Annotated in this window: 838 protein-coding genes, 13 tRNA genes, 5 pseudogenes, 2 riboswitches and 1 other annotated feature (1 of these 859 running past the window's edge); of the genes and pseudogenes, 444 read left to right on the top strand and 412 right to left on the bottom strand. The window is 66.7% G+C overall.

Annotation, left to right across the window (positions count from 1 at the left end; genetic code table 11):
- Window positions 1–134 precede the first annotated feature (134 nt).
- From ACZ1H8_RS07710 to ACZ1H8_RS07670, 9 genes are read left to right on the top strand one after another with little or no spacing between them, the layout of a single operon-like run.
- Entirely contained in the window at window positions 135–1328 is a 1194-nt protein-coding gene (locus tag ACZ1H8_RS07710; protein WP_465180745.1) for an MFS transporter, read from the top strand.
- Window positions 1325–2395 carry a sugar phosphate isomerase/epimerase family protein gene (locus ACZ1H8_RS07705; protein WP_465180744.1) on the top strand — a complete coding sequence of 357 codons (1071 nt, stop codon included), beginning with the start codon at window positions 1325–1327 and terminating at the stop codon, window positions 2393–2395. Before ACZ1H8_RS07710 ends, ACZ1H8_RS07705 begins: the two co-directional genes overlap by 4 nt.
- Window positions 2392–3537 (top strand): Gfo/Idh/MocA family protein, encoded by a 1146-nt coding sequence (locus ACZ1H8_RS07700; RefSeq protein WP_465180743.1) that lies wholly within the window; start codon window positions 2392–2394, stop codon window positions 3535–3537. The genes ACZ1H8_RS07705 and ACZ1H8_RS07700 overlap by 4 nt, the downstream gene beginning before the upstream one ends.
- On the top strand, window positions 3534–3914 hold the full coding sequence (locus tag ACZ1H8_RS07695) for a c-type cytochrome (protein WP_110152059.1): 381 nt from the start codon (window positions 3534–3536) through the stop codon (window positions 3912–3914). The genes ACZ1H8_RS07700 and ACZ1H8_RS07695 overlap by 4 nt, the downstream gene beginning before the upstream one ends.
- A 13-nt stretch (window positions 3915–3927) precedes the next feature.
- The gene (locus ACZ1H8_RS07690; protein ID WP_465180742.1) at window positions 3928–4848 is read left to right on the top strand and encodes a hydroxypyruvate isomerase family protein; all 921 of its coding nucleotides are present in this window, start codon (window positions 3928–3930) and stop codon (window positions 4846–4848) included.
- Complete coding sequence (locus ACZ1H8_RS07685) at window positions 4845–5672, top strand: 3-keto-disaccharide hydrolase (RefSeq protein WP_465180741.1); 828 nt, start codon at window positions 4845–4847, stop codon at window positions 5670–5672. Before ACZ1H8_RS07690 ends, ACZ1H8_RS07685 begins: the two co-directional genes overlap by 4 nt.
- Window positions 5669–6238, top strand: coding sequence for a gluconate 2-dehydrogenase subunit 3 family protein (locus tag ACZ1H8_RS07680; protein ID WP_465180740.1), 570 nt, complete (start codon window positions 5669–5671; stop codon window positions 6236–6238). Before ACZ1H8_RS07685 ends, ACZ1H8_RS07680 begins: the two co-directional genes overlap by 4 nt.
- Window positions 6235–7068 carry a sugar phosphate isomerase/epimerase family protein gene (locus tag ACZ1H8_RS07675; RefSeq protein WP_465180739.1) on the top strand — a complete coding sequence of 278 codons (834 nt, stop codon included), beginning with the start codon at window positions 6235–6237 and terminating at the stop codon, window positions 7066–7068. The genes ACZ1H8_RS07680 and ACZ1H8_RS07675 overlap by 4 nt, the downstream gene beginning before the upstream one ends.
- 25 nt (window positions 7069–7093) lie before the next feature.
- Complete coding sequence (locus ACZ1H8_RS07670; RefSeq protein ID WP_465180738.1) at window positions 7094–8770, top strand: GMC family oxidoreductase; 1677 nt, start codon at window positions 7094–7096, stop codon at window positions 8768–8770.
- A gap of 3 nt (window positions 8771–8773) precedes the next feature.
- Here the strand turns inward: ACZ1H8_RS07670 and ACZ1H8_RS07665 are convergent, their stop codons facing one another.
- From ACZ1H8_RS07665 to ACZ1H8_RS07645, 5 genes are all read right to left on the bottom strand, one after another.
- The gene (locus tag ACZ1H8_RS07665) at window positions 8774–9136 is read right to left on the bottom strand and encodes a transcriptional repressor (protein ID WP_465180737.1); all 363 of its coding nucleotides are present in this window, start codon (window positions 9134–9136) and stop codon (window positions 8774–8776) included.
- A gap of 146 nt (window positions 9137–9282) precedes the next feature.
- On the bottom strand, window positions 9283–11478 hold the full coding sequence (locus ACZ1H8_RS07660) for a TonB-dependent receptor (protein ID WP_465180736.1): 2196 nt from the start codon (window positions 11476–11478) through the stop codon (window positions 9283–9285).
- 94 nt (window positions 11479–11572) lie between these two features.
- Window positions 11573–12010 carry a hypothetical protein gene (locus ACZ1H8_RS07655; protein ID WP_465180735.1) on the bottom strand — a complete coding sequence of 146 codons (438 nt, stop codon included), beginning with the start codon at window positions 12008–12010 and terminating at the stop codon, window positions 11573–11575.
- A gap of 184 nt (window positions 12011–12194) precedes the next feature.
- Window positions 12195–15206 carry a TonB-dependent receptor plug domain-containing protein gene (locus ACZ1H8_RS07650; protein WP_465180734.1) on the bottom strand — a complete coding sequence of 1004 codons (3012 nt, stop codon included), beginning with the start codon at window positions 15204–15206 and terminating at the stop codon, window positions 12195–12197.
- Between the two features lie 128 nt (window positions 15207–15334).
- On the bottom strand, window positions 15335–18412 hold the full coding sequence (locus ACZ1H8_RS07645; RefSeq protein WP_465180733.1) for a glycosyl hydrolase family 28-related protein: 3078 nt from the start codon (window positions 18410–18412) through the stop codon (window positions 15335–15337).
- A gap of 138 nt (window positions 18413–18550) precedes the next feature.
- Between ACZ1H8_RS07645 and ACZ1H8_RS07640 the strand changes: the two genes are divergently transcribed.
- Window positions 18551–19096: a gluconokinase gene (locus tag ACZ1H8_RS07640; protein ID WP_465180732.1), complete on the top strand. Its 546-nt coding sequence runs from the start codon at window positions 18551–18553 to the stop codon at window positions 19094–19096.
- Window positions 19097–19103: 7 nt separating this feature from the next.
- Here ACZ1H8_RS07640 and ACZ1H8_RS07635 read toward each other — a convergent pair whose 3' ends face one another.
- Both ACZ1H8_RS07635 and ACZ1H8_RS07630 read right to left on the bottom strand, forming a co-directional pair.
- Window positions 19104–19781 carry a FadR/GntR family transcriptional regulator gene (locus ACZ1H8_RS07635; RefSeq protein ID WP_465180731.1) on the bottom strand — a complete coding sequence of 226 codons (678 nt, stop codon included), beginning with the start codon at window positions 19779–19781 and terminating at the stop codon, window positions 19104–19106.
- 40 nt (window positions 19782–19821) lie between these two features.
- Window positions 19822–21162 carry a GntP family permease gene (locus ACZ1H8_RS07630; protein WP_465180730.1) on the bottom strand — a complete coding sequence of 447 codons (1341 nt, stop codon included), beginning with the start codon at window positions 21160–21162 and terminating at the stop codon, window positions 19822–19824.
- Window positions 21163–21480: 318 nt separating this feature from the next.
- Between ACZ1H8_RS07630 and ACZ1H8_RS07625 the strand changes: the two genes are divergently transcribed.
- The 3 genes from ACZ1H8_RS07625 to ACZ1H8_RS07615 all read left to right on the top strand — a co-directional run bounded on the left by ACZ1H8_RS07625 (window position 21481) and on the right by ACZ1H8_RS07615 (window position 25893).
- Entirely contained in the window at window positions 21481–21711 is a 231-nt protein-coding gene (locus ACZ1H8_RS07625; protein WP_110152103.1) for a helix-turn-helix domain-containing protein, read from the top strand.
- A 61-nt stretch (window positions 21712–21772) separates the two neighbouring features.
- Complete coding sequence (locus ACZ1H8_RS07620) at window positions 21773–24784, top strand: glycosyl hydrolase family 28-related protein (RefSeq protein WP_110152072.1); 3012 nt, start codon at window positions 21773–21775, stop codon at window positions 24782–24784.
- Between the two features lie 203 nt (window positions 24785–24987).
- Entirely contained in the window at window positions 24988–25893 is a 906-nt protein-coding gene (locus ACZ1H8_RS07615; RefSeq protein WP_465181364.1) for an alpha/beta hydrolase, read from the top strand.
- A 220-nt stretch (window positions 25894–26113) separates the two neighbouring features.
- Here the strand turns inward: ACZ1H8_RS07615 and ACZ1H8_RS07610 are convergent, their stop codons facing one another.
- Window positions 26114–27910, bottom strand: a complete 1797-nt coding sequence (locus ACZ1H8_RS07610; RefSeq protein ID WP_465180729.1) for an IlvD/Edd family dehydratase — start codon at window positions 27908–27910, stop codon at window positions 26114–26116.
- A 21-nt stretch (window positions 27911–27931) separates the two neighbouring features.
- Window positions 27932–29074, bottom strand: coding sequence for an aldose epimerase family protein (locus ACZ1H8_RS07605; RefSeq protein WP_465180728.1), 1143 nt, complete (start codon window positions 29072–29074; stop codon window positions 27932–27934).
- A gap of 132 nt (window positions 29075–29206) precedes the next feature.
- Between ACZ1H8_RS07605 and ACZ1H8_RS07600 the strand changes: the two genes are divergently transcribed.
- Together ACZ1H8_RS07600 and ACZ1H8_RS07595 are read left to right on the top strand one after the other, a co-directional pair.
- Window positions 29207–30526: a sugar MFS transporter gene (locus ACZ1H8_RS07600; RefSeq protein ID WP_465180727.1), complete on the top strand. Its 1320-nt coding sequence runs from the start codon at window positions 29207–29209 to the stop codon at window positions 30524–30526.
- A complete protein-coding gene (locus ACZ1H8_RS07595; protein ID WP_465180726.1) occupies window positions 30523–32868 on the top strand; it encodes a glycoside hydrolase family 95 protein in 2346 nt (781 codons plus the stop codon). The genes ACZ1H8_RS07600 and ACZ1H8_RS07595 overlap by 4 nt, the downstream gene beginning before the upstream one ends.
- On the opposite strand, the gene ACZ1H8_RS07590 is transcribed toward ACZ1H8_RS07595, so the two are convergent.
- A complete protein-coding gene (locus ACZ1H8_RS07590; RefSeq protein WP_465180725.1) occupies window positions 32857–35535 on the bottom strand; it encodes a glycoside hydrolase family 3 C-terminal domain-containing protein in 2679 nt (892 codons plus the stop codon). The two genes, ACZ1H8_RS07595 and ACZ1H8_RS07590, sit on opposite strands and share 12 nt — an antisense overlap.
- A gap of 195 nt (window positions 35536–35730) precedes the next feature.
- On the opposite strand from ACZ1H8_RS07590, the gene ACZ1H8_RS07585 reads away from it, so the two are divergent.
- Window positions 35731–37644 (top strand): NPCBM/NEW2 domain-containing protein, encoded by a 1914-nt coding sequence (locus tag ACZ1H8_RS07585; protein ID WP_465180724.1) that lies wholly within the window; start codon window positions 35731–35733, stop codon window positions 37642–37644.
- 9 nt (window positions 37645–37653) lie between these two features.
- Here the strand turns inward: ACZ1H8_RS07585 and ACZ1H8_RS07580 are convergent, their stop codons facing one another.
- Complete coding sequence (locus ACZ1H8_RS07580; RefSeq protein ID WP_465180723.1) at window positions 37654–38415, bottom strand: FadR/GntR family transcriptional regulator; 762 nt, start codon at window positions 38413–38415, stop codon at window positions 37654–37656.
- 131 nt (window positions 38416–38546) lie between these two features.
- Here ACZ1H8_RS07580 and araD1 point away from each other — a divergent pair, with 131 nt between their 5' ends.
- Both araD1 and ACZ1H8_RS07570 read left to right on the top strand, forming a co-directional pair.
- On the top strand, window positions 38547–39542 hold the full coding sequence (araD1, locus tag ACZ1H8_RS07575; protein ID WP_465180722.1) for an AraD1 family protein: 996 nt from the start codon (window positions 38547–38549) through the stop codon (window positions 39540–39542).
- A 2-nt stretch (window positions 39543–39544) separates the two neighbouring features.
- Window positions 39545–40468, top strand: coding sequence for a Gfo/Idh/MocA family protein (locus tag ACZ1H8_RS07570; RefSeq protein WP_465180721.1), 924 nt, complete (start codon window positions 39545–39547; stop codon window positions 40466–40468).
- Between the two features lie 42 nt (window positions 40469–40510).
- Here ACZ1H8_RS07570 and ACZ1H8_RS07565 read toward each other — a convergent pair whose 3' ends face one another.
- The 7 genes from ACZ1H8_RS07565 to ACZ1H8_RS07535 form a co-directional block, all read right to left on the bottom strand.
- Window positions 40511–42100 carry an alpha-N-arabinofuranosidase gene (locus tag ACZ1H8_RS07565; RefSeq protein WP_465180720.1) on the bottom strand — a complete coding sequence of 530 codons (1590 nt, stop codon included), beginning with the start codon at window positions 42098–42100 and terminating at the stop codon, window positions 40511–40513.
- 268 nt (window positions 42101–42368) lie between these two features.
- A complete protein-coding gene (locus tag ACZ1H8_RS07560; RefSeq protein WP_465180719.1) occupies window positions 42369–42626 on the bottom strand; it encodes a GlsB/YeaQ/YmgE family stress response membrane protein in 258 nt (85 codons plus the stop codon).
- Window positions 42627–42761: 135 nt separating this feature from the next.
- Window positions 42762–44447, bottom strand: a complete 1686-nt coding sequence (nagE, locus tag ACZ1H8_RS07555) for an N-acetylglucosamine-specific PTS transporter subunit IIBC (protein WP_465180718.1) — start codon at window positions 44445–44447, stop codon at window positions 42762–42764.
- Window positions 44447–46954 carry a phosphoenolpyruvate--protein phosphotransferase gene (gene ptsP / locus ACZ1H8_RS07550; protein WP_465180717.1) on the bottom strand — a complete coding sequence of 836 codons (2508 nt, stop codon included), beginning with the start codon at window positions 46952–46954 and terminating at the stop codon, window positions 44447–44449. Before ptsP ends, nagE begins: the two co-directional genes overlap by 1 nt.
- Before the next feature lie 28 nt (window positions 46955–46982).
- Entirely contained in the window at window positions 46983–48143 is a 1161-nt protein-coding gene (nagA, locus tag ACZ1H8_RS07545) for an N-acetylglucosamine-6-phosphate deacetylase (protein ID WP_465180716.1), read from the bottom strand.
- Entirely contained in the window at window positions 48140–49216 is a 1077-nt protein-coding gene (locus tag ACZ1H8_RS07540) for an SIS domain-containing protein (RefSeq protein WP_465180715.1), read from the bottom strand. Before ACZ1H8_RS07540 ends, nagA begins: the two co-directional genes overlap by 4 nt.
- A gap of 84 nt (window positions 49217–49300) precedes the next feature.
- The gene (locus ACZ1H8_RS07535; RefSeq protein WP_465180714.1) at window positions 49301–50410 is read right to left on the bottom strand and encodes an acyltransferase family protein; all 1110 of its coding nucleotides are present in this window, start codon (window positions 50408–50410) and stop codon (window positions 49301–49303) included.
- A gap of 151 nt (window positions 50411–50561) precedes the next feature.
- Here ACZ1H8_RS07535 and ACZ1H8_RS07530 point away from each other — a divergent pair, with 151 nt between their 5' ends.
- Genes ACZ1H8_RS07530 through ACZ1H8_RS07515 form a run of 4 tightly spaced genes read left to right on the top strand, consistent with a single transcriptional unit; the run spans window position 50562 to window position 58277 of the window.
- Window positions 50562–53783, top strand: a complete 3222-nt coding sequence (locus ACZ1H8_RS07530; protein ID WP_465180713.1) for a TonB-dependent receptor — start codon at window positions 50562–50564, stop codon at window positions 53781–53783.
- Between the two features lie 59 nt (window positions 53784–53842).
- Window positions 53843–55348, top strand: a complete 1506-nt coding sequence (locus tag ACZ1H8_RS07525) for a tryptophan halogenase family protein (RefSeq protein ID WP_465180712.1) — start codon at window positions 53843–53845, stop codon at window positions 55346–55348.
- The gene (locus ACZ1H8_RS07520; protein WP_465180711.1) at window positions 55345–56793 is read left to right on the top strand and encodes a tryptophan 7-halogenase; all 1449 of its coding nucleotides are present in this window, start codon (window positions 55345–55347) and stop codon (window positions 56791–56793) included. The genes ACZ1H8_RS07525 and ACZ1H8_RS07520 overlap by 4 nt, the downstream gene beginning before the upstream one ends.
- Entirely contained in the window at window positions 56790–58277 is a 1488-nt protein-coding gene (locus ACZ1H8_RS07515; protein WP_465180710.1) for a tryptophan halogenase family protein, read from the top strand. Before ACZ1H8_RS07520 ends, ACZ1H8_RS07515 begins: the two co-directional genes overlap by 4 nt.
- Here ACZ1H8_RS07515 and ACZ1H8_RS07510 read toward each other — a convergent pair whose 3' ends face one another.
- Both ACZ1H8_RS07510 and ACZ1H8_RS07505 read right to left on the bottom strand, forming a co-directional pair.
- Window positions 58278–59018: a GntR family transcriptional regulator gene (locus ACZ1H8_RS07510; RefSeq protein ID WP_465180709.1), complete on the bottom strand. Its 741-nt coding sequence runs from the start codon at window positions 59016–59018 to the stop codon at window positions 58278–58280. It abuts the gene before it with no gap.
- A gap of 50 nt (window positions 59019–59068) precedes the next feature.
- Window positions 59069–60079 (bottom strand): glycosyl hydrolase family 18 protein, encoded by a 1011-nt coding sequence (locus ACZ1H8_RS07505; protein ID WP_465180708.1) that lies wholly within the window; start codon window positions 60077–60079, stop codon window positions 59069–59071.
- A 154-nt stretch (window positions 60080–60233) separates the two neighbouring features.
- On the opposite strand from ACZ1H8_RS07505, the gene ACZ1H8_RS07500 reads away from it, so the two are divergent.
- From ACZ1H8_RS07500 to ACZ1H8_RS07490, 3 genes are all read left to right on the top strand, one after another.
- Window positions 60234–62816, top strand: a complete 2583-nt coding sequence (locus tag ACZ1H8_RS07500; RefSeq protein WP_465180707.1) for a family 20 glycosylhydrolase — start codon at window positions 60234–60236, stop codon at window positions 62814–62816.
- Entirely contained in the window at window positions 62816–63628 is an 813-nt protein-coding gene (locus ACZ1H8_RS07495; RefSeq protein WP_465180706.1) for a glycoside hydrolase family 16 protein, read from the top strand. Before ACZ1H8_RS07500 ends, ACZ1H8_RS07495 begins: the two co-directional genes overlap by 1 nt.
- Window positions 63629–63743: 115 nt before the next feature.
- Window positions 63744–65114 (top strand): L-serine ammonia-lyase, encoded by a 1371-nt coding sequence (locus ACZ1H8_RS07490; protein ID WP_465180705.1) that lies wholly within the window; start codon window positions 63744–63746, stop codon window positions 65112–65114.
- A 210-nt stretch (window positions 65115–65324) separates the two neighbouring features.
- Here ACZ1H8_RS07490 and ACZ1H8_RS07485 read toward each other — a convergent pair whose 3' ends face one another.
- The 10 genes from ACZ1H8_RS07485 to ACZ1H8_RS07440 all read right to left on the bottom strand — a co-directional run bounded on the left by ACZ1H8_RS07485 (window position 65325) and on the right by ACZ1H8_RS07440 (window position 75538).
- Entirely contained in the window at window positions 65325–65948 is a 624-nt protein-coding gene (locus tag ACZ1H8_RS07485; RefSeq protein ID WP_465180704.1) for a hypothetical protein, read from the bottom strand.
- A 146-nt stretch (window positions 65949–66094) separates the two neighbouring features.
- Window positions 66095–66604, bottom strand: a complete 510-nt coding sequence (locus tag ACZ1H8_RS07480) for a D-glycero-alpha-D-manno-heptose-1,7-bisphosphate 7-phosphatase (protein WP_465180703.1) — start codon at window positions 66602–66604, stop codon at window positions 66095–66097.
- Between the two features lie 7 nt (window positions 66605–66611).
- Window positions 66612–67106 carry an adenylyltransferase/cytidyltransferase family protein gene (locus ACZ1H8_RS07475; RefSeq protein ID WP_465180702.1) on the bottom strand — a complete coding sequence of 165 codons (495 nt, stop codon included), beginning with the start codon at window positions 67104–67106 and terminating at the stop codon, window positions 66612–66614.
- Window positions 67090–68091, bottom strand: coding sequence for a D-glycero-beta-D-manno-heptose-7-phosphate kinase (rfaE1, locus tag ACZ1H8_RS07470; RefSeq protein WP_465180701.1), 1002 nt, complete (start codon window positions 68089–68091; stop codon window positions 67090–67092). The genes ACZ1H8_RS07475 and rfaE1 overlap by 17 nt, the downstream gene beginning before the upstream one ends.
- Window positions 68066–68671: a D-sedoheptulose 7-phosphate isomerase gene (gene gmhA, locus ACZ1H8_RS07465; protein ID WP_465180700.1), complete on the bottom strand. Its 606-nt coding sequence runs from the start codon at window positions 68669–68671 to the stop codon at window positions 68066–68068. Before gmhA ends, rfaE1 begins: the two co-directional genes overlap by 26 nt.
- Before the next feature lie 63 nt (window positions 68672–68734).
- The gene (locus tag ACZ1H8_RS07460) at window positions 68735–69895 is read right to left on the bottom strand and encodes a polysaccharide biosynthesis/export family protein (protein ID WP_465180699.1); all 1161 of its coding nucleotides are present in this window, start codon (window positions 69893–69895) and stop codon (window positions 68735–68737) included.
- A gap of 153 nt (window positions 69896–70048) precedes the next feature.
- Window positions 70049–71509: a glycosyltransferase gene (locus tag ACZ1H8_RS07455; RefSeq protein ID WP_465180698.1), complete on the bottom strand. Its 1461-nt coding sequence runs from the start codon at window positions 71507–71509 to the stop codon at window positions 70049–70051.
- A 78-nt stretch (window positions 71510–71587) separates the two neighbouring features.
- Complete coding sequence (locus tag ACZ1H8_RS07450) at window positions 71588–74359, bottom strand: glycosyltransferase (RefSeq protein ID WP_465181363.1); 2772 nt, start codon at window positions 74357–74359, stop codon at window positions 71588–71590.
- Between the two features lie 600 nt (window positions 74360–74959).
- Window positions 74960–75352, bottom strand: a complete 393-nt coding sequence (locus ACZ1H8_RS07445; protein ID WP_465180697.1) for a transposase — start codon at window positions 75350–75352, stop codon at window positions 74960–74962.
- A 54-nt stretch (window positions 75353–75406) separates the two neighbouring features.
- Window positions 75407–75538 (bottom strand): transposase, encoded by a 132-nt coding sequence (locus ACZ1H8_RS07440; RefSeq protein ID WP_465181362.1) that lies wholly within the window; start codon window positions 75536–75538, stop codon window positions 75407–75409.
- On the opposite strand from ACZ1H8_RS07440, the gene ACZ1H8_RS07435 reads away from it, so the two are divergent.
- A complete protein-coding gene (locus ACZ1H8_RS07435) occupies window positions 75480–75674 on the top strand; it encodes a hypothetical protein (protein ID WP_465181454.1) in 195 nt (64 codons plus the stop codon). The two genes, ACZ1H8_RS07440 and ACZ1H8_RS07435, sit on opposite strands and share 59 nt — an antisense overlap.
- Before the next feature lie 22 nt (window positions 75675–75696).
- Here the strand turns inward: ACZ1H8_RS07435 and ACZ1H8_RS07430 are convergent, their stop codons facing one another.
- The 5 genes from ACZ1H8_RS07430 to ACZ1H8_RS07410 form a co-directional block, all read right to left on the bottom strand.
- The gene (locus ACZ1H8_RS07430) at window positions 75697–76752 is read right to left on the bottom strand and encodes a glycosyltransferase (protein WP_465181361.1); all 1056 of its coding nucleotides are present in this window, start codon (window positions 76750–76752) and stop codon (window positions 75697–75699) included.
- Window positions 76753–76986: 234 nt separating this feature from the next.
- Window positions 76987–77655 (bottom strand): ABC transporter ATP-binding protein, encoded by a 669-nt coding sequence (locus ACZ1H8_RS07425; protein ID WP_465180696.1) that lies wholly within the window; start codon window positions 77653–77655, stop codon window positions 76987–76989.
- A complete protein-coding gene (locus ACZ1H8_RS07420; protein ID WP_465180695.1) occupies window positions 77652–78446 on the bottom strand; it encodes an ABC transporter permease in 795 nt (264 codons plus the stop codon). The genes ACZ1H8_RS07425 and ACZ1H8_RS07420 overlap by 4 nt, the downstream gene beginning before the upstream one ends.
- Before the next feature lie 11 nt (window positions 78447–78457).
- The gene (locus ACZ1H8_RS07415) at window positions 78458–79567 is read right to left on the bottom strand and encodes a KpsE/RkpR family capsule polysaccharide export protein (RefSeq protein WP_465180694.1); all 1110 of its coding nucleotides are present in this window, start codon (window positions 79565–79567) and stop codon (window positions 78458–78460) included.
- A gap of 219 nt (window positions 79568–79786) precedes the next feature.
- Window positions 79787–80968: a capsule biosynthesis protein gene (locus tag ACZ1H8_RS07410; RefSeq protein WP_465180693.1), complete on the bottom strand. Its 1182-nt coding sequence runs from the start codon at window positions 80966–80968 to the stop codon at window positions 79787–79789.
- A gap of 518 nt (window positions 80969–81486) precedes the next feature.
- Here ACZ1H8_RS07410 and ACZ1H8_RS07405 point away from each other — a divergent pair.
- Window positions 81487–82827 (top strand): LTA synthase family protein, encoded by a 1341-nt coding sequence (locus ACZ1H8_RS07405; RefSeq protein WP_465180692.1) that lies wholly within the window; start codon window positions 81487–81489, stop codon window positions 82825–82827.
- A 29-nt stretch (window positions 82828–82856) separates the two neighbouring features.
- Here the strand turns inward: ACZ1H8_RS07405 and ACZ1H8_RS07400 are convergent, their stop codons facing one another.
- On the bottom strand, window positions 82857–83633 hold the full coding sequence (locus ACZ1H8_RS07400; protein WP_465180691.1) for an SDR family NAD(P)-dependent oxidoreductase: 777 nt from the start codon (window positions 83631–83633) through the stop codon (window positions 82857–82859).
- 152 nt (window positions 83634–83785) lie between these two features.
- Between ACZ1H8_RS07400 and ACZ1H8_RS07395 the strand changes: the two genes are divergently transcribed.
- Window positions 83786–84343, top strand: a complete 558-nt coding sequence (locus ACZ1H8_RS07395) for a sterol desaturase family protein (protein ID WP_465180690.1) — start codon at window positions 83786–83788, stop codon at window positions 84341–84343.
- Between the two features lie 51 nt (window positions 84344–84394).
- Here the strand turns inward: ACZ1H8_RS07395 and ACZ1H8_RS07390 are convergent, their stop codons facing one another.
- From ACZ1H8_RS07390 to ACZ1H8_RS07370, 5 genes are all read right to left on the bottom strand, one after another.
- A complete protein-coding gene (locus tag ACZ1H8_RS07390; RefSeq protein WP_465180689.1) occupies window positions 84395–85600 on the bottom strand; it encodes a glycosyltransferase family 4 protein in 1206 nt (401 codons plus the stop codon).
- On the bottom strand, window positions 85597–86910 hold the full coding sequence (locus ACZ1H8_RS07385) for a capsular polysaccharide export protein, LipB/KpsS family (RefSeq protein ID WP_465180688.1): 1314 nt from the start codon (window positions 86908–86910) through the stop codon (window positions 85597–85599). The genes ACZ1H8_RS07390 and ACZ1H8_RS07385 overlap by 4 nt, the downstream gene beginning before the upstream one ends.
- A 230-nt stretch (window positions 86911–87140) precedes the next feature.
- Complete coding sequence (locus ACZ1H8_RS07380; RefSeq protein WP_465180687.1) at window positions 87141–87728, bottom strand: histidine phosphatase family protein; 588 nt, start codon at window positions 87726–87728, stop codon at window positions 87141–87143.
- A gap of 12 nt (window positions 87729–87740) precedes the next feature.
- Entirely contained in the window at window positions 87741–88559 is an 819-nt protein-coding gene (locus ACZ1H8_RS07375) for a 3-deoxy-manno-octulosonate cytidylyltransferase (RefSeq protein WP_465180686.1), read from the bottom strand.
- An 81-nt stretch (window positions 88560–88640) separates the two neighbouring features.
- Window positions 88641–89627 (bottom strand): KpsF/GutQ family sugar-phosphate isomerase, encoded by a 987-nt coding sequence (locus ACZ1H8_RS07370; RefSeq protein WP_465180685.1) that lies wholly within the window; start codon window positions 89625–89627, stop codon window positions 88641–88643.
- Window positions 89628–89868: 241 nt separating this feature from the next.
- On the opposite strand from ACZ1H8_RS07370, the gene kdsA reads away from it, so the two are divergent.
- Both kdsA and ACZ1H8_RS07360 read left to right on the top strand, forming a co-directional pair.
- Window positions 89869–90696 carry a 3-deoxy-8-phosphooctulonate synthase gene (kdsA, locus tag ACZ1H8_RS07365; protein ID WP_465181360.1) on the top strand — a complete coding sequence of 276 codons (828 nt, stop codon included), beginning with the start codon at window positions 89869–89871 and terminating at the stop codon, window positions 90694–90696.
- A 169-nt stretch (window positions 90697–90865) separates the two neighbouring features.
- Window positions 90866–91087: a hypothetical protein gene (locus ACZ1H8_RS07360; protein WP_465180684.1), complete on the top strand. Its 222-nt coding sequence runs from the start codon at window positions 90866–90868 to the stop codon at window positions 91085–91087.
- A 106-nt stretch (window positions 91088–91193) separates the two neighbouring features.
- On the opposite strand, the gene ACZ1H8_RS07355 is transcribed toward ACZ1H8_RS07360, so the two are convergent.
- Window positions 91194–91958 carry a hypothetical protein gene (locus ACZ1H8_RS07355; RefSeq protein WP_465180683.1) on the bottom strand — a complete coding sequence of 255 codons (765 nt, stop codon included), beginning with the start codon at window positions 91956–91958 and terminating at the stop codon, window positions 91194–91196.
- Between the two features lie 262 nt (window positions 91959–92220).
- Here ACZ1H8_RS07355 and ACZ1H8_RS07350 point away from each other — a divergent pair, with 262 nt between their 5' ends.
- Complete coding sequence (locus tag ACZ1H8_RS07350) at window positions 92221–92658, top strand: hypothetical protein (protein WP_465180682.1); 438 nt, start codon at window positions 92221–92223, stop codon at window positions 92656–92658.
- A gap of 168 nt (window positions 92659–92826) precedes the next feature.
- Window positions 92827–93915: a serine hydrolase domain-containing protein gene (locus tag ACZ1H8_RS07345; protein WP_465180681.1), complete on the top strand. Its 1089-nt coding sequence runs from the start codon at window positions 92827–92829 to the stop codon at window positions 93913–93915.
- Window positions 93916–94028: 113 nt separating this feature from the next.
- Here ACZ1H8_RS07345 and ACZ1H8_RS07340 read toward each other — a convergent pair.
- Window positions 94029–94119 (bottom strand) — tRNA-Ser (locus ACZ1H8_RS07340).
- Between the two features lie 86 nt (window positions 94120–94205).
- On the opposite strand from ACZ1H8_RS07340, the gene ACZ1H8_RS07335 reads away from it, so the two are divergent.
- The gene (locus ACZ1H8_RS07335) at window positions 94206–95096 is read left to right on the top strand and encodes a peptidylprolyl isomerase (RefSeq protein WP_465180680.1); all 891 of its coding nucleotides are present in this window, start codon (window positions 94206–94208) and stop codon (window positions 95094–95096) included.
- A 33-nt stretch (window positions 95097–95129) separates the two neighbouring features.
- Here the strand turns inward: ACZ1H8_RS07335 and ACZ1H8_RS07330 are convergent, their stop codons facing one another.
- Genes ACZ1H8_RS07330 through ACZ1H8_RS07315 form a run of 4 tightly spaced genes read right to left on the bottom strand, consistent with a single transcriptional unit; the run spans window position 95130 to window position 98661 of the window.
- A complete protein-coding gene (locus ACZ1H8_RS07330; RefSeq protein WP_465180679.1) occupies window positions 95130–95735 on the bottom strand; it encodes an ABC-type transport auxiliary lipoprotein family protein in 606 nt (201 codons plus the stop codon).
- Between the two features lie 10 nt (window positions 95736–95745).
- Window positions 95746–96714, bottom strand: coding sequence for an MlaD family protein (locus tag ACZ1H8_RS07325; RefSeq protein WP_465180678.1), 969 nt, complete (start codon window positions 96712–96714; stop codon window positions 95746–95748).
- A gap of 7 nt (window positions 96715–96721) precedes the next feature.
- Window positions 96722–97564: an ABC transporter ATP-binding protein gene (locus ACZ1H8_RS07320; protein ID WP_465180677.1), complete on the bottom strand. Its 843-nt coding sequence runs from the start codon at window positions 97562–97564 to the stop codon at window positions 96722–96724.
- Window positions 97561–98661: an MlaE family lipid ABC transporter permease subunit gene (locus tag ACZ1H8_RS07315; RefSeq protein ID WP_465180676.1), complete on the bottom strand. Its 1101-nt coding sequence runs from the start codon at window positions 98659–98661 to the stop codon at window positions 97561–97563. The genes ACZ1H8_RS07320 and ACZ1H8_RS07315 overlap by 4 nt, the downstream gene beginning before the upstream one ends.
- Window positions 98662–98722: 61 nt before the next feature.
- Between ACZ1H8_RS07315 and ACZ1H8_RS07310 the strand changes: the two genes are divergently transcribed.
- Together ACZ1H8_RS07310 and ACZ1H8_RS07305 are read left to right on the top strand one after the other, a co-directional pair.
- Entirely contained in the window at window positions 98723–99409 is a 687-nt protein-coding gene (locus ACZ1H8_RS07310; protein WP_465180675.1) for an HAD family hydrolase, read from the top strand.
- Between the two features lie 39 nt (window positions 99410–99448).
- A complete protein-coding gene (locus ACZ1H8_RS07305) occupies window positions 99449–99895 on the top strand; it encodes a pyridoxamine 5'-phosphate oxidase family protein (RefSeq protein ID WP_465180674.1) in 447 nt (148 codons plus the stop codon).
- 6 nt (window positions 99896–99901) lie between these two features.
- On the opposite strand, the gene ACZ1H8_RS07300 is transcribed toward ACZ1H8_RS07305, so the two are convergent.
- From ACZ1H8_RS07300 to ACZ1H8_RS07290, 3 genes are all read right to left on the bottom strand, one after another.
- Entirely contained in the window at window positions 99902–101113 is a 1212-nt protein-coding gene (locus ACZ1H8_RS07300) for a DUF445 domain-containing protein (RefSeq protein WP_465181359.1), read from the bottom strand.
- Window positions 101114–101201: 88 nt separating this feature from the next.
- Entirely contained in the window at window positions 101202–104351 is a 3150-nt protein-coding gene (locus ACZ1H8_RS07295; RefSeq protein ID WP_465180673.1) for an efflux RND transporter permease subunit, read from the bottom strand.
- Window positions 104352–104378: 27 nt separating this feature from the next.
- Window positions 104379–105578, bottom strand: a complete 1200-nt coding sequence (locus ACZ1H8_RS07290; RefSeq protein WP_465180672.1) for an efflux RND transporter periplasmic adaptor subunit — start codon at window positions 105576–105578, stop codon at window positions 104379–104381.
- 338 nt (window positions 105579–105916) lie between these two features.
- On the opposite strand from ACZ1H8_RS07290, the gene ACZ1H8_RS07285 reads away from it, so the two are divergent.
- Window positions 105917–106639, top strand: coding sequence for an SIMPL domain-containing protein (locus ACZ1H8_RS07285; RefSeq protein ID WP_465180671.1), 723 nt, complete (start codon window positions 105917–105919; stop codon window positions 106637–106639).
- Window positions 106640–106733: 94 nt separating this feature from the next.
- On the opposite strand, the gene ACZ1H8_RS07280 is transcribed toward ACZ1H8_RS07285, so the two are convergent.
- The 3 genes from ACZ1H8_RS07280 to ACZ1H8_RS07270 form a co-directional block, all read right to left on the bottom strand.
- A complete protein-coding gene (locus ACZ1H8_RS07280; RefSeq protein ID WP_110152498.1) occupies window positions 106734–106988 on the bottom strand; it encodes a GlsB/YeaQ/YmgE family stress response membrane protein in 255 nt (84 codons plus the stop codon).
- Between the two features lie 176 nt (window positions 106989–107164).
- Window positions 107165–107464 (bottom strand): CtrA inhibitor SciP, encoded by a 300-nt coding sequence (gene sciP / locus ACZ1H8_RS07275; RefSeq protein WP_110152499.1) that lies wholly within the window; start codon window positions 107462–107464, stop codon window positions 107165–107167.
- The gene (locus tag ACZ1H8_RS07270; protein ID WP_110152500.1) at window positions 107457–107795 is read right to left on the bottom strand and encodes a hypothetical protein; all 339 of its coding nucleotides are present in this window, start codon (window positions 107793–107795) and stop codon (window positions 107457–107459) included. Before ACZ1H8_RS07270 ends, sciP begins: the two co-directional genes overlap by 8 nt.
- Before the next feature lie 134 nt (window positions 107796–107929).
- On the opposite strand from ACZ1H8_RS07270, the gene mnmA reads away from it, so the two are divergent.
- Complete coding sequence (gene mnmA / locus ACZ1H8_RS07265; protein ID WP_465180670.1) at window positions 107930–109039, top strand: tRNA 2-thiouridine(34) synthase MnmA; 1110 nt, start codon at window positions 107930–107932, stop codon at window positions 109037–109039.
- Window positions 109040–109045: 6 nt separating this feature from the next.
- On the opposite strand, the gene ACZ1H8_RS07260 is transcribed toward mnmA, so the two are convergent.
- The 3 genes from ACZ1H8_RS07260 to pdxH are packed head-to-tail and all read right to left on the bottom strand — an operon-like array spanning window position 109046 to window position 111344.
- On the bottom strand, window positions 109046–109846 hold the full coding sequence (locus tag ACZ1H8_RS07260) for a PhzF family phenazine biosynthesis protein (RefSeq protein WP_465180669.1): 801 nt from the start codon (window positions 109844–109846) through the stop codon (window positions 109046–109048).
- Window positions 109843–110769, bottom strand: coding sequence for a cation diffusion facilitator family transporter (locus ACZ1H8_RS07255; protein WP_465180668.1), 927 nt, complete (start codon window positions 110767–110769; stop codon window positions 109843–109845). Before ACZ1H8_RS07255 ends, ACZ1H8_RS07260 begins: the two co-directional genes overlap by 4 nt.
- Window positions 110766–111344 carry a pyridoxamine 5'-phosphate oxidase gene (gene pdxH, locus ACZ1H8_RS07250; protein ID WP_465180667.1) on the bottom strand — a complete coding sequence of 193 codons (579 nt, stop codon included), beginning with the start codon at window positions 111342–111344 and terminating at the stop codon, window positions 110766–110768. The genes ACZ1H8_RS07255 and pdxH overlap by 4 nt, the downstream gene beginning before the upstream one ends.
- A gap of 91 nt (window positions 111345–111435) precedes the next feature.
- Between pdxH and ku the strand changes: the two genes are divergently transcribed.
- Together ku and ligD are read left to right on the top strand one after the other, a co-directional pair.
- The gene (gene ku, locus ACZ1H8_RS07245; RefSeq protein ID WP_465180666.1) at window positions 111436–112305 is read left to right on the top strand and encodes a non-homologous end joining protein Ku; all 870 of its coding nucleotides are present in this window, start codon (window positions 111436–111438) and stop codon (window positions 112303–112305) included.
- On the top strand, window positions 112305–114779 hold the full coding sequence (ligD, locus tag ACZ1H8_RS07240) for a DNA ligase D (protein ID WP_465180665.1): 2475 nt from the start codon (window positions 112305–112307) through the stop codon (window positions 114777–114779). Before ku ends, ligD begins: the two co-directional genes overlap by 1 nt.
- A gap of 21 nt (window positions 114780–114800) precedes the next feature.
- Here ligD and ACZ1H8_RS07235 read toward each other — a convergent pair whose 3' ends face one another.
- The 3 genes from ACZ1H8_RS07235 to ACZ1H8_RS07225 all read right to left on the bottom strand — a co-directional run bounded on the left by ACZ1H8_RS07235 (window position 114801) and on the right by ACZ1H8_RS07225 (window position 117971).
- Window positions 114801–115652: an SDR family oxidoreductase gene (locus ACZ1H8_RS07235; protein ID WP_465180664.1), complete on the bottom strand. Its 852-nt coding sequence runs from the start codon at window positions 115650–115652 to the stop codon at window positions 114801–114803.
- 640 nt (window positions 115653–116292) lie between these two features.
- Window positions 116293–116838, bottom strand: coding sequence for a peroxiredoxin (locus tag ACZ1H8_RS07230; RefSeq protein WP_110152508.1), 546 nt, complete (start codon window positions 116836–116838; stop codon window positions 116293–116295).
- 65 nt (window positions 116839–116903) lie between these two features.
- On the bottom strand, window positions 116904–117971 hold the full coding sequence (locus tag ACZ1H8_RS07225; protein ID WP_465180663.1) for a phospholipase A: 1068 nt from the start codon (window positions 117969–117971) through the stop codon (window positions 116904–116906).
- An 87-nt stretch (window positions 117972–118058) separates the two neighbouring features.
- Here ACZ1H8_RS07225 and hisN point away from each other — a divergent pair, with 87 nt between their 5' ends.
- Window positions 118059–118841 carry a histidinol-phosphatase gene (gene hisN, locus ACZ1H8_RS07220; protein ID WP_465180662.1) on the top strand — a complete coding sequence of 261 codons (783 nt, stop codon included), beginning with the start codon at window positions 118059–118061 and terminating at the stop codon, window positions 118839–118841.
- A 46-nt stretch (window positions 118842–118887) separates the two neighbouring features.
- Here hisN and ACZ1H8_RS07215 read toward each other — a convergent pair whose 3' ends face one another.
- Window positions 118888–121038, bottom strand: a complete 2151-nt coding sequence (locus tag ACZ1H8_RS07215) for an AsmA family protein (RefSeq protein WP_465180661.1) — start codon at window positions 121036–121038, stop codon at window positions 118888–118890.
- Window positions 121039–121193: 155 nt separating this feature from the next.
- On the opposite strand from ACZ1H8_RS07215, the gene rpmI reads away from it, so the two are divergent.
- From rpmI to ACZ1H8_RS07180, 7 genes are all read left to right on the top strand, one after another.
- Complete coding sequence (gene rpmI / locus ACZ1H8_RS07210; RefSeq protein ID WP_110152511.1) at window positions 121194–121397, top strand: 50S ribosomal protein L35; 204 nt, start codon at window positions 121194–121196, stop codon at window positions 121395–121397.
- A 14-nt stretch (window positions 121398–121411) separates the two neighbouring features.
- The gene (rplT, locus tag ACZ1H8_RS07205; RefSeq protein WP_110152512.1) at window positions 121412–121777 is read left to right on the top strand and encodes a 50S ribosomal protein L20; all 366 of its coding nucleotides are present in this window, start codon (window positions 121412–121414) and stop codon (window positions 121775–121777) included.
- A gap of 157 nt (window positions 121778–121934) precedes the next feature.
- A complete protein-coding gene (gene pheS / locus ACZ1H8_RS07200; protein WP_465180660.1) occupies window positions 121935–123017 on the top strand; it encodes a phenylalanine--tRNA ligase subunit alpha in 1083 nt (360 codons plus the stop codon).
- Window positions 123014–125380: a phenylalanine--tRNA ligase subunit beta gene (gene pheT / locus ACZ1H8_RS07195; protein WP_465180659.1), complete on the top strand. Its 2367-nt coding sequence runs from the start codon at window positions 123014–123016 to the stop codon at window positions 125378–125380. Before pheS ends, pheT begins: the two co-directional genes overlap by 4 nt.
- A gap of 209 nt (window positions 125381–125589) precedes the next feature.
- A complete protein-coding gene (locus ACZ1H8_RS07190; protein ID WP_465180658.1) occupies window positions 125590–126333 on the top strand; it encodes an SDR family NAD(P)-dependent oxidoreductase in 744 nt (247 codons plus the stop codon).
- A 2-nt stretch (window positions 126334–126335) separates the two neighbouring features.
- Window positions 126336–127202 carry an aldose 1-epimerase family protein gene (locus ACZ1H8_RS07185; RefSeq protein WP_465180657.1) on the top strand — a complete coding sequence of 289 codons (867 nt, stop codon included), beginning with the start codon at window positions 126336–126338 and terminating at the stop codon, window positions 127200–127202.
- Window positions 127203–127219: 17 nt separating this feature from the next.
- Entirely contained in the window at window positions 127220–128791 is a 1572-nt protein-coding gene (locus ACZ1H8_RS07180) for a peptide chain release factor 3 (protein WP_465180656.1), read from the top strand.
- A gap of 207 nt (window positions 128792–128998) precedes the next feature.
- Here the strand turns inward: ACZ1H8_RS07180 and ACZ1H8_RS07175 are convergent, their stop codons facing one another.
- Together ACZ1H8_RS07175 and ACZ1H8_RS07170 are read right to left on the bottom strand one after the other, a co-directional pair.
- The gene (locus ACZ1H8_RS07175; RefSeq protein ID WP_465180655.1) at window positions 128999–130258 is read right to left on the bottom strand and encodes a spinster family MFS transporter; all 1260 of its coding nucleotides are present in this window, start codon (window positions 130256–130258) and stop codon (window positions 128999–129001) included.
- A 79-nt stretch (window positions 130259–130337) separates the two neighbouring features.
- The gene (locus ACZ1H8_RS07170) at window positions 130338–132671 is read right to left on the bottom strand and encodes a TonB-dependent receptor (protein ID WP_465180654.1); all 2334 of its coding nucleotides are present in this window, start codon (window positions 132669–132671) and stop codon (window positions 130338–130340) included.
- A gap of 114 nt (window positions 132672–132785) precedes the next feature.
- Between ACZ1H8_RS07170 and ACZ1H8_RS07165 the strand changes: the two genes are divergently transcribed.
- Window positions 132786–133433 carry a TetR/AcrR family transcriptional regulator gene (locus ACZ1H8_RS07165; protein WP_465180653.1) on the top strand — a complete coding sequence of 216 codons (648 nt, stop codon included), beginning with the start codon at window positions 132786–132788 and terminating at the stop codon, window positions 133431–133433.
- Between the two features lie 25 nt (window positions 133434–133458).
- On the opposite strand, the gene ACZ1H8_RS07160 is transcribed toward ACZ1H8_RS07165, so the two are convergent.
- Window positions 133459–134004 carry a YceD family protein gene (locus tag ACZ1H8_RS07160; RefSeq protein ID WP_465180652.1) on the bottom strand — a complete coding sequence of 182 codons (546 nt, stop codon included), beginning with the start codon at window positions 134002–134004 and terminating at the stop codon, window positions 133459–133461.
- Window positions 134001–134510, bottom strand: coding sequence for a ubiquinol-cytochrome C chaperone family protein (locus ACZ1H8_RS07155; protein WP_465180651.1), 510 nt, complete (start codon window positions 134508–134510; stop codon window positions 134001–134003). The genes ACZ1H8_RS07160 and ACZ1H8_RS07155 overlap by 4 nt, the downstream gene beginning before the upstream one ends.
- A 153-nt stretch (window positions 134511–134663) precedes the next feature.
- Here ACZ1H8_RS07155 and ACZ1H8_RS07150 point away from each other — a divergent pair, with 153 nt between their 5' ends.
- Both ACZ1H8_RS07150 and ACZ1H8_RS07145 read left to right on the top strand, forming a co-directional pair.
- Entirely contained in the window at window positions 134664–135140 is a 477-nt protein-coding gene (locus ACZ1H8_RS07150; RefSeq protein WP_465180650.1) for an outer membrane protein assembly factor BamE, read from the top strand.
- Between the two features lie 153 nt (window positions 135141–135293).
- Window positions 135294–135809, top strand: coding sequence for an RcnB family protein (locus tag ACZ1H8_RS07145; protein WP_465180649.1), 516 nt, complete (start codon window positions 135294–135296; stop codon window positions 135807–135809).
- A 132-nt stretch (window positions 135810–135941) separates the two neighbouring features.
- Here ACZ1H8_RS07145 and pbpC read toward each other — a convergent pair whose 3' ends face one another.
- Entirely contained in the window at window positions 135942–138056 is a 2115-nt protein-coding gene (gene pbpC, locus ACZ1H8_RS07140; protein WP_465181358.1) for a penicillin-binding protein 1C, read from the bottom strand.
- A 119-nt stretch (window positions 138057–138175) separates the two neighbouring features.
- On the bottom strand, window positions 138176–143938 hold the full coding sequence (locus ACZ1H8_RS07135) for an alpha-2-macroglobulin family protein (RefSeq protein ID WP_465180648.1): 5763 nt from the start codon (window positions 143936–143938) through the stop codon (window positions 138176–138178).
- A gap of 259 nt (window positions 143939–144197) precedes the next feature.
- Here ACZ1H8_RS07135 and ACZ1H8_RS07130 point away from each other — a divergent pair, with 259 nt between their 5' ends.
- The 3 genes from ACZ1H8_RS07130 to ACZ1H8_RS07120 all read left to right on the top strand — a co-directional run bounded on the left by ACZ1H8_RS07130 (window position 144198) and on the right by ACZ1H8_RS07120 (window position 147613).
- Window positions 144198–145112, top strand: coding sequence for a sulfite exporter TauE/SafE family protein (locus ACZ1H8_RS07130; protein WP_465180647.1), 915 nt, complete (start codon window positions 144198–144200; stop codon window positions 145110–145112).
- Window positions 145109–145879: a TIGR02186 family protein gene (locus ACZ1H8_RS07125; protein ID WP_465180646.1), complete on the top strand. Its 771-nt coding sequence runs from the start codon at window positions 145109–145111 to the stop codon at window positions 145877–145879. Before ACZ1H8_RS07130 ends, ACZ1H8_RS07125 begins: the two co-directional genes overlap by 4 nt.
- Before the next feature lie 66 nt (window positions 145880–145945).
- Window positions 145946–147613 carry an ATP-binding protein gene (locus tag ACZ1H8_RS07120; RefSeq protein WP_465180645.1) on the top strand — a complete coding sequence of 556 codons (1668 nt, stop codon included), beginning with the start codon at window positions 145946–145948 and terminating at the stop codon, window positions 147611–147613.
- A 7-nt stretch (window positions 147614–147620) separates the two neighbouring features.
- Here the strand turns inward: ACZ1H8_RS07120 and ACZ1H8_RS07115 are convergent, their stop codons facing one another.
- On the bottom strand, window positions 147621–148382 hold the full coding sequence (locus ACZ1H8_RS07115; protein ID WP_465180644.1) for a CPBP family intramembrane glutamic endopeptidase: 762 nt from the start codon (window positions 148380–148382) through the stop codon (window positions 147621–147623).
- Between the two features lie 72 nt (window positions 148383–148454).
- Here ACZ1H8_RS07115 and ACZ1H8_RS07110 point away from each other — a divergent pair, with 72 nt between their 5' ends.
- On the top strand, window positions 148455–148940 hold the full coding sequence (locus ACZ1H8_RS07110; protein WP_465180643.1) for a hypothetical protein: 486 nt from the start codon (window positions 148455–148457) through the stop codon (window positions 148938–148940).
- Entirely contained in the window at window positions 148930–149226 is a 297-nt protein-coding gene (locus ACZ1H8_RS07105; protein ID WP_465180642.1) for a transcriptional regulator, read from the top strand. Before ACZ1H8_RS07110 ends, ACZ1H8_RS07105 begins: the two co-directional genes overlap by 11 nt.
- 191 nt (window positions 149227–149417) lie before the next feature.
- Here the strand turns inward: ACZ1H8_RS07105 and rnc are convergent, their stop codons facing one another.
- Entirely contained in the window at window positions 149418–150110 is a 693-nt protein-coding gene (rnc, locus tag ACZ1H8_RS07100) for a ribonuclease III (RefSeq protein ID WP_465180641.1), read from the bottom strand.
- Window positions 150083–150940: a signal peptidase I gene (lepB, locus tag ACZ1H8_RS07095; RefSeq protein WP_465180640.1), complete on the bottom strand. Its 858-nt coding sequence runs from the start codon at window positions 150938–150940 to the stop codon at window positions 150083–150085. Before lepB (ACZ1H8_RS07095) ends, rnc begins: the two co-directional genes overlap by 28 nt.
- A 104-nt stretch (window positions 150941–151044) precedes the next feature.
- Here lepB (ACZ1H8_RS07095) and pgi point away from each other — a divergent pair, with 104 nt between their 5' ends.
- The 3 genes from pgi (at window position 151045) to gor (ending at window position 154263) form a co-directional block, all read left to right on the top strand.
- Entirely contained in the window at window positions 151045–152538 is a 1494-nt protein-coding gene (pgi, locus tag ACZ1H8_RS07090) for a glucose-6-phosphate isomerase (RefSeq protein WP_465180639.1), read from the top strand.
- Window positions 152538–152846 carry an alkylphosphonate utilization protein gene (locus tag ACZ1H8_RS07085; protein WP_346244884.1) on the top strand — a complete coding sequence of 103 codons (309 nt, stop codon included), beginning with the start codon at window positions 152538–152540 and terminating at the stop codon, window positions 152844–152846. The genes pgi and ACZ1H8_RS07085 overlap by 1 nt, the downstream gene beginning before the upstream one ends.
- Window positions 152847–152919: 73 nt before the next feature.
- A complete protein-coding gene (gene gor, locus ACZ1H8_RS07080) occupies window positions 152920–154263 on the top strand; it encodes a glutathione-disulfide reductase (protein ID WP_465180638.1) in 1344 nt (447 codons plus the stop codon).
- Between the two features lie 30 nt (window positions 154264–154293).
- Here gor and ACZ1H8_RS07075 read toward each other — a convergent pair whose 3' ends face one another.
- Entirely contained in the window at window positions 154294–155571 is a 1278-nt protein-coding gene (locus ACZ1H8_RS07075; RefSeq protein WP_465180637.1) for a dicarboxylate/amino acid:cation symporter, read from the bottom strand.
- A 69-nt stretch (window positions 155572–155640) separates the two neighbouring features.
- Here ACZ1H8_RS07075 and glmM point away from each other — a divergent pair, with 69 nt between their 5' ends.
- Genes glmM through ACZ1H8_RS07050 form a run of 5 tightly spaced genes read left to right on the top strand, consistent with a single transcriptional unit; the run spans window position 155641 to window position 160123 of the window.
- Window positions 155641–156981: a phosphoglucosamine mutase gene (glmM, locus tag ACZ1H8_RS07070; protein WP_465180636.1), complete on the top strand. Its 1341-nt coding sequence runs from the start codon at window positions 155641–155643 to the stop codon at window positions 156979–156981.
- The gene (locus ACZ1H8_RS07065; RefSeq protein WP_465180635.1) at window positions 156981–157205 is read left to right on the top strand and encodes a DUF1272 domain-containing protein; all 225 of its coding nucleotides are present in this window, start codon (window positions 156981–156983) and stop codon (window positions 157203–157205) included. Before glmM ends, ACZ1H8_RS07065 begins: the two co-directional genes overlap by 1 nt.
- Window positions 157205–158398: a bifunctional hydroxymethylpyrimidine kinase/phosphomethylpyrimidine kinase gene (gene thiD, locus ACZ1H8_RS07060; protein WP_465180634.1), complete on the top strand. Its 1194-nt coding sequence runs from the start codon at window positions 157205–157207 to the stop codon at window positions 158396–158398. The genes ACZ1H8_RS07065 and thiD overlap by 1 nt, the downstream gene beginning before the upstream one ends.
- Window positions 158391–159014, top strand: a complete 624-nt coding sequence (locus tag ACZ1H8_RS07055; protein WP_465180633.1) for a ribonuclease HII — start codon at window positions 158391–158393, stop codon at window positions 159012–159014. Before thiD ends, ACZ1H8_RS07055 begins: the two co-directional genes overlap by 8 nt.
- Window positions 159011–160123: an alpha/beta fold hydrolase gene (locus ACZ1H8_RS07050; protein ID WP_465180632.1), complete on the top strand. Its 1113-nt coding sequence runs from the start codon at window positions 159011–159013 to the stop codon at window positions 160121–160123. The genes ACZ1H8_RS07055 and ACZ1H8_RS07050 overlap by 4 nt, the downstream gene beginning before the upstream one ends.
- 7 nt (window positions 160124–160130) lie before the next feature.
- On the opposite strand, the gene ACZ1H8_RS07045 is transcribed toward ACZ1H8_RS07050, so the two are convergent.
- Window positions 160131–160922 carry a hypothetical protein gene (locus tag ACZ1H8_RS07045; RefSeq protein ID WP_465180631.1) on the bottom strand — a complete coding sequence of 264 codons (792 nt, stop codon included), beginning with the start codon at window positions 160920–160922 and terminating at the stop codon, window positions 160131–160133.
- Between the two features lie 239 nt (window positions 160923–161161).
- Between ACZ1H8_RS07045 and ACZ1H8_RS07040 the strand changes: the two genes are divergently transcribed.
- On the top strand, window positions 161162–162301 hold the full coding sequence (locus ACZ1H8_RS07040) for a DNA methyltransferase (RefSeq protein ID WP_465180630.1): 1140 nt from the start codon (window positions 161162–161164) through the stop codon (window positions 162299–162301).
- Window positions 162302–162325: 24 nt separating this feature from the next.
- Here ACZ1H8_RS07040 and ACZ1H8_RS07035 read toward each other — a convergent pair whose 3' ends face one another.
- The 6 genes from ACZ1H8_RS07035 to ACZ1H8_RS07010 form a co-directional block, all read right to left on the bottom strand.
- Window positions 162326–163027 carry a GIN domain-containing protein gene (locus ACZ1H8_RS07035; protein ID WP_465180629.1) on the bottom strand — a complete coding sequence of 234 codons (702 nt, stop codon included), beginning with the start codon at window positions 163025–163027 and terminating at the stop codon, window positions 162326–162328.
- Between the two features lie 42 nt (window positions 163028–163069).
- Entirely contained in the window at window positions 163070–163819 is a 750-nt protein-coding gene (locus ACZ1H8_RS07030; RefSeq protein WP_465180628.1) for a head GIN domain-containing protein, read from the bottom strand.
- Between the two features lie 103 nt (window positions 163820–163922).
- Window positions 163923–164456, bottom strand: a complete 534-nt coding sequence (locus ACZ1H8_RS07025) for a CarD family transcriptional regulator (protein ID WP_346244873.1) — start codon at window positions 164454–164456, stop codon at window positions 163923–163925.
- 262 nt (window positions 164457–164718) lie between these two features.
- Complete coding sequence (fdxA, locus tag ACZ1H8_RS07020; RefSeq protein WP_465180627.1) at window positions 164719–165057, bottom strand: ferredoxin FdxA; 339 nt, start codon at window positions 165055–165057, stop codon at window positions 164719–164721.
- Window positions 165058–165125: 68 nt separating this feature from the next.
- The gene (locus ACZ1H8_RS07015; protein ID WP_465180626.1) at window positions 165126–165455 is read right to left on the bottom strand and encodes a S4 domain-containing protein; all 330 of its coding nucleotides are present in this window, start codon (window positions 165453–165455) and stop codon (window positions 165126–165128) included.
- Complete coding sequence (locus ACZ1H8_RS07010) at window positions 165452–167932, bottom strand: helicase-related protein (protein WP_465180625.1); 2481 nt, start codon at window positions 167930–167932, stop codon at window positions 165452–165454. The genes ACZ1H8_RS07015 and ACZ1H8_RS07010 overlap by 4 nt, the downstream gene beginning before the upstream one ends.
- A gap of 247 nt (window positions 167933–168179) precedes the next feature.
- On the opposite strand from ACZ1H8_RS07010, the gene ACZ1H8_RS07005 reads away from it, so the two are divergent.
- Window positions 168180–169676 carry a peptidoglycan DD-metalloendopeptidase family protein gene (locus tag ACZ1H8_RS07005; protein WP_465180624.1) on the top strand — a complete coding sequence of 499 codons (1497 nt, stop codon included), beginning with the start codon at window positions 168180–168182 and terminating at the stop codon, window positions 169674–169676.
- Window positions 169677–169852: 176 nt separating this feature from the next.
- Complete coding sequence (era, locus tag ACZ1H8_RS07000; RefSeq protein WP_465180623.1) at window positions 169853–170773, top strand: GTPase Era; 921 nt, start codon at window positions 169853–169855, stop codon at window positions 170771–170773.
- A gap of 25 nt (window positions 170774–170798) precedes the next feature.
- Here the strand turns inward: era and ACZ1H8_RS06995 are convergent, their stop codons facing one another.
- On the bottom strand, window positions 170799–171497 hold the full coding sequence (locus ACZ1H8_RS06995) for an NAD-dependent deacylase (protein WP_465180622.1): 699 nt from the start codon (window positions 171495–171497) through the stop codon (window positions 170799–170801).
- Between the two features lie 101 nt (window positions 171498–171598).
- Here ACZ1H8_RS06995 and dapB point away from each other — a divergent pair, with 101 nt between their 5' ends.
- The 3 genes from dapB to ACZ1H8_RS06980 all read left to right on the top strand — a co-directional run bounded on the left by dapB (window position 171599) and on the right by ACZ1H8_RS06980 (window position 173161).
- Window positions 171599–172330, top strand: coding sequence for a 4-hydroxy-tetrahydrodipicolinate reductase (dapB, locus tag ACZ1H8_RS06990; protein ID WP_465180621.1), 732 nt, complete (start codon window positions 171599–171601; stop codon window positions 172328–172330).
- Window positions 172331–172340: 10 nt separating this feature from the next.
- The gene (gene nth / locus ACZ1H8_RS06985) at window positions 172341–173024 is read left to right on the top strand and encodes an endonuclease III (protein ID WP_465180620.1); all 684 of its coding nucleotides are present in this window, start codon (window positions 172341–172343) and stop codon (window positions 173022–173024) included.
- A 60-nt stretch (window positions 173025–173084) separates the two neighbouring features.
- A tRNA-Arg gene (locus ACZ1H8_RS06980) sits at window positions 173085–173161 on the top strand.
- A gap of 45 nt (window positions 173162–173206) precedes the next feature.
- Here the strand turns inward: ACZ1H8_RS06980 and ACZ1H8_RS06975 are convergent.
- The 5 genes from ACZ1H8_RS06975 to ACZ1H8_RS06955 all read right to left on the bottom strand — a co-directional run bounded on the left by ACZ1H8_RS06975 (window position 173207) and on the right by ACZ1H8_RS06955 (window position 178746).
- Complete coding sequence (locus ACZ1H8_RS06975) at window positions 173207–174595, bottom strand: TolC family protein (protein WP_465180619.1); 1389 nt, start codon at window positions 174593–174595, stop codon at window positions 173207–173209.
- The gene (locus tag ACZ1H8_RS06970; protein ID WP_465180618.1) at window positions 174592–175650 is read right to left on the bottom strand and encodes an HlyD family secretion protein; all 1059 of its coding nucleotides are present in this window, start codon (window positions 175648–175650) and stop codon (window positions 174592–174594) included. The genes ACZ1H8_RS06975 and ACZ1H8_RS06970 overlap by 4 nt, the downstream gene beginning before the upstream one ends.
- Window positions 175634–177316, bottom strand: a complete 1683-nt coding sequence (locus ACZ1H8_RS06965; RefSeq protein ID WP_465180617.1) for an ABC transporter transmembrane domain-containing protein — start codon at window positions 177314–177316, stop codon at window positions 175634–175636. The genes ACZ1H8_RS06970 and ACZ1H8_RS06965 overlap by 17 nt, the downstream gene beginning before the upstream one ends.
- A gap of 85 nt (window positions 177317–177401) precedes the next feature.
- A complete protein-coding gene (locus tag ACZ1H8_RS06960) occupies window positions 177402–178295 on the bottom strand; it encodes a LysR substrate-binding domain-containing protein (RefSeq protein WP_465180616.1) in 894 nt (297 codons plus the stop codon).
- Window positions 178296–178308: 13 nt separating this feature from the next.
- The gene (locus ACZ1H8_RS06955) at window positions 178309–178746 is read right to left on the bottom strand and encodes a Slp family lipoprotein (RefSeq protein WP_465180615.1); all 438 of its coding nucleotides are present in this window, start codon (window positions 178744–178746) and stop codon (window positions 178309–178311) included.
- 557 nt (window positions 178747–179303) lie between these two features.
- Here ACZ1H8_RS06955 and ACZ1H8_RS06950 point away from each other — a divergent pair.
- The 3 genes from ACZ1H8_RS06950 to ACZ1H8_RS06940 all read left to right on the top strand — a co-directional run bounded on the left by ACZ1H8_RS06950 (window position 179304) and on the right by ACZ1H8_RS06940 (window position 184333).
- Entirely contained in the window at window positions 179304–180359 is a 1056-nt protein-coding gene (locus ACZ1H8_RS06950) for an alpha/beta hydrolase fold domain-containing protein (protein ID WP_465180614.1), read from the top strand.
- A 137-nt stretch (window positions 180360–180496) separates the two neighbouring features.
- A complete protein-coding gene (locus ACZ1H8_RS06945; protein ID WP_465180613.1) occupies window positions 180497–181690 on the top strand; it encodes an alpha/beta hydrolase in 1194 nt (397 codons plus the stop codon).
- Between the two features lie 255 nt (window positions 181691–181945).
- The gene (locus ACZ1H8_RS06940) at window positions 181946–184333 is read left to right on the top strand and encodes a TonB-dependent receptor (protein WP_465181357.1); all 2388 of its coding nucleotides are present in this window, start codon (window positions 181946–181948) and stop codon (window positions 184331–184333) included.
- Between the two features lie 49 nt (window positions 184334–184382).
- Here ACZ1H8_RS06940 and ACZ1H8_RS06935 read toward each other — a convergent pair whose 3' ends face one another.
- Together ACZ1H8_RS06935 and ACZ1H8_RS06930 are read right to left on the bottom strand one after the other, a co-directional pair.
- Window positions 184383–186101, bottom strand: a complete 1719-nt coding sequence (locus tag ACZ1H8_RS06935; protein ID WP_465180612.1) for an FAD-dependent oxidoreductase — start codon at window positions 186099–186101, stop codon at window positions 184383–184385.
- 17 nt (window positions 186102–186118) lie between these two features.
- Complete coding sequence (locus ACZ1H8_RS06930; protein ID WP_465180611.1) at window positions 186119–188146, bottom strand: carbon starvation CstA family protein; 2028 nt, start codon at window positions 188144–188146, stop codon at window positions 186119–186121.
- Between the two features lie 156 nt (window positions 188147–188302).
- Between ACZ1H8_RS06930 and ACZ1H8_RS06925 the strand changes: the two genes are divergently transcribed.
- Together ACZ1H8_RS06925 and ACZ1H8_RS06920 are read left to right on the top strand one after the other, a co-directional pair.
- Window positions 188303–191734 (top strand): hybrid sensor histidine kinase/response regulator, encoded by a 3432-nt coding sequence (locus tag ACZ1H8_RS06925; protein ID WP_465180610.1) that lies wholly within the window; start codon window positions 188303–188305, stop codon window positions 191732–191734.
- Window positions 191731–192372, top strand: coding sequence for a LuxR C-terminal-related transcriptional regulator (locus ACZ1H8_RS06920; RefSeq protein WP_465180609.1), 642 nt, complete (start codon window positions 191731–191733; stop codon window positions 192370–192372). Before ACZ1H8_RS06925 ends, ACZ1H8_RS06920 begins: the two co-directional genes overlap by 4 nt.
- Before the next feature lie 6 nt (window positions 192373–192378).
- On the opposite strand, the gene ACZ1H8_RS06915 is transcribed toward ACZ1H8_RS06920, so the two are convergent.
- On the bottom strand, window positions 192379–192591 hold the full coding sequence (locus ACZ1H8_RS06915) for a YbdD/YjiX family protein (RefSeq protein ID WP_465180608.1): 213 nt from the start codon (window positions 192589–192591) through the stop codon (window positions 192379–192381).
- A gap of 40 nt (window positions 192592–192631) precedes the next feature.
- Window positions 192632–195100 carry a beta-galactosidase GalA gene (gene galA / locus ACZ1H8_RS06910; protein WP_465180607.1) on the bottom strand — a complete coding sequence of 823 codons (2469 nt, stop codon included), beginning with the start codon at window positions 195098–195100 and terminating at the stop codon, window positions 192632–192634.
- A gap of 320 nt (window positions 195101–195420) precedes the next feature.
- Between galA and ACZ1H8_RS06905 the strand changes: the two genes are divergently transcribed.
- Both ACZ1H8_RS06905 and ACZ1H8_RS06900 read left to right on the top strand, forming a co-directional pair.
- Window positions 195421–198096 (top strand): TonB-dependent receptor, encoded by a 2676-nt coding sequence (locus ACZ1H8_RS06905; RefSeq protein ID WP_465180606.1) that lies wholly within the window; start codon window positions 195421–195423, stop codon window positions 198094–198096.
- Window positions 198097–198215: 119 nt separating this feature from the next.
- On the top strand, window positions 198216–199088 hold the full coding sequence (locus ACZ1H8_RS06900) for a PEP-CTERM sorting domain-containing protein (RefSeq protein WP_465180605.1): 873 nt from the start codon (window positions 198216–198218) through the stop codon (window positions 199086–199088).
- Window positions 199089–199095: 7 nt separating this feature from the next.
- On the opposite strand, the gene ACZ1H8_RS06895 is transcribed toward ACZ1H8_RS06900, so the two are convergent.
- The 5 genes from ACZ1H8_RS06895 to ACZ1H8_RS06875 all read right to left on the bottom strand — a co-directional run bounded on the left by ACZ1H8_RS06895 (window position 199096) and on the right by ACZ1H8_RS06875 (window position 206232).
- A complete protein-coding gene (locus ACZ1H8_RS06895; RefSeq protein ID WP_465180604.1) occupies window positions 199096–200580 on the bottom strand; it encodes a tryptophan halogenase family protein in 1485 nt (494 codons plus the stop codon).
- A gap of 11 nt (window positions 200581–200591) precedes the next feature.
- Window positions 200592–201623: a cupin-like domain-containing protein gene (locus ACZ1H8_RS06890; protein WP_465181356.1), complete on the bottom strand. Its 1032-nt coding sequence runs from the start codon at window positions 201621–201623 to the stop codon at window positions 200592–200594.
- A 4-nt stretch (window positions 201624–201627) separates the two neighbouring features.
- Complete coding sequence (locus ACZ1H8_RS06885; RefSeq protein WP_465180603.1) at window positions 201628–202341, bottom strand: SapC family protein; 714 nt, start codon at window positions 202339–202341, stop codon at window positions 201628–201630.
- A gap of 136 nt (window positions 202342–202477) precedes the next feature.
- Complete coding sequence (locus tag ACZ1H8_RS06880; RefSeq protein ID WP_465180602.1) at window positions 202478–205612, bottom strand: TonB-dependent receptor; 3135 nt, start codon at window positions 205610–205612, stop codon at window positions 202478–202480.
- A 365-nt stretch (window positions 205613–205977) separates the two neighbouring features.
- A complete protein-coding gene (locus ACZ1H8_RS06875) occupies window positions 205978–206232 on the bottom strand; it encodes a hypothetical protein (protein ID WP_465180601.1) in 255 nt (84 codons plus the stop codon).
- Window positions 206233–206312: 80 nt separating this feature from the next.
- Between ACZ1H8_RS06875 and msrB the strand changes: the two genes are divergently transcribed.
- On the top strand, window positions 206313–206759 hold the full coding sequence (gene msrB / locus ACZ1H8_RS06870; RefSeq protein WP_465180600.1) for a peptide-methionine (R)-S-oxide reductase MsrB: 447 nt from the start codon (window positions 206313–206315) through the stop codon (window positions 206757–206759).
- 45 nt (window positions 206760–206804) lie between these two features.
- On the opposite strand, the gene ACZ1H8_RS06865 is transcribed toward msrB, so the two are convergent.
- Window positions 206805–207728, bottom strand: a complete 924-nt coding sequence (locus ACZ1H8_RS06865; protein WP_465180599.1) for a Gfo/Idh/MocA family protein — start codon at window positions 207726–207728, stop codon at window positions 206805–206807.
- 195 nt (window positions 207729–207923) lie between these two features.
- On the opposite strand from ACZ1H8_RS06865, the gene ACZ1H8_RS06860 reads away from it, so the two are divergent.
- Together ACZ1H8_RS06860 and ACZ1H8_RS06855 are read left to right on the top strand one after the other, a co-directional pair.
- Window positions 207924–209651, top strand: a complete 1728-nt coding sequence (locus ACZ1H8_RS06860) for an IlvD/Edd family dehydratase (RefSeq protein ID WP_465180598.1) — start codon at window positions 207924–207926, stop codon at window positions 209649–209651.
- Window positions 209651–210505, top strand: a complete 855-nt coding sequence (locus tag ACZ1H8_RS06855; protein ID WP_465180597.1) for an SMP-30/gluconolactonase/LRE family protein — start codon at window positions 209651–209653, stop codon at window positions 210503–210505. Before ACZ1H8_RS06860 ends, ACZ1H8_RS06855 begins: the two co-directional genes overlap by 1 nt.
- A 4-nt stretch (window positions 210506–210509) precedes the next feature.
- Here ACZ1H8_RS06855 and ACZ1H8_RS06850 read toward each other — a convergent pair whose 3' ends face one another.
- Window positions 210510–211550: an SGNH/GDSL hydrolase family protein gene (locus tag ACZ1H8_RS06850; protein ID WP_465180596.1), complete on the bottom strand. Its 1041-nt coding sequence runs from the start codon at window positions 211548–211550 to the stop codon at window positions 210510–210512.
- Window positions 211551–211583: 33 nt separating this feature from the next.
- Window positions 211584–212867, bottom strand: a complete 1284-nt coding sequence (gene murA, locus ACZ1H8_RS06845) for a UDP-N-acetylglucosamine 1-carboxyvinyltransferase (RefSeq protein ID WP_465180595.1) — start codon at window positions 212865–212867, stop codon at window positions 211584–211586.
- Between the two features lie 124 nt (window positions 212868–212991).
- On the opposite strand from murA, the gene ACZ1H8_RS06840 reads away from it, so the two are divergent.
- On the top strand, window positions 212992–213726 hold the full coding sequence (locus tag ACZ1H8_RS06840) for a Crp/Fnr family transcriptional regulator (protein WP_465180594.1): 735 nt from the start codon (window positions 212992–212994) through the stop codon (window positions 213724–213726).
- A gap of 636 nt (window positions 213727–214362) precedes the next feature.
- Here the strand turns inward: ACZ1H8_RS06840 and ACZ1H8_RS06835 are convergent.
- Window positions 214363–215199 (bottom strand): lysozyme inhibitor LprI family protein, encoded by an 837-nt coding sequence (locus ACZ1H8_RS06835; protein WP_465180593.1) that lies wholly within the window; start codon window positions 215197–215199, stop codon window positions 214363–214365.
- Window positions 215200–215404: 205 nt separating this feature from the next.
- Between ACZ1H8_RS06835 and ACZ1H8_RS06830 the strand changes: the two genes are divergently transcribed.
- Window positions 215405–217312 (top strand): beta-propeller domain-containing protein, encoded by a 1908-nt coding sequence (locus ACZ1H8_RS06830; RefSeq protein ID WP_465180592.1) that lies wholly within the window; start codon window positions 215405–215407, stop codon window positions 217310–217312.
- Window positions 217313–217350: 38 nt separating this feature from the next.
- On the opposite strand, the gene ACZ1H8_RS06825 is transcribed toward ACZ1H8_RS06830, so the two are convergent.
- Together ACZ1H8_RS06825 and ACZ1H8_RS06820 are read right to left on the bottom strand one after the other, a co-directional pair.
- Window positions 217351–218643, bottom strand: coding sequence for an MFS transporter (locus ACZ1H8_RS06825; protein ID WP_465180591.1), 1293 nt, complete (start codon window positions 218641–218643; stop codon window positions 217351–217353).
- On the bottom strand, window positions 218640–219554 hold the full coding sequence (locus ACZ1H8_RS06820; RefSeq protein WP_465180590.1) for an SDR family oxidoreductase: 915 nt from the start codon (window positions 219552–219554) through the stop codon (window positions 218640–218642). Before ACZ1H8_RS06820 ends, ACZ1H8_RS06825 begins: the two co-directional genes overlap by 4 nt.
- Window positions 219555–219655: 101 nt before the next feature.
- Between ACZ1H8_RS06820 and ACZ1H8_RS06815 the strand changes: the two genes are divergently transcribed.
- Window positions 219656–220255, top strand: a complete 600-nt coding sequence (locus ACZ1H8_RS06815) for a TetR/AcrR family transcriptional regulator (RefSeq protein ID WP_465180589.1) — start codon at window positions 219656–219658, stop codon at window positions 220253–220255.
- Between the two features lie 242 nt (window positions 220256–220497).
- On the opposite strand, the gene ACZ1H8_RS06810 is transcribed toward ACZ1H8_RS06815, so the two are convergent.
- Together ACZ1H8_RS06810 and ACZ1H8_RS06805 are read right to left on the bottom strand one after the other, a co-directional pair.
- Window positions 220498–221376, bottom strand: coding sequence for a lysozyme inhibitor LprI family protein (locus ACZ1H8_RS06810; RefSeq protein ID WP_465180588.1), 879 nt, complete (start codon window positions 221374–221376; stop codon window positions 220498–220500).
- Complete coding sequence (locus ACZ1H8_RS06805; RefSeq protein WP_465180587.1) at window positions 221373–222044, bottom strand: glycoside hydrolase family 19 protein; 672 nt, start codon at window positions 222042–222044, stop codon at window positions 221373–221375. The genes ACZ1H8_RS06810 and ACZ1H8_RS06805 overlap by 4 nt, the downstream gene beginning before the upstream one ends.
- Before the next feature lie 612 nt (window positions 222045–222656).
- Between ACZ1H8_RS06805 and ACZ1H8_RS06800 the strand changes: the two are divergent.
- From ACZ1H8_RS06800 to ACZ1H8_RS06785, 4 genes and pseudogenes are all read left to right on the top strand, one after another.
- Window positions 222657–223682 (top strand): annotated as a pseudogene (locus ACZ1H8_RS06800) (glycoside hydrolase family 43 protein); the annotation flags it as partial.
- Between the two features lie 282 nt (window positions 223683–223964).
- Complete coding sequence (locus tag ACZ1H8_RS06795) at window positions 223965–226826, top strand: TonB-dependent receptor (protein ID WP_465180586.1); 2862 nt, start codon at window positions 223965–223967, stop codon at window positions 226824–226826.
- Window positions 226827–226880: 54 nt separating this feature from the next.
- Window positions 226881–227987 carry an arabinan endo-1,5-alpha-L-arabinosidase gene (locus ACZ1H8_RS06790; protein ID WP_465180585.1) on the top strand — a complete coding sequence of 369 codons (1107 nt, stop codon included), beginning with the start codon at window positions 226881–226883 and terminating at the stop codon, window positions 227985–227987.
- A 115-nt stretch (window positions 227988–228102) separates the two neighbouring features.
- Complete coding sequence (locus ACZ1H8_RS06785) at window positions 228103–228759, top strand: glutathione S-transferase (RefSeq protein ID WP_465180584.1); 657 nt, start codon at window positions 228103–228105, stop codon at window positions 228757–228759.
- Between the two features lie 10 nt (window positions 228760–228769).
- On the opposite strand, the gene ACZ1H8_RS06780 is transcribed toward ACZ1H8_RS06785, so the two are convergent.
- On the bottom strand, window positions 228770–229021 hold the full coding sequence (locus tag ACZ1H8_RS06780; protein ID WP_465180583.1) for a hypothetical protein: 252 nt from the start codon (window positions 229019–229021) through the stop codon (window positions 228770–228772).
- Between ACZ1H8_RS06780 and ACZ1H8_RS06775 the strand changes: the two genes are divergently transcribed.
- Window positions 229014–230051, top strand: a complete 1038-nt coding sequence (locus ACZ1H8_RS06775; protein WP_465180582.1) for a serine hydrolase domain-containing protein — start codon at window positions 229014–229016, stop codon at window positions 230049–230051. The genes ACZ1H8_RS06780 and ACZ1H8_RS06775 overlap by 8 nt on opposite strands.
- A gap of 229 nt (window positions 230052–230280) precedes the next feature.
- Here ACZ1H8_RS06775 and ACZ1H8_RS06770 read toward each other — a convergent pair whose 3' ends face one another.
- Window positions 230281–232932, bottom strand: a complete 2652-nt coding sequence (locus ACZ1H8_RS06770; protein ID WP_465180581.1) for a glycoside hydrolase family 3 C-terminal domain-containing protein — start codon at window positions 232930–232932, stop codon at window positions 230281–230283.
- A gap of 258 nt (window positions 232933–233190) precedes the next feature.
- Between ACZ1H8_RS06770 and ACZ1H8_RS06765 the strand changes: the two genes are divergently transcribed.
- Entirely contained in the window at window positions 233191–233445 is a 255-nt protein-coding gene (locus tag ACZ1H8_RS06765) for a hypothetical protein (protein ID WP_465180580.1), read from the top strand.
- 42 nt (window positions 233446–233487) lie between these two features.
- Here the strand turns inward: ACZ1H8_RS06765 and ACZ1H8_RS06760 are convergent, their stop codons facing one another.
- Together ACZ1H8_RS06760 and ACZ1H8_RS06755 are read right to left on the bottom strand one after the other, a co-directional pair.
- A complete protein-coding gene (locus ACZ1H8_RS06760) occupies window positions 233488–233784 on the bottom strand; it encodes a toxin-antitoxin system YwqK family antitoxin (protein WP_465180579.1) in 297 nt (98 codons plus the stop codon).
- Between the two features lie 172 nt (window positions 233785–233956).
- Complete coding sequence (locus ACZ1H8_RS06755; protein ID WP_465180578.1) at window positions 233957–235552, bottom strand: pentapeptide repeat-containing protein; 1596 nt, start codon at window positions 235550–235552, stop codon at window positions 233957–233959.
- 348 nt (window positions 235553–235900) lie between these two features.
- On the opposite strand from ACZ1H8_RS06755, the gene ACZ1H8_RS06750 reads away from it, so the two are divergent.
- Genes ACZ1H8_RS06750 through ACZ1H8_RS06740 form a run of 3 tightly spaced genes read left to right on the top strand, consistent with a single transcriptional unit; the run spans window position 235901 to window position 237685 of the window.
- Window positions 235901–236410, top strand: coding sequence for a hypothetical protein (locus ACZ1H8_RS06750; protein ID WP_465180577.1), 510 nt, complete (start codon window positions 235901–235903; stop codon window positions 236408–236410).
- A 16-nt stretch (window positions 236411–236426) separates the two neighbouring features.
- A complete protein-coding gene (locus tag ACZ1H8_RS06745; RefSeq protein WP_465180576.1) occupies window positions 236427–237275 on the top strand; it encodes a hypothetical protein in 849 nt (282 codons plus the stop codon).
- A 5-nt stretch (window positions 237276–237280) separates the two neighbouring features.
- Window positions 237281–237685 (top strand): hypothetical protein, encoded by a 405-nt coding sequence (locus tag ACZ1H8_RS06740; protein ID WP_465180575.1) that lies wholly within the window; start codon window positions 237281–237283, stop codon window positions 237683–237685.
- Between the two features lie 87 nt (window positions 237686–237772).
- Here the strand turns inward: ACZ1H8_RS06740 and ACZ1H8_RS06735 are convergent, their stop codons facing one another.
- Both ACZ1H8_RS06735 and ACZ1H8_RS06730 read right to left on the bottom strand, forming a co-directional pair.
- Window positions 237773–238567: a DUF5984 family protein gene (locus tag ACZ1H8_RS06735; protein ID WP_465180574.1), complete on the bottom strand. Its 795-nt coding sequence runs from the start codon at window positions 238565–238567 to the stop codon at window positions 237773–237775.
- A 140-nt stretch (window positions 238568–238707) separates the two neighbouring features.
- Entirely contained in the window at window positions 238708–238989 is a 282-nt protein-coding gene (locus tag ACZ1H8_RS06730; protein ID WP_465180573.1) for a hypothetical protein, read from the bottom strand.
- A 393-nt stretch (window positions 238990–239382) separates the two neighbouring features.
- Here ACZ1H8_RS06730 and ACZ1H8_RS06725 point away from each other — a divergent pair.
- Window positions 239383–240164 (top strand): annotated as a pseudogene (locus tag ACZ1H8_RS06725) (IS5 family transposase).
- On the opposite strand, the gene ACZ1H8_RS06720 reads toward ACZ1H8_RS06725, so the two are convergent.
- The 6 genes from ACZ1H8_RS06720 to ACZ1H8_RS06695 all read right to left on the bottom strand — a co-directional run bounded on the left by ACZ1H8_RS06720 (window position 240151) and on the right by ACZ1H8_RS06695 (window position 245042).
- A complete protein-coding gene (locus ACZ1H8_RS06720) occupies window positions 240151–240606 on the bottom strand; it encodes a hypothetical protein (RefSeq protein WP_465180572.1) in 456 nt (151 codons plus the stop codon). The pseudogene ACZ1H8_RS06725 and the gene ACZ1H8_RS06720 overlap by 14 nt on opposite strands.
- 58 nt (window positions 240607–240664) lie before the next feature.
- A complete protein-coding gene (locus tag ACZ1H8_RS06715; protein ID WP_465180571.1) occupies window positions 240665–241144 on the bottom strand; it encodes a hypothetical protein in 480 nt (159 codons plus the stop codon).
- Window positions 241145–241191: 47 nt separating this feature from the next.
- Window positions 241192–241668 (bottom strand): hypothetical protein, encoded by a 477-nt coding sequence (locus tag ACZ1H8_RS06710; protein WP_465180570.1) that lies wholly within the window; start codon window positions 241666–241668, stop codon window positions 241192–241194.
- Between the two features lie 25 nt (window positions 241669–241693).
- Window positions 241694–242035: an ATP-dependent Clp protease adapter ClpS gene (clpS, locus tag ACZ1H8_RS06705; RefSeq protein WP_110150882.1), complete on the bottom strand. Its 342-nt coding sequence runs from the start codon at window positions 242033–242035 to the stop codon at window positions 241694–241696.
- Between the two features lie 288 nt (window positions 242036–242323).
- Window positions 242324–243109: a phasin family protein gene (locus ACZ1H8_RS06700; protein WP_465180569.1), complete on the bottom strand. Its 786-nt coding sequence runs from the start codon at window positions 243107–243109 to the stop codon at window positions 242324–242326.
- Window positions 243110–243224: 115 nt separating this feature from the next.
- On the bottom strand, window positions 243225–245042 hold the full coding sequence (locus ACZ1H8_RS06695; protein WP_465180568.1) for a PHA/PHB synthase family protein: 1818 nt from the start codon (window positions 245040–245042) through the stop codon (window positions 243225–243227).
- A gap of 130 nt (window positions 245043–245172) precedes the next feature.
- Between ACZ1H8_RS06695 and ACZ1H8_RS06690 the strand changes: the two genes are divergently transcribed.
- The 7 genes from ACZ1H8_RS06690 (at window position 245173) to ACZ1H8_RS06660 (ending at window position 252612) form a co-directional block, all read left to right on the top strand.
- Complete coding sequence (locus ACZ1H8_RS06690; RefSeq protein ID WP_465180567.1) at window positions 245173–246381, top strand: LL-diaminopimelate aminotransferase; 1209 nt, start codon at window positions 245173–245175, stop codon at window positions 246379–246381.
- Between the two features lie 86 nt (window positions 246382–246467).
- Window positions 246468–246884, top strand: coding sequence for an acyl-CoA thioesterase (locus tag ACZ1H8_RS06685; RefSeq protein ID WP_465180566.1), 417 nt, complete (start codon window positions 246468–246470; stop codon window positions 246882–246884).
- A gap of 137 nt (window positions 246885–247021) precedes the next feature.
- The gene (gene clpB / locus ACZ1H8_RS06680; RefSeq protein WP_465180565.1) at window positions 247022–249601 is read left to right on the top strand and encodes an ATP-dependent chaperone ClpB; all 2580 of its coding nucleotides are present in this window, start codon (window positions 247022–247024) and stop codon (window positions 249599–249601) included.
- A 33-nt stretch (window positions 249602–249634) separates the two neighbouring features.
- Window positions 249635–250360, top strand: a complete 726-nt coding sequence (locus ACZ1H8_RS06675; protein WP_465180564.1) for a 2OG-Fe(II) oxygenase — start codon at window positions 249635–249637, stop codon at window positions 250358–250360.
- Between the two features lie 70 nt (window positions 250361–250430).
- Window positions 250431–251375 carry an aspartyl/asparaginyl beta-hydroxylase domain-containing protein gene (locus ACZ1H8_RS06670; protein WP_465180563.1) on the top strand — a complete coding sequence of 315 codons (945 nt, stop codon included), beginning with the start codon at window positions 250431–250433 and terminating at the stop codon, window positions 251373–251375.
- An 11-nt stretch (window positions 251376–251386) separates the two neighbouring features.
- Entirely contained in the window at window positions 251387–252010 is a 624-nt protein-coding gene (locus tag ACZ1H8_RS06665) for a sulfotransferase family 2 domain-containing protein (RefSeq protein ID WP_465180562.1), read from the top strand.
- Window positions 252011–252024: 14 nt separating this feature from the next.
- Complete coding sequence (locus tag ACZ1H8_RS06660; RefSeq protein ID WP_465180561.1) at window positions 252025–252612, top strand: aspartyl/asparaginyl beta-hydroxylase domain-containing protein; 588 nt, start codon at window positions 252025–252027, stop codon at window positions 252610–252612.
- A 9-nt stretch (window positions 252613–252621) separates the two neighbouring features.
- Here ACZ1H8_RS06660 and ACZ1H8_RS06655 read toward each other — a convergent pair whose 3' ends face one another.
- From ACZ1H8_RS06655 to xseA, 6 genes are all read right to left on the bottom strand, one after another.
- On the bottom strand, window positions 252622–252855 hold the full coding sequence (locus ACZ1H8_RS06655) for a hypothetical protein (protein ID WP_465180560.1): 234 nt from the start codon (window positions 252853–252855) through the stop codon (window positions 252622–252624).
- A gap of 50 nt (window positions 252856–252905) precedes the next feature.
- Window positions 252906–254924, bottom strand: a complete 2019-nt coding sequence (locus ACZ1H8_RS06650) for a tetratricopeptide repeat-containing sulfotransferase family protein (RefSeq protein WP_465180559.1) — start codon at window positions 254922–254924, stop codon at window positions 252906–252908.
- 68 nt (window positions 254925–254992) lie between these two features.
- On the bottom strand, window positions 254993–258064 hold the full coding sequence (locus ACZ1H8_RS06645; RefSeq protein ID WP_465180558.1) for a TonB-dependent receptor domain-containing protein: 3072 nt from the start codon (window positions 258062–258064) through the stop codon (window positions 254993–254995).
- 286 nt (window positions 258065–258350) lie between these two features.
- On the bottom strand, window positions 258351–259244 hold the full coding sequence (locus ACZ1H8_RS06640) for a M23 family metallopeptidase (RefSeq protein WP_465180557.1): 894 nt from the start codon (window positions 259242–259244) through the stop codon (window positions 258351–258353).
- A complete protein-coding gene (locus tag ACZ1H8_RS06635) occupies window positions 259244–259441 on the bottom strand; it encodes a DUF2093 domain-containing protein (protein WP_465180556.1) in 198 nt (65 codons plus the stop codon). The genes ACZ1H8_RS06640 and ACZ1H8_RS06635 overlap by 1 nt, the downstream gene beginning before the upstream one ends.
- 28 nt (window positions 259442–259469) lie before the next feature.
- Window positions 259470–260849, bottom strand: coding sequence for an exodeoxyribonuclease VII large subunit (gene xseA, locus ACZ1H8_RS06630; protein WP_465180555.1), 1380 nt, complete (start codon window positions 260847–260849; stop codon window positions 259470–259472).
- Here xseA and purD point away from each other — a divergent pair.
- Both purD and ACZ1H8_RS06620 read left to right on the top strand, forming a co-directional pair.
- Entirely contained in the window at window positions 260848–262113 is a 1266-nt protein-coding gene (gene purD, locus ACZ1H8_RS06625; protein WP_465180554.1) for a phosphoribosylamine--glycine ligase, read from the top strand. The genes xseA and purD overlap by 2 nt on opposite strands.
- Window positions 262114–262200: 87 nt before the next feature.
- Window positions 262201–262860 carry a hypothetical protein gene (locus tag ACZ1H8_RS06620; RefSeq protein ID WP_465180553.1) on the top strand — a complete coding sequence of 220 codons (660 nt, stop codon included), beginning with the start codon at window positions 262201–262203 and terminating at the stop codon, window positions 262858–262860.
- A 9-nt stretch (window positions 262861–262869) separates the two neighbouring features.
- Here ACZ1H8_RS06620 and pdeM read toward each other — a convergent pair whose 3' ends face one another.
- The 8 genes from pdeM to ACZ1H8_RS06580 all read right to left on the bottom strand — a co-directional run bounded on the left by pdeM (window position 262870) and on the right by ACZ1H8_RS06580 (window position 270300).
- Window positions 262870–263532 (bottom strand): ligase-associated DNA damage response endonuclease PdeM, encoded by a 663-nt coding sequence (gene pdeM / locus ACZ1H8_RS06615; RefSeq protein WP_465180552.1) that lies wholly within the window; start codon window positions 263530–263532, stop codon window positions 262870–262872.
- A gap of 65 nt (window positions 263533–263597) precedes the next feature.
- Window positions 263598–265013 carry a M20/M25/M40 family metallo-hydrolase gene (locus ACZ1H8_RS06610; protein WP_465180551.1) on the bottom strand — a complete coding sequence of 472 codons (1416 nt, stop codon included), beginning with the start codon at window positions 265011–265013 and terminating at the stop codon, window positions 263598–263600.
- A gap of 99 nt (window positions 265014–265112) precedes the next feature.
- Window positions 265113–265436 carry a hypothetical protein gene (locus ACZ1H8_RS06605; protein WP_465180550.1) on the bottom strand — a complete coding sequence of 108 codons (324 nt, stop codon included), beginning with the start codon at window positions 265434–265436 and terminating at the stop codon, window positions 265113–265115.
- 95 nt (window positions 265437–265531) lie between these two features.
- Window positions 265532–265897 carry a hypothetical protein gene (locus ACZ1H8_RS06600; protein WP_465180549.1) on the bottom strand — a complete coding sequence of 122 codons (366 nt, stop codon included), beginning with the start codon at window positions 265895–265897 and terminating at the stop codon, window positions 265532–265534.
- Between the two features lie 45 nt (window positions 265898–265942).
- Entirely contained in the window at window positions 265943–267073 is a 1131-nt protein-coding gene (locus ACZ1H8_RS06595) for an acyl-CoA dehydrogenase family protein (RefSeq protein ID WP_465180548.1), read from the bottom strand.
- Window positions 267074–267191: 118 nt separating this feature from the next.
- The gene (locus tag ACZ1H8_RS06590) at window positions 267192–267821 is read right to left on the bottom strand and encodes a 2-dehydro-3-deoxy-6-phosphogalactonate aldolase (protein WP_465180547.1); all 630 of its coding nucleotides are present in this window, start codon (window positions 267819–267821) and stop codon (window positions 267192–267194) included.
- A complete protein-coding gene (locus tag ACZ1H8_RS06585; protein ID WP_465180546.1) occupies window positions 267818–268681 on the bottom strand; it encodes a 2-dehydro-3-deoxygalactonokinase in 864 nt (287 codons plus the stop codon). The genes ACZ1H8_RS06590 and ACZ1H8_RS06585 overlap by 4 nt, the downstream gene beginning before the upstream one ends.
- A complete protein-coding gene (locus ACZ1H8_RS06580) occupies window positions 268675–270300 on the bottom strand; it encodes a sodium/sugar symporter (protein WP_465180545.1) in 1626 nt (541 codons plus the stop codon). Before ACZ1H8_RS06580 ends, ACZ1H8_RS06585 begins: the two co-directional genes overlap by 7 nt.
- A gap of 143 nt (window positions 270301–270443) precedes the next feature.
- Here ACZ1H8_RS06580 and ACZ1H8_RS06575 point away from each other — a divergent pair, with 143 nt between their 5' ends.
- On the top strand, window positions 270444–271172 hold the full coding sequence (locus tag ACZ1H8_RS06575; RefSeq protein WP_465180544.1) for a FadR/GntR family transcriptional regulator: 729 nt from the start codon (window positions 270444–270446) through the stop codon (window positions 271170–271172).
- A gap of 37 nt (window positions 271173–271209) precedes the next feature.
- Here ACZ1H8_RS06575 and ACZ1H8_RS06570 read toward each other — a convergent pair whose 3' ends face one another.
- Genes ACZ1H8_RS06570 through lgt form a run of 5 tightly spaced genes read right to left on the bottom strand, consistent with a single transcriptional unit; the run spans window position 271210 to window position 275834 of the window.
- Window positions 271210–272520 carry a cystathionine gamma-synthase family protein gene (locus ACZ1H8_RS06570; protein ID WP_465180543.1) on the bottom strand — a complete coding sequence of 437 codons (1311 nt, stop codon included), beginning with the start codon at window positions 272518–272520 and terminating at the stop codon, window positions 271210–271212.
- Window positions 272521–272574: 54 nt separating this feature from the next.
- Window positions 272575–273342, bottom strand: a complete 768-nt coding sequence (gene pgeF / locus ACZ1H8_RS06565; RefSeq protein WP_465180542.1) for a peptidoglycan editing factor PgeF — start codon at window positions 273340–273342, stop codon at window positions 272575–272577.
- Entirely contained in the window at window positions 273339–273848 is a 510-nt protein-coding gene (locus tag ACZ1H8_RS06560; protein ID WP_465180541.1) for an N-acetyltransferase family protein, read from the bottom strand. Before ACZ1H8_RS06560 ends, pgeF begins: the two co-directional genes overlap by 4 nt.
- The gene (locus ACZ1H8_RS06555; RefSeq protein ID WP_465180540.1) at window positions 273845–274897 is read right to left on the bottom strand and encodes a class I SAM-dependent methyltransferase; all 1053 of its coding nucleotides are present in this window, start codon (window positions 274895–274897) and stop codon (window positions 273845–273847) included. Before ACZ1H8_RS06555 ends, ACZ1H8_RS06560 begins: the two co-directional genes overlap by 4 nt.
- 52 nt (window positions 274898–274949) lie before the next feature.
- Complete coding sequence (lgt, locus tag ACZ1H8_RS06550) at window positions 274950–275834, bottom strand: prolipoprotein diacylglyceryl transferase (protein WP_465180539.1); 885 nt, start codon at window positions 275832–275834, stop codon at window positions 274950–274952.
- Window positions 275835–275967: 133 nt separating this feature from the next.
- On the opposite strand from lgt, the gene ACZ1H8_RS06545 reads away from it, so the two are divergent.
- The 4 genes from ACZ1H8_RS06545 (at window position 275968) to ACZ1H8_RS06530 (ending at window position 281187) form a co-directional block, all read left to right on the top strand.
- A complete protein-coding gene (locus ACZ1H8_RS06545) occupies window positions 275968–278220 on the top strand; it encodes a xanthine dehydrogenase family protein molybdopterin-binding subunit (RefSeq protein ID WP_465180538.1) in 2253 nt (750 codons plus the stop codon).
- Window positions 278217–279224, top strand: coding sequence for a ferrochelatase (gene hemH, locus ACZ1H8_RS06540; protein ID WP_465180537.1), 1008 nt, complete (start codon window positions 278217–278219; stop codon window positions 279222–279224). The genes ACZ1H8_RS06545 and hemH overlap by 4 nt, the downstream gene beginning before the upstream one ends.
- Window positions 279225–279262: 38 nt before the next feature.
- Window positions 279263–279985 carry an acetoacetyl-CoA reductase gene (gene phbB / locus ACZ1H8_RS06535; protein WP_465180536.1) on the top strand — a complete coding sequence of 241 codons (723 nt, stop codon included), beginning with the start codon at window positions 279263–279265 and terminating at the stop codon, window positions 279983–279985.
- Between the two features lie 224 nt (window positions 279986–280209).
- A complete protein-coding gene (locus ACZ1H8_RS06530; RefSeq protein WP_465180535.1) occupies window positions 280210–281187 on the top strand; it encodes an esterase-like activity of phytase family protein in 978 nt (325 codons plus the stop codon).
- Window positions 281188–281255: 68 nt separating this feature from the next.
- Here ACZ1H8_RS06530 and rpmB read toward each other — a convergent pair whose 3' ends face one another.
- Window positions 281256–281555 carry a 50S ribosomal protein L28 gene (gene rpmB / locus ACZ1H8_RS06525; RefSeq protein ID WP_465180534.1) on the bottom strand — a complete coding sequence of 100 codons (300 nt, stop codon included), beginning with the start codon at window positions 281553–281555 and terminating at the stop codon, window positions 281256–281258.
- Between the two features lie 170 nt (window positions 281556–281725).
- Between rpmB and ACZ1H8_RS06520 the strand changes: the two genes are divergently transcribed.
- From ACZ1H8_RS06520 to ACZ1H8_RS06510, 3 genes are read left to right on the top strand one after another with little or no spacing between them, the layout of a single operon-like run.
- Window positions 281726–281968, top strand: coding sequence for a hypothetical protein (locus ACZ1H8_RS06520; protein WP_465180533.1), 243 nt, complete (start codon window positions 281726–281728; stop codon window positions 281966–281968).
- The gene (locus tag ACZ1H8_RS06515; protein ID WP_465180532.1) at window positions 281965–282153 is read left to right on the top strand and encodes a YqaE/Pmp3 family membrane protein; all 189 of its coding nucleotides are present in this window, start codon (window positions 281965–281967) and stop codon (window positions 282151–282153) included. Before ACZ1H8_RS06520 ends, ACZ1H8_RS06515 begins: the two co-directional genes overlap by 4 nt.
- A 38-nt stretch (window positions 282154–282191) precedes the next feature.
- Window positions 282192–282644, top strand: coding sequence for a nucleoside deaminase (locus ACZ1H8_RS06510; protein ID WP_465180531.1), 453 nt, complete (start codon window positions 282192–282194; stop codon window positions 282642–282644).
- Window positions 282645–282652: 8 nt separating this feature from the next.
- Here ACZ1H8_RS06510 and ACZ1H8_RS06505 read toward each other — a convergent pair whose 3' ends face one another.
- A complete protein-coding gene (locus tag ACZ1H8_RS06505; RefSeq protein ID WP_465180530.1) occupies window positions 282653–283318 on the bottom strand; it encodes a YiaD family glycine zipper/OmpA-like lipoprotein in 666 nt (221 codons plus the stop codon).
- Between the two features lie 144 nt (window positions 283319–283462).
- On the opposite strand from ACZ1H8_RS06505, the gene ACZ1H8_RS06500 reads away from it, so the two are divergent.
- The 9 genes from ACZ1H8_RS06500 (at window position 283463) to ACZ1H8_RS06460 (ending at window position 291355) form a co-directional block, all read left to right on the top strand.
- Complete coding sequence (locus ACZ1H8_RS06500; RefSeq protein WP_465180529.1) at window positions 283463–284776, top strand: hemolysin family protein; 1314 nt, start codon at window positions 283463–283465, stop codon at window positions 284774–284776.
- An 85-nt stretch (window positions 284777–284861) separates the two neighbouring features.
- On the top strand, window positions 284862–285959 hold the full coding sequence (folP, locus tag ACZ1H8_RS06495) for a dihydropteroate synthase (RefSeq protein ID WP_465180528.1): 1098 nt from the start codon (window positions 284862–284864) through the stop codon (window positions 285957–285959).
- Between the two features lie 101 nt (window positions 285960–286060).
- Complete coding sequence (locus ACZ1H8_RS06490; protein WP_465180527.1) at window positions 286061–286198, top strand: aa3-type cytochrome c oxidase subunit IV; 138 nt, start codon at window positions 286061–286063, stop codon at window positions 286196–286198.
- A 1-nt stretch (window position 286199) separates the two neighbouring features.
- A complete protein-coding gene (locus ACZ1H8_RS06485; protein ID WP_465180526.1) occupies window positions 286200–287321 on the top strand; it encodes an NAD(P) transhydrogenase subunit alpha in 1122 nt (373 codons plus the stop codon).
- A 161-nt stretch (window positions 287322–287482) separates the two neighbouring features.
- Window positions 287483–287761 carry a proton-translocating transhydrogenase family protein gene (locus ACZ1H8_RS06480; protein WP_346244731.1) on the top strand — a complete coding sequence of 93 codons (279 nt, stop codon included), beginning with the start codon at window positions 287483–287485 and terminating at the stop codon, window positions 287759–287761.
- Window positions 287762–287765: 4 nt separating this feature from the next.
- On the top strand, window positions 287766–289166 hold the full coding sequence (locus ACZ1H8_RS06475; protein WP_465180525.1) for an NAD(P)(+) transhydrogenase (Re/Si-specific) subunit beta: 1401 nt from the start codon (window positions 287766–287768) through the stop codon (window positions 289164–289166).
- A 53-nt stretch (window positions 289167–289219) separates the two neighbouring features.
- Window positions 289220–290137: a hypothetical protein gene (locus tag ACZ1H8_RS06470; RefSeq protein WP_465180524.1), complete on the top strand. Its 918-nt coding sequence runs from the start codon at window positions 289220–289222 to the stop codon at window positions 290135–290137.
- 126 nt (window positions 290138–290263) lie between these two features.
- Window positions 290264–291199, top strand: a complete 936-nt coding sequence (locus tag ACZ1H8_RS06465) for a hypothetical protein (RefSeq protein ID WP_465180523.1) — start codon at window positions 290264–290266, stop codon at window positions 291197–291199.
- 80 nt (window positions 291200–291279) lie between these two features.
- Window positions 291280–291355: transfer RNA gene (locus tag ACZ1H8_RS06460), tRNA-Val, on the top strand.
- Between the two features lie 71 nt (window positions 291356–291426).
- On the opposite strand, the gene ACZ1H8_RS06455 is transcribed toward ACZ1H8_RS06460, so the two are convergent.
- From ACZ1H8_RS06455 to ACZ1H8_RS06445, 3 genes are all read right to left on the bottom strand, one after another.
- A complete protein-coding gene (locus tag ACZ1H8_RS06455; RefSeq protein WP_465180522.1) occupies window positions 291427–291795 on the bottom strand; it encodes a hypothetical protein in 369 nt (122 codons plus the stop codon).
- Between the two features lie 67 nt (window positions 291796–291862).
- Window positions 291863–292450 (bottom strand): helix-turn-helix domain-containing protein, encoded by a 588-nt coding sequence (locus ACZ1H8_RS06450; protein ID WP_465180521.1) that lies wholly within the window; start codon window positions 292448–292450, stop codon window positions 291863–291865.
- Between the two features lie 39 nt (window positions 292451–292489).
- Window positions 292490–294814 carry a DUF2339 domain-containing protein gene (locus tag ACZ1H8_RS06445; protein WP_465180520.1) on the bottom strand — a complete coding sequence of 775 codons (2325 nt, stop codon included), beginning with the start codon at window positions 294812–294814 and terminating at the stop codon, window positions 292490–292492.
- A 321-nt stretch (window positions 294815–295135) separates the two neighbouring features.
- On the opposite strand from ACZ1H8_RS06445, the gene ACZ1H8_RS06440 reads away from it, so the two are divergent.
- The 6 genes from ACZ1H8_RS06440 to ACZ1H8_RS06415 all read left to right on the top strand — a co-directional run bounded on the left by ACZ1H8_RS06440 (window position 295136) and on the right by ACZ1H8_RS06415 (window position 303473).
- Window positions 295136–295807, top strand: coding sequence for a glutathione S-transferase family protein (locus tag ACZ1H8_RS06440; RefSeq protein WP_465180519.1), 672 nt, complete (start codon window positions 295136–295138; stop codon window positions 295805–295807).
- A gap of 40 nt (window positions 295808–295847) precedes the next feature.
- The gene (gene dapF / locus ACZ1H8_RS06435; RefSeq protein WP_465180518.1) at window positions 295848–296759 is read left to right on the top strand and encodes a diaminopimelate epimerase; all 912 of its coding nucleotides are present in this window, start codon (window positions 295848–295850) and stop codon (window positions 296757–296759) included.
- A 178-nt stretch (window positions 296760–296937) separates the two neighbouring features.
- On the top strand, window positions 296938–297309 hold the full coding sequence (locus ACZ1H8_RS06430) for a hypothetical protein (protein WP_465180517.1): 372 nt from the start codon (window positions 296938–296940) through the stop codon (window positions 297307–297309).
- A gap of 56 nt (window positions 297310–297365) precedes the next feature.
- Window positions 297366–298535: an efflux RND transporter periplasmic adaptor subunit gene (locus ACZ1H8_RS06425; protein ID WP_465180516.1), complete on the top strand. Its 1170-nt coding sequence runs from the start codon at window positions 297366–297368 to the stop codon at window positions 298533–298535.
- Window positions 298536–298538: 3 nt separating this feature from the next.
- Complete coding sequence (locus ACZ1H8_RS06420) at window positions 298539–301724, top strand: efflux RND transporter permease subunit (protein ID WP_465180515.1); 3186 nt, start codon at window positions 298539–298541, stop codon at window positions 301722–301724.
- 171 nt (window positions 301725–301895) lie between these two features.
- Complete coding sequence (locus tag ACZ1H8_RS06415) at window positions 301896–303473, top strand: ATP-binding protein (RefSeq protein WP_465181355.1); 1578 nt, start codon at window positions 301896–301898, stop codon at window positions 303471–303473.
- On the opposite strand, the gene ACZ1H8_RS06410 is transcribed toward ACZ1H8_RS06415, so the two are convergent.
- A complete protein-coding gene (locus ACZ1H8_RS06410) occupies window positions 303457–305718 on the bottom strand; it encodes a penicillin acylase family protein (RefSeq protein WP_465180514.1) in 2262 nt (753 codons plus the stop codon). The two genes, ACZ1H8_RS06415 and ACZ1H8_RS06410, sit on opposite strands and share 17 nt — an antisense overlap.
- Window positions 305719–305773: 55 nt before the next feature.
- On the bottom strand, window positions 305774–306874 hold the full coding sequence (locus ACZ1H8_RS06405; RefSeq protein ID WP_465180513.1) for a DSD1 family PLP-dependent enzyme: 1101 nt from the start codon (window positions 306872–306874) through the stop codon (window positions 305774–305776).
- A 78-nt stretch (window positions 306875–306952) separates the two neighbouring features.
- Between ACZ1H8_RS06405 and ACZ1H8_RS06400 the strand changes: the two genes are divergently transcribed.
- The 10 genes from ACZ1H8_RS06400 to ACZ1H8_RS06355 all read left to right on the top strand — a co-directional run bounded on the left by ACZ1H8_RS06400 (window position 306953) and on the right by ACZ1H8_RS06355 (window position 315058).
- The gene (locus ACZ1H8_RS06400; protein WP_465180512.1) at window positions 306953–307426 is read left to right on the top strand and encodes an NUDIX domain-containing protein; all 474 of its coding nucleotides are present in this window, start codon (window positions 306953–306955) and stop codon (window positions 307424–307426) included.
- Between the two features lie 485 nt (window positions 307427–307911).
- Entirely contained in the window at window positions 307912–309045 is a 1134-nt protein-coding gene (locus ACZ1H8_RS06395; protein WP_465181354.1) for an OmpA family protein, read from the top strand.
- A gap of 197 nt (window positions 309046–309242) precedes the next feature.
- Window positions 309243–310139: a heme o synthase gene (locus ACZ1H8_RS06390; RefSeq protein ID WP_465180511.1), complete on the top strand. Its 897-nt coding sequence runs from the start codon at window positions 309243–309245 to the stop codon at window positions 310137–310139.
- A complete protein-coding gene (locus ACZ1H8_RS06385) occupies window positions 310136–310294 on the top strand; it encodes a hypothetical protein (RefSeq protein ID WP_465180510.1) in 159 nt (52 codons plus the stop codon). The genes ACZ1H8_RS06390 and ACZ1H8_RS06385 overlap by 4 nt, the downstream gene beginning before the upstream one ends.
- A 53-nt stretch (window positions 310295–310347) precedes the next feature.
- Window positions 310348–310830 carry a cytochrome c oxidase assembly protein gene (locus ACZ1H8_RS06380; protein ID WP_465181353.1) on the top strand — a complete coding sequence of 161 codons (483 nt, stop codon included), beginning with the start codon at window positions 310348–310350 and terminating at the stop codon, window positions 310828–310830.
- Between the two features lie 32 nt (window positions 310831–310862).
- The gene (locus ACZ1H8_RS06375) at window positions 310863–311708 is read left to right on the top strand and encodes a cytochrome c oxidase subunit 3 (protein ID WP_465180509.1); all 846 of its coding nucleotides are present in this window, start codon (window positions 310863–310865) and stop codon (window positions 311706–311708) included.
- 2 nt (window positions 311709–311710) lie between these two features.
- Complete coding sequence (locus ACZ1H8_RS06370) at window positions 311711–312085, top strand: DUF983 domain-containing protein (RefSeq protein WP_465180508.1); 375 nt, start codon at window positions 311711–311713, stop codon at window positions 312083–312085.
- Window positions 312085–312735, top strand: coding sequence for an SURF1 family protein (locus tag ACZ1H8_RS06365; RefSeq protein ID WP_465180507.1), 651 nt, complete (start codon window positions 312085–312087; stop codon window positions 312733–312735). Before ACZ1H8_RS06370 ends, ACZ1H8_RS06365 begins: the two co-directional genes overlap by 1 nt.
- 49 nt (window positions 312736–312784) lie before the next feature.
- Entirely contained in the window at window positions 312785–314176 is a 1392-nt protein-coding gene (thrC, locus tag ACZ1H8_RS06360) for a threonine synthase (protein WP_465180506.1), read from the top strand.
- 9 nt (window positions 314177–314185) lie between these two features.
- Window positions 314186–315058, top strand: coding sequence for an RsmD family RNA methyltransferase (locus ACZ1H8_RS06355; protein ID WP_465180505.1), 873 nt, complete (start codon window positions 314186–314188; stop codon window positions 315056–315058).
- Between the two features lie 3 nt (window positions 315059–315061).
- Here ACZ1H8_RS06355 and ACZ1H8_RS06350 read toward each other — a convergent pair whose 3' ends face one another.
- The 3 genes from ACZ1H8_RS06350 to ACZ1H8_RS06340 form a co-directional block, all read right to left on the bottom strand.
- Window positions 315062–315706, bottom strand: a complete 645-nt coding sequence (locus ACZ1H8_RS06350; RefSeq protein WP_465180504.1) for a heme exporter protein CcmB — start codon at window positions 315704–315706, stop codon at window positions 315062–315064.
- A gap of 226 nt (window positions 315707–315932) precedes the next feature.
- Window positions 315933–316499 carry a heme ABC exporter ATP-binding protein CcmA gene (gene ccmA, locus ACZ1H8_RS06345; RefSeq protein WP_465180503.1) on the bottom strand — a complete coding sequence of 189 codons (567 nt, stop codon included), beginning with the start codon at window positions 316497–316499 and terminating at the stop codon, window positions 315933–315935.
- Window positions 316496–316888: a metallopeptidase family protein gene (locus ACZ1H8_RS06340; RefSeq protein ID WP_465180502.1), complete on the bottom strand. Its 393-nt coding sequence runs from the start codon at window positions 316886–316888 to the stop codon at window positions 316496–316498. Before ACZ1H8_RS06340 ends, ccmA begins: the two co-directional genes overlap by 4 nt.
- Before the next feature lie 44 nt (window positions 316889–316932).
- Here ACZ1H8_RS06340 and ACZ1H8_RS06335 point away from each other — a divergent pair, with 44 nt between their 5' ends.
- Window positions 316933–317226 carry a 4a-hydroxytetrahydrobiopterin dehydratase gene (locus tag ACZ1H8_RS06335; RefSeq protein WP_428835685.1) on the top strand — a complete coding sequence of 98 codons (294 nt, stop codon included), beginning with the start codon at window positions 316933–316935 and terminating at the stop codon, window positions 317224–317226.
- A 15-nt stretch (window positions 317227–317241) separates the two neighbouring features.
- Here the strand turns inward: ACZ1H8_RS06335 and ACZ1H8_RS06330 are convergent, their stop codons facing one another.
- Window positions 317242–318030 (bottom strand): SDR family oxidoreductase, encoded by a 789-nt coding sequence (locus ACZ1H8_RS06330; RefSeq protein ID WP_465180501.1) that lies wholly within the window; start codon window positions 318028–318030, stop codon window positions 317242–317244.
- A gap of 61 nt (window positions 318031–318091) precedes the next feature.
- Here ACZ1H8_RS06330 and ACZ1H8_RS06325 point away from each other — a divergent pair, with 61 nt between their 5' ends.
- The 4 genes from ACZ1H8_RS06325 to ACZ1H8_RS06310 all read left to right on the top strand — a co-directional run bounded on the left by ACZ1H8_RS06325 (window position 318092) and on the right by ACZ1H8_RS06310 (window position 324002).
- Entirely contained in the window at window positions 318092–318856 is a 765-nt protein-coding gene (locus ACZ1H8_RS06325) for an ATP-binding cassette domain-containing protein (protein ID WP_465180500.1), read from the top strand.
- A gap of 94 nt (window positions 318857–318950) precedes the next feature.
- Entirely contained in the window at window positions 318951–320474 is a 1524-nt protein-coding gene (locus tag ACZ1H8_RS06320) for an ABC transporter permease/substrate-binding protein (protein ID WP_465180499.1), read from the top strand.
- 56 nt (window positions 320475–320530) lie between these two features.
- Window positions 320531–322981, top strand: coding sequence for a glycoside hydrolase family 3 protein (locus ACZ1H8_RS06315; protein WP_465180498.1), 2451 nt, complete (start codon window positions 320531–320533; stop codon window positions 322979–322981).
- A gap of 7 nt (window positions 322982–322988) precedes the next feature.
- On the top strand, window positions 322989–324002 hold the full coding sequence (locus ACZ1H8_RS06310) for an aldose epimerase family protein (protein ID WP_465180497.1): 1014 nt from the start codon (window positions 322989–322991) through the stop codon (window positions 324000–324002).
- A gap of 55 nt (window positions 324003–324057) precedes the next feature.
- Here ACZ1H8_RS06310 and ACZ1H8_RS06305 read toward each other — a convergent pair whose 3' ends face one another.
- From ACZ1H8_RS06305 to ACZ1H8_RS06295, 3 genes are all read right to left on the bottom strand, one after another.
- The gene (locus tag ACZ1H8_RS06305) at window positions 324058–325629 is read right to left on the bottom strand and encodes an aldehyde dehydrogenase (NADP(+)) (protein WP_465180496.1); all 1572 of its coding nucleotides are present in this window, start codon (window positions 325627–325629) and stop codon (window positions 324058–324060) included.
- A 124-nt stretch (window positions 325630–325753) separates the two neighbouring features.
- Window positions 325754–326497 carry a FadR/GntR family transcriptional regulator gene (locus tag ACZ1H8_RS06300; protein ID WP_465180495.1) on the bottom strand — a complete coding sequence of 248 codons (744 nt, stop codon included), beginning with the start codon at window positions 326495–326497 and terminating at the stop codon, window positions 325754–325756.
- Window positions 326498–326529: 32 nt separating this feature from the next.
- Window positions 326530–326619: transfer RNA gene (locus tag ACZ1H8_RS06295), tRNA-Ser, on the bottom strand.
- Window positions 326620–326771: 152 nt separating this feature from the next.
- Here ACZ1H8_RS06295 and ACZ1H8_RS06290 point away from each other — a divergent pair.
- Window positions 326772–327620, top strand: a complete 849-nt coding sequence (locus ACZ1H8_RS06290; protein ID WP_465180494.1) for a DUF1134 domain-containing protein — start codon at window positions 326772–326774, stop codon at window positions 327618–327620.
- Window positions 327554–327877 (top strand): DUF1294 domain-containing protein, encoded by a 324-nt coding sequence (locus tag ACZ1H8_RS06285; RefSeq protein ID WP_465181352.1) that lies wholly within the window; start codon window positions 327554–327556, stop codon window positions 327875–327877. Before ACZ1H8_RS06290 ends, ACZ1H8_RS06285 begins: the two co-directional genes overlap by 67 nt.
- A gap of 16 nt (window positions 327878–327893) precedes the next feature.
- On the opposite strand, the gene ACZ1H8_RS06280 is transcribed toward ACZ1H8_RS06285, so the two are convergent.
- The gene (locus tag ACZ1H8_RS06280) at window positions 327894–329219 is read right to left on the bottom strand and encodes a dihydroorotase (RefSeq protein WP_465180493.1); all 1326 of its coding nucleotides are present in this window, start codon (window positions 329217–329219) and stop codon (window positions 327894–327896) included.
- A gap of 44 nt (window positions 329220–329263) precedes the next feature.
- Between ACZ1H8_RS06280 and ygfZ the strand changes: the two genes are divergently transcribed.
- Window positions 329264–329989: a CAF17-like 4Fe-4S cluster assembly/insertion protein YgfZ gene (ygfZ, locus tag ACZ1H8_RS06275; RefSeq protein ID WP_465180492.1), complete on the top strand. Its 726-nt coding sequence runs from the start codon at window positions 329264–329266 to the stop codon at window positions 329987–329989.
- A 90-nt stretch (window positions 329990–330079) separates the two neighbouring features.
- Here ygfZ and ctaD read toward each other — a convergent pair whose 3' ends face one another.
- Complete coding sequence (gene ctaD / locus ACZ1H8_RS06270; protein WP_465180491.1) at window positions 330080–331732, bottom strand: cytochrome c oxidase subunit I; 1653 nt, start codon at window positions 331730–331732, stop codon at window positions 330080–330082.
- A 4-nt stretch (window positions 331733–331736) separates the two neighbouring features.
- Window positions 331737–332876 (bottom strand): cytochrome c oxidase subunit II, encoded by a 1140-nt coding sequence (coxB, locus tag ACZ1H8_RS06265; protein WP_465180490.1) that lies wholly within the window; start codon window positions 332874–332876, stop codon window positions 331737–331739.
- Window positions 332877–333049: 173 nt separating this feature from the next.
- On the opposite strand from coxB, the gene pyrE reads away from it, so the two are divergent.
- Genes pyrE through ACZ1H8_RS06225 form a run of 8 tightly spaced genes read left to right on the top strand, consistent with a single transcriptional unit; the run spans window position 333050 to window position 339971 of the window.
- Window positions 333050–333631 (top strand): orotate phosphoribosyltransferase, encoded by a 582-nt coding sequence (gene pyrE, locus ACZ1H8_RS06260; protein ID WP_465180489.1) that lies wholly within the window; start codon window positions 333050–333052, stop codon window positions 333629–333631.
- Complete coding sequence (locus ACZ1H8_RS06255) at window positions 333628–334356, top strand: pyridoxine 5'-phosphate synthase (RefSeq protein ID WP_465180488.1); 729 nt, start codon at window positions 333628–333630, stop codon at window positions 334354–334356. Before pyrE ends, ACZ1H8_RS06255 begins: the two co-directional genes overlap by 4 nt.
- The gene (locus ACZ1H8_RS06250; protein WP_465180487.1) at window positions 334353–334841 is read left to right on the top strand and encodes an NADAR family protein; all 489 of its coding nucleotides are present in this window, start codon (window positions 334353–334355) and stop codon (window positions 334839–334841) included. The genes ACZ1H8_RS06255 and ACZ1H8_RS06250 overlap by 4 nt, the downstream gene beginning before the upstream one ends.
- Window positions 334838–335242, top strand: a complete 405-nt coding sequence (acpS, locus tag ACZ1H8_RS06245) for a holo-ACP synthase (RefSeq protein ID WP_465180486.1) — start codon at window positions 334838–334840, stop codon at window positions 335240–335242. The genes ACZ1H8_RS06250 and acpS overlap by 4 nt, the downstream gene beginning before the upstream one ends.
- Entirely contained in the window at window positions 335239–336129 is an 891-nt protein-coding gene (gene lepB / locus ACZ1H8_RS06240) for a signal peptidase I (RefSeq protein WP_465180485.1), read from the top strand. The genes acpS and lepB (ACZ1H8_RS06240) overlap by 4 nt, the downstream gene beginning before the upstream one ends.
- Window positions 336126–337280 carry an AI-2E family transporter gene (locus ACZ1H8_RS06235; protein ID WP_465180484.1) on the top strand — a complete coding sequence of 385 codons (1155 nt, stop codon included), beginning with the start codon at window positions 336126–336128 and terminating at the stop codon, window positions 337278–337280. Before lepB (ACZ1H8_RS06240) ends, ACZ1H8_RS06235 begins: the two co-directional genes overlap by 4 nt.
- 10 nt (window positions 337281–337290) lie before the next feature.
- Entirely contained in the window at window positions 337291–337911 is a 621-nt protein-coding gene (maiA, locus tag ACZ1H8_RS06230; protein WP_465180483.1) for a maleylacetoacetate isomerase, read from the top strand.
- 35 nt (window positions 337912–337946) lie between these two features.
- Window positions 337947–339971 carry a TonB-dependent receptor gene (locus tag ACZ1H8_RS06225; protein WP_465181351.1) on the top strand — a complete coding sequence of 675 codons (2025 nt, stop codon included), beginning with the start codon at window positions 337947–337949 and terminating at the stop codon, window positions 339969–339971.
- Here the strand turns inward: ACZ1H8_RS06225 and ACZ1H8_RS06220 are convergent.
- Entirely contained in the window at window positions 339953–340966 is a 1014-nt protein-coding gene (locus ACZ1H8_RS06220) for a glycosyltransferase (RefSeq protein ID WP_465181350.1), read from the bottom strand. The genes ACZ1H8_RS06225 and ACZ1H8_RS06220 overlap by 19 nt on opposite strands.
- 262 nt (window positions 340967–341228) lie before the next feature.
- Between ACZ1H8_RS06220 and ACZ1H8_RS06215 the strand changes: the two genes are divergently transcribed.
- Genes ACZ1H8_RS06215 through ACZ1H8_RS06205 form a run of 3 tightly spaced genes read left to right on the top strand, consistent with a single transcriptional unit; the run spans window position 341229 to window position 343889 of the window.
- Window positions 341229–342158, top strand: coding sequence for a hypothetical protein (locus ACZ1H8_RS06215; protein WP_465180482.1), 930 nt, complete (start codon window positions 341229–341231; stop codon window positions 342156–342158).
- Complete coding sequence (locus ACZ1H8_RS06210; protein WP_465180481.1) at window positions 342158–342673, top strand: DUF2141 domain-containing protein; 516 nt, start codon at window positions 342158–342160, stop codon at window positions 342671–342673. The genes ACZ1H8_RS06215 and ACZ1H8_RS06210 overlap by 1 nt, the downstream gene beginning before the upstream one ends.
- Before the next feature lie 10 nt (window positions 342674–342683).
- Window positions 342684–343889: a glycosyltransferase gene (locus tag ACZ1H8_RS06205; protein ID WP_465180480.1), complete on the top strand. Its 1206-nt coding sequence runs from the start codon at window positions 342684–342686 to the stop codon at window positions 343887–343889.
- On the opposite strand, the gene ACZ1H8_RS06200 is transcribed toward ACZ1H8_RS06205, so the two are convergent.
- Entirely contained in the window at window positions 343859–345343 is a 1485-nt protein-coding gene (locus ACZ1H8_RS06200) for a hypothetical protein (protein ID WP_465180479.1), read from the bottom strand. The genes ACZ1H8_RS06205 and ACZ1H8_RS06200 overlap by 31 nt on opposite strands.
- 127 nt (window positions 345344–345470) lie before the next feature.
- Here ACZ1H8_RS06200 and ACZ1H8_RS06195 point away from each other — a divergent pair, with 127 nt between their 5' ends.
- Window positions 345471–347099: an alkaline phosphatase D family protein gene (locus ACZ1H8_RS06195; RefSeq protein ID WP_465180478.1), complete on the top strand. Its 1629-nt coding sequence runs from the start codon at window positions 345471–345473 to the stop codon at window positions 347097–347099.
- A 3-nt stretch (window positions 347100–347102) separates the two neighbouring features.
- Here ACZ1H8_RS06195 and ACZ1H8_RS06190 read toward each other — a convergent pair whose 3' ends face one another.
- The gene (locus ACZ1H8_RS06190; RefSeq protein ID WP_465180477.1) at window positions 347103–348605 is read right to left on the bottom strand and encodes an ABC1 kinase family protein; all 1503 of its coding nucleotides are present in this window, start codon (window positions 348603–348605) and stop codon (window positions 347103–347105) included.
- Window positions 348606–348680: 75 nt separating this feature from the next.
- Window positions 348681–351269 (bottom strand): aminopeptidase N, encoded by a 2589-nt coding sequence (gene pepN, locus ACZ1H8_RS06185; RefSeq protein ID WP_465180476.1) that lies wholly within the window; start codon window positions 351267–351269, stop codon window positions 348681–348683.
- Window positions 351270–351409: 140 nt separating this feature from the next.
- On the opposite strand from pepN, the gene ACZ1H8_RS06180 reads away from it, so the two are divergent.
- From ACZ1H8_RS06180 to ACZ1H8_RS06170, 3 genes are all read left to right on the top strand, one after another.
- Window positions 351410–353116, top strand: a complete 1707-nt coding sequence (locus ACZ1H8_RS06180) for a M28 family metallopeptidase (RefSeq protein WP_465180475.1) — start codon at window positions 351410–351412, stop codon at window positions 353114–353116.
- Between the two features lie 82 nt (window positions 353117–353198).
- Window positions 353199–354809, top strand: a complete 1611-nt coding sequence (locus tag ACZ1H8_RS06175; protein WP_465180474.1) for a M28 family metallopeptidase — start codon at window positions 353199–353201, stop codon at window positions 354807–354809.
- A 365-nt stretch (window positions 354810–355174) separates the two neighbouring features.
- Complete coding sequence (locus tag ACZ1H8_RS06170; protein ID WP_465180473.1) at window positions 355175–355987, top strand: Rossmann-fold NAD(P)-binding domain-containing protein; 813 nt, start codon at window positions 355175–355177, stop codon at window positions 355985–355987.
- Here ACZ1H8_RS06170 and ACZ1H8_RS06165 read toward each other — a convergent pair.
- The 5 genes from ACZ1H8_RS06165 to ACZ1H8_RS06145 form a co-directional block, all read right to left on the bottom strand.
- Window positions 355897–356811: a DMT family transporter gene (locus ACZ1H8_RS06165; RefSeq protein ID WP_465180472.1), complete on the bottom strand. Its 915-nt coding sequence runs from the start codon at window positions 356809–356811 to the stop codon at window positions 355897–355899. The two genes, ACZ1H8_RS06170 and ACZ1H8_RS06165, sit on opposite strands and share 91 nt — an antisense overlap.
- Window positions 356808–357812, bottom strand: coding sequence for a threonine aldolase family protein (locus tag ACZ1H8_RS06160; protein ID WP_465180471.1), 1005 nt, complete (start codon window positions 357810–357812; stop codon window positions 356808–356810). The genes ACZ1H8_RS06165 and ACZ1H8_RS06160 overlap by 4 nt, the downstream gene beginning before the upstream one ends.
- 55 nt (window positions 357813–357867) lie before the next feature.
- Entirely contained in the window at window positions 357868–359982 is a 2115-nt protein-coding gene (locus ACZ1H8_RS06155) for a transglycosylase domain-containing protein (protein ID WP_465181349.1), read from the bottom strand.
- Window positions 359983–360265: 283 nt separating this feature from the next.
- On the bottom strand, window positions 360266–361858 hold the full coding sequence (locus ACZ1H8_RS06150; protein ID WP_465180470.1) for a serine hydrolase: 1593 nt from the start codon (window positions 361856–361858) through the stop codon (window positions 360266–360268).
- A 273-nt stretch (window positions 361859–362131) separates the two neighbouring features.
- On the bottom strand, window positions 362132–362698 hold the full coding sequence (locus ACZ1H8_RS06145) for an HNH endonuclease (RefSeq protein WP_465180469.1): 567 nt from the start codon (window positions 362696–362698) through the stop codon (window positions 362132–362134).
- A gap of 101 nt (window positions 362699–362799) precedes the next feature.
- On the opposite strand from ACZ1H8_RS06145, the gene gluQRS reads away from it, so the two are divergent.
- From gluQRS to egtD, 5 genes are all read left to right on the top strand, one after another.
- Window positions 362800–363663 (top strand): tRNA glutamyl-Q(34) synthetase GluQRS, encoded by an 864-nt coding sequence (gene gluQRS / locus ACZ1H8_RS06140; RefSeq protein ID WP_465180468.1) that lies wholly within the window; start codon window positions 362800–362802, stop codon window positions 363661–363663.
- Between the two features lie 8 nt (window positions 363664–363671).
- Window positions 363672–363908, top strand: a complete 237-nt coding sequence (locus ACZ1H8_RS06135) for a twin transmembrane helix small protein (protein WP_110149293.1) — start codon at window positions 363672–363674, stop codon at window positions 363906–363908.
- Window positions 363909–363921: 13 nt separating this feature from the next.
- The gene (locus ACZ1H8_RS06130; protein ID WP_465180467.1) at window positions 363922–364494 is read left to right on the top strand and encodes a cob(I)yrinic acid a,c-diamide adenosyltransferase; all 573 of its coding nucleotides are present in this window, start codon (window positions 363922–363924) and stop codon (window positions 364492–364494) included.
- 75 nt (window positions 364495–364569) lie between these two features.
- The gene (egtB, locus tag ACZ1H8_RS06125; RefSeq protein WP_465180466.1) at window positions 364570–365835 is read left to right on the top strand and encodes an ergothioneine biosynthesis protein EgtB; all 1266 of its coding nucleotides are present in this window, start codon (window positions 364570–364572) and stop codon (window positions 365833–365835) included.
- Entirely contained in the window at window positions 365836–366807 is a 972-nt protein-coding gene (egtD, locus tag ACZ1H8_RS06120; protein WP_465180464.1) for an L-histidine N(alpha)-methyltransferase, read from the top strand.
- Window positions 366808–366825: 18 nt separating this feature from the next.
- On the opposite strand, the gene ACZ1H8_RS06115 is transcribed toward egtD, so the two are convergent.
- A complete protein-coding gene (locus tag ACZ1H8_RS06115) occupies window positions 366826–367860 on the bottom strand; it encodes a DUF1176 domain-containing protein (RefSeq protein WP_465180463.1) in 1035 nt (344 codons plus the stop codon).
- 66 nt (window positions 367861–367926) lie between these two features.
- On the opposite strand from ACZ1H8_RS06115, the gene ACZ1H8_RS06110 reads away from it, so the two are divergent.
- Complete coding sequence (locus ACZ1H8_RS06110; RefSeq protein ID WP_465180462.1) at window positions 367927–368796, top strand: 3-hydroxybutyryl-CoA dehydrogenase; 870 nt, start codon at window positions 367927–367929, stop codon at window positions 368794–368796.
- 50 nt (window positions 368797–368846) lie between these two features.
- On the opposite strand, the gene ACZ1H8_RS06105 is transcribed toward ACZ1H8_RS06110, so the two are convergent.
- On the bottom strand, window positions 368847–370115 hold the full coding sequence (locus ACZ1H8_RS06105) for a NupC/NupG family nucleoside CNT transporter (RefSeq protein WP_465181348.1): 1269 nt from the start codon (window positions 370113–370115) through the stop codon (window positions 368847–368849).
- Window positions 370116–370276: 161 nt separating this feature from the next.
- Here ACZ1H8_RS06105 and ACZ1H8_RS06100 point away from each other — a divergent pair, with 161 nt between their 5' ends.
- The 7 genes from ACZ1H8_RS06100 (at window position 370277) to ACZ1H8_RS06070 (ending at window position 374951) form a co-directional block, all read left to right on the top strand.
- Window positions 370277–370954 carry a queuosine precursor transporter gene (locus ACZ1H8_RS06100; protein ID WP_465180461.1) on the top strand — a complete coding sequence of 226 codons (678 nt, stop codon included), beginning with the start codon at window positions 370277–370279 and terminating at the stop codon, window positions 370952–370954.
- Window positions 370955–371219: 265 nt separating this feature from the next.
- Window positions 371220–372119, top strand: a complete 900-nt coding sequence (gene argB / locus ACZ1H8_RS06095; protein ID WP_465180460.1) for an acetylglutamate kinase — start codon at window positions 371220–371222, stop codon at window positions 372117–372119.
- A gap of 105 nt (window positions 372120–372224) precedes the next feature.
- The gene (locus ACZ1H8_RS06090; RefSeq protein ID WP_465180459.1) at window positions 372225–372515 is read left to right on the top strand and encodes a YggT family protein; all 291 of its coding nucleotides are present in this window, start codon (window positions 372225–372227) and stop codon (window positions 372513–372515) included.
- A 7-nt stretch (window positions 372516–372522) separates the two neighbouring features.
- On the top strand, window positions 372523–372834 hold the full coding sequence (locus ACZ1H8_RS06085) for a DUF167 domain-containing protein (RefSeq protein WP_465180458.1): 312 nt from the start codon (window positions 372523–372525) through the stop codon (window positions 372832–372834).
- On the top strand, window positions 372831–373706 hold the full coding sequence (gene folD / locus ACZ1H8_RS06080) for a bifunctional methylenetetrahydrofolate dehydrogenase/methenyltetrahydrofolate cyclohydrolase FolD (RefSeq protein ID WP_465180457.1): 876 nt from the start codon (window positions 372831–372833) through the stop codon (window positions 373704–373706). The genes ACZ1H8_RS06085 and folD overlap by 4 nt, the downstream gene beginning before the upstream one ends.
- A gap of 1 nt (window position 373707) precedes the next feature.
- A complete protein-coding gene (locus tag ACZ1H8_RS06075; RefSeq protein WP_465180456.1) occupies window positions 373708–374313 on the top strand; it encodes a Cif family virulence factor in 606 nt (201 codons plus the stop codon).
- Complete coding sequence (locus tag ACZ1H8_RS06070) at window positions 374310–374951, top strand: MarC family protein (RefSeq protein ID WP_465180455.1); 642 nt, start codon at window positions 374310–374312, stop codon at window positions 374949–374951. The genes ACZ1H8_RS06075 and ACZ1H8_RS06070 overlap by 4 nt, the downstream gene beginning before the upstream one ends.
- Window positions 374952–375035: 84 nt before the next feature.
- Here ACZ1H8_RS06070 and ACZ1H8_RS06065 read toward each other — a convergent pair whose 3' ends face one another.
- The gene (locus ACZ1H8_RS06065; RefSeq protein ID WP_465180454.1) at window positions 375036–376904 is read right to left on the bottom strand and encodes an AcrB/AcrD/AcrF family protein; all 1869 of its coding nucleotides are present in this window, start codon (window positions 376902–376904) and stop codon (window positions 375036–375038) included.
- 64 nt (window positions 376905–376968) lie between these two features.
- On the opposite strand from ACZ1H8_RS06065, the gene ACZ1H8_RS06060 reads away from it, so the two are divergent.
- Both ACZ1H8_RS06060 and ACZ1H8_RS06055 read left to right on the top strand, forming a co-directional pair.
- Window positions 376969–377385 carry a GtrA family protein gene (locus tag ACZ1H8_RS06060; RefSeq protein WP_465180453.1) on the top strand — a complete coding sequence of 139 codons (417 nt, stop codon included), beginning with the start codon at window positions 376969–376971 and terminating at the stop codon, window positions 377383–377385.
- A 1-nt stretch (window position 377386) separates the two neighbouring features.
- Complete coding sequence (locus tag ACZ1H8_RS06055; RefSeq protein ID WP_465180452.1) at window positions 377387–378118, top strand: class I SAM-dependent methyltransferase; 732 nt, start codon at window positions 377387–377389, stop codon at window positions 378116–378118.
- A gap of 14 nt (window positions 378119–378132) precedes the next feature.
- Here ACZ1H8_RS06055 and ACZ1H8_RS06050 read toward each other — a convergent pair whose 3' ends face one another.
- Window positions 378133–379209, bottom strand: coding sequence for a glycosyltransferase family 2 protein (locus ACZ1H8_RS06050; RefSeq protein WP_465180451.1), 1077 nt, complete (start codon window positions 379207–379209; stop codon window positions 378133–378135).
- A gap of 29 nt (window positions 379210–379238) precedes the next feature.
- Window positions 379239–381035: a DUF885 domain-containing protein gene (locus ACZ1H8_RS06045; protein WP_465180450.1), complete on the bottom strand. Its 1797-nt coding sequence runs from the start codon at window positions 381033–381035 to the stop codon at window positions 379239–379241.
- Between the two features lie 178 nt (window positions 381036–381213).
- On the opposite strand from ACZ1H8_RS06045, the gene ACZ1H8_RS06040 reads away from it, so the two are divergent.
- Entirely contained in the window at window positions 381214–383391 is a 2178-nt protein-coding gene (locus ACZ1H8_RS06040; protein ID WP_465180449.1) for a TonB-dependent hemoglobin/transferrin/lactoferrin family receptor, read from the top strand.
- A gap of 14 nt (window positions 383392–383405) precedes the next feature.
- On the top strand, window positions 383406–384383 hold the full coding sequence (locus tag ACZ1H8_RS06035) for a DUF6607 family protein (RefSeq protein WP_465180448.1): 978 nt from the start codon (window positions 383406–383408) through the stop codon (window positions 384381–384383).
- 65 nt (window positions 384384–384448) lie between these two features.
- Here ACZ1H8_RS06035 and ACZ1H8_RS06030 read toward each other — a convergent pair whose 3' ends face one another.
- Entirely contained in the window at window positions 384449–385459 is a 1011-nt protein-coding gene (locus ACZ1H8_RS06030) for a polyprenyl synthetase family protein (RefSeq protein WP_465180447.1), read from the bottom strand.
- Window positions 385460–385551: 92 nt separating this feature from the next.
- Between ACZ1H8_RS06030 and ACZ1H8_RS06025 the strand changes: the two genes are divergently transcribed.
- Together ACZ1H8_RS06025 and ACZ1H8_RS06020 are read left to right on the top strand one after the other, a co-directional pair.
- Window positions 385552–385833, top strand: coding sequence for a chorismate mutase (locus tag ACZ1H8_RS06025; protein ID WP_465180446.1), 282 nt, complete (start codon window positions 385552–385554; stop codon window positions 385831–385833).
- A 10-nt stretch (window positions 385834–385843) separates the two neighbouring features.
- The gene (locus ACZ1H8_RS06020) at window positions 385844–386602 is read left to right on the top strand and encodes a hypothetical protein (protein WP_465180445.1); all 759 of its coding nucleotides are present in this window, start codon (window positions 385844–385846) and stop codon (window positions 386600–386602) included.
- Between the two features lie 3 nt (window positions 386603–386605).
- On the opposite strand, the gene smc is transcribed toward ACZ1H8_RS06020, so the two are convergent.
- Genes smc through ACZ1H8_RS06000 form a run of 4 tightly spaced genes read right to left on the bottom strand, consistent with a single transcriptional unit; the run spans window position 386606 to window position 392041 of the window.
- Window positions 386606–390013, bottom strand: coding sequence for a chromosome segregation protein SMC (smc, locus tag ACZ1H8_RS06015; RefSeq protein WP_465180444.1), 3408 nt, complete (start codon window positions 390011–390013; stop codon window positions 386606–386608).
- Window positions 390014–390034: 21 nt separating this feature from the next.
- Entirely contained in the window at window positions 390035–390766 is a 732-nt protein-coding gene (locus tag ACZ1H8_RS06010) for a thioredoxin domain-containing protein (protein ID WP_465180443.1), read from the bottom strand.
- Window positions 390767–390809: 43 nt separating this feature from the next.
- Window positions 390810–391514, bottom strand: a complete 705-nt coding sequence (locus ACZ1H8_RS06005; RefSeq protein ID WP_465180442.1) for a thioredoxin domain-containing protein — start codon at window positions 391512–391514, stop codon at window positions 390810–390812.
- Complete coding sequence (locus ACZ1H8_RS06000; RefSeq protein ID WP_465180441.1) at window positions 391514–392041, bottom strand: DUF721 domain-containing protein; 528 nt, start codon at window positions 392039–392041, stop codon at window positions 391514–391516. Before ACZ1H8_RS06000 ends, ACZ1H8_RS06005 begins: the two co-directional genes overlap by 1 nt.
- A 52-nt stretch (window positions 392042–392093) precedes the next feature.
- On the opposite strand from ACZ1H8_RS06000, the gene ACZ1H8_RS05995 reads away from it, so the two are divergent.
- Genes ACZ1H8_RS05995 through nudC form a run of 3 tightly spaced genes read left to right on the top strand, consistent with a single transcriptional unit; the run spans window position 392094 to window position 395277 of the window.
- Window positions 392094–393098, top strand: a complete 1005-nt coding sequence (locus ACZ1H8_RS05995) for an A/G-specific adenine glycosylase (RefSeq protein WP_465181347.1) — start codon at window positions 392094–392096, stop codon at window positions 393096–393098.
- Window positions 393095–394405 carry a serine hydrolase domain-containing protein gene (locus ACZ1H8_RS05990; RefSeq protein WP_465180440.1) on the top strand — a complete coding sequence of 437 codons (1311 nt, stop codon included), beginning with the start codon at window positions 393095–393097 and terminating at the stop codon, window positions 394403–394405. Before ACZ1H8_RS05995 ends, ACZ1H8_RS05990 begins: the two co-directional genes overlap by 4 nt.
- Complete coding sequence (gene nudC, locus ACZ1H8_RS05985) at window positions 394402–395277, top strand: NAD(+) diphosphatase (protein ID WP_465180439.1); 876 nt, start codon at window positions 394402–394404, stop codon at window positions 395275–395277. The genes ACZ1H8_RS05990 and nudC overlap by 4 nt, the downstream gene beginning before the upstream one ends.
- 15 nt (window positions 395278–395292) lie before the next feature.
- Here nudC and ACZ1H8_RS05980 read toward each other — a convergent pair whose 3' ends face one another.
- Window positions 395293–396183: a prephenate dehydratase gene (locus ACZ1H8_RS05980; RefSeq protein ID WP_465180438.1), complete on the bottom strand. Its 891-nt coding sequence runs from the start codon at window positions 396181–396183 to the stop codon at window positions 395293–395295.
- A 139-nt stretch (window positions 396184–396322) separates the two neighbouring features.
- Here ACZ1H8_RS05980 and ACZ1H8_RS05975 point away from each other — a divergent pair, with 139 nt between their 5' ends.
- Entirely contained in the window at window positions 396323–396991 is a 669-nt protein-coding gene (locus ACZ1H8_RS05975) for a c-type cytochrome (RefSeq protein ID WP_465180437.1), read from the top strand.
- A 95-nt stretch (window positions 396992–397086) separates the two neighbouring features.
- Here the strand turns inward: ACZ1H8_RS05975 and ACZ1H8_RS05970 are convergent, their stop codons facing one another.
- Both ACZ1H8_RS05970 and ACZ1H8_RS05965 read right to left on the bottom strand, forming a co-directional pair.
- The gene (locus ACZ1H8_RS05970) at window positions 397087–397995 is read right to left on the bottom strand and encodes an LOG family protein (protein ID WP_465180436.1); all 909 of its coding nucleotides are present in this window, start codon (window positions 397993–397995) and stop codon (window positions 397087–397089) included.
- Window positions 397996–398018: 23 nt separating this feature from the next.
- Window positions 398019–398720 carry an extensin-like domain-containing protein gene (locus tag ACZ1H8_RS05965; protein ID WP_465180435.1) on the bottom strand — a complete coding sequence of 234 codons (702 nt, stop codon included), beginning with the start codon at window positions 398718–398720 and terminating at the stop codon, window positions 398019–398021.
- Between the two features lie 181 nt (window positions 398721–398901).
- On the opposite strand from ACZ1H8_RS05965, the gene ACZ1H8_RS05960 reads away from it, so the two are divergent.
- The 3 genes from ACZ1H8_RS05960 to ACZ1H8_RS05950 all read left to right on the top strand — a co-directional run bounded on the left by ACZ1H8_RS05960 (window position 398902) and on the right by ACZ1H8_RS05950 (window position 402913).
- The gene (locus ACZ1H8_RS05960; RefSeq protein WP_465180434.1) at window positions 398902–400059 is read left to right on the top strand and encodes a phosphoserine transaminase; all 1158 of its coding nucleotides are present in this window, start codon (window positions 398902–398904) and stop codon (window positions 400057–400059) included.
- Between the two features lie 96 nt (window positions 400060–400155).
- Window positions 400156–401733: a phosphoglycerate dehydrogenase gene (gene serA, locus ACZ1H8_RS05955; RefSeq protein WP_110150657.1), complete on the top strand. Its 1578-nt coding sequence runs from the start codon at window positions 400156–400158 to the stop codon at window positions 401731–401733.
- 91 nt (window positions 401734–401824) lie between these two features.
- The gene (locus ACZ1H8_RS05950; protein WP_465180433.1) at window positions 401825–402913 is read left to right on the top strand and encodes an ATP phosphoribosyltransferase regulatory subunit; all 1089 of its coding nucleotides are present in this window, start codon (window positions 401825–401827) and stop codon (window positions 402911–402913) included.
- Window positions 402914–402953: 40 nt separating this feature from the next.
- On the opposite strand, the gene ACZ1H8_RS05945 is transcribed toward ACZ1H8_RS05950, so the two are convergent.
- From ACZ1H8_RS05945 to ACZ1H8_RS05935, 3 genes are read right to left on the bottom strand one after another with little or no spacing between them, the layout of a single operon-like run.
- Window positions 402954–404372: a mannitol dehydrogenase family protein gene (locus tag ACZ1H8_RS05945; RefSeq protein WP_465180432.1), complete on the bottom strand. Its 1419-nt coding sequence runs from the start codon at window positions 404370–404372 to the stop codon at window positions 402954–402956.
- A 33-nt stretch (window positions 404373–404405) separates the two neighbouring features.
- Window positions 404406–405392 (bottom strand): retroviral-like aspartic protease family protein, encoded by a 987-nt coding sequence (locus ACZ1H8_RS05940; protein ID WP_465180431.1) that lies wholly within the window; start codon window positions 405390–405392, stop codon window positions 404406–404408.
- A 58-nt stretch (window positions 405393–405450) separates the two neighbouring features.
- Complete coding sequence (locus ACZ1H8_RS05935; protein ID WP_465180430.1) at window positions 405451–407868, bottom strand: ligase-associated DNA damage response DEXH box helicase; 2418 nt, start codon at window positions 407866–407868, stop codon at window positions 405451–405453.
- An 18-nt stretch (window positions 407869–407886) separates the two neighbouring features.
- On the opposite strand from ACZ1H8_RS05935, the gene ACZ1H8_RS05930 reads away from it, so the two are divergent.
- Window positions 407887–408885 carry a ligase-associated DNA damage response exonuclease gene (locus ACZ1H8_RS05930; RefSeq protein WP_465181346.1) on the top strand — a complete coding sequence of 333 codons (999 nt, stop codon included), beginning with the start codon at window positions 407887–407889 and terminating at the stop codon, window positions 408883–408885.
- A 15-nt stretch (window positions 408886–408900) separates the two neighbouring features.
- Here ACZ1H8_RS05930 and rpoN read toward each other — a convergent pair whose 3' ends face one another.
- The 6 genes from rpoN to ACZ1H8_RS05900 form a co-directional block, all read right to left on the bottom strand.
- Complete coding sequence (gene rpoN / locus ACZ1H8_RS05925; protein ID WP_465180429.1) at window positions 408901–410451, bottom strand: RNA polymerase factor sigma-54; 1551 nt, start codon at window positions 410449–410451, stop codon at window positions 408901–408903.
- Window positions 410452–410457: 6 nt separating this feature from the next.
- Window positions 410458–411234 carry an LPS export ABC transporter ATP-binding protein gene (lptB, locus tag ACZ1H8_RS05920; protein WP_110150648.1) on the bottom strand — a complete coding sequence of 259 codons (777 nt, stop codon included), beginning with the start codon at window positions 411232–411234 and terminating at the stop codon, window positions 410458–410460.
- Between the two features lie 126 nt (window positions 411235–411360).
- Window positions 411361–411927: an LptA/OstA family protein gene (locus ACZ1H8_RS05915; RefSeq protein ID WP_465180428.1), complete on the bottom strand. Its 567-nt coding sequence runs from the start codon at window positions 411925–411927 to the stop codon at window positions 411361–411363.
- Window positions 411927–412571: an LPS export ABC transporter periplasmic protein LptC gene (gene lptC, locus ACZ1H8_RS05910; protein WP_465180427.1), complete on the bottom strand. Its 645-nt coding sequence runs from the start codon at window positions 412569–412571 to the stop codon at window positions 411927–411929. Before lptC ends, ACZ1H8_RS05915 begins: the two co-directional genes overlap by 1 nt.
- A 29-nt stretch (window positions 412572–412600) precedes the next feature.
- Complete coding sequence (locus ACZ1H8_RS05905; RefSeq protein ID WP_465180426.1) at window positions 412601–413221, bottom strand: ribonuclease D; 621 nt, start codon at window positions 413219–413221, stop codon at window positions 412601–412603.
- 81 nt (window positions 413222–413302) lie between these two features.
- Window positions 413303–414112, bottom strand: a complete 810-nt coding sequence (locus ACZ1H8_RS05900; RefSeq protein WP_465180425.1) for a TerC family protein — start codon at window positions 414110–414112, stop codon at window positions 413303–413305.
- 207 nt (window positions 414113–414319) lie between these two features.
- Between ACZ1H8_RS05900 and ACZ1H8_RS05895 the strand changes: the two genes are divergently transcribed.
- A complete protein-coding gene (locus ACZ1H8_RS05895) occupies window positions 414320–415105 on the top strand; it encodes a cold-shock protein (RefSeq protein WP_465180424.1) in 786 nt (261 codons plus the stop codon).
- A 70-nt stretch (window positions 415106–415175) separates the two neighbouring features.
- Here the strand turns inward: ACZ1H8_RS05895 and ACZ1H8_RS05890 are convergent, their stop codons facing one another.
- Window positions 415176–415982, bottom strand: coding sequence for an EamA family transporter (locus tag ACZ1H8_RS05890; RefSeq protein ID WP_465180423.1), 807 nt, complete (start codon window positions 415980–415982; stop codon window positions 415176–415178).
- 187 nt (window positions 415983–416169) lie between these two features.
- On the bottom strand, window positions 416170–417765 hold the full coding sequence (locus ACZ1H8_RS05885; protein WP_465180422.1) for a cisplatin damage response ATP-dependent DNA ligase: 1596 nt from the start codon (window positions 417763–417765) through the stop codon (window positions 416170–416172).
- 46 nt (window positions 417766–417811) lie between these two features.
- On the opposite strand from ACZ1H8_RS05885, the gene ACZ1H8_RS05880 reads away from it, so the two are divergent.
- Both ACZ1H8_RS05880 and ACZ1H8_RS05875 read left to right on the top strand, forming a co-directional pair.
- Window positions 417812–418639: a metallophosphoesterase gene (locus tag ACZ1H8_RS05880; protein ID WP_465180421.1), complete on the top strand. Its 828-nt coding sequence runs from the start codon at window positions 417812–417814 to the stop codon at window positions 418637–418639.
- Window positions 418640–418718: 79 nt separating this feature from the next.
- Complete coding sequence (locus ACZ1H8_RS05875; RefSeq protein ID WP_465180420.1) at window positions 418719–419033, top strand: hypothetical protein; 315 nt, start codon at window positions 418719–418721, stop codon at window positions 419031–419033.
- Between the two features lie 64 nt (window positions 419034–419097).
- On the opposite strand, the gene ACZ1H8_RS05870 is transcribed toward ACZ1H8_RS05875, so the two are convergent.
- A complete protein-coding gene (locus ACZ1H8_RS05870; protein WP_465180419.1) occupies window positions 419098–419592 on the bottom strand; it encodes a Dps family protein in 495 nt (164 codons plus the stop codon).
- A gap of 316 nt (window positions 419593–419908) precedes the next feature.
- Between ACZ1H8_RS05870 and rpmG the strand changes: the two genes are divergently transcribed.
- A complete protein-coding gene (gene rpmG / locus ACZ1H8_RS05865; RefSeq protein ID WP_055757016.1) occupies window positions 419909–420076 on the top strand; it encodes a 50S ribosomal protein L33 in 168 nt (55 codons plus the stop codon).
- A 115-nt stretch (window positions 420077–420191) separates the two neighbouring features.
- On the opposite strand, the gene ACZ1H8_RS05860 is transcribed toward rpmG, so the two are convergent.
- Window positions 420192–420560 carry a response regulator gene (locus tag ACZ1H8_RS05860; RefSeq protein WP_110149160.1) on the bottom strand — a complete coding sequence of 123 codons (369 nt, stop codon included), beginning with the start codon at window positions 420558–420560 and terminating at the stop codon, window positions 420192–420194.
- A gap of 37 nt (window positions 420561–420597) precedes the next feature.
- On the opposite strand from ACZ1H8_RS05860, the gene ACZ1H8_RS05855 reads away from it, so the two are divergent.
- From ACZ1H8_RS05855 to ACZ1H8_RS05840, 4 genes are all read left to right on the top strand, one after another.
- Window positions 420598–420903, top strand: a complete 306-nt coding sequence (locus tag ACZ1H8_RS05855) for a DUF3572 family protein (protein ID WP_465180418.1) — start codon at window positions 420598–420600, stop codon at window positions 420901–420903.
- Entirely contained in the window at window positions 420903–421538 is a 636-nt protein-coding gene (locus ACZ1H8_RS05850) for an HAD family hydrolase (RefSeq protein ID WP_465180417.1), read from the top strand. The genes ACZ1H8_RS05855 and ACZ1H8_RS05850 overlap by 1 nt, the downstream gene beginning before the upstream one ends.
- Window positions 421539–421547: 9 nt before the next feature.
- Window positions 421548–422018 carry a RidA family protein gene (locus ACZ1H8_RS05845; RefSeq protein WP_465180416.1) on the top strand — a complete coding sequence of 157 codons (471 nt, stop codon included), beginning with the start codon at window positions 421548–421550 and terminating at the stop codon, window positions 422016–422018.
- Window positions 422019–422236: 218 nt separating this feature from the next.
- The gene (locus ACZ1H8_RS05840) at window positions 422237–423019 is read left to right on the top strand and encodes a TorF family putative porin (RefSeq protein WP_465180415.1); all 783 of its coding nucleotides are present in this window, start codon (window positions 422237–422239) and stop codon (window positions 423017–423019) included.
- Window positions 423020–423142: 123 nt separating this feature from the next.
- Here the strand turns inward: ACZ1H8_RS05840 and ACZ1H8_RS05835 are convergent, their stop codons facing one another.
- The 3 genes from ACZ1H8_RS05835 to ileS are packed head-to-tail and all read right to left on the bottom strand — an operon-like array spanning window position 423143 to window position 426871.
- Window positions 423143–423556 (bottom strand): DUF3035 domain-containing protein, encoded by a 414-nt coding sequence (locus tag ACZ1H8_RS05835; RefSeq protein WP_346244606.1) that lies wholly within the window; start codon window positions 423554–423556, stop codon window positions 423143–423145.
- A complete protein-coding gene (lspA, locus tag ACZ1H8_RS05830; RefSeq protein ID WP_465180414.1) occupies window positions 423549–424070 on the bottom strand; it encodes a signal peptidase II in 522 nt (173 codons plus the stop codon). Before lspA ends, ACZ1H8_RS05835 begins: the two co-directional genes overlap by 8 nt.
- A complete protein-coding gene (ileS, locus tag ACZ1H8_RS05825) occupies window positions 424067–426871 on the bottom strand; it encodes an isoleucine--tRNA ligase (protein ID WP_465180413.1) in 2805 nt (934 codons plus the stop codon). Before ileS ends, lspA begins: the two co-directional genes overlap by 4 nt.
- Window positions 426872–426980: 109 nt before the next feature.
- Here ileS and ACZ1H8_RS05820 point away from each other — a divergent pair, with 109 nt between their 5' ends.
- Window positions 426981–427454 (top strand): tryptophan-rich sensory protein, encoded by a 474-nt coding sequence (locus ACZ1H8_RS05820; RefSeq protein WP_465180412.1) that lies wholly within the window; start codon window positions 426981–426983, stop codon window positions 427452–427454.
- Here ACZ1H8_RS05820 and ACZ1H8_RS05815 read toward each other — a convergent pair whose 3' ends face one another.
- From ACZ1H8_RS05815 to ACZ1H8_RS05780, 8 genes are all read right to left on the bottom strand, one after another.
- Entirely contained in the window at window positions 427455–428378 is a 924-nt protein-coding gene (locus ACZ1H8_RS05815; RefSeq protein ID WP_465180411.1) for a bifunctional riboflavin kinase/FAD synthetase, read from the bottom strand.
- A gap of 49 nt (window positions 428379–428427) precedes the next feature.
- The gene (locus tag ACZ1H8_RS05810) at window positions 428428–429597 is read right to left on the bottom strand and encodes a dipeptidase (protein ID WP_465180410.1); all 1170 of its coding nucleotides are present in this window, start codon (window positions 429595–429597) and stop codon (window positions 428428–428430) included.
- A 2-nt stretch (window positions 429598–429599) separates the two neighbouring features.
- On the bottom strand, window positions 429600–430085 hold the full coding sequence (locus ACZ1H8_RS05805) for a dihydrofolate reductase (RefSeq protein WP_465180409.1): 486 nt from the start codon (window positions 430083–430085) through the stop codon (window positions 429600–429602).
- A gap of 62 nt (window positions 430086–430147) precedes the next feature.
- Entirely contained in the window at window positions 430148–430942 is a 795-nt protein-coding gene (locus ACZ1H8_RS05800) for a thymidylate synthase (RefSeq protein WP_465180408.1), read from the bottom strand.
- 71 nt (window positions 430943–431013) lie between these two features.
- Window positions 431014–431754 (bottom strand): class I SAM-dependent methyltransferase, encoded by a 741-nt coding sequence (locus ACZ1H8_RS05795; protein ID WP_465180407.1) that lies wholly within the window; start codon window positions 431752–431754, stop codon window positions 431014–431016.
- Window positions 431751–432878 (bottom strand): peptide chain release factor 2, encoded by a 1128-nt coding sequence (prfB, locus tag ACZ1H8_RS05790; RefSeq protein WP_465180406.1) that lies wholly within the window; start codon window positions 432876–432878, stop codon window positions 431751–431753. Before prfB ends, ACZ1H8_RS05795 begins: the two co-directional genes overlap by 4 nt.
- Before the next feature lie 84 nt (window positions 432879–432962).
- Window positions 432963–435482 carry a penicillin-binding protein 1A gene (locus ACZ1H8_RS05785; protein ID WP_465180405.1) on the bottom strand — a complete coding sequence of 840 codons (2520 nt, stop codon included), beginning with the start codon at window positions 435480–435482 and terminating at the stop codon, window positions 432963–432965.
- A 71-nt stretch (window positions 435483–435553) separates the two neighbouring features.
- A complete protein-coding gene (locus tag ACZ1H8_RS05780) occupies window positions 435554–436849 on the bottom strand; it encodes an N-acetylmuramoyl-L-alanine amidase family protein (RefSeq protein WP_465180404.1) in 1296 nt (431 codons plus the stop codon).
- A gap of 372 nt (window positions 436850–437221) precedes the next feature.
- On the opposite strand from ACZ1H8_RS05780, the gene ACZ1H8_RS05775 reads away from it, so the two are divergent.
- From ACZ1H8_RS05775 to ACZ1H8_RS05755, 5 genes are all read left to right on the top strand, one after another.
- On the top strand, window positions 437222–439987 hold the full coding sequence (locus ACZ1H8_RS05775) for an Rne/Rng family ribonuclease (RefSeq protein WP_465180403.1): 2766 nt from the start codon (window positions 437222–437224) through the stop codon (window positions 439985–439987).
- 132 nt (window positions 439988–440119) lie between these two features.
- Complete coding sequence (locus tag ACZ1H8_RS05770) at window positions 440120–441520, top strand: M48 family metalloprotease (protein WP_465180402.1); 1401 nt, start codon at window positions 440120–440122, stop codon at window positions 441518–441520.
- Window positions 441517–442257, top strand: coding sequence for a DsbA family protein (locus tag ACZ1H8_RS05765; RefSeq protein WP_465180401.1), 741 nt, complete (start codon window positions 441517–441519; stop codon window positions 442255–442257). The genes ACZ1H8_RS05770 and ACZ1H8_RS05765 overlap by 4 nt, the downstream gene beginning before the upstream one ends.
- Before the next feature lie 104 nt (window positions 442258–442361).
- The gene (locus ACZ1H8_RS05760) at window positions 442362–443303 is read left to right on the top strand and encodes an ABC transporter ATP-binding protein (RefSeq protein WP_465180400.1); all 942 of its coding nucleotides are present in this window, start codon (window positions 442362–442364) and stop codon (window positions 443301–443303) included.
- Window positions 443300–444070, top strand: coding sequence for an ABC transporter permease (locus ACZ1H8_RS05755; protein ID WP_465180399.1), 771 nt, complete (start codon window positions 443300–443302; stop codon window positions 444068–444070). Before ACZ1H8_RS05760 ends, ACZ1H8_RS05755 begins: the two co-directional genes overlap by 4 nt.
- A gap of 9 nt (window positions 444071–444079) precedes the next feature.
- Here ACZ1H8_RS05755 and ACZ1H8_RS05750 read toward each other — a convergent pair whose 3' ends face one another.
- Complete coding sequence (locus ACZ1H8_RS05750; RefSeq protein WP_465180398.1) at window positions 444080–445918, bottom strand: CocE/NonD family hydrolase; 1839 nt, start codon at window positions 445916–445918, stop codon at window positions 444080–444082.
- A gap of 145 nt (window positions 445919–446063) precedes the next feature.
- Window positions 446064–447029, bottom strand: coding sequence for a class II fructose-bisphosphatase (glpX, locus tag ACZ1H8_RS05745; protein ID WP_465180397.1), 966 nt, complete (start codon window positions 447027–447029; stop codon window positions 446064–446066).
- On the opposite strand from glpX, the gene ACZ1H8_RS05740 reads away from it, so the two are divergent.
- Complete coding sequence (locus tag ACZ1H8_RS05740) at window positions 447028–447510, top strand: hypothetical protein (RefSeq protein WP_465180396.1); 483 nt, start codon at window positions 447028–447030, stop codon at window positions 447508–447510. The genes glpX and ACZ1H8_RS05740 overlap by 2 nt on opposite strands.
- Window positions 447511–447588: 78 nt before the next feature.
- Window positions 447589–447960: a hypothetical protein gene (locus tag ACZ1H8_RS05735; protein WP_465180395.1), complete on the top strand. Its 372-nt coding sequence runs from the start codon at window positions 447589–447591 to the stop codon at window positions 447958–447960.
- A 57-nt stretch (window positions 447961–448017) separates the two neighbouring features.
- On the opposite strand, the gene ACZ1H8_RS05730 is transcribed toward ACZ1H8_RS05735, so the two are convergent.
- Both ACZ1H8_RS05730 and ACZ1H8_RS05725 read right to left on the bottom strand, forming a co-directional pair.
- Window positions 448018–449307: a homoserine dehydrogenase gene (locus ACZ1H8_RS05730; RefSeq protein WP_465180394.1), complete on the bottom strand. Its 1290-nt coding sequence runs from the start codon at window positions 449305–449307 to the stop codon at window positions 448018–448020.
- Window positions 449308–449406: 99 nt separating this feature from the next.
- Window positions 449407–450363 (bottom strand): isopenicillin N synthase family dioxygenase, encoded by a 957-nt coding sequence (locus ACZ1H8_RS05725; RefSeq protein ID WP_465180393.1) that lies wholly within the window; start codon window positions 450361–450363, stop codon window positions 449407–449409.
- A 114-nt stretch (window positions 450364–450477) separates the two neighbouring features.
- Here ACZ1H8_RS05725 and ACZ1H8_RS05720 point away from each other — a divergent pair, with 114 nt between their 5' ends.
- From ACZ1H8_RS05720 to ACZ1H8_RS05695, 6 genes are all read left to right on the top strand, one after another.
- Entirely contained in the window at window positions 450478–451773 is a 1296-nt protein-coding gene (locus tag ACZ1H8_RS05720; protein WP_465180392.1) for a multidrug effflux MFS transporter, read from the top strand.
- An 87-nt stretch (window positions 451774–451860) separates the two neighbouring features.
- Complete coding sequence (locus ACZ1H8_RS05715) at window positions 451861–452196, top strand: DNA primase (RefSeq protein WP_465180391.1); 336 nt, start codon at window positions 451861–451863, stop codon at window positions 452194–452196.
- Window positions 452197–452249: 53 nt separating this feature from the next.
- Window positions 452250–452834 (top strand): YdeI/OmpD-associated family protein, encoded by a 585-nt coding sequence (locus ACZ1H8_RS05710; RefSeq protein WP_465180390.1) that lies wholly within the window; start codon window positions 452250–452252, stop codon window positions 452832–452834.
- Window positions 452835–452920: 86 nt separating this feature from the next.
- Complete coding sequence (locus ACZ1H8_RS05705; RefSeq protein ID WP_465180389.1) at window positions 452921–453331, top strand: ExbD/TolR family protein; 411 nt, start codon at window positions 452921–452923, stop codon at window positions 453329–453331.
- Between the two features lie 65 nt (window positions 453332–453396).
- Window positions 453397–454278, top strand: a complete 882-nt coding sequence (locus ACZ1H8_RS05700) for an MliC family protein (RefSeq protein ID WP_465180388.1) — start codon at window positions 453397–453399, stop codon at window positions 454276–454278.
- Window positions 454279–454296: 18 nt separating this feature from the next.
- Window positions 454297–454692: an acyl-CoA thioesterase gene (locus ACZ1H8_RS05695; protein WP_110149131.1), complete on the top strand. Its 396-nt coding sequence runs from the start codon at window positions 454297–454299 to the stop codon at window positions 454690–454692.
- A gap of 19 nt (window positions 454693–454711) precedes the next feature.
- Here ACZ1H8_RS05695 and ppc read toward each other — a convergent pair whose 3' ends face one another.
- On the bottom strand, window positions 454712–457384 hold the full coding sequence (gene ppc / locus ACZ1H8_RS05690; RefSeq protein ID WP_465180387.1) for a phosphoenolpyruvate carboxylase: 2673 nt from the start codon (window positions 457382–457384) through the stop codon (window positions 454712–454714).
- 203 nt (window positions 457385–457587) lie between these two features.
- Here ppc and ACZ1H8_RS05685 point away from each other — a divergent pair, with 203 nt between their 5' ends.
- Window positions 457588–458877 (top strand): right-handed parallel beta-helix repeat-containing protein, encoded by a 1290-nt coding sequence (locus ACZ1H8_RS05685; RefSeq protein ID WP_465180386.1) that lies wholly within the window; start codon window positions 457588–457590, stop codon window positions 458875–458877.
- Between the two features lie 21 nt (window positions 458878–458898).
- Here ACZ1H8_RS05685 and ACZ1H8_RS05680 read toward each other — a convergent pair whose 3' ends face one another.
- Window positions 458899–459474, bottom strand: coding sequence for a hypothetical protein (locus tag ACZ1H8_RS05680; protein WP_465180385.1), 576 nt, complete (start codon window positions 459472–459474; stop codon window positions 458899–458901).
- Window positions 459475–459685: 211 nt separating this feature from the next.
- On the opposite strand from ACZ1H8_RS05680, the gene ACZ1H8_RS05675 reads away from it, so the two are divergent.
- The 3 genes from ACZ1H8_RS05675 to ACZ1H8_RS05665 all read left to right on the top strand — a co-directional run bounded on the left by ACZ1H8_RS05675 (window position 459686) and on the right by ACZ1H8_RS05665 (window position 463934).
- Window positions 459686–460882, top strand: coding sequence for a hypothetical protein (locus ACZ1H8_RS05675; protein WP_465180384.1), 1197 nt, complete (start codon window positions 459686–459688; stop codon window positions 460880–460882).
- A 203-nt stretch (window positions 460883–461085) separates the two neighbouring features.
- Window positions 461086–463563 (top strand): PAS domain S-box protein, encoded by a 2478-nt coding sequence (locus tag ACZ1H8_RS05670; protein WP_465180383.1) that lies wholly within the window; start codon window positions 461086–461088, stop codon window positions 463561–463563.
- A gap of 35 nt (window positions 463564–463598) precedes the next feature.
- Window positions 463599–463934: a hypothetical protein gene (locus ACZ1H8_RS05665; protein ID WP_465180382.1), complete on the top strand. Its 336-nt coding sequence runs from the start codon at window positions 463599–463601 to the stop codon at window positions 463932–463934.
- 24 nt (window positions 463935–463958) lie between these two features.
- Here ACZ1H8_RS05665 and ACZ1H8_RS05660 read toward each other — a convergent pair whose 3' ends face one another.
- Complete coding sequence (locus tag ACZ1H8_RS05660; RefSeq protein ID WP_465180381.1) at window positions 463959–464639, bottom strand: hypothetical protein; 681 nt, start codon at window positions 464637–464639, stop codon at window positions 463959–463961.
- Between the two features lie 202 nt (window positions 464640–464841).
- Here ACZ1H8_RS05660 and ACZ1H8_RS05655 point away from each other — a divergent pair, with 202 nt between their 5' ends.
- From ACZ1H8_RS05655 to ACZ1H8_RS05635, 5 genes are all read left to right on the top strand, one after another.
- Window positions 464842–465585 (top strand): SDR family oxidoreductase, encoded by a 744-nt coding sequence (locus tag ACZ1H8_RS05655; RefSeq protein ID WP_465180380.1) that lies wholly within the window; start codon window positions 464842–464844, stop codon window positions 465583–465585.
- Between the two features lie 120 nt (window positions 465586–465705).
- Window positions 465706–466608 carry an SDR family oxidoreductase gene (locus ACZ1H8_RS05650; protein WP_465180379.1) on the top strand — a complete coding sequence of 301 codons (903 nt, stop codon included), beginning with the start codon at window positions 465706–465708 and terminating at the stop codon, window positions 466606–466608.
- Between the two features lie 244 nt (window positions 466609–466852).
- Window positions 466853–468199: a magnesium transporter gene (gene mgtE, locus ACZ1H8_RS05645; protein ID WP_465180378.1), complete on the top strand. Its 1347-nt coding sequence runs from the start codon at window positions 466853–466855 to the stop codon at window positions 468197–468199.
- Window positions 468196–468885 (top strand): hypothetical protein, encoded by a 690-nt coding sequence (locus ACZ1H8_RS05640; RefSeq protein WP_465180377.1) that lies wholly within the window; start codon window positions 468196–468198, stop codon window positions 468883–468885. Before mgtE ends, ACZ1H8_RS05640 begins: the two co-directional genes overlap by 4 nt.
- A 128-nt stretch (window positions 468886–469013) precedes the next feature.
- Window positions 469014–469835, top strand: a complete 822-nt coding sequence (locus ACZ1H8_RS05635; protein ID WP_465180376.1) for a transporter — start codon at window positions 469014–469016, stop codon at window positions 469833–469835.
- A 136-nt stretch (window positions 469836–469971) separates the two neighbouring features.
- Here the strand turns inward: ACZ1H8_RS05635 and ACZ1H8_RS05630 are convergent, their stop codons facing one another.
- Window positions 469972–470154: a hypothetical protein gene (locus ACZ1H8_RS05630; RefSeq protein WP_465180375.1), complete on the bottom strand. Its 183-nt coding sequence runs from the start codon at window positions 470152–470154 to the stop codon at window positions 469972–469974.
- On the opposite strand from ACZ1H8_RS05630, the gene ACZ1H8_RS05625 reads away from it, so the two are divergent.
- Together ACZ1H8_RS05625 and ACZ1H8_RS05620 are read left to right on the top strand one after the other, a co-directional pair.
- Window positions 470153–472981 carry a TonB-dependent receptor gene (locus ACZ1H8_RS05625; protein WP_465180374.1) on the top strand — a complete coding sequence of 943 codons (2829 nt, stop codon included), beginning with the start codon at window positions 470153–470155 and terminating at the stop codon, window positions 472979–472981. The two genes, ACZ1H8_RS05630 and ACZ1H8_RS05625, sit on opposite strands and share 2 nt — an antisense overlap.
- A gap of 25 nt (window positions 472982–473006) precedes the next feature.
- Complete coding sequence (locus ACZ1H8_RS05620; RefSeq protein ID WP_465180373.1) at window positions 473007–474431, top strand: purple acid phosphatase family protein; 1425 nt, start codon at window positions 473007–473009, stop codon at window positions 474429–474431.
- Window positions 474432–474444: 13 nt separating this feature from the next.
- On the opposite strand, the gene ACZ1H8_RS05615 is transcribed toward ACZ1H8_RS05620, so the two are convergent.
- Window positions 474445–475941, bottom strand: a complete 1497-nt coding sequence (locus ACZ1H8_RS05615) for a SulP family inorganic anion transporter (protein ID WP_465180372.1) — start codon at window positions 475939–475941, stop codon at window positions 474445–474447.
- 56 nt (window positions 475942–475997) lie between these two features.
- Window positions 475998–476053 (bottom strand) — a sequence feature (sul1 is cis-regulatory element that is thought to sense ions involved in sulfur or methionine metabolism; They are found in Alphaproteobacteria).
- Window positions 476054–476165: 112 nt separating this feature from the next.
- Here ACZ1H8_RS05615 and ACZ1H8_RS05610 point away from each other — a divergent pair.
- The 3 genes from ACZ1H8_RS05610 to ACZ1H8_RS05600 all read left to right on the top strand — a co-directional run bounded on the left by ACZ1H8_RS05610 (window position 476166) and on the right by ACZ1H8_RS05600 (window position 481041).
- Window positions 476166–476720 (top strand): pseudouridine synthase, encoded by a 555-nt coding sequence (locus ACZ1H8_RS05610; protein WP_465180371.1) that lies wholly within the window; start codon window positions 476166–476168, stop codon window positions 476718–476720.
- 119 nt (window positions 476721–476839) lie between these two features.
- The gene (locus tag ACZ1H8_RS05605) at window positions 476840–477670 is read left to right on the top strand and encodes a 23S rRNA (adenine(2030)-N(6))-methyltransferase RlmJ (protein WP_465180370.1); all 831 of its coding nucleotides are present in this window, start codon (window positions 476840–476842) and stop codon (window positions 477668–477670) included.
- A 344-nt stretch (window positions 477671–478014) separates the two neighbouring features.
- On the top strand, window positions 478015–481041 hold the full coding sequence (locus ACZ1H8_RS05600) for a TonB-dependent receptor plug domain-containing protein (protein WP_465180369.1): 3027 nt from the start codon (window positions 478015–478017) through the stop codon (window positions 481039–481041).
- 140 nt (window positions 481042–481181) lie between these two features.
- Here the strand turns inward: ACZ1H8_RS05600 and ACZ1H8_RS05595 are convergent.
- Window positions 481182–481385 (bottom strand): annotated as a pseudogene (locus tag ACZ1H8_RS05595) (GTP-binding protein); the annotation flags it as partial.
- Between the two features lie 802 nt (window positions 481386–482187).
- Between ACZ1H8_RS05595 and ACZ1H8_RS05590 the strand changes: the two are divergent.
- A complete protein-coding gene (locus ACZ1H8_RS05590; RefSeq protein WP_465180368.1) occupies window positions 482188–483522 on the top strand; it encodes an AAA family ATPase in 1335 nt (444 codons plus the stop codon).
- Window positions 483519–484175 carry a hypothetical protein gene (locus ACZ1H8_RS05585; RefSeq protein WP_465180367.1) on the top strand — a complete coding sequence of 219 codons (657 nt, stop codon included), beginning with the start codon at window positions 483519–483521 and terminating at the stop codon, window positions 484173–484175. Before ACZ1H8_RS05590 ends, ACZ1H8_RS05585 begins: the two co-directional genes overlap by 4 nt.
- Before the next feature lie 306 nt (window positions 484176–484481).
- Here ACZ1H8_RS05585 and ACZ1H8_RS05580 read toward each other — a convergent pair whose 3' ends face one another.
- The gene (locus ACZ1H8_RS05580) at window positions 484482–485384 is read right to left on the bottom strand and encodes an OmpA family protein (protein WP_465180366.1); all 903 of its coding nucleotides are present in this window, start codon (window positions 485382–485384) and stop codon (window positions 484482–484484) included.
- Window positions 485385–485761: 377 nt separating this feature from the next.
- On the opposite strand from ACZ1H8_RS05580, the gene ACZ1H8_RS05575 reads away from it, so the two are divergent.
- Entirely contained in the window at window positions 485762–487372 is a 1611-nt protein-coding gene (locus ACZ1H8_RS05575) for a glycoside hydrolase family 43 protein (RefSeq protein WP_465180365.1), read from the top strand.
- A gap of 27 nt (window positions 487373–487399) precedes the next feature.
- Here the strand turns inward: ACZ1H8_RS05575 and ACZ1H8_RS05570 are convergent, their stop codons facing one another.
- Entirely contained in the window at window positions 487400–490003 is a 2604-nt protein-coding gene (locus ACZ1H8_RS05570) for a YadA family autotransporter adhesin (protein ID WP_465180364.1), read from the bottom strand.
- Between the two features lie 321 nt (window positions 490004–490324).
- On the opposite strand from ACZ1H8_RS05570, the gene ACZ1H8_RS05565 reads away from it, so the two are divergent.
- Window positions 490325–492175 (top strand): ABC transporter ATP-binding protein, encoded by a 1851-nt coding sequence (locus ACZ1H8_RS05565; protein ID WP_465180363.1) that lies wholly within the window; start codon window positions 490325–490327, stop codon window positions 492173–492175.
- Window positions 492176–492202: 27 nt separating this feature from the next.
- Here the strand turns inward: ACZ1H8_RS05565 and ACZ1H8_RS05560 are convergent, their stop codons facing one another.
- Both ACZ1H8_RS05560 and ACZ1H8_RS05555 read right to left on the bottom strand, forming a co-directional pair.
- Window positions 492203–493006: a DUF1206 domain-containing protein gene (locus ACZ1H8_RS05560; protein ID WP_465180362.1), complete on the bottom strand. Its 804-nt coding sequence runs from the start codon at window positions 493004–493006 to the stop codon at window positions 492203–492205.
- A 745-nt stretch (window positions 493007–493751) separates the two neighbouring features.
- A complete protein-coding gene (locus tag ACZ1H8_RS05555) occupies window positions 493752–494192 on the bottom strand; it encodes a hypothetical protein (RefSeq protein ID WP_465180361.1) in 441 nt (146 codons plus the stop codon).
- 126 nt (window positions 494193–494318) lie between these two features.
- Here ACZ1H8_RS05555 and ACZ1H8_RS05550 point away from each other — a divergent pair, with 126 nt between their 5' ends.
- Window positions 494319–495059 (top strand): hypothetical protein, encoded by a 741-nt coding sequence (locus ACZ1H8_RS05550; protein ID WP_465180360.1) that lies wholly within the window; start codon window positions 494319–494321, stop codon window positions 495057–495059.
- A 316-nt stretch (window positions 495060–495375) separates the two neighbouring features.
- On the opposite strand, the gene ACZ1H8_RS05545 is transcribed toward ACZ1H8_RS05550, so the two are convergent.
- Entirely contained in the window at window positions 495376–497493 is a 2118-nt protein-coding gene (locus ACZ1H8_RS05545) for a hypothetical protein (RefSeq protein WP_465180359.1), read from the bottom strand.
- A 447-nt stretch (window positions 497494–497940) separates the two neighbouring features.
- Here ACZ1H8_RS05545 and ACZ1H8_RS05540 point away from each other — a divergent pair, with 447 nt between their 5' ends.
- Genes ACZ1H8_RS05540 through ACZ1H8_RS05530 form a run of 3 tightly spaced genes read left to right on the top strand, consistent with a single transcriptional unit; the run spans window position 497941 to window position 499746 of the window.
- Window positions 497941–498681: a TIGR04255 family protein gene (locus ACZ1H8_RS05540; RefSeq protein WP_465180358.1), complete on the top strand. Its 741-nt coding sequence runs from the start codon at window positions 497941–497943 to the stop codon at window positions 498679–498681.
- Between the two features lie 38 nt (window positions 498682–498719).
- Window positions 498720–499292 carry a hypothetical protein gene (locus ACZ1H8_RS05535; RefSeq protein ID WP_465180357.1) on the top strand — a complete coding sequence of 191 codons (573 nt, stop codon included), beginning with the start codon at window positions 498720–498722 and terminating at the stop codon, window positions 499290–499292.
- Window positions 499293–499320: 28 nt separating this feature from the next.
- Entirely contained in the window at window positions 499321–499746 is a 426-nt protein-coding gene (locus ACZ1H8_RS05530; protein WP_465180356.1) for a hypothetical protein, read from the top strand.
- Between the two features lie 134 nt (window positions 499747–499880).
- Here ACZ1H8_RS05530 and ACZ1H8_RS05525 read toward each other — a convergent pair.
- The 4 genes from ACZ1H8_RS05525 to ACZ1H8_RS05510 all read right to left on the bottom strand — a co-directional run bounded on the left by ACZ1H8_RS05525 (window position 499881) and on the right by ACZ1H8_RS05510 (window position 503321).
- A protein-coding gene (locus ACZ1H8_RS05525) for an IS3 family transposase (RefSeq protein ID WP_465180355.1) occupies window positions 499881–501031 on the bottom strand; the annotation gives its coding sequence in 2 pieces (ribosomal slippage) (window positions 499881–500779 and window positions 500779–501031; 1152 coding nt in all).
- A 289-nt stretch (window positions 501032–501320) separates the two neighbouring features.
- Window positions 501321–502013 carry an NnrU family protein gene (locus ACZ1H8_RS05520; RefSeq protein WP_465180354.1) on the bottom strand — a complete coding sequence of 231 codons (693 nt, stop codon included), beginning with the start codon at window positions 502011–502013 and terminating at the stop codon, window positions 501321–501323.
- Complete coding sequence (locus ACZ1H8_RS05515; RefSeq protein WP_465180353.1) at window positions 502010–502648, bottom strand: TetR/AcrR family transcriptional regulator; 639 nt, start codon at window positions 502646–502648, stop codon at window positions 502010–502012. The genes ACZ1H8_RS05520 and ACZ1H8_RS05515 overlap by 4 nt, the downstream gene beginning before the upstream one ends.
- A 61-nt stretch (window positions 502649–502709) precedes the next feature.
- Window positions 502710–503321 (bottom strand): hypothetical protein, encoded by a 612-nt coding sequence (locus tag ACZ1H8_RS05510; protein WP_465180352.1) that lies wholly within the window; start codon window positions 503319–503321, stop codon window positions 502710–502712.
- Window positions 503322–503707: 386 nt separating this feature from the next.
- Between ACZ1H8_RS05510 and ACZ1H8_RS05505 the strand changes: the two genes are divergently transcribed.
- Entirely contained in the window at window positions 503708–504271 is a 564-nt protein-coding gene (locus ACZ1H8_RS05505; RefSeq protein WP_110151738.1) for a TMEM165/GDT1 family protein, read from the top strand.
- A gap of 67 nt (window positions 504272–504338) precedes the next feature.
- Here ACZ1H8_RS05505 and ACZ1H8_RS05500 read toward each other — a convergent pair whose 3' ends face one another.
- Together ACZ1H8_RS05500 and ACZ1H8_RS05495 are read right to left on the bottom strand one after the other, a co-directional pair.
- Window positions 504339–504761: a hypothetical protein gene (locus ACZ1H8_RS05500; RefSeq protein ID WP_465180351.1), complete on the bottom strand. Its 423-nt coding sequence runs from the start codon at window positions 504759–504761 to the stop codon at window positions 504339–504341.
- 174 nt (window positions 504762–504935) lie between these two features.
- Window positions 504936–505358 carry a hypothetical protein gene (locus tag ACZ1H8_RS05495; RefSeq protein WP_465180350.1) on the bottom strand — a complete coding sequence of 141 codons (423 nt, stop codon included), beginning with the start codon at window positions 505356–505358 and terminating at the stop codon, window positions 504936–504938.
- Window positions 505359–505753: 395 nt separating this feature from the next.
- Here ACZ1H8_RS05495 and ACZ1H8_RS05490 point away from each other — a divergent pair, with 395 nt between their 5' ends.
- Together ACZ1H8_RS05490 and recF are read left to right on the top strand one after the other, a co-directional pair.
- Window positions 505754–506560: a Coq4 family protein gene (locus tag ACZ1H8_RS05490; protein ID WP_465180349.1), complete on the top strand. Its 807-nt coding sequence runs from the start codon at window positions 505754–505756 to the stop codon at window positions 506558–506560.
- Window positions 506561–506999: 439 nt separating this feature from the next.
- Window positions 507000–508079 carry a DNA replication/repair protein RecF gene (recF, locus tag ACZ1H8_RS05485; protein WP_465180348.1) on the top strand — a complete coding sequence of 360 codons (1080 nt, stop codon included), beginning with the start codon at window positions 507000–507002 and terminating at the stop codon, window positions 508077–508079.
- Window positions 508080–508189: 110 nt separating this feature from the next.
- On the opposite strand, the gene ACZ1H8_RS05480 is transcribed toward recF, so the two are convergent.
- Window positions 508190–508588: an EVE domain-containing protein gene (locus ACZ1H8_RS05480; protein WP_465180347.1), complete on the bottom strand. Its 399-nt coding sequence runs from the start codon at window positions 508586–508588 to the stop codon at window positions 508190–508192.
- A 145-nt stretch (window positions 508589–508733) separates the two neighbouring features.
- Between ACZ1H8_RS05480 and ACZ1H8_RS05475 the strand changes: the two genes are divergently transcribed.
- The 11 genes from ACZ1H8_RS05475 to ACZ1H8_RS05425 all read left to right on the top strand — a co-directional run bounded on the left by ACZ1H8_RS05475 (window position 508734) and on the right by ACZ1H8_RS05425 (window position 519719).
- Complete coding sequence (locus ACZ1H8_RS05475; protein WP_465180346.1) at window positions 508734–509108, top strand: hypothetical protein; 375 nt, start codon at window positions 508734–508736, stop codon at window positions 509106–509108.
- A gap of 105 nt (window positions 509109–509213) precedes the next feature.
- Window positions 509214–510890 carry an FAD-dependent oxidoreductase gene (locus ACZ1H8_RS05470; protein ID WP_465180345.1) on the top strand — a complete coding sequence of 559 codons (1677 nt, stop codon included), beginning with the start codon at window positions 509214–509216 and terminating at the stop codon, window positions 510888–510890.
- A 25-nt stretch (window positions 510891–510915) separates the two neighbouring features.
- A complete protein-coding gene (locus ACZ1H8_RS05465) occupies window positions 510916–511230 on the top strand; it encodes a DUF3297 family protein (RefSeq protein ID WP_465180344.1) in 315 nt (104 codons plus the stop codon).
- A 202-nt stretch (window positions 511231–511432) separates the two neighbouring features.
- Complete coding sequence (locus tag ACZ1H8_RS05460) at window positions 511433–511852, top strand: DcrB-related protein (RefSeq protein WP_465180343.1); 420 nt, start codon at window positions 511433–511435, stop codon at window positions 511850–511852.
- Window positions 511849–516306: an RHS repeat-associated core domain-containing protein gene (locus tag ACZ1H8_RS05455; RefSeq protein WP_465180342.1), complete on the top strand. Its 4458-nt coding sequence runs from the start codon at window positions 511849–511851 to the stop codon at window positions 516304–516306. The genes ACZ1H8_RS05460 and ACZ1H8_RS05455 overlap by 4 nt, the downstream gene beginning before the upstream one ends.
- On the top strand, window positions 516303–516752 hold the full coding sequence (locus tag ACZ1H8_RS05450) for a hypothetical protein (RefSeq protein WP_465180341.1): 450 nt from the start codon (window positions 516303–516305) through the stop codon (window positions 516750–516752). The genes ACZ1H8_RS05455 and ACZ1H8_RS05450 overlap by 4 nt, the downstream gene beginning before the upstream one ends.
- 203 nt (window positions 516753–516955) lie before the next feature.
- On the top strand, window positions 516956–517405 hold the full coding sequence (locus ACZ1H8_RS05445) for a hypothetical protein (RefSeq protein ID WP_465180340.1): 450 nt from the start codon (window positions 516956–516958) through the stop codon (window positions 517403–517405).
- Between the two features lie 22 nt (window positions 517406–517427).
- On the top strand, window positions 517428–517979 hold the full coding sequence (locus ACZ1H8_RS05440) for a DUF4303 domain-containing protein (RefSeq protein ID WP_465180339.1): 552 nt from the start codon (window positions 517428–517430) through the stop codon (window positions 517977–517979).
- Between the two features lie 81 nt (window positions 517980–518060).
- Complete coding sequence (locus tag ACZ1H8_RS05435) at window positions 518061–518645, top strand: hypothetical protein (RefSeq protein ID WP_465180338.1); 585 nt, start codon at window positions 518061–518063, stop codon at window positions 518643–518645.
- Window positions 518646–518652: 7 nt separating this feature from the next.
- The gene (locus ACZ1H8_RS05430) at window positions 518653–519246 is read left to right on the top strand and encodes a hypothetical protein (RefSeq protein ID WP_465180337.1); all 594 of its coding nucleotides are present in this window, start codon (window positions 518653–518655) and stop codon (window positions 519244–519246) included.
- Window positions 519247–519272: 26 nt separating this feature from the next.
- Window positions 519273–519719, top strand: a complete 447-nt coding sequence (locus tag ACZ1H8_RS05425; RefSeq protein ID WP_465180336.1) for a hypothetical protein — start codon at window positions 519273–519275, stop codon at window positions 519717–519719.
- A gap of 196 nt (window positions 519720–519915) precedes the next feature.
- Here the strand turns inward: ACZ1H8_RS05425 and ACZ1H8_RS05420 are convergent, their stop codons facing one another.
- The 3 genes from ACZ1H8_RS05420 to ACZ1H8_RS05410 all read right to left on the bottom strand — a co-directional run bounded on the left by ACZ1H8_RS05420 (window position 519916) and on the right by ACZ1H8_RS05410 (window position 522661).
- Entirely contained in the window at window positions 519916–520677 is a 762-nt protein-coding gene (locus ACZ1H8_RS05420; RefSeq protein WP_465180335.1) for an isocitrate lyase/PEP mutase family protein, read from the bottom strand.
- A gap of 146 nt (window positions 520678–520823) precedes the next feature.
- The gene (locus ACZ1H8_RS05415) at window positions 520824–521627 is read right to left on the bottom strand and encodes a LytR/AlgR family response regulator transcription factor (RefSeq protein WP_465180334.1); all 804 of its coding nucleotides are present in this window, start codon (window positions 521625–521627) and stop codon (window positions 520824–520826) included.
- Entirely contained in the window at window positions 521624–522661 is a 1038-nt protein-coding gene (locus tag ACZ1H8_RS05410) for a sensor histidine kinase (protein ID WP_110150777.1), read from the bottom strand. Before ACZ1H8_RS05410 ends, ACZ1H8_RS05415 begins: the two co-directional genes overlap by 4 nt.
- Before the next feature lie 175 nt (window positions 522662–522836).
- On the opposite strand from ACZ1H8_RS05410, the gene ACZ1H8_RS05405 reads away from it, so the two are divergent.
- The gene (locus ACZ1H8_RS05405) at window positions 522837–523427 is read left to right on the top strand and encodes an HD domain-containing protein (RefSeq protein ID WP_465180333.1); all 591 of its coding nucleotides are present in this window, start codon (window positions 522837–522839) and stop codon (window positions 523425–523427) included.
- Window positions 523428–523500: 73 nt separating this feature from the next.
- Here the strand turns inward: ACZ1H8_RS05405 and ACZ1H8_RS05400 are convergent, their stop codons facing one another.
- Together ACZ1H8_RS05400 and ligA are read right to left on the bottom strand one after the other, a co-directional pair.
- Complete coding sequence (locus ACZ1H8_RS05400) at window positions 523501–526182, bottom strand: TonB-dependent receptor (RefSeq protein ID WP_465180332.1); 2682 nt, start codon at window positions 526180–526182, stop codon at window positions 523501–523503.
- A 177-nt stretch (window positions 526183–526359) separates the two neighbouring features.
- Entirely contained in the window at window positions 526360–528426 is a 2067-nt protein-coding gene (gene ligA, locus ACZ1H8_RS05395) for an NAD-dependent DNA ligase LigA (RefSeq protein WP_465180331.1), read from the bottom strand.
- 76 nt (window positions 528427–528502) lie between these two features.
- Here ligA and ACZ1H8_RS05390 point away from each other — a divergent pair, with 76 nt between their 5' ends.
- Together ACZ1H8_RS05390 and ACZ1H8_RS05385 are read left to right on the top strand one after the other, a co-directional pair.
- Entirely contained in the window at window positions 528503–529687 is a 1185-nt protein-coding gene (locus ACZ1H8_RS05390) for an MBL fold metallo-hydrolase (RefSeq protein ID WP_465180330.1), read from the top strand.
- Window positions 529688–529747: 60 nt separating this feature from the next.
- Window positions 529748–530170: a hypothetical protein gene (locus ACZ1H8_RS05385; protein WP_465180329.1), complete on the top strand. Its 423-nt coding sequence runs from the start codon at window positions 529748–529750 to the stop codon at window positions 530168–530170.
- A gap of 11 nt (window positions 530171–530181) precedes the next feature.
- Here the strand turns inward: ACZ1H8_RS05385 and ACZ1H8_RS05380 are convergent, their stop codons facing one another.
- Window positions 530182–530700 carry a hypothetical protein gene (locus ACZ1H8_RS05380; protein ID WP_465180328.1) on the bottom strand — a complete coding sequence of 173 codons (519 nt, stop codon included), beginning with the start codon at window positions 530698–530700 and terminating at the stop codon, window positions 530182–530184.
- Between the two features lie 130 nt (window positions 530701–530830).
- Here ACZ1H8_RS05380 and ACZ1H8_RS05375 point away from each other — a divergent pair, with 130 nt between their 5' ends.
- Window positions 530831–531292, top strand: coding sequence for a hypothetical protein (locus ACZ1H8_RS05375; protein ID WP_465180327.1), 462 nt, complete (start codon window positions 530831–530833; stop codon window positions 531290–531292).
- A gap of 12 nt (window positions 531293–531304) precedes the next feature.
- Here ACZ1H8_RS05375 and ACZ1H8_RS05370 read toward each other — a convergent pair whose 3' ends face one another.
- The gene (locus tag ACZ1H8_RS05370) at window positions 531305–531955 is read right to left on the bottom strand and encodes a TetR/AcrR family transcriptional regulator (RefSeq protein WP_465180326.1); all 651 of its coding nucleotides are present in this window, start codon (window positions 531953–531955) and stop codon (window positions 531305–531307) included.
- Window positions 531956–532089: 134 nt separating this feature from the next.
- Between ACZ1H8_RS05370 and ACZ1H8_RS05365 the strand changes: the two genes are divergently transcribed.
- Entirely contained in the window at window positions 532090–532830 is a 741-nt protein-coding gene (locus ACZ1H8_RS05365; RefSeq protein ID WP_465180325.1) for an SDR family NAD(P)-dependent oxidoreductase, read from the top strand.
- Window positions 532831–532866: 36 nt separating this feature from the next.
- Here the strand turns inward: ACZ1H8_RS05365 and ACZ1H8_RS05360 are convergent, their stop codons facing one another.
- The 5 genes from ACZ1H8_RS05360 to ACZ1H8_RS05340 all read right to left on the bottom strand — a co-directional run bounded on the left by ACZ1H8_RS05360 (window position 532867) and on the right by ACZ1H8_RS05340 (window position 538215).
- Window positions 532867–535092 carry a xanthine dehydrogenase family protein molybdopterin-binding subunit gene (locus ACZ1H8_RS05360; RefSeq protein ID WP_465180324.1) on the bottom strand — a complete coding sequence of 742 codons (2226 nt, stop codon included), beginning with the start codon at window positions 535090–535092 and terminating at the stop codon, window positions 532867–532869.
- Window positions 535089–536078, bottom strand: a complete 990-nt coding sequence (locus ACZ1H8_RS05355; RefSeq protein ID WP_465180323.1) for an FAD binding domain-containing protein — start codon at window positions 536076–536078, stop codon at window positions 535089–535091. Before ACZ1H8_RS05355 ends, ACZ1H8_RS05360 begins: the two co-directional genes overlap by 4 nt.
- Window positions 536075–536620: a 2Fe-2S iron-sulfur cluster-binding protein gene (locus ACZ1H8_RS05350; protein WP_465180322.1), complete on the bottom strand. Its 546-nt coding sequence runs from the start codon at window positions 536618–536620 to the stop codon at window positions 536075–536077. The genes ACZ1H8_RS05355 and ACZ1H8_RS05350 overlap by 4 nt, the downstream gene beginning before the upstream one ends.
- A gap of 31 nt (window positions 536621–536651) precedes the next feature.
- Window positions 536652–537164 (bottom strand): nuclear transport factor 2 family protein, encoded by a 513-nt coding sequence (locus tag ACZ1H8_RS05345; protein ID WP_465180321.1) that lies wholly within the window; start codon window positions 537162–537164, stop codon window positions 536652–536654.
- Window positions 537165–537276: 112 nt separating this feature from the next.
- Window positions 537277–538215, bottom strand: a complete 939-nt coding sequence (locus ACZ1H8_RS05340) for a LysR family transcriptional regulator (RefSeq protein WP_465180320.1) — start codon at window positions 538213–538215, stop codon at window positions 537277–537279.
- A gap of 237 nt (window positions 538216–538452) precedes the next feature.
- Here ACZ1H8_RS05340 and ACZ1H8_RS05335 point away from each other — a divergent pair, with 237 nt between their 5' ends.
- The 3 genes from ACZ1H8_RS05335 (at window position 538453) to ACZ1H8_RS05325 (ending at window position 539457) form a co-directional block, all read left to right on the top strand.
- On the top strand, window positions 538453–538668 hold the full coding sequence (locus tag ACZ1H8_RS05335; RefSeq protein WP_465180319.1) for a hypothetical protein: 216 nt from the start codon (window positions 538453–538455) through the stop codon (window positions 538666–538668).
- A 133-nt stretch (window positions 538669–538801) separates the two neighbouring features.
- Window positions 538802–539134, top strand: coding sequence for a type II toxin-antitoxin system RelE/ParE family toxin (locus tag ACZ1H8_RS05330; protein WP_465180318.1), 333 nt, complete (start codon window positions 538802–538804; stop codon window positions 539132–539134).
- Window positions 539135–539169: 35 nt separating this feature from the next.
- Entirely contained in the window at window positions 539170–539457 is a 288-nt protein-coding gene (locus ACZ1H8_RS05325; protein ID WP_465180317.1) for a helix-turn-helix domain-containing protein, read from the top strand.
- A gap of 59 nt (window positions 539458–539516) precedes the next feature.
- Here the strand turns inward: ACZ1H8_RS05325 and ACZ1H8_RS05320 are convergent, their stop codons facing one another.
- From ACZ1H8_RS05320 to folK, 3 genes are all read right to left on the bottom strand, one after another.
- Complete coding sequence (locus ACZ1H8_RS05320; RefSeq protein WP_465181345.1) at window positions 539517–539873, bottom strand: Arm DNA-binding domain-containing protein; 357 nt, start codon at window positions 539871–539873, stop codon at window positions 539517–539519.
- Window positions 539874–539977: 104 nt separating this feature from the next.
- Window positions 539978–540053, bottom strand: a tRNA-Lys gene (locus tag ACZ1H8_RS05315).
- Between the two features lie 39 nt (window positions 540054–540092).
- Window positions 540093–540557 carry a 2-amino-4-hydroxy-6-hydroxymethyldihydropteridine diphosphokinase gene (gene folK, locus ACZ1H8_RS05310; protein ID WP_465180316.1) on the bottom strand — a complete coding sequence of 155 codons (465 nt, stop codon included), beginning with the start codon at window positions 540555–540557 and terminating at the stop codon, window positions 540093–540095.
- A gap of 23 nt (window positions 540558–540580) precedes the next feature.
- On the opposite strand from folK, the gene ACZ1H8_RS05305 reads away from it, so the two are divergent.
- Entirely contained in the window at window positions 540581–541204 is a 624-nt protein-coding gene (locus ACZ1H8_RS05305) for a uracil-DNA glycosylase (RefSeq protein ID WP_465180315.1), read from the top strand.
- Window positions 541201–541653, top strand: a complete 453-nt coding sequence (locus tag ACZ1H8_RS05300) for a DUF805 domain-containing protein (RefSeq protein WP_465180314.1) — start codon at window positions 541201–541203, stop codon at window positions 541651–541653. Before ACZ1H8_RS05305 ends, ACZ1H8_RS05300 begins: the two co-directional genes overlap by 4 nt.
- On the opposite strand, the gene ACZ1H8_RS05295 is transcribed toward ACZ1H8_RS05300, so the two are convergent.
- Window positions 541650–542618 carry a methyltransferase gene (locus ACZ1H8_RS05295; protein ID WP_465180313.1) on the bottom strand — a complete coding sequence of 323 codons (969 nt, stop codon included), beginning with the start codon at window positions 542616–542618 and terminating at the stop codon, window positions 541650–541652. The two genes, ACZ1H8_RS05300 and ACZ1H8_RS05295, sit on opposite strands and share 4 nt — an antisense overlap.
- A gap of 173 nt (window positions 542619–542791) precedes the next feature.
- Here ACZ1H8_RS05295 and ACZ1H8_RS05290 point away from each other — a divergent pair, with 173 nt between their 5' ends.
- Window positions 542792–543235, top strand: a complete 444-nt coding sequence (locus tag ACZ1H8_RS05290; protein ID WP_465180312.1) for a hypothetical protein — start codon at window positions 542792–542794, stop codon at window positions 543233–543235.
- A 26-nt stretch (window positions 543236–543261) separates the two neighbouring features.
- Window positions 543262–543627 (top strand): hypothetical protein, encoded by a 366-nt coding sequence (locus ACZ1H8_RS05285; RefSeq protein WP_465180311.1) that lies wholly within the window; start codon window positions 543262–543264, stop codon window positions 543625–543627.
- Between the two features lie 18 nt (window positions 543628–543645).
- Here ACZ1H8_RS05285 and ACZ1H8_RS05280 read toward each other — a convergent pair whose 3' ends face one another.
- A complete protein-coding gene (locus ACZ1H8_RS05280; protein ID WP_465180310.1) occupies window positions 543646–545565 on the bottom strand; it encodes a CocE/NonD family hydrolase in 1920 nt (639 codons plus the stop codon).
- Between the two features lie 161 nt (window positions 545566–545726).
- Between ACZ1H8_RS05280 and ACZ1H8_RS05275 the strand changes: the two genes are divergently transcribed.
- Window positions 545727–547307: a carboxylesterase/lipase family protein gene (locus ACZ1H8_RS05275; protein WP_465180309.1), complete on the top strand. Its 1581-nt coding sequence runs from the start codon at window positions 545727–545729 to the stop codon at window positions 547305–547307.
- Window positions 547308–547484: 177 nt separating this feature from the next.
- Here the strand turns inward: ACZ1H8_RS05275 and aguB are convergent, their stop codons facing one another.
- The 3 genes from aguB to ACZ1H8_RS05260 form a co-directional block, all read right to left on the bottom strand.
- Entirely contained in the window at window positions 547485–548333 is an 849-nt protein-coding gene (gene aguB, locus ACZ1H8_RS05270) for an N-carbamoylputrescine amidase (RefSeq protein ID WP_465180308.1), read from the bottom strand.
- Between the two features lie 49 nt (window positions 548334–548382).
- The gene (locus ACZ1H8_RS05265) at window positions 548383–549384 is read right to left on the bottom strand and encodes an agmatine deiminase family protein (protein ID WP_465180307.1); all 1002 of its coding nucleotides are present in this window, start codon (window positions 549382–549384) and stop codon (window positions 548383–548385) included.
- Window positions 549385–549608: 224 nt separating this feature from the next.
- On the bottom strand, window positions 549609–551261 hold the full coding sequence (locus ACZ1H8_RS05260; protein WP_465180306.1) for a M28 family metallopeptidase: 1653 nt from the start codon (window positions 551259–551261) through the stop codon (window positions 549609–549611).
- 135 nt (window positions 551262–551396) lie between these two features.
- On the opposite strand from ACZ1H8_RS05260, the gene ACZ1H8_RS05255 reads away from it, so the two are divergent.
- Window positions 551397–553391, top strand: a complete 1995-nt coding sequence (locus ACZ1H8_RS05255) for an alpha/beta hydrolase family protein (protein ID WP_465180305.1) — start codon at window positions 551397–551399, stop codon at window positions 553389–553391.
- 141 nt (window positions 553392–553532) lie between these two features.
- On the opposite strand, the gene rpsD is transcribed toward ACZ1H8_RS05255, so the two are convergent.
- Window positions 553533–554147, bottom strand: coding sequence for a 30S ribosomal protein S4 (gene rpsD, locus ACZ1H8_RS05250; protein WP_346247042.1), 615 nt, complete (start codon window positions 554145–554147; stop codon window positions 553533–553535).
- 198 nt (window positions 554148–554345) lie between these two features.
- Between rpsD and ACZ1H8_RS05245 the strand changes: the two genes are divergently transcribed.
- On the top strand, window positions 554346–554651 hold the full coding sequence (locus tag ACZ1H8_RS05245) for a chorismate mutase (RefSeq protein ID WP_465180304.1): 306 nt from the start codon (window positions 554346–554348) through the stop codon (window positions 554649–554651).
- Window positions 554652–554656: 5 nt separating this feature from the next.
- Here ACZ1H8_RS05245 and ACZ1H8_RS05240 read toward each other — a convergent pair whose 3' ends face one another.
- Genes ACZ1H8_RS05240 through rpiB form a run of 5 tightly spaced genes read right to left on the bottom strand, consistent with a single transcriptional unit; the run spans window position 554657 to window position 557911 of the window.
- Entirely contained in the window at window positions 554657–554905 is a 249-nt protein-coding gene (locus ACZ1H8_RS05240) for a hypothetical protein (RefSeq protein WP_465180303.1), read from the bottom strand.
- 60 nt (window positions 554906–554965) lie between these two features.
- The gene (locus ACZ1H8_RS05235; protein WP_465180302.1) at window positions 554966–555694 is read right to left on the bottom strand and encodes an RNA methyltransferase; all 729 of its coding nucleotides are present in this window, start codon (window positions 555692–555694) and stop codon (window positions 554966–554968) included.
- Window positions 555691–556152 (bottom strand): transcriptional regulator NrdR, encoded by a 462-nt coding sequence (gene nrdR, locus ACZ1H8_RS05230; RefSeq protein WP_465180301.1) that lies wholly within the window; start codon window positions 556150–556152, stop codon window positions 555691–555693. Before nrdR ends, ACZ1H8_RS05235 begins: the two co-directional genes overlap by 4 nt.
- A complete protein-coding gene (gene glyA / locus ACZ1H8_RS05225; RefSeq protein WP_465180300.1) occupies window positions 556152–557462 on the bottom strand; it encodes a serine hydroxymethyltransferase in 1311 nt (436 codons plus the stop codon). The genes nrdR and glyA overlap by 1 nt, the downstream gene beginning before the upstream one ends.
- Entirely contained in the window at window positions 557459–557911 is a 453-nt protein-coding gene (gene rpiB, locus ACZ1H8_RS05220) for a ribose 5-phosphate isomerase B (RefSeq protein WP_465180299.1), read from the bottom strand. The genes glyA and rpiB overlap by 4 nt, the downstream gene beginning before the upstream one ends.
- A 146-nt stretch (window positions 557912–558057) precedes the next feature.
- On the opposite strand from rpiB, the gene ACZ1H8_RS05215 reads away from it, so the two are divergent.
- The 5 genes from ACZ1H8_RS05215 (at window position 558058) to ACZ1H8_RS05195 (ending at window position 561430) form a co-directional block, all read left to right on the top strand.
- On the top strand, window positions 558058–558264 hold the full coding sequence (locus ACZ1H8_RS05215) for a ParD-like family protein (RefSeq protein ID WP_346247049.1): 207 nt from the start codon (window positions 558058–558060) through the stop codon (window positions 558262–558264).
- Between the two features lies 1 nt (window position 558265).
- Window positions 558266–559024 (top strand): type I methionyl aminopeptidase, encoded by a 759-nt coding sequence (map, locus tag ACZ1H8_RS05210; RefSeq protein WP_465180298.1) that lies wholly within the window; start codon window positions 558266–558268, stop codon window positions 559022–559024.
- Between the two features lie 77 nt (window positions 559025–559101).
- Window positions 559102–559356: a hypothetical protein gene (locus ACZ1H8_RS05205; protein WP_465180297.1), complete on the top strand. Its 255-nt coding sequence runs from the start codon at window positions 559102–559104 to the stop codon at window positions 559354–559356.
- 167 nt (window positions 559357–559523) lie between these two features.
- Entirely contained in the window at window positions 559524–560768 is a 1245-nt protein-coding gene (locus tag ACZ1H8_RS05200; RefSeq protein WP_465180296.1) for a BtaA family protein, read from the top strand.
- The gene (locus ACZ1H8_RS05195; protein ID WP_465180295.1) at window positions 560765–561430 is read left to right on the top strand and encodes a class I SAM-dependent methyltransferase; all 666 of its coding nucleotides are present in this window, start codon (window positions 560765–560767) and stop codon (window positions 561428–561430) included. Before ACZ1H8_RS05200 ends, ACZ1H8_RS05195 begins: the two co-directional genes overlap by 4 nt.
- Window positions 561431–561434: 4 nt before the next feature.
- Here the strand turns inward: ACZ1H8_RS05195 and ACZ1H8_RS05190 are convergent, their stop codons facing one another.
- Together ACZ1H8_RS05190 and hemA are read right to left on the bottom strand one after the other, a co-directional pair.
- Window positions 561435–561878, bottom strand: coding sequence for a DUF695 domain-containing protein (locus tag ACZ1H8_RS05190; protein ID WP_465180294.1), 444 nt, complete (start codon window positions 561876–561878; stop codon window positions 561435–561437).
- The gene (gene hemA, locus ACZ1H8_RS05185) at window positions 561875–563119 is read right to left on the bottom strand and encodes a 5-aminolevulinate synthase (RefSeq protein ID WP_465180293.1); all 1245 of its coding nucleotides are present in this window, start codon (window positions 563117–563119) and stop codon (window positions 561875–561877) included. The genes ACZ1H8_RS05190 and hemA overlap by 4 nt, the downstream gene beginning before the upstream one ends.
- Before the next feature lie 399 nt (window positions 563120–563518).
- Here hemA and ACZ1H8_RS05180 point away from each other — a divergent pair, with 399 nt between their 5' ends.
- Window positions 563519–563686 (top strand): hypothetical protein, encoded by a 168-nt coding sequence (locus ACZ1H8_RS05180; RefSeq protein ID WP_465180292.1) that lies wholly within the window; start codon window positions 563519–563521, stop codon window positions 563684–563686.
- A 12-nt stretch (window positions 563687–563698) separates the two neighbouring features.
- On the opposite strand, the gene murI is transcribed toward ACZ1H8_RS05180, so the two are convergent.
- On the bottom strand, window positions 563699–564496 hold the full coding sequence (gene murI / locus ACZ1H8_RS05175; protein ID WP_465180291.1) for a glutamate racemase: 798 nt from the start codon (window positions 564494–564496) through the stop codon (window positions 563699–563701).
- A gap of 71 nt (window positions 564497–564567) precedes the next feature.
- Between murI and plsY the strand changes: the two genes are divergently transcribed.
- From plsY to ACZ1H8_RS05150, 5 genes are all read left to right on the top strand, one after another.
- Complete coding sequence (gene plsY / locus ACZ1H8_RS05170; RefSeq protein ID WP_465180290.1) at window positions 564568–565176, top strand: glycerol-3-phosphate 1-O-acyltransferase PlsY; 609 nt, start codon at window positions 564568–564570, stop codon at window positions 565174–565176.
- Window positions 565169–566254 carry a DNA-processing protein DprA gene (gene dprA / locus ACZ1H8_RS05165; protein ID WP_465180289.1) on the top strand — a complete coding sequence of 362 codons (1086 nt, stop codon included), beginning with the start codon at window positions 565169–565171 and terminating at the stop codon, window positions 566252–566254. The genes plsY and dprA overlap by 8 nt, the downstream gene beginning before the upstream one ends.
- Before the next feature lie 128 nt (window positions 566255–566382).
- On the top strand, window positions 566383–568947 hold the full coding sequence (topA, locus tag ACZ1H8_RS05160) for a type I DNA topoisomerase (protein WP_465180288.1): 2565 nt from the start codon (window positions 566383–566385) through the stop codon (window positions 568945–568947).
- A gap of 89 nt (window positions 568948–569036) precedes the next feature.
- Entirely contained in the window at window positions 569037–569489 is a 453-nt protein-coding gene (locus tag ACZ1H8_RS05155; protein WP_465180287.1) for a hypothetical protein, read from the top strand.
- Between the two features lie 3 nt (window positions 569490–569492).
- Window positions 569493–569810 carry a hypothetical protein gene (locus ACZ1H8_RS05150; RefSeq protein WP_465180286.1) on the top strand — a complete coding sequence of 106 codons (318 nt, stop codon included), beginning with the start codon at window positions 569493–569495 and terminating at the stop codon, window positions 569808–569810.
- Window positions 569811–569813: 3 nt separating this feature from the next.
- On the opposite strand, the gene panC is transcribed toward ACZ1H8_RS05150, so the two are convergent.
- A complete protein-coding gene (panC, locus tag ACZ1H8_RS05145) occupies window positions 569814–570671 on the bottom strand; it encodes a pantoate--beta-alanine ligase (RefSeq protein WP_465180285.1) in 858 nt (285 codons plus the stop codon).
- 77 nt (window positions 570672–570748) lie between these two features.
- Between panC and ACZ1H8_RS05140 the strand changes: the two genes are divergently transcribed.
- From ACZ1H8_RS05140 to ACZ1H8_RS05125, 4 genes are read left to right on the top strand one after another with little or no spacing between them, the layout of a single operon-like run.
- On the top strand, window positions 570749–571543 hold the full coding sequence (locus ACZ1H8_RS05140; RefSeq protein WP_465180284.1) for a division plane positioning ATPase MipZ: 795 nt from the start codon (window positions 570749–570751) through the stop codon (window positions 571541–571543).
- Between the two features lie 10 nt (window positions 571544–571553).
- The gene (locus ACZ1H8_RS05135; protein ID WP_465180283.1) at window positions 571554–571835 is read left to right on the top strand and encodes a DnaJ domain-containing protein; all 282 of its coding nucleotides are present in this window, start codon (window positions 571554–571556) and stop codon (window positions 571833–571835) included.
- A 52-nt stretch (window positions 571836–571887) separates the two neighbouring features.
- A complete protein-coding gene (gene pgmG, locus ACZ1H8_RS05130; protein ID WP_465180282.1) occupies window positions 571888–573276 on the top strand; it encodes a phosphoglucomutase/phosphomannomutase PgmG in 1389 nt (462 codons plus the stop codon).
- A 57-nt stretch (window positions 573277–573333) separates the two neighbouring features.
- The gene (locus tag ACZ1H8_RS05125) at window positions 573334–574101 is read left to right on the top strand and encodes an exonuclease domain-containing protein (protein WP_465180281.1); all 768 of its coding nucleotides are present in this window, start codon (window positions 573334–573336) and stop codon (window positions 574099–574101) included.
- A gap of 67 nt (window positions 574102–574168) precedes the next feature.
- Here the strand turns inward: ACZ1H8_RS05125 and ACZ1H8_RS05120 are convergent, their stop codons facing one another.
- From ACZ1H8_RS05120 to ACZ1H8_RS05070, 11 genes are all read right to left on the bottom strand, one after another.
- Window positions 574169–575083 carry a TraB/GumN family protein gene (locus tag ACZ1H8_RS05120; RefSeq protein WP_465180280.1) on the bottom strand — a complete coding sequence of 305 codons (915 nt, stop codon included), beginning with the start codon at window positions 575081–575083 and terminating at the stop codon, window positions 574169–574171.
- 26 nt (window positions 575084–575109) lie between these two features.
- On the bottom strand, window positions 575110–575553 hold the full coding sequence (locus ACZ1H8_RS05115; RefSeq protein WP_465180279.1) for a hypothetical protein: 444 nt from the start codon (window positions 575551–575553) through the stop codon (window positions 575110–575112).
- A complete protein-coding gene (locus ACZ1H8_RS05110; RefSeq protein ID WP_465181344.1) occupies window positions 575540–575734 on the bottom strand; it encodes a helix-turn-helix transcriptional regulator in 195 nt (64 codons plus the stop codon). Before ACZ1H8_RS05110 ends, ACZ1H8_RS05115 begins: the two co-directional genes overlap by 14 nt.
- 164 nt (window positions 575735–575898) lie before the next feature.
- The gene (locus tag ACZ1H8_RS05105) at window positions 575899–577011 is read right to left on the bottom strand and encodes an S-(hydroxymethyl)glutathione dehydrogenase/class III alcohol dehydrogenase (RefSeq protein WP_465180278.1); all 1113 of its coding nucleotides are present in this window, start codon (window positions 577009–577011) and stop codon (window positions 575899–575901) included.
- Between the two features lie 95 nt (window positions 577012–577106).
- Window positions 577107–577580, bottom strand: a complete 474-nt coding sequence (locus ACZ1H8_RS05100; RefSeq protein WP_465180277.1) for a GNAT family N-acetyltransferase — start codon at window positions 577578–577580, stop codon at window positions 577107–577109.
- Between the two features lie 85 nt (window positions 577581–577665).
- Window positions 577666–578043, bottom strand: a complete 378-nt coding sequence (locus ACZ1H8_RS05095) for a response regulator (RefSeq protein WP_465180276.1) — start codon at window positions 578041–578043, stop codon at window positions 577666–577668.
- Between the two features lie 207 nt (window positions 578044–578250).
- Window positions 578251–579435: a hybrid sensor histidine kinase/response regulator gene (locus tag ACZ1H8_RS05090; RefSeq protein ID WP_465180275.1), complete on the bottom strand. Its 1185-nt coding sequence runs from the start codon at window positions 579433–579435 to the stop codon at window positions 578251–578253.
- On the bottom strand, window positions 579432–580001 hold the full coding sequence (locus tag ACZ1H8_RS05085; RefSeq protein ID WP_465180274.1) for a chemotaxis protein CheB: 570 nt from the start codon (window positions 579999–580001) through the stop codon (window positions 579432–579434). The genes ACZ1H8_RS05090 and ACZ1H8_RS05085 overlap by 4 nt, the downstream gene beginning before the upstream one ends.
- Window positions 579998–580822, bottom strand: coding sequence for a CheR family methyltransferase (locus tag ACZ1H8_RS05080; protein WP_465180273.1), 825 nt, complete (start codon window positions 580820–580822; stop codon window positions 579998–580000). Before ACZ1H8_RS05080 ends, ACZ1H8_RS05085 begins: the two co-directional genes overlap by 4 nt.
- 7 nt (window positions 580823–580829) lie before the next feature.
- Window positions 580830–584249: a response regulator gene (locus ACZ1H8_RS05075; RefSeq protein WP_465180272.1), complete on the bottom strand. Its 3420-nt coding sequence runs from the start codon at window positions 584247–584249 to the stop codon at window positions 580830–580832.
- A 211-nt stretch (window positions 584250–584460) separates the two neighbouring features.
- A tRNA-Thr gene (locus ACZ1H8_RS05070) sits at window positions 584461–584535 on the bottom strand.
- Window positions 584536–584624: 89 nt separating this feature from the next.
- Here ACZ1H8_RS05070 and ACZ1H8_RS05065 point away from each other — a divergent pair.
- Complete coding sequence (locus tag ACZ1H8_RS05065; protein WP_465180271.1) at window positions 584625–584774, top strand: hypothetical protein; 150 nt, start codon at window positions 584625–584627, stop codon at window positions 584772–584774.
- Here ACZ1H8_RS05065 and ACZ1H8_RS05060 read toward each other — a convergent pair.
- Window positions 584771–586564: an aminopeptidase P family protein gene (locus ACZ1H8_RS05060; RefSeq protein WP_465180270.1), complete on the bottom strand. Its 1794-nt coding sequence runs from the start codon at window positions 586562–586564 to the stop codon at window positions 584771–584773. The genes ACZ1H8_RS05065 and ACZ1H8_RS05060 overlap by 4 nt on opposite strands.
- Before the next feature lie 161 nt (window positions 586565–586725).
- On the opposite strand from ACZ1H8_RS05060, the gene ACZ1H8_RS05055 reads away from it, so the two are divergent.
- From ACZ1H8_RS05055 to ACZ1H8_RS05045, 3 genes are all read left to right on the top strand, one after another.
- Complete coding sequence (locus ACZ1H8_RS05055) at window positions 586726–587187, top strand: hypothetical protein (protein ID WP_465180269.1); 462 nt, start codon at window positions 586726–586728, stop codon at window positions 587185–587187.
- Between the two features lie 84 nt (window positions 587188–587271).
- Window positions 587272–587763 carry a methylated-DNA--[protein]-cysteine S-methyltransferase gene (locus tag ACZ1H8_RS05050; RefSeq protein WP_465180268.1) on the top strand — a complete coding sequence of 164 codons (492 nt, stop codon included), beginning with the start codon at window positions 587272–587274 and terminating at the stop codon, window positions 587761–587763.
- A gap of 40 nt (window positions 587764–587803) precedes the next feature.
- Window positions 587804–589867 (top strand): S9 family peptidase, encoded by a 2064-nt coding sequence (locus tag ACZ1H8_RS05045; protein ID WP_465180267.1) that lies wholly within the window; start codon window positions 587804–587806, stop codon window positions 589865–589867.
- Between the two features lie 189 nt (window positions 589868–590056).
- Here ACZ1H8_RS05045 and ACZ1H8_RS05040 read toward each other — a convergent pair whose 3' ends face one another.
- Window positions 590057–590185, bottom strand: a complete 129-nt coding sequence (locus tag ACZ1H8_RS05040) for a hypothetical protein (protein ID WP_465180266.1) — start codon at window positions 590183–590185, stop codon at window positions 590057–590059.
- A gap of 197 nt (window positions 590186–590382) precedes the next feature.
- On the opposite strand from ACZ1H8_RS05040, the gene ACZ1H8_RS05035 reads away from it, so the two are divergent.
- From ACZ1H8_RS05035 to ACZ1H8_RS05025, 3 genes are read left to right on the top strand one after another with little or no spacing between them, the layout of a single operon-like run.
- On the top strand, window positions 590383–590919 hold the full coding sequence (locus ACZ1H8_RS05035) for a thermonuclease family protein (protein WP_465180265.1): 537 nt from the start codon (window positions 590383–590385) through the stop codon (window positions 590917–590919).
- 58 nt (window positions 590920–590977) lie between these two features.
- Window positions 590978–591910: a lipase family protein gene (locus ACZ1H8_RS05030; RefSeq protein WP_465180264.1), complete on the top strand. Its 933-nt coding sequence runs from the start codon at window positions 590978–590980 to the stop codon at window positions 591908–591910.
- Window positions 591907–592062: a hypothetical protein gene (locus tag ACZ1H8_RS05025; RefSeq protein WP_465180263.1), complete on the top strand. Its 156-nt coding sequence runs from the start codon at window positions 591907–591909 to the stop codon at window positions 592060–592062. Before ACZ1H8_RS05030 ends, ACZ1H8_RS05025 begins: the two co-directional genes overlap by 4 nt.
- A 39-nt stretch (window positions 592063–592101) precedes the next feature.
- Here the strand turns inward: ACZ1H8_RS05025 and ACZ1H8_RS05020 are convergent, their stop codons facing one another.
- From ACZ1H8_RS05020 to ACZ1H8_RS05010, 3 genes are all read right to left on the bottom strand, one after another.
- Entirely contained in the window at window positions 592102–593157 is a 1056-nt protein-coding gene (locus ACZ1H8_RS05020; RefSeq protein WP_465180262.1) for a ribonucleotide-diphosphate reductase subunit beta, read from the bottom strand.
- 99 nt (window positions 593158–593256) lie between these two features.
- Entirely contained in the window at window positions 593257–593478 is a 222-nt protein-coding gene (locus tag ACZ1H8_RS05015; protein WP_465180261.1) for a hypothetical protein, read from the bottom strand.
- Window positions 593475–593798 (bottom strand): hypothetical protein, encoded by a 324-nt coding sequence (locus ACZ1H8_RS05010; RefSeq protein WP_465180260.1) that lies wholly within the window; start codon window positions 593796–593798, stop codon window positions 593475–593477. The genes ACZ1H8_RS05015 and ACZ1H8_RS05010 overlap by 4 nt, the downstream gene beginning before the upstream one ends.
- 77 nt (window positions 593799–593875) lie before the next feature.
- Here ACZ1H8_RS05010 and ACZ1H8_RS05005 point away from each other — a divergent pair, with 77 nt between their 5' ends.
- Window positions 593876–594121, top strand: coding sequence for a DUF2171 domain-containing protein (locus tag ACZ1H8_RS05005; protein ID WP_346247141.1), 246 nt, complete (start codon window positions 593876–593878; stop codon window positions 594119–594121).
- Between the two features lies 1 nt (window position 594122).
- Here the strand turns inward: ACZ1H8_RS05005 and ACZ1H8_RS05000 are convergent, their stop codons facing one another.
- The 3 genes from ACZ1H8_RS05000 to ACZ1H8_RS04990 form a co-directional block, all read right to left on the bottom strand.
- Window positions 594123–594614 carry an endonuclease domain-containing protein gene (locus ACZ1H8_RS05000; protein WP_465180259.1) on the bottom strand — a complete coding sequence of 164 codons (492 nt, stop codon included), beginning with the start codon at window positions 594612–594614 and terminating at the stop codon, window positions 594123–594125.
- A 40-nt stretch (window positions 594615–594654) separates the two neighbouring features.
- Window positions 594655–596469: a ribonucleoside-diphosphate reductase subunit alpha gene (locus tag ACZ1H8_RS04995; RefSeq protein WP_465181343.1), complete on the bottom strand. Its 1815-nt coding sequence runs from the start codon at window positions 596467–596469 to the stop codon at window positions 594655–594657.
- A 613-nt stretch (window positions 596470–597082) separates the two neighbouring features.
- Window positions 597083–597922, bottom strand: a complete 840-nt coding sequence (locus tag ACZ1H8_RS04990; protein WP_465180258.1) for a LytTR family DNA-binding domain-containing protein — start codon at window positions 597920–597922, stop codon at window positions 597083–597085.
- 90 nt (window positions 597923–598012) lie between these two features.
- On the opposite strand from ACZ1H8_RS04990, the gene ACZ1H8_RS04985 reads away from it, so the two are divergent.
- On the top strand, window positions 598013–598474 hold the full coding sequence (locus ACZ1H8_RS04985) for a DUF2141 domain-containing protein (RefSeq protein ID WP_465180257.1): 462 nt from the start codon (window positions 598013–598015) through the stop codon (window positions 598472–598474).
- A 10-nt stretch (window positions 598475–598484) separates the two neighbouring features.
- Window positions 598485–599945, top strand: coding sequence for a carotenoid oxygenase family protein (locus ACZ1H8_RS04980; RefSeq protein WP_465180256.1), 1461 nt, complete (start codon window positions 598485–598487; stop codon window positions 599943–599945).
- Here ACZ1H8_RS04980 and ACZ1H8_RS04975 read toward each other — a convergent pair.
- From ACZ1H8_RS04975 to ACZ1H8_RS04965, 3 genes are all read right to left on the bottom strand, one after another.
- Entirely contained in the window at window positions 599932–600363 is a 432-nt protein-coding gene (locus ACZ1H8_RS04975) for a DUF4345 domain-containing protein (RefSeq protein WP_465180255.1), read from the bottom strand. The two genes, ACZ1H8_RS04980 and ACZ1H8_RS04975, sit on opposite strands and share 14 nt — an antisense overlap.
- Window positions 600360–600830, bottom strand: coding sequence for a DUF2721 domain-containing protein (locus ACZ1H8_RS04970; protein WP_465180254.1), 471 nt, complete (start codon window positions 600828–600830; stop codon window positions 600360–600362). Before ACZ1H8_RS04970 ends, ACZ1H8_RS04975 begins: the two co-directional genes overlap by 4 nt.
- 70 nt (window positions 600831–600900) lie before the next feature.
- Complete coding sequence (locus ACZ1H8_RS04965; RefSeq protein WP_465180253.1) at window positions 600901–601023, bottom strand: hypothetical protein; 123 nt, start codon at window positions 601021–601023, stop codon at window positions 600901–600903.
- Window positions 601024–601091: 68 nt separating this feature from the next.
- Between ACZ1H8_RS04965 and ACZ1H8_RS04960 the strand changes: the two genes are divergently transcribed.
- Together ACZ1H8_RS04960 and xth are read left to right on the top strand one after the other, a co-directional pair.
- Window positions 601092–601841, top strand: a complete 750-nt coding sequence (locus tag ACZ1H8_RS04960; protein WP_465180252.1) for a Crp/Fnr family transcriptional regulator — start codon at window positions 601092–601094, stop codon at window positions 601839–601841.
- A gap of 25 nt (window positions 601842–601866) precedes the next feature.
- Window positions 601867–602637: an exodeoxyribonuclease III gene (gene xth, locus ACZ1H8_RS04955; RefSeq protein WP_465180251.1), complete on the top strand. Its 771-nt coding sequence runs from the start codon at window positions 601867–601869 to the stop codon at window positions 602635–602637.
- A 73-nt stretch (window positions 602638–602710) separates the two neighbouring features.
- On the opposite strand, the gene ACZ1H8_RS04950 is transcribed toward xth, so the two are convergent.
- The 3 genes from ACZ1H8_RS04950 to ACZ1H8_RS04940 form a co-directional block, all read right to left on the bottom strand.
- On the bottom strand, window positions 602711–603337 hold the full coding sequence (locus ACZ1H8_RS04950) for a DUF3617 domain-containing protein (protein WP_465180250.1): 627 nt from the start codon (window positions 603335–603337) through the stop codon (window positions 602711–602713).
- A 242-nt stretch (window positions 603338–603579) separates the two neighbouring features.
- Complete coding sequence (locus tag ACZ1H8_RS04945; protein ID WP_465180249.1) at window positions 603580–604200, bottom strand: DUF3617 domain-containing protein; 621 nt, start codon at window positions 604198–604200, stop codon at window positions 603580–603582.
- A gap of 118 nt (window positions 604201–604318) precedes the next feature.
- Window positions 604319–604915, bottom strand: a complete 597-nt coding sequence (locus tag ACZ1H8_RS04940) for a DUF3617 domain-containing protein (RefSeq protein WP_465181342.1) — start codon at window positions 604913–604915, stop codon at window positions 604319–604321.
- 174 nt (window positions 604916–605089) lie between these two features.
- On the opposite strand from ACZ1H8_RS04940, the gene uvrB reads away from it, so the two are divergent.
- Window positions 605090–607273, top strand: coding sequence for an excinuclease ABC subunit UvrB (uvrB, locus tag ACZ1H8_RS04935; RefSeq protein WP_465180248.1), 2184 nt, complete (start codon window positions 605090–605092; stop codon window positions 607271–607273).
- Window positions 607274–607452: 179 nt separating this feature from the next.
- Here the strand turns inward: uvrB and ACZ1H8_RS04930 are convergent, their stop codons facing one another.
- Entirely contained in the window at window positions 607453–607977 is a 525-nt protein-coding gene (locus tag ACZ1H8_RS04930; RefSeq protein ID WP_465180247.1) for a hypothetical protein, read from the bottom strand.
- A gap of 781 nt (window positions 607978–608758) precedes the next feature.
- Here ACZ1H8_RS04930 and ACZ1H8_RS04925 point away from each other — a divergent pair.
- The 3 genes from ACZ1H8_RS04925 to ACZ1H8_RS04915 all read left to right on the top strand — a co-directional run bounded on the left by ACZ1H8_RS04925 (window position 608759) and on the right by ACZ1H8_RS04915 (window position 610604).
- Window positions 608759–609124 (top strand): hemerythrin domain-containing protein, encoded by a 366-nt coding sequence (locus ACZ1H8_RS04925; RefSeq protein WP_465180246.1) that lies wholly within the window; start codon window positions 608759–608761, stop codon window positions 609122–609124.
- Window positions 609125–609202: 78 nt separating this feature from the next.
- Entirely contained in the window at window positions 609203–609748 is a 546-nt protein-coding gene (locus tag ACZ1H8_RS04920) for a hypothetical protein (protein ID WP_465180245.1), read from the top strand.
- A 478-nt stretch (window positions 609749–610226) separates the two neighbouring features.
- Window positions 610227–610604 carry a hypothetical protein gene (locus ACZ1H8_RS04915; protein ID WP_465180244.1) on the top strand — a complete coding sequence of 126 codons (378 nt, stop codon included), beginning with the start codon at window positions 610227–610229 and terminating at the stop codon, window positions 610602–610604.
- On the opposite strand, the gene ACZ1H8_RS04910 is transcribed toward ACZ1H8_RS04915, so the two are convergent.
- Window positions 610601–611479 carry a Stf0 family sulfotransferase gene (locus ACZ1H8_RS04910; protein ID WP_465180243.1) on the bottom strand — a complete coding sequence of 293 codons (879 nt, stop codon included), beginning with the start codon at window positions 611477–611479 and terminating at the stop codon, window positions 610601–610603. The genes ACZ1H8_RS04915 and ACZ1H8_RS04910 overlap by 4 nt on opposite strands.
- An 18-nt stretch (window positions 611480–611497) precedes the next feature.
- A complete protein-coding gene (gene mutS / locus ACZ1H8_RS04905; RefSeq protein WP_465181341.1) occupies window positions 611498–614077 on the bottom strand; it encodes a DNA mismatch repair protein MutS in 2580 nt (859 codons plus the stop codon).
- Between the two features lie 245 nt (window positions 614078–614322).
- Here mutS and ACZ1H8_RS04900 point away from each other — a divergent pair, with 245 nt between their 5' ends.
- Entirely contained in the window at window positions 614323–616581 is a 2259-nt protein-coding gene (locus tag ACZ1H8_RS04900; protein ID WP_465180242.1) for an NADP-dependent malic enzyme, read from the top strand.
- Window positions 616582–616637: 56 nt separating this feature from the next.
- Here ACZ1H8_RS04900 and ACZ1H8_RS04895 read toward each other — a convergent pair whose 3' ends face one another.
- Window positions 616638–617426 (bottom strand): SDR family oxidoreductase, encoded by a 789-nt coding sequence (locus ACZ1H8_RS04895; RefSeq protein WP_465180241.1) that lies wholly within the window; start codon window positions 617424–617426, stop codon window positions 616638–616640.
- Window positions 617427–617553: 127 nt separating this feature from the next.
- Window positions 617554–618699, bottom strand: coding sequence for an acyl-CoA dehydrogenase family protein (locus ACZ1H8_RS04890; protein ID WP_465180240.1), 1146 nt, complete (start codon window positions 618697–618699; stop codon window positions 617554–617556).
- A gap of 143 nt (window positions 618700–618842) precedes the next feature.
- On the opposite strand from ACZ1H8_RS04890, the gene ACZ1H8_RS04885 reads away from it, so the two are divergent.
- Window positions 618843–620297, top strand: coding sequence for an MFS transporter (locus tag ACZ1H8_RS04885; RefSeq protein ID WP_465180239.1), 1455 nt, complete (start codon window positions 618843–618845; stop codon window positions 620295–620297).
- Window positions 620298–620338: 41 nt separating this feature from the next.
- Here ACZ1H8_RS04885 and ACZ1H8_RS04880 read toward each other — a convergent pair whose 3' ends face one another.
- Together ACZ1H8_RS04880 and aceA are read right to left on the bottom strand one after the other, a co-directional pair.
- A complete protein-coding gene (locus ACZ1H8_RS04880) occupies window positions 620339–620497 on the bottom strand; it encodes a hypothetical protein (RefSeq protein ID WP_181402196.1) in 159 nt (52 codons plus the stop codon).
- A 14-nt stretch (window positions 620498–620511) separates the two neighbouring features.
- Window positions 620512–621795, bottom strand: a complete 1284-nt coding sequence (gene aceA / locus ACZ1H8_RS04875) for an isocitrate lyase (RefSeq protein ID WP_465180238.1) — start codon at window positions 621793–621795, stop codon at window positions 620512–620514.
- Window positions 621796–621963: 168 nt separating this feature from the next.
- Between aceA and ACZ1H8_RS04870 the strand changes: the two genes are divergently transcribed.
- Both ACZ1H8_RS04870 and ACZ1H8_RS04865 read left to right on the top strand, forming a co-directional pair.
- Window positions 621964–623343: a helix-turn-helix domain-containing protein gene (locus tag ACZ1H8_RS04870; RefSeq protein ID WP_465180237.1), complete on the top strand. Its 1380-nt coding sequence runs from the start codon at window positions 621964–621966 to the stop codon at window positions 623341–623343.
- A gap of 168 nt (window positions 623344–623511) precedes the next feature.
- Entirely contained in the window at window positions 623512–624102 is a 591-nt protein-coding gene (locus ACZ1H8_RS04865; protein ID WP_465180236.1) for an alpha/beta hydrolase, read from the top strand.
- Between the two features lie 15 nt (window positions 624103–624117).
- Here the strand turns inward: ACZ1H8_RS04865 and ACZ1H8_RS04860 are convergent, their stop codons facing one another.
- The 3 genes from ACZ1H8_RS04860 to ACZ1H8_RS04850 form a co-directional block, all read right to left on the bottom strand.
- Window positions 624118–625683 carry a S1C family serine protease gene (locus ACZ1H8_RS04860; protein ID WP_465180235.1) on the bottom strand — a complete coding sequence of 522 codons (1566 nt, stop codon included), beginning with the start codon at window positions 625681–625683 and terminating at the stop codon, window positions 624118–624120.
- A 117-nt stretch (window positions 625684–625800) separates the two neighbouring features.
- Complete coding sequence (locus ACZ1H8_RS04855; protein WP_465180234.1) at window positions 625801–627315, bottom strand: tetratricopeptide repeat protein; 1515 nt, start codon at window positions 627313–627315, stop codon at window positions 625801–625803.
- 43 nt (window positions 627316–627358) lie between these two features.
- Window positions 627359–629530 carry a primosomal protein N' gene (locus ACZ1H8_RS04850; protein ID WP_465180233.1) on the bottom strand — a complete coding sequence of 724 codons (2172 nt, stop codon included), beginning with the start codon at window positions 629528–629530 and terminating at the stop codon, window positions 627359–627361.
- A 75-nt stretch (window positions 629531–629605) separates the two neighbouring features.
- On the opposite strand from ACZ1H8_RS04850, the gene ACZ1H8_RS04845 reads away from it, so the two are divergent.
- Complete coding sequence (locus ACZ1H8_RS04845) at window positions 629606–630046, top strand: hypothetical protein (protein WP_465180232.1); 441 nt, start codon at window positions 629606–629608, stop codon at window positions 630044–630046.
- 16 nt (window positions 630047–630062) lie between these two features.
- Here ACZ1H8_RS04845 and ACZ1H8_RS04840 read toward each other — a convergent pair whose 3' ends face one another.
- Window positions 630063–630710 carry a DUF2490 domain-containing protein gene (locus ACZ1H8_RS04840; protein ID WP_465180231.1) on the bottom strand — a complete coding sequence of 216 codons (648 nt, stop codon included), beginning with the start codon at window positions 630708–630710 and terminating at the stop codon, window positions 630063–630065.
- 122 nt (window positions 630711–630832) lie between these two features.
- On the opposite strand from ACZ1H8_RS04840, the gene fsa reads away from it, so the two are divergent.
- From fsa to ACZ1H8_RS04825, 3 genes are read left to right on the top strand one after another with little or no spacing between them, the layout of a single operon-like run.
- On the top strand, window positions 630833–631486 hold the full coding sequence (fsa, locus tag ACZ1H8_RS04835) for a fructose-6-phosphate aldolase (RefSeq protein WP_465180230.1): 654 nt from the start codon (window positions 630833–630835) through the stop codon (window positions 631484–631486).
- 4 nt (window positions 631487–631490) lie between these two features.
- Complete coding sequence (locus ACZ1H8_RS04830; RefSeq protein WP_465180229.1) at window positions 631491–631805, top strand: hypothetical protein; 315 nt, start codon at window positions 631491–631493, stop codon at window positions 631803–631805.
- Window positions 631802–632692, top strand: a complete 891-nt coding sequence (locus tag ACZ1H8_RS04825) for a tyrosine recombinase XerC (RefSeq protein WP_465180228.1) — start codon at window positions 631802–631804, stop codon at window positions 632690–632692. Before ACZ1H8_RS04830 ends, ACZ1H8_RS04825 begins: the two co-directional genes overlap by 4 nt.
- Window positions 632693–632701: 9 nt before the next feature.
- Here ACZ1H8_RS04825 and ACZ1H8_RS04820 read toward each other — a convergent pair whose 3' ends face one another.
- From ACZ1H8_RS04820 to rsmI, 4 genes are read right to left on the bottom strand one after another with little or no spacing between them, the layout of a single operon-like run.
- On the bottom strand, window positions 632702–633292 hold the full coding sequence (locus tag ACZ1H8_RS04820) for a DedA family protein (protein WP_465180227.1): 591 nt from the start codon (window positions 633290–633292) through the stop codon (window positions 632702–632704).
- Window positions 633293–633300: 8 nt separating this feature from the next.
- Window positions 633301–634260 (bottom strand): glutathione synthase, encoded by a 960-nt coding sequence (gshB, locus tag ACZ1H8_RS04815; protein WP_465180226.1) that lies wholly within the window; start codon window positions 634258–634260, stop codon window positions 633301–633303.
- 43 nt (window positions 634261–634303) lie between these two features.
- The gene (locus ACZ1H8_RS04810) at window positions 634304–634672 is read right to left on the bottom strand and encodes a YraN family protein (RefSeq protein ID WP_465180225.1); all 369 of its coding nucleotides are present in this window, start codon (window positions 634670–634672) and stop codon (window positions 634304–634306) included.
- Window positions 634669–635502 carry a 16S rRNA (cytidine(1402)-2'-O)-methyltransferase gene (gene rsmI, locus ACZ1H8_RS04805; RefSeq protein WP_465180224.1) on the bottom strand — a complete coding sequence of 278 codons (834 nt, stop codon included), beginning with the start codon at window positions 635500–635502 and terminating at the stop codon, window positions 634669–634671. The genes ACZ1H8_RS04810 and rsmI overlap by 4 nt, the downstream gene beginning before the upstream one ends.
- Window positions 635503–635513: 11 nt before the next feature.
- Here rsmI and ACZ1H8_RS04800 point away from each other — a divergent pair, with 11 nt between their 5' ends.
- Window positions 635514–636707: a penicillin-binding protein activator gene (locus ACZ1H8_RS04800; RefSeq protein WP_465180223.1), complete on the top strand. Its 1194-nt coding sequence runs from the start codon at window positions 635514–635516 to the stop codon at window positions 636705–636707.
- A 39-nt stretch (window positions 636708–636746) separates the two neighbouring features.
- On the opposite strand, the gene hemW is transcribed toward ACZ1H8_RS04800, so the two are convergent.
- The 6 genes from hemW to ACZ1H8_RS04770 all read right to left on the bottom strand — a co-directional run bounded on the left by hemW (window position 636747) and on the right by ACZ1H8_RS04770 (window position 640824).
- On the bottom strand, window positions 636747–637931 hold the full coding sequence (gene hemW / locus ACZ1H8_RS04795) for a radical SAM family heme chaperone HemW (RefSeq protein ID WP_465180222.1): 1185 nt from the start codon (window positions 637929–637931) through the stop codon (window positions 636747–636749).
- Between the two features lie 62 nt (window positions 637932–637993).
- The gene (locus ACZ1H8_RS04790; protein ID WP_465180221.1) at window positions 637994–638389 is read right to left on the bottom strand and encodes a type II toxin-antitoxin system HicB family antitoxin; all 396 of its coding nucleotides are present in this window, start codon (window positions 638387–638389) and stop codon (window positions 637994–637996) included.
- Between the two features lie 29 nt (window positions 638390–638418).
- Complete coding sequence (locus ACZ1H8_RS04785; protein ID WP_346247188.1) at window positions 638419–638607, bottom strand: type II toxin-antitoxin system HicA family toxin; 189 nt, start codon at window positions 638605–638607, stop codon at window positions 638419–638421.
- A 167-nt stretch (window positions 638608–638774) separates the two neighbouring features.
- Window positions 638775–638848 (bottom strand) — tRNA-Gly (locus ACZ1H8_RS04780).
- Between the two features lie 127 nt (window positions 638849–638975).
- Window positions 638976–640619, bottom strand: coding sequence for a hypothetical protein (locus ACZ1H8_RS04775; RefSeq protein WP_465180220.1), 1644 nt, complete (start codon window positions 640617–640619; stop codon window positions 638976–638978).
- Window positions 640600–640824 carry a hypothetical protein gene (locus ACZ1H8_RS04770; protein ID WP_465180219.1) on the bottom strand — a complete coding sequence of 75 codons (225 nt, stop codon included), beginning with the start codon at window positions 640822–640824 and terminating at the stop codon, window positions 640600–640602. The genes ACZ1H8_RS04775 and ACZ1H8_RS04770 overlap by 20 nt, the downstream gene beginning before the upstream one ends.
- Window positions 640825–640858: 34 nt before the next feature.
- On the opposite strand from ACZ1H8_RS04770, the gene ACZ1H8_RS04765 reads away from it, so the two are divergent.
- From ACZ1H8_RS04765 to cobO, 3 genes are all read left to right on the top strand, one after another.
- Window positions 640859–643066 (top strand): S9 family peptidase, encoded by a 2208-nt coding sequence (locus ACZ1H8_RS04765; RefSeq protein WP_465180218.1) that lies wholly within the window; start codon window positions 640859–640861, stop codon window positions 643064–643066.
- 110 nt (window positions 643067–643176) lie between these two features.
- A riboswitch (cobalamin riboswitch) is annotated at window positions 643177–643397 on the top strand.
- A 181-nt stretch (window positions 643398–643578) separates the two neighbouring features.
- Entirely contained in the window at window positions 643579–645525 is a 1947-nt protein-coding gene (locus ACZ1H8_RS04760; protein WP_465180217.1) for a TonB-dependent receptor plug domain-containing protein, read from the top strand.
- Window positions 645526–645595: 70 nt separating this feature from the next.
- On the top strand, window positions 645596–646204 hold the full coding sequence (cobO, locus tag ACZ1H8_RS04755) for a cob(I)yrinic acid a,c-diamide adenosyltransferase (protein ID WP_465180216.1): 609 nt from the start codon (window positions 645596–645598) through the stop codon (window positions 646202–646204).
- Here cobO and ACZ1H8_RS04750 read toward each other — a convergent pair.
- On the bottom strand, window positions 646201–647049 hold the full coding sequence (locus ACZ1H8_RS04750; protein ID WP_465180215.1) for an ABC transporter substrate-binding protein: 849 nt from the start codon (window positions 647047–647049) through the stop codon (window positions 646201–646203). The genes cobO and ACZ1H8_RS04750 overlap by 4 nt on opposite strands.
- Window positions 647050–647102: 53 nt before the next feature.
- Between ACZ1H8_RS04750 and ACZ1H8_RS04745 the strand changes: the two genes are divergently transcribed.
- From ACZ1H8_RS04745 to cobU, 13 genes are all read left to right on the top strand, one after another.
- Window positions 647103–648101 carry a FecCD family ABC transporter permease gene (locus ACZ1H8_RS04745; protein WP_465180214.1) on the top strand — a complete coding sequence of 333 codons (999 nt, stop codon included), beginning with the start codon at window positions 647103–647105 and terminating at the stop codon, window positions 648099–648101.
- Complete coding sequence (locus ACZ1H8_RS04740; protein ID WP_465180213.1) at window positions 648095–648868, top strand: ABC transporter ATP-binding protein; 774 nt, start codon at window positions 648095–648097, stop codon at window positions 648866–648868. Before ACZ1H8_RS04745 ends, ACZ1H8_RS04740 begins: the two co-directional genes overlap by 7 nt.
- Entirely contained in the window at window positions 648865–649560 is a 696-nt protein-coding gene (locus ACZ1H8_RS04735; RefSeq protein WP_465180212.1) for a phytanoyl-CoA dioxygenase family protein, read from the top strand. The genes ACZ1H8_RS04740 and ACZ1H8_RS04735 overlap by 4 nt, the downstream gene beginning before the upstream one ends.
- 30 nt (window positions 649561–649590) lie before the next feature.
- Window positions 649591–649776: riboswitch (cobalamin riboswitch) on the top strand.
- Between the two features lie 156 nt (window positions 649777–649932).
- A complete protein-coding gene (locus tag ACZ1H8_RS04730; RefSeq protein WP_465181340.1) occupies window positions 649933–651891 on the top strand; it encodes a TonB-dependent receptor plug domain-containing protein in 1959 nt (652 codons plus the stop codon).
- A gap of 82 nt (window positions 651892–651973) precedes the next feature.
- Entirely contained in the window at window positions 651974–652525 is a 552-nt protein-coding gene (locus ACZ1H8_RS04725) for a hypothetical protein (protein WP_465180211.1), read from the top strand.
- 10 nt (window positions 652526–652535) lie between these two features.
- Complete coding sequence (locus ACZ1H8_RS04720) at window positions 652536–652943, top strand: DUF1636 domain-containing protein (protein ID WP_465180210.1); 408 nt, start codon at window positions 652536–652538, stop codon at window positions 652941–652943.
- The gene (cobT, locus tag ACZ1H8_RS04715) at window positions 652940–653956 is read left to right on the top strand and encodes a nicotinate-nucleotide--dimethylbenzimidazole phosphoribosyltransferase (protein ID WP_465180209.1); all 1017 of its coding nucleotides are present in this window, start codon (window positions 652940–652942) and stop codon (window positions 653954–653956) included. Before ACZ1H8_RS04720 ends, cobT begins: the two co-directional genes overlap by 4 nt.
- On the top strand, window positions 653953–654522 hold the full coding sequence (locus ACZ1H8_RS04710) for a histidine phosphatase family protein (RefSeq protein ID WP_465180208.1): 570 nt from the start codon (window positions 653953–653955) through the stop codon (window positions 654520–654522). Before cobT ends, ACZ1H8_RS04710 begins: the two co-directional genes overlap by 4 nt.
- Window positions 654519–655238: an adenosylcobinamide-GDP ribazoletransferase gene (locus tag ACZ1H8_RS04705; RefSeq protein WP_465180207.1), complete on the top strand. Its 720-nt coding sequence runs from the start codon at window positions 654519–654521 to the stop codon at window positions 655236–655238. The genes ACZ1H8_RS04710 and ACZ1H8_RS04705 overlap by 4 nt, the downstream gene beginning before the upstream one ends.
- The gene (locus ACZ1H8_RS04700; RefSeq protein WP_465180206.1) at window positions 655235–656215 is read left to right on the top strand and encodes an aminotransferase class I/II-fold pyridoxal phosphate-dependent enzyme; all 981 of its coding nucleotides are present in this window, start codon (window positions 655235–655237) and stop codon (window positions 656213–656215) included. Before ACZ1H8_RS04705 ends, ACZ1H8_RS04700 begins: the two co-directional genes overlap by 4 nt.
- Entirely contained in the window at window positions 656208–657143 is a 936-nt protein-coding gene (cbiB, locus tag ACZ1H8_RS04695; RefSeq protein ID WP_465181339.1) for an adenosylcobinamide-phosphate synthase CbiB, read from the top strand. Before ACZ1H8_RS04700 ends, cbiB begins: the two co-directional genes overlap by 8 nt.
- On the top strand, window positions 657131–658600 hold the full coding sequence (locus ACZ1H8_RS04690) for a cobyric acid synthase (RefSeq protein ID WP_465180205.1): 1470 nt from the start codon (window positions 657131–657133) through the stop codon (window positions 658598–658600). Before cbiB ends, ACZ1H8_RS04690 begins: the two co-directional genes overlap by 13 nt.
- Complete coding sequence (gene cobU / locus ACZ1H8_RS04685; protein ID WP_465180204.1) at window positions 658597–659112, top strand: bifunctional adenosylcobinamide kinase/adenosylcobinamide-phosphate guanylyltransferase; 516 nt, start codon at window positions 658597–658599, stop codon at window positions 659110–659112. The genes ACZ1H8_RS04690 and cobU overlap by 4 nt, the downstream gene beginning before the upstream one ends.
- 9 nt (window positions 659113–659121) lie before the next feature.
- On the opposite strand, the gene ACZ1H8_RS04680 is transcribed toward cobU, so the two are convergent.
- Complete coding sequence (locus ACZ1H8_RS04680; protein ID WP_465180203.1) at window positions 659122–660012, bottom strand: LysR family transcriptional regulator; 891 nt, start codon at window positions 660010–660012, stop codon at window positions 659122–659124.
- Window positions 660013–660109: 97 nt separating this feature from the next.
- On the opposite strand from ACZ1H8_RS04680, the gene ACZ1H8_RS04675 reads away from it, so the two are divergent.
- Entirely contained in the window at window positions 660110–661207 is a 1098-nt protein-coding gene (locus tag ACZ1H8_RS04675; protein WP_465180202.1) for an aldo/keto reductase, read from the top strand.
- 1 nt (window position 661208) lies between these two features.
- Here the strand turns inward: ACZ1H8_RS04675 and ACZ1H8_RS04670 are convergent, their stop codons facing one another.
- Window positions 661209–663833: a glycosyl hydrolase 115 family protein gene (locus tag ACZ1H8_RS04670; protein ID WP_465180201.1), complete on the bottom strand. Its 2625-nt coding sequence runs from the start codon at window positions 663831–663833 to the stop codon at window positions 661209–661211.
- Window positions 663834–663975: 142 nt separating this feature from the next.
- Window positions 663976–665514, bottom strand: coding sequence for a GAF domain-containing sensor histidine kinase (locus ACZ1H8_RS04665; protein WP_465180200.1), 1539 nt, complete (start codon window positions 665512–665514; stop codon window positions 663976–663978).
- A 455-nt stretch (window positions 665515–665969) separates the two neighbouring features.
- On the opposite strand from ACZ1H8_RS04665, the gene ACZ1H8_RS04660 reads away from it, so the two are divergent.
- From ACZ1H8_RS04660 to ACZ1H8_RS04615, 10 genes are all read left to right on the top strand, one after another.
- Window positions 665970–666812, top strand: a complete 843-nt coding sequence (locus ACZ1H8_RS04660; RefSeq protein WP_465181338.1) for a TorF family putative porin — start codon at window positions 665970–665972, stop codon at window positions 666810–666812.
- A 110-nt stretch (window positions 666813–666922) separates the two neighbouring features.
- Window positions 666923–667012 (top strand): K(+)-transporting ATPase subunit F, encoded by a 90-nt coding sequence (kdpF, locus tag ACZ1H8_RS04655; RefSeq protein ID WP_110153381.1) that lies wholly within the window; start codon window positions 666923–666925, stop codon window positions 667010–667012.
- A gap of 14 nt (window positions 667013–667026) precedes the next feature.
- A complete protein-coding gene (gene kdpA, locus ACZ1H8_RS04650; protein WP_465180199.1) occupies window positions 667027–668730 on the top strand; it encodes a potassium-transporting ATPase subunit KdpA in 1704 nt (567 codons plus the stop codon).
- An 11-nt stretch (window positions 668731–668741) separates the two neighbouring features.
- Window positions 668742–670775, top strand: coding sequence for a potassium-transporting ATPase subunit KdpB (gene kdpB / locus ACZ1H8_RS04645; RefSeq protein ID WP_465180198.1), 2034 nt, complete (start codon window positions 668742–668744; stop codon window positions 670773–670775).
- A 12-nt stretch (window positions 670776–670787) separates the two neighbouring features.
- On the top strand, window positions 670788–671363 hold the full coding sequence (gene kdpC / locus ACZ1H8_RS04640; protein ID WP_465180197.1) for a potassium-transporting ATPase subunit KdpC: 576 nt from the start codon (window positions 670788–670790) through the stop codon (window positions 671361–671363).
- Window positions 671360–674029 carry a DUF4118 domain-containing protein gene (locus tag ACZ1H8_RS04635; RefSeq protein WP_465180196.1) on the top strand — a complete coding sequence of 890 codons (2670 nt, stop codon included), beginning with the start codon at window positions 671360–671362 and terminating at the stop codon, window positions 674027–674029. Before kdpC ends, ACZ1H8_RS04635 begins: the two co-directional genes overlap by 4 nt.
- 3 nt (window positions 674030–674032) lie before the next feature.
- On the top strand, window positions 674033–674719 hold the full coding sequence (locus ACZ1H8_RS04630) for a response regulator transcription factor (protein WP_465180195.1): 687 nt from the start codon (window positions 674033–674035) through the stop codon (window positions 674717–674719).
- A 127-nt stretch (window positions 674720–674846) separates the two neighbouring features.
- On the top strand, window positions 674847–675329 hold the full coding sequence (locus tag ACZ1H8_RS04625; RefSeq protein ID WP_465180194.1) for a methyltransferase domain-containing protein: 483 nt from the start codon (window positions 674847–674849) through the stop codon (window positions 675327–675329).
- The gene (locus ACZ1H8_RS04620; protein ID WP_465180193.1) at window positions 675326–675577 is read left to right on the top strand and encodes a hypothetical protein; all 252 of its coding nucleotides are present in this window, start codon (window positions 675326–675328) and stop codon (window positions 675575–675577) included. Before ACZ1H8_RS04625 ends, ACZ1H8_RS04620 begins: the two co-directional genes overlap by 4 nt.
- Window positions 675574–675825 (top strand): hypothetical protein, encoded by a 252-nt coding sequence (locus ACZ1H8_RS04615; protein ID WP_465180192.1) that lies wholly within the window; start codon window positions 675574–675576, stop codon window positions 675823–675825. The genes ACZ1H8_RS04620 and ACZ1H8_RS04615 overlap by 4 nt, the downstream gene beginning before the upstream one ends.
- 185 nt (window positions 675826–676010) lie before the next feature.
- Here the strand turns inward: ACZ1H8_RS04615 and ACZ1H8_RS04610 are convergent, their stop codons facing one another.
- Window positions 676011–676961 (bottom strand): aldo/keto reductase, encoded by a 951-nt coding sequence (locus ACZ1H8_RS04610; protein ID WP_465180191.1) that lies wholly within the window; start codon window positions 676959–676961, stop codon window positions 676011–676013.
- 100 nt (window positions 676962–677061) lie between these two features.
- Window positions 677062–677316, bottom strand: coding sequence for a hypothetical protein (locus ACZ1H8_RS04605; protein WP_465180190.1), 255 nt, complete (start codon window positions 677314–677316; stop codon window positions 677062–677064).
- Between the two features lie 111 nt (window positions 677317–677427).
- Between ACZ1H8_RS04605 and ACZ1H8_RS04600 the strand changes: the two genes are divergently transcribed.
- The 4 genes from ACZ1H8_RS04600 (at window position 677428) to metH (ending at window position 683112) form a co-directional block, all read left to right on the top strand.
- Complete coding sequence (locus ACZ1H8_RS04600) at window positions 677428–678390, top strand: ArsR/SmtB family transcription factor (RefSeq protein WP_465180189.1); 963 nt, start codon at window positions 677428–677430, stop codon at window positions 678388–678390.
- Window positions 678387–679295, top strand: a complete 909-nt coding sequence (metF, locus tag ACZ1H8_RS04595; protein ID WP_465180188.1) for a methylenetetrahydrofolate reductase — start codon at window positions 678387–678389, stop codon at window positions 679293–679295. Before ACZ1H8_RS04600 ends, metF begins: the two co-directional genes overlap by 4 nt.
- Before the next feature lie 44 nt (window positions 679296–679339).
- Window positions 679340–680386, top strand: a complete 1047-nt coding sequence (locus ACZ1H8_RS04590) for a homocysteine S-methyltransferase family protein (RefSeq protein ID WP_465180187.1) — start codon at window positions 679340–679342, stop codon at window positions 680384–680386.
- Between the two features lie 125 nt (window positions 680387–680511).
- Window positions 680512–683112 carry a methionine synthase gene (gene metH, locus ACZ1H8_RS04585; protein WP_465180186.1) on the top strand — a complete coding sequence of 867 codons (2601 nt, stop codon included), beginning with the start codon at window positions 680512–680514 and terminating at the stop codon, window positions 683110–683112.
- A 41-nt stretch (window positions 683113–683153) separates the two neighbouring features.
- Here metH and ACZ1H8_RS04580 read toward each other — a convergent pair whose 3' ends face one another.
- Window positions 683154–684107 carry a hypothetical protein gene (locus tag ACZ1H8_RS04580; RefSeq protein WP_465180185.1) on the bottom strand — a complete coding sequence of 318 codons (954 nt, stop codon included), beginning with the start codon at window positions 684105–684107 and terminating at the stop codon, window positions 683154–683156.
- Between the two features lie 96 nt (window positions 684108–684203).
- Here ACZ1H8_RS04580 and ACZ1H8_RS04575 point away from each other — a divergent pair, with 96 nt between their 5' ends.
- Window positions 684204–685790: an MFS transporter gene (locus ACZ1H8_RS04575; protein WP_465181337.1), complete on the top strand. Its 1587-nt coding sequence runs from the start codon at window positions 684204–684206 to the stop codon at window positions 685788–685790.
- A gap of 40 nt (window positions 685791–685830) precedes the next feature.
- Window positions 685831–686871 (top strand): alanine racemase, encoded by a 1041-nt coding sequence (gene alr, locus ACZ1H8_RS04570; RefSeq protein ID WP_465180184.1) that lies wholly within the window; start codon window positions 685831–685833, stop codon window positions 686869–686871.
- An 85-nt stretch (window positions 686872–686956) separates the two neighbouring features.
- On the opposite strand, the gene ACZ1H8_RS04565 is transcribed toward alr, so the two are convergent.
- The 3 genes from ACZ1H8_RS04565 to ACZ1H8_RS04555 all read right to left on the bottom strand — a co-directional run bounded on the left by ACZ1H8_RS04565 (window position 686957) and on the right by ACZ1H8_RS04555 (window position 692696).
- Complete coding sequence (locus ACZ1H8_RS04565) at window positions 686957–690259, bottom strand: TonB-dependent receptor domain-containing protein (protein ID WP_465180183.1); 3303 nt, start codon at window positions 690257–690259, stop codon at window positions 686957–686959.
- A 182-nt stretch (window positions 690260–690441) separates the two neighbouring features.
- Window positions 690442–691620, bottom strand: coding sequence for an acetyl-CoA C-acetyltransferase (locus ACZ1H8_RS04560; protein ID WP_465180182.1), 1179 nt, complete (start codon window positions 691618–691620; stop codon window positions 690442–690444).
- Window positions 691621–691694: 74 nt separating this feature from the next.
- Window positions 691695–692696: an alpha/beta fold hydrolase gene (locus tag ACZ1H8_RS04555; protein WP_465181336.1), complete on the bottom strand. Its 1002-nt coding sequence runs from the start codon at window positions 692694–692696 to the stop codon at window positions 691695–691697.
- Between the two features lie 77 nt (window positions 692697–692773).
- Here ACZ1H8_RS04555 and phaR point away from each other — a divergent pair, with 77 nt between their 5' ends.
- Entirely contained in the window at window positions 692774–693355 is a 582-nt protein-coding gene (gene phaR, locus ACZ1H8_RS04550; RefSeq protein ID WP_465180181.1) for a polyhydroxyalkanoate synthesis repressor PhaR, read from the top strand.
- 86 nt (window positions 693356–693441) lie between these two features.
- On the opposite strand, the gene ACZ1H8_RS04545 is transcribed toward phaR, so the two are convergent.
- Window positions 693442–693588: a lmo0937 family membrane protein gene (locus ACZ1H8_RS04545; RefSeq protein WP_110153363.1), complete on the bottom strand. Its 147-nt coding sequence runs from the start codon at window positions 693586–693588 to the stop codon at window positions 693442–693444.
- A gap of 96 nt (window positions 693589–693684) precedes the next feature.
- Between ACZ1H8_RS04545 and ACZ1H8_RS04540 the strand changes: the two genes are divergently transcribed.
- On the top strand, window positions 693685–693948 hold the full coding sequence (locus ACZ1H8_RS04540; RefSeq protein WP_465180180.1) for a hypothetical protein: 264 nt from the start codon (window positions 693685–693687) through the stop codon (window positions 693946–693948).
- A gap of 43 nt (window positions 693949–693991) precedes the next feature.
- Here the strand turns inward: ACZ1H8_RS04540 and ACZ1H8_RS04535 are convergent, their stop codons facing one another.
- Window positions 693992–694804, bottom strand: coding sequence for a class I SAM-dependent methyltransferase (locus tag ACZ1H8_RS04535; protein ID WP_465180179.1), 813 nt, complete (start codon window positions 694802–694804; stop codon window positions 693992–693994).
- 95 nt (window positions 694805–694899) lie between these two features.
- Between ACZ1H8_RS04535 and ACZ1H8_RS04530 the strand changes: the two genes are divergently transcribed.
- Complete coding sequence (locus ACZ1H8_RS04530; RefSeq protein WP_465180178.1) at window positions 694900–695046, top strand: hypothetical protein; 147 nt, start codon at window positions 694900–694902, stop codon at window positions 695044–695046.
- 70 nt (window positions 695047–695116) lie between these two features.
- Here the strand turns inward: ACZ1H8_RS04530 and ACZ1H8_RS04525 are convergent, their stop codons facing one another.
- A complete protein-coding gene (locus ACZ1H8_RS04525) occupies window positions 695117–696661 on the bottom strand; it encodes a CpaF family protein (RefSeq protein ID WP_465180177.1) in 1545 nt (514 codons plus the stop codon).
- A gap of 53 nt (window positions 696662–696714) precedes the next feature.
- Window positions 696715–698256 (bottom strand): hypothetical protein, encoded by a 1542-nt coding sequence (locus tag ACZ1H8_RS04520; RefSeq protein WP_465180176.1) that lies wholly within the window; start codon window positions 698254–698256, stop codon window positions 696715–696717.
- Window positions 698257–698351: 95 nt separating this feature from the next.
- Between ACZ1H8_RS04520 and ACZ1H8_RS04515 the strand changes: the two genes are divergently transcribed.
- Window positions 698352–698864, top strand: coding sequence for a DUF6265 family protein (locus ACZ1H8_RS04515; protein WP_465180175.1), 513 nt, complete (start codon window positions 698352–698354; stop codon window positions 698862–698864).
- 94 nt (window positions 698865–698958) lie between these two features.
- Here the strand turns inward: ACZ1H8_RS04515 and ACZ1H8_RS04510 are convergent, their stop codons facing one another.
- The 5 genes from ACZ1H8_RS04510 to ACZ1H8_RS04490 form a co-directional block, all read right to left on the bottom strand.
- Window positions 698959–699210, bottom strand: a complete 252-nt coding sequence (locus ACZ1H8_RS04510; protein ID WP_110153356.1) for an ATP synthase F1 subunit epsilon — start codon at window positions 699208–699210, stop codon at window positions 698959–698961.
- A gap of 126 nt (window positions 699211–699336) precedes the next feature.
- Window positions 699337–700863: a F0F1 ATP synthase subunit beta gene (gene atpD / locus ACZ1H8_RS04505; protein ID WP_465180174.1), complete on the bottom strand. Its 1527-nt coding sequence runs from the start codon at window positions 700861–700863 to the stop codon at window positions 699337–699339.
- Window positions 700864–700888: 25 nt separating this feature from the next.
- Window positions 700889–701773 carry a F0F1 ATP synthase subunit gamma gene (locus ACZ1H8_RS04500; RefSeq protein ID WP_110153355.1) on the bottom strand — a complete coding sequence of 295 codons (885 nt, stop codon included), beginning with the start codon at window positions 701771–701773 and terminating at the stop codon, window positions 700889–700891.
- A gap of 87 nt (window positions 701774–701860) precedes the next feature.
- Window positions 701861–703390: a F0F1 ATP synthase subunit alpha gene (gene atpA, locus ACZ1H8_RS04495; protein WP_465180173.1), complete on the bottom strand. Its 1530-nt coding sequence runs from the start codon at window positions 703388–703390 to the stop codon at window positions 701861–701863.
- Window positions 703391–703392: 2 nt separating this feature from the next.
- Window positions 703393–703947 (bottom strand): F0F1 ATP synthase subunit delta, encoded by a 555-nt coding sequence (locus ACZ1H8_RS04490; RefSeq protein ID WP_465180172.1) that lies wholly within the window; start codon window positions 703945–703947, stop codon window positions 703393–703395.
- A gap of 302 nt (window positions 703948–704249) precedes the next feature.
- Between ACZ1H8_RS04490 and ACZ1H8_RS04485 the strand changes: the two genes are divergently transcribed.
- On the top strand, window positions 704250–704930 hold the full coding sequence (locus tag ACZ1H8_RS04485; protein WP_465180171.1) for a dienelactone hydrolase family protein: 681 nt from the start codon (window positions 704250–704252) through the stop codon (window positions 704928–704930).
- Window positions 704931–704957: 27 nt separating this feature from the next.
- On the opposite strand, the gene ACZ1H8_RS04480 is transcribed toward ACZ1H8_RS04485, so the two are convergent.
- Entirely contained in the window at window positions 704958–705242 is a 285-nt protein-coding gene (locus ACZ1H8_RS04480; RefSeq protein WP_465180170.1) for a hypothetical protein, read from the bottom strand.
- Window positions 705243–705434: 192 nt separating this feature from the next.
- On the opposite strand from ACZ1H8_RS04480, the gene ACZ1H8_RS04475 reads away from it, so the two are divergent.
- From ACZ1H8_RS04475 to ACZ1H8_RS04455, 5 genes are all read left to right on the top strand, one after another.
- Complete coding sequence (locus ACZ1H8_RS04475; RefSeq protein WP_110153350.1) at window positions 705435–705827, top strand: hypothetical protein; 393 nt, start codon at window positions 705435–705437, stop codon at window positions 705825–705827.
- A 44-nt stretch (window positions 705828–705871) separates the two neighbouring features.
- Window positions 705872–706345 (top strand): DUF5991 domain-containing protein, encoded by a 474-nt coding sequence (locus tag ACZ1H8_RS04470; RefSeq protein WP_465180169.1) that lies wholly within the window; start codon window positions 705872–705874, stop codon window positions 706343–706345.
- Window positions 706346–706449: 104 nt separating this feature from the next.
- On the top strand, window positions 706450–706983 hold the full coding sequence (locus tag ACZ1H8_RS04465) for a TetR/AcrR family transcriptional regulator (protein WP_465180168.1): 534 nt from the start codon (window positions 706450–706452) through the stop codon (window positions 706981–706983).
- Between the two features lie 43 nt (window positions 706984–707026).
- Window positions 707027–707671, top strand: a complete 645-nt coding sequence (locus ACZ1H8_RS04460; protein ID WP_465180167.1) for a hypothetical protein — start codon at window positions 707027–707029, stop codon at window positions 707669–707671.
- 25 nt (window positions 707672–707696) lie between these two features.
- Window positions 707697–708389 (top strand): OB-fold protein, encoded by a 693-nt coding sequence (locus tag ACZ1H8_RS04455; protein ID WP_465180166.1) that lies wholly within the window; start codon window positions 707697–707699, stop codon window positions 708387–708389.
- Window positions 708390–708394: 5 nt separating this feature from the next.
- Here the strand turns inward: ACZ1H8_RS04455 and ACZ1H8_RS04450 are convergent, their stop codons facing one another.
- The 5 genes from ACZ1H8_RS04450 to ACZ1H8_RS04430 form a co-directional block, all read right to left on the bottom strand.
- Window positions 708395–708682, bottom strand: coding sequence for an Hpt domain-containing protein (locus ACZ1H8_RS04450; protein WP_465180165.1), 288 nt, complete (start codon window positions 708680–708682; stop codon window positions 708395–708397).
- Entirely contained in the window at window positions 708679–709047 is a 369-nt protein-coding gene (locus ACZ1H8_RS04445; protein WP_110153344.1) for a response regulator, read from the bottom strand. Before ACZ1H8_RS04445 ends, ACZ1H8_RS04450 begins: the two co-directional genes overlap by 4 nt.
- A complete protein-coding gene (locus tag ACZ1H8_RS04440; protein ID WP_465180164.1) occupies window positions 709044–711140 on the bottom strand; it encodes a sensor histidine kinase in 2097 nt (698 codons plus the stop codon). The genes ACZ1H8_RS04445 and ACZ1H8_RS04440 overlap by 4 nt, the downstream gene beginning before the upstream one ends.
- Before the next feature lie 124 nt (window positions 711141–711264).
- Entirely contained in the window at window positions 711265–713748 is a 2484-nt protein-coding gene (locus tag ACZ1H8_RS04435) for a fimbria/pilus outer membrane usher protein (RefSeq protein ID WP_465180163.1), read from the bottom strand.
- Window positions 713749–713769: 21 nt separating this feature from the next.
- Window positions 713770–714528 carry a fimbria/pilus periplasmic chaperone gene (locus ACZ1H8_RS04430; protein ID WP_219997945.1) on the bottom strand — a complete coding sequence of 253 codons (759 nt, stop codon included), beginning with the start codon at window positions 714526–714528 and terminating at the stop codon, window positions 713770–713772.
- Window positions 714529–714693: 165 nt separating this feature from the next.
- On the opposite strand from ACZ1H8_RS04430, the gene ACZ1H8_RS04425 reads away from it, so the two are divergent.
- Window positions 714694–714828 carry a hypothetical protein gene (locus tag ACZ1H8_RS04425; protein WP_465180162.1) on the top strand — a complete coding sequence of 45 codons (135 nt, stop codon included), beginning with the start codon at window positions 714694–714696 and terminating at the stop codon, window positions 714826–714828.
- A gap of 70 nt (window positions 714829–714898) precedes the next feature.
- On the opposite strand, the gene ACZ1H8_RS04420 is transcribed toward ACZ1H8_RS04425, so the two are convergent.
- The 4 genes from ACZ1H8_RS04420 to ACZ1H8_RS04405 form a co-directional block, all read right to left on the bottom strand.
- A complete protein-coding gene (locus ACZ1H8_RS04420; RefSeq protein ID WP_465180161.1) occupies window positions 714899–715456 on the bottom strand; it encodes a hypothetical protein in 558 nt (185 codons plus the stop codon).
- Between the two features lie 344 nt (window positions 715457–715800).
- Entirely contained in the window at window positions 715801–715959 is a 159-nt protein-coding gene (locus tag ACZ1H8_RS04415; RefSeq protein WP_181402014.1) for a hypothetical protein, read from the bottom strand.
- Between the two features lie 69 nt (window positions 715960–716028).
- The gene (locus ACZ1H8_RS04410) at window positions 716029–716586 is read right to left on the bottom strand and encodes a hypothetical protein (RefSeq protein WP_465180160.1); all 558 of its coding nucleotides are present in this window, start codon (window positions 716584–716586) and stop codon (window positions 716029–716031) included.
- 282 nt (window positions 716587–716868) lie between these two features.
- Window positions 716869–717426 (bottom strand): hypothetical protein, encoded by a 558-nt coding sequence (locus ACZ1H8_RS04405; RefSeq protein ID WP_465180159.1) that lies wholly within the window; start codon window positions 717424–717426, stop codon window positions 716869–716871.
- Window positions 717427–717758: 332 nt separating this feature from the next.
- Between ACZ1H8_RS04405 and ACZ1H8_RS04400 the strand changes: the two genes are divergently transcribed.
- A complete protein-coding gene (locus tag ACZ1H8_RS04400; protein ID WP_465180158.1) occupies window positions 717759–718283 on the top strand; it encodes a cupin domain-containing protein in 525 nt (174 codons plus the stop codon).
- A 102-nt stretch (window positions 718284–718385) separates the two neighbouring features.
- Here ACZ1H8_RS04400 and ACZ1H8_RS04395 read toward each other — a convergent pair whose 3' ends face one another.
- The 7 genes from ACZ1H8_RS04395 to ACZ1H8_RS04365 form a co-directional block, all read right to left on the bottom strand.
- A complete protein-coding gene (locus ACZ1H8_RS04395) occupies window positions 718386–718943 on the bottom strand; it encodes a hypothetical protein (RefSeq protein ID WP_110153338.1) in 558 nt (185 codons plus the stop codon).
- Between the two features lie 144 nt (window positions 718944–719087).
- On the bottom strand, window positions 719088–720125 hold the full coding sequence (locus ACZ1H8_RS04390; RefSeq protein ID WP_465180157.1) for a hypothetical protein: 1038 nt from the start codon (window positions 720123–720125) through the stop codon (window positions 719088–719090).
- 406 nt (window positions 720126–720531) lie between these two features.
- Window positions 720532–721101: a hypothetical protein gene (locus tag ACZ1H8_RS04385; RefSeq protein ID WP_465180156.1), complete on the bottom strand. Its 570-nt coding sequence runs from the start codon at window positions 721099–721101 to the stop codon at window positions 720532–720534.
- Window positions 721102–721299: 198 nt separating this feature from the next.
- Complete coding sequence (locus ACZ1H8_RS04380; RefSeq protein WP_465180155.1) at window positions 721300–721926, bottom strand: response regulator transcription factor; 627 nt, start codon at window positions 721924–721926, stop codon at window positions 721300–721302.
- A gap of 234 nt (window positions 721927–722160) precedes the next feature.
- The gene (locus tag ACZ1H8_RS04375) at window positions 722161–723747 is read right to left on the bottom strand and encodes a DEAD/DEAH box helicase (protein ID WP_465180154.1); all 1587 of its coding nucleotides are present in this window, start codon (window positions 723745–723747) and stop codon (window positions 722161–722163) included.
- Between the two features lie 579 nt (window positions 723748–724326).
- Complete coding sequence (locus ACZ1H8_RS04370; RefSeq protein WP_465180153.1) at window positions 724327–724833, bottom strand: HEPN domain-containing protein; 507 nt, start codon at window positions 724831–724833, stop codon at window positions 724327–724329.
- A complete protein-coding gene (locus ACZ1H8_RS04365; RefSeq protein WP_465180152.1) occupies window positions 724833–725918 on the bottom strand; it encodes a DUF262 domain-containing protein in 1086 nt (361 codons plus the stop codon). Before ACZ1H8_RS04365 ends, ACZ1H8_RS04370 begins: the two co-directional genes overlap by 1 nt.
- A 485-nt stretch (window positions 725919–726403) precedes the next feature.
- Between ACZ1H8_RS04365 and ACZ1H8_RS04360 the strand changes: the two genes are divergently transcribed.
- The gene (locus tag ACZ1H8_RS04360) at window positions 726404–726778 is read left to right on the top strand and encodes a hypothetical protein (protein ID WP_465180151.1); all 375 of its coding nucleotides are present in this window, start codon (window positions 726404–726406) and stop codon (window positions 726776–726778) included.
- A gap of 130 nt (window positions 726779–726908) precedes the next feature.
- Here the strand turns inward: ACZ1H8_RS04360 and ACZ1H8_RS04355 are convergent, their stop codons facing one another.
- Both ACZ1H8_RS04355 and ACZ1H8_RS04350 read right to left on the bottom strand, forming a co-directional pair.
- The gene (locus ACZ1H8_RS04355) at window positions 726909–728543 is read right to left on the bottom strand and encodes a glycoside hydrolase family 43 protein (protein ID WP_465180150.1); all 1635 of its coding nucleotides are present in this window, start codon (window positions 728541–728543) and stop codon (window positions 726909–726911) included.
- Entirely contained in the window at window positions 728540–729829 is a 1290-nt protein-coding gene (locus ACZ1H8_RS04350; protein WP_465180149.1) for an MFS transporter, read from the bottom strand. Before ACZ1H8_RS04350 ends, ACZ1H8_RS04355 begins: the two co-directional genes overlap by 4 nt.
- A gap of 178 nt (window positions 729830–730007) precedes the next feature.
- Here ACZ1H8_RS04350 and ACZ1H8_RS04345 point away from each other — a divergent pair, with 178 nt between their 5' ends.
- Together ACZ1H8_RS04345 and ada are read left to right on the top strand one after the other, a co-directional pair.
- Complete coding sequence (locus ACZ1H8_RS04345; protein ID WP_465180148.1) at window positions 730008–730436, top strand: VOC family protein; 429 nt, start codon at window positions 730008–730010, stop codon at window positions 730434–730436.
- A 49-nt stretch (window positions 730437–730485) separates the two neighbouring features.
- Window positions 730486–731523, top strand: a complete 1038-nt coding sequence (ada, locus tag ACZ1H8_RS04340; protein ID WP_465180147.1) for a bifunctional DNA-binding transcriptional regulator/O6-methylguanine-DNA methyltransferase Ada — start codon at window positions 730486–730488, stop codon at window positions 731521–731523.
- 179 nt (window positions 731524–731702) lie between these two features.
- Here ada and ACZ1H8_RS04335 read toward each other — a convergent pair whose 3' ends face one another.
- The 5 genes from ACZ1H8_RS04335 to ACZ1H8_RS04315 all read right to left on the bottom strand — a co-directional run bounded on the left by ACZ1H8_RS04335 (window position 731703) and on the right by ACZ1H8_RS04315 (window position 735086).
- Complete coding sequence (locus ACZ1H8_RS04335; protein WP_465180146.1) at window positions 731703–732101, bottom strand: response regulator; 399 nt, start codon at window positions 732099–732101, stop codon at window positions 731703–731705.
- A gap of 182 nt (window positions 732102–732283) precedes the next feature.
- Window positions 732284–732664, bottom strand: a complete 381-nt coding sequence (locus ACZ1H8_RS04330; protein ID WP_465180145.1) for a reverse transcriptase-like protein — start codon at window positions 732662–732664, stop codon at window positions 732284–732286.
- Complete coding sequence (locus ACZ1H8_RS04325; protein WP_465180144.1) at window positions 732665–732964, bottom strand: DUF3253 domain-containing protein; 300 nt, start codon at window positions 732962–732964, stop codon at window positions 732665–732667.
- Window positions 732961–733584 carry a response regulator FixJ gene (fixJ, locus tag ACZ1H8_RS04320; protein ID WP_465180143.1) on the bottom strand — a complete coding sequence of 208 codons (624 nt, stop codon included), beginning with the start codon at window positions 733582–733584 and terminating at the stop codon, window positions 732961–732963. The genes ACZ1H8_RS04325 and fixJ overlap by 4 nt, the downstream gene beginning before the upstream one ends.
- Entirely contained in the window at window positions 733581–735086 is a 1506-nt protein-coding gene (locus ACZ1H8_RS04315; protein WP_465180142.1) for a PAS domain-containing sensor histidine kinase, read from the bottom strand. Before ACZ1H8_RS04315 ends, fixJ begins: the two co-directional genes overlap by 4 nt.
- A gap of 129 nt (window positions 735087–735215) precedes the next feature.
- Between ACZ1H8_RS04315 and ACZ1H8_RS04310 the strand changes: the two genes are divergently transcribed.
- Complete coding sequence (locus ACZ1H8_RS04310) at window positions 735216–736094, top strand: ROK family protein (protein WP_465180141.1); 879 nt, start codon at window positions 735216–735218, stop codon at window positions 736092–736094.
- Here the strand turns inward: ACZ1H8_RS04310 and ACZ1H8_RS04305 are convergent.
- Both ACZ1H8_RS04305 and ACZ1H8_RS04300 read right to left on the bottom strand, forming a co-directional pair.
- Window positions 735986–736768, bottom strand: a complete 783-nt coding sequence (locus tag ACZ1H8_RS04305; RefSeq protein WP_465180140.1) for a TVP38/TMEM64 family protein — start codon at window positions 736766–736768, stop codon at window positions 735986–735988. The genes ACZ1H8_RS04310 and ACZ1H8_RS04305 overlap by 109 nt on opposite strands.
- Window positions 736769–736832: 64 nt before the next feature.
- Window positions 736833–737456 carry a DNA-3-methyladenine glycosylase family protein gene (locus tag ACZ1H8_RS04300; RefSeq protein WP_465180139.1) on the bottom strand — a complete coding sequence of 208 codons (624 nt, stop codon included), beginning with the start codon at window positions 737454–737456 and terminating at the stop codon, window positions 736833–736835.
- Between the two features lie 63 nt (window positions 737457–737519).
- On the opposite strand from ACZ1H8_RS04300, the gene ACZ1H8_RS04295 reads away from it, so the two are divergent.
- Window positions 737520–737837, top strand: coding sequence for a 2Fe-2S iron-sulfur cluster-binding protein (locus ACZ1H8_RS04295; protein WP_110152024.1), 318 nt, complete (start codon window positions 737520–737522; stop codon window positions 737835–737837).
- 320 nt (window positions 737838–738157) lie between these two features.
- Here the strand turns inward: ACZ1H8_RS04295 and ACZ1H8_RS04290 are convergent, their stop codons facing one another.
- Genes ACZ1H8_RS04290 through ACZ1H8_RS04280 form a run of 3 tightly spaced genes read right to left on the bottom strand, consistent with a single transcriptional unit; the run spans window position 738158 to window position 741322 of the window.
- A complete protein-coding gene (locus ACZ1H8_RS04290; protein ID WP_465180138.1) occupies window positions 738158–738910 on the bottom strand; it encodes a hypothetical protein in 753 nt (250 codons plus the stop codon).
- A gap of 25 nt (window positions 738911–738935) precedes the next feature.
- The gene (gene rlmB, locus ACZ1H8_RS04285) at window positions 738936–739682 is read right to left on the bottom strand and encodes a 23S rRNA (guanosine(2251)-2'-O)-methyltransferase RlmB (RefSeq protein ID WP_465180137.1); all 747 of its coding nucleotides are present in this window, start codon (window positions 739680–739682) and stop codon (window positions 738936–738938) included.
- The gene (locus tag ACZ1H8_RS04280; protein WP_465180136.1) at window positions 739682–741322 is read right to left on the bottom strand and encodes a M20/M25/M40 family metallo-hydrolase; all 1641 of its coding nucleotides are present in this window, start codon (window positions 741320–741322) and stop codon (window positions 739682–739684) included. Before ACZ1H8_RS04280 ends, rlmB begins: the two co-directional genes overlap by 1 nt.
- 122 nt (window positions 741323–741444) lie before the next feature.
- Between ACZ1H8_RS04280 and ACZ1H8_RS04275 the strand changes: the two genes are divergently transcribed.
- Together ACZ1H8_RS04275 and ACZ1H8_RS04270 are read left to right on the top strand one after the other, a co-directional pair.
- Window positions 741445–741531, top strand: a tRNA-Tyr gene (locus tag ACZ1H8_RS04275).
- Between the two features lie 132 nt (window positions 741532–741663).
- A complete protein-coding gene (locus ACZ1H8_RS04270; RefSeq protein WP_465180135.1) occupies window positions 741664–742263 on the top strand; it encodes a DUF3558 family protein in 600 nt (199 codons plus the stop codon).
- 136 nt (window positions 742264–742399) lie between these two features.
- Here the strand turns inward: ACZ1H8_RS04270 and ACZ1H8_RS04265 are convergent, their stop codons facing one another.
- The 3 genes from ACZ1H8_RS04265 to ACZ1H8_RS04255 form a co-directional block, all read right to left on the bottom strand.
- Window positions 742400–743842: a S41 family peptidase gene (locus ACZ1H8_RS04265; protein ID WP_465180134.1), complete on the bottom strand. Its 1443-nt coding sequence runs from the start codon at window positions 743840–743842 to the stop codon at window positions 742400–742402.
- A gap of 42 nt (window positions 743843–743884) precedes the next feature.
- On the bottom strand, window positions 743885–745006 hold the full coding sequence (locus ACZ1H8_RS04260) for a helix-turn-helix domain-containing protein (protein ID WP_465180133.1): 1122 nt from the start codon (window positions 745004–745006) through the stop codon (window positions 743885–743887).
- A 75-nt stretch (window positions 745007–745081) separates the two neighbouring features.
- On the bottom strand, window positions 745082–745783 hold the full coding sequence (locus tag ACZ1H8_RS04255; RefSeq protein WP_465180132.1) for a hypothetical protein: 702 nt from the start codon (window positions 745781–745783) through the stop codon (window positions 745082–745084).
- A gap of 105 nt (window positions 745784–745888) precedes the next feature.
- Here ACZ1H8_RS04255 and ACZ1H8_RS04250 point away from each other — a divergent pair, with 105 nt between their 5' ends.
- The 3 genes from ACZ1H8_RS04250 (at window position 745889) to ACZ1H8_RS04240 (ending at window position 748340) form a co-directional block, all read left to right on the top strand.
- Window positions 745889–746557 (top strand): response regulator, encoded by a 669-nt coding sequence (locus tag ACZ1H8_RS04250; protein WP_110153445.1) that lies wholly within the window; start codon window positions 745889–745891, stop codon window positions 746555–746557.
- Window positions 746558–746562: 5 nt separating this feature from the next.
- The gene (locus ACZ1H8_RS04245) at window positions 746563–747888 is read left to right on the top strand and encodes a sensor histidine kinase (protein WP_465181335.1); all 1326 of its coding nucleotides are present in this window, start codon (window positions 746563–746565) and stop codon (window positions 747886–747888) included.
- 101 nt (window positions 747889–747989) lie between these two features.
- Window positions 747990–748340: a DUF3060 domain-containing protein gene (locus tag ACZ1H8_RS04240; protein ID WP_110153446.1), complete on the top strand. Its 351-nt coding sequence runs from the start codon at window positions 747990–747992 to the stop codon at window positions 748338–748340.
- 48 nt (window positions 748341–748388) lie between these two features.
- Here the strand turns inward: ACZ1H8_RS04240 and ACZ1H8_RS04235 are convergent, their stop codons facing one another.
- Window positions 748389–748799: a PRC-barrel domain-containing protein gene (locus ACZ1H8_RS04235; protein WP_465180131.1), complete on the bottom strand. Its 411-nt coding sequence runs from the start codon at window positions 748797–748799 to the stop codon at window positions 748389–748391.
- A gap of 535 nt (window positions 748800–749334) precedes the next feature.
- On the opposite strand from ACZ1H8_RS04235, the gene ACZ1H8_RS04230 reads away from it, so the two are divergent.
- Window positions 749335–750096: a class I SAM-dependent methyltransferase gene (locus tag ACZ1H8_RS04230; protein WP_465180130.1), complete on the top strand. Its 762-nt coding sequence runs from the start codon at window positions 749335–749337 to the stop codon at window positions 750094–750096.
- Between the two features lie 382 nt (window positions 750097–750478).
- Here ACZ1H8_RS04230 and ACZ1H8_RS04225 read toward each other — a convergent pair whose 3' ends face one another.
- The gene (locus ACZ1H8_RS04225; RefSeq protein WP_465180129.1) at window positions 750479–750817 is read right to left on the bottom strand and encodes a GNAT family N-acetyltransferase; all 339 of its coding nucleotides are present in this window, start codon (window positions 750815–750817) and stop codon (window positions 750479–750481) included.
- A 53-nt stretch (window positions 750818–750870) separates the two neighbouring features.
- On the opposite strand from ACZ1H8_RS04225, the gene ACZ1H8_RS04220 reads away from it, so the two are divergent.
- On the top strand, window positions 750871–751215 hold the full coding sequence (locus ACZ1H8_RS04220) for a hypothetical protein (RefSeq protein WP_465180128.1): 345 nt from the start codon (window positions 750871–750873) through the stop codon (window positions 751213–751215).
- Between the two features lie 119 nt (window positions 751216–751334).
- Here the strand turns inward: ACZ1H8_RS04220 and ACZ1H8_RS04215 are convergent, their stop codons facing one another.
- Entirely contained in the window at window positions 751335–752264 is a 930-nt protein-coding gene (locus tag ACZ1H8_RS04215; RefSeq protein ID WP_465180127.1) for a LysR family transcriptional regulator, read from the bottom strand.
- A 114-nt stretch (window positions 752265–752378) separates the two neighbouring features.
- Here ACZ1H8_RS04215 and ACZ1H8_RS04210 point away from each other — a divergent pair, with 114 nt between their 5' ends.
- The gene (locus ACZ1H8_RS04210; protein WP_465180126.1) at window positions 752379–753077 is read left to right on the top strand and encodes a pirin family protein; all 699 of its coding nucleotides are present in this window, start codon (window positions 752379–752381) and stop codon (window positions 753075–753077) included.
- A 65-nt stretch (window positions 753078–753142) separates the two neighbouring features.
- Window positions 753143–753841 (top strand): pirin family protein, encoded by a 699-nt coding sequence (locus tag ACZ1H8_RS04205; protein ID WP_465180125.1) that lies wholly within the window; start codon window positions 753143–753145, stop codon window positions 753839–753841.
- Between the two features lie 4 nt (window positions 753842–753845).
- Here the strand turns inward: ACZ1H8_RS04205 and ACZ1H8_RS04200 are convergent, their stop codons facing one another.
- The 8 genes from ACZ1H8_RS04200 to rph form a co-directional block, all read right to left on the bottom strand.
- On the bottom strand, window positions 753846–754421 hold the full coding sequence (locus ACZ1H8_RS04200) for a phage tail protein (protein ID WP_465180124.1): 576 nt from the start codon (window positions 754419–754421) through the stop codon (window positions 753846–753848).
- Window positions 754422–754439: 18 nt separating this feature from the next.
- Window positions 754440–754973 (bottom strand): phage tail protein, encoded by a 534-nt coding sequence (locus tag ACZ1H8_RS04195; protein WP_465180123.1) that lies wholly within the window; start codon window positions 754971–754973, stop codon window positions 754440–754442.
- A gap of 33 nt (window positions 754974–755006) precedes the next feature.
- On the bottom strand, window positions 755007–755534 hold the full coding sequence (locus tag ACZ1H8_RS04190) for a phage tail protein (RefSeq protein ID WP_465180122.1): 528 nt from the start codon (window positions 755532–755534) through the stop codon (window positions 755007–755009).
- A 203-nt stretch (window positions 755535–755737) separates the two neighbouring features.
- Window positions 755738–756289, bottom strand: a complete 552-nt coding sequence (locus ACZ1H8_RS04185) for a phage tail protein (protein ID WP_465180121.1) — start codon at window positions 756287–756289, stop codon at window positions 755738–755740.
- 20 nt (window positions 756290–756309) lie between these two features.
- The gene (locus ACZ1H8_RS04180; protein WP_465180120.1) at window positions 756310–756843 is read right to left on the bottom strand and encodes a phage tail protein; all 534 of its coding nucleotides are present in this window, start codon (window positions 756841–756843) and stop codon (window positions 756310–756312) included.
- Window positions 756844–756879: 36 nt separating this feature from the next.
- Window positions 756880–757407 (bottom strand): phage tail protein, encoded by a 528-nt coding sequence (locus tag ACZ1H8_RS04175; RefSeq protein WP_465180119.1) that lies wholly within the window; start codon window positions 757405–757407, stop codon window positions 756880–756882.
- A 156-nt stretch (window positions 757408–757563) separates the two neighbouring features.
- The gene (gene rdgB / locus ACZ1H8_RS04170; protein WP_465181334.1) at window positions 757564–758256 is read right to left on the bottom strand and encodes an RdgB/HAM1 family non-canonical purine NTP pyrophosphatase; all 693 of its coding nucleotides are present in this window, start codon (window positions 758254–758256) and stop codon (window positions 757564–757566) included.
- Window positions 758256–758969 carry a ribonuclease PH gene (gene rph, locus ACZ1H8_RS04165; RefSeq protein ID WP_110153464.1) on the bottom strand — a complete coding sequence of 238 codons (714 nt, stop codon included), beginning with the start codon at window positions 758967–758969 and terminating at the stop codon, window positions 758256–758258. Before rph ends, rdgB begins: the two co-directional genes overlap by 1 nt.
- Before the next feature lie 126 nt (window positions 758970–759095).
- On the opposite strand from rph, the gene ACZ1H8_RS04160 reads away from it, so the two are divergent.
- The 4 genes from ACZ1H8_RS04160 to grpE all read left to right on the top strand — a co-directional run bounded on the left by ACZ1H8_RS04160 (window position 759096) and on the right by grpE (window position 761969).
- On the top strand, window positions 759096–759602 hold the full coding sequence (locus tag ACZ1H8_RS04160; protein ID WP_465180118.1) for a DUF6438 domain-containing protein: 507 nt from the start codon (window positions 759096–759098) through the stop codon (window positions 759600–759602).
- A 23-nt stretch (window positions 759603–759625) separates the two neighbouring features.
- On the top strand, window positions 759626–760264 hold the full coding sequence (locus ACZ1H8_RS04155; RefSeq protein WP_465180117.1) for a DUF6438 domain-containing protein: 639 nt from the start codon (window positions 759626–759628) through the stop codon (window positions 760262–760264).
- 77 nt (window positions 760265–760341) lie between these two features.
- Entirely contained in the window at window positions 760342–761385 is a 1044-nt protein-coding gene (gene hrcA, locus ACZ1H8_RS04150; RefSeq protein WP_465180116.1) for a heat-inducible transcriptional repressor HrcA, read from the top strand.
- 14 nt (window positions 761386–761399) lie between these two features.
- Window positions 761400–761969 (top strand): nucleotide exchange factor GrpE, encoded by a 570-nt coding sequence (gene grpE, locus ACZ1H8_RS04145; RefSeq protein WP_465180115.1) that lies wholly within the window; start codon window positions 761400–761402, stop codon window positions 761967–761969.
- A gap of 224 nt (window positions 761970–762193) precedes the next feature.
- Here grpE and ACZ1H8_RS04140 read toward each other — a convergent pair whose 3' ends face one another.
- The 7 genes from ACZ1H8_RS04140 to ACZ1H8_RS04110 form a co-directional block, all read right to left on the bottom strand.
- Window positions 762194–762661 (bottom strand): GNAT family N-acetyltransferase, encoded by a 468-nt coding sequence (locus ACZ1H8_RS04140; protein ID WP_465180114.1) that lies wholly within the window; start codon window positions 762659–762661, stop codon window positions 762194–762196.
- A gap of 31 nt (window positions 762662–762692) precedes the next feature.
- Window positions 762693–764519, bottom strand: a complete 1827-nt coding sequence (locus ACZ1H8_RS04135; protein ID WP_465180113.1) for a DUF885 domain-containing protein — start codon at window positions 764517–764519, stop codon at window positions 762693–762695.
- Window positions 764520–764791: 272 nt separating this feature from the next.
- Window positions 764792–765166, bottom strand: coding sequence for a hypothetical protein (locus tag ACZ1H8_RS04130; protein ID WP_465180112.1), 375 nt, complete (start codon window positions 765164–765166; stop codon window positions 764792–764794).
- Window positions 765167–765176: 10 nt separating this feature from the next.
- Complete coding sequence (locus tag ACZ1H8_RS04125; RefSeq protein WP_465180111.1) at window positions 765177–767942, bottom strand: hybrid sensor histidine kinase/response regulator; 2766 nt, start codon at window positions 767940–767942, stop codon at window positions 765177–765179.
- A 91-nt stretch (window positions 767943–768033) separates the two neighbouring features.
- Window positions 768034–769209 carry an MFS transporter gene (locus tag ACZ1H8_RS04120; RefSeq protein WP_465180110.1) on the bottom strand — a complete coding sequence of 392 codons (1176 nt, stop codon included), beginning with the start codon at window positions 769207–769209 and terminating at the stop codon, window positions 768034–768036.
- Between the two features lie 162 nt (window positions 769210–769371).
- The gene (locus tag ACZ1H8_RS04115) at window positions 769372–769755 is read right to left on the bottom strand and encodes a hypothetical protein (RefSeq protein ID WP_465180109.1); all 384 of its coding nucleotides are present in this window, start codon (window positions 769753–769755) and stop codon (window positions 769372–769374) included.
- Window positions 769756–769779: 24 nt separating this feature from the next.
- On the bottom strand, window positions 769780–770178 hold the full coding sequence (locus ACZ1H8_RS04110; protein ID WP_465180108.1) for a glyoxalase superfamily protein: 399 nt from the start codon (window positions 770176–770178) through the stop codon (window positions 769780–769782).
- A 359-nt stretch (window positions 770179–770537) separates the two neighbouring features.
- Between ACZ1H8_RS04110 and ACZ1H8_RS04105 the strand changes: the two genes are divergently transcribed.
- From ACZ1H8_RS04105 to ACZ1H8_RS04075, 7 genes are all read left to right on the top strand, one after another.
- Window positions 770538–770855: a GIY-YIG nuclease family protein gene (locus tag ACZ1H8_RS04105; RefSeq protein ID WP_465180107.1), complete on the top strand. Its 318-nt coding sequence runs from the start codon at window positions 770538–770540 to the stop codon at window positions 770853–770855.
- Between the two features lie 436 nt (window positions 770856–771291).
- Entirely contained in the window at window positions 771292–772743 is a 1452-nt protein-coding gene (locus ACZ1H8_RS04100) for an MATE family efflux transporter (RefSeq protein WP_465180106.1), read from the top strand.
- A gap of 37 nt (window positions 772744–772780) precedes the next feature.
- Complete coding sequence (gene hemB / locus ACZ1H8_RS04095; RefSeq protein WP_465180105.1) at window positions 772781–773767, top strand: porphobilinogen synthase; 987 nt, start codon at window positions 772781–772783, stop codon at window positions 773765–773767.
- The gene (locus ACZ1H8_RS04090; RefSeq protein ID WP_465180104.1) at window positions 773764–774309 is read left to right on the top strand and encodes a GNAT family N-acetyltransferase; all 546 of its coding nucleotides are present in this window, start codon (window positions 773764–773766) and stop codon (window positions 774307–774309) included. The genes hemB and ACZ1H8_RS04090 overlap by 4 nt, the downstream gene beginning before the upstream one ends.
- The gene (locus ACZ1H8_RS04085) at window positions 774306–774842 is read left to right on the top strand and encodes a GNAT family N-acetyltransferase (RefSeq protein ID WP_465180103.1); all 537 of its coding nucleotides are present in this window, start codon (window positions 774306–774308) and stop codon (window positions 774840–774842) included. The genes ACZ1H8_RS04090 and ACZ1H8_RS04085 overlap by 4 nt, the downstream gene beginning before the upstream one ends.
- A complete protein-coding gene (locus ACZ1H8_RS04080; RefSeq protein WP_465180102.1) occupies window positions 774839–775399 on the top strand; it encodes a GNAT family N-acetyltransferase in 561 nt (186 codons plus the stop codon). The genes ACZ1H8_RS04085 and ACZ1H8_RS04080 overlap by 4 nt, the downstream gene beginning before the upstream one ends.
- A gap of 25 nt (window positions 775400–775424) precedes the next feature.
- Window positions 775425–777737 carry a fused MFS/spermidine synthase gene (locus ACZ1H8_RS04075; protein WP_465180101.1) on the top strand — a complete coding sequence of 771 codons (2313 nt, stop codon included), beginning with the start codon at window positions 775425–775427 and terminating at the stop codon, window positions 777735–777737.
- Window positions 777738–777782: 45 nt separating this feature from the next.
- Here ACZ1H8_RS04075 and ACZ1H8_RS04070 read toward each other — a convergent pair whose 3' ends face one another.
- The gene (locus tag ACZ1H8_RS04070) at window positions 777783–778277 is read right to left on the bottom strand and encodes a hypothetical protein (RefSeq protein ID WP_465180100.1); all 495 of its coding nucleotides are present in this window, start codon (window positions 778275–778277) and stop codon (window positions 777783–777785) included.
- A gap of 116 nt (window positions 778278–778393) precedes the next feature.
- Between ACZ1H8_RS04070 and ACZ1H8_RS04065 the strand changes: the two genes are divergently transcribed.
- Window positions 778394–778470 (top strand) — tRNA-Arg (locus ACZ1H8_RS04065).
- A 132-nt stretch (window positions 778471–778602) separates the two neighbouring features.
- Here ACZ1H8_RS04065 and ACZ1H8_RS04060 read toward each other — a convergent pair.
- Together ACZ1H8_RS04060 and ACZ1H8_RS04055 are read right to left on the bottom strand one after the other, a co-directional pair.
- A complete protein-coding gene (locus tag ACZ1H8_RS04060) occupies window positions 778603–779016 on the bottom strand; it encodes a hypothetical protein (protein WP_465180099.1) in 414 nt (137 codons plus the stop codon).
- A 160-nt stretch (window positions 779017–779176) separates the two neighbouring features.
- Window positions 779177–779590: a hypothetical protein gene (locus ACZ1H8_RS04055; RefSeq protein WP_465180098.1), complete on the bottom strand. Its 414-nt coding sequence runs from the start codon at window positions 779588–779590 to the stop codon at window positions 779177–779179.
- Window positions 779591–779847: 257 nt separating this feature from the next.
- Between ACZ1H8_RS04055 and ACZ1H8_RS04050 the strand changes: the two genes are divergently transcribed.
- Genes ACZ1H8_RS04050 through ACZ1H8_RS04020 form a run of 7 tightly spaced genes read left to right on the top strand, consistent with a single transcriptional unit; the run spans window position 779848 to window position 787786 of the window.
- Window positions 779848–780177, top strand: a complete 330-nt coding sequence (locus tag ACZ1H8_RS04050; protein WP_110153482.1) for a DMT family transporter — start codon at window positions 779848–779850, stop codon at window positions 780175–780177.
- Window positions 780178–780208: 31 nt separating this feature from the next.
- Window positions 780209–780553, top strand: a complete 345-nt coding sequence (locus tag ACZ1H8_RS04045; RefSeq protein ID WP_465180097.1) for a hypothetical protein — start codon at window positions 780209–780211, stop codon at window positions 780551–780553.
- A gap of 55 nt (window positions 780554–780608) precedes the next feature.
- Window positions 780609–781571: a DMT family transporter gene (locus tag ACZ1H8_RS04040; RefSeq protein ID WP_465180096.1), complete on the top strand. Its 963-nt coding sequence runs from the start codon at window positions 780609–780611 to the stop codon at window positions 781569–781571.
- A 59-nt stretch (window positions 781572–781630) separates the two neighbouring features.
- Window positions 781631–785164: a hydantoinase B/oxoprolinase family protein gene (locus ACZ1H8_RS04035; protein ID WP_465180095.1), complete on the top strand. Its 3534-nt coding sequence runs from the start codon at window positions 781631–781633 to the stop codon at window positions 785162–785164.
- Window positions 785161–785835: a DUF969 domain-containing protein gene (locus tag ACZ1H8_RS04030; RefSeq protein WP_110150444.1), complete on the top strand. Its 675-nt coding sequence runs from the start codon at window positions 785161–785163 to the stop codon at window positions 785833–785835. Before ACZ1H8_RS04035 ends, ACZ1H8_RS04030 begins: the two co-directional genes overlap by 4 nt.
- An 8-nt stretch (window positions 785836–785843) precedes the next feature.
- Window positions 785844–786797: a DUF979 domain-containing protein gene (locus ACZ1H8_RS04025; protein ID WP_465181333.1), complete on the top strand. Its 954-nt coding sequence runs from the start codon at window positions 785844–785846 to the stop codon at window positions 786795–786797.
- Complete coding sequence (locus tag ACZ1H8_RS04020; RefSeq protein ID WP_465180094.1) at window positions 786794–787786, top strand: DUF2891 domain-containing protein; 993 nt, start codon at window positions 786794–786796, stop codon at window positions 787784–787786. Before ACZ1H8_RS04025 ends, ACZ1H8_RS04020 begins: the two co-directional genes overlap by 4 nt.
- Here ACZ1H8_RS04020 and ACZ1H8_RS04015 read toward each other — a convergent pair.
- Window positions 787783–788217, bottom strand: a complete 435-nt coding sequence (locus tag ACZ1H8_RS04015) for a VOC family protein (RefSeq protein WP_465180093.1) — start codon at window positions 788215–788217, stop codon at window positions 787783–787785. The genes ACZ1H8_RS04020 and ACZ1H8_RS04015 overlap by 4 nt on opposite strands.
- Before the next feature lie 371 nt (window positions 788218–788588).
- On the bottom strand, window positions 788589–789410 hold the full coding sequence (locus ACZ1H8_RS04010; protein WP_465180092.1) for an LD-carboxypeptidase: 822 nt from the start codon (window positions 789408–789410) through the stop codon (window positions 788589–788591).
- A gap of 123 nt (window positions 789411–789533) precedes the next feature.
- Between ACZ1H8_RS04010 and ACZ1H8_RS04005 the strand changes: the two genes are divergently transcribed.
- The gene (locus tag ACZ1H8_RS04005) at window positions 789534–790910 is read left to right on the top strand and encodes a glutamate ligase domain-containing protein (protein WP_465180091.1); all 1377 of its coding nucleotides are present in this window, start codon (window positions 789534–789536) and stop codon (window positions 790908–790910) included.
- Window positions 790911–790914: 4 nt separating this feature from the next.
- Here the strand turns inward: ACZ1H8_RS04005 and ACZ1H8_RS04000 are convergent, their stop codons facing one another.
- The gene (locus ACZ1H8_RS04000; RefSeq protein ID WP_465180090.1) at window positions 790915–791094 is read right to left on the bottom strand and encodes a hypothetical protein; all 180 of its coding nucleotides are present in this window, start codon (window positions 791092–791094) and stop codon (window positions 790915–790917) included.
- A gap of 310 nt (window positions 791095–791404) precedes the next feature.
- Here ACZ1H8_RS04000 and ACZ1H8_RS03995 point away from each other — a divergent pair, with 310 nt between their 5' ends.
- From ACZ1H8_RS03995 to ACZ1H8_RS03985, 3 genes are read left to right on the top strand one after another with little or no spacing between them, the layout of a single operon-like run.
- Window positions 791405–791815: a hypothetical protein gene (locus ACZ1H8_RS03995; RefSeq protein WP_465180089.1), complete on the top strand. Its 411-nt coding sequence runs from the start codon at window positions 791405–791407 to the stop codon at window positions 791813–791815.
- A complete protein-coding gene (locus ACZ1H8_RS03990) occupies window positions 791812–792021 on the top strand; it encodes a helix-turn-helix transcriptional regulator (protein ID WP_110150438.1) in 210 nt (69 codons plus the stop codon). Before ACZ1H8_RS03995 ends, ACZ1H8_RS03990 begins: the two co-directional genes overlap by 4 nt.
- Window positions 792018–792926, top strand: coding sequence for an alpha/beta fold hydrolase (locus tag ACZ1H8_RS03985; RefSeq protein WP_465180088.1), 909 nt, complete (start codon window positions 792018–792020; stop codon window positions 792924–792926). The genes ACZ1H8_RS03990 and ACZ1H8_RS03985 overlap by 4 nt, the downstream gene beginning before the upstream one ends.
- Window positions 792927–793017: 91 nt before the next feature.
- Here the strand turns inward: ACZ1H8_RS03985 and ACZ1H8_RS03980 are convergent, their stop codons facing one another.
- Window positions 793018–794034, bottom strand: a complete 1017-nt coding sequence (locus ACZ1H8_RS03980) for a DUF2171 domain-containing protein (RefSeq protein WP_465180087.1) — start codon at window positions 794032–794034, stop codon at window positions 793018–793020.
- A gap of 211 nt (window positions 794035–794245) precedes the next feature.
- Between ACZ1H8_RS03980 and ACZ1H8_RS03975 the strand changes: the two genes are divergently transcribed.
- From ACZ1H8_RS03975 to darG, 4 genes and pseudogenes are all read left to right on the top strand, one after another.
- Window positions 794246–794321: transfer RNA gene (locus tag ACZ1H8_RS03975), tRNA-Ala, on the top strand.
- 202 nt (window positions 794322–794523) lie between these two features.
- Window positions 794524–794828: pseudogene (locus ACZ1H8_RS03970) on the top strand (DUF4433 domain-containing protein); the annotation flags it as partial.
- Window positions 794829–794832: 4 nt separating this feature from the next.
- Window positions 794833–795207 carry a DUF4433 domain-containing protein gene (locus ACZ1H8_RS03965; RefSeq protein WP_465181332.1) on the top strand — a complete coding sequence of 125 codons (375 nt, stop codon included), beginning with the start codon at window positions 794833–794835 and terminating at the stop codon, window positions 795205–795207.
- A gap of 12 nt (window positions 795208–795219) precedes the next feature.
- Entirely contained in the window at window positions 795220–796260 is a 1041-nt protein-coding gene (darG, locus tag ACZ1H8_RS03960; protein ID WP_465180086.1) for a type II toxin-antitoxin system antitoxin DNA ADP-ribosyl glycohydrolase DarG, read from the top strand.
- A 211-nt stretch (window positions 796261–796471) separates the two neighbouring features.
- Here darG and ACZ1H8_RS03955 read toward each other — a convergent pair whose 3' ends face one another.
- A complete protein-coding gene (locus tag ACZ1H8_RS03955; RefSeq protein WP_465180085.1) occupies window positions 796472–797077 on the bottom strand; it encodes a plasmid pRiA4b ORF-3 family protein in 606 nt (201 codons plus the stop codon).
- Window positions 797074–797507 (bottom strand): annotated as a pseudogene (locus ACZ1H8_RS03950) (transposase domain-containing protein); the annotation flags it as partial. The pseudogene ACZ1H8_RS03950 and the gene ACZ1H8_RS03955, both read right to left, overlap by 4 nt.
- Before the next feature lie 46 nt (window positions 797508–797553).
- On the opposite strand from ACZ1H8_RS03950, the gene ACZ1H8_RS03945 reads away from it, so the two are divergent.
- From ACZ1H8_RS03945 to ACZ1H8_RS03935, 3 genes are all read left to right on the top strand, one after another.
- Window positions 797554–797700 (top strand): hypothetical protein, encoded by a 147-nt coding sequence (locus ACZ1H8_RS03945; protein ID WP_465180084.1) that lies wholly within the window; start codon window positions 797554–797556, stop codon window positions 797698–797700.
- A gap of 153 nt (window positions 797701–797853) precedes the next feature.
- A complete protein-coding gene (locus ACZ1H8_RS03940; RefSeq protein WP_465181331.1) occupies window positions 797854–798864 on the top strand; it encodes a dipeptide epimerase in 1011 nt (336 codons plus the stop codon).
- On the top strand, window positions 798861–800153 hold the full coding sequence (locus tag ACZ1H8_RS03935) for a peptide MFS transporter (RefSeq protein ID WP_465180083.1): 1293 nt from the start codon (window positions 798861–798863) through the stop codon (window positions 800151–800153). Before ACZ1H8_RS03940 ends, ACZ1H8_RS03935 begins: the two co-directional genes overlap by 4 nt.
- Before the next feature lie 33 nt (window positions 800154–800186).
- On the opposite strand, the gene ACZ1H8_RS03930 is transcribed toward ACZ1H8_RS03935, so the two are convergent.
- Window positions 800187–800942: an SDR family oxidoreductase gene (locus ACZ1H8_RS03930; RefSeq protein ID WP_465180082.1), complete on the bottom strand. Its 756-nt coding sequence runs from the start codon at window positions 800940–800942 to the stop codon at window positions 800187–800189.
- A 166-nt stretch (window positions 800943–801108) separates the two neighbouring features.
- On the opposite strand from ACZ1H8_RS03930, the gene ACZ1H8_RS03925 reads away from it, so the two are divergent.
- On the top strand, window positions 801109–802026 hold the full coding sequence (locus ACZ1H8_RS03925) for a dimethylarginine dimethylaminohydrolase family protein (RefSeq protein ID WP_465180081.1): 918 nt from the start codon (window positions 801109–801111) through the stop codon (window positions 802024–802026).
- A 134-nt stretch (window positions 802027–802160) separates the two neighbouring features.
- Here the strand turns inward: ACZ1H8_RS03925 and ACZ1H8_RS03920 are convergent, their stop codons facing one another.
- The 3 genes from ACZ1H8_RS03920 to ACZ1H8_RS03910 all read right to left on the bottom strand — a co-directional run bounded on the left by ACZ1H8_RS03920 (window position 802161) and on the right by ACZ1H8_RS03910 (window position 805207).
- On the bottom strand, window positions 802161–803942 hold the full coding sequence (locus tag ACZ1H8_RS03920) for an FAD-dependent monooxygenase (protein WP_465180080.1): 1782 nt from the start codon (window positions 803940–803942) through the stop codon (window positions 802161–802163).
- A complete protein-coding gene (locus ACZ1H8_RS03915) occupies window positions 803939–804433 on the bottom strand; it encodes a MarR family winged helix-turn-helix transcriptional regulator (RefSeq protein WP_465180079.1) in 495 nt (164 codons plus the stop codon). The genes ACZ1H8_RS03920 and ACZ1H8_RS03915 overlap by 4 nt, the downstream gene beginning before the upstream one ends.
- 105 nt (window positions 804434–804538) lie before the next feature.
- Window positions 804539–805207: a TetR/AcrR family transcriptional regulator gene (locus ACZ1H8_RS03910; protein WP_465180078.1), complete on the bottom strand. Its 669-nt coding sequence runs from the start codon at window positions 805205–805207 to the stop codon at window positions 804539–804541.
- A gap of 120 nt (window positions 805208–805327) precedes the next feature.
- Between ACZ1H8_RS03910 and ACZ1H8_RS03905 the strand changes: the two genes are divergently transcribed.
- Window positions 805328–806488, top strand: a complete 1161-nt coding sequence (locus tag ACZ1H8_RS03905; RefSeq protein WP_465180077.1) for an epoxide hydrolase family protein — start codon at window positions 805328–805330, stop codon at window positions 806486–806488.
- Between the two features lie 22 nt (window positions 806489–806510).
- Here ACZ1H8_RS03905 and ACZ1H8_RS03900 read toward each other — a convergent pair whose 3' ends face one another.
- Genes ACZ1H8_RS03900 through ACZ1H8_RS03880 form a run of 5 tightly spaced genes read right to left on the bottom strand, consistent with a single transcriptional unit; the run spans window position 806511 to window position 813318 of the window.
- The gene (locus ACZ1H8_RS03900; RefSeq protein WP_465180076.1) at window positions 806511–807521 is read right to left on the bottom strand and encodes a glycosyl hydrolase; all 1011 of its coding nucleotides are present in this window, start codon (window positions 807519–807521) and stop codon (window positions 806511–806513) included.
- Window positions 807518–808864: a glycoside hydrolase 5 family protein gene (locus tag ACZ1H8_RS03895; protein ID WP_465180075.1), complete on the bottom strand. Its 1347-nt coding sequence runs from the start codon at window positions 808862–808864 to the stop codon at window positions 807518–807520. Before ACZ1H8_RS03895 ends, ACZ1H8_RS03900 begins: the two co-directional genes overlap by 4 nt.
- 46 nt (window positions 808865–808910) lie before the next feature.
- Window positions 808911–810383, bottom strand: a complete 1473-nt coding sequence (locus ACZ1H8_RS03890; protein WP_465180074.1) for a tryptophan halogenase family protein — start codon at window positions 810381–810383, stop codon at window positions 808911–808913.
- Window positions 810380–811825 (bottom strand): tryptophan 7-halogenase, encoded by a 1446-nt coding sequence (locus ACZ1H8_RS03885; RefSeq protein WP_465180073.1) that lies wholly within the window; start codon window positions 811823–811825, stop codon window positions 810380–810382. The genes ACZ1H8_RS03890 and ACZ1H8_RS03885 overlap by 4 nt, the downstream gene beginning before the upstream one ends.
- Complete coding sequence (locus ACZ1H8_RS03880; protein ID WP_465180072.1) at window positions 811822–813318, bottom strand: tryptophan halogenase family protein; 1497 nt, start codon at window positions 813316–813318, stop codon at window positions 811822–811824. The genes ACZ1H8_RS03885 and ACZ1H8_RS03880 overlap by 4 nt, the downstream gene beginning before the upstream one ends.
- 226 nt (window positions 813319–813544) lie before the next feature.
- Here ACZ1H8_RS03880 and ACZ1H8_RS03875 point away from each other — a divergent pair, with 226 nt between their 5' ends.
- On the top strand, window positions 813545–816721 hold the full coding sequence (locus ACZ1H8_RS03875; RefSeq protein WP_465180071.1) for a TonB-dependent receptor: 3177 nt from the start codon (window positions 813545–813547) through the stop codon (window positions 816719–816721).
- 123 nt (window positions 816722–816844) lie between these two features.
- On the opposite strand, the gene ACZ1H8_RS03870 is transcribed toward ACZ1H8_RS03875, so the two are convergent.
- The gene (locus ACZ1H8_RS03870; RefSeq protein WP_465180070.1) at window positions 816845–818083 is read right to left on the bottom strand and encodes an ROK family transcriptional regulator; all 1239 of its coding nucleotides are present in this window, start codon (window positions 818081–818083) and stop codon (window positions 816845–816847) included.
- Between the two features lie 247 nt (window positions 818084–818330).
- Here ACZ1H8_RS03870 and ACZ1H8_RS03865 point away from each other — a divergent pair, with 247 nt between their 5' ends.
- The 7 genes from ACZ1H8_RS03865 to ACZ1H8_RS03835 all read left to right on the top strand — a co-directional run bounded on the left by ACZ1H8_RS03865 (window position 818331) and on the right by ACZ1H8_RS03835 (window position 821318).
- Complete coding sequence (locus ACZ1H8_RS03865; RefSeq protein ID WP_465180069.1) at window positions 818331–819227, top strand: ROK family protein; 897 nt, start codon at window positions 818331–818333, stop codon at window positions 819225–819227.
- A 142-nt stretch (window positions 819228–819369) separates the two neighbouring features.
- A complete protein-coding gene (locus tag ACZ1H8_RS03860; RefSeq protein WP_465180068.1) occupies window positions 819370–819513 on the top strand; it encodes a hypothetical protein in 144 nt (47 codons plus the stop codon).
- Window positions 819506–819934, top strand: coding sequence for a hypothetical protein (locus ACZ1H8_RS03855; RefSeq protein WP_465180067.1), 429 nt, complete (start codon window positions 819506–819508; stop codon window positions 819932–819934). Before ACZ1H8_RS03860 ends, ACZ1H8_RS03855 begins: the two co-directional genes overlap by 8 nt.
- Before the next feature lie 5 nt (window positions 819935–819939).
- Entirely contained in the window at window positions 819940–820482 is a 543-nt protein-coding gene (locus tag ACZ1H8_RS03850; protein WP_465180066.1) for a glycoside hydrolase family 108 protein, read from the top strand.
- Window positions 820479–820781 (top strand): hypothetical protein, encoded by a 303-nt coding sequence (locus tag ACZ1H8_RS03845; protein ID WP_465180065.1) that lies wholly within the window; start codon window positions 820479–820481, stop codon window positions 820779–820781. Before ACZ1H8_RS03850 ends, ACZ1H8_RS03845 begins: the two co-directional genes overlap by 4 nt.
- Window positions 820778–821137, top strand: a complete 360-nt coding sequence (locus ACZ1H8_RS03840) for a hypothetical protein (RefSeq protein ID WP_465180064.1) — start codon at window positions 820778–820780, stop codon at window positions 821135–821137. The genes ACZ1H8_RS03845 and ACZ1H8_RS03840 overlap by 4 nt, the downstream gene beginning before the upstream one ends.
- The gene (locus ACZ1H8_RS03835; RefSeq protein ID WP_465180063.1) at window positions 821097–821318 is read left to right on the top strand and encodes a hypothetical protein; all 222 of its coding nucleotides are present in this window, start codon (window positions 821097–821099) and stop codon (window positions 821316–821318) included. The genes ACZ1H8_RS03840 and ACZ1H8_RS03835 overlap by 41 nt, the downstream gene beginning before the upstream one ends.
- Before the next feature lie 277 nt (window positions 821319–821595).
- Here ACZ1H8_RS03835 and ACZ1H8_RS03830 read toward each other — a convergent pair whose 3' ends face one another.
- The gene (locus tag ACZ1H8_RS03830) at window positions 821596–822399 is read right to left on the bottom strand and encodes an AraC family transcriptional regulator (RefSeq protein WP_465180062.1); all 804 of its coding nucleotides are present in this window, start codon (window positions 822397–822399) and stop codon (window positions 821596–821598) included.
- Window positions 822400–822586: 187 nt separating this feature from the next.
- On the opposite strand from ACZ1H8_RS03830, the gene ACZ1H8_RS03825 reads away from it, so the two are divergent.
- Complete coding sequence (locus ACZ1H8_RS03825; RefSeq protein WP_465180061.1) at window positions 822587–823336, top strand: siderophore-interacting protein; 750 nt, start codon at window positions 822587–822589, stop codon at window positions 823334–823336.
- A gap of 19 nt (window positions 823337–823355) precedes the next feature.
- Here ACZ1H8_RS03825 and ACZ1H8_RS03820 read toward each other — a convergent pair whose 3' ends face one another.
- Entirely contained in the window at window positions 823356–824066 is a 711-nt protein-coding gene (locus ACZ1H8_RS03820; RefSeq protein WP_465180060.1) for an arylesterase, read from the bottom strand.
- Between the two features lie 17 nt (window positions 824067–824083).
- On the opposite strand from ACZ1H8_RS03820, the gene ACZ1H8_RS03815 reads away from it, so the two are divergent.
- The 7 genes from ACZ1H8_RS03815 to ACZ1H8_RS03785 all read left to right on the top strand — a co-directional run bounded on the left by ACZ1H8_RS03815 (window position 824084) and on the right by ACZ1H8_RS03785 (window position 837090).
- Entirely contained in the window at window positions 824084–824782 is a 699-nt protein-coding gene (locus ACZ1H8_RS03815) for an ABC transporter ATP-binding protein (RefSeq protein WP_465180059.1), read from the top strand.
- Window positions 824779–827304: an ABC transporter permease gene (locus ACZ1H8_RS03810; RefSeq protein WP_465180058.1), complete on the top strand. Its 2526-nt coding sequence runs from the start codon at window positions 824779–824781 to the stop codon at window positions 827302–827304. The genes ACZ1H8_RS03815 and ACZ1H8_RS03810 overlap by 4 nt, the downstream gene beginning before the upstream one ends.
- Window positions 827305–827632: 328 nt before the next feature.
- Complete coding sequence (locus ACZ1H8_RS03805) at window positions 827633–830722, top strand: TonB-dependent receptor plug domain-containing protein (RefSeq protein ID WP_465180057.1); 3090 nt, start codon at window positions 827633–827635, stop codon at window positions 830720–830722.
- A gap of 92 nt (window positions 830723–830814) precedes the next feature.
- Window positions 830815–832017: an alpha/beta hydrolase gene (locus ACZ1H8_RS03800; RefSeq protein ID WP_465180056.1), complete on the top strand. Its 1203-nt coding sequence runs from the start codon at window positions 830815–830817 to the stop codon at window positions 832015–832017.
- Between the two features lie 99 nt (window positions 832018–832116).
- Window positions 832117–834648, top strand: a complete 2532-nt coding sequence (locus tag ACZ1H8_RS03795; protein WP_465180055.1) for a glycoside hydrolase family 3 protein — start codon at window positions 832117–832119, stop codon at window positions 834646–834648.
- Between the two features lie 106 nt (window positions 834649–834754).
- Complete coding sequence (locus ACZ1H8_RS03790; protein ID WP_465180054.1) at window positions 834755–835807, top strand: LacI family DNA-binding transcriptional regulator; 1053 nt, start codon at window positions 834755–834757, stop codon at window positions 835805–835807.
- A 158-nt stretch (window positions 835808–835965) separates the two neighbouring features.
- A complete protein-coding gene (locus tag ACZ1H8_RS03785) occupies window positions 835966–837090 on the top strand; it encodes an IS481 family transposase (RefSeq protein WP_465180053.1) in 1125 nt (374 codons plus the stop codon).
- 287 nt (window positions 837091–837377) lie between these two features.
- On the opposite strand, the gene ACZ1H8_RS03780 is transcribed toward ACZ1H8_RS03785, so the two are convergent.
- The 5 genes from ACZ1H8_RS03780 to ACZ1H8_RS03760 are packed head-to-tail and all read right to left on the bottom strand — an operon-like array spanning window position 837378 to window position 841312.
- Entirely contained in the window at window positions 837378–838526 is a 1149-nt protein-coding gene (locus ACZ1H8_RS03780) for an NAD(P)/FAD-dependent oxidoreductase (RefSeq protein WP_465180052.1), read from the bottom strand.
- Window positions 838523–838843 carry a hypothetical protein gene (locus tag ACZ1H8_RS03775; RefSeq protein WP_465180051.1) on the bottom strand — a complete coding sequence of 107 codons (321 nt, stop codon included), beginning with the start codon at window positions 838841–838843 and terminating at the stop codon, window positions 838523–838525. The genes ACZ1H8_RS03780 and ACZ1H8_RS03775 overlap by 4 nt, the downstream gene beginning before the upstream one ends.
- Window positions 838810–839514 (bottom strand): hypothetical protein, encoded by a 705-nt coding sequence (locus ACZ1H8_RS03770; RefSeq protein ID WP_465180050.1) that lies wholly within the window; start codon window positions 839512–839514, stop codon window positions 838810–838812. The genes ACZ1H8_RS03775 and ACZ1H8_RS03770 overlap by 34 nt, the downstream gene beginning before the upstream one ends.
- A complete protein-coding gene (locus ACZ1H8_RS03765; protein ID WP_465180049.1) occupies window positions 839511–840338 on the bottom strand; it encodes a sugar phosphate isomerase/epimerase family protein in 828 nt (275 codons plus the stop codon). Before ACZ1H8_RS03765 ends, ACZ1H8_RS03770 begins: the two co-directional genes overlap by 4 nt.
- On the bottom strand, window positions 840335–841312 hold the full coding sequence (locus ACZ1H8_RS03760; RefSeq protein WP_465180048.1) for an NAD-dependent epimerase/dehydratase family protein: 978 nt from the start codon (window positions 841310–841312) through the stop codon (window positions 840335–840337). Before ACZ1H8_RS03760 ends, ACZ1H8_RS03765 begins: the two co-directional genes overlap by 4 nt.
- A gap of 171 nt (window positions 841313–841483) precedes the next feature.
- Here ACZ1H8_RS03760 and ACZ1H8_RS03755 point away from each other — a divergent pair, with 171 nt between their 5' ends.
- Window positions 841484–843061 (top strand): hypothetical protein, encoded by a 1578-nt coding sequence (locus ACZ1H8_RS03755; RefSeq protein ID WP_465180047.1) that lies wholly within the window; start codon window positions 841484–841486, stop codon window positions 843059–843061.
- Here the strand turns inward: ACZ1H8_RS03755 and ACZ1H8_RS03750 are convergent, their stop codons facing one another.
- The 3 genes from ACZ1H8_RS03750 to ACZ1H8_RS03740 form a co-directional block, all read right to left on the bottom strand.
- Window positions 843062–843679, bottom strand: coding sequence for a glutathione S-transferase family protein (locus ACZ1H8_RS03750; protein WP_465180046.1), 618 nt, complete (start codon window positions 843677–843679; stop codon window positions 843062–843064).
- Window positions 843680–843781: 102 nt separating this feature from the next.
- On the bottom strand, window positions 843782–844354 hold the full coding sequence (locus ACZ1H8_RS03745; RefSeq protein ID WP_465180045.1) for a hypothetical protein: 573 nt from the start codon (window positions 844352–844354) through the stop codon (window positions 843782–843784).
- Window positions 844329–845360: an NAD(P)H-quinone oxidoreductase gene (locus tag ACZ1H8_RS03740; RefSeq protein WP_465180044.1), complete on the bottom strand. Its 1032-nt coding sequence runs from the start codon at window positions 845358–845360 to the stop codon at window positions 844329–844331. Before ACZ1H8_RS03740 ends, ACZ1H8_RS03745 begins: the two co-directional genes overlap by 26 nt.
- Window positions 845361–845452: 92 nt before the next feature.
- Between ACZ1H8_RS03740 and ACZ1H8_RS03735 the strand changes: the two genes are divergently transcribed.
- The 3 genes from ACZ1H8_RS03735 (at window position 845453) to ACZ1H8_RS03725 (ending at window position 848861) form a co-directional block, all read left to right on the top strand.
- Window positions 845453–845650 (top strand): DUF1192 domain-containing protein, encoded by a 198-nt coding sequence (locus tag ACZ1H8_RS03735; protein ID WP_465181330.1) that lies wholly within the window; start codon window positions 845453–845455, stop codon window positions 845648–845650.
- Between the two features lie 136 nt (window positions 845651–845786).
- Window positions 845787–848105, top strand: a complete 2319-nt coding sequence (clpA, locus tag ACZ1H8_RS03730) for an ATP-dependent Clp protease ATP-binding subunit ClpA (RefSeq protein ID WP_110152367.1) — start codon at window positions 845787–845789, stop codon at window positions 848103–848105.
- A gap of 174 nt (window positions 848106–848279) precedes the next feature.
- Window positions 848280–848861 carry a TetR/AcrR family transcriptional regulator gene (locus ACZ1H8_RS03725; protein ID WP_465180043.1) on the top strand — a complete coding sequence of 194 codons (582 nt, stop codon included), beginning with the start codon at window positions 848280–848282 and terminating at the stop codon, window positions 848859–848861.
- A gap of 13 nt (window positions 848862–848874) precedes the next feature.
- Here the strand turns inward: ACZ1H8_RS03725 and ACZ1H8_RS03720 are convergent, their stop codons facing one another.
- Both ACZ1H8_RS03720 and ACZ1H8_RS03715 read right to left on the bottom strand, forming a co-directional pair.
- Window positions 848875–849666, bottom strand: a complete 792-nt coding sequence (locus ACZ1H8_RS03720; RefSeq protein WP_465180042.1) for an SDR family NAD(P)-dependent oxidoreductase — start codon at window positions 849664–849666, stop codon at window positions 848875–848877.
- Window positions 849663–850232 (bottom strand): DUF4334 domain-containing protein, encoded by a 570-nt coding sequence (locus ACZ1H8_RS03715; protein WP_465180041.1) that lies wholly within the window; start codon window positions 850230–850232, stop codon window positions 849663–849665. The genes ACZ1H8_RS03720 and ACZ1H8_RS03715 overlap by 4 nt, the downstream gene beginning before the upstream one ends.
- Before the next feature lie 223 nt (window positions 850233–850455).
- Between ACZ1H8_RS03715 and ACZ1H8_RS03710 the strand changes: the two genes are divergently transcribed.
- Window positions 850456–851337: a dienelactone hydrolase family protein gene (locus ACZ1H8_RS03710; RefSeq protein ID WP_465180040.1), complete on the top strand. Its 882-nt coding sequence runs from the start codon at window positions 850456–850458 to the stop codon at window positions 851335–851337.
- A 134-nt stretch (window positions 851338–851471) separates the two neighbouring features.
- A complete protein-coding gene (locus ACZ1H8_RS03705) occupies window positions 851472–851867 on the top strand; it encodes a YqhA family protein (protein ID WP_465180039.1) in 396 nt (131 codons plus the stop codon).
- Window positions 851868–851876: 9 nt separating this feature from the next.
- Here the strand turns inward: ACZ1H8_RS03705 and ACZ1H8_RS03700 are convergent, their stop codons facing one another.
- From ACZ1H8_RS03700 to ACZ1H8_RS03690, 3 genes are all read right to left on the bottom strand, one after another.
- Window positions 851877–852074, bottom strand: coding sequence for a DUF1289 domain-containing protein (locus ACZ1H8_RS03700; protein WP_465180038.1), 198 nt, complete (start codon window positions 852072–852074; stop codon window positions 851877–851879).
- A 15-nt stretch (window positions 852075–852089) separates the two neighbouring features.
- A complete protein-coding gene (locus tag ACZ1H8_RS03695) occupies window positions 852090–853529 on the bottom strand; it encodes a DEAD/DEAH box helicase (protein WP_465180037.1) in 1440 nt (479 codons plus the stop codon).
- 88 nt (window positions 853530–853617) lie between these two features.
- Complete coding sequence (locus ACZ1H8_RS03690) at window positions 853618–854106, bottom strand: hypothetical protein (RefSeq protein ID WP_110152359.1); 489 nt, start codon at window positions 854104–854106, stop codon at window positions 853618–853620.
- Window positions 854107–854206: 100 nt separating this feature from the next.
- Here ACZ1H8_RS03690 and ACZ1H8_RS03685 point away from each other — a divergent pair, with 100 nt between their 5' ends.
- Window positions 854207–855646, top strand: a complete 1440-nt coding sequence (locus ACZ1H8_RS03685) for an FAD-binding oxidoreductase (protein WP_465180036.1) — start codon at window positions 854207–854209, stop codon at window positions 855644–855646.
- A 50-nt stretch (window positions 855647–855696) separates the two neighbouring features.
- Window positions 855697–856512, top strand: coding sequence for a SapC family protein (locus ACZ1H8_RS03680; RefSeq protein ID WP_465180035.1), 816 nt, complete (start codon window positions 855697–855699; stop codon window positions 856510–856512).
- Between the two features lie 323 nt (window positions 856513–856835).
- Here ACZ1H8_RS03680 and ACZ1H8_RS03675 read toward each other — a convergent pair whose 3' ends face one another.
- Window positions 856836–857681: an N-formylglutamate amidohydrolase gene (locus ACZ1H8_RS03675; RefSeq protein WP_465180034.1), complete on the bottom strand. Its 846-nt coding sequence runs from the start codon at window positions 857679–857681 to the stop codon at window positions 856836–856838.
- A gap of 115 nt (window positions 857682–857796) precedes the next feature.
- On the opposite strand from ACZ1H8_RS03675, the gene cpdR reads away from it, so the two are divergent.
- The 5 genes from cpdR (at window position 857797) to ACZ1H8_RS03650 (ending at window position 861057) form a co-directional block, all read left to right on the top strand.
- A complete protein-coding gene (gene cpdR / locus ACZ1H8_RS03670) occupies window positions 857797–858174 on the top strand; it encodes a cell cycle two-component system response regulator CpdR (protein ID WP_465180033.1) in 378 nt (125 codons plus the stop codon).
- A gap of 80 nt (window positions 858175–858254) precedes the next feature.
- Window positions 858255–858329: transfer RNA gene (locus tag ACZ1H8_RS03665), tRNA-Val, on the top strand.
- 150 nt (window positions 858330–858479) lie between these two features.
- Window positions 858480–859313 (top strand): ABC transporter substrate-binding protein, encoded by an 834-nt coding sequence (locus tag ACZ1H8_RS03660; RefSeq protein ID WP_465180032.1) that lies wholly within the window; start codon window positions 858480–858482, stop codon window positions 859311–859313.
- Complete coding sequence (locus ACZ1H8_RS03655) at window positions 859310–860281, top strand: FecCD family ABC transporter permease (protein ID WP_465180031.1); 972 nt, start codon at window positions 859310–859312, stop codon at window positions 860279–860281. The genes ACZ1H8_RS03660 and ACZ1H8_RS03655 overlap by 4 nt, the downstream gene beginning before the upstream one ends.
- Window positions 860272–861057 carry an ABC transporter ATP-binding protein gene (locus tag ACZ1H8_RS03650; protein ID WP_465180030.1) on the top strand — a complete coding sequence of 262 codons (786 nt, stop codon included), beginning with the start codon at window positions 860272–860274 and terminating at the stop codon, window positions 861055–861057. The genes ACZ1H8_RS03655 and ACZ1H8_RS03650 overlap by 10 nt, the downstream gene beginning before the upstream one ends.
- Window positions 861058–861065: 8 nt before the next feature.
- On the opposite strand, the gene ACZ1H8_RS03645 is transcribed toward ACZ1H8_RS03650, so the two are convergent.
- The gene (locus ACZ1H8_RS03645) at window positions 861066–861269 is read right to left on the bottom strand and encodes a hypothetical protein (protein ID WP_465180029.1); all 204 of its coding nucleotides are present in this window, start codon (window positions 861267–861269) and stop codon (window positions 861066–861068) included.
- A gap of 64 nt (window positions 861270–861333) precedes the next feature.
- Window positions 861334–861513, bottom strand: coding sequence for a hypothetical protein (locus ACZ1H8_RS03640; protein WP_465180028.1), 180 nt, complete (start codon window positions 861511–861513; stop codon window positions 861334–861336).
- 144 nt (window positions 861514–861657) lie between these two features.
- Between ACZ1H8_RS03640 and ACZ1H8_RS03635 the strand changes: the two genes are divergently transcribed.
- The 4 genes from ACZ1H8_RS03635 (at window position 861658) to ACZ1H8_RS03620 (ending at window position 865202) form a co-directional block, all read left to right on the top strand.
- A tRNA-Leu gene (locus ACZ1H8_RS03635) sits at window positions 861658–861742 on the top strand.
- Window positions 861743–861804: 62 nt separating this feature from the next.
- A complete protein-coding gene (tig, locus tag ACZ1H8_RS03630; protein ID WP_465180027.1) occupies window positions 861805–863496 on the top strand; it encodes a trigger factor in 1692 nt (563 codons plus the stop codon).
- Between the two features lie 73 nt (window positions 863497–863569).
- Window positions 863570–864049 (top strand): protein-tyrosine phosphatase family protein, encoded by a 480-nt coding sequence (locus ACZ1H8_RS03625; RefSeq protein ID WP_465180026.1) that lies wholly within the window; start codon window positions 863570–863572, stop codon window positions 864047–864049.
- Between the two features lie 226 nt (window positions 864050–864275).
- On the top strand, window positions 864276–865202 hold the full coding sequence (locus ACZ1H8_RS03620; RefSeq protein ID WP_465180025.1) for a glycosyltransferase family 2 protein: 927 nt from the start codon (window positions 864276–864278) through the stop codon (window positions 865200–865202).
- Window position 865203: 1 nt separating this feature from the next.
- Here ACZ1H8_RS03620 and ACZ1H8_RS03615 read toward each other — a convergent pair whose 3' ends face one another.
- Both ACZ1H8_RS03615 and ACZ1H8_RS03610 read right to left on the bottom strand, forming a co-directional pair.
- Window positions 865204–866223 (bottom strand): SDR family oxidoreductase, encoded by a 1020-nt coding sequence (locus tag ACZ1H8_RS03615; protein ID WP_465180024.1) that lies wholly within the window; start codon window positions 866221–866223, stop codon window positions 865204–865206.
- A gap of 47 nt (window positions 866224–866270) precedes the next feature.
- A complete protein-coding gene (locus ACZ1H8_RS03610; RefSeq protein WP_465180023.1) occupies window positions 866271–867989 on the bottom strand; it encodes a hypothetical protein in 1719 nt (572 codons plus the stop codon).
- 104 nt (window positions 867990–868093) lie between these two features.
- Here ACZ1H8_RS03610 and clpP point away from each other — a divergent pair, with 104 nt between their 5' ends.
- Both clpP and clpX read left to right on the top strand, forming a co-directional pair.
- Window positions 868094–868726: an ATP-dependent Clp endopeptidase proteolytic subunit ClpP gene (gene clpP / locus ACZ1H8_RS03605; RefSeq protein ID WP_465180022.1), complete on the top strand. Its 633-nt coding sequence runs from the start codon at window positions 868094–868096 to the stop codon at window positions 868724–868726.
- Between the two features lie 226 nt (window positions 868727–868952).
- Window positions 868953–870209: an ATP-dependent Clp protease ATP-binding subunit ClpX gene (gene clpX / locus ACZ1H8_RS03600; RefSeq protein WP_110149339.1), complete on the top strand. Its 1257-nt coding sequence runs from the start codon at window positions 868953–868955 to the stop codon at window positions 870207–870209.
- Window positions 870210–870276: 67 nt separating this feature from the next.
- On the opposite strand, the gene ACZ1H8_RS03595 is transcribed toward clpX, so the two are convergent.
- The 5 genes from ACZ1H8_RS03595 to ACZ1H8_RS03575 form a co-directional block, all read right to left on the bottom strand.
- Entirely contained in the window at window positions 870277–870819 is a 543-nt protein-coding gene (locus tag ACZ1H8_RS03595; protein WP_465180021.1) for a hypothetical protein, read from the bottom strand.
- A gap of 62 nt (window positions 870820–870881) precedes the next feature.
- Window positions 870882–871838 (bottom strand): cytosine permease, encoded by a 957-nt coding sequence (locus tag ACZ1H8_RS03590; RefSeq protein ID WP_465180020.1) that lies wholly within the window; start codon window positions 871836–871838, stop codon window positions 870882–870884.
- On the bottom strand, window positions 871823–871897 hold the full coding sequence (locus ACZ1H8_RS03585) for a hypothetical protein (protein WP_465181329.1): 75 nt from the start codon (window positions 871895–871897) through the stop codon (window positions 871823–871825). The genes ACZ1H8_RS03590 and ACZ1H8_RS03585 overlap by 16 nt, the downstream gene beginning before the upstream one ends.
- Window positions 871898–872062: 165 nt before the next feature.
- On the bottom strand, window positions 872063–873127 hold the full coding sequence (locus ACZ1H8_RS03580; protein ID WP_465180019.1) for a serine hydrolase domain-containing protein: 1065 nt from the start codon (window positions 873125–873127) through the stop codon (window positions 872063–872065).
- Window positions 873124–874890, bottom strand: a complete 1767-nt coding sequence (locus ACZ1H8_RS03575; RefSeq protein WP_465180018.1) for a M1 family metallopeptidase — start codon at window positions 874888–874890, stop codon at window positions 873124–873126. Before ACZ1H8_RS03575 ends, ACZ1H8_RS03580 begins: the two co-directional genes overlap by 4 nt.
- 85 nt (window positions 874891–874975) lie before the next feature.
- Between ACZ1H8_RS03575 and lon the strand changes: the two genes are divergently transcribed.
- The 6 genes from lon (at window position 874976) to ACZ1H8_RS03545 (ending at window position 879651) form a co-directional block, all read left to right on the top strand.
- Entirely contained in the window at window positions 874976–877384 is a 2409-nt protein-coding gene (lon, locus tag ACZ1H8_RS03570; protein WP_465180017.1) for an endopeptidase La, read from the top strand.
- Between the two features lie 193 nt (window positions 877385–877577).
- Window positions 877578–877850, top strand: a complete 273-nt coding sequence (locus ACZ1H8_RS03565; RefSeq protein ID WP_110149345.1) for an HU family DNA-binding protein — start codon at window positions 877578–877580, stop codon at window positions 877848–877850.
- 102 nt (window positions 877851–877952) lie between these two features.
- A tRNA-Val gene (locus ACZ1H8_RS03560) sits at window positions 877953–878027 on the top strand.
- Window positions 878028–878252: 225 nt separating this feature from the next.
- Complete coding sequence (locus tag ACZ1H8_RS03555; RefSeq protein ID WP_465180016.1) at window positions 878253–878468, top strand: hypothetical protein; 216 nt, start codon at window positions 878253–878255, stop codon at window positions 878466–878468.
- 146 nt (window positions 878469–878614) lie between these two features.
- A complete protein-coding gene (locus ACZ1H8_RS03550) occupies window positions 878615–879025 on the top strand; it encodes a hypothetical protein (protein WP_465180015.1) in 411 nt (136 codons plus the stop codon).
- A gap of 227 nt (window positions 879026–879252) precedes the next feature.
- Window positions 879253–879651: a hypothetical protein gene (locus ACZ1H8_RS03545; RefSeq protein ID WP_465180014.1), complete on the top strand. Its 399-nt coding sequence runs from the start codon at window positions 879253–879255 to the stop codon at window positions 879649–879651.
- A 53-nt stretch (window positions 879652–879704) separates the two neighbouring features.
- Here the strand turns inward: ACZ1H8_RS03545 and ACZ1H8_RS03540 are convergent, their stop codons facing one another.
- On the bottom strand, window positions 879705–880856 hold the full coding sequence (locus tag ACZ1H8_RS03540; RefSeq protein WP_465180013.1) for a putative 2OG-Fe(II) oxygenase: 1152 nt from the start codon (window positions 880854–880856) through the stop codon (window positions 879705–879707).
- Window positions 880857–881035: 179 nt separating this feature from the next.
- Between ACZ1H8_RS03540 and ACZ1H8_RS03535 the strand changes: the two genes are divergently transcribed.
- Window positions 881036–882046: a LacI family DNA-binding transcriptional regulator gene (locus ACZ1H8_RS03535; protein WP_465180012.1), complete on the top strand. Its 1011-nt coding sequence runs from the start codon at window positions 881036–881038 to the stop codon at window positions 882044–882046.
- 37 nt (window positions 882047–882083) lie between these two features.
- Entirely contained in the window at window positions 882084–882296 is a 213-nt protein-coding gene (locus ACZ1H8_RS03530; RefSeq protein ID WP_465180011.1) for a hypothetical protein, read from the top strand.
- Between the two features lie 12 nt (window positions 882297–882308).
- On the opposite strand, the gene ACZ1H8_RS03525 is transcribed toward ACZ1H8_RS03530, so the two are convergent.
- Window positions 882309–883673 (bottom strand): MFS transporter, encoded by a 1365-nt coding sequence (locus tag ACZ1H8_RS03525; RefSeq protein WP_465180010.1) that lies wholly within the window; start codon window positions 883671–883673, stop codon window positions 882309–882311.
- Window positions 883674–883849: 176 nt separating this feature from the next.
- Between ACZ1H8_RS03525 and pgsA the strand changes: the two genes are divergently transcribed.
- Genes pgsA through ACZ1H8_RS03510 form a run of 3 tightly spaced genes read left to right on the top strand, consistent with a single transcriptional unit; the run spans window position 883850 to window position 885092 of the window.
- Window positions 883850–884404, top strand: coding sequence for a CDP-diacylglycerol--glycerol-3-phosphate 3-phosphatidyltransferase (pgsA, locus tag ACZ1H8_RS03520; protein ID WP_465180009.1), 555 nt, complete (start codon window positions 883850–883852; stop codon window positions 884402–884404).
- Window positions 884404–884655 (top strand): molybdopterin converting factor subunit 1, encoded by a 252-nt coding sequence (gene moaD, locus ACZ1H8_RS03515; protein ID WP_110149351.1) that lies wholly within the window; start codon window positions 884404–884406, stop codon window positions 884653–884655. The genes pgsA and moaD overlap by 1 nt, the downstream gene beginning before the upstream one ends.
- Complete coding sequence (locus tag ACZ1H8_RS03510; protein WP_465180008.1) at window positions 884652–885092, top strand: molybdenum cofactor biosynthesis protein MoaE; 441 nt, start codon at window positions 884652–884654, stop codon at window positions 885090–885092. Before moaD ends, ACZ1H8_RS03510 begins: the two co-directional genes overlap by 4 nt.
- Here the strand turns inward: ACZ1H8_RS03510 and ACZ1H8_RS03505 are convergent.
- The 5 genes from ACZ1H8_RS03505 to ACZ1H8_RS03485 all read right to left on the bottom strand — a co-directional run bounded on the left by ACZ1H8_RS03505 (window position 885089) and on the right by ACZ1H8_RS03485 (window position 890279).
- Window positions 885089–886099, bottom strand: a complete 1011-nt coding sequence (locus tag ACZ1H8_RS03505) for a cupin-like domain-containing protein (RefSeq protein WP_465180007.1) — start codon at window positions 886097–886099, stop codon at window positions 885089–885091. The genes ACZ1H8_RS03510 and ACZ1H8_RS03505 overlap by 4 nt on opposite strands.
- A gap of 2 nt (window positions 886100–886101) precedes the next feature.
- Window positions 886102–887004: a hydrogen peroxide-inducible genes activator gene (locus ACZ1H8_RS03500; RefSeq protein WP_110149354.1), complete on the bottom strand. Its 903-nt coding sequence runs from the start codon at window positions 887002–887004 to the stop codon at window positions 886102–886104.
- 135 nt (window positions 887005–887139) lie between these two features.
- Entirely contained in the window at window positions 887140–888723 is a 1584-nt protein-coding gene (gene ahpF, locus ACZ1H8_RS03495; protein ID WP_465180006.1) for an alkyl hydroperoxide reductase subunit F, read from the bottom strand.
- Window positions 888724–888814: 91 nt separating this feature from the next.
- Window positions 888815–889378 (bottom strand): alkyl hydroperoxide reductase subunit C, encoded by a 564-nt coding sequence (gene ahpC / locus ACZ1H8_RS03490; protein WP_110149356.1) that lies wholly within the window; start codon window positions 889376–889378, stop codon window positions 888815–888817.
- Window positions 889379–889583: 205 nt separating this feature from the next.
- Window positions 889584–890279 carry a sulfite exporter TauE/SafE family protein gene (locus ACZ1H8_RS03485; RefSeq protein WP_465181328.1) on the bottom strand — a complete coding sequence of 232 codons (696 nt, stop codon included), beginning with the start codon at window positions 890277–890279 and terminating at the stop codon, window positions 889584–889586.
- A 218-nt stretch (window positions 890280–890497) separates the two neighbouring features.
- Between ACZ1H8_RS03485 and epsC the strand changes: the two genes are divergently transcribed.
- From epsC to ACZ1H8_RS03435, 10 genes are all read left to right on the top strand, one after another.
- Entirely contained in the window at window positions 890498–891196 is a 699-nt protein-coding gene (gene epsC, locus ACZ1H8_RS03480) for a serine O-acetyltransferase EpsC (protein ID WP_465180005.1), read from the top strand.
- Between the two features lie 13 nt (window positions 891197–891209).
- Complete coding sequence (locus ACZ1H8_RS03475; protein ID WP_110149358.1) at window positions 891210–891545, top strand: DUF2794 domain-containing protein; 336 nt, start codon at window positions 891210–891212, stop codon at window positions 891543–891545.
- 40 nt (window positions 891546–891585) lie between these two features.
- Window positions 891586–892071 carry a GAF domain-containing protein gene (locus ACZ1H8_RS03470; protein ID WP_465181327.1) on the top strand — a complete coding sequence of 162 codons (486 nt, stop codon included), beginning with the start codon at window positions 891586–891588 and terminating at the stop codon, window positions 892069–892071.
- Window positions 892072–892119: 48 nt separating this feature from the next.
- Window positions 892120–893370: a histidine--tRNA ligase gene (gene hisS / locus ACZ1H8_RS03465; protein ID WP_465180004.1), complete on the top strand. Its 1251-nt coding sequence runs from the start codon at window positions 892120–892122 to the stop codon at window positions 893368–893370.
- Window positions 893367–894440 (top strand): peptide chain release factor 1, encoded by a 1074-nt coding sequence (gene prfA / locus ACZ1H8_RS03460; protein ID WP_110149360.1) that lies wholly within the window; start codon window positions 893367–893369, stop codon window positions 894438–894440. The genes hisS and prfA overlap by 4 nt, the downstream gene beginning before the upstream one ends.
- 446 nt (window positions 894441–894886) lie before the next feature.
- Window positions 894887–895708 (top strand): peptide chain release factor N(5)-glutamine methyltransferase, encoded by an 822-nt coding sequence (gene prmC / locus ACZ1H8_RS03455; protein ID WP_465180003.1) that lies wholly within the window; start codon window positions 894887–894889, stop codon window positions 895706–895708.
- Window positions 895709–895964: 256 nt separating this feature from the next.
- Window positions 895965–896777 carry a DUF4167 domain-containing protein gene (locus ACZ1H8_RS03450; protein WP_465181326.1) on the top strand — a complete coding sequence of 271 codons (813 nt, stop codon included), beginning with the start codon at window positions 895965–895967 and terminating at the stop codon, window positions 896775–896777.
- Window positions 896778–896930: 153 nt separating this feature from the next.
- Entirely contained in the window at window positions 896931–898334 is a 1404-nt protein-coding gene (locus ACZ1H8_RS03445) for a DUF4139 domain-containing protein (RefSeq protein ID WP_465180002.1), read from the top strand.
- 11 nt (window positions 898335–898345) lie between these two features.
- The gene (locus ACZ1H8_RS03440) at window positions 898346–899860 is read left to right on the top strand and encodes a DUF4139 domain-containing protein (RefSeq protein ID WP_465180001.1); all 1515 of its coding nucleotides are present in this window, start codon (window positions 898346–898348) and stop codon (window positions 899858–899860) included.
- A gap of 74 nt (window positions 899861–899934) precedes the next feature.
- Window positions 899935–900268: the 5' portion of a CBS domain-containing protein gene (locus ACZ1H8_RS03435; RefSeq protein WP_465180000.1), read on the top strand. It continues 95 nt past the right edge of the window; the window shows 334 of its 429 coding nt (coding positions 1–334); the start codon lies at window positions 899935–899937; its stop codon lies off the right edge, out of view.

The raw sequence follows: 900268 nt of genomic DNA, 5'->3' as shown, positions 1-900268 counted from the left end.
GAATGTAATCCTTTACATCGTGCTGCGGTCTGCATAGGCTTGGGACTGCAGGGCGGGAATCCGCAGTCGGGGAGGATCAGCGCATGGTCGCTATGGAAGGGGCAATCGCGGGATCCGCGCGCCCGGCAACGGGAATGCTCACGGGACGCCTCAGCGCGTTGATGTTCATGCAATTCTTCGTCTGGGGGGCGTGGAACGTCACCCTGGGCCTGGTCATGCAGACGGTCGGCATCGGCAGCCTGATCGGCAACGCCTTTTCGGTCGGGCCGATCGCCTCGATCGTCGGGTCCTTCCTGCTCGGCATGGCGGCGGCGCGCTATCTCAGCCCCAAGATGCTGATGGTGATCCTCCACCTGGTCGGCGGCGCGATCCTGTTCGCCCTGCCGGCGATGGTCACGCCCGAGCGGGGGTCGACCTTCGTATGGGTCCTGCTCGGCTACATGATCCTCTACATGCCGACCGTGGGCCTCGCGAACACCATTGCGCTCAAGAGCTTCGGCGAACGGGTCGATCGCTTCCCGTTCGTGCGCGCCTTCGGCACGCTCGGCTGGATCGCGGCGGGCCTGATCATCGGCTGGGCAGGCCTGTCCGCCAGCCCGAAGATCTTCACCATCGCCGCGGTCGTCTCGGTCGCGCTGGGCCTGTACAGCTTCACCCTGCCCAATGTCGAACCCGACGCGCCGCGCGATGAAAGCGTGCTGCGCCAGGTGCTGTGCGTCGAGGCGTTCGGCCTGATGCGCAACCGCTCGTTCCTGATCTTCATCACCTGTGCGACGCTGATCTCGATCCCGCTGGCGATGTATTATGCCTATGCCTCCGCCTATATCGGCACGGCGGGGATCGAGAATGTCGGCGGCACCATGTCGATCGGCCAGATGTCCGAGCTCGCCTTCATGTTCTCCATGCCCTGGCTGTATCGCCGCTTCGGCGTGAAGCCGCTGCTGCTGGTCGGCATGGTCGCCTGGGCGGTGCGCTACGCGCTGTTCGCGATCGGCGATGGCGGCGATTCGATCTGGGCGATCTATGTCGGCGTCGCGCTGCACGGCATCTGCTACGACTTCTTCTTCGTCGCCGGCGCGATCTACACCGGGACGATCGCATCGCCCAAAGGCGTGAACGCCCAGGCACAGGGCATGCTCACCCTCTTCACCTATGGCGTCGGCATGCTGCTCGGCTCGCAGATCGGCGCCTATCTCTACGCGCAGCTGCCGGCCAACCCCGGCATCGCCGACTGGCAGCAGATGTGGTGGTACCCCGCGATCGCGGCGGCGGTGATCGCCATCCTCTTCCAGCTCAGCTTCCGCGACAACAGCAAGGCAGACGCATGACCGCGATGAAGGGCCCCGCCATCTTCCTGGCCCAGTTCCTTGGCGACACCGCACCATTCGACACGCTCGATCATCTCGCCGAATGGGCGGCGGGTCTCGGCTATGTCGGGGTGCAGATCCCGTGCGACCCGCGGCTGATCGATGTGAAGCAGGCGGCCGAGAGCAAGGATTATTGCGACGATCTGCGCGGCCGGCTCGACAAGTTCGGGATCGTGCCCACCGAATTGTCGACGCATCTCCAGGGTCAGCTGGTCGCGGTTCACCCGGCCTATGACACGCTGTTCGACGGCTTCGCGCCGCCCGAGCTGCACGGCAAGCCGGCCGAGCGCCAGGCCTGGGCGGTCGAGCAGGTCAAGCTGGCCGCCCGCGCCAGCGCCAATCTCGGCCTGAATGCGCATGCCACCTTCTCCGGCGCGCTTGCCTGGCCCTATGTCTATCCCTGGCCGCAGCGGCCCGCCGGCCTGGTCGAGGAAGCCTTTGCCGAACTGGCGCGGCGCTGGACGCCGATCCTCGACGTGTTCGAGGATTCGGGGGTCGATTGCGCATTCGAGATCCATCCGGGCGAGGACATTCATGACGGCGCATCATGGGAGCGGTTCCTGGCGGCGGTCGACAATCATCCGCGCGCGCGAATCCTGTTCGACCCGTCGCATTATGTGCTGCAGCAGCTCAACTATCTCGACTTCATCGATCGCTATCATGACCGCATCTCGTGCTTCCATGTGAAGGATGCCGAGTTCAACCCGACCGGCCGGTCGGGCGTCTATGGCGGCTATGAAAGCTGGGTGAACCGCGCGGGACGCTTCCGCTCGACCGGTGACGGCCAGGTCGATTTCGTCGGAATCTTCAGCAAGCTGGCCCAATATGGCTATTCGGGCTGGGCCGTGATCGAGTGGGAATGCGCGCTCAAGCGCGCCGAGGACGGCGCGCGTGAAGGCGCCCCCTTCATCCGCGACCACATCATCCGCGTGACCGAGCGTGCGTTCGACGATTTCGCCGCCAGCGGCGTCGACAAGGCGGCGATCCGCAAGCTGATGGGCCTGTCGCCCGAGGGTCCGGCGGAATGACCCCGGCGCTTCGGCTCGGCATGGCAGGCGGCGGGGAGGGCGCGTTCATCGGCGCCGTCCACCGCATGGCGGCCGCGCTCGACGGCGACTGGCGGCTGGTCGCCGGTGCGTTCAGCACCGATGCCGGCAAGAATTCGCGCACCGGCGACCGTCTCGGCCTCGATGCCGGGCGAGTCTATGCCAGCTTCGACGCGATGCTTGCCGAAGAGGCTGCGCGGCCGGCCGGCGATCGGATCGATGCGGTCGCGATCGTCACGCCCAACCATCTCCACGCGCCGATGGCGATCGCCGCGCTGCGTGCCGGCTTCCACGTCTTCTGCGAAAAGCCGATGGCGATCAGCAGCGCCGAGGCGCGCGCTATCGCCGAGGCTGCCGAGGCAAGCGGCAAGCATTTCGGCCTCGCCTTCACCTATAGCGGCTATCCGCTGGTGGAGGAGGCGCGGGCCCGCGTCGCGCGCGGTGATTTCGGCGCAATCCGCCTCGTCCAGGTCGAATATCTCCAGGGCTGGCTCAGCCGGTCGATCGATACCGAGGGCAACAAGCAGGCCGAATGGCGCACCGATCCGGCGCGCGCCGGACTCGGCGGCTGTCTTGGCGATATCGGCACGCACGCATTCCATCTCGCCGAGCATGTCTCGGGCCTGCGGGCCGAGGCGCTGTCGGCCGACCTGACCATCCATGTCCCCGGTCGCCGGCTCGACGACGATGTCAGCGCGCTGCTCCGCTTCGAGGGCGGCGCGCGCGGCACGCTGAAGGCCAGCCAGGTCGCGGCGGGTGAGGAGAACGGCCTGAAGCTTCGCGTGCACGGCGAACTCGGTGGCCTTGAATGGTCGCAGATGGAGCCCAACACGCTGACGTTGCGCTGGCTCGATCGCCCGGCCGAGATCGTTCGCGCCGGCGGCCCCGGGCTGCAGCAGGGCACGACCCGCCTGCTGCGCACTCCGGCGGGCCATCCCGAGGGCTATGTCGAGGCATTCGCCAACCTGTATCGCGGCTTTGCAGCTGCGATCCGCGAAGAGGATGGCGCGTGGTTCCCCGGCGTTGCCGACGGGCTGCGCACGATGGACTTCGTCGAGGCGATGGTCGCGAATTCGGCGGCCGATCGCAAATGGACCCCAGTTGTAACCGGAGTAGAGTCATGAAGCTTATCGCATGTCTGGTGGTCGGAACGGTCGGGACGACGGTGCTCGCCTTGTCCGCCGCGCCGACCGTCGCCCAGACCGCCCCGCCGCCCGCCTTTGCCGCGTGCAAGGCGTGCCACACCGTCCAGAAGGGCGGCCGCAACGGCGTGGGGCCGAACCTGAACGGCGTGGTTGGCCGGCAGGCGGCATCGGTGCCCGGCTTCAACTATTCGCCCGCGCTCAAGAATTCGAAGCTGCGCTGGGACGAGGCGACGCTGAACCAGTTCCTGGCGGCCCCGACCAAGAAGGTGCCCGGCACCAAGATGCCGATCGGCATGGCAGATCCGGCGAAGCGCGCCGCGATCATCGCCTATCTCAAGGCGGAAGCCGGCAAATGACGGCGCACGCGGCATGACGCTCTCGCGTCGCACCGTTCTGGCCGCCGGGGCGGTCGCGCCGCTGGCGGCCGGCATGGCTGCGGCGCAGGGCGCCGGGGCGAATCAGGCGCGTTTCTCGCTCGGCTTCGCGCCGCACGAGGGCAGCTTCGCCAGCCGCGGCGGCCTGATCGAGCAGATCGCCTATGCCGCCGACCAGGGTTTCACCGCCTGGGAGGATAACGAGGCTCGCAATCGCCCGGTGGCGGATCAGACGCGCATGGCGAAGGCGCTGTCCGACCGCGGCATGACGATGGGCGTGTTCGTCGCCAGCATGCCGAAATGGGCCCAGTCGCGTCCGCTGCTCGGCGCGAATGACGATGCTGACCGCGAGGCGTTCCTGGCCGACGTCCGCACTTCGGTCGAGGTTGCCAAGCGGCTCAACGCCGCGCGCATGACCGTGGTCACCGGCTTTCTCGACCGCAAGGTGCCGGTGGACATCCAGACCGCGCGGGTGATCGACGTGATGCGCCGCGCCGGCGAGATCATCGCCCCGCACGGCATCGCGATGGTGATGGAGCCGCTCAACACCCGTACCGATCATCCCGGCGTCTATATGCAGAGCATCGCCCAGGGCTATGCCGTCGCGCGCGGCGCCAACAGCCCGGCGGTCAAGATCCTCGCCGATCTCTATCACGAGCAGATCCAGTCGGGGAATCTGATCCCCGTGCTCGATATGTGCTGGAGCGAGATCGGCTATCTTCAGTTCGGCGACAATCCCGGCCGCAACGAGCCCGGATCGGGCGAAATCAACTATGCCACGATAGTGAAATGGCTGCGCGCCCGGCGCTATACCGGCGTGATCGGCATGGAACATGGCAATTCGGTCAAGGGGCGTGCGGGGGAGGAACGGCTGGTCGCCGCCTATCGCGCCATCGACAAGGGAGCGGAAGCATGACGGACATCCGCATTCTGGCGGGCGCGGCGGGCGCGCTGCTGCTGGGCATGGCGGCACCCGCCGCCGCGCAGGACAAGCCCGGGTTCAAGGACACGCCGATGCTGCCGGGCGGCACCTGGCGCGTCCATGACGCCGATCGGCCCGCACCGCCGGTCGTGACCCCCTCGGCCCAGCCGGGCGGCGCGCCGTCCGACGCGATCGTCCTGTTCGACGGGACGTCGCTCGACGCGTGGACGGCCGATGGCGGACTGTGGCCGGTGAAGGACGGCGCCTTCACCGTGCCGCCGCGGGTCGGCGGCAAGGACAATAACCTGGTGACGAAGCAGAGCTTCGGCGACCTCCAGCTCCACCTCGAATTTCGCTCGCCCAACCCGCCGACCAAGAGCTCGCAGGATCGCGGCAACAGCGGCATCTGGTTCATGCAGCGCTACGAGATCCAGATCCTCGACGGCTATCAGAACCCGACTTATGCCGATGGCACCGTCGGCGCGGTTTATGGCTGGAAGCCGCCGCTGGCCAATGCCGCGCGCCGTCCGGGCGAATGGCAAAGCTATGACGTGATCTTCGAACGGCCCCGCTTCGCCGCCGACGGATCGCTGGTCCGCCCGGCCTATATCACCGCCTTCCTCAACGGCGTGCTGGTCCAGAACCACCAGGCGATGCTCGGCACCACCATCTGGCGCCAGGTCGCCAGCTACAAGGCGCATGGCGATGCAGCACCCATTCAGCTGCAGGATCATGATTCGCCCGTATCGTTTCGCAACATCTGGGTGCGTCCGCTGCCCGAAACCGCAATCGCCCAAGATCTTGGAGGGGCCAAGTGATCGACCGTAGAACTGCACTTGCCGGCGTCGTCGCCATGTTCGGCGCGGGGATCTTCGCCCCGATCGCCCGCGCTGCCGGCGTCGCCCAGTCGGCGGGCGTGCCCGTCATCAGCGACGGCCCGCCCAGCGCCGCCGTGTTCACCGATGCGCAGCGCGCGCTGGTGACCGCGCTGAGCGAGCGGGTTATCCCGACCACCGATACACCCGGCGCGATCGCTGCGGGCGTCCCCGCCTATATCGAGAAGCTGCTGGCCGACTGGTCGGCACCCGCCGATCGCGTCCCGATCCTCGCCGGCCTCGACGCGATCGAGGCGCGCAGCCAGCAGGATTACAAGGTCGCCGCAGTCAAGGCGAAGCCCGAGCAGCAGGACGCGCTGCTCACGCTGGCGATGAACGGCGAACTGCCCTCGGGCAAGGTCTTCTTCGAGGCGTTCCGCCAGATGGTGATCACCGGCTATTACACGTCGGAGATCGGCATCACCCAGGAACGCGAATATCTGCCGGTGCCGGGCGAATATAACGGCGCCTTCCCCTATTCCCAGGTCAACAAGGTCTACAGCGCATGATCAACCGCCGTATGTTGCTCGCCGGCGCCGGTGGCGTCGCCGCCCTCGCCCTGCTCGATCGCCCCGCCTTCGCCGCGAAGCTCAAGGCGATCGGTCTCCAGCTCTACACGGTCCGCGACCTGTTCTCGAAGGATCCGATCAAGACGCTCGAGCAGGTCGCCGCGATCGGCTATCGCGAGGTCGAATATGGCGGTGGCGGCTATGACGCCATGGACCATGCCCTGCTGCGCAAGACGATGGACCGCCTCGGCCTGCGCGCACCGTCGGTGCATATCGGCTATGACGCGCTGCTCGGCCAGTTCGACAAGTCGGTCCAGATGGCCAAGACGCTGGGCGCCGACACGGTCGTGCTGCCCTATATGACCGACCCGCATCGCACCGAACAGGGTTGGGAGGCCGCGCTGCCGAACTTCAACCGGTTCGCAACCGACCTGAAAAAGGCCGGGCTGGGCTTTGCCTATCACAATCACGACTTCGAGTTCACGTTGAAGCCCGGCGGCGTCAGCCTGTACGAGCGCTTCCTGAAGGTGACCGATCCGGCGCTGGTGAAGATCGAACTCGACCTCTACTGGGCCGAGCGCGCGGGCGAAAATGTCGCCGCGCTGATCGACCGTCTCGGCAGCCGCCTCTACGCCTATCACGTCAAGGATATGCGCGCCGATGGCAGCATGGCCGCGGTGGGTGCGGGCAAGACCGACTTCGCCGCGCTGTTCAAGCTCAAGGGAAGCGCCGGCGTCCGCCACTTCTATGTCGAGAACGACCAGGCGCCCGCGCCCTATCTGCCCGACATCACCACCAGCTTCCAGACGCTGCGCGCGCTGAACTACTGAACGCCCGCCGGGAGAGGACAAGAACATGGCAGCGACCAACAGGTTCGACGCGATCGTCATCGGATCGGGCGTCAGCGGCGGCTTCGCCGCGAAGGAACTGACCGAGAAGGGCCTTCGCGTCCTGATGCTCGACCGCGGCGTGATGGTCGAGCATGGCGAGGACTATCCCTATGACGGCAAGCCCGCCTATGAGGTGCCGGCGCGCAACGTCATGCCCAAGCCGCTGATGGAGAGCGATTATTTCATCGCCAAGTTCGGCTATGTCCAGCCGAGCAACCGCGGCTTCTACAATGACGACCGGCTGAATCCCTATGCCTATGACGAGGGCAGCAAATTCTACTGGATCCGTCCCGGCGCGGTCGGCGGCAAGTCGCTGATCTGGGGCCGGTGGAGCTTCCGCTGGGCGCCCGAGGATTTCGACGCGAACAAGCGCGAGGGCATCGATGGCGTCTGGCCGATCGGCTATGACGATCTCGCGCCCTGGTACAGCTATGTCGAGAAATATATCGGCGTCTCGGGCTCGCGCGAGAATCTGCCCTATCTGCCCGACAGCGAATTCCAGCCGCCGATGCCGATGAACATCGCGGAGAAGTGGCTGAAGCAGCGTCTGGAAACCGAGTTTCCGGGCCGCAAGCTGATCAACACCCGCCTGTCCAACATGACCGAGGACAAGCCCGACCAGAACCGGACCAAGTGCCAGTACCGCAACCAGTGCGGCAATGGCTGTTCGTTCGGTGCCTATTTCTCGACCCAGGCGGTCACGCTGCCGGCGGCACGCGCGACCGGTCGCCTGACGCTTCAGTCGGACGCGGTGGTCACCAACCTCGAATATGACGCGGCCAAGAAGCGCGTCACCGGCGTGCGCTACGTCAATGCCAAGACGGGCCAGGCGCAGGTGGTCAATGCCGACCTCGTCTTCCTGTGCGCCTCGGCAATGGCGTCGACCCAGATCCTGATGAACTCGCGCGCACCGGGCAGCGAGCGCAGCCATTTCGACTCCAGCGGCACGCTGGGCCGCTTCGTCATGGATCACATCTTCCGCGTCGGCGTGGAGGGCGAGATCCCGGGCATGAGCGAATATATCGAATATGGCCGGCGCCCCGGCGGCGTCTATGTCCCGCGCTTCCGCAACATCGGCGGCGAGGAAGGCGTCGGGTTCAAGCGCGGCTATGGCTATCAGGGCAGCGCCCGTCGCGAACCCGCGGCGCCGGTCGGCTTCGGCGCATCGATGAAGCACGGGATGCGGAATTATGGCCCGTGGAAGTTCAGCATGGGCGCGTTCGGCGAATGCCTGCCCTACAAGGACAACAGCGTCTCGCTGCATGCCAGCAAGGTCGACCGGTTCGGCGTTCCGCTGATGCGGTTCGACGTCCGCTTCCGCGACAACGAGCTGAAGATGATGGCCGACGCGAAGGTTCAGGGCGAGGAGATGCTGCGCAAGGCCGGGCTGACCAATGTCCGCAGCTGGGAAGGCGCGCATGTTCCGGGTGACGCGATCCACGAGATGGGCGGCGCGCGCATGGGCGCCGATCCGCGCTCGTCAGTGCTGAACGGCTGGAGCCAGGCGCATGACGCCTCCAACCTCTACGTCACCGACGGTGCGCAGATGGCGTCGGTATCGTGCGTCAATCCGTCGCTGACCTTCATGGCGCTGACCACCCGCGCGGCGGACCACGCGGTGAAGCAGCTCAAGCGCGCCTAACGCTCACGCGGGGTCGCCCGCCGTCGCCGCACATGCGGCACAGCGGCCGGGCACCTCGATGACGAACCGCCGGCCGGCAAGCCCGTGCTGGCCGGCGAGTTCTTCGAGCGCTGCGAATGCCGCATCGCACGCGATCAGCGAGACATCGCCGCACATCTCGCAGACCGTCGCGATCCGCGGCGCCCCGGTGCCAGCGACATAGCCGCGCGCCAGTTCGACCTTCTGGATCGCACCGCGCTCGGACAACTGGCCCAGCGCGCGGAACACCAGGCTGGGGGTGATCTCCTCGCCTTGCGCCCCCAGTATCGAGCGGATCTCGATCACCCGGATCGGCCGGCCCGACTGGCGAATGATATCCAGGATCATCTCGTTCAATCTTCCCGCCGGGCGGCGCGCACGCCGCCCGCCCGGGCACGATGGGCCCTCGGCCCGATGCCGTTCCTCGATCATGCGCGCTCTCGACGTTTCGGGGAGCGGCGGCCGGGGATCGGCCGCCGCTCCCGTCCGCAGGACTAGAAGCCCAGCCTGATCGTCGCCCGCAGGTCGCGTCCGGCCAGCGGCGCGAAGTCCTTCAGGAAGCTCGAATGACGCCGCGCATCGACATCGAAGATGTTGTTTGCGCTCAGCAGCAGCGAGATCTTCTGGTTGCCCGGGATCGGCCGGAACCCGATCGACGCGTTGACCAGCGTATAATCGTCGGTCGGCGTCTCGAACGCGGCGATACGGTCCTGCTCGAACACATGCTCGACCTCCGCCCGGGCGGTGAACCGGTCCGACTGCGCCTCGATCCCGCCCAGCACGCGTGCCGGCGGAATGCGCGGCGCGGGGCTCAGGTCGACGATATTGGCATGGACATAATCGCCAAGCGCGTCGACGTTGATCGTGGTGCTGCCGATCCGCGCGACGCGCAGCGAGGCGTCGGCCTCGAACCCGTAATAGCGCGCCGCCGCCTGCTGGAACTGGAAGCAGGGCAGATCGACGTCGCGGCCGCTGGGCGCCGCTGCCGCCTGGCAGATCGACGGATCGACCTGGTTCTCGGAGATGTAGTTGGAGAACCAGTTATAATAGGCCGACGCGTCGATACTGAAGGCATCCTTGTGGACGTGCAGCGTGCCCTCCAGGCCCCAGGATTTCTCAAGCCCGAAATTCGGGTTGCCCAGTTCCCAGCTCTGCGTGCCGGCATGGCCGCCGCGCGCGAACAGTTCCTCGGCCGACGGGGCACGTTCGGTCCGCGAGAGGTTCACGCCCACCCGCACGCCGTCCGCCAGCGCATAGGACAGGCCCGCCGATCCCGACAGCGCATTGAAATTGCGCTTGCCCGAGAAGAAACGCAGGTCGCCATTGACCGGATTGGCTTCCTGATCGGTGATCTCGTAGCGCAGCCCGCCCTCGGCGCGCAGCGCGCCCAGATCGAGCTGCTGCAGGGTGAAGAAGCCGACCTGCTGGGTGGTGTTCTTCGGCAGGAAGGCCTCATCACCGACGACGTTGAAGTCGCGGTTGAAGAACTGCACGCCCGACGCGCCGGTCCAGCCGCCGCGATTGGCCTGGACCAGTTCCAGCCGGCCTTCAATCCCCTTGTTGTAGAAGGCCGTGCCGACCGACCCGTCCTCTTCCAGCTCGAAATGCCGGTAATTGGCATAGCCGGCACGGACGCGGATCTGATCGAGGAAGCCGCCGCCGGTATCCACTTCGCCGCGAAGGTCGAACCGGTTCTGGAGCAGGCTCAGGCGCGGTGCCTCCTGCTCCTCGCCCGAGGCGAGCGCATAGCGGATCGGCACGCCGTAGAAGCTGTCATAATGGCTGTACGAAATGCCGAGGCTGCCCGTGTCGGTGATGATCGACGCGCCGACGCCCGCCGTCCACGTCTTGGCGAAGCTGTTGGGCAGCGTGCCGCGCAGCGCGGCGGCGGCGGCAAAGTCGGGATCGTCCGGGGTGGTCGGACCCGCGGCCGCCGCCAGCGCCTGGGCGCGCGCCTGGGGCGTCAGCACATAGCCGCCAATGTCGAGGTCGTCGCTCTTCAGATACGACCCGTCGGCGTGCAGCACGATCTTGTCGGTTACCGCCACGTCGCCCGCGGCTCCGATAGAGCGCTCATTGGCTGCCGATCCATAGGTGCCGATTGCGTTCAGGCGATAGCCATTCTCGGGCACGCTGCGCGGAATGCGCGTGTCGATGACGTTGACGACGCCGCCGATCGCCGAGGATCCATAGAGCAAGGACGCCGGACCGCGCAGCACCTCGACTCGCTCGGCCAGCAGCGGGTTGATCACCACCGCATGGTCGACCGAGGTGTTCGACACGTCGATCGACCCGATGCCGTCGGTCAGCACGCGGATCCGCTCGCCCTGGAACCCGCGCAGCACGGGGCGCGAGGCGCTGGGGCCGAACGAGGTCGCCGAGACGCCGGGCTGGTGCGCCAGCGTCTCGCCGATGCTCGGCCGCAGGTCGCGGGTCAGTTCCTCGCCCGACAGGACCGAGGTGCCCGACAGCACATCCTTCTCGCTCTGGTTGAGCAGGCCGGTGACGATGATCTCGTTGCCGCGCCCGACCGGGGCATCCTGTCCGTCGGCGGGCGCATCGGCGGGATCGGTCGACGCAGGCGCGGTTGCGGTGCGGTCGGCGGGTGGGGAGTCGGGGCCGGCGGCATAGGCGACGGCGGGGAGGGCGAGCGCGACGGTGGCGGCGCTCAGCAGAAACAGATGACGCATGAACAGATGCTCCAGGAACCTTGAAATCGCAGAGGGAACAAGGACTCGCTCGCGCAGGCGCATGAGCACGCCCGTTCTGCGAGTTGACGAGTCCTCAGGCCTGGGAGCGGAGCGGGGGTGCGCGGCTCTGCCAGCCGCGTTCGGGCGCCGGCAGGGCAAGCGCGGTCAGGCGCGACGGTGCGAAATGAAAGGGTTCGATCGTCGGTGCGGCCAGTAAGGCCGCGGTCGGGACCAGATAGGCGCCGCCGGACGCCAGCTCGGCACAGATCGCGCAGCCGGCGGGCTGGTCTACAGGTGCCTGTTTGTCGGACGTATCGGCGGTCTTGCCATTGGCTGCCAGCGTCCAGCTGGTGCCCGTCGGCAGGTGCCGGTGGGTGCCGAGCACCACGGTCTGCCACGACAGCGACAGCAGCAGGACGAGCAGCAGCGCATGCCAGCGGGCAGCCAGCTGCGGCCGTGCCGATCCGGCACGCTCGTGCCGGTCATCGCCGATCCGCTGGCGCCGATCACTGCAAGGCCGTCTGCTCGTCATTCGCGCTGCTGATATGTTACACTGTTACTTCAATCAAGCTGCTCTTTTGTCGGACAGCTACCGACCCCGAGATACACGCAAAAAAATGGGCTGGCGAGATGGGGTTCCTCGATCGCTCGGCTCCGCGGGAGCCGGGTCGGGGAACGGCCATGCCGCCAACCCAAGGGGGAGTTGAAGTCGGGGATCAGAACTTCATGCGGACGCCCACGCGATAGGTGCGGCCCAGCGTGTCGTAGAGCGCCGGGTTGACGTCCAGACCGGTGTTGGTCTGCGGTGCCGCTGCCGGGTCATGGTCGAACACATTGTCGACCTTGAAGAACGACGTCACGTTGCGGGTCAGGTTCACGCTGCCGCCCACGTCGAAATAGAAGGCGCCCTTCATCGTGTTATAGTCGATGGTCGGATGGTTGCCGGTCGATGCCGGGCATCCGGTCTGGCAGACGACATATTGATTGCCGAACGTCCCGTCGCTGAACCAGCGCTGCTGCAGCGTCAGCGTGAAGGTATCGTTGGAATAGGTCTGCATCGCCAGCCACTTCCAGTCGGGCGTCGCGCCGTTATTGGCGCCCGCCTGGTCGACCGTGTCGACCCCGGCGATGCCGGCATTGACCAGGAATTCGCGGACATGGGTGCCCAGCGCGCGAACGGTGAAGCTGCCGGGCAGGCCGAGCGGCCGGACCCATTGATAGCTCGCCTCGATGTCGAACCCGCTGGTCTTCCACGATGCCAGGTTGAACGGCTGGACGTTGATGAAATTGCCGCCCTGCTGCGGGCTGTTCAGCTCGAACCCGCCGCAGAAAGCCTGGTTACCATCGAAGCAGAACTGGACGATCTGCTGCGCCGACAGGGTCGAGACCACGCCGTCCAGCTGGATATTGTAATAGTCGAACGACAGGCTCAGGCCCGGCAGCCACGACGGACGCGACAGCACGATGCCGAGTTCGGTGTTACGCGCCGATTCGGGCTTCAGGTTCGGGTTGCCGACCGTGTTCTGGAATGCCTGGACCGCGACGTTGCGGAACGGGTCGTTGAAGTTGGGCAAAGTCGTCACCGTCGGCGCGGCATAGAGTTCCGACAGGTTCGGCGCGCGGACGTCGCGCGAGGTCACTGCGCGCAGCCGGATGCCGTCCAGCGGCGTGTCCCAGGTGCCGCCGACCTTCCACGTCCAGACCGTGCCCGAAGTGCTGTAATGGGTAACGCGGGCTGCGCCGTTCAGGTTCGCGCGGCCGATCCCGTCCCCCTTGAACAGCGGGACGTCGAGCTCGAGATAGCCTTCGTACACGTCATAGGCGCCGCTGCCGTTCTTGTAGTTGCCGGCCGCCCAGTTGCTGCCCTGTGCCGAGTTCAGCAGCGGGTCGGCGGGATAGTCGGGGCCGTTCGGGCTGATCGCGCTGACGCCGGCGCCATAGGGGTCGGCGTTCACCCGGTAATATTCATGGCGATACTCGCCACCGAACGCCACCGACAGCGGACCGGCCCACAGGTTGACCGGCTCGCCCGAGAAATTGACGCTGGCCACGTCCTGGGTCAGCTTGGTGTGCTGGAACGGGCCATTCTCCGGCGTGACATAGGCGAGCGCTGCGGCCGAGGGCGGGGTCCCGCCGAAGATGTTGATCGGCTGGCACCCTGCCGCCCGCGCTGCGGCATCGGCGCACACGATCGCGCCATTCAGCGTGATCGCATTGGTCGCCGCCACATAGCGGTTCTGCAGCACGATATCCTCGACATTGATGTCGGAGATGGTGATGCCGTGCTGGTAATAGGCGTCGTAGCGCCAGGCCGACCCGCCGACGTCGAACTTGCCCTTCAACCCGCCGACGAAGCGATACTGGCGACGGTCGGTATAGACATGCGGGTCGGGGAAGTTGGCGTTGCTCGATCCGAAGCCGAACGAGGTGATGTTGGCGGTGACGCAGCGGTCGCGCACCAGCTGCGGCAGATAGGGGTTGCTGCACTGGACCGTCAGGCTGGCGCGGTTATAGCCTGGGCTCGGCTGGTTGTTGGTCGTCACCTGCGCGACGTTGACGGTGAAATAGACCTCATTGTCCTGCGCGAAGTCGAAGCCGATCCGGCCGAAACCGTTGATCCGTTCCAGCGCCGACTTGAGCGATGCGCCGCTGCCCGGTGCGCCCGACAGGTCGCCGCCGACGCAGAAGCTGTTGCCCGGGAAGCAGCCGGTCACTCCGCCTGCGCCGTTCGGTACGCCACCCGACCCATAGTTGAAGTTGAACGGCTGGCCGTTCTGGTCGAACGCGATTCCCTGCAGCGGTCCGTTGTTGATCAGGCCGTAGCGGGCATACTGATAGGGCTGCGCATAGTCGCGATACTGGAATTGCGGCCGGCCATTGTTGGTCTGGCCGGTGTTGACCAGGGTCGTCGCCCGGTACCAGTCGCGGCTGCCGGCCAGGTCGGTGCCGAAATCGCCGGCGCCCACGCCGCCCTGATGGTCGAACTCGCCGCTCAGGATCACATGCAGGCGGTCGTCGAGCAGCGCCGTGCCCCAGGCTGCCTGGAACTGCGCCTGCTTGTCGTCACCATAGGTGGTGATGCCCAGCTGGCCGTTCGCCTTGAACCCGACAAAGCGCGTGTCGGTGATGAAGTTCACCACGCCGCCGACCGCGTCCGAGCCATAGGAGGCTGATGCGCCGCCATTCACCACGTCGACGCGGGTGACCAGCAGCTGCGGGAACATGCTGATGTCGGGAACGCCGGTGACGTTCGCACCGACGACGCGCTGGCCGTCCAGCAACGTCAGCGTGCGCAGCGCGCCCAGGCCGCGCAGCGAGAAGGAACTGAGGCCCTGCTGGCCGCTCGAGGTGCTGAACGTGCCGGTCGCGGCGCCCGTCGAGCCCTGGAGCGAGGGAAGGATCGTGATCGCATTGAAGATGTTCGGCGCGGCGACCTGCTGCAGGTCCTCGCTGCTGACCGTGGTGGTCGGGGTCGGGGCGTTGAACCCGCTCGACACGATGCGCGATCCGGTGACTACGATGTCGCTCGACACCTGCTGGTCGGGTGCTGCGGTCTCGCTCTGGTCGACGGTGACCGGTGCATCCTGGACCGGCGCGGGCGGTGGAGCCGACGGTGCGGTCTGGGCGGCAGCCGGCGAGAATGCGAGCACCGCGGCGAGCGCGGCAATACTGGTAGCGCTAACATGCAGCGACGCCCGCAGGCGGCGATCAGCGGAAAAAACGGTCATTTTCCATCCCCTCTCATCATTTCGAATGCCGCCGTCGATCGGCGGTCTGTCATGGCCGAGATCATTTAGCCGATCCGTCGGTCCTCAACATCTACGACCATCGTCGCAGATGCCGGGGCCGGATCGTGTCAGGGGCGCGCCGAATAGAGTGCGTGATGAGTAAGGATGAACAATGTGCGCCCATCGGCACCGCCGAAGACGAGCTGCAGCGGACGGTCGGGCACGTCGAGTCGCCCGACCTCGCTGCCGTCGGGCGCGTAAACGAAGATCTGGCCGTTCGCGACATAGACGCGGCCGTCGGGACCCACCGCGACGCTCTCGCCCCCGCGCGGCGCGAAGGGCTTGAGATCGGTCACCGCGCCGCCAGCCCCCAGCAGGCCGCTATAGGTCCGGTTCTCCGAGCCGTTGGCGATGTAGATCCGCTCGCCGACCTTGCCCGTCATCCAGCCATAGGTGTCGAGCGTATCGGAGAAGCGCCAGCCCAGGTGATTGGCCGGGCCCTGCTGCCATACGCGGAAGGCGGGCAGGACCAGGCTGCCGTCGGGCGAGACATAGCTGCGCGTCTTGGGCACTGCCATGTCGCGCGCGAACATCTCCGCCAGCGTGGTGAAACGGCCGGTGGCGGGATCATATTGATCGCGGAATTCGCCATTGTTCCAGAAGCTGGCCGGAATGGCGACGCGCGCGCCGCGGCGTTCGGCCACACGCGCCGGCGCGATCAGCGTGACGTCGGCGGGCTTGTCCGGCCGGATCGAATAGACCGTGGCCTCGGGCCCGTCGGACGACAGCACCAGCAGGTTGCCCGATCCGTCCACCGCCAGGTTCACCGGGTCCAGCGGCGCGTCGGCGACGATCGACAGGCCGCCGCGCTCGCTCCAGCCATGGATGCGGTGGAACTGGCGGTCGATGAAATAGAGGTTTCCTGACGCGTCAGTGGCGCCGCCGCCGATCGAGTAGAAGCCCTGGGCAAGCAATTGCACCGGCGCCAGCGGCGCGGCCACGGGCGGGGCGGGCGCATCGGTCACGTCGAGCACCGCGAATTCGCGCTCGCGCACGTCCAGCCCGCGCGTCACGTCGCGAATCGCATTGGCGTACGGAAATTTGCTAGCGCGCAGATAGGTGCCGCAGCCATTGGCATCGCAGGTCGCGAAGCCGCTCTCGGCATTCACATGGACGTTGCGGAAACGGATGTCGCGCGAGCCGTAGAGCGTGACCGCGGCGGGCGCGGGCTGGAGCGAGCGGGTGACGCGGTAGCCGTGGAAATTGGCGAACAGGATGTTGCTCGAGTTGCGCACCTCCAGCGCCACCGCATTGCGGCTCTCGCCGGCTTCCTCCTCGGTCTGCGGCGCCAGGAACTCCCAGTTGCGGACCCGGTCGAGCACGATCTCGGCGCGCAGATGATGCTCGGCCGACATCTGGTAGACGAAGCCCGGCGTGCTGGTGTCGGAGACATAGAGGCCCGCCTGGGCGAAGGTGTTCGGCGTCCACAGGCCGTTGAAGGTGCCGCCGCCGCCATCGGTCACCCACAAGCTGGCATATTGCCCGTCCCAGCGCTTGCGCGGGTCGCTGTCGGCGGTGTGGTTCGCATTATATGGATCGACCCGACTGCCATCTGCGGCATTGGTACCGTGGCCGCCCTGGAACTTGACGTCGTCCACCAGCGATCGCTCACCGGCGCGCCACAGCAGGGCGGTCGCCCGCGGATTGATGCCGCCGCTGTACAGCCCCAGCCCGGTGACGATCGCGTCGCCGCCCCGCGCGCTCTCGATCAGCGCCTTGGCCGGGCCGACGCCGCGAAAGGCTGGCGTGTCGTCCGCCAGCAGGATCTGGGTACGGCTGGGATGCAGGCCGATCAGCACCGTGTCGGGCTTCAGCTTCAGCGTGTCGCTGACCCGGTAGAAGCCGGCCGGGAAGTAAAGCACGCGGTGCGTGTCGATCGCCCGCTGGATCGCGGCGGTATCGTCGGTCGTGTCGTCGCCCTTGGCACCGAGATCGCGGACATTGGTCCAGGTCGCCACCGCGGGGAAGGACCGGATCGCCGCGGCGCGCCGCTTCGGGAGTGCCGAGAGCGGCGCTGCATCCATGCGGGTGGCGAAGCTGCCGGTCTGGCCCAGCCCGGCCAGCGTCAGGCCATAGGTGAACTCGCGCACCCGGTAGCGCGGGGCAGGGCCGGAGACGGTGCGGCCGCTCTCGCGAAAGCGCGCGAACACCGGCGTGCCGGTCGCCACCGCATTGTCGAAGCCGACCTGGGTGTAGCTGTTGCCCTCGTTGCTGATGATGACGCCGGCCTGGGATACATTCTCGAACCGTACATCCTTGCCCCACAGCCAGTCGCCATAGCCGCGGTCGATCTCGATCCCGACCGGCACGTTGCGAAAGACGGTGTTGACCAAAGTCAGGCCCGCCTCATGCTCGCGGATCGCCGCATCGCGCTGGCCGATAAATTCCGAATCGAGCAGCGTATAGGGCCAGGCCGGCGACGGCTTCTCGGTCAGGATGCCATAGCGGCCGCCGAAAAAGCGCAGGTCCATGCCGAGATTGCCGACCTGATAGATGCCCGCCAGCGCCGAGCCGAGCCGGAAGTCGATATGGCTGAGATAGGCGTGCTGCGCGGTGTGGAATCTGACCGCGGTCGCGGCAGGATTGCCCTCGCCGATCTCGAAATCGACATTGGCCATTGCCGAATAGAAGGTGCCCGAATTGGCGTCGGCAATGTCCGCGCGAAACGGCACACTGGTCGGCGGCGGCACCGGGACGGGGCCGCGCATCGCCGTGCCGCCCGGGCCGGGGGCCGCAGCGCCGGGCTGGTTGCCGGTAAAGAAGATCATGCTGCCCACGCCGCGCTGGAAACCGGGAGTCGAGGGAGCGAGGTGGAACACGGGCCGCGAACGGCCGGTGCCGAACAGCCGCACGCCCGGCCACATGAACAGGGTTCGCGTGATCCGGTATCGGCCCGAGGGCAGGAAGACGATCCCGCCGCCGGGCTTCGCCGCGGCCGAATCGATGGCGCGCTGGAGCGCGTCGCTGTCGTCGGCGACCCCGTCCCCGACAGCCTTGGCGGTGACGGCCGCAGGATCGTCGGGCGCACGCTCGAAGGCGGAGACCGATCGGCGCTCGGCGGGGCTAGTCTGCGCCTCGGCTTGCGCAGCCGGCAAGGTGATTGCCAGAATCCATGCGGCGATGAGCAATCCCGTCCTGCCGATCATGCTGTCCCTCCGGATCCTGCCTCTGCGGAGTCTCGCCGATACGCGGACCGGCGGGGCACGGCGACCGAGACAAAGGTCGCAATGGCCAAAGCCGTCCGCTGCGAACATTCAGCACATCTGACGAGGCCAGGGGAAGACGTGCAAGCACAGCTCAACAAGCTCGGGTTGCCCGCATGCGGGATCGTCGCGATGGGTGTCAGCGGCTGCGGCAAGTCGACGCTGGCCGATCATCTCGCCGGGCGGCTTGGCGTGCCCGCGCTGGAGGGCGATTCGTTTCACGCGAGCGAGAGCATTGCCAAGATGCGCGCGGGCCAGGCGCTGGACGACGAGGATCGCTGGCCATGGCTCGACCGGCTGGGCGCGGCGATCGGCGCTGCGGTGCGCGAGCGCGGGATCGGTGTCGCCGCCTGCTCGGCGCTAAAGCGCAGCTATCGCCGCCGGCTCGAACGCGCTGCCGGCGCGCCGCTGCTGTTCGTGTTGCTCGATGGCGACCGCGGCGACGTCGCCGCGCGGCTGGAGGCGCGATCGGGCCACTTCATGGCGCCAGGACTGCTCGACAGCCAGTTCGCGACGCTGGAGCGGCCCGGTCCGGACGAACGTGCGCTCGTGCTCGAATGCTATCGGCCGGTCGAGGCGCTGGGCAACGAAGTGCTGTCCTGGGCGCAGGCGCAGCTGGTCGGCTGATCGCCGCTCAGGGCATCAGCCGCTTGCGCCCCTGCGACAGGTGCCAGCGCATCGCCAGCGCCGCGCCGTCGCCGTCCTGAGCCCGGATCGCGTCGACGATCGCATCATGCTCGTCCATCATCGACCCGATCACTTCGGGCGGCCGGGACCGCGAGATGTCGACCCCCGCGCGCAGGATGCCCATCACGTCATGCTGCAGATGGTCGAAGGTCGAGATGAACGCGCTGTTGCCCGTCGCCTCGGCGATCGCACGATGCAGCAGCCAGTCCTCATCATGCGCCGGCGCGCTGGACAGGAGCGCCGACCGCAGGCCCTCCAGCGCGGCATCGATCGCGTCCATCTGCTCGTGCGATCGGCGCTGCGCCGCCAGCCGCGCGGCCTCGGCCTCGAGCACGAATCGCACCTCATAGGTGCCTAGCGTCGCCGCCAGCCCGTCCATCGGCACATGCGATCCCAGCCGTGCCGAGGGGCGGCGCTTCACATAGGACCCTGCGCCGCGCCGCGCCTCGGTGATCCCGTCGGCGGCCAGCCGGACCAGCGCCTCGCGGATGATCGCGCGCGACATGCCGAACAACTCGCCCAGCCGCGCTTCGGACGGCAGGCGGTCGCCCGGTTCCAGATCGTCCTCGTTGATGATCCCGACGATCGCCGTATAGGCGCGATCGGCGAGCCTGCCCTCCTGCATCGCGCCCCTCTTTCCCCCGCTGCGCGTCCGGAGCCGCGTCTCAGACAATGTAGCTGAGCCCCACGACCAAGGCGAGTCCGGCGACCGAGATCACCGTCTCCAGCACCGACCAGGTGCGGAACGTGTCCGCGGTGCTGGTGCCCATATAGCCCTTCACCAGCCAGAAGCCGGGGTCGTTCACATGGCTGAAGAACACCGATCCGGCGCCGATCGCGAGCACCACCAGCTCGGGCGATGCGCCCGATGCGGCGACGACGCCGGGCATGATGCCGACCGCGGTGATCGTCGCGACCGTCGCCGATCCCGCCGCCAGGCGGATGCCGACCGCAACCAGCCAGCCAAGCAGCAGCGGCGAGATCGAGTACATCATCACCAGCCGCGCCAGCAGGTCGGACAGGCCGGCGCTGACCAGCACCTGCTTCAGCGCGCCGCCTGCCCCGATCGCGAGCAGGATCGCGCCGGCCGCTCCCATCGTCTCGAACCAGATCGCATCCTGGATCGTCGCCTCGCTCAGCCGCCGGCCGAACAGCAGAGGCAGCGCGAGCAGGTTCGTGATCAGCAGAGCGAGCACAGGATTACTTGCAGCTGCAAGTAATCCTACCCCGTTCAGGCCCGGAATTAGCTTCGCCATCTCGCCCGACGCGATCAGCACGATCGGCAGCAGGACGATGAACAGCGAGACGGCGCGCGGCGGCGGCGCCAGATCGACGACGGTCTCGCTCATCACCGGCTCGGTCAGCTTGATCCCCGGCGTGACGAACTTCGCGAGCACGGGGCCGGCCAGGATCGCGATCGGAATGGCGATCAGGATGCCATAGAGCATCGTCAGCCCCAGGCTGGCGTTCAGCGCCTCGACCGCCAGCAGCGGGCCGGGATGCGGCGGCACCAGCGCATGGACGACGCCCAGGCCCGCAAGCGCGGGCATGATCAGGCGCAGCTTGGTCGCGTCGCGGTCGCCGTCATCTGGCATCGCCTTGGCCGCGGCGACGACGATCGGCAGCAGCAGCACCAGCCCGGTTTCGAAGAACAGCGGCAGGCCGATGACGATCGCGATTCCCAGCGTCGCCCAGGGCGCCGCCTTCGGCCCGGTCAGCCGCAGCGCGCCGGTGGCGAGCGAGGCGGCCGCGCCCGACAGATGCAGCATCGCACCGAGCGACAGGCCCAGCGCCACGACCAGCCCGGTGCCGCCGACGATATCGCCCACGCCCTTCTGAACTGCCTTGGCCGTCTCGGCGAGCGGCAGTCCGGCGAGCAGACCGACCGCGAAGGCGCCGCACAGCAGCCCGATGAACGGGTGGAGCCTGCCGCGGACGATCATGACGATGGCAAGGATGATGCCGGCCAGGGCGGCAAGGATCAGTCTGATGTCGCCGCCGGTCATATCGTCCTCCGGGCAGCGCCGCGACGCGTCAATGCTGACATCGTTGTCCTCGCCTGAAAACCTAGACTTTTATTGGAAAGCACTGAAATCGGTGAGATCTGTAGGACAGGTTTTTACATTGCGGCAACAAAAAATGCTTGTCAGGGCGGGCGGATGCTGAACATATAAAAACCTGTCCGACCGATTCCGAAGGCGGAGCACGGACACCGGATGGCGCCGCAGCGTCGATCCGACGACATGCAGCCATGCGCCTCGGGGAGAGGATCGATGAAGGTGACTGTCCAGCAAGCAAGCCGCAAGGCGGCCGTCTCGACCGAGATGCCGCAGGCGATCGAGATCGGCGGCCGGCCGGTGCGACTGACGCCCACCCAGATGAAGGTGATGCGCGGCGTCCATTCGGGTCAGCTCAACAAGCAGATCGCCTATGAACTCGGCATCGCCGAGGCGACGGTGAAGGCGCACATGACCGCGCTGATGCGCAAGCTCAACGTGCGTAACCGCACCCAGGTCGCGATCGCGGCCGAGGCGATGGCACACCCGCTGTCCTGAATTCCCGGCGCGGTCCGCCGCGTCACCCGTCATTGCCGGATCCTCCCGGGGGAGAGAGAAGATGAAGCCGTTCTGGGTGTTCGTCCTGACGCTGCTGCTGTGCCCGTTGCCCGCGGCCGCAGCCTCGACCTCGGTCTATCTCACCCGGCCGGAGGATCCGCGCGCGATCGTCGTGAAGGGCGCGGGCGACGGCCGGACCGACGACAGCGCCGCGCTGCAGCAGGCGATCGACGCGGCCGCGACGACGAGCGGCGGGAAGGGCGGCGTCGTCTTCCTCCCCGCGGGACGCTACCGGATCAGCCGCACGATCTTCGTCCGCTCGGCAGTGCGCATCTTCGGCTTCGGCGCGACGCGGCCGGTGATCGTGCTGGGCGATGCGACGCCCGGCTATGACAAGGGCATCGCCGCGATGCTGTCCTTCACTGGGGAGGACCAGTATCGCGTCGGCAAGGTGGCGGTGCCGCCGCCCACCAGCGTGCCGGCAAATCCCGACATTTTCGACGCGACGTCGAGCACCTTCTATTCGGCGCTGTCGAACGTCGATTTCGAGATCGGCAACGGCAATGAAGGCGCCGTCGCGGTGCGGTTCCGCGTCGCGCAGCACGGCTTCCTGCGCCATGTCGACTTCCATCTCGGCTCGGGCCTGGCCGGCATCTACCAGGCGGGCAACGAGTGCGAGAATCTGCGCTTCTATGGCGGGCGCTACGGCATCCTGACCGAGAAGACCTCGCCTGCGTGGCAGTTCACCCTGATCGATTCCGAATTCATCGGACAGCGCGACGCGGCGATCCGCGAGCATGAGGCGCGCCTCACGCTGATCAATATCGCGATCCGCGACGTGCCGGTCGGGATCGAGATCGATCGCGGCTATTCGGATTCGCTGTGGGGCAAGGATGTCCGGTTCGAGAATGTCTCGAAGGCGGGCGTGGTGATCTCGAACGAGGGCAGCGTCTTCACCCAGATCGGCTTCGCCAATGCGCTGGCCAGCAACACCCCGATTTTCGCGCGCTTCCGCGACAGTGGCCGCACCGTCCCTGGGCAGGGCCGCCACTACCGCGTCATCGATTTCTCCTATGGCCTGAAGCTGCCGGGGCTGGGCACTCCGGGGACCTTCGCGACCGATGTGGCGATGGCGCCGCTGACCCGCATGCCGCCGCGGCGCAAGCCGGCCATCGCCGCGCTGCCGCCGGTGCGCGACTGGGTCAATGTCCGCGACCTGGGCGTGAAGGGCGACGACGAGACCGACGATACGAAGGCACTGCAGCGCGCGATCGACACCCACCGCGTCCTCTATCTGCCGATGGGCCGCTACCGCGTGACCGACACGCTGACGCTGCGCCCCGACACGGTGCTGATCGCGCTGCACCCGAGCCTCACCCATGTCTATCTGCCCGACAATGCCCCCGCCTATGCCGGCGTCGGCAGCGCCAAGGCGATGATCCGCAGCTCGAAGGGCGGAAACGCGATCGTCTCGGGCCTCGGCCTGTGGACCGGCGGGGTCAATCCGCGAGCGACCGCCCTGCTGTGGCGCGCGGGCGAGGCGTCGATGGTCAATGATGTGAAGATCCAGGGCGGCGGCGGCACCGTGCTGACCAAGGGCAGCCCGATCGGCTATGGCGACCCGCGCGCGCGCTTCGACGGCCAGCATCCCAGCATCTGGGTCACCGATGGCGGCGGCGGCACCTTCGCCGCGATCTGGTCGCCCAACACGCTCGCCTCGGCCGGCTTCTACGTGTCGAACACCAAGACGCCCGGCCAGGTCTATGAACTGTCGGCCGAGCATCATTACCGGGTCGAGATCGTCCTGGAGAATGTCGAGAACTGGGAGTTCCACGCGCCCCAGACCGAGCAGGAGGTGCGCGACGGCGTCAACGCGGTCTCGACCGAAATCCGCAACTCGCGCAACATCCTGTTCGCCAATTATCATGGCTACCGCGTCACCCGGACGATCAAGCCGATGGACGCGGCGGTGAAGCTCTACAATTCGAGCGATATCCGCTTTCGCAACGTCCATGTGAATGGCGAGAGCGGCTTTGCCAGCTGCGACGACAAGGGCTGCGGCACCTATCTGCGCGCCAGCAAATATCCGTTCGAGAATGCGATCAAGGACATGACCGGCGGGCAGGAAGTGCGCGAGCGCGAGTTCGCCCGGCTCGAGATCGGAGCAGTGCCCGCCACTCGCACCGCTGTCCCGACGACGGCAGGGGTCGAGAAACTGGCCGACGGCTTCTATTCGATCGCCGGCGCGGCGGTGGATGCGCGCGGCAAGCTCTATTTCGTCGACCGCTTCTTCCACCGCATCCATGGCTGGTCGGAAAAGGAAGGCCTGTCGATCCTGGCCGACGCGCCACTCGATCCCGTCAGCCTGGCGGTAGACAAGTCGGGCCGGCTGATGGTGCTGTCCTCGGCCGGTCATGACGCGACCGTCTACAGCATCGATCCGTCGGCGCCCGCCGAGGTCACCGTGATCGAGCCGACGCCTACCCGGCGCCGCTCCGGCGCGCTCACCGCGCTGCCTGGCAATATGTGGGCCAATGGCGAGTTCGCCGACCGGATCGATCCCGCAACCTATGAATATCCGCCGATCGCCGACTTCTTCACTCGCGCCATGGGCACGGCCAAGCCGCGTGAATATGTCTCGCCCGACGGATCGCTGGTGCTGCCTGCCTTCCGCGTCTGGAACCAGGGGCCGGACGATCACCAGGGCTGGCGCTGGTCGGATACGCTCGACGCCTATGGCCTGGTCACCGCCCGCCCCGGCGAGCGCGTCGTGCTGACCAACGGGTCGGAGAACCGGACCTATAGCGGCATGGTCGGCGCTGGCGGCGCGGTCACCGACCTGAAGGTCGTCGCGGACCGTGGTGGCGAGAGCGTCGCGCGGCATCCCGACGGCAGTCTCTACGTCGCGAACGGCCAGATCTTCGTCTACGACCCCTCAGGCGCGCTGGTCCGCCGCATCGATGTGCCCGAGCGGCCGCTCCAGCTGATCTTCGGCGGCAGCGACGGCAGGACGCTGTTCATCCTGACCCATCACAGCCTCTATCGCTATCCGACCGGACCCGCGGTGAATTAATCCTACTCAATCCTGCCACGAGACGACTCCCTCTGCGCCATTTCCGACGCAATCCTCTCCCGAGTGCGGTTGCAGCGCGATTAATACTCCGTCTAAATAGTCGTGCCGGACAACGATTCGGCTGGACGAGGGAGAGAGATGTGAAGCGCTTGTCGCAAGGCAGGCCGCGTGCGCGCGGCGGACGGATCGGCCGCTGGCTGGGGATGATCGGCATGGCGGGCGCAGTCGCGCTGGCTGCGCCGGCGCTGGCGCAGAACGACCGGATGACCCCGATCGCCACGCCCGCCCAGCCAGGGGCGATCGAACTCGGCACCGGCCCGCTGCCCGGCGCGACCGCGCCCGAGGCGTGGCACAGCCAATATGGCAGCGTCTTCACCCGCAACGTCACCGTCGCGACGCTGACCCCGTTCCTGCCCGATCCGGCGAAGGCGACGGGCGCAGCGGTGATCGTCACCCCCGGCGGCGGCTTCCGCACGCTGTCGATGGAGAATGAGGGCTGGGACGTGGCGCGTGCGCTGGCGGCCAAGGGCGTCGCCGCCTTCGTCCTGAAATACCGTCTCAACCAGACCCCGCGCGAGATGCCTGCCTTCGAACAGTCGATGCGCGAGATGTTCTCCGGCACCGCTCGTACCGCGCCGCGGATGAATCCCGAGCAGGCCATCGCCGGCCTCGCCCCGCAGATCGCCGACGCCCGCGCCGCCTTCACGCTGATCCGCAAGCGGGCAGGCGAATGGCATGTCGATCCCGACCGCATCGGCATGGTCGGCTTTTCCGCGGGCGCGATGCTGACGCTGGCGACGACCCTGGCCGGGCAGGATGCGAAGCCCGCCTTTATCGGCCTGATCTATGGCCCGCTCGGCTCTGTCACCGTGCCGGCCGATGCGCCGCCCGCCTTCGTCGCGCTGGCCGCGGACGACCCGTTCTTCGCCAATAGCGGCTTCGGCCTGATCGAAAGTTGGAAGACCGCCAAGCGTCCGGTCGAATTCCACCTGTACGAACAGGGCGGGCATGGCTTCGGCATGTATCCCAAGACCACGACCAGCACCGGCTGGTTCGAAGCCTATGCCAGCTGGCTGCGGATGCATGGGTATCTCGATCGGAAGAAGTGAAGATTTCTCTCCTCCCGGCGGCAGGAGGGGATTGATGCGCATGGCTCGCCGATGCGCTTCTTCCTTGGCCGACCCAACCCCAGCCCCTCCCTTCCAGGGAGGGGAGTAGGCTAGCGCGAGTGGGTATCGCGGGTTCCCCTCCCTGGAAGGAAGGGGGCAGGGGTGGGTTGGGTCCGGCTCTCGCGAGACGGTTAGTCTAATCGGCGCTTGCCCGCGCGCCTCAGTGATTATCCCGCGGCAGGCCCCGGGTCTGGGCGATCCGCTGGAACGCCTCCGATCCTTCCAAGATCGCGCCGGTATCGAGCTGGCCGACCAGCGCACGCTGGATCTGCTGCCAGGGGGTCTGGGCCGGCGGATAGGGATAGCCGCCTTCGGCCTTCAGGGCGTCGCGCCGGGCCGCCAGTTCCCCGGCATCGATCAGCAGGTCGACGGTGCCGCGGGTCAGGTCGACGCGGACCCGGTCGCCGCTGCGAAGCAGGGCGAGGCCGCCCATCGCCGCGGCTTCGGGGGCGGCGTTCAGGATCGACGGTGATGCCGAGGTGCCCGACTGGCGTCCGTCGCCCAGGCAGGGCAGCGAATGCACGCCCTGGCGGATCAGATAGGCGGGCGGGCGCATGTTCACGACCTCGGCCGCGCCCGGATAGCCGATCGGCCCCGCGCCGCGCATCACCAGCAGCGTGCGGTCGGTGATCCCGACGGCGGGATCGTCGATCCGGGCATGATAATCCTCGGGTCCGTCGAACACGACCACCGGCCCCTCGAATGCGTTCGGATCGGCGGGGTCGGACAGATAGCGTTCGCGGAACTCCGCGCCGATCACGCTGGTCTTCATGATCGCCGCGTCGAACAGATTGCCGCTCAGCACCAGGAAACCCGACGCCTCGGACAGCGGGCGGTCGATTGGGCGGATCACCGCCTCGTCTTCGATCTGCGCGCGGCCGCAATTCTCACCGATGGTGCGGCCGTTCACGGTCAGTGCGTCGCCGGCGATCAGCCCGCGCTGCATCAACTGCGCGACGACCGCAGGCACGCCGCCGGCGCGGTAATAATCCTCGCCCAGATACTCGCCCGCCGGCTGGAGATTGACCAGCAACGGGATGTCGTGGCCATGTTCCGCCCAGTCGGTGACGTCGAGCGGCACGCCGATATGCCGGGCGATCGCGTTGAGATGGATCGGCGCATTGGTCGATCCGCCGATCGCCGAATTCACGACGATCGCGTTCAGGAACGCCTCGCGCGTCAGGATGTCGGACGGCTTCAGGTCCTCCGCCACCATCTCCACGATCCGCTTGCCGGTGCGATAGGCGACTTCCTGGCGGTCGCGATAGGGGGCCGGGATCGCGGCCGAGCCGGGCAGCATCATGCCCAGCGCCTCGGCCAGGCTGTTCATTGTCGTCGCCGTGCCCATCGTGTTGCAATAGCCGGTCGATGGCGCCGACGAACTGACGAGCTTGATGAAGCCTTCGTCATCGATCTCGCCTGCCGCCAGCATCTCGCGCGCCTTCCACACGATCGTGCCCGATCCGGTGCGCTCGCCGCGGTGCCAGCCGTTCAGCATCGGACCGACCGACAGGGCGATCGCCGGCAGGTTCACCGTCGCCGCCGCCATCAGGCAGGCGGGGGTGGTCTTGTCGCACCCGGTCGTCAGCACGACGCCGTCCAGCGGATAGCCGTAGAGCAGCTCGACCAGCCCGAGATAGGCCAGGTTGCGGTCGAGCCCGGCCGTCGGCCGCTTGCCGGTTTCCTGGATCGGATGCACCGGGAATTGCAGCGCGATGCCGCCCGCCTCGCGAATGCCCTCGCGCACGCGTTCGGCCAGCACCAGGTGATGGCGGTTGCACGGGCTGAGGTCCGATCCGGTCTGGGCGATGCCGATCACCGGCTTGCCCGAGCGCAGCTCATCCAGGCTCAGCCCGAAGTTCAGATAACGCTCGAGATAGAGCGCGGTCATGTCGATATTGTCGGGATTGTCGAACCAGGCGCGGCTGCGCAGTTTCGGCGGTACGGAATCGGTCATTGTCGGGCCTTGGAAACGCGCTCAATTCCGCGGGGCGGTGGTCGAGAAGCGATAGATGATGATGTTGCGATAGGTCTGGCCGCGGTCGAGCCGTGCCGAGCCGAAGACGGGCTGGTTGGGCGTATCCGGAAACACCTGCGGCTCGAGTGCCAGCCCGTCGCCCTGGCGATAGGCATGGCCCGAGCGGCCGACTGCGCTGCCGTCGAGGAAGTTGCCGGTGTAGAGCTGGACCCCGGGCTGGTTCGACAGGATGTCGAGCACGCGGCCGGTGGTCGCATCCTCGACACGGGCATGAAGTCGCGGCGCCTTCGACACGTCGCGGGCGATCACGAAATTCTCGTCATAACCCTGGCCGAAGACGATCTGGGGATCGCGCCCGTCGCGGATCCGCTCGCCGATGCGGGTCGGGCGGCGGAAATCGAACGGCGTCCCCTCGACCGGGCGGATCTCGCCGGTCGGGATCAGCGAGGCGTCGACCGGGGTCGTCGCATCGGCGGGGATGGTCAGATAATGATCATAGATGCTGCGCTGCGACGCTTCGCCGCCCAGGTTGAAGAAGCTGTGATTGGTGATGTTGACGATCGTCGGCCGGTCCGTCGTCGCGCTGTACTCGACGGTCAGCGCATTGTCCTCGTCCAGCGAATAGGTCGCGGTGACGGTCAGCTTGCCGGGATAGCCCTCCTCGCCATCGGCGCTGACATAGCGCATCACCACGCTGGCGGTGGGGCCGTCGGTCACCTTCTCGACCGTCCACAGCCTCTTGTCATAGCCCAGCGGTCCGCCGTGCAGCGCATTGCCGTTGTTGTTCAGCGCCAGCTTGTACTGCCGCCCGTCGATCGAGAAGCTACCCGCCTTGATGCGATTGGCATAGCGGCCGACGGTCGCGCCGAAATAATTGGGCTTCTCTAGATAGCCCTGCATGTCATTATAGCCGAGCGTCACCTCCTCCGACCGGCCTGCCCGATCAGGGACCATTACCGACTGGAGGATCGCGCCATAGTTGAGGACGGTGGCCCGCATGCCCTTGGCGTTAGACAGAGTTATTGCCTCGACCGCACGGCCGTCGCGCAGCGTGCCGAACGGCTTGCGCTCCGCCGTCGCCGCCTGGGCCGGCGTCAGTCCGATCAGGGGCAATGCCAGCATAAAGGCGATGATCCGTTTCATAAACCCCTCCCGTTCGGCGTCGCTGCCGGTGCCGGGCAGATCGGTTGTTGACGCCCGTTACGGCGATCAATACTCCGACTAGAAACCAAAGAGCAACCCGCCGCGAACGGCATCAGGAGAGGACGTCCCCACATGGCATTGCCGCCCGGATCGAGCGCGCCGAGCGCCTACAGCAACGCCGGTGCCGCGACGCGCTACGGCCCGGCGCTGACGCTGCTCGCCTCCTTGTTCTTCATGTGGGGGTTCATCACTGTCATCAACAACACGCTGCTGCCGCATCTGCGCAGCGTGTTCGACCTGAACTATACCCAGACGACGCTGATCGAGAGCGTGTGGTTCATCGCCTATTTCGTCGCATCGATCCCCTCGGCGAAGCTGATCGAGCGGGTCGGCTATCAGCGCTCGCTGGTGATCGGCCTGCTTATCATGGCGGTCGGATCCTTGGGCATGATGCTGGCGGCCAGCATCCCCTCCTACGGCGTCACGCTGGCGATGCTGTTCGTCATCGCCAGCGGGATCACCCTGCTCCAGGTCGCGGCCAATCCCTATGTCGCGATCGTCGGCAAGCCCGAGACCGCGTCGTCGCGGCTGAACCTGGTCCAGGCGATGAACTCGGCCGGCACGATGCTGGCGCCCGCCTTCGGCGCCTATCTGATCCTGGGCCGGACCAAGGGAGGCACGGTCGATTCGACCACGGTGCTGACCCCGGCCGAACGGCTGGCCGATGCCCATTCGGTGATCCTGCCCTATGGCCTGGTCGCGGTGGTGTTGGTCGTTCTGGCGGTCGTGATCGCGCGCTTCCCGCTGCCGGCGATGGGCAATTCGGTATCGCGCGTCTCGCGTGAGGAGCGCCGCCAGCATTCGCTGTGGAAGCATCGCAACCTGGTGTTCGGCGTGCCCGCGATCTTCATCTACCTGATCGCCGAGATCGGCGTGGCCAATCTGTTCGTCAATTTCGTCAGCCAGCCCGACATTGCCAACCTGACCGCGCAGCAGGCGGGTAACTATCTGACCTTCCTGTGGGGCGGGATGATGGTCGGCCGCTTTCTTGGGTCTGCAATCATGCAGCGCGTGCCTGCGGAGACGGTGCTGGCCGCCTTCTCGGTCGGCGCGTTCCTGGTCATGCTCATCACCGTGTTCGCCCATGGTCCGGTCGCGATGTGGTCGCTGATCCTGGTCGGCTTCTTCCACTCGATCATGTTCCCGACGATCTTCACCCTGGGCATTCGTGGCCTTGGGCCGCTGACCGAGGAAGGGTCGGGCCTGCTGATCATGGCGATCGCCGGCGGCGCGCTGGTGTTCGTCCAGGGGATGCTGGCCGACGAATATGGCCTGCAATGGTCGTTCCTGCTGACCGCGGTCTGCGAACTCTACATCCTCTTCTATGCATTGTGGGGCGCAAAGCCGACCGGGGCGGTGCTCGCCGAGGAGGCGGCGGAACCCTTCAAGTGAGCATCGATCGGCGACGGTTGCTCAAGGGGTCCGCGGGCGCCGCCGCCGGTCTGGCCCTGCCGGCGAGTGCGTCGACGGCTCCGGAGCGTCCGGTCGGCGAGCACCGGCTCTGGTATCGCCAGCCAGCGCGCGAATGGGTCGAGGCGCTGCCGGTCGGCAATGGGCGGATCGGTGCGATGGTCTTTGGCGGCGTGTCGCAGGAGCGGCTGCAGCTGAACGAGGACAGTCTGTGGGCCGGCGGGCCCTATGATCCGGTCAATCCCGAAGCGCGCCTGGCGCTGGCCGAGGTCCGGTCGCTGATCTTCGCGAACAAGTACAAAGAAGCCGAGGCGCTCGCCAATGCGAAGCTGATGGCGCGGCCGCTGCAGCAGATGCCGTACCAGACGCTGGGCGATCTGCAGATCGCCATGCCCGGTGCCACAGACGGCGATGCTACCGAGTATGAGCGCGCGCTCGACCTCGACTCCGCGATGGCGACGACGCGATTTACCCTCGGCGGCACCCGGTTTCGCCGCGAGGTAATTGCCTGTCCGGTGCATCAGGTCATTGCGGTTCGACTGACCGCCGATCGCCGTGGCGCGATCGACTGCGACCTTTCGCTGACCTCGCCGCACAAGAGTGCCGCCACGAAGGTTGACGCGGGCGAGTTGATCCTGACCGGCCGCAATAGCGATGCGAACGGCGTTGCCGGCGCACTGAAGTTCGAGGCGCGACTGCGGGTCGTCGCACGGGGCGGCGCGGTGACGCGGTCGGGCGACGGGCTCGCCATTCGCGGCGCAGATGAGGTAACGTTGCTGCTCGCCATGGCGACCAGCTTTCGGCGGTTCGACGATGTCGGCGGCGATCCGGCGGCCGCGAACCGCGAGCGCCTGGCCGCGGCAGTGCGTCTTGGCTTCGCGCGGATCGCGCAGGATGCGGCGGTCGAGCATCGCCGCCTGTATCGCGGCGTCGACCTCGACCTGGGCACGACAGCAGCGGCCCGACTCCCGACCGACGAGCGGGTGCGCCGCGGCGAGCAACAGGACGATCCGGGGCTGGCGACGCTCTATTTCAACTATGGCCGCTACCTGCTGATCGCGTCGTCGCGCCCGGGCAGCCAGCCGGCCAATCTCCAGGGGATCTGGAACGAGAGCCTCAACCCGCCCTGGGGATCGAAATATACCATCAATATCAATACCGAGATGAATTACTGGCCGGCGGAGATCACCGGGCTGGCCGAATGCACCGCGCCGCTGATCGCGATGATCCGCGAGCTGGCGGAGACCGGCGCGCGGACCGCGAGGGACATGTACGGTGCGCGCGGCTGGGTGGTGCATCACAATAGCGATTTGTGGCGCGCCACCGCGCCGATCGATGGCGCGCAATGGGGGCTGTGGCCGCTGGGCGGCGCCTGGCTGTGCACCCATTTATGGGCGCGCTACGATTATGGCCGCGACGCGAAATGGCTGGCGACGGTCTATCCACTGATGCGCGGTGCGGCGATCTTCTTCCTCGACACGCTCCAGCGCGATCCGCGCACCGATCAGCTGGTCACCAACCCGTCGCTGTCGCCCGAGAACCGGCACCCGTTCGGCGCGTCGATCTGCGCCGGGCCGGCGATGGACATGCAGATCCTGCGCGACCTGTGCGAGCAGACCGCGGCGGCGGCGGATATTCTGGGGATCGACCGGGATCTGGCCAAGGAATTGCGCACCATGCGCGCCGCGCTTCCGCCTGACAGGATCGGACGCCAGGGTCAGTTGCAGGAATGGCAGGAGGATTGGGACGCGGCGGCGCCCGAGCCCGAGCATCGCCATGTCTCGCATCTCTATGCGCTCTACCCCAGCCACCAGATCGATCCCGACCGCACTCCCGAACTGGCGACGGCGGCGCGGCGCTCGCTGGAGCTGCGCGGGGACGAGTCCACCGGCTGGGCAACGGCGTGGCGGATCAACCTGTGGGCACGGCTGCGCGACGGCGAGCATGCCCACCGCATCCTGCGCTTCCTGCTGGGGCCGGGGCGCACCTATCCCAATCTGTTCGACGCGCACCCGCCGTTCCAGATCGACGGCAATTTCGGGGGCGCAGCGGCGATTGCCGAGATGCTGATGCAGAGCCGCGAGGCCGAGATCCTGCTGCTGCCGGCGCTGCCGCGCGCCTGGCCGACGGGATCGGTTCGCGGGCTGCGCGCGCGTGGCGCCTGCACCGTCGACTTGGCCTGGCGGGACGGCACCTTGGCGGACGTGACGTTGGTCAGTCCAATCGGCGGCGAGCGGGTGCTGCGCCATGGCACCCGCTCGCACCGCGTCACGCTTCAGCCCGGAAAGCCGTTGCGCCTGACCGGTGCCGATCTAGCGGGGTAGCGGCGCGCTGCCCGGCGTGGCGAAATTCGCGCTCTGCCCCGCAACTCCGGTGCCCGGCTGGCCCGATCCGACTGTCACGCGGTAGGTCCCGGCAAGCACGCGGCGGACACCATCGGTGGTGACGGCGCTCAGGTCGCGCGGCGAGAGGTCGAAGCGCAGTGTCTTCGACTCGCCCGGCTTGAGCGACACGCGCTGAAACCCGCGCAGCGCGATGCGCGGCGCGCCGGGATCGGCGGGGAAGTTGAGATAGAGCTGGGCAACCTCGTCGCCGGCGCGCTGGCCGGTGTTGCGCACGGTGGTGGTGACGCGGATGCCGCGGGCGGGGTTGCCGCCGATCGGCGCGACGCTGAGCGGCGCATAATCGAAGCTGGTATAGCTGAGCCCGAAGCCGAAGGGATAGACCGGGGTGCCGTCGAAATAGCGATAGGTGCGCCCCGCCATCGAATAGTCGCCGAACGGCGGCAGTTCGTCGATGCTGCGGTAGAAGGTCAGCGGCAGGCGGCCTGAGGGGTTGGTCCGGCCCGCCAGGATATTGCCGACCGCGAGGCCACCCGACTGGCCGGGATACCAGGCCTCGAGGATCGCGGCGGCATTGTCCTTCGCCCAGGCCAGGTTGATCGGGCTGCCGTTCATCGCGACCAGCACGATCGGCTTGCCGGTCGCGCGTGCCTGTTCAAGCAGCTTGAGCTGGTCGGGCGGCAGGTCCAGCGTGGTCTTGTCGCCGCCCTTGAACCCGGGGATCTGGACCGGGGATTCCTCCGCTTCGAGGTCAGAGGTCAGGCCGACCACGGCGACCAGCACGTCGGCCGATGCCGCGGCTGCCTTCAGGTCGCGTTCCGGGGTGGCGGTGACGCGCTTCCACACCAGGCCGACGCCAGTGGTGCCGGTATGGGCGTCGCCGGTGATCTCGACAGCATAGCGTTTGCCCTTTTCGAGGCGCACGGTCTTCATCGTCGGCAGGCTGCCCCAGGGGGCGTACTTGAGGTCGACGAACGGCTTGCCGTCGAACTTCAGCGTCCCGCTCATGAAGCCGGACAGGCCCAGCCGGTAGCTTCCGCTGTGCGGCGGGACGATGAAGCCGGTCCACACCACGCGGTGATGGTCGGAGACCTGAGCGAGGTCCAGGCTGCGGCCGTTGACGCCGTCCTCGACGCGGGTGGCGACGGGCGTGTCGGCGAAGCGGACGGTGCGAAGATAGTCGGCGAGCGTACCGGGCGCGAACTGCCTGGGCGGCGTGCCGAGCGCGTTGTAGTAGCGCGCGAGCAGGCCCGGCTTGCCGTCCGGCGCGCGCAGCGCCGTGGTCGGGATCGGGTCGCCGTCGGTAAAGGTCTCGGCGAAGGGGACATAGTCGATCCGCGCGCCGGGCATCGCCTGGCGCAGGCCGTCGACGACCGAGATGGGTGGCGCCGACAGGGGCGAGGAATAATTGCCGCGCAGCACGCGGGTGGCGTCACCCAGCGGGCCGATGACCGCGATCCGCGCGCCGCTGCGCAACGGCAGGATGCCGTCATTCTTGAGCAGCACCAGGCTCTTTTCGGCCGAAGCGAGCGCCAGCGCGCCATGCGCCGGTGCCCCGACCGCGCGCGGATCGCCTGCGCTGCGGCGGATGCCGGGCAGGTCGCCATTGCGGTAGCGTGCGGCGAACAGCCGGACGAGCGCGCGGTCGATATCGCTCTCGGTGATCAGACCGCGCTTCAGCGCGTCGCGGTACCGGTCGCCCAGCCCGGCAGTGTCCGACAGGGTGGCGGTATGGCATTCATTGTCGACGCCCGCGCGCAGCGCCGCCGCGACTGCAGCGGCCGGGTCCGGCGCGTAATGATGGTTGTCGGCAATGTCCTTCACCGCGTCGCAATCGGACACGACATAGCCGCGAAATCCCCAGGCCTCTCGCAAATGGGTGACGAGCAAATCGTCGCTGGCGCAGGCGGGCTGGCCGTCGATCCGGTTATAGGCGCACATCACCGATCCGGCCCGGCCATCGACGATCGCCGCGCGGAAGGCGGGGAGGTAGGTATCCTCCAGATCATGCCGCGACACGAAGACATTGGCGCTGTGGCGCGTCGATTCGGGGCCGCTATGGACGGCGAAATGCTTGGGCGTGGCGATCACTAGCGGGTGATCGGGATCGGGCCCCTGCACGCCGCGGACATAGGCCACGCCCATCGCGGCGGCGAGGTGCGGATCCTCGCCATAGGTTTCCTGGCCGCGGCCCCAGCGCGGATCGCGGAAGATGTTGATGTTGGGCGACCAGGTGTTGAGCCCGGTGCCGATCCGCCCCATCCGCCCGGTCTGGCGCGCGAGCGCGTGAAGCCCGGCGACCTCGCTGCCGATCGATCCGGCGACCTGCTCGACCAGCGGCGCGTCGAAGGTCGCGGCCAGGCCGATCGGTTCGGGAAAGTTGGTGGTCGGCAGCGATCCGAGCGCGCCGTGGAGCGATTCGGTCCACCAATTATAGGCGGGCACCTCCAGCCGCGGGATCGCGGGCGCGGTGTTGAGCAGCTGGTCGATCTTCTCGTCCAGCGTCATCCGCCCGACCAGATCGGCGGCGAGACTGTCCGCCTTCTTCTCGGTTGCCGAGGGTGTGTCGCGCTGGGCATGAGCGGGGAGGGTGGTGATCGCGGTACTGGCAAGCAGCAGGGCGCCCCAGGACGCGGCGAGTCTCGGCATCTTCTGTCCTCCCCTGGTCGATCATCCGTGCCGGAATCATCGATAATTAGTCAGGCTATTTATGCCGGATATCTTCACCCCGCCAAGTCCCCTCATGATCTCACCTGTCATGATTCCAGCAAATTTGATCCGATCGCTGCGGTTGACGTGCATTATTTAAGCCGACAAATTCACGGCAAAGCGGGAGAGGCAAGAATGAAGCGCAAGCCGGCACGTCGATCGATGCTGTCCCTGATCGCAGTGGCAGGCGCGCTGTTCGCCGCCAGCCCGCTGGCCGCCCAGTCGGACCGGCTGGAAGCGCAGGGTCGGTGGAGCGCCTATAGCCGCGGTGCCGCCAAGCTGCCGCCGATGGGCTGGAACAGCTGGAACGCATTCGCGCTCGACATCAGCGAAGAGAAGCTGATCGGGTCGGCGCAGACGATCGTCCGCTCGGGGCTGGCGGCGCGCGGCTATCGCTATATCGACATCGACGAGGGCTGGTGGGCGCGGCGCGGCGCCGATGGGCGGATGGTCATCCGCGCCGACAAATTCCCCTCGGCACGGATGGCGGACGGACGGACCAGCTTCCGCCCGCTGACCGACCGCCTTCACGCCATGGGGCTGAAGGCGGGGATCTATTCGGACATCGGGCGCAACAGCTGCGGCCAGATCCATAGCGACGATGTGCCCAACAAGCCCAGCGGCACCGTCGCAGAGCGCGAGGTCGGGCTGTACGGCCATGTCGATCGCGATATCGCGCTGTATTTCGGGGAATGGGGGTTCGACCTGATCAAGGTCGATGCCTGCGGGATTCGCGGGCTGGCCGAAGACGCGCCCAAGGTGCTGAGCGGCGAGTTTCGCGCACTGACGCCTCTGGTCGACAGCGGGTCGCTGGGCCGTACCGACATCGCCGCGACCAAACTGCTCTACACCCAGGTCCGCCAGGCGCTCGAGCGGGTCAATCCGGACGACGACTTCGTCTTCTCGCTGTGCCTGTGGGGCGCGGCCGATGTCCGTTCCTGGGGGCGCGAGATGGCGAACATCTCGCGCACCAGCGAGGACATTTTCCCGGTCTGGGGGCGGATGCTCCACAATATGGACAGCGTGATCCGCCGTCCGCTCTATGCCCATCCGGGATCGTGGAATGACCCCGACATGCTGTATATCGGCACCGGCGATTTCGACGCGAAGCACCTGACCGAGGCGCGGTCGCATTTCAGCCTGTGGGCGATGCTCAACGCGCCGCTGATGATCGGTTATGACCTGCGCGCCGCGGCGCCCGCATTGATGGCGATTCTGGGCAAGGCGGAGGTCATCGCTCTGAACCAGGATCCGGCGGGCAACCAGGCGGTGCTCGCTTATGACTCAGACGATGTCAGCATCCTGGTGAAGACGCTGGCCGATGGCGACAAGGCGGTGGCGATCCTCAACCGCGGCGACGCGCCGGTGTCGGCCAGCCTGATGGCGGCGCATCTGAAGCTCGCCAGCGATGCCGATGTCGCGCTGACCGATTTGTGGGACGGCAGCGCCGCACGCTTCCGCGACCGGTACGACCTGAAGCTCGCCCCGCGCGAGACGCGGCTGTTCCGCGCGAAGGGCAAGCGACTGCTGGCCGATGGCATGTACCTCTCCGAAATGCCGGGCAGCGTGAACCCGGCTGCCGACGGCGTCGTCGCACCGCAGGCCGATCCGATGATCCACCGCGCGATCCTGCCCTGGGCCGGCACCCGCGGCTCGCGCGAGGGGCCGCGCTATGGCGGTTGGGGAGGCGCCCAGGCCGACAGCACGCCCTATTCGGAACAGCTCGCCATCGCGGGCACGCGGTTCGACACGGGCATCGGCATCCTCGCCAATTCGCGGGTCGAGGTGCGCAATTCGGGCTATCGCCGCTTCGCCGCCCGGGTCGGCGTCGATGACAGCGCGCGCGACCGGGGCCAGGCAGTTACCTTCGAGATTTATGGTGACGGGCGGCTACTCGCGCGGTCCAAGGCAATGCGGTTCGGCGAGGCGGCGGTGCCGATCGCCGCGGACGTGAGCGGGGTAAAGTTGGTCGAACTCGTCGCACGCACGCCGGGTGCGCCGCGCTTCGCCGATCCCGTCACCTGGGCGGAGGCTGCGCTGCTGCGCTGAGCGCGGCGGTCACATCGACGAGCGCGTGTCCTCCAGCGCAAGCTCGACCAGCACGCGCATCGCGTCGCTGGCGGCATCGCCGTCGCCCGCGGCGATCGCGTCATAGACCCGGACATGGTCGGGCAGCGGATCGCGCGGCAGGGCGCGCGCACGCTGCTTGAACTGGGTGGTCCAGTTGACCGCCGCGCCGATGCTGGCGCTCAGCGCGACGAGCGCGCTGTTGTGCGTCGCCTGGAGCAGCGCGTCGTGAAAGTCGCGATCGGCGGCGCGTCCGGCTTCGGTCGCCAGGGTGAAGCGCCGCATCTGCGCCAGCGCTTCCTTCATCGCCTTGAGGTCGGCCTTGTCGCGGCGCGCCGCGGCCAGGCGCGCGGCATTGGGCTCGACCACCGCGCGAAGCTCGAACAGGTCGCGGACGAAATCGAGATCGGGTTCGCCCGAAAAGGCCCAGGCGAGCACCGCGGGGTCGAGCATGTTCCACCGGCTGCGCGGCAGGACGCGGGTGCCGGCCTTGGGACGGCTCTCGACCAGCCCCTTGGCGGTCAGCACCTGCACCGCCTCGCGATAGGCGCTGCGCGACACATCGAGCGCTTCGGAGTTGGCGACCTCGCCGGTCAGCCGCTCGCCCGGCGCGATCCGGCCGGAAACGATCGCGGTCCCGAGATAATGCGCCACCGCACCGCGCAACCGCCGTCCGGTGCCCTTCGAGGAAGAGGTCAGCCGTTCCGCCGCGCCTGTCGCGGTCAGGGGTGCCGCCTTATCCTGCGATGCCATCCGGCCCAAGCTCCTCTCGTTGATCGGGCCTTATCCGCCCGGGATGCAGAGCTTGCAAGTTGCCTTTGATCCCGGCTGCCAATATGTCGGACTAAATGACGCCCGTCGTGGCGGTTTCGGGAGAGTGATCGGTGACATTGCGGCTGGCTCAGTATCGCGGGGCGGACGGCGAACGGCGGGTGATCGCCGCGACGGAAGAGGGCGCGGGGTTCGTTATCGGCATGTCCGACACGCGCTCACTGGCGCTGCGGGCGATCGAGCAGGAGCAGACGCTGGCGCAGGCAGTCGCGGCGCTCGGCACGTCGGGCGAGGTCGATCTGCGCGCCGAGCTGGAGGCCGGACGGCTGATCGCGCCGATCGATCATCCGGATCCCGCGCATCTGGTGTTGTCGGGTACCGGCCTGACCCATCTCGGTTCGGCGGAGGGTCGCGACAAGATGCACCGTGACGCGGCGCAGGCAGCGCATCAGACCGACAGCATGCGCATGTTCCTGGAAGGCGTCGAGGGCGGCAAGCCCGATGACGGTGCGGTCGGGCAACAGCCCGAATGGTTCTACAAGGGCAACGGCACCCATCTGGTCGGCCCCGACGCACCGCTCGAGATGCCCGGCTTCGCCCAGGATGGCGGCGAAGAGCCCGAACTGGCCGGCATCTATCTGATCGGCCCGGACGGCACGCCGTGGCGGCTCGGCCTGTGCCTGGCCAACGAGTTCAGCGACCATGTGACCGAGCGGCACAATTATCTGTGGCTGGCCCATTCCAAGCTTCGCCAGGCGGCGCTGGGCCCCGAGCTGCTGACCGGCCCCGCGCCCGACGATGTGCGCGGCGCCAGCCGGATCGTGCGCGACGGTGCGGTGCTGTGGGAGAAGCCGTTCCTGTCGGGTGAGGCGAACATGTCGCACGCGCTCGCCAATCTCGAGCATCATCATTTCAAATATCCGCTGTTCCGCACCCCCGGCGACGTCCATGTCCATTTCTTCGGCACCGCGACGCTGTCGTTCAGCGACGGCATCCGCACCGCGCCGGGCGACCGGTTCGAGATCGAGGCGGCACCCTTCACCCTGCCGCTGCGCAACCCGCTGTCGCGTGGCGATCAGGCCGCGAACACCCGCGTCCGCAGCCTCTGACCATGGCGATCCGCATCGCCCTGGTGGGCATGGGCAAGATCGCGCGCGACCAGCATCTGCCCGCCATCGCCGCCGACCCCGCGTTCGAGCTGGTCGCGACAGTCAGTCCGCATCATGCCGGGGTCGATGGCATTCCGCATCTGCCCGACCTGGAGACGCTGCTCGCTGAGGGCCCGGCGGTCGATGCGATCGCCTTGTGCACCCCGCCCCAGGTCCGTCACGCGCTGGCGATGACGGCGATCGCGCACGGCGTGCACCTGTTCCTCGAAAAGCCGCCCGGCGCGACGCTTGGCGAGGTCGTTGCGCTGGAGCAGCAGGCCGAGGCTGCCGGCATCACGCTGTTCGCCAGCTGGCATTCGCGCTTCGCCGCCGGCGTGGCGCCCGCAAAAGCATGGCTGAAGGACCGTGAGATCCGCGCGGTGCGCATCACCTGGCGCGAGGATGTTCGCGTCTGGCATCCGGGCCAGGCGTGGATCTGGGAGGCCGGCGGTTTCGGCGTGTTCGATCCGGGCATCAACGCGCTGTCGATCGCGACGCATATCCTGCCGCGGTCGGTCTTCCTGACCGAGGCGCTGCTCGAATTCCCGGCCAATCGCGAGGCGCCGATCGCCGCGACGCTGGGGATGCGCGATACCGGCGGTGCACCGGTCGAGATGGATCTCGACTGGCGCCAGACCGGGCCGCAAAGCTGGGACATCGTGGTGGAGACCGATGCCGGCGCGCTTACGCTGAGCGAAGGTGGTGCGGTGCTGACGCTGTCGGACGGAACCGCGCGCCGCCCTGATCGCGAATATCCGGCGATGTATGCGCATTTCGCGACTTTGGTCCGCGACCGCGTTAGCGATGTCGATGTCGATCCGCTGCGGCTGGTCGCCGACGCCTTCCTGCTCGGTCGGCGCAAGACGGTCGACGCGTTCGAAGAGTGAGCGTGCGGGGATGGCGGCACGGTGCCGCCATCCCCGTTCGGATCAGGACTCGATCTGGACGACCACCACCGACTTGCTCGGCAGCTCCAGCGTCACGCCGCCGCGCTCGGCCTTGCCCGTGAACGGCTTGGGCACCACCACTTCCGGCGCGTCGAAGCTGTTCACCGAATTGACCCGCGGTGCAGTCAGCACTTCGCCGCGTGCGGCCTTCACCGTCACGCCCGGCAGGCGCCCGGTGACGCGAACCGGCCGGGCGGGATCCAGGTTCGTCACCGCCAGCCACAGCTTGCCCGCGGTATCGCGCACCGCCACCGCATCGACGCGCGGGAGCTCGACATCGCCCTGCTTGAACGTCCCCGCATCGAACCGCACCGGCACGAAGGTCGCATCCTGGAACGGCAGGTACATCTTGAAGATGTGATAGGTCGGGGTGAGGACCATCTTCTCATTGTCGGTCAGGATCATCGCCTGAAGGACGTTCACCATCTGGGCGATGTTGGTCATCCGCACCCGGTCGGCATGGCGCGCGAAGATGTTGAGGTTCAGCGCGGCGGCGATCGCATCACGCATCGAATTCTGCTGCTGCAGGAAGCCGGGATTGGTCCCCGGGGTCGGCGCCAGCCACAGGCCCCATTCGTCGATCACCAGCGGGATCTTCTTTTCGGGGTCATAGCGATCCATGATCGCGCCGTGCTTGGCGATGAGGCCGTCCATCGCCAGCGTTTCCTTGACCAGCCGCGCATAGGCGCCCTCGTCGAAATTGACGCTGGGGTAGGACGGCGGCCAGCCACCGGTGGTGTAGTGATGGAGCGACAGGCCCTCGATATTCCAGGCCCAGTCATGCCCCTTCCAAGCTTTCATCACCTCCTCGGTATAGCCGATGTCGCCGTCGTTCGGACCGACCGCGATGCGCTGCATCGCCTGATCGCCCGTCTGGGCAGGGTTATAGTTGCGCACGAAGCGGGAAAAGGGCTTCATCAGGTCGACATAATAGCCGGGCGTCATCGACCCGCCACAGCCCCAGCTTTCGTTGCCGAGGCCGAGATACTTGATCTTGTACGGCGCGGTGCGCCCGTTGGCCGCGCGTTCCTTGCCCGCGGTCGTCGCGGGATCGGCGGTCATATACTCGATCCACTCGGCAGCCTCCGCCACCGTGCCCGACCCGACATTGACCGAGATATAGGCTTCGCTGCCGATCTGATCGACAAAGTCCATGAACTCGTGGGTGCCGAATGTGTTCGGCTCGGTCGATCCGCCCCAGTTGGAGTTGATCGTGACGCGGCGGTCCTTTGCCGGGCCGATGCCGTGGCGCCAGTGATATTCGTCGGCGAAACAGCCACCGGGCCAGCGCACATTGGGCACCCGGATCGCGCGCAGCGCGGCGACCACGTCCTTGCGGATGCCGCGGACATTGGGAATCTTCGAGTCCTTGCCGACCCAAACGCCGCCATAGATCCCGGTGCCGAGATGCTCGGCAAACTGGCCGAAGATGTTGCGGTCGATCTTGCTGCCGGGCTTGGCGGTATCCACCAGGACCTCGACCGGGCCGGACGCGCGGTCCTGGGCGATTGCCGGAAATGCCGACGCCAGCATCAACGCGGCGGCGAGCGGACGGACGAGATCGAGCATCATTCCTCCCTGTCAGACTGTTCTGGGCGCGGGAGGCAAGGCAATGGCGCAGCCCCCGTCACGCACTCAGCGGTATAGTCCGACAAAAGAAAGCGTCAAGAATGTCGTCGTCGAGGGTATTCTTCCATAACGACGCAGCGCGCAGGCCTGGGTCGGCCCGCGCGCTGCGACATGCTGTCGGCAATAGTAGGACAAGGTTCCCGCTCCGGGACCCTGTCGATCCTGCGCCAGCCGCCGACAGGGCGGCGGCTGGCGACAAGAGGGTCAACGGTTAGCGAACGCTGCCGCGACGAACCAGGTTGACGATCGCGAGCAGGATGACCGCGCCCAGCAGCGAAACCAGGAACGAGGTCACGGTCAGCGGTGCGCTGTTGATCGAGCCACCGCTCATGATCAGGCCGCCGATGAATGCGCCGACGATGCCGACGATGATGTTGAGAAAAATGCCCTGCTGGGCGTCGGTGCGCATGATGATGCTGGCGAGCCAGCCAATGACGCCGCCGACGACAAGCCAAAGAATCAAGCCCATGATCAGTCTCCTCCTTGAATGTCGAGGAGACGCCTCGCGCGCCGATAAGTTCCAGCGGTGTAACAACTTGGCCGACCGGCGGGCTCGTCTGTATCCGGTCTGAGGCTGGTGCCGGGGTGATCTTTTCCGCGTCGCTCAGGCCGGTTCGAGCAGATGCACGACGCCGTCGTCCAGCACAACTGCCGCACGATATCCCTGGCCGGCCGCGTCGAGGTCGCTTCGGCCGGGTTCGGCCAGTTCGACGCGCAGTCGTCCATGCAACCGCGTCACGCTGCGGATGTTCCCGCTGCCGCCCAAAGCTTCGATCAATTGGGGGGGCAGCTCGACCGAGTTGGACTCGGGCAGGGAAGCCGGCACCGGTGCGGCCCCCTGTGCCCCGCTGCCCGCCGCGGCGCGGATTTCCATCGCGACCGCATCGGCCACCGGGCCCAGCACGACCTGCACCGCCTTGGCCGAGGGCTTGATCACGCCGCGCGCGCCAAGCGCGGCCAGCGCGGCCTCGTCGATCCGTGACTGGTCCGCGACGATCAGCCGCAACCGGGTGGTGCAGGCATCGACGCTGACCAGATTGGCGCCGCCGCCCAGCGCGGCGACGAACGCCGCGCCGCGGGGCAGCGCGACCGCAGGCTCAGCAGCGGCGGGCGCGGCGGTCACGTCCTCGCGGCCCGGCGTCTTCAGGTTCAGCTTGCGGATCACGATGCGGAACAGCGTGTAATAGACCAGCGCATAGGCGGCGCCGACCGGCAGCAGCAGCAGCGGGTTGGTCGCCTTGCCGAAGTTCAGCACATAGTCGAACAGCCCGGCGGAGAAGCCGAAGCCGAGATGGATGTCCAGCGCGCTCATCAGCGCCATCGAGATGCCGGTCAGCACCGCATGGATCGCGTAGAGTACCGGCGCCAGGAACATGAAGCTGAACTCGATCGGCTCGGTCACGCCGGTCAGGAAGCTGGTCAGCGCGAGGCTGAACAACATGCCGCCGACCGCCTTTTTCCGGTCGCTGCGCGCTTCGTGATACATGGCCAGGCAGGCGGCGGGCAGGCCGAACATCATCACCGGGAAGAATCCGGACATGAACGCGCCTGCGCTGGGGTCGCCGGCGAAGAAGCGGCGCAGGTCGCCGGTCGTGCCCTGGAAATCTCCGACGACGAACCAGGCGATGTTGTTGATGATGTGATGCAGCCCGGTCACCAGCAGCAGCCGGTTGAGCACGCCATAAGCGAACAGCCCGATCCCGCCCGCATCGACGATTCCGCGGCTGGCACTGTCGATACCCGCGCTGATGTGGCCGTAGCTGACGCCCAGCACCGCCGCGATCGCCAGCCCGGTGACGCCGGCCGCGATCGGTACGAAGCGCCGGCCGCCGAAAAAGGCCAGATATTCGGGAAAGGCGATGGTCGAGAAGCGATTGTAGAAATGGCCGCCGATCAGCCCCGACAGGATTCCGATCGGCACTTCCAGCTTGGCGACCGCAGCCTCGCGAAACGCATCCGATGCCATCTTCACCGCGTCGCCCGTCACGTCCTTCAGTGCGTCGGGCGGCACGTCGATGAACAGGCGAAGCGCCTGGCCCACCACCAGGAAACACACCACGCCGGCCAGTGCCGCGGCGCCATTACCGTCGCGGGCGAAGCCGGTGGCGACGCCGACCGCGAACAACAGGCCGAGATGCGCGAAGATCGCATCGCCCGCGGCACTGATGAAGGCGATATCGAGCAGATCGGGCTGGCCGAGCCGCAACAGCAGCGCCGCGACAGGCAGCACCGCGATCGGCAGCATGAGCGCGCGGCCCAGCGGCTGAAGGGCTTCGATCGCGTTGCGCATCAGCCAAGCTCCTCGATGAAAGCGCGGACGTGCGCGCGGATTTCGGTTGCCGATCCCAGTTGCAGCACCGCCTGGGCCAGGTCGCGGCAGCGACCGAGGTCGAGGCGGCGGACCAGCGCCTTGGCCTCGGGCACGAAGCCGGGCGTGGTCGACAATTCGGTCACCCCCAGCCCCAGCAGCACCGGAATCCCCAGCGGGTCCGATGCCAGCCCGCCGCACACGCCGACGACGCGGCCATGACGTGCGCCGCCGGAGCAGCTCTGTCCGATCAGCCGCAGCACGGCCGGGTGCATCGCATCGACGCTTGCCGCCACCGCGGCGTTCTCCCGGTCCATCGCCAGCGTATATTGGGTCAGGTCATTGGTGCCGATCGACAGGAAATCGGCCTCGGCCGCGATCAGGTCGGCGGTCGCCGCGGCCGCCGGCGTCTCGATCATCACACCGACCTGCACATCGTCCGACAGGTTGTCCGCCGCGACGATGCGGTCGACTGCGGCGCGAACCGCGCGCAGTTCGCTCAGGCTGGCGACCATCGGGACCATGATCCGGCACTGGCCGGCGGGACGGACGCCCAGGATCGCGCGCAGCTGCGTGTCGAGCAGCTGCGGATGCGCCAGCGTCGCGCGAATGCCGCGCTGGCCCAGCATCGGGTTCGGCTCGGGGGCCAGCGGCAGATAGGGCGCCGGCTTGTCGCCGCCGATGTCGAGCAGGCGGATGATGATCGGCCGGCCGGGCAGCGCATCGGCGATCGCCTGGTAGCTGGCGCGCTGCTCGGCCTCATCGGGCGCGGTGTCGCGGTCCATGAACAGGAATTCGGTGCGCACCAGCCCCGAGCCTTCGGCCCCGCGCGCAGCTGCCGTCACTGCATCCTCGGGCGAGCCGAGATTGGCGAACAGCTCGATCCGCGTTCCATCGGCCGAGCGGCATTCGTCCTGCGCCGCGACCAGCGCCGCCACCTTGCGTGCCTGAAGCGCGTCGCTGCGCGCACGATGGCCCGCCAGCGCATCGTCGTCGGGCTCGACATGGAGCAGCCCGGCATCGGCATCGAGGACCAGCCGGCTCCCCTCGGCAATGTCGGACAGCGTGGCGCCGACCGCCACCAGCATCGGCAGGCCGAGCGAGGCGGCGATGATGGCGACATGCGAGGTCGCCCCGCCCCGCGCCAGCGCGACGCCGGCGACGCTGCCGGGCTCGAGCCCGATCACTTGCGACGGCAGCAGTTCCTCGGCCAGCAGGATCGTGCCGGGTGCGAAGCTGCGGGCGGCGGGGTCGCGGCCGGCCAGCGCCAGCAGCACCTGGTGCGCCAGATCCTCCAGGTCGTCGGCGCGTTCCGCGAACCGCGCGTCGCCCGATCCGCGCAAAGCCGCGGTCTGCGCATCGATCGCCTCGCGCCAGGCAAAGCCCGCACTGCGCCCGGCGACGATATGCTTCTGCGCCGCGCCCGACAATGTGGGATCGTCGAGAAAGGCGAGATGTGCCGCCAGGATCTGCTGCTGGGCGGCGCTGCCTTGCGTCGCGGAAGCGGTCAGATGATCGCGCACGCGCGCCAGCGCCGCGTCCAGCGCCGCATTTTCGGCCAAACCATCGGCGGCATCGCGGGCCACCTCGGGCAGGTCGGCGCGCAGCCATGCGGCGGTGCCGATGGCGATGCCGGGCGCGGCGCAGAGTCCGGCGAGCGCACCGTCGGGCACTGGCCCGGCCTCGGCGACCGGCGTCACCGTCGGCGCGGGTGCGGCCCGTGCCGCGCTCTCGCCCATGCCGCTGGCGATCAGTCCGGCCACGGCCTCGGCTGCCTCGCGGGCGTCGCGTCCGCGTGCCTCGACGGTGATCGCGTCGCCATGCGACAGGCCCAGCCCCATCAGCGCCACGGCGCTGCGGACATTGGCGCGGCGCTCACCGGCGACGATCTCGACCTCGGCCTGATAGGCGCGCGCGCATTCGCCGATCCGCGCCGCCGGGCGGGCGTGGATGCCGTGGACCAAAGGCACGGTCAGCGTGCGGCGACAGACCTCGCCGTCGTCATCCGCCAAGTCGCGCGGCCCGGCGTCGATCGGCACCAGCGTCATCAGCGATTCGCCGATGCCGACCATCTGTCCGGTCGTGCGCCGATCGATACGGAAGGCGTCGCTGTTGGTGATGATCACCGGCGTGATCAGGCTGGTCGCCGCGCGGCCGACCGCGTCGAGATCGAACCGGATCAGCGGATCGCCGCGCGACACGACGGCACCGGCCGCGACCAGCGGCTCGAACCCCTTGCCGCCCAGTGCGACCGTATCCAGCCCGGTATGGATCAGGATTTCCGCGCCGGCCGCGTTGCGGATCGTGACCGCATGTCCGGCTTTGTGGATCGACACGATCACCCCGTCGCACGGGGCGTGGATCGTCGATCCGGTCGGGTGGATCGCGACCCCGTCGCCCATCATCCGTCCGGCAAAGACCGGGTCGGGTACTTCCTCCAGCGGTGCCGCCCAGCCTTTGACCGGTGCGGTGATGATCAGATCGGCCAAGCCGCACTCCCCCTTTTCGTGTCGGCGCCTAGCCGCGCCGGTGATCCGCTCCGATGCCGTCGGCGATCCGCTGGCCGCCGATCCAGGTGCTTCGCGCATTCAGGTCGCGATCGAGCACCACCCAGTCGGCCCGGCGCCCCGTCGCCAGCGTGCCGTGGCTGGCCGACAGGCCGAGAAACGCCGCCGGCGCCTCGCTCGACATGCGGACCACCTCGACCGGATCGAGACCGGTAATCTCGACGGTGTTGCGAAAGGCGGTGGCCATGTCGAGATCGGACCCGGCGAGCGTGCCGTCCTCATAGGTGCACACGCCGTGATGCACCTCGATGCGCTTGCCCTGCAGCATGAAGCTGGTCGCGTCGGTGCCGACGCTGGGCATGGCGTCGGTCACCAGCATGATGCGGTCGGGCCCCTTGGCGCGGATCGCGATGCGCACCGTCGCCGGGTGGAGATGGGCGTTGTCGACGATCAGTCCGCACCAGCAACCCGGCGCGTCCAGCGCGGCGCCGGCCGCGCCGGGTGCGCGGTGGGTCAGCGGCGACATGGCGTTGAACAAATGGGTAAAGCCGCTCAGCCCTTCGCCGACCGCCGCCTGCACCTCGTCATAGGTCGCATTGGTGTGGCCGGCGCAGACGATGACGCCGTGCGAGACGAGCGCGCGGACATGCGCGAGGCTGGCCCGTTCGGGGGCGATGGTCAGCACGACGCGCCCCGCGCGCGGGCGACTGAGCAGCTCGACCATCGCCGGATCGAGCTGACGGATGCGATCGGCCTCATGGATGCCGCGCTTGGCGGGATTGATGAACGGCCCCTCGATATGCACGCCGACCACGCCGGGTACGCCCGCCGTGATCGCCGCATCGGCAGCGTCCAGCGCGGCTGCGACATGTTCGGGCGTGTCGCTGATCAGCGTCGGCAGGAAGGCGGTGGTGCCGAACTTCGCATGGGCGGCGCCGATCGCGGCGATTCCGTCGACGCTGATATCGTCGTTGAACAACACCCCGCCGCCGCCATTGACCTGGGTATCGATGAAGCCGGGCACCAGCCAGCCGCCGTCGAGGTCGATATCGGGCGATCCCGAAATGGCGGGATCGAGTCCGGCGATCCGCCCGTCGACGACCTCGATCGTCGCCGCGGCGAACACCGCGCGACCGACGATGATCGCGCCATTGGCGATGCGCAGTTTCATACCGTGCGGGTGACCTTGTTCAGATAGGGCGGAGAATCGGGATCATGGCCCCGCGCGACCGCCAGCCTGGCCGCGAGTGCATAGAAGCTTTCGACCATCAGCATCGGCTCGATCATCGGATGTTCGGCCAGGGCGGGCAGGGTGCCGGCGGCACCGCTGGCGTCCGCAAGGCAGACCTGCGCACCGCGCGCCTCGAACAGTGCGGCGGTTTCGCGGACATCGTCGCCGGCGGCGTCGCTTCCCGCCAGCGCGAGGATCGGAAAACCTTCGCCGACGATCGCCATCGGTCCGTGCTTGACCTCGGCGGCGCTGAAACATTCGGCATGGAGGCCGGAGGTCTCCTTCAGCTTCAGCGCAACTTCCAGCGCGGCGCCGTAGCTATAGCCGCGACCGATCACGAACAGGCTGGTGGCATCGGTCAGCATCGGTAGCGCGGCGCTCCAGTCGAGCGCGAAGGCGCGCCGCAGCAGGTCGGGGAGCCGCTCGATCGCCGCTTCGAGTGCCGGATCCTGCGTCCAGGCGGCGACGATCGCCGCCATTCCGACCAGCGAGACGAGATAGGATTTTGTGGCGGCGACCGAGAGTTCGGGGCCCGCGTTGAGCGCCAGCAGCTCGTCGGCGATGCCCGCCAGCGGCGAGTCCGCCACATTGACCAGGGCGACGACATAGGCGCCCTCGGCCTTTTGCGCCTCGACCGCCGCCAGCAGATCGGGGCTGCGGCCCGATTGCGAGATGGCGATGCACAGCCGGGGTGCCGGTGCGGCGGCGGGTCGGGCCGGCACGGGATAGATGGAGGCGATCGACAGCGCGGCGGGGGCGGTGACCACCCCGGTCATCGTCTCGATCGCGAACTTGCCATAGGCGGCGGCATGCGCCGACGACCCGCGGGCGCAGGTGACGACCAAGGCCGGCGGCATCTGGCGCAGCCGCTCTCCGATCCGTTGCAGCGTATCGTAGTTCGCCGCCAGGAAGCGGGCGACGGCAGCGCCCGCTTCCTCGGCTTCGCGATACATCAGCGTCCGAGCGGGATCGATGCCCCCGCTTTCGGGCCGGACTTCGGTGTCTGCCATCATGTGCCGATCATAGGAAAGCCGGTCGGATTCCACAATAGGTATCTTAAAGGTACTATTGGTCTTATCCTCTGGCTCTAGCCTCGCTCAGATCTTGATGACCCAGCGCTTGCGTTGGAGATAGTCGACGCACAGCCAGATGAAGGCGATGTACAGCAGCACCGGGACGAAGGACGCGGCCGCGTCGCCGATCGACCCGCGCAGCGCCTCGAACGGGACCAGCATCAGCTTCCAGGTCGGCATGGGCGCGGTCAGCTGGTGGATGACGTAAGCCGCGATCGCGTTGATTCCGAAGGCCACGCCGAACAGGGTGAAGGCGCGCGTCGCCGGCCCAGCCTCGCCCGGCCGGTCGAGCCAGGCGTGCAGCCCGGCGAGTGCCAGCGTGGTGATGCCGCAGGTGACGAGCACGAAGCTGCTCGACCAGATGTCCTTGATCACCGGGAACGCGAAGCCCCAGGCAACGCCAATGATCAGCATCGCTGCGCCGGCGAGCGCGAGCGTGCGGGCCGCATGGGGCGGGCGCTTCAGCAGATATTCGCCGATCGCCACGCCGATCAGCCCATGGGCGATCGCCGGCAGCGTGCCCAGCAGTCCTTCGGGATCATAGCCCTCGGGGCCTTTCACGTAATTATGGTCCCCGGCGCCCAGCAGGACCCGGTCGACCGAAGCGACGAAATTGTGCCCGCGCTGCCAGATGTCGGTGGGGAGGCCGTCGAGCGCGGGGAGAAGGCTCAGCGGCCAGTAGAGGACCAGGATCGCGGCGATGATCGCCAGGCGGACCCGCGGACCGCAGGCGAGGAACAACAAGGTGCAGGCGCCATAGGCGAGGCCAATTCGCTGCAGCACGCCGAACAGCCGCCAGGCGCCGTCGAAGGTCGCGAACCAGTGGAGGTTCGACAGGATGAACCCCAGCACGAACAGCCTGACGGTGCGTCCGAGAATTGGCCGCGTCTGACTGCCTTCGCTTACCTTGGCAAAGGCCAGGGGGATGGCCACCCCGACCATCATCAGAAAGCCCGGAAACACCAGGTCGGCGAGCATCAGCCCGTCCCAATGGGCGTGGAGCAGGGGTGGCCACACCGTCGCCTGCGCGCCATATTTCATCCCGGCCATCGAGTTGACCAGGATCATCCCCACCACGGTCAGCCCGCGCAGCACGTCGAGCGATACCAGCCTCGGTCGTTCGATCTGCGTCATGTCATGCCCTCCCATTTGCCTCTCGGTACGCCCTGTAGCGCATTGCGTATGGACTCTGTAATTTATTTGTAGTCTATTGGTTATGCACCAACGACAGAATTGGTACTATCGGCGTAGCGGGAACTAAAGTCGATCCAGGGGGAAAGGGTATATGAGAATCAAGGCCAAGAATCCGTCGATTTTCGGAAAGCGGCTCTTGCTCGGCGCGGGCTTCGCGGCACTCGCCGCCGGTCTGGCGAAGCCGGCACTGGCGCAGGACAGCCAGGACGATGTCGCGGACGAAGATACGATCATCGTCACCGGCCAGCGGGCCAATCTCGATTCCGCCCAGAACCGCAAGCGTAATGCCGATACGGTCGTAGACTCGATCAGCGCCGAGGATATCGGCTCCTTCCCCGACAAATCGGTCGCCGAGGCGCTGCAGCGCGTGCCGGGCGTCACCGTGGTCCGTTTCGCCGGCACCGACGACACCTCGCACTTCTCGGCCGAACCCTCGGGCGTAATCGTCCGCGGCCTTCCGCAGGTCCGCTCAGAATTCAACGGCCGCGACACCTTCTCCGCCAACAGCTCGCGCGGGCTGAGCTGGCAGGACATCTCGCCCGAACTCCTCTCCGGCGTCGACACCTACAAGAACCAGACCGCCGACATGATCGAGGGCGGCATCGCCGGCACGGTCAATCTGCGCACGCGTCTGCCGTTCGATTCGAACAAGGACGTGCTGTCGATCGGCGTGATGGGCAATTACGGCGACATCGCCACCGAGGTGACGCCCGAAGTGTCCGGCGTGCTGACCAAGCTGTTCGACACCGGCGCCGGCACCTTCGGCATCATGCTCAACGGCGCCTACAGCCATGTGAAGACGGGCAGCCAGGGCGTGCAGCTCGATCGCATGGCGATCTTTGCGCCGGGCAGCTTCGGTGAGGATGCGGGCAAGGGTAAGGTCTATATCCCGAGTGGGATCTGGATGCGCGACAATGTCTATGACCGCAAGCGCATTGGCATCGCCGGAGCGCTCCAATGGCGATCGGCCGATCGCACGATGGAGGCGACCGCCCAATATACCCGCTCGCAATATGACAATAGCTGGCGCGAACGTTCGATCTACTCGAGCGCGTTCGGCATCTACGGGCTTCCGACCGACTATATCGGCGGTGATGCCGGGGTGGTCCAGCCGCTGGTCGGGACGCCGGACTTCACGTTCGACACCGCCGGAAACTTCACCTCGGGATGGTGGTCGGCACCGACCGCATGGGTCGGCGCGGATGCTGCAGAGGCGGGCGGTCTGGGTCTCAACGCAAGCGGCCAGAACTTTTTCAACCTATGCTATGCCTGGGATCCGACCTGCACCAACACGCGTCGTGCGCCGCAGCTGGACACCGCGTCCAACGCCCTGCGTAACAAGCAGTACACCCAGGACTTTACCTTCAACTTCAAATGGTCGCCGACAGATCGCGTCCATCTGAATTTCGACGCGCAATATGTCGATTCCGAAGTTCACAACTATAATGCCTCGGTCACGGCTCGGACCTATGTGAACACGTTCGTCGACATGACGGGACGCTATCCGACCTTGTCCTTCGCGCCCAATGTCGCGGACAACATCAACCTGTCGAGTGGCGGGGTGACCAATGCCAACAACTATCACTATTATGCGATCACCGATCACACCGAGGACAGCGACGGCGGCGAGCTCGCCTTCCGTGCCGATGTCGAATATGAGTTCGACACGCCTTGGCTGAGCTCTCTGAAGCTCGGCGCCCGCTATGCCGATCGCGATCAGACGGTGCGGTGGGGCGCGTATAACTGGGCGAACATCTCGAACACCTGGACTTATACTCAGGCGCCCTATTTCAACGTCGACAGCCAGGTCTATCCGGGGGGCACCTATGAGAGCGCCCGCTTCGGCTCGAACTTCTTCGCCGGACATCAGCTCGATCAGCGCGAGTTCGTGTTCTTCAACATGGACAAGCTAGAAAGTCGCGAGCAACTCGCGGCATCGCTCGGGCGGCCCAGCATCGGCGTAGGGGACTATTATCCGGTTTGTTCGAACGCTGGCTATCGCGCAGGCGAGATGGTCAGCGGAGACTATGGGTGCTACCTGCCCAGTGAGATCCTGAAACTGAGCGAGACGACCACCGCTGGCTATGCGATGCTCAAGTTCGGCGGACCGGATGCGCGGGTCGGCGGCATCGGGGTGTCGGGCAATATCGGCGGCCGCCTGATCTTCACTGTCAATGAAACCCAGGGTGCGGTCACCTTTCCGATCGGGTTCACGCCGAATCAGCTGGAGTGCAGGCGCGACGAGCAGGGCGGCCGACCGACGGTCTCGGCGGGTTGCGTCACGACGCCGGACGAGATTGCTTTCGGCAATGGCGCTTTTGTCCCGAACACCGCGCGCGAGGATCATGTCCACTTCCTGCCCAGCTTCAACCTGAAGCTGAACTGGACTGACAAGCTGATGACGCGCTTCGCCTATTCGAAGGCGATCTCGCGTCCCGATGTCGGCCTGTTGCGGAACTACACCACGATAACGCGGCTGTCGCCGAACCTGACCGACCTGTCGAACCCCGATATCATCTTCGGCCCCGGCGGTACGATCGTCGGCTATAACTGGCGCTATCGCGGGCAGGCAGGCAATCCGCGGCTCAAGCCGATCGAGGCGGACCAGTTCGACGTGACGCTGGAATATTATTTCGGCCGCGCCAGCTCATTCACGACCACCGCCTTCTACAAGAAGTTCAACAATTACATCCAGTCGGGCACCTATAACCTGACCGTCACCAACAATGGGGTGACACGCGACGTGCTGGTGACCGGGCCGATGAACGGCGACGGCGCGTCGATAAAGGGTGTCGAGGTCGCGTTCCAGACCTTCTTCGACTTCCTGCCCGGCTGGCTGAGCGGGTTCGGTGTCCAGGCGAATTACACCTTCGTCGACAATAACGGCATCGAGACGATCAACCTGACCAGCGAGACCGGCGGCGGCACCTCGGGTGGCGGCGTCTCCTATGACACCACCGCGGTGCGGGCGAACGCGCTCGAGGGCATCTCGAAGCACAGCTACAACCTGGTCGGCATGTACGAGAAGGGACCGGTGTCGATCCGCGTCGCCTATAACTGGCGGTCGGACTATCTGGTGACCGCGATCGACTGCTGCGTCGGCCTGCCGATCTGGCAGGACGGCAATGGCTATCTCGATGCGTCGCTGCGGCTGAAGCTCTTCCGCCAGTTCGAGTTCATCGTCCAGGGCAGCAATCTACTCGGGACCGATACCGTGCTGCGCCAGCAGATCGACAATACGGGCCGGACCAAGCCCAATGCCTGGTTCAAGAACGACCGGCGCATCCAGGGCGGGATCCGCTTCACGCTGTAACGGGGGGCGGGGGCCGGCCGATGCTGGCCCCCGCGCGACTTCTTGCTAAGGATAGGGCGATGACGGCCCCTTTCCGGATCGCGATCGTTGGCGGCGGAACCGCCGGCTGGATGTGCGCCGCCGCCTGCGCGGCGAAGCTCGACCCGGCGCGCTATCAGGTCCGGCTGATCGAATCCGAGGAGATCGGCACGGTCGGCGTCGGCGAGGCGACGCTGCCGCAGATGAAGGAATTCAACGACTTTCTCGGCATCGACGAGGCCGAGTTCATGTCGGCCACCCAGGCGACCTTCAAGCTGGGCATCGAATTCGTCGACTGGGGCCATGTCGGTGCGCGCTACATCCATCCGTTCGGCGCGTTCGGCCGGCCGATCGGGGTCGCCGATTTCTTCAACTATTGGCTGCGCATGCGCGAGACTGCGGGCCCGCTGTCCGACTATTGCCTGGCGATCGTCGCCGCGCGGCAGAACCGGTTCGACTTTCCGGCGAAGGACCCGTCCGACCCTGCCTCGTCTTTCTCCTATGCCTATCATCTCGATGCCGGGCTCTATGCCCGCTATCTGCGCCGCTGGGCCGAGGCACGCGGGCTGGAGCGGATCGAGGGACGGATCGTCTCGGTCGATCGCAATCCCGAGAGCGGCGATATTGACGCTGTCAACATTGCGTCGGGCGAAACGATCGAGGCCGATCTGTTCATCGACTGCTCGGGTTTTCGCGGGCTGCTGATCGAACAGGCGCTCGAGACGGGGATCGAGGACTGGTCGCACTGGCTGCCTTGCGACCGGGCGATGGCGGTGCCGTGCGACCGCGGCGGGGAGTTCACCCCCTATACCCGCTCGACCGCGCGCGAGGCCGGATGGCAGTGGCGCATCCCGCTCCAGCACCGCACCGGCAACGGCTATGTCTATGCCAGCGCCTTCCTGTCGGACGACGAGGCGGCGTCGCTGCTCCTGTCGCGGCTTGACGGCGCGCCCCAGGCCGACCCCCGCGAGCTGCGGTTCCAGGCATGCAAGCGGCGCAAGGCGTGGAACCGCAATGTCATCGCCATGGGCCTGGCCGGCGGCTTCCTCGAACCGCTCGAATCGACCAGCATCTATCTGGTTCAGATGGCGGTCGCGTTCATGCTGAGCCTGCTGCCGGAACAGGGGCGGACGCTTCCCGCGCTCGCGCGTGAATATAACCGGGTGATGGACATCGAGTATGACCGTATCCGCGACTTCCTGATCCTCCATTACCGGGCGAGCACGCGCGAGGATTCGGAACTGTGGCGCTACTGCCGGGCGATGGCGATCCCCGACAGCCTGCAGGACCGGATCGACCGGTTTCGCCACCGCGGCCATATCCGCGAATATCGCGACGGCCTGTTTGGCCCGCCCAGTTGGCAGGCGGTGTTCATCGGCCAGGGGGTGGAGCCGCAAGCGCATGATGTGCTGGCGGATATCATGCCCGAGTCGGTCCTCGCACAGCGGATGGCGGAGCTGCGCGCGCTAATTGCCCGCACCGCTGACGCCATGCCCGATCATGCCGCAACGGTGGCGCGCCACTGTGCGGCCGGAGCGCCGCAGTGAAGGTTGGTCGCGTCGTCGTGGTCGGGCAGGGCCATGCCCCGGCAATGGCGGCGATCGCGCTGCGCCGCGCCTTCGGCCCGGTCGGGGTCGAGGTCAGCTGGATCGAGGCGCCTGGCGAGGCGCCGGTGGACGCGGTGCTGGTCGGGCTGCCCAATTTGCTGGCGTTTCATCAGCTGCTCGGCCTCGACCCGGCCGCGATACTGCGCGATAGCCAGGGGTGCTTCACCATGGGCCGCCACTATGTCGGCTTTGCCGGCGAGGGGCGCGAGCATCTCCACGGGTTCGGACCCGTAGGCCGGCCGATCGCCGGTCTGCCGTTCCTGCCCTTCTGGCTGAAGGCGCGCGCCGCAGGGCTGCCCGCGGGCATTGGCGACTTTGCGCGCGAGGCGGTGGCCGCGCGCAACGGCCGCATCCGCGTCGCCGGCCAGGGTGCCACCAGCCACGGCCTGCACCTCGACGCGCGTGGCTATGCGGGGCTGCTGCGGCGCCATGCGGTGGCGGCCGGCGTGACGATCCGGCCCGACCCCGCGCCGCGCGCGCTGGTCGCCGAGGGTGCGGTGCGGCGGATCGGACTGTCCGACGGCAGCTGGATCGATGCCGATCTGGTGGTCGATGCAAGCGAGGACGCGGCGATCCTCTCGGCGCTGGGTAGCGGCGATCCGGTCGATGCGGCGCTGTCGGGCATCGGCCGCTTGCTGATCGGGGCCGCCCGGCCGATGCGACCGCTGCCGCTGTACAGCCATGTCACCGCACACACCGCCGGCTGGACTGCGCTGCATCCCTTGCGCGACCGGACCGCGGTCGCCGCCGCCTATGACCCGGCACTGATGTCGGACGAGGCGGCGGTGGCGCTGCTGCCCGTGCCGCTGATGCGCGACCCCGTCTTCATCCCGCTGACCCCGCGCGAGCGACGCGCGCCCTGGATCGGCAATGTCGTCGCGATCGGCGCAGCGGCGGCGATGCCCGATCCGCTTGCCGCGCTCGAGCTGCACCGCGTCCAGGTTGCGCTGACCCATCTGATCTCGCTGTTCCCGGTTCGCGCCGACGTGATGCCCGAGGCCGGGATCTATAATGAGGAGCTTGCCGGCTGGTCGGCACGGATGCGCGACTTTGCCGCCCTGCCGCATGCACTGAACGGACGGAAGGGCGAGCCCTTCTGGGATGCAGCGCGCACGCGTCCGGTCTCGACCGATCTGGAGGCCAGGATTGCCCTGTTCGCCGCGCGGGGCATGGTCGCTGCCTATCATCAGGACAGTTTTGCCGAGGACGAGTGGGAAACCTGCCTGCTCGGGCTGGGCATCCTGCCCGAAAGCTGGGACCCGCAGGTCGACCGGGTCGACGAGCAGCAGGTGATGGCGGACTTCCGCGATCAGCTCGCCGCGATCCGCGCCGATGTCCTTGCGATGGACATCCACGAGGCGGCGCTTCAGCGGGCAATGGCGTGACCGCGCGTCCGATCCGGCACACGGTCATCGTCGGCGGCGGTACGGCGGGGTGGATGTGCGCGGCGGCGCTCAGCCATTCGCTCGGGCCGGCGGGGCATCGCATCACGCTGATCGAATCGGATGCGATCGGCATCGTCGGGGTCGGCGAGGCGACGGTACCCTCGATCCGCGAGTTCAACCGGATGCTGGGGATCGACGAGGATGCGTTTCTTCGTGCGACCCGCGGGACGATCAAGCTGGGCATCGAGTTCGCCGACTGGGGCGGCGCGGGCCAGCGATATTTCCACCCTTTCGGCTATTTCGGCACCGACATGGCGGGGGTCGGGTTTCACCATCACTGGCTGCGGCACGTCGCGGCCGGCGGTGATACCGATCCCTGGGCCTATAGCGTCGAGGCGCAGGCGGCAGCCGCCGGGCGGTTCGATCGCCGGTCGCGGCACGGCCCGATCCACCATGCTTTCCACTTCGATGCCGGGTTGTACGCGCGCTTTTTGCGCACGCGCGCGGAAGCCGCCGGCGTCATGCGGGTCGAGGGTGAGATCGTCGATGTCGCGCAGGACGGCGAATCCGGCCATGTCACCCGCGTCTCGCTGCGCTCTGGGAAGCGGATCGAAGGCGACTTCTTTATCGACTGTTCGGGCTTTCGCGGGCTTCTGATCGAGGGGGCGCTCCAGTCCGGCTATGTCGACTGGTCGCACTGGCTGCCCTGCGACCGCGCGGTGGCGATGCCCGGTGCCCGGGGCGAGGGGCCGATCGCGCCTTATACCCGATCGACCGCGCGCGAAGCCGGGTGGCAGTGGCGCATCCCGCTCCAGCACCGCACCGGCAATGGCTATGTCTATTCCAGCCGCCATCTCGACGACGATCGCGCCGTCGAATTGCTAGCGTCGCGCCTCGACGGCGGGCCGCTGGCCGAGCCCAATAGGCTGCGCTTTACCGCGGGGCATCGTCGCCGATGCTGGAACGGCAATGTCGTCGCGCTGGGCCTTGCCAGCGGCTTTCTCGAGCCGCTGGAATCGACCTCGATCCATCTGATCCAGACCGGGATCATCCGCCTGCTCGGCCTCTTCCCGCGCCAGTCGATCGATCCCGCGGTAGTCGAGCGGTTCAACGCCGATACCGTCCATGAATATGAACGGCTGCGGGACTTCGTGCTCGCCCATTATGCCGTGTCGTCGGGGATCGACACGCCCTTCTGGCGCGACGTGCGCAGCACCGCGCTGCCCGACAGCCTGGTCGCCCGGATCGAGGCGTTCCGCATCAGCGGCAACATCCTCAACGAGCCGACCGAACTGTTCGGCCCGACCAACTGGTTCGCGATCCTGTGGGGGCAGGGCGTGCGGCCGGCCGACCATCATCCGATCGCCGACGCGCTGCCGATCGAGGAACTGCGCCGCCGGCTGGGGTTGCTGCGTCAGCGGAGTGCCGAGATGCTGGCCGACCTGCCGCCGCACGAGGCTTTCCTCGCCCGGCTTGGCGTGTGATCAGCGCGTGTTGAGCTCCGCGACCAGGTCGTAGGCGTCGCCGCGATAATAGCTCTGGGTGAACTCGGCGGTGCGCCCGTCGACCAGGAAGCCGCGGCGTTCGATGAACAGCCCGGCATCGCCTGGTGCGACGCCCAGTGGTTCGGCATGGTCGGCGGTGAAGTTGACCGCGCGCAGCCGCTGAAGCGCGCGGACCGGCAGGTGACCGGCACGCTCCAGCGCCTCGTAGAGCGAGGCGCCGACAGCATCGACCGAGGGCAGGCAATAGCTGGGCACGGTCGCGAACTCGAGCGCCATGGGCAGGTCGTCGGCGAAGCGGATGCGGTGGAAGCGATAGACCGAGGTGCCCGGCGACAGGCCCAGCGACATCGCTTCCTCGGGCGTCACCGCGCCCTCGCTCTTGCTGACCCAGGCGCTGTGCGGCCGGCGACCGCGCGACACCATGTCCTCCGAAAAGGAGGTCAGGCGCGAGAAATTTTTTTCGACGCGCGGGGCGACCACGAAGGTGCCGGCGCCGCGGCGGCGCGACAGCAGACCCTCGCTGACCAGGCCGTCGACCGCCTTGCGCACGGTGATGCGCGAAATGTCGAACTCCTCCGCCAGCTCCCGCTCGGTCGGAATAGCGGCATCAGCCTGGACGACGCGATTCTCGATCGCGTTGCGCAGGCCCTTCTGGAGCTGGAGATAGAGCGGGGTGGGATCGTCCTTGTGCAGGCGCCCGACGCTCTCGATGAATGACACTGGCTTTCGTCCCCGTTCGCGACCGATGATGTTCCAGCCGCGGGGGCTAGTCAATTCGGCGTGGAAGTCTCGTACAATTGACCCGCGATCGTGCGGGCCAGCAGCTGAGTATCGCTATCCTGGGTTATTTCCCAGACCATCACGCCACCGGCGCGCGCGCGGGCCAGCGCCGCCTTGCGCCGGATCGTCGCGACCGAGTTGAAGGTGAGATAGTCGCAGCCGGCACAGGCCTTGCCGATGACATCGTCGGTCAGCGCCTTGTCAGGATAGCGGGTCAGCAGGTCGCGAAAGTCGAGATGGGCCGGATAGCTGCCAAAGCCATAGCCATAGAAGGGCACGCCGAGCACCAGCCGGTCCGGGGCCACCCCGCGATCCAGCCACAGCGTGACGTCATGCTCGGCCTGGGCCGGCGTCGCATGCTCGCTGCCCGGCGTCCCCCAGCTCGGGCCGATCGCGTCGTACGACATCGCCATCACCAGATCGAAATAGGGGATCGAGCTGATCGGGATCATCCCGCCCTCATAGGAGGCGGTCGCGACCGTCAGCAGCTTCGATCGCGCCTTCAGCGCCTTCGACAGCGCGGCGATGAAGGGAGTGTAATTGCCCTGCCGATCGATCTTCGTCAGCAACTCGCCCTCGATATCGATATCGATCCCGTCGAGCCCGGCCGCCTCGACCGTCGCCAGCAACTCCTTCACCAGCCGATCGCGCGCACCCGCGGCGGTCAGCGCTGACCAGTCGCCGGCGCAGTTGGGAATGATCCCGCCCGCGACCGACAGCAGCACCTTGGCACCTTTCGCACGCAGGCGGGTTGCCGCGTCGCGGAGCTGGGGGACGGTCACATGATCCTGCGCGCCGTCCTCCATGCAGGTCATCTGGTCGCCTCGCATCAGCCGCCCCGATGGATCGGGATTGGCAAAGGCGATATTGATATGGGTGTAGCCGTCGATGGGCGTGGTCGCGGCGCGCGAGACCAGACCCTTGAACGACGGAAGATAGCCGACCAGCACGGGCTTGGCCGCAGCGGGCAATGCGCCAAGCGCCGCCGCCGACAGGACCATTGCAATACCAATAAATCGAAAAATCGAGACGCTCATGGCAATAACTCGCTGATATAAGAGGCACTCCGATGGCATCTCTCGTGCTTGACCCGGCATAGTTGTCATGACAACATTAGTATCAACTACAGTCCAAATGACGCAAGGGGAGACGCGCATGGCATTCTGGGGATGGCGAAGCCTGACAGTGTTCCTCGCTGCGCCCGTGATGCTGGCGACGCTGCCGGCGGCCACCATGGCTGCCGAGTCTGCCCCCGGCGTACAGGCGGATTATGACCGTCTTGCGCGCGAGATGGGCGTCCGGCTGGAGGTGGTCGACAATCACCCCGCCAGCTGTCCCGCCGGGGCCGAGGGCTGTTTCCTCACCAATCTGAGCTTCACCATGCCCGCGCGCCTGCCCGCGGGGCTCGCGGCGGACGAGTTCGCCATCTATTTCAGCTTCGTCAATCGGCTGCCCGTTACCGAAAGCGACGTGTTCCAGCATCGGCTGATCAACGGCGACCTGTATCGCCTGACGCTGAAGCCCGGCGCGCGGCTGGAACCGGGCAAGCGTTACGACATCAAGCTATGGGGTCAGGGCGCCTGGCATTCGCAGGCCTTTGCGATGCCGAACCTCTATCTGGCCGCCAAGGGGGTCGAGGCGCGGGTGATCGACGCGACCCGGCCGGCGATCGACCGCGACACCGGCCGCGAATATCTCCCCTATGTCGCGCCGATGACCGACGAGGCGAAGCTGGCTTCGCGCGGCGGCGACGACAAGACCGTGTGGCAGACGCCCGAGCGCGCCTTTGCCGCCTTTGCCGAGCGTGGCGCGGTGACGCCCGCTGATATCGTCATCCTGCCCACCCCGGTCAGCGCGAAGCGACTGGGCGGCGCGGCGATCGACCTGCGCGGGGGAGTGGCGCCGGTGCTGAACGGAGTGGCCCGGACCGAGATCGCCGCGGCGCTCGACGCGCTGGCCGCTTCCGGGGTGCCGATGGCGGGGCGGGTGCCGATGGAGATTCGCGTCGACGCGGCAGCGGGGCTGGGCGCCGGGGCCTATCGGCTGACCGCGTCGAACGGGCGCATCGCCATCGTCGCGGGCGATGCCGCAGGCGCGAGCAACGCGATCCGCTCGCTGATCCAGCAGGCGCTGTTCGACCGGCGGATGCTGAAGCCGATCACGGTCGAGGATGCGCCGCGCTATGGTTTTCGCGGGCTGCATATCGACCTGGCGCGCAACTTCCACAGCAAGGAAGAGGTGCTGAAGCTCATCGAGGCGATGGCCGCGTACAAGTTCAACAAGCTCCACCTGCACTTGGCCGATGACGAGGGCTGGCGGCTGGAGATCAAGGCGCTGCCCGAACTGACCGAGGTGGGGTCGAAGCGCTGCCACGATCCGCAGGAACAGAAATGCCTGTTGCCGCAGCTTGGCGCCGGGCCGGAGGGGACCGGCGTGGTCAACGGCCATCTGACCCAGGCGGACTATATCGAGATCGTCCGCGCTGCGACCGCGCGACAGATCGAGGTGATCCCGTCGCTCGACATGCCGGGCCATTCGCGCGCGGCGATCCGGTCGATGGAGGTTCGCTACAACCAGCTGCTCGCCGCGGGGCGCAGGGCGGATGCCGAGGCCTACCGCCTGGTCGAGCCGGGCGACACCACCCGGTATCGCAGCATCCAGAATTACGACGACAACACGCTGAACGTCTGTCTCGACCAGACCTATCGCTTCCTCGACACGGCGGTGGGCGAGATCGCCGCGATGCACGTGGCGGCGGGCGCGCCGCTCAAGACCTTCCATATCGGTGCGGACGAAACCGCCGGCGCCTGGTCGCAGAGCCCGGCATGCAAGCCGCTGATGGCGAAGACCGGGCGCGACGCGAAGGCGCTGGGCGCCTATTTCATCGAGCGGGTGGCCGGCGATCTCGACCGGCGCGGGCTGAAGGTCGCGGGGTGGAGCGATGGCCTCGGCCATACCGACCCGAAGAACATGCCGAAATCGGTCCAGACCAACATCTGGGCGACCTTGTTCACCGGTGGCATCACCGAGGCTCATGTCCAGGCCAATCATGGCTGGGACGTGGTGCTGTCGGTGCCCGATATCGGCTATCTCGACATGCCCTATGTCCCGCACCCGCAGGAGGGCGGCTATGACTGGGCATCGCGCAGCGTCGACACGTTGCAGATCTTCGGCTTCATGACCGACAATCTGCCGGCCAATGGCGCGCTGATCCGCGATACCTATTCGCGGCCGCAGACGATCGAGGACAAGACGCCGCGCGATGCCGGGCGGCGCGTCACCGGGCTGCAGGCGCAGCTCTGGAGCGAGACCACGCGCACCGATGCCGGCGTCGATTACCAGCTGTTCCCGCGCCTGATCGCCTTTGCCGAGCGCGCCTGGCGCAAGCCGGGCTGGGAGCCGGCCTATGTCGCCGGCGCCAGCTATGGCCCGGGCGATGCCCGCGTCGATCGCGGCGCGATCCTGACCGACTGGCGTGGCTTTGCCGGGCGGATGCCGGTGCAGTTCGCGCTGCTCGACCGGCTGAAAATTGCCTATCGCATCACCCCGCCGGGCGCGCGCATCGCCAATGGCCGGCTGGAGGCGAACAGCGAATATCCGGGGATGGCGATCGAATATCGCACCGCCGGCGGCGCGTGGCGCGCCTATCGCGGGCCGGTGGCGGTGACGGGACCCGTGGAGTTGCGCAGCCGATCCGCGGACGGCAGCCGCGCCAGCCGCATCGTGACGGTGCGCTGATGCGGGTAGTGATCGGTGCGGCGCTGCTGGCGCTGGCAAGCCTCCCCGCCGCTGCGCAAGAGGCAGGGGACAAACCGGGTTATACGCTCGTCTGGGCCGACGAGTTCGACCGGGACGGCGCACCCGACCCGGCGCATTGGGTCCATGATACCCATGCCAACAAGACCGGCTGGTATAATGACGAGCTGCAATATTATTCGGCCGACCGACCGGAGAATGCGCGCGTCGAGGGCGGCCGGCTGATCATCGAGGCGCGCAAGGAGACTCTGTCCGATCGCCCCGATCATGGCGGCCAGCGCTACAGTTCGGCCCGGCTGATCACCAAGGGCAAGGCCGAATGGACCTATGGCCTGTACGAGATCCGCGCGAAGCTGCCCTGCGGCAAGGGATCCTGGCCGGCGATCTGGATGCTGGGCGCGACCGCCGGCTGGCCCGACGGCGGGGAGATCGACATCATGGAGCATGTCGGCAAGACGCCGGGCGACGTGTTCGGCACGATCCACAATCGATCGACCGCCGGCACTTTCGGCAAGAGCGGACAGCTGCGCGTGGCGGACGCGTGCGAGGCGTTCCACGATTACCAGATGCTGTGGACGCCCGACGCGATCAGCTTTGCGGTCGATGGCAAGCCCTATCACCGCTACGCCAACGACCGCAGCGGCGCGGCGCAGTGGCCGTTCGACAAGCCGCAATATCTGCTGCTGAACCTGGCGGTCGGCGGCGCGATGGGCGGCGAGGTCGACGACACGGTCTTCCCGATCCGGTTCGAGATCGAGCATGTGCGGGTGTATCAGCGCCTGGCGAAACCCTGATCCGTTACGGCGATCTGCCGCCGCGGCCGATCACTGGTGTCATTTGATACGAAAATGACTATCTGCCAGCCGACGGCGCGGCATGTGGCGCGTCCGGTGGTTCGGAGAGGCGTTGATGGTTGCGAGCACATTCGATCTGTTCAAGATCGGCGTGGGACCGTCGAGCTCGCATACCATGGGGCCGATGACCGCAGCCGCGGATTTCGCCGCGCGCACCGTTTCGCTGGACGTTGCCCGGGTCGAGGTGTCGCTGTTCGGATCGCTCGCGCTGACCGGCAAGGGGCACGCGACCGACCGGGCATTGCTGCTGGGCCTGGCGGGCCATGTGCCGGCGACGCTCGACCCCGATCTGGCCGAGGACGAGGTCGCGGTCATTCGCGAGTCCGGTCGGCTGATGCTGGGCGGGCGGACACAGATCGGGTTCGAAGAGGATCGCGACCTGAAGTTCCTCCAGCGCGAACGGCTGGATTTTCACTCCAACGCGATGCGTTTCGTCGCCTTCGATGCCGAGGGCGGCGAGCGCCTGCGCCGGGTCTATTATTCGGTCGGCGGCGGCGCGGTGCTCGACGAGGACCAGATCACCCGCAACGCCGCGCCCGAGGGCGGATGGGACGTGCCGCACGTCTTCCGCTCGGCCGCCGAACTGCTCGCCCATGCCGAGACCAGCGGCAAGAGCTTCGCCGAACTGATGCGCGAGAACGAGGAGGCGTCGCTGGCGCCCGAGGCGGTGTCCGAACGGCTGGGCCAGATCCGCGACGCGATGATGGCCTGTGTCGACCGCGGCCTGCGCGCCGAGACGATCGAGTTGCCCGGCGGCTTGCGCGTCCTGCGCCGCGCGCCGGGCATCCACCGCAAGCTGATCGAGCGGCAGGAGCGGGCGCTGAGCGATCCGCTGACGGTGATCGACTGGGTGAATCTATGGGCGCTGGCGGTGAACGAGGAGAATGCGGCGGGCGGACGCGTGGTCACGGCGCCGACCAATGGCGCCTCGGGAATCGTGCCGGCGGTGCTGCGCTATTATGAGCGGTTCGTGCCCTCGGCCAGCCGGCGCGGGTCGGAGGATTTCCTGCTGACCGCCGCGGCGATTGGGTCGCTGTTCAAGGAGAATGCGTCGATCTCCGGCGCCGAGGTCGGCTGTCAGGGCGAAGTGGGCGTCGCCTGCTCGATGGCGGCCGCAGGCTTGGCCGCGGCGCTGGGCGGCACCCCCGGCCAGGTCGAGAATGCCGCCGAGATCGGGATGGAGCATAATCTGGGCCTGACCTGCGATCCGGTCGGCGGGCTGGTCCAGGTGCCGTGCATCGAGCGCAATGCGGTGGGATCGATCAAGGCGATCGAGGCGGCTCGGCTGGCGATGCTGGGCGACGGCACCCACCGGGTGAGCCTCGACCAAGTGGTCGAGACGATGCACCGCACCGGACTCGATATGTCGGAACGCTACAAGGAAACGTCGCTGGGGGGGCTGGCGGTGAATGTGGTGGAGTGTTGAGGGAGGCGATTGGGCCAGTGAACCTACGCAATCACATGATATAGCGGCTGGGTGCTTGTCACGTCGATCGCGAGCGATCCACAAACGCCGCCATAACCGGTCGGGGCTTCCCACACCGCTCTACCGTGCTCCGCAGGATTCCCTCATATTACAAACTGAGAGTGAGTTTGCCGCGGTCAGAGGGCAACCTGCGCGCTTCAGAGTATAGGTTCAAGAAAAGGTGAAGTTCCCAAGGTAATAATCAGCTATCTCGCTATTGCACGGCATGTCAAGCGCTGTGGGAAACGTTAAATTAGACTCCTTGAACTCTCCCATATCTTTGCGTAATAATGTAACTTCGATCACATTCGGCACAGTGTAACCACCTATAATTGCAATTCCGCCATAGTTATTTCCGTGGACATGAACTAGATTGTGCGAAGCTGTAAGATTGTAAAGTGCATCTCGTACCATTAGATCTTCACGATTGCCAATGCGACATATGTCATGAAGCTCGATAACGATTTGCGAGAATTTTGACAAAGTAGCATTGGGAATCGATGCCAGAACTTCCCATTCAGCTGTTTCAATATCGCACTTAAGTACCATATTGTCGAAATTTTCGTGTTCATTTGCCACAATAAGATCAGTAATGCTTCGCATATGATCATGGCTCGTCGCGGCAATTCCTAGCTTCTCCCAATGAAATCTCGGGTTTTCAATTGGAAGGCCTTCGATAGTATGGTCATACTGAAAAATGTCTATGCCACGCTGGGACATGTTGTAATCCCAGGAAACATCGTCGTTGATGCCAAGCGAATATGCTGCCTGAACATCTTCGAACTTATCGATCATGATATAGCCGCCATCAAAGGGGCGCCCAACCCGGATCTTTTTCATTCCGATTGTGTCATAAGGCCGTAGCAGCGAAAGTAACGATCGGGCGGCGTAGCTTGACTGAATGGACTCAACAATAATCATACTAGCCTCGTATTTGTCGATTAGTCGATATGTTTCGATATCAGATCAGATAGGATTTTCTTTATTGTATCGGGACTGGAAACGTCGGCAGTAACAAGCCCAAAGTTGGCAATTCCAGCGCTTTGTGCTGCCTCTATATCGGACCGCTTGTCGCCAACCATCGCAGATCGCGCAAGGTCGATGCCATGCTCTCTCGCCGCTCGCAGGAACATGCCAGGTCGAGGCTTTCGGCAATCGCATCCAGCATCCGGCGCGTGGGGGCAATGATAGGTCGCGGTAAGGGGGCACCCTTCACTCGCAAACCGCGCAGCGATATGGGTTTCTAATGCATCATAATCAGCTTGGCTGAAATAGCCCCGCGCAATGCCTGACTGATTCGTCACGACAATCAGAGCGATGTCATTATTGACGGCTGGTCTGAGTGACTCAAAAATTCCCTTAATGGGCTCAAAATCGGCGGCAAGCCCGACATAGCCGTGGTCAATGTTGAGTACCCCATCGCGATCTAAAAATAGCGCGGGGCGGTTCACTGGTCGGTCATCCCGCACTGGTGCGAATGCGCTGCAACAGCGCGGTCGTGGAATAGCCTTTTCGGAAACTAATAGATTTTGCCTGCCCTCCATAGGTAGCAAGAAATTTGGACTCCTGAAGACTTTCGATATCGTAGTCGCCGCCCTTCACATATAGGTCGGGTCGTACCTCATGGAGTAATTCCATCGGGGTGGGCTCATCGAAGAACGTGACAAGGCTGACAGATGCAAGCGCAGCAATCATTGTCGCGCGATCGAGTTCAGAGTTAATCGGTCGATCTGATCCTTTACCAAGCATTCTGACGGAAAGGTCGCTATTAAGCGCTACCAATAGCGAGCCACCTAGTGCCCGCGCTGATTCAAGATATTCCACATGCCCGCGATGCAGAATATCGAAGACGCCATTGGTAAATACCAGTGGGCGACGAAGTTGTGTCAGTGCAGCCAGTAGGTCTGCGCGGGTGATGATCCTGTCTGCGATGGCCTCACCCTTGGCTGTCATGAACCGCCCCTTCTCGATCTGCATTGTCCAAGAATCGCTCGATTTCCTCGAAGTGGACAACAGACGTTCCAAGTTTACCCACCGCGACGCCGCCGGCGGCATTCGCGAAGGTTACAGCGTTTTCCCAGTCCACGTCGCAGCCGCGCATTATTGCTAGCGCAGCGATGACAGTGTCGCCTGCACCCGATACGTCGAACACCTCTTGAGCGCGAGTGTGCTGATGGAAGGTGCCTGTGGGTGAATAGAGCTTCATGCCCTGTTCGCTCATCGTTAGAACGAGCGCATCCAGGCACAGTTCGGCGCGAAGCCGCTCGGCCTTCGCATCGAGATCATCGGCTGACGACCAAGTGCCGACGGCTTCGGCCAGTTCGGCACGATTGGGCGTTATCAACGTTGCACCTGCGTAGCGAGAATAGTCGCGGCCTTTCGGATCGACCAAAACTGCCTTGCCGAGCTTGCGCGCGGCCGCGATCAGATCTGTGACCCGGACCAGAGAACCCTTGCCGTAATCCGAAAGCACGACAATGTCCGATTCGCGGAGCAGGCGTTCGTACTCGGCCTGCTTGGCCCGGAGAGTTTCTGCGGACGGAAATTCCTCAAAATCCACACGTAGCATCTGTTGATTCTGACCAATAACGCGCAGCTTCAGCGTCGTGCGAATGGCGGGGTCGACGTTCAGATGGTGGCCAACGCCTGCCTCGTCGAGTGTGGCGCGAAGGCGTTCGGCGGTTCTATCCGCCCCTACTACAGCAAGCAGGGTCGCCTTTGCACCCATCGCGACGATATTGCGGGCAACGTTTGCAGCGCCGCCCGGGCGTTCCTCGCTGCGGGAGACATGAACCACAGGTACCGGCGCCTCGGGCGAGATGCGCCGCACGTCACCAAACCAGTACTCGTCCAACATGACGTCGCCGACTACCAGAACCGACAAATTTGCAATTTGTCGGCGCAATTCGGGATCAACCATTGGGGCCGACAACATCATGCGCCGGGACCGGGCGGAAAGCCTCGTCGAGATATGCGCACAGCGCATGATAGACCAATAGATGCGCAGTCTGGATACGATCGGTTTCCGGCAGCGGAACGGTAATCGCGAAGTCGCTCAGCGGGGCTAGTTTGCCGCCGTCGCGTCCAAGAAGTCCGAGCGTGGTGGCGCCGATCTTCCGCGCGGCCTCGAAGGCGCGCACGACGTTGGCGGAGTTTCCCGAGGTCGATATTCCCCAGACAACGTCACCGGGGCGGGCCAAGGCTTCGACCTGGCGACTGAACACGGTCTCGTAGGAATAGTCGTTGCTCCAGGCAGTCAGGATCGAACTGTCGGTGGACAATGCGATAGCGGCGAGGCCAGGGCGCTCAACCTTGTACCGGCCGACAAGTTCAGCGGCTATATGCTGAGCATCTGCTGCCGATCCCCCATTGCCCATGATAAGCACCTTGCCACCGTTGCGGAGTGCGTTGGCGAGGTGATTGGCCACCGGGTTGATCCCGTCGAGGAAGTCTTGGGTCATGACTGCTTGCAGCGCAGTGAGTGTGCCGCCGATTTCGGCGCCGATCGAGAAGGTCACGTCTTTCTCCAAATGTCCGACCCCAGCTGGATCGCCGAAGCGACCGGCCGGAGTCCGGATCTTTCACCGGGTTACGGTTAGGGTGGTAGCCACCGGCAACAGGGTCGAATAGATCACGTTGATGAACTTCTGAAAATCCGCCAGCGGTGCATTCGAAACATAGAGGACGTCGCGATCCTGGATCGGAAACCCTTGCGCGACGAAGAACGTTGCTGGATCCTTCATGTTGAACCGATAAATGACCGGAACCTTGCCGTCCGGGGTGAGCCGGGCGGTTGCCTGTTGCTCGGGCAGGAGGGAAGCCGGATCCTCAAGGCGGAATAGAAACACACCTTTCACGTCGGCGCGCGCATCCTGCAGCCCTGACACCCGTCCCAATGCCTGGGCGAGTGACAGGCCGTTGGCTTCGAACGGAACTTCCTCGTTGCGATTGGTCGCGCCCAAGGCAACGAAGCTGAACGGCTGAAACAGGACCGTCATCACGTCGTCAGGTTGAAGGATCACGTTCTGACGCGGATCTCGGATGACTGACTCGAGCGGCATCGCCGATGTCTGCGCGCCGCGGGTGATGCGAACCATGGTTTTGTTGATCGCCTGCCGCGCACCGCCCGCGCTTGCTAGCACGTCCAGAACGCGTTCTCCTCTCGGTGTCAAAGGCACCCGAGTGCTGCCGCCGACGTCTCCGACAACGGTAACTGCGGCAGCAGCGTTGCGAACCAGGCGAATGATCGTTTGGGGCTGATGTGCTTTACCCCTCAGGCGCGCCGTTATTTCGCGCGCGATGTCCTGCGGGGTGCGGTCGGCAGCTTGCACGCTGCCGACAAATGGGATCACGATGCGTCCGTCGCTGTCGACCATTTGCTCCGGCAAGGAAGTGCCACGCGCGGTCGCTCCTGAAGACGTTAGGCGAGGGTCCCCACCGATCGCACCGAACAGCGCAGCAGGGGGCGCCTCCCAAATCGTGATATCGAGCACATCGCCCCGACCGATACTGGCGCCGATCGCCCGTCCCTCGCCGAGGCTCTGAGAGAACAGATCCTTGTGGGTCCGGGCAATCAGATTGCGAGCCACCGCGTCCGTTACATCAACGACTTTGATGTCGAAGCCGTTGCGGTCGAGCCCTGAGGCGTTCGCGATGCTACGCGCGGAAGGGCCGCTGGAAGGCGCAATCGCGCAAGCGGAAACCGCGAATACAAGGCATGCGCTCGCCATTGCCTTAATCACGGATCTGGACATTATTTTCATAACTGGTTCACGCAATTACTTAATCTGCTGCAGATATGTTTTTTCGGCACTTGCCAATGAGGTGCTATGGCGCAACGCTTGGCGGCAAGCAAGGAATCCAATCTCGCCCTAGCGGTCATCCGTCGGGTTAGTCTAACGCTTAGTCGGAGGGGCGAAAAGGCGCCGAGCAACGCGCTTCGGAAGGCTGAACATGGCGGTGACACCGAGCGAGTGCAGGGCGGACCAAAGCCGACCGGTAAAGACAACCCCGGCAACCGTCGGAAATGCGTCAGCGATCCATGCCCGGGGCATGAGATATCGGTCAGACCACCGTCCGTCCGCCAGCGCCTCCCCCTCACCGATCATCGGGTGCCGCATGTTGCCGAGTGCGACGTAGATCTGCGGCGTCGCTTTAGGCGCGGCGGGCACGGCCACGCTCTGTTCATAGAATTCGACCAGCCGCTCGGCGAGTCGGTCGTGGCTTTGATCCTCCACGCGGCGGCGGCCGACCAGCCCGGCCTCTCGTCGCCATTCCGGGTTGGCAGCGCACCGCGCCAGCATATCGGCAAGGCCTTGCGCATCGCCCGCATTGAACATCAATCCATTGCGGCCATGCTCAATCAACTCGGGGATTCCGCCCCTACGTGACGCGACGATCGGCAGGCCTGCCGCCATCGCTTCCATCAAGCATACTGGCTGATTCTCATCCCAGAGCGAAGGCAGTACCACCACGTCGCTCTCGGCGTAAACTGCTGGCATGGCCGAGGGGGGCTTCTTCCCGGGCAGGCTAACCTGCGAGCGAAGCCCGCTCGCCGCTATTTGAGCGCGATAGGCGCGCTCCTCCGGGCCTTCCCCAACCAGCGTCAAATGGGGCGCTGGTGCTTTGGGAGGAAGTAGCGAGGGCAGCACGGCTAGCGCTTGCAAGAGAGTTGCCACACCTTTGTGGACACCGAAATGACCTGCGAAGGTGATCCGCAGCGGGTCTGTCAATTTGCGGGCGTGCCGTGCCGGCTGAAATAGACTAGTGTCTATTCCATTAGGCAATACGCTTATTCGCTCCGCTGCGAAATCGTTGCGCTTGTAAGCTTCGGCGAGAAATTCGCTCGGCGCGAGGAACCGGTCGATATGGTCCATGGCGACGCGCAAGAAATCCTTCCGAAATCGTATCGGGATATGGCGGCGTTGACCATCATGTATGCGAGGCAAGCAAAAGCGACACTGCGTAGAGTCGTCGCATACTTTACCATCCGAACGAACTGCCGTGTTTCTAAGGCAGAAGCCCCAAAAGTCGTGCAGCGTGCAGACAGTTTTAGCTTTATGCTGCTTCGCCAATATTGGTAGTTTTGCCGAAAGGCCAGTAAGATTATGAAAATGAACGATGTCTGGCCTGATTTCGTGCAGCGTTCTGACGAAATGATCCTCGATCATCGAATCCATAAAATTCAGATGTTCAGGGCTAAAATTGGATGGAGTTGTCGTTACGCCAACAACCCTTATTCCTTCAAATTCCTGATCAAATTGTCTGCGCGGCTCTAAATCGTGACTGAATTTACCAGCGAACGCGGTTACTTGATGGCCAAGTTTTGCAAGTGCTTTGCCTTGCTCATGTGCCATTAGTTCCGCCCCCCCCATAAAATGGGGGGGGTAGACGTTACTACAAATTAAAATTCGCATAATAGCATCAAGAAAACATTAGTCCGAGAAAGTGCTTGCAATTCTTTTCGCAAAACCTGAACCGTCAAAAGCAATGCAATACTTATACCCAGCGACGCAGTGATCGAAATGCTGCCGCTCCTGATAATTACACGGCGCACAACTGGGATGGTTCGCAACAACCTTCGGGTTGGCGCCGGGGTGTACAATGCTTTCCCGCATATCTCTGCTGAGAACCAACGTAAAGTCGTCTCGCATAAGTTGGGCGAGGTGAGAACTAAAGCTATCAGTGGTCAGAAGATTCTTTGAATACTTTATGATGCGAAATGTATCTATGATATCGCCAATATTATAAGTAACGACGCCGTTTTGTTCAAAATCTCCTTTCCACGCGCTGTCATCTTGCACATAGGGTACAAAGAAATCTTTTCCAAGGGTCGTGTTGATTTGCTTATATACAGCCGGAGGAATGGTCTGAAAGGATTTACCTGCAGGAAAGGCGGCATTGCCACAGTATATTTCACGATCGCAATCAGGGGTAACCTCGTCAATATAGGTCGAGACGACGCGCCGCAGGCTGTCCAGCGATTGTTTCATCTGGGCCAGGAAGATGGTGGGATAAATACCATGATGCGCCGCTACAGGCTGCCATACGCGAAAACCGATGTAGGACGGGGTGGCATCCATCCAGCTGCGCCGGCGATAGAGGAGCCGTTCCGAGATCGACAGTCTTAGACGTGCGCTCCATGAGCGATCGGCGCCGTGTCGCGGAAACGACTTTTGAAGGTCAACAGCTTCCACCCAGTTCATCCGCCAATCACGGCCAATATAGGTACGCCACCATTCACCAAATCCATTGGGAGGCAGCGGAGAATAAACTGGGCTAATTTGGCGCGAGGGATGCCCGCGCTGCGCAATCAAACCGAATTTTGAGAAAATTCTAGAGCACAAACCGGTCAGGACGGGCGGAACATGGATCACACAGCCTGGAGCGCAAAGTGGTACGCCGTTCTCTAGCAACGTATAGAGGCCCGACCAGATCATCAGATTGTCGCCCAGACCTACATGCGATAGATCGATCATCCGAAGCGCTGATGCTGAGGTCTTCGGTTTCTCAATAGCTTTTCGAACTACTCCATAAGGCGCGGCAACAACGCGTGCCGCCTTTACAAGCTTGCGGGTCGTCCGCGTGCGTGGCGGTTCGACCGGGGCTTGGCTAGGAAGGTAGGGCAATGGGGTCTCGACGTTATTCGGCCCGTAGAGGCTCAGCATTTTCTCGCCCAGCATTCGGACCAAGATGCGATATGTTTGCTCTCCGTCCCCGGTTGGAAACGCGGCCTGCGCTTGTTCGACAGGCGGGGCTCCAGCGCCGATGCGATCGAAAATGTCCTTCCAGCTGGCATCTAGGTCAATCGCTATTTCTTCGACCACGGATCGAGCTTCGGCTCCGAGGGTAAGCCGAAGCTTGGTATCGCGCAGCATCTCGATCACAGAATCTGCCAGCTTCTGAATATTCTTCTGCTCGACGACTCGATGTCCGCGGCCGCTGCGTAGAAACTCTAGATGGGGTAAGTCATAGAGAACCGACGGAACCCCGTGCGACCAGACCTCGCTCAAGACCATGGGGTAACCTTCGAACTCCGAGGTCATTACGTGCACGGCTGCACGTGAGATATAGCGATCGACTTCCGTAGTGTAGCCGACAAACTCGATTCTCTCTCCAATGCCGAGCGCGTTTGCATATTCCCGAGCCCATTCGAGGTCGGGGCCGCCACCCACGATCAGCAACTTTGCGTCGGGGATTTCAGCTAGGACAAACGGGAACATCAGGATGACGTGGTCAATACGCTTTTGATGACGCTCCGCGCGCGCTAGCCATAGAATCGTGCTTCCTTCAAGCGAGGCTGTCCGATCGGGCAGTGCATCGAAAGTTAGCGGATTATGTACCATCCTGGCCGGAGCATTCCAGCTCTCGAACCAACGTTGATCGACCCGGCTTAGAACGGCAATCAGTTCTGCATGACGGTAGCCAAGGTATCGTAGATATGCGTTTCCAAGGTCATCGGGATTATGGATGCCGGCGTCGAACGAATTGTGCCAGCCCACAATGGTAGGAATGCCGAGACTGCGAGCAATCAGCACGTCCCACACCGAGGACACTTCATACCACTGATTCGTAACGAATAGATCGACCTGTTCGCTACTCAATATTCCGGCAAGGATGCGGCCACGCAAAATGTATGATCGACCGTGATCGTCATGCATCATCCGTTCGGGAATTACGAAGCGCTTGACCTTTCCATAGTGGTAGTCTTCGAGCGGGCGAGGTTCTTCATCCGTGATGAGAATAACCTCGTAACCCATCTTGCTCCACATAAGCGCCTGGCGGGCTGTAACGCGCTCAGTACCGCCATTATTCATGCGCCAATAGTATAGAGCAATCTTCTTTACAGGCCGATAGTGGATAGGCGCGAGATCCGCGCGTTGGCTGAGCTGTTTGAGAAAAGCCGGATCGCGAAAATGCCGCGTGCTGGATTCCAAAATATAAGAGCATGGGTCCAAGTCCTTAGCCTGACTGTAGCTGGACGCCCCAGATTCGTCGCCTATAGTCGCACGTTGACGAACGCGTGGCTTGGCGTTGCGCTTTTGGTACTCTTCGGAACCTATAAACGCCTTCACGATGTCGCTGGGATTTCCGTGCCGCCGCAACGCTGCTGAGTGAGCAACAAGCCCTTCATCGTCTGGTTCACGTCCAAGCAATGTCCGGTACATCAGCGTAACGTATTCTTCAGGTGAAAAGGTCGAAGGCATCACGCCGTTAGTTCTCCGCCGATACAGTTAAGGGGCGCCCTGGGGCGCCGGCCGCCTCATAGGCCCTTCGTGGATTGCCTGCTACGCTTTGTCCAGCATGCGATTTAGCCGGTGCGCCGTACGGTCTCCAATTCGCGTCGCATGCTGCAGGTTGACCCTGTCGGTGACACGACTCGAGTGCGAATGAGAAGAATCTGGCAAAAAATCGAACCTGAAGCGCGCCGGAGACATCGTGGTCCACGGGTGAGCAGGTCGCATTTGCACGGGGGGCAGGCCGAGGTAAGGGCGCCGGTGGCTGGGGTGTGCCGGACGAGAGGCGTTTCGGAAGCGACGCGCTATCGATGGACGCAGTTGCATGAAGGCGTAGGGCTGTCGGAACGTCGCAATATGCGGCGGCTTGAGGAGGGCACCGGAAGTTCAACCGGCTGGGCTTCGGTCCGACCGCAGGAGGCATCGCTACAAGTCGATTCGCGCTGACCAGGCGCTACGGGGCGAGAGGGTCACAGATTTCCGAGACGCCGTTCGATTCGGTTATCGCGGTACCCAAGTGCTTCTGCAGCGCGAGTGCTGACCGGTGAAGGTGAAGCGCGTCCAGCGGCTCTATCGACTGGAGGGATTGAATTTGCGGGCGAAACGCTCGGTCCGGCACGTTAAGGGGACTCGCCAGATGGAGCGATCGTTGGCCTCGCGACCAAACAAGATGTGGGAGATGGATTCGTGTTCGAAGCGCTGTTCGACGGGAATTTGCTTCATCGGCCGCGTAACCCCGGCCGGTGCGGCCTTCACGTCGCTGACATTGCCTGGGGTCAGCATCAGCGCATAGGGTCGGCCCAGCACATCGGTCAGGGCATGGACCTTTGGTTGTCCAGCCGCCGCGAGAACGGCCGATCGCCTGCGTCTGGCGCCCCCTTTTCCGCCAAATGCCGAGCGCTGGGCCTTGATGTAGGTGCTGTCGATCGCCGTGCTTTTCGTCACCGCCCCTGCGTCGGTCAAGGCATCGAGCAGCTTCGTCCAGAAGCCCCGCCACGACCAGCGATTGAAGCGGTTTTAGATTGTCGTGGATGGACCGTAATCCCTTGGGCAATCGCACCATCGGCAGCCCAACTTCAACACATGGAGGATGCCCGAGATTAGCCGGCGGTTATCGACGCGCCGGGCTCCAGGCTGGTTCTTCGGCAAGTGCGGCTCGATCGCCAGCCAGGCTTCATCCGATAGCCAGAACAACGAATGCGACATCGACAACAGCCTCCATCAAGCCTGGAAACCCGTTGAATCAACCAATACGCATATTTTCAAGAGGCTGATTGGGTTTTGAGCCTAAGCCTAATAGCCGATAATTATGATGAACTGATTGCATTCAGTAGATGTCGAGCAGAGACATCCCAGTCATCATCGGGGGGTATGATCGTAATCGTTCCACACCTCACCCCGTCAAGCCAGCAAGTGATGGCGGAAGCAATTTCCAAACTGTTTGCTCGATCCGAGAAAAACCGCACGCCTCTGGACTCATGCGAGCGGAACACCGCGATATCACGAGCAAGGACCGGTTTTTTATAACCGAGCGCCTCTATGATCGGTAATCCGAAACCTTCGGCAAGCGACGCAACAATTACTCCAGTACAAGCCCGATAAATGGCTCCTAATTCCGCGTCACCGACGTCATTTAGCCAGAGCAGGCGTTTGCCGAACTCGGGATGGGATAGGATTACGTCCCGTAATGCATCGACCTTCCAACCCAAGCGACCAACCAGTACCAGCCTCTCGCGCAGCCCTCGCCGCCACAACTCTTCGAACGCAGCCAGAATGTCGGCATGCCCCTTGCGCGGCTCAAGAGTCCCAACCATTACGACGAAAGGGGCATCGCGTGATGAATGATCAATGCGGTAAGGTGCGGCAGGGGGATGGTCGACATCGGTTGTAGCATCGATCACGTGACCCATGGGAAGTATCTGCGTGCGATAGCCGTTGCGCAGCCCATAAACCTCTGCCAATGTTCCGCGCAATTCCGCCTCGGTCTGTCGGGAATTGCACAGAAATCCATCTGCCACGCGCGCCAGGACGCCGAGCCACGCTTTGTAACGAAGCACGGTGTTGCCGGAAAACCAGTCGGGTTTCTGGAGTGGCAACAAATCATGGACTAGGAACCATAGTGCGCCTCCGTTTCTCCGGAAATCGGAGAGCTGCTGACGATGGCGACGCACTGCATCAAGCGAATAGTCCAAGCCAATAAAGACGTCGCCGGGGCGTGCCTCCATCTCCGCGCCAACCGGGCTGGCGGGGTCTGGCATGGGCCATGAGATCTCAAAGTACCGCCTTTTCCTGCGCGCAGAAACGAACCGGATATCCCACTGCTCAGATGCTTCCTTCAGCAGTGCGGTCGCCAAAGAGCGCACCACGCGCTGTATACCCGTTCCTCCGTCATGGTGACTGATAACTGCCATATCGATGAATAGCCTACGTGACCGGTCGCGGGGTGGCGGGACTTTGCTTTTCGATAAGGTTGAGTGCCGGCAGAATCGAACATGAGCGCGTCGAAATGTTTTGCAAGAAAGGCCTTGCTGGATACGAAGCGCAAGAAGTTCAAAAAAACTTCGCATAATTACCCGGATAATATTCAGAGGAAATTTCTATCTCTCCCCCTCAATGTCGAGATTTTGGAGGTGCGCATGATGAGCTTGATCGAAGTCGGAATAAAATATCAGGTTTCCACTCTCGAGAACGGCAAACCGCTGACAATGCTTTTGGATATAACCTAAGTCGTGAGAAATGATCAGCATCGATCGATCCGCTCGTTTTGTAAAAAGCTCGATCTCGCACTTTTCGTAGAACTTTGCGTCACCTACTGCGGTGATTTCGTCTATCAAATAGCAGTCAAATTCGATAATCATTGAGATCGCAAAAGCAAGGCGAGCGCGCATTCCCGATGAATAGTTACGAACGGGTTCGCGTAAATATGATCCTAGCTCAGTGAATTCATACACGAAATTGATATTATTTTCGGCCCTTTGGTTGTAGATGCGGCTGATAAAGCGAACGTTATCTAAACCTGTGAGCGAATTCTGAAACGCGCCGCCGAAGGCAAGCGGCCATGATACCGACATGTTGCGCGTTATCTCACCTGCTGTTGGCCGCTCCGCGCCGCTGACGAGGCGCACCAGTGTGGATTTGCCAGCGCCATTGCGACCGAGGACCCCTAGTTTTTCACCTCTACTGAGTGTGAAGGAAATTTCATTCAGTACTGTTCGATCACCGGTCCGCGTCGGATAAACTTTGCGAACATTCTCCAGCTTGATCATTCTGGCGTAATCTCGCGATTTGCAACAGCCACCTGTGATAGCGCCAAAAGAGTCAGCGCCACACAGCAGCCGATCATATAAGGCAAATCATAATGTGCGTGAACTAGGCTGCCAAAATAGCCCTCCCGCACAAGTTCGACACCATTCACCATCGGCACGTACAGAATGTACTTTCTTGCGTCTGGCGGGAGTGCATCGACCATAAACGCCGCCCCCGATAACGGGAACGCGAGATATGACATTGGGTGCCAAATCTTATCTACAAGTTCCGATCGCTCAGATAATGCTCCCAAGAAAACAGCGAGGGCCGAGCCAAACCAAGCAATCAGCGACCACCCCGCCACAACAGTCAAGACATCCTGCGGTGGGTCAAGCCAGCCAATATAAATATAGAGCAGGGCTAGCACGACAAAAGAGATAGTAGCGCCACCCGCCTCCAATATCAATCGCGCAGCGAAAATGTCAATCACCCGTACATTGCGATGATACATTAGCGACAGATTAGGTTCAATTGCACCGATGCAGCGTGAGGGCATATTGCGCCATAGAAGGACCGCCGAGTAGCCGGTTAGCGCGAACGCGACGATCGGTAGCGATGAGCCATGTATTGACTTTGTTACAGTCCAAAGGATGGTAACGCCCGTCGTGAAAATCATCGGCTCGACGAAAAGCCATAGAAAGCCGATGTTGTGACGTCCATAACGTGTCAGAATTTCGCGCATGAGTAACGCATGAATGACGCGCCACTGAATGCTCGCGCTACGAGCGACCTCGGAAAGCTCGACGGCCACGGTAGTGCCTCTTAGTCCTTGTGCTCAAGCAGGCCTGCCAGCAGCATGCTCAGGATTGCCCAAGCGGCGAGGCCTAAAATTAGGGTCGAGAAAATGCCTCGCAGTCGGCGTGGCTCAAGCGCCTTGTCCGGCGTATTCGGCTCTACGATGCGTTCCACATAAGCCTGCTTACGGCGCGCCTCATTGCGCGCTTCTTCTAGTGACGCCATCGCGCTGGCAAGTTGTCTCTCAGCGAACTGATTGTCGAGTGTCAGCCGCTGATACTCAGCGCCGATCGATGAAAGCGAGCCGTTGCCGCCAGCAACTTGCCGGGTTTGCTCCGCAATCTCTGCTGAAATGCCAGCTACGCGAGTCTTCAGTGCCTCGATTTGCGGATTCTGCGGTGCCAGCGCGCGGAGCTCGCGCAGTTGGGTCCGGGTCGAGATCAACTCGTCCTGCAGCTTGGATATCATCTGTAACTGGATGGTCGCTTGCCGTTCCGGATCGACAACGCCCTGTCGATTGCGGTACGCGGCCAGCGCAATAGCGGCCTCCTCCGCTTTCTTCTTGGCTTCGTCGACCTCAGTCTGGGCGAAGCGTATCAAATCCTGACGACCGCGCGTATTGAGCTTGTTCACGGTCGCCTCAGCCATTTCAAGCAGCTGCTCGTTGAAGCGGTGCGCGTCTTGTGAGGTGTAACCGCGTACCGTCAGTGTGACGATCGATGAGGTTGTATCATGCTCAACCCTGACCTTCTTCTGGTAGTATTTGTACAGGCTCTCAAAATCACCGTCTAGGCCGCTGGCATTATATCGATCAAACAGTGAAATTGATGTGTTGCCATAGGCACGAGCGAAGGAATCACTTCTATTCAAAGCCTGAAGGGCGTCGCGAGATAGTACGTAATTTTGCGCTGCGTAGATCTCGTCGCCTGCGTTGGCAAATCCACTGCTCTTAAGCAGCACTCCGAGGCCCGACGTTGACGGCTTATCGGGACTGCGGACGACAAACTGAGACTCCGAAACATAGACGTCGGACGCAAGTACTCCAAAATACAAAACTGACAGCGCGGTAGGGATCAGGACAGTCAGCCACAAAAGCGGACCCGAAGACCTGATCTTGGCAATTACGTTATTCATCATTCGCGGCTGAGCCCGTGAGTTAAACTTGCCCGTCTTTGCATATGTTCGGAGCGTCGCTTCATTACGTGGCGCAATTGCCCCGGATGCAAGCGAGCGCGCTCCTGCTGATCAACCCAGGCGGACCCCTGCGATTGTCGCGCGGCTTCTAGCGGGCAACTCCTCACGCGTCCAGTCTGCCAGGCCCCCCAAAAAAATTGCCGTCGGGGGATGGGGCGGTCCTTATTCTGGTGCGATCGGCTGGCCTTCGAGCCGTGCAACAGCGTGACGTACGACCTTCTCCAGCGCTTCCTCGGAGAAAAAACCACCGGGGATGAGGCATCGTTCGATCAGCACCCGCCGGAATGCCGCGAATGTGTCGGGTGAGGGTGGTATGGGACGGGCCCAGAAGGTATCAAGCCCCGCTTGGTGCGTGATATCAGGAATGTCGTAGACGGCGTGGCCCAGAGCCACAACTGGCAAGCCTTCGGCTAGAGCAAAGGTGCCGCTGGTGCTATTGATCGTGACGACGCCCTGCGCGCGGCGCGTGACTGGCACGATGTCGCCCCAAGGAAGATAATCGACACGATCCGCGACACCGAACAATTCTGCCATGTCCGCGGTGATCTGTCGCCAATCACGCACCCCGTTGTCGAGTGGATGTTCCTTAACGACCAGGCGAATGTTCGCGGGCGCGTGCGCGGCAAATGAGCCAATTACCAGCCTCAATGCGTCTGCAATTCCCGCAAAGGGAGAATGAAGCCGGATCTGGGCGTCGGAATCGAGCTGCAACGGAAACAGGAAATACGGATCGTCTGAGGCAGAAAGTCGCGCCATCAGCGCGGCCGAGCTTGCCTCGCGCTCTTTGCGACGGCGCAGCTTGCGCCACCAGCCTAGGCCCTCGACGACGGGATGCCATGGGCGATGATTGCTCCAGCCTGGATAGTACCAGCGCGTTAGGACATCAGCGACGTTGTAGGCGAGCCCCTCCAGTGCACGTCGGCGGAACGAGGAAGGTACCTGAGAATGCGGTGGAACCTGGGGAAGGCCGGCCGCCGTATCCCGGTACCATGCGGGATCGCGCGGCAGCGAGGAGTGACCATTAACGCCACCCAGTTCCAGCGTCACCCAATCCGGCCGGATATAGCCTTCCTCGAAGACGTGGACCGGTACGCCGGCATCGCGGCAGATGCGGATTGCTGGCATATGATGATCGCGGCAGTCGCCGAACAATACCACGTCGGTGACGCGCAACTTTTCCAGCAGAGCCGCGAACGTCTCAGGCCAGTCGGCTAGCGTGCCACGGTAATCGACTCCGTTCGGCAGGCGCCAGAATAGGCGATCGCCGCCGTTGAAGTTAACCTTATGAACTTCGTGACCGGCTGCAATCAGTCCTGCGCCGAGCCGCGGGAACAGCGGGCCCATAAGGCCTTGAAGGAGCAAGACCGTACGAGGTCCGGATTTTACCTCGAGTTTGGACCTATATGTGGTTGGGTCAGGAAAACTTTGGTTCGTTGACGCTGATTGGCTGCCTGCTGCGGGTCGATAGTGAGGCATTCGGAAAAGTACGCTCCGTCGTGACATACATAAGCTCTGAGACGGCAGGTACTTTCGCCGCCTTGCGCGCAGGGCTTGTCTTGATAAGCGTTAATGCGCCCAGCGATGTGCGGCAAGCCCACCGCGCGACGTGCCCAAGCGAGGAGGCCGACTGATGACAGCGTTCGCCTTGCCGGCTAGGGGCGGGTCCCAACGCTCCTTTTGTCGCTCGTCCGACGGCACCGGACGCAAGTGATGGTGCCACGCAGACAGTGACTTTCGACGGACTAACTTTCGGCACGGCGCTTGTCGGGGCAGGGCTATTGGACGCATTGGCTCGCCCCAGAAGGCGGCTAGGGGCTAGCGGGGCATCGCCCGCTCTTCGCAGCAGCGCCAGCCTTTGGCTGTTGGCCTGCATTACGACGGCACTTTATGGTGGCATGCTGGCACTTTGCGGGAACGCGGTGGTGGCGATGGCCCTTACGCTTGCGGTGCAGGCGCTGTTGGTCGTCGCTTCCAATGCAAAGCACGCCATGCTGGGAGAGCCCCTGCTGTTTTCGGACCTGGCGTTGATCGGGGCAGTTTTCAGGCACCCCCAATTTTATCTTTCCGCTGTCAGAATTTGGCAGCGCGTTGCTGCGGGAATCGTGGCGGCACTCCTCGTAACGTTGATCGCATGGTTTTCAGCCGGCGACCTTGCCTCGCATCTCGTAGGCCTGACCCTCCTTGGGGCTAGCGTGATGGTCCTCTCGCTCTCGTTACGACTGCTACCGTGGCGGGCACTTGCGCGGGTGCCTGATGCGGTTGCCGACACGAAGCGTCATGGCCTGCTGCCGATGCTGCTGCTCTATTGGTTGCGCTGGCGGGCCGAACCTGACCCCGGGCCGTGTCCGCCCGTTACGGTTGAAGACCGGACGAATTTGCCCGAGCTTGTTGTGGTTATTCAGTGCGAGAGTTTTGCCGATCCGGTCGCCTTGTTCGATGACCCGTCATTGGCGTTGCCCGGCCTCTCGGCCGCGCAAGCCTCAGCCTTTCAGTGGGGACATCTGGAGGTCAGCGGCTTTGGCGCATATACTATGCGCACGGAATATGGTGTCCTGTTCGGCCGCGAGGAAGCGGCGCTTGGCTTTCGCCGCTACGACCCGTTCCTTACAGCGCTTCGGGAGTCATCTTACGCACTACCGGCGCGACTGACCGCTGCGGGTGAGACCTGGCGCAGCCTGTTCCTCCACCCGCACGATATGCGATTTTATGGGCGAGATCGGATCATGTCCGCCGGCGGCTTTGCCGCGTTGGTAGGCGAGGACCAGTTTGAAGTACCGGGACCGGGAGAAGGTCGCTATGTCACCGATGCTGCGGTAGCGGACAAAGTCATGGCGCTGGCCGAAGCTGCCGCACATCCCACGCTGATTTACGCTGTCACGATCGAGAATCACGGCCCCTGGGAGGCTGAGGCCGGCGTCGAACTTGTGGACGGTTATATGCGTCTCGTGCGGAAGGGCGACGCGATGCTGACGTCGCTGACCGAACGCATGGCCGCGCTGGGCCGACCCGCGCTGCTGATATTCTTCGGCGATCATCGGCCGAGCATTCCCGGCGCGACCCGGCCGGGCGGAGACAGGCATACTCCCTACGTCATGCTGCGTCTGGACCGAGCAGGCAGGCCAGTGCGCGACGCTGATCGCCGTGTGGATCTGTCGCCCGCGGGTCTGCATGACGCGATCCTGAGACAGATGCTCGGGCGCTGACGGCAACTCCCCACGACCGGCGAGCAGGTTCATCCAGGCGGCTTGAAGCGGGCCAGCATTCTGTAGTGCAGCCCGCGGGGGAGCAGGCGATCTAGCCAGTGCAGCACGACAAAGGGCCAGGGCAGAATGAGATGCGCCTTGCGCTGTCTCGCAGCCCCGGCAATGCGCACCGCGACCGACTCGGGCGTCATCAGCATTGGCTTGGGCCCAGGCACTTCGTGGGCCGCCGCGGTATCGATGAATCCCGGAGAAACCAAAGTGACGCTCACGCCGTAAGGGGCGACGCCGATCCTCAACGCTTCGGCGAAACGCGCCAAGCCGGCCTTGGTGCTCGAATAGGCTGCGGCGAATGGCAGCGGGTGAAAAGCTGCTGCAGAGCCGACTAATATAATTTGGCCGGAACCGCGCTCCGCCATACGCTGCGCCAACGCCGCCGAGAGTGCGGTCGGAGCGATGAAGTTGACCGCGCCAAGTTGAGCGACCATCGCCGAGTCCTCGACCAGATCTCCAGCCGCGCGGACGTCACCTCGTCCAGAGGCGATCAGGCAAAGATCGAACCGTTCCCTGCTGTCGTCCTCCACCAGAGCCGCCAGCGCGGCCTCGATGTCGCTGAGGTCGATAGAGCGGATATTCGCCTCTGCTCCAAGGGCGTGGCAATCCTCGGCGATCGCTGTCAGTCGTGCCGTATCGCGACCCCATAGGCACAGCCTGACGCCGCGGCGAGCATAATGGCGAGCCAGCGCGCTGCCGAGCCCGCCTGACGCACCCGTCACCAGAATGCGCGCTGGTGCGAACGAGTCCCTCATCTCAAGATCGCGCCTTGCTACGCTCGTCACATGTTAACCCCAACTGGAGGCATTTCGGCTTGACAGGCGAGCCCCCCTCCTGTCCAGCATCGACACCGATGCCTCCCTCGGTTTCCAGTTCGCAACGCGTCCGGTTGTTCAAAAGTGAGCGGTTGGAAAAACTTACCCTGATCTCGTTGCGGACGTTCGTGGCGAGTTGGATGGTGTTGCTTCCTCTGATTGCCTGGACCGCCTGGGGTTCGGCCAGCGCGCTTCATGCGATTTTGCTTGTTTCTAGCGGGGTGCTGGTCTGGACACTGTTCGAGTATGCGATGCATCGGTACCTCTTCCATCTTGAGAGCAAGGTTCCCGTGATCCGCTGGCTGATATTCCTGATTCACGGCAACCATCACGCAGATCCCGGCGACCCCCTTCGCGGTCTCATGCCGCTGCCCGTCAGCGTCGGCGTCGGCTTGATGATCTGGGCGGGGTGCGTGGCGGTACTTGGCATGGCCGGGACATGGGCGTTTCTCGGCTTCATGATCGGCTACGTCATCTATGACGCAGTCCATTATGCCTGTCACCAGTTGCCGATGCGCGGAAAAATGGCGTCGAGGCTCAAGCGTCATCATATGCGTCATCATTATGTTGACGACGAACGCAATTTTGCGATTTCAGCGATCTTCTGGGATCGCGTTTTCCACTCGCGCATCACTTCGCTGAAGCGCTGAACACGCCACGCTGGCTCATCGGCGTCAGGACTGCGCGAGAGCAGATGCGCTTCAGATGACGCATGGTCGAACCCGAATCTCCTCGATCGCATCAGTAACGATTGCCATGTGCTCGGCCCAAGTGGGATTCTTCCATGCCGGGAGTCGTGCCATCTGCGCGGTGTACCTGCTTCCGCTGGCTGCATAATCGAGCACCGCAGCCTTCCAGCCGAGGCCGTCGAGAGGGTCCAGGTAGTCGGGAACAGTTCCGCCCACTTCGCGCAGCGCCGCAAGATCGCTGGCGATGACCGGCGTGCCGACCGAGAGTGCCTCTGCCACTGGCATCCCATAGCCTTCCGCAAAGGACGGCATCAGGAGTGCCCGAGCGCCGCGCAACAAGGCGGACAGGCGCTTATCCGGGCAGCCTCCAAGCTCATCGACATGTCCAACCAGTGCGGGGCAGCGCTCCAGCATGTCGACGATCTGCTCATTCTCCCAGCCGCGACGACCGACCACGAGGAGCCGTGGTACGCTCTGGGCGGGCAGGGTTTCGGCCAGATGTCGCCACAGATGAAGCAGGAGCAGGTGATTCTTGCGCGGCTCGATCGTGCCGAGACATACGAAGTAGGGGCGGCCGTCCGCGCTCACCTCCGGTATCGCGCGAGGCAGCGACTCCGTGCCCAATAATGCCACATGGATCGGCGTGCCGCGTGTGAGCCAAGGCTCAAGTGATCGGCCCGTCGCAGCGGAATTTACCAAGGCCGCACCACCCGACCTTGTTATAGCCGATGCGATGGTTTCGATTCGCCTGCGGTGAAGCGTGGCCCCGGACGGACGGGCATATTCAGGGAATTCGATTGGGATCAGGTCGTGAACGAGGCAGAGAAATCTGGCCCGCTCGCGCGCAAGGATGCGGTGAACCTTCTCGATATCGGTCAGGTGATGAGGCGACGCCTGAACATAGACATTCCCGGTTCCGATGTCTTTCCTCTTCGGCATCAGGGCGGTAAGCTGTGGCGCGATGGAGGCGATCGAACGCTGGCGCGGCGTCTCATCCTCGGTAGACCAGCGGCGTTCCAACTCATCGAGATAGGTGAGCGCCGCACTGCGCTTCACACGGCCGTAAATACCCAGGGGATGAACCGCTGCGAAGGCGAGGTCGCCGCCATACCGCGCGAGAAGTCCGCGGGCATAGGCCATCTCCACTCGGTCCACCCCGGAAGGGGTGGAATAGCGAATTCGCGATATGAGGCGCGAAATATCCAGAATAACGGTCATTTGCGCATCAACTTCGTCAGCCTGCCCTGCCAGCGACGGACCGGTGCCACCCATTTGAGACGATTGACGGCATTTTGCGAGGCCATGCGACCGATCAATATTTCGGGCGGGCATGGCAGTGCGGTCACCGGATCCAGATAGCGTGGATAAAGAATCAGCACGCCCGCCACCAGTGCATCGAGTGTGAGCGTGCGCGTCCGGCGTTCAGGGACTGGGCCTAGGTCGTGCGTAAGGCCCCAGCCGGCGTAGAATGGAGCCCCGTGGCAAGTCACATCGCGCCCGCGCATCAGCGCTTCGAAGCCGGCAAGCGAGGTAAGGACATGTACCGCATCCACGGTGTCGAGCAGCGTTGCCATGCCCCCGCCCCGCACGATCTTGTCGGCCAGTGTCAACGCATCTGAATCGGCGATCGCGCCTCTGCGGTGACCAGCGTCGACGTCCGGGTGAGGACGAAACCAGATCTCGGCATCCGGCTCGAGGGCGCGCGCCTGGCGCAGCAGCGCAAGGTTGGAGCCGGGACCGCCACCTGCGGCGAGCACGGACATGTCGTCCTCTACTTGCCCGGCCACGAGGACTAGGCGCTTGTCCCCAGTGCGCTTCGGTAGGGCGGAGTCATGGCCTGCGGCATATTTGCTGATGCCGGCTTCGATGATCGTCTCGCGCAGCACGCGGGCGCGGCGGAGGACCTGTGGCGGCATCTCCGTGTCATTCAATATGGTTTCAAGATCACTCGGCTGCGACGGGTCGAAATGAATTCCGCTCGCATCGACGACAACCGAAGAGGGGGGGACCAAGTCCACGCCGAGTCCCACCGAGCGCACGAAGCCGTCCTCTACCCGCACCAACGGGACGCCGGCGGCACGGGCCTCATCGATCAGGGCAGGAGACACTCGCGATGGCCAGATCGCGACCGAGCCGCCCCCGCGCTGGGCGATCTTCAAGGCACGGCCAGCAGATGAAACCATCGCAAGGCGGCGTGCCGGATGCCAGAGAAAGCGCCGAATTTCCGTCCGCTTCCACCACGCCATCCCGCACGCTGCCAGGATCGGGCGGTTCGCCTCCAAAATGGTGCGCCAGAGCCCGAGCAGCGCCACCACTGCCTCGATGGTCGACGGGCCGCCCGTAAACGGATCGCGCCAGTCGGCAGAGACAAGTGCCTCGGCCGCACGCCGGTCAAGCTCGACCGGGGGGGCACCTGGAGTACCGTAGCGACCGGGCGAGAGAATTTCCACGGCGATTCCGATGACCCGGGCAAGCACGATCCATTCGTCATCGCCATGAGCCTCGAGGCGGCGCGCATAGGGCAGCATCGACCATGGATCCAGCTCGGGCCCGGCTATTCCACTCCGTGTCCTGCGAACGATAGCAACCCTCTGCTCGGCTGTTGCTGGTGTCGCCCAGAACTTGCCCCCCACTCGAGCGCTGCGAACCAGGCCGAACAGCGTGGCGTATTCAGCCGGCGCCTCCCGTTTTTGGGCAGGTAGAGAAACCTCGGCCGTGCCGCCAGGAAATGGCGGGGCGCGAAGGATCGGTAGAACACTCATGGTTTTCTGCCCCATTCGGCGACGGTAAGCACTTGCTCGTCATTTCGCCGAATAATGCCGTAGGATCCTGTCGGCAGCTTCATCCCACCCGGCACCTCGATGCCTGCCGCGATAAGCGCGAAACGTGCCGCTCCGTTGCTGGTGACCAACAGGATTGGCCCGCTGTCGCTACTAAAAAGGGCCCGCCATGCCGCGATCCGCGACTGGGCATCGACGGTCCACCCCGGCGGGGGCAGCCCGCATTCATCCCATCTTGCCAGCACATCGGCACCGACCCGGGCTAGGACTTCGAGCTCCGTTCGGTTTTCGTCAGGTCCATGGTCGATCTCGGCCAGCCAGTCTGCCATCTCAGGTAGCGGCGCTTGCGGCAGGTGCGCGAGGATCGCGCTTGCCGTTTGTCGGGTTCGAGTGAGCGGGGAGGTCAGAACGCGACTGAAACCAGCCTTCATTGCAGCGAAATGGTTTCCGATAGCGTCGGCTTGCGCGACGCCGGTGGCGGTCAGTGGTAGGTCGGTTCGAACACCGATTCGACGCGGCGGCTCCCCTGCCTCAAAAGTATTGCCGTGCCTGACGATGAAGAACATCAACGTCCGGTATCAGGATGGAAAGGGATCGCCTAGCCGAGCGATGGCATCCTCTGCCAGCGCCAGGTCCGCTGGCGTATCGATCCCCGACATTGCATGGATCGGCGGATCGACTTCCAGCGTGGCGATGGAGCGACCGTTTTCGAGGAAGCGCAGCTGCTCCAGCCCCTCCAGCAATTCATGAGCACTCTGTGGTGCCGCGTCGAACCACTCCAGTGCGGCCATACGATATCCATAAACGCCCATATGTTGCCATATCGGGGACCGCGGCCCCGCAGCGCGGAGCTTCACTTCATCCCGCAGGGCGGGGACAATCATCTTGGAAAACCACAATGCTCGCTGGTCCGGACCGCGAATGCAGGTGGTACCGCTAAACGGGGCTGTCCGCTTATGCGCGCGCAGCCGGTCGAGTTGATCCCAATCGAGTGGATATACAGGCGTCGCGACGTCTTCACCGCCATCTCTTAGCGTCGCGATCAGTCCGGCCACCACCACAGGTGGCACGAACGGCGCATCCCCCTGCAGATTGATCACGATCTCGGGAGCGTGCGCCCGCGAGCGCGCGGCAGAACAGGCGCGCGACGAACCGGAGTTCAACTCGGCCGCGGTCATGACAACCTCAGCTCCAATCTGACGAGCATGGTCCGCGATACGCGCGTCGTCGGTAGCAACCACCACCTCACATCTGCCTGCGAGGTTCGCCGCAACGCGGGCGATGCCGGTCACGCGCTCCAGCAGGGTGCGGCCAGCAATAGGGAGCAGAGGCTTTCCTGGAAGTCGCGTCGATCCATAGCGCGCAGGAACGACGATCAGGGCCTGCTCGAGTTTCATCCGTGGCGCCATATCAGCCCTCTCGCGCCAGGCAACGATCTTCCGCTAAAGCAGGATCCCCCGAACGGGTGTCGCGGCGCTTCAGGCCACGCCGGTGCGAACGATATCGTGTATGTGCACGATGCCAATCAACTTCGTGTCCTCGACCACGAACAATACTGAGATTGCATTTTCGTTCAGCAGGCGTAGCGCCTCAGAAGCCAGGGTGCCGGCCGTAACCGTTAGCGGATTAACCGACATGTGCAGGCCAATATTGTCGTTGAGATCATGAACCGCGATGCATCGGCGCAGGTCGCCGTCGGTAAAGGCGCCAATGAGCCTATCCTCACCGTCCACGACCGCAGTGCAGCCATAACGCTTGCGGCTCATCTCGATCGTCGCGCTGGTGAGGGAGGCATCTCCGCCAACACGTGGGATCGCATCGCCGGTGCCCATGATTTCACCGACCGTGGATAGCTGCATGCCAAGCTTACCGCCAGGATGAAACATGTGGAAATCGGAGGATGTGAAGCCGCGAGCCTCGATCAACGCCACCGCAAGCGCATCGCCCAGCACGAGTTGGATCGTCGTCGAAGAAGTTGGGGCCAACTCGTTAGGGCAGGCTTCGCGAACGGGAGGCATGACGAGACAGATGTCGGCGGCGCGTGCCGCGGTGCTGTCCGCATGCGACGTGGCGACGATCAGGGTCACGCCGTAATGATTGCAATAGTGAAGGATGTCACCCAGCTCGGCCGTTTCGCCCGACCAGGTGATCGCCAGCACGACGTCTTGCGTGGTGATGACACCAAGGTCGCCATGACTTGCCTCACCGGGATGCAGGTAAAGGGCCGACGTTCCGGTGGACCGCATGGTCGCGGCGATCTTGCGAGCGATGTGACCGCTCTTGCCCATGCCGGTAACGATGACCCGACCGCGCGTTGCTGCCAGCGCCTCGATCGCTCGATCGACCGAACGGCTGAGTTCGGGAGCTTCGAGCGCCCCTTTCAGCATCTCAATCGCTTGGAGCTCGATATCCAAAGTCTTCAGAGCTGACACCGAATGGCGGGTCTGAACAAATGCATTTTTCATGAATTTCTTCTGATCTTAACAAGATAAATATTTGCGCAGAGACGATTTTCGGACGGATATTGTAAGATGGCTAGGATTGCCAGCAGATTCATTCCGGGCCAGATAGAGGTTCTGCCAGGATGGAATGGCGCACCAACCCCAGCGGGGAGGCGTGATTTTACGGCCTTGGCATGTCTGAGGATCCTCCGATCCGCTATGTAATTGCCCGACTCTGCCTCTCTACGATGACAAGGCCTGCTTGATGATTCTCTGCGGACGCACCGTTGCCCTAGACACACCCATATTCGCGATTGCCGGCCCCTGCGTAATCGAAAGCGAGGAGATGACGCTTTCCATAGCCGAAGCGCTTGCGGACGTCGCTCGCCGGCTCGGCCTCTTCCTCGTATTCAAGAGCTCGTTCGACAAGGCGAACCGCACCTCGGACAAGTCCTTTCGTGGCCTGGGCATGGAGGAGGGGCTGCGCATCCTCGAAAAGGTCCGCGCCGAAACTGGCCTCCCGGTCATTACCGACGTGCACGAGCCCTCACAGGTCACCGCGGTGGCTGAAGTCGTCGATATTCTCCAGACACCGGCGTTCCTTGCGCGGCAGACCGATTTCATTGGCGCGGTCGCTTCATCCGGCAAGCCGGTCAATATCAAGAAAGCGCAGTTCATGGCGCCTGCTGACATGAGTCAGGTGGTTGCAAAGGCCCGTAACGCAGCCAAGCTTGCCGGACATGACCCCGACGCCTTCCTGTTGTGCGAGCGAGGGACCTCCTTTGGCTACAACACGCTGGTGTCCGACATGCGCGGACTGTCGATCATGGCCGAAACCGGATGCCCGGTGGTATTTGACGCAACCCACTCGGTGCAGCAACCCGGCGGCCTTGGCGAAAGGTCGGGCGGGCAGCGCGAATATGTTCCGCTGCTGGCGCGCGCCGCGGTGGCCGCGGGCGTCTCAGGCATATTCATGGAGACCCATCCTGACCCCGATAAGGCGCTTTCGGACGGGCCAAACGCACTGCCTCTCGACCAATTCGAGACCCTATGGCGTCGACTTATGGCAATCGACGCAATCGTGAAGGGATGAGGGCAGCATTTTCCTGCTAATTCGGGGTCTGCGCAGGATTCGGTTCCGATTTTGCGAGCCAGTTCGGGGCGGAGATCGCCCGGTCGCCGGCGGGATCGAGCAGCCCGACCCTGTCGAGCCAGTTGTTCGCCATCGCCAGCGACAGCGTGCGGCATGTCCCGTCCTTCCTGTGATCGCGGCGAGAAATTCGCTGCGCATTCCCACCGCCTATTCGATCATCTTCGAGCGGATCGGCGACCTGTCCGGCGATGTCGCCGCCAACGATGCACATGTCACCCGATTGATGGAACGGCCGGAATTTCTCGACGACGATTCGGTGCTGCCAGAGGTGGTGAGCAGCCACCTGCTGCGCGATTTCGGACCCGTGCTGCCAGCAAGGGCGGCGACATGATGCTCAGTGCGAAGCTGACGCCCCGGCTTTCCCAGATCCTCTCTCTGATGACGCGTCCGAAATAGGGGCCGAGCGCCACCGGACGGCGACCCTGGCCAGCGCCGTATCAGGCCAGACCGCCGTCCCTGTCGTATTTGAGTTCCAGATATCGCCCCATCACCTCGATCTCGTCGAAGTGGCCGCGGCCGAGCTGCTCGGTCGCGCGCGCCAGTTCGGCATCGATCAGCTGCAGGCCGTTGCACAGATGGTCGTCGGGCGCGCGGCCGTCGGTCCGGGGCGTGCGCCGCGCCGAAACGGGGACGGCCCGCCACCCCTCGATCAAGCCCGGCAGTTCCTCGGCGATCAGCTTTCGGACGTCCGCCGCGAACGGGCTGCGCGGGTCGACGCGCGCGAGTTGGGGTGCAGCCGCGTCGAGCGTTGCCGTGATCGACTGGGTCAGGCGAAACGCCGGGGCGGGCAATCCGCGTTGCTGCGCATCCAGCCAGACGATCGCTTCCTCGGCCAGGGCGGGGAGCGGCGCGTCGTTCAGCGCCTGGCGTCCGGGGACCCTGGGCTCGGCGCGATTGGCGATCAGGATGATCAGCAACAGCATCACCGCGGCTGCGGCGGCAAAGGCCACGCTGGGGCTGATAACCGCGGCGACCAGCGCGAAGGTGAGCAGCGAGGCGATCGCCGCCATCAGCAGCCGACCCATCATCCGGTTGCGGCGCCGGGCGCGTGCCTCGCGCTCGCGTCGCGCCTGCTCGCGCCCTTCGGGCGACAGGCGGCGCAGCAGTTCCTCGGCATGCGTCAGGCCGACATCGGCAAAGCCCGCGGCGAGGCTGCGCGCGCGGTGGATCGCTGGTTCTCCCGGACCGGCATCGTGTCTCATGAGTGGAAGATGGCGTTCATTGCCGCCAAATTCCAGTGGCGTTCGATGGTATCTCGAAGGTGCCGCGCGGGCTCACGCCGGGATCGAAGCGCCCATGATGTGCCTGATCCGGGCGGCGGTTTCCGGGGTTGCGGGCAGGTCCAATGTTTCAACAACCGCTTCGACACCCGCACCCGCGGCATCGACGTGGTCGGCACCTGGCGCACGACGCTGAGCGAGGCCGAGCTCAGCTTCTCGCTCGCCTGTAATTACAACAAGACCAGTGTGCGGGGGGTTCGACCCGCAGGTCATCAGCGCCGCCCAGATCATCGACGCGGAGCATCTTGCGCCGAATCACCGCGCGGTGTTCAGCGTCAACTGGAGCCTGGACGGGCTGAGCTTGAACGTGCGCGAAAGCTATTATGGCGAATGGACGAGCGCGCAGCATTATGGCCAGACCAACGGCGTCGCCAATCAGGTGTTTGGCGACAAGTTCGTCACCGACCTGGAGCTGAGCTACAGCTTCGCCGATCACTATACGCTGTCGATCGGCGCGCAGAACTTCACCGACGAGAAGCCCGACCGGCTGAAGCAGACCTCGACCCTATTCATCTATCCGCTCACGAACGGCGCCGTCGATGGACAGGTCTCTCCGCGCAGCGGCGGCCCGTTCGGCGTGAATGGCGGCTTCTACTACGCCAAGCTGCGGATCAAATATTGAGCATCCCTCCCCCGGGGGCGCGGCGCGTCCCGGGGGCAGATGTGCGGCCATGTAGTGGTCGACCGTCCGCGCGCTCAGGCTATTTTTAGAGCTTCGCACTGACCGGAGATGCTCTTATCGACTTGGCGGTTGGACGGAGCGAACACCGATATGGGGGAGGATAGTCGAATGACGGTAGATCGGCGGACGCTGCTTCAGGGCGGCTTGGCCACGGGGATGACGGCCCTGGTGCCTATGCCGCTATGGGCTGCGGACCGCCAGGACGATGCGAAGATCGATGCGTTTGTAAAGGCTCATGGCTTCGCCGGCACGATCGTGCGTGCCCGGGACGGGAGACTGGTCTACGCCCGCAATTTCGGGCTGGCCGACATCGCGGCGAACATCCCGATAACCACCGACACGGTCTACGGGATCGCTTCGATCTCCAAGTTCCTGACTACGGTGACGGTGCTCAAGCTGGTCGCAGCCGGCAAGCTCGCGCTCGACGCACCGATCGCCACGCTCTTGCCGGGCTATCGGGCCGATACGGGGGCGAAGGTCACGCTTGTCCATCTGCTGTCGAACACCAGCGGCATCCCCAACGGCTTCACGGCCGCGGCAAAGGCTGAGCCCGATCTCGTCACGCGCGACATGGGCACTACAGAATCGGTTCGCCGGTTCGCTTCGGGCGATCTGACCTTCGAGCCGGGCACCAGATTCGACTATGCCTTGACCAACTGGATCCTCGTCGTTGCGATCATCGAAGCTGTGACCGGCAAGCCGTTCCAGCAAGCGATGCGCGCAATCACGCTCGATCCGCTCGGCCTTGCCCACACGACCGCCGCAATCGGCATCGAGAATGCGGCGGGATCGGCTCGTTCCTATCGCACGGTCGCGCCGGCAGTCGAGTGGCCCAATATGCGCACGCCGGCAATGGCTGCCTCGGGCGGCTATTACAGCAACGCAGCCGACCTGCTGCGCCTGGCGCATGCAGTGTTCGACCGGGGCTTCGTGTCGCCGACATCGCTCGAGATGCTGCGCACGGTGCGCGTACGAGAGGAGGACTATTCGCTTGGCGGCCGGGTGCGGACGATGACCATCGCGGGCAAGCCGGTTCAGGCGGCATGGGAAACGGGGCGAGCCGCAGGCTATCGCTCGCTGCTCGCGCATCGCTACGACACGCGGGAAAGCATCGTGCTACTCAACAACACCGGCATTTCGCAGAAAGACATCGATCTGTTCGCCGACGAGCTGTTCGGAGCGGCGCCGCGGGGTTGAACGATGTCCCGCCCGAGCGGTCTTCGGCATGACCCTTCTCGGTGAACGAGGCACTGCGGGCTGCTCGATTCACGGTATCTGAGCGGTGGCGACCCTGTGCGGAGGGGCGCTGCTGGCGGAGCGGGAGGGATTCGAACCCTCGATACGGTTTTGCCGTATACTCACTTTCCAGGCGAGCGCCTTCGACCACTCGGCCACCGCTCCGCATGCACTGGAAGGCGCGTCACCTAAGCCATGCGTGCGGGCGAGGCAAGCTTGCACTGACGGATCGTGGCGTGCACGTTCGCGGCATGTCCAGATCGACCCTCGCGCTTCTCGCCCTGGCCCTTGCGGCGCCGTTCAGCCTCGCCGCTCCGGCGACGGCGCAGACCAGCGAGGCGGCGGCGTTGCCCGAGGACTGGAAGACCATTCCCGACAATGAAATCCTCGTCGTCACGCTGAAGAACGGGCATCAGGTCTTCATCCGCCTGGCCGCGCGCTATGCGCCGGCGCATGTCGCCAATATCCGCAAGCTGGCCGAGGCGCGCTGGTGGGACGGGACCAGCGTCTACCGCGTGCAGGACAATTATGTCGCGCAGTGGGGCGACCCGACCGAGAAGAAGCCGCTGCCGCCGCTGGTGATCGCCAATCCGCCGGCCGAATATGAATGGAGCGGGTGGGACGGCGTCACCAGCTTCGCGCGGCCCGATTCCTATGCCGAGCGCACCGGGCACAGCGCCGATGGCTGGTCGCTGGCGGGGAACACCACGCATAGCTGGCTGCCGCATTGCTATGGTGCGGTCGGTGTCGCGCGCGACCTGGCGCCGTCGACCGGCAGCGGGGCGGAGCTCTATGCCGTGATCGGACATGCGCCGCGCCATCTGGATCGCAATATCGCGGTCGCCGGTCGTGTGATCGAGGGGATTGGCTGGCTGTCGAGCCTGCCGCGCGGCACCGGCGGCGGGCTGGGTCTGTACGAGGATCCGGCGCAGCGCGTGCCGATCCTGTCGGTGCGCCTTGCCAGCCAACTGCCCGAGGACGAACGGCCGCACTTCCAATATCGCACGACCGACAATCCGCGCTTCGCCGCCTGGATCAAGGCGCGCGAGAACCGGCAGAATGACTTCTTCACCGTGCCCGCGGGCGGGGTCGAGATCTGCAACGCAGAGGCGCCGGTTCGCCGGATGCCTGCCGGCGGCTGAACCAAGCGGCTCAGCCGTGCCGGATCGACCGCGTCAGCGGCCGACCCAATCGGCGACCTTGGCCGCGACCTGGTTGGCGGCGCTGTTGAGCGCCGGCCCGACAGTGGTCGCATCGACCGTCCCTACGGGCACGCGCGCCTCGAAGCGCTGCTTCTCGAACACGCCGCCGTCCTGGCGCGACAGCACCGCGTCATAGACGACGACCGCGTCGCCGGTCGGCTCGTCGATGCCGAACAGCCGCAGATCCCCGGTCAGCTGCGCGCCCGGGTCGGCCTGCGACTGGCGGTTGGACAGCACCACGCGGCCGGTGCGTGCGGTAATGGTGTCGGCCAGCAACCGGCCGAACAGCCGCGACGGTCCCTCGACCCAGGCGGCATCCTTGACATAGGCGATCGCCGTTCCGCCCGAAGTCACCGGCACGCGGTTGGTCGCCAGCGCCTGCGGCACCGAGGGTACGCCGATGGTGATGGTCGAACTCTTGCTCGAATCCTGCACCTGTCCGACCGCCAGCGATTCGGATGCGTTCAGCGTCATCAGCGTGGCCGGCGGCTTGCCGCCACCGATCGAGATGCAGCCGCCGAGCGGAAGCGCGAGTGAGAGCATCAGCGGCAGGGCGAACTGGCGTGCGGACATGGTCATGGCCGGTCCCTTATTTCTTCTTCGGTTCATAGTCGGGCAGCTTGGGCGCACCGATCAGGCCGGTCGCGCCGCCCTGGTCGAGCTTTTCGGCGACCGAGGTCAGTGCGGCTGCCATCTGGCGCAGGTCCTGGATCAGCTGGCCGGCCTCGGGCACGGTCTTCTTCGAGAAGGCCTGCAGCCCCGGACGGGCATCGCCGATCGTCGCGTCGAGCGTCTCCATCGAGCGCTGCGCCGACGAGATCGCCTTGTTCAGATTGCCCACTGCCGGGCGGACATCCTCGGCGAGCAGCGAGTTGGTCGTCCCCGCCAGCTGGCCGATCTGCTCGGCCGCAGCACCCGCCTTCTGGATGGTGATCCGCGTCTCGGCGAGCGTCGCCGCAATCTCCGGCCCGCGATCGGCCAGCGCACGCGACAGGCGATCGGTATTGGCGAGAATGCCGGCGATCGATGCCTGGTTGCGGTCGCCGAGCAGTTCGGTCAGCCGCTCGGTCAGGGTCGACAGCCGCTCGAGCAAGCGCGGTGCGGAGTTGAGCAGCGCGCCGAGGCCGCCCGCCTTTGCCGGAATGACCGGCACGCCCAGCGGGCAGGCGGCACGCGCATTCTGTTCGGGGCATTTGATCGGCGGAGCGCCCTTGACCGCGCCGTCCAGCTGGATGGTGCTGCCGCCGGTGAAGCTGCCGAGGATCGCCGCGGTCGTGCCTTCGAGCACCGGTACCTCGCCCTTCACGATGATGCGCACGCGGACGAACTGGGGATCTTCCTTCCAGAAGGCGATCTCCTTCACCTGGCCCGACGGGACGCCGGAAAAGGTGACGGTCGATCCCGGGCTGACGCCGTCGACCGACTGTTTGAAGAAGATGTCATACTCGCGGTCCTCGGACGTGCCCAGGCGGGCCAGCCACACCGTGAACAGCGCCAGCACCGCCAGCAGGATCAGCACCACCGCGCCGACGAGCACATGATTAGAACGCGTTTCCATTAGCCCCTCACGTCCTCTGATCGGCGAGCGGGGCGGTGGCCTCGCCTCGCTTGCCGGTTCCGGCAACGGCGGCGCGTCCGCGCGGCCCGTTGAAATATTCCTGAATCCACGGATGGTCCAACGCGAGCAGCTCGTCGATGGTCCCCACCGCGATCACGCGCTTGTCGGCCAGCACGGCGACCCGGTCGCAGATCGCATAGAGCGTGTCGAGATCATGGGTGATCAGGAACACGGTCAGCCCCAAAGTCTTCTGCAGCGACGCGGTCAGTTCGTCGAACGCCGCTGCGCCGATCGGATCCAGCCCGGCGGTCGGCTCGTCGAGGAACAGCAGCTCGGGATCGAGCGCCAGCGCGCGGGCAAGCCCGGCGCGCTTCTTCATCCCGCCCGACAGTTCGGCCGGATATTTGGGCGCGGCCTCGGCGGGCAGGCCGGTCATCACCACCTTGTAGGCGGCAATTTCCTGCAGCAGCACCCGGTCGATCCGCGGGTAGAATTCCTTCAGCGGAACCTGGACATTCTCGGACACGGTCAGCGTCGAGAACAAGGCGCCGCCCTGGAACAGCACGCCCCAGCGCTTGCGGATCTCGGCGCTCTCGGTCTCCTCGCGCCCGATCGTGTTCTCGCCGAACACCTCGATGCTGCCCTCGGCGGGCGTCTGCAGCCCGATGATCGAGCGCATCAGCACCGACTTGCCGGTGCCCGACCCGCCGACCACGCCCAGAATCTCGCCGCGACACACGTCGAGATCGAGCCCGTCATGGATCACCTGCTCGCCGAAGCAGTTCTTGAGCCCGCGAACCCGGATGATCGGGTTCTCCTGCGTCTGGGCCGACTGGCGTATCGCGTTCATATCCAGCCGATCCGTTCGAAGAACACCGCGAAGAAGGCGTCGATCACGATCACGAGGAAGATCGCCTGCACCACTGCGGTCGTGGTGCGGCTGCCGACCTGCTCGGCGTCGCCCTCGACCTGCATCCCCTGGAAGCAGCCGGCGATGGCGATGATCGCGCCGAACACCGGCGCCTTGATCAGGCAGACCCACAGGTCGGTCATCGGCACGACCTCGCGCAGCTTCTGGATGAAGGTGACAGGAGGAATGTCGAGCGCGACCCAGCACAGCAGGCCGCCGCCGATGATCCCGACCAGCGAGGAGTAGAAGGCAAGCAGCGGCATCATGCATACCACTGCGATCGTGCGGGGAAGCACCAGCGCTTCCATCGGCGAGACGCCGATCGTGCGCATCGCATCGACTTCCTCGGTCAGCTTCATCGTGCCGAGCTGCGCGGCGAAGGCCGAGCCCGATCGACCGGCGACCATGATCGCGGTCATCAGCACGCCCAGTTCGCGCAGGGTGATCCGCCCGACCAGGTTGATCGTGAAGATTTCCGCGCCGAATTCGCGCAGCTGCACCGAGCCCTGCTGGGCGATGACGATGCCGATCAGGAAACTCATCAGGCCGATGATCCCCAGCGCGGAAACGCCGACCACCTCGAACCTCTGCACCGTCGCATTGAAGCGGAACCGGTGCGGACTGCGCACCACGTTCCAGAAGGCGATCACGGTCGCGCCCATGAAGCCGAGCAGGCCGTACAGGGTGCGGCCCGCGGTCACCACTGCATCGCCGATCTCGCCCAGCACTCGGTTGAACGGCGCTTGGGGCTTGTCGGGCAGGGCGAGGGGACGCTCGGCGGCGGCGACCTGCTCGAGCAGATGCTGCGCGTCGGGGTCCAGGCCCTCGACGCTGGCGCCGCGCGCCTTGGCAAAACGGTGGATGACCCAGGCGCCGACGGTATCGATCCGCTCGACCTGGCTCAGATCGATGCGGCTGACTTCGCCGTCATAGCTCTGAAGCCGGTCCGGCAGGTCGCCGATCCGTGCCAGCGACAAATCCCCGCTAAAGGCCAGCGTGCCCCCATTGGCTTCGGTGAAGTCGGCGGTGCTGCTCATCTCCACCGTCTTTCCGCGATTTGTGCTGGAACGGCAAGGCGTGACGACTCTAGATGGCGCAATGAACCGCCTCGCCATTTACGACATGGACAAGACGATCACCCGCGCGCCGACCTGGACCGCCTTTCTGGTTCATGCGGCGAAGGCGCGGGCGCCGTGGCGGCTGGCGCTGCTGCCGGTCGCGGGGCTGGCCGGCATCCTGTATCTGACGAAGCTGGTCGACCGTGCCGGTCTGAAACAGATCACCCACCGGATGATGGTCGGCAAGACGCTGGGCGAGGACGAGATGCGGGTCGTCGCCGATGCCTATGCCGACGCCGTGATGGACGCCAACGTCCTCCAGCCTGCGCTCGACCGGATCGCCGCCGACCGGGCCGAAGGCTATCGGCTGGTCCTCGCCACTGCGTCGCATGGCTATTACGCAGCCGCCATCGGTGCCCGGCTGGGCTTCGACGACGTCATTGCGACAAGGGCGCGTCGGGATTCGCAGGGGCGGGTCCTTTCGGAAATCGATGGGTTAAACTGTTACGGACCCGAAAAGCTCCGCATGGTCGAGCATTGGCTGGAGAGTGCAGGGATTGCCCGGCGCGACGCGATCGTTCGCGCCTATTCGGACCATGTGTCGGACGCGCCGCTGCTCGAATGGGCGGACCAGGCCTTTGCCGTCAACGCGCACGCGCCGCTGGTCGCGCTTGCCCGGGCGCGGGGCTGGACGGTGTTCGACTGGCGGCAGGAGCCAAAGCGCTGAGGTTTCGTTCTCCTCGCTACAACCGCCAGGAGAGAGACATTGACCAGGACGCGCGCGGATCTCGCCGAGATCATGAAGGACATCGATTTCGCCATGCTGTCGACCCATAGCGATGGCGGCACCATTGCCGGCCGGCCGATGAGCAACAATCGCGAGGTCGACTATGACGGCGACAGCTATTTCTTCGCGATGGACGATACCCGCCTGTTCGACGACATCGCCGCCGATCCGAAGGTCGGGCTGGGCTATCACGGCAAGGCCGGGCTGCTCGGCATGAAGCCGGTGTTCGTCCATGTCGAAGGCCATGCCGAACTGATCAAGGACAAGACGCAGTTCGAGGCGCACTGGACCAAGGATCTGGATCGCTGGTTCGAACAGGGCGTCGATACGCCGGGCCTGACGATGATCAAGGTTCATGGCATGCGCGCCCATTATTGGGACGGCGAGGATCAGGGCGAGATCATCCTGGACGCCGCGACCGCCTGATCCGCGTTACAGGAGCAGCAGGTCGACGGCGTGGATGGTGACCCCCACCAGGCCGCCGACCAGCGTTCCGTTGATCCGGATATATTGCAGGTCCTGCCCGACGGCATTTTCCAGCCGGCCGGTGATCGTCCGGGCATCCCATCCCTGGATCGTGTCCGACACCAGCCGAACGATGCCGTCGCCATAATCGGCGGCGGCACCGACTGCGGCGCGGCGGGCGAAGCGGTTGATCGTGCGCGCCAGGGCGGGATCGCGCTGGATCGTCTCGCCAAACTGGCGCAGCGTCTCGCCCATCCGCCCGGCCAGCGCCTTTTCGGGATCGCGCGCCAGCCGCAGCAGGGCGCTGCGGCCCTGTTCCCAGATACCGTCGATCCACCGCTGCAATGCGGGATTCTCGGTCAGCTCCATCTTGAACGCCTCGACCTTCTCGCGAAGCTCGGGCTTGTACTGGAGGTCGTGGGCGAGGCGGGCCAGCCCTTCCTCGGCCTTGGCGCGCATCGGATGATCGGGATCCTCGGCCATTTCGAGGATCAGCTTTTCGAGGCCGTCGATGATCTTGTTCGCCAGCGTCTCGTCCAGACCGGTCCAGCGCATGATCCCGCCCGACTTGGCATGGACCATCTGGCGGATCAGATGCTCGTTGCCGTCCAGCGTCCGCGCCGCCCAGCGGATCATCCCGTCGAGCAGCGGCACATGGCGGTCGCTGGCGATCGCCGCGGTCAGCGCCTGGCCGAACAGCGGCGAAATCTCGGTGGCGCGCAGCCGACCGGCCACGGCGCCCTTCACCATGCCGCCCAGCCGTTCCTGGTCGAGCGATTCGAGGATGTCCGCGGCCAGGCGCGAGGCGCCCGATCCGATCCGTCCGCGGCCGCCCTGGGGCGGGTTCGCCAGCCAGCGTCCGGCCGCGCCAGCGACGTCGACGCGTCGCATCCGCCGAGCGACGACCGAGGGGGTCAGGAAATTGTCGCGCAGGAACTGAGCCAGCGTCGCGCCGATCCGGTCCTTGTTGCGCGGAATGATCGCGGTGTGCGGGACCGGCAGTCCGAGCGGATGGCGGAACAGCGCCGTCACCGCGAACCAGTCGGCCAGCCCGCCGACCATCGCCGCTTCGGCAAAGGCGCGGATAAAGCCGATGGCGGGATGGACCGGTCCGATCGCGCGCGCGGCGATGAAGATCGCCGCCATCGCCACCAGCATGAAGGTGGCGAGCAGGCGCATCCGGCGTAGGCCGGGCGGGGCCGGATCCCGGCGTGGGATGCGTGCGAACAGGTTCACCCGCATCCCAATACCCGAACGCCCGGGAAGTTCACTCCGCCGCGTGCGGCGGCGTCTCGGGCTTGTAGTCGATCTTGCCGCCGCCGTGATGCTCGATCACCGGGCCATGTTCGTCGCCGGGCGAATAGGTGAGCAGCGTGCGGCGCAGCTTCGGCCCCAGCCATTGCTCCAGACCGACCGCCAGGCTGAAGCAGCCGGGAACGATCAGCAGGGTGAGCAGGGTCGACAGGATCAGGCCGCCGATCACGACGATGCCCATCGGCGCGCGCCACGAGCTGTCGCCCGACAGCGACAGCGCGGTGGGCACCATGCCCGCAACCATCGCGACCGTGGTCATCACGATCGGCTGGGCGCGCTTATGGCCTGCGTCCATCAGCGCCGTGAACTTGTCGACGCCCTTGTCCATCTCCTCCAGCGCGAAGTCGATCAGCAGGATCGAATTCTTCGCGACGATGCCGAACAGCATCAGGATGCCGATGAACACCGGAAGCGACAGCGGATTGCCCGTCGCCCACAGCGCCAGAAGCCCGCCCAGCGGCGCCAGCAGCAGCGAGCCCATGTTCACCAGCGGCGACATGAAGCGGCGGTACAGCAGCACCAGCACGGCGAAGACCAGGAAGATGCCCGCGCCCAGCGCGATGAAGAAGTTGTTGAGCATCTCCGCCTGCCACTTGTCGGAGCCGACGGTCAGCTTGTTCACGCCCTGCGGCAGGTTCTTCATGATCGGCAGATTGTCGATCTGCTTCATGACGTCACCCGACACGAACGGCTTGCCCGTGGCAGGATCGACGGCGACGTCGGCACCCACGACGATGCGGCGCTGGAGATTCAGCCGGTCGATTCGGGTCGGACCCGCGCCGAAGCTGATGTCGGCGACGACGCGCAGCGGCACCGATCCGCCGGTCGCGGTCTGCACCGGCAGGTTCTGGATGGTCGACAGCCGCTCGCGTGCGCTCTCGTCCAGCGCCACCCGGATCGGGATCTGACGGTCGCTCAGCGAGAAACGGGCGCTGTTCTGGTCGATATCGCCCAGTGTCGCGATGCGGATCGCGTTCGACAGCGCGGCGGTGGTGACGCCCAGGTTCGCGGCCAGGTCGAGCCGCGGCCGGATCACGATTTCGGGACGCTTGAGGTCGCCCGAGATGCGCGGCGCGATCACCGACTTCAGCCCGGACATCTGCTCCATCAGCGTCAGCGCGGTCTGGTTAAGCAGTTCGGGATCCTCACCGCCCAGCGTGACGTTCAGCGCACGACCGCTGCCGCCCCAGCCGAATTGCGACCGGAAGCCGACTCGCGCATCAGGAATCGCAAGCAGCTCGGGCGAGATCCGCCGCTCGAACTGGTCGCTCGTTTCCTTCTTCTTTTCCTTGAAGATGGCGACCACCCGGCCATTGCCGACGAAGCTGCGCGAATAGACATTGGCGACGTCGGGCTCGCGCTGAAGCCGCGCGGCGACCTGTGCGACGACGCGCTGCGTCTGTTCCAGCGTCGTGCCCGGGACCATGTCGATCGTCGCGGTGACGCTTTCCTGGTCCTGCGTCGGCTGGAAGGTCATCGGCAGCGACATGAACAGGAAGATGGTCAGGCCGAACGACACGAACCCGGCCAGCACCGCCGACCAGCGATGGCGCAGCGTCCAGCGCAGCACCTTCATATAGACGTTCATCACCCGTCCCTCGCCGTGCGAGGCATGGCCATGCGCCTTGAGGAAATAGGCGGCGATCATCGGCGTGATCAGGCGGGCGACGGCCAGCGACATCAGCACCGAGGCGACCACGGTCAGGCCGAAATTCTTGAAGAACTGGCCCGAGATGCCCGGCATGAGGCCGACCGGCAGGAACACCGCGACGATGGACATGGTCGTGGCCAGCACCGCGACGCCGATCTCGTCCGCCGCGTCGATCGATGCCTGATAGGCGGATTTGCCCATTCGCATGTGCCTGACGATATTCTCGATCTCCACGATCGCGTCGTCGACCAGCACGCCCGCCACCAGGCTGAGCGCCAGCAGCGTCATCTGGTTCAGCGTGAAGCCGAGCAGGTCCATGAAGAAGAAGGCGGGAATCGCCGACAGCGGAATCGCCAGCGCCGAGATGAAGGTCGCGCGCCAGTCGCGCAGGAAAAGGAACACGACGATGACGGCCAGGACGGCGCCCTCGATCATCGCCTCCATCGCCGAATGATATTGCTGCTCGGCATATTTCGAGTTGTTGAACAGCAGCTCGAACCGGACCTTGGGGTTGCGCTCCTGCAGCTCGTTCAGCTTGGCCTGTGCGGCGTGGAACACGCTGACGTCCGACGCGCCCTTGGCGCGCTGGATATCGAACGCGATCACCTGCTGGCCATTATATTTCGCCAGGCTGCGCTGTTCGGCGTACAGGTCCTTGACCTGCGCGATGTCGGCCAGCCGCACGGTGCGGTCGCCGCCCAGCGAGATCTGCGTCTGGCCCAGCGTATAGGCGTTGGTCGCGTTGCCCAGCACGCGCACCGACTGTTCATAGCCGGAAATCTCGGCACGGCCGCCCGGCGCGTCGAGATTCACCTGGCGCAGCTGGTTGTTCACCGCGGTGGCGGTCAGGCCATAGGCCTGCAGCTTGGCGGGATCGAGGATGACGCGGATCTCGCGGCTGACGCCGCCATTGCGGTTCACCGCCGACATGCCGGAAACCGACAGCAGTTCCTTCGACACGGTATTGTCGATGTACCAGCTCAGCTGCTCCACCGTCATGTCGGTTGCGACCGCGGTGAAGCTGGCAATGTCGTTGTCGCTGGCGGTATCGACACGACCGATCTGCGGTTCGAGGATGCCGTCAGGCAGATTGCCGCGAATCTGCTGGATCGCGCTGCGCACATCCTCGACCGCGCGGTCGATCGGCTGGCCGATCGCCAGCTGCACGACGGTCGAGCTGTTGCCCTCCTGGACGTTCGACGTGATCTCGTCGATGCCCTGAAGGCTGCGGACCGCCGCCTCGACTTTCTGCGTGATCTGGGTCTCCAGCTCGCTGGGCGCGGCGCCCGGCTGCGAGATCGACACCCAGACGATCGGGAAGTCGATGTCCGGATCGTTGTTCACGTCCATCCGCATGAAGCTGATAACGCCGGCGATGGTCAGCGCCAGGAACAGGACGATGGGCGGCACCGGATTGCGGATCGACCAGGCCGAGATGTTGCGGAAGCTCATGATCGCAATCCTTGCTGCGGAGTCGCCTTACTTCGTCTTCTGCTGCGCGACGGGCTTGACCTTCTGGTCGGGGTTCAGGAACCCGCCCGCGGTCAGCACGACCCGTTCGGTCCCGTTCAGGCCGCCGGTGATCACCACGCCCTGGTCGGTCACGTCGCCGGTGGTGACATATTTCACCTTGGCGCGGTTCTCCTTGTCGAGGATGTAGACGAAATTGCCCTTGGGGTCGCTCTGAATCGCGGACTGGGGCAGCATCGGCGCAACCTGACCGCCGGCGATGATCCTGGCCGAGGCGAAGCCGCCCGGACGCAGCGCCTCGTTATAGGTCAGCGCGACGCGCACGATTCCCTGGCGGTTCTGCGGATCGATGATCGGCGACACCTGCCACACCTCGCCCTTGAACACGTCGGTCGTGCCGACCGGCGTCACCTCGGCGACCGATCCGACACGAACCCGCTGGACATCGCCTTCGGCCAGCTGGACGCGCATCTCCATCTGGCCGTCTTGGGCCATGCGGAACAGCACGCCCGAACCCCCGCTGACGATCTGGCCGGGCTCGACCGTGCGCGTCAGCACCAGCCCGGCGGCAGGCGCGCGAATGTCGAGCCGTGCGTTGCGCGCGCGGGTCTCGTTCAGCGATGCCTCGGCGACGCGGACGCGCGCATTGGCGGCGTCGCGCGTCGCGGTGCGGCGATCGACGTCCGCCTTCGAGATGAAGCCGCGGCCGACCAGCTGCTGGGCGCGCTCGAGTTCGGCCTGGGCCAGCGCGGCGTCGGCGCGGGCAACGCGGATCTGCGCCGCCAGCGATTCGGCGGTATTGACCTGGACCGAGCGATCGACGGTGGCCAGCACCTGGCCCGCCCGCACCCACTGGCCGGGCTCGACCAGCACGCGCGTGACCAGGCCGCCCTCGCCCGCGACGCCGATCGGCATGTCGCGGCGCGCGGCCAGGCTGCCGGTGCCGGTGATGACCGTCTGGATGGTCGAGCGTCCGGGAACCGTATAGGTCACGGTCGGCAGCGTCGCGTCGCCGCCCTGCGCCGCGCCAGCCTTGCGCGCAGTCGCCTTGCCGTCCTGCGATCCGCCGCGCATTGCATAGGCCGCGATCGCGATGATGACGACGATCGCGATCGCCCCGACGATCCAGATCCACCGCCGGCGCGCAGGCGCCTCGCCCGCATATTCCAGCCGGTCGCTCTTGCCCAACATCCCTGCCTCGTAATTCATGAGCACCACCCTGCTTCCGGCGATCGCCGGCGTCCCCGGGATAAGCTGTATTATATGAATAAGGCACCGGCCACAAGTGGCCGTTTCCCCGCCCGTGTGCCGAATGCCTTTTTCCCTTAGGTTCCGCAAGGTGAGGCAGGGCGTAATCGCACCGAAACGGCCGCGTCGTCGCAAGAGATCGCAAAGCGTTCGCGAAGCATCGACACCGCTCGCGAAAATCGGGGCTGAGTGCTGGCGCTCGCTGAGCGAAGCTGAACGGCCGCCCACAGCGTCGTTCAGTCCCGGTTAGTCGTCCCTGCGCCACAGGCACGATCAGGAATTCAACAGGAGACCAGTGAATGCGCGCGATTACCCTCAGCATGGCGGCACTTGCCGCGGCCACCGTCGCACTGCCTGCCATGGCGCAGGACGTGGTGCGGCCCTCGGCGGTGCTGCAGGAAGGCACCTTGCTCGAGGTGAGCGCCGAGGGGCGGTCGACCCGCGTGCCCGATCTGGCGACGATCGAGGCGGGCGTCACGACCCAGGCCGCGACCGCGGCGGAGGCGCTGGCGCAGAACAATGCGAAGATGACGCAGGTTATCGCCGCGCTGAAGCGTGCCGGCATTGCCGAGCGCGACATCCAGACCTCGACCATCTCGCTCCAGCCGCAATATCGCGACCAGACGAACGGACAGCCGCAGCAGATTTTCGCTTACATGGCGTCCAACTCGGTCAGCGTCCGCTTCCGCGACATCGCGAAATCGGGCGCGATCCTCGATCTGCTGGTTCAGCAGGGCGCCAACACCATCTCCGGCCCCAATCTGAGCATCAGCGAGCCGGGCCAGGCGCTGGACGAGGCGCGGATCGATGCGGTGACGAAGGCGCGGGCGCGCGCCGAACTCTATGCCAAGGCGGCGGGCCTGCGCGTCGATCGCATCCTGTCGATCTCGGATGGCGTTGCCCCGAGCCCGGTCTTCCCGATGCGCGCCGATCGCATGATGGTCCAGTCGGCCGGGCTGGCGATCAATCCGGGTGAGCAGGAGCTCCAGGTTTCGGTGACGATCCGTTTCCTGTTGAAATGATCGGGACGGACCGAACCGACGGGCTTCGGATGTGAAAAAGGGGTCGCCGGTCACCCGGCGGCCCCTTTTTGCATTGGTCCTGGTCGGCCGGCGCTTAGCGCACGGCGCCGCGACGGACCAGGTTGACGATGGCGAGCAGGACGATCGCGCCGACCAGCGAGACCAGGAAGGTCGTCACGGTGATCGTGCCGCTGTTGATCGAACCACCGAACAGCAGGCCGCCGATGAACGCGCCGACGATGCCGACGACGATGTTCAGGAAGATGCCCTGCTGGGCGTCGGTGCGCATCACCAGGCTCGCGAGCCAGCCGACGATGCCGCCCACGATGAGCCAAAGAATCAGTCCCATCTTGTTTCTCCGATTAGGCCCGGCGTTCGGGCCGTTCGGTATAAAAAAGCCTTGAACGAGGCACTTGTTCCAAAAGCGTTATTTCGCTCGCGCCGGTCAACGAGGGAACCAAATGAAGACGACCCGCCGTCCGGGGTGCGGGCGGCGGGTCGTCGATCGCGATGGGAGCGGGACGCTCAGTACTTCTGCTGGCGTTCGTACAGCGACCGGTAGTGCTGGATCCGGGTGACCCGCAGGCCGGGCATGCCGGACCGGTCGATCGCGCGCTGCCATCCGGCGAATTCCTCGACGGTCAGGCCATAGCGCGCGCACACTTCGTCAACGCTCAGAAGGCCGCCATTGACCGCCGCGACGACCTCCGCCTTGCGCCGCACGACCCAGCGCGTGGTCTCTGGCGGCGGCAGCGTCTCGAGGGTCAGCGGCTCGCCGAGCGGGCCGATGACCTTGGCGGGACGAATCTTCTGGTTCTCAATCATCTACACCCTCGATCGGGGCCGGTTCCCCGCTCTGCTCGACATCTGACTCCCGTTTAGGGTCAGCGGCTTGAACAGCCGATAAATCGGCAGGGTAAACATCCCCTTCACGCGTCCGGCCATCCGCGAACGCGAGCGCGGCGCCCTGATGGAACGAGGCGTGGAGCGGGGCGAGCAGCGCCTCGCCCGGTGTTACAAGGTCCAGGCGAGCCTGGGCGCGTGCGGTGGGCGAGGCCGCCTGGCGCGCGGCGATCCCGACCATCAGCACGGCCAGTTCGGTCGGCAGCACGACCGCCGTGCAGTCCCGGTCCAGTCTGGCGAAGCTGAGATCCACGCGTTTCCATCCGTCGATTGCCTGTCGAACGACCTGTCGTAAGGTCGATGGGTGAAGGCGGGGTAAAGGCGCGCGACAGCCTCCGGCACCGCCCGCACTGGCGCCGAGGCCATCGCGCGCCTATGTGGCGCGCAATGACCATCGGGGACTTTCAGCTGTCCGAGCCGCTTGCGGCGCGTCGCATCGTCGTGGCGATGTCGGGCGGTGTCGATTCGTCGGTCGTCGCCGCGCTGGCCGCGCGGACGGGTGCCGAGACGATCGGTATCACGCTCCAGCTCTATGATCATGGCGAGGCGGTCGGCCGCGCGGGGTCGTGCTGCGCCGGGCGCGATATCCGCGATGCGCGCGCGGTCTGCGATCGGCTGGGCATCGCCCATTATGTGTTCGATCACGAAAGCAGCTTTCGCAGCCAGGTGATCGACGATTTCGCCGATGAATATCTCGCCGGTCGCACGCCGATCCCGTGCGTGAAGTGCAATATGGGGCCCAAGTTCACCGACCTGTTCGCACTGGCGCGCGACCTGGGTGCGGACTGCCTGGCGACCGGCCATTATGTCCGCCGGGTGATGGGTGACCAGGGCGCCGAACTACACCGCGCGGTCGATCCGGCGCGCGACCAGAGCTATTTCCTGTTCGCCACTACCAGCGCGCAGCTCGATTTCCTGCGCTTCCCGCTGGGCGGCCTGCCCAAGCCAGAGGTGCGTGCGCTCGCCGCCGAACTGGGGCTGGGCGTGGCCGGCAAGCCCGACAGCCAGGACATCTGCTTCGTGCCCGACGGCAATTATGCCGGCCTGGTCAAGAAGCTGCGGCCCGAGGCCGAGACCGGCGGCGCGATCGTCGACGAGAGCGGGCGCAAGCTCGGCGAGCACAAGGGGCTGATCCACTTCACCGTCGGCCAGCGCCGCGGGCTGGAGATCGGCGGGTCGCCCGAGCCGCTCTATGTGCTGCGGCTCGACCCGGCGACGCGCGACGTGGTGGTGGGTCCCAAGCGTGCGCTGGCGGTCCGCGCCGCCAGGATCGAGAACGTCAACTGGATCGGCGACGACCATCGCGGCGAGATGACGGTCAAGGTCCGATCGCTGGCCAAGCCGGTGCCCGCGCGCTTCGACGGCGAGCGGGTGACCTTCCTGTCGCCCGAATATGGCGTGGCGCCCGGCCAGGCGGCGGTGCTCTATGCCGGCGACCGGGTGCTCGGTGGCGGCTGGATCGCCGAGACCGAGCGCGCCGAACGCGCCATCGCCTGACCCGAATCAGCAATCGAAGGCGAAGATCCCCTCGATCACCGTCACGCAAGTGCCGCGCAGGATGGTGCGCTCGCCGCTCAGCTCGCAATCGACCAGGCCGCCGCGCCGCGACGCCTGATAGGCGGTGAAACGGTCGCGTCCCAGCCGCTCGGCCCAATAGGGCGCCAGCACCGTGTGTGCCGACCCGGTTACCGGATCCTCGTAGATGCCCGCGCCTGGGGCGAAGACACGGCTGACGACATCGGTCGTCGTGCCCGGTGCAGTCACGATGGTCAGCACGTCGCCCAATGCACCCAGCGCGCGGAAATCGGGCGCCAGCGCGGCCACCGTCTCGGCATCCTCGACCACGATCAGCGCATAGTCCTTGTCATGCCACAGCGTCGCCACGGCGCTCTCCAGCCCCAGCGCCGCCAGGATCTCGGGCAGCGGCTTCGGCTCGGCGCGGTGGGTCGGCAGCGCCATCGCATAGCCCGCCCCCTCGCGGCTCACTTCGAGGATGCCCGACTTCTCGGTGCGGAAGGTCACCCGCTCCAGGTTCGGCTCATGGCTCAGGATCATGTGCGCGGTGGCCAGCGTCGCATGCCCGCACAGCGCGACCTCGGTCGTCGGGGTGAACCAGCGCAGATGATAATCGGCCGCCCGGCTGGCATCGCCGATCAGGAATGCGGTCTCGGCCAGGTTATTCTCCTCGGCGATCGCCTGCAGGATCTCGTCGGCATACCAGACATCGAGCATGATCACCGCGGCCGGATTGCCGGTGAAGGGACGATCGGCAAAGGCGTCGACCTGAGCGAAGGGCAGCTTCATGCATCGAGCTCCTTGTTGAGCAATTCGGTTTCGTCGGTTTCCGCCAGCGGATTGCCGGGCGCGTCGACCTGGCCTTCGGGATCGACATGGATCAGGAATTCGCTGCCCGGAAACTCGGCGGCCAGCCGCTGCTCCAGCGTCTCGACGATGTCATGCGCCTCGGCAACCGTCATCGTTGGCGCCAGCCAGACATGGAATTGCGCAAAGTCGTGCGATCCGCTGGTCCGCGTGCGCAGGTCGTGCAGCCCCTTCAACCGGGGATGCGCCGCGGCGATCTCGACCACGCGGCGCCGTTTCTCGTCGGGCCATTCGCGGTCCATCAGCTGGTCGATTGCCGATTCGGAGGCGCGCCATGCGCCGAACAACAGCCAGAAGGCGATGCCGATCCCGAACACCGCATCGGCGCCGGTCACGCCCAGCGTGTCGATCAGCAGCGCCGCGATCACTGCGGCGTTCAGCAGCAGGTCCGAGCTGTAATGAATCCGGTCGGTGCCGATCGCGATCGATCCGGTCCGCTGCACCACCGATTTCTGATAGGTGATCAGCGCCAGCGTCACCCCCATCGCGACCAGCGAGACGCCGATGCCCGTCTCCGGCGCCAGCGTCGGGGTCGGGTTCAGCAGCCGAGGGACGGCGCGCACCAGGATGGCAAAGGCAGACACCGCGATCACCACGACCTGGAACAGCGCCGCCAGCGCCTCGGCCTTGCCGTGACCGAAGCGGTGCTCGGCATCCGCCGGTTGCGATGCCCAGTGGACGCCGCCCAGCGTCACCAGCGATGCGACCAAGTCGAGCGCGCTGTCGGCCAGGCTGGCCAGCATCGCGACCGATCCGGTCCGCCACGCCGCCCAGGCCTTGAGCAGGCCGAGCAGCAGCGCGACGGTCACGCTCGCGATCGCGGCCCGCCGCGCCAGGTTGGTCACGGGTAGAGCAGCCCCTCGGCCCAGTCGTCGCCCTGCGGCACGAACAGCCGGCGCTCATGCAGCCGGTGGGCGCGATCCTGCCAGAACTCGATCCGCGCCGGCGTCACGCGATACCCGCCCCAATGCGGCGGACGCGGCACGTCCTGCCCCTCGAACCGGGCGCGGACCTCCTCGAAGCGCGCTTCGAACGTGTCGCGCATGTCCAGCGGGCGCGACTGGTCCGATGCCCAGGCGCCCAGCTGCGAATCGCGGCTGCGGCTGGCGAAATAGGCGTCGCTCTCGGCGTCACTCACCCGCGTCACCGCGCCCTCGATCCGGATCTGGCGCCGCAGCGACTTCCAGTGGAACAGCAGGGCCGCCTTGCTGCCCTCGCCCAGTTCGCTCGCCTTGCGGCTCTCGCGGTTGGTGTAGAACACGAAGCCGTCGCGGCCATGGCCCTTCAGCAGCACCATCCGCACCGAAGGCTGGCCGTCCGTGCCGACCGTCGCCAGCGCCATCGCATTCGAGTCGTTGAGCTCGCTCGCGCGCGCTTCGCCATACCAGGTGTCGAACAGATCGAAGGGGTCGGTGGCCATGGCCAGCCCTGTACGATGCCGCCCTTTGGCTGTCGAGGAACGACTCCCCGGCTTGTGCTTTGAATCGGCCTCGCAACGAAGGAGGGTCATCATGGCAGCACGCGCCTACTGGCAGGGTCAGATCCGGCTGGCCCTCGTCTCGATCCCGGTCGAGATCTACACCGCGACCAAGTCGGGCGCGCAGATCTCGTTCCACCAGATCCACGAGCCGAGCGGCCAGCGGATCAAATATGAGAAGGTCGCTCCCGGCGTCGGCCCGGTCGATGCCGACGAGATCATGAAGGGGTTCGAGATCGAGAAGGGCGAATATGTCCTGCTCGAACAGGACGAGATCGATGCGGTGAAGCTCGAATCGAAGAAGACGCTCGAGCTCACCCAGTTCGTCGATGCCGACGAGATCGACGTGCTCTATTATGAGAAGCCCTATTTCGTCGTGCCCGCCGACGACCTCGCCGAGGAAGCGTTCATCGTCCTGCGCGAGGCGCTGAAGCGCACCCGCAAGGTCGGGCTCGGCCAACTGGCGATGCGCGGCCGCGAATATGTCGTCAGCCTCAAGGCGTGCGGCCGCGGCATGGTGCTCGAGACGCTGCGTTATGCCGACGAGGTCAACAAGGCGCAGGGCTATTTCCGCGACATTCCCGACCAGGAACCCGATCCCGAGCTGCTCGGCCTGGCCGAATCGCTCATCGAGAAGAAGGCGGCGAAATTCGATCCGCAGGAATTCCACGATCGCTATGTCGATGCGCTGAAGGGGCTGATCGACCGCAAGCGCAAGGCGAAGGGTCGCAAGATCATCGAGGATAAGGATGATGACAAGACGAGCCGCGGCTCGAACGTCGTCGACCTGATGGCGGCGCTCAAGAAGTCGCTCGAGAAACCCGGCGCCAAGTCGAGCGCTGCAGCGAAGAAGGCACCCGCGAAGAAGGCACCGGCCAAGGCTCCGGCGCGCAAGCGCGCCTGATGCCCCGCAAGTCCGATCCGCTCGCGATCTACAACGCCAAGCGCGACTTCGCGAAGACCGCGGAGCCGGCCGGAACGGTGGCGAAGGGGAAAACGCACCGCTTCATCGTCCAGAAGCATGATGCCAGCCGGCTTCACTGGGACTTCCGCCTTGAAATGGACGGCGTGCTCAAAAGCTGGGCGGTGACGCGCGGCCCCAGCATCGATCCGGGCGAAAAGCGGCTGGCGGTGCGGACCGAGGATCATCCTTTGTCCTATGCCGATTTCGAGGGCACGATTCCCAAGGGCGAATATGGCGGCGGCACGGTAATGCTGTGGGATCAGGGCAGCTGGGCGCCGATCGCCGGCAAGTCCGAAAAGGATCTGGAGCAAGGCCATCTCCATTTCACGCTCCAGGGTGAGCGGATGAAGGGCGAGTGGCTGCTGATCCGGCTGAAGCCGCGCGGCAAGGAACGCGGCGAGAACTGGCTGCTGCGCAAGATCGACGATGCCGAGGCGGGGGCGACCGATTTCCTGGTCGAGACCGGCCTGACCAGCGTCACCACCGGCCGGACGATGCAGGAGATTGCCGAGGGCGCGAAGCCGTCGCGCAAATCGTCGAAGGCCTCAAAGGCTTCGCCCGCCGCGGCCAGGCCCACCAAGCCGGCCAGACGCGCGGCCCAGGGCGGCGGCAAGCGCCCCGACTTCCGCGAGCCGCAGCTGGCCACGCTGGTCGACAGCGTCCCGACCGGCAATCAATGGCTCCACGAGGTCAAATATGACGGCTATCGCGCGCTGGTCGCGACCGGCAGCGGCGGGGCGAAGGTCCATACCCGCTCGGGCCTCGACTGGACCGACAAGTTTCCCGGCATCGCCGAGGCGGCCTCGACGCTGCCCGGGCCGGCGCTGCTGGACGGCGAGATCGTCGCCTATAAGGATGGCAAGCCCGACTTCTCGACGCTGCAGGATGCGATCTCGCGCGGAGGGCAGGGTCTGACCTATTTCGCGTTCGACCTGCTGTCCGAGGGCGGCGAGGACCTGGCCGCGCTGCCGCAGATCCAGCGCAAGGAGCGGCTGCGCGCCCTGGTCGCGGGTGCCGACGAGCGCATCCAGTTTTCCGAGCATGTCCTCGGCGCCGGCGAGCAATTGTTCGAGACGATGTGCCGCGAAGGCTATGAGGGCGTCGTCTCCAAGCGCGCCGACGCGCCCTATCGCGGCACCCGGACCAAGAGCTGGCTGAAGGTCAAATGCACCCATCGCCAGGAATTCGTGATCGTCGGCTGGACCCCCAGCAGCGCCAAGGGTCGCGGCTTCCGCTCGCTGCTGCTGGCGGTGAACGGGGCCGACGGGCTGGTCTATGCCGGCAAGGTCGGCACCGGCTTCTCGATGGAGACGCTGCACGAACTGCGCGCGAAATTCGACCGGCTGGCGCGCAAGACCGCGCCGGTCGAGGTGCCGCGCGCCGAGGCGCGCGGCGCGCAGTGGATCAAGCCCGAGCTGGTCGCCGAGATCGCGTTCAGCGAATTCACCTCGGACAATGTCGTGCGCCACGCCAGCTTCCTCGGGCTACGTGGCGACAAGCCGGCGGAGCAGGTATCGATCGAACAGCCGCTGGCCACGCCCAAGGCCGCAGAGCACGACATCAAGATCACCAGCCGTGACCGGATCATCTATCCGGGCGAGGACATCACCAAGGGGCAGCTCGCGGATTATTATGCCGCGGCGTCGTCGATCATCCTGCCGTGGCTCGCCAACCGTCCGGTCAGCCTGGTCCGCTGTCCCCAGGGACGCGCCAAGCAGTGCTTCTTCCAGAAGCATGATGCCGGATCGTTCGGCGACCATGTCCATCATGTCGACATTCGCGAGAAGGACGGATCGACCGAACCCTATCTCTATATCGACGATACCAACGGGCTGCTGAGCTGCGTCCAGATGGGAACGATCGAATTCCATGGCTGGGGCAGCCTGGTCGCCGATGTCGAGAAGGCCGACCGGCTGGTGTTCGATCTCGACCCCGATGAAGGGCTGGACTTCGAGGTGGTCAAGAAGGCGGCCGAGGATCTGAAACAGCATCTGGCCGAGATTGGCCTGACCAGCTGGCCACTGCTGTCGGGCGGCAAGGGCGTGCATGTCGTCGTGCCGTTGGTTCCCCAGGCTGAATGGCCCGCGGTCCGCTCCTTTGCGGAGCGGTTCGCCCGCGCGCTGAGCGAGGCCGAGCCCGATCGCTTTACCGCCAACCTCAAAAAGGTGCAGCGCAAGGGCAAGATCTTCATCGACTATCTGCGCAACCAGCGCGGCGCGACCGCGGTGATGCCCTATACCGCCCGCGCCCGCGAAGGCGCGCCGGTCGCCGCACCGGTCACCTGGAGCGAGTTGCGCGACATCGACACCGCCAAGGCCTTTTCGATCCGCGACATCGACACGCTGATCGAGCGCGCCAATTCGCGCGCCCTGTCTGGCTGGGGCCTCGCCGACCAGACGCTGCCGGACGTGTGACCGGCAGCGTCGGCGGGGCGATCAGCCGTTTACCACCGTCCCGCCATTGGGGTGCAGCACCTGGCCGGACATGTAGCTGGAATCCTCGCATGCAAGGAACAGGAAGCTGGGCGCGACCTCGTTGGGCTGGCCCGGCCGGCCCATCGGCGTGTCTTCGCCAAAACGCTCCAGCTTTTCCGGGCTCGCGCCGCCGCACGGGTTCAGCGGCGTCCAGATCGGGCCCGGCGCGACTGCGTTCACCCGGATCCCCTTGTCCATCACATTCTGCGACAGGGCACGGGTGAAGGCGGTGATCGCGCCCTTGGTCGAGCTATAGTCGATCAGTTCCTTCTCGCCCTGATAGGCGGTGATCGAGGTGCAGTTGACGATCGCCGCGCCCTTTTTCAGGTGCGGCATCGCTGCCTGGGTGATGAAGAACATGCCGAAGATGTTGGTCTGGAAGGTCCGGCGCAGCTGATCCTCGCTGATGTCGGTGATGTCCTTGTCGGGATGCTGTTCGCCGGCATTGTTGACCAGGATGTCGATCCGTCCGAATTCGGACATCAGTTGCTCGACGGCGCGGTCGCACATCTTCTTCGATCCGACATCAGCCTTGATCGTGATGGCGCGGCGGCCTTCGGCCTCGACGATGCGCTTCGTTTCCTCGGCGTCGGCATCCTCGAGCAGATAGAGTATGCCGATATCGGCGCCCTCGCGCGCGAACAGCGCGGCGACGGCGCGGCCGATGCCGCTGTCGGCGCCGGTGATCAGTGCGACCTTGCCGGCGAGTCGGCCTGAGCCGGGATAGCGGGGTTCCCATTCGGGTTTTGGATCCAGGGTGCGCTCCTCTCCCGGCAGCGCGTCCTCATGGATCATTTCGACGGTATCGCTCATGGCCAAGCTCCTGAATTGCTTGGCCGGTCAACCGCCGCGGAACCTGCCGGTTCCGCAATCAGGATGCCGGGGCGGCGGTCACCGCCCCAGCGGCACGGCTCATGCGACGAGCGTGAGACCGTGGGCGCTGGTGACGACGAACAGGGTGGCAGTGATCGCGAAGGAAGCGACACCGAAGGCGAGCTGGCGAAACATCTTCAAGTCCTTTGAAAAACGAGTGGAGCGTGGGTCGGTGCGGATCAGGCGATCGGCAGGACGGGGGTCGGGATCGAGGCGATCAGCAGCAGGCCGGTGATCATCAGCGAGCCGAGAAGGGCGGAAGTGCGCTGCAGCGAGTCGAGCTTGGTCATGATGGTGTTCCCTGGTGTTGCCGGCGAACCATTCGCCAGCGATGCCAGCTACTTTGCAGAAGCCGTGCCAAACTCCCTAAGTGATTGAAAATCCAACAATTGGAATTTTGCACAAGGAACCTTTGAAAATTTTCCCACCAGCGGTTGGGAAATTTTCCCAATCTGAGGCGCGTCGGGCGCGTTGGCCCAGTGACCGCGCGCGACCAGGTATGAAAAAGCCCGCCGCCGGCGGGTGCCGGGGGCGGGCCTTGTCCGATTTCGACCAGTAGCGGGCAATGCCCGGCGGCGGATCAGCCGCGGCGCTTGGCCTTGTACTTGCGCACCGCGTCCAGCGTCAGGCGGATATGGTCCGCCGGGCTCATATCGGTGTGCGAAAAGATGATCTTGCCGTCGGGCGCGATGACATAGCTGGTGCGGCTGGTGATGTTGGCCGGGCTGCCGTCCGCCTTTTTCAGCATCACGTCATAGCCCGAGATCACCTGCGCGTTCGCCGCGGCGACCGGGAACTGGCCGGCGCAATGCTGGGCGGAGAAATCGACCAGCCGCTCGACGTTACCCGCGGTCATGCCGATCACGCTGGCGCCCGCCGCCTTGAACTCGGGCACCGCCTTGGCAAAGGCGGCCGCCTCGACATTGCAGCCGCCGGTGAACGCCGCCGGGAAGAAATAGAGCACGACCGGGCCCTTCTTCAGCGCCTGGCTCAGCTTCACCGTATAGGGCTTGCCCGCCATCGCGCCCTGCGCAGTGAAGTCGGGCGCCTTCACCCCCGGGGCCAGCGCGGCTGCGGCCGGAAGCGACAGGGTCAGGGCAATCGCGGCAAAGGCATAAGGGCGCATCGTGTCTCTCCCAGGAGGTTTGGCGGTGTTCTAAACTTGCGCAGCCGCGAAGTCTAACGCGATGCTCAGCGCGTCAGCGCGATGCCGAGGCGGGCATGGGTGTCGCGCCGGTCGATATCGTCGAGCGTTTCGCCAAAGCCGGTAAAGGCCTGGCCGAAGAGATAGATGCCGAAGCCGGCACCCAGCGGACGCAGCGGATAGGAGGCGAACAGCTCGCCCGAGCCACGCCCGCTCTCGAAACTGCCGCGCGCGGTCGCGGCGACCTTCAGCCCGTCCTGCTGGCGGATCGCCAGCGTCAGCGAGGTGTTGCCCCAGGTCCGGCGCAAATTGGTCGCCGCCCCTTCGTTGCCGACATAGAGCCAGCCCATCGGCGCGACATCGAGCTTCCAGTCGCTGTCCAGGTCGAAGCTGTGCTGCGCGCGCAGGAAGAAGCGGTTGACGTCGACCGAGCCGGGCAGTCCGCGCCCGTTGCTGTCATGGCGATAGCCGACCGACATGACCGTGTTCTCGCCCGCGGGCACATCGGCATAGACTTCGGGGCTGTAGATGGTCGATCGGAACGGCCCAGAGGGTTCGTTCAGCGCCCAGAACATCGTCTGGGTATAGGCGAAGCGCAGATTGCCCAGCTTGAGCGGCGCATCGACGTCGAACGGGCGAAAGGCGAAGCTGACCTGCAGCTTGGCGCCCGAATCGTTCAGCCCGAACGCGCCATAGATCGGCTCGTGCGGTTCGAACCGGTCGAGGAAGGCCGAGGACGATCCGGTCGAGCTCGACACCGTCGTCTCGCCCGGCGTCGGGATGTCGGCGGGCTTGTGCGCCAGCGCCGGCGGCACTGCCTGGCCCGCGATGCCGACGGGGACGTAGCGCACCTTGATGAATGCGCCGGGGGCGACGGTCGCGCGCGCCATCGGCATGCGCTGCAGGATCAGCCTGGTGCCGTCGGTCGCGGTCACCTCGATCTCGCGCGGACCTTCGGCGTCCAGCGGCACGCCGCCTTCGTTGACCAGGAACACCTCGACCCCGCGAAGCGCGCTCCGCTCGTCCGCCACCGGTGCCGGCACCGCGCGCAACTGCGCGGCCGCGGGCGTCGCGCCGGCCAGACCGAAGGTGAGCAGGATCAGCTTGAGGCGCATCGGCTTGCGGATTGGCAGCGCTTTGTGACGTTGGCGAGTCAAAATTGGGCGCTGGCGAAGCTGCCGGTCGCGGGGTAGGGCCGGGCCATGGCCGTTTCCGACACAGACATCACGCTCGCCGAGCGCCTTGCCGATGCCGCCGGGGCGGCGATCCGTCCCCGCTTCCGCGCCGATTACGGCCTGGAGACCAAGGACGATGCCTCGCCCGTGACCCTCGCCGACCGCGAGGCGGAGGAGGCGATGCGCCGGCTGATCATCGCCGAGCGGCCGATGGACGGAATCCATGGCGAGGAATTCGGCGTGCGCGAGGGTAGCAGCGGCCGGCAATGGGTGCTCGACCCGATCGACGGCACCCGCGCCTTCATCGCCGGCCGCCCGATCTTCGGGACCCTCATCGCGCTCGTCGAGGATGGCTGGCCGGTGCTGGGCATCATCGACCAGCCGATCCTGAAGGAGCGCTGGGTCGGCGTCGTCGGCCGCGGCACGACGTTCAACGGCAAGCGCGCCAGCACCCGCCGCTGCCGCGAGCTGACCGACGCGCTGCTCGCCACGACCTCGCCGGCGCTGTTCACCGACGACCAGCTCCACGCCTTCGAGCATCTCGACGCCGGCGTGCGCAGCACCGTGCTGGGCGGCGACTGCTATAATTACGGCGCGGTCGCCTCGGGCTGGCTCGACATCGTCGTCGAGGCCGGACTGAAGCTGCACGACTTCGCCGCGCTGGTGCCGGTGGTCGAGGGGGCGGGCGGCCATATGTGCGACTGGGCGGGCGACCCGCTCCACGCCGGCAGCATCGGCGAGGTCATCGCCGCGGGCGACCCGGCGCGGGTCGAGGAAATTCTCGAGGCGATGGCCTGCCGCGGCCACTGAGCTTCGCGAGCAATTATACGGTCGTAAAACAAGCCGGTCTGCGCACTCAGAAGATGCCGAGGAATTTCTTGCGCTGTTCCTTTTTCTCGCGGCCCGACTGTTTTCCGCTTTCCGACTTGGCCGTGGTGCCCTGGCCGACATCCTCGCGCGGGCGGCCCTTCTCGTCGCGCTGACGACGGGCCGATGCGCCCGACAGCACCGGGCCGCAATCGGCGGCACGGGCATCGCCGACATCGACAAAGGCGATGATCGCGGCCAGCGGGCTGACCACTGCGCCCAGGCCCAGCCCGGCGCCGGCGCGCGCCACCAGCTCGCCGCTGATCGGATTGATCTTCGGCGCGGCGAACCAGCCTCCGATCCCGACCGGCGACTGGCCGGAGAACAGGCTGAACTTCTTCGCATCCGCCTCGATCGCCAGATCGAGCGATTCGTTGCGGAAGCTGAACCCGCCGCGCCCGGTCACGACATTGCCTGCGGTATCGATCAGGATCGGGTCCGCCGCGCCGATTCCGTTGCGCACGGTGAAGGCGATCAGCCCGCAATTGATCTGCACCGGCTCCTTCAGCTTCTTCTCGAACATCTTCTGCACGAACACGCCGATATCGAGTTCGGACAGCTGGACGTTGCGCGTCCACATCGACCCCTTGGGGATGATGATCGCGATCCGGCCGCTGGATGCGGCGAGCGAATCATGCACCGTGTCGCCGACGCCCTTCAGCTGGACCCGCGCCTTCAGCGTGCCGCTGGTCCCCGATTCGGTCACCCCGAACCCGGCGAGCAAGGTCCCCATCGGTGTCGGCGACAGGCGGATGTCGTAATCGGTGACGACGCGCGGATCGCGCGCGTTGATGACGATGTCGGAGCTGACGCGACCGCGCGCCATCGCGAAGTTGAGCGGCGACAGCTTGAGCAGCCGGTCGTCGAGGCTGAGGCCCAGTGTGACGTTGGAGATCGGCAGGTTCGGCGCGCGGATCGTGCGGACGCGCCAGTCGACCTTCGCGTCGAAATTCTTCAGCGCTTCGACCCGCAAGGCGGCGTCGGGCAGCACGCGCGGCGCTCCGCCGACCCGGGTAACCGCGCCGGCCGCGCCCTGCGCCTCCAGCCGGTTCGGGTTGTAGCCGATGAACGGCCCGGCATCGACGATGTCGAGTACGCGTGTATCGAGATCGGCAGTGATCATCAGCCGCGGCTCGCGATTCTCGATCGTGAAGCGCCCGGCCAGGTCGCTATCGCCGAATCGGCCGCGCATGCCGGTGAAGCGCCACTCGGGACCCGCCTTGGTCAGTGCCGAGCGCATCCGGTAGCGCCGCGTGTCGGGCACCGCGACGCCCAGCACCTCGAACAGGTCGGCCAGATTGCTGCCGCGCACGTCGAGGTTCAGCTTCGCGCCTTCGATCTCGGTCGCGCCGGGCAGCGTGCCGGTCACGTCGGCGGTGGTGTTTGCGCCGCGGATGTGGAGCTCCAGCTTGTTCTCGCCGCCGCCGACGGTCTCGTTCGGCGTCAGCAGCGCGCCCGAGACGGTGAAGCGGGTACCGCGCGCCAGGCCCCGGCCCTCGAAGCGGATCGCGGTGGACAGCTGGGTATCGCGCGCCTCGATCGGCTCCAGGCCGATCGCCGCCATCAACGCGATCGCCGGATCGCTGTAGCGAATCTCGGTGCCCGCCGCGCGCGCGGCGCGGATCAGCGGCATGTCGAGCGGCTCGCCCTTCTTGTCCGGACTGCCGAAGGTCCAGGTGTTGCGGCGATGCGCCTCGTCCCAGGCGAGGTTGAGCTTGGCCTCGTTCAGCGACAGCCAGTTGATTCGCCAGTTCCCGGTGATCAGCGACCAGGTCGAGATGCGCGCATGGACCCGCCGCGCCTCGAACAGCCGCCCCTTGGCCCAGTCGGGGTTTGAGACGGTCAGGTCCTCGGCGACCAGCTTGACGTTGAGCGGCGCGAAATAGAGCTGGAAATCGCCCCCGACGCGGACGTCGCGCTCGGTCTGCGCGCTGACGATCCGCTCGAACGGTCCTTTCAGGAACCGGCCCTTGGTGACGAACAGCACGGCCCATGCCAGGACGATCAGGCCGATGAGCGAAGCGATCACAGAGAGTGTGGCTGCGGCAGGGGTGCCGATCGTCCGCAGCGATGCCCACCGTCCGCCCGTGGCCGGAGACGAACCGGTCGCGTTCGGCACGGGATGGGTGGTATCGGCCATCGAGACACAAAGCCCGCACGGCGTCGGGGTTCCGACTCGGTTGCATTGCCGCCCCGGGTTCGCTAAGGGCCCCGCTTTCCTCGATCCAATGGGATTGCCCGGCCATCAAGGGCTGCCGCGGCGGTCTGTCCGATCGAGATAGCAAGGAGACCAAAATGCCCAAGCTCAAGACGAAGAGCGGCGTGAAGAAGCGCTTCAAGTTCACCGCCACTGGCAAGGTGAAGCATGGAGTCGCCGGCAAGCGCCACCGCCTGATTTCGCACAACGCGAAGTATATCCGTACCAACCGCGGCACCAGCGTGCTGGCCGACGCCGACGTTGCACACGTCAAGGCGTGGGCGCCGTACGGCCTGAAGTAAGGAGGGCCTGACACATGGCACGAGTGAAGCGTGGCACGACCACCAAGGCGAAGCACAAGAGGATTTTGGATCAGGCGAAGGGCTATTATGGCCGTCGCAAGAACACGATCCGCATCGCGCGTCAGGCCGTCGAAAAGGCAGGCCAGTACGCCTATCGCGACCGCAAGGTTAAGAAGCGCACGTTCCGCGGTCTGTGGATCCAGCGCATCAACGCCGGCGTCCGGGCCGAGGGCCTGACCTACAGCCAGTTCATGCACGGGCTGAAGCTCGCGGGCGTCGAACTGGACCGGAAGGTCCTGGCCGACATCGCCATGCACGAAGCGGAGGCGTTTAGCGCCATCGTCGCGCAGGCGAAGGCGGCTCTGCCCCAGGCCGCCTGAGGCGACCTGCAGCGACCTGCTCGAAATGGGGCGCCGGTGGAGACACCGGCGCCCTTTTTCTTTGCCCACAAGGTGGCTAGAGCCCAGCCGGACCTGCACCGCCCGCCCCGGCGAGCGACGCGAATGATTCCCGGCCTTGCGGGAATGACGGAGGATTATGACGACCGATCTGGACCAGCTGCGCACCGACCTGCTCGGCGCGATCGACGCGGCCGCCGGCCTCGACGGGATCGAGGCGCTGCGCGTGCATGCGCTGGGCAAGCAGGGCGCGATCACCGGCCTGCTCAAAACGCTGGGCGGGATGAGCCCCGAGGAGCGCCAGGTCCAGGGTCCGCGGATCCACGGCCTGCGCGAGGCGGTGACCGAGGCGCTGGGTGCCCGCAAGGCTGCGCTTGAAAAGGCGGCGCTTGACGCACGGCTGGCGGGCGAGCGGATCGACATGACGCTGCCGGTCGACGGCATCGCGCCGGGCAGCGTCCATCCGGTCAGCCAGGTGATGGACGAACTGGCGGAGATCTTCGCCGATCTGGGCTTCGCGGTCGCCACCGGCCCGGAGATCGAGGACGACTGGCATAATTTCACCGCGCTCAACATTCCCGAGAGCCATCCGGCGCGGGCGATGCACGACACCTTCTATTTCCCCGACGGCGAAGCGGGCGAGCGCAAGATGCTGCTGCGCACCCACACCTCGCCGGTGCAGATCCGCACGATGATCGGCCAGAAGCCGCCGATCCGGATCATCGCGCCCGGCCGCACCTATCGCTCGGACTCGGACGCGACGCACACGCCGATGTTCCACCAGGTCGAGGGTCTGGTGATCGACAAGGGGATCACGCTCGGCCATCTCAAATGGACGCTCGAGACATTCCTCAAGGCATTCTTCGAGCGCGACGACGTCGTGCTGCGCCTGCGCCCCAGCTATTTCCCGTTCACCGAGCCCTCGGCCGAGGTCGATGTCGGCTATACGATGGTCAACGGCAAGCGCGTGATCGGCGGGTCCGAAGGCTGGATGGAGGTGCTCGGCTCGGGCATGGTCCATCCCAAGGTCATCGCCGCCTGCGGCCTCGATCCCGATGAATGGCAGGGCTTCGCATTCGGCTGCGGCATCGACCGCCTGGCGATGCTCAAATATGGGATGGACGACCTGCGCGCCTTTTTCGACGGCGATATCCGCTGGCTGCGTCACTACGGATTCGCGGCGCTCGATGTGCCCACGCTGAGCGGAGGAGTCGGCGCATGAAGTTCACCCTGGACTGGCTGAAGGCGCATCTCGACACCGATGCGACGCTGGAGCAGATCCTCGAGGCGCTGACCCGCGTCGGGCTCGAGGTCGAGGGCGTCGAGAATCCGGGCGAGAAGCTGGCCGCGTTCCGCGTTGCCAAGGTGCTGACCGCAGCACCCCACCCCCAGGCCGACAAGCTGCAGGTGCTGAGCGTCGATGCCGGCGACGGCGCGCCGCTTCAGGTCGTGTGCGGTGCCCCCAATGCCCGTGCGGGGCTGGTCGGCGTGCTGGGGCTCCCCGGCGCGACGGTCCCGGCCAACGGCATGGTGCTCAAGGTCTCCGCCATCCGCGGCGTCGAATCGAACGGCATGATGTGCTCGACCCGCGAGCTGGAGCTGGGCGAGGATCATGACGGCATCATCGAATTGCCGCAGGACGCACCGATCGGCACGCCCTTCCCCGATTATGCCGGGCTGAACGACGCGGTGATCGATGTATCGATCACTCCCAATCGCCAGGACTGCATGGGCGTGCGCGGCATCGCCCGCGATCTCGCCGCGGCCGGCCTCGGCACGCTCAAGCCGCTCGCGGTCGACCCGGTCCCGACGCAGGGTGCCGGTCCCGAGGTGCGGATCGAGGCGCCCGAGGGCTGCCCCGCCTATTATGGCCAGACGGTCAGCGGCGTGACCAACGGCGCCTCGCCCGACTGGATGCAGCGCCGGCTGAAGGCGATCGGCCAGCGCCCGATCTCGGCGCTGGTCGACATCACCAACTATGTGATGATCGATCTCGGCCGCCCGCTCCATGTCTATGACCGCGCGAAGCTGACCGGCGCGCTGATCGTGCGCAAGGCGACCGCCGGCGAGCAGGTGCTGGCGCTCAACGAGAAGACCTACACGCTCGACGAGACGATGACCGTCATCGCCGACGAGGCGCATGTCCACGACATTGGCGGCATCATGGGCGGCGAGGATTCGGGCGTGTCCGACGGCACCACCGACGTCGTCATCGAATGCGCCTTCTTCGATCCCGCCCATATCGCCCGCACCGGCCAGAAGCTGGGGCTGACCAGCGATGCCCGCTCGCGGTTCGAGCGCGGCGTCGATCCGGCGTTCCTCGAGGACGGCATCGCCATCGCCGCACGGCTGGTGGTCGACCTGTGCGGCGGCACCGCGAGCGAGGTGACCCGCGCCGGCCAGCCTCCGCTGGCGGCGAAGACGATCGCCTATGATCCCGCCAAGGCCGAGACGCTCGGCGGGCTGGCGATCGATCCGGCGCGGCAGAAGGACATTCTCGAACGGCTCGGCTTCACCGTCGCCAGCGACTGGACCGTCACCGTGCCCAGCTGGCGCCGCGACGTCGACGGCGCCGCCGACATGGTCGAGGAAGTCATCCGCATAGAGGGCATCGACAAGGTGCCGACGGTGCCGCTCGACCGCCTGCCGGGCGTCGCCCGCCCGACCGCGACCGCGGAGCAGAAGCTGGAGCGCCGCGTGCGCCGCAACGCCGCCGCGCGCGGGCTCAGCGAAGCGGTCACCTGGAGCTTCATCTCGCAGGCCGAAGCCGCGCCGTTCGGCGGCGGCGCCTGGACGCTGGCCAATCCGATCAGCGAGGACATGAAGGTCATGCGCCCCTCGCTGCTGCCCGGCCTTCTGGCTGCGGCCGAGCGCAACCTGAAGCGCGGCGCGACCAGCGTGCGGTTGTTCGAGATCGGCCGCCGCTATCTGGCCGATGCCGAGCGTCCGACGCTGGGCGTGGTCCTCGCCGGATCACGCGCCCCGCGCGGCTGGCAGGGCGGCAAGGCACAGCCTTTCGGCGCGTTCGATGCCAAGGCCGAGGCGCTGGCGCTGCTCGAGGCTGCCGGTGCGCCGGTCGCGAACCTGCAGGTCATGGGCGAGGCGGGCGACGTCTATCATCCCGGCCAGTCGGCAACGCTGCGGCTGGGGCCGAAGACGGTGCTGGCGGCGTTCGGCATGATCCATCCGTCGGTGCTGAAGGCGTTCGATCTCGACGGCGAGGTCGCCGCGGTCGAGCTCTATCTCGATGCGCTGCCGGCCAAGCGCGGCTCGGGATTCATGCGCCCGGCCTACACGCCGCCCGCGCTCCAGTCGGTGACGCGCGACTTCGCCTTCCTGGTGCCGACCGATCTGCCCGCGGGCGATCTGGTCCGCACGGTCAAGGGCGCGGACAAGGCGAACATCGTCGATGCCCGGCTGTTCGACGTCTTCACCGGCGCGGGCGTGCCCGAGGGGCAGAAGAGCCTGGCGATCGAAGTGACGCTCCAGCCCGGCGACAAGAGCTTCACCGACGAGGACCTCAAGGCGATCGCCGCCAAGGTGGTCGCCGCGGCGGGCAAGCAGGGCGCGACGTTGCGCGGGTGAATATTCGCGCAGAGGCGCGGAGCCGCTGAGGGGGCGCGTTCGGTGGAAGCCGGACGCGCCCCATTCGTTTAACCTGCCCCGGCTGACCCCCTCTCTGCGCCTCCGCGCCTCTGCGCGAACATCTTCTACGCCGCCCCACAGCCAAACCGCTTGGCCCGTGCCCGCGACCCGCTAAGGACGGACCAGACCGGCATCAGGAGGATTCGCGCATGAAGACCGCACTCATCACCGGCGCCACCGCCGGTTTCGGCGAGGCGGCTGCGCGCGCCTTCGTGAAGGCCGGGTGGCGGGTCATCGGCACCGGCCGCCGCGCCGAACGGCTCGATGCGCTGAAGGCCGAACTCGGCGATGCCTTCCACGCCGCGGTGTTCGACATTCGCGACGAGGCCGCACGCGACTCCGCGCTCGATTCGCTGCCTGAAAGCTTTCGCGGCATCGACCTGCTGGTGAACAATGCCGGCCTAGCGCTCGGCCTCGAGCCCGCGCAAAAGGCGTCGCTCGACAATTGGAAGACGATGATCGACACCAACGTCACCGCGCTGGCGTCGATCACCCACCGGCTGCTGCCGCTGCTGGTCGAGCGCAAGGGCGCGATCATCAACCTGTCCTCGGTCGCCGCGACCTATCCCTATCCCGGCGGCAACGTCTATGCCGCGACCAAGGCGTTCGTCCGCCAGCTCAGCCTCGCCTTGCGCGCCGACCTGCACGGCACCGGCGTGCGCGTCACCTCGGTCGAGCCGGGCATGGCCGAGACCGAATTCACCCTGGTCCGCACCGGCAGCCAGCAAAGCTCTGACACGCTCTATTCGGGCGTCCAGCCGATGACCGGCGAGGATATCGCGGACGCCATCCTGTGGATCGCCACCCTGCCGTCGCACCTCAACATCAACCGGATCGAGCTGATGCCGGTCAACCAGAGCTGGCAGGCATTCGCCATTCACCGCGAGGGTTGATCATGATCGAGATTTCGAACGGCCGGCTGACTGCCCGCATCAACCCGCTTGGTGCGGAACTCAGCAGTCTGACCGATGCCGATGGGCGTCAGCTGATGACCGATGCCGATCCCGCCTATTGGACCGGCCGTGCGCCCCTGCTGTTCCCGATCATCGGCCGGCTGATGGGCGATCGCTACCGGGTGAACGGTCAGACCTACGAGCAGCCCCAGCACGGCTTCGCCCGGCGCCAGATGTTCGAGCTGGTCGAGCAGTCGGAACACAGCGTGCGGTTCCGCCTGAGCGACAATGACGCGATGCGCGCCGTCTATCCCTTCGCCTTCACGCTGGACGCGGTCTTCACCCTCGACGACGCGACGCTGTCGATCGACATCATCGTCACCAATAGCGGCGACGTGCCGATGCCGGCCAGTTTCGGCTTCCACCCCGCCTTCGCCTGGCCACTCCCCTGGGGCGGCGCCAAGGAGGATCACCGCATCACCTTCGCCGCCGACGAGCCCGGCGCGCTGTCGGCCATCGTCGAGGGCGGCTGGATCGCGCCCGAGGGCCGGCCCAGCCCGCTCGATGGCCGCGTGCTGCACCTGAAGGATTCGCTGTTCGACCGCGACGCGCTGATCTGGAACCCGGTCGCCAGCCAGTCGGTGCGCTATGATGCGGGGCAGGGGCCGGCGCTGGAGGTCGGCTTCCCCGATACGCCCGCACTCGGCATCTGGACCAAGCCCGGCGCCCACTTCGTCTGCATCGAACCGTGGCACGGCATCGCCGATCCAGTCGGCTTCGACGGCGAGATCTGGGACAAGCCCGGAATCCTGCGCTTCGAACCCGGCCAGTCGCGCAGCTTCACGATGCGGGTGACGCTGCGCGCATGAGGCGCTAGAGGGCCGCGATGCCTTCCGTTTCCGACCGTCGCACCTTCGCCATCATCTCGCATCCCGACGCGGGCAAGACCACGCTGACCGAAAAGCTGCTGCTGTTCGGCGGTGCGATCCATCTTGCCGGCGAGGTGAAGGCGCGCGGCGCCGCCCGCCGTGCGCGTTCGGACTGGATGAAGATTGAGCAGCAGCGCGGAATCTCGGTCACGTCCAGCGTGATGACGTTCGAGCGTCAGGGGATCACCTTCAACCTGCTCGACACGCCGGGCCACGAGGATTTCAGCGAGGACACCTATCGCACGCTGACCGCGGTCGATTCGGCGGTGATGGTGATCGACGTCGCCAAGGGCATCGAAAGCCAGACGCGAAAGCTGTTCGAGGTCTGCCGCCTGCGCAACGTGCCGATCATCACCTTCGTCAACAAGGTCGACCGCGAAGGTCGCGAAGTGTTCGAGACGCTGGACGAGATCGCCGACCTGCTCGCGCTCGACGTCACGCCGATGACCTGGCCGGTCGGGATGGGCGGCACGTTCGAGGGGATCTTCGATCTCGCCACCAACCGCCTGCTGCTGCCCGAGGGCGACAGCCGCGAGTTCCAGGGCAAGGTCATCCAGACCAGCGGCCTCGACGATCCGCAGCTCGACGAGATCGTCTCGCCGCAGAATCTCGCCAAGCTGCGTGAGGATGTCGAGCTTGCCCGGATCGGCTATCCCGAATTCGACGGCGAGGCCTATCGCCATGGCGACCTGACCCCGGTCTATTTCGGTTCGGCGCTGAAGGAATTCGGCGTCGATTCGCTGATCGAGGCATTGGCCGAGGTCGCGCCGCCGCCGCGCGCCCAGCCGGCCGAGCCCGAGCCGGTCGAACCGGCACGCGACGAGGTCACCGGCTTCGTGTTCAAGGTCCAGGCGAACATGGACCCCAATCACCGCGACCGCATCGCGTTCATGCGGCTGGTCTCCGGCACGTTCAAGCGCGGCATGAAGCTGACGCCGACCGGCCATGGCAAGCCGATCGCGATCCACTCGCCGATCCTGTTCTTCGCCCGCGAACGCGAACTGGCGGACGAGGCCTTCCCCGGCGACATCATCGGCATCCCCAATCACGGCGTGCTGCGTGTCGGCGATACGCTGAGCGAAAAGGGGGCGGTGCGCTTCACCGGCCTGCCCAATTTCGCCCCCGAAATCCTGCGCCGCGTGGTGCTGAAGGACCCGACCAAGACCAAACAGCTGCGCAAGGCGCTGGACGACATGGCCGAGGAAGGCGTGACCCAGGTCTTCTATCCCGACATCGGATCGAACTGGGTGATCGGCGTGGTCGGCCAGCTCCAGCTCGACGTGCTGCTCAGCCGGCTGGATGCCGAATACAAGGTCGCGGCCGGGCTGGAGATGGCCCCGTTCGAGACCGCCCGCTGGATCTCGTCCGACGATCCCGCGGCGATGAAGGAATTCACCGAGCTCAACCGCGGCGCCATGGCCAAGGACCGCGACGGCAACCCCGTCTTCATGGCCAAGTCGGCCTGGGAAGTCGGCTATATCGCCGACCGCTATTCCAAAGTGAAATTCGCCGCCACCCGCGAGCGATAGGGGCGGCGAAGAATTCCCGTCCCTGGAAGGGATGTTAGGTACGACCACAGTCCTTTCCTCCCCAGGATGCTGCGCATCCGGGGGAGGGGGACCATGCGAAGCATGGTGGAGGGGGTTCACAACAGACGTGGCAGCCCCCTCCACCACGACGCTACGCGTCGCGGTCCCCCTCCCCAGGAGCCTGCGGCTCCGGGGGAGGAAAGGGCGTCAATCCACCCAATCCGCCTTCAGCTTCCGGCTCGCCAGCAGCATCAGCACCCCGGCCACCAGATAGGAACACAGCCCGATCGCGATCGCATAGCGCAGCGCGTCGGCGCCGTAGTCGGGCTTCAGCGCATCGGCGATCATGCCGATCACGGTCGACCCCAGGCCCAGCCCGATCAGATTGTTGATCAGCAGGAAGCTGGCCGAGGCGGTGGCGCGCATATGCGCCGGCACCAGATGCTGGACTGCGGTCAGCACCGGGCCCAGCCAGACATAGACCAAAGCCTGGGGGATCACGAACAGCGCGAAGGCGACTGCCCAGCCGCTCGACAGCACGCCCGCGATGAAAAGGGGCGTTCCGACGATGTACGACAGCGCCGGAACCAGCGCATAATATTTGCGGTCGCGCGCGCCCAGCCGGTCGCCCAGCGCACCGCCCAGCAGCACGCCCGCCACCCCGCCGGTCAGCAACAGCGCGCCGAAGAACTGGCCGGTCTGGATCAGGTCGAGCCCGAAGCTGCGCATCATCAGGCTGGGAAGCCAGAAGGCGATGCCATAGCCGCACATCGATCCCGCCGCCGCGCCGAAGGCGAGCAGCCAGAAGCTGGGCTTGGCCGCCAGGATGCCGAAAACCTGCGACACCGGGACCTGGGCCTGCGCCGCCGCTGGGCGCGCCCGGTCCTTCACCACCAGCCGGAAGATCGGGGCGATCACGATGCCCGCGATGCCGATGACGATGAAGGCGGTGCGCCACTCGACCGTCTGCGCGATATAGCCGCCCAGCAGCGCACCGGCGGCCGCGCCCAGCGGGATGCCCAGCGAATAGATCGACAGCGCTCGCGCGCGCTTCTCCGCCGGATAATAGTCGCCGATCAGCGCATAGGAGGGCGCGACACCTCCCGCCTCGCCGACGCCCACGCCCAGCCGGAACAGGAACATCTGGGTGAAGTTCTGCGCCGTGCCGCACAGGGCGGTGAACGCGCTCCACACGCCGAGCGACACGGTGATGACCCAGCTGCGGCTGGTCCGGTCGGCGAGCAGCGCCAGCGGGATCGCCAGCGTCGAATAGAGCGCCGCGAACGCGAGCCCGCCCAGCAGCCCCAGCTGCGTATCGCTGAGCTGCAGCGACGCCTTCACCGGCTGCGCCAGGATGCTCAGGATCTGCCGATCGAGAAAGTTGAAGGTGTAGACCAGCAACAGCATCGCCAGCACGATCCCGCGCTGACGGGCGGTGGGGGCGGCAGTCGTGTCGGGCGGGGTCATCGGCGTCCTTGCGAAAAACAAGGGGCCGGGAGTCGGTGGAGACGCCCGGCCCGTGGATGGTCTGGGGTGACGCCCCGGCTTAGAATTTAAAGCCGGCGGTCACGCTGAAGGTCCGCGGGTCGCCATAATAGGCCGTCTGGATATTGCCCACGCTCGAGAATTCCTGGCCGTCGGTCTTGTAGAGCGACTTGGTCAGGTTCTTGACGCCGCCGCGCAGATAATAGCGGCCGCCCTGGGCGTTATACTGGACATAGGCATTCACCAGCCAATAGCCGTCCTCCATCAGCCCCGGACGATTGTCGACCGACAGGAAATGCTTGTCGACGAAGCGGCCGTCGCCGCCCAGCGTCAGGCTGTTCTCGCCGCCAAAGTCGATCGTGTAGTCGCTGCCCAGGGTGAAGGTGATCGGCGGCGCAAAGGCGGGCTCGCAGGTGATCTGCGCACCGGTCGGGTTGCACGAGAAGGCGGGCGCGCGGCGCGCGTCGTTGAACTCGTCATATTGGGCGTCGAGATAGCCGAAGCTGGTGCGGATGTTCCAGTTTCGCACCGGACGCACCGCCAGTTCCGCCTCGACGCCCCAGATGCGCAGCTTGCCGGCGTTGACGACCGGGAAGGACCCGCCCGCAACCCCGGTGGTGCCGCCACCGACGCGCGCCTGGAAGTTGGTATAGTCGGAATAGAAGACGTCGGCGGCGATCGTCACCGCACCGTTCAGGAAGCTGCCCTTGGCGCCGGTCTCATAGGTCCACACCGTCTCGGGCTGGAAGAAGGGGACGATCGTCGTCACCCCGCCGATTACCTGGGTCACGTCGCCCAGGCCGTTGACGCGGCCGTTGAACCCGCCCGACTTGAAGCCGCGCGCGGCTGAGGCATAGACCATCGTCTGCGGCGTCGGCTTGAACGACAGCGTCGCCGACGGCGTCCAGGCGTCGAAATCGACATGGTCGAGATCGTTATACGGCGCCGGCAGGCTGTTCGGGAAGATGAACGGCGCGGTCGCGGCACCGCCCAGCACGGTGTAGGTGCTGCGATAATATTCCTTGCGCTCCTTGGTGTAGCGCAGGCCCGCGGTCAGCGAGAGCCGGTCGGTGAAGTCATAGGTCAGCTGGCCGAACGCGGCATAGCTCTGGACCTTCTGGTCGTCGTCGATGTAGCGGACGAAGGTCAGCGGCGTGCCGAACAGGCGCAGATAATTGTCGTCATAGGATTCCTGGTGCGACTGCGTGTGCTCGTTCAGGTAATAGAGACCGAACACGCCGTTCAGCGCGCCGCCGTCATATTTCAGCTGCAGCTCCTGGCTGAACTGGCGCTGGGTCACGCCGACGAACGCGTCCGCCACTTCCAGTTCGGTCGCGTCGAAGTCGATATAATAATCGGGACGCAGGCGGCGATAGGCGCTGATCGAGCTGAGCTGCAGCGTGTCGGTCAGGTCGATGTTCGCGGTGAACGACACGCCCCAATGGTCGAGCCGCTGGCCCTGGTCGGGCGACAGGCTGGTCGAGGCGCGATAATTGTACGGGCCATAGGGATATGCCGGCTTGACGATCGTCGAGGCGCCGGTGCCCAGGTCGACATTGATCAGCGGGGCGGTGGCATAGCCCAGGCTCGCCGAACTGCGCTGGCGAGTATAGTCGCCCGACAGGATCAGCTCGACGCCGGTGCCCGGGGTCGCGCGCAGGATGCCGCGCAGCGTGCCGGTGTCGCGGTCGTTATATTTGCGCCCGGTCAGCGGGTCGGTGACCAGCCCGTCGCGCTTGTCATAGACGCCGGCCAGGCTGAGCGCGAGCGTGTCCTGGACCAGCGGGACCGAGACATAGCCATTGGCGATGATCTGGTTGTAGCTGCCATAGGTGAAGGCGCCGGCGGCACGCGTCTCCTGCGTGCTGGGCTTGCGGCTGACCACGTTCACCGCGCCGCCGATCGTGTTCTTGCCGTACAGCGTGCCCTGCGGACCGCGCAGCACCTCGACCCGCTCGACGTCGAACAGGTTGAACAGCGCGCCCTGGATGCGGCTGATATAGACGCCGTCGGCATAGATGCCGACCGCCGGATCGAAGGTCTGGAGCGCGTCGGGCTGGCCGATGCCGCGGATGAAGATGTTGGCGTTGGATGCGGAGCCGCGGCCCTGGACCAGGTTGAGGTTGGGCACCGCGCCCTGGATGCCCGACAGGTCGGTCGCCTGCAGCTTGTCGAGCGACTCGCTCGACAGCGCGGTGATCGCGACCGGCACGTCGAGCAGCCTTTCCTCGCGGCGGCGGGCGGTGACGATGATCTCGCCCGGCTGGTCTTCGGCGATTTCGGTATCGCTCGAGGCTGCCGGCGCGTCCTGCGCGAAGGCGGGCATGGCGGTCAGCGCGGCAAGTGCGGCGCCGGCCTGGAGGACGGTACGTGCGGACGGAATCAGGCGTGACATCAGGTCTTCCTCCCCAGATGGTGACCCGTTTGAATCCACGGGTTGTGTGCGATTGGCGGATGACATACTGAAACCTGAACCAGGTTTCAACTTGGGATCGAGGGGAGGTCGAAGATGGTCGGACGGCGTGACGCGAAGGCCACAGCGGCGGCTGCGCCCGAGGCGTCGTCACCACCGGCAAGCAAGGAACCGCGCACCGAGCGGGGACGCCGGACGCTGCGCGCGATCCTGGATGCCGCGGCCGAAGAATTCGGCGAAAAGGGATTTCACGACGGATCGATCGCCGGCATCACCCGGCGCGCCGGCGTCGCGCTGGGCAGTTTCTACACCTATTTCGATTCGAAGGACGAGGTGTTCCGCGCGCTGGTCCGCGACATGTCGCAGCAGGTGAAGGAGCATGTCGGCCCGGCGATCCGCGCCGCGACCAGCCAGATCGATGCCGAGCGCGCCGGCCTGCTCCACTTCATCCGCTTCGCGCGCGAGCACAAGGAAATCTACCGGATCATCGACGAGGCCGAGTTCGTCGATCCCGAAAGCTTCCGCATGCACTATGCGACGACGGCCGAGCGGATCGCAGCGCGGCTTCGCGATGCGGCCGACCGCGGCGAACTGCGCGACGATATTTCCGAAGTCCATGCCTGGGCGATCATGGGCATGAACGTGTTCCTGGGCCTGCGCTACTCGGTCTGGGCCGAGGACGCCGATCCCGAAGCGATCGCCGACACGATCGGCACGATGCTGGCACGCGGCATCGCCCGCTAGGGGCCAGTTCGCGCCGGGCCCGCGCCTATTTCTTGTTCAGCGCATCCTTCAGCGCGCCCAGGCCGGCAAAGGGGCTCGCCGGCTCTTCCTCGACCGCCTCGACCTCATCCTCGCCGACCACGCCGGCGCGCTTCAGCACTTCGTCGGCGCGCGGGCTGCGCGGGAAGGGGTCGAGCGCCAGCGCCAGCGTGTCGGCTGCCGCCTCGCCCAGGTCGATCGCGCTGCCGGTGAAGAACACGGTGTCGCATTCCTCCTCGGACAGCTCGATTTCTTCCACGCTCTCGCTTTCGGGCAGGAAGCGGATGTCGAACGCCTCTTCGATCCGCGCCGGCACCGGATCGCCGGTCGCGACACAGGACTGGACGACCTCGGCGCGCAACTGGCCGGTCGCCCGCACGCCGCCGGCGCTCCGCTTCAGCCGATAATCCGCCTCCAGCCGCCCGATCGACTGAAGGCCGAAGCGCGCGGCCAGTGCCTCGCGCTCGGCGGGGTCCGCCTCGACCGAGACCTGGCTCTCGCCGGCGCCGATCTGGTCGAGCCGCTGCGGGCGGGCGAATTCGGGGGCGTTCACGGCAATTCTCCGTCGATGATCGTGGTGACCGGCGTCGCGGCCAGCGTCGCACGCAGCGCCATCAGTTCGGCCTCGACATGGGCCAGAGCCGCGGCATCGGGCGCGCTGCCGCGATAGAGGTTGCGCACCAGCGCGGGCTTGAGATCCTCGGCTGCCAGCGCGTCGCGATAGGCGCCGAGCCGGCCGCCGATCATCCCCATCATCTTGCCGATATGCTTCCCGACGACGATGTCGCCGACGCCCAGCTCGCGCAGTTGGCCGTCCATGTCGTGCACGAACACTTCGGCCAGATGCGTGCTCGGCAGCGTCGCCGCCGGCTCGCCCTCCATGCGCAGCAGGACCAGCGCCATTACCGCGGCGATCATGTCGAACCGTCCGTCGACCGTGTCGGGCACCGCGCCCTCGACATACCAATGCGGCTGGCGCGCGCGCTCGACGATCGCGGCGTAGAGTTCCGGCGCCTTGCCCCGGTCGGGCTGGCCGAACAGCCGCTGCAACAAACTCATCTCGCTTCCCATCATCCGATCAGCGGCACGCGGCCCCGATGGCACCGTCCCGACCGACAAGCGACCTTGTTTGGCCGCAATTCCCCGCATATTGAGGCGATCGGTGCGCGATGCAATCGCGCGCGTGTGGCGTGTTGCCCGCTGGAGAAGTTGATGCCGAAGTTTCCTGTCCGCGCCCTTGTCCCGGTTCTGGCGCTCGCTGCTCTCGGGACGTCGGCCTGCACGCCGCTTCGGTCGCATACCGGCTATGTCGTCGACAAGGAGCTGGTCGACTCGATCCAGCCGGGCGTCGACAATCGCGACTCGGTGCTGCGCACGCTCGGTCGCCCGACGCTGACCAGCCAGTTCTCCGAGGGCGAATGGTATTATGTGTCGCGCGACAATCGCAACATGGCCTATAGCCAGCCCAAGCCGACCGACCAGCTGACGCTGCGCATCCGCTTCGACCGGGCGGGCAACGTCACCGCGATCGACCGCAGCGGGCTGGAAAAGGTCGCCAAGGTCGATCCCTATGGCAAGACCACGCCGACGCTGGGTCGCCATCGCAGCTTCTTCAGCGACCTGTTCGGCAATATCGGCACCGTCGGCGCACCCGGCACCGGTGGCCCGGGCGGCGCTCCCGGCCAGTAAGCGACACGGCACGGGGCGGCATCCCGCCCCGTCAAATCCTGTCTGATCGATGAAGGGCGCGTTCCCGCCCGGTTCAGTCTGACTCGCCTAGATCCGTACTCAACCGGCGAACCCCCAAGGGCGAAGCCGGCAGACAGATCAGGAGATCGGACAATGAAGAAGTTCATCACCGCAGCCCTGCTCGCCGCGGTCGCCATGCCGGTGGCGATCCCCGCGGCCCAGGCCCAGTCGAACCGCGAGCTGCGCCGCGACCGCCAGGAGATTCGCGAGGAACAGCGCGACCTGCGCCGCGCGGAACGCTATGGCACCCCGCGCCAGATCCGCGAGCAGCGCCGCGACGTGCGCGAGGCGCGCCGCGAATATCGCGAGGACCTGCGCGATCGCGAGCGCCGCTGGGGAAACGACGATTGGCGCGGCTGGCGCAATTCGAACCGCGCGCTCTACAGCCGGGGCAGCTGGCGGGCACCGTTCCGCTATTATAATTTCAACACCGGCGCGCGGATCGGTGTGAACTATTACAGCCCGCGCTACCGGATCGCCGATCCGTGGCGCTATCGCCTGCCCCGCCCGGGATTCAACCAGGCCTGGGTGCGCCATTATGACGATCTGCTGCTGGTCGACACGCGCCGCGGCCGCGTCATCCGGGTGATCCGCAACTTCTACTGGTAACCGGATCCCCGAAATAATGGGCCCCGGGACCTGATACAGGGTCCCGGGGCCTGTGCGTTCGCGCAGGCGCGTTCGCGTGGTCCCGAAAGGGGGAGGGGACCGAATCGCGCAACGCTCGAATCGGCATTTGGTTCATCGAATTGTGAAGATGATCTGATCGACCGTTCGTCCCGACACATCGACCAGCTTCAATATGTGCCGGCCGCGCGTCCCCTCGATCATCGGACCGGCGCTCGCGCTGCCGATATCGGTCTTGTCCAGCACCAGCCGATGTCCCGCAATGTCGCCGGAAAAGGTCACGGCAAGCCGCTGATTGTCGGCCGGAATATCGGGGTCGAGCGCATAGACGCTGCCCTTGGCGGGGCTGACGATCCGTGGGCGGCGCGACTCCGGTGGCGCCAGGGCCACCGTGGACACCGCAGTTCCTTTCAGGAAATATTCGCGGCGCGGCTGCTCCAGCCCGGCGGCGAAGCGGATGGTGCGGCTCTCGACCCCTTCGGGGGGCGGCGGCTCGCGGCTCGGGGTGCCGCCGTGCAGTGCCATCATCACGTCGCGCCACACCGGGGCTGCGCCGCTGGTGCCGGATACGGCGCGCATCGGATCGCCCTCCATATTGCCGACCCACACCGCAACGGTGAACCGGTCGGAGAAGCCGATGCACCAATTGTCGCGCATCGCCTTCGACGTGCCGGTCTTCACCGCCGCCCAGAAGGGCAGGCGCAGCGCCGAATCGATCCCGAACGTCGCCGCCCTGGCATTGGGGTCGGACAGCATGTCGGCGACGATCCAGGCCGCCTGCGGCGTCGTGGTGCGATGCTCGGTCTTGATCGCCTCGCCCTTGATGAGGCGCAGCGGGGTCCAGCGCCCGCCCAGCGCCAGGCTGCGATAGGCAGCCGCCTGTTCCATCAGCGTGACTTCGGCCGATCCCAGCGCGAGGCTGAACCCGTAATAGTCACCGTCCTCGACCAGCCCGGCATAGCCGGTGTCGAACAGCCGGTCCTTGAACGTATCGACCCCGACCAGGATGAGCGTGCGGACCGCCGGCACGTTGAGCGATCCCGCCAGCGCCACTCGCGCGGACACCGGCCCCTTGAACCCCTTGTCGTAATTTTGCGGCACATAGAGGCCGGAGGCGGTATCGAGCTGCACCGGCGAATCGTCGAGGATCGATGCGGCGGTCAGATAGCCCCGCTCGAGAGCCTGGGCGTAGAGGAAGGGCTTCAGCGTCGAGCCGGCCTGGCGATAGGCGGTCGCGCCATTGACTGCCGGTGCGGTCGACGCGCCGCCGATCCCGCCGACAATCGCCAGCACGTCGCCGCTGCGGTTGTCGACCACCACCACCGCGCCGTCGCGCGCGCGGCTGCCGCCCAGTCCCTGGAGCTGGCGGCGCAGCGCCAGGATCGCGGCGCGCTGGGCCCGGATGTCGAGCGTGGTCGTGATCCGCGCGCCCGGTGTGGTCAGCAGCATGTCCGACAGGTGCGGCGCCAGTCCGGGGTCGAGTGCCAGGCTGCGCGCCGGACCCAGCATCGCGATCGCGGCGGGCAGGAACCGGCTGCAATCGGCATCGCGCGACAGGGCGCAGGCGCGCTGCGCCAGCTTCTGAGCCGATGCGCGCGGTTCGGGCAGCAAAGCTGCCAGCAGCAGCGCGTCGTCGCGGGTCAGCGTGGCGGGCGTCTTGCCGAACAGGCCCAGCGCCGCCGCGGCGATCCCCTGTGCCTCGCCGCGAAACCCGGCCAGGTTCAGATAGGCCTCGAGGATCTGGTCCTTGGTCCAGCGCGACTCCAGCGCATTGGCAGCGCGCATCTGGCGCAGCTTGTCCCAGGTCCCGCGCCGGCCCGGTGCCGCCAGCCCGGGCGACAGATAGGCCGCGACCTGCATCGACAGCGTCGATGCGCCGCGGGCGCGCTTGCCCTCGATCCGGTCGCGGATCGATCCGCCCAGCGACAGCCAGTCGATCCCGCCATGTTCGCGAAAGCGCCGGTCCTCGGCCGCCAGGATCACCTCGCGCGCGGCAGGCGAGATCTGGTCGAGCGGGGTCCAGCCGAGCCGGCGGACCTGGAAATTGACCCGCGAACTGTCGAGCAGCACCCCGTTGCGGTCGTACAGCCAGGCCTCGGACGGGCGATAGGCGGCGCGTTGCTCGTCATAATCGGGCAGTGTCGGCGGCAAGGTGGCGAAGTCGAGCGCGGCGAGCCCGCCGACCAGCACCAGCGCGAGGCTCCATCCGATCCGCGACCGGGTGAACACCCCGCGCCAGCCGCGTTCGTCCCAGTCGGTCAGCAGCCGGTCGAACCAGCCGCGGACGACGCCCGCGCCGGCCCGGATCGCGCGCGCGGGCCGGCTTTCCCTAACCCTCTGCCACCGGGTCACCGCTGCGCCACGGTCATCACCTGATTGGGCACCTGCGAGCGGATCTCGGGCGAGTACATCGCCTCGACCCGGCTGGCGGGCAGGTTGAACACGCCCGAAGAGTTCAGCCGCATCACATAGGATACGGTGACGCTGCCGCGCGGCATCCAGCCGAAATAGGCGCGCCAGGCGTCGCGGCCGCGCTCGATATAGCTGGGCGACAGGCCCGACCCTTCGGCCGCCTCGCCCAGCATCTGCGACTGTCCGCCCAGATTGCCGATCACCGTCGCGCCTGTCGGCACCGGATCGCTGATCACGACCCAGTTGCGCTCCGCAGTCGCGTCAACCGTGATCGTCACCTTGACCACGTCGCCGCGGCTGAGCTGACCCGGCTTGAACGCCTGGATGACCTCGACCTTCTTGCTCATCTTGTAGCCGGCATGGAGCGGCTGGGTCAGTGGCACCGCAGCCTTCACCGTGACGAACGCCCAGGGTCCGGCACCGCCCGACTGGGTGAGCGTCAGCGGCGCCTGCGTCGTCGGCAGGGCGAAGCTGAAGCTGCGCTCGGGCATCGCCAGCGGCCAGTTGCGGCTGACCGTCTGGTTCAGCAGCGTGCCGGTGGTGACGCCCGCGATCGCTTCGGCCGGATACATCGCCATGAACTTGCGCGCGGCAACGGTGCCCCAGGCATTGGCGGTGGTCGTGTCCCAATGGCCGCGCGTCTGGCGCAGCCCGACGCCGACCATCATCTTGGCCGCCTCATTCTCCCAGCCGGGGCGGCCGAGCGTGGCGACGACCGCCTTGATCGCCGCCTCGTCGTCGGACGCCATCAGCCACCACGGGCTGCTGCCCTTGTCGCTCAGGTCGATCCGCGTGCCTTCATAGACCAGCCGGGTGCGCAGCACGCGCTCGGCCTCGGCGCGCAGCGCATTGGCGTTGGCGATGCCCTGCACCTTCTGCAGCGCCTGGGCATAGTCGGCCAGCGTCGAGGTCGGCATCTCTGCGGGCGCGATGCCGATCTGGCCGAGCATCGCCGGGGTGGCTGCACCGTTGCGGGCCAGCGCGGCGAAGGCCGCGACCCGCTGCAGCCGGACATCGCCATAATCCTCGCGGCGCAGGCGCCCGTCGAGCACCGCCTTCATCGCCTCGATCATCTTCTCGCGCGGGCCCGACGGCACCGGCAGCCCCGCCTCGGCGGTGATCGACAGCAGATAGGCGGTCAGCGCCTCCGATCCGGAGAGCGAATTGTTGGTGAAGTAGCGCGCCAGCCCGTCATTATCGAGATAGGCGGGCAGTTCGCTGGCGATCAGCGTCCAGGCACCCGTATCCCCCGTCGCGATCGCGCGCGAGGTGCGCTGTTCGAGGCAGTTGTACGGATAGGCCGACATATAGTCGCGCACGCCCTGGAGCGGTGGCGCGAGCGTATCGGCCAGCAGGATGCTGACGCTGCCGCGGCCGGGCAGGGCGCCTGCGGGCGGGGCGACGGTGAACGGCGTGCCGCCGACCCTGCCGAAGCTCGAGGCCCAGACCTCGACCGGCACCGCGGGGACGACGTCCTGGACGACGGTGATGCGGTCCGCCGACTTGCCGTCCGCCGACTTCGCCTCGACCGTCCAGCTCAGCTTGCCCTCGTTCGCCGGCGCGGTCAGGTTCCAGGCGACCGGCACCGCGCCGCCCGCCGGGATCTCGACGGTCAGCGGATTGCCATTGGCAACCGCGGGGTCGAGCTTGACCGTCGCGGTCACCTTCATCGGCTTGGACGATCCGTTGCGCAGCGTGAACACCGCGCCGAACCGGTCGCCGGTGCGCACCAGCGGCGGCAGGCCGGAGAAGATCGACAGGTCCTGCGACGATCGGATCACCGCGTCGCCGGTGCCGAATTGCGACGTTCCGTTACTTGCAATCGCAACCAGTTTGAAGCTGGTCAGCGCGTCGGACAGCGGCACCTGCACCCGGGCATGGCCATTGGCATCGAGCGCGACCTTGCCCTTCCACAGCAGCACCGGCTGGAAATTCTCGCGGTTCAGACCCGACAGGTCGCCACCACCGCCGCCGCCGGCCTCGACTGCCTTCTTGCCGTAATGGCGCTTGCCGACGACCTGCATCTGGCCCGTCGAGGTCAGCACCGACAACGGGCGGCTGCCCATCATCGCGGTCAGCAGGTCCCAGCTCTCATTGGGCGCGAGCTGGAGCAGCGCCTCGTCGACCGCGACGAAGGCGACGTCGGCGCTCGCTGCCGGCTTGCCGTCGGCGGTCTTCACCGTGACATCGACGTTCGCGGTTTCGCGCGCGGCGTATTTTTCCTTGTCCGCCTTGATCGCGACGCCCAGCCGGTGGCTGTCCCAGCCGACCTTCACCTTGGCGATGCCAAGGCGATAGGCGGGCTTGGCGAGGTCAACCGTCGCGGTCGGCTTGCCGCCATCCTTGGAGAAGACATTGAGACCCCAGTCGCGCGCAAGATCGGCCCGCCAGGTCTGCCAGCCGCCGACGCGGCCGCGCACTGCCATCACCGACACATAGACGTCGGGCGCATAGTCGCCCGGCATCGGCACCTCGATCACCGGATCGGTCCCGGTCAGGCCCACGACGAAGCTTGACAGCACGCCCTCGCGCTCGACCGTCACCAGCGCGGTCGCCTCGCGGAAGGGCATGCGGACCTGGAATTTTGCGGTCTCGCCCGCCTTGTATTCCTGCTTCTCGGGAATGACGTCCATGCGGTCGCCATTGTCGCCGCCGAACCACCAGTCATCCTCGCCCGCCAGCCACACCGACGTGACCGCGCGCGCGACATTGCCATTGGCGTCCTTGGCAGTGGCGACGGCATAGACCTCGCCCGACACGCCCGGGTCGAGCTGGCACTGTGCCAGGCCCAGCGAATCGGTGCTGGTCGAGCAGGTGCCCGACAGCTTCGTCACCTTCACCTGGTTGTCATAGGCATAGAAGCCGCCGATCAGCCGGCGCCGCGCGGTCAAAACTTCACGACTGTACAATTCGACCGAGATCGCCTGGTTGTCGATCGGGTTGCCCGCGGTGTCGAGCGCGACGAAGCGCAGGCGCAGATCGTCCTGCTTCATCAGCCAGCCATCGGTCTTCACGCCCAGCTGCACCGCCGAGGCATAGATCGGGATGCGGCGCGAGGCGGTCAGGATCTCGCCATTGGCGTCCTGATAATCCATCTCGACCAGCATGTCGGTGTTGCCCGACAGCGTCTGCGGCACCTCCACCGTGGTCCGCGCAGCACCTTCGCCGTTCAGCGTCGCAGGCAGCGTCTGGGTCGGCGGCAGGGTCGATGCCGAGCGATAATCATCCTCGTCGCCGTTCAGCGGGCGCAGCCCCTCGGTCATCGCCTGGCCGCCGAAGCTGTAGCCCTCATAGCCCGAAGGCGTGCGATTGCCGTCGAAATAGCCGACGCGCAGCTCGACCGGCAGGTTCGAGGCGCCGCCGCCCGACAGATAGCCGACGAACAGGTCGAGCGGGACATTGGCCGGGCGCACCAGCGCGTCCTTCGGCCCGTCGACGCTCGCCTTCATCGTCGGCAGGCGGTACTCGTCGATCTTGAACGACTGTTCGGTCCAGATCGTGCGTTCCTGGCCGCCCTCGTCCTTGACCAGCACCTGCAGGTCATATTCGCCCATCGGCGCACCCTGGGGCGCGGTCCATTCGGTCTCGCCCGATCCGCTGGCGTCGATGGTCAGCGGCAGGTCGAACTGGGTGTCCGATCCGCGATGCGACAGGCGCAGCGTGCCGGTGAAGGCGGCGCCGCGGACAAAGCCCTTCAGCACCGGCTTGCGCACGATATGCTTCATGTGGATCGTCTCGCCCTGGCGGACGAGCGCGCGGTCGAACACGGTGTGGAACTGCTCGGTTGGCGCGCTGTAGCCATAGGGGAGCTCGAAGTCGCTCGGCCGGATGCCCTCGCCCCAGCTGGTCAGGCTGAAGCTGAAATCGTCATCCTTGCGCGCCGAGACCATCAGCGGATGCGAGTTGTTGCCTTCGCAGCCGCCCCAGCTTTCCGGCTCGGGAATGCCCGCGGGCACGCCCAGCCGGCCCGACGCGTCGGTCGTGCCGCGTGCCAGCAACTGGCCGGTGCAGCTGTCGGTGATCTGGACATTGGCGCTGCCCACGCCTGCGCCGCGGTCGAGCGAGGTGACCCATACCAGCGAGCCTTCGCGGCCCCATTTGAAATGGACCGCCATGTTGGTGACCAGTGCGCCCGCCGCGACATAGCGCGGCGCCTTGCGCCCCAGCAGCGCCTCGCCCAGCCGCGGGCTGGCGACCTCGACCACATAGAATCCGGGCTTGGTCAGCGGAATGCCGATGACCTCGAACTCCTTGCCGCCGCTCGGCAGCCCGAACTTGTAGGTCGAGGCACCCGACACGCCGGCCAGAATCGGCTTGGCGCCGGTCTGGTTGATCCGGATCGTCTCTTCGCCGCGCTTCAGGGTATCGCTCTTGTAGCGGCCAGCATCCTCGATGGTGCGCAGCCACTGCGCGACCTCGCCGTCGCTGTCGACGCGCAGCGACTGGCCCGACAGGCTGAGGCGGCTGGTATCGAGCTGGCCCTCGACATTGCGGACGGTCAGCGGAAGCGTGCCGCCTTCCTTCGCCTCGAGAATGCCGAAGGTCGAGGCGAACTTCACCAGCGGCGGCGGCTCGTCGAAGCGCAGGTCGAGCGGGAAGCGCTGGGCATTGGCGAGCGTGCGCCCGCTTTCGTCGGTGACGTCGGCGGGCAGGATCAGCTTGCCGGTGGTCGCAGCGGGAAGCGGCGCCTTGAACTTCACCTGGGCGACGAACGCGTCATTCTTGTCATCGTCATTCAGGATCGGCGTCAGCTGCTTGCCGTCGGGCAGCTGGATGCGGATCGCCTTCGCCTTGTCGGCGGCGATCGGCGCGGAAAATTTGATCCAGGCGTCCTGGACCGGGCTGCATCCCGCCTGCGGATTGACGCGCGAGCACTCGAAGCGCGCCTCGAACGCGCTGCGCACGGTGAAGTCGAAGCGCTGGTCGGCGCCGGCCACCCGGCCCGACGGGCTGCGGATATCCTTGCCCCACATCAGCGCCATGTCGCGCCCGGCGGGCAGCGGCCGCGCACACTTCACCGCGACCAGACTCTGCGTCGCCCTGGCGCGCTCCTCGGCCTTGGCAGGAAGCGTCTGCGGCAGGCCGGCATCGCCCAGGAAGCTGCGCACCTCCCAGCGATCGGTGCCGAGATCGGCGATCAGCTTGCCCGCGACATCGTCGCCCAGCACCTGAACCGGGATCTTCTCGCCCACGCCCTCGACCGAACAATAGGCGTTGCTGGCCACCGACGCGCGGTCGACGCCCATGTTCGCGGCAACGACGAAGACCTGGTCCTCCTCGATCTCGCTCGAATAGCGGCTGGGCAGTACGGCGCGGGCGATCGGCCCACCCGAATCGACGGTGAACTCGCGCTGGCCGCCCACCTCGAAGCCGGACAGGGTGCGCAGCTTGTCGACGAAGGCGAACTTGCAGGTCGTCCCGCCGGGGAGCGGGCTGGCGAAATCATAGACGAAGGTCTGCTGGTCGACCCAGCGGCCCTCGCCGCCGATCGCGCATTCGACCTTGAACGGGGAGGCGGCGCGGGGATCGCCCAGCGGCACCATCGGCTGGTTGAAGCGGACCGTGAACCGCTCGATCGCGCCGTCGCCGATGCCGGGTGTCGCCATCTCGACCTGGGGCGTGTTGGCGCCGAATGCGGCATAGGCACCGATCGGTGCCAGCGCGAGGGCCACGATCGCGATCCGCGTACCGAGCTTCATCCTGTCCATCCCCTTTGGCGGACGCGGCTCGATTATACCGCCCCCGAACTAATCAACGCGCAAACAGCCTCGAGGGTTCGCCCAAGATGACAATGGCAGCACCTCCGGACGATCGGTCACGCCGGTAGAAGCCTAAGGGATATCCCGTAGGCCGTTGGCCTGCAACATATCATGGATTGGTGTGCGACGGACGGAGCGATGCGCGGATTTCTGGTCCCGCCGCCTTTTTCTGTCCGGCAAGGCAGGGTATCGCCGCGCGGTGGATCTCTATCTCCCCATTGCCAACCTGTCGGTCAATGCGCTGGTGATCGTCGCGCTCGGGCTGGGCGTGGGCCTGTTGTCGGGCATGTTCGGCGTGGGCGGCGGGTTCCTGACCACCCCTCTGCTGATCTTCTACGGCATTCCTCCCACGGTCGCCGCCGCCTCGGCCGCCAGCCAGGTGACTGGCGCCAGCGTGTCGGGCGTGTTCGCGCATCTGCGCCGCGGCGGCGTCGACGTGCATATGGGCGTGGTGATGGTGGTGGGCGGGATGCTGGGCAGCTTTGCCGGCGCCTGGCTGTTTGCCTGGTTGCAGGCGCGCGGCGCGATCGATGCGGTGATCGCCGTGCTCTATGTGCTGATGCTCGGGTCGATCGGCGGGCTGATGCTGGTCGAGACCATCCAGGCGCTGCGCGCGCGTGCCGCTGGCGTGACGATCCGCGCGCGCAAGCGGCGGCACCATCCGCTGGTCGCGATGCTGCCGCTGCGCTGGCGCTTCTATCGCTCGGGCCTCTACATCTCGCCGCTCGCCCCGCTGATCCTCGGCTTCGCCACCGGCATATTGACGATGCTGTTGGGCGTCGGCGGCGGGTTCATCCTGGTGCCGGCGATGCTCTATCTGCTGGGCATGGGGACGCAGGTCGTGGTCGGCACCTCGCTGTTCCAGATCCTGTTCGTCACCGCCTGGGCGACGATGGTCCATGCGACGACGACCAAGGCAGTCGACATCGTGCTGGCCGCGCTGCTGCTGGTCGGGTCGGTGGTCGGTGCGCAGCTCGGCGCGCGCTTCGCCATGAAGACCCGGCCCGAATATCTCCGGCTCGCGCTGGCGATCATCGTGCTGCTGGTCGCGGTGCGGATGCTGCTCGGCCTCGCCTGGCGCCCCGACGAAATCTATTCTGTGGAACTGATGTGAGGCGCGCCTGGCTGCTCGCGCTGCTGGCGCCGGTGCTGCTGGGCCAGGCCGCGCCCAAGCCGGTGCTGGTGCCCGACGTGTCGCAGCGCGACATCCAGATCGCCTATTCCTTCACCGGCGCCGACCTGCTGCTGTTCGGCGCGATCGTCTATCCCGATGGTCGCCGCCCGGCCGAGGGCGACAGGCCGCCCGAGATCGTCGTGGTGGTCAAGGGGCCGACCCAGTCGGTGCTGGTGCGCGAGAAGGAGAAGGTCGCCGGCATCTGGGTCAATGCCGACCGGATGCGCTATCGCTCGGCGCCCAGCTTCTATGCGATCGCCTCGTCGCGGCCGATCAACCGGCTGGTCGATCAGCGGACGCGCGACATTTACGAGCTCGGAATCGACAATCTCCAATTGTCGCCAGCCTCGGGGGCTGCGCCGGAGGTCCAGCGGCGCTTCGACACCGGGCTGGTCGATCTGAGGAAGCGCAGCGGCCTCTATTACGAGGCGCCCGGCGCGGTCGAGATCAGCGACGGCGTGCTCTACCGCGCGCGGTTGAACATCCCGGCGCGCGTGCCCGTCGGCCGCTACACCGCCGAGACCTTCCTGATCCGCGACGGCCGGGTGCTGGCGGCGGCGGTGCGGCCGATCGAGATCCGCAAGTCGGGGTTCGAGCGCTTCGTCGCGCGGTCCGCCGAACGCTATTCGATCGTCTATGGCCTGGTCGTGGTGGCGCTGTCGGTGCTGCTCGGCTGGGGCGCGGGAGCGATCTGGCGCCGCTTCTAGGCCGAAGCGTCACGCATTGTTTACCGCTGGGACCGCAAAAGGGCGCCGCGTTTTGCGGGAGCGGGTATGGACGGTCAGTTCGGTGGACAGGGTGTGCAGGAGGCGGTCGCGGCCGCGCATGACGCGCCCTTGGGGCTCGCGGCGCTGCGGCCGATCGGTGCCGTGGTCGAGATCGCCGGATCGTCCAGCCAGGTCCTCTTCGACGCGGCCGCGCTCGACGCCTATGCCGGATCGCCCGACGCGGCGCTGGCCAATGCCGGCCAGGTCGGCAGCCAGATCAAGGTGCGCGTCGGCTCGACCTGGCTGATCGCCAATGTCCGATCGATGAAGCTGACCGGCGAGGACCGGATCGCGGCACAGGTCGATTTCCTGGGCGAAGGCGACGAGGAGCGGCTGACCGGCAAGCTCTATCGCTTCCGTCGGGGCGTCACCCGCTATCCCACGCCGGGTTGCGAGGTGTTTCCCGTCTCCACCCCCGATCTCAAGCAGATCTATGCCGCCGAGGACCGGGCGCATATCCAGATCGGCAATGTCTATCCGACGCGCGACATCCGCGCGGCGCTGTATGTCGATGCGATGCTGGGCAAGCATTTCGCGCTGCTCGGATCGACCGGTACCGGCAAGTCGACCGCGGCGGCGCTGATCCTCCACCGGATCTGCGAGCTGGCGCCGCAGGGCCATATCGTGATGATCGACCCGCACGGCGAATATTCGGCGGCGTTCAAGACCAATGGCGCGCTGTTCGACGTGTCCAACCTGCAAATGCCCTATTGGCTGATGAACTTCGAGGAACATTGCGAGGTGTTCCTGACCACCGAAGGATCGGCGCGCCAGGTCGATGCCGATATCCTCGGCAAGTGCCTGTTGCTGGCCAAGGGCAAGAACCGGCTGGCGCAGGAGATCGGCAAGCTGACCGTCGATGCGCCGGTCCCCTATCTGCTGTCGGACCTGACCGCGATCCTGCAGCTCGAAATGGGCAAGATGGACAAGGCGACCGACACCGCCCCCTATCTGCGCCTGCGATCGAAGATCGACGAGCTGAAGGGCGATCCGCGCTTCACCTTCATGTTCTCGGGCATGCTGGTCGCGGACACGATGGCGAGCTTCATGGCGCGCATCTTCCGCCTGCCGGGGGACGGCAAGCCGATCTCGATCATCGACGTGTCGGGCGTGCCGAGCGAAATCACCTCGGTCGTGGTCGCGATGCTGAGCCGGATGGTGTTCGACTTCGCCATCTGGTCGCGCAACGAGCCCAAGCGGCCGGTGCTGCTCGTGTGCGAGGAAGCGCATCGCTATGTCCCCAACGAGCGCAACGCCGATGGATCGTCGGTCGGCCGGATCCTCAGCCGGATTGCCAAGGAGGGCCGTAAATATGGCGTCTCGCTGGGGCTGATCACCCAGCGTCCGTCCGACCTGGCCGAAGGCGTGCTGTCGCAATGCGGCACGATCCTGTCGATGCGCCTGAACAACGAGCGCGACCAGGCCTTCGTCAAGGCGGCGATGCCCGAGGGCGCGCGCGGCTTTCTCGACTCGATCCCCGCGCTGCGCAACCGCGAGTGCATCGCGGTGGGCGAGGGCGTCGCGACCCCGACCCGTCTGGTGTTCGACCCGCTCGACGAGATCAAACGCCCCGCATCCGATGATCCCCTGTTTTCCGAACTGTGGCGCGAGACGGGCGGCGAGGACGGGATCCTCGAACGCACGATTCGCCGCTGGCGGTCGCAGGGCCGTTAGGGGGCGATCAGCGCCGCGCCCCCTGCCGCCGGGCAAGCCAGCGCAGGATCGCGGGCCGCACGATCAGGGCGATGATGTCGACCAGCGCGTGCAGGATCATGACCCTGAGCAGCGACCCCTGTGCCAGATAGATCAGGGTCAGCACGCCGCCGGCCGCCATCGTCGCGAGCACGCCCTTCCATCCCTGATAGCCATGGGCGAGGCCGAACAGGATCGCGGCCAGGCCGAACGCGATCTCCAGCGAACCGGTGAGGCCGAACAGGAGCAGCGGCAAAGCGAGCCGGAACAACAGCTCCTCGCTGAAGCCGGCGTTGATGCTGAGCGCCAGGGCAAGCAGGGTCTCTCGGCGGTTGCGGGGGATCAGCGCATCGGCCGGGCCGGGAACCGGCTTCAGCATCTTCTTCAGCCGTCGCCGCTGCAAGAAGATCGCGATCGACACGCCGATCGCCATTCCGATCGCCATCCCGATCCCTATTCTGACCGCGCGCTCGCCGGTCGCCGGTGCGTCAGGGCTGCGCAGCGCAAGGTGAACGGGATCGAAGGCGGCCGGGAAGGTTTCGAACGGAGTCAGCCCACCCGCCAGCCACAGCGTCACGATCGCAGAGCCGGTCAGCAGCACGAAGCTCTGCAGAATCCAGCCGAGATAGACTCGCTGGCGCGCTTCGCTCTCCTCCAGTGCGGCAAAGCTCCGGTAGCTTGCCATGTCGCGGCGGACCCACCACGCGCCGCCGGCGATCAACGCCGCCAGCCAGACCAGTTTCATCGTCATCCGAACCCCATTTATCACTTTCCGATGTGGAAAGTGATTGTAACTTTCCAATCCGTCAAGTTATAAGTTTCCATGTTGGAAAGTGAATACAAGAAGGGTTTCGGGGTGGACGAGCGTGAGGCCAGTCGCGCACTGGCGGCGATCCGGTCGACCCGCAGTCAGATGGCGGGTCGGGCACATTGGTCGCTCGGGCGCCACGCCGCGTTCGGGCTGGTCATGGGCGGGCTGGTCGCGAGCTATGCCTTGCCCGCGCCATGGCCGATCCTGGGCGTCGTGCTGTGCATGGTCGCGACCGGGTTGATCGTCGCGCGCGACCGATCCCGCGACGGGTTCTTCGTCAGCGGCTACCGGCGCGGAAAGACGTTATGGCTGTCGATCCTGATCGGCCTCGTCACGTTGGCCGCGCTCGCGGGGGCCATCGCGCTGCGCACGGCCTATGGGCTGGTCTGGGCGCCGGTCGTGATCGGCACCGCGGTTGCGCTGGGCTGCATGATCGGCAGCATGATGTGGGAGCGGGTCTATCGCCGCGAACTGGGCGAGGTGCGGGATGGCGATTGAGGGGCTGGACAGCCTGATCCACCCGCCCGCCCGGCTTCAGCTCCTGGCGTTGCTGGGTGACGTCACCGATCTGGAATTCGCGACGATGCGCGAAATGCTGGAAGTGAGCGATTCGGTCTTGTCCAAACATCTGGGTCAACTGAGCGACGCGGGTTACGTCACTCTGCGCAAGGCAAGCGTCAACGGACGGCAGCGCACTTGGATCTCGATCACTCGCGCGGGGCGGGCCGCGTTCGATCGCCATGTCGCGGCACTGCATGCGCTGGCCGCGGGGCAGCGCATATGATGCGTTTAGAGCGCGAACGGGTGGTCGCGCAGCCACTTTCGACGGCTTCAGCGAGTGGAACTGGAATGAGTCATGGCTTCATTCCTCGAATCTTCTCTGGTCTTGTCTACGCTTGGTGCAGCGACGTCGATATGCCGTCGGACCTTCACTTCCGCTTGCCGGCGCTCGTCGTCTGTAGCGCCTCTCGGCGCTCAGTTCTCCAGCTTCTCCAGCAACGCCGCAGCGGCCGCGGTTTCCGCTTCCTGCTTGCTCGTTCCTTCGGCGGTGGCGTCGGCCAGCTTGCCGATGACGACCTTCACGGTGAAGCGCGGGGCATGGTTCGGGCCGGAGCGGTCGACCACCTCATATTCAGGTGGGCGGCGGTTATGCGCCGCGGCCCATTCCTGCAGCGCCGATTTGGGGTGCTTGGGCGCCTGGGCATGCGCTTCGATCTTCTCCGCCCAGGCCTTGCGGATGAAGCCGCGCACCGAATCGAGCCCGGCGTCGAGATAATAGGCGCCGATCAGCGCCTCCATCACATCGCCCAGCACATTGTCGCTGTCATGCGCGCCGTCGTCGCGCGCCTGTTTACCGAGTCGCAGGAACGGCACCACACCGAGATCGCGGGCGACCTGTGCGCAGACGGCGCCGGTCACCAGCGCATTCAGCCGCCGCGACAGCGCGCCCTCGGGTTCCGCCGGAAACCGTTCGAACAGCCATTCGGCGATGATCAGGCCCAGCACCCGGTCGCCGAGAAATTCGAGTCGCTCGTAATTGGCCGCCGCCTGGCTGCCATGGGTCAGCGCACGTTCGAACGGGGCCTGGTCCTTGGGAGAGCGGTCGAACGTCGTTCGCAGCCATCCCGCCAGATCAGGCTTCAAAATCCCTCCCCGAGCCGCTCCCATCGCGCGGCGGTGAACCAGGTCCAAGGCAGGAACCAGTTGGCGCTGCCGTCGGTCGACCAGAAGCTGACCACCGCCTTGCCCTGGATATTCTCCAGCGGGACATAGCCGATGCCGTTGCCATAGGGCGGCGACAGGAAGCGGCTGTCGGTCGAATTGTCGCGATTGTCGCCCATCAGGAAGACATGGCCGGCCGGCACGGTGAAGACGTCGGTATCGTCCTGCGGCAGCTGGTCCTGATCGAGCACGTCATAGCTCTTGCCGTTCGGCAACGTCTCGCGAAAGCGCGGCATCTGACAGGTCTGCGTCCCGTCGGCGGCGGTGCGGACGAAGCGGAACTTGCAATTGGCGTCGATATCCTGCGGCGAGGTCGCGGCGCGATAATTGGGCGAGATCGGCAGGACGAAGTCCGCGACCTTCTGCTTGGGGATCGACCGGCCGTTCAGGATCAGCTGGCCGCCGCGCATCTGCACCGTGTCGCCGGGCAGGCCGATCACCCGCTTGATCCAGTCCTCGCCATTATGACCCGGCGCCTTGAACACCACCACGTCGCCGCGCTCCGGCGTGCCGGCAAATACCCGGCCCGGGATCAGCGGCAGGCTGAACGGAAGCGAGTGCTTGGAATAGCCGTAATTCCACTTGGTGATGAACAGATAGTCGCCGATCAGCAGCCGCGGCAGCATCGATTCGGACGGGATGCTGAACGGCGAGAAGATGAAGCTGCGGATGATGAAGACGACGATCGCGAGCTTCAGCAGGAAGCTGGCGAGATCGCGCCATTCGGACTCCGGCTTGGCAGGCGCGAGCGGGTCGACGGTATAGCCCTGGGTCATGCGACATGCTCTGCTTGGGGCGAGGGATGGCGTCAAGCGGATCAATCCTTGTGGCGCGCGCTTTCCGGGCCGATAGAGCCCGCAAACCCAAGGAGTCTCTCATCATGGCGCTGCCCGACTGGTCCCAAGTCCGATCGCTCGAATCCAAGACGCTGACCACGCTGTTCGCTGAGGATGGCGATCGCCTGACCGGCCTGACCGCCGATGTCGCCGGTATTCATTTCGACTGGTCAAAGACCCATCTGACTGCCGAGGGCATCGCCGCCTTCGCCCGCATCGCCGAGACGATGGAGCTGGGCCGCAAGCGCGACGCACTTTATGCGGGCGAGACGGTCAACGTGACCGAGGGTCGCGCCGCCGAACATGGTGCCGAGCGCGGCGAGGGCGCGCCGGAGAGCGTGGCGCAGGCGCGCATGTTCCAGGCGCGGATGCGCGCGCTGATCGACGCGATCGAGGCCGAGGCGCTGGGTCCAGTGCGGCACATCCTGCACATCGGCATCGGCGGATCGGCGCTCGGTCCCGACCTGCTGGTCGATGCGCTGGGCCGCGACATGAACCGCTATGACGTCGCAATCGTATCGAATGTCGACGGCGTCGCGCTGGAGGATGCGTTCGACCGCTTCGACCCGCAGGCGACGATCGTCGCGATCGCCTCCAAGACCTTCACCACGACCGAGACCTTGCTCAACGCGCGCAGTGCGCTCGACTGGCTGGCCGAGGGCGGGGTCGAGGATCCCTATGGCCAGATGGTCGCGCTGACCGCCGCGCCCGACAAGGCAGTGGAGTGGGGCATCGACGAGACCCGCGTCCTTCCCTTCGCCGAGAGCGTCGGCGGCCGCTATTCGCTCTGGTCGTCGATCGGCTTCCCCGCCGCGCTGGCGCTTGGCTGGGACGCGTTCGAGGAATTGCTGGAGGGCGCGGCCGAGATGGACCGCCATTTCCGCTTCACTCCGCTGGCCGCCAATGCCCCGGTACTCGCCGCCTTCGCCGACCTTTATTACACCCAGGTCCGCGGATGCGAGACGCGCGCGGTGTTCGCCTATGATCAGCGGCTCGCGCTTCTGCCCTCCTATCTCCAGCAGCTCGAGATGGAATCGAACGGCAAGCGCGTGACGGCCGATGGCCAGCCGGTCGAATGGCCGACCTCGCCGATCACCTGGGGCGGCGTCGGCACCGATGCGCAGCATGCGGTGTTCCAGCTGCTCCACCAGGGCACGCATCTGGTGCCGGTCGAGTTCATTGCCTCGATCGAGGCCGGCGATGCGCTCGACCCCGACCATCACCGCCAGCTGCTGCTCAACGCCTTTGCCCAGGGCGCCGCGCTGATGGCAGGCCGCGCCAATGACGATGCGGCGCGCGCCTATCCGGGCGATCGTCCGTCGACCACCTTGCTGCTCGACCGGGTCGATCCGCGCACGCTGGGCGCGCTGATCGCCTTTTACGAGGCGCGCACCTTCGTGAATGCAGTGCTGACCGGCATCAATCCGTTCGACCAGTTCGGCGTCGAGCTTGGCAAGGAAATGGCCAAGGCGGCCGACCGCGGCGGCCAGGATTTCGACGCCTCGACCACCGACCTGATCACCCGGGCGTTCGGCTGATGTCGGGCGGCGACGACAGCTATGTCTATGACGAAGCGACCGGCGAGTGGATCAGCGCCGCCGAGGCCGCCGACAAGGCGGCAGCGGCCGACCAGGTCGAGGTTCGCGATTCGGTCGGCAACCTGCTGCAGGACGGCGATCAGGTCACGCTGATCAAGGACCTGACCGTCAAGGGCGCGGGCCAGACGCTGAAGCGCGGCACGCTGATCAAGTCGATCCGCCTGACCGGCGACGCGCAGGAGATCGACTGCAAGTTCGACGGCATCAAGGGTCTGGTGCTGCGCGCCGAGTTCGTGCGCAAGCGCTGACCCCCTCGCATTCGCCCGCGTGCGCCACCACATGGCGGCGCGGGCAATGCCCTGTTTTCTGGAGCGGATTTCGATGGCTGACTATGATTATGACCTGTTCGTCATCGGCGCCGGTTCGGGCGGCGTGCGCGCATCGCGCGTCTCGGCCGCCTATGGCGCGCGCGTCGGCATCGCCGAGGAATTTCGCGTCGGCGGCACCTGCGTCATCCGGGGCTGCGTGCCCAAGAAGCTGCTGATCTATGGCGCGCATTTCGCCGAGGATCTGAAGGATGCCCGCCGCTTCGGCTGGGATGTGCCCGAATGCGGGTTCGACTGGGCGATGCTGCGCGACAATGTGCTGGGCGAGGTCGACCGGCTGAACGGGCTGTATCAACAGACGCTCGAGAACAACAAGGTCGAGATCTTCAACGAGCGCGCGACCGTCGCCGGCCCGCACGAGGTGAAGCTGGCCAGCGGCCGCACGGTCACCGCGAAATATATCCTGATCGCCACCGGCGCGCGGCCGCAGATCCCCGACTGCCCCGGCAACGATCTGGGCATCACCTCGAACGAGGTCTTCCATCTCGAGACCCTGCCCAAGCGGGTGCTGATCGCCGGCGCGGGCTATATCGCCAACGAATTCGCCGGCATCTTCAACGAGCTGGGGAGCAAGGTCACGCTGATCAACCGCAGCGACCAGATCCTGCGCGGCTATGACGAAACGATCCGCGACCGGCTGCTCCAGATCTCGATCGCCAAGGGGATCGAGTTCCGCTTCAACGCCTCGTTCGAGGGGATCGAGCAGACCGAAACCGGCCTGAAGGTCAGCATGAGCAATCACGAGCCGATCGAGGTCGATCGCGTGATCTTCGCCACCGGCCGCGCGCCCAATACCGAGGGGCTGGGCCTGCAGGAGATCGGCGTCGAGCTCGACGTGGTCGGCGCGGTGAAGGTCGATGCCGACAACCGGTCGAATGTGGAGAGCATCTTCGCGGTGGGCGACGTGACCAACCGTGTGCAGCTGACCCCCGTCGCGATCCGCGAGGGCCAGGCCTTTGCCGACACGATCTTCGGCGAGAAGCCGCATCGGGTCGACTACGAGACCATTCCTGCAGCCGTGTTCAGCCATCCGCCGATGGCGGGCGTCGGCCTGACCGAGGGGCAGGCGAAGAACAAGTTCGGGGCGGTGAAGGTCTATACGTCCGACTTCCGCCCGATGAAGAACGTGCTGGCGAACCGCAACGAGCGGGCGCTGTACAAGATGGTATGCGAACCCAATACCGGGCGGGTGCTGGGGCTGCACATGATCGGGCCGGACGCGCCCGAGATCCTGCAGGCCGCGGCGATCGCGGTGAAGGCGGGGCTGACCAAGGCCGATTTCGACCAGACCATCGCGCTGCACCCGACCATGGCCGAAGAACTGGTGCTGATGAAGTAGGCGGGGTCGCCGCCGGCAGGGCGCCGGCGGCTATTCCTGGCGAAGCAATTCGTCCGCTTCGGTATCGGCATCCTCGTCGCTGCCACCGGCGGCACGGCTGATCGCGCGGGTGGTGCCGACATCCATCGCCACGTTACCGACGGTGCGGAAGATGTCGGGGATCGTTTCGACCGCCACCAGCAGCCCGAGCGGCGCGATCGGTACGCCCATCGCGATCGCGATCGGCGCGATCGAGCTGACGAAGCTGATCGTGCCGGGCAGGCCGACCGCGCCCATGGTGGTGATCGCCGCAGCCGCCCAGCCGGCGGCAAGCTGGCTCGGCCCCAGCGGGATGCCGAACCAGTGGGCGACATAGATCGCCACCGCGAAATTCATCGCCGGCCCGGTCCAGCGGAAGATCGCCACCGCGATCGGCAGCATCACGCCCGCCTGCGCCACCGGCACGCCCAGCCGCTCGGTCGCCTTGAGCATCGCCGGCAGGCTGGCGAGCGACGACTGGGTCGAGAAGGCGACTGCCTGGGACGGGGCGACCGCGCGAATATAGCGCAGCGGCGAGACGCGGCCTGCGATCACCGCGAACGGTACCGCCAGGAGCCACAGGACGATGCCGACCGATGAGATGATCGCGACATAATGGAGTAGCGCGCCGAAGGCCGAGGTGCCGGCCCGCGCGCCGACGACATAGGCAAGCGCGCCGACGCCGAGCGGCCCGAGCCACAGCACCCAGTTGATCACGATCAGCATCGCGTTCGCCACCGCCTGGAAGAAGCGCGTCAGCACCCCGCGCTCCTCGGCGGGAAGCCGGGTGATCGCGAAGGCGAACACGGTGGTGAAGACGACCAGAGGCAGGAAGGCATCGTTCGCGGCCGCGGTCAGCGGATTGGACGGCACCATCCCGATGATGAAGTCGACAAACTGCGGCACCGTCCCGATTTCGGGCGCGGTGTGCGCGAGCGCCCCGCGCAACGCGGCGGCCGAATCGGGCGCCAGCGGAAAGGCGTCGAGATAGGTGAGCGTCAGGATGCCCCCCAGCGCCGACGAGCACCACAGCAGCACGATGAAGGTGATGAACGCACGCGTCGCCAGCTTGCTCGCCCGCGCCTTTTCGGCGGTGGCGGCGATGCCGGTCACCAGCAGCGACACGACCAGCGGGACGATCGTCATCTGGAGCGCATGGAGCCAGATCGTGCCGATCGGCTGGACCCAGTCGGCAGCCTGAAGCGCACCTTGCGGCGTCTGGCTCGCGGCGATCACGCCGATCAGCAGGCCCGCAATCAGGGCAAGAAGAATTCGGGTAGGTTGCGACATGCTCGCCCTTCTTGTTTTGCCGCGCTATCACGTCCGCACGAACAAACAACAAGGCCGCGAGAGGCTGATATGGCAAGAAAATACTTCGGCACCGACGGGATCCGCGGCGCCACCAACAGCGCACCGATGACTGCCGCGATGGCGATGAAGGTCGGCATGGCCGCCGGCGCGCATTTCGTGCGCGGCGATCACAAGCACCGGGTGGTGATCGGCAAGGACACGCGCCTGTCGGGCTATATGCTCGAAAACGCGATGGTCGCCGGTTTCACCAGCGTCGGCATGGACGTGGTCTTGCTCGGGCCGATGCCCACCCCGGCGGTCGCGATGCTGACCAAGTCCATGCGCGCCGATCTGGGCGTGATGATCTCGGCTAGCCACAATCCCTATGCCGATAATGGCATCAAGCTGTTCGGTCCCGATGGCTACAAGCTGTCGGACGAGGACGAGATGGCGATCGAGGCGCTGATCGACGGCGAGGTGCCGCTGGCTGCGTCGGAGCATATCGGCCGGGCGCGCCGAGTCGACGATGCCCAGGGTCGTTATATCCACTTCGCCAAGTCGACCTTCCCGGACGACCTGCGGCTCGACGGGCTGAAGATCGTGATCGATTGCGCCAATGGCGCCGCCTATCAGGTCGCGCCTGCCGCATTGTGGGAACTGGGTGCTGAGGTCGTGGCGATCGGCGTCAGCCCCAATGGCAAGAACATCAATGCCGGGGTCGGATCGACCGCGCCCGACACGCTGCGCGAGACGGTGGTCGGCACCGGCGCCGCGATCGGCATCGCGCTGGACGGCGATGCCGACCGGCTGATCGTGGTCGACGAGAATGGCAAGGTGATCGACGGCGACCAGCTGATGGCGCTGATCGCGGGGGGCTGGGCACGGCAAGGCAAGCTGCAGGGCGGCGGTCTCGTCGCGACGGTCATGTCGAATCTCGGGCTGGAGCGGCATCTGACGTCGCAGGGCCTCGGCATGGTGCGCACCAAGGTCGGCGACCGCCATGTGCTCGAGGAGATGCGCAGCTCGGGCTATAATGTCGGCGGCGAACAGTCGGGACACATCATCCTGTCCGACTATGCTACGACCGGCGACGGGCTGGTCGCGGCGTTGCAGGTGCTGGCCGAAATCAAGCGCGCGGGTGCACCTGCCAGCGAGGTGCTCCACCGCTTCGATCCACTGCCGCAGCTGCTGAAGAACGTCCGGTTCAAGGGCGGCAAGCCGCTCGACGACGCGCGCGTCCAGGACGTGATCGCCGCGGCGGAGCGCGAGCTCGACGGGCGCGGTCGGCTGGTCATCCGTCCCTCGGGAACCGAGCCGGTCATTCGGGTGATGGCCGAGGGCGATGACCGTGCGCAGGTCGAACTGGTCGTCGACCGGATCTGCGACGCGGTACGCGAGGCGGCCGCCTGATGCTCGAGATGCGGCCCGATTGCGAACGCTGCGGCACCGACCTGCCCGCCAATGCCGGCGGTGCGTTCATCTGCTCGTTCGAATGCACCTTCTGCGCCGACTGCGCCGATGCGCTGGACGAGCGCTGCCCCAATTGCGGCGGCGAACTGCTTGACCGGCCGACCCGGGTCGGCAAGGCGCTGGCCGCCAATCCCGCCAGCACGGAGCGCAAGCACAAACACTGATGACTCCTCGCGTCCTGATCATCGCAGGGTCGGATTCGGGCGGCGGCGCCGGGATCCAGGCCGACATCAAGACCGTCACCATGCTGGGCGGGCACGCCATGACCGCGATCACCGCGATCACGGCGCAGAACACGCTGGGCGTGGACGGCGTCCATCCGATCCCGACCGAGATGGTGATTGCCCAGATCGATTCGGTCGTCCGCGACATCGGCGTCGATGCAGTGAAGATCGGCATGATCGGATCGGCGCGCACCGCGCTGGCCGTCGCCGAAAAGCTGGAGGAACTGCCCGGCATCCCGATCGTGTTCGATCCTGTGATGATCGCGTCGAGCGGCGCCGCACTGGCCGACGATGCCACGATCGCCGCGTTCGAGCGGTTGATGCGGATTTGCACCGTCTGCACGCCAAACCTGCCCGAGCTGAAGGCGCTGTCGGGCATGTCGGTGATGGACGCCGCGCGGGTGCGCGAGGCGGGGCGCTCGCTGGTCAGCCGACGCGGCTGCGCGGTGCTGGCCAAGGGCGGGCATGGCAAGGGGCGGCAGGTGACCGACCGGCTGTTCGCGCCGGCCGGCCCGCTTCCGCCCGAGACCGACTGGACCGATCCGCGGATCGACAGCGACAACAGCCACGGCACCGGCTGTACCCTGTCGAGCGCGATCGCGACCGAACTCGCCAAGGACTGGTCGCTGGTCGAGGCAGTGACGCGCGCGCGCCAGTTCGTGCGGATCGCGATGCGCGAGGCGCCGGACCTTGGCGCGGGTCATGGTCCGATGGGCCAGCAGGCGGTACGGCTCGACCTCAACCTGTCGCGCTGGTCGCCGATGCTCAACCAGGTCACCGTTCCGGCGGACGACCTGGCCGCCAGCGAGCAATTCTATCGCACCTTGGGGCTGCGCCAGATCGTCCGGTCGAAGCCGCGCTATGCCCGGTTCGAGACCGAGGGCGGGGCAAGCTTCTCGATCGAGGCGGCGGACGAGATCGACGGCCGGCCGATCGTCTATTTCGAATGCGGCGACCTGTCGACGACGGTCACCTATCTCAAGCAGCAGGGGCTGGTGTTCGACCAGGATCCGGTCGATCGCGACTGGGGCTGGCGCGAGGCACGCCTGCGCGATCCGGCCGGGAATGCGGTCTGTCTCTACCAGGCTGGCGAGATGCGCCGCTTTCCGCCATGGCGGATTCGCGATGCCTGATTTTGCTTATGAGAGCCGCCATGCCGGCCCGGTCGCGGGCGTGGACGAGGCGGGCCGCGGCCCGCTGGCCGGCCCGGTGGTCGCGGCCGCAGTGGTGCTCGACCCGGCCTGCATTCCCGAGGGGCTGAATGATTCGAAGCAGCTGACCGCGGCGAAGCGCGCCGAACTGTGCGAACGGCTGCTCGCCTGCGCCAAGGTGGGCGTCGGCATCGCCACGGTCGAGGAGATCGACGAGCTCAACATCCTGTGGGCGACGATGCTGGCGATGACCCGCGCGGTCGATGCGCTGGGCTTTCGTCCGGAGATGGTGCTGGTCGACGGCAATCGCTGCCCGCGCTGGGATCACAGCTCGCAATGGGTGATCGGCGGCGACGCGCTGTGCCTGTCGATCGCGGCTGCCTCGATCGTCGCCAAGCATCGCCGCGACATGATGATGGTCGATTATGACCGGCAATATCCCGGCTATGGCTGGGCCAGCAACAAGGGCTATGCCGCCAAGGTCCATCAGGAGGCGCTGCGCACCCTGGGCCCGACCCCGCTCCATCGCCGCAGCTTCGCACCCGTGGCCCAGGCCCAATTGGCGCTGGAGCCGATGACGGTCCAGGTCGCGCGATGATCCGGGCGGCGCTGCTCGGCGCGGCACTGGCCGCGGCGATGCCGGCGACTGCCCAGACCGTGCCGGCCGCGAGCGACGATCCCTATGCGCCGGGCCGCGCGATCGTCGCTGCGATCGAGCGGATAGTCACGCCCAAGGGTGTCCAGGAAAGCTTCGAGGCCCGCATCGGCGGCACCCGCCAGATCGTCGGCGTGCGCGGACGCGATCGCGACAATCCGATCCTGCTCTATCTCCACGGTGGGCCCGCTGCGCCGGAAATGCCGATCGCCTGGGCGTGGCAGCGCCCCTGGGAGGAATATTTCACGATGGTCCACTGGGACCAGCGCGGATCGGGCAAATCCTTCCCGCTCAACGACCCCAAGGCGCTTCAGCCGACCATGACCTTCGACCGCTTCTGCGCGGATGCGATCGAGGTGATCGAGCTGCTGCGCAGCCGCTATGCGAAGCGCAAGATCTTCGTCCTGGGCCATAGCTGGGGCTCGACGCTGGGCCTGTGCGTGCTCCAGCGGCGGCCGGACCTGCTCCACGCCTATATCGGCACCGGCCAGGTGATCGATTTCCGCGAGAATGAGCGGGTCGGTTACGACTGGACGCTGGCGCGCGCCCGCGCCGCCGGCAATGCCGAGGCGGTGGCGGAGCTGGAAGCGCTGGAGCCCTATGCCCGCTCGGGTCCGTTCGACATCGACAAGATGACGACTGAGCGCAAATGGTCGATCCGCTACGGCGCGCTGGCCGCCTATCGCGACAATGCCGACTTCTTCTTCGGAGCGCGGCGCATGTCGCCCGACTATCTGCCGGCAGACCGCGCGGCGCTGAACGACGGCAGCGCCTACAGCATCCGCGCGCTGTTCCCGATCCTCTCGGAGGTCAGTTTCGCATCGCTGAAGAAGGTCGAGGCGCCGGTCTTCTTTTTCCTCGGCCGGCACGATTATACGACGCCGTCTCCGCTCGCCGCGCAGTGGCTCGCACGGGTGCAGGCGCCGCGCAAGGACCTGGTCTGGTTCAAGGATTCGGCGCACCTTGCCGAGATCGAGGAGCCCGGCAAGTTCCTGACCGAACTGCTCCGCCGCGTCCGCCCGCTCGCGAAGGAGGGGCGGCCGGGCGCGTGAGTGAAGGTTACTCGCCCGGAACCACGAATGCGATTCGCACCTCGACCTCGCGGCCGATGACGGGATCGCCCTTCTTGGTCAGCGGGGACAGGCGGATCGCGCCGATCACCTGGTAGGTCGACATCGCGAATTGGTGGAGCAGCGCCGGGCTGAGCTCGGCCTCGCCTTCGGCCGGGCGCGCATCGCGGCACAGCAGCATCCGGTCGGGCTGGACGCGGCAATCGGCGCGCATCCGGATCTCGACATTCTCGCGCAGCGCCTGCGCCGGATAATAGGCGGTGAGCAGCGCGGCGCTGGGCCGGTCGTCCATCTCCATGTCGCTCGACGCGATCGTCCCGATCGGTGCGGGCAGCTTGGGCGCATCGGCAGCGGAGACGGTCGCGCTCAGGATCATCGGCACCAGGTTCGGCTTGGTCGCATCGGCGGGCGCCTCGCCGCTCGAGCGCAGGCGGGTGAACATCACGTGCGAATAGGCCGCCTGCAGCGGGGCGGCGGCACCCTGTCCGTCATTCCACGCCGCGGCGCGCCTGGCGAACTCGCTGCGGGTCGCGGCGGGCTTGGCCGCGGCGTCCAGCGGGATGCACGAGACCGGCTCGCCCTTCCAGCTGTCGACCAGGCACTGGAAGCGGTGGGTGGTCGGCGTCGCCGGCAATCCGGGATGCTCGGTCGCGGCCTCGGCCTTTAGCGACCGCGACGGCCCGAAGAAGATTGTCGATTCGGTTGCCGGAACAGATTCGGGCAGCCGGTCCGAATCCTGTGCGGCGGCCAGCAAGAGCATCGGCAGGATCAATATCGTCATCAAAGCGCCCCTTCTCGTGCGCACCGACTAGCATAATCGCAGCGAGAGGCGAGTGAGTCTTTCGTGCCACACCCCCACCCCTTGCGCCTGTGGATAACTTTCAGACTCAACATGTGGCACGGTCCCTGAATGTTCTTCCTAGCTAGGGATTTAGGCAGGTTTCCGCTTAACCAAAACCCGCTTGACGAAAGCCGCTCCGCCGCACGAAACCGCGGTTTCCGGGCAAGGGGAAAGTTAATATGGGCGTATTGGAAAAGGTTGGAACGCGCGGTCGCAAGGCGGCAAGCGCGGCCCGGGAAAGCGTCGCGGAGCTTCCGCTGGACAGCATCCTGATGAGCGATTGCATCGAGGCGATGCGCTCGCTTCCGGCCAAGTCGATCGACATGATCTTCGCCGATCCGCCCTATAATCTTCAGCTCGGCGGCGACCTGAGCCGTCCCGACGGCAGCCATGTCGATGCGGTCACCGACGATTGGGACAAGTTCGATTCCTTCGCCGCCTATGACGCCTTCACCAAGGCGTGGCTGGCCGAGGCGCGCCGCATCCTGAAGGACAATGGCACGATCTGGGTGATCGGCAGCTACCACAATATCTTCCGCGTCGGCGCGACGGTGCAGGATCTCGGCTTCTGGATCCTGAACGACATCGTGTGGCGCAAGGCGAACCCGATGCCCAATTTCAAGGGCACCCGCTTCACCAACGCGCATGAGACGATGATCTGGGCGTCGATGGGCGAGAAGTCGCGCTATACCTTCAACTATCGCACGATGAAGACGCTCAACGACGAGCTCCAGATGCGCTCGGACTGGGAATTCCCGATCTGCGGCGGCCAGGAGCGGCTGAAGCGCGACGGCGTGAAGGTCCACCCGACGCAGAAGCCCGAGGCACTGCTGTACCGCGTGCTGCTCGCCAGCACCAAGCCGGGCGACGTCGTCCTCGATCCCTTCTTCGGCACCGGCACAACCGGCGCTGTCGCCAAGCGTCTGGGTCGTCACTGGATCGGCATCGAGCGCGAGCCGGGCTATTGCGCCGCCGCGATCGAGCGGATCGAGGCTGCGCTGCCGCTCGACGAATCGGCACTGCGCACGATGCAGGCGCCCAAGGGCGCGCCGCGCGTCGCGTTCGGCACGCTGGTCGAGAATGGCTATCTCGCCCCCGGCACCCGGCTGTTCGACGGCAAGCGCCGCTTCCAGGCCGAGGTCGGCGCCGATGGCTCGCTGCGCTGCGGCGATGCGACGGGGTCGATCCACAAGGTCGGCGCAACCGTGCAGGGCGCGCCGTCGTGCAACGGCTGGACCTTCTGGCATTATGAGGCCGAGGATGGGCTCAAGCCGATCGACGTGGTGCGCCAGACCTATCTGCTCGCGACCCAGCCCTGATCAGACCGGAGCGGCGGCCCGGCCTCAGCGCCGGGTCACCCGTCCGTCGCATCTGACCGGGCCGCCGCCGCTGATGCGGCATTCGGGCTTGCCGTCGATCTCGACCGAGCCAAGCCCCATCGCGAACACCTGCGCGGTGTAACGCACGCCGATCCGCATGCTGCCCGAGCTTTCAGACAGCAGCACCGCGTCGCCGGTCTGGAGCGCGGCGGCATCGACAGACCCTGCGCCGTTCGAGCGCACCCGGACGCGGCGCGCGCTGCCCGCCAGCGTCATCGTGCCGGTCCCGGTCAGCGTGACGCCAAGATCCGCGGCATCGAGACCCGACACGCCCAGCGATCCGTCGCCGTTCAGCCCCAGGTCGATCCGCGCGCCCTTCATCCCCGCCACGCGGACCTGTCCACCACTATTGACCAGCACGGTTCGCGGCGTGGGCGTCGAGAGCATGATTTTGGGCGGTGCCACTGCCTGTCCGGTCGTGCGACCCCAGCCATCGGTCCCGGCGCTGACGACCAGCGTACCGCCATCGACGCGGACCTGGAGTCGCTGCAGCGCCTGCGCATCGCCGCTCGCGGCGGCGCGGGTCGGACCGGTCGCGACCTCGACCTGGAACGGCCCGTCGACGCGCAGCCGGTCGAACCCGGCGACGAGGATGGTCTTGTCCTGCGCCGGGGGCACTGCGGACGCGGTCAGGCCGAACAGCAACAGGGGGGCGAGCCGATACATGATCGCCAGCGTCGCACCGCCCCCATGCTTAGGCAAGCGCGATCAGCTGCAACGCGCCTCGCCCGGGCCGGTCGCATTGACCCGGCACTTCGCACCGCCGGTCAGGATCACGTCGCCGGGACCCATGATCGAAACCTCGGCGTCGCCCTTCACGACCGCATGCACCGTGCCGGTGCCCATGACCCCGATCTTGGCGCCGCTGGCGGTCAGGCCGCGGCCGTCGAAATCTCCCGCACCGGTGATGTCGACGTCCAGCCGGCTGGCACTGCCTGACACCTTGATATCACCCGCACCCGTCATGTCGAATCCGGCCGATCCGGCGGCCAGCGTGCCGATCGTCAGATCGCCCGCGCCGGTCAGGTCGGCTTTGAAATCGCCTTCCCCCTTGTCGGCGGTCAGGTTGCCGGAACCGGTCAGGCTGACGCTGGTGAGCCTGGGTAGCGTCACATGCACCGTCACCTTGCCGGTCGAGCTGTTCCACCCCATCCCCTCGCGCTTGCGTCCCACATTCAGCGTGCCGCCGCGCACGGTGATTTCCAGCTTATCGAGCGCCTTCGCATCACCCTCGGCTCGGACCGAGAAGGCTGCGCCGTGGGTTACGACCACATCGTCGGGACCGAGCAGATCGACGCCGGCGAAATCCTTCGCGGCAAAGGTCCGGCTGGTCCCGCTGCCCGTGCCCGGAATCGCATCGGCGGACGCGCCATTGCCGGTGAGTCCGTTGGCATTGCAGGCCGACAGCGGGAGCGCGGCAAGCGACAGGAGCAGGATGCGCATCGGGAAGATCTCCATCGTGTGTTGTGAGGATAATACACTCGTTGCACCTCAAAGAAAAGGGGCGGCAGGTTTCCCCGCCGCCCCCTTGTCGATCCGATCCGTGGGACCGGGTCCGGCGTCAGGCCGGGACCTTGTCCTTGTTGTGGATCGCCGCGGCCTTGCGCAGGATGTCGAGCAGCTTCTCGAGCGCGGCCGGTTCGTCGGTCTCTTCCATCGCGGCCAGTTCGCGGGCGAGGCGGCTTGCGGCAGCCTCGAAGATCTGGCGCTCGGAATAGCTCTGTTCCGGCTGGTCGTCGGCGCGGAACAGGTCGCGGACCACTTCGGCGATCGACACCAGGTCGCCCGAATTGATCTTCGCCTCATATTCCTGCGCACGGCGCGACCACATGGTGCGCTTGACCTTGGGCTTCCCCTTCAGCGTTTCCAGCGCCTCGCGCAGCGTCTTGTCGCTGGACAGCTTGCGCATGCCCACGCTCTCGGCCTTGTTGGTCGGAACGCGGAGCGTCATCTTTTCTTTTTCGAAGCGCAGGACATACAGCTCGAGCTGCATCCCCGCGATTTCCTGCTTCTGGAGCTCGATCACACGGCCCACGCCGTGCTTGGGGTAAACGACATAATCGCCGACATCGAAGGACAGCGCCTTGGCAGCCATATTGCGTACAGCCTTTCCGTGAATTAACAGCCCCGATAGAGCCAGGAAGAACCCAGGCGCGTGGCGCGCGGACGGGATGCGAATCGGGGCATGATCTGTGCGTACTCCGGGCGGAGGCTTCAACGGCCTCCGTCAGGGTTGGATTTAACACGTTTGCAATAAAATTACCAGCGTTACGGCGCTAACACGCGCAGAAATCTGCGCATGTGCGTAACGAACCGGGTCATTTCGGGGCGGGCAACGCAACCGATTGCCCGCAATCTCAGCCGCCGGTGCCGGGCTCCGCCGAGAAGAACTTCTCGAACTTGCCCTCGACGCCCTTCATCTCGTCGGCGTCGGCAGGCACGTCGGTCTTCTGGGTGATGTTGGGCCAGGTCTCCGAATAGACCCGGTTGAGCTCGAGCCACTTCTCCAGGCCGTTCTCGGTATCGGGCAGGATCGCCTCGGCCGGGCATTCCGGCTCGCACACGCCGCAGTCGATGCACTCGCTGGGGTTGATGACGAGCATATTCTCGCCCTCGTAGAAACAGTCGACCGGACACACCTCGACGCAGTCCATATACTTGCAGCGGATGCAGGCATCGGTGACGACGTAGGTCATGGAAATCGGCCCCTATTCAACCAGGCAGGTGTTCGAACGGCCCCTGCTATGCCTGCGTCCGGGGCGCGTCAATCAATTGGACCTTCATGCGAGCCGTTCTCAGCTTTAGCGTCGCTCCCGGGATCGCCGCCGCCGACCACTAGCGGCTGGTAGCAGGCACGCCCCTCTGCCGGCGGACCGCGCCGCGTCGGCAGCGCCTCGATCCGCACGACCTGCACCCGGCCCTGATGCGTCAGGAAGGCGAGCACATCGCCGACCCGCACCGGCACATGCGCGCGTTCGATGCGCCGGCCGTTGACCCGGAAATGCCCGCCCTCGGCCAGCGCCTGGGCATAGGTGCGCGAGGCGGAGAGGCGCGACCACCACAGGAACCGGTCCAGTCGCATCGCCTCGCTCATTTGCCGAACTCCAGATCCGCGAGCGCCGCAAAGGCGTTATCGCGCGGCGGTGCCTTGGGTTTCGCCTGGGGGACCAGTCCCTGCCACATCCATCGCGGCGGCTGCCCCTCGGCGCCCCGCGCGCTGCGGAAGCCGAGCTGCGCCATCAGCCGCGACAGCGTCTCTGCCTGGACCCCCATCGACGTCGCCAGCGCCGGATCGGGCGCGAACGGCTCGCGCCCCTTGCGCGCCTCATGCGCAGCCCGGGCGATGCGTTCGACCAGGTCGACGCGCACCGCCTGCGCGCCCAGCGGGCGATAGCCATGTTCCAGCGTCGCGCCGGTCGCGGCGCGCGGCAGCACGGTGGCGCCCGGCTTCGGCCCGTCGCCCAAACCCATCAGCCGGCGGCGCCACGCCGCCGCGGCCGGCTTGAGCAGCGCCGGCGCGAACAGGTCGAGCGTGCCGATGACGATCCCCATCCGGCGCAGCGCGTGGCGCGCCGCCGGGTCGAGCGCATCGACCATTGCTCCGGCGGCGCGGCGCGGCAGCAGCCCGCCCGCCTCGATCAGCACGCCGGCGATCGCGCGCAGCGGTGCGCCCGCCGCCGGATCGCGCGTCGCCGCATCCAGCTTCGCCAGCACCGGCAGATGCTGCGCCAGCCGGTCGGCGAACCAGCGATCGAGCCGCACCTGCACCGCCTGGCGGGCGGGCGCATCCAGCACGTCGAGCGCCCGGTCGAGCGCGATCCTGGGCCGGGCGAGCGTCGCCCCGGGTCCGACCCGCGCCACCAGCGTGCCGCCCCACAGGACCGACATGTCGTCGTCCAGCGACAGCGCCCCGTCTTCGGCGGCGATCAGTGCAGCGCCGCGCTTGCGATACTCGCCCGCCAGCCGCTTCTCCGCCGCCGCCAGCAGCATTCGCTTGTCCGCCGCGCGCGCGGACGGATCGACGCTGAAGCGGAAACCCTCGAGCGTGCCCAGGCTATGCTCCTCGACGGTCACCTCGCCCTCGGGGCCGATCGTCACCGGCAGGTTCGACGCGTCGGCGCCGATCTGGCGCAGCAGCACCGTCGTCCGCTTGTCGACGAACCGCTGCGTCAGGCTGGCGTGCAGCGCATCGGATAGTTTCTCCTCGATCGCGCCGGTCCGCTCGGCCCAATGCGCCGGGTTCTCGAGCCAGTCGGCGCGGTGCGCGATATAGGCCCAGCTCCGCGCCGCTGCGATCCGCCCGGCGATCGTCTCGACATCGCCCGCCATATTGTCGAGCCGTGCAATCTCGTCGGCGAACCATTGGTGCGGCAAATGGCCATTACCCTCGCTCAGATGGCCGAACACCCGACCGACGAAGCGGGCATGGGGATCGGGACCCAGCTTGCGGAAATCGGGCAGGCCGCACGCCGCCCAGAGCCGCGCGACCATCCGCGGCGAGCGCACGCGGTCGCGCACCCAGCGCTCGCCGGCCAGCCGCTTGAGCACCGCGAGGTCGACCGCCTCGGGTGCCGCGCGCAGGACCGGCGAGTCCGGCTTGCGCTCCAGGCTGCCGATCAGCGCCTCCAGCGTCGACAGGTCGGGCTCGCCGTCGCGCCAGTACAGTTTTTCCAGCGGCGGCACCCGGTGCCCCTCAATCGCCAGGATCTCTTCCGGCGTGAACGCCTCCGGCCCCTGTTCGTGCAGCGCGCCGAACGTCCCGTCGCGCTGGTGCCGTCCGGCGCGGCCCGCGATCTGCGCCATTTCCGCCACCGTCAGCCGGCGCTGGCGCCGCCCGTCGAACTTGTGGAGCGAGGCGAAGGCGACATGGGCGACGTCCATGTTCAGCCCCATGCCGATCGCATCGGTCGCGACCAGATAGTCGACCTCGCCCGCCTGGAACATCGCCACCTGGGCGTTGCGCGTGCGCGGCGACAGCGCGCCCATCACCACCGCCGCCCCGCCGCGCAGCCGGCGCAGCGCCTCCGCCACCGCATAGACTTCCTCGGCCGAGAAGGCGACGATCGCCGACCGGCGCGGCAGGCGCGACAATTTCTTCGCCCCGCCATAGCTCAAGGTGGAGAAGCGCGGCCTACCGACGATCTCGGCATCAGAAACCAGCGCCTTGATCATCGGACGCAGCGAATCCGATCCCAGGATCATCGTCTCCTCGCGGCCGCGCGCGCGCAGCAGCCGGTCGGTGAAGACATGGCCGCGCTCGGGATCGGCGCCGATCTGCGCCTCGTCCAGCGCGACGAACGCGACCTCGCGATCGACCGGCATGCTTTCCGCGGTGCACAGGAACCAGCGCGCCTTGGGCGGCAGGATCTTTTCCTCGCCGGTCAGCAACGCGACCTCGGCCGGGCCCTTCATCCGCACGACCCGGTCATAGACCTCGCGGGCGAGCAGCCGCAGCGGAAAGCCGATCATGCCGCTGGCATGGCCGGCCATCCGCTCGACTGCCAGATGAGTCTTACCGGTATTGGTCGGGCCCAGCACCGCCGTGATCGAAGAACGCGCGAACCGATTCATGTCTCAGGCGAATGTCGTTCCAAGCTGGACCTTGTGCAACACCCTGGAGCAGGAAAGGTGCCGAACGCGCCCAACCGGTTGAAGATACTGGCGAATGCAACCCTTCACCGGCGACCCGGCACGGCTCGCCGCAGCAATGGGGCCGGAACGGCCGATCAATTTGACTTTAACCATTCGCCTTCACACTGATCGCACCGATGCCGGGGTGGCGGCAGGACCGACGACAGGATTTTGGGGGCGGCGCACCTTGTATCTGCGCAATGATCATGGATGGGCCGATTCCGGCGGCCCTGCCGGCGCAGCGCAGGCGGCGTCCGGGGCGGTATCGACTGCGCTCGTGCGCCGGTCGCGGCTGGCCGAGCGGATCGCGGATCTCGACCTGACCCCCGATCTGGGCGCCGATATCGGCACCGCCACCTGGTTCCGCGGCGCCGCGACCTGTATCGGCCTGTGCGCGCTCGCCTATCTCGTGTCGCCGGGCTTCGAGAATCCGATCTACGGCCATGTTCCCGCAGCCCTTCAGGGCGAGGAATGGCAGGCCGCCCGCGCGCAGGGGATCAAGCCGCTGTCGCAGGGCGCCGGTACCGGCCACCACATGGCGGCGACCGCCATGGTCGCGCCGCTTAGCGACACGCCCGAACGCCCGCTGATCAACGTCACTGCCAAGCTCGCTTCGGGCGGCACGCTGATGGGCGCGCTGAAGCGGGCCGGGGTAGGCGGCGGTGATGCCGACCGCGTCATCGACCTGCTGGGCAATGCCATCACGCTGGGCGACATTCCCGCCGGCACCCCGCTCGACATCACGCTGGGCCGCCGTGCGACCCGCGCCGAGCCGCGCCCGCTCCAGCAAGTCGAGTTCCGCGCCCGCTTCGACCTCAGCGTCAAGGTCGTGCGAAACCAGGGACAGCTCTCGCTGGTCGAGGTTCCGATCCGCATCGACAACACCCCGCTGCGCGTCCAGGGCAGTTTCGGCCCCAGTCTCTATCGCTCCGCCCGCGCCGCCGGCGCCCCGGCCAAGGCGGTCGAGGCCTATATCCGCTCGATCAATTCGCGCGTGCCGGTCGGCCGGGTCGGATCGGGCTGCAAGTTCGACATCATCGTCGAACAGGCGCGCGCCGAAACCGGTGAGGTGCGGATGGGCAACATCCTCTATGCGGGTATCGGCAACTGCGCGAACAAGCTGCAGCTGGTGCGCATGACCGTCGACGGGCGCGACAGCTGGTTCGACGGATCGGGCCGGGGCGAGCGCACCGGCATGATGGCGATGCCGGCCGCAGGCCGCATCTCCTCGGGCTTCGGCATGCGCCGCCATCCGATCCTCGGCTATAGCCGGATGCACAAGGGCCTCGACGTCGCCGCGCCCTGGGGCGCCCCGGTCTATGCCGCGACCGACGGCGTGGTCCAGTTCGCCGGACGCAGCAGCGGCTATGGCAATTTCGTCAAGCTCGCCCATTCGGGCGGCTATGGCACCGGCTATGGCCATATGAGCCGCATCCTGGTCCGCTCCGGCCAGCGCGTGCGTAAGGGGCAGCAGATCGGCGCGGTCGGATCGACCGGTATGTCGACCGGCCCGCATCTCCATTACGAACTTTACCGGAACGGCGTCGCGGTGAACCCGCGCTCGGTCAGCTTCACCTCGCAGCAGCAGCTGGTCGGCCGCGACCTGTCCGACCTGCGCTCCCGTCTCGGTCGCCTGATGGCGGTGCCGCTGGCGAAGGCGGACAGCGACGACCCAGATAATTGAGCGGGTGCCTGGGTGACCCTTCAGAGCGGGTCAGCTGGCTAGCGCTTCGCATTCCTCGCGATAGGCCGCTCTGGATCACGCCGTTCGACAATCTCCCGTCAACCGGAGTAGGGAGCGGGTTTCCGCGGGCGATTCCCCGCGCTTCCGCCCGCCGGGCGCAACCAAGAGATATTGACGTGACCGATCCTGCCGCTTCCCCCGACATCCCCCAGCGTTGCGGTCTCGTCGCCGTCCTCGGCGCGCCGAATGCGGGCAAGTCCACCCTGGTCAATGCGCTGGTCGGCCAGAAGGTCGCGATCGTCAGCCCCAAGGCGCAGACGACGCGCGCGCGCCTGATGGGGATTGCGATCGAGGGCGAGACGCAGCTGCTGCTGGTCGACACGCCCGGCATCTTCGATCCCGAGCGCAGGCTGGACCGGGCGATGGTCGCCGCCGCGTGGGAAGGGACCGACGGCGCCGATGCGATTGCGCTGGTGGTCGATGCCAAGGGCGGGATCGGCTCCAAGGTGCGGCAGGTGATCGAGAGCCTGAAGGGCAGGCCCGAGCCGCTGATCCTGATCCTCAACAAGGTCGACATCGCCGACAAGCCCAAGCTGTTGGGCCATGCCGCGAAGCTCAATGAAACGCTGTCGTTCACCGAGACCTTCTTCGTCAGCGCGACCACCGGCGACGGGGTGGCGGAGCTGAAGGCCGCGCTGTCGGCGCGGATGCCCGAGGGGCCCTGGCATTTCCCCGAGGACCAGGTGAGCGACGCGACCGATCGAATGATCGCCGCCGAGGTGACCCGCGAGCAGCTCTATCTCCAGCTCCATGCCGAGCTGCCCTATGCCTCGGCGGTCGAGACCGAGAAATATTCGGAGCGCGAGGACGGGTCGGTCGAGATCCACCAGCAGATCTTGGTCGCCCGCGCGACGCAGCGCGCGATCGTGCTGGGCAAGGGCGGCGCCCGGATCAAGGAAATCGGTGCGCGGGCGCGCAAGGAATTGTCGCAGATCATGGGGGTGCCGGTGCACCTCTATCTGCACGTCAAGGTGCGGCCCGGCTGGGAAGACGACCGCTCGCTGTATCGCGAGATCGGGCTGGAATGGGTCGAGTGATCCGCCGGCGCTGACCCCCGGAGGGTCAGCGCAGCAGCGACTCCACCCATTGCGGAACGAGCTCGCCCGCCGGGCCCCGCCGACTATCGTCGAACATCGAGCTGCCCTCGGACGGATCCAGATTCATCTCCAGCGTGTCGATCCCCATCCGGCGCGCGGAATGGACGAACCCTGCTGCCGGATAGACGGCGCCCGAGGTTCCGATCGATGCGAACAGGTCGGCCGCGCCGAGGGCGCGTTCGATGACGTGCATCGCATAGGGCATCTCGCCGAAGAACACGATGTCGGGCCGCAGTCGCGGCGCACCGCATGTGGCGCAGACGCTGCCCGGCGGAAGCGGTCCTTCCCAGCGCTGCCGCTTGCCGCAGGCGACGCACAGCGCAGAGTTCAGCTCGCCGTGCATATGCAGCAGCCGCTTCGACCCCGCGCGCTCGTGCAGGTCGTCGACATTCTGCGTCACCAGCAGCAGTTCGCCGTCCCATTCGGAATCGAGCCGCGCGAGCGCGCGGTGCGCGGCATTGGGCTCGACCTCGGCCAGCCTAGCGCGGCGCTCGTCATAGAAACGGTGCACCAGCACCGGATCGCGCGCCAGCGCCTGCGGCGTGCAGACGTCCTCGACGCGCTGGCCCTCCCAAAGACCACCCGGGCCGCGGAAGGTGGCGACGCCGGACTCGGCGGAGATGCCGGCACCGGTGAGGACGACGATGTTGCGCGGGGTGGACATGCCGCGATCCTTATCCTGTCCCATACTGCGCAGCGAGGCTTTCCGCATCCAGCGGAGAAAACCGCTATTCTAGATGCCCGCTTCGTGCGAACAGCGCAGGCATGACGATCAGTATCGGTATCTATGGCAGCCTGGGCCGGATGGGCCAGGCGATCGCTTCGGTGGCTCCGTCGCTCGGCGCTCGGATCGCGGGCGGGGCGGACATGATGGACGATCCGGGCGATATCGCGCGCAAGGCCGATGTGCTGGTCGACTTCTCCGCCGCCGCGGCGATCGAGCCGCATCTGGCCGCTGCGCGTGCTGCGCGCACGCCGATCGTGATCGGGACGACCGGCCTGTCGCAGCGCCAGCATGCGCTGATCGACGATGCTGCGCGCGACATCGCCGTGCTGCAGACCGGCAATACCTCGCTGGGCGTCGGGCTGCTCGCGCGGCTGGTGCGCGAGGCAGCGGCGCGGCTGGGCGAGAGCTGGGATATCGAGATCGTCGAGGCGCATCACCGCAACAAGGTCGACGCCCCGTCGGGCACCGCACAGATGCTGGGCGCGGCTGCGGCCGAAGGGTTGGGGACGACGCTGGCCGAGGCGGGCGTGGTCGACCGTGCCGGCACGGTCGGCGCCCGGGCCGGCGGGACGATCGGTCTGGCCAGCGTGCGCGGCGGGGCCATCATCGGCGACCACACCGTGATCTTCGCGGGCGACGGCGAACGGATCGAGCTGACCCACCGCGCCGATGATCGCGCGATCTTCGCGCGCGGCGCGGTTCAGGCTGCCTTGTGGCTCGCGGGCCAGCCGGCCGGGCGCTATTCGATGGACCAGGTGCTGAGCGTCTGAGCCGCCGCGCATGAACAAGGCGCAGGTCTTCGACTTCTTCCAGCGGCTGGCCGAGGCGAATCCGCATCCCGAGACCGAGCTCGAATCGGGCAATGCCTACCAGCTGCTGGTGGCGGTCGTGCTGTCCGCGCAGGCAACCGACGCCGGCGTCAACAAGGCGACGCGCAGGCTGTTCCAGCAGGTGCGCACGCCCGAGGAGATGGTCGCCCTGGGCGAGGACGGGCTGAAGCAGCACATCAAGACGATCGGCCTGTTCAACACCAAGGCGAAGAACGTGATCGCGCTGTCCGAGGCGCTGATCGCCGAGCATGACAGCCAGGTGCCCGACGACCGCGAGGCGCTGGAGAAGCTGCCGGGGGTTGGGCGCAAGACAGCGAATGTGGTGCTGAACGTCTCGTTCGGGCGTGAGACCTTCGCGGTCGACACGCATATCTTCCGCGTCGGCAACCGCACCGGACTGGCGCGCGGCAAGACGCCGCTGGCGGTCGAGCTGAAGCTGGAAAAGGCGGTGCCCCAGCCGTTCCGCCTGCACGCGCACCACTGGCTGATCCTGCACGGTCGTTATGTCTGCAAGGCACGCACGCCCGAATGCTGGCGCTGCATCGTCGCCGATCTGTGCGCGTTCAAGCCGAAGACGCCGCCGCCCAAGGGAAAGGCGGCGCCCGCAATTCCGGCGCAGCCCGAGGGCGATTGAAATAGCGATGAACTCGGGGCTGGCGCAGTCGGCTTCGCTTTGCTAGGCGCTCTCCTCCACGCACCCATAGCTCAGCTGGATAGAGCGCTGCCCTCCGAAGGCAGAGGCCAGAGGTTCGAATCCTCTTGGGTGCGCCATCATTCCAACCCCTGCAGCCCGAGCCGCGCGTGCCGCTCGCAGGTTCAGAGACCCAGCTGATCGCGATCGACCGTAGCGGCGACGAGTTCTGCTCGCGCGACCGATCGGCGATATTCGGCATCGAGCTGGCGCAGGCGGGCATCGGCGGCGCTCTCCTCGCGCAGGTTGACGACGAGGAAGTCGCTGGCGCCAAGCTGGAAGCGGCGGCGCTCGGCGGTGGCCATCCGGTCCGCCAGATCGGTTTCGTCCACCGCGAGCGCGACCAGACGGTCTGCCGCCGTCGCCTGGATCGACAGGCCGTTCACTTCTACCAGGATCTGGTCCTCGATCATCTTGCGTCGGAAGCGAAGCCCATCGGCTTCCGCCGCTGCCTCGGCCAGCTTGCCGCGCGCGGCGCGGCGCTCGAGCGGGATCGAGAAGCGCAGGCCGACAATGCCTTCAGCCGGCGTGCGGGAAGAGTCCCCCAGGCCGACCGGGCCCAGATCCTTCGCCGCCTCGGCGCGGAAGTCGAGGCGCGGGCGCATCTCGTTCTCGGCCAGCATCCGCTTCACCTCGACCTGGTCGAGGCGGACGAGGATGGCCTCCAGGTCGGGCCGCTCGATTCGACCGGCCAGGTCGGGACCGAGGGCAGGGAGGCGAAGTTCGGGAAAAGCGGCAGGCAGACGCTCGGCGGAGGCGACGACCCGCTCGCCCGTTCCGTCGCGCAGATAGAAGGACAGCGCATTTGCGGCGGCGGCGAACTCCTGCTCGGCGCGCACGAGCAGCGTCTGGCGGCGGACGATGTTCTGGCGATTTTCGGTACCCAGAATCTGCGGTCGAGCGCCAAGCTCGATCTGGCGCTCGATCGAGGCCTGCCGCTCGGTCGCAAGCGACAGGAGGTCGCGATAGACGCGGACACGCATGCCCGCGAGCACCCAGGACTGATAGGCATCGATCGCCCGCCGCTGCACCCCGATCGCGACCATCTCGCGATCGAGCCGCGCGAGCTGGATATCGCCGCCGGCCAGACCGAGCCGGCCGCGCCGTTCGTCGATCAGCCGGTCGCGGATCAGCGAGAAGACCGCGCCGACCTTCACCTCGCCGAGGCGGTTGGTGAAGGCCTTGTCCTCATAGACCGGAAATTCGCCGCGCGAGATGCGATAGCCGCCATAGAAATAGCCGCCATTGTCGGTGAGCGGCCGGGTCGCGCGGCCTTCGACGACGGTGCCGTCATAATAGCCGGCGAGCCGCGACTGCGCCTCGCCCTCGAACAGGATATCGAAAGCGCCTTGCGCCGACAGGCGGCGGCCATCAGCCTGGCGTTCGCGGGTGATCGCCTCGAGGATCGCCGGCGCATGGGTGGCCGATGATCGGAGGACCTCGTCCAGGGTCAGCGGCTGCGCCGTGGCGGGAGCAGCGAGCATCAGGCCGAGGATAGCGAGCAGGCGGATCATTTCTTCACCTTGGCAACGGGTTCGGGCTGGGGCCCCTTGGCGTCGTCAGCGGGGCGGCGGAACTCGAGCGGGAAGTCGTTGAGCTGACGCCATAATTCATAGCCGACGCTTACCGTTTCCATCTGGATCCACCCGCGCACCTTGGCGCCAAGACGGACATAGTCGGCGCTCGGCCAAGTGGGCTTGCCGGGCATCGGTTCGACCAGCACCCGGAACAGTCCGGTGGCTTGGGCGGAGGGATCGATCGACCGGACGCGGCCGTCGAACATGCCGTGGGCGACCGACGGCCAGCCGCTGAATTGCACCGCGGGCCATCCCTCGAACGCGAGGCGGACGGGGCGCCCCGGTCGGACGACCGCGATGTCGCGACCATCGATCATCAGTTCGACGACGCGTACCGGCGCCTCGGGCGCAAGCGTCGCGAGCCGGTCGCCTGCGGCAACGAGGGTCGCGCCGGCCGCCGCGTTGATCGACTGGATGCGGCCGTCACGCGGCGCGGTAACGGTCTGTGCCGACTGACGGTTGAGCGCCACGTCGACGCGGCTGAGTTTCGCGCGCGCCTCTGCCAGCTTGGCACGGTGGTCCGCGACCTTGATCTGCGACGCTTCGTAATCGCGCCGCGCGGCGAGCCCTTCGGCCAGCAACTGCCCCGACCGCCCGACATCGATCTGCGCGACGGCCAGCGCTTGCTGCGCGGCGGCGATCTCGGCCTGAACCTGCGCGCGTTCGGCGGCCAGTCGGGCAAGCAGATTGGGGTCATTGTCAACGATGCGGGCGATCGGATCCCCGCGGCGTACCCGGTCACCATCGCGCACATACCAGTGTTCGACGCGGCCCGGCACCAATGCCGTTACGTCCTGTACCCGGTCCTCCGGATCCAGTGCGACGACCTGTCCCGTACCCGCAGAGGTCTGGACCCAGGGCACGAACAACAGGACCGCGGCGATGATACCGACGCCGAACGCCATCAGCCAGGCAATGACGCGCGTCGTGCGCGGCGGGCGGATGCTCGCCAGCGTGGGAAAATGGACGATATGATCAGGCTGAAAGGGCAAGCGAGCCTCCTTCGCTGGCGAGGCGGAGTACTTCTCTCTCGTCTTCGCACCGGCGCTGTTCCTGCGCGCCGAGCCAGAGCGTTGCGTCTCGCGTCAGTCCCTGCGGCCGTCGCGTGAACTGGAGCACGGTCGTCGCACCGCGCAGCTGCGCCAGCACCGCGTCGACACGCTCGGTCGGCAACAGGTCGTAGAGCGGGGAGAGCACGAGCAGCTTCGGTCGGGCCAGAAGCGCTGCCGCGAGTTTGAGAGCCATCAGCTCGCCCACCGACAGGGGCCATCCCGAGGTCGAGATGACAGTATCCAGACCGTCCGGGAGCCCGGCCAGGCGTTCGGCGAGACCCACGGTTTCGAGCGCCTGAACCATGCGCGCCGCATCGCCCGACGCGGCGAGCGTCAGATAGTCGCGAATCGACATTTCGACGAAACTCGGGCGGTCCAGCACCATCACTTCGGCTCGCAGACGATAGGTATCGAACCCCCCGATGTCGCGGCCGCCCACCACCACCAGGCCCTGCGCGGCGGTCTGGTGGCGCTTGAGCAGCATCGACAATGCGCGGTCCGCGCCGGGCGCCGCGACGACGAGCAACTGCTCGCCGGCCGCGACCTCGAAATCGAAGCGGTGACCGTCATGCTCCACGCGAGCGAGCCGGATCGCGCCGTCCGCGGGGCCTTCGCCTTCGGTCTTGCTGCGTTCCTGCGGCACCTCCCAGAACAGCGAAAGCTCCTCCAGGCTGGCCGCCAGATCGTAAAGTGATTCAAGATAGGGACCGAACTGGGCAATGCCGTAGAACACCCCGGAGAGGATCAGTTCGGCGGCGACAAGCTGACCGATCGACAACTGGCCCTGGATGATGAGCCAGCCGCCCAGTGCCAGAAGCGCAGCGCTGGCCGTCGCATATACCAGCAGCAAGGCGAGCGTCTGGGCGAAGGTGTAGCGGAAATGGCGGCGATGCGCCGCGACATAGCTGGCCGTGACCGCCTCCGACCGGTCCATCGCGAAATTCAGATGCCGGCTGGATTTGTAGAATCCGTTCGAGCCGCCGACGCTTTCGAGCCAGTGCGCGGCGGCATGCTTGGCGTGGCTTTTGACGACCGCACTGCGGATCGCGCCCGACGCCCAGAGCTGCCAGATCAGCACGAGCGCCAGCGCGAGCACGACGTTGAAGGCGAGGAAGAACGGATGGTAGAAACTGGTGACGACCAGTCCGACCACGCCCTGAAGCACGATCGTGAAGCCGCCGATCAACAGGCTTGGCAGCGCCTTCTGAACCGTCATCAGGTCGAAATAGCGATTGAACAGGTCGCCGCGCCGGGCGTCGGCGAAGAACGGATTTTGCGCGTGAACGGCGCGGATCGTGATCTCGGCCGTGATGCGCGCGAAGAAGCGTCGTTCGAACAGCGCAAGCAGGTGCACGCGGAAAGCAGCCAGAATGCCGGCCAGCAGCAACAGCAGGAACAGCAGCGCCGCCAGCGTGAACAGCGGCGTCGGCAGCGCCGTGTTGGCAACCGAGTTGATCAGCAACTGAACCGAGATCGGCGTCGCGAGTGTCAGCAACGAAATAGCGATGCCGTAGATCACCGCCAGCCGCACGAACGCCGCGTCGGGCGCCAGTACAAGCCCGATCCATCCCATGAAGGCCCGGATGCCCGGGCGCTGAACCGCCATCGCCTATCTCCCTGATCGGGCGCTATCTGCGGGCGTTCAGCTATCGGATCAATGGGGGTGCCACTATAATTTCGATAGGCTTGTCCTATTGTGCAACAAATCGTAACAGTGCCGAAAGTGTGAGAAATGCAGGGGTTCTGCCCGCTCCCGTGCGCCACGCCAGTCCGATTTCGCGATAGAGACGATTGCCTGCAAAGGGGCGCACGACAATATCGTCACCGCCGCGGATTTCCTGCCGGACATAGAGGCGCGGCAGAAGGGCCAGCCCCATGCCCATGCCCGCCATCTGCCGGATCGCGTCGAGGCTGGTCCCTTCATAGTCGCGCAGCACATGCGCCCCGGCCTGTTGCGCCAGCGCGGCGACCTGCTCGCTCATCCGGTATTGCGGCCGAAGTGTGAGCAACCCCCGGCCGCCGAGATCGCTGACCTTCACCTCGTCGCGCTCCTTGAGCGGGTCGTCTCCGGCCATGCCCAGAAACAGCGGCTCGCGAAACAGACGCTCGACATGCAGCCCACGCTCATCGATCGGCAGCTGTACCAGGATGACGTCGTGCGTGCCGTCGGCCAGCCGCTCGACCAGGCGGTTGGGCAGCCCCTCGCGCACATGGACGCGGAGATCGGGGCTCGATGCGTGCAGCTGTGCCACAAGTTGCGGCAGGATATAGGGTCCAAGCGTCGGCGAGACACCCAGCCGGATCGTGCCCGACAGGGCATCGCTGCGCCGGTCCGCCAGCGCCTCGAACGCGGCGACTTCCGCCAGCACGCGCCTGGCGCCGGCGACCGCCTCGCGTCCGAGGGGCGTCAGGATCGACTGGTTGCTGCCGCGCTCCACCACACGGCCGCCCAGCATCGCCTCGACCTGCTGGATCTGCTGCGAGAAGCTGGGCTGCGACACACCCATCGCCGCCGCCCCGCGCGTGAAGCTGGCATGATCGGCCAGCGCGATCAGGTAACGAAGCTGGCGAAGTGTCAGTGACATGGCCAAAGATCGCTCACTCTCTCGTCACTGCCATCGGCGTCACGAAACCGGTCCGGCACACAGGGCTGGTGTCGCCGGAGAGGCAGTCTGACCAGCGGAACAGCTTCTCGATCTGGACCACCGGGCCGTCTACGCTGCCGCCGCCCATGCCGATGCGGGTCTTGCCGGCAATGCGCCCGATGATCGTGACGTTGGTGAATTCGGCGACAAGCGCGGGGTCGTAGGCGCCGTCGGTGCAGGCCTTGAAGGGCCCGAACTGCGACTCCCGCGACCAACGCGGCTCGCCGGCCTCGCCGCTTGGAGCGTAGAGCAGCGTCAGGCAGACGCCCCGCTCGGTCGCTGCGATCTGCTGGATGCTGCCGGCCCAGCGGATGCGCTTGCCGACCTGCTTCGCGTCCATCGCCTGGTCCGGTGTCAGCCGGGCAACTGCAACGGCGTTCGGCGCTGCCATCTCGGACTCTGGCGTGAGGCGCGGCGCGGCTGCGCTTGACGGTGGCGCGACGGTGGCGTCCGCAGATGGCGCGACCGGGCGCGGTTCACGCACGCCGGTCTGCCCGGCGCATCCTGCGAGCATAAGGGCACAGGATAGTGATGCCCACAGGACGCGAGCGGGAAAGGTGGTGACGCAGGAGGAGCGTAAATCCATGGCTTGCGACTAGGTGGGGTGAACGTCGGGTGCAACTCGCGATGATCGAGCGACGCAATGGGTTTCACACCGAGCCAGAGCGGTACCGTGTCCGCCGCCGGCTGGCGTGCGATTATCCATTGTTCGGATAGCCTGGGAGAAACGGATGCGCTGGGGGGCGGCGCCAAGGCAGCCTCACCTTCGGAACAGGGAGTTTGCGCGGTGAGGAAGGGGATCATTTGCGGAGAGGGGCTCGGCTTGGCGGGCGGAAGCGCTGAGGCTGAAGTCCTGAGTAGCATGGGCTCGAACGACGTGCCGCAGTTCCTCGCCGACCTACGCGCCATTGCCGCGAGTCGCATCGCCGCAGATCTGGAGGGCGGGCGATGAGATCGTTGGCTGCGCTTGGCGCTGCGCTGGCAGCCGGCATCCTGCTCTCCTGCTCGCCCGCAGCGGCTCAATCCAATGCAGACCTCGCCGAGGCAGCGCCAATCATGGAGCGTGGCAAGCCGCTGCCACCGCCGTCGCTGCCGGTCGATACGCCGATGCTGGACGGCAGGGTGATCCACAGCGAGCGGATCTTCGCCGAGCCGATGGGATATCGCCCGCTGCGAATGGACATTTATCGCCCGGCCAACGCAAAGGCTGCCAATCGGCCGTTGCTCATCTGGGTCCATGGCGGCGCCTGGATCGCGGGGACGCCGCAAGGGGCGGCGGCTTATGCCGACTGGCCGGGCGTGCTCGCGGCGATGGCGGCCAAAGGCTATGTCGTCGCCGCTCTCAGCTATCGGCTCGCCAGGGAGGAGCCGTTTCCCGCGGCGATCCGCGACGTCAAATCGGGCATTCGCTGGTTGCGCGCCCATGCGGGGGATTATGGCATCGATCCGACCCAGGTGGGTATCTGGGGCGAGTCGGCCGGCGGGCATCTGATCGGGCTGGCCGCAACGAGCTGCGGCGTCGCTGCCCTCGAGCCGGTCGATGAATCGCGTCGACCCGGTACGAAGCCGGCCGAGCAGCAATTGCCGTCGACCTGCGTCCAGGCGGCGGTCGGGTGGTTTGGCATCTATGACCTGAACTTCGAGGGGCCGGTCAAATATCCTCCGCAGCCGCCGGAGGATCCGACACGGCTGTTCGTCGGTTGCCAGACTGCCCAGTGCAGTGTCGAACAGAAGCGCGCGGTCTCGCCGGTCACCTATATCGACAAGAGCGATGCGCCGATGCTGCTCATCCACGGCGATGCCGATTTTGCGGTTCCCTATCAGCAAAGCGAGGTGATGGCGGCAGCGCTGGAGGCCGCGGGCGTTCCCGTTGAACTGATGATCATAGCGGGCGCGAATCACGGCTGGTTCGGCAAGACGCAGGCAGAGACCGTTGCCGCGCATCGCAAGGCTCTGACTGCCACGATCGATTATTTCGACCGCAGGTTCGGGCCGCGCCCCTGATCAAGGGAGGGCGATCCAGATGATATCGGTAGCCTGGAGAGACTCAACTGTTCGCTGGGTGAACAATCTCCAGCTGGGTGGCTGTACTTGGCGGCTAGCCGGATCAGCTTGGGCGAATCGGGTATGGGGAGCCGCAGATGAAGGCGTTTTCGACGACCGCGCTCGCGCCATTGGTGGCGGTATCGACCCTGCTGTCGACGCCGGCTGCTGCACAGGAAGCGCCACGGCCCTGTGGCAAGCCGGACTTCATGAACCCGCTCTTCTATCAGCCGGTGGAGCAGCTGCCGGACTCGCGGCTCCGCTTCCGTCTGTGCGCGCCCGAGGCGGTGGATCCCCGCGTGGTCAGCGGCGACATCGAGGCAATTCCCAGCGGGTATGACGGCAAGCCGGCGGGCCTGGCCATGACCCGCGACGCGCTTGGTTATTGGATCGCGACGACCGAGGTCCCCGTCGCCCCCGGCACCTACTCCTATGGCTTCAGGGTCGGTGGACTGACCCTTGCGGATCCGATGGCCGAGCAATTCTCGACCAGCTATCGCGGCGTGTCGTCGGTTCTCGAGGTGACCGGCGAGGATGGCGCCTTTCAGACCTATGATCCGGCTGTCCCGCATGGCGCGGTGTCGACCATCACCTATTCCTCGGCCACGCTTGGCGTCGTTCGTCGCGCCCATGTCTACACACCGCCGGGATATGAGAAGGGCGGGAACCAACGCTACCCCGTGCTGTATCTCGTCCATGGCGCCGGGGATTCGGACGACAGTTGGACCTCGCGGGGCCGGGCAAACGACATTCTCGACAATCTGATCGCCTCGGGGAAGGCCGTGCCAATGATCGTGGTCATGCCGGCTGGCCACACGGTCTTCAAGCCGGGAAGCGACCTGTTCGCAAACAAGGATTTCGGCGACGACCTGGTCAAGGATCTGATCCCGCTGATCGATGGCCGCTATCGCACATTCGCCGATCCGGCGCATCGCGCGATGGCGGGCCTGTCGATGGGCGGCGCACACACACTGTCCTGGGGCCTGCCCAATCCTGCGGTGTTCGGGCCGATCGGAATCTTCAGCATGGGATTCTATCTTCCCGGGCAGGAGGCCCGCTTCGTTGCTGCCAATGACGCCTCGCTTCGGGCGCGTGCAAAAGCCGGCACCCCGGTCATGTTCGCAATGGGCAAGACGGATTTCCTATATTCAGCCGTTGCGCCGACAAGAGCAATGATGGACCGGTACGGCATCAAGTATCGATATGTCGAAAGCGAAGGGGGGCACACCTGGAGCAACTGGCGGGGCTATCTCAGAGAATTCTCTGGAATGATCTTCAAGTACACGGAATAATTCAGTATTGAAATATTATGAAATATGGATAGGGCGCTTTCGATACTGTCTGAATCCTAGCGGTTCGTTTATTGCAATAGATTGTCCGCCAGGCGAGCATTTCGAACGAATCCATCCAATCTGAATAATATCTGCATGATGTTGAAGTGCGGGGAGACCGAAATGGTCCGGTCGCGATTCAATCAAGCAGAAAGGTTGGGGGTCATGAGAAATATTGCTTCGCTCGCCGCGATATCGGCATTTCTATCCTTGGGCATGCCGCTGGCGGCGGCTGCGCAGCAGGTGCCCAGCGAAACCGAGGCTGAAGCCTCGCCTGGGGACGATGGCGAGATCGTCGTCACTGCACGCAAGCGCGAGGAAAGCATCCTCAAGACGCCGGTCACTGTGACAGCGTTGACCGCGGATCAGATCGAGAAGCGCTCGATCGTCTCGATTTCCGACGTCGCGGCCAACACGCCGGGCTTCAACGTCAACAACAACTCGTCGGGCCGCGCCGACCGCACCATCCAGGGCGTCATCATCCGCGGCTTCACACCATCCACCGTTGTCGCCACGACCACCTCGACCTTCATCGACGGCGTCCCCGTCTCGTCGCCAAGCGCGCTCAACAGCGTCGGTGCGGCTGAGCGGATCGAGGTCCTTCGCGGCCCGCAAAGCGCCTATTTCGGCCGCAATACCTTTGCCGGCGCGATCAATGTCGTGAACAAGGTGCCGACCGGCGAATGGGGTGGCTCGGTCACCGCGATGCTCGGCACACGCGAGAATTACCGCACCCGCGCCGAACTCGAAGGACCGATTGCCGGTGAGGCGCTGACCTTCCGTGCGACGTTCGACCGGTTCGGCAAGCAAGGGTCGTGGATCGCCACCGACGGTGGGACGCTGGGCGACCAGAAATCGACGGCGGGGTCACTGCTGGTCGCCGCGCGTCCGGCTCCGTGGCTGCGCGCCAAGGTGTTCGCCTCCTACTCGAAGGACGAGGACGGCATCTCCGCCAGCACCCGCGTATCCGCGGTCGATGTTCGCGACAGCTCGGGCAACATCATCTATCGCGGTCAGTCCAATTGCACGCTCAGCGGGTTCAATTCCGCGGGCGCCCCTGTCCAGAATCCGTTCATTTGCGGGACCTTGCCGAGCCTGGCCAACCAGCCTTCGACCAACCGGATCGCGGACGACTATATCCGCAATTTCCTAGCCAACCCGACCGGGCGCGTGCTCGATCCGGCCGATGGCGTTCAGGGATACGGCATGGTGCGCCGCTATTTCCATCTTCACGGCACTGTCGATATCGACTTCTCTCCGCAACTCACCGGCACGATCCTGGCCGGATATAATAATGAGAATTGGAGCCAGTTCTCCGACCTCGACGGCTATGACACGACGGCACTTCCCAATCCCCTGGGCGGAGCGGGATCGCGGCCCTATTTCGACTTTCCCTATCTCGGCGAGCGCATCTCGAAGGATTATTCGGTCGAGGCGCGCCTGTCCTATGACTCGACGTCCTTCCGCGGCGTGCTCGGCGCCAGCCTGCTCGACGGGCGCAACCGCAGCTCGATCGGCGGTGGCAATGGAGCACTCGGCACGACGGTCTTCGCCAATGGCGGCGGTACCGATCGTGCCAAGACGTTCGGCATCTTCTTCGGCGCAACCTATGACCTGACTCCCGACCTGTCGGTCAGTGCCGAGGGCCGGTATCAGATCGACCATAGCTACGCCTATAATCCGCAGCCGGGCGCTCCGGTCGAGCCGGGCCTGGGGTCATTGATCGTCGATTCCGTGTACCGGAACTTCCTGCCGCGACTGATCGTCAATTACGACTTCGCACCGAATACGATGGTGTACGCCTCGGTCGCCAAGGGCGTGAATCCCGGGACGTTCAGTACCGGCCTGATCACGGCCACACCGGAGGTCGTCGCGCTGGCGACCGCCGCCGGCGTCACGCTCCGCGTGTCGCCAGAAAAGGTAACCAATTACGAGATCGGGGTGAAGGGGCGCGGCCTCGGCAACGCGCTGACCTATTCGATCGCGGGCTATTACGCGCCGTGGCGCAACCAGATCAATTCGATCGTGGTGGTGCTCGGGGGTGCGGGCGCATTTTTCTACGGCAGCGCCAATACCGGTTCGGTCGATCTTTATGGCGTCGAGGCCCAGGCCTCGCTGCGCGCCAGCAGCCTCGTCACCTTCGAACTGGGGGGCGCGGTCAATCTCAGCCACATCAACGCCTTCGAAAACCGCTCGCTGACCACCTTGTCGGGCATCACCGACTTCACCGGCAAGGAGCAGCCGAACAGCTCGAAATATTCGGCCGTCGGCGCGATCCAGCTGGGCGGTGAAGTCAAGGGCTGGGCCGACTCCTCATGGTTCGGTCGGCTCGACTGGAACTACAAGTCGGGCGTCTGGTCGAACCAGGCGAACATCGTTCGCACTCAGGATCGCCATGTCTTCAATGCCCGCGCCGGCATTACGCGCGGCATCTTCTCGGTCGAGGCCTTCGTCACCAACATCCTGAACGACAAGAAATATGTCAGCGTCTACGACAATTTCATGTTCACGCCGTTCTTCGAGCACACCACCAACTACACGGCGCTTCTCGTCGGCCTTCCGGAACTCCGGACGGCAGGCGTCCAGATGCGCGTAAAATTCTGACGCTACGACGGGCGGGGGCTTTGTGCCCCCGCCCCGACGAGTACCGCGATCAGTTCTCCAGGCGCCGCTCAACCTCGCGCGCCGGCTTTTCGAGGATCTGGCCGCGCGCGATCAGGTCGGCGCGCAGCGCGGCATAGTCGACATCCTGCACGGGCACCTTGGCATCGATTGCCAGCGCCGCGGCGGTCGCCGCCGACTGGCCGAGGATCATGAACACCGGCTCCATCCGGATCGATCCATAGGCGATGTGCGAGGCCGACAGCGCCACCGGCACGAGTAGGTTGGTCGCCTGCGCGCGCTTCGGCACGATCGCGCGGTAGCTGATCGGATAGGCGTCGCCCGGGCTCACCTCGATATTGCCCTCGTTGCGGGCAAAGCCGCGATCGTCGACGAAGCGCTGCACATTGTGCGAATCCATCGCGTAGGATCCCATGCCGATCGGATCGGGCGTCCGCTTGGTCGCGCGCAGATGCGGCTCGGCCATCACGAAGTCGGACACCATCCGCCGCCCCTCGCGGACATAGATTTCGCGCGGCCAGTTGCCGTTGCGGGTGAATTCGTCCTTGCACAGGCCCCAGCGGTTCATCTCGGTGCGGACCGACTGCGGCACCTGCGGGTCGGTCGCCAGGAACCACAACAGCCCCTTCTGATAGCTGACATGCTTTGCGAGGATCGCCTCGCGCGCTTCATAGCTTGCCTCGGGATAGTCGTGGTTCAGCCCGATCGCGTCGAACGAGAAGGCGCCCCAGTTGTTCACGTCGGTCTTGCCGTTGGGCACCCGGTCGAACTTGCGGAACACCTCGTTGAACCCGGCCGCGAGATAGCGCGCGAGGAGCTGATAATCGGCCGCGTCATAGCCGGCGGGCGGCGCGAGCGGCACGCGGTTGGACGCGACATCGGTCATGCACAGGCGATAGGTATAGGCCTGGATCTTCCTGTCGGCGCTGCCGTCGGGCCCTGGGCGCTCGCTCGTCACATAGGCAAGCAGCCCGCTCTCCGGCCGGCCCGGCGTGCGATAGGGATCGACGTCCGCCTTGAACTGATGGCTCGTCGTCTTCGCGACCTGCACGCCGTTCAGCGTCTCGCCATAGGTCGCATTGGCCTCGCGACCTGTCGTGTAGCTGATCCCGGCGGCGGCCATCAGGTCGCCCTCATAGGTCGCATCGATGAACATCGCGCCGCGGTGGCGCGCGCCGTCCAGCGTGCGGATCGACACGATCCGGTTGCCTGCCTTCTCGACGCTGCCGGCGCTGCGGTCGAGCGGGCGATCGTACAGCGGCGTGACGCCGGAGGCGGTCAGCCAGCCGTCGAACACCGCCTGCGCCGCGCTCGGCTCGAACAGCCATTGCGCGCCGTCGGCAACATAGCGCGGCTGTTCGCGGGCGCGGTCCGATCCGTGCTTCCAGGCCGATGCCTGGTCGTAATGCTGCTTCAGCCTTTTGTAGAACTCCAGCGACAGCCCGCCGATCACGCCATGATTGCCGGTGTCGGAGTAGCCGAGGCCATTGGTCGTCAGCCCGCCGACATAATCGCGCTGGCAGATCAGCGTGACCGACTTGCCATGCTCGCGCGCGCTGATCGCCGCGATCACGCCCGCCGAGGTGCAGCCATAGACGACCAGGTCGCTCTGGCTCGCCTGAGCGGTGGAGGTAGCCGCGCCGGTGCCCTGCGGCGCCGGTGTGGTGGCGCAGCCGCCCGCGGCCAGGGCGGTCAGCGCCGCCATCGGCAACAGATGGCGCCAGCGGGCGATGCGGTCATGCGAGGTCATCGACATAGTCTCCAGGGTCAGCCATGCGCCGGGGCGACGGGTTGGCCGTCATCGCCGCGCAGGATGCGCAGTGCGCCGCGCAGCGAACTTGCCGCCGCGACCAGCACGACGAGGATCAGCACCGCGGTCAGCACGGCATTGGTATAGTCGCCGCGCAGCATCGCGGCGGTCGCCGCGCCGGTCTTGGCCGGATCCAGCGATGCGGCGTGCGACAGGAAGCCGACGCGCGGATCGGCGGCGAACAGCTTCATCGCGCCCGCGGTCAGCGTGATCACGGTCAGCGCCAGCGCCGGCACGCCCGTCACCCACCAATAGCGCCGCCGCGACGATCGCAGGATCGCGACGGTGCAGGTCAGCAGGGCGATCACCGCCAGCATCTGGTTGGCGATGCCGAACAGCGGCCAGAGCGAGTTGATCCCGCCCAGCGGATCGACCGCCCCCTGATAGAGAAGATAGCCCCAGGATCCGGCCGCGAGCGCGGTCGCCAGCGCGCCGGGGGCGAAGCGGGTGGTGTCGCCGAACCAGGGCGAGACCGTCCCGCCGAAATCCTGGATCATGAAGCGCGCGACCCGGGTGCCCGCATCGACCGTGGTCAGGATGAACAGCGCCTCGAACAGGATCGCGAAATGATACCAGAAGGCCTTCATCGAATCCGGTCCGCCCAGCGCCGACAGGATCTCCGAGATGCCGACCGCCAAAGTCGGCCCGCCGCCGGTGCGCGACAGCAATGTATGCTCGCCGACTGCCTTGGCCGAATCAAGTAGCGTCGCCGCATCGATCGCATAGCCCCATTGCGAGATGGTCGCCGCGGCGGCGGCCGCATCGGTGCCGATCAATGCGGCCGGGCTGTTGATCGCGAAATACAGGCCCGGATGCAGGATCGTCGCCGCGATCAGCGCCATCATCGCCACGAAGGACTCGGCGAGCATCCCGCCGAACCCGACCAGCGGGATGTCGCCTTCGCTGGCGATCATCTTTGGCGTCGTGCCCGACGCGATCAGCGCATGGAAGCCGGAGACGGCGCCACAGGCGATGGTGATGAACAGGAAGGGGAACAGGCTGCCGGCGAACACCGGGCCGGTGCCGTCGATGAACGGCGTGACCGCCGGCATCTGGAGACTGGGCGCGGTGAAGATCAGCCCGACCGCGAGCAACAGGATGGTGCCGAGCTTGAGGAAGCTGGACAGATAGTCACGCGGCGCGAGCAGCAGCCAGACCGGCAGCAGCGAGGCGATGATGCCATAGCCGATCAGCATCAGCGCCAGCGTCGCTGCGTCGAAGGTGAACCAGGCGGCCAGCGCCGGATCCTGCGCGACATGGCCGCCCAGCACGACCGACACCATCAGCAGCACCGCGCCGAGCAGCGCGATTTCGAGCGGCCGGCCGGGGCGGAAGAAGCGCCCGTACAGGCCCATCAGCACTGCGATCGGCATCGTCGCGAAGACGGTGAAGGTGCCCCAGGGGCTTTCGGCCAGCGCCTTGACCACCACCAGCGCCAGCACCGCGAGCAGGATGATCATGATCAGCAACAGGCCGAGCGAGATGACGGTGCCGGCAACCGCGCCGAGTTCGTCGCGCGCGATCCGCCCCAGCGACAGCCCGTCGCGCCGCGTCGAGAGGAACAGCACGACCATGTCCTGAACCGCACCCGCGACGACCACGCCGACCAGGATCCACAACATGCCGGGCAGATAGCCGAGCTGTGCCGCCAGCACCGGTCCCACCAGCGGGCCCGCGCCGGCAATCGCCGCGAAATGATGGCCGAAGGTCATGAACCGGTCGGTCGGGACATAGTCGAGCCCATCGGCGCGCCGCACTGCCGGGGTCGGCCGCGACGGATCGATCTGCAGCACGCGGCGGGCGATGAACCGGCCATAGAAGCGATAGGCGAGGATATAGACGCAGGTGGCGGCGGTCAGCAGCCACAGCGCATTGACCGGTTCCCCCGATCCGCGCGCGATCACGCCCAGCGCAACCGCCGCCGCGCAGGCGATCAGGACGAAGGGCGCAAGCGCTACCCAGTTTCGCGCAGACGCGCCCCGCATTGCCTCTCCGCCCTTTTGCCGGTTCCCGTGCACGCCTCATGGCAAAGCGCGTGCGTACACGGACCCCCTACTTAAGGTCCGTCGACCTGGCGAGCCCCGACCCCTATTTGTCGGCGCACAGAGCGGCGAAGCCGCCGGGCGGGGAGCATTTATCGATTGACTGCAATCACCGTCATCGGCCTCACCCTGCTGTATGTCGCGCTGTTGTTCGCCATCGCCTGGCTGGGCGACCGGCGTTCGGGCGTCATCGAACGGCTGTGGCGGTCGCGCTGGTTCGCGACCCTGGTCTATTGCCTGACGCTGACCGTCTACAACACCAGCTGGAGCTTCTACGGCTCGGTCGGGCGCGCCACCTCGGCCGGCTGGGCGTTCCTGCCCATCTATATCGGGCCGGTGCTTGTGCTGCTGCTATGTCAGCCGATGCTCAGGCGGCTGGTCGCGGTCGCCAAGGCACAGAATGCGACCTCGATCTCCGACCTGCTCGCCGCGCGCTATGGCAAGAGCCAGTTGCTGGCGGCCGCCGTCACCTTGTGCAGCCTGGCGGCGGTGCTGCCCTATATCGCGCTTCAGCTGAAGGCGCTGGCGGTCACCTTCGACATCGTCACCGCGACCGCGACCCCTGCCGATGCTCCGATCTGGCGCGACACGTCGTTCGTGTCGGCGATCCTGATGGCGGTGTTCGTCATGACCTTCGGCGTGCGCTACAGCCATTCGAGCGAGCGGCACCGCGGGCTGATGCTGGCGGTTGCGGCGGAGGGCGTGATCAAGCTGCTCGCCTTCGTCATCGTCGGCATGTGCATCGTCTTCGGCTTTTTCGACGGGCCCGGCGATATCCTGAGCCAGGCGATCCACCGCATCCCGGAAGAGGCGACGCGCATCCTCGCGCCCGACTTCACACTGCCCGCCTGGTACGGCCAGACGCTGATCGCCGCGCTGGCGCTGATCTGCATGCCGCACCTCTTCCAGGTGGTGGTCGTCGAAAGCGAGCGCCCGGGCGATCTGGGGGCGGCGCGGGCGTTCTTCCCTGCCTATCTCGCCATCCTCAGCATCTTCATGATCCCGATCGCGCTGGCCGGGTTGCTGACCTTCGGCGGCGCGGTCGCGCCCGACAGTTTCGTGATCGCGCTGCCGATGGCGTTCGATTCGCCGGCCATCGCGTCGCTTGCCTTTTTTGGCGGACTGTCCGCGGCGACGGGCATGACGATCGTCGCGACCCTCTCGCTTGCGACCATGTTGTGCAACGACGTCATCATGCCCGTCATCCTGCGCCGGCGCCGGGACGAGCTGGGCGGCGACGACGTCTCGGCGCTGCTGCTGCGGGTGCGACGCATCGCCGTGGCGATCATCATGCTGCTCGCCTTCGCGATGCATCGGGTGGTGGTCAGCGGCTATCCGCTGACCGAGATCGGCTTCGTCTCGTTCGTCGCGACCGCGCAGTTCGGGCCGGCGGTGATCGTCGGCATCTATTCCTCGCGCCCGCACATGCCCGCGGCCGTCGCCGGGATCGTCGGCGGGATGGCGGTCTGGGCGTGGATGCTGCTGCTGCCGCCTCATTTCACCGCATCGATCGTGCCGCCGCTGCTGCCCGAACTGGGCGGCAGCGACCCGATCACCGCGACGACGATCTTCAGCCTCGCGGTCAATCTGACGCTGCTCTACGGCCTGTCGCGCTATCGCAGCGGGCGGCCGGCCACCGCGCCGGAGGGCTTTGCCGGCGGATACCCCGCGGTGGAGCGGATCGCCGACCTCAAGGCGCTGGCGGTGCGCTTCATCGGCGCCGATGCCGCCGAGCGGGGATTCCGCCGCTTCGCCCGCGACCATGGTCAGCGCGCACCCGGCGACCCGGTCGACAGCCTGGCGATCGACTTTACCGAGAATCTGCTGGCCGGCGCGATCGGCACGCCGTCCGCCCGGGTGGTGATGACCGCGGCGATGCGCCGCGACCAGCCGTTCGACGAGGCCGCGCGCCAGGCGCTGGAAACCGCGTCCGAGGCGCTGCGCCTCAATTATCAGTTGCTTCAGGGCACGCTGGACGGCGTGCGCCAGGGCATCTGCGCGTTCGATAACGAGCTTCGCATCACCGCCTGGAACCGCCGCTTCTGCGAAGTGCTCGCCTTTCCGTCCGACCTGGTGAAGGTCGGCATGCCGCTGGCCGAGGTGATCTCGTTCAACCTGTCGCGCGAGGAATATTCGCCCGAGGATATCGACGCTCTGATGATCAACCGCGACCTCGCGCGCCAGAGCTGGCCCTATATCTACGAGCGCAAACGCCCCGACGGGACGGTGCTCGAGATCACCTATGACCGGATCGGCGACCAGGGCTATGTCTCGACCTATACCGACGTGACCGAGCGCCACAGCGCCGCCGAGCGGCTGCGCGCCGCGAACGAGGGTCTGGAGGAACGGGTCGCGCAGCGCACGCGCCAGCTCCAGGCGGCCAAGAGCGAAGCCGAGCGCGCCAATGCCGGCAAGAGCCAGTTCATCGCCGCCGCCAGCCACGACCTGCTCCAGCCGCTGAACGCCGCCCGGCTGTTCGTATCGGCCATCGCCGAACAGGCCCGCCCCGGCAGCGACGGATCGACCGCCCACGATGCGACGGAGCTTGCGCGAAATGCCGGCGACGCGCTCAGCGCCGCAGAGTCGCTGATCGAGGCGTTGATGGACATCTCCGCCTTCGACGGCGGCGCGATCCAGCCCAAGCTGCGCCGCATCCGGCTGGCCGACATTCTCGAGCCGTTGGAGAATGAATTCCGCATGCTCGCCAGCGACAAGGGACTGGCGTTTCGCGCGCGGCCCTGTTCGCTGGTGGTCGAGACCGATCCGCAGCTGCTCCGCCGGCTGCTCCAGAACCTGTTGTCCAACGCGGTCCGTCACACCTCGCAGGGCGGCATCCTGCTCGGCTGGCGTCGGCGCGGCGCTGGGGTACGGATCGAGGTTTGGGACACGGGCACGGGCATAGCGCTCGACCAGCAGGACGCGATCTTCGGAGAATTCTACCGCATCCGCGGGCCGGGCGCGGCAACGCCCGGGCTGGGTCTGGGGCTGGCGATCGTCGAGCGCACCGCAAGGTTGCTCGATCACCCGATCGGCCTGCGCTCGGTGCCGGGGCGCGGCTCGCTGTTCCACATCACCGTGCCGCTTGCCCGGCTTCAGGCGGTGCCGGCGACGACACGGGTGATGCGATCGAACGAGGCAACCACCGCGCTCGACATTCTGGTCGTCGACGACGATGCGCGGATCCGTGCCGGGATGATCGCGCTGATCGAGCATTGGGGGCACCGCGTCACCACCTCCGACGGCACCAGCCTGCCCGAAGCGCGCCCCGACCTGTTGCTGGTCGACTATCATCTGGCCGATGATCGCACCGGGCTCGACCTGCTTGCCCAGGCGACCGCCAGATGGGGTCCCGGGCTGCGCGTCGTAGTGCTGACCGCCGACCGTCAGCCCGAAGTCGCGGCGAAGGTTCGCGCGGCCAGGGCCCTGCTGCTCTACAAGCCGGTCAAGCCGGCCCCGCTGCGCCGGGTGATCGTCGATGCCGAGCGTGCCGATGACGGTGGTGCGCTGGCCGAAGGGGGGATGCCGGCATGACGCGCATCCTGATCGCCGACGATCATCCGCTGGTGCGCACCGCGGTCAAATATGCGCTCGAAGCCGCGATCGACGGGCTCGATCTGGTCGAGTGCGGCACCATCGCCGATGCGCACGACCAGCTCGACCGCGATCCCGATATCGACCTGGTGCTGCTCGACCTCGACCTGCCCGACGCATCCGACCTGTCGGGGGTGATCCAGCTGCTGGGCCAGCATCCGACGACGCCGATCGTCATCCTGAGTGCCAAGACCGACCCCGGTCTGGTGCGGCGCGCGGTGGCTGCCGGGGTGGCGGGCTATATCCCCAAAATGTCGAGCATGGGCGAGCTGGTGCGCATCATCGGCCTGGTGCTCGACGGGGAGCGCTGGTGGCCGGAACTGGGCGAGGCCGATGACGAGGAGGCGCAGCTGGTCGCTGGCCTGGCCGAGCTGACCAGCCAGCAATTGCGCATCCTGGCGCTGGTGATGGCGGGCAAGCTGAACAAGCAGATCGCCAACGACCTTTCCATCTCGGAACAGACGGTGAAGGTCCATGTCTCGACCATATTGCGCAAGCTGCGTGCCGTCTCACGGACCCAGGCGGCGATGCTGGCGGGGCAGGCGATCGCGCGCGGCCTGTGGTCGCCGCCTGAATAACCGCGGTCAGCAGCAGCGGTGCGAGGATCGCCCGTAGCGCGCATCGAGCCGCCGCCGGTCGAACTCGGCGCGGCTCAGCGGAGAATGCCCCTTCTCGGCAGCGTGGCGCAGATGCGCCTGATAATCGCCCGCGCCGAAGATGATCGCGACCGCCCGGCCCAGCCGCGATCCGGCGCGCACGCGCGGTGCTTCGGCAACCGGTTCGGCTTCATTCGACATGGCGTGATCCTCGCAGCTTCGGGACAATGCCGCAATCGCCCTAGACCAGCCGGATCGAGGTGGCGCCGTCCTTCAGCCCGTCGGCGCGCGCGACCAGGCGAAGCTGCCGGGCGCCGGGCCGGGCGCGGACCAGCGCCTGGGCCAGCCCGTTGAACAGCGACCGGCGATCGCCCTGCGCCGGCTCATGACTGTTGGGATCGCCATTGCCCAGTCCGATGATCTCGCCGCCCTCGATGCTCAGCGTCACGCCGTGCTGCACGATCGGGACATGGCGGCCCGACCGGTCGACGGCATGGATCGTCACCGGGATCAGGTCCTCGCCATCGGCACGCATCAGCGTCCGTGACGGCAGCAGCTGCAACGAGGCTGGCGGACCTGCGGTTCGATGGCTGGTGCGCACCACCTCGCGCCCGCCCCTGAGGCCGATCGCGACGATCTCGCCCGGCTGCCATGCCGTCCTGAACATCGCGCCGTTGATCCGGTCGCCCGCCGCTTCGCCGACGATCCTGCCATTGACCAGCAGTCGCACCCGCTCGGCATTGGACGTCACCAATATGTCCATCGCCTCGCCCTCGCGGCCCGGCCAGGTCCAGTGCGGCGCGATGCCGATCACCGGGTGATCGTCGATCCACTGCGCGCGGCGAATGTCATAGGCGGTCTTGGCGAAACCGCACAGGTCGAGGATCCCGAAGAAGCTCGACACGGTCGGCCATTCGAACGGCGTCGGCTCGCCATGATAGTCGAAGCCGGTCCACACGAATCCGCCCGCCAGATAGGGGCGTTCGGCGATCACCGCCCAGGCCTTGCGATGCGTGGCGCCCCAATCGGCGGCTTCGGTGTCCATCGAGCTCATCACATGCGCCGCGCGATCGGTGCGATAGGCGCCGCGGGTCATGAACGCGCTGGTATCCTCCGAGCTGGTGCTGGGCAGCTTCGGGTTCAGAGTGTGGAACTTGTCATATTGGTCGGTCTGATAGTTGAAGCCCATCACCTCGATCGCCTGCGACACATTCTCCGGCTCATAGAGGCCGCCGTTCATCGCCGCGGTCACCGGGCGGCTGTCGTCCAGCGCCTTTACCGCGGCGACCATCCTGCGGACCATCTCGCGCCCGGCGCGGGTGCCCTGCATCGGCTCCTCGTTGAACACCGACCACAGGATGATGCTGGGATGGTTGCGATGCGCGCGCACCAGCCATTGCATCTCCGCCAGATGATCGGGCGCGGGGTTGAAGATGCGGTTCTCGTCCATGACGAGGAAGCCCATCCGGTCGCACAGCGCGTAGAAGGCATCGGCCTGGGCGTTGTGGCTGCACCGGATCGCGTTGACGCCGACATCCTTCATCCGCCGCAGCCGCCATTCGAGCAGTGCGTCGGGAACCGCGGTGCCGACGCCGGCATGATCCTGATGCAGGCACACGCCCTTCAGCTTGACCGGCCGATCGTTGAGGAAGAAGCCGCGATCGGCATCGAAGCGGACCGTTCGGAACCCGATCGGGATGTGCCGCCGATCAGTCCCGGCTTCGCTCGTCGCGACGACTTCCACGCGGTACAGCGTGGGCGCCTCCGGCGACCAGCGCTTCGGCGCGCTCAGCGTCAGCGTCAGCGTGCAACCAAGTTCGCCCGGCGTGAGCGGCGCCACTGTGCCGGCTGCGGTCCCGCGTGCGACCTCGCGCCCGGCATCGTCGCGCAGCACGACCGTCATCTCGAGTGCGCGCGCAGTCTCTCCGACATTCTCCAGCGTCACCGTCACCGGCACGCGCCAGCGATCGTCGCCGTCATGGCGCGGATCGCAATGGACGCCGTCGGTCGCGATCGACACCGATGGGCGCTTGGCGAGGGTGACGTGGCGATAGATGCCCGCGCCCTCATACCACCAGCCTTCCATCTCCTGCGCGTCCACCCGCACCGCGATGATGTTGGGCTGGTCGGCGCCGAATCGGGCATAGGGGGTCAGGTCGACCTCGATCGCGGTATAGCCCGACCAGTTGCGCGCGGCGATGCTGCCATTGATCCAGATCGTCGCATGCGTCGCGATCCCGCCGAAGCGCAGCGCGATCTTCCTGCCGCGATCCGCCTCGTCCAATATGATCGTCTTGCGGTACCAGCCGATGCCGCGCGGCTTGTATCCCTGGTCGGCATTGGCGTCGCGGTCGAAGGGCTGGCGGATCGCCCAGTCGTGCGGCACATCGACCGTCGCCCAGCCGCTGTCGTCGAAGTCGATCGCCGCCGCACCCCGGGCCGCGCCCGCCTTGGCCGCCAGATAGGTCTCGTCATGCTTGCGCAGCTTCGCCGGGACGATGTCGCCTTCGTGGAAGCGCCAGCCGCGATCGATCCGGATCAGCCCGGGTTCGACCGGCTCCGGAAGCTGCGGCAGCGCATCGCCCGGCATCATGCCGTGCAGCAGCGGTTCCTCGTCTCGCGCCGAGGCGGCGGGGGTCGTCCAGCCCAGTGCGGGCGTCGCGGCGACGCTCCCGGCTCCGGCCATCAGCGTTCGTCGGCTCACCCGCATATCTCTCCCCCGTCCGATTGTCGTTGTTCTACCGCAGCTTCGGTCTAACCGCACGCGGCCCGCGAAGTCGGTAGTACGAAAGTAGGGGCTCTGTGACCCAAGGGCTTCTGTCATTGCGCTCCCGACCCGCCGCCAGCGCGGGGACCGCTTGAGGGGAGTGTGGGGCAGCCTCGACCACGAACGACACCGAACCCGCGTCCCATGGCGCGCAGTCGGTCGTTCCGGTCGGTTCCGTCCTTCCCGACAGCAACTTCAGGCCGCACGGCCCGGCGAGCATCGCCGGCCCGGCCATTCGGGAAGATACGGGGAGGTTACGGAACATGAAGACGCGAATCCGCAAGCATCTGGCAGGCACCACCGCGCTGATCGGGCTGGCCGCGACGCTGACACCCGCAGCATTTGCCCAGACGGCCGATCCGGCGCCGGCCGACCAAGCTGCAGCGCCCGCCGGCGCGCAGGACGAGGGCGAGGAAATCGTCGTCACCGGCATCCGCCGCTCGCTGCAGGACGCGATCAACGCCAAGCGCTCGGCCGGCAACATCGTCGACGTCATCTCGGCGCAGGATATCGGCAAGCTGCCCGACCAGAATGTCGCGGAATCGATGAGCCGCATCCCCGGCGTGCAGATCAGCCGCAACGAAGGCGACGGCTCGAACTTCACCGTGCGCGGCATTTCGCAGAACCGGCTGGAGATCAACGGCCGTTCGTTCCTGGGCCCGAGCAGCGGCGGCGGTGCCTCGCTCGAATCGCTCAGCCCCGAAATCATCTCGAGCATCGTCGTCAGCAAGTCGCCGACCGCCGACATGCCCGAGGGCGCACTGGGCGCGACCGTCAATCTGAAGACCAAGCGTCCGCTCGAGCTGGACGGCACCGTCGTCAGCGGCCGGATCCAGGGTGTCTATACCGATCAGGCCGACAAGTTCGGCTATCGGGGCTCGGCGCTGATCTCGAAGAATTTCAGCGACAATTTCGGTGTCCTCGGCACGGTCGCCTATTCGGACATCCACACGACGGGCTATGGTTTCGAAAGCGGCGGCTGGACCCGCACCTCGGCGATCGACGGCAATGGCGACGGCACCGACGACGCCAATCTCTACCGGCCGCAGCGCCTGATGCAGCGTGTCACCGAACGGCGGGTCCGCCGCCTGACGGCGCAGGGATCGATCCAGTGGCGTCCGGCCGATCGCTGGGAAGTGATCCTCGACGGCACCTATTCGCGCCTCGACCAGGACCGCTCGATCTACAACACCCAGATCCTGCTGAACAACAACGATGCCGGCGTGAGCATCGATGACAGCCGGACCATCACGAAGGGCACGTTCAACAACGTCACCGTGCGTCCGCTGATCTACAATGCACCGACACTGCTCGACTCGACCAATATCGGCTTCTCGACGACCTATAAGGGCGATGTCGTCGAGGTCGCGTTCGATGCATCCTACAGCAAGGCAAGCTCCTCGCCGGCGCAGGGCAGCTCGACGACCTACGTCATCGTGCCCAAGGCTGGCAACGTTGCCAATGTGACCTACGACTTTACCGGCCACAATGCGGTCCCGGACATCGCGCTGGCGTCGAACTTCAACCTGATGGATCCCGGCCAGTATCAGCTCGCCTCGATCTTTGACGGCGCGATCCTGAACGACAATGACGGCTTCGATGCGCGCGTCGATTTCAAGATCCACACCAATTTCGGTCCGCTCACCTCGATCCAGGTGGGCTCGCGCTTCGAACGGCTCAACCTCTATGCCGAGGCGCCGCAGAACATCCCGAGCGCGGCCAGCCTGCTGGCGCGGGGCGACAAGAATGGCGATGGCATCCTGACCGTCGACGAGCTTCCGGGCGTGAGCTACTCGACCTCGACGGTCGCGTTTTACCCGGGTGTCCCGGGCAATTTCCCGCGCCAGTTGCTGGCCGGAAGCTTCGACCCGAACGTCGCCCGCGACGCATTCGGCCTGCCGATCCCGGCGGCCGACACGATCCCGCTCGGCCGCGTGTCGATCAAGGACGTGCAACAGGACACGCTGGCCTTCTACATCAGGGGCAATTTCGAAACGACGATCGGCTCGATGCCGCTGACCGGCAATGCCGGCGTCCGCTATGTGTCGCAGGAGCGTCTGTCGTCGGGCTATCTGTCGGACACACAGCCGACCTCAGCGAAGCCGACCTTCGACTTCTGGCTGCCCAGCGCCAACGCGAACCTGAGCATCACCAACGACCTGACATTCCGCGTCGCCGCTGCGAAGGTCATGGCGCGGCCCAGTCTGTCGGACGTGGCGGTCAGCTTCGTGCCGCTGCTGGTCTCGCAGACGGGCAATCGCGGCAATCCGGCGCTGCGTCCCTACCAGGCGACCCAGTTCGATGCGTCGCTCGAATGGTATTTCGCACCGTCCAGCGTGCTGTCGGGCGCGGTCTTCTACAAGAATGTCGACTCGTTCACGATCAACCAGACCCAGGAAGAATTCATCCCGGGCATTTCGGAGACCTACGGCACCTTCCAGATCACCCAGCCGATCAACGGCGAGTCGGGGAAGATCAAGGGGTTCGAGGTAGCGTTCCAGCAATCGCTGCGCTTCCTTCCGGCACCGTTCGACAATCTCGGGGTGCAGGCCAACTACACCTATGTCGACAGCGACACGCCACTGATCGACGAGGAAACCAAGAAGGCGCTGCCGCTTCCCGGACTGTCGAAGCACAGCTATAATCTGGTCGGCTTCTACGAGGACAAGTTCATGTCCCTTCGCCTGGCCTATATCTATCGCAACTCGTACCTGCTGGGGCAGGGAAGCGCGGCGGCGGGTGGCAGCTCCTATGCGGCAGGTCGCGGCCAGCTCGACTTCTCGGGCCAGTTCAACATCACTCCGAATGTCCGCCTGACGCTGGAGGCGATCAACCTGACCAAGGCGGGCGATATCGAGTATCTTCAGAACCGCACGCGGTTGCTGAACAGCTTCCGCGAGGATCGCCGGATCTTCGCCGGCATCGCCGCAACCTTCTGACCCCCGCTTGCAGCCCGTCGTGCCGCGAGGCACGATGGGCTGCAAGCCGCCGGCCCGCGGCCGACATGACGAAGATGGATCTCGTGCGCGCTAGCCTCTTGCTCGGTCTCGCTCTGCTGATGCTCGCGCCGGCCGCAGCTGCGCAGAGTGCGCATTCGCCGCCCCCAGCCCGGCATGCGGCACCGCGGACGATCCTGTTCGTCGGCAACAGTTTCACCTATGGCGCCAACTCGCCGGTGCGCATCTACCGCGCGGACAGCGTCGCCGACCTTACCCGGCGCGGAATCGGTGGCGTACCGGCATTGTTCAAGCGGTTCACCATGGAGGCGGGCCTCGACTATCGGGTGAGCCACGAAACCGAGGGCGGCAAGGGCCTGGACTGGCATTGGCAGAATCGGCGGGCGCTGCTCGACCGGGCGTGGGACGACGTGGTCCTCCAGGACGCCAGTGTGCTCAACTTCGCCAATCATGGCGATCCGTCGCTGCTGATCGACTATTCGGGTCGTTTTGCCCGGATGTTCGCGGCGCGTAACCCGCGGGTCCGGATCGGCCTCACCGCTACCTGGTCGCGCCCCGACATCGTCTATCGCGGCACCGGTCGCTGGCATGGCGAGCCGATCACGCGAATGGCGCTCGACCTGCGCGCCGCCTATGACCGTGCCCGCGCCGCCGAGCCGCGCATCTCCAGAGTGCATCCGGTCGGCCAGGCGTTCAACTGCGCCATGCAGACCGGTCTGGCCGATCCGAACCCCTATGACGGACTGACCTATGGCAAGGTCGACCTCTGGTCCTTCGATCATTATCACGCCAGCGCCGCGGGCTATTATCTCGAGGCGCTGACCATCTTCGTCGACGTGACCGGCAAGGACCCGCGTACCTTCGGCGGGCGCGAGCAGGCGGCGGTCGATCTCGGCCTCTCACCCGACCATGCGACGCGGCTTCAGGCGGTCGCCTGGCGCGTTGCCACCAGTGGCGGCCATTGCAGCCAATAGCGCCCCGTCAGACGGCGGGGCAGTAGCTTTTCAGGAACGTCTCATGCGGCGGCAGCTTGGCCACCGCCTCGGCGATATTGTTCCGGAGCCCTGCGAGCGCCTGGCGCAGCTCGGCTGGCGGCATCATCTTCGCCAGCTGGTGATAGTTTCCGGGTCGAAGCCCCTGACCCATCAGCACCTGGACCCAGGAATCGACGCGGAACAGGTCGACATTCTCCTGATAGGCGAGCGCGCCGTCGTGGAACGCGGCGATCCGTTGCTTCAGCGTGTCGGGCACGTCCATCTCGCGGCACCGCTGCCAGAAGGGCTCGTCGCGCTGGTTGAGGTGATAATGGAGGATGATGAAGTCACGGATATGCTCCATCTCGTGGCGTGAGTTCGTATTGAAACGCTCGACCGCCGCGGGGCTGATCCCGCCGAACGGGAAACTCTCGATCAGCCGAGTGACCGCGATCTTGATCAGATGGATGCTGGTCGATTCCAATGGCTCGATGAACCCGCTCGCCAGTCCCAAAGCTACGCAATTGCCGTTCCAGACCTTGTTCCGACGGCCGGTGCGGTAACGGATCAGGCGCGGATCGAACAATGGCGTGCCGTCGATCTCGGCCAGCAGCTTCGCCTTCGCCTCGTCGTCCGACATGTAATCGCTGGCGAACACCAGCCCGTTGCCGACGCGGTGCTGCAGCGGGATCTGCCAGCGCCAGCCCGCCTCATGCGCGATCGCGCGCGTATAGGGGCGGGGCGGATCGACCGCCTCGGTCTGGACCGCATAGGCGCTGTTGGTCTTCAGCCAATGGGTCCAGTCCTCGTAACCGGTCTCCAGCGCCTGTTCGATCAACAGCCCGCGAAACCCGGTGCAATCGAGGAAGAGGTCGCCCTCGATGCGCGTGCCCGATTGAAGGACCAGTGCGGTGATGAATCCGCTCTCGGGATCACGCTCGACCCGCTCGATCCTGCCCTCGATCCGCTTGACCCCTGACGGCTCGGCCAGCTTGCGCAGCACCTGGGCATAGAGCGTGGCGTCGAGGTGATAGGCATAGCTGAGCGTCGCAGTCTCGCCGGTCGCGAAACGCTCGGCATTCGCGGCCTTCAGCTCGTAGCAATAGTCGTCGAGGCTGCCGCCGAACCCCTGCGCCTGCGCCTCCAGCCAGAAATGATGGAACGGCGCCATCCAGGTCGACTTGCGGCCGATCTCGCCAAAGCTGTGGAAATAGCGCTCGCCCGGCCTACCCCAATTCTCGAACGCGATGCCCAGTTTGAACGTCGACTGGGTGTGGCGCATGAACGCGGCCTCGTTCATCCCCAGCAGCTGGTGGAAGCTGCGCGAGGTGGGGATGGTGGATTCGCCAACCCCGATGGTGCCGATCTCGTCCGATTCGACCAGGCTGATGTCGAGCAGCGGGCCGAGCTGCTTGACCAGCGCAGCCGCCGCGACCCAGCCGGCGGTGCCGCCGCCTGCGATCACGACCCGTTTCACGATAGGCGCGGTCATCCCGGTCTCCGTCAGCGATTGAGGCGATTGAGCAGCAGCGCGCGCAGCCGGCGCGCCTTGATGTCGTCCATCGGCGCCAGATTGCCGCGCGCCGCCTCGGGCAGATGCGCGCCCGCGCGGTCGGCGGGGCCGAAGACATAATAGTCGAACAATGCCTGCCAGCCGCGCTTCTCATGCTCGGGCCGATCGCGAAGGCTGAGCAGGGCGTGCAGCAGCGTGTTTTGCGGCGTGTCGATCCAGGCGGGGCTGCTGTTCCACCAATAGTTGATCATGGCGTTGAACGGGTCGAGCGCCTCGACCTGGTGCCACCACAGGGCGGGGTAGATCAGCGCGTCGCCGGGCTCCATTTCCGCCACTTCCGCCGCAGCCAGCGCCTCGGCGAAGCCCGGATGGCGGTCGAGGTCCGGCGCGTCGAAATCGACCATCGAAACAACCTGCCCGGCGGGCGTCAGGTCGATCGGACCGGGATAGAGATTGGGTGCCTGGTCGGGCGGGAACAGGGTGAAGCGCCGTCGCCCGACCAGGGTGACGGCGATGTTGTTGGACATGTCGTAATGCGCCGATGCGATCGTCCGGTTGCCCAGCCAGATGCTGACCAGCGGCGGCGTTCCGGCGCGCTCCAGCTCGCCAAAGCGCAGCGCCGCCTGGTCGCGGATGCCGGGCAGATACTGGTCGATATCGGTCGATCCGATATAGATGGACGGCGCCGCGGGATCGCCCTGCTCGGCCAGGATGCGGTCGAGATAGGCCGATAGCGACCCCCGCTCGCGCACGAAATTGAGCGCGGTGCAGCTTTCATCGTAGCCGAACCGCCCGCCGATCGCGGTGTCGCCGATATAGGCGGTGACGGGGCGTCCGCCGTCGAACTGCTTCAGCCACTCGACCGCCCGGCCCGATCCGTGCAGCCCTTCCGCCACGAGCGGCAGATGGCGCGCGATGCCGCGCAGGATGGCGGGGCGGCCATCGGCGATCAGCTCCGCCACCGGCAAGCTCCGGGCATCGCTCCCTTCGATCACGCGGGTCTGGCGGGTGACGGCAACCATCGCGTCAGTCGACGGGATCAAGCAGCGCCTGCTTGCGGGCGATCAGCTGCTGCACATTGCCGAGCGACGCAGCCGCCAGGATGGCGAGCCTGAGCGCACCCGAGCGGTGCAACCGTTCCAGCGGCTCACCCGTAAGAGAGGACAGCCGTTCCAGATCCACCACCATAACGTCGGGAACGGTATAGCTCAGATCCTCGCGGACATCGACGGTCAACGTGACCGGGGTCAGCAGCTCCGCCTCGTCGAGCAGCGCGTAGAATCCGTGGGCGCTCTCCATCTGCTGGTAGAGCAGGCGCAGCACTCCCGCGATATGGTCGAGATAGGGGGCGTTGCCGCCATGCTTCAGGAAAAGCGGCTGGCCGGTGCCCACCCGTGGATCGTCCATGTCGACATGGATCATCGGCTCGCCTTCGCCGTCGCCAGCGTTGCGGATGATTCCGATGGAGAAAGGGCCGCGCTGATGCATTGCTGGCACATAGCGGCTGGCCCAGCGGTCGCCGGCCAGGAAGAGGTTCTCGTCGCGGTCGAGGCCCAGCAGCGCATAGGCCTGAATTCCGGTTTCGCGCCGGCGAAACACGATCGCATATTCGCGCTGCAGTTCCTCGAACTCGGCGGGAAAGACCAGCGCCTGGTTGGCCGCATCGCCGAACTCGGCGCCGGCGCGCGGGCTGACGCGCAACTCGGCATGATCGACATTGTTGATCTGTACGGGGTTCATGCGTTCCAATCCTGCTTTGGCGCAAGGTCTAGCAGTGCGGGTCGGGGTGCCAAAAGAAAAAGGCCGCTGCGCGGTGCACGGCGGCCTTCTTCCCCCTTTTGTCGGGAGCGGACCGAGGCCCGCTCCCGCATTCGGTTCAGAAGCGGTAGCGCGCGCCGAGGTAGAAGCGCGGCTTGAGCTCCTGGGCATAGACCAGGTTCTTCTCGGTACGGGCATACTGACGGAACGGCTCGCTCAGCAGGTTGACCGCTTCGAGCGACAGCGAGAAATTCTGGCTGACGTCGTAGCTGATGCTCGCATCAAGCGTGCCGAAGGCATCCGTGAACAGCGGGTTGCGGTTGCCGCCCTGATTGGTCGCCGCCAGATACTTGTCACGCCAGTTGTACGAGACGCGAGCCGAAATGCCGTTCTTGTCGTAGATGCCGGTCAGGTTGGCGCTGTCGCCCAGGCCGGTCAGCGCGAAGATGTTCACGTTCGGATCGGCATAGGGATCGACGTTCACGTCACCGTCCACCTTGGTGTACGATGCGGCGAAGCCGAAACCCGAATTGCCGAAGAAGTGAGTCCAGGCGATTTCCCAACCGTGGATATTGCCCTCGCGGTTGTTGACCGGGCCGCTGATCGCGAACTGGAACAGCGGATCGTTGGCGTCGCCGACCACGTCGACCGCAGCCAGCAGCGAGTTCACGAACACCGTGTCGAGCTGGCCGGCCTTTTCGTTACCGTAATTGGCATTGAACGTCGCCGCGGCAGCTGCCTGGTTTCCGCCATTCTGCACCAGCAGTGCAGTGTAGGAGAACAGATTCACGTCGCTGCGATCATAACCGCTGGCGGTCAGGAACGCGAGTGCGGCGCCCGATCGGGTTCCGGCTGCACCCGAGCTGGGATCACGCAGGCCGAACAATGGGCCGTTGGTGATCTGCGTGCCGATGAAATTGCGGACATTCTTGTTGAAGAAGCCCACCGACACGAAACTGGACGGCTTGTAGTACCACTCGACCGACACGTCGATATTGTCCGATTCGAGCGGCAACAGGGCCGGATCCTGGCGGGTCGCCGGTGCCGGTGCCGAGCCGAGGGCAGTCGGCCGGTTCGGGCCGTTGACGCCGACCGATGCGAACAGGCTGCCATAGTCGGCACGTGCCAGCGTGCGGCTGAACGACGCGCGCGCCACCAGATTATCGACGACCTCGATGTTGAAGTCGATCGACGGCAGGAAGTTGTCATAGTCCGCCTTCACCTGCACAGCGCCGCCCGGGGGGCCACCGTCCACGAAGAAGTCGTTATCCGCGGCCCAGCGAATCTGCGCCGGAACCGACTGAACGCCGATCGAGTCCACGTTCGTCTTCTCGTACCGCGCACCGACCAGCAGGTTGGCGCGGCGGCCGAAGATATCGCCGCCCCAGGCAAACTGGCCATAGACTGCCCAGGTCTTCTCTCCGACGGTATCGTCCGACGGCGGGCTCTCGGTGATCGCCTTGCCCTGGCTCAGATAATAGGGCTGGAAGACGTTGAGCAGGTCGACGGCATTTGCGCGGAAGGCGACGAGCGCCGATCCGGTCGACGCCGGGTTGTACTTGTCGAACTTGCAGGTCAGGCAATAGGTCTTGAGCAGATTGCCGGCGCGCTGCGCGACGATCCCGGTGTCGGTGATGCCCCAGTCACCAAGCAGCTGCGTGGTGTTGACCGTGGTCGAGCGCATCTTCGCGTCGACATAGTCACCGCCGAAGGTGAAGCGCGTGTCCGTCGCGACTTCCCAATTGAACTCGGCGCTGAACTGGTTGACCCGCGATTCCTGCTCCGAGGTGATGACTCGCGCCACTTGGGTGCCGAGGTCGCCATAATCGAGAATGCCGTTGCAGTTGCCACCGCGCGCCGTGCAGTCATTGATGGTTTCGGACTGCTGCGGGAAGCCGGTGGTGAAGTCCAGGCGGTGGGTCGCGCGGACCGGGGCACCGATCGAGATCGTCGTCGCCGACGATCCATTGGCATTGTCCGGATCGGTCTTCGACTTGGCGTGATTGGCGTCCAGAGTCAGCGACAGCCGGTCGGTGAAGTTGAGCTTGATGTTGCCGCCGAACGAATAGAGCTCGGTATCGGTCGCGAAGCGCTGCTGCTCATAGCCCTTGTCGGCCTGCACCGCCTCGGCGAGGATCACGGCGCTCTGCATCCGCTTGTCGTCGTCGAACGTGACTTCGGTGAACGGCCGCTGGAACCAGTTGGTCTGCTCGCTGCGCTCGTCGCTCAGCTTGTTGCGGGCGTACAGGCCGTCGACGGTGACTTCGATCGCGTCGCTCGGCTTGAACTGGATCATCGCCTGACCGTTCAGACGCTCGCGACGGTTCTCCGAGAATTGATAGCGGCTGTCGTTCGGGATCTGGACGTACGGGGTGGTCGGACGATTGTTGATGACCGTCGACGCGTTGATGTACGGGCTGGTCGGGCTGAGGAAATCGGCCAGCGGCACGATGTTCCAATAATTGGGGTTCGACTGCGCCGATGCCGATTCGCGCAGCTGATAGCTGCCGAACACCGTCACGCCGAACGTGCTGTCCTCGTTCTTCCAGTTGAGCAGGCCCGAGAATTCCGGCGTGATCCAGGCCAGATTGCCTTCCGCCTTCTCGACCGACGAATCGTACAGCGCCTTGGCGCCGAGCGAGCCGGAGAAACCGTCCTCGCGCGCGTCGAGCGGACGACGGGTGACGATGTTGATCGCAGCGCCGATGCCGCCCGAGGGGATGTTGGCGCGGCCGGTCTTGTACACTTCGAGGCGCGAAACGCCTTCCGATGCCAGGTTCTGGAAGTCGAACGAACGTCCGGTGCCGCGCGCGAACGCGTTGCCCGTGCTGGTATCGATGCTGGTGGAGGGGAGCTGGCGGCCGTTGATCGTCACCAGGTTGAAGCCGCCGCTGAAGCCGCGAACCGCGACCTGCGAGCCTTCGCCGTTCGCACGCGTGATCGACACGCCGGTGATGCGCTGGAGCGACTCGGCCAGGTTGGTGTCGGGGAACTTGCCGATGTCTTCCGCAGAGATCGCATCGACGACGCCGGCGGAGTTGCGCTTGATCGAGATCGCCTGGTCGAGCGATGCGCGGATGCCGGTGACGACGATTTCTTCGCCGGTGTCATCCTGCGTCGCCGGCTCGGACGCGGTCGGTGCGCTGTCGGTGGTGGTTTGCGCCAGCGCGATGCCGGGCATCAGCAGGCAGGCGGAAATGGCGATCGCGGATGCCGATCGCGCGAATGATGGCGTAAGCCTTATGCTTCTCATTTTGTCCCCTCCTAAGTCAGCAAGCCCTGGCTCGCCGCATGGTTCTATCTTGAGTCGGCCTCCACCGCTCGATGTTAACGCTAACACCCTGTCCGGCGTTGTCAATACTTCAAAACATCCGTTGCGATTGTAATTTTTGGTGGGCAAGGCGCTGAAAATGTCCGGTTTTTTGCAGCGCAGCAAAAATTCCGCGACCTTTTTGTCTTGGGCTGCGGCAAAAATCACACAGCGCTATAGCGTAGGATCTTGGGAATTGACGCAACATACTCAAATTGCGTGCGTAATACCGCTTATCCTTTCCGATTAATCTTATCTAATCGATCGGTCGACTTGGGCGAAGGCAGAGGCCCGAGACCCAGCCGGTTTCACTCCTCGCTCAGCTCGACAATCTCGAACTCATATCGGTCCCATCCGCGCTGCCTGGCCGCTTCGATTGTGGCGGTCTTCTTGCCGGTTGCTTCGCGAAGAGATTTGACGTGGCCCCAGAACACTTCGGTCCGCCCGCCGCCCAGATGCGCAACGATCCGCCAGTAATGGGTGAAGGATGCCGAGGTCGGTCCGATCGTCTTCACATAGCCGTCCGCCAGCCGTGCGGTCAGATATCGCTTCTTCTTCGCCATGCGCCGCGGGATATCCGGGTTCGGCGGTGCTGGCGAAATACGCCCGGCCTTCCCACATTGGCGGCAAAACGGAGACGCGCATGACCGACTATCGCAAGACCCCCGAAGCCCTGGCCGCCCTGACCCCTGAAGAATTCCATGTGACGCAGCAGAGCGGCACCGAGCGCCCCGGCACCGGCAAATATCTCTACAACAAGGAGCCCGGCATCTACGTCGACATCGTGTCGGGAGAGCCGCTGTTCGCTTCGTCGGACAAATATGAATCGGGCTGTGGCTGGCCCAGCTTCACCAAGCCGATCGAGCCCGCCAACATCGCCGAACTGCGCGACACGACGCATGGCATGATCCGCACCGAAGTGCGCTCCGCCAATGGCGACAGCCATCTCGGCCATGTGTTTGAGGACGGCCCGCTCGATCGCGGGGGCCTTCGCTACTGCATCAACTCGGCTTCGTTGCGTTTCGTGCCCAAGGGGGAGATGGAAGAGCAAGGCTATGGCGCCTATCTCGACCAGGTCGAGGACATCTGAGCGGATAACGGAGCGGCGCGCGCGAGTGCGCCGCTCCAATCGCCGTCAGAAGTCGAACGGCGCCACGATTCTGCGCTCGGCGACGAGAAAGGCATCGGCGACCAGCTGGATCGGAGCCAGATCGACGTCCGACTTCCCGCTCCGGATGAGCTCGGCCAGGCGGCGATAGAGCCGCGGATATTCCTCGTTGTTTCCCGTCGCTACCGGCTCGCCGGGCAGTTCGAGCCGGCTTCCGCCATGCGTCAGGCGCAGCAGGCCGGCGTCGGTATCGACCTCGATGTCCCAGCTCTGCTCGCCGGTCTGGAGGAAATCGAATTCGGCATCGACCGTCGCGGTGCCCGACCGCATCGCAATCCCGGCAGCGATCGGGCTGGTGCGGTTCGCCGGCACCGACAGGGTCGCGCTCAGCACGGTCAGCGGAGCGGGCAGGATCCGCGTCGCGATCGACAGTGCATTGATGCCGGGGTCGAAGACGCCGAACCCGCCTGCTGCCAGGATCCAGTCCTGCCCCGGATGCCAGTGGTTGATATCCTCCTTCCACCGGATCCGCACCGCGTCGATCCGCCGGGTCGCCAGCCAATCGCGTGCGGCATCGATCTCGGCCGCCTCGCGCGAATGCCAGGTGGCGAACAGGGTCACGCCTGCCTTCTCCGCCATCGCGGCCAGCGCCTGCGCCTCGGAGACGGTGGCGCTTGGCGGCTTTTCCAGCATCAGGTGCCGACCGGCGCGCAGCACCGCTATCGCCTGCTCGAACCTGCCTTCGGGTGGAGTGCACAGCGAGACCGCTTCGATCTTGGGCCGGGCGTCCAGCATCGCCTCGATCGACGGATAGCCGTCCACGCCGTCCACCCGGCCGTGCCGGCTGGCGGTGGCGGCCAGGTCGAATGCGCTGCTCGCAGCCAGTGCCGGCACATGCTGGTCCCGCGCGATCTTGCCGATCCCGACAAGCCCGATCCTGATCCGCTCCATCTCTCGCCCTTTTATACGATATATATGCTTCCTATACGCGGCTCAGGGCGATATCAATGCGCCAACATTGGTAGGTGAGCGACGATTTTCCGGGATCGCCGAAGCGTGGAAGGTTTGGATTTGGGACAGGACCGCGATCGATCGACACAGAGGCTCCGGTCGCGTGCCTGGTTCGACAGTCCCGAAAATCCGGACATGACCGCACTCTATATCGAGCGCTATCTCAATTTCGGCATCAGCCTGGACGAGCTTCAGTCGGGCCGCCCGATTATCGGCATCGCCCAGACCGGCAGCGACCTGGTGCCGTGCAACCGGCACCATATTGAACTGGCGAAGCGCGTGCGCGAAGGCATTCGGGACGCGGGCGGTATCGCGCTCGAATTTCCGACACACCCGATCCAGGAAACCGGCAAGCGCCCGACCGCCGGGCTCGACCGCAACCTCAGCTATCTGAGCTTGGTCGAATCGATCTACGGCTATCCGATGGACGGTGTGGTGCTGACCATCGGCTGCGACAAGACCACGCCCGCCTGCCTGATGGCGGCCGCCACGGTGAATATCCCCGCCATCGCCCTGTCGGTCGGTCCGATGCTCAATGGCTGGTTCAAGGGCGAGCGCACCGGGTCGGGCACGATCGTATGGAAGGCGCGCGAAATGCTCGCCGCCGGCGAGATCGATTACAAGGGTTTCATCGAACTGGTCGCCAGTTCGGCGCCGTCGACCGGCTGGTGCAACACCATGGGCACTGCGACGACGATGAACTCGCTGTGCGAGGCGCTCGGCATGTCGCTGCCCGGCTCGGCGGCGATCCCCGCGCCCTATCGCGACCGCCAGGAAAACGCCTATCGCACCGGCCTCCAGATCGTCGAGATGGTGCTCGAGGATCGAAAGCCCAGCGACGTGCTGACGCGCCAGGCGTTCCTCAATGCAATCCGCGTCAATTCGGCGATCGGCGGATCGACAAACGCGCCGATCCACCTGAACGCGATTGCCCGTCATATCGGCGTCGAACTGACCCTGGCCGACTGGGAGGATCACGGCGCCGACGTGCCCTTGCTGGTCAACCTCCAGCCCGCCGGCACCTATCTCGGCGAGGATTTCTACCGCGCAGGCGGCGTTCCCGCAGTGATGGGCAAGCTGCTGCGCGCCGGCCTGATCGAGGGCGATGTGCTGACCGCGAACGGACGCACCGTCGCCGACAATGTCGCCACCGCCGACAGCCTGGACGACGACGTCATCTGGCCGCTCGACGCACCGCTCAAGCCCGCGGCGGGCCTGACCGTGCTGTCGGGCAATCTGTTCGACAGCGCGGTGATGAAGCTCAGCGTGATCTCGGACGAGTTCCGCGCGCGCTATCTGTCCAACCCCGACGACCCCAACGCGTTCGAGGGGACCGCCTTCGTCTTCGACGGCCCGGAGGATTATCATCGCCGGATCGACGACCCCGCGCTCGGCATAGACGAGCGCTCGATCCTGATCATGCGCGGTGCCGGCCCGGTCGGCTATCCCGGCGGTGCCGAGGTGGTGAACATGCGCCCGCCCGTCGCGCTGATCCAGGCGGGGGTGCATGCGCTGCCCTGCCTGGGCGACGGCCGTCAATCGGGCACCAGCGGCAGCCCGTCGATCCTGAACGCCGCGCCCGAGGCGGCGGTCGGCGGCGGCCTGGCGCTGGTCCGCACCGGCGACCGGATCCGCATCGACCTCAACCGGCACAGGGCCGACCTGCTGGTCGACGATGCCGAGATGGCGCGCCGCCGCGAGGCGCTGGGCCAGGCGCGCGACTATGTCCCGCCGTCACAGACGCCGTGGCAGGAGATCCACCGCAATCTGGTCGGCCAGTTCGACACCGGCGCGGTGCTGGAAAATGCGGTGAAGTATCAGCGTATCGCCCAGAGCTTCGGCATTCCCCGGGACAGCCATTGATGGCACAGCCGCGCGTCGTCGCGCGCGACCGCCGCGACCAGTTGGGTGAGGGGCCGATCTGGTCCGCGCGCGACAATGCCCTCTACTGGACCGACATCCTGTCGGGGCGACTCAACCGGCTGACGCTGGCCGACGATCGGGTCGAAAGCTGGGACATCGGCGGCTATCTCGGCTGGGTGATCGAGCGCGAGCGCGGCGGCTTCGTCGCCGGGGTCGATCGTCGCATCGTCACGCTCGATCTGAATGGCCCGACCGTCGAGACGCTGGCAGAGCTGTCGGACGAGGATCCGGGCAACCGCGTCAACGACGCCAAGGCCGACCGCCAGGGCCGGATCTGGGCAGGGACCATGCCGGTAACCGCCGACCGGCCGAGCGGCGCCTTCTACCGGCTCGACACCGACGGTCGCGCCCATCAGGTCGACCGCAACTATCGCATCGCCAACGGCCCGGCGATCGTGCCCGACGCGTCGCACCTGTTCCACACCGATAGCGGGCTGCGCACCATCTACCGCTTCGACATCCTCGAGGATGGCAGCCTGGGCGAACGGACGCCCTTCATCATGTTCGAGGAGGGCTGGGGCGATCCCGACGGGATGACGCTCGATGCCGATGGCGGGCTTTGGGTCGCCTGCTGGGGCGCAGGCTGCGTCACCCGCTTCACGCCGGACGGCCGCCGGGACCGCAGCATCGCATTGCCCGCCAGCCAGATCACCAGCTGCGTGTTCGCCGGCGAAGGGCTCGACCGGATGTTCGTGACCTCCGCCGCGGTCGATGTCGACGAACCGCTGGGCGGAGCGCTGTTCGAGGTCGATCCCGGCTGCTATGGCCTTCCGACGCTCGCCTATCGCGGCTGAGCGCTCACCACCGGATGCGCATCCCCGCCACTGTCTTCTCCAGCGTATCGGCCAGCGCGCGCTGATCCTTCAGCGACGGGTGCCAGTGGCAGCTGTCCAGCGCCATCTCCGGCGTGCGCATCGTCGCCACCTTGATCTTTGAGGTGGCGAGCTCGGCCGCGACCGATTGCACATCGATGGCGAAGCTCGGCCCGCCGACCAGCACGAACTGCGCCTGGGGCTGGTTCGCGGCGATCTCGCGCACGAAATCGACATAGCGCTGGTGCCACGCCTTGCGCAGCGCCATTTCGTCGGCCCAGGCCTCGCCCGGCTTGACCTGAGTCGAGAAGTCGTTGGTGCCCAGATAGATGACGATGAGCTGCGGGTGCCACGCGTCACGGACCGTGAGTTTGGTCGTCTCGCCGGGAATAATCCGCGAATAGAGGAAGGGCAGGCTCTCGCCCGGCGCCTTGCCGTCATAATTGCGCACGATGCCATAGCCCGACCAGGCGATGACCCGGTAATCCGCGTCCAGCCGCTTGGCCAGCAACGGGCCATAAGCCTGCTGCGTGTCGGTGGTCGCATGGACCTTCGCAGCGTCGCACTCGCGTACGGTCGAGGTGTCGGCATAGCCGACGCTGTGCGAATCGCCGATGATCTCGATCTGCCGCACGCGTGCCGTCATGGGCAGCGCCTTGCCGTCGACCGGCCAGAAGCCGAGGAAGCGGAAATCGCCCGGCTGGCTCTCCGTCAGCCGTTCCAGGCGCACCACATGCGCGCCCGGCGTCAGCCCGCCGATCCGCTTGCGCCCGCTAAAGCCCTCGCCCAGCCGCGCCTTCTCGACCCCGTCGATCAGCACGCGGACCTGCTCGCGCTTCGTCTCGACCCCGACATCCACCGCGCGTCCGGTGAAGCGTCCCTCGAAATAGACGCCCGGCCAGCCCGATCGCAGCGCACCATCGGCGTCGTGCACGACGCGTCCGCCCTCATAGACCGGAATCGGCGCGCGCACATCCGCGCCCGCCACCAGCAGCATCGCCGCAACCGCCGCCCAGATCCGCTTCATTCGTCCCTCCCGCGCGCCCGTCGCGCCGTCGCGTCAGCCGTCGCCGACCCGCTCGATATCCGCGCCCACGCCCTGCAGCTTTTCCTCCAGCCGCTCGTACCCGCGGTCGAGGTGATAGATGCGGCTGACCTGGGTCTCGCCCTCGGCGGCCAGCCCGGCCAGGATCAGGCTCATCGATGCGCGCAGGTCGGTCGCCATCACCGGCGCGCCGACCAGCTTCACCGATCCGCGCACCACTGCGGTGCGGCCATGAACCTCGATATTCGCGCCCATCCGCGCCAGCTCGGGCACGTGCATGTAGCGATTCTCGAAGATCGTCTCGGTCAGCACGCTGGCGCCCTCGGCCTTGCACAGCATCGCCATGAACTGCGCCTGCATGTCGGTGGCGAAGCCGGGGAAGGGCGCGGTCGACAGCGTCAGCGGCTTCAGCGGCGCGCCGGCGGCGATCCGCACCGCGTCGTGCGTCTGCTCGACGGTGACCCCCGCCTCGATCAGCGCGTCCAGCGTCGCGCGCATGTCGCCGGCATTGGCGCCGACCAGCTCCAGGTCGCCGCCGGTGATCGCCGCGGCACAGGCATAGCTGCCCGCCTCGATCCGGTCGGGCATCACCGCGTAGGTCGCGCCGTGCAGCCGCTCGCAGCCCTGGATCTCCAGCGTCTCGCTGCCGATGCCGTGGATCGACGCGCCCATCGCCACCAGCAGGTTGCACAGGTCGACGATCTCCGGCTCGCGCGCCGCATTCTCCAGCACCGTGGTGCCGCGCGCGGTGACCGCCGCCATCAGCGCATTCTCGGTCGCGCCGACCGACACGACCGGGAAGCGGAACGTGCCGCCGGGAAGCCGTCCGCCCGGCGCGGTCGCCTTCACATAGCCCGCGGCCAGCTCGATCTCGGCCCCCATCGCTTCCAGCGCCTTGAGGTGCAGGTCGATCGGCCGGTTGCCGATCGCGCAGCCGCCGGGCAGCGACACCGTCGCCTCGCCCATCCGGGCCAGCAACGGGCCCAGCACCAGGATCGACGCGCGCATCTTGCGCACGATGTCGTACGGCGCGACCGTCGAGGTCAGGTTCGCCGCGCGCATCGTCATCACCCGGCCGAAATCGGTCGGACGCCCGCCCTCGATCATCGTCGAGACGCCGAACTGGTTAAGTAGATGCCCGAAGCTGTCCACATCTGCGAGCCGTGGCAGATTTCTCAGCGTCAACGGTTCGTCGGTCAGCAATGCACAAGGCATCAGCGTGAGCGCGGAATTCTTTGCGCCGGAAATGGCGATGCGGCCGGAAAGCCGGTTTCCGCCGCGGATCAGGATACGGTCCATTTGCGGGCTTCTAGCCCTTCGCACGGCGCGCGCAAGCGGCCCCGCGAATGACGGGCATTGATCGACTTTAATGCACTGATTTCTCAGCGCTGCTTTGCAGTGCCTGGGTTGGGGGTGGACGTGCGTGGCCGGTAGTTGTTTTGCCGAAGTGCTGAGCGATCTCGTCGAACTGACGAGTGCGGAGCAAGCGGCGCTGGAGAAGCTCGAGGAACGCCAGCGGACGGTGCGCCGCGGGGCGGTGCTTCAGCGCGAGAACGAGAAATGCGGCGAGCTCTATGTCCTGCGCAAGGGACTGATGATGAGCTATGTGCTGCTCGACGATGGCAGCCGCCAGATCCTGCGCTTCCTGTTTCCCGGCGACATGCTGGGCGTCTCCTCGATGATCTATCGCCAGGCGCCCGAGACGCTGGCCGCGCTGTCCGACTGTGTCGTCAGCCCGTTCGATCGCGCCGCGCTGTCCGATCTGATGACCCGTCACCCGCGGCTCTCGGCGATGGTGCTCGTCTATTGCCAGGTCGAACGCGTGAGCCTGACCGATCGGCTCGCGGCGCTGGGCCGTACCAGCGCCAAGGCGCGCGTCGCGGCGCTGCTGCTCGACCTGCGCGACCGGCTGCGCACCACCGACAAGAGCGTGGCGGATGCCTTCCAGCTCGGCCTGACCCAGGAAGAGGTGGGCGATGCGACCGGCCTGACCGCGGTCCATGTCAATCGCATGCTGCGCCAACTCGAGGAGGAAGGGCTGATCGCCCGCGTCTCGGGCCGGGTCACGCTGAAGGACGAGCGCGCGCTGGCGCGGGCCGCCAATTACGTCAATCGCTTCGAAGGGCTGGATCTCAGCTGGCTGCCGCGCCCGGCCTAACCGCCCGGGCGACTGCGTGCCGCGTTGCAGGGACGCGATCCGTGGCGGCGATAAGGCCGACCGCCGGCGTCACGAATCGCGCCCTGCAAGGACCCGCTCGGGCAGACAAGGCCTCGAGCGAGGATGGCCGGTCGATCGACAACCGTCGCCCTCCCACCGTCCAGCGGTTCCCGACCCCCCCGGATATCAGGAACGCCATCATCACTAGGACAGGGCGCCGCCCCCGGGCAGTTGGGAATACCCCGTATTCTGTGCAGCTTTCGGGCTGAAGCTGGCAAAGCCCGGTTCAGGCGGCCGAACGTGCCCAGGCTATCCCATCCGGGCTGGAAGGCGATGTCGATCACCGGCAGCTCGGTATCGCGCGCAGCCTTGGCGCGCAGCAGCCTGCGCAACAACGCCGGTCCTATGACCGGGTCGCCTGTCGCCACCGCCTGAGCGGAGCCGAGGCCGACTTGCTTGACCGGTCGATCAGCACGCTGGTTACGACATGCGGTCGAGATCGCTGGCCGACCTTGCCATCCTGCAACCGGGCTGCCTCGCCGGAGCTATCGAAAGAAGTGCGGCTTGTCGCAAACACGCAGTTGTTCCGTCCGCTTCCGCGCTGGTGCCCGCGAGCGCAAGCCGAGCGTCGGCGCGTCATTCCTCCAGCTCATACTGACGCCGCATCAATATATCCGTGCGGCTGAACATCTGGCCGAGCAGGCACTCCCGATCGGCACCGCATCGATCCCGCTCGGCAAGCCAGCGGCGCTGACTTGCCTGAAGTGCCTCCGGATCATCCGTCGGCGTCCAGTCTAGCGGCTTGGTACTGCCGCTCAGGTTTACCGCATAGGCCATGGCGACACTGCGATCCCAATTTGCCAGCGATGCATCCGCGCAGATCGTCTGTTCAGTCAGACTGCGCGCCTTGGCGCACGAAAAGCTCGGCCGCGGCGCGTCCCGGCCCCGCGGCTTCAGAATCAGGATAACCTCTTGGGACCACAAAAGTGCTCGTCGGTCGCCACTCAGGGCCCAGCCGACAGCGCCCGGGAAACCGTTGGTGCGATCATCCCGATCGTCGTCGCAATCATAACTGACGATCGCGATCGGTCCGCGCGGCACCGGCGGAAGCTTGTAATCCCGCGGCACCGGCGCGCGCGCCGCATATTGGTTGCGCCGCTGGCTATTTGCCTTGAGCACCGCTGCCACAGATTGTCGCGACCAGCGCCGGCGTACCTTGGTACAGGGCAGGCCGGCATCGTCGGACAACAGATTGGTTTCGAGGGTAAAGAGCCGTCCGACGAATCGTGGGTCGTCCGGAAAGTAACGCCGCTGTAAATTGTCGAGAACCGGGTCGATCAGCACTCTTGTCACGACATAACGGCCGACATCGTCGCCGGGACGGGCAAGGGCGGGCGCGGTCGCGATGCTCCCGCAGGTCGCGATCAGACCTGCAATCGCTCGAAGGGCAGCGGGTGGACGGTTCAGGGGCATCCGCAGACTCCCGGTGTCGAAAGCGGTAAGGGGACCGCAAGCGAACGCCAGACTACGCCTCAGCTGCCAGTGCGAGAAGCGGGGCGCCCGGCCGGGACGTTACAGAATGATCCGTAATGGTTGAGCCACTGTCCGGTCGCGCCCATCATCTTGCAGTCCGATGGGCGCTATGTAATAACATCACATACAGTAATGGAGAGGTGCCATGCGGGGACTCGGAATCGCATTGATCGTTGCGGCCTGGGCAAGCGGCTGCACGTCGCCGGCGCAGTCCGCCAAGCCTCAGGATCCCCCTATGCGCGCCTTTGCCAGCGACGCTGAACTGTCCGCCTTCATGCGCAAGGTCGCTGCCCGCCAGCGTGCGGATCAGAGCTCGGGGCCTGTCGCTTATGACAGCGTCATACCCGTGCCGCCGCCGCTCGCAATGCCCGCGCCATCCGCACCATCCGCGCAGGCCGAGGCGGCGGCGCCTGCCAGCCGTGCCGCGCCCAGCATCACCAACACCCAGGAGGCCGATGTCGACGAGGGCGGCATCGTCAAGACTGCCGGCGACCATCTCGTCATCCTGCGCCGCGGCCGGCTGTTCACCGTATCGCTTGCCGGCAATGCCATGACCCCGGTCGACCATATCGATGCCTTTCCGCCGGGCACGCAGGGCGATGGCTGGTATGACGAGATGCTGGTCAGCGGCGACCGGGTGATCGTCGTCGGCTACAGCTATTCGCGCGGCGGGACCGAGATCAACCGCTTCCGCATCGCGCCCGACGGGCGCCTGCGCTACGAAGACAGCTATCACCTGCGCTCGGACGATTATTATTCCGCCAGCAACTATGCCTCTCGGCTGATCGGCTCGACGCTGATCTTCTACACGCCGCTCCGCATCGACAGCGAGCGTCCGCTGGAGACGCTGCCGGGGCTGCAGCGCTGGTCGGGCAAGCGCGACGCGCCATTCGAGCGGACGATGCCGGCGACCCGCCTCTATGTCCCCGATCCGCTGCGCCGCGCGCCGACGGCCGACCTGTCGACGCTACACACCGTCACCCAGTGCGATCTCGCCGCGCCGGTCATGGCGTGCCGCGCCACGGCCGTCCTCGGCACCTGGTCGCGCAGCTTCTATGTCTCGGGCGAGGCAGTCTATGTCTGGACCGATGGCGCGCGGCCGGCGACTGCCCGCTCAGGCGCCTTCGTCTACCGACTGCCGCTCGACGGGTCGGCCCCCGGCGCGGCCCAGGCCTGGGGTGGCCCGGTCGACCAATTCTCCTTTTCCGAGGACCGCGCCGCGGGCCGCCTCAACGTGGTCGTGCGCGCCGACAGCGGGGGTGAGGCCATGTGGCGCTCGGAACGCAGCGGCGGCGCGACCGCGCTGCTCGCCATGCCCTTGTCGCGCTTCGGCAATGGCTCGCACGTCCTGCCCGCCTCGGCCTATCGCGCGCTGCCGGTCGATCCCGACGGCTACAGCTTCCACAACCGCTTCGTCGGCCGGCACCTGCTGTACAGCGCCGGGACCTTCAACCAGTACAGCCAGTCCGCCCTGATCTATGCCGTTCCGCTCGACGGCAGCGCCATCGCCCGGATCCCGCTGCCGCACGGGATCGACCGGATCGACATCATCGGCAGCGACGGGATCGCGATCGGCAACGATCCTAGGGAGCGGCTGGGCTTCAGCGCGATCGAGCTGAGCGGCCGCCCGCGCCACGGCGACACCTATTTCCTTCCCGCCGCGCATGAGGGCGAGCGCCGCAGCCAGGCGTTCTTCTTCTCGCCCGATCCTGACAGCCGCGACGGCGCGTCGGGCATGCTCGGCCTGCCCGTCACCCGCGCGATCGATCGCTCCGCCACCGCCCGCTTCCTCGGCTCGGGCTCGGCCATCGCCTTCCTGCGCCGCGACGCCCGCCGCTTCTCCCCGGCAGGCGAACTGGTCGCCAATGCCGGCGATGTGCGCGATGATGCGTGCAAGGCGTCCTGCGTCGACTGGTACGGCAATGCCCGCCCGATCTTCCTGAACGGCCGTGTCTTCGCGCTGATGGGCTATGAACTGGTCGAGGGCAGGGTCAGCGGCGGCCTGATCGGCGAACGCGCCCGCATCGACTTCGCGCCGGGCGGCGGGCGGTGAGGCGAGGGCGGCGGAGGAGCTGGCCCGCCGCCGGCGCGCTACCCGGTCCGGCCCGTCAGCTCCTCCGAAATCCGCCTGCTCGCCACCAGCATCACGATCCCCGTCGCAATGCCCGCCGCCGGCGCGATCATCAGGCCCAGGCCAAGCCCGTTGCCAATCCCCGCCGCAGTCGCACCGTCGCTGATCAGCCCGATCAGCACCGGACCCAGCGCCGGTCCCAGCAGTCCCGATCCGATCAGCACCAGCCCCGACGCCATCGCCTCGCGGCCATTGCCTGCCACCAGATGCGCCGCGCCGAATGCCCAGGGCAGCAGGAACGAGAAGGACAGCATGAACGGCACCAGCAGCGCGATCGCCAGCTCCGGTCCGGGCGCCAGCAGCGCCGGCACCGCGACGATGCTCGCGCCGATGAACAGCCAGGACGGCGGCCCCAGCACCCGCCCGCTGCCCGATCGCACCGCCCGGTCGAACCCCGCACCGCCTGCCAGCGTGCCGATGATCCCCATCAACCCCTGCAACAGCCCGAAACTCAGCCCCACCTCGCTCGCGCTCAACCCGTGCGTCCGCATCAGGAACGGCGCGGCAAAGGCATAGAAGGGGCCGCCGGCAAAGCCGACCACCAGCGATCCTATGAAGATCCAGCGAAAGGCGGGATTGCGCAGCAGTTGCGCGCTCGACTTCAGGAAGGGCTGGCCCGCCTCGCCGCTGCGCGCCAGCACCGGGGTGGGCTGGATCGTCACCATCGCCAGCAGCGCGATCAGCCCGCCGGTCAGTCCCGCGCCGATCAGCGCCCCGCGCCACCCGATCGTGTCGGCCAGCGCGCCGCCTCCGGCAAAGCCGATCATCGTGCCCAGCGGAATGCCCATCGAGAACAGCCCGATCGCCCGCCCGCGCCGCTCGGGGGGCACCTGCCGCGCGATGATCGCATGCGCCGACGGCGTCGCGCCCGCCTCGCCCAGCGCCACGCCGAACCGCGTGATCGCCAGCATCACGAACCCGGTCGCCGCCCCGCCCAGCGCGGTCATCGCGCTCCACACCAGGATGCAGGCGATCATCACGATCTTGGGCGATCCGCGATCCGCCGCGCGCGCCAGCGGCAGCGACATCAGCGCATAGCACACCGCAAAGGCCAGCCCGGTGACCAGCCCGAGCTCCGTATCGCTCAGGTCCAGTTCCTCGCGGATCGACTCGGTCAGGATGAACGGCAGGATCCGGTCGATCTGCGAGAAGATGCTGACCAGCACCAGCGTGCCGAGCAGCGCCGGCCCGGACCCGATTGCCGCTGTCCCGCCCGCCGCCGGGCGCGGGGGCGCCACCGCCGACCCGCTCACTGCGCCAGTACCATCGCGTTCGGCTCGAACCGCACGCCGGTCAGCTGCTGCGACACGTCCCACAGCTGCGCCGCGGCGCTTCCGTCCAGCGCCCGCGGCGGGATTCGCGCCTCAGCCGGATAGCCGCGCGTCTCGCTCAGCCGGTCAGGCCCGTAATAACGGCCGCCCTTTGCCAGCGGCGAGGTCGCCGCGAACAGGGTGGGCAGCGCGCCCTGCCATGATGGCTGGAACAGGAAGGGCAGGTGCTGCCGCACCCATCCATTGACGCTGTTCGCGCCCGATCCGTTGAGGATCAGGTCGGTGCGCGTCACGCCCGGGTGGGCGCCGATGCTCTCGATCCCCCAATCCCCCGCCAGGCTGCGCCGCTGCAGCTCGAACGCGAACATCAGGCAGGCGAGCTTCGACTGGGCATAGACCGCGCCCGCGCGATACTCCTTGCGCGCGTCCAGGTCGTCGAAATCGATCGCCCCGCCGCGCGCCGCCACGCTCGACAGCGTTACCACCCGCGGCCGTTCGGCGGCGCGCAGCAGCGGGAGCAGCCCGGCGGTCAGCGCGAAATGGCTGAGATAATTGGTCCCGAACTGCAGCTCGAACCCGTCGCTGGTCTCCTGACGCTGGGGTGGCGTCATGACGCCGGCATTGTTGATCAGCAGGTCCAGCCGCTCATGCTGCCGTCCCATCCGTTCGCTGAACGCCGCGACCGACGCCAGGCTCGCCAGGTCGAGCTGCTCGAACCGCACCCGGCCCGTCACGCCCTGGCCCTGGATCCGCGCCACTGACTCGGCGCCCTTGCGCGGGTTGCGCCCGGCCAGGATCACCTCCGCCCCATGCCGTGCCAGCACCAGTGCGGTCTCGTACCCCAGTCCGCCCGTACCCGTCACGATCGCCAGCTTGCCCCGCTGCGATCCCATCTCCGCTTCCGTCCACCGACTTATGACATTGCCTTTCCACTGATTTGCACTTAGTGTAAAAATATATCTACATCGAGTGCAATATTGCATCAAGGGCAAAAATGACGAGTGCAAAGAGCGAGTCCGCGCCGGAGGGGCTAAGGGAGCGCAAGCGGCGCGAAACCGCCAAGCGGATCAAGGAAGCCGGCATCCGGCTGTTTGTCGAACATGGCTATGACGCGACGACGATCGACGAAATCGCCGCCGCCGCAGACATCTCGCGCCGTACCTTCTTCCATTATTACCAGTCGAAGGACGACATCCTGCTCGGCATGCAGAATGCGATGGGCGACATCCTCTCCGCTCAGCTCGCCGACGAGCCTGCTGCCAAGAAGCCGCTCCACGCCGTCCGCGACGCCGCGATCCGCGTCGCCCTGCCGGTCCCCGCCGACGAACTGCTCAAGCGCGACCGGCTGATGCGCTCCAGCGAAGCGGTCCAGGCGCGCAAGATCGCCAGCTATGTCCGGCACGAGGAGACCCTGTTCGCCGCGCTGAGCGAAAAATGGCCCGAGTCGCACAGCGAGACCGCGCTGCGCATGATCGCCATGGTCTCGATCGGCGCCGTCCGCCTGTCGCTCGACACGCTCAATCGCGAGGACGGCAAACGCCCCCTTGCCGAAATCCTGGCCGAAGCGTTCGAAGCCCTGGAAGGCCAGGCCTGACCGCCTGACCACCCACCGCAGTGCTGGGTCCGACCCGAGGCAACTCCCGGACGACGGGCTCTATCGCTACGCTGTCACCAGGCCGTCCAGCATCTGGAACCGGTCACCCGCTCAACATGCTCGTCCTGCCGCTGGTGCGCGGATCGATCAGGACTCCGACAGCATGCCTCGGACGTCCTTGGGTGCCGTTGACACTGGACGACATCCTCGTGACCTCACGCGGGAAACGTCCTGGGCGGCGGTCAATATTGTCGCCGCATCAGCACGTCGACCTGCCCATACATCTTGCTCAGCAGGCATTCCCGATCGGCACCGCACCGATCGCGTTCTGCCAGCCAGCGACGATGAAACGCCTCGAGTGCGTCCGGATCATTTGTGGGGGTCCAATCGATCGGTTTCGTACTTCCTTTGAGGTTTAGCGCGTATGCTGTGGCGACGCTGCGGTCCCAATTTGCTAACGACGCGTCTGCGCAAATCGCTCGCTCGGTAACGCTGCGCGCTTTAACGCACGGGAAGCTTGGCTTCGGCGGCGCCGACCCTCGGGGTTCAAGGATCAAGATGACTTCATCTGCCCATAGTATAGCGCGGCGCCCATCCCCCAAAGACCATCCAACAGCACCCACCCACGAATTGCCCGGGATCGTTCGGGTGCGTGGATCTGTTGCATTGTTGCAATCATAAACGACGATATCGACCGGCCCGGCGGGTACGGGAGAAAGGCGGTAATCCTGCGGTACCGGTATTCGGTCGGCGTCCTGGTTGCGTCGCTGGCTATGGGTCTTGAGTACTGCTGCTACGGTTTGCCGAGACCATCGCCGGCTGACCTTTGTGCAGGGCAGGCCAATATCATCGGACAGTCGATTTGGTTCGATTGTAAAGAGCCGGCCGACAAATCGCGGATCGTCCGGGAAAAAGACCCGTTGCAAATTGTCGAGCACCGGATCGATCAGCACGTGTGTCACGACATAGCTGCCGAGATCCTCTCGGGATTTAGCACCCGTCCCGGCCTCTGACTCTGGAGTGCCGTTCTCGCTCTGACCCAATCGCGGGTATACTGTCCCGCTCAATAAAAAAGCGATAATGAATGCGATTATCCCTATCTTGCCCATGACAAAGTTCACCTGCGCGATTTCAATAGTGCAGCTTCAAATTCTTCGGCAGCTTCGACGATTGCGGGTTGTGGATCATAGGGGTTTACGATTAAGTGAGCGCCAGCATAGTTTGCAGTTGATCCTGCAATGTACATGTGAATTGTTTTCCTATTTGCGTAGTGACGACCGGTCATCATGCCATCCACCATAACGAAGTAAGCAACATCTGAATTCTTGGCGAGTTCTGGATTCCACAGTAGGGCAAGGCCTCTCCCTATCGCAATTGAGGCCATGGCATAATTATACCACCATGTGAGCTGGACGTAACCACGACCATGGTAGACGAACTCTCGTCCGGCTGCGGACGTGTAATTACGGTGGGCCGGCTTGCCGTAGTCTGCTCCGCCTATTTGGCCCTGCGGGACGGTGTATCCACTTTCGTTGACCTCGAACTGCTCGCCATCCCATTCGGTGATTCTGGCCTTGGTCACGCCGAGTCGCTCGACCTTGACCGGGCGGCCGTACCGATATCCCCTACCTGCGCCGGTTTCATCGACAGGAGCCAGAGTCTGGAACTGTCGTATGGGACGTCCGTTCGGCCGGACGCCGACGGTAACGGCTCGTGCGGTTTCCCAATAGGCGGTGGCGAACATGTACGCCATCCAGCGAACATCAATCAGCCGCGGATCTTGTTCCATATATGTAAGCATTCGGTCGAAATTGCCCCTTGAGATCGGGGAATATCTGGCGGCGGTTGCTGGGTTGGCCCGCAGGCGAGAAGCTGATTCGTTGAGAAACAACTGATGATCGAACAAGCCCGTGTACACGTAATCCCGCGGGTTTTGCACGCAGTGCTATGGTCAGCGTTCTCTTGAACGGATTGCGATCCACCAACGACGTTGTTGCGCACGCCGAATTCAAAACATCGGCGCCCAAACCGATCGCGCCCCAAACCCTCGATGCCCGACCGTCCAATTCCCTGCTCGTCCAGCCGCTGCCCCCACGCTGTGCGTGCGGGTTTCGCGCTGCCGGCCGCACGGGCTGCCCCATTCGCGAGGTGAAGCCGTCCGCAAAGTCCGCCGTGATGAAGGCGGCCTCGTACAGGGCGAGCGCCTCGTGCGCGTCCTGCCGAAGGCGCCAGCGACGCAAGGTCCACATCTGCACGACACGTTGACGCCCCCAAAAATATGTCGGAGTAATAGTGGTACACAGATCTGCGGTCTGCGGTAGCCCGCCCGGAACTCCGGTAGCCTGAAACCGGATCGTCCCGGCTCCTGCTGCGGCTGGCAGGCGCATGGCGGAGGACCTGAATGCTCACTCGACGCTTTTTCCTGGCTGGTGCTGCAGTCGCTGCGGCGACACCCGGTTCGGCCTGGGCCGGCAGCGCATCGACGATCGTCAATCCGGTCGTGCGCCAGCGAGCGGACGCGCAGATATTCCGGCACAGCGACGGCCATTATTATCTGACCGGATCCGTTCCGGAATATGACCGGCTCGTCCTGCGCCGTGCCAGGACGCTTGCCGGCCTGTCGACCGCGCCGGAAAGGATATTGTGGCGCCACGAGGCCAGCGGCCCGATGTCGGGGTTCATCTGGGCTCCGGAGCTGCATCTCATCGACGGCAAATGGGTCATGTATTTTGCCGCCGGCCCCAGCGGCGGGGGCGAGGACGTCTTCCGCATCCGCACCTATGCGGTGGTCTGCGACGGTGCGGATCCGATGACGGGGAACTGGTCGGTGCTCGGCCAGCTGCAAACGCCGTGCGAAACGTTCAATCTCGATTCGACGAGTTTCGTTCACAAGGGGCGCCGCTATCTCGCCTGGGCGCAGCGCGAGCCGGGCATCGACACCAATTCCAACCTGTATCTCGCGCCGCTCGCCTCGGCGCTGACGCTGGCGGCAAAGCCGGTGCGCCTGTCAGTGCCGACGCTCGACTGGGAGATCCAGGGGTTCAAGGTCAACGAGGCGCCGGCGCTGCTCGAGCGCAACGGCAAGCTTTTCATGACCTATTCGGCAAGCGCGACCGACGCGCGATATTGCATGGGCATGCTGACCTGCGGCGCGGACGCGGATCTCATGGATGAGTCCAACTGGTCGAAATCGCGGGTCCCCGTATTCAAGACGTCGGAGCAGCACCGGATTTTCGGGCCCGGACATAATAGTTTCACCGTCGACGAGGCAGGGCGCGATGTCCTCGTCTACCACGCGCGCGACTATGCCGAGATCAAGGGCGATCCGCTGTTCGATCCCAATCGTCACACGCGGATGCAGTATTTCCGCTATGCCGCCGATGGCTCTCCGATATTTGGCGTGCCGGTCGCAAATGGTCCTTTACCGCGGCCGTAGACGCTCGTCCGCAAGCATCACCTGATCGCTATACTCAGAGTAATCGATTGCGCTGAATTGTCGCGTCGTCGGCGCTCGCCTGCGTTCGTGCAATCCTGACCGATGCAAGATCTGAGATTTTGTGCCAATTTTGCAACGTCTCAGGCGAAATCTTCAGTCGCATGAACATTGCGTTGGCGAAAGCGCTTGCCGCAAATCCGGGAAGTGATACGAAAAAAGTCGGAGTAATAAGCGCCACAGAGCGTGCCACATAATCATCGGGGAGGATTTCTGATGCGATCGAAACTAGTGTTTCTTGCCTCGGTCTCTATGGCGTCGATCGCGCTGAGCGGTCAGGCCATCGCCCAGGCGGCGGCCCCAGACCCGGCCGCCACACAGCAGCAGACGGGCAGCCAGGCCGCGCCGCAGGACGCGCCCAGCGACGAGATCGTCGTGACCGGCGTGCGCGCGTCGATCGTCGGTGCGATCAACCGTCGTCGCGATTCGACCCAGATCGTCGACTCGGTCGTGGCAGAGGACGTCGGCAAATTGCCCGACAATAACGTGGTCGAGGCACTGCAGCGTGTTACCGGCATCCAGGTGACCGATCGCGGACAGGGCGAAGCGGCCGGCATCCAGATCCGCGGCCTGCCCGACGCGCTGACCACGCTGAACGGGCGCAACATCTTCACCGCCGCCGGCCAGTCCTTCACGCTGCAGGATGTGTCCGCGAACCTCATCAAACGGGTGGACGTGTACAAGACGCGCGCGGCCGACCAGATCGAGACCGGTCTGGCCGGGCAGGTCGATGTCGTGACGCGGCGCCCGTTCGACTTCGAGGGCTTCGCGCTCTCGGCGCTGGTGCGCGGAATCTATGATGAGCAGGCGGACAAGATCAATCCGAACGCCGCCCTGCTGCTCAGCGACCGGTGGGAAACCGGCATCGGCAACATCGGCCTGCTGGTCAATGCCAGCTATACCCGCTCGAAATTCCGCACCATGTCGACGACGGCGGGCGCATTCGTTCCCTTCGCGACGCTCAACCCGCCGGCCGGCAGCGGCCTTTCCGGGTTCCAGCGTATCTTCCCCGCGCCGACGGATCCCACGACCGGCGCGTTCATCAATACCCCCGGCCTCGGCAACTGGCAGGTCGGGACCGAGACCGGCCTGCCCACCGCCGCCGGCTCGACGATGATCGTGAACGGCGTCGCGACACCCTATTGGCTGGCGCGCGACGCGGTATTCAGCTCGGATCTTTATGGCAAGCGCGAGCGCCCTTCGGCGAACGCTGCGCTGCAATGGGCGCCCAACAGCAGCTCGGTCTACACGGCCGAAATCTTCTATTCGGGCTTCCGCGGCGACACCTATAACAGCCTTCAGTTCAGCTTCGTCGATTTCTGGGCCAACCCCCAGGCGCCGACGCTGTACGACGGCACCAACATCGTGAAGTCGCGCGTCGCGAACAGCGTCTACGGGTTCAACAGCGGCGACTATACGCGCAGCAAGACCGACAGCTTCGTCTATGCGCTGAACGGCAAATGGGACGTGGGCAGCAATGGCGGGATCGTCGCCGACGCCGCCTATCAGACCAGTGAGTTCAACACCGCGTTCCTCGCGATGCGGACCGACCGCGTCGCCAATCAGATCACCGTCGATTTCAACGCCGGCGGCGGGCTTCCCGCCTATCATTTCGACAATGACGCCGCGCTTGCGGATCCCGTCAGCTGGAATGTCGCGCAGCTCTACGACAATGCCAATCGCGACAAGGGCAGTGCCTTCACCGCCACGCTCGACGGCTTCTACTGCTGGGATTCGGGATTCCTGCGCCAGATCCGGGCCGGCTTCCGCTTCGACGCGCGCCGCGCCTCGAGCGAGGTGCGGACTGCCGACGCCGGCAATCTCGGCCGCCCGCTGTCCAGCCTGCCTGCGGGCGCCACCTTCACCAATTCGGACTTCTTCGACGGTCGTGCCGATGTGCCGACCAGCTGGGTCAACGCCAATGGCTATTATAATTATGCCCATATCGACGAGATTCGCGGGCTCTATGGGCTGAAGACCTCCGATCAGCTGACGCTGACCCGCGTGTTCGACGTCGATGAAAAGACCACCGCCGCCTATATCCAGGCGGACGGCGAACTCACCATCTTCGGGCGTCCACTCAAGCTCCAGGCGGGCGTGCGCTATGTCGCGGTCGATACCGACGCGACCTTTGTCGACCGGTTCAACAACGGCGCGGTGTCGCGCGCCTCGCCCGGCTCGGACCGGTTCCTGCCCAGCTTCACGGCGCGCTACGACATCACCGACACGCTGCGCGCGCGCTTCAACTATGGCGAGACGCTGCGCCGTCCGGGTTTCGGCGACATCAATCCGAATTACTCGCTGACCGGCGATCTCACCAATGTCGGCTATGGCAGCGGTTCGGCCGGCACCGCCAATCTCCAGCCGACGACGTCGAAAAACTATGACGCGGCGCTGGAATGGTATTTCGACCGCAACAGCGCGATCACCGTCACCGCCTTCCGCCGCGACATCAAGGGGCTGGTCGTGCCGGTCAGCCAGCTCGAATTCATTCCCAATAACGGCATCGTCGCGGGCGCGACCGACAATTTCGTGATCAGCCGCCCCGCCAACGCTTCCGAAGGCGTGCTGAAGGGGCTCGAGGTGGGGGTCACCTATTTCCCTACCTATCTGCCCAGCTTCCTCGACGGCCTCGGCGTCCAGGGCAGTGTGACGGTGCTCGACTCGACCCAGAATGTGCCGATCTACAACATTGCCGGCGAACAGACCGGCGAGCAGGAATCGGGCTTCTTCGGCGTGTCAGACTTCTCGTACAATGCCACGCTGGCCTATGATAACGGCCCGATCGGCGCGCGCCTGTCCTATGTCTATCGCAACGCGTGGCAGGTGCGGAACGAGGCGCGGCTGTTCGCCAATCCGCTCGGCGTCTGGCGCCGCGCAGAGGCCAGCCTCGACATCCAGCTGACCGCGAGGATCACCGACCGGCTCGCCTTCACGTTCGACGCGGTCAACCTGACCCGCACCAAGCAGCAGGAATATTACCGGTTCGACGATGTCGGGGACAAGGATCGCTTCAACCTCGGCACGGTGCTGATCCCGCGGACGTTCGCGATCGGCGCGCGCTACAGCTTCAACTGACGTCATGGCGGCGGACCGGCCGGTCCGCCGCCCTCCTTTCTGGAAGGATTATCCGTGATGCGCATGGGTTCGCTCGCGTTGCTGCTGCCGTCGCTGGTGCTCGTCTCCGCCTGTGGCCAGGGGGACGGCGATCTTTCCGCCTCGCCCGCCCCGTCGGCCACGCCGACGCCCAGCCCGACGCCGTCACCGGCGCCCACGCCGGCGCCGTCCCCGACGCCGACCCCGGCACCGGGGTCGATCGCGCTCACCGGCGCCGTCACCCCGGTCCACGATCCCGCGATCCTGCTGGACGGCGACACCTATTATCTCTTCGCCACGGGCAATGCCGGCGATGCGGCAGGCCTGTTGTCGCTGCGCACCTCGCCCGATCTCGCCGCCTGGACGCTGCGCGGTGCCAGCTACACCGTCCTGCCGGCCTGGACGCGCACCGCGGTGCCCGGCGCCACCGGCATGTGGGCGCCCGACATCTCGAAACTCGGCGGCCAGTACCGCCTCTATTATTCGATCTCCACCTTCGGGCGGAACCAGTCGGCGATCGGCCTGGCCACCGCCACCCGCATCGATCCCAATGCGCCGGCGGCCAACTGGGTCGATCAGGGTGCGGTCATCCAGTCGCAGACGAGCGACGACTTCAATGCGATCGATCCGATGGCGTTCAACGATGGCGACGGCCGGTCCTGGCTGGTCTTCGGCAGCTTCTGGACGGGGATCAAGCTGATCCGCATCGACCCTGCCACCGGCCTGCGCCTGGCCGGCGATCCCGCGCCCCGGGCGCTTGCCGCGCGTCCCGCGCCGGGCGCGATCGAGGCGCCGTACATCATCCGCCACGGCGGCTTATATTATCTGTTCGTCTCGTTCGATTCCTGCTGCCAGGGCGCCACCAGCACCTACAACACCGTGGTCGGCCGCTCGTCGGCGATCGACGGTCCCTATGTCGACCGCGAGGGCCGCGCGATGCTCCAGGGCGGCGGCACCCCCGTGCTCGGCAATGGACAGGGCGACGGCAGTCGCTTCGTCGGCCGCGGCGGCGCCTCCATCCTGCAACGCAGCGACGGCGATTTCATCGTCTACCACGCCTATGATCGCCAGCAGAACGGCGCGCCCACGCTCCAGATCCAGCCGCTGCAATGGTCGGCCGACGGCTGGCCGGTCGCCAGCTGAGGCTGGGGCAGGGGGCGCATCAAGGCGGGGGCGAGCAGCGCGAGGCAGGGCTGGCGTGCCATCAATCATGCTGACCGGTGGCGCCCGGACCCACCGCATCCTAAAGCCCGCCCCGATGCCCGGCCTTCCGATCCTCTACTCGTTCCGCCGCTGCCCCTATGCCATCCGCGCGCGCCTCGCGCTGCTGGCCAGCGGCACGGCCTGCACGATCCGCGAGGTCAAGCTCTCCGCAAAGCCCGCCGAGATGCTCGCCGCCTCGCCCAAGGCGACCGTCCCCGTAATGGTCCTGCCCGATGGCACCGTCATCGATCAGAGCCTCGACATCATGCGCTGGGCGCTCGCCCGCCACGATCCGGACAATTGGCTCGGCCCCGACGGCGACGCGCTGATCGAGGCCAATGACGGTCCGTTCAAGCACCATCTCGATCGCGCCAAATATCCCGACCGCCATGACGACGACCCCGCACCGCACCGCGCCGCCTGCCTTGACCTGCTCCGCCCGATTGAGCAGCGCCTGGCCGCCGCTCCATGGCTCTGCGGCCCCGCTATGAGCCTGGCGGACGTTGCGATCCTGCCCTTCATCCGCCAGTTCGCGGCGATCGACCGCCCCTGGTTCGACGCCCAGCCGCTCCCCCGGATCCGCGCCTGGCTCGACGGCCTGGTCGTCTCGCGCCTGTTCGAGGCCGCGATGGTCCGTCTGTCGCCGTGGCAGGCGGGGGATGCGGACACACGCTTCCCGGCCTGGGCGCGCGGCATGGTCGATGGCAGCTAACGCCCCATTTTCAGCCATTCGCTCGCGCGGGATCCTGTCCCAAGCCGCCATTGCGCATACGCTCCCATCCCGCTGCGGCGAGCCCAGGGCTGTTGACGATGGTTGACAGGGTACGTACCCGCTCGCGAACGTTGCGATAGGGGAACGAGTTCATGGCATGGGGCAAGCGCGCCGCGCTGTTGGCGATCACCTTGGCAGGGAGTGTCGCGCCGGCCGACGTGCCTGCCGCTGCGACAGCGCCCGCGACGGCGACTATGACCATGTCCGCCGCGATGCTGCGCGCCAATGATCGGACCCGGGCGCTGCTGAAAGCCAGGATGGCGGCGCAGCATATTCCCGCGCTTCAGGTCGCGGTCGTGGTCAAAGGCCGCGTCGTCATGTCCGAGGCCTATGGCATGGCGAATATCGAGCAGGACATCGCCGCCACGCGCCAGACGCTGTTCCCGATCAATTCGGCGACCAAGTCCTTTACCGGGGTCGCCATCATGCAGCTGGCGCAGGCGGGCAAGCTCGATCTGGAGGCGCCGATTTCGACCTATCTGGATGGGCTGCCCGAGCAATGGCGGGAGATCCGCATCCGTCAGCTTCTGGCGCATTCCTCGGGATTGCCGAACATCGTCGACGAAAACGGCCTGATCGGCGGCGGGTCGGAGGCGGAGGCCTGGGCGAAGGTGCAGACGCTGCCGATGGACGGCAAGACCGGAACGGCATTCGCGTACAATCAGACCAATTACGTCCTTCTGGGCCGACTGATCGAAAAAATGGCCGGGCGGCCCTTCGAAGCGTTCCTGGCCGAGCGCCAGTTCCGGTCCGCCGGCATGATGCATGCGCGCTTCGGCGACGGCTATGACATCGTCCCCGGGCGAGCGGCGGTCTATATCAAGGGGCAGGCGGGGCGGGGCACCCGCGACAAGGACGCGCTCTACCATTGGATCGACGACATCCCGGTGTCGACGCGCGCCGGAGCCGGTCTCTACACCACCGCCGACGACCTCGCCCGCTGGATCATCGCACTGCAGGACGGCCGGTTGCTGTCGAAGTCCAGCCTTGCCCGCATGTGGCAGCCCGACAACTTCATCGACGGAAAGGCCAATATCTGGGCGATGGGCTGGCCGGTGCTTGCCGGTACCAAGCGCCGCGCGCTTGGCGGTATCGGTGGCGGTCGCTCGACCTTCTTCGTCTATCCCGACGATCAGGTGGCCGTGATCGTCATGACGAACCTCGTCGGCGCCAATCCGCAGAACCTGATCGACACCATCGCCGGTCATTACATCGCGCCGGGCGCGCGGTAGGGCTGGCCCCCACGCGATCGAGGCGGTTCGATGCGGGTGCCGCGTCGACCGCACGTGCGGAGCATTGCCCGCTCGGCCCGACCCTGTCCCGACGACGTCCTGACCGTTGGAGGGGCGATGGTCCGCCTGGCACAGTAGCGGGCGGGGACGCGGAAATACGCTTCCCCGCATCAACAGCGCGTCGGTGGATCTCAGGGCCTCCGGCAAGGTCCGCGCCGCGGCGATCGGCTCACCGCGGCAGCAGTCTGTCCCCCGATATCCGGACCGAGGTCGCGGCCCCCGCTGCCTGGGCAAGCCCCGGCCGCGCAACCGGCTGGCCGCCGCCGACCCAGATGTCGACCTGTCCGGGGGCGATCCTGCGCCGTCCCTGCGGATCGACGAAGCTCAGCTGGCGATCGTCGAGGGTGAAGCGCACGGTTCGCACATCGCCCCGCTTGATGCGCAGGCGCTGAAAGCCCTGCAGCGTCCGGATCGCCGCACCCTCCTTGCCGGGGTGCGTCACATAGAGCTGGACCACCTCGTCGCCGTCCATCGCGCCGGCATTGGTCACATCGACCGACACCGTGACGGGGTCGCCCGCCTTGACCGCGTCCTTGCTGACCCGGACATTGCCATAGGTGAAGCGGGTGTAGGAAAGCCCGTGCCCGAACGGGTACAGCACCTCGCCGCCGAAATAGCGATAGGTCCGCCCCTTCATCGAATAATCGTCGAACGCGGGCAGGTCGTCGGCCGACTTGTAGAAGGTGACCGGCAGGCGCCCCGCCGGGCTGTAATCCCCCGCCAGCAGGCCCGCGACGGCATGGCCGCCTTCGCCCCCCGGATACCAGGCCTCGACGATCGCGGGGATGTTCCGGTCAGCCCAGTTCACGCTCAGCGCCGAGCCGTTCATCAGCACCAGCACCACCGGCCGGCTGGTCGCCTGAACCCGCTCGAGCAGCTTCTGCTGCGGCTCGGGCAGGTCGAGGCTGGTCCGGTCTCCCCCGGCGAAGCCCTTGGCCTGGACCTTCATCTCCTCGCCCTCGATCCGCGCGGACAGACCGCCCACGAAGACCACCAGGTCGGCCTGGCGCGCAGCGGCCACCGCATCGTCGCCGTTCGAACTCGGCAGGCTCCACACCAGCTGCTGCGCGCCGCGCGCGCCGCGCTGGAAGCCTTCGACCCGCACGGCATAGCGCTTGCCGCGGCTCAGGCGGACGGAGCCCGACAGGATCGACGGCGCATCGCCGACGCCCCATTCGTCGACGACCAGCTTGTTGTCGATCCACACGCGATAGCCATTCTCGCTGGCGAAGCGAAAGCGATACTCCCCGGTCTCGGGCGCCGTCAGCGTCCCGGTCCACCGGGCCGAGCTCTCGCGATCCCCCTGCCACTCGATCCGGGCATTGGTCGCGGCGGTGGTGGCGGTCGGTGCGCCGCGAAGCTCGCGATTGCCATAATGCTGGACGCGCAGGCCCTGGAACGCCGAATCCGGCACCGGCATTTCCGCCGGTCCGATCAGCCCGGTGCCCTGGGCATGGATAATCCTGGCATTGGGATAGCGCGCGCGGATGCCGTCGAGGACGGTGACCGGCCTGGACGGGGTGCCGTAATAGTTTCCGACCAGCGCATCGAAGCTGTCGGCATTCGGCCCGATGACCGCGATCGTGCGCGGCGCGGTCTTCAGCGGCAGCAGATTGCCCTCATTCTTCAGCAGCACCATCGATGCTTCCGCCATCTCGCGCGATTTGGCGTGATGCGCGGGCGTGTCGTAATCGCGCGCGGTGATGCCGGGAAAGGGGAGCTGCGGATCGAACAGACCCAGCCGGATCCGCGCCTCGAACAGCCGCTGGAGCGCGCGGTCGACCGTGGCTTCGCTCAGATGCCCCTGTTTCACCGCCGCGACGATATTGTCCGGATCGGTGGTCATGCCGTTGCGATAATCGCCGCAGATCAGGTCCATGCCGTTCTCGAAGCCCGCCGCGACGCCCTCCGGGGCGGTGTCGGTATAGGCCAGCGCATCCTTGCGATAGATATTCGCCGCGGCGCCGCAATCGGAGACGATATAGCCCTTGAAGCCCCAGTCGCGGCGCAGATAATGTTGCTGCAGCACCGCGCTGGCGCAGCCCGGCACCCCCCACACCGCATTGTACACGCACATGATCGACTCGACCTTGCCTTCGGTCACCGTCGCGCGAAACGCGGGCAGATAGGTGTCCTCCAGGTCGTGCAGGCTGGGATAGACATCCTCGCGGTGGCGATTGCTTTCGGGGCCGGAGTGGACCGCGAAGTGCTTCGACGTCGCCACCGTCTTGAGATAATTGGGATCGTCGCCCTGCAGCCCGCGGATGAACGCGATGCCGACCTGGCCGGAGAGATACGGATCCTCGCCATAGGTTTCCTGGCCGCGCCCCCATCGCGGATCGCGGAAGATATTGATGTTGGGCGACCACACTGTCAGCCCGCGATAGAAATCGCTGCCGCCGTCTGGATGGCGCCGCTCGAGATATTTGGCCCGGAACTCGGTCGAGATCACGTCGGCGGTGTCGCGCATGCGACGGACGTCCCAGCTCGCGGCCATGCCGATGGCCTGCGGAAACACCGTGGCGATGCCCGCGCGCGCGACACCGTGAAGCCCCTCGTTCCACCAGTTATATTTGGGAATGCCCAGCCGCGGCAGCGCAGGCGCGTCATGGCCCAGCTGCAGCGCCTTCTCTTCCAGCGTCATCTGCGCGACGATGGCGCGCGCGCGCTCGGCCGGCGTCCGCGCCGGGCTGCGGTAGGACAGGTCTGCGGGACGGGCCTGGTCCTGGTTCTGGGCCGGGGTCTGGGCCTGCGCCTGGGCCACGGCCAATAGGGTCGCCGATGTCGACAGCCCGATCGCAACGAGCAACGTCCGGTTCACGCAGCATCCTCCCTCTGTTCTGGCGACGGAATGTGCACATCGAACCGACCCGGTCAACGTGATTCCGTTAGCGGTAACATTCGGGCTGATCCGGCGAGCCGCGATTTGCGCGATATCGGCGGGCGCGCCGACACTGTCCGTGGGCTGTCGAGTGTACACCGCAGCGGTAATCGCCCTCGAAGACAAGGATCACTGCCTGTGAGACTTTGATACTTGGCCGCTATAGAATAGGCGCATCAGGCCTAAGGGGGTATCCGGATGCGGGTGGCAATCCTTCTAATCACGTTGCTGGTGGGTGGCTGCGGCCATGCTGGCAACCGATACGCGAGAAATTTCGTGCACCTGGATGCGCTTGGGGAGGCCGAGGATACCGTTTTCGAGCGATGCGGCGGCGATTACAACTTGATTCCCGGTCGCGCGGGCTACGGTCCCGAGGATTATGCATGCCTGCCGGTTCAGCAAAACAACGCTGAGGTGGCACGGTCTTCGCCACCGCAGGGGCATTTCCATTAATGCTAACAGGCGGCTGAGATTGGGTGGCCAGTGGGTCGCCAACTATCTCGTGTCTGTCTCGGTACCGTCATCGAGCCAGAACCGCCATTCCCCCACCTCGACACCCGCTTCATAAGAGCCTTCGGCGGCGAGTTGGCCATTCTCATGAAAGTCGCGCCAAAGCCCCTCTTCATGGCCGTCGCGATACGTGCCTTCCGACGCGAGCGCGCCGTTCGGGTGAAACGCCTGAAACAGCCCCTCTCTGATCCACCGCACACCGTCCGGCGCCATCCGGCGAGCGTAACGGTAGCGGATCGAACCGTCTTCAAACGGAATTTCGGCGATATGCAGGTCGCTCATATCGATGATTTTGCGTCAGGGCGGGAGCTTGGCAAGGGATGCAGGATGACCGTTGCGCGCGCTTTCCCGGCGGCAAACGATGCGGCCTCAGCTTCGACGGCCACGCTGATCGACTCCGAGTGTGCAGTCAGGCGGAAGGAGCGTTCCACTACGAAGGACCGCTCTTTCACGGTCAGAAGCTCGCCATCTTCCTGACGGCTCCGCGCTGCGATACCGGAATCGTGATTTGCACCATCCTGACGAAGCGGCCCCGCGCACTGCACGCCTCACCAAGCGAATCATTGTTCCCGTCGGGCGGACCGACCAACGCTTCCTCGCCCGCAAATTTCACGACATCGCCGCGTACCGCCAATAGATCGTCATCACCCCGCTGGACGCCGAAGCTGCCGCTCGCCGGATTGAAATCGAGCAGTATCGGACCCAGGGAGCAAAAATGGCCGTTGCTGCCATATGCTTCCCCGCTGGCACGAACGCGGGCGGCCCCGACCCCGCGAACGATCAGTCTCGAATCGGCTGTCGCGATCAGAACCGGGAAGATCCGCGAATAGAGTGCGGTTTGCGCGAATGCGGGCGGGGGCACCAGTTCGGGTGAAATGAACAGGCGTTCCTCACCGGGTGTGAATTTCGAGAGGACCGGCATGTCTTCCCTCAGTTCAGCAAGGCGGCCCTGGTAAGCCCTGCTGATGCACAACTCCCGCTCGAACCCCACTTCGGGTTTGGCGCCGCAAGTGTCCCGCTCGGCAAGCCAGCGCCGTTGGGCGCGGACGGTGGTCGTGCGGTTCGCGCGCCCATGGCGATAGAGCCGCGCGAGTTCCCGATCGGTCTCCGTCAAATCATCCGACCCGCAGATCATATGTTCGACAACCGACCGAGCACGCGCACAGGCGAAGTCAGGACCGGTGGGCCAGTTCAACAACAATTGTTGCCATTCGCCCGGACTCAAACGGGCGCGCACGTCGTTATTGTATCCGCTGCTTTCAAGGATAACCGTCCCTCTCACCTTCGACGCAGCAAACTGCTCCACCTGCTGCACCTGAACGACGGTGCGATCGAGCTGCGCTCCCTCGAAATTCCACTTTTTCGTGAAAAACACTTCAAATCGCGCATGCGCCAGATCGGTGTCACGCGCGTCTACGCCGCGCGTCTCCGGCCATCCGCAAGTGTTATAGCCGGTGAGCAAGCCGCAGTAGAGCTGGAACGATCGCATGCGCGCCTTGCGCAGATTGAGCCCGTCGAAGCTTCCCCCCTCGATCCGCGCCCCGGTCAGGTCCGCTTCGGAGGCATCGGCGCCGTCCAGCCGTGAATCGGAGAATAGGGCTTTGCCCAGAGTGGCACCCGTCATCACCGCATCGGCAAGATTGCTGCGAAAGACCCTCACGCCTTGTGCAGCCACGCCGCGCCAGTCGGTACGCGACAGATCGGTCTCTTCAAAACACACATTGGACAAATCTGCGCCTGCCAGACGCCAGCCCGCAAATTTACCCTCATAAACAATGATGGGGCGCTCGCTCAGCTTCGCGAGCGTGGCGATATCGGGGATTTGCGAGCCGTAGACCACAGCGGCCTTGTCCCACCGCCGGTTCCCAGACACCGCAGATCCGCACCGCAGCTGGGATGCCGTAAAGCGCTGTGCCTCAATCGCGGCGAGCTGTTTCTCAGCGGCCTCGATCACCGGCGCGGGCGGCAAGCGCGGTCCGACCAACAGGCACATCGCCACAACCGCCCATTTCCAGTGGATTCGCATCAACGCCTCGTCGCCGGTTTGCAACGGATTGTCGCTCAGATTGTACGCGTCCGCCAGCGCTTACGACATCCGCCGGACGCAGGGCCGCCTGCTGTCACGCTTCCCGCGGATCCGCGTTCCAATATGCGAAGCCAAATGACCCGAGTGAAAGCGCACCCGGTAGAGCATTTATACTCCGTCCTCGCAGGCTGATTATCGTCGCAGGGACATAAAATGCCTGAATCGAGTTTCAACCCAAGTCATGCCAAGTATTTCCGGCCATTCACTATTCGTCGCCTCTCCGGCCCAGCTTACCCGCAATGTGGTGCGGGCCGTCCGACCAGGCGTTGACGCGCGAACGCTTGTGCGAAAGCATTTCCCGACGGAGAAAAGATGCGCACACTGACGAGCGGCCTTACCCTCACCCTGGCCTTGTGCCTGAGCGCCTGTGGGCAAGCGCCCGCCGACTTGCGAGACACCCAGAGTGTGAGCTTTCTGGAGCTGGATCAGCTCGACCTCAGCAACGGGAGGGGCGTGTACAAGGCGACGCGGGAAGACGCTACGGTGGAGATGCCGTTCGATGTCGACCTTGCCAGTATCGATCCCGTACGGCGGCATGACAGCGAGCGTGTCGGACAGACAACGAGCGGAGTGGTGGTGCTGCTCGATCGCTATGCGAGCAAGGCGGCCCCCGATGGGCGATGCGCCAGCGGGATCGAAAGCTTCGTGCGCGTCTTCTCGCTGCAGCAACGCAAGGAACTGCTCGCCGTACCCGCGGAGAGCTGCCTGCGCGGACGGACCGGCCCCGACACCGAAACCGTGTGGCTTGGCCCCGACGGATTCCGGGTCGGCAATCAGCGCTATTCGATCGAGGGGCAGAAGATCGTAGCGGCGCAGCCCTAAAAAGGAGGAAGCCAGCGTGCAGGATGAACAGGTCTATGTTCTCGACCGCGATGCGATGATGCGGCTCTGGCTGTCCACCAAGGTGGCCGCCAACCAGATGTCTCAGGTCGACGCCGACAAGCTCTGGCGCCGTTATCAGACCGAGAGCCGGTTCGTGATGAACTATTTCTCTACCGCAACCGATGCCGCCTTGCTCGCCAAGCTGGCGAAGGATCTGGGCTCACCGATCGGCCGGGTTTACTTCAAGAGCTATAGTGGCAAGCAGCACATCGTCTTCAAGGGTCATGCCGGGTTGCGGCGTATCCTGAACGGCACCCGCTACGGTGTGCAGAACGCCAAGGTCGTCAACATGGGTCTGGGGCGCGCTGGCGTGAAGGCTTCGGCGCGCGGCGGCGCGATCGTGTCGATCTTCCTGCTGACGGCCTGGAACATCGCGGATTATGTGATGCGCGACGAAGCCACTCTGGGCGGGCTGCTCGGCGCGATCGGCGCGGACATCGTGAAGGTGGCGATCGGCAGCGCCATCGGCGCCACCGCGGGCGCATTGGCGGTGGGCACCGCGATCGGCACCTTTGCCCTGGGCCCGCTCGCCGTCGCGGTGGTGGTCGGGGTTGGCGCCGGGCTGGCGCTCGACTGGATCGACAATCGCTTCCAGCTCACCGCCAAGCTCCAGAAGATGCTGGATGACAGCATTGCGAAGCTTCAGCAGCGTGCCCAGCAGGGGAAAGAGACTCTGATTGAGGCGGGCCTCAACATGGCCACGGCGCTCGCAAGTCGGGTCATCGACCTCGCAGTCGACTATGCCCACGACGCGGCCCGACGCCAGCTCGACAAGTTGACCTGGCGCTTTCTTCCCCGCTTTTGAGCAATATGTCGGACACTGATCGACGCGCATCGCTGATCCTGGGCCTGGGCATGGCGGCGCTTGCGCTGGTGCTGTGCTGGATTGCCTGGGAAAGCGCCATCTCTTTTGCCCGGAATCTTGCCGCAGGCCGAACCGTCGAGGTGCGCACCGGCGCCGGCGCGGCGGTAATCGGCGCGGTGCAGCTCGCGCTACTGGTAGCGATGCTGCTGCGCAGCCCCTCCGCGGCTCAACCGCGTCTGCTACGCGCGGTTCTGGTGCTTTCGCCGCTGCTCGTGCTGCTGCCGCTGGCGCTGCTGCTCGCCGCCGACACGCTCCTGCCCGGACAGGGCTATGCGCGCTGCCAGCCCGTGAGCGGACAGCGATTCCTCACCAGCTCCTGGGCACCCGTCGGCACGCCATGCCCGAGATAAGGGCGAAACCCGCCAGTCCGCTTCCGGCGATCGACACTCTGATTGTGAATGGCCGAGATTGGGTGGAAAGCGGACATCTGGACACGGCTAGATATTGCCGGGCCCTGCATCGGAGGAAATCTCCAAAATGGCCGACCTGATTTCGTCCCAAAAAGCTTGCCCCCGTTTCTCGAGAGCTTGCGCGGCCCAATCGCGACGTTGCTCGTTTTCAGCTATCAAGCCGGGCAAATCGATATGGATATCCGGATGAAGCGCTCCCGCAGCAACTTGCTCGATCCGTAAAGTCATCTGCTCGAAAAACCTAGCATGGAATGCGCGTACTTCCGCCACGAATACCGCGCGCGGCAGATGGAAGCTCCCCCTTACGGCCGACCATGCTAACTCGCCGTCGATCAATTTATCCCCATTTTCCCACTCAATGTGGACGTCCGCGTCATCGGACCACATCAGTATTGATGCCGATGGCGTCAGATACGTAGAATCGAGATATCGGTTACGGAACAACAAATTGGCACGACCCAAGACGTCCCATGCCTCATCTCCGGCATCTGCGGCGAGATTTCGCTCGAACCATGAGTATTGCGTCGCCATCCACGCCCGTCCGGGTTCCCCGGAAATATACCGAACAAGATCCTGGGGGATGGGGTCCAAGATAGTCGGAAGCGCCTCCGTGATGTCTTCCCAAATTCGTGCGACTTGATAGTTGCAATACCTATCGAACCCGGCGCGCCGAACGTGCTCGCTATATTCGAATAGCGTGTCGCCTCCCGCATCTATCCAATACCGACCGTCCGTTAGACCAAACCAATGGAGGATATTATTGCCATGGCTGCCCCAAGGAAGGACATTTTCTACGGGAGTTAGTTCAAAATTGATCAGCATGCAGGTCATCCCAGCTGGGTACGCGACAGTTCCTTACTCATAATCGCAAGTCCACTTCGAATATCTTCAACTGGTTAGCGCTAACGGTCCGACAGCTCTTAGCGGCCGCTTCGCAGAACGCGAACGGTCGGCATTGGTTGTTAGCGGACTTCGCAAATATGACCTCCCCGCACGTCGCACTTCTCGTTGAGGTCGAGCAGATGATGTCCGAAGACCGCATGTGAATCGCGATCGACTACGATCACCAGCAACGTGTTAAAACGCCCGGTGCCAATCAGGACTTGATCGAATCGCTGGCTGGCGTCCCGATAGACGTAGTGAACATCATTGATGCTCGGCAGGCCAAGGGCGTCTAGGTCCAGGCTATCAACATATGGCCAAATGTCTGCCCGTGGATCCGGATCATCGATCACATTCCGCATCGGAGCTGCGAAGCAGGCTTCAAACTCCTCGCTGGATAAAAGGCGAGCAAATGGCATCCGGCGCTGCGTACAGCACGCCGCCAATGTCCGCTACTGGGGCGCTTCCTGCCGTTCCGCAACCTCCGCTTGGACGGCAGCTATTGCGGTCGCGATGCCTGAAGGCGGGCAGACCGCAACCGGCCCAGTAGCGGTCACGCCACTTTTGTGCGTTGCTCACGTCCAAGCCGCGGCATTTGAGGCTGTTCGATCCCACCCAACCCAAGGTCGCACGTGATTGTAGAGACGCGCCGGCCGTTACCTATGGCCGCTCACCACGTACCTAGGTCGTGTTGACAAAGTGGATTCCCAAACGACCTGATCTCTGATTCAAGGCTGCTCTTTGCAGGGGCGGCGATGGCGCGTGGCGATCTGACGGACGAGGAATGGTCGGTGCTCGAAGGGCTGCTGCCGTCCGAGCGAGGCCGAAAGGCGCGCCCTGCCCATGACAATCGGCGATTTCTAAACGGGATGCTGCATGTACTGCGGGTTGGCTGCCCCTGGCGCGACATGCACGAGCGCTACGGCAAGTGGAACTCGGTCTATGTGCGGTTCCGGCGTTGGGCGGAACAAGGCGTCTGGGATGCGATGCTGGCCACGCTGGTCGAGTTCGGGCTGACCGACGACTGGCAGCACATGATCGACAGCACCACGGTTCGCGGCCATGTTTCGGCAGCGGGCGCTAAAGGGGGACTCATAAGGAGGCTTTTGGTCGATCACGCGGCGGCTTTACGTGCAAAGTCCACGCCCGTTGTGACAATCAGGGACGCCCTCTTGGCTTCATCCTGACTGGCGGGGAGGCATCGGATTATAGCGCTGTCGATGACCTCATGGCGTTGCCTGTCGACAAGCCCAAGGCGCTGCTGGCCGATAAAGGGTATGACGGCGATGCGGTCCGGGCGAACCTGTTGATGCGCGGCATCCTGCCGATCATCCCGCCAAAGGCCAACCGGCGCGAACACATCGCCTGCGACTTCCGTCGATACCGAGATCGTAACCGCATCGAGCGCATGTTCGGCCACCTCAAGCATCAACGCCGCATCGCCACCCGCTACGACAAAACCGCGCTGTCGTTCGCCAGTTTCCTCAATCTTGCCGCTATCCGCAGGTGGTTGCCTAACTTTGTCAACAGCGCCTAGCGCCCTTCGCCCCGCAGTCCCGAAGCCTCTCGTCGAGCCAGGTCCGCGAAATCAGGTAGGTGCTGCTGCCGATGTCGGCATCGGTCGGCACGACGTCCTTGTCGAGATCGAGCTGGCGGTTTGAATTCACAATAGAGTCGCTGCGGTGTTCGGGATCCGATCCGCCGAACCAGAAGATCAGCCGGCGCCGCTCGCGCCAATGGACCCAGGCGATCTTGTCGCCGCCATTACCGATATAGCCGATGATGCAGAAATGCTGCGGACCGGTCGCCCTTGGCTTGGCGGCGGCGATCAGCTTTCTCAGCGCCGGAGTGGCGTCACCGAAATCGGGGTCGGTCGCGGTGGGGATGATCCTGCCCGCCTGAGCAATACCATCGGACTGGGCCGCTGCCTCGCCTCCCGCCGCGACCACCGCCAGCGACAAGCCAAACATCATCCGCATTGCGTGCCGCAATTTGCCTCTCCGAGTTGAGCTGACTCCATCGACGATCCGGTGACCCTCAACGGCCGCGCACCACATATCTCGTGCCCTTGGCCGCGCAGTCCCGCAGCTTCTCGTCGAGCCAGGTCTGCGAAATCAGATAAGTGCTGCTTCCAACATCGGCATCGGTCGGTACGACGTCCTGGTCGAGATCAAGCTGGCGATTGGAGTCGACAATAGAGTCGCTACGATACTCGGGGTCCGATCCGCCGAACCAGAAGATCAGCCGGCGTCGCTCGCGCCAGTGCACCAGGGCGATCTTGCTGCCGCCATTACCGATATAGCCGATGATGCAGAAATGCTGCGGGCCGGTCACCCTTGGCCTCGCGGCGGCGATCAGCTTCTTCAACGCCGGAGTGGCGTCGCCGAAATCGGCGTCGGTCGCGGTGGGGATGATCGTACCCGGCTGAGCGCTGCCATCAGACTGGGCAGCCGCCGGGCCGGCCGCCGCGACCATCATCAGCGACAAGTCACACATCATCCGCATTGCGCGCTGCATACTGCCTCTCCGAGTTGAGCATGACGTCAGCTACGATCCGGTAACCCTCAACGGCCGCTCACAACGTACCTCGTCCCCTTCGCCACGCAGTCCCTTAGCCTCTCGTCGAGCCACGTCCGCGAAATCAGATAGGTACTGCTGCCGATATCGGCGTCGGTCGGCACGACGTCCTTGTCGAGATCGAGCTGGCGACGCGAGTTCACGATTGAGTCGCTGCGATAGTCGGGGTCCGATCCGCCTCGCCAGAAGGTCAGCTGCCGCTGCTCGCGCCAATGCACCCAGGCGATCTTGTTGTCCCCGTACCGATAGCCGATGATGCAGAAATGCTGCGGACCGATTGCCCTTGGCCTGGCGGCGGCGATCAGCTTTCTCAGCGCCGGGGTGGCGTCACCGAAATCGGGGTCGGTCGCGGTGGGGATGATCGTGCCCGGCTCATCGCTGCCATTGGACTGGGCCGCCGCCTGGCCGCCCGTCGCGATCGTCATCAGCGACAGGCCACACATCATCGTCAGTGCCTGTCGCATATCGCCTCGCCGGGTTGGGGTTGGTTTACGCCTTCTCCAGCGTGCACTGCAGCGGGTGCTGGTTCTCGCGGGCGAAGTCCATCACCTGCGACACCTTGGTCTCGGCGACTTCGTAGCTGAACACGCCGCACACGCCCACGCCGCGCTGGTGGACGTGGAGCATCACCTGCGTTGCTTCCTCGATCGTCATCCGGAAATAGCGCTGGAGCACCAGCACCACGAATTCCATCGGGGTATAGTCGTCGTTCAGCATCAGGACGCGGTAGGGCGTCGGCTTCTTGGTACGCGTACGGGTGCGCGTGGCCAGGCCGATCGACGGATCGCGGCCGTTGCCGTTGCCGTCGTCGTCGCCGTCTTCATCGGCCATGCGGATCTGGAATGGGAGTGTCACGGGGCTGAAAATATGTCGCGCTCCTGACTGAGGCAAGGCCGCAGCGTCCGCCACGGTCCGGAAATCGCCGCCGGTCCGGCGAAAAAGCCGGCGATCCCGGTGGGATGGCCGCGACGCGCCGGCGCTCGGCGACGCGCATGGGCCGGGGCGGGGCAGGGTAGGGGCAACGCGGGGTCGCGCCCCGTCTGCCGCGCCACCGGCGCCATCAACGAAAAAGGGGTGCCCGCCGTGGCGGACACCCCTCAATCCCGGCGATCGATCCGCTTACGCGGCGATCTTGGCCTTCTCGGCTGCAACCGCGACGCGGTTGGACAGCGGCTGTGCGGCTTCGCCGGCCAGCTTGATCATCGCTTCGGTGGTCTTCGACGCTTCGGCGACATAGGAGTCGAACGAGGTGCGGATGAAGTCGCTCTGCAGCTTGAAGAACTCGGTCGGCGACTTGGCCGATGCCATGCTCTTCAGGACGGCGGTGGCATTCTCGAACGAACGGCGGCCGTAATCGGCTGCGTCCTGGCCGAACGCCTCGAAGCCCTTGGCTGCGATCTTGCCCGACTCGACCATCGCCTCGACATTGCCCTTGGCGAACTCGTTGGCTTCCTCGATCATCTTGGTCGACTTCTCGACGGCAGCCTTGCTGCGCTCGTTGACGTCGCTGAAGAAGTTCTGGGCCTTGGCGGTGGTGTTCTCGAAAGTTTCCATGATGCTGCTTTCCTTGACTGCGGCCGGAATGACGCTTTCGACGGCCTCGATGACGGGTTCGATTGCCGGAGCCTCCGGCTGGACTTGCTGAACGGCGGCTTCGATCGCCTCGCCTGCGGCTTTCGCCACGGCGGCCGGCGCCTCTGCCGCAACTTCGACTTCCTGCGACGCTGCCTCCGCGATCGCGGCCGGCTCGATCGTTACCGGGGCCTCGGCCACAGGCAGGATCGGCGCGGTCTCTCCGGACGCGATGTCAGCAACCTTTGCCTTCGCTGCGACCTTGGGACGCGCGGCGGCCTTGACGATCACCGGCTGCTTGCCGGGGACATTCCTGGGACCTTTGCTTGCCATTCGCTCACCTCGACAGGGTAGTTGCTGCAATGCAGCATATATGCCCGATCCGTACCGAATGCAAGAGGCTCATTGTGCAGTGCAGCATGTAACGGAGTGTTGCCAGTTCAACAACTTAACGCGTCCGAACATAGCTCCCCGGGGCATCCTCGAGCGCCTGCAGCGAACCCTGTCCGGGAAAGCGGGCGCTGGCCTCGACCTGCTCGCCATCTGCCGAGATCACCCAGGCGGCCCAGTCCGGCCACCAGCTGCCCTTGGTTTCCTTCGCTCCTGCAACGAACTCCGACAGTGTCGCTGCGTTCCCGTCATTGGTCCAATATTGATATTTCTGTGCCGATGGCGGGTTCACCACCCCGGCGATATGCCCCGATCCCGCCAGCACGAAGCGCAGCGGCCCCTGGAAATGATGGGTGATCTTCCACACGCTGGCCGCCGGCGCGATATGGTCCTCGCGCCCCGCCTGAACATAGACCGGTGTCTGCACCCGGCTCAGGTCGATCGGCGTATCCCCGATCGCGATCGACCCCGGCTGGACCAGCCGGTTGTCGCGGTACAGGTCGCTCAGATAGCTCAGATGCCATTTGGCGGGCAGGTTGGTGACGTCGGAATTCCAGTGGAGCAGGTCGAACGGCGCATAGTCCTGGCCCAGCAGATAATTGTTGGTGACATAGTTCCAGATCAGGTCGCGCCCGCGCAGCAGGTTGAACGTCGCCGCCATGTACCGCCCGTCCAGGAAACCCTCGCCGCCCAGCGACCCGATCAGCTTCAGCTGCTCCTCGTCGACGAACAGGTTGAGGTCGCCGGCTTCGGAAAAATCGACCTGCGCGGTGAAGAAGGTCGCGCTCGCCACCTTGGCCGCCTCGCCGCGCGCCGCCAGCACCGCCAGCGTCGCCGCCAGCGTGGTGCCCGCCACGCAATAGCCGATGGCATGGACCGACGGCACGTCCAGCAGGTCGCGCACCGTGTCGATCGCGTCGATCTGGCCGCGCTCGACATAATCGTCCCACGCCACGTCCTTCATCGTCGCGTCGGCCGACTTCCACGACACCACGAACACCGTCAGCCCCTGCTCGACCGCCCAGCGGATGAAGCTCTTCTCGGGCGTCAGGTCGAGGATGTAGAAGCGGTTGATCCACGGCGGAAAGATGATGATCGGCGTGCGGTACACGCTCGGCGTCACCGGCGAATATTGGATCAGCTCGTAGAGCGGGGTGCGCTTCACCACCTTGCCGGGGGTGGTCGCGAGGTTGCGGCCAACCTCGAACGCATCGGGCGCGACCTGCGTCATCTGCCCCTTGGACAGGTCGGCCATCATGTGCTGCAGGCCCTTCAACAGGCTCTCGCCCTTGGTCTCGACCACCTTTTCCAGCACTTCGGGGTTGGTCGCGGGGAAGTTGGTCGGGCTCACCGCGTCGATGAAGCCGCGCGTGGCGAAGCGGATCTGCTCCTTCTGCTTCGGCTCCACCCCCTCGATCGCATCGACGCCCTTCAGCAGATGATCGGCGATCATGAAATAGCTCTGGCGCAGGAAGTCCCACACCGGCTCCTCACGCCACGCCTTCGCCTTGAAGCGCTTGTCGCGCGCCTGTTCGGGCGTCTCCTCGAACGGCGGGGCATGATCGGGGTCCAGGAAGCGCTGCCACAGCGTCATCGAATCGGCCCAGAAATCGGCGGTCGCCTGCATCGCCTTGGTCGGGTCGACCATCGCCGGGACCTGCAGTCCCGCCATCCCCGGCATGGCCGGCATCTCGCCCATATTGGGCATGCCCGGTATTCCCGGCATCTTTGCCATCGCCGACATCGGCCCGGCGGCGGCGGCGCCGTCCTTCAGCAGGTCGAATCCCTGCTCCATCATCATCTGCTGTGCCCGGCCCAGCACCCAGGTCCAGTGCTGCAATTCTTCCAGCGTCGGCGTCTCGACGGTCTCGGGCATCGGCGATCCTCTTCAAGGGGCGGTTTAGCGCACCCTTAGCAACTCGTCATTCCCGTTGGCGGACGAATGGCGTAGAAACCGGGGCACGGCACATCATCGTGCCGCTTTCCCAACCCGAAAGATCGAGGAAATGTCCGAAGAGTTCTACCGCATGAAGCGACTGCCGCCCTATGTCATCGCCGAAGTCAACGGCATGCGGGCAGCGGCGCGAGCGGCGGGCGAGGACATTATCGACCTCGGCATGGGCAACCCAGACCTGCCGCCGCCCCAGCACGTCATCGACAAGCTCTGCGAGGTCGCGCAGAAGCCCGACGCGCATGGCTATTCCCAGTCCAAGGGCATTCCCGGGCTGCGGCGTGCCCAGGCCAATTATTATGGCCGCCGCTTCGGCGTCGATCTCGATCCCGAAACCGAGGTCGTGGTGACCATGGGGTCGAAGGAGGGGCTGGCCAGCCTCGCCACTGCGATCACCGCGCCCGGCGACGTCGTGCTGGCGCCCAACCCCAGCTATCCGATCCACACTTTCGGCTTCATCATCGCCGGCGCGACGATCCGCGCGGTGCCGACGACCCCCGACGACGCCTATTTCGAAAGCCTCGAACGCGCGATGAGCTTCACCGTGCCGCGCCCGTCGGTGCTGGTGGTCAACTATCCGTCCAACCCGACCGCCGAGACGGTCGACCTCGCCTTTTACGAACGGCTGGTCACCTGGGCGCGCGAGAACAAGGTGTGGATCCTCTCCGACCTCGCCTATTCCGAGCTCTATTATGACGGAAAGCCGACCCCCTCGATCCTTCAGGTCAAGGGGGCCAAGGACGTCGCGATCGAATTCACCTCGCTGTCCAAGACCTATTCGATGGCCGGCTGGCGCATGGGCTTCGCGGTCGGCAACCGCCATCTGATCGCGGCGATGTCGCGGGTGAAATCCTATCTCGATTACGGTGCCTTCACCCCGATCCAGGCGGCTGCCTGCGCCGCGCTGAACGGGCCGCAGGACATCGTCGAGAAGAACCGCGAACTCTATCACAAGCGCCGCGACGTGCTGGTCGAGAGCTTCGGCCGCGCCGGCTGGGACATTCCCTCGCCGCGCGCCTCGATGTTCGCCTGGGCGCCGCTCCCGCCCGCGCTCGCCCATCTCGGCAGCCTCGAATTCTCCAAGCAGCTGCTCAGCCATGCCAAGGTCGCGGTCGCACCCGGCGTCGGCTATGGCGAGAATGGCGAGGGGTTCGTGCGGATCGCCATGGTCGAGAACGAACAGCGCCTGCGCCAGGCCGCGCGCAACGTCCGCAAATATCTCCAGTCGATGGGCGTCAACACGCCCGGCATCAAGGCGGGCTGACCGCCCCGTGACCAAGCGGGACGCGCGCCGCCGGGTGCGCGTCCCGCAACTGGCGAATCCATGCGCGGGCCGCTAAGCGCTCGCCCATGCCCACCACCGATTTCTCCACCCGCTTCCGCGTCCGCTATTCCGAGATCGACGGTCAGAAGATCGTCTTCAACTCGCGCTATCTCGAATATTGCGACGTCGTCCTCGGCGATTTCTGGCGCTGGACGGGAATCGAGGAGATCGGCCCCGACTGGCTCGACGCCGAGTTCAACATCGTCCGCGCCACGCTCAACTATCACCGCCCGTTCCGCTTCGGCGACACGGTCGAGGGCCGCGCGCGGATCGACAAGGTCGGCACTTCCAGCCTGACCCACACGGTCGAGCTGCTCCACGCCGAGACCGGCGAGCTGCACGCAACGATCGAGATCGTTTCGGTCCATGTCGACCTGACCACGCGCAAGTCTCTGGCGATTCCGGACAGCGTTCGCGGCCGGCTGATCGAATTGGTCCGATAACTGGACTATTCAAAAGGCTATAGGATTTTTCCTGCGCTGGCCGATCGCATCCGACGTCCCTACATTCTTCGTCAAGGCGATCTTGTGTTGTATATTTGCAACACCTATCTCCGGGGCGAAGCGAAGCAGGGATCACGATGAACCTCGAAAAATTCACCGACCGCGCCAAGGGCTTTCTCCAGTCCGCGCAAACCGTGTCGATCCGCAACAGCCACCAGCGCATCAGCACCGAGCACCTTCTGAAGGCCCTGCTCGAGGACGAGCAGGGCATGGCCAGCGGCCTGATCGCCGCCGCCGGCGGCGACGCCAGGCGCGCGCTCGCCGAGACGGATGCTGCCCTCGCCAAGGTCCCGGCGGTCACCGGCGGCGGCGCCCAGCAGACCCCCGGCCTCGACAACGACCTCGTCCGCGTCCTCGACCAGGCCGAACAGATCGCGCAGAAGGCCGGCGACAGCTACGTTACCGTCGAGCGCATGCTCCTCGCGCTCGTCCTCGCGACCACCACTGCCGCCGGCAAGGCGCTGGCCGCCGCGGGCGTGAAGGCGGAGGCGCTCAACGCTGCGATCACCCAGTTGCGCGGCGGCCGCACTGCCGACACTGCGGGCGCCGAGGATCGCTACGACGCGCTCAAGAAATTCGCCCGCGACCTCACCGCGGACGCCCGCGCCGGCAAGCTCGATCCGGTCATCGGCCGCGACGAGGAGATCCGCCGCACCATCCAGATCCTGGCTCGCCGCACCAAGAACAACCCCGTCCTGATCGGCGAACCCGGCGTCGGCAAGACCGCGATCGCCGAAGGGCTGGCGCTGCGCATGGTCAATGGCGACGTCCCCGACGGCTTGAAGGACCGCACGCTGATGGCGCTCGACATGGGCAGCCTGATCGCCGGCGCGAAATATCGCGGCGAGTTCGAGGAGCGGCTGAAGGGCGTGCTCGACGAGGTCAAGGCCGGCGAGGGCGACATCATCCTGTTCATCGACGAGATGCATACGCTGATCGGCGCGGGGAAGAGCGAAGGCGCGATGGACGCCGGCAATCTGCTGAAGCCCGCGCTGGCGCGTGGCGAGCTGCACTGCATCGGCGCGACCACGCTCGACGAATATCGGAAATATGTCGAGAAGGACGCCGCACTCCAGCGCCGCTTCCAGCCGGTGTTCGTCGGCGAACCGACGGTCGAGGACACGATCTCGATCCTGCGCGGGTTGAAGGAGAAGTACGAGCTCCACCACGGCGTGCGGATCACCGACGGCGCGATCGTCGCCGCGGCCACGCTGTCCAACCGCTACATCACCGACCGTTTCCTGCCCGACAAGGCGATCGACCTGATGGACGAGGCCGCCAGCCGGATCCGGATGGAGGTGGAATCCAAGCCCGAGGAAATCGAGACGCTCGACCGGCGGATCATCCAGCTCAAGATCGAGCGCGAGGCGCTGAAGAAGGAAACCGATGCGGGATCGCGCGACCGGCTGACCAACCTCGAAGCCGAGCTCGCCAATCTGGAGCAGCAGTCGACCGAGTTGACCACCCGCTGGCAGGCGGAGAAGGACAAGATCAACGCCGAGAGCAAGCTGAAGGAGCAGCTCGACCAAGCGCGGATCGAGCTGGAGCAAGCGCAGCGCCAGGGCGACCTGGCGAAGATGGCCGAGCTCAACTACGGCACCATCCCCGCGCTGACCAAGCAGCTCGACGAGGCGCAGGCCAGCACCAAGGGCGCGATGCTGCGCGAGGAAGTCACCGCCGACGATATCGGCGGCGTCGTCAGCCGCTGGACCGGCATCCCGGTCGACCGGATGATGGAGGGCGAGCGCGAAAAGCTGCTGAACATGGAGGAAGTGCTGGGCAAGCGCGTCATCGGTCAGGCCGATGCGGTCAAGGCCGTGTCGACCGCCGTGCGGCGCAGCCGCGCCGGACTGCAGGACCCGAACCGGCCGCTGGGCAGCTTCCTGTTTTTGGGGCCCACGGGCGTCGGCAAGACCGAGCTGACCAAGGCGCTGGCCGAATTCCTGTTCGACGATCCCAACGCGATGGTGCGCATCGACATGAGCGAGTTCATGGAGAAGCATGCGGTCGCGCGGCTGATCGGCGCGCCTCCGGGCTATGTCGGCTATGAGGAAGGCGGCGTGCTGACCGAAGCGGTCCGGCGGCGTCCCTATCAGGTCGTGCTGTTCGACGAGGTTGAGAAGGCGCATGGCGACGTGTTCAACATCCTGCTGCAGGTGCTGGACGATGGCCGGTTGACCGACGGGCAGGGCCGCACGGTCGATTTCGCGAACACGATCGTGATCCTGACCTCGAACCTGGGCAGCCAGTTCCTCACCAACCTGGCCGATGGCCAGTCGGTCGACGATGTCGAGCCGCAGGTGATGGAGATCGTCCGTGCGCATTTCCGCCCGGAATTCCTCAACCGGCTGGACGAGATCATCCTGTTCCACCGGCTGGCCGCCGACCATATGGCGCCGATCGTCGACATCCAGGTCGCGCGCGTCGGCAAGCTGCTGGAGGATCGCAAGATCGCGATCCACCTGACCGATGCCGCGCGCGCGTGGCTGGGCCGGGTAGGTTATGATCCGGTCTATGGCGCCCGCCCGCTGAAGCGCGCGGTCCAGCGTTACCTGCAGGATCCGCTGGCCGACCTGATCCTGCGCGGCGACGTCCGCGACGGATCAACGGTCAATGTCGACGAGGGCGACGGCGCGCTGACGCTGACGGTGGCTTGACGCGCGGCAACATGCGGGCCCTAACGGGTCCGCATGTTGCCCGCCTTCACTCTCCACCCGGGAATCGATCCTGCCTCGCTGCGGGGAGAATATGCTAGCACTGGACGGGTCGCGATTGATCCGTTTCTCGATTCCGGCTCGGCCATGATCCTGCGGGACCATCTGCTCGCTCGGGAAGACTGGACGCTGGTGATGAATGCCGGCGACAAGGTTTTCGAGATGCCATGCCAAGCCGAGGCAGCGCTGACGCGAGAGCAGCGTGCGACGCTGGACGCCAAAGTGGCCGAGGCTGCGACTTTTGGTTTCCAATATCGCTATGATTCCATTCGCGTACCCGACGAGCAGGAGGCGCGCGATCGTGCCGGGACCGCGCTCGACCGGTTTGCGAGCTTCATTTCCTCTCCCGAGGTGATGGCACTGCTAGAACGCGTTACTGGAACTGCCATTGATTTCGCGGACGTGCAGGCGACCGGATATCGCCCGGGCCATTTCCTGACGGGACATGACGACAATGTCGCGGGCAAGAACCGTAGCGCCGCCTACGTGTTTGGGCTGACGCCGCGGTGGCGGATCGAATGGGGTGGCCTGCTGCTCTTTCACGGCGAAGGTGCCACCGTCGATCACGGCTTCGTCCCGGCCTTCAATACCCTGCGATTGTTTCGGGTCCCGGCACAGCATAGTGTTAGTCAGGTGGTGTCCTACGCGCCGGAGCGCAGATTGTCGGTCACCGGCTGGCTCAGGACCCGCGGTCAGCCTTGATTCCGCGCCACGATTGGGGGAAGCATCACGCTGTTTCCGGGCGGGGCTGCCCGCCATTACGGACCATGTCATGCATCTGACGACACCGCTGCTAAAGCTGGGAAAGAGTTTCGATGCCGACCGGCTGGCGACAGAAGTGCTCGCACTGCCGGCATCGGCCTGGATACCGCACCCTGGCAATTATCCGGGCAACGATGCGGTATTGCTGGTCACGCCCGAGGGGCAGATGACCAACGGGTTCCTGGGCAGGATGGCCCCGACCCAGCACCTGCGCGCCTGCCCCTATATCATTGAAGTCATGGAAGAGATCGGCGCCGTCTGGGGGCGCAGCAGGCTCATGGGGCTTGGTGCCGGTGCCGTAGTTCCCGCACATGTCGACGCCAACTATCACTGGCGCACCCATATGCGGATCCATATTCCCGTGATCACCAATCCGGCCGTGCGGTTCACCTGTGGCGAGCAGAGCGTGCACATGGCGCCAGGCGACTGCTGGGTATTCGACAGTTTCCGGATGCACCATGTCCACAATGGCGGCAGTGACAAGCGCGTTCACCTTGTGCTGGATACCGTCGGCGGTGAGGAGATGTGGGACCTGATCGATGCCGCGCAGGGTGACGGCAACCCGCGAATTCCGGGAAGCCGAGTCACTGCCGAGCCTGGACTGCGGTTCGAAAATGTCGAGCTCCAGAAGATCATGTCGCCTTGGGAAGTGCGCTGCCACGTCGACTATATTGCCGGGCACGTTGCGCCCGATCCGAGAGTGGAAGCGGCCATCGCCAGGCTCGATCGGTTTGTCTGGGGTTGGAGTTCAGCCTGGTCCCAACATGGCGACTCGGTCGAAGGCTTGGCTACCTATCGCCAGTTGATCGCGCTTTTCCAACGGGATCTGATTGCCAGCGGTGCTGCTAACCTCCTGCTGACGAACCAGATCCCCTTGCTGCGGGCCCTGAACGAGTTGATCCTTCAGGTCGCGCTGCCGGCGAACGCTCCGTCGCTCACCCGGCTTGCATCCTGAATGGCCTGAAGATGATCATTTCCAATAGCCACGGCTTCATCTTCACTGCGATTCCGAAAACCGGGACGCATTCGATCCGTCACGCTTTGCGAGAGCATATGGGGCCGGACGATCACGAGCAGGCGCGGCTGTTCGTGGTCAAGCAACTGCCTTGGCCCGAGCTTGCGAAACTCGGTCATGGCCATATCAGCCTCGCAGAGTTGCGACCGGTCGTCGGCGAAGAAGCATTTTCAAGCTATCTGAAATTCGCATTCGTTCGTAACCCGTGGGATCGCTTCGTATCCTATTGCGCCTTCGCGACCAGCCAGCAGGGCAGTTTCCAGCGCGATCCACAGGGTGTGATGCGCCACTTCCTGTTTGCGGCCCCGCCGCACCATCACATGGTGTTCCGCCCCCAGCACAGCTTCGTCACCGGGCCGGATGGCGAGTTGTTAAGTGACATGCTGGGGCGTGTGGAAGATATGCAGTCGTCCTATGACGCGATCGCTGCACGGATCGGCATTCCTTCCACTCATCTGGGGCGCGAAAACAGTTCGAAGCATGGCGCTTACCGCGATTATTACGATCAGCAACTGATCGACGGGGTGGCGAGGCTTTACGCCCGGGACATCGAATTGTTCGGCTACAACTTTTAGGGATCGGTGCGAAGATGTACGCCAATCCGCGTAAGACAAGTTCAATTCGCAGTCTCGGCCCGGTCGATATCACGGCGCTGCGCGATGCCGTAGCGTCGCTGCCCGAGGCGGTCTGGGATGCAGAGAATGCGGACAAGCCCAACCGGTTCGAGGCGCTCGACGTTACCCGCCATATCGTGTTCCGGTTCGTCCAAGGGTTTAACGACTGGCGCCGCTCCTACGACCGGCCGTTATGGGCGGAGTGGCGCGCGTTGCTTGAACCGGTCATGACCCAGGCGACCGCCGATTATAGCTACGCTCGGGGCGCATTTCCCCGAGTCATGCTGGCTCGCATGCGCCCGGGTGGCGTGATCCAGCCGCACCGCGATGCCAATCCCGCGGCAAAATGGCCGCACAAGATTCATGTGCCGATCCAGACCAGCGAACGGGTCATCTTTTCAATCGAGGGTATCGCCTATCACCTGCCCGAGGGAGAGGCGACCGAAGTCAACAATATGGGCGTGCATTCGGTCGTCAATGATGGCGACTGCGACCGAATACACCTGATCTTCGAATATTACGACTGCGATCAGCCGGAACCGGACTGGATCACATCAGCCTGAAGTCGAGTGTCAGTCGCGCCCCTGGTTGATCGCCGGTCGATTGATCGTATCAGCCGCATCGCGGCGAGCCGCTTCGCTGGCCGCTTCCCATTCTGCCCGCGTCTTGCAGGTTTTCTTGGCAAAGCGTGTGCCGGTGGCGGCGCGTTGCTTGCAAACCACCTCGTCCTCGCGGCGCGGCGGATCCTTCTGCGTGATCACCGGCGATCCGGCAGCCAGAAAAAATGCAATCGCTTCGAGCACCATGGCGCACCTCGTTCAATGTGATGCGAATGCTAGCGTTTTGACAGGCAAGTTCAATCGCTGCCGGTTACCTGATCCCGTTTCAAAATATCGCCATAACCATAGCGTTCCGCCCAGGGCGCCAGGACCGGCAGGATATGATCCATATATCCGCGATATCGCTCCCATCGCCCGCGCGCGCGATCATAGATGCGTTCGGTCACCTGCGCGTAACTGGGCGTTCGGATATGTCCGCGGGCTGCCGCCGTGTCCTGATGGTTGAGGACGCCGCCTTCCCAGTCGAGCCCAAGAAACGCCAGCACCGGCCTCAGTTCGGCTTCAGGTTCTGCAATCATGTCCTCATAGCGCAACATGTGGATATCAGACGGGAAAATCCCGCGACACTGTTCCCAATAGGCAAAGATCCGGTCGTAAGTGCGGCTGGCGTTGTCGAAATCGAGGAAGCTGGACATAGCCTCGGTCGGCTTGAAATTCTGCATGAAGCAACTCAGCACGACATCACAGGGGTGACGCATCGCGAGAATGATACGGGCCTCGGGAAACAGTCGATGGATGAGCGGCAGGCGGATCATCGACAACGGATTCTTGTCGATGATGAGGTGACCGGTTGCGCTTCCGACTGCTTTCTCCGCCTCGGCAAAATAACGCTCGCGCAGTGCGGCAACGTCAGACGCGGTCAGCGCCGAGATCTGGCTTACATCGCCAATGTCGCCAGCGATCTTTTCGATGATCGGAAGCTCTTCCATCACTTTGGTAGCGCTGTGCCCCATCAACATGGTGTCGAGCAGGGTTGTGCCCGATCTTGGAAAGCCGACTAGGAAGGCCGGGCTGAGTTTAGCGGTGGGCGGAACCTGGGGCCATGTCGCAAACCATTCCGCCGTCGTCTGAGCGGCGAGGCGATCCATCCCGCGGCGATAGGCGGTCCGGTCCATGCCGATGCCCAACGGAGTCTCGGCCATCAGGCGGTTCATGTCCTCGAAGGCGCGATAGGCCGCGTCTACATTGCCGAGCCGGTCTTCGAACTGGCCGGTCATCTGCGCGACCGTGGCAGGATGAATCGCACGGGATTCAATCGTCCGCACCCGCTCCAGCGCTTCGGCGGTATTGCCCTTCCGATTGAGAAGCAACGCTTCCAGATAGTCGATCTCGGGACCGGCGGCGCCGGCGCGACGAACGTGGCCGAGCAGCGCTTCCAGTTCGTCGAGGCGGTTCGCTTTTTCGAGCAGGATGCCGAGGTCGACAAAATTGTAGCCCGAGGAGGGGTCGATGTTCAGAGCGAAGCGAAATGCCTGTTCGGCTTTGGCCAGTTCGGAAAGATCGGTGAAGGCCTGTCCAATCGCGGAGAAGATACGCGGGTCGGAGGAATCAAGTTTCGCGGCCGCGCCGAGCGCGCGCAGGGCGTCTGCGGGATGATCGATCGCGGTCAGCATGCGTCCCAATTCGGCCAGCGGCTTCGGGTCCTTCGGATCGAGCAGCGCGGCCTGCTCCATCATCAGGCAGGCCTCCTCATGACGATCCATCGCCGCGAGCGTCCGTGAAAGATTGACATGCACGACGGGTGACTTCGGTGCGAGTTCACGGGCTTTTTGGAGGGCAGTCAACGCGCCTTCGACGTCGCCGCGGTCAAGGCGCGCCGTGCCAAGATTATTCCAGTTTTCGAACTGGTCAGGCCGTTGCGCTGTCAGAGCTTCATAGGCCCATAAAGCGTCGTCCGCGCGACCGCGGGCCTTGAGGATCTCCGCGTGCATGCGCTGAAGGTCCGGCGAGTCGGCGGCCATCGCGCCCTCACAAAGCTTCTCCGCTTCGTCATAAGCTTCCAAGGAGATCAACGCCTTGGCGAGGTTGAGGCGATTGTCGACGGTGTCTGCCCCTGCAGCGATGGCGCGACGGAAATACTCACTGCCGGTCTTTGCGTCTCCGGCCTGGCAAGACACGACACCCAGAAACTGGAGGATCGCCGCATTGCGCGGCTGCTGCCGCGACACGCCCTCCGCCAGCGCGCGGGCGCGACCATAGTCGCCGCGGGTAAAGGCGGCGACCGCCGCGTTCATCTGATCGGTAATGCTCGTCATGTCGACAGCCTAAAAAAAGAGAGGGCGGGACACCAGTCCCGCCCTCTCCTGTCTCGATAGGTGAAGTATCAGAACTTCAGGCGAGCCGAGACGTAGGCGCGCCGTCCGATCACGTCGTAGGTCGACGGATCGGTGCCTGACTGAACGTTCGGCGCATAAGTCGGCGGCTGGCGATCAAAGGCGTTGTTGACGCCGAGACGCAGCGTCATGTTCTCGACCGTCGCCTGAACCGCGAAGTCGAAATACCAGACGCTCGGCACACCGGTGAAGGTCTCGCCGATGAACTGCCGCGAAGCGCGGTTTTCCATCGCATCGATGTACCGGATGCGTGACTGGAGCGACAAGTGCTTGTCGAAGTCCCAACCGACATTCATCGTACCCTTCCACTCGGGGAAGCTCGTGCCGAGACCGGCGCCGAAATACGACACGGTGTCGGCATAGTCGGTGGTCAGACCACCAAGGCCGCCGACCTTGAAGTCGATCAGATAGTTGACCAGCAGGTTGAAGTTCAGGCCGGCATCTTCGCCGATGAACGTGGTCGGCAAGCGGTAACCCAGTTGGAAGTCGATGCCCGAGGTCTTCACGCGGCCCTGGTTTACGGCCTGGAAGTAGCCGCTGGCGTCGCCGCCCAGGCTCGCCGGCAGGTAGATGCCGGAGATGTTGTTGTTCGAGCGACCGATTGCGCTGCAGAACGGGTTCGACGTGCTAAGACCGGAATTGATGTCGTTATAGCCATAGCATGACGCGATGATCTCGTTCACGTCCGGATTGAAGATCGTGTCGTTGATCCGGATGTTGTAATAATCGATCGACCCCGTGAAGCCCATCGCACGGAACACCGTACCGAAGGTGAAGGTGTCCGACTTTTCCGGCTTGAGGTTCGGATTGCCGGTCACCGTGATGAACGCCTGCGCACCTGGGGTGGCGACGAACGAGCTCAGCGTGGAAGCGCCGACACCAGTTGCTTCACACAGTGCGGCTGCTTGGGCGCCACCGGTCTTGCGGAAGTTGGTGTTCTGCGAGCACGGATCGAAGATCTGCGGGAAGCTTCCGCCGCCCGAGAACAGTTCGCCGAAATTCGGCGCGCGCACCGAATGCTGGTAGCTGCCGCGGAAGCGGACTTCCGGGATCGGCGCCCAGGTGACGGTGCCGCCATAGGCCCAATCCTTGGACGGTGTGCCGTCGATGCCGTTCTGGATATCGTTGAAGTCGCTCTTCGAGTAACGAGCGGTCAGCGACAGTTCCAGTGTATCGGCCCAGGACTGGTTCTTTGCGATCGGTACCAGGACTTCGCCGAAGAAGTCGAGGAAGCTGTTGGTGCCGAGGTCGGGCGTACTGGTGTTGAAGCCAGCGATCGGACCGAACAGCGCGCCGGGATCGAATTCATAGCGGAAGTCGCGCTTTTCGACACCCGCCACGATCGAGAGCGGGCCAGCAGGCAGGTCGGCCAGTTCACCCGAGACATAGGCCTGGGCAACCTTCTGGGTGAAGGTCGTCTTGGTCACGCCGGTTTCGGCCACGAACGCAACGCAGTCCGCCGAGAAGGGCTGAATACCGAACGGGTTGAAGCCACCATCGCACAGGCTGGCCCCGCCGTCCGCAGCCTCGAGCAGCTGCTGAACCTTCTGGACGTTGACGTTGCCCTTGGCCTGCTGGTCAATGACCGTCTTGCCCCAAGAGTAATAGGCCTCGTAGCGCCAGCCGGGCGCGATCTCGCCGCGCAGACCGGCGAGACCCTGGATCACTTCATTCTCGAACGACTGCTCGCGCAGGCCGGTGCCGAGGAAGCGATAGCCGATACGGATACCTTCGGCCGCACCGGTTCCGGTGAGGTTGGGGTCGTTGCCGGTTCGTGAGTTCAGCAGTGCACGCAGATCGTTTGAGACAAACGGGTTGGTGGTCGGGACCACGAAGCCGGTGATGCGCCCGGGCTGGCCAGCATTAGGGCCTCCGTCCTGAACCAGGTTCACCAGCGGCGAGCGGGCGTTGAGGGCCGAAGCGGTGCTGTTGGTGTTGACGATACCCGTGCTGACCGGCGTCGGCGCCAGCGCGCTCGACGACTTGTAGTTCGTGTAACCGCCCTGGACGAAGAATTCGAACGACGGGCTGATCTCGTAATTGCCGCGCAGGAAGGCTGAATAGCGCTCCAGCGGCAGGACGAGGATGTTCACGATGTCGAAGTTGTACGAGTAGAAATCGGGAAAGAAGTTCAGGTTCGGGTTCGCCGCAGACGAAAGCGAATAGCGGAAGTTCGAAACATCGACCGGGCTGTTGAACGTGCCTACGCCGAACAGCGAGCCGTCCGAGTTGAACGCGAGCTGGTTGATGCGCGGCGTTTGCGCCGCAGTCACGCCATAGCCTGCGAACAGCGAGTCGACCGCGGCCTGACTGATCGGATTGAGCGAGCTGTTGGTCAACGAGCCGGTTGGGAACGAGCTAGTGGTCGAGGTTGCCTGCGATGCGAAGGCGCGCTGTGCCTTGATTAGGCTCTGGCGCTCCGAATACTCTACCGACAGCGCCATGTTACCACGGCCGTCGGCGAAATTGCCACCGATCGTACCGGCAACCTGGAATTCGCGCGCGTCCGTCTCGCGGATCGAGTTCGAATAGTTCGCACGCAGATCGACGCCCTGAAAGTCGTCCTTCAGGATGATGTTGACTACGCCCGCGATTGCGTCGGCACCATAGGCCGCGCCGGCGCCCCCGGTCACGACATCGATACGGTCGATCAGACCCTGCGGGATGGTATTGAGGTCGACCGTCTGATTCGATGCCGACACCATCGGGCGACGGCCATTGATCAGGACGAGATTACGGTTGGAGCCCAGGCCGCGAAGGTCGATATTCGACTGACCGTTGTTACCCGGGTTGTTCGAAGTCGTCGTGCCGGCCGGATTGACCTGCGGCAGCGTGTTCAAGAAGGTTTCGAGCGTGATGTCGGCATTGGCGACGGTTTCTTCGCCGGTGACAACAGCGACCGGGCTGTTCTGTTCGAGGTTGGGGCGCGCGATGCGCGAGCCGGTGACGACGATCGTGCCCTCTTCGGCAGTCTCATCCTGAGCAAATGCTGGCGCTGCGACCATGGTCGCGCCGACCAGCAGCGTCGATGCGAGCAGACGCGAACGGAATGCTGTCTTCATCTAATGTGTCCCCTATTCAGCGGCCTGCCTGTTCAGCCGCACGAAATAACCGGCAAAGATGCCAGTATGGCACATGTGTACAAACGCATGCCGCACTGCGGCAATGCCTATTCAGGTCTTGGCGCCTTTTGGGCAACGATGTGACAAAATCATCACATCGGCACGCAATTCAAGTTTCTGGGGCGTTTCGCAAATACGTCCAACGCCCACAAAAATATGGAAGTTATTTGAGCGCGAAGCTGCTGCCGCGCCCAGTGGGAAGCGCGGCGACCTCGGGCTGTCCCAGCTATCGTGCCCCCGCCGGCATCGGCCCGGCGAACAGCAGCGGGTCGATCCGTGCGTCGCGCCATTTCATGCCCCAGTGCAGATGTGCGCCCTGCGCGCGGCCGGTGGCGCCGACCGCGCCGATCGTCTGGCCCTGGCGAACGCGGTCTCCGACGCGGACATCGATGCGTGACAGGTGGAGAAAGGCACTGTTGAGGCTGGCGCCATGGTCGATCATCAGCAGCCGCCCCTCCAGCGTGAAGGGGGTCGGGGCCGCCAGGATCACCACGCCGTCGGCCGGGGCGACGATCGGCGTTCCGGTCGGCCGGGCAATGTCGAGGCCCGAATGATAGGCACCGGGTTCGCCGGCATAGATTCGCTGCGATCCGAATCGGGTCGAGATCCGGCCGGTCACCGGCCAGATGAAGCGCTGACGCCAGCCTTCGGCGTCGGTCGGCCGGGCGCGGGCGGCGGCGATCTGCTCGAGCTCGGGCTGGCGCAGGCGAATGAACTCGGGCTGCGGCACGGGGAAGCGGGGCAGTTTGTTGAGGCGCGAAATCTGCCAGCTGCGCGGCGAGATGGTCAGCGTCCTGGTCACCTGGCTGCCATCAGGGCGCGTCGCGACCAGCTGCGCCTGGGGCGCAGCATCGCGATCGAACGCGATCAGGAAGGTGCCGTCGCGGTCGATCGGGATCGAGCCGCCATCGAAGCTGAGACCGGAGGTCCCGGCGGGCAGGGTGCCGATCGCCCAGCCGCCCTGGGTCAGTTCTCCGCGGAGGCGGAAAGGGTCAGTTCTGTCTGGCGCGGATGCCATCGGCGCGGGCTGAGCCGAGGCGGCGAAGATGCCGGCCGGAAGACCTCCGCCGAGCAGCAACAGGACGAGACCCGCCTGGGCGACGCCGCGCGACAATCGCATCAGGCGAGAAGCGTCCGGGTCGCGAGTTCGGCGCTGGCATAGGGTTGCTGGCGCGCCACGCTCCAGTAGCGCAGCACCTCCAGCGGCACGCGCTCGCCCGAGGCGGCGCATACGACATGGTCGCCGGGCGACAGCATGCGGAAGCTGTTGGCCATATAATGGAGCTTGGCGGCGCGGGAGTTGTTCGACATCAACATGACAGGCTCGATCCGAAAACGGCTTTGATCACAACAGGCTCGGCTGTTCGGGCCTGGATCCTTCATAGGATTTGCCGCCCGCACGCTCAACCCGGGCATCTATCGGCCCGTCCCTGAACTGGAGCGTAATGGCCCCCGCCGCGCGGGCTTCCTCGGCGGTGGTGATCACCTTGCCCGAGGTGCGCGCGCCGACGCGAACATAGCCGCGCTGCAGCAGATTGTCGGGATTGACCGAGTCCAGCAGGCGCGAGGCGCCCTCCAGCCGGTGGCGCGCGGTTTCCAGCCGCTGGTCCAGCGTCGAGGGGCGCAGCGCACCGGTAGCGCGATCGAGCTCGCCGCGCGATCGCTGGACCTTGCGCTCGAGACCGCGGTCGAGCCGGGCGGCCAGATCGTCGGTCTTCTGCCGCTGCGGCCCGAGCAGCGCGTCGCGTCGTGGCAGCACGCGGACCAAGGCCGCGAGATGTTCGCAGGCGCGCTCGTGATAGCGCTTGGCGCAGCGCTGGGTGCGCAGCGCCAGGCTGGCGATGCCGTGGCGCAGCTCGGCCAGCACCGGAACCGCCATTTCGGCCGCCGCGGTCGGGGTCGGCGCGCGCAGGTCGGCGGCATAATCGGACAGGCTGGTATCGGTCTCGTGCCCGACCGCCGAGATCACCGGGATCGAGCAGTCGGCAATCGCGCGAACCACCTGCTCGTCGTTGAACGACCAGAGATCCTCGATCGAGCCGCCGCCGCGGGCGACGATCAGCAGGTCGGGCCGCTCGACCCGGCCGCCGGTCGCGAGACTGTCGAAGCCGCGGATCGCCGCGGCGATCTCGGAGGCCGACCCGTCGCCCTGGACCTTGACCGGCCAGACGACGACATGCGTCGGGCAGCGGTCCTCGAGCCGGTGGAGGATGTCTCGGATCACCGCGCCGGTTGGCGAGGTGACCACGCCGATCACCCTGGGCAGATAGGGCAGCGGCTTCTTGCGCTCGCGGTCGAACAGCCCCTCCGCCGCCAGCTTCGCCTTCAGCTTTTCGAGCAGCGCCATCAGCTGGCCTTCGCCGGCCAGCTCCATCCGCTCGATCACGATCTGATATTTGGATCGGCCGGGATAGATGGTGAGCTTGCCGGTGGCGATGACCTCAAGCCCATCCTGCGGCTGAAAGGGGAGCGCGCTGGCGGCGCCGCGCCAGATGACGCCGTCGATCACCGCATCGGCATCCTTCAGCGCCAGATAGGCATGACCCGATGCGGCGCGCTTCCATCCCGAAATCTCGCCGCGCAGCCGGACATGGCCGAACTCGCCCTCGACCATCCGTTTCAGCTTCGCGGACAATTCGCCGATGCTGAGCGGCACGGCGTTGTCGCCGGGCGTCGGCTCGGCTACCAGCCGCCCCGATGGAGCGTCATAAAGGGGATCGGGCATGAACGTCCTGCTGGTGGGGTCTGGGGGACGCGAACATGCGCTTGCCTGGAAGCTCGCGCAATCGCCGCTGCTGGATACGCTTTATGCGGCGCCGGGCAACCCCGGCATCGCCCAGCACGCGCAGATCGCCGATATTCCCGCGGGCGATCACCGCGCGCTGATCGATTTCTGCATCCGCCATTCGATCCAGTTCGTCGTGGTCGGGCCCGAGGCGCCGCTGGTCGAGGGGCTGGGCGACAATCTGCGCACCATGGGGATCGGCGTGTTCGGGCCAAACCGCTTTCCGGCGCAGCTGGAGGGGTCGAAGGGCTTCACCAAGGACCTGTGCGCGCGGGAAAATATCCCGACCGCCGGCTATGCCCGTGCAGAGACCAAGGACGGCGCGCTGGCCGCGCTCGAGGATTTCGGCGTCCCGGTGGTGGTGAAGGCCGACGGACTGGCGGCCGGCAAGGGCGTGACCGTGGCCATGAGCCGCGAGGATGCCGAGGCGGCGATCGCCGACATCTTCTCGGGCCAGGGCGGCAGTGTGGTGATCGAGGAATTCCTGGAGGGCGAGGAAGCCAGCCTGTTCGTGCTGACCGACGGCACCGCCTATGTCCCGTTCGGGTCGGCGCAGGACCACAAGCGGGTGGGCGAGGGCGATACCGGCCCGAACACCGGCGGCATGGGCGCGTACAGCCCGGCGCGAGTGCTCACGCCCGAGCTGGAGGCGCGCGCGATCGACGAGATCGTCCGCCCGACGGTGGAGGCGCTGGCGCGGCAGGGCAATCCCTATTCGGGCGTGCTCTATGCCGGGCTGATGCTGACCGCCGACGGCCCGAAGCTGATCGAATATAATGCGCGCTTCGGCGATCCCGAATGCCAGGTGCTGATGACCCGGCTGGAGGACGATCTGCTCGACTGGATGGTCGCGGTCGACAAGGGAGAACTCGCCGGCCGCGCGCCGCCACGCTTCTCCGACGATCCGGCGCTGACCGTCGTGATGGCGGCCAATGGCTATCCCGGCACGCCCGAGGCGGGCGGCATGATCGACGGCATCGAGGCGGCCGAGGCGACGGGCGCAAAGGTGTTTCACGCGGGCACGAAGATGGCGGACGGCAGGCTGGTGGCCAGCGGCGGCCGGGTGCTGACCATCACCGCGCGCGGCGCAAGCGTGCGCGACGCGCAGGCGGCTGCCTACCAGGCGGTGGATGCGATCGATTTCCCGACCGGCTTCTGCCGCCGCGACATCGGTTGGCGCGAGGTCGAGCGCGAAGAGGGATGAGCGCTACCGACCGTGCGCGCTGGACGCGGCACGATCCGGCGCTAAACCCTTGATCGGATAACGACAGAAAGCAGGAAGGCGCCCGCGATGGAAACGCTTCAATCGACCGCTCCGCTGCTGCCCGGCGGCCCCGAATGGCTGACGCTGCCGTTCGTCATCATCGGCATCGGCGTGATCATCGGCGTCGCCATCCTGTGGTGGGGGGCGGTGTGCGCACGCCGCGCGGCGAACACGCGCCGCGAGCTGGAAGCGCAGAACGAGATCCACCAGCAACCGACCGAGGCAGCGTCGCCCCTTGTCGAGCAACCTGCCGCTCGCCCGCTGCCGCCGGTCGCGCCGACGCCAGCCCCCGAACCCGCGCCGGTGCCCCCGCCCAGCGAACCAGTCGTCGAGGAAACGCCCGCTCCGGCACCGCTGGCCGACGAGCCGATCGCCGCAGCCGCGCCGCTCGATGCGGGACCCGCTGCGCTCGCAGCCGATCTGGCCGAGCCGGGACCGGCCGAACCCGCCGCGGACGATCTCACGCGGATGAAGGGCGTCGGGCCGAAGCTCGCGCAGCGGCTGAACGGCCTGGGCGTGACCCGGTTCGAGCAGATCGCGTCGCTGACGCCGGACGAGGCGGCTGCGCTCGACGCGCAGCTGGGCGACTTCCAGGGCCGCATGGCACGCGACCGCTGGATCGAGCAGGCGCGCTATCTGGCCAGGGACGACCTGGCCGGGTTTGAGGGCGTGTTCGGGAAGCTCTGAGCGTGCAGCTCAGGCGGCGATCGGAAAGCGCAACAGCTTCCCGTTGAGCGCGACCAGCGCCTCGGCGCGGCGGCCGACGGCGCGGACGATCTCCGGGTGATGCGCGTCGAGGCCGCCGGTCAGCGCGCCGAAAGCCGGCAGGATCAGCTTGGCACCGGTCGCGACGAAGCATCGGCGCGACACGTGCCGCCCGCGGACCGACACGCGCAGCTTGGGGTGGAAATGACCCGACAATTCGGGCCGCAGCTCGCGGGGATCGGCCTCGTGACGCAGCAACAGGCCGTCGACCTCGGCTTCCTCCAGGATCGTGCCGCCGCAATGATCGACGAATTTCGAGTCATGGTTGCCGGTGATCCAGCGCCAGTCGAGCCGGGCGGTCAGGTCGGTCAGCAGCGCGCGCGCGCGATCGGGCAGGCGCTCGCAGCCGCGTGAATCGTGGAAACTGTCGCCCAGGCACCAGAGCTCGCGCGCGTCGGTGCGCAGGACCAAAGCCTCCAGCTCAGTCAGCGTTGCGATCGAATCATAGGGCGGCAGCATCTGGCCGCGCGCCGCGAACCAGCTGGCCTTCTCGAAATGCAGGTCGGCGACCAGCAGCGCGCGCCGCGCGGGCCAGTAGAGCGCGCCTTCGGGCAGCGCCATGAACTCGTGGCCAGCGAACGAAAGGGGAACCATGGTCCCGCTATCGTTCGCCCGCGCGGCCACGTCAACCGTTCCGCCCGGTCCGGCGGGATGCTGGATCAGGCCGCGACGGCCGCGTCGCGTGCATCCGCCATCTCGCCCAGCTTGCCCAGGATCCGCACCCAGCTGCGCATGCCCTTGTGGAAACTCTTCAGCTCGTACTTCTCGTTCGGCGAATGGATATTGTCGTCGGGCAGGGCGAAACCGACCAGCACCGTGTCCATGTCGAGGATCGAGCGGATCGAATTGACCACCGGGATCGAGCCGCCGCAGCCGAGCAGCGCCGACTTGCCCCATTCGGCATCGAGCGCCTCGCGCGTGGCGAGCAGCGCGCTGCTGTCGCTGGGAACGGTAATCGCGCGGCTGCCGGGGCCGCGCAGGCTGAACTCGGCAGTGCAGTCGGCAGGCAGCCGATCGCGGACATGCGCCTCGAGCGCTGCCCAGACCTTGTCGGGATCCTGGTCGCCGACCAGCCGGAAGCTGATCTTGGCATTCGCCTCGGCCGGAATGACCGTCTTGAACCCCTCGCCGGTATAGCCGCCCCAGATGCCGTTCACCTCGGCGGTCGGCCGGGCCCAGGCCTGTTCGAGCACATCGTGCCCCGCCTCGCCCGCGGGCTGGCTCAGGCCGACCTCGCCCAGATATTCTTCACCGTCGAAGCCCAGCCGGTCCCAGTCGGCCCGCAGCGCATCGCTGACGGGATGCACGCCGTCATAGAAGCCGGCCAATGTGACGCGGCCGTCCTTGTCCTTCATCTCGCCAAGGATCGTGGCGAGCAGCTGGATCGGGTTGCGCGCCGGGCCGCCATACAGGCCCGAATGGAGATCGCGCGAGGGCCCGCGCACCGTCACTTCGCCGGCGGCCATGCCGCGCAGGCCGATCGTCAGGCCCGGGGTCTCGCGGTCCCACATCAGTGTATCGCAGATCAGCGCGAAATCGGCCTTCAGCTCGTCGGCATGCTCGCGCAGGAACGGGTCGAGGCTCTGCGAGCCCGACTCTTCCTCGCCCTCGAACAATATGGTCACCTTGCACGGCAGCGAGCCCGTGGTTTCCTTCCACGCGCGGCACGCCTCGACGAAGGTGCGCAACTGGCCCTTGTCGTCGCTGGCGCCGCGACCGGTGATGATGCGGCTGCCATCGTCTCGGGCCTCGAGCGCGGGATCGAACGGATCGCGCGTCCACAGCTCGATCGGGTCGATCGGCTGCACGTCGTAATGGCCATAGAACAGGATATGCGGCCCCGGCCCGTCATAATGGGCGACGACCATCGGATGGCCCGGCGTCGGCGCGACCCGCGCGTCGAAGCCGATATCGGCCAGTTCGTCGGCCAGCAGTGCGGCGGCACGCTGGCACTGCTCGGCATAAGCGGGGTCGGTGGATACGGACTGGACGCGCATCAGCGAGAAAAGCCGTTCGATCGCGTCGTCGAGATGCGTCTCGATATGGTCGAGCGCAGCGGAGTCGGAATTCTTCATGGGCGTGAGGTACGCCTCGCACCCGGCGCCTTCAACCCTTGGGCCAGGCCCGCGAAGGACGGATGCGCCGAACGCATCCGCCTTTCGCTGCCCGTCCGGTCAGCTCAATCCGGAGACCAGATACCCCAACAGGATTGCCGTCGCGCTGAGCAGCCCGACAAGGACATAGCTGGTCGATCCGTCGCGGAACGCCTTGGAGTGATCGCCGCGCAGCCGGTCGATCTTCGCCTGCATTCCCGGCCGTGCCACGAGCGCGGCGCGCTGGAGCATGGGGGCGCTCGACAGGAACATCACGGCCCGGTCGATCTCGACCTGGAACACATTGGGGTAACGACGCAGGATATCCTCGATCGCGTCGGTCGTGACGTCGGCCCCGCTGCGGCGATCAAGCGCGCGCGAGGTGGCTTCATGTTCGATAATCATCTTCAGTGCCTTGCTGGCGTACGTCCGCGCCTCATGAACGGGGCACGCCGAATATGATGGTTCGCCGGACGGTTCCGGCCTCGATCAGGACAAGGTCAGGCGAGGGGTGGTGCGCGGGGCTGCGCCGGGGGACGCCAGCGCTGGACCTCGACGGGATAGGCGGCCACCGCGACCACGACGCCGGTAACCGGTTGGACCCCCGCCAGCGCCGCTGGATCGATCGGCACGAGCGCGCCATTGTCGAGATCGCTGCGGTTGCTTTCGGGCCGCCAGTTCTTGGTCAGCCGCCGCCCGTCGATATAGCGATCGGGAACGAGCAGCTGGATCCGGGCGCCATGCTCGCTGAACGCGGCGCGCTCATATGCGGCCACCGCCACGGCCTGTGGCAGCAGCGACACGAACAGCGCGACCGCGATGCTGAAGCTCGCGAACGCCGACCACCAGGAGCGCTGCAGGTTCACCTGCACTTCCGTAGCGGAAAACGCCGGAAAAGGCGATCCCGGACGCTAGAGCGAGCGTGCGATCAGTAACTTCATGATTTCGCTGGATCCGCCATAGATTCGCTGGACCCGGGCGTTCCGCCACATCCGCGCGATGGGATAGTCGTTCACATAGCCATAGCCGCCGTGAAGCTGAAGGCAGGCATCGACCACCTCCCATTCGGTCTCGGTCACCCACAGTTTCGCGATCGCGGCGGTGGTCAGGTCGAGCGTCCCGTCCATGTAGCGCCGGACGCAGTCCTCGACATAGACCCGCGCGACCTCGGCCTTTGCCTTGCACTCGGCCAGCTTGAACTGGGTGTTCTGGAAATCGAAGATGCGCTGGCCGAAGGCTTGGCGTTCCTTGACATAGTCGCTGGTGACCTGGATCGCCTTGGCCATGGTCTGGACCGATCCGACCGCAATCACGAGCCGTTCGCGCGGCAGCTCGGCCATCAGCTGGCGAAACCCCTGACCCTCCTCGGTGCCGAGCAGATTGTCGGCCGGCACCCAGACATCGTCGAAAAACAGTTCCGACGTGTCCTGCGCATCCAGCCCGATCTTGTCGAGCGCCTGGCCGCGACGAAACCCCTCGGCCTGGTCGGTCTCGACCACCAGCAGCGACACGCCCTTGCCGCCCTTGCTCGGGTCGGTCTTGGCGACGACGATGACGAAGTCGGCGATCTGGCCGTTCGAGATGAAGGTCTTGGCACCGTTGACGCGATAGCCGTTGCCGTCCTTGAGCGCCGTGGTGCGGATCGCCTGAAGGTCGGATCCGGCGCCGGGCTCGCTCATCGCGATCGCCGCGACGCTTTCGCCCGAACAGAGTCTCGGCAGCCAGCGACGCTTTTGCTCCTCGGTGCCGTGCGCGAGGACATAGGGCAGGATGATGACATTGTGGAGCGACAGGGCGAACCCCTCGACCCCGTGCTTCGCCACTTCCTCGACCAGCGCGACATCGTGCCGGAAATCGCCGCCGCCACCGCCATATTCCGCCGGGATCGACGCGCCGAGCAGTCCGGCCTCACCCGCCTGGCGCCAGAAGGCGCGCTCGACGCGACCCTCCTCGCGCCATTTCGCGATGCGCTCGGGCGTCGCCTCCCGTTCGAAGAACCGCGCCGCGCTGTCGGCCAGCAGCTCGATTTCCGGATCCTGCATCCACCCTCTCCCGCTTGTTTACACGAGTGTAAGTCCAAGCCGGGCGTCGGGGCAACCAGTGATCTCGGTTAATCGGAACCGATCCGGGGGAGAGTGCAGAACGGGTCCCGGCGCAGCCTCAGCCGCGCAGCGCGGTCACGAATGCGCGGGCGTTGGCACCGACCTCGGCGGCTGACAGGCCGGGCTTGTAGAGCGCGGAGCCCAGTCCGAAGCCGGCCGCGCCCGCCGCGAGCCAGGGGGCCATGGTATCGGGCGAGATCCCGCCGACGGGCAGCATGCGCGTGCCTTTGGACAACACCGCGCCCATCGCCTTCAGCACGGCGGGGCTTGCCGCCTCGGCGGGGAACAGCTTGAGCGCGGTCGCGCCGGCATCGAGCGCGGCGAATGCCTCGCTGGGGGTGGCGATGCCGGGCAGGGAGGCGAGGCCCGCCGCCGCGCTCGCGCGGATCACCTCGACATTGGCGTTGGGCGAGATGATCATCGTGCCGCCTGCCTCGCGCACCGCCTCGACCTGATCGACCCGCAGCACGGTGCCTGCGCCGACGACCGCGCGTCCGGCGAAGCGCTTTGCCAGCCGCGCCACGCTATCGAGCGGATCGGGCGAGTTCATCGGCACCTCGATCAGTTCGAAGCCGGCATCGACCAGCGCGTCGCCGATCGCCTCGACCTCGTCGGGCTTCACCCCGCGCAGGATCGCGACCAGCGGGAGCCGCGCGAAGGCGGCGTCGAATGTGTTGGTAAAGCTCATCGTCTCGCTACCTCGATAATGCCGGCCACGAAGGCGTCATGGCTGTCGACCAATTGCGCGGTGCAGCCATTGGCCTCGATCGCCGCGCGGTACAGGTCGCCCAGGCCGGCGTCAGCGAGGATATAGGCAGTCTCGCCACCGCGTCCTACCAGCCGGGCGGCAACATCGCTGCCGATCAGCAGGCCGCTGGCATAGCTTGCCGCATCGGCATCGTCGCGCTGGCCGAGCAGTCGCGCGGCGCGAATGCCGAACAGCGATGCGGCCAGGTCGCGCTTCCGGCCCTCTTCAACCCCTGCCTGAAAGGCGGGGCCGGAGGTGACCTCGCTGCCCAATTGTGTGGCGAGCAGGCCGTGGCTGCGCAGCAGCGCGAAGAGCTCGCCGGTCATGGCGGTACGAAATCCGGCAATGGCGCCGCCGCGCATATCGACCCATTTGCAATGGGTGCCGGGCTGGACCAGCAGCGCGTCGCCCGGCACGAGCCCGGCTGCGACCGCGCCGAGCAGCTGGACTTCCTCGCCGCGCATCACGTCGGCCGGATCCTGGGCGCAGACGCCGGGGACGATCGCGGTCCGCTCGTCGATCCGCAGCAGCTTTGCTGCGAGCGCGTCTATTCCGGCCGGGGCGGGAACATAGGGTGCCGCCTGCCAGCCGATATTCGATCCGACCATCCCCGCCATCAGCATCGGCAGGTCGCCGAATCGCGCCCGGATGTCCGCCGCCTCGGCGGCGAAGTCCGACACGGCGGTGACGCCGCGTCCGTCGCGCTCGGTGCGGACCACCCGTCCGCCCTCGATCACGAACATGCGGCGGTTGGTCGTCCCCCAATCGACCGCGAGGAAGGCGTCGGCGACGTTCACCACCAGGTCGCGTACAGGACGACGAGGATCAGGATCACGACGATGCTGGCGATGTTGAACAGCAGCGGTGTCGAGAAGGTGACCCCGTCCATCGTCACGCGATTGCTCTCGGTCCGTGCCGGGCGGATCAGGCTGACCACGATGGCGAGGACGAGCGAGACGGCGAAAACGATCGACATGCGGTTCATGAACGGCACCGCGTTCAGCGTCTCGCTGCCGTGCCATTTGGCGGGCAGCCAGAATACCGCCGAGAGCACCACCGAGGTGATTGCCGCGACGATCGCGCCGGCTTCGGTCGCGCGCTTCCAGAACAGGCCCAGCAGGAAGATCACCGTGATGCCCGGGGTGAAGAACCCCGAGAATTCCTGGATGAACTGGAACGCCTGATCGGAATTGCCCAGCAGCCAGCGGGCGGAGAACAGCGCGATCACGATGGCCACGGCCGCGGTGATGCGGCCGATCAGCACGAGGTGCTTCTCCTGCCCGGTTGCCGCGGGTGCGCCGTCCTCGCCGCGGGTCTGGATGCCGCGCGCCTTGGCGTAGAGATCGAGGGTGAAGATGGTGGCGATCGAATTGATCTTGCTGGCGGTCGAGGCGATGATCGCGGCGATCAGCGCGGCGAACACCAGCCCGAGCAGGCCCGGCGGCAGCAGCCGCATCATCGTCGGATAGGCTTCGTCGGGCTTGGCCAGGTCGGGCGCCAGCACCACCGCGGCGATGCCCGGCAGGACGATGATCACCGGCATCAGCAGCTTGAGATAGGCGGCGAACACGACGCCCTTCTGCGCCTCGCCCAGGTTCTTCGCGGCGAGCGCACGCTGGATGATATACTGGTTGAAGCCCCAATAGCTGAGGTTCGCGATCCACATGCCGCCGACCAGAACGGCGATGCCGGGCAGGTCCTTGTAGAAGGGATTGTCGGGTTCGAGGATCATGTCGAACTTCTCGGGCACGCGGCTGGTCAGCACGTCGAAGCCGGCGAGCACGCCCTGGCCGCCGCCGATCTGGTTCAGCGTCAGATAGGATACGACCAGACCGCCCAGCACCAGCAAGGTGACCTGTACGATGTCGGTCAGCGCCACCGCCTTCAGCCCGCCATAGAGCTGATAGAGCAAGGCGAAGAGCCCGAGTGCGATCAGCGCCGCATTCTGGTCGATCCCCGCGACCTTGTTCACCGCGATCGAGCCGAGCCAGATGATCGAGGTCAGGTTCACGAAGATGTAGAGCGCCAGCCAGAACACCGCCATGATGATCGGCAGCGTCTTGCCGTACCGCTGTTCCAGGAACTGCGGCATGGTGTAGATCTGGTTCTTCAGGAAGATCGGCAGGAAGAACTTGCCGACGATCAGCAGCGTCAGCGCCGCCATCCATTCATAGGAGGCGATCGCCAGGCCGATCGCGTAGCCGGAGCCGGACATGCCGACGATCTGTTCGGCCGAGATGTTCGCCGCGATCAGCGATGCGCCGATCGCCCACCAGGGAAGCGATTGCGAGGCGAGGAAATAGTCGGACGTGTCCTTGGCGTGGCCCGCCTTTTCCCGGCTGACCCACTGGGCGAGCCCGAAAATGCCGATCGCATAGGCGACCACCACGATGATATCGATTTGCGAGAGACTCGTCACGGTTTACCCTCCCCGGACCGCTTCGGCGAAACCGGCGGCGTCATGGTTCATTTATCTTATTAATTGGTCTTGTCTAGCGCTTCGTCCCCCCATCCGGTAAACGTTGGCAGACAAGAAACGAAGGGGAGTGGCGTTTGGCCGACATGTCTAGGCTCGCTCTGGAGGACGCCCGTCCCCAGCTCGGGCGCAACCTCACCTATGGCATGTTGGACAGCCTCGGCCGCGCCATCGTCACCGGTCATTTCGACGGCAAGGCGTTCCCGACCGAAGCGGAGCTTGCCAAGCAGCACGGCGTCAGCCGGTCGGTGACCCGCGAGGCGGTGAAGATGCTGACCGCCAAGGGGCTGCTGAGCGCGCGGCCGCGTCAGGGCACGGTCATCCAGCCGACCGCGTCGTGGAACCTGTTCGACACCGATGTGCTGCGCTGGCTGCTGGAGCGGCAATTCTCGGTCGAGCTGCTGAAGCATTTCAACCAGCTGCGCGTCGCGATCGAGCCCGAGGCGGCGGCGCTGGCCGCGCGCTTCGCGAGCAGCGAGGAACTGGACCGGATCAGCGAGGGGCTGGCGCGGATGGAAGCGGCCGAGAACGGCATGGACGACACGCTGGAGGCGGATATCGCCTTTCACGTCGCGATCCTCCGCGCCTCGCGCAACCCGTTCTACATCCAGTTTCGCGATGTGGTGACGACTGCGCTGCGCACCTCGATCCGCTTCACCAACCGGATCAAGGGCCGCAGCGCCAGCGTCTCCGACCACGCGGCGGTGCGCGACGCGATCCGGGCGGGCGATCCGGATGGGGCCCGCATCGCGATGCGCGACCTGATCGGCGACGTGCTGACGCTGATCGACGAGTCGGAAGCGCGCAAGGCCTGACGGGTGCGGGCCCCGGCTTTCGCCGGAGCCCGTTTCCTCAAACCGCCTTCAGTGCTTCCTCGAAGTCGGCGACCAGATCGTCTGCATCCTCGACACCGATCGAGATGCGCACCAGATTGTCGGTGATGCCCAGCGCCTGCTTGCGCGCCTCGGGCACCGACAAATGGGTCATGCCCGCGGGATGGCTGGCCAGCGTCTCGGTGCCGCCCAGGCTGACCGCCAGCTTGGCGATCTTCAGCGCATCGAGAAAGGCGAATGCCTCCTTCTCGCCGCCCTTGAGATAGAGCGAGAAGGTCGAGCCGGCGCCGGTGCAATGCCGGTTGTAGATGTCGGCCTGGCGGCTGCCCTCTTCGAGGAAGCCAAGATAGCCGACGCGCTCGACCTTGGGGTGATCGCGCAGGAAGGCGCAGACCTTGACCGCATTCTCGCCCGCGCGGCTCATCCGCAATTCCAGCGTCTCGAGGCTGCGCAGCAGCATCCAGGCGGTGTTGGGGTCGCAGATGGTGCCGATCGTGTTGCGCATCGAACGGATGGTGTTGATGTGCTCCTTGGTGCCGAGCACGCCGCCCGCCACCAGGTCAGAATGGCCGCCGGCATATTTGGTCAGCGAATAGACGACGATGTCCGCGCCCTGCTTGAGCGGCTGTGCCCAGAGCGGCCCGAGGAAGGTGTTGTCGATCGCGATCGGCGGCTTGCTCGCCCCGGTGAAGATCGCGTCGCGGCTGGCCGCCACCGCCTCGACATCGACCAGCGCGTTGGTCGGGTTGGCCGGCGATTCGAGATAGATCAGCGCGACATTGCCGGTCGCCGCCTTGGACAGGACCGCATCGATCTCCTCACGCGTCGCGCCTGCCGGGAAGTCGAGCCAGTGGATGCCGAAGCGGCCCAGGATGCGCGCGATCAGCGTCTCGGTCGCGGCATAGAGCGGGCCCGAGTGGACGATCGTGTCGCCCGGCTTCACCATCGACAGGAACAGGGTGGCGATCGCCGACATGCCCGATGAGAAGGCGAGCGCGTCCTCGGCCTCTTCCCAAACGGCCAGCCGGTCCTCGAGGATCTCCTGGTTCGGGCCGTTGAAGCGCGAATAGACCAGGCCTTCGGCACCGCCCGGACGCTTGCCGGTCACGCCTTCGAAATGGCGCTTGCCGGCGGCGGCGTTGGGAAAGACGAAGGTCGAGGTGAGGAACACCGGCGGCTTCAGCGAGCCTTCGGACAGGACCGGGTCATAGCCATGGCCCATCATCAGCGTCGACGGCTTCAGCTTGCGACCGCCGACCTCGTCGATCGGCGGCTTGGGGCGGACGCGCGGGGTTGTGCCGGTCAGTTCGGCCTCGGTCTCGTCGGTCATTCAAAGTCTCCTTGGGTCCCGGCTCTAACGCATGCGAGACGCTCAAGAAACGTCTCAAATGATACCAATCACCGAAATCTGCCGTCCGTAATCGGGCTCCGACCGGTGGGTGGACCGGCGATAGCTGAAGAAACGATCGGGCTGGGAATAGGTGTCCTCGCCCAGCGTCTCGATCCGGCGGATCCCCGCCGCGGCAAGGCGGTGGGCGACATAGGCCTCGAGATCGAACTGGTGATGCTCGGGGCGGCCGGCGGCGAAGAAACGCTCATTCTCCGGATCGGCGTCGAGGAAGCGGCGGAGAAAGCCCTCGTCAACCTCATAGCTGGCGCGGGCGATGCAGGGGCCGACCGCTGCCGCGATACGGTCGCGGTGCGCGCCGAGCCGCTCCATCCGGGCGATCGTCGAATCGGTCACCCCGCCGATCGCGCCCTTCCACCCGGCATGCGCCGCCGCGACGACGCCCGCGTCGCGGTCGGCGAACAGCACCGGTGCGCAGTCGGCGGTTAGGATGCCGAGCGCCAGGCCGGGCCGGTCGGTGACCAGCGCATCGGCATGCGGCCGGGCGTCGATCGGCCAGGCCTCGGTCGCGACAACCGCCTCGGCCGAATGGATCTGGAACACGGTGGCCAACTGGCCGCCCGGCACGACTGCCTCGGTCGCCCGTCGGCGATTCTCGGCGATCGCGGCGGGATCGTCGCTCGATCCGGTGCCGACATTCAGTCCCGACAGGATGCCGGTGGACACGCCGCCGCGCCGGCCGAGAAAGCCGTGCGCGACTCCGCCGAGCGCGCGGGCGCGGATGACGTCGACCGCGTCGCTCACAGGTCGAGCACCATCAGCACATCCTCGTCGACATGGTTTCCGACCTTGAACTCGTAGCGTCCGACCTCCCGCATGCCGTATCGCGCATAGAAGCGACGCGCGCGGTGATTGTCGATGAACACGCTGAGCACCAGTCGCCTGAACCCGCGTGCTCGTGCCGTTTCGATCGCCCAGTCCATCAGCGCCGCGCCGATGCCGCTGCCGAACCAGCCCGACAGGACATAGATCTGGTACAGCTCGATATCGCTGTCCGACCAGTCGCCGGGAAAGGCGACGGGTCCGATCTTGGCGAAGCCGACGACGCGGTCGGTGTCGGTTGCCACCTGGATGGTGAAATCGGGGTGGCCGATCTGGCTGGGCAGGCCCGAGGGGCCGAAGGTCTGGTCGAGAAACTGGGCCAGATCCTCGGGCCGATAGAGATGGCCGAAGGTTTCGGTGAAGCTCTCGCTGGCCACGGCGGACAGGGCGGGGCCGTCGGCCGGGGCGGCAGGACGATAGTCGATCATTGGAATCCCTCGGGTACGGGCCAGCCGGGCGCGGTCAGTGCAATCACCTTGAACAGCTCGCCCATCTGCTCGTCCTCGACCAGCCGGTCGCGGTCGGTCGCGATGTCGGCGGCACGATCGGGCTGGGCGTGGGCAAGCGACTGAGCGCGCGCGTCGATGCCGAGCGCCTTCAGGAACGCGCCCTGCGTGACCGGACCATGGACGGTCAGGCCTTCGGCACGGGCCGCCTCGGCGAGCGTGCCGAAATCGACATGGGCGGTCAGGTCGGCCTCGCCCGGCATCTCGAACGGGTTGGCATAGTCATGGCCGCGCACCGCCTGGAGCGTGTCGCCGATCGCCGGGCCGGAATAGCCATAGTCGATGAGGATCGTCGCGCCGCCCTGTGCCATCAGCCGCGCGGCGAGCGACCGCAGGATCGCCACCGAAGCCGGTGAGGTCTCGATGATCGAACCGGGCGGTGCATCGCGCAGCGCGGGCGGGATGACCTGGTCGAACGACCGGGTGCCGGCGATCGGCAGGAACAGCGTGTCCTGGCAGGCCACCAGCCGCTCGACCCAGCCCTCGCCCGTCTTCATCAGCTGGCGGATGGGGAGCGCGTCGAAAAATTCATTGGCGACGACGAGCAGCGGGCGGTCCTCGGCGATGCCGAGCAGGTCGAGGCTCCACTCGGCCGCCGGCACGCGTTCCTTCTGTGCCTCGCGCAGCGTCGGGCTGTTCTCGACGAAATGGACCGGCGGGTTCAGCCCGGCGCGCGCCATGGCGCGCAGCGCGTCGGAGGCCAGCGTCCCGCGGCCGGGGCCAAGCTCGACATAGCGCGCCTCGGGCCGGCCGGCGCGATCCCACAGATCGGCAAGGCACAGGCCGACCAGCTCGCCGAACATCTGGCTGATCTCGGGGGCGGTGGTGAAGTCGCCGCGCGCCCCCAGCGGGTCGCGGGTCGCATAATAATGGGCGTTTGCCGCGCCCATATATTGCGAGAGCGGGATCGGCCCGGCGAGGGTGATCGCACGGGCAAGGCGTTCGGCAAGAAGGGGTTCGGTGTCGGTCACCGGATCCCCCTATCGCCTCGGCGCCTCGTTGGGGAGGCCCCGCGGATGTGCGTCAGGCGACGCTCTCGCTGCCCGCGATCGGCTCGACCCGCTGGCGCCGCTTCTTCGCGGTCAGGATCAGGTAGATGCCGCCGGCGATCATCGGCAGGCACAGCAGCTGGCCCATGTGAATCGTCGTCGCGAAGAAGGTGTTTTTGAACTGGCTGTCGGGTTCGCGGAAGAATTCGACGAAGAAGCGGAATGCGCCATAGCCGAGCAGGAAGACGCCAACGAGCTTGCCGGGTTCGTAGCGCGCCTTGGTCCGCCAGAACATCCAGGCGAGGATCGCGAAGAGCACGACCCCTTCGAGGCCGGCTTCGTACAGCTGGCTGGGGTGGCGGGCCGGTTCGACAAGGCCTGCGTCCACGGTATTGTTGAAGACGATGCCCCAGGCCATTTCGGTTGGCTTGCCCCACAATTCGCCGTTCACAAAGTTCGCCAGGCGACCGAAGAACAGGCCGAAGGGCGCGCAGCAGGCCACATAGTCGTGGACGCGCAGCCAGTTGAGGCCGTTGCGCTTTGACAGCCACAGGATCGCGACGGTGGTGCCAATGACGCCGCCGTGCAGCGACATGCCGCCTTCCCAAAGCTTCAGGAACTGGAGCGGGTTCACCAGCAGCGCGGGATCGTAGAAGATCGCATAGCCCAGGCGGCCACCGATGATGATGCCGAGCGTCGCATAGAAGACCAGGTCGTCGGCATGGCGGCGCGACATCGGTGCGCCGGGCTGGGCCAGCAGGCGCAGCAGATACCACCAGCCGATCAGGATGCCGGCGATATAGGCGAGCGAATACCATTTGATCGCGAAGCTCCCGATCTTCAGCGCCACCGGATCCAGGCCAAGGCCCGTATAGGTCAGGTGGTCGGAGGCAGCGGCGGAAAGCACGGAAAGCAGCACGGTGGTCGGTCCCCCGGGGTCGGTATGTGGGTCGTCCTTAGACCCGGGCGCGGGCAAACCCAAGTGTATTGAATAAATGACACACCATTTCGGTCACTGGCGCGTCGCGCGACCGCACGATAGAGCAGCCGGCATGGCGGACAGGCGAGAGCAGACGGGCTCCGGAAAGCTCAAGCTGAACAGGAGAAGCCTGCTGATCGGGGGCGGTGCGGGCGTGGGCCTGCTGGTGGCCTGGGCGGTCTGGCCGCGCACCTATCTGCCGAACCTGACCGCCGACGCCAACGAGACATTGTTTGGCGCGTGGATCAAGATCGGCACCGACGGTCACATCACCGTCGCGGTGCCGCAGCTGGAAATGGGGCAGGGCGTCTTCACCGCCTTTCCCCAGATCATCGCCGACGAGCTGGGCGCGTCCTGGTCGCAGGTCGGGGTCGAGCCGGCGCCGCTCAACCCGCTTTACGCCAACGCGCTGGGCGCTGCGACGCTGTTCGAGACGGCGCTGGGCGGACTGTCGGACTCGCTTCGGCGGACCTATGCGGCGCGCGCCTCGCTGGTGCTGACCGGCGGGTCGAGTTCGATCCGCAATTTCGAGGACATGCTCCGCCGGGCGGCCGCTGCAGCGCGCGTCGCGCTGTGCAAGGCGGCGGCGGCGCGCTGGGGCGTCGACTGGCAGGCCTGCGGTACCGCCGAAGGGCAGGTGATCCATGGCGACCAGAAGATCGGCTTCGGCGCGATTGCCGCAGATGCGGCGGGGCAGAACGTGGCCGAGCCGGTGCCGCTGCGCAGTGGCGACGCCAACCGGCTCCAGGGACAGACCGTCCCGCGGCTCGACGTGCCGTCCAAGGTCGATGGCAGCGCCAACTTCGCCGGGGATATCCGGTTGCCGAACATGGTGTACGCCTCGATCCGGCAAGGACCCGTCGGATCGGCGGGGCTCGCCCGGGTCGACGAGGGCGCGGCAGGAAAGATCCCCGGCATGCGATCGGTGGTGCGGACCAATGACTGGGTGGCGGCGGTCGCCGATACCTGGTGGGCGGCCGACCGTGCGCTGGAGGCGATGCGTCCGCGCTTCCAGGTGCCGGAGACGGTGGTCAACGACGATTCGATCGCCGAGGCACTGATCGGTGCGCTCGATGCCGAGGGGGTGCGGATCGCGGAAGCAGGCGATCTCGCCAGCGAGTTCCGCGGCGCGCGGGTTGTCTCGTCCGAATATCGGGTGAACCTGGCAGTCCATGCCGCGATCGAGCCGATGACCTGCACCGCCTCGTACAGCCAGGGGCGGCTATCGCTGTGGCTCCCGACCCAGGCCCCGGCGCTTGCCCGCGCGGCCGCGGCGCGCGCGGTCGGGCTGAGCGAGGGCGATGTCGTGATCTATCCGGTGATGGCGGGCGGATCGTTCGGCGCCAAGCTGGAGCATCAGGTCGCGGCGCAGGCCGCGGTGATCGCGACCAAGGTCGATCGGCCGGTCCAGCTGACCTGGTCGCGGGTCGAGGATCTGCGCCATGATCGCTTCCGTCCCGCCGCTGCGGCGCGGATGACCGGCAAGGTCGTCGGCGCCAAGACGGTATCGGGCTGGCTCGCCAAGGTCGCTGCGCCCGCGACCGGGCGCCAGCTGGCCGAACGGTTGCTCGGCGGCGATCCGGTGGTCGCGACGTCGCTGGCAATTCCCGGCGCGATCGACCCGTCCGCGGTGTCCGGTGCGGTGCCACCCTATGCGATCGCCAATTATGCGATCGATCACCATCCCGCCGATATCGGCGTGCCGACCGGCCATTGGCGTTCCGATTCGCACAGTTACACCGCCTTCTTCACCGAAAGCTTCATCGACGAGCTGGCGCACGTCGCCGAAGTTGATGCGCTGGTGTTCCGCATGTCGATGCTGGGCGGCAATGCCCGGCTCGCCCGCTGCCTCCAGCTCGCGGCGCAGCTCGGCAACTGGCAGGGCGGCGGGTCGGGCACCGGCCAGGGGATCGCCTGTCACAGTTTCCGCGGATCGCATGTCGCGCTGCTGGCCGAGGCGCAGATGACCGGGCGGACGATCAAGGTCGACCGGCTGGTGGCGGTGGTCGATGTCGGGCGGATCATCAATCCCGACCTGATCCAGCAGCAGATCGAGGGCGGGCTGATCTTCGGCCTGGCGGCCACCCTTGGCGCCTCGACCGGCTTCACCGACAATCTCGCCTCGGCGGTCGACCTTGCCGACCTGTCGCTGCCGCGACTGGCCGATGCGCCCGATATCACTATCGAGATCGTGCGCAGCGATGCCGATCCGGGCGGGGTGGGCGAACTCGCCGTACCCGTGGTCGCGCCCGCCATCGCCAACGCGATCCAGGCGGCAAGCGGCGTCCGCCTCCGCTCGCTCCCCCTCTTGTCGGACATCGAATGACCCTTCCTCCCGACCATCCGCCCGTCGCCACCGACAAGATCGGCGTGCTGCTGATCAATCTCGGCACCCCCGACGCGCCGACAGCGGCGGCAGTGCGGCGCTACCTCGCCGAGTTCCTGTCCGACCGGCGCGTGGTGGAGATACCGCCGCTGCTGTGGCAGCCGATCCTGCGCGGCATCATCCTCAACACCCGGCCGAAAAAATCGGCGCATGCCTATCAGCAGGTGTGGCGCGAGGACGGGTCGCCGCTGGCCGCGATCACGGCGGCGCAGGCACGCGCGCTACAGGCGGCGCTGGGCGACGCCGCGATCGTCGATCATGCGATGCGCTATGGCCGCCCGGCGATCGCAGACCGGCTGGCCGCGCTGAAGGCGCAAGGCTGCGAGCGGATCCTGGTCGCGCCGCTCTATCCGCAATATTGCGGCGCGACGACGGCGACGGCCAACGACATGGTGTTCGCCGCGCTGGCAGGCATGCGCTGGCAACCGGCGCTGCGCACGCTGCCGCCCTATTTCGACGATTCGGGCTATATCGCCGCGCTGAAGACCTCGGTCGAGGCGTCGCTGGCCGCGCTTGATTTCGAGGCCGATGCGATCGTTGCCAGTTTTCATGGCATGCCCCAGCGAACGCTGGAACTGGGCGATCCCTATCATTGCCATTGCCGCAAGACGGCGCGGCTGTTGTCCGAGGCGATGGGCCGCGAACTGGTGGTGGCGTTCCAGTCGCGCTTCGGCCGGGCCAAATGGCTGGAGCCGGCGACCGACACGACCTTGGTCCGGCTGGCGAGCGAGGGCAAGAAGCGGGTCGCGATCCTGGCGCCCGGCTTCTCCGCCGACTGTCTCGAGACGCTGGAGGAACTGTCGATTCGCGGCCGGGAAAGCTTCCTGACCGCGGGTGGGGAACGCTTCGCCTATCTTCCCTGCCTCAACGACAGCGAAACGGGCATGGAAATGGTGTCGAATCTGGTGCGGCGGGAACTTGCAGGCTGGATCGAGCCCGCCTAGCCTTTGCGTAAATCTACTTACCTTAGAGAGGAAGCTGAATGGCACGCGTGGCGATCGTAACGGGCGGAACACGGGGAATTGGTGAAGCGATCAGCCTTGCGCTTCAGGAAAAGGGTGTGACGGTTGCGGCCAATTACGGCGGCAATGACGCGAAGGCGCGCGAGTTCACCGAGCGTACCGGGATCAAGGCGTTCAAATGGGACGTGGGCGATTTCGACGCCTGCGCGGCGGGCGTGGCCGAGGTCGAGGCGGCGCTGGGGCCGGTCGACATCGTGGTCAACAATGCGGGCATCACCCGCGACGGCACGATCCTGAAGATGAGCCGCGAGATGTGGGAGGATGTGATCCGCATCAACCTGGGCGGCTGCTTCAACATGGCGCATGCGACCTTCCCAGGGATGCGCAGCCGCAAATGGGGCCGGATCGTCAATATCGGGTCGATCAACGGCCAGGCCGGCCAATATGGTCAGGTCAATTATGCGGCGGCCAAGTCGGGCATTCACGGCTTCACCAAGGCGCTGGCGCAGGAAGGCGCGCGTGCCGGGGTGACGGTCAACGCGATCGCGCCGGGCTATATCGACACCGACATGGTCGCGGCGGTGCCCGCCGAGGTTCTGGAAAAGATCGTGGCGAAGATCCCCGTTGGACGCCTCGGCCAGGCGACCGAGATCGCGCGCGGCGTCACCTTTCTCTGCTCGGAAGAAGGCGGCTTCGTCACCGGATCGACATTGAGCATCAACGGCGGCCAGCACATGTACTGATCGGCGTGCGGCCCAACGGCCGCACGACCTTTGCCGCACAAACGAAGAGGGCCGGTCCCTTCGGACCGGCCCTCTACCCTCGATACACCACGCGAGGGGAACTCGTACGCCAACAACGTTTCGTTTCTAATCCGGTTCCCGTGATTCGAAACTGAACGGGCTTGTTATCTGAGGTTCAGCTTTCTGCCCTGTCGCGGACGGGCATCGGCGCTATGACGGCCCAGATGCGTGTCTGGCTGCTGCTCCTCTTTCTCCTCTGGCTGAACTTCCCGACCTCGGGGCCCGAGCCGCTCCAGCGGTTCAAGCCGGGCGAGATTCTGATGGTCGACCGCGTTGCGCTCGATCCGACCGATCCTGCGCGCACCCGGCTTGGCGCGCTGACCTATCTGGGCGGCATCCGCCTGCGCGGTACCCAGCGGTCTTTTGGCGGCTTTTCGGCGATGAAGGTCGACGGCGAGCGATTCATGCTCGTCAGCGACGCAGGCAACACGCTCAAGTTCCGCATGGGTGCCGACTGGATTCCGCGGGACGTCTCGTTCGGCGAACTGAGGGGTGGACCGGGCACAGGCTGGCTCAAGATCGAACGCGACAGCGAATCGCTGACCTGGAACCCGGCGACCGGGCAATATTGGGTCGGCTTCGAACAATATAATGCGATCTGGCGGTTCGCCGCGGACGGCCGGTTCGAAGCGCATGCAGAACCCGCGGCGATGGCCCATTGGGCACCCAATGGCGGTCCCGAATCGATGGTCCGCCTGCGCAGTGGCGTCTTTCTGGTGATCAGCGAGATGTCGCGGCCACGCGAGCGGCGCGATGCGCGGCTGGCGCTACGCTTCCTGGGCGATCCGACCGAGCCCGGTACGCCGTTCGAGCGATGGGCCTATGTCCCGCCCGAGGGCTATGACCCGACCGACATCGCCGAGCTTCCCGATGGGCGGCTGCTGGTGCTCAACCGCAAGTTCAATCTGCGCGACCTGTTCACCGCCAAGCTGGTGATCGTCGATGGACGCGCCGTCCGAAAGGATGCGGTCGTGCGCGGGGGCGAGATCGCGACCTTCGCCGCTCCGGTGCAGCACGACAATTTCGAGGCGCTGGCGGTGACGAGGGAGGGCGAGGACACGATCCTCTGGGTCGCATCGGACGACAACCAGATGTGGTTCGAAGACTCGCTGCTGCTCAAGTTCAGGCTGGATCTTCCCTGACCCGGACATGCGAAAGACCCGCTCTCCGCAGGGAGAACGGGCTCGCAATCCGCATCAAGCGGAATGGGTTAGGCGGCAGCCTGATCGGCGGTCGACGCCTTGCGGACTTCCCGCTTAAGGCGACGGCAGCGCAGCGACAGGTCGTCGTCGCGGGTCTTCAGCAGCCAGTTGTCCAGTCCGCCGACATGCTCGACCGAACGCAGGCCGTGGGTCGACACGCGCAGGCGCACGCTGCGGCCCAGCGAATCCGATATGAGCGTGACATTCTGCAGGTTGGGCAGGAAGGTCCGCTTGGTCTTGTTGTTGGCGTGGGAAACGTTGTTACCCACCTGCCGGCCCTTGCCGGTCAGCTCGCAAATGCGCGACATTGCTGTAAATCCTGGTTTTGACCTGGGCAGACCCGGGCCGGAAAGGCCGCGCCGATACCCCGGTTGGGACAATGCGTCAACCGATTCGACCAGGAATCTGACTGCCGACGCGCAACCCTCATGATCAATCGGGCGTTATTACGCAAACGATTCGATGGGGAACGATTGCGATGCGCGGAATTCTGATCCTTGTTGGCCTGCTTGCCCTGATCGCGGTGGTATTGATGTACAGCGGATTGCTCAACGTCCAGACCGCGCCCGGCGAAATGCCGAAGATCAAGGTCGAGGGCGGCCAGTTGCCCAAGGTGAAGGCGGAGACCGGGTCGATCGACCTCACCACCGAGAACAAGACGATCGAGGTGCCGAAGGTCGAGGTGAAGAAGGCCGACGGTACGCCGGTCGACGACAAGTGAGCTCGGCTGGCCCGGGGCGGATCGCCGCGGCGGTGTTCGCGCCGCCCCTGGCGACCTATCTCGGGCGCGGGGGCTCGCGCGATTTCTGGATCACGATCGGGCTGACGGTGCTGGGGTTCGTGCCCGGCATGGCGCATGCGCTCTGGTTGCTGATGTCGCGGCGTGAAGCACCTGCGCCAGCCTGACGGATGACGCGGGCGACCGCCTGGTCTAGTGCAGTGCGATGTTCCGGCTTCCCGATCCGATGCGCGCTGCCCTGGATGCCGCTCGCGCGGCCGCCGAGGCGGGGGAGGTGCCCGTCGGCGCGGCAGTCGTCCATGACGGACAGATATTGGCGGTTGCGGCGAATGCGCCGCGCCGGCTGAGCGACCCGACCGCGCATGCCGAGATGCTGGCGATCCGCGAGGCGGCGCGGCTGCTTGGCCGCGAGCGGCTCGAGGATTGCGACCTGTGGGTGACGCTGGAGCCCTGTGCCATGTGCGCTGGCGCCATTGCCCATGCCCGAATCGCCCGGCTCTATTATGGCTCCGCCGATCCCAAGGGCGGCGCGGTCGAACATGGCGCGCACGTCTTCGCCCAGCCGACCTGCCATCACCGGCCCGATGTCTATTCGGGCATCGGCGAAGGCGAGGCGGCCGGGCTGCTTCGCGACTTCTTCAAACAGCGCCGCGGGTGACGGCCTGATCAGCTGCCGCGCTCGATCGGGACCAGCTTGATCTCGACACGGCGGTTGGCGGCGCGGCCTTCCTCGGTGTCGTTGCTCGCGATCGGCTGGGTCTTGCCGAAACCGCGCGTCGCGATCCGCACGCTGCGCACGCCCTGGGTCGAAAGATAATCGGCGACCGAACGGGCGCGGCGCTCCGACAGCGTCTGATTATAGGCGTCCGTCCCGGTCGAATCGGTGTGACCATAGATATCGACATAGGTCTGGTCATACTGGCCCAGCACTTCGCCTACGCGGTCGAGCGTGGGGCGGAACTGCGGATCGATCGTCGCGCTGTCGGTGGCGAAGGTGATCCCCGACGGCATGCGCAGGATCAGATCGTCGCCGTTGCGGATGACCTGGACGTCGCTGCCCGCGGTGCGGGCGCGCAGGTCGCGCTCCTGCCGGTCCATGTACGACCCGATCGCCACGCCGGCGAGACCACCGAGCCCGGCACCGACCAGCTTCTCGGTACGGTCGTTGCGGCCGCCCACGATGTCGCCCAGCAGATAGCCGCCCAGTGCGCCGGTGATGCCGCCGATCGCGGTGTTCGACACGCGCCGCTCGCCGGTTACCGGATCGATCATGCAGCCGCCGGTCAGCAGCGCCGCGCTCAGCACGGTTGCGATCAGAAAACGAGTGCGCATCGGAAGTCTCCCCTGATTATTGTCATCCCGGTGCAACCCGCTCCCCGCGAGTCTTGTTCCACCTCCGCATCGAAAGCCCCGGGGCGCTTGCGCGATGCGCGGTTGTGAAAGGCATCTTCTTGCCGCTATGGCAGGGGCGAATCGATGGGCCCGCTTCAACCCTTTCCCTGGATCGATGTCGCGATCATCTTCGCGCTGATCGCGCTCAACGGCGTCTTCGCCATGTCGGAGCTCGCGATCGTGTCCGCGCGTCCCGCGCGGATCGAGGCGATGGCCCGGTCGGGCAAGCGCAGTGCGCGCACCGCGATGGTGCTGGCGGCGGATCCCGGCCGCTTCCTGTCCACTGTGCAGATCGGCATCACCCTGATCGGCATCATTGCCGGTGCCTACTCGGGCGCCAGCCTAGGCCATCCGACCGCGCAGCGAATCCATTTGCTGGGCGTTGAGGCGCAGACTGCCGAGACGATCGGCTTCGCCATAGTCATCGCGCTGACCACCTACGCCTCGCTGATCATCGGCGAACTGGTGCCCAAGCAGTTCGCGCTGCGCTCGCCCGAGCCGATCGCGGTGCTGGTCGCGGTACCAATGCTGTGGCTCAGCAAGGCGACCGCTCCGGTCGTCTGGGTGCTCGACAAGAGCAGCGCGTTGGTCTTCCGTCTGGTCGGGCTCAGCCGGGAGTCGGAAAATCGTGTGACTGCCGAGGAACTGCACCTGCTGGTGGCGGAGGCAACGCGGTCAGGCGTGATCGAGGAGCATGAGCGATCGATCATCTCCAGCGTCGTTCGCCTGGCCGACCGGCCGGTTCGCGAGGTGATGACGCCGCGTACCGAGGTCGACTGGCTCGACCTCAATCTCGACAATGACGCCATCCGCGCGGCGCTGGTCGAAACGCCGCATACCCGCCTGCCGGTGGGCGACGGGTCGATTGATGCGGTGGTCGGCGTGGTCCAGTCGCGCGATATCGTCGCTGCGATGATCCGCGGCGATGCGCTCGACCTGCGCGCGCTGATGCGCACGGCGCCGGTGCTTCCCGATCAGGTCGATGCGATGGACGCGCTGGGGGCGCTGCGCCGGGCCGAGGTGCCGATGGGTTTCGTCCATGACGAATATGGCCATTTCGAAGGAATCGTGACTCCGGCGAACCTGCTCGCGGCGATCGCGGGCGAATTGTCGTCGGATGCGACGCCTGGCGAAAACCCGAACATCGTCGTGCGCGAGGATGGCACCTTGCTGGTCGCAGGACAGACACCGGCGGATTCGCTGGCCGAGCGGCTTGGCCTCGATCTGGACGAGGACCGCGACTATGCGACCGTGGCCGGCCTGGCGCTGTCGGTGCTCAAGCATCTTCCGCAGGAAGGTGAGGTGTTCGTGACGCAGGGTTGGCGGTTCGAGATCGTCGACATGGACGAACGCAAGATCGACAAGCTGCTGGTCAGCCCGGTCGGACGCGAGGGCTGATCGCCGCCGCCAGGGGTATCGTCGGCCAGTCGGCGACGCGCATGTGGTCGTCGCCAATGCGGAAGCTCCGGGTTAAGGGAGCGTCATGACCGACCGCACCGCCCCCCGACGCTACCTTCTGCCCAGTCAGTTCGTTGACTCGCCGATCGGACGCGATGGTCAGGTGGCGCGGCTGGCGGGCGGTCTGATCTGGTTCGCCACCTATGATCTCATCACGGTCGAGGCCGGCAAGCGCGTGGAGCGCGCGACACTTCCGGTCGGCGACCTGGCCGCGCTGGCCGACCCCGTGCTCGATGCGATCGCCGCCCGGATAACCGCGCCGCGTGCGCCGCTGGTACTCGGCGAGCGGACGCTTCGGCTCGATCAGCCGCTGGTCATGGGCATCCTGAATCTGACGCCCGACAGCTTCTCGGACGGTGGCGCGCATCTCGAGGATCCCGAGGCGGCAGCACGAGCGGGGGTGGATATGACCATCGCCGGTGCGGCAATCGTCGATGTCGGCGGGGAATCGACGCGCCCGGGCGCGGAGACGGTGTGGGAAGGCGAGGAGATCCGTCGCGTCGTCCCGGTGATCGAACGGCTGGCACGCAGCGGTGCGGCCGTGTCGATCGACACCCGCAAGGCCGGGGTAATGCAGGCCGCGCTGGCCGCCGGTGCGCAGGTGGTGAACGATGTGGCCGCGCTGCTGTGGGACGATCGGGCGCTCGACGTGGTCGTGGCCTCGAACTGCCCCGTCGTACTGATGCACTCGCCCGATCCGGCAAAGGGGCCGCATGGCGGGGTGATGGGTGGCCGCTATGACGATGTGCTGATCGAGACCTATGACTGGCTGGAGGCACGGGTGGAGGCGGTCGCAGCGGCCGGCGTCGACCGGTCCAGGATCCTGATCGATCCCGGCATCGGTTTCGGCAAGTCGCTGGCCGAGAATCTGGCGCTCCTGAACGGGCTGGCGCTGTTCCACGGCCTGGGGTGCCCGGTCCTGCTGGGGGCAAGCCGCAAGCGGATGATCGGCGCGCTGTCGAACGAGGCGCCGGCCGAGGCGCGGCTTGGCGGTTCGATCGCGCTTGCGCTGAAAGGTGCCGATCTGGGGTGCCAGCTGATCCGCGTCCATGACGTGTACGAGACGGCCCAGGCGCTGCGCGTGTGGCGCGGACTGCGCGATCAGGCGCTGGTTGGTCGCTGAGCGGACGTAAAGTTCAGCTTGCGCGCGATTTAGGGTGCGGCCCTTGAGGCTAAGCCTGAGCGAGGTTAGGAAGTCCCGCAACGGACATCAGGGGAGATCACATGGCCGACGAACCGAACGCGACGCATGAGATCAAGCAGCACACCCAGACTTGGAGCGGATTCGTCACGATGATGACCTGGGGCACGGCGATCAGCGTGATCGTCGCCCTGGGGGTCGTCGCGCTGATCGCCAGCTAAGGTGAAGATCGCCGTCGTCAAGGAGGCCGCCGCAGGCGAGCGGCGCGTCGCGGCTACGCCCGAAACGGTCAAGAAATTCATCGCACTTGGCGCCGAGGTGGCGGTCGAGGCCGGTGCCGGCGTGAGCGCATCATTCGATGATGCGGGCTATGCCGCTGCCGGTGCTACGCTGGGCGACCGGGCGGCGGTTCTGGCCGGAGCCGACATCGTGCTGGGCGTTCAGGGCCCCGATCCCGCAACGCTGGCCGGCGTGGCGCCGGGCGCCTGGATCGTCGCGGGGCTGAATCCGTTCGGTGATCGGGCGCGGGTCGATGCCTATGCCGCCGCCGGGCTGGAGGCGCTGGCGATGGAATTCATGCCGCGCATCACCCGTGCGCAGTCGATGGATATCCTGTCATCGCAGTCGAACCTGTCGGGATACAAGGCAGTGCTCGACGCGGCTGCCGAATATGGTCGCGCCTTTCCGATGATGATGACCGCGGCCGGCACGGTTTCCGCCGCCAAGGTCTTCGTGATGGGCGTGGGCGTCGCCGGGCTCCAGGCGATCGCGACCGCGCGGCGCCTGGGTGCTCAGGTGTCCGCGACCGATGTGCGCGCGGCGACCCGGGAGCAGATCCAGTCGCTCGGCGCCAAGCCGATCTTCGTCGAGAATGTCGCTGGCATCGAGGGCGAGGGATCGGGCGGCTACGCGACCGAGATGAGCGAGGAGTATCAGAAGGCGCAGGCCGAGCTGGTGTCGTCGCACATCGCCAAGCAGGACATCGTCATCACGACCGCGCTGATCCCCGGCCGCGCCGCGCCGAGGCTGATCAGCGATGCGCAGATCGCGACGATGAAGCCCGGCAGCGTCATCATCGACCTGGCGGTCGAACAGGGCGGCAATGTCGAGGGCGCGGTCGCCGGAGAGATCGTCGAGCGCCACGGCGTCCGGATCGTCGGCCACCGCAACGTGCCGTCGCGGCTGGCCGCCGATACGTCCGCGCTGTTCTCTCGCAACCTCTACAATTTCCTCTCGGCGTTCTGGGACAAGGATGCCGGCAAGCCGGTGCTCGACGAGGAAATCGGCGACGCGATCCGCCTGACCCAGGGCGGCAAGGTAGTGAATCAGAGGCTCCTCGGATGATCCTCCCCGGCACGGGGAGGGGCGGACATCGTTCGCACGTCCCGCACGACGCCGGATTCAATGCTGACGTTACTGCTTCAATCCTGTCGCTTGCCTCGCGCCCCCTCCACCAGCCTGCGGCTGGTCCCCCTCCCCGTGCCGGGGAGGATCAGGAGTAAATCATGGACTTTATCTCGATCCTCTCGATCTTCGTGCTGGCCTGTTTCGTCGGCTATTATGTCGTCTGGTCGGTCACGCCGGCGCTGCACACCCCGCTGATGGCGGTGACAAATGCGATCTCGTCGGTGATCATCGTCGGCGCGCTGATCGCGGCGGCGGCAGGCGGCAGTGCGAGCGCGAAATGGCTCGGCCTCGTCGCGGTCGTCTTCGCCAGCATCAATATCTTCGGCGGATTCGCCGTGACCGAGCGCATGCTCGCCATGTACAAGAAGAAGGGCTGAGCCGATGCATGAGGTGAATCCCTGGGTCGCGCTCGCCTATCTGGTGTCGGGCGTCTGCTTCATCCTGGCGCTGCGCGGACTGTCGAGCCCGGCATCGAGCCGGCGCGGCAACCGGTTCGGCATGGCCGGCATGCTGCTGGCCGTCGTCACCACCTTGGTCACGCACGAGATCGCCGCGCTGCCCGAGATACTCGGCGCGATCGCGATCGGCGGCGTGATCGGCTTCGTCATCGCCCGCAAGATCGCGATGACCGACATGCCGCAGCTGGTCGCCGCCTTCCACTCGCTGGTCGGCCTGGCCGCGGTGCTCGTCGCGGCAGCCGCCTTCCTGAACCCCGAGGCCTTCGGCATCGCCGAGAATGGCGTGATCCATCAGGTCAGCCGGATCGAGATGGGGCTGGGCATCGCGATCGGCGCCATCACTTTCTCCGGGTCGGTGATCGCCTTCCTGAAGCTCAACGGCAACATGTCGGGCAAGCCGATCATGCTGCCCGGCCGGCACGTCATCAACCTGGGAACGCTCGCGGCGATCCTCGGCCTGATCGGCTATTTCCTGACCGACCAGAGCCCCTGGGTGTTCTGGACGGTGACCGCGCTCAGCTTCGTCATCGGCTTCCTGCTGATCATTCCTATCGGCGGCGCGGACATGCCCGTCGTGGTGTCGATGCTGAACAGCTATTCGGGCTGGGCAGCGGCGGCGATGGGCTTCACGCTGCACAATACCGCGATGATCGTCACCGGCGCGCTGGTCGGCAGTTCGGGTGCGATCCTCAGCTACATCATGTGCCGCGCGATGAACCGCAGCTTCATCAGCGTCATCGCCGGCGGCTTCGGTGGCGATGCCGGCGGTGGCGGTTCGGCCGCGGCGACCGACCGGCCGTGGAAGCGTGGCTCGGCAGAGGATGCTGCCTTCCTGATGAGCCAGGCGGAGCAGGTCATCATCGTCCCCGGTTACGGCATGGCGGTGGCGCAGGCGCAGCACGTGCTGCGCGAGATGGCCGACAAGCTGAAGGAACATGGCGTCCGCGTGAAATATGCGATCCACCCGGTGGCGGGACGCATGCCGGGGCATATGAACGTGCTGCTTGCCGAGGCGAACGTGCCCTATGACGAGGTGTTCGAGCTGGAGGACATCAACTCCGAATTCTCGCAGACCGACGTCGCCTTCGTCATCGGCGCCAACGACGTCACCAACCCGGCGGCGAAGACCGACAAGAGCTCGCCCATCTATGGCATGCCGATCCTGGACGTGGAGAAGGCCAAGACCGTGTTGTTCGTGAAGCGCAGCATGGGCGGGGTCGGCTATGCCGGTGTCGATAACGACGTGTTCTACATGGACAATACGATGATGCTCCTCGCCGACGCCAAGAAGATGGTAGAGGAGATCGTTAAGTCTCTGGACTAACGCCGTCGTTCGGGCCACGATCCTTCCCGCAGTAACATCGTGAGGGGGATGGAATGGCAACGGTCGGTTCGATCATCGGGGGCGCATTTGGCCTGATCCGCGAGCGGCCGGGGGCCGTAGCGGTCTGGGGCGTCGTCTATATCGTCGGAATGCTGGTGATCTACGCCTTTGCCGGGCTGATCATGGGCGCCGGCTTGATGATGCCGGGGCAGCCCGTGGATCCGACGACCATGATGGCGCCGGGCGGGGGCTTCTTCCTCGGCATATTCTTGCTCTATCTCATGCAGTTTCTGCTTTCGATCGTTCTGATCAACGCCGTCTACCGAGCGCTGTTGCGCCCGAGCGAGAGCAGCTTCGCCTTCCTTCGGCTCGGCAGCGACGAATTCCGGATGGTCGGGCTGGCGATCATCTTCGTCGTCGGCCTGATCATCTTCTACCTGCTGATGATGCTGGTGATGGTGGTCCTCGGCTTTATCGGCGGCGCGATCGTGGGGAACAACAGCGCGTTCGCCGGCCTGTTCGGCATCCTGCTGATGCTGGGCTTCGTCGCCGCGCTGCTCTGGGTGATGGTGCGGCTCTCGCTGATCTTCCCGATGACCTTCTACCGTCGCCGCATCGCGATCGATGAGGGTTGGGCCTTGGGCAAGGGGCGCTTCTGGACGCTGTTCGGCTCCTATCTGGTCGTGTGGCTGATCGTGATCCTGCTGGCGCTGGTATTCTTCAGCTCGACCTTCCTGGCGATGGCCTCGGCCATGCGCACGGGTGACCCGGCCGCGATCGAACAGGCCGGCGCCATGTCGGGCGGGTCGATCGCCACCATGTTGTTCGCCATGGTCGGCCTGGTCGTCGTGTCGCTGGTTTCCTTCGTGCTCGGCTATGGCGTGGTCGGCAGTGCCGCCCGCGAACTGCTCGAGGAAAAGGGCGACGTTCCCGAGGCCGATGCCTATCGCACCGCGGAAATCTTCGAATAAGCCGCGGTACCTTCTCCCCGCGTGCCGGGCGTACGAGCGTCCTGAATGCTCCGAAATGGAGAGAGTCGGACTCTCGCCGCCCCGCACGCTGCGGCATCCCCAAGTCGATGTCGATTCGAGATAATCATGACGGATGAGTATCGGCCGGTGCCGGTTGCGCTGGAGTTTGAGCGGGATTTCTCCCAGGCGCTTGTCATCGCGGGCGATGCGGAAGGGGGGCGGATGGCAGCGGAAGCGCTCGCCCTGGCCGAAGTCCGGATGGACGAGCGGATCGGGTTCGACACCGCCGTGGCCGCCCTGTCCGGGCCCCATGGCCGGATGATCGTGATTGAGGCGGCCGGTGCCCCCGATGCGCTGGTCGAGCCGGTGCTGGCGCAGGCCAATCGGGTCGCGTTGGAGCATCGCCTCCCGATCGTTGCGACGGTGAACGAATCGCAGATCGATCTCGCCACCTCGCTCCTGATGAGCGGCAGTGCGAAGGTGCTGAGCGCGCCGTCGCTGGCCGAACGCGTCGCGGCGATCGCCGCGGCGCGATTCGGCGTCGCCGCGGTGGAGGCGGGGCGCGGTCTGCCAGCGGCGGATCAGCCGCGCTGGGAGGACGAGGTCGCGCGCATTGCCGAGACGCTCACCCGGATGAGCCGCGGCGAGCATCCGGGATCCGGCGTCCGCGACCCCGGTCGCGGTTATCGCGGCGAGGGCCCGGACGACTCGGAAGACGCCAGCCCGCGCGAGATCCGCACCGCGATCCGTGCGCGTCGGCTGCGCGCCCAATATTTCGAGGCGGAGCTGTTCGCGGATCCCGCCTGGGACATGCTGCTCGACCTCTACGCCTCGGCGCTGGAGCGGCGTCAGGTCTCGGTGTCGAGCCTGTGCATCGCCGCCGCGGTCCCGCCGACCACGGCCCTGCGCTGGATAAGCACGCTGAACGAGGCCGGGCTTTTCGAGCGGCACGCCGATCCCAGCGACCGGCGCCGCGCCTATATCGCCCTCAGTCAGAAGGGTCTGGCCGGAATGCGTGGCTATGTGGCGGCGTTGCGACGCCAGGGGCTACCGATCATCTGAACGCGCCGAAAGCGCGAGATCGTCTCGCATAGGCTTTGACGCGCGGCGAAAAACGCCTAAAGCGCGGCTTCCCGAGACACGGGCGCTTAGCTCAGTTGGTAGAGCATCTCGTTTACACCGAGAGGGTCGGCGGTTCGAGCCCGTCAGCGCCCACCAGGATCCCGCATCGACGATGTCCCGCCGCCGCGGCGCCGGAACCTGCCGGTCGCCGCGACGCGTGATGCGACTCAGCCGGTGGTGAAGGTCGCCGTGCCGTTGGCGTATTTGATCGTGACATAGGCGGCGTCGCAGATGTTGATGCCGGACCAGGTCGCGCTGCTGCCATCCCCGAAGGTCGCCTTCAGGTCATATTTGCACTGCGACCCTTCCTTGTCGAAATGGATGGTGGTGCGGCCGCCATCCTTGACCTCGGGCTCGCGCTTCATTTCGGGATCGACCTTGTTCGCCTGCCACTTGTTGGCGCCGGCCGGCGAGATCTCGAACGTCTTGATGCCCTTGCCGGTGCTGTTGGTCAGGACGAAGTCCCAGTCCTCGGCAAAAGCGGGTGCGGCCACAAGCAGTGCGGCAGCGGCGAAAGCAGCGAATTTGTAAGCCATCAGATACCCCTCCTGATGCTTTTCGAATGCGCCTCTTTCGCGCGTTCGGCAAGGGGTCAGGACGGGCTCAGAGCGGGCGGACGAGCCGGATCGCGCACCCGATCCAGGCGGGGTCGGCGACGACCTGTTGCCGGGCCCCGGCGCCCAGCGGGAGCAGGTGCAGCCTGCCGGTTCCGTCCGCCGTTCGTGCCGGTGCCTCGCGCCCGATCAGCCGCCCGAACACGAAGCGCCCGCCGGGCCGCGGCACCAGCACGTCGCGGTTCATCGCGACGGCGAAATCCTCGGGATCGAGTCGCCGGCACCAGATTTCGTCGCCCGTGCGATACTCGCCGATCCCGCCGGCCACGCTGACCGCAACGGTGCCGGGCTCGGCCCGGATCGGGGTCAGCATGGCATCACGGCGCGGTGCCTGTGCGCCGCCGGCATCGAGCACGGCCGCGACCGGCAGGTCAGGCTGGTCCGTCACCCGCACCAGGTCGGCCGCCTCGACGCCCAGCGCGCGGGCGATACGGTTCAGCCAGCCGACCGAGACGGTCCGCGTGCCGGTCTCGAGCCGGCCGATGGTCTGCGCCGTCGTCGGGGGCTCGCACCTTCGTGCGACGTCGTCGAGCGTCAGCCCCTTGGCCCGGCGCACCTCGCGGATGGCGGTGATCATCGCGGCTTCCCCTTAACCCATCAGGTTGCGGAGTCTTTCTCAGTTTTCCCGATCCGGCAAGCCGGCATTTGCCGTGGCGGGTGCAGCGCCCTTGCCGACGAACCGGCCATAGGCCCAGCCGATCACGATCAGCGCGAGGCCCAGGCCGAGGAAGGACAGGATGCGCAGGATGCCGTCGAGCGCGGCCGCGTCGATCAGGAACACCTTGAGCGTGACGAGCGTCAGCAGCGCGAGCCCGGCGATGCGCAGCGGCTTCGCCTCACCCGCGATGCCGCGCCACAGCCACAGGAGGGCGACCACCAGCAGCGCGGCCGAATAGGCGCCATTCTCCAGCGTCGAGACAGGACCGGTGAGGAACCAGCCATGCGTCAGCCAGCGCACCGCGGCCGCGACCGCCAGGAGGATGAAGCCGAGACCGACCAAATCGAGGCGACGCTGGCGCGCACCCGGCAGGGTCCGCAGCCAGAAGCCGGCCGCCGCGAGATGGAGCGGCACGATCGGCCCGCTCCACTGGCCGACCAGGGCCGGGTTCAGCGCCAGCAGGTCAAACCAGATCGTGCGCAGGAGTGCGAGCCCGATGAAGGTCCAGCCGAGCGCAGCATGGCGGGTGCGGGTCAGCAATGCCCAGCCCGCGGCAAAGCAGAGCTGGGTGAAGATCGTCCGCTCGACAAAGCCGCGCATCGTCAGCGCCTGCGGCGTGTCGAGATGGAGGATCTGCTTCGCCATCACCCAGGCGACCAGGATCGCCAGCACGACGGTCACGCCCGCCACCCCCGGCCGGGCCTTGCCGAACTGGCGTGGATCGGTGAGCAGCAGGACGGCTGCGGCAGTCAGCGGAAGCGCGAGCGCACGCAGCGTCTCGATTGGTCCCGGCAGCAGGGTGAAGCCTTGCGCCGAGCCGACCAGGGACGCGCTGATTGCGGTGGCGAGGGCGATCAGCACCGGAGTGGCAGCGATCAGCGCGGCAGCAAGCGGCAGTGTCGGCAGCTCGAACAGCGCCGGCGCGCCCACCTTGCGGGCCCATAGCGCCAGCGCGACCAGAACTGCGGTCAGCGGGACCGCAAGCCAGACGCTCGGCACCAGCACGCCCAGCCCGATCGCGGCGAGCAGCCCTGTCACCAAGGTCGCTGCGATCATGATGCGCGCGGGTCGCTCGTCGCGATAGCGCCAGGCGAGGCTGGCCGCGGCGGCGGCGGCGATCAGTTCGAGCCCGCTCCAGCCGATCGAGGCCAGCAGATTCGCGGCACAGCCATGCGCGATCAGCACCGGCCCGGCCGTACCGGCAAGTGCGATCGCCGCCCAGCCGGCATGGCGCCGCGCGAACGCATGTCCGGCGCCCGCGAAGATCAGCGTTGCGATGACGGCCGCGACCGGAGTGACGCTGCGTTCGGGCTGAACCAGCGCCAGCGCCTCGAGCAGCAGAAGCAGCCCGACCGCGGCGAGCGCACCCGGCAGGAACACGCTGTCGCGCCAGGCGAGGAACAGCGCCGCCGCCGCCAGCACGAGGTAGAAGCTCCAGGCAAGCGCATCGAACTGCAGCGCTGGCGCGATCGCGATCAGCTGGATCAGTCCCGCCACCAGCGGCGCCAGCCTCAGCCAGGGCGTGCGGATCCCGGTCGCCGGAAGCGCGGCGCTTGCCCCCGCCGCCAGGATCACGACGAACCCGCCGACCATCGCCAGGTCGCCGCCGCCCAGCATCGCCAGCAGGAAGTTGACCCAGGCAAAGCCCGCCCCGGTTGCCGCCAGTGCCAGCCAGCCCCAGCGCCGATTGACCGCCAGCCCGAAAATCGCGGCGGTGAACAGGCCGAGATAGACGAGCAGCGGACCGATGCCCGCCGCGTTCCATCCCGCCACCAGCGGCGCGATGAACCCGCCGCCCAGCGCCATGATCGCGGTCGGCGGCCCGTGGCGCAGCGATAGTGCCAGCGCCAGCGCGGTGATCGCCAGCATCAGCCCGAAGCCGGTGACGGGCCCGACCAGATGATAGATCGCCGCCGCCATGTAGAGCGTCGCATAGAAGCTCGCGACGCCGGCGCCTGCCAGTGCCTGCGCGACGCGCGGATCGTCGCGGGTGGCGGCGATCCGCCGCGTGACCTCGCTGCCCGCGATCAGCGCGCAGGCGAAGAGGGCGGCAAGCACCGTACGCGTGGTCGGGCCGAGCAGGCCGGCCTCGATCGAATAGCGAACCAGGAAGAAACCGGCGAGGACCAGCGCGACGCCGCCGATCCAGATCGGCAGGCGCCCGCCGATCAGCGATTCGAAACTCAGCCCAGGGCCCGCATCCGCGATGGATGCAGGCTGAGGGGCCGGCGTCACCGGCTGCTCGATTCGCGGACGTGGCGGCTGCACCACGGCTGCGGCCACTCGGGGGCGGGGCTCGCTCCCGGATTGCCGGGCGACGGGAGCAGGGGCCAGTGCCTCTACGGCGGGGCGGGCAGGTTCGGCCGATCGGCGCTCTATCGCTGCCAGGCGGTGGGCCTGATCATCGACCTCGTCCCTCAGCGCACTCAGGCGGCGATGCTGAACATAGGCAAAGGCGGCGAGCGCAACCAGGGCGAGGAGCAGGAGGGATGGCACATCCCGGGGTCTGGCATGCCGGGCGACGCTTGTCGCCTTTTATCCAGTTGTCCGATGCAACCTATCTGTTACGATGCCGCATCGGATCTGTTGGAGAGGACTTTGGCCATGATCGTCTTCGGTTCCACCCTGTCGCCCTATGTGCGCAAGGTGATGGTGGTCGGCGCGGAAAAGGGGCTCGATATGGAGCTCAGAATGGCCGGCATGGGCCGGGGCGGGCCGGAATTCGCTGCGGCCAGTCCGTTCGGCAAGATGCCGGGCTTTGTCGACGGCGACTTCGCGATTTCCGATTCCAGCGCGATCGTCACCTATCTCGATGCGAAATATCCGGATCCCCATCTGATCCCCGACGCCCCCGAGGCGCGGGCGCGCACCATCTGGTATGACGAGCTGGCCGATACGATCGTGATGGCGGCGGGCAGCGCGATCTTCGGCAACCGGTTCGTGATCCCGCGTGTCATGAAGGGCCAGCCCGACCACGCCGCCGCCAACAACGCCGAAACCGCGGTCCTTCCGCCGATCCTCGACTATCTGGAAGGCGTAATCCCCCAGAGCGGCTTCCTCGTCGAGGACCGGCTGACGCTTGCCGATATCGCCGTCGCCAGCCCGTTCGCCACGCTTGGCTGTGTCGACTGCCGGGTCGATCCTGCACGCTGGCCGAAGACCGCGGCCTGGGTCGAGGCGATCCATGCCCGGCCCAGCTTCGCCGCGATCATCGCCAAGGACAAGGCAGCGGTCGCCGCGATGGGCGGACCGGTCATGGACAGCGCCGCCGCCTGAGCGGATTGCCGATGACGCATGGCGGTCCTAAGGGGCGGCCATGCGCTTCGCCTTTGTCAAATGCCACGGATCGGGGAACGACTTTCCCCTGATCGACGCCCGCGCCCTGTCGCTTAGCGATGCGGACTGGGCGGTCGTCGCGCGCGCGCTGGCCGATCGTGCCAGCACGGTCGGCGGTGACGGCCTCCTGCTGCTGACCGCGGGCGATGGCGAGCATGACTTTGGCATGCGCATGTTCAATTCGGACGGCTCGGAGGCGGAGACCTGCCTCAACGGCCTGCGCTGCGTCGCCCGGGCCGGGTTCGAGGCACTGGGGCTCGACACCGCGCGCGTCCGGCTGAAGACCAGCAGCGCCGATGTGACCCGCGTTGCCGATCTTTCGCCGGGTGTCGCGACGATCCGCACCCGCGTCGGCCCCGCCTCGACCGATCTTGCCGATGTCGGCCTTACCGGGCCGCTGTCCGGCCTGCCCAGCGCGCGCAGTTTCGTGGCGGTCGCGATGCCGAACCCTCACCTCGTGACCTTTGTCGATCGGGTAGACGAAGACGAACTGGTTGCGCTCGGCGAATGGTGCGAAGCCGCGCCGCCGCTGATCCCGGGTAGGGCGAACGTGTCGTTCGTCGAGCAGCGCGGGGCGGATCTCTACGTCCGAACCTTCGAACGCGGCGTCGGCCTGACCAACAGCTGCGGCAGTGCGATGGCCTCGTCGGTCTATGCCGCCGGTCTGACCGACCGGGTGCCGTTCGGATCGACCACGACGGTCTTCAACAAGGGCGGACTGGTCCGCGGGACGGCAAGCGCGGAAGGGATCGTCACGATCGAGGGCAATGCCACCTTCCTCTACGACGCGCAGGTCGAGATTGCCGACGGCATTGCCGCACCGGTGGAGGCGCGGATCGATCGCGCGGGTGAGGCGGAAGCATGGGCAAAGGCGGTTTCAGCGCTGGCCTGATCCAAGCGCCGCGAGATTCTTCACAGGCTCGGGACCCCGATCGCAGGAAGGACGTTGCGCCAGGGTCCCGGACTTGCGCCGTGACAACACGCGCCGTCTCGGGACGGACCACGCGAGGAAGGGCCGCTCCGCTCGGGCGGCCCTTTTTCACGGGCGCCCGATCGGCTAAGGGGGCCGGGTGCGCCGGCTGTTCGCCCTGTTTGCATCGCTCTTCCTGCTCGCGGGTCTCGTGAACGGGTCGGTGATCCACGCCGCCGAGACTTCGGGGCACGGCGTCGCGCGCAACTGGCTTCATGCCGATGACGAGCATGACCATTCGGCGCCGGCCGATGCCGATGTCGAACGACCCGCGCCCGGCGAGCCTCAGACCGGAGTCGATCACGGCGTGCCGCATGGTGGGCATGGCTGTCATGGCCATGATCTGGGCGCGCAGTTCGCCTTTGCCCGCCAGTCCGGCTTGAGTCCGCTGCCCGCCGCCCCCGGCATGGCCCCGGTTCGCCTGCTCGACCAGCAGCTTGCCGCCCGGATGCTGAGGCCCCCGATCGCCTGACGATGTCCGCCGCCGCCCTCGCGCGGCGCCGATGATCATCATCAGGAGCATTTCAAATGACCGTCACTATCGCGGCGCGTTGCGCCGCCTGGCCGCGTTGGCTTGCGCCCGCGCTTCTGCTGCTGCCGCTTGGCGGCTGCGGTAAGGGCGCTGCGCCCGCCAACCAGAACAAGACCGAAGCCGAACCGCATGCGGAAGAAGGCGAGATCGCGCTGAGCGCCGATCAGATCGCCGCCGCCGGAATCACGCTCGTCCGGCCCGAGCGCGGATCGGGCGGGGGCACCATCGCCGCACCGGCAATCCTCGAGGGCGATCCGCAGGCGACCCAGATCGTCTCGGCGGCGATCGGCGGACGGGTCGTGTCGCTGACCCGCAATTTGGGCGACCCCGTCCGCCGCGGCGAGACCTTGGCAGTGATCGAGAGCCGCGAGGCCGCCGCGCTCAACGCCGAGGTCGAACGCGCGGCAGCCCGCGCCGAACTCGCCCGCGCCAATCTCAACCGCGACGAAGCGCTGTTCGCCAAGGGCCACCGGCCCGAGCGCGAGGTCCAGACCTCCCGCGCGGCAGCACGCGAGGCCGAGGTGAGCCTGAACATGGCGCGCCAGCAGGTGGCGGCATCGGGTCTGCGTCGCGGCGGGCTCAACCGCATCGTGATCGCGGCGCCGATCGGCGGTCAGGTGATCGGCCGGAGCGCGATTCTGGGCGATACCGTCGCCGCCGATGCCGAACTGTTTCGCGTCGCCAATCTCGCCCGGATCAGCGTCACCCTGTCGCTGCCACCCGCCGATGCCGGCCGGGTCCGCCCGGGCATGACGCTGGCGGTTCGCGCTGCGGGGCGGGAGGGGCAGGCGCGGATCCGGTTCGTCTCGCCGGTTCTCGATCCCGAGACCCGGCTGGTGCGGGTGATCGCCGATCTCGACAATCGCGACGGGCGCTGGCGCGTCGGCGAACCGGTGCAGGCGGAAATTCGCGCGGAAGCCACAGGCGCGCCGGGCGATGCGCTCTCCGTCCCGGCGGAGGCGGTCCAGACGATCGGCAACCGGCCGATGCTGTTCGTCCGCACGTCGACCGGGTTCCGGGGCGTCCCCGTCACGCTGGGCAGGCGCGATGGTCCCCGCATCACCATCCTCTCCGGCCTGACCGGCAGCGATCAGGTCGCGGCAACCAACAGCTTCACCCTCAAGGCCGAACTCGGCAAGGGCGACGCCGATCATGGGGATCATTGAGCCATGATCGGACGGATCGTCACCCTGTCGGTCGAGCGGCGCTGGCTGGTGCTGCTGCTGACCCTGATCGCCGCTGCGATCGGCGCCGCCGCGCTGCTGCGGCTGCCGATCGATGCGGTTCCCGACATCACCAACAACCAGGTCCAGGTGAATGTGCGGGCCACCGGCCTGTCACCCGAACTGGTCGAGAAACAGGTCGCCTATCCGATCGAGACCGCGCTGGCCGGCACGCCCGGGCTGGATCACACCCGGTCGCTCAGCCGAAACGGCTTCGCCCAGGTCACCGCGGTCTTCGACGATTCGACCGACATCTATTTCGCGCGTGCCCAGGTGCTGGAGAGGCTGCGCGCGGTCGAACAGGCGCTTCCGGAAGGGACCGAGCCCGAACTGGGTCCGATCGCGACCGGGCTTGGCGAGGTCTTCATGTGGACCGTGCGCATGGCGCACCGCCCGGGCGACCGGCATGCCCCGGGCGAGCCAGGGCTGCAGCCCGACGGCAGCTATGTCACCCCCGATGGCGACCATCTCCAGACCGAGGCCGACCGCGCGACCTATCTGCGCACCGCGCAGGACTGGATCGTCGCACCGCTGCTGCGCAACGTCGACGGTCTCGCCGGGGTGGATTCGATCGGCGGCTATGAGAAGCAGTATCTGGTCGTTCCCGATGTCCAGCGGCTTGCGGCCCTGCGCATCGGGCTCGACGATCTCGCCCGTGCGATCGAGGCGGGCAACGGCGCGATCGGTGCCGGAACGGTCAACCGCAATGGCGAGGGGCTGGAGGTGCGGTCCGACGCGCGGCTGACGGGGATCGCCGATCTGGCCAGGACCCCGATCGCGACGCGCGACGGGGTGCCGATCCTGCTGGAGACGGTCGCGCAGGTGCGGCTGGGCCAGGCCTTGCGCACCGGCTCCGCGTCGGAGAACGGAACCGAGGTCGTGGTCGGCACCGCGATCATGCGCATCGGCGAGAATAGCCGCGAAGTCGCCTCGGGCGTTGCGCGGCGGCTCGACGAGATCAATGCCTCGCTGCCTCCCGACATCATTGTCGAGCCGGTGCTGGACCGTACCGCGCTGGTCAATGCGACGATCGCTACCGTCACGCGTAACCTGAGCGAAGGCGCGCTGCTGGTGATCGTCGTGCTGTTCGCGCTGCTCGGCAACTTCCGCGCCGCGGTGATCGCTGCGCTGGTCATCCCGATCACGATGATGCTGGCCGGTTTCGGCATGTTGCAGGCGGGCGTATCGGCCAATCTGATGAGTCTGGGCGCGCTGGACTTCGGCCTGATCGTCGATGGGGCGGTGATCATCGTCGAGAATGCGCTGCGACGCATCGGCGAGCGTCAGCATGAAAGCGGCGCGCCGCTGACGCGAGAGGAGCGGCTGGATACGATCGCCGCCGCCGCGCGCGAGATGGTTCGCCCGTCGGTCTATGGCCAGGCGATCATCATCCTCGTCTATGTCCCGCTGCTGCTGCTGGGCGGGGTCGAGGGCAAGACTTTCGCGCCGATGGCGCTGACGGTGATCCTCGCGCTCGCCGCCGCATTCCTGCTGTCGATCAGCTTCGTGCCGGCGGCGATCGCTGCCTGGCTGACGGGACCGGTCGAGGAGAAGGAAGGGCGCATCGTCCGCTGGCTCAAGCGCGGCTATGCGCCCGGGCTGGACCGCGCACTGGAACGTCCGCGCCTGGCGATCGGCGGCGGCGTGGCGGGCATGGCTGCGGCGGCCTTGCTATTCACGACGCTCGGTCAGGAGTTCCTGCCGCAACTCGACGAGGGCGATCTGACCGTCCAGTTGCTGCGGGTTCCCGGCACTTCGATCGAACAGAGCCAGAAGATGCAGGCGCAGGTCGAGCGCAGGCTCTCGGCCTTGCCCGAGGTGCGGTTCGTCTTTTCCAAGACCGGCACCGCCGAACTGGCGTCCGACCCGATGCCGCCCAACATCTCCGACACGTTCGTGGTGATGAAGCCGCGGGCGGAGTGGCCCGACCCCGGTCTGGCCAAGGCCAAGCTGGTCGAGCGTGTCGAGCGCGCACTCACCGGGCTGCCCGGCCAGGCGTTCGAGATCAGCCAGCCGATCCAGATGCGCTTCAACGAGCTGATCGCCGGGGTGCGCGGCGATATCGCGGTGAAGGTCTTCGGCGACGATCCCGCGGCGATGACGGGCACTGCGGGCAGGATCGCCGCGATCCTGCGCGACACGCCCGGTGCGGCGGACGTGCGGGTCGAGCAGGCATCGGGCCTGCCGATGCTCGATATTCGGCCGGACCGCGACGCGATGGCGCGGCTGGGCATCGCCGCGCGCACCGTGCAGGACACGGTCGCCGCCGCGGTGGGCGGCCGCGACGCCGGGCTGATCTTCGAGGGCGACCGGCGCTTCTCGGTGACGATCCGGCTCGACGAGGCTTCGCGCGCCGATCCCGATGCGCTGGCCCAGGTGCCGGTGCCGACACCTTCGGGCAGCTTCGTGCCGCTCTCAACCGTTGCGGCGATCGCGGTGACCGAAGGGCCGAACCAGATCAGCCGCGAGAATGGCCAGCGCCGGCTGGTGGTGCAGGCCAATGTCCGCGGCCGCGACATTGCCGGCCTGGTCGCGGATGCCGAGGCACGCATTGCCCGTGAGGTGCGGCTACCGACCGGCGTCCATCTGCAATGGGGCGGGCAGTTCGAGAACCTCGCCTCCGCGCGCGAACGGCTGATGCTGGTGGTGCCCGCCTGTTTGGCGATCATCCTGCTGCTGCTCTTCGGCGCACTGGGCAGCGTGCGCGAGGCGGCGATCGTCTTCACGGGCGTTCCGCTCGCGCTGGTCGGCGGGGTGGTGGCACTGTGGCTGCGCGGCATGCCTTTCTCGATCTCGGCCGCCGCCGGGTTCATCGCGCTATCGGGCGTGGCGGTGCTGAACGGGCTGGTAATGGTGACTGCGATCCAGCGGCTGCGCGCCGAGGGCAGGAGCCGGATCGAAGCGGCACGCGAAGGGGCGCTTCAGCGCTTGCGCCCGGTGGTCATGACCGCGCTGGTCGCGTCGCTCGGCTTCCTGCCGATGGCGCTGGGGCACGGCGCCGGTGCCGAGGTCCAGAAACCGCTGGCGACGGTGGTGATCGGCGGGCTGGTGTCGGCAACGCTGCTGACCTTGCTGCTCGTCCCGGTCCTGATGTCCCATTTTGGGTCCGATTTGGATACGGAGGCGAAATAACCCGCGGACGCGCGGGATATAATCGGACCGTTCCGGTGTTATGGGCGCGAATTCCCCATTCCGTCTTTCGAGTTTGCCCCAACGATGAGCGCCGTTTCGCCACCGGAAGGTCCTGCCCCGACAGTCGATTCAGAGCCCGGCCACGGCCGCTATCGGGCGCTGTTCGAATCGATGGACGAGGGGTTCTGCATCATCGAGTTCCTCGATGGGCCGCACGGTCCCCTGTCCGACTATATTCATGTCGAGGCGAACGCGGCCTATGAGCGGCATGCTGGCATTCCCAATGTCGTCGGGCAGAAGGTGCGCGAGATGGTGCCCGACGAGGCCGATGGCTGGGTCGAGCTCTATGGCGGCGTGCTGCGCACCGGCGCGCCGATCCGCTTCCAGCGGGAGCTCGTCGCGACCGGGCGCTATCTGGAAGTCTCGTCCTTCCGCGTCGGCGACCCGTCGGAGCGGCTGGTGGCGGTGCTGTTCAAGGACGTGACCGAGCGGATGCGCGCCGAGGCGGCGATGCGGACGCTGAACGAGACGCTGGAAGCGCGGATCGCCGAGGCGCTGGCGGAGCGCGAGAAGGTCGAATCGGCGCTTCGCCAGGCGCAGAAGATGGAGGCGGTCGGCCAGCTGACCGGCGGCCTGGCGCACGACTTCAACAATATCCTGGCCGGGATCAGCGGCGCGTTCGAGATGATCGGCACGCGCATCGCCCAGGGGCGAACCGCCGATGTCGAACGCTATCTGGCTGCCGGTCAGGGCGCCGCGCGGCGCGCGGCGGCGCTGACGCACCGGCTGCTGGCCTTTTCGCGGCGCCAGACGCTTACCCCCCGGCCGATCGTCATCAACCGGCTGCTCGGTGACATCACCGAGCTGTTCCAGCGCACGGCGGGTCCCGGCATCATGGTCGAGACGGTCGCCGCCAGCGCGCTCTGGCCCGCGCTGGTCGACGACAATCAGCTCGAAAATGCGCTGCTCAATCTGTGCATCAATGCGCGCGACGCGATGCCCGATGGCGGCCGGATCACGATCGAGACCGGCAATCGCTGGCTCGACCATGCCACCGCAGACGCGCTCGGACTCGATCCCGGCCAATATGTAACGGTGTGCGTCAGCGACACCGGTATCGGCATTCCCAAGGAGGATCTGGAGCGCGTCTTCGACCCCTTCTTCACGACCAAGCCGATGGGGCAGGGTACCGGGCTTGGCCTGTCGATGGTCTATGGCTTTGCGCGGCAGAGCCATGGCCATGTCCGCATCTATTCCGAGGTCGGCCAGGGAACGATGGTCTGCATCTATCTGCCCCGCTACCATGGCGAGGAAGAAGCCGATGCGCCGGTCATCGCGCTGGAATCGGTGCAGGTCGAGGCCGGCGAGACGGTGTTGGTCATCGACGACGAACCCTCGGTGCGGATGCTGGTCGCCGACGCGCTGGCGGATCGTGGCTATGCCTGTCTCGAGGCGCAGGACGGGCCGGCGGGGCTGAAGCTGCTCCAGTCGGGCGCGCGGATCGATCTGCTCATCACCGATGTCGGCCTGCCTGGCGGGCTGAACGGTCGCCAGGTTGCCGATGCCGCGCGCGCGCTGCGGCCGGGGCTGCGCATCCTGTTCGTCACCGGCTATGCCGAGAATGCCGTGCTGAACCACGGCCATATCGAGCCGGGCATGGAGGTGCTGACCAAGCCCTTCGCCATTGACGAGCTGATGCGCCGCGTCGCGCGTCTGATGCAGCAGGATCAGCCTATTCGCGAATCCTGACCGGCGCGCCGATCCGCTCCGCCGCGATTTCGCGCGCGGTGAAGGGCAGCGTCAGCCATTGCTTCGCCGAATAGGCGCGGGTGCCGTCCGCCGAATAGGGCGAGGCGGGATCGCTCGACTGCGAATAGCTCAGCATCGATCGCGCGACGGGGCCATCCTTGCCGAAGGTGACCAGCTGGACATAGCTGGTGCCGTGCGCGGGCGAGAGATGTCCGTCCGCGACCGACGAGTCCATCGCGTTGAGGACGCCCGCCCAGCCCGGGCCGCCATGGATCGCGATCCGCTGGCCGCCCCGCTCGACATATTGGACGGCGCTCCACGGCGCGTCGATCGCGATGTTCAGACCCTCGAGCGACTTTTCCCCCGCCTCCAGCGCGTCGAGCAGTGCAGGCCCGGCCGCGTCGAGATCGAGGTCGGCCGGGGTGGTCGCCGGCCTGGCGCGATCGAACGGCGTCGCCCATAGCTTCGGGATGCTGCGGGCGGATTGCCAGAAGGCGAGGAACAGCGCCGCGCCGCGGCTGTCGGTATCGACCCTGCCGTCCCATGCCGCGAGCACGGCGCAGGCGCGTGCCAGCGCCGGGCGGGTGGGGCAGATCCGCTGCAGCCCGGGGAGCAGCGCGTCGGCAGCCGGGACTCGGTTGGAAAAGGCCATTGCCGAGACGATGTCCGGATCGACCTTGCCCGCCGCAATTGCGCGCTCGATCTCGGCGATCGCGGCGCGGGTCCGCAGGTTCTGCGGTGTCCCCCAAGGGCCCAGCACCGGCGACAATTCGCGATGCGGCGCCCGCGGACTCGACAGCCAGTAGCTGTCATTCGAATTCTGGACCGCATCGCGACGCTCGACGACCGCCATCTTCGCCATCGGCATCAGGCCGGGCGCCGGCGTCGATGCGTCGACCGCCCAGTTGCAGGCCGATCGTGCGCCATCGAGCAGGATGATGCCTGCGCCGCGCGCCAGCGGCGACTTGCCCGACGGTGCGGCGCAGGTCGTGATCTGCTCCGCCGACACGTTCGGTACGGCGGTCACATCGGCATAGAGCGCATTGCCATCGGCATCGGCGGCGATGGTGTTGACCCAGGGGATGCCCAGCGTGTGGCCGACCGCGGCGCGGATCTCGCCGACGTTGCGCGCCCGGGCGATGCCGAGCCAGGCGTCGCCAGACCGAAAATTCGCCTGGTTCGCATCGCGCAGCGCATAGGCGGTGGTCGCGGTCCAGCCGAAGCCGACGCTCGGCATCGCGGCGATCGGGCCATAGCGGCTCGACCACAAAGTGCGGGTGACGGGTGCGGCGCCCTTCACCTCGACCCTGACGTCGCGCCGAGTCATCTTCTCGGGCTTGCCATCGACGAGATAGGCGGTGGCATCGGCGGGGTCGAGCTTCAGCTCGTGCAGCGTGAAATGGCTGGCGGTCGTGACCGTATGCGTCCAGGCGATCGACCGGTTGAAGCCGATCCCGACCGTCGGCATGAAGACCAGCCCGCCGCCCATCACGTCGAACTTGCCGGGGATCGTCAGGTGCAGCCGGCGGAAGCGGTTGGGGCCGTACCAGGGGAAATGCGGATTGCCGATCAGCAGGCCGCGACCGTCGCTGGTGACGTCGCCGCCGAACGCCCAGCCATTGCTGCCCAGGCTGATCCGGTCGGCCAGCACCGGAAAGCCGGCGTCGAGCGCCGCCGCCTTGGATGACGGTGCTGCCGCTCCCGCAATCTGCTGGGCCAGCGGTGCCGAGCTGATCAGCGTCATTGCGGCGTTGATCAGCAGCAGCGAATCGTCCGCACTCATCGGGCGCACCCAGTCGGCCGACCGGCAGCTTTCGGCCAGCGCCTGGCGGTGATCGCGAAGATAGCGGTTATAGCCGGCCCGGAAGCCATTGGTGATCGCGCGATTGTCGGCGCTGGTGCCCGCCTGCGCCGCGCGAAGCGCGGGCAGGTCGGCGATCGCCCGGTGGTAGAAATCGCTGTCGATATTGGAAATGTCGCGAAACCCGACCGATACCTTGCCGTCGCCGAGGAACTTCGCCCGCTCGCCGCGGACGGTCAGCAACATGTCGGCGATGACGCAGCCATTGTCCTGCGCAGCGGCATAGCCCGACCCATAGCCTAGGCCGGCCATGTCCTTCGCGACGATGTGCGCGACGCCCTGCGTGGTCCGGGTAACCGTCGCGTCGAGCCGCTGGGCGGCGGCGGGGAAGGGAGCGGCCAGGCCGATCATGGCCAGGCCCAATGCTGCGCGGCGCGACGTCATCCTGCTCTCCCCCAAAGCTTGTCGTGGGGGAGCCTAGCGGCGGCGGTTGCGCTGTCTAGCTGTTCCGTCCGCGCGCGGTGACGGTCCACTGCCCGACGATGCGGTCGCCCTCCAGCAGGTGGAACTGGTCGTAGAGATTGACCGTCGGATCACAGTGCGGCGGCTGCAGCACGACGCGCTCGCCCAGTGCGGGGAGCGGGCCGTCGGACAGTAGCGCGCCATGCTCGTCGCCCATGAAGCGATAGCGGGCATCCGGCCATAGCGGTCGCGGCACCCCGGCGTCGGTCGCCATCGCCTTCAGCCCCGCGTCGAGCGTGACCATGCCGGCATGGTTGGCGCTGATCACGGTGGAATCGACGAACAGCGCCCGCTCGAACGCGGGCGCGCCGCCGCCGGTCAGCTCGCAATCCTCATATTCGCGGTCGAGGAAGATATAGGACCCGCATTGCAGCTCGGTGAGCACGCCGAGCTCGGCATCGATCGCGAAGCTGCCGGTGCCGCCGCCGGTCACGACGGGGATGGCGTGGCCGTCGGCGCGCAATGCATCGAGCGTGGCGGAGAGCATCGCGGTCAGCTGCGCAATCGCCTCGCGACGCTCGGCATGGCCAGGGATATGCTGCTGCGACCCGCAATAGAATTGCGCGCCACCCAGCCGCAGCGCCGGCGCCGCCGCGATGGCGCGGGCCAGCCACACCGCTGCTTCGGCGGAGGCGACACCGGTGCGATGGGTGCCTGGGTCGACATCGATGAACAGCGTCATTGCCTTGCCGCCGTCGCCGGCCGCCTGTGCGAGTGCCTCGACCACCGCCGGGTGATCGACCACCGCCGAGACTGTTATACGATCGTTCAACAAGCAAAATCGGCGGATCGCATCGGGTCGCACGATCGGCGAGGTCAGATGAATGTCGTCGATTCCTTCTGCCGCCAGCGCCTCGGCCTCGGCCAACTTGGCGCAGCAGATGCCGAGCGCTCCGGCAGCGATCTGGCGGCGGGCGATGTCGGCGGACTTGTGGGTCTTCGCATGCGGGCGCAGCGCGAGGCCGCGGTCGGCGGCGAAGCGGGCCATGGCGGCGATGTTGCGCTCCAGCGCCGCAACATCGACCAGCAGGGCCGGGGTGGGGAGCTCGGCGCGGGCGCAGGGGCGGGATGGGGTCACGGTCCGATCCTAGTCGCTGGACAGGCCGTTGCCCAGCGATGCGCTGGCATCGCGCAAGGCGGCAGACTATCACATCGCATGGCCTGGCCTCATCGCCTCGCGGGTAAGGCAGCCCGCCTGTTCTGGTTCGTCACCCGGCCGCGGACCTTCGGCGTGCGCGCGATTGTGCTCGACGCCGCGGGGCGGGTGGTGCTGGTGCGTCACACCTATCTGCACGGCTGGTATCTGCCCGGCGGCGGCGTGAAGAAGGGCGAGAGTGCCGTCGCGGCGGTGCGACGGGAACTGGCCGAAGAAGTCGCGATCACCGATTTCGGGATCGATCGCGTGCTCGGCGTCTACCATGCCCGCGGCGAGCATAAGGACGATCACGTCGTCGTCTATGTCGTCCATGTGCCGGAGGGGGCAGATCGCTCGATGCGCGGCGCGGACGCGCTGGAGATCGCCGAGGCCGCCTGGTTCCCGCTCGACAACCTGCCTGACGACACGTCGCCGGCTACGCGCCGCAGACTCGCAGACCTTCAAAGCGGCACTATGGGCGCTGCCGATTGGTGAGGGATTGCCATGTTGCAGTGCGGAAACGCAGCTGTGGCATGGCTGCTTCAGTTCGCATCCCGAAATTGTCGACTAGGCCCCACCCCGAACCCGGGTTCGGCGATCGCGATCAAGGGCTCGGGATCGATTCCATTTTGAGCCTAAAACGCTTCACCGGCGGGGACCTGCCATTCACCGCACATCTCGGCTTGATCATTTCGGTTCAGATACGTGAATATACGAAGTAAGTTAGTGATTTCATCGGGTTACGTGGTTATGCGTAAAAATTAGGTTTCAGACTGTGCGGCAAACAGGCGCAAACCCGTGCAGTCCGAAACCGCTTGGCGGGACCTAGAAACCGTTACGGATGTCCAACAAGCGGCTGGAAATGCGGAAAAACTGTGTCGTTCCCGCAACACCACACCTATTTGTGCGCTTGCGTGGAAACTTTCGTTTCGGTAGTGAGTTTGCGCTGTCCGTAGTGACAACTCAGAAAGGGGATTATGATGCGGAAGCTTGCCGTCACATTGGCACTGGCCACGACCGCGCTAAGCACGCCTGCTCTCGCCCGCGACGACTCGTGGTATGTGGGTGTTGAAGGCGGCGCGATGCTGGTCGAAGACATTTCGTTCGACATCGGCTCGGCGCAGGACGCAGGAACTGTCGACCATCGCGCCGGTTGGGACGTTGGTGGCACCATTGGTTACGACTTCGGTGGCTTCCGCCTCGAAGCCGAGGTTGGCTATCGCCAGGCTTTCGTGACCGGATATCGTTCGACCGTGACGACTCCGTTCATCAACAGCAACAACGCCATCCAGAACGCACCTGCGGGTAACTACGACTATGCCGGCGGCAAGACCTCGGCCCTGTCGTTCATGGTCAACGCGATGCTCGACTTCGGTGAAGACGATGGCATCCAGGGCTTCGTTGGTGGTGGTGCGGGCGTTGCTCGCGTCAGCAGCAACCTCGGCCTGAACACCCGCGGCGACTTCCTCGACGACTCGGACACCGTGTTCGCATGGCAGGCAATTGCCGGCGTTCGCGCTCCGCTGAGCGACTCGGTGGACATCTCGCTGAAGTATCGCTTCTTCAACGCGGACAACTTCAACCTGGTGGACGTCACCGGCCGCAACTATGAGGGTCGTCTCCGCACGCACTCGATCATGGGTGGTCTGACCTTCAACTTCGGTGGCCCGACCCCGCCGCCGCCGCCGACGCCCGAGCCGACCCCGACGCCGGCTTGGACGCCTCCGCCGGAGCCGACCCCCGAGCCGACCCCGACCGTGGTCTGCACCCCGGGACCGTACATCGTGTTCTTCGACTGGGATAAGTCGGACATCACGCCGGAAGCCGCTGGCATTCTCGACAACGCCATCAGCAACTACCAGAGCTGCGGCAACGCCTCGGTCATGCTCGCCGGTCACGCCGACCGTTCGGGTGCAGCCAGCTACAACGTTGGCCTGTCCCAGCGTCGCGCTGACTCGGTCAAGGCATACCTGTCGTCGCGTGGCATCCCCAACGGCGTCATCGGCACCGAAGCGTTTGGTGAAAGCCAGCCGCGCGTTGCCACCGCCGACGGTGTCCGCGAACTGCAGAACCGCCGCGTGGAAGTCACCTACGGTCCGGGTTCGGGCAACTAAGCCCAACCGGTTCCGACAGGGACTGACAAGAATAGGGGAGGTCGGGAAACCGGCCTCCCTTTTTCTGTAGGGTGCACGCGCTGCCTTGCGGGGTCGTGTCGACAGCCGGTCCGGTGCCTGCACGTCCCGATATCAATGCTTTCCCGCGCGGACATGGCGGCCTATAGCCTGCGGTCATCATGACTTCCGCAGCCACCATGAATGCAACTGCAACACCGCTGCCGGCCGACTGGCGCGATTTCCTGGCGCTGACCAAGCCCCGGGTGATGACGCTGGTCGTCTTCACCGGGCTGGCCGGCATGATCGCCGCGCCTGGGTCGATCCACCCCGTGCTGGGCTTCACCGCCATCCTGTGCATCGCGCTGGGGGCGGGCGCCGCCGGTGCGCTGAACCAGTGGTATGAGGCCGATCTCGACGCCAAGATGAAACGCACCCAGGGACGGCCGCTGCCCGCCGGGCGGATGGACCGCCAGTCGGCGCTCCACTTCGGCGTCGGCCTCGCCGCCTTCTCGGTCATCCTGATGTTCTTCGCGCTGAACCTGGCGGCGGCGGCCATCCTGACCGTGTCGATCCTGTTCTACGTGTTCATCTACACCATCTGGCTGAAGCGCCGCACTGCGCAGAACATCGTCATCGGCGGTGCCGCGGGCGCGTTTCCGCCGCTTATCGGCTGGGCCGCGGCGACCGGCAATGTCGCGATGCTCCCGGTGCTGCTGTTCGCGCTGATCTTCCTGTGGACGCCGCCGCATTTCTGGGCGCTCGCGCTGTTCGTGAAGACCGATTACGCCAATGCCGGCGTGCCGATGCTGCCGGTCGTCGCCGGCGAGCGCGTCACCCGCGTCCAGATCGGCATCTACACCGTGCCGATGATCGCCGCGGCGGTTGCGCCCTGGGCGATGGGGCTGGTGGGCAACGTGTATGGCTGGACCGCGATCGCGCTGAACCTGGTCTTCGCCGCGCTCGCGCTTCAGGTCAGCCTGCGCCAGTCGCAGCCAGGCGATACGATGCAGCCCGAAAAGCGGCTGTTCAAATTCTCGATCCTCTACCTCTTCCTCATGTTCGGCGCCGTGATCGCCGATCGGTGGATGGCATGAGCGCGCCGCAGGATCGCGATCCCGCGCCGATGTCGGTCGAACAGATCCGCGCGCGTCAGCAGGCGCGCGCCAAGGTCATGGCCTGGCTGCTGGTCGCGTTCGTCCTGCTCGTCTTCGCCATCGCCTTCGTCCGTATCCAGGGCGGAATCGAGTGACGCTGAGCCACAAGCTTCGCACCGCCCTGCTGGGCGGGACCTTCGTGTGCTGCATGGGCGGCCTCGGCTTTGCCAGCGTGCCGCTCTACCGGATGTTCTGCGAAGTGACCGGCTTCGACGGCACGACTCAGCGCGGCACCGAGGCGCCCGGCGCGACCGGGCAGATGGTCACCGTCGCGTTCGACGCCAATACCAGTCCCAAGCTGCCCTGGAAGTTCAAGCCCGAGGTCGCGTCCGAGCGGGTCAATGTCGGCGCGCGCGACATGGCCTTCTTCACCGCCCGCAACGACAGCGACAAGCCGGTTACCGGCACCGCGACGTTCAACGTGTCGCCGGGGCAGGCGGGCAAGTATTTCACCAAGATCCAGTGTTTCTGCTTCACCGAACAGACGCTGGCGCCCGGCGAAGAGGTGCGGATGCCGGTGATCTATTATGTCGATCCCGCGATCCTGAACGATCCGGATGCGCGCGACGTCGAGAAGATCACGCTTTCCTACACATTTTACCCGGTGGATTCCGCGAAGACACCGGGTTAAGCACGCCCCACACCATGTAACAGGGACCGATCATGGCCGGAGCCAAGAACCACCAATATCACATCCTGCCGCCCAGCATCTGGCCTCTGGTCGGCTCGCTGTCCGCCTTCGTCCTCGCCGTCGGCGGCATCATGTGGATGCACCAGCCGGCCGACGCGACGAACAGCGTTCCCGCTCTGGTGTTCTTCTTGGGCGTCGCGCTGCTGGCGCTGACCTTCTTCGGCTGGTGGTCGAAGGTGATCCAGGAAGCGCATGCCGGCGATCACACGCCGATCGTGCAGCTTCACCTGCGCTACGGCATGATCCTGTTCATCGCCTCGGAAGTGATGTTCTTCGTCGGCTGGTTCTGGGCGTGGTTCGATTTCTCGCTGTTCCCCTCGATGGTCGAGTCCGTCGGCGGTCAGTGGCCGCCCAAGGGCATGCACGTCATCGACGCCTGGTCGCTGCCGCTGCTCAATACGCTGCTGCTGCTCTGCTCGGGCACCACGATCACCTGGGCGCACCATGCGATGCTCCATGATCGCCGCGACGATGTGAAGACCGGCCTGTGGCTGACGATCATCCTTGGCGTCGTCTTCTCGATGATCCAGGCCTATGAATACATGCACGCACCGTTCCCGTTCAAGGCGGCGAGCGAGGGCGGCAGCGCCTATGGCGGCGTGTTCTTCATGGCGACCGGCTTCCACGGCTTCCACGTGCTGGTCGGCACGATCTTCCTGATCGTGAACCTGATCCGCGTGTACAAGGGCGACTTCACCCCGAAGCAGCATTTCGGCTTCGAAGCGGCAGCCTGGTACTGGCACTTCGTCGACGTCGTGTGGCTGTTCCTGTTCGCCTCGATCTATGTCTGGGGCGGCTGGGGCGCTCCGGTCCACTGATCGTGTCGGCGGGCACGGTGACCGAGCCGGCGCCCGCCGAAGCTGCGCTGAAAGGCGTCTGCCCTCGCTGCGGCGAGGGCCGGATGTTCTCCGGCTGGATCCGCTTTGCCGACACCTGCGGTAAATGCGGGTTCGATTTCACCCGCTTCAATGTGGGTGACGGCCCCGTCGTCTTCCTGACGCTGGGCATCGGCACGATCATCACCATCCTGGCGGTGACGGTCGAGCTGGCCTTCGAGCCCGGCGTCCTGATCCATGTCCTGCTCTGGGGCCCGCTGACTGCGGTGATGGTCCTGTTCGCGCTGCGCTTCGCAAAGGGGCTGCTGCTCGCGCTCGAATATCGCAACGATGCGCGCGAAGGACGCGTTGAACGCTGATGCCGCGCTTCCCCCTGATCCCAACCATCGTCGTCGCCATCGCCATTGCGGCGATGATCGCGCTCGGCGTGTGGCAGCTCGATCGCCGCGCCGAAAAGGAGCGCGCGATCGCGGTCTATGCCCAGAATTTCGAAAAGCCGACCATCGCCTTCCCGCGCGTACCCGTCGGTGACGAATATCTGTTCCGCCACGCCAGCGCGATGTGCCTCGAAGTGGTCGGCTGGCAGAGCCAGGGCGGCCGCAGCAGCAAGGGCGAGAGCGGCTGGCGCCAGATCGCCCAGTGCCGCACCGGTGCCGAGGGCGCGTTGCTGCTCGTCGATGTCGGCATCTCGACCGATCCGAAGGTGAAGCTGCAATGGGGCGGCGGGCCGATTACCGGCACCATCACCCATGCGCCCGATTCCCGGTCGCTGATCGGCCAGTGGTTCGACCGGCGCCCGCGCTCGCTGATGCTGATCGCCGATCTCGCCGCGCCCGGCCTGTCGGTCACCGCGCGTCCCGACCTGTCGAGCGTGCCGAACAATCATCTGGCCTATGCGGTTCAGTGGTTCCTCTTCGCGCTGATCGCCGCGGTCATCTATGTCCTCGCGCTGCGCTGGCAGCAGAAGAAGGACGAGGGCGACGGCCAAGCCGGAAACGACCGCACCTAAAGAAGCGCTGTTCTTGCCCCTGGCGAGCGGCGCAGCTAGTCCGCGCACCATGCGCTATATCAGCACCCGCGGCACCGCACCGACGCTCGGCTTTCGTGATGTGACCCTTGCCGGTCTCGCCAGCGATGGCGGCCTCTATATTCCCGAGGCCTGGCCGCAATTCGGCGCTGACGAGATCGCGGCGATGGCGGGCCTGTCCTATGCCGAGACCGCGGTGCGGGTGATGCTGCCCTTCGTCGGCGACGATCTGAGCGAGGACGAACTGCGCGCGCTGTGCACCCAGGCCTATGGCCGGTTCGCGCATGCCGCGGTCACCCCGCTCGTCCAGCTCGATCAGCGCCACTGGCTGCTCGAACTGTTTCACGGGCCGACGCTCGCGTTCAAGGACGTCGCGCTCCAGCTGCTCGGCCTGTTGTTCGAGAAGTTCCTGACGGGCAGCAGCACGCATCTGACGATCGTCGGCGCCACCTCGGGCGATACCGGGTCGGCGGCGATCGACGCGGTTGCCGGGCGGCACGGCGTCGACATCTTCATGCTCCACCCGCAGGGCCGTGTCTCCGACGTGCAGCGCCGCCAGATGACCACCGTCCTGGCACCCAATGTCCACAACATCGCGATCGACGGCAGCTTCGACGACGCCCAGGCGCTGGTGAAGGCGATGTTCAACGATCCCGCCTTTTCGGGACGCTTCGCGCTGTCGGCGGTGAACTCGATCAACTGGGCGCGGCTGATGGCCCAGATCGTCTATTATTTCTACGCCGCGGTCCGGCTGGGCGCGCCCGATCGCAAGGTCGCCTTCGCGGTGCCGACCGGCAATTTCGGCGATGTGTTCGCCGGCTATGCCGCGGCGCGCATGGGCCTGCCGATCGAGCGGCTGGTCGTCGCCACCAACGTCAACGACATCCTCCACCGTGCACTGTCCAGCGGCGACTATTCGGCGGGGACGGTGACGCCCACCGCCGCGCCGAGCATGGACATCCAGGTCAGCTCAAACTTCGAGCGACTGTTGTTCGACGCCGGCGGACGCGACGGCGCCGCGCTGGCCGATCAGATGCGCGGGTTCGAATCGACCCGGGCGATGCGGCTGACCAATGCGCAGCAGACCGCGGCGGCCCGCTGGCTGGTCAGCGACCGCGTCGATGCTGGCGAGATGGCTCAGACGATGCGCTGGGCCGCCGAATCGGGCCAGGTCGTGGATCCGCACACCGCAATCGGCCTTGCTGCAGCCCGCCGCGCAGAGACCGGCGCTGCGCCGGTCGTGACGCTCGCCACCGCGCATCCCGCGAAATTCCCCGATGCGGTCGAACGCTCGACCGGGATCCGACCCGGCCTGCCGGCGCGGGTCGGCGACCTGTTCGAGCGTGAGGAGCGTTATGACGCGCTTCCTGCCGAATTCGATGCGATCACGGCCTATATCGCGGAGCGCGCCCAACCTCGCTAAGGGGCGGTGATGGACCTGATCACTCTCACCGGCGAACCCTGGGCGGACTATGGCCTGATCGACAGCGGTCACGGCCGCAAGCTCGAACGCTATGGTCGTTTCCGCTTCATCCGCCCCGAACCCCAGGCGATGTGGGCGCCGGCCAGCGACCGCTGGGACGCGCATGGCGAATTCCTGCCGGGATCGGACGAGGAAGGCGGCGGGCGCTGGGTGTTCAACCAGCCGGTCCCGCGCGAGGGCTGGCCGCTGAGCTGGCGCGAGGTTCGCTTCACCGCGCAGAACACGCCGTTCCGCCACCTGGGATTCTTTCCCGACATGGCGCCGGTATGGGACTGGATGCGCGGGCAGATCGACGGGGTCGACGAGGCCGAATGCATGAACCTGTTCGGCTATACCGGCGTCGGCACGCTGGCGCTTTCGGCCAAAGGCGCGCGCATGACGCATGTCGATGCGTCGAAGAAATCGGTTGCCGAGGCGAAGGAGAATGCGGTGCTGTCCGGCATGACCGACCGCCCGGTCCGCTGGATGATCGACGACGCCGCCAAATTCGTCGCTCGTGAGGTGCGCCGCGAACGCCGCTATGACGGCATCATCCTCGATCCGCCGAAATGGGGCCGCGGTCCGAATGGCGAGGTGTGGAAGCTCGAGGAGGGACTGCCCGCGCTCGTCGCCGATTGCCGCAAGCTGCTGGACGAGAAATCGCGCTTCCTGTTCCTCACCGTCTATGCCGTGCGCATGTCGGCGCTGGCGATCGGCGAGCTGGTGCGCCAGCATTTTGCCGATCTGGGCGGGGTGGTCGAGGCGGGCGAACTCGCCGTGCGTGAGGAAGCGCGCGGGCTGCAGCTGCCCACGGCGATCTTTGCGCGGTGGCGCCGCGACTGACGCTCAGCCGCGCCCCATCTTCATCGCCGCTCCGGCGACGAACGGGCATCCTGCGACCAGCAACAGGCTGACCGCGCCCAGCAGCTTGATCGCCCCGACCTCGCCATCGACCGCGCCGGCGCCGAAGATCAGCAGGGGGATGGCGAAGGGCAGCATCACCAGCCCGGCCAGTGCGCCTGCACCGCGCAGACCCGAGGTGAGCGCGGCAGTCGCAATCCCCAGCGCCGCGAGGCCGGGGGTGCCGATCGCCAGCGCGATCTCGATCCGCAGCAACGCCTCGCCCGGCAGCCGCAGCAGCGCCGAGGCGATGACTGTCGCGGCCAGCAGGCTGGGCGCGAACCCCAGCCAGTGACCGGCCATCTTGGCGGCGGCCACCGTCGCATCGGAAAGGCCGCGAGCGATGAACTGATCGATCATCCCGCTCTCGACATCGGGCCCGATCAGCCGCTCGACCGGCAGCAGCGCCGCGAGCAGCGCCGCCGCCCAGATCACGCCCCCGCCAATCCGCGCGAGCAACTCGCCATCGGGGCCCACGGCAAAGGGAAACAGGATCGCCGTCAGCAGGAAGAAGGCGATCGGCAGGACCAGCCCGCCGCTGGTCCAGCTGCGGCGCAATTCGCGCAGGATGATGGCGGCGACGGCGCTCATGATGCGGATTCCGGGGCGCAGCGCCCTTCGACAGGCTCAGGGCGAACGAAAGTTTCGTGGACATACCCAGACCCCGTTCGGGCTGAGCTTGTCGAAGCCGGCCGCGTCACAGCGCCACCAGCGGTTGCGGCACAGGCAGCGCCCTTCGACAAGCTCAGGGCGAACGGAGGTGGGGTGTGCATTCCCAACCCACGTTCGGGCTGAGCTTGTCGAAGCCCGCTGCGCCTCACAGCGCCACCTCGCTCGCGCCAGGCATCGCCACCGGCAGGTGCGTCGCGACCACGACCGCGCCGCCCTTCGCGCGATGCGCCGCGATCAACGCCTCCAGCAATCCGATCGACCGCAGGTCCAGCCCATTGGCCGGCTCGTCGAGCAGCCACAGCGGCGCGCCCGATGCCGCGACCCGTGCCAGCCCCGCGCGCCGGCGCTGGCCGGTCGACAGCAGCCGTACCGGCACCTCCGCCAGATGCGCCAGGTCGAGTGCGATCAAGGCGGTCTCGACCGCCGCCCCGGATTGCCCGTCGATCCCCGCCCAGAACCCCAGCGCCCGCACCAGCGACAGTTCCGGATCGAGCGCACTTGGTTCGCCCAGCAGCGCGCGCGGGCCGCACTCGACCGACCCGGCCGCGGGATCGAGCAGCCCCGCCGCAAGCCGCACCAGGCTCGACTTGCCCGCGCCGTTGGCGCCGGTCACCAGGCAGCCGCCGCCGGGTTCGACCGCGAAGCTCAGCCCCTCGAACAAGATTCGTCCCCCGCGCGCGCAGGTCACGTCGCGGAAGACGAGCAGGCTCACTCGGCGGAGTCCTCCAGCGCATGGATATCGTCGTCGGACAGGCCGAAATGATGCCCGACCTCATGCACCACGACATTGTTGATCAGCGCCTCGAACTCGACGCCGGTCTCGCACCACTCCTCCAGGATCGGGCGGCGATAGAGGTGGATTTCGTCGGGAAAGCGGATCACGTCGAACGAGGATTTCTCGCCGAGCGGCCGGCCGCGATACAGGCCGGTCAGTTCGAACGGGTCCTCGATCCCCATCGCGGCGAGCGTCTCGTCATCGGCAAATTCCTGCACCACCAGCACGACATCGGCGAGATGGGTGGCGAAGGGTTCGGGGATGCGCGCCAGCGCCGCGCGGGCGAGGCGCTCGATCAGCGCTGCGTCAGGGGCTTGTCCGGTCATGCTGCCGGGAATAGGCGTTGGGCTCGGCCAAGGGCAAGGAGGCGATGATGGTGACGCGACTGACCGACGGACTGCGCGACGAATCGCTGGCCAGCCTGCCTGAGTGGCGGCACGAGCCGGCGCGCGACGCGATCGTGCGCAGCTTCGCCTTCAGGGACTTTGTCGAGGCGTTCGGCTTCATGACGCGTGTCGCGCTGCTGGCGGAGAAGGCCGATCACCATCCCGAATGGTCGAATGTCTGGAACAAGGTCGACATCCTGCTGACCACCCATGACGCCGGCGGCCTGTCGATCCGCGATATCCAGATGGCTCAGGCGATCGACGCGCTGGTCGGCTGACCGCTGCGCGCGGGTTCAGCCGAGCCCGCGGCCACGGCGCATCTGCTTGCGCAGCCCGCCCGGCATCCAGCGCGCGGCAAAGGCCAGGCGGCGCGCGGTCTTGCCGATGATGACATGCACCTTGTCGCGCTCGATCCCGTCCCAGATCTGCTGCGCGACCTCGTCCAGCGGGGTGAATTCCAGCTTGGCCGCGCGCACCGCGTCGCGCGCGGTGTAGTTGGTTCCCGACACGTTCGAGTCGAGCAGCGGCGTGTCGATGAAGCTGGGCATGACGACCCGGACCTTGATGTCGTCTGCCGCCCATTCGCCGTCGAGCGCTTCGGACAGGCCGCGCACGCCGAACTTGACCGCGGCATACAGAGCGAGGCCGCCCGAGCCATAGATGGCCGCCGCGCTGGCGGTGTTGACCAGTGCCGATCCGGGCGTTGCCTTCAGGTGCGGATAGGCGGCGCGCGCGCCGTTGATCACGCCGGTCAGGTTGATCCCGACGATCCGGTCGATCTCCTCCCCGGTGGCATTGGCCAGCGGCCCGCCCACCGCGATTCCGGCATTGTTGAACAGCACGTCAAGCCGTCCGCCGCTGGCGGCGGTGAATTCTGCGAGCGCGGTCGCCCATTGGTCGCGGTCACGCACGTCCATGACATGGGTGGTCGCCATGCCGTCGGGCAGCATCGCCTGGGTCGCGGCAAGGCCGGCGGCGTTGACATCGGCGAGGCCGACGAACCAGCCGCGCGCGGCGAAGAACTGCGCGACCGCCTGGCCGATCCCCGACGCGCCCCCCGTGATGAAGATCGCCTTTGCCATCCCTCGCTCCTCTCGCACGTCTTTTTGACTGTTGCCGCACCATCCCGCACAATCGCGAGCGATGCCAGAGCGATCGCGCAGCGTTACCTTCAAAAATGTCAGCAAGCGATACGCCAGCGCGGTCGCGGTCGATGACGTATCGCTGGCGATCGAGGGCGGCAGCTTCGTGGCGCTGGTCGGCGCCTCGGGATCGGGCAAGTCCACCCTGCTCAAGATGGTCAACCGCCTGATCGAGCCCAGCACGGGCGAGGTCGAGGTCGATGATGCGCCGGTCTCCGCCCGCCCGGTCCACGAGCTTCGGCGGCAGATCGGCTATGTCTTCCAGAATGTCGGGCTGTTCCCGCACATGACAGTCGGGGAGAATGTCGCCATCGGCCTCAGGCTGGCGGGAGTGCGGGATAGCGCTGCGCGGGTCGCCGAACTGCTCGAGCTCGTCGAACTGGCGCCCGACCTGGCGGTGCGAATGCCCGATGCCCTGTCGGGCGGTCAGCGCCAGCGGGTCGGCGTCGCCCGCGCGCTGGCGACGGGGCCGGGGCTGATGCTGATGGACGAGCCGTTCGGTGCGCTCGACCCCGTCACCCGTGATGCGCTGGGCAAGGCGATCCGCGCGCTGCACGACCGGATCGGCCTCACGACCATCATGGTCACCCACGACATGGCCGAGGCGCTGCTGCTGGCCGACCGCGTACTGGTGATGGACGCCGGCCGGGTTGTTGCGGACATGACGCCGGCGCAGTTGATCGCAGGCGAGGGCGGCGCGGTGGCGCAGGCGCTGGTCGCGGTCCCGCGCGAGCAGGCCGCCCGGCTGGCGGCGATGGGCGCATGATGGCGGCGGCAGACAATGCGCTGACAATCCCCCTCCCAGGAAGGGGAGAGGCGTTGCGCGAGGGCCGCACACGCTTTTGTCGGGCAGCCCCCCGATGACCGCAGCGTTTGCCCGGGTCCCCGACCTCCTCGCCCAGCACCTGCTGCTCGCCTTCGCCGCGCTGCTGCTCGGCATCGTCATCAGCCTGCCGCTGGCGATTCTCTCGGCGCGCAACCGGACGGTGGGGCGGGTCGCGCTCGGTTTTGCCAGCCTGGTCCAGACGATCCCCAGCCTCGCGCTGCTGGCGCTATTCTATCCGATCCTGTTGTCGCTGTCGGCGCTGGTCGGCGGCGGGATTCCCGCGCTCGGCTTCCTGCCGTCGTTGCTGGCGCTGATGCTCTATGCGCTGCTGCCGATCCTCCGCAACGCCGTGACCGGCCTGGCCACGCTCGACCCGGCGGTCATCGAGGCGGCGGACGGGATGGGGATGACCCGATGGCAGAAATTGCGGCTGGTCGAGGCGCCGTTGGTGCTGCCGATGCTGATGGCCGGCATCCGCACGGCCGCCGTGTGGACGATCGGTGCGGCGACATTGTCGACCACGGTCGGTCAGCCCAGCCTGGGCGACCTGATCTTCGCCGGGCTTCAGACGCAGAACTGGGCGCTGGTGCTGGCCGGATGCATCGCCGCGGCGGGGCTGGCGCTCGCGGTCGATGCGCTGCTCGGCCTCGCCGAATATGGCATCGCCCGTCGCCGCCGCGGCCTTGCCTGGGGAAGCCTCACCGCACTGCTGATCGCCGTCGTCATCGCGCTCGCGCCGGCGCTGCCGTCGGGCAAGGGGACGGTGGTGGTCGGGGCGAAGGGCTTTTCGGAGCAGTTCATCCTCGCGCGGCTGATCGGCCACCGGCTGGAGCAGGCCGGCTACCGTGTCGACTATCGCGAGGGGCTGGGCTCGGCGGTGGCGTTCAGCGCGCTCGCGGCGGGGGATATCGACGTCTATGTCGATTATTCGGGCACGATCTGGACCAATCAGATGCAGCGGACCGACGTGCCGCCGCGCGAGGCGATTGTCGACGGGGTCGATCGCTGGGCGCGCGAGCGGCATGGCGTCCTGTCGATGGGGTCGCTCGGTTTCGAGAACGCCTATGTGTTCGCGATGCGCGCCGATGACGCGCGGCGGCGCGGCATAAGCAGCATCGCCGATCTGGCGGGCCAGGCGCCGACGTTGCGCCTCGCCACCGATATCGAGTTTCTGGAGCGACCCGAATGGCGCGCGGTTCGCGATGCCTATGGCCTGCGTTTCCGTTCGGCTCATCCCTATCAGCCGACCTTCATGTACAAGGCGCTGGCGGGGGGAGAGGCGGACGTGATTCCCGCTTTCTCGTCGGACGGGCGGATCGCCGCCGACCGGCTGACCGTGCTGACCGATCCCAAGGGGGCCATCCCCGGCTATGATGCGATCCTGTTGCTGGCCCCGAAACGGGCCGATGACGCACGGTTTCAGGCGGCGCTGCGCTCCTTGATCGGCGCGATTCCGGTCGAGGCGATGCGCGAGGCAAATTATCGCGTCGACCGCGACGCGAACAAGGAAGGTCCCGCCGCCGCAGCCGACTGGCTTGCCAATCATCTCAAGCGGTAGATTTTTCCCGCGGTACGGCTATTCTGGTAGCGATATCATCTTTTAGGAGAGACCTGATGCGGAAGCTGCTTCTGGCAACGACGATCTTTTGCGCAGCGCCGGCATTTGCGCAGCAGGATCCGACAACGGTGTCGGCGACGACCGTCGCCAATCCCGAGAAATGGCCCGCCGCCGCCAGTCAGGGGCTGGTCGATCCGGCGACCGAAAAGCGCATCGACGACCTGATCGCCAAGATGACGCTGGAGCAGAAGGTCGGCCAGATGATCCAGGGCGACATCTCGACGGTGAAGCCCGAGGATCTGCGGCGCTATCCGCTCGGCTCGATCCTGGCGGGCGGCAACTCGCCGCCGCTCGGCGCGCCCGACGACCGCTCGTATCAGAAGGACTGGGTCGCGACCGCGCGCGCCTTCCGCGCCGTAGCGATGGAGCAGCGCGCGGGCAATTTGCGCATCCCGCTGATCTTCGGCGTCGACGCGGTGCACGGTAACAACAACGTGATCGGTGCGGTGATCTTCCCGCACAATATCGGCCTGGGCGCGATGCGCGATCCGGACGTGATCCGCCGCATCGGTCAGGTCACCGCGATCGAGACCGCGGCCGCCGGCCCCGACTGGGCATTCGGCCCGACGCTGGCAGTGCCGCAGAATGATCGCTGGGGCCGCACCTATGAAGGCTATTCGGAGGATCCGTCGGTCGTCGCCAGCTATGCCGGCGCGATGATCGAGGGGCTTCAGGGCAAGCCGGGCGAGAGCCGTATCCAGAAGGGGCATGTCGCAGCCTCGGCCAAGCATTTCCTCGGCGATGGCGGCACCACCGACGGCATCGACCAGGGCAATACCGAGGTCGATGAGGACACGCTGATCCGCATCCACAATGCCGGCTATCCCAATGCGATCAACGCCGGGACGATGACCATCATGGCATCCTATTCCAGCTGGAACGGCGGCAAGATGCACGGCAACAAGCCGCTGCTGACCGATGTGCTGAAGGGGCGGATGGGCTTTCAGGGCTTCGTCGTCGGCGACTGGAACGGCCACGGCCAGATCCCGGGCTGCACCAAGGATGACTGCCCCCAGACGTTCCTCGCTGGGCTGGACATGGCGATGGCGCCGGACAGCTGGAAGGGCATGTTCGACTCCACGATCAAGCATGTCCGCGAGGGGCGCATCCCGATGGCGCGGATCGATGACGCCGTCCGCCGTATCCTGCGGGTGAAGTTCGCGCTGGGCCTGTTCGACGAGGCGCGCCCGGTCGAGGGTACCGACGCGCTCGGCACCCCCGAGCACCGCGCGGTCGCGCGCGAGGCGGTGGTGAAGTCGCTCGTCCTGCTGAAGAACGAGGGCGTGCTGCCGATCAAGTCGAGCGCCAACATCCTGGTCGCCGGGCCCAGCGCCGATTCGTTCGAGATGCAGACCGGCGGCTGGACGCTCACCTGGCAGGGCGAGGAGAATCCCAACGCACTGTTCCCCAATGGCGAGACGATCTTCGCGGGCATCGCCCAGGCGGCGAAGGCTGGCGGCGGCACCGCGACCCTGTCGGTCGATGGCAGCTTCACCAAGAAGCCCGACGTCGCGATCGTCGTGTTCGGCGAAAAGCCCTATGCCGAGATGCGCGGCGACATCCGCACGCTGGAATTCCAGCCGGGTGACAAGCAGGCGCTGGCGACGCTGCGCAAGCTGCGCAGCCAGGGAATCCCGACCGTGTCGGTCTTCCTGTCCGGCCGGCCCTTGTGGGTGAACCCCGAGATCAACCAGTCGAACGCCTTCGTCGCCGCCTGGCTGCCGGGCACCGAGGGCGGCGGCATTGCCGACGTCATCATCGGCGACAAGACGGGCAAGCCGCGCACCGACTTCCACGGCAAGCTGTCGTACAGCTGGCCCAAGACCGCCGGCCAGTTCGTGCTGAACCAGGGGATGAAGGGCTATGACCCGCTGTTCCCGTTCGGTTACGGCCTGAGCTATGCCAAGCCCGGCAAGGTCGGGAAGCTGGGCGAGGTGTCGGGCATTGACGCGTCGGCGCTGAACACCAGCATCTTCTTCGCCCGCGGCCAGACCCCGGCGCCCTTCTCGATCGCGACCGACAGCGGCATCACCCGCACCGTGGCCGAAGCCCAGGCGCAGCAGGAAGGCGCAGTCCGCCTGGCCTGGCCGAATCGCGCGGCGACCTTCCGCATCGGCGGCGCGGCACCGATCGACTTCTCGCGCGATGCCAATGCCGATCTGTCGCTGCAGATCACCTACCGCGTCGAGACCGCGCCGACCGGGCCGGTCATGCTGTCGATGGACGGCGAGACCAAGGGCGGCGGGATCGACGCGACCAGCCTGTTCGCCAAGGCCGGGACGTGGCAGACGAGCAAGGTGTTCCTGAAATGCTATCAGTCGAACGGTGTTGACCTGGCCCGCGTGACCGCACCCTTCGTGCTGCAGGCGAATGGGCCGTTCGCGGTGACGATCGCCGATATTCGCGTCGTGTCCGATCCCAACAGCTCGGTCTGCCCGGCCAAGTGAGGATCGCGTGACGCGCCTCGAGATCGCCAATGGGGCGTTTCGCGCCGAGCTGCTGACGCTCGGCGCGACGCTCCGGCGGCTCGATGTGCCCGACCGGACGGGCCGCAGCGCGAACATCGTGCTCGGCCTGGCCGATCTGGACGATTATTGCGGGGCGCCGCGCTATCTCGGGTCGGTCGTCGGTCGCTATGCCAATCGCATCGCGGGCGGCCGCTTCGTGCTCGACGGCCGCGAATATGCCCTGCCAGTCAATGACGGGCCAAACACCCTGCATGGCGGCGTGCCGGGGTTCGACCAGCGTGAGTGGGAGCTGGTGTCACACGACGCCACCAGCGCGGCGTTCGCGCTGACCAGCCCCGACGGCGAGCATGGCTTTCCCGGAACGGTGCGGGTCGAGGCGCGGTACGAGATGCTCGCCGACGGGCTGGAAGTGATCTTGAGCGCAACCACCGATGCGGCAACGATCCTCAACCTGACGCATCACGCCTATTTCAACCTGGCGGGGGAGGCGAGCGGCGCCTCGATCCTCGACCATCGGCTGCGAATCCCGGCCCGCCGGATGACGCCGGTCGATGCCACGCTGATCCCGACCGGCGAGCTCGCCGAGGTTGCGCGGGGTGTGTTCGATTTCCGCGAGCCCAAGCGGGTCGGTCGCGACATCGATGCCGACGACGCGCAGCTCGTGCTTGGCAAGGGCTACGACCATAATTGGGTGGTCGACCGGCCCGGCGTGGTCGCGACGCTCTATGATCCTGCCTCGGGTCGGGTGCTCGACCTCGAATCGGATCGGCCGGGGCTGCAATTCTATTCGGGCAATTATCTCGGCGACGGACCGCCCGGAACTTCGGGGCGGCCTTATGCCGCGCGCGACGGGCTGTGCCTTGAGCCGCAGCTGTTTCCCGACAGCCCGAACCGGCCGGACTTCCCCTCGGCGCAGCTCGATCCCGGCGAGCGCTACGAGCATCGCATCGCCTTCCGCTTCCGCACCGCCGACGACGACGCGCAGGCCTTCAGCCCATAGGAAAAGGGGCCCGCCTTTCGGCGAGCCCCTTCCTTAACCGTCCGTCCGACGAATCTTACAGCGTCGGCTTGCCATCCACGCGGCGCGGGATGCCGGTATAGCCTTCGCGCAGTTCCTCCGGCAGCAGCGCTTCCGGCAGGTCCTGGTATGAAACCGGGCGCAGGAAGCGATCGATTGCCAGCGTGCCGACCGAGGTGCTGCGGCCGTCCGAAGTCGACGGGAAGGGCCCGCCATGGACGATCGCGTCGGTCACCTCGACACCAGTCGGCCAGCCATTGGCCAGGATGCGGCCGACCTTGCGCTCCAGAACCGGCAGCAGCTGGCGGGCCAGTTCGGTATCGCCGTCATCGACCTGCAGCGTTGCGGTCAACTGACCCTCAATCGAGGCGAGCACGGTGTTCAGCTCGTCGATATCGGCGCAGCGCACGACCATGCTGGTCGCGCCGAAGACTTCCTCCGCATGTTCGGGATCGGCGATGAAGTCCTTCGCCGAGATGCTGAACAGCGCCGCGCGGCCGCAATGCGGACCGCCGGGCTCGGCGCCCTGGGCAAGCTGGGTGAAGGCCGAGGCAGACGCCATCCGCGCCACGCCGCTTTCATAGGCGCGGTGGATGCCGGGGGTCAGCATCGTCGCTGCCGGCGCCACGCCGACCAGGTCGGCGGCGGCGGTCAGGAAGCGGTCGAGCGCAGGGCCCTCGATCGCCAGCACCAGACCGGGATTGGTGCAGAACTGGCCGGCGCCCATCGTCAGCGACGCGACGAAGCCCTGCGCGATCGTCTCGGCACGCGCTTCGAGCGCGGCGGGCAGCAGGATGACCGGGTTGATGCTGCTCATCTCGGCATAGACCGGGATCGGCACCGGACGGCTCGCGGCCAGCTTCATCAGCTGGGTGCCGCCGCCGAACGAGCCGGTGAAGCCGACTGCCTTGATCCGCGGGTCGGTGACCAGCGCCGCGCCGACCGAATTGCCCGGACCGTTGATCAGGCTGAACACGCCCTTGGGCATGCCGGTCTTTTCGGCGGCGCGATTGATCGCACCTGCAACCAATTCAGCCGTCCCGGGATGCGCCGAATGACCCTTCACGATCACCGGGCATCCGGCGGCCAGCGCCGAGGCGGTGTCGCCGCCGGCGGTCGAGAAGGCGAGCGGGAAGTTGCTGGCGCCGAACACGGTCACCGGGCCCAGCGGGACCATGCGCAGGCGCAGATCGGCGCGCGGCGGAGTGCGCTCGGGCAGGGCGTGGTCGATGCGCGCGCGCAGATAGTCGCCGAGGCGAAGCTCGCGGGCGAACATGCGCAGCTGGCCGACGGTGCGGCCGCGCTCGCCGGTCAGGCGCGCGTGCGGCAGGCCGGTCTCGGCCATGGCGCGCTCGGTCAGCGTCTCGCCCAGCGCGTCGATCTCGTCGGCGGCAGCCTCGAGGAATTCGGCGCGCTTCTCGCGGGGCAGGGCGGCATATATGGGGAAGGCGGCTTCGGCAGCGGCGGCCGCGGTCTCGACATCCTCGGTCGTCGCGACGGTGAAGCTGGGCTCGATCTCGGCGCCGGTCGCGGGCGATACCGCACGGAAGCCTTCGCCGTCGCGCTTCACGCGCTCGGAAGCAATGAACAATTCCCCGGTAAGCGCCATGGCTGGATCCCTCCTGTTGGTTCCGCGTCGAAAGTTAGCGGTAACATGATCGGACCGGATTTAGGCCCTGGGGCGTCCAGGTTCAACCTTCAGGTCATGCAAAAGCGGACTTGGCCCTGCCGGATCAGCAGCAGCCGCGCGCTTCCATCGCGTCGTTCAGGCCATCCGCGACAAGTGCCGCCATCGAATCATGCGCGCGCTCGGCATCGCCCGCCTCGATCGCCTCGAGCACGCGCAAATGTCCGGGAAGCGCGTCGCGCGGCGCCGGAAGCTTGTCCTGCTTGAACGCGGTGGTCAGCGCGATCGCGGTCGCCACGCCGTGCGCCAGCGAGATGACGAAGTCGTTATGGCTCGCCTCGAGCAACGCCGAGTGAAATTCATGGTCGCAGGCGCGGCCTTCCTCGGTCGCGAAACTGTGGCGGCTGACGCCGTCCAGGCCGGCACGCATCCGCGCCAGCTGTTCGGGGGTGCGCCGCATCGCGGCCAGCCGGGCGGCATCGGGCTCGACGATCCGGCGGAGCTCGAACAGGCTTTCGATGAGCGCCTGATCGGGAACGTCGGTCGCGAACATCCAGCTGAGCACATCGGGGTCGAGCAGGTGCCAGCCGGTCCGCGGGCTGACCTGCGTCCCGATCTTGGGTCGCGAATGGACCAGGCCCTTGGCCGACAGGATGCGAATCGCCTCGCGATAGGCGGTGCGGCTGACCTTGAACTGCTCGCTTGCCTGGATTTCGCCATCCAGCAGCTCGCCGGGCTGGAGCACGCCGGTGACGATGCGAATGCCCAGGTCGCGCGCAACCGTGCCGTGAAGACGGAGCGACTTGGCTTTGGGCTTGCGTTTGATCGGTCTGGCGATTGGCTGGATCACACCGGCTCCTGGGCGGACATTCGGCAGGGCGGTGGCGGAGACGGAGGGATTCGAACCCTCGGTACGGTTTCCCGTACGACGCTTTAGCAAAGCGTTGGTTTCAGCCACTCACCCACGTCTCCGGACAGGACCGAAGGGCGGCCTATAGCGACGGTCTTTGTTCGGATCAACGCCCCGATTGGCGCATTTTCGACTCGAATCGCCGCCCGTTCATTGCGGGGTCAGCCGTGGCGGGCTAGCGGGATGGCCGTAGTGTCATGTTTGGGGACGGGGAATGAAGCGATTTGGTGCGCTAGCGGCGATGGCGGCGGCGACGCTGCTCGCCCTGGGCTCGGCTCCGGCCTCGGCGCAGGTGACGCGAATCGATCCCAATTCACAGATCGATTCGGACCTCGATAATCCGCCCCCGACGCAGCAACAGCCGGCCGACCCGTATCGCGGCGCCGATCCCTCGCCGCCGCGCTATGAGGATCCGTCGCAGGACCCGGCGCGCGACCCCTATCCCGAACCCTATCAGCCCCAGCCCGCGCAGCAGCAGGCGCCGACCCAGGGGCAGACTGCACCATCGGCCGGGACGCGTTCCGGCGGGTACGAGATGCCACAGAATGCGCAGCAGGCGGGGGCACGCGCGCAGGCGACCGATACCTTCCAGCAGGACGATCTGATCGGCGCAGCGGAGGGCGTGTTCGGCAAGGGTGCGGCCGGGCTGGCGGGCCTGATCGAGAATATCCTGAAGGAGCAGGGCGAGCCGAACGCCTATATCGCCGGTCGCGAGGCCGGCGGCGCGATCGCGGTGGGTGTCCGCTATGGATCAGGCACGCTGTTCCACAAGATCGAGGGCCAGCGCAAAGTCTATTGGACGGGGCCATCGATCGGCTTCGACGTCGGCGGTGATGCCAGCAACGTCTTCGTGCTGGTCTATAACCTCCACGACAGCCAGGAACTCTACAAGCGATTCCCCGGCGGGGAGGGCCGCGTGTTCGTGGTCGGCGGATTCTCCGCCACCTATATGCGCCGCGGCGACGTCGTGCTGATCCCGGTCCGGCTGGGCGTCGGCTGGCGGCTGGGCGTCAATGCCGGCTATATGAAGTTCACCGAGAAGAAGCGCTGGCTCCCCTTCTGACGGCGGCGGCAGGGGCCGCGGTTGCGGTCAACCTGCTGACCTATCTGAGCTTTCGGCACGACAAGCGGCGTGCGGTCGCGGGCGGCCGCCGCATCCCCGAACGGCACCTGCTCGGGCTGGCATTGATCGGCGGAACCCCTGCGGCCTTCGCGGCGCGCGCGATGCTGCGCCACAAGACGCGCAAGCAGCCCTTCTCGACCTGGCTCATCCTGATCGCGCTGGCGCAGGCCGCGCTGATACTCGCGTCCCTGCTATAGGGCAGCGCCCGGCCGCTCAGCCGAACTCGACCGATTCGAACCGCACCGGCTCGCCGATCGCCTGGCTGGCCAGCTGAGCATCCCACATCACCCGGTTGCCGCGGATGATCGTGCCGATCGGCTTTCCGGTCAGCGCCATGCCGGTGAAGGGCGACCAGCCGCAGCGCGACGCCAGCCAGCTTTCCTCGATCGTCCAGCGCGCCTTGAGGTCGACGACGGTAAAGTCGGCGTCATAGCCGACCGCGATCCGCCCCTTGCCGGCGATGCCGAACACCCGCTGCGGTCCGGCGCTGGTCATGTCGATCAGCCGCTGCAGCGTCAGCCGTCCTTCGGCGACATGGTTGAGCATCAGTGGGAGCAATGTCTGCACGCCGGGCATGCCGCTGGGCGAGGCGGGATATTCCTTCGCCTTTTCCTCGCGCGTGTGCGGCGCGTGATCCGATCCGATCACGTCGGGCACGCCCTGCACCAGCCAGTTCCACAGCCCGTCGCGGTGCGCGCCCGAACGGATCGGCGGATTCATCTGGGCAAAGGTGCCGAGGCGCGGATAGGCGTCCTCGCCCGCCAGCGTCAGATGCTGCGGCGTCACCTCGCAGGTCGCGATGTCCTTGTGCTTGCCGATCAGCTCGAGCTCGGCCGGCGTGGTCACGTGCAGGATGTGGATCCGGCGGCGCGCCTCGCGCGCCAGGCGCAGGATGCGCTGCGTCGCCAGCATCGCGCTCTCGTCGTCGCGCCACACCGGGTGCGAGGCGGGATCGCCGGCGATTCGTTCGTCGGCGCGCGCGTTCATCCGCGCCTCGTCCTCGGCATGGATCGCCACCCGGCGATGGCCCGAGGCGAGGACCCGGGCAAGCTGGTCATCCTCGGCAACGAGCAGGTCGCCGGTCGAGGCGCCCATGAAGATCTTGACCCCTGCCGTGCCCGGCAGCCGCTCCAGCTCGGCGAGCTCCGGCGCATTGGCTGCGGTCGCCCCGACATAGAAGGCGTGGTCGCACCACATCCGGTCCTTGGCGCGGGCCAGCTTGTCGTTGATCGCATCGGCCGAATCGGTGTTGGGCTTGGTGTTCGGCATCTCGAACACCGCGGTCACGCCCCCCAGCACCGCGGCACGCGCGCCACTCTCCAGATCTTCCTTCGCCTCGAGCCCGGGCTCGCGGAAATGGACCTGGCTGTCGATCACGCCGGGCAGGATATCGAGGCCGGTGCAATCGATCGTCTCGCCCGCGTCGCCGACCGATCCGATCGCGACTATCTTGCCGGCGGTGACGCCAACCGTCACTTCGACGGGACCGCCTGGCAGGTGCACGCGGCCGCCAACAAGCTTCAGATCGACAGTGGCCATGATCGCCTCTTTCACTGGAGTGTGCGGCCTCCTACCTCTTCGCCATGAACCACGCTACCCTGCTGCCGAACCGCGCTCTCATTCGGATCTCGGGCGAGGATGCCCGGGGATTCCTGCAGGGGCTGGTCACGCAGGACATGGCGACCGTCGTCCCGGATGCGCCGAAATGGGCCGCATTGCTGACCGCGCAGGGCAAGGCGCTGTTCGACTTCCTGTTGTGGGATGGCGGCGACGGATCGATCCTGGTCGATTGCGAGGCAGACGAGCGCGATGCGCTGGCGAGGCGCCTTACCCTCTATCGCCTGCGCCGCGCGATCATGATTGAACCGATCGATGGCGGCATCCACTGGTCCATCCAGCCGGGACGGGGCGTGCCGGATCCCCGCCTCGCGGCACTGGGCTGGCGCTGGATCGGCGAGGCGACGGGGGAGGTGGCCATCGACTGGCGCGCGCATCGCCTGTCGCTCGGCGTGACCGAGGGCGCTGCCGAATTGGGTCAGGACAAGACGCTCTGGCTGGAATGCAACGCCCAGGAGCTGAACGGCGTCAGCTTCACCAAGGGCTGCTATGTCGGGCAGGAGAATACCGCGCGGATGCATTATCGCGCGAAGGTCAATCGCCGGCTGGTGGTCGCGCCGCTGGGCGAGCCGGGCGATCGCACGCGGACGACCTATCCCGAGTTGGGCCTGATGATCGAGCTTCGCCGCGCCGAGGCGCTTGGTGACGCGCTCGTTCCAGGCTGGCTGGCCGAGGCACTCGCCGAAGGCTGAGAGCGCCCGGACGGCATTTCCCTCACGTAGGACGAAAAACGCCCCGGAGTTTCCTCCGGGGCGTTTTCGGTTTCGATCAGGATCCGAAGCTTAGTGGTGCTTGTCGTCCTCGATGATCGGCAGCGTCTCGAACTGGTGGAACGGCGGCGGGCTGGACAGGGTCCATTCCAGCGTCGTCGCACCTTCGCCCCACGGATTGTCCGGGGCCTGCTTCCCCGCGATCAGCGAGTAGATGATGTTGACGAAGAAGATCAGGATGCCGAGCGCCATGATCAGATAGCCCAGGCTGGCGATGTGGTTCCAATAGGCATAGGCGTCCGGATAGTCCGGATAGCGACGTGGCATACCCTGCAGGCCCAGGAAGTGCATCGGGAAGAACATGACGTTCACACCGATGAAGAACACCCAGAAGTGCAGCTGGCCGAGGAACTCGCTGTACATCTTCCCAAACATCTTCGGGAACCAGTAGTAGAAGCCGGCGAACAGGCCGAACACGGCGCCCAGCGAGAGCACATAGTGGAAGTGCGCCACGACGTAATAGGTGTCGTGCATATAGTCGTCGACACCGCCATTGGCGAGGATGACGCCGGTCACGCCGCCGACGGTGAACATGAAGATGAAACCGATCGCCCACACCATCGGGGTGCGGAAGCTGATCGAACCGCCCCACATGGTGGCGATCCACGAGAAGATCTTCACGCCGGTCGGCACCGCGATGACCATCGTCGCTGCGGTGAAGTACATCTTCACGTTCACGCTGAGGCCGGTGGTGAACATGTGGTGCGCCCACACGACGAAGCCGACGACGCCGATCGCGACCATGGCATAGGCCATGCCGAGATAGCCGAACACCGGCTTGCGGCTGAAGGTCGCGACGATCTGGCTGACGATGCCGAAGCCCGGCAGGATCATGATGTACACTTCGGGGTGGCCGAAGAACCAGAACAGGTGCTGGTACAGGATCGGGTTGCCGCCGCCCTGCGGATCATAGAAGGCAGTGCCGAAGTTGCGGTCGGTCAGCAGCATGGTGATCGCCGCGGCGAGCACCGGCAGCGCCAGCAGCAGCAGGAAGGCGGTGACCAGCACCGACCACACGAACAGCGGCATCTTGTGCAGGGTCATGCCCGGCGCGCGCATGTTGAAGATGGTGGTGATGAAGTTGATCGCGCCCAGGATCGAGCTGGCGCCGGCGATGTGCAGCGACAGGATCGCCATGTCGACCGAGGGTCCCGGTTCGCCATAGGTCGACAGCGGTGCATAGACCGTCCAGCCGGTGCCCGCGCCCTGGCCGACAAATGCGGAGCCGAGCAGCAGCGCAAAGGCGGGGATCAGCAGCCAGAACGAGATGTTGTTCATCCGCGGGAACGCCATGTCGGGCGCGCCGATCATGATCGGGACGAACCAGTTGCCGAAGCCGCCGATCATCGCCGGCATGACCATGAAGAACACCATGATCAGGCCGTGCGCGGTGATCAGCACGTTCCAGAAGTGCAGCGACGCGTCGCCGGCATGGCCCGAAAGCCAGGGCAGCCACTGGATGCCCGGCTCGGCCAGCTCGAGCCGCATCAGGCCTGAAATGCCGCCGCCGATGATGCCCGCGACGATCGCGAAGATCAGGTAGAGGGTGCCGATGTCCTTGTGGTTCGTCGACATGAACCAGCGGGCGAAGAAGCCCGGCAGGTGATCCTCATGATGGTCGTGCGCGTGGTCGTGACCGTGCGCGTCGAAAGTCGTTGTGCTCATGGTCTCAGTTCCCTGCGCCGGCGGGGTTCGCCGTGGCGGCCTGGTTGGTGGTCGCGGGCACGTCGATCGCGTTCACGACCGGGCCGGTGCCGTTGGCGGGGGTGGTGGTGTCGTCGGTCGCGTCGCTGCCCGGCTGGGCCGGGGCGGCTGCGCTGGGCTTGCCGACGGCCGGCATCGTGCCGCCCTTGGCGCGGACCCATGCCTCGAACTGCGCCGGCGGCACGGCTTCGACAACGATCGGCATATAGGCGTGGCGTGCGCCGCACAGTTCCGAGCACTGGCCGTAATAGATGCCCGGCTTCTCGATCGTGAACGAGGTCTCGTTGATGCGGCCGGGGACGGCGTCGAGCTTGATCCAGAAAGCGGGGATCGCCCAGGAATGGATCACGTCGTTCGCGGTGGCGAGCAGGCGGATCGGCACGCCGGCGGGCAGGACCACGCGAGTGTCGGTCGCCAGCAGGCGCGGACCGTCGGCATCGGTGCGGAAGCGGGTGCCGGCCGGAACCTCGCCCTTTTCCTTCAGCATGTTCGCGGTCAGCTGGATCCCGCCATGGTCGGGATATTCATAGCTCCAGAACCACTGGTTGCCGATCGCCTTCAGCGTCACCGCATTGTCGGGCGCCGGCTTGAACTGGTTGGCCAGCAGCCGGATCGACGGGACCGCGACGACCACCAGGATCAGCACCGGCAGCAGCGTCCAGACCACCTCGATCGCGGTATTGTGCGCGGTCTTGGATGGGGTCGGGTTGGCTGCGCGGCGATAGCGGAAGATCACCCACATCAGCAGGATCAGGACGAAGATCGAGATCGCGACGACCAGCGGCAGCAGGATCGCATCGTGAAACCAATGTGCCTCGCGGCCGTTCGGAGTCACCTGCTGCTGGAGCGTGATGTGTCCGTCGACGGGCATGCCGATGCCCGCCTGCGGTGCCGTCTTCGGCGTACCGTCGGCATTCAGCAGCGGGTCGGCGACGGCCGGTGCGGGCGCGTCGACGGTAGCCGGAGTCGAGCTGTTGGCCTCTGCGCCACCGGCCGAAGCCTCGGTCGGCGCGTTGGCGGCGGCCGGGGCCGCGGTGTTCTGGGCGGTTGCCGGGCCTGCGAGCGCGAGGCCCGCCGCCAGGACAATCGTGGTCAACCCAAGCATGCGCATCGTCGATATTCACCCTGTTCAGAAGCGCCGAAGCGAGCGGAAAACTTGCCTTATCGTGCGGCCTATACGCTGGCAGGGGGTCTGCTCAACAGCTTTTTGCATTGCCGTTGCGGCGTCGGCACACGAGTCCTAAGTACGCGCGAACCCTGTTCGCCCTGGGAGCGCGCGTGACCGAAGACCCGATTCTTGCCGAATTCCGTGACGCCGGTGCGTTGCTGGAGGGACATTTCATCCTGTCGTCCGGCCTTCGTTCGCCGGTCTTCCTGCAAAAGATGCGGATCTTCGAGGATCCGGCGCGGACCGAGCGCGTGTGTTCGCGGCTTGGCGCGCTGATCCGCGACAGCTTTGGCGAGGTCGACCTGGTCGTCTCGCCCGCGATCGGCGGGATCATCCCCGGCTATGAAACTGCCCGCGCGCTCGGCTGCAAGGCGGTGTTCGTCGAGCGCGAGGAGGGTGAGTTCCAGCTGCGCCGCGGCTTCGAGATTCCCGAAGGCGCGCGGATCGTGATGGTCGAGGATATCGTCACCACCGGCCTGTCGTCGCGCGAATGCATTGCCGCGATTCGCACATTCCCCGGCACGCTGCTTGGCGCCGCCTGCATCGTCGACCGGTCGAACGGGACCGCCGATGTCGGCGTGCCGCTGGTGTCGCTGATGAAGATGGACGTCCCGGCCTATCCCGCCGACCAGCTGCCGCCCGAACTGGCGGCGATCCCGGCGATCAAGCCGGGGAGCCGCGTGACGGCGTGACCGGCCGGCTGCGCCTGGGGGTCAATATCGACCATGTCGCCACCGTGCGGAATGCGCGCGGCAGTGGCTATCCCGATCCGGTCCGCGCCGCGCTGATCGCGGCGGAGGCCGGTGCCGACGGCATCACCGCGCATCTGCGCGAGGATCGCCGCCACATCACCGACGATGACATCGCCCGCCTGTCGACGGGGCTCAGCGTGCCGCTGAACCTGGAGATGGCGGCGACCGAGGAGATGCTGGCGATCGCGCTGCGCCACCGCCCGCATGCGGTGTGCATCGTTCCCGAAAAGCGCGAGGAGCGGACGACCGAGGGCGGGCTGGACGCCGCCGGCCAGCATAATCACCTGGCGCCGATGATCGCCCAGCTCAACGATGCCGGATGCCGCGTCAGCCTGTTCATCGAGCCCGACGCGCGCCAGATCGACGCCGCGCTGCGCCTGCGCGCGCCGGTGGTCGAGCTCCATACCGGTCGTTATGCCGAGCTGGAAGGACCGGCCAAGGCCGAGGAACTGCGCCGCATCGCCGATGCCGCCGCACTCGCTGCGAAGAACGGGATGGAGCCGCATGCCGGCCACGGCCTGACCTTCGACAATGTCGTGCCGATCGCCGCGATCCCGAAGCTCGCCGAGCTGAATATCGGCCATTTCCTGATCGGCGAGGCGATTTTCGACGGCCTCGCGCCCGTCGTGATGCGCATGCGGGCGCTGATGGACGAAGCGCGGTGAGCGAGGAACGGTTCACCTTCTTCTGGAACGATCCTTTCTCGCAATGGCATCCCAGCCCGTTCGAGATCGATGGGGTGCGCTACGTCACTGCCGAGCAGTATATGATGGCGGAGAAGGCCCGGCTGTTCGAGGATCAGTCCACGCTCGCCGAGATCATGGCCACCGACAGCCCGCGCGAGCAAAAGGCATTGGGGCGCCGCGTTGCCAATTTCGACGCCGAGCGTTGGAACGCCGTCGCGCGCGACATCGTGCTGCGGGGCAATCGCGCTAAATACCGTGCCAATCCGGAGTTGAAGGCACTGCTCCTCGAAACCGCGGGCACGACGATGGTCGAGGCCAGCCCGTTCGACCGGATCTGGGGCATCGGCCTGGCGGCGGAGGACCCCGCGGCGCTGGACCGCAGCCGCTGGCGCGGCACCAATTGGCTCGGCGAGATCCTGACCCAGGTTCGGGATGAACTGATTGCCGGCGGAGAACGGTCATGATCGTCGGGCTGGGATCGGACCTGTGCAATATCGAGCGGATCCGCAATTCGCTCGAGCGCTTCGGCGAGCGGTTCGAGAATCGCGTGTTTACCGAGGTCGAGCTGGGGAAGGCCCGCCGTCGCCCGCACACCCGCGCCGCCACGCTGGCCAAGCGCTTCGCCGCCAAGGAAGCTTTTTCCAAGGCGGTCGGAACGGGGTTTCGCCGCGGCGTGTTCATGAAGGATATCGGCGTGGTCAACGCGCCGTCGGGTGCTCCGACGCTGGCGCTGGCGGGTGGGGCACAGGCGGCGCTCGACCGGTTGATCCCCGAAGGCCATGAGGCGCGCGTGCACCTGACCCTGACCGACGACGACCCCTGGGCCCAGGCCTTTGTCGTGATCGAAGCGATCCCGACCGCGTGATCGTCGAAAGCCCCGAGTTGATCGAACCGACCATCGCTCCGAAGAAAAAGAATGCCCATCGCCGGACCGACTGGTGGGCGGAGGTGCGCGGCGTCTTCTGGCTGGTGATCGCGGTGCTGGGCTTTCACAGCCTGATCGCCAAGCCCTTCTACATCCCTTCCGAATCGATGCTGCCCGGCATGCTGGTCGGCGACCGGCTGGTGGTGACCAAATATCCCTATGGCTATTCGTTCGTCACCCCGACCTTCCACCTGCTGCCCTTCATCAAGGGCAGGTTGTTCGGCCATATGCCCGAACGCGGGGACGTGGTGATCGTCACCCCGCCGGGATCGGACACCGATTATATCAAGCGCGTGGTCGGCCTGCCGGGCGACCGGCTGGCGGTGCAGGGAGGCATCCTGTTCCTCAACGGCAAGCCGGTGCCGCGCCGCTATATGGGCGACCGGCTGATCCCGATCGACGGCAATACGCGATGTGACCCGCTCGAATATCCCGGCCGGCGGGTCGAGGGCGCCGACGGCAAGCCCTATTGCAGCCTGCCCATCTATCGCGAGACGCTGCCCAACGGGGTGTCCTATGACACGATCGATCTGGGCGTGATGCCGAACGACACCTATGCCGAGCGGACCATTCCCAAGGATCATGTCTTCCTGATGGGCGACAATCGCGATCGCAGCGCCGACAGCCGCTATCCGCTCGAGCTCAAGGGGCTGGGCGGGCCGGTGCCGTGGGAGAATATCGGCGGGCGGGCCGAGTTCATCACCTTCTCGCTCGACGGCAGTGCCAGCTGGAATCCGCTGACCTGGTTCGGGTCGATCCGGCCGGGTCGGATCGGCCAGTCGCTCCACCCCAGCGCCGCACCGACCGACGCGCCGGCCGCGCCATGAGCGACGACTCGGCCCGGACCGCGGAGATCGAATCGGTCGACATCGTCCACGAGCCCGGGCCGAACGAGCTGCGCGACCCGGTCGTGCGTGCCGAACTGCGCCGCGCCTCGGTCTGGTTCGGCCTGGCGATCGGCATCGCGCTGATCGTGTTGCTGATCCAGCCGTTGCTGATCATCTTCGGCGCGCTGGTCTTTGCGTCGATGCTCGACGGCGGCGTCCGCCTGCTCGGCAAGGTCGCGCCGCTGCCGCGCGGGTTGCGGCTGCTGATCGTCGTGCTGCTGGTGGCGACCTTCGTGATCGGGACCTTCTACCTGACCGGGGTGGAGATCGCGCAGCAGGTCGAGCAGTTGCGCTCGACGCTCGATGTCCAGGCGCAGCGGGTGACGGGCTGGATCTCGCAGACCGGGCTGATGCCGGGGCGATCGGACCTGACCGGTATCGCCCAGCAGGCGCTCGGATCGATCGGCAAGCTGACCTCGGCGGTCGGCACCGTGCTGGGCGTCGCGGGCAGTTTCCTGATGATCGTCACCATCGGGCTGTTCATCGCGATCGAGCCGCGGCTGTACGAGCGAGGGCTGCAGTGGCTGGTGCCGATCGATGCGCGCGACGAGTTCGCCGTCACCCTGGCGCGCATGGCACGCACGCTGCGCGTGCTGCTTGCCGGGCGGCTGCTCGGCATGTTGTTCGAAGGGACGCTGACCTGGCTGCTGCTCTGGTATGCGGGGGTGCCGATGGCGCTGCTGCTCGGCATCATCACCGGCATCCTCGCCTTCGTGCCCAATATCGGCGCCTTCGTGTCGGGCGTGCTGATGGTCTCGGTCGGGTTCAGCGCCGGCTATGAGCAGGGGCTGTGGGCGATCGGCATCTATTTCGGGGTCCAGACCTTCGACGGCTATGTCCTGATCCCGCTGGTCGCGAAGCGAACCGTCGACCTGCCGCCCGCGCTGACGCTGTCGGCGCAGATCCTGGCGAGCACCTTGTTCGGGCTGATGGGGCTCGCGCTCGCCGATCCGATGGTGGCGATGATCAAGGTCGCGCTGGAGCGCGAATCCGAACGCGCGGCCAAGGCGGGCATCGCCCGCGAGCGGCGTTTTCGCTGGCGCCGCGACGCCAACGAGGAAGCGGTGGCGGAGCGGGGATCGGGCGGCTAAGGCCAAGGCCATGCTGCTGCACGATTATTTTCGCTCCTCCGCCGCCTACCGCGTGCGCATCGCGCTGAACCTCAAGGGGCTGGCCTATGAGCGGCGCGACGTCAGGCTGCTCGAGAATCAGCAGCGCAGCCCCGAGCATCTCCGGCTGAATCCGCAGGGATTCGTCCCCGCGCTGGAGGTGGACGGACTGGTGCTGACGCAGAGCCTGGCGATCATCGACTGGCTGGACTCGACCCTTCCGGAGCCGCGGCTGATCCCGTCCGATCCGGGGCTTCGCGCCGCGGCCATCGCGCAGGCGCTGGTCGTCGGCTGCGACGTGCATCCGCTGAACAATCTGCGGGTGATGCGCTATCTCGGTCGCGAGCTGGGCGCCGACGAGGCGCAGCGTAACGCCTGGACGCGCCACTGGATCGCCGAGGGATTCGAGGCGCTGGAGGCGATGGCGGGTGACGGCGCGTATCTCGGCGGGGACGCGCCGGGGATCGCCGACATCTTCCTGGTGCCGCAGATGTACAATGCCCGCCGGTTCGACGTCCCGCTCGACGCCTTTCCCAGACTCGTCGCGATCGATGCCGCGGCACAGGCCTTGCCCGCATTCGCCGCCGCGCATCCCGATCGCACCGCGACGTGAGGCGGATCGCAGGGCTGGTCGCCGCCGGCCTCGTCATGCCTGTCGCAGCCCAGGCGCAGCAGAGCGAAGGCGAGCCGGTGACCGAGATCGTCGTCACCGGCCGCGGGCTCGACGCGCCGCCGGGCGAGGCGGCCTATGCCGTCACCACGATCGATGCCGAGCGGCTGACCGGTACCGCGAGCAATCGCCTCGACGATGCGCTGCGTGATGCTGCGGGGCTTGCCCAGTTCCGCCGATCGGATTCGCGCTCGTCGCATCCGACCGCTCAGGGGATCACCTTGCGCGGCCTGGGCGGCAACGCCTCCAGTCGCGCGCTGCTGCTGCTCGACGGCGTGCCCCAGGCCGATCCGTTCGGCGGCTGGGTCGCGTTTCCGGCCTATCTGCCCTCGCGGCTCGCCTCGGTCCGGATCACGCGCGGCGGGGGCAGCGGTTATGCCGGGCCGGGCGCGCTGGCCGGGACGATCGAGCTGATCAGCGCGACGCGACCGCCGCTGGCGGCACAGCTTGCCTATGGCAGCCGCGACAGCGTCGATGCCAGCCTGGTCGCCTCGGCCGGCAACGACCGCGGTTTCGCGATGGTCGCCGCCCAATATGCGCGGGGCGACGGCTTCATCCCCATCGTCGAGGAGGATCGCGGACCCGCTGACCGGGCGGCCCCCTATGAACAGGCCAGCCTTGCCCTGCGCGGGGTGATCGACCTGGGCGGGGCGGAACTTCAGGCCAATATGGCGGGCTTTCGCGACCGGCGCGACCGCGGGGTCGACTTCACCCCGGTGGCCAGCGACGGCGTCGATGCCAGCCTGCGCATCGTCGGGCGCGGCGACTGGGCCTGGTCGGCGCTTGCCTATGTCCAGGCGCGCCAGTTCGCCAGCGGCTTTGCCAGCGTCAACGAGGGTCGGACCGTCGCGACTCCGACGCTCGACCAGTATAGCGTGCCGGCGACGGGTATCGGAGGGCGGATCGAGATCGCTCCGCCTCTTGGGGGCGGCGCGACGCTGCGCGTCGGGCTCGACGTGCGCGCGACCGAGGGCCGGACGCAGGAACTCTACACCTATGTCGCGGGCGCGCCGACGCGGCGGCGAGAGGCGGGCGGGCGCAGCGCGACCTATGGTGGCTTTGCTGACCTGAGCTACGAGGCGGGCGCGCTGACGCTCAACGCCGGCGGGCGGCTGGACGGCTGGACCATTGCTGGCGGCCGACTGCGCGAGGATGCCCTGGCGGGTGGCGCGCCGCTGACCGACCTCACCTTTGCCGACCGCAGCGGGGTAGAGGCGACCGGACGGCTGGGCGCAGCCTTCCGCGTGGGCGATGTGGTGATGCTGCGGGCGGCGGGCTATCGCGGCTGGCGGCTGCCGACGCTGAACGAGCTCTATCGGCCGTTCCGCGTCGGGGCCGACGCGACTGCGGCCAATGCCGCGCTCGATCCCGAGCGGCTGACCGGGGCGGAACTTGGGATCGACCTGACCCCGCTGCCCGATGTCACGCTGCGCACCACCGGCTATTGGAGCCGGATCGACGGGGCGATCGCCAATGTCACGATCGCCAACGGGCCCGGCACTTTCCCGGGCGTCGGATTCGTGTCGGCTGCAGGCGTCTATCGCCGGCGCGACAATCTCGACGCGGTCGAGGCGCACGGGATCGAAAGCGACCTTCGCTGGCAGCTCGGTTCGTTCAGCCTGGGGGCGTCCTATGCGTTCACCGATGCGTGGGTGCGCGGTGCCGGGCTGTCCGCGCCGCTCGATGGACTGCGGCCGGCGCAGACCGCAATGCATCAGGGATCGGCGACCCTGGGGTGGATGCGCGGCGGTGCCGGCGCGTCGCTGACCGCGCGTTATGTCGGGCCGCAGTTCGAGGACGATCAGAACCAGCGCCAGCTTCGCGGCGTCTTCACCCTCGACGGATCCGTGCGCGTGCCGGTGGCCGGCGGGTTCGCGGTTCAGCTTCGCGGCGAAAATCTGTTCGATGCGCGGGTCGAGGCGGGGATCAGCGGTCCCGGCCTGGTCGAGCGGGCGAGCCCGCGGACGCTGTGGATCGGGCTGAGCTACGCCGGCAAGCGCTGAACGATCCGGTCGAAAAGGGCGAGATAGGCCGTGACCGGGTCGCCGCCATCGAGGACGACCGGGTCGGGACGGACGGCATCGGGGCGAAGCCAGCGGTTCAGCGCCGCGACCAGCGACTGCCGATCGTCGCGTGCCACCACATCGCCCAGTTCCGGCGTGGCGATGAGCTCGCGCACCGCGACGCTGGAGTCGGTCGCCACAACCGGCGTGCCCAATGCCAGCGCCTCGCGGATCACCCCCGGCACCCCTTCATAATCGGAGGTGAGCGCCAGCACCGCGGCATCGCGCAGGGCGGGCAGCGGGTCGGCGACATGGCCGGGGAAAGACACGCGGGCCTCCAGCCCCAGGTCGGTCACCTGCGCCTCCAAGGTGCTCCGGAGGCTGCCCTCGCCAAGGATCAGCAACCGTACGTCGTCGCGGTCGAGCAGCGGGAGCGCATCGATCAGCCGGTCCCACCGTTTCTGCGGCTCGAGCCGGCCGACTCCCAGCAGGAAGGGGCGGTCGGGCAGGGCGAGGGTGGGGGCGTCGGGAATCGCGACTGCGGGCGGATTCGGAATGACGCTGACCCGGTCCGGGGAAAGGCGCATCTCGCGCCGCGCTTCCTCCGCGGTCGCCGCGGTCATCGCGACGACATGGTCGAGGAAGGCGCGATGCAGGCGCAGCCAGCGGCGATAGTTCCAGGCGGCCAGGCCTCTCATGTCGGGCCGCACCAGCGCGTTGGACACCTTAGCGACGATCGGCGGAGTCCGCCGACCCAGCGCCAGCCGGACATAGCCGGCGACCGCGGAATAGTGATTGCCCGGGCAGAACAGGATGTCGGGCTGCTCTAAGCGGGTGATCCGGGCGGCGGCGCGCGCCAGCGCCAAATAGGTGCCATCGTTCAGGCGATGGACCGTGACGCCGTCGGGAATCTCGCGCGCCAGCGGACCCTCGTCATCGCCAATGATCAGCGTCACCCGACGCCCGGCGCGCTGCCAGCCTGCGGACAGGCGCATCAAGGCGCGCTCGACGCCACCGCCTTGTAATCGTTGCGCAAACGACAGGATATGTTGTGCTTCGCCTTGTGTGCGCTGCAGCATGGCCTTGCGAGACGCCTTTCTAACGCCCAAATCCACCCCCAAGGAAACCGCAATCTGTTTCCAGTGGGAGGTCGCGGACCCCAATGGACTATACGCAGTTGATGCCGATCGTGTCGCGAATGTTTCATCTCGAAGCGGAATTTTTGGCTTGGTGACTAGCCCTGGAACCGACGCTTCGTTGACCAATCCGGTCGACGCAGCGCTGCAGAACACGCCCGATCTCGCGGGGTTGGAGCCGATCGAGAAGATCAAGCGACGCTGGCCGCTGGTGGTGGCCGGCGTGCTGACGGCATTGATGATCGCCGCCCTGGGGCGCGAACTGTTCGGATCGGGGCTTGCCGGCCTTCAGCAGACGATCCCGACCAACCCGCTCTTCTATCTGGCGATCGCGATCTTCTATCTCGGGCCGCCGACCTTCGACTATATCATCTATCGTCGCCTCTGGGGCATCCCGCTCAGCGGCATGGCCGCGCTCCACAAGAAGCGGATCGCGAACGAGGCGGTGGTGGGCTATTCGGGCGAGGCCTATTTCTACGCCTGGGCGCGACAGCGCACCCAGATGGTCGCGGCCCCGTTCGGCGCGGTGAAGGACGTGACGATCCAGTCGGCGATCGCCGGCAACGTCTTCACGCTTCTGCTGATCCTGCTGCTGATCCCGTTCATGGACATGCTGCCGCGCGACATCGTCAATCCGAAGACGGTGGCGATCTCGGCTGCGGTCATTGTCGCGATGTGTCTGCCCTTCGTCCTGTTTTCCAAGCGCGTCTTCTCGCTGCCGCGCGGCAGGCTGATCTGGATCTTCACGATTCATATGCTTCGGCTGGGTGTCGGCACCATGTCGCTCGCCTTCGCCTGGCATTTTGCCATGCCGGACGTGGCGGTCGGCACCTGGCTGTTCCTGGCGGCGGTGCGCATGCTCGCCTCGCGCGTGCCGCTGCTGCCGAACAAGGAAGCGATCTTCGCCACCGCGACGATCTGGCTGATCGGCTCGGGCGATTCGCTGAGCGAATTGATGGCGTTCGTCGCCGCGCTCAGCCTGTTGGCGCACATCGCCCTGATCGGCGTGTTCAGCGTACAGTCAGCCGCGAAACGCTTAGGCTGGTTATGATGATTAAATTGTCCCAAGCATTTGTTGTTGCTTCGGTTTTCGCCGCGGTTCCGGCCGCGGCCCAGGCTCCTCAACCCGCTACGGCCTCCTGCTCGGCGCAGGGCGGACCGGCGATCCGGGTTTCGGTCGTCGGCCTTCAGGACCGCGCCGGCCGGCTCAAGCTGGAGCTGTATCCCGCGACCGAAGCGGATTTCCTGAAGGACGACCGCGACCTGATCAAGGAGCATAAGGACTTTGCCCGCGTCTGGTCGCAGACGCCGCAGAGCGGTGCGGTCAACCTGTGCATTCGCGCGCCGCGGGCGGGTCGGTTCGCGATCCTGTTCACGCATGACCGCGACGGCAAGAACAAGTTCAACATCTGGAAAGACGGCGTCGGCGTCGTTAGCAGCCAGCGGATCGGACGCAGCCGTCCCAAGGTCGGTCAGGCGATCGTAAACGTGCCGGCCACCGGCACCTCGATCACGATTCGCGCACAATATGTCAGCGGACTCGCAGGCTTCTCTCCGGTGAAGTAAGGTACCCGTCATGCGGGTGGTCGACGTCAACGAATATTATTCCCCGACCGGCGGAGGCGTGCGCACCTATCTCGACCGCAAGATGGGAATCATGGCCGATCTGGGTCATGAGCTGATCGTCATCGCGCCGGGGCCGAGGGACTGGGTCGAGGAACGACCGGGCGGCGGCCGCATCTACTGGGTGAAGTCGCCGCCGCTGATCGTCGATCGCAATTACTCGATCTTCGTCCATGATGAGCCGATCTGGCGACTGCTCGACGAGCTGAAACCGGATGTGGTCGAGAATGCTGCGCCCAGCCGGCCGGCTTGGACCGTCGGCAAGTGGCAGGGCGACGCGCTGAAGGTCTGCTTCGCGCATAACGACAATATCGGCGCCTATCCGCAGCGCTGGCTGGACGGCGTTGCCACTACCGAACAGGTCGAGCGCGCCTTTGGCTGGTATACGCGCTACATGGCGCGCTTCCTGAAGCTGTACGACGTGTTCGTCACCAACGGGCCGGCGCTCGCCAAGCGCTATGCCCGGCGCGGCCTGACGGTGCATGCCTCGATGCCGCTGGGGATCGAGCGCGGCTATTTCTCGCCCCATCTTCGCGACGAGAAGCTGCGCGCCTCGATTCTCGCCCAGATCGGTCTGCCGCCCGAGGGGCATCTGCTGCTCGGCATGGGGCGCCACCACCGGGAAAAGCGCTGGTCGCTGGTGATCGACGCGGTCGAGGCGGCGGGCGCCGACATGCCGGTGGGGCTGATCATGCTGGGCGACGGCATGGATCGCGGCCGGCTCGAGGCACGGGTCGCGGGCAGTCCGCATATCCGCATGTTCCGGCCGGTCTATGACCGCGAACGGCTGGCGCGGATCATGGCGAGCTGCGATGCGCTGATCCATGGCTCCGATGCCGAGCCGTTCGGGCTGGTCGCGTCGGAAGCGGTCGCGTCGGGCCTGCCGCTGATCGTCCCCGACGAGGGCGGGTGCGCCGAGATCGCCGAGCCCGAATTCGCCGAAACCTATCGTGCGCGCGATGCACGATCGGCGGCGGAGGCGATCCACCGACTGTTCCGCCGCGAACCCGCGATCCTGCGCGCGGCGAGCGTCCATGCCGCCGGGCAGGTGCGCACCGACCGCGACCATGCGATCGCGCTGATGGACTATTACCAGACCCTGCTCGACGCGCGCCGCGCCGGCGGCGATCAGCGCGCCGCGGTTTCCTTCGCCTCGTAGAGGTCGACCATCAGGTTGCCGACCGGCCATTCGCCCCGCCGGCGATAATCCTGCTTCAGATGGGCGAGGGCGCGCGCGCGGATTTCGGGACGTTCGCCGGGGTAGGGCGGCCGCATCACCACGAACTCGGGCCGCTTCGTGAAAATCCGATCGATCTCCTGCGCCTGGTCGACACCGACAGCGCCCTCCTCGCGATTGCGGGTCAGATGGCTCGGGAAGGTCCAGCGCGTGACCGCACAGCGCTCGGTATAAGTGTAGAGCGCGGAATTGCCCGAATAGAGGTAGAGGCAGCCGGGTCCATGGCCGATTGCCTGCGCAAATGCCTCGATCTGGCGATCGGTGCCGCGGATCAGGATCGAGCTGATGATGAGGATCTGGCCCACCGCCAGCGATCCGATCAGCAGCGGCAATGCCAGGCGCCGCCCGAGCCCGTCGCTGCCGATGAAGCCGCTGGCGCAGATCGCCGCCGGCACCATGACCGGCAGGGTATAGTGGTTGAACCAGGACCCGAAGACGAGAAAGCCGAACAGCGAGGCGGCAAGCCAGCCAAAGGCGAGGTCGCGGATCGCCCCGGCGGGCGCCGGACCGACTGGAATCTTCCACGTCCGGCTCGCCAGCCACAGCAGCGGCGCGAGGATCAGCGCGCATTTCAGGAAATTGAGCAGCAGCAGGTACCAGAGGTCGCTGCGACGATCGAGGATCGAGCCAAAATTGGCGTAGATGAAGTCGTCACCATGGCCGATCGCCGCGAAGCTTGCCCATGCGACAAAGGTCGGCACGCTCGCGATCAGGACCAACGGACACGCGGTCCGGGCGATCCGCGCCGGCGATGCACCCAGCCGATGCTCGCGCCACAATAGCCAGAGGCCGAGGAACGCGCCCTCGAACACGGCCGAATATTTGACCTGCATCGCCAGGCCGAACAGCAGCATCGCGCCGGCGGCGCGCGCCAGGCGGCGCGGATCGTCGAGCCGGTCCTCGACTCGTGGCAGCACCAGCGCGAATGCGGCGATGACCAGCAGATTGTAGAAGATCGGCGACTGGCCACCCTGGCCGTCGGCGAAGTTCAGGAACAGGATGTAGAGCGCGGCGCCGGTGGTCGCCCCCGCCTGCCAGCCGGCGCGGTCGGCGATCCGCGCGATCAGCAGTGCGGTCATCACGACGCTGGCCAGCGCCATCAACTGATAGGCATAGATGCCCAGAGGCACCCCAAGCGCGGCGGCGGGCAGGTAGATCAGGAACAGGCCGACGGGCTTGCGGTCCCAGACATCGACATAGGGCAGCGCCCCTTCGAGCCAGCGAGTCGCCGTCGTGAAATAGAAATCCTCGTCGACATGGACGATCGGATTGCCGAACGTCACCATCCGCGCGAGCACCGCGACGAAGAGGAGCGTGGCCCAACGCGGCACTGCGCCATAGGCGCGCGACACGATGGTCGGCGACGCTGCGATCATTCGATATTCCCTCTAGCTCGTTTGAATCCGAGCCCCCATCAGGGCCCTTAGCCTGACTGGGCGCCGCTGTCACGAACTCGACACGGGACGGGCGCACAGCGGTCGATGAAAGGGAGCACCTCAGCTCATGACCGTCTCGATCGATCGCCGTTCCTTCGTCCTTACCGGCAGCCTGGGCCTGGGCGCCCTGTCCATTCCCGGACTTGCCCGCGCCGGCACCGTCGCCGACCTGACGGGCTTCACGCATAATGTCGCCAGCGGCGAGCCCGGCACCGATATGATGCTGCTCTGGACCCGCTATGTCGCGACGGGCAGCGACCTGGTCCGCATCCGCGCCGAGATTTCCGAAAAGGCCGATTTCGCGCGGATCGTCGCGGGCGCGGAAGTGGAGACCGGGCCGTGGCGTGACTGGACGGTCAAGCCGGTCGTGCAGGGGCTGAAGCCCGGCACGCGCTATTATTATCGCTTCATCGCACCCGACGGGACGCGGTCGCCGGTCGGCCAGACCAGGACGCTGCCCGAAGGGAATGTGCGGCGCTTCGGCATCGCGATCTTCTCCTGCTCGAACCTGCCCTTCGGCTATTTCAACGCCTATGGTCATGCCGCCGCGCGCGACGACATCGATCTGGCCATCCATCTGGGCGACTATTTCTACGAATACTCCAGGACCGGCTACGCCCCGGCCGGCGGCCCGGTCGATGGTCGCTATCCCCAGCCGGACAACGAGACGCTGACGCTGGCCGATTATCGCCTGCGTTATGCCAGCTACCGCGCCGATCCCGATCTGCAGGCCCTTCACGCCGCCAAGCCGATGCTGGCGCAGATGGACGATCACGAATCGGCCAATAACAGCTGGGAGGGCGGCGCCCAGAACCACCAGCCCAATGAGGGCGACTGGTCGGTTCGTCGCGGCGCCGCGCTCCAGGCCTGGCGCGAGTGGATGCCCGTCTCCGACCGGCCGTTCGGCACCTATGATATCGGCACGCTCCTCACTTTGTTCCGGACCGAGAGCCGGTTGCTCGGTCGCACGCCCGAACGCTCGCTGGGCAAGTTCCTGAGGGACCCCGATCCGGCGAAGGCGCTCGCCGCATTTCGCGACGGTGCCTATCGCGATCCCAGCGTCTCGATGCTGGGCAGCGAGCAGGAGGCGTGGCTCGGCCATGCGCTCGCGGACTCCGTTCGCCGCGGCCAGCGCTGGCAGATGGCCGGGTTCGGCACGATCATGGGCAACACGCTCGCGCCGGCTGAGGCGCTGGACTGGCTGAAACCCGATTCGGATGCGCGCACCCGCGCCTATGTCATGGCCGGTGTGACCGCGGGCAAGGCGGGCCTGCCCAGCGACATGGACAATTGGGGTGGCTTCCCCGCGGCGCGCGAGCGGTTCCTGAAATCGGCACAGGCGGCCAACGCCAACCTGATCGTGATCTCGGGCGACAGCCATAATGCCTGGGCCTATGACCTCGCGCAGGACGGCAAGGCGACGGGGGTCGAGTTTGCCGGCCATGCGGTCACCTCGCCCGGCTATGAAAGCGGCATCGGCACCGATCCGAAGACCGTCGCCGCGGCGATGGTGCGGCACAATCCCGAGCTCAAATGGTGCGATACCAGCCGGCGCGGCTATATGGCGACGACGTTGACGCCCGACCGGGTGACCAATGACTGGGTATTCGTCGACACCATCACCCAGCGTTCGCTCAAGGCGACGATCGGCCACCGCGCGACGGTGATGCGCGGCCGCAACCTGATGAGCGCGTGACGCCTAGCTGATGATCAGTGCGGCGGCGATCAGGCCGCCGCCGCCAAGGATCGACCAGGCGATCCAGCGGCCGGCGGTCAGGATCGCCGCGCCGCTGCTCGCCTGGGCCACCGGCTCGGCCTCCAGCCGGCGGACCGCCGCCTGGATCAGCCGCGGCGCGCCGTTGCCGATCCGGCTCAGTTCCCACACCAGCGCCTGGGCGGTGGCCGCCCAGCGTTCGGGCGACAGCCGGTCGGCGAGGATCCGCCCCTGGGCGCGGCGCATCGCCGCCGACAGGTCGAAACCCGGTGCGATCCGCGTCAGCACGCCGTCCATCGTCATCAACGCCTTGAACATCAGCAGCAGGTCGGGCGGCATCACCAGCCCATCCTCGCGCATCAGCCGCAGGAAATCCGGCACCAGCTTCGACAGTACCAGCGGTCCCTGTCCGTGCCGCGCGACGACCTCGCCCGCCGCGCGCTCGATCCGGCTGCGCGGGACATCTGCATCCGCCGACCACACCGCCAGCGTGTCGGCCAGCGCGCCCGGATCGCCCGACTGGAGCGACTGGAGAAATCCGACGAACTCGTCGCGCCGCCGTGCGCTGACCTGGCCGACCGAGCCGAGATCGAGCAATGCCAGCCGGTTGCCCGGCAGGCAGAGCAGATTGCCGGGATGCGGATCGCCGTGGAAGCGCCCGTTGATCATCACCATTTCCAGCACCAGGTCGGCGCCCAGATCGGCGATCGCCTGCGGATCGATGCCCGCCTCGACCAGCCGCTCGGTCGAATCGGGCTTCACCCCGGCGACATGGTCCATCACCAGCAATGTCTCGGACGACCATTGCCAGTGGATCACCGGAACGACGACATCGGGATTGCGCGCCAGATCCTCGCGCAGGCGATCGGCGTTGCGCCCCTCATGGGTGAAGTCGAGTTCCTCGAGCAGCGCTCGGGCAAGCTGGCGCGCCATCGCCAGCGGCTGGAACCGCCGAGCCTCAGCATTCGAGGCCTCGATCGCCTCTGCCAGCCCGGCCAGCAGTCGCAGGTCCGCCTCCATCTGCGGCCGGATGCCGGGGCGGCGGATCTTGAGCACCACCTCGCGTCCGTCGCGCAGCGTCGCGCGGTGGACCTGCGCCATCGATGCGGCGGCCAGCGGTTCAGGGTCGAAGCTCGCAAACGCAGTTTCGGGCGGTTCGCCGAGCGCCGTCTCGACCGCCTCGCGGATCGCCTCGAACGGCAGGCGGGGCGCATCGCTGTGCAGCTGGTCGAGCTCGCTGGTCCATTCGGGACCGATCAGGTCGCCGCGCGTCGCCAGGATCTGGCCCATCTTCACGAAGGTCGGGCCCAGCGCCTCCAGCGCCTCGCGCGTCCGGCGGGGCAGGGTTGCGGCATCCTGATCGACATCGCTCGCCGATCCGATCCCGATCCGGCCGAGCAGCCAGCCTAGACCGAAGCGCGTCGCCACGCCCAGGATTTCGCTCAGCCGCGCGCGATCGCGCGTCGTCGCCGCCAGCAGCTTGATCATGCGGGAATCCGTCGCAGGGTCACGGCGGAGAAACGCGGGGCGGCGCGCTTGGCTCCGCCCCGCACTGTCGACAGCTTAGTCGAGGCTCTTCGACGCCTGTTCGAACATGTCCTTCGACAAGCCGGGCGTGGCGACGATCCGTTCCAGCTCGGCACGCATCTTCGCGGCGCGGCCGGCATCGAACCGCTTCCACCGGCCGAGCGGCGGCAGCAGCTTCGCCGCGGTCTGCGGGTTGAGCTTGTCGAGCGCCAGCAGCTGGTCGGCCAGGAAGCGATAGCCGCGGCCCGACACGTCGTGGAATGCGCGCTGGTTCACCCCGAACGCACCGATCAGCGACCGGGCGCGGTTCGGATTGGCCAGCGTGAATGCGGGATGCGCCGCCAGCGCCTCGACCGCCTGCGCGGTATCGTCGCGGCTCGACAGCGCCTGGGTCTGGAACCATTTGTCCAGCACCAGCGCATTGTCGGCATAGCGGCTGTAGAATGCGTCGATCGCGGTTGCGCGCTGCTCCGCCGCGGTCGAGCTGACCAGTACGCCCAGCGCGCCCTGTCGGTCGGTCATGTTGTCCGACGCCTCGAACTGCGCCAGCGCAAGGTCGGCGGCATCGCTCGCGCCGCTGGCGGCGATATAGCCGAGCGACACGTTCTTGATCCGCCGCGCGCCCTTGCCCGCGGGTGAATATTCGAACCGATTGCTGCGCACCGCCTCATGGGCCGAGCGCCACAGCGCCTCATGCTCGCGACCGAGATCGCGGCGCAGCGCCTCGCGTGCGGCGAAGATCGCGTCGGGATCGACCACCGGCATCTGGTCGCCGATAAAGCTGTCTGAAGGCAGCAGCACGGCTTCGGCGACGAAGGCCGGGTCGAGCGCCGGGTCAGTCAGCGTGTTGCGCACCGCATCGATCACCGCGCTGTGATCGGGCCGCCCGCTGGTGACCGACGCGACCAGCGTGTCGAGCATGAGCTGCTGCATCGCCTCGTACCGGGCAAAGGGATCGTCGTCATGCGCCGACAGGAACGCCAGATCGCGCGCGCTACGGTTGGTGTCGACGATTACCGGGGCGGAGAAGCCCCGGTTGATCGAGAGCACCGGCGGCTCGGGGATCGATTCAAACACGATCTCCGCGGTCGGGTCGCGCAGCTGGATCAGCTGTTCGTCGCACAGCGGCCGGCCGGTTACCGATCCGAACAGCCGCAGCTTCAGCGGCAGCACCATCGGCTGCTTGTCGGGCTGGCCCGGCGTCGGCGGCACCGTCTGGCTGAGCGTCAGCCGGGCGCGGCCGCCCTCCTGCTTCAGGCTGGCGGTGACGCGTGGCGTGCCCGCCTGGCTGTACCAGCGGCGGAACTGCGTCAGGTCGGTCCCGCCGGCTTCCTCCATGCAGCGCACGAAATCCTCGCACGTCGCGGCGGTGCCGTCGAACCGCTCGAAATACAGGTCGGTCGCGGCGCGGAATTTCTCCGGGCCTAGGATCGTGGCCATCATCCGGATGACCTCGGCGCCCTTGTTGTAGATGGTGGCGGTGTAGAAGTTCGAGATCTCGATATAGCTGTCGGGGCGTACCGGGTGCGCCAGCGGCCCGGCATCCTCGGGGAACTGGCTGGCGCGCAGGCCGCGTACATCCTCGATCCGCTTGACCGCACGCGATCCCTGGTCGGCCGAGAATTCCTGGTCGCGAAAGACCGTGAAGCCTTCTTTCAGGCTCAGCTGGAACCAGTCGCGGCAGGTGATCCGGTTGCCCGACCAGTTGTGGAAATATTCATGCGCCACCACCGCGGCGATCGCGTCGTAATCATAATCGGTGGCGATGTCGGGGTCGGCGAGGATGTAGCGGCTGTTGAAGACGTTCAGCCCCTTGTTCTCCATCGCCCCGAAATTGAAGTCGTCGACTGCGACGATGTTGAACACGTCCAGGTCGTATTCGCGGCCATAGACCTGCTCATCCCAGCGCATCGACGTTTCGAGCGCGCGCAGCGCATGGTGCGTCCGCTCCAGGTCGCCCGCGCGGACCCAGATGCCCAGCTGGACCTCGCGCCCGTTCGTCGTCGTGAAGGTCGAGCGGTTGGCGACTAGGTCGCCCGCGACGAGCGCGAACAGATAGCTCGGCTTGGGGAAGGGGTCGTGCCACTCGGCCCAGTGGCGTCCGTCGTCCAGTTCGCCCGAGCCGACCGGATCGCCGTTCGACAGCAGCACCGGGAAGCGCGCCTTGTCCGCGGTCATCCGGACCTTGTACCGGCTCAGCACGTCGGGTCGGTCGGGGAAGAAGGTGATCCGCCGGAAACCCTCGGCCTCGCATTGGGTGCACAGCATGCCGTTCGAGGCATAGAGCCCCTGGAGCTGCGTGTTGCGCTCGGGCGCGATCTCGACCTCGGTCTCGACCAGATGTACGCTGCCGGACAGCGCCACGACCAGGTTCGCCCCGTCCATCTCGATCGGCACCGCGGCACCGTCGACGCGCACGCTCAGCGCGGCCAGGCCGTCGCCGTCGAGCACCAGCGGCCGCTCATGCGTGCCGTTCCGCTGCACCCACAGCTTCGCCTTTACCCGCGTCGCCGCGGGATCGAGCTGGAAGTCCAGCTCGATCTCCGGAATGCGCCAGTCGGGCTCGCGATAATCCTCGCGCCGCGTGATCCGGGGCGCCTCGGCTGCACTGTGAATGTCTGCCATGATGTCCTTGCATATAGGGCGGGCGCATAACGCCGCTAGCCCAATCCTGCTCCCGCGCGCGCAGCTTTCGCGACCCCGTGCTTGCGCGTGCCGGGACGCGTGCTACCGCTGCGCCACGCTTAAGTCTTTCGAGGAATTCGATGATCCTTCGCTTTGCCGCCCCGCTGACGCTCGTCGCGCTCGCTCTTCCCGCATCGGCGCAGCAGGTCGCGCCCCAGTCCGCCGCCGCGGCGCCCGCGCCGACCGCAGCCGAGAAGAACAGCTATATCAACGCAGAGCTTCCCGCCGATCAGGCGGCGATGAAGGCGCATGTCATGTTCCTCGCCTCGGATCAGTTGCGCGGGCGCGACGCCGGCAGCCCCGAATATGACATCGCCGCGCAATATGTCGCATCGCAATTCTATGCCGCCGGCCTGCGCCCGGCCGGCGACGAGGGCAGCTATCTTCAGCGCGTGCCGCTGATCGCGTTCAAGCCGGCCGACAAGGGCAGCTTCACCCTGACCCCGAAGGGCAAGGGCGCCGCGCCGACCGCGCTGGAGTTCGGCAAGGACTATCTGCCGACCGCGGATCCGACCCAGGCTGAAACGCAGGTGAGCGGGCAGGTGGTGTTCGTCGGCTATGGCATCACCGCGCCGGCGCTGGGACGCGACGATTATCGCGGCGTCAACGTGAAGGGCAAGATCGTCGCCTTCTTTGGCGGTGCGCCGTCGAACCTTCCGGGGGAAGAACGTGCGCATCTGGGCAGCGCCTCGACCAAGGCGGTGATCGCGAAGCAGCACGGCGCGATCGGCTTCATCACCATCGAATCGCCTGCCGCCGCGAAGGCGCGGCCCTTCTCCGCCGGCGCCGCCGGCTATGACCGCGTCCGCATGACGTGGCAGCGCCCCGACGGCACCGGCTTCTTCGCCGCGCCCGGCACGCCGCAGCTCGGCAGCATCAGCATGGCCGCCGCCGAGAAGCTATTTGCCGGCGCCCGCACCCCCTGGGCAAAGGTGGCGAAGCTCGCCGAGGGCGAGAACCCCAAGTACAAGGCGGAGCTGCTGCCCGGCACGCTCAGCGTCACGCTGAAGACCGAGACCAAGCCGGTGGTCAGCTACAATGTCGCCGGCATCATCCCGGGCAGCGATCCGACAATCGGCAGCGAAGTCGTCGTGCTGACCGCGCATCTCGACCATGTCGGCGTCGGCCGTCCGAATGCGAAGGGCGACACGATCTATAATGGCGCAATGGACAATGCCGTCGGCATCGCCTCGCTGATCGAGGATGCCAAGCGCTTCAAGGCGTCGGGCAAGGCGCCGCGCCGCACGGTCATGTTCCTGGCGGTCACCGCCGAGGAAAAGGGCCTGGTCGGTTCGGACTATTTCGCCCAGAACCCGACCGTCCCGAAGGACCGGCTGGTCGCCAACGTCAATCTCGACATGCCGATCATCACCTACAAGTTCAGCGACGTGATCGTGTTCGGCGCGCCGCGCTCGACCCTCGGCCCGATCGTCGATCGCGCGGCAAAGGGGATCAACGTCACCATCTCGCCCGATCCGATGCCGGACGAGGGGCTGTTCGTCCGCTCCGACCATTATCGCTTCGTCCAGCAGGGCATTCCCTCGGTCTTCCTGTGGCCGGGCACGGCGGGCCCGGGCAAGGAAGCCGTCGAGAAGTTCCTGGCGACCAACTATCACCAGCCCTCGGACGAGATCGTCCAGGATCCGGCGATCGATTGGGAATCGGGCGTGCGCTTCATCGACGTGAACTATGCGATCGCGCGCGAGATCGCCGATGCCGATCAGCGGCCGGTCTGGAACAAGGGCGACTTCTTCGGTACGCTTTTCGGGGGTCCCGGCGCGAAGTGATCGCGCCTCGTTTCCCACGAGCTTGAAACCCAGCGCGGGCGGCGGCTTTTCACCGCCGTCCGTGTGTCGCGAAAGGCGCCCGATGCTGCGTACCCTGATTGCCCTGCCGCTGCTGCTCGTCGCGCCGATCGCGGCGGCACAGACGCTTCCGCCCGATCAGGCGGCGATCAAGGCGCATGTCCAGTTCCTGGCATCGGATGCGATGCGCGGGCGCGAGGCGGGAACCCGCGACTTCGACGTGGCGGCGGAATATGCCGCAGCACAGATGCTGGCCGCTGGCCTGAAGCCGGGTGGTGCGAATGGCAGCTGGTTCCAGCCGGTCAGCCTCGCCTCGTTCAATCCGACCGGCAAGGGCAGCTTCACCCTGACCCGCGGCGCCGCAGTCGAGCCGCTGGTGCACGGCAAGGATTATCTGCCCTCGCCAGTGCCCAGCTCGCCCGAATTCAGCGTGACCGGCGACATGGTCTTTGTCGGCTGGGGCATCGTCTATCCGGAGGGCAAGCGCGACGATTATCGCGGGCTCGACGTGAAGGGAAAGATCGTCGTGATGATGCCGGGCGTGCCCAAGGGGCTGCCCACCGAAGTCACCGCGCATCTCAGCGACGACGATCAGAAGGCGCGCATCGCCCAGGCACGCGGCGCTCGCGCCGTGCTGATCCTGGAATCCGGCGAGAACCGGAAGAATTTCCCGTTCGAGGCGATCGTTCCCTATTGGGAATATCAGCGCACGACCTGGGCCGGCCCCGACGGCAAGGCGCACGACACCGCTCCCGGCGCGCCGGTTGCCGCCTATGTCAGCCAGGCGGGCGCCGAGAAGCTGTTCGCCGGATCGAAGATCAAGTTCGCCGAGGTGCTCGCCGCCGAGACCACGGGCGGGCGGATGCCGACCGGCAATCTGATCGGAACCGCCGCGGTGGTGACCAAGACCAATGTCCGGACCGTGGCCAGCCGCAACGTGATCGGCGTGCTCGAAGGGTCGGATCCGACGCTCAAGTCGCAATATGTCGTGCTGTCGGCCCATCTCGACCATGTCGGCGTGGGCGAGGCGGTCAATGGCGACCGCATCTATAACGGCGCGATGGACAATGCGCTGGGCATCGCCTCGATCCTCCAGGTCGCGCGCAGCTTCCAGGCATCGGGCAAGGCGCCGCGTCGCAGCCTGTTGTTCATCGCCCTGACCGCCGAGGAAAAGGGGCTGATCGGGTCGGACTATTTCGTCCATTATCCGACCGTGCCCAAGGACAGCCTGGTCGCCGACATCAACCTCGATATGCCGATCATGACCTATGACGTGAAGGACCTGGTGGTGCAGGGCGGCGAACGCTCGAGCATCGGCCCGGCAGTCGCCAAGGCGGCTGCAGCCGAAGGGCTCGCGGTCGTTCCCGATCCCACGCCCGAGGAAATGTTCTTCGTCCGATCGGACCATTACAGCTTCGTCAAGGCGGGCATCCCCGCGGTGTCGGTCGACACCGGCCCCGGCGGCGACGGCGCAGTCGCGCAGAAGAAGTTCCTCGACGAAAATTATCACAAGCCGTCGGACCAGATCGACCTGCCGTTCCACTGGCCCTCGGCCGCCCGCTTCGTGCGCATCAACTACGCCGTCGCCCGTGCGCTGGCGGACGACGACAAGCGCCCGAGCTGGAACAAGGGCGACTTTTTCGGAACCCTGTTCGACGGCTACGGCGCGAAGTAGGGGCGGGGCGCAACCGGTTCCCCTCCCTGGAAGGGAGGGGGCAGGGGTGGGTAGGCCAAGGCAGGAACGCGACGGTGCGTCCCTTCCCCAGCTTCCACCCGGCCGAGAGCAACCCACCCCCGGCCCTTCCAGGGAGGGGAGAAGGGGTGCGTGATTGAACGCCGTACGGTGGCAAGGCCGTTTCCTCCCCCGGATGCTGCGCATCCGGGGGAGGGGGACCATGCGAAGCATGGTGGAGGGGGTCCGCAACAGATGTGGCAGCCCCCTCCACCACGATGCTACGCATCGCGGTCCCCCTCCCCCGGAGCCGCGGGCTCCTGGGGAGGAGAAGTTTGGTAATCAGCGCCCGGAGTTGAAGCCCAACCATGCCCGGCACCTTCTTCCTCTTCGGCCTGACCGGCTACACCGTCACCCGCCTCGCCGACGCGCTGCGCTCTGATGGGTGGCGCGTCACCGGCACCACCCGCGACAGCTTCGCCGGGCGCGAGGCGGATCTTGCCGCCGCGACCCATATCCTGTCCTCCGTCCCGCCGGGCGGGACCGATCCCGTCCTCGACGCCTATCGCGACACGCTGGCCGCCAGCCGCGCCTGGCTTGGCTATCTCTCCTCGACCGGCGTCTATGGCGATGTCCAGGGCGCCTGGGTCGACGAGAGTGCGCCGACCGGAACCGGCCGGCGCACCGCGCGCGCTGCCGCCGATGCGGAATGGCTGGCACTCGGCGCGCGGGTGTTTCGCCTGCCCGGCATCTACGGCCCCGGCCGCTCGCCGCTCGACCGCATCCCGGCGCAGCGAGTGGTGAAGCCTGGACAGAAGTTCAGCCGCGTCCATGTCGACGACATCGTCTCGGGCGTCATCGCCGCGCTCGATGCGCCGGCCGGTGCCTATAACCTCGCCGACGACCTGCCCGCGCCGCAGCATGAGGTGATCGGCTATGCCTGCGCGCTGCTCGGCCGTCCGTTGCCGCCGCTCGTCCCGATCGAGCAGGCCGAGCTCAGCCCGGCGGCGCAGGGCTTCTGGCGCGAGAACCGCCGCGTCTCGAACGGCAAGGCGAAGCGGGTGCTCGACTGGCGGCCGCGCTATCCCGACTATCGGTTGGGCCTGCGCGCCCTCAGCGCCACAACCAGCCCGACCAGCACCAGCAGCGCCCCGGCCACCGCGAGCAGCGACCAGCGATAATTCTCGAAGATCGTCGAGAAGAACATCGCGACCACCGGGATCACCACGCTGGTATAGGCCGCCTTGGCCGGGCCGATCTCGCGGATCAGCCGGAAATAGAGGCTGAAGCTCAGCGCCGACCCCAGCACCGCCAGATAGAGCAGCCCGGCAAGATAGCTCGGCCGCCAGTCGAACACCGGCGGGCCCGAGGTGATCAGCGCGAAGCCTGCATCGACCACCGCCCCCAGCAGCATCGCCCAGCCGATCATCGCCGCCATCGGATAGCGTTTGGCGGTCTCGCTCGCCTGCATGACATTGGCGGTCGAGGCGGACATCACGCCCGCCAGCGCCAGCGCGATACCGGTGAGCGCCTCGGCCGGCCCGACCGGGCTTAGCCGCGCCTCGCGCAGGAACAGTAGCGCCACGCCGGCGATCGCGATCGCCGATCCGATCAGCAGCTGGCGGCCCATCCGCTGGCCCAGGAAGATGCGCGACAGGATCGCATTGGGTACCAGCAGCAGCGCGAACACGATCGCCACCACGCCCGAGGTGATGTGCTGCTCCGCGCGGTAGACGAAGTTGAAATTGAACACGAATTGCATCGCGCCCAGCGCCAGCGCAAAGGCCATGCCGCGCGCGCCGAGAAGGACGCTCTCGCCGCGCAGCTTCGCCCAGCCGAGCATCACGATGCCCGCCAGCGCAAAGCGATAGCTGACCGACCAGCTGGGCGGCACATGCGCCAGCTGGTCGCGGATCACGATCCACGTCGTTCCCCAGATCAGCGTGACGATCGCGAAGGGGATCAGCACCGACAGGCGCGACGAGCGGGGCGGGGCTTCGGTCATGGCAAGGCCGCGATCGCATCCGCCAGCGGCCGAATATCCTCGGCGCGCTGGTTCCACGAGATCACCAGCCGTGCTTCGCCCACGCCCCAGTCGTAAAAGTCGAAGCCAAGCGCACGCAGGCTGGCGGCTTCCCCGGCCGACACCTTCAGGAACACTTCGTTCGCCTCGACCGGATGGACCAGACGATTGCCCGCCGCCTGCGCCAGCAGCTGCGCGCCGTCATTGGCGGCGCGGGCATTGGCCAGCCACAGGTCGTCGTCGAGCATCGCCAGCAATTGCGCCGCGAGATAGCGGCCCTTGGAGAACAGCAGCCCGGCGCGCTTGCGGCGCACCAAGGTCGCATCGGCCAGCTCGGGCTTGAAGAAGATCAGCGCTTCGGCGCTCATCCCGCCATTCTTGACGAAGCCGAAGCTCAGCGCATCGACGCCCGCGCGCCACGTAACGTCGGCCGGATCGCAGCCGAGATGGGCCACGGCATTGGCAAAGCGCGCGCCGTCCATGTGGAAGCCGAGCTTGCGGTCCTTCGCCAGCGCACCGATCGCAGCGACCTCGTCCGGCGTATAGGCCAGGCCATATTCGGTCGCGTTGGTGATCGAGATCGCATGCGGCTGGATCTGGTGCACGTCGGGGCGGATCGGATCGATCACCGTGCGGATCGCATCGGGGGTCAGCTTCGCCCCGTCGCCCTCGCCGAGAAGCAGCGTCGCGCCATTGGTGTAGAAGACCGGCGAGCCTGCCTCGTCGACCTGGATATGCGCGTCGCGGTGGCAGACGATGCCGCCATAGGAAGGGCAGAGCGCCGCCAGCGCCAGGCTGTTTGCTGCGGTCCCGGTCGGCACCCACAAGGCGCGTACCTGCGTTCCGAACAGGTCGGAAAATCGCCCGTCCAGCTCCTTGCTCCACCGGTCCCCGTCATAGGCGGTGTCGAGCAGGTTCACCCGCGTCAGCGCTTCGAGCACCTGGGCGGAGACGGGGGCGGCATTGTCGGAGAAGAAGCGCATGACGCGCCCTTGCTGCCGCCGCCGTCCCAGGTCAACCGCGCGTCGCGTGGCCTGTTCAGAAGCGGTCGTCGGGCCGCATGTCGTCGCCTTGCGAGCGTCGCGGACCGCGGTCGTCGAAGCTGCCCCGCGGGGTCGGCATCGCATCCTCGCGGCGGCGGTCCTCGGGCGGCAGCGGCGGCGGCACGTCGCGGCCGTCGGGGGCGACCTGGGTCTCGATCTCGCCGCGGTCGATCGCGTCGAGAATATCGTCCAGGATCGTGCCGTTGTCGGTTGCCTCTTCCTCGACCACCGGCTCGGGCGCAGCCGCGGCGGGGATGTCGAGCGTGCGGGTCATGAAGTCGCGCCACACGCGCGCCGGAGTGCCGCCGCCCGACAGGCCGGGGATCGGCGAATTGTCGTCATTGCCGATCCACACGCCGACGACCAGCCCGCCCGAATAGCCGATAAACAGCGCGTCGCGGCCATCCTGCGACGTGCCCGACTTGCCGAACGCCGGGATCGACAGCGCGGCGCCGCGGCCCGTGCCCGACGTCACCACCGACGACAGCAGCTGGCGCATGTCGCCCAGCATCCGGTCGGGATAGTCGCGCGGCCCGCTCAGCGTGCGTCCCAGCCAGTCCTGGTCCTCGTCCTCGGCGGCCAGGCCGCGCGGCCGCACCGGATAGCTGCCCTCGGCGACCGAGGCATAGGCGGAGGTCAGTTCGAGCAGCGAGACGGTCGAGGTGCCCAGCGCGATCGATGCCTCGTCGGCGATCGGGGTCGAGATGCCCAGGTCGCGCGCGGCCTTGATCACATTGGGGATACCCACGCGCTGCGCGATGCGCACCGCGGCGACATTGCTCGACTTGGCAAAGGCCTGTTGCAGCGTGATCGTCCCCGAATAGCGTCCGCCGCTGTTCGCCGGGGACCAGTCGCCGATCTTCAGCGGCGTATCCTCGACCATCGTGTCCGGGGTCATGCCGGCGCGAAGCGCGGCGAGATAGACGAACAGCTTGAAGGTCGATCCCGGCTGGCGGCGCGCCTGGGTCGCGCGGTTGAACGCGCTGCCCGAATAGCTGTTACCGCCGACCATCGCGACGACCCGCCCGTCGGGGCGCATCGCGACCAGGGCGATCTGCGTTTTCTTCAGTCCCGCCGCCTTCACCGCGCGCTCGGCGGCACGCTGCGCCTTGGTCTCCAGCGTGGTGCGGACGGTCTGCTGCGTGGCGATCTCGCCGGCGCGGTCACGCGCCTGGGGCAGGACCCAGTCGGCGAAATAGCCGCCATTGGGCAGCTGCTTGACCTTGTACGGTTTGAGCACCGCCGGACGCACCCGGCTGGCCTCGGTCTTGGTCAGCATGCCGGCATCGACCATCGCGCCGACGACCAGCTTCTGCCGGGCGCGCGCGCCGGCCAGGTTGCCGGTGGGGGCAAGCCGCGACGGCGCCTGGACCAGACCGGCCAGCATCGACGCCTGGCTGACGGTCAGCTCCTCGGGATCGCAGCTGAAATAATGACGCGCGGCGGCGCGCAGCCCGTACACATTGTCGCCGAAATAGACATAGCTGAGATAGCGCGAGAGGATCTCCTCCTTGCTCAGCCAGGCCTCCAGCCAGAAGGCGATCAGCACTTCCTGGAACTTGCGCCCCGCGGTCCGCTTCGACGTCAGGAAGGCGTTCTTGGCGAGCTGCTGGGTGATCGTGCTGCCGCCCTGCGATCCGCCGTCGCTGCTGATATTGTGCACCAGCGCGCGCAGGATGCCGCGCGGATCGATCCCCCAATGGCTGGCGAAGCGGCGATCCTCGATCGCGATGAAGGCGTCGGCGACATGCGCCGGCAGCTTGGTCGCATCCACCGGATCGCCGATGATCGCCCCGCGCCGCGCGATCGGCGTGCCGTCGGCGGCGAGTAGCGTGATCGAGGGCGGCGCCGGCGGTTCGAGCGACTTGGACAGCGGCGCGGTGAAGGCAAGCCAGGCGACCGTCAGGATGAACAGGATGATGAACGCGGCCAGCCCGCGCATCGTCCAGCGCCACCAGTTGATCCGGCGGCGCGGCGACGGTGCGTCGCCCGCCTCGTCGTCGGGAAGGGGCGGGGGCGAGACCGGAGGCGGCCCTGGCGGATCGACGGGTGGGACGCCGCCGCCGCCTGCCGGGGCAGTGCGTCGCGATCCCAGCCAGCCCTGCAGCATCGACAGGCCGCGCCCGAGCGCCGGCGCAGGTTCCGGCATCGCATTCGGCACGCCGCCGGCCGGCTGCCACAGGTCGCGCGGCGGGGCGGGCGTCGGTGCGGGACGAGCGCGCGGCGACTCCATCGGCGGTGCGGGGCGCCGCAGGGGAAATCGCCGGTCATGATCGTCGTTGTTGGGCATCGATGCTCGAATAACTGTGTTGCCGATATAATACGCTGCTCGGCTGGGTGCAATTCCTAGTCGATCCCGCCCCGTGCACCATTAGGGATAGGGCGTATCCCGCTCACCGCACCGGCGTGAAGTCGAGATGGTGGAAATCATAGCTGAAGTCGGCCAGCGGCGAGAGTGCCTTCATCGTCAGCCGCGTGACCGCACCGTCCTTCACCTCGAAGGTCAGCACCGCATCCTCGCCCGCGCCGGCCGGGAAGCGGGTGCGGAAGGCGTCGGCGCCCCAGGGTTCCAGCGCGCTCTTGAACACCGCGGTCGGCACGAACTGGATCGCCAGCTTGCCGCGGGTTTCGGTGATGACGACGTCGCCATACCAGGGATCGCTGTAGCGTCCGGCATAGGCCTTGAGCGGCAGGGACGGCGCGCCCGGCGGCGCGGTGTCGACCCCGCCCGAGACTTCGGCCAGCGCCGATTCCTGCGCCTTCCTCGTGCGGCTGACCGAGCTTGCGACCCAGTCGAAGGCAGGCGCGCCGGTCAGCGCGTCGAGCAAGGCGTTGCGGATGCCGCCCGACACGCCGTCCTCGGTGTTGCTGAACACCGCCACGCCGATCCCGCGCGACGGGATCATCGCGGTCTGCGTCACCTGGCCCGACAGGCCGCCGCTATGCGAGACCATCCGGACGCCGCGATAATCCTGGACGAACCAGCCGAGCGCATAGGTGGAGGTGACGGGACGGGCGGGATTTTCCGCGGTCGGCCCGTCGCTCGACGCGACGATCGTCTCCGGCTTCCACATCTCCTGCGCCTGGTCCGGGCTCCATAGCGCCTTGCCCTCGGGCAGGCGGCCGCCGGCCATCTGCACCTGCAGCCATTTTGCGATGTCGGTCACGCTGGCGTTGATGCCGGCCGCGGCATCGAACATCGGTCCCTCGTCGGGCTGGATGACCTTCATCGCCCCCATGCCGCGGATCGGCGGACCCAGCCGGGCGTGTCGGCCCGCGACATTGTCGCCGCTCAGCTGCGCGCGCGTCGGCACCGCATCGGTCATTCCCAGCGGCGCCAGCAGCCGGGTGGCGATAAACTGCTGCCAGGACATCCCCGATACGCGCTCGATCAGGACGCCGGCGACGATGTAGAGGATATTGTCGTAATCATAGCCGGCGCGAAAGCCGCGCGCGGGCTTCAGATAGGGCAGCGCCTTCAGCGCATCGGCCGGGACGTGCGTCGATGTCGGGAAATAGAGCAGGTCGCCCGCGCCCAGCGGCAGGCCGCTGCGATGGACCAGCAGGTCGCGCACGGTCATCATCTGGGTGACCGCCGGATCGTACATGCGGAACTCGGAAAGGTGCTTCACCACCGGGTCGTCCCAGCCGATCTTCTTCTCCTCGACCAGCATCGCCAGCGCCGCGGCGGTGAAGCTCTTCGAATTGGACGCGATGCCGAACCGGGTATGCGTATCGACCGCGCCGGCCTTGCCCAGCGTGCGAACGCCATAGCCCTTCAGAAAGGGCGGCAGGTTCGGCCGTACGATCGCGACGCCGATCCCGGGCGTCTCGAACGCAGCCATGAACGGCCGCACCAGCGCATCCACGCCCGCCTCGTCCAGTTCCGCCGCCGCTGCCCAGGCCCAGCCCGGAACCGCCAGCGCCGCCGCACTCCCCAGCGACAGGGCCAGCGCCTGCCTGCGATTCACCTGAAACCCGCTCATGATCACTCCCGCCGCAATGGCGGATGCTTAGCCGGACCTGCGATGCGGTGCCAGCGGGGTTGGAGGCAGACGCCCAACCCTCTCCTCCCCAGGAGCCTGCGGCTCCGGGGGAGGGGGACCGCGACGCGCAGCGTCGTGGTGGAGGGGGCTGCAACAGATGTGGTGGACCCCCTCCACCATTCGCTGTGCGAATGGTCCCCCTCCCCCGGATGCGCAGCATCCGGGGGAGGAAACGATAACTCGGTAGTCATGGAAGAAGGGCAGGGGCCGTCCCTAAGCCTCCAGCTCCACGTCCCAATACAACCAGTCGTGCCACGTCTCGTGCAGATGGTGCGGCGGGAAGCGCCGGCCATGTTCCTGGAGGTGCCAGTTGGTCGGTCGGATCGGCGGGATCATCAGCGGCATCGCCGCCTGTTTCGGGGTGCGGCCGCCCTTTTTGAGGTTGCAGGGGGCGCAGGCCGTCGCGACATTTTCCCAGGTGGTGCGGCCACCCTGTGCGCGGGGGATGACATGATCGAAGGTCAGGTCCTTCGGCGAGCCGCAATATTGGCAGGCGAACTTGTCGCGAAGGAACAGGTTGAACCGGGTGAAGGCAGGAAATTGGGACGGTTTGACATATTGTTTGAGCGCGATGACCGAAGGCAGCTTCAGCCTCGCGCTGGGACTTCGGATCTCGCGTTCATAATGCGAGACGATGTCCACTCGTTCGAGGAACACCGCCTTTATCGCCGTCTGCCAGGGCCACACGCTCAGCGGATAATAGCTCAACGGCGTATAATCGGCGTTGAGCACGAGCGCGGGACAACTGTCCGGATGGCGGATCAGATCGGGATGATACATGTCAGTGCCATGTCCCCTTCGTTTGCGCCCGCTCCAGTCGCCCGGCAGCGTGACACCCTCATGACAGCATATGGCGCGACTCGCGGTCAAGGGCCGGTTTGATGGTTATCCACACCCGATTCGCGCCAAGCCCGACGGGACGGCTCCATATGGGCCATGCCTGGTCGGCGATCCTGGCTCATGACTTTGCCCGCGAACGCGGCGGCCGCTTCACGCTGCGGATCGAGGATATCGACGGCACCCGCAGCCGGCCGGAGCATGTCGCGGCCATCCTCGCCGATCTCGACTGGCTGGGCCTTGGCTGGGACGGGGAGGTGGTCTTCCAGTCGCAGCGGCTGGCGCTGTACGAGGCGGCGCTCGACCGGCTGCGCGACGCCGGGCTGCTCTATCCCTGTTTCTGCACCCGCGCCGACATCGCCGCCAGCCTGACCGCGCCGCATGGCCCCGAAGGTGCGCTCTATCCCGGCACCTGCCGCGCGCTGACGGCCGATCCCGACCGGCTGGCGCGCGAGCCGCATTGCTGGCGGCTCGATACCGCAGCGGCGCTGGCCAGCCTGGACGATGCCGCGGCAGATCTGCGCTGGCATGACGACTTCGCCGGCTGGGTGACTGCCGATCCGCTGTCGCACGGCGATGTCGTGCTGGCGCGAAAGGATGCGCCGGCCTCCTATCATCTGGCGGTGACGATCGACGATGCGGCGCAGGGGATCAGCCATGTCGTGCGGGGGCGCGACCTGTTCACCGCCACCCATGTCCACCGGCTGCTCCAGGCGCTGCTCGACCTGCCGCTCCCCGACTATCGCCATCACGAGCTGCTGACCGGACCCGACGGCATCCGTCTGGCCAAGCGCCACGGCGCGCCGACGCTGGAGGCGTTGCGGCTGGCCGGGCAGGACGGGCGGGCGCTTGCCGAAAGCTTGCGCCGGGGTCAGCTTCCGGTTGGAATCGCACCGGCGAAGGCATAGATAGGGGCATGGCACTTTTCCTCTCCCTGCTGGCGCTCGCCGCGATGCTCGCAACGGGCTTCGTCCTAATCCGCGGCCTGGTGAACATGGCCGGCACGACCACCACCGAACTGGAGGGGGACGACCAGGGGCCGAGCGAGCGGGCCAAGCGATCGAACAAGCTGATGCAGCAGCGCATCATCCTGCAGGCGGCGGCGATCCTCTTGCTCGCACTGCTGCTGCTGATCGCCCAGGCGGGCAAGTGATCCGCACGCCTTCGTGGTAAAGCTCAACAAGATCTACACGCGCACTGGGGACGACGGCACCACCGGGCTGGTCGATGGCTCGCGCATCGCCAAGTCGGATCCGCGCATGGCGGCGATCGGCGATGTCGACGAGACCAACTCGGCGATCGGCGTGGCGCGGGCGCATCTGACCGCCGATGGCGCGCTCGATGCGATGCTGGCGCGGATCCAGAACGACCTGTTCGACCTCGGCGCCGATATCGCCACGCCGCTTGAGGGCGACCAGAGCTATGCGCTGCGCGTCACGCCGGCACAGAGCGAATGGCTCGAAGCCGCGATCGACCGGCTGAACGCCGATCTCGAACCGCTGCGCAGTTTCGTGCTGCCTGCAGGCGAGCCGGCCGCGGCAGCGCTGCATCTGGCGCGGGCCATCGCGCGCCGTGCTGAGCGTTCGGCGGTTGGCGCCAGCGCGCATGCCGAGTTGCGGGCCGAGGCACTGATCTATTTGAACCGATTGTCGGATTTCCTGTTCGTCGCCGCCCGCGCGGTGAACCAAAAGGGGGCCGGGGACGTTCTATGGGTGCCAGGGGCATCGCGGGCAGGCTGATCTCCTAGTTTCACTCCGGATCCGTTGCGATGTCGGATTGACTTTGCCGGGCGTGGTCCGGAAAAGGAGAACGAAATGCGAACGAACCCCGCTTCGGCCGACACGGCGCTCCCGGACCGGTTCCGCCGGGTTCGCGCGCTCAGCGTCGATCTGGTCGCGACGCTTTCCGATGCCGATGCCACGATCCAGTCGATGGACGACGCGTCGCCCGCCAAATGGCATCTGGCGCATGTCACCTGGTTCTTCGAGACATTCGTGCTGCGCGACCATGTGCCGGGCTACCGGCTGCATGACGATCGCTGGCCGTTCCTGTTCAACAGCTATTACGAGGCGGAAGGCGCGCGCCATGCTCGCCCCAGTCGCGGCATGCTCTCGCGTCCCAACCTGGACGAGGTGCTCGCCTACCGCCGCGCGATCGATGCCGCGCTGCTGGCTGCGCTGCCCGGGCTTTCCGAGGAAGCACAGGCGCTGGTCCAGCTCGGCTGCCACCATGAGGAGCAGCATCAGGAATTGCTGCTGACCGACATCCTCCATCATTTCTCGGTCAATCCACTTCAGCCCGCGGTGTGGCCGGGCGACCCCAAGGTGCCGGTGGCGATGCCCGGCCCGATCGGCTGGATCGAGGGGCGAACCGGACTGGTCGCGGTCGGTATCTCGACGGTGCAGAACTCGAATGATTTTTCCTATGATTGCGAAGGGCCGCGGCACCAGACTTTACTGCATCCGCACGCGCTTGCCGACCGCACGGTAACCAATGGTGAATGGGCCGCTTTCATCGCCGATGGCGGCTATCAAACCCCCGCGCATTGGCTGTCCGACGGTTGGTCCTGGGTCCAGGCGCATGGCATCGAGGCGCCGCTCTACTGGCAGCGTGACGGAGAGGTCTGGACCCGCTTCGGTCTCGACGGCCGCCGGCCGATCGATCCTGCCGCGCCGGTGACGCATATCAGCTTCTTCGAGGCCGACGCCTATGCCAGCTGGGCAGGCGCGCGGCTGCCGACCGAGTTCGAATGGGAAGCGGCTGCGGCGGATCATGACTCCGCGGGCGGCAATCAGCTCGACCGCGCCGGCGCGGTCGAGCCGCGGCCCTCGACCGGCGGCCCGGCTTTCTTCGGCGATGTCTGGGAATGGACCGGCAGCAGCTATCGCCCCTATCCCGGCTTCCGCACCGCCGAGGGGGCGGTCGGCGAATATAATGGCAAGTTCATGAGCGGCCAGTTCGTGCTGCGCGGCGGCAGCTGCGCCACGCCGCGCGGCCATGCCCGAGCCAGCTATCGCAATTTCTTCTACCCGCATCAGCGCTGGCAGTTCACCGGCCTGCGCCTCGCCAAGGATCTCTGAATGCTGAAACAGGAAGCCGAGGACGGCCAGGCCAGCCTGGTCGATCCCAATTTCCGTGCCGATGTGCTGACCGGCCTGTCGGCGCGGCCGCGTGCGATCCCGGCGCGCTGGTTCTACGACCGGCGCGGATCGGAACTGTTCGAGGAGATCACCCAGCTTCCCGAATATTACCCCACCCGAACCGAAACTGCGCTGCTGCGCGAGGTCTGTCCGCAGCTCGGCATCGCCCCGGGCGCGGCGGTGGTCGAATTCGGGTCCGGCTCGTCGGCCAAGACGCCGATCCTGCTCGGCGCGATCGAACCCGCCGCCTATGTGCCGATCGACATCTCCGGCGATTTCCTGCGCCAGTCCGCGCGCGAGCTGGGCCAGGCCTTTCCCGGCCTGCCGGTCCATCCGGTGGAGGCGGATTTCCTGCGTCCGGTGCCGTTGCCGCGGCAGGTGGCGGACCTGCCCAAGCTCGGCTTCTTTCCCGGCTCGACGATCGGCAACATGAATGCCTGGCATGCGGTCGACCTGCTGAGGGCGATGCGCGAATGGCTGGGCGAGGGCGCGCAACTGCTGATCGGGATGGACCGGGTCAAGTCGCCCGATGTGCTGGTGCCGGCCTATGACGATGCGCAGGGCGTCACCGCGGCGTTCAACCTCAACCTGCTTCATCGGATCAATCGCGAGCTGGGCGGGTCGATCCCGGTCGATGCCTTCCGCCACCGCGCGATCTGGAACGCGGATGCGGCGCGGATCGAGATGCATCTGGAGGCGCAGCGCGACGTGGCGTTCACCGTGGACGGACGTCCGTTCGACATGGCATCGGGCGAGACCATCCACACCGAGAACAGCCATAAATATGGGCCCAATGGCGGCCGTATGCTGCTGCGCGCCGGCGGCTGGACGCCGGTGCGCGAATGGACCGATCCGAACGACTGGTTTGCGCTGATCCTGTGCGAGGCCCAGCCGATCCGTCGCGCGCCCTGACCGTCTCGCGCGAGGCCTTTATTTCGGCGCGGTATCCGCCCGCCAGGTGCGTAGCCAGTTCGCGGAGCCGCGGCAGTCGGGCATCTCGCGCTGTTCGATCAGGCGAAAGAGGCTGCCGTCCCAGACATAGCTGGCGGAACTGCCGCAATCGCCGATGCCGCGGCCCTTGGTCCGGCTGCTCAAGATGCCGGTCTTCGGATCGAACCAGGGATTGATCAGCGCGGGCGCGTCGCCCTGCGCGCCGGTATCGTCTGGCGCGGAATCGAACCCGGCGACCTCCACCTTGCCGCCCGACAGGATGTAGGGAACGCTGGGCAGATTATAGGCGCCCTGGCCGCACGGCAGCAGCGCCAGCGTCTTGCCGCCCCCCAGCGCGAAGGTGCCGACGCCGGGCAGGTCGCCGGCGGCACCGTCATATTCGGCGTCGCATCCGCTTTGGGTGTCGAGCCGCTTGCGCAGCGCCGCGTTCACCGTCTCCGGAGTTCCCGAGGGGCGGACTGCGCGGATCGTTGGGACTGTCGGCGCGGCAGGCACGGAGTTTGCCGGCTTGCCGCCTCTCGCGACGATCGCCGTCACGGTCCCCGCGCGGCCCTGCGCCGCATCGATGAAGCGGAACGCCGCAGAGGCCCCCGTCAGCGATACGATGCCGACCGTGCTGCCCGATGCGTCCGCCACCTCGATTGTCTTGCCGGCAACCATCGCCCGCGCGATTCGCTGCGCCGCCTCGCCCTCGATCTTGATATTGTCGTCGCGCGGTGCCTGCGAGGCGAGCTGGGCCCCGTCGATCTTCAAAGTCAGGGTTCGGCCGTTATGGCCGGGCAGTTCGAGCAGCACGGTCAACGCACCGCCCGCGCCCGGCGTGCGGCCGACCAAGACGAAGATATCCTGATAGGCCTCGTTCCCTTCCTCGCCCTGGGGGAGAAGCGAGGTCATCTCGCAACTGGCGCCATTGTCGCAGCCGACCGCCCAGTCGCCGAAGATCTTCACCCCCTGGTCAGGCGCCGACGCGGCGGGTGCAGAGGCGAGAACGAGCAATAGCGGCAAGATCGGCACGGGGCTGCTCCTAGCGAAACCGGGTTGCAGCGGTTAGAGGCCGCAAAACCCTTTGGAGAGCAAGCGATGAAGACAATTGGCGTGATCGGTGCAGGACAGATGGGTGCGGGCATCGCCCAGGTTTCGGCCCAGGCGGGCTATCGCGTGCTCCTGAGCGATGTCGATCTGGCGCGCGCCGAGGCGGGCAAGGCGGGCATCGCCAGGCAGCTGAACCGCGCGGTCGACAAGGAAAAGATCAGCGCGGGCGACCGCGATGCGGCGCTGGCCAATATCGAACCGGTCAACGACGTCTCGGCCTTCGCGCCGTGCGACCTCGTGATCGAGGCGGCGACCGAGCGCGAGGCGATCAAGCGAACGATATTCGAGACGGTAGGCAAGGTGCTGCGCGACGATGCGATCCTGGCAAGCAATACCTCATCGATCCCGATCACGCGGCTGGCCCAGGCGTCGCCGGACCCGGCCCGCTTCATGGGCGTGCATTTCTTCAATCCCGTGCCGGTCATGGGTCTGATCGAGCTGATCCGCGGGCTGGCGACGTCGGATGCGACGGTCGCTGCGGTCGAGGCCTATGGCCAGACTTTGGGCAAGCGCATCGTCCATGCCAATGACGCGCCGGGCTTCATCGTCAATCGCGTGCTGCTGCCAATGCTGAACGAGGCCTGCTTCGCGCTGGGCGAGGGCGTGGCGACGATCCCCGATATCGATGCCGCGATCCAGCTGGGACTGAACCATCCGATGGGCCCGCTGACGCTGGCCGACTTTATCGGCCTCGACACCTGCCTCGACATCTGCCGCGTGCTGTTCGAGGGAACGGGCGATCCCAAGTTCCGCCCGGCGCCGCTGCTGATCAAATATGTCGAGGCGGGCTGGTTCGGCCGCAAGACCGGACGCGGCTTCTATGACTATTCGGGTGCCGAGCCGGTGCCTACCCGCTGAGGTTCCCGCCTCCCCCGGCATGGCCTGGGGGAGGCGACCTCAAACCGGCGTCAGGACAGCAACAGTCCGGCCAGCGCAGCACTCATCAGATTGGCGAGGCTGCCGGCGACCAGCGCGCGGATGCCGAGTTTCGCGATGACCGGACGCTGGTTCGGGGCCAGGCTGCCGGTGGCGGCCATCTGGATCGCGATCGACGAGAAATTGGCGAAGCCGCACAGTGCGAAGGTGACGATCGTCACGGTACGCTGAGACAGGTCGGTCATCTGCTTGAGTTCGGCGAACCCGAGGACTTCGTTCACTACCATCTTGGTACCGAAAAGGCCGCCAGCCGCGCCAGCCTCGTTCCAGGGGACACCAACCAGGAACATCAGCGGCCGGAAGACCCAGCCAAGGATCAACTGGAAGCTGAGGTCAGGATAGCCGAACAGACCACCGATTCCGCCGAGAATGCCGTTTGCCATCGCGACGAGCGCAACGAAAGCCAGCACCATCGCGCCCACGGCAACCGCGATCTTGACACCCGTCGAGGCCCCGGCGGCGGCGGCCATGATGATGTTTGCCGCACGCTCCTCCTCGATGTCGTGCTCGACCGCCTTGATGACCTGTTCCTCTTCCGGACGATCATCAAGCGGTAGTTCTCCCGGCTTGTCGGTCGGGACATCGGGCATCATGATCTTCGCCATCAGCAGTCCACCCGGCGCTGCCATGAACGATGCGGCAAGCAGATAGGGGAGCGCTTCACGCGAAAGAATGCTAGCGTATAGCGCCAGGATCGTTCCCGCCACGCCGGCCATGCCGACGGTCATCACAGCGAAGAGCTGCGACGGGGTCAGGCGCGAGAGATAGGGGCGGATGACGAGCGGGGATTCGCTCTGGCCGACGAAGATGTTGGCCGCGGCACACAGCGATTCGACCTTGGTCACGCCGGTCAAGAACTCGATCGCGCCACCCACCCAGCGGATGACGAACTGCATCACACCCAGATGATAGAGGATCGAGACGAGGCTGGCGAAGAAGATGATCACCGGCAGCGCTGCGATCGCGAAACTGGTGCCGCCGCTTTCCGGCCGGGCGAGCGGGCCGAAGATGAAGCGGGTACCCTCCTCGGAATATTTGAGAAGGGCGGTAACGCCATTTGCCATGCCCTCGATCAGCCAACGACCAAGCGGAACATAGAGGACCAGGACCGCGATGCCTGCCTGCAGCGCGAAGGCGGCGGCGACGACGCGCAGGTTGATCGCGCGCTTGTTGCTGGACAGGAGGAACGCGATTGCGAGGATCGCGACGATCCCCAGGATACCGATCGGGAAGCCGTTCACGCGCGCGTGTCTCCGAAGCCGAACCGATTGAAGCGCATGTAATGGAATCCCCTGAACAGGCCGGACAGCTTGGCCGCGGGGCGCGGCATTGGCAAGTCGTTGAAGCACGTAGTGATGTCCCGGGGGTTTTACCGCGCGAGCAATCTCGCTAGCGTCCGGCGATGGATACCCAATCGCCCGCGGTCCCGCGTTCGCTCTTCGTGCTTTCGATCTTCTATGGCGGCATGGTCTGCATCGCCGGGGTGTTGGGCAACAAACAGGTGTCGCTGGGCCCGGTGTCGCAGATCGGGACCTGGGTCGGGGTCGGGCCGCTGGCGGTCGAGGCGGGGATCTTCGCCTTCCTGCTGCTGGTCGCGGTTTCGAGCGCGGTCGCGGAGCTGCATGGTCGCCGTACCGCCAACCGGCTCGTCATCTTCGGCTTCATCCCGCTGATCTTCTCGATTCTGCTCTCGCTCCTGGTGCTGGCGCTGCCGGCCTCGTCGCATATGGACCCGGCGCGGCTGGGTGCGTTCGAGATGATGATGGGCGGGACGCCGCGCATCTGGGCCGGCGGGATCGTCGCCTATGGCATTTCGCAGCTGCTGAACGTCACGATCTTCAGCGCGCTCAAGAGCGGCCGGGGCAAGCTGCTCTGGCTGCGATCGGCGGTCGCGGGCGTGCTCAGCCAGATCGTCGATACGCTGATCTTCGTCACTGTCGCCTTTTACGGCGTGTTCCCGGTCGGCGAATTGCTGGTCGGCCAGATGGTGGCCAAGGTCGTGCTGTCGATCGTGCTGATCCCGGCGCTGATCTATCTGTTCGTCGGCATCGGTCGGGCGCTGGGCACGCGGCCGTCCTGATCGGCGCTTGCTGCCTTGGTCCGCAACACGCCCACTATCACCCCGTCATCCCGGCCGAAGTGCCGAGATCCACTGGGTGGCAAATCCCGGAACTGAAGGTGTGCGGGACGTCTTTTTGAGGCGATTGCAACGCGAATCTTCGCGTCCGGGATGGAGGCGGGGTGGACCCCGGCACTTCGGCCGGGGTGACGGAAGGGGATTGGGCGTATCTGTCGCGTTGCCGTAACCGTTGCTGTCACTGGCGTGCGGCCCTAATAGGCCGCGCATGACGAACCACGCACCCGATCCGGCGCTGCTTGCCAAGGCCGAGACGCTTATCGAAGCGCTGCCCTATCTGCACCGGTACAAGGGCGCGACTTTCGTCGTGAAATATGGCGGCCATGCCATGGGCGATCCCGAGCTGGCGCGCGACTTCGCCGAGGATGTGGTGCTGTTGAAGGCGGTCGGGATCAATCCGATCGTGGTTCATGGTGGCGGACCGCAGATTGGCGCGATGCTGAAGCGACTGGGCGTCGAATCGCAGTTCGTCGGCGGGCTGCGCGTCACCGATGCGGAGACCGCGCGCATCGCCGAGATGGTCTTGGCCGGATCGATCAACAAGGAAATCGTCGGCTGGATCGGTGAGGCCGGCGGGCGCGCGGTCGGCATTTCGGGCAAGGACGCCAATCTGGTGACCGCGGAAAAGGTCCAGCGGACCGAGGCGGATACGCTGCAGGGGATCGAGCGCCATGTAGATCTCGGGTTCGTCGGCGAACCGGTCGCCGTCGACCCGCTGATCCTGACGACGCTGGCTGGACAGGGGTTCATTCCCGTCGTGGCGCCGATCGCGTTGGGTGCGGACGGCCATACCTACAACATCAACGCCGACACGATGGCGGGTGCGATCGCCGCCGCGTGCCGCGCGTCGCGCTTCTTCCTGCTGACCGATGTCGCGGGTGTGCTGAACAAGTCGGGCGAGCTGATGACCGACCTGGATCCGGCGGGGATCGAGGCGCTGAAGTCGGACGGTACGATTTCAGGCGGAATGATCCCGAAGGTCGAGACCTGCGTGAACGCGGTGAAGTCGGGCGTCGACGCGGCAGTCATCCTCGACGGCCGCATCCCGCATGGCATGCTGCTGGAAATCTTCACCCGCCACGGTGCTGGTACGCTCGTCCACGCTTGATTCCGGGCGTGCTGCGCCCATGTGTTATAGCCAAGTAATGCACCTTGTCGGTGCCGGCCGCTTTCCGCTAGGCTTGCCGGACAGGGATGTCACTGGAGACCCGATTTGATCGTCCTCATCCAAATCCTTCAGATTCTGCTGAACGTCCTTTGGTGGATCATCTTCGTTCAGGTCATCCTGTCGATCCTGATCTCCTTCAACGTCGTGAACATGCACAACGACTTCGTCCGCTCGCTCTATATCGGGCTGGAGAAGCTCACGGACCCGCTCTACCGGCCGCTGCGGCGCATCCTGCCCGATACGCGACCGCTGGACTTCGCCCCGATGGCGGTGCTGGTCATCATCCTGATTCTCCAGAACGCAATCATCCCGGCGATCGCCCGCGCGCTCGTCTGATCGCGCGATGAGCGGCCGTGCCCCTTGGCGGGCGGTTGCGGACGGGATCGAGATCCATGTCCGGGTGACCCCGCGGGGCGGGCGCAACGCCTTTGCCGCCGGGACCGACGAGCATTTCGCGGTCCGGCTGGCCGCTGCGCCGGTCGAGGGCGCAGCGAATGCCGCGCTGGTGCCGCTGGTTGCCAAGGCGTTCGGGTTGCCCAAGCGTGACGTGATCCTGATCGCGGGCGAGACGGCGCGGGTGAAGCGATTGCGCATCGTCGGTGACCCCGAGACGCTGGCGGCGCGCGCCGCAAGCTTCTATGGGACTGCGCCATGAGCGCAGAACTGATCGACGGAAAAGCCTTTGCGGCGGGCCTGCGGGCGCGTGTCGCACAGCAGGTCCCCGCCTTTGTCGCAGCCACTGGCCGTGCCCCGGGCCTGGCGGTGGTGCTGGTTGGCGAGGATCCGGCCTCGGCCGTTTATGTCCGGTCCAAGGGCAAGATGACCCGCGAGGCGGGGATGGAAAGTTTCGAGCATCGCCTGCCGGCAGAGACGAGCCAGGAGGCGCTGGTCGCGCTGGTCGATCGGCTCAATGCCGATCCCGCAGTGGACGGCATCCTGGTGCAGCTGCCGCTGCCCAGCCATCTGGACAGCGAAGCGGTGCTGCTGCGGATCCACCCGGACAAGGATGTCGACGGATTCCACCCGGTCAATGCCGGACGGCTGGCCACCGGGCTGCCGGGGTTCGTGCCGTGCACGCCGCTGGGCTGCCTGATGCTGCTCGAGGATAGGCTGGGCGACCTGACCGGGCTCGATGCGGTGGTGATCGGCCGGTCGAACATCGTCGGCAAGCCGATGGCGGCGCTGCTGACCGCGAAGAGCTGCACGGTGACGCTGACCCATTCGCGCACGCGCAACCTGCCGCATTATCTGGCGCATGCGGATATCGTCGTCGCCGCGGTCGGCCGCGCCGACTTCGTGAAGGGCAAATGGTTGAAGCCGGGCGCGACGGTGATCGATGTGGGCATCAACCGGGTCGATGGTGCGCTGCGCGGCGATGTCGATTTCGCGGGCGCCGCGTCGGTCGCAGGCGCGATCACGCCGGTTCCGGGCGGCGTCGGGCCGATGACGATCGCCTGCCTGCTGCGCAATACCTTGGTCGCGGCGCATCGGCGCGAGGGTATCGCGCTCGACGAAGGCGCGATCTGAGATGATCGCGCTGGCGCTGCTGATGCTCGCGGCCGATCCGGAGACGGCGGTCGAGGCGGAGCGCGCCTTTGCGCAGGCGGCGCAGACCGATGGCCAGTGGACCGCCTTCCGCCGATATTCGACGCCCGATGCGGTGATCTTCACGCCGCAGCCGAAAAAGGCGCACGAGGCGTTGCCGAAGACGGATCCGCCGACCGCGATCGAATGGTGGCCCGCGGAAAGCTATGTCGCGTGCGACGGCAGTGCGGCGGTGAATACCGGGCCGTGGAAGCTGCCGCAGAGCCAGGGGTTTTTCACGACCATCTGGGTCCGTCAGGCCGACGGGCATCACAAATGGGTCTATGACGGTGGCGATGCGCTGGCGACGCCGCGCGTGCGGCCTGCCGAGCCCAAGGTGCGGGTCGCGACATGCGCCGATACGCCAATCTCGCGCGCGCAGGACCCCGTCGATCCCCCGGTCGTCGGCGACGGCGGCGAATCGACCGACGGCACGCTTGCCTGGACCTGGCAGGTCGCGGCGGACGGCAGCCGCTCGCTCGACGTCTATCTGTGGAACGGGCAGGATTTCGAACCCGTCATCCAGGACCGGGTGGGGGCACCGAAATGATCGAACTCTTCGTCTCGACCTTCATCACCCTGTTCGTCGTCATCGACCCGCCGGGATGTGCGCCGATCTTCGCCGGGCTGACCCAGGGCGCGACCGACGCCCATCGCCGGGCAATGGCGGTGCGCGCGGTGCTGGTTGCGGCGGCGATCCTGCTGGTCTTTGCGCTGTTCGGCGAGGCGCTGCTGCGCGCGCTGGGCATCAGCCTGGAAAGCTTCAAGATCGCCGGCGGCATCATGCTGTTCCTGATCGCGCTGGAAATGGTGTTCGAAAAGCGCACCGAACGTCGTGAGGACAGGGCGGAGAAGATCAAGGCGGAGGAAGTGACCGACGTCTCGATCTTCCCGATGGCGATGCCGATGATCGCCGGCCCGGGATCGATCGCGTCGATCATGCTGCTGATGTCGCAGAACAGCGGCACCGGCCGCAGCGTCGTCGTGCTTGCGGCGCTGGTCGTGATCCTGGCGCTGACGCTGGCCGCGCTGCTTGCCTCGACCGCGCTGATGCGGATCGTGGGTGCGAAGATCGAGGCAGTGATCTCCCGCCTGCTGGGCGTGCTGCTGGGTGCGCTGGCGGTTCAGTTCGTCATCGACGGGATCCGGGCGAGCCTGGTCGCGGGGCGCGCGGCGGGGCTGCACTGAAGGCGTGAAGCGGTGAACCGCTGTTTTGCTCAGATTGCTCCGGCAACATCTTGTTGAGCGCTTATCGGCAAGCGGTTTGATCGCTCATGGCTTAGCGGGCTTCGGCTTTGGTTTCGGTCCCATGTTTGGCTCCGGCCCGTCCGGCATCGCGTAGTCGATCCGCCACAGGCGATACGGCGCGCCCTTGGGGAGCTTCACCGGGATCAGCCAGGCGGGCACATAGCCGCGGCTGAGCTGGGCATAGAAGCCTTGGGGCGCGCGCGCGCGGTACACGGTCGTTTCCGCCAGGTTGGGGCAGATCAGCAGATATTGCGCGCCGTGGACACGGGCGATCGGGCGGAAACCGGCGGCGGTGCCGCCAAAGGCGTGATGCACGTCGAGGATCGCGCGGCCGTTGCGATGATAGGGGCCGGCAATGCCGCTATGCGCGGTCATGGTGATCAGCCGTGGCCCGAGATCGACATGGGTGAACAGCACCGAGGGCGGGATCGCGCGCAGCATGTTCATCGAGGTCGCCCGTGCGCAGGCGGCGCTTGCCTGGTTGGCGCGATTGATGCCCGCCTTGCTGGCCGGCTTGGCAGCCTCGCGCGGCAGATATTTGAGCGCAAAGCCCGCGAACAGGCCGGAGACCAGCAGGAATGCTAGCACCGAACCGACGACCCGCACCGCCATCCAGCGCTGATTCAGGCACCAGGGAACGATGATCCACACCAGCGCGGTCGCGCCGGGTACGGCCAGCAGCTGCGCGGCGGGTCCTGCGCGAATCTGCCACAGCAGCATCAGGCCGGCAAAGGCGGTGAACAGGGTGATCGCGGCCCAGCCGACCACTGCGTCGCTGCGCCGCCAGCGCCAGGTGGCGACCGCGCCGCCGATCACGCCGATCACCGCCAGCGCCGCGATCGGGAAGACGGCGTCGAGCGACTGGCGATAGATCGGCCGCGCCTCGCGCACATTGTCGAGCCAGATGCGCTGAAGTTCGGGCGACACACCTTCGGGCCGGCCGAGGCATTGCGGGAACAGGGCGGCGAATCCGGCGGCGATGGCCGCGCCGACCAGCGCGGCCAGGCCCAGCCGGACCCAGCGATTGGCGGGGTTGATCCACGCCAGCGCGAACAGCGATCCGCCCGCCGCCAACATCACCGTCAACCAGACCGGGGTAAGCGCGTCGCAGCGCATCGCCATGTTGGCATAGGAGGCGAAGGCGGCGAACCCGCCCGAACAGCCTGCCGCTAAGGTCAGGCCATAGACCTGCATCCGGCGGACGTCATCGCGGTCCCAGATCCAGCGCAGCGCGATGATCGCCCCGGCCATCAGGCAATAGGGCAGCATCTCCAGTCCGATATTCAGCGACACCGCGCTCGACAGGCCGACCGTCGCGCCGCCGCGTCCGCGCGCCGGGTCGGCCAGCCCGGCGACGGTCATCGCCAGGCAGGCAAGCTGCCAGCCATGATGGTCGATGCGCATCGGCGCGAACATCATCAGCGTCGAGGTGCAGCCCATCAGGACGATGAAGGCGATCGGCCAGCTGGTGGGGGCGACGAGGCGGCGCACGGTCAGCCCGACGCCGAGCATCGCGATCGACAACGGCAGGAGCGGGGCGATGCCGCACGCCCATTTCTCCGCCGCGGCGGTGCCGATGAACGGCTGGAGCAGCAGGATCAGCCCGGCGATCGGCAGGTCAACGATCCGCGACCAGTGGATGTTGAACCCGCCCAGCGCCGGATCGAGTCGATAGTTGGTCAGATCGTACCAGCCCTGGCCCCCCAGCCAGGCGCGGACCTGCATCAACCGCATATTGTCGTCGGTATCGCCCAGCGCGAGCCAGTAGATATTCCCCTGGCGGTCCCACAGGAACCACAGGACCACGGCCACCCAGCAGAGCAGCCCCCATGTCAGCCAGTTGCGATCGAGTTCCTGATCGAGGCGGAATCCGCCGGATGTGCCGAGCTTCAAAACTGCTTCCCTTAAACCGGCCGACGCTTTACCGCGCGCTCGCGCCAAGAGGCAAAGGCAAACAGTGACTGCACTCATTCGACGGGTCGAAACGCTGCGCGACAGCGGCGTTCTGGGCCAGCTGATCCGCTTTGCGATCGTTGGCGGGCTGTCGACGGTGGTCTATGCCGTGGTCTACTGGCCGCTGGCGACCTATGTGATCCCGCCGGTGCTTGCGTCGGTTGCCGGTTTCCTGGTCGCGGTGATATTCGGCTGGGTCTTTCACAGCCGGTGGAGCTTCAAGGGGCACGAGGCCGATGGCGGCGTCGGCACCCAGTCCAAATTCTTCCTGGTCCAGTCGGCCGGCATGGCGATGAATGCAGGCTTCACCTGGGTGTTCACCGGCCCGCTCCACCAGCCGACCTGGGTGCCCCTGCTTCCGGTGATCTTCATCACCCCGCTGATCACCTTCGCGCTCAACCGATATCTGGTATTCAAGTAACATGGACCGCATCGTTTACGACCGCATGGCCGCGCATGATTCCACCCATTGGTGGTATCGCGCCCGCCGCGACATCCTGGCCGACTATCTGAAGCGCTATGGCCAGCTGCCCGCCGACGCCAAGGTGCTCGAGATCGGGTGCGGCACGGGGCACAATCTGCCGATGCTGGCGCAGTTCGGCGAGATCGACGCGATCGAGATCGACGACACCGCGCGCGCCTTTGCCAGCGAGCGGCTGGGCAAGCCGGTCGGCAGTTCGCCGCTGCCCGAGCTGACGGGGGTCCAGCCGGGAAGCTATGATCTGGTCGCGGTGCTCGACGTGGTCGAGCATGTCGAGGACGATGTCGCGGCGCTTGCGGCAATGGCCAAGCTGCTGAAGCCCGGTGGCAAGATCCTGATCACCGTGCCGGCGCATCAATGGATGTGGAGCGCGCACGACGTGGTGAACCACCACAAGCGCCGCTATTCCAAGGCTACGCTGACCGCGGCGCTGAGCAAGGCGGGGCTGGGGTGGCAGAAGCTGCGCTGGTTCAACTCGCTGCTGTTCCCGGCCGCGGTTGCGACGCGGATTGCGGGCAAGCTGACCGGCAAGGACGATAGCGACGATTCGCCGCCGCCCAAGGCGCTGAACACCGCGTTCGAGACGATCTTCCGCATCGAGCGACACCTGCTCGGCCGCGTGCCGATGACGCCGGGCCTGTCGATCATCGTGCTGGCCTCGCCCAAGGGCTGAGGCCCGCGCCGAAATCAGCGCGGGGTGCGGCGGCGCGGGTTGGGAAGCGGCGGGATGGTCGAGCCGGCAGAGGGGTCCGACGGGGCCGGGCTGGGGTCGAAATGCTGCGCTTCGTCGCTGTCCTCGAACCGGTAGCCGAGCCGGGCCTGGCCTTTTACCGGGCCGGCGACGTCGGCGACCAGATAGAGCGGGCGACGCTTCGATTCGACATAGAGCCGGCCGAGATATTCGCCGATCATGCCGAGCACGAACATCTGCACCGCACCGAGGATGACGACGACCAGCATCGTCGAGGTCCAGCCCTGGATCACGCTGCCGGTCAGCCAGGCGATGGCGATGTAGAGGATCAGCAGCACCGACGCGGCGGTCAGCGCCAGGCCGACATGGCTGGCGAAGCGCAGCGGCGCGGTGGAGAAGCCAGTGACCGCGTCGAGCGCGAAGCGGATCATCTTGCTGAGCGGATATTTGCTCTCGCCGGCATGGCGTTCTTGCCGGTCATAGAGGAACGGCACCTGGCGGAAGCCGACCCAGGCGACCATCCCGCGGATGAAGCGCGCCTGTTCGGGCAGCGACAGGAAGGCGTCCAGCGCGCGGCGCGTCATCAGGCGGAAGTCGCCGGTGTCGAGCGGGATCGGCGTGTCGGTGACCCGATCGAGCACGCGGTAGAAGGCGGCGGCGGTGGCCAGCTTGAAGAAGCTCTCGCCATCGCGCTTGCGCCGCACGGCATAGACGACATCGGCCCCCTCGGCGGTCATCGTCGCGCGCATGTCGGCCAGCAGTTCGGGTGGATCCTGAAGATCGGCGTCGATGATCAGGATCTCCTCGCCCGAGCACAGGTCGAGCCCGGCGGTCAACGCGAGCTGGTGCCCGTGATTGCGCGACAGGTTGATCGCGACGAGGTGCGGGTCGCCTTCGGACAGGCGCTGCATCACCGACCAGCTGCCGTCGCGCGAGCCGTCGTTGATCAGGACGATCTCGAAATCCTCACCCACCGCAGCGCGCGCCGCCGCCGAGACGCGCGAATGCAGCATCTCGAGGCAGGCCTCTTCATTGTAGCAGGGGATGACGACGGAAAGCTTGGGCCGTTTCATGGGCCGCGCTCCTAGCGATTATTGCAGCGTCATGCGAGCGACTTCGCGCGTTCCTCGACAAGCCGCTCGAGGATCGTCAGCGGGACGGCGCCCGATCGGATCACTTCGTGGAACTGCTTGAGGTCGAACCGGTCACCGGCGATCGCCTTTGCCTTCTCGCGCGCGCGGACCCAGCTGATATGGCCGATCTTGTAGCTGCAGGCCTGGCCCGGCTGGGTGCAATAGCGCTCGACCTCGCGCTGCGAGCGCGGCTGGGCGAAGCCGACCGTCCTGACCATATAGCCGGTCGCCTGCTCGCGGCTCCAGCGCTTGGTATGGATGCCGGTGTCGATCACCAGCCGCGCGGCGCGGAACAGGAAGGACTGGAGATAGCCGGCGCGCTCCAGCGGGCTGGCATAGGCGCCGAGTTCGTCGGCAACCTGTTCGGCATAGAGCGCCCAGCCTTCGCTATACGCGCCGAAGAAGCTGGTCTTGCGGATCAGCGGCCCCTCGGCCTCCTGCGAGGTCGAGATCTGCAGGTGATGGCCCGGATGGCCCTCATGATAGGTCAGCGACGGCAGGGTGTATTTCGGCCAGTCGCCGACGCTCTTGAGGTTGATGAAGTAGATGGCAGGGCGCGAGCCATCGAGCGCGGCGCGGCGATAATAGCCGTTCGAGGCGCCGTCCTGGATCTCGACCGGAACCGCGCGGATTTCGAGCGGCGCCTTGGTCACGTTTAGGAATGCCTTGGGCAGCAAGGCGGTGACGTGTGCCAGCCCGTCATTGAGGCCCTTGAGCAGCTCGGCGCGGCCCTCTTCGGTATCGGGATAGAGCTGTTCGGGACGCACATTGAGTGCGGTCAGCCGCTCGGCAACCGAACCCTGGGTGAAGCCCTGCGACTTGAGGATCGTGTCGAGCTCGGCAGTGATCTGCGCCACCTGCTCCAGGCCCATGCGGTGGACCTCGTCGGCGGTGAATTTGGTGGTCGTCGAGCTTTCCAGCGCGGCGGCGTAGATCGCGTCGCCCTGCGGAATGTCCCAGATGCCTGCGCTGGTTCGCGCCTTGGCGCGCAGCGTGCGGATCAGCGCAAGCTGGCGGTCGAGCGCGGGATAGACCTTGCCCTCGACGATCTTCGTCGCGCGGGTGCCCCAGTCGCCCGGGATATCCTTGGTACGGCGGACCAGCGACTGGGTCAGGCCGCTCTGTGCGGCGGCGGGCCGGCGCAGCGCCTCCATCTGGCCGATCGTCAGCTCCAGCGCGAAATCGGGCGCGACCACGCCGCGCGCCGCCTCGGCCTGTTGCTGCTGCGTTTCCTGGTCGAGCACGGTCGCGAGCGCATCGAGCCGGCTGAGATAAGCCTCGGCATCGGCGGAATTGGTGACGGTGTGCGACGAGTTCAGGAAGTCCGGCATCGAGAAATAGGCGCCGCCCTGCTGGAAAATGGTGAAGGGGCGCACCGCGGAGTCGAGGCCGAATTTCTCGGGCGCGACGGTGCGGCCTTTCAGCGAATACAGCACCACCTCCCGATCGAGTTTCGCCTGGTCCGACAGGCCGTCGGGGCCGATCGCCTCGATCGCGGCAATGCTCTTGCGCAGCTGGTCGAGGCTGGCCTTGCGCGCCTCGGGCGTGCGCGGGCTGAGCCTGGACTTCAGCCCGGCATCGGCACCCTTGTCGAGGCCAAGGCCGGTCGCGCTTTCCGGCGAGAGCAGCAGCGACCCGCGAAAGGCGGCATCGAAGGCGGCGTTCAGCGCGGCGTCGTTCGCGCTCGCTGCGGCACGCGCCGCATATGGAAACAGGCCGAGCGCGGCAACCGCGCTGGTGCTGTGCAGGAAGAAGCGGCGGTCCACGCAAAAGCCTTTCGATTGTCGATGGATAGCAGCCTAGCGCTTCGCTCTTCGGGCACAAGCCGGCGTATTGCAGCACATCGGACGGAGTGGCGTTCGCGCCTTGCGCCTTGACGACATCCATCCGGAAAGCCTAACCGGCAGATAATGCGAATCAGTCGCATTATCGAGAAGGGCGGAAATGAACATCGGGGAACGAGTGAAGCTGCTGGCCGGCGCCGGCATCCTTGCGCTGTCGGCAGCGCTGCCAGGCGCGTCGCAGGCGCAGGATGTGGCGAGCGTCGAGCCGGGACAGATTACGGTGACGGCCACGCGGATCCCGGTCGCGACGCAGGACGCGCCGGCCACGGTGAGTGTGATCGACGAGCGCCAGATTGCGGACGAGCTGGCCACCGACATCAAGGACCTGGTCCGGTTCGAACCCGGCGTGAGCGTCACTCGGGCACCGACCCGCTTCGGCGCGGCACTCGGCGTCACCGGCCGGGCGGGCAATGAAGGCTTCATCATCCGCGGCATCGGCGGCAACCGCGTGCTGATCCAGGTCGACGGCGTCCGCGTCCCCGACGGCTTTACCTTCGGCGCCCAGGCGGCAGGGCGCGGCGACTATGTCGACCTGGGTCTGATCAAGTCGGTCGAGATCCTGCGCGGGCCGACCTCGGCGCTCTATGGCAGCGACGGGCTATCGGGTGCGGTCAGCTTCATCACCAGCGATCCGGCAGACTTCCTGCGCGACGGCAACGGCGTCGGCGGGCTGGTGCGTGCGGCGTACAGCTCGGCCGACAATGAGTTCGCCGAAACCGCGATCCTGGCGGGCCGCTCGGGCGACTGGTCGATCATGGCCGCCTATACGCGGCGCGACTATAACGAGCTGGAGAACCAGGGAACGGTCGGCGGGCGCGGCGCGGCGCGGACCGTTGCCAATCCGCAGGAGGGCCGGTCGAACGCCGCGCTCGGCCGGATCGTGTGGGAGCCGGGCAATGGCCACAAGCTGCGCGTGACCGGCGAGTATCTCGACACCCGCCTGGATACCGATGTCCAGACCGGTCTGAGCAGCACGGTCGATCTGCTCCAGGCGCGCGACACCGGCAAGCGGACGCGGGTCACCGCCGACTGGAGCTGGCAGGGTGCGGGCCTGGTCGAATATGCCCGGCTCGCCGCCTTCTGGCAGGATGCCGAGGATGTCCAGTTCACTGACGAGGATCGCACCCCGGCGGCAGATCGGGAGCGGCTCAACACGTTCGAGAATCGCGTCTACGGTGCCTCGGGCGAGATCCGGTTGACGCCTCGTGGTGGGGTCCGGCTGCTGTTCGGCGGCGACATCAGCTTCACCGATCAGAAGGGCCTGCGCGACGGCGTGGTCCCGCCAGCCGGCGAGGTCTTCCCGACCCGTGCCTTTCCCGAGACCGACTATATGCTTGCCGGCTTGTTCGCGGCGGGCGAGGTCGAGGTCGGGCCGCTGACGCTGTATCCGGCGCTGCGCTTCGACGCCTATGACCTGAAGCCTGAAAAGGACCCGCTGCTCCCCGCCTTCACCGGCGCGCAGCAGGACGGCCAGCGCGTCTCGCCCAAGCTGGGCGCGGTGCTGAAGCTGGGCGATCATGTTCGCCTGTTCGGCACCTATGCCCATGGCTTCAAGGCGCCCGAGCCGGGGCAGGTAAACCAGTTCTTCGAGAATATCGCCTTTGGCTATACTTCGCGGCCCAACCCGAATCTGGGGCCCGAGACGAGCAAGAGCGTCGAGGGCGGCGTGCGCTTCGCCTTCGACTGGCTCAATGTCGATCTCACCGCCTTCCACGCCGATTTCGACGACTTCATCTCCCAGGAAGTGGTCGGCGGCGGTTTCACCCCGGCCGATCCGGCGATCTACCAGTTCGTCAATCTCGACCGGGCACAGGTCAGCGGCGCCGAAGCGCGCATTCGCGCCAATGCGAGCTGGGGGCTGAATGCCAACCTCTCAATCTCCTGGGCGAAGGGCGAGGTGATCGATCCCGACGGAACGCGCAGTTCGCTGTCCACGGTCGATCCGCTGAAGATCGTCGCCGGCCTCGGCTATCGCGATCCGGCGGGTCGCTTCGGTGGGCAGCTGATCGCGACCCATGCTGCGCAGAAGGAACAGGGGCAGACGCGCGGGGTCTGCGCGACCGCCTGCTATCGGCCCGGGGCGTTCACGATCCTGGACGCGACTGCCTTCTTCCGGGTGACTCGGGACATCACGCTGCGCGCGGGCGTGTTCAACATCTTCGACCGCAAATACGCGATGTGGAATGACGTTCGCGGCCTCGCCGACAGTTCGACGATCAAGGACGCCTATACCCAGCCCGGCCGCAATGCGAGCGCGTCGCTGAGCTTCCGGTTCTGAAGAGGAGGGGGACGATGAAGCATCATTATTTCCGCGCCGCGGCGCTTGCGTGGCTTGCCATTCCGCTGGCCGGCACGCCTGTCCTGGCCCAGACGACTGCAGTCGCACCCGTCGCTTCCTACGAGGCGGATCGGGCCGACATCCTGGCGATGGCGGGCAATTACAAGGTCCGCTTCGACATGCAGGAATCCACTGCATGGCGGGCCGATTACACGCCGATCGAGGCCAAGGTCTCGGGCGGGCACGAAAGCATCCGCGTGATCGAGGACAGCGGCCGCCGCATCTCGCTTCAGCACCTGCTGGTGATCGAGCATGAGGGCAAGACTCATGTCATCAAGCATTGGCGACAGGACTGGGACTATGAGCCGGCGCGAGTGCTGGTCTATTCCGGCCCGGACAGCTGGACCTGGCGCACGCTGAGCGATGCCGAACGCAAGGGCAAATGGTCGCAGACCGTGTGGCAGGTCGACGACAGCCCGCGCTATGGCGGTGTCGGCGCCTGGACGACGGTAGGCGGGGTGCGGCGATGGGAATCGGACGGCACCTGGCGACCGCTGGCGAGACGCGATGCAGTGCGCGGCCCCGTCTATGACCGCTATTACGGCATCAACCGCCACCAGATCGCGCCCGCCGGCTGGATCCACTGGCAGGACAATATCAAGATGGGCCAGTTCGACGGCGCGCTGAAGCCCGTCGTCCAGGAATATGTCCTCAACAGCTACACACGTTTCGAGGGCTATCCGTCCAAGGCGGCGGACGCTTACTGGACGGCGACCAAGGGCTATTGGGCGGCGATCCGCGCCGAATGGGCCCGCATCGCGGAGACCAAGAACGGCATCCGCATCACCGAGGCGGCCGAGGCCGGAACGGTAATCGCCAGCCGGCTGCTGGAGATTGCCGACGAGCTGCAGGCCGGAAAGACGCGGGAAGCCGACGCGATCCGCACGGCACGCGCGCTGATGGATCAGGCGACCCGCGCGGCGGGGCAATAGCTCCCCCCTGGCCGCTGCGCCGGATGCGCCCGGCGCGGCGGCCGTCTTTTATCCGGAACTTGAGATCAGAATGCGCGGGCGACCGCGAACTCGACCGCCTCGATCATCGCATCCTTCGCCTTGCTGGCGGGGAAGGCGCCGATCGCGTCGATCGCGCGCTGGCCGTAATGGCGGGCGCGGGCCAGCGTGTCGTCGACCGAATGGCTGGCGCGGACGAGCCGGATCGCCTCGGCGAAATCCTCGTCCGAATTACGATGGCCGGTGACCGCCGCCTTCCAGAAGGCGCGCTCCTCTTCGTTGCCGCGCGCATAGGCGAGGATCACGGGGAGGGTCATCTTGCCCTCGCGGAAGTCGTCGCCGGCATCCTTGCCCATCGTGCCTGCGTCCGAGATATAGTCGATCGCGTCATCGACCAGCTGGAAGGCGATGCCGAGGTTGCGGCCATAGGCGTCGAGCGCCGCTTCCTCCGCCTCGCCGCGCTCGGCGACGACGGCGGCGATGCGGCAGGCGGCGGCGAACAAGGCCGCGGTCTTCGCGCCGATGATGTCGAGATAGCGTTCCTCGCTAAGGTCCAGCCGGCGTACCGCAGTCAGCTGGTTCACCTCGCCCTCGGCGATGATCGCGCTGGCGCTGGAGAGGATCTTGAGCACCTTCAGGCTGCCGTCCTCGACCATCAGCTCGAACGAGCGGCTGAACAGGAAGTCGCCGACCAGAACGCTGGCCGGGTTGCCCCAGATGATGTTGGCGGTGCGGCGGCCGCGGCGCAGGTCGGACGAATCGACGACGTCGTCGTGGAGCAGCGTTGCGGTGTGGATGAACTCGACCGCGGCGGCCAGCCGGTGATGGCGATTGCCCGAATAGGCGAGCAGCTCGGCACTGGCGAGCGTCAGCATCGGCCGCATCCGCTTGCCGCCGCCCGCGATCAGATGCCCGGCAAGTTCGGGGATCAGCGGAATGTCCGACTGCATGCGATCGAGGATCACCGCATTCACCGCGTTCATCCCCGGGGCGACCAGGGAAATCATGGGCTCCAGCGAGGGCTCGCGGGAGGTGAGGCGGTGGATGGTTGCGCTCATCGGGGCGCTCTGGCCTTTGCGTGCGACAAACGCAAGGGCGCGGGCTTGCGTGAGGCGCCCCCGCGCGCAAAAGGGCGCCTGGGAGGACCCGCATGAGCGACGAAATGCTGAGTCGGTATCGCCAGAGCATCGACAATATCGATGCTGCGCTGGTGCATATGCTTGCCGAGCGCTTCAAGATCACCCAGGCGGTGGGGGCCTACAAGGCGAAGCACCAGCTGCCCGCAGCCGATCCGGGCCGCGAGGAGCGCCAGATCGCGCGGCTCCGCGGGCTGGCCAAGGATGCCGATCTCGATCCCGAATTTTCCGAGAAATTCCTGCGCTTCATCATCGACGAGGTGATTCGCCACCACGAGCAGGCCCAGGCCAAGTGAGGCTGCGCCGATGAGAAGGGGCATCGCCGCGGCGCTGGCGGGCGTCGCGCTGGTTGCCGGGGCGACCCTGTGGTTCGCGACGCGGTCGCCCGAGCCTGGCCCGGCACCCAGTCCGACCCCGAGCGCCAGTCCGATGGCACTGCCTTCTCCGGCCGCCTCGCCTTCCCCCGACGCGAAAACGCGCCTGGCCCGCGCGGTCGCTGCCGCCTTTCCCTCGGGCACCCGGTTCCCCCGGGACTATAACGCGCTGGAGTTCGACGATCATCGGCTGATCGATGCGCCGTTCGGCCCGGTGCTGATCAGCCATGGCCATATCGAGGATGCGGGACACTCGGACGCCGGCACGATCCGGGTCGATTACCTGACCGAACGCGATGGCCGCTTCGCAGTGGCGCGCAGTTTTCCCAAGGTCCTCGAACTGGGCAGCATGGGCGATCTGAGCGACTGGTCGGTGTCCGATCGCTTCACCAGCCTTCCCGTCATCGTCGCGGAAGGCGGCGGCACCTGGCAGGGCTATAGCTGCAGCATGACCGCGCTTGCCGAGCTGCGCCCGGGCGGACCCGTCGAAGTGGCGTCGATCCATTCGGGCTATGACAATGGCGGTGCAGTCGAAGGTGCTGTGACTTCGGCCGAGGGCAAGATCGTCGATATCGAGCGGAACAAGGGCTTCACCGTCCGCTACACCGGCTCCATGGCCTTCGACGAGCGCTATGTCTGGCGCGATGGCCGCTTCGTGCTGGATGGAAAGAGCCGCGTTCCCGAGTGCTGAGCGCTATTCCGCGGCAAGCAGGCTCTCGGCGCCGCCAAGGTCGACCGACACCAGCCGGCTGACGCCGCGCTCGACCATCGTCACGCCGAACAGGCGGTGCATGCGGCTCATCGTCGCGGCATTGTGGGTGACGATCAGATAGCGGGTCCGGGTTTCCTGGGTCATCTTGTCGAGCAAGTCGCAGAAACGCTCGACATTGGCGTCGTCGAGCGGGGCGTCGACCTCGTCCAGAACGCAGATCGGCGCGGGGTTGGTGAGGAACAGCGCGAAGATGAGCGCCACCGCGGTCAGCGCCTGTTCGCCGCCCGACAAGAGCGTCAGCGACTGGAGGCGCTTGCCTGGAGGCTGGGCCATGATCTCGAGCCCCGCCTCCAGCGGATCGTCCGAATCGACCAGTTCGAGATGCGCCTGGCCGCCATTGAACAAGGCGGTGAACAGGCGGCGGAAATGCTGGTCGACCGCCTCGAATGCCGCCAGCAGCCGCTGGCGCCCTTCGCGGTTGAGCGTGCCGATCGAGCCGCGCAGGCGGTGGACCGCCTGGCTGAGTTCGTCACGCTCCTTCGCGCTGCTCTCGGCCGAGGCGGTCAGTTCGGCCAGCTCGCTCTCGGCAACCAGGTTGACCGGACCGATCCGCTCGCGCTCGGCGACCAGCCGGTCGTGTCCGGTCGATTCCTCCTGCGGCTCGCGGACATTGGCCTCGTCGAAGCCGGCGCGTTGCGGCAGCAGCGGGGGCGGGCATTCGAAGCGTTCGCCCGACAGCCGGCCCATCTCGATCCGGCGCATCTCCTGATTCTCGGCGCGTGCGGTCGCGCCTGCCCGAGCCTCGCGCGCCTGGGCCAGCGCTTCGTTCGCGCCGCGGACCTGGCCTTCGGTGGCGCGCACGGCCGCCTCCGCCTCGCGCTCGGCCGCTTGGGCGGCAGCGCTCGCGGCGCGCGCCGCCTCGCCCGCGGCTTCGGCTTCGGCAACCTGCGCATCGAGTTGCGCGGGGCGATCGACCAGAGTCTCGCTTTCCTCGGCCAGTTCGATGGCGCGCTTGTCCATCTCGGCCGATCGCCGCGCCGCCTCGCCGGCACGGGTGTTCCAGCCTTTTGCCTCGGCAGCGGCTGCGGCGCGGCGCTCGCGTGCCTGGGCGATCTCGCGTTCCAGCGTGCTGCGTTCGGTGCGGGCGGCTGCAGCGGCAGCGCGGCGGGTTTCGGCTTCCGACGAGAGGCGCGCGACCTTTTCGCGAGTGGCGCTGCCGTCCGGGAGTGCGGTCTTTGCCGCTTCGGCACGGGCCAGCTCGGCGGCCGCCTCGTCCTGTTCCGCAACGACGCGGGCCCGGCGCGATTCGAGGTCGGCGCGCTGCGATTCCAGCCGTTCGAGCTGGCCCGTCGCGCGATCCTCGGCGCGCGCGGCGTCGCGTCCCGCAGTCTCCGAGGCGTCGAGCAGCCGGCGACAGTCGCTGGCATTGCGGCGTGCCTCGGCAATCGCCTCGTCGATCCGCGCCAGCTCGGCATCGGCCGATTCGACGGCACGGACCGCGGCCGGGCGGGCCTTTTCGATCGCCGAGAGCCGGTTGATCCGCACCAGCCGCTCGGCAGCGGCCGCGCCCCCCGAACGGGCGACATAGCCGTCCCAGCGGCGCAGCGTTCCTGCCAGCGTGACCAGCCGCTGGCCGACCGCGAGCGTCTGGCCGGTATCGGCATCGGCGACCAGCGTCTGCGCCAAGCGGCGGGCAAGTTGCGGCGGTGGCTGGACATGGGCGGACAGCCGCGAGGTGCCCGGCGCCTCGGCGGGGTCGGCGGGCAGGGCGTCCGCGCCCGACCAGTAGCGTTCCGATCTGGGGTCGAGCCCGGCTTCGAGATCGTCGCCCAGCGCCGCGGCGAGCGCACGTTCATAGCCGGCGTCGACGCGCAGCTTGTCGAGCACGCGGTCCTTGTCCGAGGGGCGGGTCGACTTGGCCAACGCCTGCGCCTCGCTGTCGAGCTGTGCCAGTTCGGCATGGGCGGCGGAACGGGCCGACTGGGCGCGATCGCGGCTGTCGATCGCGCCGCGCTCGGTCGCATCGGCGCGGGTCAGTCCGGTGCGCGCGGTCTCGGCCTGGCGCAGCGCCAGCGCGCGCGCGTCGGCGGCGCGCAGCTTCTCGGCCTTGAGCGGCTCGGCATCGGGCAGCGCGCGGCGCTCCGACTCGATCCGGGCCAGGTCGCGCTGGCTGCGTTCGACACGGGCGCGGGCGGCGGCCAGCGCTGCTTCGGCAACGCGCGCCTCCGCCGCCTCGGTTGCCTGCGCCGCAAGCGCCTGCGCCAGTGCCACCTCGGCGTCGCGCGCGGCGCGCTCGGCATCGGCCAGCGCGGTGTCGAGCGTCGGCAGCCGCTCGGCCGCGCCGGCGATGCGCTGGTCGAGCGATTTCACCTCCTCGGCCAGCCGGGCCAATGCCTCCGCCGCGTCGCGGGCGAGCGCGCCCTCGCGGCTGCGATCGTCCGCCAGCCGGCGTTCGGCATCCTTCAGCTCGGCGATGCGGCGCTCGACCGCGTGGCGTTCGCTGCGCAGCGTCGCGAGCGCGTGCATCGCCTCGCTGGCGCGGTCGCGCACCATCAGCGCATCGGCGCGCAGCGTCGCGAGCCTGGTTGCCGCTTCCTGCTGGGCAGCGACGGCCTGGTCATGCGCCGCGCCACGCTCGGTCACCAGCGCATCGGCGGTCTGCGCTTCCTTCTTGGCGATATCGGCGGCGGTCGCCGCCTCGCGCCAGCGGGCGAAGATCAGCCGCGCCTCGGCAACGCGGATGCGGTCGGACAATTCGCGATAGCGTTCGGCCTGGCGCGCCTGGCGGCGCAGCGCCTGGGCGCGCGTTTCCTGGTCGGTGATGACTTCGTCGAGTCGCGCGAGATTGGTCTCGGTCGCGCGCAGTTTCTGTTCGGCATCCTTGCGACGGACATGGAGTCCGGCGATGCCGGCCGCCTCCTCCAGCATTGCGCGACGCTCGGCGGGCTTGGCCGAGATGATCGCGCCGATCCGGCCCTGGCTGACCAGCGCCGGGCTGTGCGCGCCGGTCGCGGCGTCGGCAAAGGCGAGCGACACGTCCTTGGCGCGGACGTCACGGCCGTTGATGCGATAGGCGGAACCGGCACCGCGCTCGATCCGGCGGACGATTTCGACTTCGCCCTCGTCACCCATCTCGTCGGTCAGGATCGAGACTTCGGCGAAATCGCGCTGGGGGCGGGTGGCGGTGCCGGCGAAGATCACGTCTTCCATGCCGGCGCCGCGCATCGATTTCGGGCTGTTCTCGCCCATGGCCCAGCGCAGCGCCTCGAGCAGGTTCGACTTGCCGCAGCCATTGGGGCCGACGATGCCGGTCAGCCCGGGCTCGATGCGCAGGTCGGCGGGATCGACGAAGCTCTTGAACCCCGAAAGCCGGAGCCGCTTGATCTGCATCGTCCCGCCCCCTGCCGGAGGTCAGCGCGCGCCGGCGGCGCGCAGGGCTGCCTCCATCTGCTCCCATCCACCTTCGAACTTGACGTCATTGATGAAGAAGCTGGGCGTGCCGCTGACGCCCTTCTCGACGCCGGCCTGCGCGTTCTTGGCCACCGTGTCGATCGCGCTCTGGTCGCTGAGGCACTTGTCGAGCTGTCCCTGCGACACGCCACGCTGCTTCATGAAATCGGCATAGCCGAGCAGGTTGACGAACTGCTTCGCCTGGTCGCCAGGGGCCATCGACTGCATCTGGCGGAAGGTCGCCTCGGGGATCTGCATCGCCCGGTCGTTGAAGCTCTTCTGCTCGGCATACATGCCGTCGAGGATCGGGAAGAAGCTCTCGGTCGGGACGCAGTGGCCGATCAGGATCAGGCCGAGGTCCTGCGGATGAAGCGGAAAGTCGCGGAATTCATAGCTGACCTGGCCGGTCGAGACATATTTCTCACGCAGCGGCTCGACCGCGGTGGTCGCGAAATAGGCGCATCCGGGGCAACTGCGCGAACCGAATTCGACCAGCTTGATCGGGGCGTTGGGATTGCCCTGGCGCATGCCGCCCTCGGGCGTCTTTTCGACGATATCGACCCATTTCTTGCCGGCGGGTGCGGCGACCTTGGGCGCGGCAGGGCCCTGGGCGGTGGCGACGTTTCCGTCGGTCGAACCGCCGCCGCAGCCGGCCAGGGCAAGCGACGCGATCAGGGCAAGGGCAACACGCATTTCAGGTCTCCGTTGGTAAGTCACAGGCGCCGATCGGCGGAAATCACTTGAGTAGGGGCTCGAGCTGAGCCCAGATGTGGACATTGTCGAGCTTGCGGCCGTTCAGGAAGAATGTCGGGGTGCTGTTCACCCCAAGCTTCTGTGCATCGCCGGTGATCTTGCCCAGCTCGATCAGTGCCGGCCGGTCTGACAGGCACTGGGTGACTCGCGCTTCTGTCATTCCGCGCTGCTTGAAGAACGCGGTATAGCCCAGCTTGTCCGACAGCGCGCGCGCCTGAGGCACAACGTCCATCGCCTCGAGCGCCTTGAAATCGGCATCGGTCAGTGCCTGTCCGCGGGCGTTGAAGCCCGGCAGGCCAGCAAACATCGCGTCGAGCGTCGAGAAGTAGCGGGCAGTCGGCACGCAGCGGCCGAGCAGCGAGATGGCGATGTCCTGCGGGTGGATCAGATAGTCGCGGAATTCGTAGCTCACCTTGCCGCTGGCCACATAGTTGCTGAACAGCGGCTTCGACTCTGCGGCAAAGCGCGCGCAGGTCGGGCAGCTACGCGAGCCATATTCGACCAGCTTGAGCGAGGCATTCGGATTGCCGATGCGGAAGCCGCCCTCGGGCGTCTTGACGATGGTGGTCGTCCAGCTCGGTCGCGCTGCCGCCTTCTTCGCGGCGGCGGGCCGGCCCTTCTTCGCCTGGGCGAGGGCCGGGGGTGTGACGACGAACAGCGCCAGGAAGGCGAGAGCAAGGAAACGCATCAGTCGATTCTGCCGAGTTTGGGGATGCCGGACGCGACTCCCGAGGCAAGCGCCTCGAGAACCGCCTTGAGTTCGGGGTCGGCGATGCCGCGCAGGCTCTCGCCCAGCTCCTCGGGAACCGGCTTGAGCTCGGGCAGCGGCTGGGTGACCGCGCGGCGGCGGACTTCGCCATGGCGGATCTGGAGCTTGCCGACGGCGGTGTAGCCGAAGAATCGGTTCACCCGGTCGACGATCTCGGGCGCGATATGCTGCATCATCGGTGCATAGGCTCCGGTAACGACGAGATGGAGCACGCCCTCGCTCCGCTCCCCCTTCGGAAAGCGAATCGATTCGGGCGAGGAGACGCGGGCATAGCGGTCGCCGACGATCTCCGCCCAGCGGCTGACCACCGCATGCTGGACGAAGCCGAACTTGCGGAAGGCGGCGCGACCGACATCGGGCAGCAGCTCGCTGACCGGGCGGGCGCGGTTGCTGCGCTTGGGCTCGGGCCTGGGCTGGCGGCTCGTGGTACGCGGGGGCTTCGTCATTCGCGATCACCCATGCCATAGGCGGGGCGTGCCCGACAACATCGCTGCGACTCTGCTCCGCTGGTATGACCTGAACGCCCGCGACCTGCCCTGGCGGGCGCGGCCCGGCGCGAATGCGACCGAACCCTATCGCGTGTGGCTGAGCGAAGTGATGCTCCAGCAGACCCAGGTCGCGACGGTGATCCCCTATTTCGAGAAATTCACCGCGCGCTGGCCCGATTTCGCGGCGCTGGCCGCCGAAGAGGATGCCGAGGTGATGAGCGCCTGGGCAGGGCTCGGCTATTATGCCCGGGCGCGCAACATGCTCGCCTGCGCCCGCGAAGTCGCGCGGCGCGGGGCGATGCCGGAAAGCGAGGCCGAGCTGCTGGGGCTGCCGGGCGTGGGGGGCTATACCGCGGCGGCGATCGCGGCGATCGCCTTCGGGCGGCGCGCGGTGGTGGTCGACGGCAATGTCGAGCGAGTCGTGACCCGGCTGTTCGCGCTGGCCGATCCCCTGCCGGGCGCAAAGCCGCGGATTCGGGTGCTGACCGACACGATCACGCCCGATGCGCGCGCCGGCGATTTCGCACAGGCGATGATGGACCTGGGTGCGACGATCTGCACCGCGCGGTCGCCGCGCTGCCTGTTGTGCCCGCTGCGCGAGTCGTGCGCGGGGTTTGCGACCGGGGCGCCCGAGGCGTTTCCGGTGAAGGCGAAGAAGCCGGCCAAGCCGCAGCGCCATGGCACGATCTTCTGGGTCGAGCGCGAGGGGCAGGTGCTGCTGGTGCAGCGGCCCGACAAGGGGCTGCTCGGCGGAATGCGTGCGCTGCCGACCGGGCCATGGGCCGATGCACCGCCGGGGACCGAGGGCGCGCCGGTCGCGGCGGACTGGCGAATTCTCGATCGCAGCGTGAGCCATGTCTTCACCCATTTCCGGCTCGACTGTGCGCTTGCGGTTGCCACAATCGGGGCGCAGGAAGCCGTCGACGGCCAGTGGTGGCCGGTGGCGGAAATCGAGTCGGCGGGACTGCCGACCGTCTTCGCCAAGGCGGCAGAGGCGATACGGAGAGCGATATGAAGGCACGGTTCCTGAAGCTGGCATTGGGCGGGGCGCTGGTCGCGATGGTCGCGGTGCAGGCGACCTCGGCGCAGCAGGCGGCACCGGCGCCGGCCCGCGCGGCAGAGGCACTGCCGGCGGTCCATGCGCTTGCCGATCGCTATGTTGCCGAGCGGAAGGTACCGGGAATCGTCGTCGGCGTCGGCCACGGCGACCGGCCGACCGACTTCGTCTCCGCCGGCCGCATTGCCGACGAGCCGCAGGCGGCCGCGGCGGGCCCGGACAGTCTGTGGCGCATCTATTCGATGACCAAGCCGGTGACCGGCATCGCCGCGATGATCCTGGTCGAGGAAGGCAAGCTCAAGCTCGACCAGCCGATCTCGGATTTCATTCCGGCATTTCGCAACATGAAGGTGCTCGACGACCCCAACGGCACCACGCTGGCCAGCCATCCAGCCAAGACCCAGATCACCGTTCGCCACCTGCTGACTCACACCGCTGGACTCGGCTACACGATCATCACCAAGGGGCCGCTGCTAGACGAATATAACCGGCTGGGCCTGAACCCCGCCGCGGTGGGACCGGCGATGGAGCCGCAGATGCGCGCGGCGCGCGCGCCGACGCTGGAGGAGTTCGCCAACCGGGTCGCTCAGGCGCCGCTGATCGCCGAGCCGGGCACCAAGTGGAGCTATTCGATCAGCCTCGACCTGCTCGGCCGCGTGATCGAGGTCGCATCGGGCCAGAAGTTCGACGATTTCCTGAAGGCGCGCATCTTCGATCCGCTCAAGATGAACTCGACCGGCTTCATGGTCGCGCCGGCCAATGCGTCGCGGCTGGCGACCAACTATTTCTACATGGGCGAGAACCGCATGCCGGTCGATGGCGGGCCGACCTCGATCTGGCTGAAGCCGCCCAGCTTTCCCTATGGCGGGGCGGGGCTGGTATCTTCGGCGCGCGATTATGACCGGTTCCTCCACATGCTGCAAAATGGCGGCACGCTGGACGGGGTGCGGATCCTGAAGCCGGAGACGGCCGAATTGGCGATGTCGAACCTGCTGCCGGCGGGCACCGACACCAGCGCGCTGGGCGCGATCAGCGGGCTGGCGGGCAAGCTGGGGTTCGGCGCGGGCGGTTCGGTCTATCTCCAGGACGTGCCGGGCAGTGCGGGCAAGGGCACCTATGGCTGGGCCGGCGCCGCGGGCACGCTCGCCTGGGTCGATCGGGGTCGGGGCATTCGCGGCGTGGTGATGGTCAATTACATGCCGGGCGAAAAATGGCCGCTGCGCGCCGACATCAATCAGGCGATCGCGACCGACTTCCGGCGGTGACACGACCAACCGGCTTTACCGGCGGCACGTTCGACCGCGCCGATCCGCTGCGCAGCGACGCGCAGCGGCTGGCGGCAGCGGTCGCCGATCCTCGGGCGCGGCTGTTGCGCCTGAACGCGCTGGACCCCGAACTCACGCCCGAGGGGCGGCTGGCCTGGGGCTCGGTGGTGGAGGCGGGGGACGAGGACGATCTCGTCTTTCTCGGCTTCATCGAGGGTGTGCCGCATTTCGCGGCGATCGATCCGAAGGCGACCCCGGTCTATGGCCGGTCGCCGGCGGTATTCCGTGCGCTGGAGATCCTGCCGGCCGACGAGGCCGCCAATTATGCCGCGGCACGCAGCGTGGTCGACTGGCATCTGCGCCACCGCTTCTGTTCGGTCTGCGGGACCGGCACGCAGGTCTTTCGAGCCGGATGGGGGCGCAAATGCCCGGTCTGTCACGCGGAGCATTTTCCGCGGACCGACCCGGTCGTGATCATGATCGCCGAGCATGACGGCCGCGCGCTGCTCGGGCGCCAGCCGCCCTGGCCGCGCGGACGCTATTCGGCGCTGGCGGGGTTCCTCGAGCCCGGCGAATCGATCGAGGAAGCGGTTGCGCGCGAGACGCTGGAGGAAACCGGCATCCGTGTGCGCGATATCCGCTACATCGCCAGCCAGCCCTGGCCCTTCCCCTCGTCGCTGATGATCGCCTGCGTCGCCCGGGCCGAGAATGACGAGATCGTCCTCGACCGCAACGAGCTGGAGGACGCTCTGTGGTTCACACGCGACGAGGTTCGCGCCGCGCTGGCGGGGGATCCCGATGCGCGGTTCGTTGCGCCGCCGACCTATGCGATCGCCCACACATTGCTGACCGCCTGGGTCGAGGGCGACTGACGCCGCCGGACGGGGTCAGCCGCGCTCGCGAGCCTGGGCATAGGTGCCGAGCACCCGCATCGACTTGGTGTGGAACTTCAGCTCTTCCAGCGCGCGGTCGAGCGGCGGCTCGCCGGGCCGGCCGGTGACGTCGGCGTAGAATTCGGTCGCGGCGAAGCTGCCGCCGCGCTGATAGCTTTCCAGCTTGGTCATGTTGACCCCGTTGGTCGCAAAGCCGCCCAGCGCCTTGTAGAGCGCGGCGGGGATATTCTTCACCTCGAAGATGAAGGTCGTCATCCACGGGCCGGCGCCGGCAGGCTCCTGCGCCTCGCGCGCCAGGATGACGAAGCGGGTCATGTTGTGGTCGGCGTCGGCCAGATTCTGCGCGAGGATGTTGAGGCCGTACAATTCGCCCGCCCCCGGCGGCACCAGCGCGGCGATCGCCGGGTCGGCCAGCTCGGCGACGACTGCGCCGGCACCCGCCGTGTCGGGATAGGCCACGGGCGTGATCCCCTGTTGCTTCAGCCAGAAGCGGCACTGGCCCAGCGCCTGGGGATGGCTCATCGCCTCGCGCACCTGGCCGATCTCGCCAGTCGCGACCAGGTCGTAGCGGATCGGCAGGAAATGCTCGCCGGTGATCGCCAGCCCCGATTCGGGCAGCAGGAAATGGATGTCGGCGACGCGGCCGTGCAGCGAATTCTCGATCGGGATGATCGCGCGGTCGGCGCGCCCCTCGCGCACCGCATCGATCGCATCCTCGAAGCTGAAGCAGGGCAGCGGCGCGCCCTGGGGAAAGGCCTGCATCGCCGCGATGTGCGAGTTCGCACCCGGGGCGCCCTGGAACGCGACCGCGCGTCCGGGCTCGGCTGCGACGGCTTCGATCATGCGCGCGACGATCGGACGGGCGGGGGCGGCGAAATTGTCCATAGGCCGCGCGCGCTAGCGGGCCTGCGCGCGGGCGACAAGCCCGGTGAAGCGGTCCCATTGCGCAGTGCGGTGAAAGGGTTGGCTTGCGATGCGGGAATCTGCACTCTAGAGGAAAGCTCGAAATCTCAGGGGCGACACGATGGACGATCGCGCGAATACGTTTATGGGGTGGGCTCTGGCCGGCGGTATTGCCGCGCTTGGCCTGTCGATCGTCAGCGGCATGGTGTTCAAGGCACATGAACCCGCCAAGGCCGGCTATGCGATCGAAGGCGAGGTCGAGGCAGCCGGCGGCGCCGAGGCCGACAAGCCGATTGCGGCGCTGCTCGGCACTGCCGATGCGACCAAGGGCGCGGACGTCTTCAAGAAGTGCGCGGCCTGCCACACGATCAACCAGGGCGGCGCGAACGGGATCGGCCCGAACCTGTGGGGAACCATGGGTGAGGCGATCGGCCAGGGCAAGGGCGGGTTCGCCTTCTCCGACGCGCTCAAGGCCGTCGGCGGCAACTGGGACTTCGACAAGATGGATGCGTGGTTGAAGAACCCGCGCAAGTTCGCCCCCGGCACGAAGATGACCTTTGCCGGCCTGCCCAACCAGCAGGATCGCGCGAACCTGATCGTCTACATGAACCAGCAGGGTTCGAACCTGCCGCTCCCGGCGGCACCCGCAGCGACCGAGGAGCCGGCGGCTGCCGGCAACGAGACCGATGCCGCACCGGGCGGCAACCTGTCGAACGAGGCGACTCCCGCGTCGGGCGCGCCCTCGGTCGACAAGGCGGCGCAGACCGAGTTCGAGAAGAAGAACGACTAGGGCTCGCGACACGATAACGGTTATAAAAAGCGCCGCGGAAGATTGCTTCCGCGGCGCTTTTTCTTTGGGCCGGGCCGGAGCGCGGGGCGCGCCGGTTATTCGTGCCCGTTGATTCGGGCGCGCGGACGCTCGATGCGGGTGTGATCCTTGTCGCGCCAGAAGTCCTGGACGATCTGCCAGCCTTCCTCGGCGGTCTCGCAGAAATGGAACAGGTCGAGGTCGCGGCGCGAGATCACGCCCTCCTCGCACAGCGCGTCGAAATTCACGACGCGGTTCCAGAATTCCTTGCCGTAGAAGATCACCGGAATCGGCGCGATCTTGCCGGTCTGGATCAGCGTCAGCAGCTCGAACGATTCGTCGAAGGTCCCGAAGCCGCCGGGGAACACTGCCACCGCGCGCGCATGCAGCAGGAAGTGCATCTTGCGGAGCGCGAAATAGTGGAACTGCATGCTCAGCCCCGGGGTGACATAGGGGTTGGGCGCCTGTTCATGGGGCAGGACGATGTTCAGGCCGACCGTATCGGCGCCGACATCGCGCGCCCCGCGATTGGCCGCTTCCATGATCGACGGGCCACCGCCCGAGGTGACGACGAAATGCTGCTTGCCGGCTTCGTCGCGCGGGAAGTTGCTGGCGAGGCGCGCCAGTTCGCGGGCCACGTCGTAATATTTCGATTTCTCGACCAGCCTCTCGGCGATCTTGCGGCCCTCGGCCGTGGTCGCCAGGTCGAGCAGTGCGGTCGCCTTGGACGGCTCGGGAATCCGCGCCGAGCCATAGACGACGAAGGTCGATGCGATGTTCGCCTCGTCGAGCAGCAGTTGCGGCTTCAGCAGCTCTAGCTGGAAGCGAACCGGTCGCAGGTCGTCGCGCAGCAGGAAATCCAGATCCTGGAAAGCGAGTCGATAGGCGGGATGTTCGGTCTGCGGGGTGGTGCCGTGGTCCTTGGCGGTCTCGGCTTCCTGCTTCGCGGGACGGAATACCCGCGACGGTACTTTGGTATCGGTCATTTATATCCGCTTAGCGCAAAGCCTCAGCGGCAGAAAGGCCCCTTGCCCATGTCGAAGTGCAGGTGGTTGTAGTGGGCGGCGTTGTACTCGGGGCTCAGCACGGTCTTGAACCGGCGGCAGGCGGATTTGTGAACCGCCTCCAGGAATCGCTGCGTGTCCGGGTCGGACGATTTCCAGTCGCGCTCGATGGTGATGCGCCGCCCGTCGCGCAGGACGAAGCCCGAAATGTCGACTGCGTTTGCATGAGCATGCTCGGACAGCTTGGCCGCTCCCGCCGCGCCGCGGCCGACGATGCCGCGGCATGAATAGGTGCCATAGGTCTCGACCTTGACCAGCTCGCTCTTGAGGATCTGCGCCGCAGCCGGGGCAACCGCGTGGCGGACCCAGCCGGTCAGCGCACGGGCCGCCGGGCAGGTGATCGCCTTCAGATTGGTGACCGGCACGCCGATGTCGAGCAGCTGGACTGCGCCGGTGACGATGCAGCCGCCGCCATAGTCGCGGTCCGGCAGCGAGCTGTAGCGCACATCGGCGCGCGACAGATCGGTGAAGCATTGCTGCGTCTCGCGCGACGTCGGCAGGTTCAGCGTGATCGGGCCCGAGCCGCGCTCGCGAATCGTCGGCGAGGGGCGCGGTGCCGGGCGGGTGTCGCGGTCGCCGCCACCGCCGAAGAAGCAGGCGGACAAGGCGAGCGGCATCAGGGGGACGCAGAACCAACGCACATGCATGCGGCCCAGAATACACATCTGCCGCGCGATCTCATCCCCTTGCGGACTGTCGGCAGACCAATCGCATCAAAATTGCGTCGGCCGCGTGCACCACGCAATTGACTTTCCTTGGCGCGGCTTTAGGGCCGTCGGCGGGCCACGCGGTCCCAACGCCGCGCAGCTCTCTGTAAGGAGAGATTACATGACTGATACGATCGTTACCGACGCCCCTCGTGCGTCCGCCAAGCCCGCCACCCGGCCGGCTCGCCCCCATTTTTCCTCCGGTCCCTGTGCCAAGCCGCCCGGCTGGTCGCCCGAGAAGCTCGCCACCGAGGTTCTCGGCCGCTCGCACCGCTCCAAGCTTGGCAAGTCGCGTCTCGCCTATTGCATCGACCTGATGCGCGAGATGCTGAAGCTGCCGGACACGCACCGCATCGGCATCGTCCCGGGCTCCGACACCGGCGCCTTCGAAATGGCGATGTGGACGATGCTCGGCGCGCGCGGCGTGACGACGCTCGCCTGGGAAAGCTTCGGTGAAGGCTGGGTCACCGATGCGGTCAAGCAGCTGAAGCTCGATCCGACCGTGGTGCGCGCTGACTATGGCCAGCTGCCCGATCTGAACGCGATCGACTGGTCGACCGATGTGCTGTTCACCTGGAACGGCACCACCTCCGGCGTGCGGGTGCCGAACGGCGACTGGATTCCGGATGACCGCGAGGGTCTGTCCTTCGCCGACGCCACCAGCGCGGTGTTCGCCTATGACCTGCCGTGGGACAAGATCGATGTCGCGACCTTCTCGTGGCAGAAGGTGCTGGGCGGCGAGGGCGGCCACGGCGTCCTGATCCTCGGCCCGCGCGCGGTCGAGCGGCTGACCAGCTATACCCCGACCTGGCCGCTGCCCAAGGTGTTCCGCCTCGTGTCCAAGGGTGCGCTCGCCGAGGGCGTGTTCAAGGGCGAGACGATCAACACCCCGTCGATGCTGGCGGTCGAGGATGCGATCTTCGCGCTGGAATGGGCCAAGGGCCTGGGCGGCGCCGAGGGCCTTATCGCACGTTCGGACGCGAATGCCGCGGCGCTCGACCGGATCGTCGCCGAGCGCGACTGGCTCGGCCATCTCGCCGCCGACGAGGCATCGCGGTCGAAGACCAGCGTCTGCCTGACGGTCGAGGGTGCGGATGAGGCCTTCATCAAGAAGTTCGCCGCGCTGCTCGAGGCCGAAGGCGCCGCTTTCGATGTCGCCGGATATCGCGACGCGCCCGCGGGCCTGCGCATCTGGTGCGGTGCCACGGTCGATACCGCCGATATCGAGGCGCTCGGCCCCTGGCTCGACTGGGCCTACGCGACCGTCAAGGCGGGCTGATCCCGCATCCGGGCCCGTGCGGTGCGCGGGCCCCGTTTCCCGACACGACTTCATGCGCAGCCGCGGGAGCGGCGCGCCTATCGACAGGATATGACCATGGCCAAGGTACTGATCAGCGACAAGATGGATCCCAAGGCAGCCGAGATCTTCCGCGAGCGCGGGGTCGAGGTGGACGAGATCACCGGCAAGACTCCCGAGGAGCTGGCTGCGATCATCGGCAATTATGACGGGCTGGCGATCCGCAGCTCGACCAAGGTGACCAAGGCGATCCTCGACGCCGCGACGAACCTGAAGGTCGTCGGCCGCGCCGGCATCGGCGTCGACAATGTCGACATCCCCGCCGCCTCGTCCAAGGGCGTGGTGGTGATGAACACGCCGTTCGGCAATTCGATCACCACCGCCGAACACGCCGTCGCGCTGATGTTCGCGCTGGCCCGCCAGCTGCCCGAGGCCGACGCCTCGACCCAGGCGGGCAAGTGGGAGAAGAACCGCTTCATGGGCGTCGAGCTGACCGGCAAGACGCTGGGCCTGATCGGTGCCGGCAATATCGGATCGATCGTCGCCGACCGCGCGCAGGGCCTGCGGATGAAGGTCGTCGCATTCGATCCCTTCCTGAGCCCCGAGCGCGCGGTCGAGATGGGCGTCGAGAAGGTCGAGATCGAGCAGCTGCTGGCACGCGCCGACTTCATTACGCTGCACACGCCGCTGACCGACCAGACCCGCAACATCCTGAGCCGCGACAATCTGCTCAAGACCAAGAAGGGCGTCCGCATCATCAACTGCGCGCGCGGCGGCCTGATCGACGAGGCCGCGCTGAAGGAACTGCTCGATTCGGGCCATGTCGCCGGTGCCGCACTCGACGTGTTCGTGACCGAGCCGGCCAAGGAACATCCGCTGTTCGGCACGCCAAACTTCGTCGCCACCCCGCATCTGGGCGCGTCGACCAGCGAGGCGCAGGTCAATGTCGCGATCCAGGTCGCCGAGCAGATGGCCGATTTCCTCGTGTCGGGCGGCGTCACCAACGCGCTGAACATGCCGAGCCTGTCGGCCGAGGAAGCGCCGCGGGTGAAGCCGTACATGGAACTGGCCGAGAAGCTGGGCAGCCTGGTCGGCCAGCTGCAGCATGGCACCATCCCGCGCGTCTCGATCCACAGCGAGGGCGCGGCCGCCGAGCTCAACCAGAAGCCGATCGTCAGTGCGGTGCTTTCGGGCTTCCTGCGCGTCCATTCGGACACGGTGAACATGGTCAACGCGCCGTTCCTCGCCAAGGAGCGCGGGATCGAGGTTCGCGAGGTCCGTACCGAGAAGGAAGGCGATTACCACACGCTGGTCCGCGTCTCGGTGAAGACCGATGCGGGTGAGCGTTCGGTGGCGGGCACGCTGTTCGGCAACAAGGCGCCGCGCCTGGTCGAACTGTTCGGCATCAAGGTCGAGGCCGATCTGGTCGGCCACATGCTCTATGTCGTGAACGAGGATGCGCCGGGCTTCATCGGTCGCCTCGGCACCACGCTGGGCGAGGCGGGCGTCAACATCGGCACCTTCCATCTCGGCCGGCGCGATGCCGGTGGCGAGGCAGTGCTGCTGCTCTCGGTGGACGAGGCCGTGACGCCCGAACTGATCGCCACCGTGCGCGCGCTTCCGGGTGTGAAGACCGCCATGGCGCTTCGCTTCTGACCTGCCCCTTTCGCCCCGCCTCGCGCTCTGGCAACCGGGCTTCGACAGCCCGTGCCGGAACGGATAAGGGGCGGGGCGAAAGGACCATTTGATGACCGGATTGCTTCCCGAGGGATTCCACGATCGACTGCCGCCCGCCGCAGATGCGGCGGCGCGGGTCGAGGCGCGGGTGCTCGGGGTGGCGCATGGCTATGGCTATGAGCAGGTCGATCCGCCGCTTGCCGAGTTCGCCGATGCGCTCGCGTCGCGACTGAAGGCCGGCGGGATGCGCGACGCTGTTCGGTTCGTCGATCCGGCATCGCAGCAGACGCTGGCGATCCGGCCCGACATCACCGCTCAGGTCGGCCGGATCGCGGCGACCCGCATGGCGCATCACCCCCGTCCTGTCCGCCTCAGCTACGCCGGGCCGGTGCTCAAGCTGCGCGCATCGCAGCTGCGGCCCGAGCGCGCCCTGCGCCAGATCGGATGCGAGCTGATCGGTCTCGATTCGGTTGCCGCTGCCAGCGAGATCGTCCGCGTTGCGGTCGAGGCGCTCGGGCAGGCCGGGGTCGAAGGGGTCGCGATCGACTTCACCCTTCCCGATCTGGTCGACACGCTGGCCGGCGAGACGCTGCCGCCGGCAAAGCTGGCCGAGCTGCGCGAGCGGCTGGACGGCAAGGATGCCGGGGGTGTCGCGGCGATCGCGCCCGACTATCTGCCGCTGATCGAGGCAGCGGGCCCGTTCGATGCGGCAATGGCCAAGCTGCGCGGAATCGAGGCGCTGCAGTCGCGGCTCGACGGGCTGGCACAGGTGGCGGCAAGCCTGCCCGATGGGGTTGCGCTGACGCTCGATCCGACCGAGCGGCATGGGTTCGAATATCAGAGCTGGCTGGGCTTCTCGATCTTCGCGCGCGGCGTGCGCGAGGAGATCGGTCGCGGCGGCACCTATGTGATCGTCCATGAGGATGGCCGGGAGGAGCCGGCGGTCGGCTTCTCGCTCTACGCCGATCCGATCCTCGACGCCGGTATCGGCGCAGGCGACCGGCGCCGGCTGTTCCTGCCGTTTGGCACCGACCCCGCGCGCGGCGCCGAGCTTCGGCGCGAGGGTTGGGTCACCGTCGCCGCGCTGGAGGAGAATGATACGCCCCAGGCGCAATTGTGCAGCCATATCCTGGGCAGCGCGGGTCCGCAGCCCGTGTGAGACCGGCGCCGGGCGGAGGTCCCGCACCGGCGCATCCTGTTCAGATCGCCAGCACGGCTTGTAGGTCGCCCGACTCGAATGCCGCCAGCGCGCGGCCCAGCGCGTTGCGAAAACGCGGTTCCTCGGCCACGCGGGCGGGGAAGACCTGGCGAATCGCAAGCATCGCGTCGAGGTCGGCACTCGCCGCCGACAGCGTGTCCGCGAGCGGATCGGTGATCGTCTCGCCCGCTGCAGTCTTGCGGCGCAGGAACGCGATCCAGGCGGCGATCGGCGCGGCCAGTCGATCGACCGGCCGGCCGGCGTCGAGCGCCTCGGCGATCGTGTCGAGCAGGCGATAGGGTAGCTTCTGCGACCCGTCCCAGGCGATCTGCGACAGCAAATGGCGGATCGCGGGGTTGCGGTAACGGTTGAGCACCGCATCGGCATAGCCGGGCGCATCGAAGCCCTGGATGGCGGGAAGCGAGGGCAGGATGTCGTCATGCGCCAGTCGGATGATGAACCCGGCAAGCGCGGGGTCGGACATCCCTTCGAACACTGTCTCATGGCCTAGCGCCAGCCCGATATAGGCAAGCGAACTGTGGGTGCCGTTCAGCACGCGCAGCTTGGCGCGCTCATAGCCGCGGACGTCGCTGGCCAGCGTCACGCCGACCGATGCCAGGTCCGGCGCGCCGGGGAAGGGCTGAAGTACCCATTGGGTGAAGCGCTCGCGCTGGACCGCGGCGCGATCGTCGACGCCGAGATCCGAGGTGACCTTGGCCAGAAAGGCCTCATCGCTGGCCGGCGTGATCGAATCGACCATCGAATCGGGAAAGGCGACTTCACCCTCGATCCAGTCGGCCAGGCCGGGATCATAGTGACGCGCCAGAGCAGCGCACGCGGCACGCAGCTTCCCGCCGTTGCCGGTCATGTTGTCGCAGCACAGCATCGCGAAGGGTGGAGTGCCGGCCGCGCGGCGATCGCCGAGGCCCGCGACGATCCAGCCGATCACGCTGCGCGGCTCGGCCGGACGGGCCAGGTCGTGGACGATGTCGGGATGATTCAGGTCCAGCGTCCCGTCGCCGCCCAGGCAATAGCCCTTCTCGGTCACGGTGCTCGACGCGATGCGGATGCGCGGGTCGGCCAGCAGCGTCCTCAGTCGGGCGCCCTCGCCGGGGCCAATCGCATCGCTGTGCGCGGCGATGATCCGGTTCTCCGGTTCGCGGTCGAGCACCGCCAGCGTGTAGAGCCCGCCCTGCGCCTTCAGCGCATCGACCGTCCCCGGCGTGCGCAGCGAAACCGCGGCGATGCCCCAGCTTGGATCGCTGTCCAGCAGCGCGTCGACATAGGCCGCCTGATGCGCGCGATGGAAGGCGCCGGGACCGAAATGGACGATGCCGGTGGTGACCGAGGCGATGTCGTGCCCGGGGCGGCGGACCGCGGCGGGCAACGAGGCGAGCGAAGCGGGGGAGAGCGGTGTCATCACCCTGCGCACAGCAGGGCGCGGGGTCCCGAGTCAAGTCCGGCGGCTATGCGGACTAAGGGCTGCCATCGATCCGAAACTGTCGCGTGCGCGCCGCTCGGCCCCCTTGGGCAGCAGGAAGCGGACCTGACGATTGGGAAAGTCGATCTCCACGCGGCGGAATTCCCGCAGCGAGTCCATGCCGAGCAGCATCGCCGGTTTGTCGGCCAGGCCGAAATAGGTGAAGGGCGCCGCGTCGGTGAAGGCGACCGGCATTGCTCCGAAGCGGATATTGCCCAGCTTGATGTCGGGCACCATCATGTAATCGACATTGGCCTTGCCGCCGGTCACGCTGGTGATCTCGGTAATCTGGACCTGACCCTTGCGTGCGCGAACCCGCTTGCGCAGCGCCGAATTGCCCACGCTGACCTGGCTGCCGGTGTCGAGCACGACCTTGATTGGCATGTTGCCATAATATGCGTCGGTCACGATCAACTGGCCGAACTTGCTGCGCGCGACGACGACGATCTCGTCCGGGTCGGTGGGCGTCGCTCGGCGCCGCGGCTGGGACGGCATCACCGCCATCTCGTTGCGCTCGAAATCGATCACCACCCGGTGTTTCTGCAACGTATCGATCCCCAGCAGGCCGGGGGCGCCGATATTGCTCGCCTCCAGCGCCGGGGCGCGGATCGTGTGGCGCTGGCCGATCGACCGGATGAAGAGTTCGGGGACGATCACCGTGTCCACCAGGCTGCGCTCGGTCATCGAGGTGACCTGGATGCGCCCGGACGGCGCGAGGCCCAGGACGCTGGCGAGCTGGCGCGAGACGACCGTGCGCTCGGCGCCGGTATCGATCACGAAATTATAGGGTTTGGAATTGCCGATCCCCACCGGCACCGACAATCTCCGGTCGAGCTGCCCGAGCTGGACCAGCACCGTTTCCGCTGCCGCCTGCTCGATCGTTGCCGGATCCTGGGAAGACGCGCTCGCGATCGCTCCGATCGGCAGTGCGAGCAAGGCCAGGACGCTCAGACCATTCATGGCCTTGAAGATATACCTCGCAATGCTGCGCAGCAATCGCGAAGTTGAATGCCCTAATTCAGTCGAGCCGCATCGCCTCGGTCGCGATCGCTTCCGCCTCGATCAGCAGCTCGTCCTCGGTCACGCCCTGCGCCACCGTCTCGCGGCCGATCATGATCAGCACCGGCACCGCCAGCGGCGTGACGCGATCGAGATCGACGTGCAGCATCCGCTCGCCCGCCGTGTCGAGCAAGTGCGCCAGCCGCCCGACATCGGTCATGCGCGCCCGCGCATCGGCCCAGGCGGCGCGCAGCAGCAGATGGTCGGGTTCGTATTTGCGCAGCACATCGTAGATCAGGTCGGTCGAGAAGGTGACCTGCCGGCCGCTCTTGCGCTTGCCCGGATGCTGGCGCTCGACGAGGCCGCCGATGATCGCGACTTCGCGGAAGGCGCGCTTCAGCAATGCCGATTGCTGGACCCATTCTACGAACTCGTGCTCGAGAATGTCGGGCGAGAACAGCGCGCGCGGATCCTCGATCTTCTCCAGGCCGTACACCGCCAGCGCATAGTCGTTGGCGACGAACCCGACCGGCTTGAGGCCCATGGCCTCCATCCGTCGGGTGATCAGCATGCCCAGCGACTGGTGCGCGTTCCAGCCTTCGAAGCTGTAGCAGATCATGTGGTGGCGCCCCTCATGGGGGAAGGTTTCGACCAGCAGCTGCTCGGGCGTCGGCATCGCCGAACGTCGCGCCTGGGTTTCCAGCCACTCGCGCACATCATCCGGGAAGCGCGGCCACTGGCTGCGATCGTGGAGATATTGCCGGACGCGGTGCGCCAGGTTGGAGGTGATGGCGAGCCGCGCGCCCATATAGCTGGGGATGCGCGCCTGCTTCGCGGTGGCGCGGACGATCAGGTCGGTCAGCTCGACCTTCTCGACCTCCAGCGCCATGCCGGCGAAGAAGAAGGTGTCGCCGGGCGCCAGCGTCGAGCCAAACCCTTCCTCGACCTTGCCCAGCCTGCGTCCATTCTTGAAGCGCACCTCCAGCATCGGGGCCTCGACGATGATGCCGGCGTTCAACCTATGCTGCGCAACAAAGCTCGGATGACTGATCCGCCACAGCCCGTCCTTGCCCAGCGTCAGCCGCTTGAACCGGTCATAGGCGCGCAGGCTGTATCCGCCGTCGGCGATGAAGTTGAGGACGCGGTTGAACACTTCCTGATCGAGCGCCGAATAGGGCAATGCTGCACGCACTTCGTGCAGCATTTGCTCTTCGCTGAAGGGAGCGGCGCAGGCGCAGGCCATGACATGCTGGGCGAGCACGTCGAGCGTGCCGGCGCGGAACACATCCTCGTCCAGCTCGCCCGCCTCGACAGCGTCCAGTGCGGCGCGCGCCTCGAGATACTCCATGCGATTGCCCGGCACGAGCACCGCCTCGCTGGGCTCGTCGAGCCGATGATTGGCGCGTCCGATTCTCTGCAGCAGGCGCGACGATCCCTTGGGCGCACCCATCTGGATCACGCAATCGACATCGCCCCAGTCGACGCCGAGGTCGAGACTGGCGGTGGCGACGAGCGCGCGCAGCCTGCCTTCCGCCATCGCCCCTTCGGCGCGTTGCCGTGCCTCGAGGCTCAGGCTGCCATGATGGACCCCGATCGGCAGGCTGAGCCGGTTCGCCTTCCACAATTGCTGGAACACCAGCTCGGCCAGCCCGCGGGTGTTGCAGAAGACGATCGTGGTACGGTGCGTCTCGATCTCCGCCATCACCTGTTCGATGGCGTAGATGCCCGAATGGCCCGACCAGGGCACGCGATCCTCGGGCAGCAGGATGGCGATGTCGGGATCGGCGCCCTTCTCGCCCTGCACCAGGGTGACCGTGTCGATATCGCCATAGGGCGCCAGCCAGGCGCGATAGGCATCGGGGTCGGCGACCGTGGCGGAGAGGGCGACGCGGCGAAAGCCGGGCACCAGCGCGTGGAGCCGGGCGAGGCACAGCGACAACAGGTCGCCGCGCTTGCCGGAGGCAAAGGCGTGGACCTCGTCGATGACGACCGTCTTCAGCGTGTCGAACATCGTCAGGCTGTCGGGATAGGACAGGAGGAGGCTGAGGCTCTCCGGCGTCGTCATCAGGATCTGCGGCGGCCGCGCACGCTGGCGGGCCTTGCGGTCGCTGGGGGTGTCACCGGTGCGGGTCTCCACCCGGATCGGCACGTCCATCTCCTCGATCGGCGTCAGCAGGTTGCGCTGAACGTCGACCGCCAGCGCCTTGAGCGGCGAGATGTAGAGCGTGTGCAGCCCGTCGACCGGCGCCTCGATCAGGTCCGCAAGCGTCGGCAGGAATCCGGCCAGCGTCTTGCCCGCCCCGGTCGGCGCGACCAGCAGCGCATGCTGTCCGGCGCGGCCGGCGGCCAGCATGTCGAGCTGATGCCGCCGCGGGGTCCAGCCACGCGCGGCAAACCAGTCGGTCAGCGGCTGCGGAAGCTGGGAACCTGTTGGCATCGCAACCATATAGGCATGATGACGAAGCTCGGCGACTGGATCGATCCACAACCTTCGGGAATCTACCTTCCCGCCGCCGATGCCTGGGTCGACCCCTCGCAGCCGGTCGCGCGGGCGCTGGTGACGCACGGCCATGCCGACCATGCGCGCGGCGGGCATGGCGAGGTCTGGGCGACACCCGAGACGCTGGCGATCATGGATGTGCGCTATGGCGCGCAAAATGCCCGGCCGGTGGCCTATGGCGAGGCATTGTCGCTGGGCGGGATCGATTTTCACTTCGTGCCCGCCGGACATGTCCTGGGATCCGCACAGATCGTCCTGGACCATCGCGGTGAGCGGGTGATCGTCTCGGGCGATTACAAGCGCCGCGAGGATCCGACCTGCGCGCCGTTCAAGGTCACACCGTGCGACGTGTTCATCACCGAGGCGACGTTCGGCCTGCCGGTGTTCCGCCATCCCTCGACCCATGACGAGCTCGACAAGCTGCTGGCGGCGCTGCGGGCCAATCCCGATCGCTGCGTGCTGGTCGGCGCCTATGCGCTGGGCAAGGCGCAGCGGGTGATCCGCGAATTGCGCGTGATGGGGTTCGACGATCCGATCTACATCCACGGCGCGCTCCAGCGCCTGTGCGACCTCTATGTCGAGCATGGCGTCGACCTGGGCGAACTGCGTCCGGCGACCGGGGTGGCGAAGGCCGAGCTTCAGGGGCGGATCATCCTGTGCCCGCCCGGCGCGCTCAACGATCGCTGGTCGCGGCGGCTGCCCGATCCGATCACGGCGATGGCGTCCGGCTGGATGCGCGTCCGCCAGCGCGCGCGGCAGCGCAATGTCGAGCTGCCGCTGATCCTGTCCGACCATGCCGACTGGGACGAGCTGACCGACACGATCCGCGACGTCGCGCCGCGCGAGGTGTGGGTGACGCATGGGCGCGAGGATGCGCTGGTCCATTGGTGCCGACTGCGCCAGATCAAGGCGCGTGCGCTCGACCTGTCGGGCTATGAGGACGAGGACGACTGAGGGGCAGGGGCGGCGTCAGCCCGCCCCGGCGAGCGCCTTTTGCCGGCGGCGCTGGACCGAGCTGCCGATGCCCATCGCCTCGCGATATTTGGCGACCGTGCGCCGCGCGATGTCGAACCCCTTGGCGTTCAGCAGCTCGACCAGCGTGTCGTCGGACAGGATCTTCTTGGGATCCTCGGCCTGGATCAGCCCGCGGATCGCGCTCCTCACCGCCTCGGCCGACACCGCATCTCCGCCATCGGCCGACTGGATCGCGCTGGTGAAGAAATATTTGAGCTCGAATAGCCCGCGCGCGCAGCTGAGATATTTGTTGCTGGTCACGCGGCTGACGGTCGATTCGTGCATCTCGATCACGTCGGCGACCTGGCGCAGCGTCATCGGCTTCAGATGCGCGACGCCGTGCAGGAAAAAGGCTTCCTGCTGCTTCACGATCTCGCTGGCGACCTTGATGATCGTGCGCTGCCGCTGGTCGAGCGCCTTGACCAGCCAGTTGGCGCTGGCGAGCATGTCCGATAGCCAGGCCTTGCTCGACTTGTCCTGAGGGCCGGTCGAGACCTCGGCATAATAGGCGCGGTTGACCAGCACGCGGGGCAGGGTGGCGGCGTTGATCTCGACCGCCCAGCCGGCGCCGCGCCGCGCGACGAAGATGTCGGGCGTAACCGCCAGCGTCGGCTCGCCGCCATAGCGAAGGCCGGGTTTGGGATCATAGTCGCGCAGCTCGCGGATCATGTCCGCCATGTCCTCGTCATCGACATTGCAGATGCGCTTGAGCCGCGCGATGTCGCCGCGCGCGACCAGGTCGAGATTGTCGATCAGCCGCGCCATGCACGGATCGTAGCGATCAGCCTCCTTCGCCTGCATCGCGAGGCATTCGGCCAGGTTGCGCGCACCGACGCCGGTGGGGTCGAAGGTCTGGATGGTCGCCAGCACCGCCTCGACCCGCGCCAGCGGCACGCCCAGCCGCTCGGCGATATCGAGCAGCGGGACGGTCAGGTAGCCGGTCTCGTCGATCTGATCGATCAGATGGGCAGCGATGAACTGGTCCCCGCCCGAAATCACCTGTCCCGCCTGGGTCAGCAGATGATCGGCCAGCGACAGGCTGGTGTCGCTGAAATTGTCGAAGTCGGGTCCGTCTTCCGACCCGCCGCCGCCGGTTCCGGCCATGCCCAGGCTGCCGTCCATGCCGCCGGGCGAATCGATCGCGCTGTCATGGTGGAAGGTCTCGGCCGAGAAATCGACATCGAGCGCGGCCTCGCCATGCGCCTCGCCGCCGCCGGACAACAGCTGGCTGGCATCGGGCATCGCGTCGCCGGCGGAGAATTCGCCATCGGGCAGGTCGGGGGCGCCAGCCGGGCCGGAATCGCCCATACTGTCCGCATCGCGATCGCGCGGCGACTCATCGTCGCGCTCCTGCGATTCGAGCAGCGGGTTCTTCTCGATCTCCTCGGCGATGAACGCTTCGATCTCGAGATTCGAAAGCGCCAGCAGCTTGATCGCCTGCTGCAGCTGCGGCGTCATCACCAGCGATTGCGACTGCCGCAGGTCGAGGCGTGGCGCCAGGCTCATCGATGCTTAGAGTTCGAAACTCTCGCCAAGATAGAGGCGGCGGACATTCTCGTCGCGCACCAGGTCGTCGGGCGATCCGGCGAACAGCACCCGGCCGTCATAGATGATGTAGCCGCGGTCGACGATGTCGAGCGTCTCGCGAACATTATGGTCGGTGATCAGCACGCCGATGCCGCGCGTCTTGAGCTGGCGGATCAGGTCGCGAATGTCGCTGATCGACAGGGGATCGATGCCGGCAAAGGGTTCGTCGAGCAGCATGATCGTCGGGTCTGCCGCCAGCGCGCGCGCGATCTCGGCGCGGCGCCGCTCGCCGCCCGACAGCGCCATCGACGGCGCGTCGCGCAAACGGGTCAGACCGAATTCGTCGAGCAGTTGGTCCAGCCGGTGACGGCGCGCGTCCTTGTCGGGTTCCGACAGTTCCAGCACGGCCAGGATATTCTTCTCGACCGACAGGCCGCGGAAGATCGACGTTTCCTGCGGCAGATAGCCCAGGCCCAGGATCGAGCGGCGATACATGGGCAACGCGGTGATGTCCTCGCCGTCCAGCATGATGCGGCCCGAATCGGGCTTCACCAGGCCCATCACCGAATAGAAGCTGGTGGTCTTGCCCGCGCCGTTGGGACCAAGCAGGCCGATCACCTCGCCGCGCGCGACCGACATCGACACGTCGGTCAGCACGACCCGCTTGTCATAGGCCTTCGCGATCGAGACCACCGCCAGTCCCTTTTCGGGCGGCGGCACGACGTCGGCGATCGGTGTCTCGAGTTCGGCAGTGTCGGTCATCTTGGCCCTCGATGGGTTCGCTCGCGCCCCCGCGCCGTCAGGCTACGCTTATTGGCAGGATTCGTGCATGAGAAGCATGGACGAGCAAAGGGTTCAAGCGGTCGGGCGTTGAATCGGTGCGATCGGTCAGGGCGACGGCGTGGAAGCCGGTGCCTCGTCACGCTTCGGCACCGAGAAGCGGCCGGTGACGCGGCCGCCCTGGCTCTGCACGCCGCCCGGCGTCGTGCTGCCGCTGACGCCCGATCCGTCGATCGTCGCGCGGCCGGTGTCGAGATTGATCGCCAGCCGTCCGCCGTTGATCACATTGGGACCCTGGCGCAGCGTCACGCCGCCGACCATGGTGATGACGCGGCGGTTGATGTCATAGACGGCATATTGGCCGCGCGCGCTCTGGTCGGGGCGGGTGACGGTCACCCCGCCCGATGCGTCGAGGCGCGAAACCTGCGGCGACCCGTCGGTGATCTGGCCGGTATAGCTCAGCGTGGTGCGCGCCGCCGTCATCGTCATTTCCGCCTGGGTGATCCGGACATTGCCGGTCAGGATGACGCGGTTCGCCTTGTCCTGGATCTCGAAATGATCCGAGGCGAAGTCGATCGGGGCGTTGGTATTGTGGCGCGTCTGCGCCGTTGCCGGGGCGGAAGCACCCAGCGCCATGAAAAGGCCGAGCGGAAGCAGGGCGAGTGCGCGCATCATTACTGCCTATTTGCGCGCTTGGGATAGATGCGCAAGCGCGCATTCCCATCGACGCGGACGGTTCGTTGTTCGAGATCGGCGGTCAGCTTGTTGCCGGAAAAGGTACCGGTCGGCGTACGGCCCGTAACTGCACCGCCACTGGTGAGCTGGCGGGTCTTCAGGTCGAGCGTCGCGTCATGCGTGTCCAGCGTGTAGCCGTCGGCGGTGCGGAACGCGATCGGACCGTCGATCGCCACCTGATCATTCTGCAGATTGTAGCGGCCCTTGTCGGCGCGCACGGTCGCCGGACCCTCGGGCAGGCCGAGCTGCGCGTTCAGGTCGTTCAGCTGCACCTCGGCATCCGTCGAGCTCTTCTGCACGGCGCTGCCGGCGTTGAGCTTGAATGCCTGGCCCTTGGCATCTTCGCCGCGATATTCGGCGCTCTGGACGCGCAGCCGTTCGGACGCGACATCGACCTTGTTCTTGTCGAGCACGAAGCTGACTTCGGCGGTCGTCATCAGCGGCGACACGACCAGCCCGACGGCCAGCACCGCGATCGCGATCGGCAGAACGATCAGCAGCAGGCGCACCAGCCTGTCATGGCTGGACCCCGGATGGGCCCAGGCACGACGCTGGTTCTGAAGTCGGGCGGCGACTTCAGACATTCACTGTCTCACAGGAAAGGCGCGAGCCTTCATGCATGCGCGAAGATGTCCACTTCCGGCCATCCCGCGAGATCCAGTTCCGCGCGGGCAGGGAGAAAATCGAAACAGGCCTGTGCAAGTTCCATGCGGCCTTCACGTTCGAGCCGGCGGTCGAGCTCGGCCTTCATCGCATGGAGATGACGCACGTCCGACGCTGCATAGTCGCGCTGCGCATCGGACAGGTCCGGGCCGCCCCAGTCGGAGGATTGCTGCTGCTTCGAGATTTCCTGACCCAGCAGGTCGCGCACCAGGTCCTTCAGGCCGTGGCGATCGGTATAGGTGCGCACCAGCCGCGAGGCGATCTTGGTGCAATAGCAGGGGGCAGGCATCACGCCGAGATAGAAGCGGATCGCCGCAAGATCGAAGCGCGCGAAGTGATAGAGCTTCAGCCGCTCGGGATCGGCCAGCACCGCGCGAAGATTGGGCGCATCATAGGTCGAGCGCGGGCCGAACCGGACGAGATGCTCGTCGCCCGACCCGTCCGACAGCTGTACCACGCACAGCCGGTCGCGCAGCGTGACGAGGCCCATGGTTTCGGTATCGACCGCGATCGATGCGCCGGGCGCGAACAGCCCTTCGGGAATGTCTTCTTCGTAGAAATGAACAGTCATCGCCGCCGCCTAGACCCCTTCGTCGCAAGGCTCAATGGGGTGCGGCCGGTCCCGGTTCAATGGGCGGACCGGCGGCTGGCCTCATTGAATCGTATCGCCCTTTGCCGCCAGGCGCTTCTCGCGGGAGCGGCGCGACCAGATGTTGAGCATCTCGACCCCGGCCGAGAATGCCATGGCCGTATAGATATAGCCCTTGGGGATGTGTGCGCCAAAGCCTTCGGCGATCAGCACCGTACCGATCATCAGCAGGAAGCCGAGCGCGAGCATCACCACCGTCGGGTTGCCGTTGATGAAATTGGCCAGCGGGTCTGCGGCGACCAGCATGACGATCACCGCGACGATCACGGCGACATACATCACCTCGACATGCTCGGTCATGCCCACCGCGGTCAGGATCGAATCGACCGAGAAGACGATGTCGAGCAACAGGATCTGAACGATCGCCGAGGTGAAGTTGATCCCCGCCTGCGACGTCTTGTCCTTGTCGAGCAGGTCGTCGCTGTCATGCGTGTCGACCGAATGGTGGATTTCCTTGGTCGCCTTCCACACCAGGAACAGGCCGCCGGCGATCAGGATCAGGTCGCGCCACGAAAAGGCCGTTTCGAACGCGGGCACGCCGTGCGAGTCGAGCGGGCCGGTAATGCCGAGATCGAGGACCGGCTGTGTCAGGCCGACGATCCAGGCGATCATGGTCAGCAGGGCAAGGCGCATGACCAGCGCCAGGCTGATGCCGATCCGGCGCGCCTTCTGGCGCTGCTCGGGCGGCAGCTTGTTCGACAGGATCGAAATGAAGATCAGGTTGTCGATTCCGAGCACCACCTCCATCACGATCAGCGTGACAAGGGCTGCCCAGGCGGCCGGGCTGGCGAGGAGGTCCATGATCGAGTCCATGCCCCGATCTGCCCTGCAGCGGCGATATGGGCAAGAAGCGGGATGAAATTCACCCTGACCTGGGTCGAATTTCGTTCGCTCCCAAGGTGCTTTTGGGCTATGACTGATTCTAGAGGCACCCCGTTTCGGGTGTCCGAAGACTTGCGCGCTCGTCCGGCGCTTGGGTTTCGATGGTGATTTCGGGCGAACCGGGAAGACGAACAGGGCATGAGTTTCGATAGAGGGCGCCGTGGGGATCGCGGCGGGCGCGGCAGGGACAAGCGCGACGGTTTCGGCGGCGACGACAATTTCTACGGCGGCGGTTTCGAGGATCGCGGCCGTGGCGGCGGCTTCGGCGGCGGTTTCTCCGGCGGCGGTGATCGCTTCGGCGGCGGCGGCGGTGGTGGCGGCTTCGGCGGCGGCGGCGGCGGTGGTTTCCGCGGTGGCGGCGGCGGTGGTGGTTTCCGCGGTGGCGGCGGTGGCGGCATGCCCCCGCAGGTGATCGGCGAAGGCACCGGCGTCGTGAAGTTCTTCAACGCGCAGAAGGGTTTCGGTTTTGTCGTTCGTGACGATGGCGGCGAAGACGTGTTCGTGCACATCTCGGCAGTCGAGCAGGCAGGCCTGACCGGCCTGGCCGAGGGTCAGCCGCTTGGCTTCACTCTCGTCGATCGCGGTGGCCGCATCTCGGCCACCGAGCTGAAGATCGATGGCGAGCCGATGCCGGTCGAGGACCGCGGTCCGCCGCGTGACCGCGATGCCGGCCCCGGCGGCCGTGGTGGCCCGCAGCGTCAGCTGACCGGCGAGAAGGCGACCGGCACGGTCAAGTTCTTCAACGCGATGAAGGGCTTCGGCTTCATTCAGCGCGACGATGGCCAGCCCGATGCGTTCGTTCACATCTCCGCCGTCGAGCGTGCCGGCATGCCGACGCTCAACGAAGGCGACCGTCTCGAGTTCGAGCTCGAGGTGGACCGTCGTGGCAAATATGCCGCGGTGAACCTGACGCCGGGCAGCTGAGCCAAGGCTCACGCCAGACAGACGAAGGGGCCGGGCGCAAACGTCCGGCCCTTTTCGTTTCAGCTTGCTGTCAGCGCGTTAGGATCAGCGCGGCTCCGGCCATCACGCCAATCACGCTGGCAGCGCGCAACCACGTGACCTGCTCCTTCAACACGATCAGCGAGATCAGGAGTGCGGTGATCATCCCGGTCTCGCGCAGGGCCGCCAACGGCGCAGTGGGGCCCAGCGCATAGGCCTGGAGCGCAAGGCCGTAGGTGACGATCGACAGCGCACCAGCGACGACGCCCGCACGCCACTGGCTCCGCGCGGCCACCAGAACTGCCCCCTTCGAGACAAGCGCGAAGAGGCTGACGATCGCGATGCCCCCGATGACGAACAGCCAGACGATATAACTGACCGCTGTCGGCGCTGCGCGCACTCCGGCGGCGTCGATGACCGTATAGGCGGCAATCATCGCCCCGGTCGTCAGCGACCAGCGGAGTCCGGCGGCATGGATATGCTTGCCCGCCACCATCATCAGCACCGCGATGCCGATCAGTGCCGTGCCCAACAGGTCGCCAAGGCTCGCTTCCTCGCCCAGCAGCCCGACTGTAACCGCCGCAGTCAGCAACGGAGCGGTACCGCGCAGGATCGGATAGGCGGCCGACATGTCGCTCGCCTCGAACGCGCGTACCAATGCATAAAGATAGACGCAGTGAACCAGCGCGCTGGCGCCCAGCCAGTGCCAGGCGCCGTGCGGTAGCGGGACGAAGAACAGGGCGGGCAACAGCAGCACCGCGCTCGACCCGTCGATGACGCTGCGCGCGGTCATCTTGTCCCTGCCGCTCTTCAAGATCGCATTGACTACCGCATGGATCGATCCGGAAGCGATCATCATCGCAGGAGCGAGCATCTCTGGAATCACGACCTCGCGATCCGGCATGCGAGGTGCGGCGTGGGGCTAACCAAGGCGGCGCCGATCGCAATCTGATGTTGCTGCCATCGCCCTTCATTGTCCGCCAAGCCCCGGTCCCCTTCGACCGCTTGCTATCCCGAGGTCTGTGCCAAGGAAAGAGATTGAGCGTTCAGGTCGCCATGCGCCGTAGCGTCTCGATCCGGTCTGCTTCCGCCGCGGGCTTGTCGTTGCGGATGCGGGCGATCCGGGGAAAGCGCATCGCCAGGCCCGACTTGTGCCGTTTCGATTCGTGGATCGAATCGAACGCGACCTCCAGCACGAGCGTCTTCTCGACCTCGCGCACCGGCCCGAAGCGGTTGAGCGTGTTCGTCCGGACGAACCGATCGAGCCATTTCAGCTCCTCGTCGGTGAAGCCGAAATAGGCCTTGCCGACCGGAAGCAGTTCGCCGTCCTCCGTCCACGCTCCGAAGGTGAAATCGGAATAGAAGGAACTGCGCTTGCCGCTGCCGCGCTGGGCGTACATCAGCACGCAGTCGGCGGTCAGCGGATCGCGCTTCCACTTGTACCATAGGCCGACCCGGCGGCCGGTGACATAGGGGGACTCGCGCCGCTTGAGCATGACGCCCTCGATCGCGGCGTCGCGGGCGCCGGCGCGGATTTCCTCCAGGGCCTCGAAATCGCTCGCCTCGATCAAAGCGGAGACATCGAACCGCTCGGGATCGAGCCGGACTGCGAACGCCTCGAGCCGCCGGCGCCGCTCGTGCCATGGCAATTCGCGCAGATCCTCCGGGCCGTCGAACAGGATGTCGTAGAGCCGGACAAAGGCCGGGTAGTCGGCAAGCGTTTTTGCGCTGACCTGCTTGCGTCCCAGTCGCTGCTGTAGCGCGTTGAAGCTGCCCGCGCCGCCGCCTTCACCAATCGCGCCGCCCTGCGCCTCGCCCTTCACCAGCAATTCGCCGTCGAGCGCGCCCGCCTCCGCAAATGCTTCGGCGATCTCGGGAAAACTATGGGTGATGTCGTCGCCGGCCCGGCTGTAGAGGCGCGTCTGGCCGGCAACATGCACCAGCTGCACCCGGATCCCGTCCCATTTCCATTCCGCGGCATAGTCGGCGAGATCCACCCGCGTCTCCTCCAGCGGGTGCGCGAGCATGAAGGGGCGAAACACGGGGACGTTCTGTGCGCTTGGCTGGACGCCACGGCCCTCGGCCCAGTCGAACAGCTCCGAATAGGGCGGCTGCAGCCCGTGCCACACTTCCTCGACCGCCTCGACATCGAGGCCGAACGCCTGGGCAAGCGCAGTCTTGGCCAGCCGGGCGGATACGCCGACGCGAAGCGCGCCCATGGCCAGCTTCAACAACGCGAACCGTTCGTCGGCGTCGAGCCGATCAAGCATCGAGGCGAGTACGCCGGGCGCGTCCGATCGGGAGAGCGTGGCCAGCCGGTCGACCACCTCGGACAGGCGTAACGGCCCGCTTCCCTCAGGGGCGGTCATCGGCTCGGGCCAGAGCAAGGCGATCGTCTCGGCCGAATCGCCGACGAAATCTCGGCTCATAGCGTAAAGAACGGGATCGACCCGTTCCTCGACCATCGCGCGGATCAGTGCGGGTTTTACCGCCGGCAGGTCGAGCCCGCCAGTGAGTGCTGCCATCGCCCAGCCGCGATCGGGATCGGGCGTCGCCTTCAGGTAATCGCCGATGCGCCGCAGCTTCGCGTTGCGCGAACGCGTGTAGATCAACCCGTCGAGAAGGTCGGCAAAGGCGCGCATCAGCAGGAGATGGCCGTCATTCCGGGATTACGCTAGGGGCGGGCGGATGTTCCGTTTGCTCGGCTTGATCCTCCTCGTCATCCTCGCTCTGATCGGCTGGAGCTACGCCAATATCCTCGTCGATCCGACGGTCCGCGGCGTCCGTATCGGCATGACCGACTGGCCGAAGGACGCAGCGCCGGTCCGTGTCGCGCTGATCAGCGACATCCATGTCCAAGGTCCCGATATGCCGCCCGAGCGCGTCGCGCGCATCGTCGAGGGCGTGAACGCGCGGAAACCGGATGTCGTCCTTCTCGCCGGCGATTTCATCGGCGATCGCCCGGTCGCAAGCCGCTATTACTCCCAAGCCGAAATCGCTGCGCCGCTCTCGAAGCTGAGAGCCTCGCTCGGCGTTTTTGCGGTGCTGGGGAATCACGATCACGGCCATGGCGGTCCTGCGATGCGCAAGGCGCTGGAGGATGCCGGCATTACGGTCCTGTCGAACACGGCGCGGCGTGTGGGGCCACTCACGCTCGTCGGTATCGACGATCTCGTGACGCGCCATGCGAATATTCCGGCCTCGATTCGCGCCGCTGACGCGCTGCCCGGGCCGACCCTCGCCTTCACCCACAGCCCTGACATCGTACCGAAGCTGGGGCGGAAGTTCCCGATCGTCCTGGCGGGGCATACGCATTGCGGTCAGGTCGTGTTGCCGATCTACGGCGCGATCGAAACGGCCTCCCGCTATGGCGACCGCTATCTGTGCGGGGTGATCCGCGAACATGGCCGGGCGATCGTGGTCACCGGCGGCCTGGGCACCAGCCTGCTGCCATTTCGCTTCGGTGCGCCGCCCGACTGGTGGCTGATCACGCTCGGTCCTGCGAACGCGGACTGACGGCCTCGCCAAAGCCACGAATCGCGATTAGCCATGTGGTTGTGGAGCGGGGCTCCACATTCGATGGAGAGCACTGCCCATGAAGTTCGTGATCGCCGCTGCGGCCGCCGCAGCCTTTCTGATTCCCGCCGCCGCTTCGGCGCAGACCGGACCGGCAGCGCAGAGCGCCCCGGCTGCCGCCAAGTTCAACCTCGACACCCCGATCGAGACGCTGGTCGCCGACGCGAAGGCCAATGCGGTCCTGACCGCCAATCTCGGCGGCGACGTCTCGAAGCACGAGCATTACGAGATGTTCAAGACGATGAGCCTGCGCCAGGTCCAGCCCATGTCGGGCGGCGCGATCACCGAAGAGACGCTGACCAAGATCGAAAAGGAACTCGCCGCGATCAAGTAATCGACGGGGGAAAAGGAAAGGGCCGGGATCGCTCCCGGCCCTTTCTTGTTGCTCGTGCAGGCGATCAGCCCTTGCGCGATGCCTCGAACAGGAACCAGGCGCGCTCCTCGGCCTGGTCGGTCCACTCGTCGACGATACCCGAGGTGGCATTGTCGTTCGCATTCTCGGCCGCTTCCTTCACCGCGCGGAAACTCTCGACCAGCTTCAGATTGTCGTCGCGCAGTTCGGACAGCATATCGCCGGGGGTGACGAAATCGGCATCATTGTCGCTCAGCGTCTGGCGCCGTGCGATGTCGCCGATCGAGCGCAGCGTCATGTTGCCGGTCTTGCGCACCCGCTCCGCGATCGCGTCGGTGATCCCCAGGATCTGCGCGGCCTGATCGTCGAGCAGCAGGTGATAGTCACGGAAGTGCGGGCCCGACACGTGCCAGTGGAAATTCTTCGTCTTGAAGTACAGCGCGTAGCTGTCCGCCAGCGCGCTGTTCAGCGCGTCGGCCACGCTCTTGGTCTCGTTGCGATTGAGGTCGGTGGGCGTCTGCAGCGCCTTTGTGTCAGCCATCATATCCTCCGGCGATTCGGGTTCGTAACGATAACGTCGAGATAGGCGTTCGGGTCCCGGTTCGCCTAGGCGAAATCCCGATGACAGCGATCGAATCGACCGATCGTGAGAGGGTAGGCGGTCGATGACGGGGCTGGCGTGCATGCCGGCCAATTGCGAGCCGCAAGGCTGCGTGATGTTCCGGGAGCCTTTGGTCCGGCACCTCGTCAGCGACGCCTTGACTTTTGTCGCGGAGTAGAGCAACTGCCGCCCCTGATGGCGGTGCGCTAGCGCGTGCCGCTTTTTCCTTTTCGCAGAATCTAAGGGTTTTCGGGCCATGGCCAAGCCGACCACTGTCAAGATCAAGCTCGTCAGCTCGGCGGATACGGGCTTCTTCTACGTCACCAAGAAGAATCCGCGCAACCAGACCGAGAAGCTGACCTTCCGCAAGTACGACCCGGTCGTGCGCAAGCATGTCGAGTTCAAGGAAGCGAAGATCAAGTAAGCCCTGCCGGCGCCGCGGTTTACGCGATCCGGCGCGGACAATGGTCCCACGCCAGGCGACGCCCTCTTCCGCCAGGAAGGGGGCTTTTCGCTGTGTTCGCCGTTCGTCGACCGATCTAGGCGGGTAGCAGCGCCCGAACCTCATCCATGAACCGGACCAGCGAGATCGGCTTCGACACATAGGCGTTCGCGCCGGCGGTGCGGATTCGCTCCTCGTCCTCGCGGCCGGAATAGGCCGTCACCGCCATGATCGGGATGGCGCGGAGGCTGGGGTCGAACTTCATCTGCTGGATCAGCTCCAGGCCGGTGACATGGGGCATCTGAATGTCCATCACGACCAGATCCGGCTGAAAGTCGCGGGCCGTCGCCACGGCCTCGCGTCCGTCCCGAACCGGCTCCACCTCCAGATCGTGTGCCCGCAACAAGTCGCAGAAAAGTTTTAGATTGAGTTCGTTGTCCTCGACAACGAGCACCCGTTTTGCCACGCGCAGACCCTTATTATCTAAGGACAAGCTCTAGGCCATGGCTGCGCCCGAGACAAACGCCGACTCGCCGGACGGTACCCGATCTGCGTTCGAATCCGGTGCGTTCTCGCTTGCGCTATCCGCGCTCATTTGGACGCTGGAGGATTCTGCGCGCGCTCGGCGGCTGCTCGACCTGACCGGTCTGGACCCATCCGAATTGCGCGATCTGGCGGGGGAGCCGGCAACGCTTGCCGCGACCCTGGGCTTTCTCGAGGCGCATGAACCCGATCTGATCGCCTGTGCCGAATCGCTCGGCGTCGCACCCTCGAATCTTGTCGCTGCGCGACTCGCGCTGGAGAACTGATGAAACCGCTGCTGATCACCGACTGCGACGAAGTGCTGCTCCACATGGTAAGGCATTTCGGCACCTGGCTGGACGAAGCTCACGAGATCGATTTCGACCTGTCGCGCGGGCATTTCGACGAGGCGCTGACCCGGCGTTCCGACGGTGGCCGGGTCGCGCGCGAAGAAATGTGGGCGCTGCTCAACAGCTTCTTTCCGGCCGAGATGGGGCGGCAGACGCTGGTGCCCCATGCGCGCGAGGCGCTGGCGACGCTGTCGGAGCGCGCCGATATCGTCGTGCTGACCAATTTGCGCGACCAGTGTCGCGAGCCGCGCATCGAACAGCTGGCGGCGCACGGCATCCACCACCGGGTCGAGTGCAACCAGGGCGGCAAGGGCGAGCCGGTCGCCCGGCTGGTCGAGGAGTTCGCACCCAGCGTGACGGTGTTCATCGACGACCTGGCCGTACATCACGAATCGGTGGCGACCCATGCGCCCGACGTCTTCCGCCTCCACATGGTGTCCGAGCCGACGCTTGCCCCGCATATTCCGCCCGCGCCCCACGCCCATGCGCGAATCGACGACTGGCAGGAGGCCGAAGCCTGGATCGCAGAGCGCTTCGCGCAAGGCTTGACCGCGGTTGCCGCCAATGGTTGAGACCATGGCATGACCACGCAGATCGAAGCGAAGCTGGCCGAGTTCGGCCTGACCCTCCCCGAAGCAGCGGCACCCGTCGCTGCCTATCTTCCCGCGGTGGAGATCGGCGGACTGCTTCACATCTCGGGGCAGCTTCCGTTCAAGGACGGACAGTTGATGACCGGTCGGGCCGGAGAGGATCGCGACCTCGATTACGCTGCAGAAGCGGCGCAGCGTTGCGCTGTCATGCTGCTGGCACAGATCCGCAAGGCGCTCGGCGGCGATTTTCACCGGGTCGAGCGAATCGTGAAGCTCGGCGTTTTCGTCAATTCGGCTGTAGATTTCACCGATCAGGCCAAAGTCGCCAATGGCGCGTCGGAACTGATGGCGGCGGTGTTCGGCGACTCGGGCAAGCATGCGCGTAGCGCCGTCGGCGTCGCCGTCCTGCCGCTGGGCGCGGTGGTCGAAATCGACGCAATCGTGGCGCTCCGCGACGCCTGATTCAATCGGCGGAGCGGACCCACCGACCCTTCATTTCTGTTGCGATGTCGCAACACCTGCAAGGTTACGTCGCCTTGCAGGCTTATTTTGTTGTGCGGTGCAGCGTGTTTCTGCATTGTTACATCGTCGGCGATAGCGGCGCGGGTCTTTCGGGCCTCAGACAGCTCGCACCGCCGACAGCAGGCGGGAACCATCGAATCTAACCGAAAGGGATGAAGATGCGTTTCTCGAAAATCATGCTCGGCGTGTGCGCACTCGCCGGTGCGACCCCGGCCTTCGCTCAGGAAGAGACCGAGCCGGCTCCCGAAATCACCATCAGCGGCAGTGCTGCCGTGGTCAGCGATTACCGCTTTCGCGGCATTTCGCAGACCGACGGCAATTTCGCCGTCCAGGCGGGCATCACCGTCAGCCACGCGTCCGGCTTCTACGCCTCGGTCTGGGGATCGTCAGTCGACGACTATGTCACTGTCCATGGCTCGGCCAATCAGGAGATCGACCTGATCGCCGGGTTCAAGACCACGTCCGGCGGTGTCACCTTCGACATCGGCGCGGTCTATTACCTCTATCCGGGCACAAAGCCTGGCTTCCCCGGCGACGTCAGCAAGTCGAGCATCTTCGAACCCTATGCTGCGGTCTCCTACGGAATCGGCCCAGTGACGGCGAAGGCGAGCTTCGCCTATGCGCCGAAGCAGACCTCGCTTGCGCTGGACCAGGGCCAGCTCGGCGGGCCGAAGCAGGACAACGCCTATCTGGCGGGCGACCTGTCGACGTCGATCCCGAACACCCCGATCTCGCTGTCCGCCCATCTCGGTCACACCTGGGGTCCCAGCTGGCTGGGCATTGGCAACGAATATACCGACTGGAGCCTGGGCGCCTCCGCGACGTGGAAGTCGCTGACCTTCGGCGTTTCCTATGTCGACACCGATGGTGCTTACATCACCCCCAGCGGCAAGAATGCCAGCAAGGCGGGCGTCGTCGGATCGGTCAGCGTCAGCTTCTGATCCTCGTTACAACCGGTGCCAAGGGGGCCGCGGACCTGTTCCGCGGCCCCTTTTGCTGTCCGGCGCACGAAAAAGGGCCGCGCCTCGGTCGAGGAGCGGCCCTGTTCGATCGTCCGGGGACGATTATTGCGGTGTCGCGGCCGATGCGTCGCGGCCGGTGCCCTCGGGCGCGGCGATGATGTCGCGGGTCGTGCTGCCCTTGTCGACCACGGTCGTGTTGGGGTCGCCGACGGTGCTGCGCGCGCCCTGGTCGGCGCCGGTGCGCCCGGCGGCGTCCAGCGTCGCATTCTCGCTGCCGCTGCGCACGGCCGAACCACCGAACAGTGCGTCGAGCGCCTGGTTCTGCGGCTGCGAATCCTGCGCGCGCGGGGCACCCGGACGCGGCGGGACCAGCGCGAAATCGGGTGGGATCACCAGCGGTGCCGCACGCGCAACCGCGAACTCGTCGGGACGGGCACGGTCATAGCCGCTGCGCCCGCAGGCCGACAGCGAAGCGACCAGCGCGAGCGCGCCGGCGATCAGGACAGTCTTACGCATTGATAGTCTCCACAGAATCCCGCTGCGTGGCCCGAGGCTTGTCACGCACGAAGAGCGCGCGAACCAGCAGGATCAGCACGCCGATGGTAATCGCAGCATCGGCGACATTGAAGACCAAAAACGGCCGCCAGGTGCCGAAGTGAAGGTCCGCAAAGTCGACCACGAAGCCAAGCCGGCTGCGATCCAGAATATTGCCCAGCGCGCCGCCCAGGACGAGGCCAAGCGCGGCCACGTCGCCCAGCTTGCGCTCGCGCAGCATCCACACGACCACGCCGACCGCGATCAGGCTGGTCAGCGCCACCAGCGCCCAGCGCCAGAACTCGCTGCTCGCACGGAACAGGCCGAGCGACACGCCGATATTCTCGACATAGCGCAGATCGAAGAAGCTGAAGATCTCCATCGACGCGCCGTCATAGGAGATGCCGAGGGTCTGGGTGACGAAATATTTGGTGCCCTGATCGACCAGGAACACCAGCAGCGCAACCAGCAGTCCGATTCCACGCGTCTTGGTCATGCGCCCACCACCTCGGAACAGCGGTCGCACAGCGCGCCGTCGTTCGCAACTTCGGGAAGATGCCGCCAGCATCGGCCGCATTTAAGGCGCTGCGTGGGCACGACCGTGACCGTGTCGCCGCCGCCCGCGACGCGCGAGACGATGAACAGCTCGGCGAGCAAGTCCTCGCCCAGCGGCAGTGTGGGCACGGTCACCTCGGCCTCGAGACTCGATCGGATCGTCTTCTCGCGGCGATAGGGCTCGATCGCCTCGGTCACCTTCTCGCGCAGCGCCCGCACCGCACTCCAGTCGGCGCTGAGGTCACTGGTGACCTGCGGCATTTCCGGCCATTCGAGCAGATGCACCGACCCGTCTTCGCTGGGATAGCGGGCCTGCCACACTTCCTCGGCGGTGAAGCTGAGGATCGGCGCGGCGTAGCGGACCAGTGCGTGGAACAGCAGGTCGAGCACGGTACGATAGGCGCGCCGCTTCGGATCGCCCGGCGCGTCGCAATAGAGCGAATCCTTGCGGATATCGAAGAAGAAGGCCGACAGATCCTCGTTGGCGAAGTCGGTCAGCGCGCGGGCATAGCGGTTGAACTCATAGGCACCGACCGCATCCTTCAGCTCGGCATCGAGCGCGACGAGCTTGTGAACGATGTAACGCTCGAGCTCGGGCATCTCGGCCACCGGCAGCTTCTCGGCATCGCCGAATCCGTCGAGCGCGCCCAGCAGATAGCGGAAGGTGTTGCGCAGCTTGCGATAGGCATCGCCCGTGCCCGCCAGTACCTCCTTGCCGATGCGGACATCCTCGAAATAATCGGTCTGCGCGACCCAAAGGCGCAGGATGTCCGCGCCGCTCTCGCCGATGACCTTGAGCGGATCGACGATGTTGCCGATCGACTTGGACATCTTCAGACCCTTGCCGTCCAGCGCGAAGCCGTGCGTCAGCACGGTGCCGTACGGCGCATGGCCGCGCGTGCCGCAGCTCTCGAGCAGCGACGACTGGAACCAGCCGCGATGCTGGTCCGACCCTTCGAGATACAGGTCGGCACGGACGCCCTCGCCATAGCGCTTCTCGACCACGAAGCTGTGGGTCGAGCCCGAGTCGAACCAGACATCGAGGATGTCGGTGACGACTTCATAATCGGCCAGGTCGTAATCGGCGCCCAGCAGCTGCTGGTGATCCGCCGTGAACCAGGCATCGGCACCGCCGGCGCGGAAGGCGTCGAGGATGCGGGCGTTGACCGCGGGATCGCGCAGATACTCGCCGCTCTGGCGATGGACATAGAGCGCGATCGGCACGCCCCAGGCGCGCTGGCGGCTGATCACCCAGTCGGGGCGCCCCTCGACCATCGCGCTGATCCGGTTGCGGCCCTTTTCGGGCACCCACCGCGTCCGCTCGATCGCGTCGAGCGCCAGCTCGCGCAGCGTGGCCTTATTTCCGGCTTCGCCTGTCGCGGGCGAGTCGGTTGCGATCGCGGCGTTGATCGCCCGGTCCATCGGGATGAACCATTGTGGCGTGCAGCGGAAGATGATCTTGGCCTTGGACCGCCAGCTGTGCGGATAGCTGTGCGAGAAATCGTCCGACGCAGCGAGCAAGGCGCCCGCCTCGCGCAGGTCCGAACAGATCGGGCCTTCGGCCGCGTTCAGCTTCTTGTTGATGACCGACAATTCATTGCCGCCCATCCACGCCCAGTCGTCGCGGTAGCGGCCATCGTCCTGCACCGCGAAGACCGGATCGATCCCGTTGGCCTTGCACAGCAGGAAGTCGTCCTCGCCGTGATCGGGCGCCATGTGCACCAGGCCGGTACCGGCGTCGGTGGTGACGAAATCGCCCGCCAGCAGCGGGCGCGGCCTGGCGAAGAACGCGCCGCGCGCGTGCATCGGGTGCCGTGCGACCGCGCCATCGAGGCGGGTTCCGGCGAAGGTGCCGAGCGAGCGCACATCGCCGCTATCGGCATCGACGCCCCAGCGCTTCAGCACGGCCGCTTTCAGATCGGCAGCCAGCAGGAAGCGGCGGCCATTCCACTCGACCAGCTCATATTCGACCCCCGGGCCATAGGCGAGCGCCTGGTTCACCGGGATCGTCCACGGCGTGGTCGTCCAGATCACCGCAGACGCGCCGACCAGTTCGGGTGCGCCCGGCGCCTCGACGATCTCGAACGCGATGTCGACCTGGGTCGAGACGATGTCCTCATACTCGACCTCGGCATCGGCGAGCGCGGTCTTCTCGACCGGCGACCACATCACCGGCTTCGCGCCGCGATACAGCTGGCCGCTCTCGGCGAACTTGAGCAGCTCGCCGGCGATGATCGCCTCGCTGTCGAAGTTCATCGTCAGATAGGGATCGTCCCAGTCGCCCATCACGCCCAGCCGCTCGAACTGCTCGCGCTGGATGCCCACCCATTTGGCGGCATAGGCGCGGCATTCGGCGCGGAACTCGGCGGCGGGCACCTCGTCCTTGCTGCGCTTCTTTTCCTTATATTGTTTCTCGATCTGCCATTCGATCGGCAGGCCGTGACAGTCCCAGCCGGGGACATAGGGCGCGTCCTTGCCCAGCAGGCTCTGCGACCGGACGACGATGTCCTTCAGGATCTTGTTCATCGCATGGCCCATGTGAATGTTGCCATTCGCATAGGGCGGGCCGTCGTGAAGGATGAAGCGCTCGCGCCCGGCACGTGCCTCGCGCAGCTGCTGATACAGGCGAATTCGTGCCCAGCGCTCGAGGATGGCCGGTTCCTTGGCAGCAAGGCCGGCCTTCATCGGGAACTCGGTCTTCGGCAGGAAGACGGTGTCGCGGAAATCTGTTGCGTCAGTCATGGGTGCGCGCGGATTAGCGGGTGCGCGGTCAAGTTCAAAGCGCTTGTTCTCGGCAACCTTCATGCTTTCGTGCGTTTTTGCGCAGCATCGACACTATCGGGAGCCCGCAATGACCGCCGCCAGCCTGAATCGTACCGACAGCAAGGGGCTGTGGCTCAACATCGCCGCGCTCGTCGCGCTCGTGCTGGTCGGCAATGCCCTGATCTTCGGACTCGGCGCCGATGGCGGATCGCTTCCGCCCGTACAGGCGCGATGGGTGCCGCCGGGGCCGCTGGTCGGTGCGATCTGGGTCGTGCAGTTCGCGCTGATGGGCGCCGCGCGCTGGTTCTGGCTGCGCGATACGAATGACCATGGCTGGCGCGCCTGGCTGCCGGTCGTGCTGGCGGCGATCTGCCTGGCGTTTCCCGTCTATACCGGCGGGCTCGACAGCCCGGCGGCGGGCGCGATCGGGACGCTGGCTACGCTCGTCGCGACGCTGGCGGTGATGCTGACGCTCGGCCGCTGCTCCAGTGCTGCCGCCTGGGCATTGGTGCCCCTGGCGGTCTGGGGCAGCTATGTCGCCTGCGTCTATTATCTCGCCTGATCAGTCGAGCAGGGCGCGGGCGCGGGCGGCATCGGCGTCCATCTGGACCTTCAGCGCATCCAGGCTGTCGAACCGCGCCTCGGGTCGCAGGAACTCGATCAGCTGAACCTCAATCACCTGGCCGTACAGGTCTCCGGCAAAGTCGAAGAAAAAGCTCTCCAGCAGTTCCTCGGGCGGGTCGATGCTCGGCCGGATGCCCAGATTGGCGACGCCGTTCAGCACGCGCCCGTCGGGCAGGCGGCCATGGACGGCATAGATGCCATAGGCCGGACGCAGATAGGTGCCGAGCACCATGTTGGCGGTCGGATAGCCGAGCTCGCGTCCCAGCTTCGCGCCATGGACGACCTCGCCCTCGATCGAGAAGGGGCGGGTGAGCAGATAGGCCGCGTCGCGCGGGCGCCCCTCGCGCAGATAGTCGCGGATCCGACTCGACGAAAAGGCGTGGCCCCCGGCGCCGACCGCCGGCACCGTCTCGGCGGTAAAGCCAAGCTGTGCGCCGAGCGCCGCAAGCACCGCGGGGTTGCCGCCGCGGCCCTTGCCGAAGGTGAAGTCCTCGCCGGTCACGACCCCGCTGGCGCCGGCGAGCTCGACCAGCCGCTCGCGCGCGAATGCTTCGGCCGTCAGGCTTGCCAGCGCCGAATCGAAAGCGAAGACCAGCATCGCCTGCGCGCCTGCTGCCGCGAACAGCCGCTGGCGCTGGTCGAGCGTGGTCAGGCGGAAGGGCGGCGTATCCGGCTGGAAATAGCGGCGCGGATGCGGATCGAAGGTCGCGACGATCGCGGGCACGCCGCGCTCGCGCGCGCGCGACACCGCCCGCGCCACCACCGCCTGGTGTCCCAGGTGAAATCCATCGAAATTGCCGAGCGCGACGACACCGCCGCGCAGATGCGCCGGAACCGCCGAGCCGCCGTCCAGCCGCTCCATGCGCGCGCCATAGCCGCCGCGTCCCGCGCAATCAAATCCCCGGCCGTGCTCAGGCGGCAGGCGCAATTCCCGCGCGGATCACCCGCAGCACATTGCCGCCCATCACCTTGCGGATCTCGTCCGACGACAGGCCGGCATTCACCAGCCCCTGGGTAATGGCGATCAGCTGCGCGCTGTCCCAGCCAGTGGTCACCGCACCGTCGAAATCCGACCCCAGCCCGACATGGTCGACCCCCACCAGCGTGCGGACATGGAGGATCGCGCGCACCACATCCTCCGGCCGAGTGCCGCACACTGCGGCGTCCCAATAGCCGATGCCGATCACGCCGCCGGTGCGGGCGATGCCGCGAATCTCGTCGTCGGTCAGGTTGCGATTGACCCGGCAGGTCGCCTGGACGCCGCCATGGCTCGACACCAGCGGGCGTTTCGCGACGCGCAGCATGTCGGCCAGTGCGGCGTGGCTGGAATGGGCGACATCGACGATCATCCCGATCCGCTCCATCCGCGCTATGACCCGGAATCCCAGCGGAGTCAGGCCGCCCTTCTCGACGCCGTGCATCGATCCCGCGACGTCATTGTCGAAGAAATGGGCCAGTCCCGCCATGCGGAATCCCGCGGCATGGAGCCGATCGAGATTGTCGATCCGCCCCTCCAGGTCCTGGAGCCCCTCGATCGACAGCATCCCGCCGACGACCTTGGTCCCGCTTGCCCGCGCCGTAAGCAGATGGTCGAGATCCGCCGGGGTCCGGATTACCCGCAACTGCCCATTTGATCGCGCGGCGGCGCTGTCGAGCTTCTGCGCATGCCACAGCGATCGTTCGAGCAACGACCCCCAGGTCCGCACCGGCTGAAGCTGGGCAACGGTCAGCAGGGTGATGTTGTCGGTGTCACCATTGTTTGCGTCGTAATTCTGGCCCTTGGGCGTCTTGGTCACCGACGAGAAAATCTGGAGCGCGACATTGCCCTCGATCAGCCGCGGCAGGTCAACCTGGCCTCGGCTGGCGCGCGACAGCAGGTCGCGCCGCCACATCAGCGTGTCGGCATGCATGTCGGCGATCTGGAGACTGGCGTGCAGCGTGCGCGTCGCGTCGCTGATCGCCGGCAACGGAGCCGGGGTCACGACGTTCATCGTCGATTCGACATAGGCGGGCACGACGCCGAAGAACGCGGCCGCCCCCAGCGCGAGCACGCCGCCCGCGATCCACGGCCATTTGCGCATCTCTACCCCCTCCGGCGTTCCAGCCTCACGAAGCTATAGGCTGGACGCCCGCCTTCGCCGGGGTGATCCTCGCGCGAGACCTCGCGCCAATCAAGCGTATCGAATGCAGCGACGCTCGCGTCGCCTTCGGCATCGAGATGGACCTCGGTCAGCTCGACTGCATCGGCGCGCGACAGGAACAGGTCGAAAATTTCCGCCCCGCCGATGACCGCCACCTCGCCCGGCCCGGCAAGCGCGAGCGCGCCGTCGACGTCATGCGCGGCCTCCGCCCCTTCCGCCGACCAGTCGGCGTCGCGCGTCAGCACGATGTGGCGACGGCCGGGCAGGGGGCTGGGAAAGCTCTCGAACGTCTTGCGCCCCATCAGCATCGGCTTGCCCATGGTCTGCGTCTTGAAGCGCTTGAGATCGGCCGGCAGCCGCCAGGGCAGCTGGCCGTCGCGGCCGATCACCCCATTGGTCGCGCGGGCGAGGTGGAAGGTGATGGTCAATTTAGTCTCCGCCTCAGATCCGCAACTTGCTCCCGTCCCTGGAAGGAGGGGAATCCGTCAGTCTAAACCGCCACCGGCGCCTTGATGTGCGGCTGCGCGACATAATCGTGGATCGCGAAATCCTCATAGTCATAGGCATCGATCGACGCCGGCTTGCGCAGGATTTCCAGCCGCGGCAGCGCACCTGGCTCGCGCGACAATTGCTCGCGCGCCTGGTCGAGATGGTTGGAATAGAGGTGGCAGTCGCCGCCGGTCCAGATGAACTCGCCGACCTCCAGCCCGGTCTGCTGCGCCAGCAAATGGGTGAGCAGCGCATAGCTGGCGATGTTGAACGGGACCCCCAGGAAGATGTCGGCCGACCGCTGGTACAGCTGCAGGCTCAGCCGGCCATTGGCGACATGGGTCTGGAACAGGCAGTGGCACGGCGCCAGCGCCATCGCGTGCAGGTCGCCCGGGTTCCAGGCGGACACGATCATCCGGCGCGACCCTGGATTGGTGCGAATCGTCTCGATCAGCTCGGCGATCTGGTCGATATGGCGGCCGTCCGCCGTCTCCCAGTCGCGCCACTGCTTGCCATAGACCGGGCCGAGATCGCCATTCTCGTCCGCCCATTCGTCCCAGATCGAGCATTTGCGATCGCGCAGCCACTGGACGTTGGTGTCGCCGCGCAGGAACCAAAGCAGCTCGACGATGATCGAGCGCAGGTGCAGCTTCTTGGTCGTGACGAGCGGGAAGCCCTCGCGCAGGTCGAAACGCATCTGGTGCCCGAACACCGATCGGGTGCCGGTGCCGGTGCGGTCCATCTGCTCGGTGCCGTCATTCAGGGCGCGGGCCATCAGGTCGAGATATTGGCGCATGGCGTCAGCCTAGCCGCGGGCGGCAGCAGCGCCAAGCGCATCGGCCGACATGATTGTGGACGACTCGGGGATCAGCTCTTGGGCGCCGGGGTCGCCGGATTGCGGCAGGCCTTGATCGTCTGCGGCTCGGGCCGCTCGCCCTGCGCCTCGAAAATGGCGAGATAGCCGCCGGCCGACGGCATGCGCTGGAGCGACACCTGGACATAGCCGACCGCGGCGAACTCGCATTTCAGCAACTCGGTCGGGGTGCCGTGATCCTGGGTGGGCCGATCGCCATCGACCACGATCACCTGTCCGCCCGGGCGCAGCGACGGACGCATCCGCCAGAGGAATTCATAGGGGGAGGCGATCTCGTGATACATATGCACCATGAACACGCGGTCGAAACTCGCCTCGGGCAGTCGTGGATCGGCGGGCAGGCCCAGCCGGACGCTGACATTGTCCAGCCGTTCGCGCGCAACGCGGGTCGCCAGCGCGTCGCGTACCTCGGGCACGATATCCTCGGCCAGAACCCGGCCTTCGTCGCCGACGCGACTGGCCAGGCGCACGGTGTAATAGCCTTCGCCCGCGCCGATATCGGCGACGGTCATGCCCTTCTTGATGCCGGCACGGTCCATCACCGTATCGGCCTCTTTCAGCCGGTCGCGCGCCTCTTCAGTCGACCAGCGCGACGAGATGATCGACGCGACCGGGCGATCGGCGGCAGGAAAGCCATATTTGGGCTCGTCGGCTTTCTGGGGCGCCCGCGACCGGCCGTCACAGCCGGCCAGCGCGAGCAGCGCCAGCGATAGGACGAGCCCGCGGACGATCAATCGACGTCCTCCACATCGACCTTCTCGCCGGTCACCCGCTGCGACAGCGCCGCCGCCATGAACGGATCGACCGCGCCGTCCAGCACGTCGGAGGGCGCGGTGGAGGTCACCCCGGTGCGCAGGTCCTTCACCAGCTGATAGGGCTGGAGCACATAGGACCGGATCTGGTGACCCCAGCCGATATCGGTCTTGGTCGCGTTCTGCGCATTGGCGATCGCCTCGCGCTCGGCCAGTTCGCGCTCGTACAGGCGCGCGCGCAGCTGGTTGAACGCCTCGGCTCGGTTCTTGTGCTGCGATCGCTGGTTCTGGCACTGCACGACGATGCCGGTCGGCAGGTGGGTGATGCGCACGGCCGAGTCTGTCGTGTTGATATGCTGTCCGCCCGCGCCCGAGGCGCGATAGGTGTCGATGCGCAGATCGCTCTCGTTGATCTCGATGTCGATATTGTCGTCGATCACCGGATAGACCCACACCGACGAGAAGCTGGTGTGGCGCCGCGCCGAGCTGTCATAGGGACTGATGCGGACCAGGCGGTGCACGCCGCTCTCGGTCTTGGCATAGCCATAGGCGTTCTCGCCCTTGACCAGCAACGTCGCCGACTTGATCCCGGCCTGCTCGCCGGCGTGATAATCGACCAGCTCGACCTTGTAGCCGTGACGCTCCGCCCAGCGCGAATACATGCGCTGGAGCATCTCGGCCCAATCCTGGCTCTCGGTCCCGCCGGCGCCCGAGTTGATCTCGATATAGGTGTCGTTGGCATCGGCCTCGCCCGACAGCAGCGCCTTGACCTTGTCGCCCTCGGCACGCTCGGCCAGTTCGACCAGCGCCGTGGTGCCCTCGATTGCCAGCGCCTCGTCGCCCTCGGCTTCGGCGAGCTCGATCAGCTCGACCGTGTCGTTCAGCTCGCTCTCGATCGCCCGCGTCGCGGTGATCGCCTCGTCCAGCCGGCGACGCTCGCGCATCACGTCCTGCGCCGCCTTGGCATCGTTCCACAGCGTCGGGTCCTCGACGCGCGCGTTCAGCTCGTCGAGGCGGCGCAGCGCGCGGTCCCAGTCCAGGAAGCGGCGCAGCAGGGCGAGCGCGGCGTTGATCTTGTCGACATTTGCCTGCGCTTCGGCACGCATTCAATTCACTCCAGAAACTTGTCCGGGGCCGCACTCGGGTTCGGCGGCTCCGCAAGGGATAGATATAGGGACGAAGGCGCGCGGCTAATAGATTCCGCCCTGGCGTTGCAAGAAGTCGCTGTCGTCCTGACGCCGTTCGCGCTTCTCGGTCTTCTTGACCGTCTTGGGCGCGTCCGTTTCGCTTTCCTCACGCCGGTTGCGGCGCAACTCGTCGTCATTCTGCGGCTTGAACGCTTCCCAGATGATGCTCGCCTTGGGATCGCTGGTCGGCCAGCCGGCATAGACGCGCTTTCCGCTCGCGCGATCGATCCGCACCATCCGCACGCCCTTGGGCGCGATGAAGGGCAGGGGCTCGACGCCCTCGAAGGCGGGGATTGCGAACTGCTTGTAGATCGGCGCGGCGATCGATCCGCCCTGGGCATAGCCGCCCAGATTGGTCGGCGTGTCATAGCCGAGATACAGGCCGGCGATCATCTGCGGCGATCCGCCGACGAACCACACATCGGTCGGGCCCGACGTCGTGCCGGTCTTGCCCATCAGCGGACGGTTGAGGTCGCGCAGCACGGTCGCGGTGCCGCGCTGGATCACGCCCTCGGCGATATGGACCATCTGATAGGCACTGATCGGATCGACCACCTGGCGGGCGCGGCTGACCGGGCGCGGCATCGGCTTGCCGTTCCAGTCGGGCATGTTGCAGCCGTCGCAGGGGCGCCAGTTATCGGGCCAGACCACCTGGCCGCGGCGGTTCTGGACGAAGTCGATCAGCGACGGGTTCAGCGCCCGACCATTGTTCACCAGGATCGAATAGGCGTTGACCATGCGCAGCACGGTCGTCTCGCCCGCGCCCAGCGCATAGCTCAGATAGGGTGCGGTCTTCTGCTTGCTGACGCCGATGCGGTGGATCAGGTCGACGACATGGTCCATGCCGACCTGGTTCGCGATCTGCACGGTCATCAGGTTGCGCGACTGTTCCAGGCCCCAGCGCATCGTCTTGGGTCCAGCGCCAGCCGAGCCACCGAAATTGCGGAAGCATTTATTGCCCAGCGCAGCGCTCTGCCAGACGCAGAAGGGCCCATCGACCACGATCGACGCAGGCGTCATTCCCTGTTCCAGCGCGGCGGCATAGACCAGCGGCTTGATCGTCGATCCGGGCTGGCGCTGCGCCTGGGTGGCGCGATTGAACGACTGGATTCGCGAATCGAACCCGCCCTGCATCGCCAGCACGCGACCGGTGCGCGGATCCTCGACGACCATGCCGCCCGATACCTTGGGCACGCTGCGCAGTGCGAAGCTTCCGCCCTGCGGCGCGACCGCAATGATGTCGCCGGGCTCGATCGCATTATAGGCTTCGCCACCCTTGCCGCGCACCGGCATGCTCGCCTGGCTGCGCGGCATCGTGCCGGTGCTGCCGTCGTCGAACCCGATCTGCCAGCCGTCGCCCGACCGGGCGATCGCGATCGCGGCGCGCCAGTCCTCGTAATCGACGCCGATATTGGTGTTGAGCAGCGCCTGGCGCCAATTGTCGCCGCGGATCTGCCCCTTGCCGAGCGGGCCCGACCAGCCGCGTCCGCGGTCATATTTCAACAGTCCGTCGCGCAGCGCCTTTTGCGCATATTCCTGAAGCCTCGGGTCCAGCGAGGTTCGGACCCAGAGCCCGCCCGCATAGACGCTGTTCGGACCATTCTCGGCCGTCTCGCCGAACTTGTCGATCAGCTGGCGGCGCACTTCCTCGACGAAATAGCCGCCGACGCGCTCGAATTTGGGCGTCTGGCGCGGGATGGTCCCGAGCGGTTCGCGGACCGCCTCGTCATGCTGGGCCTGGGTGATGAAACCGTTGCGCAGCATCCCGCCCAGCACCCAGTTGCGCCGGTCCAGCGCCCGCTGGGTGTAGCGGTCCGGATCATAATTGGCCGGCCCCTTGGGCAGGATCGCCAGATAGGCCATCTGCGCCAGGCTCAGCTGCTTGAGTTCCTTGCCGAAATAGGCATGGCTGGCCGCGTCGACGCCGCCGGCGTTGCGACCCAGCTCGATCGAATTGAGATAGAGCTCGAGGATCTGTTCCTTGCTCAGCGTATCCTCGATCCGCCACGCCAGGATCGCCTCGCGCACCTTGCGGGCGTAGCTCACCTCGTTGCCGACCAGCAGGTTCTTCGCCACCTGCTGTGTGATGGTCGATGCGCCGACCTGGCGGCCGCTGCTGGTCAGGTTGCGGAAGATCGCGGACGCGATGCCCGGATAGTCGACGCCGTGGTGCTGGAAGAAGGTCCGGTCCTCGGCCGCCAGGAACGCGTTCACCAGCGGCTTGGGATATTCGGCATAGCTCAGCTGGACGCGGCGTTCGCGCGCATAGCTGTGGATCGGCGTACCCTCGACCGACCGGACATAGGTCGGCAGCGGCGGCTCGTAGTTTTTCAGTGTCTCGACCGAGGGCAGGTGCCGCGCGATCAGCAGCCAGACCAGGAACCAGAAGATGCCGGCAAGCAGCGCCAGGATCGCGATGGTGCGAAACCACCAGCGATTGTGCACGCTCAGGTACCAGCCCTTGATCCCGCCGATCTCGCGCTTGATACGGAAATTGACTTTGGTGCGGTCCGCGTCAGCCATGGGATGCGGGGTCTAGCAGGATTCGCGCATGTTTCCAGCCGCGTTGCGGCGGAAGTCGTCGGAGGCCCCCGTCAGCGCGTCGCGATCCGCGCGGTATTGCGCGTGGCGAAGTGGACGGTCAGCGCGCGGCTGACTGCTTGCGCCACCTTCCTCTGGCCCTCGGGCGAGGCGAGGAAGCGGGCATCGGCCTCGTTCGATATATAGCCGGTTTCGAACAGGACCGAGGGCAGGTCCGGCGCCTTCAGCACCAGCAACGACGCAAAGCGATGATAAGTGTCGCGCACCGGGATCAGCGGGCCCGCCTCGCGCCCCAGCAGCCTCGCGAAGCCGGCCGAGGCGTTCATCGTCTCGCGCTGGGTAAGGTCGATCAGGATCGATGAAATCTCGGAATTGGTGTTGCCCAAGTCCACCCCGGCCAGGATGTCGGACCTGTTCTCGCGCGCGGCCAATCGCGCTGCTTCCTTGTCCGAGGCAGTTTCCGACAAGGTATAGACCGTCGCACCCGATGCCTGCGGATCGCTGGCACTGTCGCAATGAACCGAGATGAACAGGTCTGCGCCCAGACCCCGGGCCACGCCGAACCGCTCTTGATGGATCAAATACCGGTCATCGCTGCGGGTCAGCGCCACGCGGAACCTGCCCGAGGCGAGCAATGCGTCGCGGATCGCCAGCGCGATCTTGAGTGTGAGGTCCTTCTCGAGCAGCGTCCCGTCGGGCGAGATCGCGCCGGGATCGTGCCCGCCATGGCCCGCGTCGATCACGACCAGCGGGCGACTGCGGTCGGCGCCTTCGATGCGCGGCAAATTCAGCGCTACGCGCCGGGGCGGCGCGGCCACCGTGACGCTATGGCCAGCGTCCGGCCTTGGCGCGGGAAGGAAATAGCTGAAGGGGGGCAGTGACCGCATCCCGCCCTCCGCCGCGGCATGTGCCGCGCCGCCCTGGTCGATGGTGCGCAGTGTCACGGACAGGGTCCCGCTCTTTCGACCGAAACTGCCTTCGGCCAATAAGGCCGGGCGCGCCAGGTCGAGAATGATGCGTGCGGTGCTGCTGTCGGTCGAATCAACTCTCTCGTCGGTGAGTCGATCGGTGGATGTCGGTATCAGGGCGCCGGCCTGGCGGGCGGGTTCGCTGAAGCGGACGACGAGGTGATCGTCCTGGATCCTCACGCCCTCCACCGCGCTCGACCAGCTCGGCGCGCCGGTCAGCCAGCCGATGAGAAGGGCGAGAAACGCGAGCACCCCGGCGATATGCCGCGCAGGCAGGGGAAGGGTCCAGCGCAAATGCGCGCCGCTGGCGGCGTCGCCAGTCTGCAAATCCAAACGGTCGGGCGCGAAGTTGCGGCGCCGTACCGCAGCTTTAACGGTCAAGCCTCTGGCGCGCGCGTAACAAATTGTCGTGACGCAGGTGTTTCGGTTGCCGCATCTGACAAGGGCTGCTAGTCCGCTGCTACGCCGGGCTTGTTCCGGCCTATGTCCACGACCACATGGTCGTGCAATTCAGGTTGACGCTGCAAATGAGGCACTTTCCACACCGTTCGCTTCGCCAGGGCTTTGCCCTCGGCAGCGCGACGGCGGCGGAGTTTCCGGCCCGTGAGACCGGACGTGCCACTGCAGCAGAGGCAATTTTCGAAAACCGCGTGACGCGTCCCGGCCGTTCTGCCGGATGCGTCCGTTCTGCATGTCGCGCGCCCGCTCTCCGTCTTCGAGGAGCCGAGGCCTGGCGCGCCCGGAGACTATTCAATGACAATGCGTATGCTGATCGACGCGCGCCACCGGGAGGAAACCCGCGTGGCCGTCGTCAAAGGGAACCGAATCGAGGAGTTTGATTTCGAGTCCGCCGAGCGCAAGCAGCTCAAGGGCAATATCTATCTGGCCAAGGTGACCCGCGTCGAACCGTCGCTCCAGGCGGCGTTCGTCGATTATGGTGGCAACCGCCACGGCTTCCTTGCCTTCAGCGAAATCCATCCCGACTATTACCAGATTCCCAAGGAAGATCGCGAAGCCCTGCTGCGCGAGGAAGCCGAGCACGCCGCCGAGGAAGCCGCGCTCCGCGCCGAGGAAGATGACGATCATGACGAGGACGGTGCCGTCGAGGTGCTGGAGCGTCCGATCGACGACGACGATCATGATCACGATCATGATCATGATCATGAGGATGGCGACGAAGGCGACGCCGAGGCCGATGCCGACGCATCCGATGAGGGCGAGACCGGTGGCGAGGGTTCGGACAACGGTCGCGGCCGTGGCCGTCGCCGCGGACGCAAGGGCGATCGCGGCGAGAGCCCGGCCGACGCGATGCGCGCGCGCCGCATGGCGCTGCGCCGCCGCTACAAGATCCAGGACGTCATTCGTCGTCGCCAAGTCCTGCTGGTCCAGGTCGTCAAGGAAGAGCGCGGCAACAAGGGCGCTGCGCTGACGACCTATCTGTCGCTCGCCGGTCGCTACTGCGTGCTGATGCCCAATACCGCCCATGGCGGCGGGATCAGCCGCAAGATCAGCTCGTCCGCCGACCGCAAGCGCCTGAAGTCGATCATGGCCGACCTCAAGCTGCCGCCGTCGATGGGCTGCATCGTGCGGACGGCCGGGCTTCAGCGCACCAAGACCGAGATCAAGCGCGACTTCGACTATCTCGCCCGCCTGTGGGACGAGATTCGCGAGAAGACGCTGCAGTCGTCTGCCCCGGCGCTTGTCTATGGCGACAGCGACCTGATGAAGCGGGCGATCCGCGACATCTACAACAAGGACATCGACGAGGTCATCGTCGAGGGCGAGGAGGGCTATCGCCAGGCCAAGGACTTCATGCGGCTGCTGATGCCCAGCCACGCCCGCCGGGTGAAGCATTATGCCGACACCGTGCCGCTGTTCCAGCGCGCCGGCGTCGAGGACCAGCTCGCCGCGATGTACAATCCGGTCGTCCAGCTCAAGTCGGGCGGCTATCTCGTGATCAACCCGACCGAGGCCCTGGTGTCGATCGACATCAACTCGGGCCGGTCGACGCGCGAGCATTCGATCGAGCAGACCGCGACCGCGACCAACCTCGAAGCGGCGCACGAGATTGCCCGCCAGCTGCGCCTGCGCGACATGGCCGGCCTCGTCGTCATCGACTTCATCGACATGGATCACGGGTCCAATGTCCGTAAGGTCGAAAAGGCGATGAAGGAGGCGCTGAAGAACGACCGCGCCCGCATCCAGGTCGGCCGGATCAGCGCCTTCGGGCTGATGGAGATGAGCCGCCAGCGCCTGCGCACCGGCGTGCTCGAGGCATCGACCCGCCAGTGCCCGCATTGCGAGGGCACCGGCCTGGTCCGCACCGCATCGTCGGCGGGCCTGTCGGCGCTGCGCATGATCGAGGATGAGGCTGCCCGCGGCCGCGGCTCGCAGCTGCTGCTGCGCGCCAGCCAGGAAGCCGCCTTCTATGTGCTGAACCGCAAGCGCGCCGAACTGGCGGAGATCGAGGAGCGCTACGGCGTTACCGTCGAGGTCGCCCCGGACGGCGAGCTTGAGGGCGCGCGCATGATCGTCGAGGCATCGGGCCCGCCGCCGATCCGCGCGCCGCGACCGGTCGTCCTGATCGAGGAACCCGAGGACGACTATCTCGACGAGGTCGAGGAAGAGGAAATCGAGGAAGAGGAAGAGGTCGAAGCCGAAGCCGAGGAGCGTCCGCGCCGTGAGCAGCGCGATCGCCCGGAGCGTGGCGAGGGTGATGAGGCCGGTCGCAAGCGCCGCCGCCGCCGTCGCGGTCGTCGCGGCCGGGGCCGTGACGAAGACGGCCAGGACGTCGCCGAGGGCGAAGAGGCTGGCGATGCAGATGCCGGTGAAGGCGACGCGGATGCTGAAACCGAGACCGTCGAAGTGGTCGAGGCCGAGGTCGAGGCGCAGCCGGCTGGCGACGAAGGCGAGGGCGAGACTGGCCGCAAGCGCCGCCGCCGCGGCCGCCGCGGTGGCCGTCGCAATGGGGCCGATGCGGTGACCGAGGGTGAAGACCAGGCCGAGGCGGAAGCCGAAGCTTCGGCCGAGGCAGCTCCGGTGGAAGCCGAGCCGGTGGCCGAGGTCGTCGAGGAAGCGCCAGCGCCCGAAGCCGAGGCTCCCAAGCCGAAGCGGACACGCAGCCGCAAGAAGGCCGAGCCGGTTGCCGAGGATGCGCCCGCCGCCGAGGCCGTCGAGGCCCCTGCGCCCGAGCCGGTCGCCGAGGAGAAGCCGAAGCGGACCCGCAGCCGCAAGAAGGCAGTCGCCGCGGACGCTCCGGCAGCCGAGGCCGCCGCAGTCGAGACGCCAGCCGTGGAGGCCGCACCCGCTGCGGAAGACGCGCCGGTGAAGGCGAAGAAGCCGCGGACCCGCAAGAAGGCGCCGGCAGCCGAGGCGGCTGCAGAGGAGGCCCCTGCGGCAACCGAGGCAGAAGCTGAAGCACCCGCCGCCGAGCCGGCCTCGGGCGACGGCGATGCCGCTCCCGAGGGCGAGGAGGCCGCGCCGCGCCGCGGCTGGTGGCAGCGCACTTTCGGCGCCTGACCGATGATCGGCCCCGCCCGGCGAGAGCTCGTCCGGGCGGGGCCAGTCACCCATGGTTCATTCGCCCCGCCGCACAGCGCGCCTGACGCGCACCCGTTGCGGGCCAGGGAAATTGGGACGATGATGCCCCGCATGAACCGTAACCTTCTCCATGCCGTGGCCGTGGCGTTCGCCGCGCTCTGCCTGTTCGGCATGTCGATCCGTCCGGCCGCAGCGCAGATCATGTTGCGCGACGCCGAGACGGAAATGATGCTGAACGAGGCCGCCGCCCCGATCGTCAAGGCGGCGGGGCTGAGGCCCAGCGATGTCCGGTTCGTCCTGATCCAGGACAATTCGATCAACGCCTTCGTCGCGGGCGGCCAGGCGGTCTATATTCACACCGGCCTGCTCGACAAGGCGGACAACATCAACGAAGTCCTGGGCGTCATCGCCCACGAACTGGGCCATGTCGTCGGCGGCCATGCGGTGCTTCAGCGCGATGGCGGCTATGGCACGGTGTCGCTGCTCAGCCTTGCGCTGGGACTCGCGGCGGTTGCCGCCGGCGCTCCCGATGCCGGAATGGGCATCCTGATGGCCGGCCAGCGCGCGGCGATCGGCCGCTATCTTGCCTTCTCGCGCAGCCAGGAAAGCTCGGCCGACGCGGCTGGCGCCCGCTTCCTCACGACCGCCGGCATCAGCGGCAAGGGGATGCTGGAGTTCTTCAAGAAGCTCCAGAACATGGAGTTCAGCTACGGCTATTACAGCAAGAACCCGGAGGTCGACCCGTTCGCGCGCAGCCACCCGATGTCGGGCGAGCGGTTGCGCACGCTGACCGACGATCTCCAGAAGTCGCCGTCGTGGAACAAGCCGACCGATCCGCAGCTCGACATCCGGTTCAAACGCGTCCAGGCCAAGCTGCGCGGCTATGTCAACGAGCCGAAGGCGACGCTGCAGCGCTATCCGACGACCGACACCTCGATCTACGCGCATTATGCCCGCGCCTATGCCTATCATCGCTCGGGCTATCCCGATCAGGCCCGGGCCGAGACGATGGCGCTGGTCAAGGCGCAGCCCGAGGATCCGTTCTTCCTCGAGCTGGAAGGGCAGATCCTGCTCGAATCGGGCGATCCGACCGGCGCGCTGGTGCCGCTGCGCAAGGCGACCGAGAAGACCGGATTCCAGCCGCTGATCGCCTCGACCTTCGGTCATGCGCTGGTCGCGACCGACGATGCTGCCAACCTCGCCGAGGCCGAGCGGGTGCTGCGCCAGGCGCTCGCCCGCGACCGGGAGAATCCCTATGCCTGGTTCCAGCTGGGCATGGTGTTCGAGCGCAAGGGCGACGAGCCGCGCGTCGCGCTCGCCACCGCCGAGCGCGCCAGCCTGACCGGCGACCCCGGCGTCGCCTTCATGAGCGCCCGCCGCGCGATGGGCGGGCTGCCGACCGGATCGCCCGACTGGGTGCGCGCCCAGGACATCATGATGGTGTCCCAGACCGCGCTGGAAGAAGCGAAGAACGGCAAACGCCGCCTGACCATGAGTGCCTCGCCCCAATGACCAATCCGATCCTGCGTAACCCCTGGCTCCTGTCTGGGAGTTTCTTTCTTGCCGCCGTTGTCGGCGGGCTGGTGTCCTATGGCGCGCAGCATCTGGCCGGTGGCGAACGCGCCGATGGCGGCGAAGCGATCCGCGCCTATCTGCTCGAACATCCCGAGGTGCTCCCCGAGGCGATGGAGAAGCTTCAGGAGCGCGAATATGCCAAGGCGATCGCGCCGAACCGCAAGGCGTTCGAGACGCCCTTCGCCGGCGCCGAATGGGGCAATCCCAAGGGGGACGTGACCGTCGTCGCCTTCCTCGACTATGCCTGCGGCTATTGCCGCGCCAGCCTGCCGTCGCTGGCGAAGCTGGTCGCCAATGATCCCAATGTGCGGATCGTCTACCGCGAATATCCGGTGCTGGGCGACGCCAGCGTGTCCGCGGCGCGCTGGGCGCTGGCGGCCGCCGAACAGGGCAAGTTCCGCGCCTTTCACGAGGCGCTCTACGCCAATGGCCAACTCGACGAGGCATCGATCGCCTCCGCCGCCACCGGCGTCGGCCTCGACAAGGCGCGCGCGGCGCGGGTGATGGCGACGCCTGCCATCGACGGCGAAATTTCGAACAATCACAAGCTGGCCGCGAGCATCGGCGGGCGCGGCACGCCGGTCTGGGTGATCGGCGACAAGGTCATCCCCGGCTATGTCGAATATTCGGTGCTGGCCGACGCGGTGAAGAAGGCGCGCGAGAAAAAGGCATAACCCGACCGGAAGCCGCGAAAAAAACGAGTTAGCTTTCCTAACTCACTGCTTGTTCGTTACGCATCTGCTCCCTAGTTAAGGCGCCTCTCCTTCCGGGTGCTTTCATGGATTCCATTCTTTCCCTCCGTCAGGTGTCCAAGACCTATGCGTCGGGCCACAAGGCGCTCGACCATGTCGATCTCGATATCGGGCGGGGCGAGATCTTCGCGCTGCTGGGTCCCAACGGTGCGGGCAAGACGACGCTGATCAACATCATCTGCGGGATCGTGCGGCCCAGCACCGGCACGATCCTGGTCGATGGTCATGACGCCATCCGCGAACCGCGCCAGGCGAGGACCAAGATCGGCCTGGTCCCCCAGGAATTGTCGGTCGACATGTTCGAGACGGTGAACGCGACGACGCGCTTCAGCCGCGGCCTGTTCGGCAAGGCGCCGGACCGCGCCTATACCGACCAGGTCCTCAAGGACCTGTCGCTATGGGACAAGCGCGATGCCAAGATCATGGAGCTGTCGGGCGGCATGAAGCGACGCGTGCTGATCGCCAAGGCGCTCAGCCACGAACCCGACATCCTGTTCCTCGACGAGCCCACCGCGGGTGTCGACGTGTCGCTGCGCCGTGACATGTGGAAGCTGGTGCTGGGCCTGCGCGACCGCGGCACCACGATCATCCTGACGACCCATTATATCGAGGAGGCCGAGGAGATGGCCGACCGGGTGGGGGTCATCAACCGCGGCAAGCTGTTGCTGGTCGAGGAAAAGGCCGAGCTGATGAAGAAGCTCGGCAAGCGCGAGCTCGATCTCTCGCTGGTCGAGCCGCTGAGCGCGATTCCGCCCGAACTTGCCGAATGGCACCTCTCGCTCGAGGATGAGGGGCACCGGCTGCGCTACACCTTCGATGCGCAGGCCGAGCGGACGGGCATCCCGTCGCTGCTGCGCAAGCTTGCCGAACTCGACATCGCCTTCAAGGATCTCGACACGTCCAAGTCGAGCCTGGAAGATATCTTCGTCGACATCGTCGCCCACCGCGAGGAAGGAGCCGCAGCATGAACGGCATCAATCTGCGCGGGATCTGGGCGATCTATCGCTTCGAGATGGCCCGCACCCTACGCACCCTGTGGCAGAGCGTCGCGACCCCGGTCATCACTACCTCGCTCTATTTCATCGTCTTCGGCGGCGCGATCGGCAGCCGGATCCAGGATGTCGGCGGGGTCGATTATGGCGCCTTTCTGGTGCCGGGCCTGATCATGCTGACGCTGCTGACGCAGAGCATCTCGAACGCGTCGATCGGCATCTACTTCCCGAAATTCACCGGTACGGTGTTCGAGCTGCTGTCGGCGCCGATCTCGGCGTTCGAACTCGTCATCGGCTATGTCGGCGCGGCGGCGACCAAATCGGTGGTGATCGGCATCATCATCCTGCTCACCTCGACCTATTTCGTCGATCTCCGCATCGATCATCCGTTGGCGATGGTCGCCTTCCTGCTGCTGACCTCGATCACCTTCTCGATGCTCGGCTTCATCATCGGCGTCTGGGCCAAGGGCTTCGAACAGCTCAACTTCGTGCCCGCGCTGCTGATCACGCCGCTCACCTTCCTGGGCGGCGCCTTTTACTCGATCGAGATGCTGCCCGAGCCCTGGCACACGGTCAGCCTGTTCAACCCGGTCGTCTATCTGGTCAGCGGGTTCCGCTGGAGCTTCTTTGGCGTGGGCGATGTCAGTCCGGCGCTGAGTCTGGGCTTCACCGCTGCCTTCCTGATCCTGTGCGCCGCGGTGATCGCCGTCATCTTCCGCACCGGCTACCGCCTGAAGAACTGAGGGCGATCTTCACCGCACCACGGGCAGCGTGACCGCGCTGCCCGGGCACACGCGCTGCGTCGCCTTAACATAGTCGGCGGGCTGCGCCTTGTAGATGTTCGGCACGAAGCGCTGCGGATTGCGGTCGATCACCGGGAACCAACTCGACTGGACCTGCACCATGATCCGGTGCCCCTTGCGGAACACATGGTCATGGTCGCGCAGCGGCACGTCCCAGGCGACGACCTGGTCCGGCACCAGCGGCTGCGGCGTCTCGAAGCTCTTGAGATAGCGGCCGCGGCGGACCTCCATCGCGATCGGCAGCTGATAGCCGTTCAGCTGCCGCGTATAGCCGCCCAAGTCCGGGGGCACGCTGGTCGTATAGTTGTCGGGGAACACGTCGATCAGCTTGACGATGAAGTCGCTGTCGGTGCCACTGGTCGAGGCCATCAGCTTGGCGGCGATCGCGCCGGTGACCGTCATGTCCGCGTCCAGTGGCTCGGTGGTCCAGCTCAGCACGTCGGGCCGTCCGTCGACGAAGCGCTGGTCCTCCGATTCCCACCATTGCCATTCGGGCCGCGGATAGGTGACCGAGATCGGTCGCGCCCGGTTGGGCACCGGATTGGCGGGATCCGAGACATAGTCGCGACACGCCTCGCCCTGCGCGGGGGCGGTGAACGATGCGCTGCCATCGGCATGCAGATAGAGCTGCGACGCCTGCGCCTGCGCCAGCGGCCAGCCGGGATAGGTCCGCCACTGCCAGCTACCGCTCTGGAAGCTCTTCACCTCGTAATCGGGCTTCGTGCCCTTGCCGTGCAGCCAATAGGCGAAGAACGGTGCCTCGATCTCGGTCATGAACGACGTGCCGCTGTCGCCGGGATAGGGGATGCGGCCCAGCCGGTTGATCGGCCCGCGCCAGCCGCCATGGTTCCACGGCCCCAGCACCATCTGCGCCATATTGTCGGGATCGTCCTTCTGCTGGCGATAATAGATCTGCCAGCTGCCCCAGGGATCCTCCTGGTCATAGCTGCCGGCGACGTTCAGCGTCGGCACGGTGGTGCGCTTCAGCGTCTCGGCCCAGCGCTGCTTCTTCCAGAAATCGTCATAGTCGGGATGCTCGATCATCTCGCGCAGCCGGGGGACGCGGCCCTGGAAATAGCGTTTCTCGATCTCGTCGGGCGATCCCGCCTTCAGGAACCAGCTATAGGTGTCGATCGCACCGGCATAGCCGGGGAAGCCGGCATTGTCGGTCTTGTCCCATTGCAGGATCGTCAGCCAGTCGATCGCATAGGTCAGCCGCATCGCGCCATAGCGGTGCAGGTCGTCGTTCATCCAGTAATCGGTCCACGCCGCTTGCGGGCTGGCCGCCTTCAGCGCCGGATGCGGCCGGGCAAGCGCGATCGCCGCGGTCAGGCCGGGATAGGATACGCCCCACATCCCCACCTTGCCGTTGTTCGGCTTCACATTCTTCACCAGCCAGTCGATCGTGTCCCAGGCGTCGGTCGATTCATCGACCGCCTGCTTGCCCGACTTGATCTCGGTGGACAGGCTGAACCCATCACCCTCCGACCCGAAGCGTCCGCGCATGTCCTGGTCGACGAAGATATAGCCGTCCTTCGCCAGGGCGGCCCAATCGCCCTGCGGGTCGGCGGAGGCGCCATAGGGGGTCCGGCTCAGCAGGATCGGCAAGGGTCCCATCGCGTCGCGCGGGCGCAGGATGATCGTGCGCAGCTTCACCCCGTCGCGCATCGGGATCATCACCTCTTCGGCGATGAAAGGGGACTGCGCCTCCTGCGCGCTGGCGGGCGGGGCGACCGGCGATATCGGACTGGCGAACAGTGCAGCTCCGGCCAGCAACAGGTGACGCATCCGATCCTCCGCATCGATGATGCACAGGGTTAGGAGCGCTCGATCCCGCGGGCAAGCACAGCGAGTGCGGCATCTGGAACGCGCGCAAGGAAAAAGGCCGCCCCCAGGGGCAGCGGCCTTTTCGAGCCTTGCCATGCACTGACCGTTACAGCCGGTGCTCGCCCTTGACCCAGCGCACCGTGCCCGAGCTGGCGCGCATCACGACGCTCTCGGTGGTCATCTTGCCTGGGCGGCGCTTCACGCCTTCCAGCAGCGACCCGTCGGTCACGCCGGTTGCGGCGAAGATGCAGTCGCCCCGCGCCAGATCGGTCAGGTCATAGACCTTGTCAAGATCCTCGATTCCCCATTTGCGCGCGCGGGCGCGCTCGTCGTCGTTGCGGAAGACCAGCCGGCCCTTGAACTGGCCGCCGACGCAGCGCAGCGCCGCGCAGGCAAGCACGCCCTCGGGCGCGCCGCCCGATCCCATATAGACATCGATCGTCGTGTCGGGATCGGTGGTCGCAATCACGCCCGCCACGTCGCCATCGGGGATCAGCATGATGCCGCAGCCGACCTGGCGCAGCTCGGCGATCAGCTTCTCGTGACGCGGACGATCCAGCACGCAGGCGATGATCTCGTGCGGCTGAACGCCCTTCGCCTTGGCGATCGCATGGATATTCTCGGTCGGGGTCTTGTTGAGGTCGATCACGCCCTCGGGATAGCCCGGGCCGACCGCCAGCTTTTCCATATAGACGTCGGGCGCGTTCAGCAGGCCGCCCTCTTCGGCGACGGCCAGCACCGCCAGCGCGTTGGGGCCCGCCTTGGCGGTGATCGTCGTGCCTTCCAGCGGATCCAGCGCGATGTCGATCTTGGGTCCCCCGTCCTGCGCGGCGCCGACCTTTTCGCCGATGAACAGCATCGGCGCCTCGTCGCGCTCGCCTTCGCCGATCACCACCGTGCCGTCGAGATAGAGCTTGTTCAGCGCGTCGCGCATCGCCTCGACCGCGGCGGCATCGGCCGCTTTCTCATCGCCACGCCCGATCAGGGTCGATGCCGCGATCGCCGCGGCTTCGGTCACGCGGACCATTTCAAGGACGAGGACGCGATCGAGATTCTTGCTGTCACCGGTCATGGAATCGGACACCCCTCAGCTCTGTTTGTTCGCGGCGATAGGGGAGGTGAGGGCGGTCGGCAACCATCGCCGTCAATCGGCGTTGGAATGGCAAAAGTGGGGGGTGAGAGAAAGAGACACGATCATGTTCCTGTTCAGCCTTGCCCTGAGCGTCGTTTCCCCGGTTGCCATCGTCCAGGACGCGCCGCGTGTTCGACCCGTCACCATCAACACCCGCCGCTCGGCCCGTCCGCGCGTCCGCGCCCGCAAGGCGCAGGCCCGCCCCGCGCCGATGCTGCGCGTCACCGCAACCTGCGGCGTCGGCCTGACCTGCGCCTCGAGCGATCCCAATTCGCGCTACCGGATTCAGGATGACGATCCCGCGCGGCCCGACTTCAAGCAGCGCGTGGTCGAGAGCAGCCAGAAAATGGCCTGCGGCACCACCGGCGCGCCGGTCTGTCCCAGCAACGGCGTTCCGCTGCTCCGCAGCAGCGTCGACTGATCGGGCAGCGCCAACCGCATTTCCGCCACATCGGGGTGGCACGCCTGAGCCGTTCCGGTGACGGAAGGAGGGCGTGCCATGATGTGGACGATGGTTCTTCTGTTGGCGATGCAGGATGCGGGTCCGCCCGCCCCACCGGTCGATCTTGCCGCCGGCGTGGCGCGGTCGCGCGCGGTGATCGCGGTCGATCCTCCGTGCCGCTCCACGCGTGACGATGGCGAGATCGTGGTTTGCGCCCGGCGAGAGGCGGATCGCTACCGCGTGCCTTTGGTCCTCTCCGCCCGCCCGGAAAATTCGGTGCCGCTGCGGACTGCGGAGCTGACCAAGGATTATGGCCGCATCCCGTGCGGCCAGAGTGCCTTCACCGCCCAGTGCGGCAGCATGGTCGGCGTATCCGTCAGCACCGACGGCCGAAGCATCAAGATGGTCCAGCGCGAACTGGCGCCTTGAGCCCTATGTGAGTCAGGACGGCGCGAGGCTCTGGCTCTCGCGCCGCGCGTCCGGGGCTCAACCCAGAATATGCATCCACATCGGCTCGCCGGTCAGGCTCGACGATCCGCGCAGCTTGTCCAGCGCATGGGCGACGGCGCGCTCGGGGCCTTCATGGGTGACGATCGCCACCAGCACGCTGCCGTCCGGATTGGCGCCGCGCTGCATCAGGCTTTCGATCGACACCCCGGCGTCGCGCATCGCCGCGGCGATCTCCGCCAGCACGCCGACCCGGTCGGCGACGGTGAAGCGGACATAGGCACGACCGCGGCGCTCGCCGCTGTCCGACGCGGGCTGCGCCGCTAGCGCGTCGGCGGGCATGGCATAGGGCGGGCCGAATTCGCCGCGCGCGATGTCGATCAGGTCGGCGACCACCGCGCTGGCGGTCGGGCCGTCACCAGCGCCCGCGCCCTGGAATAGCAGGCGGCCGACGAAATTGCCTTCCGCGACCACGGCATTGGTCGATCCGGTGACATGCGCCAGCGGATGGCTTTCGGGCACCAGGTGCGGATGGACGCGCTGGAACAGCCCGCCGGGTCCGGCATCGGCGATGCCCAGCAGCCGGACGCGATAGCCTAGTGACGCCGCCTCGGCGATGTCGGCGGCGACGACATGGCGGATGCCGGTGATCGTCACGTCGTCGAATGCCGGTCGCGTGCCGAACGCCAGGCTGGCGAGGATGGACAGCTTGTGCGCGGCATCGACGCCGTCGATGTCGAAGCTGGGATCGGCCTCGGCAAAGCCCAGCCGCTGTGCCTCGCTCAATATGTCGGCAAAGTCGCGGCCTTCGGCCTCCATCTTCGACAGGATGAAATTGCACGTGCCGTTCAGGATGCCATAGACGCGGCCGATCTCGTTGGCGGCAGCCCCCTCGCGCAGCCCCTTGATCACCGGCACGCCGCCCGCCACCGCCGCCTCGAACTTCAGCGCCAGGTTCGCGCGCTCCGCCGCCTGCGCCAGCTCCAGCCCGTGATGGGCGATCATCGCCTTGTTCGCGGTGACGAAGCTCTTGCCCGCATTGAACGTCGCGCGCGCCAGCGCCAGGGCAGGGCCGTCCGACCCGCCGATCAGTTCGACGACGACATCGGCACCCGCCTGACGCGCCAGCTCGGTCGGATCGTCGACCCAGGCGAAGCGGCCCATGTCGATGCCGCGATCCTTGCTGCGGTCGCGCGCCGACACGGCGATGACCTCGATCGGCCGACCGGCACGCCGCGCAATCAACTCGCCATTGGTGTCGATGAGGCGGATGACACCCGCGCCCACGGTCCCAAGGCCAGCCAATGCAACGCGAAGCGGTTCGGTCATGTCGTTCCCAATCCTGTCGTGAAAAGCGGCGGTGCCGGGCCCGATGCCCGTCCCGCCGCCGGAGTCTCTAGCGTCCGCACGCGCGAACGGAAGATAGCTTTACTTCTTCACCAGCCCGATCTCGACCAGCCGCTCGTGCAGATAGTCGTGCGCGCTGATCGGCTGGGGATACAGGTTCGGCCGGTCCTCGCCCATGCAGCCGGGCAGCGTCTCGATCAGGAAATCGGGCGCCGGATGCAGGAAGAAGGGCATCGAATAGCGCGGCACGCCGCGGCGCTCGACCGGCGGATTGACGACGCGGTGCGTGGTCGAGGGCAGGACGTTGTTCGTCAGCCGCTGCAGCATGTCGCCGACATTGACCACCATCGCCCCCTCTGGCGGCTTGACCGGAAGCCACTCGCCGCTGCGGTCGAGCAGCTGCAGGCCCGATTCCTCGGCACCCAGCAACAGCGTGATCAGGTTGATGTCCTCATGCGCGCCGGCGCGCACTTCGGGCGCGTCCGCGGGCACCGGCGGATAGTGGAGCAGGCGCAGCACCGAATTGCCGTCCTTCACTGCCGGATCGAACCAGTCGGGCGCCAGCTCCAGATAGCGGGCAATCGCCGACAGCAGCCGGTCGCCCGCCCGGTCGAACGCCGCGAACAGCTCGATGAAGGTATCGCGGAACCCGGCGGGCCGGTCGGGCCAGATATTGGCCGCCATCAGGTCCGAGAAGCGATGGCCCTCCGGCAGCGGCCGGCCGATATGCCAGAACTCCTTCAGGTCGACGTGCTCGGCACCCTTGGCGATCTCGGTCTTGTACGGCGTATAGCCGCGCGCGCCGCCGCCACCCTCGATATGATAGCGACGCTTCTCCGCCTCCGGCAGCGCGAAGAACTCCGCGGTAACCTTCCAGGCGCGGTCGATCAGGTCCTGCGGAACGCCGTGATCGCTGACCATCGCGAAGCCGAAGCGCTGGAACGAGGCGCCGAACGCCTGGGCAAAGCCGTCGGGGTCCGCATCCTGGTCCTTCATCGAGACCAGCGGAACTTCGGCGAGAATGGTATCGGACAACATCTATCTCCGGGGAGTCGCTATGCCACCGCAGATAGCGCCGTATGACCCGCGGCGACAAGCGCGGCGGCGTGCATGCCCCGACGGGCGGCCACCGCAAGCGGCCAAGCATCGGACATGCCCGATCTCACCGATCAAGGGGTGACGCAGGCGTCCCGATCCGCCATTGGCCTCGCCATGGACCAGCAGACGACTCTCTCCACGGATCGCGAGAACCGGGCACCGCTCGGCTTTGCCGAATTCGTGTCGCTGGTGGCGGGCATGATGGCGCTGACGGCGCTGGGTATCGATTCGATGCTGCCGGCGCTGCCCGCGATCGGCGACAGCCTCGACGTGCTCGAGCCCAATCATCGCCAATATGTCATCACTTCGTTCCTGCTGGGCTTTGCCTTCGCGCAACTCGTCTACGGCCCGCTGTCCGATCGCTTCGGGCGGCGGCCGGTGCTGCTGGTGGCGCTCGGCGCCTATGTGATCACCTCGGCGGTCGCGGCGGTGTCGGGCAGTTTCGAGCTGCTGCTGATCTCGCGCGCGGCGATGGGGACCGCGGCCGCCGGTGCGCGCGTCGTCACCGTTGCGCTGGTGCGCGACTGCTATTCCGGCCGGGCGATGGCGCGGGTCATGAGCCTGGCCTTCATCGTCTTCATGGCCGCGCCGATCATCGCTCCCAATTTCGGCGAGCTGATCCTGATGATCGCCTCGTGGCGCTGGATCTTCTGGGGTGTCGGGCTGTGCGCCGGTGCGGTGCTGGTCTGGTTCTATCTGCGCATGCCCGAGACGATGGACCCCGCCGCGCGCCAGCCGCTGCGTGCCGGGCGGATCCTGCGCGACTATGGGCTGGTGGTGCGGGATCGCGCCGCGGTCGGCTATACGCTGGCCATCACCTTGTTGTCGGCCGGCATGTTCGGCTTCATCGGGTCGATCCAGCAGGTCATGGCCGATGTCTTCCATCGCCCCAAGCTGCTGACGATCATGTTCGCGGCCGTGGCGGGCATGATGGCGGTGGGTGCCTTCCTCAACTCGCGCCTCGTCATGAAGCTGGGGATGCGGCGCATTTCGCACACCGCATTGGCCGGGGTGATCCTGATCGCCGCGGTGCACCTCGTCGTGGCGTGGAACGAGATGGAATCGCTGTGGACCTTCGGCATCCTCCAGGGACTGCTGATGCTGTTCATCGCGCTGTCCAACGCCAATTTCTCCGCAATGGCGATGGAGCGGATGGGCGAGATCGCCGGCACCGCGTCTAGCCTCCAGGGCTTCGTCACGACGCTTGGAGGCGCGCTCGGCGGCGCGGTGATCGGCCAGGCGTTCAATGGGACCACCGTGCCGCTCTATGCGGGTTTCCTCATCGGCGGCGTACTCGCCTTTGCCGCGATCTTCTGGGCCGAGCGCGGCCGGATTTTCCGCGCGACCTGACGCGCCGAAGGATTCGTCGCAAGGGAGCGGAACGAGTCCGCCCCGACGCCGTTCGCGCAGAACAACCTGCATGAATGGAGCGAAGCGATGGGCGGTTATCAGGTCCCCGGCGGCGGCACCGGCGATGATGGGTATGACGAGGACGGCTATGACGAGAGCCAGCGCGCCGAGATTCTCGAGGCGACGCGCGACGGCCCGACCGACGGAACGATCCTGACCGACCTCACGCCCGATCTCGGCGACGACGAGGATTCGGAAGACGATCTGAAGATGGTCGACGACGATCTCGGCGAGGAAGACGATGACGCCGACGTCACCGCCGAGGATAATTCCGAAGACGAGGTCCAGGAGGATTTCGACGAGGAAAATCTCGACGATGACGAGGATCTCGACGACGCCGACGAGGACGCGCTCGAGCCTTGACCCGCGCCTGATCCGGTCCGAGCATGACGGCCCTGTCTTTCGGGAGGACTGTCATGACCCGCGATCCGCGCGTCGACGCCTATATTGAAAGCCGGGCGGCGTTCGCGCAGCCGATCCTCGCCTGGCTTCGCGACCGGATCCACGCCGCCTGCCCGCAGGTGGAGGAGACGATCAAATGGTCGCGCCCCTTCTTCACGCTCGGCGGCCGACCCTTCGCCAACATGGCCGCGTTCACCGCCCATGTCAGCTTCGGCTTCTGGGATCGGGCGGCCGGGGGCGAGGGCGAGACAGCCCCGGACGAGCGACGGATCTCGACGCTCGACGACCTGCCTGACCCGGCGGAAATGGAGGCGCGCATCGCCGCCGCGGCCGCGCTGCGCGAGGCGGGACAGGCGCCGACGCGCGGCGATCGCGCGCAACGGCCCGAAGCGGAAGTCCCGGCCGAACTGACGACCGCGCTCGCCGGGGATCCGGCCGCGGCAGCGACCTTCGCCGCCTTTCCACCCAGCGCTCGCCGCGACTATTGCGAGTGGATCGACGAGGCCAAGCGGGCCGAGACCCGCGCCCGGCGTGTCGGCGACGCCATTTCCTGGCTGCGCGAGGGCAAGCGGCGCAACTGGAAGTTCGAGACGCGCTGATCGACGATCGCAAAGCGCGTCGAAACCCGCTTCCCTCCGTCGCTGGTCGATGTTACGTTACATCATCAACAGTGAGGAGAGGTGCCATGTCCCGTGCCGTCCGTTCCCCGCATTCCGAGCCGATGAGCGAGATGAACGTAACGCCGTTCATCGATGTGCTGCTTGTCCTGCTGGTGATGCTGATCCTCACCATCCCGATCGCCACGCACAAGGTGTCGGTCGATCTCCCCAATGGCAGTCCGCCGGTGCAGCGCGACGAGACGCCGCACAAGCTGATGCTCGACGCTGCCGGCACGGTTCATTGGGACGGGCGTGCGGTGCGCGATTCTGAACTCCCCGCGCTGCTGGCGCCGATGGCGAAGAGCGAGATCGCGGTGCTGCATTTCCAGACCGATCCCGAAACCCGCTACGAGCGGTTCGACCAGGTGCTTGCGCTGGTGAAGCGCGGCGGCGTCACCCGGCTCGGCTTTGTCGGCAATCAGCCGCTCGCGAACTGAGGCATCCGCGGAACGACGCATCCGATCCCTGCGTTCGAGCCTTGGCTCGATGTGCGAGGTTTCGGATGCGTATTTCCCTGTTTCTGTTTCCTTGCGCGCTGGCCGCCTGTTCGCCTGGCGGCAACGACGTCCGCTCCGATGACGAGGCGACCGGCGTGAATGTCGATGCGATCGACGACGCCAATGACCGTCCGGCCCCGCGCCCCACCGACGATATCGACGAACCCGCGCCGGGCGCGGTTCCCGGGACGCCGCCCGCCCCGACCGATGCGCCCTCGTCCGATCCGCCCGGTATCGACGAGAGCGCCGAGGGGGCGGCGAAGGTCGTGCAGACCTATTATGCGTTGCTGGGCGCCGGCAATTACGAGCGCGCCTGGGCGATGTGGGAAAATCCCGATATGTCGATCGGCGCGTTCGAGCAGAGCTTCCGCAAGTTTCTCGACTATCGCGCCAGGGTGGGCACGCCCGGCCGGATCGATGCTGGCGCGGGCCAACGCTCGGTCACCGTCCCGGTCGAGGTCTACGGCCGACTACGCGACAATCGCCCGTTCCGGATGCAGGGCAGCGTCGTGCTTCATCGAACCGTCGCCGATGGCGCGTCCGACGCGCAGCGCCGCTGGCGGATCCGCGCGAGCGACGTCCAGCCGCGTCCCGACGCGCAGCCCACGCCGCAGCCGTCACCCAGTCCGACCCGCGCGGTCGAGGATAATCGCGGCACCGCGCGCTATCGCTGCATGGACGGATCGCGGCTGGTCGTCGCCTATGATCCCGACAATCGTCGCGCCACAGTCAGCAGCGCGGGTAAGCGTATCGCGACGCTCGCCTTCCAGCCGGGTCAGTCGGGCATCCGCTATGCCGGGAACGGCTATGACTGGCGCGGTCGCGGCGACGCCTTCACCTGGACCCAGCCGAACCTGCCGCCGCTGGCTTGCAAGGCGATCCGCTGATCGGCCACAAGCGTCTGCATGACCCGCTTCTCGCGCCAGATCACCGCCGTCGCCGACGACATCGACATCCTCGGTCACGTCAACAATGCCGTCTGGGTGAAGTGGATCCAGGACATCGCCGTCGCCCATTGGGACTCGCTGGCGCCCGAGCAGTATCGCGAGGCGACCGTCTGGGTCGTGACCCGGCACGAGATCGACTATCGCGGCAACGTCGTCGAGGGCGAGACCGTGACCGGCGAGACCTGGGTGCCCGATCCGCCGCGCGGTGCCCGCTTCGATCGCCGCGTGCGCTTCACCGGCGCCGACGGCAAGGTGAAGGTCGAGGCGCGCTCGACCTGGGCGGTGATCGACCGCGCCAGCGGCCGGCTGATGCGTGTGCCGGCCGATCTGGCGGAAATCTTCGTCGAACGCTGAATGCGCAGCGCCAGCGGCCTCAGCCGCTGTTGCGCAGCGCCGTCGCGATGGCGTTGATCGACAACAATATGCCTTCGCCGATCCGCGCATCCTCCTCGCCCGCGCGGTGCCGCTTCAGCAACTCGATCTGCAGCAGGTTGAGCGGCTCGATATAGGGCAGGCGCAGCAGGATCGACGATTCCAGCGCGGGGTTCTTCTCCAGCAGCCGCGTCTGGCGCGTGACCTGCAACAGCCCGTCATGCGTCGCCTGCCATCCGTCGCGGATCCGTTCGAACACAGTGTCGCGCAGGCCTGCGTCCTCGACCAGCGCGGCATATTTCGCCGCAACCGCCATGTCGGACTTGGCCAGCACCATCTCCATATTGGCCAGCATCGATGCGAAGAACGGCCAGCCCTCGGCCATTTCGCGCAGCAGGCCCTTGTCCTCGAACCCCTTCAGCGCGGCGCCAACGCCGTACCAGCCCGGCAGCATCACCCGCGCCTGTGCCCAGCTGAACACCCAGGGGATGGCGCGCAGATCCTCGATCGCGTCCGATTTCTTGCGGCTGGCCGGGCGCGACCCGATCTTCAGCCCGCTGATCTCGGCAATCGGGGTCATCTGGCGGAAGAACTGGCGGAATCCTTCGGTCTCATAGACCAGCCCGCGATAGGCCTTGAACGCCGTGTCCGACAGGCTGTCCATTGCCGCGGCGAACCGCGCGGCATCTGTCGGCGCCAGCTTTTCCGGCTCGAGGCTGGCGAGCAAGGTGGCGGAGGTCACTGCCTCCAGGTTCGTCATCGCGCCCGCGCGCGTGCCATATTTCGCTGCGATCACCTCGCCCTGTTCGGTGATGCGGATGCGGCCCTGCACCGTGCCCTTGGGCTGCGCCAGGATCGCCGCGAACGACGATCCGCCACCGCGCCCGACCGATCCGCCGCGGCCGTGGAACAGCTGCATTGCCACGCCCGCCTTCTCGAACACTGGCGCAAGTGCGGTCGAACCGCGGCTCAGCTGCCAGGTGGAGGTCAGATAGCCGCCGTCCTTGTTGCTGTCGGAATAGCCGATCATCACTTCCTGATGGCCGCGCTTGCCGGCGATCGCCGCAACCTCGGGCAACGCCAGCCACGCCTCCATGATCCCCGGCGCGCTCTCCAGATCGCCGATCGTCTCGAACAGCGGGATCGCCATGATCTCGGCGCGCGGCGGCTCGCCCGGCACGTACAGCCCCGCTTCCTTGAGCAGGACATGGACTTCCAGCAGGTCCGACACCGACTGCGCCATCGACACGATATAATGGGTGATGCACCCCTTGCCGTATTTGGCATGCGCATCCGCGGCGGCGCGCACGATCGCCAGTTCCGACGCGGTCTCTTCCGAATAATCGGCATAGGGGCTGGTCAGCAGTCGCGGACCGGCCAGTTCGCCGCGCAGCAGCTCGACACGCGCGTCCTCATCCAGCGAGGCATAGTCGTCGCACACGCCCGCCGCCTTCAGCAGTTCGGCGATGACGCGCTCGTGCACCGCGCTGTTCTGGCGCATGTCCAGCGTCGCCAGGTGGAAGCCGAACGTCTCTACCGCGCGGATCAGCCGCCCCAGTGCGCCGCCGCTCGCCAGCGGCCCGCTGCCGCCATTGGCGAGGCCATGCGCCACCGCCGCCAGCTCCACGCGAAACTCCGCGGGATTGGCATAGGGCTCCGCTGCGATCGGCGCCGGCCGCGGCGGCTGCTTGCCGGTCAGCTTGACGTGCGTCGCGGACAGTCGTGCATAGATGCCCGAGAGCGCCCGGCGATAGGGCTCGTCCGAGCGGCTCGCGGCGGTGTCGTGGCTCGCCTCGGCCAGCGCCAGCACCTCGTCCCCGACCCTGGCATGTTCGGTCGAGATCGACAGCTCGGCGCCCAGCGCGTGAACCTGCTCGAGATAATGCGCCAGCACGGTCTCGGCGGCGCGCGACAGCGCCAGTTGCATCGACTCTGCGGTGACGAACGGGTTGCCGTCGCGGTCTCCGCCGATCCAGCTGCCCGCCTTCAGGAAGCTCGGCGCGCGCTCGCCCAGCGCCCGGTCCCAGCGCGCGTAGAGGGCGGGAAGCACCGGCAGGAACACGTCGCGCAGATAGGACAGGGCCGTCTCGACCTCGTCCGCCACGCCCAGTTTCTCGCGGCGCAGCACGCGCGTCTGCCACAACAGGGCGATCTGGCGCAGGATCGCATCCTCGATCCGGTCGCCATCGGCGGTCTCCTGCTGGCCCGTGTCGCGTAGCGCCATCAGCTCGGCGATGCGGTTCTTGTGGTCGATCATCGACTTGCGCCGCACCTCGGTCGGGTGGGCAGTCAGCACCGGCACGATCAGCGCATGGTCGAGCAGGTCGATGACCGTCTTGCGCGCGATCCCGTCGCTCTTCAGCCGAGCCAATGCGCTGGCCAGGTCGGCACCCTTCTCGCTCTCCACGCCCTGCCGGTCCTCGGCCAGGTTCGCGAGCAGCGAGAACAGCATGAAGCCGCGCGTGAAATCCAGCGTCTCGTCCAGCGTCAGCCGGTCGAGTCCGGGATCGACCCCGTCGGCACCGACCACGCCGCGATGCCGGTCGACCGATGCCGCGCGAATATATTCGATCCGCCGGAACAGCTCGTCCCCGCCATAGGCGCGGATGACGTCGCCCAGCAGGCGTCCGAGGAAGCGGATATCGGGATTGTTCGCGGGTCGCTGACTTGCCATGGACGCATTTGCTGCAACGCAGCGCCGGGCCGGTCAATCCACTTCTTCTGTCCGGACCCGTTAGATGCGCTAGGGCAGGGGGAGCCAGTCGACTGGCATCACATCGGCCGCACCGGTTCAGCACTCCGAAAGGCGGCAAGGCGCAGCACCAGCGCGTCGCCCGGCCGGGCTGTCCGGCTGCGTGCGGTCGGAAAGGTCGAACCATGTCCGTTTTGCTACGGGCTCGCTTTCTCGCACTGCTCGCGCTGTGTACCGGGCTTGTCGGTGCCTACCCCATCCTCCCCTCCAGCGCCCATGCCACCAGCTTCTATATTTCACCCGATGGCGACGATCGTGCCGCCGGCACGCGCGAGGCGCCCTGGCAAAGCCTGGTGCGCGCCGAACAGGCGGTGCAGCCCGGCGACACCGTCTATCTGCGCGACGGTCGCTACCGCATCCTGGCCGGCGTCAATCGCTGCGCCAGCCGCACCGACACGGTAAACGCCATCGTCCTCGACAGCAGTGGCCTGCCGGGTAACCCGATCCGCTATCGCGCATTCCCCGGTGAACAGCCGGTGCTCGATTTCTCCGCCATGAAGGATGATTGCCGGGTCAAGGGCATCGACGTTACCGGCGATTGGCTGCGTCTCGAGGGGATCGAGGTGACCGGCGTGCCGCAGCAACCGTACAACCACCTCAATCACGAGAGCTGGGGCGTGTGGAACAGTGGCAGCCACAATGTCTTCGAACGGCTAGACCTGCACCATAATATGGGGCCGGGCCTGTTCATCGCCAATGGCGGCGACAATCTCGTGCTGAACAGCGATTCCCACGATAATTACGATCCCTATACGTCGAACGGTGCAGGACAGAGTGCCGATGGCTTCGGCGCCCACATCAAGGCCGGGCATCCCGGCAACGTCTTTCGCGGCTGCCGCGCCTGGAACAATTCGGACGACGGTTTCGACCTGATCAACGCCTTTTCGCCGGTGACGATCGAAGACTCCTGGGCCTGGGGTCAGGGTTACCTGCCCGGAACGCGCATCCCGCTGGCGGCTGGCAATGGCAACGGCATCAAGGCGGGCGGCTATGGCGGGCGCTATGTCGCCAATGGCGTGCGCCACGTGATCCGCCGTTCGGTCGCGTTCGACAACAAGGCGGCGGGCTTTTACGCCAACCATCATCCGCTCGCGTTGCTGTTCCTGAACAATACCGCCTTCTTCAACGGCGCCGATTACGACATGCTCGGCATTGCGCCCGACGGATCGCCGATCGCGCTCGGCACGTTGCGGGGCAACATCGCCTTTGGCGGTCGGCTGACCCGACATGTCGACGGGCTCGCGATGCCGGATAACTCTTGGACGCTGCCCAGGTCAGTGACGCGCGCCGATTTCCTCGAGGTCTCGGACCGCCACTGGGACTCACCGCGCGGCCCGGACGGCAGCCTGCCGATGCTGCTCAGCTTTCACCTTCGACCGGGCAGCCCGCTCAAGGGCATGGGCGCGTTCGACTGATCGACCCGCGCCCGCGCTCGATCAGGCCATCGCCCCGGCACCGATCGGCGCCGCTGCAGCCGAGTCCGCGCGCACCATCGGCACCGTCGCCAGCTTCGATCGCACCCGTACGAACTCCTCGCGCGAAATCTCGCATCCGGCGATGCCCATGCCGATCCGCACCACCGCCGTCTCGCCATTGGCGACGGTGAAGGCGAAGGGCGGCTGCGCCTTGCCGGCGACCTTCGCCACCAGCTGATGTTCGCCCGGCACCACCGGTACCATCACCGACTGCGGGCTCTTCAATTGGGCATGGGGCGTGCCGTCGATCTCGATATCGATGCCCGACAGTTTGGCGACGAACCCCTCGCGATACACCAATACCCGCGCCCCATTCGCATCGGCATCGCCCAGCATCCGCGCGCGCTCCGCATCGCTCAGCTTCGCGACGCTGCGATTGCGCCGCAGCCCGTTGTAGATCAGGTAGCCGATCAGCGCGAACAGCGCGATCGCGACGATCTGGGCCAACCCGGAATTCATGATGTTCAGCCCGACATAGGCACCGACGATCGCGGAGACGATCGCGAGCACGATGATGACCGGTTTGGACTTCAGCACGGCATGACCCCTTTCGATCGATGATCTTTCGCGGCGAAACGGCGAACCAAGCAACATTGTTCCGCTACGGAAACGGGCGGGCGCCCGGTGCACCCGCACCCGTCCCCATCGGTCTGAGCACGCGATTTCACGCGAAATGGACGCGGTGATCACGGAATGCGAGCGCGCGAATTGCAAACAACGGGGATGACTTCAGGATAGGGATTTCGAAATGCGTCACTCATCGGACTCCATTGCCGCCCTGCTCGGTGCCGCGACGCTGACGTGCTGGGTCGCCGCCCCCGCGGCGCGGGCGCAGGAAGTTCCTGCGCCAGCACCTTCTGCACAGCAGACCGAGGCGCAGCGGATCAATGATCTGGCGGCACTTCTCGACGCGCAAAACAAGCTGCTCGAACTTCAGAACGCACGTTTCAAGGCGCAGATCGAGTCGCTTGGACTGCCCGCCGCCGAAGGGACGACGACGCTTGGCTCGGACGCCGGCCGGATTGAAAGCTGGATGCTGGCCAGTGGTACTCTCACCGCAGCTGCGATGGAGATCGATCGGATTGCCGGCTCGCGACACGCCGGACCGATCGTGCTGCTCGGCGGTGACGAATTGCTCGATCTGAACAAGGGGCCGGTTCTCCAGCGCGAGATCGATGCCCTGCTCGCCGCTTACGCGTCTGCCTCATCCTGTGCGGGCCCTCCGCTCGCACCCGCAGCAGTTCCGCCTCTGGCGGCGGTGGGGGCGGTACTTTCGCTCCTGCGCACCGATACCGAGATCAGCGGCATGGCGGTTGAAGGAGCGGAAGGTGCGTTGCTGAACGCGATCGCCGGGACGACGCCAGGCCGATACGTGATCCCCTCGGATATCGCCAGGTCCCGGTCGACCGGATCGACCGCCGACAAGCTTACCGCATTACTCGAAGCGCGCAGCGCCGTCCCGGCCTGCCGGGCATCGATCTTTTCGGCCGCGCGCTCGGCCGACGACAAGAAGCGCGCCGCTGACGCGATCGCGACCCTCGACGCGGTCGTTGCGCGGATCGACACCTATCTTACCGCAATCGCGACCCGGAACCAGAACAAGCCTAGCGATCTGGAGGTCGCCATGCTGGGCGACACGATCGAAGCCGCTCATCCCGGGTTTCGGGTCCTGCGGGTGAAGCTCGACAAGGCGGGCGGCACGTTGCTCAAACGCTCCAACCTGTTCACGACGCTTGGCGCCCCGGCGGTCGGCATCACTGGCGGCGCCGTTGTCAGCTGGCGCCTGACCGATCCGCTGACCGGGACGTCGGGCGGAGGTGGCGTGCTGGTCTGCCGAACCAGCCTGACCAATCTCAACGCCATTCATGCCGGCAGGGTCGGCAAATCCGCATGCGGCGCGGAAGTGACCGTTCCAGAGGCAAAGCGCTCCGCCCGAGGATCTTGACCGGATAATGTTCGCATCCTCCTTGGCGGCGCGATACCTGCTACGGGTCTGATCGACTGCGCGGCATTCGCCGGGGCTGTGCAACGCTGGCCGGGACCCGCGAAAATCCCGATGTTCACTCGCCTCACTCTCGGCTAAACCACTGTTCTCCCGCCGTACTGCGGACGTCCCCGCCCGCATCGTTCACAGGTTTCCCCGATTTGATGTCCCAGCTTTCCGCCCCGCTTCGATCCGGAATTGCGGGGCCGGCCTTTCTCACCGGGGGCGGCGCCTGTGCCGATCTGATCGCGGCAAGGGACTGGTCCGCCACCCCGCTCGGCCCGATCGAGGGGTGGAGCGAGGCGCTCAAGACCGCGACCGCGATCCTGCTGCGCTCGCCCGTGCCCATCGTGATGCTGTGGGGCGAAGCGGGCGTGATGCTCTACAATGACGCCTATTCGGGCTTTGCCGGCGGTCGCCATCCCGAACTGCTCGGCTCGAACGTGCGCGAGGGCTGGCCTGAGGTCGCCGAGTTCAACGATCATGTCATGAAGGTCGGGCTGGCCGGCGGCACGCTCAACTATCGCGATCAGGAACTGACCTTGTTCCGCCATGGCGGGCCGGAACAGGTCTGGATGAACCTCGACTATTCGCCGGTGCTGGATGAGACCGGCGAGCCCGCCGGTGTCATCTGCATCCTGCTCGAGACGACCCAGCGCGTCGCTGCCGAACGCCGCTCGGCCTTCCTGCTGGAGCTGTCCGACGCGCTCCGGCCGCTCGGCACACCGGCCGAAATCACCAACCTCGCCGCGGACCGGCTCGGCGCCTATCTGGGTGCCAATCGCGTCTTCTATGCCGCGATCGCCGAGGGCCGGATGACCGTCGAGCGCGACTTTTCGCACGGCGTCACCTCGATCGTCGGCGAACATGTCCTCGACGGTTTCGGCCCGGACCTGCTCGGCGCCTACCGTATCGGCATGCCCGTGGTCGCCAGCGACGTCACGACCGACCCCCGGCTGGGCGATGTCGCCCGCGCGGGCCTCGCATCGCGCCGGGTCGGCGCCTTTGTCGACGTGGTGCTTTTCGAGGAAGAGCGCTGGGTCGGCCTGCTCGCGGTACAGAGCGCGACGCCGCGCAACTGGAGCGAGGACGAGCAGAGCCTGGTCCAGGAAGTCGGCGAGCGGGTGAAGGTCGCCGTCGAGCGCGCCCGCGCCGAGCGCGACCGACTCTGGACCCTGTCGCAGGACATGCTGGCCCGCGCCGATTTCAGCGGCATGATGTCCGCGGTCAGCCCCGCTTGGACCAGCATCCTGGGGTGGAGCGAAACCGAACTCCTGACCCGGGGCTATGCGACCTTCATGCATCCGGAGGACATGCCGCCGACGCTCGAGGCGATCGCGCGCATGGCGGAAACCCGCCGTCCGACCCGGTTCGAGAACCGCATCGCCACGCGCGAGGGCGGCTGGAAGCATATCGAATGGACCGTCGCGCCCGAACCCGATGGGATCAACTTCGTCGCCGTCGGCCGCGACCTGAGCGACGCCAAGACGCGCGAGGCCGAATTGCGTCTGGCGCAGGACGCGCTGCGCCAGAGCCAGAAGATGGAGGCGATGGGCAGCCTGACCGGCGGCGTCGCGCACGATTTCAACAATCTCCTGACGCCGATCATCGGCTCGCTCGACCTGCTCGTGCGAAAGGGGCTCGGGACCGACCGCGAGCGCCGCCTGATCGAGGGCGCGCTGCAATCCGCAGAGCGCGCCAAGACGTTGGTCCAGCGCCTTCTCGCCTTCGCCCGGCGCCAGCCGCTTCAGGCGACGGCGGTCGATATCGGCCAGCTGGTCGACAGCCTGACCGGCCTGCTCGACTCCACGCTCGGTCCGGCGATCGAACTGCGGGTCGAACTCGACCGCGACCTGCCCCCGGCCAAGGCCGACATGAATCAGCTCGAAATGGCGCTGCTCAACCTGGCGGTGAACGCGCGCGACGCGATGCCAGACGGCGGCGCGCTGACCCTTGCGGCCGGGCGCGAGCGGGTCGAACCCGGGCATGACAGCGGGCTGCCGGCCGGCCATTATATCCGTCTTGGCGTCGGCGACAACGGCATCGGCATGGACGCCGACACGCTCAAGCGCGCTGCCGAACCTTTCTTTTCGACCAAGGGCGTCGGCAAGGGCACCGGGCTGGGCCTGTCTATGGTCCATGGCCTCGCGGCTCAGCTGGGCGGCCAGCTCACGATCGACAGCGCACCCGCGCTCGGCACCACCGTCACCCTGTGGCTCCCGATAAGCGATGCCGCGGTCGAGGAGGATCGCGCGCCTGCCATCGTCGTTCCGGACCGCAGGCGCATGGGCACCGCCCTGCTGCTCGAGGATGAGGAGCTGGTGCGCATGAGCACCGCGCACATGCTGATCGACCTCGGCTATGACGTGGTCGAGGCCGCCTCGGCGGAGGAGGGGCTTCACCTCATCCAGAACGGGCTGGCGCCCGATCTGGTCGTCACCGACCATCTGATGCCCGGCATGACCGGCGCCCAGCTGGCCCGTCAGCTCAGGACGTCGCGCCCCGCGCTGCCCGTGCTGATCGTCTCGGGCTATGCCGAGGAAGAGGGCATCGACCCCGACCTGCCCCGCCTGACCAAGCCGTTCCGCAGCGGCGAACTCGCCGTCAGCCTCTCCTCCCTGTCCTTCGCGCCGCCGGCCTGACCGGCCGTCTTTCGGCGCACTTCCTGGATCCAGCCATGCCCCGCAGAAATCACGACCCCTATGCCGGCCTGACCCGCGACGAGGACGAGGCTGCGCCCCCGCCCCCCAACTGCTGGCTGTGCGGCCGACCGACCGGCACGACGATCGTCTGGCACCACCCGGTGCCCAAGAGCCGCGGCGGGCGCGACGTCGTGCCGATGCACGGCATTTGCCAGCAGACGCTGACCGCCAACTTCACCAACTCCGAACTTCAGCGCTACGGCATGGACGTCGACATGCTGCTGGCCAATCCCAATGTCCGCAAGTTCGTCGACTGGGTCGCCAAGAAGGACCCGGACTTCACCGCGACGATCACGAAGAAGCAACGCTGAGGCGCGCAGCGTCCTTCGACGCGCCTAGTTTTCAATTCGTTCGGAGCCCGTCGAAGGGCGGCGTTCCGCCTTCCCTTCGGCTTTGCCCACACAGCCACTCAGCGCCATTGCCGCGTTGCCGGTGGCCGGCGGACATCTCAGCGTCTTCAGCGTCACTCCGATGAACAGGTTCGCCGCAGCGCGCTGCGCCGGGGTAAGTCGGGTGAAGGCGCGAGGGCAGTCAACCCCGCCGGCCGTTCGCACTGCCCCTTCGTCCGTTGCCTCGAAATAGACTGAGTCACCGTGGCAGGCGGTGGTTGGCGCCGGCCCAGGCGCGGGTGGAGAAGGGCGGGGCTCGGCAAACACCGCATTTTCCTGCGCGACCAGTTCGGCCCATATCGATCGATCGACTGCCGTGCGCTGCACAGGACCGGTGTCGCCAATTAGCGAAAGAAACACCTCGCCCGATGCCGTCCGCTCCAGTTCCATCACGGGCGCGCGCACCGGCAGAAACCCGCGGATCATCACCCGGCGTACAGTTCGTCCGCTCGCGGCGATCGTGTCGATCGAGAGAGCGCCCGCCTTGACGAACTCGGCCTTCCGGAACGTTTCAAGCCGCGCCAGCGTCGCGCGAAACGCTTCCGGGTCACGCTCCTGCGCGACCGCGGGCAGGGCGGTGCAAAAAGCGGCGATCGCGATGTAAAACAGGACCGGCCAACTTGGCATCATGACATTCTAAGCCCGCCCGCCGTGCGAGGCAAATATCCCTGGGCATCGGCGCTGCGGGTGAGCAAGGACCGATGCGCCGCGGTCCGGCGCCCTCCTGTCCATGCTGACGCGACAAAAGGTCGCGGAACGGGCGGGCGGCCTATGCGATTCTGCTGCCGTTCGATCGGGCCGACCCCGACCATGATCCGAAGGAGATGAGATGAAGACGAGCGGCAATACGATGCTGATCACCGGCGGCGGTTCGGGGATCGGAGAGGCGCTGGCCCATCGGTTCCACGATGCCGGCAACACCGTCATCGTCGCCGGCCGCCGGCTCGACGCGCTGCAGGGCACGATCGAGGGGCACGACAACATGCACGCGATCGAACTCGACGTGACCAGCGCCGACGGCATCGCGGACTTCGCGAAGCGGCTGGTCGAGGCGCATCCGGACGTCAATGTGCTGGTCAACAATGCCGGGATCATGCGGTACGAGACGGTCGACCGGAAGCGCGACCTGAGCGATGCAGAGGCGACGATCGCCACCAATCTGCTCGGCCCGATCCGGCTGATCGACGCGCTGGTCGAGCATCTTGCCGCGCAAAGCGATGCCGCGATCGTCAATGTCAGCTCGGGCCTGGCCTTCGTGCCGCTGGTCGGCACGCCGACCTATGACGCGACCAAGGCGGCGATCCACTCCTATACCGTGTCGCTGCGCCATGCGCTGAAGGGCAAGGTCGAGGTCATCGAACTGGTGCCGCCCGCGGTCCAGACCGGGCTGACCCCGGGCCAGGAAACGCGCGAAGGCTATCTCCCGCTCGAACCCTTCATCGACGAGGTGATGAGCCTGTTCTCTACCGTTCCCACCCCGCCGGAGATCCTGGTCGAGCGCGTCGGCTTCCTGCGCAATGCCGAGCGCGAGGGCCGGTTCGACGAGACCTTCGCCACACTCAACAAGGGCTAGGCACCGGCCGGGCGGCGCTCGCCCGGCCACCCATCAGACACATCCGCAGCTGCCATTCGGCGGGTCGATGACGCGCGCCTGCGTGCCATTGGTCCGGCCACAAATCGACAGGAGCGATTCATGGGACAGATCATCCTCGTGACCGGCGCATCCAGCGGCTTCGGCCGCATGATCGCAACCGACCTCGCCCGCGCGGGCCATACGGCCTATGCCTCGATGCGCGAGACCCGGGGCAAGAATGCCGGCACCGTCACCGACATCGCCGAACAGGCCGGGAAAGACGGCATCGACCTGCGCACGATCGAACTAGATGTGCAGGACGAGGGATCGATCGCCGCCGCGGTCGATGCGATCATCGCCGAACATGGCCGCATCGACGTGCTCGTCCATAATGCCGGCCATATGGTCTATGGCCCTGCCGAGGCCTTTTCGGTCGACCAGCTTGCCCAGCAATATGACGTGAACGTGCTGGGGACCCAGCGGGTCAATCGCGCGGTGCTGCCGCACATGCGCCGCGCACGCGACGGCCTGCTCGTCTGGGTGTCGAGCAGCAGCGCCGCGGGCGGCGTCCCGCCGCTGCTCGGTCCCTATTTCGCGGCCAAGGCCGGGATGGACGCGCTGGCCGTCAGCTATGCCAAGGAACTGGCACCCTTCGGGATCGAGACCGCGATCGTCGTTCCCGGCGCCTTCACCAGGGGTACCAACCATTTCCAGCACGCCGGCGCGCCTGCCGATCGGCCAGTGGCCGACGCCTATGTCGCCGGCTATCCCGACGGCTTCTTCGACCGGATCCGCGAGAAGCTGGCCGGGACGGTGCCGGAGGATGCCGATCCGGAAGCGGTCGGCCGTGCGGTGGTCGACATCGTCGCCCGGCCCAAGGGCAGCCGCCCGCTGCGCACGATGATCGATCCCGCCAGCGACGGCTCGGCGGTCACCTTCGCGGTGATGGACCGGGTACGCGAGCAATTCCTCGACCGGATCGGCTTTCCCGAGCTGTTGCACCCGTTTCGTGCCGCCCGATGAGGCCCCCGATGAATCGGCTGATCGCATCGCAAATCGGCCCGTCGCACGGCCTTTCGGACCCGATTGACAGCCACCTGGCGCAGGCGCATTGGCGCGCCCGACTCTGCGGGGGTGCGCAGAGTCGTTGTTCAGGAAGCGAGGACATGTCCAGCGACAGTTCCAGTAGGACCGCACGTCCGGGGGTCGAAGGCTAAGGCTCGCGCCTGGCCTCTCGCCGCCGGTCGTGCGGGCGAGAGGTATCAAGATGAACGATCTGTTTGCCGGCGTTGTCGCCGGTTTCCGTGCACGCCGCGGCCTCCCCGTGGCCGATACGGTCGAGGTGCTGCGCGCGCTCGCGCCGCTCGATGCGGCGCACCGCATTGCCCGCTTGCCCGTCGAGCAGGCCGCTGCCCTGCTCGACCGGCCCGAATTCTCCCATGCCGACGAGGTCCTGGCCTGCCTGCCGCTCGACCGCGCGGCGCAGCTGGTCACGGCGATGGCCGCCGATCGCGCCGCCGACGTCATCGCCGCGATGCCGGACGGTGCCGCGCTGTTGCACGCGCTCGACCCGGTCACGCGCGCCGCGATCGAGGCGCTGCTGGCCTGGCCGGCCGACAGCGCCGGCGGCATGATGGCCACCGAATATGTCGCGGTGCCCGCCGACATGCGCGTTGGCGCCGTGATCGACCATATCCGTCAGGTCGAGCGCACGCGCGAGACGGTCTATTCGGTGCTGCTGCTCGACCGTGCCGGCTGCCTGGTCGCGACCGTGTCGCTGCGCCGCCTGATCGCCGCCGAGCCCGATGCCGCGGCGATCGACGCGGTCGCCGAACATCCCCCGGTGACCGTCGCGCCCGAGACCGACCGGGAGGCGGTGGCCGAGCTGATCCGCCGTCACGACCTGCTGGCGCTCCCTGTCGTCGATTCCGGCGGCCATCCGCTGGGCATCGTCACCGTGGACGATGTGCTCGACGCGCTGGTCGCCGCGCATACCGAGGATGCGCAGAAGTTCGGCGGGGTCGAGGCGCTCGATCGCCCCTATCTCGACACCGGCTTCCTCGCGATGATCCGCAAGCGCGCCGGCTGGCTGAGCGCGCTGTTCCTGTCCGAAATGCTGACTGCCAGCGCGATGCAGCATTTCGAGAGCGAGCTGGAGCGCGCGGTCGTGCTGACGCTGTTCATCCCGCTCATCATGAGCTCGGGCGGCAACAGCGGCAGCCAGGCAACCTCGCTGATCATCCGCGCGCTCGCCATGGGCCAGCTCAAGCTGCGCGACTGGTGGCGCGTCGCGCTGCGCGAACTGCCGACCGGGCTGACGCTCGGCGCGATCCTCGGCCTGGTCGGGGCAGGGCGCATCGCCCTGTGGCAGGTCGCCGGCTTCTATGATTACGGCGTCCATTGGCAGCTGGTCGCGGCGACCGTCGCGGTCGGGCTGGTCGGCATCGTCACCTTCGGCTCGCTGGCCGGATCGATGCTCCCCTTCGCGCTTCAGCGGCTGGGCTTCGATCCCGCAAGCGCGTCGGCACCGTTCGTCGCGACCCTGGTCGATGTGACGGGGCTGGTGATCTATTTCTCGATCGCGCTGGTCATCCTGTCGGGAACGCTGCTGTGATCTGCCGGGTCGGGCGGGCGATGCTCGCCGCGGCCGCCGCACTGCTGCCGATTCCGGTCGCTCATGCCAGCGGACCCTATGCCGTAGACGATGCCGGAATCACCCCGGCGGGCCATGCGCAGGTCGAGGCGTGGACGACGTTCAGCCGCGGCACGACGCTTGCCACCGTCATTCCGGCAGTCACCCTGTCCGGGCTACCCGATGTCGAATGGTCGCTCGGCTGGGCCGGGGTGCGCGGGCGCGGCGTCGGCGACGACCGGCTCGCGGCCCAGGCCAAGCTCCAGTTGCGCTCGGGCGATGCCCGTCAGCCCGGCTTCGCGCTTGCCGCAACCGCGGCGGTCGATGCGCGATCGGGTCAGGTGGCGGGCGGGGCGGTTTATGGCGCGCTGACCCTGCCGGTCGCCGATTGGCTGCTCGTTCATTGCAACGCCGGGGTCGGGCATGAGCGCAGCGCGGCGGAGCCGGCTGCGGCCTTGTGGGGCGTCCGTGCCGAGGCGACGGTCCTGCGCGACCGGCTGACCGCGCATGCCGAACTGTTCGACACGGGAACCGGCGGCCCCGCTGTTCAGTTCGGCATTCGGCCCATGGTGCTGCACGGGCATGTCGATCTGGAACTGGTCTATGGCCGCCGGCTGTCGGTGGAGCGCGGCGACTCGCTCACGCTCGGCCTGGCCTCCCGCTTCTAGCTCGGCATGCCTCCGGCGCCGCGGACATGAGAAACGACCACCGGTCCGGCGCGAACCTGTGTCAGGATGCGGCGGCGGCACGGGGCATTCGGGCCGGCGGACAGGGAACAGGAACAGGGACAGGGGACATGACGACACGCGCAGTTCTGACCGGCCTGGCCCTGGCGGCCGGCCTTTTCGCGGCGGCTTCCCCGGCGCTCGCCCAGGACAGTGACGATCCGCGCTTCTGCCCCAACCGGCCCAGCCTAGGCTCCTCGGCCTGCACCACCGAACCGGGTCATGTGCAGGTCGAGGTGTCGGCGTTCGACTGGCAGCGCGACGACAATCGCACCGATCGCGACGACCAGATCTTGGTCGGCGACCTGCTCGCCCGGGTCGGCATCGGTCCGCAGACCGAGTTCCAGATTGGCTGGACCGCCTTCGGCACCGATCGCGACCGGCGCAAGGGGGCGGGCGGCATCAGCCGGGTCAACGGCGTCGGCGATGTCCGGCTGGCCGTGCGCCAGAATCTGCGCAACCCGGGCGGCGACGGCCTGTCCTTCGGGATCGAGCCCTTCGTCATCCTGCCCCTCGGCCCCCAGCCGATCGGCGATGGCGACTGGGAAATGGGGGCGGTGATCCCGGTCACCTATGATCTGTCCAAGTCGGTCAACCTCGCCCTGACCGGCCAGGTCGCCGCGCTCGCCGACGAGGACGGCCGCGGCCGCCACCTGAACTATAGTGGCATCGTCGGCCTGGGTTACAAGCTGTCGGACCAGGTCACATGGGTCAGCGAACTCTCGCTCGAGCGCGACGACGATCCCGCTGGCGGCGAGACCCATATCCTCGCCGCACAATCGATCGCCTGGCAACCGACCAAGCGCACCCAGCTCGACCTGCTCGCCGCGGCCGGCCTCAATCGAACGACTCCCGATATTCGCATCGCACTGGGCGGCGCGATCCTGTTCTGAGGCGTCCCTGCTGCCGGAGTAACAATTTTCTCGCGCGGCGCGTCGAAATTATCGGCGCCGTATCAATCACTTGGGACGGTGTCAGAAAACCACCGTCCTACTTTCATGGCTTAGACGCGCGATCGTAACACGGACGTCACGCGATGCCGCCAACCGGCCGGCCAGCGAGGCGGCACATCATCTGTGTCGCCTGGAAGGGGACATCGACAGCACGCCGTTCAGCCGCAACTCGCGGGTGATGGCGGCTGTCCGAAGAGATCCCTGCCAGAGCGCGGCCATCCGGCTCGCGCACCAGATTGACGAAAAGGGAACTCTCCATGTCGAACTCTCGTCGGATCCAGGCCGGACTGCTCGCCGGTGCCGCCCTGCTGTTCACGCCCGCAATGGCCTTTGCCAGCGACGTCGTCGGCACCGTGACCGACGGCACGGGCACCCGCACGCTTCAGGGCGCCGAGGTCCGCATCGTCGAACTGGGCCGCGTGGTCGAGGCCGAGCGCGACGGCGGGTTCCGCTTCGGCGATGTCCCCGCGGGCATCTATACGGTCGTCGCGCGCTATGTCGGCACCGAGCCGAGCACCAGCACGGTCACCGTTCCCGAGAGCGGCAATGTCCGCATCGATCTGGTGCTGGGCGGCGATGACCAGATCATCGTCGTCGGCCAGGCCGCGACCCTGTCGAGCAGCCTGTCGCGCCAGCGCGCCGCTGACGGCGTCGAGAGCGTCCTGACGCGCGACTCTATCGGCCAGTTCCCCGACCAGAATGTCGCCGAATCGATGCGCCGCCTGCCCGGCGTGAACATCCTCAACGATCAGGGGGAGGGTCGCTTCGTCTCGGTCCGCGGTCTCGATCCCGAGCTCAACTCGGCCTCGATCAACGGCGCGCGCCTGCCGGCGCCGGAAAGCGATGTCCGCTCGGTCGCGCTCGACGTAATCCCCGCCGAACTGATCGAATCGATCGAGGTCAAGAAGTCGCTGACCCCGGACATGGACGGCGACACGCTCGGCGCTTCGATCGAGATCAACACGGTCAGCGCGTTCGATCGCAAGAAGGATCTGTTCTCGGTCAAGCTCGAGGGCAGCTATAACGACTATGCCGACGCGCTGACGCCCAAGGCGTCGTTCGATTTCTCGACCAAGCTCAGCGACAATTTCGGCATCGCCGGCGGCATCAGCTATTACAAGCGCAAGTTCGAGACCGACAATATCGAGGCCAGCGACTGGGACAAGGCCGGCGACATCGTCTTCGCCCGCCAGCTTCAGTATCGCGACTATGATGTCGAGCGCGAGCGGATCGGCGCGTCGCTGAACCTCGACTGGCGCCCCAGCGACACGACCAAGCTCTATGCGCGCGGCCTGTACAGCATCTTCTCCGACCAGGAATATCGCGCCGACCTCACCTTCGTGATGAACGAATCGCGGATCAACCCGGTCTCGGGCACCGCGACCTCGGCCAATTTCCTCAGCAACAATCGCGGCCTCAACCCGCCCGCCGGCACCGATGGCGCGCGGATCGAGATCCGCCGTCGCATGAAGGACCGGTTCGAGCGTCAGCGCATCGGCTCGCTCGTCGTCGGCGGCGAGACCGAGACCGGCCCGTGGAAGCTCACCTATTCGGCCTCTTATTCGCGCGCGAGCGAGAAGGAGGATGGCTCGGTCGATCCGACGCGCTTCCAGGCGCGCTTCAACGGCTCGGGCGCGAACCAGGTCGGCGTGAACTTCGACTATTCGGACATCCGCCGCCCGCTCTTCAGCCTCACCGGTAACACCGCGCTGGTCAACAACGCGGCCAGCTACGCTTTCAACGAGCTCGAATATACCGATCTGTCGGATTCGCAGGACGAGGAATGGGCGGTCCGCGCCGATCTCGCCCGCGAATTCGCGCTCGCCAACGGCACCTTCACCGTCCAGGGCGGCATCAAGTCGCGCTGGCGCGACAAGTCCTACAACCTCGATGCGCTGGTCTATGACGGCTATACCGGCACTGGCGGCTATACCCTCGCCAATGTGCTCGGCACGCCGACCTATCGCATCGCGGACCTCGGCCCGGTGCCCAGCCACACGGCGCCCACCGACTTCTACAACAGCAACAAGAGCGGCTTCACCCTCAACGAGGATGACACCACGATCAACTCGGCCTCGTCCGACTATGCGATCACCGAGGACGTTCTGGCCGGCTATCTCCTCGGCCGCTACGATACCGACACGCTGCGCATCGTTGGCGGCGTGCGCATGGAGCGGACCTATAACGACATCCGCGCTTCCTCGGTGAACGAGGACACGCTGGACGTCATCCCGAACCGTGCGACCCGCAGCTACACCGACTGGCTGCCCAGCCTGACCTTCCGCTACGAACCGGTGCGCAACGTCGTGCTGCGCCTGGCGGGCTACAAGAATCTCGTCCGTCCCAAGCTGTCGAACCTGGCGCCGCGCGTGCTGGTCAACGAGGATGCGGAGGCCGAATTCGGCAACCCGAACCTGCGGCCCTATCGCGCATGGAATGCGGACGCCTCGGCCGAATGGTATTTCGCCAATGGCTCGGCGCTGACCGCCGGCCTGTTCTGGAAGTCGATCGACGGCTTCATCGTCAACGTGACCGAGACCGGCGCGGGCGAGATCCTCGGCATCGACTATATCCAGGCGACCACCTTCCGCAACGGCGAGACCGCGAAGGTCAAGGGCCTCGAACTGTCCTATGCCCAGCGCTTCACCTTCCTGCCGGCGCCGCTGGACGGCCTGCTGCTCAGCGCCAACTACACGCTCACCGATGCCACCGGCACGGTGTTCGCGGGCGACGACCTGACCGATCCGCGCCGCATCTCGCTGCCCGCGACGTCGCGCAACACGTTCAACGTCGTGCTTGGCTATGAAAAGGGCCGCGTCTCGGTCCGCGCCGCCGGCACCTACCGCGACAAATATCTCGACGAGCTGGGCGGCTCGGCCGACCAGGACCGCTATGTCGACCAGCATTTCCAGCTCGACCTGTCGGCCAAGTACCGGGTGGCGAAGGGCGTCCGCCTGTTCGCCGATTGGGTGAACGTGACCGACGCGCCCTATTTCGCCTATCAGAACTTCGAGGGTCGCAAGCGCGTGCTCCAGTATGAAAAGTACAGCTGGACCGCGAAGTTCGGCGTCAGCGCCAGCTTCTGATCCTGCCTCACCTGAAAGCATGTCGATGAAGAACCGGACCCGCCGCCTCTCGCTCGCTCTGGCCCTGGCCGTAGCCGCCCCATTGGGCGTGCTGCCGGCCGGCGCCCAGGAAGCGGCGGGTCCGATCCCGCGCTCGGCGGGTCAGCCCTATGCGCCGCGCAACCTGCCCGACCGCATCGTCCTGACCCCAGGTGCGGACCCCAGCCGCGAGATGGCCGTGGCCTATCGTACCGACATGGCGCAGGCGGCCAGCGAGGCGCAGATCGCCGTCGCCGTCGACGGCCCGACGCTCGAGGAGAAGGCCGAGGGTCGCACCGGCTCCAGCCGCACGATCGACAGCGCCAACGGCGCCGCCCGCTACCACCAGGTCCGCTTCACCGGCCTGACCCCCGACACCGTCTATACCTACCGGCTGAAGGGCAGCGCAGGCTGGACCGAATGGCTCCAGTTCCGCACCGCCGCGGCCGAGGCGCGCCCGTTCCGCTTTCTCTATCTTGGCGACATCCAGAACGGCATCCTGACCTATGCCAGCCGCGTGATCCGCCAGGCCTTCCACGCCAACGGCAATATCGAGCTGGTGCTCCACGCCGGCGACCTCGCGGCCCAGCGCGACGATCTCGATCATGACGACGAATGGGGCGAATGGAACCAGGCGGGCGGCTATAACTGGTCGATCGTTCCCCAGGTGCCGGCGACCGGCAACCATGAATATGTCGATGTGACGCTGCCGAACGGCGCGGAAAGCCGCAAGCTCGGCCCCTATTGGCCGCTCCAGTTCGCACTGCCCGCCAGCGGCACCGATCCGGTCAAGGCGACGACCTATTTCGTCGATTATCAGGGCGTGCGCTTCATCGTGCTCGACGGCACCGCCGCGATCGATCTCGGCGCGATGGACGCCCAGACCAGGTGGCTCGACGCGACGCTCGCCTCCAGCACCGCGAAATGGAACATCGTCCTGTTCCACCAGCCCGTCTTCACCTGCGCCCGCCCCCGCGACACCGCCGAGATCAAGTCGGCGTGGAAGCCGATCTTCGACGCGCGCAAGGTCGACCTGGTGCTCCAGGGCCACGACCATTGCTACAGCCGCCTGACCTCGGAAGGCGGCCGCGCGGTCAGCGCGAAGGCGCGCGCCGACGGCGCCGTCCAGGGTCCGGTCTATCTCGTCTCGGTCACCGGATCGAAGATGTACGGCCTCAACGACCGCGCCCGCACCCAGCCGGATCGCACCGCCGAGGCGACCGAGCTCTACCAGGTCGTCGATGTCGACGGCGCCAGCCTGCGCTTCCGCACCTTCACCGCCTCGGGCAAGCTCTATGACGGCTTCGACCTCCAGCGCGGCGCCGACGGCAACAACCGGCTGAAGGAAATTGCCGAGCCGAAGATCGCCGAACGCTTCTGCACCGGCGCAGTCGGCCCCGACGGCGGCAAGTGCGTGGCGCGCGGGAAATAGGCGCCGCCGCGCCTCAGTGCGGCACCACGCCCAGCTCCACGCCGGTCTTGTCGTGCAGCGCAAAGCGATCGACGATGTCGGCGCTGGCGCGGTTATATCCGACGACCTCGACCATGCGCCCGTCGCGGCGCAGCCGGGCGACGATCTTGTCGAGCGCACCGACGCCCGAAATGTCCCAGAAATGCGCGCCGCTCACGTCGATGCGCACCTGGCGCGCGCGATCCTCGCTCTGAAAGGCGCGGGTGAACCGGTCGACCGAGGCGAAGAAGATCTCGCCCGTCACCCGGTAGGTCGCGCTCGCGCCATCCTCCGACGTCTCGCGCTCGACCGCGAACATCCGCTGCACCTTGCCGGCAAAGAAGATACCCGACAGCAGCACGCCGGCCAGCACGCCAAGCGACAGGTCACGCGTCGCCACCACGACCACCACCGTCGTGACCATCACCACCGACGATGTCGGCGGATGGCGGCGCAGATTGGCGACCGAGTTCCAGCTGAACGTGCCGATCGACACCATGATCATCACCGCGACCAGCGCCGGCATCGGCACACGTCCGACCCACGGGCCCAGCACCGCCAGCAGGAACAGCAGGAATGCGCCCGCGACGAAGGTCGACAGCCGCCCGCGCCCGCCCGAGGTCACGTTGATCACCGACTGGCCGATCATCGCGCACCCGCCCATGCCGCCGAACAGCGCCGCGACGATGTTCGCGCCGCCCTGGCCCGCGCATTCGCGCCGCTTGTCGCTGTCGCTGTCGGTCATGTCATCGACGATCTGCGCGGTCAGCAGCGATTCCAGCAGCCCGACCGCCGCCATGGTCAGCGAATAGGGCAGGATGATCCGCAGCGTCTCCAGCGTCAGCGGCACCTGCGGCAGCGCCACGCTCGGCAGGCCCTGGGGCAGCTTGCCCATGTCGCCCACCGTCGTCACCGACAGCCCCAGTGCAATGCTGATCGCGCTGAGGGTCAGGATCGCGACAAGCGGGGAGGGGACGGCACGCGTCAGCCGCGGAAAGCCATAGATGATCGCAAGCCCGCCGGCGACCATCGCATAGGTTTCCCACCCCTGATCGATCAGCTGCGGCAGCTGCGCCATGAAGATGAGGATCGCCAGCGCGTTGACGAAGCCGGTGATCACCGACCGGGAAACGAACTGCATCACCAGATCGAGCCGCGCCAGCCCAGCGAGCATCTGGATCAGGCCCATCAGGACCGTCGCCGCGAACAGATATTCGACGCCGTGATCGCGCACCAGCGGCCCCACCAGCACCGCGACCGCGGCGGTGGCGGCGGAAATCATGCCGGGCCGCCCCCCGATCAGCGCGATCGTGATCGCGATCGCAACCGAGGCGTAGAGGCCGACGCGCGGATCGACCCCGGCGATGATGGAGAAACCGATCGCCTCCGGGATCAGCGCGAGCGCGACGACGATGCCGGCAAGAACGTCACGGCGGGCGGCGGCAGCGTCAGTGAACCACTGACGGCGATAGGTTGAACGATCTGGGGTCATTGAAAATCCACAACAGGGCACGGGCGCCGCGGGGGCGCAGGAGGATCGGTGCGTGTTGTTGTCCGGCGGATCGGCGGCCGGAATAGCCACCCGGAATTTCACCGGGTCCTTGCGAATGCCGGCGCCTTACGCCGCGCAAGCCGTCGAGGCAATATCGCGCGCGGCGTGTCGGCTGCGACCGCGGCGATCTGGCTCTCTGACTCGCCGAACGATATGAGCCCGGCATGGCCCGGCTGCTCCTATTCAACAAACCCTTCGGCGTCCTGTCGCAATTCACCGACCGCGGATCGCCGACGACCCGCGCGACCCTTTCGGATTTCATCGCGGTGAAGGGCGTGTATCCCGCCGGCCGGCTCGATCGCGACAGCGAGGGGCTGCTGCTGCTGTGCGACGACGGGCGGCTCCAGGCGCGCATTGCCGATCCGCGCTTCAAACTGCCCAAGACCTATCTCGTCCAGGTCGAAGGCGATCCGCAGGCGCCCGAACTGGAGCGCCTGCGCCAGGGCGTCCGGCTCAACGACGGCATGACGCTCCCGGCCGAGGTCGAGCGGATCGACGCGCCCGACCTGTGGCCGCGCGATCCGCCGATCCGCCAGCGCAAGCTCATTCCTGACGCCTGGCTGAAACTCACCATCCGCGAAGGGCGCAACCGGCAGGTGCGCCGGATGACCGCGGCGGTCGGCTTGCCGACGCTCAGGCTGGTCCGCTGGTCGATCGGCGACTGGTCCGTCGCGGGAATCGCGCCGGGCCAGTTCGAGCAGCGCGCTCACTCGGTCTAGCCAGTCTGGCGGGATTAGCGAACAGGCCGCAGCTGCTGCCGGTTGCAGCCCGGCGCGAAAGCTGATTTGAGGCATCGCTCACAGCGGCCTCGACCCCTTCCGCCCGTTTCTGGATCCCGATGAACTATCGCCATTCCTTCCATGCCGGCAACAGCGCCGATGTCGTGAAGCACAGCCTGCTGATCGCCCTTGTCCGCGCCTTGCAGCAGAAGGAGGGCGCGCTGACTCTGATCGACACCCATGCCGGCTGCGGGCTCTACGACCTTGGCGGCGATCAGGCGCAGCGTACCGGCGAAGCCGAACAGGGCGTGCTGCGCGCCTTTGCCGACGCGAACCCCCTGCTGGACGCGTATCGCGCCGCCGTCCGCGCGGTGAATGCCGGCGCGGAGCCGCATCTCTATCCCGGCTCGCCCCAGGTTTTGGCCCAGCTCCTGCGCCCGCAGGACCTGCTGATCCTCAACGAAAAACACCCCGAGGACGCCCATGCCCTGCGCCGCGCGATGCGCGGCACGCCCGCTGCCGTGCATGAGCGCGATGCGTACGAGCTCTGGCTGGCGCTGCTCCCGACCCGCACGCCACGCGGGGTGGTGGTGGTCGACCCGCCCTACGAACAGACCGACGAGCGCGCCCGCATCACCGCCACCCTCGCCGCGGCGCACCGCAAATGGGCGCACGGCGTGACCGTGATCTGGTATCCGCTGAAGGACCGCGCGACGCACGAGCGGTGGAAGGGCCAGTTGCGTCAGCTCGGCATTCCGAAATTCCTGTCGGTGGAGCATTGGCTGTACGACGCCGACCAGCCCGGCATCTATAACGGCGCGGGCCTGTTCATCGTCAACCCGCCCTACGCCTTCACCCAGTCGCTGCCGCCCTTGCTGGAAGCACTGCGCGCCGCGCTGGCGCCTGAGGGGCACCGGGGGGAGATGACGGCGGGTTGGCTGGACGGTTAGGGATCAGCCGGGTCCCGGATCTGGTGGTTAAGGCCGCTAGCGGTCAGTCCGCTTCGCGGACGCAATCATCGACAGCCGTCCACCGCGAGCTTTCCTCGCTGAAGCGTGGCTAACGCCTACACCATTGCTCATACATCGTCCCTCAGCGCCGCAGCGCGATCGAACCCGCTGACCCGAACTGTGTTGCATATATGCGGCACGTCGCAACAATTCGATAGAGTCCAGCAACATATTGTTACACGGCGGCTTTACAGTCACCGCGCCCGATTGCATCGCCGTTGCAGTTCGAGATGGGGCGGTGCAGGTCGAACATGATCGGCGCCCCGCAATCAGGGGTGCTTATCATGAAAACAGGTTCACTGGCCGCAATGCTGCGTAGCACTGCAGCAACGTCCGCGCTCGTATTGGGCGGTATCGCGCTATGGGCCACGCCCGCCATGGCTCAGACCGCGCAGCAGGCGCCGTCGGAAGAGCAGCCGGTTGCCGATGATGGCACCGAAATCGTGGTCACCGGGTCACTTTTGAGCCGGGCCGACACGTCCACCCCATCGCCGGTCACTGTCATCAGTTCCGAAACGCTCGATCGCGCCGGCGTCACGAACATGGCCGATGCCGTCCGCCAGGCGTCGGCCGATGGCGCGGGATCGATTGGCATCGGCTTCACCAGCGGGTTCTCGGCGGGTGGCTCGGCGGTATCGCTGCGCAATCTTGGCGTTTCCTCGACTCTCGTGCTGGTTGATGGGCTGCGCTCGGCGAACTTCCCGCTCAGCGACGATGGCCACAACTCCTATGTCGATCTTGCCAGCATCCCGCAGGTTAATGTCGAGCGAGTCGAGGTCCTCAAGGATGGCGCGTCATCGCTTTATGGCGCCGATGCGATCGGCGGTGTGGTCAACATCATCACGCGCAGGCAGTTCGTCGGCATCGAAGGCGGGGTCGAGGCCGGCGTTTCGGAAAAGGGCGACGGGCAGAAATATCGTGCGCGCCTGCTTGCCGGCTTTGGCGACTATGACAGCCGCGGCTGGAACATCTATGTCGGCGGCGAATATGAACAGGGCGGCCGGGTCACGGCGGATTCGCGTGGCTTCCCGTTCAACACGCTGGATCTGCGCGCGATCGGCGGTGTCGACAGCAACCGTGCAGATGATACGCTGGGCACCGCGACGCCCGATGCGGTCGTCACGCGCGTGACCCAGACCGACCTCAACAATCCTCTGGCGGGCAGCGTGGCGAACGCTACGACGCCGGCGATCTTCAACTCGCTGACGCCGCTCGCAAACTGCCGGTTCGGGACCTATTCCGAGAATACATCTTCTCGTGTCGGCACCGCCTGCGCGCACGATCTGACCCGCGAATATGTGCAGATCCTGCCGAAGCAGGAACGCTATGCCGCCGTCGCTCGCCTCAGCTTCCGCGTCAGCGACGCGGTCGAAGGCTATATTGCGGGGAGCTATTCGAACAACAAGGTCGACATCACCCTGCTGCCGCGCGCCGTCCGGCAGAACCAGGCCTTCGGCGGCTCGCCCGCCACGTCGACGACGAACCCCGGCATCGTCCTGCCCGTGTGGATCTGCCCGTCGGGCGTGAACTGCGCAAATCCGGCGACCCCGGGTCGCACGCTGAACCCGAACAATCCCTATGCAGCGGCCTTCGCCAACAACCCGGCAGCGGGTGCGGCGCGTCTCTACTATTCTTTTGGCGACGTGAAGGCGGGATCCGAACGCACCAACGAGCTGTATCGCGTCACGGGCGGCCTGCGCGGCACGATTGGCGATAGCTGGCGGTGGAATATCGAGGCCGGCTATTCGCGCGACGATCTGGAACTGATCCAGACCGGCTTCGCCAACCTGAACGGCCTGGTGCGGGCGATCAACACCGGCTCGTACAATTTCGTCGACCCCAGCCAGAATTCGCAGGCCGTTCGCGATTCCGTGCTGCCGCCGATCACGTCCTTCTCCAACTCGCAGGAGACCACGGTCGACGCGTCGCTCAGCCGGGGCCTGTTCATGCTGCCGGGTGGCGAAATGCAGGTCGCAGTCGGCGCCCAGTACCGTAAGGAAAAGCTGACCAACCGCAGCGCCAATCCGAATCTCGACGTCCCGGGACTTTCGACCGCGCAGGCCTATGGCAATCGTGATGTCTGGGCCGGTTATTTCGAGATCAGCGCGCCGATCCTCGACACGCTCGAGGTCAACGCCTCGGGCCGCTACGACGACTATTCCGAAGGCTTCGGCCGTTTCTCGCCGAAGATCGGTGCGAAATTCTCGCCGATCGAGCAACTCTCGCTGCGTGGCACCTTCTCGAAGGGCTTCCGCGCCCCGACATTTGCGGAGAGCAACCCGCTCAGTTCCTACTCCGGCTTTGTCGGTTTCAACCCGAGCACGTCGCCCGATGCCGTCGCATTCCGGCAGGCGCATGCTGCCAATGCGGCCTACACCGCCAACTACTCGCTTGGTCGTGGCTATGTCGGCAATCCCGACATCAAGCCGGAGAAGTCGCGCAGCTTCACGGTGGGTGCGGTCTTCGAGCCAAGCCGCAACGTCAGCTTCACCGTCGATTATTTTGACGTCAAGAAGACCGACCTGATTGTCACCGGACCGCAGACCGGCGAAGCGATCCGCGCCTATTATTCGGTGGCGGGCCAGACCTTCTCCTCGGCATCGGCGGCAGCCGCGGCCGGTTGTGCGCAGGTGGCGGCGATCCAGGGCTATTCGTGCAACGTCGTCGACGGTGCCGACCCGTTCGCACTGAACGCGCTGCCGCGTCTGCTCGTGGTCAACGCGCCTTACGTCAACGCGAATTACGACGTGACGACGGGCCTGCAATTCGGGGCCAACGGGCGCTTCAACATCAGCGAAAATGTGCGGTTCGAGACCCGTCTCGACCTGCAGGCGACACTGAAGTTTAACCGCTACCTCGATGACGGCAAGGTGCAGCGCTTCACCGGCACGGTCGGACCGGCGGATCTCTCGTCGGGCGGCGGCACGCCGAAATGGCGCGGCAACTGGCAGAACACGCTGATTATCGGACCGGCGTCGCTGACCGCGACGACCTATTATGTGGGAAGCATGAAGGGCGTCGCGACCGACCAGGGCAACTTGGACACCTCGTGCGCCGCGACGATCTACAAGGACGCCGCCGGCGGCAACTCGTTCTGCAAGATCAACCGGTTCGTCTACACCGACCTGAACGTGACGTTCGATGTCAACGACCAGTTCAGCTTCTTCATGTTCGTCGGCAACGTCACCAACTCGCGAGCCCCGCTCTACGCGAACACGCTCTACACGACGCAGCCGAACTATCTGGCCTCGTGGCACCTGCCGGGCCTGATCGGCCGGACCTTCCGCGCGGGCGCGAACTTCAAGTTCTGATCCATCGGACAGCGCAAACGACTAAGGGCAGCCCACCCGCTGCCCTTTTTCGTTCGACAAGCGCAGTTACGCGCGTCGGTCACGAAACGATCGGCCGTCATCGAACGAACGGCGGATTGTGGAAGACCTTGCTGGGTATCGCGCCACGTGCAGGATGTCGCCGCGGCCGAGATGGTGATCCCGTGCAGCTTCTCCAGCGCATGGCTGTCGGTGGTGGCGGTCCCGCTATGGACGTCGCCAGCCTTGCGGATGCGGCCGGTGTTCAGCAGCATCCGTTCGGTCAGCGTGGTCTTGCCGGCATCGACATGCGCCATGATGCCGATGTTGCGCAGGGTAAGGGTCATGGTCTTTCTCGCAGATAAGATGGGCGTGACCATGAGCAGGTGAAACGGACGCGCGGCATCGCCCCGCATTCGACAGTCGAATGCGAGAGATGGGCAGCCGAACGCAGGGCCATCAAAGACCTCGCGCCGCTTTCACGGGCTCATGATGTCAGAAATCCGGCACTCTGGTGCCGGATGTTCAAGAGGGAGGCGCGCCCACGCGCCTCTACGGCAACGTCAGCGGCACTCCCGGTGCTGGCTATCGTCCGTCATGTCTCAACCTCTTCTTGCCCGCGACGTGCGAGCGGTCGCGCCTGTAGTTGAGGCGCGGTGATCCTGTCAATGCAAGTGGTGGCGCGCGAGTCGGGTCGGGAGAAGCTGATCCGGAACGCTTCTCGTCACGGCTTCGAAGGCCGGTGCCGGCCAACCTACCGGCTTCATGCCCCGTTAAGCGGGTTCGCCCCGGGTGCCCTTTATCCGAGGGGTCCAGACTGTGGCGATAGGCAGCTTCTTTGTCGTAAGCAGACTGATACTTATTGGATGGTGTACCGTTCCGAGCGGCCGCTCACTCAAATTATCCGGGGAGCCGCCAAGATCCGATTTTCCTGACTTCTGCGGCAGCCTGAGTGTGTTCCAAAAGATTTTTTAGTAATCCTCATCGCAGGCTTGTACCCCCGGTTCAGGCCGTCAAAAGAAAACCTTTTTATACCAATGACATACGGCGGATTTTTTCGAATTGGGGCGCGGGTTTGTATGCCTGCGGTGATTGCGGTGGAAGAGCTCCCGCATTGCGTTGTAAGAGCCTCAATCGTACCACTGTCGAATGATCACAAGGCTGGAAATAAGCGGCTTCAAGACCTTTGAAGATTTCGAAGTTGATCTTCAACCTTTCGCCGCGCTCGTGGGACCGAATGCGAGCGGAAAATCCAATCTGTTTGACGCGTTGCGCTTTGTGTCCCTGTTGGCAAAGTACGACATCCGACATGCAATGCAGGGTCTAAGGGGTGAGCCGGAGGAATTGTTTCGGCGAACGCCTGAAGGTGCGGCAGATAGAATGATCTTCGCCGTGGAGGTGCTCGTTCCCCGGAGGGGGTCAGATGCGTTCGGCACCGAGTACGACGTTCCCGCCCAAAGACTGCGTTACGAGCTTGAACTAGGCATCCTCATGGGCCGCGACGGAATGCCTAGGCGGGTCCAGGTGGTTCGAGAGTTATGTAGGCCGATACCGAAGAGCGAGGACAAAGCTCGGGCCTTTCTGAAGTCAATCAAGATCAACTACACTCGAGTTTCCCCTTTCATAAGAATGAATCAGGAAAAGGATGCAATCGAGGTCAGGCAGGACGGGCGGCAGAAGCACGGTCGGCCTGTCACGCTATCATTGAAAGAGGCTTCCCGCACCGCTCTTTCGACGATCACTACGGCTGAGTTTCCGCACCTTTATGCGGTGCGTGAAGCACTCTCCAATATCAGCTTCCTGGAAATTAATCCGCAAGCTGCGAGGTTGGATAACGACAGATTTGAGGAGCCTCGCCTCAAGCCAGACGCTTCAAACTTGGCGGCAGTTCTCGCACGCCTGAAAGAGGAAACAGGTAGTAAAAACCGGCCCGATGGCGCATTGGCGGACATTGCAGCTGATTTGGCATCGCTGATCCCCTCAGTGTCGCGACTGGAAAGCCTCAGCGATGTCGCGCAGCGTCAGTATGCATATAACATCTGCTTCACTGACGATTTGTCGTTCAGTTCTCGCGTTATCTCCGATGGGACGCTTCGCTTGCTGGCGTTGCTAACCCTTCTCAATGATCCCGATCGGCAAGGGACTCTTTGCTTCGAAGAGCCAGAAAATGGCGTCCACGAGGGGCGTATACCGGCGCTTGTCCAGTTTTTGCGTCAATCTGCGGTTGTTTCAGATGACCCTGAAATTCCATCTTTTCAAGTATTGATAGCTACCCATTCACCCAAGGTCATGGCCTGCCTGAAGGATCATGAAATCGTCGCGGCTGACGTTGTTTCGATCGTCGGGCCTAAAACAAAGAAGCGAACTGTTCGAACGCGGATGCGGACAGGCGTTCAACCGCTGGCAGATCTTTACGATCCCGAGCGTCATTTGGTGCGCGCGGAGATTGAAACGCTCCTGCAACGCTCTGTCGATGCAGCATGACTTACCTCAGCTGGGCGGCCATGCACGAGGGGCCAACTGATCAAGCTTACTTTGACATCGTCATTCCCCTTCTGATGGAAGACCTTGTACGCTCCAGGGGGGTTCGCAATGTCACCGTACCTCTCGCTTCAGCGATTGATCTTGGAAAGTCCGGTAGAGCGGTGGCTGACGTCGCGGAGGAACTGTGCCGGGAGCGAGACGCGTTCCACATCGCCTTCATACACGCTGATACCGGCGGCCGGGCTCTGGAAGCCAATATGGGACATCGATCTGAAGCGTACCGGCAGGCAGCTTTTGAGTTGTGCGGGTTTCCTCTTGAGCGTTGCGTGATCATCGCTCCGCGTCATGAGACGGAGGCATGGATGCTTGCTGACCGGGAAGCAGTCGGCGGGGCATTGGGATACCACGGTGACTTGGGCGCGCTGGGTCTGCCTGCAGATGCGCGCGAGGCTGAGCGACTTGTTGATCCGAAAGCTACCCTCAACCGGGCCATTAGTGAGGTGCGGGGGAGGAGGTCGCCGCCAAACGTGCATCAAATAATTCCCGCCATCGCTCAGCGGCAAAGGCTGGACAGGTTAAGAGCGTCCGCATCCTTTCGGCAATTCGAAGAAGAACTCTCGCGCGCGATGATCGGACTCGGCTGCATCCAGTAGGGCCCGCATTCGTGCTTAAAGGGAGCAGGGCCAAAAGCGCCGGCTTCTCTAAGCGTTGGATCGCGGCGTGGCCCGGATGGGAGCACTCCGCGTGCTCGTCAGAGGTCGGGCCCCTTCCCACCCGTCATAGTTTTAAATGCGGCACGAGTGAACATCAGGCTTTATGGCTCGCCGAAGCGGTTCCGAATGACCAAAACTTGGGCGGTAAGTAGCGGGACAACTGGCTATTTGCCAGCAGGAGGATCCCGCTCCAAACTCAACCGCAAAAAACCAGGGGGCGGGCACATACCCGCCCCCCGGCGTCTCTTACATCCCGTCCACGGCCTTGCTGACCATGATGTTCACCGCGACGCGGCGGTTCTGGGCCTTGCCCTCGGGGGTGCTGTTGTCCGCGGCCGGGTCGGCTTCGGCCATGCCGGTCGGGGTCAGCATGCGGTACGGCTTCCACCCGCACTGCTGCTGGATATAGTTGACCACCTTCGCCGCGCGCTTCTCGCTCAGCGCCTGGTTCAGGTCCTCGCCGCCGGTGGAGTCGGTATAGCCGACGACCAGCAGCAGCGCGTTGTCGATGCCCTCGGCCTGGTGCGCGGCGGTGCACAGGTCGGCCTTGGCCTGTTCGGACAGCGTGGCCTTGCCCACGTCGAAGTTCACATTGGTCGTGCCCTTGACGTTATACTGGTCGATATTCGCCACGCGTCCGCGCAGCGCCTCGGTCGCCGCGGTCTGTTCGGAGAAGCCCTGCTCGGTGCCGGTGCGGATCATCGACGCGGTGCGCAGGTCCTTGTTCTTCAGCTCGATCTGGCTGGCCACCAGCCCGTCGGCCCATTGCACCGTCTTGATGCTGACCGGCAGGCCGTTGAGCAGCTGGTTCGACGCCAGCTTGTTGCTGCTCAGACCCAGAAAGCCGCCCTTCGACTTGATCCGGGTCGCCTCGCTCAGGAACACCGCGGTGCGGGTGCCGTCGGCGGTCGTCACCTGAATCTTGCCGTCCTTGCGCGCGGAGATCATGCCTTCCACCTCGGGGCCGGAGGGCATGCCGGTCAGGTCGGCCGGCGGCGTGCCGTTGACGATGATCGAGGGATCGGCCTCGGCCGCGGCGGGGGCCGCCTGGTCCTGCGGCATCTCCTGCGCCTGCGCCATCGCCGCCACCGGGGCGGTCATCATGGCAAGCATCAACAGGGTCTTCGGACTATTGGATTTGAAACGCATTGCGTTGCTCCTTACGCATAAACACCAGTCCTCATGGGATCGCAGCAAGCCGTCCGGTCGACGTCGCGGAGCCGCCGTATCCGGCCGGCGAGAAGCCCCTCCATCATCACCAGGATGTCCAACCGTCGCTGCGCCTCACCAAAAGGAGTGCCTTGGGTGTTCAGCCCAAGCTTTCGCGCACATGAACGATCGCCCCGAAAGGGGTGATTCCGCCTACGATACGAGCGGAACTTGCGGTGATCCGAAGTTCGCAACCTGTGTGGATCACGTAGGAATCGGCGGATGAACCCACGCTGATCGCCGCTGCTGGACCCGCTGGCGCAATGCGTCCGGACCTGCTTTGATAGCGCTAACGTAAAGGCCGGGGGAGTGATGTCATGGGGCAGGGCAGGGCGGGATTCGCGTGCAGGATCGGGGCGCTCGCGCTCGCCGCAACCCTCGCGGCGCCCGCTGCGGCACAGGTCTGGCGCTCGGACCAGGGCGATGGCACCTATCGCAACCCGGTGCTGTTCGCCGACTATCCCGATCCCGACATCATCCGCGTCGGCGAGGATTTCTACTTCGTCTCGACCACCTTCGTGAACGCGCCGGGAATCGCCATCCTCCATTCGCGCGACCTGGTGAACTGGCGGCTGCTCACCAACGTCCAACCGCACCTCGACGGCGATCCGCGCTACGACCTGAAGGATGGCGGCGAGTATCGCCACGGCTTCTACGCCGCCAGCCTGCGCCACCATCGCGGCCAGTTCTTCCTGGCGATCACGCCGGTGGGGCAGAAGACCCGGCTCTACCGCGCCCCCGCAATCACCGGCCCCTGGACCTATAGCGTGCTCGACCGCGAGGCGTTCGATCCCGGCCTGTTCTTCGACGATGATGGCACCGGCTATATCGCCACTGCGGAGGGGTCGAACGGCACGATCACGCTGCTGACGCTGACCGACGACTACACCGCAGTGAAGTCCGCCCGCACCATATATTATGTCGAGGGAGCCGAGGGGTCGCACCTGCTGAGGCGCGGCGGCTATTATTATCTGTTCAACGCGGTGCCCCGCCGCCTGTCGATGACGATCTCGCGCGCGCGCAGCCTGACCGGCCCGTGGGAGACGCGCCCCTCGATCAGCACCCGCGACCGCACCGGCGGGCATCAGGGTGCGCTGGTCGATCTCGCCGACGGCAGCTGGTTCGGCTTCGTCATGGTCGATGCCGGCGCGATCGGACGGATGACCAATATCAGCCCGGTCTACTGGGTCGATGACTGGCCGATCTGGGGCACCCCCGACGCCCCCGGCCGCGTGCCCGATCGCGCGGCCAAGCCGATCCCCGGCCACGCCTTCGCCGAACCCGCCAGCTCGGACGATTTCTCATCGGCCACGCTCGGCCTGCAATGGCGCTGGAACCACAATCCCGACGATGCGCGCTGGTCGCTGAAGGCGCGTCCCGGCTGGCTGCGCCTCCGCGCCACCCGCGCCGACAACATCTGGCTCGCCCGCAACACGCTGACGCAAAAGGCTCAGGGGCCCGCCTCGCGCGCAGTCGTCCGGCTCGACCTGGCGGGCATCCGCCCCGGCGACGTCTGCGGCTTCGGCACCTTCGGCAAGATCAGCGCCCAGCTCTCGGTCCTGGGCCAGCCCGGCGGTGGCCGTGCGCTGACGATGCGCGTGACCGACTCGACCACCGAGGGTCCGAAGGTCACCGTGCGCGAGGCTGCGCTCCCGATCCGCGGCACCCGCCTGTGGCTGCGCACCGACACCGACTTCACCACCAGCCTCGGCCGCGTCGCCTACAGCCTCGACGGCACGCGCTGGACCGAAGTCGGCGGGGACTTCCCGCTGATGTTCGACTGGCGCACCGGCACCTTCCAGGGCGTCCAGCTTGCCCTGTCCTGCTACAATCCCGGCGCTGAGGGCGGCCGGCTCGATATCGACAGCTTCACGCTTGCGCCGCTTCCGCCCGCCGATCCGTCGAAAATCCCCGGCCGCGCGCAGTGAGTCCGCGCGCGGCCGGGGGAGGGGGCGTTACCAGCCGAAGGTCATGCCGACACGCCCGCCGGTCGATCCCTTGACGGTCGATCCGGCAAAGCCGCCGCTGACCCAGACATGCTCGCTCACCCGGGCGACGGCCGCGCCCGAAAAGCCCTGCTCGCCGCGATAGGTCGCCAGGTTGAACGAGATCGCGACGTTCATGTCACCGGGGATGGTGGTGCCGCCCAGCGCCATCGCCGCGGCGATGCCGCCATTGGCGCGGCGTGCGCCCAGGTCGATCCGCGATTCCGCCGCGGTCATGCGCGAGCCCAGGGTCGCCAGCTCGGTCACGTCGATCGTCGCGGTGGCGAGGTTGCCCGCGGCGTCGCTGGTCACCAGGCTCAGCGCACCCTGCTGCGCCGCCCGGCTTGCCGACGAGTTGATCCCCGCCATGGTATAGGTCGACGCGCCCGACCCCAGCGCGACCTGGTTGGCGCGCGTCGCCACCGCGCCCTGGCCGATCGCAACGCTGCCCGCCGCGCCGGCATTGGCGCCGTCGCCAAGCGCCACTGCCGAAGCGCCGTTTGCGGTGCTCTGGTTGCCCAGCGCCACCGCGCCCTGTCCGACCGCGCTGTTGTTGCGGCCCATCGCCACCGCGCCGGCGCCGGTCGCGACATTGGGATCGCCGATCGCCACTGCGCCATTGCCGGTGGCGACGTTGCCCGCGCCGATCGAGACTGCCTGGCCGCTCACCGCGCGCGCGCCGTTGCCGATCGCGACCGAGGATTCGCCGCCGGCCACCGAATTGCTGCCCACCGCGATCGAGTTCGCACCCGTCGCCTGCGGCCCCGGACCGGTCATGTTGCTGCGGAAATAGGCGCCATTGGCCGCGGCGGCATCCGCGGTCGCCTGGGCGGCGTCGGCAGTCGTCTGGGCGGTGGCTGCGTTGGCCAGCGCGGTGTTGGCGGTGCCCTGTGCGGCATTGGCGGCGGTCTGCGCGGTCGCCGCATTGGCGAGTGCGGTGTTCGCCGTGCCTTGCGCCGCATTGGCCGCGACCAGCGCCTGGTTGGCGGTCGCGCCGCCCGCGGTCGCCGCCGCCAGAGCGTTGTCGGCGGTGGTCTGCGCCGTCGCTGCATTGGCGAGCGCGGTGTTGGCGGTCGCTGCCACCGCGTTCAGCTGGGCGACGTTGACCGCGTCGGTCGCCTGCGTCCCCGCCGCGACATTGGTCACCTGCCGCTCGGCACCTGCCGCGCCGACCGACACGCTGTTCGCGCGGTCCGCCACCGAATTGGCGCCCAGCGCGACCGCATTGGTTGCCGCCGCGCCGACCTGGGCATTGCCGCCCAGCGCGACGCTGTCATCGGCCTGCGCCGCCGCGCCCGACCCGCCGGCAAAGGCGCGCGCGCCCGATGCGACGGTTGCGCTGCCCGCGCCCTGTCCGCCGATCGCAACCGACTGGACGCCGCTGGCGACCGAGTTGTTGCCCAGCGCGATCGCGCGCCCGCCCGACGCGGACGCCAGGAAGCCCAGCGACACGTCATATTGATTGGCGCTGGTCGCGGCGACGCCCAGCGAGACGCTGCCGAAGGCATTGGCGATCGCATTCTGGCCGATCGCGGTCGCCGCCTGGCTGGCGCGCGATCCCGATCCGATCGACGTCGCGTTGAAGGCGGTCGCCGCTGCGTTATAGCCGATCGCAACCGAGTCGAGGTCGGCGGTGCTGGCGTTGGCGCCTACCGCGATCGATCCGGTGCCGGCCGAGACGCTGGCCGATCCCACCGCCACGCTGTTCTGCCCGCTTGCGGTGGTCAGCGTCGCGACGCCGTTCATCTCGCCGCCCAGCGCCACCGCGCCGTCGCCGGTGCTGCTCGTGCCATAGCCCAGCGCGGTCGAGCCGTTGCCGACCGCCCGCGCGCTCGATCCCGCCGCCGTCGTATAGTCGCCCGTCGCCGCCGCCAGTAGGCCGAGCGCGGTGCCGTTGACCCCGGTCGCGTCGGCGCCGAAGCCCAGCGCGATCGACTGGCTGCCTGCGGTGGCGAGATAGCCCATCGCGATCGAGCCATAGTCCAGGCCGGAGGCGTCGCGGCCAAAGACGATGCTGTCGCCCGACAGCGAGCTGGCGCCGTCGCCGAACACCATCGAGAAATTGCCCTGCGCACTCGCCGCGCGGCCCATCGCGATCGACGAATCGCCGGAGGCGACGCTGGTCTGTCCGATCGCGATCGACTGGTCGCCAAAGGCCTGCGACACCAGGCCGAGCGACAGGCTTTCGACACCGACCGCGCGCGCGCCGAAGCCGATCGCGGTCGAGCTTGCGCCGGTCGCCTCGGTCACCGCGCCGATCGCGACCGAGGTGCTTGCGGTCGCATCCGCCGAATATCCGATCGCGACCGACCCGAAGACCGCGGTGTTGCCCGATCCGACGACGGTCGCCGCCTCGCCGATCGCGACGTTCGAATCGCCGTTCACGCTCGCATCGCCGCACACGGCATTGTCGTCCGATCCGGGGGCGAGCGTGCCGACGGGATTGTTGGCGGCATCGGTGCACTGGGCGTTCTGCGCCTGTGCCTGGCCGGTGGCGAGCATCAGCGCCAGCGTGCCCAGCGATACGGTTGCGAAGCCGCGCAGCGCGGCGCGGGTGGTACGAGTGACGGACATGACGAGTTCTCCTCTGGTTCGATTTTCACGTCGACGGTTCGGGAACTGGTCGGCTTGCGGGTTACGCGACGCGGCCCCGCCCGATGATGAATGCTGACCCCTTTTGGCCGCCATCCCCGTTGTCGATCTGGAGACGGGGGCTCGCGCCGGGACCGGACACGGCGCGCAGATTATTTTCGTCGCGCCCCCGATCGCGCAGGTACAGCGGGCCAAATCCCGCTCATTTCAACCCGCCTGCGAAACGATGCATCCATTTGCACTTTCATCGGTTCGCATCTGCTGCATCGCAGCATGACCCGTTCGGTGTTGGGAGCAGGTAGAGTGCGTTTTCTCGAAAGCCCGGTCCGGTTTCTGATCCATTATGTCGCCGCGCGGCCGCTGGGCTTCCTGCTGCTCGGCGTCATCGTCATCGCCGCCAGTGCCAGCGCGATCGGCGTCCAGTATGCGATGAAGCTGCTGGTCGACGCGATGACGCTCGCCGGCGGTCCGGTCCACGCCGTCTATGTCGCGCTCGGCCTGTTCATCTCCCTGGTCGTCGCCGAAAGCCTGTTGCAGCGCGGCGGCGCCTTCCTTCTCGGCCACATGACCGTCGTCTCGGGCATCCAGATCCGGCTCGACATGTTCGACTATCTGACCGGCCACCAGATGCCCTTCTTCCAGCAGCAGCGCGCCGGCTCGCTTGGCCACCGCATCGGCTCGCTCGCCGGCAATTTCGGCGCGCTGGTCCACCGGCTGCTCATGGAGGTCACCCCGCCGCTCGTCACCTTTGTCGGCGCGCTCGTCATCTTCATCGCCATCGATCAGCGCATGGCGGGAATCCTCGCCGCGATCTTCGTCATCGTCACCGCGATCCTTGCGCGCCACGGGCTGCGCGGCCATGTCCACCACCGCGCCTTTGCGCAAAAGGCGGGCGTGGTCGGCGGCGAACTGGTCGACCTGATCGGCAACATCTGGGTGCTCAAGGCCTTTGCCGGCCGCCAGCGCGAGCTCGACCGGCTGCGCGGCATCCTGAAGGACGAGGCGGTCGCCCAGCGCAAGGGCTGGTTCTTCGTCGAGCGCGTCCGCGGCCTCTACGACATCGCCATGGCGGTGATGGTCGCCGGCACGCTCGTCTGGGCGATCGGCCGCTGGTCGGCGCATGCGGTCACCACCGGCGACGTCGTCATCATCGTCACGCTCACCTTCCGCATGCTCCACGGCGCGCGCGACCTCGCCATGGCGCTGATCGATACCAGCCAGCAGTTCAGCTATCTCGAGGAGACGCTCGAGATCGTCGGCGTCCCCCACACGCTGACCGATGCGCCGGGCGCCCCCGCCTTCGTCCCCGGCCCCGGCACCGTCCGCTTCGACGCGGTCGCCTTCGGCTACGACCCGGCCCGCCCGATCCTCCACGACCTCAGCTTCGAGGTGCCGGCGGGCCAGAAGGTCGGCATCGTCGGCCCCTCGGGCGCGGGCAAGTCGTCGATCCTCCAGCTGGTCCAGCGCTTCTACGACCCCGATTCGGGCCGCATCCTCATCGACGGCCAGCCGACCGACGCCGTCACCCAGGAAAGCCTGAAACAGGCGATCGCGATGGTGCCGCAGGAGGTGTTGCTGTTCCACCGCAGCGTCATGGACAATATCCGCTTCGCCCGCCCCGATGCCAGCGACGAAGAGGTCCGCCGCGCGGCCGAGGCGGCGGGCTGTGCCGACTTCATCGCCGATCTTCCCGAGGGCTATGACAGCATCGTCGGCGAACGCGGCACCTCGCTGTCGGGCGGCCAGCGCCAGCGCATCGGCATCGCCCGCGCCTTCCTCAAGGATGCCCGCATCGTCCTGCTCGACGAGGCGACCTCGGCGCTCGACACCGAATCCGAACTCGCGGTCCAGGCGGGGCTCGAACGGCTGATGGTCGGTCGCACCGTGCTCGCGGTCGCCCACCGCCTCTCGACCATCGCCGAGTTCGACCGCGTCCTGGTGGTCGAACGCGGCCGCATCGTCGAGGATGGCGCGCCCCAGGCGCTGCTCGCGCGCGAGGATGGCGAGTTCCGCCGCCTCTGGCTGCTCCAGGCCCAGGGGTTGGAGCTCAGCGACATGCCCGAACCGCGCCTGCGCCTGATCGGCGGCAATGCGATGACCGGCCTCAACGACCGCGTCCAGGCCGCCTGGCGCCGCGCCTCCGGCAAGCGCTAGCGCCGAGCGCCGGGGCAGGGCAGGGGCTTACACCGGCAGCTTCACCCGGATCCGCCGATACCGCGCCTCGACAAAGCCGAACACGCCGAACAGCGCCAGCCCGATACCGATCGCCACCAGGATCGCGACCCCGCCCGGCTGGTCGCGCATCGCGCCCAGCGCGTCGGACACGCCGCCCGCCTCCGCTGCCCGCGCGCGCCATGCCGCCAGGAAGAAGAACAGGCTCATCACCGCGAACACCATCGCCCGCGCACCGTAACCGATCCGCCCGATCGTCTGGGCAAAGTCGGGCGCCGGCACGTCACCGCGCAGGTCCTCGGCAAAGCTGCCGGTCCACGCCTTCTTCGCCTGCAACCCCGATCCGACCAGCAACGCCACCGCCACCGCACCGACCAGCCACGGCCCGAACGGCTGCTCCAGCAGCCACGCGGTCCAGTCGCGCGCCGATTCATCCCCCGGCGAGGTCCCGTTCGACCGCCCGGGATGCAGCGCCAGCCCGACCGCGCTCGACGCCAGCAACAGATGCGTCACCGCGCTGACCCCGTGGCCCACGCGCTTCAGACCATCCTTCGCATCCATGCCGACCCGCGCGCCCGCCACCGCCTCGGTCGCGCGCCACAGCGCATATCCGATCAGCCCGGCCGCCACGACGCCCAGCACCACCGACGCCGCCGGCCCGCCGCCCAGCACCGTCAGCGCCCCCTGATTGTCCGCCGCATCGCCCCCCGAAAACGCCGTCTGCACCGCCAGCCACCCGACCAGCACATAGACCAGTCCGCGACACGCAAAGCCCAGCCGCGCCAGCACCGTGGCAGTCCCATCGCTCAACATCGATTCGCGCTCCCTGTGAACAGCGCCAACCCCCGTCCCCGCCGACCGTTCCCCAGAACCGCCAGCCCGAGACCGAGGCCAACCCCTAAGGATCGCAAAACCAAATCCCCCTCCCGCTCGCGGGAGGGGCCAGGGGAGGGCCTGTCCCCCAAAGCAAAGCCAACGAAACAACCACCCCAACCAACCCAAAAAAATCCTCTCCCGGCGGGAGAGGGAGACCGCAAAGCGGTGGAGAGGGGGTACCCCCCAAGCAAAGGCCCAAAAGCCAGCACGCGCCATCCCCCCCAAACGCAACCAAATCCCCCTCCCGCTTTGCGGGAGGGGCTAGGGGAGGGCCTGTCCCCCAAAGCAAACCCAACGAAACAACCACCCAACCAACCCCAAAAATCCTCTCCCGGACGGAGAGGGGGACCGCAAAGCGGTGGAGAGGGGGTATCCCCAGGCGAACGCCGGGAGACGGCCCACCGCGCGCGCTGGATTCCCCTCCCTGAAAAAGCAGGCAATCGCACCTGGATCTTGCGAGCGCGTCTATCGGCAATCTCCGTGTTCCGGCGAAGGCCGGAACCCAGTTGGAACGCCTCTTGAGTTCCGCGAAGCCTCGTATCCACCGTAGCTGGGCTCCGGCCTTCGCCGGAGCACAGAGCTGGTTTGCCCCAAATGCGATTCCCATCCCCGGTGATGGGCCAGGGGTGGGTCGGCCGCGGCTCCAGCCCGACCCTCAACGCACGCGAAACCCCCAACCCACTCACCGAGCCACGATAAACTCCACCCGCGTTTCCGACGGCAACCCGATCGGATGGAAATAGGCCTTCGCCTCGACCCCGATCTTCCCGTCGCGCGTCACCACCTCCAGCGAACACCCGTCCTCCGGCGAGTTCTGCGGCGCCAACCGATCCCCCAGCTTCGCCTCAACCCCCGCCTCGTCCGGCCGCGCTGGATCAACCGGCGCATCGCCCGGCCGGAACAAGCCGGTCGGCGTAGAGACGAACCCCGGCCCGCCCTTGCGCGAGAAATAGATCCGCACCCCGCCCTCGATCGCAACCACATCGCGGACCCAGCAGATGCCGCCCGCGGGCGAGGGTGCGAGCGGCGCAAGGGGAGCGGGCAGGGCAGCCGCAAGAAGGGCGAGTGCGATCATGGTGCGGGCTCCGACAGCAATCAGGACAGAACCGTCGAACGCCATCATGCACCGCGCGCGCCCTGTGTCGACCCGGCTGTCGCGGCCCGCCGATGCGCCATCTGCGGACCCTCTGCCGCGGCCGGACCGAAAGCGCTTCGCGAACGGGCATCCGTTGCGCCATGCTGGCCCTCGATGAACAGCCGCATCCCGCCATCCGGTCCCGCCGGCCGCCCCGATCGCCCGGTCCCGTCCAGGCGCGCGCGCAACTGGCGGCAATGGCTGGTCCTTGGCGGGATCGGGCTGGCGTCATGGATCATCCTGTTCGCCGCATGGATCGGCGTGGCCTTCCTGCGCAATTCGACCGATCGGGATGCCGACGCGGTCGCGCTCAACCTCGTCCTGACCTGCTTCATCGCCACCATCGGCCTGATCGCAATGCACCGCGGACTCTATCGCCGGTTCCTGCAGGCCGATCGCAGGCGCGCCGCCGGCACGGTGCCGCCGGGTGATCCCGGCCCGGCCGTCGGATCGGAGCCGGTCGCCCCGCCGCCCCGCATCGACTGGCCCTGGACGCTGCGGCTCCGTCACGCGGTTCTGTACCTCGTCGGTATCCTCACCCTGCTCTACGCCTTCGCGCCCTATGAGAATCAGCTGGCGATCCTGCGGTTCGTGACCGCGCACAGCGCCGGCCGCTCCTCCGCGGGGAGCCTCGGCGCGCTGCTGTTCGGCTATCTGCCGATGGTCGCGCTCGTCATGCTGGCAATGCTCCTGACCTGGCGCCAGATGCGGCGACGCGATGCGGGCCTGCTCGGGCCGGGCGAGACGCTGCTCCTCGAAGCGGAAACGTCATGGCTGTTCTCCTTCGCCGCCGCGTTCGCGACGGCGGTGTTCCTCTGCCGCTGGGCCGGGAGCATGATCGTGGCCTATCTTTGAATTGCGCCTGCGCGACGCTCTCCTGCCGGAGCAGACCGCGCAGGAGGCGGCTGTCGGCAAAACGGATGGAGCAGGTGAAGCCCGTCGATCCGCCGCGTGACGGCCGGGCCTTCGTCCGAAACGCGCCGTTGGAGGCAGTAAGTGCCGCTGCGTCCGATGCTGGCCGCGGGCGGGAGTGCGAGCGCGCCGAGGGGGCGGACAGGGCGGCGGCGAGAAGCGTGAGGGCCATCATGGTGCGAACTCCGCCAGGCTGACACATAAGGCCGGATGTCAGCGCACGATGTTATCGGCGCAGCGATGCAATCGGCTCAGCAGCTCAATCCTCATAGCCGAACTCGCGCAGGATTCGGTCCATATCCTCCCGCCCGAGCACCAGATCGGCACTGTCCCTGTCCGATCGGATGCCGCGTGCCGCGACATGAGCGGCGGCCAGGTCCATCAGCGTGGGCATCCGCTCCGCGGCAGTCAGCGCAGCGTGCAGCAGAACCTGCTGTTTGCCGATCTGACCCGCCACGGCCTGGAAGCCGCCACCGCCGGTGGCTAGATCAGCAAAGATCACTTCGCGCGTTTTCAGGTCGAAGATCAGCGGCACCGCCGAACGGCCCGGCAGGTCCAGGTCGAACCGGTGCCGAACGGTGGAAGGTTCGTATAGTTCGCCCGAGCCGACGTCCGCGCGCTCCATGAAGCCGGCAAAGCAGGGGAAGGCGCTGAACGGCTGCGCCGTGAACGAGATGACCGACGCCGCGACGTAACGGACGCCAAGCGTGCGCAGGATCGGCACCTTGAAGTCGATATACTCGGACGCGCCGTGGGGTGCTGACTGGACGTCTCCCGAATGCAGGCAGCCATAATGGGCCAGATTGGTGAACGCGACATGGCCCAGGCTGCCCAGTGCGTCGTCCCACACGGTGATCGACAGATCGACGTCGATCTCGCCAGTCCAGTGGACGAACAAGCGAATTACGTCGCCGGAAAAGGGCGTGCGCCCGCCCTTCGGCATGAAAGTCGAGGTCGTCGAATCCCCGCGCCGGTTATAGGGGGCGGGCAGCGTCGCCAGTTCCGGCAGCAGGTGCACCCGACCGATCGGCGGCAACCGGCGCAGGCGACGGTCGATTTCAGAGGTGATGGCAGCGCGCGCGGCGGAAAGGTCGTCCGCATGGATCGGGTCGAGCCGATTGGGTACGAAGTGTATCTTGTTGCTCATCCCTTTCGGGCGAAACACGCGATACTGGGCGCGGTCGCGGTATCGAAGATGGGCGTCCAGCTCGAACAGGAGCTTGGTCGTCGCCTGGGCCAGCATCTCCGGCAGCGCTTCCAGGATCGGCGCGCGATCATTGGCCAGGCGCAACATCAGGTCGACGCGGCGCAGGAATTCGCCGGGACGCGCGGCAAGTATCCTGACCGTGCCAGTGTCGATCCGCCGCGCCCGGATCGCTGCTTCGACAGATCGATTGAAGGTCGGCACCGACTTTGGTGCGTTGCGCAGCGTTTCAAGCGCCTCGGCTGCACGCGGAGCTGCGCGCCGGTTGCGCGGATGGTTCGGGCGCAACTGCTCGCCCAGCCGTAACCACGGCTCGCGATGGCGCATCATGTCCTCCAGCGGCGCGTCGACCCGGTCGAGCAGCCGCAGCAGCATTCGGCGCGTGCCCGTGCTCAGCCGAAAGCGGGGCGGCGTGGCGAGCGAGAGGTCGGCGTCCGGCGCCGACAGCCCCGCTGCGACGCGCAGTACGTCCGTTGCGGTGCGGACATGGTGCAGCGCCTGCTCGGCGGGCAGCAGTTCGACGATTAGCGGTATCGTCTCGCGGAACGGTGCCTCGGGCGCGCGCAGCATATCCCGGTCGACCGTGCGGATCAGGCGCCGCTCGTCCAGCGACAGCGAAGAGGGGCGGGCGAGCAACCCGTTGGCGACCTCTGCCAATGCCGCGGCGTCCAGAAAGCTGAGCGACTTGAGCGGCGCGACCTTTGTTACCGGCGAGGAAGACTCGCGTCCCAGCGCCAGCCCCGGATGCAGCGTGCCGCACAATGGGCAGCCTTGGATGCCGGCAAGCGCAAGTTCGTCGCGCGAAACCACATGGCCACAGGGCAGCATTTCAGAGTGCGCATCCGTGGGATTGAACAGCGTCCGGATGAAGCTGCGCGATCGGGCGACGAGCCGGGTCATATCGTCGGGCACGCGATGCGGGAAATTCGCATAGAGCGGAGTATCCGGCGCATCGGCCCCGGCAACCTCTCGCAGCGCTCCGAGTAATTCAGCCGAAACTTCCTCAAGCCGCTGTGGCGACAGGCTGTCGATGGCCGACGACAATGCTTCATCAGCGACATAGCCCAACCGGCGCATCTCGCGCTCCAGCGCTTCCTTGCCTACGCCCCTGGGCACGGCCGCCGGACCACGCTCGAACGAAACGGCCGAGAGGAGCCGGATTGCCTCAATCATTTCTCGATCCCCCGGGCGACGGTTCAGCGCGGAGCCGAACGATGCGACTGAAGCGCCTGTTGAAGTCCTGAGCGAGGTTCAGGAGTACGCGGGACAAATCCGACAGCTATTTCCGAATGATAGAAGGAAGCGCATCGATACGTCCCGCGTAGGTGTCAGATAGCGTGCTCGAACTTGGCGGGCAACATGCGCAAAGTTACTCTGTTGCCCACCGATCCCCCAGCTTCGCCCTACCCCCGCCTCGTACCGCCGCACCGGATCGACCGGCGCATCGCCCGGCCGGAAAAGGCCGGTCGGCGTAAAGACCGACCCCGGCCCGCCCGTGCGCGAGAAAGAGATCCGCTGGCAACTCTCACGAATTGCATCCATTTGCAGCTTATCACGCGAACTCGCGCGTTCGAAACCTTGGCGATTGCAGCGGACGGAACCGCAAGGTAGGAGTGTTTTATGGCGGATCAACCGAGCGCGCAGCCCTATAAGTCGCCGCCCATTGTCGAGGCTGCGATCGAGGTCCGTCTTACAAAACCGCTAAACGACGCCCGCCTGCAGAAGGCGCGGGACTTCCTCAGTAACAGATATCGGAATTTAAATTCGGAGCCGTTGCTTGAGGGTAAGCTCGACTTCAAGAATCAAACGGCCACATTCGAGCAAGTTGGAATGCGACATACTCTGTCGAGTGCAGACGAGACGGATCGTTGTGTTTTGTCGTCGTCTTCGCTCCAGTGGTCGCGCCTGGCACCATACACAGGATGGGACGAATTTGCCGGGCGCTTTGAATCTGAAATACGCACAGTGTTTAAGGCTGCTGGCAATATGTCGATCAGCCGTTTGGGAATGCGCTATATCAATCGCATCGACGTAAAGTTGGTCGATGGAATTGCTCATTATGAGGAATTTCTGAATTTTAAGATCGAACACGGCGATCTGCTCGAGCCGACCAACGGCTTTCAATGGGTCGTGGTCAAGCACTTTCCGGACAGAGCCTTAAAAGCGAATGTGCAGTCTGCGGTAGTCGAGCCAGAGCTGGTGGATGCTGCGTCGTTCATATTCGACATAGATGTTTTTGCAGATGTTGAAGTTCCTCAGGTGCCCGACGATATACATCACAAATTGATCACTATGCGCGAGCTGAAGAACGCTATATTCGAGGCGGGAATCACTCAGCGCGCGAGAGAAAAATATCTCTAATGCAAATGCTGCCTGTTCAACGGTTCGCTCGTAGCGCAATGTCAGGGGCTGACAAGGTGCGACCAATCCAAATAGAAAAGACCAGTGTCTATGCCGGTGTCTGCGCCGCGCCGAGATCGCAGGCGTTTTTTACTGCGACCGCGCCGTTGGCTGTGGTGCAACCGGCTACAGCCGACGGCGTAACCGAGCAACTATTTATAGCTTTGGCGGAAGCCAAAATATGGACGTCGCATGTTGCGATGCACTTACCAAAACTTACTCGGGATCGATTATTTCGCCAACTCGACGTTCTCCACGACGCCGATGAATGGGAAGACTCTGGTAAGCCAATCGTGCTACAGTCGTATCAATCGCTGGTGCGCGGAATTCTCCACCACGAGATTAACAGCCGTCCGGCACTGTCACTGATGCCGAGCGGCAATATCCTTGCCCTGTGGCAGCAAGGTGACGACAAACTCACCGTTGAATTCCTGCCGGGAAATCGCGCGCGATGGTTTGTGCAGTTCGCTTCTCCAGATGGTCCAGAGCGCGCGACCGGTACGGCTCCGTTGGAAAGATTGCGCGCTGTTCTTGAGCCCTACGGTGCAGGACGGTGGTTCGATGGTAGCTAGGCGGCCGTTACCTGACGATCATCACGTTATGCGTTACGTGCCTCAGTCCAAGCAGTTCATCGACGACGAAGGGCGGAGCTTGGGCCCGGCGCCTGGCGCTTTCGCGATGCGCCCCGACGATCAGGGTGGCCTGTCCGTCACAGAGATCGAGCATTTTGGTGAGATGGGGGCTCTGTCTCGCGTCGCTGCAGCGGTGGCCTATCGGGCGAGCCTGCCCTCACGACAGCTGAAGGCAAGCGCAATTTTCGCTTGGGCGCAAATCGAGGATATCCGGGCTGCAGGCGCCAGTTACAATAATCCTGTGCGGGTGGTGCATGATCCGGTTGAAGGGAATCCTGGGCATGCCGAGATACGCCATTTCAGCGATGATGACCTCGATTTGCTCGACTTCCTTGCGACCAACGTCTTTCAGCAATATGAACAAGTTAATACGATGAGTTTGCCACCTGTTTAGATGCTGATCGTGCTGTTGCCTTCGCTCTCGCCTGTAAAGTGCCTAACCGGCTTGCATCGCTGAGTAACGATAGGGCACGTTTCCGGCTTTGATTTGTTGCAAATCTAGTGACGTGCGCCCCTGATTGTTACCATTCAGAGGTAGAGCCTGGCTCCTTCATGATGGTTGTTTGAGGGGATGGCAACGTGTCCGGGGGCATGCCCCCGGACACGTTCGCCGGCGATCTCGGCAGGGGTCTTCCCGCCCAGTTTCGAGTGGGGCCGCACGTGGTTGTAGTCATGGCGCCAGGCGTCGAGCACGAAGCGGGCGTGCGCCAGCGACGTGAACAGCGTCTCGTTGAGGCATTCGTCCCGCAAGCGCCCGTTGAAGCTCTCCACGAAGCCGTTCTGCATCGGCTTGCCCGGCGCGATGTAGTGCCACTCGACGCGCCGATCCTGCGACCAGCGCAGGATGGCCGACGAGGTCAGCTCGGTGCCGTTGTCGCTCACCACCGTATGCGGCTTGCCGCGCAGTCCGATCAGCCGTGTCAGCTCGCGCGCGACCCGCATGCCCGACAGCGACGTGTCGGCCACCAGCGCGAGGCATTCCCGCGTGTAATCGTCGACCACGCACAGGATGCGGAAGCGACGACTGCACGTCAGCGTGTCGGAGACGAAGTCCAGCGACCAGCGCTGGTTCGGCCCGTCCGGCAACAGCATCGGCGCCCGCGTGCCCAAGGCCCGCTTGCGGCCGCCGCGACGGCGCACGCGCAAGTTCTCCTCGCGGTAGATGCGCCGCAGCTTCTTGTGGTTGGGCGTCATGCCCTCACGCGCCAGAAGATAGCCGAGGCGACGATAGCCGAACCGGCGGCGTTCCGCCGCCAGCTCACGCAACCGCGCCCGCAAGGCCGCATCATCACCCCGGGTCGGCTGATACCGGATCACCCGCCGGCTCACGCCGACCAGACTGCACGCCCGACGCTCGCTCAAGCCGTGATGTTCACGAGCATGGGCGACCGCTTCCCGCTTCGCGCCGGGCGTCACCATTTTTTTGACGCCAGATCCTTCAACACGACATTGTCGAGCATCGCCTCGGCCAGCAGCTTCTTCAGCCGAGCGTTCTCCTCCTCGAGCGCGCGTAGCCGCCGAGCCTCGGACACTTCCAGACCGCCGTACTTGGCTTTCCACTTGTAGAACGTCGCCGAGCTGACCCCGTGGCGCCGGCACACGTCCGCCGTCGCCATGCCAGCCTCCTGCTCCTTCAAAATCGCGATGATCTGCTCTTCGCTGAACCTGCTGCGCTTCATTCCGTCCGACTCCTTCGAGGCGGACTCTACCCAAAATCGGTCACATTCCAGGGGCGCACGTCACTAGCGATTTGCGGGCGAGGTCCCGACACCGAGTGTAGCCGATGTCTTCAACATTTGCCCAAACTTCTCGTTGTTGCGAAATGCTGACGTCCCCGCTTGAACAAGTGTAATCGGCGCGAAAGCAAGCGGTCTTCCGATCGTGGTCCGAATTTGGGCCCAGCCTGCGGTGCGTGTGGGATAAGATCGGCGACTGAGTTGAGACGCAAGACCGCTCGCTTCCCCGGTCTCACCCCACCCACCGCCAAACCCCCGCAGCCCACCCGGCCAGCGGGATATGCGCCCAGGTCGCCGCCAGCCATAGCACCACGCCGCCGCCGATCGCATGCATGCCGAACCCGCCGAACCGCGCCCGCCCGGCCAGGATCGCGGCGAAGGGGAGGTAGCTGGTCCGCGCTTCCCAGGCCGGCCAGGCCTGCGGCGCCGCCGCTGCCTTCTTGCGGTCCTGCAACGCCGCCCCGACCAGCGCGAGCACGATGATCCCGCCCGACAGGATCAGGTTCTTCGCGATCGGATAGACCAGGATATGCGCCACGCCCCACAGCGCGAACGCCCACATCATCGGGTGGCGGGTGACGGCATAGACGCCCTTCGCCTCGGCGGTCGCCGCCTGGTCCTCGGCACCGGGCAGCGCCGGATTGCGCACCAGCGACCCCAGCATCAGGATCGACGCCACCAGCATCACCGCCGTCGCCACCGCCCACAGCCCGTCGCCCACCGCCCATAAGGGCGCGGTCACCCCGGCCGCGCGATAGGCCCACACCGTCGCGCCCAGGGTCGCGAACGCGACCAGCGAATAGATGCCCAGAAACGCCTTCTCCCCGACCGCGTTCGCGATCGGCCGGCGCAGCGGGTGCGACAACAGGAAATGGGTGCCCACGAATGCGGCGACGCCGCCCGCAACTGCCGCCAGCCCGCTCATGCGCCGCGCTCCTCTGCCCGAATGCCGTCCCCGTTCCCGTCCACGCGCCCGACCCCGTCCGCATCCGGCGCCGGTCCCGCCGATGCCGCGATGATCTCGGCGAACTGCCGCGCCCGCGCCGCGCGCCGCTCGGCGGGCTCGATCCCCGCCTCGTTGGTCAGCGTGGCATAGCCATGCACGATCGACCATGCCGCCAGGCTGACGTCCGCCACCCGCGCCGCCGGGCAGATACCGGCCACCACCTGCGTCAGCGCGCCCAGCGCATCCTCGGCCGCCGCCGCGGCGTCCGGATGCCGCGTCACATCGACCAGCTCGCGCGCGAACATCAACCGGAACAGGGCAGGGCGCGCCTGGGCGAAGGCGATATAGGCCTCGCCCGCCGCCGCCAGCGCCGCCACGCCCGCGCGCCATCCGGCCGCCGCGCGCACCGAAGCCGCCAGCCGCTCGAACCCCTGCGCCGCCAGAACCGCCAGCATCGCCTCCTTGTCGGCGAAATGATTATAGGGCGCCTGCCGTGACAGCCCGGCCCGCTCCGCCACCCCGCGCAGCGACAGCCCCGCCGCGCCGACCTCCTCCAGCCATTCCCCCGCCGCCGCGATCAGCACCGCGCGCGCGTCCCCATGATGATAGGCCATCGCACCGACTCCAATGTTGACGGTGTCAATATCGGGCTATGTTGACGCCGTCAACATTGGCTTAGTCGGTGCCGTCAACTGCCCACCAGATGAGGTAGGGCTCAATATGAATGTCGCCTTCTTCGCCGACGATTTCGCACGCCGCATCCATGACGAAAGAATCCTGCCACGCCCTCTGCACACCAAAGCGCGCATAGGGTCCGCGAACGTCGCCCAATGCGTCGTTATGTTCACGAACCAGGCGCAGGTAGCGCGGGACTTCGGGATAGGTTGACCGGATATAGTCCACCGCCGCCTCAACCTGTTTCCTGGTCAGCTTGGGTTGGTCGTTCAATAGTTTCGGGCCCGTGTAGCGATAGCGGCGCAAGGGTGTCGCCTCCCATCGCCACTCTGCACGCTCGCGCTCGGTCAGCGGCGGCATCAGCATATCAAGCCGCATCCGGTCGCGCAGTGCGAGGACGAGTTCGCGTTCCTCCTCATCGCTCGCCGGTTTGGGCATGCCGCGCATGGCGCCGAGAAAGTCATTGTCGAGGCTGGCGTGTATGCCTTCCTTCAGTTCGGCAATGTCGAAGCCGTGCTTTTCCGCATGCTTCAGCATCTGCCAGTAGCTTCCTTCAAAGCTTGTGTAGTCGAGCCTTCGAATGATTTTCTCGAATTGAATACAGGACAGCATTTGGCGGGTCTCCCTCGCCCCCACAGTGGCGCGCAAAGGGTTAAGCGCGGCTCAAGGCGAGGGCGCCCAGCTGCTGTCTCGCGACGGAACGCCGGGCTTGGGCAAAAGCTAAGATAGATCAGTTTTTGTGTTCCAATCGCATTGACCCGCGCCGCCCCCGCCGCTATCCGGCCGGCGTCATTCGGGGAGTAGCCCGCCGCCCGCAACCGGGCGGATTGCCTGCGTCAACATACTTGGTGGAGACACCATGGCGCAGCAGGGATGGGGAGGGCCGCACGGCCCGCCGCGTCCCAGGCGAGACCGATGGCGACGGCTTTCCGCTCATGGTCGGGCGGGAGGGTTGTCGCTGTCGTCTGTCCGCCGCCCGACCCCCGGAACACGTTCCCATGGAAGCCTTCTTCACGTCGCTTGGCCTCGTCGCGCTTGCCGAGATCGGCGACAAGACTCAGCTGCTCGCCATCCTGCTCGCGGTGAAGTTCCGCCGCCCCTGGCCGATCATCGCCGGCATCTTCGCCGCGACCCTGGCCAATCACTTCCTCGCCGCCCTGGTCGGCACATTGGCGTCGGGCTTCCTCGAAAGCCGCTGGTTCGCGGTCGCGATCGGCCTGTCGTTCATCGCCATGGGCGCCTGGACGCTGATCCCCGACAAACTCGATGACGAGGATGCGAAGCTGCCGCGCTACGGTGCCTTCCTCACCACGCTGATCGCCTTCTTCTTCGTCGAAATGGGCGACAAGACCCAGATCGCCACCGTCGCGCTGGGCGCGCGGTTCGACAATGTCGTCGCGGTGACGATGGGCACTACGCTCGGCATGATGCTCGCCAATGGGCCCGTGGTGTGGATGGGCGACAGGCTGCTGAAGAAGATCGACCTCACCCTGGTCCACCGCATCGCCGCCGCGCTGTTCGTCGCGATCGGCATCTGGACGCTGGTCGAGGCGCTGCGCTGAGCGGGGCGGGGAAGGCCGGAGCGGGCAGGGCGCGCGCCACCGGCGGCGCGCCCGCTCCGTCGGTCGGTTACTGGGTGAAGGCGCGGATGCCGTAGTCGCAGCTGCTGGTCTTGCACGCCTTCATCTCGATCCGGACCATATAGGTGCCGGGGCCTTCCAGCTGCACGATCGGCGTATCGTCGGTCTCGACGTCGCTGGCGATCTCGGCACCGCTGGTGTCGGTGACGACCATGTCCGCATTATCGCAATCGGCATCGCAGATTCCCATGATCGCGAACGGGCCCTCGCCGGTCAGCCGGACGCTCATCGTCTTCGATGCGCCCTTGGCCAGCGTCCCGCGCTGGGTCCATCCGGTCGGCTTGTACCCCTTGCTGGCAAAGATTTCGGTCGCCTTGTCGAGCAGCTTCGGGATGATATCGTCCTGCGCCATCACCGGCGTCGCCAGGCACAAGGTCGCGGCTGCAGCGAGCATCGAGGCATATCGGTTCATTCGGTCCCCCCCGTCACGCGGCGCTCGCGCGGAACTCGCGCCTGTGTCACCGCGGGACTGCTATAGCATCCCGCGGCGCCCCTTCAACGATACGACGCTTCGCCCCGGCCCGCTCGCGTGCCGATGGCGAAGCCAGTCATGACCGGCGCGGACCCGTCGCCGGCGCCGTCGCGGTCACTGCGTATAGGCGCGCATGCCAACGGCGCAGCTGTCGGTCTTGCACGCCTTCATGTCGATCCTGACCATATAGGTGCCGGGATTTTCCAGCAGTACGATCGGCGCGTCGTCGGTCTCGACGTCGCTGTCGATCGTCTTGCCGGAGGAATCGCTGATCACCAGGTCGACATTGTCGCAATCGGTGTCGCACATGCCGACCACTGCGAAGGGGCCGCTGCCGGTCAGCGTCAGCTTCGCCGTCTTCGTGCCGCCCTTGGCCAGCGATCCGCGCTCGGTCCACCCGGTCGGCTTGAAGTCCTTGCTGGCAAAGATCTCGTCGGTCTTGCCGAGCAGGAAGCCGATCGTGTCGTCCTGCGCCATCACCGGCGCCGCAAGGCAGAAGGTCGCGGCCGCAGCCAGCAACGAGGCGAATTTGGTCATGAAGGCTCCCCATCGGTGCGACGACCACGGATATCGCGTGCCGCACCCTGCAATACCCTCATCCCACCCCGCGAGTTCCCTGCACCGACGCGAAGCTTTGCCGCGATCAGATCCTCTTCCCGGAGGGAGAGGGGGACCAGCCGCAGGCTGGTGGAGAGGGGGTTTCCACAAATGACGACGTTCGGGCGGCTCGCCTCCGCTTCACGTCCGCGCCGGTGAGGGCGCGGTACAATCACGTGCAGCGACTCTGCTTCCCTCCTGCAAGCAGGAGGGGGACTGTCGCAACCGTCCGACGCCCCCAAAGCGTTGCAGCCGTAACGCCGGACAAGCCCCCGATTGCCTTACCCCGCAACCCATGATACTTACATCATTGTCAGTAGTGATTCGGTGATCCCATGGCCACGCAACTCGCCCCGACCCAGCTCCCGAAGACGGCCCCGCCGGCGGCGACCCCGCCTGCCGAGGTGCTCAACCCCGGCATTCCGCTCAAGCGCGAATGGGGCACTGCGCTCAACGCGCTGGGCAAGCTGCTCGCCAATGGCGACGATACCGCGCAGGTCTTCCGCATCATGCGCGCGCTGAACGGTGACGTGACCCAGCGTTCCTATCGCAAGCTGCTGACGATCCCCGGCGGCGGCGAACTCGCCTATCGCCGCGTCGAGCTTGCCCGCCGTCTGGGCGACCGTGCCTGGATCGACGGCTTTGCCGCGGGCACGGTCGGCGCCGCCTATCGCAACTTCCTCGACGCCACCGGCTATTCCGCCGACGGCCTGGCCGAGATCAGCATGGCCGAGGGCGCGTTCCAGGGCGATGTCGAGCACCCCTATGCCTGGATGGGCCGCCGCGAGCGCGACATCCACGACCTGTGGCACATCCTGACCGGCTACAAGGCCGACGAACATCTTGGCGAAGCCTGCCTCGTCGCCTTCTCATATGCCCAGACCGGCGGCCTGGGCTGGGGCTTCATCGCGATGGGCGCCGCCCTGAAGAGCATCCGCGTGACCCGCGAGACCGCGTTCCTCAAGGCCGTGATCGAAGGCTATCGCAACGGCAAACGCGCCGCCTGGCTCCACGCCGAGGATTACGAAACGCTGATGGCCGAGCCGCTGGACGCCGCCCGCAAGCGCCTGAACATCGCACCGGCGCCCAAATACAGGATCGCCCAGCAACGCCTTGAGGCCGCGGGGCTGAAAGGCATCTGACCGTCATTCTCCTCCCCAGGAGCCCGCGGCTCCGGGGCAGGGGGATGAACAGGTCGCCCTGTGCCCCGCACAGGGTTGAGATTGCCGGGGGCAATCTCACCTGTTCATCGCGCAGCGAATGGTGGAGGGGGTCCACAACAGCCGTGCCTTACCACTACTACCCCTCAAACCCAGCAGCCCCCTCCACCACGATGCTACGCATCGCGGTCCCCCTCCCCCGGAGCCGCAGGCTCCTGGGGAGGAGACGGCGATCTCACTCAACCCGCACCCCAACCTCAAACCCGAACGCACCCCCTCCGCGCCTCTGCGTCTCGGCGCGAACAACCCACTTCTTCTTCTTCTTCTTCTTCTTCTTCGCGCCTTCGTGTCTTTGTGTGAGAAAACCCCTCAACTCCCCCCGGTAGCCCTGCGCCCCCCGCCCGGCTAGGAACGGTCGCGCATGGCCCTGACCCGTCTCGTCCTCACCGATTTCCGCAACCATGCGGATGCCGTGCTCGAACCCGGCCCCGGCTTCGTCGTGCTTGCCGGCGAGAATGGCGCGGGGAAGACCAACATTCTCGAGGCGGTGTCGCTGCTCGCGCCCGGCCGCGGGCTGCGCCGGGCCGCGCTGTCGGAGATGGCGCGCCAGGGCGGGTCGGGCGGCTTCGGGGTCGCCGCGCGGCTCGACGCGGGGCAGGGCGGGGGCGAGATCGGGACGGGGACCGAGCCGCGCGCGCCCGAGCGGCGGCTGGTGCGCGTCAACGGCGCCGCGGCTGCCGCGACCGCGTTGGCCGAGTGGCTCACCATCCTGTGGCTCACCCCGGCGATGGACCGGCTGTTCGTCGAGGCGCCGGGCGATCGCCGCCGCTTTCTCGACCGGCTGACGCTGGCGCTGCACCCCGGCCATGCCGGCCATTCGACCCGCTATGACGCCGCGATGCGCCAGCGCAACCGGATCCTGGCCGAGGATCGCGCACCCGATCCCGCCTGGCTTGCAGCGCTCGAGGCACGCATGGCCGAGCATGGCGCCGCGATCGACGCCGCGCGGCGCGATACCGTCGAACAGCTGTCCGCCGCGATCCTGCGCCAGCCCGAGGGGGCGTTCGCGCGCGCCGGGCTGCTGCTCGACGGCTGGAGCGGCGCTGCACCCGATCTCGCCCGCGCGCTGGCCGAGGGGCGCCGCCGCGATGCCGCCGCGGGCCGCACGCTGGCCGGGCCGCACCGCGCCGACCTGCTCGTCACCCATCTTGCCAAGGGCCAGCCGGCGCATCTCTGCTCGACCGGCGAGCAGAAGGCGCTGCTGCTCGGTCTCGTGCTCGCCCATGCCGATCTGGTCGCCGATCGCACCGGTCGCGCGCCGGTGCTGCTGCTCGACGAGGTTGCGGCGCATCTCGACCCCGGCCGCCGCGCCGCGCTGTTCGACCGGCTCGCGGGCAAGGGGCAGGTGTGGATGACCGGGACCGAGGCAGCCCTGTTCGACACCGTCCCCGGCGCGGCGACCCGCTACCGCGTCGACCATGGCACCGTGCTGACCGGCTGATCGCGCCGCGATCCGGATCGCTCCGATCTGGCGGCAATTTTCCTACAGCGATCGGCTATGTCGTTGATTTCGTTCGGCGTCCTTATCCAGAAACGCCATGTCGTGTCGCATTATGCGCCCATTTCGAGCAGCACTTTCCACTCCTCGTCGCGCACCGGGGTCACTGACAGGCGCGACTGGCGGACCATCTCCAGGTCCTTCAGCCGCGGCTCTGCCTTGATGTCGGCCAGCGGCACCGGCCTGTTCAGCTTGCGCACCGGCTTCACCGCGACGCTGGCCCATTTGCCGTCCTCGCCGTCCGGCTGCCAGGCGCGGATGATCTCCATGATCCCGACCGCCGCCTTCTCGATGTTCGAATGGTAGAAGATCGCCTGGTCGCCCGGCGCCATTTCCTTGAGGAAGTTGCGCGCGGTATAGTTGCGCACCCCGTTCCACTCGGTCGACCCCTCCTGGATCAGGTCGTCCCAGCCATAGACATCGGGTTCGGAGCGCAGCAGCCAGTATCGCATGCCCGCCCGGTTAGCGTCCTAAACCGCGCATGAACACCCGATTCCGATCCGGTTCAGCCGCGTGCGCCTAGGCCGAGTGAACCTGGCCCCGCTGCGGCGTTGTCCGAATGTACGAGCGGGGCAGTCGAACTCGAGGAGGTTTGTCATGTTGAAGCTTGGCACCCGGGCAGCGCTCGCCGCCGTCCTCGGCGTCACCGCGCTCACCGCCGCGGCGGCCCCGGCGGATGCGCAGCGCTACCGCTATTATTACCGCGACCGCGACCGCGGCGGCGAAGCACTGGTCGCCGGTATCGCCGGGATCGCGATCGGCGCGGCGCTCGCCAGCGACCGCAACCGGTACGATTATTACGACCGCCGGTACGACTATGATCGCCGCTATTATCGCGACCGCGGCTATTATCCGCGCAACGGCTATTGGTACCGCGACAATTATCCCCGCTACCGCGGCTATTATGACTGCCGGGTCCGCCGCGTATGGGACCCCTATATCGGCCACCACGTGCTGGTCCGCTATTGCTGAGTCGAGCCTGAGGGCGCGGGACTTCGGGTCTCGCGCCCTTATCCTTTGGCCCCTTATCCTTTGGTACGACTCGCGCCCGTCCCATGCCGCCGATAGGGTGCGCGCATGACCGACACCCGCTCCCCCGCAGCCGCGCCGGCCCTCGACCCGTCCGACCCCTATCTGCGCGTCGCCCAGACCTTTCCGGTGCTCTCCGACGAAATGTCGGCCCGCGTCGCGGCCTTCGGCACTGCGGAGGAGCTGCCCGACGGCGCGATGCTGTTCGAGCGCGGCCAGCGCAGCGTCGATTTCTTCCTCTGCCTGGCCGGCGGCATCGAGATTCTCGACGAGGATGATGGCGGCCAGGCGCATGTCGTCCACACCCATGAGCCCGGCCAGTTCACCGGCGAGCTCGACCTGTTCAACGACCGCAAGATCCTGGTCACCGGCCGCGCGCTGCCCGGCAGCCGCGTCGCGCGGATCCGGCGTGAGGATTTCCGCCGGATGATCGCCGCCGAGCCCGATATCGGCGAGATCATCATGCGCGCCTTCATCCTGCGGCGGGTCGGGCTGATGCTCCACGGCCAGGGCGGCGTGACCCTTGTCGGACCGGGCCATTCAGCGAACAGCGTGCGGATTGAGACCTTCCTCACCCGCAACGGCTATCCCCACCGCCGCATCGATACCGAGAGCGATGTCGACGCGCGCGGCTTTCTCGACTGTTTCGAGCTGACCGAGGCCGATCTGCCGGTGGTGGTCGCGCAGGGCCAGCCGCTGCGCAACCCGAGCAACGCCGAGCTTGCCGACGCACTGGGCCTCAGCGTCGCGATCGACGAGGCGCAGCTGCACGACCTGATCGTGGTCGGCGCCGGCCCCGCGGGGCTGGCCGCCGCGGTCTATGGCGCTTCCGAAGGCCTCGACACGGTGGTGGTCGAGGCGATCGCGCCGGGCGGCCAGGCCGGGACCAGCTCGAAGATCGAGAATTATCTCGGCTTCCCCACCGGCATTTCGGGACAGGCGCTGGCCGGCCGGGCGCAGGTCCAGGCGCAGAAGTTCGGCGCGCAGCTGCTGGTGTCGCGCGGCGCCGCGACGCTCGACTGCCAGTCCGACGCCTTCCGCGTCCAGCTGGACGACGGCCGCTCGATCCGCGCCCGATCGGTCGTGGTCGCGACCGGCGCGCGCTATCGCAAGCTCGACCTGCCCGACTATTGCCGGCTGGAGGGCAACGGAATCTATTATGCCGCAACCGCGATGGAGGCAGGGCTGTGCGCCGGGACCGACGTCGTCGTGGTCGGCGGCGGCAATTCGGCGGGACAGGCGGCGATGTTCCTGTCGCGCCATGTCCGTCACGTCCATATCCTGGTCCGCGGCGAGGGGCTGGCGGCGACCATGTCGCGCTACCTGATCGAGCGGATCGAGGCGTCGGACCGGATCACGCTCCATCCCTATTGCCAGGTGACCGAGGTGTCGGGCGGCAAGCATCTCGAGCGGTTGCGCTGGCGCGAACGCTCGGGGCGCGAGGTCGAGCTGGCAGTCGGCGGCCTGTTCGTGATGATCGGCGCCGAACCCAATACCGACTGGCTGGGCGAATGCGTCGAGCTCGACGCGCAGGGATTCGTCGTCACCGGCGACGGTGCCTCGCCCTTCTGCTCGTCGCGGCCGGGCATCTTCGCGGTCGGCGATGTGCGGTCGGGATCGATCAAGCGCGTCGCGTCGGGGGTGGGCGAGGGGTCGGTCGTCGTGTCGACGATTCACCGCTATCTGGAGATGCGCCAGCGCGAAGCGGAGGGCTTGCCCGCCTGACCCGCTTTGCGGCAAAGGGACGCGCATGAGCGACACCCCTCCCGACCGCCTGTCGGTCAACCCGAAGAGCCCCTATTTCGACGAGCCGACGCTGATGCGCGGCATCGGCATCCGCTTCAAGGGCGTGCAGCGCCGCGACGTCGAGGAATATTCGATCAGCGAAGGCTGGATCAAGGTTCAGGTCGGCAAGAAGATGGACCGCAAGGGCAACCCGCTGACCATCACGCTGAACGGCCCGGTCGAGGCCTGGTTCGAATCGCCCGCGGCCGACGCCGGCGAAGACGAAGCCGACACCGCCCCCGAGGGCAGCGAAGACACCGCAAAGCCCGACGCGGAGTAATCCGCGCCGCCGGCCGCCCGGCATGGATCGCCACCGGGGGCCGGCGCGTTACGCGCAGGTAATGCGCAAGAACCCACTGTCATGAAGTTGACATTCGCGGCGGACAGCCTGTTGCGAACGATGAACTTCATCAGAAACCGGTGGGCATTACCGGGCTTGAACGGTAATCAAGCGGCAGTCGGAACAGTGGAGATGCAGGATCGTGTATCGAATCGCTGAAGGCACGCTTTCGTTGAACTCGGCCTGGCACGATCAGAGCATCAACGTGCTGCTACCGCAGGAGTCGCAGGTCCAGGGATCGAACCTGGTCATTTCGCGCGACCGCCTGCCGCTCGGCATGACCTTTCAGGACTATGTCGTCCAGCAGCGCCAGAATTTCGGCGCACAGCTTGCCGATTTCGAGATGATCTCCGACACCGCCGGTTCGATCGGCGGGCGCGAGGCGCAGCTGATGGAGATGAGCTGGCGCACCGACGGCAAGCCGGTGCATCAGATCATGGCGATGGTGCTGCACGAGCAGAACCGCGTGCTGACCTTCACCGGCTCGATCCCCGGCGGCCCCGATGAAGAGACCCGCAAGGCACTGATCTCCGCGATCATGTCCTTCACCTTCGCCGAGTGACCCAGCCCGAGCCCAGCGCCGAGGAAAAGCTTCGCGATCTGCGAGAGCGGACCGCGGCGAACAGCAATGCGGGCACCGTGTCCGCCATTGCGACGGGCGGGCATGTTGCGTCGGCCGGCATCGTCGCCGGGGGTGCCTATACCGCAGCCTCGACCGGCGGACTGACCGCGCTCAAATGCTTTGCCGGCCGGATCGCGGCACCGCTGGCAGGCGCGATGGCCGGCGCCTGGGTGGCGGAGAAGGTCCATGCCGACGAAGGCGCCTTCTGGGTCGCGCAGCAATTCGGGGCGAAGCGGCTGGCCGGGCCGGGCAAGAATGCCGCACGGCTGAAGCACCAGATCGCGCACAGCAATGCGTTTGCCGGGCTGCTTGCCGGTATCGTGGCGGGCATCGTCGTCGGTGCGATCGTCGCGGTCAGTGCGGCGGCGATCATCGGCACCGCAGGCATGGCCGCCCCGCTGGTCGGCGCGGCGGTTGCGTTCGGCGCGGGTGCGGTCGGCGGCTTCGTCACCAGCGCGATCGCTGGGGCTGGTGCCAAGACCGCGACGCTGTCGGGCCCGATCAGCAGCGGATCGCCCAACGTCCTGTTCGAGGGACAGCCGGCCGCGCGCGTCACCGATACCGCCGCCTGCACCAAGCATCCCGGCTCGCCGCCCTCGCAGATCATCGAGGGCAGCGAGACCATCCTGATCAACGGCCTGCCGATGGCGCGGATCGGGCACAAGCTGTCCTGCGACGCGGTCATCCAGGAAGGGTGCGAGACCGTCCTGGGGGATGAGACGACGGGGCTTTACGGCACGCCGGATGCCGAATTCTCGGTTGCCGAGCAGCTGTTGCTGTCTGCGGCAGAGGTGATCGGCATGCGATCGGCCGTCCGTCAGGGCGGCGTTGTCGAGGGGCGGCTTCGCAACCTGGTCGGCGAACCGGTGGATATCGTTACCGGGGATTTTGCGGATTACCGCACCGATTTCGACTATCCCGGCCTGATCCGGCTCCGGCTGGCGCGCGCCTATCCCGGAAAGATGCAGGTCGAGGGGCTGTTGGGACCACGCTGGATCTGCAGCTGGTCGCAGCGGCTGACTCTGGATGCGGAAGCAGGCACCGTCCTGCTTGAGGATGCCGAGGGCCAGCGGCTGCTGTTTGCGATCGGGGACGCGCCTCGGATCGATGCCCGACACCTCAAGGCGCCCTATTATCACCTGACCGGCACGCGCGACCGGATGCGCCTGTTCGACAGCCGGACCCAGCAATTTGTCCTGTTCGCGCCCGTCGCTGAGCCGACCCGGCTGGAAATGGCGGGATATGAGGACCGCAACGGCAACCGGATCGAGTTCCAGCGCGACGGCCGCGGCCGGTTGATCGCTATCCGCCACTCCGATGGAACGGTCTTCCGCGTCGAGACGAACGCGCAGGGCCTGTTGACCACGTTGCGGATGGACGGCGAGGCCGAACCGCTCGTGCGCTACGCCTATGACGCGAACGGCCACCTGATCGACGTGATCGGCGCGTTCACCGGCGAATTCCATTATCGCTACACGCGCGAGGGCTGGCTGAGTGGTTGGCGCGACAGCGGGCTGACGCAGGTCTCGATTGCCTATGATCCAGCCGGCCGCGTCGTCGGGACAGAAACCGGCGACGGGATGTTCAACGACCGTTTCCTCTATTATCCCGAGGAGCGGCGATCGCGCTACATCGACGCGACCGGTGCGGTGTATAGCTTCACCTACAACCAGGACGGGATGGTCACCGAGAAGGTGGATCCGCTTGGCGCTGTCACGATCAGCGAATGGGACTCCCTGGAGCGGCTACAGCGCCGAATCGATCCGGCCGGGCGCGAGACGCGCTATGCCTATGATGGCGATGGGCGGCTGATCGGCGAGATCGACTGGGCCGGGCGGCGCGCGAGCTGGTCCTATGATCGCTGGGGCGCGCTGGTCGCGTCCAGCGCGGTGGAGGGGACGGCAACATGGACCCGCGACGATCGTGGGAACATCGTCGCCTGGACTTCGTCGCGCGGCAATTCCGGCACGGCAGATTATGACGATCGTGGCGCCCTGGTCCGCGAGACGATCGTCGGCGGGGGCGAAACGCGCTGGGAGGTCGACCTCGCTGGGCGACCGGTGACGCAACATGAACCACGCGGCCGGATCACCTGGCTTCAGTGGGACCGGATGGGGCGGATCGTGTCTCTGAGGGATTCCGTCGGTCGGTCGGGCGATTGGGCGTACGAGCGCGGTGCGGCGAACCCGCGGGGTGCGTTGAGCCACTCGCGTACCCCGCTCGGCGAGCTTCGCTTCGCCTATGACAGTGAAGGTTTGCTGACCGAACGGATTCGCGGCGATGGGCAGACGACCCGCTTCCTCCACGGTGCATTCGATACGCTTCGTCAGGTAGTCGACCCGCTCGGAGCGAGCACCCAGTTCGGCTACGATCTGGCGGGGCGTCTCGACACGGTGACCAACGCGGCCGGTCAGCAATGGACATTTCGTCACGATCCGGCCGGTCGCCTGCTCGCGCAACTGGACTGGGCGGGACGCGAGACGCGCTACGACCGAGATGTTTTGGGTCGCGTCGCGGTCAAGCGCATGCCCGACGGGGCTGAGCAGCGGTTCGAATGGGATGCGCGCGATCGTATCGTTCGCGTCATCGCCGGTGATGATGCGATCACCTATCGCTATGACGAGCAAGACCGGCTCACTGGCGCGACAAGCTGGCTATTGGCGGCAGGCGTGCCGACGCAGATCGCCGATGTCGAGCTGAGCTATGACGACAAGGGTCGCATCGTCAGCGAAACGCAGAATGGCATGGCGGTTTCCTATCGCTATGACGCGGCTGGCCGCTGCATCGGGCGCTCCAGCCCAAGTGGAGAGACTGCGCTGGCTTTCGACGAGGCCGGCTTGCTGACCCGGTACGAGAGCAACGGACATAGCTTGCGTTTCACGCATGATGCGGCCGGGTTCGAGACCCTGCGCGAGCTCGCCGCGATCGGTACGCCGACTGCCTTCCAGTTGCGGCAGAGCTATGATCCTGCCGGCCGGATCACGGAGCAGCGTGCCGGCGCAGTCGAGGCGTTCGCGGCAGAGCGGCCGCTGCCTGACGCCCTGACGCGACATTATCACTGGGATCAGGTCGGGCGCCTGAGCAAAATGGTCGAAGGCGGCGCCATCGGGACCCGCGGTGAAACGCTGTATCAGTATGACCAGCGCGATCAGGCGGTGTCCGTCGAACGTCCCGGTGCGCGCGAGACCTATCGTTACGATGCCCTGATGAACCTGGCCGAGGGGCTGGCGGGCGACCATCGTTATTGGAATGACTGCGTCGTCGAGGCGGGGCCAAATCGTTTCCGCTACGATTCACGCGGGCGCATGATCGAACGGGTTCTCAATCAGGATGGCTTCCGCCCGCGGAGATGGCGCTATCGCTGGAACGGGTTCGATCGACTGGCGGACGTCGAGACACCCGATGGCGCGCATTGGCACTACACCTATGATGCTTTCGGACGGCGCGTGGCGAAAGCGATGGTCAACGGCGGATCAGGGCGCCGCGTCGATTATGTCTGGCAATTGGGTATCCTCGCCGAGTCGTGGCATCGTGATGGGGATGGTGGCGCCGGTGCCGGCGCCGAGCCCGTCGTCCGCGGCCGGGTCGAGCGCTGGCACTATGAGGCGGACGGCGTCCGGCCGCTTGCCAAAGAGGTGATTCCGGTCGGCGCTGACGGGGCACCCGACGTTGCCGCGGCGGACCTGCTGCCTATTCTGGCAGATCAGGTCGGCAGTCCTCAGGCATTGTTCAGTGCGGAGGGCGATTGTCGCTGGCGTGCAGAACAGCAGCTTTGGGGCCGTACGAAGACTGCTCGAGCCTTGCTGAGCGAGCGCGGATCGGACGCGAGAGGCGAAGTTGATGCGGATCGGTGTGCGCTGCGGTTTCCCGGACAATGGGAAGATGATGAAACTGGGCTTCATTACAATCTCAACCGCTACTACGATCCCGAGACGGGGCAGTATCTGTCGCCCGACCCGATCGGACTGGACGGCGGGCTCAGAACCCATGGCTATGTCGAAGATCCGTTGCGTTGGATCGACGCGAGCGGTCTTGCTCCCTGCGGAACGGTGGAACCCGTCAAGCCGGGGCAACGCGGCACTTATGGGGAGTTGAAGGCGCAGAAGCGGGCAGCCGGTGAAACCGAGCCGATGGATATGGACCATCAGCCGTCCTTTGCCGCCCAAGTAGCTGCGCGCGAAGCCGAGCTCGGAAGAAAGCTGACCGGCCCAGAACGGGCGACACTGAAGGCCAACACGCCCGCGGTGGCGTCACCTCGAAAGATTCACCAGCAGACGAGTCCGACCTATGGTGGACGAAACACCCCCACGCGCATCGCCGAGGATGCGGCCGATCTGAAGGGCGCGGCAGCGCGCGATAAACAAATATTTGACGAGGCTTTGAAGAACAGATGACACTCTCCACCGTCGAACTGTCGAAATATCTTGATGCACCCGCATCGGAGATGCTGTCCCAGCCCCCTTTCAATCAGTTCGCATTCGAAAAATCGGTGGAGGATGATCTCCCCGAAATCGTGATCGACTACATGTCCGACGATGGCGGTATCGACGTTGCCGCCGACGGGCGCGACCTCGTGGCGACAATATTCATCTTCAACGAGGACAATAAGAAGTTCGCGCCAGGCTTAATCGATATGCCATTCGCATCGAATCGCGACGATGTTATCGGGGCTTTTGGCGAGCCGTCTAAAAGCGGCAAGGAAATCGACAACCCGATTTTCGGCGTGTCTGGTGCCTGGGACCGTTTCGATAAGGGCAACTACGTCCTGCACGTCGAGTACAAGGTCGGCGGGGGCGGGATCTCGAAGGTGACGTTGATGCGTCCAGACATGGTGCCGTGACGTTCGAGGCAATGTGAAAGCCGGCGATGGTTGAGGGCGTGGCGCAATGAAGTCCGAATGGCACGAGCTCGCCACAGGGCTCGCGGTGAACGACCTGCCGGCATCGCTGATGGCGAGCGGCCTGCGATCTGTCTCAAGATGGATGCTGGCGAGATGGGCGTCAGCCCGTTCGCCAGTGCCGGGGGCGGCGGCGTTCTAAATCGATGATAATATCGACCGTAGATCTGTCGGCGTACCTGGGTGGCCCAGCATCCAAAATCCTGTCCAATCCACCGTTCAGCACCTTCGACTTCATTAGATCCGTTGAGGAGGATCTTCCTGAGATTATTATCGATTACGTGTCTGATGATGGCGGAATAGATATCGCTGCCGATGAGGATGACGTCGTCTCGAGGATTTTTGTTTACAACGAGACCAGTAAAACATTCGACCCTGGACTGAGTGACTTGCCGTTCGGATTAACCCGCGATCAGGTCATGGAACTATTCGGTGAACCTTCCAAAAGCGGGGAGGGACTTGATCATCCGGTTCTGGGCGTCAGCGGTCCGTGGGATCGGTTCAGCAAGGACGGCTATGTCATCCATATCAGGTACAAGGTTGGTGAAAGGGGTATCGACAGGGTCACATTGATGCGGCCAGACGTGGTTCCCTGATGCTTCGAGTGGGACGATCACTATGAGTCACTCTGACCCTGAGGCGATCAGTGCCGCGACACGGCTTGCGGTAGACCAACTGCTGGCGTCACTGGATGGCGAGCGGCTGTATGCGATCTGTCTGCAGACCGACGATGGCGCGATGAGCATCGGCCTGTGCGCCAATACCGAGGAAGCCTATCTCGAAAAACGGGCCGAGGCGGAGGCGGCGCGTGAGCTGACGGCCAGCTACGATGCGTATCTGCGTTGGGATTCAGCCGAGTGGCGCCAAGAGATGATCGATACCGAATGTTTCGATCAGATCGAGAAGGATTTGTGGGACGCGCTCGACGATCCCCCGGGCGGCTTCGAGGTCCATTTCAACGGACTGATCGAGGCGATGACGCAGGCTCTGATCGACGCGAAGGATACGTTCGGCGAGCGGCTCGCGGATGTGACCGCCTTCGTCACGGTGACCGACAGCGACGACACCGACGAGATCGAGAACGCATCTGCGGTGCGGATCAATTCACCCGAGCTCGCGGCGGCATTTCTCGCGCGCTATGACGGGGTCGACGGCGCACCCGACGCCTGATGCGCGAAATGCCCGTTGCAACCGAGACAGTGGGGCATCGTTGATTCGAAGCGTCGGCGCGAAATTGCTGTTGGAGAGGCCATGACCTATCGTGCTGCTCTGAATGCGTTTATGGCCGCCTCGACAGCGGCGGATGTTCCCGTTGACCTTGAGAATGCGGACATCGACCTTGCGTTGCTCCGGGCGGTATTCGGCAATGAACTGGCCGGGGCGATCGCGGCCAGCGGTTATCCGGGCGGGGCGGAACTGCCCTGGACGGTCGAGGATCTGTATCTCTACCCGCTGGCGGAGCTGGCGCGGCATCAGGCGGGCTATCGCCATGACGCCGTCACCGGGGAGCCGTCGCCCGATTGGGGCGAGGACCGCCATGCGATCGGCGACTCGGCGGGCAATCCAGTCAGTGTCGCGCGCGATGGCGGCATCGATTATGCGCGGCACGGGCAGGGGCACTGGACGCATCACCGGATCGCCGCGGACCTGCCGGAGTTGCTGACGATGCTGGCGGCGTGGCTGAGATATTTCGTCGTCGAACGGGACGGCAACCTGTTCGACGATAATTTCGAGATCGCGGACGAGACGCGCGACGAGGTGCGGCGGGTCGTGCTGGCGGGGCGCGATCCCGAGACAGGCGCGGCGGCGACCCGGTTCCTGCTGGGCGAACTCTGAGAGCGATATGACGCCGGTCGAGAAGATCATCGCCTATGTCGGCGGAGAGATTCCGCTGCAGCGATTCCATGACGATGTCCTGCATGACCTGGCGCTGCAGGAATATCTGGAGCAGGCGGTGTCGGTCCCGCCTTATAGCGACGCCGGCAATCTGTTCCTCTACCTGATGGACCAGGATCCGGCATCGGCCGGGGCGGATCTGAACATTCGCGATGCGATGTCCGGATATCTGACGACACTGGGCATCGAGCACCGGATCGACGCGGCCGCGGGCGAGAATTTCGGGATCGTGCTGGACGCTTCGCCGGCATGGGTTGTCCTGCCGGACGAGTATATCGACCGGCTGATCAAGGCGTTTGCGCCGGGCGCGTCGCGTGCCGAGCGGCTGAAGATGGCACGGGAGCGGATCGCGGCGGACTTTCGCTGCCTCAAGAAGCGGCCGAAATGGCTGCAGGATGCGGTGTGGCCGTTCGAGAATGGCGAGCCGATGGTCTTCGTCGGACAGATCGACCTGGCCGATCTGCGGCATGACGATGCGCAGCTCTATGTGTTCGTCGAGGCGGACGGGCCTGCGATCCGGACGATCGAGCAGTCGGCATAGGGCCGGTTGATGAGGAGCGCGTACCGATGATCTCGACCGAGACGCTTGCCCGGTATCTGGGCGGCCCGGCGGCCGCCCTGCTGGCCGATCCGCCGTTCAATGGATGGTCGTTCGTCCGGACGGTCGACGACGATCTGGATGAGGCGGTGATCGACTATGCCTGCGCGGCCCAGGGGGTCGATGTCAGTGCGGATGCGGAGGATCGGGTGGGTACGATCTTCATTGGGTGCGGTGCCGGGGATGTGTTTGCGCAGGGATTGGGCGACCTGCCGGCGTCATGGGATCGTGGCGAGGTGGTGGCCGCGTTCGGAGCGCCGTCGAAGCGGGGCGAGGAGATCGACAATCCGATTTTCGGCCGCAGCGGTGCGTGGGACCGGTTCGCGCGGGGCGGCTATGCGGTGCATGTCGAGTATCGGATCGGCGGGGGTGGGGTTGCGCGGATCACGGTGATGCGGGCGGATTTGGTGCCTTGAGGGAGCGAGTGGGTGGTGATGGGCAAGTCGTTGCTCTGTTCTTCGGCCCGACCCACCCCTAACCCCTCCCTTCCAGGGAGGGGAACAGACAGGGAGGCACGCCGAACGAGCTCCCCTCCCTGGAAGGGAGGGGCTGGGGGGTGGGTTGCTCTCGGATTTCGACGCACCCCAACTCCCCACAACCCTAACTAAGGCCTCACCCCGCAAGCACCGCCCGTGCCGCGTCCTCGAACGCCTTCATCGCGGTCATCTGGGGGAAGGGGCCGTGGCTGATGCGGGCGATGCCGGTATTGGCGACGGACCTCGCGTCGGGGCAGCCGGGAAAGGCCATGAAGTTGACCGGCAGCGGGGCTGCCTTGCAGATGCGTTCGAGCAGGTGCAGGTCGGCCAGGCCGGGGACGAAGAAGCCGTTGGCGCCTGCCTCGGCATAGGCGTGGCAGCGTTCGATTGCGGCGTCGGCAAGGGCGCGGTCATGCGCCTCGCGCGGGGCGATCAGGAAATGGTCGGTGCGCGCATTGATGAAGAAATTGGGGCCGACTTCCCAGCGGATCGCGGCGATGCGCGCGACCTGGTCGTCGACCGCATGCATCCGGCGGGGGGCGGCACTGCCGATCACCTGATCCTCGAAATTGCAGCCGATCGCGCCGGTTGCCGCAAGACGGCCGGCATGGGCGGCGGCGAGGTCGGGATCGGGCGAATAGCCGCCCTCGAAATCGATCGAGACAGGCAGGTCGGTCGCCTTCGCCACCCGCTCGGCATTGGCCAGCGCAAGCGCGATCGGCAGGGCCTCCGCATCGTCATAGCCATGCGCGGCGGCGACCGAGGCGCTGCCCGTCGCGATCGCCTTCGCGCCCGAACGGGCGGCGATGCGAGCCGTGCCTGCGTCCCAGACGTTGAACAGGATGACCGGATCGCCCGGCACGTGAAGCGCGGCGAAACGGCTGAACTTGCTGGACATGACCCACCCCTTTGTTCCGTCAATGTTCCTGTATCGGAACGTCCGTGGAACGGCAAGCGCCGGCGCGGGTAACTGCTTGCAAAGCGGTGTCGAAATCGAGGGGCGGAGGGAGCGGGCGGCCCCGGGGGCACGCCCGCCCTCGCCGATCAGTGGACGAAGCGCGCCACCACGTCGCGGTACGAACGGCTGACCTTCACCTGCGCGCCCGAATCGAGCACGAGAAAGCATTCGCCATTGGTGTGCGGCTTCACCTGCTTGACCAGGTCGAGATTGACGATGGTCGAGCGATGGACGCGCTGGAAGCGGCGCGGATCGAGGCGCTTTTCGAGGTCCTTCATCGTCTCGCGCAGGATCAGCGTATTGTCGCCGGTATAGATGCACATGTAATCGCCGGCGGCGTCGATCCGCTCGATCGTGTCGACATCGACGCGGAAGATCTGGCCGCGATCCTTGATGTTGATGAGCTTCTCGAAGCGGTTCGAGGCGTGCTGGTCGGCTCCGTCCGACGCCATTTCGTCGACCGCGTCGGGGGCGACTTCGGCGAGCACTTCCTTGAGCTTCTCGACTTCCTCCGCACCGCGCTTTTCATTGAGGCGCTGGCGCACGCGGTCGAGCGTGTCGGCGAGCCGGGCGGGTTCGACCGGCTTCATCAGATAGTCCATCGCCTGCGCCTCGAACGCGCGGATGGCGTGGTCGGAATAGGCGGTCACGAACACGAAGAGGGGCGGTTCGACCTCCATCAGGCCCTGGACCACCGAGAAGCCGTCGAAGCCGGGCATCTGGATGTCGAGAAAGACGAGGTCGGGCTTGTGGGTCTTGATGGCACGGATGGCCTCGCGGCCATTGGAACATTTGTCGATGATCTCGACGTCTTCGTGCTCCTGGAGTCGGAGCTCGAGACCCTGGATGGCCAGGGACTCGTCGTCGACGAGAATGGTACGGATCGTCATGCGGCCTCTCGGTTCGGTTCCTCGATCTGGAACGGGATTTCGATCTCAACGCTGAACCCATGCCCCGGGTTCGATCGCGCCTCGAAACGCTGGTCGGGCCCGTAAGCCTGAGCCAGACGCTCCTTGATATTGGCGAGCCCCACGCCGGTTGAAAGGGTCGGCCTGGACTTATTCTCGATCAATCCCGGGCCGGTGTCCGATACGCTGATCTGCACTCGTTCTCCGGCGAGCCGAGCGGAGAGGGTGATGTCGGCGCCCTCCTCCTGCGGCGTCACCGCATATTTGATCGCGTTTTCGACCAATGGCTGGAGCAGCAGCGACGGCAGCCGCGCCTTGGCGACGCGCGGGTCGATCTCGAAATGGGTGCGCAGCCGCTCGTCGAAGCGCATCTTCTCGATCTCGAGATACAGTTTCAGCGTCTCGACCTCCTGCGCCAGGGTGACATGCGCGGTCGGCTCGTTCGCCAGCGTGTAGCGCAGGAACGAGGCGAGGCGCGACAGCATGATGTTGGCGCGTTCGGTCTGCTTGAGCAGGACCAAAGTCGAGATCGAGTTGAGCGTGTTGAACAGGAAATGGGGATTGAGCTGATAGCGCAGCATTGCGAGTTGGGCCGAGGAGGCCTGATGCTCGAGCGCATGCATCTGGTCCGCCTGCTGTTCGACGATCAGGTAGAAGTTGATCCCGAAATAGAGCGCCGACCAGCCCGCAAGGACGGTGAAGTTCAGGAACATCGAGGCGAAGACCAGCGCCACGCTGATCCCCGGTTCGGCCATGCGGATGAAACTGAAACTGAACGCGTTGAGCACCGCATAGAGCAGGGTGGCGAGCAGCAGGGTCGCCAGCGTCAGCAGGATCCCGCTGATCGGCGGGAAGCGGCGATACAGGCCGTACAGCGTCGAAAGCAGCAGGGTGATGCAATAGCCGACGATCGATTCGATGATCGGCTGGATCACCCCCTCGACCGTCAGCGCGTTCGACACCGACGAGACGGTGCGCAGCACGAGATAGCCGCCCCAGCCGACCGCCTGGAGCATCCAGAAGGCGCGGCTCTTGTCCTCGAAGAACGGGCGCGTGAACACCACCGGCCGGGCGAGGGCGGCGGACAGGCGAAGCTTGGAGTCCAGTGGTTGGAGCACGGCGCGTCTCTAACACCGCTGACAGGATGGGGCAAAGAGGGGTAGCTTGGCCGGAAACATGGGAGAGGTTCCAATGGACAACGGCGGCGAGCGCGCGACGTTCCGCGCGATGGAACAGGGGACGGCGGCCGACTGGGCGATCATCGGCGGCCAGTTCCGCGGATTTGCCGCCGGGCTGGCGGACCGGGTGCTGGCGCATCTTACGCTGCTGGACGGGGATTTCGGCGGGTTCCCGATCGACCGGATGCAGCACTCGCTGCAGACCGCGACGCGCGCCCACCGCGACGGGCGCGACGAGCCCTATGTGGTGATGGCGCTGCTCCACGATATCGGCGACACTTTGGGCAGCTATAACCACCCCGAGATTGCGGCGGCGATCCTGAAGCCGTTCGTCAGCGACGAGATCAACTGGATCGCGCAGCATCACGGCGCCTTCCAGGGCTATTATTTCTTCCACTATCTGGGGATGGACCGCGACGCGCGCGAGGCGTTTCGCGGACATCCGCATTTCGATGCCTGTGCTGAGTTCTGCGGCAAGTACGACCAGGCGGCGTTCGATCCCGATTATGACAGCGAGCCGCTGGGCTTCTTCGAGCCGATGGTCCGGCGGGTGTTCGCGCGGCCGCTGAACAGCCTCTATGCGAAGGCGGCCGAGGGGGCCTGACGGGCGGCGCAAACGAAAACCGCCGCCCCGTTTCCAGGGCGGCGGCTTCGTTGGTTCAGGGGTTCGGATCGGCTTAGAAGCCGATGATGAACGAACCCATGAACGTGCGCGGATAGCCGATCTGCGAGTTCGGCGCATTGCCATAGGCGGTCACTGCACCGGCCGGGCTGTACGTCGGGCCCTGGTTGAGGTTGCCGCTGAAGCCGCCGACCCACAGCTCGTCGAACACGTTCAGCACGTTGAGCTGGAAATAGGTGTTCTTGTTCAGGCCAGCCCATTCCAGACCGATGCGGGCGTCGAGGTCGACCAGCGTATAGGCCGGGGTCTTCGCGCCGTAGACCTGCACGACGTCGGTACGGGCCGGAATGTTACCATTGGCCGGGGTGGTCACGATCGCGCGAACCGGCTCGTTGGTGTCGTACACGTAGCGCGGACCGGTCCGCTTGGCGCGGACGCCGAGTTCGACCGGACCGAGCGTCACGTTCGCGCCACCGCCGAAGTTCCATACCGGCGCGCCGGCTTCACGCTTCCCGGCCGTCGGCGCGTAAATCACCGTGCCGGCCGGGCCGAGGGTGCCGGCGACCGACGTGGTGAAGATCGCCACGTCTTCCTGGATTTCCGACTTCAGATACGATCCGAAGGCGTAGAGGCTGAGCTGCGGGATCGGCTGAACGGCAATGCTGCCATCGAACCCGTACTTCTTCACGGCGCCGAGGTTACGGTACAATGTCCGGTCCAGTTCCGCGTCATAGGCCGAGGCCAGGCGGTTCTGATAGTCGGTGTACCAGCCTGAAAGCTGCGCCTGGATCGAGCGCGAACGATAGCGCAGGCCCAGATCAAAGTTGTCGCTGGTTTCCGGAGCCGGCTGTGCCTGAGCGGCAGTCGTCGGGAAGTAGAAGGAGTTGTACAGATTGTCCGTGCCCGGCACCTGCAGACCCTTCGAATAGTTGGCGAACACCGACACCGACGGAACGATCTCGAAGGTGAAGCCAACGTTGGGCAGGACGCGGCTGTAGTTGAACACGCGCTGCTGCGGGCCCTGGATCGAGAAGGCGGGCAGACCCGGAACGTTCTGCTGAGCCGCGTTGGTCAGATAGGCATTCAGCGCGGTCGAGTCGTCCCCGAAGCACTCAACGAAGCCAGCGGCGCTCGACGTGGCGCAATAGTTGTTAAGGTTGCGCTTGAAGAACGGGGCGCGGACGCCCGCGTTGACCACCAGGCGGCCCTCGACGAACTCGCCACGATATTCGCCCGAGATCTGATGCAGGATTGCATAGGACAGACGGTCGCGCTTCTGGAGCGGGCGACCGTTCACATCGACGACCGGATCGTTGATCGGGAACACGTCGAGCGGCTTGCCATTGGGCGCCAGGAAGCCGGTTTCTCCGGTCTGACGGTGGCGAGCACGGTCATAGGTATAGGCCAGACGAACCGTGTTGTTCGCGTTCAGGTCGTAACGCAGCGACGTGATCACGGTAATACGGTGGGTATTGGTCTGGCTCGGCGCGACCAGACGGATCGTGTCGAGCAGATCGCCGTCGCCGTTGAGGTCGCGACCGAAATAGGGCGTGCCGCCGATATAGCCGGTCTGGCAGCTGATGCCGGCGCCGGTCGGGTTGGTCAGGCAGTTTGCCGCGCCGCCCGTCGGATTGACGTCGCGGCGGATTTCCTGGCCGACGACCGTGCCGCCGCCATTGGCCTTCACATACTGGTAGCTCGGGTCGACCGTGAGGACGAGGCCGTCCGACAGGGTGAAGCGAGACGCACCGCGAATGTTGCCGGTGTTGGACGGATTGAAGCGCTCGTCAAAGATCGAGCCGCAGGTATTGGCGGTGTCCGCAACTCCCGGACGCGCTGTCTGAGTGGTGAGGCACGGCGCAACCGTGTATTCGCGCTCGTCCTTCGTGATCGGGAATCGGTTGCTGCTGTTCGGACCCACGACGCGACCGATGTCGGTACGCAGCGGCACCGAACCCTGGAAGTTGTTGCGGTTCTCGTTGTAGTGGCCCGCCAGCGAGAGGAAGTCGCCGTTCGAACCGAGCGGCTGATAGATGCGCGCATTATACTGCTGCTTGTCGACGACTGCCGCACGATTGAACGGCGAATCGTTGCGCGCCATGCTGGCCGAAACGAAAGCGCGCGTGCCGAAGCTGGTGAACTCGCCGGTGTCGACCATGCCGAAGATGCGCATCATGTTGAAGTCGCCGACCGAACCGACCAGCTTGACGCCGAAGTCCTGACCCGGGAGGCGAGTACGATAATTGACGGTCGACCCGGTTGCCGAGGCGGTCGGGCTGTCAACGTCGGTGGTGCCCAGGTTCACATTGACCTGATCGATCAGTTCGGGATCGAGCTGCTGGTTCGAATAGATCGCATAGCCACCCGAGTCGTTCAGCGGAACGCCATCGAAGGTCTGGCTGATGCGGGTCGAGTCGAAGCCGCGGATGTTGAGCGTGCCGCCCGACGAGCCATAGGGATCGTTATTCTGGAAGCTGACGCCCGGGATCACGTTGATCGTGTCGTTGATCGTCTGGCCCGGCGCGGCGCGGGAAATGAAGTCCTGTGTCAGGACCGCCTTCGCCTTCGAGGTGTCGGGTGCCACGATGCCGCCGACGCCGCTGGTGTCGACATTCGAACCGGTGACGACGATCTCGTTATCTTCCTCGAAATCGACCGAGCCGGTCGACTGAGCATATGCCGCAGACGGAAGAACGAGCGCGGCAAAGGCCACGCCTGCGAAAAGCTTGATACGCATGGTTGTCCCCTTGTGGGTGGTGCCCAAAATTAAAAAGAAACTCGCGGTGCGGTGATATCCACCGTCTGAGCCGCCCTGTGGCGACACTTGATGGCAGTTCCGTGACAGTCAACGCGAGTCGTGTTTCCGCAGCGATTCCAGTCATGCTGCGTTGCAAAAAAGCATCACTACGGGGGGTTACGTAGCGGCGGCCACCAATGCCGCCCAGGCGGCCTCGTCGATGACTTCGATATTGAGTTCCGCTGCCTTTTTGAGCTTCGATCCGGCGCCGGGACCGGCGACCAGCAGGTCGGTCTTTGCCGACACCGATCCGGAAACCCTGGCACCCAGTGCCTCGGCCTGGGCCTTGGCCTCGTCGCGGCTCAGCGTTTCGAGACTGCCGGTGAACACGACGGTCTTGCCGGTGACCGGCGACTCGCGGACCTCGAGCACGAAGGGCACCGGCTGCACCTCGCCGAGCAGGTCGGCCCAGGCTTCGCGATTGTGCGGCTCGTGGAAGAAGTCGACCAAAGCCTCGGCGACGACCGGGCCGACGCCCTCGACCGACTCGATCTCGGCCCGCGCCTCGGGATCGTCATGCGCGCGAGTCGCGACATCGGCGATGTGCTCGACGGTGCCGAATGCCTTGAGCAGGTCCTTGGCGGTCTTGGCGCCGACATGGCGGATGCCGAGCCCGAAGAGGAAGCGGACCGGATCGGGCTGACGCTTTGCCTCGATCGCCGCGAGCAGGTTCGCCGTCCAGGTGCGACCGTCCTTCTTGCGCGCCAGCAACTGCGCCTCGGTCAGGCGGAAGATGTCGGCGGGGGTGTGGACCAGATCGTCGCGGAAGAAATCCTCGATCTGCTTCATGCCCAGCCCCTCGATGTCGAGCGCGCCGCGGCTGACGAAGTGACGCAGCCGCTCGACGCGCTGCGCGGGGCAGATCAGCCCGCCGGTGCAGCGGATATCGACCTCGTCCTCCTCGCGCACCGCGTCCGACTGGCATTCGGGGCACAGGGTCGGGAAGGTCCAGGGCTCGCGCGGCTCGTCGCGGGTCAGGTTCTCGACGATCTGCGGGATCACGTCGCCGGCGCGCTGGAGCACGACGCGGTCGCCCGGGCGGACGCCCAGGCGCTCGATCTCGTCGGCATTGTGCAGCGTCGCGTTGGTCACGACCACGCCGCCGACGGTGACGGGTTCGAGCCGCGCGACCGGGGTCAGCTTGCCGGTGCGGCCGACCTGGATGTCGATCGCGCGCAAGGTCGTCTGCGCGCGCTCGGCCGGAAATTTGTGCGCGATCGCCCAGCGCGGGGCGCGACCGACGCTGCCCAGCCGCGTCTGCCAGTCGAGCCGGTCGAGCTTGTAGACGACGCCGTCGATATCGAACGGCAAATCGGCGCGCTCGGTCTCGATCCGGCGATACTGGTCGAGTGCCGCCGCCTCGCCGACCGGTCCGACGAACAGGTCGGAGACGGGAAAGCCCATCGTCCGGATCGCGCCGATCACCTCGGTCTGGGTCGTGCCGGGCAGGGCGCTGGTCTCGCCCCAGCCCCAGGCGAGGAAGCGCAGCGGGCGCAAGGCGGTGACCGACGCGTCCTTCTGGCGCAGCGACCCGGCGGCGGCGTTGCGCGGATTGGCGAACTGGCGCGCCTTGTCGGGATCGGGCGCCTCGGCGAGCAGGCGCGCGTTCAGTGCCGCGAAGTCGCCCTTGGCCATATAGACCTCGCCGCGCACCTCGAAGATGTCGGGCGCGCCGGGAATCTCGGCGGGGATGTCGGAGATGGTACGGACATTGGCGGTGACGTCCTCGCCGATCTGGCCGTCGCCGCGGGTCAGCGCCTGGACCAGCCGCCCGCGTTCGTAGCGCAGCGAGCAGGACAGGCCGTCGATCTTGGGCTCGGCGGTCAGCGCGACCTCGGCATCCTCCGCCAGCGACAGGAAGCGGCGGACGCGGCCGATAAAGTCGGCGACATCCTCGGCACTGAAGGCATTGTCGAGGCTGAACATCGCGCGGGCGTGTGCGACCTTCGACAGATGCGAGGCGGGTGCGGCGCCGACGCTGCGCGACGGAGAGTCGGGGCGGACCAGGTCGGGCCAGGCAGCCTCGATCGCCGCGTTGCGCCGCATCAGCGCGTCATAGTCCGCGTCGCTGATCTCGGGCGCGTCGTCGCCGTGGTACAGGCGATTGTGATGCGCGATCTCGGCGGCAAGCCGCTCGAGTTCGAGGGCGGCGGTTTCGGGCGTCTCGGGCAGCGGCGCGGTCATGGCGCAGGGTTAGGCGCGCAACGCCCGCACGATCAAGCGCCTTGAAGCGTCGGGCGATGATCGCGACAAGGGCGGCATGACTCGCATTCCCGTTGTCCTGCGCCGGGCGGGGTCGATCCTGCTCTGGGCGACGGTGGCCGTGTGCCTCTTCGCGGTGATCGTCCCGCATTTCCTCGATCGCATCTATTATCGCGGACCGGTCTCTGGCCATTTCGACGGCGGCCATTTCTTCAATCCTGACGGCGATGACGACCGGATCAGCACCACGTCGGGCAGCAGCCGGATCCGCTTCATGTGGCGGCAGATTTTCGGCGACGCCACCCGGCCGGTCTGGCCCGAGCATGTCGCCGTCACGCCGGCAAAGCCCGCCCCGCGCGTTACGGGCGGGCGCATGGTGGTGACCTGGGTCGGGCATGCGACCGTGCTGATCCAGGCCGACGGGCTGAACATCCTGACCGATCCGGTGTGGAGCGAGAGCGCCGGACCCTTCGGCTTCGGCCCGAGGCGGGTGACCGCGCCCGGCATCCGCTTCGACGATCTGCCGAAGATCGACCTCGTTCTGGTCAGCCATAATCATTACGACCATCTCGATCTCGCCACGCTCAAGCGGCTGAGCGAGCGCGACCATCCGCTGATCCTCACCAGCCTGGGCAATGATGCGGTGATCGGCAATGCCGGGGTCAAGGCGACCGCGCTCGACTGGTCGCAGTCGGTGGCGATCCCGCAACTGCCCGGCGCGCGCGTGTCGGTGACGCGCAATCATCACTGGGGCAGCCGCTGGTTTTCCGATCGCAACCGGGCCCTGTGGTCGAGCTTCGTCGTGCAGCTGCCGCACGGCAATGTCTTCTTCGCGGGCGATACCGGCCTTGGCGACGGCAAATGGCCGGCCGAGGCGGCTGCGCTGGGGCCGATCCGCTTCGCTGCGATCCCGATCGGCGCCTTCCGGTTCGAGGAAGGACAGATGGGCAGCGGCAGTCATATCGGCCCGCAGGGGGCGGTGAAGGTGTGGGACGGGCTCGGCCAGCCCCAGGCGCTGGCGATCCACTGGGGCACGTTTCGCCTCAGCCGCGAGGCGCGCGACACCCCGCCCAGGATGCTGGCGCAGATGCTTGCCTGTGCGCGCAGCGACCCCGCGCGCTTCGGCTCGGTCGAGCCGGGCGGATCGATCGAGATCGCACCGCTGGGTGCGGCGCCGCCATCGCCTGACCTGGTCGCGCTGGAGCGGTGCGAACGGCGCGGCGCGTTTGCCGCGTTGCGCTGATCCGGTGCTGCGCTATCGTTCGAGCGAAACAGGGGGAGGGGGAGAGCGATGGCTCATGGATTGAAGCTGGCTGCGATCGCGATCGCGGTCGCCTTGCTTGTGACCACCGGCGCCGCCCAGGCGCAGCAGCGCGATAACGACAGCCGCGCGGTGATGCTCGCGCTGGGTGGCGGACTCGAGGGCGACGCGCTGAAGCAAGCAATCGAATCTGCGGAGGCGCATCCGCTAGGGTCGGCGGAGAATCCGGTTCGCGAGAACGGGCCCGCCGGTCAGCGGGCCTATCTGAGGCGGCTGCGTTGCGAGTCGGGTGTCGCGCCCCGCTTCGCTCGCGCCGGCAGCACGGGTATCGGCCCGTTCGGCTTCATCATGGATTTATATCAGGTGACGTGCCCGGGCACGGCCGCGGTCGGTGTCTATATGGACATGTATCACGACGGCCCGGAGAAGCGGCCCGTTCCCGGATTCACGATCGTCGAGCGATAGGCTGACGCGCGTCAGCCGGTGCAATCGCCGACGCGCCGCCAGACATTCTCATAGGCGGCGCGCAGGCGTTCCGTGCTGCCCGAGGGCAGCTTGTAGAGGATCACCACGCTGACCTTGGCCTCGGCCAGCGTCTCGCGCTCCTGGCCGTTAAACTCGATCGTGCCGGTCAGCGTCCCGCCCTCCTTGTCGGTCGGGCCGCAGGTGCCGCTGGCGGTGATCAGCCCGCCTTTCTGCTGGAGGGCGCCCAGGCTGCACATCGAATCGGTATTCGCCATCAGGCTGCGGTTCAGCGCGCTGCGCGTCTTGAGCGTCGGCTCGCTGCACGCCTCGACCGATTTCGAATCGGGCGGGAGGGTGAACGGCGCATCCTTGCGGTCGATCCAGACATCATTGGCGACCAGCGCGACGAGGCGCGACTGATGCTCCCATCGCCCCAGCCGCGGCGGATTTGCGGGATTGTCCACCGCCGGCCCGCACCCGCCCGTTGCCAATGCAGCTGCCACCCCAGCCGCCCCGATCCGCAATGCCATGATGTCCCCCGTTTCCGAAGGCTGCGAGGGTCGCCCAGCGGTGTTTCAAATCGGTTAAGTCCGCTCCGGCACGCGCTTGAGGCCCGCCCTTCGCACCGCTATTCCGGCGGCGGGGACGGGAGGGGTGACAGTGACACGAGGCGCACGCCGCCCGCGGCGGATCTATGAGACGACGCTCGACCGGGCGGGCCATGCGCTGGGCGCCGGGGCCGGGATCGGCGGCGTCCTGACGCTCGCGCTGGTCGTCGCCGGAGGGCAGTCGGGACCGCTGCAGATCCTCATCGCGCTGCTGCTGGGGACGATCTTCTGCGCGATCGGGATCGTCGCCGTCGCCGGCCCGCTCTGGCTGGTGATGCATGTCGCGGGGTTGAGGCGTGGCCATCATGCGGCGCTGATCGGAGCGGCGAGCGCGCTGGCGATCCTGGTGGGTGCGCAGAGCTGGGGCTTCGGACTGCTCGACATGCCGGCGCTGGACCCGGACACGCGACGCTATGTGTGGCTGAGTACGCTTGCGACCGGCGGACTGGTGGCGCTGGTGGCGGCCGCGATCGGCCTGGTCATGTGGCGGATCGCCTATCGCCGCGTGGCCTGAGGGCCCCGTCGGTTATCGCCGGGTCTGGGCGTCCCAGCTCAGCATCGCGACGTCGGCGACCGCGCGCAATTCCTCGCTGCTTGCGCCGTCGCGGGCCAGGATCGACATGCCATTCTGAACGGTCTGCACGAAACGCGCGAGGGCGTGGACGTCGACCGACTTTGCCAATTCGCCCGAGGCCACCGCCGCGTCCAGCCGGGTGCGCAGCCGTTCCAGTGTCACCGCACGCGCGGCACGCAGCTGATCGCCAAGACCCGAACAGCCCTCGCTCCCGACCGAGGACAGGGTGACCATGCAACCGAGCGGCATGTCGCGCTCGCCGGCAAGCGACATCGCCGAGTCGAGCAGGAGCGCGCGGACCGCCTCGCGCGCGGTCGATGCCGCGAAGAAGCCGCCCCACACCAGCGGGCCGTGCCGGTCGGCATAGTGGTTGAGCGCCTCGACGAAGAGCGCCTCCTTCGATCCGAATGCGGCATACAGGCTGGGCGATCCGATCCCCATTGCGCGGGTCAGGTCGGAGATCGAGGTCGCCTCATAGCCCTTCTGCCAGAAAAGCCTTGTGGCGGCGTCCAGCGCGACGTCCCGATCGAATGCGCGCGGCCGGCCGCGCGCGCGGCACGGCGCTTCGGTCGAAGGGTCGGCGATGTCATCCGATTTCTGCATCGATCTTTATATAAAAATCCGGCCCGCCTCGAACAAGTTCGAGATTTATGTGTCGTTCGATACAGAATACCCCTTGAAGCACCGCTCGGCGTTACCCAGATATTCTGTGTCAATCACTACAGAAAGGTCTCGACATGACGGAACTGGCAGGCAAACGGGCTTTGGTCACGGGTGGTTCGCGCGGCATCGGCGCCGCGATCGCGGTGGCGCTGGCGGAAAAGGGCGCGGATGTCGCGATCACCTATGAACGCTCGGCAAACCGCGCTGCGGAGACGGTCGCGCGCGTCGAGGGACTGGGCCGGCGCGGCGTCGCGATCCAGGCGGACGGTGCCGATCCGGCCGCGGTCCGGCGATCGGTCGATGAAGCGGTCGCCGCGCTGGGCGGGCTCGACATCCTGGTCAACAATGCCGGCATCGCGCTCTACGCGCCGGTCGCCGAGGTCAGCGTCGAGGACATCGACCGGCAACTTGCGGTCAACGTCCGCTCGCCGATCCTGGCGTCGCAGGCGGCGATCCCGCATCTGGGCGCGGGCGGACGGATCATCCTGATCGGATCGGGCGTCGCCGACCGGATCGTGGGTGAGGGCAGCACGGTCTATTCGATGACCAAGTCGGCGCTGCAATCGCTCAATCGCGGGCTGGCGCGCGAACTCGGGCCGCGCGACATCACCGTCAATCTGGTCCAGCCCGGGTCGACCGATACCGACATGAACCCGGCATCGGGCGAATTTGCCGACTTCCAGCGGAGCCTGACGCCGCTCGGCCGCTATGGCGAGCCCGCCGATGTGGCAGCGGCGGTCGCCTTCCTCGCCAGCCCGGCGGCGCGCCAGATCACCGGCGCGATCCTGTCGGTCGATGGCGGGGCGACGACCTGAGACGGCGAGAGGGAGCGCCCTGCGCGCTCCCTCCATTCATACGGGCGGCAGGCCGTCGAGCAGCTTGTCCAGCGTGCAGGGAAAGTCGCGGATGCGGACCCCGGTCGCATTGTAGATCGCATTGGCGACCGCCGCGCCGGCGCCGCATACGCCCAGTTCGCCGACGCCCTTGGCCAGCAGCGGGTTGGCCGCATGGTCGCGCTCATCGAGGAACAGCACGTCGATGTCGGGAATGTCGGCGTGCACGGGGACGTGATATTCGCCCAGGTCGCGGTTCACCACCTTGCCGCTGCGCGGGTCATGGACCTGCTCCTCGGTCAGCGCGGCGCCGATGCCGAACACGATCCCGCCGATTGCCTGTGACGTTGCAGTCTTGGTGTTGAGGATCCGGCCCGCGGCGAAAACGCTGGACCAGCGCGAGACGCGCGTCTCGCCGGTCGTTGCGTTCACCCGAACCTCACAGAAATGCGCGCCATAGGATGCCTGGCTGAACGCGCCGTTGCTCTGGCCCGGCGCGACCGAGCCGTCGACCGTCATGCCGGCGCCCGCCAGGTCGGCGAGCCTGTGCGCCTGCCCACGCGCGGTCAGCATGCCGTCGGCGAAGCGGGCCTCGGCCACCGGCACCCCCGCCGCGTCGGCCAGCAGGTCGCGCAGTTCCTGGCAGGCGGCATAGACCGCCGATCCGGCGGTGGTCGCGCCCCAGCTTCCGCCCGATCCGGCGCTGGTCGGCAGATCGGTATCGCCCAGCCGGACATCGACATCGCAGATCGCCACGCCGAGCAGATCGGCCGCGATCTGGGCAAGGATCGTATAGGTGCCGGTGCCGATATCGGTCATCTCGGTCTCGATCGTGACGCGGCCGTCGCCGCCGATTCGCACCCGCGCCCGGCTGGGCCCGAACAGATTGCCGCGCACCGCAGCCGCCATGCCGTGGCCGATGAGCCATTCGCCCTCGCGCCGGGACGCGGGCACCGCGCTACGCTCCGACCAGCCGAAGCGTTCGGCGCCGGTGCGCAGGCATTGGGCGAGCGACCGGCTGGAAAAGGGAATGTCGAGTTCGGGGTGACGCTCGGGCTCGTTGCGCAGGCGCAGCTCGACCGGATCGATCCCGAGCCGCTCGGCCAGTTCGTCCATCGCGCATTCGAGCGACAATTGCCCGACCGCCTCGCCCGGCGCGCGCATCGATACGCCCAGCAGCTTGTTCACCCGCGCGACCTTGTGATCGACGACGCGGTTCGGCGCGGCATAAAGGACATGGGTGGCGATGCCGGCGGGCTCGAAAAAGACTTCGCCTTCGAGCTGGTCGGTGACGATTTCGTGCGCGATTCCCGTCAGCCGGCCGTCGGCGTTCGCAGCTAGCCGCAGCCGCTGGTGCGTGGCCGGTCGCCGCCCGGTCGCCTCGAACACCGTCTGGCGCGACATCACCACCTTGACCGGTCGCCCGAGCTCGCGCGCGGCGATCGCGGCGGCCGCAGCCTCGGGCATCAGCCCCAGCTTGCCGCCGAATCCGCCGCCGACATAGGGCGACAGGATGCGGACCTGCTTGGCGTCGAGCCCGAGCGCGGTCGCGAGCTGATCGCGGGTGACGACCGGCGACTGATAGGAAGCGTGCAGCGTCAGCCGCTCTCCGTCCCACTCGGCGAGCGCGGCATGCGGTTCCAGCGCGGCATGGCTGTGGCTGGGCGTGGTCCAGACGGCGTCGATCACCGTGTCGGCCCGACCGATCGCGGCCTCGACATCGCCCTGCTCGGTATGGATCAGGAACAGCCCGAAGATATCGTCGGTCGGCGGCTCGGCGCGGTTGAGTGCGACTTCGAGATCGTAGATGCCGTCGCGCGCTTCATACTCGACGCGCACCGCGAGTGCGGCGGCGCGGGCGCGTTCGAACGTGTCGGCGACTGCCAGCGCAATCGGCTGGCCGAAATAGACGACGTCGCGCACGCCCTGGGGCGGCGCGGCGGATCCACCGAAATCGCCGCCGTTGCGGATCAGCAGCTCGCTGTCGATCACCGCGATCACCCCGGGCATGGCGCGCGCCGCCTCGGCGTCCAGCCGGGTGACAGTGCCTGACCCGAAGGGCGCGCGGACCAGCACGCCATAGGCCATGTCGGGCAGGACGTGCTCGGCGGCATAATGGGCGCGGCCCGAGACCTTGAGCGGCCCCTCGATCCGGCTGAGCGGGGTTCCGACCTGCGGTTTCGGCGCATCGTCGAGCAGGCTGTGCTCGAACGGCGCGTCCATCGTCAGTTTCGCCTCGGTCATGCCTGCTGCTCCGTCAGGGTCGAAAGCACTGCCGCGATCGTCCGGCGCAGCAATGGCAGCTTGAAGTCGTTGCCGCCGCTGCCGCTGGCGTCGGCGAGCAGCCGGTCGGTCATGCGGTCGAACGCGGCCGTGCTGGGCGCCTCGCCGATCAGCAGCGCCTCGGCCTCGCGATCGCGCCACGGCATGGTGCCGATCCCGCCATAGGCAAGCGCGGCATGGGTGATGCGCCCGCCCTCGGTCGCGACGATCGCCGCGACCGAGACCAGCGCAAAGGCATAGGAAGCGCGGTCGCGTACCTTGCGGTAGCGCTGGTGACCGGGCGGCGGCGGCGGCAGCACGACCGCGGTGATAAGCTCGCCCGGCTCGAGGCTGGTCTCGAGATGCGGCGTCTCCCCCGGCAGGCGGTAGAGCTGTTCCAGTGCCCGCGACGCCGTTTCGCCCGATCGGGTCAGCGTCTCGACCCGCGCATCCAGCGCGCGCATCGCCACTGCCATGTCGGACGGGTGCGAGGCGATGCACTGGTCGGAGGTGCCGAGGATCGCCATGATCCGGTTGAACCCGCCGATCGCGGCGCAGCCGCTGCCCGGCTGGCGCTTGTTGCAGGGCGAGGCGGGGTCGTAGAAATAATAGCAGCGGGTGCGCTGGAGCAGATTGCCCCCGGTCGTCGCCTTGTTGCGCAATTGCGCCGAGGCGCCGGCCAGCAGAGCGCGCGACAGCACGGGATAGCGCGACCGGACCAGCGGATGCGCGGCAAGCACCGAATTGGGCACGAGCGCACCGATGCGCAGCCCGCCCTCCGGAGTCTCCTCGATCGCGCGCAGGTCGAGCCCGTTGATGTCGATCAGGTGACGCGGCCGCTCGATCGCTTCCTTCATCAGGTCGAGCAGATTGGTACCGCCGGCAATGTAGCGCGCCTCGGGCCGCTCGGCACCGGCCGCGAGGGCCGCGGGAATATCGGCGGGGCGGCAATAGTCGAAGGCGTTCATGCGGGCTCGTCCACTTGGGTCGCGGCATAGCCGGCGATCGCCGAGACGATGTGCGGATAGGCGGCGCAGCGGCACAGATTGCCGCTCATCCGCTCGCGGATCTCGTCCGCGTTCAGCGTCGGCCGGTCCTCGACCGCCTCGCTGACATGGCTGGGCCAGCCGGCGCGCACTTCCTCGATCATGCCGAGCGCCGAGCAGATCTGGCCCGACGTGCAATAGCCGCACTGGAACCCGTCCTGCTCGGCAAAGGCGGCCTGGAGCGGATGGAGCGCATCGGGCGATCCGACCCCCTCGATCGTGACGATGTCCTGGTCGCGGTGCATCAGCGCGAGCGACAGGCAACTGTTGATGCGCCGCCCGTCGACCAGCACGGTGCAGGCGCCGCACTGGCCATGGTCGCACCCCTTGCGGGTGCCGGTCAGGTGGAGATGCTCGCGCAGCGCGTCGAGCAGAGTGACGCGAGGGTCGATCTTTAGCGCGTGCGGCGTTCCGTTCACGACCAGGCGCAGCTCGGCGAGCGTGTCGGCTTCTATCCAGCTCATGGAAATCCTCGGGGTTCGGAGGGCGAGGGGATCAGTTCGGGCGCGGCGGCTTGGCCAGCGCTGCCTTGAACGCGGCATTGTCGAGGAATGCGGTCACCGCGACGATCCGGCGGTCCCTGACCGTCATGATCCACAGATAGGTGTTGCGATAGGTCGTACCGTCATGGAGCGGCGCGGTGCCGTCCCAATGGACGATCACATCGTCGCCGTCCGCCCAGATGCCGCGAACTTCGGGCTTCAGCGGCTGCGTCACCCGTGCGGCCAGCGGGCGGGCGGCGCCGGCCATCAGCGCCTCGCGGCTGGTATAGGTCGTGGCGATCGCCGGATCGAAGCCGGTGATGTGCCAGGTGACGTCATCGGCCAGCAGGCTGAAGACATCGCCCCGGCCCTGTGCCCAGCGATCGAAGGCGTCGCGGATGAACCGCTTGTTGCTTTCTGCAGGCGTCGGCGTCGCCGATCCGGCTGTCTGGGCGACAGATGCCAGCGGCCAGGCGACGATCAGCGCCGCCGCGGCCGCAATCGCGACCCTGGTTCTCGAAGTCATGCTCACTCCCGCAATATGTCGGTTCCTGCACCCCCGATCATAACCACTGGAGCGATGGCGCGTTCGTCGCCAATTTGTCTTCGCAGGCGCGAGCGATCGTCGCGTCGCCCGATCAGAGGTCCTGCGGATCGGCTGCGTTCTCGGCAGCGGGTGCGAAGGTGCGCGCGCAGATGAAGCGGGTGAAGGCGGCGATCGCCAGCGATTCATGCGCGTCGGGCGGGGTGTAGAGATAGGCCGGCCACAAGAGCGTGTTCCATTCGGGCAGGATCTCGACCAGCCGGCCCGAGCGGAGATGCTCCTCCGCGACGATGTCGAGCAGGCGGACGATGCCGTAATCGCCGACCGCCGCCGCGACCAGCGACGGCGCGTCGTTGACCGTCAGCCCGCAATCCGGCGCGATCGGGCGCTGTCGCCCGTCCGCGGTCTCGAAATTCCAGACATGCGGTCGCCCGGTCGCCTCGTCGAGCAGGCGGACGCAGACATGGCCGTCCAGGATGTCGTCGGGCGCCGCCGGCGTGCCGTGCCGCGCGAGGTAGGCGGGGCTGGCGCACGTCAGCACCCGGCTGCGCAGGATCAGCCTTTTGTCGAGACCGCGCGAATCCGGCTCGCCGAAGCGCAGCGCGACATCGACGCCCTCGACCAGCAGATTGTCGATCCGGTCGCGCACCAGCACGTCGATCTTGAGCTGGGGATAGGCGGCGATGAAGTCGGGGATCGCCGGGACGAGCAGATAGGGGCCGAACGCGCCGTCGGTCGACACGCGCAGCCGCCCGCGGACTTCGTCGGGGCGCGAGGGCGCGGCGATGCGGCCGAGCTGCTGGAGCAGGGGCGTGACATTCTCGAGAAAGGCGCGGCCCTCGTCGGTGAGCTTCAGCGCGCGGCTGTTGCGGTCGAACAACCGCATGCCGGTCCGCTCCTCCAGCCGGGCGACCGCCTTGCCCACGCCCGATCGCGACAGCCCGACCCGCTCGGCGGCGCGGGCATAGCTGCCCGCCTTGGCGACCGCCACGAATACGGTAATGCCGGCGATGATCCTGCCGTCGAACAGCATCGCTCAGGCCATCCGGCCGGGCATGGTGAAGCGGACGCAGGCCATGGCTTCGGCCGGACCGGGTGGGGTTCGGATTTCGCTGAACACCGATAGAGGATGCCGCCCGCGAAACCTTAATGCAAATTGGTTTCGCATCCGTCCCGGAGGAAGCGGGCCGGGCTCTGGCCAGCGGACGGTTGCGGGCGATATGGACCGTGCGAGATTGCCGGACCCGACGCCGGAAACAAGGAGCTATGGATGCGACGTTCCCCGCGATGCCCCAAATGCGAAGGCGCGATGACCGAGGGGTTCATCATCGATCTCGCCCATGGCGCGGTACGCCAGGCAACCTGGCAGAAGGGCCCGCCGGTCAAGAGCTTCCTCTACGGCATCAAGCAGGTCCGCCAGGACCAGCTCGCCGTCGCCACCTATCGCTGCGACCGCTGCGGCTATCTGGAGAATTATGCGGTGTGAGCGGCGGCGGGCGTGGCGCGCTCCGGCCTTGCTGCTGGTGAGGCGGCTTCGCCGGTAAGCACACGCGCAAAAATATACGGCAATGCCGTATTTTAGTCCTTGCTATGGCTACGGCATTGCCGTACATAATCGCATGCAGACCGTGATCGAAACCGCAGCTTACCTCTCCGCCGCCAAGGACGCCGGGATGAGTGTCGAGGAAATGTCGTCAGTGGTCGATAGGATTGCAGCCGATCCGGAAGCTGGCGACATCATGCCGGGCTGCGGCGGCGCACGGAAGCTGCGCGTTGCAAAGCCCGGCTCAGGCAAGTCGGGCGGCTACCGCGTCATCACCTATTTCGCCGGGTCTGACGTGCCGGTGTTCCTGCTGACGGTGTTCGGCAAGAATGAGAAGGCGAACCTGAGCAAGGGAGAGAGAAACGCTCTCGCTGCGCTCACCAAGCGGCTCGCCGATACCCTCGGGTGACCGGCGAAGCCACAGACTGACAGGAACGTACAGACATGACCACCGCATTTGACAAGATCGCTGCCGGCCTCGAGGACGCCATCGCTTACGCCGAGGGTGACACCTCGCGCGGCCGCGTGGCGGCACCGCTCGACGTGAAGGCGATTCGCTCAAAGACTGACAAGTCCCAGGCCGCGTTTGCAGCCAGCTTCCATCTGCCGATCGGCACGCTCCGCGACTGGGAGCAAAATCGCCGGCAGCCGGATGCGCCCGCGCGGGTGTTGCTTTCGTTGATCGACGCCGAGCCCGAGGCCGTCGAGCGGATGCTGGCTAGGATCGGTTGAACAGCGCTAAAATCGAAAGCATTCGATCGGTAGGACGCCCCGGCACCGGCTGGCGCCAGCTATCGGGGATCAGCGTGCTGCACGCACTTGGGGTCGCCACGATATGCGGCCCGCCAACACAGGCTTCCAAGGTCAGCATTGCGCACGCCATCAGCTTTCCGGATTGCGCTGGTCGCGTCTCGCGCAGCGGCACGTCTGGGTAAAGCCCGAACGTCACCAGTTCTCGTAGCCACCGAAACGATACTTCCGCGCCAGGATTTGCCGCCCGTGCTCGTGACGAGCAGGTAGAGCCCACCTCCGTCCGCGAGCTTGTAAGCGCGCTCGCCCGGGAGGGCCTTCTTACATGCGTGTCGGTCAGCGGCACAGATACCCCATTTCAATCTGGCTACCCCAGCGACACCCCCAGCGGGCCTCATCTTGGGCGAGGCGCGGGTGAGCATCGATGAGACGCCTAGGGGCCTGATATGGTGGAGAAACGCAAAGACCCTGAGATGGGATGATATGCGCTGAAACGGGAAGTTGGTGGGTCCGCCGGGGCTCGAACCCGGGACCTCTCGATTAAAAGTCGCTTGCTCTACCGACTGAGCTACGGACCCACACCAAGGCGGCCCACCTAGGGGCGGGGCGCGGCCGGGTCAACGGGGGCGGTGCAGTCTGGCGTGGAGTTGGCGGATGGTCCGGCCCGAAATCGGGTCGCGCCAGTCGGGGGCGATGGCGACTAGCGGGTCGAGGACGAAGCCGCGCTCGCGGAACAGGGGGTGGGGGATCGTCAGGCCCCTGATGGCCCAGGGGCCGCCCGACCACAGGATGATGTCGAGGTCGATCACGCGCGCGTCCCAGCGGCGGCCGCGGCGGCGCCCGTGGCTGCGCTCGATTTCCTTCAGCCGCTGCAGGAAGGCGGGGGGATCGAGATCGCTGCCGAGGAGGGCGACCGCGTTGGCGAAGCGGCGCTTCGACGGGCCGAGCGGCGGGGTGACCAGGATCGGCGAGACGATCGCGGGCCCCAGCGCGCGCAGCGCCGCGGCGAGTTCGTCGCGCGGGGCGCCGTGCCGGCCGCGGCGATTCGATCCCAGCGCGATGACATAGCTTGTCGTCCCCACCCGACAGCGCCTATCGCGGACACATGCTCGCGTCCACGCTGCTCGATGCCGAACCGGGGCGCGATTGCCCGCGCTGCCCGCGTCTTGTCGAGCTGCGTCAGACGCTGCGTGCCGAACATCCCGACTGGTGGAACGCGCCGGTGCAGCCGCGTGGCGCGGGCGATGCCTGGCTGGCGATCGTCGGGCTCGCGCCCGGCCGGCTGGGCGCGAACCGCACCGGGCTGGCCTTTGCCGGCGACGCGTCGGGCGACCTGCTGTTCGCGACCTTGGCAAGGTTCGGGCTGGTCGAGGAGGGCGAATTGCAGGGCGCGGTGATCCTCAACGCGGTCAAATGCCTGCCGCCCGAGAACAAGCCGACGCCGGAGGAAATCCGCACCTGCCGGCCGTTCCTGACCGCGGAGGCACAGGCGCTGGCGAATGCGCAGGTCTGGGTCGCGCTGGGTCAGGTGGCGCATCAGTCGACGGTCAAGGCGCTGGGCGGCAAGCTGCCCAAATGCCGCTTCGCGCATCTGGCCGAGCACCGCATGCCGTCGGGGCGGATGGTGATCGATAGCTATCATTGCTCGCGCTACAATCAGAATACCGGGCGGCTGACGGCGGAGATGCTGGAGGCGGTGTTCGCTCGCGCGCTGGAGCTGCGGCGATGAGTCGGTGGGAGACCGCCGCATCGCCGCGCCGTTCGGATGGCGCGATTGTCGCTGCGCGGCGCCTCTTTCGCGAGTTCGTCGGCCTGGTCGATCCGCGCGGGCGGGAGAGCCGGCGCGGGACGGCGCTGATCCTGGCGTGGTGCATCACCCTGCCGCTGACCCTGGTCGAGCTGGGGCGGATGCTGGGCGAAGTGGATCGCGACATCATGACGCTCGGCAACAGCCCGGTCGCGATGATCCTCTTCTCGATCAACACGCTCGTCGCGCTGACCTGCATCGTCATCGCGGTGATGACGCTGGTGCGGCGGTTGCACGATCGCAGCCTGGAATGGACCGCACTCCTGATCGGGTTGATTCCCTATGTGGGCTGGGCCTGGCTGGCCTATTATCTGTCGGGCAAGGGCAATATCGGCCCGAACGGCTACGGCCCCGACCCGCGCGAAGGCTAGTCGGGCCGGGTGAAGACGGCGGAGACGACCGCGATGCGATCGACGTCGCGATAGGCGTCACGCGCCAGCTCCTCGCCGAACACGTCGATGTCGATCACGTCATAGTCGAGGCCGCAGCGCTCCCGCTCCGCCAGTGCGCGCAGCCGCTCCGCCAGCCGGTCGGTCCCGCCGACGATCGCGCTGCCGGTGTAAAGGATGAAGCGCCCGCCCGCCGCCAGCTGTGGCAGCACCGCAGCCGCCATGTCGATCGACAGCGCCGCGCCGTGCAGGTCGCCGCCATCGCGATAGATGCGTTGCTGAGGATCGAGAATATAGGGCGGGTTGGCCAAGGCCAGGTCGATCGGATCGGGGAAGCCGGCCAGGATCGACCCCTCGCGCAATTCGGGCGACAGCCCGGCACCCGCGGCATTGATCGCCGCGAGGTCCAGCGCCTGCGCATTCACGTCGGTTAGCGTCAGTGATGACGTAGGAGCATGGCGCGCCGCGACGATCCCGCCGACGCCGCTGCCGGTGCCGATATCGACGATCCGCGCGTCCGTGCCCACAGGGTTCCGGTCCAGCTCCTGGTGGATCAGCCGGGCGAAGCGATAGCTGTCGGGCCCGAAGAACACCGCGTCGCGGTCGTCGGTGGGGAAGGCCGAATGAAGATAGCAATCCTCGTCCAGCGTCGAGGCGCGCAGCCGGCTGCGCACGCCGGTCTCGCACGGCTGGATCGCGCCAGCGGCGTCCAGCAGCGCCTCGACCTCCACATCGATCGATCCCGGCTCGAACGCCAGGCTCCAGCCCAGCATGTCGGTCAGCGTCCGCGCCATCCGCCGCGGCTCGCGCGCCAGCACGCGCTCATGCGTTGCGGGCGTCGGCGCGGCGAATCGATAGTTGCGGGACTTCAGCACCGCGACGAGGTGCGGCAGGTCATCGAAGATCAAGCGGTTGGGCCCCCAGCCATTATGGACGTGGGCGGACAAGTCGATGGGCGGGTCGGGGTTCCGCACCGCTGCGAATTTCGTCTCGCATCCGGAACCGACTTTGACGCTCGGTGCTTTATCGGCTCATGCGATTGCCTGTCCCGCCGCGGAGCCATACCGGTGCGGGCCGGGCGATTCCGCTTCCTTTCCAATCCTGTTCGGAGCGTTTGTCGATGCTGAGCCTTTCCCTGCGTTCGTCCGGCTTCCTGATGGCGGTGTGCGCCGCGTCGCTCGGCACTGCCGGTGCCGCGCATGCCCAGGTCGCACCCTGCCCGGCGACCAGCTTCGAAGGCTTCCTGAAGGCATTCTCGGATTCGGCCGAGATCCAGCGCAATTTCACCGCGGCAACCGTGAAGGTGACCGAGGTCGACGCGACCGCCGAGCCCGAGCCGCGCGAGGTGATCCGCAACCAGCCGCGCAACAGCCTGCGCTTCCCGATCATGATGTCGACCGCACAGCAGCGCAGCGACGGGCTGAGCGCCAGCATCACCCGTCCCAACGCCAACACGGTGCACGTCAAGCTGGAGAAGCCCGACACCGGCTATCAGCTCGGCTATTCCTTCCGCCCGCGCGGCAAATGCTGGGAATTGTTCGCGACCGCCGATACCTCGCTCTGAGCCCCTGTTTCCTGCGGAGATTTACGATGATCCTGTCCCGTTCGCTGGCGCTGGCCGGCATGATCGCGCTTGCGCTGCCCGTTGCGGCACTGGCGCAGGACCGTGAGCCGCCCAAGGGCTCGCAGCTGCGCTCGTTCGAGGCGAAGGCGCGCAAGGGCATGGCCTATGACGCCTTCCGCAGCCAGGTGCTCGCCGCCGGCTGGACCGCGCAGGGCGCCGAGGACTGCGCGGAGGCAGTCAGCGCCGAGGCGTGCAGGAAGCTTCCCGAGCTCGACCGCTGCACTTCCGACGGCCTGTGCCTGATGACCTTCAGCCATGCGGGCGAGGACATCGTCCTGCGCGTCGCGACCAAGGGCCAGGGCGTCACGGTCGACAGCTGGGGCTTCGAATAAGCTCCGCGCGCGCCCGGCCTATTGCACTACCGACACCGTGATCGCGGACGCCCGGCCGGGCGCGTGATAGACGCGGTGCGTCTGCGCGCGGAAGTCGGTCGGCTTCGCGCGCAGGATGTTCGGCACGAAGGTCTGCGGGTTGCGGCCGATCAGCGGGAACCAGCTGCTCTGCACCTGCACCCCGATCCGGTGCCCCTTGCGGGACACGTGCGAGGCAGAGTGGAGGTCGATGCGGTAGTCGAGCACCGCGCCCGGGGTGATCGCCTTCGGCCGGTCGTATCCGCCGCGGAAGCGCGCGCGGAACACGTCGTTGGCGATCATCCGCTGCCGCCCGCGCAGTTCGGCGGGCGTCCCGGCATCGTCGGGATGGATGTCGACCAGCTTCACCACCCAGTCGGCGTCCGATCCGGTCGTGCTCGCGAACAGCTTCGCGGCGACGTCGCCCGAGATCGTCACGTCCTGCGCCAGCGGCTCGCTCTGCCAGAACAGCACGTCCTTGCGCTTTGCAAAGGGCGCCTGGTCGTCGGCGATCCAGTTCGCCCAGGTCGATCCCTCGGACAGGAACGGCGCAATCCGCGATCGCTCGCGATAGGGGACCGGATCGGCGGGATCGGCTACGAAGCTGTCCGCCGCTGCTTCGTCGGCTACCGGCGCGTCGAACGACAATTTGCCGCCGGCGCGCAGGTAAAGGTTGCGCATCTGCGTCCCCTGTTTCAGCGGCCAGCTGTCCAGCTTTTGCCAGCGATTGCTGCCGGTCTGGAAGACCAAAGCCTCGGACTGGTTGAGCGTGCCCTCGCCCTTCAGCCAGTAGCGGAACCAGGGCAGCTCGACCTCGCGGCGATACCAGTCGCCGGTCGGCCCGCCCATGTCGAACGGGCCATAGGAGGACCCCGGCCCGCGCCAGCCGCCATGGTTCCACGGGCCGACGACCAGATAGTTCAATCCGCGATCGTCGCCCTTTTCCTGCTCGCGGTAGATGGACAGCGGACCGTAGAAATCCTCCTGATCATACCAGCCGGCCACGATCAGGTTCGGCGTCGCCACCCGTTTCGGCATGTTGTTGGTGGTGCGCTGAGCCCGCCAGTATCCGTCATAGCTCGGGTGGTTCACGAAATTCTGCCAGCTGGGCATGGTGGTGCCCAGATGCTGGCGGTCGAGCGTCGCCAGGTCGGTCTGCTTGAGATACCAGGCATAGGCATCCTTCTCGCCGCCGAAGTCGAACGCCTTCATCGTCCGCCCGTCGGTCTCCAGCGCGCTGACCCAGCTCCAGGCATAGTCCAGCCGGAACGCGCCATTGTGGAGAAAGTCGTCGCCGATGAACATGTCGTTGGGCGATGCCTGCGACGACACCGCCTTCAGCGCGGGGTGCGGATCGATCGTCGCCATCGCCGCGGTCCAGCCGCCATAGGACACGCCGAGCACCCCCGCCTTGCCATTGGTGCCAGGCAGGTTCTTCGTCAGCCAGTCGATCGTGTCATAGGTGTCGGTCGATTCATCGACCCCGCCGGCGCTCGCCTTGCGCGGCCGCAGGTTGACGAACTCGCCCTGCGAGCCCAGCCGCCCGCGAATATCCTGCAGGACGAAGACGAAACCGTCATCCGCCAGCTCCTTGTAGGACGCGGTGAACAGCCGCGTGACCTGCGGCATGCCGAAGCCATAGGGCGAGCGGCTGAGCAGGATCGGCAGCGGACCGGCCGCCTGTTTCGGGCGCCACACCTGGACATGCAGCTTCACCCCGTCGCGCATCGGGATCATCATGTCCTCGCCGACATAATCGCCGATCGCGGCGCCCGGCGGCACCTGGTCGGTCAGGTCCTGGGCAGGCGCCGATTGCGGGGCGGGGACCAGGGTGCGCGCGGCAAGGGGAGAGCCAAGCGCCGCGGCGAGCATGGCGAGCGCGAGGAGGCGGGCACGGCCCGCGCGTGGATGATAGCGCATCTGATCTCCCTGTCTGTCAGGATGATAGCGCCGTCCGGACAGAAGGCGAGGGGCGGCCTACCCATCACAGGTGTCGATCGCACGATCCTGTTTTTCGATGGACCGCTGCGTTGACGCTGGGCACCGGCCATGATCAGGTCCGTGTCGACAGGAGAGAGACGATGCGCACCGGCATTTGGAAGCGGATGGGCCTGGCGATCGCCGCCCTGGCGGTTCAGGCGCTGCCTGCCGCGGCACAGATCCGCACGGCGAAAGTGGCCGAGGGTCAGCTTGCCGGCAAGTCGGCCGGCGCGGTGACCGCCTTTCTGGGTGTCCCCTTTGCCGCGCCGCCGGTCGCGGGGAATCGCTGGAAGCCGCCGCTCGCTGGCGCGTCGTGGCAGGGCGTGCGCCGGGCCGACACGCTGCCGTCCAGCTGCCGCCAGGAGGTGACGCCGAACGGCATCGGTCCCTGGACGCATGAATATGTCGTCACCAATGCGGTGAGCGAGGATTGTCTGTACCTCAACGTCTGGACGCCGGCGAAGACCGCCGCGGCGAAGCTGCCGGTGCTGGTGTGGATTCATGGCGGGGCCTTTTCCAGCGGCTCGGCCTCGGTGCCGATCTATGATGGCAGCGCATTGGCGGCGAAGGGGATCGTCGTCATCGCGATCAACTATCGCCTGGGCGTGTACGGCTTCATGGCGCATCCCGGCCTGACCGCGGAGAGCCCGGCAGGGGCTTCGGGCAATTACGGACTGCTCGACCAGGTCGCCGCGCTGAAATGGATCAGGGCCAATGCCGCGGCATTCGGCGGCGACCCCGATCAGGTAACGATCGCCGGCCAGTCGGCAGGCGCCGCATCGGTCCATCATCTGATCGCCACACCGTTGGCCAAGGGCCTGTTCGTGCGCGCCATCGCCCAAAGCGGTTCCGGCATGGGCCTGAACGTGTCCGATCGCGCCGCGGGAGAAGCACGCGGCACGGCGCTGATGACCGCGGCGGGGGCCGGTTCGATCGACGACATGCGGCGGCTGACGCCCGAACAGATCGAGGCGGCGGCGAAGACGCTGCCGGGGGCGGGCGGGCTGGCCTTTGCACCGGTCGTCGATGGCCTGGTCTTTCCCGACGTCGGCACCGTGGGCGCCAACACCAACGACACGCCGATCCTGACCGGCATGACTGCGGACGAGATGACCGGGCTGAATCCGGCTTTCGGCAAGGCGACCGCGGCCCAGGTCCAGGCCTCGATCGCCAGCAGCTATGGCACGCTCGCCCCGCAATTCCTGAAACTCTATCCTGCAGGCAGCGATGCCGAGGCCAATGCAACCGTCAGCGCGCTGGCGCGTGACCGCGGCCTCGCCGCCATGGCGTTGTGGGCACAGCAGCGGCAACGCGGCAGCCGCAACCCGATCTATGCCTATCTGTGGACGCATTGGGAACCGGGGCCCGACGCGGCGCGCTACCGCGCGTTCCACTCGTCCGAAATCCCCTATGTCTTCGACACGCTGGGCGCCTCGCCCGAACGGCCGTTCGGCGCGAGCGATCGGAAACTGGCGGCGCTGCTCGGCGATTATTGGGTGAACTGGGTCAAGCGCGGCGATCCCAACGGCCCGGGCCTGCCCCGCTGGCCGCGCTATTCGGCGGACCGGCAGATCGTGGAGATCGGCGATGACGGCGCCAGGGCGCGCCCGATCCTGCCGCCGGACACGCTGGACCTGTTCACGCGCTATGTCGAAGGCGGCGGCCGGGTCAGCCTGTTCTGAGGCGGCCCGCCGGACGCCGGCTCAGAGACCGCTTGAGAATGCGCCTTTCGGCGCATTGCGGCACCGGCCCGCTCCCCCGCCCGACCATCCAACGGCAGTATTCTATGGGTGGTCGGGTGGGGGAGCGGGCCGGTGCGGAACTAAAAATCGCTATTTCGCGATTTTTCAAACAGTCTCTCAGATGTCCTGAACCAGCCGTCCGTAGAGTTCGGGCCGCCGGTCGCGGAAAAAGCCGAAGGCGGCGCGGTGGCGCTTCACGCGGTCGAGGTCGAGTGTCGCGGTGATCACGCCGGTTTCCTTGCGGTCCAGTTCGGCCAGGATGTCGCCGCGCTCGTCGGTGATGAAGCTGGTGCCGTAAAAGGTCTGGCCATGCTCGGTGCCGACGCGGTTGGCGGCGACGACGGGCACGACGTTGGAGACGGCATGGCCGACCATCGCCCGGCGCCACAGGCGTGCGGTGTCCAGGCTGTCGTCATGCGGCTCGCTGCCGATCGCGGTGGGGTAGAACAGGATCTGCGCACCCATCAGCATCATCGCGCGCGCGGTTTCCGGATACCATTGGTCCCAGCAGATGCCGACGCCCAGAGTCGTCTGCGGCCCGTCCCACACCTTGAAACCGGTGTTGCCGGGGCGGAAATAGAATTTCTCCTCATAGCCCGGGCCGTCGGGAATGTGGCTCTTGCGGTAAACGCCCGCGACCTTCCCGTCGGGGCCGATCATCGCCAGGCTGTTGTAATGATGCGGCCCGTCCGCCTCGAAGAAGCTGGTCGGGATATAGATGCCGAGTTCCTGCGCGAGCTTCTGCATCGCCAGCACCGCCTTGTGCTCGGCAGTGGGCTTGGCATTGGCGAACAGGCCCTCGTCCTCGACGCGGCAGAAATATTCGCCCTCGAACAATTCGGGCGGCAGCACCACCTGTGCGCCCTTCGCCGCCGCCTCGCGAACCAGTTCGGAGACGTTGGCGATATTCGCGTCGATATCGTTGGAGAAGGCGAGCTGCAGCGCGGCGACGGTGATTTCGGTCATGCCGCGCCATGTAGTGCGCTTTGGGGGCGCATGCACCCCCGCGCTTGCCTCAGAAGGACGGAATCTGCTGGCTGATGCAGTGGAAGCTGCCGCCGCCGGTCAGGATATGATCGGCGCGGAACCCGGTGATCTCGCGGCCGGGGAAGATGCCCTTCAGCGTCTCGATCGCCGCCGCGTCGTTGGGCTGGCCATAGAGCGGGACCACCACGGCGGCATTGCCGATATAGAAGTTCATGTAGCTGGCCGGGATGATCTCGCCTTCCTCGTCCAGCACCTCGCCGGGGGAGGGCATGCGCACCACCTCGACTCCGAAACGCTCCGCGCGTTCGGCCGCATCGCGGTAGATGTCGGCATTGGGGTCGCCCTCGGTCGGCTGCGGGATGAGCAGGCGGTTCTCGCCGACGAAGCGCGCGAGATTGTCGACATGACCGTCGGTATGGTCGTTGAGCAGCCCGTCGCCCAGCCACAGCACCCGGGTATAGCCAAGATTGTCGCGCAGCAGCGTTTCGACCCGGTCGCGGGTCAGGTCCGGATTGCGGTTGGGGTTCAGCAGGCACTGTTCGGTCGTGACGACCAGCCCGGTGCCGTCGCCATCGATCGCGCCGCCTTCGAGCACCCAGTCGTGACTGTCCACGGACAGGCCGCGGCCCCGCGCCAGCCGGAGGCCGACATCGTCATCGCCGGGCAGGTCGTACTTGCCGCCCCAGCCGTTGAAGCGGAAGTCATGGCCGATGCGGTCGCCGCCGACGATCGCCGCGGTGTCGCGCAGCCAGATGTCGCCGAACGGCTCGACCACCACCTGCGCTGCGTCGCCGACCAGCGCGCGTGCCGCCTCGGCCGAAGCCTCATCGGCTGCGACCAGGATCACCGTCTCGCCGCGGCCGCCGGCATGCACCGCGCGGGCGAAGGCAGCGACTTCCTCGCGCGCCGGCTCCAGATCCTCGACCCACAGCTCGCCATGGCTGGGAAAGCCGATCCACACCGCATCATGCGGCGCCCATTCGGCGGGCGGGGGCGGGGGGGTGTCCTGGGTGGAGGTGATGTGGGTCATGCGGGCCCCTTACCCGCGCGATGCGCACAGGGGTAGGGGAGTCTTCATGTTCCCCTCCCGCTTGCGGGAGGGGCTAGGGGAGGGCCTGTCCAATTGAGGTCCGCTCTCGGCGACACGCCCTCCCAGTTACGGGTGAACAGCCCCCCGGGCTGTTCAGGTCAAGCCGGGGGCTTGACCGACCCGGCAACTCCCTCCCGCAAGCGGGAGGGGAGAGGCGTGGCGCCCTACTTCCCCGCGCGGCTCTTCTCGCGGATCTCGCGGAATTCGGCGTCCTTGTACCAGGCGGGCCAGGTCGTACCGTCGGCCAGCTCGCGGCCCAGCCAGAAGAAGATGTTCAGATCCTGGATCGCGCCGCTCCAGTCCCAGTTGGGATCATATTCGTCCGACGGCTGGTGATAGCGGTTGACGGTATAGTCCTCGGCCGCCTTCTTGCCGGCGTCCTTGCCGCCCTTCACCAGGTCCTCGCCGCTCTCGCCATAGAACATCGGCACGCCCAGCCGGGCGAAGCTGAAATGGTCGGAGCGATAATAGAAGCCCTTTTCGGGCGTCGGTTCGGGAACGACGGTGCGGCCTTCGCGCTCGACCAGCGGCTTGACCAGATCCTCCAGCTCCGACTTGCCGACGCCGATGAAGACGAAGTCCTTGGTCGGGCCATTGATGTTGACGCCGTCAATATTGACCCCGCCGACGGTCTGCGAGAGCGGGAAGACGGGGTTCTCGGCATAATATTTCGAGCCGAGCAGCCCCGATTCCTCGGCGGTCACGGCCAGGAACACCATGGTCCGCTTGGCCGGGCCCTTCTTCACCTGCGCCTCGGCCAGCGCGATCAGCGCAGCGGTGCCCGATGCGTTGTCGATCGCGCCGTTGCAGATATCGTCGCCCTTCACCGCGTCGCAGCGGCCGAGATGGTCCCAGTGCGCGGAATAGAGGACATATTCGTCCTCGCGCTCGCTGCCCGGCAGGATGCCGATGACGTTCTTCGATGCCTGGCGGCGGATCGTGCTGTCGAACGAGATCGAGGCCTTCACGCCGGTGAGCGCGATCGGCTTGAAGCCCTTCACCTTCGCCGCGGCGGTGAGCTTGTCGTAATCCTGCCCGCCCTTGGCGAAGAGCCGGCGCGCCGCCGCATTCTGGATCCAGCCGACCGCCTGCGACTGGTCCATATGGTTGCCGGGCGAATCCTGCTCAAGCTGCGGCCCGGTCCAACTCGACTGAACGACGTTCCAGCCATAGGCGGCGGGTTCGGTGTCATGGACGATGATCGCCGCCGCGGCGCCCTGACGCGCGGCTTCCTCGAACTTGTAGGTCCAGCGGCCATAATAGGTCATCGCCCGGCCGCCGAAGTCGCCGGTCAGTTCCTTGGTCTGCCAGTCGGGATCGTTGATCAGGATGACGACCGTCTTCCCCTTTACGTCGACCCCGGCATAATCGTCCCAGCCGCGCTCGGGCGCGTGGATGCCATAGCCGACAAAGACGACGTCACTGTCCTTGATCCGCGTCTGGGGCGTGACGCGGTAGGAGCCGACGACCATGTCGGTGCGATAGGCGAGATCGATCGGGGCGCCGGTGCCCCCGGTGAAGCTGAGCGGGCTGACATTCTGCGCAGTCAGTTCGACCAGCGGCACATCCTGGACCCAGCTGCCCTTGTTGCCCGGCTGCAGCCCCGCCGCCTTCATCCGCTCGATCAGATAGGCGACGGTCTTGTCCTCGCCCGGCGTCGCGGGCGCGCGGCCCTCGAATTCGTCGGACGACAGCTTCTGCGTGATCGTCTTGAGCGTATCGACCGAGATGCCGGGATCGGCCTGGGGTGCCGATTGGGTGCAGCCGCCAGCGGCGGCGAGCAGCGCCGCGATTGCGGCGATCGGGGCAAGACGCATCAAGGATCCTCTCTGATCGAAGTGCCGCGACTGTGGCAGTCCGGAAATCGCCTCGCAAGTGGTGCGAATTCGGGCTGCGGGGACCTCTGCTTGCGCCCTAGCATGCTGGCGGGGCACAGGTTTTCAGGGGGAAGAATGCGTATCGGAACCATCGGGCAGACGGCGATTGCGGCGCTGGTCGCGTCGACATGGGTTCAGGCGGCGTCGGCGCAGAGCGCAGATGCCAAGACCTTCGGCGCGCGCGAGAGCGTCGAGCATATCGGGCTGTCGCCCGACGGAAACCAGGTCGTGTTCCTGGCGCCGCTCGCCGGCACGTCGACCGGGGTTTTCGTTGCCCAGACCGACGGGACCGGCACCACCAAGCAGATCATCACGTCCGACGGAAAGCCGGAAACGATCCGCTGGTGCCGCTGGGCATCGAACATCCGCATCGTCTGCCAGGTCAGTTCGGAGATGCTGACGGCCGACGGGCTTCTCGGCTATTCGCGGATGGTGGCGATCGGCGCCGACGGCACCAATGTGAAGCTGTTGTCGCCGCGCACGAACTTTCGCTCCCTGGGCCCGATGCAGAATGGCGGCGGGGTCATCGACTGGCTTCCCGATGCGGACGGCGACGTGATGATGACGCGTCAGTTCGTTCCCGAAATGTCGACCGGCACCAACATTACCCAGACCCGCGAGGGGCTGGGCGTCGAGCGGGTCGGGACCACCGACCTGGGGCGCCGTGTCGTCGAGACCCCGCGCGCGGACGCGGTCGAATATATCACCGATGGCTTCGGCACGGTCCGGATCATGGGCAGCGCGGTCAAGGACGGCGACCAGTATCTGACCGGCCGCATCCGCTATGCCTATCGCAAGCCTGATGGACGAAGCTGGGATCAGCTCAGCACGCTCGACACGCTGGCCGGGACTGGCTTCGATCCCTATGCTGTCGATCGTGACCTGAACGTTGCCTATGGGTTCGATGGTCTGGACGGTCGTGCCGCGCTCTACCGGATCAAGCTCGACGGTTCGATGGCGCGCGAACTGGTGTTCAAGCATGACGGCGTCGATGTCGACGGGCTGATCCGGATCGGCCGACGCCAGCGTGTGGTGGGCGTGACCTACGCGACGGAAAAGCGCGAGGCCGAATTCTTCGATCCCGAGCTGAAGAAGCTGGCCGGGATGCTGGGGCGTGCGCTCCCCAACCTGCCGCTGATCCGCTTCATGGACGCGAGCAATGACGAGAACCGCCTGCTGTTCTGGGCGGGCAGCGATGTCGATCCGGGCCGATACTTCGTGTTCGACCGCAAGGCCAGGAAGGTCATGGAGCTGATGCTGGCCCGTCCCCAGCTGGAAAAGACCGCGCTGGCGCCGGTCAAGCCGATCACCTTCGCCGCATCCGACGGTACGCAGATCCCGGGCTATCTGACGCTGCCGCCCGGCAGCGACGGCAAGGGGCTGCCCGCGATCGTGATGCCGCATGGCGGACCGGGTGCGCGCGACGAATGGGGCTTCGACTGGCTGGCGCAATTCTATGCCGCGCGCGGCTATGCCGTGCTGCAACCCAATTTCCGCGGCTCGACCGGCTATGGTGATGCCTGGTTCGTCAACAACGGGTTCAAGTCGTGGAAGACCGCGATCGGCGACGTCAATGACGGTGGCCGCTGGCTGGTGAAGCAGGGCATCGCCGCACCGGACAAGCTGGCGATCGTCGGCTGGTCCTATGGCGGCTATGCCGCGCTCCAGTCGGCGGTTACCGAGCCGGGCCTGTTCAAGGCGGTGGTGGCGATCGCGCCGGTGACCGATCTCGATCTGCTGCGGCAGGAATCGGCCAACTACACCAGTCGCTGGGTGGTCGATCGCTTCATCGGCACCGGCCCGCATGTCGCCGAGGGTTCGCCCGCGCGCCACGCCGATCGGATCGCGGTTCCCGTCCTGCTGTTCCACGGCGACAGGGACAGCAATGTCGGCGTCGGTGAATCGCGCGTCATGGCGAAGCGGCTGCGCGATGCCGGCAAGAAGGTCGATTATGTCGAGTATCGCGATCTCGACCATTATCTGGACGATGCCGAGGCGCGAACCGGGATGCTCGACAAGAGCGACGGCTTCCTGCGCGCCTCGATGGGCATGCCCGCCAAGGCCGACTGAGCGGCATGTCCTGGTCCCCGACGGGCCGCCGTCCATGGGGGCGCGGCCTGTCGGCCAAGGGCGTTGGACGTTCGGCGCCTCCAACGAAAAAGGGCGGCCTCGAAGGACCGCCCCGTTTCTGTTTCCCGAAGGAAGCCGGACTTAGCGCGAATAGAATTCGACGACCAGGTTCGGTTCCATCTTCACCGGATAGGGGACTTCGTCGAGCGTCGGGATGCGGACGAAGGTGATCTTCGATGCGCCGTCCGGAGCGACATAGTCGGGGATGTCACGCTCGGCGAGGCTCTGCGCCTCCATGACCAGCGCCATTTCCTGGGCCTTCTGGCTCAGCGAGATTTCCTGGCCCGGCTTGATGCGGCGCGAACCGATGTTGCACTTCTCGCCATCGACGCGGACATGGCCGTGGTTGACCAGCTGGCGGGCGGCGAAGATCGTCGGTGCGAACTTGGCGCGATAGACGATCATGTCCAGGCGCATCTCGAGCAGGCCGATCAGGTTCTGCGAGGTGTCGCCCTTCATGCGCGACGCGTCCTCATAGGCCTTCTTGAACTGCTTCTCGGTGACGTCGCCGTAATAGCCCTTCAGCTTCTGCTTGGCGCGCAGCTGCAGACCGAAGTCCGACATCTTGCCCTTGCGACGCTGGCCGTGCTGGCCGGGGCCGTACTCGCGCTTGTTCACCGGGGACTTCGGACGGCCCCAGATGTTCTCGCCCATCCGGCGGTCGAGCTTGTGCTTGGCGCTAGAGCGCTTCGACATATTCAATCCTTTGCAATACGAACAACGTTGGTCCCGGTACTCGCTCCGCCGTCTCCAAAGAGGGGCAGGGCTACCGCTTCACCGGGGTGCGGGGCCATTGCGAAGGCGCGCGCCTAGCCGCAGGGGGCGGGCGAGTCAAGGTTTGCAGGTGCGCCCGGTGCAATTGCCGCGCCCCGCCGCGTCCCCTAAGGCGCGGGCATGACCCAAGTGATCGATCCCCAAGCCTGTACGACGATGACCGAAGTCCGCGCCGGCGTCGACGCGGTCGACCGCGAGCTGGTCGCTCTGCTGACCCGCCGGTTCGGCTATATGGACGCGGCCGCGCGCATCAAGCCCGAGCGCGGCCATGTCCGCGACGAGGCGCGCAAGGCTCAGGTGATCGACAATGCCTGTGCGCATGCGCGGGATGCGGGTATCCCGGAGGAGGCGATCGGCGAGATCTGGGAGCGGCTGGTCGAAGCGTCGATCGCCTATGAGCTCGAGGCGTTCGACCGGCGCGGCTGATCCGCTCAGTAGGGCGTATTGCTGCTGCGGCTGTTGTTCTGGCCCATGCCCGACGCGTTGGCTGCATTGGCCTCGTCGATCTCGCGCCACTCGGCCGCGGTGCGGCAGGTCGGCTTTCCCTTGAGGCGGCTGCCGGTCGGCGCAGCCGAGCGACAGATTTTCTTCTCGGCCTTGGCGGCGGGAGCGGGGGCAGCCTGGGTTGCGGGAGCGTCCTGGACGCCGGCAATCGCGATCAGACCGAGCAGAAACGACATGATAGGAACTCCTTTAACGTTCCTGGACGCTAGCGTTCCGATGATGGCGCGCAACCCGATCTATTCGATTCGGGCCTTTTTCTTGCCGTCCAGCGCCGACAGCACGCCGCGCAGCGTCCGCAACTCCAGGCTGGTCCAGCCCGGCTTGGTCAGCAGCGTGCGCAAGGTGCGCTTGGTCGTCGGGATGCGCGCCTCGGGATAGAAGAAGCCGTTGCGGTGGAGCATGTCCTCGAGCTGGCCGATCATGCCGTCCAGCTCGTCCTGCGGCGCGGGCGGATCGAGATCCTCCTGCGTCGGCTGGGCCAGCGACACGCCCTTCGACCATTCATAGGCGACCAGGATCACCGCCTGAGCCAGGTTGAGCGAGCCGAATTCGGGATTGATCGGCACCGTCAGGATCTTGCGCGCGATGGCGACATCCTCGGTCTCCAGTCCGGAGCGTTCCGGGCCGAACAGGATCGCGGCGCGGGTCGGCGCGCCGTGGATCTCGCGCGCCGCCGCGTCGGGGGTCACCACCGGCTTGCTGACGCCGCGCTTGCGCACCGTGGTCGCATAGACTTCGGTGCAATCGGCGACGGCATCGGCCACGCTGTCATAGACCTTGGCCTGTTCCAGCACGATGTCCGCGCCGCTGGCCGCCGGGCCGGCGCTGGGATTGGGCCAGCCGTCGCGCGGCGCGACCAGCCGCATCTCGGTCAGCCCGAAATTGAGCATCGCCCGCGCAGCCTTGCCGATATTCTCGCCCAGCTGCGGCCGGACGAGTATGATGACGGGCGCGGGCGCGGTCATTCCTTGCCCGCCTCGGTCACGTTGCCGGCGAAATCCTCGAAATCCTTCGCCTCGCGAAAGTCCTTATAGACGCTGGCGAAGCGGATATAGGCGACCGGATCCAGGCCCTTGAGCCCTTCCATCACCAGTTCGCCGATCTTCTCCGACGGAATTTCGGTGTCGCCCATCGTCTCGAGCTGGCGCTGGATGCCCGACACCAGCTTCTCGATCTGGACCGAGGTGACCGGGCGCTTGCGCGTCGCGGTCGATACCGAGCGGACCAGCTTGTCGCGCTCGAACGGCTCGCGCCGCTCCTGGGTCTTCAGCACGGTCAGGTCGCGCAGCTGGATGCGCTCGAACGTGGTGAAGCGCGCGGCGCACGCCTCGCACTGACGGCGCCGACGGATCGCGGCGCCGTCCTCGGTCGGGCGGCTGTCCTTTACCTGGCTGTCCTCATTTCCGCAGAATGGACAGCGCATCAGGCCCCCGGGTAGATCGGGAAGCGCTCGCACAAGGCGCGGACGCGAGTGCGGACATCGGCCTCGACCTGGGCATCGCCCTGTTCGCCCTTGGTGCGCAGGCCGTCGAGCACGTCGGCGACCATGTTGCCGATCTCGCGGAATTCGGCCGGGCCGAAGCCGCGGGTGGTGCCGGCCGGCGAGCCGACCCGGATGCCGCTGGTCTTGACTGGGGGCAGGGGATCGTTGGGGATGCCGTTCTTGTTGCAGGTGATCGCGGCACGCTCCAGCGCCTCGTCGGCATCGCGGCCGGTGACGCCCAGCGGAGTCAGGTCGACCAGCGCCAGATGCGTGTCGGTGCCGCCCGAGACCAGGTTCGCGCCGCGCTCCTTGAGCGTCGCCGCCAGAACCTTGGCATTCTCGACCACCGCGGCGGCATAGCTGCGGAAGTTCGGCTGCAGCGCCTCGCCGAACGCGACCGCCTTGGCGGCGATGACGTGCATCAGCGGGCCGCCCTGAAGGCCGGGGAACACCGCCGAATTGATCTTCTTGGCGATCGCCTCGTCATTGGTGAACACCGCGCCGCCGCGCGGACCGCGCAGCGTCTTGTGCGTGGTGGTGGTCACGACATGGGCATGGCCGAACGGGGTCGGATGGACGCCGCCCGCGACCAGGCCGGCGAAATGCGCCATGTCGACCATGAAGGTCGCGCCGACTTCATCGGCGATCGCGCGGAAGCGGGCAAAGTCGATATGGCGCGGATAGGCCGAGCCGCCGGCGATGATCAGCTTCGGGCGATGCTCCTTGGCCAGCGCCTCGACCTGATCGAAGTCGATCAGGTGATCGTCGGCGCGCACGCCGTACTGGATCGCGTTGAACCACTTGCCCGACATCGCCGCGCGCGCGCCGTGCGTCAGGTGGCCGCCGGCATCGAGGCTGAGGCCCAGGATGGTGTCGCCGGGCTTGGTCAGCGCCAGCATCACCGCGCCGTTCGCCTGTGCGCCCGAATGCGGCTGGACGTTGGCGAACTCGCAGCCGAACAGCTGCTTGGCGCGGTCGATCGCCAGCTGCTCGACCTCGTCCGAGGGGTGGCAGCCCTGATAATAGCGCTTGCCGGGATAGCCCTCGGCATATTTGTTGGTGAAGACGCTGCCCTGTGCTTCGAGCACTGCCTTGGAGACGATATTCTCCGACGCGATCAGCTCGATCTGATGCTGTTCGCGCTCCAGCTCGTGGCGGACGCCGGCGAAGATGGCGGGATCGGCTTCCGCCAGCGTCTTGCTGAAGAAACCGTCGGGCTGGATGCCTGCCTGTTGCGGGTTCGTGCTCATGGCTGGGTCCTTTCCGGGTGGGTGAGTTTGTCGACGCGGTCGCTATGGCGTCCGCCGTCGAATTCGGCGTTGAGGAAGGTCATCACGCAGGCCTTGGCCATCTCGATCCCGATCAGGCGGGCACCGAGCGCGACGACATTGGCGTCGTTATGGTTGCGCGCCAGCCGGGCCGACAGCGGCTCCGACACCAGCGCGCAGCGCGCCTGGGGCACGCGGTTGACCGCGATGGAGATGCCGATGCCCGATCCGCAGATGGCGACGCCGAACTCGGCCTCGCGCGTCGCGACCGCCTGGCCCAGGCGATAGCCATAATCGGGATAGTCGACGCGCTCCGGCCCGTTGGTCCCCAGATCGATCACTTCGTGACCCATCTCGCGAAGCCAGTCTGCAAGTTCCGCCTTCATTGTATAGGCGGCATGGTCGGATGCGATTGCGATGCGGCGCGACATGGCGGGCCCTCTACGCCGCCGAGGCGGAATTGCCTAGGGGCTGCGGGCTGCTTTCCGCAGCGGAAAGCTGCAATTCGGTTGAATTGACCGATCATATACGGATCATATATGAACCGCGCATAGTTCAACTACTGCGGACAGTGACGATGGGCATCGTGAAGATCGACGACGACCTGCATGAAGAAGCGCGGCGCGCCAGCACGGTCATGTGCCGATCGATCAACGCCCAGGCCGAATTCTGGATGAAGATCGGCATGATCGCCGAGGCCAATCCGACCCTGTCGTTCAACGACATCGTCAAGGCGCAGTTTGCGGAGGTGCAGTTGCGCGCGGTCCAGGCGATGGCGGCCTGACATGGTGAAGACTCCCGACGAGCTGGCGCTGATGCGGATCTCGGGCAAGCTGCTCGCCTCGGTGTTCGAGATGCTGGACGGTCTGGACCTGGCCGGCATGTCGACCATGGACGTCAACGATCTGGTCGAGCGGTTCATCACCGAGGATCTTGCGTCACGCCCGGCGAGCAAAGGACAATATGGCTTCAAATATGTGCTGAACAGCTCGATCAACCATGTCGTTTGCCACGGCGTGCCCGATGCGAACGAGATCATCCGCGACGGCGACATCATCAACCTGGACATCACGCTGGAGAAGAACGGCTATATCGCCGACTCCAGCAAGACCTATCTGGTCGGCAATGTGCCGCCTGCCGCGCGCCGGCTGGCGCGGGTGGCGCAGGAAGCGATGTGGCAGGGGATCCGCCAGGTGCGGCCCGGAGCCACGCTGGGCGATGTCGGCCATGCAATCGAGCGTCATGCGAAGAAGCATGGCTACAGCATCGTGCGCGACTATTGCGGCCACGGTATCGGGCGCGAGATGCATGAGGAGCCGCAGGTGCCGGGCTTCGGCAAGCCGGGATCGGGCGTCCGGTTGCGCGAAGGCATGGTCTTCACGATCGAACCGATGCTGAATCAGGGCAGCCGGCGGGTCTCGACCGAGGATGACGGCTGGACCGTGGTGACGAAGGACCGCAAGCTTTCCGCGCAGTTCGAGCACACCGTGGCGGTCACCGCGGACGGGGTCGAGGTGCTGACGCTGCGCGCCGACGGCAGCTGATCGGGACGGCGCCTTGCGGGAACGGCTTGCGGACAGGATCGTTTCGGAGCGGAACCAACAAGCTCGGAGAGCCAAGAATGCGCAAGATGATCCTCGCCATGGCGTTGCCGCTGGGCATGCTGGCCGCCTGCTCCGAGGCGGACAGGGCAGCCAACGACTTGGGCAATACCGCCGAAAGCGCCGGCGATTCGCTCAGCAACACGGCGAATGACGCGATCCGCACGATCGACGAGGCGACCGACAAGGCCGGAAATCGCATCGACCGGATCACCGACGATATCGGCAATCGCGCGGACCGCGTCGGCGACGCGATCGAGAACGAGACGCGCTGACCGCCAGCGGCCGCCACGTTTCATCGAAGTCCCGCCAGGCCCTCGCCCGGCGGGGCTTTTTCGTGCCGCGGACCGGCCTGCCATGCCTCCGATCTGTCATATCCCCGCGCTAGGCAGCGCCCGGCCGCGGGAGGCCGTTCGGGGCATCCCGGCCGGAGGACAGGAACATGGGTTCGGTTGCCAAGGCACCCAGCAACAATGCGGTTCGCGGCGCGGTTCATCGGCACGAGCATCTGAGCAGCGAAGGCCTGCTCGAACGCGCCTTCACCTTCGCCTTTCGCGGACTGGTCTATGCCCAGATCTGGGAAGATCCCGTCATCGACATGGAGGCGCTGGAGATCGGTCCGGACAGCCATGTCGTCACCATCGCCTCGGGCGGGTGCAACGTCTTTTCCTATCTGACCGCGAATCCGAGGGCGATCACCGCGGTCGATCTGAACCCCGCTCATGTCGCGCTGAACCGGCTGAAACAGCAGGCGGCGCTGCGCCTGCCCGATCATGCCGCCTTCCACCGCTTCTTCGGCCATGCCGATAGCCCGGCCAATGTCGAGGCGTACAAGCGGCACCTGCAGGACCATGTCGACGCCGCGACGCGTGCCTATTGGGACGGACGCGACCTGTCGGGCCGCCGCCGCATCTCGGGCTTCGCGACCGGCTTCTACCGGCGCGGGCTGCTCGGCCATCTGATAGGCTTCGTCCATTTCCTGGCCAGGCTGTACCGGATCGACCCGAGCGAGATCCTGCAGGCACGCGACCGCGCCGAACAGCGCCGCATCTTCGACGAGAAACTGGCGCCGTTCTTCCGCAAGCGCTTCCTGCGCTGGCTGGTCGATCAGCCGGCCGCCCTGTTCGGCTTCGGCATCCCGCCGGCGCAATACGACCTGCTGAAGGTCGACGATCGGGCCGGGATCACCGGCGCGCTGAAGGTCCGGTTGGAGAAGCTTGCCTGCGACTTCGACATCAAGGACAATTTCTACGCCTGGCAGGCGTTCGGCCGCGGCTATGGCAAGCAGGCCGATGCGCCGCTGCCGCCCTACCTCCAAGCAGCCAATTACGAGGCGGTGCGCGAGCGCGCCGGCCGGGTCGATGTCCGCCACGCCAATATGTGCGACTATCTGGAGTCGATGCCGGCCCAGTCGCTCGACCGTTATGTCCTGCTCGATGCGCAGGACTGGATGACCGACGAGCAGCTGACCCGCTTGTGGAGCGAGATCACCCGGACGGCGAAGCCGGGATCGCGCGTGCTCTACCGCACCGCCGCCGCGCCCGATGTCGTTCCCGGCCATATCCCCGATGCGCTGATGAGCCAGTGGCAGCGGGCGGACCAGGCGTGGCTGGACGACATGAACCGCCGCGACCGGTCTTCGGTCTATGGCGCGATCCATCTCTACACGCTGAAGCCGCACGGATGAGTGCGGTCGCGGATGCGGGTGACCAGCGGCGGTTGATGAACGCGACCTATGCGTTGCATCGCCATTTCTACGACGTCACCCGCAAATTCTATCTGCTGGGCCGCGACCGGCTGATCCGCGAGCTGGCGCCGCCGCCGGGCGGCACGGTGCTGGAGGTCGGATGCGGCACGGCGCGCAACCTGATCGTCGCCGCGAAGCGCTGGCCGCAGGCGCGCTTCCTGGGGTTCGACATCAGCGAGGCGATGCTGGAGACCGCGCGCAAGTCGGTCGAGCGGCAGGGACTGGGCGAGCGGATCCGACTGGCGCAGGGCGATGCCGGCGCGTTCGACACCGGCGCGCTGTTAGGCCTTCCTCAGGTCGACCGCGTCTTCATGAGCTACACGCTGTCGATGATCCCGCCCTGGCAGCGCGCGATCGAGCTCGGCGCGGCCAGCCTGGCACCGGGCGGCAGCCTGCACATCGTCGATTTCGGGCAATATGAGCGGCTGCCGGCGCTGGCGAAGCGGCTGCACTTCAAGTCGCTCAATGACTTCCATGTCGAACCGCGCGGCGACCTGCCCAGGGTGATGGAGCGGGTGGCGGGCGAGCAGGGGCTGGCGATGGCCTTCACCCCGTTGCTGCGCGGCTATGCGTGGAGCGCGACGCTGACAAAGCCGCGCTGAGCGCTCAGGCCTGGCCCCGCGGCACCAGCGCCGTCGCGATCTCGGCATAGGCCTGCCACTCGGTATCCTCGAACGTCTCGAACGCCAGCGGCAGGCGCGGCTGGCCGTTCAGCGCGTCGTTGATCCCGTCCTGGAACCGCTCGAAATCGGCGGTGTAGACGCGCCATTCGCGCTCGCCGCCGCTGGTCACGACCGCGACCAGCCGGCCCCAGTCGCCGCCGCGCATGCCGGTGTCCAGCGCATCCTCGAACGCCGCCATCGACGCCAGCGTCGCCTCGTCGGGCATCGCGTCGTCATCGGGCTCGAAATCCCACTGGATCAGGACCAGCAGCGGGAACTGCGCCCGCTCGGCATCGGTCGGTGCTTCGGTGCGCAGCCGGCACAGCATCGGGACGCCGCCGCGCGATCCCGTGGCGAACAGCCAGGGTTCCTGCGGCTGGTCGGTCACGCGGCGCGCCGCAGTTCCAGCCTGCCCCAGATCTCGACCAGCGCCTCGACCAGTTCGGCCATCATCGCCTCGTCATGCGCGGGGCCGGGGGTGAAGCGCAGCCGCTCGGTGCCGCGCGGCACGGTCGGATAATTGATCGGCTGAACATACACGCCATATTCGGCGAGCAGGATGTCGCTGATCTTCTTGGCCTTGACCGGGTCGCCGACCATCAGCGGCACGATATGCGTCGTCGACGGCATCACCGGCAGACCGGCATCGGCCATCATCGCCTTCAGCGTCGCGGCGGCAGCCTGCTGGCCGTCGCGCTCGGCCGACGATCCCTTCAGGTGGCGGACCGAGGCGAGTGCACCGGCAACCAGCACCGGCGACAGCGAGGTGGTGAAGATGAAGCCGGGCGCATAGCTGCGGATGACGTCGATGATCATCCGGTCGGCGGCGATATAGCCGCCCATCACGCCGAATGCCTTGCCCAGCGTCCCCTCGATGATCGTCAGCCGCGACGCGGCCGCATCGCGGTCCGAAATGCCGCCGCCGCGCGCGCCGTACATGCCGACCGCATGGACTTCGTCGAGATAGGTCAGCGCATTATACTTGTCGGCCAGGTCGCAGATCGCATGGATCGGCGCGATGTCGCCGTCCATCGAATAGACGCTCTCGAACGCGATGACCTTGGGTGCGGCGGGATCGTCGGCCGCCAGCAGCGATTCGAGATGCTCCAGGTCATTGTGACGGAACACCCGCTTCTCGCAGCCGGCATTGCGGATGCCGGCGATCATCGATGCGTGGTTCAGCTCGTCCGAATAGATGATGCAGCCCGGCAGTACCTTGGCCAGCGTCGACAGCGTCGCCTCGTTCGAGACATAGCCGGAGGTGAAGAGCAGCGCGCCTTCCTTGCCGTGCAGATCGGCAAGCTCGAACTCGAGATCGACATGATAATGGGTGTTGCCGCCGATATTGCGGGTGCCGCCCGATCCGGCGCCGACATCGTGCAGCGCCTCTTCCATCGCCGCGATCACCTTGGGGTGCTGGCCCATGGCGAGATAGTCGTTCGAGCACCAGACGGTGATCGGCTTCGGTCCGTTATGCCCGGCGAAGCAGCGCGCATTGGGAAACATGCCCTTGTTGCGCAGAATGTCGATGAACACCCGGTATCGACCTTCGGCATGCAGCCGGTCGATCGCCTTGGTGAAGACGCGTGAGTAGTCCACTCCCGCGGGCGCGGTATCCTGGGTGCTCATGCCGGGTGCTCTAACTCCAAAGCGCCGCGATTGCCAGCGGCGCGGTACCGGGTATTTCCCCGGATATGAAAGCGGTCGCTTTGATCGCGCGCAAATTTGCGTGGGCGGCCATGGTTACTTCGCTTCGACCGCGATCCTGCGCCACGGCTGCGCCTTGCGCACGTCGTCCAGCCGGTGCGCGCAGGCATAGGTGAGCGCCCACGCGTCAGATTCCGCCGCATCGTCGCGGCGAAGTCGAGTTTGCCCGCGCAAGGGAGCGCTAACGTGATTCAAATCAAGTTGGGCCGGGCGGCAAGGTGGTATTCAGCCATCAGGACCACCCGGCACCCGAGTCGGTCCATGCTGGGCATCCGGTCCGGCGCCACCGACGATGCCGGCTTGTCGAACAGGACATGACCCATGAACCGTCAGGACCTAGATTATTATCGCCGGCGCGAGCATCAGGAGCGCGAGAGCGCGATGCGAACCCATGATGTCGGTGCGCGCCGCATCCATATCGAGCTTGCCGATCGCTACCGCGCGATGATCCCGAAGCTCGGCGCCGTGCCGCCCGCCGCCCGGGCCTGATTTAGGCTTCGGCTACAGCGTCTCGACTTCGGTCAGGCCGAATCTTGCGAGTGCCGGGACGAGCCGGTCGGTCCGCGCAGAGCGGGCGGTGAACACCGCTCGACCGGGCCCGGCATGGTCGGGCCAGTGCTGGTCGCGCGTCAGCCAGGCTACGCGGCGGGCGATCCCCGGCCCGCCATCGACGAAGCGCACCGGATGCGGCGCCGCCGACGCCAGCTCCGTCTCGACCAGCGGAAAATGGGTGCAGGCGTTGACGATGACGTCCAGCCGATCGCCGCCCGGCTGATCGAACAGGCCGCCGAGCACCGCGCGCAGCCGCGCCGGATCGGGCGCATCCCCGCCCAGCGCCGCCTCCGCCAGGTCGACCAGTTCCGCCGATCCGTGGCGCAGCACGGTGCAGTCGCCGGCAAAGCGCGCGGCGAGATCGTCGACATAGGGCTGGCGTACCGTCGCCTCCGTGCCCAGCACGCCGATGACGCGCGTCCTGCTGAGTTCCGCCGCGGGCTTGATCGCCGGCACGGTGCCGACGATCGGCAGGTCGAGCGCGGCGCGGACATGGGGCAGGGCGATGGTCGAGGCGGTGTTGCACGCGATTACGATCAGCCGCGGCCGATAGCGTTCGGCCAGCCGCCCGAGCAGCGCCGGCACGCGCGCGGCAATCTCGGCCTCGCTGCGCGTGCCATAGGGATAGCCCGCCGAATCGGCGACATAGACCAGGGGGGCATTGGGCAGCAGCCGCGCGGTCGGCGCCATCACCGAAAGTCCGCCCATACCGGAATCGAAAAACAGGATCGGGCGGGGCTCGGTCATGGTTGGGTTCATCCGGATTCTTGCGCGCGATTACGGGAGCGCCTAGCCTGTGCGCAAGAACGGGGGAACGCGTGGAGACCGAAATTCTCTGGCAGGGCAGCGTCGGTGCGCTGGTGCTTGGCTATCTGCTGGGATCGATCCCGTTCGGGGTCTTGCTGACGCGGTTCGCCGGCGCCGGCGACCTGCGGCAGATCGGATCGGGCAATATCGGTGCGACCAACGTGCTGCGCACCGGGCGCAAGGGGCTGGCGGCGGCGACGTTGCTGCTCGACCTGCTGAAGGGCGTCGCGGCGGTCCTGCTCTCCGAATGGCTGTTTCCCGGCACCGCGATGCTGGCCGGCCTCGCGGCGTTCATCGGCCATTGCTACCCGGTCTGGCTGCGCTTCCGCGGCGGCAAGGGCGTGGCGACGATGATGGGCGTGGTCGTCGCGCTGCACTGGCCATCGGGCCTCGTCTATGCCGCGGTCTGGCTGGGCCTGCTTGCCGGGCTGCGCATCTCGTCGGTCGCGGGGATGATGGCGGCGATCAGCGCGCCGGTGAGCGCCGCCGCCTTTGGCAAGGTGGGGCTGGTGCTGGTGTTCCTCGCGCTGGCGCTGATCGTGGTGTGGAAGCACCGCGAGAATATCGACCGGCTGCTGAGCGGTACCGAGCCCCGGGTCGGCAAGAAGAAGAATGGCTGACCCGCGCGAGGCGCGGCTGAGGCTCATCCGGTCGGCCAATATCGGTCCCGTCACCTATCGCCGGCTGGTCGAGCGCTTCGGCTCGGCCGAGGCGGCGATCGAGGCACTGCCCGGGCTTGCCGCGCGCGGCGGCGGGCGGGCGCCGCAGCTCGCCGATCCGGGCGCGATCCGCCGCGAGATCGATCGGGTCGAGCGGCTCGGCGCGCGCTACCTGTTCCTCGACGACGAGGCTTATCCCGCGCTGCTCGCCGAGATGGAGACGGCGCCGCCCGCGCTGATCCTTCGCGGCGACCTTGCGCTGGCCGGCCGGACGCCGGTGGCGATGGTCGGCGCGCGCAATGCCAGCGCCGCGGCCTGCCGCTTCGCGCGTCAGCTGGCGCATGGCCTGGCTGAATCTGGCGTGGCCGTGGTCTCCGGGCTGGCGCGCGGCATCGACACGGCGGCGCATCAGGGGGCGATCGAGGGCGGTACGATCGGGGTGATCGCCAGCGGCATCGATGTGACCTTCCCGCCCGAGAATCGCGAGCTTCAGGAACGGGTCGCCTGCGAGGGCCTGCTGGTGGCGGAGCAGCCGCCGGGAACCGAGCCGCTGGCGCGCTTCTTCCCCTCGCGCAACCGGATCATCGCCGGTCTGGCGCTGGGCACGGTGGTGGTCGAGGCCGCGCCGCGGTCGGGCTCGCTGATCACCGCGCGGCTGGCGGTGGAGGCCGGCCGCGAGGTGATGGCGGTACCGGGATCGCCGCTCGATCCGCGCGCGCAGGGGTGCAATCTGCTGATCCGCGAGGGCGCGACCCTGGTCCAGTCGGTCGAGGACATCCTCGAATCGGTCCGCCCGATCGACTCCCGCGCCGTCCGATCGCCGGTCGTCGCCTGGGAAGGTGGCCCCGCCATCGACGCAGACGACGGCGACCGGCGCCAGGTCGAGCAACTGCTGGGACCGGTCCCGGTCGCGGTCGACGAGCTGATCCGCCAGGCCGGACTGCCGTCGCCGGTGGTCCAGACCGTGCTGCTCGAACTGGAACTGGGCGGGCGGCTGGAGCGGCACGCCGGCGGGCGGGTGTCGGTAATGGGGGCATGATGGTTGCGGGGCCAGCCATTGCAGCGGCGGCGCGCGACATCATCTATCTGCACCAACGAAGCGCTTGACGAGCGGCGGGCGGGCTTACCACCCTCGTACGCGTACACACGAGAGACCAGATTTCCATCATGCAGCTTGTCATCGTCGAATCGCCCGCCAAGGCGAAGACCATCGAGAAATATCTGGGCAAGGATTACCGCGTCCTCGCCAGCTACGGCCATGTCCGCGACCTGCCGGCCCGCGACGGCTCGGTCGATCCGGATGCCGACTTCGCGATGGAGTGGGAAACCTATGCCGACAAGTCGAAGCAGCTGAAGGCGATCGCCGACGAGGCGAAGAAGGCCGACCGACTGATCCTCGCGACCGACCCTGATCGCGAAGGCGAGGCGATTTCGTGGCACGTCCAGGAAGTGCTGAAGAACAAGAAGGCGCTGCCCAAGGAGGTCGAGCGCGTCACGTTCAACGCGATCACCAAGCCGGCGATCCTCGACGCGATGCAGCAACCGCGCGAGCTGGATACCGACCTGATCGACGCCTACCGCGCCCGCCGTGCGCTCGACTATCTGGTCGGCTTCACCCTGTCGCCGGTGCTGTGGCGCAAGCTGCCGGGCGCCAAGTCGGCCGGCCGCGTCCAGTCGGTCGCGCTGCGCCTGATCGTCGAGCGCGAGCGCGAGATCGAATCCTTCCGCCCGCAGGAATATTGGTCGGTCACCGCCGACATGGAGCAGGACGGCACCGGCTTCACCACGCGCCTGGTCAAGTGGAAGGGCGACAAGCTCGACCGGCTGTCGATCGGCGACGGCAAGACCGCCGATGCGGCGAAGAAGGCGGTCGAGGAGGGGCGGTTCAGCGTCGTCTCGGTCGAGACCAAGCCGACGATGCGCAACCCGCCGCCGCCCTTCACCACTTCGACCCTGCAGCAGGAGGCGGCGCGCAAGCTCGGCTTCTCGGCCAGCCACACGATGCGCATCGCCCAGGGCCTCTACGAGGATGGCGCGATCACCTATATGCGGACCGACGGCGTGCAGATGGACGGCTCCGCCATCCAGGCGGCACGCAAGGCGGTCGCGGATCGCTATGACGGCAGCTACGTCCCCGACAAGCCGCGCCAGTATCAGACCAAGGCGAAGAACGCGCAGGAAGCGCACGAGGCGATCCGCCCGACCGACTTCTCCCGCGACCGTGTCGGCGGCGGCGATCATGCGCGCCTGTACGAGCTGATCTGGAAGCGCGCGCTGGCCAGCCAGATGGCGTCGGCGCGGATGGAGCGCACGACGATCGACCTGGAGGACGCGACCGGCCAGCACGGCCTGCGCGCCACCGGCCAGGTGGTGCTCTTCCCCGGCTATCTCGCGCTGTACGAGGAAGGGCGCGACGACGAGGGCGACGAGGAATCGCGCCGCCTGCCGCGGCTGAGCCAGGGCGATTCGCCGGCGAAGAAGGCAGTGAATGCCGAGCAGCATTTCACCCAGCCGCCGCCCCGCTTTTCCGAAGCGTCGCTGGTCAAGCGTCTGGAGGAACTGGGGATCGGCCGCCCGTCGACCTATGCCTCGATCATCCAGGTGCTCAAGGACCGCAGCTATGTCCGCGTCGAGAAGAACCGCTTCTTCGCCGAGGAGAGCGGCCGGTTGCTGACCGCGTTCCTTGAGCGCTTCTTCGAGAAATACGTCACCTATGACTTCACCGCCGATCTGGAGGAAGAGCTGGACGACGTGTCGGGCGGCCGAGCCGCGTGGCAGCAGGTGCTCGAGCAGTTCTGGCGCGACTTCAAGCCGCGCACCGTCGAGGTGATGGAGCAGAAGCCGTCGGACATCACCGCGGCGCTCGACCAGTTTCTCGAACCCTATCTGTTTCCGCCGACCGCGGACGGCAGCGACCCGCGCCTGTGCCCCAATTGCGGCGAGGGCCGGCTGGCGCTGCGCGGCGGCCGCTTCGGCGCGTTCGTCGCCTGCTCCAACTATCCCGACTGCAAATATACCCGTCGCTTCGCCCAGCCGGGCGGGGCCGAGGGGGACGGCGGCGGCAACGAAGTGCTGGGGACCGATCCCGAGTCCGGCCTGCCGGTCGAGCGCAAGTCGGGACGCTTTGGGCCCTATATTCAGCTTGGCGAAGGCAAGGAGGCGGCGCGCGCGTCTATCCCCAAGGATATCGAGCTGGACCTCGACTGGGCGCTGAAGCTGCTGAAGCTGCCGCGCACCGTCGGCGACCATCCCGAGAGCGGCAAGCCGATCACCGCGTCGATCGGTCGCTATGGCCCCTATCTCGCGCATGATGGCAAATATGCCCGGCTCCAATCGACCGCGGAGGTTTTCGAGACGGGCATGAACGCTGCCGTGGTCAAGTTGGCCGAGGCGGCGGCGGGAGGCGGGCGTCCGCAGCGCGGCGCTGCGCGCGAGCCGCTGAAGGTGCTCGGCAAGCATCCGCGGACCGAAGCCGAGATCAAGCTGATGGAGGGCCGCTACGGTCCCTATGTCACCGACGGCACGACAAACGCGACGCTGCCCAAGTCGATCGAGAAGGACGCGCTGACGCTGGAGGAAGCCGCCCAGCTGATCGACGCCCGCGCAGCCGCGGCGCCGGCCAAGGGCAAGAAGAAGGCCGCACCGAAAAAGGCGGCCGCCAAGAAGGCTCCGGCAAAGAAGGCGGCGGCAAAAAAGGCACCTGCGAAGAAGAAGGCTGCTGCCGACGAATGACCCGTCAGGCGAGGGCGCGTCGCGCTCTCGCCCAGGTCTTGGAACCCGAAGCGATCGTCGCGCGCTTTTCTCGCCCGAGGAGAGACGCGATGATTCGTTTTACCCTTGGACTTGGTTTGATCGGCCTGGTGTCGGGCGCCGCTGCGGCGCAGACCAGTAACGGACTGTGGAGCTATCATTTCCAGAACGGGATCGGCCAGTATCTGACCGGCCAGTGGGACTCGCCGACCGGCGGCGCGTTGAGCCTGTCCTGCCGAAAGGACGGCGATGTCGCGGTCATGGCGCAGATCAAGGGCCAGGCGCCGCGGCCGGGATCGGTGCTGACGCTCGTCAGCTCGTCGCGCGCCGGATCGAGCGAATCGCGCCTCGTGACCAATTCGAGCGGTGCGGTGGTGATCAAGGCCACCAGCCCGGCCTTTCGCCGGCTGTGGGCCAATCTGCGCAGCAACGATATCGTGACGCTGCGCTATTCCGACGGACGGACCAGCGTCCAGTCGCTGGCGGGCGCGGCCAAGGTGCTGCCCGCCAAGCCCTGCGGCTGATCGATGGAGGGCATCCTGGGCATGGCCGCGGGGGCGGTCGTGGTGACGCTGATCGCCGCGAAATGGATCACGGCGCGCCGTCCGGCCATGTCCTACGGCTTGCAGGTCGTCCTGGCGACGATGAGCGCACCGCTCGTGGCGATCCTCCTGTTCGTGGTCGCCACCGCCTATACGCTGTCGCTGCCGGCCCCGCCCGAGCCGGGCGGCACGGTGGGCATGGTGATCTTCGCCTTCGTGTTCTTCCTGATCTACGCGATGGCGATCGGCGCCGCGGTCGGCCTGGTGACTGCACTGGTCGCGGTCAGGATGTTCCGGCGCTGAGGATCAGGCGGCATCGCCCAATCGCGCGAGACTGACCGGGATATTGTCGATCAGCCGGGTCGTGCCGATCCGTGCGGCGGCCAGCAGCCGGCCGGGCCGATCGCGCTCGGGCGTGCCCAGCGTGTCGGCATCGACCAGTTCGACATAGTCGACCTCGAACCCGGCCGCGGTCATCGTGTCGCGCGCCTGGGCCAGCGCCGCGACGGCATCGCCGCCCTCCTCGATCGTCCGCGCCGCCGCGCCCAGCGCGCGGGGCAGGGCGATCGCCTTGGCGCGATCCTCGGGCATCAGATAGGCGTTGCGCGAGGACAAAGCGAGCCCGTCATCGTCGCGCTGGGTCACCACGCCGATGACCTCGACGCCCAAGTCCAGATCCTGCGCCATGCGGCGGACGACCGCCAGCTGCTGGAAATCCTTCTCGCCGAACAGCGCGACATCGGGGCGGACCTGGTTGAACAGCTTGGCGACCACTGTCGCGACGCCGTCGAAATGGCCGGGGCGGGCTGCGCCGTCCAGCAATTCGCTGACGCCCGAGACCGAGATGTTGGTCGCGAAGCCTTGCGGATACATCGCCTCGACCGGGGGCAGCCACAACAGGTCGACGCCGCCCTGCTTCAGCATCGCCGAATCCGTCGCTTCCCTGCGTGGATAGCGGTCGAAATCCTCATTGGGGCTGAACTGCTTGGGATTGACGAAGATCGACACGACGACCCGCTCGGCCTGGCGGCGGGCCGCCTCGACCAGCGCCATATGGCCGGCATGCAGCGCGCCCATCGTCGGCACCAGCGCGACGCGCTCGCCCGCTGCGCGGAACGCGGCGACCGCTTCTCTGAGGGCTTCCAACTGACGGACGGTTTGCACGCGTTAGCTCTTTCGATATGAGACAGGGGCGGCCTTCTATGGGGGGAGGGCAGCGCGATCAACAAAGGATGTCAGGCTTGGCCGACGGATCGAACCGATTGCACGTGATCGTCTTCGCCAATGAAAAGGGCGGGACGGGGAAGTCGACGACGGCGGTGCATACTGCCATCGCGCTCGCGGCGAAGGGCGCCCGTGTGTCCTGCTTCGATCTCGATCATCGCCAGCGCACCATGGGCCGCTATCTCGACAACCGCGCCGAGACGATCCGCCGCTCGGGCCGCACCCTGCCGATGCCGCGCTACGAAACGCATGACGGCGAGACGATGGAGGCCTTCGCCACCTCGCTGGAACGGCTGGGCGACGGTGCCGATTTCCTGGTGATCGATACGCCGGGACGCGACGACAAGTTCGCGCGCATCGCGGTGACCAATGCCGATACGCTGGTCACCCCGATGAACGACAGTTTCGTCGACTTCGACCTGATCGGTCAGGTCGACCCCGAGACGTTCCGCGTCTCGCGCCCCAGCTTCTATTCCGAGCTGATCTGGGAATCGCGCAAGCGCCGCGCCAAGAGTGACGGCGAGACGATCGACTGGGTGGTGCTGCGCAACCGGCTCCAGCATATCGAAGCGCGCAACATGAAGCGCGTGTCCGAGGCGATCGACCAGCTGTCGAAGCGGGTTGGCTTTCGCGTGATCTCGGGCCTGTCCGAGCGCGTGGTGTATCGCGAGATGTTCCCGCAGGGGCTGACCATGCTCGACTCCGGGGAGTTCGGCAGCATGGCGCTCAGCCATGTCGCGGCGCGCCAGGAACTGCGCGAGATGATGGCCGGGCTGGCGCTGCCCGAGCCCGCCCTGCCGCTGCCCGCCTGAGGGACCGGTCATGGGCAAGGCCATATTGGCGGCGCTGATCATCGGCGCGGTCTGGTATCTGTTCTTCAGCAAGCCCGCCAAAAAGCCGGCCAGGCGCAAGCCGTCTGAGGCTGCAGTCCGCGAGGCGGAGGCGCGAGCGATCCTGGGCGTCGGCCCCGATGCCGATGCCGATGCGATCCGCGCCGCGCATCGACGCCTGATCAGCGCGCTGCATCCCGACAAGGGTGGATCGGCCGAACTGACCGGGCGCATCAACGCGGCGCGCGACAGCTTGTTACGCACTCGCAATTGAAACTAAACGGGCGTTCACGGATTAGGCCGACAAGCTTCCCCCAGGAGATTCTATGACCCACAATTTCGATCCGACGTCTTTGCGCGAGTATGACATCCGTGGAATCGTCGGCGAGACGCTGGGTGTGGAAGATGCCCGGGCGATCGGCCGCGGCTTCGCGACGCTGCTGCGGCGCGCCGGCGGCACCCGGGTTGCGGTGGGCCGCGACGGCCGCCTGTCGTCGCCGATGCTCGAGGAAGCGCTGATCGACGGTCTGACCGCATCGGGCTGCGACGTGGTGCGCACCGGCATGGGCCCGACCCCGCAGCTCTATTATGCCGAGGCGACGCTGGAGGTCGACGGCGGCATCCAGATCACCGGTAGCCATAATCCGGGCAATTACAACGGCTTCAAGATGGTGTTCCAGCACCTGCCCTTCTTCGGCGAGGACATCCAGAAGCTGGGTCGGATGGCCGCCGACGGCGACTGGGAAGAGGCCGAGACGCGCGGCGAGGTGACCGATTTCGACATCGTCGACAATTATGTCGGGCGGCTGCTGGCAGGCTATGCCGGCGGCGCCTATCGCATCGGCTGGGACGCGGGCAACGGCGCGGCCGGCCCGGTGATCGAGAAGCTGGTGGCGCAGCTGCCGGGCGAGCACCACACGCTGTTCACCGATGTCGACGGTAATTTCCCCAATCACCATCCCGATCCGACCGAGGAAAAGAACCTCGCCGACCTCAAGAAGCTGGTCGCGGAGAAAAATCTCGACTTCGGTCTCGCCTTCGACGGCGATGGCGACCGGATCGGCGCGATCGATGGCCAGGGCCGGGTGATCTGGGGCGACCAGCTGCTGTCGATCCTTGCCGAACCGGTGCTGCGCCAGGAACCGGGCGCCACGATCATCGCGGACGTGAAGGCCAGCCAGGCATTGTACGATCGTATAGCGGAGCTGGGCGGCCAGCCGCTGATGTGGAAGACGGGCCACAGCCTGATCAAGACCAAGATGAAGGAAACCGGCGCGCCGCTGGCGGGCGAGATGAGCGGCCACATCTTCTTCGCGCAGGATTATTATGGCTATGACGACGCGCAATATGCGGCGGTCCGGCTGATCCAGGCGGTCCATGTCATCGGCAAGACGATGAACGAGATCAAGGACGCGATGCCGGCGATGGTCAACACGCCGGAGATGCGCTTCCAGGTCGACGAAAGCCGCAAGTTCGCGGTGATCGACGAGGTGCTGGCACGGCTGGAGGCCGAGGGCGCCGATGTCGATCGCACCGACGGTGCGCGGGTCAACACGCCCGACGGCTGGTGGCTGCTGCGCGCGTCGAACACCCAGGACGTGCTGGTGGCGCGCGCCGAGGCCAAGAGCCAGGACGCGCTCGACCGGTTGCTGGCGCAGATCGATGCGCAGCTGGCGGCAAGCGGGCTGGAGCGTGGCCCGCAGGCGGGGCACTGAGCCAGAACCGCTGATCGGGGCTGGCATTCCGCGGCATTAGCGCCCACATCGGCGCTAATGTCCTCGCGCCAGCCCTCGATCATCCGCGTCATCGACCTCGAAACCACCGGAAGCGCCCCGCCCGCACACGGCGTGTGCGAGATCGGCTGGCAGGATGTCGCGCTAGGCGCGGACGGCCGCTGGGAATTGATGGGCGAGGGCGGCAACCAGCTGGTCAATCCCGGCCGGCCGATGTCGCCGATCACCACCGCGATCCACCATATTCGCGACGAGGATGTCGCCGACGCGCCCTGGTGGCATGACGTCGCGCGCCCGATCCTCGACCCCTGGCCGCGGCGCATCGCGCTGGCCGCGCACCGGGCGAGCTTCGAGGAGCAGTTCTGCACGCCCGCGCTGACCCGCGGTGCCGACTGGATCTGCACCTGGAAATGCGCACTGCGGCTGTGGCAGGACAGTCCCAGCTTCTCGAACCAGGTGCTGCGCTATTGGCGCAAGCCCGAGGGGCTGGACCATGAGCGCGGGCTGCCCGCGCACCGCGCCTTCCCAGATGCCTATGTCACCGCGCACCATTTGCGCGACATGCTGAACGAGGCGAGCGTCGCACAGCTGATCGAATGGTCGAAGCTGCCGGGCCTGCTGCCGCGCGTCCGCTACGGTCCCGACCGCGGCAAGGAATGGACCGCGATCGAGGACGAGAGCCTGCAGGGCTTCCTGACCGACCGCGACGAGGACATCCGCTTCACCGCGCGCACCGAATATGAGCGTCGCCGCGGCGGTGGGCAGATCCGCGGCAATGACCCGGTGTGGCAGCTCGACCTGGAATAGGGCGGGAGCCAGGCAGGAAAGAGCGAAGCCGGTCCCGCCTAACGGACCGGCCCCGCCTCCCGTTGCCTCAATAGGCGACGCGCGTCGCCTTCAGCTTCTTCTTGGCCAGGAAGTCCTGGACGCTGTCCTTGCCGGCGAGGTGGCCGGCCCCGACCGCGACAAAGACCGTCCCCGGCGTCTTCAATCGGTTCTCGACCCAGTTCGCCCAGGTGGCGTTGCGGTCGGTCAGCACGGCCTTGGTCACCTCGGGAAGCTCGGTCATGCCCTGATTCATGATGGTGGCAAGGCCGTCGGGATCGCCCGCAGCCCAGCGTTCGACCATCATGTTCAGCATTTCACCCGTGCGGGGCAGCTGGTCGATCGTGGTGACGAGATAGTTGATCTGCACAGGCTGCGACAGGCTCCCGAAAAAGCCGAGCTGCTGTTCCATCGTCTCCAGCGCCTCGATCTTCTTTCCCGCGGAGGTGGCTGCGTCGGTCAGGACCTTCTCGGCACCCTGATTGGGATCGAAGCCGTATTTGGGCAGCGCGCTGACCGTGAGGATCAGCGATGCGAACCACGGATTGAACCGGTCATACGCCTGTGCGGGCATCCCGGTGCCTGCCATCGCCGCGGTAAAGGCTGCGCGCTTGTCCGCCGGCAGCTGTTCGGTCAGCGCAGGACCCGTCGGGTTCATCCCGAACTTCTGGACCGCGGCGGCGGCGACTGCCGGCTCGGGCTGGATCAGTTCGAGGACCAGCGTGTCGCTCTTGTCGAACGCCGCCTTCACGCCCTCGTCGAACCAGCTGAGGCCGGGCTTCAGCACATGGATGGTGCCGAACAGATAGATGGTGGTGTCGTCGTCCTTGACGACCCACAGGGCGGGATCGGCGTCGCGGGTGGCCGCGGCCGGCGCCGCCGGTGCAGCCTGTTGTGCGACCGCGGGCGCACCGGCAAAGGCGAAGGCAAGGGCCGCGCCAGAGACGAGCAGTTTCTTCAACATCCTGATTTTCCCCTTCTCAAACGGCCTCACGGCCGGAATTTCATCCACAGATAGGCAAGGAGCGTGAACACCATGGTGATGCAGAACAGCGCGAAATGCTGCGGTTCGGGCAGCAGCTGGCCGCGCCAGAGCAGCGACCAGGAAAAATAGACCGAGATATAGGCGTAGAGACCGAAGGTGCTCGCGATGTAATTGTCGCGCAATTCGACTTCGTCGACCACCTGGAAGAAGCGCCAGCTTCCCCAGCTCAGCGTGACGATCAGCACGACCGTCGCCGCAATCGCCAGCCATGGCGCCATGGGCGCAGTCAACAACGAGGCGCCGCCGCTGCCCACGCTCGCGGCGAAGCCGACAACGGCGCCGCCCAGCATGAGCAGGATCACGCTGCCCGCCACCTTGCGCTTGCGGGCCTGCAGGGCGCGCTCGCCTTCGCCCTGAGCGCCGGCCATGCCCCGCTCATTCCGAGTCATCGAAAATCTCCTCGATCGCCAGGTCGAACAGTCGGGCGATGCGGAAGGCGAGCGGCAGCGAGGGGTCGTACTTCCCCGTCTCGATCGCGTTGACCGCCTGGCGCGACACGCCGAGCCGGCCGCCAAGCTCCGCCTGGCTCCAGTCGCGTTCCGCTCTCAGGACCTTCAATCGGTTCCGCACCATCTGCCCCGCGCTTGTCGCCATCCACTGACCATATGTCAGGTGACGCTGACAATAAGACAGCGATTCGCGACATAAGTCAAGCGACCCTTACCTCGTGCAAGGCAAGGCTGACGCCGGATCGAAGATGTAAGGCCCGCCGACCCGGCGGGCCCGAGCGCGGATCAGTAGACGACGACCGAGCGGATGCTCTCGCCGGCATGCATCAGGTCGAAGCCCTTGTTGATCTCGTCCAGGCTGAGGACATGGGTGATCATCGGGTCGATCTCGATCTTGCCGTTCATGTACCAGTCGACGATCTTCGGCACGTCGGTCCGGCCCTTGGCGCCGCCGAACGCGGTGCCGCGCCAGTTGCGGCCGGTGACGAGCTGGAACGGCCGGGTCGAGATTTCCTTGCCCGCCTCGGCCACGCCGATGATGATGCTGGTGCCCCAGCCGCGATGGCATGCCTCCAGCGCGGTGCGCATCACCTCGGTATTGCCGGTGCAGTCGAAGGTATAGTCGGCGCCGCCATCGGTCAGCGCCAGGATCTCGGCGATCACCGTTTCGCGCGACTTGCCGCGGCCGTCGATGAAGTCGGTCATGCCGAACTTGCGACCCCATTCCTCGCGGTCCGGGTTGATGTCGACGCCGATGATGCGATTGGCGCCCGCCATCTTCGCGCCCTGCAGCACGTTAAGGCCGATCCCACCCAGCCCGAACACGACGATGTTGTCGCCGACCTGGACCTTGGCGGTGTTGACCACCGCGCCGACCCCGGTGGTGACGCCGCAGCCGATATAGCAGCTGGTCTTGAACGGCGCGTCCTCGCGGATCTTCGCCACCGCGATCTCGGGCAGCACGGTGAAGTTGGAGAAGGTCGAGCAGCCCATATAATGGAAGATCGGCTGACCCTTGTAGCTGAAGCGGGTGGTGCCGTCGGGCATCAGCCCCTTGCCCTGGGTCGCGCGGATCGCGGTGCACAGGTTGGTCTTGCCGCTGAGGCACGACTTACACTGGCGGCATTCGGGGGTGTAGAGCGGGATGACATGGTCGCCCGGCACCACGCTGGTGACGCCGGCGCCGACCTCGCGGACGATGCCCGCGCCTTCATGTCCCAGGACCGAGGGGAAGATCCCCTCGCTGTCGAACCCGTCGAGCGTATAGGCGTCGGTGTGGCAGATGCCGGTCGCCATGATCTCGACCAGCACCTCGCCCGCCTTGGGCCCTTCGAGGTCGAGCTCGACGATTTCGAGCGGCTTCTTCGCTTCGAAAGCGACTGCGGCGCGGGTCTTCATGATGGGCACTCCGATAGGCTCTGGTTGCCCGTCTCATCGGCGAAGCGTCCGGCAGGCGCAACCGCTGCGTGACGAAACCATCGCTGGCCGAGCCCTCACCGCGCGGGTGCGGACTCCAGATCGAGGTGGAGAAACTGGTTGAACGGGCTGGCGACATAGTCGGCAAAGGCAGGGCCGCTGACGAAGCCGCGGCGGCGATACAGCGCCAGCGCGGGCTCGAATGCCGGACCGCTTCCGGTTTCCAGGCTGATCCGGGACACGCCGCGCTCGTGCGCGACCGACAGGATATGCTCCAGCAGCAGTGCGGCGACGCCCCGACGCAGATGATCGGGATGGGTCCGCATCGATTTCACCTCGCCCATCGCCGCATCATGCTGTTTCAGCGCGCCGATCCCGCAGATCGCATCGCCGTCCCATATGCTCCATACGGTCACGCCGGGTGCGCGCAGCCCGGTCAGGTCCAGCGCGAAGCTGTGGCCCGGCGGCGAGGTTTCGGCCATGCCGGTCAGATGCAGATGCAGCAGCGCCTGGGTCTGCGGATCCGACAGATCGTCCTCGCGAATGTGCATGATGCGTCCCCCGACAGCGCGATGATGTTAGGGCAAGCGTCGCGTCCCGAGCCCATATTGGCAAGAGGGGACGGCGATAGCGCTGTCAGCCGGTCGCCTTTTCCTTTGCCCGCCTGTGCGTCACCATCTCGCGCAGGAGCGTGGTCAGCCGGCCGGGATCATAGGGCTTGGGCAGGAACACGCTGCCCATGGGCAGCTCTGCCGGGGCGCGCGCGGCCTTGCCCGAGGTCACGATGATCTCGATCGGCGGCCAGCGATCGCGCACGCAGGCGGCCAGCTTCAGCCCGTCGATGCTGCCCGGCATGTCGATATCGGTGAAGACCGCCTGGATGTCCGAGCGATGATCGAGCGTCAGCATCGCGACATCGGCATTTTCCGCTTCGATCGCGACGAATCCGGCATCCTCGACCAGGTCCACCGCCAGCATGCGCTGCAGCGGCTCGTCTTCTACGACGAGGACCACCGGGGCCTGGAGGGGGGAGGGATGAGCCAAGACTGAGCGACTTCCGACGTTAGATCATTCTACGGAGCACAGGCGGTTGGCCCGGGATCCGCAATAACCGAACGATACGTCCAGTAGTTCCGCGCCGGTCCTGAAATGCACGACCGGCCGATCTGTTCCACAGCCGTACCGATGCCTGCATTCCGGGGATATGGGGAAGCTTAGGGATCAGCTCAGAGCCTGCCCGGTTTCCGCCTCTACAGGCTGGGACTTGAGCGCCAGCGGCAGCGTTACGGTGAAGACGCTCCCCTTGCCATCGCCCTCGCTTGCCACTGCGATCGAACCGCCATGCAACGAGACAAGCTGGTTCACCAGCGCCAGTCCCACGCCCATCCCGCCGGCCGCGAAGTCGCGGTGCCCTTCGACCTGGGTGAAGATCTGGAATATGCGCGACTGCATCGCGGGCGGAATGCCGACGCCATTGTCTTCCACGACGATATCGACCTGGCCCTCGCGCGGGACGACGGCGAGCCGGACCTTCCCGCCCGAGGGGGTATATTTCGCCGCATTGTTGAGCAGGTTCGACACCACCTGCGCGATGCGGGTGTGATCGGCCTCCAGCCAGATCGGCTCGTCGGGCAGACGGGTGGAAAAGTCGTGACCGGCGGCGTCGAGATTCGGCTGGCTTGCCTCGATCGCCGAACGCAGGATCGTGTCCAGTTCGATCCGTTCGGTGCGCAGCGAGATCTTGCCCTCGCTGATCCGGGACAGGTCGAGCAGATCCTCGATCAGCCGCGACAGATGCGTCAGCTGGCGCCCCATCTGTTCGTGGATGATCTCGGTCCGCTCGGGGTCGTCGCGCTTCTTGCGCATCAGGTGGAAGCCGGCGAGCAGCGCGGCGACCGGATTGCGCAGTTCATGGCCGAGCACGGCAAGAAACTCGTCCTTGCGCCGATCGGCTTCCATCAGCGACCGGGTCGCCGCTTCCAGTTCATCACGATGCGCGGCCAGCAGCTGGCGCTGGCGATACAGGTCGAAGAACACCTCCGCCTTGCTGCGCAGGACATCGGGTTCGATCGGCTTCTGGATGAAGTCGACCGCGCCGGCCTCATAGCCGCGGAAGCGCCGCTGGCTGTCGGCGGTGCCGGCGGTGACGAAGATGATCGGGATATGACGCGTGCGCTCGTTGCCGCGCATGAATTCGGCGAGCTCGAAGCCGTTCATGTCGGGCATCTGCACATCGAGCAGGGCCAGCGCGACGTCGTGGCTCAGTAGCAGCTCCAGCGCCTCGTCGCCCGAGCGCGCCTTCAGCAGCACGATATCCTCGCGCGCGAGCAGCGCCTCCAGCGAGAGCAGATTCTCTTCCAGATCATCGACCAGGAGGAAGTGAACGGGGCCCAGCTTTCGGTTCACGGCGTGCCTGCTTTCACGAGATGGGATGCGATCGCCTCCAGGGTCAGGACCGATGCGGATGGACAGGATCTGATCGCGGCGCGCGGCATCGCGTCGGCATAGGCGCTGTCGGGCGCCTCGACGATCGCGACGCCGCCGGCGTCGACGATCGCCTTCAGGCCGTCGGCGCCGTCGGCATTGGCGCCGGTCAGGATGATACCGATCACCTCCGGGCCATAGGCGTCGGCGGCGCTTTCGAACAGCACGTCGATCGACGGCCGCGAATGATGCACCGGCAGATCGTTCGACAGCGACAGCGTGCCGTCATCCTCGACCATCAGATGATAATCGGCCGGCGCGAAATAGACGGTGCCGGGGGCGACCGGTTCCTTGTCCTCCGCCTCGCGCACCGCGATCCGGCATTTATGCTGGAACAAGGGTGCCAGGAAATTGCTGCGGTCCGCGGGCACATGGACCACGACCAGCACCGGCAGCGGATAATCGGCGGGCAGCGCCGGCAGCAGCTCGGACAGCGCCTGGACCGCGCCGGCCGAGGCGCCGATGACGACGGCGCGTACGGCGCTCATGCGTCGACCTTCTGATAGAGTTTCTCGGTCCGCACGAAATCGGCAAAAGCGGCCGAGTGGCGCGAGAAGCGCAGGCTTTCCTTGGATCCCAGCCCGAGCAGCCCGCCGCGCGCCAGCGAATCGCGAAACAGGCCGATCGCCCGGTCCTGCAACTCTCGGTCGAAATAGATCATCACGTTGCGGCACGAGATCAGCTGCATCTCGGCGAACACCGCATCGGTCACCAGGCTGTGGTCGGAGAAGACGACCCGCTCGCGCAGGCTCTTGTCGAACACCGCGCCGCCATAGGCGGTGGTGTAATAGTCGGAGAGCGACGACTTGCCGCCCGATTGCCGGTGATTCTCGGTGAACCCCTTGATCCGGTCGAGCGCATAGATCCCGCGACCGGCGGCATCGAGCGCATCCTGATTGATGTCGGTCGCGTAGAAGATCGTGCGATCCTCCAGTCCTTCCTCGCGGAACAGGATGACGAAGGAATAGAGTTCCTCGCCGGTGCTGCAGCCGGCGATCCAGATCTTGAGCGAGGGATAGGTGCGCAGCCGCGGAATCACCTGCTCGCGGATCGCGCGGAAATAGCTCGGGTCGCGGAAGAATTCGCTGACCTGGACGGTGAGATAGCCCAGCATCGTCTGCAGGAAGCTCTCGTCATGGAGCAGCCGTTCCTGCATCGCCGAAAAGGTCGCGAAGCCGAGCTGCTGGCGCGCCTGGCGTAGCCGGCGGCGGATCGACGCCTGGGCATAGCTGCGAAAGTCGTAATGATAGCGCTGGTACAGCGCCTCCAGCAGCAACCGGATCTCGATATCGTCGATGCTGTCGCTCATGCCTGACTCACCGCGGCATCCAGACCCGGACGAGCGACAGCAGCCGGTCGACGTCGATCGGCTTGGCCATGTAATCGCTCGCTCCCGCCTCGATGCAGCGCTGCTGGTCGTCGGGCATCGCCTTGGCGGTCAGGGTGATGATCGGCAGCTTCTTCCAGCGGGTGTCCTCGCGGATGTGGCGGGTGGCGGTCAGGCCATCCATGATCGGCATCATCACGTCCATCAGCACCAGGTCGATCTTCGCGCCACCGTCCTGCGCCGAGCGGTCGAGCACGTCGATCGCCTCGCGCCCGTTGCGGGCGATCTCGATCGTCGCGCCGCGCGGTTCGAGGATGTTGGTCAGCGAATAGATGTTGCGGACGTCATCCTCGACGATGAGGATCCGGCGCCCCTCCAGGATCGCGTCGCGGTTGCGCGCCTGCTGGATCATCTTCTGCTGCTCGGGCGGCATTTCGGTCACGACGCGGTGGAGGAACAGCGACACCTCGTCGAGCAATCGCTCGGGCGACCGCGCGCCCTTGATGATGATCGAATCCGAATAACGCCGCAGCCGCTGCTCGTCGTCAGGCGACAGGTCATGGCCGGTATAGACGATGACGGGCGGAAAGCTGTGGCCGCCCTCCTCGCGAAGCTGCTCGAGCAGCGAGAAACCCGATGCGTCGGGCAGGCTGAGGTCGAGCACCATGCAGTCGAACACGTCCGATTCGAGCTTTTCGATGCACTCCGCCGCGGTGCGCGCGCCGACGGTCTCGACATCGGCCGATCCCAGCAGTTGCGCCACCGCGTCGAGCTGAACCTCGTCATCCTCGACGATCAGCACGCGACGCACCTTGCGGTCCATCTTCGCCGCCAGCGCACCGAGCACATCGGCCAGATCCTCGCGCTTCACCGGCTTCACCAGATAACCGATCGCGCCGAGTGACAGCGCAGTCTGGGCATGGTCGCTGGCCGAGACGACATGAACCGGGATGTGCCGCGTCGCGACATCGGTCTTCAGCCGGTCGAGCACCGCCAGCCCCGACTGGTCGGGCAGGCCGACGTCGAGCACGACCGCGCTCGGCTGATACTGCCGGGCGAGCGACAGCGCCTCCTCGGCGGTGCCGGCGACGAGGCATTTGAACCCCATCTCGTGCGCCAGGTCGCGCACGATGCTGGCGAAGCTGGCATCGTCCTCGACCACCAGCAGCACGCGCTCGGCGCTGTCCAGCACGTCGCGGTCGTCATCGACGCGGCGGCGCAGCTGCAGCTTCGTCGGCGTGGAAACCTCGCGCGGCGGGGCGGGCAGATGCGATGCGGGGGCGCTCGGCTTCGCCTCGGGCAGGGCGTCCGCGTCGATCGCAAGCGGGATGGTGAGGGTGAAGCGGCTGCCCTTGCCGGGCGTGCTTTCTAGCGAGATGACGCCGCCCAGCAGCCGGGCAAGCTCTCGCGAGATCGACAGGCCGAGGCCGGTGCCGCCATATTTGCGGCTGATCGTGCCGTCGGCCTGGCGGAACGCCTCGAAGATGCCGCGCTGCTGTTCCTCGGAAATGCCGATGCCGGTGTCGGCGACGGTGAAGGCCAGATGGTCGCGGCCGTCGCGCCGGATTTCGAGCGACACCTTGCCTTGCTCGGTGAACTTGAACGCGTTGGAGAGCAGGTTCTTGAGGATCTGGTCGAGCCGCTGGCGATCGGTGTCGATCGTGTCGGGCACGCCGGCATCCGGTACGATCTGGAATTCCAGCCCGCGCTCGCCCGCCAGCGGCTGGAACAGCTGGCGCATGTCGCCGACCACCCGGTCGAGCGACACCGTCTCGGGCTGGATCTGGACATGGCCGGCCTCGATCTTCGACAGGTCGAGAATGTCGTTGATCAGCGTCAGCAGGTCGTTGCCCGACGAATGGATTGTCCGGGCATATTTGACCTGCTCGTCGCTCAGGTTGCCGGCGGGATTGTCACCCAGCAGCTTGGACAGGATCAGCAGCGAATTGAGCGGCGTGCGCAGCTCGTGCGACATATTGGCCAGGAAGTCGCTCTTGTAGCGGCTCGCCTGCTCGACCTCGCGCGCCTTGCGTTCGACCTCGACATTGGCGCGTTCCAGATCGTCGCGCTGCGCCTCGAGCAGCTGGGCCTGTCCCTCCAGCTGGGCGTTGGTCTGTTCCAGCTCGACCTGCTGCTGTTCCAGCCGCGCCTGCGACTCCTTCAGCGCGCGGCTCTGCTCCTCCAGTTCCTCGTTCGAGACGCGCAGCTCCTCGCTCTGGACCTGCAGCTCCTCCGACTGGCGCTGCGTTTCCTCGAGCAGGTTCTGCAACTCGGTGCGGAAGCGCGCCGAGCGCAGCGCGACGCCGATCGCGGCCGAGGCTTCCTCAAGGAACTGCAGCGTCAGCGGGCTGACCGGCTGGAGGAAGCCGAGCTCGATGACGCCGTGCACCTCGCCATCGGCGACCGCGGGCGAGATGGTCAGGTGACGCGGCTGGCCCTGGCCGAGCCCCGAGCCGATCGTCAGATAGCCCTCGGGCACGTCGTCGATCAGGCTCTGGCGCTTGTCCGCCACCGCGCGACCCAGCAGCCCGTCATTGGCGGCGAAGCGGTCGACTATGGTTGCGCCCGCCGGCACGCCGAGCGTCGCCACCCGCTCGAAGCTGGCACCGTCGCGCGAGAAGACCGCGCCGCCATGTGCGCCCAGAAACTGGGACAGGAACGACAGGACATTTTCGCCCAGCACGCCGCTCTGCTGGTCGCCCAGCATCGCCGCCGACAGGTCGGCCTGACCGGTCTGCAGCCATTGCTGGCGATTGCGCGCAGCCGCGGCGCGGCGCACCAGCAGACCGACGATCACCGTGATCAGCACGCCCAGCAATGCGGTCAGGATGCTGCTCACCCATGCCGTGGCATAGGCGACGTCCATCTCCGCGATGCGCTCCTGGCGCAGCCGCGTCTCTTCCTGCTGCATCTGGCTGAGCTGGTCGCGGATGCCGTCCATCTCGACCTTACCGCGATCGGTGTTGACGATCGCCCGCGACGCCGCCTCGCCCTCGGAGCGGCGCGTATTGATCGTCTCGGCCAGTTCGGCCAGCTTGGCCTGGGCGTGGCGACGCAGCGTCGTCAGTCGTGCGATCTGGCCGGGATTGTCGCGGGTCAGGGCGGCGATCGCGTCCAGCCTGGGCTCGAGCGACGAGACCGCTTCCTCATAGGGAGCCAGATACCGGTCGTCACCGGTGAGCAGGAACCCGCGCTGCCCGGTCTCGGCATCCTGCATCGTCGACATCAGTCGCTCGAGCGAGATGATCACTTCGTGCGTGTGCTGGATCCGCGCCGCGTCCGCGCGGAGCATGCTGATGTTGCGATAGGCGAGCGTTCCACTGCCCAGGAAGAACAGGATGACGACGAACAGGCCGATCCCCACCCGCAGATCGAGCTTGGACTTGGGCGCGCGGGATGCGGCGGTCATGCGTTCTCCGGTTGAAACGATCGACTGCCGGATGCCTATCGGCGATTTTGACGCAAGTTCAAGGTGATTGGCCGATCAAATGCCATTCGCCGACAGGGTGGGGCGGCAAAGGGCTACCCGATTCGGTGGCACCAGACGGGTGTCGAACCGGGGCGCGCAGAAGCGCGGTCCCCCAAGGGGGAGGTCGAATTCGTCGATCTGTCTGAAGAAATGGTGCTGCCGGTGAGGATTGAACTCACGACCTCAGCCTTACCAAGGATGCGCTCTACCACTGAGCTACGGCAGCACTCGCGGGTCGGAACCTGCGGGGAGGGGCCTATGTGCAGGGGACCCCCCGATTGTCAACCAGATGTTTCGCGGTTTATCGCTTTCCGCATGAGCAATTCGGAAAAACAGGCCCGTCTGGCCGAGGCGTTGCGCGCCAATCTGCGGCGTCGCAAGGTGCAGGCACGCGAAGTCCGCGCGATCGACGACTCGCCCGAGGCCGGCACCCCGCCCGAAGGCGAGGCGCCGGCGCGCGACTAGATTTCGGCGCACTTGGCCTCGAGCCAGGCCAGGTCCTCGGCCTCCATCTGGGGAGAGAGAATCGCCAGCACCTGGGCGTGATAGGCGTTGAGCCAGGCGCGCTCCTCGGCGCTGAGCAGGCTCGCTTCGATCAGCGTGCGCTCGATCGGCGCGAAGGTCAGCGTCTCGAAGCCCAGCATCGTCTGTTCGGCGCCGGCGATCTCCTTCTCGATCACCAGCACCAGATTCTCGATGCGGATGCCGAAATCGCCTGCCTTGTAATAGCCGGGCTCGTTCGACAGGAACATGCCGACACGCAGCGGCTCCAGCGCCTGTCCGCCCGGATAGAAGGGCTGGGCGATTCGCTGCGGACCCTCATGGACCGACAGATAGGAGCCGACGCCGTGGCCGGTGCCATGCGCATAATCGAGCCCGACTTCCCACAGCGGGCGACGCGCGAAACCGTCGAGCTGCGCGCCGGTGGTGCCGGCCGGGAAGGTCGCGATCGCGATCGCGATATGGCCCTTCAGCACGCGGGTGAAGCGGTCGCGCATTTCCTGCGTCGGTTCGCCCACTGGCATCACCCGGGTCACGTCGGTCGTGCCGTCGGCATATTGTCCGCCCGAATCGACCAGATAGAGCTGGCCGAGCTCGACCGGCAGGTTGCTCTCTTCGGTCGCCTTGTAATGCGGGATCGCGCCGTGCGGCCCGGTGGCGGAGATGGTCGAGAAGCTGAGGTCCTTGAGCAGCCCGGTCTCGCGGCGGAAGTCCTCGAGCTTGTCCTCGCACGACAATTCGGTCAGCCCGCCCTGCGGCGCAGTCGCCTCGAACCAGCGCAGGAAGCGGCTGAGCGCGGCGCCGTCGCGTGCCTGGGCGGCGCGGTGGCCGGCGATCTCGACCGGGTTCTTCAGCGCCTTGGCCAGCACCACCGGATCGCGCAGCTGAAGGATCTTCGCCCCGCCCGCGTCGAGCGAATCGAAGATCGCGGCGACCGCACGCTCGGGATCGGCGGCGACGCGCTTGCCCTTCAGGGCCTCCAGCGCGGGCGCGAACGCGCTGCGCTCATGAACGCGGATGGCGTTGCCCAGATGCTGCGCGACCTCGTCGGTCATCTTCTCGCCAGCGACGAACAGGTCGGCGGTGCCGTCCGAATTGACGATGGCATAGGCGAGCGCGACCGGCGTGTGGCTGACATCGCTGCCGCGGATGTTGAATGCCCAGGCGATCGAATCGAGCGCGGAGAGCACCACGGCGTCCGCCTTGCGCTCATGCAGCCAGTCGGCGATCTCGGCGCGCTTGGCCGCCGACGACTTGCCGGCATGGGCGTCGCTCTGCACCGCCAGCGTGTCGGGCGAGGGGGCGGGGCGGTCGTCCCACACCGCGTCGATCGGATTGCGCTCGACCGCGACGAGTTCGGCGCCCTTCTCGGCCAGCGCCTTGCGCGCTTCCTCGACCCAGGCGCGGGTGTGCAGCCACGGGTCGTATCCGATCCGCCCGCCATCGGAGACATGCTCGCCCAGCCAGCCGGCGACGCTGGTCGCGGGGACGGCGACGTACGCCCAGTGATCGCCCGACACCTGCTGGCGCACCTGCAGCGTATAGCGGCCATCGGTGAAGATCGCCGCTTCCTGCGGCAGCACCACCGCGGTGCCCGCCGATCCCTGGAACCCGGTCAGCCAGCCCAGCCGCTGGGCATAGGCGCCGACATATTCGGACATATGCTCGTCGGTCAGCGGCACCACGAAGCCGTCGAGACGGTCGTGCTTCAACTGTTCGCGAAGGGCGGAAAGGCGGTCGGCATAGGAAGACATGTCAAAAACCTGCGGTTCAGTGGACCATAAGCGGACGGTCCCGAACACCCCATCGTCCTTGCCGGCGCGAACGCTGCGGCGGAACGGGACGGGACCTGCGCATCCCGCTTCTCTGGCAGATTTGCGCGCTGTAGAACAGGCCGAACGCGAGGGAGGGACCGGTGGACGAAACGCAGCTGATGGACTGGTTTCCCTATGTCTTTCCCGTCTTCTTCGTCTGCATGTGGTTGGGCGTCGCCAAGCTGCTCGCCTGGAAATCCGGGTGGGAAGACCTGCAGGATCTCTACCCCGATCGAGACGAGCCGGCCCTGCTGTCCCTGCATTTCCAATCGGGCGTGCTGAACGCAATGCTCCAGATGAGCGGCGTTCTCGGCCTGGCCGCTACCCGCACGGGACTGCGGCTGCGCATCCTCCGCCTGTTCGGTCCCTTCTGCCGGCCGTTCCTCGTGCCCTGGCGCGAGATTCGGGTCGAGCCCGTCACCGGCCGCTTCCTATTCCGGCGATATGTGCGCCTCCATTTCGGCACCGCCGATCGCGGTACGTTGGAGATTCCCGAGCGGACCTGGCAGCGGCTGGCGCGCCATGCCGGGCCGGCCGGCGTGGCGGGCCAGCCGGCGCGATAAATGGCGCGAGGCGCTTTGGGCGCAAGCGACGGGACGCGGCGGCGGGGGCGACCCGCTATCGCATCGTTCGAAAGGAGCTGGACGATGACCCTGATGTTCACGACGATCCCCTCGCCGGTGGGCGCGCTGAAGCTGGTCGCGAGCGATGCCGGGCTGGTCGCGATCCTGTGGGAGAACGACCGCAACGGGCGGGTGCGGCTGGGCGCGATGGACGAGATCCCCGACCATCCGGTCCTGGCGGAGGCGGCGCGCCAGCTAAGCGACTATTTTGCGGGCAGGCGGACCGCGTTCGACCTGCCGCTCGATTTCCGCGGCAGCGCGTTTCAGAAACAGGTCTGGTCTGCGCTGCTGACGATCCCGTTCGGCGAGACGCGCAGCTATGGCCAGATCGCGCGCCAGATCGGTCGGCCGAGCGCATCGCGCGCCGTGGGGGCCGCCAACGGGTGCAACCCGATCTCGATCGTCGCGCCGTGCCACCGGGTGATCGGCACCGGCGGGGCGCTGACCGGTTTTGCCGGGGGGCTGGAGGCCAAGGCGTTCCTGCTGGCGCATGAGGGCGTGCGCGCCGCCGCCTGAACGCTCGACAGGACCCGCATCGCGTCGCTAGGTCGGTGCGATGAACGACCTCCCCAAGCCGCCCGTCGCGGCGACCCGCCCGCACAGCTATACCCGTCACGGCGTCACCATCGAGGATCCCTGGGCCTGGCTGCGCGATCCCGGTTACCCCGAGGTCACCGACAAGGACGTGCTCGCCTATCTCGAAGCGGAGAATGCCTATTTCGAGGCGGTGATGGCCCCGCTGAAGCCGTTGTCCGACACGCTGTTCGACGAGATGCGCGCGCGCATCAAGGAGGACGAGGCGACGGTCCCGCAAAAGGACGGCGACTGGCTCTACTGGAGCGATCACGAAGTGGGCGGCGAATATCGCCGCTGGTGGCGCAAGCCGGTGGCCGGCGGTGCCGATCAGCTGATCCTCGATGAGCCGGCGCTGGCACAGGGCAAGGACTATTTCCGCCTCGGCGCGCTGAGCGTCAGCCCCGACGGACGGATGCTCGCCTATGCGATCGACGACAATGGTTCGGAGCGGTTCGAGACCCGCGTCAAGGATATCGAGAGCGGCGAGCATCTGCCCGATGTCATTCCCGGCACGCTGTCGGAGCTGATCTGGACCGAGGATTCGGGGGGCTTCCTCTATGCGCTGGTCAACGACAATTGGCGGACCGACCGGGTGCGCTGGCACCGGCTGGGCCAGCCGGTCGAGCAGGATGTCGAGCTGTTCCACGAAGCGGACGAGGGCTTCCGCGTCGGGGTGGGTGAGACCCAGTCGCGCAAATGGCTGATCGTCTCGACCGGCGATCATGTCACCAGCGAAGTCTATCTGTTGCCGGCGAACGATCCGTCGGCGCCGCTGTTGTGCGTCGCGCCGCGCAAGACCGGGCGCGAATATGATGTCGACGAGCATGACGGCACCCTGTTCATCCACACCAATGACACGCACACCAACTGGCGGCTGGTGACCGCGCCGATCACCGCGCCGGGCGAATGGACCGAGCGGATCGCGCCGTCCGAGCATTTCTACATGACCGGTGTCGCCTGCTTCGCCGACTATTTCATCGTCGAGGGGCGCGAGGACGGGCTCGATCAGATCGACCTGCACCGCTACCCGCCGGACCTGCCTCCGCAGCGGATCGCCTTTCCCGAGGCGAGCTATGTCGCTGGCCTTGGCGACAATCCCGAATATGACATGAAGAAGCTGCGCATCGGCTATCAGTCGATGGTCACGCCCGGCACCGTGTACGACTACGACGTCGCGACCGGCGCGCTGAAGGTGCTGAAGGTCCAGACCATCCCCAGCGGCTATGACCCCGACAAATACCGGACCGAGCGGCTGAAGATCGCCGCGCGCGACGGCACGCTGGTGCCGGTGTCGGTCGTCTATCCCAAGGACTTCCCGCGCGACGGGACGGGCAAGCTCTATCTCTATGCCTATGGCGCCTATGGCATCGCCATCCCGCCGGGCTTCTCGACCAGCCGCATGTCCTATCTCGATCGCGGCATGGCCTTTGCCATCGCCCATATCCGCGGCGGCGACGATCTGGGCCAGCAATGGTATCATGACGGCAAGCTGGAGAAGCGGACCAACACCTTCACCGATTTCGTCGATGTCGCGCGCGGGCTGATCGCCCAGGGCTTCAGCCATGAAGGCGGCATCGCCATCGCCGGGGGATCGGCGGGCGGCGAGCTGATGGGCGCGGTCGTCAATTCGGACCCGGAACTGTGGGGCGCGGTGGTCGCCGACGTGCCGTTCGTCGACGTGCTCAACACCATGCTCGACGACAGCCTGCCGCTGACGCCGGGCGAATGGCCCGAATGGGGTAATCCGATCGAGGATGCCAGGGCGTTCGAGCTGATCCGCTCCTATTCGCCCTATGACAACGTCAAGGCCCAGGACTATCCGCCGATGTTCATCTCGGGCGGGCTCAATGATCCTCGCGTCACCTATTGGGAGCCCGCCAAATGGGCGGCCCGCCTGCGCGCGACCAAGACCGACGACAATGTGCTGCTGCTCAAGACCAATATGGGCGCGGGGCATGGCGGCAAGTCGGGCCGCTGGGAAAGCCTGAGGGAGGCCGCCGACGAAATGGCATTCGTCCTGTGGCAACTGGGCGTCGAGGGCTGAAGCACCGTTCGAGAATGCGCCTGTCGGCGCATTGCGGCACTGGCCCGCTCCCCCACCCGACCACCCATAGAATAGTGAAGTTGGGTGGCCGGGTGGGGGAGTGACCCGGTGCCGGTCGAAAACCGCCTTCTTGCGATTTGTCACCCGGTCTCCGAGGCGTCGCCGCCCATTGCGGGCCCCGGGGAGGGCTCAGCCGATCGGGCTGATCTCGACCTGCGTTTGGCGGTGGCAGGCGTGGCAGAAGGCGAAGTCGAACACCTCGCGCACCGTCCAGTCCTGGCGGCGTCGGTCCCACTGCGCCCAGGCTTCGCGGGTCACGTCGCTCGCCCCGCAATGGGCGCAGCGATGATCGCATCTCGTGGCTGTCTCGCTCATGCGCGCCAGCCTATCGCGGTCAATGCCGGCCGCGGATCCAATCCTCTCCGGAACGGACGCGACTGCGGGTGAAATCGGCATTTTTTCGATTTATGGTGCTTTAGCACCATTTTCCCGGCCAGCCTGCTATCGCTCCGCCGATGCGAGTGGCGTTACGCAAGTTCGGGTGGCTCCTGCTGGGCAGTTTTGCGGCGGGACTGGGGATCATCGGCTGGGGCGGGGTGACGGGCCTGCCCGGCCCGTCGCTGGCGATCTTCAGTGCCGATGACGGCGAGCGGTTGCGGTTCGGCTTCTGCCACACCGGCGGCGGGACCAACTGCGTCGTCGATGGCGACACGATCTGGATGCACGGCGAGAAGATCCGCATCGCCGATATCGACGCACCCGAAACCCATCCGCCGCGCTGTGCCGAGGAAAAGCGGCTGGGCGAGGCGGCGACGAAGCGGCTGCAGGCGCTGCTCAACGCCGGCCCGGTCACGCTGGAGGTGAAGGGCCGCGCGACCGACCGCTATGGCCGCAAGCTCAGGATCGTGACCCGGGACGGCGAATCGCTCGGCGCAACGCTGGTCGAGGAAGGGCTGGCCCGGCGCTGGACCGGGCGGCGCCAGCCCTGGTGCGACGCCCCCGATCCGGACTTCAGCGCTGCGCGCCGGCGACGCGCAGATCCTGCTCGATGATCTCGCTCTGATCTCCTCCGCTTGCGAAGCGGGCGCGGTCATGGTCGAAGGACGGGGCATGGATCGTCATCTCGCGCATCAACTGCTGCTCGCCTGCGGTGCCAGCTACTCGCACATCGTCGATCCGCGCCGCTGCGACTGGCTGGCGGAACCGCTGCGGATCGAGCGCAGCGTGCCGCCCTGGGGCGCGACGATCGACGTGGCGCTGGCCGGGCGCATGCCGCAGGGCATCGTCATCGCCTTTCGCGGGACGCTGCCCCCGATCGGCAGCCTGCACACGGCGCTCGAGGTGATGTTCGACTGGGCCAATAACGGCGCGGCGTCGTGCCGGCCGCATCCCGACTGGCCGGGCCGCGTCCATCGCGGCTTTGCCCAGTCGCTCTGCCGCCTGTGGAACGACAGCGCCGATGGTCCCGGGCTCGAACAGGTGGTCGAGGCGCTGCTGGCCGAGGGCGGACCGCGCCGCCTGGTCCTGACCGGGCACAGCAAGGGCGGGGCGCTCGCCAACCTGTTCGCGTGGCGCGCGGCGCGGACCTGGCCCGACCTGCCGATCGAGGTCGCGACCTTCGGGTCTGCCCGGGCGGGCAACGAGGCGTTTGCCCAAGCCTTCGAGGCCGATCCGCGCATCGACTGCACCCGCTATGAAACTGCGCTCGACATGATCCCCTATCTGCCGATGGGCTGGGACCGCGAGGATGCGGTCAAGGCGACCGTGCGCAGGATGTGGCCCGCGCTTCTCAACGGCGATTACCGCCCGGTCGGCCGCCGCGTCACCGCGACCGCGACGCTGCCCGAATGGCGCGAGCGCAAGGCAGCCGAACTGCGCGCGATGTTCGCCGGCGGCTTCCACCCCGCGGCTTGGCGCCACGACTTCCTCGGCGCGCACCTGATCGGTCCGGGCACCGATTACGATGCGCTGGTCGAGCGGGAGGATTGTGGATCTGGTGTGGAGGTCGATGAAACTGTCGACCGAGGCGGAGGGAGGGAATGATGGATCATCACAACCAGGAAACCGACTGCCCCGACGCCCGCGCCGAGGCCGATGTAGCATCAGGTCGTTTCATCAGCCATGAAGCGGTGAAGCGCTGGATCCAGTCATGGGGAAGCGACAGGCCCTTGCCGCGTCCGGAGGTCGGCGACTGAGCGAGAGGGGACCGACCGAAGTCGATCCCCCATTCTCGGTCACTCCGCGGCGATTCCCGCCTTCGAGAACATGTCGTCCCCGCCGGTCGCGTCCTCGTTCGCCGGTTTTTCCGCCTTGGCGTTCTGGCGCTTGTCGAAGCTCTCCCACACCTCGTTCCAGTTGCCGCGGGTCGCGCCCTTCGAATATTCGGTGGCCCGCTGTTCGAAGAAGTTCGCATGCTCGACGCCGTTCAGCAGCGGGGCGAGCCAGGGCAGGGGGTGTTCCTCGATCATGTAGATCGGCTTGAAGCCCAGCTGGCCCAGGCGCCAGTCGGCGATGTAGCGGATATATTTCTTGATCTCCTTGGGCGTCATGCCGGGCACCGGGCCCTGCTCGAACGCGAGATCGATGAAGGCATCCTCCAGCCGGACGGTGGTCTGGCACACGTCCATGATGTCCTCGCGCACCGCCTTGGTCAGGCAGTTGCGCTCCTTGACGAAGGCATGGAACAGGCGGGTGATGCCTTCGCAGTGCAGGCTCTCGTCGCGCACCGACCAGCTGACGATCTGGCCCATGCCCTTCATCTTGTTGAAGCGCGGGAAGTTCATCAGCATCGCGAAGCTGGCGAACAGCTGAAGCCCCTCGGTAAAGCCGCCGAACATCGCCAGGGTGCGCGCGATATCCTCGTCGGTGTCGACGGTGAAGCGCTGCAGATAGTCGTGCTTGTCCTTCATCTCGGAATATTCGAGGAACATGCCATACTCGCTCTCGGGCATGCCGATCGTGTCGAGCAGGTGGCTGTACGCCGCGATGTGCACCGTCTCCATGTTGGAGAAGGCGGCCAGCATCATCTTGATCTCGGTCGGCTTGAACACCCGGCCGTATTTCTCGTGATAGCAGTCCTGCACCTCGACATCCGCCTGGGTGAAGAAGCGGAAGATCTGGGTCAGCAGGTTGCGCTCGGTCGCGTCGAGCTTCTGCGCCCAGTCGCGGCAATCCTCGCCCAGCGGCACTTCCTCCGGCATCCAGTGGATCTGCTGCTGGCGCTTCCAGAAGTCATAGGCCCAGGGATATTCGAACGGCTTATACTGCTTGCGGGCTTCGAGAAGAGGCATGGGATTACTCCTGGGCGAACGGGATATGGGGAGAGAGGGCAGCGCCTGCCATGGAAGGCGCTGCCGCAAGGGTCTGAAGCGGGGCGGGCCGGCGACGCGTCATGCGGCGGCTCCGAAGATCTGCGCCATCGCGGCGAAACCGCCGAGCAACACTCCGAGCGCGAAGAACATCATGCCGCCGATGCGCAGCGCATAGGTAGTTTCTGCGCGCGCGGGCAGGCGCAGCACGCGCCGCGCTGCGTCCGGGCGGACCAGTGCGGTCAGTCCGGCGGTCCCCGCGGCACCGGCCATGCCGGCCATCAGGATCAGCCCGCGGCTCATTCGTGGTCGATCACCGTGCCGCGCCGCGCCGGGCGGTCGCGATAGACGATGCGGGTCCGCGTACGATGCGCGCCGACGCCTAGGAAGCAGATGCCGATGAAATAGCCGAAATCATACCAGCCACCATTGTTGGGCACGGCATAGACCGCGACATCGGGCATCACGAGGCTGAGGAACCAGGCGACCGGGAAGATGAACCCGTGCCACAGGCCCAGCAGGAATCCCGGCGAGTCCGGGGCGACGCCCGACGGCGCCTGGCTGGCGCAGGCGGCGAGCAGGACGAGCGCGCCGAGCGCGATCAGGGTGCGGGTACGCGTCATGAAATCCTCCTGTTCGCGCGTGCATCGATTTGCCCGCATCCGGCGTTGTGCCCCGGAATCCAGCAAGGAGACCAACCATGACCGATGCGAGCCAGATCAAGGAACATATGGAAGTGATCGGCGCCGACGGCGTCCATGTCGGCACCGTCGACCGGGTCGAGGGCGACAAGATCAAGCTCACCAAGGCCGACAGCGGCGAAGGATCGCACGAGGGGCACCACCACACGCTCCCGCTCGGCCTGGTCGCCGCGATCGAAGGCGACAAGGTCCGCCTGAGCGCCACCGGCGCGAACGCCCTGTCGTTCGAAGAAGAGGCCGAGTGATTTAGGCATCGCGCACGCCTTTCCCTCTCCCATCGGGAGAGGGAGGGAGCGGCGAAGCCGCGGAAGGGTGAGGGTGGCCGGACGCGTCGCCCTCACCCTTCCCGTTGCTGACGCAACGGGCCCCTTCCCTCTCCCGATGGGAGAGGGAGTTTCGAACTGCCGCAATGACTCCTTCGACATTCTGAAGCACGTCGTTGTTCCAGAAACGAATGACGCGATAGCCTTCGCGTTCGATCAACCGGGTGCGGGACGCGTCGTTGGGACCGTGCTGGCCACCATCGACCTCGATCACCAGCCGTTCTGCGAAGCACAGAAAGTCGACACGGAACGGGCCGACCGGCGCCTGAAACCGCCATTTGCGATCGGGAAATGCTTCCCGAAGCGCGCGGCGCAGATGCTTTTCGGCGTCCGTCGCGTTGCGCCGCAGAGCCCGGAGTTGGTCGACCGTACCGGAAGGCTGTCCCGAGTAGAGACGTCGGCCACCCTCCCCCACACAGGGGGAGGGGTTCCCGGTTTCGCCTAGCCCGTGCACCTCACTGGCACGCCAGGCATTCGTCGTAGTCGCGCGATTCCACCTGGATCTCGCGCAGGTCCGGCGTGTTGTCGGCCTCGACCCCGCCGGCGAAGCCGGCGCGCTGCACCGACTTGGAGCGGAGATAGTAGAGCGACTTGATGCCCAGTTCCCAGGCGCGGAAGTGGAGCATCAGCAGGTCCCACTTCTCGACATCCGCCGGGATGAACAGGTTGAGCGACTGGGCCTGGTCGATGAACGGCGCGCGGTCGCCCGCCAGTTCCAGGATCCAGCGCTGGTCGATCTCGAACGACGTCTTGAACACGTCCTTCTCTTCCTGGCTCAGGAAGTCGAGATGCTGGACCGAGCCGCCCTGTTCGAGGATCGAGTTCCACACCGCGTCGGAATTCTTGCTCTTCTCGATCAGCAGCTTTTCCAGGAACGGATTGCGCACCGACCACGAGCCCGACAGCGTCTTGTGGGTGTAGATGTTGGCCGGGATCGGCTCGATACAGGCCGAGGTGCCGCCACAGATGATCGAGATCGACGCGGTCGGCGCGATCGCCATCTTGCAGCTGAACCGCTCCATCACGCCCATGTCGGCGGCGTCGGGGCAGGGGCCGCGCTCGACCGCCAGCTGCATCGACGCTTCGTCGACCTGCGCCTTGATGTGCTTGAAGATGCGGTTGTTCCAGCTCTTGGCGGTGCCGCCCTCGAACGGCAGGCCACGTGCCTGCAGGAACGAGTGGAAGCCCATCACGCCCAGCCCGACCGAACGCTCGCGACCGGCCGAATAGCGGGCGCGGGCCATTTCGTCGGGCGCACGCTCGATATAGTCGGTCAGGACATTGTCGAGGAAGCGCATCACGTCTTCGATAAAGCCCTTGGCATCCTTCCACTGGTCCCAGGTTTCCAGGTTCAGCGACGACAGGCAGCACACTGCGGTGCGGTCGTTGCCCAGATGATCGCGCCCGGTCGGCAGGGTGATCTCCGAACACAGGTTCGAGGTCGACACCTTCAGGCCCAGGTCGCGGTGATGCTTGGGCATCGTGTTGTTCACATGGTCGGAGAACACGATGTACGGCTCGCCGGTCGCCAGGCGGGTCTCGACCAGCTTCTGGAACAGCGCGCGCGCATCGACCTTGCCGCGCTCCGACTGGTCCTTGGGGCTGCGCAGCGTCCATTCGGCACCGTCGCGCACCGCCTCCATGAAGGCGTCGGGGATCAGCACGCCGTGGTGCAGGTTCAGCGCCTTGCGGTTGAAGTCGCCCGAGGGCTTCCGGATCTCGAGGAATTCCTCGATCTCGGGGTGCGAGATGTCGAGATAGGTCGCGGCCGACCCGCGACGCAGCGAGCCCTGCGAGATGGCGAGCGTCAGGCTGTCCATCACCCGCACGAACGGGATGATGCCGCTGGTCTTGCCGTTCAGGCCGACCGGCTCGCCGATACCGCGCACCGACCCCCAATAGGTGCCGATGCCGCCGCCGCGCGCGGCCAGCCAGACATTCTCGTTCCAGGTCTCGACAATGCCTTCCAGGCTGTCGGGGACCGAGTTGAGATAGCAGCTGATCGGCAGGCCGCGGCCGGTGCCGCCGTTCGACAGCACGGGGGTCGCCGGCATGAACCACAGGCGCGAGATATAGTCGTACAGCCGCTGGGCATGCGCCTGGTCGTCGGCATAGGCCGAGGCGACGCGCACGAACAGGTCCTGGAAGCTTTCGTCCGGCAGCAGGTAGCGATCCTTCAGCGTCTCCTTGCCGAATTCGGTCAGCAGCGCATCGCGGCTGTGATCGACCTCGACCGAATAGAGCTTCGGCGCGATGGCACGCGAGTCCATGTCGTTGGCCTTCCTGGCCTTCGGCTTGGGGTCTGCCACGGCGGCGACGGTGTCGGAGGTGATGGCGTTCACGCTGCTTTCGGTGTCCCTGAATTCCATAACGTTCTGCCCCTGAAAACTGACACTCACTCAGCCTCCTGCGAGGCCCGCAGATGCGACTCGGGGCGAAGGTCCGATGATAGCATCGACCTGGCTTTGCGCGGGAACAAAAAGTGTCCAACCGCCGCGCGACAATGGGCCGTCCGCCCGATCACGACATGGTGTCGCGCCGTCCAAACTACCAGTGCTAGAGTTCGCCCCTCACAGCAACCACAACAGATTGTGCCATCTTGAATCGGTAGACAAGATGTTAATTCGCGAACGGAGGACTCGGTTCGTCGCTAAAATGAGTCGTTTCGCGGCCGATCCCAAAGGGTGCGATGCAGCGACGCACGGACTTCCGCGGGGTTGCGAAAAGGCAAGCCGCCAAAGGCCCGGATCCGGGAAAAAATCTTTTCTGTGGGCAACCCTGCGACGCGGCCGCAGCGCGATTGCGACCGTCACATTTCGTGGCACCGGAATGGGTGCCACAGCTGCTTCCGGCGGACGCTCCGATTCGGAGCAATGATGCGGTTCATCCGCCGGCCGCGGCGAACCAGCCCGCGTCGCGCAGCGCCGGATAGGCCGATCGGCTGACCGGCGCGACCACGCCGCCGGGCAGTGTCAGCTCGGCGCGGCCGTCCAGCCGGGTCACCGCGCGGATCGCGGCGCGCGCCACCCACCAGCTGCGATGCGTCCGCGCGCCCTCCACGCCTTCGAGCTCGGGCACCGCATCGCCCAGCCGCATCAGGATCAGCTCGCTCCCGGCATCGGTATGGACGCGGAGATAATGGTCCTCCGCCTGCAGCGCATGGATCGCCGCGCTGCGCAGATGCGGGGGTAGCCTGTCGCTCAGCCTGGGTCGGACCGCGATCGGAGCGGGCGGCGGCGCCGGGGCCGGTTCCTCGGTCGGCGGCTCTGCGTCCGGCGCCGGCAATGCGCTGCGGTTGGTGGCGATGGTGATCGCGGTGATCGCCGCGCTGATCATCCAGACGAAACCGAAGAAGCGCAGCATCGTCGCCGGCTGCGGTGCCGATCCGCCGAAAAAGGCAAGCGTCGTGCCGATCACCACCAATGTCAGCGGTGCGGCGATCGCCACGCTGATCGCCAGCCCCTCCAGCCACGGCCGGTGGCGCAGCCGGCCCCAGGCGACGATCCCGGCCGACGCGCCCAGCCCGATCATCGCACCGCATTCCATGATGATCAGCCAATAGGCCAGCCGCGTCGGCAGCGGCGCCTGGCTGGTCCCGAACGCGCCCACGGCGGTCATCAGCACCGCCGCGATGCTCGCGATCAGGAAGCTGCGCCGGTGATTGCCATAGGGGACGCCCCCCGTTCGCGAAGCGCCAGTGGCGGCGTCCTGCAATTCACGCATCCTGTCCCCCGGGTCACGCAAATGCGGATGACGAACGACACTAGCGGCGGCATCGGGGCGATGTCGAACCCAAGTTTTGAAAGGCCCGCCATGTTCACCCGCTCGCTGATCGCTGCATTGATGATCGCAGCCGCCCCGATCGCCGCCCATGGCCAGACCGCGCCCGGCCCTGCGCCCGCCGCCGCCGCTGCGAAAGCAGGTGCGACGCTGACCCTGAAGTTCGACGGCGTGAAGCAGGAGCGCGGCACGATCCTGGTCGCCATCTATGCCGATGCCGCCAGCTGGGCGGGCGGCGCACCGGCGCGGGTGGCGATGCTGCCCGTCGGCCAGTCGCACGAGGTCAAGGTTCCCGGCCTCGCGCCCGGCCATTATGGCGTGAAGGTTTTCCAAGACCTCGACGGCGACATGAAGCTGAGCACTAACCCCTTCGGCATCCCGATCGAGCCCTATGGCTTTTCGCGCGCCGCGATGGGTGCCGGCAAGTCGCCCGACTGGGATGCTGCCAGCTTCGATTTCGGCGCCGACGCCGTCCAGACGATCACCCTGCGCTGAGGCCCTGCGAATGACCCCGATTCTTGCCCGTCGCGACCTGATCGGTGCCGGCCTTGTTGCCGGTGCGGCGATGCTGCTGCCGCCCGAGCGCGCCTTTGCCGCGACGCTGCCCGCCGACTGGACCCTGGGCGTCGCCGATGTCGAGGGCGATGTCGCGCCGCGCACGCTGCGCCGTATCCATGGCCGCGCGCCCGCCGAGTTTCGTGGCTTGCTCTATCGCAACGGCCCGGCCAAGTTCCGCCGCGGCGCGACCGCCGCGACCCACTGGTTCGACGGCGACGGGCTGGTCCGCCGCTTCGCCATCGCCGATGGCGAGGCCCGGCTGGCGGCGCGCTTCGTCGACACGCCCAAGCGGCGGCAGGAAGCGAATGCCGGCGAGATGCTGCTGCCCGGCTTCGGCACGCCGGCACGCCCCGGCGCGGTCGTGTCGGGCACCGACGCCGCCAATGCCGCCAATACCAGCGTGATGCTGGCGGGCGGCGAGCTGTGGGCGCTGTGGGAGGGCGGATCGGCGTGGCGGCTCGATCCGACCACGCTCGAATCGCTCGGTCCCAAGACCTTTCGCCCCGACCTGGCGCAGATGCCGTTCCTCGCGCATCCGCGGGTCGAGCCCGACGGGACGGTGTGGAATCTCGGCCTGGCCGGCGCCAACGCGATCCTATGGAAGCTGCGCCCCGACGGCACGCTGATCGACACGCACATGATCCGCCTGCCGCGCGCCAGCTACGTCCATGACTTCACCGCCACCGCCCGCCATCTGGTGGTCGTGCTCCAGCCCTGGGTTCACGTCCGCAACACCACGCCGGTGACCGCCGGCATGGAATGGCAGCCCGGTCTCGGCAGCCAGGTGGTGGTGATCGACAAGGACGATCCCACCCGCCAGCGGGTGTTCGACCTGCCGGCCTTTTCCTTCTTCCACCTGGCCGATGCCTGGGAAGAGCGCGACGGCACGATCCGTTTCGACGGATGCCTGACCAGCAGCCCCGAATTCGTGGTGCGCGAGGCGTCCGACCTGCTCGTCGGCCGCCATGCGCCGACCCCGTCGCCGATGCTGACGATGATCGCGCTCCATGCCGGTGGCCGCGCCGAACTGATCCCGACCGGGGTGAAGGCCGAATTCCCGCAGAACGACAAGCGCCTCGCCGGGCTTCCCCGCCGCTACACGGCGTTTACCGGCCTTTATCAGGCCGATCGCCCGCTGGCCCGCGGTGTCGGCGTCCACGACTGGCAGACGGGGCGCACCGCGACGCATGATTTCGGCGCCAGCCAGCTGGTCGAGGAATTCCTGTTCGTCCCGCGCGAGGGCAGGGACGAGGGCGGCTGGCTGATCGGCACGACGGTCAATCTGGATGCAAAAGCGACTGAGCTGCATTTGTTCGACGCTGCCCATATCGATGCCGGACCGGTCGCCAGCTGGCGCGCCGACCTGGCGCTTCCGGTCGGCTTCCACGGGACGTTCAGGCGGGGCTGATCGCTCCGCCGGGCCCGCCGCTTCCGCGCCAGCGGCGGGCGACCCGCGCCTGCCAGACCATCATCGGCGGAACGATGCCCAGCTCGATCCCCAGCCCGACGAGATGGCCGGTCGAGGGCGGACCGAGCGCGACCAGCGACACCGCCCTGGCAAGCCCGCCGGCGATTACCATCAGCCCCAGCAGCCGAAACCGCGCCGTCATCGCCTCGATCCGCGGAATGCAGCTGGCAAAGCCGATGCCGAGCGCGAGAAAGATGCCCGACAGATAGCGGAAATGGCTGTCGAGATCGGTCGCGACCGGCGCCCGCGCCAGCCATTCCGCGCCGCGCAGGATGCTCAGGCTCGCCACGCCCAGCGGCACCAGCGTGACGATCGCCACCGCGACCTGGAGCAGCCGGCGCTCGCCCCCGGGGCTCATCGCCGGCGCGGCTTCTCTTCGAGCTCGAGCAATTCCTCGCGCACATGGATCGCCTTCAGCGACATGCGCACCTCGATTAGGAAATAGATCAGCCCGCCCATCAGCAGCAGCATCGAGATGATGAAGAAGGCCGCGACCCACGCGCCCAGATGCCATTCCGCGATCCGCGCGACGAACAGCGCGGCGACGACCAGGCAGATCGCTAGGCCGCTGGCGACGCACAGGAAGATGGCGTTGTTGATGACCGAGATGCGCTGGTCGATGATCCGCAATTCCCAGACATGGCGCTCATGCTCGGGGCCGGTCGATCGCGGGTGCAGCTTCTCGATGTCACGCGCCCGGTCGACGATGCGCGCCAGCCGGCCGACCATGACGTTCAGGAACGCGCCGATCCCGGCCAGCAGGAACACGGGGGCGATCGCAGCCTGGATCGTCGCGGAGACGGTGGAGAGATAGGGGCCTTCCATCGCCCCCATCTTGGCAAGGCACAGGCGGGAAGTCGACCGGGATCCTGCCGCCGGCCGGCTTTCGGCCGGATCAGGCGGCGCGGGCCTGTTTCAGTCGAAGCCGGGCATCCTCGATGCTGATCGTGGCGAGCACGGCGGCGAAGGCGCAGGGAGCGGCGAGGATCAGGGCGAAGATGGCGTTTGCGACGGTCATTGCGGGTCTCCTTCTGACCCGGTCATCGGCCTTCGCGCATCAGCGTGCTTTGACTGCGGTCAAAAACCGTGATCCGGCGGGGCGACATTCGCGACGCCGGTCGCTATCTAGGCGCGATGAATGCGACGGTGGTCTGTGCCGATTGCGCCGTGCGCGACAAGGCGCTGTGCGGTGCGCTGAGCGATGGCGAGCTGGCCGCGCTCAACCGCATCGGTCGCCGTCGCCGCCTGGGTCGCGGCGAGACGCTGATCTGGGCGGGCGAGGACAATGCCGTCTGCGCCAACCTGCTGTCGGGCGTGATGAAGCTGACCGCCGGTACTGCGGACGGCCGCGAACAGATCGTCGGCCTGGTCTATCCCGCCGATTTCGTCGGCCGCCCCTGGCCGGGCGAGGCCGGGGTCACCGTGACCGCGCTGAGCGATGTCGAGCTGTGCACCTTTCCGCGCGCCGCGTTCGAAGCGGTGCTGGAGGATCATGTCCGGATGGAGCGGCTGCTGCTCCAGCGGACCTTCGCCGCGCTGGACGAGGCGCGCGACCGGATGCTGGCGCTCGCCCGGCTGAGCGCCGGGGAAAAGGTCGCCGCCTTCCTGCTCGCGATGGCCGATCGCGGCGGCGGGTGCCGTGCGACCGGCTTCGGTCCGGTGACCTTCGACCTGCCGCTGACCCGCGGCGAAATGGCCGAGATCCTCGGCCTGACGATCGAGACGGTCAGCCGCCAGCTCGGCCGTCTGAAGGCCGCGGGAACGATCGCCTTGCCCGGCGCGCGCGGCGTCACGATCCGCGACCGCGCCGCGCTGGAGGCGGCGGCAGGGAACTGATCGGCCGCCTGCGCATCGTGCGGGGATGAAGATCGCGACCTATAATGTGAACGGGATCAACGGACGGCTGCCGGTGTTGCTGCGCTGGCTGGACGAGGCGCAGCCCGACATTGTCTGTCTTCAGGAGCTGAAGGCGCCGCAGGACAAGTTTCCCCGGGCCGCGATCGAGGCTGCCGGCTATGGCGCGATCTGGCAGGGCCAGTCACGCTGGAACGGCATCGCGATCCTGGCGCGCGGATGCGATCCGCTGGAGACGCAGCGCGGTCTGCCCGGCGATCCGGCCGACGATCAGAGCCGCTATCTGGAGGCAGCGGTGAACGGCGTGCTGGTCGGCGGTCTGTACCTGCCCAACGGCAATCCCCGGCCCGGTCCTCGGTTCGAGTACAAGCTGCGCTGGTTCGACCGGCTCGAGGCGCGGATGGCGGAGCTGGTCGGGATGGACGCATCGGTGGTGATTGCCGGCGACTATAATGTGATGCCGACCGAACTCGACGTCCACAAGCCCGAGCGCTGGCTGGACGATGCGCTGTTCGCGCCGGAGGTGCGCGCCGCCTATGCGCGATTGCTCGACCAGGGATGGCTGGACGCGCTGCGCACCCGCCATCCGGGCGAGCGCATCTACACCTTCTGGAAGTATTTCCGCGGCGCGTTCGAGCGCGACGCCGGGCTGCGCATCGATCACCATCTGCTGAACCCCGTAGCGGCAAAGCGGCTGACGGGAGCGGGCGTGGACCGGTTCGCGCGCGCCTGGGAAAAGACCAGCGACCATGCGCCGGTGTGGATTACGCTGGACTGAGCGGAGTGCAGCCGGACCCGGCCCTCCCGCGCGCCTGGAGTGGGCGAGGGGAGGGCCCGGGTTGCCGCTTCGGTTACTGCGAAGGCGCGCTCGACGGAGCCGGAGTCGGCGCGTCGAGGGTCTGGGGCGCCGGTGCCGTGCCTTGGCCGGGAGCGGTCGGGCCGGTGCCACGCGCGGGGGTCTTGCACTCGCCCGTGCGCTTGCCGGTGATGCGCATCTTGCTGTGCGCCTTGCCCTGCGGCATCGGCAATTCGGTTTCCGCCTCCGCATTGAAGCTGTCGGCGCCATAGGTCGCGACCGACTTGACCCGGATCTCGCCGGTCATGCCGGGGCAGGTCATCTCTGACTCGACCTTGGTGCCGGTCATTTCATATTTCGCGAACTTGCAGTCGTTGGATGGGGCGCCCACCAGCACCTCCGACATCGGACGCTCGACGTCCGACTGGTTGAGGCATTGTTCGGTGGTGCGATTGCCCATCGACTTCATCGCCGCCTTCTTGTCCGGGGTCAGACCCGGACCGTCGACGTCGAGCATTTCCAGCTTCAGCTCCCAGTTCCCCGGCTTCATCGGCTGCTTGATCCCCGATTTCTCGACCGCCTTCGTCACCTCGTCGACCGAGGCGTTGGACAGGGAAACGCTGGGCCCGCAGGCGCTGAGCGCCAGCGCGAGGGCGATCGGAACGAGTGCAAATCGCGTCATCAGGAAAGCAAAGCCTTTCTATTCATGGGGGGCAGTCGCCTGTCCGACGCGCTGCAATGTTCAGGATCATCTTTATCGACCTGCTGCCCATAGCCGAGCGGCTCTCGGTCTCATAGTCGAACCTGTCGATCGAACAGATGCCCGCCATTTATACTTGTCGGCGGTGCTGCATCGCGAGATTGCCGATGGTGCCCGTCCGGCCGGTGGCGCAAGGCGTTGGCGGGCGCATTCCCCACGGTCGTTCAATGCTTATTGTCGGGCGTGCAGTCGCCGGTGCGGTGAGCGGCGATCTTCATCGTCATCCTGGTCGCTTCGGCGCCGGATGTCGTGGAACTCGTCTGCACCTCATAGTCGAAATGGTCGTCGCCATAGGTGCCGCTGACTTCTGACGTCATCTCACCTTGCGGCATCTTGCAGATGGATGTCGCGCTGATCGACCCATGGCCCATCTTGAAGTCAGTGAACGTGCAGCCTTCGCCCGGCGTGTTCATCGGGCTTTCCTGCGCCTTCAGCTCTTCCTCGCTCAGACACTCGGATACGGTGGACGAGCCGTCGTTCCTGATCGAATCGGCGATGTCAGGTGGCGCACCTGGCATCTCGACGCGCAGGATTTCGGTCTTCAATTGCCATTGGCCGCTGCGCATCTTCGGCATGACCGCCTGTGCGGCACGCGCGACTTCCTGCGGCGATGCGTTCGTTAGCGACACGTCCGCGTCGACAGCGGGCGGCGCATCCTGCCAGCGGGCGATCCGCTGGTCGGCCACACCGGTACACTCCGATTGCGAGCTGACGGTCGTCTCTGTCCGTTGAGAGGTTTCGACAATGCACCCGTCCGACGGTACGCCCGCCTGGACCTTCGACAAGGACGCGCCCGGCCCGGCAACCAGTGCGAGGGCGAGGCCGATCGGAACGAGTGCAAGTCGAATCATGACCAAGCCTAGCCGATTTTCTCGGCCAGGCTCAGTCATTTCTGGAAGGCGCTTAGCTCTTCTTGTCGGGCGTGCAGTCGCCCGTGCGCTTGCCGGAGATCTTCATGTTCATCTTGGTGGTCTGGTTGTTCGGCATGCTCGCGGTCGATTCGACGGCATAGTCGAACTTGTCGTCCGCATAGGTGCCGCTGACCTTCGAGGTCGCCTCGCCCTGCGGCATCTTGCAGGTCGCCGTGCCGCTCATCGAGCCGTTGCCCATCTTGAAATCGGCGAACTTGCAGTTCTCGCCCATCTTGCCCATCGCGCCGTTTTGAGAATTCAGCTGCTCGTCGGTGAAGCACTGCGAAACGGTCGCCGTGCCCGACTTCTTCATCGACTCGACCACGCTGGCCGGTGCGCCGGGGATTTCAGCAGAAACGAGCTCGGACTTCACTTCCCACTGACCGCCCTTCAGCTTCGGGCCCGCTGCCTTCGCTGCCTTGGCGACGTCTTCGGCCGATGCGTTGGTCATCGACACTTCCGGACCCTTGTTGCAGGCGCTCAGCGCCAGGGCCAGGGCGACGGGAGCAAGAACGATACGATACATGTTTTCTTCCCTCTTCGTGACAGCCACCGGAATGGCGGCCCGCCAGCGCAGAGCGTAACGCACGAACGCCAATTGGGTTCGGTTGCGAAACCAATTCGGTCCGCAGTTTCGGACAACTGTCGATCAGCGCGCGATTTTTTATTTGCGATTCGCTCGCAATGTTCTGTCGGCTTCGGTGTGGTTCATTTTTTGTTCCGCTCTTTTCGATCGCCCGCCGGCGACCCATATTCGCTGGCTATGGCAATCCAGATTCGCACCAGCCTTGACGAGCCGGAAACCGGGCAGAGCTTCGTGCCCCATCGGCCGAGCCGCCCCGACAAGCTGGAGGGCGGGCGTCCGTTCAAGCTGGTCAGCGACTATCAGCCCTCGGGCGATCAGCGCCAGGCGATCCCCGAACTGGTCGAGCAGGCGCGCGCCGGGGAGCGCGACCAGGTGCTGCTGGGCGTGACGGGCTCGGGCAAGACCTTCACCATGGCCAGCGTCATCAACGAGCTCCAGCGTCCCGCGTTGATCCTGGCGCCGAACAAGATCCTCGCCGCCCAGCTCTATGGCGAGTTCAAGTCGTTCTTCCCGGAGAATGCGGTCGAATATTTCGTCAGCTATTACGACTATTACCAGCCCGAGGCCTATGTCCCACGGTCCGATACGTACATCGAGAAGGAAAGCTCGGTGAACGAGGCGATCGACCGGATGCGCCACTCGGCCACCCGCGCCCTGCTGGAGCGCGACGACGTGATCATCGTCGCTTCGGTGTCGTGCCTGTACGGCATCGGTTCGGTCGAGACCTATTCGGCGATGATCTTCGACCTGAAAAAGGGCCAGGTGGCCGATCAGCGCGAGGTCATCCGCAAGCTGGTCGCGCTGCAGTACAAGCGCAACGACGCAGCCTTTGCCCGCGGCAATTTCCGCGTCCGCGGCGACAGCCTCGAGATCTTCCCGTCGCACTATGAGGATTCGGCCTGGCGGATCTCCTTCTTCGGCGATGATATCGAGGAGATTACCGAGTTCGACCCGCTGACCGGCAAGAAGGTGGCGAGCCTCGACTATGTCCGGGTCTTCGCCAACTCGCACTATGTGACCCCCGGGCCGACGATGAAGCAGGCGATGGAGGGCATCCGCCACGAACTGACCGAACGGCTCAAGGAGCTGGAGGCGGAGGGCAAGCTGCTCGAGCATCAGCGGCTGGAGCAGCGCACCAATTTCGATCTCGAGATGATCGCCGCGACCGGCAGCTGCGCGGGGATCGAGAATTACTCGCGCTTCCTCACCGGCCGCCTGCCGGGCGAGCCGCCGCCGACCCTGTTCGAATATCTGCCCGAGAATGCGCTGCTGTTCGTCGACGAGAGTCACCAGACGATCGGCCAGATCAACGGCATGTCGCGCGGCGACCATCGTCGCAAGGTCACGCTGGCGGAATATGGCTTCCGCCTGCCCTCGGCGATCGACAACCGTCCGCTGCGTTTCAACGAATGGGACGCGATGCGCCCGCAGACCACCTATGTTTCGGCAACGCCGGGCGTTTGGGAGATGGAGCAGACCGGCGGCGTCTTCGTCGAACAGGTCATCCGCCCCACCGGCCTGATCGACCCGCCGGTCGAGATCAAGCCGGTCGAGGAACAGGTCCAGGACCTGATCCAGGAATGCAAGGCGACCACCGCCAAGGGCTATCGCACCCTGGTGACCACGCTGACCAAGCGCATGGCCGAGGATCTGACCGAATATATGCACGAGGCGGGGGTGAAGGTCCGCTACATGCATTCGGATACCGAGACGCTGGAGCGGATCGAGCTGATCCGCGACCTCCGGCTGGGCGTCTATGACGTGCTGGTCGGCATCAACCTGCTGCGCGAGGGGCTGGACATTCCCGAATGCGGGCTGGTCGCGATCCTCGATGCCGACAAGGAAGGCTTTCTGCGCTCCGAAACCTCGCTGATCCAGACGATCGGCCGCGCCGCGCGCAACGTCGAGGGCAGGGTGATCCTCTACGCCGATCGCATGACCGGCAGCATGGAGCGCGCGCTGGCCGAGACCGGCCGCCGGCGCGAGAAGCAACAGGCCTATAATCTCGAACACGGCATCACGCCCGAGACGGTCAAGAAGAACATCGGCGACATCATCGCCCATGTCGCGTCGAAGGATCAGGTCACCGTCGAGATCGACGAGGACCGGCCGCACATGGTCGGCCACAATCTTCGCGCCTATATCGAGGAGCTGGAAAAGAAGATGCGCAACGCCGCGGCCAATCTCGAATTCGAGGAAGCCGGCCGGTTGCGCGACGAGATCCGCTCGCTCGAGGCGGAGGAACTCGGCCTGCCGGTGGAAGAGCGCAAGGCGCCGATCATGGGCCGCAGCAACGAAGGCAAGCCCGGCACCCGCAAGACCCGCTTCGGCAAGACGCAGCGCAAATTCCCCAAGCGCTAGGACATCGTCACTTCACTGACGGTGAAAGCGCTCCGGGCGTGCCGGCGCAGCTTGCGCGTTCGCGGTGTCGGCGCGCAACCCCGCCGGATCGAAGACGGCGAATCGCTGAACATGGTCAGCGCGGCGCGTCTGCTGGGTCATAAGCCAATTTGTCGTTGGGGGCGGCGGTGGTGTGGGCATTATTTTTCACCCTCGCTGAACGAAAGGATGATGTTGTAAATTCCCGAATCCGTGACGAGCTCGAAATAGGAAACCGCCCCCGGCACCCGGGCGTGGTCGTCGTCGAAAGATGGCGAATTTATAAGCGGATCGAATAAACCGAATGGAATCGGCAGGTCTTCGATCGCATCGCTGTCATCGGTAACCAGGAACAGATCAACCAGGTCGAGGGACTGTCCATTCTTCTTAGTCAATCGATACTGTTTGGAATAGCATTGAGCGATATGCCAATCACTTACCCGTTGGATGGCTTCGAGATGCTGCTCGCACAGGCTGGATACGTCGATAAACTCCAAGGTGCCGTGCGCCTGCTTCTGCGTCACCGACTGCGACCGCGTTTTCGGTTCCTGGTAAGGTGCGGTCTTGGGCGTATCTGCCTCAAGCCCTGCGAGAGCCGCCCTCGCTTCGGGCAGCCCCGGAACCAGCGCGCCCGAATTGACCGGCACCGTCGATACCGAGCCGTTGCGCTGGGGCACAAACATCATGCGCGTTCCGCCGCTGTCTGCTGCGGCGGCAGTATACAGAATGCGAGCCCGCGACGGGCTCCGCGGAATGCCGTCGCCCACTTCGTATCGTAAACCGAGTTCGTACTGCGCGCGCTTGTCACCCCCTGCGCTCGGCGTGCGAGATCCTGCAGATCGGCGGCGGCCGCCCCTGGCTTCAGCGAAATACCTGCATATTCCGCAGATACGCATCCCCCAGCCAGGACAAGACATTTGCCAAGGATTGCAGCAAGCGCCGCGCACACAATTCGGCTGTGCAGAATCGCCTTCCCCACCACGTCCCATTCCCCCCCATATAAAAGGGCCAAATCCGCCGACGATATCCTCGGCTCGGTCAGACGCTTTTGCCAGAAAACAATGAGCCGAACGTTGGATTCAGGTGAATAGGGCATCTTCACATTGACCGAATAGGGTCAACGACGTGGAAAATGCGGCTCCGAAAAACCGGGGCGTTTTCACTGACGGTGAAACGGTCCAGGCGTGCCGGCGGGGCTTTCGCATTCGCGGTGCCTGCGCGCGGTCCCGTCGGATCGAAGACGGCGAATCGCTGATTGCCCGGGATGGCTATATCGGCATGTCGGCAAAGTAATTCGCATGACAACGCCGTCAGTGCGTATAATTCCTGATGTCGGGCGGGCATCTACGTAAAAGACGAACGCGGCTTCGTCATCTATGGCAGTGGCTCAAACGGGGTGCTGCGTCGATGTCGAATATTGCCAAGCTGCGAGATGAGCACAGGGTGCTAGAATCCGGTCTGCGCCGGATGCTGGACATCGTCGCCAACCTGTCGCCCGATCCCGCATCGATCGCAGCGATCCGCTGGCGCCTCGCCCAGACCCTGTTCGAGCATTGCGCGCAGGAGGATCGCGCAATCTATGAACGGCTGGCGCAATCGGGGGATGCGGCGGCGATCGCCGCATGCAGCGATTATCGCCGCGAACATGGTGCCATGGGCGAGGCTTTCGGCCGGTACATTGCCGACTGGCCGCTCGACCGCATTCGCAGCGACTGGGACGGCTTCGGTGCCGCGACACGGACGATCGTCCGCCGGGTGACGGATCGCATCGCGGTGGAGGAGGCGCAACTCTATCCGCTGCTCGAACGCATCATGCTGATGCGCGCCGCCTGAAACGGCCTGTCGGCTTTCGTACCGCGTCCGGCCCGATGACCGGTTGAGCGCGGCGGGGGCATTGCCCATAAGGGCCCGATGTCGCGTCGTTTAACGTCTCTCGTCGCCCCGCTGACCCTGGCCTCGATGCTGGTGCTTGCGGGCTGTGTCGGCCCCGGCAAGGTGGCGCCCGAGCCGCCCCGACCGGCGCCCGCACCCGCTCCGACGCCGGCGCCAGCGCCGCCGCCCCCACCGCCGCGCTCGGCCGAATGGCGCGACTGGCCGCTGACGCCCGGCGCCTGGACCTATCGTCCGGAAAGCGGCGGAGGCACCGCGCAGTTCGGCCGCGCCAATGCGCCGGCCGATTTCTCGATCCGCTGCGATCGCGAACGCCAGCGCCTGTATCTGACCCGCGCCGGCAGCGCGTCTGGGCCGCTCACCATCCGCACCACCAGCACGCTGCGCTCGGTCGCGTTCCGACCCTCCGGTGCGTCGGGCAGTACTGCCGACCTCGGTGCGCGGGACTCGCTGATCGATGCGATCGGCTATAGCCGCGGCAAGTTCGTGGTGGAGGGCGGCGGCACCCAGCCGCTGGTCCTTCCGGCGCATGCCGAGATCCTGCGCGTCGCCGAGGATTGCCGCTGACCCGCGTCTCGAGCGGGCTTTCAGACGATCGTTGCTGAGGGGGAGTCCCGGCCGGCGATTTGCCGGTTCGGGCAGGCGGAAGAGAATCGTTCAAGTCGCATGCAAATACAAGACTTGTTCTGCAACTCGCATTGATTCAAACCGTTGACGTGCCGCAGTGCACATCAGTCTTCAACATGCGAAAGGAGGTGATCCGATGTCTCATGGTTCAGCAATGGGGTCGGTTCAGTTCGTTCGGGAGACGCGCCGCTGAGCTGACGGCACGGGACGGAAATCCACCGTCCCCGCGGCAGGCGGGAGGTATCCTCCTCCAGTCAACGCCCGCCAGCCGACAGCAAGCGGCCCGCATGGTCTCCCGGGCTGGAGCTTCCGGCCGCTGACCATGTCGGAGGTCGCCGGGTGCCTGGTTGGGCATCCGGCGGCCTCTTTCATTTCCGGCGGACGCTCGGGTCCGCCCATCTTCAGACAAGGACCCGCCATGGAACCGCGACAGGCCGAACCCCGCCCGTTCCGGTGGCGGCGCTCGATCGTCGCCGGCGTCGGACTGGGCGCGATCGGCGTGGCGGCCGGCTGGCTGCTGAACTTCGGCGAGCCGGAGCTGGTCCGCAACCTGCCCGACGAGGGCGATGCGAAGCGCGCCGAACTCGCCCGGCGCGTGGCCGCGCGGTTCCCGGCGGGATCGAGCGAGGCCGAGGCGCGCCGCGTGCTGCTCGACCAGGGCTTCTCGCTGTCGGGCACCCAGGCGGTGCTTCAACGCAGCGCCTATCCCTGCCGGACCTTCGCCGAGATTCGCTGGCAGGCGTCGAACGGCCGGATCGTCTCGACGACCTCGACCATCTACAGCTTCTGTACCTAGGCTCCCTCGGTATTGGTCGCCCGCGGGTCCTTCATCCGGCTGGCCAGGTCGCGGTGGAACTGCACCAGCATCGCCTCGGTCTCCGGCCGGGTCTGGCGCTTCAGCCGGGGCGGCGGCGGCACCGCATCACCATGGCCCAGCGCCGCAAACAGCCCACGAACCGTCGCGTCATAATCGTCCAGCAGATCCTCATAGGCGATCTCGATCGGCCGGATGCCATTGGCGGCGAACAGAGCGTTCCACATCATCTGTGTCCGCCGCGCGATCATCACGTACTTCAGGATCCCGTCGAAATCATAGGCGACCGGCGGCTGGTCCTTCATGCCCCACCAGCGCCAGCGTCCGCTTGCCATCGCGGCGTGATGCGACACGCCTTGGCGGACCGTGTCGCGGCGGAACAGGTGAACGAACTGCGGATCAGGGAAACGGCTGCGCACCATCCGTCCCAGGTCTCTCAGCCGTTCCCGATCCGGCGGCCCATCGCGCAGTGCGGACACGCCCGACCAGTCGCCACCCTCAATCTCGCGGGCCAGGCCGACCAGATCCTTCCAGAACAGCTTGGTCGTGAAGGTGCCGCTCGGGTCGGTGCGATGGCGAAAGGCCGCCTCCACCAACGGCGCTGCGCCGCTCACCCGCCACCGCGCCTCGAACCGCGGGCGGAACCCGCCGTGAAAATATTCGACCGGGCAGCCCATGCCGCCTGTGAAATACATCGCCTCGCCGAGCAGCGAGCTGCCGGTGCGCTGATGCGCGCACAACAGGATGGTGCGGGTCGGCAGACCGTCCCGGGCCGGATAATCGGCATCGTCGACCAGGTCATATACCCCGCCCGCGCGGGGCAGGGCCGGTGCCTGCGGCTGCTGCTTGTCCACCATCGCCCCTAACTGACGCAGCTATCCCTCGCGCGCCAGCCCCTTCAGCCGGTACAGCACGTCCAGCGCATCGCGCGGGCTGAGGCTGTCGATATCCAGCGTCTCCAGCTCGGCGCGCAGCATGTCGATCGCTTCCTCCTCTGCCTCGGCCGCTGCGGCGAACAGCGGCAGGTCGTCCAGCCCGGCCGCGATGCCGCCGGTCTTCTGTCGCCCGGCCTCCAGCTTGTCGAGCACCGACTTGGCGCGCTTGATCGTGATCGGCGGGAGCCCCGCCAGCCGCGCGACCGCCAGGCCATAGCTGCGATCCGCCGGGCCCTCGGCAACTTCGTGCAGCAGCACCAGCTCGCCCTTCCATTCGCGCGCACGGACATGGTGCAGCGTCAGCGCGTCGCAGCGCTCCGCCAGCCGGGTCAGCTCGTGATAATGGGTCGCGAACAGGCAACGGCAGCGATTATCCTCATGGATCGCCTCGACCACCGCCCAGGCGATCGCGAGGCCATCATAGGTCGAGGTGCCGCGACCGACCTCGTCCAGGATGACGAAGCTGCGCGGCGTCGCCTGCGCCAGGATCGCGGCGGTCTCGACCATCTCGACCATGAAGGTCGATCGGCCGCGCGCCAGATTGTCCGACGCGCCGACCCGGCTGAACAGCCGGTCGATCATGCCCAACGTCGCGCGGGCGGCGGGGACATAGCTGCCGGCCTGCGCCAGCACCGCAATCAGCGCATTCTGACGCAGGAAGGTCGACTTGCCGCCCATGTTCGGACCCGTCACCAGCCACAACCGGCTGGCCTCGGAGAGCATGCAGTCATTGGCGACGAACCGCCCGCCCGACCGCGCGACCGCTTCCTCGACCACCGGATGGCGCCCGCCCTCGATCTCGAAACAGCTATGCTCGACCAGGGTCGGCCGCGCCCAGCCACCCTCGGCCGCACGCTCGGCAAGACCCGCCGCGACATCGATCCGCGCCAGCGCGTCGGCGGTCCGCGCGATCGCCTCGCGCGTGTCGAGCGCGGCGTTGGTCAGTTCCTCGAGATGCGCGGCTTCGGCCGCCAGCGCATGCGCTCCGGCCTGCGTCACCTTGACCGCGGCGTCGTGCAGCTCGGGCGCATTGAAGCGCACGCCCCCCGCCAGCGTCTGGCGATGGGTGAAACCGCTGTCGCGCTGCATCAGCGCGTCGGCGGCCTTGGCCGGCACCTCGATATGATAGCCGAGCACGCCGTTATGGCGGATCTTCAGCGCGGCGATGCCGGTGCGCTGGCGATACTCGGCCTCCAGCGCGGCGATCACCCGCCGCCCGCCGGCACCGGCATCGCGCAGATCATCGAGTGCGGCATCATAGCCCTCGGCGATATAGCCGCCCTTGTCGGCATCGACCGGCGGCTCGGGCACCAGCGCGCGCGACAGCAGGTCGACCAGTGTGCCATGCCCCTGAAGCTGCGGCGCGAGCTCCGACAGCAGCGGCGGGCTCGCCTCCAGCTTCATCAGCCGCTCGCCCAGCCGCCAGGCGCCGTCCAGCCCGTCGCGCAACTGGCCCAGGTCGCGCGGCGATCCGCGGCCCGCGGCGATCCGTCCGATCGCACGGCCGATATCGGGCAGCGCGCGCAGCTGCCCGCGGACCATGTCGCGCAGTCCGGCATCGTCGTGAAAGCGCTGCACCAGGTCGAGCCGCGCCTCGACCATGTTCCGGTCCATCAGCGGGGCGGCAATGTCACTGCCCAGCAGCCGCGCGCCGGCGCCGGTGACCGTGCGGTCGACACTGTCGAGCAGGCTGCCGCGCCGCGTGCCCGCCGCGCTGACGGTCAGCTCCAGGCTCTCGCGCGTCGCCGCATCGATCGCCATGCTCGCCTCGGTCCGGCTGACCCGCGGCGGGCGCAGGAAGGGGAGCGAGCCCTTGGCGGTGTGGTCGAGATAGGCGACCAGCCCGCCCGCCGCCGCCAGCGCTGCGCGCGAGAACTGGCCGAACGCATCCAGCGTGGCGACGCCGAACAACTGTTTCAGCCGCGCCTCGCCTCGCGCGCTGTCGAAGTCGACGCGGGGGCGCAGCGCCGTCGCCAGCTCTGCGACCTCCGAACTTTCCGAAGCGATCGTCTCCGCAGGCGACAGCCGCGCAATCTCCGCGGCCACGCGCGCAGGATCTGTCTCGATCACCTCGAACCGGCCGGTCGAGATATCGGCGCAGGCGATCGCCGCCATGCCACCGACTTCGCCGATCGCCGCGCACCAGTTGGCGGTGCGGCTGTCGAGCAGCGATTCCTCGGTCAGCGTGCCAGCCGTGACCACGCGGACGATCGCGCGTGCAACCAGTGCCTTGGATCCGCCGCGCTTCTTCGCTTCTTCGGGCGTTTCGGTCTGGTTGGCGATCGCGACGCGGTGACCCGCCTTGATCAGCCGGGCGAGATAGCCGTCCATCGCATGGACGGGCACGCCGCACATCGGGATGCGCTCGCCATCATGCTCGCCGCGCGCGGTCAGCGCGATGTCGAGCGTCGCCGAGGCGATCTTCGCATCCTCGAAGAAAAGTTCGAAGAAATCGCCCATCCGGTAGAAGAGCAGGCAATCCTGCGCCTCCGCCTTCAGCGCCAGATATTGCGCCATCATCGGGGTGGGCGCGTTCGCGCTCTGGGGTTCCTTCACGGCCATCTTCGCTTCGATAGTGACTCGATGCCGGTGGCGGAACCGCCCCAGGCCGAAGATCGGGCAGGATCGGCAAATAATCCTGTGGGCGGTGGACGTGAGGCCGGCAAACTTGGCGTTGCAGCATCGCGCAGCATAACTCAGTCAAACGGAACGTTGCGGCGCGGGGGAGGGGACCGTAAAGGGATCGCAGCCCCCGGGAGAGAAGAATGTCAGAGAACCCCAACGTCCAGTTTTCCGAGCGCGAAGCGCTGCTGTTCCATTCGGAGGGACGTCCGGGCAAGATCGAGATCATCGCGTCCAAGCCGATGGCGACGCAGCGCGACCTGGCGCTGGCCTATTCGCCGGGCGTGGCAGTTCCCGTCCGCGCGATCGCCGCGGACCCGTCGCTCGCCTATGACTATACCGCCAAGGGCAATCTGGTCGCGGTCATCTCCAACGGCACCGCCATCCTGGGCCTGGGCAATCTCGGTGCGCTTGCGTCGAAGCCTGTGATGGAAGGCAAGTCGGTCCTCTTCAAGCGCTTCGCCGATGTCGATTCGATCGATATCGAGCTGAAGACCGAGGACGTGAACCGCTTCATCGACGCGGTCGAGCTGATGGAGCCGAGCTTCGGCGGCATCAACCTGGAGGACATCAAGTCCCCCGAATGCTTCGTGATCGAGCAGACATTGCGCGAGCGGATGAACATCCCGGTGTTCCATGACGACCAGCATGGCACCGCGATCATCGCCGCTGCCGGGCTGATCAACGCGCTGTACCTGACCGGGCGCGACATCAAGCAAACCAAATGCGTCATGCTGGGCGCCGGCGCGGCGGCGATCGCCTGTGCCGAACTGATCAAGGCGATGGGCCTGCCGCACGACAATCTGCTGATGCTCGACCTCAGCGGCGTGATCTATCAGGGTCGCGAAGAGAGCATGAACCAGTGGAAGTCGGCGCATGCCGTCGCCACCGACAAGCGGACGCTGGCCGAGGCGCTGGACGGCGCCGACGTGTTCTTCGGCCTGGCCTCGGCCAATTCGCTTCCGCCCGAGCTGCTCGAGAAGATGGCGCCCAAGCCGATCATCTTCGCCATGGCCAATCCCGATCCCGAGATCAGCCCCCCGCTCGCCAAGGCGACGCGTCCCGACGCGATCATCGCCACCGGCCGTTCGGACTATCCGAACCAGGTCAACAACGTGCTCGGTTTCCCCTTCATCTTCCGCGGCGCGCTCGACGTCCGCGCGACGACGATCAACGACGAGATGAAGATCGCAGCCGCGACCGCACTGGCCCAGCTCGCGCGCCAGCAGGTGCCCGAGGAAGTCGCCGCCGCCTACGGCGTCCAGCACAGCTTCGGCCCCGAATATATTATTCCCGCGCCGTTCGATCCGCGGCTGATGGAAGTCGTCCCCGCCGCCGTCGCCCAGGCGGCAATGGATTCGGGTGTCGCGACCAAGCCGATCGAGAATATGGCTGCCTATCGCCAGCAGCTGCGCGGGCGGATGAACCCGACCACCTCGGTCCTCAGCCTGGCCTATGAAGGCGCGCGCGCGCACCCGAAGCGGGTGATCTTCGCCGAGGCGGAAGAGGAAGTGGTGCTGCGCGCGGCGATCGCGTTCAAGGAAGGCGGCTATGGCATCCCGGTGCTTGTCGGCCGCGAGACGGTGCAGGAGCGACTGCGCGCGCTGGGCGCCAATCCGGACGATTTCGAATTGCACAACAGCGTCAATTCGCCGCTCGTACCGCGCATGGGCGATTTCCTGTACCAGCGGATGCAGCGCCGCGGCTATCTGCGCCGCGACATCGACCGGATGGTCAACCGCGACCGCAACATCTTCGGCGCGCTGCTGCTCCAGCTCGGCGAGGCCGATGCCATGATCACCGGCGTCACCCGCACCTATGCCCAGACGATCCGCGAGGTCCGCCGCGTGATCGATCCCGAGCCCGGCCGTACCCCGTTCGGCATGCACATCCTGGTCGGCCAGACGCACACGGTGTTCATCGCCGACACCACGGTGAACGAGCGTCCGACGGCGGAAGAACTGGCCGACATTGCCGAGGGCGCCGCCACCGTCGCGCGCCGGATGGGTCACGAGCCGCGGGTCGCGTTCCTCAGCTATTCGAACTTCGGCAATCCCGAGGGGCGCTGGCTGGAGAATCTGCGCGGCGCGGTCCAGGTGCTCGACGGCCGCGACATCAGCTTCGAATATGAAGGCGAGATGTCGCCCGACGTCGCGCTCAACCCGCGCCAGCTGGCCAATTATCCCTTCTCGCGCCTGTCGGGCCCGGCGAACGTGCTGATCATGCCCGGCCTGCAATCGGCCAATATCTCGGCCAAGCTGCTGCGCGAACTGGGCGGCGATTCGATGATCGGCCCGATGATGATCGGCATGGAAAAGCCTGTCCAGATCGCCCCGATGACCAGCACCGCCAGCGAACTGGTGACACTCGCCGTGCTCGCCGCCGGCGGCATCGCGCGCTGAGGCAAGGTTGATCCTGCTCCTCTACCGACTGCGGGAGAGGAGCAGGAATGCTCCGATCAGGCGTCGATGCTGACGCCCAGCGAGGCGTTGACCAGGCCGCCATCGACCGTGATCGTGTCGCCGATGACATAGTCGCCGGCGCGGCTGGCGAGGTAGATGGCGGCGCCGGCCATGTCCTCGTCGGTGCCGATGCGCTTCGCCGGGATCGCCTTGGCGACGTCGCTGCCATGGTCGCGCGCGGCCTTGTTCATGTCGCTGGCGAACGCGCCCGGGGCGATCGAGGTGACGTTGATATGGTCGCGCACCAGCCGCGCGGCCATGCGCTTGGTCAGGTAGATCAGCGCCGATTTCGACGCGTGATAGCTATAGGTTTCCCACGCGTTGAGGCGCTGGCCGTCGATCGAGGTGATGTTGATCACCTTCGCCGGCTGCTCGGCGGATCCGCCCGCCTTGAGCAGCGCATGCAGCGCCTGGGTCAGGAAGAAGGGCGACTTGACGTTAAGGTCCATGACCTTGTCCCAGCCGCTTTCCGGGAACTCCTCGAACGGTACGCCCCAGGCGGCGCCGGCATTGTTGACCAGGATGTCGAGCCGCTCCTCGCGCTCGGCCAGTTTCGCGGCCAGCGCCTTGCAGCCGGCGACGGTCGAGACATCCTCGGGCAGCGCGATGCAATTGGGGCCCAGCGCCTCGGCGGTCTCGTCACATGCCGCTGCCTTGCGCGACGAGACATAGACCTTCGCCCCCTGCTGGATGAAGCCCGATGCGATCATTCGCCCGATCCCGCGCGACCCGCCGGTGACCAGGGCGACGCGACCGTCGAGGCGAAACAGGGTGCTGGTGTCCATCTTTTCTCTCCCCTCCCGCCTGCGGGAGGGGTCGGGGGTGGGCACCCGCTCTCCGCCGACGGCAGCGTTCGTGATTGCCGGGAGCCCACCCCCCGACCCCCTCCCGCAGGCGGGAGGGGGAGTGAGATTATCCCCCGCGCTTGATCGTCTCGCGGGCGATGATCAACTGCTGGATCTGGCTGGTGCCCTCATAGATCCGGAACAGGCGCACGTCGCGGTACAGCCGTTCGATTCCATAATCGGCGATATAGCCCGCCCCGCCGAAGATCTGGACCGCACGGTCGGCGACGCGGCCCACCATCTCCGACGCGAAATATTTGGCGGCGGCCGCCTCCATCGTGGTGTTGTCGCCGGCATCCTTGCGCGCCGCGGTTTCCATCACCAGCGCGCGGGCGGCCAGCGCCTCGGTCTTGGAATCGGCGATCATCGCCTGGATCAGCTGATGCTCGGCGATCGGCTTGCCGAACTGCCTGCGCTCGGTCGCATAGGCGACGCAGTCGGCGATCAGCCGCTCGGCGACACCGACGCAAACCGCCGAGATGTGCAGCCGCCCGCGGTCGAGCACCTGCATCGCGATGCGGAAGCCTTCGCCCTCCGCGCCAAGCCGGTTCGCGACGGGGACCGGCGCATTGTCGAAGATCACGTCGGCGACCTTGGCGCCCTTCTGCCCCATCTTCTTCTCGGGTTCGCCGACGCTGACGCCGGGCAGGTCGCGCGGCACCAGGAAGGCGGAGACGCCGCGTCCGCCGGGCTCGTCGCCGGTGCGCGCCATCACGGTGAAGACGTCGGCGCGGTCGGCATTGGTGATGTAGCGCTTGGTGCCGGACAGGCGATAGACGTCGCCGTCGCGCACCGCGCGCGTCTTCACCGCGCCCGAATCCGAACCGACATCGGGCTCGGTCAGCGCGAAGCTGGACACGACCTCGCCGCTGGCGATGCGCGGCAGCCAGTCGGCCTTCTGCTCGGGCGTACCGGCCAGCACGATCCCCTGGCTGCCGATTCCGACATTGGTGCCGAAGGCCGAGCGGAAGGCCGGAGTGGTGCGGCCCAGCTCGACCGCGACCTTGCACTCCTCCAGCATCGTCAGGCCGAGCCCGCCATGCTCCTCGGCGATCGACAGGCCGAACAGGCCGAGCGCCTTCATCTCGTCGATCACTTCGGCGGGGATCGCGTCGGCTGCCTCGACCTCGGCCTCGAGCGGGCGGAGCCGCTCGGCGACGAAGCGGCGAATCGTCTCGATCAGCGTGTCGAAGATTTCCGGGTCGAGCGCCATGAATCCGCCGTTCTGAGAGTTCGAAGGCCCTAGGCTATACCGCCTGCACAGCCACTGGCAAGCCGTACCCGAATTTCAAAATCCATGTCATTGACGGCGCGCAGGCGCTTCCTATGCTTGGCCCGTCGCACCCGGAGGACGAGATGACTGAAGGCACCGCCCTGCCGCCCGTCCGCAAGGTCGGGAAGCGATCGATGCTGGCCTATGGCTTTGGCGCGGTCGCCTATGGGGTGAAGGACCTCTCCTTCTCGACCTTCCTGCTGCTATTCTACAATCAGGTGCTGGGGGTGCCGGCGGCGCAGGTGGGGTTCGCGATCATGTGCGCGCTGATCCTCGACGCGTTCATCGATCCGGCGATCGGCTATCTCTCCGACCGGACGCGCAGCCGCTGGGGCCGGCGCCATCCCTGGATGTACGCCTCGGCGCTGCCGATCACCGCGGGCTGGCTGATGCTGTGGAATCCGCCCGCGCTGTCGCAGGACGGGATGCTGGTCTGGGTGTTCGTCAGCGCGGTGATCGTGCGGACCGCGGTGTCGGCCTATGAGGTCCCGTCGCAGGCGCTGACGCCCGAACTCTCGGCCGATTATGACGAGCGCACGCGGATCACCGCCTATCGCTACCTGTTCGGATGGGCGGGCGGCATGGGGATGGCGGCCCTGTCCTATGCCTGGCTGCTGGCACCCGATGCGGGGCAGGAGAGCGGGCTGCTCAATCGCGCCAGCTATCCCGGCTTCGCGCTGGTCGGCGCGATCGGCATGGCCGGCGCGATCCTGATTTCGGCGCTGGGCACGCACCGCGAGATCGGTCGGCTGCCCAGGCCCGAGCTTCATCCCCGGCCGCTGGCGGCGCATTTCCGTGATCTGTGGGAGTCGGTGCGCAACCGCGCCTTCGCGATGCTGATGGCGGCGGGGCTATGCTATTATTCGGCGCAGGGGATCAGCTTCGCGCTGTCCAACTATCTCTATGTCCATGTCTGGCGCTTCAGCGGCGGCGCCTTGCAGGGGGTGGCGCTGATCACCTTCATCGGCGTGATCGGGGCGTTCATCGTCGGTCCGCGGGTGGCGCGGCGGATCGGCAAGCCGCGCGCCGCGATGGGGTTCATGATCGCGGCGGCGCTGCTGCTGTCCTCGTCTTATGCGCTGCGACTGCTCGGATGGTTTCCCGAGATTGGCAGCCCGGCGATGCTGCCGCTGCTGTTCACGATCTTTGCCCTCAACACCTGCTGCAGCGTGTCGGCGACGATGCTCGGCGCATCGATGATGGCGGACGTCGTCGAGGATTCGGAGGTGCGAACCCACCGCCGGTCGGAGGGCGTATTCTACTCAGGCTGGTTCTTCGTCCAGAAATGCTGCAGCGGCCTGGGGATTTTTGCAACGGGGCTGATCCTGTGGGCCGTAGGCTTTCCGGAAGGCGCCGCGCCCGGGACGGTTCCGGTCGAGACGGTCGACCGCATGACCGGCCTCTTCATTCTCTGCTATCTGGTTCTGGGGGGCGCCGCTGCCTTCTTCTATCGCCGCTTCCCCTTCGGCAAGGTCGAACATGATGCGCGCGTCGCGGCGATGCGCGTCGCGACTGACGAAAAACCCGCCGGCGCCTGATGGCGCCGGCGGGTTCCTTTCCTCCCCAGGAAAGTCGGTGCTCAGGCCGCGATGCGACCCAGGCGGTGATAGAGATTGCTGAACTTCACCGAATCCGGCGTGTCCTTCACCTGTTGCAGATGGGTGCTGACGGCTTCGCGCAGCAGGCGGAAATCCTCGGTGGAGAAGACGGCGCGACTGCGCTGGGGTTCACCGGTCATGGTCGTTGCTCCTTTCAGGCAGCTTGCTTGTCGAACTGGGCGGTTTCGGTGCTCTCGGCGAGCGCGGTGGTCGAACTGAGCCCGCCGGTCACGGTCTGGGCGATCAGGTCGAAATAGCCGGTGCCCACCTCGCGCTGGTGGCGGGTCGCGGTATAGCCATTGGCCTCGGCGGCGAATTCGGCCTGCTGAAGCTCGGAATAGGCCGCCATCCCGCGATCCTTGTAGCCGCGGGCAAGCTCGAACATGCCGTAGTTGAGCTGGTGGAAGCCGGCGAGCGTGACGAACTGGAACTTGTATCCCATCGCGCCGATCTCGCGCTGGAACCGGGCAATGTCGTCCTTGTCCAGATTCTTCGCCCAGTTGAAGCTGGGCGAGCAGTTATAGGCGAGCATCTTGTCGGGATATTCGCGCTTGATCGCCTCGGCGAAGCGGCGGGCATCGTCCATGTTCGGCTTGGACGTCTCCCACCACAGCAGGTCGGCATGCTCGGCAAAGGCCAGGCCGCGCTTGATGCAGTGATCGACGCCGGTCCCGTCCTTCAGGCGGAAGAACCCTTCGGGCGTGCGCTCGCCGGTCAGGAACTCATGGTCGCGCTCGTCGACGTCCGAGGTGATCAGCTTCGCGCTTTCCGCATCGGTGCGCGCGCAGATGATCGTCGGCACGCCGCACACGTCTGCCGCCAGCCGCGCGGAATCGAGGTTGCGGATATGCGCCTGGGTGGGGATCAGCACCTTGCCGCCCAGATGGCCGCACTTCTTTTCGCTGGCCAGCTGGTCCTCATAATGCACGCCGGCAGCGCCGGCGGCGATATAGGCCTTCATGATCTCGAAACAGTTGAGCGGGCCGCCGAACCCGGCCTCGGCATCGGCGACGATCGGGGCGAACCAGTCGCGCGTCGCGCCGCCTTCGGAATGCTCGATCTGGTCCGCGCGCTGGAGCGCGGCGTTGATCCGCTTCGCCAGTTCGGGTCCGGCATTGGCGGGGTAGAGCGACTGGTCGGGATACATGGTGCCGGCGGTGTTCGCATCGGCCGCGACCTGCCAGCCCGACAGGTAGATCGCCTTCAGCCCGGCGCGGACCTGCTGCATCGCCTGGTTGCCGCTCATCGCGCCCAGCGAGTTGATATAGGGCTCGGTCTTCAGCAGGTCCCACAGCTTCAGTGCGCCGCGACGGGCCAGCGTGTGCTCGATCGCGAACGATCCGCGCAGCTTCGCCACATCCTCGGCGGTGTAGGGACGGGTGATCCCGTCGAACCGGCCGGCGGGTGCGGGGACGAGGTCTTCGAAGCTGGTCGTCATCTGTGATTTCCTTGACAAGTCGTATCGGTCTGCCCGGATGCAATTGCCCGGAAATGGCGGGCGTGACAGGCCTCGCGTCATCCCGTTGAGGTGGGCAGGTCGGGCATCCGAATGACTCACTTGGAAAATCTGTAAATTATTGACAGAGTGTACGCGGGAGGTACGCATATGGCCGAACGCAAGCTTTTCGCCGGTCACGCGGTCCGCCGTCTGCGCCGAACGCTGGCGCTGACCCAGGCGGCGATGGCCGAGGCGCTCGACGTGTCGCCCAGCTATCTCAACCTGATCGAGCGCAACCAGCGTCCGCTGACCGCGACGTTGATGCTGCGGCTGGCCGAGACCTATGACTTCGATCCGCGCACGCTGGGGGCCAGCGAGCCCGGCGGCGGCAGCGATGCGATCCGACGGCGGCTGGCCGACCCGATGTTCGCCGATCTGGAGGTCGACCGGGCGCAGGTCGAGGAATGGCTGGCCGGTGCGCCGGGCGGGGCGGAGGCGTTCGCTCGCGCCTATGACCGGATGGGGCAGGGCGGGGCGGCGAGCGACGGCGCGCCCGACCCGTCATTGGCGGTGCGGCGCGAGATCGAACGCTGGCGCAATCATTTCGCCGATCTCGACGCCGCGGCCGAAGCGCTGGCCGACGAGCTGCGTCAGGGATCGGGCGACCTGTACAGCGCGATGGCCGAGCGGCTGCGCGTGCGCCATCAGATGTCGGTCCGAATCCTGCCGGTCGAGGTGATGCCCGATCTGCTGAAGCGGATCGACCTGCATGCCCGGCAGGTCCAGCTGTCCGAATCGCTCGAGCCGGCTTCGCGCAGCTTCGCGCTGGCCGAGCGGCTGGCGCAGGAAGCGCAGGACGAGATCGAGGCGCTGGTCCGCGGCGCCGGGCTCGATCGGCTGGGCGAGCGGCTCTATCGCCGGCACCTGACCGGCTATTTCGCCGCAGCGCTGATGATGCCCTATGCCCGGTTCCTGCGCGCCTGCGAGGCGACCGGCTATGATGTCGACCTACTCATGCGGCGCTTCGGCGCGACCTGGGAGCAGGTATCGCACCGGCTGACCACCCTGCAGCGCGTCGGCGCGCGCGGCCTGCCCTTCTTCATGCTGCGGACCGATCGTGCCGGCCAAGTCTCCAAACGCTATGCCGGTGCCAGCGGGTCGCCACTGGCCGATGCACCGGGCCTGTGCCCGCTCTGGGGGCCGTTCGACGCGTTCGAGCGGCAGGGCGATGTCGCGGTCCAACTGGCCGAACTGGAAGATGCCAGCCGCTGGCTGACGCTGGCACGGGTCGTCCAGCCACAGGGATCGCGCGCCGGCGGGGTTCGCGCGCGCTTCGCTGTCGCGCTGGGGCTGGCGGCGGGCGATGCGGCGACGCTCGCCTCGGCGCGCGGGCTCGACCTGCATGGGCGCGCGGTGCCGATCGGGCTGGGTTGCCGCGCCTGCACCCGCCCCGACTGCCCGCAGCGATCGGCGGCGCCCGGCGGCCGCGCGCGGCTGGTCAATGATCGAGAGACCGGACTGTCGCCCTTCGGCTTCGCCGGCGATTGATCCGCAGCCCCGCCCGGCGGATAGAGGCATCAGGCTGATCGCCCTGGAAGCGCCGCGCCATGGCGGGCGGGTTCGTCGCGGGGGCGGTTCCGCCGGACGCATCGGTGATTGCATAGTTTCACAATGGGAATAACCTCTCAGGCGACACGACTCGCCGGGAGAGATGCCATGACCGCGATGACGATGCCGATCAGCGACCTGTTCTCGGTCGTGACGCTCTCCGATCCCGCCAATCGCGCGCCGTCCTGGAAGGCGTTGCTCGGCTGGCCCGATCGCGGCGATGCGCATCTCGATCATCACGCCGGCACCGATTCCCAGCGCAATTTGTGGGCCAGCCGGCTCGACGACGCAGTCACCCGGTCGCAGCGGCCGGTGCTGCTGGTCGCCGAGGGCGAAAGCTGCCACGCCACCGCCTGGTGGGCGCGGCTGTCGCCGGCCTCCTATGTCTCGAAGGTCGCCGGCGCGCTGCTGTTCGCGCCGCGCGGCGACGCCGATACCGCGCAGAAATTCCTGTCGCCGCGCGTGGTGCTGCCCTTTCCCTCGGCGGTGGTCGACGGCCATGCGCCGCGCCATGCCGACGATCTCCAGGCGCTGGCCGCCAGCTGGGGCAGCCGCTTCGTCGAGGCGGGGCCCGCGCCGCTCGCCGCGCCAGCCCAGGAACCGGCTTGGCAGCAGGCGCACAGCCTGTTGATGCGGCTTACCGCCAATGTCGTCGATCGCAGGCTGCGCGTGGCGGAGACGCTGGGCATCCGCCTCTGATCCGTTGACCGGAGCTCAGTTGGCGGCGTCCGTGGCCGCCGCCGCGTCGCTGGTTGTGGCCGCGCCGCAGCGATAGACCAGCTTCTCGTTATACAGCTGCGGCAGCGCCGCCTTGATCTCCTGCTGGCTGGTGGCCAGCTGGCCGCGTGCCGCCTGATCCTGCGAACAGGTTTTAAGCTGGACGCCGGCGCGAAGCTGACGCGCGCGTTCCATCTGTTCGGACGACAGGAGATAGCGGGTATTGGTATAGGTGCGGCTGGCCGGATCATAGTCGAGCACCGAGACCGTCGCTTCCTCGTTCGGCACCAGGATCCGCTGCCAGCGGCTGCCCGATTCGGCATATTGGGTCTTGCCGTTGATGCAGCCGTCCGGGCCCATGGTCAGCTCGACGCGCTCGGTGGTGGTGGTGGTCACCCGGCTGCGCTGCGGATCCAGCGTGCACACCAGCCGGCCGGTCGCGGCGGTGCCGGGCAGCTTCGATCCCTTGGGCGTGTCGGCCGAGGTCACGGCGACCACCTTGGTCGCATCGAAGCTCGGCCGGCTGAAGAAGAGGACAGCGGCGCCGATCATGAGCACGACGCCGCCGATCGCCAGCCACAGCGCCGCGCGCTGCTGACCGCGCGACAGCATCATGCCCGCCGCGCCCAGGCACAGGGCGCCCAGCACCAGCAGGACCGCGGCGCCGGCCATGTAATTCTCGCGCTGCGCCTCGTTGTTGGCGCGTGCCTGGGTCAGCGCATCCTCGCGCTCGGCCGCTGCCTTTGCGGCTGCCTGACGCTCGGCCTCCGCCGCCTGGGCCTGGGCCTGTTCGTCGGCATTGCGGTCCTGCGCCATGCGTTCCTCGACGCTGACGCACGGAACTGCCACTTCGCCATAGGGCTGCTTCGCCTCGGCGAGGAACGCGCCCAGTTCCTGGCCGGAAATGGCGAAGGCGAAGTTGGCGTCGCCCCCTTCGCTGTTGGTGATGGCGACGTTGACGCCGAGTACGCGGCCGCACCGGTCGAGCAGCGGCCCGCCCGAATTGCCGCGCGCGATGCTGGCGGTGTGGAGCAGCATCGACGTGCCGCGCAGGCTGCGCATGCCGGCGAAATTGCCCTGCGAGCGGACCGGCGACAGCGGGGTGATGAAATCGCGCGCGCTCTGCGCCGTCGCCAGGTCGACATTGCCGGGATAGCCGAGCGCGACCAGCGCCTCGCCGTCGGAGACGGGTCCCTTGAACACCGCCAGCGGTGGCAGGCGCGCACCGCTGAACTCGATCAGCGCCAGGTCGCGGTCGGGGTCGATCGCGACCAGCCGGCCTTGGAACGAGCGGTTGCCCTCGGAGGGGACGACGCCGATGACGACATTGTCGGGATAGCGCGCGGCCAGTTCGACGACATGGGCGTTGGTGACGATCCGGTTCGGCGCAACCGCAAAGCCGCTGCCATGGCCGAAGCCGACCACCTCGTCATTGACCACGGCGATCGTGACGATGCGCACGACGCCGCGCGCCGAGGCGGAGATGTCATCCGCGCGGGCGGCAGTCGTCAGGCTGAAGGCCGACGCGAAAACCAGCATCAACAGGACAATCAACCGACGCATCGAACACCCCATGGACTTGTCGCCCGGCATTTCGGCGAAAAGCCGGGCGGGTTCAAGGTGGCGGTTCACGAAATTGCCGAGGCGAGCCGAAGGAGACGCGGCAGGGCCATCAAGGCGTCAGCCCGCCGGTTTCGCCGCGGCCGCTGTGGCCTCAGGCGCCTTTGACTCGTCGTCGCCCTTGTCGATGCTCGCGATCATCTCGCGCGCGGTCTTCGCTTCCGCCGTATCATGCGGATGGTTGGCCAGCGCCAACAGGATGGTGCGCGCCACCGCCGGCTTGCCGTCGTCGATCAGCATCGATGCCGCGTTCAGCCGCAGCCCTTCGTCGAACGGGGCGAGCTGAAACGCCTTCATCAGCCCGTCCTTGGCCAGCTCGCTCGGCGGCTGTTCGGCGCCGATGAAGCTGCGATAATAGAGGATCAGCGGTTCCGGATGTTCCGGGTCCAGCCGGTTCGCCGCGCCGATGACCTTGCGGATCGCGCTCCAGCGGGCGGGGCTGGTGTCCTTGTCGCGCGCGGCGATCGCCATCATCGTCATCGCCTTGTAGATCAGCGCTTCCATCGCCTTGGGATCTGTCTTCAAGGCGCGATCGCAGGCAGCCAGCGCCGCTTCGTAATCGTCGGCGTCATAGGCAGCCTCGGCCAGTGCGATCTGCGCGCCGGGGTCGTCGGGGAAGGCGGCGGCGGCCTTCCTGGCCGTGGCATAGACGCCGGGGGCCGATTTCTCGTCGACGCCGCGGTGCGACTGTATCCGCGCCTGCATCACCGCCGCCTCTCCCGCGCTCAGCGGTCGGTCGGTGACCGTCCCGACCCTGATGCGGTCCGCGGGAATGGTGCGGCCGATCAGGCTGCCGCGGGCGTAGCGGTCCAGTTCACGGTCGAGTTGTTTCAGGTCGCCGAACAGCTTGCTGGCCTCGTCGGCGGACGTGCCTTCGTTGATCGCGCGAATATAGCGGGTGAACTGATCGCGGCGGGTGCCGTCGAAGGTCAGATAATGGGTCAGCAGCCAGCTGCGGCCGTAGAAGGAATTGGCTTGCTGGTCGCTCATGCGCTGCCGCTTGCCATCGAGCAATGTGGTCAGCGGCATCGCATTTTCCAGGATGCCCATTGCCCGGTGATTGGCCGCGATTCCGAAGGTCACCGATCCGTCGGCATTCACCTTCGCGGTGGCGTGATACTCGGCCCAGCCCTCGACCAGCCAGGCCGGGAAGGCCGCCTGGGCGAAGATCGAGAACATCATGTGATGGGTATATTCGTGGAACAGCACCAGCTGTCCGTCGAGCATCTCGCCGCCGCCGCTGTTGAGCCGTGGAACGAACGCGACCGAACCGCTGGCTCGGCCGATATAGAAGCCCGCGACCATCTGCGACCCGCTGAGCCGCGTCATCTGGTTCGCCGATCCCAGGACATAGATGGTCAGCCGGCCGGCGGGCGCGACCGGCTCGTTGGGCAGGCTGCGATAGAGGCGGACGGCCTGGTCGTACCGCTCCAGCGTCTCGGCGAACTTCCGGATCCGGTCGGGCCGGTCATTGGCATAGATCACGAAGTGCGGGCTGCTGACCTCATGCCAGTCGGCGCGGGCGGTCGTCGCCCAGCACGACAGCATCACCAGCCCTAACAGAATGCGCAGCACCGATCGTCCTCCCCCCAGACCGGAGGCAGCCTAAGTCCCGGCCTCAGACGAAGCTATAGGGATCAACATCCACAATGACCCTAACCTTGGCCGACCACTCCAGGCCGCCCAGCCACTCGCGGATCATGTCCTGGACATCGAAGGCGCGGCGGGCATGGACCAGCAGGCGGTAGCGGTGGCGGCCGCGCAGCATCGCCAGCGGGGCGGGGGCGGGGCCATAGACCGTCATCTCGTCCAGCCGCGGCGCGGTGCGGCCGATCCGCTGGGCGACATCCTCGGCGGCCTGCTTGTCCTCCGACGAGACGATGATCGCGGCATAGCGGCCGAAGGGCGGGGCCCCGGCGTCGCGGCGCGCCTCGGTCTCGGCGGCGTAGAACGCCTCGGCATCGCCGCTGACCAGCGCCTGCATCACCTGCGCATCGGGCGAGTGGGTCTGGATGAACACGGTCCCCGGTTTCTCGCCGCGTCCGGCTCGGCCCGACACCTGCATGATCTGCTGGAAGGTCCGCTCGGCCGCGCGCAGGTCGCCGCCGTCCAGCCCGAGATCGGCATCGACCACCCCGACCACGGTCAGGTCGGGGAAGTGATAACCCTTGGTCACCAGCTGGGTGCCGACGACGATGTCGATCTCGCCATGCTCCATCCGCCGGACGAACTCCGCCGCCTTGGCCGGCGACCAGAGCGTGTCCGAGGTGACGATGGCGATATTGGCGTTGGGCCACAGCGCCTTGGCCTCGTCGGCGATCCGCTCGACGCCGGGGCCGCACGCGACCAGGCTGTCCTCCGCCTCGCATTCCGGACAGATTTCGGGGGTGGGCAAGGTGTGGCCGCAATGATGGCAGGTCAGCCGGCGGATCAGCCGGTGCTCGACCATCCAGGCGGTGCAATTGGGGCATTGGAAGCGGTGGCCGCAGGTGCGGCACAAGGTCAGCGGGGCATAGCCGCGCCGGTTGAGGAACAGCAGCGCCTGTTCCTTGCGCTCCAGCGCGGCGTCGATCGCCACCACCAGCCGGGGCGACAGCCAGCGACCGCGGGCCGGAGGCTCCTGGATCAGGTCGATCGCCTCGATCGCGGGCAGTTCGGCCTTGCCGTATCGGCCGGGCAGCTTCAGCTCCTCGTACCGGCCCAATTCGACCTGGTTGCGCGTCTCGATCGCCGGCGTGGCCGAGGCGAGGATCACCGGGCAATTCTGGAACTTGCCGCGCATCACCGCGACGTCGCGCGCATGATAATGCACGTCCGATTCCTGCTTGAAGCTGGTCTCGTGCGCCTCGTCGACGACGATCACGCCCAGATCGGGATAGGGCAGGAACAGGGCCGATCGCGCGCCGACGGTGACCAGCGCCTCGCCGCGCGAGATTGCCCGCCAGGCGCGCCGGCGCTGCGAGGTGCGCAGGCCCGAATGCCAGGCGACCGGCTCGCAGCCGAACCTTTTGGCGAAGCGCGTCAAGAACGGCTCGGTCAGCGCGATCTCGGGCAGCAGCACCAGGCTCTGCTTGCCCGCGGCGATGGCGGCGGCGATCGCCTCGAAATAGACTTCGGTCTTGCCCGATCCGGTGACGCCGTCGAGCAGGAAAGGCTGGAAGCTTTCGGAGCCGACCGCCTGGCGCAGGATGCTGGCGACATCGGCCTGGGCCGGGTTCAGATGCGGCGGGGCAAAGCCCGGGTCGGGGCGTGGATAGGGGCTGTCGGTGTCGACCACGACCGATTCGATCGCGCCCTGCTTGATCAGCCCGCGGATCACGCCGTCGGAAACGTCGGCGATCGTCGCCAGTTCGCGCACCAGCCCCTGGCGGTCGCCGATCCGCTCCAGCGCCTGTTCGCGCTGCGGCGTCATACGGTCGGGCAACTGGCCGGTCGCGCGATATTCGACGATGGTCGGCGCGCTCTCGAACGCGGCGGACGAGGACAGCGCCATGCGCAGCACCCCGGCCAGCGGCGCGAGATAATAGTCCGAGGTCCATTCGACCAGGCGGCGCACCGCCTCGGGGATCGGCGGCGCGTCGGCGACCCCCATCAGGTTGCGCAGCCGATTGTCGCCCACCTCCTCGGTCGGCAGGCGATCCGCCTCCCACACGACCCCCGCCAGCTGGCGCGGGCCCAGCGGCGCGACGACGATCGACCCCGGCTCGACCTGCATCCCTTGGGGAACGCGATAGTCGAGCGGGCCGAGCGCGGAATTCATGACGATGACGCGAGCGCGATTGCCGGGCATGTCGCCTCATATGGGGATTTCTGGGGCGGTTGGAATCCCGTATCTTGGGCGCCTCGATGTTCGGAGTTCGTGACGATGATCCTGGCTGCCCTGCTTCTCGCCCAGACTGCCCCCTGCACCGCGATGGACGCGACCCTGTCGGCGCCGCTTGCGGGATGGACCGCACCGGCGACCGCGACCACGCTCGACCCGGGCAAGGCGGTGACGCTGAAGGCGGTGGATGCGGCGACGCTGTCCAACCTGCCGAAGGACGCCAAGCCCGGCGGCGCGGCAGCGGTCGACTTCCGTGTCGCGACCGCCGGCAGCTATGGCATCGCCCTCGATCAGGCCGGCTGGATCGATGTTGTACCGGGCGCGGGCGGTGCCGCGCTGCGGTCGGTCGCCCACGGCCATGGCCCGGAGTGCAGCACGATCCGCAAGATCGTCCGTTTCCAGCTTCAGCCCGGCAGCTACCGCCTGGTGCTGACCGGCCTGAAAAAGCCCGAGGCGCGGGTCATGCTGGTCGCGCCGGACTGAGTTCCGATACCGGCGCTTACAGGTCCAGGTTCATCGTGACGCTGATGGCGTGTTCGATCTGGTCCTCGTCGCCGTCGCGGCCGAACCGATATTGATTGAGATAGCCGAAATCGCCGTCGAGATGCTCGGTGATCGGAACCGTGATGCCGATCGTATGGCGCACGCGCTCCAGCCCGCCACGCTGGCCCCAGTCGGTCGTGTTGAAGTTCACGAAGCTCTCGTGCGTGGCGAACAGCTTGAACCCCTTGTCGCCCAGGTCATGGGTGTAGCGAAGCTGCGGACGCAGGCGGAAGCCGACCTCGCCGCCCTCGGAATGGAACCGCTCCTCGAACCGGAGGCGCGTCGCGAAGCCGTTGCCCAGCTGGAACACGACGTGCTGGCGCAGCCGCTCCTCGTTCGGTTCGATCCCCGAATCATTATGGGCGGTCGTGTGGCGATATCCGATCGCGACCTCGATCGAGTCGGTGGCGTCCCAGGCGACCAGTCCGCCGAGTTCGGTGTGGAACAGCCCGCCGACATTGTCGCTCCACCGCGCAATGCCCTCGACGGTCAGCGTGACGTCTTTCGCCACCTTCTTGCTGACATTCGCCTGTGTCCAGAGCTGGGTGTCGGCTTCCTGCGCCCAGGCCGGGGTGCCGATCGCAAGCGGAACAATCAGGGACAAGATGCGTCGCAAGGTCAGGCTCCGGCTGTGCGTCGGCGTCGAGGGGGCTATAGAGGGCCTCGATTCGGACGGCCAGCAACAATCCGTCACATAACCGTCATCGTTGCGTAAAAGGACTCCAGATGAAATTCTTCGCCGATACCGCAGACACCAACGACATCCGCGACCTTGCCGATGCCGGCCTGCTCGATGGTGTGACGACCAACCCCTCGCTGATCAACAAGTCGGGCCGCGACTTCCTGGAAGTGGTGCGCGAGATTTGCGGGCTCGTCGACGGCCCGGTCTCGGCCGAGGTGGTCGCGCTCGACTATGACGGCATGATGCGCGAGGCCGAGATCGTCCGAAAGATCGCCGACAATGTCGCGGTCAAGGTGCCGCTGACGATCGACGGCTTGAAGGCGTGCAAGACGCTGACCGACGACGGGACGATGGTGAACGTGACCCTGTGCTTCTCGGCCAACCAGGCGCTGCTGGCGGCCAAGGCCGGCGCGACCTTCGTCTCGCCCTTCGTCGGCCGTCACGACGATGTCGGCTTTGACGGCATGCAGCTGATCGGCGACATCCGCCTGATCTATGACAATTACGCCTTCGACACCGAGATCCTGGTCGCCAGCGTGCGTCACCCGGTCCATGTACTCGAAGCCGCCAAGATCGGTGCCGACGTGATGACCGCGCCGCCGGCGGTGATCAAGCAGCTGGTCAAGCACCCGCTGACCGACAAGGGCATCGAGGGCTTCATGGCCGACTGGGCGAAGTCGGGCCAGAAGATCGCCTGACGCCATGACCGTCCCCGGCGACGCGCCCGTACCGGCCGATGCCGGGGACGATGTGCTGATCGTCCCGATCCCCGCGCTGGTCGCGCTGCTGGTCGCGGCGCGATCGGCCAAGGGCGCCGAGCTGGACGAGGCGGAGGTGCTGGCAATCCGCGACGGTGCGGTGTGCATGGCCATGCCCGCCGATGTGGCGCGCCGCATGGCCGAGGCGCGCGGCTATGACGATCTCGATCCCGAGCATGTCTGGGAAGACTGGCAGGCGTTTCGCGCTGCGGTCGACCTCGACTCGCTGCCGACACCCGAAGGCGGCGCCGGGGGATGAGCCGCCCGCTGCCCTTGCTCTATGCCGACCATCTGTCGCGTGACCGGCGGCGCTCGGTCCACACGGTGCGCGCCTATCAGGCGACGGCCGAGCGGCTGCTCGCTTTTCTGCGGCAGCACTGGGGCGGGGAGGTCGATCGAGCGGCGCTGGCCAAGGTGAGCGCCGCCGACCTGCGCGCCTTTCTCGCCGCGCGGCGGACCGAGGGGCTGGAGAATGTCTCGGCCGCGCGCGAGCTGTCGGCGGTGCGCGGCTTCCTCAAATGGGCGACGGGCGGGGGGGCGGAACTGCCCCGGCTGCGCGGGCCGCGGGTGAAGAAGGGGATCCCGCGCCCGATCGCGCCGCACGAGGCGGTCGCGCTGGCCGAAAGCGTGTCGGAGGAAGCCGACGAGCCCTGGATCGCCGCGCGCGACTGGGCGGTGATGCTGCTCCTCTACGGCGCGGGGCTGCGGATCGGCGAAGCGGTCGGGCTGACCGGCGCGATCCTGCCGCTGGGCGAGGTGATGAGCGTGACCGGCAAGCGCGGCAAGACGCGGATGGTCCCGCTGCTGCCCCAGGTGCGCGAGGCGATCCAGGCCTATGCCGCGCTGACGCCCTGGGGCGTGTCGCGCGACGCGCCGCTGTTCCGCGGGGCCAAGGGCGGGCCGATGCCGCCCGGGGCGATCCGCAAGTCGATCCGCTCGGCCCGGGTCGCGCTCGGCCTTTCCGACCGCACCACGCCGCATGCGCTGCGCCACAGTTTCGCGACGCATCTGCTGGGCCGCGGCGCCGATCTGCGCGCGCTGCAGGAACTGCTCGGCCATGCCAGCCTCAGCTCGACCCAGATCTATACCGCGGTCGATGCCGCGCACCTGCTCGACGTGTACCGGTCGGCGCACCCCCGCGCCTGACCACGCCGCCTAGCGCTGCGCGCGCGCCTTCCAGGTCAGGACGCGGTACAGATAGACCAGCAGGATGCCGGCGACGATCGCCACCACCACCGGCGCCACCCAATGCTCGATCTCGCGAAAGGTCGCGCCCAGCCACCAGCCGAGCCCGACGAGCAGGAAATTCCAGATCAGGCTACCCGCGGTGGTGAAGCACACGAAGGTCCAGAAGGGCATCCGGACCAGGCCCGCCGGGATCGAGATCAGCGTCCGGCCCACCGGCAGGAAGCGGAAGGCGAAGACGGTCAGCCCGCCCCACCGGTCCGAATAGCGCTTGATCCGCTCGACATCCTCCCATTCGAGCGTCAGCCAGCGGCCCCAGCGGTTCACCCAGGGTTCGAGCCGCTCATAGCCCAGCGTGCGGCACAGCGCCCACCAGAACAGATTGCCCAGCAGCGTGCCCAGCGTGCCGGCGATCAGCAGCGGGACGATATGCATCCGACCCTGCGCCACCGCGACGCCGGCGACGCTCATGATCGCTTCCGACGGCACCGGCGGGACGACATTCTCCAGCAGCATCAGCAGGAAGACGCCCCAATAGCCCCAGTCCAGCCACTGGCCCATGATGGGTGTCAGCCCTTCATCGCGGCGACGCGCCGCTCGATCGCGTCCCAGATCATCGCGCCGGTATCGGTCCCGTTGAACCGGTCGATCGCGACGATGCCGGTGGGCGAGGTGACGTTGATCTCGGTCAGCCACTCGCCGCCGATCACGTCGATGCCGACGAAGATCAGCCCGCGCCGCTTCAACTCGGGGCCGAGCACGTCACAGATCTCGCGTTCGCGATCGGTCAGTTCGGTCTTGGCCGCGGTCCCGCCGACCGCCAGGTTCGACCGGATCTCGCCCTCGCCCGGCACGCGGTTGACCGCGCCGGCGACCTCGCCGTCGACCAGGACGATCCTTTTGTCCCCGGCCGCGACCGAGGGGAGGAACGCCTGGACCATGTGCGGTTCGCGATAGGCGGTGTTGAACACCTCGATCAGCGAGGACAGGTTCGCCCCGTCGCGGCCGATCTTGAAGATCGCCTTGCCGCCATTGCCGTGCAGCGGCTTGATGACGATCTCGCCATGCTGCGCCAGGAAGGCGCGCGCCTCGTCCAGGCTGCGCGTCACCAGCGTCGGCGGCATATACTGCGCATAGTCCAGCACGAAGACCTTCTCGGGCGCATTGCGTACCGATGCCGGATCGTTGACCACCAGGGTCCGGTCGGCGATCCGCTCGAGCAGGTGGGTCGCGGTGATATAGCCCAGGTCGAACGGCGGATCCTGCCGCATCAGCACGACATCGGCCTCGTCGCCCAGGTCCAGGCTGACCGGATCGGCGAAGCTGAAATGATCGCCCGCGACCCGCTGGACGGTCACCGGATGCGCCTTGGCCCAGACCCGGCCGTCCGAATAGTTCAGGTCTTCGGCCGCATAATGGAACAGCCGATGCCCGCGAGCCTGCGCCGACAGCATCAGCGCGAAGGTCGAATCGCCTGCGATGTTGATCGCATCGAGCGGATCCATCTGGACGGCGACGTTGAGCGACATTCGGCTACCTCCGGGGGCTGCATAAGTGACTTACTTGGATAAGTCACCCCATCCACGCGTTCTCGATATGGCGGGGCAGGCTGCGCGGGGCAATCAGGATCACGTCGACGCGAATATCGTCGCCCGGCCCGGCATAGCGCGGCATCAGATACTCGGCCGCCGCCGCCACCCGCGACAGCCGCCGCTCGTCGATCGCGAAGTCGAGTTCGGCGGCGGTCGCGCGGGTTTTTACCTCGACGAAGGCGACCAGATTGCCCTTGCGCGCGACCAGGTCGACCTCGCCTGCCGGCGTGCGGACCCGGCGGTCGAGGATCTTCCATCCGCGCAGCCACAGCCACCAGGCGGCGCGTCGTTCGCCGTCGCGGCCGCGCGTCTCGGCAGCCCGCCGCGATTCGGACGGAGGGCGCTTCATCCCTTCAGCGCCATCGCCCGGGCATAGAGTTCGCGCCGGTCCAGCCCCAGCCGCTTGGCGACTTCCCCTGCCGCCTTGGCCGGGGGCAGGCGGACCATCGCCTCGGCCAGCGCCGAATCGGCATCCTCCGTGCTTGCCGGCGCGGCCTCGCCCGGCGGCGCGACGACGATGACGATCTCGCCCTTGGGCGGCGCATCGGCATAGCGTGCGGACAGCTCGCCCAGCGTGCCCGTGACGCATTCCTCGAATTTCTTGGTGATCTCGCGCGCCACTGCCGCTTCGCGGTCGCCGAGACCCTCGGCCAGTGCGGCGAGCGCGGCCGACAGGCGCGGACCCGATTCGTAGAAGACCAGAGTCGCGCGCACCGCGGCAATCTCGGCGATCGTCTGGGCGCGCGCCTGCTGTTTCGACGGCAGGAAGCCCATGAACAGGAAGCGATCGGTCGGCAGGCCCGCCAGCGTCAGCGCGGCGATTCCCGCGCACGGCCCCGGAATCGTCGTCACCGCATGGCCCGCCGCGCGCGCATCGCGCACCAGCTTGAACCCGGGATCGGAGATCAGCGGCGTGCCCGCATCGCTGACCAAAGCCACCACCTCGTTCGCCATGCGCGCGACGAGCCCGGGGCGCACCGCATCGGCATTATGGTCGTGATAGGGGGTCATCCGCCCCTTCGCGCCCAGATGGCGAAACAGTCCGGCTGTCACACGGCTGTCCTCGACCGCAACCACATCGGCGTTCAGGAGTATGTGCGATGCGCGCGGAGACAGGTCGCCGAGATTGCCGATCGGCGTGGCGACGATATAGAGGCCGGGCGTAAGAGTTGAGTTCATCGGGGAGAGTCATGGCAGACAGCGACGCAAATCGACAGGGGCTGCGTGGAGCGCTCCGCTGGGCCGTGCTCGGCCTGGGCTTTCTTGCAGCGGCCTGCGTCGGCGGCCCGCGGGTTGGTTCGACGCCGGACCGGCCTCCGGTCGAACGGCCGCGCGACCGTCCCGCCGACCGCCCGATCACCCCGGGCCTGCCGCAGGATGTCGAACGGCACCGCGTCGCGCTGCTCGTGCCGCTCAGCGGTCCGAACGCCGGCGTCGGCAAGTCGCTCGAAAATGCGACCCAGCTCGCGATCCTCGACACCAATGCCGACAATATCCGCATCACCAGCTACGACACCTCGGCCGGTGCCGCGCAGGCGGCGCAGCGCGCGATCGCCGACGGCAACCGCCTGATCCTCGGCCCGTTGCTGGCCGAGGATGCGCGCGAGGTCGCGCCGATCGCCCGCGCCGCGCGGGTGCCGGTGCTCAGCTTCTCGAACGACACCGCCGTCGGCGGCGGCGGCACCTTCGTGCTCGGCTATTCGCCCGCCCAGTCGATCGAACGCGTCGTGAGCTATGCCAAGTCGAAGGGGATGACCCAGTTTGCCGGCCTGGTGCCCGGCGGCCTCTATGGCGAGCGGGCCTCCACCGCATTGCTGCGCGCGGTCGAATCGGCCGGCGGCACGGTGACCGCGATGGAAACCTATGACAGCCGGCCCGGCTCGATGACCACCGCGCTGGCGAAGATCAACCGTCAGCCCTATCAGGCGATCCTGGTCGCGGGCACGGGCGCCAATGGCGTCAGCGCGGTTCAGATCATCCGCCGCTCGGCCAATGGCAAGGCGGCCAAGGTGCTCGGCACCGAATTGTGGAACACCGATTCGGGCATCGGCCGCAACGCCGCGCTGAATGGTGCCTGGTTCGCCAGTGTCCCCGACAATTACTACCTCACCTATGCCGGCAAGTATCGCGCCCGTTTCGGCGTGGCGCCCTATCGCCTGTCGACGCTGGGCTATGACGCGGTGCTGCTGACCGTGCGCATGGCGCGCGAATGGCGCCCGGGCAGCGAGTTCCCGATCCGCGACCTGACCTCGCGCAGCTTTGCCGGGCTCGACGGTGCCTTCCGCTTCGGCCGCGACGGCGTCGCCGACCGCGCGCTCGAGGTGCAGGAAATTCGCGGCGGGACGGTCGTGACCGTGTCGCCCGCGCCGACCAAGCTCGACTGATCCGACCGGGGCCTGCGCGGCGATTGTCGCGCAGGCCCTTCAGGTCCGCACGACCTCGCGCAGAATCGCTTCCAGCACCGGCATTCCCGCATCGGTCACGCGGAGCCTGTCGCCGTCCCGCTGCATCAGCCCCTGCCGCTCCAGCAGCTTTACCGCCGCCGCATCGACCGGCGCTTCGCCCCCGGCCAGAACGGCGATCCGCGCCAGATCGACGCCCTCGTTCAGCCGCAACCCCATCAGCAGCGCCTCGACCCCGCGCTCTGCGGGTGTCAGCACATCCTCGCGCTCGATGCCATGCGCGTTGCGCTCGACCGCGCTCATCCAGTTTTCGGGCTTCTTGCGCCGGATCGTCGCCGCGCCGCCGCGCCGACCATGCGCGCCCGGGCCGATCCCGGCATAGTCGAGATAGCGCCAATAGGTCAGGTTGTGCCGGCTCTCCGCCCCCGGCCGGGCATGGTTGGAAATCTCATAGGCCGGCAGTCCCGCCGCCGCGGTCATCGCCCGCGTCGCCTCGAACAGGTCCGCCGCCGCATCGGGATCATAGGCAGCCAGCTCGCCCTTCTCGAACAGGGTCGCGAAGCGCGTACCCGGCTCGATCGTCAACTGGTACAGCGACAGATGCTCGGTCCCGAAGCCGATGGCGCGCGCCAGCTCGGCCTCCCAGTCGGCCAGGGTCTGATCCGGCCGGGCATAGATCAGGTCGAAGCTCACCCGATCGAACACCGACTGCGCCGTCGCCAGCGCCGCCAGCCCCTCGTCGACGCCGTGCGCCCGTCCCAGGAATCGCAGCGCGGCATCGTCCAGGGCCTGCAGCCCCAGCGACACCCGATTGACCCCCGCCGCCGCCAGATCGGCAAAGCGCGCCGCCTCGACCGAGGACGGGTTGGCCTCCAGCGTGATCTCGACGCCGTCGCTAAACCCCCAGCGCCGCTCCGCTTCCGCGATCACCGCCGCCACCGTCTCGGGCGGCATCAGCGACGGCGTGCCGCCCCCGAAGAAGATCGACGAGACGCGCCGACCGGCCAGCAGGTCCGCCTCATGCGCCAGATCCGCCAGCATCGCGGCGCGCCAAGCCGCCTGATCGACCGACTCGCGCACATGGCTGTTGAAGTCGCAATAGGGGCATTTCGACACGCAGAACGGCCAGTGCACGTAAAGCGCGAGGGGAGGGGTGGTGTCGGTCATCGTGTCGAGCGGCAGGTCATCGGGGCGGCATATAGGCATGTGCGCGGTGAAAAGCGCGCTCCGCCTGATGCGTAAAGTTCAGCCGGCAGCGCGCTCAGGCCTCAGGGCGACTGGACCGTGGCCGCCAGCTTTGCCTGTGCGGCCTCGGCGAGGAAGCGCGAGCGGTTCGAAGCGACGCGATCGATGCGCGCCAGCAGCCCTTCCTCCATCGAAATCTGTACGCGCACCGATTTGCCGGGTCGTTCGCCGCGCACCAGGATGCGGCCGACCTCCACGCTGCCTTCGGCGGCTCCAACCGCGTCCAGCTCCGACGCTTCCGGGAACGGGTCGCCATATTCCGCCATCACGGCAAGATGCCCCTGCAGTGCTTCCTCGGCGCCGATCGCGGCTTCCTGTACGGTGCGCCCCGCCGAGACGCAGCCGGGCAGGTCCGGAAAATATACTCCGAACCCGTCGTCGCCCCGCTCGATGATCGCCGGATAATATACCGTAGCCATCACGTCTTCCTTGCTCTGGCGAGCCCCGATCATGGTAGGGGAACTCCAGTCTGCTTGCTTATGCTCTTGAGCGTCCCGATCGGGAGGTCGCTCTTGGGGTGTGGAACCGTCGCCGTGCCGGGGAGGGTCGGGTGGCGAAAATGCCGGTGGCTTCCGGTCTGCCGCACTTCGACCCAACCATGCGCCAGAAGGCGTTTTATGACTTCCCGGCTGCGCATCACCGCCTTCCGAAGTTATGTGTAGAATATACACAAGGCGTGCGCTGCTCGCAAGACTGCGCGCGTCGGAGGGCAAGCCATGTCATCCAAGCCTCGCCATCCCGGGTCGTCGCCGGGCAGAACGTGGATCAGAGGTGGGATAGTAAAAGCCTGGCTGTAGAGGTGGCTGGAGCGGGTAACGGGAATCGAACCCGTGTATTCAGCTTGGAAGGCTGCTGCACTACCATTGTGCTATACCCGCAAGCGTCTGATTTTGCGTCAGTCTTGCCAGCCGCCCGGTCGGCCATAAGGCCGGGATCGGGCAGATGCCGTTGCCCCTGCCACAGGCGACGGGCGGTGGTCAATGGTCCGGTGGCTGCCGGTCGCGCCTATCGCCACCAGTCGCCGCTTTCGATCGGCACGGGAATATCGATGGCGTCGATCCGCAGCAGCGGCGCGCGCGGCGCGGAGTCCGGCAGGGACAGCGAGAGCGCCAGCCGCAGCATCCCGCCCGGCTGGTCGGCGACCGACGTGTGCCAGGCGACCAGCGCTTCGACCAGGCTCGAGCGCCATGCCTGCGGCGTCATCATGGGCGGCGTCGCCGTCGGCTGCTGCGAAACCAGGGTGTCGGCCAGCAGGATCGGCACCGCGATCTCGGGCCCATTGTCGGCAAGGCGATGGACACGCGATGCCTCGACCCGGATCGCGAGGTCGGGCCGCCGGTAGCCGGGCAGGGCGTCGCGCATCAGCAGTGCCGCGATCACCGTGTCGATCGCCACCGAAAGGGTCGCTGAGCCGCTTTCGCCCTGGAACGGCTTGCCAGCGATCCGGGTCGCCGGGACCACCGGCGGCGCGACGGGGCTGATCGGGCTCTGCAGGATGAAGGCAGGATCGGCAGTGCCGACCCCGATCTTGCCGGCATGGGCAGGGGTCGAGTCGTGGCGCTGCTCCGCCTGAATGCGAACGACCTGCACGACCGGGATCGGCAAATCGTCCCAGCGCAGTGTCAGCCCGCGCAATGGCGACGACTGGACGGGGACGTAACTGCCCACCGCCTTGTCGTCCTCTTCGGGAGTGCGAAACCCCTCGATCGCCGGCCAGCGCGGCAGATCGCCCGTGGTGGCGCGGCGGGTCGCGGTCATCGCCGGCAGCGCGGCGAAGTCGAAGGCATAGTCCCAGCGCGATTGCTGCGCCTCGCCCGTCGTCGCGTCGAGCGCACGCGCCGTCTCCGCCGCCACGGGCTTGGCCGGCACCGCCCAGGCGGTGGTCAGATCGCCGATCAACCGATCGACCCGCGCCAGTGCGGCGACCGCGACCGGGGTGTCGACCTTTTCCGCAGTCAGCGCTGCAGTGAGCTGCGGCTCGATCCCCGGCCAGGCGCTGACCATCCGCGCCAGCGCCCGGAACAGCGCGGGGTTGGGGGGTGGAACCGGCGCCGCAGTGGCCGGCTCCGCATCGTTGATCAGGACCGAAACGCGAAACTCGTCGCGCGCGGTGGGCACGTCCGCAAAGGTCGCCGAATAGGACCAGCGCGCCGCCGCCGAGATCGAGTCGGGTTCGACCGGCGCCACCGCATCGAGCGCAGCGATGGCGGGCGTGAAGGGCAATTGCCAGATGGCGCTCCCGCTTTGCGGCCAGGCGGCCGCCAGGCGTAGCTGCAAGGTCGCACGCCACGCCTTACGCGCCGCCTCTGCTTCCTCCGCCGTTGCGGCACTCCCCGTGACCGGCCGCACGCTCGCGACGATCGCCTCGACCAGCGCCTTTCGATGCGCCTCCAGCGAGGTCGCAAGAGCTGCGTCGGCCGCGCGGATCTTGGCAACCCGGTCCAGAAGGAACAGCGAGTCGATCGCCGTCAGCGCTGCCGCCGCCCAGGCGGTCAGGTCGACCGAGGCAAAGACGACCTCATGCTCGCTGCGTTCGTCCTCGCCCGGTACCAGCGCACTGCCTGAAACGGGCGCCGTCGCCAGCGGCGCAATCGCGAAACCCGGCGCTACCGTTCCCGCCAGCGCACCATCATGATCCGTTCCGGACATCCGGCATTCCCTCCCCCAGTGAAGTCGCTTCATGGACCAGCGGCTGGCGGTCCGCCAGCGTCGCCAAGTCCTGCGTCGACGATGATCGAAGTTCGGCGAGGTTCGAAAAACCGCCTACGCGTACCTCTTCTACAAAACGGCCCTCTGCATCTTTCCAACCAGCGACGCTCGCGGTCATCCGCCCGACTTTCGACAAGAAATTCATCGATCAATGGATCCTGTCCATTGGGGAGCGGCGGATGAGATCTGGCTATTGGTGGACGCTGCTCGCAGGCTTGCTCTGTCTCTTCACTGTAGCGGCTTCTGCCCAGCAGCGTCGCACGCTGACGATCGATGACGTCCTTGACGTGCAGCGGATCGATCAGGCGACGCTTTCTCCCGATGGAAACTGGATTGCGGCAGTGATTCAGCGCCCGGCGCGTGCGGGCGAGGTCTATGGGCGCACCGCCTACGAGATTGATCCGACCCGAAGCGACATCTGGCTGATCGATGTCAGAACCGGCAAGCGCCGTGCGCTGACCGATGGCGCGGCAAAGGCCGCCGGCTATTGGTGCGCCGCCTGGTCGCCCGACGGACGGCGCCTGGCGCTGTTGTCCACCGAGGCTGCAGCCGGCGAGCCGCGCGGCGGCGACAATATCCGTCTTTACGTCTGGGACCGCGACACCGGTGCGGTGAGGCGAATCGGCGACGCCGCAGTGATGACCTCCGGTCGCTATGGTGGAGCGCTCAACAAGCTGGCGCTCCATGGCGGCGCGGTCCGGCGCGATGGACCGCACGTCTGCAATCCTGACGAACGGGATGGCGCACCCTTTCTCTGGCTCGATGCCGATCGCCTGCTGGCCGTCACCCTGCCGGAGGGTCAGCGGTCCGCGCTGCTGGATCAATATGGCCGCCCGTTCACCGTTGCCGCGCGCACCGCCGCCCGAATGCGGGACGGTGTCGAGCCGACCGCACTGGCCGTCGGCAGCGGTGCGGCACGCCTGCCGCCCGATAACGCCAATCGCGGCATTCTGCAGATCGTCGACGTACACGCGCGCCATGCCCAGACGATCGCAGCCGTGCCCGCCTACCCGTTTCGCAGCACATTGAGTCTGTGGGTGTCTCCGGACGGAAAGCGACTGGCAGTTCTGGCCCCTGTGGGCGCGCTTCATCCGGAAGCGGGACATACGCTGCCAAACAACGCTGACGAGGACTGGACGGTCGAGCGACGGTTGGGCTTCGTCGATCTCGTCCCGGGCGCGGCGGTCCGCTGGGTCGTGCCGCCACCAGGGGCATCCTATCCGCTTGGACTGACCGGCTGGAATGCCGACGGCAATCTTGTTTACTCCGCCCGCGCCAGCCAGCGCGAAACCAAGGCCATGTCATTTCTGGCAACCATCGATGGCCTCGTCACCCCTGACCCCCACGGGCCGCAACCCCAGGCGACCGAGCACGGCTTCGATCTGCCCCCGGACGGCATGTTGCTTGATGATCGGCCCGATCTCGACACCGTGTTGTGGAGCGAGGGCAGCCGTACCGGTCTGACCCTGCGCCTCTCGCGAACGTCGACGAAGGCTACGCGCGACCTGCTGACACTCGATACGCATCTTACCGCGATCGACTGGGGGGAGGCGCGACTGATCGACTATGTCGGCAAGGCGGACCAAGCGCTCAAGGCAAGCGTGATCCTGCCGCCGGGATATCGTGCGGGCTATCGCTATCCGACGCTCGTCTGGGTCTATGGTGGCCTGATGGTGCGCGATATCGAGCGCGATTACTTCACCGATCCGTTCATGCCGGGTATCTACAATCTCTATCTATACGCCGCACGCGGCTATGTCGTTCTGGTTCCGTCGATGCCGCTGGGCGACCGTCGCGACAATGCCGGTTCCTATACCCGGATCGGTGACGGCGTATTTCCGGCGATCGACGCCCTGATTGCAGCAGGGATTGCCGATCCCGATCGGCTGGGCGTGTTCGGACAGAGTTTCGGCGGCTACAGCGTGTTCGCGCTGCTCACCCAGACCAGGCGGTTCAAGGCGGGTGTCGCGATGGCAGGAATCAGCGACATTGCGAGCCTGTATGGCGAACTCGATCCCGGAGCGACCGGCTACCCCGGGATCGCGCACGAGAAGAGCGACAATTGGGCCGAGATCCGTGATACTGGCCGAACGATGCCGCCCTGGCAGGACCCGTCGGGCTATGCTGCCGTCTCTCCGCTATCATATGTCGACCGCGTCACGACGCCGTTAATGATCGTCCATGGCGACCTGGACAATCGGGGCGCGCCCTCCCAGTCGGAACGCTTCTTCTACGCGCTCTATTCCCAAGGTAAGATCGCTAGATTCATGCGCTACGCTGGCGAGAGTCACAGCCTTGCCCAATCGCCTGCCAATATCCGCGACATCGTCGCCGAGACGATTGACTGGTTTGATGCCTATCTAAGGAGACCGGCCACCGCGCCTTGACGGTGCCGTTCCCTCCGCATGGCGATCGCTGCTGCGCTCGAACGATATGAACCCCCGATTGGCTTCGCCCGAGAATTGGCCTAAGGGCGCCGCCGTGGAGCGGTTCGCCGCTTCGCGAAGATCGCGCCGGTGCCCCTTCGGGGGCTTAAACGGGAATGCGGTGCGGGCGGTTCTCCGTCCAAATCCGCGGCTGTCCCTGCAACTGTAAGCGGCGAGCGTGACGCACTGGCTCCCCCGGGAGGGAGCAGCCACTGGATCGCAGGATCCGGGAAGGCCGTGCATCCCGCCCTGACCCGCGAGCCAGGAGACCTGCCGGCGCACCGGTCGCTCTTGCCTTGGTCCAGGGAATGGCCATGGCACGGTACTCCGTCTGAGCGACGACCAAGCGGCCGGGGCCGCTTCGGTGCTGCGCGGCAGGCGTCGGACGCCCGTCTCTCGTGCATGCGCCGGCCGGGGGCATCGTCGCCCCGGGCAGGACCCGGCAGTCGTTGCGCGGCTGTCCGGGGGTATCCATGTTCAAGACCGGTTTCGTTTCGCTGATCGCCATCGCCGCGGCCACGCCTGCCTTCGCCCAGCCTGATCCCGAGCCGGCGGCAGCGCCCGCCGACGACCAGATCGTCGTCACCGCCTCGCGCTCGGGCGAAGGCATTCCGATCGACCAGCTCGCCGCTTCCGTCACGGTGATCGGCGCCGAGGCGCTGGAGCAGCGCCAGACGCGGATCGTCTCCGACGTGCTGCGCGACGTACCCGGCGTGTCGGTCAGCCGCGTCGGCGCAGTCGGCGCGCAGACCCAGATCCGCATCCGCGGGTCGGAGAGCAACCATGTCCTGGTCCTGATCGACGGGATCGAGGCGGCCGATCCCTATTATGGCGAGTATGATTTCGGCACGCTGATCGCCGACCCCAGCGCCCGGATCGAGGTGCTGCGCGGCCAGCAATCCTCGCTCTACGGCTCCGATGCGATCGGCGGCGTGATCAACTACATCACCCTGTCGGGTGCCGAAGCACCGGGCCTGAGCGCCCGCGGCGAGGCAGGCTCGTTCGGCACGATCAGCAGCGCGGCGCGCGCTGCTGGCGCCAGCGGGACGTTCGACTATGCCGTCTCGGGCAGCTGGTATCACACCGATGGCACGCCCACCGCGCGCGGCGGCACCCGCAATATCGGCTCCGACAGCGTCGGCGCCTCGGCCAAGCTGAACTGGAAGCCGAGCGACACGTTCCGCCTGACCGGCGTGCTGCGCTACAGCCACACGGCCGCCGACAACAACAATAGCGAGAGCAACCCCGCCAGCCCCGATTTCGGCCTGATCGTCGACAGCCCGGGCGTGCGCTTCGTCAATGACGGCTATTACGGCCTGCTGTCCGCCGAACTGACGGCGATGGACGGTCGCTGGATCAATACGCTGTCGGGCCAGTTCGCCGACACGACTCGTACCGGCTACACCCTTTCGGGCGTCGACTATGGCGACAAGGGGCGGCGCTACAAGGGATCGTTCACCTCCAGCTTCCGCTTCGACACCGCGTCGCTGACGCACCGCATCACCGGCGCGGTCGATGTCGAGCGCGAGGAGTTCGAGAATACCACGCCCGGCACCGGATCGCCCTTCGACGCGTTTCGCGGCCGTCGCAGCACCGACAATGTCGGGCTGGTCGCGCAATATGAGCTGACCGCGGGCGCCTTCACCGGTGGCGCCTCGGTCCGCCGTGACGAGAATAACCGCTTTGCCGATACGACGACCTGGCGCGTCCAGGGCGGCTATCGTCTGCCGACCGATACGCGGATCCATGCCGCCTATGGCACCGGCGTGAAGAACCCCGGCTATTACGAACTCTATGGCTATTCGGACGGCACCTATATCGGCAATCCGAACCTGCGCCCCGAACAGTCGGAAGGCTGGGAGGCCGGGATTGAGCAGCGCTTCCTGAAGGGCAAGGCAACGGTCGGCGCGACCTATTTCGACTCCACGCTGACCGACGAGATCTACACCAGCTATCCCGCGCCCAACTTCGTCGCGACGCCGGCCAACCGCACGACCGAGTCGAAGCAGCATGGTGTCGAGCTCTATGCCAGCATCCGCCCGAGCGCGCAGTTCCGCCTCGACGCGGCCTACACCCACCTGAAGGCGCGCGAGAATGGCGTCGAGGAAGTGCGCCGTCCGGGCGATATCGCAAGCGTCAACGCGACCGTCTCCAGTGCTGACCAGCGGCTCTCGGGGACGCTGACGGTGCGGTACAACGGACGCATCCGCGACGTTGCGTACACCGATCCCAGCTTCATCCCGGTCGATGTGTCGCTGAAGCCGGTCACGCTGGTGAACCTCAACGCCCAGTTCAGGATCACCGACAAGGTCAGCATCTTCGGCCGCGTCGAGAATCTGTTCGACGTCGATTATGAGGAAGTGTTCGGTTACGCGACGCCCGGCATCGCCGGCTATGGCGGGCTGCGCATCGGCCTGTGAGGTTCGCGCCCGGGCGGCAGGACCGTCCGGGCGCCCCTTCCTGTCATTTCCCGATCGAAGGAGTGCCGCGATGACGTCGCGCACCGATGCCGAACACACGGCGAAGATGAAGAAGATCCAGGCCGCGCAGGCGAAGAAGCTTGCCACCAAGACCGTCGAGAAGGGCCTGGTCATCGTCCATACAGGCCCGGGCAAGGGCAAGACCTCGGCCGCGCTCGGCATGGTCGTCCGTGCGATCGGCCACGGGATGAAGGTCGGCGTCGTCCAGTTCGTGAAGGGCGCGATGGCCACCGGCGAGAAGGCGGTGTTCGATCGCTTTCCCGAGCTGGTCGAGTTCAAGCCGATGGGCGAAGGCTTCACCTGGGACACGCAGGACCGCACCCGCGACATCGCCGTCGCGCGTGAGGCGTGGGACGAGGTCAAGCGGATGATCGCCGACCCCAGCTATGCGATGGTCGTCGCCGACGAGCTGAACATCGTCCTGCGCTACGACTATCTGCCGGTCGACGAGGTGCTGGAGGCGCTGGCCGCCAAGCCGGAGATGACCCATGTCATCGTCACCGGCCGCAACGCGCCGCAGCTGCTGATCGACGCCGCCGACCTGGTGACCGAGATGGCGCAGGTGAAGCACCCGTTCCGCGAACAGAATGTCAGGGCGCAGCGTGGGATCGAATTCTAGTCGTGGCGCGCCAGCTGTTCCGCGATGCCGCGTGCCGCCTGGACATAGGCCGGGCTGCCGCACACCGTCCACGCCTGGGGAATGCTGATCCGCGGGATGCCGGCCAGCGCGGGATGGTGCAGCATCTCGGTCCCCTGGTCGCTCACCCGGTCGGTCGCGCTCTCGACGATCAGGAAGTCGGGCTTCGCCGCGACCATCTCCTCCAGGCTCAGCTGCGACAGCGCCGGCTTGCCCAGCTTGCCGGCCAGGTTGATCAGTCCCGCGCGCGTCATCAGCTCGTCGATCAGCGTGCCGGTGCCGGTCATGTATCCGCGCCGCTGGTAATAGGCGGCGACCCGGCCGCGGCCCAGCTTCGCCAGCCCGGCGAGATCGGCCTGCATCCGCGCCACCAGCACTTCGCCGCGCTCGGGATGGCCGACCGCGGCCGCGGTCTCGCGGATCGAGGCATAGATCTCGTCGACCGTATTGGCGGTCTTCAGGTCGAGCAGGCGATAGTCCTGCCCCTTCAGCGCAGTCATCGCCGCGCTGCGCCGTGCGGGCATGCCGACCACCAGGTCGGGCTCGATCGCCAGGATCTGCTCGGCGGAGTTGGAGATGAGCGTCAGCCCGCGCGCCTTCGCCGCCTCGCCCGACATCTCCACATCGGTCGCGTTGCGCGTCAGGCCGGCAATCTGGTCGCGATCGGCCAGCGCCAGCACCAGCTGGTCGGCGCACAGGTTGAGCGAGACGATCCGCTTGGGCGCGCCGGCTGGCGTGGCCGGCGACGTGGCGGTGCCAGCCCACAGCGCGGCGCTTCCCAGTGCGGTCAGCGGCAGCGCGAGCATCCAGAGGCGGTGACTACCCATCGCCGCCTCCATAGCCGCGCCGTCCCTTCCATCAAGTCTTTCGGATTCGCCGCATGATCGCCGCCCGTCATCGCGCGCTGCTGATCGCCGCGCTCGGCCTACTCGCGCTGGCCGCTGCGAGCGGATCGCTGCTGCTTGGCCCGGTGCCGCTGTCGCTGCCGCGGATGATCGCTGCCTTTACCGGGCATGGTGACCGGGTGGCGACCAGCATATTGTTCGACCTGCGCCTGCCGCGTACCATCCTGGGTCTCGCGGTCGGCGCGATGCTCGGGCTCTCCGGCGCCGCGCTGCAGGGCTATCTGCGCAATCCGCTGGCCGAGCCTTCGGTGCTCGGCACCTCGACCGCGGCGGCGCTGGGTGCGGTCGGCGCGATCTATTTCGGGCTGGCGCTGGTGCATCCTCTGATCCTGCCGGTGATGGCGGTGCTTGCCGCGCTGGCCTTGCTGGCGCTGCTGTTCCTGCTCGCGGGCCGCTCGGAAAGTCCGCTGACGCTGATCCTGGCGGGCATTGCATTGATGACTTTGGCCAGCGCCGGGATCAGCCTGTCGCTCAACCTCTCGCCCAATCCGTTCGCGGCGATGGAGATCATGACCTGGCTGCTCGGCAGTCTGGAGAACCGCTCGTTCGACCATGTTCGCGTCGCGCTTCCCTGTATCGCGATCGGCGCGGCGATGCTGTTGTGGCACGGCCGCGCGCTCGATGCGCTGACGCTGGGTGAGGATGGCGCGCAGGCGCTGGGCGTCGATCTGCGCGCGACGCGGCTGCGGCTGCTGCTGGGCACCGCGATCGGCGTGGGCGGTGCGGTGGCGGTGTCGGGCGCGATCGGCTTCGTCGGACTGATCGTTCCGCACCTCGTCCGCCCGCTGACCGACCGCAGCCCCTCGGCGATCTTGCTCCCCTCCGCGATCGGTGGTGCCGCGCTGCTGACACTGGCCGACCTGGCGGTGCGGATGATCGACACCAAGGCCGAGCTGAAGCTGGGCGTCGTCACCGCATTCCTCGGCGTGCCGGTCTTCCTCGTCCATCTGATGCGGGAGCGGCGGCTATGGTGAGCATCCGGATCGAGGGGCTCGGTGTCTCGCTGGGCAAGCGCAGCGTGCTGCAGGACGTGACCGCGTCCTTCGCATCCGGCACGCTGACCGGCATCGTCGGCCCCAATGGTGCGGGCAAGTCGACGCTGGCGCGCGCGATGCTGGCGCTGGTGCCGGCGACCGGCCGCGTGCTGGTCGACGATGTCGAGGCGCGGTCGCTGCCCCGCGCCGAGCTGGCGAAGCGCATCGCCTATCTGCCCCAGGGGCAGACTTTGCACTGGCCCTTGTCGGTCGAGCGGCTGGTCGGCCTCGGCCGGCTGCCGCATCTGGGTCCGATGTCGCGCGTGGCGGAAGGGGATGCCGCCGCGATTGAGCGGGCGATGGCGCGCGCCGACGTGACCGCGCTGCGCGACCGGATCGCGACCGAACTGTCGGGCGGCGAGCGGGCCCGCGTCCTGCTGGCACGCGCGCTCGCGGTCGAGGCGCCCGGCCTGATCGCCGACGAACCGCTCGCCAGCCTCGATCCCGGGCACCAGATCGACGTGATGGACCTGCTCCAGGCCGAGGCGCGCGCAGGTGCGCTGGTCGTCGCGGTGCTGCACGACCTGACCATGGCCGCGCGCTATTGCGACCGGCTGTTGCTGATCGACCTTGGCACCGTCGTGGCGGACGGTCCGCCGGCCGAGGTGCTGACGCCGGCGAACCTGCGCGCGGTCTATGGCATCGATGCCTGGGTCGATGTTGGCGGGGCCTGGCCGAGCATCACGACGCTGGGGCGCGTGCGATGAGCGCGCAGGAAATCTCCTATGCCGAGTCGGGCTATGCGAAACTGGCGTTGTACGATCGTACAACAATAATCGCCGCCCAGGCCGATATCGTCGATCAGATCGACCGGGTGTCGCGCGCGCTGTACCTGCCGTTCGAGGCGAGCTGTCCCGAGGCGCCGCTGGCTGGGCGGATCGACCGGATCTTCGCCCAGGATCGCGGCCATGCCGACCTGCTGCGCCGCGCCGTGTGCAGCGATGCGCAGCGCGGGCCGCGGCTGTCGAGCATCGCCGGCGACCCGCGGCTGATCGAGGCGGCGCAGCGGATCTGCGGACGGGCGCTGGCCGGATCGATCGTGCGGGTGCGCGCCAGCATCGCCAGCTTTCCCGAGCATCGCCACGCCTGGCATTCGGACGTGGCGCGCGACGACGGCACCGCCTGCGGCCGGGTGTGGATCACCGCCTGGATCCCGCTGAGCGATGCCGGGCCGGGGCGCGGCGGGCTGGAGATCATTCCCGGCCGGCGCGCAGCCCCGCTGGCGCAGGAGACCGGGCGCGGGTTCGAGATATCCGAGGCGGCGATCGCCGGCATGCCCAGGATCCAGCCCGACTGCGCGGCGGGCGAGGTGATCTTTCTCGAGCGCTTCACTCCGCACCGCACCTTGCCCACGGTCGATGCGCGGTTCGCGCTGGTGGTGTGGATGATGGCGGCGTGATGCCGATTGCCAGCCGCGGCGCGCGGCCCTAAGGGCGGCGGCGCGACAGGTTCCCCGGAGACGGGGATGAAAAGGGAACGGGATCAAACCCGGCTGCCCCTGCAACTGTAAGCGGCGAGCCATCGGCCGAATGCCATTGGGACCTTGGTCCTGAGAAGGCGGCCGAACCGGCACCGACCCGCTAGCCAGGAGACCTGCCCGTCGCGGTCGTCCTTCGTGCGGACAGGGTGTGTCGCGCGGACGGGGGTGAACCCGAGAGACGACAGAGCTGACCGCGTTCGCGCGGGATGCGGCTGTGCGTCCTTCGCGGACACGGCGTCGCATTCCCGTGTGGGTGCGGCCGTGTCGTCGAAGGATAAGAAGTTGAAGTCGCTGTTCCGTTTCGCCCTTTCCGTTTCCGCCCTCGCCACCGCCTCGGGCGCGCTTGCCCAGCAGGCACCGGCGCCCGATGCCGCCGCGACCTCCGCCTCGACCGAGGAGGGCGGCGAGATCATCGTCACCGCCACCCGCGCACCCGTCGCGATAGACCAGGTCCCGGCATCGGTCACCGTGCTCGACAAGGCGGCGATCGACCGCAGCCAGGACATCGGCGTGACCGAGCTGCTGCTGCGCACCCCCGGCATCAGCATGTCGCGCAACGGCGGCTATGGCACCTCGACCTCGCTGCGCATCCGCGGCGCCGAATCGGACCAGACCGTGGTCGTGATCGACGGGGTGAAGCTGAACGATCCGGCGTCGACCGGCGGCGGCTATAATTTCGCCAACCTACTGGTCGGCGACGCGTCGCGGATCGAGATCCTGCGCGGGCCGCAATCGACGCTGTGGGGCAGCCAGGCGATCGGCGGCGTCGTCAACATCGTCACCGCCATGCCGGAAGCGCCGATCGAGGGCAGTTTCGATCTGGAGGCCGGGTCGCGCGCCACCGTCAGCGCGCGCGCCGCGATCGGCGGGCGCACCGGCCCGCTCAGCTGGCGCCTGGGCGGCCAGAGCTTCACCACCGACGGCATCTCGGCGATCGCGCCGGCGTTCGGCGGGCGCGAGACCGACGGCTATACCAACCGCAGCGTCACCGGCCGCGCCGAGCTGGAACTGGCCACCAACCTCAGCGTCGAGCTGCGCGGCTATTATTCGAGCGCCCGGGTGAACATCGATTCGACCAGCGGCGACAATCCCGATTTCTCGACCAACAAGGAATTTGTCGGCTATGCCGGGGTGAATTTCGCGCTGCTCGATGGCCGCTTCCGCAACCGCGTCGCCTATGCTCATACCGACACCGATCGCGACAGCTTCTCGCCGCTGCGCGCCCGCGCGCTGAGCTTCGAATCGAACGGCCAGAACCGCCGCTGGGAATATCAAGGCAGCTTCGCCGTCACCCAGCGCATCTCAGCGGTGTTCGGGCTGGAGAATGAGCGCTCGAAGTTCGAGAGCCGCTCGCCTGCCGGCGCGCTGACCACGCCGTTGCCGCCCTTTTCAATCGGCGATGCCGAGATCACCAGCATCTATGGCCAGCTGAACATCGAGCCGGTCGACGGGCTGACGATCAATGGCGGTGTGCGCCATGACGATCACAGCCGCTATGGCGCCAAGACCCTGTTCTCGACCGGCGCGGTCTGGCGGCTGCCGACCGACACGATCCTGCGCGCCAGCTATGGCGAGGGGTTCAAGGCGCCGACCCTGTACCAGCTGTTCAGCGAGTACGGGAATATCGGGCTCGATCCCGAACAGGCCCGCGGATGGGAAGCCGGCGTCGAGCAGCAGCTGTTCGACCGCAAGCTGAGCTTCGGCGCGACCTATTTCGAGCGGGTCACGACGAACCAGATCATCTTCAACAGCTGCAGCGCGACCTCGCCCAGCCCGCTGTGCCTGGTCCCCGGCAGCACGACGCGCCGGTCGGGCTATTATTCCAACGTCTCGCGCGGCGAGGCCCACGGCATCGAGGCGGCGGCGGCGCTGAAGCTGGGCGGCCTCACGCTGGACGGCAATTACAGCTGGACGGTGGCCGAGGACCGGTCGCCCGGCACCGCCAATTTCGGCAAATGGCTGCCGCGCCGCCCGCAGGACAGCGGCAACGCTTCGGTCAGCTATGCCTTCCCGTTCGGGCTGACCACCGGTGCGGCGGTGCGCTGGGCGGGGCACAGCTTCGACAATGCAAGCAACGCGACGCGGCTGGACGGCTATGCGCTGGTCGACCTGCGCGCCGAATTCGCGGTCAGCGAGCGCTTCCGCCTGTTCGCCCGGGCGGAGAACGTCTTCGACGAGGACTATATGACCGCCTATCGCTACGGCACGCTGGGCCGCAGCTTCTATGCCGGCGTGCGCGGCCGGTTCTGACCGCTCGTACGCATCCGACTGCCCGGGCCTGCGCATATTGCAGGTCCGGGTCGCCCTTCCGGAACCGATCAGAGGAGCCGTCATGACCCAGGCAAATTCTACCCGAGCCGCATCGACCTTGTGGATTCTGCTGCTGACGCTGGCCAGCACCGCGACGACATTGGCGTTCGCCTGCGCCACCCCGTTTCCAGCACTGGCGGCGCTTGCCGCGGTGCATATGCGCCGCAGCGACGGCGTCTGGCTGATGCTGGCGGCGTGGCTGGCGAGCCAGGCGGTCGGCTTCTGCCTGCTCGATTATCCGCGTGATGCGGGGACATTCGGTTGGGCGGCGGGCCTCGCCACCGCTGCGGTCGCGTCGGTGCTCGGCGCCTATGCCGCGCTTCGCCTGATTCCGGGCCAATCGACTCTGGTCCGGCTGGGCGTCGCCAATCTGGCGGGGTTCGCCGCGTTCAAGCTGGTGGTGCTCGGCTGGGCCGTCCCGCTGGGCGGCGTCGCCAGTACGATCGATCCGGCGATCCTGATGCGTCAGCTGGTGCGCAACGGTGCGATCCTGATCGGGCTGTACGCGCTGTACCGCGCACTGACGGCGATCGGGGTGCCGCAGCCGGCCGCCCCGCGCGCCGCGGTCGCCTGAGCGCCGCGCGGTGCTCAAGCGGGTCGCGGACGGGCCGGCGATCGTCGCCTGCAACAGCTGTCGCCAGTCGCCCGAGGTCCGGGTGGACGGCGAGGGCGTCAGCGGCGGCGCGCGGCTGATCGAGGCGCTGCGCGCGGTCCGGGCGTCCGACCCGCGCTATGCGGGCATCGCGGTGCAGGACATGGCCTGCCTGTTCGCGTGCCAGGATCACTGCACCGTCCATCTGCGCGCGCCCGACAAGGTCGGTTACGTCATGGGCAGGTTCGCGCCCGATGCGGATGCGGCGCGGGCGATCCTGGACTATGCCGTCGCCTATGCCGACAGCGAGCATGGCCGCGTCGCCTATTCGGAATGGCCCGACGGGGTGAAGGGTCATTTCGTCACGCGCACCCCGCCGCCGGGATTCGTCGTCGAATGAGCCATTTCCCCACCGCCGCCGCGTTCCGCACCGCACTGGCCGCATTGCCGGTCGCCGACGAGAACGCACGCATCGCGGCACAGCAGCGCCAGGCCCAGCTGACCAAGCCCGCCGGATCGCTCGGCCGGCTGGAAGAGATCGCGGTCTTCATGGCCGGGTGGCAGGGCCGCGAACGTCCGCGGATCGATCGCGCCCGCGCCGCGATCTTCGCCGGCAATCATGGCTTCACCGTCCACGGCGTTAGTGCCTTTCCGGCGAGCGTGACCGCACAGATGGTCGCCAATTTCGAGGCGGGCGGCGCGGCTATCAACGCGCTGTCGGGCGCGGCGGGGATGGAATTGAGCGTCACCGCGATCGACCTCGACCGGCCGACTGCCGATTTCACTAACGGCGCGGCGATGAGCGAGGGCGAATGCCTGGCAGCGCTGGAGGCCGGCGCGGCTTCGGTCACGCCGGAGCTCGACCTGATCGCGGTCGGCGAGATGGGGATCGGCAATTCGACGGCGGCGGCCGCCCTGTGTGCGCGCAGCTTCGGCGGGTCGGTGCGCGACTGGGTCGGTCCCGGCACCGGCGTCGATGCCGAGGGGATCGATCGCAAGGTCGCGGTGATCGAGCGCGCGCTGGCGCTGCACGGCGATGCCGCGGATGACCCGTTCGAGACGCTGCGCCGCCTGGGCGGACGCGAGATCGCGGCGATCGCGGGCGCAGTAGTCCGCGCGCGCCAACTGGGCGTGCCGGTGGTGCTCGACGGGTTCATCAGCGGATCGGCGATCGCGCCTCTGGCCGTGACCGCACCGCAGATTACCGCGCATTGCATCGCCGGTCACTGCTCGACCGAACCGGGGCACCGCCGGCTGCTCGAGCGGCTGGGGCTCGACCCGCTGCTGAACCTCAACATGCGGCTGGGCGAGGGCAGCGGCGCGGCGGTGGCGGTGGCGGTGATCCGATCGGCGCTGGCGGCACATGCGCAGATGGCGACGTTCGACGAAGCCGCGGTGTCCGGCGCCTTGTGACCGGCTTTGCGCTCCATCTGCTGCGCCACGGCGCACCGGTCCGTCCCGGCCGGCTGATGGGGCGCACCGACGATCCGCCGACGCCGGACGGGATTGCTGCCTGCGTGGCCAGGGCGGCGGGTCTGGAGGTCGAGTACCTGATCGCATCCGATCTCCAGCGGGCAAGCCGTGCGGCCGAGGCGATTGGCGCGGGGCTGAACTTGACGCCCGTTGTCGATCCGCGCTGGCGCGAGCTGGATTTCGGCGCATGGGACGGGTGCGATCCGGCCGCGATTCCCCCGGTGGCACTGGCCCGGTTTCATGACGATCCGGAAGGCGCGCCGCCGCCGGAGGGCGAGCTATGGTCTGGGCTGACCGCGCGCGTGTCCGCGGCGATCGATGCGCTGCCGCCTGTGCCGACGCTGGTAGTGACCCATGGCGGGGCGATGCGCGCGGCGCTGCACCTGCTCTGCGGGTTCGACCTGCGCCAGACCTGGGCGGTCGACCTGCCTTACGCCGCCTTGCTGTCGTTGCGCGTCTGGCCGGGCGAGCATCGGTTCGCGCAGATCACGGGGTTGCGCACATGAAGGGGCTGGTCATCGCGGTTCAGTTCCTGACGCGCCTGCCAACGCCGCGCCTGTCGGTGACGTCCGATGCGTTCGCCGCATCGATGCGCTGGTTTCCCGCCGTCGGCCTGTTGATCGGTGCGCTCGTTGCCGGCGGCGGGTGGGCGGGCGCGTGGATCGATCCCTGGACCGGCGCGCTGGCGGCGTTGGTGCTGTGGGCCGCGGTCACCGGCGCGCTGCATCTCGACGGTCTGGGCGACGTCGCCGATGCCTGTGGCGCCGCGCACAAGGATCGCGAGCGGATGCTGGCGGTGCTCGCCGACCCGCATCTCGGCGGCTTCGGCGCGGCGTCGATCGGGCTGCAGCTGATCGCCAAGCTGGTGCTGCTCCATGGGCTGGTGGCGGCACAGGCCTGGTGGGCGATCGCGCTGGTCCCGGCCGCGGCACGGATCGGCCCGCTGATCTGGTCGCGCTGGCTGTCCGACCTTCATGCCGGGCTGGCGTCGCGGTTTCGCGGCGCGGTGCGGCCGGTCGATCTCGGCGTCTGGGCGGCGTTGCTGCTGGGCGCGGCATGGCTCGTACCCGCCTTGCTCGCCACGCCGCTGCTCATCGGCGGATGGGGCCTTTGGCTGAGGTCGCGGCTGGGCGGCATTTCCGGTGACGGGCACGGCGCGGGAATCGAGATTGTCGAGAGCGGGCTGCTGCTCGCCTCCCTGATCGCGCTGCGGCTGGCATGACGTCGCGCTGGACATGGCATGGCGGCGGCATCGACGCGGCGCGGCGGCAGTTCGGCGAGGGCGATGCCCCGTGGATCGACCTGTCGACCGGGATCAACCCCCATGCCTGGCCGGGGGTCGAGGCACTGGCGATCGACTGGCGCAGCCTGCCCGGACGCGGCGCGCTCGCCGATCTGGAAGCAGCGGCGGCGGCGTGTTTCGATGTCGATCCGCGCCATGTCTGCGCGGTGCCGGGAACCGAGGTCGGGCTGCGCATCGCCGGCGACCTGATCGGCGGGCCGGCACGCTATGTGGGGCCGACCTATCGCACCCATGGCGAGATGATCCCAAGCTCTCAACCGATCGCGGTGGAGGCGTTGGCGGGCGAGCGCGGCACGCTGATCCTGGCCAACCCCAATAATCCCGATGGCCGCATCTGGTCGCGTGATGCGCTGCTCGACTTGCTCGGTGAGCGTGCAGCCGGTGCCTGGCTGATGCTCGACGAAGCCTTCGCCGATACCGATCCCGCGCTCAGCCTGGCGGGCAGCATCGCCGACGATGCGCGGCTGCTGATCTTCCGCTCGTTCGGCAAGTTCTTCGGACTGGCGGGCGTGCGGCTGGGCTTCGTGCTTGGGCCAGTAGCGATTCTCGACCGGCTGCGCGGCGCGCTCGGTGCCTGGCCGGTGTCGGCCGCGGCGCTTGCGATCGGCACCGCCGCCTATCGCGACCGCGAGTGGATCGAGGCGATGCGCCGCGGGCTGCCCGCCGATGCGGCCGCGCTCGATGCGGTTCTCGCCCGGCATGGCCATGTCGCGAGCGGCGGGTCGCCGCTGTTCCGGCTGATCGAGGTCGATGACGGCATGGCCCTGTTCGAACGGCTCGCGCGGCAGGCGATCCTCACCCGGCCCTTTGCCGAGCAGCCGAACTGGCTGCGCATCGGGTTGCCGGGCGATGCGGCAGCGTTGGCGCGCCTCGATGCTGCGCTGGCCGATGGCTGAGCCGATCGCGCTTGCCGCGTTGGCGATCGATGCGGCGCTGGGCTGGCCCGATCGCCTCTATCGCCGGATCGGCCATCCGGTGGGCGGGTTCGCCCGACTGATCGCCACCTGCGAGACGCGCTGGAACCGGCCGGAGCGAAGTGAGGCGGCGCGCAAGCGGGCAGGCGTGGCGACGGTCGCGCTGTTGCTGCTCGTCGCGGGTGGCGGCGGGTGGCTGATCCAGGCGGCGCTGCTCGCGTGGCTTGGCCCGATCGGATGGATCGCGGTGGCGGTGCTTGCCTGGCCGGCGCTGGCGCAGCGCAGCCTGTTCGACCATGTCCGCCCGGTGGCGCGCGCGCTGCACCGGGGCGACCTGAATGGTGCGCGCGAGGCGGTCGGCCGGATCGTCGGCCGCGATACCGGCGCACTCGACGACGCCGGCGTCGCGCGCGCCGCGATCGAGAGCCTGGCCGAGAGCTTCTGCGACGGCGTGGTCGCGCCACTGTTCTGGCTGTTGCTGCTCGGCCTGCCGGGCGTCTGGGCATACAAGGCGATCAACACCGCCGACAGCATGATCGGCCACCGCGAGCCGCGCTGGCGCAGCTTCGGCTGGGCGGCGGCGCGGACCGACGATGCGCTGAACCTGATCCCCGCGCGCCTGTCGGGGATGCTCCTCTGTCTGGTTGGCGGCGGGTGGCGGACGATGGCGCGCGATGCGGGCAAACATGCTTCGCCCAATGCCGGCTGGCCCGAGGCGGCGATGGCCGGCGCGCTGGGGCTGCGGCTGGCCGGGCCGATCGCCTATGACGGGGTGATGCATGACAAGCCCTGGATCGGCGGCGGACGCGAGCGGTGCGACGCACGTGATATCGATCGGGCGCTGACGCTGTATCTGCGCGCCTGCGCATTGCTGTGGCTCATCGCAGGGGGACTCGCATGGGCGCGCTGATGCTGCAGGGCACCGGGTCGGACGTCGGCAAGTCGGTGCTGGTCGCCGGGCTGTGCCGCGCCTTCGCCAATCGCGGGCTGCGCGTGCGGCCGTTCAAGCCGCAGAACATGTCGAACAACGCCGCCGTGACCGAGGATGGCGGCGAAATCGGCCGCGCGCAGGCGCTTCAGGCGATCGCCTGTCGCGTGGCGCCGCACACCGACATGAACCCGGTGCTGCTGAAGCCACAGGCCGATCGCACATCGCAACTGATCGTCCATGGCCAGGTGCGCGGAACACTGGGATCGGGCAATTTCCGTGCGGCGCGCGGCGCGCTGCTCGACGAGGTGCTGGCCAGCTATCGCCGGCTGGGTTCGGCCTGCGACCTGGTGGTGGTAGAGGGTGCGGGATCGCCCGCCGAGATCAACCTGCGCGCCGGCGATATCGCCAATATGGGCTTTGCCCGCGCCGCCGGGGTGCCGGTGGTGCTGGTCGGCGATATCGATCGCGGCGGGGTGATCGCGGCGATCGTCGGCACGCGCGCGGTGATCGATCCCGACGATGCGGCGATGATCCGCGGTTTCATCATCAACAAGTTTCGCGGCGACCCGGCTTTGTTCGAGGATGGCTATCGCGCGATCGAGGACCGGGCGGGGTGGCGCGGCTATGGCGTCGTGCCCTGGCTGGCGGCGACCGTGCGCCTGCCGAGCGAGGATGCGGTGGTGCTCGACCGCAGCGCCCGCCCGCGAGCGGGGCGGCACATTGTTGCCTGTCCGATCCTGCCGCGCATCTCGAACTTCGACGATCTCGACCCGCTGAAGCTCGAGCCCGAGGTGGAGCTCGTGATGGTGCCGCCGGGCACGCCGATCCCGGGCGATGCCGCGATGGTCGTGCTGCCGGGATCCAAGGCGACGATCGCCGACCTCGCCTTTCTGCGCGCGCAGGGATGGGACATCGACATCCTGGCGCATCGCCGGCGCGGGGGCATGATCCTGGGGCTATGCGGCGGTTATCAGATGCTGGGGCGCTGCATCGCCGATCCGCTGGGGATCGAGGGGCCGGCGGGCGCGGTCGAGGGGCTGGGCCTGCTCGATGTCGAGACGCGCCTGTCGCCCGCCAAGATGCTGCGCCACGCCAGCGGTAGCGCGCTGGGCGCACCCGTCCAGGGCTATGAGATGCATATGGGCGAGACCGCAGGGCCGGACGCCGCGCGGCCCTTCGCGATGCTGGACGGTACCGGCGCCGATGGTGCGATCAGCGCCGACGGGCAGGTGATCGGCACCTATCTCCACGGGCTGCTGTCCTCGCCCGAGCTGCGGACTGCGGTGCTGCAGCGGTTCGGCGCGATCGGATCGGGGCGCGATCACGCGGCGGATGTCGATGCGGCGCTGGACGAGATCGCCGCCGAGCTGGAGCGCCATCTCGACATCGACGCCTTGCTGACCCTCGCCATGACCGCGGAGCCGATCGCCCCATGACCGCATCGACCCATTTCGTCCTGGGCGGCGCCCGATCGGGCAAGAGCCGCCACGCGCAGCAGCTGGCCGAGGCGCTGCCCGGGCGCCCGGTCTTCATCGCCACTGCAGAGGCATGGGACGACGAGATGCGCGACCGCATCGCCCGCCACCGCGCCGACCGCGACGCGCGCTGGCACAGCGTGGACGCGCCCCGCGCGCTGGCCGAGGCGATCGATGCGCAGAGCGGAAGCGGCGCAGCGGTGCTGGTCGACTGCCTGACGCTATGGGCGTCGAACCTGATGCTGGACGATGCCGACATGGAGCGCGCGACGGCCGATCTGGTCGAGGCGATCGGCCGGTTCGAGGGAACGCTGATCCTGGTCGCGAACGAGGTCGGTTTCGGCATCGTCCCCGACAATGCGCTAGCGCGACGCTTTCGCGACGTCGCGGGGCGGATCAACCAGGCGGTGGCGGCGGTGGCCGACCGGGTGACTTTGGTGGTCGCGGGACTCCCGGTTGCGATCAAGGGCTAGCGTCCGCGCTCACGCCGTCCAGCGCAGCGCGTCGATCAGCGCGCGCAGCGCCGGGGTGACCTGCCGGCTGGGGTAATAGAGAAAATAGCCGTCATAGGCGGGGCTCCATTCGTCGAGCACCTGGATCAGGCGGCCATCGGCGATTTCGTCGGCGACGTCGCATTCCATCATATAGCCGAGCCCTGCACCGGCCCGCACCGCGGCGCCCGCCAGCACCTCGTCATTGACGATCAGCTGGCCGGTCGGACGATAGCGAATCTCGCGCCCGTCGTGCTCGAACTCCCAGGGCAGCAGCCCGCCGCCGCCGAGGAGCCGGTAGTTGATGCAGACATGGCCATCGAGCTGATCGGGCGTTTCAGGTCGCGGATGGCGATCGAAATATCCGGGCGTCGCCACCACCAGTGTTCGCAGCTGTGGCCCCACACGGACCGCGATCATGTCGCGCTCGACCGATTCGCCCAGGCGGATGCCGGCATCGAAGCCTTCCGCCACCAAGTCGATCAGGCGATCCTCGACGATCACCTCGATCGAGATGTCGGGATGGTCGAGCAGGAAGCGCGGCAGGCGCGGCGCCAGCACCATCCGCGCGCCCGAGGAGAAGGTGGTCAGGCGCAGCGTGCCAGACGGTGCGCCGCGCCAGTCGGCCAGCGCCGCCAGCCCGCGACCGACCTCGTCCAGCGCCGGGCCGAGCGAGGCGAGCAGCCGTTCGCCTGCCGGCGTCGGCGCCACGCTGCGCGTCGTGCGCGCCAGCAGCCGGACGCCCAGCCGCGTCTCGAGCCCGCGCATCGCATGGCTGAGCGCCGAGGTCGACAGGCCGAGCGTGGCGGCGGCGCGGGTGAAGCTGCGCGCGCGGGCGACCGCGGCGAATGCCGCCAGATCGTCGAGATCGCCGCGTTTCATTGCTGCATGTCCTTCACAAGCCCTTGCGACGGATCGGGTCTAATAGGCTCATAGGGCGGTGCATAGCTTGGGACTCGATTTGTCAGGAGATGCAGCAATGAGTTTGACCGTTCACCGCACGCTGGGCCGTTCGGGCCTGGCCGTCAGCCCGCTGGCGCTCGGCACCATGACGTTCGGCGCGGACCGCTGGGGCGCCGACGAAGCACAATCGCGCGCGATCTTCGACGCCTATGTCGATGCTGGCGGCAATTTCATCGACACCGCCGATGTCTATTCGGCCGGCGAGAGCGAGGCGATGCTGGGGCGGTTCGTGGCGGACCGCGGCCTGCGCGACCGGCTGGTGATTGCCACCAAGGCGGGGTTCGCGCGGACCCAGGGTACGCCGCTGGCCGGCGGCAACGGCGCGCGCAACATCCGCGACGGGATCGAGGGTTCGCTGCGGCGGCTGGGTACCGGCTTCATCGATCTCTATTGGAGCCATGTCTGGGATCGCACCACGCCGCCCGAAGAGGTGCTGCGCGCACTGACCGACGCGGTGCGGCGCGGCGAGATCCTCTATTACGGCTTCTCGAACACGCCTGCCTGGTATGTTGCGCAGATTGCGACGCTGGCGCGCGCGCACGGACTGCCCGAACCGGTCGGGCTGCAATATGCCTATTCGCTGATCGACCGCGGCGTCGAGCTGGAGCTGCTGCCGGCCGGGCAGGCGCTGGGCATTGGGCTGGTAGCATGGAGCCCGCTGGGCGGCGGCCTGCTGACCGGCAAATATGGTCGCGACAAGATCGGGACGGAGGGCGCGTCGGTCAGCATGCCCGATCGTGCGGGCGCGACGGCCGAAGGCGGCAGCGACGGGCGGCTGAACGGCGACAATCCGTTTGGCGGCATGTTGTTCACCGAACGCAATTTCGACGTGGTCGACGTGCTGCGCGCGGTGGCGGGCGATCTCGACCGGCCGATGGCACAGGTCGCGCTTGCCTGGGTCGCCAACCGGCCGGGCGTCGGATCGGTGCTGATCGGCGCGAGCCGGCCCGAGCAGCTTCGCGACAATGTCGCCGCGCTCGACATCGCGTTCACCGCCGAGCAGCAGGCACGGCTCGACGCCGCCGGCGCGCTCGACCTGCCCAACCCCTATTTCATTTTCCAGCTGCCGCGACCGATGATCTTCGGCGGATGCGAGGTCGAGCCCTGGCGGTGAGTCAGAGTGGCACGGGACCGAGATAGCCCGTCGGTGGGCCGCCGGTGCTGAGCACCAGCTTTTGGAGCACGACATTGTCGTCCAGTCGCCAGATGCGGATCGTGTGGCGGCCCGTCGCGACGGGGCCCAGGTCGCAGCTGAGCTGGACGACATTGTCGCAGACCGCCTTCGCCCAGCGTTTCTTGCCCGGCGTGTCCTGGGCACCGCCGGTCGGTTCGAGGTCGATGGCGAGCGGCTGGACCCGCCCGTCGTCGATCGACACGCCGATCCGCGGCGGCGCCTTGCCGATCGTGTCGAGCGTGGGGGCGAGGTACAGGGTGAGCAGCGCGGGGCCGGGCTTGCGCACCGTCACGTCGTAATCGAGGCGGACGCCGTCCTCGGCGGTGGTCGGGGGCAGGCCCTGGGGCAAGGCGAGCACCGCGCCATCGGTGCGTCCGAGATGGGGGATGCGTGCCCAGTTCAGCCCCTTGCCGCCGCGGGCGCGGGTGAAGGCGGGCGCCTCGATCGCGATCATGGCGTCGCCGGGGCGCTGGGGAGCGACGAATTTGGGCTGCGGATTGCGCCGCCCGTCGGGCGTGTCGCCGCCGACGCGGGTGATGCTGGGCATGGTCTGCTGCGTCGGGTCGTTCCAGATGACATAGCTCATATGGACCTGCGCCATCATGCCGTCCCACTTGCCGCCGTTGATCGAGTGATAGCGGTCGGTCAGTTCGGCATCGCGGCGAAAGGTCGCCTCGACCTGGTCGGCGAAATAATTGGCGCGCGCATCGTTGCGCGAGGCCAGCAGCTTGTTCCAGGCGGCGGCGTAATAGAGGCGGTAGAGATTGGCCATCGCCGCGATCGGATGCTCGACCAGCTGGAAATAGGCGTCGAGCTGATCCTGCGACAGGCGGGTGCGGACCGCCAGCATCCGGCGCTCCAGCGCATCCCATTCGGCGACCATCGCGCCGAACTCGCCGCCGTCCAGCCCGTCGCGCGTGATCCCGCCCAGCGCAAAGCTGTCCTGGTCGATCAGCTCGGGCTTACGCCGCGCGGCATATTGGCCATAGGCGGTCAGCATCTCGCCGATCGCGGTGCCTTGCTCGCGGCCGAACGCGGCCTCGCCCCAGGACCTGGGATAGGCGGCGAGCGCCGCGGGGGTCATCGCCTCGGGGTCCCAGGCCTGGTCGAGGAAGAAGCTCAGCGGGAATTCCATCGGTTTGATGTCGCCGACATTGACGATCCAGATCGAACGCGCGTCGCGCCGGTAGGCGAGGTCCATCTGTTGCCAGACCTTCTCGATCTGGTTGGTGTTGATCCATTTATAGTTTCGCGGCGCCCCGACATAGTCGAAGTGATAATAGACGCCGTGCCCGCCGCTGCGCGGGGGCGCACCAGGCGTGGGCAGGCGGCGGATCTGGCCCCAATTATCGTCGGCGAACAACAGGGTGACGTCGTCGGGCACCCGCATCCCGTGGTCGTAATAGTCCTGCACTTCCTTGTAGAGCGCCCAGAGCTGCGGCGTCTGCGCGGCGGGACGCTTCGTCACCTGTTCGATGATGCTGCGCTGATCGGTGACGATCCGTTCGAGCAGCGGGATCGCGGTTCCCTCGGCCATCGCCTCGTCGCCGTCGCCGCGCATGCCGACCGTCACGAGCGATTCATAGCCGCGGCCATCGCCCTTCGACATCATCCGATCGATGCCGCCGCGCCAGAATTGGCGCAGCTTGTCGCGGTTCTTCGTATAGTCCCACGGCCCGCCGGTGATCCCGCCCGCCGTGTCGCGGTGCCATTCGTCATGCGCGCGCAGCATCGGCTCATGGTGCGAATTGCCCATGACGACGCCCATCGCGTCGGCCAGCACCATGTTCTGCGGATCGTCGGCGGCGAAGGCGCGAGGCGCCCACATTGCCGGCCACAGATAATTGCCCTTCATCCGCAGCAGCAGTTCGAAGACATGGGCGTACATCGCGGCGTTGAATCCGCCGAATTTCTTCTGCGCCCAGCTGCTGAGGCAGGGCGCCTCGTCATTGATGAAGAAACCGCGGTAGCGCACCTTTGGCTGGTCGCGGCGGCTGTCCGCCGAGACGAGCACATCGCGCTGCCGCCGGACCGGGATGTCGGCGAACCAGTGCCAGGGCGAGACGCCGATGCGGCGCGACAGGTCATAGGTGCCGAACACCGCGCCGCGCCGGTCGGAGCCGATGATCACCAGCGCCCGGTCGATGCCGGGGGCGGGGCGCTCGACCACCTGCTGGCGACAGGCCTCCCACTGGCCGCGCAGGTCCGCGGTCTCGATCCTGCCGGCGGCGGCGAGCGCGTCGAGGAACGGGCTCTGTCCGAGTACGCCGATCACGACGACCGTGCCGCGCGCTGCCTCGATCCCGCCCTCGACCAGTTGCGCCGGGCTGCCGCCGACCCGCTGGAGATCGGCAGCGAAGCTCCTGGCGGCGTGGAGCACCGCAGGGTCGGCGGCGCTGTCGACCACGACCGTCGCCGGCACGCCGGCGTGGATCAGGGGAAAGGGTGGCGCCTTGGCGAGCCGCGTCGCAGCTGGCAACGGAGAGGCGAGCAGGGCGATCGCGCCGGTGGCCGCGCCCGCCAGCAGCGTTCGTCGCGTCAGGCTCGCTCCCAGTTGATCCGCCATCGCTCTCCCCTTCGAGTTGTGGCCTCTTGCGGGCCCGTCGATCCTGCGCGCCGGCCCGGGAACGGGCGGCACGAGGTCAGCGTATCAACTCATACAAATGAGCGCCACCCCTGTCGGGCGCGGCATGAGGCAGATTGCAGGATCAGCCGGCGAGCGGCAGGCGAATGACGAAGGTGGCGCCCTTGCCGGGTTGGGAATCGAGCTCGATCGTGCCGCGATGCGCCTCGACGATCCCCTTGGTGATCGCCAGGCCCAGCCCGGTGCCGGCATGGCCGCGCTGATGCGATCCGTCCTCCTGCGCGAAGCGGGTGAACAGGCGCGGGCGGAATTCGGGCGAGATGCCGGGGCCCTGATCGGACACGCTGATCCGTGCCCAGCTGCCGTCCGTGTCCAGAGCGATGCAGACCTCGCTGTCGCGCGGCGAGAATTTGCAGGCATTGGACAGCAGGTTGCTCATCACCTGCTGGATCCGGCGAACGTCCACCCGCGCACGCACCGGCGCACCCGGCAGATCGGTCTTGAGCGTGACGCCGTAGCGGTCGCCATAGGGCTGGTTCTGCTCGGCCGATTCGGCGACCAGCTGGCACAGATCGGTCGCGGCAAGTTCGAGCGAGAGCCTGCCCGACTGGAGCTTGTCCATCTCGAGCAGGTCGTTGACCAGCGCGATCAGCCGGTCGGCATTGCGGCGGCCGATCGCGACCAGGTTCGACGCCTGGGGCGGCAGTTCGCCGGCGGAGCCGGCACCCATCAGGTGCAGCGCGCCCGAAATGGCGGTGAGCGGCGTACGCAGTTCGTGGCTGACGGTCGAGACCAGCTCGTCCTTCAGCCGAGCCGCCTGGCGCTCATGCGTCACGTCGCGCGCGGTCATGATGAAGCGGTTGCCCGAAATGGTCTTGCGCCAGATCTCGAGCACGGTGCCGTCCGCCCGCCGGATCTCGATCCGCCGGCTTTCGTTGGTGCGGATCGAATGGATGAAGGCATCGACGATCTGCGCGGGATCGCCGGGGCCGAGCTCGCCGCGATCGGCGGTGATGCGCATCAGCTTGGCCGCCTCGCACCCTTCGCACAGCACCTCGTCGTCATAGTCGAATAGGGTGGCGAAGGACTCGTTCCACAGGATCAGCCGCAGGTCGCCATCGACCAGCGCCACGCCCTCGGTGACGTTCTCGACCGTGAGCTTCAGCAGCTCGCGTTCCTCCGCCAGCTTGCGCCGCTGTTCCTCCGCCTCGAACCGCTCGACACGCAATTCGATCAGGTCGACCACGGTCCGGGCGAGGCGCTCCAGATTGGCCCGGTCATGATCGCTCAGCTCGCGCGGAACGCGGTCGATCAGGCACAGGGTTCCCACCGCCTGCCCGCCGACGATCAGCGGAACACCGGCATAGAAGCGCACGAACGGGTCGCCGGTGACCATCGGATTGGTGCGAAACCGCGGATCCTGGGTCGCGTCGGGCACGACCATGATCCCGTCGTCCAGGATGGCGAAGGCGCAGAAGGCCAGGTCGCGCGACGTGCTGTCGTCATCGAGACCGCACGCGCCGCGGAAACACTGCGTGTCGGCATCGAGGATCGACACGACCGACATCGGCACGTCGAACAGGTCGGTCGCCAGCTGGGCGATATGGTCGAACACCGGCTCGCGCCCCAGCCCGCCCAGCCGGTAGCGCGCTACCGCATCCATCCGCACCGCCTCGTTCGCGGGGATGGGCGCCCCCTGATGGGGTGTGGAAGTGTCAAATGACTCCATGGACTTCGCTTCTACTCTATCCGCCGCATCTATCCCAAATGGTTGTCAGGAAACGACTTATGGCGCCGGCCGAGTCAACCATCGGCCTGCGCCGCGTACAGGCCCGTCGATTCGCTATGCCACAATGGCCGCGCGGCGCCAGTAGGTAGGGTTGCGAGGGTGGGGGGCGGGCCGCTCGCGGAACGCGAACCGCCGTTTCGCGTCTGCCGTCCGTCCCCAACTATATGCCAGCACTATGCGGTTCGCGGGTTTCGATCTCGAATTGATATGACGCCCGCTCCTAATCGGGTGCCCTGAATTAACCCGGGTCAGGCGCAAATGCGCCGCCCGTTATTGGGGTGTATCGCTTGAGACTCTTGCCTGTTTCCATCGTCGTCGCGTCGCTGTCGCTGCCCCTGGCGGCCCACGCCCAGGAGGCTCCCGCGGGGACCATAGAGCCGACGACCGTCGCGGCGCCTGCGCCGGCACCGGCGATCACCGTCAGCGGGTCGGTCGGCATCGCGTCGGACTATCGCTTTCGCGGCGTGTCGCAGACCGACCGGCAGGTCGCGGTCCAGGGCGGGCTGACGCTGACCCACGAGAGCGGCCTCTATGCCGGCATCTGGGGATCGAACCTGGCCGGATGGGGCACGTTCGGCGGGGCCAATCTGGAACTGGACCTGATTGCGGGGTACAAGGCGAAGCTGGCCGACAATGCGACGCTGGACGTCGGCGCGGTCTATTATGTCTATCCTGGGGGGGCGGACACGACCGAGTTTCTCGAGCCCTATGCGAAACTGACCGGCACCGCCGGGCCGGCGACGCTGACCGCGGGAATCGCCTATGCGCCCAAGCAGAAGGCACTTGGCCGCTGGTACGCGACCGGCGCCGACGCCGCGGCGGGCACCTACACCGACCCGGGCGATCGCAAGGACAATCTGTACCTGTGGGGCGATGCCGCGGTCGGGATTTCGGGCACCCCCTTCACCGCCAAGGCGCATATCGGCCATTCCAAGGGTAATGACGGGCTGGGCCCCAACGCGACCAGCCTGAGTCCGACCGGCAGCTATTGGGACTGGTCGCTGGGCGTCGACACGACGTGGCGCAACCTGACCCTCGGCGTCGCCTGGGTCGATACCGATATTTCGGACCGCGATGCGGCCTATCTCCAGCCGAGCTTCAGCAAGGGCCAGGACGGCACCGGCAGCATTGCCGGGTCGACATTGCTGGTCTCGCTGACCGCCGGCTTCTGACGCGAAGGGAGCAGCGATGCAGGATCTTTTGTGGATCGCAATCCTGGTCGGACTGGTGGCGATGACGCTCGCCTATGTCCGCCTGTGCGACAATTCTTGAGGAGGCGGCAATGACGATCGACCTCTGGCTGGCCGCGATATGCGCCGCCGGCCTGCTCGCCTATCTGGTGGCGGTCCTGCTCCGCCCCGAACGCTTCTGAACGGGGGAAGCATCATGACCATCCAGGGCTGGATATTGATCCTCGCCTTCACGGGCATCCTGATCGCGCTCGTCAAGCCGACCGGCATGTGGCTGCACGCCTTGTACGAGGGGCGCCGCACGCCGCTGCACCTCGTGCTCGGGCCGGTCGAGCGCGGCTTCTATCGCCTGTCGGGCATCGACCCGGCGGCCGAACAGGGCTGGCGGCGCTACGCCGTCCACATGCTGATCTTCAACGTGGTGCTGCTGTTCTTCACCTATGCCATGCTGCGGCTTCAGGGCGTGCTGCCCGGCAATCCGCAGGGGCTGGGCGGCCTGAGCCCCGATTTGTCGTTCAACACCGCGATCAGCTTCACGTCGAACACCAACTGGCAGAGCTATGCCGGGGAATCGACCATGTCGAACCTCGGCCAGATGCTGGGGCTGACGATCCACAATTTCCTGTCCGCCTCGACCGGCATCGCGCTTGCGTTCGCGCTGTTCCGTGGCTTCGCGCGGCGCGAGGCGAAGTCGGTGGGCAATTTCTGGGCCGACATGACCCGGATCACTCTATACCTGCTGCTGCCGGCCTGCGTCATCTACACGATCTTCCTGATCGCATCGGGCGTGCCGCAGACGCTGTCCGGCGTCGTCGACCTGACCACGCTGGAGGGGGCCAAACAGTCGATCCTGCTGGGCCCGGTGGCCAGCCAGGAAGCGATCAAGATGCTGGGCACCAATGGCGGCGGCTTCTTCAACGCCAATTCGGCGCACCCGTTCGAGAACCCGACGGCGCTGGTCAATTTCGTCCAGATGCTGTCGATCTTCGTGATCGGCACCGGGCTGACCTGGACCTTCGGCAAGGCGGTGGGCAATCCGCGCCAGGGCTGGGCGATCCTGGCGGCGATGATGATCCTGTTCCTGGCAGGCACGACCGTCACCTATTGGCAGGAAGCGGCGGGCAACCCGATGCTGCACCAATTGGGCGTGGCGGGGGGCAACATGGAGGGCAAGGAGGTGCGCTTCGGCATCGCCGCCTCGTCCCTCTTCTCGGTCGTGACCACGGCTGCCTCGTGCGGCGCAGTCAACGCGATGCATGACAGTTTCACCGCGCTGGGCGGGATGATCCCGCTGATCAACATGCAGCTGGGCGAGGTCGTCATCGGCGGCGTGGGTGCGGGCATCTACGGCTTCCTGCTGTTCGCGATCCTGGCGGTGTTCGTCGCCGGGCTGATGGTCGGCCGCACGCCCGAATATGTCGGCAAGAAGATCGAGGCGCGCGAAGTGAAGCTGGCGGTGCTGGCGATCGCGGTGCTCCCGCTGATCATCCTGGGCTTCACCGCCCTGTCGTCGGTCATGCCGCAGGGGCTGGCCGGACCGCTGAACAAGGGGCCGCACGGCTTCAGCGAGATCCTCTACGCCTTCACCAGCGGCGTCGCGAACAACGGTTCGGCCTTTGCCGGGATCAGCGCCAACACGCCCTGGTATAACGGGCTGCTGGGCGTCGCGATGTGGCTGGGCCGGTTCTTCGTGATCGTGCCGATGCTGGCGATCGCCGGCAGCCTGGCGGCGAAGAAATACACGCCGGAAAGCTCGGGCTCGTTCCCGACGACGGGCGCCCTGTGGGTCGGCCTGCTGGTCGGGATCATCCTGATCCTGGGCGGCCTCACCTTCCTGCCGAGCCTCGCGCTCGGTCCCATCGCCGATCATCTCGCGATGATCAGCGGCCAAATGTTCTGAGGGGCGCCACCATGGCCCAAGACAAGGCACAGGCACAAAGCCTGTTCACCGCCGCCCTGATCGTTCCGGCGATCAAGGCATCCTTCCTCAAGCTGAATCCGCGCGAGCTGATCCGCAATCCGGTGATGTTCACCACCGCGGTCGTCGCGGCGCTGCTGACCGTGCTGCTCGTCGTCGGGCAGGACGGGCTGGCGACCAGCTTCAAGCTGCAGTTGGTCGTGTGGCTGTGGCTGACGGTGCTGTTCGGCACCTTTGCCGAGGCGCTGGCCGAAGGGCGCGGCAAGGCGCAGGCAGCCTCGCTGCGCGCGACCAAGGCCGAGCTGACCGCCAAGCGGCAGAAGAATGGGCGGATCGAGACTGTCGCCGCCAGCCAGCTGCGCGCCGGCGACACGGTGCTGGTCGAGACCGGCGACCTGATCCCGGCGGACGGCGAGGTCATCGCCGGCGTCGCATCGGTCAACGAGGCCGCGATCACCGGCGAGAGCGCGCCGGTGATCCGCGAGGCAGGCGGCGACCGGTCGGCCGTCACCGCCGGCACGCGCGTCATCTCCGACCAGATCACGGTGCGGGTCACCGCCGATCCGGGCCAGGGCTTTCTCGACCGGATGATCGCGCTGGTCGAAGGCGCCGAGCGGCAGAAGACGCCGAACGAGGTCGCGCTGACGCTGTTGCTGGTCGGGCTGACCATCGTGTTCCTGATCGCGGTCGCCACCATTCCGGGCTTTGCCAGCTATGCCGGCGGGTCGATCCCGGTCGCCATCCTGGCGGCGCTGCTGATCACGCTGATCCCGACGACGATCGCGGCCTTGCTGTCGGCGATCGGCATTGCCGGCATGGACCGGCTGGTGCGGTTCAACGTGCTGGCCAAGTCGGGCCGCGCGGTCGAGGCGGCGGGCGATATCGACGTGCTGCTGCTCGACAAGACCGGCACGATCACGATCGGCGACCGCCAGGCATCCGAGTTCCGCGCGGTCGGCGGCGCCTCGCCCGAGATGCTGGCCGAGGCGGCGCTGATGGCCAGCCTTGCCGATGAGACGCCCGAGGGCCGATCGATCGTGGTGCTGGCGCGCGACAAGTTCGGGCTGACCCGCACCATGCCCGAAGGGGCGGAGGTGATCCCGTTCACCGCGCAGACGCGCGTGTCGGGGCTGCGCACCGGTGACACCTTGGTCCAGAAGGGCGCGGTCGATTCGATCCTGAAGGCCAATCCCGGCGCGGGCGAGACCGCGGCGGCGACGGAATTGCGCCGCGTGACCGACGAGATCGCGCGTGCCGGCGGCACCCCGCTGGCGGTGGCGAAGGACGGGCGGCTGCTGGGCGCGATCTTCCTGAAGGACGTGGTCAAGGCAGGCATTCGCGAACGCTTCGGCGAGCTGCGCGCAATGGGCATCCGCACGGTGATGATCACCGGCGACAATCCGCTGACCGCCGCGGCGATCGCAGCCGAGGCCGGGGTCGACGACTTCCTTGCCCAGGCGACGCCCGAGGACAAGCTGGCGCTGATCCGCAAGGAGCAGGAGGGCGGCAAGCTGGTGGCGATGTGCGGCGACGGCACCAACGACGCCCCGGCGCTGGCCCAGTCGGATGTCGGCGTGGCGATGAACACCGGCACCCAGGCCGCGCGCGAGGCCGGCAACATGGTCGATCTCGACAGCGATCCGACCAAGCTGATCGAGGTGGTCGGGCTGGGCAAGCAGCTGCTGATGACGCGCGGCGCGCTGACGACCTTCTCGGTCGCCAACGACGTCGCGAAATATTTCGCGATCATCCCGGCGATGTTCGTCGCGCTCTATCCGGGGCTGGGCGTGCTGAACGTGATGGGGCTGACCAGCCCGGAAAGCGCGATTCTGTCGGCGATCATCTTCAACGCGCTGATCATCCCGATGCTGGTGCCGCTGGCGCTGAAGGGCGTGACCTATCGCCCGATGGCGGCGGGGCCGCTGCTGGCACGCAACCTCACCATCTATGGGCTGGGCGGCCTGATCGCCCCGTTCATCGGCATCAAGCTGATCGACCTGGTGGTCGGCGGCCTCGGCCTGGCCTAAGGAGTAGAAGACATGGGCAAGGATTTCACCTCCGCACTGCGTCCCGCGATCGTCATGACGATCCTGTTCGCGGCGCTGCTCGGGCTGGCCTATCCGCTGGCGATGACCGGAATCGGCCAGCTGCTGTTCCCCTCCCAGGCCAATGGCAGCCTGGTCACCGAGAATGGCAAGGTCATCGGATCGGACGTGGTCGGCCAGGCCTTTACCAGCCCGCGCTATTTCCAGACGCGGCCATCGGCCGCCGGCAAGGGCTATGACGGGCTTGCCTCGTCGGGCTCCAACCTCGGCCCGACCTCGCAGGCGCTGGCTGACCGGGTGAAGGCCGACGTCACCACCCGCCGCAGCGAGGGAGTCGCCGGACCGGTGCCCGCCGACCTGGTGACCACCAGCGGATCAGGGCTCGACCCCGACCTCTCGCCCGCCGCGGCGCTGGCGCAGGTCGACCGCGTCGCGCGGGTGCGCGGCATCCCGGCCGACCGCGTCCGTGCGCTGGTCGAGGGGCAGGTCGAACATCCGCTGCTCGGTTTCCTGGGTGAGCCGCGGGTCAATGTGCTGGCGCTCAACCGAGCGCTCGACCGATTGCGATGAACGACCCCGGCCGCCCGTCTCCCGAGGCCCTTCTGCGCCAGGCGGCGCAGGAGGGCCGCGGCACATTGAAGATCTTCCTCGGCGCCGCCCCCGGCGTGGGCAAGACCTATGAGATGCTGAGCGACGGCGCGGCGCAGCGGCGCGACGGCGTCGATGTCGTGATCGGGGTGGTCGAGACCCATGGCCGTGCCGAGACCGAGGCGATGCTGCGCGGTTATGAGATCGTACCGCGCCGCGACGTCCCCTATGAGGGCCGCACGCTGCATGAGATGGACCTGGACGCGATCCTGGCGCGCGCGCCGCGGCTGGTGCTGGTCGACGAGCTTGCCCATAGCAATGCGCCGGGCAGCCGCCATCCCAAACGCTATCAGGATGTCGAGGAGCTGCTGGCGGCGGGCATCCATGTCTATTCCACGATCAACATCCAGCATATCGAGAGCCTGAACGACATCGTCGCCAGCTTCACCCGGGTGCGGGTGCGCGAGACGGTGCCCGACAGCGTGCTGGAAACCGCCGAGATCGAGGTGGTCGACATCCCGCCCGACGAGCTGATCGAGCGGCTGAAGGCAGGCAAGGTCTATCTGCCCGAGGAAGCGACCCGGGCGCTGACGCATTTCTTTTCCAAGTCGAACCTGTCGGCGCTTCGTGAACTGGCGCTGCGCCGCGCGGCGCAGGCGGTCGATGCGCAGATGCTCGACCATGTCCGCGCGCTGGGCGTCGGCGGCACCTGGGCGGGCGGCGAGCGGGTCGTCGTCGCGATCAGCGAGCAGCCGGGCGCCGATGCGCTGGTCCGCGCCGCGAAGCGCGTCGCCGACGCGTTGCGCGGGCCGTGGACGGCGGTGTTCATCGAGACCTCGCGCAGCCAGAATTTCTCGCCGCAGGACCATCGCCGGCTGGCGCAGACGATCACGCTGGCGACTCAGCTGGGCGCGCAGATCGCGACGGTTCCCGCGACCAGCGTGCTCGACGGGCTGACGACCTTCGTCGCCGAAGCGCGCGCGACCCAGCTGATCGTCGGCAAGTCGCAGCGCTCGCGCTGGTTCGAGCTGTGGCATGGATCGGTCGTCGACCGGCTCGTGCGCGAGACCCCGGGTGTCGCGGTCCATGTCCTGCCGATCGAGGGCGCCGCCCCGACGGCGCCTCGGCGCGAACGGCGGCCGCATGGCAGCTGGGGCAGCCCGGTGGGCTATCTGTGGACCGCGGCGATGGTCGCGGGGGTCACCTTCGCCGGACGCGCGTTGCTCCACATCCTCGACCTCGGCAATGTCGCACTGCTCTACCTGCTGCCGGTGATGGCGGCGGCCAGCCTGTTCGGGCTGCGCACCGGGCTGTTCGCCGGGCTGGCGTCGAGCCTGGCCTATAATTTCCTGTTCCTGCCGCCGGTCGGCACGCTGTCGATCAACAATCCCGAGAACATCATTTCGGTGATCGTGCTGCTGGGCACCGCGATCGTCACCAGCCAGCTGACCTCGCGCGTGCGGGTGCAGGCCGATCTGGCGGCGTCGAGCGCCCGAACCAATGCCGCGCTCGCCGGCTTCCTGCGCAAGCTGACCGCGCTGGGCGACCGCGAGGCGGTGGAGCGCGCGATCTGCGACGAGATCGCCCGGCTGTTCGGGCGCGAGGTGGTGATGCTGGCGCCGGTCGAGGGGCAGGGGATGGTCATCCAGGCCGCCAGCGGCAGCGGCGTCACCCTCGACACGATGGACCTGGCGGCGGCGCAATGGGCGTTCGACACGCGCGCCGCGGCGGGCAAGGGATCGGGCACGCTGGCCGCGTCAGAATGGCTGTTTCAGCCGCTTGCCGCGGGCGAGCAGGGCATTGCCGTGATCGGCCTGTCGGACGAGGCGGCGGGCGATCCCGTGCGCCCCGACCAACTGCCGCTGCTGATGAGCCTGGTCGACCAGGCGGCGCTGGTGCTGCAGCGCTTCCGCCTGGAGGCGGAGATGCGCGACGTCGATGCGATCCGCACGCGCGACCGGCTGCGCGGCGCGTTGCTGTCCTCGGTCAGCCACGACCTGCGCACGCCGCTCACCTCGGTGATGGCCGCGGCCGACCAGCTCGATCACGGCGCGACGCCCGAGCTGATCGAGACGATCCGGTCGGAGGCGGCGCGGCTCAACCGCTTCGTGTCCAACCTGCTCGACATGGCGCGGGTCGAGGCGGGCGCGCTGAAGCTCAACATCGAGGCGATCGACCTGAGCGACGCGGTGACCGGCGCGGCGCATGACGTGCGCGGCGCGTTGCAGGGGCATGAGGTGGTGCTGGACGTGCCGCCCGACCTGCCGCTGGTGCGCGCCGACCCGCAATTGCTCCACCATTGCCTGCTCAACCTGCTCGACAATGCCGGCCGCTATGGCGATCCCGGGACGCAGGTGATCATTCGCGGCGAGCATCGCTTCGGCCTGCTGCAATTGTCGGTGCTGGACGAGGGGCCGGGGCTGCCGCCCGGCCAGGAGGAACTGGTGTTCGAGACGTTCCGCCGGTTCGAGGGATCGGACCGGGCGGTGGGCGGCACCGGGCTGGGCCTTGCCATCGTCAAGGCGTTCGCCGATGCGATGGGGATTACGGTCGAGGCAGCCAATCGGGACGACGGGCGGGGCGCGCGGTTCAGCCTGACCTTCCCCGCCGGGCTGATCGTCCGGTCGACCGCGTCGGGAGAGCAATAGACCATGTCCGCCACCGTGCTGGTGATCGACGACGAACAGCCGATCCGCCGCCTGCTGCGCAACACGCTGGAGCGGGCAGGCTACCGCGTGGTCGAGGCGATGAACGCGGCCGAGGCGCTGGTGCAATTCCGCGGCGAGGCGCCGGGCGCGGTGCTGCTCGACCTGGGCCTGCCCGATCGCGACGGGCTGGAGCTCGTCCCGCTGCTGCGCAAGGATAACGAGCCGGTGATCCTGGTGATCTCGGCGCGCGATGCGACCGACCAGAAGGTCGCGGCGCTCGATCTGGGCGCGGACGATTATGTGACCAAGCCGTTCGATACCGAGGAATTGCTGGCCCGCCTGCGCGTCGCGCTGCGCCATCGCAGCCAGGCGGGTGCACCGGCGAAGATCGTGCGCCGCGGCGATCTGGAGATCGATCTGGACGCGCGACAGGTGCGGCGCGGCGACGAGGAGCTCCACCTCACGCGCAAGGAGTATGACGTGCTGGCGATGCTGGCGCGCAATATCGGCCGGGTGGTGACGCATGACCGCATCCTGGCGGCGGCGTGGAGTCGCGAGGAGGATCCGCGGATCGAGTATCTGCGCATCGTCGTGCGCAATCTGCGCCAGAAGCTTGAGGCGCCGGGGCCGGTGGGATCGGTGATCGCCAACGAGTTGGGGGTCGGATACCGGCTGTTGTCCGACGGCTGAACGCCGCCGCGCCGCGCACTATGCGGGCGCTATGCGATAGCCGGGTTTCGATCTCGAATGGCTATGCGGCGAGGCGTATTTCGCTGATCCGGATCCGGCAGGTCGACCGGATCGGTGGAGCGTGTTGATGTTCAGCGTGATGAGTCCGGCGGGGTTCGTTCGTCCCGCCTTCGCTGCCGACAGCCTGAGGTCGGCGATCCTGCACGGTTCGGTGCGCACAGCGCAGGCGGACCGGCGCTGGCCGGCGATCGAGCGCCTGCTCTTCGCGATGCGCAAGGCCGGGCGGCGCAGCATTCGCATCGTCGATGCCGGCTGTGGCGCCGGCGACCTGCTGATCCAGGCGGCGCGCCATGCGCGATCGATCGGCTTTCTGGCGATCGAGGGGCGCGGCATCGACCGCGATCCCGCGGCCATCGCACGTGCCCGCTCGACCGCGAAGCTGCTGGCCGATCCGGCGATCGGTCTCAGCTTCGAGAGCGGCGATGCCCGTGCGGCGCTGGCCGACGAGGCGGAAGCGCCGGCGGACCTGATCCTCCATTCGCGATCGGTCCCGGCCGAGGTTGCGCGCAGTGCCGGGAAAGTGGCGCTGGCTGCGGGGGCGGCGGCGTGACCCGGCGCGATCTGGGCTGGCGCGCAGCGGGCGTGGCGATGATCGTCATCGGCTGGAGCGCATCGCTTGGCGCGAGATCCGACGCGGCCGGCATGGAAGTGCTCGGGCTGCTCGGCTTCTCGCTGGCGATGGCCGGGCTGGTGCTGGCGGTGCAGGGCAGGCGGGTCTCCGCCGCATTGCGGGTCGAGCGCAGCCGCCACCGCGACCTGCCGATGCGCATCCGCAGCCACAGGGGGCGGCGGTCATGATGGTGCATCACATGGGCTGGCGCGGCGACCTGATCGTCCGCGCGGTGGGCTTGGCGTTGATCGCGCTCGCGGCGATGGCGCTGGCGATGCTGTCGCGGCTGTGCGCCTCGCACCGGCCGCAGGAGGCCGAGGCGTGTCTGCTGGCGCTGGGCGGATTTCTGTCGTCGAGCATGGGCGCGGCGGCGCTGGCGACGGGGCGCGGCCTGTTCGCGCCAGTGCGGGTGAGCCGGCGCTGGAGGCGGCGGTAAGCCTTTCGAGCAGATCAGCGTCTCCTCCCCAGGAGCCTGCGGCTCCGGGGGAGGGGGACCGCCCCGCGTAGCGGGGTGGTGGAGGGGGCTGCAACAGACGTGGTGGACCCCCTCCACCATTCGCTGTGCGAATGGTCCCCCTCCCCCGGATGCGCAGCATCCTGGGGAGGAAAAGGCGGCGTCGCTTAAACTCCCGCTTCGCTCAGCTTTTCCAGCTGCTCGGCGCTCAGTGTCACCTCCAGCGCGCCCAGCAGTTCCTCGAGCTGCTCGATGCTGGTCGCGCTAGCGATAGGTGCGGTGATGCCCGGCTGGGCCATCAGCCAGGCAAGCGCGATCTGGGCGAGCGACGCCCCGGTCTCGGCCGCGACCTCGTCCATCACCGCCAGCACCGCCGGGCCGTTGCCGTTCATATAGGCATCCATCCGGCCGCCGCGGACGCTCTTGCCGGTGTCCTCGGCCGAGCGGTACTTGCCGGTCAGATAGCCCGACGCCAGCCCGTAATAGGGCAGGCCGGCGATATTGTGGGTGACGCACAGATCCTGCATCTCGCCCTCGAACTTGTGGCGGCTGACCAGATTATATTCGTTCTGCAGCGCCCGGTAATGCGGCAGCCCTTCCCTGGTCGCCAGGTCGAGCGCCGATTTCAGCCGGATGGCCGAGAAGTTGGAGGCGCCGATCGCGTGAACCTTGCCCGCGTCGATCAGCCTGGCGAAGGCGGCGAGGACATCGGCCTGAGTAACGGCGTCGTCATCCTGATGCGCATAATAGAGGTCGATCGTGTCGATCCCCAGCCGCTGGAGCGAGGCGTCGGCCGCGGCGGCGATCCGGGCGGGGGCGAGCTTGTCGCCACCCTCGCCGGGCAGCATGCCGACCTTGGTCGCGATCACGACCTTGTCGCGCTTGCCCGAGGTCTTGAGCCATTCGCCGATCACGCTCTCGGACTCGCCGCCCTGGTGGCCGGGCACCCAGGCCGAATAGACATCGGCCGTGTCGATCATCACCTGTCCCGCCTCGGCGAACCGGTCGAGGATGCGAAAGCTGGTCGCCTTCTCGGCGGTCCAGCCGAAGACGTTCCCGCCCAGCACCAGGGGACGAATGTCGAGGCCGGACGTGCCGACGGGGCGAAGCGCGCTCATAGGATCTCCGTTATCATGTCGTCACCGACGGCCGCGGGCCGATGGTCGGACTGCGAGCAGCAGGAACGGCGCAACCGGCAATAGGATGCGCGCCAGCACGTCATTCGTCGCCGCTGCCTTCCTCGTTACTCGCATTGCCGACGGGACCTGAAGGAGCCGGCTCGGCGCTGTTGTCATAGACGATGTCCGAATTGGCGAAGGCGATGTTCACGTCATCGACGGCTTCGCCCATCGCGTTGCTGTCGCCCGGGATTGTCTCGTTGGCCTCCAGCGCTTCATTGGGGGCCTTCGATCCGCATCCCGCCAGGCCGAACGCGATGAGGGCGAGGCCGGAGATCAGGAGGGTCTTGCGCATGGAATGTCCCTTGTCGTTTCGCGGGCACCGGTTACCCGGTCGCCCCGGCGCGACGCAAGCCGTGCGTCTGTCGATTGACCCGATATAAAGATATCTTTATATCGTTATTACATGAACCAGGCACTCGGCACCTTCCGCGCTCTGGCGGACTCGACGCGGCTGCGCATCATGGCGCTGCTGCGTGCGATGGAGCTGTCGGTGGGCGAGCTGGCGCAGGTGCTGGGACAGAGCCAGCCGCGGGTCAGCCGCCATGTGAAGATCCTGTGCGATGCGGGTCTGGCCGAACGGCGCAAGGAAGGCAGCTGGGTGTTCGTCGCGCTGGGCGATCCGGCGCAGACCGGGCCGGTCTTCGCCGCGCTGGACGCCTGGCGTGAGCCCGATCACTGGGCAGTCGCCGACGAGGCGCGGCTGGCGGCGGTGCGCGCCGATCGCGCGGCCGCGGCGAACGAATGGTTCGAGGCGCATGCCGGCGACTGGGACGCGATCCGCTCGCTGCACATCGCCGAGAGCGAGGTCGAGGCGGCGATGGCCAAGGCGCTGGGCGAGGGGTCGCTCGGCCAGTTGATCGACATCGGTACGGGCACCGGCCGGATGCTCGAGCTGTTCGCACCGCGCGCCGAACAGGCTCTCGGCATCGATCGCTCGTCGGAAATGCTGCGGCTGGCACGCGCCAAGCTGGCCGATGTCGCCAATGTCGAGCTGCGCCAGGCCGATCTCTATGCCCTGCCGCTGCCCGATGGCGGCGCGGACACCGCGATCCTGCATCACGTGCTCCACTTCGCGCAGCAGCCGGGTGCGGCGATCGCGGAGGCGGCGCGGGTGCTGAGCCCGGGCGGGCGGCTGCTGATCGCCGATTTCGCGCCGCACGAGCGCGAGGAGCTGCGCTCCAAGGACGCGCATGCGCGACTGGGCTTTTCGGACGAGCAGATGCTCGGCTGGTTCGATGCGCAGGGGCTGAGCCCGGTGCAGGTCGAGACGCTGGAGGGCGGCGAGCTGAGCGTGAAATTATGGCTGGGTCGCAAGACCGCGGCGGGGACGGGCACGGGAGATGCAGGGAAAGTGAAGGCGGCATGAGTAGCAAGGTGGACCCGTTTGCGGCGCCGCTGTTCGCGGACGTGGCGGGCGATATCGACGTGTCGTTCGAATTCTTCCCGCCCAAGACCGAGAAGATGGAAGAGACTTTGTGGGAGTCGGTCCAGACGCTGGCCCCGCTGTCGCCGCGCTTCGTCTCGGTTACCTATGGCGCCGGCGGATCGACCCGCGAGCGCACGCACAATACGGTGGCGCGGATCGCGCGCGAGACGTCGATGGCGGCTGCGGCGCACCTGACCTGTGTCGAGGCGACGCGCGAGGAGATCGACCAGGTCGCCGACGATTACTGGAATGCGGGCGTGCGCCACATCGTCGCGCTGCGCGGCGATCCGCCGCGGGCGGGCGAGAAATATTCGACCCATCCCGGCGGCTATGAGAATGCCGCGGCTCTGGTCGAGGGGCTGCGCCGGCTGCACCCGTTCGAGATTTCGGTGGCTGCCTATCCCGAATGCCATCCGGATTCGCCGCATGCCGCGGCCGATCTCGACAATCTGAAGCGCAAGATCGACGCGGGTGCGACCCGGGCGATCACCCAGTTCTTCTTCGAGCCCGAGACGTTCCTGCGCTTCCGCGACGATGCGGCGGCGGCGGGCATCTCGGCCGAGATCGTGCCCGGCATCATGCCGGTGATGAACTATGCCAGCGTCGTGCGCATGTCGGCGATGTGCGGCACTGACGTGCCCGCCTGGATGGCGCGGCTGTTCGACGGGCTGGACGATCACCCGGCCGCGCGTCAGCTGGTCTCTGCGACGCTGGCGGCTGAATTATGCCGCAAGCTCTATGCCGGCGGCGTGCGCCAGTTCCACTTCTACACGCTGAACCGCGCCGAGCTGAGCTATGCCATTTGCCACCTGCTGGGCGTGCGGCCCATGGCCGACGCTGCGTAACGAGTTGCCCTGTCCGCGGTGCGGGCGGGGTGTCGGAGATTGACATGACTGCACGCGAGAAACTGCTGGCCGAAGCCGCCAAGCGCATCCTGATCACCGATGGCGCCTTCGGTACCGAGATCCAGAACTGGAAGCTGGACGAGGCCGCCTATGCCGGCGACCTGGGCCTGAGCCACGACCAGAAGGGCAATAACGACATCCTGGCGCTGACGCGTCCGGACGTGCCCGAGTCGATCCACCGCGCCTATTTCGCGGCGGGTGCGGACATTGCCGAGACCAACACCTTTTCGGCCAACCGGATCAGCCAGGCCGATTACGGCGCCGAGCATCTGGTGCGCGAGATCAATGTCGAGAGCGCGAAGCTGGCGCGCCGCGTCGCCGACGAGTTCGAGGCGAAGGATGGCCGTCCGCGCTTCGTCGCCGGCGCGCTGGGGCCGACCAACAAGACGCTGTCGCTGTCGCCCGACGTCAACGATCCGGGCTATCGCGAGATCGATTTCGACACGCTGAAGGACGTGTACCGCGAACAGATCGACGCGCTGGTCGAGGGCGGGATCGACTTCGTCCTGATCGAGACGGTGTTCGACACGCTGAACGCCAAGGCCGGCATCATGGCGGCGATCGAGGCGGGCGAGGCGCTGGGCCGCGATCTGCCGATCATGATGTCGATGACGCTGACCGATCTGTCGGGCCGCAACCTGTCGGGCCATACGGTCGAGGCATTCTGGCACGCGGTGCGCCATGCCAAGCCGGTGACGATCGGGCTCAACTGCTCGTTCGGCGCCGAGCAGCTGCGCCCGCACGTCAAGACGCTGTCGGCGCTGTGCGACACGCTGATCATGGTCTATCCCAATGCCGGCCTGCCCAACGAGCTGGGCGCCTATGATGAGCTGCCCGAGACCACGGCGTCGCTGGTCAAGGAATGGGCCGATCAGGGTCAGGTCAACATCCTGGGCGGCTGCTGCGGATCGACCCCGGCGCATATCCAGGCGATCGCCGAAGCGGTCGCCGCGCTGCCCCCGCGCGAGATCGCGAAACCCGAAGTGCGCACCCGACTGGCCGGCCTCGAGCCGTTCGTGATGGGGGCCTGATTTCACCCCTCCCGCTTGCGGGAGGGGCAGGGGTGGGCTCGCGCTCACCTCAGACGTTACCGCCCGAGATTGCCGGGCGCCCACCCCTAGCCCCTCCCGCACGCGGGAGGGGGACGAGAAACACCATGACCACGTCTTCCTCCACCAATTTCGTCAATGTCGGCGAACGGACCAACGTTACCGGATCGGCTGCGTTCAAGAAGCTGATCATGGCCGGCGACTATACCAAGGCGGTCGAGGTCGCGCGCCAGCAGGTCGAGAATGGCGCGCAGGTGATCGACGTCAACATGGACGAGGGCCTGCTCGACGCGCACGAGGCGATGACGACCTTCCTCAAGCTGATCGCCGCCGAGCCCGACATTGCGCGGGTGCCGGTGATGATCGACAGCTCGAAATGGGACGTGATCGAGGCGGGGCTGAAATGCGTCAGCGGCAAGCCGATCGTGAACTCGATCAGCATGAAGGAAGGCGTCGACCAGTTCCTCGACCATGCGCGCAAGTGCATGGCGTACGGGGCCGCGGTGGTGGTGATGGCGTTCGACGAGGTCGGCCAGGCCGATACCAAGGAGCGCAAGATCGAGATCTGCGAGCGCGCCTACAAGATCCTGACCGGCATCGGCTTCCCGCCCGAGGACATCATCTTCGACCCGAACGTGTTCGCGGTAGCGACCGGGATCGAGGAGCACAACAATTACGGCGTCGATTTCATCGAGGCGACGCGCGAGATCAAGGCGCGCTGCCCCCATGTCCATATCTCGGGCGGCCTGTCGAACCTGAGCTTCAGCTTTCGCGGCAACGAGCCGGTGCGCCGCGCGATGCACTCGGTCTTCCTCTATTACGCGATCCCCGCGGGCATGGACATGGCGATCGTCAATGCCGGCCAGCTGGACGTGTATGACACGATCGACCCCGAGCTGCGCCAGGCCTGCGAGGACGTCATCCTCAACCGCGATCCTGAGGCGGGCGACCGGCTGGTCGCGCTTGCCGAGCGCTTCCGCGGAACCGATGCGGTGGCGGAGAAGCAGGCGGCGGAATGGCGCGGATGGGACGTGGCGCGCCGGCTGGAACATGCGCTGGTCAAGGGCATCGACGCGCATGTCGTCGAGGATACCGAGGAATGCCGGCTCGCCTTTGCCCGGCCGATCGAGGTGATCGAAGGGCCGCTGATGGACGGCATGAATGTCGTCGGCGACCTGTTCGGATCGGGCAAGATGTTCCTCCCCCAGGTGGTGAAGTCGGCGCGCGTGATGAAGAAGGCTGTCGCCCATCTGTTGCCGTTCATCGAGGCGTCGAAGGAGCCCGGGGCCAAGGGCAAGGGCAAGATCATCATGGCGACCGTGAAGGGCGACGTGCACGATATCGGCAAGAACATCGTTGGCGTCGTTCTGCAGTGCAACGGCTTCGAGGTCGTCGACCTGGGCGTGATGGTCCCCTGGTCGAAGATCCTGGAGGCGGCGAACGAGAATGATGCCGACATGATCGGCCTGTCGGGCCTGATCACGCCGTCGCTCGACGAGATGGTGACGGTCGCCGAGGAGATGCAGCGGTCGAACATGACGATGCCGCTGCTGATCGGCGGCGCGACCACCAGCCGCGTGCACACCGCGTTGCGCATCGAGCCTGCATACAAGGGGCCCGTGGTGCATGTGCTCGACGCCAGCCGTGCGGTCGGCGTGGCGACGACCCTGGTCAGCGACACGATCCGCGACGATTATGTCGCGAAGGTCGCGGCCGAATATGAGCAGGTCCGCGCCGCTCGCGCCGGCCGGGGCCAGAGCGAGCTGGTGCCGATCGACAAGGCGCGCGACAATGCGTTCGACGCGGACATGACGCTGAAGCCGGGCAAGCCGCGCCAGCCCGGCGTGCATACCTTCGACGCCTGGGACCTGAAGGATCTGCGCAACTATATCGACTGGACGCCCTTCTTCCGCGCCTGGGAACTGGCGGGAAATTATCCCGCGATCCTGAATGACGAGGTGGTGGGCGAGAGCGCGCGGTCGCTGTTCGCCGACGCGCAGAAGATGCTCGACCGGATCGTCGACGAACATTGGCTGACCGCGCGCGGTGTGGTCGGCCTGTGGCCGTGCCGCCGCGACGGCGACGACATCGTCGTCCATGTCGAGGACGAGGCGCATGTCCGCCTGCCGATGCTGCGCCAGCAGATCCAGAAACGCGAGGGCCGGGCCAATATGTGCCTGGCCGACTTCATCGACCGCCAGGGCGACTGGATCGGCGGCTTCGCCGTATCGATCCACGGCATCGAGCCGCATCTGGCGCGGTTCAAGGCGGCGATCGACGATTATTCGGACATCCTGCTCAAGGCACTGGCCGACCGCCTGGCCGAGGCCTTTGCCGAGCGGCTGCACCAATATGTCCGCACCGCGCTATGGGGCTATGCCGAGGGCGAGCAGCTCGACAATGACGCGCTGATTCGCGAGCAATATCGCGGCATCCGCCCGGCGCCGGGCTATCCGGCGTGCCCCGAGCACAGCCTGAAGCCGATCCTGTTCAAGATGCTCGACGCGCACCACCGCACCGGCATCTCGCTGACCGAAAGCTTCGCGATGCTGCCGACCGCAGCCGTGTCGGGCTTCTATTTCGGTCACCCCCAGGCCGAGTATTTCGGCGTGGCGCGAATCGGCCAGGACCAGCTCGAGGATTATGCCGCACGGCGCGGGGTCGACATCGAACAGGCCACCCGCTGGCTGCGCCCGAACCTGGATTGAGCGGTTAGTTCACGTCGCCCCGGCCGGCATGACGGGGTTGGCTAGGCTCTCGCGAGCCGCTCCAACCCGGCCGTCAACATCGCGCGCGCATCAGGCGAGCGCAGCTTCGCCAGCGTCGGCAGCGGCACGTCTCTCGCAACGGCGTCGATCGCCTGCCATCCCAGCAGATAGCCGATCCGCGCCGGCAGCACGTCCGACGCGTCCGCGGACAGAAAGCGATCCTGCACGGCGCGGTTCTGCGTATCGAGCAGGGGGAGCAGTTCGGTCGCCCCCCTGCGCACCTCATCTGCGGTTGCCCCCGCCAGCGCGTCGGTCATCAGCAGGTCGCGCCGTGTCGCGCTGGGATTGAGCCGTGCGCTGACGAAGGTCGCCAGGCCTTCGCCCCAGACGCGGTACCACAAGGGCGACAGCGGTTCGCGTGGGCCGACCTGCATGAAATAGAGGTGGAAGGCCTCATGGTCGAACAATACCGACGGATCCGCGCCTGCGCCCTGGAGCAGGACGATTCCGTCGACCCCGAACCACAGGTTCGGCCGCCCCCGCCAGGCCCGCGCCAGGCCGTTGAACCGGCCCAGGCTCGGCAGGAACCAGATCGGTGCGCCGGTCGCCTGGTCTGGAAAGATCGCAAGAAAGCGGGCCTCGCGTGCGGCCCAGATCAGCGGTGCTTGCCGCGATAGCGCGCGAACCTGCGGCGCGACCCTATCCAGTTCGGCCAGCCACGACCGTATCGGCGGGTCGATCGGTTGGCCGCTGTGCCGGACCATCGGAACGCCGAGCGCCGCATAGACCTCCGCATGCCGCCGGAAGAAGGACCGGCTGATGATGCCCAGTCGTTCCGCCGGCGGCCGACCCTCCACACCGTCATAGATCCGCCAGAAGTCCGGCATCAGGTCGCGCACCCCCGCGCGGCCGGGATCCTTCGCACGACCAGGAACCGCGGCAAGCGTCAGGGCTGCGGCGGCGATCAGGCGCCGACGGGACAGATGCGTTATCATCGCGATGCAGGTTAGACTCGATCGCGCGCGCAGGCGACTTGCTGCAGGCCGCCCAGCCGCTAGAGTTTCGGTGAATCAGGGGGAGCGGGGATGGCGATGGCCACGGATGCGCCAGGCGCGGTGCGAGAACCCAGCGCTAGGGAAATGCGGATGGTGATCGCCGCGTCGTCAGCGGGCACCGTGTTCGAATGGTATGATTTCTTCATCTACGGCACGCTGGCCGCGACGATGGCGACGACCTTCTTTCCCGCGGAACAGCCGATCTTCGCGACATTGCTGGTCTGGGCGACCTTCGCGGTCGGGTTCGGCTTTCGCCCGCTGGGGGCGGTGCTGTTCGGCTATCTGGGCGACAGGCTGGGGCGCAAATATACCTTCCTCGTCACCATCACGCTGATGGGTGTGGCCACCGCCGGGGTCGGGCTGGTGCCCAGCTATGCCAGTATCGGCATCGCCGCGCCGCTGATCATCATCCTGCTGCGCATCTGCCAGGGACTGGCGCTGGGCGGCGAATATGGCGGGGCGGCGATCTATGTCGCCGAACATTCGCCGCAGGGGCGGGCGGGCTTCCACACCAGCTTCATCCAGGCGAGCGTCGTCGGCGGGTTCATCCTCAGCCTGGCCGTCGTGCTGGTGTTCCGCTTCGCGCTGGCGGACTATTGGGAGGCGTGGGGCTGGCGGATGCCGTTCCTGTTCTCGATCCTGCTGCTCGCCATCTCGCTATGGATGCGGTTGAAACTGTCCGAGAGCCCGGTGTTCAAGGCGATGAAGGAAGCGGGCGAGACCGCGTCCAATCCATTTGTCGAGAGCTTCACCTATCCCGGTAATCTCAAGCGGCTGTTCGTCGCGCTGTTCGGGATCGCGGCGGGACTGACGGTGATCTGGTACACCTCGATGTTCTCGGTCCTGTCGTTCCTGACCGGGCCGATGCGGGTGACGCCGACTGTCGCGCAGCTGATCTGTGGCGGATCGGCGCTGGTCGGGCTGGGGTTCTTCATCTTCTTCGGTCATCTGTCCGACCGGATCGGACGCAAGGCGCCGATCGTGATTGGTTACGCCTTGACGCTCGTTCTGATGTTCCCGCTCTTCTGGGCGATCGGCGGCGCTGCCAATCCCGAGCTGGCCCATGCGTCGCGCCGCGCGCCGGTGGTCGTGTTCGGACCGGCCTGCGACTATGACCCCTTCGCGGCGAAGCAGGCCGATGAGTGCGGCCAGCTGCTCGACCATCTGTCGAAGCGCGGCGTGTCCTATACCAAGGAGCGGACGCCGTCGGTGGGGGTGTCGATCGGTGACCAGCCGGTCTCCGACATCAGTCCCAAGGGCCTGGACGCCGCGCTGAGCGCCGCGGGATACGACCTGTCGGTGCAGACGCCGTCGCCGGGCAACATCGCCGTTATCGTCCTGGCGATCCTGGGCCTGATGTGTCTGGCGGGCGCCACCTATGGCCCGGTCGCGGCGCTGCTGACCGAGATGTTCCCGACGCGCATCCGCTACAGCTCGATGTCGATTCCCTATCATATCGGCACCGGCTATTTTGGCGGCTTCCTGCCGTTCATCAGCCAATATGTCGTCGCGAAGACCGGCGATCCCTATTCGGGCCTGTGGTACACCTTTGCGGTGGTGTCGATGGCCCTGCTCGTCACGCTGTGGGGGTTGAAGGAGACGCGCGGCGCGGCGGCGCCCTGAGGGGTTATCATGCGCGGCAATTTGGCCTAGCGGGCGGGACGTGACCGATCCCGCCGCACCGCTCCGCCTGATCCTCGATTCCGAAGCGCTCGTCTCCAACTGGCGCGCGCTCCAGCGCATGGGCGGGCACTCGGCGTGCGGCGCGGCGGTCAAGGCGAATGGCTATGGGCTGGGCGCGCCGGGCGTGGCGCAGCGGCTCGCGGACGCCGGATGCCGCGACTTCTTCGTCGCCAGCTGGCGCGAGGCGGCCGAGCTTGCCGGGCTGGGCCTGTCGGTGACGGTGCTGCACGGTGTACGCGACGAGGACATGGCGTTGGCGCTGGGCGGCACGGCGCGCCCGATGCTGAACAGCGCCGACCAGGTGCGCCGCTGGCGCGAGGGCGGCGGCGGGCGGTGCGACGTGATGGTCGATACCGGGATGAACCGGCTGGGCGTCGCACCATCCGAGGTCGCCGACGGCCTGCTCGATGGGCTGGAGATCGAGGTGCTGGCGAGCCATCTGGCCAGCGCCGACGAGCCGACATCGCCGCTCAATGCGGCTCAGTGTGCGGCCTTCACTGCGCTGCGCGGCCGTACGTCGGCGAAGCGGATGAGTCTGGCCAACTCGGCGGGCATCGCGCTGGGCGCCGATTATGCCTTCGACCTGACCCGGCCCGGCGTCAGCCTATATGGCGGGATCGCCGCCGAGGCGCATCGCGGGACGATCCGCCAGGTGGTGACGCCGCAGGCCCAGGTCCTCCAGCGGCGCCGCGTGCCGGCGGGGGCGATCGTGGGATATAACGCCACCTTCGTCGCGCCGCGCGACATGGACGTCGCGGTGCTCAACATCGGCTATGCCGACGGCTATCTTCGTTGCTTCTCGGGCAAGGGCATCGCCCGGGTCGATGGGGTCGAGGTGCCGGTGATCGGCCGCATCTCGATGGACCTCACCGCGATCGCGGTCGACGCGCTGCCCGGGTTGGGCGAGGGCGACTGGGTGTCGCTCGACTATGACCTGCCGGCGACCTCGGCGCTCAGCGGCATGTCGCAATATGAGCTGCTGACGGGGCTGGGGCGGCGGTTCGACCGGGTGTGGGGTTAACTCACATTTCTCCGCTGATTGCTGGCGGCCTCAGGATAAAAAAAGGGCGCCCGAGGGCGCCCTTTAGTTGAGAGTCCTTGGATTATCAGAACTTCGCCATGACACCGGCGTAGAAGAACCGTCCGGTGTTCGGATAGGTCGCATCGTCTCCCGTTCCCGAGAGCTCATACGGCGGCAGTTCGTTGGTGACGTTGTCGACGCCGATGTAGAAGCGATATCGATCGGTCGGATTAATCGCCACGCGGAGGTTGTGGTAGATGATCGCGTCATAATAGACGAACGGACGCGCATCCGGGTTCAACGGCGGGCGGCCCTGCGACGGGAAGAAGGTCTCGTAGCTCAGCCCCGACACGATCTGACGGCCGACATAGCGACCATTATACGACAGGTCGAAGTCACCCAGCTTGCCCATCACCGTCAGGCCAGCCTGCCACTTGGGATCGCCGAGCGTGCCATCGATACGATCGTAGCGCGTCGGATCGGTGATGTAGCTGTACTCGAGACGATCGATGACATAGCTCGCCACTAGGTGCGCGCTGATGGCATTTCGCTCGCTGAAGCGATGGGTGTAATTGACATCGACGTCGATACCGCGCGTCTTCAGTCCCGCGAAGTTGAACGGCTGGTTCAGGAAGCCAACGCCTTGGCCGACCGTCGGGAAGGTGACGTCCGGGATATTGTCCAGGCGACGGCTGGTCTGGCCGTTGAACGTGCCGTTCGACAGGTCCGACGTCGAACGGCGGAAGACCACCTTACAGAACGGATTGTCTATGCCCGTCGGATCGTCATAGCACCGGTTGATGATCGCTTGGCCGGTAAGGCCGGTGATCACGTTCTTCACGCGAATGTTGTAGTAATCGACGCGCAGCGTGAAGCCGGGCAGGTAGCTGGGCATATAATAGCCCTGGACCGAGAAGGTGTTTCCGATCTCGGGCACCAGGTCCAGATTGCCCTGATTGTAGCCGGCCACGCCCGAACCTGGGACGTTGGTCCAGGGACGGGTCACCGTGCCGGACGAATCGGTGTAGGTGATCGTCGTGGGTACCCCTGCCGCGGCGCAGTTGCGTGCGCGATTGGGGTTGACGGTGATGTTGTTCGACGCGTTGGTGCCGCCCGGCTGATCGCAGGGATCGGTAAGGCTGTTGGCAAACGTGATCGAAGGGGTCGCGTACAGGTTCGACAGGTTCGGTGCGCGAACCGAGCGCGAATAGCTCGCGGTGAAGCGAACGTCGCGGGTCGGCGCCCAGATACCGCCGGCATTCCAGGCCCAGACCGACCCGACATTGCCGCCGTAATCGGACACGCGGACGGCGCCTTCAAGGCTAAGTTCGCGGAAGAACGGGGTGTTTGCCAGAAGCGGAACGCGCAGTTCGCCGAATGCTTCCTTCACCTTGACCTTGGGGGGATCGAAAGGCGCTGCCGCATTGAGGAACGTTGCGCCGGAAGCGGTCACGTCATCATATGCAGAGTAGGCATCCTCCGTCCGGTACTCGCCACCGATGGCGAACCCGACCGGACCGCCCGGGAGCTTGAAGAAACCGCCCGTGTCGCCGCTGACGAACGCGGTGATATCGAGCTGTTCCGCCCATTGGCGACGCGACGATTTGTAAAGGACGTAATCGAGTGCCGCCTGCGACGGTGCCCGATAGCCGAAGACGTTCAAAGGAACGCAGTTCGGATCGTCGTTGGCGGTGCTGGCGTCGGCATTGACCGCGCACACGACCTTGGCGCCACCCGCATTCGTCACGAAGTTGCTACCGCTGAAATTGGCAGGTGCGAGGGCAGCGTTGATCGCGCGAGAATAGTTTGCGAGCAGGACGTTGCCGCCCGTTTCGTAATAATTCTCGGTGCGGCCATAGTTGACAGCAACTTCGTAATTGATGTTGCCGGTCGTGCTCAGGTCGCCCCGAACACCGAACACACCGCGATAGGTATCGCGCTTATGCTGCTCGGCGCGGGTGCCGAAGTCGTTGTTGAACCGCTGCATCGTGAAGGTGGTTGCACCGGGGTTCAGGATCGAAACCAGCGTCGAACGTGCCTGCGGCGTCAGGAACGGGTTGTTGATGCTGAAAACCGGGCTGAGTGTGCTCGCGATGAAGGTCGGCTGGGTCGACTGCTGGGTCGCGTTCACATGAGTGAAGCTCCCCTCGAGGAACGGGCGGAACGCCGGCGTCAGATTTGCAGTGAAATACAGGCTGCCATTAACTCGATCGAGACCGGGAAGGAGCATTGCGTCCTCGACGCCAGTAGCGCTCAGGCCGCCGAGCACGCCACCGCCGATGCCGCGATTGTCCACCAGGCCGCGCGACGGATCGTCGCGGACAAGCGTGCCGTCCGGACGGAATGCATAGTTATACTGCAGCCGGCCGCCGGTCGGATTGGTCTGACCGGTGCAGACCAGGTCGCGTTGCGCCGTATTGGTCGCGGTCGCAGCCGGGCACGAGGTGAGGACGTAACCGCCGAGCGAGATGTTGCCGAAAGTAATGCCGGGATTGCCATCGATGAAGGCAGTATTCGGGATCCCATCGAAATTGCGGTTGGGCGCCGTCGTGATCTGCGAATTGATGAAGCCGGGTACGCCGGTATAGGCGCCCAGATAATCGCGATCCGAGAAGAACAGTGCGTTCGATTTCGCATATTCTGCGGCAACCGTGATGTTGAACCGGCCGTCGCCGAAATTCTTGCCGGCAATGCCCGATACGGTGTAGCTGCCGCGGTCACCATAGTTGCTGACGCCACCCTGCGCGCGAAGCTCGGCACCATCATAATCCTGGCGCATGATGAAGTTGACCACGCCCGCAATCGCGTCCGATCCGTAGATGGCCGAATTACCGCCGGTCACGATCTCCATACGCTCGACAAGCTGCGCAGGGATGGTGTTGATATCGGGCGTGTAGCTGCCCGGAACGGCGGAGACGATGCGGCGGCCGTTGATTAGGGTAAGAGTGCGGGAGGTACCCTGACCGCGAAGGTCGAGCAGGTTCAGACCCGCTGTTCCGATTGATGCGGTCGAATTTGCCTGGCTGAATGTGCCACGAAGCTGTGGCAACTGATTCAGCGCATCGCCCAGCGATACGTCGCCGCGCGTACCAAGGATCTCCTGGCTGGTATAGACGGTAACCGGCACGGCTGCGTCGATATTGCGACGCCGGATGCGAGAACCGGTGACGACGATTTCTTCGCCTGCCTGACCATCGGCCGATTCCATGGCCGAGTCGACCTGCTGGTCGTCTTGGGTGTCCTGAGCGAATGCCACTCCCGGCAAAACGAGCAGGCTACCTGCGAGCGCGGTCGCGCCCAACAGCTTGGTGAGTTTCATTAATGTGCCCCTTTTACAGGCTGAATGCCTGATGGAGCTATCGTGGCAAGCGTTAGCGCGATGATGCAAGCCGCATCGCAATGCAGCAAAGGATTTATGAATTCGGTGTTGCACTAATGCGACACAAAACCGTCTAAGCCGAGGATATCAGGTAGCTATTTCGCGGTTGGCGCAATGATATTCGTTTTTGCCGCGTTGCCGCGAAAGGATATGTCGCGAGGGAATTCTCCCCCGCGACGATAGGTTTCAGATCAACGCTCGATGCACATGGCGATTCCCATGCCGCCGCCGATGCACAAAGTCGCCAGGCCCTTCTTGGCGTCGCGCTTTTCCATCTCGTAGATCAGCGTGGTCAGCACGCGCGCGCCCGATGCGCCGATCGGATGGCCGATGGCGATCGCGCCGCCATTGACGTTCACCTTGTCGGCATCCCAGCCCAGTTCCTTCCCGACCGACAGCGCCTGTGCCGCAAAGGCTTCGTTTGCCTCGATCAGGTCGAGGTCGCCGACGGTCCAGCCGGCCTTTTCCAGCGCCTTCTTCGTCGCCGGCACCGGGCCGATACCCATGATCGACGGGTCGACGCCCGCCGAAGCCCAGCTGGCGATGCGGGCCAGCACCGGCGCGCCTCGCTTCTCGGCCTCCTCACGGGTCATGATCACCAGCGCCGCGGCACCGTCGTTCAGGCCCGACGCGTTGGCGGCGGTCACGGTACCGTCCTTCTTGAACGCGGGGCGCAGGCCGGCGACGCTGTCGATCGTCGCGCCGGCGCGGATATACTCGTCCTGGTCGACGACGGTGTCGCCCTTGCGGCCCTTGATGGTCACCGCGGCGATCTCGTCCTTGAACCGGCCCTCGGCGCGCGCCTTCTCGGCCTTGTTCTGCGAACCGACGGCGAATTCGTCCTGCTCGGGCCGGGTGACCTGGTACTGCTCGGCCAGATTCTCGGCGGTGATGCCCATGTGATAGCCGTTGAAGACGTCGGTCAGGCCGTCCTTGATCATCGTGTCGACCAGGCTGACATCGCCCATCTTCGCGCCGGGGCGCAGCGACTGGGCGTGCGGGCTCAGCGACATGCTCTCCTGACCGCCGGCGACGACGATCTTCGCATCGCCGGTCAGCACCGCCTGATAGGCGAGCGCGACCGCGCGCAGGCCCGATCCGCAGACCTGCTGCACGCCCCATGCCGGAACTTCCTTGGGCACGCCGGCGGCCATCGACGCCTGGCGGGCGGGGTTCTGGCCCTGGCCGGCGGTCAGCACCTGACCCATGATCACTTCGGAAACCTCTTCGCCCGCGACGCCGGCCTGGGCCAGCGCGGCCTCGATCGCGACGCGGCCCAGCTCATGCGCCGGAGTTGCGGCAAAGGCGCCGAGAAAGCTGCCCACCGGGGTACGCTTGGCGGCGGCAATGACGATATCGGAAGCAGACATTCAGCGGACTCCGGTGTTGTTTCCCGGGCTATCTAGTGCGCTGCAGCATCGATATCCAGCATATGCCGGTCCATTTAGGGCAGGTCGCGGATCCAGTCGCGCAGCGGCTCCCACAATGCGGCGCGCGCGCGCGATCCGACGATCATGCCGACATGGCCCATGGCAAGCGAGACGGTGCGATCGAACTGCGCTGCGGTCGCTGCCGGCACGATCCGGTCGGTTGTCGAGACGAAACCGATCGAGGGACAGGCGAGCCGATCGGGGCCGACCGGCTGTCCGCCCACGGTCCAGCGACCCCGACCGGGCAGGTCGGCGCTCAGCAGGTCGTCGAACAGCTGTCGCCCCGCGGCATAGGTCAGCGGCGCGCCGGCGTTCGCCCAATCCTCTAGTGCGACGAAAGCGCGCGCCTCCGCGCTGCCGGGCTTCAGCCTGCCGAACCGCTCATATTTCAGGATCGTCCGGCGTGGATCGAGCTGCCAGAAACCCGACTGGAGCACTTCCATCGGCACAAGTCCCAGCCGCTCGCAGACCGGATGCGCCTGGTCCCACAAGGCGCTCATCGACTCGAGCGCCTCGCCATAGCCCGCGAAATGCCAAGGGGCGGCAATGCTGGCGAGCCCGGCGACCGGCATCAGGCAGGCGGCGGCGGTCGCCATCGTCCCGCCCAGGCAATAGCCGACCAGTACCGGCGGGCGCCTGAGCGTGCGCAGCATCGGCAGCAAGAGGGTCTCGATATGGGATGCGACGTCCTGGTCGCGATCCCCGGGTCCCGGCGTGCCCCAGTCGACCAGCAGCGACCGCACGCTCTGGCGCCCCATCCACCGCGCCAGCGAGTTGCCACGGGCAAGGTCGAGGACCTGGGGCGGGTTGATCAGCGAGGGGATGAACACCACCGGCTGGCCATGGCCGCCAAGGTCGAGCAGCCGTGCCCGGCCGGCCTGCGCGATCACCTTTCGAGGCGGGCGCGGTGCAGGGCGGGGGGCGACTTGATAGGCGGTCAATCCCGCCAATGCTGCGGCGCGACGCTCGGGCGATGCTGCGGTTTCGCTGCGCAGCAGCTCGAGGAACAGCGGCAGGGGGCGCGGTCCGTGTTGCGCCGCGGAATGAATCGGTGATAGATGGGAGTAACTCACAGGGGCGAGGTTCCACTACGATGAAGAAGACGGCGAGCGGCAACGGCCCGGTCATCATCAAGAAGTACGCCAATCGGCGCCTCTACAATACCGAGACTTCGTCCTACATCACGCTCGACCATCTCGCGGCGATGACGCGCGAGGGGCGCGATTTCAAGGTCGTCGATGCGAAGACCGAAGACGACATCACCCATAATGTCCTGACCCAGATCATCATGGAGGAGGAAGCGCGCGGGCAGACGATGCTGCCGGTGAACTTCCTGCGCCAGCTGATCGCGCTTTATGGCGACTCGATGCAGGCGATGGTCCCGGGCTATCTGGAGGCGTCGATGGAAAGCTTCCGGCGCAACCAGGAGCAGTTCAAGTCGGCGGTCGAGGGGGCGTTTGCCAATTCGCCCTTCGCCGAGATGGCGAAGCGCAACATGGCGATGTTCGAAGCCGCGGCGAGCGCGTTCAAGCCGGGTGAAGGCGTTGCGGGCGGAGCCGCACCCGCACCCGCAGCGCCGACAACGGCAGCCACGCCAGAGAGCGCCGACGATGTCGCCGCGCTGAAGGCACAGCTCGCGCAGCTTCAGGACAAGATCGAGAAGCTGGCAAAGTAACCGGCCACCCCGTGCCGGGGCGCGGGGCGGCAGGTCAGGCCGATCCTTGCGCCCGTTCCGCATCGCGGGCCGGGCGTTCGGACATGCTATACGACGCGGCGGCCGGTGAAGAGCTGAATCAGACCGACCACCAGCGCGACCACCAGCAGCAAGTGGATCAGGCTGCCGCCAATGCTCGTGACAAGGCCGAGCAGCCACAGGATTAGCAGGATTACGACAATCGTCCAGAGCATCTCGCTCTCCCCTTGTTCTTTCGGTAGGCGATCAACGAGAAGCGTGCGGTCGTGTTCCATCGCGCCGGCGCACGCGCAGCAAGCGGGACGCGACCCATGAATCTGGAAACCCTGATCCGTCATTATTTCGGCACCGACGATGTCGATGCGATCGGCGCGGACGCGCTGATTCTGGGCAAGGAAAAGCTGGCGGTCGATTTCGGTGTCGAGCGCGACGCGGGACGCAAGTTCGCGCTATGGACGCTGATGGACGGGCTGGGCATCGCGCCGCCGCCGGCCGAGGCATTCGAGAAGGAGCCGGACTTGCGCCGGGCGGCGGAGGACTATCTCGACGCCGCGTGGAAGCTGGAGCGCGACTGAGCGCCGCCGCCGGGTAGGCCCGTGCGGCGGCGCCCGGCACGGGTCAGGGCTTGCGGAACTTCAGCGTCATGCGATCGCTCTCGCCGATCGCGGCATATTTCTCGCGGTCGGCATCCTTCAACGCATAGGTCGGCGGCAGCGTCCAGACGCCATTGGCCCAGTCGGCCGTGTCCTTTGGGTTGGCATTCACCTCGGACGCGCCGACGAACTGGAAGCCGGCACCCTCGGCGAGACGGCGGATGGTCGACACCTTGATATAGCCGCTGTTGCGCTCGCGCTCGTCGCTGGCGCCCTCGGGCAGGCGATGGTCGACCACGCCCAGCGTGCCGCCCTTCTTCAGCATCTTGAACATCTGCGCGAAGGCTTCGGCAGAATAATCCGCCTTGTCGGGGCGCTGATAGCCCATCCGCCAGTTATGGACGTTGCGGAAGGTCATCACGACATCGGCGCTGCCGTCCGGAACCTTGGGCTGGCCCTCGCTCCACGGGAAGGCGGCGAGCTTCACCGCGCCATAGGTCGCGTCATCCTTCTCCTGCATCGCCACGACGCGCTTGTTGCCGTCGGGCCAGGGTGCCGCGGCATAATAGGTCCCCTTGCCCTTGGTCAGCGGGGCCAGGATCTCGGTGTACCAGCCGCCACCGGGCCAGATCTCGACCACCGTGTCGGTCGGCTTCACCCCAAAAAAGGCGAGCGTCTCGGCCGGGTGGCGATATTGGTCGCGCGCCAGGTTGGCGGGCGTGCGCGTCGGTGCGGCAACCGCAGCCTTGATCGCGTCGCTCGCTTGGGGAAGGTTCGTTGCCGCGATCAGGGCAAAGGCTGTCGCGGCGATCGCCGTGACGAACAGGGGCTGGCGCACGCTCTCTCCATGCTTATCTGTGAAGCCGGAAGTCTGATCAGCGAGCGGGCGGGATGCAACCGAATTTATGGATTTTCGCCGTCGGAACGGCAGCGATGGCGCTGGTCAGCGGCCTCGCCGACCGCCGGCGCAACCGGCGTCGGAACTTGGACGATGCCGGATTCATGCCCTGGCCGCTGATCCAGGTCCTGGCGATGCTGGCCACGGTGATCCTGCTGGCGCTGGCCGCGAAGGGGTTCTGAGAGGCAGTGGGGGGCTGACTTTTTTTCCCCTGCCTGGAAGGGAGGGGAGTGAACCGCGTTGTACCGCGCCCTACAGGCATGCCTCCAGCAGCGCCTGGTCGAAGCCATATTGCTTGGCCTTGTCCAGCGTATAGGGGCGCAGGCCCATCGAGCGATATTCGCCGACGATCTTGCCGTCGGCGCTCTCGTCCAGATATTCGAACTTGAAGAGTTCCTGCGTGACGATCACCGGGCCTTCCATCCCGATCACCTCGGTCACGTTGGTCACGCGGCGCGATCCGTCGCGCAGGCGCTTTACCTGGATGATCAGGTCGACCGAGTCGGCGATCTGGCGGCTGATCGCTTCCTTCGGCACCTTGATGTCGGACATCATCACCATGTTTTCCATACGCGCCAGCGCCTCGCGCGGACTGTTGGAGTGGAGGGTGCACATCGATCCGTCATGGCCGGTGTTCATCGCCGCCAGCATGTCGAAACATTCGGCGCCGCGGATTTCGCCCAGGATGATCCGGTCGGGTCGCATGCGCAGCGCGTTCTTGACGAGGTCGCGGATCGAGATCTCGCCCTGACCCTCCAGATTGGGCGGACGCGTTTCCAGCGGCAGCCAGTGCGGCTGCTGCAGGCGAAGCTCGGCCGCGTCCTCGATCGTCAGCACGCGCTCGCCCGGGTCGATCATCTTCGACAGGGCGTTGAGCATCGTCGTCTTGCCCGAGCCGGTGCCGCCCGAGATCACGATGTTGAACCGGCTCGCGCCCGCGACCTTCAGCGCGGTCGCCATCTTCTGGCTCATCGATCCGCCCTGCGCCATCATGTCGAGGGTGATCGGCTTGGCCGAGAATTTGCGGATCGAGATGGCGGTGCCGCGCAGCGACAGCGGCGGCACGATCACGTTGACGCGGCTGCCGTCCTTCAGCCGGGCGTCGGCCAGCGGCGTGGTCTGGTCGACGCGGCGGCCGACCGAATTGCAGATGCGCTGGGCGATCTGGAACAGATGTTCCTCGTCGCGAAACTGGATGTTGGCGAGTTCCAGCCGGCCCTTGCGCTCGATGAAGGTCTGTTCGGGGCCGTTGACCATGATGTCGCTGATGGCGCTGTCGGCCAGCAGCTCCTCGAGCGGCCCAAGGCCCAGAAGCTCGTCGACCAGCACCTTTTCCAGCGCGAACTGCTCGCGCCGGTTGAGCGTCAGCTTCAGCTCGGCAAGCACCTCGCCGATGATCGGGCGGAATTCCTCGGCCAGCTCGTCCTTGCTCAGCGTCGCCGCTGCCTCGGGATCGACCCGTTCGAGCAGGCGCGGCAGCACCTGCTCCTTGATCCGGTGGACCGAGGCTTCGAAGCCCTCGACCCGCGAATTGCCTGCTTCGCCCGAGGCTGCCTGGCGATCGGCAAGGCGCTGCATCGCCTCGCCGGTGGCTTGGGCCTGCGCGGATAGCGGCCCTTCGGCATCGAAGGCGCCAGCTCCTGCGGGAGGCGCGACCGGCTGGAGCGGCTCGCCGCCCACTGTGACCGGCTCGGGCACCCGCGGCGCCACGCCGCCCTGCATCGGCCGGGCGACGCCGAAAGCGGGCCGGCCGGCCACGCTGCCACCCAAACCACCGCGTCGACCAAAAGCATTCATGGGAAGGTCATCATCCTCGGGGAACCGTGGCTCGCAGGCTAACCGGCAAGGTTTTACAATTGCCTAACCACGTGGTCGGGCGGCACCGCGGGCAGATCACGGCGGCGCCAGACGAGAATGGTCTCGCGCGGGCCATAGTCCCGGTTGGGCAGGGCGGCCGCGCGGACATAGTCGCGCGCCAGCACCTGCGCGATCAGCTGGTCGTTGGCAGCGAAGCGCTCGGCCCATTGCGACCCCTGGATGGTGAGGATCGCGGCCGGACGCCGGTCGAGCGCCTGACGCAGCGCGACGACCGGATCCACGCCCAGGGTCGGCGCTTCGACCGCGGAACGCAGATGAGCGCTGAACGACCAGGGCGTCACGGTGCAGCCCTTTGCCAGCAGATAATAGGCGACCGGCCCTTCATAGACGAACATGCACTGGTCGTGGACCTGGGGCGGGATCGCCGCGACGACGCGGGCGGCGGCAGCGCGGTCGCTGCGCGCGATCGCCGGGTTGATCATCACCGCGTGCCACAGTGGCCAGACAAGCGCGCCGGCAAACAGCGCGAGGCCCAGGCGCGGCAGCGCGAAGGCGCTGGCAGACAGCACGGCGCAGGCGAGCGCCAGCGGCAGGGCGTAATGCGGCCAGAAGCCGCCGATCGCGAAGAACTGGAGCGCGGTGACGCATCCCCAGCCGACCAGGAACAGGATCTCGCCGGGCCAGCGGGTGAAGCGCTGCGTCCCCGCCCAGAGGCCGAGCAGTGCAAGCGCGAGCAGGGGTGCCGCCAGGACGATGCTCTCGACCAGCCGCCGGTGCGCGCCCGGATCGATCGGTGCGCCCTTGGCGATCACCGAGAGGATATTCGCCTGCCACCAACTGTCGAGATGACCGAGCACCAGGTAGAGCGCGATCACCGCCAGTGTCGGCGCGGCGCCGGCAAGAGCGAGGCGAAGCGTGATGGCGACTAGGGCGGGCGGCCGCGCGCCCGCGCGCCAGGCGGTGGCGAGCAGCCAGCAGCCGAGAAACGCTCCCTCGAACAGCGCGATCGTTTTCACCTGGATGGCCAGCCCGGCCAGCAGCATCGCGGCGGTGCCAAGCCGCCGCCCGTGTGGCGACAGCGGCGCCTCGGCGGCGCGCAGTACCAGCATCGCAGCGAGCGCGACGAAGAGATTGTAGAAGACCGGCGTCTGGGTGGTCTCGCCCCACAGCTCGTTGATCGCGCCGAGATAGAGGATGCCCGCCATCGTCGCGGGGAGCCACCCGGTCCTGCGCCGAGCGATCAGCGCCACGACCAGCGCCGTGGCGGCGGCGAACAGAGTCGCGACGATTTGCGCCGCCATCACCCCGTCTCCCGGCAGCAGCCGGATGCCCGCGAAGATGAGGAACAGGCCGAAGGGCTTGCGGTCCCACAGGTCGACATAGGGCAGCATGCCCTGCCACATGCGGTCGCCGACCAGCAGATAATATTGCTCGTCCAGCCCGTTGATCGGATTGCCGAACTGCGCCGATCGCAGGACGAACGCCGCGACCAGCAAGGTGATGCCCGCCAGCACGAGGGGCGCAGGGGCAGTGCGGGGGCGCGGGCGAAGGGTAGGGAGCGCAAGCGTGGCCATGATCCACCCTGTGCCCGAACAGGGTTAACAGCGGCGTAAAGCTGGCCCGTTTCGGTGCGAGGACAACGGTCGCGATTGACGCCGGCTGTTTAAGGATGAAGATCGTCCGTGCTTGGGAGATTGCACGGGGGGACGAGATGATCGGGCGAGGAATCGGATATGGCATCGCACTGGCGGTCGGTGCGATCATGCCGGTCGGTGCGGCGCCGGGGCAGGATGCCGGCACGACACTGCCGGACTGGATGGCCGGCGACTGGTGTACGGCCGGCCCGGTGGACGATCGCACCTGCGAGCATTGGAGCCCGCCTGCAGGTGGCATGATGCTGGGCGCGTCGCACGAGGTGCGCAAGGGGCGCACTACGAGCTTCGAATATATGCGGATCGTGCTCGAGGACGGTGAGCCGGTCTTCTCGGCCCAGTTGAACGGTCGACCGCCTACCGCCTTCAAAGGCGAGGCAGCTGGGGCCGGAATTCGCTTCGTCAACGAAGCCAATGATTATCCGCAGCGCATCCGATACTGGCGCGAAGGCGATGCGCTGGTCGCGGAGATCGCGCTGAAGGACGGCAGCAAACCCAATCGCTGGCGCTTCATCCGCCAGCCCCGCTGAACCCGACCGAGGCGGATACGACAACGCCGCCGGCGCGAGCCGGCGGCGTCGATGATCGGCGGGGTGCCGAGCGCGGGCCGGAGCCCGCGAAGCGTCAGGCGGCGGTTTCGGCGAGGACCGTCAGGCCCTTCGCATTCACCTCGGCAAAGCCGCCCTCGATCCGGATCGTCTCGGGCGCTGCGCCCTGGGTGCGATAGATCGACAGATCGCCGTCGCGGATCGTCGACATCACCGGGGCATGGCCCTCGAGCACGCCGAAATCGCCTTCGGTGCCGGGGACGACGACCATGTACACGTCCTCGGAGCGGACGAGACGTTCGGGGGTCACGAGTTCGAAGTGCAGCATGTTCTCAATTCTCCCCCCTCCCGCTTGCGGGAGGGGTAGGGGGAGGGCCTGTGAGGTTCGGAGGTGGGCCCGTGACGACAGGCCCTCCCCTGGCCCCTCCCGCAAGCGGGAGGGAAAAGGACGTCCTTACGCCTCTTCGGCCAGCTTCTTGGCCTTGGCGACGGCTTCGTCGATGCCGCCGACCATGTAGAAGGCCGCTTCCGGCAGATGGTCATACTCGCCGTCGACGACGGCCTTGAACGACTTCACCGTGTCCTCGATCGACACGAACTTGCCGGCGATGCCGGTGAAGACCTCGGCCACGTGGAACGGCTGCGACAGGAAGCGCTGGATCTTGCGGGCGCGGGTGACGGTGACCTTATCCTCTTCGGAAAGCTCGTCCATGCCCAGGATCGCGATGATGTCCTGCAGCGCCTTGTACTTCTGCAGCGTCTCCTGGACGCGGCGGGCGGTGTCGTAATGCTCCTGGCCGACGATCGCCGGGGTCAGCACGCGCGAGGTCGAGTCGAGCGGGTCGACCGCCGGGTAGATGCCCAGCTCCGAGATGGCGCGGTTGAGAACGGTCGTCGCGTCGAGGTGGGCGAACGAGGTTGCCGGCGCCGGATCGGTAAGATCGTCCGCGGGAACGTACACGGCCTGCACCGAGGTGATCGAGCCCTTGTTGGTCGAGGTGATGCGCTCCTGCAGCGCGCCCATGTCGGTCGACAGGGTCGGCTGATAGCCCACCGCCGACGGAATGCGGCCCAGCAGTGCCGACACTTCCGCGCCCGCCTGGGTGAAGCGGAAGATGTTGTCGACGAAGAACAGCACGTCCTGGCCTTCGACGTCGCGGAAATATTCCGCGATCGTCAGGCCCGACAGCGCGACGCGTGCGCGGGCGCCCGGCGGCTCGTTCATCTGGCCGAACACCAGCGCGACCTTCGAACCCTCGCTGGTCGGATTGCCCTCGGCATCCTTGGCGATGACGTTCGCATCGAGGAACTCGTGATAGAGATCGTTGCCCTCGCGGGTACGCTCGCCCACGCCGGCGAACACCGAGGTGCCGCCATGGCCCTTGGCGATGTTGTTGATCAGTTCCTGGATGAGCACGGTCTTGCCCACGCCGGCGCCGCCGAACAGGCCGATCTTGCCGCCCTTGGCATAGGGGGCCAGCAGGTCGATGACCTTGATGCCGGTGACCAGGATCGCGCTCTCGGTCGACTGGTCGACAAAGGCGGGGGCGGCGGCGTGGATCGGCGCGCTGCCCTCGGCACCGATCGGGCCGCGCTCGTCGATCGGCTCGCCGATGACGTTCATGATGCGGCCGAGCGTCTTGGGGCCGACGGGCACGCGGATCTGCGAACCGGTGTCGGTCACGGTCTGGCCGCGGGTCAGGCCGTCGGTCGCGTCCATCGCGATCGTGCGGACGGTGTTCTCGCCCAGATGCTGCGCGACTTCGAGGACCAGGCGATTGCCGTTATTGTCGGTCTCGAGTGCCGAAAGGATCGCCGGCAGGGCGCCGTCGAAGCTGACGTCGACGACGGCGCCGATCACCTGGCTGATGCGGCCGACATTGTTGGTCGTCGCGGGCACGGTGCCGGTTGCGTCGGCGGTCGGCTTGACCGCGCGCGGCTTGCGGGCGGGCTTCTCGGCGGTCGGGGCTTCGGATGCCATGTTCTCTTCCTTGCTTCGAACGGTCTTAGAGCGCTTCGGCGCCCGAAATGATTTCCACCAGCTCGGTCGTGATCGCGGCCTGGCGGGTGCGGTTATATTCGATGGTCAGCCGGTTGATCAGGTCGCCGGCGTTGCGCGTCGCATTGTCCATCGCGGTCATCTTCGACCCCTGCTCCGATGCGGCGTTCTCACGCATCGCACGGTACAGCTGGATCGCGACGTTGGTCGGCAGCAGGTTGGCGAGGATGCCTTCCTCGTCCGGCTCATACTCGACCGCGGCGTCGGCGCCGCTGGCGATCGTGCCGTCGGTTGCGGGAATCGCCACCGGGATGATCTGCTGAGCGGTCGGCTCCTGCGTCAGGACCGACTTGAAGTTCGAATAGAACAGGGTCGCGACGTCGAACTCGCCGGCTTCGTAGCGGGCGATCAGATCGTCGGCATAGCCGCGCGCGTCGAGGAAGGTCAGCTTGCCCAGGTCGCCCGGCTCGATGCCGTGCACCAGCAGCTCGCGAAACTGACGGTTCAGCACGCCGCGGCCCTTGCGGCCGATCGTGTAGATCTTGACCGTCTTGCCCTGCGCCAGCAACTCCTGCGCATGGCGGCGGGCCAGGCGGGCGATGTTGGTGTTGAACGCGCCGGCCAGACCCTTGTCGCTGGTGGCGACCACCAGCATGTGGACCTGGTCCTTGCCGGTGCCGGCCAGCAGCTTGGGCGAAGATTCGCTGACCGTCACCTTGGACGCGAGCGACGCGACCACCGCTTCGAGACGCTGGGCATAGGGGCGCCCGGCCTCGGCCGCTTCCTGCGCACGGCGCAGCTTCGCGGCGGCGACCATCTTCATCGCCTTGGTGATCTTCTGCGTCGACTTCACCGAGCCGATGCGGATCTTGAGGGCCTTAAGGCTCGCCATTCTTTTCCTGTCCCCGCCGTGCCGGACCTGCCGGCACCTCCTGATCGGAAGAGGCCCCGGCCAAGGCCGGGGCGACGTCAAAGTTGATTATGCGAAGGTCTTGGCGAACGATTCCAGCGCGCCCTTGAGCTGTGCGCGGGTGTCGTCCGACAGGTCCTTGCTGTCGCGGATCGCGGCCAGCACGCCGGCATGGTTGGCGCGCAGGTCGGCAAGCATCGCCTGCTCGTAGCGCACCACGTCCGCCGCCGGGATCGCGTCCAGGAAGCCCTGGGTGCCGGCGAAGATCGAGGCAACCTGCTCCTCGAACGGCATCGGCGAGAACTGGGCCTGCTTCAGCAGCTCGGTCAGGCGCGCACCGCGGTTCAGCAGCTTCTGGGTCGAGGCGTCCAGGTCCGAGCCGAACTGCGCGAACGCAGCCATTTCGCGATACTGGGCCAGCTCGAGCTTGATCGAGCCTGCGACCTTCTTCATCGCCTTGGTCTGCGCGGCGGAGCCGACGCGCGACACCGACAGGCCGACGTTGATCGCCGGGCGGATACCCGCGAAGAACAGGTCGGTCTCGAGGAAGATCTGGCCGTCGGTGATCGAGATCACGTTGGTCGGAATATAGGCCGACACGTCGCCTGCCTGGGTCTCGATGATCGGCAGCGCGGTCAGCGAGCCATTGCCATTGGCGTCGTTCATCTTCGCCGCGCGCTCGAGCAGCCGCGAGTGGAGATAGAACACGTCGCCCGGATAGGCTTCGCGGCCCGGCGGACGGCGCAGCAGCAGCGACATCTGGCGATAGGCGACTGCCTGCTTCGACAGATCGTCATACACGATCACGGCGTGCATGCCGTTGTCGCGGAAATACTCGCCCATCGCGCAGCCGGTGTACGGTGCGAGGAACTGCAGCGGAGCGGGCTCCGACGCGGTCGCGGCGATGACGATCGAATATTCCATCGCGCCATTTTCCTCGAGCGTGCGCACCAGCTGGGCGACGGTCGAGCGCTTCTGGCCGACGGCGACGTAGATGCAGTAGAGCTTCTTGCTCTCGTCGTCGCCCTTGTTGACCTCCTTCTGGTTGATGAAGGTGTCGATCGCGACGGCGGACTTGCCGGTCTGGCGGTCGCCGATGATCAGCTCGCGCTGGCCGCGGCCGACGGGCACCAGCGCGTCGAGCGCCTTCAGGCCGGTCTGCATCGGCTCGTGCACCGACTTGCGCGGGATGATGCCCGGCGCCTTCACTTCGACGCGCGAGCGCTGGTCGGACACGATCGGGCCCTTGCCGTCGATCGGGTTGCCCAGACCGTCGACAACGCGGCCCAGCAGGCCCTTGCCGACCGGCACGTCCACGATGGTGCCGGTGCGCTTGACGGTGTCGCCTTCGCGGATTTCGGAGTCGGAACCAAAGATCACGACGCCGACATTGTCGGCCTCGAGGTTCAGCGCCATGCCCTGCACGCCATTGGCGAACTCGACCATCTCGCCCGCCTGGACGTTGTCGAGGCCGTGGATGCGCGCGATGCCGTCACCGACGCTGAGCACCTGGCCGGTCTCCGAGACCTGGGCCTCGGTGCCGAAATTGGCGATCTGGTCCTTGATGACCTTCGAGATTTCTGCGGCGCGGATATCCATTTTCAGCCTTTCATCGCGTGCGCGAGGGAATTGAGACGGGTCTTGATCGAGGAATCGATCATCTGGCTGCCGATCTTCACGACCAGGCCGCCCAGGAGCGAGGGATCGACCGACAGGTCGACGGCGACGTCACGCCCGATGCGGGTGCGCAGCTGCTGCTTCAGCGCGTCGACCTGATCGGCGGTCAGCGGATGGGCCGAGACGACTTCCGCCGTGGTCTCGCCGCGATAATTGGCGGCCAGGGTGCGGAACGCGCGGATGATCTGCGGCAGCTGGTTCAACCGGCGGTTGCCGGCCAGCACGCTGAGGAAGTTTGACGTGGTCGAATCGAGCTTCAGCGCGGCCGAGGTCGCGGCGATCGCGCGCGACGCGTCGTTGCGGCTGATCAGCGGGCTGGTGGTCAGCGCCTTGAAATCGGCCGATTCGTTCAGTGCGGCGCGAACCGTGGCGAGGCTCTGCTCGACCGCGGGAAGCGTCTTCGAATCGCGAGCGAGTTCGAACAGAGCGGTAGCGTAGCGTCCGCTTAGGCTGGCCTGGATACCGCCGGAATTCTCCACGCGTGTCGGTTCCTCATAGGGAGCAGGAATTAGCCCCGTCCGAAGGGGCCGCACCCCGGTTGATGGAGGGCGCCCTTCTAGGGTCGCGGCGCGGTTAGCATCGCAAGTGTTGGGATGCAACCCGACTCGCGGAGAGGGCGAAAGGCGCCTGTTCGCGATCGCGCGTCAGGGTTATCGCGACGATGGCGGTGCGGCAACGGACCAACCCGCGCCGTGCGGCGAACCGATCATCGACGCGCGTCTGGCCGACTATTGCCGACATGCCTAGGATCGCGACCGTCCTCTAGTTTCGGAGTCGCGTAATGACCGGCCGTTTTCAACCGATGATCATGGCCGACGGGGCCGAAATCCAGGTCTATCATGTCGAGCCGCAGGGCAGGCGGCGTGGTGGCCTGATCGTCATCCAGGAGATATTCGGCGTCAATTCGCACATCCGCTCGGTGTGCGAGGACTATGCGGCCGAAGGCTATGAGGTGCTGTCGCCCGCGCTGTTCGACCGCGAGGTGCCGGGGTTCGAGGTCGGATATGACAAGGATGGCCGGGCGCAGGGCGTGAAGCTGGCGCGCGAGGCGCATCCGTTCGGCCTGTCGCAGGACGACGTCCAGAGCTGTGTCGAGGCGCTGGCGGGCAAGGGGCCGGTGTTCGTCGTCGGCTATTGCTATGGCGGCTCGCTCGCGTGGTTCGCCGCCACGCGGATAAAGGGCGTGACGGCGGCATCGAGCTATTATGGCAGCCTGGTGCCGGGATCGAACGAGCGGCCCGACTGCCCGACGATCGTCCATTTCGGCCGGCACGACCACGGTATCCCGATGGAGGGCGTCGAGGCGCTGATCGCGCAGGACCTGCCGATGACCGAGATCTTCGTCTATGACGCCGGCCACGGCTTCAACTGCGACCAGCGCGAGGATTATGACGCGCCGAGCGCCGCACTGGCGCGCGAGCGGACGCTGGCGCTGTTCCGGGCGAACGAGGGCGCTGCTTGATCCGGGCGTAGCGCCGGCCGCGCGGGATCAGCGCGTCGAGGGCCTGACCGGCTCCGGGCTGCCGCCCGTCTCGACATGGATGGTGGCGACGCAGTGCGCCTCCGCCCAGGCAAGACCCGCCGCCTCGGCTTCCTCATAGCTGGCATAGGGCTCGCTGCCGACCAGCGCGACCGACTCCAGTTCGTCGCCGTCGCCGCACGCCATCAGCGCGGACGCGATCAGCGAGAAGCCGCCGCCCGGCAAGGCATTGATCTTGATGCAGTCCGTATCGTCCGACGCCAGTTCGCCGGGCGGCAACTTGATGATCTCCATCCCTATTCTCCTCCGTTTGCCCGAACGGTTCAGCCTCTGATTGGATGCTTCGGAGAATTGTGCTGCGTGCTTCATCGTCCTGCCGCACTCGGCGCACAATTGATCGCTGATCAATTGATTTGAATTGAACGATGATCAATTAGGGCTGGGTAGCTGACGGACAGTCTCGTCCCCGGCTGCGGAGGGTAAGAGATGAAGCGCATTCCCGTCATCGCCGCGATGATCGCGGCAACCGCACTCGTGGCAGCCTCGCCGGCTGCCGCCGTCCCCCAGGTCAAGCTGAGCGGTCGCACCCTGGCCACGCCCAAGCTGGCAGGCGATCTGATGCGGACCATCCTCGGCCATTCGAAGCACAGCTCGGGCTGCCCGACCATTTCGGGCGCGCATATGCAGGTCATGCCGCGCAGCTATGCGCCGCGCCAGCCGACGCGTCAGGCGATCGCGATGGGCGGCCATTTCGAGGTCTGGACGATCACCGCCTGCGCCGCGACCCGGCGATATCAGATCGCGATGTGGCCGTCGCCGCGCGGCGGGGCCGACTTCGCCATCACCCCGCTTGGCGGCCGCGTCCCGCTGCGCCGCTGATCGGTCCTGATTTCCCCCAGCGTCATTGAAAGAGGAGACGCATCGTGAAGACTCAGTCGATTCGCGCCCTGGCCATCGGGGCGGCCCTGTTCACCGCAGCCGCGCTCCCCGCCGCTGCCGCACCGTCAGCCATTCAGGGCGGATGGAACGGGCGCTATGTCTGGGAGGAGGATGTCGGCCGTCACGGCGGTACCAGTCCCAGCGACAGCATCACCGCCTTCATCACCTATACGCTGACGATCGGACCGGGTGCCGGGCCGACCGGCTGTTCGCTGAACGGTCAGGGGTTCCAGACCAATCGGCGGATCCAGTGCACCGCGGTGCCCAGCGGCAACACGCTGGTGGTGAAGTTCCGCCGCTTCGGCGCGGAGAATTTCCCCGGCGACAGCTGGTCCGCCGGACAGAGCTTGTTCACGCTCAGCCGGGGCAAGCGCGGCATCACTACAGCATTGCAGGCACTGACGCCGTCGAACCGCAACACGCCGCGGAGCGGCATGCTGTTCCACCGCGTCCGCTGACCATCATCGATCCAACCGGAAGCATCTGGCGAACCATGGGAAGACGATCCGATCATAGCCGCGCGGAGTTGCGCGGCCTCATCCTCGGGGCGGGGGAGACGCTGATGGCCGAATCCGGGCTGTCCGGCTTCTCCGCCCGGGAGGTGGCGAAGCGCGTGGGCTATACGATCGGGACGATCCACAATGTGTTCGGCAATGTCGACGGGCTGATTACCGCGATCAACACGCGGACGTTCGACCTGTGGGCCGATGCGCTGGAGGCGCGACTGGCCGAGGCCGGCGGCGACCGGATCGCCGCGCTGGTCGAGGCCTATTTCGCCTTTGCCCGCGCCAACCCGTTTCGCTGGTCGGCGATCTACGAACATGTCGGCGTGGCCGAGGCGACACCACCCGAGCAATCGGAGGAGCGGGGGCGGCTGACCCGGATCGTCGTCCGGGAAGTGGCTGCGGAACTCGGGCGGCCCGCCGACGACGCGATCGGTACGCTGGCCCGGTCGCTGGTGGCGACGGTCCATGGCCACTGCGCGTTCCAGGTCAGCGGATCCTGGGAAGCGATGGGCCAGCGCGACGTCGAGGGCGTCGCCCTGGCGCGGGTCCGCGAAAGCCTGGCCGCGGCGCGGGGCGCACCGACCGACTGAACCCGGCGCGCGCGACGCGCGTTGCGGTGGGAAGGAGATACCGATGGGTTTCATCTCAATCTTCGGCATGTTCATGGCGACCCAGTTCGAGCCGCATGCGGACGGATATGCCTTTCGCGTGAACGGCAAGGGTCCGGCATTGCCCGTCACCAAGGCCGAGCGCGACCGCTATGTCCTGCGCGCCGGCTGGAGCTTCCTGTTCCACACCGCGGCCTTCCTGCTGTGCGTGATCGCGGCGGCGATGCTGACCGCGACCTGGTTTCCCGAGGGGAACGAGGCTGGCGGCTTCGTGCTGATGGGCGGGTTGCTGATCCTGATCGTGTTCGCGCTGTATCGCTCGCTGCGCTGGGCGATGCGGGCGCCGGCGCGCGACTTCGCCGATCGCATGCCGGTTGCCCCGGCGCGGTCTAAGCCGCGTCCCGGGCCGCAGCGGCCTGCAGGCGCTCGCGCGCCGCGTCAGCCCGCCAGGCCTGCAGGCTGCCTGTTCCTGATCGGCTTTGCGCTGGTCGAGTTGATCGCCGGGATCGCAGTGGGCGCACTTGCCTATCATCTGCTGATCGGCCGCGGCGAAGGTTTGGCGTTGCTGGGGGCATTTGTCGGCTGGCTGGGCACGGTGGTGCTGATCGAATGGTGGGCGAAGCGCCGGGTGCTTACGCAACTGCTCGATATCCTGTCCGAAATTCCCTGACATCCCGTTCGACAAGGAGGCACTGATGACCAGATGCACCCGCTGCAATGCCGCGATCCCCGCCGGCGCCCGGTTCTGCCCCGATTGCGGGCATGCGATCGCCGATGCCGACGACCCATTTGCGACCATCACCGCACCGACCCCGCGGCCGGGGTCGCAGCCCGGGACGCAACAGCCCGATGCGCCGGCGGGGCGTCGCTCGGGCTCGGGCTGGGGTGGCTGGATCCTGCCGGCGATGATCGTGATTGCGCTCGCCGTGATCGGCGTGCAGCTGTGGAGCCAGCGCGACGCGGCCAAGCCGATCGCCGAGCGCCAGGCGGAGACCGCCAAGCGTGACGACAGCGCCGCTGCGCCCGACCGCACTCCCGAAGCGGCGCCGTCGGCCGTCCCCGACGAGTCGCCGCCAAGGGCGGCATCCGAGGGCCAAGTCAGCGCCGCGACCCTGGACGCCGATTTCGCCGGCGACGCGCAGGCGGCGAAGGCGCGCTATCCCGGCGCGGTAACCGTGATCGGCACCCTTGCGTCGCTGACGCCGGGGAACTCGTCTTCGCTGTCGCTGGAAGGGCGGACCCGGTTCAACTTCATCGTCGCGAGTCTGTCCGCGGGGTCAGCAGATACCGTGTCGGCGCTGTCGAAGGGCCAGTCGGTGACGCTGGCCTGCGGCAGAGTCGGCACGCTGGCGGGCACGACGATGCTGCGCGACTGTACGCTGCAATAGGCAGATCAGCCCGGGTGGGCGAGCCCGCGGAGATCGGCGATCAGCGCCCCTGCCAATTGGCGGAGGCGCGCGTCCGGTTCCGACGCATCGATCGCGCGTTCCAGCTGCCGGGCCGTGTCGGTCAGCGCGTCGAACCCGAACATGCCGGCACGGCCGGCGATGCCGTGGCTCAGGTCGCGCACTGCCTTCCACGCCGCCGCATCGACATTCGCCCGGATCGCGTCGGCATCCAGGCCCGCCTGCTCGATGAAGCGGAGGCGAATCGCCCCCAGGCGTTCCTCTAAATCGGTCATTCGATGAATTCGCGCACGCGGGTGGACAGGCTCATCGGATCGAACGGCTTGGCCAGCACGCCGCGCGCGCCGAGGTCATGGAAAGCGCGAACCTCATAGGCCTGGGTCCGCGCGGTGATGAACACGACCGGGATCGTCGCGGTGGCCGGATCGTCGCGCAGCCGGGCGAAGACGGTGGGACCGTCCATGCCCGGCATCATTACGTCGAGCAGGATGAGGTCGGGCGTCCAGGTCCCGACCTGCTCGAGCGCCTCGGGCCCCGACCCGCAGGTGCGAACCTCGAAATCGGGATCCAGCTCGAGCGACATCGCCGCCACTTCGCGGATATCAGCCTCGTCGTCGACATACAGAATGCGGATCGTCATTGCCTGCCTTCCTGTCTGGCTGCCACCTTCGCCAGCACCTCGTCGATCAGCTGGTCGAGGCCGGCGCGCGACTTGACGATGACCTGATCCACGCCCTCGATCGCCGCCCCGTCGACCTGCTGCGCGGTGAACACCGCGATCGGGATGGACGGATCGTCAGCGCGCAGCAATGGCACGAGTTCCAGCCCGTTGCCGTCTGCCAGGCCGATGTCGAGAATCGCCGCATCGAACCGGCGGCCGCGAATTGCCGCGCGTGCTTCGCTCACGCTGTGTGTCGACAGCACGTCGCCGCGCTGTTCGAACGCGCTGGAGACGACGCGCAGCATGTCGGGGTCGTCGTCGAGGTGGAGAATGGCCGGGAGCCCGGTCGAAGGTTCGGCCGCTGTCTCGGGCGCTTCCGGTCCGGACTCGCGCCGCGCCGCGGGCAGGTCGACGTGAAAAGTCGTGCCGCGCCCAACTTCGCTTTCGAACCGGACATTGCCGCCCAGCCGGGTGACGATCTCGCGCACGATGCTGAGGCCCAGGCCGGTCCCGCCCTTTTGCCGAGTATCCGAATTGTCGGCCTGTGCGAATTTAGAGAAAATCCGATCGCGAAACGCCTCGGGGATCCCTTCGCCATCGTCGGAGACGCTGATTCGGAACCGGTGGTTCAACTCGGTTGCCGATACCCGGACCGTTCCGCCGCGCGGCGAGAATTTGACCGCATTGGACAGGAGGTTGGTGATTACCTGGTTCAGGCGATCCTCGTCCGCCAGCACCTGGCTGCACTCGGGCGGCGATTCCAGGACCACCTGGACGCCATATTCATTGGCGAAGCCGGCATTGTCGCGAACCGCGCGTTGCAGGATATGATCGAGCGCGACCGGCTTGATGTCGAACGCCATCCGCCCCGCCTCGATCTTCTCGATGTCGAGGATGTCGTTGATCAGCCGCACCAGCCGGGCCGAATTGCTCTGCGCGATCTGGATCAGACGAAGCGCCTTGGCCGGGATCGGACCCGCGGCACCGCCGGTGATCAGCCCGAGCGAGCCGGCGATCGAGGTCAGCGGCGTGCGCAGCTCGTGGCTGACGGTCGCGACGAAGTCGGTCTTGATCTGCTCGACCTCGCGCTTCTCGCTCAGGTCGCGGCAGACCGCGAGGAACAGCGATCCCTGGGCCATCGGGACCACGCTGATCGCGACTTCGACCGGAAATACCGACTGGTCGCGGCGGCGGCCCATGACCTCCTGCACCTCGCCCGGCAGGCCGTCGCGATTCGCATCGAGGCGGGCGAGGAAGCTTTCGACTTCGCCGCGGTCGGGCGCCACGTCGAGCAGCACGCCGATGTCGCGCCGCAACAGCGCACCGGTTTCATATCCGAACATCTTGGCGGCGGCGGGGTTCAGGCTTTCGATGCTCCCGCTGGCGTTCAGCACGATCAGCCCGTCCATCCCGCTTGCGAAGATTGCGCGCTGGCGGGCGGCGAGATCGTCGGACTGGCGGCGGAACTGCTCGCGCGCCATATGGCTGCGCGCGGCGAGATAGGCGGCGGCGGCGAGCAGCACGACCAGCAGTGCCAGCAGACCATAGGTCCGGTCACGGACCCGCGTGCGGGTCGTCTCGAATACTGCGGTAACCTGAGCCAGCCCGCTGCGTTCACGTCGTTCGGCGCTGCCGATCAAGACGCGAAGCCGGTCCATGAGGACTTTGCCCTGGAAGACCAACTCACGCTCGCCGGCAAGGTTTCCGCGGCGCCCCAGCCGGATCGACTGGTCGACCAGAGCTCGCTTTTGTAGCGAGATCTGCCGCATCTCCGCCAGTTCCGACCTGTATCGGCCGTCCGGCGGCGCATGGTCTTTCAGGGATGCGAAGGCCGGGTCGATCCGGCTGAGCGCGTTGCGGTAGGGCGACAGGAAACGCTCGTCGCCGGTAATCAGAAAACCGCGCTGGCTGATCTCGAGATCCTGGTGCAGCAGCAGGATGGTCCGCAGGTCGGCCCGGGCTTCGTAAGACCGGATGATTTCCCGCCGCAGCGACGCGGTTTCCCCGAACCCGCTGATGACCACGAGCGTCAGGATCAGCATCAACAGCGGTACCAGAACTGCAGCCGCCATCACCACCCATCGGGTGATGACAAATCGTGGAGGCTGGACAGTTGCTTGCGGCACGGGCGGATGACCTTGTGATCTCTCGCGCGCTATCGCATCGACGCGTGAGGAAACCAACCTAGGAACATGATCATTTTTCGGTTGCAGGCCGGGGACGAAGGTCGCCGATCGAGATCGTCGCGGTAGCGTCCTTGGGAATGACCAGGTCGTAACTCGTCTTTTCCAGGTCGACCAGCGTGATCCGCCAGCGCCCCGGTGCGAGCCCGGTCACGCCGAACCGCCCGGCGGAATTGGTGAACAGCGGCACAGGCTCGCGTTCGGGATGCGCCTCCTCGGTCGCGGTGCCGCCGACCAGAGTGATCGGGTCTCCGGTCGGGCCGAGCAGGCGTCCGACGACGCTGACCATATAGTCCGATCCCACGGTCAACCGGTACCCGCCGCGATAGGGCGGCATCAGGCGGAACGATCCGTCGCCCAGATTGGCGCCCAGCGGCGCATCGGGTGCGGTGACCAGCACGTTGCGCTCGCTATAGCTGCTGAGGCTGGACTGCAGCGCGGTGCCCAGCGCGCCGGTATTGGCGAGCGAGGTCTTGCCGACCGCGTCGACCAGGATATCCGCGTCCTTCAGCGAGGAATGCGGGCGAATGATCGCGAAGGCATCGTTGATCGGCCGTCCGACCGTGAAGCTGCCGTCCGCCATCGCCAGTGCGGTGCCGAAGCGCAGCGAGGTGCGCTGCCCGGTCGAGCGGGCCAGGTCGTTCTCGAAAGTGCTGTAATGGCTGAAGCCGAGTTCGGCGCGGTTCGCATAATATATGCCCGTCGCGTTGGCGCCCACACCGGTATCGCTGCGCTCGATATCCGCGCTGAAATTATACGCGCCGGTGCCGGTGCCGTGATAGGTCTGATAGGTCAGCCGGCCGCGATTATACCGACTGTCGAGATCGGCGCGAAGGCTGGACGAACGGTCGACGCGGTAGGTCAGCGACAGGAAGGCGGTGAAGCGTCCGCCGCGGCCGTCGCGCTCATAGGTGAGGTCGCTGGTAAAGCTGAACTGGGGCAGCGGCCGCCAGCCGCCACTGACGCGGACGCTGCGCACGTCGGGCTCGCCGTCGCGGCCCTTGGAATATCGCGCATCGATCCCGGCATAAAGGGTCTCGGTCAGCGCGCTGTTGTAGCTCGCACCGGCGATATAGCGGTAGGGATTGAAAGGCGCTCCGGAACCGATCGGCGAGAAGTTGCGGCTTCGCGTCTCCAGCGACAGGGACAGGGCGTCGGCGCGGTCGGCGCTGCGGCTGATCGTGCGCTGGAAGGTCACGATCGATGCCCAGCCCGAGCCGAGGCCATTGACGTGCGATGCGGAGGCGAAGGCGCCGATCGAGCCGATCGGGCTGGCGACGACGGTCTCGACACCGCCCATCCAGCCATTTCCGTCGGCCTGGGCATTGGCCCCCAGCGTGAGCCGGTCGCTGACGCCGCGGCGATAGAAGCCGCTAAAGGCCAGGTCGTTGGTGTAGATCGGCCCGCTGGCGCCCAGCGGCGCGCGCGTGCCCAGATACAGACCGAATTCGCTCAGGCCCGAGGCAAGCTGCGACTGATCGAGGAAGATGTTGAAGTTGAACGACTGGACGCGGCCGGCATCGTCCGTGATCGTCAGCTTCACGTCGTTCGCCCCCTGGGTGAAGGGAAAGTCGCGCAGGTCGAATGTGCCCGGATCGACCTCTAGCCGGCGGACGACCTGGTCGTTGACGCGAACCTCGATCGTCGAGCGGCGATCGATCTGGAAGCTGCGGTTGCCGCGCGGCCGGATGATTGTCTGCGGATCGAGCAGCGAATAGAAGCGTGAGACCGACAGGCCGGCGATTTCGGGTGCCGACTGGAAGCCGCGGGCAAGCGTCTGGAGATCGCCGGCGGTCCAGCGCACCAGATTGCCGCGATCGTCATAGATCAGCCGCGTGCCGCGACGCTGGAAATCCGTACCGGGCGCACCCGCCTGCCAATTGGCTTCGCCCTCCAGCACCACGCCGCCCGCCCGGATCGCGCCGTCCAGAAAGGTGATCGGGGCGGCGATCCCCTGATCGGAGCCCTGCTGAACCCAGTCGAGCGAGCCGCGGATGTTGAGATAGGCGCTGAGCCCGGCCGGCGCCGTATAGGTCACGGGACCGCGGCTCATCTCGTCGCTGAGCACCAGCGAGCGGCTGGCGCGGCTCGACGCGGCAATGTCCAGCGTGATCTGCAGCGCCTGCGGGTCGTAGCGGATCGCGACGCCGACGCCCTGGAGGTCGGCGCGCTCGAGCTTGCCCTGTGCCGTCAGACGGGTGCGCAGCGTGTTGAGCAACGTCCCGGAGATGCGCGGTTCGAGAAGCGCCAGCAGCCGTGCTGCGGCGAAGCTGGCGCGGCCATCGGTGTCGAGCGTGACGGTCGCGTCGCCGACATAGGTCTGGCCGTCCATCACCGGCGCGGTCAGGACGATCGCCCGGCCGGTCGGATTGATCCCGGACGCATTTGCGTCGGGATCGATCACCACCCGCGCGTCGGTCGGATCGGTCGTCTGCGCGGCCGCCGGGGCCGACGCCAGGCACAAGCCGAGCATCAGCGCCGAGGAGGCGACGGTCAATTTCAGCCAGGAGGGGATGATTTAGCCCTCGGGTGTGAACTGCACTTCGACGCGGCCGTCGGGCTGCGGGAGGCGAGCAGGCAGGGTGATGCGGCGCGTCTGGCCGCCGCCGACCAGGCCGTAGCCGATCGACTGCTGGATGTCGGCACCGGTGAACTGCTTGGTGAAGACCTGACGGCCGTCGGGCGCGAACTGGACGACGCGAACGCGTCCGCGCGACAGATAGCCATGCGCCACCGACTTGTTGGTGATGGTGACCACCGGCGCCGGATTGCCTTCCGCATCCTTGCCGATCTCCGCCGAGGCGACGGTCAGGTTGGGCTTCACACCGTCGGGCGAGACGCTGACCAGCACCTGGAAATTATAGAGGAGCTGGATGTTCGACGTCGTGTCCGTCGTCTGCACCGGAAGCTGTGCGACCGTGATGAAATAATGCTTGCTGTGCGGCAGGGCGGGATCGCCGACATATTGCACGCGGAAATTCTGGCGCTGGCCGGGCTGGATCAGCGCCTGGGGCGGGAAGGCGGCGAGCTCACCGGTGTCGCGCCCGGTCGGGCTGACGCCGTCCGCGGTCAGGTCGAGCGACTCGATGCGAAGTTCGACGGGCAGCGGCTTGTCGAAGGTGTTCTCGACCGTGATGACCTGGCTCATGCCCCGGCCCGACGTGGTGAGGTCGAGAACCACAGGCTGGACGGTCATTGCGTAGGCGGCGGTGGCCAGCCCCAGAATGGCTGCCGATGCGACCAATCCGGTGACGAAGGTTCTGCGCTGCAACTTCACAAGTCTCTCCTGAGCCTATCCCACTGACTTCGCGCCATATCGCCGGTCAGGATCAAAGGAAATGATGGACCGATGCGATGCCCGCGCCAAGGCAGGAAAATCACGAAGCACGCCGCCACCTAATGCGTGAACTGCGGCGGCTTCGTGTTACTTGGGAAGAGACACGTGAAGCGGTCCGCCCATGTCTTCGTCATCGGATTCAGCAAGCCGCTCATATTCGGCGGCAAGGAACAACAGATCGGCGCGATCCTCGTCGGACGCACTTTCGGCGCAGGCTCGAAGCTCGGCAGCAAGAACTAGAGGGTCACGAGGATCCATGGGTCAGGCAGTTCCGGCGGGTTGCCCGGAGGGCGCCCGCCGGAGTGCTGGATCAGGCTGCGGGCGCAACCGTGATCTCGACCTTGCCGGCATAGGCGCCAGCTTCGAGCATCGCTGCCGAGTCTGCGGTCTTGCCGGTGCCGACGGTCAGGGTGATGTTGTTCGTGTTCGACGAGAAGCGATCGCCGATCTGACCCGAGGTCGCGCCGCTGGCGATCGACTCGTCGGAAATGCTGGTCGGGCCGCCATTGGCGCGCTGGGCGGTGACGACGGCGGTGTAGTGGACGGTGTTGGTGTAACCGTTGGGCGGGTTGTTCGACGACGCGTTCACCAGCGGCTTGGCTTCGACCGAGACCTTCGGGTTCGCGCCGTTGCACTTGATGGTGAAGGTGCGGCTCAGTCCGCCATTGTTGCTCGAAAAGGCAGCGTCGACGGTGCCGTCGGTCTTGGCCAGTTCGCCCAGCGTGATGCTGCCGCTGATCGGGGTGGCGGCCAGGCAGCGGCCCGAAACGGTCCCGCTGACGTCGACCGAGCCGCTCGCCTGAGCGAAGGCGGGAGCTGCAGCGAATGCCGAACCGAGGACCAGGGCAGAGAGAACCAGCTTCTTCATGTCGTATCTCCAGGAATTTCGTTTGGGGCTGTCCGCCCCGACGAGTTGGATATGCACTGGAGCCTGGTCCCTCCACATTTAGCGCCAGTCGAAAAGCGCCATAACTTCAAGCATAACGACCTATATCGGAAGATATAGCAAGCCTGCGACCGACCATCTCCGCCTAATAGGGTCGCGATCGGCGCAACTGTAACGCCGAAAATCCGATTCAGATGCTTACTGCGTTGCGCGACGAAAAATGCAGCTGTCGGCGAGGATCAACGGCACCGCTGATCCGCGTTCAGGCGTTGGGCAAAATGCGTCAGCAGTCGAACACAGTCGAGACGGAAGATCGCAACGCGAGTTCAGCCGGCCGGATCGTGCTGGCCGCCACCGTCGTCCGGCTGGGCAAGCGCCTCATAGCCGGCGATCAGGACGAGCAGATCCGCGCGCTCCTGGTCCGACGCGCGTTCGGCGCAGGCGCGAAGTTCGGCGGCGAGGGAGAGGGTATCTCTGGGGATCATGGCACAGACGGGTCGGCAGGCCCCTTCCCGGGGGAAAGGACCTGCCGCGTTCGTGATCTTGCGGGTGGATCAGGCTGCGGGCGCGACCGTGATCTCGACCTTGCCGGCATAGGCGCCAGCCTCGAGCATCGCCGCGGAGTCGGTGGTCTTGCCGGTGCCGACGGTCAGGGTGATGTTGTTGGTGTTCGACGACAGGCGGTCGCCGATCTGGCCGGTGGTCGCGCCGCTGGCGATCGACTCGTCGGAGATGCTGGTCGGACCGCCATTGGCGCGCAGCGCGGTGACGACGGCGGTGTAGTGGACGGTGTTGGTGTAGCCGTTGGGCGGGTTGTTCGACGACGCGTTCACCAGTGGCTTGGCCTCGACCGAAACCTTCGGGTTCGCGCCGTTGCACTTGATGGTGAAGGTGCGGCTCAGTCCGCCATTGTTGCTCGAAAAGGCAGCGTCGACGGTGCCGTCGGTCTTGGCCAGTTCGCCCAGCGTGATGCTGCCGCTGATCGGGGTGGCTGCCAGGCAGCGGCCCGAAACGGTACCGCTGACGTCGACCGAGCCGCTCGCCTGAGCGAAGGCGGGAGCTGCAGCGAATGCCGAACCGAGGACCAGGGCAGAGAGAACCAGCTTCTTCATGTCGTATCTCCAGGAATTTCGTTTGGGGCTGTCCGCCCCGACGAGTTGGATATGCACCGCGAGCTGGCGTCGCCATATTTAGCGGGCGGCGAAAAGATCGATAACTTCAGGATCGAGCAGCTATATCGAAGGATATAGGACGGCCTCACGCCTCTCCGCGCCGCGGCAGGCGGATCGGCCTGGGTCCGGCCTCGGCGCGATCGGAGGACGGGCGCTGGAATCAATTCGGCAGGCCCTCGCTGGTGCGAGGACCTGCCGAAGACGATCGCCGCCGCCGAGGGATCAGGCGGTCGGGGCGACCGTGATCTCGACCTTGCCGGCATAGGCGCCAGCCTCGAGCATGGCTGCCGAGTCATTGGTCTTGCCGCTGCCGACGGTCAGCGAGATGTTGTTGGTAACCGGGGCCAGACGATCGCCGACCGGGTTCGAGGTGGCGCCGCCAGCCATCGAGTCGTCGGAGATGGCGGTCGATCCGCCATTGGCCTTCATCGCAGTGACGACGGCGGTGTAGTGGACGGTGTTGGTGTAGCCGTTGGGCGGGTTGTTCGAGGCGGCGTTCACCAGCGGCTTGGCTTCGACCGAGACCTTCGGGTTCGAGCCGTTGCACTTGATGGTGAAGTTGCGGGTCAGGCCATTGACGTTGCTCGAGAAGGCGGCGTCGACGGTGCCGTCGGTCTTCGCCAGTTCGCCCAGCGTGATGCTGCCGCTGATCGGGGTGGCAGCCGAGCAGCGTGCTGCGACGGTGCCGCTGACATCGACCGAACCGCTCGCCTGGGCGAAAGCGGGAGCTGCAGCGAAAGCCGAACCGAGGACCAGGGCAGAAAGAACCAGCTTCTTCATGTCGTATCTCCAGGAATTTCGTTTGGGGCCTGTCCGCCCCGACGAGTTCGCTATGCACCGGAGATCGGCGTCGCCACATTTAGCCTATGGTGAAAACGTCGCTAACTTCAGGATCAAGCAACTATATCCTAAGCTATAGTGCCACGGCGGACTGCGCGTGACGCGGGGTGACGATCGAGCACTTCACAGGCGCCATCGTCACGCGCCAGTCCTGTTCTCGTGCGCAACAGCTGAAACGCGACTATCGACTTTGATCGCCGGGATGTAGCGGGGTGCGTGTCCAAGGCCAGGCCAGGTCAGCATCCAGCTGGCCACGTGATGGAAAGCATCCCATGAACGAGTCCTTGGGCCAGATGTCCGAAATCCCCGAACTCGAAGCCGGCTGGTGGGAGATCACCCCGGGCGAGCGATTCACGATCCGCACCTCCGCCACGGACACGGCCGGGCGCTACACGACGATCGAGATCGTCGCCTATCCGCGCAACGCAGTGCCCTTGCATGTCCACGGCAACGAGGAAGAGCATTTCGTCGTCATCGAGGGGCGCGTTCACCTGACCAATGGCGACCAGAGGCTCGAACTGTCTGCCGGCGATGCGGCTACGGTGAAGCGGGGAACGCCTCACGCCTGGGCCAATCTTTCGGATGAGCCGGTTCGGATGCTCGTGATGTTCGCGCCAGGGGAACAGGAAAAGGCGTTTCGCCTGATCGGGTTTGCGACCGATGGCGATTTCTCGGCCATCGCCGAGGAGAATGAGCGGCTGGGCACCAGCGTCGTAGGGCCGCCGCCCTATGAGAATGTCTATTCGGTTTTTTCGCCCCGACCGGCGCTGGCTCCTGCGCAGGACGCTGCACGCTGAACGAAGCGCGCGCCTACGGGCTCGACCGGGCGTGCGCCGGAATCGAGCTGGCAGGCCTTCCCCCGGGGGAAGACCTGCCAAGCCGCTATTGGCTTTGGGCGATCAGGCGGCCGGGGCGACCGTGATCTCGACCTTGCCGGCATAGGCGCCGGCCTCGAGCATCGCACCGGACTCGGAGGTCTGGCCGCTGCCGACAGTCAGCGAGATGTTGTTCGACACGGTGGCGAGCCGGTCGTTGATCTGGCTCGAGGTCGCACCGCTGGCGATCGACGGATCGGCAATGCTGGTCGAGCCGCCGCCCGCGCCCAGCGCGACGACGGTCGCGGTGTAGTGGACGGTGTTGGTGTAGCCATTGGGCGGGTTGTTCGACGATGCGTTCACCAGCGGCTTCGCCTCGACCGATACCTTCGGGTTCGCGCCGTTGCACTTGATGGTGAAGTTGCGGGTCAGGCCGTTGACGTTGCTCGAGAAGGCGGCGTCGACGGTGCCGTCGGTCTTGGCCAGTTCGCCCAGCGTGATGCTGCCGCTGATCGGGGTGGCAGCCGAGCAGCGTGCCGAGACGGTCCCGCTGACATCGACCGAGCCGCTCGCCTGGGCGAAGGCAGGAGCCGCCGCGAAAGCCGAGCCGAGGAACAGAGCGGAAATAACGAGCTTCTTCACGACGTGTCTCCAGAAATCCTGACGGGGTGGTCACCCGATGGGATGTCTCTGCACTGGAGCCTGACGTCGTCCCATTCAGCGAATGGCGAAAACCACGCTATCGTCGGGATGGGCGGCCTATATCGATGGGAATAGGCCGCCCCGTCACAGTCCCGCGCAATTGACCGCCGACGAAGCCGTGACGATCGGCGTGAAGGTGATGATCAGCGTATCGGCATAATCGGGTGCCGGCGTCTTGGACGCGCCGCCCTCCTGCAACGTCGCCCTCAGCGGCAGCACGCCCGCCTCGCCCGCGATACCTGCACGGGCACAGGTGCGCGGCGTGGAGGCGGCGTTCGACGCCACGTCGCGACCCAGAAAGCGCGCGCGGTATCGGATGGTCTGCGCCGAGTCCGCCAGGTTGCCGCCACGATAGGTCAGCTTGAAATCGTTCTGCGACCGCATCCGGACCTCGAACGGACCGGAACTGCGAACGCGCAGGGCATTGCTGGCGGAGGTGGTGTAGCGTTCGGGCGTCGCCTGCACCGCGGTGGTCGTGGCATCCCCGATCTCGCCGAAATCGAGCACCGAGCCCGCATAATAGGCCTGGAGCGCGCTGACAGTGTTGACGTTGATCCGCACCGCGCCCGAATCGCGCACCGGACTGGGCAAGCTGTAGAGCCCGCCCTCGCCCGAACAGATATAGATGAGGTCGAGCACGATCGGCTCGCCGGCCGAGAGGTCGGTGCCGGGCGGCACGGTGACGCGCAGGTTCAAAGGGGTCGACAGGTCCGACGCGTACACGCCGCCAAAGTCGTAACGGATCTCGCCCGCAGCGCCTGCACCATTGTCCCGCGAATCGAGCGCGCGCGGACGGCCTGCCGTCGCGCCTTCGGGGTACAGCACCTTGTACCCCCGATAGGTGATGTCGAGCGGTGGCGAGCCGGACGGTGCGGTCAGGACGACGCTCACTTCGCGGGTCCGTCCGCCGTTGAACCATCTGTTGCGGCGCAGCACGAGCGGTATCGTGACCTCGGATAGGCCGGCGGGCGAAAAGGGATCGTAGGTGATGCTCGCCGGCGCCGTGGCGTTTCCCGTCACGCCGCACAGCGGAGAGATCTGCGTCTGCGCCGCCGATGGTGAGGCGGCGGTCAGCGCCGCGATCGTCGCAATGAAGGGGAAAGCCGCTGTACCGAACCTCATAGGCGAGGCGATACGACGATCTCCCGTGCGGCGCGAGCCGATAGTTCTTCCGGATCGGTCGCCGGTATATTGGCGGCAATCATGGCTTCCGTCTGAGGCGTCAGTCGCCTCGTTCGAGTTTCGGGAGCGCCATAGTTGCACAGCGCCTTGGGCTCGGCCGAGATACCCGAGTGCGTCCCGCCCATCGATACCCAGCACCGCGGTGCAACATAACCGGTAATACCCACCTCGCCGCTCGTCTGCGCTTTCGCAGGCGTAACGAATATCGTTAAGATGAAGGTAAGGGACGAGACGGCCAATCTGATGATCGGCGAAGTAAGAATCGAATGGGCGACTCTTCGAACCATGGCAAAGAAATGAATAAACCAGGTTTCGGATCCCTGTCATGGTAAAAATTTCCCTATCATCATGGCGCAACGCTGACGGTGACAGTCAAGGTGTCGGTATAGCGGCCAGCGACCAGCGGCGCCGCGCCGCTATAGGCGGGCGCGCTGACACGCAGATAGGACCCGTTGGCCCGGGTCGAGGCGCCACCAAGCCGAAGTCCGGTCGAACTGCTGGCGGCACCGGCAAAGCTGCAACTCCCGCCCGAGGCAAGGGTTGCGGCCTGACAGGTCGCCGTCGAGTTGGTCCCATTGTCGGCCACCATCTTCAGATCGACCTGATAGGGGGCCTTGGTGGCATAGCCGGTGGCGGCGCCGGCGGCGGTGGTCATTCCGCCGTTCGCCGAAGAGACCGCGATCCGCGACGCGCCGGTGCAGTTGAGCTGGATCGCGAAATCGCGGGTGAAGCCGCTCTGGTCGAAATCGGCCTGGTCGACCGAGCCGGTCGGCGCGCCGCCCGTGGCGAAGCCGCAACGGCTGCGAACCGAGGCGCGCACCTCGACCGAGACGTCGATGCTGCTGACGGCGCCCTGGCCAGCGGCATAGGCGGTGACCTGGGCGCGTGCCGGCTGGACGATGACAAGCAATGCCACCACCATCATCAGCAGAAAAATACGCGACCGGACCATGGGGGGTAGATGCAGCCGGACCGGTCCGGCGGACATTCAACCCAAGGCAAGAACCATGCTTAACCAATGGCCCAAAGCGTCTATCTCTTTGGATATAGTGTCAGAGCAAGGGTGAGAATGCGCCTTTCGGTGCGGGACTGATAATCGCTCTTTCGCAACGTTTCAGGCGCCGCGCTCCTGCGCGAGCAGGATCAGGTCGGTGCGGCTGCGCACGCCGAGCTTGTCGAACACCTTGTGGAGATGCACCTTGACCGTCCCCTCGGTCAGGCCGAGCTCGTCGGCGATCTCCTTGTTGCGCAGCCCGCGCTGGACCAGCGACGCGACCGCACGCTCGCGCGCGCTGAGGCCCTCGAACGGATCGCGCGACACATCGGGCGACATTGCCAGGTCCATCGCCCGCTGCATCACTTCCTGGTCGAGCCAGCGGCGGCCCTGGGCTACCGTCTCGAGGCAGACCAGCAGGTCGCGCGGCGCGGTCGACTTGATGACGATGCCGTTCACGCCGAGCTGCATCGCTTCCTTCGTCACCATGTCGTTGAGGCTGCCGGTCAGCAGGATGACCGGGCGGGTATCGCCCCGGTTGCGCAGCGTCCGAAGCACGTCGAGCCCGGTGCGTTCCGGCATCGAATTGTCGAGGACGAGCATGTCCGGGCGCGCGCTCGGCAGAATCTCCAGCGCAGCGGCGCCGCTGTTGACCTTCGCGACAATCTCGAAATTGGTTTTGTCGAGCAGCATCTCGATGCCGGCGAGGGTGAGCGGATCATCTTCCGCGATGAGCAATTTTGCCATGTCGACCCGTTATTGTTTTGGTTCAGCAGGGATTCACTAACACCGGACGCGGGCTTCGGCCAGACGACCGCCGGTCCGTTATCGTCAAACTGTGCCCGAATTGGTGAATTGCGAGTGACTCTAAATCATCGTGTTCGTGAATATTTCGCAATATTTCGGCGATAAGAATGGGATAAAACGAAGAAGGGCCGGAGAATGCTCCGGCCCTTTTCCTATTTATAGTATCCGAAATGGTCAGCGCGAGCGGCCGGCACTGGTCCGGCGGCCGCCGCCGGGGCCCTGAGCCGGGCGACCCTGCCACTTGTTCTTGCGCGCATAATCGCGCTGGGGCTGCTCGCCCTGGGGACGATCGCCGCGCGGCGCGTCGTTGCGGCGAGGCTGGTCGCCGCGCGGGGCCTCGTTGCGCGCCGGGCCGTCGAGACGGCTCCAGTCGTTGCGGCCATTGCCTTCGGCGCGACGCGGCGCATTCTGCTGCGGCCGAGCTTCTCCGCGCGCGGCCTCGCGGCGCGCGTCGTCGCGGCGTTCGCCGGCAGGGCGCGCCTCGAACTGCGGACGCGGCTTGCGCGGCGGCTGGCCACGGCCGCCGCCGGGGCGCTGGCCCTGCACCGCGCGGCCGTTGCGGCCATTCTGCTCGTCGCGGCTCATCGCCACCGGCGCGCGGGTCGACTTGATCTTCGCTGCCTCGTTCACGAACCCCTCGGGAAGCGGGACGACGGTGATCTTCTGCCGCGTCAGCTTCTCGATGTCCTTGAGGTAGGGCCGCTCGTCATCGGCACAGAAGCTCATCGCGATGCCGTCGGCGCCGGCGCGCGCGGTGCGGCCGATGCGGTGGACATATTGCTCGGGCACGTTCGGCAGCTCGAAGTTGAAGACGTGGCTGACGCCCGACACGTCGATGCCGCGCGCGGCGATGTCGGTCGCGACCAGGATCTTCACCTTGCCCGCGCGGAACTCGCCCAGCGCGCGCTCGCGCTGCGGCTGCGACTTGTTGCCGTGGATCGCGTTCGACGCGATGCCGTTGCCGGCGAGCAGCTTCACGACGCGGTCGGCGCCGTGCTTGGTGCGGGTGAAGATCAGCGCGCGATCGATGTCGAGCTCGCGCAGCTTGATCGTCAGCAGCGCCTGCTTCTCCTGCTGGGTGACGAAGGTCACCGACTGGTCGACGCGCTCGGCAGTGGTGGCGACCGGGGTCACCTTCACCTCGACCGGATTGGACCGCAGGAACTGGCCGGCCAGTTCGCGGATGGTCTTGGGCATGGTCGCCGAGAAGAACAGCGACTGGCGCTTCGCCGGCAGCTCCTTCACGATGCGGCGCAGTGCGTGGATGAAGCCCAGGTCCATCATCTGGTCGGCTTCGTCGAGCACGAAGATCTCGATGCCGAGCAGGATCGCCCAGCACTGGTCGATCAGGTCGACCAGGCGGCCCGGGGTGGCGACCAGGATGTCGACGCCGCGCGCCAGGTCGGTCTTGTTCTTGGTGATCGAGGTGCCGCCGAAGACGGTGGCGACGGTCAGCTTGGTGCCGGCCGAATATTGGCGTGCGCTCTCGGCGATCTGGCTGGCCAGCTCGCGGGTCGGGGCCAGCACCAGCATGCGGCAGCCGCGCGGCTGGGGGCGCTTGCCCGAGGCGATCAGCCGGTCGATCGACGGCAGCATGAACGCCGCGGTCTTGCCGGTGCCGGTCTGGGCGATGCCGAGCAGGTCGGCGCCCTCGAGCAACGGCGGGATGGCCTGCGCCTGGATCGGCGTGGCGGTGTCATAGCCCTTGGCGACGAGCGCGGAGAGAACGGTCTGCGAGAGGCCGAGTTCGGAAAACTGCATTGGAAAACCTTTATGCGGCTCGCGCACGTCGACAGGACGCGCGAAAGCGGGGTCAGGAATGACGCCCCGCGTGATATGGGAAGCCGGGAAAATGGACCGAGGCAGAGCCAGGCGGAGGTCCGCCGATCACGCTGCATGATGCCTCGATGCGCCGCGATATGGCAGCGTCGATGTCCTAAGTCAAGGTGAGGGGGTGCCGGGTGATGATGGATTTCAGGGGCTAGGTTAGGGAAACTAACACTTCCCCTCATTCTCGCGCCGCGACGGTATCGTAGAGCCCATATCTGGTGAACCCTTCGTGGCTATCAAGCCCTGTGTGGTGGCGGGATACGTCTTCGTACCGGCGGAACGCAAAAACCGCCTCGTTCATCCGCTCGGTGTTGAACTTCTTTAGCCGCAAGAGGAGGTTGAAGTCGGCAACCGAAAGGCCGGTGACGGTTTGGAACAGGTCCGCTCCAACGTGGTGATCGCGTCCTGTAGCGTGTTGGCGAGGCACTTTTGCTTGAAGCGCTCGCGCAAAGCATGGCCAGTGATGATTTCACTATGCACCTATTTAAGTCAAGACAGCCTTTAACGACGTTACCTGACCATAGTGCGAAACAGGCAATGGATAACTTCCTTGCCCGTTGTGTATTGATCCTTGATTTCGGCATAGTTTGTTGTGTTCGGCAATGTGCCTTCATGGACGAACTGGTGCCGCCAGACAATTACATTGCTGTATGCGGACTTCGGGCTTTTGTTATGTGCCCTGACGTATTCCTGTTCGGCCTTCTCTAAGTTTCGCTTGAAGCGATCGAGATACTTCACCCCAAACATCTTCACATGCTCTTTTTTCAGATCGTCGAGTTTGATCCGACCGTTAATGCGATCAAACTTTGCCCGCGTTACACTTCCCAAGACTATGTGCTTCTTGTCCGCGAACTCATAGAAGATGTCTTTGATTGCCAGTTCGTATGCAGTCACGGCCGATGTCGCTATGAAGCCGGTGTAGCGGCCCTCTACAAAGGGGTCCGCTATACCAGCCATCAGGGGATCTACATGCGCGAGGTAGTCCTCGACGAGTGTGAAACGATCGGCGTAGACCATCAGTTCATCAGATACTTTTCGGCTAGCGCCAGTCGCTTCTTCACCTCAGGGGTGTCACTGGTGTTGTAGAAGATCGCGTTCCGGTATTCCTCATCAGCGAGCAGCTTTGCGAACCGGGCTTTGAGGTCTTTCGGTATCTTGCCTGGGTTGCGAATCAGGGCGGCCATCACGCTATCCATCGCCGCAAGGTTCAACGGGCCGCGCACATGGAAGGGCTTGGGGTCTAGCTGCTTCGCGATGATCGCTGTCACTTGGCCGAACCGCTCGACGAACTTCTCCACCTTGTTCGAGCCTTTGCCCTTGGTATGAATCTTCATCTGCTGGTTGAGAAATTCCTTCATGGGTTTCTCGTATTCGCCGCCGCGTTCTGTCATCGCGAATATGCGGAGGATCATTTCGACATCGCGCTGGTGTTTGTCGAGCGGCTTCCTGGCGAGGATCGTGCGCCAGTCGGTATCCTCGTTTAGCTCGTGCAACTCATTGACCAGGTTGCCGTGGAATACACAGTTGCGAATTTCTTGCGGACGAAGCGGAGTACCACCCGTGTTCAGGCGCTCGAATATATGGAACATGCTCGTGCTCTGGTTCACAGGGGCAAGCTGTTTGATATTCACCGCGCGGAGGACCGCGCCCTTTAGCTTTCGCTGCTCCTGCTCGGTCAGATCGGTAAACTTTTTGCCTGCATAGGGGCTGCCTTTTGACAGGCCAGTGAGGCGGAACACCGCGCGCCGGCCCTGCAAATTCTCTACTCCGAAGTAGCCTTCGAAGAAGTAGATCACGCTCATAATGCGCTGCTGGCCGTCGATCACGAGATTTTTGTTCTCGCTGTCGATGTAGAAGAACACCTGGGGGACCGGCAGTCCAAGAAGAAAGCTTTCGATCAGGAGGCTGGACTGTTTGATGTTCCAAACGAAGTTGCGCTGAAACGACGGGATTGTGATGTCCTTGTCACGCCACATATCGTGGATGACGGAAAGGGTCAGATCGGAGGGATAGGTCGCAATATCGAACTCGATATGCGTGCTAAGTTCCTCCTCCTCTGCTTCCTCCTCGACTTCGATTTCGTCGTCCAAATCCTCGGCCATGCTCACTCCCTTTGTCCGTCACACGATAGCGAGGACGTCGCTGGGCGACCAGAGGGCTTGGAGGCTATTTGCAACGATAGAGGCGGGTGAGCTGGCGGAGCGGGGCGGTAGGGCTTTTCGATTCAAGCTGCTCTGCAATCCGTTGGTCCTCGCCCATATCCAGATGCGATCGAACTCGCTTTCGGCAGCGAGGTCGATGCCGGTGTCTTTGAGAAGGTGTACGATGACAAGCAGCGATACGTGGGTTCCAAGCGCAAGCAGTTGAGGGGGCTCCGCGCTACGAAGACATCAACACTTGGCGGATCGAACGTGAGAATGGGTTTCTGCGGCAAGCCAACCGTCGCTTCACGAGAAAAACAAAAGCATTTTCAAAGCGATTGAGCTACCATGAGCGTCAGATCGCAATATGGATGCTTCATCGGAACTATTGTTGGGCTCGCGCCGGCGTCGACCCCAATCGGCCCAAGAAGGAGGTCTCGGCGGCCATGAGCGCCGGGCTAACTGACCGCGTCTGGCGCGAAGAGGAGCTTATCGAACGATCGGACGCGCACAAGAAAACACGGGAAACGGAGACTCCGGTCGACGTGGAGCAAGGCGAGAACGATCTCCGCGAACCGCCGTTCTGGCTGAATAACAGCGCAGACCATCGGCGCGCCAATGTGCATTCCTCCGACTGTTCCACTGTGCGCAAGGCGTTGGCGCGGGAGCCTGCGGCCGATAGCAAGAGCGGATGGCTGAACTTCGCAACGGAGGACGAGGCCCTCGCAGAGGCTGCAAGACGGGAGCCCGACATGCACGGAAAATGCCGCTGGTGCTTAGGCGGCTACGTCACGCGATCAACGTGTGGTCTGCGTCGATAGGACGGCGGCAGCGGGGCCAGCATTCTCAATGCGAACCGGGGGATGTTTAGTTTCCCTAACGTAGCCTCCAAAATCCATCACCACCGGGTGCCGGCGCGGTGAGCCAGCGGCCCGTCGGACCGGAGGCGCGTCAGTCCAGCGCCTCCGGATCGGGCGCATAGTCACGCTCGCGATAGTCGAACCATTCGAAATCGGCATGCAGCCCGGCGCCGGACATGTCCTGGCACGCCATGCCGATGAACGCCCCGGTGAAGTTAGGCGCGCCCGGCGCCGTGGCCTCGTCCGACAGGATCGATGCGTCGAACCGCTCGGGCAGCCACTGCCACGCGTCGTCGCCCGTTCGCCAGGCGAAGCGCAGCCGTTCCTCGTCCGCTTCCGCGCGCAGCTCGACCGGCCCGTCGGGGATCGGCACCGGCGCAGTGAAGGCGTCGGCCTGCGGGCTGTCGGGCAGGGCGGACATCACCCGGATATGGCGGCCGATAATCTCGTCATGGCTGACATGCAGATAATGGAACTTCGATCCGTTATAATAAGCGACCAGTCCTGCAGCCTGCTGGAAATGCTGCGGGGCGAAGTCCATCCGGCAGCGGGCGGAATAATGGAACGCCTGCTGGCGCCGCGCGACCAAGGCCTGGGTGAAGATGCTGCCGATCGTCTCGCGACCGAACAGCCGCAAATGCCCCGGCCGCGCCGTCAGGCTGAAGATCGCGGCGGGATCGGGGGTACGCAGCCACTGGAAGTCGATCGGCAGCGCCGCGTCATCGAACTCTGTACGCGGCGGCGTCGCGGGCCAGGGATGCGGCGTCAGGGCCGGGGCAGCGGCCTCGGCGAGCGGCATCGCGTCGCCGTCGATCGTGCGCAGCCAGCCATCCTCGCCCCAGCGCATCGGCTGGATCGCCGTCTCGCGCCCCAGCACGCATCGCCCGCGATTGGGCAGCGGCCGCCCGCACAGATAGGCCATATAGGTCTCGCCATCCGGCGTCTCGACCAGGTCGGCATGGCCTGCACGCATCAGCGGCGCGTCGGGCCGGTCGCGGCTGGTCAGCACCGGGCCGTCCGGATGGACCTCGTACGGACCGAGCAGGTCGCGGCTGCGCGCCATGGTCACCGCGTGATTCCATCCGGTCCCGCCCTCGGCGACGATCAGGTGATACCAGCCGTCGCGGCGATAGAGATGCGGCGCCTCGGTCAGGCCGAGCGCGGTGCCGGGAAAGATCACATGGCGCCCGCCGACCAGCCGCTGTTCGGCGGGGTCATATTCCTGCAGCACGATCCCAGCGAAGCGATTGCGGCCGGGCCGATGGTCCCACAGCTGGTTCAGGAAATATTTCCGCCCGTCCTCGTCATGGAACAGCGACGGGTCGAATCCGCTGGAATTGAGATGGACGGGATCGGACCAGTCGCCGTCGATCCGTTCGGCGGTGACCAGGTAATTGTGGAAGTCGCGCAGGCTGGCGCCTGATGCGCCGCCCATAGTGGTGCGGCCGTAGCGCTTCACATCGGTATAGATGAGGTGGAAGCGCGACCCGTCATGGCTGAGGCACGGCGCCCAGACGCCGCAGCTGTCGGGATCGCCGCGCATGTCGAGCTGGCTCGCCCGAACCAGCGGCCGGCCGAGTAGCCGCCAATTCACCAGGTCGCGGCTGTGATGGATCTGGACGCCCGGAAACCATTCGAAGGTCGAGGTCGCGATATAATAATCGACGCCCACCCGGCAGATCGACGGGTCCGGGTTGAAGCCTGGCAGGATCGGGTTGCGGATCATGCGGCGGGAACCTCCAGCACCGGTTCGATACCTCGGACATCGCGAGGTGGCTTGATCAGGATCCACAGGATCGCGGCGGCGATCAGGTCGAGCACCGCAAGCGCGATGAAGAACGGGTCATAGCCGATCCTGGCGACCAGCAGGCCCATGGCGGTCGAGAACAATGCGACGCCCAGATTGGCGCAGAAGCCCGCCATGCCGGCGACCGTGCCCAGTTCGTCCTTGCGGAACAGGTCGCTGGCCAGAGTGATGCAGGTGACCGACAGCGTCTGGTGGGCGAAGCCGCCCAGGCTGAGCAGGATCACCGCCGCGACCGCGCTTTCGACCGATCCGACGAACGCCATTCCCATCATCAGCACCGCGCCCAGGGTGAAGGTCCAGCGCCGCGCATTAACCAGGTTCACGCCCCGTTTCTGAAGCCAGAAGGTCACGGTCGGCCCGAACAGGCAGCCGAGCTCGCCCGCCAGGAAGGGCAGGAAGGTCGACAGCGCCGTCTCGCCCAGGCTGAACCCGCGCGAGGTGAGATAGAGCGGCAGCCAGAAGGTCAGCGTGCCCCAGACCGGGTCGGCAAGCATGCGCGGCAGGGCGATGCCCCAGAAATTGCGCTGTGCCAGGATCGACAGGATCGACGGACCCTTGCCGGTTGCCTGGACATGGCTCTCCTGTCCCGCGCGGATATAGTCGCGCTCCTCGTTCGAAACCTTGGGATGACGGTCGAGCGGATGGAAAAAGGCGAGCCACAGCAGCACCCACAGCAGGGCGATCGCGCCGGCGATGACGAACGCGCCGCGCCAGTTCCACACCGATGCGGCCCACAACACCAGCAGCGGCGCCGCGGCCGCGCCCAGCGACGCACCCATATTGTAGATACCGCCGGCGATGCCGCGTTCCTTGGCGGGAAACCATTCGGAGACGACCTTGAGCCCGCCGGTATGTGCCGTGCCCTCGGCAAAGCCCAGCGCGCCACGCACCACCGCCAGACCCTGCCAGGTCGACACCGCGCCGTGCGCCATGGTGATCAGCCCCCAGGCGGTCGCGAAGATCGCGAATCCGTAGCGCAGCCCGATCCGGTCGAGGATATAGCCGACCAGCGGCTGCATCATGATCCCGGCCTGGAACACGTTGATGACGAAGGAATATTCGCGCTCGCTGATGCCCAGGTCCTTCAGCATCATCGGCGCGGCGAAGCCCAGCGTGTTGCGGGTCAGATAGTTCACGACCGTGCCCAGCATGACGATCACGATGATCCACCATCGCAGCGCCCGTGTGCGTTGCCAGAACGTCATTCGCCTCTCCCCGCCCGGTCCGCTCCAGGCCTTGTTAGCGGTAACGTTACTGTTGTCGGAGTTAATTGCAATGCGATTGGAACGATCATCCATGCCTCACGCTTTTGCGACCGGGGCGCACTCAAGGCGATTGCGCAAGCCGCCCGGCCAAGCGACACTGGGATGAAGGAGAGCGACGATGCCGCTGCAGGTGACCGGGCTGTGTCCGTTGATCCAGGTCTTCGACATGCCCGCCTCGGTCCGCTTCTATTGCGAGCTGCTCGGCTTCGAGGTGATCCAGGCCTCGCCCGAGGTGGACGCGCCCGAGGGGCGCTATTTCCAGTGGTGCTGGCTCCAGCTCGGGTCTGCCAACCTGATGCTGAATATCGGCTATGACGTCGGCGACCGGCCGGCCACGCGTGAGGCGTGGCGCCAGTCGGCCCATGCCGATACCGGCCTGTATTTCGGCTGCGTCGATGTCGAGGCGGCGCATCTGTCGCTGCGCGCCCGCGGTCTGGAGGTCACCTTGCCCGACGATAGCGGCCACGGCATGCGCCAGATCTGGCTGCGCGATCCCGACGGCTATCTGATCTGCTTCCAGGCGCCGACCGGATCACGCATGGTTTGACCGCAAGCCGCGGGATGCGGCCGGGGACGGCAGGGCCTAGATGGACGGCATGGATCTTCAGCATCGCCTTTCCGACGATGAAGCCTGGGCAGCGTTCGAGGCGCGCGACCGTGCCTTCGACGGACGCGTGGTCGGCGCCGTCCTGACCACCGGCATCTATTGCAAGCCCAGCTGTCCCGCGCGTCGGCCGCGGCGCGAGAATGTCGTGTTCCACCCCGATGCCGCGTCCGCGCGGGCCGCCGGTTTCCGCCCCTGCCTGCGCTGCAAGCCCGACGAGGTCGGCCGCGACCGCATCGCGGTGGCACGCGCGGTCGCGCTGCTGGAGGCGGCCGAGGATCCGATCGGGCTGGAGGCGCTGGCGGAATCGGTTGGCTATGCGCCGCATCATTTCCACCGCCTGTTCAAGCGCGCGACCGGGGTGACCCCCGCCGCCTATGTCCGCGGGCTGAAGGCAAGGCGCGCCGCCCAGGCGCTGGCCGGCGAGGAAAGCGTCACGAGCGCGATCTACGAGGCAGGCTATTCGGCGCCCAGCCGCTTCTACGAAACCGCCAATGCGCGCCTGGGCATGACCCCGTCGGCCTGGAAACGGGGCGGGGCGGGGGTGACGATCCGCTGGACGGTGGCGGAGACCAGCCTGGGTCTGCTGCTGATCGCGGCGACCGACAAGGGGCTGTGCCGCGTCGCATTCGACGAGGACCGCTTCGCGCTCGCTCGGCGCTTTCCTGCTGCCGAGATCGTCGAGGGTGGCGCCGCGCTGGCCGAACTGGCCGCGCGGGTTGTGCGCGAGGTCGAGGCGCCGGGACGCGACCACGACCTGCCGATCGACGTGCGTGGCACCGCCTTTCAGGAAGCGGTGTGGCAGGCGCTGCGCGCGATCCCGCCCGGCGAGCACCGCAGCTATGCCCAGATCGCCGCGACCGCAGGCAATGCGCGGGCAGTGCGCGCGGTCGGAACGGCCTGCGGCGCCAATCCGGTCGCGGTGCTGGTGCCGTGCCACCGGGCGTTGCGCGCGGACGGCAGGATCGGCGGCTACGCCTATGGCCTCGACCGCAAGCGCGCGCTGCTGAAGCGAGAGGCCGCCGAATAGGCGGTGGCAGCGCTGCGCCAGCGTGTAGTCAGCGGTTCTGAGAGGGGTGCCGCCCGCTGGGGGGGGGAGGGTCGCGGGCGGCAACAGACAAATGTGTCTTGGGGCCTATTGGTTCAATGCCCGTCGAAAAGTTTTTGTCCCGGTTTGCAAGTCGATCCAGTCGACATGCCGTAACCGCCTCACTCCGGGAATGCAGGGGATCCCAGCAACGCGAACAGGTCATGCGGGCGCACTGGCTTCTCGATCACGCCTTCATAGCCGCAGGCCGCGGCCGCCTCGCGCAGCACGATCGACGAGAAGGCGGTGATCAGCAGCGCCCGGCCCCGCCAGTCGAGCCGGCGCAGCGCGCCCAGTAGCTCGAGCCCGTCGCTGTCGGCAATTCGATAGTCGGCGATCAGCCACTCGGCCTCGTGCAGCGCCGCGTCGCCCATCAACGCCTCGGGCGTGGCGAAGGAGCGTACGTCGAAGCCCTGGGCCTGGAGCATCAGATGCGTCGAGCGGCGAACCCCGTCATCCTCTTCTACGAGGAGAATGCGCGGGCGCTCGAGTTGCACCATCTGGGGATCTTGGGTTGCCATCAGCGTCTCCGCGGCGGAACCTGACGCAACGGGATGCGCAAGTCGCTACGTGATGGTCCTAGGAGCTGGAACTGTTTGGCTTCGGATGAAATCCGCGGCCTGTATCGGGACACATACTGGGTTCGACGCTTGCCGATCCTGCCCGGCACACGACCGCCATATCCATGAGTTCCCGTAGTGTGTCAGCGCCCGTGCAACCTCGCCAGCGCGATGCCGGCGAGATTCTGGCTGCGTCCGATATGGCGGATCGCCAGGCGGCCGGCGGGGCGGGGCAGGGCGTGGAATCGGTCAAGATGGGCGCGGAACGAGGCGGGGCAGCGGACGGCGCCATTGGCCTGGGCGATCACCGCGGCGGCGTCGCCGAGCAGCAGCGTGTCGGGCGCATTCCGGCGGGCTGCCTCGGCCATCGCCTCGATCAGCGCCAACCATTCGGCCTCCATGCTGCTGCCCGCTCCCAGGCCGAGCCGCAGCGTCGGAATGCCGCCGGCGACGATCGCGACTTCCATCCCACGGGGCACCGGGCGGCAGCCGCCGTCGAAGAAGATCTTGAGCCGGTCGGCCATCTATCGCCGGCGATCCGCGCCGCCTACCCGGCCGATGCGATAGGGACCATCGCGCACCGCTAGGGGCTTGCCCTTCCAGCTGAGCCGCACGCGCCCTTCTGTTAGCAGCGCATCCACTGCCATATGAACGTCGGGCATCATGTCGCGCCAGCCATCGGGCGCATCGTCGGCGGCCAGCGCCCGGGCAACCTCGCTGGGACAGATCGTGGCGTCAGCGGAGCGGGCATCGAGCAGCGCGACGGTGAGCGTCCGGGCCCTGTCCTCGGCCGGCGACGCCGCGCTGCCGGCCGCGCGGGTCACGTCTCGTCGTCCTCCAGCCCCGCGGCGAACGCGATGCGCAGCGCCTCGGACAGGCTGCGCACCCCCAATTTCGCCATCAGATTCGCCCGGTGCACCTCGACGGTGCGCGGGCTGATGCCCAGGTCGAACGCGATCGTCTTGTTGGGATGGCCGCGCACCAGCCCGCGCAGCACGTCGACCTCGCGCCCGGTCAGCGCATTCAGCCGATCGCGCGCGTCCTGCTCGCTCGACGCAGCCTCGGTCGTGCGGTCCAGCCGTTCGAAGGCGCGCTCGATCGCATCGAGCAGCTTGGCCTTTTCGAACGGCTTTTCCAGGAAGTCGACCGCGCCGGCCTTCATCGCCTCGACGGCGGTCGAGATGTCGCCATGACCGGTCAGCACGATCACCGGCAGGGTGATGCCGCGACGATTCAGTTCGGCCTGAACCTCCATCCCGCTCATCCTTGGCATCCGGACGTCCAGCAGAACGCATCCCGGCCGGGCGGATGCGACGACATCGAGAAAGGCGACGCCGTCCTCATGCGTTTCCACCTCGAAACCCGACGTGCTCAGCATGAAGCTCGCCGACTTGCGGATCGCCTCCTCGTCATCGACGATGTGGATCAGGCGGTGCTCGGTCATTCCAGGTCCTCCGCTTTTGCGCCCATGATGGTGAATTGAAAGATCGTCCCGCCGCCCAGCCGCGGCTCGGCCCAGATCCGCCCGCCATGCGCCTCGATGATGGTGCGGCAGATCGACAGGCCGAGGCCCATGCCATCCTCCTTGCCGGTGGCGAAGGCCTGGAACAGCCGGTTTCCGATCCGGGGATCGATTCCCGATCCGGTGTCCGAAACCGACACGCGGACCATGTTGTTGGCGGCCGGTCGTGCGGCGATCACCAGTTCGCGCACGGGGCTGTCGGCCATGGCCTCCACCGCATTGCGGATCAGGTTGACCAGCACCTGCTGGATCTGGATCCGGTCGACCAGAACCAGGCCGACACGGGTGTTGATGATGAAATCGGCCGAGATGCCGCGCTCGCGCGCGCCGATCAGCGCCAGCCGGCTGGCCTCGTCGATCATCCGCGGCAGGTCCTCGACATGCTTCTCGACATCGCCGCGCGACACGAACTCGCGCAGGCGGCGCACGATCCCGCCGGCGCGCAGCGCTTCCTTCGCCGATTCCTCGACCGAGTCGCGGAGCATCGTCTCGAGGTCGGGGCTCAGATGGTCGCGGTCCAGCAGGGAGAGGGCGGCCTCGAGATAATTGGTGATCGCGGTCAGCGGCTGATTGAGTTCGTGCGCCAGCGTCGACGCCATGGTCCCCATTGCGGACAGGCGGGCGACATGAATGAGGTCGGACTGAAGCTCCTCCAGCTTCAGCTCGGCGCGCTGGCGATCGGTCAGGTCGCGGATGAAGGCGGTGAAGATGCGGTTGCCGTCGGTATCCGCCTCGCCGATCTGCAGCTCGATCGGAAACTCGCTGCCGTCGCGGCGCAACCCGCGCACGATCCGTCCCGCGCAGGCCAGCAGCTTCTGGCCGCTCACCGCATTGCCGTCGAGGATCATCCGGTCGGACTGGGGGATCAGCATGCCGATATTGCGGCCCAGCACCTCCGGCTCGGCATAGCCGAACAGTGCGATCGCGGCGGCGGAGAAGGACAGGATCATGCCGCGCTCGTCGATCACGATCATCGCATCGGGCACTGCGGCCAGGATCGATCGCAGGTGCAGTGCGCTGCGCTCCAGCGCGCGCTCGCTGGCCTTGCGGTCGGTGATGTCGTTCATCGCCACGCCGAACCGGGGCAGCGATCCGAACGCGCCCGGCATCACGGTAATGCGGAAATCGGCCAGGAACTCGGTACCGTCCTTGCGCATCCGCCACGCATCGTTGCGCAACCGCCCGCGTTTCTCGGCGACCTGCATGTCAAGGCGGAGTTGCCCGGCGTCGCGCTCGCTTTCGGGATAGATCAAGGCGGCCGACTTGCCGACGATCTCGGACGCCTGCCATCCCGTCATCAACTGGGCGCCCGCATTCCAGGTCATGACCAATCCGGCATCGTCCAGGACGAACAGCGCGCGATCCGCGTCTCCTTCCACGAACAGCGTCAGCGCGGCATCGTCGTCGCTGGTCCGTTTCCTCATCGTCACCGGCGTCCAAACCGACGGGCAGGCGAGCCCGACACGCGCTTTTGGCCGGGTCCGGACCGATTTTCCAGTGCAGCGGCGGTGCGGACGGCTTTTCGCGCGCGGACGCTCGGGTTAGCGAGGGGCATGACGCAACCGCCCCTCATCGCCGGTCTCGAACTCGGCGGCACCAAATGCGTGGCGTTGCTGGCAAGCGGACCGGGCGACGTGCGCGACCGGATCACGGTGCCGACGACGAACCCGGTCGATACGCTGGCGGCGCTGGAGGCCGTACTCGATCGCTGGCCGTTCGATGCGATCGGCGTTGCCAGCTTCGGTCCGCTTCAGCTCGATCCCGATCGCGCCGATTTCGGCGCACTGACCGCGACGCCGAAGCCGGGATGGTCCGGCACGGACGTCTCGCGCCGCTTTGCCGAGCGTTACGGCAGGCCGCTGGCGATCCAGACCGACGTCAACGGCGCCGCGCTGGCCGAGGCGCGCTGGGGCGCGGCCCGAGGCATGTCGACGCATGTCTATATCACCATCGGCACCGGGGTGGGTGTGGGGACGATCGTCGGCGGCCGCCCGGTCCAGGGCGTCGCGCATGCCGAAGCGGGGCATATGCGGATCCCACGCCGTCGCGGCGACGGCTTTGCCGGCGCCTGCCCGTTCCACCAGGATTGCGTCGAGGGCCTGATCTCGGGGCCGGCACTCGCGGCCCGTTTCGGTGTCAGGGGCGAGGATCTGCCGCAGGACGGGCCGGAATGGGACCTGTTCGTGCACGATCTGGCCCGACTCCTTCATAACCTCGTGACCGGCTTCGCGCCGCAACGCATCTCGATCGGTGGAGGGGTTATCGCTTCGCGCCAGCATCTGTTCCCCCGCATCCGCGAGGCGCTGGACGACAGCATCGCCGGTTACGGCGCGTTCGGCGGGCTCGGGATCGAGGTCGGGCCGCCGGGTCTGGGCGACATGGCGGGGCCGATGGGGGCCATCGCGATGGGGCTGTCGGCGCTGGATCGCTGACCGGAAAACAGCCGGCGGCCCAGCACGAAGCGGAAAAACAGCGGCGAGAGCCCCAGCGCGAGGAAGGCAAGCACCAGCGGCCAGGACAGGATGTCGGACGGGTCGGACAGCTTGCCCAATTCGGTCCCGACCATGACGTGCAGCACCGTGGCGGGGATCAGCCCGAGGAAGCTTACGGGTGCGAACACCGCCAGCCGCATCCGCGTCAGCCCCATGGTCAGGTTGACGATGAAGAAGGGGATGATCGAGGCCAGCCGCAGCGCCAGCAGGTACAGCGCACCATGCCGGTGAAAGCCGCGATCGACCCGCTCGAACTGTGCCCCGAACCGCGCGCGCACCCAGTCGCGCAACAGATAGCGCGCCAGCAGAAAGGCGATCGAATCGCCCAGCACCACCCCGATCAGCACCAGGGGCGCGCCCAGTGCCAGGCCGAAGATCGCCCCTGCGGCGATGCCCAGCGTGGCGAGCGATCCCGGAATGCACAGCGCCAGCGCGGTCGCCAGCACCAGGACGAAGCCGATCGCGAAGGGCAGGGGATTGGCGCGATAGGCGGTGACCAGCGCCGCCTGGTTCGCCTTCAGCGTGTCGAACGAGATCAGCTCGTGCCACCCCAGGGTGAAGCCGAGCACCGCGAGGATCGCGATCGCCAGCAGGATCCAGTGTCTGCGCGTCATCGCCCCGCGTCTTACCGGCGGATCATGACGATTTGCCAGCAGGATCGCGGCCCCGCGCGGGCGATCAGATGACGTCCATGTCGACGCGGTAATGGTGCCAGGCGAAGATCGCCGCCGCGCCGCGATAGGGGCGCCAGGGCTCGGCCAGCTCGCGGGTCAGCTTCTCGCTCGGCCGCGCTTCCTGGCCCAGGATCCGGCCGACCTCGATCTGAACCGCCAGGTCGCCGGCGGGCCAGATGTCGGGCCGCCCCTCCGCGAACAACAGGTAGATTTCGGCGGACCAGCGGCCGATTCCCTTGATCCGGGTCAGCGCCGCGATCGCTTCCTCGTCGTCCTGCGGCAGCGCCGCGAAGTCGAGCCGCCCGGTCGACACTTCCTCCGCCAGGCTGTGCGCATAGGCCGCCTTCTGGCGCGACAGGCCTAGCGCGCGCAGGTCCTCGGGCGTCGCCGCAGCGATACCGGCCGGGTCCTCCAGATCGCCGAATGCGGTCTCCATCCGGATCCAGATCGACTGGGCGGCGGCAACGCTGACCTGCTGGCCGATGATCGTGCGCAGCAAGGTGGCGTGGCCGCGATCGCGGATCCGCGGCTCGGGATAGCCGGCGCGTTCGATCGCGCGGGCAAGGGCGGGTTCGCGCGCGGCAAGCGCGTCCAGCCCGGCGCGGATCGCTTCCCGGCTCAGCCCCATCGGTCGCCTGCCTTGAATTGAGCCGGGATCGGCGGCATGGAGCCGGCCAGACAGGAGAAGACCATGCCGAAGCTTATCGTCGTGACCCGGGAAGGTGAAGAGCGCGAAGTCACGGGAGAATCGGGGCTTTCGGTGATGGAAGTCATTCGCGACAACGGCTTCGACGAGCTGCTTGCCCTGTGCGGCGGCTGCTGCTCGTGCGCCACCTGCCACGTCCATGTCGATCCGGAATTTGCGGCCAAATTGCCGCCGATGAGCGAGGACGAGAACGACCTGCTCGACAGCTCGTCCGAACGCGACGACCGCTCGCGCCTGTCCTGCCAGATCCCGTTCGGCCCCGATCTCGACGGCCTGCGCGTGACGATCGCCGCCGAGGACTGATCGGAAGCGCGCATCGGCGGGTGGCGCGGACGGAAACGGTTAACGGCCGAATTCGGCCCTACACGCGCTGGGCAGGAGACTGTCGAAAGGCGCGGCGCGGCCCTCAGGAAATCTCCCCCTCCCGCACGCGGGAGGGGAGCGAATAGCGCCCGCGTAAACGCTACTTCTTCGTGCCTTCGTGTCTTTGTGCGAGCAAACAGCTCGCCCTCAACCAAACGCCTCGCGGCGGTTTGATCGGCACCGGAAGTCCGGGCCTCGACAGCTCAGCCCGAACGGGGAGGGCGGCCGCCAGGGCAGCGCCCTCGCGCCACCCCCCGCCCTCAGCGCGCGTTGAGCCTCAGCACCGCGCTCGGCGCTTCCTTGGTGATCGGCGTCACGTTCCACTGGATCACGCGCTTACCGCCCTCGGTCTTCGCGCCGTCCTCGTTATTCTGGCTGACGATCTCGGCGTCGGTGATCAGCGTGAAGCTGCCATTGGCCTTGCTCTCGCTGCTGCCGGTCATCTCGCTGCCTGACCGCTCCTGCTTGGCGAAGCCCGGCGCCTTGACGCGGACCGTGTCCTTGCCGCGCAGCTCGACCGCCACCCAGGGGAAGATCATCGCCGCGTCCTGGTTGAACGGATAGAGGAAGCTGTGGGTCAGCGTGCCAGAGATCGAATAGTCGACGCTGAACTTGTTGTCGCCGAGATACTGGACGCTGTTATAGCCTGGCTCCTTGGCGAGCTGGGTCGCGACTTCGCGCAGCTCCGCGTCGCGCTTGGCCTTCTTCTCCGCGCTTTGCTTGGCCTTTTCCGCCGGAGATTCGACGGTCTTGACCGCATCGCCCGTCTGGTCCTCGTCGGTGCTATGGTCTTTGGTGTCGAGTTCTATCGTATCGCCCGCGGCCATGCCTTCCAGGCCGTCGCCCATCCCCTCCAGGTCGATCGCATGAACCTCGCCCTTGTAGGTGAAGGTGAAGCTGCGATCCTTGTTGATCGTCAGCGTCGAGACGAACTGCCCCGGCGTGAACAGGCAGCCGGTGAGGATCAGCGGCGCCGCGATCAGCAGCGCGAGGTTCCGGATCCAGTGCATCATCGGTCAATCCCCTGTGTGGCGCGGGTCAGCCGCGCGTGGTGATCGCATAGAGCGCGATCGCGGTTGCGTTGGAGACGTTCAGGCTCTCGACCTTCGAACTGATCGGCAGCTTCGCCAGCAGGTCGCAATGCGCCTCGGTATTCTGGCGCATGCCTTCGCCTTCGGCGCCCATGACCAGTGCGATCCGTTCCGTGCCCATCGTCTCGCCCAGCGTCTTGTCGGCATGGCCGGTCAGCCCGATCCGCCAGAATCCCGCCTCGGCGATTTCCTCCAGCGCGCGGGCGAGGTTGACCACGCGCACCCAGGAAACGGTTTCCAGCGTGCCCGATGCCGATCGCGCAAGGCTGCCCGATTCGGGCGGCGAATGCCGGTCCTGGGTGACGATGCCCAGCGCATCGAACGCCGCCGCCGATCGCAGGATCGCGCCGACATTGTGCGGGTCGGTCACCTGGTCGAGGACGATCAGCGGGCGATCATCGCCTTCGCCCTGCGCCAGCAGGTCGGCGAGCCAGATATCCTCCAGCGGATCGACCTCGATCACCAGCCCCTGGTGCGGCGCGTCGTTGGGCACCAGCCGGCCAAGGTCGGCGGCATTGGCATAGGTCACCGGAATGTCGGCGGGCAGGACGATCTCGCCCAGCGCCTCGTGCGTGCCCCAGATCTTGCGCACCCGCCGCTCGGGATTGTCGAGCGCGGCATAGACCGCATGCCGGCCATAGAAGCGCGGCCGGTTGCTGGCGGCTTGGCTCGGGCGATGTCCGCGGCGTGCCATTATTTGGGTGTCTCCGTCTTGGGTTCGGTGGGGATCGGCTGGCGCGGCAGCGGCGCATCCGAATTGGCCGCATTCCACAGGAACGCCGCCAGGATCGTCGCGCCCTGCTGCATGTCGCCGGCCTTCAGATGGTCATAGGTGTCGATGCTCGTGTGGTGCAGGCGGCTGCCATAGTCCAGCGGATCCTGGATGAACTGGAAGGCCGGGATGCCCACCGCGCTGAAGAAGATATGGTCGGTGCCGCCCACCTTGCGATTGGCGACCATCGTCGCGTCCATCGATGCGAAGGGCGCGAACCATTGCTTGAAGATCGGCACCGCGGCGGTGTTGCCCTCGGCATTGATGCCGCGCACCCGTCCCGAACCATTGTCGAGATTGAAATAGGCGACCAGCTTCGAATGGCCGGGTAGCGGCTTGATCGGCCAGTCCAGCTCCCAGCCCATGAACCGGGCGAGACCGGTGCGCGGCGGATTCGGCGCCGGCCGCGTCGCGATGTGCCGCTCGACATAATCGAGCGAGCCGAGCAGGCCCTGTTCCTCGCCATTCCACAGCGCAAAGCGGATCGTGCGCTTGGGCTTGGGCATCTTCGACAGGATGCGCGCCGCCTCCATCACCATTGCAACGCCCGCGGCGTTATCGACCGCGCCGTCGCCCGCGGCCCAGCTGTCGAGATGGCCGCCCGCCATGACATAGGCGCCCGAGCGGTCGGTTCCGGCAATGTCGGCGATGACGTTGTACGCCTTCACGTCGCTGTCGTCATAGCGCGTGTCCGACTGGATCTCGAGCACCGGCGCATCGCCCGATGCCGCCAGCCGTGCGAGCCGGCGATAATCCTCCGCGGCGATCTCGACGCCGGGCAGGCTGGGCGTGTCGCCCCGGGCGAAGCGATAGGCATTGCCGTGCAACAACTTGCCGTCGCGCACCGATTGCGTCGCGGTCGCGACCGCACCCTCGGCCTTCAGGAAGTCGTCGAGCTGCTTCGGGAAGGCCAGCCGCGCCAGTTCGCGCCGCGTCGCGTCGGGATCGTAGCGGTCGGGCCGGAACTTGTCGAAGCTCTGCAGCTCTTCCTCGCTCCAGCGGCGGAATGCCGGCGTGCGTGGTTCGCTGCCGTCGCCCGGCGTGCTTAGCAGGACGATCCGCCCCTTCAGCTTGCCGCGCCACATGTCGAAATCGGCGACGGTGCGCATCGGCGCGACGATCACCGGCGCGGTCAGCGTCCCCTGGGTGGCGGGAGTCCAGGCGACGGGGATCGCGGTCAGCTGGATCGGGCGCGGGCTGATCATTCGCACGCTCGACCGCTCGACCCACCAGCCGCGGCCGAAATCAAACCCTTCCTTATGGACATTGGTCAGCCCCAGCGCGCGGAACTGGTCCTGGGTCCAGGCCTCCGCCTGGCGCATGCCCGGCGAGTTGGTCAGCCGCGATCCAATCCGGTCGGTCAGGTGCGCGGCAAAGCGCATCACTTCCGATTTCTGCGTGCCCTCGGCGATGATCCGGTCGATCGGGCCGTTGCTGGCAGGAGCGGCAGCCGGAGCCGGAGCAGGCGCCGGAGCGGGCGTGGTCTGCGCCGACAGCGGCGCAGCGGCGACCAGCGACAGGGCCACGGCAAGGGAGAAGGCATGGGGTGTGGGCGCGCGCATGGTGCCTCTTTTCTCGGAGATTGGATGAAAGTGACGCTATGCGGCGCGAATGCTGCGCGCAAGGCGTTGACAGGTCGGGTTCGGATCGGCAATGGACCCGCTCCCCGAGCGGGCCTGCCTACGGACAGGTGGCCGAGTGGTTAAAGGCAGCAGACTGTAAATCTGCCCGGGTTTCCCGTACGCTGGTTCGAATCCAGCCCTGTCCACCACGCAAGCCCGCTCGGGAAGTTCTTCGCAAGACGCTGAACTTCCCGCCATTTCCCCCGATCCTATTGGCCTATGTCCGGTTTCGAACCGGCTTGCCGTTTCTCTCCCCGATGCAAGATCAAGGGAGGCGGAAGATGCGGGTGATGAGCATGATGGGCGTCGCGGCGGCGCTGATTCTGGCGGGTTGCGGCGGTGGCGGCGGCAATGATGCTGCAGCGGGCGGCGCAGCGGAACAGGGCGAAACCGCCGCGGCCGAGGGGGCCGGCATCGACCCGTGCAGCCTGATCAGCGCGCAGGAGATGAGCGCGATCACCACCGACACGGTCAAGCGCACCAGCCGCGATGGCCAGGTCTGCACCTATCACAGCGATCCCAATGACGGGGTGCAGCTGACCGTGATGGCCAGCGGCGGTGCCAAGCAGATGCAGGTCGTCCGCCGCACCGCCGAGGTGCTGGGCGGCATGGGCGCATCGGTCGCGGACAAGGGCGGCGCGGGCGCCGACGTCGCCGTGCTGACGAAGAAGGACAAGACCGCCGTGCCGAAACTGGGCGACGAGGCGGCCTGGGGGATGAACACCACCCTGTCGGTGCGCAAGGGCGACGCCTTTGTCGAGGTCGTGCCCCCGCTGATGCACGACCCCGCGACACATTCGGGCTATCCATTGGTCGGCAAGGACGAGAAACGCGCGATTGCGCAGAAGGTCGTGGAGCGGGTGCTGGCGAAGCTGCCGTAAGGGGCGCGGCCTTTCGCCGTTCGGGCTGAGATGGTGTCAGCAGGCGCTGGTGACGTGGTGAGAAGGAACCTTGGGTCCGGGATGTGCTGCACCGTGGACCCCGGCACTTCCTCCATCCCGGAGCCGGGAGGGCGCGCTACGCCCGCCCGATCCACCCCGCTGCAGCCTCCCGCGAAGCATCGCGGCCCACCGCGATATCGCCCGCCCCGCGCGCCACCCTGACATCGGGCTCGATCCCCGCATCGGGCGGCAGGCCGGGCGGGAAATAGCCGATCAGCGGCAGGTCGAACTCGATCCCGCTGGCGGGCAGGCGGACGAAGAAGAAACAGCCGCCATTGATGCCGCGCCGGTTGCCGCCGGTCGTCTCGCCGAACAGCCGGACCAGACCGGTGCGCTTCGCCTTTTGCGCGAACTGGAAGGTCGCCGAGCTGTTGGCCGGCCCGATCAGTGCCGCGACTGGCAGCGTGATGCGCGGCCCGACCGGCGCGATCACGTCCTCGCCGCGATCACCGACCAGCTGCAGGAATCCGTTGCCGACCGGCCGCGCGCCGACGCCCAGGCTGTGGAAGCTGCGGTCCCAGGTGTCGAGATGCGGCCGGATCGCCTCGGGCGTGCGGGTGAAGCGGACGAGGCGTCGCTCGCGCGGATCGATGATCGGCCGCTCGGCCAACCGGGCGAGCAGCGCGTCGCCGCAGTCCATCCCGCCCTCATTGTCGCGTAGGTCGACGATCAGCCCGCGCGCTCCGCCCAGCGACCCCAGTCGCTCGTCCAGCCAGCCGCGCCAGTCCCATTTGCTGTCGTACAGCGCCCAGCTCTTCATCGTCAGCAGCGCGATGCCGTCGGCGCCCATCGACCAGGTCCATTGCGGCTGGTCGGCGTCCTGCGCCGAAGCGGTCATTTGCGCCTGTCGCTCGGCAAGGCCGATCGCCGGCACTTCGAGGGATCGCTCGCGACCGTCGGGCAACCGTACGTTTAGCCTGTGGATACCGCCCCGCGGCGCGCCGAACACCAGCCCGTGGAACACGTCGAAATATTCGATCCAGTCGCCGCCCGACATGCCGAGCAGCGAGACCCGCTTGGCATCATTATGCCCGTCCGCCCGCGCATAGCCGATGAGCGTGTCGAGCATCCGGCGGGCGGGAACCCCGTTCACCGCCATCACGTCGCTCCCCGGCGGCAGGCCGGTCGCGAGACCGTCGGTCACGATCATCCGCCCGTTGATCCATTCGAACCGGAAGGGCAGGCGCGTCGGCCGGTCGAACAGCCTTGCAGCCACCGCCTTCGACTGGTTGAAGAAGTTGCAATAGCTGTGGCCGCAGCGGATCGTGGCGAGGAAGCGCGACAGCGCGAGATAGCGCGCCTCGATCGAGGGCGCGGCGACGAAGACCTGTTCCAGCCGGTCGATCCGCTCCGCCACCTCGCGCGGCGAGGCATAGCGGTAAAGCCCGGGATGCAGCGTCAGCGCCTGGCGAAGGATGGCGATATCGTCGCGCAGGTCGCCGGGCATGGCGGATGCGGGGGCGGCGGCGGGCAGGGCTGCCCAGGCGGTCATGGCGACCATGGCGTGTCTTCGGTTCATGCCCGTCGCTTGCCGCGACCGCCGGGCCCGCGCGCCTCAGATTCAGGTGGCGGGCGATAATTCCGCTTCTGAGACGCGGCGATAGGCGCTGGGGCTCATGCCATATTCGGCACGGAAGGCGCGGTTGAAGCTCGCCTTGGACGCGAAGCCCGCATCGAACGCCAGCTCGAGCAGGTCGCGGCGGTCGCCGGCCTTCAGCGCGTCCGCCACGGCGGCGCTGCGCAGCCGGTTGACGAAGGCGGAGAAGCCAAGGCCCAGCCCCTCGTTCAGCGCGCGTGACAGATAGCTGCTGTTGGTGCCCAGATGACGCGCCAGCCGGGCCAGGGTCAGTTCCGGGTCCGATGCCCAGCCCGCGGCGCGGGTCTGCTCTGCCCAATGTTCGCCGAGCGTGCGCCAATCGCGCAGCGGCACGGGCTCAGGCTCGGGCGCGGCCGGAGCGTCGTCCAGTCGCGGAAAGGGCAGCGCGGCATGACGCCAGCCCTCGATCGCGAGGTACAGCGCGAAGCCGGCGATCGCGAGATGCAGCCCCATCAGCCGGAGATAGCCGAGCGGCTGGATCGCGTCGTACAGCGCATAGCCCGCCCAGACCGGCAGCAGCACCAGCGTCGCGGCGATCGAGCGGCTGAGCCAGCGCGAGGCGAAGCGGGCATCGTCGCTGCGCTGCTCGGCCAGCCGCGCCCGGTAGCGGGCGAGGAGGCGAAGTCCCGCGGCGCCGTACAGCACCAGCCCGATCACGGTGCCGGCATTGGTGACCACGCCGTAAGGCGGCAGCGCGACCGATGCCCATTCGGACTTGAGCGGCATCGGCAACAGGAAGCCGGCGGTCAGGAACAGCAATTGCGCGAGCGCCGGCATCAGGTGCCGCCAGCCCTGTCGCGGCCACGCGCCCTCGATCAGCGCATGGCCATAGAGCCAGAGCAGCGGGCCGACCGCGAGGGTGATGGCGAAGGGAGCGAAGGTCAGCCCTTGCCACCGGTCGTAGAAGCCGGCGAACCCGATCGCCCAGGGGGTGACGATCCCGGCCAGCACGACCAGCAAGGCGGCGAGCGTCCGGTTGGCGGTGCGGTTGGCGATCTGGCGGGTCAAGGCGATGGCGATCACCAGCAATTGGGCGATCGCCATGCTCAGCACTGCCGTGCGCCACCCGAATACCAGACCGTCCATGCCCCTTCCTTGCACGTTGGAAAGGGCGGCGACAGGGGGCGGGCGGCCCATCCGGAGACGGGCCGCCCAGGTCGGTCAGCGTGCGGGGCGCGCTGCCGGTGCCGCCTGTGCGGGCTGGCCCTGAGCCGGGGCCGGAGCCGCGACGCCATTCGGCGCAGGCGGTGCGGCCGGTGCGGTGCCGGGGGCCGGCGGGACGACACCCGGGGCGGGCGCGCCGGGAGCGCCAGGCGCCGGCGGCGGGGGAACATCGGCGCCGGGTGCGGGCGGCGGCGGGGGCGGCGGGCACGCGCCCGGGCCACCCGGACCGCCAGGACCACCGGGGCCGCCGGGACCACGCGGGCCATCCGGGCCGGGGCCCTTGGGCCCGCCGGGGCCGCGCGGGCCCGGGCCGATCGCCTCGACCTGCCCGTTCGGGCCGACCAGATAGGAGGCGCGCAGCTGGCCATCGTCATAGCGGCCCTGGACCTGCACATCGTTGCCGACCGCCACGCGGGTGCTGGCCTCGCGGCCCAGGTCGATCATCGTCCGGCCGCTGCCGTCGGCGATCACCGCGCGGTCGCCATAGAGTTCGGCGATGCGGCCCTTCACCGTGACGATGCCGCTGCTGTCGGCCAGCTTCGCGATCGGGGTCGCATTGGTCGGCGCCATCTCGATCGACGGGCGGGTCAGCGATGCGGCACCCGCGCCGCCCGCCGCACCGACGACCAGCAAGGCGCCCGCCGCGGCGATCCGTGCGCCCTTGGACATGGAGGTGAATCGTTCGTTGAACCCGGACATGGTCTTACTCCGTCAGTTGATGACCCTGTTCTAGCGAGTCGCACCCACGGCACGCTGAACCCGGCGGTTCAGATTGGGTTTAACCGGGGGAGGTAGCGACGACCCATGCGGATCCTGCTCGTTGAAGATGATGCCGATCTCGGCCAGTCGATCGCCAAGGCGCTGCGCGGCGAGAATTTCGCCGTCGACCTGGCGACCAACGGCATCGATGCCGCGCATCTCGGCGACACCGAAAGCTATGACGCCGCCGTGCTCGACCTGGGCCTGCCGCAGATGGACGGGTTGTCGGTGCTGAAGGCGTGGCGCGATGCCGATCGGCCGCTGCCGGTGCTGATCCTGACCGCGCGCGATGCCTGGTCGGACAAGGTCGCGGGGTTCAAGGCGGGTGCCGACGATTTCCTGACCAAGCCGTTCCGCGTCGAGGAACTGGTGATGCGGCTGCGCGCGATCGTCCGCCGCTCGGCCGGCCATGCCGCCACCCGGATCGACTGCGGTCCGCTGTCCTTCGACAGCCAGAGCGGCCAGTTCGAGCTGGATGGCTTCCCGCTGCGCCTGACCGCGCTCGAATGGCGCGTCCTGTCGGCGCTGATTCTCGCGAAGGAGACGGTGATCGAGCGGCTGGCGCTGCTTGAGCGCGTCTATGAAGGCGATGCCGATACCGATTCGAACAGCCTCGAGGTGATCGTTGGCCGGCTGCGCAAGAAGATCGGCGCCAGCCTGATCGAGACGGTGCGCGGGCGCGGCTATCGGCTGACCGCCGGCGACGCGGCTTGAGGCTGATGCCGGGATCGATCCGCGGGCGGATGCTCGCGCTGTCGGCAATCGCGACGCTGATCGCGCTGCTGGTGGCCGGCTTCCTGATCGCGGCGGTGCTGGGGCGGGTCGTGACCCAGGGCATCGACCGGCGGCTCGATGCGCAGATCGCGCTACTGGCGACCGCAGTCGGCACGGACGGCCAGGTCGATCGCAGCCGGCTCGACGGGTTTCGCGGCGCGCTGGAGGCGGGGCCGGGCTGGCGCTGGCAGATCGTGACGCCCGACCGCACGATCGGATCGGCCGACTTCCCGGCGCTCGACCCCGGCCCGCCGGGACCGCGCGGCGAACGCGGCGATCGCGGCGGCCCACCGCGACCGCATGAGGGCCGCGAGGCGGACGGCACGCTAATCCATGCTCGCATGTTGACGCTGTCAACATCGGCCGGCGACGTGGTGCTTCGCGCATCCGCCCCCAATTCGGTGATCCAGCGCCCGATCCGCGAGGCGGCGGTGCCGCTGCTCGGTCTGCTCGCATTGCTGTCGCTGCTGCTCGCGGCGGCGGCGCTGCTCCAGATCCGCTACGGCCTGCGCCCGCTGCGTGCGCTGCGCGATGCGGTCGCCGATATCCGCGCCGGCCGCCTGCGCGAGGTGCCGGAGGATCAGCCCGCCGAGCTTCGCCCGCTGGCCGAGGAGCTGAACGCGCTCGGCCGCGACAATCACGCGGCGCTGGAGACTGCGCGCGCGTCCGCCGCCAACCTCGCGCATGCGCTCAAGACGCCCGTCGCCACGCTGGCGATCGAGCTGCGCGACGATCCCGAACAGGCGCGCCAGGTGGCGCGGATCGACGCGACGATCCGCCACCATCTGTCGCGCGCGCGGGAGCGCGTGACCGATCGCCATGCGCGCGTTCTCGTGAAGCCGGCGGTCGCCGATCTGGCACGAACCGTGTCACGGCTGAACGCGGGCCCGCCGATCGAGATCGCGAGCGACATCGAGCCGTCGCTGGCGGTCGCGGTCGATCCCGCCGATTTCGACGAGATCGTCGGCAATCTGCTCGAAAATGCGGTGCGCCATGCCGAGGCGATGGTGACCGTCACCGCCGCCCGCGACGGAGCCCAGGTGTCGATCATCGTCGCTGATGACGGCCCCGGCATCCCGCCCGAGCAGATGGCTCAAGCGGTCCAGCCCGGCATCCGGCTGGACGAGCGCGGCGAGGGGCATGGCTTCGGCCTCGCCATCGCGCGCGAGCTGTCCGAGCTCTACCGCGGCGGGCTGACGCTTGCGACCGCCGACAGCGGCGGGCTGATGGCGACGGTCCGGCTGCCGCTGGCGGCGGCGCGCGCCGATTAGGCTTCGGCACGGCGCTGCCGCCTGTCGCTTCGCCGATGTGAAGGAACCCCGGCGCCCGGTCTCGCGTATCCTTGCGAGTGCGTAACGAGGAAGAGGGACCTATGCTCAATTTGCGGAACGTCGTGCTGGGGAGCGTCGGCGCGGCGGTGTTTCTGATGGCGGCGCCGGCCCAGGCGCAGACCGACTTCACCGGCGCGGGCGAGGAATCGGAGCTCGACTGCAATGGCGGCCCTGCCACGATCGAGGGGGCAAGCAATACACTGACCATCACCGGCGGCTGCACCGCGCTGACCGTCAACGGCGCGGGCAACCGCATCACGGTGGACCTGGCCGCGGCATCGTCCGTGCGGGTCGAGGGCGCCGACAACCAGATCTTGTGGCGCGCACCAGGCACCGCCAAGCCGCGCACCTCGATCGTCGGCGCGGGCAACCGCATCTCCCGGCTGCGCTGACCATGGAGACGGGGGCAGGGCGGTGCCGCTGCCCCCTTTGTTCGCGCCTCAGTTGAGCGACAGATCGACCGGCGCGACGCCATAATAGTTGGACACGCGGTCGGCATAGGCCTGGTTGAATTCGGGCGCATTGTTCGCCCAACTCGGCCCGCCCTCCAGCAGGCGGCGGTCGATCGTCACGACATAGCGATCGGTCGCGGAATCATAAGCCAGCAGGTCGAACGGCAGCGGGTAATAGCTCTTGCCCATGCCCAGGAACCCGCCCAGCCGCAGCACCGCATAGGTCGCGGCGCCGGTCCGCTTGTTGATCATGAAGCTGTACACCGACCCCAGCGAATCGCCGTCGCGCGTCGCCACCTTCGTGCCGTCGACCTTGTTCGACGCGATCAGCAAATTGGTCTGCTCGGCCGCGGGCTGGACAGGTGCGGTGTCGCTGGTCTCGGAAATGGCGTCGCTCATGGTCGTTGATCCCGGTTCGATGGCATCGACGGAACGCGCTCTTCGAGCGCAGCTCTCGTCATCCAGGGATAGACGCCGGAACGGTGCCGATGTTCCGAGTGGCGCATGGCAGTGAGTGACGGGTCGGCCAAACAACCCACCCGTCACCCCGGCTGGCTACCCTTTGTGCCTTTGTGTCTTTGTGCGAGCAATCTCGCGCGAGGCGTCTGGATGAGCGGCTTAAAATTGCGCGCAAAGACGCAAAGGCACAAAGAAGCTACGGCATAGGCGAGCGCCCTTCCCTTCGTGGCTTCGTGTCTTTGTGTGATCCCCTGGCCCGGCTTCCGCATGCGGTCACTCCAAGAATTCTCACACGAAGACACTAAGGCACGAAAAGCTGGCAACGCCTCGTCACGCCTGTTCCGAACACCGTGATGACCCAACACAAATCCCCGGATTTACCCGTCACCCCGGCTGACGGAGGTGGGGGGCATCGGCTGAACCACCGGCACCACCCCGCTTGTGCCCCGGCGGCGCGGCCGTCACAGTTGCGGTCATGGTGGATGGACAGGATCGACGGGCATTCATGATCGGCGCGGCGCTGGTGCCCATGGCCGCGCGGGCGACCGTGCAGGATTTCGAGGTCCCCTATGTCCCGACCCCGCCAGAAGTCGTCACCGGCATGCTCGACCTGGCCGGACTGAAGGCCGGCGAGCGGCTGATCGATCTCGGATCGGGCGACGGCCGTATCCCGATCGCCGCGGCGAAGCGCGGCGCGACTGCGCTGGGCGTTGAGATCGACCACCGGCTGGTCACTCGGGCGCGCAGCCTGGCGCAGATCGCCGATCAGTCGGCCCGGGCCCGCTTCCTGCGCGCCGACCTGTTCAGCGTGTCGCTGCGCGATGCCGATGTCGTGACGCTGTATCTGCTACCCGACGTCAACCAGCGGCTGAAGCCCAAGCTGCTGAACGAACTGCGCCCCGGCGCGCGCGTGGTCAGCCATGCCTTCGACATGGGCGACTGGACGCCCGACGTGGCGCGATCGATCGCCGAGCGTCAGGTCTATCTCTGGACGATTCCCGCAATAGCCGGCGGCGACTGGCGCCTGACCCGCGCCGGCGGCACCGTGTCGCGCCTGACGATCGAGCAGCGCTACAGCGCGATCACCGGCACGCTGGACGACCGCGCGCTGCAGGATGCGCGGCTGCACGGCGTCGAGATCGGCTTCACCGTCGACGGCACCCGTTATCAGGGCATGGTGGGCGACCGCAGCATCGTTCCGGCCGCCGGAGGCTGGCGCGCGGAGCGGGCGGATTAACGGAGCAGGAACACGCGCCGCAATGTGTCGGGCCACCAGCCTTATCGCAAGACGCTCCGGCCTTCGACGGGAGCCTTGCTTAGAGCCGCTCAGCTTGCCGGAGCCGGTCGTCCATCCTGTCCAACATCGCCCCATCAACGACTGCAAGTGGTGGCGGTGTATACGTGCCTTTCGAGCCAGATGCTCAATCGCCGACCGGACATTGTTGCGTCACAGCCGAGGCATTCCGCAGTGCGCCAGGCGTTGAGCCCTGAACGCCATCGCGCTTTCGCGGGCGCCATCTGCGTTCTTGCCGTCCCACTCGAACTTCAAGAACTTCTGTCTGGTGCCCTTTCGGTACGCGAGCCGCACCACGCCCCTTCGTCCACGGGCTGACGCCCATTCAAACTCGAACCCACCCTTTATCGTAGCCGAATAACGCCCAGTGACCCGCGTGCCGGACAAGACGGTGCCAGGCATCCTCGGGCGACATCACCTGCCGCCATGGCACGCTCGGCTCGGGGGCGGCGAGCATCGAGAGGTACGCTTCGTAGTCCGCTGGTTCAAAGGGACGCAGGCTGAAGCGTTCGGTGGTTATCATTTTTGAATGGTAACGATAGCCGCAATGATCAGCAATCTGCGCGACTGGTGGTGCAGCCGGCCCGCTGAGTGTCGGGGCGATCGAGGGGACGATCATCATACGCTTACAGCCGGAGAAGCGCGAGATGCGCACGCCGATCACTGGCTCAAATGTCAGATAGGCCGTAACACCTGATTATGCATGGTAGGATCTTAATGGAGCTCCGCGATCGTTGGCGTAGCGGAGGCCGTTTAGTTACGAGCGAGGATATCGGACGGTGGTCAAACACCACAGGCCTGTCTGCCGATAAGATTCTGGATTCCATTGCGTTGGAGTTGGCGGAGGATTTCTTCACCGGCTTTCTTGGTTGGGAATTCACAGACAGCGTGGCCAACGCGCTATGGGGCGTGTTGTTGGACATCTGTGATGATGTCGAGTGGCCAAACACTTTCTTCGAGTTTTACATCGCCTTCGATCACAGCGAGAGACATGAGCCGCGGACTGGTGAGCTAATCAGACCCTTTCTCGAAAAGCACAGGACTGTCGATCTGCCCTTCTGAACGGCCGTATGGTTCTAAAGTCGATTTAGCCCCACTGAACGACTGCACTTGGAGCATTAACGACTGGCCGCTTTGCGTCGTGTGGGCCGTTCCATGCCACACCGCTGCTGGCGGCGCCCCTAAATATCCCCCAACCCCTCCTGCTCGACATCGTCGCGGCCGATCCCGACGAACTGGTCGCGCAGCCAGGACGCCGCCGGCCCGGGCGGAGTGTCGCGGCGCCAGATCGCGGCGAAGCGATAGGTGCCGGCGACATGGTCGGGCATCGCCAGCCGGACCAGCGTGCCCGCGACCAGGTCCGCCTCGATCATCGGCAGCGGCATGTTGCCCCAGCCGATCCCTTCGCGCAGCAGCGCGTGCTTGGCGCCCAGATCGGCGAGCCGCCAGGTCTTGTGGCTCATCACCGAATAGTCGCGCCCTTCGGTAAAGCGCGACCGGTCGGTCAGCACGATCTGGGTGAAGCCGCGGCCGGCGCCGGGCGGGATGATGGTCATCCGACCCAGCGGGTGGTCGGGCGCGGCGACCGGCACCATCGTCACCGATCCCGCCGCCATCGAGTCGATCCCTTCGACGCCCGCCGATAGCGGGCCGGACAGGCCCAGTACCGCGGTTCTATCGAGCACCATCGCCGTCACCGCGCCGAGCGCCTCGGCATGGAGGCGCAGCGACACGGTGGGGAATTCGCGCGAGAATGCGCGCAGCACCCGGCCTAGCCGCTCGGTCGGCAGCATCACGTCGACCGCCAGATCGACCTCGGCCTCCAGCCCCTGGAGCAGCCCGCGCGCGGTCGCACGCAGCCCGTCGATCCCCTCGCTCACCGATCGCGCCTCGGTCAGCACCGCGCGGCCGGCATCGGTCAGCCGCGGCTTGCGCGTGCCCTCGCGCTCGAACAGCGTCAGGCCAAGCTGTGCCTCCAGATTGGCGATGCCGTAGCTGACGACCGATACCGCCCGGTTCAGCCTGCGCGCCGCGGCGGCGAAGCTGCCTTCGTCGACGATCGCCAGGAAGATACGCAACTGGTCGAGGCTCGGGGCGCCGGGATCGCTCACTATTCAACTTTCTCGAACAAGATGGATGATTTTATCCCTCTGATCGAAACGAACGGCAAGGCCTAGATGGGTTCTCGACACGGCGACCCCGCCGCGCATTTCGGGAGACCTCAGATGATCGAACTTCGTCCCTTCGACAGCCTCGGCGGCGCCAATCATGGCTGGCTCGACGCCAAGCATCATTTCTCGTTCGCCGATTATTATGATCCGGCCCGGATGAACTGGGGCAATCTGCGCGTCTGGAACGACGACACGATCGCGCCCGGCACCGGCTTTCCGCCGCACCCGCACCGCGACATGGAGATCATCACCTATGTCCGCGAAGGCGCGATCACCCATCAGGACAGCCTGGGCAATAGCGGCCGGACCGAGGCGGGCGACGTCCAGGTGATGTCGGCGGGCACCGGCGTGCGCCATTCGGAATATAATCGCGAGGATGTGACGACCCGCATCTTCCAGATCTGGATCGTGCCGACCCGCACCGGTGACGCCCCGCAATGGGGTGCCAAGCCCTTCCCCAAGGGCGAGCGCTCGGGCCAGTTCGTCACGCTCGCCTCGGGCTATGCCGAGGATGGCGACGCGCTGCCGATCCGCACCGACGCCCGGATCGTCGCCGCGACGCTGAAGGCGGGCGAGACCGCGACCTACAGGATCGGCAAGGACCGCAAGGCCTATCTGGTCCCGGCGACCGGCAGCATCCGGATCGACGACGTCCAGGCCAATGCCCGCGACGGCGTGGCGATCAGCGACCTCGAGACGCTGAGCGTCACCGCGATCGAGGACAGCGAGATCGTCATGGTCGACGCGGCCTGACACGCACGCGGTGCCGCGCCGTCACCCGGCGGCGCGGTATCCGCATTTTCTGAAGGGAGGTCAGGATGATCAGCTTTCGCGACCGCGGCGCGCGCGGCACGCACCGAGGCGCCTTTGTCGATGCGTGGCACAGCTTCTCGTTCGGCGATTATGAAGATCCGCGCCACATGGGCTTTCGCGACCTGCGCGTGCTGAACGAGGACCGCGTCGTGCCCGGCGCGGGCTTTGCCGAACATGGCCATGCGGACATGGAGATCGTCACCCTGGTCCTGAAGGGGGCGATCGCCCACCGCGACAGCATGGGCAATGTCGTCACGCTGAACGCCGGCGACGTCCAGCGGATGAGCGCCGGCACCGGCATCCGCCACAGCGAGATGAACCCAAGCCCGGACGAGCGCGCCCATGCGCTCCAGATCTGGATCTTGCCCGCCGAACTCGGCGTCGAGCCGTCCTACGAACAGCGCCGCTTCGCGCCCGAAGAGGGGCGAAACAGCTTCGTCCTGATCGCCAGCCCCGACGGCCGCGACGGATCGCTGCGGCTGAATCAGGATGCGCGGATGGAGATGCTGCGCCTCGACGAGGGACGCAGCGTCACGCGACCGCTCGACCCGGCGCGCGGCTATTGGATGCAGGTGATCGGCGGGATCATCGGGCTGAACGGCACCGAGATGCGCGAAGGCGATGGTGCCGCGCTGACCGGCGAGAAGATCCTCGAACTGGAGGCGGATACCGAGGCGGAGGTCCTGCTGATCGACCTGCGCTGAGGCCTCAGCGTCGTTGCCCGTTCGAGCTGCCATCGGGCGGGGCGGGGACCAGGCCGATGGCGGCGATGCAGTACATCATCGCCAGATAGGGCTGCTGATTGTCATGCGCCTGGCCGCCGCCCGCGGCCTGTACCATCTCCGGCGCGAAGCTGGCCGGATTGGTGAGCGGCGGCGTGTTGAAGGCGGAACCGACGACCCCGACCGGCGCGAGCCGCGACAGCTGATCGCCGGGTTGCGGCGCGCCGTGCATGTTGGCGACGCCGGAGGCATTCACCTTTGCCCGCGCGGTATGCGTGTGGGCGGGCAGCTGGTCCATCGTCAGCGTCACCTCGCACTGGCCGACGACCTCGGGGATCGCATAGGGGCTCAGGCCCGGTCCCAGCCCCTGGCCGGCAAGCGCGGCACCCCGAAGATCGGGAATCGCGAACGTCGTTTCGCCGTCGCCGCCATAGACGTTTCGGATCACCACGAAGAGCGGCGAGAAGTCGTCGATGGTCAGCATCCGCCCGTCACAGGGGATCCAGCAGCTGGGCGCGTAGCCGAAGGCGAAGGCGCGGATTTCGCCGATATAAGGCATCATGGCTTGGCTCCTCGCGGGTCAGTCGGGCTGCGGGACCGCGCCCGTCAGCGAGATGATGAAGCTGATGGCGGCGGTCGGCATCCGGTTCTCGTGCGCCTGACCCCCACCCGCGGGCTGCAGCGTATCCGCCGCCAGGGGTGCATCGACCTGCGTGCCGACATCGGGGGGCAGGTAGAATGCGGCGCCGTTGGCCGGGGTGGCGGGTACGTTTCCACCGGGCTGGGGCGAGGTGGCGGCGCTGGACGTGACCGTCACGGCATGACTGTGCGCCGGCAGTTGGTCGATGGTCAGGGTGACGGTTTCGCTGCCAGACTGCTGACCGATCGCCCGGTCGGTCAATCCCGGACCCTGACCCTGTCCGATCGGGATCCGGCCGCGCAGATCGGGCAGGGCAAAGCTTGTTTCGCCATCGCCGCCGAACGCGGTACCGAGCAGGGCGAATAGCGGCTGATTGGTCGCGATGTCGAGCAGTGAGCCGTCGCAGAAATGCCAGTCGCATGGGGCGAAGATGCCGGCGAATGGCCTGATCTCGCCCAGATAGGGATTACTCATTCGGAAATCCTTGAAGCTGCTGGATCGCGCCGGTCAGTTGCGCGACGGGTAGGTGCCCTCGAGGGCGATGCAGTAGTTGAGCACGGTAAAGGGCTGCATATTGTCGTGTGGCCGCGACGCGCCGGTTGGGCCGATCGTGGTCGGGGCGATCGTCACCGGCGTGGCGAGCGCGCCATAGGTGGCTGCCGGCTGCCCGCCCGCGCGCCCTGCGGCGTAGTGATTGCCGGCGGGGGCGATCGTGTCGCCGGGATCGCGTGTCACCTGCCAGGCATGACGATGCCCGGGGATTTGTGCCGGGACGAGCGTCACCGACTCACTGCCCGCGGCCTGACCGTTCGCATAGCTTGCGCCGTGCCCCGTCCCGCTGCCGATCAGCGCGCGGCCGCGCAGGTCGGGCAGGCCGAAACTGGTCGTGCCGTCGCCGCCATAGAGCGTGCCGAGCAGCGCGAACAGCGTCGCATTCTGCTGCATCCCGATCAGCTGACCCGCGCACAGGGCCCAGGTCCGGGGTGCGAAGGCGAAGGGAAACAGCCGGATCTCGCCGACGAACTGCTGACTCATGCGTCCTCCCCGCGCGGCGGATTGCGCGCCAATTCCTCGTCACGTGAAGGACGATGTGTCAGGCGCTAGGGCAAGCCAGGCTCGCCGGACAGCGCGGTTGGGTCGATAATGAATGTTTGCTGCGACCGCGAAGCCCTTGCATCCGCTTTGGTCCCGCCAGCACCAGCCGGTCGCAGAGTGCGCGCATTGTCAGGCGCCCCGCCTCAGTTGCGTGACGGGAAGATCCCCCTGGTCGCGATGCAGTACATCATCGCCAGATAGGGCTGCTGATTGGAGTGCGGCTGGCTGCCCCCCGCTGGCTGGATCATCGATGCAGCAAAGGTCGCCGCGTTACTCAGGGGAGGATTGTTATAGGCCGAGCCGATGCCGCCCGAGGGCGCGAAGCGCGACAGCTGGTCGCCGGTCAACGGCACATTGTGCATGTTCGCCGTACCGCTCTGATTGACCTTGGCGTCGGGGACATGGTTGTGCGTCGGCAATTCGTTCAGCGTCAGCGTGACCGCAGTTGTGCCCACCGTTTCTCCCACCACATAATTGGTCAGCCCCGGCCCCTGGCCCTGGCCGATCGTCGCCGAGCCGCGCAGGTCGGGGACCGCGAACGTGGTGGTGCCGTTCCCCCCATAAAGGGTACCGATAATCGCGAACAACGGGGTGAACTGCGACACCGACAGCAAGCGGCCGTCGCACGGCATCCAGCCGGCGGGCGCATAGCTGAAGGCCATCACCCGGAGCTCGCCAACAAATGGATCCGCCATATGAGTTTCCCCCTCGTTCGTCAGTTGCGCTGCGGAAAGACGCCGGCAGTCGAGATGATGTAGGTGATGGCGATCACCGGCATGCGGTTTTCATGCGGCAGGCCATTGCCAATGGGCGTGATGCAGTCACCGGCAAGCGGCGCGTCGTTCTGCGTACCCACGCCTGGCGGCAGGTAGAAAAGGCCGCCATTGGCGGGTGCGGCCGGAACGTTGCCGGCGGGTTGTGGCGACTCCGCGCCGTCCCCCGACACGATGACGGGGTGGCTGTGCGCCGCCATCTGCGCGGTGGTCAAGGTGACCGCTTCCACGCCGCCCGTCTGGCCCATGACGCGATTGGTCAGGCCGGGTCCCTGACCAATGCCGACCGGCAGGCGGCCGCGCAGATCGGGCAAGCCGAAGGTCGTGGTGCCGTCGCCGCCAAAGGCCGTGCCGATCAGGGTGAAGAGTGCCTCATATTGCGCGATGCTGACCGACTGGCCGTTGCACAGCAGCCAGCCGCGCGGCGCGAACGTGCCTGCGAATGGCCGGATCTCGCCCAGATAGGGTTCGCTCATCTCGATATCCTCGCAATATGCGGTCTGTGAACGCGCTCAGTTGCGCGACGGGAAAAGGCCCTGCAGCGCGATGCAATAGCCAAGCCCCAGATAGGGCTGCATATTCTCATGCGGCTGGGATCCGCCGCCGATGCCCATCGTGGTCGGTGCCAGCACGACGGGTGTCGTCGGAAGACCATAGGCTGCGGCCGGCTGACCGCCCGTGCGGCTGGCGGCGAAATAGTTGTTCGCAGGCGCAGTGGTGTCGCCCGCGTCGCGCGTCACCTGCCAAAAATGGCTGTGCATCGGAATCTGGGTCTCGATCAGCGTCACGGTTTCGGTGCCGGATTGCTGACCCCAGGCATAATTGCCGAGCGGCCCATTGCCCATGCCGACGACGGTCCGCCCGCGCATGTCGGGTAGCGCAAAGTTCGATACGCCGTTCCCGCCATAGGTGGTGCCGATCAGCGCGAACAGCGCCTGATTCTGCTGAACGGGCAGAATCTGACCCGCGCAATAGGCCCAGGTCCTCGGAGCAAAGCTGTACGGGAACAGGCGGATCTCGCCCACATATTGCTGGGTCATATGCCCTCCCCCCGAGCATCGATGAAAGATCTGCGCCCGATGGTTCGACCGCTGACGGGAGAGGGCTAACGCATGGAGCGGGGAGCCGATAGCCTCGATTGCGTCGGAAATGGGTGTTTGCTGCGCTCGCGAAACGACCCCATGTCCCGCTCGGACCTAAGTCGTGAAGACGGCATCCACCAGCTGGCGGAACGCATCCGCACGGTGGCTGATCGCGTGCTTGGCATCGGGGTCCATCTCGCCGAATGTCTGCCCGCCGTCCAGCGGCAGGAACATCGGATCATAGCCGAAGCCGCGATCGCCGCGCGGCGGCCAGACGAGCGTGCCGTCGACCCGCCCCTCGAACCATTCGACATGGCCGTCGGGCCAGGCCAGCGCCAGCGCGCAGACGAAATGCGCGCTGCGCGACGTGCCCTCGGGCAGCGCCGCCAGCTTGTCCTCGACCCGGCGCATCGCCAGGCCGAAATCGCGCGCCGCACCGCCCTCGACCGGATCGACGCCGGGCAGGCCGGGATCTGCCATGCCCCAGCGGGCCGAAAAGATGCCGGGCGCATCGCCCAGCGCCTCGACGCACAAGCCGCTGTCGTCGGCCAGCGCGGGCAGGCCCGACAGGTCCGCCGCCTGCAGCGCCTTCAGCTCGGCATTGGCGACGAAGGTCGTGCCGGTCTCTTCGGGTTCGGGCAGGTCGAGCTCGGCCGCGGAGACCGGCTCGATGCCATAGGGGCCGAGCAACTCGCGGATCTCGCGCACCTTGCCTTCATTGTGGCTGGCGATCACCAGCCTGCCGGGGGCAAGCTGGCGAATGGCCTGGCGGGGTGCTGCGCGTTCCTGGTCGCTCTCGTCGATCATCATCCAACCGCCTTCAACTGAGCGGCGAAGATATCCTTCGCGCCGATCCGCGCAAGGCGCAGCAGGCGAAGCAGCGCTTCCTCGTCATAGCAGGCGCCTTCTGCGGTCGCCTGGACCTCGGCCATCTTGCCGTCGGACAGCAGCACGAAATTGCCGTCGGCGTCCGCCGCGCTGTCCTCGTCATAATCGAGGTCGAGTACCGGCGTGCCCTGATAGATGCCGCAGCTGACCGCAGCGACCTGCTGCTGGATCGGATCGCGAGTGAGCTGGCCGCCGGCGATCAGTTTGTTCACCGCCAGGCGCAGCGCGACCCATGCGCCGGAAATGGCCGCGGTGCGCGTGCCGCCGTCCGCCTGGATCACGTCGCAATCCAGCGTGATCTGGCGCTCGCCCAGCGCCTTGAGGTCGGTGACCGAGCGCAGCGACCGGCCGATCAGCCGCTGGATCTCCTGGGTGCGGCCCGACTGCTTGCCCTTGGCCGCCTCGCGACTGCCGCGGGTATGGGTGGCGCGGGGCAGCATGCCATATTCCGCCGTCACCCAGCCTTCGCCCTTGCCGCGCAGGAAGGGGGGGACGCGCTCCTCGATGCTGGCGGTCACCAGCACGCGGGTGTCGCCGAAACCGATCAGCACCGATCCCTCGGCATGGCGGGTGAAATTGGGCTCGATCGAAATCGTGCGCATCTGGTCGGGCGCGCGGCCGGAAGGACGCATGTGCTTCAGTCTCCTGCAAGGTTTGACGCGGCACCTAGGCGTTTGTCGGGGACGGCGCCAGCCCGCAGCGTGCCCGCGGCAACCACGGACGGGCTCGGGGGTTGGGCGATGCGAGGGAGAATGACGATGCGGTGGATGATCCTGGGTGTGGCGGCCGTGACGCTGGCGGGCTGCGTGCCGCGCAGCGATGGTCCCGGTGACCGGCCGGTCCCGATCGAGGGCGATTCGGTGACCTATGAAACGGGTCCGTGCTTCGGCGCCTGCCCGGTCTATTCGGTGACGCTGCGCCCGGACGGCAGCGGCGTGTTCACTGGCAAGCGCTTTACCAAGGTCGAGGGCGAACGCGTGTTCAGGACGACGCCCGCGGCCTATCAGGCGTTCCTCGCCCGCCTCCAGCCCTATCGCCCCGAAAGCGGCGTCCGGCGCTACGAACATGGCAGCGCGGGATGCGAGCAGCCGGTCACCGACATGCCCAGCGTCGACATTACCTGGACCCGGATGATCGGCGACATCCAGCAGCTCTATTATTATTTCGGCTGCAATCGGGAGCAGAACCGGGCAATGGCCGACGCACTGGGCAACGCGCCCGATGCGATTCCCGAGCTGGAGGCGCTGATCGGCGAGCGGCCCTGATCTAGGATTCGCCGGGGGGACGAATGCGGGGAAAATGGACGGCGACGCTCGCCGCATTGGGGCTGTCGATTGGCGGCTGCGGCGGCGATGCGCCCGATGATCGCATCAGACAGCGGCTCGGGCACGGCGCGACGCCATCGGCCCCGGCATCGCCAGTCGCGCAGCCGGGCCCGACCGCATCGCCATCCGTCGCCGGACCGCGCTTCGATCCCGGCTCGATCGAGATCGGCTATGGCGCCTGCAACGGGCAATGCCCGGTCTTCACCATTACCCTGTTCGCCGATGGCCGCGGCATTTTCAACGGTCAGGGGGCGGGGCCGTTCACCAATCGCGATACCACCACCCTGGTCGGGTCGCGCACCTTCCGCGTATCGCCCGGGACCTATCGACAGGTGATCGCCGCCCTTGCCCCGGTGAGCCAGGCCGGTCGCCGGATGATCGTCGAGAACGAGCCCGGCGAATGCGCCGACTATATTCCGGAAGGCGCCTCCCGCTCGATCGCCTGGGCAGGCGCGGCAGGCCGCGTCGACGCGCTGCACTGGGCTTCGGGATGCGTCGAGCCACGCTACCAACCGATCCAGAAATCGATCAATTCGGCGCTCGCCAAGTTGCCGGTGATCGAGTGGATCGGCCTCAATCGGCGCGGTAACCCGATCGAATAGCGCGAACCCGGCCCCGAGCGCCGCAATCCGCGCGCAAGGGCGTTGAGGCGGCAGGGCACGTGTCCTACATCGCTGGCATGAACAGCCCGCCGATCCACGAACTGACCGACCGCGCGCGGGGCGTGTTTCGCATCCTGGTCGAATCCTATCTCGACAGCGGCGCGCCGGTGGGCTCGCGCACCATCTCGAAGATTTCCGGCCTCAACCTGTCGCCGGCGTCGATCCGCAACGTGATGCAGGATCTCGAGGAGCTCGGCCTGCTCGCCGCACCGCATACCAGCGCCGGCCGCATGCCGACCGAGATCGGGCTGCGCCTGTTCGTCGACGGGATGATGCAGGCGAACGAACCCTCGCCCGAGGAACGCGCCGCGATCGAGGCGCGCGCGGGCGAGGGCGGCCCGGTCGAGGAGGCGTTGGCCAATACCGCCGCCGCGCTCTCGGGCCTGTCGGCCTGCGCCGGCATGGTGCTGGTGCCCAAGCGCGAGCCGGTGGTGCGCCAGTTCGGCTTCGCCCCGCTGGGCGGCGACCGCGCGCTGGCGGTGCTGGTCGGCACCGACGGATCGATCGAGAATCGCGTGGTCGACCTGCCCGCCGGCATGGACCCCGCCTCGCTGCAACAGGCGTCCAATTACCTGAGCGCCACCCTGTCGGGCCTGACGCTCAGCGAGGCGCGCGCGCGGATCGACCGCGAGATCCGCGCCGAGCGCGCCGCGCTGGACAGTGCCGCGCGCACGCTGGTCGAGCGCGGGCTGGCGCTGTGGAGCGAGGATAGCGGCCACCGCCCGGTGCTGATCGTGCGCGGCCAGGCGCGGCTGATCGACGCGGCGGCGACCGAGGATCTCGACCGCGTCCGCCAGCTGCTCGACGAGCTGGAGGGCAAGGAAGAGATTGCCCGCCTGCTCGACAGCGCGCGCGACGGCGAGGCGACCCGCATCTTCATCGGATCGGAAAACAAGCTCTTCGCGTTGTCGGGGTCGTCGGTGATCGCGAAACCGGTCCGCGCGCTCGACGGGCGGGTGGTCGGCGTGGTCGGCGTGATCGGCCCGACGCGGTTGAACTATGCGCGCGTCGTGCCCATGGTGGATTTCACGGCTGCGACAATGGCGCGCCTCTTGGGGTAAAGTGACAGGAAGTTATGGCGAAAGACGAGACGATGGACACTGCCGAAGCACATTCGAACGAGAGCGAGACGCTGCGCGAGGAAACTGCCGCGGAAGCGCCCGAAGTCGCCGATCATGACCGGCTGAGCGGGCTGGAGGCCGAGCTGGCCGAGGCGAAGGCCGCGGTCCTCTATGCCCAGGCCGAGACCCAGAATGTCCGCCGCCGCGCCGAGCGCGAGGCGGCCGATGCGCGCACCTATGCCGCGACCGCCTTCGCCCGCGACGTGCTGTCGGTCGCCGACAACCTGACCCGCGCGCTGGCCGCGATCCCCGCCGAACTGCGCGAGGACGAGAAGCTGAAGGGCCTGGTCGTCGGGCTCGAGGCCACTGGCCGCGAGGTCGAATCGGTCTTCTCCCGCCACGGCATCTCGAAGATCGTCGCGCTGGGCGAAGCGCTCGACCCCAATCGCCACCAGGCGATGATGGAGATCCCCAGCGCGGATGCCGAACCCGGCACCGTCGTCCAGGAAATCCAGTCCGGCTACATGATCAAGGACCGCCTCCTGCGCCCCGCTTTGGTCGGCGTCGCGAAGAAGCCCGACTGAGCAAGGGCGGGGCAGGGGCTCACCCCACACGCACCGTCACCCCGGCCGCAGTGCCGGGGTCCACGGTGCGGCACATCCCGGAGGCGAGGCTCTTGCGACATGGGCCGCCCCAGGCGCTCGACGTGAGCCACTTCGCTCCGGGACGGGGGACGAGCGGATTCTTGCATTGAGGCCAGGGTGACGGGTGCGGTGTGGGTCAGGCTGGCGACGACGGCGCAGATCCTTCAATCCCTCAGCGCCCGCCGCATTGCCATCGCCCCGGCGCCATAGGGCAGGTCGACCGGCACCTCGGCAAAGCCCTGCGTCCGCCAGAAGCGGTCGGCGCCGTTGACCGCGATCAGCATCACCGCCCGCGCGCCTTCGACCCGTGCCTGCGCCAGCACCAACGCGGTCGCCGCCTGCGCCGCGCCCTGGCCGCGTGCCGCCGGCATCAGCGCGAGGTCGTGGAGATAATAGCCGTCGGCACCCTCGGGGACCGCGCCGATCGGCTTGCCGATTGCGGGCAGCACCGCATCGACCGGCCAGGGATGGCCGATCAGATAGCCGATCGCCGCCTCGTCCCCTTTGGAGAGCACATGGCACCCCTGCGGATACAGCGCCAGCCGCTCGGCATAGACCGATCGAGGCTCGGTGAAGGCACCATGCACCGCATCGGAAATGGCCGCGACCGCCGCCAGATCCTCGACCCGCATCGGCCTCCAGACGGCAGTTCCGCTCACGCCCTCATGCCGCCGGGAAGGCCGCGCCCACCCTTTGCTCCAGCACCGTCAACGGCACCCGCCCGGCGCCCAGCACCACGTCGTGGAACTTCGCCTGGGTGAAGCCCGGCCGCGACGCCACCTCGTCGCGCAGCCGGCTGATCGCGATCTGCCCGATCTTGTAGGCATTGGCCTGGCCCGGATAGACGATGTAGCGGTCGATCTCGGTCTGCGCCGCGCTGATCTTGGACGAGGTCGCGGCGAGATAGTCGACCGCCTTGTCGCGGCTCCACCCCTTGGCGTGCATCCCGGTATCGACCACCAGCCGCGCCGCGCGGAACGCGAATGACGCGAGATAGCCGATCTTGCCCAGCGGATCGTCGTCATACATGCCGAGCTCGTCGGCGACCTGCTCGGCATACAGGCCCCAGCCTTCGCCATAGGCCGTCACCGACGCGGTCTGGCGGTACAACGGCAGCCCTGCATCCTCATATTTCAGCGCGCCCTCGAACAAATGCCCCGGCGCGCCCTCATGATAGGCGAGGGTGGGCAGGGTGTAGCGCGGCCATTCGCCGGTATCGCGCAGGTTGATGAAGAAGATGCCCGGCCGCGATCCGTCGGGCGTCCCCGCCTGCGCCGATCCGCCCGGCGCGCCGATCTCGATCTCGGGTGGCACGCGGCGGATCTCGTACGGCGCCTTGGGCAGGCGGCTGAATACGCGCGGCAACCGCTCGCGCACCGCGACCAGCCGGCCGTTGAGATAGGCGAGCAACTCGGCGCGCCCCGCATCGGTGTTGGCAAAGGCCTGGCCCTGCGAGCTGCCCAAGGCCGCCAGCCGGTCGCGAATGCTCCCGTCGCGATAACCCTGCGCCTTCAGCAGTGTGTCCATCCGCGCATTCAGGTCGGCGACCTGCTCCAGCCCCAGCCGGTGGATCTCGTCCGCGCTCATCGTCGTCGTTGTGTGCTGCGCCAGCACCGCGGCATAATAGGCCTCGCCATCAGGCAGGCGCGACACGCCCGGCGCATCGCCGGCGCGCGGGAGCAGCGCGGTCAGCGCCTCGATCTGCCGGGTCAGCGCCGCGCGGATCGGCCCGGCAAAGATCGAAGCGGCACGATCGCCATAGCCGCTCAGGGCGATCTCGCCGCTGCGCCGCGCGATCGAGGAGACCAGGGTCTTCGATGCGGGCTCGCCGTCGCGCAGCCGCGCCAGCTGCTGCAGCGCCTTGTCGAGGATGAAGCGCGGTGCGATCACCCCGGCCGCCGCATTCTCCTTCACCAGCGCGGTATCGGCATCGATCAGCCCCGGCACCGCCGCCAGCCGTGCCATATAGGCATCGGCATCGGCGCGGGTCTTCACCGGATGCTGGCTGTCCAGGAAGGTGCCGACCCCGGTGTAGAAGCCGCCCAGCTGGGTGACGCCATATGGCCCCGGCCGGTGGCAGAAGCCGCCGGTATGATAGCGGAAGCGATTCAGCCGCTGCCGCGCGAGCAGGTCGAACTCGGCACAGTCCCAGGCAAGCCCCGCCTGATCGCCCAGCCCCTCGCGCCCCAGGCTGCGCAGCTCGGCGAGGTTGCGATCGACCCGCTTCGCCTTCGCCGCCCGCCCGGCAGCGCTCCAGTCGGGAAAGCGTGCCCGCAACGCCGCCCGCTTGCCGGTATCGAGCGCCAGGCTGGTCGCCCCGGTCGGATCCTCGACCAGCCCCTGCTCGAACTGCCGCATCAGCAGCGCATCGAGCCGCGCATCCTTGTCGGGCGTGGCGAAGCCAGCAGCCGCACGGCCAGGCAGGCCGGCAGCCATGGCGGCGGTGCCGATCCCGGCAAGCAACTGACGGCGGTCGAAATTGGCGGTCATCGGTTCGGATCCCCTTGATACGGGGCGGACCCTAACCACCCCACACGCCCCGGTCGAGGCCGTGTGTTTCGCAGGCCAACAACCTCGTCACCCCGGCCGAAGTGCCGGGGTCCACCCCTTCTCCATCCCGGACCCGTTGACGTGTGCAACGACCGCCCGGGGCGACCCTTGCCTAAAGAACCCCACCTCCGGGATGTGCCGCCCGGTGGACCCCGGCATTGCAGCCGGGGTGACGGGTGTGAGGTGAGGGCGGCGCCACCCTCAAGCCGTCCCTACCGGTCCCACCGCGCCGGGATCAGCCCGATCCGCACCGCCTCGATCGCCGTCCAGCCCCGCGCGGCGATCACGTCGTTGCTTTCCTTCGCCTTGCGGTCCGGGCCCAGCGACCAGGTGATGTGGAACTGGCTGCCGTCGCCGCGTTCGGTCGTGCCAGCGATGCACACCACCAGCGCCTGGACGCCGGCATCGTCGTCGGCAACGCCGATCACCTCGCCTTCGGCCTCGACCGGCAGCGGGGTGGCGTCATCGGTGGCGAAGCGCAGCGTCACATGGTCCGCGACCAGCCGCTCGTATCGTGGCGGCACCCGGCCGAGCAAAGCCGCGCGGCCGGCCGGATCCAGCTTCCACCCCGCGATCCGGTGCGTCACCGCGCGCCGCTCATTCGGCCGGCGCCTCGGCATCGTCCGCCCGCGCGGCGCGCATCGGCGAGCGCGCCGTCACCTGTGCCACCGCCTGGCCCAGCTGCGCGCCGTCATAGGGCTTGGCCAGGATCACCGCGCCGTCGACCGCGCCTGCCGCCGGGGCGTGGCGGTCGCCGGTGGCGAAGACCACGCCGATGCTCGGCCGGATCGCCCGCGCGCGCCCGGCCAGTTCGGGGCCGTTCATGCTCGGCAGGTTCACGTCGCTGACCAGCACGTCGATCATCGTCGTCTGCAGCGCGACCAGCGCATCCTCGGCGCTGCCCGCATCGATCACCAGATAGCCGGCACCCTGCAGCATGTCCGACGTGCTCGCGCGGATCAGCTCGTCATCCTCGACCAGCAGCACCGTCGCGGGGGCAGGGACCGGCACGCGCGGGTGGACGACCGGCGCGGGCACACCCTCGACCGGCAGGATCGGCGGCAGCGCCTCGATCGTCCGCGCACTCGCGGCGCTGCGCTGCTGCTGGTTGGCGACGACATGGCGCAGCCGCCGCGCCAGCTGCTCGCGCGTATAGGGCTTGGACAGCAGCTCGACGCCGGGATCGAGCCGACCGCCATGGACGATCGAATTCTCGGTATAGCCCGAGGTGAACAGCACCGCGACGTTCGGCAGCCGCTCGCGCGCCATCCGCGCCAGCTCGGGGCTCTTCAGCCGGCCGGGCATCACCACGTCGGTGAAGATGATGTCGATCGGGATGCCGCTCTCGATCACGCTCAGCGCGTTGGTCGCGTCGACCGCCTTCAGCACGCGGTAGCCCAGGTCGGTCAGCAGCTCGATCGCGGTCGCGCGAACCTCGTCGTCATCCTCGACCACCAGCACCGTCTCGGTCCCGCCGACGATCGGCCCGGAATCGACCATCACCTCGACATCCTCGGGCGCGGCCGATCGCGGCAGGTACAGCTTGACCGTCGTGCCTTCGCCGGGCTCCGAATAGATCTTCACATGGCCGCCCGATTGTTTGACGAAGCCATAGACCATCGACAGGCCCAGTCCCGATCCCTTGCCCTCGCTCTTGGTCGAGAAGAAGGGTTCGAACACCTTTTCCAGCACCTCGGGCGTCATGCCCGATCCGGTGTCGCTGACTGCCAGCATGACATATTGGCCCGGCGTCACCTCGGCATGGGTCCGCGCATAGTCGTCGTCGAGGCTGGCATTGCCCAGCTCGATCGTCAGCTTGCCGGTGCCCTCCATCGCGTCGCGCGCGTTGATCGCCAGGTTCAGCAGCGCATTTTCCAGCTGCGCCGGATCGATGAAGCTGTTCCACAGCCCGCCGGCCACGATCGTCTCGACCTCGATCCCCTCGCCGATCGCGCGGCGCAGCATGTCGTCCATGTCGCGCACCAGCCGGGTCGAATTGACCACCCGCGGCTCCAGCGCCTGGCGCCGGCCAAAGGCGAGCAGTTGCGCCGCCAGCTTCGCGCCGCGCGACACGCCCGACAGCGCATTGGCGACGCGCGTCTCCGCCCGCTCATTGCCCGCCACGTCGCGCGCCAGCAGCTGGAGATTGCCCGACACGACCTGGAGGAGGTTGTTGAAGTCGTGCGCGACGCCGCCGGTCAGCTTCCCGACCGTCTCCATCTTCTGCGACTGGATCAGCACCGCCTCGGCATGGCGGCGTTCGGCAATCTCCTCGATCACCCGCGCCTCCAGCGTCTCGTTCAGCTGGCGCAATTGCTGTTCGGCGCGGCTGCGATGGCGCACCTGGCGCGCCAGGTCGGCCTCGCGGTCGACGCGCTCCTGGATATCGAACACCAGCACGTGGAAGCCGACGACCCTGCCGTCCTGGCTGCGCGGCAGATAATGGGCCTCGCAGGCGCGCTTCGACCCGTCCTGATGCGGCATCGTCGTGTCGGCGACGACGAACTCGCCATTGAGCGCACGCGCGATCAGCGGCATCCGCTCGGCAAAGGTTTCCTCGCCGACGACCTCGCGCACCGTGCGCCCGACGACGTCCTCGGCGCGGACCCCCAGCCAGGTCTCGTAATAGCGATTGGCGAAGCGATAGGTCAGGTCGCTGTCGATATAGGAGATCAGCACCGGCAGCGCGTCGGTGATCGTGCGCAGCTCATATTCGCCATGCTCGGCGCGGCGCCGCACCTCGACCCGCTCGGTGATGTCGACCACGGCGCACAGCACGCCGCCGACCTTCCCGCCTTCATAGACGGGGGTGTAGAACAGGTCGAAGACCATTTCCTCGGGCGTGCCGTGACGGTTGAGGACCAGGGTCTGTTCCAGCGCCGACATCGTCTCGCCGCGGAACCCGGCCTCCAGCACCTTGCGGTTGAAGTCCCAGATCTCGGGCCAGATGCCGGGCACGGTGCCGCCCATCGCGCGCGGATGATTGTCGCCGGCGATCAGGCTGTAATTGTCATTATAGATCATGACATGGTCGGGACCCCACATCAGCACCTTGGGCACCGGCGAGTTGACCACGTTGCTGACGGTCGTCTTCAGCTCGGGCGACCAGTTCCCGATCGGTCCCAGCGGATTCTGCGACCAGTCGATCCCGCGGATCAGCCGCGCGCACGCGCTGACCCCGATCAGCCAGCCATGATCGGTCGGATCCACCGGCGGGGCAGGGGTGCCGCCATCGCGCAGCAGCTTGATCGCGGTGCGCACGACCTCACTGGCATTGCCATATTCGCCAATGGCGAGCTGCTCGTCGATATAGCGGTCGAGTTCGGGGGTGAGCGAAACGTTGCGCGTCTGTCGGGATGCCATGTCGGCGCGTCACATGGGAAAACCGCAACTTTGTGTCAACGGTTGCTACAGCTTCCCGCTACTCAGCGTGGCGATCCGCTCCCGCCCCGGGTCAGCCCCGCCGGCGCGCCCTGACCCCGATCGCCTGCACCGCAACTGCCAGCGCCGAAGCTGCTGCGCCGAACGCGACCACGCCGTTCCAGCCCCAGCTGCCCCACAGCGCCGTCGCCGCCGCCGAACCCGCCGCGCCGCCGACGAACATCGCGCCCATGAACAGCGTGTTGAGCCGGGCCCGCGCCTCGGGCCGCAGCGCATAGACGATATGCTGGTTCGACACGAGCACGCCCTGGATCGCGAAGTCGAGCAGGATCACGCCTGCGACCAGTCCGGCAATCGAGGTCCACAGCCCGAAGATCGCCCAGGACAGCAAGGCCAGCGCCGCGCCCGACACGATCACCAGATGCGGCCCGCGCGCATCGGCCACCCGCCCGGCCAGTGGCGCCGCGGCGATCCCCACCGCGCCCACCACCCCGAACAGCCCGGCGATATCCGCCCCCAGGCCGAAGCGTGGCTCCAGCAGACGGAACGCCAGCACGGTCCAGAAGGCGGTGAAGCCGGCGAACAACAGCGCCTGGGTGATCGCCGCGCGGCGCAGCGCCGGAAATTCGCGCCACAGATGCAGCAGCGAGGCGAGCAACGCGCCATAACTGATCCGCGCGTCGGGCCGGCTGCGCGGCAGGCGCCATGCCATCCATCCGCCCATCGCCAGCGCCACCGGCGCGGCCAGCAGGAACATCTCGCGCCACCCGGCATGGGTCGCGACGAACCCGGCCACCGTCCGGCTGAGCAGGATCCCGCCCAGCAGCCCCGCCATCACCGTGCCGACTACCGCGCCGCGCCGCTCGGGCACCGCCAGATGCGCCGCCAGCGGCACGACCTGCTGCGCCACCGTGGCAAAGATACCGATCCCCAGCGACGCCGCCAGCAGTGACCAGGCGCCGCCCGCCATACCGGCAAAGACCAGCGACACCGCGAGCAGCACGAACTGCGCGACGATCAACCGCTTGCGCTCGACCAGGTCGCCCAGCGGCACCAGCAGGAACAGGCCGGCGGCGTAGCCGATCTGGGTGATCGTCGGGACGAACGCAGTCAGCCTGCCCGGAAGCTCGCCTTCCATCACCGCCAGCATCGGCTGATTGTAATAGATGTTCGCGACCCCGACACCGGCCGCCGCCGCCATTGCCCAGACGAGACCGCGCGACAGTGCGGGGGGTGTGGTTCCGTGCATGACGTGCCCTTTCGATAGGCCCGCCATCTAGGTGCGCCGACGGAGGCCGAAAAGGCAAACCAAGGTTTGGGTGGAGGGAGTGGTGACTCCTGCCGTGGCGTCATCCTGAAAAGAATCAGTCACCTCGGCGGACAAGCCGAGGACCCCGACGGCCTGGAAAAATCAGGTTCTTGTCAGGTAACTTTTCACGAACGCAAAGGCGCCGCCGATCACTATCAAAACAATACCGCCGACCCGCATCGTCATGTCATCGGGAGACAGCTCCAGAGAGACCATGCTCACTGTAAGTCCGCCCCAGATCGTGGCAGCGGGCAGCGACATTGATGCCAGGGGCGTGCGTATCACGCCCATTTTGTCGAGCCAGTAGATCGACGGCATCGCGCAGGCGATCAGAACGAATGCGATAGCATCCCAGGGGCTTTCCTGCAGCCCGATCGCAGTCCTGAGGAGGATGAATCCGTAGGCGATCAAGCCGCCTCCGCCCACCAACAGGCCGACCTTGGCCATATTCGTGGACGATCGCTCGTTGAGTTCATGTAACGACATCGTCGTACCCCCCGCCAACTCATATCAGTCGGCATTCTGGCGCCTAGGACGTTTCTCACCAATATCGATGCGATTCCCATCGGGATCGGCGAAAACGAAGGCCCGCTGCCCATAGTCCTTGTCGGTCAGACCCTTGATGATCCTCACACCCCCCGCCTCGCAGATGGCGTAGAGCGCGGCGACGTCGCTGACGAACATGTGCATGACATTGACGGTCGACGCCTTGTGGTCCGGCTTTCGGCTCAGGTGGATTTCCGCCTGATCCTTCTTCAGCACCATGAACCCGACCGGATCGCCATTCTCGAACACGGTCTCGAAACCCAGGATGCGGGAATAGAAATCCTGTGCGGCCCGAATGTCGCGAACACAGATCATCGGCGCCGCGCGTCCGAACGTGATCCCGTCCGGCGCAGACTTGCCCATCACATCTTCCTCGTCGGGCAGGGGCGGCGGTGCGCGTGCCGGTCACGGAGCGGTGTCCGGAGCCGCATGCTGCGGGGACCGCGCGATCCTGTCAACGGTCGTTCCCACCGGCGATGCCTCACCATCATCGGCTCCAGGATGGGAGGAGTACGGCGGCCAGGGCGACGGATCTATTGAGGCGGCCGTCCCACTCACTTCGTCACCCCGGCCGTAGTGCCGGGGTCCACCGTGCGGCAGATCCCGTACCCCAGGTTCCTGCACACACCCGCGTCATAACTACGTCCAAAGCGGAGCAAGCCAGACCACTCGCCACGACCGCCGCATTGCGAACCCACGCCCCCCGCGCCACCCTCCGGCTCATGTTCCGCGACCGGCAGCCCTGCGTCTACATCCTCGCCAGCGGCAGGTACGGCACGCTCTATACCGGCGTCACCTCCGACCTCCTCGCCCGCCTGTACCAGCACCGCGAGGGCATTGCGGGCGGCTTCGCAGCGGCGCATCGCGCGGTGACGCTCGTCTATTTCGAAATGCACGACGAGATGGAATTCGCGATCCGCCGCGAGAAAGCGATCAAGAAGTGGCAGCGCCAGTTCAAGCTCAACCTGATCGAGCGCGATAATCCGGACTGGCGTGACCTGGCGCTGGACCTCGGGTTTGCGCCACTGCCGACGCGATAGCGGGGGTGACGTCGTTCAAGGGGGGGGCGCCTCGCGCTCCACCGGCTCGGGGATGGAGGAAGGGTGGACCCCGGCACTCCGGCCGGGGTGACGGGTTGGTTGTGACGGCCGGGTGTCGCTCCAGATGTGGACGTCCACTCACCGGAGTTTCACGCATATCGCTTCACCACCCAGTTCGTCACCCCGGCTGAAATGCCGGGGTCCACCGGGCGGCACGTCCCGGACGTGAGGGTCCGGAAGCCAGCGCCGCCCCGGGCGTCCGTCGCGCGCGTCACAAGATCCGGGATGGAGGAAGGGTGGACCCCGGCATTTCAGCCGGGGTAATTGTGGGCCGACGACTTGCACCAGGCGAACACCTGCTTCAACCAGAACACACGCCCCCACCCGACAGTATCGCCGCTGGAACAACTCGCCCGCATCGCAGTAGTGTCGGGCGATGGCATCTTCCTCCAAACCGCGCCGCGACTTGACCCAGGGTAATGTCGGCAGCACCTTGCTGTTGTTCGCGCTGCCGACCCTGGGGTCGAACGTGCTTCAGTCGCTCAACGGGTCGATCAACTCGATCTGGGTCGGTCGTTTTCTGGGGGAAAGCGCGCTGGCGGCGACCAGCAATGCCAACATCATCATGTTCCTGATGTTCTCCGCCGTGTTCGGCTTCGGCATGGCGGCGACCATTCTGGTGGGTCAGAGCATGGGGCGGCACGATGTCGAGGGCGCGCGGCGGGCGTTCGGGTCGGCGGTCGGGCTGGTGCTGGGCGGGGCGATCGTCGTCTCGCTGCTGGGCTGGCTGTTCTCGCCCGCGATCCTGCATGTGCTGGCGACCCCGCCCGAGGCGATGGCGATGGCCGAGGCCTATCTGCGCGTGATCTTCCTCGGGCTCCCCGCGGCGATGCTGCTGGTGCTGCTGATGATGGGACTGCGCGGTGCGGGCGATGCGATGACGCCGCTCTGGTTCATGGGGCTGTCGGTGGTGATCGATGCCGGGCTGAACCCGCTGCTGATCGCCGGGATCGGCCCGTTCCCGCGGATGGGGATCGCCGGCTCTGCGACCGCGACGCTGATCGCCAATCATGTCGCGGCGATCGGGCTGGTGATCACCCTCTACTGGCGCGACCTGCCGATTCGGTTGCGCGGGGCGGAGCTGAAATGGCTGCTGCCCGAGCGTGCGCTGATGCGCACGATCATCGCCAAGGGGCTGCCGATGGGCGCGCAGATGCTGGTGATGACCTTTGCCGGACTGACCATGATCGGACTGGTCAATCGCGAGGGCGTCGAGACCGCCGCCGCCTATGCCGTGAGCCAGCAGCTATGGACCTATATCCAGATGCCGGCGATGGCGATCGGTGCCGCGGTCAGCGCGATGGCGGCGCAGAATATCGGTGCCGGCCGCTGGGACCGGATCGCGCAGATCACCCGGTCGGGTCTGGTCTATAATTGCCTGATCACCGGGGCGATGGTCGGCGCGGTCATCCTGTTCGACCGGCCGGTCATGGCGCTGTTCGTCGGGCATGACAGCCCGGCGATCCCGATCGGCCGGCATATCCAGCTGATCGCCAGCTGGAACTTCGTCCTGTTCGGCATGACGATGGTGCTGTTCTCGACCGTGCGCGCCAATGGCGCGGTGTGGGCGCCGCTGATCGCGCTGATCATCGCGCTCTACCCGATCCGCATCGGCTTCGCGCTGGCGATGCTGCCGGTGCTGGGCGCCGATGCGATCTGGTGGAGCTTCCCGCTGGGGTCGACCGCGACGCTGCTGATGGCCGCGACCTATTATCGCTGGGGGAATTGGCGCAAGGGCCAGCTCGCCGTGCCGCCCGACCATGCGCATCTGGAGGAACAGGCGCTGTCCGATGCCGAGCCCGCCGGGCGGCTGAAACCCGCCGGCTGACTTGCCTGTCGCGGGCAACAGGCGCAGAAGCCCGGCCATGAGTCAGTATCCCGCACTTCGCCTCCGCCGCATCCGTTCTTCCGGCTGGAGCCGGCGGATGCACGCCGAGACCGTCCTGACCCCGGCCGACCTGATCTGGCCGCTGTTCGTCAGCGAAGGGGCGGACGAGGAGCCAATTGCCACGCTGCCCGGCGTCTCGCGCTGGTCGATCGCGAAGATCGTCGAGCGCGCGCGAGAGGCGGTGTCGCTCGGCATCCCGTGCGTCGCCCTGTTCCCCAATACCCCGCACGAGCTGCGCAGCGACGACGGGCGCGAGGCGTTCAACCCCGACAATCTGATGTGCCGCACGATCCGCGCGATCAAGGATGCGGTGCCCGATCTGGGCGTGCTGACCGACGTCGCGCTCGATCCCTATACCAGCCACGGCCATGACGGGCTGGTCGATGCCGCCGGCTATGTTCTGAACGACGAGACCGCGTCGGTGCTGGTCGATCAGGCCCGCGTCCAGGCCGAGGCCGGGGCCGACATCGTCGCGCCCAGCGACATGATGGACGGCCGCGTCGGGCTGATCCGCGACGCGCTGGAACAGGGCGGGCACCGCAATGTCCAGATCATGGCCTATTCCGCCAAATATGCCTCGGGCTTCTATGGCCCGTTCCGCGACGCGGTTGGCTCGCGCGGGCTGCTGAAGGGCGACAAGAAGACCTATCAGATGGACCCCGCCAATGCCGAGGAAGCGCTGCGCGAGGTCGCGCTCGACCTGGCCGAGGGCGCCGACAGCGTGATGGTCAAGCCGGGCCTGCCCTATCTCGACATCATCGTCCGGGTGAAGAGCGAGTTCCAGGTGCCGGTCTTCGCCTATCAGGTGAGCGGCGAATATGCGATGATCGAGGCGGCGGTCGCGGCCGGCGCGGGCGAGCGCGAGGCGCTGGTGATCGAGACGCTGATGGCGTTCAAGCGCGCGGGCTGTTCGGGCGTGCTGACCTATCACGCGCCGCATGCCGCGCGGCTGCTGAGCGCGTGATCGAGACTGCGCGGCTGATCCTGCGCACGCCCGGGCCGGGCGACCGCGAGGCGTTGGTCGCGATCCTCAGCGATCCGGTCGTGATGGCGGACCTGTTCCCCGGCCAGGACCGGGCGGGCGCCGAGGCGTCGCTGGCGCGGCATGACGGCTATCGCGGCGAGGGGCTCGGCTTCCTGGGCGTCGAACGGCGCGAGGATGGCGCGATCATCGGCTTTTGCGGGCTGAAGCCCGGCGCCCCCAATTCGCCGATCGCGGGGCTGGTCGAGGCAGGCTGGATCTTCGGCCGCCACGGATGGGGGCAGGGCTATGCGCAGGAGGCGATGGCCGCGGTGATCGACGATGCGTGGGGCCGGATCGGTGCGGACCGGATCGTCGCCATCACCTCGGCGGTGAACGAGAAGAGCCAGAAGCTGATGGCGCGGCTGGGCATGCACCGGCTGGCGGATGGCGATTATCTGACCAGCCTGTTCCCCGACGGCCACCGGCTGCAGCCGACGGTGACCTTCGCGATCGACCGCCCGGCGGACCGGCCGCGCGCATGATCGAGACCGATCGCCTGATCCTGCGGCCCTGGCGCCAGGCGGACAAGCCGGTCTTCCACGCGCTGGTCAACACGCCGGCGATGATGGCGCATTTCGGCGGCCCGACCGACCAGGCGGCGCATGACCGGATCATCGACCGCCAGATCGCGCTTCAGGCGCGCGACGGGCATTGCATGTGGGCGGTCGAGCTGCGCGACAGCGGCGCGCTGGCCGGGGTGTGCGGGGTGCGCATCGGCGGCCATGCCGGCACGCCCGTCCCCGAAGAGCTCGAGATCGGCTGGCGCATCGGCGAGGCCTGGTGGGGGCAGGGCATCGCGCGCGAGGCGGCGGAGGCGAGCCTCGCCTGGGGCTGGGCCAATACCGGCCGCCGGCGGATCGCCGCCTGGACGGTGATCGGCAACACAAGGTCGTGGGGGCTGATGGAGCGGCTGGGCATGCGGCGGCGCACCGATCTCGACTTCGCCCATCCCGAATTTCGTGCCGGGGATCCCTTGGGCGCGATGATCGTCTATGCGATCGACCGACCGGCATGATTCTCACCGAACGCCTCTTCCTGCGCGGCTGGACGTCCGCCGACCTCGATCCCTTTGCGGCGATGGGGCAGGACCCGCGCGTCATGGCGACTTTGGGGCCGCTGATGAGCCGCGACGAGGTGGCGGCGCTGATCGAGCGGATCGAGGGCATTCGCGCCGCGCACGGCCATTGCTTCTGGGCGATCGAGCGGCGCGAGGATGGCGCGTTCCTGGGCTTTTGCGGGGTGAAGCCGGGTGCCGAGGATACGCCGATCGAGGGAGAGATCGAGATCGGCTGGCGCCTCGCGCACGAACATTGGGGCAAGGGCTATGCCCGCGAGGCGGCTCAGGCCAGCCTCGACTGGGTCTGGGACCATCTGCCGGTCGATCATGTCGCCGCGATCACCACGCCCGGCAACACCGCCAGCTGGGGCCTGATGGAGCGGCTGGGCATGGTCCGCGCGCCGCAGGACGATTTCGATCATCCCAAGGCGCAGGGGCATTTGATCCCGCACATCACCTATCGCATCGCCCGGCCCGCTGACCGGCCGGCGCCTGCCGAACCGTTTCGACCCTGACGCCGCCTTGCCTGGAGACCCGACGATGACCGACCAGGCGGAAAAGGACGCGGTGCCCGCGCCCGCGGCCACGCACAAGCTCTTCGTCGCGGCGATCCTGGCCGGATCCTTCCTGCTGTTCCTCGTCCAGCCGATGATCGCGCGCATGGCGCTGCCCAAGCTGGGCGGGGCGCCGGCGGTGTGGAACTCGGCGATGCTGGTGTACCAGGCGCTGCTGCTGGGCGGCTATGCCTATGCCCATTGGCTGGGCCGGGTGCCGGTGCGGCGCCAGGCGCTGATCCATCTCGGCCTGCTCGCCGTCGCGGCGCTGTGGCTGCCGATCTCGCTGTGGAACATCAACCTGCCCGCCGATGCCGAGCCGGCGGTGTGGGTGCCCTGGCTGCTGGTCGCCTCGATCGGCCCGTTGTTCTTCGCCATCTCCGCCCAGGCGCCGTTGCTCCAGCGCTGGTTCTCGGTCGCCAGCGGCGGGCGCGATCCCTATGCGCTCTATGCCGCATCGAACATCGGCAGCTTCGGCGGGCTGCTCGCCTATCCGCTGCTGGTCGAGCCCAATATGGCGCTGGGCAGCCAGAGCTGGCTGTGGACCGCGGGCTATGGCCTGGTCTTCCTGCTGATCGCCGGCTGCGCACTGCTGCTGCCCAAGCGTCCGCCCGACGTTCCGCATGTCCGCCACAGCAGCGAGGCGCCGACGAAGCGCCGCGTCGCCCACTGGATCGTGCTGGCGCTGGTCCCCTCGGGCCTGATGCTGGCGACCACCACCTTCCTCACGACCGACATCGTTGCCGTGCCGATGCTGTGGGTGGTGCCGCTGGGGCTGTATCTGCTCAGCTTCTCGCTCGCCTTTCGCGAAAGCCCGTTCCTCGACTGGCTGCTGCCCAAGCTGACGCCGGCCTTCCTGCTGATCGCCGGATCGACCTTCATCACCGGCAATCACGACTATCCCTATGTCAACGCCGCGATCGGCCTCTTCCTGCTGCTGCTGGTCGCGGTGTCCTGCCACCGGCGGATGTACGAGCTGCGGCCCGAGCCCGACCGGCTGACCGGCTTCTATCTCGCCATGTCGGTCGGTGGCGTGCTGGGCGGCGTGTTCGCCGCGCTGATCGCGCCGACGATCTTCGACTGGACCTATGAATATCCGCTGCTGGTGATCGCCGCCGGCATGCTTGTGCCGCAGCGCTATCTGCTGCCGATCCTCGAAAGGCTCTGGCGCGGCGACAGACAGGTCGCGCTGGTCAAGGCGCTGGCGGCGATCTTCCTGATTTCGCTGTTCGTGCTGGTCGGCATTCGCGACCTGTTCAGCCTCAACGCCTGGGCGCAATCTTCCGACTTCGCCGATCGCACCGCGTTTCTCGGCGTCGCGCTGATCGGGGTGGCCGCGATCGGCTGCCGCCCGGTCTTCGTCGCGGCGCTGATCGGCGCGCTGTTCCTGCTGGGCCTGCACCAGGCGCTGGAGGTGTCCGCCTCGGGCACGCGGATGCGCAGCTATTTCGGCGTCTACACCATGACCGATTTGCCCAATCTAAGGCGGCTGGCGCACGGCACCACGCTGCACGGCGTCCAGCTCAAGGGCGCCTGGTCGCGTCAGCCCACCACCTATTATGTCCAGGGTTCGGGCGTGGGCCAGGCGATGCTCGCCGCCCCCGGCCTCTACGGACCCGGCGCTCGGATCGGCGTCGTCGGCCTCGGGACCGGTACGCTCGCCTGCTATGCCCGGCCCGGCCAGCATTGGCAGTTTTTCGAGATCGATCCGGCGGTGGTGACGCTGGCGCGCGATTCGGGCGCCTTCACCTATCTCAGCCAGTGCGCGCCCGATGCGAAGATCGTCGTCGGCGACGCCCGCGTCCGGCTGGAACAGCAGGCGCCCGCCAGCCTCGACTTGCTGGCGCTCGACGCCTTTTCGTCCGACGCGGTGCCGATGCACCTGATGACCGACGAGGCCTTCGCCGTCTATCGCCGGGTGCTGGCGCCGAACGGGCTGCTGCTGGTCCACATCTCCAACCGCTACATGGCGCTCGATCCGGTCGTCGCCGAGGCAGCGGCGCGCGGCGGCTGGCATGCGGCCGAGTTCCGCTACGAGCCGATGATGAATTTCATCGCGACGCCGACCGCCAGCGGCAAGATCACGGTCAATGCCGAGCCCGAGCCCGAGGCGACCGCGTCCGACTGGATCGCGCTGTCACCCGATCCGGCGGTGCTCAAGCGACTGGGCGATGCGACCCGCGGCTGGACCCCGCTGGAGCGCAAGCCGGGCTTCACCGGCTGGACCGACGACTATGCCTCGATCCTTCCGGTGCTGCGTCCGGCGCGGATGCCGTGGGACAAGGGGGCGGGCGACTAAGATATATCTCGGCGCAGGAAGCATCCTGCGCCGCCGCCCGGCCGATCAGGGGGTGCCGAGCGCGGCCTCCAGGCTGCGCAGCCGCGCCGCCTGTTGCGCGTCGATCTGCGATGCGCGCGCCACCGCCGCGTCCAGCGCGGGGTAGGGCACCTTGCCCGCCATGCCCCGTTCGCTTGCCAGCCCCTCGAGCGCCAGCAGCGTATCGGTCACCGACCCGCGCGTCCCGCTCAGCTGGGTCAGCGCGGTCTGGGCATCCAGCCACCGGTCCGATCCGCGCGGCAGCCCGCTGGCGACCGCGACCTTCGCCTCGGTCTCGTTGGCCAGCGTCGAGAAGGCACGCTGCTGCGCCTCCAGCGTGCCGAGCAGCTCGGCAACGCGCTTGTCCAGCGCCGCATCGGGCTCGGCCACGGGCACGGTCCGCTTCGGCTCGGCGATGCCGACCGACTCGATCGGCCGGGGCAACAGCGAGGGATAGGTCCGGCCGGTGTCCGAACAGCCGGCAAGTGCCAGGGCGAGAAGGGGAAAGGCGGCGCGACGCATGGCATCGATCTATGCCGCGCAAGAGGGCCGCGCAACCGCCGCGAAAATAAGCTGAAGAAAGTCGCGACAAAGGGCTTGCGCGAATCCGGAGTCGCTTCTATCAGCGCCACTCCCAAGCGCCCGTAGCTCAGCTGGATAGAGCATCAGACTACGAATCTGAGGGTCGGACGTTCGAATCGTTCCGGGCGCGCCATTTCCTCCCAGCAGGAAATCGAGGGTCACAAAGGGGCAGCTTCGGCTGCCCCTTTTTGTTTTGCGGCATATTGGTCAGGACGTAGCTGCGAGCTTTTCCCATCTGATCAGCCGATGTCATCGGCCGTGCATCTCACCTGAATTCTATCCGATCCTTCAGGACGCTTACAAAAAATGCTGACTTGGCTGGCGGCGAGGAGGGCATGTCCGGCAGGGTGATGAAGAAGCGGGTCTTTTGCTCATGCAGGGTGCCGCAATCAAACACTGCAATATGGTCGACTATTTTTCCTTCGAGCAGCTGGCGAAGGCTCGCAGTGATAGCGGGCGCGAAGGCCCGTCCGTTGCGGGCGACGGAAATCCTTCGGCGAATGCTGTTGGGGTGCTGATCTACCGAAATCCTCACTACACTATGAGGGCATTTCGCCTCGGCACTCACCAGCACGGATATGGGCATGTTGGTTTCGGGCCTGTCGGCAAGGACGATTGTCTGCCCGGCCGTGTCCTGCATCGGCGCGAACGCCAGGGCTAAGATTGTATCAATCAACATCGTGTTATCCCAACGTCAAAGTCGTTATGTCAGCGCTCCTTTGTCCCAGTGACCAGCGACAATTAGGGGGGGGAGTGTCAACATGATGCGATATCTTAATAGGAGATCGTCCGTTCAAATCGCACTGACTAAATGGTCTTCCTTGAGATCATCGCGGGTTTTATCTACCAATCTCTATCCTGTCCTTCAGGACAGTAACTAAAAATTTAGTCATCATCGGGGGCGTGGAGGGCGTCACCGGCTGATAAATGAAGATCCTGGTTTTTTCCTCGCCGGGGCGCCCGCAATCAAGCACCGACATATGGTCGACCATATGCTCTTCAAGCATTTGACGAAGGCTCGCGGTGAGAGCGGGTGAAAATGTTCGACCGTTACGGGTAACAATAAGTCGTCGACTGGATCCAGGTTGCTGGTCTATCGAGATCCGAACTACGCTGTGATGGCACTTCGCCTCAACACCCAGAAGAGCTGATGAAGGCATATAATTGACGGGAATATTCCCGAAGATAACTGTCTCCGTGCCGGTGTCTTGCGGCGGTGAAAATGCCAATGCCATGATCATGCCAATCAACATTGCAGCATCCTTCGGTCAAAAGGGCGATTCGTTGGCTCCAAATCATCACTACCTGAGGTGATGTACAAGCGATGATTTAAGAGGCGTGTGTCTAATTATTTCGTCCGGTATCCGGGCATCGATTTGCCTGCCGTCAGGGCGCGCCATTTCCTCCCAGCAGGAAATCGGGGATCACAAAGGGGCAGCTTCCGCCGCCCCTTTTTGTTTTGCGGCGCGGCCGTTACTCGGCGATCGTCCCGCAACCGGAGCCGCCTTGCATGGCCTATCTCTACCTCGCCATCGCGATCGTCGCGGAAGTGGCCGCGACCTCGCTGCTCAAGCTGTCCGACGGCTTCACCCGGCCGCTTCCGACCGCGGCGATGGCGCTGGGCTATGGCGTCGCCTTTTATTTCCTCTCGCTGACGCTTCGCACCATTCCCACCGGGATCGCCTATGCGATCTGGTCGGGCGTCGGGGTGGTGCTGATCGCGACGATCGCCTGGCTGTTCCAGGGGCAGAAGCTCGACCTGGCGGCGATGATCGGCATGGCGATGATCGTCGGCGGGGTGGTGGTGATGAACCTGTTCTCCTCCTCGGTCGCGCATTGAGCGGCGGGTGCGAAGCAGGTAGCCAGCGGAAATGACCGAGACGACGACCCTGTGGCGGCCGGTGGGGCCGGCCGAACTGGCGCTGATCCACGAGAGCGGGATGCGGCGCTTCCCGCCGCGCCTGCCCGACCAGCCGATCTTCTACCCGGTCACGACCGAGGACTATGCGGTGAAGATCGCACGCGACTGGAATGTCCGCGACAGCGGCGCGGGATTCGTCACCCGCTTCGAGGTACGCCGCGACTTTCTCAGCGCCTATGACGTCCAGGATGCGGGCGGCCGCGCGCACCGCGAATACTGGATTCCGGCGGAGGAGATGGACGCGTTCAACGACGCGATCGTCGGCGCGATCGAGGTGGTCCGGGAGTTTCGCTGACGGCGTGCCGATCGCCCGATGACAAGCTGGGCTTCGGCTGGCACGGGGCGGCACGATGACGCAGTCCCACGCCTCCAGCCGATCGATCGGGCTCGGCATCCTGTGCGGCATGGGGGCCGGCGCGCTCTGGGGGCTGGTGTTTCTTGCGCCCGAGCTGGTGCGCGAGTTCGGGCCGTTGCAGCTCACCATCGGGCGGTATCTGGCCTATGGGCTGATCTCGGCCGCGCTGATCGCGCCGCGGTGGCGGCGGCTTCGCGGTGCGATCGGGCGGCGCGAGTGGATCGCGCTGGGCTGGCTCGCGCTTGCGGGGAACACCGCCTACTTCATCCTGCTCGCCAGCGCGGTTCAGATCGGGGGGGTCGCCATGACCTCGCTGGTGATCGGCTTCCTGCCTGTGGCCGTGACGATCATCGGCAGTCGCGACCGCGACGCGGTGCCACTGACGCGCCTCGCGCCGTCGCTGCTGCTGTGCGTCGGCGGAGCGGTCTGTATCGGGTGGCAGGCGGTCGCGATGCCCGCCTCGGGATCGGTTGGGGCACAGCTGACCGGCCTGGCGTGCGCGATCGGGGCGCTCGCGTCGTGGACGGCGTTCGCGGTCGGCAATGCCCGCTGGCTCGGGCGGCTGGAGCAGGTCTCTTCCGACGAGTGGAATTTGCTGACCGGGATCGTCACCGGCGCGCAGAGCCTGGTGCTGGTTCCGGTGGCGCTGGCGATCGGCACGGGGACGCATGCCGGTTCGGCCTGGGCGCTGCTGGGCGGCGTGTCGGTCGGCGTCGCGCTGTTCGCGTCGATCCTGGGCAATGCGCTGTGGAACCGGATGAGCCGGATGTTGCCGCTGACCCTGGTCGGGCAGATGATCCTGTTCGAGACGTTGTTCGCGCTGATCTATGGCTTTGCCTGGGAGGGAAGGTGGCCGAGCCTGGCGGAGGCGGGCGCATTCGCGCTGATCGTCGCGGGGGTGGTCAGCTGCATCGCCGCGCATCGTCGCCCGACGCCCGAGCTGCGCGCGGCGGCATGAGCGATTGCGGCGCCGACGGCGCTTGACGCGGGCACGCCGCGCCCCGAAACCCTGCGCGCATGGAGCCATGGCATTTCTGGGTCGATCGCGGCGGCACCTTTACCGACGTCGTTGCGCGGACACCGGCGGGGGACATGGTCACCGCCAAATTGCTGTCCGAGGATCCGGAACGCTATGACGACGCTGCCGTCGCGGCGATCCGACAGCTGACCGGGGTTGCCGAAGGGCCGCTGCCCCCGGCCGAGATCCGCATCGGCACGACCATCGCCACCAACGCGCTGCTCGAACGCAAGGGCGAGCCGGTGCTGCTGGCGATCACCCGCGGCTTTGCCGATGCTCTGGTGATCGGAACGCAGGACCGGCCCGACATCTTCGCCCGCCGGATCGTCCGCCCCGCGCCGCTCCATGCCGAGACGGTCGAGATCGAGGAACGCGTCAGCCATGAGGGCGAGGTGCTGCACCCGCTCGACCTGGACGCCGCGCGCACCGCGTTCGAGGCGGCGCATGCCCGCGGGCTGCGCGCGGTCGCGATCCTGCTGATGCACGGCTATCGCCACAGCGCGCACGAGGCGGCGCTTGCCGATCTGGCGCGCGAGATCGGCTTTACCCAGATTTCCGCCAGCCATCAGGTCGGGGCGCTGATCAAGCTGGTCGGGCGCGGCGATACCAGCGTGGTCGACGCCTATCTGTCGCCGGTGCTGCGCCGCTATGTCGAGCGGCTGGAGGATGCGCTGGACGGCGCCTCGCCCTTGTTCATGCAGTCCAATGGCGGACTGGCGCCGGGGCGCAGCTTTCGCGGCAAGGATGCGATCCTGTCGGGCCCGGCCGGCGGGATCGTCGGCATGGCGGAGACGGCGAAGCGCGCCGGGTTCGACCGGGTCATCGGCTTCGACATGGGCGGCACCTCGACCGACGTGTCGCTGTTCGCCGGCCAGTATGAGCGCGACAACGAGACGATCGTCGCGGGCGCCCGCATCCGCGCGCCGATGCTGCGCATCCATACGGTTGCGGCGGGCGGCGGATCGGTCTGCAGTTTCGAGGGCGGGCGGCTGAAGGTCGGGCCGGAATCGGCCGGGGCGCTGCCCGGACCGGCTGCCTATCGCCGCGGCGGTCCGCTGACCGTGACCGATTGCAACGTCGCGCTGGGCAAGGTTCAGCCCGACTTCTTTCCCAGCGTGTTCGGCGCGAGCGGCGACCAGCCGCTGGACCGCGAGGCGGCGCTAGCCCGGCTGGGTGAGGTGGCCGCCGCTGCGGGAATGGAACCGCTCGCCTGTGCCGAGGGGCTGATCGCGATCGCGGTCGCCAACATGGCCAATGCGATCAAGTCGATCTCGATCGCGCGGGGCCATGACGTCACCCGCTTCACGCTGGCCAGCTTCGGCGGGGCGGGCGGGCAGCATGCCTGCCTGGTGGCCGACGCGCTGGGGATCGAGACGGTGATGATCCACCCGCTCGCCGGGGTACTGTCCGCCTATGGCATCGGCATCGCCGCGCGGCGCGAGGTGCGCGAGCGGACGGTCGAGCTGGCGCCGGACGATGCGGGGCTGGGCACGGTCGCCGATGCGCTGGCGAACGAGGCGCGCGCGGCTTTGCCCGAGGCGACGCGGGTCGAGACGACCGCGCACCTGCGCACCCGGGGCAGCGACAGCACGATCGCAGTGCCGCTGGACACGCCCGAGGCGATGCGCGGCGCCTTCGCCGCCGCCTATCGCCAGCGCTTCGGCTATGAGGCGACGAGCGAGCTGATCGTCGACATGCTGCGTGCCGAGGCGATCGCCGAAAGCGATGCCGCGACGGTGCTGCCCGACGCCCCGCTGCGCACCGAGCCGCCGGTGGCGACGGTCGAGGCCTATCTGGACGGCGAGCGCCAGGCGGCGCCGGTGTTCGATCGCAAGCATCTGGCGCAAGGCGCGGTGGTCCAGGGACCGGCGATGATCACCGATCCGGTTGCGACCACCGTCGTCGAGCCCGGCTGGCGCGCGACGGTCGATGGCGATGGCTGCCTGATCCTCAGACGGGCGGAGGCGCGCGCCACCGCGGCGCTGGGCACCGCGCTCGACCCGGTGCGGCTGGAAATCTTCTCCGGCCTGTTCATGGCGATCGCCGAGGAAATGGGCGCGGCGCTGCGGCACAGCGCATCGTCGGTGAACATCCGCGAGCGGCTCGATTTCTCCTGTGCAGTGTTCGATCCCGCCGGAAACCTGATCGCCAACGCGCCGCATATCCCCGTCCATCTCGGTTCGATGGGCGAGAGTATCCGAACCATATTGGCACGGCGTGGCGATGATGGGCGGGGTATCCGCCCGGGCGATGTCTATGCGCTGAACGCGCCGTATGACGGCGGCACGCATCTGCCTGACATCACCGTCATCCAGCCGGTGTTCGTCAGCGACGAGGATGCGGCGCCCGCTTTCTTCGTCGCGGCGCGCGGGCATCATTCGGACATTGGCGGGATAAGCCCGGGATCGATGCCGCCCAACAGCCGCAGCATCGAGGAAGAGGGCATCATCTTCGACAATGTCCTGCTGGTCGAGCATGGGCATCTGTTGGAGGACGAGATCCGCGCTTTGCTCGGCTCGGGCGACTGGCCGGCGCGCAACATCGACCAGAATATCGCCGACCTGGCGGCGCAGGTGGCGGCGTGCGCGCGCGGCGCCGACGGGCTGCGCGGCACCGCCGCCGATTACGGCGTCGATGTGGTCCAGGCCTATATGGCGCATGTCCAGGATCATGCCGCACAGGCGGTGCGCGCGCTGATTCCGACGCTGAGCGATGGCAGCTTCCGCTACGAGATGGACAGCGGCGCCGCGATCCAGGTGGCGGTGACCGTCGATCGCGAGACACCGGCGCTGACCTTCGACTTTGCCGGGACCAGCGATCAGCAACCGGACAATTTCAACGCCCCGCTGGCGGTGGTGCGCGCGGCGGTGCTGTACGTGATGCGCACGCTGATCGAGACCAGCGTGCCGCTGAACGACGGCTTCCTGCGCGCGGTGACGATCCGCGTGCCCGAGGGATCGATGCTCAACCCGCGCTATCCCGCCGCCGTCGTCGCCGGCAATGTCGAGACCAGCCAGGCGGTGACCGATGCGCTGTTCGGTGCGCTGGGCGCGCTGGCGGGGTCGCAGGGGACGATGAACAACTTCACCTTCGGCAATGACCGCCACCAATATTATGAGACGATCGCCGGCGGGGCCGGAGCGGGGCCGGGTTTTGCCGGATGCGACGCAGTGCAGACGCACATGACCAACAGCCGGCTGACCGATCCCGAAGTGCTGGAGGCGCGCTATCCGGTGCTGGTCGAGACCTTCGCGATCCGCCGCGGGTCGGGCGGGGCGGGCGCATGGCAGGGGGGCGATGGCGCGGTGCGGCGCATCCGCTTCCGCGAGGGGATGCGCGCCGGCATCCTGTCCAACCATCGCCGCGTCGCCCCGTTCGGGCTGGACGGCGGCAGTGACGGCGCGGTCGGCATCAACCGGATCGAGCGTGCCGATGGCGGCGTGGAAGACCTGCCCGCGACGGCCTCCGCAGAGATGGCGCCCGGCGACGTGTTCGTGATCCAGACGCCCGGCGGCGGAGGATATGGGCGATGAGCCATTATCTGCCGCTGCTCGGCATCCTAGTCGTCGTCATCGGCTTTGCGCTGCGGCTCAATCCGATGCTGGTCGTCGTCGCATCGGCCTATGTCACCGGGCTGCTCGCGGGGAAGAACCCGGTCGAGGTCACCCAGATTTTCGGCAAGGCGTTCAACGACAACCGCATCCTGGCGATCGTGTGGATCGTGCTGCCCGCGATCGGCATGCTCGAACGCTATGGCCTTCAGCAGCGGGCGCGCGCGGTGATCCTCGGCTTTCGCGGGGCGACCGTCGGCAAGCTCCTCGTCCTCTATCTCCTCTATCGCCAGATCACCGCCGCGATCGGGCTGCACTCGACCGCCGGCCCGGCGCAGACGGTGCGCCCGCTGGTCGCGCCGATGGCGCTGGCCGCGGCGGAGAAGGAACATGGCGAGCTCGACCCCGACACGGTCGACCGAGTCAAGGCCAGCGCGGCGGCGACCGACAATGTCGGGCTGTTCTTCGGCGAGGACATCTTCTTCGCGATCGGATCGATCGTGCTGATCCAGGCGACGCTGGCGACCTACCGGATCGAGCTCACGCCGATCCAGCTGGCGCTGTGGGCGATCCCGACCGCGATCGCCGCCTTCCTGATCCACGGCCTGCGGTTGATGCTGCTCGACCGGTCGCTGGGGAGGCGGGGCAAGTGAGCGGTCCGCTGATCTCGATGGGCACGCTCTATGCGCTGCTCGGGCTGTTGTTCGCCGCCTTCGCGATCTTCGCGGTGATCGATCGCAGCAACAGCAAGCGGTTCGGCAATGCCGCCTTCTGGGGCCTGATGGCGCTCAGCCTGCTGGGCGGGTCCCATATCGGCGACCTCGCCAACGGCCTGATCGTGCTGGGGCTTGCCGGGCTTGCCGGTTTCGGCGCGCTCGGTCGCGGCACGCCGCCGACGACCAGCGATGCCGAGCGCGAGGCGTTCAGCGCGCGGCTGGGCAACCGGGTGTTCCTGCCCGCGCTCGTCATCCCGGTGACCGCGCTGATCGGCACGGTGGTGTGGGCCTATACCCCGCTCGGTCAGTCGGGCCTGATCGAGGCGAAGCGCGAGACCTATGTGTTCCTGTGCCTGGGCGCGATCCTGGCGGTGCTGGTGATCTGGGCGTGGCTGAGGCCGCCGGCCGCCGCGCCGCTGCAGGAAGGCAGCCGGCTGATCGAGGCGATCGGCTGGGCCGCGGTGTTGCCGCAGATGCTGGCGGCCCTGGGCGCGGTGTTCGCCAGCGTCGGCGTCGGCGCGATCGTCGGCGAGACGGCGCGCGCGGCGATCCCGGGCGGCAGCATCTTTCTGACGGTGCTCGTCTTCGCGCTGGGCATGGCGCTGTTCACGATGATCATGGGCAATGCCTTTGCCGCCTTCCCGGTGATGGCGGCGGGGATCGGCGTGCCGCTGCTGATCCGCGACTATGGCGGCGATCCCGCGGTGATCGGGGCGATCGGCATGCTCGCCGGCTTCTGCGGCACGCTGATGACGCCGATGGCGGCCAACTTCAACCTGGTGCCCGCGGCTCTGCTCGAGCTTCGCGACCGCAACGGCGTGATCAAGGCGCAGGTCATGACCGCACTGCCTCTGCTGGGCGTCAACATCCTCCTCATCTATTTCATGGCCTATCGATGACCGACCTCACCCCCGATCTCGCCGCCGGTTTTGCCCGGCTGACGCTCGGCCATCTCGAACAGCAATGGCCGTACAAGATGGACCTGGTGATGAACGGCGCCCACGATGTGCGGCTGCCGATCGAGCATCACCCGATCTTTCACGGCAGTTTCGACTGGCACAGCTGCGTCCATGGCTGGTGGCAGGTGCTGACGATCGCGCGCCTCTATCCCGACCTGCCCGAGGCGGCCGAGGTGCGGGCGAAGGCAGACCGGATGCTGGTGCCCGACAAGGTGGCGGGCGAACTGGCCTTTCTCGACCGACCGATGAGCGCCGGGTTCGAGCGGCCTTATGGCTGGGCCTGGCTGCTGGCGCTGCACGGCGAGGCGGCGCGGCATGATGCGGGCTGGGGCGCGGCGCTGGAGCCGTTGGCGCGCGCCTTTGCCGCGCGCTTCCACGCTTTCCTCCCCAAGCTGACCTATCCGATCCGGGTGGGAACGCATTTCAACACCAGCTTCGCGCTGACGCTGGCGCGCGACTGGGCGGAAACGTATGATCCCGCGCTGGTGAGGCTGATCGACGAGCGCGGGCGCGCCTGGTTCGGCGGCGACCGCGACTGCCAGGCCTGGGAGCCGAGCGGGGACGAGTTCCTGTCCTCTGCGCTCAGCGAGGCGTTGCTGATGAGCCGGGTGCTCGGCCGCGCGGATTTCGGCCAATGGTTCGACGCCTTCCTGCCGCGCGCCGCGTCGGGTGATCCGGCCAGCTTGTTCGTGCCGGCCTATGTCTCCGACCGCGACGACGGCAAGATCGCGCATCTCGACGGACTGAACCTCAGCCGCGCCTGGTGCTGGCGCAGCATCGCCGCGGCACTGGGCGATCACCCCGCGGCCGATGCGGCACGGGCGACGGCGCAGGCGCATCTCGATGCCAGCCTGGGCCATCTCGACGACAGCTATATGGGCAGCCATTGGCTGGCGAGCTTCGCGCTGCTCGCGCTGAGGTTGGCCTAGGCGTCGAACGCGATCCGTACCGACGGCGCGCTGCGCTGTCCGGGGCCGTGATAGACGGCTTCGATATTGTTGCCGTCAGGGTCGAGCAGGAAGGCGGCATAATAGCCGGGATGATAGGGCCGCAGCCCCGGTCCGCCATTGTCCGTCCCGCCCGCGGCAAGTCCGGCGCGGTGAAATGCCTGGACCATCGCCTCGTCGCGCGCCTGGAACGCCAGATGATGCCGCCCGGTCAGGTTGCCGGCTGCGGCTGCGCTGTCGGCGGTCGACACGAACAGTTCGTCGACCCAGAAATAGCGTTCATCGGCCCCGCCGAACGGGATGTCGAGCGCCTCGATGATGGCGGTATAGAAGCGGCGGCTGGCCTCCAGATCGGCCACCACCAGATGGACATGATCGATCAGCCTGCCGCGGTGCAGTTCCTTCGCTTCCATGACGCGCCTCCCTGTATGTCGCGCTCAACGCCGTGCCGGCGCGGCGCGTTCCGTTTGGCGTGATCCTGCTGCCAGCATGGTGTCAGCAGTGAAACCTCGCCGCGCCCCCGCCGTTGAAGCTTCCCCCGAACGCGGAGCAGCGACATGATCGACCCCGAACAGCACAATCCCGAAACCGACACCGAAGCCGAAGAGATGGAAGAGGCGCAGGAGGAGGCCGCCGAAGAGCGCAAGGAAGGCGGATATCAGTGAGCCATGACGGAACGCGTCGCAGCGATGCGGCGCGTTCCGCATAGGGATTGAGCGGGTGGGAGGTGCTGACCGGCCAGCCTCCCTCGCCCACCGGAAGCGGGCGGAGCCGGACCCCTCGCTCAGATCACCCCGAACGGCACCACATGGTTGGTCCGGACATGGCCGATCTCGGCGCGGCCGAGATAGGGTACGCCCATTTCGCGGCACCAGCGGGTGATCATCTGCTCCAGCGTCTCGCCGAAGTCGGTGTCGTTCGATTGCAGGTCGGTCACCTGGCCCAGGCGGACGCCGGCGATGCCCTTCAGCTGGGTGGCGTGCGCCATCTGGAACAGCATGCGGTCGATCCGGTAGAGCGGCTCGCTCACTTCCTCGATCATCAGCACATGGTCGGTCAGGTCGGGCAGCCAGGGCGTGCCGATCATCGCGGTCAGGATCGCCAGGTTGAACGCGGCGGCCGGGCGGCGGTCGGTCTTCAGGCTGGGCTCGAGACCGCGCCGGTCGCCGTCGATCAGCCAGCCCAGCACCCAGCCGGCATCCTCGCCCGTGTCGTCGACGCCCATGCTGCTCGACATCGATCCGTGGACCTGGCGTCCGATCCGCCGGGCATAGAGCGCGCCGAGCATGAACCCCATGTCGGAATAGCCGATATAGCTCTTGTTGTGCGCCGCCGGGGTCAGTTGCGGCATCACCTCGTGCAGGATGCGGTTCGAGCCATAGCCGCCGCGCGCGAACCAGATCGCGTCGAAACCGGGATCGTTTGCGAATTCGAGAAACGCCTTTGCGCGAACCTCGTCTGGGCCGGCGAAATGACCCTGGGTCATGAAACATTGCGGGTGATAGACGATCTCGTGCGCCGGATAGGTCAGCGCCATGAAGGCCGACATGCGCAGCGCCGATTCCCGCGTGACCGTTCGTGCCGGCGCGACCACTCCGATGCGCATTGCGTCTCAACTCCAAAACAGCCGGCGCCCAGACACCCAGCGAACCCAACGCTTCGGCCCGATCGGACCGAACGCGGCGGCAGGAACCTTGCCCCCCGCGCGAACCGGCGATAGCGCGAGGCCATGGATCATCGCAAACCTTACTTCTTCGTCGGCATCGGCGGTTCGGGCATGATGCCGCTGGCGATGATCCTCGCCGGACAGGGCGCCAGCGTCGCCGGGTCGGACCGCAGCCTGGACCAGGCACGGCTGCCCGCCAAGTTCGACGACCTGAAGTCGCGCGGCGTCGCGCTGTTCCCGCAGGACGGCAGCGGCATCGTGTCGGGCGAGCTGATCGTCGTCGCCAGCGCCGCGATCGAGGCGACCGTGCCCGACATGATCGCCGCCGAGCGGGTAGGCGCGGCGCGGCTGTCGCGTGCGGAACTGCTCGCCAGCCTGTTCAACGCGGCGGACATGCCGATCGGCGTCGCTGGCACCAGCGGCAAGTCGACCGTCACTGGCATGATCGGGTGGATCCTCCACGTCTGCGGCCGCGATCCCACGGTGATGAACGGCGCGGTGATGAAGAATTTCGCCTCGCCCGACGCGCCCTTCGCCAGCGCGCTGGTGGGGCAGGGCGATGCCTTTGTCAGCGAGGTGGACGAGAGCGACGGGTCGATCGCGCTCTATTCGCCTAGGGTCGCGGTGCTGAACAATGTCAGCCTCGACCACAAGTCGATGGAGGAATTGCGCATCCTGTTCGGCGATTTCGTCGCCAAGGCGCAGACCGCTGTCGTCAACGCCGGCGATGCGGAGGCGGCGGCGCTGGCGTCGCGTGCGGGGCAGGTGGTCACATTCGCGGTCGAGGGGGATGCCGACTGGTCGGCGCGCAATCTGGTGCCCGAACCTTATGCGATCGCCTTCGACCTGGTCCACCGCGACGCGGTGCGGCGAGTGCGGCTGTCGGTGCCGGGGCGGCACAATGTGTCGAACGCGCTGGCGGCGATCGCCGCGGCGGTGGCGGCGGGCGTCGATGCGGCGGAGGCGGTTTCCGCGATCGAAGGTTTCGTCGGACTGAAGCGCCGGTTCGAGCGCGTGGGCGAGGGCGGCGGCGTGACCGTCATCGACGATTTCGGGCACAACCCCGACAAGATCGCAGCGACGCTGGACACGCTGCACGCCTTTCCCGGGCGGCTGCTGATCCTGTTCCAGCCGCACGGCTATGGCCCGCTGAAGGTGATGCGGCGCGAGCTGGTCGAGATGTTCCGGGCGCGCCTGGGTGCCGACGACCTGCTGGTGCTGCCCGATCCGGTCTATCATGGCGGCACCACCAGCCGCGAGGTGACCAGCGCCGACATCGTCGCCGATGTCGGTGGCCGCGCGCGTCACATTCCGCTGCGCGACGATGCCGCCGCGGCGCTGATCGCCGAGGCGCGGGCGGGCGACCGGATCGTGCTGATGGGCGCGCGCGACGACACGCTCAGTCTGCTCGCCGGGGACATGGTCGCGCGGCTGGGTTGACCGGTCAGGCGTCGGCGGGCGGCCGCACCTTTTCGCGGCTGACCTGCCATTCGCCATAGACCCGGACCATGGTGCGTCCGCAGCCGGTGCAGACCGAGTAGGTCTTGGTGCCGTCCTTCCAGCGCCGGGCATGGTCCCGGTGATGATTGCCGGTCAGGCAGCGAGTCAACTGAATCAACTTCATCACAAAGGGTCCCCCCAATGGACCGGTTGCGCTTCTCGCCCTCATGACGGGGACGGCCAGCAGGCCGCCGAGACCGCTGTCCACACGACCGGCAATGCCGGTTCGTATGAAGCAGGCTCCTCTCCTGGATCGATGCCCCCGCGCCGATTCCTGTCGTTGCAATACCGCAACCGATTAGCTCGACAACGGTAATTCCACGTAACATGAAGGTTTTTTAATGTTCAACTGAGCGTGTCAAATTATCAAGCATGCTTGACACCCAATTTGAGGCGAGTAAAGGTCGCTTTACTAACTGACAAGGGTGCGAGACATGGTTTCCCGAAATCCCGCCCAGAACCGCTATCTGCGGCGCTTCTTCCCGACCATCCTTCTCTATGTGGCGACCTTGTTCGCGGTGTCCTGGGGGATCCGGAGCTGGCATCCGCAGGGCGCAATGCTGGTTGTTCTTTCGGTGCTGCCCGCACTGCCGATCATCGGCGTGCTCGCGGTGATCGGCCTGTATCTGCGCGAGGAGCGCGACGAGTATCTGCGTGGCCAGGTGGTGACCGCGATGCTGATCGGGATCGGCGGCATCCTGTCGGTGGCGACGGTGATCGGCTTCCTCCAGATGAACGGGCTGGTCGGCGAGATCAGCAGCTTCTGGGCCTTTCCCGGCTGGTGCTTCTTCTGGGGCGTTGCGCATTGCGTCCTGTCGCTGCGCGAGCGCGGGGCGGCCGAATGATCAACCGGCTGCGCGTGCTGCGTGCCGAGCGCGCCTGGAGCCAGCAGGAGCTGGCCGACCGGCTGGAGGTGTCGCGCCAGAGCGTGAACGCGATCGAGACGGGCAAATACGACCCGTCGCTGCCGCTCGCCTTCCGCATCGCCGACCTGTTCGCGATGCCGATCGAGGATATATTCCAGAACCCGTCCAAGGAGACTGAATCATGACGCCGCGATTTTCGAAGAGGCTGGCGGCGACGCTGGCGCTGTCGCTTGCCGCCGCGCTCGCGCCGGCTCAGGCAAGGGCGCCGGTCGCCGCGCGGGTCCAGGCGGCGCCTGACATCCTTCAGATGGGGCATGTCTCGGTCAAGGCGATCGGCAAGGGGCCGCCGGTGATCCTGATCCCCGGCCTGTCCAGCCCGCGCGCGGTGTGGGACGGGGTCGCGCCCGACCTGGCGAAGACGCACCGTGTCTATCTGGTCCAGGTCAATGGCTTTGGCGGCGACGATCCGCGCAGCAACCTCGAGCCCGGCATCCTCGACGGCATCGTTGCCGAGCTTCACGCCTATATCCGCGAGTACAAGCTTCAGGGTACGGCGGTGGTCGGCCATTCGATGGGCGGGCTGGTCGGCATGATGCTGGCGGAGCGGCATCCGGACGATATCGGCCGGCTGCTGGTGGTCGACGCGCTGCCCTTCATCGGCCCGATCTTTGGTGCCGACAGCGTCGATGCGATCGAGGCGCGGGCGGGCCAGATGCGCGACGGCATCGCCGCGACCTATGGCCGCCCGGCGACGGCGATTACCGGCGACCCCGGCGGCAACATGTCGATGACGCCCGAGGGGCGGCGGAAGGTCGCGATGTGGGGGACGCAGGCCGACCCGCGCGTCGTCGCCCAGGCCATGTACGAGGATCTGACCACCGACCTGCGCCCGAAGCTGAAGAGCATCGCGCCGTCGCGCTTCACCGTCTTCTATGCCGCCGGCATGGGCGAGGCGCGTGCCAGGCCGTTTTGGGAGGGGGCCTATGCCGGGTCCAGGGCGACATTGGTGGCCTTTCCCCGCAGCTATCACTTCATCATGCTCGACGAACCCGATTCGTTTCGGGCCGCGCTGAACGACTTTCTGAAGTGACGCGCTTGCCCTGAATGCAGGAAAGCCCCGGCGCGCGCGGCGCCGGGGCTTTCCCACCGCGTCCGCCCGGATCGGGCGGCGCTGTCATGCCTCAATAGGTGCCAGAGAAGGACTTGTTGAGGTTGTGGTCGCTCGACCAGTCGTTGCCGCGGTCGCGGTGGCTGCCGCGCTTGTCGTCATCGCTGCCGAACATTGCGCTGCGTTCCTCGTCCTTCCACGCCGCCTTGGCTTCGTCCGCCGTCTTGCGGATCGTCACCTTGTCGTCGACGGTCTGGATCCAGCGCGACGGGATCGAGTGGTGATGGCCGCCGGCGTCGGTATCGTTCTTGGTCAGGACGATGCGATCGCCGCGGACCTTGTCGACGGTGCCCACATGGCCGCCATCGGACCCGACCACCTCCATATGCTCGGTCACGCGGTTCAGGCTGTCGCGCTGGCCCTGACGATCGGTGCGCCAGCTGTTGAACTCGCTCTGGAAGCGCTGGCGATGCTCGTTGCGATATTCGTCATAGTCGCGGTCGAGTTCCGAGATTCGCTCGTTGCGCCACGAGCGATAATGATCGTCGCGCTGGCTGTCTTCCATACGCTCACGGCGCATCCGCTCCTCGTCGCGGCGCATGTCATATTCGCGGCGGCGCTCCGCCTCCTCGTCGCCGAACCACGAGCGGACCTCGTCGCCGGCGCGGGCAAAGAAGCCGCGATCGTCATAGCTGCCATAGCCCTCGGGCCGGCGGTCATAGCTGCCACGTCCGCGGTTCTCGTCGCGGTAGCGGTCCTGGCGATAACCGCCACGCGCGCCATAGCCGCGATCGTCCGAGCGATAGTCGGGGCGGTAATAGCTGCCGTAGCTGCTTTCATAGCCGCGATCCTCGTCGCGCCCGCCGGTCCAGCCACGCGATTCATAACCGCCGCGATAGCCGCGGTCGCCTCGATCGCCTCGATCCCAGCGGTCGCGGTCGCCGCCGCGATAGCCGGCCGCCGCATAGTCGCGCGCGCTGCTGGAGCCGCGATAGCTGCCGCCGGTGCTCGGGCTGCGGAAATGTTCCTGATCGTGCGGGCCGTAATAGCTGTGATCGCCGTTGTCGAAACCGGGATAACGGTCGTTCATCTCACTCTCCTGCTTGATGGGCACAGGGACGCTCGGGCGTCCAATGGCCGATTCAGCGGATGAAACGCAGGTTAGTTCCGGGAAAAACAAAGCGTGTTCAGGCGGTTCGCCGCACGCCGAAAACAAGTCGCAGCATGGTCGCCAAGCCAGTTGCATCGCATCCGAAGCGTCGCTATCTGGATCGCCTCCCGGCGATGCCGGGATCGGTGGCGGGGCTGTAGCTCAGATGGGAGAGCGCTGCAATCGCACTGCAGAGGTCAGGGGTTCGATTCCCCTCAGCTCCACCAGCCGCCAGCCAGAGTTTTATTTGAAATCGCCAGATAGGGGTGGGCTGGAAATTTGTCCCATTCTCCTCCAGCCGTCGGATCATTTGTTGGCTGATTGCTTTTGGAATGGACATTGCGCTCCAGGCTTCCAACACGAACAGGCACCTGGAAGGAGCCATCGTCCGTAGCGCAGTTCATTTGACCGGAGGTGGCGATTTGGTGGATGCTGGCGGCTGATCGAAGAGGACCAAAAGCGCCTAACGATGCCCGCACCTGCCAGGCCCAAAATTATCACATCGTCCATGTGGACAAGTTGGCGGCGATCGCTGCCGACAAGTTTCTGCTTTCTGACGCAGTCATGGCGCAGCATCCGGCCAATGGCACCGTCATCGGCATGACACTATCAAGGCGCGTCGGATGAACGAGTTGACACTCGCAAGTCATCCGGGCCTCCACGTCGGTCAATGCGTGCCATTCTATTTCTGCCCGCGCTCGGTGATGCTCTATCTCATTCATCGCCGAAACCCGGAGCTTGCGTACCGGGGCGGTCAAAACCCGATTGTGCACCTCGTGGCCGATCTGCACGCGGGTTATCGCTTGGGCACAGGCGGAGCGGCGACGTTGGGCGTTTACGCTGTCAAACGCTGGGTCCTATTATTTCGAAGATCGTTGCGATCTTGCACAACTTGGCGACATCAATTGGAGCGCGGTGCAGACCGACCAATGGTCGGGGAGTCCGACAAAAGAGCAAAAGCAAGCGGAGTTCCTGCTTGAACGGCAGTTTCCTTGGCACCTGATCGAGCAAATTGGTGTGTTCAATCAGGCGATAGGTCAACAGGCCGGGCAGGCCATCGCAGACGCTGTGCATCGTCCCCCGGTGCACATTCGACCGGCGTGGTATTATTGAGGGCGAACGAGCATGGCGCAAATCGAACTTACAACGGGCGACATCTTGAAGGCGAAGGTGGAGGCAATCGTCAACACGGTGAACTGCGTCGGCATCATGGGGCGCGGAATCGCGCTCCAGTTCAAGAAAGCGTTCCCGGCCAATTTCCGCGCCTATGCGCTCGCTTGCGAGGACGGCGAGGTGCAGCCGGGTAAAATGTTCATCTATGACACCGGCTCGTTCACCTACCCGCGCTATATCATCAATTTTCCCACCAAGCGGCACTGGAAGGGCAAGAGTCGGATAGAAGACATCGACAGCGGACTGATTGCGCTGGTTCAGGAAATTAACGCGCGGGGGATCAAGTCCATCGCCATACCGCCGCTTGGCGCTGGCCTCGGCGGGCTGGACTGGGATGACGTTCGTACCCGCATCGAAGCTGCGTTACACGATGTGCCTAACCTCGACGTGCTGATCTATGCGCCTGAAGGTGCGCCCGAGGTGGTCATGTCGCGCAATGTGCCTAACATGACGCCGGGTCGCGCCGCGCTCATTGTGCTCATGAATCGCTATCTGAAAGGGCTCATGGATCCGTTCGTGACGCTGATCGAGGTTCAGAAGCTGATGTATTTCATGCAGGAATCCGGGCAGCCGCTCCGGCTGAACTACATCAAGCATCATTATGGCCCTTATGCCACCAACCTCTCGCATGTCCTGAACAAGGTCGAGGGACATTTCGTCGTGGGGTATCAGGATGGTGGCGATCGGCCGGATAAGGAACTCACTATCGTACCTGGCGCGATCCCGGAGGCAGAGGCATCGCTTGCGCACGAATCAGTGACGCACGCCCACTTCAACAAGGTGGCTGATCTGGTTGACGGCTTCGAGACACCATATGGACTGGAACTGCTAGCGACGGTCCATTGGGTGGCGACCCGCGAGGGGGCTGATACCCCTGAGAAGGCTCTTGCCGCGGTTCGGGGATGGAATGATCGAAAAAAGATGTTCACCGAGCGTCAGGTCGCCATCGCATTTGACCGGCTAAAATCCAAAGGCTGGTTCGCCGCCGCGTAAAAGCGAGACGACCTGAAATGCTTCAAGGCGCGCCGGCCGGCGAACTCCGAATGGTTCGCATGCGACCGCACTAGCGCCTCACCCAGGCGAGAGCCACCGGCGTCTTCGAGCCATAGGCGATCCTGACCGGCATGGTGAGCAGGACCAGGGTGCCCCCTTCCTCAATGCGCCGAACGGTCAGTTGGCCGGTAAGCGTAGCCGTTAAGCCGCCTCACTGTTGAGCGCGGTGTTTCTGGTAGGCGAGTTTGCCTGCATGGCGGCGGATGGCGATGGCGGCGACGGCGCGGCCGGTGAGGCGTTCGTCGATGTCGTCTGCGTTGTAGGACCCGCCATACCATTCGCGTAAGCGGTCGTGTTCCTCGTGTTTGGGCTCGGCCATGGCATCGAGGAACATCTCGAACCCGGGCAAGCCGCCGACATCCTCGGGCGGGCAGCGCCGGGCGCCATCGACGAAGCGCGGATATTTGACGTCGGGTTCGCCGGGACCGACTGTCTCGACGGTGATGGTGTGCCGCCACTCGTCACCCATGTCGTAGGTGTAGGCGAGTTCCCGCACACCCTGGTCGATGAGCGTCGCGAGCTTCACGTTCTTTGCAGCGGTCATGCCGCTCTCCGGCCACATCGGGTCGGGGATGCCGTAGCGCCGGTCGCCGGCCTCGAACTGCCACAGATGGCAGTCCTCCCAACCCATCGCAGCCTGGACGATGTCGTGAAGCATCTTGAGGCTGGCGGTGACTGGCGCATCGACCCGGCGCCAGATGACGGGTTCGATATCGTCCAGGACGATATACAGGCGGGCGATGGTCTCGGCGCTCATGCCGCCAGTCTGGCAGGTTCGGGGACCCAGTTCCACGGCATCAGTTGGTCCCACCGGCTTGCAGGCCAGTCGTCGGCCACTTTGGCGATAACGTCGGCGATATGGGCTTGGGCGTCGACGCCGTTCGCCTTGCAGGTCTGGATGACGATGTAGACGGCAGCGGCCCGTTCGCCATCTGCGCGAGAGCAGGCGAAAAGCCTGTAGCGGCCCGTTCGCCATCTGCGCGAGAGCAGGCGAAAAGCCTGTAGCGGCGTCCGATGGCAACACCGCGTAGCGCACACCCGGCGATCGTGTTGTCGATCTCCAGGCGACCAGCACCCGGGAAGCGCGACAGTGCCGGCCAGCGCTGCGTGCCATAGGCGATGGCCTTCGCCATCCCTGACGTGGGCGACAGGCGGCGAAGCGCGGCATTGGATATCTCAAGCAAGGCCTAGACCAGCGGCCTACTCCGTTCCGGCTGGCCGTTCATCTTCCTGGTGCGTTTCATCAAGTCGCTCGACCATGACAGCTACGCCGAGCCGTTCGGCGGCATGGGCGGAACCTTCCTGCGCCGGCGGCGGCGGCCGGGCCGCGCCTCGGCGCCATCTAAAGCATTGCTTGCAATTATCCTGATCGGAAAATAGCAATCCCAATTGGAGATCAATTTGCCGGCCGGCATTGCAGGGGGACTGAATGACCGACGCTCACCGTGACACCGCAATGCCCGCGACAGATCTCGCGCGACCTTCTTGCGAGCGGGTGCGCGCGACACTCGTATCCCCTGAGGGTGGCGCATGATGACACGCTACAGCCTTGACGTCGCGGTCGAACGCCTGCGGCTGGCCGCCCCGTTCCGAATTTCCGGCCGGGTCTTCGATGGGTGCGACGCCGTCGTCGTCACGGTCGGCGACGGCACCCATAATGGCCGAGGCGAGGCGTCGGGCGTCTATTATCTGGGCGACGACGTGACCGCGATGCTGGCCGCGGTCGAGCAGGCGCGCGGCGCGATCGAGGCGGGTCTCTCGCGCGAGGAACTGCGCCATGTCCTGCCCGCGGGCGGCGCGCGCAACGCCATCGATGCCGCGCTGTGGGAATTGGAGGCGCGGCGGACGCGAACGCCGGTCTGGGCGCTTGCCGGGCTCGAGCCGCCGCGGCCGCTGCGCACCACCTTCACCATCGGCGCCGGCGACCCGGCGGCGATGGCGGATCAGGCGATCGCCTACCGCGACGCGCAATCGATCAAGGTCAAGCTGACCGGCGACCTCGATCTCGACAATGCCCGTGTGGCCGCGATCCGCGCGGCGCGGCCCGATGTCTGGCTGGGCGTCGATGCCAATCAGGGGTTCGCCGCTGGCGATCTCGACGCGCTGGTCGCCGCAATGGGGGAACAGCGCGTCTCGCTGATCGAGCAGCCACTGCCGCGCGGACAGGAGGCGGGGCTGGAGGGGCTCGACTCCCCGATCCCGATCGCGGCGGACGAGAGCGCGCTGACGCTGGCCGATGTCCCCGGGCTGGTCGGCCGGTTCGACGTGTTCAACATCAAGCTCGACAAATGCGGCGGGCTGACCGAGGCGCTGATGATCGCGCAGGCGACCCGCGATGCGGGACTTGAAGTGATGGTCGGGTGCATGGTGTGCAGCAGCCTGGGCGCCGCACCCGGATTCATCGTCGGCCAGCTGTGCGGCCTGGTCGACCTGGACGGCCCGACCTTCCTGGCCGAGGATCGCGCGCCAGGCATGCTCTATCGCGACGGCGCGGTATGGAGCGACGAGACGGTTTGGGGCGCGGGACAGGGGGCCGCCGCATGACGCAGCCGGTCCCGCCCTCGGCCTCCGATCCCACCTGGTTCGGCCAGCCGCGCGGCCTGACCGTGCTGTTCCTGACGAACATGTGGGAGCAATTCTCCTATTACGGCATGCGCGCGCTGCTGGTCTATTACATGACCAAGGAGCTGCTGCTGGGGCAGGGGCACAGTTCGTTCGTCTATGGCGCCTATACCGCCTGCGCCTATTTCACGCCGATCGTCGGCGGGGTGATCGCCGACCGGCTGCTGGGCAAGCGGCGCGCGGTGGTGCTGGGCGCCAGCATCATGGCGCTGGGCCATTTCATGATGGCGTTCGAGCCGCTCTTCTATTTCGCGCTGGGAACGATCGCGCTTGGCAACGGGCTGTTCCTGCCCAGCCTGCCGAGCCAGATCAACGACCTCTACGGGCCCGGCGATCCGCGGCGCAGCTGGGCGTATAATGTCTATTATGTCGGCATCAACATCGGCGGGTTTCTCGCGCCGTTGATCTGCGGGACGCTCGGCGAATTCTATGGCTGGCATTACGGCTTCGGCGCGGCGGGCATCGGCATGGTGCTCGGCCTGCTGATCTATCTGTGGGGGCAGCGCTATCTGCCCGCGGAGGCGCCCCGCCAGGCGACGGCGGACGCGCCGCCGATGCGCTGGGCAGATCATCGCCGCACCTTCATGGTGCTGGTGGGCGTCGCGCTGTCGGTCACCGTGTTTCGCGGCGCCTACGAGCAGGTCGGCAATACGGTCGCCCTGTGGGCGGACACCGGGGTCGATCGCCGCATCGGCAGCTTCACCATTCCGATGACCTGGTTCCAGTCGCTGAACCCGCTGCTCGTCATGCTGATGACGCCGGGCCTGCTGGTCTGGTGGCGGCGGCGCGCCGATGAGGGGCGCGATTCGTCGCCCGCGCGGCGGATGGCGACCGGCGCAGTGGTGATCGCCCTCGCCTATCTGCTGCTCGCCGCAGTCGCATGGAGCAATGGCGGCGAGCGTAGCGGGTGGCTGTGGTTCGTGCTGTTCTTCGCGATCTTCACCTTCGGCGAGCTGCTGGTCCTGCCGACCGGCCTGGGCCTGTTCGCCCGGCTCGCGCCGCCGCGCCTTGGCGCCACGACGGTCGCGGCCTGGTATCTGGCGATCTTCACCGGCAGCCTGTCGGCCGGGCTGGTCGGTACGCTGTGGAGCCGCACCGATCCCGCCAGCTTCTTCGCGCTGCTCGCCGGAATCGCACTGGTCGCCGCCGCGCTGCTGCGCAGCCTCGACCGATCGATCCGCAGCGTCGATCCGACCGCGCGGCGGGAATGACCGAGCGCGCCGTCGCTCGCGGCCGCGACGGACTCAGGCCGGGTTCATCGACGCGAAGACCTCGGCATAGTGGCCGTCGCGTTCGGCGGTGCGGACGCGGCGGTCGTGGGCGACCAGCACCTCGCCGTCCGGATGGTCGCCGCGCTCGAGGATCGAGACCACCTCGGTAATGAAGGCGTCCAGCGGCATGGCGTGGGGGTCGGTCGCTTGGGCCGGCCCGGACAGCTCGGTCTGCACATAGGGCGGCGAGAGTTCGAGCACCTCGACGCTGGTGTCGCGCAGCTGATGGCGCAGCGACTGGAGCCAGGAATGCAGGAAAGCCTTGGTCGCGCTATAGGCGGGGTAGCTGGCCAGCGGCACGAAGCCGAGGTTCGAGGTGGTTGCGACGAAGCTGGCGTCCGCCTGCCGCCGAAGATGCGGGAGCAGGGCAGCGGCCAGGCGCATCGTGCCGACGATGTTGGTCGCTACCATCGCCTCGGCATCGTCAGTCGTCCAGTCGTCCGAGGTAACGTCCTCGCCGCGCGAGATGCCGGCATTGGCAAAGACGATGTTGAGCTCCGGAAACCGCTCGCGCACCGTGGCGGCAAAGCGGTCGAGGTCCGCCGGATTGCTCAGATCGGCCTGGATCCCGGTGATGCCGGGGCGGGCGGCGGCGATCTCGTCCAGCAGCGCCTGGCGGCGGCCGGTGACGATGACGCGATTGCCGCGATCATGCAGCGCCTCCGCCAGCGCCCGGCCGATGCCGCTGGTGCCGCCGGTGATCAGGATGGTGCTGCCGGTCGTCTTCATGGATTCGTCCTGTTCTGAGGTTTGCGCGAGGAAACGCCCATCGCGGCTCCTGGTTCTCGGATCGGGCGACGGAATCGCAATTTGCCTCGGGCAGCATGACGCAAGCCGGCCTGTCGACGGCGGAACCCCAGTGTCTTCAACGGGTTGACCCGGCCCTGGAGGCACGATGAAGCTGGTTTTCGAAGAAGGTGCAGGTGGTCGGACCGTCGAGGCGATGGCGGCGTCGCCGTGGCGGGTCGAGTGCGAGAGCGACCGGCTGACCGATGTCATGCTCGGCGCGCCGACCTATCTGGAGCCGGTGCCCTGTTGTTCGGTGACGCGGGAGAAGTTGCTCGATGGCTTCGCCACCGACCGCGACGGCGCGATGCGGCAGCATCGGGCGCTGATCGATCTGCTCGAGCGGCATGGGGTGGCCTGTCACGTCATTCCCGCCGCCGAGGGACTGGCCGATCTGTGCTTCACCCGCGATGCGGCGGTGACCACGCCCTGGGGCGTCGTCGCGCTCAATCCCGCGCTCGGTCACCGTGCGGCCGAGGTCGATCACCTCGTCGAAGCGCTGACCGCAAGCGACATCCGGCCGGTCGCGCGGATCCGCGAAGGGACGATCGAGGGCGGCGATGTGTGCATCGTGCGGCCCGGGCTGGTCGTGATCGGCTGTTCGGGCGAGCGGACCGACCGCGCCGGCAGCGAGGCGCTGGCCGGGCTGTTCCGCCAGCGCGGATGGGAGGCGATCATCCATCCCTTCGACCCGCATTTCCTGCACCTCGACACGATCTTCTGCATGCTCGACCGCCGCACCGCGCTTGCCTGCACCGACGTGCTGAGCGACGGCTTCATCGCGCAGATGGAGGGTCGCGGCATCACGCTGTTGCCCGTGTCGTACAAGGAAGGCCGCAAGCTCGGCTGCAACATCCTGTCGGTCGACGGGCAGACGATCGTCGCCGCGGCGGGACATGCGCGGGTAGAGCAGGAGCTGATCAAGGCGGGGTTCAAGGTCGAGGTGATCGACATCTCGCAATTCGCGGCGTGCGGCGGCGGGATCCACTGCCTGACAATGCCGCTGGCACGCGAAGCGAAGCCGTAGGAGCCCGTCGCGGCGGACTACGAGCAGCCGCGAACGATGACGTGAACGACCGGCGCCGCGTGCACGACCGCATCGGCATCGCCGCCTTGTGACGGGTGCGGCCGGCCGAGCCGGTCGCACCCGTCATGCGATCGTTACGCGTCGACCCGCAGCGATTCCGGTACGTCGTCCGTCATCGCGTCGGCATCGGGCGTATCCTCGCGACGTTCGGCCTCAGCCCCTTGCTCACGATCCGCATGTCCGAAGACGCGCTCGCAATAGCCGCGAAGCAGGTCGGGGCGGTCGGCGCTGCCGCGATAGGCGATATGGCCGTCCGGACGGACAAGGATCAGCGCGGGTATGTCCAGGCCATAGGCCGCGTGCGCTTCGCCATCGAGGTCGGACAGCGGCACCGGATCGCCACTCGCCGGCACGGCGGCGCTCAGCACGAAGCGCGGGCGCACGATGTCCCAGGGGCGGACGCGCTCGCGTGCCGCGCGCAGCAGCTCGATCGCGGACGCATCGCGCCCGTCGAAGCACAGCAGCGCCCAGCCGAAGCTGTGGCCATCCGCATTGTAGAGATGGTCGAACACTCGCGTCTGCGACCCGTCGGCGGCGACCAGCGTCGCATCGGGCGCACGCTCGCCGGCGCGCGGCACATGACGGCGGACAATGTCGCGCAGGCCGCGCAGATGATCCTCGCTGAGCGGACTGTCGGGATAGGCGACGGTCAGCTGCTGGAGGTCGGCGCTGCCCTGGATCAGCGTGCCGATATTGGGAATGAAGCGCGCCGCGACATCCATCGCCGCATCCTTGACGGGGCCGCGATAGACGCTGTTCTGGAACCCGCGCACCTGCTGACCGTCGAGACGACGATGTTCCGCGCCGCGCTCGGCATCATAGGAGTCGAGCAGCAAAGGCGTCGCCTTGCCGTCCAGCACCATCGCCAGTCGCCAGGCGAGGCCGACCGCGTCGTGCAGCCCGGCGTTCATGCCCTGGCCGCCCGCGGGCAGCGTCAGGTGCCCGGCATCGCCGACCAGGAACACGCGGCCCTTGGCATAATGGGGCGAGACGCCGTGCTGGAACCGGCTGTGCGTCAGCCAGACCGGATCGGTCAGGGTCAGCGTCTCGTCCTCGGTCACCTCACGCGCGATCGCCTGCATTTCCTCCAGCGTCGGGTCGCGGTCGGGAATGCCGCGGTCGTCGGACAGGAAGAATAGTCGGTGATAGCCGCCCCAGACCGGCATCACCCCGCAAAAGCCGCGCGGATAATAGAAGAACCATAGATGGTCGTGGTCGGTCGACCTGCGCCAGCTGAGCTTCGCGTCGAGCTGACGATTCATGCAGTGCGGCAGTTTCTGCGGCTCGAAATCGAGACCCAGTTCGCGTCGCATGAAGCCGGCGCCGCCATCTGCGCCGACCAGATAGCGGCAGCGCAGCGTCTCGACCGGGCCGACGGTCTTGTCCGGGTCGTCCGCATCGACCGACTGGACCGTCACGGTGACGCCGTCGGCGTCCTGTTCGAACCCGACCACCTTGCGTCCGCGCTCGATGCTGCCGCCCTTCGCCTCGGCCTGCTGGCTGAGAACGGTCTCGATCACGTCCTGGCCGCTATAGAGGACGGGGCCATAGGGACTGGGCACGTCGGCGATCGGCACCGGATCGACCGGGCGGCCGTTCAGCAGCGTGTTGACCTGCGTGATCGCATAAGCCTTTTCGGCGATCGCGTCGCGGATGCCGATGCTGGCGAGCAGCTCCTGCGGTCGTGCCCATAGATTGTTGGCGCGCGAATGCGGCTTGGGCTCGCGCCGCGGCTCGAACAGCCGAAAGGGCACGCGGTGATGGGCGAGCGCGCAAGCGGTGGTCAGTCCGATCGGTCCACCGCCGACGATGATCACGTCGGCGTCATAGTGGGACGGGGTCGTGCTATCAGTCATTTCAGCGTCTCCTGGCGGGGGGTGCGGGCGGCTTCGGCAGCCGTCAGACAGGCGTCGAGAACCGCGCTCAAGTCGTGCAGCGCGGCGGTGGCCGCGGTCAGGCGGTCGGAACCGAGGCGATCGAAGATCGTGCGGTCCAACGGGACGACCGCCGCCTCGGCAGTTTCGAGCGCCCGTCGGCCGGCTTCGGTCAGCACGACCAACCTGGCGCGACGATGATGCGGATTGGGCTCGAGCCGGACATAGCCCCGGTCGGCCAGCAGGTCGGTGACACGCTGCACCGCCTGTCGGCTGAGACCCATGTTGCGCGCGATATGCGCTACGGGCAGCGGGTGCGGGGCATAGCCGAGCGCGCCGAGCACCTGCCACCAGGCGGTCGTCAGGCCGGCGGGCTGCACGAGCGCCGTTCCGGCCTCGGTCAGCCGGCCATTGGCCTGGAAGATGGCGAGGACCAGCGCGCGCACGCGCTCCTGATCGAACGGTTCCGACATAAAGTCATCATCCTGTCAAAACGACAACATGTTGTCATAATGCAGGGCATGGCGTCAGGTTCCCGCGATGACTAGGGACTTGCGGTTCGCGCGGGACCGGGGAGGTCAGTCGAACCCGCTCAGCAATCCCCCGGCATCGAGCAGGGCGATCGCCTCGTCGATCCGCATGGTGGCGGAGGCGGCCAGCTCGGCCGGGTCGTCCCCCATCAGCGCCCGCATCTGCTGAGGGATGAAGACCATGTCGATGAAGCGGCGCGCGACCGTTTCGGCACGCTGGGTCGCCGCCCGCGCGGCCTCTGGACCGGCCAGCGCATGCGCCACACAGGCGGTCCCGCCGTCGCGGCCGATCCGGTCGACCAGTCGTGCAAGCTCGGGCATACGATGCGCGGTCGTCAGGACCACGCGCATCAACGCCACGGCGTCGGGTGCCAGCGCATGCGCGAGCAAGGTGTGACCCACCCGCCGCAGCCGCTCGGACGCGGGCGCGTCGCTCGGCAGGTCGACCGAGGGCAGGAGGGTCCGGTCGACCATGTCGCGCACCACCGCGGCGAACAACGCCTCCTTGTTGGCATAGCGGGCATAGAGGCTCGCCTTGCCGGCGCCCGCCTCGGCCACGACCAGGTCGCAGCTCGTCGCGTCATAGCCCTGGCGCAGGAACAGCGTCGTCGCGGCGTCGAGGATACGGCGATCGACCTCACCGGCCCGGTCGGCGGGCGGGCGGCCGCCGCGTCGGCGGGGTCGGGCAGAGCTTTTCATGTCGGCGTCGATCGTCATCGTGCAACCTGTAGCGGCGATCGCGGTTTAACCGAACTGAACGGTTTAGTTCAGTTATTTGGAGCCTGCCATGATTGCATCCCACCTGCCTCTTTCGCCTCTATGTCGCGGCGTCCGGCCGTGAGCGGCGACGCTGCCGTCACGGCCTTTCCGATACAGGTTCCGCAGTTGGCGCTGGACGATCTCGCGGACCGACTGAGCATGACGCGCTGGGCGGGCGCAGACACCGTCAGCGACGGGTCTCAGGGGCCGCAGCGCGAGCGCATCCGCGCGCTCGTCGAACGCTGGCAGGGTGGCCATGACTGGCGCGCGACCGAGGCGTTGCTGAACGGGTGGGGAAGCAGTCGCACGACCATCGACGGGCTGGGCATCCACTTCCTTCATGTCCGGTCGCCCGAGCCCGAGGCGGTGCCGCTGCTGCTGACGCATGGCTGGCCTGGATCGGTCCTGGAGTTCCGCGAGGTGATCGGCCCGCTCAGCGATCCGCGCGCGCATGGCGGGGAGGCGCGCGATGCCTTTCACCTTGTCATTCCAGCGCTGCCCGGCTTCGGCTTTTCCGATCAGCCGCAGGAGCCGGGCTGGGGCGTGGGGCGCACGGCTGCCGCCTGGGCGGCGCTGATGACACGACTGGGCTATGGCGAGCGCTGGCTGGCGCAGGGCGGCGACTGGGGCGCGGCAGTCACGACGACACTGGCGCATATGCGCGCGCCTGGGCTGGCGGGCATCCACCTCAACTTCGTGCCGTTCCGGCCGACGCAGGAGGAGGTCGCGGGGGCCACCGCGGAGGAGCGAGCGATGCTGGCCGACGCCGCGCGCTACGACCAGCATTTCTCGGCCTATATGAAGCTGCAATGCACCCGGCCGCAGTCGGTGGGATTTGCGCTGGCGGACTCGCCGGTGGGGCTGGCGGCATGGATCTATGCGCTGTTTCAGGATGTCTCCGACAGCGGCGGCGCGCCCGAGCGGGTGTTCGCGCTCGATCATCTGATCGACGACATCATGCTCTACTGGTTACCCAATGCCGGGCCCAGCGCGGCGCGATTCTATTGGGAGGCGGCGCAGGAAATGGCGAAGGGCATGCCCGATGCGCCGGTGCCGCTACCAGCCGGTATCAGCATGTTCCCCGGAGAGGCGGTGCGGTTGTCGCGGCGCTGGGCCGAGGCGCGGTTCGGCGATCTGCGGCATTACGGAACGCCCGATCATGGCGGGCATTTCGCCGCGATGGAAAATCCTGCAGCCTTTGTCGACGAGGTGCGCGCCGCGTTCCGGACCATGCGCTGATCCGGAACACGGCGCCCCATCCTCAGCCCTTGACGCGCAGCCAGCCCGGCAGCTCGTCCTTGGTCAGATAGCGCTGCGAGTTGAAGTCGCGGCGCAGCTGTTCCGGTGTGTTCTGGTCGGCGCCGGTCAGCCAGCGCGTGTGCCAGGTCATGAACCACAGCCAGTCGGCCGATGGGCCGAGCAGGGCAGGGTCGGGCACCGGGCCGTTCTCGTGGAGGCAGATCGGCAGCGTATCGCCGACGATCGCCTTCACCTGGGCGAACATCGGCGCGAGATTGCCGTGGTCCTGGACGTAGATGTCCGCGCCCGCGACATCGACCGTCGCGCGGCCGGGATACCAGGCGGGATCGACATTCTGGCCGGCCCAGCCGAGCACCCAGATGAGATTGTCGAGCCGGTGGACGCGGGTGAACTGGTCGTAGATCAGCGCCCAGAGCGCCTTGAACGCTTCCGGCCCGTGCCGCCCCCACCAGAACCAGGTGCCGCTGAATTCGTGGAGCGGACGCCACAGCACGGGCACCCCGCGATCGCGCAGCACCGCGAGCAGCCGGGCGACCTCGGTGATGTCGCGCATCATCGCTGCGTTTTGCGGCGTGCCGGGTTTCAGCGCAGCGACGAGGTCGAAATCCTTCTTCGAATTCTCGTATCCCGTGCCGACATCGGGCGCGCCCCAGTGCCAGCAGATCGTGACGATGCCGCCGGTGCGTGCCCATTGCGTCGCCCGGTCGTTGACCGCGTCATTGTCGGCGGGGTCGATATAGTCGAGGCCGAGGATCGCGGGCAGCTTGCCCGTCACCCGCTGCAGATAGTCGAGCTCGCCATTGGGGTTGGGCGGGGCCGAACCCTGTTCCTGCTGCCCGGTCAGCGTCTTTCGCCCATACTGGCTCCACAGATAGGCGTAGAGCCGGCGCGCGGCGGGCGTGGCGCGCGGGTTGCTGAGCGTGCGGTCGGGCAGGGCAGCCCAGGCCGGCGCGCCATGCGCCAGGCCCAGAACCGCCGCCGCCGTCATCGCCCCACGGCGATCCAGCTTCACAGCGCGGCCATCACCGCTGCGTGATCGCGGATGATCGCCTGGGTCGAGCTGTCGGTATCGAACACGCCGTACCAGCCCTGCGGCTCGTGCGGGGGATCGCCCATATAGCCCAGGTCGCCGCGCTGGAACCGATAGTCGGCATGCGGGGTGCGCGCCTCGCCGTTCCAGGCCCAGAAGTTCGATCCGACCAGCGGTCCGCCCGCCTTCGCATTGGTTTCCACCGCGGTGTAGATCTGGCGGTAGAATCGGTCCTTGAACGTCGTGCCGATCTTGGGATCGAACGCATCCTGCCCGTCGCGCGGATAGCCGAATTCCTCGATCACCAACGGCTTGTTCAGCATCGTGGCCATGCGAATATGCGCGTCGATATAGGTCGCGACCTTCGCCGCGCCGCCGTCATAGGTTTCGGCGAGCTTGCCCGCGTCCATCCAGCTCCAGTTGTTGGGCCAGATATGCGCGGTCAGATAGTCGATCGACGGCGCGCGGTGCGTCGTCAGCGCGACTTCCTCGCGCTCGATCGATCCCTTCAGCCCCTCCGACCCGGTCGAGACGAGATGGTTGGGGTCCAGCGTCTTGATATAGTGCGCCGTCTCCTCGACCCAGCGATAGAAATGGGGCAGGTTGGGCACCGCCACCTTGTCCGACCCGCCCGGGCGCGGTTCGTTGGCCAGCTGCCACGCCATGATCGTGGGATCCTGGGCATAGGGCTTGCCGGTGACGCTGTTGATGCGCGAGACGACCGCGCGGATATAGTCGCGGTACATCTCCTGCGCCTTGCCGCTGGTGTAGAAGTCGGCATTCCAGTCGGCGAATTGCGGCCAGGGATGGGCGGGGTCGTTCATGTTGATGTAGCGGCCGCCATTGACCCAGTAGAGATAGGTCATCATGCCGCCCGACCATTCCCAGAAATTGGTCAGGTAGATGACCGCGGTCATGTCGCGCTTGGCCATCTCCGCCAGCGTCACGTCGAGGCCCTTGAGCAGGTCCTCGTTATAGGTCGCGCTCTGATCGCGGAAGGCGGGCGTGATCGAGTTCTTCAGCGGCGACAGCTCGCCCGATCCCAGGATGCGCAGGTTGCGCACGCCCAGGCCCTTCAGCCGGTCGAGCTCGCGCCCCAGCCGGCCGCGATTGCCATAATCGGTGTCGGCGCCCAGCCAGGCGGCGTACCAGATATTGGCGCCGGCATAATGATAGGGCTTGCCGTCGCGGCGGAAGCCGGTGCCGCTGACGGTCACGAAGCGCGAAGGGCCGGCGGGTTTCGCGCCCAGCGGCGCCCCTGCCGAACAGGCGGCGAGCGTCGCGGCGCCCCCAAGCAGCGCCAAACGTCGGTTCAGTTTAAACACGTCATACTCCCTTGTCGGATCGAAATCAGGACGGCCGGCGACCCGGTCAGCCGGCCAATGGCAATTTCTGTGCCGCGGCGGCATAGCCGGCGCGCATCTGGCGCAGTTCGGCGGCGACGCGGTCGGCATCGAGCGCGTCGACCACCGGATCATAGCCGGTCGGCATGATCCCCTGGCCCAGCATCACCGCGACCCAGCTGGGGATCGAGAACAGCTCGTCATCATAGCGGAAGACGCGGCCCTTCTCGCGGAACAGCGCGATCTTGTGCGCCAGCGTGTCGGGCAGCGTCATGGTGCGGACATGGTCCCAGAAGGGCGTGTCGTCGCGCTGCGTGGCGCAATAATGGAGGATGATGAAGTCGCGGATCGCTGCGTACTGATTGCCCATCAGCCGGTTGAATTCGTTCCGCTCGATATCGGTGAAGCGCATGTCGGGGAACAGCGCGAACAGTTTCGAGATGCCGTCCTGGATCAGGTGGATGCTGGTCGATTCCAGTGGCTCGAGAAACCCGCCGGCCAGGCCCAGCGCGACGACATTGCCCGACCACATTTGTTCGCGGCGCCCGGCCTTGAACGACAGGCGGCGCGGTTCGGCGGTGGCGGGCGCGTCGAGATTGGCGAGCAGCACGCGCTCCGCCTCCTCGTCGCTGACGAACGCGCTCGAATAGACATGACCGTTGCCGGTGCGGTGCTGGAGCGGGATGCGCCATTGCCAGCCGGCATCGTGCGCGGTGGCGCGGGTATAGGGGAGCAGCGGCCGGGTCCGCTCGGTCGGCACCGCGATGGCGCGGTCGCAGGGCAGCCAGTGCGACCAGTCCTCGAACCCGACGCCCATCGTCTCGCCCAGCAACAGGCTGCGAAAGCCCGAACAGTCGATGAACAGGTCGCCCTCGACCCGGCGATCGCCCTCCAGCCGGACGGCGCTGACATGGCCCCGCTCGTCCTGCTCGACGCCGGTGATCCGCCCTTCGATCCGCTGCGCGCCCTGAGCTTCGGCGCGGCGGCGCAGGAAGGCGGCATAGAGCCCGGCGTCGAAATGATAGGCATATTCGATTCGCGACAGCGGCGAGCGCGGGTCGGAAACCGGCGGCGCGAAGCGCGCGGCGCGTGCCGCCACCGCCGATATCGAATAGTCCTCGATCTCGCCGATCCCGGGTTCGTCGCGAAGCCTCAGCCAGAGCTGATGGAAGTTCAGTCCCTGGATGTCGCGGCCATGGGTGCCGAAGGGGTGGATATAGCGGTCGCCGCGATTACCCCAGTTGACGAATTCGATGCCCAGCTTCGCGGTGCCGCCGGTGGCGCGAAGGAACTCGGCCTCGTCGATGCCCAGCCGTGCGTTGAAACCGCGGATCGGCGGGATCGTCGCCTCGCCGACGCCGACCGTGCCGATCGCGTCGGATTCGATCAGGGTGATGGTCCGCTGTCCGTCGTCGAGGAAGCGCGAGGCGGCAGCCGCGGCCATCCAGCCGGCGGTGCCGCCGCCGACGATCACCACCCGGGAAATCGGTGCCGAGTTCATCGCCCGCCTCGCTTCAGCATCGTCAGATAGTCCGGATAGGCGGGCAGTGCCGCGGGAAGCATCGCCACGGCGTCGCGAAGCTGGCCGAGCGCCGTCTTCGCCTGCGCGGCCGGCACCGAGAGTGCGATCGGGTCGAGCCGCGCGGGCCGCAGGCCGAGGCCGATCAGCGCCTGGCGCCATTGGGGCTTGGGGATGATCTCTTCCTCGACCGGGGGCAGGCTGCCGCGCTGGCCAAACTGGGCAAGCGCCGTCGCCAGTTCGGCGGGCGGCGTCGCCTTGCGAAGCGGATGCCAGAAGCCGCCGGTGCGCTCCGGCCCGGCGAGATAAAAGGCCGCCAGATAGGCATGGACGCGGTCGGCGCGCAGCGTCGCACGGCGATTATATTCGGCGATCAGGCCGGGCTCCGGCTGCGCCGAGGGGATCAGTTCCAGCGCGACTTCGAGCTGGGCCAGCGCGATGGAGAACCCCATCGCGCCGAACGGCCCGACCGCGGCGGCCGCGTCGCCCAGCGCCAGGACATTGCCGGAAAAGGGGGCGACCCGGCGGCGCGGCTGCACCGCGATCAGTTCGGCATCGCCCGGCATCTGCTTGCGCGCCGTCGCCTCGCCGGTCGCCGAGGCACGATAGGCGAGCGCGGTGAGCGTCCGCGCGGCAAGGGGCCAGTGCGCGGTCCAGCCGATCGCGTGGCGCTCGTAGCGGTCGGTCGGCGAGGGGGCGGCGGCGCCCGAGGCGAGCAGCAGCCGGTCTGCGGGAAGCGTGTCGCTCCAATCGATCCAGCCGGCATCGGCCGGCGCCATCAGCGCCGCGGGGCCGGATGCATCGACATAGAGATTGGCGGTCAGCGCGGTACCGTCGACCGAGACCGCAGCGATGCCGTCGGGGCCCGGTGTCACCGAAAGTGTCGTCGCCCGGATGATCCGAACCCTGGCGGCCTGTGCGGCCTGGGCGAGCAGCGCTGCCGCACGGTCGGCATCGATCCGCAGGGTGAAGTCGGTTCGCGACAATAGCGAGCGCGGGTCGGCCGCCGGCTGCACGAACCGTTCGGCGAGGGCCAGCGCGGCGCCCGGAACCAGCGCGCCATAGGCGCCATCGCCATGCGCCAGCCACAGCTGGTGCAGCGCAGTGCCGGCGACCGCGGGCACGCCTTCGCCCTCGCCGATCGCGAAGGGCGGGGTGCCCCAGTCGAACCGTTCGCCCACCCGGTGCGTGGCGGCGCCGGCGGCGACCAGCCGATCCGGATCGATGCCGAGCCCCTCGAACGCCGCGGCTACCGGCGGCGTGACCGCGGGCAGGCGATCGGCAAGCGCGCCCGGATCGGATCGGGTCACGGCCAGCGTTACCTGCGCCCGCGGCAGCGCGCGTGCATAGGCGATCGCCGCGCACAGCGCAGTCAGCCCGCCGCCAACGACCAGGACGGACTCGATCGGCGTCCTTGCGTTCACGCGGCGGCCTTCAGATAGGCGGCGTGATCGGGCATCGCCGCCACCGCCTCGGCAATCCCGCCGCGCAGTGCCTCGAGCGCACGGTCGAGCGCAGCCGCATCGGGCAGGTCGGCGCGCGTGTCCCATCCGTCAGGCACGATGTTCTGGCCGAGATAGACCGCGATCCATGAAGGTTCGAGGAACAGGCCGTGGCTGTAGCGCGAGACCTGGGCCGACCGGCGCCACAGCTCCATCTTGTCGGCCAGACTGTTCGGGATCGCCATGGTCCGGACATGGTCCCAGAAGGGCGAATCGTCGCGCGTCGTGGCGTGGTAATGGAGGATCAGGAAGTCGCGGATCCGGTCATATTCGGCATCGACCAGCGCGTTGAACCCGTCGCGATCGGCATCGGCGACGCGGCGGCCGGGGAAATGCTCGATCAACTGGGTGATCGCCATCTGGACGAGGTAGATGCTGGTCGATTCCAGCGGCTCGAGAAAGCCCGAGGCGAGCCCGACCGACACGACATTGCCGACCCAGCTGCGCCGCCGCCGCCCGGCGCGGAAGCGCAGCAGGCGGGGATCGGCCAGCGGCGGACTTTCCAGTGAAGCGACGAGCGCGTCCTGCGCGTCCTGGTCGGACAGATGCGCGCTGGAATAGACATAGCCATTGCCGACGCGGTGGGTAAGGGGGATGCGCCAGCGCCACCCGGCCGACATGGCGGTGGCGCGGGTGAAGGGCTCGATCCCGCCCGGCGGCGAGGCACAGGGCGCGGCGACGGCACGGTCGCAGGGCAGCCAGTGCGACCAGTCCTCCCACGCCTCGTCCATCGTCCCGCCGATCAGCAGCGCGCGGAAACCCGAGCAGTCGATGAACAGATCGCCCTCGATCCGCCGCCCGTCGGCCAGCACGACCGCGGTCACGTCGCCGCTGGTCGGGTCCCGCTCGACCTGCTCGACCCGCCCCTCGGTCCGCACCGCGCCGCGCGCCTCGGCATGGGCGCGCAGGAACGGGGCGAAGCGCGTGGCGTCGAACTGATAGGCATAGCCGAAGGCGCTCGCCAGATCCTCGGGGTCGTCGCCGGGACGGGTGAAGCGACGCGCCTCGGCGGCGGCGACGGCGGTCGAATAGTCGCCGATCGGCGCGGCCGCGCCGGCATGATGACGCCGCAGCCAGTAATGGTGGAAGCCGACGCCCCCCAGCGCGCGGCCATAGCCGCCGAACGGGTGAATATAGCGGTCGCCGAGCTTGCCGAAGTCGCGGAATTCGATCCCCAGCTTGAAGGTGGCATGGGTGGCGGCCATGAACGCCGCCTCGTCGATGCCCAGCCGGGTCACGAAGGCGCGCAGATGCGGCAGCGTCGCCTCGCCGACGCCGACGATTCCGATCTCCGCCGATTCGATCAGGTGGACATCGGCCGCCCCGGACGCGAGCGTCGACAGCGCCGCAGCGGTCATCCAGCCGGCGGTGCCGCCACCGATGACGACGACACTGATCCGCTCGTCCGCCTTCACTCTGCCTCTCCCCGGTTGACAGCGGCGCTGCGATCCCCCAACGGCGCCCGCCTGTGGCCTAAAAGCTTACCCTGTCGAATACTTATATCAAGTTGGGATATTTTGCTTGCGGGCCTAATCCGCCGGAGATACCAGCTGTCGACCACGCCAGCCATTGCTGTGCGTGCGCGACAAGAAATCCCTGTCGAAAAGGGAACGGGCTCGGGTGAGGACAGAAGGGGAACTTATGAAAATTCGTGCAGAACATGACGCTGGCCGGCTGATGAGCCGCGCCGGACTGGGCATCGGCGTTTCGGTGCTCGCGCTGATGTGTGCGGCTCAGCCCGCTTTCGCCCAGACGACGGGCGGCGATGCAGCCACGCAGCAGGCCGATCCGGCCCAGTCGGCCGACGATTCGGGCGAAGCGAATGACATCGTTGTCGTCGGTGTGCGCCAGGCGCTCGCCAATGCGCAGAACCTGAAGCGGAATGCCGACACCGTTGTCGACGCGATCACCGCTGACGATATCGGCGCGCTTCCCGATCGCTCGGTCAACGAGGCGCTGCAGCGCGTTGCCGGCGTCGCGATCACCCGCTTCGCCGCCGCAACCGACACCGCGCACTTCTCGGTCGAAGGTTCGGGCGTCACGATCCGCGGCCTCAGCTATGTCCGCGGCGAGTTCAACGGCCGCGACAGCTTCGGCGTCTCGGGCGGTCGCGAGATCGGCTTCAACGACGTGCCGACCGAACTGGTCGGATCGGTCGAGGTCTACAAGAACCTGACTGCCGACCTGATCGAGGGCGGCATCTCCGGCACGGTCAGCATCAACACGCGCAAGCCCTTCGATTCGAAGGACACGCTGCTGTACCTGTCGGGCACGGTCAATTATGGCGACTATGCCGATCGCAGCGCGCCGGCCGTCGTCGGCCTGTTCTCGAAGCAGTGGCAGCTGGGCAATGGCGGCCGTTTCGGCATCCTCGCCAGCGCCAGCTACAACCAGCAGTTCAGCCGTTCGGACTCGGTCTTCTACTCGGCATTTCTGCCGCGCTATAATGACGACACCAACGGCAACGGCGTCCAGGACGCCGGCGAAGGCCGCGTCCTGAATGCGGGCACCCCGTACGAGTCGACGCTGTGGGACCGCTATCCGGTGCCGGCGGGGCGCGACAGCGTGTTCGTGCCGCTGGGCGCGGGCATGCGTTCGCAGCAGTTCGACCGCACCCGCATCGGCTATGCCGGCGCGGCGCAGTATGAGAATGCCAGCGGCAATTTCCTGGTAACCGCGCAATTCCTGCGCGCCGAGTCGAAGCAGACCTGGCTGGACCGCACGGTCGAGCCGAACGTCTATTATGCCGACGCGAACCAGATCTTCCCGCAGGGCTACAACCCCTCGGCACCGATCGCGGGCCAGAATTTCGCCAGCCCGACCTATGACGAGAATGGCGTCTTCACCAGCGGCACGCTGATCCGGAACGGCGGTGGTCAGTACACGACGCTCGCCAACCGCTTCTTCTCGACCGATGGCGCGACCCAGGACCACACGCTGAACGTGAAGTGGGAGCCGACCGAGCGTCTGCGCCTGAACTTCGACGGCCAATATGTCTTCTCGAAGGGCCGCGACTATGACGACGTGATCGAACTGGCGACCTTCAGCGGCGTGACGATCGACGGCCGCGGCAAGGTCCCGCAGATCACCACGGTCACCCCGGACGGCAGCAGCGTCGCCAGCTATTTCCGCGACCCGACCAAGGTCTTCATCCGCGACGCGATGAACAATCGCACGCACAGCGATGGCGACGAATGGGCCTTCCGCGGCGATGCCGAATATGACCTGTCGGACGTGTCGTTCCTGCGCAAGATCCGCATCGGCGGGCGTTATTCGACGCGCGACCAGACGGTAAAGGCCAACGACTATAACAACTGGGGCGCGGTGTCGGACACCTGGACCTCGGGCGGCATTGCTTCGGTCGATAAATATCAGAACGAGCTTGCCGGCGTGAACTTCCCCAACTTCTTCCGCGGCCAGGCGGTCTCCCCGCCCAGCACCTGGGGCATTCCCGGCCAGCTTCTGACGGATCATGATGCGGTCACCGACCTGCTGCGCCGCGCGACCGCGGCCTCGGGTGGTGGTTACACCCCGCTCGAGGATCGCGGTGCGAACCTGGTAGACGGCTATTTCCGTCCGAACGAAGTCTATCGGACACGTGAGAAGACCTATGCGGCCTATGCGCGGCTGGATTTCGGACTCGACGGTTTTGCCGGTGGCAGCCTGTCGGGCAACATTGGCCTTCGATTCGTTCACACGAGCAGCGTCTCCGAAGGAGCTATTAACTTTCCGGATATCGCGTCAACGCTGGGCGGCTTCCCAACGGTGGCAGCTTTTTGTGCTTCGCCCAACGACTCTGGAACCATTCGCCCGATTTGTACTGTCAGTCCGGAACTGCAGGCTTCAATTGTTGCATTTTCGAACAACGGAACGATCCCGAAGGTCGACAGCCAAAGCTTCGATAAGTGGCTACCGAGTCTGAACATCAAGTATCAGGCGACCGACACGCTACTGTTCCGTTTGGCGGCATCGAAGGCCATTTCACGTCCGGCCTTTACCGATTTGCGCAACTTCATCCGCCTCGAGCCATCGTCAACCAATACGACGGGGACCTATAATTTCTCGTCTCAGTCGCGGAATCCCCTTCTGCGGCCAATTGACGCGAAGCAGGTCGACCTTACCGCCGAGTGGTATTTTGCCAAGGTCGGTTCACTGACCGGGGCGCTGTTCTACAAGCAGCTGTCGAACATCATTCTCGACAATTCCGCTTCTAGCGGCCGCCTGACCAATAACGGCCAGACCTTCGACGTCACGGTCAACGGTCCGGTCAACGTCCCCGGAACTGCGGACATCAAGGGTGCGGAAGTCTCGTATCAGCAGACGTTCGACTTCCTGCCGGGCGTGCTGCGCGGCCTGGGTGCGCAGGCGACCTTCACCTATATTGACGCCGGCAACATTCCGAATGCCCGGCCGAACAACGCGCCGAATGACGGCAATCGTCCGCCGCTCGACGTCGAGGGCATCTACGACAACCTGCCGCTGGCGCAGCTGTCGAAGTATAATGTCAACGTCGCCGGCTTCTACGACCTGGGCGGCCTGTACTTCCGTCTCGCCTATAGCTGGCGGTCCAAGTATCTGCTGACCAACCGCGACTGCTGCTTCCCCTTCCTGCCGGTCTATGCGCTGGCGGCGGGGCAGATGGACGGCTCGCTGTTCTACACGGTCAACAAGCAGTTCAAGATCGGCCTGCAGGTCCAGAACCTGCTCGACGCGACGACGCGGACGACCTTCGTGCTCAACTCGGAAGGCCAGGAAGCGCCGCGCGCCTATTTCAAGAGCGATCGGCAGTTCTCGATCACGACGCGCCTGAGCTTCTGATCCAAGATCCCCCCTTTACGGGGTGGGACGCCAAATGGCGTCCCACCCCGTCTTCGTATCTGGCGCAGATGACACGGGACAGGCGTGACGGGGGCAGGCGCGCGCGGGACCGGGCGCGCGGCCTTAGCGGCCGGTCTGGATCAGGATCGCGTCCGACGGCAGGATATGGTCGAGAAAGGGGAGGATCGCCGCGCCGATCGCGGGCGCGTCGCGTGCCATGACTGCGGGCATGATCCGCGCGCGAGACGGCTGGGGCACGGCGTCGAGCGCAGCGGTCAGGCCGGCCGTCAGCCGCTCGATCAGCGATACCGGCAGGCGCCCGCCGATCAGGATCGCGTCCGGATCGAGCAGGCAGTTGATCGCGACCAGCGGCGCCGTGAGCGCGCGCACCGCATCCTCGATCCACCCCGCCACCACCGGCTCGAGCCGGGGATCGTCGCCTGACAGATCCGCCACGCTCGGCGCGTCGAATCCGGCCGCCTCCAGCCGGGCGAGCAGCGCGGACAGCGATACCGTATCCTGAACCGTCGCGCCGGGGCAGCCGGTTGTGTCGGGCATCAGCCCGATCTCGCCGCTGCGGGCATTGGCGCCGCGATGATAGGAACGGTCGATCACCGGACCGCCGCCAAGCCCTGCGCTGATCAGCAGATAGAAGAAGCTGGGATTGTCGAAGGCGGTACCCGTCTCCGCCTCGCCCAGCGCCGCCGCCGCGGCGTCATTGTCATGATGGACCGGCCAGGGCAGCGCCTCGAACAGGGCCGCCAGGTCGACCGCATTCCACTGGTCATAGCCCGCCGGCTGATGGGGCAGGGTGATGCGCCCCAGATCGTCGGGGATCGCCACGCCGATGCCGAGCACCCGCTCACGGTCGATGCCGCCTTCGGTCAGCAACCCGTCGAGCACCTCGTCGACAAAGGCGACGACGTCCGCCGGCATGGCGAAGGCGACTTCGCGCGTCACGCGACTGCGCACCTCGCCGGCCAGGTCCAATGTCACCAGAGTCAGGTGGTCGCGATCGATGTTGAGGCCGATCCCGAATGCGCCGTCGGGATTGACCTGAAGCCGCAGCGCCGGCTGACCGCGGCCGCCCTTGATCCGGCCGGCCGTGCGGACCAGGCCCATCGCGATCAGCCGCCCGGTGATGTTGGCGATGGTCGGCGCGGTCAGCCCCGTCAGCTGCGCCAGCGCGACGCGCGTGGTTTCCCCGTTGAGGCGAATGGCCTGGAGCACGGTGCGCAGATTATAGTCGCCGGCACGTTCCAGATTGGTCCCCGACAGGCTGCGTGACAGGCGCGAGTCGCGCCCGTCGATCGCGGATGCGTCTGGTCGTGCGCCGACCCTATCCCCCAAATTGCTCCGCATCCCCGTCCCCTAGGCGTCTGTATTTCGTGCCCTCGATCCAGCACTTAGCCCGGTCGAAGGCGATCGTCATGCGGGATCGCTAATTCGGCAACGATATCGCGTCAAAAATATCACAAATTATGTTATTTATTGTGGAGCGGCCGAACCAATCTATGCCAATGCCGATCAGCGACGCGAGGCGGCTGGGCCGAGCAATGAGAAACGGATCGGCTCGCACCGCGCGATGCCGGTCGGAACAGGGAGGGTGATGATCCGGATCGGCATTGATTTGGGCGGCACGAAGATCGAAGCCGCGGCGCTGGACGCCGACGGCAGTTTCCTCGCGCGGCTGCGTACCCCGAACCCCGGCGATTATGACAGCGCCATTCGCGAAATTCGCGACCTGATCGCCCGCGCCGAGGCGGAGGCGGGCAGCGTCGGGACGATCGGCGTCGGCACGCCCGGATCGATCAACCCGCGCGACGGGCGGATGCGCAACGCCAATGCGACCTTCCTCAACGGCCGGACCTTTCGCGAGGATCTGGCCGAGGCGCTGGGCCGCGAGGTGCGCATGGCCAATGATGCCAACTGCCTGGCGCTGTCCGAAGCGGTCGATGGCGCCGCGGCGGGGGCCCATTCGGCCTTTGCGGTGATTATCGGCACCGGCGTCGGCGGCGGGCTGGTCATCGACGGGCGCATCGTCGAGGGCGCCAATGGCATGGGCGGCGAATGGGGCCATGTGCCGCTGCCCTGGATGACGGCCGAGGAGTATCCGGGTCCCGGCTGCTGGTGCGGCCATCATGGCTGCCTCGACATGCTGGTGTCGGGCACCGGGCTGCAGAAGGATTTCACCGCGCGCAGCGGCCGGACGCTGACCGGACCCGAGATCATCGCGGCCGCCCGCGCCGGAGACGCTCATGCCAAGGCGGCCTTCGATGCCTATGTCGATCGGCTGGGCCGGGCGATGGCGATGGTGGTCAACATCGTCGATCCCGACGTGTTCGTGCTGGGCGGCGGAATGAGCAACGTCACCGAGCTGTACGGCGCACTGCCCGCGGTGATCCACCGGTTCAGCTTCGGCGGCAGCTGGTCGGGGCGGATCGTGCCGGCGCAGTGGGGTGACAGTTCGGGCGTGCGCGGCGCCGCACGCCTCTGGAACGATTGATCCCGATGTCCCGGGCGTGTCCCGGGGCTTTTACGGGACTGTCCCGGGATTGTCCGGGGACAGGGGCGCCGGGCTGTGCACTGGGCCCCCTGAACGCGTGAGGAACGCCTAACCCGAGGAGAAACCATCCTCGGGAAAGCCAATGATCGTCATCATCGCCGGCCTGCGCGCCGGACCTGCTCCGGCGACCGGCCTGTTGCCCGCCGCCGCCTCGCCGCCGCCGCACCCTGTCACCGCCGCCACGAGCGGTTCCGGCACGATCGGGGAGGGGGCCGGCCATGTCTGACGCCTCGCCCGAGCGCGATACGCGCTTTCAGTACGAGATCATCAAGGACCTGTCCGCCAGCATCCGCCGCCTCGCGGATTCGATGTCGGAAATGCAGCGTACCCAGGTCACCATGCTCGAGCGGCTGGCGGCGCTGGAGGCGAACAAGGTCGGCGAGTCCGTCGCCGCGCTGGCGATCGATCTCAAGGCGCTCGACGACCGCGTCGACACCCTGTTCCGCGACAAGGACCGGCGCGACGGCGCGATCGGGCTGATCGGCGGCATCCGCAGCTGGTGGCCGGCGCTGATCGGCATCGCCAGCCTGTTCAGCGCGCTCTGGCTGGCCGGCCGGTCGGTCGGCCTGATCCCGGCGCCGCCGGCGACGCTTCCCGTGCCGGTCGCGATCGAGCGCCGCGCCGCAACCCCGACCGAAGGACCCTGATTCCCATGCGAAGCATCGACACCATCATCGAAGAGGTGCTGGCCAATGAGGGCGGCTATGCCAACGACCCGCGCGATGCCGGCGGCGAGACGATGTACGGCATCACCGCCCAGACCGCGCGGGCCAATGGCTATTCCGGCCCGATGCGCGAACTGCCGCGCGCGACCGCGATCGCCATCTATCGCCGCCGCTATGTCGCCGAGCCCGGCTATGCGGCGATCGCCGCCGTCTCGATGCCGGTCGCGGCCGCGCTGGTCGATACCGGCGTCAACATGGGCCCGCCGGTCGCGTCGCGCTTTCTCCAGCGCGTGCTGAACGCCCTGAACGATCGCGGGGACCGCGCCGATCTCGTGATCGACGGCGTGGCTGGGCCGGGGACGCTGGCGGCGCTGACCGGCTTCCTGGCGCGGCGCGGGGCCGAGGGTGAGCGCGTGCTGCTGGCGGCGCTCAACGGTATGCAGGCGGCGCGCTATGTCGAGCTGTGCGAGCTGCGGCCGGCCAATCGCGCCTTCGCCTATGGCTGGCTGCGCACGCGGGTGGCGGCATGAGCGTGCGGCTTCAGCTGGGCGGGCTGATCGCCATGACGATGCTGGCGATGGCGATCCTGTTCCTGATCGGCCACACCTTTGACGGGATGCTGAGCCAGGCGACGCCCGACGGCAAGGTGCCGCTGGCCGATGCCGGGCTGTTCACCGCGCTGCTGCTGTCGTTCCGCGAGGTGCTGGGCGTCATCAAGTCGCTATGGGAACATCAGGACCGCGACAAGCTGACCGAGGCGCTGTCCAACTCGATCCCCGCCGCGCGCAGCGATCCGACCACGACGGACGGCGAGGGGACGGCACCATGACGCGCCTGTCGAAGCTGCTGGTCGGCCTCGGGCTGATCGTACTCGTCCTCGGCATCCTGTGGCTCAATTCCTGCCAGTCGGCGCGCACCGCCCGGACCGAGGCGAAGCTGAACAAGGGCCAGGCCGATGCCGCGGTCCGATCGGGCCGCGACGCGGTCGACACGGTCGGCAACCGCGCCGCCGCAGACACATTGGGCGACGCCCTGACACGGGAGAATGACGATGCGATCCGGGGTGCCGAGGGTGCTGACGCGCCTGTTGCCGATGGCGTGCGCGATGCCGGTCTTGCCGGGCTGTGCCGCCGCGCCGCCTATCGTGGCGACCCCCGCTGCGTGCAGCACGCTTATCCCCGATAGCTGGCGCCAGGGCGTCCCCGGCGCCGCGCTGCCGGTCGGCGGAGTGGTCGGCGACTGGATCGCCTTCGCCGACGCCCAGACCGGTCAGCTCGACAAGGCCAATGGCCGCACGGCGGACACGCTGGCGATCATCGAGCGGTGCGAGGCGCGGGACAGGGCGGCGGTGAAGCGGGCGCGGTAGGGGACAGGTTTACCAGCGCTGCCATCGCCCAGGCTGAGGTGCCCACCCACAACCGTCACCCCGGCTGAAATGCCGGGGTCCACCCGTCCTCCATCCCAGAGCTACGGGGGCCAGAATAAGTCGCCCAGAGCGTCTCCACGCCGCGAGAGCCTCAGGTGCGGGATGTGCCGCACCGTGGACCCCGGCACTTCGGCCGGGGTGACGGGGGGTGTAGGGGACGCGCCAAACGCGGGTGGCGGAGTGGGCGCGCCAGGTTGGCAAGCTTTGCAGACATGCCCTACCGCGCGTGTCGCTCCGCCATGTACCGACCGGGCGAGGTGCCCAGCGCCTTGCGGAACATCGTGACGAAGCCGGGGACGCTTTCATAGCCGAGGTCGCCGGCGACCTGCTGGATCGATGCGCCGGCGGCGAGCCATTTTACGGCCAGCACGACCGCCAGCTGCTGGCGCCAGCGGCCGAAGCTCATGCCGGTCTCGCGGCTGATCATTCGCTCGAGCGTGCGTTCGCTCATGCCGGCGCGGACTGCCCAGCATGCCAGCGTCGCGCGGTCGGCGGGGGTGGCGATCATCGCCTCGGCAATCTTCCTGAGGCGCGCGTCGGTCGGCATCGGCAGGTGCAGGTCCTCCACCTGCGCGGTCGCGAGTTCGTCGAGGATGACCGCGACGAGGCGGCTGTTCGCGCCGCCTTCCTCATAGAGATAGGGCAGGTGCGCCGAGCGGACGAGGAGTTCGCGCAGCAGCGGCGTGACCGACACGGTGCGACAGGTCTGGGGCAGTCCGGCGCCCTCTTCCGAACCGAAAAAGGCGTTGAAACCCAGAAGCGCGCCCGTCGCCCGGACCGCGTGAAGCGCGCCGCCGGGGATCCACAGTGCGCTGCCGGGCGGGACGATCCACAATCCGCCCTCGACCTCGCAGCTGAGCGCGCCGCGCTGGACCAGCAGCAGCTGTCCCTTGGCGTGGCGATGGAAGTCGAGTTCGAACCCGCCCATGTCGGAAATCTCCGCGCCGAATGCCACGATCGGGCGCGACACCTCGTCGGGTTCCATCCACTGCGACATATCGAGATCGGTCAGCATCGGCATTCGGGTTTCCCCAAGAGGATGATCGGATTGGCGGGATCAGAAAATAATCTGGCCAGCCTTCTTAATGACGCCAGTGCAGGCGCCGGGTATCCGATCATCACCGCCCCGTCGAGGCGCTTTCGCCCGGCCCGCCAGTTTGAGGATCGACGATGATGCAATCGACCCGCGCTCGCTTCGCAAGGCCCGCATGATGGGCGCGATCGAACCGACGCCAATCTCCGGGCGCAGGGTGCCCGGCCGGCTGGACCGGGCGCTGATCCGGCTGCTGATGAAGCCGGCGACGATCGTTGCGAGCGAGGAGGTCGCCAAGGGCTTTCGCCTGGTCACGATGGAGGGACCGGCGCTGCAGGGCGTCGCCTGGACCCCGGGGCAGAAGGTGCAGGTCGCGATGGGATCGGCGTTCGTTGCGCGGACCTATACGCCGATCGAATGGAATCCCGTGGCGGGGCGCGCCTGCATCCTCGGCGTCACTGACGGCGGCGGGCCGGGGAGCCGCTGGCTGAGCGACGCGGCGCCCGGGGACCGGTGCGACATCTTCGGCCCGCGCGCGTCGCTCTCGCTGGACCGGATGTCGGGGCCGCTGGTGATCTGCGGTGACGAGACCTCGCTCGGCCTGGCCTATGCCGCCGTCTATCATCTGGGCGGATGGGACGTGTCGATCCTGCTCGAAGTCGCCGATCTCGAACGCGCGCAGCAGGTCGCCGCCGCGCTGGGCCTGCGCCACATCTCGCTCGTCGCCCGGCGTGCGGATGACGGCCATATGCCGGCCATGGCCGACATGCTGCTCGAACAGGCGGACCGGGGCGCGTCCTTCGCGCTTACCGGGCGCGGACAGGCGATCCAGGCGCTGCGGCGCACGTTGAAAGAGCGGCAGGTCCCGGCAGCGCGCATCGCGACCAAGGCCTATTGGGCGCCGGGCAAGACCGGGCTCGACTGAGCCCCGACTGAGCTCAGACTTACTGCTGCGCCAGCGCCCTCGCGACCACCGGCTCGACCTTCGTCACGATCCTGTCGATGCCCTGCGCCGTGGGATGGACCCGGTCGTCCTGCATCAGCGTGCGGTCGGTCACCACGCCGTCGAGGAAGAAGGGGTAGAGCGCGGCGTCATAGCGTTTCGCCAGGTCGGGATAGATGGCGTTGAAGCTGTCGGCATAGTCCTTGCCCATATTCGGCGCGGCGATCATGCCGGTCAGCAGGATCGGGATGCCGCGCCGCTTCAATTCCTCGCAGATCGCGGTCAGGTTCTTGCGCGTCTCGGCAGGGTCGATGCCGCGCAGCATGTCGTTGCCGCCCAGATTGACCATCACCAGATCGGGCTTGCGCTCCAGCCCGTCGAGCGTGAAGGCCAGCCGGCGCAGTCCCGCCGCGCTGGTATCGCCCGAGACACCGGCATTGCGCACGCTGGCGGCGATCCCCTGATCGGCGAGTGCGCGTTCCAGCCGGGCGGGGAAGCTTTGCTGCTGGGTCACGCCATAGCCGGCATAGAGGCTGTCGCCGAACGCGACGACCAGCCGCTGCTCGCCGATGCTGGCTGTCGCCGTGCCGTTCTGCGGGGCCGTATCGCTAACATTTTCCTGCCGATTTGGGACATTATTCCCGTCCGAACATGCCGCCAGCCCTTGGAGCAGCAGCAGTGTGGCCGCATATGGCGCAAGTCTGTTGGACAAGGATGTCACCTTCCCTAATGTCGATCGATCCGAACGCGGATATCGCAATCCGCGCACGCAATGTCACCCTGACGCTCGGTTCGGGCGAGGCGCCGACCGAAATCCTGAAGGGGATCGACCTCGACATCGTACGCAGCGCCAGCGTGGCGATCCTGGGTCCGTCGGGGTCGGGCAAGTCGTCGCTGATGGCGATCCTGTCGGGGCTGGAGCGCGCCAGCGGCGGGACGGTGAGCGTCGCCGGCATCGCCTATGACACGCTGGACGAGGACGGGCTGGCGCGGGCGCGGCGCGGACGCGTCGGCATCGTGCTGCAGGCGTTTCACCTGCTGCCGACCATGACTGCGCTGGAGAATGTCGCGGTGCCGCTCGAGCTGGCCGGCGCGGCCGATGCGTTCGATCGCGCGGCGGCGGAACTGGAGGCAGTCGGGCTGGGGCATCGCCTGACCCATTATCCGGTGCAATTGTCGGGCGGCGAGCAGCAGCGTGTCGCGATCGCCCGCGCAGTAGCAGGGCGGCCCGACATCCTGTTCGCCGACGAGCCGACCGGCAATCTGGACGGCGCGACCAGCGGGGCGATCGTCGACCTGCTGTTCGACCGCCAGCGCGCCGCGGGTGCGACGCTGCTGATCATCACTCATGATCCTGCGCTGGCGGCGCGGTGCGACCGGGTGCTGACGATGCGCGACGGCGTCATCGTCGCGGACGGCGCCGCTTGAGCGCGGCTGCGCTTGGCTGGCGGGCCGCATGGCGGATCGCGCGGCGCGACCTCAATGCCGGCTTTCGCGGGTTGCGGCTGCTGCTCGTCTGCCTGTTCCTGGGCGTGGCGACGCTGGCGACGATCGGCAGCCTGACCGCGTCGATCACCAGCGAATTGTCGTCGCGCGGCCAGGTGCTGCTGGGCGGCGATGTCGAGGTGGCGATGACCCAGCGCCAGGCGAGCCCGGCCGAACATGCCGAACTTGCCCGGCTGGGAACCGTCAGCGACACGATCCGCACCCGGGCGATGGCGCGCCGCGCGGCGCCGGTCGCGGGTGCGCCGGAGGCGGTGCTGACCGAGTTGAAGGGCGTCGATCCGCGCTATCCGCTCTATGGCGCGGTGACGCTGGCGCCCGGCGTCTATGCGCCGCTTGCGCCCGATCAGGTGGTGATCGGCCGCGCGCTTGCCGAGCGGCTGCTGCTGCGCGTCGGCGACACGCTGCGCTATGGCGAGGCGGCATTCCGCATCGCCGCGATCCTGGATCAGGAGCCCGACCGGGTGGGCGAGGGATTCACTCTAGGCCCGGTCGCGATCGTGTCGCTGGACGGGCTGGCGCGGACCAAATTGATCCAGCCGGGCGCGCTGTACGAGACCAAATACCGCATCCGCCTGGCGCCCGGCCGCAGTCCCGAGGCGGCGGTCGCCGCGCTGAAGGCGAAGTTCCCGAGCTCCGGCTGGGAATATAAGGACCGCGACCGCGCCGCGCCGGGGGCGGTGCGCTTCTTCGAGCGGATGGGCCAGTTCCTGTCGCTGATCGGGCTGGCGGCGCTCGTCATCGCCGGGATCGGCGTCAGCAACGGCGTCGCATCCTATCTGGCGCAGAAGCGCGGCGGGATCGCGACGCTCAAGATCCTGGGCGCCAGTTCGGCCGATATCAGCCGCATCTATCTGCTCCAGATCGGCGCAGCGACCGCGGTGGCGGTGCTGGCCGGGCTGGTCGCCGGCGCGGTGCTGCCGCCCGCCTTCATCGCGCTGGCCGGCGACCTGCTGCCGGTCACGCCGGGCATCGGCATCCATCCGCTGCCGCTGTTGACCAGCGCCGCCTATGGCGTGCTGATCGCGCTTGCCTTCGCCCTGCCGCCGCTGGCGCGAGCGCGCGCGCTTCCGGTCGCGGCGCAGTTGCGCAGCGGCGTGGAACAGGGACTGCGGATCGATCGCCGCACCGCGCTGCTGGTCGGCGCGGCCGGAGCGGCGGTGGTCGCGCTGGCGCTGGGGACCGCGCGCGAGCCGCTGTTCGCCGCCGCCGTTCTCGGGGCGATCGCCGCGACCTTGCTGGTGCTGCTGGCGATCGGCGCGCTGATCCGCTGGGGCGCCGCCCGGATGCCGCGGCCGCGCCGTCCGCTGCTGCGCCTTGCCATCGCCAACCTGTATCGGCCGGGCGCGCAGACGGTCGCGCTGGTGATCGCGCTGGGGCTGGCGCTGACCCTGTTCGTCACGCTGGCGGCGATCCAGACGAGCCTGAATACCGAGATGCAGCGCGCCGTGCCGCAGCGCGCGCCCAGCCTGTTCATACTCGATATCCCGTCGGAATCGCGCGAGCGGTTCGACGATGTCGTCCACGGCGCCGCGCCCGAGGCGCAGATGAACATCGTCCCCTCGCTGCGTGGGACCATCACCGCCTATGGCAAGACGCGCGTGGCCGACCTCCAGACCCTGCCCGAGGGTGCCTGGTTCCTGCGCGGCGAGCGCGGCGTGACCTATGCCGAGACGCTGCCGCAGGGGAGCGAGCTGGTCGCCGGCACATGGTGGCCGCGCGACTATGCCGGCCCGCCGCTCGTCTCGCTCGACCGCGAGGCGGCACGGACGCTGGGCCTGAAGGTCGGCGACCGGATGACCGTCAGCATCCTGGGCCGCGAGATCGAGGCGCGGATCGCCTCGCTGCGTCAGGTCAATTGGGACACGATGGGGTTCAACTATATCATCGTCTTCTCACCCAACACGCTGATCGCCGCGCCGCACAGCCTGACTGCGACGATCGACGTCGATCCGCGCCACGAAGGCGCGGTGTCCCGCGCGCTGCTCGGCACCTTCCCGTCCGCCTCGATCATCGCGGTCAGCGAAGTGCTGGGACAGGTGCGCACGATCGTCGACCAGATGGCGACCGCGATCCTGCTATCGGCGTCGGTCGCGATCCTGGCGGGCATCGCGGTGCTGATCGGCGCGATCGCCGCGGGGCGGCAGGCGCGGACCTATGACAGCATCATCCTCAAGACCCTGGGCGCGACCCGCGGCCAGATCCTGGCGGCGCAGGCGCTGGAATATGCTTTGCTCGCGCTGATCCTGACCGGGCTTGCGCTCGGGCTGGGGACGCTGGCCGCCTGGTACGTCATCACCGGCGTGTTCGAATTCCACTGGACGCCCGACTGGGCGGTGGTGCTGGCGACGCTGACAGTGGGCGCAGTGCTGACGCTGGGGATCGGGCTGATCGGGTCAATCCCCGTGCTTTCGGTCCGGCCGGCGCAGGCGCTGCGGCGACTCTGAGTTCTCGACCCGCCGGTTCATCTGGCCCCGCGCTCGCTGAGTCGCCCCGTCGTGCACCAAACGATCCCGCATGCCGTGAACGTTCCCAAATTCAGGTAGCGCTAACAGTGCAACCGATTGGATTGTCAGGAAATCCTGTCGTTTCAATTGGCTATGCCAAATAACACAGTTTCGCCGACATCGTTGTCTGTTTTCGTCTGGACACCGATGTCTCGAAATGTCTAGACATCGGTGTCTCGATCAGACCGGCAAGCGGCGGCGGGATTAAAAACCATTGGGGGAGAGGATCATGAGGGGAATCGCTCGCGACATGCGTTGTCGCGCAAGCATGGCGGTCATCGCCATCGGCCTGCTGATGTCGGGCCAGGCACTGGCCCAGGAAACACCGACCGAACCGGCGCAGGACGACACGGTGGTGGCACCGGCGGAGCAGGCGCAGGATGCCGAGCCTGTCGCTTCGGACGAGATCGTCGTCACCGGATCGAACATCTCCGGTGTGAAGCCGATCGGCAGCCAGGCGATCACCGTCAGCCGCGACGACATCCTGTCGAGCGGCCGCAGCACCGTTGCCGATGTGCTGCGCACCCTGCCGCAGGTCCAGAATGTCAGCGGCTCGTTCGACGCGGCAAGCTCCGGCGCCAGCGGCAGCTCGCAGTCGGGCGCGAACCCCAGCCGCGGCACCGCGATCAACATTCGCGGCGTCGGCCAGGGCGGCACGCTGACCCTGGTCAACGGCCACCGCGTCACGCCGTCGGGCACCGCGGGCGCCTTTACCGAGGCGAACCAGGTGCCGATCGCGGCGGTCGAGCGAATCGAGGTGATCCTCGACGGCGCCTCCGCGGTCTATGGGTCGGACGCGATCGCCGGCGTGATCAACTATGTGCTGCGCAAGAATTTCACCGGGGTCGAGCTGACCGGCCGCTATACCGCGGGCCAATATGGCAATGACGACTGGGCGCTGAGCGGCGTCGCCGGCACCCACTGGAACATCGGCGGCGGCACCGGCAGCGTCATCGCGACGTTCGAATATTCACGCCGCGAACCCTATCTGCGCGGCCGCAACCCGCGCATGCGCGAAAATCAGCTGCCCTATGGCGGCAACGACAATCGCGTCACCACCGGCGGCACGGCGACGGTCCCGCTGAACGGCAACATCATCGTCCCCACGGTCGATCCGGCCAACCCGTTCGGGGCTGGCCCGGTCAATCCCAACTTCCCGCTGGGCGGAGCCAACACCTATTATGCGCTGCCGTCCAATCCGGATGGCCGCATCCTGACGCTGGCCGATCTGCGCGAGGTGCGCAGCGGGTCGTGCGTCGGCGCGGTCACCACGACCTGCGCCGTCTATCCCAACGTCACCGACCGCAGCCTGTACGAGGATTATCTCAGCCGCCAGACGCGCAAGCAGGCGTCGGTGCTGATCAACCAGGAGGTGGGGCGCCTCAGCCTCTACAACGAGTTCTTCTGGACGCGGACCGATCAGTTCACCCGCACCTATGGACCGGGCAATGCCGCGACCAACCCCACGCTCAACATCAATCCCGACAGCCAATATTATGCCCCGCTGGCCGGGCTGCCCAATCTGGTGCGCTTCAACACCACCAACTTCACCTTCGGGCCCCAGCCGATCCAGGTGCAGTATAATCTGGTCGACCGGATGCCGGCCGACCTGCGCATCGGGAACCAGAATTTCGACGAAAGCTTCAACAATACCTTCGGCGCGCGGCTGCCGCTGTTCGGCGACCTGACCGCCGAGGCCTATTATAATTTCGGCCAGAACAAGACCTGCGGTGTCTGCTATCTCGGCACCTTCATCTCGCTCGAGCAGAACGACCTGCAGGGTGTGGCCGCGGTCAACGCGATCCAGCAGCTGGTCAATCTGCCGTCCAGCAATCCGCTGGCGCTGAACCCGCTGTCGACCGCGCCGTTCACGCAGGGGCAGCTCGACTATATCCTGGGCAACAACCAGCAATATGCCCAGAACTGGAGCCACGACGTCGTCGCCAAGATCGACGGCACGCTGATCGACTGGGCGCCCGGCCGCTGGAAATTCGCGCTGGGCGGTGAATATTATTACGGCATTCAGAAGCTTCAGAACGCCGGCAACCGCCCGCCCGATCCGGGGTCGGTCACCACGCCCGACGCCAATGCCCGCACCACGCGCACCCAATATGCCGCGTTCGGCGAACTCTATATGCCGATGGTCAACCAGGACATGGGCGTGCCGCTGGTGCGCGACCTGACCGTCAGCGCGGCGCTGCGCTATGACGATTATTCGGACTTCGGCAACACCACCAACGGCAAGGTCAGCGCGACCTGGGAACTGGTCGAGGGGTTCAAGCTGCGCGGATCCTGGGGCACGTCGTTCCGTGCGCCGGGCCTGCCCGAGCTCAATTCGGGCGCCTTCTCGTTCGCACTGGGCGGCAACATCACGCCCACGCCGGAGATCGCCGCGCTGCTGGACGGCACGCGTCAGGCCAATGGCTCGCTGAACGTCATCAACATCATCGGCAGCAACAAGAATCTGCGCCCCGAAACCGGCACCAACTGGCAGTTCGGCGCCGATTTCACCCCGACCTTCGCCCCGGGGCTGCGCATCTCGGGCACCTATTACAACCTTAACTATGCCAACAAGCTGGGCACGGCGGGCGTGCCGTTCACGATCAATTCGTTCGTGCCCGGCGCGCTGGCGAGCGTCGACCTGTTCAACCGCTACAGCGCCTATATCATCCCGCTGAACAATGTCCGCACCGCCACCGGATGCAGTGCGATCGATCCGCGGGCGCAGGAATTTTCGGGCTTTCTCTACACCGCGATCGCCGGCTTCAACCCGCGCGACATCTGCAACGCCGACCTGATCATCGACGGACGCAGCATCAGCGCGGCCAAGACGGTGCAGGAGGGGATCGACCTGTCGGTCAATTATTTCCGGCCGACCGATATCGGCAATTTCAGCTTCAACGTGTCGCTCAACCATATCCTGCGCAATGCCGAGGCGACGGTCGAGGGCGCGCCGCTGGTCAAGCGGCTGGACACGGTCGGCGATCCGATCAGCTGGCGCGGCCGCGGCAGCGTGACCTATAACCGGGGGCCGTTCACCGCGACGATGTTCGGCAATTATATCGGCAGCTACATCAACGACCTGCCGATCACGCTGAGCGGCGCGGCCGCGCCGCTGCCGCAGAGCCGGGTGCCGTCCTGGACGACGTTCGATCTCAGCCTGTCCTTCGCCTATCCGCGCGGCGAGGAACGCTGGGGCTTCATGCGCGGCGTGCGGCTGGGGCTGACGGTCAACAATGTGTTCGGCAGCGAGCCGCCGATCGTGCTGTCGACGGCCAGCGGCAATTCCTCGATCGACCTGTTCACGCACAATGCCTTTGGCCGGTCGATGCAGGTATCGCTCACCAAGGCATTCTGACGGACCATCATATCACAAGGGGGCGGGGTTCCCTTCGGGGAACCCCGGATCAATTCAGGGAGCATGAGGCAATGAAGACGATCGGATCGAGAATGGCGGTGGCTGTCGCCGCATTGATGGCGCCCGCGATCGGCTGGGCACAGCCGGCGGCGCCGGGGCAGGGCGCACCGGGTCAGGCGGCATCCTGCCGGCCGCAGGGCATGTTCGCGCCGCCGCCCAGCTACAAGCCGGTCGAGCAGCTGGCCGACGGCCGCGTCACCTTCCGCATCTGCGCACCCGAGGCGCGGGAAGTGAAGGTCACCAGCAGCGACAATGCCGACGCCATCCCGATGGGCTTCCCGCCCGGCACGCCGTACGGCCTGACGATGACGCGCGACGCGACCGGGCTGTGGAGTGCGACCACGCTCAAGCCGGTGGCCGCCGACACCTATCGCTTCAACTTCCAGGTCGATGGCGCGCGCGTGCCCAATCCGATGGGGACGACCTGGTCCGAGGAGCGGATGGGGATCAACTCGACCTTCGAGACCTTCGGCCCCGAAGGCGCATTCCAGACCTATCGCCGCGAGGTGCCGCACGGCACCGTGTCCGAGATCGAATATTGGTCGGAATCGCTGGGCGTGAAGCGTCGGGCGCATGTCTATACGCCGCCGGGCTATATGAACGGCACGACCAAATATCCGGTGCTCTATCTGGTGCACGGTGCCGGCGACAGCGACGACAGCTGGACCAGCGTCGGCCATGCCCATTACATCCTCGACAATCTGATCGCCGAGGGCAAGGCGAAGCCGATGATCATCGTCATGCCGTTCGGCCACACCCCCGACCGGCCGGGCACCGACCTGCTCAACAACAACGACTTCGGCAACGACCTGCTCAAGGACCTGCTGCCGCAGGTCGAGCGCAGCTTCCGCACGATCAACGCGCCGCAGAGCCGGGCAATGGCCGGCCTGTCGATGGGCGGGGCGCACACGATCCGCAACGGGCTGACCCATTCGGACCTGTTCCGCTATATCGGCATCTTCTCGATGGGGCTGGGCTTCGGCCCGGACGCGCAGAAGCAGGTGACCGATTACGAAGCCGCCAACGACGCGGCGCTGAAGCGTGGTGCGAAGGAATTCAAGCTGGTCTATTATGCGATGGGCAAGGAGGATTTCCTCTATCCCACGGTCGCACCGACCCGCGGCGTGCTGAACAAATATGGCATCGCCCATGTCTATGAAGAGACGCCGGGCGGCCATACCTGGATCAACTGGCGGCGCTATCTCGCCGATTTCGCGCCGCGCCTATTCCAATAGGATTTCGTCCTGCCGGGGAGGGGGCTGGCCTCTCCGGCACGGGCGTTGCACTTGGCGTTGTGAACGTTCACAAGGCCGAAAAATGATGAGAGGTTTGATATGAGATTCGGTCCAATCGCCCTTGGGCTCCTTGCCAGCGCCGCCATCGCGCTGCCCGCCGCGGCGCAGGAAAAGCGCGCAGGCTCCGCCGTCGCCAACCCCGCCTTGTGGCCGGTGGTGAAGAGCAAGGTGACCAAGGATCCGAAGATCGAGGCGCGGGTCGAACAGATCCTCGCCGCCATGTCGGTCGAGGACAAGGTCGGCCAGCTGATCCAGGTCGACATCGCCAATATCAAGCCCAACGACCTCAAGACCTACAAGCTGGGCTCGATCCTCAACGGCGGCGCGAGCGGCCCCTATGGCAATGACAAGGCGCCGCCGGCCGACTGGCTGCGGCTGGCCGACGAATTCTACACGGCATCGATGGACCGCAGCGACGGCCGGCCGAAGGTGCCGGTGATCTGGGGCACCGACGCGGTGCACGGCAACAACAATGTCCCCGGCGCCACGCTCTTCCCGCACAATATCGGGCTGGGCGCATCGCGAAACTATGATCTGGCGCGCCGTATCGGCGAGGCGACGGCGGTCGAGACCGCAGCCGCCGGCCAGGACTGGACCTTCGCGCCGACGGTCGCGGTGGCGCAGGACGATCGCTGGGGCCGCACCTATGAAAGCTATTCGGAGGATCCCGCAGTCGTGCGCGGCTTTGCCGGCGCGGTGGTCGAGGGGATTCAGGGCCGCCCGGGCAGCAAGGACTTCCTGCTGCCCAACCGCGTGGTCACCTCGACCAAGCATTTCCTGGGCGATGGCGCGACCGATGGCGGGCGTGACCAGGGTGATGCGCTGATCACCGAACGCGAGCTGATCGACGTCCATCTGCCGGGCTATATCTCCGCGATCGAGGCGGGGACGCAGATCATCATGGTCAGCTTCTCGAGCTGGAACGGGGTCAAGATGACCGCCAATCGCAGCATCCTGACCGATGTGCTGAAGGACCGGATCGGCTTTGACGGCTTCCTGGTCAGCGACTGGAACGCGCATGGCCAGCTGCCCGGCTGCACCACCGAGAATTGTCCGTCGGCGATCAATGCCGGGCTCGATATGTTCATGTATTCGGGCGACAAGTGGAAGACGCTGTACGACAACACGCTGGCCCAGGCGAAGTCGGGCGAGATCCCGGCCGCACGGCTCGACGATGCGGTGCGTCGCATCCTGCGCGTGAAACTGCGCGCCGGCCTGTTCGAGGCGGGCAAGCCGTCGTCGCGCGCGCTGGGCGGCAAGTTCGAGCTGATCGGCGCCCCCGAGCATCGCGCGCTGGCACGCCAGGCGGTGCGCGAGTCGCTGGTTCTGCTGAAGAATGAAGGCGTGCTGCCGCTGAAGCCCAAGGCAAACATCCTGATCGCCGGCACAGCGGCCGACGACATCTCGCAGGCGACCGGCGGCTGGTCGATCACCTGGCAGGGCAATGACGTCACCAAGGCCGACTTCCCCAACAGCCAGACGATCCGCGACGGCATCGAACAGACGGTGGCGGCGGCCGGCGGCAAGGCAAGCTATTCGGCCGATGGCAGCTTCACCGACCGGCCCGATGTCGCGATCGTGGTGTTCGGCGAAAAGCCCTATGCCGAGATGCTGGGCGACCGCCCGAACCTGGAATTCAGCCCCGGCGACAAGTCGGCGCTCGAGCTGCTGCGCAAGCTGAAGGGCCAGAAGATCCCGGTCGTCGCGGTCTTCCTCTCGGGCCGTCCGATGTGGGTCAATGCCGAGCTGAACGCATCCGACGCGTTCGTCGCCGCCTTCCTGCCCGGGACCGAGGGCGGGGGCGTCGCCGATGTGCTGTTCCGCAAGGCAGATGGCGGCATCGCCAACGACTTCAAGGGCAGGCTCAGCTTCTCCTGGCCGAAGCGTCCCGACCAGTTCGAGCTCGACCGTCGCCGCGCCGGCTACGACCCGCTGTTCCCGTTCGGCTATGGCCTGACCTATGCCAAGCCCGGCCGCGTGCCGAAGCTGAGCGAGGACCGGCCGATGGGTAGCGCGATCACCACCGATGTCGTGTTCGGCCGCGGCGGTTCGCCCGACGGCTGGAACCTGGTGCTCTACGGCGTGCCGCAGATGCCCAAGTCGGTCGTAACCGGATCGACCGGCGCGCTGTTCGGCGACCTGTTCAAGGTGCGCAATGTCGACCGCCGTACCCAGGAGGATTCGCGCGCCTTCACCTGGAGTGGCCGCATCCCGGCCGAGGCGCGGATCGAGCCGTCGCGCCCGATCGACCTCAGCCGTCAGGCGGCGGCGGGCGACAGCCTGATCGTCGAATATCGCGTCGATACCGCACCGACCGGCCCGGTCCAACTCGGCATGGTCAGCGGCGACGTGACCCGCGTGGTCGTGCCGATCACCGATGCGGTGAAGGCGGCGCCGGCGGGCAGCTGGCAGCGCGTGGCGGTGCCGCTCAGCTGCTTCGCGGGCAAGGGGCTCGACATGGCGCGGGTCACCGCACCGTTCGTGCTGGCCAGCCCGGGCGCGGGTGGGCTGACCCTGTCCGACGTGAAGCTGGGCAAGGCCGAGGCACCGCTTCCCTGTCCCGCAAACTGATCGGGCCTGCCCGGCGGCGCGACTTTCACGGTCGCGCCGCTTGGCAAGCGTCATGGGGACCGATAACCACCAGGCGGCGAGTGTTCGCAGCAAGGTTCGGGAACCCATGACCAGGCGCGGCGCGTCGCTGACCATCTATGACATTGCCCGGTCGGCCGGCGTCTCGCCCAAGACGGTGTCGCGCGTCATCAACCGCAACCCGCAGGTCGGTGCCGATCTGCGCGACCGCGTCAACAAGGCGATCGACGAGCTCGGCTACGAGCCCAATTTGTCGGCGCGCGCGCTGAAGGGGCCGCGCGGCTATACGCTGGCGCTGCTGACCAATCCCGAACTGGTCGAGCCGCCCGAGGATGACGACTGGTATCTCGTCCCCTATGTCGGCGCGCTGGAGGCGGCGGCGCTGCGCACCGCCCAGCAATATGGCTATCGCTTCCTGGTCGAGGGCATCCATCTCGATGCCGAGGCGATGGCGCTGGATCTGTCGCGCTATCGGCGGCGTCAGATCGACGGCGTGGTCCTGTTGCCGCCCGCCTGCGACAATGCGGCGCTGCTGGACGCGCTGGGCGCGCGCGAAATCCCGTTCGTGCGCATCTCGCCCGGCATCGACCCGCAGCGCGGCGCGACGATCTCGATCGACGAGCGCGGCGGGGCGCGGGCGGCGACCGAGCATCTGCTGAGCCTGGGGCATCGGCGGATCGCGATGGTCTCGGGCCCCAGCGCGCACGGCGCGGCGGCGGCGCGCGTCGACGGCTTTCGCGACGCGATGGCCGCGGTCGCCGATGGCTGGGATCCGCCGATCGAGCAGGGCGACTTCCTCCCCGCCTCGGGCTATCGCATCGCCGGCGAGATGCTGGACCGGACGGAGCCGCCGACCGCGATCTTCGCCGCCAATGACGGCATGGCCGCGGGCGTCATCGCTGCCGGCATCGACCGCGGCCTGCGGCTTCCGCGCGACCTGTCGGTCGTCGGCTTCGACGACACCGACGCGGCGCGCTACACCTGGCCGCCGCTGACCACCATCCGCCAGCCGCTGACCCTGATGGCGCGCCAGGCGATCGAGCTGCTTTCGGCGATGGTCGACGGACTGCCCGACGCCCCTGCGCACGTCCAGCTCGACCACCGGCTGGTGGTCCGCAAGTCGACCTGCCCGCCTGCGTGAGCGGGGCAGGGATGCGGGCAGAGACGCGGAGGCGCAGAGGGGTGAGCGTTTGGGTCGCCCCACAAACCTCGTCACCCCTGCCCTCAAGTGTACAGACCGGAGACATGGTGGACAGGTGTGCGGGGACATGGTGGACACATCGGGCATGGAGGAAAGCCATGCCGTTCAAGGAGTGTTCGCGGATGTCGGAGCGGGAAGAGTTTTGCCGCTTGGCTGGTTTGGCTGGCAGTAATCGGCGTGAGTTATGCCGCCGGTTCGGGATCAGCCCGAGCGTTGGCTACAAGTGGCTTGGACGCTATCGGGTTGAAGGAGCAGCGGGTCTTTCGGATCGGTCTCGCTGCCCGACGAGGAGTCCGAACCGGACATCGAAGGATCTGGAGGCGCAGGTCCTGGCGGTGCGAGCCGAGCATCCGAAGTGGGGTGGTCGCAAGATCAGGCGTGTCTTGCAGGATGACGGTGTCGCCGAGGTGCCCTCTGCCTCGACGATCACGGACATCCTGCGTCGCCATGGCCGTCTCGATGGGCCAGGAGCCGGGTATGTCCGTCACTGGACGCGCTTCGAGCATGCCGAACCGAACGATCTGTGGCAGATGGATTTCAAGGGTCATTTCGCGATGCGCGAGGGTCGCTGCCATCCGTTGACAGTGCTCGACGACCACTCCCGCTACTCGCTGACGATCGGTGCGTGCGACAATGAGCGGACGGCGACGGTGCAGGCTCATCTGACGAGGCTGTTCGAACGCCATGGCCTGCCGCGACGCATCCTGACCGACAATGGTTCGCCTTGGGGAACGGCGGGAAGCAGCGAGCGTCATACAGTTCTCACCGTCTGGCTCATGGACCTTGGCATGGTGGTGACGCATGGCCGGCCTTACCATCCGCAGACGCAGGGCAAGGACGAACGCTTCCATCGGACACTCAAGGGCGAAGTGCTGGACGGGCGCATCTTCGAGACCCTGGCCGAGGCGCAGAAGGCGTTCGACGCCTGGCGTCACGTCTACAACACCAGGCGACCGCATGAGGCGCTTGGTCTGCAAACCCCGGCCGCGCGCTACCGCCCAAGTCCCCGCTCGATGCCGGGCCGCATCGTTCCGCCGGAATATGAGCCCCAGGCCCATGTCCGCAAGGTACGCGGAAACGGCGCTGTTAGCTTCAAGGGACGCAATCTGAGCACCTGCAAGGCCTTCGCCGGCCGGTATGTCGCCTTACGCGCGACCGAAACCGATGGTGTCTTCGACCTATGCTATCGCCACCACCAACTAGCGCAGATCGATCTGCGCTAGTTGGCGGTATATCCGTCCACCATGTCCCCGCACACCTGTTCGCCTTGTCTCCAGTCTAAACACTGCAATGCCGGGGTCCACGGGGCGGCACGTCCCGGACCTGAGGGGGCTTCCGACAGTGGGGTCCGTGGGCCGTCGGGTCGGGTGTCGTGGCCAACACGCGTTCAGGATGGAGGAAGGGTAGACCCCGGCACTTCGGCCGGGGTGACGTGGTGCTTGCCGTCCATGTCGCTCTCCTCCCCCGGATGCGCAGCATCCTGGGGAGGAAACTGGTGGTCCATTTTCCTTCACGCGCGTCCGCAGACATAGTCGTCATGCGCATCGCGGCATTCGGGTTCGGTCATCCGCATCAGGTCGAACAGGTCGTAGATATTGTCGATCTTGCCGCCCATGATCGAGGTGATGCGCGAGGTTGCGGGGTGGCGGTGGAACAGGATCGGCCGGCCGTCGACGCGCTCGTTCTTCAGCAGAACCGTCTTGATGTCGTAGATCGAGCGTTCCCACCGCGCCTCGCGGATCGAGGGCAGGTAGCGCGCCGAATCGAGCAGCATGTGGCGGACGCGGCTCTCGCGCGCCTCGCCCTCGCGCAGGCGCTGGGCCGGGTCGATGTGCGAGCGGCCGGACCAGCTGAGCTGCGGCGTGTAGCGGACATGGGTCAGCGAATAGAGACCCTCGGCGGGATAGGGCATGGTCGAGAAGAACGGGCCGTCCATGACGGTGACGCCGAGGCCGTCGAGGCTGGGGGGCGGCTGGACCAGCGCGAGCTCGGCCAGCTCGAACTTCAGCGGGGCGGGTGGCAGGCCGGCGAGGTCGAGCAGCTCGTTGATATGGGCGTAGGTCACGTTGAAGGCGCGACCCGCCCGGATCACGCTGCCGTCCGCCAGTTCGGCCGTCACGCCTTCACCCTGTTCGGACAGCGCCGCGATCGGCTGGCCATAGAGCGTCCGCACCCCGTGCCGGTCGAGCCGGTCGAGCAGCGCGGCCTGGAGGCGCGACCAGTCGAAGGCATATTCGCGGCATTCGAACACCGCCTCGATCGTGTCGGGGTCGAACAGCCCGGCCTCGCGCTGGTCGGCGGGGCGGATCGGTGCGTCCATGCCGGCGAACATGCGGTGGAACCGCCCCGCGGACACTTTCGACCGGCGCCGCGCGATCGCGTAGAGCATGCGGAAATCGTCGACCACCGCCTCGGGAAAGTCCGCGACGAAGCGGGTGTGCAGCACCTTCGACTTGACGGCGGTGACGAAGCTGCGCGGATAATGGAAGCCGGTATGAACCCGCGCCTGGTTGACGCGCGAGGCGCGGGTGAGCGGCGCCGGTTCCGCCTCGACCAGCACGACCTTTTCGCTGATCGAGCGCAGGAACAGGGCGAGGCAGCAGCCATAGAAGCCGCCGCCGATAATCAGATAGTCGGCATCGATTGCCGTGCCGCTCATCGCGGCGTCCGGGCGATGCCCGCGTCGATGTCGACGTTCAGGTCGTCCTGTCGCCCGAACAGGTCGATCGTACCGATCTCATCGACGATCAGGTCGTCTGCGGCTGGATCCAGCCGCTCCATGATCTTCTGCATGCCGGTGGATACGCCGAACAGCGCGAAGCCGAGAAAGGCAGCGGTCAGGCTCTGGACGATCGCGGTGCTGAACCAGCCCGGCTGGACGTGCGGCATGAACAGCCAGACCGCGATCGAGTAGAGCGCGAAGGCGATCCCGGCGGCGACGGTCAGCAGCGACAGGATGCCGACCGCGGCGAGCACCAGCGGCGCGGAACTGACCAGCAGGCGGTAGGCGAGGGCGACACGCCGGCCCGATTGACGCGTCGCACGGCGGCGGCGCGGAACCCGCGAGACGCGCTGACGCCGGACCGCGAAGCCTTCGTCACGCGGCGGAAAGCGCAGCGCCAGGTCGCGTTCGGGATGGGCGAGCAGCCGGTTGAGGAGGCGCGCGGAAAGGCCGCGGTCAGCGTGTCGCGGACCGAAACGTCGAACCCGGCTGCGGCGCCCAGCATCGCCAGCGGTCCCTCGATCAGCCTGGTCTCGTCATCGGCGCAGACGATCGCGGTGTCGCCATCGGCGGCCTGGTGCGCGAGTTCGACCAGTTGGGCGGGCTCATGCTCGCCGATCCCGGTCAGGATCACGACATCGCCGATCGCCTCGGCAGCGGCCAGCGCGCGGCGGCGGCGATAGAAGCCCGGATGCGCCCGCACCCGGATCCAGCGGAGATTGCGCAGCTCCTCGCCATGCCGGTCGATCCCGGCGGGCGGCAGCTGGTCGCCATCGGCGATCAGGATCAGTTCCCAGTAGCGAAAGGCCTGGTCGATCGCCTGGGCGGTGCGGCGCACCGTGTCGAATTCCTCGGCGGTGATCGCACCTGCCGGAAAACAGACCGATACCAGCACATCCTCGCGGCGCTCGCGTGCGGATGTCATCCCTCTGCCCCCGTCAATCGCCCCAGCGCGCGATCGAGTTCGTCCAGGGCATCGTCGCCCGGATTGCGCATCTCGATCGAGACCCAGCGATCATATCCCGCGGCGTCCAGCGCCTGCAACACGGCATCGGCATGGGCGCGCGTCGCGGGGGCGGGGGCCAGCTGCGGCTCGCTGACATGGACGTGCGACACGACCGGCAGCATGCGCTCGATCAACGTGCCGATATCGCCGAACCGGCCGGTCATGTGCAGCGCGCCGATGTCGAAATTCAGTGTGACGCCGGGATGGTCGGCCTGAAGCACGAAGGCGTGGGCCGACTCCATGTCGGTCAGGAAATTGGTGCCATAGGCGCTGGGATTCGGCTCGATCGCGATCACTGCCCCCTGCGCCACTACCTGGTCGGCCAGCGTGCGGAAGCTGTCGGCGGCAAAGGCCATCGCGTCTTCCTGGCTCATGCCCTCGGGGACGATCCGCTGGAGCGGCGATCCGAAGACCAGATTGGGAATGCCGAGCCGTCCGGCCAGCGCGATTGCGCGCTCCAGCCCGTTGATCAGCCTGGCATGCTGCTCGGGCGTGCCGAACAGCGCGGCATCCTGGACACCGAACAGCAAGGACTGCATCGAGACGAGCTGCAGCCCGGCATCGGCTACCTCGTCCAGCAGGCGCGCGACTGCCGCGTCCGACGGCTCGAACCGGTCCGGCTCGCCGTCGAGGAACAGCCCGGGCGCAATCTCCAGGCCCGTCGCACCATGGCGGCGCAGCGTGGCATAGGCCTCGGCGCGCTCGGCTGGCGCCCAGGCGATGTTGGAGACGGCGATCTTCATGCCGCCGCCCGCTGGTTTGCGAAGAAGTCGTGCAGCCGGTCGAGCACCGTCGCGCGATCCTGGCTATAGTCCCCGGTCCGGCCCCAGAGATCGGCATGGCGGGTGCGCATGTCCTCGCGATAGACGGAAGCGGCCGAGGGCGGGAAGGGCTCGCCGGTGAGTTCGCGATACAGGTCGGCGACCTCGATCGGCTCGGGTGCGAGATGCAGCACCGGTACGCGATGCTCGATCGCGCGACCGATATCGGCCCAAAGCTCGGCCAGACCGTAGAATTGGAAGCGGCTCTCGCCATTGGCGAAGGCTAGCGCGGTCGCACCGATCGCGCCCAGCGCCGCGACCAGTTCGTCCTCCCGTCCGCGCCGGCGAAGCAGCGCGCGGTCGCAGCGATACATGGAGAGACCCTCGTCCCAGCCATAGACCGCATCGAGTTCGACCCGCGCCGCCTCCGGGATCGCGTCGCGAATTTCGCCCAGGCGCGCCTCGGTCAGGAAGGACGGAGCGGGGTTGAGCATGTCGAACAGCAGATTCTTCTTGAGGCCCGCGCCGTAGAGCGCCGGCAGCCGCAGGACATGGCAGGTCGGGAAGATCTCCTGCGCCGCGACCTCGAGATGGCGGCGGTTGCGACCATAGGCCCTGTCGGTCTCGAAGGCGTCGCTACCCTCGTTCAGTCCGGCATTGGCATCGGCCAGTACCGCGATGGTCGAGATCAGCACGAAGCGCTGTGCCTCGATCCCGCGCAGATGGCCGATCAGCGCATCGATGTTCTCCAGGTCGCGACCGGGATTGCGGTTCGCCTCCCACATCGTTGCCGGGGCGGCGGCGCAGACGACCGTGCCGAAGCTGCGCCCGGCGCTGTCGCCGATCGTGCGCGAGGCATAGTGCGCCGCGAACTCGTGCGACAGGCGAAGATTGGTGCCGACAAAGCCGGTCGCGCCAATCAGAGCGTCGGGCTGGGGCGTATCCGGGCTGGTCATGATGCCCCTGCTCTGGCTGTGCTTAGATCCGGCCGCGGCGGGATGCCGCGACGCCCACCGGTTGCGGCATCGGCCGGAGCGAATCAAGTCCTCCCGCTCTTGGCTTGGCGGTCATCGACTGGCATCTGGCGGATCGGGGCGGCCGATCGGGGCCGGACGGGGGACAGACTGATGATCGGACGACGGACACTGGCAGACAGGCCGATCGCGGCAGGGATCGCCGCGGCACTGGTCTGCCTGTTCCTCCTGCTGACGCTCGTCCAGATCCGGGATCCCTGGGGCGACGAGGCGATGCTCGTCACGAACCTGCTCCACGAAGGGGCAGGCGCGCTGTTCCGGCCGATGGCCTATTATGATCAGGCGACCCCGCTGGGCCACCGGCTGCTCGGCATGATCATGGCGCAGATCGGGAGCGCGGGCGGGATCGTCGGTGCGGTGTTCGCCTTGCGGCTGCTGACCGCTGCCGTCGCCGCGCTGGTCGCGGTGTCGGTCTACCGGATCGTTCGCCCCCACGCCGCGGCCGCCTTCGCCGCGCTTGCCGCGATCATCGCGATCGCCGCGCCGATGCCGCTGCGCTATGTCAGCGAGATCAAGCATTACGAGTTCGAGGCGGCTGCCGCGGCATTGCTGATGCTCGCCGCCGCCTGCTTGGCGCGCGACGGTACGGGGCGGCGCGAGTTGCTCCTCTATCTGGCGGCGGCTTTGTTCGCCTGCCTCTTCACCTTCACCGCGCCGATCCTGCTGGCCGTGTCGGCCGCGGCGGTGGCGCTGACCGTCGCGCTGCGCCGCCGGTCGCTCTTCTCGATCCTTGGTCAGCCTTCGGTGCTGGCGGCGCTGGTTGCCGGCGTGGCGCTCGCCCTGATCCTGTATCTTGGCTATTCGCGCCCGGTCACCGTCCACCAGCTGTCGGCCTATCCGGTCGCCTATGAGGTGCCGGCCACGATCGGCGGCCGTCTGTCCTGGATGCTCGCGGGTCTGCCCAAGCTGCTGCACATGTGGCTGACGCTGGTCGCGCCCTGGGGCGACATGATCCGCCAGCCCTCGGTCGCGCTCTCGGGCGCGTTCGGGTTGTTGCTGATCGTGTCGCTGGTACTCGCCGCGCGCCGCGCGCCGTTCGTTGCGGCCTTTGCGGGGCTGCTGATGCTGGCGGTGCTGGCGGCGATCCTGGTCGGCGTCGTTCCCATCACCTCGACCCGCCACTTCCTGTTCATGCAGCCGGTGCTGGTTGTGCTGCTGTTGGTCGCGCTCGTCGAGCTGCAGTCGCTCGTCCGGCTCCCCCAGGTCGCGCTTGCGGCGATCGCGGTGGTGATCGCGCTTGGCTATGTCGCGCTCGGCCTGTCGTCGCTGCGCACGCTGAAGGTCCAGGCGATCGCGCCGCTGCTGCAACAGGCGCGCGCCGCCGGTCCCGAGGCGCCGGTGTGGATCCAGTCTGCGGGCCAGCCGACCGCGCGCCTCGTCCGGCCCGAGGGGCAGCGGTTCATCGGCAAGCTCGATCCGCGCAGCCTGCCCGAGGGATGGCATGTCGCGGCGGGCGAGTGGACCTCGCCGCACGACCAGACGGTCCGCCCCGATTATTATCGCCGGACCGCCGAAAGCTTCCGGGCGCACCCGCAGCTGTGGATGCTGTTCATCGAGCGCAGCGACGAAGAGCGCCAGCCAATGCTCGATGCGGTGACCGCGGCCTATGGCAGCTGCACCGAGGCGGGCAGGGACATCGGCGCGACGCTCTATCGCTGCACCCGTCGCTGATCAGGCGTCGATCGGCACATGCCCCGGCTGTGATGCGACCCGCGCCAGCCAGTCGCGAAGGTGAGGATAGGGGGCGAGGTCGAGCTGCCCTTCCTCCGCCACATGGGTATAGGCGTAGAGCGCGATGTCGGCGATGGTGAACTGTCCGGCGGCGAACCAGTCGGCGCGCGACAGATGATCGTCCATCAGCGCCAGCGCCGCGATCGCGGCGTCGCGCTTGCCCGGCAGGTTCGCCCGCTGCAGTTCGGACAGATTCTCCTCGCCGACCCAGCCATACCAGAAGCGCAAGGTGGCGACGTTGGGCTCGTGATTATATTGCTCCCAGAAAAGCCAACGCATCATGTCGGCATGCGCGAACCGCTCCTTGGGGATGAGCGGCGTGCCGTGGGCGAGGTACAGGCAGGCGGCATTGCTCTCGGGCAGGAAGGTCTCGCCGATCTGCAGCGTCGGGATCCGGCCATTGGCGTTGACCGCCGCCAGGAACTCGGGCGTGCGCGTCTCGCCCTTCAGGATGTCGTAACTGCGCCGCGCGATCGGCTGGCCGACATGGGAGGCGGTCAGCCGGATCTTGTAGCAATTCCCCGACGGCGCAAATTCGTGCAGCACCAGTTCCGACATCGTCACCTCCCCGTGAAAGCTGCAGACGTCATGCCGATGGCGCGTCGCCTGTCCAACTGAAAGCGGCGCGGCATCTGCAAGCCTGGCTTATCGATCGCCGCGTCAGATGATCCCTTGTTCCTCGCGCGTGCGGACGTGATGACGCCAGGTGAGCCAGGCCCATAGCGCAACCGTTCCGACGAACACCCAGCCCCACAGATGATTCCAGAACGGGAAGATCGTGCCGTCGCGCACGTCCCGCCCGGCTGCGCGGTTCAGCATCTCGATACCCTCGTCGCTGAGCGGCATCGCCGTCGTCTCCCAGCGCGAGCGGGTAAACAGCACGTCGCCCATGTCGCGATAATAGAAGAAGGGCATGCCCAGCAGCGTGATCTCGCGCACCGAATAGCCCACCCTGGCTTCGCGCTGGTCAAAGTTGCCAGACGGCGGGGCGGCGTTCGCCAGTCCGCGGACCGCGTCGAACGCCCATTCCGCCTTGCTCCGCGGGCGCTCGACATGCACGCCCCACCTCGACACCGCGCGTTCCGGCGCGCTCAGTTCGCCCGGCGGAATCTCGACATCGGCGACATGCACGACGACCGGCCGGTTGCTCGCCAGCCAGGGCCGGTCCGAAAACAGCATGATCGCAACGAACGCGATGATGATCGCGCTAAGCAGATTCTCCCGCACCGACATGTTCAACCTCCCCCATGGTCAGAACGATCTTCCCGATATGCCCCCCGCCATCCATGCGGGCATGCGCCGCGGCCGCATCCCCCAGCGCGAAGGTGCGGTCGATCAGCGGCTTTAGCCGACCCTGCGCGACCACCGGCCAGACGGTGCGGGCCAGCTCTTCGGTCACCATCGTCTTGAACGCGGCGTCGCGCGGGCGCAGCGTCGATCCTGTCAGCGTCAGCCGGTTGCGCATGATATGGAAGATCGGGATTTCGGCGGTCATGCCGCCCTGGGTCGCGATCGAAACATGGCGGCCATCCTCGGCCAGGCATTTCAGGTTGCGCGGCAGATAGTCGCCCCCGACCATGTCGAGCACGATGTCCACCCCGCGGCCTTCGGTGATCGCCTTGACCCGCTCGACGAAATCCTCGGTCCGGTAATTGATCGCATGATCGGCACCATGTGCCAGCGCAGCGGCGCATTTGTCGTCGCTGCCCGCGGTGACGATGATGGTGAGGCCGAACAGCTTCGCCAGGCTGATCGCCATCGTGCCGATCCCGCTGGTGCCGCCATGGACCAGCGCACTATCGCCACTGCGGGCATTGGCGCGCTCGAACAAATTGGTCCACACGGTGAACAGCGTCTCTGGCATCGCCGCCGCCTCGATCATCGTCAGCGTCGGCGGCACGGGCAGGCACTGGCCAGCGGGCGCCACGCAATATTCGGCATAGCCGCCCCCGGCGACCAGCGCGCAGACCGACTGGCCGATCAGTTCCGACCCAGCGCCTTCGCCGGCCGCGACGACCTCTCCCGCAACTTCCAGGCCCAGGATCGACGGCGCGCCGGGGGGCGGGGGATAGGCACCCTGGCGCTGCACCACGTCGGGGCGATTGACGCCAGCGGCGACCACGCGGATCAGGACCTCGCCGGGCCCGGGCTGCGGCACCGGCCGCTGGACCGGGATCAGCACCTCGGGCCCGCCCGGCGACTCGGGATCGATCGCGCGCATCAGTGTCGGAAGCGTCATCAATTCGATCCCATCGGTAGGTCCAGCCTCTCCAAAAGAGGGGCTTGCCCGTTATTGACATCGCCGCCCTGCGGGTCAACGTTATGACTGCGATGGACCTCGACGAGACTCTTCCGCGTCGCAAGGACGACCTGGTCGCCGAACTGGCGAAGCAGGATCTCGATCCCTATTCGGTCGCCGAGCTCGACGAGCGGATCGAGCGCCTTCAGGCGGAGATCGAACGGACCCGTGCCAAGCGGGAAAAGGCCGTTCACCATCGTGCAAGCGCAGACGCGTTATTCAAGCGATGAGCGGTGCACCGGAGCGAAGCGCGACCGCCGCCAAACTCCGGTACCGGGCCGCACCGCTTGATGCGAGCGTCCTCACTCCCGACATACAGGGAAAGCGGACCGCGTATCCTCCTGGTCCGACTGGAGTTGTCATCTGATGCCAAGTTTCGCCTCCGCCCTTGAATCCACCCTGCACAAGGCGCTGGAAGCCGCGTCTTCGCGCCGCCACGAATATGCGACGCTCGAGCATCTTCTGCTCGCGCTCGTCGATGACGAGCATGCGTCGAAGGTGATGAGCGCGTGCGGCGTGGAACTGGGCGAACTGAAGAACACCGTCGCCCATTATCTCGACACCGAGCTCGAGGCGCTGAAGGTCGAGACGGCGACCGATCCCTCGCCGACCAGCGGGTTTCAGCGTGTCGTCCAGCGCGCCATCCTCCATGTCCAGTCGTCGGGCCGCGACGAGGTGACCGGCGCGAACGTGCTCGTCGCCCTGTTCAGCGAGCGCGAGAGCTATGCCGTCTATTTCCTGCAGCAGCAGGACATGAGCCGGCTCGACGCGGTCAGCTTCATCAGCCACGGCGTCGGCAAGGGCGCGACCCCGACCGAGGCAAGCACGCCCAAGGGCGCCGACGAGGACAAGTCGGCCAAGGCCGATGCCAAGAGCGGCAAGGGCGAAAGTGCGCTGAAGCAGTTCACCGTCGACCTCAACGAGAAGGCCCGCAACGGCAAGGTCGATCCGCTGATCGGTCGCGGCCCCGAAGTGGACCGCACGATCCAGATCCTGTGCCGCCGCAGCAAGAACAACCCGCTTTATGTGGGCGATCCTGGCGTCGGCAAGACGGCGATCGCCGAGGGTCTCGCGCGCAAGATCGTCGAGGGCGAGGTGCCCGACGTTCTGAAGGAAGCGGTGATCTATTCGCTCGACATGGGCGCGCTGCTGGCCGGCACCCGCTATCGCGGCGATTTCGAGGAGCGGCTGAAGCAGGTCGTCAACGAGCTTGAGAAGCTGCCGCACGCGGTGCTGTTCATCGACGAGATCCACACGGTGATCGGCGCGGGCGCCACCTCGGGCGGGGCGATGGATGCGTCCAACCTGCTGAAGCCGGCGCTGTCGGGCGGCACGATCCGCTGCATCGGCTCGACCACTTACAAGGAGTTCCGCAACCACTTCGAGAAGGACCGGGCGCTGCTCCGGCGCTTCCAGAAGATCGACGTGAACGAACCGACGGTCGAGGACACGATCAAGATCATTGCCGGCCTGCGCTCGGCGTTCGAGGGGCACCATTCGGTGAAATATACCCCCGATGCGATCAAGTCCGCGGTCGAGCTGTCGGCGCGCTACATCAACGACCGCAAGCTGCCCGACAAGGCGATCGACGTGATCGACGAAGTCGGCGCGATGCAGATGCTGGTGCCGCCGTCGAAGCGCAAGAAGGTCATCACCGCGAAGGAGATCGAGCAGGTCATCGCGACCATGGCGCGCATCCCGGCCAAGAGCGTGTCGACCGACGATACCCGCGTGCTGGCCAATCTGGAGACCGACCTGAAGCGGGTGGTGTTCGGCCAGGACAAGGCGATCGAGGTGCTCAGCTCGGCAATCAAGCTCAGCCGTGCGGGCCTGCGCGATCCGGACAAGCCGATCGGCAACTATCTGTTCTCGGGCCCGACCGGCGTCGGCAAGACCGAGGTTGCCAAGCAGCTGTCCGAACTGCTCGGCATCCCGCTCCAGCGGTTCGACATGTCCGAATATATGGAGCGCCACAGCATCTCGCGGCTGATCGGTGCGCCTCCGGGCTATGTCGGCTATGATCAGGGCGGCCTGCTGACCGACGCAATCGACCAGCAGCCGCACTGCGTGCTGCTGCTCGACGAGATCGAGAAGGCGCATCCCGACCTGTTCAACATCCTGTTGCAGGTGATGGACAACGGGAAGCTGACCGATCACCACGGCAAGACGGTGGATTTCCGCAATGTCGTGCTGATCATGACGACCAATGCGGGTGCCAGCGACATGGCGCGCGAATCGATCGGCTTCGGCGATCTGACTCGCGACGATGTCCAGGAAGAGGCGGTGAAGAAGCTCTTCACCCCCGAATTCCGCAACCGCCTCGATGCGATCGTGCCGTTCGACTATCTGCCGACCCAGGTCGTGTCGCGGGTGGTGGACAAGTTCATCCTCCAGCTGGAGCTTCAGCTGTCGGATCGTGGCGTCCACATTCAGCTCGACGACGAGGCCAAGGCCTGGCTGACCGAGCGCGGCTACGACAAACTGTATGGCGCGCGCCCGATGGGCCGGCTGATCCAGCAGAAGGTCAAGCAGCCGCTGGCCGAGGAGCTTCTGTTCGGCAAGCTGATCCATGGCGGCGAAGTCAGCGTGAAGCTGAAGGACAACGAGCTTGCCTTCCAGATCACGCCCGCCGCGCCGAAAAAGCCTGGCAAGGGCCGCGGCAAGAAGGCAGTCGCCAAGGCGTAAGCCGCGCCGATTGCCAGAACGAGACAGCGGGCCGGAGCGCAAGCTTCGGCCCGTTTCTCTTTCGACTCGCAGGCAGCCAGCCCGCGCGTTCGAGAATTGCTTTGATTACAGCGCGATCGCTGGTGCATCCTCGTTCGCGATGTGCAGCGCCACCGACCTTGGGATCGACGGAAGATGACCCGACAGGGAGTGGACGATCCCGTCCGGTCGCTGCGCGCGGATGCCCAGCAGAACAGGCAGCGGATCCTGGATGCGGCGGACCAGGTGTTCCAGCGCCATGGCTTCGACGTGTCGCTCGACCAGATCATCGCCGCGGCGGGCGTGGGGCGGACGACCTTCTTCCGCCACTTCCCCGACCGGCAGAGCCTGTTGATCCGGCTGCTCGAACGCTCGCTGGACGAGATGCAGGAACAGGCCGAACAGCTTCGCAGCCGCGACGACGGCCTGCTGGTGATCCTGGCGATCATGGCCGAGCGGATCGGGATGCGTGCGGCACTGGTCGAATATTGGAACGCCGCGGACCCGGCGCACCCGGCGGTCCAGGCGGCGTTCGCAAGGACGGGTACGATCTTCGCGGACGTCATCGCCCGGGCGAGCCGGGCGGGTCTGTGCCGGGCCGACCTCACACCGTCGGACATCGCGATGATGGCGCGTATGATCGCTGCCGCGGTTCACGGCTCGCCGCCGGGGCACAAGGCGGCCGCCGCTGGCCGGGCCGCGACCTTGCTACTCGAAGGCTATCGCGCCGCCGGCTGACCGCGCTCCCGGCTCACAGATTCTTCATCAGCCGCGGCAACAGGCTTTGCGGGATCAGATGCTGGGCAAGCGCGGCGAGGCCGGACCCACTCCCGGCCAGCACCATCGCCTTGCCGTCGCGCATCCCGTCATAGCCCGCCCGCGCTACCTCTTCGGCAGTGGCGCCGCGGCCACTGGCGAACCATTTCCTGAGCATCGAGGTGCCGTCGAACGAGTCGATCTCGGCGGTCTTCGCGAATTTCGTCTGGACCGGGCCGGGGGCCAGGCAGGTGACGCTGACCCCATGCGGACGCAATTCCTCGCGCAGCGCGGCGGTGAAGGCGTTCACATAGGCCTTGGTCGCGCCATAGGCAGCAAATCGGACGGCGGGCACCATGCCCGCGGTCGACCCGACATTGAGAATCGTGCCGCTGCCCCGTTCCCGCATCCGCGCGCCGAACACTGCCGACAATTGCGTCAACGCAATCACGTTGAGGTGCAGCATCGTCTCGATCCGCCGCGGGTCGGTATCGACGACGTCGCCGAACGTCGCGAAACCGGCATTGTTGACCAGCGTATCGATTTGCCAGTCCTGCGCGTCGCAATGCGCGAGCAGCGCGTCGGGCGCGCCCGGCTGCGACAGATCCTGGACATGGATATCCAGCGTGCCGCCAAGCCCGGCCATCTCGTCGCGCAGCCGGTCCAGCTCCTCGGGAACCAGGCTGACTGCAAGCACATGCGCGCCATCGGACAGGAAAAGCCTGGTGAATGCCTTGCCGATGCCGGACCCGGCCCCGGTCACGATGACCTGTTCCGGACGGCTCATGACCGGTCTCCCGCCGCCGCGGCGGTTTCGCGACGCAGGACAAAAAAGAACGGATCGGCCAGGCCGCGCATGTCCATCGCCCCGACCAGCGTATCCGGCCCGGCGGCCCGAAACACGTCGTTGATGGGCAGCGCGTCGTAGATCATCGTCGCCGACACGACCCCGCGATACTCCGTCATGCGCAACCGGGCATGCGGTTTGGACGAGGCGATCAGCCCGGCGCCCAGCTTGAACAGCCCGGCCGCCGCCGAACTCCGCGCCAGCCCGCCATGCTCAAGCGCGATCGACAACGGAATGCGCGACGGATCGACCGAGATCACGCCTTCGCCCTTGTCGAACAGCAGGGGATAGGCACCGTCCGCGCTGTCGAACCGCTTGCCGTGCCAGCCATATTGTTCGAGCAGCCCGTCGAAGGGATTGCCGGTCGGAATGCCGCTGCCTTTCCACGCGCCGATCATCTGATCGACGGTGACGGGAGGAAGGCCGTCATAGAAGGCGAGGGCGGTCGCGAGGTCGGTGCCGGCTTCGAGCGCGGCGAGGCGGGCGGCGGTATCGTTGGTAGCCATGAGACACAGAACGATAAACGGTACTGAGAGTTCCGTTTATTCTCCCCTTCCGCGTGCGGCAGGGGTCGGGGGAGGGCGTGTCACCAGGCTGAGTTCGATTGGGCAGGCCCTCCCCTAGCCCCTCCCGCAAGCGGGAGGGGGACTATGGCGGTTGGGCGCCCTTCAAACCATGACGCAGCCTCGTGCCTCGTCTAGCCTCGCCCGATCGACTCGGGAGATCCGCATGACCGACGACCTGCGCCAGCGCGCGATCCGTATCTATGACGCCTTCACCCATGAGCATCTCGACCGGCGGCGGCTGCTGCGCGACATGACGGGACTCGCGGGCTCGGTCGCTGCAGCGGAACTGCTGATCGCCGGCATCGCCGCGTCGCCGGCGGCGGCGCAACAGGTCCCGGCTGACGACAAGCGGCTGGTTGCCAGACGCCACGACTATAGCGCTGGCGGCACCGCAATGAGCGGGTATCTGGTCGAGCCGGTCGGCAAGAAGGCGCGCCGCGGCGCCGTGATGGTGATCCACGAGAATCGCGGGTTGACCGCCCATATCGAGGATGTCGCGCGCCGCGTGGCGCTGGACGGGTTCACTGCCTTCGCGCCCGATTTCCTGACGCCGTCGGGCGGTACGCCCAAGGGCGATGACGACAAGGCACGGCAGATGATCGGGGCGCTCGATCTGGCGAAGACGGTCCAGATCGGCGCCTCGACGCTCGCCATGCTGCGCAGCCTGAAGGGGACCAACGGCAAGGTCGGCGCGGTCGGTTTCTGCTGGGGAGGGGCGATGGTCAACCGGCTGGCGGTCGCGGCCGGCACGGGGCTCGATGCCGGCGTCGCCTATTATGGCCCGGCGCCGACCCCGGCCGAGGCGTCGAAGGTGCAGGCGGCGCTGCTGCTCCACTATGCCGGCAATGACGCGCGGGTGAATGCGACTGCCGAGCCTTGGGTCGCGGCGCTGAAGGCGGACGGCAAGCACGTAGAATCCTTCACCTATGCCGGGGTCGAGCACGCCTTCAACAACGACACCTCGAAGGAGCGCTACAATGCCGAGGCGGCGGCGCTCGCCTGGGAGCGGACGATCGCCTTTCTGCGACGGCATCTTGCCGGATGACAGCCTGTCGCACTGCCCCTTGATCGTGCCTCCGACGCCCGACTGTGGGAGAGGCGGGCAGGGAGCAGGGGGTATGATGCTCAAGAAGCGTGAGTTCGAAAGCGGGCTGTTCGCAATCTCGCTGGTTGCTGGCGATGATCCCATACACGCTGACGATGGGCGTCGAGGATGCGATCCTCAAGGTCCTGACGCTGCTCGACATCGCGCTGGCGGCAAACCTGATCCTGGTGGTGATCCTCGCGGGCTATGAAAGCTTCGTGTCGAAGATCGATACCGAGGGGCATGAGGATCGCCCTGCATGGATGGGGACGACCAGCTTCTCCGGCCTGAAGCTCAAGCTTTATGCATCGATCGTCGCGATCTCCGGCATCCAGCTGCTCAAGAGCTTCATGGCGATCGGCGAGCGGCCGCTGACCGATCGCGAGCTGTTCTGGATGACGGTGATCCACTTCGCGTTCGTGATCACCGCGCTGCTGTCCGCACTGACCGACTGGCTGTCCAGCCGCCAGGGCAAGAAAAACGTTCCCTGACCCGAGGGGTCAGCGCTTCATCGCGCTCAGCCTGTCGGGCAGTTGGGCCATCACCGCATCGCGATCGCTGGCGTCGGTCCCGCTCCAGCGCGCGATCTCCCGCGTCGTCCGGCCACAGCCTTCGCACCAGCCGGTCGATCGATCGATCCGGCAGATATTGACGCACGGGCTCGGCACCGCCGCGACGAATTCGATCAGGTCATCCATCGCGGGCCGGACCGCTCAGTCGACGGCGAGAGTGACGCTCAGGAACTCGGGGATCGGACCGTTCCAGCCCATGTCGGGACCGTCATCCTCGGCTTCGCGGCGGCGCGAGGAGCGCTCCGGCTGACGCTCGTCGCGGCGCGGGCGATCGTCGCGCTTCGGGCGATCCTCCTGCTGCGTGCGTGCCTCCTGCTGCGTGCGTGCCTCCGGGGCGGCCTGTGCCTGCGTCTCGTCGGTCGACTTGGCCTTGGCGCCGGTCTTTTCCTTGCGCTCCCGGCCCGGCTTGACCTTGTCGCCGCGCTTCGGCTTCTCCGCCTCGGGCTCAGCCTCGGCGGCGGGGGCGCCCCCCATGTCGAGCCGCTGGATCTTCTGGCTGGTCAGCTTCTCGATATTCTCGAGATTCTCGGCATCGTCGGGCGTGACGAGCGTATAGGCGACGCCGGTCGCGCCTGCCCGACCGGTGCGGCCGATGCGATGGACATAATCGTCCGGGTGCCAGGGTGCATCATAGTTGAAGACGTGGCTGACACCCTTGATGTCCAGCCCGCGCGCCGCGACGTCGGACGCCACCAGGATGTTGACGTCGCCCTTCTTGAACCGGTCGAGCTCTGCCAGGCGCTGCGGCTGTTCCATGTCGCCATGGATCTCGCCCGAGCGGAAGCCGGCACGCTGCAGCGACTTGTTCAGGTCGCGCACGGTGGTCTTGCGGTTGGCGAAGATGATCGCGGTCTTGACGTCGTCGCCGTTCAGCAGCTTTTCGAGCGTCGAGCGCTTCTTCTGCCCCGACACCGGCACCACCCATTGGGTGATGTTGGTGTTGGTCGATGCCGGCCGGGCAACCTCGATCGTCTTGGGTGACTCCAGGAATCGGTCGGCCAGCTTCTTGATCGGCGGCGGCATTGTCGCGGAGAACAGCAGGGTCTGGCGGGTCTTGGGCAGCTTGGTGCAGATTTCCTCGATATCGGGGATGAACCCCATGTCGAGCATGCGGTCGGCCTCGTCGATCACCAGCATCGAACAGCCGGTCAGCAGGATCTTGCCGCGCTGGAACAGGTCCATCAGGCGGCCCGGCGTCGCGATCAGCACGTCGACGCCCTTTTCCAGCGCTTTGATCTGGTCGCCCATCTGAACGCCGCCGATCAGCAGCGCCATCGAGAGCTTGTGGTTCTGGCCGTATTTCTCGAAATTCTCGGCGACCTGAGCGGCGAGTTCGCGCGTCGGCTCAAGGATCAGACTGCGCGGCATCAGCGCGCGGGTGCGGCCCTCACCCAGAATGTCGATCATCGGCAGGACGAACGCGGCGGTCTTGCCCGTGCCGGTCTGGGCAATGGCGATCAGGTCCTTGCCCATCAGGACCGACGGGATCGCCTGCTTCTGAACGGGGGTCGGATCGGAATAGCCGGCGCCGCTGATGGCGCTCAACAGTTCGTCGGAAAGGCCGAGATCGGCAAAGCTCATGCGAATGTCCGGAAAAGGGGCACAAAAACTGCGCTCCAGTTGCGCCGCGCGCTCGCGGATTTACCTGCAAAAGTCAAGCTGACGATGGTTATTTGGCGGGAATCAGCGCCTTGAACCCGGTGATGTTGCAGGTCCGGCCGGCGCGCGAGCGAATCGAGTCGCGGGCGGCGCACATCTTTCCGTCGCGATTCGGCTTCACGTAAAAGCCCGAATAAAAGCCCAGCGCCTGGCAGTTCTTGTCGAGCACCGCGCGGCGCATCGACCCGTCGCTCAGCATCAGGTCCACGCTGTCGGGACGCGAGACCGAGAAGCCGGCAATGCGCTGCACCGACAGGCAATCATCGGTCTTCTTCTCTCGGTAGCTCATCCGCGGCGGCGGCGGCGCCACCGGCGCGGTCATGGTCGAGCGCGTCACGATCGTCGTGCGCGTCACCATCACGTTGGGCACATGGATCACGATGTGCTGGCTCTGCTGAACCAGCGCGTCCCAGTCGAGCATCGACACGCGTTCGGGCGTCGCGGCGGGCGACGCCACGAGCAACAGAAGTGCCGGCGCAAGGGACAGGGGATTCAACATGAACGCGCGACCATTACGTCGCGGGTTTGAACATGGGATGAACTGACCTTGCAAGTCCCGATGCTGGCTGGTTGCCGATCTCCATGCTAACCGGCCGCCCATGACGCCCGCCCAGCAGACCCTGATCGACACCGTCCGCAGCCGTTTCGGCGACAAGGCGGTTACCACCGACCCGCAGGACATCGCGCCCTGGCTCAACGACTGGCGCGGACGTTATTTCGGCGCTGCCCCCGCGATCCTGTCGCCGGCGTCGCGGGACGAGGTCTCGGCGATCGTGGCGCTCGCGCACCAGGCGCGACTGCCGCTGGTGCCGCAGGGCGGCAACACGTCGATGGTCGGCGGCGCCACCCCGCCGGCGGACGGATCGGCGCTGATCCTGTCGCTGCGCCGGCTGAACCGCATCCGCAGCCTGTCACCGGACGAGAATCTGGCCGTCGCCGAGGCCGGCGTGATCCTCTCCGACCTGCATGATGCTGCGCTGGCCAAGGGGCGACGCTTTCCGCTGACGCTCGGCGCCAAGGGCAGCGCGACGGTCGGCGGCCTGGTCTCGACCAATGCCGGCGGGACCCAGGTGCTGCGCTTCGGCACGATGCGCAGCCTGGTCGCCGGGGTCGAGGCGGTGCTGCCCGACGGGTCGGTGCATGACGGGCTGGCCGCGCTCAAGAAGGACAATCGCGGCTACGACATCAATCAGCTGCTGATCGGGGCCGAAGGAACGATCGGCGTGATCACCGCGGCAAGCCTCAGGCTGGTTCCTGCGATCGCCGCCCGCGCCGTCGCCTGGGTGGCGCTGGAAAGCCCGCACGCCGCGCTCGCGCTGCTCCGGTCGATCGACATGCCGGCGATCGAGAGTTTCGAGATCGTGCCGGGGGATTCGCTGGCGCTGGTGCTGAAGCATATCCCCGGAACGCGCGCGCCGCTGGCAGGCGCGCATCCCTGGCATGTGCTGATCGAGGCGGTGTCGTCCGAGGCTGGCGGCGAGCCGCCCGCGGCGCTGCTCGAGCGGCTGCTCGGTCCTGCGCTGGAAACCGGCCTGGTCCAGGATGCGGTGATCGCCGCCAACGAGACCCAGGCCGAGGCGCTGTGGCGGATCCGCGATTCGCTGTCCGAGGCGGAGCGCGCCAGCGGGCCGGCGGTCCAGCATGACATCTCGGTCCCGGTGTCGGGGATGCCCGACTTCATGATCGACGGCGCGGCCGAGGCCGAACGCCGCTTCCCCGGCACCCATGCCACCGCTTTCGGCCATCTCGGCGACGGCAATGTCCATTTCCATGTCCGCGCACCCGAAGGCATGGCGCGTGACACCTTCTATGCCGAACTGGCGCCGTCGATAACTGCACTGGTCCATGACATGGTCGTGGCGGCAGGTGGATCGATTTCGGCCGAACATGGCATCGGCCAGATGAAGCGCGACGAGCTGGCGCGGCTGGGGCCGGCTTCGCGGATCGCGATGCTGTCGGCGATCAAGTCGGCCCTCGATCCCCACGGGCTGTTCAATCCGGGAAAGCTCGTGCTTGCACGCACCGCCAACACTCCATAGACCCCGGCGGCGCTTTCCGCACACAAATGAAGATTCCCTAGGAGATTGAGATGGCCTCCGCGCCGCAGCCGCAGCCGCTTCCGCTTTTCTATAACGACCTGCAGCCGCTTTCGAGCCAGGTCCATGCCGACTGGCGCGTGCGCCCGACCGATCGTGCGAAGTTCCTCGCCAACCATCACGCGATCCCGCTGACGGTCGAGGAATTCCCGCAGGCGCAGCGCTTCATGCCGATCATCTTCTCCAGCGGCCCCGACGCGGTTCCGCTGGCGCTGTTCGGCCTGAACGAAGGCGTGAACGTGTTCTTTGACGAGGAAGGCCAGCTGACTCAGGTCATTCGCGACGAGCAGGGCACCGTCATCGAATCGAACTTCTACGTTCCGGCCTATATCCGCCGTTACCCCTATCTCCTGGCCCGGCTGCAGCCGAACAGCGAGGAACTCTCGCTGTGCTTCGATCCGACCGCCGACACGATCGGCGCGTTCGAGGAAGGCGACAAGCTGTTCGACGGCGACCAGCCGAGCGAGCTGACCAAGGCGATCCTCGAGTTCAACCGTCAGTTCGAGGAAGCGGGCCAGCGCACCGCGCAGTTCGTCAAGGAACTCCAGGATCTCGACCTGCTGATGGAAGGCGAAGTCTCGATCCAGGCTGACGGCTCGTCGCAGCCCTTCGTCTATCGCGGCTTCAGCATGGTCAACGAAGAGAAGCTCAACCAGCTGCGCGGCGACCAGCTGCGCAAGATCGTGCAGAGCGGCATGCTGCCGCTGATCTACGCGCATCTCTTCTCGCTCAGCCAGATCCGCGAGATCTTCGCCCGCCAGCAGCGCATGGGCAAGATCGTGAGCCAGCAGCCGTTCAACGCGGCCTGATCGATCCCGGCGGGGAGCCGCGCCGCCACCGGCGGTGCATCGCGGTTCCCCGCCGCGTTCATGTAATTGAAAGGTTTCGCTCCCGGGCGCGATAGTCCCGGTCGAGCATTGGTGCGAACGGTTCATCGCATCCGAAGCGCAGTTCCTCGATAGGCTGTGCAATCCCTTGAAACCTTCGGGCAGCTCATCTATATTGTTCTGTACATGGTCTCGTGTCCCCCCTTTCGCGGGATCGTGTGGCACGCCTCCGGGCGTGTCTCCTCCCTGAACCTTGGCCACCCCGTGCTTGCACGGGGTGGTTTTTTATGTGGCGAAGGGCAGGGTCACTCTGCGGCGAGCTGACCCGGCAGAGCCTCGTCGGCCAGCGCATCGATCATGTCGCGCACGATCCGGATGACCAGCGCCAGGCCCGCGCCGGTCTGATCGAGGGTCGAATCGAGATAGAGCGAGCGGTCGAACTCGACCTGGATCGCGTGAATGCCGCGGCGCGGGTCAGCGTGTCGCTGGAGGATGTATCCACCGGCATAGGGCGTGTTGATCGCCGCGGCGATGCCATGAGCACGCACGACGCCCTCCAGCCGGCTCACCAGCCGCGACTGAGCCGACTTTCCGAACCGGTCGCCCAGCACGATGCGCGGTGAGCTGTCCGGCGGTCCCAGCGGCGGCATCGAGTGGAGGTCGAGCAGCACCGCGATCCCGAATCGCCGATGCGCCGCCGCCAGCGCCTCCGAAAGGGCGACATGATAGGGGCGATGATCCTCGGCGATGCGTGCGGTGACCTCGGCATCGGTCAGCCGCCGCTGCCAGATTTCGCCCGACGCCCCGGCGCGGCGCGGAATCAGGCCCAGTCCGCTGCGCAGCTTGGCGGACTGAGGCTGGCCACCCATCGGCGCGCCCTCGTCGATGCGCGGGTCGCGCTCATGCTCGGCGCGGTTGAGGTCGATCCAGGCGCGTGCGCGCTGCGCCACCAGCATCGTCTCGTCGTGGCGGGCGGCAAGGGCGGCGGCGTCGATATGGCGGTCCTCCAGCGGCCGCAGTCCGATCACCGGAACCCGCAGGGCCTTGAGCAGCGCCGGGGGATAGTCTCGTCCGGCATGCGGAACCGAAAGCACGATGGGGCTGGTCGGGCATTCGGGCCCGAGCCGCAGGAAGGATGGCGTTGCCGTCACGACGGACAGCCTAGATTTCGTGTCGGATCGGGGCAAGCCGCACCATGCTTCGGCTGGAAAACCTGTTGGGGCTGGGGCATAGCGACGGGGCGGGGGGTGACCGCATGGGGATCCGATGTACCGAATTCTGCTGGCCGAGGACGACACGGTGATGCGCGAATATCTGACGCGCGCCCTGGAGCGTTCGGGCTATGCGGTCAGCGCGGTCGATCGCGGCACCGCCGCCATCCCGCTGCTGGAAAACGAGCGCTTCGACCTTTTGCTGACGGACATCGTCATGCCCGAGATGGACGGGATCGAGCTCGCCCAGCAGGCCGGCGAGATGGCGCCGGACATGCGGGTGATGTTCATCACCGGCTTCGCCGCGGTGACGCTGAAGGCGGGCAAGCAGGTGCCCCAGGCACGTGTCCTGTCCAAGCCGTTCCACCTGCGCGATCTGGTCATGGAAGTGGACCGGCTGTTCGAACCGGGCGCCGTTCCGAGCAGCAATTGAAGATTATGTGATTTTGCCGGTTGCAAGGGCAGGATAGTCCCGCTAATGCGCCGCTTCCCGTTTCGGCCCTCCGGGGCCTTGGGCGTGTAGCTCAGTGGTAGAGCACTGTGTTGACATCGCAGGGGTCGCAAGTTCAATCCTTGCCACGCCCACCATAAAGGCCCGCCAGCTCAACGAGTTGGCGGGCTTTTTGCTGTCCGGCGCTCGCGGTTTGATGGTAATTCGAGTCGCCAGCCGTCCGGCCGAACATCCGGTTATTTTCCGCACGCGCCGAGCCCGCAATCATGCTCTATGGCGGCGTGCCGATGCCGTCCGTTCCCAAGCCCCTTGTCGCCCTGCTGTGTCTGGCTTCGGCCGGATGCGCCGCGCCGCCGTCAGCGGGCGGCGGGGGCATCGTCTCGACCAACCCGTGCGCCGATGCGATCCTGGTGGAGCTGGCGCCCGACCGGCTCACGGCGATCAGCCATTATTCGCACGATCCGCAATCCTCCTCGATCGCGCCGGACGTCGCACGCCGCTTTCGCGCGCTCGGCGGGACAGTGGAGGAAGTCATCGCGATGAAGCCCGACCTGGTGGTGGCCGATGCCTTCACCTCGCCCGCGGCGCGCAGTGCCTATGCCCGGGCGGGGATCCGCACCGTCTATCTCGACTGGCCGACGACGATCGATCAGAGCAAGCGCGACGTGACGCAGTTGGCGCAGGCGGTCGGACGTGACGATGCGGGCAGGGCGATGAACGCGCGAATCGATCGCGCCGTGGCCGATGCTGCCTGGACCGGGCCAAAGGTCTCTGCCTTGCTGTGGATCGGCGGCAACCTCGCAAATGGCGGCGGAACGCTGCTCAACGACATGATGACGCGCGCCGGCTTCTCCAATCATGGCGCGCATTACGGCTTGCAGTTCACCGGCAGCCTGCCCATCGAGCGGGTCGTGATCGATCCGCCCCGCGTCATGCTCGTTCCCGATCCGCCCGGCCGCGCCGCGGGATCGCGCGCCGCCGAAATGCGTGCGCGTGCCATCGCCGCCTCGGGCGCGCGGGTCACCCAGGCGCAGCTTCCGCGCGAGCTGGTCAATTGCGGCGGGCCGGTGATCATCGGTGCGATGCGCCGCCTCGCCGAGGTCCGGAGGGGCGTCCGATGAGCCGCACGGCTTTGTCGATCATGCTGGTGTTGCTGGTGCTGCTCCTGTTCGCGGCCTCGCTGGCTGCGGGCAAGGTCTGGGTGCCGTTCGATGCCTGGTTCTCGAACGATCCGCGCTGGTGGATCATCGCCGAGCTTCGCCTGCCGCGCGCGATCCTGGGCCTTGCGATCGGCGCGGCGCTGGGCCTGACCGGCGCGGTGCTGCAGGGATTTCTGCGCAATCCGCTGGCCGACCCCTCGGTGATCGGCATTTCGTCCTGCGCGGCGCTGGGGGCGGTGACGGTGATCGTCCTGTTCTCGACGATGGCGCCGCTCGCGATCTTCGCGGGAGCGATGATCGCCGCCTGTGGCTCGATGCTGCTGCTGGCCGGGCTCGCCTGGCGCGCGGACAGCGCGGTCGCCTTCATCCTGGCGGGCACCGTGCTCGCCAGCCTGGCTGCGGCGCTGACCGCCTTCCTGATCTCGATCGCGCCCAATCCCTATGCGGTGGCGGAGATCATCGACTGGATCATGGGATCGCTGACCGATCGCAACTTCACCGAGGTGCAGTTTGCGCTGCCCTTCATCGCGATCGGATCGCTGCTGTTGTTCTTCACGGGCCGCTCGCTCGATGCGCTGACCCTGGGGGAGGCCGCCGCGCGGTCGCTCGGCGTGCGGATCGCCCGCACCCAGGCGCTGATCATCCTCGGCTCGGGGCTGGCGGTGGGTGCCAGCGTCGCGGTGACCGGGGTGGTCGGCTTTGTCGGGCTGATCGTTCCCCATCTGCTGCGGCCGCTGGTTGGCGCGCGCCCTGGTGCCCTGCTCCTGCCCAGCGCGCTGGGCGGTGCGGCGCTGGTTCTCGCGGCCGACAGCCTGGTGCGGCTGGCGCCCGGTGCGGGCGAGGTACGGTTGGGCGTCGCCATGGCGCTGCTCGGCACACCCTTCTTCTTCGCGCTCCTGCTCCGGCTCAGGGGATCGGCATGGAACTGAGCGTCCGCGACCTCGACGTGACGCTGGGCGGACGCCGCGTCCTCCACGGGATCAGCGTGCACTTTGCGCCCGGGCGGATCACGGCGGTGCTCGGGCCCAACGGATCGGGCAAGACGACGCTGGTGCGCAGCCTTGCCGGACTGGTCGAGATCGACGCCGGACAGGTTCGGCTGGGCGAGCGGATCATCGCCCGCGTGCCCCCGCGCGAACGTGCCCAGCTGATCGGATACCTGCCGCAAGACGGAACGGCGCACTGGAACCTCAATGTGCGCGAACTTGTCGCGCTCGGGCGCCTGCCGCATCGCGCGCCATTCGCCGGGCCGGGCCTGGAGGACCAGGCGGAGATTTCCGCGGCGCTGGCCGCGACCGACGCGATGCACCTTGCCGGTCGGCGCGTGCAGGAATTGTCGGGCGGCGAGCGGGCGCGGGTGTTGCTTGCCCGGGTGATGGCCGGTGCGCCCAGATGGCTGCTCGCCGACGAGCCGCTCGCCGCACTCGATCCCGCGCATCAGTTCGGCATGCTCGCGCAGTTGCGCGGGCTGGCGGCGACGGGGATGGGCGTGGTGATCGTGCTCCACGATCTCGCCCAGGCGGCGCGGATCGCGGACGATGTGGTGATCCTGAACCAGGGCAGGATCGTGGCATCCGGTCCGCGCGACGAGGGGCTGACGGTCGAGTCCCTGCGTGAGGCGTTCGGGGTCGAATCGGTGATGGTCGAGGTCGAGGAGGGCGTGGTGCTGCCGGTCCTGACAGGACGCACGCCCCGCCTCGACTAGGGGCTCGCTTATTGCGCGGTCTGGTCCTGGTTCTTGACCTCGCCTGCCGTGCCGCTCACCCCGTCAGGCGTGCCGGTCGGCTCCAGCGGCGAGGAGGACGGGCCGCCATCGACCGCCTCGGCGGCGTCGGATCGGGATCCGACCACCTGCTCCAGGTCGCTGCGCGGATCATGATTGCGGTCCAGTTCGGTATCGCGATTCGTATCGCCCATGGTCTTTCTCCTTCGATTTCGCCAACGCGCCCGGTCGTTCCGGGCGGCCGCCGCGGTCCTGTCGCTATCCGATCGGCTGGATCGGCGTGGGTGCCGGGGTCGTTCCCGGCTGCGGCGCGGGGACGTCGATATCGGGGGCGGGCGGGTTGATTTCCGGCGGCAGGTTGTCCGGCTGGCCGGGCTGGGGCGCCGGCGGCGCCTCGGGCTCGGGAACGGTGGGCGGGATCGGGGGCTCGACGGGCATTGAAACTCTCCTTGGTTGCCGATGACAACGCGAAGGACGGGGGCAGGTTCATCGTGATGTGGCGAAGGACTGCAGGGTTGCGAAACCTCGCCCTTGCCCTCGCACCCTCGACTGCTATAGAGCCCGCCGACCGGCGGTGCCCCTGCGGGCGTGGCGGAACTGGTAGACGCGCTGGATTTAGGTTCCAGTATCGCAAGATGTGGGGGTTCGACTCCCTTCGCCCGCACCAGCACCGCCGATCCTTGCAGCGTCCGGACGCCGCGATTCCGAATTCATTTTGAAAGCCGTGAAATGCAGACTGTCGAGACGTTGAACGAAGGCCTGAAGCGCGCATATACGCTGACGATCACCGCCAAGGACATCGATGCCAAGGTCGATGCCGAAGTGAAGCGCGTTGCGCCGCAGGTGCGCATGCCCGGTTTCCGCCCCGGCAAGGTTCCCGCGAACCTGGTCCGCAAGATGCACGGCGAGGCGATTGCCGCCGACGCGCTGAACACCGCGATCCAGGACGGCGTCCAGTCGCTCGTTGCCGAGAACAAGTTGCGTCCGGCAATGGCACCGTCGGTCAGCCTCGAGGAAGGCTATGAGGCGGGCAAGGACGCCACCGTCAAGGTCGAGCTCGAAGTGCTCCCCGACGTGCCGATGCCGGCGATCGACGGCCTGAAGCTCGAGCGCCTGACCGTTCCCGTCGCCGATTCGGCGGTCGAGGAGCAGCTGACCCAGCTCGCCGGCCAGCAGAAGGCCTGGGAAGACGCGGCCGAGGGCCATGCGGCTGCCGAGGGCAACCAGGTCACGATGGATTTCGTCGGCAAGACCGCGGACGGCGTCGCCTTCGAGGGCGGCACCGGCGAGGGCATGGCCGTCGAGATCGGTTCGGGCAATCTGATCCCCGGTTTCGAGGACCAGCTGGTCGGCGTGAAGGTCGGCGACGAGAAGCAGATCAGCGTCACCTTCCCGGAGGATTACGGCGCCAAGGAACTGGCCGGCCAGCCCGCCACGTTCGACCTGAAGATCACCGCGGTGAAGACCGCCGGCGAGACCAAGATCGACGACGACTTCGCCAAGTCGCTCGGCCTGCAGGATCTCGCTCAGCTGACCGGCCTGCTGAAGGGCCAGCTGGAGCAGCAGAATAACGGCCTGACCCGCACCTATATGAAGCGCAAGCTGCTCGACCAGCTCGCCGCGGGCCATGACTTCCCGGTCCCGCCGTCGATGGTCGAGGCCGAGTTCGAGCAGATCTGGGCACAGCTCCAGCACGAAGCCGAGCATGAGGAAGATGCCGAGGCCGCCAAGGCCGAGCTGGAAGCCGAGCGCGACGATTATCGCGCCATCGCCGAGCGCCGCGTGCGCCTGGGCCTGCTCCTCTCGGAAATCGGCACCGCCAATGGCGTCGAGGTCAGCCAGCAGGAAATGAACATGCTCGTGGCCCAGGCCGCGCAGCAGTATAACGCGTCGGACCGCGAGCGCTTCATCCAGTATATCCGTCAGGAGCCGATGGCCGCCGCCCAGCTGCGCGCGCCGCTGTTCGAGGACAAGGTCGTCGACTTCCTGTTCGACAAGGCCGAGATCACCGACCGCGAAGTGACCCGCGAGGAACTGGAAGCGGCGATCGAGTCCGAGGAAGGCGCGATCCCGCACGTCCATGGTCCGGATTGCGGCCACGATCATGGCCATGACCACGCCGAGGCGAAGCCGGCCAAGAAGAAGGCAGCGGCCAAGAAGGCCGATGCCGCCCCCGAGCCTGAAGTCGCTGCGGACGCACCAGTCGCCGAGGAGCCGGTGAAGAAGGCCGCGACCAAGAAGGCACCGTCGAAGAAGGACGTCGCTCCCGAGACGCCCGCCGACGCCGACGCGCTGGTCGAGGCCGAGCCGGTGAAGAAGGCAGCCACCAAGAAGGCCGCCGCACCGAAGGCGGAAACCGCCGAAGCGGCCGAGGGCGAGGCCAAGCCCGCCAAGAAGGCTGCGGCCAAGAAGAAGGCCTGACCCTTCTCCAGCAACGAACCACCGGCGCTCGCGACCCAGGTCGCGGGCGCCGGTTTCGTTTGAGGGCTTGAAAATGGCATCCGACCTCTACTGGATCGATAGCGACGGCCCTTGGCGACTGGCCATCATGGCGCGTCCACGCGCCGGAGACTGGCTTGAGGACGAAGTGGCGCATTGGGAGCGTTCTGGTGTGACGACCGTGGTCAGTCTGCTGGAACGCGAAGAGGTGCAGGACCTGGGTCTGGAGGTCGAGTCCGACATTTGTGCTCGTCGCGGTATCGAGTTCCTGACCTTCCCGATCGAGGACCGGGGCGTGCCCGAGGATCGCGGTGCCATGAAAGCGTTCGTGCGCGGCCTTGCTTCCCGTGACGGGGCGATCGCGATCCATTGTCGCGCGGGGATCGGCCGCTCGTCACTGATCGCCGCCGCGATCATGATCGCCCGCGGCATGGTGCCCGCCCGAGCGCTCGAGACCATTCAGGCGGCGCGGGGACTGCCGGTTCCCGATACGGACGCGCAGCGGAACTGGATCTTGGGGTTCGAGATCGACTGACTATTGGCCGCCGCCTTAACGAACCGGTTTGCGTCCGCGCTCTGTCGGGCTCTTGCGGCGGCTCTGCAGGCGAACACCTTGTTGGACCCGCTCCGCGTCAGGCTGCCGATCGGATCGGACCGACGCGTGAACTTGATTGAACTCCCGTGGGTAAGTCGAAGCGGGCGTATGAGGCGTGTCGCCAAAAATCATCGAACAGAAATCGTTTCGGCCCTATGGCGTGCGCATGAGCCAGAAGATCGCGGTCGTCCTGCCCTGTTACAATGAAGAAGCTGCCATCGCGCAGACCGTGGCGGGGTTTCGCGCGGCGCTGCCGGGCGCGGTCATCTATGTCTATGACAATAACAGCCGCGACCGCACCGTCGAGGTCGCGCGTGCCGCCGGCGCGATCGTGCGCAGCGAGCGGATGCAGGGCAAGGGCAGCGTCGTCCGGCGGATGTTCGCCGACATCGAAGCCGATATCTATGTGATGGCGGACGGCGACGCGACCTATGACGCGGCAGCCGCCCCGGCAATGGTCGCCAAGCTGCTGGACGAGGGGCTCGACATGGTCGTCGGCACGCGCGTGCACGAGGCGGTCGAGGCCTATCGCCGCGGCCATGTACTGGGCAACCGGGTGATGACCGGCTTTCTCGCCAGCCTGTTCGGGCGCAGCTTCACCGACATCTTCTCGGGCTACCGCGTGTTCTCGCGCCGCTTCGTGAAGAGCTTCCCGGTGCTGTCGTCCGGCTTCGAGATCGAGACCGCGATCAGCATCCATGCGCTTGAACTAAAGATGCCGGTGGGGGAGATCGAGACCGCCTATCTTGCGCGCCCCGAAGGGTCGGAGTCCAAGCTCAACACCTATCGCGACGGCCTTCGCATCCTGAGGGTCATCCTGACCCTGTACCGGATCGAGCGGCCGATGCTGTTCTTCGGTGCCATCGCGGGGGTGCTGGCGCTGCTGGCGGTCATCCTCGCGATCCCGCTGGCCATCACCTATGCCCATACCGGGCTGGTGCCGCGCTTCCCGACCGCGATCCTGGCAACCGGCCTGATGATCCTGGCGTCGCTGAACCTGTTTGCCGGGCTGATCCTGGACACGGTCGTACATGGCCGGCGGGAGATGCGGCGGCTGGCCTATCTGGCGCAGCCGGGCCCGCTCCAGGACTGACTCAGCCGCGCTGCGGCTCGACCAGCCCCAGCGTCTTCAGGCTTTCGGCCGTCGCGAGGATCGCGTCCTCATTGGTTCGCGGAGTCCAGCCAAGCGCGCGTGCCTTGGCGTTGCTCGCCCAGCCGCGAATGCCGAGACGCGGCACCGCATCGCGCGCCAAGGGATTGAACAGCCCGACCAGTCGCACGACCCAGCTCGGCAGGCGCGGGGGCAGCTTCGTGCCCACCCCGCGGTGCAGGATCTCCGCCATCTGGCGCAGCGACACCGGCTCGCCCGCGATCGCCAGATAGCGTTCGCCCGCCGCCTCGGGCGAGGTCATCGCCAGCAGGTGCAGCGCGGCGACGTCGCGGACATCGACCACCCCGAACCACAGGTCGGCGGTGCCGGGCAGCTTGCCCGCCATCATCTGGCGCACCAGTTCGATCGAGGTGGACAAGTCGTTGTTGAGGGCAGGGCCGAAGATGCCGACCGGGTTGACCGTCGCCAGCTCCATCGCGCCGCCCTCGCTGTCCATGAAGGCCCAGGCGGCACGTTCGGCCAGCGTTTTGGACTTCATATAGGGCTGCACCGCCGGACCATCGACATGGGTCCAGTCCTGCTCGGTATAGGGCGTCTCGCGCGGACCATGGCCATAGCCGACCGCGGCGAAGGACGAGGTCAGCACCACCCGCTTCACCCCCGCGTCGCGGGCGGCGCGAAGCGCGCGCAGCGTGCCCTCGACAGCGGGCCGGATCACCTCCTGCTCGTCCCTGGGCTGGGTCAGCGGGAAGGGTGAGGCGACGTGCTGGACATAGTCGCATCCGGCAACCGCCTCGGCCCAGCCGTCATCGCGCTCGAGGTCGGCCGCGAAGAAGCGTAGCCGGCGGGTATCCGCGCCGTGCCGTTCCAGCGTCGCCCTGACCTCGGGCTCGCGCGCCAGGTTGCGGACGGTGGTGCGGACGTCGTGACCCGCGGCAAGCAGCTGGAGGATGACATGGCCGGCGACGAAGCCCGACCCCCCGGTGACCAGGATGGTACTCATATCCGCAACATGGGGTCAGGAGGATCGCGTACAAGGTTTCGTTCGCGTTATGAGACGAGTGGAAACCAGGCCTGCGGCTCACGGCGATCAAGGCCGCAGACGCGGGTCAGGCCGTGCGTCTTCACATAGGTGCGGATCCGCTGCGGATAGTCGGAGAAATCCGGACCGTAAAATGCCCAGTCGGGCGGGTTGAAGGTCGAGAAGCCGATGATCGTCGGCCGGTTGTAATAGGCGGCCAGCAGCATCGCATCGACATTGTGACGATAGCGCAGCATCAGGTCGCGCCCGTCGCTATAGCCCCACATCCCTACTACCCGTTCGGCCTCGGGCTCCTGTGCGGAGAAAGGCGGCCGCGCCAGCACGACGAAGAAGCTGTCGCATTCGGCCGGGGGCGGGCCTGCACTCGCCAGCATGTCCATCTGCTCGGCGCGATCGATCATGAGCGGTGCCTGAAGCTGGATCTGCTCGGCGAGCAGGAAGATGGCCAGTAGCGCAATCGCCACCGGACCGGCGCGCCAGCGCTGGAGGACCAGCATCGCCATCGCGATCATCGGAATCAGCATGAACAGCAGGATGCGCGATATCACCCGCACCCCGCTGGCGCCCGGAACCACCGGATAGAGATATTCCCACAGCGTCGCGTTGCCGCTCCACCGGGTCACCATCAGCACCAGGACGAGCAGTGCGATCCCGGCCGCGAGCATTAGCCTGGCCTCCCGGCGATGGCGGATCGCCCATGCCGCCGCGATCAGGGCCAGCACCAGCAGCCCGATCGGGAACCCGAATCGCTGCTCGCCGCCGCTCATCGGCCCGAGCAGCCTGCCCCAGACGAGATTGCCCTGGCCGACATTCACATAGGTCGACAGCGTCGGCAGATGCGGTCGCACCGCCTGGGCGAAGGGATGGCGGGCGCCCTCCGCCAGCTTGGGCAGATAGACCATCAGGAACGGGATCAGCGCCAGCGCGGATATTGCGGCGATCGCCATCAGGATCGGCCAGTGCCGACGGACGAGGTCCCACAGCCGGCTGCGCCATGCCGGACCCGCGACGATCAGCGCGGTCGGCACGAAGGCGAGCAGGAACAGCGAGAAGAACCAGATCTGGTAGAAGGCGTTGAGCGCGGTCAGCCCGAAGAGCAGCCCGAACCCCGCGCCATTGGCGAGCAGCGCGCGGCGGCGATCCCCGAGCCCGGCCCGCACCGCCTGGATCGCCAGCAGCATCAGCCACGGAATCAGTCCCACCGCCAGCAACTGCGCATGATAGATATGGAGCAGCGAGGCGTTGGCAGTCGCGAACAGCGCCGCGCCCAGCAGCGCGAAGGGCAGGCGGACACCCAGGCCGCGGCGCAGCAGCTCCGCCATGCCGAGGAAGCCGATCGTCTTCATCACGACATGTGCAAACAGGGTCGCGATGAACGGATCGCTGCCGATCATCCGCGCGACGGCATAGAAGAGGCCGGGCACGATGTTGGTGTCGTTATAGCCGAGCGTATCGGCATAGGGATGGAACCAGCCGGTCAGGTTCCAGGTGGCGCCCTTCGCGATGACCGCATGCCAATGCTCGAGAATCGCGATCTCGATCAGCCCGTCATAGCTGTCGCCGTAAAAGCGGGTGAAGCCGCTCAGTATCGGCCCGCGGAAGAAGATCGCCAGGCAGGCGACGAGCACCGCGACCACGAGCCCGCGCCGCCGCCACCGGGCCGCGACAGCCCCGCGGCCGGCGCGCTTCGTTTCATCTGCGTCGCGATGGACCGTGTCGCCGCTCATGCCGTAGTCCGTGCCCCCTTGCGCCCCGGCAGTCGAGCGCCGATGTAGTCCGCGGGCAAGAACGACAAACGAGAAATTTTCCCATGCATCCGCTTTCCGGTCAGATGACCATCGATCCCGTCACCGGCGGACTCGTCCCCATCGTCATCGAGCAGTCGAGCCGCGGCGAGCGCAGCTTCGACATTTATTCGCGTCTGCTGCGCGAGCGCATCGTCTTCGTGACCGGTGGCGTCGAGGACCATATGGCCTCGCTGATCACCGCCCAGCTGCTGTTCCTCGAATCGGAGAATCCGAAGAAGGACATCTGGATGTACATCAACTCGCCGGGCGGCGTGGTGACCGCCGGCATGGCGATCCACGACACCATGCAGTATATCCGTCCGCGTGTCGGCACGGTGTGCATCGGCCAGGCCGCCTCGATGGGCAGCTTCCTGCTGGCCGCCGGCGAGCCGGGCCTGCGCGTCGCGCTGACCAACGCCCGCATCATGATCCACCAGCCCTCGGGCGGTGCTCAGGGCATGGCATCGGACATCGAGATCCAGGCGAAGGAAATCCTGCGCATCCGCCAGCGGATGAACAGCCTCTATGCCAAGTATACCGGTCAGCCGCTCGAGAAGATCGAGCGGGCGATGGACCGCGATACCTTCCTCGAGGCGAACGAGGCGAAGGAATTCGGCCTGATCGACGAAGTGTACGAGAAGCGTCCGAGCCCGGCGGAAGACGCGCCCGCGGCCTGATCGTTGCGCAACCGGCCCCTGCCCGACGGGCGGGGGCCGCGCTATCGTGCGTCCGCTCGATCGCGTGCCGCTTGTGCAGCGCCGAATCCTTGCCCTTGTTTCGGCTCGCCGCATGGGCATATTAGGCGTCTTGTCACGGTTGCCGGCGTATAGGCAGCACGTCGCGCGCGGAAATCGCGGTGACAGCGTACCAAATGGCTCCTGCGGGAGCGCGTAAGGAATTTCTATGACGAAGCTGAGTGGCGGCGATTCGAAGAGCACGCTCTATTGCTCGTTCTGCGGAAAGTCGCAGCACGAAGTCCGCAAGCTCATCGCCGGCCCGACGGTCTTCATCTGCGACGAGTGTGTCGAACTGTGCAACGACATCATCCGCGAAGAGACCAAGTCCGCACTGGTGTCGAAGAAGGACGGGGGCGTCCCCACGCCGCAGGAAATCTGCGACGTGCTGGACGACTATGTCATCGGCCAGAAGCAGGCGAAGCGCGTCCTCTCGGTCGCGGTGCACAATCACTACAAGCGGCTGAACCACGGCGCCAAGGGTGCCGATGTCGAGCTGGCCAAGTCGAACATCCTGCTCGTCGGCCCGACCGGCTGCGGCAAGACGCTGCTGGCGCAGACGCTGGCGCGCATCCTCGACGTGCCGTTCACCATGGCCGATGCGACCACGCTGACCGAGGCAGGCTATGTCGGCGAGGATGTCGAGAACATCATCCTGAAGCTGCTCCAGGCGTCCGACTATAATGTCGAGCGGGCGCAGCGCGGCATCGTCTATATCGACGAGATCGACAAGATCAGCCGCAAGGCCGAGAACCCCTCGATCACGCGCGACGTGTCGGGCGAAGGCGTTCAGCAGGCGCTGCTCAAGCTGATGGAAGGTACCACCGCGAGCGTTCCGCCGCAGGGCGGCCGCAAGCATCCGCAGCAGGAATTCCTGCAGGTCGACACGACGAACATCCTGTTCATCTGCGGCGGCGCCTTTTCGGGCCTGGAAAAGATCATCGGCGACCGCCTCCAGGGCAAGTCGATCGGCTTCGGCGCCTATGTCGCGTCACCGGAGGAGCGCCGCACCGGCGAGGTGCTGCGCCAGACCGAACCGGAAGATCTGCTCAAGTTCGGCCTGATCCCCGAGTTCGTCGGCCGCCTGCCGGTCATCGCGACGCTCGAGGATCTCGACATCGAGGCTCTGGTGAAGATCCTCACCGAGCCGAAGAACGCGCTGGTGAAACAATATCAGAAGCTGTTCGACATGGAGTCGGTGCGCCTCGGCTTCACCGACGACGCGCTGATCGCGGTCGCCAAGAAGGCGATCGAACGCAAGACCGGCGCGCGCGGCCTGCGCTCGATCCTCGAGGCGATCCTGCTCGACACGATGTTCGACCTGCCCAGCATGGACGGCGTCGACGAGGTGATGGTCGACAAGGATGTGGTGGAGGGCCGCAAGGACCCGGTCCGCGTCTATGCCAAGGAAGCCAAGGCGGGCTGAGCCTGGCTGTCGGAAGCCGATATGGGGCGCCGCGTATATGAACGCGGCGCCCTTTTCTTTGCCCGGGTCAGCGCAGCTGCGCAGGCCAGCGGATCGTGCGCAATGCCGCCGCCACATCCGCATCGAGGTCGAGAGCAGCGAGATAGGTGAGGCGGTACTTCACCAACCACTGATCGCCCGGTGCGCAGTAGAGATAGAGTTCCGACTTTACCGGCTGCGGCTGGCCACCGCCCAGCGCGAACGGAAACGTATACTGAACCTGACGCGCGGCATCGGGAGTCGCGCCGCTCGGGGAGGGCAGGCGGCGCTCGGGGCCAAGCTTCGCATCCTGATAGCTTCTGGTGATGGCGGCCTGCGCGTCGGTGAAGGTCCCGTCGCAGCCAAGGTCGTTGGCGGGATAGACATAGATGGTGAGCATCGCTGCCAGCTTGCCGTCGCGGTCCAGCGTGTAGCCGACACTCGCGTCGCTGCCATCGTCATTATACTCGAATATCCGGCCGCGCTCGAACGCGCCCAGCCGCTCGGGAAAGTCGACCTTCGCGGCGCGGTGGCTCCAGGTCGGCGGCGGGTCCTTCACCTCGGTTTGTGCGGCCGCGGGCAGGGCCGTCATCAGGGCGAGGCCCATGGCAATTGGTGCAAGCCAGCGTTTCGTCATGACGGCGAGTCCCTCCTTCAGTCGCGCGACACCGATCCGCGCATCATCAGCGTATAGAGGATCAGCGCGATTCCCAGCCCGATGAACCACGCCCAGTCGTAGATCGCCGTCCAGGGCGCGCCGATCGCTCCGAATCGGATCGGAAAGGCGGTCGCGAGGAAGCCCGGCAGGTTTGGCAGCACCCCTGCGGCGAAGGCGATCAGCGCCGCCGGGTTCCATCCGCCGCGATAAGCATAGGGCCCATCGGCGCGGTACAGCGCCTCCACGTCGAGCCGCGTGCGGCGAATCAGCCAGTAATCGGCGATCAGAATCCCGGCGATCGGCCCCAGCAGCGCGCTGTATCCCGCCAGCCAGACGAAGATATAGCCGCCCGACGTCTCCAGCAGCTTCCAAGGCATCATCACGATGCACAACAGCGCGGTGATCGTGCCCCCGGTTCGGTACGAGATGCGTCGCGGCGCCAGCGACGAGACGTCATAGGCGGACGACACCAGGTTCGCGGCGATGTTGCACGAGATGGTGTCGATGCTGATCACGACCAGCGCTAACAGCACGAACGGCCCGGCAAAAGTGCCCGACAGCTTCACCGGATCCCAGATCGCCTCGCCATGGATGACGACCGTTGCGCTGGTGGTGATGACGCTGGCCAGCGCGATCAGCCCCATCATCGGCGGCAGGCCGATCGTCTGGCCGACGATCTGGTCGCGCTGGCTGCGCGCGAAGCGGGTGAAATCGGGGATGTTGAGCGCCAGCGTCGCCCAATAGCCGATCATCGCGGTCAGCGCGGGCCAGAACACCGACCAGAACTGCCCGGCCTTTGCGCCACCCGGGGCGAAGGCCGAGGGCGCGGTGAAGATCGGACCCACCCCGCCGGCGGTGTCGATCGCCCACCACACCAGGGCGACGCACACCAGCAGCTTGAACGGCGCGGTCCAGGTCTCCAGCCGCCGGATGGTGGTCAACCCTTTGCGCACGACATGCCCTGCTCGATCAGGCCCGCCGCCAGCATCCAGGCGGGCACAGCGACGATCATCCCGACCCACAGCGCGAGATAATGATACCAGGCCCAGTTGCGCTGCGCCGCGCTGGTCGGCGCCAGGTCCGCATTCCACAGATGATGATCGGCTATGGCCGTTCCCCCACCAAACCCCGGGGGCGATTGTCCTCCGATGCGGGCGATGCCGCAAGGGGGACGGGTTCAGCGGGCCTTGTCGGCGATCAGCGCGGGCAGGATGAAGCGCTCGATGGGCGCGGTCGTCATCTCGTGCATGCCGCGCTTGTTGTAGTTGGTGCTCAGCACCACGACGACCGCGTCCAGATCGGGGAACAGCACCACCTTGTTGCCGCCATTGCCCGACATGTAGAAGCCGGGCCAAGGGCGAGTATCACCGGGCACGCGGTAGTCGCGGACCCACCAGAGATAGCCATAGCCGTCCAGCGGCGTCGCCCGCGCCCGCACGCGCAGCATCTCGCGCAGCCAGTCGCGCGACACGATCTGCCTGCCGTCGACCGCGCCGCCGCTCAGCACCACTTGGCCGATCGCCGCGAAATCATCGGCGCGCAGCTGCAGCTGGCCGCCGGTCTGCACCTCGCCCGTTGGCGAGCGGGTCCATTTCGCGCCCGTGATCTTCAGCGGATCGAAGAGCCTGCGCTGGACATAGGCGTCGAAGCGCTCGCCCGTCGCCCGCTCGACGATCCGGCCGAGCAGGAAGGCGCCGGCGGTGCAATAGGAATAGCGGCCCTGGCCGGCCGGATCGCGCGCGAAGCCGGTGAACAGCGGAATATCGAGCGCGAATCGGGTCCAGTCGCGGGCCTCGTACATCCGCTCCTCATTGCCCGGGCTGGCATCGGTCCAGTCGTCGCAATCGAGCGCCGACGACATGGTCAGCAGGTCGCGGATCGTGATCGCACGCTTCAGCGGGCCGTCATGGGCGAAGGGCTCGCGGTCCTTGAAGAATGCGAAGGCCGGCCGATCGACGCCCGCCAGCTTGCCGTCGTCGATCGCCATTCCGACCGCGATCGCGGTGATCGACTTGCCCGCCGACCGCCCGTCGATCCGGCTCTCGGCGTCGTTGCCGCGATAATCCTGTGCGAACACGGTCCTGCCATGCTGGATCACCCGGATCGCCTCGATCCGCTGATAGCTGCCCGCCTCGATCTCTGCCGACATGGCGCGCAGGTCCAGCGTCTGCGCCGTCGCACCCGCCGGCAGCAGCACGGCAGCTACGACTGCCGCGATCCGGGTCAGCAGGCCGCGGCTCAAGAGCGCCGCCGCTGCACCGCCTCGACTGCGGCGCTGCGCTTGAGCAGGCGCGAGGCGGGATCGACGACGACATGCGCCCGCTCCGGCACCTCCAGCGTCGCAGTGCCTCCGGTCATCGGCACCAGTTGCACCTTGCCGTCCACCTGCACCTCGACCGGCAAGGGGAAGGGGGCGCCACCCGGCGCCTTCCAGCTCAGCGTCAGCCGCGTGCCTGCGCGCTGCTGCACCAGTTCGGGAAGCGCGGCCTGGCGCAGATAGACGTCGAAGAACCAGCGATAATCCTTGCCGGTGACCTTGTTCACCGTCTCGACGAACTCGTCGGTCGTCGCGAAGCGCGGCTTGAAATTGCCCGGCTTCGGATCCGGCCGGCCATAGACCACCCGTCGCGTCACGTCCCAGAAGGCATCGTCGCCGATCGTGTTGCGCAGCGTGTGGAGCACCCAGGCGCCCTTCACATAGATGTCGCTGCCCGGGCCGCTGCCATTATCCTCATAGACTTCCTCGCTGGTCGGATTGCGGCCCGACACGATCGGCGCGCGATTGGCGATCTGGAGCCGGAATTCCTCCATCATCACCGCATAGCGCGCCTCGCCCTCGCGCCAGCGGCCGTAGAGCGGCTGCATATATTGGGCGTAGCCTTCGTGGAGCCAGAAATCGTCCCAGCGCGCCGCGGTCATCTGGTTGCCGAACCATTCGTGCGCGAACTCGTGCTGGAGCAGCCAGTCGAACCCGGTCGCGTCCTTGGCGTAGTTGTTGCCATACGCGTTGATCGTCTGGTGCTCCATGCCGAGATAAGGCGTCTCGACCACGCCCATCTTCTCCGCGCTCCACGGATAGGGGCCGACCACCGCCTCGAAGAAATCGAGGATCTGTGGGAATTCCTCGAACAGCCCCGCCGCCTGCTGCTCGCGACCGGGCAAATACCAGTAGGTCATCGGGAAGCGGTTGCCGAACCGGCTGGTGTAGGTCGCGCTGATCTCCTTGTAGGGCGCGACGTTCAGCGACACGAGATACGGGTTGATGCTGGTCGATCGCCAGTGAAAGGTCGTGCGACCGTCGGGCAATTGCTCGCGCTTCACCAGCACGCCGTTGGACGGTGCCGACAGCCCGGCGGGTACGGTGATGTGCAGGTCGACGCCCGCCGGCTCGCCCTGCGGAAAGTCCAGGCACGGCCAGTAGAGGTCGCAGCCATAGCCCTGCGCCGTGGTGCTCATCCACGTCTTGCCGTCGCGCGTCGCGCCCCACACGATTCCGTCGTCCCATGGCGCGCGCACGGCGACATGCGGGATGCCGCCATAGGTGATCTTCACCTCCGGCTTCGCGCCCGCGGCCAGCGGGCGGGGCAGGGTGATGGTCAGCCGGCCCTCCGGATTGCTCCATGCACCCGGTGCCAGCGCGCGCCCATCGACGCTGATCGCGCTGACCGGCAGGTTGCGGTCCAGGTCGATCAGCAGCCGGCTCTGCGGCGCCGATGTCGTCAGCTTCAGCGTCGCCACGCCCTTCAGCATCTTCTCCGCCGGCAGGACCTCGAACACCAGGTCGGAATGGTCGATCCGCAGCGCCATCCGCTCGGGCTCGATCTCGCCGCCGGTGCGCATCGTCAGCGCGGTGATGGCCGGCTTGCCCGGCGTCTGGGCCAGGGCGGGGGTCGCGATGGCGGCGATGCAGGTCGCGAGCAGCAGGGGCGTGCGGATAAGGAACCTCCTCGGCAGTTCAGACGGGATAGCGGTCGGCGCGACCGCGGGACGGGACGGGACTCGCATCGGTGCAGGACCATGATTGATGCCGCGGCCACACTCCCCATATAGTGGGGGACTGAAGCCCCGTTCGGGCTCGACCGGAGTTCCCATGAAGCAATCCTACCCCGTCCTGCCATTGCGTGACATCGTCGTCTTCCCGCACATGATCGTGCCGCTGTTCGTCGGCCGCGACAAGTCGGTCGCGGCGCTGGAATCCGCGATGGCCGACGACAAGGAGATTTTCCTCGTCGCCCAGCTCGATCCCAGCGAGGACGACCCCGGCCGCGAGGATCTCTACGATACCGGCGTCACCGCCGAAGTCCTGCAGCTGCTCAAGCTGCCCGACGGCACCGTCCGCGTGCTGGTCTCGGGCAAGGAGCGCGGCCGCCTCGACACTCTGGTCGAGGACGGCGCCTTCCTGACCGCCAGCATCGCCCCCGTCGCCGAGGATGACCAGAGCCTCGAGGAAGCGAGCGCCGAGATGAAGGCGCTGATGCGCTCGGTGATCGAGCAGTTCGAGAATTACGCCAAGCTCAACCGCAAGCTTCCGGCCGAGACCGCGGTCCAGCTCGCCGAGCTGGAGGATGCCTCGCGCCTGGCCGATGCCGTCGCCGCCAACATCGCCGTGAAGGTTGCCGACAAGCAGTCGCTGCTGATCGAGACTAACCCCCAGAAGCGCCTGGAGATGGTGTTCGCCTTCATGGAGGGCGAGCTGGGCGTGCTGCAGGTCGAGAAGAAGATCCGCAGCCGCGTGAAGCGGCAGATGGAGAAGACCCAGCGCGAATATTATCTCAACGAACAGCTCAAGGCGATCCAGCGCGAACTGGGCAATGAGGGCGAGGACGGCGAAGGCGACGAAATCGCCGAGCTGACCCAGAAGATCGCGACGCTCAAGCTTTCGAAGGAAGCCCGAACCAAGGCGACCGCCGAGCTCAAGAAGCTCAAGACCATGGCGCCGATGAGCGCCGAGGCGACGGTCGTGCGCAACTATCTCGATGTGCTGCTGGGCCTGCCCTGGGGCAAGAAGTCGAAGGTCAAGAAGGACATCGCCGCGGCGCAGGCGATCCTCGACGAGGATCATTATGCGCTGGAGAAGGTCAAGGACCGGATCGTCGAATATCTCGCCGTCCAGGCCCGCACCAACAAGCTGAAGGGGCCGATCCTGTGCCTCGTCGGCCCCCCGGGCGTGGGCAAGACCTCGCTGGGCAAGTCGATTGCCAAGGCGACCGGGCGTGAGTTCATCCGTCAGTCGCTGGGCGGCGTGCGCGACGAGGCCGAGATTCGCGGCCACCGCCGCACCTATATTGGCTCGCTGCCGGGCAAGATCGTGACCAACCTGCGCAAGACCGGCACGTCCAACCCGCTGTTCCTGCTCGACGAGATCGACAAGCTCGGCCAGGATTTCCGCGGCGATCCGGCATCGGCGCTGCTCGAGGTGCTCGACCCCGAACAGAACAACAAGTTTAACGACCATTATCTGGAGATCGACATCGATCTGTCGGACGTGATGTTCGTCACCACGGCCAACTCGCTGAACCTGCCCCAACCTTTGCTCGACCGGATGGAGATCATCCGTCTGGAGGGATATACCGAGGACGAGAAGGTCGAGATCGCCGAGCGGCACCTGATCGCCAAGCAGGTCGAGGCGCACGGGCTGAAGGATGGCGAGTTCGTCCTGACGACCGAGGGGCTTCGCTCGCTGATCCAGCATTACACCCGCGAGGCCGGCGTCCGTACGCTGGAGCGCGAGATCGCCAAGCTGGCCCGCAAGGCGCTGCGTCGCATCCTTGAGGGCAAGGCGGAGAGCGTGACGATCACGCCTGAAAACCTGTCCGAATTTGCCGGGGTGCAGAAGTATCGCCACGGTCTGGGCGAGGATGAGCATCAGATCGGTGCGGTCACCGGCCTGGCCTGGACCGAGGTGGGCGGCGAGTTGCTGACGATCGAAAGCGTGACCGTTCCCGGCAAGGGCGCGATCAAGACGACCGGCAAGCTGGGCGACGTGATGAAGGAATCGGTCGAGGCCGCCTTCAGCTTCGTTCGCGCGCGCAGCCCGGTCTATGGGATCAAGCCCAGCATCTTCGCGCGCAAGGACGTCCACGTCCACTTGCCCGAGGGCGCGGTTCCCAAGGACGGTCCGTCGGCGGGCATCGGGCTGGTCACATCGATCATCTCGACGCTGACCGGGGTGGCGGTGCGCAAGGATGTGGCGATGACCGGCGAGGTCACGCTGCGCGGCCGCGTGCTGCCGATCGGGGGCCTGAAGGAGAAGCTGCTCGCGGCGCTGCGCGGCGGGATCAAGACGGTGCTGATCCCGAAGGAGAACCAGAAGGACCTGGCGGAAATCCCGGCCAACATTCGCGAGGGGCTCGAAATCGTGCCTGTCGCCCATGTCGACGAGGTGCTTCGCCTGGCGCTGACCGCGCCGCTCGAATCGATCGAGTGGACCGAGACCGAGGAACTTGCGACCCAGCCGCCGGCCGGCGTCCAGGGCATCGAATCCTCGCAGCGCCACTGACAGACCATAGACCCTCCCTTCGGGGAGGGTCTTTTTCATCACGCTGGCGTCACGAATCGGCCCGTCGCCGGTCCGAAATGGCTGAAATGTTTTGACAGGCACGGACGGCCCGTGCTGACTGGACCCTCCGGCTTCGGCCGTGAGTCATCTTTACGTATTAACGGCTTATCGCAGACAGGGGGATCTCCGGGACATGAACAAGCAGGAATTGATCAGCCAGGTTGCTGACACCTCGGGCTTGGGCAAGGGCGACGCCACCAAGGCCGTCGAGGCAGTGTTCGACGCAATTTCGGTCGCACTGAAAAAGGGCGACGAAGTCCGCTTGGTCGGTTTCGGCACCTTCTCGGTCAGCAAGCGCAAGGCAAGCACCGGCCGCAACCCGCGCACCGGTGACCCGATGACGATCAAGGCGTCGAACCAGCCGAAGTTCAAGGCCGGCAAGGGCCTGAAGGATTCGGTCAACTAAGCGGGAAATCCAGGGGAGGGCCACTCCCGCGCAGGAAGCCACTGGACAGGCCGGCTCCTGACGCTTAAAGGCCCGCTTCCCGTTTCGGCCCAAAAGGCCAATGGGCGCGTAGCTCAGTGGTAGAGCACTGTGTTCACACCGCAGGGGTCGCAAGTTCAATCCTTGCCGCGCCCACCATATAGAAAGCCCGTCGGTCCCCCCGGATCGACGGGCTTTTTCTTAGTTGGATGGTGAGTGCGGCGTCCTCATGGCCGCCTGCACCGCTGGTCGTGGAGCCTGTGTCTCCAGTCGATAAAGCGACGGTCGGCGACTTGATCTGCAGGACTCGACGGAGTTGGATAGCGCCCGGTCCGGCGCGGTTTCGGGAGCCGGTCGCCATATGACGGTACAGCAAGGGACATCATGATGAAGATTGCCGGCTGGTTGCTCCTGGCTCTGGGGCTGTTTTTCGTAGTGGTCAGTTTCTCGTTCAACACGGCCAATCTCGGTGCTGACGGCGAACGAATCGTGGATGCCGGCCGGGCGCAGACCCAGATGATGGTCTTTGCGGGCGGGTGCGTCCTAGGCCTGATCGGAACGATCTTCGTGGTGGCGGGCAGCAGGCTCAAACGGCCCTGAAACGATGCTCGCGCTGTGGATGGTTCCGCCAAAATGGTGCAACCAAGCGGCGGACCGTTGGTTGATGCTTGGCAGCCGGCGGAGGGGTGCGCCCGCCGGATCGCCAACCCTGGAGTGAGAATGAGCGTTTCGCAGGTGGTCGAGTCGTGACCAAATCCGGTATTACCTTGATGATTACGGGCATTTCCCTGGCAGTGATCGGCACGGTGGTCTCGCCATCGCTGCATCAGCCGATCGTCGCGATCGGAAACGACAACTCCGGATGGCGGGTCGTCGACAGGCTGATCGCGGTAAGCGGCGGCATCCTGTTCCTCGCCGGTATTGTCATGACGGCATTGGGGATCAGGACGACGCGCCGGCAGCGGGGCGAAGCCGCACCGGCCGTGGGCAGCGGCGAAAGCTATCGCTCGCTGGTCGATCCGGCATCACTGGCGCCGTCGCCGGCAAGGGCGGGGCAGGCCAGTGGCTATGACATCCTGTTCGTCACCATTGCGATCATCGGCGCGACCATCCTTGCACTGGGCGGCGTGGCAATGTTCTTCTTCCGGCAAGTCTAGCGCCGACGATATCGGTGAATAGGGCCGCGGCTTCGGCCTCGCCTCACCTGCCTGCCGGGTCGATCGCAGCACGTCGATTCACCGCACGACGATACCCCATGGTTTCACCAAACTGAGCAGTCGCGGAGGACCGCGCAGCGCGAATGTTATGGCGCATTCCCCCGGTCTGCGCGAATGAGGCGTTGAAAGTCGGTCACCCTAATAAAAAGGTCGCGGGGAGCCAGATCATGATGCGCGGTGGGTCAATCCTGATGGCGGGGGGCATTTCCCTGCTGAGTGTTGGTGTCGCCATGGAAGATTCTCTGGCGCGGACGAAGTTGGCCGAAAGCATTAATGCGCACTGGATGGCGTCGGACGTGCTGATGATTGCCAGCGGTATGATCCTGTTGATTGCTGGTATTGGACTCAGCGCGGTTGCCAATTGTCGTCGCCGGAAGATGGCGCTTCTAAAGTTCGAAATTTCTCGTCAAAACAGGTCGATGACGTTTAGCGAGGGTGGCTCTCCAGTTCAGCATGCGCGCACTTATGATGGCGTCGACAATGGTGACGCCATTTATTACTTCGCTGGCGCGATGGCAGTCTTCACGATCATCGTCCTGAGCGCAGCTGCCTATTGGGGCGGCTGAAGCCTGACTCTGTCGCCTCCCGCTGAAGGACAGGCGCCCGCCGCCGCGATAGTTCACGCAAGCGGGTCGAGATCCGCCACGACCGCGATCCGAGGCTCATCCGAGCCGGTTGCGACAACGTCGTGAAAGATATGTGCCGGGAAGATGGTGAGCCAGCCCGGCATCGCGGACAGGTGCCGCGCGCCCCAGCTTGCCCGGTGGCCGGGCGCAATCTCGTCGCAGACGCCCATCGCCAGTGCGCCAGCGTTTGCCGACTGGGTCGATAGGTCCGGGACCAAGACATGATAGACGCTGGTCAGGCAGGCCTTGGCATGGAGGTGCTGGCCGTTGCGCCCCCGACGCCGCAACACGACGGTGCCACAGCCGATCCGGGCATGGTTGGGCGCCTCGGGCAGGCCTAGGGCGGGATGACGGTCGGCGTGACGGCGCAACTCGGTGCGGATGAAGACGCGCAGCGCGTCGAGCGCGGGACTGTGCCGGATGCGCATTGCATAGTTCGCGTCGACATCGGTCTGACGGGCATGAGCTGGCCGGTCGCGCAGGATGTCGTTGGCCAAAGCCGCGTTGAACGCCTCGATCCCGCCAAACTCGGCCGGCGGTTCGAACGCGACCCGGGTTGTCATCGCGTCGAGATCGACCAGCCGATTTGCCGCTTCCCCGCGGCCGAGCATGCTGAGCGCCAGCGCGCGGTAGCCACGGATCGCGGCATTGTCCTGCAGGTGGGGCGGGCGGGTCTCGCAATAGCGCAGCAGTGCCGCAGCTTCTTGGTCCCCCGCCCAGGATTCGAGCAGCGCCCTCAGCGCGGCAAAGCCCGGATCATCGATCGCGACCGCGCGCGCCAACGCCTCGCGGGCGTCGCCACTGCGCTTGAGCCGCTGAAGGGCCCGCCCGCGCACCAGATGCCAGCGCCCGTCGTCGGGTGCCGTCCATCGGCGATCGCACAGGTCGAGTGCGGCCTCTGCGCCATACGCGCGGAGCGTGGCGGTCGCCAGCATCGGCCAGCCGGCAAAGCCGTGCGGGTCCAGCGATCGAGCGGCTTCCGCGCCTGCGATCGCTTCTTCGAACTGTCCGAGATCGAACAGGGTCTGCGCCAGGGCGAGGCGAAGTCGAGCGTCCTGTGGTGCCGCATCGCATGCCTGACGCAGCAATGCCTCGCGTCGCGCGGCCGGCGGCGTCGCATCGGCTATGCTGTCGATCCAGGCCAAGTCATTGTCCTTGCTGACGGAACCGCGAGATTGTGCCCGGCAGGGACCCCGCGGACAAGCGCCGACGGAAGCGGACCTGACACCGTTGGACTGCACGGGGTTGCGCGGGTGCCGCGGCCGCGTCCATATACCGATCGAAACATCCGCGGAACAGTCACCGTTTCGCGCCAGGAGAGACGATGAGCGGCCGTCCCACGATCAAGGAAGTATCGAAGATCGCCGGCGTCTCTTTCAAGACGGTCAGCCGGGTGCTGAACAATGAGAAACATGTCAGCGAGGCAACACGGCGCAAGGTCGAGGAAGCGGTCGCCACGCTCAACTTTCGGCCTAGCCATGCTGCGCGCACGCTTGCGGGGCGAAAATCGTTCCAGGTCGCGTTACTCTATGACAATCCCAGCCCTTATTATGTCTATCACATCCAGGCGGGCGCGCAGGAGCGCTGCGTCGAGCTGGGCTATCGGTTGCTGCACCAGCCATGTGACAGTGAGGCGGAGGATTTGACCTCGGGGGTCACCGCGCTGATCGACGAGGCTCATCTCGACGGAGTGATCATCTCTCCGCCGGTCAGCGATGCGATGCCGTTGATCGAGGAGCTGGAGCGCCGCAAGATTCCGTTCGTGCGGATCGCACCGGGCATCGCCCGCGGATCGACCCTGTCGGTCGCGATCGACGACGTGGCGGCGGGGCGCGAGTTGACCGAATATCTGATCGGCCTCGGCCACCGCGCGATCGCATTCGTGAAGGGCCCGCCGAACCATATCTCGTCGGAAGAGCGGCATCAGGGCTATCGCGACGCATTGGAGGCGCACGGCGTTGCCTATGACCCCGAGCTGGTGGTGCAGGGGGACTATAGCTTTGCCTCCGGGCGCAAGGCTGCTGAGTCGTTGCTGTCGCGTGAGCATCCGCCGACAGCGATCTTCGCAGGGAATGACGACATGGCGGCGGGTGCGATCGCGGTGGCGCATGAGCGCGACATTGCCGTTCCCGAAGCGCTGTCGATCGCCGGGTTCGACGACACCGACCTGGCGCGCGCGGTCTGGCCGCCGCTGACCACCGTCCATCAGCCGGTCCGTGACCTAGCCTGGTCGGCAGCGAACCTGTTGCTCGACAGGGACGGCAAGCATCGCCAGCTGACCCTCGATCATGTGCTCAAGAAGCGCGCCTCTACCGGACCCGCGCCAAAGAGCTGATCTGTCGAAGCGCCGCGGATAAAAAGCGGCGTTAACCGTGTTTCCGTTGGTCGAAATCGTAAACGGCGCGTTAACTCACGCCATGCAGCAGGTGCAGCTTCAGGAGTCGGCGACACGCGGCCATCCGATCCGCCGCAGGCTTCGGCACGCCCGGCTGATGGAGCGCAAGCGGCACGAGGACAGCGACGCCCGGCTGTTCCTGATCAGCTTCGCCGCATTCTTCATCTGTTTCGCGACCTTCCTCCTCTGAAAGGCCGCCCGCTCAGGCGCCCTCTTCGCCGGGCAGATGCTCCTCGCCATGGGGAATATTCTCCGCCCGGTAGAGCCGCCATCCGGCAAAGGCCGAGGCGAAGCACAGGACCAGGACGACCAGGATCGCGTTACTGACGCTCACCCCCGCCTTGGTCACGCCGACGATCCCGACCGACCCTGCGACCATGAAGGCCGAGTTGACGATGTTGTTGGCGGCAACCGTCCGCGACGTCTGCGACTTGTCGACGGTGGTGGTCAGGAAGGCGTAGAGCGGCACCACGAACATGCCGCCGGTGATCGCGATCATCGCCAGGTCGAACAGGACGCGCCATGCGCCGGGGACCTTCAGCAACTCCATCGTCTTGAGCAGGTCCCCTTCGCCCAGCGCGGCGATCGGCGGCAAGCCGTTTGCCGTCAGGTGGGTCTGGAGCGGCCCGCCCGGCGCGCCCCAGCCGCTGGCGTTCCAGTAGAAGTCGAACACGAACACCGACATGGCGAGCACCGAGACCGGCGAATAGCGCGCAGAGACATTGCCTTTGAGCAGCCGGTTGATGATCACCGAGCCGATCGCGATCCCGACCGAGAAGATGCCGAGGAACACGCTGGCCACATCCTTCTGAGCGTGGAACACATTCTTCACCAGCGGCGGGAACAGCACCGCGAGCACCGCCGCGATCGTCCAGAACACGCTGATCGCCATGATCGCCAGGAACAGGCGGCGGATGTGCATCGTCGCCGAGATCAGGCGATAGGAGGCGCGGAAGATGTTGTAATCGATCTTCAGTTTGATCAGCGGCGGCGCCGGGGGAATGTTGAGCGAGGCCAGCCAGCCGATCATCGCCACGCCGACCACCGCGAAGGCCGCGATATGCGGGTCCAGCAGGCCGCCGGCGATCGTGCCGCACAGGATCGCGATATAAGTGCCTGCCTCGACCAGGCCGGTGCCGCCCAACACCTCGTGCGACTGCATGTGCTGCGGGATGATCGCGTATTTGATCGGCCCGAAAAAGGTCGAGTGCACGCCCATCCCAACCAGCGCGACCAGCATCAGCGGCAGGCTGGACAGGAAGATGCCAGCGGCGCCCACTAGCATGATCATCACTTCTGCCGCCTTGATGATGCGCATGATCCGCGCCTTGTCGAAACTGTCGGCCAGCTGGCCGGCCAGTGCCGAGAACAGGAAGAAGGGCAGGATGAAGATGCCGGTTGCGATCGCGCTGAACTGGGTCTCCTGCTCGACGCTGCGAAAGATTTCGTAGGTCGCGAAGAACACCATCGCATTCTTGAAGAGATTGTCGTTGAACGCGCCCAGGAACTGGGTGACGAACAAGGGCAGGAACCGCCGCTCTTTGAGCAGGCCGACCGAGGTGATCATGCGGGAGTCGTGCCCCTAGGCAATGGCAAGGAGGGCAGGGCATAGCCGAGGCGGGCAAGCGGCATCAATGCGGTAAATCCCGGCCGGTCCGCGGCGCCGGACAATGGCAGCGGCGCGGAACAAACATCGCTGCCGCAACGCTTTCGTACCGCACACGAAAAGACTAGATGCAGTCCATGCTCACTCTGCCCAATATCCTCACGCTGTCGCGGATCGTTACGGTACCGTTGCTCGCCGCCTTTCTATGGTGGCCTGCGTGGGAGGCTGGCTATGCGATCGCATTCGCCATCTACTGCCTGATGGGCATCACTGATTATTTCGACGGCTATCTCGCCCGCGCGCAGGGCACGGTATCGAAGCTGGGCGTGTTCCTTGATCCCATAGCCGACAAGATCATGGTCGCCGCGGTCATCCTGCTGCTGTGCGCCAAGGGCGTGATTCCTGACCTTCATGTCATCGCTGCGCTGGTTATCCTGGTGCGCGAAATCGCGGTCTCTGGCCTGCGCGAGTTTCTGGGCGGCATTCAGGTCTCGGTGCCGGTGTCGAAGCTCGCCAAGTGGAAGACCACGATCCAGCTGTGCGCGCTCGGCTTCCTGATCTTCGCGCCCGCCATGCCCGGCTGGACCTGGGTCCATCCGGCGGGGCTCGCGCTGCTGTGGGCGGCGGCGGTGCTGACGGTCATTACCGGCTGGGACTATCTGCGCTTCGGCCTCAAGCACATGGATACGTGATGGAGCTGCTCTATTTCGCCTGGGTGCGCGAGCGGATCGGCACGGGGCAGGAAAGCGTCGACCCACCCGAGGCGGTGCGCAACGTCGCCGACCTGATCGACTGGCTGGCGACCCGCAGTGCTGGGCATGCCGAGGCGTTCGCCGAGCCCGCCCGGCTGCGCGCGGCGGTCGATCAACGCTTCGTTCCGCTCGATGCCGAACTGGGCAATGCGCGCGAGGTGGCGATCTTCCCGCCGGTGACGGGCGGATGATCCGCGTCTCGGTCCAGCCGGCGCCGATCGACCTGTCGACCGAGATTGCCGGGGCGGAGGCGAAGGGGGCGGGCGGCATCGCCAGCTTCACCGGGTCGGTCCGCGCCGATGACGGCGTGACCGAACTGGTCCTCGAACATTATCCCGGCATGACCGAGGCTGCGCTGATCGGGATGGCGGAACAGGCCTTCACCCGCTGGAACCTGCTGGCGGTGACGATCGTCCACCGGGTCGGGGCGATGGTGCCGGGCGACCATATCGTCTTCATCGCGACGGCGGCGGCGCATCGGCGCGAGGCGCTGGACAGCTGCGCCTATCTGATCGACCGGCTCAAGACCGACGCCCCTTTCTGGAAGCGCGAGACGCGCGGCGAGGCCGCCAGCTGGGTTGAGCCGCGCGCGGCAGACACCGATGCGGCGGAGCGCTGGACCGGCTAGCGCGCCAGCGAGTCGGCCAGTCGGGCGCGAAACGCCTTGGCTTGCTGCGGGTCGAGCCGGCCGAGCAGTCCTTGCGCCTCGCTCGGGAGGTGCGCCATCGGGTCGCCATCGGCGCGGAACACGAACCGCTCGAACATGCCCCGCCACGCGGCACGCTCGGCCTCGGGCAGGTCGCGCAGCGCGAGCAGGCCGAGCATGAACGCATCGACCGGCGATGCCGCGGTCTCCGCCTCGTTCCACCAGTAATTGACCAGCAGGTTGATCGCGTCGAGCGACCGGACGTGGTGCCACCACATATAGGGGATGTAGAGCGCATCCCCCGGCGCCAGTTCGGCGAGCTGGGCATGCGCCATCGCCTCGGCAAAGGCGGGGAAGCGGTCGAGGTCGGGCTGGTCGAAATCGACCAGGCTGATCGGCGCGCCCGCCGGCGTCGATTCATAGGGGCCGATATAGAGGTTGCCGACCTGATCGGGCGGGAACAGCGTGAAGCGGCGGCGACCTGCGACGTTGCAGGCGATGTTGCTCGCCGTATCATAGTGGCAGGCGACGACGACGCGGTTGCCGATCCACAGCCGCGGCTCGACCGCTTCGTCGAGCAGGTCGAGACGGTTTGCCTCGGCAAAGCCGGGCAGCAGCGCGCGGATCGGCAGCGCCTGTGCCGCCAGCGTCGGCGGGGCGGGTTCGGCGGCGGCCTGTTCCAGCCGGTCGAGCAGCGCGGCGAGTGTCGCGCGGCGCTGCTGGAAGTTCATGACGCCATAGTGCGAACCGTAGAAGAAACGCCCTAGATCGCCTGGCGCGCCGATGAGGACGTCACAGGGGACATCGAGGTCGAACCCGCGCAGATACCTTGCAAGTGCAAGTGAATCCCGCGCCGAATCAACCGCCGGCCAGTGTGAAGCCGCACCGCGCAGGATCGCCGGCTGTCCGAGGGGGATGATCTCGTCGCGCAGCCTCGCCGCGTCGACCTTGGTCCATTCGCGTACCCGCGCAGGTTCGGGCAGCACCATGGTCAGGCGGTGACCGCAAGCACGTCGGCAAGCAGGCGGAAATCCTTTTCGCGCGGGCTCGCCTTGCGCCAGACCAGGGCAATGGTGCGCGAGGCATTGGCGGCGTCGAGCGGGCGGGCCTCGACCTCGGTATGGTCGAGAATGCCGGCGTCGATCGCCATCTGGGGCAGCATGGTGACGCCCAGGCCGTTGTCGACCATCTGCACCATCGTGTGGAGCGACGTGCCGAGCATCGTCGCCTCGGCGCGCAGTTCGGGGCGGTTGCACGCGGCGAGCGCATGGTCCTTCAGGCAATGCCCGTCCTCGAGCATCAGCAGCCGGGTCGCGTCGATGTCCTCGGGCCGGATCTGCGGCGGGGCGGGTGCGATCTCGCCCTGCGGGAAGGCGACGAACAGCGCATCGTCGAACAGCGGCGCCGCTTCCACATCGCCACAGGCATAGGGAAGTGCCAGCAGCACGCAGTCAGTGCGGCCATGATTGAGCGATTCGCACGCCTGGCCGCTGGTCTCCTCGCGCAGGAAGAGCTTGAGATCGGGATAGTCGCGGCGCAGCCGGGGCAGGATCCGCGGGAGGAGGAAGGGCGCGATCGTCGGGATCACGCTCATCCGCATCTCGCCCGACAGCGGGCGGCCGGCGGCGCGCGCCAGGTCGCCCAGTTCGTCGGCCTCGCGCAGCACGCGGCGGGCCTTCTCGACAATCCGCTCGCCCAGCGGCGTGAAGCGGACGACACGCCGGGTGCGCTCGACCAGCACGACGCCGATCAGCGTCTCCAGCTCGCGAATGCCCGCGGACAGGGTCGACTGGGTGACGAAGCAGGCTTCGGCGGCGCGACCGAAATGACCCGAATCGTGGAGCGCCACGAGATACTGGAGCTGCTTGAGCGTCGGGAGATAGGTCTGCGCCACTGATCGTTCCTGTCGATGGAATGGCGCCAATATAGTGACGAAGGCGATGACGTCACCCCGGCCTGACGGGGTAGGCCGCGCTCCCCCGATCGGACCGAGCCCGGTGAGGCTCGATCCGATCGGGGTGGCAGGGGGTCAGGCAGCCGCCTCGACCAGTTCCTCGGTCGGGAGGCGGATCAGATAGTCGAAGGCGGAGAGCGCCGCGGTCGAGCCGGCACCCATCGCGATCACGATCTGCTTGTACGGCACGGTCGTCGCGTCGCCGGCAGCGAAGATGCCGGGCTGCGAGGTTTCGCCGCGCGCATCGATCTCGATCTCACCGCGCGGGGTGAGGGCGATCGCGTCCTTGAGCCATTCGGTGTTGGGCACCAGGCCGATCTGGACGAAGATGCCCTCGAGCGCGACCTCGTGGAGCTGGCCCGAATTGCGATCCTTGTAGGTCAGCCCGATCACCTTCTCGCCATCGCCGCGCACCTCGGTGGTCAGCGCCGAGGTGATGATCTTGACGTTGGGCAGGCTGGCCAGCTTGCGCTGAAGCACCGCGTCGGCGCGCAGATCGGCATCATACTCGATCAGCGTGACATGCGCGACCAGTCCGGCGAGATCGATCGCCGCCTCGACGCCCGAATTGCCGCCGCCGATGACCGCCACGCGCTTGCCTTTGAACAGCGGGCCGTCGCAGTGCGGGCAATAGGCGACGCCCTTGTTGCGATACTGGTCCTCGCCGGGCACGCCCATCTGGCGCCAGCGTGCGCCGGTCGACAGGATGATCGTCTTCGCCTTCAGACTGGCGCCGTTGGCCAGCTTCACCTCGTGCAGCCCGCCGGGGACGCGGGCCGGGATCAGCTTGTCGGCGCGCTGCAGGTTCATGATGTCGACGCCATTTTCATTGACGTGACTTTCCAGCTGCGCGGCGAGCTTGGGGCCTTCGGTATAGGGAACAGAGATGAAATTCTCGATCCCCATCGTGTCGAGCACCTGGCCGCCGAACCGCTCGGCGGCGACGCCGACCCGGATGCCCTTGCGCGCGGCATAGATGGCCGAGGCCGCACCGGCGGGACCGCCGCCGACGACGAGCACGTCGAACGGGTCCTTGCCGGCGATCTTCGCGGCTGCCTTGGCCTCCGCACCGCTGTCGATCTTCGCGACGATCTGCTCGAGCTCCATCCGGCCCGAGGCGAAGGGCTCGCCGTTCAGGTAGACGGTGGGCACCGCCATCACCTTGCGCGCCTCGACCTCGTCCTTGAACAGGGCGCCGTCGATCGCGGTGTGGGTAATGCCCGGGTTGAGCACCGCCATCAGGTTCAGCGCCTGCACCACGTCGGGGCAGTTCTGGCACGACAGAGAGAAATAGGTCTCGAACGCATAGTCGCCCTGGATCCCGCGGATCTGGTCGAGCAGGTCCTGCGCCGCCTTGGACGGGTGGCCGCCGACCTGGAGCAGGGCGAGCACGAGCGAGGTGAATTCATGGCCCATCGGTAGGCCGGCGAAGCGCACGCCGATGTCGGTGCCGACGCGGCGGATCATGAAGCTGGGCTTGCGCGCGTCATCATCGGCGCGGACGACCGCGACCTTCTCGCTGAGCGCGGCGATTTCGTTCAGCAGCGTCTCCATCTCGCGCGACTTGGCATCGTCGCCCAACGAGGCGACGAGCTCGATCGGCTCGCGGATGTTCACGAGATAGGCCTTGAGCTGCTGCGTCAGATTTGCGTCGAGCACGGGGGACACTCCTGGAATTCGGATACAAAACGGCCCGGGGCGGAGGGAAATCCACCCCGGGCCGCATGGTTACCCAAGGGGGCTGGGTAGGTTAGATCTTGCCGACGAGGTCGAGCGACGGGGCCAGGGTCTCTTCACCCTCTTCCCACTTGGCCGGGCAGACTTCGCCTGGGTGCGCTGCAACATACTGGGCCGCCTTGATCTTGCGGAGCAGTTCCTGCGCATTGCGGCCGACGCCTTCCGAGGTGATCTCGACGATCTGGATCACGCCCTCGGGATCGACGACGAAGGTGCCGCGATCGGCCAGGCCCTGGCCCTCACGCAGGACGTCGAAGTTCGTCGCCAGCGTGTGGTTCTGGTCGCCCAGCATGTAATAGTTGATCTTGCCGATCGCCGGCGAGGTGTCGTGCCATGCCTTGTGGCTGAAATGCGTGTCGGTCGAGACCGAATACACCTCGACGCCCATGTTCTGCAGGGTCGGGTAGATGTCGGCGAGATCCTCGAGCTCCGTCGGGCAGACGAAGGTGAAGTCGGCTGGATAGAAGAAGAAAACCGCCCACTTGCCCTTCGTGTCCGCGTCGGTGACCTGGACGAACTTGCCTTCCTTGAAGGCGGTCGCGGTGAACGGCTTGATGGTGCTTCCGATGAGAGCCATGCGGGAATTTCTCCGGTCTGGGTTGGTGTTGCACCGCATATAGGACTTTGTGCCGCAATGCGGAAATTGGACGTTCCATATAGATTGATCGAGTGAAGCGATCAATGGCCGGGATTTGATCGATCGACTGAATTCGGGCACGCCGTAACGCGAAAACACCGCCCTGCCGGTGGGCAGGACGGTGCTGAAAGTCTTTTCGCCAGATTCAGGCGAGAACGCGGTAGAGGCCGTACAGGCTGGTTGCGGTCAGGACGATGCCGACGAGCAGCATCAGCAGCTTGGGCTCGATACGCTTGGCGAGGATCGCGCCGAACGGCGCCGCAATCAGGCCGCCTGCCAGCAGACCGACCGTCGCGGTGGTGAACGCTTCCCAGCCGAGATGGGTAATAAAGGTGGCCGAGATCGTCGAGGTGACGAAGAACTCCGCCGTGTTGACCGTGCCGATCGTGGTGCGGGGGCTGGCCCCCTGGACCAGCAGGTTGCTGGTCACGACCGGCCCCCAGCCGCCCCCTCCGGCTGCATCGAGAAATCCGCCGGCAAGCCCGAGCGGTTCGACGATCTTGGGCGAGCGTTCCTTGGGCGGATAGTGCATGCTGCGCCACAGCAGATACAGGCCGATCGCGATCAGATAGGAGAGGATGAACGGCTTCGCGACGTTTCCGTCGATGTTCGACAGGACATAGGCGCCGAGCGCGCCCCCGATCATCCCCGGGATCGCGATCCGGAGGAACAATTTCCAGTTTACGTTGCGGTGGATGGCGTGGCTGACGCCGGACGCGGCGGTCGTGAACGTCTCGACCATGTGCACGCTGGCAGAGGCCGCCGCCGGCGGCACCCCAAGGCTGAGCAGCAGGGTGTTGGAGATGACGCCGAAAGCCATGCCCAGCGCGCCGTCAACCATCTGCGCGCAGAAGCCGACCAGAATGAAAAGCGGAAGCGCCGATAGGTCCAGTCCGTCCAAATCACATCCCTTTTTCGCTCGGGGCCGGACGACGGAAATGCCGGTCGTCGCTTATTCCCACAAGATACATCGTGTTTAGAGCGGACAAGCATCGGTGAGGCGTTCTGGAATTTCGTCCGTTTCGCTATTATGTGGACGCCCATAAAGGGGACCCGGCCATGTTCCGTCGTCTGGTGACATATCTCGATTCCATCAAGGCGCGCGATCCCGCGCCGCGGTCCCGTGCGGAAATCCTGCTCTATCCAGGGGTCTGGGCGCTCGGCTATCATCGCATCGCCCATGCGCTTTTCCGCAACCGGCTGTTCTTCCTGGCCCGCGTCGTAAATCACTGGTCGCGGTTCACGACCGCGATCGACATCCATCCCGGCGCGACGATCGGCGAGAATTTCTTCATCGATCACGGCTTCGTCGTCATCGGCGAGACCGCGACGATCGGCGACAATGTCACCATCTATCAGTGCGTGACGCTGGGCGGGACGAGCCCCGACAATGGCGTGGCGGGCAAGCGCCACCCGACGATCCAGGACGGCGTGATCATCGGATCGGGCGCGCAGGTGCTGGGCCCGATCACCGTCGCGCCGCGCGCGCGGATCGGCGCCAATGCCGTGGTGACCAAGGATGTGCCCGAAGGTGCGGTGATGGTCGGCATCCCGGCCAAGGCGACGCTGGTCGAGGCCGAGAAGTGGCAGAAGGATTTCGTGCCCTATGGCACCCCGTGCAGCGAGATGTTCGATCCGGCGACGCAGAAGCTGGAGATCATGCGGTGCGAGCTGGAGGCGATGCGCAAGCGGCTGGACGAGGTTCTGGAAGAGCGCCAGTCGGCGACCGGCACCCGGAGCAAGCGCGATTCGGCGTGAGGCGATCCGCTAGATGGGAACGGTAACCCCGCTCCCGATCGGTCGTCCGGGTCAGGTCGGCTTCGATCGGCTGGAACTGACGCGCATCCTCGACCTCTATGGCCGGATGGTCGCGGCGGGCCATTGGCGCGACTATGCGATCCAGTTCGACGACGATGCGGCGGTCTTCGCCGCCTTTCGCCGGGCCGCCGAGCGCCCCGAATTCCGGATCGAGAAGCGTCCGGCGCTGCGCAACCGCCAGGGCATGTGGGCGCTGGTCGGCGAACATGGCGCGGTACTGAAGCGCGGGCACGAACTGGGGCCGGTGCTGGCGCCCGTCGAGCGCAGGCTGATGAAACTGGTCGACTGACCCCCTCCCGTTTCGCGAGGCGCGTCGCTACATGGGCGGCATGTACGACTTCGCCATCGCCGCCGACTCCAAGTCCGACCTCTATCGCGAGCTTGCCGCCGCACTCGATTCGCTGACCGCGGACGAGAGCGATCCGATCGCCAACATGGCGAATGTGTCGGCGCTGATCTGGCAATATCTGCCCGACCTGAACTGGGCAGGCTTCTATCGCAATATCGGCGACGAGCTGGTGCTCGGCCCGTTCCAGGGCAAGGCGGCGTGCATCCGCATCCCGTTCGATCGCGGCGTGTGCGGCGCGGCGGCGGCGACGCGTGAGACCCAGCTGGTCGATGACGTCCATGCCTTTCCCGGCCATATCGCCTGCGACGCGGCGAGCCGGTCGGAGCTGGTGGTACCGATCGTCCATCAGGGCATTCTGATCGGTGTGCTGGATCTCGACAGCCCGCTGCCTTCGCGGTTCGACGCCGGCGATGCGGCGGGATGCGAGGCGCTGATGAAGATCCTGGCGCCGCGGCTGGTCGGATGAAGACGAATCTGGCGCTTCGCCTCGCTCTCCACTAAGAGCGCGCGCCTAATGGCACGCATCGAAACGCCCAACCGCATCCGCGGCACCCAGGACATCTTCGGAGACGAGCAGCGCCGCTTCGCGACGGTGCTCGACCGGTTCGACCATGTCCGCAAACTCTATTGCTTCCAGCGGGTCGAGATCCCGATCTTCGAGGCGACCAACGTCTTCGCCCGATCGATGGGCGAGACGTCGGACGTGGTGTCGAAGGAGATGTACAGCTTCGAGGATCGCGGCGGCGATTCGATCACGCTGCGTCCCGAATTCACCGCCGGGATCGCCCGCGCCTATATCACCGAGGGCTGGCAGCAGCATGCGCCGTTGAAGCTGGTCACCTCGGGTCCGGTGTTCCGCTACGAGCGCCCGCAAAAGGGCCGCTATCGCCAGTTTCACCAGATCGACGCCGAGATTTTGGGCGCGCCCGAGCCGGCCGCCGATGTCGAGCTGCTGGTGCTGGCCGACCAGCTGCTGCGCGACCTGGGCATTTCGGACGGCGTCACGCTGCAGCTCAACACGCTGGGCGATGCCGAGACGCGCGATGCGTGGCGCACCGCGCTGGTTGCGCATTTCGAGGCGCACCGCGATGCGCTGTCCGAGGACAGCCTGACGCGGCTGGAGAAGAACCCGCTGCGCATCCTCGACAGCAAGGATCCGCGCGACCGGCCGATCGCCGACAGCGCGCCCGATATCGACGCATTCCTGACGGATGAGGCTGCTGCCTTCTTCAAGGCGGTGACCGACGGGCTGGATGCGGCGGGTGTTGCCTGGACGCGCAACTCGCGGCTGGTGCGCGGGCTGGATTATTATCGCCACACCGCATTCGAGTTCGTCACCGACCGGCTGGGCGCGCAAGGCACCGTGCTGGCGGGTGGCCGCTATGACGGGCTGATCGGATCGCTGGGCGGACTCGAGACGCCGGGCGTGGGCTGGGCGGCGGGCGTCGAGCGGCTGGCGATGCTGCTCGACGAGCCGGCGGCGGCCGCGATCGACGCGGTGCTGGTGCCGATGGGCGAGGCGGCTGCCCTGCGCGCGCAGGGCCTGGTCGCCGAGCTTCGCCGTGCAGGCGTGGCAGCCGACATGGCGTTTCGCGGCAACATGAAGAAGCGGATGCAGAAGGCCGATGCGCTGGGTGCGCGCTTCGCCATCATCCTGGGCGACGACGAGCTGGCCAAGGGCGAGGCGGCGGTGAAGCAGCTGGGCTCGGGCGTGCAGAAAGCGGTGCCCTTCGCCGAGCTGGCGGTTGCACTGAAGGCGTCATGACCCGGATTCCGGCGGACCGCATCGCCGCGATCGAGGCGCGGCGCGACGAGTTGCAGGCATTGATGGCGACCGGCGACCTGAGCGGCGAGCGCTTCGTCCAGGTATCGAAGGAATTCGCCGAGCTGGAGCCGGTGGCGCAGGCCGCGGGCGAGGTCCGGCGCCTGCGTGCCGAAGTCGAATCGCTCGAGCAGATGACGCAGGACGCCGACGAGGAACTGCGCGCGATGGCGGCGGACGAGCTTCACGCCAATGGCGAAGCGCTGGTGGGGGCGGAGCGAAAGCTGGCGCTGGCGCTGCTGCCGCGCGACGCAGCCGACGAGCGCGCGGCGATGCTCGAGATCCGCGCCGGCGTGGGCGGCGACGAGGCCGCGCTGTTCGCGGGCGACCTGATGCGCATGTACCAGCGCTACGCCGATCGACGCGGCTGGCGCACCGAACTGATCTCGGCGAGCGATTCGGAGGCCGGCGGTTTCAAGGAAGTCGTGCTGAGCGTGACCGGCCAGGGCGTGTTCGCCCGGCTGAAGTTCGAAAGCGGCGTCCACCGCGTCCAGCGCGTGCCGGCGACCGAGGCGGGCGGGCGCATCCACACCTCCGCCGCGACGGTCGCGGTGCTGCCCGAGGCCGAGGAAGTCGATGTGAAGATCGACGACAAGGATCTGCGCATCGATATCTATCGATCGTCAGGCCCCGGCGGCCAGTCGGTCAACACCACCGATTCGGCGGTGCGCATCGTCCATATCCCCTCGGGCCTGGTCGTGATCCAGCAGGACGAGAAGTCGCAGCACAAGAACAAGGCCAAGGCGCTGAAGGTGTTGCGCACCCGGCTGTACGAGCTGGAGCGCGAGCGGCTGCACGCCGAGCGTGCCGGTGCGCGATCGTCGATGGTGGGATCGGGCGACCGGTCCGAGCGGATCCGCACCTATAATTTCCCGCAGGGGCGGGTGACCGACCACCGCATCAACCTGACGCTGCACCGCCTGCCCGAAATCCTGGAAGGCGAGATGGACGACCTGATCGGCGCGCTGATCGCGCAGGACGAGGCGGACCGGCTGGCGCAGCTGGATGGGTGAGGGCGTGGCGGGGTGTGGCCGCTGCGAGTGGCGCGAAGGCCCGGCAGCGTTCCGCATCGTGGGCGCCGGGTGATGTTACCAGACGCATCGTCACCCCGGTCGAAGTGCCGGGGTCTACCCATCCTCCATCCCGGACTGCAGGCGCGCGCGTCGCTTGCCCGGAGGATGGATTCGACCGTTTCGCCCGACCGCCGGTCCGGGATGAGCCTGCCGGTGGACCCCGGCACTTCGGCCGGGGTGACGGTTGGGGGTGCGCGGCGTGCTCATCCTAATAGGGATGTGCCCTTTTCCTCCCCAGGATGCTGCGCATCCGGGGGAGGGGGACCAGCCGGAGGCTGGTGGAGGGGGTCCACCACGTCTGTTGCAGCCCCCTCCACCACGATGCTGCGCATCGCGGTCCCCCTCCCCCGGAGCCGCAGGCTCCTGGAGAGGAGAGGGCGTTTCGCGTGACTGTACGTTCCGCGATCGCCGAGGCGGCGCATGCCTTCGAAGATGTCAGCCCTACCGCGCGGCTCGATGCCGAATTGCTGATGGCGCATGCGTTGGGGGTCAGCCGGGAGGCGATGATTCTCGGGCGGTTGGGCGATCCGGTGCCCGATGGGTTTGCGGCGCTGGTCGAGCGGCGTTTGCGGCATGAGCCGGTTGCCTATCTGACGGGCAGGCGCGCCTTCTGGACGATCGAGCTTTTGGTCGGTCCCGGCGTGCTGGTGCCGCGGGCGGACAGCGAAACGCTGATCGAGGTGTCGGTCGCGCATTTCGGCGACCGGGCGCCGCGGCGGATTCTCGATCTGGGGACCGGACCGGGCACGTTGTTGCTGGCGGCGCTCGATCAATGGCCGGGCGCGACGGGGCTGGGCGTCGACGCATCGGAGGCGGCGCTGGACTATGCGCAGCGCAATGCCGAGGCGCTGGGCATGGCAGCGCGAACCGAGCTTCGCGCCGGCAACTGGAGCGAGGGGATCGACGAGCGATTCGACCTGATCCTGACCAACCCGCCCTATATCGGAACGCGGGAGGCGTTGCCGGCCGAGGTGCGCGAGCATGAGCCGGCCGAGGCGCTGTTCGCGGGCAGCGACGGGCTGGACGACTATCGCCGCATCGTGCCCGAGCTGCCGCGGCTGCTGGCGCCCGGCGGAATCGTGGTGATCGAGATCGGATCGACCCAGGCCGAGGCCGTCGCGGCGATGGTGGCTCAGACCGGTCTTCGTGCGAGCGTGGCGCGCGATCTCGCCGGTCTTCCGCGGGTCGTCTCCGCAGTTGAAATCTGATGCCGCGAGCCCATATTTAGGCTTGGAACTTGTTGCTGCGCCCGCTAAGACGAGCACGGGGTAGGGCACTTTCAACCAATCCGCTGCAAGGCAGGTCGTTGAACAGCGCGACTCCAATCCAAGTCATGTGTGCCGCCCCGTCCGGCGGCCATGGCAGCCGGAGGACTCCGCTGGAGCCCGCCGCGAACGGTAACACGCATCCGGGACCTTGATGGATCGACGGACAGCCTTGTAAAGACAGGACAAACAGACCTTGATGAACAATCGTCAGGCGAACAACGGGCGCCGTCGCGGCCGTGGCGGTCAGCAGCGCCAGGGTGGCAACCCGAACCAGGGCAATGGCAGTCGTATCGATAACCGCGCCCGCGGTAATGCCGCCCAGCTGCTCGAGAAATACAAGAATCTTGCCCGCGACGCGCAGTTGCAGGGCGATCGGGTCAATACCGAATATTATCTCCAGTTCGCCGATCACTATTTCCGCGTGGTGAACGAGAATCGCGCACGGCTCGACGACGGCAATCAGCAGCGTCGCCAGCGCGAGGATTCGGACGAGGACGATGATTTCGAGTTCGAGGCCGAGGGCCAGCGCGACGATCAGCCGCGCGGCGACGAAGGCGGCAACCGAGAAGAGCGCGCTCCGCGCCAGGACCGTGGCAACCGTGACGATCGTGGCAATCGCGAAGAGCGCAGCGCCCGTGAGGATCGCGGCAACCGCGACGACCGCGGTTCTCGCGAGGACCGTGGCGAGCGCCGTGAGCGTCGCCCGCGCGTGAATGGCGGCGGCTATCCGGTCGAGGCTGGCGACGTCGGCAGCGACATCGTCCAGCCAGTCGAAACGCCTGTGGTTGCCGAAGCGCAGCCGGTCGCGGAAGAGGCGCCGCGTCCGCGTCGTCGCACCACCCGCCGCGACCGCGATGTCGAAGCGCAGGGCGAGAGCGGCATCGATGCCGCAATCCTGCCGCCGGCGCTGGGCGTAACGGTCGAGGCCGAACCGGCTGCGGACGTTGCGACCGAGGAAAAGCCGAAGCGCCGCCGCACCCGTCGCGATGCGGAGGCCCCGGCCGCCTGAGCGATCCGGTTTCGGAAGCGAGATTGCCGCCATCCTCACCCCGGTGAGGGTGGCGGTTTTCGTTTCAGGGCCGCGCGCATGTGGATGCAAAAGCGCTGGCCCCGCCGGGCCAAGCTGCTACCAACGACCTCAAGACGCACTGGGAGGGATCATATGCGCTGGCTGGCTCTTGGTTTTGTTGCGCTGCCCGCTCTGGCGCAGGCGCAGACCGCGGTTCCCGCACCCGACCAGAGCGCGCAGGGCGATGTCGCGGTCACCATCTACAATAACGACCTGGCACTGGTTCAGGACAAGCGCACGCTGACCCTGCCGGCGCAGCGCACGCGACAGGAATTTCCCGACGTGTCGGCGTCGATCCGGCCCGAGACGGTGACGCTGAGCGGCGGCGGGCTGACGATCGTCGAGCAGAATTTCGACTTCGACCTGCTGACTCCGCAAAAGCTGATGGAGAAGGCGGTCGGCCGCACCATCACGCTGGTGCGCACCAATGCCGAGACCAAGGCCGAAACGCGCGAGGAAGCGCGGGTGCTGGCCAACAATAACGGCACCGTCGTCCAGATCGGCAACCGCATCGAGGTGCTCGACCCGAGCAGCACTCGGGTGATCTTCCCGACGCTGCCGCCCAATCTGCGCGCGCGCCCGACCCTGTCGGTGACGGTCGACAGCGCGACCGCCGGGGCGCGGCCGGTGACGCTCAACTATCTGTCGCGCGGGTTCGGCTGGAAGGCCGATTATGTCGCTCTGTTCGACGAAAGTGCGGGCAAGATCGATGTCCAGGGCTGGATCACGCTGAACAACACCAGCGGCACGACCTTCAACAATGCCCGCACATTGCTGGTCGCGGGGGCGGTGGGCGAGGACGGCAATGGACAGCGTCAGGTCTATGGCCGGCCCAACCGGACGATCCCGGGCAACCGGCCGGGGACGCAGACCGCCAATCGCGAGCAGCTGGGCGACTTCTATGTCTATCCGCTGGCCGAACGGACGACGATCGCCAATGCCCAGCAGAAGCAGGTGAGCTTCCTGGACGTGACGGGCACGCCCGCGGCGCGCGCCTATTTCTATCGCAATCAATGGCTGGGCACGGTCGAGGAACCGGCGAGTGCCGATACGGTGCTGCGCTTCTCGTCCGCGCGCGAAAGTGGACTGGGGGACGCGCTGCCCGCCGGGACGGTACGCGTCTATATGCGCGATGCGCGCGGCCAGCCGCAGTTCATCGGCGAGAGCGCGATCGGCCACACGCCGATGGGGTCGAGCCTGGCGCTGAAGACCGGCGAGGCGTTCGACGTGAAGGTGCGCCCGGTGGTCGAGAAGCGCGAGCGGCTGAGCGCGACGCGCTGGCGCACGACGATGCGCTATACGCTGACCAATGCGCGATCGACGCCGGTGACCGTCGAACTCGCCCAGGCGGGGCTCGACCTGTTGTGGGACGAGTCGCGGATCGAAAGCGAGAGCCAGAAGAGCGAGCGGACCTCGTCCGACGAGGTTATGTGGAAGGTCGAGGTGCCCGCCAATGGCGAGGCGAGCGTCACCGCCACCTTCCTCATGCGCTATTGATCGGTCGATCGGTGCGGCGGATCCGCGCCTTGGGGCTTGCCGTCGCCGCGCTGGTCGCGGCGCTGCCTGCGTTTGCCCAGCCGGTAACCTCGCCGGCGCCCGATTCGGTTGCGGTCACCATCTATCGCGCACCCAACGCCTCGGCCGATCGCAAGCTTCAGCTGAGCTGGCTGCAGGGCTATGCGCTGATTACCGAGAAGCGGACGATCACGATTCCGCGCGGGCGCGCGACGATCCGGTTCGAGGGAGTCGCGGAAGGCATCCTGCCCGAAAGCGCGATCGTCGCCGATCTGCCGAGCGGGGTGCGCGAGAAGAATCTCGACGCCGATCTGCTGAGCCCGCGCAGCCTGTACGAGCGCAGCCTGGGCCGACCTGTCACGATCCGGCGGCGGTCGGAGGATGGCAACCAGGTCGAGGAGCCGGCGATCATCCGGTCGGGCGCCGACAGCGCTTCGATCCTGGAGACGCGCGAGGGATTCGTTGCAGTCAATTGCGGACCGACGCGCGATACGATCGTCTATCCCTCAGTCCCGGCGGGGTTGTCGGCCAAGCCGACGCTGTCGATCGAGACCGAATCCACTGAGGAACGACAGGTCACCGTGACCCTGTCCTATCTCGCCTGGGGCTTCGACTGGCAGGCCAATTATGTCGCGACGATGCGGCCAGACGGGAAGCTCGACCTGTTCGCCTGGGTGACTTTGGCCAACACGGACGTGACCAGTTTCGTCGATGCCGAGACGATGGTGGTTGCCGGCCGTCTCAATCGGGAGAGTGAGCGGCCCGATGAGCGGTCGGTCAAAGGGTCGTTGAGCTTTCGCTGCTTTCCGACTTTTGTGAGGGAAAGGGCGCCGGAGACTTTTGCCGTCCCTGCGCCGCCCGCACCGCCCGCGCCAATGGCGATGGAGCGCCTAACGGCTGACGACATCACTGTCGTCGCCGGAGTGAGCATCGCACGGCAGGAGGAACTGGGCGACCTCAAGCTGTATCGCATCCCCGACCGCACCACCGTTGCCTCGCAAAGCCTGAAGCAGGTCGCGATGCTCGATCGCAAGGCGGTGCCGGTGGAGGCTTTCTATCGCGCCCATGTCTATGACGGGGCGCAGGTTCGCCGCGTATTGCGCCTGCAGAACCGGAAGGAGCAGGGGCTAGGGCTGCCATTGCCGCAGGGCGGCGTCGCCGTCTTCGCGCCGCGCGGCGAGGATCGCGTCCTGATCGGCGAGGGGAGCGTGGCGGACAAGGCGGTGAACGAGGAGGTCGAGATCGAACTCGACCAGGCGCCGCAGATCAAGCTTGAGGTCGAGGAGACCGATTCGGGCGATCGCTGGGAGGACAAGCTCGTCACCGTAACTAACGCCAATCCCTATCCGATCCGGTTCGAGGGGAATGTGACACTCGATGACGGATACAAGCGCCAGCGGACTTCGGCGAGATTGCAACGGAAGAATGGGCGCGACCTCTGGATCGTCGAGGTTCCGGCCAATGGTAGCGCGACATTGCGCTATCGCGAGGTCGAGCCGCGCGAATGAGCTGAGGCAGGTCTTTGCAATTGCGCGCGTTTCGTGGGACCTTGCCTCGCCTAACTGACAAAGGAGTTCGGTCGATGACGATCGCGGCAATCCTGAGCGGGAAGGGCAGTGATGTGGTCTCGATCGCGGGCGATCGGACCGTGGCCGAGGCGGTGGCGCTGCTGGCCGAAAGGCGCATCGGCGCGGTGCCGGTGATGGACGGCGATGCGGTCGCCGGCATTTTTTCCGAGCGCGACGTGATCCATAGCCTCGAGCAGCACGGCGCGGCTGCGCTGGACCGGCCCGTGTCGCAGGTGATGACGGCGCCGGCGATCACCGTGACGCGCGACGAATCGATCCTGGCGGCGCTGGCGCTGATGACGCGGCGGCGGATCCGGCATCTCCCCGTGGTGGAGCGGGGCGAGTGCG

It is taken from the genome of Sphingomonas sp. BL-S-25 (assembly GCF_055521555.1).
This window is presented reverse-complemented; position numbering and strand designations above follow the sequence as displayed.

Coding starts and splice junctions, on each gene's coding strand:
- ACZ1H8_RS07710 (WP_465180745.1), top strand. CDS start 135: ATGCTCACGGGACGCCTCAGCGCGTTGATGTTCATGCAATTCTTCGTC.
- ACZ1H8_RS07705 (WP_465180744.1), top strand. CDS start 1,325: ATGACCGCGATGAAGGGCCCCGCCATCTTCCTGGCCCAGTTCCTTGGC.
- ACZ1H8_RS07700 (WP_465180743.1), top strand. CDS start 2,392: ATGACCCCGGCGCTTCGGCTCGGCATGGCAGGCGGCGGGGAGGGCGCG.
- ACZ1H8_RS07695 (WP_110152059.1), top strand. CDS start 3,534: ATGAAGCTTATCGCATGTCTGGTGGTCGGAACGGTCGGGACGACGGTG.
- ACZ1H8_RS07690 (WP_465180742.1), top strand. CDS start 3,928: ATGACGCTCTCGCGTCGCACCGTTCTGGCCGCCGGGGCGGTCGCGCCG.
- ACZ1H8_RS07685 (WP_465180741.1), top strand. CDS start 4,845: ATGACGGACATCCGCATTCTGGCGGGCGCGGCGGGCGCGCTGCTGCTG.
- ACZ1H8_RS07675 (WP_465180739.1), top strand. CDS start 6,235: ATGATCAACCGCCGTATGTTGCTCGCCGGCGCCGGTGGCGTCGCCGCC.
- ACZ1H8_RS07670 (WP_465180738.1), top strand. CDS start 7,094: ATGGCAGCGACCAACAGGTTCGACGCGATCGTCATCGGATCGGGCGTC.
- ACZ1H8_RS07665 (WP_465180737.1), bottom strand. CDS start 9,136: ATGATCCTGGATATCATTCGCCAGTCGGGCCGGCCGATCCGGGTGATC.
- ACZ1H8_RS07660 (WP_465180736.1), bottom strand. CDS start 11,478: ATGCGTCATCTGTTTCTGCTGAGCGCCGCCACCGTCGCGCTCGCCCTC.
- ACZ1H8_RS07655 (WP_465180735.1), bottom strand. CDS start 12,010: ATGACGAGCAGACGGCCTTGCAGTGATCGGCGCCAGCGGATCGGCGAT.
- ACZ1H8_RS07650 (WP_465180734.1), bottom strand. CDS start 15,206: ATGACCGTTTTTTCCGCTGATCGCCGCCTGCGGGCGTCGCTGCATGTT.
- ACZ1H8_RS07645 (WP_465180733.1), bottom strand. CDS start 18,412: ATGATCGGCAGGACGGGATTGCTCATCGCCGCATGGATTCTGGCAATC.
- ACZ1H8_RS07635 (WP_465180731.1), bottom strand. CDS start 19,781: ATGCAGGAGGGCAGGCTCGCCGATCGCGCCTATACGGCGATCGTCGGG.
- ACZ1H8_RS07630 (WP_465180730.1), bottom strand. CDS start 21,162: ATGACCGGCGGCGACATCAGACTGATCCTTGCCGCCCTGGCCGGCATC.
- ACZ1H8_RS07625 (WP_110152103.1), top strand. CDS start 21,481: ATGCCGCAGGCGATCGAGATCGGCGGCCGGCCGGTGCGACTGACGCCC.
- ACZ1H8_RS07620 (WP_110152072.1), top strand. CDS start 21,773: ATGAAGCCGTTCTGGGTGTTCGTCCTGACGCTGCTGCTGTGCCCGTTG.
- ACZ1H8_RS07615 (WP_465181364.1), top strand. CDS start 24,988: ATGATCGGCATGGCGGGCGCAGTCGCGCTGGCTGCGCCGGCGCTGGCG.
- ACZ1H8_RS07610 (WP_465180729.1), bottom strand. CDS start 27,910: ATGACCGATTCCGTACCGCCGAAACTGCGCAGCCGCGCCTGGTTCGAC.
- ACZ1H8_RS07605 (WP_465180728.1), bottom strand. CDS start 29,074: ATGAAACGGATCATCGCCTTTATGCTGGCATTGCCCCTGATCGGACTG.
- ACZ1H8_RS07600 (WP_465180727.1), top strand. CDS start 29,207: ATGGCATTGCCGCCCGGATCGAGCGCGCCGAGCGCCTACAGCAACGCC.
- ACZ1H8_RS07590 (WP_465180725.1), bottom strand. CDS start 35,535: ATGCCGAGACTCGCCGCGTCCTGGGGCGCCCTGCTGCTTGCCAGTACC.
- ACZ1H8_RS07585 (WP_465180724.1), top strand. CDS start 35,731: ATGAAGCGCAAGCCGGCACGTCGATCGATGCTGTCCCTGATCGCAGTG.
- ACZ1H8_RS07580 (WP_465180723.1), bottom strand. CDS start 38,415: ATGGCATCGCAGGATAAGGCGGCACCCCTGACCGCGACAGGCGCGGCG.
- ACZ1H8_RS07570 (WP_465180721.1), top strand. CDS start 39,545: ATGGCGATCCGCATCGCCCTGGTGGGCATGGGCAAGATCGCGCGCGAC.
- ACZ1H8_RS07565 (WP_465180720.1), bottom strand. CDS start 42,100: ATGATGCTCGATCTCGTCCGTCCGCTCGCCGCCGCGTTGATGCTGGCG.
- ACZ1H8_RS07560 (WP_465180719.1), bottom strand. CDS start 42,626: ATGGGCTTGATTCTTTGGCTTGTCGTCGGCGGCGTCATTGGCTGGCTC.
- nagE (WP_465180718.1), bottom strand. CDS start 44,447: ATGCGCAACGCGATCGAAGCCCTTCAGCCGCTGGGCCGCGCGCTCATG.
- nagA (WP_465180716.1), bottom strand. CDS start 48,143: ATGAAACTGCGCATCGCCAATGGCGCGATCATCGTCGGTCGCGCGGTG.
- ACZ1H8_RS07540 (WP_465180715.1), bottom strand. CDS start 49,216: ATGATGGCAGACACCGAAGTCCGGCCCGAAAGCGGGGGCATCGATCCC.
- ACZ1H8_RS07535 (WP_465180714.1), bottom strand. CDS start 50,410: ATGACGCAGATCGAACGACCGAGGCTGGTATCGCTCGACGTGCTGCGC.
- ACZ1H8_RS07530 (WP_465180713.1), top strand. CDS start 50,562: ATGAGAATCAAGGCCAAGAATCCGTCGATTTTCGGAAAGCGGCTCTTG.
- ACZ1H8_RS07525 (WP_465180712.1), top strand. CDS start 53,843: ATGACGGCCCCTTTCCGGATCGCGATCGTTGGCGGCGGAACCGCCGGC.
- ACZ1H8_RS07505 (WP_465180708.1), bottom strand. CDS start 60,079: ATGGTCCTGTCGGCGGCGGCGCTTGGCGCATTGCCCGCTGCGGCCAAG.
- ACZ1H8_RS07500 (WP_465180707.1), top strand. CDS start 60,234: ATGGCATTCTGGGGATGGCGAAGCCTGACAGTGTTCCTCGCTGCGCCC.
- ACZ1H8_RS07495 (WP_465180706.1), top strand. CDS start 62,816: ATGCGGGTAGTGATCGGTGCGGCGCTGCTGGCGCTGGCAAGCCTCCCC.
- ACZ1H8_RS07490 (WP_465180705.1), top strand. CDS start 63,744: ATGGTTGCGAGCACATTCGATCTGTTCAAGATCGGCGTGGGACCGTCG.
- ACZ1H8_RS07485 (WP_465180704.1), bottom strand. CDS start 65,948: ATGATCGATAAGTTCGAAGATGTTCAGGCAGCATATTCGCTTGGCATC.
- ACZ1H8_RS07475 (WP_465180702.1), bottom strand. CDS start 67,106: ATGACAGCCAAGGGTGAGGCCATCGCAGACAGGATCATCACCCGCGCA.
- rfaE1 (WP_465180701.1), bottom strand. CDS start 68,091: ATGATGTTGTCGGCCCCAATGGTTGATCCCGAATTGCGCCGACAAATT.
- ACZ1H8_RS07455 (WP_465180698.1), bottom strand. CDS start 71,509: ATGGCACATGAGCAAGGCAAAGCACTTGCAAAACTTGGCCATCAAGTA.
- ACZ1H8_RS07450 (WP_465181363.1), bottom strand. CDS start 74,359: ATGCCTTCGACCTTTTCACCTGAAGAATACGTTACGCTGATGTACCGG.
- ACZ1H8_RS07435 (WP_465181454.1), top strand. CDS start 75,480: ATGCCCGAGATTAGCCGGCGGTTATCGACGCGCCGGGCTCCAGGCTGG.
- ACZ1H8_RS07425 (WP_465180696.1), bottom strand. CDS start 77,655: ATGATCAAGCTGGAGAATGTTCGCAAAGTTTATCCGACGCGGACCGGT.
- ACZ1H8_RS07415 (WP_465180694.1), bottom strand. CDS start 79,567: ATGATGAATAACGTAATTGCCAAGATCAGGTCTTCGGGTCCGCTTTTG.
- ACZ1H8_RS07410 (WP_465180693.1), bottom strand. CDS start 80,968: ATGGGCCCGCTGTTCCCGCGGCTCGGCGCAGGACTGATTGCAGCCGGT.
- ACZ1H8_RS07400 (WP_465180691.1), bottom strand. CDS start 83,633: ATGAGGGACTCGTTCGCACCAGCGCGCATTCTGGTGACGGGTGCGTCA.
- ACZ1H8_RS07390 (WP_465180689.1), bottom strand. CDS start 85,600: ATGACCGTTATTCTGGATATTTCGCGCCTCATATCGCGAATTCGCTAT.
- ACZ1H8_RS07385 (WP_465180688.1), bottom strand. CDS start 86,910: ATGCTGCCCTATGCGCGCCGCCTCGAGGCTCATGGCGATGACGAATGG.
- ACZ1H8_RS07380 (WP_465180687.1), bottom strand. CDS start 87,728: ATGTTCTTCATCGTCAGGCACGGCAATACTTTTGAGGCAGGGGAGCCG.
- ACZ1H8_RS07375 (WP_465180686.1), bottom strand. CDS start 88,559: ATGAAACTCGAGCAGGCCCTGATCGTCGTTCCTGCGCGCTATGGATCG.
- ACZ1H8_RS07370 (WP_465180685.1), bottom strand. CDS start 89,627: ATGAAAAATGCATTTGTTCAGACCCGCCATTCGGTGTCAGCTCTGAAG.
- kdsA (WP_465181360.1), top strand. CDS start 89,869: ATGATTCTCTGCGGACGCACCGTTGCCCTAGACACACCCATATTCGCG.
- ACZ1H8_RS07355 (WP_465180683.1), bottom strand. CDS start 91,958: ATGAGACACGATGCCGGTCCGGGAGAACCAGCGATCCACCGCGCGCGC.
- ACZ1H8_RS07345 (WP_465180681.1), top strand. CDS start 92,827: ATGACGGTAGATCGGCGGACGCTGCTTCAGGGCGGCTTGGCCACGGGG.
- ACZ1H8_RS07335 (WP_465180680.1), top strand. CDS start 94,206: ATGTCCAGATCGACCCTCGCGCTTCTCGCCCTGGCCCTTGCGGCGCCG.
- ACZ1H8_RS07330 (WP_465180679.1), bottom strand. CDS start 95,735: ATGACCATGTCCGCACGCCAGTTCGCCCTGCCGCTGATGCTCTCACTC.
- ACZ1H8_RS07325 (WP_465180678.1), bottom strand. CDS start 96,714: ATGGAAACGCGTTCTAATCATGTGCTCGTCGGCGCGGTGGTGCTGATC.
- ACZ1H8_RS07320 (WP_465180677.1), bottom strand. CDS start 97,564: ATGAACGCGATACGCCAGTCGGCCCAGACGCAGGAGAACCCGATCATC.
- ACZ1H8_RS07315 (WP_465180676.1), bottom strand. CDS start 98,661: ATGAGCAGCACCGCCGACTTCACCGAAGCCAATGGGGGCACGCTGGCC.
- ACZ1H8_RS07310 (WP_465180675.1), top strand. CDS start 98,723: ATGAACCGCCTCGCCATTTACGACATGGACAAGACGATCACCCGCGCG.
- ACZ1H8_RS07300 (WP_465181359.1), bottom strand. CDS start 101,113: ATGCGCCTGCTCGCCACCTTCATGCTGGTGGCGATGGCGGCGATCTTC.
- ACZ1H8_RS07295 (WP_465180673.1), bottom strand. CDS start 104,351: ATGAGCTTCCGCAACATCTCGGCCTGGTCGATCCGCAATCCGGTGCCG.
- ACZ1H8_RS07290 (WP_465180672.1), bottom strand. CDS start 105,578: ATGAATTACGAGGCAGGGATGTTGGGCAAGAGCGACCGGCTGGAATAT.
- ACZ1H8_RS07285 (WP_465180671.1), top strand. CDS start 105,917: ATGCGCGCGATTACCCTCAGCATGGCGGCACTTGCCGCGGCCACCGTC.
- ACZ1H8_RS07280 (WP_110152498.1), bottom strand. CDS start 106,988: ATGGGACTGATTCTTTGGCTCATCGTGGGCGGCATCGTCGGCTGGCTC.
- sciP (WP_110152499.1), bottom strand. CDS start 107,464: ATGATTGAGAACCAGAAGATTCGTCCCGCCAAGGTCATCGGCCCGCTC.
- mnmA (WP_465180670.1), top strand. CDS start 107,930: ATGACCATCGGGGACTTTCAGCTGTCCGAGCCGCTTGCGGCGCGTCGC.
- ACZ1H8_RS07260 (WP_465180669.1), bottom strand. CDS start 109,846: ATGAAGCTGCCCTTCGCTCAGGTCGACGCCTTTGCCGATCGTCCCTTC.
- pdxH (WP_465180667.1), bottom strand. CDS start 111,344: ATGGCCACCGACCCCTTCGATCTGTTCGACACCTGGTATGGCGAAGCG.
- ku (WP_465180666.1), top strand. CDS start 111,436: ATGGCAGCACGCGCCTACTGGCAGGGTCAGATCCGGCTGGCCCTCGTC.
- ligD (WP_465180665.1), top strand. CDS start 112,305: ATGCCCCGCAAGTCCGATCCGCTCGCGATCTACAACGCCAAGCGCGAC.
- ACZ1H8_RS07235 (WP_465180664.1), bottom strand. CDS start 115,652: ATGAGCGATACCGTCGAAATGATCCATGAGGACGCGCTGCCGGGAGAG.
- ACZ1H8_RS07230 (WP_110152508.1), bottom strand. CDS start 116,838: ATGCGCCCTTATGCCTTTGCCGCGATTGCCCTGACCCTGTCGCTTCCG.
- ACZ1H8_RS07225 (WP_465180663.1), bottom strand. CDS start 117,971: ATGCGCCTCAAGCTGATCCTGCTCACCTTCGGTCTGGCCGGCGCGACG.
- hisN (WP_465180662.1), top strand. CDS start 118,059: ATGGCCGTTTCCGACACAGACATCACGCTCGCCGAGCGCCTTGCCGAT.
- ACZ1H8_RS07215 (WP_465180661.1), bottom strand. CDS start 121,038: ATGGCCGATACCACCCATCCCGTGCCGAACGCGACCGGTTCGTCTCCG.
- rpmI (WP_110152511.1), top strand. CDS start 121,194: ATGCCCAAGCTCAAGACGAAGAGCGGCGTGAAGAAGCGCTTCAAGTTC.
- rplT (WP_110152512.1), top strand. CDS start 121,412: ATGGCACGAGTGAAGCGTGGCACGACCACCAAGGCGAAGCACAAGAGG.
- pheS (WP_465180660.1), top strand. CDS start 121,935: ATGACGACCGATCTGGACCAGCTGCGCACCGACCTGCTCGGCGCGATC.
- pheT (WP_465180659.1), top strand. CDS start 123,014: ATGAAGTTCACCCTGGACTGGCTGAAGGCGCATCTCGACACCGATGCG.
- ACZ1H8_RS07190 (WP_465180658.1), top strand. CDS start 125,590: ATGAAGACCGCACTCATCACCGGCGCCACCGCCGGTTTCGGCGAGGCG.
- ACZ1H8_RS07185 (WP_465180657.1), top strand. CDS start 126,336: ATGATCGAGATTTCGAACGGCCGGCTGACTGCCCGCATCAACCCGCTT.
- ACZ1H8_RS07180 (WP_465180656.1), top strand. CDS start 127,220: ATGCCTTCCGTTTCCGACCGTCGCACCTTCGCCATCATCTCGCATCCC.
- ACZ1H8_RS07175 (WP_465180655.1), bottom strand. CDS start 130,258: ATGACCCCGCCCGACACGACTGCCGCCCCCACCGCCCGTCAGCGCGGG.
- ACZ1H8_RS07170 (WP_465180654.1), bottom strand. CDS start 132,671: ATGTCACGCCTGATTCCGTCCGCACGTACCGTCCTCCAGGCCGGCGCC.
- ACZ1H8_RS07165 (WP_465180653.1), top strand. CDS start 132,786: ATGGTCGGACGGCGTGACGCGAAGGCCACAGCGGCGGCTGCGCCCGAG.
- ACZ1H8_RS07155 (WP_465180651.1), bottom strand. CDS start 134,510: ATGAGTTTGTTGCAGCGGCTGTTCGGCCAGCCCGACCGGGGCAAGGCG.
- ACZ1H8_RS07150 (WP_465180650.1), top strand. CDS start 134,664: ATGCCGAAGTTTCCTGTCCGCGCCCTTGTCCCGGTTCTGGCGCTCGCT.
- ACZ1H8_RS07145 (WP_465180649.1), top strand. CDS start 135,294: ATGAAGAAGTTCATCACCGCAGCCCTGCTCGCCGCGGTCGCCATGCCG.
- ACZ1H8_RS07135 (WP_465180648.1), bottom strand. CDS start 143,938: ATGAAGCTCGGTACGCGGATCGCGATCGTGGCCCTCGCGCTGGCACCG.
- ACZ1H8_RS07120 (WP_465180645.1), top strand. CDS start 145,946: ATGGACGGTCAGTTCGGTGGACAGGGTGTGCAGGAGGCGGTCGCGGCC.
- ACZ1H8_RS07115 (WP_465180644.1), bottom strand. CDS start 148,382: ATGACGATGAAACTGGTCTGGCTGGCGGCGTTGATCGCCGGCGGCGCG.
- ACZ1H8_RS07110 (WP_465180643.1), top strand. CDS start 148,455: ATGTTGGAAAGTGAATACAAGAAGGGTTTCGGGGTGGACGAGCGTGAG.
- ACZ1H8_RS07105 (WP_465180642.1), top strand. CDS start 148,930: ATGGCGATTGAGGGGCTGGACAGCCTGATCCACCCGCCCGCCCGGCTT.
- rnc (WP_465180641.1), bottom strand. CDS start 150,110: ATGGGAGCGGCTCGGGGAGGGATTTTGAAGCCTGATCTGGCGGGATGG.
- lepB (WP_465180640.1), bottom strand. CDS start 150,940: ATGACCCAGGGCTATACCGTCGACCCGCTCGCGCCTGCCAAGCCGGAG.
- pgi (WP_465180639.1), top strand. CDS start 151,045: ATGGCGCTGCCCGACTGGTCCCAAGTCCGATCGCTCGAATCCAAGACG.
- ACZ1H8_RS07085 (WP_346244884.1), top strand. CDS start 152,538: ATGTCGGGCGGCGACGACAGCTATGTCTATGACGAAGCGACCGGCGAG.
- gor (WP_465180638.1), top strand. CDS start 152,920: ATGGCTGACTATGATTATGACCTGTTCGTCATCGGCGCCGGTTCGGGC.
- ACZ1H8_RS07075 (WP_465180637.1), bottom strand. CDS start 155,571: ATGTCGCAACCTACCCGAATTCTTCTTGCCCTGATTGCGGGCCTGCTG.
- glmM (WP_465180636.1), top strand. CDS start 155,641: ATGGCAAGAAAATACTTCGGCACCGACGGGATCCGCGGCGCCACCAAC.
- ACZ1H8_RS07065 (WP_465180635.1), top strand. CDS start 156,981: ATGCTCGAGATGCGGCCCGATTGCGAACGCTGCGGCACCGACCTGCCC.
- thiD (WP_465180634.1), top strand. CDS start 157,205: ATGACTCCTCGCGTCCTGATCATCGCAGGGTCGGATTCGGGCGGCGGC.
- ACZ1H8_RS07055 (WP_465180633.1), top strand. CDS start 158,391: ATGCCTGATTTTGCTTATGAGAGCCGCCATGCCGGCCCGGTCGCGGGC.
- ACZ1H8_RS07050 (WP_465180632.1), top strand. CDS start 159,011: ATGATCCGGGCGGCGCTGCTCGGCGCGGCACTGGCCGCGGCGATGCCG.
- ACZ1H8_RS07045 (WP_465180631.1), bottom strand. CDS start 160,922: ATGACGATATTGATCCTGCCGATGCTCTTGCTGGCCGCCGCACAGGAT.
- ACZ1H8_RS07040 (WP_465180630.1), top strand. CDS start 161,162: ATGGGCGTATTGGAAAAGGTTGGAACGCGCGGTCGCAAGGCGGCAAGC.
- ACZ1H8_RS07035 (WP_465180629.1), bottom strand. CDS start 163,027: ATGTATCGGCTCGCCCCCCTGTTGCTGTTCGGCCTGACCGCGTCCGCA.
- ACZ1H8_RS07030 (WP_465180628.1), bottom strand. CDS start 163,819: ATGGAGATCTTCCCGATGCGCATCCTGCTCCTGTCGCTTGCCGCGCTC.
- ACZ1H8_RS07025 (WP_346244873.1), bottom strand. CDS start 164,456: ATGGCTGCCAAGGCGCTGTCCTTCGATGTCGGCGATTATGTCGTTTAC.
- fdxA (WP_465180627.1), bottom strand. CDS start 165,057: ATGACCTACGTCGTCACCGATGCCTGCATCCGCTGCAAGTATATGGAC.
- ACZ1H8_RS07015 (WP_465180626.1), bottom strand. CDS start 165,455: ATGAGCGAGGCGATGCGACTGGACCGGTTCCTGTGGTGGTCGCGCCTC.
- ACZ1H8_RS07010 (WP_465180625.1), bottom strand. CDS start 167,932: ATGAATCGGTTCGCGCGTTCTTCGATCACGGCGGTGCTGGGCCCGACC.
- ACZ1H8_RS06995 (WP_465180622.1), bottom strand. CDS start 171,497: ATGTCCACCCCGCGCAACATCGTCGTCCTCACCGGTGCCGGCATCTCC.
- dapB (WP_465180621.1), top strand. CDS start 171,599: ATGACGATCAGTATCGGTATCTATGGCAGCCTGGGCCGGATGGGCCAG.
- nth (WP_465180620.1), top strand. CDS start 172,341: ATGAACAAGGCGCAGGTCTTCGACTTCTTCCAGCGGCTGGCCGAGGCG.
- ACZ1H8_RS06975 (WP_465180619.1), bottom strand. CDS start 174,595: ATGATCCGCCTGCTCGCTATCCTCGGCCTGATGCTCGCTGCTCCCGCC.
- ACZ1H8_RS06965 (WP_465180617.1), bottom strand. CDS start 177,316: ATGGCGGTTCAGCGCCCGGGCATCCGGGCCTTCATGGGATGGATCGGG.
- ACZ1H8_RS06960 (WP_465180616.1), bottom strand. CDS start 178,295: ATGTCACTGACACTTCGCCAGCTTCGTTACCTGATCGCGCTGGCCGAT.
- ACZ1H8_RS06955 (WP_465180615.1), bottom strand. CDS start 178,746: ATGGCAGCGCCGAACGCCGTTGCAGTTGCCCGGCTGACACCGGACCAG.
- ACZ1H8_RS06950 (WP_465180614.1), top strand. CDS start 179,304: ATGAGATCGTTGGCTGCGCTTGGCGCTGCGCTGGCAGCCGGCATCCTG.
- ACZ1H8_RS06945 (WP_465180613.1), top strand. CDS start 180,497: ATGAAGGCGTTTTCGACGACCGCGCTCGCGCCATTGGTGGCGGTATCG.
- ACZ1H8_RS06940 (WP_465181357.1), top strand. CDS start 181,946: ATGCCGCTGGCGGCGGCTGCGCAGCAGGTGCCCAGCGAAACCGAGGCT.
- ACZ1H8_RS06935 (WP_465180612.1), bottom strand. CDS start 186,101: ATGACCTCGCATGACCGCATCGCCCGCTGGCGCCATCTGTTGCCGATG.
- ACZ1H8_RS06930 (WP_465180611.1), bottom strand. CDS start 188,146: ATGCGGGGCGCGTCTGCGCGAAACTGGGTAGCGCTTGCGCCCTTCGTC.
- ACZ1H8_RS06920 (WP_465180609.1), top strand. CDS start 191,731: ATGACGCGCATCCTGATCGCCGACGATCATCCGCTGGTGCGCACCGCG.
- ACZ1H8_RS06915 (WP_465180608.1), bottom strand. CDS start 192,591: ATGTCGAATGAAGCCGAACCGGTTGCCGAAGCACCGCGCGTGCGCGCC.
- galA (WP_465180607.1), bottom strand. CDS start 195,100: ATGCGGGTGAGCCGACGAACGCTGATGGCCGGAGCCGGGAGCGTCGCC.
- ACZ1H8_RS06905 (WP_465180606.1), top strand. CDS start 195,421: ATGAAGACGCGAATCCGCAAGCATCTGGCAGGCACCACCGCGCTGATC.
- ACZ1H8_RS06900 (WP_465180605.1), top strand. CDS start 198,216: ATGCTCGCGCCGGCCGCAGCTGCGCAGAGTGCGCATTCGCCGCCCCCA.
- ACZ1H8_RS06895 (WP_465180604.1), bottom strand. CDS start 200,580: ATGACCGCGCCTATCGTGAAACGGGTCGTGATCGCAGGCGGCGGCACC.
- ACZ1H8_RS06890 (WP_465181356.1), bottom strand. CDS start 201,623: ATGGTTGCCGTCACCCGCCAGACCCGCGTGATCGAAGGGAGCGATGCC.
- ACZ1H8_RS06885 (WP_465180603.1), bottom strand. CDS start 202,341: ATGAACCCCGTACAGATCAACAATGTCGATCATGCCGAGTTGCGCGTC.
- ACZ1H8_RS06880 (WP_465180602.1), bottom strand. CDS start 205,612: ATGAGAAGCATAAGGCTTACGCCATCATTCGCGCGATCGGCATCCGCG.
- ACZ1H8_RS06875 (WP_465180601.1), bottom strand. CDS start 206,232: ATGGCGAAGAAGAAGCGATATCTGACCGCACGGCTGGCGGACGGCTAT.
- msrB (WP_465180600.1), top strand. CDS start 206,313: ATGACCGACTATCGCAAGACCCCCGAAGCCCTGGCCGCCCTGACCCCT.
- ACZ1H8_RS06865 (WP_465180599.1), bottom strand. CDS start 207,728: ATGGAGCGGATCAGGATCGGGCTTGTCGGGATCGGCAAGATCGCGCGG.
- ACZ1H8_RS06860 (WP_465180598.1), top strand. CDS start 207,924: ATGACCGCACTCTATATCGAGCGCTATCTCAATTTCGGCATCAGCCTG.
- ACZ1H8_RS06855 (WP_465180597.1), top strand. CDS start 209,651: ATGGCACAGCCGCGCGTCGTCGCGCGCGACCGCCGCGACCAGTTGGGT.
- ACZ1H8_RS06850 (WP_465180596.1), bottom strand. CDS start 211,550: ATGAAGCGGATCTGGGCGGCGGTTGCGGCGATGCTGCTGGTGGCGGGC.
- murA (WP_465180595.1), bottom strand. CDS start 212,867: ATGGACCGTATCCTGATCCGCGGCGGAAACCGGCTTTCCGGCCGCATC.
- ACZ1H8_RS06835 (WP_465180593.1), bottom strand. CDS start 215,199: ATGCCCCTGAACCGTCCACCCGCTGCCCTTCGAGCGATTGCAGGTCTG.
- ACZ1H8_RS06830 (WP_465180592.1), top strand. CDS start 215,405: ATGCGGGGACTCGGAATCGCATTGATCGTTGCGGCCTGGGCAAGCGGC.
- ACZ1H8_RS06820 (WP_465180590.1), bottom strand. CDS start 219,554: ATGGGATCGCAGCGGGGCAAGCTGGCGATCGTGACGGGTACGGGCGGA.
- ACZ1H8_RS06815 (WP_465180589.1), top strand. CDS start 219,656: ATGACGAGTGCAAAGAGCGAGTCCGCGCCGGAGGGGCTAAGGGAGCGC.
- ACZ1H8_RS06805 (WP_465180587.1), bottom strand. CDS start 222,044: ATGGAACAAGATCCGCGGCTGATTGATGTTCGCTGGATGGCGTACATG.
- ACZ1H8_RS06795 (WP_465180586.1), top strand. CDS start 223,965: ATGCGATCGAAACTAGTGTTTCTTGCCTCGGTCTCTATGGCGTCGATC.
- ACZ1H8_RS06785 (WP_465180584.1), top strand. CDS start 228,103: ATGCCCGGCCTTCCGATCCTCTACTCGTTCCGCCGCTGCCCCTATGCC.
- ACZ1H8_RS06775 (WP_465180582.1), top strand. CDS start 229,014: ATGACCATGTCCGCCGCGATGCTGCGCGCCAATGATCGGACCCGGGCG.
- ACZ1H8_RS06780 (WP_465180583.1), bottom strand. CDS start 229,021: ATGGTCATAGTCGCCGTCGCGGGCGCTGTCGCAGCGGCAGGCACGTCG.
- ACZ1H8_RS06765 (WP_465180580.1), top strand. CDS start 233,191: ATGCGGGTGGCAATCCTTCTAATCACGTTGCTGGTGGGTGGCTGCGGC.
- ACZ1H8_RS06760 (WP_465180579.1), bottom strand. CDS start 233,784: ATGAGCGACCTGCATATCGCCGAAATTCCGTTTGAAGACGGTTCGATC.
- ACZ1H8_RS06750 (WP_465180577.1), top strand. CDS start 235,901: ATGCGCACACTGACGAGCGGCCTTACCCTCACCCTGGCCTTGTGCCTG.
- ACZ1H8_RS06740 (WP_465180575.1), top strand. CDS start 237,281: ATGTCGGACACTGATCGACGCGCATCGCTGATCCTGGGCCTGGGCATG.
- ACZ1H8_RS06735 (WP_465180574.1), bottom strand. CDS start 238,567: ATGCTGATCAATTTTGAACTAACTCCCGTAGAAAATGTCCTTCCTTGG.
- ACZ1H8_RS06730 (WP_465180573.1), bottom strand. CDS start 238,989: ATGCGGAATGTGATCGATGATCCGGATCCACGGGCAGACATTTGGCCA.
- ACZ1H8_RS06720 (WP_465180572.1), bottom strand. CDS start 240,606: ATGCGGATGATGTTTGGCTTGTCGCTGGCGGTGGTCGCGGCGGGAGGC.
- ACZ1H8_RS06715 (WP_465180571.1), bottom strand. CDS start 241,144: ATGCAGCGCGCAATGCGGATGATGTGTGACTTGTCGCTGATGATGGTC.
- ACZ1H8_RS06710 (WP_465180570.1), bottom strand. CDS start 241,668: ATGCGACAGGCACTGACGATGATGTGTGGCCTGTCGCTGATGACGATC.
- clpS (WP_110150882.1), bottom strand. CDS start 242,035: ATGGCCGATGAAGACGGCGACGACGACGGCAACGGCAACGGCCGCGAT.
- ACZ1H8_RS06700 (WP_465180569.1), bottom strand. CDS start 243,109: ATGGCAAGCAAAGGTCCCAGGAATGTCCCCGGCAAGCAGCCGGTGATC.
- ACZ1H8_RS06695 (WP_465180568.1), bottom strand. CDS start 245,042: ATGCCCGAGACCGTCGAGACGCCGACGCTGGAAGAATTGCAGCACTGG.
- ACZ1H8_RS06690 (WP_465180567.1), top strand. CDS start 245,173: ATGTCCGAAGAGTTCTACCGCATGAAGCGACTGCCGCCCTATGTCATC.
- ACZ1H8_RS06685 (WP_465180566.1), top strand. CDS start 246,468: ATGCCCACCACCGATTTCTCCACCCGCTTCCGCGTCCGCTATTCCGAG.
- clpB (WP_465180565.1), top strand. CDS start 247,022: ATGAACCTCGAAAAATTCACCGACCGCGCCAAGGGCTTTCTCCAGTCC.
- ACZ1H8_RS06675 (WP_465180564.1), top strand. CDS start 249,635: ATGTTGCCCGCCTTCACTCTCCACCCGGGAATCGATCCTGCCTCGCTG.
- ACZ1H8_RS06670 (WP_465180563.1), top strand. CDS start 250,431: ATGCATCTGACGACACCGCTGCTAAAGCTGGGAAAGAGTTTCGATGCC.
- ACZ1H8_RS06665 (WP_465180562.1), top strand. CDS start 251,387: ATGATCATTTCCAATAGCCACGGCTTCATCTTCACTGCGATTCCGAAA.
- ACZ1H8_RS06660 (WP_465180561.1), top strand. CDS start 252,025: ATGTACGCCAATCCGCGTAAGACAAGTTCAATTCGCAGTCTCGGCCCG.
- ACZ1H8_RS06655 (WP_465180560.1), bottom strand. CDS start 252,855: ATGGTGCTCGAAGCGATTGCATTTTTTCTGGCTGCCGGATCGCCGGTG.
- ACZ1H8_RS06650 (WP_465180559.1), bottom strand. CDS start 254,924: ATGACGAGCATTACCGATCAGATGAACGCGGCGGTCGCCGCCTTTACC.
- ACZ1H8_RS06645 (WP_465180558.1), bottom strand. CDS start 258,064: ATGAAGACAGCATTCCGTTCGCGTCTGCTCGCATCGACGCTGCTGGTC.
- ACZ1H8_RS06640 (WP_465180557.1), bottom strand. CDS start 259,244: ATGCGATTGTCGCGCGGCGTCGCCCAGGCGGGTCTCGTCCTGTTGCTG.
- ACZ1H8_RS06635 (WP_465180556.1), bottom strand. CDS start 259,441: ATGTTGATGTCGAACAACTCCCGCGCCGCCAAGCTCCATTATATGGCC.
- purD (WP_465180554.1), top strand. CDS start 260,848: ATGAACGTCCTGCTGGTGGGGTCTGGGGGACGCGAACATGCGCTTGCC.
- xseA (WP_465180555.1), bottom strand. CDS start 260,849: ATGCCCGATCCCCTTTATGACGCTCCATCGGGGCGGCTGGTAGCCGAG.
- ACZ1H8_RS06620 (WP_465180553.1), top strand. CDS start 262,201: ATGGAAACGCTTCAATCGACCGCTCCGCTGCTGCCCGGCGGCCCCGAA.
- pdeM (WP_465180552.1), bottom strand. CDS start 263,532: ATGGTTCCCCTTTCGTTCGCTGGCCACGAGTTCATGGCGCTGCCCGAA.
- ACZ1H8_RS06610 (WP_465180551.1), bottom strand. CDS start 265,013: ATGAAGAATTCCGACTCCGCTGCGCTCGACCATATCGAGACGCATCTC.
- ACZ1H8_RS06605 (WP_465180550.1), bottom strand. CDS start 265,436: ATGATTATCGAACATGAAGCCACCTCGCGCGCGCTTGATCGCCGCAGC.
- ACZ1H8_RS06595 (WP_465180548.1), bottom strand. CDS start 267,073: ATGCAGGATCCGGAAATCGAGCTGCTGGCCGACAGCGCGGCGCGGTTC.
- ACZ1H8_RS06590 (WP_465180547.1), bottom strand. CDS start 267,821: ATGAGCTTTACCAACACATTCGACGCCGCCTTCGCGCGGCTCCCGCTG.
- ACZ1H8_RS06575 (WP_465180544.1), top strand. CDS start 270,444: ATGTCTAGGCTCGCTCTGGAGGACGCCCGTCCCCAGCTCGGGCGCAAC.
- ACZ1H8_RS06570 (WP_465180543.1), bottom strand. CDS start 272,520: ATGACCGACGAGACCGAGGCCGAACTGACCGGCACAACCCCGCGCGTC.
- ACZ1H8_RS06560 (WP_465180541.1), bottom strand. CDS start 273,848: ATGATCGACTATCGTCCTGCCGCCCCGGCCGACGGCCCCGCCCTGTCC.
- ACZ1H8_RS06545 (WP_465180538.1), top strand. CDS start 275,968: ATGGCGGACAGGCGAGAGCAGACGGGCTCCGGAAAGCTCAAGCTGAAC.
- hemH (WP_465180537.1), top strand. CDS start 278,217: ATGACCCTTCCTCCCGACCATCCGCCCGTCGCCACCGACAAGATCGGC.
- phbB (WP_465180536.1), top strand. CDS start 279,263: ATGGCACGCGTGGCGATCGTAACGGGCGGAACACGGGGAATTGGTGAA.
- ACZ1H8_RS06530 (WP_465180535.1), top strand. CDS start 280,210: ATGCGTGTCTGGCTGCTGCTCCTCTTTCTCCTCTGGCTGAACTTCCCG.
- rpmB (WP_465180534.1), bottom strand. CDS start 281,555: ATGTCGCGCATTTGCGAGCTGACCGGCAAGGGCCGGCAGGTGGGTAAC.
- ACZ1H8_RS06520 (WP_465180533.1), top strand. CDS start 281,726: ATGCGCGGAATTCTGATCCTTGTTGGCCTGCTTGCCCTGATCGCGGTG.
- ACZ1H8_RS06510 (WP_465180531.1), top strand. CDS start 282,192: ATGTTCCGGCTTCCCGATCCGATGCGCGCTGCCCTGGATGCCGCTCGC.
- ACZ1H8_RS06505 (WP_465180530.1), bottom strand. CDS start 283,318: ATGCGCACTCGTTTTCTGATCGCAACCGTGCTGAGCGCGGCGCTGCTG.
- ACZ1H8_RS06500 (WP_465180529.1), top strand. CDS start 283,463: ATGGGCCCGCTTCAACCCTTTCCCTGGATCGATGTCGCGATCATCTTC.
- folP (WP_465180528.1), top strand. CDS start 284,862: ATGACCGACCGCACCGCCCCCCGACGCTACCTTCTGCCCAGTCAGTTC.
- ACZ1H8_RS06490 (WP_465180527.1), top strand. CDS start 286,061: ATGGCCGACGAACCGAACGCGACGCATGAGATCAAGCAGCACACCCAG.
- ACZ1H8_RS06480 (WP_346244731.1), top strand. CDS start 287,483: ATGGACTTTATCTCGATCCTCTCGATCTTCGTGCTGGCCTGTTTCGTC.
- ACZ1H8_RS06475 (WP_465180525.1), top strand. CDS start 287,766: ATGCATGAGGTGAATCCCTGGGTCGCGCTCGCCTATCTGGTGTCGGGC.
- ACZ1H8_RS06470 (WP_465180524.1), top strand. CDS start 289,220: ATGGCAACGGTCGGTTCGATCATCGGGGGCGCATTTGGCCTGATCCGC.
- ACZ1H8_RS06465 (WP_465180523.1), top strand. CDS start 290,264: ATGACGGATGAGTATCGGCCGGTGCCGGTTGCGCTGGAGTTTGAGCGG.
- ACZ1H8_RS06455 (WP_465180522.1), bottom strand. CDS start 291,795: ATGGCTTACAAATTCGCTGCTTTCGCCGCTGCCGCACTGCTTGTGGCC.
- ACZ1H8_RS06450 (WP_465180521.1), bottom strand. CDS start 292,450: ATGATCACCGCCATCCGCGAGGTGCGCCGGGCCAAGGGGCTGACGCTC.
- ACZ1H8_RS06440 (WP_465180519.1), top strand. CDS start 295,136: ATGATCGTCTTCGGTTCCACCCTGTCGCCCTATGTGCGCAAGGTGATG.
- dapF (WP_465180518.1), top strand. CDS start 295,848: ATGCGCTTCGCCTTTGTCAAATGCCACGGATCGGGGAACGACTTTCCC.
- ACZ1H8_RS06425 (WP_465180516.1), top strand. CDS start 297,366: ATGACCGTCACTATCGCGGCGCGTTGCGCCGCCTGGCCGCGTTGGCTT.
- ACZ1H8_RS06420 (WP_465180515.1), top strand. CDS start 298,539: ATGATCGGACGGATCGTCACCCTGTCGGTCGAGCGGCGCTGGCTGGTG.
- ACZ1H8_RS06415 (WP_465181355.1), top strand. CDS start 301,896: ATGGACGAGGGGTTCTGCATCATCGAGTTCCTCGATGGGCCGCACGGT.
- ACZ1H8_RS06410 (WP_465180514.1), bottom strand. CDS start 305,718: ATGACGTCGCGCCGCGCAGCATTGGGCCTGGCCATGATCGGCCTGGCC.
- ACZ1H8_RS06400 (WP_465180512.1), top strand. CDS start 306,953: ATGGCCTGGCCTCATCGCCTCGCGGGTAAGGCAGCCCGCCTGTTCTGG.
- ACZ1H8_RS06395 (WP_465181354.1), top strand. CDS start 307,912: ATGCGGAAGCTTGCCGTCACATTGGCACTGGCCACGACCGCGCTAAGC.
- ACZ1H8_RS06390 (WP_465180511.1), top strand. CDS start 309,243: ATGAATGCAACTGCAACACCGCTGCCGGCCGACTGGCGCGATTTCCTG.
- ACZ1H8_RS06385 (WP_465180510.1), top strand. CDS start 310,136: ATGAGCGCGCCGCAGGATCGCGATCCCGCGCCGATGTCGGTCGAACAG.
- ACZ1H8_RS06380 (WP_465181353.1), top strand. CDS start 310,348: ATGGGCGGCCTCGGCTTTGCCAGCGTGCCGCTCTACCGGATGTTCTGC.
- ACZ1H8_RS06375 (WP_465180509.1), top strand. CDS start 310,863: ATGGCCGGAGCCAAGAACCACCAATATCACATCCTGCCGCCCAGCATC.
- ACZ1H8_RS06365 (WP_465180507.1), top strand. CDS start 312,085: ATGCCGCGCTTCCCCCTGATCCCAACCATCGTCGTCGCCATCGCCATT.
- thrC (WP_465180506.1), top strand. CDS start 312,785: ATGCGCTATATCAGCACCCGCGGCACCGCACCGACGCTCGGCTTTCGT.
- ACZ1H8_RS06355 (WP_465180505.1), top strand. CDS start 314,186: ATGGACCTGATCACTCTCACCGGCGAACCCTGGGCGGACTATGGCCTG.
- ACZ1H8_RS06350 (WP_465180504.1), bottom strand. CDS start 315,706: ATGAGCGCCGTCGCCGCCATCATCCTGCGCGAATTGCGCCGCAGCTGG.
- ACZ1H8_RS06340 (WP_465180502.1), bottom strand. CDS start 316,888: ATGACCGGACAAGCCCCTGACGCAGCGCTGATCGAGCGCCTCGCCCGC.
- ACZ1H8_RS06335 (WP_428835685.1), top strand. CDS start 316,933: ATGATGGTGACGCGACTGACCGACGGACTGCGCGACGAATCGCTGGCC.
- ACZ1H8_RS06330 (WP_465180501.1), bottom strand. CDS start 318,030: ATGGCAAAGGCGATCTTCATCACGGGGGGCGCGTCGGGGATCGGCCAG.
- ACZ1H8_RS06325 (WP_465180500.1), top strand. CDS start 318,092: ATGCCAGAGCGATCGCGCAGCGTTACCTTCAAAAATGTCAGCAAGCGA.
- ACZ1H8_RS06320 (WP_465180499.1), top strand. CDS start 318,951: ATGACCGCAGCGTTTGCCCGGGTCCCCGACCTCCTCGCCCAGCACCTG.
- ACZ1H8_RS06315 (WP_465180498.1), top strand. CDS start 320,531: ATGCGGAAGCTGCTTCTGGCAACGACGATCTTTTGCGCAGCGCCGGCA.
- ACZ1H8_RS06305 (WP_465180496.1), bottom strand. CDS start 325,629: ATGGCGCTTACCGGGGAATTGTTCATTGCTTCCGAGCGCGTGAAGCGC.
- ACZ1H8_RS06290 (WP_465180494.1), top strand. CDS start 326,772: ATGAAGCGATTTGGTGCGCTAGCGGCGATGGCGGCGGCGACGCTGCTC.
- ACZ1H8_RS06280 (WP_465180493.1), bottom strand. CDS start 329,219: ATGGCCACTGTCGATCTGAAGCTTGTTGGCGGCCGCGTGCACCTGCCA.
- ygfZ (WP_465180492.1), top strand. CDS start 329,264: ATGAACCACGCTACCCTGCTGCCGAACCGCGCTCTCATTCGGATCTCG.
- ctaD (WP_465180491.1), bottom strand. CDS start 331,732: ATGAGCACAACGACTTTCGACGCGCACGGTCACGACCACGCGCACGAC.
- coxB (WP_465180490.1), bottom strand. CDS start 332,876: ATGCTTGGGTTGACCACGATTGTCCTGGCGGCGGGCCTCGCGCTCGCA.
- acpS (WP_465180486.1), top strand. CDS start 334,838: ATGATCGTCGGGCTGGGATCGGACCTGTGCAATATCGAGCGGATCCGC.
- ACZ1H8_RS06235 (WP_465180484.1), top strand. CDS start 336,126: ATGAGCGACGACTCGGCCCGGACCGCGGAGATCGAATCGGTCGACATC.
- maiA (WP_465180483.1), top strand. CDS start 337,291: ATGCTGCTGCACGATTATTTTCGCTCCTCCGCCGCCTACCGCGTGCGC.
- ACZ1H8_RS06225 (WP_465181351.1), top strand. CDS start 337,947: ATGCCTGTCGCAGCCCAGGCGCAGCAGAGCGAAGGCGAGCCGGTGACC.
- ACZ1H8_RS06220 (WP_465181350.1), bottom strand. CDS start 340,966: ATGCGCCTGTCCGCAGGCTGGCAGCGCGCCGGGCGTCGGGTGACGCTG.
- ACZ1H8_RS06210 (WP_465180481.1), top strand. CDS start 342,158: ATGATTAAATTGTCCCAAGCATTTGTTGTTGCTTCGGTTTTCGCCGCG.
- ACZ1H8_RS06205 (WP_465180480.1), top strand. CDS start 342,684: ATGCGGGTGGTCGACGTCAACGAATATTATTCCCCGACCGGCGGAGGC.
- ACZ1H8_RS06200 (WP_465180479.1), bottom strand. CDS start 345,343: ATGATCGCAGCGTCGCCGACCATCGTGTCGCGCGCCTATGGCGCAGTG.
- ACZ1H8_RS06195 (WP_465180478.1), top strand. CDS start 345,471: ATGACCGTCTCGATCGATCGCCGTTCCTTCGTCCTTACCGGCAGCCTG.
- ACZ1H8_RS06190 (WP_465180477.1), bottom strand. CDS start 348,605: ATGATCAAGCTGCTGGCGGCGACGACGCGCGATCGCGCGCGGCTGAGC.
- pepN (WP_465180476.1), bottom strand. CDS start 351,269: ATGGCAGACATTCACAGTGCAGCCGAGGCGCCCCGGATCACGCGGCGC.
- ACZ1H8_RS06180 (WP_465180475.1), top strand. CDS start 351,410: ATGATCCTTCGCTTTGCCGCCCCGCTGACGCTCGTCGCGCTCGCTCTT.
- ACZ1H8_RS06175 (WP_465180474.1), top strand. CDS start 353,199: ATGCTGCGTACCCTGATTGCCCTGCCGCTGCTGCTCGTCGCGCCGATC.
- ACZ1H8_RS06170 (WP_465180473.1), top strand. CDS start 355,175: ATGCCCGGCACCTTCTTCCTCTTCGGCCTGACCGGCTACACCGTCACC.
- ACZ1H8_RS06165 (WP_465180472.1), bottom strand. CDS start 356,811: ATGACCGAAGCCCCGCCCCGCTCGTCGCGCCTGTCGGTGCTGATCCCC.
- ACZ1H8_RS06160 (WP_465180471.1), bottom strand. CDS start 357,812: ATGCGCTTCTTCTCCGACAATGCCGCCCCCGTCTCCGCCCAGGTGCTC.
- ACZ1H8_RS06155 (WP_465181349.1), bottom strand. CDS start 359,982: ATGCTGCAGGGCTGGCTGGGATCGCGACGCACTGCCCCGGCAGGCGGC.
- ACZ1H8_RS06150 (WP_465180470.1), bottom strand. CDS start 361,858: ATGAGCGGGTTTCAGGTGAATCGCAGGCAGGCGCTGGCCCTGTCGCTG.
- ACZ1H8_RS06145 (WP_465180469.1), bottom strand. CDS start 362,698: ATGTATCATCCCGATCTGATCCGCCATCCGGACAGTTGTCCCGCGCTC.
- gluQRS (WP_465180468.1), top strand. CDS start 362,800: ATGGTTATCCACACCCGATTCGCGCCAAGCCCGACGGGACGGCTCCAT.
- ACZ1H8_RS06135 (WP_110149293.1), top strand. CDS start 363,672: ATGGCACTTTTCCTCTCCCTGCTGGCGCTCGCCGCGATGCTCGCAACG.
- egtB (WP_465180466.1), top strand. CDS start 364,570: ATGCGAACGAACCCCGCTTCGGCCGACACGGCGCTCCCGGACCGGTTC.
- egtD (WP_465180464.1), top strand. CDS start 365,836: ATGCTGAAACAGGAAGCCGAGGACGGCCAGGCCAGCCTGGTCGATCCC.
- ACZ1H8_RS06110 (WP_465180462.1), top strand. CDS start 367,927: ATGAAGACAATTGGCGTGATCGGTGCAGGACAGATGGGTGCGGGCATC.
- ACZ1H8_RS06100 (WP_465180461.1), top strand. CDS start 370,277: ATGGATACCCAATCGCCCGCGGTCCCGCGTTCGCTCTTCGTGCTTTCG.
- argB (WP_465180460.1), top strand. CDS start 371,220: ATGACGAACCACGCACCCGATCCGGCGCTGCTTGCCAAGGCCGAGACG.
- ACZ1H8_RS06085 (WP_465180458.1), top strand. CDS start 372,523: ATGAGCGGCCGTGCCCCTTGGCGGGCGGTTGCGGACGGGATCGAGATC.
- folD (WP_465180457.1), top strand. CDS start 372,831: ATGAGCGCAGAACTGATCGACGGAAAAGCCTTTGCGGCGGGCCTGCGG.
- ACZ1H8_RS06075 (WP_465180456.1), top strand. CDS start 373,708: ATGATCGCGCTGGCGCTGCTGATGCTCGCGGCCGATCCGGAGACGGCG.
- ACZ1H8_RS06070 (WP_465180455.1), top strand. CDS start 374,310: ATGATCGAACTCTTCGTCTCGACCTTCATCACCCTGTTCGTCGTCATC.
- ACZ1H8_RS06055 (WP_465180452.1), top strand. CDS start 377,387: ATGGACCGCATCGTTTACGACCGCATGGCCGCGCATGATTCCACCCAT.
- ACZ1H8_RS06050 (WP_465180451.1), bottom strand. CDS start 379,209: ATGAAACGGCCCAAGCTTTCCGTCGTCATCCCCTGCTACAATGAAGAG.
- ACZ1H8_RS06040 (WP_465180449.1), top strand. CDS start 381,214: ATGAACATCGGGGAACGAGTGAAGCTGCTGGCCGGCGCCGGCATCCTT.
- ACZ1H8_RS06035 (WP_465180448.1), top strand. CDS start 383,406: ATGAAGCATCATTATTTCCGCGCCGCGGCGCTTGCGTGGCTTGCCATT.
- ACZ1H8_RS06030 (WP_465180447.1), bottom strand. CDS start 385,459: ATGAGCGCAACCATCCACCGCCTCACCTCCCGCGAGCCCTCGCTGGAG.
- ACZ1H8_RS06025 (WP_465180446.1), top strand. CDS start 385,552: ATGAGCGACGAAATGCTGAGTCGGTATCGCCAGAGCATCGACAATATC.
- ACZ1H8_RS06020 (WP_465180445.1), top strand. CDS start 385,844: ATGAGAAGGGGCATCGCCGCGGCGCTGGCGGGCGTCGCGCTGGTTGCC.
- smc (WP_465180444.1), bottom strand. CDS start 390,013: ATGCAGATCAAGCGGCTCCGGCTTTCGGGGTTCAAGAGCTTCGTCGAT.
- ACZ1H8_RS06010 (WP_465180443.1), bottom strand. CDS start 390,766: ATGCGTGTTGCCCTTGCCCTGATCGCGTCGCTTGCCCTGGCCGGCTGC.
- ACZ1H8_RS06005 (WP_465180442.1), bottom strand. CDS start 391,514: ATGCGTTTCCTTGCTCTCGCCTTCCTGGCGCTGTTCGTCGTCACACCC.
- ACZ1H8_RS06000 (WP_465180441.1), bottom strand. CDS start 392,041: ATGACGAAGCCCCCGCGTACCACGAGCCGCCAGCCCAGGCCCGAGCCC.
- ACZ1H8_RS05990 (WP_465180440.1), top strand. CDS start 393,095: ATGAAGGCACGGTTCCTGAAGCTGGCATTGGGCGGGGCGCTGGTCGCG.
- ACZ1H8_RS05980 (WP_465180438.1), bottom strand. CDS start 396,183: ATGGACAATTTCGCCGCCCCCGCCCGTCCGATCGTCGCGCGCATGATC.
- ACZ1H8_RS05975 (WP_465180437.1), top strand. CDS start 396,323: ATGGACGATCGCGCGAATACGTTTATGGGGTGGGCTCTGGCCGGCGGT.
- ACZ1H8_RS05970 (WP_465180436.1), bottom strand. CDS start 397,995: ATGACCGATACCAAAGTACCGTCGCGGGTATTCCGTCCCGCGAAGCAG.
- ACZ1H8_RS05965 (WP_465180435.1), bottom strand. CDS start 398,720: ATGCATGTGCGTTGGTTCTGCGTCCCCCTGATGCCGCTCGCCTTGTCC.
- ACZ1H8_RS05960 (WP_465180434.1), top strand. CDS start 398,902: ATGACTGATACGATCGTTACCGACGCCCCTCGTGCGTCCGCCAAGCCC.
- serA (WP_110150657.1), top strand. CDS start 400,156: ATGGCCAAGGTACTGATCAGCGACAAGATGGATCCCAAGGCAGCCGAG.
- ACZ1H8_RS05950 (WP_465180433.1), top strand. CDS start 401,825: ATGACCGGATTGCTTCCCGAGGGATTCCACGATCGACTGCCGCCCGCC.
- ACZ1H8_RS05945 (WP_465180432.1), bottom strand. CDS start 404,372: ATGACACCGCTCTCCCCCGCTTCGCTCGCCTCGTTGCCCGCCGCGGTC.
- ACZ1H8_RS05940 (WP_465180431.1), bottom strand. CDS start 405,392: ATGAATGGTCTGAGCGTCCTGGCCTTGCTCGCACTGCCGATCGGAGCG.
- ACZ1H8_RS05935 (WP_465180430.1), bottom strand. CDS start 407,868: ATGCCAACAGGTTCCCAGCTTCCGCAGCCGCTGACCGACTGGTTTGCC.
- ACZ1H8_RS05930 (WP_465181346.1), top strand. CDS start 407,887: ATGACGAAGCTCGGCGACTGGATCGATCCACAACCTTCGGGAATCTAC.
- rpoN (WP_465180429.1), bottom strand. CDS start 410,451: ATGAGCCTGGCGCCACGCCTCGACCTGCGGCAGTCGCAATCGCTGGTG.
- lptB (WP_110150648.1), bottom strand. CDS start 411,234: ATGACCGACACTGCCGAACTCGAGACACCGATCGCCGACGTCGTGCCG.
- ACZ1H8_RS05915 (WP_465180428.1), bottom strand. CDS start 411,927: ATGATGCGCGCACTCGCCCTGCTTCCGCTCGGCCTTTTCATGGCGCTG.
- lptC (WP_465180427.1), bottom strand. CDS start 412,571: ATGTCTGAAGTCGCCGCCCGACTTCAGAACCAGCGTCGTGCCTGGGCC.
- ACZ1H8_RS05905 (WP_465180426.1), bottom strand. CDS start 413,221: ATGACTGTTCATTTCTACGAAGAAGACATTCCCGAAGGGCTGTTCGCG.
- ACZ1H8_RS05900 (WP_465180425.1), bottom strand. CDS start 414,112: ATGGACTCGATCATGGACCTCCTCGCCAGCCCGGCCGCCTGGGCAGCC.
- ACZ1H8_RS05895 (WP_465180424.1), top strand. CDS start 414,320: ATGAGTTTCGATAGAGGGCGCCGTGGGGATCGCGGCGGGCGCGGCAGG.
- ACZ1H8_RS05890 (WP_465180423.1), bottom strand. CDS start 415,982: ATGATGATCGCTTCCGGATCGATCCATGCGGTAGTCAATGCGATCTTG.
- ACZ1H8_RS05885 (WP_465180422.1), bottom strand. CDS start 417,765: ATGCGCGCCTTTGCCGACCTTCTCGACGGGTTGATCTACACGCGTTCG.
- ACZ1H8_RS05880 (WP_465180421.1), top strand. CDS start 417,812: ATGTTCCGTTTGCTCGGCTTGATCCTCCTCGTCATCCTCGCTCTGATC.
- ACZ1H8_RS05875 (WP_465180420.1), top strand. CDS start 418,719: ATGAAGTTCGTGATCGCCGCTGCGGCCGCCGCAGCCTTTCTGATTCCC.
- ACZ1H8_RS05870 (WP_465180419.1), bottom strand. CDS start 419,592: ATGGCTGACACAAAGGCGCTGCAGACGCCCACCGACCTCAATCGCAAC.
- rpmG (WP_055757016.1), top strand. CDS start 419,909: ATGGCCAAGCCGACCACTGTCAAGATCAAGCTCGTCAGCTCGGCGGAT.
- ACZ1H8_RS05855 (WP_465180418.1), top strand. CDS start 420,598: ATGGCTGCGCCCGAGACAAACGCCGACTCGCCGGACGGTACCCGATCT.
- ACZ1H8_RS05850 (WP_465180417.1), top strand. CDS start 420,903: ATGAAACCGCTGCTGATCACCGACTGCGACGAAGTGCTGCTCCACATG.
- ACZ1H8_RS05845 (WP_465180416.1), top strand. CDS start 421,548: ATGACCACGCAGATCGAAGCGAAGCTGGCCGAGTTCGGCCTGACCCTC.
- ACZ1H8_RS05840 (WP_465180415.1), top strand. CDS start 422,237: ATGCGTTTCTCGAAAATCATGCTCGGCGTGTGCGCACTCGCCGGTGCG.
- ACZ1H8_RS05835 (WP_346244606.1), bottom strand. CDS start 423,556: ATGCGTAAGACTGTCCTGATCGCCGGCGCGCTCGCGCTGGTCGCTTCG.
- lspA (WP_465180414.1), bottom strand. CDS start 424,070: ATGACCAAGACGCGTGGAATCGGACTGCTGGTTGCGCTGCTGGTGTTC.
- ileS (WP_465180413.1), bottom strand. CDS start 426,871: ATGACTGACGCAACAGATTTCCGCGACACCGTCTTCCTGCCGAAGACC.
- ACZ1H8_RS05820 (WP_465180412.1), top strand. CDS start 426,981: ATGACCGCCGCCAGCCTGAATCGTACCGACAGCAAGGGGCTGTGGCTC.
- ACZ1H8_RS05815 (WP_465180411.1), bottom strand. CDS start 428,378: ATGGAGCGGCTGGACGGCGGCTCGGCGGTTCCGGCGCATCTGCGCGGC.
- ACZ1H8_RS05810 (WP_465180410.1), bottom strand. CDS start 429,597: ATGCGCAAATGGCCGTGGATCGCGGGCGGCGTGCTCGCGCTGGGGGCG.
- ACZ1H8_RS05800 (WP_465180408.1), bottom strand. CDS start 430,942: ATGCGCCAATATCTCGACCTGATGGCCCGCGCCCTGAATGACGGCACC.
- prfB (WP_465180406.1), bottom strand. CDS start 432,878: ATGCGTGCCGAAGCGCAGGCAAATGTCGACAAGATCAACGCCGCGCTC.
- ACZ1H8_RS05785 (WP_465180405.1), bottom strand. CDS start 435,482: ATGGCTGACGCGGACCGCACCAAAGTCAATTTCCGTATCAAGCGCGAG.
- ACZ1H8_RS05775 (WP_465180403.1), top strand. CDS start 437,222: ATGACAATGCGTATGCTGATCGACGCGCGCCACCGGGAGGAAACCCGC.
- ACZ1H8_RS05770 (WP_465180402.1), top strand. CDS start 440,120: ATGAACCGTAACCTTCTCCATGCCGTGGCCGTGGCGTTCGCCGCGCTC.
- ACZ1H8_RS05765 (WP_465180401.1), top strand. CDS start 441,517: ATGACCAATCCGATCCTGCGTAACCCCTGGCTCCTGTCTGGGAGTTTC.
- ACZ1H8_RS05760 (WP_465180400.1), top strand. CDS start 442,362: ATGGATTCCATTCTTTCCCTCCGTCAGGTGTCCAAGACCTATGCGTCG.
- ACZ1H8_RS05755 (WP_465180399.1), top strand. CDS start 443,300: ATGAACGGCATCAATCTGCGCGGGATCTGGGCGATCTATCGCTTCGAG.
- ACZ1H8_RS05750 (WP_465180398.1), bottom strand. CDS start 445,918: ATGCGTCACCTGTTGCTGGCCGGAGCTGCACTGTTCGCCAGTCCGATA.
- ACZ1H8_RS05740 (WP_465180396.1), top strand. CDS start 447,028: ATGGAATCGGACACCCCTCAGCTCTGTTTGTTCGCGGCGATAGGGGAG.
- glpX (WP_465180397.1), bottom strand. CDS start 447,029: ATGACCGGTGACAGCAAGAATCTCGATCGCGTCCTCGTCCTTGAAATG.
- ACZ1H8_RS05735 (WP_465180395.1), top strand. CDS start 447,589: ATGATGTGGACGATGGTTCTTCTGTTGGCGATGCAGGATGCGGGTCCG.
- ACZ1H8_RS05730 (WP_465180394.1), bottom strand. CDS start 449,307: ATGACCGAACCGCTTCGCGTTGCATTGGCTGGCCTTGGGACCGTGGGC.
- ACZ1H8_RS05725 (WP_465180393.1), bottom strand. CDS start 450,363: ATGTTGTCCGATACCATTCTCGCCGAAGTTCCGCTGGTCTCGATGAAG.
- ACZ1H8_RS05720 (WP_465180392.1), top strand. CDS start 450,478: ATGCCCGATCTCACCGATCAAGGGGTGACGCAGGCGTCCCGATCCGCC.
- ACZ1H8_RS05715 (WP_465180391.1), top strand. CDS start 451,861: ATGGGCGGTTATCAGGTCCCCGGCGGCGGCACCGGCGATGATGGGTAT.
- ACZ1H8_RS05710 (WP_465180390.1), top strand. CDS start 452,250: ATGACCCGCGATCCGCGCGTCGACGCCTATATTGAAAGCCGGGCGGCG.
- ACZ1H8_RS05705 (WP_465180389.1), top strand. CDS start 452,921: ATGTCCCGTGCCGTCCGTTCCCCGCATTCCGAGCCGATGAGCGAGATG.
- ACZ1H8_RS05700 (WP_465180388.1), top strand. CDS start 453,397: ATGCGTATTTCCCTGTTTCTGTTTCCTTGCGCGCTGGCCGCCTGTTCG.
- ACZ1H8_RS05695 (WP_110149131.1), top strand. CDS start 454,297: ATGACCCGCTTCTCGCGCCAGATCACCGCCGTCGCCGACGACATCGAC.
- ppc (WP_465180387.1), bottom strand. CDS start 457,384: ATGGCAAGTCAGCGACCCGCGAACAATCCCGATATCCGCTTCCTCGGA.
- ACZ1H8_RS05685 (WP_465180386.1), top strand. CDS start 457,588: ATGTCCGTTTTGCTACGGGCTCGCTTTCTCGCACTGCTCGCGCTGTGT.
- ACZ1H8_RS05675 (WP_465180384.1), top strand. CDS start 459,686: ATGCGTCACTCATCGGACTCCATTGCCGCCCTGCTCGGTGCCGCGACG.
- ACZ1H8_RS05670 (WP_465180383.1), top strand. CDS start 461,086: ATGTCCCAGCTTTCCGCCCCGCTTCGATCCGGAATTGCGGGGCCGGCC.
- ACZ1H8_RS05665 (WP_465180382.1), top strand. CDS start 463,599: ATGCCCCGCAGAAATCACGACCCCTATGCCGGCCTGACCCGCGACGAG.
- ACZ1H8_RS05660 (WP_465180381.1), bottom strand. CDS start 464,639: ATGCCAAGTTGGCCGGTCCTGTTTTACATCGCGATCGCCGCTTTTTGC.
- ACZ1H8_RS05655 (WP_465180380.1), top strand. CDS start 464,842: ATGAAGACGAGCGGCAATACGATGCTGATCACCGGCGGCGGTTCGGGG.
- ACZ1H8_RS05650 (WP_465180379.1), top strand. CDS start 465,706: ATGGGACAGATCATCCTCGTGACCGGCGCATCCAGCGGCTTCGGCCGC.
- mgtE (WP_465180378.1), top strand. CDS start 466,853: ATGAACGATCTGTTTGCCGGCGTTGTCGCCGGTTTCCGTGCACGCCGC.
- ACZ1H8_RS05635 (WP_465180376.1), top strand. CDS start 469,014: ATGACGACACGCGCAGTTCTGACCGGCCTGGCCCTGGCGGCCGGCCTT.
- ACZ1H8_RS05625 (WP_465180374.1), top strand. CDS start 470,153: ATGTCGAACTCTCGTCGGATCCAGGCCGGACTGCTCGCCGGTGCCGCC.
- ACZ1H8_RS05630 (WP_465180375.1), bottom strand. CDS start 470,154: ATGGAGAGTTCCCTTTTCGTCAATCTGGTGCGCGAGCCGGATGGCCGC.
- ACZ1H8_RS05620 (WP_465180373.1), top strand. CDS start 473,007: ATGAAGAACCGGACCCGCCGCCTCTCGCTCGCTCTGGCCCTGGCCGTA.
- ACZ1H8_RS05615 (WP_465180372.1), bottom strand. CDS start 475,941: ATGACCCCAGATCGTTCAACCTATCGCCGTCAGTGGTTCACTGACGCT.
- ACZ1H8_RS05610 (WP_465180371.1), top strand. CDS start 476,166: ATGGCCCGGCTGCTCCTATTCAACAAACCCTTCGGCGTCCTGTCGCAA.
- ACZ1H8_RS05605 (WP_465180370.1), top strand. CDS start 476,840: ATGAACTATCGCCATTCCTTCCATGCCGGCAACAGCGCCGATGTCGTG.
- ACZ1H8_RS05600 (WP_465180369.1), top strand. CDS start 478,015: ATGAAAACAGGTTCACTGGCCGCAATGCTGCGTAGCACTGCAGCAACG.
- ACZ1H8_RS05590 (WP_465180368.1), top strand. CDS start 482,188: ATGATCACAAGGCTGGAAATAAGCGGCTTCAAGACCTTTGAAGATTTC.
- ACZ1H8_RS05585 (WP_465180367.1), top strand. CDS start 483,519: ATGACTTACCTCAGCTGGGCGGCCATGCACGAGGGGCCAACTGATCAA.
- ACZ1H8_RS05580 (WP_465180366.1), bottom strand. CDS start 485,384: ATGCGTTTCAAATCCAATAGTCCGAAGACCCTGTTGATGCTTGCCATG.
- ACZ1H8_RS05575 (WP_465180365.1), top strand. CDS start 485,762: ATGGGGCAGGGCAGGGCGGGATTCGCGTGCAGGATCGGGGCGCTCGCG.
- ACZ1H8_RS05570 (WP_465180364.1), bottom strand. CDS start 490,003: ATGTCCGTCACTCGTACCACCCGCGCCGCGCTGCGCGGCTTCGCAACC.
- ACZ1H8_RS05560 (WP_465180362.1), bottom strand. CDS start 493,006: ATGTTGAGCGATGGGACTGCCACGGTGCTGGCGCGGCTGGGCTTTGCG.
- ACZ1H8_RS05555 (WP_465180361.1), bottom strand. CDS start 494,192: ATGATGGCGTTCGACGGTTCTGTCCTGATTGCTGTCGGAGCCCGCACC.
- ACZ1H8_RS05550 (WP_465180360.1), top strand. CDS start 494,319: ATGAACAGCCGCATCCCGCCATCCGGTCCCGCCGGCCGCCCCGATCGC.
- ACZ1H8_RS05545 (WP_465180359.1), bottom strand. CDS start 497,493: ATGATTGAGGCAATCCGGCTCCTCTCGGCCGTTTCGTTCGAGCGTGGT.
- ACZ1H8_RS05540 (WP_465180358.1), top strand. CDS start 497,941: ATGGCGGATCAACCGAGCGCGCAGCCCTATAAGTCGCCGCCCATTGTC.
- ACZ1H8_RS05535 (WP_465180357.1), top strand. CDS start 498,720: ATGTCAGGGGCTGACAAGGTGCGACCAATCCAAATAGAAAAGACCAGT.
- ACZ1H8_RS05530 (WP_465180356.1), top strand. CDS start 499,321: ATGCGTTACGTGCCTCAGTCCAAGCAGTTCATCGACGACGAAGGGCGG.
- ACZ1H8_RS05520 (WP_465180354.1), bottom strand. CDS start 502,013: ATGAGCGGGCTGGCGGCAGTTGCGGGCGGCGTCGCCGCATTCGTGGGC.
- ACZ1H8_RS05515 (WP_465180353.1), bottom strand. CDS start 502,648: ATGGCCTATCATCATGGGGACGCGCGCGCGGTGCTGATCGCGGCGGCG.
- ACZ1H8_RS05510 (WP_465180352.1), bottom strand. CDS start 503,321: ATGCTGTCCTGTATTCAATTCGAGAAAATCATTCGAAGGCTCGACTAC.
- ACZ1H8_RS05505 (WP_110151738.1), top strand. CDS start 503,708: ATGGAAGCCTTCTTCACGTCGCTTGGCCTCGTCGCGCTTGCCGAGATC.
- ACZ1H8_RS05500 (WP_465180351.1), bottom strand. CDS start 504,761: ATGAACCGATATGCCTCGATGCTCGCTGCAGCCGCGACCTTGTGCCTG.
- ACZ1H8_RS05495 (WP_465180350.1), bottom strand. CDS start 505,358: ATGACCAAATTCGCCTCGTTGCTGGCTGCGGCCGCGACCTTCTGCCTT.
- ACZ1H8_RS05490 (WP_465180349.1), top strand. CDS start 505,754: ATGGCCACGCAACTCGCCCCGACCCAGCTCCCGAAGACGGCCCCGCCG.
- recF (WP_465180348.1), top strand. CDS start 507,000: ATGGCCCTGACCCGTCTCGTCCTCACCGATTTCCGCAACCATGCGGAT.
- ACZ1H8_RS05480 (WP_465180347.1), bottom strand. CDS start 508,588: ATGCGATACTGGCTGCTGCGCTCCGAACCCGATGTCTATGGCTGGGAC.
- ACZ1H8_RS05475 (WP_465180346.1), top strand. CDS start 508,734: ATGTTGAAGCTTGGCACCCGGGCAGCGCTCGCCGCCGTCCTCGGCGTC.
- ACZ1H8_RS05470 (WP_465180345.1), top strand. CDS start 509,214: ATGACCGACACCCGCTCCCCCGCAGCCGCGCCGGCCCTCGACCCGTCC.
- ACZ1H8_RS05465 (WP_465180344.1), top strand. CDS start 510,916: ATGAGCGACACCCCTCCCGACCGCCTGTCGGTCAACCCGAAGAGCCCC.
- ACZ1H8_RS05450 (WP_465180341.1), top strand. CDS start 516,303: ATGACACTCTCCACCGTCGAACTGTCGAAATATCTTGATGCACCCGCA.
- ACZ1H8_RS05445 (WP_465180340.1), top strand. CDS start 516,956: ATGATAATATCGACCGTAGATCTGTCGGCGTACCTGGGTGGCCCAGCA.
- ACZ1H8_RS05440 (WP_465180339.1), top strand. CDS start 517,428: ATGAGTCACTCTGACCCTGAGGCGATCAGTGCCGCGACACGGCTTGCG.
- ACZ1H8_RS05435 (WP_465180338.1), top strand. CDS start 518,061: ATGACCTATCGTGCTGCTCTGAATGCGTTTATGGCCGCCTCGACAGCG.
- ACZ1H8_RS05430 (WP_465180337.1), top strand. CDS start 518,653: ATGACGCCGGTCGAGAAGATCATCGCCTATGTCGGCGGAGAGATTCCG.
- ACZ1H8_RS05425 (WP_465180336.1), top strand. CDS start 519,273: ATGATCTCGACCGAGACGCTTGCCCGGTATCTGGGCGGCCCGGCGGCC.
- ACZ1H8_RS05420 (WP_465180335.1), bottom strand. CDS start 520,677: ATGTCCAGCAAGTTCAGCCGTTTCGCCGCGCTTCACGTGCCGGGCGAT.
- ACZ1H8_RS05415 (WP_465180334.1), bottom strand. CDS start 521,627: ATGACGATCCGTACCATTCTCGTCGACGACGAGTCCCTGGCCATCCAG.
- ACZ1H8_RS05410 (WP_110150777.1), bottom strand. CDS start 522,661: ATGCTCCAGGCGGTCGGCTGGGGCGGCTATCTCGTGCTGCGCACCGTC.
- ACZ1H8_RS05405 (WP_465180333.1), top strand. CDS start 522,837: ATGGACAACGGCGGCGAGCGCGCGACGTTCCGCGCGATGGAACAGGGG.
- ACZ1H8_RS05400 (WP_465180332.1), bottom strand. CDS start 526,182: ATGCGTATCAAGCTTTTCGCAGGCGTGGCCTTTGCCGCGCTCGTTCTT.
- ligA (WP_465180331.1), bottom strand. CDS start 528,426: ATGACCGCGCCGCTGCCCGAGACGCCCGAAACCGCCGCCCTCGAACTC.
- ACZ1H8_RS05390 (WP_465180330.1), top strand. CDS start 528,503: ATGACTCGCATTCCCGTTGTCCTGCGCCGGGCGGGGTCGATCCTGCTC.
- ACZ1H8_RS05380 (WP_465180328.1), bottom strand. CDS start 530,700: ATGGCATTGCGGATCGGGGCGGCTGGGGTGGCAGCTGCATTGGCAACG.
- ACZ1H8_RS05370 (WP_465180326.1), bottom strand. CDS start 531,955: ATGCAGAAATCGGATGACATCGCCGACCCTTCGACCGAAGCGCCGTGC.
- ACZ1H8_RS05365 (WP_465180325.1), top strand. CDS start 532,090: ATGACGGAACTGGCAGGCAAACGGGCTTTGGTCACGGGTGGTTCGCGC.
- ACZ1H8_RS05360 (WP_465180324.1), bottom strand. CDS start 535,092: ATGACCGAGGCGAAACTGACGATGGACGCGCCGTTCGAGCACAGCCTG.
- ACZ1H8_RS05355 (WP_465180323.1), bottom strand. CDS start 536,078: ATGAACGCCTTCGACTATTGCCGCCCCGCCGATATTCCCGCGGCCCTC.
- ACZ1H8_RS05350 (WP_465180322.1), bottom strand. CDS start 536,620: ATGAGCTGGATAGAAGCCGACACGCTCGCCGAGCTGCGCCTGGTCGTG.
- ACZ1H8_RS05345 (WP_465180321.1), bottom strand. CDS start 537,164: ATGACTTCGAGAACCAGGGTCGCGATTGCGGCCGCGGCGGCGCTGATC.
- ACZ1H8_RS05340 (WP_465180320.1), bottom strand. CDS start 538,215: ATGCTGTTCGACGGCAGGATCATCGCCGGCATTACCGTATTCGTGGCG.
- ACZ1H8_RS05335 (WP_465180319.1), top strand. CDS start 538,453: ATGCGACGTTCCCCGCGATGCCCCAAATGCGAAGGCGCGATGACCGAG.
- ACZ1H8_RS05330 (WP_465180318.1), top strand. CDS start 538,802: ATGCAGACCGTGATCGAAACCGCAGCTTACCTCTCCGCCGCCAAGGAC.
- ACZ1H8_RS05325 (WP_465180317.1), top strand. CDS start 539,170: ATGACCACCGCATTTGACAAGATCGCTGCCGGCCTCGAGGACGCCATC.
- ACZ1H8_RS05320 (WP_465181345.1), bottom strand. CDS start 539,873: ATGAGGCCCGCTGGGGGTGTCGCTGGGGTAGCCAGATTGAAATGGGGT.
- ACZ1H8_RS05305 (WP_465180315.1), top strand. CDS start 540,581: ATGCTCGCGTCCACGCTGCTCGATGCCGAACCGGGGCGCGATTGCCCG.
- ACZ1H8_RS05300 (WP_465180314.1), top strand. CDS start 541,201: ATGAGTCGGTGGGAGACCGCCGCATCGCCGCGCCGTTCGGATGGCGCG.
- ACZ1H8_RS05290 (WP_465180312.1), top strand. CDS start 542,792: ATGCTGAGCCTTTCCCTGCGTTCGTCCGGCTTCCTGATGGCGGTGTGC.
- ACZ1H8_RS05285 (WP_465180311.1), top strand. CDS start 543,262: ATGATCCTGTCCCGTTCGCTGGCGCTGGCCGGCATGATCGCGCTTGCG.
- ACZ1H8_RS05280 (WP_465180310.1), bottom strand. CDS start 545,565: ATGCGCTATCATCCACGCGCGGGCCGTGCCCGCCTCCTCGCGCTCGCC.
- ACZ1H8_RS05275 (WP_465180309.1), top strand. CDS start 545,727: ATGCGCACCGGCATTTGGAAGCGGATGGGCCTGGCGATCGCCGCCCTG.
- aguB (WP_465180308.1), bottom strand. CDS start 548,333: ATGACCGAAATCACCGTCGCCGCGCTGCAGCTCGCCTTCTCCAACGAT.
- ACZ1H8_RS05265 (WP_465180307.1), bottom strand. CDS start 549,384: ATGACCCACATCACCTCCACCCAGGACACCCCCCCGCCCCCGCCCGCC.
- ACZ1H8_RS05260 (WP_465180306.1), bottom strand. CDS start 551,261: ATGCGTCTTGCCCCGATCGCCGCAATCGCGGCGCTGCTCGCCGCCGCT.
- ACZ1H8_RS05255 (WP_465180305.1), top strand. CDS start 551,397: ATGCGTATCGGAACCATCGGGCAGACGGCGATTGCGGCGCTGGTCGCG.
- rpsD (WP_346247042.1), bottom strand. CDS start 554,147: ATGTCGAAGCGCTCTAGCGCCAAGCACAAGCTCGACCGCCGGATGGGC.
- ACZ1H8_RS05245 (WP_465180304.1), top strand. CDS start 554,346: ATGACCCAAGTGATCGATCCCCAAGCCTGTACGACGATGACCGAAGTC.
- ACZ1H8_RS05240 (WP_465180303.1), bottom strand. CDS start 554,905: ATGTCGTTTCTGCTCGGTCTGATCGCGATTGCCGGCGTCCAGGACGCT.
- ACZ1H8_RS05235 (WP_465180302.1), bottom strand. CDS start 555,694: ATGACCGCGCCCGCGCCCGTCATCATACTCGTCCGGCCGCAGCTGGGC.
- nrdR (WP_465180301.1), bottom strand. CDS start 556,152: ATGCGCTGTCCATTCTGCGGAAATGAGGACAGCCAGGTAAAGGACAGC.
- glyA (WP_465180300.1), bottom strand. CDS start 557,462: ATGAGCACGAACCCGCAACAGGCAGGCATCCAGCCCGACGGTTTCTTC.
- rpiB (WP_465180299.1), bottom strand. CDS start 557,911: ATGTCGCGCCGCATCGCAATCGCATCCGACCATGCCGCCTATACAATG.
- ACZ1H8_RS05215 (WP_346247049.1), top strand. CDS start 558,058: ATGGGCATCGTGAAGATCGACGACGACCTGCATGAAGAAGCGCGGCGC.
- map (WP_465180298.1), top strand. CDS start 558,266: ATGGTGAAGACTCCCGACGAGCTGGCGCTGATGCGGATCTCGGGCAAG.
- ACZ1H8_RS05205 (WP_465180297.1), top strand. CDS start 559,102: ATGCGCAAGATGATCCTCGCCATGGCGTTGCCGCTGGGCATGCTGGCC.
- ACZ1H8_RS05200 (WP_465180296.1), top strand. CDS start 559,524: ATGGGTTCGGTTGCCAAGGCACCCAGCAACAATGCGGTTCGCGGCGCG.
- ACZ1H8_RS05195 (WP_465180295.1), top strand. CDS start 560,765: ATGAGTGCGGTCGCGGATGCGGGTGACCAGCGGCGGTTGATGAACGCG.
- hemA (WP_465180293.1), bottom strand. CDS start 563,119: ATGAGCACCCAGGATACCGCGCCCGCGGGAGTGGACTACTCACGCGTC.
- ACZ1H8_RS05180 (WP_465180292.1), top strand. CDS start 563,519: ATGAACCGTCAGGACCTAGATTATTATCGCCGGCGCGAGCATCAGGAG.
- murI (WP_465180291.1), bottom strand. CDS start 564,496: ATGACCGAGCCCCGCCCGATCCTGTTTTTCGATTCCGGTATGGGCGGA.
- dprA (WP_465180289.1), top strand. CDS start 565,169: ATGGCTGACCCGCGCGAGGCGCGGCTGAGGCTCATCCGGTCGGCCAAT.
- topA (WP_465180288.1), top strand. CDS start 566,383: ATGCAGCTTGTCATCGTCGAATCGCCCGCCAAGGCGAAGACCATCGAG.
- ACZ1H8_RS05155 (WP_465180287.1), top strand. CDS start 569,037: ATGATTCGTTTTACCCTTGGACTTGGTTTGATCGGCCTGGTGTCGGGC.
- ACZ1H8_RS05150 (WP_465180286.1), top strand. CDS start 569,493: ATGGAGGGCATCCTGGGCATGGCCGCGGGGGCGGTCGTGGTGACGCTG.
- ACZ1H8_RS05135 (WP_465180283.1), top strand. CDS start 571,554: ATGGGCAAGGCCATATTGGCGGCGCTGATCATCGGCGCGGTCTGGTAT.
- pgmG (WP_465180282.1), top strand. CDS start 571,888: ATGACCCACAATTTCGATCCGACGTCTTTGCGCGAGTATGACATCCGT.
- ACZ1H8_RS05125 (WP_465180281.1), top strand. CDS start 573,334: ATGTCCTCGCGCCAGCCCTCGATCATCCGCGTCATCGACCTCGAAACC.
- ACZ1H8_RS05120 (WP_465180280.1), bottom strand. CDS start 575,083: ATGTTGAAGAAACTGCTCGTCTCTGGCGCGGCCCTTGCCTTCGCCTTT.
- ACZ1H8_RS05115 (WP_465180279.1), bottom strand. CDS start 575,553: ATGACTCGGAATGAGCGGGGCATGGCCGGCGCTCAGGGCGAAGGCGAG.
- ACZ1H8_RS05105 (WP_465180278.1), bottom strand. CDS start 577,011: ATGAAGACCCGCGCCGCAGTCGCTTTCGAAGCGAAGAAGCCGCTCGAA.
- ACZ1H8_RS05100 (WP_465180277.1), bottom strand. CDS start 577,580: ATGCACATTCGCGAGGACGATCTGTCGGATCCGCAGACCCAGGCGCTG.
- ACZ1H8_RS05085 (WP_465180274.1), bottom strand. CDS start 580,001: ATGAGCGCCGTACGCGCCGTCGTCATCGGCGCCTCGGCCGGCGCGGTC.
- ACZ1H8_RS05080 (WP_465180273.1), bottom strand. CDS start 580,822: ATGAGCGACAGCATCGACGATATCGAGATCCGGTTGCTGCTGGAGGCG.
- ACZ1H8_RS05075 (WP_465180272.1), bottom strand. CDS start 584,249: ATGACCGCCGCATCCCGCGCGCCCAAGTCCAAGCTCGATCTGCGGGTG.
- ACZ1H8_RS05065 (WP_465180271.1), top strand. CDS start 584,625: ATGAGCAATTCGGAAAAACAGGCCCGTCTGGCCGAGGCGTTGCGCGCC.
- ACZ1H8_RS05060 (WP_465180270.1), bottom strand. CDS start 586,564: ATGTCTTCCTATGCCGACCGCCTTTCCGCCCTTCGCGAACAGTTGAAG.
- ACZ1H8_RS05050 (WP_465180268.1), top strand. CDS start 587,272: ATGACCCTGATGTTCACGACGATCCCCTCGCCGGTGGGCGCGCTGAAG.
- ACZ1H8_RS05045 (WP_465180267.1), top strand. CDS start 587,804: ATGAACGACCTCCCCAAGCCGCCCGTCGCGGCGACCCGCCCGCACAGC.
- ACZ1H8_RS05035 (WP_465180265.1), top strand. CDS start 590,383: ATGCGAGTGGCGTTACGCAAGTTCGGGTGGCTCCTGCTGGGCAGTTTT.
- ACZ1H8_RS05030 (WP_465180264.1), top strand. CDS start 590,978: ATGGATCGTCATCTCGCGCATCAACTGCTGCTCGCCTGCGGTGCCAGC.
- ACZ1H8_RS05025 (WP_465180263.1), top strand. CDS start 591,907: ATGATGGATCATCACAACCAGGAAACCGACTGCCCCGACGCCCGCGCC.
- ACZ1H8_RS05020 (WP_465180262.1), bottom strand. CDS start 593,157: ATGCCTCTTCTCGAAGCCCGCAAGCAGTATAAGCCGTTCGAATATCCC.
- ACZ1H8_RS05015 (WP_465180261.1), bottom strand. CDS start 593,478: ATGAGCCGCGGGCTGATCCTGATGGCCGGCATGGCCGGTGCCGCGGGG.
- ACZ1H8_RS05010 (WP_465180260.1), bottom strand. CDS start 593,798: ATGACGCGTACCCGCACCCTGATCGCGCTCGGCGCGCTCGTCCTGCTC.
- ACZ1H8_RS05005 (WP_346247141.1), top strand. CDS start 593,876: ATGACCGATGCGAGCCAGATCAAGGAACATATGGAAGTGATCGGCGCC.
- ACZ1H8_RS04995 (WP_465181343.1), bottom strand. CDS start 596,469: ATGGACTCGCGTGCCATCGCGCCGAAGCTCTATTCGGTCGAGGTCGAT.
- ACZ1H8_RS04990 (WP_465180258.1), bottom strand. CDS start 597,922: ATGCGTGAATTGCAGGACGCCGCCACTGGCGCTTCGCGAACGGGGGGC.
- ACZ1H8_RS04985 (WP_465180257.1), top strand. CDS start 598,013: ATGTTCACCCGCTCGCTGATCGCTGCATTGATGATCGCAGCCGCCCCG.
- ACZ1H8_RS04980 (WP_465180256.1), top strand. CDS start 598,485: ATGACCCCGATTCTTGCCCGTCGCGACCTGATCGGTGCCGGCCTTGTT.
- ACZ1H8_RS04975 (WP_465180255.1), bottom strand. CDS start 600,363: ATGAGCCCCGGGGGCGAGCGCCGGCTGCTCCAGGTCGCGGTGGCGATC.
- ACZ1H8_RS04970 (WP_465180254.1), bottom strand. CDS start 600,830: ATGGAAGGCCCCTATCTCTCCACCGTCTCCGCGACGATCCAGGCTGCG.
- ACZ1H8_RS04965 (WP_465180253.1), bottom strand. CDS start 601,023: ATGACCGTCGCAAACGCCATCTTCGCCCTGATCCTCGCCGCTCCCTGC.
- xth (WP_465180251.1), top strand. CDS start 601,867: ATGAAGATCGCGACCTATAATGTGAACGGGATCAACGGACGGCTGCCG.
- ACZ1H8_RS04950 (WP_465180250.1), bottom strand. CDS start 603,337: ATGACGCGATTTGCACTCGTTCCGATCGCCCTCGCGCTGGCGCTCAGC.
- uvrB (WP_465180248.1), top strand. CDS start 605,090: ATGGCAATCCAGATTCGCACCAGCCTTGACGAGCCGGAAACCGGGCAG.
- ACZ1H8_RS04930 (WP_465180247.1), bottom strand. CDS start 607,977: ATGATGTTTGTGCCCCAGCGCAACGGCTCGGTATCGACGGTGCCGGTC.
- ACZ1H8_RS04925 (WP_465180246.1), top strand. CDS start 608,759: ATGCTGGACATCGTCGCCAACCTGTCGCCCGATCCCGCATCGATCGCA.
- ACZ1H8_RS04920 (WP_465180245.1), top strand. CDS start 609,203: ATGTCGCGTCGTTTAACGTCTCTCGTCGCCCCGCTGACCCTGGCCTCG.
- ACZ1H8_RS04915 (WP_465180244.1), top strand. CDS start 610,227: ATGGAACCGCGACAGGCCGAACCCCGCCCGTTCCGGTGGCGGCGCTCG.
- ACZ1H8_RS04910 (WP_465180243.1), bottom strand. CDS start 611,479: ATGGTGGACAAGCAGCAGCCGCAGGCACCGGCCCTGCCCCGCGCGGGC.
- mutS (WP_465181341.1), bottom strand. CDS start 614,077: ATGATGGCGCAATATCTGGCGCTGAAGGCGGAGGCGCAGGATTGCCTG.
- ACZ1H8_RS04900 (WP_465180242.1), top strand. CDS start 614,323: ATGTCAGAGAACCCCAACGTCCAGTTTTCCGAGCGCGAAGCGCTGCTG.
- ACZ1H8_RS04895 (WP_465180241.1), bottom strand. CDS start 617,426: ATGGACACCAGCACCCTGTTTCGCCTCGACGGTCGCGTCGCCCTGGTC.
- ACZ1H8_RS04890 (WP_465180240.1), bottom strand. CDS start 618,699: ATGGCGCTCGACCCGGAAATCTTCGACACGCTGATCGAGACGATTCGC.
- ACZ1H8_RS04885 (WP_465180239.1), top strand. CDS start 618,843: ATGACTGAAGGCACCGCCCTGCCGCCCGTCCGCAAGGTCGGGAAGCGA.
- ACZ1H8_RS04880 (WP_181402196.1), bottom strand. CDS start 620,497: ATGACCGGTGAACCCCAGCGCAGTCGCGCCGTCTTCTCCACCGAGGAT.
- aceA (WP_465180238.1), bottom strand. CDS start 621,795: ATGACGACCAGCTTCGAAGACCTCGTCCCCGCACCCGCCGGCCGGTTC.
- ACZ1H8_RS04870 (WP_465180237.1), top strand. CDS start 621,964: ATGGCCGAACGCAAGCTTTTCGCCGGTCACGCGGTCCGCCGTCTGCGC.
- ACZ1H8_RS04865 (WP_465180236.1), top strand. CDS start 623,512: ATGACCGCGATGACGATGCCGATCAGCGACCTGTTCTCGGTCGTGACG.
- ACZ1H8_RS04860 (WP_465180235.1), bottom strand. CDS start 625,683: ATGCGTCGGTTGATTGTCCTGTTGATGCTGGTTTTCGCGTCGGCCTTC.
- ACZ1H8_RS04850 (WP_465180233.1), bottom strand. CDS start 629,530: ATGCCCGGCAATCGCGCTCGCGTCATCGTCATGAATTCCGCGCTCGGC.
- ACZ1H8_RS04845 (WP_465180232.1), top strand. CDS start 629,606: ATGATCCTGGCTGCCCTGCTTCTCGCCCAGACTGCCCCCTGCACCGCG.
- fsa (WP_465180230.1), top strand. CDS start 630,833: ATGAAATTCTTCGCCGATACCGCAGACACCAACGACATCCGCGACCTT.
- ACZ1H8_RS04830 (WP_465180229.1), top strand. CDS start 631,491: ATGACCGTCCCCGGCGACGCGCCCGTACCGGCCGATGCCGGGGACGAT.
- ACZ1H8_RS04825 (WP_465180228.1), top strand. CDS start 631,802: ATGAGCCGCCCGCTGCCCTTGCTCTATGCCGACCATCTGTCGCGTGAC.
- ACZ1H8_RS04820 (WP_465180227.1), bottom strand. CDS start 633,292: ATGGGCCAGTGGCTGGACTGGGGCTATTGGGGCGTCTTCCTGCTGATG.
- gshB (WP_465180226.1), bottom strand. CDS start 634,260: ATGTCGCTCAACGTCGCCGTCCAGATGGATCCGCTCGATGCGATCAAC.
- ACZ1H8_RS04810 (WP_465180225.1), bottom strand. CDS start 634,672: ATGAAGCGCCCTCCGTCCGAATCGCGGCGGGCTGCCGAGACGCGCGGC.
- rsmI (WP_465180224.1), bottom strand. CDS start 635,502: ATGAACTCAACTCTTACGCCCGGCCTCTATATCGTCGCCACGCCGATC.
- ACZ1H8_RS04800 (WP_465180223.1), top strand. CDS start 635,514: ATGGCAGACAGCGACGCAAATCGACAGGGGCTGCGTGGAGCGCTCCGC.
- hemW (WP_465180222.1), bottom strand. CDS start 637,931: ATGCCTATATGCCGCCCCGATGACCTGCCGCTCGACACGATGACCGAC.
- ACZ1H8_RS04790 (WP_465180221.1), bottom strand. CDS start 638,389: ATGGCTACGGTATATTATCCGGCGATCATCGAGCGGGGCGACGACGGG.
- ACZ1H8_RS04785 (WP_346247188.1), bottom strand. CDS start 638,607: ATGCGCAGCCGGGAAGTCATAAAACGCCTTCTGGCGCATGGTTGGGTC.
- ACZ1H8_RS04775 (WP_465180220.1), bottom strand. CDS start 640,619: ATGTCCGGAACGGATCATGATGGTGCGCTGGCGGGAACGGTAGCGCCG.
- ACZ1H8_RS04770 (WP_465180219.1), bottom strand. CDS start 640,824: ATGAATTTCTTGTCGAAAGTCGGGCGGATGACCGCGAGCGTCGCTGGT.
- ACZ1H8_RS04765 (WP_465180218.1), top strand. CDS start 640,859: ATGAGATCTGGCTATTGGTGGACGCTGCTCGCAGGCTTGCTCTGTCTC.
- ACZ1H8_RS04760 (WP_465180217.1), top strand. CDS start 643,579: ATGTTCAAGACCGGTTTCGTTTCGCTGATCGCCATCGCCGCGGCCACG.
- cobO (WP_465180216.1), top strand. CDS start 645,596: ATGACGTCGCGCACCGATGCCGAACACACGGCGAAGATGAAGAAGATC.
- ACZ1H8_RS04750 (WP_465180215.1), bottom strand. CDS start 647,049: ATGGGTAGTCACCGCCTCTGGATGCTCGCGCTGCCGCTGACCGCACTG.
- ACZ1H8_RS04745 (WP_465180214.1), top strand. CDS start 647,103: ATGATCGCCGCCCGTCATCGCGCGCTGCTGATCGCCGCGCTCGGCCTA.
- ACZ1H8_RS04740 (WP_465180213.1), top strand. CDS start 648,095: ATGGTGAGCATCCGGATCGAGGGGCTCGGTGTCTCGCTGGGCAAGCGC.
- ACZ1H8_RS04735 (WP_465180212.1), top strand. CDS start 648,865: ATGAGCGCGCAGGAAATCTCCTATGCCGAGTCGGGCTATGCGAAACTG.
- ACZ1H8_RS04725 (WP_465180211.1), top strand. CDS start 651,974: ATGACCCAGGCAAATTCTACCCGAGCCGCATCGACCTTGTGGATTCTG.
- cobT (WP_465180209.1), top strand. CDS start 652,940: ATGAGCCATTTCCCCACCGCCGCCGCGTTCCGCACCGCACTGGCCGCA.
- ACZ1H8_RS04705 (WP_465180207.1), top strand. CDS start 654,519: ATGAAGGGGCTGGTCATCGCGGTTCAGTTCCTGACGCGCCTGCCAACG.
- ACZ1H8_RS04700 (WP_465180206.1), top strand. CDS start 655,235: ATGACGTCGCGCTGGACATGGCATGGCGGCGGCATCGACGCGGCGCGG.
- cbiB (WP_465181339.1), top strand. CDS start 656,208: ATGGCTGAGCCGATCGCGCTTGCCGCGTTGGCGATCGATGCGGCGCTG.
- ACZ1H8_RS04690 (WP_465180205.1), top strand. CDS start 657,131: ATGGGCGCGCTGATGCTGCAGGGCACCGGGTCGGACGTCGGCAAGTCG.
- cobU (WP_465180204.1), top strand. CDS start 658,597: ATGACCGCATCGACCCATTTCGTCCTGGGCGGCGCCCGATCGGGCAAG.
- ACZ1H8_RS04680 (WP_465180203.1), bottom strand. CDS start 660,012: ATGAAACGCGGCGATCTCGACGATCTGGCGGCATTCGCCGCGGTCGCC.
- ACZ1H8_RS04675 (WP_465180202.1), top strand. CDS start 660,110: ATGAGTTTGACCGTTCACCGCACGCTGGGCCGTTCGGGCCTGGCCGTC.
- ACZ1H8_RS04670 (WP_465180201.1), bottom strand. CDS start 663,833: ATGGCGGATCAACTGGGAGCGAGCCTGACGCGACGAACGCTGCTGGCG.
- ACZ1H8_RS04665 (WP_465180200.1), bottom strand. CDS start 665,514: ATGGATGCGGTAGCGCGCTACCGGCTGGGCGGGCTGGGGCGCGAGCCG.
- kdpF (WP_110153381.1), top strand. CDS start 666,923: ATGACGATCGACCTCTGGCTGGCCGCGATATGCGCCGCCGGCCTGCTC.
- kdpA (WP_465180199.1), top strand. CDS start 667,027: ATGACCATCCAGGGCTGGATATTGATCCTCGCCTTCACGGGCATCCTG.
- kdpB (WP_465180198.1), top strand. CDS start 668,742: ATGGCCCAAGACAAGGCACAGGCACAAAGCCTGTTCACCGCCGCCCTG.
- kdpC (WP_465180197.1), top strand. CDS start 670,788: ATGGGCAAGGATTTCACCTCCGCACTGCGTCCCGCGATCGTCATGACG.
- ACZ1H8_RS04635 (WP_465180196.1), top strand. CDS start 671,360: ATGAACGACCCCGGCCGCCCGTCTCCCGAGGCCCTTCTGCGCCAGGCG.
- ACZ1H8_RS04630 (WP_465180195.1), top strand. CDS start 674,033: ATGTCCGCCACCGTGCTGGTGATCGACGACGAACAGCCGATCCGCCGC.
- ACZ1H8_RS04625 (WP_465180194.1), top strand. CDS start 674,847: ATGTTCAGCGTGATGAGTCCGGCGGGGTTCGTTCGTCCCGCCTTCGCT.
- ACZ1H8_RS04615 (WP_465180192.1), top strand. CDS start 675,574: ATGATGGTGCATCACATGGGCTGGCGCGGCGACCTGATCGTCCGCGCG.
- ACZ1H8_RS04610 (WP_465180191.1), bottom strand. CDS start 676,961: ATGAGCGCGCTTCGCCCCGTCGGCACGTCCGGCCTCGACATTCGTCCC.
- ACZ1H8_RS04605 (WP_465180190.1), bottom strand. CDS start 677,316: ATGCGCAAGACCCTCCTGATCTCCGGCCTCGCCCTCATCGCGTTCGGC.
- ACZ1H8_RS04600 (WP_465180189.1), top strand. CDS start 677,428: ATGAACCAGGCACTCGGCACCTTCCGCGCTCTGGCGGACTCGACGCGG.
- metF (WP_465180188.1), top strand. CDS start 678,387: ATGAGTAGCAAGGTGGACCCGTTTGCGGCGCCGCTGTTCGCGGACGTG.
- ACZ1H8_RS04590 (WP_465180187.1), top strand. CDS start 679,340: ATGACTGCACGCGAGAAACTGCTGGCCGAAGCCGCCAAGCGCATCCTG.
- metH (WP_465180186.1), top strand. CDS start 680,512: ATGACCACGTCTTCCTCCACCAATTTCGTCAATGTCGGCGAACGGACC.
- ACZ1H8_RS04580 (WP_465180185.1), bottom strand. CDS start 684,107: ATGATAACGCATCTGTCCCGTCGGCGCCTGATCGCCGCCGCAGCCCTG.
- ACZ1H8_RS04575 (WP_465181337.1), top strand. CDS start 684,204: ATGGCCACGGATGCGCCAGGCGCGGTGCGAGAACCCAGCGCTAGGGAA.
- ACZ1H8_RS04560 (WP_465180182.1), bottom strand. CDS start 691,620: ATGTCTGCTTCCGATATCGTCATTGCCGCCGCCAAGCGTACCCCGGTG.
- phaR (WP_465180181.1), top strand. CDS start 692,774: ATGAAGAAGACGGCGAGCGGCAACGGCCCGGTCATCATCAAGAAGTAC.
- ACZ1H8_RS04545 (WP_110153363.1), bottom strand. CDS start 693,588: ATGCTCTGGACGATTGTCGTAATCCTGCTAATCCTGTGGCTGCTCGGC.
- ACZ1H8_RS04540 (WP_465180180.1), top strand. CDS start 693,685: ATGAATCTGGAAACCCTGATCCGTCATTATTTCGGCACCGACGATGTC.
- ACZ1H8_RS04530 (WP_465180178.1), top strand. CDS start 694,900: ATGGCGCTGGTCAGCGGCCTCGCCGACCGCCGGCGCAACCGGCGTCGG.
- ACZ1H8_RS04525 (WP_465180177.1), bottom strand. CDS start 696,661: ATGAATGCTTTTGGTCGACGCGGTGGTTTGGGTGGCAGCGTGGCCGGC.
- ACZ1H8_RS04520 (WP_465180176.1), bottom strand. CDS start 698,256: ATGGCCACGCTTGCGCTCCCTACCCTTCGCCCGCGCCCCCGCACTGCC.
- ACZ1H8_RS04515 (WP_465180175.1), top strand. CDS start 698,352: ATGAAGATCGTCCGTGCTTGGGAGATTGCACGGGGGGACGAGATGATC.
- ACZ1H8_RS04510 (WP_110153356.1), bottom strand. CDS start 699,210: ATGCTGCACTTCGAACTCGTGACCCCCGAACGTCTCGTCCGCTCCGAG.
- atpD (WP_465180174.1), bottom strand. CDS start 700,863: ATGGCATCCGAAGCCCCGACCGCCGAGAAGCCCGCCCGCAAGCCGCGC.
- ACZ1H8_RS04500 (WP_110153355.1), bottom strand. CDS start 701,773: ATGGCGAGCCTTAAGGCCCTCAAGATCCGCATCGGCTCGGTGAAGTCG.
- atpA (WP_465180173.1), bottom strand. CDS start 703,390: ATGGATATCCGCGCCGCAGAAATCTCGAAGGTCATCAAGGACCAGATC.
- ACZ1H8_RS04485 (WP_465180171.1), top strand. CDS start 704,250: ATGACCGGCCGTTTTCAACCGATGATCATGGCCGACGGGGCCGAAATC.
- ACZ1H8_RS04480 (WP_465180170.1), bottom strand. CDS start 705,242: ATGGAGATCATCAAGTTGCCGCCCGGCGAACTGGCGTCGGACGATACG.
- ACZ1H8_RS04475 (WP_110153350.1), top strand. CDS start 705,435: ATGAAGCGCATTCCCGTCATCGCCGCGATGATCGCGGCAACCGCACTC.
- ACZ1H8_RS04465 (WP_465180168.1), top strand. CDS start 706,450: ATGGCCGAATCCGGGCTGTCCGGCTTCTCCGCCCGGGAGGTGGCGAAG.
- ACZ1H8_RS04460 (WP_465180167.1), top strand. CDS start 707,027: ATGGGTTTCATCTCAATCTTCGGCATGTTCATGGCGACCCAGTTCGAG.
- ACZ1H8_RS04455 (WP_465180166.1), top strand. CDS start 707,697: ATGACCAGATGCACCCGCTGCAATGCCGCGATCCCCGCCGGCGCCCGG.
- ACZ1H8_RS04450 (WP_465180165.1), bottom strand. CDS start 708,682: ATGACCGATTTAGAGGAACGCCTGGGGGCGATTCGCCTCCGCTTCATC.
- ACZ1H8_RS04445 (WP_110153344.1), bottom strand. CDS start 709,047: ATGACGATCCGCATTCTGTATGTCGACGACGAGGCTGATATCCGCGAA.
- ACZ1H8_RS04440 (WP_465180164.1), bottom strand. CDS start 711,140: ATGGCGGCTGCAGTTCTGGTACCGCTGTTGATGCTGATCCTGACGCTC.
- ACZ1H8_RS04420 (WP_465180161.1), bottom strand. CDS start 715,456: ATGAAGAAGCTGGTTCTCTCTGCCCTGGTCCTCGGTTCGGCATTCGCT.
- ACZ1H8_RS04415 (WP_181402014.1), bottom strand. CDS start 715,959: ATGATCCCCAGAGATACCCTCTCCCTCGCCGCCGAACTTCGCGCCTGC.
- ACZ1H8_RS04410 (WP_465180160.1), bottom strand. CDS start 716,586: ATGAAGAAGCTGGTTCTCTCTGCCCTGGTCCTCGGTTCGGCATTCGCT.
- ACZ1H8_RS04405 (WP_465180159.1), bottom strand. CDS start 717,426: ATGAAGAAGCTGGTTCTTTCTGCCCTGGTCCTCGGTTCGGCTTTCGCT.
- ACZ1H8_RS04400 (WP_465180158.1), top strand. CDS start 717,759: ATGAACGAGTCCTTGGGCCAGATGTCCGAAATCCCCGAACTCGAAGCC.
- ACZ1H8_RS04390 (WP_465180157.1), bottom strand. CDS start 720,125: ATGAGGTTCGGTACAGCGGCTTTCCCCTTCATTGCGACGATCGCGGCG.
- ACZ1H8_RS04380 (WP_465180155.1), bottom strand. CDS start 721,926: ATGGCAAAATTGCTCATCGCGGAAGATGATCCGCTCACCCTCGCCGGC.
- ACZ1H8_RS04375 (WP_465180154.1), bottom strand. CDS start 723,747: ATGCAGTTTTCCGAACTCGGCCTCTCGCAGACCGTTCTCTCCGCGCTC.
- ACZ1H8_RS04370 (WP_465180153.1), bottom strand. CDS start 724,833: ATGGTCTACGCCGATCGTTTCACACTCGTCGAGGACTACCTCGCGCAT.
- ACZ1H8_RS04365 (WP_465180152.1), bottom strand. CDS start 725,918: ATGGCCGAGGATTTGGACGACGAAATCGAAGTCGAGGAGGAAGCAGAG.
- ACZ1H8_RS04360 (WP_465180151.1), top strand. CDS start 726,404: ATGAGCGCCGGGCTAACTGACCGCGTCTGGCGCGAAGAGGAGCTTATC.
- ACZ1H8_RS04355 (WP_465180150.1), bottom strand. CDS start 728,543: ATGATCCGCAACCCGATCCTGCCAGGCTTCAACCCGGACCCGTCGATC.
- ACZ1H8_RS04350 (WP_465180149.1), bottom strand. CDS start 729,829: ATGACGTTCTGGCAACGCACACGGGCGCTGCGATGGTGGATCATCGTG.
- ACZ1H8_RS04345 (WP_465180148.1), top strand. CDS start 730,008: ATGCCGCTGCAGGTGACCGGGCTGTGTCCGTTGATCCAGGTCTTCGAC.
- ada (WP_465180147.1), top strand. CDS start 730,486: ATGGATCTTCAGCATCGCCTTTCCGACGATGAAGCCTGGGCAGCGTTC.
- ACZ1H8_RS04335 (WP_465180146.1), bottom strand. CDS start 732,101: ATGGCAACCCAAGATCCCCAGATGGTGCAACTCGAGCGCCCGCGCATT.
- ACZ1H8_RS04330 (WP_465180145.1), bottom strand. CDS start 732,664: ATGGCCGACCGGCTCAAGATCTTCTTCGACGGCGGCTGCCGCCCGGTG.
- fixJ (WP_465180143.1), bottom strand. CDS start 733,584: ATGACCGAGCACCGCCTGATCCACATCGTCGATGACGAGGAGGCGATC.
- ACZ1H8_RS04315 (WP_465180142.1), bottom strand. CDS start 735,086: ATGAGGAAACGGACCAGCGACGACGATGCCGCGCTGACGCTGTTCGTG.
- ACZ1H8_RS04310 (WP_465180141.1), top strand. CDS start 735,216: ATGACGCAACCGCCCCTCATCGCCGGTCTCGAACTCGGCGGCACCAAA.
- ACZ1H8_RS04305 (WP_465180140.1), bottom strand. CDS start 736,768: ATGACGCGCAGACACTGGATCCTGCTGGCGATCGCGATCCTCGCGGTG.
- ACZ1H8_RS04300 (WP_465180139.1), bottom strand. CDS start 737,456: ATGGGGCTGAGCCGGGAAGCGATCCGCGCCGGGCTGGACGCGCTTGCC.
- ACZ1H8_RS04295 (WP_110152024.1), top strand. CDS start 737,520: ATGCCGAAGCTTATCGTCGTGACCCGGGAAGGTGAAGAGCGCGAAGTC.
- ACZ1H8_RS04290 (WP_465180138.1), bottom strand. CDS start 738,910: ATGATGCACTGGATCCGGAACCTCGCGCTGCTGATCGCGGCGCCGCTG.
- rlmB (WP_465180137.1), bottom strand. CDS start 739,682: ATGGCACGCCGCGGACATCGCCCGAGCCAAGCCGCCAGCAACCGGCCG.
- ACZ1H8_RS04280 (WP_465180136.1), bottom strand. CDS start 741,322: ATGCGCGCGCCCACACCCCATGCCTTCTCCCTTGCCGTGGCCCTGTCG.
- ACZ1H8_RS04270 (WP_465180135.1), top strand. CDS start 741,664: ATGCGGGTGATGAGCATGATGGGCGTCGCGGCGGCGCTGATTCTGGCG.
- ACZ1H8_RS04265 (WP_465180134.1), bottom strand. CDS start 743,842: ATGAACCGAAGACACGCCATGGTCGCCATGACCGCCTGGGCAGCCCTG.
- ACZ1H8_RS04260 (WP_465180133.1), bottom strand. CDS start 745,006: ATGGACGGTCTGGTATTCGGGTGGCGCACGGCAGTGCTGAGCATGGCG.
- ACZ1H8_RS04255 (WP_465180132.1), bottom strand. CDS start 745,783: ATGTCCGGGTTCAACGAACGATTCACCTCCATGTCCAAGGGCGCACGG.
- ACZ1H8_RS04250 (WP_110153445.1), top strand. CDS start 745,889: ATGCGGATCCTGCTCGTTGAAGATGATGCCGATCTCGGCCAGTCGATC.
- ACZ1H8_RS04245 (WP_465181335.1), top strand. CDS start 746,563: ATGCCGGGATCGATCCGCGGGCGGATGCTCGCGCTGTCGGCAATCGCG.
- ACZ1H8_RS04240 (WP_110153446.1), top strand. CDS start 747,990: ATGCTCAATTTGCGGAACGTCGTGCTGGGGAGCGTCGGCGCGGCGGTG.
- ACZ1H8_RS04235 (WP_465180131.1), bottom strand. CDS start 748,799: ATGAGCGACGCCATTTCCGAGACCAGCGACACCGCACCTGTCCAGCCC.
- ACZ1H8_RS04230 (WP_465180130.1), top strand. CDS start 749,335: ATGGTGGATGGACAGGATCGACGGGCATTCATGATCGGCGCGGCGCTG.
- ACZ1H8_RS04220 (WP_465180128.1), top strand. CDS start 750,871: ATGGAGCTCCGCGATCGTTGGCGTAGCGGAGGCCGTTTAGTTACGAGC.
- ACZ1H8_RS04210 (WP_465180126.1), top strand. CDS start 752,379: ATGATCGAACTTCGTCCCTTCGACAGCCTCGGCGGCGCCAATCATGGC.
- ACZ1H8_RS04205 (WP_465180125.1), top strand. CDS start 753,143: ATGATCAGCTTTCGCGACCGCGGCGCGCGCGGCACGCACCGAGGCGCC.
- ACZ1H8_RS04200 (WP_465180124.1), bottom strand. CDS start 754,421: ATGATGCCTTATATCGGCGAAATCCGCGCCTTCGCCTTCGGCTACGCG.
- ACZ1H8_RS04195 (WP_465180123.1), bottom strand. CDS start 754,973: ATGAGTAATCCCTATCTGGGCGAGATCAGGCCATTCGCCGGCATCTTC.
- ACZ1H8_RS04190 (WP_465180122.1), bottom strand. CDS start 755,534: ATGAGTCAGCAGTTCGTCGGCGAGATCCGGCTGTTTCCCTTCGCCTTC.
- ACZ1H8_RS04185 (WP_465180121.1), bottom strand. CDS start 756,289: ATGGCGGATCCATTTGTTGGCGAGCTCCGGGTGATGGCCTTCAGCTAT.
- ACZ1H8_RS04180 (WP_465180120.1), bottom strand. CDS start 756,843: ATGAGCGAACCCTATCTGGGCGAGATCCGGCCATTCGCAGGCACGTTC.
- ACZ1H8_RS04175 (WP_465180119.1), bottom strand. CDS start 757,407: ATGACCCAGCAATATGTGGGCGAGATCCGCCTGTTCCCGTACAGCTTT.
- rdgB (WP_465181334.1), bottom strand. CDS start 758,256: ATGATCGACGAGAGCGACCAGGAACGCGCAGCACCCCGCCAGGCCATT.
- rph (WP_110153464.1), bottom strand. CDS start 758,969: ATGCGTCCTTCCGGCCGCGCGCCCGACCAGATGCGCACGATTTCGATC.
- ACZ1H8_RS04160 (WP_465180118.1), top strand. CDS start 759,096: ATGCGGTGGATGATCCTGGGTGTGGCGGCCGTGACGCTGGCGGGCTGC.
- ACZ1H8_RS04155 (WP_465180117.1), top strand. CDS start 759,626: ATGCGGGGAAAATGGACGGCGACGCTCGCCGCATTGGGGCTGTCGATT.
- hrcA (WP_465180116.1), top strand. CDS start 760,342: ATGAACAGCCCGCCGATCCACGAACTGACCGACCGCGCGCGGGGCGTG.
- grpE (WP_465180115.1), top strand. CDS start 761,400: ATGGCGAAAGACGAGACGATGGACACTGCCGAAGCACATTCGAACGAG.
- ACZ1H8_RS04140 (WP_465180114.1), bottom strand. CDS start 762,661: ATGCGGGTCGAGGATCTGGCGGCGGTCGCGGCCATTTCCGATGCGGTG.
- ACZ1H8_RS04135 (WP_465180113.1), bottom strand. CDS start 764,519: ATGACCGCCAATTTCGACCGCCGTCAGTTGCTTGCCGGGATCGGCACC.
- ACZ1H8_RS04125 (WP_465180111.1), bottom strand. CDS start 767,942: ATGGCATCCCGACAGACGCGCAACGTTTCGCTCACCCCCGAACTCGAC.
- ACZ1H8_RS04120 (WP_465180110.1), bottom strand. CDS start 769,209: ATGCACGGAACCACACCCCCCGCACTGTCGCGCGGTCTCGTCTGGGCA.
- ACZ1H8_RS04115 (WP_465180109.1), bottom strand. CDS start 769,755: ATGTCGTTACATGAACTCAACGAGCGATCGTCCACGAATATGGCCAAG.
- ACZ1H8_RS04110 (WP_465180108.1), bottom strand. CDS start 770,178: ATGGGCAAGTCTGCGCCGGACGGGATCACGTTCGGACGCGCGGCGCCG.
- ACZ1H8_RS04105 (WP_465180107.1), top strand. CDS start 770,538: ATGTTCCGCGACCGGCAGCCCTGCGTCTACATCCTCGCCAGCGGCAGG.
- ACZ1H8_RS04100 (WP_465180106.1), top strand. CDS start 771,292: ATGGCATCTTCCTCCAAACCGCGCCGCGACTTGACCCAGGGTAATGTC.
- hemB (WP_465180105.1), top strand. CDS start 772,781: ATGAGTCAGTATCCCGCACTTCGCCTCCGCCGCATCCGTTCTTCCGGC.
- ACZ1H8_RS04085 (WP_465180103.1), top strand. CDS start 774,306: ATGATCGAGACCGATCGCCTGATCCTGCGGCCCTGGCGCCAGGCGGAC.
- ACZ1H8_RS04080 (WP_465180102.1), top strand. CDS start 774,839: ATGATTCTCACCGAACGCCTCTTCCTGCGCGGCTGGACGTCCGCCGAC.
- ACZ1H8_RS04075 (WP_465180101.1), top strand. CDS start 775,425: ATGACCGACCAGGCGGAAAAGGACGCGGTGCCCGCGCCCGCGGCCACG.
- ACZ1H8_RS04070 (WP_465180100.1), bottom strand. CDS start 778,277: ATGCGTCGCGCCGCCTTTCCCCTTCTCGCCCTGGCACTTGCCGGCTGT.
- ACZ1H8_RS04060 (WP_465180099.1), bottom strand. CDS start 779,016: ATGTTGATTGATACAATCTTAGCCCTGGCGTTCGCGCCGATGCAGGAC.
- ACZ1H8_RS04055 (WP_465180098.1), bottom strand. CDS start 779,590: ATGTTGATTGGCATGATCATGGCATTGGCATTTTCACCGCCGCAAGAC.
- ACZ1H8_RS04050 (WP_110153482.1), top strand. CDS start 779,848: ATGGCCTATCTCTACCTCGCCATCGCGATCGTCGCGGAAGTGGCCGCG.
- ACZ1H8_RS04045 (WP_465180097.1), top strand. CDS start 780,209: ATGACCGAGACGACGACCCTGTGGCGGCCGGTGGGGCCGGCCGAACTG.
- ACZ1H8_RS04040 (WP_465180096.1), top strand. CDS start 780,609: ATGACGCAGTCCCACGCCTCCAGCCGATCGATCGGGCTCGGCATCCTG.
- ACZ1H8_RS04035 (WP_465180095.1), top strand. CDS start 781,631: ATGGAGCCATGGCATTTCTGGGTCGATCGCGGCGGCACCTTTACCGAC.
- ACZ1H8_RS04030 (WP_110150444.1), top strand. CDS start 785,161: ATGAGCCATTATCTGCCGCTGCTCGGCATCCTAGTCGTCGTCATCGGC.
- ACZ1H8_RS04020 (WP_465180094.1), top strand. CDS start 786,794: ATGACCGACCTCACCCCCGATCTCGCCGCCGGTTTTGCCCGGCTGACG.
- ACZ1H8_RS04015 (WP_465180093.1), bottom strand. CDS start 788,217: ATGGAAGCGAAGGAACTGCACCGCGGCAGGCTGATCGATCATGTCCAT.
- ACZ1H8_RS04010 (WP_465180092.1), bottom strand. CDS start 789,410: ATGCGCATCGGAGTGGTCGCGCCGGCACGAACGGTCACGCGGGAATCG.
- ACZ1H8_RS04005 (WP_465180091.1), top strand. CDS start 789,534: ATGGATCATCGCAAACCTTACTTCTTCGTCGGCATCGGCGGTTCGGGC.
- ACZ1H8_RS04000 (WP_465180090.1), bottom strand. CDS start 791,094: ATGAAGTTGATTCAGTTGACTCGCTGCCTGACCGGCAATCATCACCGG.
- ACZ1H8_RS03995 (WP_465180089.1), top strand. CDS start 791,405: ATGGTTTCCCGAAATCCCGCCCAGAACCGCTATCTGCGGCGCTTCTTC.
- ACZ1H8_RS03990 (WP_110150438.1), top strand. CDS start 791,812: ATGATCAACCGGCTGCGCGTGCTGCGTGCCGAGCGCGCCTGGAGCCAG.
- ACZ1H8_RS03985 (WP_465180088.1), top strand. CDS start 792,018: ATGACGCCGCGATTTTCGAAGAGGCTGGCGGCGACGCTGGCGCTGTCG.
- ACZ1H8_RS03980 (WP_465180087.1), bottom strand. CDS start 794,034: ATGAACGACCGTTATCCCGGTTTCGACAACGGCGATCACAGCTATTAC.
- darG (WP_465180086.1), top strand. CDS start 795,220: ATGGCGCAAATCGAACTTACAACGGGCGACATCTTGAAGGCGAAGGTG.
- ACZ1H8_RS03955 (WP_465180085.1), bottom strand. CDS start 797,077: ATGAGCGCCGAGACCATCGCCCGCCTGTATATCGTCCTGGACGATATC.
- ACZ1H8_RS03940 (WP_465181331.1), top strand. CDS start 797,854: ATGACACGCTACAGCCTTGACGTCGCGGTCGAACGCCTGCGGCTGGCC.
- ACZ1H8_RS03935 (WP_465180083.1), top strand. CDS start 798,861: ATGACGCAGCCGGTCCCGCCCTCGGCCTCCGATCCCACCTGGTTCGGC.
- ACZ1H8_RS03930 (WP_465180082.1), bottom strand. CDS start 800,942: ATGAAGACGACCGGCAGCACCATCCTGATCACCGGCGGCACCAGCGGC.
- ACZ1H8_RS03925 (WP_465180081.1), top strand. CDS start 801,109: ATGAAGCTGGTTTTCGAAGAAGGTGCAGGTGGTCGGACCGTCGAGGCG.
- ACZ1H8_RS03920 (WP_465180080.1), bottom strand. CDS start 803,942: ATGACTGATAGCACGACCCCGTCCCACTATGACGCCGACGTGATCATC.
- ACZ1H8_RS03915 (WP_465180079.1), bottom strand. CDS start 804,433: ATGTCGGAACCGTTCGATCAGGAGCGCGTGCGCGCGCTGGTCCTCGCC.
- ACZ1H8_RS03910 (WP_465180078.1), bottom strand. CDS start 805,207: ATGACGATCGACGCCGACATGAAAAGCTCTGCCCGACCCCGCCGACGC.
- ACZ1H8_RS03890 (WP_465180074.1), bottom strand. CDS start 810,383: ATGAACTCGGCACCGATTTCCCGGGTGGTGATCGTCGGCGGCGGCACC.
- ACZ1H8_RS03875 (WP_465180071.1), top strand. CDS start 813,545: ATGAAAATTCGTGCAGAACATGACGCTGGCCGGCTGATGAGCCGCGCC.
- ACZ1H8_RS03870 (WP_465180070.1), bottom strand. CDS start 818,083: ATGCGGAGCAATTTGGGGGATAGGGTCGGCGCACGACCAGACGCATCC.
- ACZ1H8_RS03865 (WP_465180069.1), top strand. CDS start 818,331: ATGATCCGGATCGGCATTGATTTGGGCGGCACGAAGATCGAAGCCGCG.
- ACZ1H8_RS03860 (WP_465180068.1), top strand. CDS start 819,370: ATGATCGTCATCATCGCCGGCCTGCGCGCCGGACCTGCTCCGGCGACC.
- ACZ1H8_RS03855 (WP_465180067.1), top strand. CDS start 819,506: ATGTCTGACGCCTCGCCCGAGCGCGATACGCGCTTTCAGTACGAGATC.
- ACZ1H8_RS03850 (WP_465180066.1), top strand. CDS start 819,940: ATGCGAAGCATCGACACCATCATCGAAGAGGTGCTGGCCAATGAGGGC.
- ACZ1H8_RS03845 (WP_465180065.1), top strand. CDS start 820,479: ATGAGCGTGCGGCTTCAGCTGGGCGGGCTGATCGCCATGACGATGCTG.
- ACZ1H8_RS03840 (WP_465180064.1), top strand. CDS start 820,778: ATGACGCGCCTGTCGAAGCTGCTGGTCGGCCTCGGGCTGATCGTACTC.
- ACZ1H8_RS03830 (WP_465180062.1), bottom strand. CDS start 822,399: ATGCCGATGCTGACCGATCTCGATATGTCGCAGTGGATGGAACCCGAC.
- ACZ1H8_RS03825 (WP_465180061.1), top strand. CDS start 822,587: ATGATGGGCGCGATCGAACCGACGCCAATCTCCGGGCGCAGGGTGCCC.
- ACZ1H8_RS03815 (WP_465180059.1), top strand. CDS start 824,084: ATGTCGATCGATCCGAACGCGGATATCGCAATCCGCGCACGCAATGTC.
- ACZ1H8_RS03805 (WP_465180057.1), top strand. CDS start 827,633: ATGGCGGTCATCGCCATCGGCCTGCTGATGTCGGGCCAGGCACTGGCC.
- ACZ1H8_RS03800 (WP_465180056.1), top strand. CDS start 830,815: ATGGCGGTGGCTGTCGCCGCATTGATGGCGCCCGCGATCGGCTGGGCA.
- ACZ1H8_RS03795 (WP_465180055.1), top strand. CDS start 832,117: ATGAGATTCGGTCCAATCGCCCTTGGGCTCCTTGCCAGCGCCGCCATC.
- ACZ1H8_RS03790 (WP_465180054.1), top strand. CDS start 834,755: ATGACCAGGCGCGGCGCGTCGCTGACCATCTATGACATTGCCCGGTCG.
- ACZ1H8_RS03785 (WP_465180053.1), top strand. CDS start 835,966: ATGCCGTTCAAGGAGTGTTCGCGGATGTCGGAGCGGGAAGAGTTTTGC.
- ACZ1H8_RS03780 (WP_465180052.1), bottom strand. CDS start 838,526: ATGAGCGGCACGGCAATCGATGCCGACTATCTGATTATCGGCGGCGGC.
- ACZ1H8_RS03770 (WP_465180050.1), bottom strand. CDS start 839,514: ATGACATCCGCACGCGAGCGCCGCGAGGATGTGCTGGTATCGGTCTGT.
- ACZ1H8_RS03765 (WP_465180049.1), bottom strand. CDS start 840,338: ATGAAGATCGCCGTCTCCAACATCGCCTGGGCGCCAGCCGAGCGCGCC.
- ACZ1H8_RS03760 (WP_465180048.1), bottom strand. CDS start 841,312: ATGACCAGCCCGGATACGCCCCAGCCCGACGCTCTGATTGGCGCGACC.
- ACZ1H8_RS03755 (WP_465180047.1), top strand. CDS start 841,484: ATGATCGGACGACGGACACTGGCAGACAGGCCGATCGCGGCAGGGATC.
- ACZ1H8_RS03750 (WP_465180046.1), bottom strand. CDS start 843,679: ATGTCGGAACTGGTGCTGCACGAATTTGCGCCGTCGGGGAATTGCTAC.
- ACZ1H8_RS03745 (WP_465180045.1), bottom strand. CDS start 844,354: ATGTCGGTGCGGGAGAATCTGCTTAGCGCGATCATCATCGCGTTCGTT.
- ACZ1H8_RS03740 (WP_465180044.1), bottom strand. CDS start 845,360: ATGACGCTTCCGACACTGATGCGCGCGATCGATCCCGAGTCGCCGGGC.
- ACZ1H8_RS03735 (WP_465181330.1), top strand. CDS start 845,453: ATGGACCTCGACGAGACTCTTCCGCGTCGCAAGGACGACCTGGTCGCC.
- clpA (WP_110152367.1), top strand. CDS start 845,787: ATGCCAAGTTTCGCCTCCGCCCTTGAATCCACCCTGCACAAGGCGCTG.
- ACZ1H8_RS03725 (WP_465180043.1), top strand. CDS start 848,280: ATGACCCGACAGGGAGTGGACGATCCCGTCCGGTCGCTGCGCGCGGAT.
- ACZ1H8_RS03720 (WP_465180042.1), bottom strand. CDS start 849,666: ATGAGCCGTCCGGAACAGGTCATCGTGACCGGGGCCGGGTCCGGCATC.
- ACZ1H8_RS03715 (WP_465180041.1), bottom strand. CDS start 850,232: ATGGCTACCAACGATACCGCCGCCCGCCTCGCCGCGCTCGAAGCCGGC.
- ACZ1H8_RS03710 (WP_465180040.1), top strand. CDS start 850,456: ATGACCGACGACCTGCGCCAGCGCGCGATCCGTATCTATGACGCCTTC.
- ACZ1H8_RS03705 (WP_465180039.1), top strand. CDS start 851,472: ATGATCCCATACACGCTGACGATGGGCGTCGAGGATGCGATCCTCAAG.
- ACZ1H8_RS03700 (WP_465180038.1), bottom strand. CDS start 852,074: ATGGATGACCTGATCGAATTCGTCGCGGCGGTGCCGAGCCCGTGCGTC.
- ACZ1H8_RS03695 (WP_465180037.1), bottom strand. CDS start 853,529: ATGAGCTTTGCCGATCTCGGCCTTTCCGACGAACTGTTGAGCGCCATC.
- ACZ1H8_RS03690 (WP_110152359.1), bottom strand. CDS start 854,106: ATGTTGAATCCCCTGTCCCTTGCGCCGGCACTTCTGTTGCTCGTGGCG.
- ACZ1H8_RS03685 (WP_465180036.1), top strand. CDS start 854,207: ATGACGCCCGCCCAGCAGACCCTGATCGACACCGTCCGCAGCCGTTTC.
- ACZ1H8_RS03680 (WP_465180035.1), top strand. CDS start 855,697: ATGGCCTCCGCGCCGCAGCCGCAGCCGCTTCCGCTTTTCTATAACGAC.
- cpdR (WP_465180033.1), top strand. CDS start 857,797: ATGTACCGAATTCTGCTGGCCGAGGACGACACGGTGATGCGCGAATAT.
- ACZ1H8_RS03660 (WP_465180032.1), top strand. CDS start 858,480: ATGCCGTCCGTTCCCAAGCCCCTTGTCGCCCTGCTGTGTCTGGCTTCG.
- ACZ1H8_RS03655 (WP_465180031.1), top strand. CDS start 859,310: ATGAGCCGCACGGCTTTGTCGATCATGCTGGTGTTGCTGGTGCTGCTC.
- ACZ1H8_RS03650 (WP_465180030.1), top strand. CDS start 860,272: ATGGAACTGAGCGTCCGCGACCTCGACGTGACGCTGGGCGGACGCCGC.
- ACZ1H8_RS03645 (WP_465180029.1), bottom strand. CDS start 861,269: ATGGGCGATACGAATCGCGATACCGAACTGGACCGCAATCATGATCCG.
- ACZ1H8_RS03640 (WP_465180028.1), bottom strand. CDS start 861,513: ATGCCCGTCGAGCCCCCGATCCCGCCCACCGTTCCCGAGCCCGAGGCG.
- tig (WP_465180027.1), top strand. CDS start 861,805: ATGCAGACTGTCGAGACGTTGAACGAAGGCCTGAAGCGCGCATATACG.
- ACZ1H8_RS03625 (WP_465180026.1), top strand. CDS start 863,570: ATGGCATCCGACCTCTACTGGATCGATAGCGACGGCCCTTGGCGACTG.
- ACZ1H8_RS03620 (WP_465180025.1), top strand. CDS start 864,276: ATGAGCCAGAAGATCGCGGTCGTCCTGCCCTGTTACAATGAAGAAGCT.
- ACZ1H8_RS03615 (WP_465180024.1), bottom strand. CDS start 866,223: ATGAGTACCATCCTGGTCACCGGGGGGTCGGGCTTCGTCGCCGGCCAT.
- ACZ1H8_RS03610 (WP_465180023.1), bottom strand. CDS start 867,989: ATGAGCGGCGACACGGTCCATCGCGACGCAGATGAAACGAAGCGCGCC.
- clpP (WP_465180022.1), top strand. CDS start 868,094: ATGACCATCGATCCCGTCACCGGCGGACTCGTCCCCATCGTCATCGAG.
- clpX (WP_110149339.1), top strand. CDS start 868,953: ATGACGAAGCTGAGTGGCGGCGATTCGAAGAGCACGCTCTATTGCTCG.
- ACZ1H8_RS03595 (WP_465180021.1), bottom strand. CDS start 870,819: ATGACGGCCCTGCCCGCGGCCGCACAAACCGAGGTGAAGGACCCGCCG.
- ACZ1H8_RS03575 (WP_465180018.1), bottom strand. CDS start 874,890: ATGCGAGTCCCGTCCCGTCCCGCGGTCGCGCCGACCGCTATCCCGTCT.
- lon (WP_465180017.1), top strand. CDS start 874,976: ATGAAGCAATCCTACCCCGTCCTGCCATTGCGTGACATCGTCGTCTTC.
- ACZ1H8_RS03565 (WP_110149345.1), top strand. CDS start 877,578: ATGAACAAGCAGGAATTGATCAGCCAGGTTGCTGACACCTCGGGCTTG.
- ACZ1H8_RS03555 (WP_465180016.1), top strand. CDS start 878,253: ATGATGAAGATTGCCGGCTGGTTGCTCCTGGCTCTGGGGCTGTTTTTC.
- ACZ1H8_RS03545 (WP_465180014.1), top strand. CDS start 879,253: ATGATGCGCGGTGGGTCAATCCTGATGGCGGGGGGCATTTCCCTGCTG.
- ACZ1H8_RS03535 (WP_465180012.1), top strand. CDS start 881,036: ATGAGCGGCCGTCCCACGATCAAGGAAGTATCGAAGATCGCCGGCGTC.
- ACZ1H8_RS03525 (WP_465180010.1), bottom strand. CDS start 883,673: ATGATCACCTCGGTCGGCCTGCTCAAAGAGCGGCGGTTCCTGCCCTTG.
- pgsA (WP_465180009.1), top strand. CDS start 883,850: ATGCTCACTCTGCCCAATATCCTCACGCTGTCGCGGATCGTTACGGTA.
- moaD (WP_110149351.1), top strand. CDS start 884,404: ATGGAGCTGCTCTATTTCGCCTGGGTGCGCGAGCGGATCGGCACGGGG.
- ACZ1H8_RS03510 (WP_465180008.1), top strand. CDS start 884,652: ATGATCCGCGTCTCGGTCCAGCCGGCGCCGATCGACCTGTCGACCGAG.
- ACZ1H8_RS03505 (WP_465180007.1), bottom strand. CDS start 886,099: ATGGTGCTGCCCGAACCTGCGCGGGTACGCGAATGGACCAAGGTCGAC.
- ahpC (WP_110149356.1), bottom strand. CDS start 889,378: ATGGCTCTCATCGGAAGCACCATCAAGCCGTTCACCGCGACCGCCTTC.
- ACZ1H8_RS03485 (WP_465181328.1), bottom strand. CDS start 890,279: ATGGTTGACGGCGCGCTGGGCATGGCTTTCGGCGTCATCTCCAACACC.
- epsC (WP_465180005.1), top strand. CDS start 890,498: ATGTTCCGTCGTCTGGTGACATATCTCGATTCCATCAAGGCGCGCGAT.
- ACZ1H8_RS03475 (WP_110149358.1), top strand. CDS start 891,210: ATGGGAACGGTAACCCCGCTCCCGATCGGTCGTCCGGGTCAGGTCGGC.
- ACZ1H8_RS03470 (WP_465181327.1), top strand. CDS start 891,586: ATGTACGACTTCGCCATCGCCGCCGACTCCAAGTCCGACCTCTATCGC.
- hisS (WP_465180004.1), top strand. CDS start 892,120: ATGGCACGCATCGAAACGCCCAACCGCATCCGCGGCACCCAGGACATC.
- prfA (WP_110149360.1), top strand. CDS start 893,367: ATGACCCGGATTCCGGCGGACCGCATCGCCGCGATCGAGGCGCGGCGC.
- ACZ1H8_RS03450 (WP_465181326.1), top strand. CDS start 895,965: ATGAACAATCGTCAGGCGAACAACGGGCGCCGTCGCGGCCGTGGCGGT.
- ACZ1H8_RS03445 (WP_465180002.1), top strand. CDS start 896,931: ATGCGCTGGCTGGCTCTTGGTTTTGTTGCGCTGCCCGCTCTGGCGCAG.